At 66.0% G+C, this 911,768-nt stretch carries 842 protein-coding genes, 18 tRNA genes, 2 other RNA genes, 10 pseudogenes and 5 riboswitches (2 of these 877 running past the window's edge); of the genes and pseudogenes, 542 read left to right on the forward strand and 330 right to left on the reverse strand.

Translation table 11 applies throughout. The annotated features are described in order from the left end of the window. The 5 genes from BWQ92_RS16220 to BWQ92_RS16240 all read left to right on the forward strand — a co-directional run. Positions 1-703, forward strand: the 3' portion of a protein-coding gene (locus BWQ92_RS16220) for an ABC transporter substrate-binding protein (protein WP_076801121.1). It extends 623 nt beyond the left edge of the window; only the last 703 of its 1,326 coding nucleotides appear in the window; its start codon lies off the left edge, out of view; its stop codon occupies positions 701-703. 24 nt (positions 704-727) lie between these two features. Continuing rightward, complete coding sequence (locus BWQ92_RS16225; protein ID WP_076801122.1) at positions 728-1,678, forward strand: carbohydrate ABC transporter permease; 951 nt, start codon at positions 728-730, stop codon at positions 1,676-1,678. Further along, complete coding sequence (locus BWQ92_RS16230) at positions 1,678-2,628, forward strand: carbohydrate ABC transporter permease (protein ID WP_236782983.1); 951 nt, start codon at positions 1,678-1,680, stop codon at positions 2,626-2,628. Before BWQ92_RS16225 ends, BWQ92_RS16230 begins: the two co-directional genes overlap by 1 nt. Before the next feature lie 53 nt (positions 2,629-2,681). Beyond that, positions 2,682-4,391, forward strand: a complete 1,710-nt coding sequence (locus BWQ92_RS16235) for a glycoside hydrolase family 13 protein (protein ID WP_076801124.1) — start codon at positions 2,682-2,684, stop codon at positions 4,389-4,391. Positions 4,392-4,532: 141 nt separating this feature from the next. Then, complete coding sequence (locus BWQ92_RS16240; protein ID WP_076801126.1) at positions 4,533-5,498, forward strand: aldo/keto reductase; 966 nt, start codon at positions 4,533-4,535, stop codon at positions 5,496-5,498. Between the two features lie 78 nt (positions 5,499-5,576). Here the strand turns inward: BWQ92_RS16240 and BWQ92_RS16245 are convergent, their stop codons facing one another. Then, positions 5,577-6,497 carry a TauD/TfdA dioxygenase family protein gene (locus tag BWQ92_RS16245; protein ID WP_076801128.1) on the reverse strand — a complete coding sequence of 307 codons (921 nt, stop codon included), beginning with the start codon at positions 6,495-6,497 and terminating at the stop codon, positions 5,577-5,579. Between the two features lie 53 nt (positions 6,498-6,550). Then, on the reverse strand, positions 6,551-7,588 hold the full coding sequence (locus BWQ92_RS16250; protein WP_076801130.1) for an ABC transporter substrate-binding protein: 1,038 nt from the start codon (positions 7,586-7,588) through the stop codon (positions 6,551-6,553). Positions 7,589-7,905: 317 nt separating this feature from the next. On the opposite strand from BWQ92_RS16250, the gene BWQ92_RS16255 reads away from it, so the two are divergent. From BWQ92_RS16255 to BWQ92_RS16285, 7 genes are read left to right on the forward strand one after another with little or no spacing between them, the layout of a single operon-like run. Further along, positions 7,906-8,769: an HpcH/HpaI aldolase/citrate lyase family protein gene (locus BWQ92_RS16255; RefSeq protein WP_076801132.1), complete on the forward strand. Its 864-nt coding sequence runs from the start codon at positions 7,906-7,908 to the stop codon at positions 8,767-8,769. A gap of 27 nt (positions 8,770-8,796) precedes the next feature. Further along, the gene (locus BWQ92_RS16260; RefSeq protein WP_076801134.1) at positions 8,797-9,738 is read left to right on the forward strand and encodes a DUF2797 domain-containing protein; all 942 of its coding nucleotides are present in this window, start codon (positions 8,797-8,799) and stop codon (positions 9,736-9,738) included. A 46-nt stretch (positions 9,739-9,784) separates the two neighbouring features. After that, a complete protein-coding gene (locus tag BWQ92_RS16265) occupies positions 9,785-10,009 on the forward strand; it encodes a DUF3188 domain-containing protein (protein ID WP_076801136.1) in 225 nt (74 codons plus the stop codon). Positions 10,010-10,054: 45 nt separating this feature from the next. After that, the gene (locus BWQ92_RS16270) at positions 10,055-10,516 is read left to right on the forward strand and encodes an FAS1-like dehydratase domain-containing protein (protein ID WP_003803911.1); all 462 of its coding nucleotides are present in this window, start codon (positions 10,055-10,057) and stop codon (positions 10,514-10,516) included. A gap of 2 nt (positions 10,517-10,518) precedes the next feature. After that, positions 10,519-10,956 carry a MaoC family dehydratase gene (locus BWQ92_RS16275; RefSeq protein ID WP_076801138.1) on the forward strand — a complete coding sequence of 146 codons (438 nt, stop codon included), beginning with the start codon at positions 10,519-10,521 and terminating at the stop codon, positions 10,954-10,956. Positions 10,957-10,999: 43 nt separating this feature from the next. Further along, positions 11,000-12,067: a UDP-N-acetylmuramate dehydrogenase gene (locus BWQ92_RS16280; protein ID WP_076801140.1), complete on the forward strand. Its 1,068-nt coding sequence runs from the start codon at positions 11,000-11,002 to the stop codon at positions 12,065-12,067. 52 nt (positions 12,068-12,119) lie between these two features. Next, on the forward strand, positions 12,120-13,223 hold the full coding sequence (locus BWQ92_RS16285; protein ID WP_076801142.1) for a winged helix DNA-binding domain-containing protein: 1,104 nt from the start codon (positions 12,120-12,122) through the stop codon (positions 13,221-13,223). A 258-nt stretch (positions 13,224-13,481) separates the two neighbouring features. On the opposite strand, the gene asd is transcribed toward BWQ92_RS16285, so the two are convergent. The 11 genes from asd to BWQ92_RS16340 all read right to left on the reverse strand — a co-directional run bounded on the left by asd (position 13,482) and on the right by BWQ92_RS16340 (position 23,853). Beyond that, positions 13,482-14,612, reverse strand: a complete 1,131-nt coding sequence (gene asd, locus BWQ92_RS16290; RefSeq protein ID WP_076801144.1) for an aspartate-semialdehyde dehydrogenase — start codon at positions 14,610-14,612, stop codon at positions 13,482-13,484. A 76-nt stretch (positions 14,613-14,688) separates the two neighbouring features. Then, complete coding sequence (locus tag BWQ92_RS16295; RefSeq protein WP_157365181.1) at positions 14,689-15,090, reverse strand: hypothetical protein; 402 nt, start codon at positions 15,088-15,090, stop codon at positions 14,689-14,691. After that, the gene (locus BWQ92_RS16300; RefSeq protein WP_076801148.1) at positions 15,077-15,730 is read right to left on the reverse strand and encodes a hypothetical protein; all 654 of its coding nucleotides are present in this window, start codon (positions 15,728-15,730) and stop codon (positions 15,077-15,079) included. The genes BWQ92_RS16295 and BWQ92_RS16300 overlap by 14 nt, the downstream gene beginning before the upstream one ends. Positions 15,731-15,739: 9 nt before the next feature. After that, positions 15,740-16,819 (reverse strand): WXG100 family type VII secretion target, encoded by a 1,080-nt coding sequence (locus BWQ92_RS16305; protein WP_087873982.1) that lies wholly within the window; start codon positions 16,817-16,819, stop codon positions 15,740-15,742. Positions 16,820-16,938: 119 nt separating this feature from the next. Then, entirely contained in the window at positions 16,939-17,157 is a 219-nt protein-coding gene (locus BWQ92_RS16310; RefSeq protein ID WP_076801153.1) for an NF038396 family protein, read from the reverse strand. Positions 17,158-17,160: 3 nt separating this feature from the next. Then, positions 17,161-17,745 carry a dihydrofolate reductase gene (locus tag BWQ92_RS16315; protein ID WP_076801155.1) on the reverse strand — a complete coding sequence of 195 codons (585 nt, stop codon included), beginning with the start codon at positions 17,743-17,745 and terminating at the stop codon, positions 17,161-17,163. Beyond that, complete coding sequence (locus BWQ92_RS16320) at positions 17,742-18,545, reverse strand: thymidylate synthase (RefSeq protein ID WP_076801157.1); 804 nt, start codon at positions 18,543-18,545, stop codon at positions 17,742-17,744. Before BWQ92_RS16320 ends, BWQ92_RS16315 begins: the two co-directional genes overlap by 4 nt. 49 nt (positions 18,546-18,594) lie before the next feature. Further along, positions 18,595-19,566, reverse strand: coding sequence for an NUDIX hydrolase (locus BWQ92_RS16325; protein ID WP_076801159.1), 972 nt, complete (start codon positions 19,564-19,566; stop codon positions 18,595-18,597). A gap of 11 nt (positions 19,567-19,577) precedes the next feature. Then, the gene (locus tag BWQ92_RS16330; protein WP_076801161.1) at positions 19,578-21,827 is read right to left on the reverse strand and encodes an RNA degradosome polyphosphate kinase; all 2,250 of its coding nucleotides are present in this window, start codon (positions 21,825-21,827) and stop codon (positions 19,578-19,580) included. Between the two features lie 105 nt (positions 21,828-21,932). Then, positions 21,933-22,904: a mycothiol synthase gene (gene mshD / locus BWQ92_RS16335; protein ID WP_076801163.1), complete on the reverse strand. Its 972-nt coding sequence runs from the start codon at positions 22,902-22,904 to the stop codon at positions 21,933-21,935. A 250-nt stretch (positions 22,905-23,154) separates the two neighbouring features. Further along, a complete protein-coding gene (locus BWQ92_RS16340; RefSeq protein ID WP_076801165.1) occupies positions 23,155-23,853 on the reverse strand; it encodes a winged helix-turn-helix transcriptional regulator in 699 nt (232 codons plus the stop codon). 220 nt (positions 23,854-24,073) lie between these two features. Here BWQ92_RS16340 and BWQ92_RS16345 point away from each other — a divergent pair, with 220 nt between their 5' ends. From BWQ92_RS16345 to BWQ92_RS16370, 6 genes are all read left to right on the forward strand, one after another. After that, the gene (locus BWQ92_RS16345; RefSeq protein ID WP_076801167.1) at positions 24,074-24,865 is read left to right on the forward strand and encodes a permease; all 792 of its coding nucleotides are present in this window, start codon (positions 24,074-24,076) and stop codon (positions 24,863-24,865) included. A gap of 164 nt (positions 24,866-25,029) precedes the next feature. Further along, positions 25,030-25,662 (forward strand): FABP family protein, encoded by a 633-nt coding sequence (locus tag BWQ92_RS16350; protein ID WP_076801169.1) that lies wholly within the window; start codon positions 25,030-25,032, stop codon positions 25,660-25,662. A 134-nt stretch (positions 25,663-25,796) separates the two neighbouring features. Further along, positions 25,797-26,519 (forward strand): flavodoxin family protein, encoded by a 723-nt coding sequence (locus tag BWQ92_RS16355; protein WP_437177226.1) that lies wholly within the window; start codon positions 25,797-25,799, stop codon positions 26,517-26,519. Between the two features lie 41 nt (positions 26,520-26,560). Further along, complete coding sequence (gene ygfZ, locus BWQ92_RS16360) at positions 26,561-27,646, forward strand: CAF17-like 4Fe-4S cluster assembly/insertion protein YgfZ (protein WP_076801173.1); 1,086 nt, start codon at positions 26,561-26,563, stop codon at positions 27,644-27,646. Next, a complete protein-coding gene (locus BWQ92_RS16365; protein ID WP_236782984.1) occupies positions 27,643-28,086 on the forward strand; it encodes an ankyrin repeat domain-containing protein in 444 nt (147 codons plus the stop codon). Before ygfZ ends, BWQ92_RS16365 begins: the two co-directional genes overlap by 4 nt. Positions 28,087-28,090: 4 nt before the next feature. After that, complete coding sequence (locus BWQ92_RS16370) at positions 28,091-29,605, forward strand: DHA2 family efflux MFS transporter permease subunit (RefSeq protein WP_076801175.1); 1,515 nt, start codon at positions 28,091-28,093, stop codon at positions 29,603-29,605. A gap of 26 nt (positions 29,606-29,631) precedes the next feature. Here the strand turns inward: BWQ92_RS16370 and BWQ92_RS16375 are convergent, their stop codons facing one another. The 5 genes from BWQ92_RS16375 to BWQ92_RS16395 form a co-directional block, all read right to left on the reverse strand. Next, the gene (locus tag BWQ92_RS16375) at positions 29,632-30,348 is read right to left on the reverse strand and encodes a GNAT family N-acetyltransferase (RefSeq protein ID WP_076801177.1); all 717 of its coding nucleotides are present in this window, start codon (positions 30,346-30,348) and stop codon (positions 29,632-29,634) included. Positions 30,349-30,487: 139 nt separating this feature from the next. Further along, a complete protein-coding gene (locus BWQ92_RS16380; RefSeq protein WP_076801179.1) occupies positions 30,488-31,513 on the reverse strand; it encodes an ATP-dependent 6-phosphofructokinase in 1,026 nt (341 codons plus the stop codon). Positions 31,514-31,739: 226 nt separating this feature from the next. Further along, positions 31,740-31,994 (reverse strand): PspC domain-containing protein, encoded by a 255-nt coding sequence (locus BWQ92_RS16385; RefSeq protein WP_076801181.1) that lies wholly within the window; start codon positions 31,992-31,994, stop codon positions 31,740-31,742. A gap of 3 nt (positions 31,995-31,997) precedes the next feature. Further along, positions 31,998-32,282: a hypothetical protein gene (locus BWQ92_RS16390; RefSeq protein ID WP_076801183.1), complete on the reverse strand. Its 285-nt coding sequence runs from the start codon at positions 32,280-32,282 to the stop codon at positions 31,998-32,000. Position 32,283: 1 nt separating this feature from the next. Next, positions 32,284-33,849 carry a PspC domain-containing protein gene (locus tag BWQ92_RS16395; protein WP_076801185.1) on the reverse strand — a complete coding sequence of 522 codons (1,566 nt, stop codon included), beginning with the start codon at positions 33,847-33,849 and terminating at the stop codon, positions 32,284-32,286. Positions 33,850-33,973: 124 nt separating this feature from the next. Here BWQ92_RS16395 and BWQ92_RS16400 point away from each other — a divergent pair, with 124 nt between their 5' ends. After that, on the forward strand, positions 33,974-35,374 hold the full coding sequence (locus BWQ92_RS16400) for an ATP-binding protein (protein ID WP_076801187.1): 1,401 nt from the start codon (positions 33,974-33,976) through the stop codon (positions 35,372-35,374). Then, a complete protein-coding gene (locus BWQ92_RS16405; protein ID WP_076801189.1) occupies positions 35,371-36,048 on the forward strand; it encodes a LuxR C-terminal-related transcriptional regulator in 678 nt (225 codons plus the stop codon). The genes BWQ92_RS16400 and BWQ92_RS16405 overlap by 4 nt, the downstream gene beginning before the upstream one ends. Positions 36,049-36,156: 108 nt before the next feature. Here BWQ92_RS16405 and BWQ92_RS16410 read toward each other — a convergent pair whose 3' ends face one another. Continuing rightward, positions 36,157-37,374 (reverse strand): pyridoxal phosphate-dependent aminotransferase, encoded by a 1,218-nt coding sequence (locus BWQ92_RS16410; RefSeq protein ID WP_076801191.1) that lies wholly within the window; start codon positions 37,372-37,374, stop codon positions 36,157-36,159. 272 nt (positions 37,375-37,646) lie between these two features. On the opposite strand from BWQ92_RS16410, the gene BWQ92_RS16415 reads away from it, so the two are divergent. From BWQ92_RS16415 to rplL, 9 genes are all read left to right on the forward strand, one after another. After that, positions 37,647-37,719: transfer RNA gene (locus tag BWQ92_RS16415), tRNA-Trp, on the forward strand. 82 nt (positions 37,720-37,801) lie between these two features. Next, entirely contained in the window at positions 37,802-38,086 is a 285-nt protein-coding gene (gene secE, locus BWQ92_RS16420) for a preprotein translocase subunit SecE (RefSeq protein ID WP_076801193.1), read from the forward strand. Positions 38,087-38,203: 117 nt separating this feature from the next. Beyond that, positions 38,204-39,040 (forward strand): transcription termination/antitermination protein NusG, encoded by an 837-nt coding sequence (gene nusG, locus BWQ92_RS16425; RefSeq protein ID WP_076801195.1) that lies wholly within the window; start codon positions 38,204-38,206, stop codon positions 39,038-39,040. 133 nt (positions 39,041-39,173) lie between these two features. Further along, positions 39,174-39,605 carry a 50S ribosomal protein L11 gene (rplK, locus tag BWQ92_RS16430; protein WP_018760472.1) on the forward strand — a complete coding sequence of 144 codons (432 nt, stop codon included), beginning with the start codon at positions 39,174-39,176 and terminating at the stop codon, positions 39,603-39,605. Positions 39,606-39,791: 186 nt separating this feature from the next. Next, positions 39,792-40,499, forward strand: a complete 708-nt coding sequence (rplA, locus tag BWQ92_RS16435) for a 50S ribosomal protein L1 (protein ID WP_076801196.1) — start codon at positions 39,792-39,794, stop codon at positions 40,497-40,499. 202 nt (positions 40,500-40,701) lie between these two features. After that, the gene (locus BWQ92_RS16440) at positions 40,702-41,793 is read left to right on the forward strand and encodes a GNAT family N-acetyltransferase (RefSeq protein WP_076801198.1); all 1,092 of its coding nucleotides are present in this window, start codon (positions 40,702-40,704) and stop codon (positions 41,791-41,793) included. A gap of 80 nt (positions 41,794-41,873) precedes the next feature. Then, the gene (locus BWQ92_RS16445; protein WP_076801200.1) at positions 41,874-42,980 is read left to right on the forward strand and encodes a GNAT family N-acetyltransferase; all 1,107 of its coding nucleotides are present in this window, start codon (positions 41,874-41,876) and stop codon (positions 42,978-42,980) included. Between the two features lie 329 nt (positions 42,981-43,309). Next, a complete protein-coding gene (rplJ, locus tag BWQ92_RS16450; protein ID WP_076801202.1) occupies positions 43,310-43,891 on the forward strand; it encodes a 50S ribosomal protein L10 in 582 nt (193 codons plus the stop codon). A gap of 74 nt (positions 43,892-43,965) precedes the next feature. Continuing rightward, positions 43,966-44,343 carry a 50S ribosomal protein L7/L12 gene (rplL, locus tag BWQ92_RS16455; protein ID WP_076801204.1) on the forward strand — a complete coding sequence of 126 codons (378 nt, stop codon included), beginning with the start codon at positions 43,966-43,968 and terminating at the stop codon, positions 44,341-44,343. A 133-nt stretch (positions 44,344-44,476) separates the two neighbouring features. Here the strand turns inward: rplL and BWQ92_RS16460 are convergent, their stop codons facing one another. Both BWQ92_RS16460 and BWQ92_RS16465 read right to left on the reverse strand, forming a co-directional pair. Then, positions 44,477-45,043, reverse strand: a complete 567-nt coding sequence (locus BWQ92_RS16460) for an aminoacyl-tRNA deacylase (RefSeq protein WP_076801206.1) — start codon at positions 45,041-45,043, stop codon at positions 44,477-44,479. Positions 45,044-45,076: 33 nt separating this feature from the next. Further along, the gene (locus BWQ92_RS16465; RefSeq protein ID WP_076801208.1) at positions 45,077-46,270 is read right to left on the reverse strand and encodes an acetyl-CoA C-acetyltransferase; all 1,194 of its coding nucleotides are present in this window, start codon (positions 46,268-46,270) and stop codon (positions 45,077-45,079) included. Between the two features lie 391 nt (positions 46,271-46,661). On the opposite strand from BWQ92_RS16465, the gene rpoB reads away from it, so the two are divergent. From rpoB to BWQ92_RS24495, 7 genes are all read left to right on the forward strand, one after another. Beyond that, a complete protein-coding gene (gene rpoB / locus BWQ92_RS16470; RefSeq protein ID WP_076801210.1) occupies positions 46,662-50,177 on the forward strand; it encodes a DNA-directed RNA polymerase subunit beta in 3,516 nt (1,171 codons plus the stop codon). Positions 50,178-50,292: 115 nt separating this feature from the next. Beyond that, positions 50,293-54,192 (forward strand): DNA-directed RNA polymerase subunit beta', encoded by a 3,900-nt coding sequence (locus tag BWQ92_RS16475; RefSeq protein WP_076801212.1) that lies wholly within the window; start codon positions 50,293-50,295, stop codon positions 54,190-54,192. A gap of 389 nt (positions 54,193-54,581) precedes the next feature. Beyond that, positions 54,582-54,956 carry a 30S ribosomal protein S12 gene (rpsL, locus tag BWQ92_RS16480; protein WP_003803830.1) on the forward strand — a complete coding sequence of 125 codons (375 nt, stop codon included), beginning with the start codon at positions 54,582-54,584 and terminating at the stop codon, positions 54,954-54,956. A gap of 1 nt (position 54,957) precedes the next feature. Then, a complete protein-coding gene (rpsG, locus tag BWQ92_RS16485) occupies positions 54,958-55,428 on the forward strand; it encodes a 30S ribosomal protein S7 (protein WP_003803829.1) in 471 nt (156 codons plus the stop codon). A gap of 69 nt (positions 55,429-55,497) precedes the next feature. After that, on the forward strand, positions 55,498-57,612 hold the full coding sequence (fusA, locus tag BWQ92_RS16490; protein WP_076801214.1) for an elongation factor G: 2,115 nt from the start codon (positions 55,498-55,500) through the stop codon (positions 57,610-57,612). Positions 57,613-57,867: 255 nt separating this feature from the next. After that, a complete protein-coding gene (gene tuf, locus BWQ92_RS16495) occupies positions 57,868-59,058 on the forward strand; it encodes an elongation factor Tu (protein WP_076801216.1) in 1,191 nt (396 codons plus the stop codon). Between the two features lie 159 nt (positions 59,059-59,217). Further along, positions 59,218-59,343: a hypothetical protein gene (locus tag BWQ92_RS24495; RefSeq protein WP_257787652.1), complete on the forward strand. Its 126-nt coding sequence runs from the start codon at positions 59,218-59,220 to the stop codon at positions 59,341-59,343. Between the two features lie 46 nt (positions 59,344-59,389). On the opposite strand, the gene BWQ92_RS16500 is transcribed toward BWQ92_RS24495, so the two are convergent. After that, entirely contained in the window at positions 59,390-60,850 is a 1,461-nt protein-coding gene (locus BWQ92_RS16500) for a GH1 family beta-glucosidase (protein WP_076801218.1), read from the reverse strand. A 431-nt stretch (positions 60,851-61,281) separates the two neighbouring features. Here BWQ92_RS16500 and rpsJ point away from each other — a divergent pair, with 431 nt between their 5' ends. From rpsJ to BWQ92_RS16665, 33 genes are all read left to right on the forward strand, one after another. Beyond that, complete coding sequence (rpsJ, locus tag BWQ92_RS16505; RefSeq protein ID WP_003803825.1) at positions 61,282-61,590, forward strand: 30S ribosomal protein S10; 309 nt, start codon at positions 61,282-61,284, stop codon at positions 61,588-61,590. A 17-nt stretch (positions 61,591-61,607) separates the two neighbouring features. Next, complete coding sequence (gene rplC, locus BWQ92_RS16510; RefSeq protein WP_076801220.1) at positions 61,608-62,258, forward strand: 50S ribosomal protein L3; 651 nt, start codon at positions 61,608-61,610, stop codon at positions 62,256-62,258. A gap of 4 nt (positions 62,259-62,262) precedes the next feature. Further along, entirely contained in the window at positions 62,263-62,883 is a 621-nt protein-coding gene (rplD, locus tag BWQ92_RS16515) for a 50S ribosomal protein L4 (protein ID WP_076801222.1), read from the forward strand. Next, on the forward strand, positions 62,880-63,185 hold the full coding sequence (rplW, locus tag BWQ92_RS16520; protein WP_011692807.1) for a 50S ribosomal protein L23: 306 nt from the start codon (positions 62,880-62,882) through the stop codon (positions 63,183-63,185). Before rplD ends, rplW begins: the two co-directional genes overlap by 4 nt. Positions 63,186-63,214: 29 nt before the next feature. After that, complete coding sequence (gene rplB, locus BWQ92_RS16525; RefSeq protein ID WP_076801223.1) at positions 63,215-64,054, forward strand: 50S ribosomal protein L2; 840 nt, start codon at positions 63,215-63,217, stop codon at positions 64,052-64,054. Between the two features lie 12 nt (positions 64,055-64,066). After that, a complete protein-coding gene (gene rpsS / locus BWQ92_RS16530) occupies positions 64,067-64,348 on the forward strand; it encodes a 30S ribosomal protein S19 (RefSeq protein ID WP_003803803.1) in 282 nt (93 codons plus the stop codon). Positions 64,349-64,387: 39 nt separating this feature from the next. Beyond that, on the forward strand, positions 64,388-64,753 hold the full coding sequence (rplV, locus tag BWQ92_RS16535) for a 50S ribosomal protein L22 (RefSeq protein WP_003803798.1): 366 nt from the start codon (positions 64,388-64,390) through the stop codon (positions 64,751-64,753). Beyond that, on the forward strand, positions 64,754-65,569 hold the full coding sequence (rpsC, locus tag BWQ92_RS16540; protein WP_076801226.1) for a 30S ribosomal protein S3: 816 nt from the start codon (positions 64,754-64,756) through the stop codon (positions 65,567-65,569). Continuing rightward, positions 65,570-65,986 (forward strand): 50S ribosomal protein L16, encoded by a 417-nt coding sequence (gene rplP / locus BWQ92_RS16545; protein WP_076801229.1) that lies wholly within the window; start codon positions 65,570-65,572, stop codon positions 65,984-65,986. It abuts the gene before it with no gap. Between the two features lie 2 nt (positions 65,987-65,988). Then, positions 65,989-66,318 carry a 50S ribosomal protein L29 gene (gene rpmC / locus BWQ92_RS24525; protein ID WP_076801232.1) on the forward strand — a complete coding sequence of 110 codons (330 nt, stop codon included), beginning with the start codon at positions 65,989-65,991 and terminating at the stop codon, positions 66,316-66,318. Beyond that, on the forward strand, positions 66,315-66,620 hold the full coding sequence (rpsQ, locus tag BWQ92_RS16555; RefSeq protein WP_076801234.1) for a 30S ribosomal protein S17: 306 nt from the start codon (positions 66,315-66,317) through the stop codon (positions 66,618-66,620). The genes rpmC and rpsQ overlap by 4 nt, the downstream gene beginning before the upstream one ends. Before the next feature lie 431 nt (positions 66,621-67,051). Continuing rightward, a complete protein-coding gene (rplN, locus tag BWQ92_RS16560; RefSeq protein ID WP_003803789.1) occupies positions 67,052-67,420 on the forward strand; it encodes a 50S ribosomal protein L14 in 369 nt (122 codons plus the stop codon). Between the two features lie 3 nt (positions 67,421-67,423). Further along, the gene (rplX, locus tag BWQ92_RS16565; RefSeq protein WP_003803770.1) at positions 67,424-67,783 is read left to right on the forward strand and encodes a 50S ribosomal protein L24; all 360 of its coding nucleotides are present in this window, start codon (positions 67,424-67,426) and stop codon (positions 67,781-67,783) included. Continuing rightward, positions 67,783-68,364, forward strand: coding sequence for a 50S ribosomal protein L5 (rplE, locus tag BWQ92_RS16570; RefSeq protein WP_076801236.1), 582 nt, complete (start codon positions 67,783-67,785; stop codon positions 68,362-68,364). Before rplX ends, rplE begins: the two co-directional genes overlap by 1 nt. Before the next feature lie 82 nt (positions 68,365-68,446). After that, positions 68,447-68,845: a 30S ribosomal protein S8 gene (gene rpsH / locus BWQ92_RS16575; RefSeq protein ID WP_018769139.1), complete on the forward strand. Its 399-nt coding sequence runs from the start codon at positions 68,447-68,449 to the stop codon at positions 68,843-68,845. 18 nt (positions 68,846-68,863) lie between these two features. Next, a complete protein-coding gene (rplF, locus tag BWQ92_RS16580) occupies positions 68,864-69,400 on the forward strand; it encodes a 50S ribosomal protein L6 (protein WP_009358294.1) in 537 nt (178 codons plus the stop codon). A 2-nt stretch (positions 69,401-69,402) separates the two neighbouring features. Beyond that, positions 69,403-69,786 (forward strand): 50S ribosomal protein L18, encoded by a 384-nt coding sequence (rplR, locus tag BWQ92_RS16585; RefSeq protein ID WP_003803763.1) that lies wholly within the window; start codon positions 69,403-69,405, stop codon positions 69,784-69,786. Further along, positions 69,783-70,499 carry a 30S ribosomal protein S5 gene (gene rpsE / locus BWQ92_RS16590; protein ID WP_076801238.1) on the forward strand — a complete coding sequence of 239 codons (717 nt, stop codon included), beginning with the start codon at positions 69,783-69,785 and terminating at the stop codon, positions 70,497-70,499. Before rplR ends, rpsE begins: the two co-directional genes overlap by 4 nt. A 3-nt stretch (positions 70,500-70,502) precedes the next feature. Further along, on the forward strand, positions 70,503-70,709 hold the full coding sequence (gene rpmD, locus BWQ92_RS16595; protein ID WP_003803757.1) for a 50S ribosomal protein L30: 207 nt from the start codon (positions 70,503-70,505) through the stop codon (positions 70,707-70,709). Then, positions 70,709-71,191, forward strand: a complete 483-nt coding sequence (gene rplO, locus BWQ92_RS16600; protein WP_076801240.1) for a 50S ribosomal protein L15 — start codon at positions 70,709-70,711, stop codon at positions 71,189-71,191. Before rpmD ends, rplO begins: the two co-directional genes overlap by 1 nt. 196 nt (positions 71,192-71,387) lie before the next feature. Next, a complete protein-coding gene (gene secY, locus BWQ92_RS16605) occupies positions 71,388-72,698 on the forward strand; it encodes a preprotein translocase subunit SecY (protein WP_076801242.1) in 1,311 nt (436 codons plus the stop codon). 5 nt (positions 72,699-72,703) lie between these two features. Continuing rightward, positions 72,704-73,273, forward strand: a complete 570-nt coding sequence (locus tag BWQ92_RS16610; RefSeq protein ID WP_172804361.1) for an adenylate kinase — start codon at positions 72,704-72,706, stop codon at positions 73,271-73,273. A gap of 128 nt (positions 73,274-73,401) precedes the next feature. Next, positions 73,402-74,232, forward strand: a complete 831-nt coding sequence (gene map, locus BWQ92_RS16615; RefSeq protein WP_076801246.1) for a type I methionyl aminopeptidase — start codon at positions 73,402-73,404, stop codon at positions 74,230-74,232. A gap of 129 nt (positions 74,233-74,361) precedes the next feature. Further along, the gene (locus tag BWQ92_RS16620) at positions 74,362-75,354 is read left to right on the forward strand and encodes a P1 family peptidase (RefSeq protein WP_076801248.1); all 993 of its coding nucleotides are present in this window, start codon (positions 74,362-74,364) and stop codon (positions 75,352-75,354) included. Positions 75,355-75,524: 170 nt separating this feature from the next. Beyond that, positions 75,525-75,746 (forward strand): translation initiation factor IF-1, encoded by a 222-nt coding sequence (gene infA / locus BWQ92_RS16625; protein WP_011775571.1) that lies wholly within the window; start codon positions 75,525-75,527, stop codon positions 75,744-75,746. 70 nt (positions 75,747-75,816) lie between these two features. Next, positions 75,817-75,930, forward strand: a complete 114-nt coding sequence (rpmJ, locus tag BWQ92_RS16630) for a 50S ribosomal protein L36 (RefSeq protein WP_009358722.1) — start codon at positions 75,817-75,819, stop codon at positions 75,928-75,930. Positions 75,931-76,101: 171 nt separating this feature from the next. After that, positions 76,102-76,476 carry a 30S ribosomal protein S13 gene (gene rpsM / locus BWQ92_RS16635; RefSeq protein WP_003803743.1) on the forward strand — a complete coding sequence of 125 codons (375 nt, stop codon included), beginning with the start codon at positions 76,102-76,104 and terminating at the stop codon, positions 76,474-76,476. A gap of 70 nt (positions 76,477-76,546) precedes the next feature. Then, positions 76,547-76,948, forward strand: coding sequence for a 30S ribosomal protein S11 (gene rpsK, locus BWQ92_RS16640; protein ID WP_003803734.1), 402 nt, complete (start codon positions 76,547-76,549; stop codon positions 76,946-76,948). Between the two features lie 132 nt (positions 76,949-77,080). Further along, positions 77,081-78,091, forward strand: a complete 1,011-nt coding sequence (locus BWQ92_RS16645) for a DNA-directed RNA polymerase subunit alpha (protein ID WP_003803733.1) — start codon at positions 77,081-77,083, stop codon at positions 78,089-78,091. A 78-nt stretch (positions 78,092-78,169) separates the two neighbouring features. Then, on the forward strand, positions 78,170-78,754 hold the full coding sequence (gene rplQ, locus BWQ92_RS16650; RefSeq protein ID WP_076801250.1) for a 50S ribosomal protein L17: 585 nt from the start codon (positions 78,170-78,172) through the stop codon (positions 78,752-78,754). A 31-nt stretch (positions 78,755-78,785) separates the two neighbouring features. Further along, positions 78,786-79,676 carry a tRNA pseudouridine(38-40) synthase TruA gene (gene truA / locus BWQ92_RS16655; protein WP_172804299.1) on the forward strand — a complete coding sequence of 297 codons (891 nt, stop codon included), beginning with the start codon at positions 78,786-78,788 and terminating at the stop codon, positions 79,674-79,676. Between the two features lie 115 nt (positions 79,677-79,791). Continuing rightward, complete coding sequence (locus tag BWQ92_RS16660) at positions 79,792-80,694, forward strand: response regulator transcription factor (protein ID WP_076801253.1); 903 nt, start codon at positions 79,792-79,794, stop codon at positions 80,692-80,694. Positions 80,695-80,778: 84 nt separating this feature from the next. Next, the gene (locus tag BWQ92_RS16665; RefSeq protein ID WP_076801255.1) at positions 80,779-81,261 is read left to right on the forward strand and encodes a sensor histidine kinase; all 483 of its coding nucleotides are present in this window, start codon (positions 80,779-80,781) and stop codon (positions 81,259-81,261) included. Positions 81,262-81,285: 24 nt separating this feature from the next. On the opposite strand, the gene BWQ92_RS16670 is transcribed toward BWQ92_RS16665, so the two are convergent. Beyond that, the gene (locus BWQ92_RS16670) at positions 81,286-83,298 is read right to left on the reverse strand and encodes an HNH endonuclease signature motif containing protein (RefSeq protein ID WP_083706342.1); all 2,013 of its coding nucleotides are present in this window, start codon (positions 83,296-83,298) and stop codon (positions 81,286-81,288) included. A gap of 128 nt (positions 83,299-83,426) precedes the next feature. Continuing rightward, a complete protein-coding gene (locus BWQ92_RS16675; RefSeq protein ID WP_076801257.1) occupies positions 83,427-85,094 on the reverse strand; it encodes a sensor histidine kinase in 1,668 nt (555 codons plus the stop codon). 252 nt (positions 85,095-85,346) lie between these two features. Between BWQ92_RS16675 and BWQ92_RS16680 the strand changes: the two genes are divergently transcribed. Further along, positions 85,347-86,138, forward strand: coding sequence for a response regulator transcription factor (locus BWQ92_RS16680; RefSeq protein ID WP_076803777.1), 792 nt, complete (start codon positions 85,347-85,349; stop codon positions 86,136-86,138). A 45-nt stretch (positions 86,139-86,183) separates the two neighbouring features. Here BWQ92_RS16680 and BWQ92_RS16685 read toward each other — a convergent pair whose 3' ends face one another. The 19 genes from BWQ92_RS16685 to BWQ92_RS16775 form a co-directional block, all read right to left on the reverse strand. Continuing rightward, a complete protein-coding gene (locus tag BWQ92_RS16685; protein WP_083706343.1) occupies positions 86,184-86,645 on the reverse strand; it encodes an Hpt domain-containing protein in 462 nt (153 codons plus the stop codon). A 106-nt stretch (positions 86,646-86,751) separates the two neighbouring features. Beyond that, positions 86,752-87,636: a type II secretion system F family protein gene (locus BWQ92_RS16690; RefSeq protein WP_076801259.1), complete on the reverse strand. Its 885-nt coding sequence runs from the start codon at positions 87,634-87,636 to the stop codon at positions 86,752-86,754. 7 nt (positions 87,637-87,643) lie between these two features. Beyond that, positions 87,644-88,576, reverse strand: coding sequence for a type II secretion system F family protein (locus tag BWQ92_RS16695; protein ID WP_076801261.1), 933 nt, complete (start codon positions 88,574-88,576; stop codon positions 87,644-87,646). Between the two features lie 5 nt (positions 88,577-88,581). Beyond that, positions 88,582-89,928, reverse strand: coding sequence for a CpaF family protein (locus BWQ92_RS16700; protein ID WP_236782985.1), 1,347 nt, complete (start codon positions 89,926-89,928; stop codon positions 88,582-88,584). A gap of 390 nt (positions 89,929-90,318) precedes the next feature. Then, the gene (locus BWQ92_RS16705; RefSeq protein ID WP_076801264.1) at positions 90,319-91,512 is read right to left on the reverse strand and encodes an AAA family ATPase; all 1,194 of its coding nucleotides are present in this window, start codon (positions 91,510-91,512) and stop codon (positions 90,319-90,321) included. Continuing rightward, entirely contained in the window at positions 91,509-92,285 is a 777-nt protein-coding gene (gene cpaB, locus BWQ92_RS16710; protein ID WP_076801266.1) for a Flp pilus assembly protein CpaB, read from the reverse strand. The genes BWQ92_RS16705 and cpaB (BWQ92_RS16710) overlap by 4 nt, the downstream gene beginning before the upstream one ends. A 41-nt stretch (positions 92,286-92,326) precedes the next feature. Continuing rightward, positions 92,327-93,352 (reverse strand): TadE/TadG family type IV pilus assembly protein, encoded by a 1,026-nt coding sequence (locus BWQ92_RS16715; RefSeq protein ID WP_076801268.1) that lies wholly within the window; start codon positions 93,350-93,352, stop codon positions 92,327-92,329. Then, positions 93,340-93,714 carry a TadE/TadG family type IV pilus assembly protein gene (locus tag BWQ92_RS16720; RefSeq protein WP_076801270.1) on the reverse strand — a complete coding sequence of 125 codons (375 nt, stop codon included), beginning with the start codon at positions 93,712-93,714 and terminating at the stop codon, positions 93,340-93,342. The genes BWQ92_RS16715 and BWQ92_RS16720 overlap by 13 nt, the downstream gene beginning before the upstream one ends. Positions 93,715-93,808: 94 nt before the next feature. Continuing rightward, positions 93,809-94,066, reverse strand: a complete 258-nt coding sequence (locus BWQ92_RS16725) for a Flp family type IVb pilin (RefSeq protein WP_076801272.1) — start codon at positions 94,064-94,066, stop codon at positions 93,809-93,811. A gap of 280 nt (positions 94,067-94,346) precedes the next feature. Continuing rightward, positions 94,347-95,237 (reverse strand): type II secretion system F family protein, encoded by an 891-nt coding sequence (locus BWQ92_RS16730; RefSeq protein ID WP_076801274.1) that lies wholly within the window; start codon positions 95,235-95,237, stop codon positions 94,347-94,349. A 9-nt stretch (positions 95,238-95,246) separates the two neighbouring features. Beyond that, positions 95,247-96,194 (reverse strand): type II secretion system F family protein, encoded by a 948-nt coding sequence (locus BWQ92_RS16735; RefSeq protein ID WP_076801276.1) that lies wholly within the window; start codon positions 96,192-96,194, stop codon positions 95,247-95,249. Next, positions 96,191-97,504, reverse strand: coding sequence for a CpaF family protein (locus BWQ92_RS16740; RefSeq protein ID WP_236782986.1), 1,314 nt, complete (start codon positions 97,502-97,504; stop codon positions 96,191-96,193). The genes BWQ92_RS16735 and BWQ92_RS16740 overlap by 4 nt, the downstream gene beginning before the upstream one ends. A gap of 122 nt (positions 97,505-97,626) precedes the next feature. Continuing rightward, the gene (locus BWQ92_RS16745; protein WP_076801279.1) at positions 97,627-98,823 is read right to left on the reverse strand and encodes an AAA family ATPase; all 1,197 of its coding nucleotides are present in this window, start codon (positions 98,821-98,823) and stop codon (positions 97,627-97,629) included. Next, positions 98,820-99,560: a Flp pilus assembly protein CpaB gene (gene cpaB / locus BWQ92_RS16750; protein ID WP_076801281.1), complete on the reverse strand. Its 741-nt coding sequence runs from the start codon at positions 99,558-99,560 to the stop codon at positions 98,820-98,822. The genes BWQ92_RS16745 and cpaB (BWQ92_RS16750) overlap by 4 nt, the downstream gene beginning before the upstream one ends. Before the next feature lie 44 nt (positions 99,561-99,604). Continuing rightward, complete coding sequence (locus BWQ92_RS16755; RefSeq protein ID WP_076801283.1) at positions 99,605-100,711, reverse strand: TadE/TadG family type IV pilus assembly protein; 1,107 nt, start codon at positions 100,709-100,711, stop codon at positions 99,605-99,607. After that, positions 100,699-101,142, reverse strand: a complete 444-nt coding sequence (locus tag BWQ92_RS16760; RefSeq protein ID WP_076801285.1) for a TadE/TadG family type IV pilus assembly protein — start codon at positions 101,140-101,142, stop codon at positions 100,699-100,701. The genes BWQ92_RS16755 and BWQ92_RS16760 overlap by 13 nt, the downstream gene beginning before the upstream one ends. Continuing rightward, a complete protein-coding gene (locus tag BWQ92_RS16765) occupies positions 101,142-101,309 on the reverse strand; it encodes a Flp family type IVb pilin (protein WP_083706344.1) in 168 nt (55 codons plus the stop codon). The genes BWQ92_RS16760 and BWQ92_RS16765 overlap by 1 nt, the downstream gene beginning before the upstream one ends. Positions 101,310-101,502: 193 nt before the next feature. Continuing rightward, positions 101,503-101,721 (reverse strand): Flp family type IVb pilin, encoded by a 219-nt coding sequence (locus BWQ92_RS16770; RefSeq protein ID WP_076801287.1) that lies wholly within the window; start codon positions 101,719-101,721, stop codon positions 101,503-101,505. Between the two features lie 273 nt (positions 101,722-101,994). Beyond that, the gene (locus BWQ92_RS16775) at positions 101,995-102,633 is read right to left on the reverse strand and encodes a prepilin peptidase (protein ID WP_076801289.1); all 639 of its coding nucleotides are present in this window, start codon (positions 102,631-102,633) and stop codon (positions 101,995-101,997) included. Positions 102,634-102,953: 320 nt separating this feature from the next. On the opposite strand from BWQ92_RS16775, the gene rplM reads away from it, so the two are divergent. The 3 genes from rplM (at position 102,954) to glmM (ending at position 105,572) form a co-directional block, all read left to right on the forward strand. Next, positions 102,954-103,397: a 50S ribosomal protein L13 gene (gene rplM / locus BWQ92_RS16780; RefSeq protein ID WP_076801291.1), complete on the forward strand. Its 444-nt coding sequence runs from the start codon at positions 102,954-102,956 to the stop codon at positions 103,395-103,397. A 36-nt stretch (positions 103,398-103,433) separates the two neighbouring features. After that, positions 103,434-103,940, forward strand: a complete 507-nt coding sequence (gene rpsI, locus BWQ92_RS16785) for a 30S ribosomal protein S9 (protein WP_076801293.1) — start codon at positions 103,434-103,436, stop codon at positions 103,938-103,940. 273 nt (positions 103,941-104,213) lie between these two features. Further along, complete coding sequence (gene glmM / locus BWQ92_RS16790; RefSeq protein WP_076801295.1) at positions 104,214-105,572, forward strand: phosphoglucosamine mutase; 1,359 nt, start codon at positions 104,214-104,216, stop codon at positions 105,570-105,572. A gap of 79 nt (positions 105,573-105,651) precedes the next feature. On the opposite strand, the gene mscL is transcribed toward glmM, so the two are convergent. Together mscL and BWQ92_RS24735 are read right to left on the reverse strand one after the other, a co-directional pair. Next, positions 105,652-106,059 carry a large conductance mechanosensitive channel protein MscL gene (gene mscL, locus BWQ92_RS16795; protein WP_076801297.1) on the reverse strand — a complete coding sequence of 136 codons (408 nt, stop codon included), beginning with the start codon at positions 106,057-106,059 and terminating at the stop codon, positions 105,652-105,654. A gap of 51 nt (positions 106,060-106,110) precedes the next feature. Next, positions 106,111-106,680, reverse strand: a complete 570-nt coding sequence (locus tag BWQ92_RS24735; RefSeq protein WP_083706345.1) for a M15 family metallopeptidase — start codon at positions 106,678-106,680, stop codon at positions 106,111-106,113. On the opposite strand from BWQ92_RS24735, the gene BWQ92_RS24740 reads away from it, so the two are divergent. Continuing rightward, positions 106,670-107,092, forward strand: coding sequence for a hypothetical protein (locus BWQ92_RS24740; RefSeq protein WP_157365183.1), 423 nt, complete (start codon positions 106,670-106,672; stop codon positions 107,090-107,092). The genes BWQ92_RS24735 and BWQ92_RS24740 overlap by 11 nt on opposite strands. A 10-nt stretch (positions 107,093-107,102) precedes the next feature. Here the strand turns inward: BWQ92_RS24740 and coaA are convergent, their stop codons facing one another. Next, positions 107,103-108,068 (reverse strand): type I pantothenate kinase, encoded by a 966-nt coding sequence (gene coaA, locus BWQ92_RS16805; RefSeq protein ID WP_076801301.1) that lies wholly within the window; start codon positions 108,066-108,068, stop codon positions 107,103-107,105. A 149-nt stretch (positions 108,069-108,217) separates the two neighbouring features. Here coaA and BWQ92_RS16810 point away from each other — a divergent pair, with 149 nt between their 5' ends. The 9 genes from BWQ92_RS16810 to BWQ92_RS16850 all read left to right on the forward strand — a co-directional run bounded on the left by BWQ92_RS16810 (position 108,218) and on the right by BWQ92_RS16850 (position 121,764). Beyond that, positions 108,218-108,838 carry a signal peptidase I gene (locus BWQ92_RS16810; protein ID WP_076801303.1) on the forward strand — a complete coding sequence of 207 codons (621 nt, stop codon included), beginning with the start codon at positions 108,218-108,220 and terminating at the stop codon, positions 108,836-108,838. Positions 108,839-108,918: 80 nt separating this feature from the next. Then, on the forward strand, positions 108,919-110,811 hold the full coding sequence (glmS, locus tag BWQ92_RS16815) for a glutamine--fructose-6-phosphate transaminase (isomerizing) (protein WP_076801305.1): 1,893 nt from the start codon (positions 108,919-108,921) through the stop codon (positions 110,809-110,811). Between the two features lie 4 nt (positions 110,812-110,815). Then, positions 110,816-111,163, forward strand: a complete 348-nt coding sequence (locus BWQ92_RS16820; RefSeq protein WP_011692749.1) for a holo-ACP synthase — start codon at positions 110,816-110,818, stop codon at positions 111,161-111,163. An 18-nt stretch (positions 111,164-111,181) separates the two neighbouring features. Continuing rightward, positions 111,182-112,726: an NAD(P)H-hydrate epimerase gene (locus BWQ92_RS16825; RefSeq protein WP_076801307.1), complete on the forward strand. Its 1,545-nt coding sequence runs from the start codon at positions 111,182-111,184 to the stop codon at positions 112,724-112,726. 111 nt (positions 112,727-112,837) lie between these two features. Next, positions 112,838-115,225 carry a glycogen debranching protein GlgX gene (gene glgX / locus BWQ92_RS16830; protein WP_076801309.1) on the forward strand — a complete coding sequence of 796 codons (2,388 nt, stop codon included), beginning with the start codon at positions 112,838-112,840 and terminating at the stop codon, positions 115,223-115,225. Next, the gene (gene treY, locus BWQ92_RS16835; protein WP_076801311.1) at positions 115,222-117,534 is read left to right on the forward strand and encodes a malto-oligosyltrehalose synthase; all 2,313 of its coding nucleotides are present in this window, start codon (positions 115,222-115,224) and stop codon (positions 117,532-117,534) included. Before glgX ends, treY begins: the two co-directional genes overlap by 4 nt. Continuing rightward, complete coding sequence (gene treZ / locus BWQ92_RS16840) at positions 117,531-119,339, forward strand: malto-oligosyltrehalose trehalohydrolase (RefSeq protein WP_172804300.1); 1,809 nt, start codon at positions 117,531-117,533, stop codon at positions 119,337-119,339. The genes treY and treZ overlap by 4 nt, the downstream gene beginning before the upstream one ends. 119 nt (positions 119,340-119,458) lie before the next feature. Beyond that, positions 119,459-120,499 carry an L-glyceraldehyde 3-phosphate reductase gene (gene mgrA, locus BWQ92_RS16845; RefSeq protein ID WP_076801313.1) on the forward strand — a complete coding sequence of 347 codons (1,041 nt, stop codon included), beginning with the start codon at positions 119,459-119,461 and terminating at the stop codon, positions 120,497-120,499. Between the two features lie 179 nt (positions 120,500-120,678). Next, positions 120,679-121,764, forward strand: a complete 1,086-nt coding sequence (locus tag BWQ92_RS16850) for an inositol-3-phosphate synthase (RefSeq protein WP_076799957.1) — start codon at positions 120,679-120,681, stop codon at positions 121,762-121,764. Between the two features lie 111 nt (positions 121,765-121,875). Here the strand turns inward: BWQ92_RS16850 and BWQ92_RS16855 are convergent, their stop codons facing one another. Next, positions 121,876-122,499, reverse strand: a complete 624-nt coding sequence (locus BWQ92_RS16855) for a MerR family transcriptional regulator (protein WP_076801316.1) — start codon at positions 122,497-122,499, stop codon at positions 121,876-121,878. 99 nt (positions 122,500-122,598) lie between these two features. Here BWQ92_RS16855 and BWQ92_RS16860 point away from each other — a divergent pair, with 99 nt between their 5' ends. Next, positions 122,599-123,135 carry a DUF2306 domain-containing protein gene (locus BWQ92_RS16860; protein WP_076801318.1) on the forward strand — a complete coding sequence of 179 codons (537 nt, stop codon included), beginning with the start codon at positions 122,599-122,601 and terminating at the stop codon, positions 123,133-123,135. A 111-nt stretch (positions 123,136-123,246) separates the two neighbouring features. On the opposite strand, the gene BWQ92_RS16865 is transcribed toward BWQ92_RS16860, so the two are convergent. The 4 genes from BWQ92_RS16865 to BWQ92_RS16880 all read right to left on the reverse strand — a co-directional run bounded on the left by BWQ92_RS16865 (position 123,247) and on the right by BWQ92_RS16880 (position 129,195). After that, positions 123,247-124,203, reverse strand: a complete 957-nt coding sequence (locus BWQ92_RS16865) for a hypothetical protein (protein WP_076801320.1) — start codon at positions 124,201-124,203, stop codon at positions 123,247-123,249. Positions 124,204-124,529: 326 nt separating this feature from the next. After that, positions 124,530-126,233, reverse strand: coding sequence for a formate--tetrahydrofolate ligase (locus BWQ92_RS16870; RefSeq protein WP_076801323.1), 1,704 nt, complete (start codon positions 126,231-126,233; stop codon positions 124,530-124,532). 21 nt (positions 126,234-126,254) lie between these two features. Further along, on the reverse strand, positions 126,255-127,532 hold the full coding sequence (gene mshA / locus BWQ92_RS16875) for a D-inositol-3-phosphate glycosyltransferase (protein WP_076801325.1): 1,278 nt from the start codon (positions 127,530-127,532) through the stop codon (positions 126,255-126,257). A gap of 190 nt (positions 127,533-127,722) precedes the next feature. Beyond that, a complete protein-coding gene (locus BWQ92_RS16880; protein ID WP_076801328.1) occupies positions 127,723-129,195 on the reverse strand; it encodes a family 4 glycosyl hydrolase in 1,473 nt (490 codons plus the stop codon). A gap of 125 nt (positions 129,196-129,320) precedes the next feature. On the opposite strand from BWQ92_RS16880, the gene BWQ92_RS16885 reads away from it, so the two are divergent. From BWQ92_RS16885 to tsaD, 6 genes and pseudogenes are all read left to right on the forward strand, one after another. Further along, the gene (locus BWQ92_RS16885) at positions 129,321-130,412 is read left to right on the forward strand and encodes a carbohydrate kinase family protein (RefSeq protein WP_076801330.1); all 1,092 of its coding nucleotides are present in this window, start codon (positions 129,321-129,323) and stop codon (positions 130,410-130,412) included. A gap of 80 nt (positions 130,413-130,492) precedes the next feature. Continuing rightward, the gene (gene alr / locus BWQ92_RS16890) at positions 130,493-131,761 is read left to right on the forward strand and encodes an alanine racemase (protein ID WP_076801333.1); all 1,269 of its coding nucleotides are present in this window, start codon (positions 130,493-130,495) and stop codon (positions 131,759-131,761) included. Further along, positions 131,758-132,375 carry a tRNA (adenosine(37)-N6)-threonylcarbamoyltransferase complex ATPase subunit type 1 TsaE gene (gene tsaE / locus BWQ92_RS16895; protein ID WP_076801335.1) on the forward strand — a complete coding sequence of 206 codons (618 nt, stop codon included), beginning with the start codon at positions 131,758-131,760 and terminating at the stop codon, positions 132,373-132,375. Before alr ends, tsaE begins: the two co-directional genes overlap by 4 nt. Continuing rightward, the gene (gene tsaB, locus BWQ92_RS16900) at positions 132,375-133,046 is read left to right on the forward strand and encodes a tRNA (adenosine(37)-N6)-threonylcarbamoyltransferase complex dimerization subunit type 1 TsaB (protein WP_076801338.1); all 672 of its coding nucleotides are present in this window, start codon (positions 132,375-132,377) and stop codon (positions 133,044-133,046) included. Before tsaE ends, tsaB begins: the two co-directional genes overlap by 1 nt. A gap of 119 nt (positions 133,047-133,165) precedes the next feature. Next, positions 133,166-133,585, forward strand: a pseudogene (gene rimI / locus BWQ92_RS16905) (ribosomal protein S18-alanine N-acetyltransferase); the annotation flags it as partial. Positions 133,586-133,722: 137 nt separating this feature from the next. Beyond that, complete coding sequence (tsaD, locus tag BWQ92_RS16910) at positions 133,723-134,865, forward strand: tRNA (adenosine(37)-N6)-threonylcarbamoyltransferase complex transferase subunit TsaD (RefSeq protein ID WP_076801340.1); 1,143 nt, start codon at positions 133,723-133,725, stop codon at positions 134,863-134,865. A gap of 36 nt (positions 134,866-134,901) precedes the next feature. Here tsaD and BWQ92_RS16915 read toward each other — a convergent pair whose 3' ends face one another. After that, positions 134,902-136,053 carry a glutamate--cysteine ligase gene (locus BWQ92_RS16915; protein WP_076801343.1) on the reverse strand — a complete coding sequence of 384 codons (1,152 nt, stop codon included), beginning with the start codon at positions 136,051-136,053 and terminating at the stop codon, positions 134,902-134,904. Positions 136,054-136,454: 401 nt separating this feature from the next. On the opposite strand from BWQ92_RS16915, the gene BWQ92_RS16920 reads away from it, so the two are divergent. Both BWQ92_RS16920 and BWQ92_RS16925 read left to right on the forward strand, forming a co-directional pair. Further along, the gene (locus BWQ92_RS16920) at positions 136,455-137,948 is read left to right on the forward strand and encodes a glycoside hydrolase family 3 N-terminal domain-containing protein (RefSeq protein ID WP_236782988.1); all 1,494 of its coding nucleotides are present in this window, start codon (positions 136,455-136,457) and stop codon (positions 137,946-137,948) included. A gap of 62 nt (positions 137,949-138,010) precedes the next feature. Next, positions 138,011-138,838 (forward strand): shikimate 5-dehydrogenase, encoded by an 828-nt coding sequence (locus tag BWQ92_RS16925; protein ID WP_257787653.1) that lies wholly within the window; start codon positions 138,011-138,013, stop codon positions 138,836-138,838. A gap of 32 nt (positions 138,839-138,870) precedes the next feature. Here BWQ92_RS16925 and BWQ92_RS16930 read toward each other — a convergent pair whose 3' ends face one another. Continuing rightward, complete coding sequence (locus tag BWQ92_RS16930; RefSeq protein WP_076801345.1) at positions 138,871-140,118, reverse strand: class I SAM-dependent methyltransferase; 1,248 nt, start codon at positions 140,116-140,118, stop codon at positions 138,871-138,873. Positions 140,119-140,172: 54 nt separating this feature from the next. Between BWQ92_RS16930 and BWQ92_RS16935 the strand changes: the two genes are divergently transcribed. The 3 genes from BWQ92_RS16935 (at position 140,173) to groL (ending at position 142,818) form a co-directional block, all read left to right on the forward strand. Further along, positions 140,173-140,589 (forward strand): hypothetical protein, encoded by a 417-nt coding sequence (locus tag BWQ92_RS16935; protein ID WP_172804301.1) that lies wholly within the window; start codon positions 140,173-140,175, stop codon positions 140,587-140,589. Between the two features lie 240 nt (positions 140,590-140,829). Next, the gene (gene groES / locus BWQ92_RS16940; RefSeq protein WP_003805290.1) at positions 140,830-141,123 is read left to right on the forward strand and encodes a co-chaperone GroES; all 294 of its coding nucleotides are present in this window, start codon (positions 140,830-140,832) and stop codon (positions 141,121-141,123) included. A gap of 84 nt (positions 141,124-141,207) precedes the next feature. Next, the gene (gene groL / locus BWQ92_RS16945) at positions 141,208-142,818 is read left to right on the forward strand and encodes a chaperonin GroEL (RefSeq protein ID WP_076801348.1); all 1,611 of its coding nucleotides are present in this window, start codon (positions 141,208-141,210) and stop codon (positions 142,816-142,818) included. A gap of 140 nt (positions 142,819-142,958) precedes the next feature. On the opposite strand, the gene BWQ92_RS16950 is transcribed toward groL, so the two are convergent. Beyond that, positions 142,959-143,915 (reverse strand): DUF389 domain-containing protein, encoded by a 957-nt coding sequence (locus BWQ92_RS16950; protein ID WP_083706473.1) that lies wholly within the window; start codon positions 143,913-143,915, stop codon positions 142,959-142,961. Positions 143,916-144,132: 217 nt separating this feature from the next. Here BWQ92_RS16950 and BWQ92_RS16955 point away from each other — a divergent pair, with 217 nt between their 5' ends. The 3 genes from BWQ92_RS16955 to BWQ92_RS16965 all read left to right on the forward strand — a co-directional run bounded on the left by BWQ92_RS16955 (position 144,133) and on the right by BWQ92_RS16965 (position 149,887). Further along, the gene (locus BWQ92_RS16955; RefSeq protein ID WP_076801352.1) at positions 144,133-146,202 is read left to right on the forward strand and encodes an acyltransferase family protein; all 2,070 of its coding nucleotides are present in this window, start codon (positions 144,133-144,135) and stop codon (positions 146,200-146,202) included. A 238-nt stretch (positions 146,203-146,440) separates the two neighbouring features. Further along, positions 146,441-147,952 (forward strand): IMP dehydrogenase, encoded by a 1,512-nt coding sequence (guaB, locus tag BWQ92_RS16960; RefSeq protein ID WP_076801355.1) that lies wholly within the window; start codon positions 146,441-146,443, stop codon positions 147,950-147,952. A 75-nt stretch (positions 147,953-148,027) separates the two neighbouring features. Continuing rightward, positions 148,028-149,887 carry an ABC transporter ATP-binding protein gene (locus BWQ92_RS16965; protein WP_076801358.1) on the forward strand — a complete coding sequence of 620 codons (1,860 nt, stop codon included), beginning with the start codon at positions 148,028-148,030 and terminating at the stop codon, positions 149,885-149,887. Positions 149,888-149,924: 37 nt separating this feature from the next. Here the strand turns inward: BWQ92_RS16965 and BWQ92_RS23630 are convergent, their stop codons facing one another. The 4 genes from BWQ92_RS23630 to BWQ92_RS16980 all read right to left on the reverse strand — a co-directional run bounded on the left by BWQ92_RS23630 (position 149,925) and on the right by BWQ92_RS16980 (position 152,751). Next, positions 149,925-150,344 (reverse strand): hypothetical protein, encoded by a 420-nt coding sequence (locus BWQ92_RS23630; RefSeq protein WP_157365184.1) that lies wholly within the window; start codon positions 150,342-150,344, stop codon positions 149,925-149,927. Positions 150,345-150,433: 89 nt separating this feature from the next. Then, a complete protein-coding gene (locus tag BWQ92_RS16970) occupies positions 150,434-151,090 on the reverse strand; it encodes a hypothetical protein (protein ID WP_076801361.1) in 657 nt (218 codons plus the stop codon). A gap of 69 nt (positions 151,091-151,159) precedes the next feature. Next, on the reverse strand, positions 151,160-152,041 hold the full coding sequence (locus tag BWQ92_RS16975) for a hypothetical protein (protein WP_076801364.1): 882 nt from the start codon (positions 152,039-152,041) through the stop codon (positions 151,160-151,162). A 65-nt stretch (positions 152,042-152,106) separates the two neighbouring features. After that, positions 152,107-152,751: a hypothetical protein gene (locus BWQ92_RS16980; RefSeq protein ID WP_076801367.1), complete on the reverse strand. Its 645-nt coding sequence runs from the start codon at positions 152,749-152,751 to the stop codon at positions 152,107-152,109. Between the two features lie 31 nt (positions 152,752-152,782). Here BWQ92_RS16980 and BWQ92_RS16985 point away from each other — a divergent pair, with 31 nt between their 5' ends. The 8 genes from BWQ92_RS16985 (at position 152,783) to BWQ92_RS17020 (ending at position 164,017) form a co-directional block, all read left to right on the forward strand. Then, positions 152,783-153,919, forward strand: coding sequence for a GuaB3 family IMP dehydrogenase-related protein (locus BWQ92_RS16985; RefSeq protein ID WP_076801369.1), 1,137 nt, complete (start codon positions 152,783-152,785; stop codon positions 153,917-153,919). Positions 153,920-154,016: 97 nt separating this feature from the next. After that, on the forward strand, positions 154,017-155,768 hold the full coding sequence (locus BWQ92_RS16990) for a glycerol-3-phosphate dehydrogenase/oxidase (protein ID WP_076801371.1): 1,752 nt from the start codon (positions 154,017-154,019) through the stop codon (positions 155,766-155,768). A 49-nt stretch (positions 155,769-155,817) separates the two neighbouring features. Then, entirely contained in the window at positions 155,818-156,306 is a 489-nt protein-coding gene (locus tag BWQ92_RS16995; RefSeq protein WP_076801374.1) for a PTS sugar transporter subunit IIA, read from the forward strand. Between the two features lie 141 nt (positions 156,307-156,447). Next, entirely contained in the window at positions 156,448-157,281 is an 834-nt protein-coding gene (locus BWQ92_RS17000) for an SURF1 family protein (protein ID WP_076801377.1), read from the forward strand. After that, positions 157,278-157,778: a DUF3817 domain-containing protein gene (locus BWQ92_RS17005; RefSeq protein ID WP_076801379.1), complete on the forward strand. Its 501-nt coding sequence runs from the start codon at positions 157,278-157,280 to the stop codon at positions 157,776-157,778. Before BWQ92_RS17000 ends, BWQ92_RS17005 begins: the two co-directional genes overlap by 4 nt. A 71-nt stretch (positions 157,779-157,849) precedes the next feature. Beyond that, positions 157,850-159,439, forward strand: a complete 1,590-nt coding sequence (gene guaA / locus BWQ92_RS17010; RefSeq protein ID WP_076801382.1) for a glutamine-hydrolyzing GMP synthase — start codon at positions 157,850-157,852, stop codon at positions 159,437-159,439. Positions 159,440-159,596: 157 nt separating this feature from the next. Then, positions 159,597-163,748 (forward strand): AAA family ATPase, encoded by a 4,152-nt coding sequence (locus BWQ92_RS17015; protein ID WP_236782989.1) that lies wholly within the window; start codon positions 159,597-159,599, stop codon positions 163,746-163,748. Further along, positions 163,745-164,017 (forward strand): hypothetical protein, encoded by a 273-nt coding sequence (locus BWQ92_RS17020; protein WP_076801386.1) that lies wholly within the window; start codon positions 163,745-163,747, stop codon positions 164,015-164,017. Before BWQ92_RS17015 ends, BWQ92_RS17020 begins: the two co-directional genes overlap by 4 nt. Positions 164,018-164,074: 57 nt before the next feature. Here the strand turns inward: BWQ92_RS17020 and cpaB (BWQ92_RS17025) are convergent, their stop codons facing one another. From cpaB (BWQ92_RS17025) to BWQ92_RS17035, 3 genes are all read right to left on the reverse strand, one after another. Further along, a complete protein-coding gene (gene cpaB, locus BWQ92_RS17025) occupies positions 164,075-164,674 on the reverse strand; it encodes a Flp pilus assembly protein CpaB (protein WP_076801389.1) in 600 nt (199 codons plus the stop codon). Positions 164,675-164,985: 311 nt separating this feature from the next. Beyond that, complete coding sequence (locus BWQ92_RS17030; RefSeq protein ID WP_076801391.1) at positions 164,986-165,267, reverse strand: FmdB family zinc ribbon protein; 282 nt, start codon at positions 165,265-165,267, stop codon at positions 164,986-164,988. A gap of 147 nt (positions 165,268-165,414) precedes the next feature. Beyond that, on the reverse strand, positions 165,415-166,026 hold the full coding sequence (locus BWQ92_RS17035) for a 5-formyltetrahydrofolate cyclo-ligase (protein ID WP_076801394.1): 612 nt from the start codon (positions 166,024-166,026) through the stop codon (positions 165,415-165,417). 86 nt (positions 166,027-166,112) lie between these two features. On the opposite strand from BWQ92_RS17035, the gene galU reads away from it, so the two are divergent. From galU to BWQ92_RS17075, 8 genes are all read left to right on the forward strand, one after another. After that, positions 166,113-167,018, forward strand: coding sequence for a UTP--glucose-1-phosphate uridylyltransferase GalU (galU, locus tag BWQ92_RS17040; RefSeq protein WP_076801396.1), 906 nt, complete (start codon positions 166,113-166,115; stop codon positions 167,016-167,018). Positions 167,019-167,024: 6 nt separating this feature from the next. Next, positions 167,025-167,645, forward strand: coding sequence for a GNAT family N-acetyltransferase (locus BWQ92_RS17045; protein ID WP_076801398.1), 621 nt, complete (start codon positions 167,025-167,027; stop codon positions 167,643-167,645). A 126-nt stretch (positions 167,646-167,771) separates the two neighbouring features. After that, on the forward strand, positions 167,772-168,755 hold the full coding sequence (locus BWQ92_RS17050; RefSeq protein WP_076803784.1) for a hypothetical protein: 984 nt from the start codon (positions 167,772-167,774) through the stop codon (positions 168,753-168,755). Between the two features lie 33 nt (positions 168,756-168,788). Continuing rightward, entirely contained in the window at positions 168,789-169,589 is an 801-nt protein-coding gene (locus BWQ92_RS17055; protein WP_076801400.1) for an SDR family oxidoreductase, read from the forward strand. A gap of 44 nt (positions 169,590-169,633) precedes the next feature. Then, positions 169,634-169,706 (forward strand) — tRNA-Ala (locus BWQ92_RS17060). 197 nt (positions 169,707-169,903) lie between these two features. Further along, positions 169,904-170,785 carry a hypothetical protein gene (locus BWQ92_RS17065; RefSeq protein WP_076801403.1) on the forward strand — a complete coding sequence of 294 codons (882 nt, stop codon included), beginning with the start codon at positions 169,904-169,906 and terminating at the stop codon, positions 170,783-170,785. 164 nt (positions 170,786-170,949) lie between these two features. Beyond that, complete coding sequence (locus BWQ92_RS17070) at positions 170,950-171,975, forward strand: DUF808 domain-containing protein (RefSeq protein WP_076801405.1); 1,026 nt, start codon at positions 170,950-170,952, stop codon at positions 171,973-171,975. Positions 171,976-172,026: 51 nt separating this feature from the next. Continuing rightward, entirely contained in the window at positions 172,027-172,518 is a 492-nt protein-coding gene (locus BWQ92_RS17075) for a hypothetical protein (RefSeq protein WP_076801407.1), read from the forward strand. On the opposite strand, the gene BWQ92_RS17080 is transcribed toward BWQ92_RS17075, so the two are convergent. The 6 genes from BWQ92_RS17080 to BWQ92_RS17105 form a co-directional block, all read right to left on the reverse strand. Beyond that, positions 172,513-172,914, reverse strand: coding sequence for an Hpt domain-containing protein (locus BWQ92_RS17080; RefSeq protein ID WP_076801410.1), 402 nt, complete (start codon positions 172,912-172,914; stop codon positions 172,513-172,515). The two genes, BWQ92_RS17075 and BWQ92_RS17080, sit on opposite strands and share 6 nt — an antisense overlap. A gap of 455 nt (positions 172,915-173,369) precedes the next feature. Continuing rightward, positions 173,370-173,711: a hypothetical protein gene (locus BWQ92_RS17085; RefSeq protein ID WP_076801412.1), complete on the reverse strand. Its 342-nt coding sequence runs from the start codon at positions 173,709-173,711 to the stop codon at positions 173,370-173,372. Between the two features lie 75 nt (positions 173,712-173,786). Next, positions 173,787-174,293: an AFG1/ZapE family ATPase gene (gene zapE / locus BWQ92_RS17090; protein WP_076801415.1), complete on the reverse strand. Its 507-nt coding sequence runs from the start codon at positions 174,291-174,293 to the stop codon at positions 173,787-173,789. Further along, the gene (corA, locus tag BWQ92_RS17095) at positions 174,293-175,288 is read right to left on the reverse strand and encodes a magnesium/cobalt transporter CorA (RefSeq protein WP_076801417.1); all 996 of its coding nucleotides are present in this window, start codon (positions 175,286-175,288) and stop codon (positions 174,293-174,295) included. The genes zapE and corA overlap by 1 nt, the downstream gene beginning before the upstream one ends. Positions 175,289-175,315: 27 nt before the next feature. Beyond that, a complete protein-coding gene (locus BWQ92_RS17100; RefSeq protein WP_076801420.1) occupies positions 175,316-175,741 on the reverse strand; it encodes a DUF1761 domain-containing protein in 426 nt (141 codons plus the stop codon). A 9-nt stretch (positions 175,742-175,750) separates the two neighbouring features. Continuing rightward, entirely contained in the window at positions 175,751-176,281 is a 531-nt protein-coding gene (locus BWQ92_RS17105; RefSeq protein ID WP_157365186.1) for an Lrp/AsnC family transcriptional regulator, read from the reverse strand. A gap of 172 nt (positions 176,282-176,453) precedes the next feature. Here BWQ92_RS17105 and BWQ92_RS17110 point away from each other — a divergent pair, with 172 nt between their 5' ends. From BWQ92_RS17110 to BWQ92_RS17120, 3 genes are all read left to right on the forward strand, one after another. After that, a complete protein-coding gene (locus tag BWQ92_RS17110) occupies positions 176,454-177,689 on the forward strand; it encodes an MFS transporter (protein WP_076801426.1) in 1,236 nt (411 codons plus the stop codon). 112 nt (positions 177,690-177,801) lie between these two features. Further along, complete coding sequence (locus BWQ92_RS17115) at positions 177,802-178,536, forward strand: ArsR/SmtB family transcription factor (protein WP_076801428.1); 735 nt, start codon at positions 177,802-177,804, stop codon at positions 178,534-178,536. Further along, entirely contained in the window at positions 178,533-178,769 is a 237-nt protein-coding gene (locus tag BWQ92_RS17120) for a 2-nitropropane dioxygenase (protein ID WP_076801431.1), read from the forward strand. The genes BWQ92_RS17115 and BWQ92_RS17120 overlap by 4 nt, the downstream gene beginning before the upstream one ends. An 8-nt stretch (positions 178,770-178,777) precedes the next feature. On the opposite strand, the gene BWQ92_RS17125 is transcribed toward BWQ92_RS17120, so the two are convergent. Both BWQ92_RS17125 and BWQ92_RS17130 read right to left on the reverse strand, forming a co-directional pair. Then, entirely contained in the window at positions 178,778-179,287 is a 510-nt protein-coding gene (locus BWQ92_RS17125; RefSeq protein ID WP_076801434.1) for an Lrp/AsnC family transcriptional regulator, read from the reverse strand. Positions 179,288-179,405: 118 nt separating this feature from the next. Next, entirely contained in the window at positions 179,406-180,737 is a 1,332-nt protein-coding gene (locus BWQ92_RS17130) for an MFS transporter (RefSeq protein WP_236782990.1), read from the reverse strand. A 90-nt stretch (positions 180,738-180,827) separates the two neighbouring features. Between BWQ92_RS17130 and BWQ92_RS17135 the strand changes: the two genes are divergently transcribed. After that, on the forward strand, positions 180,828-181,814 hold the full coding sequence (locus BWQ92_RS17135; RefSeq protein WP_076801437.1) for a LysR family transcriptional regulator: 987 nt from the start codon (positions 180,828-180,830) through the stop codon (positions 181,812-181,814). Between the two features lie 10 nt (positions 181,815-181,824). On the opposite strand, the gene BWQ92_RS17140 is transcribed toward BWQ92_RS17135, so the two are convergent. Continuing rightward, the gene (locus tag BWQ92_RS17140) at positions 181,825-182,385 is read right to left on the reverse strand and encodes a hypothetical protein (protein WP_076801440.1); all 561 of its coding nucleotides are present in this window, start codon (positions 182,383-182,385) and stop codon (positions 181,825-181,827) included. Between the two features lie 85 nt (positions 182,386-182,470). Here BWQ92_RS17140 and BWQ92_RS17145 point away from each other — a divergent pair, with 85 nt between their 5' ends. Then, a complete protein-coding gene (locus BWQ92_RS17145) occupies positions 182,471-182,659 on the forward strand; it encodes a hypothetical protein (RefSeq protein WP_076801442.1) in 189 nt (62 codons plus the stop codon). Between the two features lie 91 nt (positions 182,660-182,750). On the opposite strand, the gene BWQ92_RS17150 is transcribed toward BWQ92_RS17145, so the two are convergent. Then, positions 182,751-183,779 (reverse strand): NAD(P)H-dependent flavin oxidoreductase, encoded by a 1,029-nt coding sequence (locus BWQ92_RS17150; RefSeq protein WP_076801445.1) that lies wholly within the window; start codon positions 183,777-183,779, stop codon positions 182,751-182,753. Between the two features lie 36 nt (positions 183,780-183,815). On the opposite strand from BWQ92_RS17150, the gene BWQ92_RS17155 reads away from it, so the two are divergent. The 9 genes from BWQ92_RS17155 to BWQ92_RS17195 all read left to right on the forward strand — a co-directional run bounded on the left by BWQ92_RS17155 (position 183,816) and on the right by BWQ92_RS17195 (position 192,724). Next, a complete protein-coding gene (locus BWQ92_RS17155) occupies positions 183,816-184,817 on the forward strand; it encodes an N-acetylglucosamine kinase (RefSeq protein WP_076801449.1) in 1,002 nt (333 codons plus the stop codon). A 102-nt stretch (positions 184,818-184,919) separates the two neighbouring features. Continuing rightward, entirely contained in the window at positions 184,920-185,372 is a 453-nt protein-coding gene (locus tag BWQ92_RS17160; protein ID WP_076801452.1) for an NUDIX hydrolase, read from the forward strand. A gap of 336 nt (positions 185,373-185,708) precedes the next feature. After that, entirely contained in the window at positions 185,709-186,770 is a 1,062-nt protein-coding gene (gene rsgA, locus BWQ92_RS17165; RefSeq protein WP_076801454.1) for a ribosome small subunit-dependent GTPase A, read from the forward strand. Between the two features lie 191 nt (positions 186,771-186,961). Further along, entirely contained in the window at positions 186,962-188,050 is a 1,089-nt protein-coding gene (locus tag BWQ92_RS17170; protein ID WP_076801457.1) for an ABC transporter ATP-binding protein, read from the forward strand. Then, the gene (locus tag BWQ92_RS17175) at positions 188,050-188,763 is read left to right on the forward strand and encodes an ABC transporter permease (protein ID WP_076801460.1); all 714 of its coding nucleotides are present in this window, start codon (positions 188,050-188,052) and stop codon (positions 188,761-188,763) included. Before BWQ92_RS17170 ends, BWQ92_RS17175 begins: the two co-directional genes overlap by 1 nt. Further along, a complete protein-coding gene (locus tag BWQ92_RS17180; RefSeq protein ID WP_076801462.1) occupies positions 188,760-189,503 on the forward strand; it encodes an ABC transporter permease in 744 nt (247 codons plus the stop codon). Before BWQ92_RS17175 ends, BWQ92_RS17180 begins: the two co-directional genes overlap by 4 nt. Then, positions 189,500-190,459 carry an ABC transporter substrate-binding protein gene (locus tag BWQ92_RS17185; protein WP_076801465.1) on the forward strand — a complete coding sequence of 320 codons (960 nt, stop codon included), beginning with the start codon at positions 189,500-189,502 and terminating at the stop codon, positions 190,457-190,459. Before BWQ92_RS17180 ends, BWQ92_RS17185 begins: the two co-directional genes overlap by 4 nt. A 154-nt stretch (positions 190,460-190,613) precedes the next feature. Further along, complete coding sequence (locus BWQ92_RS17190; RefSeq protein WP_076801468.1) at positions 190,614-191,834, forward strand: pyridoxal phosphate-dependent aminotransferase; 1,221 nt, start codon at positions 190,614-190,616, stop codon at positions 191,832-191,834. A gap of 35 nt (positions 191,835-191,869) precedes the next feature. Continuing rightward, on the forward strand, positions 191,870-192,724 hold the full coding sequence (locus tag BWQ92_RS17195; RefSeq protein ID WP_076801471.1) for a PPK2 family polyphosphate kinase: 855 nt from the start codon (positions 191,870-191,872) through the stop codon (positions 192,722-192,724). 79 nt (positions 192,725-192,803) lie between these two features. On the opposite strand, the gene BWQ92_RS17200 is transcribed toward BWQ92_RS17195, so the two are convergent. Both BWQ92_RS17200 and xseA read right to left on the reverse strand, forming a co-directional pair. Next, positions 192,804-193,061, reverse strand: a complete 258-nt coding sequence (locus BWQ92_RS17200) for an exodeoxyribonuclease VII small subunit (RefSeq protein WP_236782991.1) — start codon at positions 193,059-193,061, stop codon at positions 192,804-192,806. A 62-nt stretch (positions 193,062-193,123) separates the two neighbouring features. Beyond that, positions 193,124-194,407, reverse strand: coding sequence for an exodeoxyribonuclease VII large subunit (gene xseA / locus BWQ92_RS17205; RefSeq protein WP_076801473.1), 1,284 nt, complete (start codon positions 194,405-194,407; stop codon positions 193,124-193,126). A 321-nt stretch (positions 194,408-194,728) separates the two neighbouring features. Between xseA and BWQ92_RS17210 the strand changes: the two genes are divergently transcribed. Beyond that, a complete protein-coding gene (locus tag BWQ92_RS17210; protein WP_076801475.1) occupies positions 194,729-195,577 on the forward strand; it encodes a hypothetical protein in 849 nt (282 codons plus the stop codon). 59 nt (positions 195,578-195,636) lie between these two features. Beyond that, on the forward strand, positions 195,637-196,713 hold the full coding sequence (locus tag BWQ92_RS17215) for a 4-hydroxy-3-methylbut-2-enyl diphosphate reductase (RefSeq protein WP_076801478.1): 1,077 nt from the start codon (positions 195,637-195,639) through the stop codon (positions 196,711-196,713). A 36-nt stretch (positions 196,714-196,749) separates the two neighbouring features. On the opposite strand, the gene BWQ92_RS17220 is transcribed toward BWQ92_RS17215, so the two are convergent. Next, complete coding sequence (locus BWQ92_RS17220) at positions 196,750-198,048, reverse strand: DNA recombination protein RmuC (protein ID WP_076801480.1); 1,299 nt, start codon at positions 198,046-198,048, stop codon at positions 196,750-196,752. 168 nt (positions 198,049-198,216) lie between these two features. On the opposite strand from BWQ92_RS17220, the gene ychF reads away from it, so the two are divergent. From ychF to nrfD, 5 genes are all read left to right on the forward strand, one after another. Then, positions 198,217-199,302: a redox-regulated ATPase YchF gene (ychF, locus tag BWQ92_RS17225; protein ID WP_076803787.1), complete on the forward strand. Its 1,086-nt coding sequence runs from the start codon at positions 198,217-198,219 to the stop codon at positions 199,300-199,302. 275 nt (positions 199,303-199,577) lie between these two features. Next, complete coding sequence (locus BWQ92_RS17230) at positions 199,578-201,026, forward strand: hypothetical protein (protein WP_076801483.1); 1,449 nt, start codon at positions 199,578-199,580, stop codon at positions 201,024-201,026. Positions 201,027-201,332: 306 nt separating this feature from the next. After that, positions 201,333-204,632, forward strand: a complete 3,300-nt coding sequence (gene fdh, locus BWQ92_RS17240; RefSeq protein WP_236782992.1) for a formate dehydrogenase — start codon at positions 201,333-201,335, stop codon at positions 204,630-204,632. After that, positions 204,633-205,628, forward strand: a complete 996-nt coding sequence (locus tag BWQ92_RS17245) for a 4Fe-4S dicluster domain-containing protein (RefSeq protein WP_076801490.1) — start codon at positions 204,633-204,635, stop codon at positions 205,626-205,628. It begins immediately after the preceding gene. Continuing rightward, entirely contained in the window at positions 205,625-206,707 is a 1,083-nt protein-coding gene (gene nrfD, locus BWQ92_RS17250) for an NrfD/PsrC family molybdoenzyme membrane anchor subunit (protein WP_076801492.1), read from the forward strand. Before BWQ92_RS17245 ends, nrfD begins: the two co-directional genes overlap by 4 nt. 4 nt (positions 206,708-206,711) lie before the next feature. Here nrfD and selD read toward each other — a convergent pair whose 3' ends face one another. Beyond that, positions 206,712-207,713 carry a selenide, water dikinase SelD gene (selD, locus tag BWQ92_RS17255; RefSeq protein ID WP_076803788.1) on the reverse strand — a complete coding sequence of 334 codons (1,002 nt, stop codon included), beginning with the start codon at positions 207,711-207,713 and terminating at the stop codon, positions 206,712-206,714. Positions 207,714-207,987: 274 nt separating this feature from the next. On the opposite strand from selD, the gene BWQ92_RS17260 reads away from it, so the two are divergent. From BWQ92_RS17260 to BWQ92_RS17285, 6 genes are all read left to right on the forward strand, one after another. Beyond that, positions 207,988-208,082: transfer RNA gene (locus BWQ92_RS17260), tRNA-Sec, on the forward strand. 34 nt (positions 208,083-208,116) lie between these two features. Beyond that, entirely contained in the window at positions 208,117-209,460 is a 1,344-nt protein-coding gene (selA, locus tag BWQ92_RS17265; protein WP_076801494.1) for an L-seryl-tRNA(Sec) selenium transferase, read from the forward strand. Positions 209,461-209,462: 2 nt separating this feature from the next. After that, positions 209,463-211,250, forward strand: a complete 1,788-nt coding sequence (gene selB / locus BWQ92_RS17270; protein ID WP_076801496.1) for a selenocysteine-specific translation elongation factor — start codon at positions 209,463-209,465, stop codon at positions 211,248-211,250. Positions 211,251-211,605: 355 nt separating this feature from the next. Then, complete coding sequence (locus BWQ92_RS17275) at positions 211,606-213,384, forward strand: ABC transporter family substrate-binding protein (RefSeq protein ID WP_076801499.1); 1,779 nt, start codon at positions 211,606-211,608, stop codon at positions 213,382-213,384. Between the two features lie 177 nt (positions 213,385-213,561). Then, on the forward strand, positions 213,562-215,103 hold the full coding sequence (locus BWQ92_RS17280) for an ABC transporter permease (RefSeq protein ID WP_076801501.1): 1,542 nt from the start codon (positions 213,562-213,564) through the stop codon (positions 215,101-215,103). Next, positions 215,100-216,233, forward strand: coding sequence for an ABC transporter permease (locus BWQ92_RS17285; protein WP_442856730.1), 1,134 nt, complete (start codon positions 215,100-215,102; stop codon positions 216,231-216,233). The genes BWQ92_RS17280 and BWQ92_RS17285 overlap by 4 nt, the downstream gene beginning before the upstream one ends. 43 nt (positions 216,234-216,276) lie before the next feature. Here BWQ92_RS17285 and BWQ92_RS17290 read toward each other — a convergent pair whose 3' ends face one another. Beyond that, on the reverse strand, positions 216,277-216,906 hold the full coding sequence (locus BWQ92_RS17290) for a PH domain-containing protein (protein WP_083706349.1): 630 nt from the start codon (positions 216,904-216,906) through the stop codon (positions 216,277-216,279). 79 nt (positions 216,907-216,985) lie between these two features. Here BWQ92_RS17290 and BWQ92_RS17295 point away from each other — a divergent pair, with 79 nt between their 5' ends. Beyond that, the gene (locus tag BWQ92_RS17295; protein ID WP_076801503.1) at positions 216,986-218,860 is read left to right on the forward strand and encodes an ABC transporter ATP-binding protein; all 1,875 of its coding nucleotides are present in this window, start codon (positions 216,986-216,988) and stop codon (positions 218,858-218,860) included. A gap of 118 nt (positions 218,861-218,978) precedes the next feature. Here BWQ92_RS17295 and BWQ92_RS17300 read toward each other — a convergent pair whose 3' ends face one another. Further along, entirely contained in the window at positions 218,979-219,830 is an 852-nt protein-coding gene (locus BWQ92_RS17300) for an SGNH/GDSL hydrolase family protein (RefSeq protein WP_076801505.1), read from the reverse strand. A gap of 272 nt (positions 219,831-220,102) precedes the next feature. On the opposite strand from BWQ92_RS17300, the gene typA reads away from it, so the two are divergent. Both typA and BWQ92_RS17310 read left to right on the forward strand, forming a co-directional pair. After that, positions 220,103-222,031: a translational GTPase TypA gene (gene typA / locus BWQ92_RS17305; protein ID WP_076801508.1), complete on the forward strand. Its 1,929-nt coding sequence runs from the start codon at positions 220,103-220,105 to the stop codon at positions 222,029-222,031. Positions 222,032-222,059: 28 nt separating this feature from the next. After that, entirely contained in the window at positions 222,060-222,428 is a 369-nt protein-coding gene (locus tag BWQ92_RS17310) for a hypothetical protein (RefSeq protein ID WP_076801510.1), read from the forward strand. A gap of 48 nt (positions 222,429-222,476) precedes the next feature. Here the strand turns inward: BWQ92_RS17310 and BWQ92_RS17315 are convergent, their stop codons facing one another. Continuing rightward, the gene (locus tag BWQ92_RS17315) at positions 222,477-222,986 is read right to left on the reverse strand and encodes a helix-turn-helix domain-containing protein (protein ID WP_076801512.1); all 510 of its coding nucleotides are present in this window, start codon (positions 222,984-222,986) and stop codon (positions 222,477-222,479) included. A 63-nt stretch (positions 222,987-223,049) separates the two neighbouring features. Between BWQ92_RS17315 and BWQ92_RS17320 the strand changes: the two genes are divergently transcribed. After that, the gene (locus BWQ92_RS17320) at positions 223,050-224,396 is read left to right on the forward strand and encodes an MFS transporter (protein WP_083706350.1); all 1,347 of its coding nucleotides are present in this window, start codon (positions 223,050-223,052) and stop codon (positions 224,394-224,396) included. 12 nt (positions 224,397-224,408) lie between these two features. Here the strand turns inward: BWQ92_RS17320 and BWQ92_RS17325 are convergent, their stop codons facing one another. After that, a complete protein-coding gene (locus tag BWQ92_RS17325; protein ID WP_236782993.1) occupies positions 224,409-224,666 on the reverse strand; it encodes a putative acetyltransferase in 258 nt (85 codons plus the stop codon). Positions 224,667-224,818: 152 nt separating this feature from the next. Between BWQ92_RS17325 and fdxA the strand changes: the two genes are divergently transcribed. From fdxA to BWQ92_RS17350, 5 genes are all read left to right on the forward strand, one after another. Continuing rightward, a complete protein-coding gene (fdxA, locus tag BWQ92_RS17330; protein ID WP_026265673.1) occupies positions 224,819-225,145 on the forward strand; it encodes a ferredoxin in 327 nt (108 codons plus the stop codon). A gap of 12 nt (positions 225,146-225,157) precedes the next feature. Next, complete coding sequence (gene dapC, locus BWQ92_RS17335; protein ID WP_076801514.1) at positions 225,158-226,297, forward strand: succinyldiaminopimelate transaminase; 1,140 nt, start codon at positions 225,158-225,160, stop codon at positions 226,295-226,297. Positions 226,298-226,605: 308 nt separating this feature from the next. Next, positions 226,606-227,907 carry a citrate synthase gene (locus tag BWQ92_RS17340; protein WP_076801517.1) on the forward strand — a complete coding sequence of 434 codons (1,302 nt, stop codon included), beginning with the start codon at positions 226,606-226,608 and terminating at the stop codon, positions 227,905-227,907. Between the two features lie 121 nt (positions 227,908-228,028). After that, positions 228,029-228,664, forward strand: coding sequence for a TetR/AcrR family transcriptional regulator (locus BWQ92_RS17345; protein WP_076801519.1), 636 nt, complete (start codon positions 228,029-228,031; stop codon positions 228,662-228,664). An 89-nt stretch (positions 228,665-228,753) separates the two neighbouring features. Beyond that, positions 228,754-229,365 (forward strand): hypothetical protein, encoded by a 612-nt coding sequence (locus BWQ92_RS17350; RefSeq protein WP_076803792.1) that lies wholly within the window; start codon positions 228,754-228,756, stop codon positions 229,363-229,365. A 52-nt stretch (positions 229,366-229,417) separates the two neighbouring features. Here the strand turns inward: BWQ92_RS17350 and BWQ92_RS17355 are convergent, their stop codons facing one another. Further along, complete coding sequence (locus BWQ92_RS17355) at positions 229,418-230,269, reverse strand: hypothetical protein (RefSeq protein ID WP_076801521.1); 852 nt, start codon at positions 230,267-230,269, stop codon at positions 229,418-229,420. An 86-nt stretch (positions 230,270-230,355) separates the two neighbouring features. Next, on the reverse strand, positions 230,356-231,384 hold the full coding sequence (dapD, locus tag BWQ92_RS17360) for a 2,3,4,5-tetrahydropyridine-2,6-dicarboxylate N-succinyltransferase (RefSeq protein WP_076801524.1): 1,029 nt from the start codon (positions 231,382-231,384) through the stop codon (positions 230,356-230,358). A 161-nt stretch (positions 231,385-231,545) separates the two neighbouring features. Between dapD and dapE the strand changes: the two genes are divergently transcribed. Then, a complete protein-coding gene (dapE, locus tag BWQ92_RS17365) occupies positions 231,546-232,670 on the forward strand; it encodes a succinyl-diaminopimelate desuccinylase (RefSeq protein WP_157365188.1) in 1,125 nt (374 codons plus the stop codon). Positions 232,671-232,764: 94 nt separating this feature from the next. On the opposite strand, the gene BWQ92_RS17370 is transcribed toward dapE, so the two are convergent. From BWQ92_RS17370 to BWQ92_RS17385, 4 genes are all read right to left on the reverse strand, one after another. After that, complete coding sequence (locus BWQ92_RS17370) at positions 232,765-233,604, reverse strand: amino acid ABC transporter permease (protein ID WP_076801526.1); 840 nt, start codon at positions 233,602-233,604, stop codon at positions 232,765-232,767. Continuing rightward, positions 233,601-234,251, reverse strand: a complete 651-nt coding sequence (locus BWQ92_RS17375) for an amino acid ABC transporter permease (protein WP_076801528.1) — start codon at positions 234,249-234,251, stop codon at positions 233,601-233,603. The genes BWQ92_RS17370 and BWQ92_RS17375 overlap by 4 nt, the downstream gene beginning before the upstream one ends. Positions 234,252-234,350: 99 nt before the next feature. Then, the gene (locus BWQ92_RS17380; RefSeq protein ID WP_076801530.1) at positions 234,351-235,238 is read right to left on the reverse strand and encodes a glutamate ABC transporter substrate-binding protein; all 888 of its coding nucleotides are present in this window, start codon (positions 235,236-235,238) and stop codon (positions 234,351-234,353) included. Positions 235,239-235,323: 85 nt separating this feature from the next. After that, on the reverse strand, positions 235,324-236,079 hold the full coding sequence (locus tag BWQ92_RS17385) for an amino acid ABC transporter ATP-binding protein (protein WP_076801533.1): 756 nt from the start codon (positions 236,077-236,079) through the stop codon (positions 235,324-235,326). Between the two features lie 105 nt (positions 236,080-236,184). Between BWQ92_RS17385 and BWQ92_RS17390 the strand changes: the two genes are divergently transcribed. The 4 genes from BWQ92_RS17390 (at position 236,185) to BWQ92_RS17405 (ending at position 239,213) form a co-directional block, all read left to right on the forward strand. After that, a complete protein-coding gene (locus BWQ92_RS17390; protein ID WP_076801535.1) occupies positions 236,185-236,970 on the forward strand; it encodes a TIGR00730 family Rossman fold protein in 786 nt (261 codons plus the stop codon). Between the two features lie 57 nt (positions 236,971-237,027). Beyond that, complete coding sequence (locus tag BWQ92_RS17395) at positions 237,028-237,468, forward strand: DivIVA domain-containing protein (RefSeq protein WP_083706351.1); 441 nt, start codon at positions 237,028-237,030, stop codon at positions 237,466-237,468. Continuing rightward, complete coding sequence (locus tag BWQ92_RS17400; RefSeq protein WP_157365189.1) at positions 237,465-238,799, forward strand: hypothetical protein; 1,335 nt, start codon at positions 237,465-237,467, stop codon at positions 238,797-238,799. Before BWQ92_RS17395 ends, BWQ92_RS17400 begins: the two co-directional genes overlap by 4 nt. Positions 238,800-239,045: 246 nt before the next feature. Continuing rightward, positions 239,046-239,213 carry a DUF3117 domain-containing protein gene (locus tag BWQ92_RS17405; RefSeq protein WP_009357720.1) on the forward strand — a complete coding sequence of 56 codons (168 nt, stop codon included), beginning with the start codon at positions 239,046-239,048 and terminating at the stop codon, positions 239,211-239,213. Positions 239,214-239,303: 90 nt separating this feature from the next. Here the strand turns inward: BWQ92_RS17405 and BWQ92_RS17410 are convergent, their stop codons facing one another. Then, a complete protein-coding gene (locus BWQ92_RS17410) occupies positions 239,304-239,936 on the reverse strand; it encodes an O-methyltransferase (RefSeq protein WP_076801538.1) in 633 nt (210 codons plus the stop codon). 318 nt (positions 239,937-240,254) lie between these two features. Here BWQ92_RS17410 and sigE point away from each other — a divergent pair, with 318 nt between their 5' ends. From sigE to BWQ92_RS17425, 3 genes are all read left to right on the forward strand, one after another. Further along, positions 240,255-240,872 carry an RNA polymerase sigma factor SigE gene (sigE, locus tag BWQ92_RS17415; protein ID WP_076801540.1) on the forward strand — a complete coding sequence of 206 codons (618 nt, stop codon included), beginning with the start codon at positions 240,255-240,257 and terminating at the stop codon, positions 240,870-240,872. A 56-nt stretch (positions 240,873-240,928) separates the two neighbouring features. Continuing rightward, a complete protein-coding gene (locus tag BWQ92_RS17420; RefSeq protein ID WP_083706352.1) occupies positions 240,929-241,822 on the forward strand; it encodes a hypothetical protein in 894 nt (297 codons plus the stop codon). 90 nt (positions 241,823-241,912) lie between these two features. After that, positions 241,913-242,311: a Sec-independent protein translocase TatB gene (locus BWQ92_RS17425; RefSeq protein WP_076801542.1), complete on the forward strand. Its 399-nt coding sequence runs from the start codon at positions 241,913-241,915 to the stop codon at positions 242,309-242,311. A 241-nt stretch (positions 242,312-242,552) separates the two neighbouring features. On the opposite strand, the gene BWQ92_RS17430 is transcribed toward BWQ92_RS17425, so the two are convergent. The 3 genes from BWQ92_RS17430 to BWQ92_RS17440 are packed head-to-tail and all read right to left on the reverse strand — an operon-like array spanning position 242,553 to position 245,677. Continuing rightward, positions 242,553-243,680, reverse strand: coding sequence for an Mrp/NBP35 family ATP-binding protein (locus BWQ92_RS17430; RefSeq protein WP_076801544.1), 1,128 nt, complete (start codon positions 243,678-243,680; stop codon positions 242,553-242,555). Between the two features lie 10 nt (positions 243,681-243,690). Continuing rightward, positions 243,691-244,413, reverse strand: a complete 723-nt coding sequence (locus BWQ92_RS17435) for a DUF1003 domain-containing protein (protein WP_076801547.1) — start codon at positions 244,411-244,413, stop codon at positions 243,691-243,693. Next, on the reverse strand, positions 244,394-245,677 hold the full coding sequence (locus BWQ92_RS17440; protein WP_003805129.1) for a magnesium transporter MgtE N-terminal domain-containing protein: 1,284 nt from the start codon (positions 245,675-245,677) through the stop codon (positions 244,394-244,396). Before BWQ92_RS17440 ends, BWQ92_RS17435 begins: the two co-directional genes overlap by 20 nt. Positions 245,678-245,754: 77 nt before the next feature. On the opposite strand from BWQ92_RS17440, the gene BWQ92_RS17445 reads away from it, so the two are divergent. Continuing rightward, positions 245,755-246,795: a general stress protein gene (locus BWQ92_RS17445; RefSeq protein WP_076801549.1), complete on the forward strand. Its 1,041-nt coding sequence runs from the start codon at positions 245,755-245,757 to the stop codon at positions 246,793-246,795. A 94-nt stretch (positions 246,796-246,889) separates the two neighbouring features. Here BWQ92_RS17445 and BWQ92_RS17450 read toward each other — a convergent pair whose 3' ends face one another. Beyond that, positions 246,890-248,479 (reverse strand): aminopeptidase P family protein, encoded by a 1,590-nt coding sequence (locus tag BWQ92_RS17450; protein ID WP_076801551.1) that lies wholly within the window; start codon positions 248,477-248,479, stop codon positions 246,890-246,892. Positions 248,480-248,528: 49 nt separating this feature from the next. Between BWQ92_RS17450 and BWQ92_RS17455 the strand changes: the two genes are divergently transcribed. Further along, complete coding sequence (locus BWQ92_RS17455) at positions 248,529-249,374, forward strand: PHP domain-containing protein (RefSeq protein ID WP_076801554.1); 846 nt, start codon at positions 248,529-248,531, stop codon at positions 249,372-249,374. An 87-nt stretch (positions 249,375-249,461) separates the two neighbouring features. Here the strand turns inward: BWQ92_RS17455 and BWQ92_RS17460 are convergent, their stop codons facing one another. The 3 genes from BWQ92_RS17460 to BWQ92_RS17470 all read right to left on the reverse strand — a co-directional run bounded on the left by BWQ92_RS17460 (position 249,462) and on the right by BWQ92_RS17470 (position 253,860). After that, a complete protein-coding gene (locus tag BWQ92_RS17460) occupies positions 249,462-250,334 on the reverse strand; it encodes a DNA-methyltransferase (RefSeq protein WP_076801556.1) in 873 nt (290 codons plus the stop codon). Positions 250,335-250,339: 5 nt separating this feature from the next. Next, complete coding sequence (locus tag BWQ92_RS17465; protein WP_076801558.1) at positions 250,340-252,019, reverse strand: DEAD/DEAH box helicase; 1,680 nt, start codon at positions 252,017-252,019, stop codon at positions 250,340-250,342. 314 nt (positions 252,020-252,333) lie between these two features. Next, positions 252,334-253,860, reverse strand: a complete 1,527-nt coding sequence (locus BWQ92_RS17470) for an RNB domain-containing ribonuclease (RefSeq protein ID WP_076801561.1) — start codon at positions 253,858-253,860, stop codon at positions 252,334-252,336. A gap of 41 nt (positions 253,861-253,901) precedes the next feature. Here BWQ92_RS17470 and BWQ92_RS17475 point away from each other — a divergent pair, with 41 nt between their 5' ends. Beyond that, positions 253,902-254,588 carry a ferritin-like fold-containing protein gene (locus tag BWQ92_RS17475; RefSeq protein ID WP_076801563.1) on the forward strand — a complete coding sequence of 229 codons (687 nt, stop codon included), beginning with the start codon at positions 253,902-253,904 and terminating at the stop codon, positions 254,586-254,588. A 15-nt stretch (positions 254,589-254,603) separates the two neighbouring features. Here the strand turns inward: BWQ92_RS17475 and thiE are convergent, their stop codons facing one another. Next, positions 254,604-255,305 (reverse strand): thiamine phosphate synthase, encoded by a 702-nt coding sequence (gene thiE / locus BWQ92_RS17480; protein ID WP_076803797.1) that lies wholly within the window; start codon positions 255,303-255,305, stop codon positions 254,604-254,606. Positions 255,306-255,332: 27 nt separating this feature from the next. After that, positions 255,333-255,454, forward strand: a riboswitch (TPP riboswitch). On the opposite strand from thiE, the gene thiO reads away from it, so the two are divergent. From thiO to BWQ92_RS17500, 4 genes are all read left to right on the forward strand, one after another. After that, entirely contained in the window at positions 255,445-256,746 is a 1,302-nt protein-coding gene (gene thiO, locus BWQ92_RS17485; protein ID WP_076801565.1) for a glycine oxidase ThiO, read from the forward strand. It overlaps the preceding riboswitch by 10 nt. 34 nt (positions 256,747-256,780) lie before the next feature. Then, positions 256,781-257,017, forward strand: a complete 237-nt coding sequence (thiS, locus tag BWQ92_RS17490; RefSeq protein ID WP_076801567.1) for a sulfur carrier protein ThiS — start codon at positions 256,781-256,783, stop codon at positions 257,015-257,017. 5 nt (positions 257,018-257,022) lie between these two features. Continuing rightward, complete coding sequence (locus BWQ92_RS17495) at positions 257,023-257,820, forward strand: thiazole synthase (protein WP_076803798.1); 798 nt, start codon at positions 257,023-257,025, stop codon at positions 257,818-257,820. Between the two features lie 63 nt (positions 257,821-257,883). Further along, positions 257,884-258,585: a 4a-hydroxytetrahydrobiopterin dehydratase gene (locus tag BWQ92_RS17500; RefSeq protein ID WP_076801569.1), complete on the forward strand. Its 702-nt coding sequence runs from the start codon at positions 257,884-257,886 to the stop codon at positions 258,583-258,585. Here BWQ92_RS17500 and BWQ92_RS17505 read toward each other — a convergent pair. The 3 genes from BWQ92_RS17505 to BWQ92_RS17515 are packed head-to-tail and all read right to left on the reverse strand — an operon-like array spanning position 258,582 to position 259,842. Continuing rightward, positions 258,582-258,884 carry a hypothetical protein gene (locus tag BWQ92_RS17505; RefSeq protein WP_076801571.1) on the reverse strand — a complete coding sequence of 101 codons (303 nt, stop codon included), beginning with the start codon at positions 258,882-258,884 and terminating at the stop codon, positions 258,582-258,584. The two genes, BWQ92_RS17500 and BWQ92_RS17505, sit on opposite strands and share 4 nt — an antisense overlap. Positions 258,885-258,892: 8 nt before the next feature. Further along, a complete protein-coding gene (locus BWQ92_RS17510; protein WP_076801574.1) occupies positions 258,893-259,117 on the reverse strand; it encodes a DUF3107 domain-containing protein in 225 nt (74 codons plus the stop codon). Positions 259,118-259,173: 56 nt separating this feature from the next. Next, entirely contained in the window at positions 259,174-259,842 is a 669-nt protein-coding gene (locus BWQ92_RS17515; protein ID WP_076801577.1) for a TetR/AcrR family transcriptional regulator, read from the reverse strand. Positions 259,843-259,926: 84 nt separating this feature from the next. Between BWQ92_RS17515 and moeB the strand changes: the two genes are divergently transcribed. Next, positions 259,927-261,126, forward strand: a complete 1,200-nt coding sequence (moeB, locus tag BWQ92_RS17520; protein ID WP_076801580.1) for a molybdopterin-synthase adenylyltransferase MoeB — start codon at positions 259,927-259,929, stop codon at positions 261,124-261,126. A 23-nt stretch (positions 261,127-261,149) separates the two neighbouring features. On the opposite strand, the gene BWQ92_RS17525 is transcribed toward moeB, so the two are convergent. Both BWQ92_RS17525 and BWQ92_RS17530 read right to left on the reverse strand, forming a co-directional pair. After that, entirely contained in the window at positions 261,150-261,833 is a 684-nt protein-coding gene (locus BWQ92_RS17525; protein ID WP_076801582.1) for a hypothetical protein, read from the reverse strand. 114 nt (positions 261,834-261,947) lie between these two features. After that, positions 261,948-263,303 carry a glutamyl-tRNA reductase gene (locus BWQ92_RS17530; RefSeq protein WP_236782994.1) on the reverse strand — a complete coding sequence of 452 codons (1,356 nt, stop codon included), beginning with the start codon at positions 263,301-263,303 and terminating at the stop codon, positions 261,948-261,950. A gap of 159 nt (positions 263,304-263,462) precedes the next feature. Between BWQ92_RS17530 and hemE the strand changes: the two genes are divergently transcribed. The 10 genes from hemE to hemL all read left to right on the forward strand — a co-directional run bounded on the left by hemE (position 263,463) and on the right by hemL (position 274,826). Further along, positions 263,463-264,557: a uroporphyrinogen decarboxylase gene (gene hemE / locus BWQ92_RS17535; RefSeq protein WP_076801587.1), complete on the forward strand. Its 1,095-nt coding sequence runs from the start codon at positions 263,463-263,465 to the stop codon at positions 264,555-264,557. 5 nt (positions 264,558-264,562) lie between these two features. Then, positions 264,563-266,068, forward strand: a complete 1,506-nt coding sequence (hemG, locus tag BWQ92_RS17540; RefSeq protein WP_076801590.1) for a protoporphyrinogen oxidase — start codon at positions 264,563-264,565, stop codon at positions 266,066-266,068. A gap of 245 nt (positions 266,069-266,313) precedes the next feature. Next, positions 266,314-267,411, forward strand: a complete 1,098-nt coding sequence (locus tag BWQ92_RS23635; RefSeq protein ID WP_157365190.1) for a hypothetical protein — start codon at positions 266,314-266,316, stop codon at positions 267,409-267,411. A 74-nt stretch (positions 267,412-267,485) separates the two neighbouring features. Further along, positions 267,486-268,187, forward strand: coding sequence for a hydrogen peroxide-dependent heme synthase (gene hemQ / locus BWQ92_RS17555; RefSeq protein WP_076801597.1), 702 nt, complete (start codon positions 267,486-267,488; stop codon positions 268,185-268,187). Then, positions 268,184-269,416, forward strand: coding sequence for a ferrochelatase (locus BWQ92_RS17560; protein WP_076801599.1), 1,233 nt, complete (start codon positions 268,184-268,186; stop codon positions 269,414-269,416). The genes hemQ and BWQ92_RS17560 overlap by 4 nt, the downstream gene beginning before the upstream one ends. Next, entirely contained in the window at positions 269,413-270,411 is a 999-nt protein-coding gene (hemC, locus tag BWQ92_RS17565; RefSeq protein WP_076801602.1) for a hydroxymethylbilane synthase, read from the forward strand. The genes BWQ92_RS17560 and hemC overlap by 4 nt, the downstream gene beginning before the upstream one ends. An 80-nt stretch (positions 270,412-270,491) precedes the next feature. Next, the gene (locus tag BWQ92_RS17570) at positions 270,492-271,313 is read left to right on the forward strand and encodes a uroporphyrinogen-III synthase (RefSeq protein WP_335633073.1); all 822 of its coding nucleotides are present in this window, start codon (positions 270,492-270,494) and stop codon (positions 271,311-271,313) included. Positions 271,314-271,394: 81 nt separating this feature from the next. Then, positions 271,395-272,375, forward strand: coding sequence for a porphobilinogen synthase (gene hemB / locus BWQ92_RS17575; protein WP_076801607.1), 981 nt, complete (start codon positions 271,395-271,397; stop codon positions 272,373-272,375). Next, the gene (locus BWQ92_RS17580) at positions 272,375-273,481 is read left to right on the forward strand and encodes an LLM class flavin-dependent oxidoreductase (RefSeq protein ID WP_076801612.1); all 1,107 of its coding nucleotides are present in this window, start codon (positions 272,375-272,377) and stop codon (positions 273,479-273,481) included. The genes hemB and BWQ92_RS17580 overlap by 1 nt, the downstream gene beginning before the upstream one ends. A gap of 13 nt (positions 273,482-273,494) precedes the next feature. Continuing rightward, positions 273,495-274,826 carry a glutamate-1-semialdehyde 2,1-aminomutase gene (gene hemL / locus BWQ92_RS17585; RefSeq protein WP_076801614.1) on the forward strand — a complete coding sequence of 444 codons (1,332 nt, stop codon included), beginning with the start codon at positions 273,495-273,497 and terminating at the stop codon, positions 274,824-274,826. A gap of 87 nt (positions 274,827-274,913) precedes the next feature. Here the strand turns inward: hemL and BWQ92_RS17590 are convergent, their stop codons facing one another. The 4 genes from BWQ92_RS17590 to BWQ92_RS17605 all read right to left on the reverse strand — a co-directional run bounded on the left by BWQ92_RS17590 (position 274,914) and on the right by BWQ92_RS17605 (position 278,602). Beyond that, positions 274,914-275,759 carry a MetQ/NlpA family ABC transporter substrate-binding protein gene (locus BWQ92_RS17590; RefSeq protein ID WP_076801616.1) on the reverse strand — a complete coding sequence of 282 codons (846 nt, stop codon included), beginning with the start codon at positions 275,757-275,759 and terminating at the stop codon, positions 274,914-274,916. A gap of 97 nt (positions 275,760-275,856) precedes the next feature. Then, a complete protein-coding gene (locus BWQ92_RS17595; RefSeq protein ID WP_076801619.1) occupies positions 275,857-276,528 on the reverse strand; it encodes a methionine ABC transporter permease in 672 nt (223 codons plus the stop codon). After that, positions 276,525-277,595, reverse strand: a complete 1,071-nt coding sequence (locus BWQ92_RS17600) for a methionine ABC transporter ATP-binding protein (RefSeq protein WP_076801621.1) — start codon at positions 277,593-277,595, stop codon at positions 276,525-276,527. The genes BWQ92_RS17595 and BWQ92_RS17600 overlap by 4 nt, the downstream gene beginning before the upstream one ends. A gap of 296 nt (positions 277,596-277,891) precedes the next feature. Next, the gene (locus BWQ92_RS17605) at positions 277,892-278,602 is read right to left on the reverse strand and encodes a 3'-5' exonuclease (RefSeq protein ID WP_076801624.1); all 711 of its coding nucleotides are present in this window, start codon (positions 278,600-278,602) and stop codon (positions 277,892-277,894) included. Positions 278,603-278,731: 129 nt separating this feature from the next. On the opposite strand from BWQ92_RS17605, the gene BWQ92_RS17610 reads away from it, so the two are divergent. The 3 genes from BWQ92_RS17610 to BWQ92_RS17620 all read left to right on the forward strand — a co-directional run bounded on the left by BWQ92_RS17610 (position 278,732) and on the right by BWQ92_RS17620 (position 286,016). Then, entirely contained in the window at positions 278,732-279,148 is a 417-nt protein-coding gene (locus BWQ92_RS17610) for an MGMT family protein (RefSeq protein WP_076801626.1), read from the forward strand. 71 nt (positions 279,149-279,219) lie between these two features. Further along, positions 279,220-282,552 carry an ATP-dependent helicase gene (locus BWQ92_RS17615; protein ID WP_076803799.1) on the forward strand — a complete coding sequence of 1,111 codons (3,333 nt, stop codon included), beginning with the start codon at positions 279,220-279,222 and terminating at the stop codon, positions 282,550-282,552. Beyond that, positions 282,549-286,016: an ATP-dependent helicase gene (locus BWQ92_RS17620; protein ID WP_076801629.1), complete on the forward strand. Its 3,468-nt coding sequence runs from the start codon at positions 282,549-282,551 to the stop codon at positions 286,014-286,016. The genes BWQ92_RS17615 and BWQ92_RS17620 overlap by 4 nt, the downstream gene beginning before the upstream one ends. 38 nt (positions 286,017-286,054) lie before the next feature. Here BWQ92_RS17620 and BWQ92_RS17625 read toward each other — a convergent pair whose 3' ends face one another. Continuing rightward, a complete protein-coding gene (locus tag BWQ92_RS17625; protein WP_076801632.1) occupies positions 286,055-287,380 on the reverse strand; it encodes a macrolide 2'-phosphotransferase in 1,326 nt (441 codons plus the stop codon). Positions 287,381-287,545: 165 nt separating this feature from the next. On the opposite strand from BWQ92_RS17625, the gene nudC reads away from it, so the two are divergent. From nudC to BWQ92_RS17640, 3 genes are all read left to right on the forward strand, one after another. Continuing rightward, the gene (gene nudC, locus BWQ92_RS17630) at positions 287,546-288,598 is read left to right on the forward strand and encodes an NAD(+) diphosphatase (RefSeq protein WP_076801634.1); all 1,053 of its coding nucleotides are present in this window, start codon (positions 287,546-287,548) and stop codon (positions 288,596-288,598) included. 85 nt (positions 288,599-288,683) lie between these two features. Further along, positions 288,684-290,816 (forward strand): ATP-dependent helicase, encoded by a 2,133-nt coding sequence (locus BWQ92_RS17635; protein ID WP_076801637.1) that lies wholly within the window; start codon positions 288,684-288,686, stop codon positions 290,814-290,816. Continuing rightward, positions 290,816-291,418: a M48 metallopeptidase family protein gene (locus BWQ92_RS17640; RefSeq protein ID WP_076801639.1), complete on the forward strand. Its 603-nt coding sequence runs from the start codon at positions 290,816-290,818 to the stop codon at positions 291,416-291,418. Before BWQ92_RS17635 ends, BWQ92_RS17640 begins: the two co-directional genes overlap by 1 nt. 130 nt (positions 291,419-291,548) lie before the next feature. Here the strand turns inward: BWQ92_RS17640 and BWQ92_RS17645 are convergent, their stop codons facing one another. Continuing rightward, a complete protein-coding gene (locus tag BWQ92_RS17645; RefSeq protein ID WP_076801642.1) occupies positions 291,549-292,994 on the reverse strand; it encodes a zinc-dependent metalloprotease in 1,446 nt (481 codons plus the stop codon). A 221-nt stretch (positions 292,995-293,215) separates the two neighbouring features. Here BWQ92_RS17645 and BWQ92_RS17650 point away from each other — a divergent pair, with 221 nt between their 5' ends. The 5 genes from BWQ92_RS17650 (at position 293,216) to BWQ92_RS17670 (ending at position 299,105) form a co-directional block, all read left to right on the forward strand. Next, a complete protein-coding gene (locus BWQ92_RS17650; protein ID WP_076801645.1) occupies positions 293,216-294,373 on the forward strand; it encodes a YlbL family protein in 1,158 nt (385 codons plus the stop codon). A 132-nt stretch (positions 294,374-294,505) separates the two neighbouring features. Beyond that, a complete protein-coding gene (locus BWQ92_RS17655) occupies positions 294,506-297,496 on the forward strand; it encodes a UPF0182 family membrane protein (RefSeq protein WP_076801648.1) in 2,991 nt (996 codons plus the stop codon). A gap of 180 nt (positions 297,497-297,676) precedes the next feature. Beyond that, positions 297,677-297,750 (forward strand) — tRNA-Met (locus tag BWQ92_RS17660). 177 nt (positions 297,751-297,927) lie between these two features. Continuing rightward, positions 297,928-298,004: transfer RNA gene (locus BWQ92_RS17665), tRNA-Met, on the forward strand. 165 nt (positions 298,005-298,169) lie between these two features. Continuing rightward, positions 298,170-299,105: a cytochrome b/b6 domain-containing protein gene (locus BWQ92_RS17670; protein ID WP_076801650.1), complete on the forward strand. Its 936-nt coding sequence runs from the start codon at positions 298,170-298,172 to the stop codon at positions 299,103-299,105. Positions 299,106-299,133: 28 nt separating this feature from the next. Here the strand turns inward: BWQ92_RS17670 and BWQ92_RS17675 are convergent, their stop codons facing one another. The 3 genes from BWQ92_RS17675 to BWQ92_RS17685 all read right to left on the reverse strand — a co-directional run bounded on the left by BWQ92_RS17675 (position 299,134) and on the right by BWQ92_RS17685 (position 303,636). After that, a complete protein-coding gene (locus BWQ92_RS17675; RefSeq protein WP_076801652.1) occupies positions 299,134-300,558 on the reverse strand; it encodes a cryptochrome/photolyase family protein in 1,425 nt (474 codons plus the stop codon). A gap of 115 nt (positions 300,559-300,673) precedes the next feature. Next, positions 300,674-301,468 (reverse strand): PspA/IM30 family protein, encoded by a 795-nt coding sequence (locus BWQ92_RS17680; RefSeq protein ID WP_076801654.1) that lies wholly within the window; start codon positions 301,466-301,468, stop codon positions 300,674-300,676. 110 nt (positions 301,469-301,578) lie between these two features. Then, entirely contained in the window at positions 301,579-303,636 is a 2,058-nt protein-coding gene (locus tag BWQ92_RS17685; RefSeq protein ID WP_076801657.1) for a TPM domain-containing protein, read from the reverse strand. 307 nt (positions 303,637-303,943) lie between these two features. Here BWQ92_RS17685 and BWQ92_RS17690 point away from each other — a divergent pair, with 307 nt between their 5' ends. From BWQ92_RS17690 to BWQ92_RS17705, 4 genes are all read left to right on the forward strand, one after another. Then, a complete protein-coding gene (locus BWQ92_RS17690; protein WP_076801659.1) occupies positions 303,944-305,566 on the forward strand; it encodes a S1C family serine protease in 1,623 nt (540 codons plus the stop codon). Between the two features lie 232 nt (positions 305,567-305,798). Beyond that, the gene (locus BWQ92_RS17695) at positions 305,799-306,599 is read left to right on the forward strand and encodes an electron transfer flavoprotein subunit beta/FixA family protein (protein WP_076801662.1); all 801 of its coding nucleotides are present in this window, start codon (positions 305,799-305,801) and stop codon (positions 306,597-306,599) included. Between the two features lie 14 nt (positions 306,600-306,613). Further along, positions 306,614-307,567 carry an electron transfer flavoprotein subunit alpha/FixB family protein gene (locus BWQ92_RS17700; protein WP_076801664.1) on the forward strand — a complete coding sequence of 318 codons (954 nt, stop codon included), beginning with the start codon at positions 306,614-306,616 and terminating at the stop codon, positions 307,565-307,567. 4 nt (positions 307,568-307,571) lie between these two features. Beyond that, positions 307,572-308,351, forward strand: coding sequence for a PIG-L deacetylase family protein (locus tag BWQ92_RS17705; RefSeq protein WP_076801667.1), 780 nt, complete (start codon positions 307,572-307,574; stop codon positions 308,349-308,351). A 9-nt stretch (positions 308,352-308,360) separates the two neighbouring features. Here the strand turns inward: BWQ92_RS17705 and BWQ92_RS17710 are convergent, their stop codons facing one another. The 5 genes from BWQ92_RS17710 to BWQ92_RS17730 all read right to left on the reverse strand — a co-directional run bounded on the left by BWQ92_RS17710 (position 308,361) and on the right by BWQ92_RS17730 (position 312,369). Then, a complete protein-coding gene (locus BWQ92_RS17710) occupies positions 308,361-309,134 on the reverse strand; it encodes a MerR family transcriptional regulator (RefSeq protein ID WP_076801669.1) in 774 nt (257 codons plus the stop codon). Between the two features lie 86 nt (positions 309,135-309,220). Next, complete coding sequence (locus tag BWQ92_RS17715) at positions 309,221-310,063, reverse strand: anti-sigma factor (protein ID WP_076801671.1); 843 nt, start codon at positions 310,061-310,063, stop codon at positions 309,221-309,223. Between the two features lie 2 nt (positions 310,064-310,065). Beyond that, entirely contained in the window at positions 310,066-310,671 is a 606-nt protein-coding gene (locus BWQ92_RS17720; protein WP_076801674.1) for a sigma-70 family RNA polymerase sigma factor, read from the reverse strand. 216 nt (positions 310,672-310,887) lie between these two features. Further along, positions 310,888-311,355: a tRNA (cytidine(34)-2'-O)-methyltransferase gene (locus BWQ92_RS17725; protein ID WP_076801676.1), complete on the reverse strand. Its 468-nt coding sequence runs from the start codon at positions 311,353-311,355 to the stop codon at positions 310,888-310,890. A 69-nt stretch (positions 311,356-311,424) separates the two neighbouring features. After that, positions 311,425-312,369 carry a J domain-containing protein gene (locus BWQ92_RS17730; protein ID WP_076801679.1) on the reverse strand — a complete coding sequence of 315 codons (945 nt, stop codon included), beginning with the start codon at positions 312,367-312,369 and terminating at the stop codon, positions 311,425-311,427. A gap of 149 nt (positions 312,370-312,518) precedes the next feature. Between BWQ92_RS17730 and BWQ92_RS17735 the strand changes: the two genes are divergently transcribed. Then, positions 312,519-313,214 carry a hypothetical protein gene (locus tag BWQ92_RS17735; protein WP_076801681.1) on the forward strand — a complete coding sequence of 232 codons (696 nt, stop codon included), beginning with the start codon at positions 312,519-312,521 and terminating at the stop codon, positions 313,212-313,214. Here BWQ92_RS17735 and BWQ92_RS17740 read toward each other — a convergent pair. Further along, positions 313,184-313,630 carry a DoxX family membrane protein gene (locus BWQ92_RS17740; protein ID WP_076801683.1) on the reverse strand — a complete coding sequence of 149 codons (447 nt, stop codon included), beginning with the start codon at positions 313,628-313,630 and terminating at the stop codon, positions 313,184-313,186. The genes BWQ92_RS17735 and BWQ92_RS17740 overlap by 31 nt on opposite strands. 91 nt (positions 313,631-313,721) lie before the next feature. On the opposite strand from BWQ92_RS17740, the gene BWQ92_RS17745 reads away from it, so the two are divergent. Together BWQ92_RS17745 and BWQ92_RS17750 are read left to right on the forward strand one after the other, a co-directional pair. After that, on the forward strand, positions 313,722-314,411 hold the full coding sequence (locus BWQ92_RS17745; RefSeq protein WP_076801685.1) for a helix-turn-helix transcriptional regulator: 690 nt from the start codon (positions 313,722-313,724) through the stop codon (positions 314,409-314,411). Between the two features lie 71 nt (positions 314,412-314,482). Further along, a complete protein-coding gene (locus BWQ92_RS17750; protein ID WP_076801687.1) occupies positions 314,483-315,712 on the forward strand; it encodes a cysteine desulfurase family protein in 1,230 nt (409 codons plus the stop codon). 26 nt (positions 315,713-315,738) lie between these two features. Here BWQ92_RS17750 and BWQ92_RS17755 read toward each other — a convergent pair whose 3' ends face one another. After that, positions 315,739-316,995 (reverse strand): NAD(P)/FAD-dependent oxidoreductase, encoded by a 1,257-nt coding sequence (locus BWQ92_RS17755; protein WP_076803800.1) that lies wholly within the window; start codon positions 316,993-316,995, stop codon positions 315,739-315,741. A gap of 156 nt (positions 316,996-317,151) precedes the next feature. Between BWQ92_RS17755 and mnmA the strand changes: the two genes are divergently transcribed. The 5 genes from mnmA (at position 317,152) to BWQ92_RS17780 (ending at position 324,131) form a co-directional block, all read left to right on the forward strand. Then, complete coding sequence (mnmA, locus tag BWQ92_RS17760) at positions 317,152-318,291, forward strand: tRNA 2-thiouridine(34) synthase MnmA (protein ID WP_076801689.1); 1,140 nt, start codon at positions 317,152-317,154, stop codon at positions 318,289-318,291. Positions 318,292-318,543: 252 nt separating this feature from the next. Next, entirely contained in the window at positions 318,544-320,175 is a 1,632-nt protein-coding gene (locus BWQ92_RS17765) for an ABC transporter substrate-binding protein (protein ID WP_076801691.1), read from the forward strand. Between the two features lie 128 nt (positions 320,176-320,303). Beyond that, positions 320,304-321,395: an ABC transporter permease gene (locus BWQ92_RS17770; RefSeq protein ID WP_076801694.1), complete on the forward strand. Its 1,092-nt coding sequence runs from the start codon at positions 320,304-320,306 to the stop codon at positions 321,393-321,395. A 1-nt stretch (position 321,396) separates the two neighbouring features. Then, positions 321,397-322,419, forward strand: a complete 1,023-nt coding sequence (locus BWQ92_RS17775; protein ID WP_076801697.1) for an ABC transporter permease — start codon at positions 321,397-321,399, stop codon at positions 322,417-322,419. Beyond that, positions 322,416-324,131, forward strand: coding sequence for an ABC transporter ATP-binding protein (locus BWQ92_RS17780; protein ID WP_076801699.1), 1,716 nt, complete (start codon positions 322,416-322,418; stop codon positions 324,129-324,131). The genes BWQ92_RS17775 and BWQ92_RS17780 overlap by 4 nt, the downstream gene beginning before the upstream one ends. 52 nt (positions 324,132-324,183) lie before the next feature. Here BWQ92_RS17780 and BWQ92_RS17785 read toward each other — a convergent pair whose 3' ends face one another. Beyond that, positions 324,184-324,840, reverse strand: coding sequence for an NADPH-dependent F420 reductase (locus tag BWQ92_RS17785; RefSeq protein ID WP_076803801.1), 657 nt, complete (start codon positions 324,838-324,840; stop codon positions 324,184-324,186). Positions 324,841-324,936: 96 nt separating this feature from the next. On the opposite strand from BWQ92_RS17785, the gene BWQ92_RS17790 reads away from it, so the two are divergent. Together BWQ92_RS17790 and BWQ92_RS17795 are read left to right on the forward strand one after the other, a co-directional pair. Then, positions 324,937-325,347, forward strand: a complete 411-nt coding sequence (locus BWQ92_RS17790) for a chorismate mutase (protein ID WP_076801702.1) — start codon at positions 324,937-324,939, stop codon at positions 325,345-325,347. A gap of 3 nt (positions 325,348-325,350) precedes the next feature. Continuing rightward, a complete protein-coding gene (locus tag BWQ92_RS17795; RefSeq protein ID WP_076801704.1) occupies positions 325,351-326,388 on the forward strand; it encodes a hypothetical protein in 1,038 nt (345 codons plus the stop codon). Positions 326,389-326,398: 10 nt separating this feature from the next. Here the strand turns inward: BWQ92_RS17795 and BWQ92_RS17800 are convergent, their stop codons facing one another. The 6 genes from BWQ92_RS17800 to BWQ92_RS17825 are packed head-to-tail and all read right to left on the reverse strand — an operon-like array spanning position 326,399 to position 332,659. Further along, positions 326,399-327,118, reverse strand: coding sequence for a DUF4166 domain-containing protein (locus BWQ92_RS17800; RefSeq protein WP_076801706.1), 720 nt, complete (start codon positions 327,116-327,118; stop codon positions 326,399-326,401). Next, on the reverse strand, positions 327,118-328,410 hold the full coding sequence (locus tag BWQ92_RS17805; protein WP_076801708.1) for a DUF58 domain-containing protein: 1,293 nt from the start codon (positions 328,408-328,410) through the stop codon (positions 327,118-327,120). The genes BWQ92_RS17800 and BWQ92_RS17805 overlap by 1 nt, the downstream gene beginning before the upstream one ends. A 4-nt stretch (positions 328,411-328,414) precedes the next feature. Next, positions 328,415-329,395, reverse strand: coding sequence for an AAA family ATPase (locus BWQ92_RS17810; protein ID WP_076803802.1), 981 nt, complete (start codon positions 329,393-329,395; stop codon positions 328,415-328,417). Positions 329,396-329,451: 56 nt separating this feature from the next. Beyond that, positions 329,452-330,624, reverse strand: coding sequence for a DUF4350 domain-containing protein (locus BWQ92_RS17815; protein ID WP_076801711.1), 1,173 nt, complete (start codon positions 330,622-330,624; stop codon positions 329,452-329,454). Then, a complete protein-coding gene (locus BWQ92_RS17820; RefSeq protein ID WP_083706353.1) occupies positions 330,621-331,328 on the reverse strand; it encodes a DUF4129 domain-containing protein in 708 nt (235 codons plus the stop codon). The genes BWQ92_RS17815 and BWQ92_RS17820 overlap by 4 nt, the downstream gene beginning before the upstream one ends. After that, positions 331,325-332,659 (reverse strand): DUF7847 domain-containing protein, encoded by a 1,335-nt coding sequence (locus tag BWQ92_RS17825; RefSeq protein WP_157365191.1) that lies wholly within the window; start codon positions 332,657-332,659, stop codon positions 331,325-331,327. Before BWQ92_RS17825 ends, BWQ92_RS17820 begins: the two co-directional genes overlap by 4 nt. Before the next feature lie 194 nt (positions 332,660-332,853). Here BWQ92_RS17825 and mtrA point away from each other — a divergent pair, with 194 nt between their 5' ends. From mtrA to secA, 7 genes are all read left to right on the forward strand, one after another. Beyond that, positions 332,854-333,528 carry an MtrAB system response regulator MtrA gene (gene mtrA, locus BWQ92_RS17830; protein WP_076801713.1) on the forward strand — a complete coding sequence of 225 codons (675 nt, stop codon included), beginning with the start codon at positions 332,854-332,856 and terminating at the stop codon, positions 333,526-333,528. Between the two features lie 157 nt (positions 333,529-333,685). Further along, positions 333,686-335,542 carry an MtrAB system histidine kinase MtrB gene (mtrB, locus tag BWQ92_RS17835; RefSeq protein WP_442856768.1) on the forward strand — a complete coding sequence of 619 codons (1,857 nt, stop codon included), beginning with the start codon at positions 333,686-333,688 and terminating at the stop codon, positions 335,540-335,542. Between the two features lie 5 nt (positions 335,543-335,547). Beyond that, positions 335,548-337,257, forward strand: coding sequence for an LpqB family beta-propeller domain-containing protein (locus BWQ92_RS17840; RefSeq protein WP_076803805.1), 1,710 nt, complete (start codon positions 335,548-335,550; stop codon positions 337,255-337,257). A gap of 168 nt (positions 337,258-337,425) precedes the next feature. Next, on the forward strand, positions 337,426-338,289 hold the full coding sequence (locus BWQ92_RS17845) for a ComF family protein (RefSeq protein ID WP_076801718.1): 864 nt from the start codon (positions 337,426-337,428) through the stop codon (positions 338,287-338,289). Between the two features lie 179 nt (positions 338,290-338,468). Then, positions 338,469-339,194 (forward strand): ribosome hibernation-promoting factor, HPF/YfiA family, encoded by a 726-nt coding sequence (gene hpf / locus BWQ92_RS17850; protein ID WP_076803806.1) that lies wholly within the window; start codon positions 338,469-338,471, stop codon positions 339,192-339,194. 29 nt (positions 339,195-339,223) lie between these two features. Next, positions 339,224-340,438, forward strand: a complete 1,215-nt coding sequence (locus BWQ92_RS17855) for a winged helix-turn-helix domain-containing protein (protein ID WP_076801720.1) — start codon at positions 339,224-339,226, stop codon at positions 340,436-340,438. 84 nt (positions 340,439-340,522) lie between these two features. After that, positions 340,523-343,255 carry a preprotein translocase subunit SecA gene (gene secA / locus BWQ92_RS17860; protein ID WP_076801723.1) on the forward strand — a complete coding sequence of 911 codons (2,733 nt, stop codon included), beginning with the start codon at positions 340,523-340,525 and terminating at the stop codon, positions 343,253-343,255. A 58-nt stretch (positions 343,256-343,313) separates the two neighbouring features. Here the strand turns inward: secA and BWQ92_RS17865 are convergent, their stop codons facing one another. Next, positions 343,314-343,772 (reverse strand): Rv3235 family protein, encoded by a 459-nt coding sequence (locus BWQ92_RS17865; RefSeq protein ID WP_076801725.1) that lies wholly within the window; start codon positions 343,770-343,772, stop codon positions 343,314-343,316. Positions 343,773-343,938: 166 nt separating this feature from the next. Further along, positions 343,939-344,736, reverse strand: a complete 798-nt coding sequence (locus tag BWQ92_RS17870; RefSeq protein ID WP_157365192.1) for a LysM peptidoglycan-binding domain-containing protein — start codon at positions 344,734-344,736, stop codon at positions 343,939-343,941. 161 nt (positions 344,737-344,897) lie between these two features. Here BWQ92_RS17870 and BWQ92_RS17875 point away from each other — a divergent pair, with 161 nt between their 5' ends. Next, positions 344,898-345,467: a hypothetical protein gene (locus tag BWQ92_RS17875; protein ID WP_076801727.1), complete on the forward strand. Its 570-nt coding sequence runs from the start codon at positions 344,898-344,900 to the stop codon at positions 345,465-345,467. A gap of 2 nt (positions 345,468-345,469) precedes the next feature. Here BWQ92_RS17875 and BWQ92_RS17880 read toward each other — a convergent pair whose 3' ends face one another. Then, positions 345,470-345,685: a helix-turn-helix domain-containing protein gene (locus BWQ92_RS17880; protein ID WP_076801729.1), complete on the reverse strand. Its 216-nt coding sequence runs from the start codon at positions 345,683-345,685 to the stop codon at positions 345,470-345,472. Between the two features lie 152 nt (positions 345,686-345,837). On the opposite strand from BWQ92_RS17880, the gene BWQ92_RS17885 reads away from it, so the two are divergent. Genes BWQ92_RS17885 through BWQ92_RS17900 form a run of 4 tightly spaced genes read left to right on the forward strand, consistent with a single transcriptional unit; the run spans position 345,838 to position 354,223 of the window. Continuing rightward, positions 345,838-346,482, forward strand: coding sequence for an SAF domain-containing protein (locus BWQ92_RS17885; RefSeq protein ID WP_076801732.1), 645 nt, complete (start codon positions 345,838-345,840; stop codon positions 346,480-346,482). Further along, positions 346,479-347,807: an AAA family ATPase gene (locus tag BWQ92_RS17890; protein WP_076803808.1), complete on the forward strand. Its 1,329-nt coding sequence runs from the start codon at positions 346,479-346,481 to the stop codon at positions 347,805-347,807. Before BWQ92_RS17885 ends, BWQ92_RS17890 begins: the two co-directional genes overlap by 4 nt. Before the next feature lie 58 nt (positions 347,808-347,865). Next, a complete protein-coding gene (locus tag BWQ92_RS17895; RefSeq protein WP_076801734.1) occupies positions 347,866-352,719 on the forward strand; it encodes an NAD-glutamate dehydrogenase in 4,854 nt (1,617 codons plus the stop codon). Between the two features lie 34 nt (positions 352,720-352,753). Beyond that, positions 352,754-354,223 (forward strand): sensor histidine kinase, encoded by a 1,470-nt coding sequence (locus tag BWQ92_RS17900; RefSeq protein ID WP_076801737.1) that lies wholly within the window; start codon positions 352,754-352,756, stop codon positions 354,221-354,223. 82 nt (positions 354,224-354,305) lie between these two features. Here the strand turns inward: BWQ92_RS17900 and BWQ92_RS17905 are convergent, their stop codons facing one another. Beyond that, positions 354,306-354,554: a WhiB family transcriptional regulator gene (locus BWQ92_RS17905; protein WP_003804966.1), complete on the reverse strand. Its 249-nt coding sequence runs from the start codon at positions 354,552-354,554 to the stop codon at positions 354,306-354,308. Between the two features lie 233 nt (positions 354,555-354,787). Between BWQ92_RS17905 and BWQ92_RS17910 the strand changes: the two genes are divergently transcribed. Continuing rightward, a complete protein-coding gene (locus tag BWQ92_RS17910) occupies positions 354,788-355,288 on the forward strand; it encodes a hypothetical protein (protein ID WP_076801740.1) in 501 nt (166 codons plus the stop codon). Between the two features lie 51 nt (positions 355,289-355,339). Here the strand turns inward: BWQ92_RS17910 and BWQ92_RS17915 are convergent, their stop codons facing one another. Next, the gene (locus tag BWQ92_RS17915; RefSeq protein WP_172804303.1) at positions 355,340-359,560 is read right to left on the reverse strand and encodes an FtsK/SpoIIIE domain-containing protein; all 4,221 of its coding nucleotides are present in this window, start codon (positions 359,558-359,560) and stop codon (positions 355,340-355,342) included. Between the two features lie 305 nt (positions 359,561-359,865). On the opposite strand from BWQ92_RS17915, the gene BWQ92_RS17920 reads away from it, so the two are divergent. The 10 genes from BWQ92_RS17920 (at position 359,866) to BWQ92_RS17965 (ending at position 372,166) form a co-directional block, all read left to right on the forward strand. Beyond that, on the forward strand, positions 359,866-361,155 hold the full coding sequence (locus BWQ92_RS17920; RefSeq protein WP_076801744.1) for a nucleotide sugar dehydrogenase: 1,290 nt from the start codon (positions 359,866-359,868) through the stop codon (positions 361,153-361,155). Between the two features lie 69 nt (positions 361,156-361,224). Then, positions 361,225-361,824: an acyltransferase gene (locus BWQ92_RS17925; protein ID WP_003804954.1), complete on the forward strand. Its 600-nt coding sequence runs from the start codon at positions 361,225-361,227 to the stop codon at positions 361,822-361,824. Then, a complete protein-coding gene (locus BWQ92_RS17930) occupies positions 361,821-362,912 on the forward strand; it encodes a DegT/DnrJ/EryC1/StrS family aminotransferase (protein WP_076801747.1) in 1,092 nt (363 codons plus the stop codon). Before BWQ92_RS17925 ends, BWQ92_RS17930 begins: the two co-directional genes overlap by 4 nt. Continuing rightward, positions 362,912-363,907, forward strand: coding sequence for a Gfo/Idh/MocA family protein (locus BWQ92_RS17935; protein ID WP_076801749.1), 996 nt, complete (start codon positions 362,912-362,914; stop codon positions 363,905-363,907). Before BWQ92_RS17930 ends, BWQ92_RS17935 begins: the two co-directional genes overlap by 1 nt. Beyond that, on the forward strand, positions 363,904-365,082 hold the full coding sequence (locus BWQ92_RS17940; protein WP_076801751.1) for a glycosyltransferase family 4 protein: 1,179 nt from the start codon (positions 363,904-363,906) through the stop codon (positions 365,080-365,082). The genes BWQ92_RS17935 and BWQ92_RS17940 overlap by 4 nt, the downstream gene beginning before the upstream one ends. Before the next feature lie 122 nt (positions 365,083-365,204). Continuing rightward, a complete protein-coding gene (glf, locus tag BWQ92_RS17945) occupies positions 365,205-366,389 on the forward strand; it encodes a UDP-galactopyranose mutase (RefSeq protein ID WP_076801753.1) in 1,185 nt (394 codons plus the stop codon). Beyond that, a complete protein-coding gene (locus BWQ92_RS17950) occupies positions 366,386-368,416 on the forward strand; it encodes a glycosyltransferase (protein ID WP_076801756.1) in 2,031 nt (676 codons plus the stop codon). The genes glf and BWQ92_RS17950 overlap by 4 nt, the downstream gene beginning before the upstream one ends. 14 nt (positions 368,417-368,430) lie before the next feature. After that, complete coding sequence (locus tag BWQ92_RS17955) at positions 368,431-369,318, forward strand: ABC transporter permease (RefSeq protein ID WP_236782996.1); 888 nt, start codon at positions 368,431-368,433, stop codon at positions 369,316-369,318. A gap of 3 nt (positions 369,319-369,321) precedes the next feature. Next, positions 369,322-370,050, forward strand: coding sequence for an ABC transporter ATP-binding protein (locus tag BWQ92_RS17960; protein ID WP_076801761.1), 729 nt, complete (start codon positions 369,322-369,324; stop codon positions 370,048-370,050). A 118-nt stretch (positions 370,051-370,168) separates the two neighbouring features. Continuing rightward, positions 370,169-372,166: a DUF6541 family protein gene (locus BWQ92_RS17965; RefSeq protein WP_172804305.1), complete on the forward strand. Its 1,998-nt coding sequence runs from the start codon at positions 370,169-370,171 to the stop codon at positions 372,164-372,166. 99 nt (positions 372,167-372,265) lie between these two features. On the opposite strand, the gene wecB is transcribed toward BWQ92_RS17965, so the two are convergent. Both wecB and BWQ92_RS17975 read right to left on the reverse strand, forming a co-directional pair. Continuing rightward, complete coding sequence (gene wecB, locus BWQ92_RS17970; protein WP_076801766.1) at positions 372,266-373,330, reverse strand: non-hydrolyzing UDP-N-acetylglucosamine 2-epimerase; 1,065 nt, start codon at positions 373,328-373,330, stop codon at positions 372,266-372,268. 54 nt (positions 373,331-373,384) lie between these two features. Next, positions 373,385-374,527, reverse strand: coding sequence for a hypothetical protein (locus BWQ92_RS17975; protein ID WP_076801768.1), 1,143 nt, complete (start codon positions 374,525-374,527; stop codon positions 373,385-373,387). Positions 374,528-374,640: 113 nt separating this feature from the next. Here BWQ92_RS17975 and BWQ92_RS17980 point away from each other — a divergent pair, with 113 nt between their 5' ends. Continuing rightward, a complete protein-coding gene (locus BWQ92_RS17980; RefSeq protein ID WP_216639950.1) occupies positions 374,641-375,306 on the forward strand; it encodes a glycosyltransferase family 2 protein in 666 nt (221 codons plus the stop codon). Positions 375,307-375,311: 5 nt separating this feature from the next. Next, positions 375,312-375,755, forward strand: coding sequence for a DUF2304 domain-containing protein (locus BWQ92_RS17985; RefSeq protein WP_076801770.1), 444 nt, complete (start codon positions 375,312-375,314; stop codon positions 375,753-375,755). A gap of 62 nt (positions 375,756-375,817) precedes the next feature. Here the strand turns inward: BWQ92_RS17985 and BWQ92_RS17990 are convergent, their stop codons facing one another. The 3 genes from BWQ92_RS17990 to BWQ92_RS18000 are packed head-to-tail and all read right to left on the reverse strand — an operon-like array spanning position 375,818 to position 378,791. Then, positions 375,818-376,942, reverse strand: coding sequence for a glycosyltransferase (locus BWQ92_RS17990; RefSeq protein WP_076801773.1), 1,125 nt, complete (start codon positions 376,940-376,942; stop codon positions 375,818-375,820). A gap of 60 nt (positions 376,943-377,002) precedes the next feature. Beyond that, positions 377,003-377,527 (reverse strand): hypothetical protein, encoded by a 525-nt coding sequence (locus tag BWQ92_RS17995; RefSeq protein WP_076801776.1) that lies wholly within the window; start codon positions 377,525-377,527, stop codon positions 377,003-377,005. Next, a complete protein-coding gene (locus BWQ92_RS18000; RefSeq protein ID WP_236782997.1) occupies positions 377,520-378,791 on the reverse strand; it encodes a glycosyltransferase in 1,272 nt (423 codons plus the stop codon). Before BWQ92_RS18000 ends, BWQ92_RS17995 begins: the two co-directional genes overlap by 8 nt. A 170-nt stretch (positions 378,792-378,961) precedes the next feature. On the opposite strand from BWQ92_RS18000, the gene BWQ92_RS18005 reads away from it, so the two are divergent. Further along, positions 378,962-379,957 carry a glycosyltransferase family 4 protein gene (locus BWQ92_RS18005; RefSeq protein ID WP_157365195.1) on the forward strand — a complete coding sequence of 332 codons (996 nt, stop codon included), beginning with the start codon at positions 378,962-378,964 and terminating at the stop codon, positions 379,955-379,957. Between the two features lie 93 nt (positions 379,958-380,050). Here BWQ92_RS18005 and BWQ92_RS18010 read toward each other — a convergent pair whose 3' ends face one another. Further along, positions 380,051-381,832 (reverse strand): ABC transporter ATP-binding protein, encoded by a 1,782-nt coding sequence (locus tag BWQ92_RS18010; RefSeq protein WP_076801784.1) that lies wholly within the window; start codon positions 381,830-381,832, stop codon positions 380,051-380,053. A gap of 27 nt (positions 381,833-381,859) precedes the next feature. On the opposite strand from BWQ92_RS18010, the gene BWQ92_RS18015 reads away from it, so the two are divergent. Then, a complete protein-coding gene (locus tag BWQ92_RS18015) occupies positions 381,860-382,948 on the forward strand; it encodes a glycosyltransferase family 4 protein (RefSeq protein WP_076801786.1) in 1,089 nt (362 codons plus the stop codon). Between the two features lie 80 nt (positions 382,949-383,028). On the opposite strand, the gene BWQ92_RS18020 is transcribed toward BWQ92_RS18015, so the two are convergent. Next, positions 383,029-386,334 (reverse strand): GH25 family lysozyme, encoded by a 3,306-nt coding sequence (locus BWQ92_RS18020; protein ID WP_076801789.1) that lies wholly within the window; start codon positions 386,332-386,334, stop codon positions 383,029-383,031. Positions 386,335-386,582: 248 nt separating this feature from the next. Here BWQ92_RS18020 and galE point away from each other — a divergent pair, with 248 nt between their 5' ends. Further along, positions 386,583-387,635, forward strand: a complete 1,053-nt coding sequence (galE, locus tag BWQ92_RS18025; RefSeq protein WP_076801792.1) for a UDP-glucose 4-epimerase GalE — start codon at positions 386,583-386,585, stop codon at positions 387,633-387,635. A 4-nt stretch (positions 387,636-387,639) separates the two neighbouring features. Then, positions 387,640-388,713, forward strand: coding sequence for an acyltransferase family protein (locus tag BWQ92_RS18030; protein WP_083706356.1), 1,074 nt, complete (start codon positions 387,640-387,642; stop codon positions 388,711-388,713). A 6-nt stretch (positions 388,714-388,719) separates the two neighbouring features. On the opposite strand, the gene BWQ92_RS18035 is transcribed toward BWQ92_RS18030, so the two are convergent. Next, positions 388,720-390,276, reverse strand: a complete 1,557-nt coding sequence (locus BWQ92_RS18035; protein WP_236782998.1) for an acyltransferase family protein — start codon at positions 390,274-390,276, stop codon at positions 388,720-388,722. Positions 390,277-390,514: 238 nt separating this feature from the next. Between BWQ92_RS18035 and BWQ92_RS18040 the strand changes: the two genes are divergently transcribed. From BWQ92_RS18040 to BWQ92_RS18050, 3 genes are read left to right on the forward strand one after another with little or no spacing between them, the layout of a single operon-like run. Beyond that, positions 390,515-391,738 carry a CpaF family protein gene (locus BWQ92_RS18040; RefSeq protein ID WP_076801797.1) on the forward strand — a complete coding sequence of 408 codons (1,224 nt, stop codon included), beginning with the start codon at positions 390,515-390,517 and terminating at the stop codon, positions 391,736-391,738. Next, complete coding sequence (locus BWQ92_RS18045) at positions 391,738-392,592, forward strand: type II secretion system F family protein (RefSeq protein ID WP_076801799.1); 855 nt, start codon at positions 391,738-391,740, stop codon at positions 392,590-392,592. The genes BWQ92_RS18040 and BWQ92_RS18045 overlap by 1 nt, the downstream gene beginning before the upstream one ends. Further along, positions 392,589-393,530 (forward strand): type II secretion system F family protein, encoded by a 942-nt coding sequence (locus tag BWQ92_RS18050; protein WP_076801801.1) that lies wholly within the window; start codon positions 392,589-392,591, stop codon positions 393,528-393,530. Before BWQ92_RS18045 ends, BWQ92_RS18050 begins: the two co-directional genes overlap by 4 nt. Positions 393,531-393,953: 423 nt before the next feature. Here BWQ92_RS18050 and BWQ92_RS18055 read toward each other — a convergent pair whose 3' ends face one another. The 17 genes from BWQ92_RS18055 to BWQ92_RS18130 all read right to left on the reverse strand — a co-directional run bounded on the left by BWQ92_RS18055 (position 393,954) and on the right by BWQ92_RS18130 (position 410,540). Next, on the reverse strand, positions 393,954-394,415 hold the full coding sequence (locus BWQ92_RS18055; RefSeq protein WP_157365196.1) for a hypothetical protein: 462 nt from the start codon (positions 394,413-394,415) through the stop codon (positions 393,954-393,956). A 15-nt stretch (positions 394,416-394,430) separates the two neighbouring features. Then, positions 394,431-395,582 carry a hypothetical protein gene (locus tag BWQ92_RS18060; protein ID WP_076801806.1) on the reverse strand — a complete coding sequence of 384 codons (1,152 nt, stop codon included), beginning with the start codon at positions 395,580-395,582 and terminating at the stop codon, positions 394,431-394,433. Further along, positions 395,583-396,332 carry a hypothetical protein gene (locus BWQ92_RS18065; protein WP_076801809.1) on the reverse strand — a complete coding sequence of 250 codons (750 nt, stop codon included), beginning with the start codon at positions 396,330-396,332 and terminating at the stop codon, positions 395,583-395,585. Then, positions 396,332-398,242 carry a hypothetical protein gene (locus tag BWQ92_RS18070; protein WP_076801812.1) on the reverse strand — a complete coding sequence of 637 codons (1,911 nt, stop codon included), beginning with the start codon at positions 398,240-398,242 and terminating at the stop codon, positions 396,332-396,334. The genes BWQ92_RS18065 and BWQ92_RS18070 overlap by 1 nt, the downstream gene beginning before the upstream one ends. Before the next feature lie 505 nt (positions 398,243-398,747). Further along, positions 398,748-399,152, reverse strand: a complete 405-nt coding sequence (locus BWQ92_RS18075; RefSeq protein WP_157365197.1) for a hypothetical protein — start codon at positions 399,150-399,152, stop codon at positions 398,748-398,750. Beyond that, on the reverse strand, positions 399,149-399,556 hold the full coding sequence (locus BWQ92_RS18080; protein WP_076801816.1) for a hypothetical protein: 408 nt from the start codon (positions 399,554-399,556) through the stop codon (positions 399,149-399,151). The genes BWQ92_RS18075 and BWQ92_RS18080 overlap by 4 nt, the downstream gene beginning before the upstream one ends. After that, on the reverse strand, positions 399,556-399,876 hold the full coding sequence (locus BWQ92_RS18085) for a hypothetical protein (RefSeq protein WP_076801818.1): 321 nt from the start codon (positions 399,874-399,876) through the stop codon (positions 399,556-399,558). Before BWQ92_RS18085 ends, BWQ92_RS18080 begins: the two co-directional genes overlap by 1 nt. 29 nt (positions 399,877-399,905) lie before the next feature. Beyond that, complete coding sequence (locus BWQ92_RS18090) at positions 399,906-401,501, reverse strand: hypothetical protein (RefSeq protein WP_076801821.1); 1,596 nt, start codon at positions 401,499-401,501, stop codon at positions 399,906-399,908. Then, on the reverse strand, positions 401,494-402,648 hold the full coding sequence (locus tag BWQ92_RS18095) for a phage portal protein (RefSeq protein WP_083706357.1): 1,155 nt from the start codon (positions 402,646-402,648) through the stop codon (positions 401,494-401,496). The genes BWQ92_RS18090 and BWQ92_RS18095 overlap by 8 nt, the downstream gene beginning before the upstream one ends. A gap of 118 nt (positions 402,649-402,766) precedes the next feature. Then, positions 402,767-404,113, reverse strand: coding sequence for a phage terminase large subunit family protein (locus BWQ92_RS18100; RefSeq protein WP_157365198.1), 1,347 nt, complete (start codon positions 404,111-404,113; stop codon positions 402,767-402,769). Beyond that, positions 404,110-404,544, reverse strand: a complete 435-nt coding sequence (locus BWQ92_RS18105; RefSeq protein ID WP_083706358.1) for an HNH endonuclease signature motif containing protein — start codon at positions 404,542-404,544, stop codon at positions 404,110-404,112. The genes BWQ92_RS18100 and BWQ92_RS18105 overlap by 4 nt, the downstream gene beginning before the upstream one ends. 229 nt (positions 404,545-404,773) lie before the next feature. Further along, positions 404,774-405,682 carry a hypothetical protein gene (locus BWQ92_RS18110; RefSeq protein ID WP_076801830.1) on the reverse strand — a complete coding sequence of 303 codons (909 nt, stop codon included), beginning with the start codon at positions 405,680-405,682 and terminating at the stop codon, positions 404,774-404,776. A 99-nt stretch (positions 405,683-405,781) separates the two neighbouring features. Continuing rightward, positions 405,782-405,997 (reverse strand): hypothetical protein, encoded by a 216-nt coding sequence (locus BWQ92_RS18115; protein ID WP_076801833.1) that lies wholly within the window; start codon positions 405,995-405,997, stop codon positions 405,782-405,784. Positions 405,998-406,177: 180 nt separating this feature from the next. After that, positions 406,178-407,629: an AAA family ATPase gene (locus BWQ92_RS18120; protein ID WP_076801835.1), complete on the reverse strand. Its 1,452-nt coding sequence runs from the start codon at positions 407,627-407,629 to the stop codon at positions 406,178-406,180. A gap of 248 nt (positions 407,630-407,877) precedes the next feature. Further along, on the reverse strand, positions 407,878-408,036 hold the full coding sequence (locus BWQ92_RS23640; protein ID WP_157365199.1) for a hypothetical protein: 159 nt from the start codon (positions 408,034-408,036) through the stop codon (positions 407,878-407,880). Next, positions 408,033-408,554, reverse strand: coding sequence for a hypothetical protein (locus BWQ92_RS18125; RefSeq protein WP_076801837.1), 522 nt, complete (start codon positions 408,552-408,554; stop codon positions 408,033-408,035). Before BWQ92_RS18125 ends, BWQ92_RS23640 begins: the two co-directional genes overlap by 4 nt. A gap of 516 nt (positions 408,555-409,070) precedes the next feature. Continuing rightward, the gene (locus BWQ92_RS18130; protein WP_076801840.1) at positions 409,071-410,540 is read right to left on the reverse strand and encodes a recombinase family protein; all 1,470 of its coding nucleotides are present in this window, start codon (positions 410,538-410,540) and stop codon (positions 409,071-409,073) included. 147 nt (positions 410,541-410,687) lie between these two features. On the opposite strand from BWQ92_RS18130, the gene BWQ92_RS18140 reads away from it, so the two are divergent. The 9 genes from BWQ92_RS18140 to ssrA all read left to right on the forward strand — a co-directional run bounded on the left by BWQ92_RS18140 (position 410,688) and on the right by ssrA (position 417,504). Beyond that, positions 410,688-411,077, forward strand: a complete 390-nt coding sequence (locus BWQ92_RS18140; RefSeq protein ID WP_076801845.1) for a TadE family protein — start codon at positions 410,688-410,690, stop codon at positions 411,075-411,077. Between the two features lie 94 nt (positions 411,078-411,171). After that, positions 411,172-411,564 (forward strand): hypothetical protein, encoded by a 393-nt coding sequence (locus BWQ92_RS18145; RefSeq protein ID WP_335633075.1) that lies wholly within the window; start codon positions 411,172-411,174, stop codon positions 411,562-411,564. A 65-nt stretch (positions 411,565-411,629) separates the two neighbouring features. Further along, complete coding sequence (locus BWQ92_RS18150; protein WP_076801847.1) at positions 411,630-412,043, forward strand: pilus assembly protein TadG-related protein; 414 nt, start codon at positions 411,630-411,632, stop codon at positions 412,041-412,043. Between the two features lie 69 nt (positions 412,044-412,112). Beyond that, entirely contained in the window at positions 412,113-413,228 is a 1,116-nt protein-coding gene (prfB, locus tag BWQ92_RS18155) for a peptide chain release factor 2 (RefSeq protein ID WP_076801853.1), read from the forward strand. Positions 413,229-413,403: 175 nt separating this feature from the next. Beyond that, a complete protein-coding gene (gene ftsE, locus BWQ92_RS18160) occupies positions 413,404-414,183 on the forward strand; it encodes a cell division ATP-binding protein FtsE (RefSeq protein ID WP_076801855.1) in 780 nt (259 codons plus the stop codon). Beyond that, the gene (gene ftsX / locus BWQ92_RS18165; RefSeq protein ID WP_076801858.1) at positions 414,180-415,094 is read left to right on the forward strand and encodes a permease-like cell division protein FtsX; all 915 of its coding nucleotides are present in this window, start codon (positions 414,180-414,182) and stop codon (positions 415,092-415,094) included. The genes ftsE and ftsX overlap by 4 nt, the downstream gene beginning before the upstream one ends. Before the next feature lie 18 nt (positions 415,095-415,112). Next, on the forward strand, positions 415,113-416,489 hold the full coding sequence (locus BWQ92_RS18170) for a peptidoglycan DD-metalloendopeptidase family protein (RefSeq protein ID WP_377956838.1): 1,377 nt from the start codon (positions 415,113-415,115) through the stop codon (positions 416,487-416,489). A 92-nt stretch (positions 416,490-416,581) separates the two neighbouring features. Further along, positions 416,582-417,052 (forward strand): SsrA-binding protein SmpB, encoded by a 471-nt coding sequence (smpB, locus tag BWQ92_RS18175; RefSeq protein WP_076801863.1) that lies wholly within the window; start codon positions 416,582-416,584, stop codon positions 417,050-417,052. Between the two features lie 83 nt (positions 417,053-417,135). Next, positions 417,136-417,504: a transfer-messenger RNA gene (gene ssrA, locus BWQ92_RS18180) on the forward strand. Positions 417,505-417,526: 22 nt separating this feature from the next. Here ssrA and BWQ92_RS18185 read toward each other — a convergent pair. The 5 genes from BWQ92_RS18185 to istA all read right to left on the reverse strand — a co-directional run bounded on the left by BWQ92_RS18185 (position 417,527) and on the right by istA (position 422,634). Next, positions 417,527-418,735 (reverse strand): IS481 family transposase, encoded by a 1,209-nt coding sequence (locus BWQ92_RS18185; RefSeq protein WP_076801865.1) that lies wholly within the window; start codon positions 418,733-418,735, stop codon positions 417,527-417,529. 214 nt (positions 418,736-418,949) lie between these two features. Continuing rightward, on the reverse strand, positions 418,950-419,804 hold the full coding sequence (locus tag BWQ92_RS18190) for an IS3 family transposase (protein WP_076801867.1): 855 nt from the start codon (positions 419,802-419,804) through the stop codon (positions 418,950-418,952). After that, entirely contained in the window at positions 419,801-420,124 is a 324-nt protein-coding gene (locus BWQ92_RS18195; protein WP_157365201.1) for a helix-turn-helix domain-containing protein, read from the reverse strand. Before BWQ92_RS18195 ends, BWQ92_RS18190 begins: the two co-directional genes overlap by 4 nt. 178 nt (positions 420,125-420,302) lie before the next feature. Then, on the reverse strand, positions 420,303-421,091 hold the full coding sequence (locus BWQ92_RS18200; RefSeq protein WP_076797998.1) for an ATP-binding protein: 789 nt from the start codon (positions 421,089-421,091) through the stop codon (positions 420,303-420,305). Further along, positions 421,081-422,634, reverse strand: coding sequence for an IS21 family transposase (gene istA / locus BWQ92_RS18205; protein ID WP_076797999.1), 1,554 nt, complete (start codon positions 422,632-422,634; stop codon positions 421,081-421,083). Before istA ends, BWQ92_RS18200 begins: the two co-directional genes overlap by 11 nt. Before the next feature lie 612 nt (positions 422,635-423,246). Here istA and BWQ92_RS18210 point away from each other — a divergent pair. Further along, complete coding sequence (locus tag BWQ92_RS18210; protein ID WP_076801869.1) at positions 423,247-424,230, forward strand: S1C family serine protease; 984 nt, start codon at positions 423,247-423,249, stop codon at positions 424,228-424,230. A gap of 88 nt (positions 424,231-424,318) precedes the next feature. Here BWQ92_RS18210 and BWQ92_RS24500 read toward each other — a convergent pair whose 3' ends face one another. Then, positions 424,319-424,453 carry a hypothetical protein gene (locus tag BWQ92_RS24500; RefSeq protein ID WP_257787654.1) on the reverse strand — a complete coding sequence of 45 codons (135 nt, stop codon included), beginning with the start codon at positions 424,451-424,453 and terminating at the stop codon, positions 424,319-424,321. 108 nt (positions 424,454-424,561) lie between these two features. Beyond that, on the reverse strand, positions 424,562-424,924 hold the full coding sequence (locus BWQ92_RS18215; RefSeq protein WP_076803812.1) for a hypothetical protein: 363 nt from the start codon (positions 424,922-424,924) through the stop codon (positions 424,562-424,564). A gap of 22 nt (positions 424,925-424,946) precedes the next feature. Here BWQ92_RS18215 and BWQ92_RS18220 point away from each other — a divergent pair, with 22 nt between their 5' ends. Continuing rightward, positions 424,947-426,335, forward strand: a complete 1,389-nt coding sequence (locus BWQ92_RS18220; RefSeq protein WP_076801871.1) for an MFS transporter — start codon at positions 424,947-424,949, stop codon at positions 426,333-426,335. Here BWQ92_RS18220 and BWQ92_RS18225 read toward each other — a convergent pair. From BWQ92_RS18225 to BWQ92_RS18265, 9 genes are all read right to left on the reverse strand, one after another. Then, entirely contained in the window at positions 426,322-426,687 is a 366-nt protein-coding gene (locus tag BWQ92_RS18225; RefSeq protein WP_076801873.1) for a fluoride efflux transporter FluC, read from the reverse strand. The genes BWQ92_RS18220 and BWQ92_RS18225 overlap by 14 nt on opposite strands. Further along, on the reverse strand, positions 426,684-427,139 hold the full coding sequence (locus BWQ92_RS18230) for a fluoride efflux transporter FluC (protein ID WP_083706360.1): 456 nt from the start codon (positions 427,137-427,139) through the stop codon (positions 426,684-426,686). The genes BWQ92_RS18225 and BWQ92_RS18230 overlap by 4 nt, the downstream gene beginning before the upstream one ends. 6 nt (positions 427,140-427,145) lie before the next feature. Next, positions 427,146-427,859, reverse strand: coding sequence for a metal-dependent transcriptional regulator (locus BWQ92_RS18235; RefSeq protein WP_076803814.1), 714 nt, complete (start codon positions 427,857-427,859; stop codon positions 427,146-427,148). Between the two features lie 10 nt (positions 427,860-427,869). Continuing rightward, positions 427,870-428,649 carry a class I SAM-dependent methyltransferase gene (locus BWQ92_RS18240; protein ID WP_076801875.1) on the reverse strand — a complete coding sequence of 260 codons (780 nt, stop codon included), beginning with the start codon at positions 428,647-428,649 and terminating at the stop codon, positions 427,870-427,872. Between the two features lie 101 nt (positions 428,650-428,750). Then, positions 428,751-430,157, reverse strand: coding sequence for an aminotransferase class V-fold PLP-dependent enzyme (locus BWQ92_RS18245; RefSeq protein WP_076801877.1), 1,407 nt, complete (start codon positions 430,155-430,157; stop codon positions 428,751-428,753). A gap of 35 nt (positions 430,158-430,192) precedes the next feature. Next, positions 430,193-430,306, reverse strand: a riboswitch (SAM riboswitch). Positions 430,307-430,478: 172 nt separating this feature from the next. Then, positions 430,479-431,291, reverse strand: a complete 813-nt coding sequence (gene hisN, locus BWQ92_RS18250; protein WP_076801880.1) for a histidinol-phosphatase — start codon at positions 431,289-431,291, stop codon at positions 430,479-430,481. Between the two features lie 65 nt (positions 431,292-431,356). Continuing rightward, the gene (gene rsgA, locus BWQ92_RS18255; RefSeq protein ID WP_076801882.1) at positions 431,357-432,472 is read right to left on the reverse strand and encodes a ribosome small subunit-dependent GTPase A; all 1,116 of its coding nucleotides are present in this window, start codon (positions 432,470-432,472) and stop codon (positions 431,357-431,359) included. Further along, the gene (gene aroA / locus BWQ92_RS18260) at positions 432,456-433,847 is read right to left on the reverse strand and encodes a 3-phosphoshikimate 1-carboxyvinyltransferase (RefSeq protein ID WP_442856769.1); all 1,392 of its coding nucleotides are present in this window, start codon (positions 433,845-433,847) and stop codon (positions 432,456-432,458) included. Before aroA ends, rsgA (BWQ92_RS18255) begins: the two co-directional genes overlap by 17 nt. A 21-nt stretch (positions 433,848-433,868) precedes the next feature. Continuing rightward, positions 433,869-434,438, reverse strand: coding sequence for a DoxX family protein (locus BWQ92_RS18265; RefSeq protein ID WP_076801886.1), 570 nt, complete (start codon positions 434,436-434,438; stop codon positions 433,869-433,871). Positions 434,439-434,879: 441 nt separating this feature from the next. On the opposite strand from BWQ92_RS18265, the gene BWQ92_RS18270 reads away from it, so the two are divergent. Both BWQ92_RS18270 and rsrA read left to right on the forward strand, forming a co-directional pair. Then, on the forward strand, positions 434,880-435,608 hold the full coding sequence (locus tag BWQ92_RS18270; protein WP_076803815.1) for a sigma-70 family RNA polymerase sigma factor: 729 nt from the start codon (positions 434,880-434,882) through the stop codon (positions 435,606-435,608). Next, positions 435,605-435,865, forward strand: a complete 261-nt coding sequence (rsrA, locus tag BWQ92_RS18275; protein ID WP_076801889.1) for a mycothiol system anti-sigma-R factor — start codon at positions 435,605-435,607, stop codon at positions 435,863-435,865. The genes BWQ92_RS18270 and rsrA overlap by 4 nt, the downstream gene beginning before the upstream one ends. Before the next feature lie 84 nt (positions 435,866-435,949). On the opposite strand, the gene BWQ92_RS24745 is transcribed toward rsrA, so the two are convergent. The 5 genes from BWQ92_RS24745 to BWQ92_RS18295 form a co-directional block, all read right to left on the reverse strand. Next, a complete protein-coding gene (locus tag BWQ92_RS24745; protein WP_369299106.1) occupies positions 435,950-436,024 on the reverse strand; it encodes a 50S ribosomal protein bL37 in 75 nt (24 codons plus the stop codon). Between the two features lie 92 nt (positions 436,025-436,116). After that, complete coding sequence (locus tag BWQ92_RS18280; RefSeq protein WP_076801891.1) at positions 436,117-436,758, reverse strand: PadR family transcriptional regulator; 642 nt, start codon at positions 436,756-436,758, stop codon at positions 436,117-436,119. Beyond that, positions 436,758-437,585 (reverse strand): DUF4097 family beta strand repeat-containing protein, encoded by an 828-nt coding sequence (locus BWQ92_RS18285; RefSeq protein WP_076801893.1) that lies wholly within the window; start codon positions 437,583-437,585, stop codon positions 436,758-436,760. Before BWQ92_RS18285 ends, BWQ92_RS18280 begins: the two co-directional genes overlap by 1 nt. Positions 437,586-437,685: 100 nt before the next feature. Next, positions 437,686-438,285, reverse strand: a complete 600-nt coding sequence (locus BWQ92_RS18290; RefSeq protein ID WP_076801897.1) for a GDSL-type esterase/lipase family protein — start codon at positions 438,283-438,285, stop codon at positions 437,686-437,688. 143 nt (positions 438,286-438,428) lie between these two features. Next, the gene (locus BWQ92_RS18295; protein ID WP_076801902.1) at positions 438,429-442,256 is read right to left on the reverse strand and encodes a multifunctional oxoglutarate decarboxylase/oxoglutarate dehydrogenase thiamine pyrophosphate-binding subunit/dihydrolipoyllysine-residue succinyltransferase subunit; all 3,828 of its coding nucleotides are present in this window, start codon (positions 442,254-442,256) and stop codon (positions 438,429-438,431) included. A 369-nt stretch (positions 442,257-442,625) separates the two neighbouring features. Between BWQ92_RS18295 and BWQ92_RS18300 the strand changes: the two genes are divergently transcribed. From BWQ92_RS18300 to BWQ92_RS18320, 5 genes are all read left to right on the forward strand, one after another. After that, positions 442,626-444,047, forward strand: coding sequence for a hemolysin family protein (locus BWQ92_RS18300; RefSeq protein ID WP_076803816.1), 1,422 nt, complete (start codon positions 442,626-442,628; stop codon positions 444,045-444,047). Beyond that, positions 444,044-445,114: a hemolysin family protein gene (locus BWQ92_RS18305; protein WP_076801904.1), complete on the forward strand. Its 1,071-nt coding sequence runs from the start codon at positions 444,044-444,046 to the stop codon at positions 445,112-445,114. The genes BWQ92_RS18300 and BWQ92_RS18305 overlap by 4 nt, the downstream gene beginning before the upstream one ends. Before the next feature lie 126 nt (positions 445,115-445,240). After that, on the forward strand, positions 445,241-446,212 hold the full coding sequence (locus BWQ92_RS18310; protein WP_076801907.1) for a metal ABC transporter solute-binding protein, Zn/Mn family: 972 nt from the start codon (positions 445,241-445,243) through the stop codon (positions 446,210-446,212). Further along, complete coding sequence (locus BWQ92_RS18315; protein WP_076801909.1) at positions 446,209-447,024, forward strand: metal ABC transporter ATP-binding protein; 816 nt, start codon at positions 446,209-446,211, stop codon at positions 447,022-447,024. Before BWQ92_RS18310 ends, BWQ92_RS18315 begins: the two co-directional genes overlap by 4 nt. Beyond that, complete coding sequence (locus tag BWQ92_RS18320; RefSeq protein ID WP_076801911.1) at positions 447,024-447,899, forward strand: metal ABC transporter permease; 876 nt, start codon at positions 447,024-447,026, stop codon at positions 447,897-447,899. Before BWQ92_RS18315 ends, BWQ92_RS18320 begins: the two co-directional genes overlap by 1 nt. Before the next feature lie 50 nt (positions 447,900-447,949). Here BWQ92_RS18320 and BWQ92_RS18325 read toward each other — a convergent pair whose 3' ends face one another. Continuing rightward, positions 447,950-448,414, reverse strand: coding sequence for a Fur family transcriptional regulator (locus BWQ92_RS18325; protein WP_076801913.1), 465 nt, complete (start codon positions 448,412-448,414; stop codon positions 447,950-447,952). Between the two features lie 96 nt (positions 448,415-448,510). On the opposite strand from BWQ92_RS18325, the gene BWQ92_RS18330 reads away from it, so the two are divergent. Continuing rightward, positions 448,511-449,167, forward strand: a complete 657-nt coding sequence (locus BWQ92_RS18330) for an MBL fold metallo-hydrolase (protein WP_076801915.1) — start codon at positions 448,511-448,513, stop codon at positions 449,165-449,167. Here BWQ92_RS18330 and BWQ92_RS18335 read toward each other — a convergent pair. Further along, a complete protein-coding gene (locus tag BWQ92_RS18335) occupies positions 449,164-450,243 on the reverse strand; it encodes a PLP-dependent cysteine synthase family protein (protein WP_076801917.1) in 1,080 nt (359 codons plus the stop codon). The genes BWQ92_RS18330 and BWQ92_RS18335 overlap by 4 nt on opposite strands. Positions 450,244-450,341: 98 nt before the next feature. Here BWQ92_RS18335 and BWQ92_RS18340 point away from each other — a divergent pair, with 98 nt between their 5' ends. Genes BWQ92_RS18340 through BWQ92_RS18350 form a run of 3 tightly spaced genes read left to right on the forward strand, consistent with a single transcriptional unit; the run spans position 450,342 to position 452,816 of the window. Then, complete coding sequence (locus tag BWQ92_RS18340; protein WP_076801918.1) at positions 450,342-451,184, forward strand: sulfurtransferase; 843 nt, start codon at positions 450,342-450,344, stop codon at positions 451,182-451,184. 52 nt (positions 451,185-451,236) lie between these two features. Next, positions 451,237-452,391, forward strand: coding sequence for an NAD(P)-dependent alcohol dehydrogenase (locus BWQ92_RS18345; protein ID WP_076801921.1), 1,155 nt, complete (start codon positions 451,237-451,239; stop codon positions 452,389-452,391). After that, the gene (locus tag BWQ92_RS18350) at positions 452,388-452,816 is read left to right on the forward strand and encodes an HIT family protein (protein ID WP_076801923.1); all 429 of its coding nucleotides are present in this window, start codon (positions 452,388-452,390) and stop codon (positions 452,814-452,816) included. Before BWQ92_RS18345 ends, BWQ92_RS18350 begins: the two co-directional genes overlap by 4 nt. On the opposite strand, the gene BWQ92_RS18355 is transcribed toward BWQ92_RS18350, so the two are convergent. Further along, a complete protein-coding gene (locus BWQ92_RS18355; RefSeq protein WP_442856731.1) occupies positions 452,813-454,417 on the reverse strand; it encodes an HNH endonuclease in 1,605 nt (534 codons plus the stop codon). The genes BWQ92_RS18350 and BWQ92_RS18355 overlap by 4 nt on opposite strands. Positions 454,418-454,842: 425 nt before the next feature. On the opposite strand from BWQ92_RS18355, the gene BWQ92_RS18360 reads away from it, so the two are divergent. Continuing rightward, positions 454,843-456,357, forward strand: coding sequence for an MFS transporter (locus BWQ92_RS18360; RefSeq protein ID WP_083706361.1), 1,515 nt, complete (start codon positions 454,843-454,845; stop codon positions 456,355-456,357). Between the two features lie 85 nt (positions 456,358-456,442). Here the strand turns inward: BWQ92_RS18360 and hrpA are convergent, their stop codons facing one another. Further along, positions 456,443-460,447 (reverse strand): ATP-dependent RNA helicase HrpA, encoded by a 4,005-nt coding sequence (gene hrpA / locus BWQ92_RS18365; RefSeq protein WP_076801926.1) that lies wholly within the window; start codon positions 460,445-460,447, stop codon positions 456,443-456,445. A 77-nt stretch (positions 460,448-460,524) separates the two neighbouring features. Then, the gene (locus BWQ92_RS23880; protein WP_172411637.1) at positions 460,525-460,692 is read right to left on the reverse strand and encodes a hypothetical protein; all 168 of its coding nucleotides are present in this window, start codon (positions 460,690-460,692) and stop codon (positions 460,525-460,527) included. Positions 460,693-460,773: 81 nt separating this feature from the next. Between BWQ92_RS23880 and BWQ92_RS18370 the strand changes: the two genes are divergently transcribed. Continuing rightward, entirely contained in the window at positions 460,774-461,742 is a 969-nt protein-coding gene (locus tag BWQ92_RS18370; protein ID WP_076801928.1) for a helix-turn-helix domain-containing protein, read from the forward strand. A gap of 16 nt (positions 461,743-461,758) precedes the next feature. Here the strand turns inward: BWQ92_RS18370 and BWQ92_RS18375 are convergent, their stop codons facing one another. The 6 genes from BWQ92_RS18375 to BWQ92_RS18400 all read right to left on the reverse strand — a co-directional run bounded on the left by BWQ92_RS18375 (position 461,759) and on the right by BWQ92_RS18400 (position 466,343). Then, entirely contained in the window at positions 461,759-462,049 is a 291-nt protein-coding gene (locus BWQ92_RS18375) for a protealysin inhibitor emfourin (RefSeq protein ID WP_076801931.1), read from the reverse strand. 60 nt (positions 462,050-462,109) lie between these two features. Beyond that, positions 462,110-463,150 (reverse strand): M4 family metallopeptidase, encoded by a 1,041-nt coding sequence (locus BWQ92_RS18380; RefSeq protein ID WP_076801933.1) that lies wholly within the window; start codon positions 463,148-463,150, stop codon positions 462,110-462,112. 99 nt (positions 463,151-463,249) lie between these two features. Further along, a tRNA-Arg gene (locus BWQ92_RS18385) sits at positions 463,250-463,322 on the reverse strand. A gap of 82 nt (positions 463,323-463,404) precedes the next feature. Further along, positions 463,405-464,961, reverse strand: a complete 1,557-nt coding sequence (locus BWQ92_RS18390) for a ferredoxin--NADP reductase (protein ID WP_076801935.1) — start codon at positions 464,959-464,961, stop codon at positions 463,405-463,407. Further along, positions 464,958-465,830 carry an FAD:protein FMN transferase gene (locus BWQ92_RS18395; protein WP_076801938.1) on the reverse strand — a complete coding sequence of 291 codons (873 nt, stop codon included), beginning with the start codon at positions 465,828-465,830 and terminating at the stop codon, positions 464,958-464,960. The genes BWQ92_RS18390 and BWQ92_RS18395 overlap by 4 nt, the downstream gene beginning before the upstream one ends. 48 nt (positions 465,831-465,878) lie before the next feature. Further along, the gene (locus BWQ92_RS18400) at positions 465,879-466,343 is read right to left on the reverse strand and encodes an FMN-binding protein (RefSeq protein WP_157365202.1); all 465 of its coding nucleotides are present in this window, start codon (positions 466,341-466,343) and stop codon (positions 465,879-465,881) included. Between the two features lie 183 nt (positions 466,344-466,526). On the opposite strand from BWQ92_RS18400, the gene argS reads away from it, so the two are divergent. The 10 genes from argS to BWQ92_RS18450 all read left to right on the forward strand — a co-directional run bounded on the left by argS (position 466,527) and on the right by BWQ92_RS18450 (position 479,484). After that, entirely contained in the window at positions 466,527-468,176 is a 1,650-nt protein-coding gene (argS, locus tag BWQ92_RS18405) for an arginine--tRNA ligase (protein WP_076801940.1), read from the forward strand. Continuing rightward, positions 468,173-469,660: a diaminopimelate decarboxylase gene (lysA, locus tag BWQ92_RS18410; RefSeq protein ID WP_442856732.1), complete on the forward strand. Its 1,488-nt coding sequence runs from the start codon at positions 468,173-468,175 to the stop codon at positions 469,658-469,660. The genes argS and lysA overlap by 4 nt, the downstream gene beginning before the upstream one ends. Beyond that, the gene (locus BWQ92_RS18415; RefSeq protein ID WP_076801943.1) at positions 469,661-470,989 is read left to right on the forward strand and encodes a homoserine dehydrogenase; all 1,329 of its coding nucleotides are present in this window, start codon (positions 469,661-469,663) and stop codon (positions 470,987-470,989) included. Beyond that, a complete protein-coding gene (gene thrC / locus BWQ92_RS18420; RefSeq protein WP_076801945.1) occupies positions 470,990-472,093 on the forward strand; it encodes a threonine synthase in 1,104 nt (367 codons plus the stop codon). A 14-nt stretch (positions 472,094-472,107) separates the two neighbouring features. Next, positions 472,108-473,073, forward strand: coding sequence for a homoserine kinase (thrB, locus tag BWQ92_RS18425; RefSeq protein ID WP_076803820.1), 966 nt, complete (start codon positions 472,108-472,110; stop codon positions 473,071-473,073). 443 nt (positions 473,074-473,516) lie between these two features. Continuing rightward, complete coding sequence (gene rho, locus BWQ92_RS18430; protein WP_076801948.1) at positions 473,517-475,685, forward strand: transcription termination factor Rho; 2,169 nt, start codon at positions 473,517-473,519, stop codon at positions 475,683-475,685. Positions 475,686-475,910: 225 nt separating this feature from the next. Beyond that, on the forward strand, positions 475,911-476,984 hold the full coding sequence (gene prfA / locus BWQ92_RS18435; RefSeq protein WP_076801951.1) for a peptide chain release factor 1: 1,074 nt from the start codon (positions 475,911-475,913) through the stop codon (positions 476,982-476,984). Between the two features lie 14 nt (positions 476,985-476,998). Then, positions 476,999-477,913 (forward strand): peptide chain release factor N(5)-glutamine methyltransferase, encoded by a 915-nt coding sequence (gene prmC / locus BWQ92_RS18440; protein ID WP_076801954.1) that lies wholly within the window; start codon positions 476,999-477,001, stop codon positions 477,911-477,913. A 15-nt stretch (positions 477,914-477,928) separates the two neighbouring features. Beyond that, complete coding sequence (locus BWQ92_RS18445; RefSeq protein ID WP_076801956.1) at positions 477,929-478,687, forward strand: L-threonylcarbamoyladenylate synthase; 759 nt, start codon at positions 477,929-477,931, stop codon at positions 478,685-478,687. After that, the gene (locus BWQ92_RS18450) at positions 478,684-479,484 is read left to right on the forward strand and encodes a WecB/TagA/CpsF family glycosyltransferase (protein WP_076801958.1); all 801 of its coding nucleotides are present in this window, start codon (positions 478,684-478,686) and stop codon (positions 479,482-479,484) included. The genes BWQ92_RS18445 and BWQ92_RS18450 overlap by 4 nt, the downstream gene beginning before the upstream one ends. A 47-nt stretch (positions 479,485-479,531) precedes the next feature. Here the strand turns inward: BWQ92_RS18450 and BWQ92_RS18455 are convergent, their stop codons facing one another. Further along, on the reverse strand, positions 479,532-480,428 hold the full coding sequence (locus tag BWQ92_RS18455; protein WP_076801960.1) for a glycosyltransferase: 897 nt from the start codon (positions 480,426-480,428) through the stop codon (positions 479,532-479,534). A gap of 259 nt (positions 480,429-480,687) precedes the next feature. Between BWQ92_RS18455 and BWQ92_RS18460 the strand changes: the two genes are divergently transcribed. The 12 genes from BWQ92_RS18460 (at position 480,688) to BWQ92_RS18515 (ending at position 490,263) form a co-directional block, all read left to right on the forward strand. Next, positions 480,688-481,815, forward strand: coding sequence for an MraY family glycosyltransferase (locus BWQ92_RS18460; RefSeq protein WP_076801963.1), 1,128 nt, complete (start codon positions 480,688-480,690; stop codon positions 481,813-481,815). A 90-nt stretch (positions 481,816-481,905) separates the two neighbouring features. After that, entirely contained in the window at positions 481,906-482,391 is a 486-nt protein-coding gene (locus BWQ92_RS18465; RefSeq protein WP_076801965.1) for a hypothetical protein, read from the forward strand. Beyond that, on the forward strand, positions 482,384-482,722 hold the full coding sequence (locus BWQ92_RS18470; protein ID WP_076801967.1) for a hypothetical protein: 339 nt from the start codon (positions 482,384-482,386) through the stop codon (positions 482,720-482,722). Before BWQ92_RS18465 ends, BWQ92_RS18470 begins: the two co-directional genes overlap by 8 nt. A gap of 81 nt (positions 482,723-482,803) precedes the next feature. Then, positions 482,804-483,604, forward strand: a complete 801-nt coding sequence (gene atpB / locus BWQ92_RS18475; RefSeq protein WP_076801969.1) for a F0F1 ATP synthase subunit A — start codon at positions 482,804-482,806, stop codon at positions 483,602-483,604. A gap of 76 nt (positions 483,605-483,680) precedes the next feature. Beyond that, the gene (gene atpE, locus BWQ92_RS18480) at positions 483,681-483,884 is read left to right on the forward strand and encodes an ATP synthase F0 subunit C (RefSeq protein ID WP_009356484.1); all 204 of its coding nucleotides are present in this window, start codon (positions 483,681-483,683) and stop codon (positions 483,882-483,884) included. A gap of 52 nt (positions 483,885-483,936) precedes the next feature. Continuing rightward, positions 483,937-484,485, forward strand: a complete 549-nt coding sequence (locus BWQ92_RS18485; protein WP_076801971.1) for a F0F1 ATP synthase subunit B — start codon at positions 483,937-483,939, stop codon at positions 484,483-484,485. Continuing rightward, positions 484,485-485,312, forward strand: a complete 828-nt coding sequence (locus BWQ92_RS18490; RefSeq protein ID WP_076801974.1) for a F0F1 ATP synthase subunit delta — start codon at positions 484,485-484,487, stop codon at positions 485,310-485,312. Before BWQ92_RS18485 ends, BWQ92_RS18490 begins: the two co-directional genes overlap by 1 nt. Before the next feature lie 83 nt (positions 485,313-485,395). Then, positions 485,396-487,033, forward strand: a complete 1,638-nt coding sequence (gene atpA / locus BWQ92_RS18495) for a F0F1 ATP synthase subunit alpha (protein ID WP_076801976.1) — start codon at positions 485,396-485,398, stop codon at positions 487,031-487,033. A 76-nt stretch (positions 487,034-487,109) separates the two neighbouring features. Continuing rightward, positions 487,110-488,000 (forward strand): F0F1 ATP synthase subunit gamma, encoded by an 891-nt coding sequence (locus tag BWQ92_RS18500; protein ID WP_076801978.1) that lies wholly within the window; start codon positions 487,110-487,112, stop codon positions 487,998-488,000. Positions 488,001-488,080: 80 nt separating this feature from the next. Further along, positions 488,081-489,535: a F0F1 ATP synthase subunit beta gene (gene atpD, locus BWQ92_RS18505; RefSeq protein ID WP_076801980.1), complete on the forward strand. Its 1,455-nt coding sequence runs from the start codon at positions 488,081-488,083 to the stop codon at positions 489,533-489,535. 1 nt (position 489,536) lies between these two features. Beyond that, positions 489,537-489,821, forward strand: coding sequence for a F0F1 ATP synthase subunit epsilon (locus BWQ92_RS18510; RefSeq protein ID WP_076801985.1), 285 nt, complete (start codon positions 489,537-489,539; stop codon positions 489,819-489,821). Positions 489,822-489,831: 10 nt separating this feature from the next. Continuing rightward, positions 489,832-490,263 (forward strand): DUF2550 domain-containing protein, encoded by a 432-nt coding sequence (locus BWQ92_RS18515; RefSeq protein ID WP_076801988.1) that lies wholly within the window; start codon positions 489,832-489,834, stop codon positions 490,261-490,263. A gap of 93 nt (positions 490,264-490,356) precedes the next feature. Here the strand turns inward: BWQ92_RS18515 and BWQ92_RS18520 are convergent, their stop codons facing one another. Beyond that, positions 490,357-490,560 (reverse strand): cold-shock protein, encoded by a 204-nt coding sequence (locus tag BWQ92_RS18520; RefSeq protein WP_056738186.1) that lies wholly within the window; start codon positions 490,558-490,560, stop codon positions 490,357-490,359. 296 nt (positions 490,561-490,856) lie between these two features. Then, positions 490,857-491,552: an endonuclease NucS gene (gene nucS / locus BWQ92_RS18525; RefSeq protein ID WP_076801990.1), complete on the reverse strand. Its 696-nt coding sequence runs from the start codon at positions 491,550-491,552 to the stop codon at positions 490,857-490,859. Between the two features lie 81 nt (positions 491,553-491,633). Between nucS and BWQ92_RS18530 the strand changes: the two genes are divergently transcribed. Together BWQ92_RS18530 and BWQ92_RS18535 are read left to right on the forward strand one after the other, a co-directional pair. After that, the gene (locus BWQ92_RS18530; protein WP_076801992.1) at positions 491,634-491,990 is read left to right on the forward strand and encodes an ATP/GTP-binding protein; all 357 of its coding nucleotides are present in this window, start codon (positions 491,634-491,636) and stop codon (positions 491,988-491,990) included. Positions 491,991-492,041: 51 nt separating this feature from the next. Then, positions 492,042-492,842 (forward strand): alpha/beta hydrolase, encoded by an 801-nt coding sequence (locus BWQ92_RS18535; RefSeq protein ID WP_076801995.1) that lies wholly within the window; start codon positions 492,042-492,044, stop codon positions 492,840-492,842. A gap of 40 nt (positions 492,843-492,882) precedes the next feature. Here BWQ92_RS18535 and BWQ92_RS18540 read toward each other — a convergent pair whose 3' ends face one another. After that, positions 492,883-494,256 carry an AI-2E family transporter gene (locus BWQ92_RS18540; protein ID WP_076801997.1) on the reverse strand — a complete coding sequence of 458 codons (1,374 nt, stop codon included), beginning with the start codon at positions 494,254-494,256 and terminating at the stop codon, positions 492,883-492,885. Between the two features lie 191 nt (positions 494,257-494,447). Between BWQ92_RS18540 and BWQ92_RS18545 the strand changes: the two genes are divergently transcribed. From BWQ92_RS18545 to BWQ92_RS18580, 8 genes are all read left to right on the forward strand, one after another. Continuing rightward, on the forward strand, positions 494,448-496,211 hold the full coding sequence (locus BWQ92_RS18545; RefSeq protein ID WP_076801999.1) for a hypothetical protein: 1,764 nt from the start codon (positions 494,448-494,450) through the stop codon (positions 496,209-496,211). Between the two features lie 81 nt (positions 496,212-496,292). Next, on the forward strand, positions 496,293-497,276 hold the full coding sequence (locus BWQ92_RS18550) for a tetratricopeptide repeat protein (protein WP_076802002.1): 984 nt from the start codon (positions 496,293-496,295) through the stop codon (positions 497,274-497,276). After that, positions 497,276-498,379: an NADH:flavin oxidoreductase/NADH oxidase gene (locus tag BWQ92_RS18555; RefSeq protein ID WP_076802004.1), complete on the forward strand. Its 1,104-nt coding sequence runs from the start codon at positions 497,276-497,278 to the stop codon at positions 498,377-498,379. Before BWQ92_RS18550 ends, BWQ92_RS18555 begins: the two co-directional genes overlap by 1 nt. A gap of 76 nt (positions 498,380-498,455) precedes the next feature. Beyond that, a complete protein-coding gene (locus BWQ92_RS18560) occupies positions 498,456-499,220 on the forward strand; it encodes an ABC transporter ATP-binding protein (RefSeq protein ID WP_076802006.1) in 765 nt (254 codons plus the stop codon). Continuing rightward, a complete protein-coding gene (locus tag BWQ92_RS18565; protein ID WP_076802008.1) occupies positions 499,202-500,773 on the forward strand; it encodes a transporter in 1,572 nt (523 codons plus the stop codon). The genes BWQ92_RS18560 and BWQ92_RS18565 overlap by 19 nt, the downstream gene beginning before the upstream one ends. Positions 500,774-500,853: 80 nt before the next feature. After that, positions 500,854-501,636 carry a glucosamine-6-phosphate deaminase gene (gene nagB / locus BWQ92_RS18570; RefSeq protein WP_076802010.1) on the forward strand — a complete coding sequence of 261 codons (783 nt, stop codon included), beginning with the start codon at positions 500,854-500,856 and terminating at the stop codon, positions 501,634-501,636. Between the two features lie 51 nt (positions 501,637-501,687). Then, complete coding sequence (locus tag BWQ92_RS18575; protein WP_076802012.1) at positions 501,688-502,029, forward strand: DUF3039 domain-containing protein; 342 nt, start codon at positions 501,688-501,690, stop codon at positions 502,027-502,029. After that, a complete protein-coding gene (locus tag BWQ92_RS18580; RefSeq protein ID WP_076802014.1) occupies positions 502,029-503,804 on the forward strand; it encodes a DEAD/DEAH box helicase in 1,776 nt (591 codons plus the stop codon). The genes BWQ92_RS18575 and BWQ92_RS18580 overlap by 1 nt, the downstream gene beginning before the upstream one ends. A 44-nt stretch (positions 503,805-503,848) precedes the next feature. Here the strand turns inward: BWQ92_RS18580 and BWQ92_RS18585 are convergent, their stop codons facing one another. Beyond that, a complete protein-coding gene (locus BWQ92_RS18585) occupies positions 503,849-504,496 on the reverse strand; it encodes an isochorismatase family protein (protein ID WP_076802018.1) in 648 nt (215 codons plus the stop codon). 19 nt (positions 504,497-504,515) lie between these two features. Continuing rightward, a complete protein-coding gene (locus BWQ92_RS18590) occupies positions 504,516-505,844 on the reverse strand; it encodes a nicotinate phosphoribosyltransferase (protein ID WP_076802021.1) in 1,329 nt (442 codons plus the stop codon). A gap of 272 nt (positions 505,845-506,116) precedes the next feature. On the opposite strand from BWQ92_RS18590, the gene clpS reads away from it, so the two are divergent. The 6 genes from clpS to rdgB all read left to right on the forward strand — a co-directional run bounded on the left by clpS (position 506,117) and on the right by rdgB (position 510,548). Continuing rightward, the gene (gene clpS, locus BWQ92_RS18595) at positions 506,117-506,497 is read left to right on the forward strand and encodes an ATP-dependent Clp protease adapter ClpS (protein WP_076802025.1); all 381 of its coding nucleotides are present in this window, start codon (positions 506,117-506,119) and stop codon (positions 506,495-506,497) included. After that, positions 506,490-507,056, forward strand: coding sequence for a DUF2017 domain-containing protein (locus BWQ92_RS18600; RefSeq protein WP_076802028.1), 567 nt, complete (start codon positions 506,490-506,492; stop codon positions 507,054-507,056). Before clpS ends, BWQ92_RS18600 begins: the two co-directional genes overlap by 8 nt. 127 nt (positions 507,057-507,183) lie before the next feature. Further along, on the forward strand, positions 507,184-508,209 hold the full coding sequence (gene murI / locus BWQ92_RS18605) for a glutamate racemase (protein ID WP_377956569.1): 1,026 nt from the start codon (positions 507,184-507,186) through the stop codon (positions 508,207-508,209). Further along, entirely contained in the window at positions 508,206-509,003 is a 798-nt protein-coding gene (locus BWQ92_RS18610) for an MBL fold metallo-hydrolase (RefSeq protein ID WP_076802036.1), read from the forward strand. Before murI ends, BWQ92_RS18610 begins: the two co-directional genes overlap by 4 nt. Before the next feature lie 118 nt (positions 509,004-509,121). Continuing rightward, entirely contained in the window at positions 509,122-509,880 is a 759-nt protein-coding gene (gene rph / locus BWQ92_RS18615) for a ribonuclease PH (RefSeq protein WP_076802039.1), read from the forward strand. After that, positions 509,877-510,548 (forward strand): RdgB/HAM1 family non-canonical purine NTP pyrophosphatase, encoded by a 672-nt coding sequence (gene rdgB / locus BWQ92_RS18620; RefSeq protein ID WP_236783001.1) that lies wholly within the window; start codon positions 509,877-509,879, stop codon positions 510,546-510,548. Before rph ends, rdgB begins: the two co-directional genes overlap by 4 nt. Positions 510,549-510,642: 94 nt before the next feature. Here the strand turns inward: rdgB and BWQ92_RS18625 are convergent, their stop codons facing one another. Continuing rightward, complete coding sequence (locus BWQ92_RS18625; protein ID WP_076802043.1) at positions 510,643-511,416, reverse strand: DedA family protein; 774 nt, start codon at positions 511,414-511,416, stop codon at positions 510,643-510,645. Positions 511,417-511,484: 68 nt separating this feature from the next. Here BWQ92_RS18625 and BWQ92_RS18630 point away from each other — a divergent pair, with 68 nt between their 5' ends. Continuing rightward, positions 511,485-512,528, forward strand: a complete 1,044-nt coding sequence (locus BWQ92_RS18630) for an exonuclease domain-containing protein (RefSeq protein WP_076802047.1) — start codon at positions 511,485-511,487, stop codon at positions 512,526-512,528. A 224-nt stretch (positions 512,529-512,752) separates the two neighbouring features. Here BWQ92_RS18630 and BWQ92_RS18635 read toward each other — a convergent pair whose 3' ends face one another. Continuing rightward, positions 512,753-513,838: an ADP-ribosylglycohydrolase family protein gene (locus tag BWQ92_RS18635; RefSeq protein WP_076802051.1), complete on the reverse strand. Its 1,086-nt coding sequence runs from the start codon at positions 513,836-513,838 to the stop codon at positions 512,753-512,755. A gap of 203 nt (positions 513,839-514,041) precedes the next feature. Between BWQ92_RS18635 and BWQ92_RS18640 the strand changes: the two genes are divergently transcribed. The 4 genes from BWQ92_RS18640 to BWQ92_RS18655 all read left to right on the forward strand — a co-directional run bounded on the left by BWQ92_RS18640 (position 514,042) and on the right by BWQ92_RS18655 (position 520,966). Further along, the gene (locus BWQ92_RS18640) at positions 514,042-515,016 is read left to right on the forward strand and encodes an MIP/aquaporin family protein (RefSeq protein ID WP_083706363.1); all 975 of its coding nucleotides are present in this window, start codon (positions 514,042-514,044) and stop codon (positions 515,014-515,016) included. Positions 515,017-515,077: 61 nt separating this feature from the next. Further along, a complete protein-coding gene (locus tag BWQ92_RS18645) occupies positions 515,078-516,259 on the forward strand; it encodes an exonuclease SbcCD subunit D (RefSeq protein ID WP_076802056.1) in 1,182 nt (393 codons plus the stop codon). Then, positions 516,256-519,348: an AAA family ATPase gene (locus tag BWQ92_RS18650; RefSeq protein WP_076802061.1), complete on the forward strand. Its 3,093-nt coding sequence runs from the start codon at positions 516,256-516,258 to the stop codon at positions 519,346-519,348. The genes BWQ92_RS18645 and BWQ92_RS18650 overlap by 4 nt, the downstream gene beginning before the upstream one ends. A gap of 127 nt (positions 519,349-519,475) precedes the next feature. Next, complete coding sequence (locus BWQ92_RS18655) at positions 519,476-520,966, forward strand: MFS transporter (RefSeq protein ID WP_083706364.1); 1,491 nt, start codon at positions 519,476-519,478, stop codon at positions 520,964-520,966. Here BWQ92_RS18655 and BWQ92_RS18660 read toward each other — a convergent pair. Next, the gene (locus tag BWQ92_RS18660) at positions 520,892-521,626 is read right to left on the reverse strand and encodes an IclR family transcriptional regulator (RefSeq protein WP_076802065.1); all 735 of its coding nucleotides are present in this window, start codon (positions 521,624-521,626) and stop codon (positions 520,892-520,894) included. The genes BWQ92_RS18655 and BWQ92_RS18660 overlap by 75 nt on opposite strands. Positions 521,627-521,760: 134 nt before the next feature. Here BWQ92_RS18660 and BWQ92_RS18665 point away from each other — a divergent pair, with 134 nt between their 5' ends. The 3 genes from BWQ92_RS18665 (at position 521,761) to BWQ92_RS18675 (ending at position 525,250) form a co-directional block, all read left to right on the forward strand. Further along, positions 521,761-522,288 carry a flavin reductase family protein gene (locus tag BWQ92_RS18665; RefSeq protein WP_216640004.1) on the forward strand — a complete coding sequence of 176 codons (528 nt, stop codon included), beginning with the start codon at positions 521,761-521,763 and terminating at the stop codon, positions 522,286-522,288. Positions 522,289-522,343: 55 nt separating this feature from the next. Beyond that, positions 522,344-523,798, forward strand: a complete 1,455-nt coding sequence (gene hpaB, locus BWQ92_RS18670; protein WP_076802070.1) for a 4-hydroxyphenylacetate 3-monooxygenase, oxygenase component — start codon at positions 522,344-522,346, stop codon at positions 523,796-523,798. 120 nt (positions 523,799-523,918) lie between these two features. After that, entirely contained in the window at positions 523,919-525,250 is a 1,332-nt protein-coding gene (locus BWQ92_RS18675) for an MFS transporter (protein ID WP_076802073.1), read from the forward strand. A 14-nt stretch (positions 525,251-525,264) separates the two neighbouring features. Here the strand turns inward: BWQ92_RS18675 and BWQ92_RS18680 are convergent, their stop codons facing one another. The 3 genes from BWQ92_RS18680 to BWQ92_RS18690 all read right to left on the reverse strand — a co-directional run bounded on the left by BWQ92_RS18680 (position 525,265) and on the right by BWQ92_RS18690 (position 528,332). Beyond that, a complete protein-coding gene (locus BWQ92_RS18680; protein WP_076802078.1) occupies positions 525,265-525,918 on the reverse strand; it encodes a phosphoribosyltransferase in 654 nt (217 codons plus the stop codon). Between the two features lie 83 nt (positions 525,919-526,001). Then, complete coding sequence (locus BWQ92_RS18685; protein ID WP_076802080.1) at positions 526,002-526,829, reverse strand: alpha/beta fold hydrolase; 828 nt, start codon at positions 526,827-526,829, stop codon at positions 526,002-526,004. A 120-nt stretch (positions 526,830-526,949) separates the two neighbouring features. Continuing rightward, on the reverse strand, positions 526,950-528,332 hold the full coding sequence (locus BWQ92_RS18690; protein WP_076802083.1) for an amino acid permease: 1,383 nt from the start codon (positions 528,330-528,332) through the stop codon (positions 526,950-526,952). Between the two features lie 193 nt (positions 528,333-528,525). On the opposite strand from BWQ92_RS18690, the gene BWQ92_RS18695 reads away from it, so the two are divergent. From BWQ92_RS18695 to BWQ92_RS18715, 5 genes are read left to right on the forward strand one after another with little or no spacing between them, the layout of a single operon-like run. Then, positions 528,526-529,236: an NUDIX hydrolase gene (locus tag BWQ92_RS18695; protein WP_076803824.1), complete on the forward strand. Its 711-nt coding sequence runs from the start codon at positions 528,526-528,528 to the stop codon at positions 529,234-529,236. Continuing rightward, positions 529,233-530,540 (forward strand): quinolinate synthase NadA, encoded by a 1,308-nt coding sequence (gene nadA / locus BWQ92_RS18700; protein WP_076802085.1) that lies wholly within the window; start codon positions 529,233-529,235, stop codon positions 530,538-530,540. Before BWQ92_RS18695 ends, nadA begins: the two co-directional genes overlap by 4 nt. Positions 530,541-530,553: 13 nt before the next feature. Further along, a complete protein-coding gene (gene nadB, locus BWQ92_RS18705) occupies positions 530,554-532,353 on the forward strand; it encodes an L-aspartate oxidase (RefSeq protein WP_076802088.1) in 1,800 nt (599 codons plus the stop codon). Continuing rightward, a complete protein-coding gene (gene nadC / locus BWQ92_RS18710) occupies positions 532,346-533,218 on the forward strand; it encodes a carboxylating nicotinate-nucleotide diphosphorylase (protein ID WP_076802091.1) in 873 nt (290 codons plus the stop codon). The genes nadB and nadC overlap by 8 nt, the downstream gene beginning before the upstream one ends. A gap of 7 nt (positions 533,219-533,225) precedes the next feature. After that, a complete protein-coding gene (locus BWQ92_RS18715) occupies positions 533,226-534,389 on the forward strand; it encodes a cysteine desulfurase family protein (RefSeq protein WP_076802093.1) in 1,164 nt (387 codons plus the stop codon). A gap of 8 nt (positions 534,390-534,397) precedes the next feature. On the opposite strand, the gene BWQ92_RS18720 is transcribed toward BWQ92_RS18715, so the two are convergent. Together BWQ92_RS18720 and BWQ92_RS18725 are read right to left on the reverse strand one after the other, a co-directional pair. Further along, positions 534,398-535,252 carry a fumarylacetoacetate hydrolase family protein gene (locus BWQ92_RS18720; RefSeq protein WP_076802096.1) on the reverse strand — a complete coding sequence of 285 codons (855 nt, stop codon included), beginning with the start codon at positions 535,250-535,252 and terminating at the stop codon, positions 534,398-534,400. A gap of 46 nt (positions 535,253-535,298) precedes the next feature. Then, positions 535,299-535,961, reverse strand: coding sequence for a DUF1684 domain-containing protein (locus BWQ92_RS18725; protein ID WP_076803825.1), 663 nt, complete (start codon positions 535,959-535,961; stop codon positions 535,299-535,301). 132 nt (positions 535,962-536,093) lie between these two features. Between BWQ92_RS18725 and BWQ92_RS18730 the strand changes: the two genes are divergently transcribed. Continuing rightward, a complete protein-coding gene (locus tag BWQ92_RS18730; protein WP_076802099.1) occupies positions 536,094-536,882 on the forward strand; it encodes a hypothetical protein in 789 nt (262 codons plus the stop codon). Positions 536,883-536,947: 65 nt separating this feature from the next. After that, entirely contained in the window at positions 536,948-537,754 is an 807-nt protein-coding gene (locus tag BWQ92_RS18735; RefSeq protein WP_076802102.1) for a transglutaminase-like domain-containing protein, read from the forward strand. A gap of 69 nt (positions 537,755-537,823) precedes the next feature. Here BWQ92_RS18735 and BWQ92_RS18740 read toward each other — a convergent pair whose 3' ends face one another. The 9 genes from BWQ92_RS18740 to bcp form a co-directional block, all read right to left on the reverse strand. Then, a complete protein-coding gene (locus tag BWQ92_RS18740) occupies positions 537,824-538,252 on the reverse strand; it encodes a MarR family winged helix-turn-helix transcriptional regulator (protein WP_076803826.1) in 429 nt (142 codons plus the stop codon). A 110-nt stretch (positions 538,253-538,362) separates the two neighbouring features. Beyond that, complete coding sequence (locus BWQ92_RS18745) at positions 538,363-539,523, reverse strand: LLM class flavin-dependent oxidoreductase (RefSeq protein ID WP_076802105.1); 1,161 nt, start codon at positions 539,521-539,523, stop codon at positions 538,363-538,365. 148 nt (positions 539,524-539,671) lie between these two features. Continuing rightward, positions 539,672-539,956, reverse strand: a complete 285-nt coding sequence (locus BWQ92_RS18750; protein WP_157365203.1) for a hypothetical protein — start codon at positions 539,954-539,956, stop codon at positions 539,672-539,674. A gap of 75 nt (positions 539,957-540,031) precedes the next feature. Next, positions 540,032-543,250 (reverse strand): efflux RND transporter permease subunit, encoded by a 3,219-nt coding sequence (locus BWQ92_RS18755; RefSeq protein ID WP_076802110.1) that lies wholly within the window; start codon positions 543,248-543,250, stop codon positions 540,032-540,034. Positions 543,251-543,266: 16 nt separating this feature from the next. Continuing rightward, positions 543,267-544,772 carry a malate:quinone oxidoreductase gene (locus BWQ92_RS18760; RefSeq protein WP_076802113.1) on the reverse strand — a complete coding sequence of 502 codons (1,506 nt, stop codon included), beginning with the start codon at positions 544,770-544,772 and terminating at the stop codon, positions 543,267-543,269. Between the two features lie 77 nt (positions 544,773-544,849). Continuing rightward, on the reverse strand, positions 544,850-546,526 hold the full coding sequence (locus BWQ92_RS18765; RefSeq protein WP_172804307.1) for an ABC transporter substrate-binding protein: 1,677 nt from the start codon (positions 546,524-546,526) through the stop codon (positions 544,850-544,852). 194 nt (positions 546,527-546,720) lie between these two features. After that, on the reverse strand, positions 546,721-547,392 hold the full coding sequence (locus tag BWQ92_RS18770; RefSeq protein ID WP_076802115.1) for a fasciclin domain-containing protein: 672 nt from the start codon (positions 547,390-547,392) through the stop codon (positions 546,721-546,723). Positions 547,393-547,612: 220 nt separating this feature from the next. Further along, positions 547,613-547,694 (reverse strand) — tRNA-Leu (locus BWQ92_RS18775). 129 nt (positions 547,695-547,823) lie between these two features. Then, positions 547,824-548,303, reverse strand: coding sequence for a thioredoxin-dependent thiol peroxidase (bcp, locus tag BWQ92_RS18780; RefSeq protein WP_076803828.1), 480 nt, complete (start codon positions 548,301-548,303; stop codon positions 547,824-547,826). A 96-nt stretch (positions 548,304-548,399) separates the two neighbouring features. Between bcp and BWQ92_RS18785 the strand changes: the two genes are divergently transcribed. Continuing rightward, on the forward strand, positions 548,400-548,876 hold the full coding sequence (locus BWQ92_RS18785; protein WP_076802117.1) for a MarR family winged helix-turn-helix transcriptional regulator: 477 nt from the start codon (positions 548,400-548,402) through the stop codon (positions 548,874-548,876). A gap of 23 nt (positions 548,877-548,899) precedes the next feature. On the opposite strand, the gene BWQ92_RS18790 is transcribed toward BWQ92_RS18785, so the two are convergent. Then, entirely contained in the window at positions 548,900-549,898 is a 999-nt protein-coding gene (locus tag BWQ92_RS18790; RefSeq protein WP_076802119.1) for a LacI family DNA-binding transcriptional regulator, read from the reverse strand. 109 nt (positions 549,899-550,007) lie between these two features. Here BWQ92_RS18790 and BWQ92_RS18795 point away from each other — a divergent pair, with 109 nt between their 5' ends. From BWQ92_RS18795 to BWQ92_RS18820, 6 genes are all read left to right on the forward strand, one after another. Further along, a complete protein-coding gene (locus BWQ92_RS18795; protein WP_076802121.1) occupies positions 550,008-551,174 on the forward strand; it encodes a Gfo/Idh/MocA family oxidoreductase in 1,167 nt (388 codons plus the stop codon). Further along, positions 551,171-551,983: a TIM barrel protein gene (locus BWQ92_RS18800; protein WP_076802123.1), complete on the forward strand. Its 813-nt coding sequence runs from the start codon at positions 551,171-551,173 to the stop codon at positions 551,981-551,983. Before BWQ92_RS18795 ends, BWQ92_RS18800 begins: the two co-directional genes overlap by 4 nt. 121 nt (positions 551,984-552,104) lie before the next feature. Next, positions 552,105-553,100: a substrate-binding domain-containing protein gene (locus tag BWQ92_RS18805; protein WP_087872960.1), complete on the forward strand. Its 996-nt coding sequence runs from the start codon at positions 552,105-552,107 to the stop codon at positions 553,098-553,100. 55 nt (positions 553,101-553,155) lie between these two features. Then, positions 553,156-554,205 (forward strand): ABC transporter permease, encoded by a 1,050-nt coding sequence (locus BWQ92_RS18810; RefSeq protein WP_076802128.1) that lies wholly within the window; start codon positions 553,156-553,158, stop codon positions 554,203-554,205. 10 nt (positions 554,206-554,215) lie between these two features. After that, positions 554,216-555,196 (forward strand): ATP-binding cassette domain-containing protein, encoded by a 981-nt coding sequence (locus tag BWQ92_RS18815; RefSeq protein WP_076802131.1) that lies wholly within the window; start codon positions 554,216-554,218, stop codon positions 555,194-555,196. A 26-nt stretch (positions 555,197-555,222) separates the two neighbouring features. Further along, positions 555,223-556,257, forward strand: a complete 1,035-nt coding sequence (locus BWQ92_RS18820; RefSeq protein WP_076802134.1) for a Gfo/Idh/MocA family oxidoreductase — start codon at positions 555,223-555,225, stop codon at positions 556,255-556,257. 79 nt (positions 556,258-556,336) lie between these two features. Here the strand turns inward: BWQ92_RS18820 and BWQ92_RS18825 are convergent. From BWQ92_RS18825 to BWQ92_RS18840, 4 genes are all read right to left on the reverse strand, one after another. Beyond that, positions 556,337-556,412: transfer RNA gene (locus BWQ92_RS18825), tRNA-Lys, on the reverse strand. Between the two features lie 189 nt (positions 556,413-556,601). Then, positions 556,602-556,677: transfer RNA gene (locus tag BWQ92_RS18830), tRNA-Lys, on the reverse strand. A gap of 117 nt (positions 556,678-556,794) precedes the next feature. Continuing rightward, complete coding sequence (locus BWQ92_RS18835; protein ID WP_076802136.1) at positions 556,795-557,955, reverse strand: PQQ-dependent sugar dehydrogenase; 1,161 nt, start codon at positions 557,953-557,955, stop codon at positions 556,795-556,797. A 36-nt stretch (positions 557,956-557,991) separates the two neighbouring features. Beyond that, complete coding sequence (locus tag BWQ92_RS18840; RefSeq protein ID WP_076802139.1) at positions 557,992-559,032, reverse strand: sunset domain-containing protein; 1,041 nt, start codon at positions 559,030-559,032, stop codon at positions 557,992-557,994. A gap of 226 nt (positions 559,033-559,258) precedes the next feature. Between BWQ92_RS18840 and ilvD the strand changes: the two genes are divergently transcribed. The 20 genes from ilvD to BWQ92_RS18940 all read left to right on the forward strand — a co-directional run bounded on the left by ilvD (position 559,259) and on the right by BWQ92_RS18940 (position 584,315). Further along, positions 559,259-560,980 carry a dihydroxy-acid dehydratase gene (gene ilvD, locus BWQ92_RS18845; protein WP_076802142.1) on the forward strand — a complete coding sequence of 574 codons (1,722 nt, stop codon included), beginning with the start codon at positions 559,259-559,261 and terminating at the stop codon, positions 560,978-560,980. A gap of 387 nt (positions 560,981-561,367) precedes the next feature. Then, a complete protein-coding gene (locus tag BWQ92_RS18850; RefSeq protein WP_076802144.1) occupies positions 561,368-563,269 on the forward strand; it encodes an acetolactate synthase large subunit in 1,902 nt (633 codons plus the stop codon). A 2-nt stretch (positions 563,270-563,271) separates the two neighbouring features. Then, positions 563,272-563,784 (forward strand): acetolactate synthase small subunit, encoded by a 513-nt coding sequence (gene ilvN / locus BWQ92_RS18855; protein ID WP_076802147.1) that lies wholly within the window; start codon positions 563,272-563,274, stop codon positions 563,782-563,784. An 86-nt stretch (positions 563,785-563,870) separates the two neighbouring features. Then, on the forward strand, positions 563,871-564,896 hold the full coding sequence (gene ilvC / locus BWQ92_RS18860; RefSeq protein ID WP_076802149.1) for a ketol-acid reductoisomerase: 1,026 nt from the start codon (positions 563,871-563,873) through the stop codon (positions 564,894-564,896). 116 nt (positions 564,897-565,012) lie between these two features. After that, positions 565,013-566,602, forward strand: coding sequence for a phosphoglycerate dehydrogenase (serA, locus tag BWQ92_RS18865; RefSeq protein ID WP_076802152.1), 1,590 nt, complete (start codon positions 565,013-565,015; stop codon positions 566,600-566,602). 231 nt (positions 566,603-566,833) lie between these two features. Continuing rightward, positions 566,834-569,629 carry an ABC transporter permease gene (locus tag BWQ92_RS18870; RefSeq protein WP_076802153.1) on the forward strand — a complete coding sequence of 932 codons (2,796 nt, stop codon included), beginning with the start codon at positions 566,834-566,836 and terminating at the stop codon, positions 569,627-569,629. After that, positions 569,626-570,381: an ABC transporter ATP-binding protein gene (locus tag BWQ92_RS18875; protein ID WP_076802155.1), complete on the forward strand. Its 756-nt coding sequence runs from the start codon at positions 569,626-569,628 to the stop codon at positions 570,379-570,381. Before BWQ92_RS18870 ends, BWQ92_RS18875 begins: the two co-directional genes overlap by 4 nt. 35 nt (positions 570,382-570,416) lie before the next feature. Continuing rightward, positions 570,417-571,976 carry a methionine--tRNA ligase gene (metG, locus tag BWQ92_RS18880; protein ID WP_076802157.1) on the forward strand — a complete coding sequence of 520 codons (1,560 nt, stop codon included), beginning with the start codon at positions 570,417-570,419 and terminating at the stop codon, positions 571,974-571,976. A gap of 356 nt (positions 571,977-572,332) precedes the next feature. Further along, entirely contained in the window at positions 572,333-573,055 is a 723-nt protein-coding gene (locus BWQ92_RS24025; RefSeq protein ID WP_216639951.1) for a hypothetical protein, read from the forward strand. A gap of 73 nt (positions 573,056-573,128) precedes the next feature. Next, positions 573,129-573,896: a class F sortase gene (locus BWQ92_RS18890; protein WP_076802162.1), complete on the forward strand. Its 768-nt coding sequence runs from the start codon at positions 573,129-573,131 to the stop codon at positions 573,894-573,896. Positions 573,897-573,971: 75 nt separating this feature from the next. After that, complete coding sequence (locus BWQ92_RS18895) at positions 573,972-575,024, forward strand: 3-isopropylmalate dehydrogenase (RefSeq protein WP_076802164.1); 1,053 nt, start codon at positions 573,972-573,974, stop codon at positions 575,022-575,024. Positions 575,025-575,124: 100 nt separating this feature from the next. Further along, complete coding sequence (locus BWQ92_RS18900; RefSeq protein WP_076802167.1) at positions 575,125-576,237, forward strand: branched-chain amino acid aminotransferase; 1,113 nt, start codon at positions 575,125-575,127, stop codon at positions 576,235-576,237. A gap of 148 nt (positions 576,238-576,385) precedes the next feature. Further along, entirely contained in the window at positions 576,386-577,171 is a 786-nt protein-coding gene (locus tag BWQ92_RS18905; protein WP_076803829.1) for an MBL fold metallo-hydrolase, read from the forward strand. A gap of 18 nt (positions 577,172-577,189) precedes the next feature. Next, complete coding sequence (locus tag BWQ92_RS18910; RefSeq protein ID WP_076802170.1) at positions 577,190-577,966, forward strand: fumarylacetoacetate hydrolase family protein; 777 nt, start codon at positions 577,190-577,192, stop codon at positions 577,964-577,966. A 55-nt stretch (positions 577,967-578,021) separates the two neighbouring features. Next, positions 578,022-579,533, forward strand: a complete 1,512-nt coding sequence (gltX, locus tag BWQ92_RS18915; RefSeq protein WP_076802173.1) for a glutamate--tRNA ligase — start codon at positions 578,022-578,024, stop codon at positions 579,531-579,533. Then, positions 579,533-580,285, forward strand: coding sequence for an HAD family hydrolase (locus BWQ92_RS18920; protein ID WP_076802175.1), 753 nt, complete (start codon positions 579,533-579,535; stop codon positions 580,283-580,285). Before gltX ends, BWQ92_RS18920 begins: the two co-directional genes overlap by 1 nt. Before the next feature lie 163 nt (positions 580,286-580,448). Then, positions 580,449-580,520 (forward strand) — tRNA-Gln (locus tag BWQ92_RS18925). A 130-nt stretch (positions 580,521-580,650) separates the two neighbouring features. Further along, positions 580,651-580,723, forward strand: a tRNA-Glu gene (locus BWQ92_RS18930). A gap of 224 nt (positions 580,724-580,947) precedes the next feature. Beyond that, positions 580,948-582,705, forward strand: coding sequence for a dynamin family protein (locus tag BWQ92_RS18935; RefSeq protein WP_076803830.1), 1,758 nt, complete (start codon positions 580,948-580,950; stop codon positions 582,703-582,705). Between the two features lie 14 nt (positions 582,706-582,719). Further along, the gene (locus BWQ92_RS18940) at positions 582,720-584,315 is read left to right on the forward strand and encodes a GTPase (RefSeq protein WP_236783002.1); all 1,596 of its coding nucleotides are present in this window, start codon (positions 582,720-582,722) and stop codon (positions 584,313-584,315) included. A gap of 13 nt (positions 584,316-584,328) precedes the next feature. On the opposite strand, the gene BWQ92_RS18945 is transcribed toward BWQ92_RS18940, so the two are convergent. From BWQ92_RS18945 to BWQ92_RS18955, 3 genes are all read right to left on the reverse strand, one after another. After that, the gene (locus tag BWQ92_RS18945) at positions 584,329-584,880 is read right to left on the reverse strand and encodes a DUF1697 domain-containing protein (protein ID WP_076802181.1); all 552 of its coding nucleotides are present in this window, start codon (positions 584,878-584,880) and stop codon (positions 584,329-584,331) included. A 75-nt stretch (positions 584,881-584,955) separates the two neighbouring features. Beyond that, positions 584,956-586,782, reverse strand: coding sequence for an HNH endonuclease (locus BWQ92_RS18950; protein ID WP_083706478.1), 1,827 nt, complete (start codon positions 586,780-586,782; stop codon positions 584,956-584,958). A gap of 206 nt (positions 586,783-586,988) precedes the next feature. Then, entirely contained in the window at positions 586,989-587,708 is a 720-nt protein-coding gene (locus tag BWQ92_RS18955; RefSeq protein WP_043420062.1) for an IclR family transcriptional regulator, read from the reverse strand. Between the two features lie 112 nt (positions 587,709-587,820). On the opposite strand from BWQ92_RS18955, the gene leuC reads away from it, so the two are divergent. From leuC to BWQ92_RS18985, 6 genes are all read left to right on the forward strand, one after another. After that, complete coding sequence (gene leuC, locus BWQ92_RS18960) at positions 587,821-589,278, forward strand: 3-isopropylmalate dehydratase large subunit (protein ID WP_076803831.1); 1,458 nt, start codon at positions 587,821-587,823, stop codon at positions 589,276-589,278. Between the two features lie 9 nt (positions 589,279-589,287). After that, a complete protein-coding gene (gene leuD / locus BWQ92_RS18965) occupies positions 589,288-589,890 on the forward strand; it encodes a 3-isopropylmalate dehydratase small subunit (RefSeq protein ID WP_076802186.1) in 603 nt (200 codons plus the stop codon). Between the two features lie 201 nt (positions 589,891-590,091). Beyond that, positions 590,092-591,417, forward strand: coding sequence for a UDP-N-acetylglucosamine 1-carboxyvinyltransferase (gene murA, locus BWQ92_RS18970; RefSeq protein WP_076802188.1), 1,326 nt, complete (start codon positions 590,092-590,094; stop codon positions 591,415-591,417). A gap of 10 nt (positions 591,418-591,427) precedes the next feature. After that, entirely contained in the window at positions 591,428-592,174 is a 747-nt protein-coding gene (locus BWQ92_RS18975; protein ID WP_076802191.1) for a lysophospholipid acyltransferase family protein, read from the forward strand. After that, on the forward strand, positions 592,171-593,223 hold the full coding sequence (locus BWQ92_RS18980; protein WP_076802193.1) for an NAD(P)H-dependent glycerol-3-phosphate dehydrogenase: 1,053 nt from the start codon (positions 592,171-592,173) through the stop codon (positions 593,221-593,223). The genes BWQ92_RS18975 and BWQ92_RS18980 overlap by 4 nt, the downstream gene beginning before the upstream one ends. Before the next feature lie 17 nt (positions 593,224-593,240). Continuing rightward, entirely contained in the window at positions 593,241-594,395 is a 1,155-nt protein-coding gene (locus BWQ92_RS18985; protein ID WP_076803832.1) for a D-alanine--D-alanine ligase family protein, read from the forward strand. 22 nt (positions 594,396-594,417) lie between these two features. Here BWQ92_RS18985 and BWQ92_RS18990 read toward each other — a convergent pair whose 3' ends face one another. Next, entirely contained in the window at positions 594,418-594,957 is a 540-nt protein-coding gene (locus tag BWQ92_RS18990) for a DUF3515 family protein (RefSeq protein ID WP_076802196.1), read from the reverse strand. Positions 594,958-595,077: 120 nt separating this feature from the next. On the opposite strand from BWQ92_RS18990, the gene BWQ92_RS18995 reads away from it, so the two are divergent. The 4 genes from BWQ92_RS18995 to rsmD are packed head-to-tail and all read left to right on the forward strand — an operon-like array spanning position 595,078 to position 600,000. Next, entirely contained in the window at positions 595,078-596,103 is a 1,026-nt protein-coding gene (locus BWQ92_RS18995) for a thiamine-phosphate kinase (protein WP_076802198.1), read from the forward strand. A 22-nt stretch (positions 596,104-596,125) separates the two neighbouring features. Continuing rightward, positions 596,126-597,127 (forward strand): DAK2 domain-containing protein, encoded by a 1,002-nt coding sequence (locus tag BWQ92_RS19000; protein WP_076802200.1) that lies wholly within the window; start codon positions 596,126-596,128, stop codon positions 597,125-597,127. After that, positions 597,124-599,343, forward strand: coding sequence for an ATP-dependent DNA helicase RecG (locus BWQ92_RS19005; RefSeq protein ID WP_076802202.1), 2,220 nt, complete (start codon positions 597,124-597,126; stop codon positions 599,341-599,343). The genes BWQ92_RS19000 and BWQ92_RS19005 overlap by 4 nt, the downstream gene beginning before the upstream one ends. Before the next feature lie 57 nt (positions 599,344-599,400). Beyond that, complete coding sequence (gene rsmD / locus BWQ92_RS19010; RefSeq protein ID WP_076802204.1) at positions 599,401-600,000, forward strand: 16S rRNA (guanine(966)-N(2))-methyltransferase RsmD; 600 nt, start codon at positions 599,401-599,403, stop codon at positions 599,998-600,000. Between the two features lie 24 nt (positions 600,001-600,024). Here rsmD and BWQ92_RS19015 read toward each other — a convergent pair whose 3' ends face one another. Together BWQ92_RS19015 and BWQ92_RS19020 are read right to left on the reverse strand one after the other, a co-directional pair. After that, positions 600,025-600,807 (reverse strand): spermidine synthase, encoded by a 783-nt coding sequence (locus BWQ92_RS19015; protein WP_172804308.1) that lies wholly within the window; start codon positions 600,805-600,807, stop codon positions 600,025-600,027. A 2-nt stretch (positions 600,808-600,809) separates the two neighbouring features. Further along, complete coding sequence (locus BWQ92_RS19020) at positions 600,810-602,018, reverse strand: aminotransferase class I/II-fold pyridoxal phosphate-dependent enzyme (RefSeq protein ID WP_076802207.1); 1,209 nt, start codon at positions 602,016-602,018, stop codon at positions 600,810-600,812. Between the two features lie 104 nt (positions 602,019-602,122). Between BWQ92_RS19020 and coaD the strand changes: the two genes are divergently transcribed. The 7 genes from coaD to ftsY all read left to right on the forward strand — a co-directional run bounded on the left by coaD (position 602,123) and on the right by ftsY (position 610,204). Next, positions 602,123-602,623, forward strand: a complete 501-nt coding sequence (coaD, locus tag BWQ92_RS19025; RefSeq protein ID WP_076802210.1) for a pantetheine-phosphate adenylyltransferase — start codon at positions 602,123-602,125, stop codon at positions 602,621-602,623. A gap of 144 nt (positions 602,624-602,767) precedes the next feature. Next, positions 602,768-603,292 carry a YceD family protein gene (locus BWQ92_RS19030; RefSeq protein WP_076802212.1) on the forward strand — a complete coding sequence of 175 codons (525 nt, stop codon included), beginning with the start codon at positions 602,768-602,770 and terminating at the stop codon, positions 603,290-603,292. Positions 603,293-603,328: 36 nt separating this feature from the next. Beyond that, positions 603,329-603,532 (forward strand): 50S ribosomal protein L32, encoded by a 204-nt coding sequence (rpmF, locus tag BWQ92_RS19035; RefSeq protein WP_009356569.1) that lies wholly within the window; start codon positions 603,329-603,331, stop codon positions 603,530-603,532. A 21-nt stretch (positions 603,533-603,553) separates the two neighbouring features. Continuing rightward, the gene (rnc, locus tag BWQ92_RS19040; RefSeq protein ID WP_076802213.1) at positions 603,554-604,255 is read left to right on the forward strand and encodes a ribonuclease III; all 702 of its coding nucleotides are present in this window, start codon (positions 603,554-603,556) and stop codon (positions 604,253-604,255) included. Positions 604,256-604,261: 6 nt separating this feature from the next. Continuing rightward, positions 604,262-605,233 (forward strand): bifunctional DNA-formamidopyrimidine glycosylase/DNA-(apurinic or apyrimidinic site) lyase, encoded by a 972-nt coding sequence (gene mutM, locus BWQ92_RS19045; protein ID WP_076802216.1) that lies wholly within the window; start codon positions 604,262-604,264, stop codon positions 605,231-605,233. Positions 605,234-605,351: 118 nt separating this feature from the next. Continuing rightward, complete coding sequence (gene smc, locus BWQ92_RS19050) at positions 605,352-608,954, forward strand: chromosome segregation protein SMC (protein ID WP_172804309.1); 3,603 nt, start codon at positions 605,352-605,354, stop codon at positions 608,952-608,954. A 32-nt stretch (positions 608,955-608,986) separates the two neighbouring features. Next, entirely contained in the window at positions 608,987-610,204 is a 1,218-nt protein-coding gene (ftsY, locus tag BWQ92_RS19055) for a signal recognition particle-docking protein FtsY (protein WP_076802218.1), read from the forward strand. Positions 610,205-610,278: 74 nt separating this feature from the next. Here the strand turns inward: ftsY and BWQ92_RS19060 are convergent, their stop codons facing one another. Beyond that, positions 610,279-611,526 (reverse strand): MFS transporter, encoded by a 1,248-nt coding sequence (locus BWQ92_RS19060; protein WP_076802220.1) that lies wholly within the window; start codon positions 611,524-611,526, stop codon positions 610,279-610,281. A gap of 230 nt (positions 611,527-611,756) precedes the next feature. On the opposite strand from BWQ92_RS19060, the gene BWQ92_RS19065 reads away from it, so the two are divergent. Then, positions 611,757-613,127: an ammonium transporter gene (locus BWQ92_RS19065; RefSeq protein WP_076802222.1), complete on the forward strand. Its 1,371-nt coding sequence runs from the start codon at positions 611,757-611,759 to the stop codon at positions 613,125-613,127. Further along, a complete protein-coding gene (locus BWQ92_RS19070) occupies positions 613,124-613,462 on the forward strand; it encodes a P-II family nitrogen regulator (RefSeq protein ID WP_009356573.1) in 339 nt (112 codons plus the stop codon). The genes BWQ92_RS19065 and BWQ92_RS19070 overlap by 4 nt, the downstream gene beginning before the upstream one ends. A gap of 68 nt (positions 613,463-613,530) precedes the next feature. On the opposite strand, the gene BWQ92_RS19075 is transcribed toward BWQ92_RS19070, so the two are convergent. Further along, positions 613,531-614,907, reverse strand: coding sequence for a glucose-6-phosphate dehydrogenase (locus BWQ92_RS19075; protein ID WP_076802224.1), 1,377 nt, complete (start codon positions 614,905-614,907; stop codon positions 613,531-613,533). A gap of 83 nt (positions 614,908-614,990) precedes the next feature. On the opposite strand from BWQ92_RS19075, the gene ffh reads away from it, so the two are divergent. Both ffh and BWQ92_RS19085 read left to right on the forward strand, forming a co-directional pair. Further along, complete coding sequence (ffh, locus tag BWQ92_RS19080; protein ID WP_076802227.1) at positions 614,991-616,571, forward strand: signal recognition particle protein; 1,581 nt, start codon at positions 614,991-614,993, stop codon at positions 616,569-616,571. A 56-nt stretch (positions 616,572-616,627) separates the two neighbouring features. Next, positions 616,628-617,365 carry an alpha/beta hydrolase gene (locus BWQ92_RS19085; protein WP_076802230.1) on the forward strand — a complete coding sequence of 246 codons (738 nt, stop codon included), beginning with the start codon at positions 616,628-616,630 and terminating at the stop codon, positions 617,363-617,365. 79 nt (positions 617,366-617,444) lie between these two features. On the opposite strand, the gene thiC is transcribed toward BWQ92_RS19085, so the two are convergent. Continuing rightward, positions 617,445-619,256 carry a phosphomethylpyrimidine synthase ThiC gene (gene thiC / locus BWQ92_RS19090; RefSeq protein ID WP_076802232.1) on the reverse strand — a complete coding sequence of 604 codons (1,812 nt, stop codon included), beginning with the start codon at positions 619,254-619,256 and terminating at the stop codon, positions 617,445-617,447. Then, a riboswitch (TPP riboswitch) is annotated at positions 619,252-619,359 on the reverse strand. Its footprint overlaps the gene before it by 5 nt. 76 nt (positions 619,360-619,435) lie before the next feature. Between thiC and BWQ92_RS19095 the strand changes: the two genes are divergently transcribed. From BWQ92_RS19095 to BWQ92_RS19160, 14 genes and pseudogenes are all read left to right on the forward strand, one after another. Beyond that, complete coding sequence (locus BWQ92_RS19095) at positions 619,436-620,524, forward strand: amidohydrolase family protein (protein ID WP_076802235.1); 1,089 nt, start codon at positions 619,436-619,438, stop codon at positions 620,522-620,524. A gap of 110 nt (positions 620,525-620,634) precedes the next feature. Next, a complete protein-coding gene (locus BWQ92_RS19100; RefSeq protein ID WP_076802237.1) occupies positions 620,635-621,510 on the forward strand; it encodes a VOC family protein in 876 nt (291 codons plus the stop codon). A 173-nt stretch (positions 621,511-621,683) separates the two neighbouring features. Beyond that, positions 621,684-622,118: a hypothetical protein gene (locus BWQ92_RS19105; protein ID WP_076802239.1), complete on the forward strand. Its 435-nt coding sequence runs from the start codon at positions 621,684-621,686 to the stop codon at positions 622,116-622,118. A gap of 194 nt (positions 622,119-622,312) precedes the next feature. Beyond that, the gene (rpsP, locus tag BWQ92_RS19110; protein ID WP_003806059.1) at positions 622,313-622,726 is read left to right on the forward strand and encodes a 30S ribosomal protein S16; all 414 of its coding nucleotides are present in this window, start codon (positions 622,313-622,315) and stop codon (positions 622,724-622,726) included. A gap of 1 nt (position 622,727) precedes the next feature. Then, positions 622,728-622,970 carry an RNA-binding protein gene (locus BWQ92_RS19115; protein ID WP_076802241.1) on the forward strand — a complete coding sequence of 81 codons (243 nt, stop codon included), beginning with the start codon at positions 622,728-622,730 and terminating at the stop codon, positions 622,968-622,970. A 144-nt stretch (positions 622,971-623,114) separates the two neighbouring features. Beyond that, positions 623,115-623,696, forward strand: a complete 582-nt coding sequence (gene rimM / locus BWQ92_RS19120; protein WP_157365205.1) for a ribosome maturation factor RimM — start codon at positions 623,115-623,117, stop codon at positions 623,694-623,696. After that, the gene (gene trmD / locus BWQ92_RS19125) at positions 623,697-624,485 is read left to right on the forward strand and encodes a tRNA (guanosine(37)-N1)-methyltransferase TrmD (RefSeq protein WP_076802245.1); all 789 of its coding nucleotides are present in this window, start codon (positions 623,697-623,699) and stop codon (positions 624,483-624,485) included. It begins immediately after the preceding gene. A gap of 212 nt (positions 624,486-624,697) precedes the next feature. Next, positions 624,698-625,057: a 50S ribosomal protein L19 gene (gene rplS / locus BWQ92_RS19130; RefSeq protein ID WP_076802247.1), complete on the forward strand. Its 360-nt coding sequence runs from the start codon at positions 624,698-624,700 to the stop codon at positions 625,055-625,057. A gap of 85 nt (positions 625,058-625,142) precedes the next feature. Beyond that, on the forward strand, positions 625,143-625,823 hold the full coding sequence (lepB, locus tag BWQ92_RS19135) for a signal peptidase I (RefSeq protein WP_076802249.1): 681 nt from the start codon (positions 625,143-625,145) through the stop codon (positions 625,821-625,823). Beyond that, positions 625,824-626,651, forward strand: coding sequence for a signal peptidase I (gene lepB, locus BWQ92_RS19140; protein ID WP_076802252.1), 828 nt, complete (start codon positions 625,824-625,826; stop codon positions 626,649-626,651). A gap of 2 nt (positions 626,652-626,653) precedes the next feature. Further along, positions 626,654-627,325, forward strand: a complete 672-nt coding sequence (locus tag BWQ92_RS19145) for a ribonuclease HII (protein WP_076802255.1) — start codon at positions 626,654-626,656, stop codon at positions 627,323-627,325. Positions 627,326-627,386: 61 nt separating this feature from the next. Further along, positions 627,387-627,713, forward strand: a complete 327-nt coding sequence (locus tag BWQ92_RS19150; protein WP_003806068.1) for a DUF2469 domain-containing protein — start codon at positions 627,387-627,389, stop codon at positions 627,711-627,713. A 138-nt stretch (positions 627,714-627,851) separates the two neighbouring features. After that, entirely contained in the window at positions 627,852-628,208 is a 357-nt protein-coding gene (locus BWQ92_RS19155) for a YraN family protein (RefSeq protein WP_076803835.1), read from the forward strand. Further along, positions 628,208-628,891 (forward strand): annotated as a pseudogene (locus tag BWQ92_RS19160) (magnesium chelatase domain-containing protein); the annotation flags it as partial. The gene BWQ92_RS19155 and the pseudogene BWQ92_RS19160, both read left to right, overlap by 1 nt. 551 nt (positions 628,892-629,442) lie before the next feature. Here the strand turns inward: BWQ92_RS19160 and merB are convergent. Together merB and merA are read right to left on the reverse strand one after the other, a co-directional pair. Beyond that, positions 629,443-630,096: an organomercurial lyase MerB gene (gene merB, locus BWQ92_RS19165; protein ID WP_076802257.1), complete on the reverse strand. Its 654-nt coding sequence runs from the start codon at positions 630,094-630,096 to the stop codon at positions 629,443-629,445. 44 nt (positions 630,097-630,140) lie between these two features. Continuing rightward, positions 630,141-631,583 (reverse strand): mercury(II) reductase, encoded by a 1,443-nt coding sequence (gene merA, locus BWQ92_RS19170; protein ID WP_076802260.1) that lies wholly within the window; start codon positions 631,581-631,583, stop codon positions 630,141-630,143. A 186-nt stretch (positions 631,584-631,769) separates the two neighbouring features. Here merA and BWQ92_RS19175 point away from each other — a divergent pair, with 186 nt between their 5' ends. The 3 genes from BWQ92_RS19175 to BWQ92_RS19185 all read left to right on the forward strand — a co-directional run bounded on the left by BWQ92_RS19175 (position 631,770) and on the right by BWQ92_RS19185 (position 634,165). Beyond that, on the forward strand, positions 631,770-632,159 hold the full coding sequence (locus BWQ92_RS19175; RefSeq protein WP_076802262.1) for a heavy metal-responsive transcriptional regulator: 390 nt from the start codon (positions 631,770-631,772) through the stop codon (positions 632,157-632,159). A 158-nt stretch (positions 632,160-632,317) separates the two neighbouring features. Next, positions 632,318-632,722: a hypothetical protein gene (locus tag BWQ92_RS19180; RefSeq protein ID WP_076802264.1), complete on the forward strand. Its 405-nt coding sequence runs from the start codon at positions 632,318-632,320 to the stop codon at positions 632,720-632,722. Positions 632,723-633,499: 777 nt separating this feature from the next. Then, a complete protein-coding gene (locus BWQ92_RS19185; protein ID WP_076802267.1) occupies positions 633,500-634,165 on the forward strand; it encodes a hypothetical protein in 666 nt (221 codons plus the stop codon). A gap of 97 nt (positions 634,166-634,262) precedes the next feature. Here BWQ92_RS19185 and BWQ92_RS19195 read toward each other — a convergent pair. Then, positions 634,263-635,256 (reverse strand): annotated as a pseudogene (locus tag BWQ92_RS19195) (IS110 family transposase); the annotation flags it as partial. Positions 635,257-635,656: 400 nt separating this feature from the next. On the opposite strand from BWQ92_RS19195, the gene BWQ92_RS19200 reads away from it, so the two are divergent. The 3 genes from BWQ92_RS19200 to BWQ92_RS23650 all read left to right on the forward strand — a co-directional run bounded on the left by BWQ92_RS19200 (position 635,657) and on the right by BWQ92_RS23650 (position 638,535). Continuing rightward, positions 635,657-637,081 carry an alkaline phosphatase PhoX gene (locus BWQ92_RS19200; protein ID WP_076802274.1) on the forward strand — a complete coding sequence of 475 codons (1,425 nt, stop codon included), beginning with the start codon at positions 635,657-635,659 and terminating at the stop codon, positions 637,079-637,081. Between the two features lie 665 nt (positions 637,082-637,746). After that, the gene (locus BWQ92_RS19205) at positions 637,747-637,998 is read left to right on the forward strand and encodes a helix-turn-helix domain-containing protein (RefSeq protein ID WP_076802276.1); all 252 of its coding nucleotides are present in this window, start codon (positions 637,747-637,749) and stop codon (positions 637,996-637,998) included. 363 nt (positions 637,999-638,361) lie between these two features. After that, on the forward strand, positions 638,362-638,535 hold the full coding sequence (locus tag BWQ92_RS23650) for a hypothetical protein (RefSeq protein WP_157365206.1): 174 nt from the start codon (positions 638,362-638,364) through the stop codon (positions 638,533-638,535). Positions 638,536-638,674: 139 nt separating this feature from the next. On the opposite strand, the gene BWQ92_RS19215 is transcribed toward BWQ92_RS23650, so the two are convergent. The 4 genes from BWQ92_RS19215 to BWQ92_RS19230 form a co-directional block, all read right to left on the reverse strand. After that, positions 638,675-640,978 (reverse strand): SulP family inorganic anion transporter, encoded by a 2,304-nt coding sequence (locus tag BWQ92_RS19215; protein WP_076802281.1) that lies wholly within the window; start codon positions 640,976-640,978, stop codon positions 638,675-638,677. 1,219 nt (positions 640,979-642,197) lie between these two features. Beyond that, positions 642,198-643,088 carry a C40 family peptidase gene (locus BWQ92_RS19220; protein ID WP_076802284.1) on the reverse strand — a complete coding sequence of 297 codons (891 nt, stop codon included), beginning with the start codon at positions 643,086-643,088 and terminating at the stop codon, positions 642,198-642,200. A 3-nt stretch (positions 643,089-643,091) separates the two neighbouring features. After that, positions 643,092-643,261: riboswitch (cyclic di-AMP (ydaO/yuaA leader) on the reverse strand. Positions 643,262-643,642: 381 nt separating this feature from the next. Beyond that, the gene (locus tag BWQ92_RS19225; RefSeq protein ID WP_076802286.1) at positions 643,643-644,158 is read right to left on the reverse strand and encodes a DUF2269 domain-containing protein; all 516 of its coding nucleotides are present in this window, start codon (positions 644,156-644,158) and stop codon (positions 643,643-643,645) included. 7 nt (positions 644,159-644,165) lie between these two features. Then, the gene (locus tag BWQ92_RS19230; protein ID WP_076802287.1) at positions 644,166-644,426 is read right to left on the reverse strand and encodes a hypothetical protein; all 261 of its coding nucleotides are present in this window, start codon (positions 644,424-644,426) and stop codon (positions 644,166-644,168) included. 105 nt (positions 644,427-644,531) lie between these two features. Here BWQ92_RS19230 and BWQ92_RS19235 point away from each other — a divergent pair, with 105 nt between their 5' ends. Beyond that, the gene (locus BWQ92_RS19235; protein WP_076802290.1) at positions 644,532-645,122 is read left to right on the forward strand and encodes a TetR/AcrR family transcriptional regulator; all 591 of its coding nucleotides are present in this window, start codon (positions 644,532-644,534) and stop codon (positions 645,120-645,122) included. Positions 645,123-645,179: 57 nt separating this feature from the next. Here BWQ92_RS19235 and BWQ92_RS19240 read toward each other — a convergent pair whose 3' ends face one another. The 19 genes from BWQ92_RS19240 to BWQ92_RS19325 all read right to left on the reverse strand — a co-directional run bounded on the left by BWQ92_RS19240 (position 645,180) and on the right by BWQ92_RS19325 (position 660,753). Next, a complete protein-coding gene (locus tag BWQ92_RS19240; protein ID WP_076802292.1) occupies positions 645,180-645,590 on the reverse strand; it encodes a four-helix bundle copper-binding protein in 411 nt (136 codons plus the stop codon). Positions 645,591-645,705: 115 nt separating this feature from the next. Beyond that, a complete protein-coding gene (locus tag BWQ92_RS19245) occupies positions 645,706-646,188 on the reverse strand; it encodes a hypothetical protein (protein ID WP_076802295.1) in 483 nt (160 codons plus the stop codon). Between the two features lie 91 nt (positions 646,189-646,279). Then, positions 646,280-646,771, reverse strand: coding sequence for a hypothetical protein (locus BWQ92_RS19250; protein ID WP_076803836.1), 492 nt, complete (start codon positions 646,769-646,771; stop codon positions 646,280-646,282). Between the two features lie 55 nt (positions 646,772-646,826). After that, complete coding sequence (locus BWQ92_RS19255; RefSeq protein ID WP_076802297.1) at positions 646,827-647,462, reverse strand: DUF3105 domain-containing protein; 636 nt, start codon at positions 647,460-647,462, stop codon at positions 646,827-646,829. A gap of 123 nt (positions 647,463-647,585) precedes the next feature. After that, complete coding sequence (locus BWQ92_RS19260) at positions 647,586-648,335, reverse strand: cytochrome c biogenesis CcdA family protein (protein WP_076802299.1); 750 nt, start codon at positions 648,333-648,335, stop codon at positions 647,586-647,588. A 3-nt stretch (positions 648,336-648,338) separates the two neighbouring features. Next, the gene (locus BWQ92_RS19265; protein ID WP_076802301.1) at positions 648,339-649,223 is read right to left on the reverse strand and encodes a F510_1955 family glycosylhydrolase; all 885 of its coding nucleotides are present in this window, start codon (positions 649,221-649,223) and stop codon (positions 648,339-648,341) included. Between the two features lie 91 nt (positions 649,224-649,314). Continuing rightward, the gene (locus BWQ92_RS19270; RefSeq protein WP_076802303.1) at positions 649,315-649,944 is read right to left on the reverse strand and encodes a DUF305 domain-containing protein; all 630 of its coding nucleotides are present in this window, start codon (positions 649,942-649,944) and stop codon (positions 649,315-649,317) included. 142 nt (positions 649,945-650,086) lie between these two features. Continuing rightward, positions 650,087-650,563, reverse strand: coding sequence for a hypothetical protein (locus BWQ92_RS19275; RefSeq protein WP_076802306.1), 477 nt, complete (start codon positions 650,561-650,563; stop codon positions 650,087-650,089). Positions 650,564-650,658: 95 nt separating this feature from the next. After that, positions 650,659-652,812, reverse strand: coding sequence for a copper-translocating P-type ATPase (locus tag BWQ92_RS19280; protein ID WP_076802309.1), 2,154 nt, complete (start codon positions 652,810-652,812; stop codon positions 650,659-650,661). 67 nt (positions 652,813-652,879) lie between these two features. Further along, complete coding sequence (locus tag BWQ92_RS19285) at positions 652,880-653,206, reverse strand: cation transporter (RefSeq protein WP_236783003.1); 327 nt, start codon at positions 653,204-653,206, stop codon at positions 652,880-652,882. Between the two features lie 199 nt (positions 653,207-653,405). Continuing rightward, entirely contained in the window at positions 653,406-655,610 is a 2,205-nt protein-coding gene (locus BWQ92_RS19290) for a heavy metal translocating P-type ATPase (RefSeq protein ID WP_083706479.1), read from the reverse strand. A 56-nt stretch (positions 655,611-655,666) separates the two neighbouring features. Further along, on the reverse strand, positions 655,667-655,891 hold the full coding sequence (locus BWQ92_RS19295; protein WP_157365207.1) for a heavy-metal-associated domain-containing protein: 225 nt from the start codon (positions 655,889-655,891) through the stop codon (positions 655,667-655,669). 19 nt (positions 655,892-655,910) lie between these two features. Continuing rightward, positions 655,911-656,228 (reverse strand): metal-sensitive transcriptional regulator, encoded by a 318-nt coding sequence (locus tag BWQ92_RS19300; RefSeq protein ID WP_076802318.1) that lies wholly within the window; start codon positions 656,226-656,228, stop codon positions 655,911-655,913. Between the two features lie 247 nt (positions 656,229-656,475). After that, positions 656,476-658,371 carry a copper resistance CopC/CopD family protein gene (locus BWQ92_RS19305; protein WP_172804310.1) on the reverse strand — a complete coding sequence of 632 codons (1,896 nt, stop codon included), beginning with the start codon at positions 658,369-658,371 and terminating at the stop codon, positions 656,476-656,478. An 83-nt stretch (positions 658,372-658,454) separates the two neighbouring features. Next, complete coding sequence (locus BWQ92_RS19310) at positions 658,455-658,886, reverse strand: hypothetical protein (protein ID WP_076802320.1); 432 nt, start codon at positions 658,884-658,886, stop codon at positions 658,455-658,457. After that, a complete protein-coding gene (locus BWQ92_RS19315; RefSeq protein ID WP_076802322.1) occupies positions 658,883-659,110 on the reverse strand; it encodes a hypothetical protein in 228 nt (75 codons plus the stop codon). Before BWQ92_RS19315 ends, BWQ92_RS19310 begins: the two co-directional genes overlap by 4 nt. Positions 659,111-659,126: 16 nt before the next feature. Next, positions 659,127-659,309: a hypothetical protein gene (locus tag BWQ92_RS23655; protein WP_157365208.1), complete on the reverse strand. Its 183-nt coding sequence runs from the start codon at positions 659,307-659,309 to the stop codon at positions 659,127-659,129. Positions 659,310-659,404: 95 nt separating this feature from the next. Continuing rightward, positions 659,405-660,391 (reverse strand): M56 family metallopeptidase, encoded by a 987-nt coding sequence (locus BWQ92_RS19320; protein WP_076802324.1) that lies wholly within the window; start codon positions 660,389-660,391, stop codon positions 659,405-659,407. After that, a complete protein-coding gene (locus tag BWQ92_RS19325; RefSeq protein ID WP_076802327.1) occupies positions 660,388-660,753 on the reverse strand; it encodes a BlaI/MecI/CopY family transcriptional regulator in 366 nt (121 codons plus the stop codon). The genes BWQ92_RS19320 and BWQ92_RS19325 overlap by 4 nt, the downstream gene beginning before the upstream one ends. A gap of 164 nt (positions 660,754-660,917) precedes the next feature. On the opposite strand from BWQ92_RS19325, the gene BWQ92_RS19330 reads away from it, so the two are divergent. The 4 genes from BWQ92_RS19330 (at position 660,918) to BWQ92_RS19345 (ending at position 663,391) form a co-directional block, all read left to right on the forward strand. Then, complete coding sequence (locus tag BWQ92_RS19330; RefSeq protein WP_076802329.1) at positions 660,918-661,631, forward strand: DUF3105 domain-containing protein; 714 nt, start codon at positions 660,918-660,920, stop codon at positions 661,629-661,631. A gap of 67 nt (positions 661,632-661,698) precedes the next feature. Further along, positions 661,699-661,923 carry an SHOCT domain-containing protein gene (locus BWQ92_RS19335; protein ID WP_083706367.1) on the forward strand — a complete coding sequence of 75 codons (225 nt, stop codon included), beginning with the start codon at positions 661,699-661,701 and terminating at the stop codon, positions 661,921-661,923. Between the two features lie 121 nt (positions 661,924-662,044). Then, positions 662,045-662,326 carry an anti-sigma factor family protein gene (locus BWQ92_RS19340; RefSeq protein ID WP_076802332.1) on the forward strand — a complete coding sequence of 94 codons (282 nt, stop codon included), beginning with the start codon at positions 662,045-662,047 and terminating at the stop codon, positions 662,324-662,326. Between the two features lie 393 nt (positions 662,327-662,719). Continuing rightward, positions 662,720-663,391: a DedA family protein gene (locus tag BWQ92_RS19345; RefSeq protein ID WP_083706368.1), complete on the forward strand. Its 672-nt coding sequence runs from the start codon at positions 662,720-662,722 to the stop codon at positions 663,389-663,391. Here BWQ92_RS19345 and BWQ92_RS19350 read toward each other — a convergent pair. Beyond that, on the reverse strand, positions 663,356-664,024 hold the full coding sequence (locus BWQ92_RS19350) for a metal-dependent transcriptional regulator (RefSeq protein WP_076802334.1): 669 nt from the start codon (positions 664,022-664,024) through the stop codon (positions 663,356-663,358). The two genes, BWQ92_RS19345 and BWQ92_RS19350, sit on opposite strands and share 36 nt — an antisense overlap. A gap of 80 nt (positions 664,025-664,104) precedes the next feature. Between BWQ92_RS19350 and BWQ92_RS19355 the strand changes: the two genes are divergently transcribed. The 11 genes from BWQ92_RS19355 (at position 664,105) to BWQ92_RS19405 (ending at position 672,873) form a co-directional block, all read left to right on the forward strand. Continuing rightward, positions 664,105-665,223, forward strand: a complete 1,119-nt coding sequence (locus BWQ92_RS19355) for a multicopper oxidase domain-containing protein (RefSeq protein ID WP_442856733.1) — start codon at positions 664,105-664,107, stop codon at positions 665,221-665,223. Beyond that, positions 665,220-666,467, forward strand: a complete 1,248-nt coding sequence (locus BWQ92_RS19360) for a ZIP family metal transporter (protein WP_083706369.1) — start codon at positions 665,220-665,222, stop codon at positions 666,465-666,467. Before BWQ92_RS19355 ends, BWQ92_RS19360 begins: the two co-directional genes overlap by 4 nt. Positions 666,468-666,707: 240 nt before the next feature. Continuing rightward, positions 666,708-667,337 (forward strand): hypothetical protein, encoded by a 630-nt coding sequence (locus BWQ92_RS19365; protein WP_236783005.1) that lies wholly within the window; start codon positions 666,708-666,710, stop codon positions 667,335-667,337. Positions 667,338-667,515: 178 nt separating this feature from the next. Beyond that, entirely contained in the window at positions 667,516-667,854 is a 339-nt protein-coding gene (locus BWQ92_RS19370) for a hypothetical protein (protein WP_076802336.1), read from the forward strand. A 288-nt stretch (positions 667,855-668,142) separates the two neighbouring features. Further along, positions 668,143-668,469, forward strand: a complete 327-nt coding sequence (locus tag BWQ92_RS19375) for an ArsR/SmtB family transcription factor (RefSeq protein WP_076802339.1) — start codon at positions 668,143-668,145, stop codon at positions 668,467-668,469. Continuing rightward, positions 668,466-669,302, forward strand: a complete 837-nt coding sequence (locus BWQ92_RS19380; protein WP_076802341.1) for a cation transporter — start codon at positions 668,466-668,468, stop codon at positions 669,300-669,302. The genes BWQ92_RS19375 and BWQ92_RS19380 overlap by 4 nt, the downstream gene beginning before the upstream one ends. 3 nt (positions 669,303-669,305) lie before the next feature. After that, entirely contained in the window at positions 669,306-670,226 is a 921-nt protein-coding gene (locus BWQ92_RS19385; RefSeq protein ID WP_076802344.1) for a cation diffusion facilitator family transporter, read from the forward strand. After that, positions 670,226-670,933, forward strand: a complete 708-nt coding sequence (locus tag BWQ92_RS19390) for a DsbA family protein (RefSeq protein WP_076802346.1) — start codon at positions 670,226-670,228, stop codon at positions 670,931-670,933. The genes BWQ92_RS19385 and BWQ92_RS19390 overlap by 1 nt, the downstream gene beginning before the upstream one ends. A gap of 55 nt (positions 670,934-670,988) precedes the next feature. Then, positions 670,989-671,633, forward strand: a complete 645-nt coding sequence (locus BWQ92_RS19395) for a copper resistance CopC family protein (protein WP_172804311.1) — start codon at positions 670,989-670,991, stop codon at positions 671,631-671,633. Positions 671,634-671,931: 298 nt separating this feature from the next. Then, positions 671,932-672,474 carry a DinB family protein gene (locus BWQ92_RS19400; RefSeq protein WP_076803843.1) on the forward strand — a complete coding sequence of 181 codons (543 nt, stop codon included), beginning with the start codon at positions 671,932-671,934 and terminating at the stop codon, positions 672,472-672,474. Between the two features lie 63 nt (positions 672,475-672,537). Beyond that, positions 672,538-672,873, forward strand: coding sequence for a YnfA family protein (locus BWQ92_RS19405; RefSeq protein ID WP_076802348.1), 336 nt, complete (start codon positions 672,538-672,540; stop codon positions 672,871-672,873). A gap of 439 nt (positions 672,874-673,312) precedes the next feature. On the opposite strand, the pseudogene BWQ92_RS19410 reads toward BWQ92_RS19405, so the two are convergent. The 8 genes and pseudogenes from BWQ92_RS19410 to BWQ92_RS19440 all read right to left on the reverse strand — a co-directional run bounded on the left by BWQ92_RS19410 (position 673,313) and on the right by BWQ92_RS19440 (position 679,927). Next, a pseudogene (locus BWQ92_RS19410) lies at positions 673,313-673,693 on the reverse strand (DUF7793 family protein). Positions 673,694-673,809: 116 nt separating this feature from the next. Continuing rightward, positions 673,810-674,067: a hypothetical protein gene (locus BWQ92_RS23660; protein WP_157365211.1), complete on the reverse strand. Its 258-nt coding sequence runs from the start codon at positions 674,065-674,067 to the stop codon at positions 673,810-673,812. A gap of 319 nt (positions 674,068-674,386) precedes the next feature. Beyond that, complete coding sequence (locus tag BWQ92_RS19415; RefSeq protein WP_076802350.1) at positions 674,387-674,692, reverse strand: hypothetical protein; 306 nt, start codon at positions 674,690-674,692, stop codon at positions 674,387-674,389. 223 nt (positions 674,693-674,915) lie between these two features. Next, the gene (locus tag BWQ92_RS19420) at positions 674,916-675,269 is read right to left on the reverse strand and encodes an ArsR/SmtB family transcription factor (protein ID WP_076802353.1); all 354 of its coding nucleotides are present in this window, start codon (positions 675,267-675,269) and stop codon (positions 674,916-674,918) included. Further along, positions 675,253-676,514, reverse strand: a pseudogene (locus tag BWQ92_RS24750) (MFS transporter). Before BWQ92_RS24750 ends, BWQ92_RS19420 begins: the two are co-directional and overlap by 17 nt. Before the next feature lie 86 nt (positions 676,515-676,600). Continuing rightward, complete coding sequence (locus BWQ92_RS19430) at positions 676,601-677,800, reverse strand: MFS transporter (RefSeq protein WP_442856770.1); 1,200 nt, start codon at positions 677,798-677,800, stop codon at positions 676,601-676,603. Positions 677,801-677,909: 109 nt separating this feature from the next. After that, entirely contained in the window at positions 677,910-679,211 is a 1,302-nt protein-coding gene (locus BWQ92_RS19435; protein ID WP_076802355.1) for an MFS transporter, read from the reverse strand. Further along, positions 679,208-679,927 carry an ArsR/SmtB family transcription factor gene (locus tag BWQ92_RS19440; protein WP_216639952.1) on the reverse strand — a complete coding sequence of 240 codons (720 nt, stop codon included), beginning with the start codon at positions 679,925-679,927 and terminating at the stop codon, positions 679,208-679,210. Before BWQ92_RS19440 ends, BWQ92_RS19435 begins: the two co-directional genes overlap by 4 nt. 112 nt (positions 679,928-680,039) lie before the next feature. On the opposite strand from BWQ92_RS19440, the gene BWQ92_RS19445 reads away from it, so the two are divergent. From BWQ92_RS19445 to BWQ92_RS19475, 5 genes are all read left to right on the forward strand, one after another. After that, on the forward strand, positions 680,040-680,606 hold the full coding sequence (locus BWQ92_RS19445) for an OsmC family protein (RefSeq protein WP_076802358.1): 567 nt from the start codon (positions 680,040-680,042) through the stop codon (positions 680,604-680,606). Positions 680,607-680,621: 15 nt separating this feature from the next. Then, positions 680,622-681,404 carry a methyltransferase domain-containing protein gene (locus tag BWQ92_RS19450; protein ID WP_076802360.1) on the forward strand — a complete coding sequence of 261 codons (783 nt, stop codon included), beginning with the start codon at positions 680,622-680,624 and terminating at the stop codon, positions 681,402-681,404. A 1,311-nt stretch (positions 681,405-682,715) separates the two neighbouring features. Then, entirely contained in the window at positions 682,716-683,408 is a 693-nt protein-coding gene (locus tag BWQ92_RS19460; protein WP_083706372.1) for a DUF3223 domain-containing protein, read from the forward strand. Between the two features lie 214 nt (positions 683,409-683,622). Then, positions 683,623-687,009, forward strand: coding sequence for an HNH endonuclease (locus tag BWQ92_RS19465; RefSeq protein WP_236783006.1), 3,387 nt, complete (start codon positions 683,623-683,625; stop codon positions 687,007-687,009). A 756-nt stretch (positions 687,010-687,765) separates the two neighbouring features. Next, complete coding sequence (locus tag BWQ92_RS19475; protein ID WP_236783007.1) at positions 687,766-688,548, forward strand: nuclease-related domain-containing protein; 783 nt, start codon at positions 687,766-687,768, stop codon at positions 688,546-688,548. 125 nt (positions 688,549-688,673) lie between these two features. On the opposite strand, the gene BWQ92_RS19480 is transcribed toward BWQ92_RS19475, so the two are convergent. Together BWQ92_RS19480 and BWQ92_RS19485 are read right to left on the reverse strand one after the other, a co-directional pair. Then, positions 688,674-689,090: a hypothetical protein gene (locus BWQ92_RS19480; RefSeq protein ID WP_076802374.1), complete on the reverse strand. Its 417-nt coding sequence runs from the start codon at positions 689,088-689,090 to the stop codon at positions 688,674-688,676. Continuing rightward, positions 689,062-689,361 carry a DUF4193 domain-containing protein gene (locus BWQ92_RS19485; RefSeq protein WP_076802376.1) on the reverse strand — a complete coding sequence of 100 codons (300 nt, stop codon included), beginning with the start codon at positions 689,359-689,361 and terminating at the stop codon, positions 689,062-689,064. The genes BWQ92_RS19480 and BWQ92_RS19485 overlap by 29 nt, the downstream gene beginning before the upstream one ends. A 258-nt stretch (positions 689,362-689,619) precedes the next feature. Between BWQ92_RS19485 and BWQ92_RS19490 the strand changes: the two genes are divergently transcribed. Both BWQ92_RS19490 and BWQ92_RS19495 read left to right on the forward strand, forming a co-directional pair. Next, on the forward strand, positions 689,620-690,414 hold the full coding sequence (locus BWQ92_RS19490) for a DUF6994 family protein (protein ID WP_076803846.1): 795 nt from the start codon (positions 689,620-689,622) through the stop codon (positions 690,412-690,414). A 65-nt stretch (positions 690,415-690,479) separates the two neighbouring features. Beyond that, the gene (locus BWQ92_RS19495) at positions 690,480-691,178 is read left to right on the forward strand and encodes a DUF6308 family protein (RefSeq protein ID WP_076802378.1); all 699 of its coding nucleotides are present in this window, start codon (positions 690,480-690,482) and stop codon (positions 691,176-691,178) included. A 90-nt stretch (positions 691,179-691,268) separates the two neighbouring features. Here the strand turns inward: BWQ92_RS19495 and BWQ92_RS19500 are convergent, their stop codons facing one another. Beyond that, positions 691,269-692,480: a hypothetical protein gene (locus tag BWQ92_RS19500; RefSeq protein ID WP_076802380.1), complete on the reverse strand. Its 1,212-nt coding sequence runs from the start codon at positions 692,478-692,480 to the stop codon at positions 691,269-691,271. A gap of 499 nt (positions 692,481-692,979) precedes the next feature. On the opposite strand from BWQ92_RS19500, the gene BWQ92_RS19505 reads away from it, so the two are divergent. Together BWQ92_RS19505 and BWQ92_RS19510 are read left to right on the forward strand one after the other, a co-directional pair. Beyond that, entirely contained in the window at positions 692,980-695,586 is a 2,607-nt protein-coding gene (locus BWQ92_RS19505) for a UvrD-helicase domain-containing protein (RefSeq protein WP_172804312.1), read from the forward strand. Between the two features lie 186 nt (positions 695,587-695,772). Next, entirely contained in the window at positions 695,773-697,542 is a 1,770-nt protein-coding gene (locus BWQ92_RS19510) for a recombinase family protein (protein ID WP_076802385.1), read from the forward strand. Positions 697,543-697,552: 10 nt separating this feature from the next. Here BWQ92_RS19510 and BWQ92_RS19515 read toward each other — a convergent pair whose 3' ends face one another. From BWQ92_RS19515 to BWQ92_RS19525, 3 genes are all read right to left on the reverse strand, one after another. Beyond that, complete coding sequence (locus BWQ92_RS19515) at positions 697,553-697,783, reverse strand: hypothetical protein (RefSeq protein ID WP_076802387.1); 231 nt, start codon at positions 697,781-697,783, stop codon at positions 697,553-697,555. A 137-nt stretch (positions 697,784-697,920) separates the two neighbouring features. After that, complete coding sequence (locus tag BWQ92_RS19520) at positions 697,921-698,250, reverse strand: hypothetical protein (protein WP_442856735.1); 330 nt, start codon at positions 698,248-698,250, stop codon at positions 697,921-697,923. After that, positions 698,228-698,563 carry a hypothetical protein gene (locus BWQ92_RS19525; protein WP_076802392.1) on the reverse strand — a complete coding sequence of 112 codons (336 nt, stop codon included), beginning with the start codon at positions 698,561-698,563 and terminating at the stop codon, positions 698,228-698,230. The genes BWQ92_RS19520 and BWQ92_RS19525 overlap by 23 nt, the downstream gene beginning before the upstream one ends. 345 nt (positions 698,564-698,908) lie before the next feature. On the opposite strand from BWQ92_RS19525, the pseudogene BWQ92_RS19530 reads away from it, so the two are divergent. From BWQ92_RS19530 to BWQ92_RS19545, 4 genes and pseudogenes are all read left to right on the forward strand, one after another. Continuing rightward, positions 698,909-699,697, forward strand: a pseudogene (locus BWQ92_RS19530) (ATP-binding protein); the annotation flags it as partial. Between the two features lie 11 nt (positions 699,698-699,708). Then, on the forward strand, positions 699,709-700,893 hold the full coding sequence (gene dprA / locus BWQ92_RS19535) for a DNA-processing protein DprA (RefSeq protein ID WP_076803847.1): 1,185 nt from the start codon (positions 699,709-699,711) through the stop codon (positions 700,891-700,893). Between the two features lie 54 nt (positions 700,894-700,947). Continuing rightward, a complete protein-coding gene (locus tag BWQ92_RS19540; protein WP_076802395.1) occupies positions 700,948-701,874 on the forward strand; it encodes a tyrosine recombinase XerC in 927 nt (308 codons plus the stop codon). 268 nt (positions 701,875-702,142) lie between these two features. Next, on the forward strand, positions 702,143-702,646 hold the full coding sequence (locus BWQ92_RS19545) for a DUF3145 domain-containing protein (RefSeq protein ID WP_076802397.1): 504 nt from the start codon (positions 702,143-702,145) through the stop codon (positions 702,644-702,646). A 112-nt stretch (positions 702,647-702,758) separates the two neighbouring features. On the opposite strand, the gene fabF is transcribed toward BWQ92_RS19545, so the two are convergent. From fabF to aceE, 6 genes are all read right to left on the reverse strand, one after another. Further along, positions 702,759-703,994 (reverse strand): beta-ketoacyl-ACP synthase II, encoded by a 1,236-nt coding sequence (gene fabF / locus BWQ92_RS19550; protein WP_076802399.1) that lies wholly within the window; start codon positions 703,992-703,994, stop codon positions 702,759-702,761. 210 nt (positions 703,995-704,204) lie between these two features. Next, positions 704,205-704,450, reverse strand: coding sequence for an acyl carrier protein (locus tag BWQ92_RS19555; protein WP_076802402.1), 246 nt, complete (start codon positions 704,448-704,450; stop codon positions 704,205-704,207). An 81-nt stretch (positions 704,451-704,531) separates the two neighbouring features. Further along, complete coding sequence (locus tag BWQ92_RS19560; protein WP_076802405.1) at positions 704,532-705,593, reverse strand: beta-ketoacyl-ACP synthase III; 1,062 nt, start codon at positions 705,591-705,593, stop codon at positions 704,532-704,534. After that, positions 705,590-706,519 carry an ACP S-malonyltransferase gene (locus BWQ92_RS19565; protein ID WP_172411769.1) on the reverse strand — a complete coding sequence of 310 codons (930 nt, stop codon included), beginning with the start codon at positions 706,517-706,519 and terminating at the stop codon, positions 705,590-705,592. The genes BWQ92_RS19560 and BWQ92_RS19565 overlap by 4 nt, the downstream gene beginning before the upstream one ends. Before the next feature lie 88 nt (positions 706,520-706,607). Further along, positions 706,608-707,852, reverse strand: coding sequence for a PucR family transcriptional regulator (locus BWQ92_RS19570; protein ID WP_076802410.1), 1,245 nt, complete (start codon positions 707,850-707,852; stop codon positions 706,608-706,610). A 188-nt stretch (positions 707,853-708,040) separates the two neighbouring features. Next, positions 708,041-710,821, reverse strand: a complete 2,781-nt coding sequence (aceE, locus tag BWQ92_RS19575) for a pyruvate dehydrogenase (acetyl-transferring), homodimeric type (protein ID WP_172804313.1) — start codon at positions 710,819-710,821, stop codon at positions 708,041-708,043. Positions 710,822-711,162: 341 nt separating this feature from the next. On the opposite strand from aceE, the gene BWQ92_RS19580 reads away from it, so the two are divergent. From BWQ92_RS19580 to BWQ92_RS19610, 7 genes are all read left to right on the forward strand, one after another. Further along, a complete protein-coding gene (locus BWQ92_RS19580; protein ID WP_003802164.1) occupies positions 711,163-711,582 on the forward strand; it encodes a DUF3052 domain-containing protein in 420 nt (139 codons plus the stop codon). Beyond that, a complete protein-coding gene (locus BWQ92_RS19585) occupies positions 711,579-712,082 on the forward strand; it encodes a peroxiredoxin (RefSeq protein ID WP_083706374.1) in 504 nt (167 codons plus the stop codon). The genes BWQ92_RS19580 and BWQ92_RS19585 overlap by 4 nt, the downstream gene beginning before the upstream one ends. 16 nt (positions 712,083-712,098) lie before the next feature. After that, the gene (locus BWQ92_RS19590; protein ID WP_076802412.1) at positions 712,099-713,037 is read left to right on the forward strand and encodes an NAD-dependent protein deacetylase; all 939 of its coding nucleotides are present in this window, start codon (positions 712,099-712,101) and stop codon (positions 713,035-713,037) included. A 72-nt stretch (positions 713,038-713,109) separates the two neighbouring features. Beyond that, positions 713,110-713,182: transfer RNA gene (locus BWQ92_RS19595), tRNA-Val, on the forward strand. A gap of 153 nt (positions 713,183-713,335) precedes the next feature. Further along, a complete protein-coding gene (locus tag BWQ92_RS19600; RefSeq protein WP_076802415.1) occupies positions 713,336-713,626 on the forward strand; it encodes a hypothetical protein in 291 nt (96 codons plus the stop codon). Between the two features lie 325 nt (positions 713,627-713,951). Then, the gene (locus tag BWQ92_RS19605; RefSeq protein ID WP_076802418.1) at positions 713,952-714,749 is read left to right on the forward strand and encodes an IclR family transcriptional regulator; all 798 of its coding nucleotides are present in this window, start codon (positions 713,952-713,954) and stop codon (positions 714,747-714,749) included. 124 nt (positions 714,750-714,873) lie between these two features. Further along, positions 714,874-716,223 (forward strand): MFS transporter, encoded by a 1,350-nt coding sequence (locus BWQ92_RS19610; RefSeq protein WP_157365212.1) that lies wholly within the window; start codon positions 714,874-714,876, stop codon positions 716,221-716,223. A gap of 241 nt (positions 716,224-716,464) precedes the next feature. Here the strand turns inward: BWQ92_RS19610 and BWQ92_RS19615 are convergent, their stop codons facing one another. Continuing rightward, positions 716,465-717,529, reverse strand: a complete 1,065-nt coding sequence (locus BWQ92_RS19615; RefSeq protein ID WP_076802424.1) for a D-2-hydroxyacid dehydrogenase — start codon at positions 717,527-717,529, stop codon at positions 716,465-716,467. A gap of 80 nt (positions 717,530-717,609) precedes the next feature. On the opposite strand from BWQ92_RS19615, the gene BWQ92_RS19620 reads away from it, so the two are divergent. From BWQ92_RS19620 to BWQ92_RS19630, 3 genes and pseudogenes are all read left to right on the forward strand, one after another. Next, positions 717,610-718,539 (forward strand): NAD(P)-dependent oxidoreductase, encoded by a 930-nt coding sequence (locus BWQ92_RS19620; RefSeq protein WP_076802426.1) that lies wholly within the window; start codon positions 717,610-717,612, stop codon positions 718,537-718,539. Continuing rightward, complete coding sequence (locus tag BWQ92_RS19625; protein WP_076802429.1) at positions 718,536-719,306, forward strand: SDR family oxidoreductase; 771 nt, start codon at positions 718,536-718,538, stop codon at positions 719,304-719,306. The genes BWQ92_RS19620 and BWQ92_RS19625 overlap by 4 nt, the downstream gene beginning before the upstream one ends. Continuing rightward, a pseudogene (locus tag BWQ92_RS19630) lies at positions 719,306-720,394 on the forward strand (L-idonate 5-dehydrogenase). The gene BWQ92_RS19625 and the pseudogene BWQ92_RS19630 overlap by 1 nt, the downstream one beginning before the upstream one ends. A gap of 38 nt (positions 720,395-720,432) precedes the next feature. Here the strand turns inward: BWQ92_RS19630 and BWQ92_RS19635 are convergent. Then, the gene (locus BWQ92_RS19635; protein WP_076802432.1) at positions 720,433-721,173 is read right to left on the reverse strand and encodes a FadR/GntR family transcriptional regulator; all 741 of its coding nucleotides are present in this window, start codon (positions 721,171-721,173) and stop codon (positions 720,433-720,435) included. A 196-nt stretch (positions 721,174-721,369) separates the two neighbouring features. On the opposite strand from BWQ92_RS19635, the gene gndA reads away from it, so the two are divergent. Further along, a complete protein-coding gene (gene gndA / locus BWQ92_RS19640; RefSeq protein WP_076802434.1) occupies positions 721,370-722,806 on the forward strand; it encodes an NADP-dependent phosphogluconate dehydrogenase in 1,437 nt (478 codons plus the stop codon). 118 nt (positions 722,807-722,924) lie between these two features. Here the strand turns inward: gndA and epsC are convergent, their stop codons facing one another. The 3 genes from epsC to msrA all read right to left on the reverse strand — a co-directional run bounded on the left by epsC (position 722,925) and on the right by msrA (position 725,078). Continuing rightward, positions 722,925-723,509 (reverse strand): serine O-acetyltransferase EpsC, encoded by a 585-nt coding sequence (gene epsC / locus BWQ92_RS19645; protein WP_076802437.1) that lies wholly within the window; start codon positions 723,507-723,509, stop codon positions 722,925-722,927. A gap of 41 nt (positions 723,510-723,550) precedes the next feature. Continuing rightward, entirely contained in the window at positions 723,551-724,486 is a 936-nt protein-coding gene (cysK, locus tag BWQ92_RS19650; RefSeq protein WP_076802439.1) for a cysteine synthase A, read from the reverse strand. Positions 724,487-724,553: 67 nt separating this feature from the next. Continuing rightward, positions 724,554-725,078, reverse strand: coding sequence for a peptide-methionine (S)-S-oxide reductase MsrA (msrA, locus tag BWQ92_RS19655; protein WP_076802442.1), 525 nt, complete (start codon positions 725,076-725,078; stop codon positions 724,554-724,556). A gap of 101 nt (positions 725,079-725,179) precedes the next feature. On the opposite strand from msrA, the gene BWQ92_RS19660 reads away from it, so the two are divergent. Both BWQ92_RS19660 and BWQ92_RS19665 read left to right on the forward strand, forming a co-directional pair. Continuing rightward, positions 725,180-726,082 carry a Nif3-like dinuclear metal center hexameric protein gene (locus tag BWQ92_RS19660; protein WP_076802444.1) on the forward strand — a complete coding sequence of 301 codons (903 nt, stop codon included), beginning with the start codon at positions 725,180-725,182 and terminating at the stop codon, positions 726,080-726,082. Between the two features lie 180 nt (positions 726,083-726,262). Then, entirely contained in the window at positions 726,263-727,000 is a 738-nt protein-coding gene (locus BWQ92_RS19665; RefSeq protein WP_076802446.1) for a zinc ribbon domain-containing protein, read from the forward strand. A gap of 65 nt (positions 727,001-727,065) precedes the next feature. On the opposite strand, the gene BWQ92_RS19670 is transcribed toward BWQ92_RS19665, so the two are convergent. Both BWQ92_RS19670 and BWQ92_RS19675 read right to left on the reverse strand, forming a co-directional pair. Continuing rightward, entirely contained in the window at positions 727,066-727,830 is a 765-nt protein-coding gene (locus BWQ92_RS19670; protein WP_076802449.1) for a YaaA family protein, read from the reverse strand. 31 nt (positions 727,831-727,861) lie between these two features. Further along, entirely contained in the window at positions 727,862-728,851 is a 990-nt protein-coding gene (locus BWQ92_RS19675; RefSeq protein ID WP_157365213.1) for an alpha/beta hydrolase, read from the reverse strand. A gap of 71 nt (positions 728,852-728,922) precedes the next feature. Between BWQ92_RS19675 and rnpB the strand changes: the two genes are divergently transcribed. The 5 genes from rnpB (at position 728,923) to BWQ92_RS19705 (ending at position 734,071) form a co-directional block, all read left to right on the forward strand. Then, positions 728,923-729,314: RNase P RNA component class A (gene rnpB / locus BWQ92_RS19685), an RNA gene on the forward strand. 108 nt (positions 729,315-729,422) lie between these two features. Beyond that, positions 729,423-731,090 (forward strand): GMC family oxidoreductase, encoded by a 1,668-nt coding sequence (locus tag BWQ92_RS19690; RefSeq protein WP_076802458.1) that lies wholly within the window; start codon positions 729,423-729,425, stop codon positions 731,088-731,090. Between the two features lie 233 nt (positions 731,091-731,323). Further along, positions 731,324-732,817 (forward strand): glyceraldehyde-3-phosphate dehydrogenase, encoded by a 1,494-nt coding sequence (locus BWQ92_RS19695; protein WP_076802460.1) that lies wholly within the window; start codon positions 731,324-731,326, stop codon positions 732,815-732,817. Positions 732,818-732,932: 115 nt separating this feature from the next. Then, a complete protein-coding gene (locus tag BWQ92_RS19700) occupies positions 732,933-733,142 on the forward strand; it encodes a hypothetical protein (protein WP_076802462.1) in 210 nt (69 codons plus the stop codon). Positions 733,143-733,273: 131 nt separating this feature from the next. Then, complete coding sequence (locus BWQ92_RS19705) at positions 733,274-734,071, forward strand: HNH endonuclease family protein (RefSeq protein WP_076802465.1); 798 nt, start codon at positions 733,274-733,276, stop codon at positions 734,069-734,071. A gap of 11 nt (positions 734,072-734,082) precedes the next feature. Here BWQ92_RS19705 and def read toward each other — a convergent pair whose 3' ends face one another. From def to orn, 3 genes are all read right to left on the reverse strand, one after another. Continuing rightward, complete coding sequence (gene def / locus BWQ92_RS19710) at positions 734,083-734,655, reverse strand: peptide deformylase (RefSeq protein ID WP_076802467.1); 573 nt, start codon at positions 734,653-734,655, stop codon at positions 734,083-734,085. Between the two features lie 125 nt (positions 734,656-734,780). Further along, positions 734,781-734,853, reverse strand: a tRNA-His gene (locus BWQ92_RS19715). 131 nt (positions 734,854-734,984) lie between these two features. Beyond that, positions 734,985-735,614, reverse strand: a complete 630-nt coding sequence (gene orn, locus BWQ92_RS19720) for an oligoribonuclease (RefSeq protein WP_236783240.1) — start codon at positions 735,612-735,614, stop codon at positions 734,985-734,987. A 324-nt stretch (positions 735,615-735,938) separates the two neighbouring features. Between orn and mptB the strand changes: the two genes are divergently transcribed. Beyond that, positions 735,939-737,495, forward strand: coding sequence for a polyprenol phosphomannose-dependent alpha 1,6 mannosyltransferase MptB (gene mptB / locus BWQ92_RS19725; RefSeq protein ID WP_076803850.1), 1,557 nt, complete (start codon positions 735,939-735,941; stop codon positions 737,493-737,495). On the opposite strand, the gene BWQ92_RS19730 is transcribed toward mptB, so the two are convergent. Together BWQ92_RS19730 and BWQ92_RS19735 are read right to left on the reverse strand one after the other, a co-directional pair. Next, the gene (locus tag BWQ92_RS19730; RefSeq protein WP_076802471.1) at positions 737,488-738,099 is read right to left on the reverse strand and encodes a GNAT family N-acetyltransferase; all 612 of its coding nucleotides are present in this window, start codon (positions 738,097-738,099) and stop codon (positions 737,488-737,490) included. The two genes, mptB and BWQ92_RS19730, sit on opposite strands and share 8 nt — an antisense overlap. A gap of 73 nt (positions 738,100-738,172) precedes the next feature. After that, the gene (locus BWQ92_RS19735; protein ID WP_076802474.1) at positions 738,173-739,258 is read right to left on the reverse strand and encodes a LacI family DNA-binding transcriptional regulator; all 1,086 of its coding nucleotides are present in this window, start codon (positions 739,256-739,258) and stop codon (positions 738,173-738,175) included. Between the two features lie 187 nt (positions 739,259-739,445). On the opposite strand from BWQ92_RS19735, the gene BWQ92_RS19740 reads away from it, so the two are divergent. Genes BWQ92_RS19740 through BWQ92_RS19755 form a run of 4 tightly spaced genes read left to right on the forward strand, consistent with a single transcriptional unit; the run spans position 739,446 to position 743,154 of the window. Continuing rightward, positions 739,446-740,615: a Gfo/Idh/MocA family protein gene (locus tag BWQ92_RS19740; protein WP_076802476.1), complete on the forward strand. Its 1,170-nt coding sequence runs from the start codon at positions 739,446-739,448 to the stop codon at positions 740,613-740,615. After that, entirely contained in the window at positions 740,615-741,829 is a 1,215-nt protein-coding gene (locus tag BWQ92_RS19745; protein ID WP_076802479.1) for a dihydrodipicolinate synthase family protein, read from the forward strand. Before BWQ92_RS19740 ends, BWQ92_RS19745 begins: the two co-directional genes overlap by 1 nt. Next, entirely contained in the window at positions 741,826-742,665 is an 840-nt protein-coding gene (locus BWQ92_RS19750; RefSeq protein ID WP_076802481.1) for a sugar phosphate isomerase/epimerase family protein, read from the forward strand. The genes BWQ92_RS19745 and BWQ92_RS19750 overlap by 4 nt, the downstream gene beginning before the upstream one ends. Before the next feature lie 57 nt (positions 742,666-742,722). Beyond that, positions 742,723-743,154: an SRPBCC family protein gene (locus BWQ92_RS19755; RefSeq protein ID WP_076802484.1), complete on the forward strand. Its 432-nt coding sequence runs from the start codon at positions 742,723-742,725 to the stop codon at positions 743,152-743,154. A gap of 28 nt (positions 743,155-743,182) precedes the next feature. Here BWQ92_RS19755 and BWQ92_RS23885 read toward each other — a convergent pair whose 3' ends face one another. Beyond that, positions 743,183-743,482: a LapA family protein gene (locus BWQ92_RS23885; RefSeq protein ID WP_172804314.1), complete on the reverse strand. Its 300-nt coding sequence runs from the start codon at positions 743,480-743,482 to the stop codon at positions 743,183-743,185. A gap of 380 nt (positions 743,483-743,862) precedes the next feature. Further along, a tRNA-Arg gene (locus tag BWQ92_RS19765) sits at positions 743,863-743,935 on the reverse strand. Between the two features lie 207 nt (positions 743,936-744,142). On the opposite strand from BWQ92_RS19765, the gene BWQ92_RS19770 reads away from it, so the two are divergent. The 3 genes from BWQ92_RS19770 (at position 744,143) to ettA (ending at position 747,079) form a co-directional block, all read left to right on the forward strand. Next, the gene (locus BWQ92_RS19770) at positions 744,143-744,694 is read left to right on the forward strand and encodes a single-stranded DNA-binding protein (protein WP_076802489.1); all 552 of its coding nucleotides are present in this window, start codon (positions 744,143-744,145) and stop codon (positions 744,692-744,694) included. Positions 744,695-744,751: 57 nt separating this feature from the next. After that, positions 744,752-745,318, forward strand: a complete 567-nt coding sequence (locus BWQ92_RS24380; protein ID WP_236783010.1) for a DUF6993 domain-containing protein — start codon at positions 744,752-744,754, stop codon at positions 745,316-745,318. Positions 745,319-745,396: 78 nt separating this feature from the next. Then, positions 745,397-747,079 carry an energy-dependent translational throttle protein EttA gene (gene ettA, locus BWQ92_RS19780; protein ID WP_076802493.1) on the forward strand — a complete coding sequence of 561 codons (1,683 nt, stop codon included), beginning with the start codon at positions 745,397-745,399 and terminating at the stop codon, positions 747,077-747,079. 113 nt (positions 747,080-747,192) lie between these two features. On the opposite strand, the gene BWQ92_RS19785 is transcribed toward ettA, so the two are convergent. Continuing rightward, on the reverse strand, positions 747,193-748,164 hold the full coding sequence (locus BWQ92_RS19785; protein WP_076802496.1) for an acyl-CoA thioesterase: 972 nt from the start codon (positions 748,162-748,164) through the stop codon (positions 747,193-747,195). Positions 748,165-748,227: 63 nt separating this feature from the next. Here BWQ92_RS19785 and BWQ92_RS19790 point away from each other — a divergent pair, with 63 nt between their 5' ends. Continuing rightward, positions 748,228-748,905 carry a hypothetical protein gene (locus tag BWQ92_RS19790; RefSeq protein WP_076802498.1) on the forward strand — a complete coding sequence of 226 codons (678 nt, stop codon included), beginning with the start codon at positions 748,228-748,230 and terminating at the stop codon, positions 748,903-748,905. A gap of 12 nt (positions 748,906-748,917) precedes the next feature. On the opposite strand, the gene BWQ92_RS19795 is transcribed toward BWQ92_RS19790, so the two are convergent. The 4 genes from BWQ92_RS19795 to pepN form a co-directional block, all read right to left on the reverse strand. After that, positions 748,918-749,388, reverse strand: coding sequence for a globin (locus BWQ92_RS19795; RefSeq protein ID WP_076802501.1), 471 nt, complete (start codon positions 749,386-749,388; stop codon positions 748,918-748,920). A gap of 2 nt (positions 749,389-749,390) precedes the next feature. Further along, a complete protein-coding gene (locus tag BWQ92_RS19800) occupies positions 749,391-750,053 on the reverse strand; it encodes a mechanosensitive ion channel family protein (protein WP_076802504.1) in 663 nt (220 codons plus the stop codon). Between the two features lie 107 nt (positions 750,054-750,160). After that, positions 750,161-750,640 (reverse strand): OsmC family protein, encoded by a 480-nt coding sequence (locus tag BWQ92_RS19805; protein WP_076802507.1) that lies wholly within the window; start codon positions 750,638-750,640, stop codon positions 750,161-750,163. Positions 750,641-750,649: 9 nt separating this feature from the next. Continuing rightward, positions 750,650-753,202, reverse strand: a complete 2,553-nt coding sequence (gene pepN / locus BWQ92_RS19810; RefSeq protein ID WP_076802510.1) for an aminopeptidase N — start codon at positions 753,200-753,202, stop codon at positions 750,650-750,652. Positions 753,203-753,395: 193 nt separating this feature from the next. Here pepN and BWQ92_RS19815 point away from each other — a divergent pair, with 193 nt between their 5' ends. The 4 genes from BWQ92_RS19815 to BWQ92_RS19830 all read left to right on the forward strand — a co-directional run bounded on the left by BWQ92_RS19815 (position 753,396) and on the right by BWQ92_RS19830 (position 757,129). After that, on the forward strand, positions 753,396-754,409 hold the full coding sequence (locus BWQ92_RS19815) for a hypothetical protein (RefSeq protein WP_076802512.1): 1,014 nt from the start codon (positions 753,396-753,398) through the stop codon (positions 754,407-754,409). A gap of 141 nt (positions 754,410-754,550) precedes the next feature. After that, positions 754,551-755,045 (forward strand): ribose-5-phosphate isomerase, encoded by a 495-nt coding sequence (locus tag BWQ92_RS19820; RefSeq protein ID WP_076802514.1) that lies wholly within the window; start codon positions 754,551-754,553, stop codon positions 755,043-755,045. Beyond that, positions 755,045-755,947 carry an Fpg/Nei family DNA glycosylase gene (locus BWQ92_RS19825; protein ID WP_076802517.1) on the forward strand — a complete coding sequence of 301 codons (903 nt, stop codon included), beginning with the start codon at positions 755,045-755,047 and terminating at the stop codon, positions 755,945-755,947. The genes BWQ92_RS19820 and BWQ92_RS19825 overlap by 1 nt, the downstream gene beginning before the upstream one ends. Before the next feature lie 24 nt (positions 755,948-755,971). Further along, positions 755,972-757,129, forward strand: coding sequence for a winged helix DNA-binding domain-containing protein (locus tag BWQ92_RS19830; RefSeq protein ID WP_076802519.1), 1,158 nt, complete (start codon positions 755,972-755,974; stop codon positions 757,127-757,129). A gap of 81 nt (positions 757,130-757,210) precedes the next feature. On the opposite strand, the gene BWQ92_RS19835 is transcribed toward BWQ92_RS19830, so the two are convergent. After that, positions 757,211-757,284, reverse strand: a tRNA-Gly gene (locus BWQ92_RS19835). 154 nt (positions 757,285-757,438) lie between these two features. On the opposite strand from BWQ92_RS19835, the gene BWQ92_RS19840 reads away from it, so the two are divergent. The 6 genes from BWQ92_RS19840 to BWQ92_RS19865 all read left to right on the forward strand — a co-directional run bounded on the left by BWQ92_RS19840 (position 757,439) and on the right by BWQ92_RS19865 (position 762,768). Further along, positions 757,439-757,513 (forward strand) — tRNA-Pro (locus tag BWQ92_RS19840). 77 nt (positions 757,514-757,590) lie between these two features. After that, the gene (gene tig / locus BWQ92_RS19845; RefSeq protein WP_076802521.1) at positions 757,591-758,982 is read left to right on the forward strand and encodes a trigger factor; all 1,392 of its coding nucleotides are present in this window, start codon (positions 757,591-757,593) and stop codon (positions 758,980-758,982) included. 258 nt (positions 758,983-759,240) lie between these two features. Then, complete coding sequence (locus tag BWQ92_RS19850) at positions 759,241-759,855, forward strand: ATP-dependent Clp protease proteolytic subunit (RefSeq protein WP_003803391.1); 615 nt, start codon at positions 759,241-759,243, stop codon at positions 759,853-759,855. Positions 759,856-759,888: 33 nt separating this feature from the next. Then, positions 759,889-760,548 (forward strand): ATP-dependent Clp protease proteolytic subunit, encoded by a 660-nt coding sequence (locus BWQ92_RS19855; protein WP_076803851.1) that lies wholly within the window; start codon positions 759,889-759,891, stop codon positions 760,546-760,548. Between the two features lie 195 nt (positions 760,549-760,743). Further along, positions 760,744-762,030: an ATP-dependent Clp protease ATP-binding subunit ClpX gene (gene clpX / locus BWQ92_RS19860; RefSeq protein WP_076802524.1), complete on the forward strand. Its 1,287-nt coding sequence runs from the start codon at positions 760,744-760,746 to the stop codon at positions 762,028-762,030. Positions 762,031-762,129: 99 nt separating this feature from the next. After that, a complete protein-coding gene (locus tag BWQ92_RS19865; RefSeq protein ID WP_076802526.1) occupies positions 762,130-762,768 on the forward strand; it encodes a mycothiol-dependent nitroreductase Rv2466c family protein in 639 nt (212 codons plus the stop codon). Positions 762,769-763,130: 362 nt separating this feature from the next. Here BWQ92_RS19865 and valS read toward each other — a convergent pair whose 3' ends face one another. Beyond that, positions 763,131-765,752: a valine--tRNA ligase gene (gene valS / locus BWQ92_RS19870; RefSeq protein ID WP_076802529.1), complete on the reverse strand. Its 2,622-nt coding sequence runs from the start codon at positions 765,750-765,752 to the stop codon at positions 763,131-763,133. A 76-nt stretch (positions 765,753-765,828) separates the two neighbouring features. Between valS and BWQ92_RS19875 the strand changes: the two genes are divergently transcribed. Further along, the gene (locus BWQ92_RS19875; protein WP_076802532.1) at positions 765,829-766,191 is read left to right on the forward strand and encodes a DUF488 domain-containing protein; all 363 of its coding nucleotides are present in this window, start codon (positions 765,829-765,831) and stop codon (positions 766,189-766,191) included. 9 nt (positions 766,192-766,200) lie between these two features. Continuing rightward, on the forward strand, positions 766,201-766,980 hold the full coding sequence (locus tag BWQ92_RS19880; protein ID WP_076802534.1) for an SDR family oxidoreductase: 780 nt from the start codon (positions 766,201-766,203) through the stop codon (positions 766,978-766,980). A gap of 20 nt (positions 766,981-767,000) precedes the next feature. Here the strand turns inward: BWQ92_RS19880 and BWQ92_RS19885 are convergent, their stop codons facing one another. Then, entirely contained in the window at positions 767,001-768,047 is a 1,047-nt protein-coding gene (locus tag BWQ92_RS19885) for an endonuclease/exonuclease/phosphatase family protein (protein ID WP_076802536.1), read from the reverse strand. 344 nt (positions 768,048-768,391) lie between these two features. On the opposite strand from BWQ92_RS19885, the gene ileS reads away from it, so the two are divergent. From ileS to ndk, 4 genes are read left to right on the forward strand one after another with little or no spacing between them, the layout of a single operon-like run. Then, positions 768,392-771,703, forward strand: coding sequence for an isoleucine--tRNA ligase (gene ileS / locus BWQ92_RS19890; protein WP_076803852.1), 3,312 nt, complete (start codon positions 768,392-768,394; stop codon positions 771,701-771,703). Between the two features lie 3 nt (positions 771,704-771,706). Further along, positions 771,707-773,068 (forward strand): bifunctional folylpolyglutamate synthase/dihydrofolate synthase, encoded by a 1,362-nt coding sequence (locus BWQ92_RS19895; RefSeq protein ID WP_076802538.1) that lies wholly within the window; start codon positions 771,707-771,709, stop codon positions 773,066-773,068. After that, on the forward strand, positions 773,068-773,562 hold the full coding sequence (locus BWQ92_RS19900) for a DUF4233 domain-containing protein (protein ID WP_076802541.1): 495 nt from the start codon (positions 773,068-773,070) through the stop codon (positions 773,560-773,562). The genes BWQ92_RS19895 and BWQ92_RS19900 overlap by 1 nt, the downstream gene beginning before the upstream one ends. A gap of 40 nt (positions 773,563-773,602) precedes the next feature. Next, positions 773,603-774,022, forward strand: coding sequence for a nucleoside-diphosphate kinase (gene ndk / locus BWQ92_RS19905; RefSeq protein WP_076802543.1), 420 nt, complete (start codon positions 773,603-773,605; stop codon positions 774,020-774,022). 92 nt (positions 774,023-774,114) lie between these two features. On the opposite strand, the gene BWQ92_RS19910 is transcribed toward ndk, so the two are convergent. Beyond that, the gene (locus BWQ92_RS19910; protein ID WP_076802545.1) at positions 774,115-774,798 is read right to left on the reverse strand and encodes a vitamin K epoxide reductase family protein; all 684 of its coding nucleotides are present in this window, start codon (positions 774,796-774,798) and stop codon (positions 774,115-774,117) included. Between the two features lie 458 nt (positions 774,799-775,256). Between BWQ92_RS19910 and BWQ92_RS19915 the strand changes: the two genes are divergently transcribed. The 18 genes from BWQ92_RS19915 to BWQ92_RS20000 all read left to right on the forward strand — a co-directional run bounded on the left by BWQ92_RS19915 (position 775,257) and on the right by BWQ92_RS20000 (position 794,255). After that, positions 775,257-778,610: an Rne/Rng family ribonuclease gene (locus tag BWQ92_RS19915; protein ID WP_076802548.1), complete on the forward strand. Its 3,354-nt coding sequence runs from the start codon at positions 775,257-775,259 to the stop codon at positions 778,608-778,610. 141 nt (positions 778,611-778,751) lie between these two features. After that, a riboswitch (TPP riboswitch) is annotated at positions 778,752-778,848 on the forward strand. Further along, a complete protein-coding gene (locus BWQ92_RS19920; protein ID WP_236783011.1) occupies positions 778,831-780,423 on the forward strand; it encodes a bifunctional hydroxymethylpyrimidine kinase/phosphomethylpyrimidine kinase in 1,593 nt (530 codons plus the stop codon). (Overlaps the previous riboswitch by 18 nt.) A 327-nt stretch (positions 780,424-780,750) precedes the next feature. Continuing rightward, positions 780,751-781,059 carry a 50S ribosomal protein L21 gene (rplU, locus tag BWQ92_RS19925; protein ID WP_076802549.1) on the forward strand — a complete coding sequence of 103 codons (309 nt, stop codon included), beginning with the start codon at positions 780,751-780,753 and terminating at the stop codon, positions 781,057-781,059. 57 nt (positions 781,060-781,116) lie between these two features. Further along, entirely contained in the window at positions 781,117-781,380 is a 264-nt protein-coding gene (gene rpmA, locus BWQ92_RS19930) for a 50S ribosomal protein L27 (RefSeq protein ID WP_003803426.1), read from the forward strand. A 118-nt stretch (positions 781,381-781,498) separates the two neighbouring features. After that, positions 781,499-783,088 carry a GTPase ObgE gene (gene obgE, locus BWQ92_RS19935; protein ID WP_076802550.1) on the forward strand — a complete coding sequence of 530 codons (1,590 nt, stop codon included), beginning with the start codon at positions 781,499-781,501 and terminating at the stop codon, positions 783,086-783,088. Positions 783,089-783,152: 64 nt separating this feature from the next. Continuing rightward, entirely contained in the window at positions 783,153-784,250 is a 1,098-nt protein-coding gene (gene proB, locus BWQ92_RS19940) for a glutamate 5-kinase (protein ID WP_076803855.1), read from the forward strand. Between the two features lie 26 nt (positions 784,251-784,276). After that, entirely contained in the window at positions 784,277-785,626 is a 1,350-nt protein-coding gene (locus BWQ92_RS19945) for a glutamate-5-semialdehyde dehydrogenase (protein ID WP_076803854.1), read from the forward strand. 80 nt (positions 785,627-785,706) lie between these two features. Further along, positions 785,707-785,931, forward strand: a complete 225-nt coding sequence (locus BWQ92_RS19950; protein WP_076802552.1) for a hypothetical protein — start codon at positions 785,707-785,709, stop codon at positions 785,929-785,931. Next, entirely contained in the window at positions 785,870-786,601 is a 732-nt protein-coding gene (gene nadD, locus BWQ92_RS19955) for a nicotinate-nucleotide adenylyltransferase (RefSeq protein WP_076802555.1), read from the forward strand. Before BWQ92_RS19950 ends, nadD begins: the two co-directional genes overlap by 62 nt. 7 nt (positions 786,602-786,608) lie before the next feature. Then, a complete protein-coding gene (locus BWQ92_RS19960; RefSeq protein ID WP_076802557.1) occupies positions 786,609-787,970 on the forward strand; it encodes a hypothetical protein in 1,362 nt (453 codons plus the stop codon). 46 nt (positions 787,971-788,016) lie between these two features. Further along, positions 788,017-788,418: a ribosome silencing factor gene (rsfS, locus tag BWQ92_RS19965; protein WP_076802560.1), complete on the forward strand. Its 402-nt coding sequence runs from the start codon at positions 788,017-788,019 to the stop codon at positions 788,416-788,418. A gap of 132 nt (positions 788,419-788,550) precedes the next feature. Beyond that, positions 788,551-788,623: transfer RNA gene (locus BWQ92_RS19970), tRNA-Ala, on the forward strand. 221 nt (positions 788,624-788,844) lie between these two features. Further along, positions 788,845-788,917, forward strand: a tRNA-Ala gene (locus BWQ92_RS19975). A 140-nt stretch (positions 788,918-789,057) separates the two neighbouring features. Continuing rightward, entirely contained in the window at positions 789,058-789,588 is a 531-nt protein-coding gene (locus BWQ92_RS19980; RefSeq protein WP_076802563.1) for a hypothetical protein, read from the forward strand. A gap of 173 nt (positions 789,589-789,761) precedes the next feature. Beyond that, on the forward strand, positions 789,762-790,385 hold the full coding sequence (locus BWQ92_RS19985; protein ID WP_076802565.1) for a hypothetical protein: 624 nt from the start codon (positions 789,762-789,764) through the stop codon (positions 790,383-790,385). 130 nt (positions 790,386-790,515) lie between these two features. Continuing rightward, entirely contained in the window at positions 790,516-791,673 is a 1,158-nt protein-coding gene (locus BWQ92_RS19990; protein WP_076802567.1) for an NAD(P)-binding domain-containing protein, read from the forward strand. Positions 791,674-791,730: 57 nt separating this feature from the next. Beyond that, the gene (locus BWQ92_RS19995; protein WP_076802570.1) at positions 791,731-792,879 is read left to right on the forward strand and encodes a class I SAM-dependent methyltransferase; all 1,149 of its coding nucleotides are present in this window, start codon (positions 791,731-791,733) and stop codon (positions 792,877-792,879) included. A gap of 173 nt (positions 792,880-793,052) precedes the next feature. After that, positions 793,053-794,255, forward strand: coding sequence for an ROK family transcriptional regulator (locus BWQ92_RS20000; protein WP_076802572.1), 1,203 nt, complete (start codon positions 793,053-793,055; stop codon positions 794,253-794,255). Between the two features lie 18 nt (positions 794,256-794,273). Here the strand turns inward: BWQ92_RS20000 and BWQ92_RS20005 are convergent, their stop codons facing one another. Together BWQ92_RS20005 and BWQ92_RS20010 are read right to left on the reverse strand one after the other, a co-directional pair. After that, complete coding sequence (locus BWQ92_RS20005; protein WP_076802575.1) at positions 794,274-794,471, reverse strand: hypothetical protein; 198 nt, start codon at positions 794,469-794,471, stop codon at positions 794,274-794,276. A 75-nt stretch (positions 794,472-794,546) separates the two neighbouring features. Next, positions 794,547-795,614: a hypothetical protein gene (locus tag BWQ92_RS20010; protein ID WP_236783012.1), complete on the reverse strand. Its 1,068-nt coding sequence runs from the start codon at positions 795,612-795,614 to the stop codon at positions 794,547-794,549. Between the two features lie 559 nt (positions 795,615-796,173). On the opposite strand from BWQ92_RS20010, the gene BWQ92_RS20015 reads away from it, so the two are divergent. After that, entirely contained in the window at positions 796,174-797,139 is a 966-nt protein-coding gene (locus BWQ92_RS20015) for a methylenetetrahydrofolate reductase (RefSeq protein ID WP_076802577.1), read from the forward strand. A gap of 81 nt (positions 797,140-797,220) precedes the next feature. Further along, positions 797,221-799,554, forward strand: coding sequence for a 5-methyltetrahydropteroyltriglutamate--homocysteine S-methyltransferase (gene metE, locus BWQ92_RS20020; RefSeq protein WP_076802579.1), 2,334 nt, complete (start codon positions 797,221-797,223; stop codon positions 799,552-799,554). A gap of 147 nt (positions 799,555-799,701) precedes the next feature. Here metE and BWQ92_RS20025 read toward each other — a convergent pair whose 3' ends face one another. Then, positions 799,702-800,211 carry a DUF2004 domain-containing protein gene (locus tag BWQ92_RS20025; RefSeq protein ID WP_076802581.1) on the reverse strand — a complete coding sequence of 170 codons (510 nt, stop codon included), beginning with the start codon at positions 800,209-800,211 and terminating at the stop codon, positions 799,702-799,704. A 45-nt stretch (positions 800,212-800,256) separates the two neighbouring features. Next, entirely contained in the window at positions 800,257-801,174 is a 918-nt protein-coding gene (locus BWQ92_RS20030; RefSeq protein WP_076802583.1) for a LysR family transcriptional regulator, read from the reverse strand. Positions 801,175-801,617: 443 nt separating this feature from the next. Between BWQ92_RS20030 and nrdH the strand changes: the two genes are divergently transcribed. The 4 genes from nrdH to nrdF all read left to right on the forward strand — a co-directional run bounded on the left by nrdH (position 801,618) and on the right by nrdF (position 805,673). After that, entirely contained in the window at positions 801,618-801,863 is a 246-nt protein-coding gene (gene nrdH, locus BWQ92_RS20035; RefSeq protein ID WP_076802586.1) for a glutaredoxin-like protein NrdH, read from the forward strand. Between the two features lie 55 nt (positions 801,864-801,918). Continuing rightward, a complete protein-coding gene (gene nrdI / locus BWQ92_RS20040) occupies positions 801,919-802,425 on the forward strand; it encodes a class Ib ribonucleoside-diphosphate reductase assembly flavoprotein NrdI (protein ID WP_236783013.1) in 507 nt (168 codons plus the stop codon). Positions 802,426-802,451: 26 nt separating this feature from the next. Continuing rightward, positions 802,452-804,608 carry a class 1b ribonucleoside-diphosphate reductase subunit alpha gene (gene nrdE, locus BWQ92_RS20045; RefSeq protein ID WP_076802588.1) on the forward strand — a complete coding sequence of 719 codons (2,157 nt, stop codon included), beginning with the start codon at positions 802,452-802,454 and terminating at the stop codon, positions 804,606-804,608. A 90-nt stretch (positions 804,609-804,698) separates the two neighbouring features. After that, positions 804,699-805,673 carry a class 1b ribonucleoside-diphosphate reductase subunit beta gene (nrdF, locus tag BWQ92_RS20050; protein WP_076802591.1) on the forward strand — a complete coding sequence of 325 codons (975 nt, stop codon included), beginning with the start codon at positions 804,699-804,701 and terminating at the stop codon, positions 805,671-805,673. 69 nt (positions 805,674-805,742) lie between these two features. On the opposite strand, the gene BWQ92_RS20055 is transcribed toward nrdF, so the two are convergent. Then, positions 805,743-806,132: a hypothetical protein gene (locus BWQ92_RS20055; protein ID WP_076802593.1), complete on the reverse strand. Its 390-nt coding sequence runs from the start codon at positions 806,130-806,132 to the stop codon at positions 805,743-805,745. A 290-nt stretch (positions 806,133-806,422) separates the two neighbouring features. Between BWQ92_RS20055 and BWQ92_RS20060 the strand changes: the two genes are divergently transcribed. From BWQ92_RS20060 to BWQ92_RS20070, 3 genes are read left to right on the forward strand one after another with little or no spacing between them, the layout of a single operon-like run. Next, positions 806,423-810,649 (forward strand): nSTAND1 domain-containing NTPase, encoded by a 4,227-nt coding sequence (locus BWQ92_RS20060; RefSeq protein ID WP_076802596.1) that lies wholly within the window; start codon positions 806,423-806,425, stop codon positions 810,647-810,649. After that, positions 810,646-812,484: a sensor histidine kinase gene (locus BWQ92_RS20065; RefSeq protein ID WP_076802599.1), complete on the forward strand. Its 1,839-nt coding sequence runs from the start codon at positions 810,646-810,648 to the stop codon at positions 812,482-812,484. Before BWQ92_RS20060 ends, BWQ92_RS20065 begins: the two co-directional genes overlap by 4 nt. Next, the gene (locus BWQ92_RS20070) at positions 812,481-813,158 is read left to right on the forward strand and encodes a response regulator transcription factor (protein WP_076802601.1); all 678 of its coding nucleotides are present in this window, start codon (positions 812,481-812,483) and stop codon (positions 813,156-813,158) included. The genes BWQ92_RS20065 and BWQ92_RS20070 overlap by 4 nt, the downstream gene beginning before the upstream one ends. Positions 813,159-813,171: 13 nt before the next feature. On the opposite strand, the gene BWQ92_RS20075 is transcribed toward BWQ92_RS20070, so the two are convergent. Beyond that, complete coding sequence (locus BWQ92_RS20075) at positions 813,172-813,561, reverse strand: hypothetical protein (RefSeq protein WP_157365215.1); 390 nt, start codon at positions 813,559-813,561, stop codon at positions 813,172-813,174. Between the two features lie 163 nt (positions 813,562-813,724). Here BWQ92_RS20075 and BWQ92_RS20080 point away from each other — a divergent pair, with 163 nt between their 5' ends. After that, complete coding sequence (locus tag BWQ92_RS20080; RefSeq protein WP_076802606.1) at positions 813,725-814,894, forward strand: patatin-like phospholipase family protein; 1,170 nt, start codon at positions 813,725-813,727, stop codon at positions 814,892-814,894. Between the two features lie 44 nt (positions 814,895-814,938). Here BWQ92_RS20080 and BWQ92_RS20085 read toward each other — a convergent pair whose 3' ends face one another. Next, positions 814,939-816,759 carry a glycoside hydrolase family 15 protein gene (locus BWQ92_RS20085; RefSeq protein ID WP_076802608.1) on the reverse strand — a complete coding sequence of 607 codons (1,821 nt, stop codon included), beginning with the start codon at positions 816,757-816,759 and terminating at the stop codon, positions 814,939-814,941. Positions 816,760-816,895: 136 nt separating this feature from the next. On the opposite strand from BWQ92_RS20085, the gene BWQ92_RS20090 reads away from it, so the two are divergent. Further along, positions 816,896-817,321, forward strand: coding sequence for a ChaB family protein (locus BWQ92_RS20090; RefSeq protein ID WP_076802611.1), 426 nt, complete (start codon positions 816,896-816,898; stop codon positions 817,319-817,321). 42 nt (positions 817,322-817,363) lie between these two features. Here the strand turns inward: BWQ92_RS20090 and BWQ92_RS20095 are convergent, their stop codons facing one another. Continuing rightward, positions 817,364-817,888 carry a DUF2087 domain-containing protein gene (locus tag BWQ92_RS20095; RefSeq protein ID WP_076802613.1) on the reverse strand — a complete coding sequence of 175 codons (525 nt, stop codon included), beginning with the start codon at positions 817,886-817,888 and terminating at the stop codon, positions 817,364-817,366. 274 nt (positions 817,889-818,162) lie between these two features. Here BWQ92_RS20095 and BWQ92_RS20100 point away from each other — a divergent pair, with 274 nt between their 5' ends. From BWQ92_RS20100 to BWQ92_RS20110, 3 genes are all read left to right on the forward strand, one after another. After that, entirely contained in the window at positions 818,163-819,002 is an 840-nt protein-coding gene (locus BWQ92_RS20100) for an aldo/keto reductase (protein ID WP_076802616.1), read from the forward strand. Positions 819,003-819,011: 9 nt separating this feature from the next. Next, on the forward strand, positions 819,012-819,524 hold the full coding sequence (locus BWQ92_RS20105) for a mycothiol transferase (RefSeq protein WP_076802618.1): 513 nt from the start codon (positions 819,012-819,014) through the stop codon (positions 819,522-819,524). Between the two features lie 71 nt (positions 819,525-819,595). Next, on the forward strand, positions 819,596-820,570 hold the full coding sequence (locus tag BWQ92_RS20110; RefSeq protein WP_076802620.1) for a dienelactone hydrolase family protein: 975 nt from the start codon (positions 819,596-819,598) through the stop codon (positions 820,568-820,570). Between the two features lie 6 nt (positions 820,571-820,576). On the opposite strand, the gene BWQ92_RS20115 is transcribed toward BWQ92_RS20110, so the two are convergent. From BWQ92_RS20115 to BWQ92_RS20135, 5 genes are all read right to left on the reverse strand, one after another. Next, positions 820,577-821,158 (reverse strand): DoxX family protein, encoded by a 582-nt coding sequence (locus BWQ92_RS20115; RefSeq protein WP_172804315.1) that lies wholly within the window; start codon positions 821,156-821,158, stop codon positions 820,577-820,579. Between the two features lie 109 nt (positions 821,159-821,267). Next, on the reverse strand, positions 821,268-821,660 hold the full coding sequence (locus BWQ92_RS20120) for an Hpt domain-containing protein (RefSeq protein WP_076802623.1): 393 nt from the start codon (positions 821,658-821,660) through the stop codon (positions 821,268-821,270). A gap of 145 nt (positions 821,661-821,805) precedes the next feature. Further along, a complete protein-coding gene (gene rlmC, locus BWQ92_RS20125; RefSeq protein WP_076802625.1) occupies positions 821,806-822,930 on the reverse strand; it encodes a 23S rRNA (uracil(747)-C(5))-methyltransferase RlmC in 1,125 nt (374 codons plus the stop codon). Positions 822,931-822,975: 45 nt separating this feature from the next. After that, positions 822,976-823,869: a ribonuclease Z gene (locus tag BWQ92_RS20130; RefSeq protein ID WP_076802628.1), complete on the reverse strand. Its 894-nt coding sequence runs from the start codon at positions 823,867-823,869 to the stop codon at positions 822,976-822,978. A gap of 13 nt (positions 823,870-823,882) precedes the next feature. Beyond that, a complete protein-coding gene (locus tag BWQ92_RS20135; protein WP_076802630.1) occupies positions 823,883-825,673 on the reverse strand; it encodes an HNH endonuclease in 1,791 nt (596 codons plus the stop codon). Positions 825,674-825,908: 235 nt separating this feature from the next. Between BWQ92_RS20135 and BWQ92_RS20140 the strand changes: the two genes are divergently transcribed. Then, entirely contained in the window at positions 825,909-826,556 is a 648-nt protein-coding gene (locus BWQ92_RS20140) for a DNA alkylation repair protein (RefSeq protein ID WP_076802633.1), read from the forward strand. Positions 826,557-826,572: 16 nt separating this feature from the next. Here the strand turns inward: BWQ92_RS20140 and BWQ92_RS20145 are convergent, their stop codons facing one another. After that, complete coding sequence (locus BWQ92_RS20145) at positions 826,573-827,961, reverse strand: ammonium transporter (protein WP_076802636.1); 1,389 nt, start codon at positions 827,959-827,961, stop codon at positions 826,573-826,575. A gap of 420 nt (positions 827,962-828,381) precedes the next feature. On the opposite strand from BWQ92_RS20145, the gene BWQ92_RS20150 reads away from it, so the two are divergent. The 4 genes from BWQ92_RS20150 (at position 828,382) to BWQ92_RS20165 (ending at position 830,229) form a co-directional block, all read left to right on the forward strand. Continuing rightward, complete coding sequence (locus BWQ92_RS20150) at positions 828,382-828,645, forward strand: hypothetical protein (protein WP_076802638.1); 264 nt, start codon at positions 828,382-828,384, stop codon at positions 828,643-828,645. 8 nt (positions 828,646-828,653) lie between these two features. Then, positions 828,654-829,094: a DUF1810 domain-containing protein gene (locus BWQ92_RS20155; RefSeq protein ID WP_076802640.1), complete on the forward strand. Its 441-nt coding sequence runs from the start codon at positions 828,654-828,656 to the stop codon at positions 829,092-829,094. Between the two features lie 96 nt (positions 829,095-829,190). Next, positions 829,191-829,367, forward strand: a complete 177-nt coding sequence (locus BWQ92_RS20160) for a CsbD family protein (protein ID WP_076802642.1) — start codon at positions 829,191-829,193, stop codon at positions 829,365-829,367. A gap of 199 nt (positions 829,368-829,566) precedes the next feature. Then, the gene (locus BWQ92_RS20165; RefSeq protein ID WP_076802645.1) at positions 829,567-830,229 is read left to right on the forward strand and encodes a hypothetical protein; all 663 of its coding nucleotides are present in this window, start codon (positions 829,567-829,569) and stop codon (positions 830,227-830,229) included. Positions 830,230-830,263: 34 nt separating this feature from the next. Here the strand turns inward: BWQ92_RS20165 and BWQ92_RS20170 are convergent, their stop codons facing one another. Next, positions 830,264-830,761, reverse strand: coding sequence for a metallophosphoesterase family protein (locus BWQ92_RS20170; RefSeq protein ID WP_076802647.1), 498 nt, complete (start codon positions 830,759-830,761; stop codon positions 830,264-830,266). Positions 830,762-830,792: 31 nt separating this feature from the next. Here BWQ92_RS20170 and BWQ92_RS20175 point away from each other — a divergent pair, with 31 nt between their 5' ends. The 5 genes from BWQ92_RS20175 to BWQ92_RS20195 all read left to right on the forward strand — a co-directional run bounded on the left by BWQ92_RS20175 (position 830,793) and on the right by BWQ92_RS20195 (position 834,268). After that, positions 830,793-831,314 (forward strand): NUDIX domain-containing protein, encoded by a 522-nt coding sequence (locus tag BWQ92_RS20175; RefSeq protein ID WP_076802649.1) that lies wholly within the window; start codon positions 830,793-830,795, stop codon positions 831,312-831,314. 2 nt (positions 831,315-831,316) lie between these two features. Further along, the gene (locus tag BWQ92_RS20180; RefSeq protein ID WP_076802652.1) at positions 831,317-831,670 is read left to right on the forward strand and encodes a TraR/DksA family transcriptional regulator; all 354 of its coding nucleotides are present in this window, start codon (positions 831,317-831,319) and stop codon (positions 831,668-831,670) included. Between the two features lie 83 nt (positions 831,671-831,753). Then, the gene (locus BWQ92_RS20185; RefSeq protein ID WP_076803859.1) at positions 831,754-831,942 is read left to right on the forward strand and encodes a DUF1918 domain-containing protein; all 189 of its coding nucleotides are present in this window, start codon (positions 831,754-831,756) and stop codon (positions 831,940-831,942) included. Positions 831,943-831,950: 8 nt separating this feature from the next. Beyond that, complete coding sequence (locus BWQ92_RS20190) at positions 831,951-832,430, forward strand: hypothetical protein (protein ID WP_076802655.1); 480 nt, start codon at positions 831,951-831,953, stop codon at positions 832,428-832,430. After that, positions 832,427-834,268, forward strand: coding sequence for a DUF5671 domain-containing protein (locus BWQ92_RS20195; protein ID WP_216639953.1), 1,842 nt, complete (start codon positions 832,427-832,429; stop codon positions 834,266-834,268). The genes BWQ92_RS20190 and BWQ92_RS20195 overlap by 4 nt, the downstream gene beginning before the upstream one ends. On the opposite strand, the gene BWQ92_RS20200 is transcribed toward BWQ92_RS20195, so the two are convergent. From BWQ92_RS20200 to BWQ92_RS20225, 6 genes and pseudogenes are all read right to left on the reverse strand, one after another. Beyond that, on the reverse strand, positions 834,246-834,950 hold the full coding sequence (locus tag BWQ92_RS20200; protein WP_076802659.1) for an endonuclease/exonuclease/phosphatase family protein: 705 nt from the start codon (positions 834,948-834,950) through the stop codon (positions 834,246-834,248). The two genes, BWQ92_RS20195 and BWQ92_RS20200, sit on opposite strands and share 23 nt — an antisense overlap. A 180-nt stretch (positions 834,951-835,130) precedes the next feature. Next, positions 835,131-836,675 (reverse strand): carbohydrate-binding domain-containing protein, encoded by a 1,545-nt coding sequence (locus BWQ92_RS20205; protein WP_076802661.1) that lies wholly within the window; start codon positions 836,673-836,675, stop codon positions 835,131-835,133. 108 nt (positions 836,676-836,783) lie between these two features. After that, positions 836,784-837,578: a polyphosphate polymerase domain-containing protein gene (locus BWQ92_RS20210; protein ID WP_076802664.1), complete on the reverse strand. Its 795-nt coding sequence runs from the start codon at positions 837,576-837,578 to the stop codon at positions 836,784-836,786. Further along, positions 837,575-838,321: a DUF4956 domain-containing protein gene (locus tag BWQ92_RS20215; protein ID WP_076802666.1), complete on the reverse strand. Its 747-nt coding sequence runs from the start codon at positions 838,319-838,321 to the stop codon at positions 837,575-837,577. Before BWQ92_RS20215 ends, BWQ92_RS20210 begins: the two co-directional genes overlap by 4 nt. A 26-nt stretch (positions 838,322-838,347) precedes the next feature. Further along, on the reverse strand, positions 838,348-839,427 hold the full coding sequence (locus BWQ92_RS20220) for a GtrA family protein (protein WP_076802668.1): 1,080 nt from the start codon (positions 839,425-839,427) through the stop codon (positions 838,348-838,350). Positions 839,428-839,436: 9 nt separating this feature from the next. Then, positions 839,437-840,421, reverse strand: a pseudogene (locus BWQ92_RS20225) (phosphodiester glycosidase family protein). Between the two features lie 110 nt (positions 840,422-840,531). Here BWQ92_RS20225 and BWQ92_RS20230 point away from each other — a divergent pair. Further along, the gene (locus tag BWQ92_RS20230; RefSeq protein WP_076802670.1) at positions 840,532-841,347 is read left to right on the forward strand and encodes a thioesterase family protein; all 816 of its coding nucleotides are present in this window, start codon (positions 840,532-840,534) and stop codon (positions 841,345-841,347) included. Between the two features lie 86 nt (positions 841,348-841,433). Beyond that, a complete protein-coding gene (locus BWQ92_RS20235) occupies positions 841,434-842,183 on the forward strand; it encodes a lipoate--protein ligase family protein (protein WP_076802673.1) in 750 nt (249 codons plus the stop codon). Positions 842,184-842,238: 55 nt separating this feature from the next. Here the strand turns inward: BWQ92_RS20235 and BWQ92_RS20240 are convergent, their stop codons facing one another. Next, positions 842,239-842,601 carry a VOC family protein gene (locus BWQ92_RS20240; protein WP_076802675.1) on the reverse strand — a complete coding sequence of 121 codons (363 nt, stop codon included), beginning with the start codon at positions 842,599-842,601 and terminating at the stop codon, positions 842,239-842,241. A 160-nt stretch (positions 842,602-842,761) separates the two neighbouring features. Between BWQ92_RS20240 and BWQ92_RS20245 the strand changes: the two genes are divergently transcribed. Further along, positions 842,762-843,007, forward strand: coding sequence for a hypothetical protein (locus BWQ92_RS20245; protein ID WP_076802678.1), 246 nt, complete (start codon positions 842,762-842,764; stop codon positions 843,005-843,007). An 85-nt stretch (positions 843,008-843,092) separates the two neighbouring features. On the opposite strand, the gene BWQ92_RS20250 is transcribed toward BWQ92_RS20245, so the two are convergent. After that, positions 843,093-843,350, reverse strand: coding sequence for a mycoredoxin (locus BWQ92_RS20250; RefSeq protein ID WP_076802680.1), 258 nt, complete (start codon positions 843,348-843,350; stop codon positions 843,093-843,095). A 103-nt stretch (positions 843,351-843,453) separates the two neighbouring features. Here BWQ92_RS20250 and BWQ92_RS20255 point away from each other — a divergent pair, with 103 nt between their 5' ends. Beyond that, the gene (locus BWQ92_RS20255) at positions 843,454-844,203 is read left to right on the forward strand and encodes an SOS response-associated peptidase (RefSeq protein ID WP_076802682.1); all 750 of its coding nucleotides are present in this window, start codon (positions 843,454-843,456) and stop codon (positions 844,201-844,203) included. A 12-nt stretch (positions 844,204-844,215) separates the two neighbouring features. Here BWQ92_RS20255 and BWQ92_RS20260 read toward each other — a convergent pair whose 3' ends face one another. Continuing rightward, entirely contained in the window at positions 844,216-844,638 is a 423-nt protein-coding gene (locus BWQ92_RS20260) for a VOC family protein (RefSeq protein ID WP_076802684.1), read from the reverse strand. 14 nt (positions 844,639-844,652) lie between these two features. Between BWQ92_RS20260 and BWQ92_RS20265 the strand changes: the two genes are divergently transcribed. Further along, on the forward strand, positions 844,653-844,979 hold the full coding sequence (locus BWQ92_RS20265; protein ID WP_076802686.1) for a chorismate mutase: 327 nt from the start codon (positions 844,653-844,655) through the stop codon (positions 844,977-844,979). A 108-nt stretch (positions 844,980-845,087) separates the two neighbouring features. Here the strand turns inward: BWQ92_RS20265 and BWQ92_RS20270 are convergent, their stop codons facing one another. Further along, positions 845,088-845,474 (reverse strand): hypothetical protein, encoded by a 387-nt coding sequence (locus BWQ92_RS20270; RefSeq protein WP_076802689.1) that lies wholly within the window; start codon positions 845,472-845,474, stop codon positions 845,088-845,090. Between the two features lie 154 nt (positions 845,475-845,628). On the opposite strand from BWQ92_RS20270, the gene BWQ92_RS20275 reads away from it, so the two are divergent. The 6 genes from BWQ92_RS20275 (at position 845,629) to pdxS (ending at position 853,979) form a co-directional block, all read left to right on the forward strand. Next, positions 845,629-845,994, forward strand: a complete 366-nt coding sequence (locus BWQ92_RS20275; protein ID WP_076802691.1) for a DUF6504 family protein — start codon at positions 845,629-845,631, stop codon at positions 845,992-845,994. After that, positions 845,991-849,548 carry a DNA polymerase III subunit alpha gene (locus tag BWQ92_RS20280; RefSeq protein WP_076802693.1) on the forward strand — a complete coding sequence of 1,186 codons (3,558 nt, stop codon included), beginning with the start codon at positions 845,991-845,993 and terminating at the stop codon, positions 849,546-849,548. Before BWQ92_RS20275 ends, BWQ92_RS20280 begins: the two co-directional genes overlap by 4 nt. Before the next feature lie 183 nt (positions 849,549-849,731). Beyond that, positions 849,732-851,696, forward strand: coding sequence for a threonine--tRNA ligase (gene thrS / locus BWQ92_RS20285; RefSeq protein ID WP_377957027.1), 1,965 nt, complete (start codon positions 849,732-849,734; stop codon positions 851,694-851,696). A 20-nt stretch (positions 851,697-851,716) separates the two neighbouring features. Then, a complete protein-coding gene (locus tag BWQ92_RS20290) occupies positions 851,717-852,304 on the forward strand; it encodes an HIT family protein (RefSeq protein ID WP_076802698.1) in 588 nt (195 codons plus the stop codon). Continuing rightward, positions 852,294-852,914 carry a phosphatidylinositol phosphate synthase gene (gene pgsA, locus BWQ92_RS20295; protein ID WP_076802701.1) on the forward strand — a complete coding sequence of 207 codons (621 nt, stop codon included), beginning with the start codon at positions 852,294-852,296 and terminating at the stop codon, positions 852,912-852,914. Before BWQ92_RS20290 ends, pgsA begins: the two co-directional genes overlap by 11 nt. A 138-nt stretch (positions 852,915-853,052) precedes the next feature. Next, positions 853,053-853,979, forward strand: coding sequence for a pyridoxal 5'-phosphate synthase lyase subunit PdxS (gene pdxS, locus BWQ92_RS20300; protein ID WP_076802702.1), 927 nt, complete (start codon positions 853,053-853,055; stop codon positions 853,977-853,979). Positions 853,980-854,154: 175 nt separating this feature from the next. Here pdxS and BWQ92_RS20305 read toward each other — a convergent pair whose 3' ends face one another. After that, positions 854,155-856,167 carry a M3 family metallopeptidase gene (locus BWQ92_RS20305; RefSeq protein WP_076802703.1) on the reverse strand — a complete coding sequence of 671 codons (2,013 nt, stop codon included), beginning with the start codon at positions 856,165-856,167 and terminating at the stop codon, positions 854,155-854,157. 102 nt (positions 856,168-856,269) lie between these two features. On the opposite strand from BWQ92_RS20305, the gene BWQ92_RS20310 reads away from it, so the two are divergent. After that, entirely contained in the window at positions 856,270-857,514 is a 1,245-nt protein-coding gene (locus tag BWQ92_RS20310; RefSeq protein ID WP_076802704.1) for a CapA family protein, read from the forward strand. A 45-nt stretch (positions 857,515-857,559) separates the two neighbouring features. On the opposite strand, the gene BWQ92_RS20315 is transcribed toward BWQ92_RS20310, so the two are convergent. Next, a complete protein-coding gene (locus BWQ92_RS20315) occupies positions 857,560-858,309 on the reverse strand; it encodes a type 1 glutamine amidotransferase (RefSeq protein ID WP_076802705.1) in 750 nt (249 codons plus the stop codon). Beyond that, a complete protein-coding gene (locus BWQ92_RS20320) occupies positions 858,306-859,595 on the reverse strand; it encodes a Mur ligase family protein (protein WP_076802706.1) in 1,290 nt (429 codons plus the stop codon). Before BWQ92_RS20320 ends, BWQ92_RS20315 begins: the two co-directional genes overlap by 4 nt. A gap of 91 nt (positions 859,596-859,686) precedes the next feature. Here BWQ92_RS20320 and pdxT point away from each other — a divergent pair, with 91 nt between their 5' ends. From pdxT to BWQ92_RS20365, 9 genes are all read left to right on the forward strand, one after another. Continuing rightward, the gene (gene pdxT / locus BWQ92_RS20325) at positions 859,687-860,418 is read left to right on the forward strand and encodes a pyridoxal 5'-phosphate synthase glutaminase subunit PdxT (protein ID WP_076802707.1); all 732 of its coding nucleotides are present in this window, start codon (positions 859,687-859,689) and stop codon (positions 860,416-860,418) included. Positions 860,419-860,421: 3 nt separating this feature from the next. Beyond that, complete coding sequence (locus BWQ92_RS20330; protein WP_076802708.1) at positions 860,422-861,177, forward strand: YebC/PmpR family DNA-binding transcriptional regulator; 756 nt, start codon at positions 860,422-860,424, stop codon at positions 861,175-861,177. Between the two features lie 31 nt (positions 861,178-861,208). Beyond that, complete coding sequence (ruvC, locus tag BWQ92_RS20335; RefSeq protein WP_076803860.1) at positions 861,209-861,805, forward strand: crossover junction endodeoxyribonuclease RuvC; 597 nt, start codon at positions 861,209-861,211, stop codon at positions 861,803-861,805. Between the two features lie 81 nt (positions 861,806-861,886). Further along, entirely contained in the window at positions 861,887-862,534 is a 648-nt protein-coding gene (ruvA, locus tag BWQ92_RS20340) for a Holliday junction branch migration protein RuvA (protein ID WP_076802709.1), read from the forward strand. Then, positions 862,527-863,615, forward strand: a complete 1,089-nt coding sequence (gene ruvB / locus BWQ92_RS20345) for a Holliday junction branch migration DNA helicase RuvB (RefSeq protein ID WP_076802710.1) — start codon at positions 862,527-862,529, stop codon at positions 863,613-863,615. Before ruvA ends, ruvB begins: the two co-directional genes overlap by 8 nt. A 240-nt stretch (positions 863,616-863,855) precedes the next feature. Continuing rightward, positions 863,856-864,269, forward strand: a complete 414-nt coding sequence (gene yajC / locus BWQ92_RS20350) for a preprotein translocase subunit YajC (protein ID WP_076803861.1) — start codon at positions 863,856-863,858, stop codon at positions 864,267-864,269. A 118-nt stretch (positions 864,270-864,387) separates the two neighbouring features. Further along, positions 864,388-866,145: a protein translocase subunit SecD gene (secD, locus tag BWQ92_RS20355; RefSeq protein ID WP_076802711.1), complete on the forward strand. Its 1,758-nt coding sequence runs from the start codon at positions 864,388-864,390 to the stop codon at positions 866,143-866,145. Continuing rightward, positions 866,145-867,161, forward strand: a complete 1,017-nt coding sequence (gene secF / locus BWQ92_RS20360) for a protein translocase subunit SecF (protein WP_076802712.1) — start codon at positions 866,145-866,147, stop codon at positions 867,159-867,161. The genes secD and secF overlap by 1 nt, the downstream gene beginning before the upstream one ends. Positions 867,162-867,341: 180 nt before the next feature. Beyond that, positions 867,342-869,735: a RelA/SpoT family protein gene (locus BWQ92_RS20365; RefSeq protein ID WP_076802714.1), complete on the forward strand. Its 2,394-nt coding sequence runs from the start codon at positions 867,342-867,344 to the stop codon at positions 869,733-869,735. Here the strand turns inward: BWQ92_RS20365 and BWQ92_RS20370 are convergent. From BWQ92_RS20370 to BWQ92_RS20380, 3 genes are all read right to left on the reverse strand, one after another. Next, a complete protein-coding gene (locus BWQ92_RS20370; protein WP_236783014.1) occupies positions 869,616-870,326 on the reverse strand; it encodes a type IV toxin-antitoxin system AbiEi family antitoxin in 711 nt (236 codons plus the stop codon). The two genes, BWQ92_RS20365 and BWQ92_RS20370, sit on opposite strands and share 120 nt — an antisense overlap. A 190-nt stretch (positions 870,327-870,516) precedes the next feature. Next, entirely contained in the window at positions 870,517-872,136 is a 1,620-nt protein-coding gene (locus tag BWQ92_RS20375) for a DUF349 domain-containing protein (RefSeq protein ID WP_076802716.1), read from the reverse strand. Positions 872,137-872,208: 72 nt separating this feature from the next. Beyond that, the gene (locus BWQ92_RS20380) at positions 872,209-873,027 is read right to left on the reverse strand and encodes a peptidylprolyl isomerase (RefSeq protein ID WP_076802718.1); all 819 of its coding nucleotides are present in this window, start codon (positions 873,025-873,027) and stop codon (positions 872,209-872,211) included. Positions 873,028-873,304: 277 nt separating this feature from the next. Between BWQ92_RS20380 and hisS the strand changes: the two genes are divergently transcribed. Next, positions 873,305-874,657 carry a histidine--tRNA ligase gene (gene hisS, locus BWQ92_RS20385; RefSeq protein WP_076802720.1) on the forward strand — a complete coding sequence of 451 codons (1,353 nt, stop codon included), beginning with the start codon at positions 873,305-873,307 and terminating at the stop codon, positions 874,655-874,657. Here the strand turns inward: hisS and BWQ92_RS20390 are convergent. After that, a complete protein-coding gene (locus BWQ92_RS20390; protein ID WP_076803862.1) occupies positions 874,635-875,897 on the reverse strand; it encodes an APC family permease in 1,263 nt (420 codons plus the stop codon). The two genes, hisS and BWQ92_RS20390, sit on opposite strands and share 23 nt — an antisense overlap. Positions 875,898-875,995: 98 nt before the next feature. Here BWQ92_RS20390 and aspS point away from each other — a divergent pair, with 98 nt between their 5' ends. Both aspS and BWQ92_RS20400 read left to right on the forward strand, forming a co-directional pair. Next, positions 875,996-877,789 (forward strand): aspartate--tRNA ligase, encoded by a 1,794-nt coding sequence (aspS, locus tag BWQ92_RS20395; RefSeq protein WP_076802722.1) that lies wholly within the window; start codon positions 875,996-875,998, stop codon positions 877,787-877,789. 109 nt (positions 877,790-877,898) lie between these two features. After that, complete coding sequence (locus BWQ92_RS20400) at positions 877,899-878,720, forward strand: GNAT family N-acetyltransferase (RefSeq protein ID WP_442856736.1); 822 nt, start codon at positions 877,899-877,901, stop codon at positions 878,718-878,720. A 7-nt stretch (positions 878,721-878,727) separates the two neighbouring features. Here BWQ92_RS20400 and BWQ92_RS20405 read toward each other — a convergent pair whose 3' ends face one another. The 5 genes from BWQ92_RS20405 to BWQ92_RS20425 form a co-directional block, all read right to left on the reverse strand. Beyond that, a complete protein-coding gene (locus BWQ92_RS20405) occupies positions 878,728-880,110 on the reverse strand; it encodes an MFS transporter (protein ID WP_083706377.1) in 1,383 nt (460 codons plus the stop codon). Positions 880,111-880,120: 10 nt separating this feature from the next. Beyond that, positions 880,121-880,450: a Dabb family protein gene (locus BWQ92_RS20410; protein ID WP_076802724.1), complete on the reverse strand. Its 330-nt coding sequence runs from the start codon at positions 880,448-880,450 to the stop codon at positions 880,121-880,123. A 1-nt stretch (position 880,451) separates the two neighbouring features. Further along, positions 880,452-882,122, reverse strand: a complete 1,671-nt coding sequence (locus tag BWQ92_RS20415; protein WP_076802726.1) for an FAD-dependent oxidoreductase — start codon at positions 882,120-882,122, stop codon at positions 880,452-880,454. 70 nt (positions 882,123-882,192) lie between these two features. Further along, a complete protein-coding gene (locus BWQ92_RS20420; protein WP_076802727.1) occupies positions 882,193-882,954 on the reverse strand; it encodes an SDR family NAD(P)-dependent oxidoreductase in 762 nt (253 codons plus the stop codon). Between the two features lie 118 nt (positions 882,955-883,072). Next, entirely contained in the window at positions 883,073-883,858 is a 786-nt protein-coding gene (locus BWQ92_RS20425) for an IclR family transcriptional regulator (RefSeq protein WP_076802728.1), read from the reverse strand. A 134-nt stretch (positions 883,859-883,992) separates the two neighbouring features. Between BWQ92_RS20425 and BWQ92_RS24755 the strand changes: the two are divergent. The 6 genes and pseudogenes from BWQ92_RS24755 to BWQ92_RS20445 all read left to right on the forward strand — a co-directional run. Then, positions 883,993-884,160: pseudogene (locus tag BWQ92_RS24755) on the forward strand (helix-turn-helix domain-containing protein); the annotation flags it as partial. 42 nt (positions 884,161-884,202) lie between these two features. Beyond that, a pseudogene (locus BWQ92_RS24760) lies at positions 884,203-884,712 on the forward strand (IclR family transcriptional regulator); the annotation flags it as partial. A gap of 244 nt (positions 884,713-884,956) precedes the next feature. Then, the gene (locus tag BWQ92_RS20435) at positions 884,957-886,195 is read left to right on the forward strand and encodes a cytochrome P450 (RefSeq protein ID WP_216639954.1); all 1,239 of its coding nucleotides are present in this window, start codon (positions 884,957-884,959) and stop codon (positions 886,193-886,195) included. After that, the gene (locus tag BWQ92_RS20440) at positions 886,188-887,090 is read left to right on the forward strand and encodes an NAD(P)/FAD-dependent oxidoreductase (RefSeq protein WP_083706379.1); all 903 of its coding nucleotides are present in this window, start codon (positions 886,188-886,190) and stop codon (positions 887,088-887,090) included. Before BWQ92_RS20435 ends, BWQ92_RS20440 begins: the two co-directional genes overlap by 8 nt. Beyond that, positions 887,087-887,506 (forward strand): oxidoreductase C-terminal domain-containing protein, encoded by a 420-nt coding sequence (locus BWQ92_RS23260; protein WP_172804316.1) that lies wholly within the window; start codon positions 887,087-887,089, stop codon positions 887,504-887,506. Before BWQ92_RS20440 ends, BWQ92_RS23260 begins: the two co-directional genes overlap by 4 nt. Positions 887,507-887,516: 10 nt before the next feature. After that, positions 887,517-887,855 (forward strand): 2Fe-2S iron-sulfur cluster-binding protein, encoded by a 339-nt coding sequence (locus BWQ92_RS20445; protein WP_076802731.1) that lies wholly within the window; start codon positions 887,517-887,519, stop codon positions 887,853-887,855. 23 nt (positions 887,856-887,878) lie between these two features. Here the strand turns inward: BWQ92_RS20445 and BWQ92_RS20450 are convergent, their stop codons facing one another. Beyond that, positions 887,879-888,568 (reverse strand): acVLRF1 family peptidyl-tRNA hydrolase, encoded by a 690-nt coding sequence (locus BWQ92_RS20450; RefSeq protein ID WP_076803865.1) that lies wholly within the window; start codon positions 888,566-888,568, stop codon positions 887,879-887,881. Positions 888,569-888,630: 62 nt separating this feature from the next. Between BWQ92_RS20450 and BWQ92_RS20455 the strand changes: the two genes are divergently transcribed. From BWQ92_RS20455 to nusB, 14 genes are all read left to right on the forward strand, one after another. Next, positions 888,631-890,118 carry a replication-associated recombination protein A gene (locus tag BWQ92_RS20455; RefSeq protein ID WP_076802733.1) on the forward strand — a complete coding sequence of 496 codons (1,488 nt, stop codon included), beginning with the start codon at positions 888,631-888,633 and terminating at the stop codon, positions 890,116-890,118. Positions 890,119-890,289: 171 nt separating this feature from the next. Continuing rightward, entirely contained in the window at positions 890,290-890,916 is a 627-nt protein-coding gene (rpsD, locus tag BWQ92_RS20460) for a 30S ribosomal protein S4 (protein WP_076802735.1), read from the forward strand. 166 nt (positions 890,917-891,082) lie between these two features. Continuing rightward, entirely contained in the window at positions 891,083-891,457 is a 375-nt protein-coding gene (locus BWQ92_RS20465; protein WP_076802738.1) for a DUF948 domain-containing protein, read from the forward strand. A gap of 18 nt (positions 891,458-891,475) precedes the next feature. Beyond that, positions 891,476-891,706, forward strand: a complete 231-nt coding sequence (locus BWQ92_RS20470) for a DUF6167 family protein (RefSeq protein WP_172804317.1) — start codon at positions 891,476-891,478, stop codon at positions 891,704-891,706. A 107-nt stretch (positions 891,707-891,813) separates the two neighbouring features. Further along, a complete protein-coding gene (gene alaS / locus BWQ92_RS20475) occupies positions 891,814-894,492 on the forward strand; it encodes an alanine--tRNA ligase (protein ID WP_076802741.1) in 2,679 nt (892 codons plus the stop codon). 6 nt (positions 894,493-894,498) lie between these two features. Further along, positions 894,499-895,098 (forward strand): Holliday junction resolvase RuvX, encoded by a 600-nt coding sequence (gene ruvX, locus BWQ92_RS20480; RefSeq protein ID WP_076802743.1) that lies wholly within the window; start codon positions 894,499-894,501, stop codon positions 895,096-895,098. Further along, positions 895,095-896,807, forward strand: coding sequence for an endolytic transglycosylase MltG (gene mltG / locus BWQ92_RS20485; protein WP_076802745.1), 1,713 nt, complete (start codon positions 895,095-895,097; stop codon positions 896,805-896,807). Before ruvX ends, mltG begins: the two co-directional genes overlap by 4 nt. Then, complete coding sequence (locus BWQ92_RS20490) at positions 896,804-897,664, forward strand: shikimate dehydrogenase (protein ID WP_076802747.1); 861 nt, start codon at positions 896,804-896,806, stop codon at positions 897,662-897,664. The genes mltG and BWQ92_RS20490 overlap by 4 nt, the downstream gene beginning before the upstream one ends. Positions 897,665-897,690: 26 nt before the next feature. Next, positions 897,691-898,890, forward strand: a complete 1,200-nt coding sequence (gene aroC, locus BWQ92_RS20495) for a chorismate synthase (protein WP_076802749.1) — start codon at positions 897,691-897,693, stop codon at positions 898,888-898,890. Beyond that, positions 898,890-899,549 (forward strand): shikimate kinase, encoded by a 660-nt coding sequence (locus BWQ92_RS20500; protein ID WP_076802751.1) that lies wholly within the window; start codon positions 898,890-898,892, stop codon positions 899,547-899,549. Before aroC ends, BWQ92_RS20500 begins: the two co-directional genes overlap by 1 nt. Then, positions 899,546-900,634 carry a 3-dehydroquinate synthase gene (gene aroB / locus BWQ92_RS20505; protein ID WP_076802753.1) on the forward strand — a complete coding sequence of 363 codons (1,089 nt, stop codon included), beginning with the start codon at positions 899,546-899,548 and terminating at the stop codon, positions 900,632-900,634. Before BWQ92_RS20500 ends, aroB begins: the two co-directional genes overlap by 4 nt. Then, complete coding sequence (locus tag BWQ92_RS20510) at positions 900,634-901,152, forward strand: hypothetical protein (protein WP_076802754.1); 519 nt, start codon at positions 900,634-900,636, stop codon at positions 901,150-901,152. The genes aroB and BWQ92_RS20510 overlap by 1 nt, the downstream gene beginning before the upstream one ends. Before the next feature lie 155 nt (positions 901,153-901,307). Further along, positions 901,308-901,871 carry an elongation factor P gene (efp, locus tag BWQ92_RS20515; protein WP_076802756.1) on the forward strand — a complete coding sequence of 188 codons (564 nt, stop codon included), beginning with the start codon at positions 901,308-901,310 and terminating at the stop codon, positions 901,869-901,871. Then, positions 901,871-902,281 carry a transcription antitermination factor NusB gene (gene nusB / locus BWQ92_RS20520; protein ID WP_076802758.1) on the forward strand — a complete coding sequence of 137 codons (411 nt, stop codon included), beginning with the start codon at positions 901,871-901,873 and terminating at the stop codon, positions 902,279-902,281. Before efp ends, nusB begins: the two co-directional genes overlap by 1 nt. An 85-nt stretch (positions 902,282-902,366) precedes the next feature. Here nusB and BWQ92_RS20525 read toward each other — a convergent pair whose 3' ends face one another. Continuing rightward, positions 902,367-903,608: a PrsW family intramembrane metalloprotease gene (locus BWQ92_RS20525; RefSeq protein ID WP_076802760.1), complete on the reverse strand. Its 1,242-nt coding sequence runs from the start codon at positions 903,606-903,608 to the stop codon at positions 902,367-902,369. Positions 903,609-903,776: 168 nt separating this feature from the next. Here BWQ92_RS20525 and pyrR point away from each other — a divergent pair, with 168 nt between their 5' ends. The 6 genes in view from pyrR to carB are tightly spaced (at most 14 nt apart) and all read left to right on the forward strand, a layout consistent with a single transcriptional unit that may run on beyond the window. Beyond that, positions 903,777-904,361 (forward strand): bifunctional pyr operon transcriptional regulator/uracil phosphoribosyltransferase PyrR, encoded by a 585-nt coding sequence (pyrR, locus tag BWQ92_RS20530; RefSeq protein WP_076802762.1) that lies wholly within the window; start codon positions 903,777-903,779, stop codon positions 904,359-904,361. After that, positions 904,358-905,353, forward strand: coding sequence for an aspartate carbamoyltransferase catalytic subunit (locus BWQ92_RS20535; RefSeq protein ID WP_076802764.1), 996 nt, complete (start codon positions 904,358-904,360; stop codon positions 905,351-905,353). The genes pyrR and BWQ92_RS20535 overlap by 4 nt, the downstream gene beginning before the upstream one ends. Next, positions 905,353-906,714, forward strand: a complete 1,362-nt coding sequence (locus BWQ92_RS20540) for a dihydroorotase (RefSeq protein WP_076802766.1) — start codon at positions 905,353-905,355, stop codon at positions 906,712-906,714. Before BWQ92_RS20535 ends, BWQ92_RS20540 begins: the two co-directional genes overlap by 1 nt. After that, positions 906,714-907,223, forward strand: coding sequence for a PH-like domain-containing protein (locus BWQ92_RS20545; protein ID WP_076803867.1), 510 nt, complete (start codon positions 906,714-906,716; stop codon positions 907,221-907,223). The genes BWQ92_RS20540 and BWQ92_RS20545 overlap by 1 nt, the downstream gene beginning before the upstream one ends. A 14-nt stretch (positions 907,224-907,237) precedes the next feature. Beyond that, positions 907,238-908,542: a glutamine-hydrolyzing carbamoyl-phosphate synthase small subunit gene (carA, locus tag BWQ92_RS20550; protein ID WP_157365217.1), complete on the forward strand. Its 1,305-nt coding sequence runs from the start codon at positions 907,238-907,240 to the stop codon at positions 908,540-908,542. Further along, on the forward strand, positions 908,542-911,768 hold the 5' portion of the coding sequence (carB, locus tag BWQ92_RS20555) for a carbamoyl-phosphate synthase large subunit (protein WP_076802768.1). The gene runs 118 nt beyond the window's last position; only the first 3,227 of its 3,345 coding nucleotides appear in the window; its start codon is at positions 908,542-908,544; its stop codon lies off the right edge, out of view. Before carA ends, carB begins: the two co-directional genes overlap by 1 nt.

The raw sequence follows: 911,768 nt of genomic DNA on the forward strand, positions 1-911,768 counted from the left end.
CTGGACCCTCGGCCAGGGCATGTTCGACTACGTCGCCGGCGGCTCCCTGGACATCGCGGACTTCTTCGCCAGGCTCACCGCCAAGGGCGCCGACATCCGCGCAGACGCCAAGGAATCGTTCACCAGCAACTTCGGCCCGGCCCTTCCCAAGATGCTTGAGCTGGCCGCCTTCTCGCAGAAGGGCGCCACGAGCAAGAACTACGCGGACGGCAATGCGGCGTTCGCCAAGGGCGAGGCGGCCATGTACCTGCAGGGCCCCTGGGCGCTGTCCCAGCTCGTGGCCGCGAACAAGAACGTCCGGCTCGGCAGCTTCCCGCTGCCGGTCACCAACAACCCCGCGGACACCAAGGCCCGGGTCAATGTGGACATGGCCCTCTCCATCACCCGCAACACCCCGAACATGGCCGCCGCGCGCCGGTTCGTCAGCTACCTGCTGGACCCCTCGGTCGTGAACGCCTACAACGGGAAGAACGCGGCGTTCTCGCCGCTCAAGGGGGCACCCGCCGTCGACAACCCCCAGATCACCGGCCTCGCCGCCTCTGTACGGGAGGGACGGTACTACCAGGGGGCAACCACCTACTTCCCGCCGTCGGTACCGCTGTACAACTACGTCCAGTCCTTTGTGTACGGCAAGAACGGCAAACAGTTCCTTTCCGCCCTCGACGACGAATGGCGCCGCGTCGCCGAGCGCACCGCGGTCTGACCCGCCCGAATCCAGGAGCCCCCAATGACTACAACCTCAGAGCTGCCGCAGACAGCCCCATCCGCCGCCGCGGCCGCAGGCCCAAGAGCCTCGAAATCCCCGGCCGCCCGCGCCAAGGGCCGCATCGACCCCGCCTACTACTGGATGGTGGTGCCGGTCCTGGCACTGTTCGCCTTCTTCATCACCCTGCCGGCCCTCGTGGGCGTGTTCTTCAGCCTCACGAACTACGCCGGCTACGGTGACTGGAAGTTCATCGGACTGTCCAACTACGTCAATATCTTCCGTGACCCGGCCATCCTGCAGTCCTACATCTTCACGTTCGTCTTCGCCCTGACCACCACCGTGGTGGTCAACATCGTGGCCCTCGCGATCGCCCTGGGCCTGAACGCCAAAATCAAGTGGCGCACCGGCATCCGCACCGTCTTCTTCATCCCCATGGTGCTCTCGGCGCTGGTGGTGTCCTTCGTGTTCAACTACCTGTTCTCCAACACCCTGCCCGTGCTGGCGGACCGCTTCGGCGTGACACCGCTGGCCACCAGCATCCTGGCCAACGAGAACCTCGCCTGGCTGGCCATTGTGCTGGTCACGGTCTGGCAGGCGGCTCCCGGCGCCACCATCATCTACCTGGCCGGGCTGCAGAGCGTCCCGTCCGAGGTCTACGAAGCCGCAGATCTCGACGGCGCCGGCAGCTTCCGGCAGTTCGTGAGCCTGACGCTGCCGCTCATCCTCGGATACCTGGTCATCAACGTGATCCTTGGCTTCAAGGGATTCCTGGGCACCTACGAAATTATCGTGGGCCTCACCGGCGGCGGACCCGGCATGGCCACCCAGTCCGTGGCCATGCGCATCTTCTCCGGCTTCACCGGCGGGGACTACTCCTACCAGATGGCCAACGCGGTCATCTACTTCCTGATCACCCTGCTGATCTCCGTCATCCAGCTGCGCCTCATCCAGCGCCGGGGGGTTTCACTCTAATGACAGCTTCTCCACTGACCGCCCGCCGCCCAGGCAGTTCAAACGACGCCGGCAGTTCAAAAATCGCCGGCCGCACAGGCAATCCAGGCCGTTCAGCCAGCCCGCTCCGCCGGAAGGGCCGTTCCGGCCGCGAGGGCTACAAGGTCAACTGGTGGCTCACCGCGCTCATGCTCGTAGCCTCCCTGACCGTGCTGCTCCCGCTCTACTTCACCGTGGCCATGGCACTGAAGTCCCCGGACCAGATCGGAGGCACCGGCCTGGCATGGCCCAGCCCCATGAACTGGGAAAACTTCGGCGCCGCCTACGAGGCCACGAACTTCCCGCGGGCATTCATGTCGACGGCGTTCGTCACCGTGCTGAGCGTCCTCGGGTCGCTGGCCTGCAGCTCGCTCGTGGCCTACGCCATCGCCAGGAACTGGAACCGGAAATTCTTCCGCGGCTCCTTCGTGTACCTGCTCTCGGCCATGTTCATCCCGTTCCCGGTGATCATCCTGCCCCTGATCAAGCAGACGGCACTGCTCGGCCTGGACAACCCCGGCGGCGTGGTGTTCCTGCACGTGCTGGGCGGCATCTCCTTCAACACCCTGCTGTATATCGCCTTCGTCCGCTCCATCCCGGTGGAGCTCGAGGAATCAGCCCGGCTCGACGGCGCCACCACCTGGCAGGTGTTCCGCAAGATCATCTTCCCGCTGCTGGCACCCATGAACGCCACCGTGGGCATCTTCGCCTTCCTCGGCTCCTGGAACGACTTCCTGCTGCCGCAGATGATGATCGCCGACCCGTCCCTGCAGACCCTCCCCGTGGTGCAGATGCTCTTCCAGGGGGAGTTCAACACCAACTACAGCCTCGCATTCGCGTCCTACCTGATGGCCATGGCACCCACCCTGGTGGTTTACATCCTGGCCCAGCGCTGGGTACTGTCCGGAGTAATGCGCGGGGCCGTCAAGTAGACCCATCAAAACCAGTCCAGCAACAACCCCAACCACAAGAAAAGGATCATCCCTTGTCCACCACCGCCACGCTGGCAACCCTGTCTGATTCCGACCGTTTGGCCGATCCGAACTGGTGGCGCCAGGCGTCCGTCTACCAGATCTACCCCCGCAGCTTCTCCGACTCCAACGGTGACGGCCTGGGCGACATCAAGGGCATCACGGCCAAGGTCCCGTACCTGAAGGAGCTCGGAATCGACGCCGTCTGGCTCAGCCCCTTCTACCCTTCGGCGCTCGCCGACGGCGGCTACGACGTGGACGACTACCGCAACGTGGACCCGAAGCTCGGCACCCTTGAGGACTTCGACGAGATGGCCGCCGCCCTGCACGCCGCCGGTATCAAGCTGATCGCGGACATCGTCCCGAACCACTCCTCGGACCGGCACGAATGGTTCAAGGAAGCCCTCGCGTCCCCGAAGGGCTCCCCGGCCCGGGACCGCTACATTTTCCGGGACGGCAAGGGCCCCAACGGGGAGTTCCCGCCGTCGGACTGGGACTCCGTCTTCGGCGGTTCCGCATGGGAGCGCATCACCGAACCGGACGGCACCCCCGGCCAGTGGTACATGCACATCTTCGCGAAGGAGCAGCCGGACCTGAACTGGGCCAACCGGGAAATCCGCGACGACTTCCTCAAGACCCTGCGCTTCTGGTCCGACCGCGGCGTGGACGGCTTCCGCGTTGACGTGGCGCACGCGCTCACCAAGGACCTCACCGAGCCGCTGCTCTCCAAGCTGGAGCTGAGCGCCGCCAACACCGGCACGGACGGTTTCGCCGACGGGTCGCACCCCTTCTGGGACCGCGACGAGGTGCATGAGGTCTACGCCGAGTGGCGCGAAGTGTTCAACGAGTACAACCCGCCGCGCACCGCCGTCGCCGAGGCCTGGGTGCACGCCACCCGCCGCGCCCGCTACGCCAGCCCCGAGGGCCTGGGCCAGGCGTTCAACTTCGACCTCCTGCAGGCGGACTTCGACGCCGAGGAGTTCCACGAGATCATCACCCGCAACCTGGCCGAGGCGGCCGCCACCGGGGCGTCCTCCACCTGGGTGTTCTCCAACCACGACGTCGTCCGGCACGCCACCCGCTACGGCCTGCCCAAGGGCTCCAAGGGCAAGCACGCCAAGGGCCAGGACGGCAAGGCATGGCTGCTGGCCGGTGGTCCCAGGGAAGAACTCGACGTCGAACTCGGCCAGCGCCGTGCCCGCGCCGCCAGCCTCCTCATGTTCGCACTTCCCGGTTCCGCGTACCTGTACCAGGGCGAGGAACTGGGCCTGCAGGAAGTGGCGGACATCCCGGAATCCGAGCGACAGGACCCGTCGTTCTTCCGCAACAGGGGAGTGGAAGTGGGCCGCGACGGCTGCCGCGTGCCGCTGCCGTGGTCCGTCGAGGGCACGTCCTTCGGCTTCGGCGACGGCGGAGCGCACCTGCCGCAGCCGGACTGGTTCAGCGGCTATGCCGTCGAGGCGCAGGACGGCACCCAGGGCTCCACGCTTGAGCTTTACCGCACCGCCCTGAAGCTCCGCCGCGAGCTGCAGGCGGCCGAGGAGCTGGAATGGATCGACGCCGGAAACCCGGACGTCCTGCACTTCAGCCGCCCCGGCGGCTGGGAGTCCGTCACCAACTTCGGGGACACCGCCGTCGACCTGCCCGCAGGCACCGTGCTGGTGAGCAGCGGACCGCTGGAGGGCGGCAAGCTGGCGGCCAACACCACGGCCTGGCTGCGCTGACGGCCGGCTGACTAACACGCCGCTGGCGGGCTCCCGGAACTCGTGACCGGGGCCCGCCAGCGTTCCGTTTAACCACCCGGCCGGGGACGGTCTCCGGGATGCCCTCTGGGCGCAGCCGGCAACAAGTGAAAGAGTGATGCCATGACTGAACAAACTGCCGTCGCGAACGGCCGGCTTCTCTACGGCTGCATGGGCCTGGGCGGGGACTGGTCCCCTGAACCGCACGAGATCACCGACGTCGAGAATGCAGCAGCGGCCGTGGAAGCCGCGCTGGACATCGGCGTCACCCTGTTCGACCACGCCGACATCTACCGGAACGGAAAGGCCGAGGCCGTGTTCGGCGAGGTGCTGGCCGGCACCAGCGGGCTGCGTGAGCGCATCCAGCTGCAGACCAAATGCGGGATCCGGCTGAACGAGCGGGGGCTGGAAACCCACTACGACCTGAGTGCGGACGCCATCATCGAGCGCGTGAACGGCAGCCTTGAACGGCTCCGCACCGACTACGTGGACATCCTCCTGCTCCACCGCCCGGATCCCCTCATGGACCCCGCGGAGGTGGCCGCCGCCGTCGGGAAGCTGATGGCGGAGGGCAAGGTGCGCGCGCTCGGCGTGTCCAACATGTCCGCGGCGCAGATCGAGTTCCTGCAGGACAGCCTGGAAACACCGGTGGTGGCCAACCAGCTCGAACTGAGCCTGCTCAAGCGGGACTGGCTGGAGAGCACCGTGCTGGTCAACCACCCGGGCGCCGCGGACTACAGCTTTCCACACGGCACCCTGGAATACTGTGCCCGGCAGGGGATCACGCTGCAGGCCTATGGCGCCCTGGCCCGCGGCCACTACACCGGCAACCCGCCCGAGCGGCCCACGCTTGCGGAGTCGGCCACGGCGCAGCTGCTCTCCGACATGGCGCGGGAGCGGGAAACCACCCGTGAGGCCGTGCTGCTGGGATGGCTGATGAAGCATCCCGCAGGCATCGCGCCGGTGATCGGCACGGCCAACCCGGACCGGATCCGGGCCTGCGCCGGCGCCTCCCGCGTGGCGCAGACCATGACACGCGAGGAGTGGTACCGGCTCTGGACCACGGCCCGGGGGAGCAACATCCCTTAAACCCAACTGGGTCGCAGTTGTTGTCGTTATGAACGTTCAAAACGACAACAACTGCGACCCAGTTTGGGCAGAACAACCCTACAGCGGGGCGATCTCCGAATACGTGGAGGCATCGCCCGTCAGGGCCTGGCTCTGCTTGCCGTCCACGCCCACCGGAATGTCCCCGGCGATGGTGACGCGGTTGAGCTTGCGGGGCTGGCCGTCGTAGTTGTCCGGCGCGTAGTGCTGCGTGATCCGGTTGTCGAACAGCACCAGCTGGTTGGGCTCCCAGTTCACGCGGAGCACGTTTTCCGGCCGGGTGACGTAGGCCTGGAGCAGCCGGAGGATGTCCTTGGATTCGGTGTTGGACAGGCCCACAATCCGCAGGCGCTGCGCGAAGCCCCCAATGAACAGTCCGCGCTCGCCGGTCAGCGGGTGGACGCGCACCACGGGGTGGGCGGTCTCAAACTTGAGCCGCGTGAACTCCTTGCGGCGCTCCTCGGCGTTGGCGTGCTCCAGGTTCTTGGGCACGGAGTAGTCGTAGTCGTTGGTGTGGATAGCCCACAGGGTGTCGGCGAAGTTGCGGAGCTCGTCCGGCAGGTCCTGGTAGGCGCCGGCGGAGGAGGCGATCAGGGTCTCGCCGCCGTAGGCCGGCAGGTCGATGCTGCGCAGGGTGGATGCCTGCGGCGGGTTGACCACGAACGTGACATCGGTGTGCCAGTTGTTGGCGGACCCGTTCTCGCTGTCCACCGGCAGGACGTTCTCCTCACCCTCAACGGACGCCACGGTGGGGTGGGCCTTGGTGAGCGGGCCGAAGTGGCTGGCGAACTTCACCTGGGCCTCGTCCGAGAGGATGTTGGCTTCACGGAACACGAGGGCCTTGTGCTCGTTGAGGGCCGCACGGATCTGTGCCACGGTCTCCGCAGACAGGTCTCCGCTGAGGTCCAGGCCTCGGATCTCGGCGCCGATGCGGGAGCCCAGCTTGGAGAATTCGAGCTTTGTTCCGGTAATGGCAGTCATCGTTCTTTCCTCACTTCGTGCTGTAGTTACTTTGGATCGGGCGGTCACTTGGTTTACTTGGTATCGGTCAAGAGTCCGTTGAACTCGTTGGTGTACAGGCTCTTGGCGTCCAGGTCGGACCTGATGATGCCGGCGGACTTCAGGTACTCCTCCCAGCGGGTGAAGTCCTCGTCCTTGATCTCGCCCTTGGCTGGGACGCCGACGCTCTTCCAGTACTGCAGGGCGGCAGGGTTCTCGTTGCGGCCGCGCTCGTTGAGGATCTTGGTGAGCCGGGCGATGACCTCCTTGCGGGGCGTGGACCGCTCCCACTCGATGGCTTTAGCCACGCCGGTGGTGAAGGTCCGGACCGTGTTGGGGTTCTTGGCCAGGAAGTCTTCGCGGAAGACGTAGGGCCCGCCGGCAAAGGTGCCCAGCAGCTCGTAGTCGCTGAAGATGGAGCGCAGCCCGCCGTTGGCGACGGCCTTGTCCTGCAGGATGCCGCCCAGGGAGCCCGCGTCCACCTGGCCGCGGCGGATGGCCTCCTCCGTGTCGTTCGGCGGTACCACCACGAGCTGGACCTGCTTGATCTCCTCGGAGCTCAGGCCGTTCTTGCGGAGGTAGGTGTTGATGACGGCCTCTGAATGCGCGCCAAGGGTGTTCACGGCGATCTTCTTGCCGATGAAGTCCCGGGCGGTCTTGATCGGGCTGCCTTCCTTTACGTAGAAGCCGTTGAAGGTCTTGCTGTCCTCGCCGTAGTAGTTGATGACGGCCTTCACCGGGGCGCCGGCCTCCTTGAGCTTCACCACGGCGCCGGCGAACGCGCCCCCGAAGTCCGTCTGGCCGGTCGCGGCCGACTGGATGTCCTGCGGTCCGCTGATGGTGTTGCCCACCCAGTTCAGCTTGACGTCGCCCAGGTAACCGAGGTCCTGGGCCAGCTCGGGAAGGGTGACGCTGTTGGCCCAGCCCTGGTAGCGGAGCTCCTTGACTTCGTTGGCGCCGGAAGCCCCGGCGGCGCCTGCCTCATCGCCGGCGGCGCTCCCGCCGCAGCCGGACACCGTCAGGGCGATGACGACGGCGGCCGCAGCACTCAGGATGGTCAGGTGTCGTTTCATTGGGGTTCCTTACAGGGATCGATTTGGCTGGTGAGCCAGGTTCTTGCCGGCCGCTGCAATGGCCGATGGATCGATGTAAGCGCACCCGGACGGCGCAGAAAAGTGACCGGGTCACGCCGGGAAACCGTTGGAAATCCGCGGAAATACGGTGCAACAGCGCGTCATGAGGCGCCCCGTTGAGGCCGGTGAAACCCCATGACGGATGGCAGCGCGGATCCGTCCGCGAGGCGCTAGACTTCCGCTTTTTGTTCGTATTGGTCGCCTGGCGGAACCGGTCTGCGTCGCGCATACGGGCGCGCGCCCGATACGGTAGATCCATGACGTCTACTTCCACCGCCGAGATCACCCGGCAAGAACGCAACATCCCCGCCGAGATCGCCCGGTCGTGGCTGCTCGTCAACGCAATGAAAACCGAGCTTTTCGATCAGTCCGCCGTGTCCCGCGCGGACTCGATCATCCTGGACATCGAAGACGCCGTGGACCCCTCGCAGAAGGACGTCGCCCGCGAGAACGTCGTGAACTGGCTGTCCGGGGGCGGCCAGGCCTGGGTCCGGATCAACGACGCCACCAGCAAGTTCTGGGCCGAGGACCTCGCCGGCCTGCGCGGCACACCCGGCCTGCTCGGCGTCATGCTGGCCAAGACCGAGTCGGCCGACCAGGTGACCGAGTCCTTCCACCGCATGGACGGCAAGACCCCGGTCATCCCGCTGGTCGAATCCGCGCTCGGCATCGAAGAGGCCAACAACATCGCCAAGGCCCAGGGCGCCTTCCGCCTGGCCTTCGGCTCGGGCGACTTCCGCCGCGACACCGGCATGGCCAACACGCAGGAGGCCATGGCCTACCCGCGCGCCAAGCTCGTCGTCGCCAGCCGCGTCGGCAACCTGCCGGGCCCCATCGATGGACCCACCGTCGGCACCAACCACCCCATCCTGCGCGAGCAGACCGGCGTCACCGTGATGATGGGCATGACCGGCAAGCTCTGCCTGGCCATCGACCAGACCAGCGTCATCAACGAGGTCATCAGCCCCACGCCGTCGGATGTTGCCTGGGCCACCGACTTCATGTCCGACTTCGAGGCCAACGGCCGCGTCATCCGCGACGGCTCCGACCTGCCCCGTCTCGGCCGCGCAGAGAAGATCATGAAGCTCGCGGTGGCGTTTGGCGTGAACCCCGCGCCGTAACCGGCAGCAGCACTACCAGGAGACCCCGTGACCGATACCCGCTATCTGGTGCACGGGGTCTTTTGGGATGGGCCACCGGCCATATCCACAACGTCCGACGGCGGCCGGCCGGTTTTGCGCCTCCAGCACCTTTCCGGGGCGTTCAGTGAGACGGCGCTCGACGCCGGCACCCGCCTCGGGTTCCGGGTGACGGACCGGGTCAAGCACTGCCTGGGCCACACCAGGGTTTTCTCCGCGGCCGAGCGCCGGCACGTTTCCTGCCCGGACAGTGGCCCCGCGGTCCACGGCAGCCAGTGCGGCACCTGCCGGCTGGCAGACGATACCCGGCTGATCCACGACTTCCACCGCGGCGGACGGGTCCCGGCCGGCCTGCGGGACTACCTGATGCAGCCGCACTGGCTCTATGTGGCCACGTTCGCCAACGGTGCCAGCAAAATCGGCACAGCTTCCCAGCCGCGCAAATGGAACCGGCTGGCGGAGCAGGGTGCCGTCGTTGCCCGTTACGTGGCCCTGGCGGAGGACGGACGGGTCGTCCGCATCCTCGAGGACCTGGCCACGAGCGGACTGGGGCTTTCCCAGCAGGTGCGCGGCGCGGCCAAGGCCGCAGCCCTGACGGACCCGCGTCCCGGCGTCGAGCTTAACCTCCTGAACCGCCGCCGGGCGGAAGACGTCCGCACCCTGCTGGCCAGCACCGCCGTCGGAGGTTTCGCCCCTGTGGATGAGCAGTGGATCCGCCCGGCGCAGGCCGCGCCGCTATGCACGGCCGCTGCCCGGCACGCATACCCGCACGGAATGGACGGCGGCAGCCACGGCTTTACCCTCGCGGCCCTCTGCGGCAGCTACGGGCTGGCCGGCCTGGACGGGACCGGGCTGGACTTCGTGGTGAACCTCGGGCTGCTCAAGGGACGGCTGGTGGAACCGGGGGAGTACAGCTCGGAGGTGCCGGCGGTCCAGGAAGCCCTTTTCTGAGGGTTCATTTCCGGGGCGTGCAGTCGCGACTGGGTAAACTGGACCGGTGCTGCACGAATTCTGGGTCACCGCACCCACGTCCTACAAAATCCTGGTCTTCACCGCGATGGGTCTCATCGCCGTCGGGCTCATCCTCACGGTGGCGGGTAACGCCACCGGCAACCCGGGCCTCATGACCGCCGCGTTGCCCGTCATCGGACTGGGGCTGGTGCTGCACATCGTCGGTCTGGTGGTCCGCGGTCAAAGTGTCCGGAAGAACATCCGGAAATAACGACACGAATCCGGCCCCTACGCCGGCCCCGATAGGCTTGAACCCATGACTATCAATCCGGACCTGCAGGGGCGCAGCTACCCTGCCGCAGAGGTGTACGACGTCGGCCGCGAGAAAATCCGCGAGTTCGCCCGCGCCGTCAAGGCCACCCACCCCGCCCACTTCGATGTTGACGCCGCACAGGGCCTGGGCCATCCCGACCTGGTGGCACCGCCCACGTTTGCGATCATCATCGCCCAGCGCGCCGACGCCCAGCTGATCGAGGATCCGGAGGCCGGCATCGACTTCTCCCGCGTCGTCCACGCCGACCAGCGCTTCACCCACCACCGCCCCATCTTTGCGGGGGACCGGCTCGTGGCCGAACTGCACGTTGACGGCGTCCGCGCCATGGGCGGCGGCGCGATGATCACCACGCGCAGCGAGATTTTCGCCCTGACGGACGGGGACGGGCGCGAGCCGGTTTCCACCACCAAGTCATCCATCCTGGTCCGCGGAGAGGGACAGTAGCCATGAGCCCCACATTCGAAGAACTCAGTGTCGGCCAGGAGATCGGCAGCCGCAGCATCGAGGTGACCCGGCAGGACCTGGTCAAGTACGCAGGCGCCTCGGGCGACTTCAACCCCATTCACTGGAACGAGGCCTTCGCCACGGGCGTCGAGCTGCCCGGCGTCATCGCCCACGGCATGTTCACCATGGGGGCCGCCGTGCAGCTGGTCAGCGACTGGGCCGGTGACCCGGCCGCCGTCGTCGACTACCAGACCCGCTTCACCAAGCCGGTGCTGGTCACGGACACCACGGGAACCGGCGCCGCCGGCGCCGTCATCGACGTCAGCGGAGCTGTCGGAGCGCTGGATGCCGAATCGCGGACCGCGCGCGTGGACCTCTCCGTCGTGTTCGACGGCCAGAAGGTCCTCATGAAGGCCCAGGCCCTCGTCCGGCTGGCGTGACCCCGACTTAGGGAGAGTTGCTTACTTTCGCTAGGGTGGATGGGTGACCCCTCCAATGCTTTCCGAGCTGACCACCGCCGCCGTCGGCGGTCCCGCCGCCAACTACGTCGAGGCCCGCACCGAGGCCGAGATCATCGAGGCGGTGCGCGCCGCGGACGCGGCCGGGGAGCAGCTGCTGATCATCGGCGGGGGCTCCAACCTCCTGATTTCCGACGACGGGTTCCCCGGAACCGTCCTGAAGATCGCCTCGGAGGGGTTCACCGTCAACGCCGAGGACTCCTGCGGGGGCGTATCCGTATTGGTCCAGGCCGGGCACAACTGGGACGCGCTGGTGGAACACGCCGTGCTCCACGCCTGGTCCGGCATCGAGGCCCTGTCCGGGATCCCCGGTGCCACCGGAGCCACCCCCGTGCAGAACGTCGGCGCCTACGGCTCGGACGTCTCGCAGACCATCGCCGCGGTCCGCACGTGGGACCGGGAGCGCAGCGCCGTGAGGACCTTCACGAACTCCGAGCTGAAGTTCGGGTACCGGGATTCGATCCTCAAGCAGACCACCGTCAACGGCTCACCGCGCTACGTGGTGCTGACGGTCGAATTCCAGCTGCCGTTGGGCCGCATGAGCGCACCCATTCGGTACGCCGAGCTGGCGCGGGTCCTCGGTGTGGAGCAGGGGCAGCGCGCCTACTCGAACGACGTGCGCAGGGAGGTCCTGCGGCTGCGCGCGTCCAAGGGAATGGTGCTGGACCCCGCCGACCGCGACACCTACTCCACGGGCTCGTTCTTCACGAATCCGATCGTCGCTGAGGAAGTGGCGGCGGGTCTTCCGGAATCCGCGCCCAGGTACCCGGGCGGCTCCGACGGCCAGGTCAAACTGTCCGCGGCCTGGCTGATTGACCACGCCGGCTTCGGCAAGGGCTTCGGGCTGGAGGACGGGAGTGTCTCCGGCGGCCGGGCGTCGCTGTCCACGAAGCACACGCTGGCCATCACCAACCGCGGCTCTGCCCGTGCGGCCGATATGGTGGCGATCGCGCGCGAGGTGCGTGCCGGCGTCGTCGGGCGTTTCGGGATTGAGCTGCACCCCGAACCGCTGCTGATCGGACTCACGCTCTAGTACTGCTGTTTTTCCGGTTCTGCCCTGCTGCCGGGCGCCCTAGGATGGGCACATGGCGGCGGTGAAGACCCGGGTTTCAACCAAGGTGATGGGCCGGCTGAGGCTGGCGTCGCAGGGGCTGCTGGGATCCGGGTTCGACGGCCTGCCGGAGGCCGTCCGTGCGATGACCGCGATGCAGGCCCAGGACCTTCAGTCGGCGCTGTGGGCTGTAGGTGTCCGCGTTCCCGGTGCGGGCCTCAGCGACGTCCGCCGGGCCCTGGATGACGGGTCCGTCATCCGGTCGTGGCCGATGCGGGGCACACTGCACTTACTGGCTCCCGAGGACCTCCGCTGGATCCTGAACATCACCACTGCCCGGATGGTGCAGAGCACGGCCGGCCGGCACCGGCAACTGGAAATCATCGGCCGCGACGTGGAGGTGTGCCGGGAGGCAGCGCTTGGCCTGGTGGACGGTGGCCGGGCCGCCAGCCGCGAGGAGCTGTTTAGGGCCTTCGAGGCGGCCGGGCAGGCCACCAAGGCTCAGCGCGGGGTCCACCTGCTGTGGATGCTGTGCCAGAACGCCGTACTGGTGCCCGGTCCGCTGGACGGCAATCAGCAAAAGTTCGTTGGGTTTGACCACTGGATCACGTCCTCCCGTTACCTCGGCCGGGAAGAGGGCATCGCCGAGCTGCTCCTGAGGTACCTGCGCCGCCACGGACCCGCCACCCTGCGCGACTTCGCCTGGTGGTCCAGCATTCCGCTGACCGAGGTGCGGCGGGCCCTGCCTGCGGTCAGTGGCGGGCTGATGGAACTGGAGCATGAGGGAACCCAGTACTGGATGTCACCCGAGACCGCCTCCTTGCTGGACGCGGGCGTGCCGGGGCAGCGCACGCTTCTTGCGCTGCCGGGGTTCGACGAGTTCGTCCTCGGCTACACGGACCGCAGCATCGTGCTGCCGCCCGAGCACGCGCAAAAGATCGTCCCGGGCGGCAACGGGGTGTTCAAGAAAGCCATCGTGGCCGGCGGCGAGGTGATCGGCACCTGGGCGAGGCAGGGGAGTGGGCGGGCAACCGCCGTCGTGCCCGTTCCGTTCGACCCCACTAAGCCCTTCACCCCGACGGCGCTGGCAGGCTTCCGCCGCGCAGTGGAGCGGTACGAGGGCTTCCTCGCGTCCTGACCCCTGCACGGCCATCCCGACGCTTCCTCAGGTTTGGTCGCCTTTCCTGCGACCCTTCCTCATTCCTGCGGCCATGGGTGGAACACCAGAAGCAACCTTTTGCGGAAGGGTTGGCCCTGACCCGCCGGGAGGTGAGGAAGGGTTGCTCGCACCAGGGCGCAGACACAAAACCGGCCCCGCTCCGCATGAGCGGCCTGCCCTTGAAACAGAGGGCGGGCCTGCTGTGCGGGGCAGGGCCGGTTAGGGAAAGGCTGCTGGTTACAGCGTGCCGGTGGCGATGTTGAGCATGCGGCGCAGCGGCTCGGCGGCGCCCCACAGGAGCTGGTCGCCGACGGTGAAGGCGCTGATGTACTGCGGACCCATTTCAAGCTTGCGGATGCGTCCCACCGGAATGGTCAGGGTGCCCGACGCTGCGACGGGAGTCAGATCGGCCATCGAAGCTTCCTTGGTGTTGGGCACCACCTTGGCCCATTCGTTGTCCTCGTCGAGCAGCTTCTCGATCTCGGCGACGGAGAGGTCCTCGCGCAGCTTCAGGGTCAGCGCCTGCGAGTGGGAGCGCATGGCGCCAATCCGCACGCACAGGCCATCCATGATCACGTGGTTCTCATCCGAGGTGCCCAGGATCTTGTTGGTCTCCACGCCGGCCTTCCACTCTTCCTTGGACTGGCCGTTGCCGAGGTCGGCGTCGATCCAGGGGATGAGGGAGCCGGCCAGCGGCACGCCGAACTGGGTGGCGTCGACATCGGTGCGCTGGTGGGCCAGCACCTTGCGGTCGATGTCCAGAATGGCCGACGCCGGGTCGTTCAGTTCCGTGCTGACCTCGGCGTTGAGGGTACCGAACTGGCTGAGCAGCTCGCGCATGTGCCGGGCGCCGCCGCCGGAGGCAGCCTGGTAGGTCATGGACGTGCCCCACTCGACGAGGCCGTTCTTGAAGAGGCCGCCGAGACCCATGAGCATGCAGGAGACGGTGCAGTTGCCGCCGATGAAGTCCTTGACGCCGTTGGCGATGCCCTTGTCAATGACGTCGCGGTTGATCGGATCCAGGACGATGATGGAGTCATCGTTCATGCGGAGGGTGGAAGCGGCGTCGATCCAGAGGCCGTCCCAGCCCCGGCTGCGCAGCTCGCCATGGACCTGCTTGGTGTAGTCGCCGCCCTGGGCGGTGACAATAATCGGCAGCTTAGCCAATGTCTCGACGTCGAACGCGTCCTCAAGCTTGCCGGCCCCGTCAGCGAAGGAGGGAGCGGCACCTCCCGCATTGGAGGTGGAGAAAAAGACCGGGTTGATGTTGGCGAAGTCGCCCTCTTCCTGCATGCGCTGCATCAGGACGGAGCCGACCATGCCGCGCCATCCGACCAGGCCGACGGAGGGGGTAGCTGCTGTAGTCATCTAGCCAGTTTATCTTTGGATTTGGTGGGCTGCAGTCGGTTACGTCACTGCCGCGGAGGCAGCGCAGCCAAGGATCTTAGTCGACCGGCCGCGGGAGATTGCGGGCTTTGCGCAGTTTCTCCGCCTTGCGTTCCTTGAGATAGCTCGCCCAAGCGGCCAGGAAAGGAAAGAGGCAGGCCGGGAAAACCCACCACACTTCGCCGAGAATGTGCCACTGGTCGGTGAGCGCCGCCTGCACCACGCCATAAACAAGGCCTCCGAGGCAGGCGGTGAGGAGGATGGCGAGAAAGAGCAGCCCGCCCGAGCTGTTGACGGGCTTGACCAGGCTGCGGCGGCCGTCTTTGCGCACGCCATATTCGGCAGGCGTGTAGCCCACAATTTCGCCGTTCTCTGCCCGCCGGTGGATCAGCCGTCCGTCAGCAGGGCCAGCCGGTATGTAGGCCGGGTCCTGCGGAACGTCCCGACTACGCCTCGCCACGGGCATCCTCAATCGCGGCCAGCAGTCCGGCGTCGTCCAGTCCGGCGGATTCTGCCACCGCGTCCTTGTCGAAATCCGGAACGCCGGTGGTCCAGGAGGACCCCTCACGCCGGATCAGCAGGTGCTGCTCCGAAGCCAGGGTCTTGAAGACGAGGTACGCCGAGCCGCCCTGGTTCTGCTCGACATGCTGCCGCACCAGCCGCAGGGTCGCTTGCGCCGACGAGATGGATGGGTCCTGGGCGAAGGCGAACCACGTGCCCAGCAACCGTGGCTGCAGCATCAGGGAGACCCCGGGCGCTTCCAGCAGCGCAACGTTGTCCATGGCTTCGCCGGTCAGGAGCGAGATCTCAGTCCACCGCGTTGCCTTGCCCAAGGCAGTGGCGACGGCAGCCGCCACGCCCTTCACTCCCAGGTCGCCGTCGTCGTCAACAGCGGCCAGGTCCCGTGCCAGCAGTGACGATGCGCCGGCTGTGGACAGGGTGACGTCGTCGATCATCTCCTCGGCACGGAAGACGCTGACTGAACGGTCCCGGGCCGGGCCCTCGAAAACGTTGAGCAGGTAGGCGAACTCGCCCACGCCGAAGCCGATGACATCGACGCCGAGACGGGGCTCCTGCTGGGTTGGGTCCTGAACAGTCATGAGGGTCTCCTAATCGCCGAATCCAAAGAACTTGCCTACGGACTTGCCGGCGTCAACCAGCGTATCCTTCGTATCACTGACGAACTTGCCTGGGTCCTTTACGGCGTTGACGACGCCTTCACCGATGTTCTTCCCGACGCTGCTGATGGTGTCCCAGTTCTCGTACACAGCTATGCCGACGCTGGCGACCTGGCACACAGTCCCGGCCGGCGGCGGCAGGAAACAGCCCACGCCGAGGGCCGTCTTGCCGACGCCTGCCAGACCGCCCTTGATGTCGCCGTCGGCAAAGCTTTTGACGGAGTCGTAGGCGCTGAAGCCCACGCCGGCCCAGCCAAGGCCGCGGGCAAGGCCTGACTTGCCCAGCCACTCAAGCTTGGTCCCGGCGCCAAGCCAGGGCTTCTCCTCCAGGACGGGGCCGAACCTGGACAGCACGCCGATGTGCTGGTTCAGGTTCTTCAGGGACGCAATGTCGGAAGCCTTGTCGATCAGCCCGAGCCCGCGGTTGGCCGCGGCGGACCCCTTCAGCAGGTCGTCCAGGGCAGGGTTCCCGAGCAGCCGGTGTGCAGCAAACCCGGGTCCGCCAACGCGGTGGCTTCCCTGCAAAAACGACTTGATGAAATCGGCCCGCTGGTTCTTAAGCACCCAGCCGTACTGCCCGAGGTGCTTGGCCAGGGTGAGGGGGGCCTTGATGAACTTTTGCAGGGTCAGGCCCGCCCGGAGCGCGCCAATTCCGCCGAGCAGCACACCGCCAAGCACTCCGGGCAGCGAAGTGCCGGGTTCTCCGAGGCTGACGGGACCGCCACCGGAGCCCGGCGCCGCGTCGCTGGCCTTCTCCTGTTCATTGGCGTTGTCCAGCAGCTTGCGGGATTCGTCCTTGAGCGCACGGGCTGTCTGCTGGAGGATTGCCCGGTGGCTGCCGTTCCAGTCCGAACGGAACTGCGCGGCGTCGTTGCCCTTCCAGGACGGGTTGTTGTTGATCTGGTTGGTCAGCTGTGCCGACGTGCTGAGAAGGTTGTCGGAGACCTTTCCGAACTGCTGCGCGAGTGTGCGAAGCTGCGCGACGTCGGCGCCCCACAGATTACCTGTCACTGCGGCATCATCCCCCAAATCCTGGCCGCCCCACATGGAGACGGTTGCTGCTAAGTCCGGCCATCACTCTAGTCGGGGCCCAGGGCCGCCGCGATGGGCACCACTACCCATCAGAGCCGCTACTGGCCGTCGGGCTCCTCCAGCAGCGCATTCTTGCGGGCGCGGAGGGCAAAGAAGGCACCGAAAGCGAACACCTGCGTCACCACCACCAGCACGATAATGCCGGGAATCTTGTTGCCGCCCAGGATCATGGTCAGGCCCACAATGGCAGACAGCAGTGCAAGCAGCGGCAGCAGCATGTAGCCGAGCACAAAGAGGGTTTCAGGTTTACGCAACATCTTCTAACCTTCCGAGCGGTTCCACGTGGCGAACCGGTAGCGCGTGCCGTTGGCTGCCGTCAGCCAGCCTTGGGCGGGCACGGAAGTCCCCGCCACCCAACCGTCGCCGAGCTCCGGGGCGTATGTGTCGCCGTCGGCGTCCATGTCGATGGTGGTGACGACGGCGACGTTGGCCAGGTCCGCGGCCTCCTTGAAAATTTCCCCGCCTCCCACGATCCAGACAGACTCAAAGCCGGGGGCGAACTGGGATTCCAGCAGAGCATCGTCCAGGGATTTGACGACGACGGCGCCCTCCGCCTCGGGCGTGCTGCCCCAGTTTTCCTGCCGGGTAATGACGATGTTGGTCCGGTTGGGCAGCGGCCGGTACTTCTCGGGGAACGATAGCCAGGTCTTGCGCCCCATGATGACGGGATGGCCGGTGGTGACCCTGGTGAAGTGCTTCATGTCCTCCGGCAGGTTCCAGGGCATGTCGCCGTCCTTGCCGATCACGCCCGAGGTGGTCTGGGCCCAGACCAGCCCGATCCCCGTCACGTTCGCGGCGATGTCCTCGCTGAAAGCCTGCCCGTCCATAATGCCCTCCGTGCTCATACGGCGATCGGTGCCTTGATCGTGGGGTGGTGCCGGTAGCCCACCACTTCGAAGTCGTCCAGGGTGTAGTCGAAGATCGATTCCGGCTTGCGCGTGATCTTCAGCTGCGGGTACTCGTACGGTTCCCGTTCCAGCTGCTTCAGAACCTGGTCCATGTGGTTGTCGTAGATGTGCACGTCGCCGCCGGTCCAGATGAATTCGCCGGGTTCGAGGCCGGTCTGCTGCGCCAGCATGCACGTCAGCAGCGCGTAGGAAGCGATGTTGAAGGGCACGCCCAGGAACATGTCAGCGGAGCGCTGGTACAGCTGGCAGGAGAGCTTGCCGTCCGCGACGTAGAACTGGAAGAACGCGTGGCAGGGCGGCAGTGCCATGTCCTTGAGCTCACTGACGTTCCAGGCCGAGACGATGTGCCGCCGTGAATCCGGGTTTTTCTTCAGGCTCTCCACAAGCTCGGCGATCTGGTCAATGTGGCCGCCGTCCGGGGTGGGCCAGCTCCGCCACTGGACGCCGTAGACCGGACCGAGTTCACCCTCGGCGTCGGCCCATTCGTTCCAGATGGTCACGCCCTGGTCCTGCATCCACTTCACGTTGGAGTCGCCGCGGAGGAACCAGAGCAGCTCGACGGCAACGGACTTGAAGTGCACCCGCTTGGTGGTGATCAGCGGGAAGCTCTCGCCCAGATCAAAGCGGATTTGGCGGCCGAAAACACTGCTGGTTCCGGTGCCGGTGCGGTCCGATTTGTGCGTGCCGTGGGCCATGACGTCGCGCAGAAGGTCTTCATAGGGCGTTGGGATGCTCACCCGTCCAGTCTATTCGAAGTGCGAGTGTCGCCCCGGGACCCCCGAATCCTCAGTCGTCAAAAGGTTTGAACTGCTCCACGGACACGATCCGGCTCTTGCTGCCGTGCGCCACGTGGCAGACGATCATTTCGCCCGGGGCCAGGTACGGGTCAGCCACCGGCAGCAGCCCCTTGAGCCGCGGGGTCATGTAGCCGGCAAGCCGGCCGAGCACGGTGGGTAGGGTTGGCCGGTGGGTGCACAGCACTACCGCGCGCTGCTTGTCGAACAAGGCATCGACGGCGGCCGCCGCCTTCTTGGGGTTGCGGGCATGCCGGTGCTCCGTCAGCGCATCCACCAATTTCACTTTGGCGTCAGAGGACTTGGCGTAGGGGGCGATGGTGGCCACACAGCGCAGCCAGGGGCTGGTAACCACGCGCAGCGGCTTCCAGGCCTTCAGCAGCCTGTGCACAGCCTGTGCCTGGCGGACCCCGGTAGCAGCCAGGGGCCTCTCGCCTTCGGCCTTGGTCCAGGAGGAGCGCGGCTTGGCCTTGGCATGGCGCACGATCACGAGCGGCCAGGTCTGCAGTTCCTTCCGGGCGTGCGCCGCCGCGAGGTACTCCAGCGGCACACGGTCCGTGGGGTTGGACAGCAGCGAGGCGGCACGTTCCGGTGTGCACCACATGACACTGTCCACTTCCTTGCCGTCCGGGCGCAGGGAATTGCCCGTGACCTCAACAGCCCAGTAATGCACAACCTTCAGTCCAGCGGTGACGTGGTAGTGGATGGGCGGGAGCGGGATGCCCAGCGGAGCCACGAGGCCGATCTCCTCCTCCACCTCACGGACGGCGCACTCCGGCACCGTCTCTCCGGGGTCAAGCTTGCCTTTTGGCCATGACCAGTCGTCGTAGCGCGGGCGGTGGATCAGAAGGACCTCCAGCTGGTCCTTCTTAACGCGCCAAGGCAGGGCGCCGGCCGCCGTGACGGCGACCGGCTCGCCCGGATGGTCGGTCTGGTCCGCTATGGGTGAGTCGCTGCTCTTCAAAGGCCGGGTTCCTACCGCCGGGCGACGGCGCGCTGCCGGGAGCGTGATGCCAGGAGCCAGGACTGGACATCGTCAAGCTTGCTGCCGTCGTCGCCGATGTGGTGCCGGGTCCACTCGCCGTCGCTGTCCAGATGCCAACTGGACGTATCGGGGTCAATATAGCGGCGCATCAGGTCCAGGACGTAGGCGGTGTTTTCGTCGCCGGACAGCTGCACGAGGGCTTCCACCCGGCGGTCCAGGTTGCGGTGCATCATGTCGGCCGAACCGATGTAGACGACGGGGTCGCCGCCGTTGCCGAAGGCGAAAACCCGCGAGTGCTCGAGGAAGCGGCCGAGGACGGAACGGACTGTGATGTTCTCGCTCAGCCCGGGGATGCCGGGGCGCAGCGAGCAGATGCCGCGGACAATGACGTCGACCTTTACGCCCGCCTGCGAAGCGCGGTACAGGGAATCGATGATGGCCTCATCCACCATGGAATTAACCTTGATCTGCACACGGGCGGGAATGCCTGCGCGCGCGTTACGGATTTCGCCCTCGATCCTTTCGATCAGGCCGGAGCGCACGGACCGGGGTGCCACCAGGAGCCGCTTGAAGGTTGACTTGGGGGCGTACCCGGACAGCTGGTTGAACAGCTTGGACAGGTCCTCTCCCACCTGGTTGTTCGCGGTCAGGAGCCCGAGGTCCTCGTAGTAGCGGGCGGTCCGCGGGTGGTAGTTGCCCGTACCGATGTGGCAGTAGCGGCGCAGCCCGTCCACCTCCTGGCGGACCACGAGGGAGAGCTTGCAGTGGGTCTTCAGGCCCACGATGCCGTAGACCACGTGGACGCCTGCCTGCTCCAGCTTGCGGGCCCAGGAGATGTTGGCCTGCTCGTCGAAGCGGGCCTTGATCTCCACGAGGGCCAGAACCTGCTTGCCTGCCTCGGCGGCGTCGATGAGGGCGTCGACGATGGGGGAGTCGCCCGAGGTCCGGTACAGGGTCTGCTTGATGGCCTGCACCTTGGGGTCCGCCGCCGCCTGTTCCAGGAACGCCTGGACGGAGGTGGAGAACGAATCGTAGGGGTGGTGCAGCAGGATGTCCCGGCGGCGCATCGCGGCGAAGACGTTCGCGGCCTTGGACGTCTCGGACTCGTTCAGGTACCGCGAGGTGTGGGGCACATGCTTGGGGTAGTGCAGGTCCGCGCGGTCGATGTTGCCGATCACGGACAAACCGCGCAGGTCCAGCGGCGCCGGAACAGAGTAGACCTCCGACTCTTCCACGCCGAGCTCGCGGATCAGCAGCGCACGGATGTTCGGGTTGATGTCGTTGGTGACCTCCAGCCGGACGGGCGGGCCGAACCGGCGGCGCAGCAGTTCCTTCTCGAGCGCCTGCAGGAGGTTTTCGGCGTCGTCCTCTTCCACCTCCACGTCCTCGTTGCGGGTCACACGGAACGTGTGGTGTTCCAGGACCTCCATGCCGGGGAAGAGCTGGTCCAGGTGGACGGCGATGACTTCCTCGAGGGCGATAAACCGCGCCACGCGGCCGGGCACCGAGCCCGCCCTGGGGCCGTCGATGGAAATCAGGCGGGGCAGCTGGTCCGGCACCTTGACGCGGGCAAAGAGCTCCTTGTCGCTGACCGGGTTCCGGACCACCACAGCCAGGTTCAGCGAAAGGCCCGAGATGTACGGGAACGGGTGGGCGGGGTCCACGGCGAGCGGGGTGAGGATGGGGAAAACCTTCTCCGCGAACATGGCGCTGAGCCGGTGCTTGGCCTCGTCGTCGAGCTCGTCCCAGTGCATGAGGTGGATGTGCTCATAGGCGAGCGCAGGCTGGATCTGGTCCGCGTAGACCTGGGCGTGGCGCTGCTGCAGGCGGTGGGCTGCCTCGCCGATCTGCTCCAGGACCTGGACGGGGCTCAGTCCGGCGGGGGAGGGGACTGCGAGACCCGTGGCGATGCGGCGCTTCAGGCCGGCCACGCGGACCATGAAGAATTCGTCGAGGTTGGAGGCGAAGATCGAGAGGAAGTTGACGCGTTCCAGCAGGTACAGGTCGGGGTCTTCGGCAAGTTCGAGGACCCGGGCGTTGAACGCGAGCCAGCTCAGCTCGCGGTCCAGGAACCGGTCCGGGCTGATCTCCCCCTCGGGTTCCAGGATGGCCGCGAATTCGGGGATGTCGATCCGGTCCTGCGTTGCGCGGGACGCCGGCACTTCGGAGGAGCCGAACCGGGCGCGCACGGGGGCCGCCTTGATTTCGGTGGTGGCTGTTCCGGCGGATTCCGGTTGCATGCGCTCTCCTTGGGTACTGGCGGGTTTATTTTCAACCTTACAAGCATTCACCGGTCCGGGACCCGAAGATTTCAACGCCTCCGGCACCCGTGCCGGAGGCGGTGATCAGCGTCCCTCCAGCGGCCCGTACATGACGTCCATATCCCAGCGCGTGAAGCCCAGCCGCCGGTACAGCGAGACGGCCGGAGTGTTGTCGGCGTCCGTGTACAGCATCACGGCGTGCAGCCCCTGCTGCTGGAGGTGACGGATGCCGGCCACGGTCAGCGCCTTGCCCAGGCCCATGCCCTGGGCGGCGGGCGTGACACCCACGACGTACACCTCGCCGATGGCAGGGTGGCTCCCGTGCTGCGGATGCACCTTGGTCCAGTGGTAGCCAAGCAGGCGCCCGTCGCGGTCCTCGGCCAGCAGGAATCCGGCGGGGTCGAACCAGGGTTCATCCATCCGGGCCTGCAGGTCAGCCCTGGTCAGGGAGCCCTGCTCCGGGTGGTGCGCGAAAGCCTCGCGGTTCGCTGCGAGCCAGGCGTCTTCATCCTTGCCCGGCACGAAGGCGCGGATCGAGACCCCCTCCGGAAGACCGACGTCGGGCAGGTCAGCGGCGGCGGTGGTGAGCCGCATCTTCCACAGCTCCCGAACCGGGCCGAAGCCGTACCGGGCTGCGAGGTCCGCGGCGGCTTCATGGTTGCCGTGCGACCACGCCTTGAGCCCGGCCAAGCCGCGGGAGGACTGCAGCGTGCCCACCAGCCTGTCCGCCACTCCCTGGTTCCGGTAGCTGGGGTGCACGGCGATTTCCACCACGCCCGTCCCGTCCGGTTCCTCGACGACCACTGCGAACCCGGCCAGATCTTGCGCCGTGGCGGGGTCGGACTGCTCGTCGGGCGCGTAAAGGGCCAGGGTCAGCAACGTGTGCGGGCCCGTGTCCGCGGCGCGCATGGTGACAAGGGTCTGTTCCGAGACGGGAGGATTGCCGTCCGATTCCTCGGCGGCGGACAGCAGAGTGCGGATATCCCGCAGCAGGTCTTCATCCACTCCGCCCTTGACGACAAGGACAGGCCATTTCTCCGGGTGCGCAGGACTCATGGTGTAAGGCTATACGGAGGCTGCCGGGCACACCCGATTTGGAACACGCCGTGGCGGCCCGTATAGTCGTTACCTCAGCCGGCATTCATGGCGGTTGCGAGGGGGATCCACCAGTGGGGTGGCCTCGATACGTTCGACCCGTATGTCCTCCACTTGTAGTTATGAATACAGAATGGCCCGGCTCTGATGAGCCGGGCCATTCTGTACTTTATGGCTGGTTTTGTAGCTACGGCCGGTTCTGCCGGGAGGCTTACGCCTCGGTGAGTTCGTCCTCCTGCTGGCGCATGAGCGTGAGCCGGTAGCCCACGTTGCGCACCGTGCTGATGAGGTTCTCGTGGTCGGCGCCCAGCTTGGCGCGAAGCCGCCGGACGTGAACGTCCACGGTCCGGGTGCCGCCATAGTAGTCGTAGCCCCAGACCTCGGTCAGAAGCTGCTGCCGGGTGAAGACCCGGCCGGGGTGCTGTGCCAGGTACTTCAGGAGTTCGAATTCCTTGAAGGTCAGGTTCAGCGCCGCGCCGTTGACGCGTGCTGTGTAGCTTGCCTCGTCAATAATGACGCCGGCCGCCCGGATTTCGGAGGGGGCCTCCTCCTGCTCGGGTACAGCTCGCGCCACGGAGAGCCGGATGCGTGCCTCAACTTCGGCGGGGCCGGCCGAGTCGAGCACGATGTCATCGACGGACCAGGCGGAGGAAACCGCCGCCATGCCGCCTTCGGTGAGGATCAGCACCAGTGGGGCGCTGAGGCCGGTGGCCTTCAGGAGCTGGGTGAGGGAGCGGGCGCCCACGAGGTCCTTGCGTGCGTCCAGGAGGACGATGTCGCACGGGTCTGTTTCGAGCAGCGCGGTGGGCTCTGCCGGGAGGATGTGCACCCGGTGGTTCAGGAGCTCCAGGGCAGGCAGGATGTCCACCGATGATCCGGTGCTGTTGGTCAGTAACAGGATGTGCGACATTATTCCTCCAAGGGGCTGTCTGCGCATCGTCGGGCGACTGAGCTGATGTTTGAGTATACCCAACGGCCTCCGGACTGACAGCGGCTGGCCGCACCCGCGTGCCTTGTTTACGACATATGGCAGTCACATAGGGCAGGATTGAAACCGTCAGGGGGCCGAGCCCTGCCCGTCAACGGCACAGCCAGGATGAGGTCGCAGCGATTTGAGTGCAGAGTCCGAGATGAGTACCCCAAGGCCTGGCCCCGGGGTGGGCGCTCCTGCGGTTGCGGGCCGGACGCTCCAGTCGTGGAGCATTGGAGTCGTTGGCCTGGCGGGCCTTGCGACGCTGGTGGCCAGCGTCTTCCGGACTCCGGATGTCCTCCTTGCGGTGGCCGTGCTTTTTGCCCTGGGCATCGGCATCGGCTGGCCCCACTATCTGGGAATTCCGGCCAAGAAAACCCTCGCCGCGGTAATCGGACTGACAGGGGCCGGTTCTGCCGTTGCCGCCACCTTCACCGCCGCTCCCGGATACCTCAACTGGACGCCCGGCTTCATCGCCATGGGCGTCACCGCCGTGTTCCTCGTCCAGGTGGTCCGCGGGACCGGCCAGGCGCAACGGCTGGAATCCACGCTCGGCTGCTGTGTGGGCGTCCTCCTGTCCTGCCTGGGCTCGGGGTGGATCGCCGGGGCCAGGTTCAACGGTGTCAAGGAGATGGTGCTGGTGGCAGGCATCAGCGCCGCCGTGCCGCTGCTCGCCGGCCTCATCCGCTGGCCCGACCGGATTATTGCGCCCCTCGGCATCACCCTCGCCGGGCTGGCCGGGCCGCTCGCCGGCCTGGTTTTCTCCGACATCGCCGTTTTGCCCGCCGCCATATTCGGTGTGGTGGTGGGGGCGGTCCTGGTCAGCTTCCGCCGGCTGGTGACGCTCCGGGGCGCTCCATTGAATTTTCCCGCCGCTCTTGGCATAGGCCTGGCGCCGGTCGCAGCGGTCGGTTCGTTGGCCTACTTCATAGACAAACTACTCATCTCCTGACGGGTTAGGATGGCACCATGTCCGTAATTGCATTTGAAATCTTCTTCCTTGTTCTGCTCGGCATCGCCAGCCTGTCCATGGCCTGGTTCGCCGGTTTCGTTGTCTACCGGCTGTTCAAGGGACAGAAGTAGACCCCTGCTTAGCGGTTTCGAGAGGTAGCGGCTGTGCCTATTGAAATTCCTACAGACCTGACCCCCGAACTGGTTCCCCTCTCCTGGCTCATTGGCGAGTGGGAGGGCCGCGGCCGGCTCGGGGCCGGTGACGAAGGTTCAGAGCACTTCCTGCAGCATGTCTCCTTCACCCATAACGGTCTGCCGTACCTGCAGTACCGTGCGGAGAGCTGGCTGACCGACGAGGACGGTACCAAGCTCCGGCCACTCACTGTGGAGACCGGATTTTGGGCCCTCGAGCGCAAGCAGCTGGAGGCCGACAGCGGCCCCGGCCTGGTGCCCGGGGATATCGTGCCTGTGTTGAAAAGCGCCGACGAGGTCGAGGCGCTCCGCAACAAGGACGGCGGCTTCGACATCTCCGTGTCGATCAGCCATCCCGGCGGCATCTCGGAGCTCTACTACGGGCAGATCAAGGGCCCGCAGATCCAGCTCAGCACCGACATGGTGATGCGTGGCAGCCACTCCAAGGAATACAGTGCGGCCACCCGGATCTTCGGGCTGGTCGAGGGCAACCTGCTCTGGCGGTGGGACGTTGCCACCGGCAGGCCGCCGGCAGCCGGCACGGCCGCCGAGCCGGGCAACGGCCTCGAAGCCCACGCCTCGGCGTTCCTCCAAAAGGTCTCCTGACCGCGGCCTGCCCGCAGTTCCGCACCCCGCTGTTCGGAAACTCTATTCTGCGGCCCTGTTCGTTGGAGCTCCCTTCGGCTACGTTGGCCTCAGGTCTCCCCGCCTGAGTCCGCAGCAACCCGATGGAGCGTCCGATGGATGAATCCCAGCCCCCGGCTGACTACAGCGACCTCAAAGCCGTGTACTTCAACGGCACGCTCAAGCCTTCGCCGGAGAAGAGCAACACCGAGGGCCTGATCAGGGTAAGCCGGCTGATCATGGAGAAGCAGGGCGTGGCCACGCGGGTCATCCGGACCGTCGACCACGACATTGCCAGCGGCGTGTACCCGGACATGCGCGAGCACGGCTGGGCCACCGATGAATGGCCCGAGCTTTACCCTGCCGTCCAGGAGGCCGACATCGTGGTGGTGGCCGGCCCCATCTGGCTCGGGGACAACTCCTCGCAGACCAAGAAGCTCATCGAGCGGCTTTACGCCCATTCGGGCCAGCTCAACGGCAAGGGCCAGTGGGCTTTTTACCCCAAGGTGGGCGGCTGCCTGATCACCGGCAACGAGGACGGCATCAAGCACTGCTCCATGAACGTGCTCTACAGCCTGCAGCACATCGGGTTCACCATTCCGCCGCAGGCCGACGCCGGCTGGATCGGCCCCGTCGGGCCCGGACCCAGCTACCTGGACGAGGGCTCGGGCGGTCCGGAGAGCGACTTTACGAACCGGAACACCACCTTCATGACGTGGAACCTCCTGCACCTGGCCCGGACCCTCAAGGACGCCGGCGGAATTCCCGCCTACGGCAACCTTCCGGAAGAATGGAAGGCCGGAACCAAGTTTGGTTTCGAAAACCCGGAATACCGCTAGGTGGCCGGAATACCCTCCCAGCCAAGGACGTTCCCCTTCATATGACTACCAAGAGCCCTCTGTTGTCGCGCCCTGGCGCCGTTGAAGCGGGCGGCGCCGACGCCGGCGTCGCATCCCACTATGGCGAGCCGCTGCGGGAGCAGCGCGCCCTGGCTGCCGGAACCGCCGTCGTCGATCTTTCCCACCGCGGCGTGGTGACAGTCACCGGTCCGGACCGCCTGAGCTGGCTTAACACGCTGTCCTCGCAGCAGGTCACCAACCTCCAGCCCGGGGAGTCCAGCGAGCTGCTGCTCCTGAGCGTGCAGGGCCGCATCGAGTTTGATGCGCGTGTAGTGGACGACGGCGGGACTACCTGGCTGATTGTTGAGGCCGCCGAGGCGGGCCCCCTGGCCGAGTGGCTGACCAAGATGAAGTTCATGCTCCGCGTAGAGGTCGCGGACGTATCGGCGGACTGGGCAGTGGTGGGGTCCACCAAGGCTGTGCCGGAGTGGTCCGGCCTGCTGGTCTGGCAGGACCCCTGGCCGCATGTCGGCGCCGGCGGCTACTCCTATGCGGTGGTTCCGGAGGACACGCACCCGGGCGCGGAGCGGCCGTGGTTCGAGTACCTGGTACCGGCGGCGGAGCTTGAGCAGACGGTGGGGGACCGGAAGCTCGCCGGAGTCCTCTCCGCCGAAGCGCTGCGTGTGGCCGCCTGGCGCCCGCGGCTTGGCGCTGAAACGGACGACAAAACCATTCCGCACGAGCTGGACCTGCTCCGGACCGCAGTGCACTTGGCCAAGGGGTGCTACAAGGGCCAGGAGACAATCGCCCGTGTCCACAACCTTGGCCACCCGCCGCGGCGGCTCGTGTTCCTGCAGCTCGACGGTTCGCAGCACACCATGCCAGCCCCCGGCAGTGAAGTCCGGGTGGGGGAGCGCAAGGTGGGCACGGTGACCTCGGTGGCGCAGCACTACGAGATGGGTCCGATCGCGCTGGCTGTCATCAAGCGTTCGGTCGCGCCGGATGAAATACTGACGGTTATGGACGGTGACGAGCCGTACACAGCCGCGCAGGAAGTAATCGTGGCGCCCGACGCCGGACAGGTCGTCGGAAGGCAGACAGGATTCCTGAGGGGGACCCACAGATGACAGATTCCACCGCGGCCGGAACCGGCGCTTCCGAGCAGCCCGCTTCACAGCCTGTGTCGCAGCAGCCGGACGAGGAGACCCTCGAGCTGGCGCGCACCCTCCTCGACGCCGCCCGCAACGGCGAGACCGAGTTGCTGCGCAGCTACCTCAACGCAGGCGCCCCCGCAACGCTGACCAACTACGCCGGCGACTCGCTGGTCATGCTCGCTGCCTACCACGGCCACGCTGAAACCGTGCAGCTCATCCTGCACCACGGCGGTGACGCCAACGCCGCCAATGACCGGGGACAGACCCCGCTGGCCGGCGCGGTGTTCAAGGGCTACCCGGATGTTGTCCGGGCACTGGTGGACGCGGGTGCAGATCCCGACGCCGGCTCGCCCTCAGCACGTGATGCCGCCCGGATGTTCGCCCGCGACGACATCCTGGAATTGCTGGGCTAGGTCTTTGGAGAAGGTCAGCAGGCCCTGGCCTGCCCTCTGGTCCCTCGTCATCGGGTTCTTCATGATCCTGATCGACACCACGATCGTCTCGGTGGCCAACCCGCGGATCATGGAGGGGCTGGATACGGACATTAATGCCGTCATCTGGGTCACCAGCGCCTATCTGCTCGCCTATGCGGTGCCGCTGCTGATCACCGGCAGGCTGGGCGACAGGTTCGGCCCGAAGCGGCTGTACCTGTCCGGCCTTGTGGTCTTCACCCTGGCTTCCTTGGGCTGCGGGCTGTCCGGCACGGTTGGAATGCTCATCGCCGCCCGCGTCCTGCAGGGCCTCGGGGCAGCCCTGATGGCGCCGCAGACCATGGCCGTGATCACCAGGATCTTCCCGCCGGACGGGCGGGGCGCCGCCATGGGCCTCTGGGGCGCCACCGCCGGCGTGGCCACGCTTGTGGGACCCATCCTGGGCGGCGTCCTCGTGGACGGCCTGGGCTGGGAATGGATTTTCTTCATCAACGTGCCCGTCGGGATCGTGGGCTTCATCCTGGCCTGGCGCTTCGTTCCGTCCCTGGCCACCCACCCGCACAGGTTCGACATTCCCGGGGTGGTGCTCAGCGCCGTCGGGCTTTTCCTGCTGGTGTTCGGCATCCAGGAGGGCGAGACGTACGACTGGGGCACCATCACCGGGCCGGTCACCGTGTGGGGGCTGATCATCAGCGGCATCGTGGTGCTGGCGCTCTTTGTTGGCTGGCAGGCGGCCAACAAGGGCGAACCGCTCCTGCCGCTGGCCCTCTTCAGGGACCGCAACTTCTCGCTGGCGAACATTGGCATCACCACTGTCGGATTCACCGTCACCGCCTTCGTGCTTCCGCTCATTTTCTACTACCAGATCGTGCGGGACATGACCCCCACGCAATCCGCCCTGTTGATGGCGCCGACGGCGCTGATCTCCGGTGCTTTGGCGCCCCTGGTGGGCAGGATCATCGACCGGGCGAACCCCAGATACATCACGTCCGCTGGCCTGCTGCTGATGGCCCTGGCGCTGTTCTGGAATTCCGCGCTCATGCATCCGGACACCCCCGTGTGGCTTTTCCTGCTGCCAAGCGCATTGCTCGGCTTCGCAAACGCCGGCATCTGGGCACCCCTGAGCTCCACCGCCACCCGCAACCTGCCGATGCGGCAGGCGGGGGCCGGCGCGGGCGTCTACAACACGACGCGGCAGATCGGCGCCGTCCTCGGCAGTGCCGCCATCGCCGTCGTTATGCAGGCCCGGCTCGCTGCGGAGCTTCCGGCGGCCACCGGGACGCCCGGGGTCGCCGGTGAAGCAAGTGGCTTCGGCGGCCAGTTGCCCCCGGCCCTCCATGACGGCTTCTCGACGGCGATGGGACAGTCGATCATGCTGCCTGCAGCTGTTATTGTGCTCGGCGCCGCGGTGGCCCTGTTCTTCGCCGGGCACAAGCCGGTGCAGGGATGGGGCGGGCAGCAGCCGGCATCCGGCCAGGACGCGGAGACGGCAGCGCGCTGACGCTGGACGGCTGCGCTGTCCGGCGCCTAGCCGAGCAGCACGCTGGTCTGGATGCCCCCGGTGGAAAAGCCCAGGCTGCGGGCCGTGGCCAGTGAGCCCTTGTTGCTGACGTCGGTGCGCCACTGCAGCGTCAGCCCCGAGGCCAGTGCCTCGTGGGCAGCCACCGAGGCGGCCAGCGATCCCAGTCCGCGGCGCCGCCACTCCGGCGCGACGAGAACCCCCATGTGGGCGAGGATCCCTTCCCATTCGGAGTAGGCGCCGCAGGCCACCGGCACCCGCTGCCCCTCGTCGTCGTGAATGATGGTGTAGCGGTTCTCGAGGTCGGACAGGCCCACCTCGTTCACGTCATCGGGCGGGCACAGTCCCTCGAGTTCGATAGCCTCCGGGTTGCCGTGCGACACCGTCAGCTCCTCCGCCGGCTGCAGCAGCGGCAGGTCGTCCGCGAAGAAGAGCGCGGCCGACCCCTGGCCATGGCCGCCGTGGCGGCGGGTGATGGTCAGCAGGGTGACGTGCTGGGCCATCTCCTCATCGGAAATGCCGGCAGCGGCGTCCACCGCCCACTCGGGACCCACCAGGGCCGAGCTGCCGAACAGACGGACGAACTCCACCGAGTGCGCGGCGTCGTCAACCCTGGTGATCCGCTCCCCGGTTTCCAGCGCGCGGGCGAAAGCACCGTCGTCGAGCCCCAGGCGGCGCGCCCAGGCAAGCTGGATGATGGCGGCGGATCCGGGGTCAAGACTCATGCTCCCAGCCTACCGATCCCCGCCACCGACGGGCCCCACTCCACACGGTCCCGGCGCGAACGTACAGTTGTGGCCCCAATTCGCCACGGAAATGGGGCCACAAGTGTACGTTCGCGCTATGAGAAGGTGTGGGCAGGGCTCAGCCGAAGAGGACGGCGGCTTCGTCGTAGCGGTGCTGCGGAACCGTCTTGAGCTTGCCCAGGGCGGCATCGAAGCCCACATGGTCGATGTCCGTGCCGTTCAGCGACACCATGGTGCCCCAGCGGCCGTCGGTGACGGAGTCGATGGCCGCCATGCCGAGGCGGGTGGCCAGGACGCGGTCGAATGCGGACGGGACGCCGCCGCGCTGGATGTGGCCCAGGATGGTGGCGCGGGTTTCGATGCCCGTGCGGGCTTCGATCTCCGGGGCCAGCTGGTCGGCGATGCCGCCCAGGCGGGGCCGGCCGAAGGTGTCCAGGCCGCGCTCGGAGTGCGGTGACTCCATGTGTTCCGGGACGAAACCTTCGGCCACCACGACCAGCGGCGCACGGCCACGGTCATGGGCCTCGGTGACCCATTTGGTGATCTGTTCGATGCTGACTTTCTGCTCCGGGATGAGGATGGCGTGGGCGCCTGCGGCCATGCCGGCATGCAGGGCGATCCAGCCGACGTGCCGGCCCATGACCTCGGCGATCATGCAGCGGTGGTGGGATTCGCCGGTGGTCCGCAGCCGGTCGATTGCCTCGGTGGCGATCTGGACGGCGGTGTCGAAGCCGAAGGTGTAGTCGGTGGCGTCGAGGTCGTTGTCCACGGTCTTCGGGACGCCGACGATCTTCAGGCCGGCGTCGGTGAGGCGCTTCGCCGCGGCGAGGGTTCCTTCGCCGCCGATGGCGATGATGGCGTCGATCCCCAGGCGGTCCATGTGTGCCTTGATGACGTCCGGTCCGCCTCCGTTCTCGAACGGGTTGGTGCGCGAGGTGCCCAGGATGGTGCCGCCCTGCTTGGCAATACCGCGGACAAGCGTACGCGGAATGGGGATGATGTCACCCTCAACCACTCCGCGCCAACCGTCGAGGAACCCCACGAATTCGTGGCCGTGGATGGCAATGCCTTTGAGGACGGCGCCGCGGATAACGGCGTTCAGTCCGGGGCAGTCGCCGCCGCTGGTGAGGATTCCAATTTTCATTTTCTTGGCTCAAATCCTGGTTTCGAAGGGTTTACGGGCAGAGCGCCACGCTGAGCTCAATTAGAGATTCTACTGGTGAGTGTGCGGTAGGACACAAACAGTTACACCGCAGGGGAGCCCGGACGCCGGGATCCGGCAGCGGCCGGGACAACGGAATGCCCCCGTTCCGGAGGGAACGGGGGCATTCTCTGAAGGGCCGACGGCGGGTGCCCGCCGACGGTGGCTGCTACTGGCCGATGCCGCGCTTTCCGAGGAAGGACTCAAGCGGGATCGAGTTGTTCTGGTCCGGCAGGATCAGCCACGCCGCCAGGTAGAACACAACGGCCGGGCCGGGCAGCAGGCACAAGACGAGGAAGCCGATCCGGACGAATGCCACGTCCACGTTCAGCTTCTGGGCGATTCCGCCGCACACGCCGCCGAGCCAGCGCTGCGGTCCGCGCTTCAGGCCAAGGCCCCTGACAATGCTGAAGAACTTTTCCATGGTTCAAGACTTCCCGTTTGTTGCGCCGTTGTCACGTTTCCGTGCTGAGAGCAGGCCGCCGATCACCAGTGCGGCTCCGGCTCCGATCATCAGGCCGATCAGCACATACGTCCCGTTCAGGACCACGATGCCCAGCTGGGAGATGACGATCAGGACGGCCAGGGCGAGGACGACGAGGCCCCAGACGATGGTGCCTACCCGGGCCGGTGCTTCAGCAGGTTCGTCCCTGTCTCCGATGGAGGGTTTGGGTGCAGGGTTTCGTTCCGGAGCCGGATCAAAACTGTTCATGTCAGTTTCCTTCCTGGATGGTGACGTTGCTCACGGTGCCGTCGATCTGCAGGATCAGCCGCGCGCCTGGCTTGTCCGAGTTGTAGCTGCTCTGCCGGGAGGTGATGCCGCCGCGGCTGCCCGTGCCCTCATTCAGGTTGCCCAGGGTCATGTCGGCCCGGACATCCACCGGCACAGTGCGCGGGATGACAACCGTCAGGTTGCTCGCGGTGGCGTCGAGGGGAATTACGACGTCGGTGCCCAGGGGCGGGTTCAGGTCCAGGCCGGACAGGTCGACAGTTCCCCGGCCTCCGGTGATCTGAAAGCCCTCACGGGCCTGTTCGATGGTGACGGGATTCCAGTCTGCGTTCTGGAAGCGGAACCGGTCGCCGTTGGGCACCGCGCTGAAGACGCCTCCGACGATGAGCGCCACCACGGCGAAGAATCCGAGGATGCCGGAGGTCCTGCCGCGCAGGCCGGCCAGCAGGATGCCGAGTCCCAGGACCGCCGCACCGGCTGCCCAGACCACAGCGTTCGCCGAGCTGCCCAGCTCAATCAGGTTGCCGGCGTCGAGCGCCTTCAGTGCCCCGCCGGCCAGCAGCGCCAGTCCGGCGGTGATGGCTACGGCCGGCGCGCCCGGGCCGGCCGGCTTCGGCTTGGATGCCGGAACAGGGGCCGGGACGGGTGCAGGCCGCCACGGCGGCAGGCCACCGTGGGAGCCCGAAGGGGAGGCCGGGCCGTATGGTTCATTGGCGCCGTATGACGGGATGGCGTCCGGCGTCGGAGGCACCGTGTAGGGCTGGGTTGGGGCAGGGCTGGCGGCAGCGAAGGAGGACGCCGGGAACGGTGAGGATTCGGCTGCAGCAGCTGACGGGCTGCCGGGGGTTGCGTAGCCGTAGGACCCACGGGCGCTGTCTATCGGTGTACCGGCGCGGTTCTTGCTGCGCTGGGTCAGGTAGTAGATCAGGTAGATCACCCCGCCGATCCAGAACAGCGCCCAGAAGAAGCCGAAGCTGTCGTGGCCCCATCCCCAGAAGCCGCCGCCCATGCCGGTGAGGCCGATGATCGTGGTGATGAGCGCCCCCGTCATGCCGGTGCTCCAGCGGCCGGCGCCAGCCTCCTGGGTGTGGATCCGGCCGTCGGGCTCAGGCAGCAGGGCCCAGCCGAGGCCGTACAGGAGGATCCCGATGCCTGCGAACAGCGTCAGCACGATGAAGATGCCGCGCACGATCAGCGGATCGATCCCCATCCGTTCGGCGATGCCGCTTGAGACGCCCCCGATCCAGCGGTCGCGGCCCCGGTGGACGCCGTGACTGCGGATCCAGTCGAAGAAGTTCAGTGGCTCGGCGGTCCCGCCGCCGCCGGAAGCAGCGTACGCGGATGCGCCGTAAGCCGGCCCGGCGTGGCTTCCCGATGGCGGCGGGAACAGCGGTTCCGTCGGGTTTTCCCGTGGTGTGGGGTTTTCCGCGGCTGTGGCGTTCTCCGGTTCCCCGGAGTTTTGGGGTGCGTGCTCCGGTTCCTGGCCGGCGTTGCCCCCGGACGGGGTGGCCGGGTGGCCTTCACTGGGGTTGGGGTTCTGCGAGTTCATACTTCGATACTGCCGTTTGAGCTGGTCAGCCTCTATTGGGGAACACCCTGAGCCGTCCCTGACTCGCCCCGGGTTCACCCTCAGATCGGGCCTCGGGAACCCTGAAACGTGTTTGGATTGATGCATGACCACAGCCCCTGTCCGCCCTCCTCTGGTCCGCAGCAGCGACCGGGTGATCGCCGGTGTCTGCTCCGGCCTGGCGGTGCACCTGGGCTGGCCGGTGCGCATGGTCCGGATCGGCATGGTGGTGGCCGCCTTTGCGGGCGGTGCCGGGCTCGCGTTCTACGCGTGGCTGTGGATCATGGTTCCCACCGCGGATGAGAACGCCAAGCGCAATGCCCGCCGCCCGGCGTCGCCCATTGCTCCGGCCGTGAGCCTGCCGCCGGCGGGCATCCAGCAGGCCCCCGCCGTCCCTTCCTCGCCCGCGTCAGGCTCGCCGTTGGGATCAGGCTCCCCGTCGGCGGGGGAGTACGACGCCGGCACCGCCTCCCAGCCTCCGGAACCTGCCGCTGTGGCCGGGCCCGGCACATGGTTCCGGGTCCGGAGCATGCGCTACGGTAAGGAGATCCTGCTGGGCGCCGGGCTCCTGCTCGTCGCCGCGATCCTGATCGCCAGGCTGCTGGGCGTGGAGGTGCCCCTGGGCACGCTGATCCCGGCGGCGGCAATACTCGGCGGCGCGGCAATTGCCTGGATGCAACTGGATGAAACCCGCCGCGCCGGGCTCGTCGACAAAACGAAGGCGGATCAGGCTGGCGGCTGGGCGCGCCTCGCTGCTGGCCTCGCACTCGTGGTGGCCGGGGTACTGGTCATGGTGTCCGGGTCGGGCTCATGGGAGCAGACCTGGCTCGCGCTGCTCGCCTCCGTAGCGGTACTGGGCGGAGTGGCGCTGGTGCTGCTGCCCTGGGGGCTGAAGTTCTGGCGTGACCTGGAGGCCGAGCGGGCCGGCCGGGTGCGGGAGACCGAGCGCGCCGAGATCGCCGCCCACCTGCACGACTCCGTGCTCCAGACGCTTGCCCTGATCCAGCGCCGGGCAGGAAACGAGCACGACGTCGTCCGCCTGGCCCGGGCCCAGGAGCGCGAACTGCGGGGCTGGCTCTTCAAGGACCCCGCCGCCGACGCAGGCCAGCTCTCGGATCGGATCAAGGCCGCCGCGGCGGAGGTCGAGGACGGCCTCGGGCACGCCGTCGACGTCGTGACCGTGGGGGACGCGGGGATGACCGAACGCCACGAGGCGCTGGTCCAGGCCAGCCGCGAGGCCATGCTGAACGCTGCCCGCCATGGCGGCGGTCCGGTCTCCGTCTACCTGGAGGTGTCCGACGGCGGCGCGGAAGTCTTCGTCAAGGACCGGGGCCCGGGCTTCGAGCTGCACAACGTCCCGCACGACAGGCTGGGTGTTCGGGAATCGATCATCGGCCGGATGAAACGGCACGGCGGAAACGCCGATATCAACAGCGGACCGGACGGCACTGAGGTGCGGCTCAGGCTGCCTGCGGAGGCCGGGGAGAACGGGGAAGGGAAGTCATGAGCACACCAGCAGGGGCGGCCGCGGCGGGAAGAACCGTACGGGTCGTGATCGTTGATGACCACGCAATCTTCCGCTCCGGCCTCAAAGCCGACCTGGACCCGAGCGTGGTGGTGGTCGGGGAGGCCGGCACCGTGGAACAGGCCATCGACGTCATCGCTGCCGCACGGCCCGACGTCGTACTGCTGGACGTGCACCTGCCCGGCGGACGCGGCGGGGGAGGGCGGGAAGTCATCGCCGGATCGGCGGCGCTCCTCGGAACTACCCGGTTCCTCGCCCTGAGCGTGTCCGATGCCGCCGAAGACGTCGTGGCCGTGATCCGGGCCGGTGCCCGCGGCTACGTCACCAAGACCATCTCCGGGGCGGAAATCACGGACGCCGTGTTCCGGGTTGCCGGCGGAGACGCCGTGTTCTCGCCGCGCCTGGCCGGCTTTGTCCTGGACGCCTTCGGCACGGCCCCGGCCGACATTGCCGACGACGAACTGGACAAGCTCTCAGCCCGCGAACTCGAGGTGATGCGGCTGATCGCCCGCGGTTACAGCTACAAGGAGGTGGCCAAGGAACTCTTCATCTCGATCAAGACCGTGGAAACCCACGTTTCGGCGGTGCTCCGGAAGCTGCAGCTCTCCAGCCGCCATGAACTGACCAAGTGGGCCGCCGAACGCCGCCTCCTCTAGCGCCGGCCCAGACGCTCTCTCACTTCCTGCCGCTTAACCCCGAACGCTCTCTCACCGGGTGAGAGAGCGTTCGGGGTTGCCGTGCAGGAAATGAGAGAGCGTGCCGGGTTACTGGGCCTTGCCGAGGAAGTCCTGCAGGCGGCCGACGCCGGTGGCGAGGTCCTCATCGCCCAGGGCGTAGGAGAGGCGCAGGTAGCCGGACGGGCCAAAGGCTTCGCCGGGAACGACGGCGACCTCCACCTCGTCCAGGATCAGTGCGGCCAGCGCGGCGGAAGTTTCGGGCCGGACCGGACCGTTCGCCGTCGGGAATTCCTTACCCAGCAGCCCGCGGACGTCGGCGTACACGTAAAAGGCGCCCTTCGGCGTCGGGCATTCAACGCCCTCGATCGCGTTGAGCCCGTCCACGATGGCCTTCCGGCGGCGGTCAAACGCGACCTTCATCTCGTCCACCGCGGTGAGCGGACCGGAGACAGCGGCCAGGGCGGCGATCTGCGGGATGTTGGAGACGTTGGAGGTGGCGTGCGACTGCAGGTTGGTGGCCGCCTTGATGACGTCGGCGGGGCCGATCATCCAGCCCACGCGCCAGCCGGTCATCGCATAGGTCTTGGCCACACCGTTGAGGATCACAACCTTGTCGCCCAGTTCGGGGGCGGCGGTGGCGATGGAGGTGAACGGAACGCCGTCGTACGTCAGGTGCTCGTAGATCTCGTCGGTGACCACCCACAGGCCCTTGGCCGCGGCCCACTTGCCGATTTCAGCAACCTGCTCGGGGGAGTAGACGGAGCCGGTGGGGTTCGACGGCGAGACGAACAGCAGGATCTTCGTGCGGTCCGTGACGGCCGCCTCGAGCTGCTCCACGGTCACCAGGTAGTCCTGCTCCGGCCCGGCGAAGACCTCCACCGGAACGCCGCCGGCGAGGCGGATGGCCTCGGGGTAGGTGGTCCAGAACGGCGTCGGAACAATCACTTCGTCGCCCGGATCCACCAGGGTGGCGAACGTGTTGTAGACGGCCTGCTTGCCGCCGTTGGTGACCAGCACCTGGGAGGGGTCGGCCTTGTAGCCGGAATCCCGGAAGGTCTTCTCGGCGATGGCCTTCTTCAGCTCGGGGAGGCCGCCCGCGGGGGAGTAGCGGTGGTACTTCGGCTGGCTGGCGGCGTCGATGGCGGCCTGGACGATGTAGTCCGGAGTGGGGAAGTCGGGCTCGCCAGCGCCGAACCCAATCACCGGCCGGCCGGCCGCCTTCAGCGCCTTGGCCTTGGCATCAACGGCCAGGGTGGCGGATTCGGCAATGGCGGAAATGCGTTGGGAAACGCGGGCGGCAGACATGGCAGGTCCGTTCTTCGCTTGCAGCTGGAGAGCTGAATGGTGGAATTCGACGGAATCTACTCTATGCTGTTCACCGGATCGTTCGAGGTGGAACACGGATTTGTGACTGCGGTGCAGCGCGCCTCCGGAAGCTGAAAACGGTCCGAAGTGAGGCCGGTTCGACGTAAGCGCAGTTGTTGCGTAGACTGGTTCTCCGGTGTTGAAAACACGGATGATGACGTGCGCCCCAGATGGCCTTGGGGAAGTGCGGCCTGCATCGGTTTTCGATCCATAGGGTAGTGGCGCAATTGGTAGCGCAGCGGTCTCCAAAACCGCAGGTTGCAGGTTCGAGTCCTGTCTGCCCTGCGCAGGCTGTTCCGGCGAAAAGCCGGGGCAAGCGCAGCAACAAAAAGGTTCAGTTCAGAGCCGGGTAATCCGACTTGCGAGGATGAGTGAGGAACAGGTGACCGAAACAGCTGCAAGCAGCTCCAAGGGCCGCCCTGCCAAGAAGGCCGCCAAGGCCGGCTTCTTCGCTCGTATCGCCCTCTTCATCCGCCAGGTCATTGGCGAACTGAAGAAGGTCGTCGCCCCGACCCGCAAGGAACTGATCAACTACACGCTCGTGGTGCTCGTATTCGTAGTCATCATGATGGTGATCGTCACTCTGCTGGACCTGGCGTTCGGCAGCGCGGTGAGCTGGATCTTCGGCGGTACAGGCGCCACGGACCGCTAAAGGCGATCAGTCCGCAGACTGCGTGGACTCCCAACCGGAAACGGGAAAGGAGTTGCGGGGTGTGCGGAATTGAGCCATTTAACTAGGCAATTTAGCAATGAGGAAGCAGGAGACCAAGTGTCTGAGCAGGAGCTCGAGGTAACTGAGACTGAGCTGGATGAAACCCAGAACCCCGCGGCTGAGTCCGCCGAGGGCTCCGAGGTTGAGTCTGCTGCGCCCGATTCCGAAGGCGACGCCGATTACGAGGCCGACGCTGACGACGCCGAGACCGAAGACGCCGACGACGTGACCGGAGAGGACGCCGGGGAAGGCGCCGAAGGAACCGACGTCCTGGCCGCTGCGGCCGCCAAGGCCACCGACCCCGCCGAAGAGTTCAAGGCGAAGCTGCGCCGCCAGGAGGGTGACTGGTACGTCATCCACTCCTACGCAGGCTACGAAAACCGCGTCAAGGCCAACCTTGAGACCCGCATCCAGACCCTGGACATGGAAGACTACATCTTCGAGATCCAGGTGCCCATGGAAGAAGTCGTTGAGATCAAGAACGCCCAGCGCAAGGTCATCAACCGCGTCCGCATTCCCGGCTACGTCCTGGTCCGCATGGATCTGACCGACGCCTCCTGGGGCGCCGTCCGCCACACCCCGGGCGTCACCGGCTTCGTGGGCAACGCCCACAACCCCGTGCCGCTGCGCCTCGACGAGGTCTTCTCCATGCTCGCCCCGGTCTTCCAGGAGGAGCAGGCGGAGAAGGGCAAGCCGGCCAAGCAGCCTTCCGCCCCGGTAAACGTCGACTTCGAGGTCGGCGAGTCGGTCATCGTCAAGGAAGGCCCGTTCGAGACCCTTCCCGCCACGATCTCCGAGATCAAGGTGGACTCCCAGACCCTCGTGGTGCTGGTGTCCATCTTCGAGCGCGAGACCCCGGTCACGCTGGCCTTCAACCAGGTCACCAAGATCTAGCTGATCACCATAGATTTCGTTCCGGAACGGCCCGCTTTAGCTGTCCCGGAACGGCCGACCGCCTCGCCATGGCGGTCAACCACCTGAGGCACGCTCCTGTGTCCCAGGACGCATTTGAGAGAAGGACCCTACATTGGCTCCCAAGAAGAAGGTCACCGGCCTCATCAAGCTGCAGATCCAGGCAGGTGCCGCTAACCCGGCCCCGCCGATCGGTCCTGCGCTTGGCCAGCACGGCGTCAACATCATGGAATTCTGCAAGGCGTACAACGCTGCGACGGAAGCCCAGCGCGGCAACGTTATTCCTGTTGAGATCACCGTCTACGAAGACCGTTCGTTCACGTTCATCACCAAGACCCCGCCGGCTGCAGAGCTCATCAAGAAGGCTGCAGGCGTTGCCAAGGGTTCGTCCACCCCGCACACCGTCAAGGTTGCCAAGCTGACCCAGGCCCAGGTCAACGAGATCGCCTCCACCAAGATGGAAGACCTCAACGCCACCAGCCTCGAAGGCGCAGCGAAGATCATCGCCGGCACCGCCCGCTCCATGGGCATCACCGTCGAGGGTTAATTCCCCGCTGATGCGGCGGCATTCCCGGGCAACCGGGTACGACGCCGGGCAGCACCGCCGGGAAACCGGCACCACTGAAACATTGAAAATGCCGCAAGTCCGAAAAGATACAACAGCCGGACTCGCGGATGTGGCAGGGCCCAGCGCGGTCCGCAGACCACAACTGCACAAGGAGAAATAAGCAGCATGGCAAAGCGCAGCAAAGCATACGAGGCAGCCGCAGCCAAGATCGAGACGGAGAAGCTCTACGCTCCGTTCGAGGCAGTGACGCTCGCCAAGGACACCAACCCGTCCAAGTTCGACGCCACCGTTGAGGTCGCCTTCCGCCTGGGTGTTGACCCCCGCAAGGCCGACCAGATGGTCCGCGGCACCGTCAACCTGCCCCACGGCACCGGTAAGACCGCCCGCGTCCTCGTATTCGCGACGGGTGAGAAGGCCGAAGCAGCAATCGCTGCCGGCGCCGACTTCGTTGGTTCCGATGACCTGATCGAAAAGATCGCCGGCGGCTGGACCGACTTCGACGCAGCCGTTGCCACCCCTGACCTCATGGGCAAGGTTGGCCGCCTCGGTAAGGTCCTGGGTCCCCGTAACCTGATGCCGAACCCGAAGACCGGCACCGTCACCCCCGATGTCACCAAGGCTGTCAACGACATCAAGGGCGGCAAGATCGACTTCCGTGTCGACAAGCACTCCAACCTGCACTTCATCATCGGCAAGGTTTCCTTCGACGCCGTAAAGCTGGCCGAGAACTACGCCGCCGCTCTCGAAGAGGTGCTCCGCCTGAAGCCGTCCGCTTCCAAGGGCCGCTACATCCAGAAGGCAACGGTTGCCACCACGTTCGGTCCCGGCATCTCCGTTGACCCCAACGTCACCCGGGTTCTGACCGAGGCGTAAGTCTCACCGAGCTCACGGCCGGATCTCCGGCCAGCACCGAAGGACCGTCCGGCATCTGCCGGGCGGTCCTTTGCGTTCGCGGCGTTCCTTCCGGAAGCTGTGAAGTACGACGGCGGGACTCGGGTGGGCGGGCCAGTCCGCTGTGTTGGGGGTGCTGGAGGCGGCTCTGGAAGGGAGGGGCCGCGGCGGCTAGGCTGATGCGGTGACGACGCCTTCCTACCGGATCGAGCCGCTCTTCCTGCCTGCGTCGCTCGACGCTGCCGAGGCCGCAGACTTCCTCGAGTTCAGCGATCTCAGTGATGCCCTGGCGCTGGAGCTTTGGGGCAACCTGGACCGGGCGACTCCCCGCAAAGCCCGGCTGGAAGGGTGGCGCGACGACGAGTACGGGAAACTCCGGCTCTTCTTTGTGCGGCTTGACGGCCGCATGGTGGCAAGGTCTTGGATCAGGTTTCCGCAGCAGGAAAACCTGCAGGACGCGTTCCTTCGCGTGGACGTGCTCCAGGAGTTCTGCGGCCGCGGCATCGGACAGGCCCTCCTGCGGCATGTTGAGGCGCTGGCGGCCGAGGACGGGCGCAGCACCCTGCAGTCCTTTACGGAACACGCCCCGGGCTTTGACCCAAACGGTCCCGGGATTCTGAAGCCCGGAACGGGCACGGGCGGGGTCCCGGCCGCGGCCCGCGGAGTCCGGTTCGCCGTGGCGGCCGGCTACACCCTCGAGCAGGTGACGCGTTTCAGCGCACTGGACATGCCGCCGTCGGACGGTGTCCTGGACGCCCTGGAACGGGAGGCAACCGGCATCGCCGGGGATCAGTACGAGATCCTCGGCTGGACAGACCGTTGTCCCGATGAGTACGTGGAGCAGATGGCAGTGCTCATGTCCAAAATGAGCACGGACACCCCGGCCGGCGCGCTGCACTACGACGCCGAGGTGTGGGACGCCAAGCGGGTCCGGCACGTCGAGGACGAGTGGAAGCGGACGGGCCTGGAGTCGCTGGTGGCCGTGGCCCGGGACAGGGCGAGCGGCGAGCTGGCGGCCTACTCCGTGCTGCAGCACACGGGCGAAAAACCGTGGCTGGCCGAGCAGGATGACACGCTGGTGGCCCAGGCGCACCGCGGTCACCGGCTGGGCATGCTGGTCAAGGTGCGCAACCTCCGGCGCCTGCAGGAGGACCATCCCGAGGTGGAGCGCGTCCTGACATTCAACGCCGCCGAGAACGACCACATGCTCGCCATCAACCTGGCCCTGGGATTCCGTCCGGCAGGCTACGACGGTGAGTGGCAGCGCCGGCGTTAACCGGCATATGCTGGCGGCGGATACACCGCGTGGATTCAAGCCGGAGGCCTTCATGGCAAGCGGCGGAAACGGCTGGGGATATGGCAATAAACGTGCGGATCGAGCGGCTGCTGATTCCGGAGTCCGTGGACTCTCCCGATGCGGCGGACTTCCTCGCCGCGGTGGAAGTCGGGCGCAAGGTCCGGATGGACACCTGGGGCAGTGACGACCTCGCCTACACGCCGCTGGAGAAGCTGCTCGAACTGGACGACCCGTACGAACGCCAGGTCATCCTCGTGGCCAAGGTCGACGGCGAGATTGTCGGCGCCGTGGACATCGCACTTCCCCTGGCCGACAACCTCGACCTCGCCGAATTCACCCTGGACATCCTCCCTGAATACCAGCGCCAGGGCGTCGGCCGGCAGCTGCTGGAGGCAGCCGAACACTTCGCCCGGGAGGAGGGGCGCACCATGATCCTGGTTGACACCAACCACCCCGGCGCCTCCCTGCACGAATTCGCCCCCGAGCAGCTGGTGCCCGGATCGGGCCAGGGCTACGTGCCGCTGGGCAGCCGTGAGGTGGACTTCGCCCAGCGCACCGGCTACACGCTCCAGCACATCGAACAGTTCAGCTCATGCGCGCTGCCGCTGGACACCAAGCTCGTGGCCGAACTCGAGGCTGAGGCGCAGGAGGCCAACAACGGCCGGTACCGCCTGCACCACTGGACCGACCGTTGCCCGGAACGCTGGCTGGAATCTGTGGCAGCCCTCGAAAACCAGGCAGGCGGCGACGCCGGGCCGGCGGGGGACGGTGACATGATCTTCGACGCCCGGATCCTGCGGGAGGCCGAGGAAGTCACCATCTCGCAGGGGCGGCGGACGGTGGTGACCGCCGTCGAACACATCGCTTCCGGAACGCTGGTGGGGCTAACCACCATCAGCGTCCTGGCGCAGCGGCAGGACGTCGTCTTCCAGGACGACACCGTGGTGCTGCAGGCCCACCGCGGCAACAAGCTCGGCCTGCTGATCAAGGTGGCCAACATGGAGCGCCTCACCGAGCAGTTCCCCGCTGCGCGGGTGATCTACACCTGGAACGCACCGGAAAACCGGTATCTGCTCACGGTCAACCGCCAGCTGGGCTTCACGACGGCGGGAGTCACCGGGATCTGGCAGAAGGAACTGCCGGACCTGGGACCCAGCAGGAGCTGAGTGTACCGGCGCGCTTGGTGCACCCGGCCCGGCTGGCCGATTTGGTCATCCGCATAGCCCTCCCGTAAGCTTGAACTACCAAAGACCGTCGGTTGTTGGATTCCCACTCTTTCGAGCTCAGCTCAACTCTGCAGTTGTGTGCGGAAGAGCCAGTGGGTTTCCGGACGAAGGACCCTGAACATAGGGCGGCCGGCGCAGGTGAACGAAGCAAAGCTCCGCTGTCCTGGACTGCGTTGAGCCAAGCCCCGTGCATCTGCGCGGGGCGTTTTTAGTTTTAGCTCACCTGAGCGGGGACCCGGAATACCGGCACTATCCCCGGAAGGAGGGTTATGGCAACGCCTACCAAGGTTTCAGCAGTAGCTGAGATCACTAACGATTTCAAGGAATCGAACGCCGCTGTCCTGACCGAATACCGTGGGCTCACCGTTGCACAGCTCAAGCAGCTGCGTGTTTCTCTCGGCCAGGACACCAAGTTCGCGGTCGTCAAGAACACCCTGACCGCAATTGCAGCCAAGGAAGCTGGTGTCGAAGCATTCGACGGCCAGCTCGCCGGCCCCACTGCAATCGCGTTCATCAAGGGTGACGCAGTTGCAGCTGCCAAGAGCCTGACGGATTTTGCCAAGGCCAACAAGCAGCTGGTCATCAAGACCGGTTACTTCGAGGGCAAGGCACTGAACGCCAGCGAAGTTGCTGCCCTGGCAGCACTCGAGTCCCGCGAGCTGCAGCTCGCCAAGGTTGCAGGCGTCCTCAAGGCCCCTGCCGCCGCTGCTGCACGCATCATCGACGCACTGCGCCTCAAGCTTGAAGAAGAGAACGGTGCTCCGGCTGAAGCCGCAGCTCCCGCCGCTGAAGAAGCTCCCGCCGCAGAAGCAGCAGAGGCTCCGGCCGAAGCCGCTGCCGAAGAGAACTAACTCTCTCCCAATATGACTCCGGTGGAACGGACGGCATTCAGCCCCCGGCCACCTTTATAGGAAGGACGCCAACCATGGCGAAGCTCACCAACGAAGAGCTCATTGAAGCTTTCAAGGAACTGACCATCATCGAGCTCTCCGAGTTCGTCAAGCTCTTCGAAGAGACCTTCGAAGTTACCGCTGCTGCTGTTGCTGTTGCTGGCCCCGCTGCCGGTGGCGCTGCAGAAGAAGCTGAAGAGAAGACCGACTTCGACGTCATCCTCGAATCTGCTGGCGACAAGAAGATCGCAGTGATCAAGGAAGTTCGCGCCATCACCTCCCTCGGCCTCAAGGAAGCCAAGGACCTGGTTGACAGCGCTCCCAAGGCTGTTCTCGAAGGCGCCAACAAGGAAGCCGCCGAGAAGGCAAAGGCTCAGCTCGAAGAAGCTGGCGCCACCGTTACCCTCAAGTAACACTGCTTGTCCAGGAATCCCCGTCCACTCCGGTGGGCGGGGATTCCTGCGTTTAACCCTCCCTGCGTACGCTCAACCCAACTAGCTCGCAGTTGTTGTCGTTATGGGGCGTCAAAACGACAACAACTGCGAGTCAGTTGGGTTCGCTGATGTCCGCGAGTACCGCGCCGAGGGCCGAGACCAGGGCGTCGGCGTCCACGAAGGCGCTGTAGCCGTGCTGGCCCGCGCCCATGGAGATGCGCTTGCCGGCGATGGTGCGGTCGGCATAGACGGGCCACGCCGTGGTGCTGCCGAGCGGCGTGATGGTCCCGCGCTCATACCCGGTGGCTTCCAGGGCCACATCCGCGGCCGGGAGCGACAGCTTGTTGACGCCCACCAGGCTGCGCAGCTTGGGCCAGGAGATCTGGCGGTCGCCGGGGATGAGGGCGAACAGGAAGCTGCCGTCCTTGTGCTTCACCACGAGCGACTTCACGATGTCCGCCGGGCTGATGCCGAGGATCGCGGCCGCCTCCTCGAGGCTGTGGGCGGCCAGCCGCTCCACGAGCTGGACGTCCAGGCCACGCGCGGCGGCGTCGGCAAGGAAGCGCTCCCTGCCGGTGCCGCCGCCGCCCGTCCCGGTATTGCTGCCCGTCCCGGTATTGCTGCCCGTCCCGGTATTGCTGCCCGTCCCGGTATTGCCCGACGCCGGAACGGGGCTCATTTAGTCACCGGGCTCATTTAGTCGCCGGGTTCATCAGTCGCGGAACAGCAGGAGGGCCTCGCCCTGGCCGCCGCCTCCGCACAGTGAGACTGCCGCCTTGCCCTGGCCGCGCCGCTTCAGCTCATGAGCGGCATGGAGCGCCAGCCGGGCACCAGAGGCGCCGATCGGGTGGCCGAGGGCGATGGCGCCGCCGTGGATGTTGGTCTGCTCCAGCGGATAGTCGAGGTCCTTCAGGGACTGCACGGCCACCGAACCGAAGGCCTCGTTGATCTCGATGAAGTCCAGGTCCGCGGTGCTCCAGCCGGCCCGGTCAAGCGCGTTCCGGATGGCATTGGAGGGCTGCGAGTGGAGGGAGTTGTCCGGCCCGGCCACCTGCCCCGGCTTGCCCACAACGGCCAAGTACTCCAGACCGTTCTCCTCCGCGAACTTGCGGGAGGTCAGCACCAGGGCGGAGGCGCCGTCGGACAGGGGAGAGGAATTGCCGGCCGTGATGGTGCCGTCGGTGACGAAGGCGGCCCGCAGGCCGGCCAGGGACTCTACGGTAGCGTCCGGCCGGACGCCCTCGTCGGTGGAGACGACCAGCGGGTCACCCTTGCGCTGCTTGACGCTGATTGGGGAGATCTCGTCGTCGAAGACGCCGTTCTTCGAGGCGATGGCGGCGCGCTGGTGCGATTGGGCGGCCACGTTGTCCTGGGCGGTCCGGTCGATCCCCAGCGTGAGGTTCTTGGACTCCGTGGAAAGTCCCATCGAGTGGCCGTCGAAGGCGTCGGTGAGGCCGTCGTGTGCCGCCACGTCCAGCGCCTGGACGGTGCCGTAGTTCCAGCCCTGGCGGGAGCCGGGGAGGACGTGGGGTGCGCGCGTCATCGATTCCTGGCCACCGGCGACGACGACGGTGGCGTCGCCGGCGCGGATCAGTCTCGCGGCGTCGATCACGGCGGTCAGCCCGGAAAGGCAGACCTTGTTGATGGTCACCGTGGGGACGTTCCAGCCGATGCCCGCGCCGATGGAGCTCTGGCGGGCGGGGTTCTGGCCGGCCCCGGCCTGCAGGACCTGGCCCATGATGACGGCATCCACCTGATCGGCTTCCAGTCCGCTCGCCGCAATTGCCGCCTTGATGGCGTGCGTTCCGAGTTCGACGGCGGTGAAGCTCGCCAGCTGCCCGTTCAGCCGGCCCTGCGGGGTGCGCGCACCGGACAGGATGACAACATCGTCAGCGGAATTGCTCATGGTTGTTTCTTCCGATCTTTGGTCAATGGTTGGCCTAAGGGTATCGTGAGCCCGGTCACCTATCCATTCAACGCTGGGAAGGCGGAAGGCATTCCGGATAGGTGCCCGCAGCAACGGTGCTTGCATTCTGCTGGTAAGTGGGGTAGACACGCGTATGGTTTTGCCGTATCGTAGATATTTGCGTCTTCCCTGTTTACCTTCAGCCTTCATATAGCGGTGGGCTTAGCCTGTTAGCCGTTCCATCAATGTGCCGTGAACAACGTCACCAGCATGGGCGGAACCAGGTTCCGGGTCATATAGCGGAACCGGATGGTAGCACTGCGGAGTCACTTCGCAGGGTGAAAAGCGGGGGAGATCTGAAAACGCCTGAAGGTCTGTGGAAGGATCCCTCTTGGTCGCCTCGAGCACCTCTAATGAAAACAACGCTACCGCTATCAATGCCGAAAGCACCGACGGTGCGACTCGCCGGCTCTCATTCGCAAAGATTCACGAACCTCTTGACGTTCCGAATCTGCTTGCCCTGCAGACGGACAGCTTCGACTGGCTGGTCGGAAATGAACGTTGGCAGGCCCGCGTTGCGAAGGCCGTCGAAGAAGGCGACCTGAGCGTCGCCACCACCTCCGGTCTTTCCGACATCTTCGAAGAGATCTCCCCGATTGAGGACTTCCAGGGCACCATGTCCCTGAGCTTCTCCGATCCGGAGTTCGCTGATCCGAAGTACACCATGGCTGAATGCAAGGACCGGGACGCTACGTACTCGGCACCGCTGTACGTCAAGGCCGAATTCATGAACAACAACACGGGCGAAATCAAGCAGCAGACCGTGTTCATGGGTGACTTCCCGCTGATGACCGAGAAGGGCACCTTCGTCGTCAACGGCACCGAGCGTGTCGTCGTTTCCCAGCTGGTCCGTTCCCCGGGCGCCTACTTTGAGCGTGCCGCCGACAAGACCAGCGACAAGGACATCTTTACCGCAAAGATCATTCCGTCCCGTGGCGCCTGGTTCGAGCTCGAGATCGACAAGCGCGACCAGGTCGGCGTGCGCCTGGACCGGAAGCGCAAGCAGTCGGTCACGGTGCTGCTGAAGGCCCTCGGCTGGACCGAAGGCCAGATCCTCGAGGAGTTCGGCCAGTACGACTCCATGCGTGCAACGCTGGAGAAGGACGCCACCGAAACCCGCGAAGACGCGCTGCTGGACATCTACCGCAAGCTGCGTCCGGGCGAGCCGCCCACAGTCGAGGCTGCCCAGTCCCTGCTGGACAACCTGTACTTCAACTCCAAGCGCTACGATCTGGCCAAGGTTGGCCGCTACAAGATCAACCGCAAGCTTGGCATCGACCGCTCCCTTGGTGACAAGGAAGCCTCGGTCCTGCACGTTGAAGACATCGTCGCCATGATCAAGTTCCTCGTCGCGCTGCACGCCGGCGAGAAGACCATCATGGGCAAGCGCGACGGCGAAGACCACGAGCTGCGCGTCGAAATCGACGACATCGACCACTTCGGCAACCGCCGCATCCGCGCCGTCGGCGAGCTCATCGAGAACCAGGTCCGCACCGGCCTGTCCCGCATGGAGCGCGTCGTCCGCGAACGCATGACCACCCAGGACGTCGAGGCCATCACGCCGCAGACCCTGATCAACATCCGCCCCGTGGTGGCAGCCATCAAGGAGTTCTTCGGAACGTCCCAGCTGTCCCAGTTCATGGACCAGAACAACCCGCTCTCGGGCCTGACCCACAAGCGCCGCCTGTCCGCGCTGGGCCCCGGCGGTCTGTCCCGTGACCGTGCCGGCATGGAAGTCCGAGACGTCCACCCGTCGCACTACGGACGTATGTGTCCCATCGAAACCCCTGAAGGCCCGAACATTGGTCTGATCGGTTCGCTGGCGTCCTACGGCCGCATCAACCCGTTCGGTTTCATCGAGACGCCCTACCGCCTGGTCAAGGACGGCGTCGTTTCCGACGACGTCCAGTACCTGACGGCCGACGACGAGGCAGAGGTCCTGATCGCACAGGCCAACGCCCCGCTCGACGAGAACAAGCGCTTCGCTGAAGAGACCGTCCTGGTCCGTGCCCGCGGTGGTGGAGGCGAGCCCGTGCTCGTTCCCGCCGAGGACGTCCAGTTCATGGATGTTTCCCCGCGCCAGATGGTGTCCGTGGCTACCGCCCTGATCCCGTTCCTCGAGCACGACGACGCCAACCGCGCACTCATGGGTGCCAACATGCAGCGCCAGGCTGTGCCGCTGGTCCGTTCCGAGGCCCCGTTCGTGGGTACCGGCATGGAGCGTGCTGCCGCCGTCGACGCCGGTGACGTTGTCATCGCGAAGAAGCCCGGTGTGGTCACCGAGGTCTCCGCTGAACTCGTTGTCATGCTCAACGACGACGGCACGGAAACCAACTACCGCATCAACAAGTTCGCCCGCTCCAACCAGGGCAACTGCTACAACCACCGCGTTCTGGTGAACGAAGGCCAGCGCCTGGAAGTTGGCGGCATCATCGCCGACGGCCCGGCAACGGACCAGGGCGAGCTCGCCCTCGGTAAGAACCTGCTCGTGGCATTCATGTCATGGGAAGGCCACAACTTCGAGGATGCCATCATCCTGTCCCAGCGCATCGTGGCAGAGGACGTCCTTTCCTCCATCCACATCGAGGAGCACGAGATCGATGCCCGCGACACCAAGCTTGGTGCCGAGGAAATCACCCGTGACATCCCGAACGTGTCCGAGGAAGTCCTGGCCGGCCTGGACGAGCGCGGCATCATCCACATCGGTGCCGAGGTTGAAGCCGGCGACATCCTGGTCGGAAAGGTCACCCCGAAGGGTGAAACCGAACTGACCCCGGAAGAGCGCCTGCTCCGCGCCATCTTCGGTGAGAAGTCCCGCGAAGTGCGTGACACCTCCCTGAAGGTTCCGCACGGCGAGTCCGGCACCGTCATCGGCGTGCGCGTCTTCGACCGCGACAACGACGACGAACTGCCCCCGGGCGTCAACCAGCTGGTCCGCGTCTACGTGGCTGCCAAGCGCAAGATCACCGACGGCGACAAGCTCGCAGGCCGCCACGGCAACAAGGGTGTTATCTCCAAGATCCTCCCGGTCGAGGACATGCCCTTCCTTGCCGACGGTACCCCCGTTGACATCGTCCTGAACCCGCTGGGTGTTCCGGGCCGTATGAACGTCGGCCAGGTGCTGGAAACGCACCTCGGCTGGGTTGCCAAGACGGGCTGGAAGATCGAAGGCGAGCCGGAGTGGGCCAAGCAGCTGCCGAACCTGCCGCGCGAGAGTGGCCAGACCACTGTTGCAACGCCGGTCTTCGACGGCGCCCGCGAAGAGGAAATCACGGGCCTGCTCGACTCCACCAACGTGACCCGCGACGGTGACCGCCTGATCGACTCCTCGGGCAAGACGCGCCTGTTTGACGGCCGCTCCGGCGAGCCGTTCCCGGATCCGATCTCGGTCGGCTACATGTACATCCTGAAGCTCCACCACCTGGTGGACGACAAGATCCACGCCCGCTCCACCGGCCCGTACTCCATGATCACGCAGCAGCCGCTGGGTGGTAAGGCACAGTTCGGTGGCCAGCGCTTCGGTGAAATGGAAGTGTGGGCGCTCGAAGCCTACGGCGCCGCCTACACGCTCCAGGAACTGCTCACGATCAAGTCCGATGACATCCACGGCCGCGTGAAGGTCTACGAGGCGATCGTCAAGGGCGAGAACATCCCCGAGCCGGGTGTTCCCGAATCCTTCAAGGTGTTGATCAAGGAAATGCAGTCGCTGTGCCTGAACGTGGAAGTTCTTTCCACCGACGGAACCACGATTGAAATGCGTGACTCTGATGACGCAGTCTTCACGGCTGCGGAAGAACTGGGCATCGATCTGTCTCGTGCAGAGCCCAGCTCCGTAGAAGAGGTCTAAGGATTACGACCAGGGAAAGGACGCGGCCCCGCCGCACTTGTCCTTTCCCTGGGCCTCACCTCCTCACCGCAACCAAGACTTCAGAATTTAGAGAACAAGAGAGAACAGGGACCATATGTCCAGCGAATCCTCCTTCGGCCTCATGCAGATCGGCCTCGCCACCGCGGAAGACATCCGCGGCTGGTCGTACGGCGAGGTTAAGAAGCCGGAAACCATCAACTACCGCACGCTCAAGCCCGAGAAGGACGGCCTCTTCTGCGAGAAGATCTTCGGCCCGTCCCGTGACTGGGAATGCTACTGCGGCAAGTACAAGCGCGTGCGCTTCAAGGGCATCATCTGTGAGCGGTGTGGCGTCGAGGTCACCCGCGCCAAGGTGCGCCGTGAGCGCATGGGCCACATTGAACTGGCTGCTCCCGTAACCCACATCTGGTACTTCAAGGGTGTTCCGTCCCGCCTGGGCTACCTCCTTGACCTGGCTCCGAAGGACCTCGAAAAGGTCATCTACTTCGCTGCCTACATGATCACCAGCGTTGACGAAGAGAACCGCCACGCGGAACTGCCCAACCTGCAGGTTGAGCACGACGTCGAGAAGAAGCAGCTGATCGACAACCGCGACTCCGACATCGCCGCGATCGCCCGCGACCTCGAGAACGAGCTTGCCCGTCTCGAGGGTGAGGGTGCCAAGGCTGCCGACAAGAAGAAGGCACGCGACTCCGCTGACCGCCAGATGGCGAACGTCCGCAAGCGCGCCGACGCCGAAATCGAGCGCCTCGAGCAGGTCTGGGACCGCTTCAAGAACCTCAAGGTCGCCGACCTCGAAGGTGACGAAGGCCTGTACCGCGAACTGCGCGACCGCTACGGCATGTATTTCGAAGGCTCCATGGGTGCCGAGGCCATCAAGAAGCGCCTTGAGAACTTCGACATGCAGGCCGAGTCCGACAACCTGCGCGACGTCATCGCCAACGGCAAGGGCCAGCGCAAGACCCGCGCCCTGAAGCGCCTGAAGGTGGTCAACGCATTCCTGACCACCAACAACAGCCCGCTCGGCATGGTGCTGGACGCCGTCCCGGTGATCCCGCCGGAACTGCGCCCGATGGTCCAGCTGGACGGTGGCCGCTTCGCGACCTCCGACCTCAACGACCTCTACCGCCGCGTGATCAACCGCAACAACCGACTCAAGCGACTGCTTGACCTGGGTGCTCCGGAGATCATCGTCAACAACGAGAAGCGCATGCTTCAGGAAGCCGTTGACAGCCTCTTCGACAACGGCCGCCGCGGCCGTCCGGTCACCGGACCGGGCAACCGTCCGCTGAAGTCCCTGAGCGACATGCTCAAGGGCAAGCAGGGCCGTTTCCGCCAGAACCTGCTCGGCAAGCGCGTCGACTACTCCGGCCGTTCGGTCATCGTCGTCGGCCCGCAGCTGAAGCTGCACCAGTGCGGCCTGCCCAAGCAGATGGCACTGGAGCTCTTCAAGCCATTCGTGATGAAGCGCCTGGTTGACCTCAACCACGCCCAGAACATCAAGTCGGCCAAGCGCATGGTCGAGCGTTACCGTCCGCAGGTCTGGGACGTGCTGGAAGAGATCATCACCGAACACCCGGTGCTGCTCAACCGTGCACCTACCCTGCACCGCCTCGGTATCCAGGCATTCGAGCCGCAGCTTGTTGAAGGCAAGGCCATCCAGCTTCACCCGCTGGTTTGTGGCGCGTTCAACGCTGACTTCGACGGCGACCAGATGGCAGTGCACCTGCCGCTGAGCCCCGAAGCCCAGGCTGAGGCACGCATCCTGATGCTGTCCTCCAACAACATCCTGAAGCCGTCCGACGGCCGCCCGGTGACCCTGCCTTCGCAGGATATGATCATCGGCCTCTACCACCTGACCACCAAGCGTGTGGGTTCAGCCGGTGAAGGCCGGGTCTTCGGCTCCGTGTCCGAGGCCATCATGGCCTTCGACGCACACGAGCTGCACCTGAACTCCCAGGTCAAGATCCGTCTTGAGGGCTTCGTTCCTTACGCCGGCTGGGAAGCTCCGGAAGGCTGGGAGCCGGGTCAGCCCGCACTGGTGGACACCTCCCTGGGCCAGGTCCTCTTCAACGAGACCCTGCCCGAGGACTACCCGTGGGTTGAGGCTGTTGCCGACAAGGGCGAGCTGTCCCGCATCGTCAACGACCTCGCGGAGCGCTACCCGAAGGTTGTCACGGCCGCAACGCTGGACAACCTGAAGGACGCCGGCTTCTACTGGGCCACCCGCTCGGGCGTCACCGTCGCCATCTCCGACATCGAGGTTCCGGACGCCAAGCCGGCCATCCTTGCCGGTTACGAGGAGCGCGCCGCCAAGATCCAGGGCCAGTACGACAAGGGCCTGATCGACGACGACGAGCGGCGCCAGGAACTGATCGAGATCTGGAACACGGCGACCAACGAGATCGCCCAGGTCATGCGCGACAGCCTGTCCCCGATGAACACCATCAACCGCATGGTGTCCTCCGGTGCACGTGGTAACTGGATGCAGGTCCGCCAGATCGCGGGTATCCGTGGCCTGGTGGCCAACCCGAAGGGTGAAATCATCCCGCGTCCGATCAAGTCCTCCTACCGTGAGGGCCTGTCGGTGCTGGAATACTTCATCGCAACGCACGGTGCACGTAAGGGTCTTGCCGACACCGCTCTGCGTACCGCCAACTCGGGTTACCTGACCCGTCGTCTGGTGGACGTTTCGCAGGACGTCATCGTCCGTGAAGAGGACTGCGGCACCGAGCGCGGCCTCGTCACGCCGATCGCCGTGGCTGACGCCAACGGTGAGCTGACCCTGGACGAGAACGTCGAGAACAGCGCCTACGCCCGCACGCTGGCCGTGGACGTCGTCGACGCCAAGGGCAACGTCCTGGCTCCGGCCGGCACCGACTGCGGTGACGTTGTGATCGCTGAGCTGTTCGCAGCCGGCATCACCGAGGTCAAGGTCCGCTCCGTGCTCACCTGTGAGTCCAGCGTCGGAACCTGTGCCCTGTGCTACGGCCGTTCGCTGGCCACCGGCAAGACCGTGGACATCGGTGAAGCTGTGGGCATCATCGCCGCACAGTCCATCGGTGAACCCGGTACCCAGCTGACCATGCGTACGTTCCACACCGGTGGTGCTGTTTCCGCCAGCGGTGGCGACGACATCACCCAGGGTCTGCCCCGTATCCAGGAGCTCTTCGAAGCCCGTACCCCGAAGGGTGTGGCGCCGATTGCGGAAGCAGCCGGCCGCGTCACCATCGAGGAATCCGAGCGCCAGATGCGCCTGGTGATCACTCCGGACGACGGTTCCGAAGAGATCGCCTACCCGGTCCTGCGCCGGTCGCGTCTGCTGATCGAGGACGGCCAGCACGTGTCGGTGGGCCAGAAGCTCATCAACGGTCCGGTCGACCCGAAGCAGGTCCTGCGCATCATGGGTCCGCGTGCCGCACAGAAGTTCCTCGTGGACGAAGTGCAGGGCGTGTACCGCAGCCAGGGCATTGGCATCCACGACAAGCACGTGGAAGTCATCGTCCGCCAGATGCTGCGCCGCGTCACGGTCATCGAATCCGGCGACTCCGACCTGCTCCCCGGTGAGCTGGCAGAGCGCGCCCGGTTCGAGGACGCCAACCGCCGTGTTGTATCCGAGGGCAAGACTCCGGCTTCCGGACGTCCCGAGCTCATGGGTATCACCAAGGCGTCGCTGGCCACCGAGTCCTGGCTGTCCGCAGCTTCCTTCCAGGAGACCACCCGCGTCCTCACGCAGGCGGCCATGGAAGGCAAGAGCGACCCGCTGCTCGGCCTCAAGGAGAACGTCATCATCGGTAAGCTGATCCCGGCCGGCACGGGCCTCCCGCGCTACACCGAGATCACGGTGGAGCCGACTGAAGAAGCAAAGGCCAACCTGTTCACCGGCCCGAGCGCGTTCAGCGACTTCTCCTACGACACGCTGGGCGGCGACGGAGCTCCTGAGTTCCACGCCATCCCGCTGGATGACTACGACCTGGGCAACGACTTCCGGTAAAGCCTGATCACAGGGATGGTCCCGCACCGCAAGGTGGGGGACCATCCGCGTTTAACAGCAGGAATGCCCGCCGATTAAGGCCTCAGGGCCGTTCATGCTAGACTTGAGACCAATTGTTATTGTGGCAGTGGATGAGTGCGCCCGGACCGAGCTGAAAGGCTGGACCGAGAGCGACGTTTCCGGTTTGCAGGGTTCTTGTGCAACGTATGCCACATTTTCGCATGCCTAGGGACAGTTGCGGCCGCGAGCCACAGCGTCCTTCGGATGTGATCCGACATTAAGGCTTCGCCTCAGCTGCTCTGGAGACTTCTTCAAAGCTCGGGCGGCGGGGCAAAGAAACAGGAGAGCGGCTGTCAGAGGCCGCTCCGGATAAAACGGAGAACACGAAAGTGCCTACGATTAACCAGCTGGTCCGCAAGGGCCGCACGCCGAAGGTCTCAAAGACCAAGGCTCCCGCGCTTAAGGGCAGCCCGATGCGCCGCGGTGTCTGCACCCGCGTTTACACCACCACCCCGAAGAAGCCGAACTCGGCTCTGCGTAAGGTCGCACGTGTGCGCCTCAACGGTGGCATCGAAGTTACCGCCTACATCCCCGGTGTTGGCCACAACCTCCAGGAGCACTCCATTGTGCTCGTCCGTGGTGGTCGTGTGAAGGACCTCCCCGGCGTTCGCTACAAGATCGTCCGCGGTGCCCTCGATACCCAGGGTGTCAAGAACCGTAAGCAGGCTCGTAGCCGCTACGGCGCAAAGATGGAGAAGAAGTAATATGCCTCGCAAGGGTCCGGCCCCCAAGCGGCCGCTCGTATCAGATCCCGTCTACGGCTCCCCGCTGGTCACCCAGCTGATCAACAAGGTGCTGGTTGACGGCAAGAAGTCCACCGCTGAGCGCATCGTCTACGGTGCCCTCGAAGGTGCACGCGCCAAGTCCGGCGGCGACCCCGTTGCAGCCCTCAAGAAGGCCATGGACAACGTCAAGCCGTCCCTCGAGGTCCGCTCCCGCCGTGTCGGTGGCGCCACCTACCAGGTTCCGGTTGAGGTCAAGCCGGGCCGCTCCACCGCCCTCGCCCTGCGTTGGCTGGTCGGCTACTCCAAGGCCCGCCGTGAAAAGACGATGACCGAGCGCCTCCAGAACGAAATCCTGGATGCCTCGAACGGTCTCGGTGCCGCTGTGAAGCGTCGCGAAGACACCCACAAGATGGCCGAGTCCAACAAGGCCTTCGCCCACTACCGCTGGTAAAACTTCCCGTACGCCGCCGGCTCAACCGAGCCGGCGGCGAACGCGTAGTCCATCCGAAAGGGAGACACCGTGGCACAGGACGTGCTTACAGACCTTAGTAAGGTCCGCAACATCGGCATCATGGCCCACATTGATGCCGGCAAGACCACCACCACCGAGCGCATTCTGTTCTACACAGGTGTGAACCACAAGATTGGCGAAACGCACGACGGCGCTTCGACCACTGACTGGATGGAACAGGAAAAGGAACGCGGCATCACCATCACGTCTGCCGCCGTGACCTGCTTCTGGGAAAACAACCAGATCAACATCATCGACACCCCCGGCCACGTGGACTTCACGGTTGAGGTTGAGCGCTCCCTGCGCGTCCTCGACGGTGCAGTTGCCGTCTTCGATGGCAAGGAAGGCGTTGAGCCGCAGTCTGAGACCGTTTGGCGCCAGGCTGACAAGTACAACGTTCCGCGTATCTGCTTCGTCAACAAGATGGACAAGCTCGGCGCTGACTTCTACTTCACCGTGGACACCATCATCAGCCGCCTGGGTGCCAAGCCGCTGGTCATGCAGCTGCCGATCGGTGCCGAGAACGACTTCATCGGCGTCGTGGACCTGCTCTACATGCGCGCTCTGGTGTGGCCCGGCGATGCCAAGGGTGACGTGACCATGGGTGCCAAGTACGAGATCCAGGAGATCCCGGCAGACCTGCAGGCCAAGGCCGAGGAATACCGCGCCTCCCTCGTGGAGACCGTTGCTGAGTCCTCCGAGGAACTCATGGAGAAGTACCTCGAAGGCGAAGAGCTCAGCATCGATGAGCTCAAGGCCGGCATCCGCAAGATGACCATCAACTCCGAGCTGTACCCGGTCTTCTGTGGCTCCGCCTTCAAGAACCGCGGTGTCCAGCCGATGCTTGACGCCGTCGTCGACTACCTGCCGAACCCGCTCGACGTTCCTCCGATGATCGGTCACGACCCGAAGAACGAAGAGAAGGAACTGACCCGCAAGCCGTCCGCCGAAGAGCCCTTCTCCGCTCTCGCGTTCAAGATTGCGGCCCACCCGTTCTTTGGCCAGCTCACCTTCATCCGCGTGTACTCCGGTCACGTGGAGTCCGGCGCCCAGGTGGTCAACTCCACCAAGGGCAAGAAGGAGCGCATCGGCAAGCTGTTCCAGATGCACGCCAACAAGGAAATGCCCGTCGAGGCAGCCACTGCTGGCCACATCTACGCAGCCATCGGTCTGAAGGACACCACCACTGGCGACACCCTGTGTGACTCCAGCAACCAGATCGTGCTCGAGTCCATGAGCTTCCCGGAGCCCGTGATCTCTGTTGCCATCGAGCCGAACACCAAGGGTGACCAGGAGAAGCTCTCCACGGCCATCCAGAAGCTCTCCGCTGAGGACCCGACCTTCCAGGTCTCCCTCAACGAAGACACCGGCCAGACCATCATCGCCGGCATGGGCGAGCTCCACCTGGACATCCTGGTGGACCGCATGCGCCGCGAATTCAAGGTCGAGGCCAACGTCGGCAAGCCGCAGGTTGCCTACCGCGAGACCATCAAGCGTGCCGTGGAGCGCCACGACTACACGCACAAGAAGCAGACCGGTGGTTCTGGCCAGTTCGCAAAGGTCCAGATCGCCATCGAACCGCTGGACACCGCGGAAGGCGAGCTGTACGAGTTCGAGAACAAGGTCACCGGTGGCCGTGTTCCGCGCGAGTACATCCCGTCGGTTGACGCCGGTATCCAGGATGCGCTGAACGACGGCGTCCTGGCCGGTTACCCGGTTGTCGGCATCAAGGCCACGCTGGTTGACGGCGCGTACCACGATGTTGACTCCTCGGAAATGGCGTTCAAGATCGCCGGCCGTATGGCTTTCAAGGAAGCCGCACGCAAGGCGAACCCTGTTCTGCTCGAACCGCTGATGGATGTCGAGGTCCGCACCCCTGAGGAATACATGGGTGACGTTATCGGTGACCTCAACTCCCGCCGTGGCCAGATGCAGTCCATGGAAGACGCAGCAGGTGTCAAGGTTGTCCGCGCGCACGTTCCGCTGTCCGGCATGTTCGGCTACATCGGTGACCTGCGCTCGAAGACCCAGGGCCGCGCTGTTTACTCCATGACGTTCAACAGCTACGCCGAGGTCCCGAAGGCAGTTGCCGACGAGATCATCCAGAAGTCCCGCGGCGAGTAGTCCCCAGGACTGTCCACGCGACAAGCTGCGAAAACCGGGTGCGTTTCCCCTGCGGAACACACCTAGTGCGGATGGCCGGAGCCCTTGGTTCCCGCCGGGTTCCGGCCATCAGCACGAACAGGGTCTAGGCACTAGTATTAGTTCCTGAATCTGCAATTTCATCAATCCAAAGCCCCCAGATAGACTTACTGGAGTTTCTGCCGCGATAAGCGCGGTCGAAGGTAAGCCATTTGAAAAACGTTCTAGGAGGAACCTGTGGCAAAGGCAAAGTTCGAGCGGACTAAGCCGCACGTTAACATCGGTACCATCGGTCACGTTGACCACGGTAAGACGACGTTGACGGCCGCCATTTCCAAGGTGCTGTACGACAAGTACCCGACTCTCAACGAGAAGCGTGACTTCGCGTCGATCGACTCTGCTCCGGAAGAGCGTCAGCGCGGCATTACCATCAACATCTCCCACGTTGAGTACCAGACCGAGAAGCGCCACTACGCACACGTAGACGCTCCGGGTCACGCTGACTACATCAAGAACATGATCACCGGTGCTGCCCAGATGGACGGCGCAATCCTCGTGGTTGCCGCTACTGACGGCCCGATGGCTCAGACCCGCGAGCACGTTCTGCTCGCCCGCCAGGTTGGTGTTCCCTACCTGCTGGTCGCGCTGAACAAGGCAGACATGGTTGAGGACGAGGAACTCCTCGACCTCGTCGAAATGGAAGTTCGTGAGCTCCTGAGCTCGCAGGGCTTCGACGGCGACGACGCCCCGGTTATCCGCGTTTCCGGCCTCAAGGCCCTGGAAGGCGACCCGGAGTGGGTCAAGTCCGTTGAGGACCTGATGGCTGCTGTCGACGAGTCCGTTCCGGACCCGGTTCGTGACCGCGACAAGCCGTTCCTGATGCCGATCGAAGACGTCTTCACCATCACCGGTCGTGGCACCGTTGTGACGGGCCGCGCCGAGCGCGGTACCCTCGCCATCAACTCCGAGGTCGAGATCGTCGGTATCCGCCCGGTCCAGAAGACCACCGTTACCGGTATCGAGATGTTCCACAAGCAGCTCGACGAAGCATGGGCCGGCGAGAACTGTGGCCTGCTGCTCCGCGGTCTGAAGCGCGACGACGTCGAGCGTGGCCAGGTTGTCGTCAAGCCGGGTTCCATCACCCCGCACACCGACTTCGAGGCCAACGTCTACATCCTCTCCAAGGACGAAGGCGGACGTCACAACCCGTTCTACTCGAACTACCGCCCGCAGTTCTACTTCCGTACCACGGACGTGACCGGCGTTATCACCCTGCCGGAAGGCACGGAAATGGTTATGCCCGGCGACAACACTGAGATGACCGTTGCGCTCATCCAGCCGATCGCTATGGAAGAGGGCCTCGGCTTCGCTATCCGTGAAGGCGGCCGCACCGTTGGTTCGGGACGTGTCACCAAGATCATCAAGTAACTCTTGCTGATTGCAGGCCTAACAGCCTGATCTTCGAAAACAGCCCCGCTGCTACTGGCAGCGGGGCTGTTTTTGTCTCTGCGGCTTCAGGCTGTGGACTGCGGACCGTCACTGATAGGGTTATTGCTCGCGACAGATTCGTGGCAAAGAGGGAGCATCATGGGTTGGCTTATTTTCCTGCTGGTGGTTGTCGCCGTAGTGGTGGGCGTTTTCTGGGTGAAGAAGAACTTCCGCCACGAGATTGAACGCGCCAAGCGCATCAACCGGGCCAACAAGAACCAGTAGCAGGCGTCCGCTGTCCCGGCGGCCGGCCGTCCTGCGCAGCCCGCTTTCAGACCGCGCGGGTCCGTGCCCGGCTGAGCGCCTGCAGCCAGTAGAAGGACTTCTTGGGCGTGCGCTTGAGGGTCTCGAAGTCAACATGCACCAGGCCGAAGCGCTGTGAATACCCGGCGGCCCATTCGAAGTTGTCCATGAACGTCCAGACGAAGTAGCCGAGCAGTTCCACGTCGTGCGCGATGCCGCCCGGCGCCGTCGAATTGACCGCCTGGTCCAGATGGTCCGCCAGGTAATCGATCCGTCTCGAGTCGGTGATGGGGCCGGTCACGTGTTCCGGTTCAGGAAAGCTCGCGCCGCTCTCGGTGATGTACACCGGCGGCAGGGCCGGCCCGTACCGGTCTTTGAGCTCCCGGAGCAGGATGCCCAGGTGGTCCGGTGCCACCGGCCATCCGAAGCCGGTGGTGGAATATTCCGGGAAGCCCGCCAGATGGAACGGCACCCGTGCCATAGCCTGGGCGTTGCCGGCCGGGGTGTCCGGCGGGCCCTGCCCGGCAGCCACCCGGACAGGGTAGTAGTAGTTCACCCCGTAGAAGTCGATCGGCTGGCTGATCAGGCGGAGGTCGTCGTCGGACGCCCTGGACAAGAACCTGAACCAGGGGCGGGCGGCAAGCGGCGGAGCGGGATAGCGTCCCAGGAGGATGGGATCCGCATAGACGCGGTTCAGGACAAGGTCGAAGACCTTGGCCAGCAGCCTGTCCGCCAGCCGCCTGGTGGCAGGGCGGACGGGGGAGTGCAGGTTGGTGACGCCGATGGACCCGGCCACGCCCGCTGCCCGGAGGGCCTGGACCGCGAGCCCGTGGCCGAGGAGCTGATGGTGAACTGACGGCAGCGCATTGAACAGCAGGTCGCGGCCGGGGGCATGGACCCCGAGCGCGTAGCCGTTAAGCGTGACGGAGACGGGCTCGTTGAGCGTGCCCCACTGGGCCACCCGATCACCGAGCCGCTGGGCAGCGGCCGCAGCGTACTCCGCGAAGCGCTCCGCCGTGGCCCGGTTCATCCAGCCGCCGCTGTGTTCCAGGGGCAGGGGAGTGTCCCAGTGGTACAGCGTGGCCATGGGGGAGATGCCGGCCGCCAGCAGCAGGTCCACCAGCCGGTCGTAAAAGTCCAGGCCCCGCGGGTTGGCCAGGCCACGGCCCTCGGGCTGGATGCGGGGCCACGCGATGGAGAACCGGTATGAGTCGATGCCGAGTTCGCGCATGAGGGCAACGTCCTCCGGCACCCGGTTATAGTGGTCGCAGGCCACCGCCGGGGAATGCCCGTGCAGGATGCTGCCCGGCTTCGCCGCAAAGGCATCCCACCCCGAGGGCCCGCGGCCGTCCGCCGCGAGGGCGCCCTCGATCTGGAAGGCGGCGGCAGCGACGCCCAGGGTAAAACCCGGGCGCAGGCGCCCGGCAAGGTTCTGCACTGCGTCCGCGTTGACTGCTTGATCGCCGGCGTCGGCACTCTGCACGGCCATCCACCCATCATCCAACCGGAGAAGGCGGGCGGCAATGATCCTAGGCAATGACCCTGGGCAATGACCTGGGCAATGACTGCAGGGGGCCGGCAGAAGCGCCTTTAGGGCCGATTCGCATCCTCGGACAATTTCCGGCATACTAGATGAGTTGTTCAAGCGCTTCTTCGCGTCCCGATCCGGATAATGCCGGGTGCCAGGGTCCAGGCTGAAGCCCAAACATAACCCAATCCCCCTAAGGAACTGCGGGCTCGTGCGTTTTGCACAGCGCGACACGCCCGACCGCGGGGGTCGGGTGCGCCGGCAGGTTGAGGAACCCGGATTCATCCGGATTCAGCTTGTGCGGCGGGTGGTGGTTACGACCTCAAATGCTTCGGCAGCCATACAACACGCAAGTAAACAGAGCAGCACTTACTGAAAGAGAGTCAGGCGACATGGCGGGACAAAAAATCCGCATCCGGCTGAAGTCATACGACCACGAGGTCATTGACGTTTCAGCACGGAAGATCGTTGAGACGGTCACGCGCGCAGGCGCAACGGTAGTCGGCCCGGTGCCGCTGCCGACGGAGAAGAACGTGTACTGCGTTATCCGCTCTCCGCACAAGTACAAGGACAGCCGCGAGCACTTCGAAATGCGCACGCACAAGCGTCTGATCGACATCATCGACCCCACGCCCAAGGCTGTTGACTCGCTCATGCGGCTCGACCTGCCGGCCGACGTGAACATCGAAATCAAGCTGTAGGGAGGTGCTGAGAGACTATGACCGCAACCCGTAACGTAAAGGGCCTGCTGGGCACGAAGCTCGGCATGACCCAGGTCTGGGACGAGAACAACAAGCTCATCCCCGTCACTGTTGTCCAGGCTGACTCCAACGTCATCACCCAGCTGCGCAACGCAGAGACTGATGGCTACGTCGCCGTTCAGATCGGCTACGGCCAGATCGATCCCCGCAAGGTCACCAAGCCGCTGGCTGGTCACTTTGAGAAGGCAGGCGTCACGCCTCGCCGCCACGTCGTCGAACTGCGCACTGCAGATGCTGACTCTTACGAGCTGGGCCAGGAGCTCTCCGTTGAGCTCTTCGAAGCCGGCCAGAAGATCGACGTCATCGGCACCACCAAGGGTAAGGGCTTCGCCGGTGTTATGAAGCGTCACGGCTTCTCCGGTGTTGGCGCCTCCCACGGTGCCCACAAGAACCACCGTAAGCCCGGTTCAATCGGTGGCGCATCCACCCCGAGCCGCGTCTTCAAGGGCATGAGAATGGCCGGCCGCATGGGCGCCGTTCGTCACACCACGCTGAACCTCACTGTTCACGCGGTTGACGTCGAGAAGTCGCTGCTCCTGATCAAGGGCGCCGTTCCCGGTGCCCGCGGCCAGGTCGTCTTCGTACGCACCGCCGTGAAGGGAGCCTAGTTCAATGGCTAACACTGTCAAGGTTGACCTGCCTGCAGAGATCTTCGACGTTCAGACCAACGTGCCGCTGCTGCACCAGGTCGTCGTTGCCCAGCTCGCTGCTGCTCGCCAGGGTACCCACAAGACCAAGACCCGCGCCGAGGTTTCCGGTGCAGGCCGCAAGCCGTTCAAGCAGAAGGGCACCGGCCGCGCCCGTCAGGGTTCGATCCGCGCTCCGCACATGACCGGCGGTGGCATCGTCCACGGTCCCACCCCGCGTGACTACGCCCCGCGGACCCCCAAGAAGATGATTGCTGCTGCACTGCGCGGCGCTCTCTCTGACCGCGCCCGCAACGGCCGCGTCCACGTTGTGTCTGAACTGGTTGCCGGCGACAAGCCGTCCTCCAAGGCAGCACTGGCAACCCTGCGCGGAGTTTCCGAGCGCAAGAACCTGCTGGTCGTCATCGAGCGCGCCAACGACGTTGCTGCACTGTCCGTGCGCAACCTCGCCGAAGTTCACGTCCTGTACGTGGACCAGCTGAACACCTACGACGTCCTCGTTTCCGACGACGTAGTCTTCACTCAGGCTGCCTACGAAGCATTCGTTGCTGACAAGGCTGCAAAGAACCAGGAGGATGCCAAGTGAGCGCAGCCACCATCAAGGACCCGCGCGACGTCGTGCTTGCACCCGTCGTTTCGGAAAAGAGCTACGGCCTGATCGACGAGGGCAAGTACACCTTCCTGGTGGACCCCCGGTCGAACAAGACCGAGATCAAGCTGGCCGTGGAGAAGATCTTCTCCGTCAAGGTCGAATCGATTAACACCATCAACCGTGCCGGTAAGCGCAAGCGCACCAAATTCGGATGGGGAACCCGCAAGAACACCAAGCGTGCCATTGTGACCCTCAAAGAAGGCACTATCGACATCTTCGGCGGTCCGCTCGCGTAGCGGAGACCACTTTAACGAGGAAATAAATTATGGGAATCCGTAAGTACAAGCCGACTACGCCGGGCCGTCGTGGCTCGAGCGTAGCTGACTTCACCGAAATCACGCGGTCGACGCCGGAAAAGTCGTTGGTACGTCCGCTGCCCAAGAAGGGCGGCCGTAACAACACCGGTAAGATCACCACCCGTCACAAGGGTGGCGGACACAAGCGCCAGTACCGTCTGATCGACTTCCGTCGCCACGACAAGGACGGCGTCAACGCCCGCGTTGCCGAAATCGAGTACGATCCGAACCGCACGGCTCGCATCGCCCTCCTGCACTACGTTGATGGCACCAAGCGCTACATCATCGCCCCGAACAAGCTCAACCAGGGCGACTTCGTGGAAGCCGGCGCCAATGCTGACATCAAGCCTGGCAACAACCTGCCCCTGCGCAACATCCCCGTGGGTACCGTTATCCACGCGGTTGAGCTGCGCCCGGGCGGCGGTGCCAAGATGGCCCGCTCCGCCGGTGCTTCTGTTCAGCTCGTCGCCAAGGAAGGCCGTTTCGCCCAGCTGCGTCTGCCCTCCGGCGAAATCCGCAACGTTGACGTGCGCTGCCGCGCCACGATCGGCGAGGTCGGCAACGCCGAGCAGTCGAACATCAACTGGGGTAAGGCTGGCCGTATGCGGTGGAAGGGCGTTCGCCCGACCGTCCGTGGTGTTGCCATGAACCCGGTTGACCACCCGCACGGTGGTGGTGAAGGTAAGACCTCCGGTGGTCGCCACCCGGTCAACCCGAACGGTAAGCCTGAAGGCCGCACCCGCCGCCCCAACAAAGAGAGCGACAAGCTTATTGTTCGTCGCCGTCGTACTGGCAAGAACAAGCGATAGGAGCCTGGACACATGCCACGCAGCCTGAAAAAAGGTCCTTTCGTTGACCAGCACCTCTTTGTGAAGGTCGCAAGGGAAAACGAAAAGGGCACCAAGAACGTCATCAAGACCTGGTCCCGCCGCTCGATGATCATCCCCGACATGCTCGGGCACACGATCGCCGTGCACGACGGACGCAAGCACATCCCGGTGTTTGTCACCGAGTCGATGGTCGGGCACAAGCTCGGCGAATTCGCTCCCACGCGGACATTCCGCGGCCATGTCAAGGACGACCGTAAGGGCAAGCGCCGCTAAGGCGCCTGCACTTACGTCAAAGACGAGAGAAGGAAAGCAATGGAAGCCAAGGCAATTGCGCGCCACATCCGCGTAACGCCTATGAAGGCCCGGCGCGTCGTCAACCTTGTTCGTGGAAAGCAAGCGAACGAGGCTCTGGCAATTCTGAAGTTTGCCCCGCAGGCAGCTTCGGAGCCGGTATTCAAGGTAGTTCAGTCGGCAATCTCCAACGCCCGGGTCCTCGCGGACCGCGACGGCGTGGCGTTTGACGAAGGTGACCTCATCATCAGCGAAGCGTTTGTTGATGAAGGCCCGACCATGAAGCGGTTCCAGCCGCGTGCCCAGGGTCGTGCATTTCAGATCAAGAAGCGCACCAGCCACATCACCGTGGTAGTCGCTACCCCGGAGAAAGAGGAGGCTCGCTAAGTGGGACAGAAAGTAAACCCGCACGGGTTCCGACTCGGCGTCACCACCGATCACGTATCGCACTGGTTCGCTGACAGCACCAAGTCCGGCCAGCGGTACAAGGACTTCGTTCGCGAAGACATCCGCATCCGCCAGCTCATGTCCACGGGCATGGAGCGCGCCGGCATCGCCAAGGTCGAGATCGAGCGCACTCGCGACCGCGTCCGCGTGGACATCCACACGGCACGTCCGGGCATCGTCATCGGCCGCCGCGGCGCCGAGGCCGACCGCATCCGCGGCGAGCTCGAAAAGCTCACCGGCAAGCAGGTCCAGCTGAACATCCTCGAGGTCAAGAACCCCGAGATGGAAGCCCAGCTTGTTGCCCAGGGTGTTGCCGAGCAGCTGACCTCCCGCGTGGCCTTCCGCCGCGCAATGAAGAAGGCCATGCAGTCCGCACAGCGTGCCGGTGCCAAGGGTATCCGTATCGCTTGCTCCGGCCGCCTCGGTGGCGCTGAAATGTCCCGCTCCGAGTTCTACCGCGAAGGCCGTGTGCCCCTGCACACCCTCCGCGCGAACATCGACTACGGCTTCTACGAAGCCAAGACCACCTTCGGCCGCATCGGTGTGAAGGTCTGGATCTACAAGGGCGACGTCACCTCCAAGGAACTGGCTCAGCAGGCAGCTGCTGCCCCGTCCCGCGGCCGCTCCGGCGACCGTCCGGGCCGCCCGGGTGGCGCTGACCGTGGTGACCGCCGCCGTCGCACCGAACGTCCGGCAGCCGAAGCTCCTGCAGCTGAAGCCGCTCCGGCACAGGCAGCAGAAGGAGGACAGGCTTAAATGCTTATCCCACGTCGAGTCAAGCACCGTAAGCAGCACCACCCGGGTCGTTCCGGCGCTGCCACGGGCGGCACCAAGGTTTCGTTCGGCGAGTTCGGTATCCAGGCCCTGAGCCCGGCATACGTCACGAACCGCCAGATCGAATCTGCCCGTATCGCGATGACCCGCCACATCAAGCGTGGCGGTAAGGTCTGGATCAACATCTACCCGGACCGTCCGCTGACCAAGAAGCCTGCCGAAACCCGCATGGGTTCCGGTAAGGGTTCGCCGGAATGGTGGGTCGCCAACGTCAAGCCGGGCCGGGTTCTCTTCGAACTCTCCGGTGTCAATGAAGAGGTAGCTCGCGAGGCCCTGCGCCTGGCAATCCACAAGCTGCCGTTGAAGGCACGCATTGTGCGTCGCGAAGGTGGTGAATAGAAATGGCAGTAGGGTCGAAGGATCTCGCACCCGCACAGCTGGACGGTTTCGACAGCGAGCGTCTCGTTGAAGAACTCCGCAAGTCCAAGGAAGAGCTGTTCAACCTGCGTTTCCAGTCCGCCACCGGACAGCTGGAGAACCACGGTCGCCTGCGCGCGGTAAAGAAGGACATCGCACGCATCTACACCGTTCTCCGTGAGCGCGAGCTGGGCATTCGTGCCGAGGTTGCCGCACCGGTTGTGGAAGCCAAGGAAGAAAAGAAGTCCAAGAAGTCTGCAGCGAAGAAGGCTGAAAAGCCTGCCGAGGCTGAGACCGAGGAGGACGCCAAGTGAGTGAAAAGGACGAGAACGTGACGGAAACTGCTACGGCAGCTACGGCTGAGCAGCGCGGTTACCGTAAGACGCGTCGCGGCTACGTGGTCTCTGACAAGATGGACAAGACCATCGTTGTTCAGGTTGAAGACCGCGTGAAGCACGCCCTGTACGGCAAGGTCATCCGCCGCACCTCCAAGGTCAAGGCACACGACGAGCAGAACACCGCCGGCATCGGCGACCTGGTTGTCATCGCCGAGACCCGGCCGCTGTCCGCCACCAAGAACTGGCGGCTCGTGGAAATCCTCGAAAAGGCCAAGTAATACCTGCGGCCCTGGCTGCACGGAAACCCCCGTTCCCCTTGGGAACGGGGGTTTCCCCCTTTAAGCGGGGGAGCGGCCTAAGCGGCGGAAGAGGCCGACGGCGGGACGAACGCCGGCAGCACATGTCGCCGTCGTACGTTGCGGGGGAGCCCTGACTGGTGATATGGAGCTGCGCCCAAACTGTGCTAAGATTTTGAGTTTGTATGGCGCCTCTTGTGTGCCGACAGCAAACCTCGTAAACAATCGTGCCACGGCATAGTGCCCCCTTGCGCCTTCACGGGCTTGGGAAGCAACTGTTTGTGGCACGGGCGTTTAGGCCTGGTCTGGCAAAATCCAGTCAGGTCCAGAGACACCCCGATCAACCGTTCCGCAAGGCTCATTCCGTAGCAAAATTTTCGGTCTGAGAACCGGCGCGACGCAAGGAGTAAATAGTGATTCAGCAGGAGTCGCGACTGAAGGTCGCCGACAACACGGGTGCTAAGGAAATCCTTACCATTCGCGTTCTCGGTGGATCCGGCCGTCGCTACGCAGGCATCGGCGACGTCATCGTCGCCACCGTCAAGGATGCAATCCCGGGCGGCAACGTAAAGAAGGGCGACGTCGTCAAGGCTGTCATCGTCCGTACCAAGAAGGAACGCCGCCGTGCGGATGGTTCCTACATCAAGTTTGACGAGAACGCAGCCGTCATCTTGAAGAACGACGGTGACCCCCGCGGCACCCGTATCTTCGGACCGGTTGGTCGTGAACTCCGTGACAAGAAGTTCATGAAGATCGTTTCTCTGGCTCCGGAGGTGCTCTAGTCCATGGCTAAGATCAAGAAGGGTGACCTGGTTCAGGTCATCACTGGCGCCAAGGCTGAGCGCGGCGGCGACCGTGGCAAGCAGGGCAAGGTCCTGCGCGTGTTCCCGGACACCAACCGCGTGCTGGTTGAGGGTATCAACCGCGTTACCAAGCACACCAAGGTCGGTCAGTCGCAGCGCGGCACCAAGACCGGCGGTATCGAGGTCGTCGAGGCTCCGATCCACGTTTCCAACGTGGCTCTGGTTGACCCGTCCACCAAGAAGCCGACCCGCGTTGGTTTCCGCCTCGACACCGTAGAGAAGGACGGCGTTAAGAAGACCGTCCGCATCCGCGTGGCCAAGAGCTCCGGGAAGGACATCTAATGACTGAGACTCTCGAGACTCCGGCAACGAAGATCGTTCCTCGTCTGAAGACCAAGTACGCCGATTCCATCAAGAGCGCGCTTCTTGAGGAATTCAAGTACGAGAACGTGAACCAGGTTCCCCGTCTGGTCAAGGTTGTTGTGAACATGGGTGTTGGAGATGCCGCCAAGGACTCCAAGCTGATCGACGGCGCTGTCCGCGACCTCACCCAGATCACCGGCCAGAAGCCGCAGGTCACCAAGGCCCGCAAGTCGATCGCCCAGTTCAAGCTGCGCGAAGGCATGCCCATCGGTGCGCACGCTACCCTCCGTGGCGACCGCATGTGGGAATTCGTGGACCGCCTGGTCACCCTGGCCCTGCCCCGTATCCGCGACTTCCGCGGCCTCAGCGGCAAGCAGTTCGATGGCAACGGCAACTACACCTTCGGTCTGACCGAACAGGTTATGTTCCACGAAATCGACCAGGACAAGATCGACCGCGTCCGCGGTATGGACATCACGGTTGTGACCACCGCCAAGACCGACGACGAAGGCCGCGCGCTGCTCAAGGCGCTGGGTTTCCCGTTCAAGACCGAAGCTTAATTAACTACGTAAAAGGTCCGGCCGCTCTGATCCTCCGGGGACAGAACGGCGGAAACCGTTACGAGGAAGGGCAAGAGCCCAAATGACTATGACAGATCCTGTCGCAGATATGCTTACGCGCCTGCGTAACGCAAACTCGGCATACCACGACTCCGTGTCTATGCCTTACAGCAAGCTCAAGGCTCGCGTTGCTGACATCCTCAAGGCCGAAGGTTTCATCGCCGGCTGGAAGGAAGAGGACGCTGAAGTCGGCAAGAAGCTGACCCTCGAGCTCAAGTTCGGTCCGAACCGCGAGCGTTCCATCGCTGGCGTCCGCCGCATCTCCAAGCCGGGTCTCCGCGTTTACGCGAAGTCCACCAACCTGCCTCACGTGCTGGGTGGCCTGGGTATCGCAATCCTGTCCACCTCTTCCGGCCTCCTGACTGACAAGCAGGCCGGCAAGAAGGGCGTGGGCGGCGAAGTCCTCGCATACGTCTGGTAACGGGAAAGGAAGAGAATAATGTCACGTATTGGACGTCTCCCCATCACCGTTCCTGCCGGCGTTGAGGTCAAGGTTGACGGCTCTGTCGTCAGCGTCAAGGGTTCCAAGGGCGAACTGAGCCACACTGTGGCCAGCCCGATCGAGGTTGCCCTGGAAGACAACACCCTGACCGTTACCCGCCCGAACGACGAGCGCGCCTCCCGTTCGCTCCACGGCCTGACCCGCACCCTGATCGCCAACATGATCCAGGGCGTCACCGCAGGCTACGAGAAGAAGCTTGAAATCGTTGGTACCGGTTACCGCGTTCAGGCCAAGGGTTCTGACCTTGAGTTCGCTCTCGGCTTCAGTCACCCGGTCAACGTCTCGGCTCCGGCCGGCATCACCTTTGCAGTAGAGGGACCGACCAAGCTCTCTGTCTCAGGCATCAACAAGCAGCAGGTCGGCGAGGTTGCTGCCAACATTCGCAAGCTGCGCAAGCCTGACCCGTACAAGGGCAAGGGCATCCGCTACGCCGGCGAAGTCATCCGCCGCAAGGTCGGAAAGGCTGGTAAGTAACCATGGCCATCGCCATTAACAAGAAGCGTACGAACAAGAGCAAGTCTGCTTCCCGCAGCCGCCGCCAGCTTCGTATCCGCAAGCGCATCTCCGGTACGGCTGTACGTCCTCGCCTGGTCGTCAACCGTTCCGCACGCCACGTATTTGTCCAGGTTGTCGACGACACCATTGGCCAGACCGTAGCAAGCGCGTCCACTCTGGAAGCTGACCTTCGTGCATTCGATGGTGACAAGACCGCCAAGGCCAAGCGCGTTGGCGAGCTCGTTGCCGAGCGTGCCAAGGCTGCCGGCGTCGAGGCTGTTGTCTTCGACCGTGGTGGTAACAAGTACCACGGCCGGATCGCCGCCGTCGCTGACGGTGCACGCGAAGGTGGGCTGTCACTGTGACCGAAGCAAACAAGGAAAAGGACACTGTGTCTGCAGAAGAGAAGGCGACCGAAGCCGCAGCTGCTGAGACCACTGCCCCCGCCACCGAGGACCGCCGTGGTGGCGCCCGTCGCGGCGAGCGTGGCGACCGTGGCCAGGGCCGCGGCGACCGCGGTGGCCGTGGCGGCCGCGACGGCGGACGTGAAGCCGAGAAGAACCAGTTCGTAGAGCGCGTTGTTACCATCAACCGCGTTTCCAAGGTCGTCAAGGGTGGTCGTCGCTTCAGCTTCACCGCACTCGTCGTCGTTGGTGACGGTAACGGTCTGGTCGGCGTCGGCTACGGCAAGGCCAAGGAAGTTCCCGCTGCTATCGCCAAGGGCGTTGAAGAGGCCAAGAAGTCCTTCTTCCGCGTTCCCCGCGTTGGCAACACCATCCCGCACCGCGTTCAGGGTGAAGCGGCCGCTGGTGTCGTAATGCTGCGTCCGGCTTCCGCCGGTACCGGTGTTATCGCCGGTGGTCCGGTCCGTGCAGTACTGGAGTGCGTGGGCATCCACGACATCCTCTCCAAGTCGCTCGGTTCCTCCAACGCCATCAACATCGTTCACGCGACCGTTGATGCACTGAAGCGTCTCGAAGAGCCGGCATCTGTGGCAGCACGCCGCAACCTGCCGCTGGACGAGGTTGCTCCGGCCGCCCTGGTGCGTTCGCTGATGAACCAGAAGGCAGGTGTCTAAGTCATGGCGAAGAACCTGACTCCCTCCGACGCCAAGTTGGAGATCACCCAGATCAAGGGCGTCATTGGCGCCAAGCAGAACCAGCGCGACACCCTGCGGTCCCTCGGCCTGAAGCGGATCGGACACACCGTTGTCCGCACCGCCGACGCCGTGACCGTTGGAATGCTCAACACGGTTCCGCACCTCGTGAATGTTGAGGAGGCGAAGTAATGGCAGAGAAGAACACCGCCGAGACCGCTGCTGAGAAGCAGAGCGCTCTGAAGGTTCACCACCTGCGTCCCGCCCCCGGTGCCAAGACCGCCAAGACCCGTGTTGGTCGTGGTGAGGCTTCCAAGGGTAAGACCGCCGGTCGCGGTACCAAGGGTACGAAGGCCCGCTACCAGGTGAAGGCTGGCTTTGCCGGCGGCCAGCTGCCGCTGCACATGCGCCTGCCGAAGCTGCGCGGCTTCAAGAACCCGTTCCGGGTTGAGTTCCAGGTTGTGAACCTGGAGAAGCTCAACGAGCTGTTCCCGGAAGGTGGCACCGTCACCGTGGAGGACCTGGTTGCAAAGGGTGCTGTTCGCAAGAACCAGCCCGTGAAGGTGCTTGGCACCGGCGACATCACCGTCAAGGTTGACGTCACCGCCCACGCCTTCTCAGCCAGCGCTTCTGAGAAGATCGCTGCAGCCGGCGGCAGCACCACCGCGCTCTAGGGGATTTACTCCCGGAGCCGGTGGGCAATAGCCTGCTGCGCAAACTCCCGGCACGGGGGCCCAGGCCCCTGTGCCGGGAGTTTTTCCATACCCATTGGGTCGTCCGGATTGTTCGCATGCCGCAAACACCGGTTAGACTCGGTTGTTGGGTTTATAGACCTGCATCACGAGACTCATTAACTACTGAGGAGGACGCTTGCTAAGCGCATTCGGCCGGGCGTTTCGAACGCCTGATCTGCGACGCAAGTTGTTGTTCACGCTGGGAATCATCACAATCTTCCGCTTGGGAGCTTTCATCCCCTCGCCTGGTGTGAACTACCAGAATGTCCAGCAATGCTTGTCGACCGGGCAGACCCAGGGCGGGATCTACCAGCTCGTCAATCTTTTCAGCGGCGGTGCGTTGCTGCAGGTCTCCATCTTCGCCCTGGGAATCATGCCGTACATCACGGCGAGCATCATTGTGCAGCTGCTGCGTGTGGTCATCCCGCGTTTCCAGCAGCTCTATGAAGAGGGCGCCTCCGGGCAGTCCAAGCTCACGCAGTACACGCGGTATCTGACCATCGCCCTTGGCCTGCTGAACGCCACGACGCTGGTGTCGCTGGCGCGCTCCGGCCAGCTGTTGCCCGGCTGCAACCTGCCGATCATCCCGGACCAGAGTGTCATCACCACGATCCTCATCATCATCACGCTGACTGCCGGCACCGGCCTCATCATGTGGATGGGTGAGCTCGTGACTGAGAAGGGCGTCGGCAACGGCATGTCGCTGCTGATCTTCACGGCCATCGCTGCCGGCTTCCCCACCTCGCTGGGCGCCATCTGGTCCGCACAGGGTCCGGGCACGTTCTTCATCGTGCTGGCCATCGGCCTGCTCACCGTTGCCCTGGTGGTCTTCGTGGAGCAGTCCCAGCGCCGCATCCCAGTGCAGTACGCCAAGCGGATGATCGGACGCCGCACCGTGGGCGGCACCAGCACGTACATCCCCATCAAGGTGAACATGGCCGGCGTCATTCCCGTCATCTTTGCCTCCTCGATGCTCTACCTGCCGGCGCTGATCTCGCAGTTCAACCAGCCGAAGGCGGGGGAGACGATCCAGCCGTGGGTTGAGTGGATCAACAACAACCTGACCCGCGGGGACCACCCCATCTACATGGCGCTGTACTTCGCCATGATTGTGTTCTTTACCTACTTCTACGTCGCGATCACCTTCAACCCTGAAGAGGTCAGCGACAACATGAAGAAATACGGCGGCTTCATTCCGGGTATCCGTGCCGGCAAGCCGACCGCGGATTACCTGCAGTACGTCCTGTCGCGCATCACGCTGCCCGGCGCCATCTACCTTGGCTTCGTGGCACTGATCCCGCTGGTGGCGCTCGTGCTGATCAACGCAAACCAGAACTTCCCGTTCGGTGGCACCTCGATCCTGATCATGGTGGGCGTTGGCCTGGAAACCGTCAAGCAAATTGACGCGCAGCTACAGCAGCGTCACTACGAAGGGCTATTGCGATGACCAGAATGTTGATTATCGGACCACCGGGTTCGGGCAAGGGCACGCAGGCGGAACGCATCTCTGAACGCCTCGGCGTTGTTGCGATCTCCACCGGCGACATCTTCCGCGCCAACGTCAAGGGCGAGACGCCGCTCGGCGTCGAGGCCAAGAAGTACATGGACAACGGGGATTTCGTTCCGGACAGCGTGACCAACAAGATGGTGCGCGACCGCCTCAGCGAGGCCGACGTCGAAGACGGCTTCCTCCTGGACGGCTACCCGCGCACCACTGCCCAGGTTGACTACCTGGACCAGATCCTGGCCAACGGCGACCAGAAGCTGGACGTCGTCCTGCAGCTCACCGCCGATGACGAGGAACTCGTGCACCGCCTGCTGGGCCGCGCAAAGGAAACCGGCCGCAGTGACGACAATGAAGCCGTCATCCGCCACCGCCTGGACCTCTACCACGAGCAGACCGAGGCTGTTGTGGCCAAGTATGCCGAACGCGGCATCCTGACCCAGGTGGACGGCATCGGCCAGATCGACGAGGTCACCGACCGCGTGATGCAGGCCATCAAGGAAGCTCAGGCCGCCTGATATCAGTTCCAACGCTGCGAGGCTCCTCCCGGACCATTGGGGAGGGGCCTCCGGCTTTTAGCCCCGCAGTTTTTGGTCCCAGCCCGGCAGCTTGCCGGGCAGGGGCCCATTGAGAGGAAGCACCGCTGATGGCATTCGGCCAGCCACGGATTGAATACAAGACCAACGCCCAGATGCGCACCATGCATGAGGCCGGGCTCGTCCTGAGCCGCGCGCTCGACGCCGCCGTGGCCGCAGCAGCCCCGGGCGTCACGACCCGGCAGCTCGACGAGGTCTTCGCGGCGGTGCTGCTGGAAGCGGGCGCCAAGTCCAACTTCCTGGGCTACCATGGGTTCCCCGCCAGCATCTGCACGTCCGTCAACGAGGAAGTGGTGCACGGCATCCCGGGCGAGAAGGTCCTGCAGGACGGGGACATCATCTCCATCGACGGCGGCGCGATCGTCAACGGCTGGCACTCCGACTCCGCCCGGACCGTCATCGTGGGAACACCGGACCCGGAGGACCAGCGTCTCTCCGACGTCACCGAGGCCGCCATGTGGCACGGCATCGCCGGCCTGGCCAACGGCAAGTTCGTTGGCGACATCGGCGCGGCCATTGACGACTATGTCTCCTCGGTGCCGGGCAAGCCCCTCGGCATCCTCGAAGACTACGTCGGCCACGGCATCGGCTCGGAGATGCACATGGCCCCCGACGTGCTGAACTACCGCACCAGCCACCGCGGCCCGAAGATCCGGCCTGGCCTGTGCCTGGCGATCGAGCCGATGCTGGTGCGGGGCGGCATCGAGACGGCGGTTCTGGAGGACGACTGGACAGTGGTCACCACCGACGGCAAGCGCTCATGCCAGTGGGAGCACTCTGTGGCCGTGCACGAGAAGGGCATCTGGGTCCTCTCGGCGCCTGACGGTGGCGCCGAGAAGCTCGCGCCCCTCGGCGTGGTGCCGGTCCCGATCCCCAACTGACGACGCTCATCTAACGCTGCGACGCGCTGAATCCCTGGCGACACCGGAATTCCCGTGTCGCCAGGGATTTTGCGCGTCACGGAGAACTTTCTGCATCCCAATGTTGGGGTACCGGGGCAGAATGGGGCCATGGAAGCGACTGAGGAGAGCCGGGCGCAGGGCAAGATCACCGACGTGCCCGGGATCCGGGTGGGACACCAGCAGAAGTCCGACGGCGGGTGGCTGAGCGGCGTGACCGTGGTCCTGCCCCCTGCGGGGACAGTGGGTTCGGTGGACGTGCGCGGGGGAGGGCCCGGCACCCATGAGACCGACGCGCTCGACCCCACGACGCTGGTGTCCACGGTGGACGCCGTGGTCCTTACCGGTGGCAGCGCCTACGGGCTGGTGACCGCGCACGGCGCCCAGCGCTGGTGCGAGGAGCAGGGCCGGGGCTTCGCCGTCACTGGCGGGGTGGTGCCCATCGTTCCCGCCGCCGCCATCTTCGACCTCGGCCGCGGCGGCGACTTCAACGCCCGCCCGGACGCGGAGATGGGTTACGCGGCAGCCGCAGTGGCCGGCTCACAGGCGGAGGGGCACGAGGTCGAATGCGGCAGCGTGGGGGCCGGCACCGGAGCGGTCATGGGACGCGGGAAGTATAAAGGGGGAGTCGGGACAGCATCCGTCACCCTGGAGAACGGGGTGGTGGTCGGGGCGCTGGCTGTAGTGAACGCCGTGGGCCTGCCGCTGGTTGGGCCTGCTGAAACCCAGACCGGAGATTTCGCCGCGTTCAATCAGCGGGATCTATCCGCCCCGACCTTCAACACAACCCTGGTGGTCGTCGCCACGGACGCGGTGCTGGATGCGGCCGAGGGCAAGCGCACCGCCTCGGCTGCGCATGCCGGCCTGGCCCGGGCGCTGAATCCGAGCCACACCCTGGCCGACGGGGACACGGTGTTCTGCCTCGCTACCGGAGCCCGGGAGCTGGACAGGAGTACGGAAGCCGCCCGGCAGATAAGTCTCATTACCCTGCAGAGTGCGGCAGCCGACGTCGTACGTTTGGCCATCCTGGACGGGGTCAGCAGCGCGCAGCCGGTGACGACTCCTGCGGGCGAATTTGGTGCATACCCGGGCAATGTGCGCTAACATGGCTGGATTTAACTTTCCGGGCTGAATGCCGTAGAGTTGCATGTTGGTTGTCTGCCCTGCCACGCCCAATTGCGGGCCGGAGGGCGACGGTCAATCAAATCAAAAACGTCCGCAGTAATGTCCGGCGCCTGCCGGAGGTCTGCGGCAAACAACAGTTAGCGGAGGATATGGCCAAGAAGGACGGGGTCATTGAGATCGAGGGCGTAGTGACTGAGGCGCTGCCCAACGCGATGTTTCGTGTTGAGCTCACCAACAAGCACGTCGTCCTGGCACACATCTCTGGAAAGATGCGCCAGCACTACATCAGGATTCTCCCTGAGGACCGCGTAGTGGTGGAGCTGAGCCCTTACGACCTGACACGTGGTCGTATCGTCTACCGCTACAAGTAAACGTTGGACGGCCAGGGCAGCAGCCTGAGGCCGGTTCATCGGACCAACTGCTATCACGCAAAGGAACGCCATGAAGGTCAAGCCGAGCGTCAAGCAGATCTGCGAAAAGTGCAAAGTGATCCGCCGTAACGGCCGGGTCATGGTGATCTGCGAGAACCCGCGCCACAAGCAGCGCCAGGGCTAATTCCCTTTCGGGAACCCCTGGGTTGCTAACCCACGCAAGTAAATAAAGGCAGCACAAGCTGAACTGGGACGTATGGGCCTGGACAGCTAACCCCCGGTCGGAGGCTGGGGCCGCACTGAAAGTGCGGGTGTACTGCCTACGACCTCCGGTTTATCAAGGAGTACCGCCACTATGGCTCGTCTCGCTGGCGTAGACATTCCCCGCGAAAAGCGGCTGGAAATTGCGCTTACTTACATCTACGGCGTGGGCAAGACCCGTGCACACGAAACCCTGGCTGCCACCGGCATCAGCGCTGACGTTCGGGTCAAGGACCTGACGGACGCGCAGCTGGTCGAGCTGCGTGACTACATTGAAGGCAACTACAAGGTTGAGGGTGACCTTCGCCGCGAAGTGGCAGCAGACATCCGCCGCAAGGTTGAGATCGGCAGCTACGAAGGCCTGCGTCACCGCAAGGGCCTGCCCGTACGCGGTCAGCGTACGAAGACCAACGCTCGTACCCGCAAGGGCCCGAAGCGCACCGTCGCCGGCAAGAAGAAGGCCCGCTAAACACATTTGCCTCTTGGCAAATGTGGGATCAGCAAGGCCTTCCCCCAAATAACTTTCTGTAGGAGAAGAAATGCCCCCGAAGACTCGTGGCGCGGTTCGCAAGCCGCGTAAGAAGGACAAGAAGAATATCGCGCTTGGCCAGGCGCACATCAAGAGCACGTTCAACAACACCATCGTGTCCATCACGGACCCGACCGGTGCTGTGATCTCCTGGGCTTCCGCCGGTGAGGTTGGATTCAAGGGCTCCCGTAAGTCCACCCCGTTCGCTGCGCAGATGGCTGCCGAAGCTGCCGCCAAGCGTGCACAGGAGCACGGCCTGAAGAAGGTTGACGTGTTCGTCAAGGGACCGGGTTCCGGACGCGAAACCGCGATCCGTTCGCTGCAGGCTGCCGGCCTCGAGGTTGGCTCCATCCAGGACGTCACCCCCGCCGCCCACAACGGCTGCCGTCCGCCGAAGCGCCGCCGCGTCTAAGTACTTTTCGCAGCTTGGAGCTTGCCCGGACCCGTTTCGGGTCCGGGCAAGCCCAGCGCGTTAAGTCCTCAGACCGATTTTCCACCACCTGTGTTGCGTCATATAGCGGATGCTCGCCGAAAGGAAACCTAAGTGCTCATTGCACAGCGCCCCACCCTCTCCGAAGAGGTCGTCTCCGAAAACCGCTCCCGTTTCATCATTGAACCGCTGGAGCCGGGCTTCGGATACACCCTCGGAAACTCCCTCCGCCGTACCCTGCTCTCCTCCATCCCCGGTGCCGCTGTAACCAGCATCCGGATCGATGGCGTGCTGCACGAGTTCACGACGGTTCCGGGTGTCAAGGAAGATGTCACCGAGATCATCCTCAACATCAAGAACCTGTCCGTGTCCTCCGAGCACGACGAGCCGGTTGTTGCTTACCTGCGCAAGCAGGGCCCCGGAGTCGTCACCGCCGCGGACATCGCTCCGCCGGCCGGCGTCGAGTTCCACAACCCGGATCTGCACATTGCCACGCTGAACTCGAAGGGCAAGTTCGAACTCGAACTGACCATCGAGCGCGGCCGCGGCTACGTTTCGGCAGCTCAGAACAAGTCCGGCGACGCAGAGATCGGCCGTATTCCGGTCGACTCCATCTACTCGCCGGTGCTGAAGGTTACTTTCCGCGTGGAAGCCACCCGTGTTGAGCAGCGCACCGACTTCGACAAGCTGATTGTCGACGTCGAGACCAAGCAGGCCATCGCCCCGCGCGATGCCGTTGCTTCCGCTGGCACCACCCTGGTGGAACTGTTCGGTCTGGCCCGCGAGCTGAACACCGCAGCTGAGGGTATCGAAATCGGCCCGTCGCCGACGGATGCTGCCCTGGCAGCAGACATGGCTCTGCCGATCGAGGATCTGGACCTCACCGTCCGTTCCTACAACTGCCTCAAGCGTGAGGGCATCCACACCGTGGGTGAACTCGTTGCCCGCTCCGAGGCTGACCTGATGGACATCCGCAACTTCGGTGCGAAGTCCATCGATGAGGTCAAGGCAAAGCTGGTTGAACTGGGCCTGTCCCTGAAGGACTCCCCTCCCGGTTTCGACCTCGCTGCCCGCGCCGCAGCCATCGAAGAGGACGACGCCGCGTTCAGCGACGACGAGCTCTAACAAGCAGATCTTGGCCGAGGGGCTGGCCCGCACCGCGTTGTGCGCAGCCTCCCGGCTTCCATATGAGGAGAAACAATTATGCCTACCCCCACTAAGGGTCCGCGCCTCGGAGGCGGCCCGGCTCACGAGCGCCTGATGCTCGCGAACCTGGCTTCCGCACTGTTCGAGCACAAGCGGATCACCACCACGGTCACCAAGGCCAAGCGCCTGAAGCCGTACGCAGAGCGCCTGGTCACCTTCGCCAAGCGTGGCGACCTCGCTTCCCGCCGCCGCGTTCTCGGCCTGATCAGCAACAAGGGCGTCGTCCACGAGCTGTTCACCGACATCGCCCAGGCTGTGGAGAACCGCAACGGCGGCTACACCCGCATCACCAAGATCGGCAACCGTAAGGGCGACAACGCTCCCATGGCTGTCATCGAGCTGGTTCTGGAGCCCGTTTCCGCCAAGCAGGCTGTTGTAGCCGAGGCCACCCAGGCCGCCGCTGCTGCTGCTCCGGCTGCTGAGGAAGCTCCCGAGGCAGAGGTCACCGAGACCGAAGCTGCTGAGACCGAAGCTGCAACCGAAGAGGCTCCTGCCGCTGAGGAAGCTCCGGCTGAAGAGGCTCCGGCCGAGGAAGCTGCTGCTGAAGAGGCTCCTGCCGACGAGGCCAAGGACGCGAAGTAATTCGCTAAATCCTTCGCATAGACTTGAGTCTATGACCCACCAAAAACCCGCTGCCCCCGTATTGGGGGGCGGCGGGTTTTTGCGTATCCGGCTGGATCTCGCGTACGACGGCGGCCCGTTCAGCGGGTGGGCAGTGCAGCCCGGTTTGCCGACCGTTCAGGGAGTTCTGGAGGAGGCGCTGGAGCTGCTGCTCCGCCGTCCGGTACGTGTCACGGTGGCCGGGCGCACCGACGCCGGCGTGCACGCCCGCGGCCAGGTGGTACACCTCGACCTCACGGAAGCCGAGTGGCTGGGACTGAGCCGGGGTGCGGCAATTGATCCCGCCGTCGCCCTTCTGCGCCGCCTGCGGGGTACGCTTAGCCGGGGGCTGGGGGACCAGACCGGCGCGATCGTGGTGCACCACGCGGCTGTTGCGCCCGAGGGTTTCGATGCGCGCTTCTCAGCCCTGTGGCGCCGCTACAGCTACCGCATCGCTGATGGTCTGGAGAAGTGGGATCCGCTCAGCCGCTACGACACTCTGTGGCACAAGGATCCGCTGGACGTGGACCTGCTGAACGAGGGTTCCGCGCAGCTGCTGGGCCTGCACAACTTCCTGTCTTTCTGCAAACCGCGGGAGGGCTCCACCACCGTCCGTGAACTGCAGCGTTTCGAGTTTTCCCGCGGTCAGGACGGCGTCATCGTTGCCACCGTCCAGGCCGATGCCTTCTGCCACAACATGGTGCGGGCGCTGGTGGGGTCGGCCCTGTACGTGGGGGAGGGGCAGGAGCGTCCGGAGTGGCTGCACGAGCGGCTGCTGGCGAGGAAGCGCGACGCCCGGTCCGTCCTGGCCGCGCCCCACCCGCTGGTCCTGGAGGAAGTGGCATATCCGTCCGACGGCGAACTGCTGGCCAGGGCAGAACTCACGCGGGCGCTGCGAGAGTAACGCCCGGTCCGCGACCTTGTGTTGCAGGACGTGAGGGTGGTCCCTCGTTTACGCGTATCCGGCTAGTAGGCTGGGACGCAGTCTTAAGTCATGCGGTCCTTACAGGGGGTAAGGGATGAATGATCGTCGCGTTGTTGTGGTCATCGAGCGGGATGCGGAAGTCCGCTCGCTGCTGGAGGCCACGCTCGGGGAAGCCGGTTTCGAGGTGCATTGCGCTGCCACCGGTGACGCCGGGATTGCTTTGGTGCGCGCAAAGCAGCCTGACACTGTCACGCTGGACCTGGTGCTTCCCGGCATGGGCGGCTACGAGGTGCTGCGGCGCATCCGGGAATTCAGCCACACCTACATCCTGGTGGTCACAGCGCGGAACGACCTTGGGACGACGCTCCGGGCCTTCGACGCCGGGGCTGACGATTACATGGTCAAGCCCATCCGGCCCCGGGAACTCCGCGTCCGCGTTGACGGAATGCTTCGCCGGCCCCGGGAGCTGACGGTTCCTCCCATCGTGACGCCGCGGGAACCGCCCCTGGTTTCCCCACGGCTCCGGGCTTCACGGCCGGTGCCCCGGGCCCAGCCGGTGCGGACAGAGCCCCGGCCGAGTCCAAGGTTGGGGCCGCGCCCACAGCCGGTCCCTTCGTCGAGCGTACTGGCCGGCCTTCCAGTGGCCCAGGACCCGTCAGTGGCGAAAGCCTATGAGCACAAGGGGCTGGCGATCGACTGTGCAGCGCGCGCCGCAACCCTCGGCGGCCGTGCCCTGCAGCTGACCCGCACCGAGTTCGACCTTCTGTACATCCTGCTGCAGCGCGGCAGTGGCATAGTCACCAAGGCGGAACTCGCCGGGCTTCTAGGCCTCGTGAAGCGGGAAGCCGGCAGCCCGGACAGCCCCGGTGGCGGGACGCGGGACCCCGGCCGAATCGTCGAAACGCACATTGGTAACCTCCGCCGCAAGCTCGGCGACGACGCCCGTCGCCCCCGCTGGCTAAAGACGGTCCGCGGCGCAGGGTACACCTTGGCGTAGGGGCTGGCGGCGCGTCCCTGCAAACGGGGGACACGCCGGGGAGGTTACAAGAAAATAACAAGGCAGCGGGCGCACCTTTAATGCATGAAATCACTTACGAGCGACGACGTCGTTGCAGTCCGTGGCGTTCTGACCGATACGCATCCGGTTGATTTCTATGCGCTTGGCGTCGCGGGGGCGATTGACCGTTTGGCCATCCCGCTGCGCGAACGCGGGATCACCGTGCACCTCGAGGCGCCCCATCACGGCATGGAAGTGGACAGGAAGTCTGCCACGCTGCTCTACCGGGCGGCGCAGGAGCTCCTCAGCAACATCCATAAGTACGCCGAGGCGTCTACCGTGACCGTTCGGCTTTGGTGCGTCTGCCGCTCAGGTGACAACCACGCTATCCAGCTCCGCGTGACCGACGACGGGGCCGGCTTCGATGTCGAGGCCGCAACCCACGGCAGGCATTCGGGTATGGGGCTGCGGCTCATGCGCCTGGCTGTAACTTCCGCGGACGGTCAGCTGGCAATGGAGTCGTCCCCGGCGGGAACATCCGTCACCGTGACCCTGCCGCTGGACTAGGGCGGATTGTCCCTTATCTCCGTTCTACGCTGCAGCGGATCGTGACCTAAGAGGCCATGGACCCGCCGGCATGGGTGGTTCCAAGTCATCGGGAGCCAGCAGTTCGTCGAGAATCACCGTGCGCTCGACGGCGCTAATGTCGTTGGGCGCTTTGGACGGGTCGAGGCCCTGGCTGCCGACCTGGTCCGAGTGGCCCTTGAGCCCGTTCAGGCTATCGAGATCGTCTGGCGTATGTGGAGGGCCGAGCGAGTCGGGCGGCTCCGGCTGGCGGAGCGGTGCGTCGAACCATTCCGGACCTTCGGAACATAGCAGCGACTCTGGCAAGTCGTGGCCGAGTGGCAGGTCGAGCGAGTCCGGTGATTCTGACCACTCGGGCGGCTCTGGCCCGGCTTGGCCTGGCGGGGCGTCGAACGAGTCCGGGGACTCTAGCCACTCGGGCGGTTTGGGCAAGTCGTGGCCAGGTGGCGCGCCGAACCAGTCGGGCGGTTCCGGCTCGGACAAGGCGGGACCTGGTGGCAGTTCCGGGCCGTCTTGGCTGGGTGGCGCGTCGGACCAGCCCGGCTGAAAGTTGTCCGGCGCAAAGTTGTCTGGCACAAAGTTGTCCGGCCAGGTGGGTGGTTCCCAGTCCTGGTGTTCGGCCGGGTAGTGACGTCCGGATGGGGAGATCCAGCCGGGCGGGCTCTCCCGGGTGGCGCCGACCGGTCTCCACGCGGTGGCGTGTTTGAGGCGGTGGTGTTTGGGGCAGGGTTGGCCGAGGTTGGTGACGCCGGTGCCGCCGCCGTCGGCCCAGGCGAGGATGTGGTCGGCGTCGTTGTCGAGGGAGTGGTTGTTGCAGCCCGGGAAGGTGCATTTGGCGTCCCTGAGGCGTATCCATTGGCGCATGGGTTTGGTGAGCCGGTAGCTGGTGCGGCCGATCTCCAGTGGCGCCCCGTCGCGGGGGTCGGTGAGGACCCGGAAGAAGGATGTTGCGCCGTTGGCGACGAGCCGGCGGGCCATGGAGGCCGGGATCGGCCCGTACCCGTCGAGTGTGGCCGGTTCCTCGGTGTGTCCCAGGAGCGAGAACACCGGAACCATGACCAGGACCTGCGCCTGCGGGGACGGCCCGTCACCGGCCGTCATCTCGCCGGCCGGGAAGGAACCTCCGGGGAAGGAGCTTCCTTGCCCGGAACCAGCTGCCCCACCGGTAATCCCCGGGGCCGGACGGAGCAGCGAGGTGGAAAAGACGTCGGCCCGGAGCTGGGTGAGGGTGCGGGTTTCGTGGAGCCCTTGAAGACCGCGTGCGATGGCGGTGGTGCGGTTCCAGATCCCGGCGGCCTGGTCCGCGGGCAGGAACGCCGAGATCCACGCCATGCCGTCCCGGTCCGGGGAGTACTCCAGCCGCCGGTCCTTCACGTTCCTGGAGTGCCGTTTTTCGATGCTGTCCTGATGGTGCCGTTCCCGCCAATACCGTGCCTTGGCCCGGAACCTCGCCGGTGCCAGTTCCCCGGCCGGACAGCCCCGCGCCGCGTTGGGAGCGCCCGGGTCCAGGAAGTGGGCCTCAAACGCTGCGGCCGCTTCCGGTGACAGCCCGTCGGTTTCGTCGCACATGATGCGCCCGTGCTGCCAGGAAAACGTTCCTGCCCCCATCGCAGCCAGCGTCAACGGCAGATCCCTGCTTAGCCTCGCGGACTCGGCCAAAAAGCGCGCCGCAGCCCCTTCGCTCACCGTCAGGGCACACGCCACCGACGCGGTCACCGACATCTCCCGGGCCGCGCTGGCGGACAGGCGCTCATCCGGCGCCGCCATCGCCGCCTCCGCGGCAGCGAACCCGGTCCCGAGGTGCACCTTCACGGCCGCAAGCCGGGCTTCCATCCCGGCCGCCTCCGTCAGACCAGCCAGGAACACATCCGACCGCACCTGCAGCGGATCCGCGTGATCCTGCAACGGATCCGTACCCGCCAAGGCCGGGTCAGCGGTCCTGCGGAGCTCAGCAGCCAGCGCCAAAGCAGAGGCCCCAAGAGCCTCCAACGCCTCCGCAGCAGCCGCACTGTTGTCCATGAGGAGAGCATGCCACTGGCCTACAACGAAAACGACGGGGTCCCGAGCCTATGTGGAAAACCCGGTTGTGGAAAACCCAGTTGTGGAAAACCGAGGCGTGGAAAACCCCTCAACCGACGTTTACCGCGTCAGGACTCCGCTGACCCTTCGGCCGGCAGCGTGAGGGTGAAGGTGGTGCCTACGCCGGGTTTGCTGTCGCAGGAAATGTCGCCGCCGTGCCGCTCCACGATGGTCTTGGTGATGGACAAACCGAGCCCGACCCCGGGAATAGCAGCCTGGCGCGCCGCCTGGCTGCGGAAGAACCGGGTGAAGATGCGCGACGTTTCCTCCTCGCTGATCCCCATGCCCGTGTCCTGGACCTTCAGCTGCACCCACGAGTCACGGCGCCGGGCACTCACGGTGACCTTGCCGCCGTCGGGAGAGTATTTGATGGCATTGGAGACCAGGTTGTCCAGGGCCTGGCTGATGCGGAGGGGATCGGCGTGAGCCCACAGGGGAGCTGGGACGTCCGTGGCAAGGGAGACGTTGCTGGCGTCGGCCTGGGCCTGGACGGAGCCGATGCTGTTTTCGATCAGGCCGGCGAGGTCCGTCCGGCGGGGATGCACGGCCAGGACTGCGGACGCCGACACCAGAAGCTCGGAGACCAGGGAAAGCAGCCGTTCGGCATTACGCTGCACAACTTCCAGGCGGTGTACGGATTCGGGGGACAGGGCCTCCGCTTCGTCCAGCACCAGGTCCACGTTGCCCACCAATGACATCAGCGGGCTGCGGAATTCGTGGGAAACGTTGGAGATCAGCTCCTCCTTGGCGGAGAGCGCCTCCACCAACCCAGTGACATCACTGAAGACGATGACCGCCCCGCTGAACCCGCCGTCGTCGTTCTTGATGATCCGTGCAGCAGTGGCGACGGCCCGCTGCGAAGCACCCTCGCCCAGCCACACCAGATAGTCCGCGAAAGTCTCGCCGGCAATGGCGCGGCGGATGGGGCGCTTGTCCAGGGGGAGCGGGGTCACACGGTCCTGGCCGAACATGAGCTGCTCGGCTTCCCTTGGCTGCTCCACGCCCGGAGGGGCTGCTGCCTGCCTGAAGGCTTTCTGCTGGTCGTTAACCAGCACCTTCTGTCCGTCGGCATCCACCGCCACTATGCCGACGTCGGTGGTGTCCAGAATGGTCTTGAGCAGCCGTTCGCGGTTCCTGCTTTCCCCGAGCAGTTCGCGGAGCTCGGCGTCCTTCTGCTCCAGTCTTTGGCGCTGCAACCGCACATTCGCGCTGGCAAATCTGATGGCCACCGAGACGGCCACCATCATTAGCGGCAGCAGAATTGCCGTGGCAATGTCCGAAGGTGAAATGTTGGGAAACTTTTGCAGAAGAGTGGGAATGCCGATGAGGAGCGGGCCGAAAAAGCTCAGGAATATGGTGGTTCGCGGGAAGGTGTCGGAGCTGGAAAGCCAGATCACCGGAAATATCGCCAGAACTCCGAGTCCGGCCACGGCTGGAACGGCGCCGTTGCGGGCGAGCCCGATGATCACGAGATCGAGTATTGGAATAACCAGGTAGGCGTTGGGCGGCAGCCGTTCCCAGGGAACCAGAAAGCAGCCGAGAAACGTGGCAACCATCATGACGATGGCGGCGATAAACACGCTGCTCTGGATCAGGGTGGGCCACACTGCGGGGGCGGCGATTGCCAGCGCGGCGAGAATAACCGTTACTGGGAGCTGGCAGAGCGCCACCTGGACCCGGGGCTTTAGGCGGCGGAAGAATTGGTCCGTGTCGCGGACCAGCACCTGCTCACCCAACGCGGCCGCGCCCGGTACCCGGCTGCACTTCAGAATTCCAGGACCACTCGTGGTTAAACGAACACATGAAGCCCATTATGCACAGCTATTCTTCGGTATTTGGAGGGGACGGCACCACTCACCGGTGTGCGACTAAAAGATATGGGCAATTTTCGCTCTTTGGGGGCTTCTACGTTGTAGCGTAGGTAATCTGGTAACGCTTACCGCATTGCGCTGGGCTGTGCGGTGGTTTTACCTGGATATGAGGTAGTGGTGGGTGATCTTGGTGGCGCCGGGGTTATCGAGGACGACGTTGATGTCCGGAATCTCCTCGACGCGGTTTTGCAGCAGGCAGGTTTTGAAGTGCACTCGGCCGGCACCGGCCGTGACGGGGTCGACGTCGCAAGGCAGCGCCAGGCAAACGTAATAACGCTCGACGTCGGTCTTCCGGACATTGACGGTTTTGAGGTCCTTCGCCGCATCCGGCAGTTCAGCGACGCCTACGTCGTGATGCTCACCGGCCGGAATGACGAGCTGGACACGATTACGGCGCTTCAGGGCGGCGCCGACGACTATATCGTCAAGCCCTTCCGGCCGCGTGAACTGCGTGCCCGCATCTCGGCCATGCTGCGCCGGCCCCGGGTGGCTTCGAGTGGTGCCGGTGAGACGACTGCGCCTGCGGCGGAGCCGGCGGCCGGCGGTTCTTCAGGGCCGGGCGGTGCCCGCAGAAGCACGGTGCTGCAGCACAACGGGCTGGCGCTGGATACGGAAACCCGGACCGTGGCACTGCGCGGCACGCCGCTCGGGCTGACCCGGAGCGAATTCGACCTGCTGCACGAGCTGCTGAGGGGAACGGGCGCCGTCCGGACGCGGGCCGACCTGGTTCGTGTGGTGCGGGGCGAGTACTACCGCGAGGACACCTACATCAGTGAAGCGGACGAGCGGGCCGTGGAAGTCCACATCGGAAACCTGCGCCGCAAGCTTCGCGAGGACCCGCAGGATCCCCGCTGGCTGGTCACGGTGCGCGGCGTCGGCTACCGGCTGGCACCGAAGCGGGCGGAGTAGGGTATGGGGCGGAGGCTTAGGCCTCCGGGCGTGCCGCTACAGGCTTCAGGCCTCCGGCGGCAGGTAGCCCTGCTTCAGGCCGCAGACGGTTTGTTCGCCGGTCAACGCCACGAATGGCAGCAGCCGGCGTACAGCGGACAGGTCGCCGTTCTTGACGAGGCGTTCCAGGTTCACCGCCAGCTGCGCCAGCCGTGAGGCTCCCACCATCAGGGCGGAGTTCTTCAGGCTGAGCACGGCGTCCATGGCGGCGTCGGCGTCGTCATCTGCGATCGACGCTTCAAGGTAGGTCCGGCGCTTGTTCCAAATTTTGATGTAGTCCCTGGCGAAGTTGTGCGCTATGCCGGTGCTGCCCATGTCTTCTTCGAGCTCGCGAAGGACGTCAAGATCCAGTACGGGCAAGGTGGCACTCTCCGATTCGTTGTGATGCATGCCACCTGGCCCCGCGGACGCCGGTGAACAGACGCCGTTGGCGCTGCTGTCGGCTGCTTCGGAACCTGGGAGGGACATGACTTAAGGCTACTTTCTCAGGTTGGGAAAACCCTGATTGAGCTTGGATCCTGTGGAAACCCTGCGGGTACCTTGTGTTGGGGTAAATCCCGCGGAAGCCCGCAGTTTACTGGTTCGCAAAGGTCTCGATGGTGTTGATTACGGCCGGGCCCAGGATGGCAATGAAGAGGACCGGGAAGATGAAGAACAGCAGCGGGAACAGGATCATCACCGGCAGCTTCATGGCCTTCTCCTCGGCGCGTTGGCGGCGCTTGACGCGCATGACCTTGGCCTGGACGCGGAGCACCCGGCTGATGGCGATGCCGTAGGTGTCCGCCTGCACCACGGCCTGGACGAAGCTGCGCAGTTCGGGGATATTGGTGCGCTCGGCCAGGGCGACATAGGACTCACGGCGGCTCCGGCCCACCTGCATGTCCTGCAGGGTCCGGACGAGTTCCTCGGCCAGCGGACCTTTGCCGTTCTCGCCGGCGCGGGCCATGGCTCCTTCGAAACCGAGGCCTGCCTCGACGGAAATCAGCATCTGGTCGAGGGTGTTGGCGAGTTCCAGCTGCATGGCCTTTTGCCGTTCCTGGCCCTTGCTATAGAGCATCAGGTCCGGAATGAAGTAGCCCAGGAACAGGACGAAGATGCCCACGAGCTTCATGATCGGCGTCGTTCCAATGGAACTGATGTACAGCCCCAGGAGGCCGCCGACCAAACCCAGTGCCGGCTTGGTTGCGAGCAGGCGCCCAAGCGGCATCGACGTCGGGCGGCCCGCCAGGGCCAACAGCCTGTCGAGCTTGTGCACGTAGCCGGCCGGTGTGAGGCGGTAGCCGATCTTTTCGATGAGGCCGCTGTTCGGCTTTTTCTCCACCTCGGCGCGGTGCAGGCCGCGGGTCAGGATGTCCCGCGTGTGGGCCAGCGCCTTCCGGTCAACGGATAGGAAGGACCATGCCAGGTACGCGAGGGGGAGGCAGATAAGAAGCAGCGCTAAGAAAATCAGGGGATCCACAGTGGCCTCAGAATTTCAGATCGATGATTTTGCGCATCCACAGACCGCCAATGGTCATGAGGATGACGGATGCCACGATCATGATCCAGCCGAGCGGGTTGCTGAACATCTTGTTCATGTACCCCGGGTTGACCAGCGAGAGCATGACCACGATGCCGATGGGGAGAGCCATGAGGATGTACGCGGAGAACTTGCCCTCAGCGGCCAGCGACTTGATGTGGCCCTTGATCTCGCTGCGTTCGCGGATGGTCTCGTTCACCTGGTCGAGTACCTCGGCAAGGTTTCCGCCCACTTCACGGTTGATCTGGATGGCCTGGGAAATCCAGACGAAGTCCTCATTCTTCATGCGGTCGGCAGTGTCGTTGAGGGACACGAGCAGGTCGCGTCCCAGGCTGGTTTCGGAGACGATGCGGCGCATTTCTTCCGACGTCGGAGCCTGAGACTCGGTGGCGGCGGCGTCGATTGCCCGCAGGATACTGTGGCCTGCCCGGAGGCTCCCGGACAGCAGCTGCAGGGTGTCGCCGAGCTGCTCATCGAACTTTGTCCGCCGCTTGCCGGCGAGAAAGCCCAGCACGAGGTGGCCGACGAAGGGTGCGGCGATGACCAGCAGAATGGCCAGCAGCGGTCCGGCGACGACGAGCCCGATCAGGGCGCCGACGAAGGCGCCCAGCATGACCAGCAGGATGAACTCAGCCTGGCTGAGCCGGAGGCCGGCGTTCTCCAGGCTTTCACGGTTGAAGTAGCGGACGTTCCTCTTGGAGAGGACGCGGTCGATGGACTGGACAGCACTGCCGGCGAACCGGGTGAGCTGAGAGTCCGCTTCCGTACGGAAAGGACGACGCCGGTCAAGCGGCACTGTGGGAGTGCGCGGAATGAGCACCGCCACGCCGCCCAGCAGCACAGAAGCAACCACAAGGATGACTCCAAATGTCACGAGCATCAGAGTCAGTACCTTTCCGGTGAAGCTGGAGCTGCTCCGAAGACGCCAGCCGAGACGTGAATGCCGAGGTCTTCAAAGCGGTCGATAAAGCGCGGTCGAATGCCGGTCGGGACAGGCTTGCCAAGGAACTTGCCGCTCTGGTCAACGCCGGCCGAGTAGTCGAAGACGAAGGCATCCTGGAGCGTGACGATATCGCCCTCCATGCCCTGCACCTCAGTGACATGGGTAATGCGCCGGGAGCCGTCGCGGAGACGTGAGATCTGGACAATGAGGTTCACCGCGGAAGCGATTTGCTCGCGGATTGCGCGCAGCGGCAGGTCCATTCCCGCCATGAGGACCAGAGTCTCCAGGCGGGCAATGGCATCGCGGGGGGAGTTGGAGTGCACGGTGGACAGCGAACCGTCGTGGCCGGTGTTCATGGCCTGCAGCATGTCCAGGGATTCCCCGCCACGGACTTCACCCACCACAATCCGGTCCGGGCGCATACGCAGTGAGTTCCGGAGCAGTTCGCGGATGGTCACCTCGCCTTTTCCTTCCGTGTTTGGGGGTCGGCTTTCCAGCCGGACAACATGTTCCTGCTGGATCTGGAGTTCCACGGCGTCCTCGATGGTCACGATGCGCTCGTTGGCCGGCAGGAAGGACGACAGGACGTTGAGTAGAGTCGTCTTACCGGTGCCCGTGCCGCCGGACACGATGATGTTGAGCTTCGCCTTGACGCAGGCGTTGAGCAGCTCGGCCATTTCCGGGGTGAGCGTGCCGAAGTCGATCAGGTTCTGGACCGTGAGCGGCACCTTGCTGAACTTACGGATGGTCAGCGAGGAACCGCCGACGGCGAGGGGAGGGATGACTGCGTTGACACGTGAGCCGTCCTCCAACCGGGCATCGACCAGCGGGGATGATTCGTCAATGCGGCGGCCCACCTTGGACACGATGCGCTCGATAACCTTCCTCAGGTGCTCCTCCGAGCTGAACCGCGAATCCGTCAGCGTGAGGTTGCCCTTGCGCTCCACGTAGATCTGGTCCATCCGGTTCACCATGATTTCGGTGACGGCCGGATCGTCGAGGAGCCGCTGGAGCGGACCGTAGCCGAGCACATCGTCCGCCACGTCTGCCACCAGGCGCGTCCGCTCATCCGGAGTAAGCGGCACTTGTTCGGCATCGATGATGCGGATGAGTTCGTCACGCGCGGTCCGGCGGAGTTCCTGTTCGGTGAGCGTCGAGTCATTGAACCGCGCACCCATCCGCTCGAAGAGTGCCGTGGCGGCACGCTGCTTGAGGGCAGCAAAAACGTCAACCGGCTGCTGGGTCTTCGCTTTGAAGGGCTCCGCCTGTCCTGCGCTGGTCGGCTGCACCGGTGCTGCCTGCACCGTCTGGCGGCGGCCCGTTGCTGGAGGCAGTAGAGCCGTAGGCGTGGACAGAGCATGCTCCGTCCCAGCGTCTCGGACCGGTGCCGTCACCGTAGCGGGTGCCGGCTGTGCCTGAGCCGCTGCCTGGGCGGCTGCCGCTTCGGCGGCACGCCGTGCTGCACGCGTCTGGTACGCAGCCACACCTGAGATTGCCCGTGAGCCACTGGCTACCGACGGCGCAGCTGCTGACTGGACCGGGGCGGGGACGGCGCGCATAAGGGCTGGCTCGGAAGCAACCTGGGCGGGAGAACGCGTCGGTAGCGGCGGAAGATGCATCGGGGCACCCGGAACTTCGGATTTCAGTTGCGCAGCCTGGATGCGCTCAGAGAGCTTCATCTAGACCACCACCCGACGGTGAGCGCTCCGCTGCTCCTTGGCGCCGGAGGCCGGACCCAGCCGGTCTACCAGCTGGCTCAAACCTTTGGCGGCGGGATCCTTCTTGGAATCCAGCAGGACGGGCACGCCACGGTTGGTCGACAGTGCCACGGCGCGTGAACGGGGGACGCTGACGTCCACGGGGGCTCCAATCGTAGATTCGATGTCCTGCACTGAGAGACCACATTTGGAATCGGCCATGTTCAGGACTACGTGCCGGCCTTCCGGGAGGATTTCCAGCTGACGCAGAATGTCCATGCCTGAACGGAGGCCACGAACGCTGGGGATATCCATCGCGCTGACCCATACTGCGTCTGTGCAGGCTTCCATTGCCGCAAGACCGATTTCGGGCAGGCCCGGGGCGGTGTCCACCACGACGTACTGAAACTCTTCGGCCAACTGTTCGAGGAGGCGGGTGACCTGTTCCGGGGTGATGTAGTCGGCCTCGACAGGGTTCAGCGGCGCACAAAGTGCATAGATGCTGGCAGGGTGGACGGTCAGAAAGGCCTTGAGTACCAGGGTGTCCTGGGCCGCGGCGGGGGAGACTGCGTCAGTGACGGTGTGCGCCGGATTCAGGTAAAGGCCGGAGGCCACGTCGCCAAACTGCAGGTCCAGGTCCACCAAGACCACACTCATGGGGGCCAGCTTCCCTAGCCCGACGGCGAGGTTGGTGGCAATGGTCGTCTTGCCGACGCCGCCCTTGGGCGAGAAGACGCCGATGACGGCGCCCTTCTGGTTCTCCGCCGGACCTTGCTGGTCCACCCGGTGCCGGTTGGCGAAGGACTGACATGCGCGTTCCAGCAGCACCCGCAGCTGGGCGGGATCCGCAGAGGGGCTGAGGACGTCCCGGACCCCGGCCCGCATGGCCTGCAGGATCAGGGTGGGGTCTGGTTCGTTGACCAGGAGCACCATGAGGTCCGGCACCTGAACGTCCAGCACTGTGGCCAGGCGGAGCGCCTCGTCGATGGGCAGATCGGGGCCGAGGATGAGGACCTCGGGCTGTTCCTGGTTCAACTGGGCGAACAGGTCGTAGGGGCCTGCTGGCAGGATGTTCGTGAAGAAGGTCTGCACACCGCCCTGCAGCCCGCCGGCCACGGCCTGGCGCAAGCGGCCGTCGAAGTCCGCGTTCGGAGTGATCAGGACGAAGCGGCTCACTTGTAGACCTCACTCCGCTGAATGATCCGGGGGCCGCTGTCCTTGGCATTGGTCGGCTCCTTGCTGAGCCACATCTTGGCGTACTCGGCAGCGAAGACGATTTTGGCCGCATCAACATCATTGACGGCGACGGTGAGCATGAGGGAGCCCGTAGGAAGCGTGGTGTCCTGGGGATCGGCAGCATTGGGGTCCGCGCTCGCAGTGGGTGCCGGCTGAGCGGTGGCAGCAGGCTGGGGTGCGCGCTGGACAGCAGTGACGAGGGCTTTGCGCACCGTCAACTTGGTGGCTTCTGCATCACTCTTGCCTTCCACGCCGCCCTTGTCGAGGCTGACGAAGACGCCCACATGGTCACCAGGAGCCAGCCGTCCACCAACGACACGATCCGGCTCGAGCTGGAAGGATACTTCCTGGAGGCCCGCCGGGATCTGTACTGAGCCTGCGGCCTTTACATTTTCGGGTGCAACGAGACGTTCGGAGACCAGCTGCTCGCCGGGTACCAGGTCTACGGCGGCAACCTTGCCCTTGGAGGAATCCAGTGAATTGAGCGAGGATTCGGGAACAGCAGATGCAGGCAGCTGCTCGGTGACGAGGGAAGCGGCCATGGATTCCACAGGCGTTCCCGCCGGGATAGCCGTCTTCACCACGAGGACTTCCACGGGCTCAAGGTTCTTGACGGCTCGCTGGTCTGCGCCCTGGGCATAATTGATGACGAGCATGGCTCCCACGAGGGCGAGAACTACTGCTGCCGCGCCGGCCAACAACCGAGACTTCACGAACTGCTCCTGACGATCTTAGAGTCGCTTAATTGCATGGTTTAGCTGGTAAGTTCCACGACCGTGGCACCATATGGGCTGACGGGTCCCAGCTTGTAGCCGTCGGCCAGGGAAACGTATTTAACGAATTTCCCGATAATTCCCCTGCAATCACCCTTACATTGCAGGTTCTTGTCAGCATTTGACGCGTTGTTGTATACCAAGGGGAGCTTGTCCGCGCCGCTGAAAGCCCAGCCCTCAACACTGAAGGAGGCGAATGCCAGCAGATCGTAGGAGGCGCCGGAACCTGTTCCGCTGACGTCCTCATAAACGGGCAGCAGCACGGTGACGGGTTTGCCGGCGCTCAGGTCTGTGGCCCACTTGTTCAGGATCCCGTCGCAATTCGAGGGACCATCATTGCCGGTGTCGCTGCCACTCTGGTTGATAGCTAGATTAACCAAGCCACCGCACTGTCCGGTGCTTTGGACAATCCAGGCAAAGCCACCAGGGACAGTCTTTCCGGCAGGGCCAAGATTGCAATCGGTGTTTTTATTGGACGTGTGGTTCTGCAACAACTGCGTGGCGCCGTCCACCATGCCTGAGACTTGGCAGACCGAAAAAGCCAAAGGGAAAGGGGTTATGCCCTCAACCGGGCTGCCCCACCTGACACTGGAGTTGGCATTCACCTCGGCGCTGGGGATACCCAGTACATTCGCAAAGAAGAGCGAGACTGAATTGGGAGCCCCGCCAATTTCTTTAGCCCCGGCAGCCACCGTGACAGTGCGGTTGACCTTGTCGAGCGCGACCGACTTTATGTTGCTGAGATTATCGACGGCGTTCTTGTTGGCCAGGTCTGCGGCCAGAGGAGAAGTAGCCGAGCAGTTGGTGTCTGATTCATTCTTGGCGCATTTCTGCGCCATCATGAGCGCGGCGGCGTCGGAGCCATTCTGCAGCTGAGCTCGCTCGGAATAGAGTCCTGCCACATCGATGGCTAGAGCTGCAAAACCCAGCAGCACTACCATCAGGATGGCAACGACGACGGCGATTCCGCCGCGTTCCCCGTCGTTGCCAGAAGCTAGCCGCCGCACAGCATGGTTCCTCTCCCCGTCATAGCAAATGGGCCGGCGATGCCCGTCATAGTGCTGAGGTTGTAGCTGATGGTAACCGTCACTTGAGATCCGACCGTGCAGTTGGCAGCGCTGAAAGAAATGTTGCTGTCGGCTAAGGCGGGGCTCAGTTGAGCTGCGGCATTCTTGGCGGCCGTCTTGGCGCTGGCTTGGCTGTTGTTAATCGCCATCGCTCGGACGCTCTCGCGGGCCGAATTGGTCAAAGTGGTTTGCACGTTGTAAGCGCGCCCAAATTCCATGATGCCAAGCAGAATCATAATCAGAACGGGCGCCAGTATGGCGAACTCTACTGCCACAGCCCCGCGCTCTGATACTTGTGCCATTAGTTCATTCCTCGAATCCTTGAAATGCATGAACTAACAAGCGTGAGCAGGGCGGCTGTTCGCGTCGCCCTGCTCACGGCTCGCATGCCCTGAACTAGCCAGCTGCAGGAGCTGCAGGAGCAGGCTTAGGAGTGCAGGTGCCATCGCCTGCCTTGGCGCCAGCAGCGTAGGTGCCCCCAGTGACGGAGCACTGGGTCTGGGTGAAAGTATCTTTCATGCCGCCGCCGAGCAGCGTTACGGCAACAATGATGACGACGGCGATCAGGGCGACCATGATGCCGTATTCAACCGCGGTGGCGCCGGTCTCGTCACGGCGGATGCGAATAGCAAACTTGTTGAGGAAAGAACGCATTTTTTACTCCTGAGCGAGTGTTGGAAAGCTGGTCCATCACCAGCTCTGTAAAAAAGTTAGCAACGGAATTTCGCCGAAAGTCCGTTCCTTGCCACATCCTGAGCCAACCCTGACCGTCCTGCGCATTTCCTGCGCTTGCCCTGTGCAAACCTTGAAGCTTGAAGCGTTCCGCACGCGAGGAGGACAGCAAAGGACCCCCTCGGTACTGGGATCCGAGGGGGTCCGGTCTTTTGTGCGCCGGCTGACGCCGGGATTGCTTCGCTCTAGGGAAACTACCCCGTCACAATGTACCCATGAAGTTATTCATGACATTGATGGCCGCGGGACCGATTATCACCGTGAACAGAGCCGGCAGAATACAGAAGAGCAGAGGAAAGAGTACTTTCACCGGAAGTTTCATGGCCTTCTCCTCTGCCCGCTGGCGTCGCTTGACCCGCATCTGCTTGGCCTGGACGCGGAGTACAGACGCGATCGCAATGCCATACGTATCGGCCTGGACGATGGCCCGGACGAAACTGCGGAGGTCGGGTACCTCCACGCGTTGTGACATGGCGATGTACGATTCCTTGCGGCTACGGCCAGCCTGCATATCCTGAAGAGTCCGGACGATTTCCTCTGCCAGCGGACCTTTGCCGTTCTTGCCGATCCTTGCCATGGCCGCCTCAAAACCGAGCCCAGCCTCAACCGAAATGAGACATTGGTCCAGCATATTCGGGAGTTCAAGGGCTATCGTCGATTGCCGTTTCGCTCCTCGACCATGGACGAGGATGTCCGGGACCATGTAGAGCAGGGCCGTCACAAACAGAGACAACAGGAAGGTCCCGAGGGACGGCGAGCCCAGGAAGAACATCAGGCCGAAGAGTGCGGCCACGAGAGCTAAGGCGGGCTTAATAACAAGCAGCCGGGCAAGCGGCATGCCGGAAGGACGTCCAGCACGAGCGAGCAGCTTGTCGAGCCACGATATGTAGCCCTTAGGGGCCAGTCTTTCGCCGATTTCGACAAACCGTGCTGGCTGGGACTCAGCTGCGCGATTATTCTGGACGCCCTTGCTCCTGCGAATATTCAACCGAACAGCGGCGAGACCGGCACGGTCAACCGAAATGAGTGACCAAGCCAAGCCCGCTATGGGAACAACAACCATAGCCACGCTGAGCCACGCGATTACAGACATAGCATCCCCCTAGAATTTGATCTTGATGACGCGGCTGAGCCAGAAAGCGCCGAGTGCAAGTGACATGATGCCGCCGATGGCCATTGCCCAACCGAGGATATTGGTAAAAAGAACTCCGATGTAGCCGGGACTGGCTATTTGGAGAAAGACGAACATGCCGACCGGAAGCCCGATCAGGATGTACGCAGACAATCTGCCTTCCGCGCTGAGCGCCCGAACCTGGCCCTTGATCTGCGCCCGTTCCCTGATTGTCTCGGCGACGTGGTCCAGGACCTCGGCTAGATCGCCACCGACTTCGCGATGAATTTCGATGGCCTGAGACGTCCACTCGAAGTCTTCGCATTTCAGCCGACGGGATGCATCGACGAGGGATTCCTTCAGATCGCGACCCAATCGATTCTCGGCGACGATGCGGGCAAATTCTTCGGAAGTTGGCGACTCGGCTTCTGTCGCTACAGCGTCGATAGAACGGAGCAAACTGTGGCCTGCTCGCAAGCCTCCAGAGAGCATCTGTAGGGTGTCCCCCAATTGCTGGTCAAAATTCGTTCGACGACGGGCCGTTAGTATCTTGACGGCGATCATGAATCCGAAAGGCCCCGTAGCAAGCGCTAGGATTCCTATCAAGATCCCGCCCAGAACGAAACCGACGAGCCCGGCTGCCACCGAGACACAGAGAACGAGCAAATTGAAGTCCGCTCGCCGCATTTTGATTCCGGCTTGCTCCAAGGCGTCCCGCTTTCCGAAGTTCGCCTTGTCCCCAACTGCCCGATCCATCATTCCCGAAGCAGTATTCGCGACCTTGGAGAGAACGCTGGGTTCATCGACGGCGCCGGGCCGCCTGCGTGATAAAGCAATGCCTGTACGACGACCCGCGGGCAAGACCACCACGGCAATGCCGATGGCGATAAAACATAGCCCCAGTCCTAGGGCCAGGAACAGCGGTCCCGAAGAGATCATCGGTAACCGCCTCCTCCGAAACTCGAACCGAAGACCGCAGGCGAGATTGGTATGCCAAGCTCGGCGAAACGATCCACAAAGCGGGGCCGCACCCCGGTTGGCACGGGCCTGCCCAGGAAACGGCCGTTGGCGTCCACGCCGGCACTGTAGTCAAAAACGAATGCGTCCTGGAGCGTAACAACGTCGCCTTCCATACCTTGGACCTCGGTGACATGCGTGATGCGCCGGGTGCCGTCCCGCAGCCTCGAGATTTGGACGATGAGATTAACTGCAGAACAAACCTGCTCCCTAATGGCCCGTAGGGGAAGATCCATGCCAGCCATAAGGACCAGCGTCTCCAAGCGGGATATGGCGTCCCGCGGGCTGTTGGAGTGGACGGTCGAAATGGATCCGTCGTGCCCGGTGTTCATGGCTTGGAGCATGTCCAGGCATTCGCCACCACGCACTTCACCGACCACGATCCGGTCGGGGCGCATGCGCAGGGAGTTTCGTACGAGATCGCGGATGGAGATCTCGCCCTTACCTTCGATGTTCCGGGGCCGACTTTCGAGCCGAACAACGTGGTCCTGTTGCAGCTGAAGCTCGACAGCGTCTTCAACCGTGATGATTCGCTCATCGGACGGAATGAACGAGCTCAAGACATTTAGCAGTGTTGTCTTTCCAGTACCGGTACCACCCGAAACGATGATGTTTAGCCGTGCGCGAACGCAGGCGTGGAGAAGTTCGGCCATTTCCGGGGACATTGTGCCCAGGGAAATCAAATTCTGGATCGTCAGTGGCGTGTGCCCGAATTTCCGGATCGTCAACGACGAACCGCCGACCGCGAGCGGCGGGATGATCGCATTGACGCGGGATCCATCGGCCAAACGGGCGTCAACCAATGGGGACGACTCATCGATCCTGCGCCCAACCTTGGAGACAATGCGCTCAATGATTCGCCGCAAGTGCTCCTCGGAGGTGAACCGGACAGTGGTGGGGGACAACTTGCCTTCGCGCTCGACGTAGATCTTGTCGGGGCCATTGACCATGACTTCAGTGATGCTCGGATCGTCCAGGAATCGCTGAAGCGGTCCGAGCCCGATCACGTCGTCGATGATTTCCTGGACCAAACGCGTTCGCTCGCCGGCCGACAGGGGGATTTCGTCCTCCTCGATGATGGTGCGGAGCTCGTCCTTCACATATTGGTGGAGTTCGAGTTCGTCCATGCTGGATTCTGTGATTCTTGATCCCATGCGTTCGTAAAGGGCTATGCTCGCCCGGTCCTTGACACCGGTCATGGCGTGGCTGGCATCACCGAAATGTGTGGGCATGTCCGCGACCATTGCGTTCGGAGAGGGGCTGGCGGCGCTCGCCCAAGGTCCTTCGTCAGGGACACTCCGAAGTGGCATCACGGGTTCCGTCCCGGAGACGGCCCCCAGCCGCTTTGACAGATTCATGACACTACCGCCCTTCTGTGAAGTTTCTTGTGCGGGCGGTCATCCCAACCCGGTTGGAAGCGTTCAACCAACGATCGGAGGCCTTTCGCGGCGGGTTCCCTCGCACCTTCCTGCAGGAGCGGAACGCCCTTGTTCGTGGAGAATGGCAGGGTTCTGGACCGAGGCAAGGTAACGTCGACCGGACAGCCGATGGTTGCCTCAACGTCGTCTAACGAAAGGCCGCTCTTCCTGTCTGCGAAGTTGAGTACGACGTGGCGGGTACTCGGCACCAGCCCAACTTCATTCAGGATTCCCAAACCCGTCCTGAGACCGCGAATGCTTGGGATGTCCATTCCGCAGACCCAGACAGCATCGGTGGCACGGTCGAGTGTCGCCAGGACATGCTCTCCGAGGCCTGGAGCGGTATCAACCACAACGAACTCAAATTCGTTAGCCAGCTGATCAAGAAGGCGCCCCACTTGGTCACCGGAGATGTGTTCAATTTGAGCGGGATTGTGGGGAGCGCACAGTGCGTAGATACCTGCCGGGTGCACGGTCAGATAGGATTTCAGCACCATGCTGTCTTGGGCTGCTGCCCCCGTAACCGCGTCGGCGATAGTCTTTTCTGGTTCAAGCATGAGTCCCGAAGCGACGTCGCCGAACTGTAGATCCAAATCGACAATCACCACGCCCATCGTCGCGAACTTGCCGAGTCCAACAGCGATGTTGGTCGAAACGGTTGTTTTTCCCACTCCACCCTTCGGAGACATGACGGCGATGATTCTGCCGTTGTGCGCCTTACCCTCAACGGAGGCGCCAAGCCCTCTGCGACGGCTTGCTGCTGCGAGGCTGGCCCGCTCCAGCAGAATCCGGATCGTGTCCACGTCGGCCTCGGGCGAAAGCAGGTCCCTGATGCCGGCCCGCATGGCGGGAAGAGCCACGTCTCCGCTCCCATTGGTGACCAGCACTACGCTGACTTCCGGATACTGAAGATCGAAGAGACTCGCCATTTCGATGGCTGCTTCCACGTTGAGTCCCGGACCGAGGAGCAGTACCTCAACGAGCTCGCCTGTGAGCGTCCTGAGGATGTCGTCGGGGCTGGACGGAAGGTAGTCGGCCTGGATTGACTGCATTCCGCCATGCATGCCAACTGTCGCCTGGCGGACCCTATGCTCGAAGTCCGCGTCCGGGGTGATGGCCACGAAGCGGCTCATCGGAACAGCTCCGCTTTCTTGATGTCGACCGGTGCACTTACTTTTGCCGTGGCAGGCTCCTTGGTCAGCCACAGATCGCCGTACTTAGCCGCGAAGACTATTTTTGCCGCGTCCAGATCGCTGCGGGCGAAGGTAACGATAAACGCTCCGTTGGGCAACTGAGTGTTGGCCTGAGCAGCAGGGTCTTGTGTAGTGGAGCTGGCCTTGGCCGGTGCCCGCTGCACGCTAGTCACCAGGACCTTATGGAATACCTGCCTGGCGGTGGGGTCAGAATCCGCGCCGGATTCAGCCATGATGACCACGCCGACCGTATCGCCGGCCGCAAGGCGTCCGCCGACAACCCGCTGTGCGTCCAGTTGTACAGAAACTTCCTGCATTCCCTCAGGAACAGGCACCGATCCCGGGGCAGCCAGGCTATCCGGGTCAACAAGACGGTTGCCGAGCAAGACTTCACCGGGCATAAGGGCCACGGAGGTGACCTTGCTGTCCAGCCCGTCGAGGCTTTTTAGGGCCCCGTTGGGGACTGAAGTCGCCGGCAGAGTCTTCAATTGCGTGGCGGTCTTAATCTGGTCTAGTTTTGCCCCCTCCGGGACCTGGTTCTTTACTACGAGAACTTCGACGGGTGCCAGGTCCTTTTGGGCCCTGGCCTCCGCGCCTTGAACATATGAGACGAGCAGGAGGCTGCCGACGACGGCGAGTACCAGTGCTACGATGCCTCCCAGTAGGCGAGTTTTCACTTCTTTCCCCTTAGATAGAGAATTGGTTAGTTGTGGTCGTTCGGCTAGTTGATAAGTTGGACGCCCGTAGCGCCGTACGTTGCTGGCCCACCTAGAGTGGCGGCTTCAGCAAGGGTTACTTTCTTGACGAAGGTTCCGTAGAGTCCTTCGTCACTGTTCTTCAAGTCGAGGCTCTCCTTCAGCTCTTGGGCGTCCGGCGTAAGGTACGAGGTTCCGCCGCCATTTAGATGCCATCCTTGGATGGAAATCTGAGCGAAGGCCTCAATCCTGAATGCCTTGCCGAACGGAGAATCTGCGCAGGGCCCCTCTGTTTCTCCGCCGCCGGCCGTGCCTTTTCCGCCGCCTTTGCCCTTTTCGCCGCCCTCGGTCTTTTCGGGACATGCCGTGTCAAAAATAGGAATGAGGACCTCGACCGTCTTGCCGGCCTCCAGGCTCACTTTCCAATCGGCCACCGTTTCGTCGCAGTCAGATTCAAAGCTGTTTCCAGTTCTCGCCTCGACCCATGGATTGGTGACATCGATGTGTACCTTGCAGCCGCCGTCGGCATCCTTTATCCAACCGAAGCCGCCAGCGAGTTCATGTCCGGATGCTGATGAATGCTCGCATGCGTAGGCAGGATCGTCAGAGAGTGTTGATCCGTGAGTGGGAAAGAACTGCAGCCCCTTAAAGAAGGTCGGATCGGCCTCGCATTTCGAGAACGTCAACGGAACGCCGTCGGCTGCGCTATAGGCCCCGAACTGGGCTCTGGCGCTCGCGCGGATGTCAGAGGTGTCAATTCCCAGCACTCGGGCAAACACCAGGGAAAAGCGGTTGTTTCCCTCCGGATCCTGAGACTGCGTGGTGACGTCCACTATGCCGCCGCTCACTGTAGCCGTGAGAGCGTTGCTGTGGCCGTCCAAGGCATTGCCGTTGCCCATAATGCCGGCGGCCGCCTCTGGATCGGAACACTCGGGACCAGGCGTCTCGGCTGCACAGGACTGTGCAATGGCCAATGCCGACGCGTCCGCACCATTCTGGAGCTGGGCGTGCTCCGAGTACATGGTTGCCACATCCACGGCGAACGCTGCCATACCGAGGACGCCAACCATGAGCAGCGCTGTCATTGGTGCAATGGCGCCACGTTCCGGATCATCGCGCGCTAGCCGCCACATCGCATGACCCCCTTACTTTCGATTTCAAGATCAGACGGCATACCTGGAATGAACCCAGGAAGCCCTGTGAGATATGAGGCGGTGTATGTAACAGTGACTTCGGCGTTGTTCCCCGCGGCGCATGTGCCGTCGCCGGAATACTGGATGTCCACGTCGGCGTCGCTGAGAGGCACTGACGGTGCCGCCGACACGGCGGCGGCCAGTGCGTCGGCTTCGTCGTAGCCAGCCTCGGTGCAGTGGACGGCAACGTATCGAGCCGATTCCCGCGCGGCCTCTGAAAGTGAGACCTGAATGTTGAATGCACGCCCAAATTCCATGATTCCGAAAACGAGTACGAGAAATACGGGCAGGATGATTGCAAATTCGACAGCGACAGCGCCCTTTTCCCTGGGCTTCCTAGGCCGGCGTGCGGCCCGAAGTTTGGTGCCCATTAGAGAAGGTCAATCACGGCTTGAAAACCAAGGATCAGCTGGTCTCCAAGTACTTGGACGGCGGAAATAATGACCGTGGCAATGAATGCAACCAGCAGACTGTACTCAACAGCTGTTCCTCCGGTCTCGGATTCAGGAAAGCTACGGCCACCTGCTGGTGTAACCATGAGTGTGTTCAATCGATGAAAGTGAGTTCTAGCCACGAGATCCCCCTAAGAGAAACAAATGGACCTTGAGAAACGTGGAGGCCTTGAGAGTGACGAGACCTGGAGAAGAGAAAAGATCCAGGCGCGGTGCCTGCTGGTGGAGCGGAAGAAGTCCGCTGCCGGCAGGCACCGCCCTGGATCCAGAAGTGAATGGCTACGGTGCCTCTTCGACTACGGCGCCGGCAAGCTCGTCGGAGACCGTCTGGAACGCCGTGTCGATCTGACCGCCCAAGACGACCACAACGCCGATGATGACAGCTGCGATCAGGGCAACGAGCAGTCCGTATTCAACTGCGGTTGCGCCCTTTTCGGAAGAGAGACGATCCTTTACGCCGGCGACAAAGGCAAGCACGGAGACCATGAAAGTGTTCATTGTAATTTCCTTTAATTCGATGGAATAAATTCACCGAATTCCGGCTCCCCCCATATCCGCGAAGGGCCGGTGCTTCGATAGATCAAGAATCCACCTGAAAGCCAGCCGGGAACAATGCGTAGTTCTACCCGACTTTCCACCCAAAAAAACAAGTATTCCCCCCAAGCAAGTACTCAGGTTAAGGAAATCCCAAGCACGGGGACTACTTGGATACTCAAGGAATCAGCAAGAAAATCCTAGGGAATCTAACGTTTAACCAACGCAGGTTGACGTTTAGGCGGCCAAAAGAACCGCACCTAGGGTGGCGGCCAACATCGAGGGGCCAAAGGCGATTTCTGAGCTCAAATTGGCGCGCTTTAGCCTAATCAAAACGACGGATAAAATACCGCCGAGCACAAAGCCGAGCGCTCCGCCGTAGAACAGGTGGCCCCAGCCCAAGTAGCCCAAGTACAGGCCCACAGGGGCAGCCAGCTTCACGTCGCCCATGCCGATACCGCTCGGCGAAATTAGGGCCAAAATCAGGAAAACAACGAACAGGATGGCCGCGCCGGCCGCCGCACGAAGCAGCTCCGCCCAGTCTGCTGCGGCGAAGCTGCCCAGTAGGAGGAGTGCCAGGCCGGCCACCAGCAGTGTGAGGACAAGTGGATTCGGCAGCAGATGGTGGGCCAGGTCAATGCGGGCCAGCTGCACGCCGACGACCGCCAGCAGTAGAAAGGCCGGCAGGGACCAATCCATCCCAAACCTCAGCGCAAGGGCGGCGCAGAGCGCTCCGGTGAGCACCGCCGTCGTAATTCTTGTCCGCACGCCGGGCAGTCCGCCGAGGCGGGGGAGGGTTCGGGCGATGAGGAGTTCAGCAAGCGGGCTCAGTAGAATGCCAAGGAGTCCCATGGCAAAGGCAAAAAGCGCGGCCATACCTGCTGCAGACACATGGACTCCTGGGTTGACGGGCCCGGCGCTGGCGCAGGACTCCACGACCCCCGCCACCGGATACCCCATTTTGACCCTGGCGTCCGGTTGACGCTATTCTTGGTAGTCGTTGTGCGTGTCCTTTCTCGATGATGCGTGCCCGCTTGGGGATCCAGTTGCAGGGTCGCTACCCGACGGGCATTTTCGGGACTTGGGGATAACTGGTCCATAGAGCCCTCACCTCTGTTCCGGTCGCGCATAGATAGTAGGCGCACCCCGCGTGACGCCTAAACCCAGAACGCCAGAACAAGAACGAGGCAAACACCGTGCGTACGTACACCCCGAAGCCCGGCGATATTAACCGCCAGTGGCACGTCATTGACGCCACCGACGTTGTCCTGGGTCGTCTTGCCAGCCAGACCGCAACACTGCTGCGCGGAAAGCACAAGCCGACCTTTGCTCCCCACATGGACATGGGCGACTTCGTCATCATCATCAACGCTGAAAAGGTTGCCCTCACCGGCGCCAAGCTGGAGCAGAAGCGCGCTTACCGCCACTCCGGCTTCCCGGGCGGCCTGACCTCCGTCAACTACGCGGAACTGCTGGAAACCAACCCGGTCCGCGCCGTTGAGAAGGCCATCAAGGGCATGCTCCCGAAGAACTCCCTGGCTGCCCAGCAGCTGAGCAAGCTGAAGGTCTACCGTGGCGCCGAGCACCCCCACGCAGCCCAGCAGCCCAAGACTTTCGAAATCAACCAGGTCGCCCAGTAGTCCTGGCCACCAACACTTTTATTTACGAGGAGAACCGTGGCTCAGAACGATGAACTGACCACCGAAGCCGTTGAGGCTGAGGAAAACCTGACCAGCTACACTTCCGAGAGCAGCGCTGCTGAAGCCGCTCCGAAGAAGGAGCGCCCGGCCCTGACGGTTGCCGGTGCAGCTGTTGGCCGCCGCAAGGAAGCCGTTGCACGCGTTCGCGTTGTGCCGGGCTCCGGCAAGTGGACCATCAACGGCCGCGAGCTGTCGAACTACTTCCCGAACAAGCTGCACCAGCAGGACGTCAACGAGCCCTTCAAGATCCTGGATCTGGAAGGCGCCTACGACGTCATCGCCCGCATCCACGGCGGTGGCCCCTCCGGCCAGGCCGGTGCACTGCGCCTCGGCATCGCCCGTTCGCTGAACGAGATCGACGTCGAGAACAACCGCGCCACCCTGAAGAAGGCCGGCTACCTCACCCGTGACGCCCGCGTCATCGAGCGTAAGAAGGCCGGTCTCAAGAAGGCCCGCAAGGCTCAGCAGTACTCCAAGCGCTAAAAAGGCGCCTTCCCAGGATGGGGCCGCTGGCGCGACCTCATCCTGGGGCCCTCGGCGCTTTTTAGCGCTCGGCTCCACAAGCGCTAATCCCGCTTACCGAGGCGTTCCCGCCTCGCACAGAAGCCCGTTCCGCCACTGGCGGGGCGGGCTTCTGCCGTTAACCCCCGGTTACTGCACAGGTGGCGCCGGTGAGCAGGGGAAACGTCCGCAACGCACCCCGCACCCGCCGTTTTGGGCAGGTGCGGGCACCTGAATCGTCTAAACTTGGACCCGATGTCTACATTATTTGGAACAGACGGTGTCCGGGGCCTGGCGAACGGCCTGTTGACTGCCGAGCTCGCATTGCAGCTGGCCCAGGCCGCCGCCGTCGTGCTTGGCCATGAACGCACCAGCGAAGGTGCACGGCCGCGTGCCGTGGTGGCGAGGGATCCCCGCGCCAGCGGCGAATTCATCGCGGCAGCTGTGGAAGCCGGGCTCTCCAGCTCCGGCATCGACGTCTACGACGCCGGTGTCCTGCCCACCCCCGCAGCCGCCTACCTCGTGGCAGACCTGGACGCCGACTTCGGCGTCATGATCTCCGCCTCGCATAACCCGGCTCCCGACAACGGGATCAAGTTCTTCGCCCGCGGCGGGCAGAAGCTCCCCGACGAGGTGGAGGACGCCATCGAGGCCCAGATGGGCAAGGAGCCCGTCCGCCCCGTGGGCGGCGAGGTTGGCCGCATCCAGCGCTTCTCCGACGCCGAGGACCGATACATCGTCCACCTCCTGGGCACCCTCCCGCACAACCTCAACGGCCTCAAGGTGGTCCTCGACTGCGCGCACGGTGCCGCCAGCGGCTGCTCACCGCAGGTCTTCAAGGACGCCGGCGCTGACGTGGTGGTCATTGGCGCCGAACCGGACGGCCTGAACATCAACGACGGCGTGGGCTCCACGCACCTCGGCCTGCTCAAGGCGGCCGTGGTGGAGCACGGCGCCGACCTCGGCATTGCCCACGACGGCGACGCCGACCGCTGCCTGGCCGTGGACCATGAAGGCAACGAGGTGGACGGCGACCAGATCATGGCCATCCTCGCCGTGGCGTTGAAGAATGCCGGCAAGCTCAAGGACGACGTCCTGGTGGCCACCGTCATGAGCAACCTCGGCCTCAAGATCGCCCTCCGCGACGCCGGCATCGCCATCCGAGAAACGGGCGTGGGGGACCGGTACGTGCTGGAGGAAATGCGCGACGGCGGCTACAACCTCGGCGGCGAACAGTCCGGCCACGTGATCCTCGCCGACTACGCCACCACAGGCGACGGCGTCCTGACCGGCCTGCAGCTCGCGGCGCAGGTGGCCCTGACCGGCCGCCCACTCAAGGACCTCGCCACCATCATGACCAAGCTGCCCCAGGTCCTCATCAACGTGAAGGACGTGGACCGCAGCCGGGTGGGCGGAGACGAGACCCTGGCCGCAGCCGTGAAGGCCGCCGAGGCCGAGCTGGGTGACACCGGCCGCGTGCTCCTGCGCCCGTCCGGCACCGAGCCGGTTGTTCGCGTCATGGTGGAGGCGGGCGACCAGCAGACCGCCCAGGTCATCGCGGAACGCCTCGCCCAGGTTGTGAAGACCCAGCTGGCGCTGGAGCCCGTCGGCTAAAGCACCCTAAGAGCAAAGAGCAGCCCGCCTCCTGAAAAGTCAGGAGGCGGGCTGCTGGCTTGTGACGAAATAGCCGCCGCTACTTGGCCGCCTGGTTCTGGTTCTGTGCCTGCAGGGCGTCGCGAATCTCCTTGAGCAGGGCAATCTGCGGATCCTCGGCTGCTTCCTGCTTGGCGTCCTGCCCGATGCCCAGCTTCCGGTTGCGGTGCTCGATCAGCTTGTTCATCGGGGCCACAATGACGAAGTACAGCGCTGAGGCCACCAGCAGGAAGTTGACCACCGCGGTGAGCAGCACGCCGAAGCGCACGTCACCGAACGCCAGGAAATCGTCAAAGTTGGGCTCTCCCACGAGCCACGAGATCAGCGGCATCAGGACGCTCTTGACCAGGGCATCCACCACGGCGCTGAACGCCGAACCGATCACCACTGCCACGGCCAGGTCGATGACGTTTCCCTTGAGAATGAACTTCTTGAATCCACTAAGCATGCCAACCAAACTACCGCACCGGGTTTACGGGCCAGGGTTTAGGGGACAGCCTCAGCGGTAGGCGGGGGCCGCCTCCAGGCCGAAGTACTGCTCAAGGGTGGCGATGCCGCGCTTCCGCATATCCGTCGCCGCTTCGACGCCGACATACCGCAGGTGCCACGGTTCATAGAAGTTCCCGGTGATGGTGTGCTGCATCCACGGATACCGCACCACGAAGCCGAAGCGGTGCGCGTTGGCCTTGGCCCAGACGGCGGCCGGCTGCTCGGCGAAGCATGGCTGGAAGCTGCACGCTCCGCCGCCGTCACCGATGTCGAACGCCCAGCCCGTCTGGTGTTCCGAGTGGCCAGGGCGCGCCGAGGCGGTATCTGCTGCCGCCCGGCCCTGCGAGCTCACGTAGCCGTTGTAGGTGGCGGTCTGCGTCGCGTAGGAGCGGTAGCCGCTCGCCAGCGTCATGGTCACGCCGTCCGCCGCTGCTGCGGCGAACATCCTTTCCGCGGCAGCCGCCGTCGTGCTGTTCAACTGCGCCGCCTCGCCGGCGACGGCGAGGGCCACACGCGGCCGGACCAAATCGGCCGGGTCGTAGTTGGCCGGCTTGAGCGGGCGGTGCTTGTTGACGATCACCCAGGGACTGGTGGGCGCGGTCAGTGAGTGCTGCTTGGGCAGGCGTGAGGCGGCCGACGGCGGTGCTGCCGCCGCCGTCGTGGACGGCGCAGGCACTGTGGCGGATGGCGGCTTCGCCGACGTGCTGGGTGGCGAGGCGGCGGAAGCAGTAGCGGAGGCCGGGGCCGGGCCCCCGGCGGACGGCGTGGTACCGGTCGGAACCGTGGTGGCCGTGCCGGAAGCAGCAGGTGAGGCCGTGCCCATGGCCGTGGAACCCGATGCCGCGGAACCCGGGGCTTCGGGGGCAGGGCCGGGGGTGCAGGCGGCAAGGGCAGACAGGCCGGCTCCCGTCAGCAGCAGCTGCGCCACTGCGCGCCGGCTGGGGCGGCCGCCCGACCGGGCGTTTACGGAAGCAGCGGAAGAGCAGTCGTAGCACACGTGCGCTAGACCTTCCGCAGCAGCATCCTGCGGACGGAATGGTCCGCTTCCTTGGTGAGCACCAGCTGCGCCCGCCCCCGGGTGGGCAGCACGTTCTCTTCCAGGTTCGGTTCGTTGATGCGCTTCCAGATGTCGCGGGCGGTCGCTTCGGCCTCTTCATCGGACAGCGTGGCATAGCGGTGGAAGTACGACTCCGGCTGCGCGAAGGCGGTGGAACGGAGCTTGCGGAACCGGTCCACGTACCATTCCTCGATGTAGGACGTTTTGGCATCCACATAGATGGAAAAGTCGAAGAAGTCGCTGAGCGCCAGGCCTTGGCGGCCGTCGTGCCGCGGCCGCGCCGGGGCGAGCACATTCAGGCCCTCGACAATCAGGACGTCGGGCCGCCGGACCACCACTTCCTTGCCCGGGACGATGTCATAGGTGACGTGCGAGTACCAGGGCGCCCGCACCTCCTCGGCGCCGCCCTTGATCTCGCTCACGAAGCGCAGCAGCGCACGGCGGTCGTAGGACTCCGGAAAGCCCTTCCGGTCGAGCAGCTGCCGGCGCTTGAGTTCGGCCAGGGGATACAGGAAGCCGTCGGTGGTGATGAGCTCAACGTTCGGCGTGCCCGGCCAGCGGCGCAGCATCTCGCGCAGAACACGGGCGATGGTGGACTTGCCCACGGCCACGGAACCGGCGACGCCGATCACGAAGGGCGTGCGCTGGGTCTGCTCGCCAAGGAAGGTGGTGGTGGCCGCATGCAGCTGGCCGGCAGCCTCCACGTACAGGTGCAAGAGCCGGGAGAGGGGGAGGTAGACGTCCCGCACCTCGCTGATGTCCAGGGGGTCGCCGAGGCCGCGAAGGCGCAGCACGTCCTCTTCATTAAGGGGCTGCTCCATCTGGGCCGAAAGCCGGGACCAGGTCTGCCGGTCCAGCTCCACGAACGGGGAAACACCCTCTCCGTTCGCTTCGTTGCGTTGCAAAGTCACCCTAGAGATTCTGCCCCGACCTGCGCCAAGAGCGAAATGCGGCCGTTCTTGAGTGAATCTTGACCCTGCCCATGACCGGTTCCTGAGCCTGCCACGCGACAGTGCAGGAAATAGGGGAGAACCGCCTCAGAAATACGAAGGGTCTGAACATGGGGAAGGCAGTTATACCGGAGCTGCCGCAGCGGACGGGCCGCGACTTTGGCGGCAGGCGCGGCGGGGGAGCAGCCACCCGGATTACCAAAATACGCCGCCGCAAGCGCTTCGCTGCGGCCGGGCGCTGGACCAACTTCCTAGTGCTCCTGGTCCTTGCCTTTGCCGCGGCCGTCCTGGTTGCCATTCCCCAGGCCACCGGATCCCGGACCTACACGGTGCACACGGATTCGATGGCCCCGGCATATCCTGCAGGCACCTTCCTGGTGGTGAAACCCACACCCCTGAGTCAGCTGAAGTACGGCGACGTCGTCACCTACCGGCCCACCCTGGACAGCCCCGAGGTTCTGACCCGCCGGATCGTGGGCTTTGGTGCCCAGCAGAACGGTGAACGGACCCTGGTCACCAAGGCGGACAACGCCGCCGTCAACGACGCACAACCCGTCCATGCCCGCCAAGTCATGGGAAAGCCGCTCTACGCCATCCCGCTGGCCGGCTACCTCGCCGATGCGGTCGGTGACGCGGACCGCGACCTCCTGATGGTGCTGGCAGCAGCCGGCCTCGCCGGCCTGGGCATGCTGCTCATCTTCCTTGGCGCCCGCAGGCGCCGGACAGGCTGACGGGCCGCCGGGCAGGCTGACGGCCGCCGGAGGAGGTCATCCGACGTCGGTTCTCCGCAAAGACCGATAGGCTTATACCCATGTGTGGAATCGTGGGTTATGTTGGCCGTACGTCGGGCCGGGCTGATGCCGGGCATGGTGCGTTGGATGTTGTTCTTGAGGGCCTGCGCCGTCTGGAGTACCGGGGTTACGACTCGGCCGGTGTTGCAGTGGTGGCTGACGGGGAGATTTCCTCGCGGAAGAAGTCCGGGAAGCTGAGCAACCTGCTGGCCGAGCTGGAGGAGCGGCCGCTGCCGGAATCTTTGACCGGTATCGGGCACACGCGCTGGGCCACGCATGGTGGTCCGACGGATCAGAACGCGCACCCGCATCTGTCTGATGGGGGGAAGCTTGCGGTGATCCATAACGGCATTATTGAAAACTTTGCTGAGCTGAAGCAGGAGCTGCTGGCCAAGGGTGTGGTCTTCGCGTCGGAGACGGACACCGAGGTGGCCGCGGCGCTGCTGGGTGATATTTTCCGGAACAAGCTGGGCGGCGACGTTACTGACGGCGGCCTGACCCGGGCGATGGAGCTGGCGTGCCAGCGGCTGGAGGGTGCTTTCACGCTCCTGGCCGTGCACGCCGACCAGCCCGACGTGGTGGTGGCCGCGCGCCGGAACTCGCCGCTGGTGGTGGGCCTGGGCGAGGGTGAGAACTTCCTGGGTTCGGACGTGTCCGGGTTCATTGACTACACCCGCCGTGCGGTGGAGCTGGGCCAGGACCAGATCGTGACGATCACCGCCGACACGGTGGAGATCACCGACTTTTACGGCGCCCCGGCCGAGGGCAAGGAATACCACGTGGACTGGGACCCGGCCTCCGCGGAGAAGGGCGGCTTCGCGTCGTTCATGGAGAAGGAAATCCATGACCAGCCCGACGCGGTGGCGCAGACCCTTTTGGGCCGGTCGGACGCGAACGGGAAGCTGACCCTGGATGAGCTGCGCATTGACCCGCAGCTGTTGAAGAAGGTCGACAAGATCATCGTGCTGGCCTGCGGCACGGCCGCGTATGCGGGCCTGGTGGCGAAGTACGCGATCGAGAACTGGTGCCGGATCCCCACCGAGGTGGAGCTCGCGCACGAGTTCCGGTACCGGGACCCGATCGTGGATGAGAACACCCTGGTGGTGTCCATCAGCCAGTCCGGCGAGACCATGGACACGCTGATGGCGGTCCGGTACGCCCGCGAGCAGGGCGCGAAGACGGTGTCGATCTGCAACACCAACGGTTCGACCATTCCACGCGAATCCGACGCGGTGCTGTACACGCACGCCGGTCCGGAGATCGCGGTGGCGTCCACGAAGGCGTTCCTGGCGCAGATCACCGCGGCGTACCTGCTGGGGCTGTACCTGGCGCAGCTGCGCGGGAACATCTTCTCCGGGCAGATCAAGGATGTGCTGGCTGACCTGGGCAAGATCCCGGCGAAGATCCAGAAGATCCTGGACTCGGCCGAGGACCTGCGGGGGCTGGCGCGGAGCATGAAGGACGAGAAGTCCGTGCTGTTCCTGGGCCGGCACGTGGGCTACCCGGTGGCGTTGGAGGGTGCGCTGAAGCTGAAGGAAATCGCGTACATCCACGCCGAGGGTTTCGCCGCCGGTGAGCTCAAGCACGGCCCGATCGCGTTGATCGAGGAGGGCCAGCCGGTGTTCGTGGTGGTCCCGTCCCCGCGCGGCCGGGATTCGCTGCACTCGAAGGTGGTGTCCAACATCCAGGAGATCCGGGCCCGCGGTGCCCGTACCCTGGTGATCGCCGAGGAAGGCGATGACGCGGTCCGTGACTACGCCGAGCACGTCTTCTACGTCCCGGAAACCCCGACCCTGCTGATGCCGCTGCTGACCACCGTGCCGCTGCAGATCTTCGCCTGTGAACTTGCCGCCGGCAAGGGCTACGACGTGGACCAGCCGCGCAACCTGGCCAAGAGCGTCACAGTAGAGTAAGCCCATGATTGTTGGGATCGGCGTAGACGTAGTGGACATCGAGCGCTTCGGACGGCAGCTGGAGCGCACCCCCGGGCTGCGCGACCGGCTGTTTGTGCCGGCCGAACGGGAACTGAACACCCGCTCCCTGGCGGCGAGGTTTGCCGCCAAGGAGGCCGTGGCCAAGGTCCTGGGCGCGCCGGCCGGCATGAACTGGCAGGACTGCTGGATCGGACTGGACCAGAACGGTCCCACCATCCAGGTCAAGGGGACGGTGCTCGCCGTGGCCGAATCCAAGGGCGTCAAACGGTGGCACCTGTCCATGAGCCACGATGGCGGCATTGCCACGGCCACGGTGCTGGCCGAGGGCTGACCCGGACGGACTGACCACATGATCAGCGCCTATACCGGAACCCAGATCAGGGAGGCTGAAAAGCCCCTGCTGGATTCAGGTATGGGCGCTGTTCTCATGCAGCGGGCAGCCCGTGGCATGGCCGGCGCCGCCATCGCGGAGCTCCGTAGCCGCGGGCGCCGCCTTTACGGCTCCAGCGTGGTGGTCCTGGCCGGCAAGGGGAACAACGGCGGCGACGGCCTTTTCGCCGCCGCCCACCTTGCCGGGCGGGGTATGCGGACGACGGCGGTCCTCGCCTCCGCGGCTGCCCACCCGGACGGCCTGGCCGCCTTCCGGCGCGCCGGCGGCCGGGTCCTGACGCTGACCGACGCGAACGCCGGTGAACTGGCAGCGCTGGCCGGCAGGGCCGACGTCGTAATTGATGCTTTTCTGGGAACCGGCGCCCGGGGCGGACTCCGGGAAGCGTCAGCGGAACTCGTGTCACGGCTGGCCGGGATGCTGCCTGTTACTGGTCCCCGGGGCATCGTGGTGGCGTGCGACGTGCCCAGCGGCGTGGACGCGGACACCGGCGAGGCCGCAGGACCCGTGTTGCCGGCGGACATCACCGTCACGTTCGGCGGGGCCAAGGCCGGCCTGCTGGCGGACCCTGGAGCGGATTTCGCCGGCCGGGTGGTGGTGGTTCCGATCGGCATCGAAGACTCGCTGCCCTGGCCCGCATTGCGGCGTGTCGAAGCCGCCGACCTCGCAACCCTGCTCCCGCGGCCCACGCGCCGCGCCCACAAGTATTCGCGGGGCGTCCTCGGAGTGGTGGCCGGGTCCCCGGCCTATCCGGGCGCCGCCGTGCTCGCCTGCCGCGGGGCACTCTCCGCCGGCGTGGGCATGGTCCGCTACGTCGGGCCGCCCGAGGTGGCGGACCTCATCCGCCAGAGCTGCCCCGAGGTGGTCTGCAGCACCGGCACCGTGGCCGAAACGCATGTCCAGGCCTGGCTCGTCGGTTCGGGGATGGACGGTTCGGACGAGGAGGAGATGCAGCGCGTCCGCGACGCCGTCGACTCCGGCCTGCCCACCGTGGCCGACGCAGGCGCCCTGCCCGTGTTGCCGGACGTGCTGGCCCCGCAGGTGGTGCTGACGCCGCACGCCGGGGAGCTGGCCACCCTGCTGCAGCGCCTCGGCGCCGACATGGACCGCAAAGCCGTCGAGGCCGCCACCCTCGCCGCCGTGCGCCGCGCCGCCGGGCTGACCGAGGCCACGGTGCTGCTGAAAGGGGCCACCACGCTGGTGGCATCTCCCTACCAGGACTTCTACAGCCAGGCGGAGGGCACGCCCTGGATGGCCACCGCCGGCAGCGGTGATGTGCTGGCTGGAATCATCGGTGCGCTGCTCGCCCAGGTGGGGTCCGACGTCGGACGCTTCCGTGCGTTGGCCATCGATCCGGATGAGCGCTGGGCGGCCATTGCCGCCATGGGGGCCAGCCTGCACGGGATGGCCGGAGCGGCCGCTGCGGCCGGCGGACCCTTGACGGCGGGCCGCATGTCCGACGCCCTACCCGAAATATGGGGTAAAGTCAGCACGCTTAGTAATTAGCGGAAGGGCCGTGTAATAGTCATACCCAGCCGCTACGGTAAGACCAAGTTCCGTGCAGGTGGTGCGTGAAGACCTGCCGGACGCAGTGTTGGACGATGTATAGGAGCACGAATGGAAATCTGGCCCGGATCGGCTTACCCGCTGGGAGCCACGTTTGACGGCACGGGAACCAACTTCGCATTGTTCAGCGAGCACGCAGAAAAGGTGGAACTCTGCCTCTTCGACGAGGACGGCACCGAATCCCGGGTGACGCTCCGGGAAGTGGACGGCTACGTGTGGCACTGCTACCTGCCGCAGGTGCAGCCCGGGCAAAAGTACGGTTACCGCGTCCATGGGCCGTACAACCCCGCCAACGGCCAGCGCTTCAACCCGAACAAGCTGCTGCTGGACCCCTACGCCAAGGCCGTCGCCGGCCAGATCGACTGGGACCCGGCGCTGTTCTCTTACAACATGGGCGACCCCTCATCCCGGAATGACGCCGATTCTGCGCCGCACATGATGATGGGCGTGGTGATCAACCCGTTCTTCGACTGGGACAACGACCAGAACCTGCGCATTCCGTACCACAAGTCGGTTATCTACGAAGCGCACGTCAAGGGGCTCACCGAGCTGCACCCGGAAATCCCCGAGGAGCAGCGCGGCACCTACGCCGGCGTAGCGCACCCCGCAGTCATCTCGCACCTGCAGAAGCTGGGCGTCACCGCGATCGAGCTGATGCCAGTGCACCAGTTCGTCAACGACGGCACGCTGCAGGAGAAGGGTCTGAGCAACTACTGGGGCTACAACACCATCGGCTTCTTCGCGCCGCAGAACACCTACAGCTCCACCGGCGACGCAGGCCAGCAGGTCCAGGACTTCAAGGCGATGGTCCGCTCACTGCACCGCGCCGGCATTGAGGTCATCCTCGACGTCGTCTACAACCACACCGCCGAAGGCAACCACCTAGGCCCCACGCTGAGCTTCAAGGGCATCGACAACGAGGCGTACTACCGCCTGGTCGAGGACGACAAGCAGTACTACATGGACTACACCGGCACGGGCAACACACTGAACGTCCGCCAGCCGCATTCCCTGCAGCTGCTGATGGACTCGCTGCGCTACTGGGTCACCGAGATGCACGTGGACGGGTTCCGCTTCGACCTCGCCGCCGCTTTGGCCCGCGAGTTTTACGACGTCGACCGGCTCTCCACCTTCTTCGAACTCATCCAGCAGGACCCGGTGGTCTCCCAGGTCAAGCTCATCGCCGAGCCGTGGGACGTCGGCCCCGGTGGTTACCAGGTGGGCAACTTCCCGCCGCAGTGGACGGAATGGAACGGCAAGTACCGCGACACCGTGCGCGACTTCTGGCGCGGCGAACCGGCCACGCTCGGCGAGTTCGCCTCGCGGATCACCGGCTCCGCAGACCTGTACGAGCACTCCGGCCGCCGCCCCGTGGCATCCATCAACTTCGTCACCGCGCACGACGGCTTCACCCTGCGGGACCTGGTCTCCTACAACGAGAAGCACAACGATGCCAACGGCGAGGAGAACAAGGACGGCGAATCCCACAACCGCTCATGGAACTGCGGTGTGGAGGGTCCCACGGATGACCCCAAGGTCCTGGCACTCCGTGCACGGCAGCAGCGCAACTTCATCGCCACCATGCTGCTCTCGCAGGGCGTGCCGATGATCGCGCACGGCGATGAGATGGGCCGAACGCAGCTGGGCAACAACAACGGGTACTGCCAGGACTCGGAGCTGACCTGGATGAACTGGGACAGCGTGGACCAGCCCCTCATCGAATTCACCGCGGCCGTCAATTCGCTGCGCGCCAAGCACCCCACCTTCCGGCGCAGCCGCTTCTTCGACGGCCGGCCGGTCCGGCGCGGTGAGGGCGAGCGGCTGCCGGACATCGTATGGCTCGACCCCGACGGCAACCTCATGCAGCCGGAGGACTGGGACAGCGGCTTCGGCCGATCCGTGGGCATGTTCCTCAACGGCGACGGCATCCAGGGCCACGACGACCGCGGGCGGCGCATCACGGACGTGAACTTCGTGCTGTACTTCAACGCGCACGACGGCGACGTCGAGTTCACGCTGCCGCCGGACGAATACGCCCCGGCCTGGGACATCATCATCGACACCGCTGGCGAAGGGGCAGACTCCGAGCCGGTGAACGCGGGCAGCATGCTGTCCGTTGCGGCCAAGTCCCTGGTGGTGCTCCGTGCACACAGCGCCCCCGAGGAGGAGCCCGACCATTCCGTGGCTGCTTCGCTGGCCGCACTGACGCAGACCGCCACCGCCGAGACCGCGGCGCTCACGGCCCCCGCCGTCCCTGAACCGGCCAAGACGAAGAAGCCGGATCCTCAGCTTGGAAAGGCAGCCGAGGAGCGGCCAGCCGGTAATTCTGCTGCCGCGCCGGCGCACGCGGCCGAGCCGGCGGAAAAGCCCGCCGCCAAGCCCGCGGGTAAACGGACCGGCAACCCCAAGGCGGGCAAGCCTGCAGGGGAGGGCGCATGAAAACCCCGGTCTCCACTTACCGGCTGCAGATCAGGAAGGGCTTCACGCTGTTCGACGCGGCCGAAACCGTGCCGTACCTGCGGTCGCTCGGCGTCGACTGGGTTTACCTTTCACCGATCCTGACCGCCGAGCAGGGATCCGACCACGGCTACGACGTCACCGACCCCTCCGCCATCGACCCCGAGCGCGGCGGTCCGGAGGGGCTGGCTGCACTCTCCAAGGCAGCCCGCGCTGCCGGCATGGGCGTCCTGATCGACATCGTGCCCAACCACGTCGGCGTCGCCACTCCGGTGCAAAACCCCTGGTGGTGGTCGCTGCTCAAGGAGGGGCGCCAGTCCCGCTACGCTGAAGCGTTCGACGTCGAGTGGGACCTTGGCGGGGGACGCATCAGGCTTCCGGTTCTGGGGAGCGACGATGACCTGGACAAGCTCGAAATCAAGGATGGGGAGCTGCGGTACTACGACCACCGCTTCCCCCTCGCTGACGGCACCTACACCGAAGGCGACGCACCGCGGGACGTCCACGCCCGGCAGCACTATGAACTCATGGGCTGGCGGCGCGCGGACAACGAGCTGAACTACCGGCGCTTCTTTGCGGTCAACACTCTCGCCGGCGTCCGTGTGGAGCTGCCCGCCGTTTTCGACGAGGCGCATCAGGAGGTTGTGCGCTGGTTCCGCGAGGGGCTCGCGGACGGCCTTCGGATCGACCACCCGGACGGCCTGGCCGACCCCGAGGGTTACCTGAAGCGGCTGCGCGGGGCCACCGGCGGCGCCTACCTGCTGATCGAAAAGATCCTCGAGCCGGGGGAACAGCTGCCGGCCAGCTTCGAATGCGAAGGCACCACCGGCTACGACGCCCTCGCCGACGTCGACCGCGTCCTCGTCGATCCTCGTGGCCAGGAGCCGCTGGACCGGCTGGACGCGTCGCTGCGCGGCGGTGAGCCCGCCGACTATGAGGACATGATCCGCGGAACCAAGCGCCGGATCACCGACGGTATCCTCCACTCGGAAATCCTGCGGCTGACCCGGCTGGTTCCGGGCGACGCGGGGCTGTCCGCCGATGCCGCGGCAGACGCGATCGCCGAGATCATCGCCGCCTTCCCGGTCTACCGGACCTACCTGCCGGAGGGTGCCGAGGTGCTGAAGGAAGCCTGCGAGCTTGCGGCCCGCAGGCGGCCGGAACTCGACCAGACCATCCAGGTGCTGCAGCCGCTGCTGCTGGACACCGAACTGGAGCTGGCCCGGCGTTTCCAGCAGACCTCGGGAATGGTCATGGCCAAGGGCGTGGAGGACACCGCGTTCTTCCGCTTCAACCGTCTTGGGACGCTCACGGAAGTGGGCGCCGATCCCACCGAGTTCTCCGTGGAGCCCGATGAGTTCCATGCCCGGATGGTACGCCGGCAGGCCGAGCTGCCGTTGTCCATGACGACGCTCAGCACGCACGACACCAAGCGCAGCGAGGACACCCGGGCGCGGATCTCGGTCATCTCCGAGGTTGCCGGCGAATGGGAAAAGGCGCTGGGCCGGCTGCGGGAACTGGCCCCGCTGCCTGACGGCCCGTTGTCGGCACTGCTCTGGCAGGCCGTCGCCGGCGCCTGGCCCGCCAGCCGGGAACGCCTCCAGTACTACGCGATGAAGGCCGCGCGCGAAGCCGCAAACTCGACCAGCTGGACCGATCCGGATCCCGCGTTTGAGGAGAAGCTGACCGCCGCCGTCGACGCTGTGTTCGACAACCCTGCGGTGCAGGCCGAGGTGGAGGCCCTCGTGGAGCTCCTGGAACCGCATGGTGCCTCGAACTCGCTGGCGGCAAAGCTCGTGCAACTGACCATGCCCGGAGTTCCGGACGTGTACCAGGGCACGGAGTTCTGGGACCGGTCGCTGACGGATCCGGACAACCGGCGCCCATTCAGCTTTGACGACCGCCGCGCCGCCCTGGAGCAGCTGGACGCGGGCGAGCTGCCGGCGTCGTTCACGGATCAGGCCGCCAAGCTGCTGGTGACCTCGCGGGCCCTGCGGCTGCGCCGCGACCGGCCGGAACTATTCACCGGCTACAGCCCGGTCCGGGCCAGCGGCCCTGCCGCCGGGCACCTGCTCGGGTTCGACCGGGGCGGAGCACTCACCCTGGTCACCCGGCTGCCCTACGGACTGGAACGGTCGGGCGGGTGGCGGGACACCGCCGTCGAACTTAAGACCGCCATGAAGGACGAACTGACCGGTACCGGCTACGGACCGGGGACCGTGGAGATCGCTGACATCTTCCGGACCTACCCCGTGGCGCTGCTGGTAGCGCAGACTGGAGGAGAGTCATGACGAGCACAGGCCAGGCAACCTATCCGCGTGAAGCAGCAAAGCCCGTGCAGGGACCTGAGCGCTTTGACGTCTGGGCGCCCGAGGCCAAGTCCGTGACGCTGCTGGCCGGCGGGGAGCGCTATGCCATGCAGCGCAGGTCGGGCACCGGGCCGGAGCACGAGGGCTGGTGGACGGCTCCCGAGGCGCCGGCAAGCGGCGAGGCGGACTACGGGTACCTTCTGGACGGCGACGAAACGCCGCTGCCGGATCCGCGGACCCGGCGCCAGCCGGAGGGCGTGCACGCGCTGTCCCGCACGTTCGACCCCGGCGCGCACCAGTGGCAGGAGGACGGCTGGCAGGGCAGGGAACTGCAGGGGGCGGTCATCTACGAGCTGCACCTCGGCACGTTCACGCCCGAAGGGACGCTGGATGCCGCCGCCGGCAAGCTGGACTACCTGGCCGGCCTGGGCGTGGACTTCATCGAACTGCTGCCGGTGAACGCGTTCAACGGCACGCACAACTGGGGCTACGACGGCGTGCAGTGGTTCGCCGTCCACGAGGCCTACGGCGGACCGGAGGCGTACCAGCGGTTCGTGGACGCGGCCCACTCCGCAGGCCTCGGCGTGATCCAGGACGTGGTCTACAACCACCTCGGACCCAGCGGGAACTACCTGCCGCGGTTCGGGCCCTACCTCAAGCACGGCGAGGGCAACACGTGGGGCGACTCCGTGAACCTGGACGGAGACGGGTCCGATCATGTGCGCCGGTACATCCTGGACAACCTGGCCATGTGGCTGCGCGACTACAGGGTGGACGGCCTGCGTTTGGACGCTGTCCATGCCCTCAAGGACGAACGCGCCGTCCATATCCTGGAGGACTTCGGGGCGCTGGCGGACCAGATTTCCGCTGAGGTGGGGCGGCCGCTGACGCTCATTGCCGAGTCGGACCTCAACAACCCGCGGCTGCTGTATCCGCGGGACGTCAACGGGTACGGGCTGGAAGGGCAGTGGAGCGACGACTTCCACCACGCCGTCCACGTTAACGTCACCGGCGAAACCACGGGCTACTACAGCGACTTCGACTCGCTCGCGGCCCTGGCCAAGGTGCTTCGGGACGGTTTCTTCCACGACGGCAGCTACTCCAGTTTCCGCGGCCGGCACCATGGCAGGCCGATCAATTTCAGCGCCGTCCACCCGGCCGCCCTGGTGGTCTGCTCGCAGAACCACGACCAGATCGGCAACCGCGCCACCGGGGACAGGCTCTCCCAGAGCCTGCCGTACGGGAGCCTCGCGCTGGCCGCTGTGCTGACGCTGACGGGGCCCTTCACCCCGATGCTGTTCATGGGGGAGGAATACGGTGCCAGCACGCCGTGGCAGTTCTTCACCTCCCACCCCGAACCGGAGCTCGGCAAGGCCACCGCGGAAGGCCGGATCAGGGAGTTCGAGCGCATGGGGTGGGATCCCGCCGTCGTGCCCGATCCGCAGGATCCGGAGACGTTCCGCCGCTCCAAGCTGGACTGGGCGGAAGCCGCCGAAGGCGACCACGCACGGCTGCTGGAACTGTACCGTTCCCTCACCGCGCTGCGCCGCTCGACGCCGGACCTCACCAAGCTGGGCTTCGAGGACACCCAGGTGGAGTTCGACGAGGACGCCCGCTGGCTGCGGTTCCGGCGCGGCAGCGTGCAGGTGCTGCTCAACTTCTCCGAGCAGCCGGTGAGCCTGGACGGGGCGGGCAGGGCCCTGCTGCTGGCCACCGACGACGCCGCCCGGCTGGAAGGTGAACGTGCGGAGCTCGGGCCGCTGAGCGCCGCCGTCGTGAGTGACTGAACCCCGGCTCTAGCCGCATGGCAGGCGTCCACCGCCGTCTTGGGGAAGGCGTCCACCTCCGGTGACCGGATGGTGGACGCCTTCCCCGCTGCCCGGACGCGGCTGGCAGGATGGAGCGCATGACTTATGTGGCCTCGGACACCCGCTACAGCACCATGCCCTACCGCCGCGTCGGACGCAGCGGGCTGAAACTGCCGGCCATCTCGCTGGGCCTGTGGCACAACTTCGGGGACGACAAGCGTTTCGACGAACAGCGCGCCATCCTGCGCCGCGCCTTCGACCTCGGCGTCACGCACTTCGACCTCGCCAACAACTACGGGCCGCCGGACGGATCCGCGGAAACCAACTTCGGCCGCCACCTGCAGGACGACTTCAGGCCCTACCGCGACGAGCTGGTGATCTCCACCAAGGCGGGCTACCACATGTGGCCCGGTCCGTACGGCGAGTGGGGCTCCCGGAAGTACCTGATCTCCAGCCTGGACCAGTCGCTGCAGCGGATGGGCCTGGACTACGTGGACATCTTCTACAGCCACCGCCCGGACCCGGAGACGCCCCTGGAGGAGACCATGGGCGCGCTGGACTACGCGGTCCGCTCAGGCAAGGCCCTGTACGCGGGCATCTCCTCCTACACCCCGGAGCAGACGCTCGAGGCCGCCCGCATCCTGAAGGAACTGGGCACGCCGCTGCTCATCCACCAGCCCAGCTACTCAATGCTGAACCGCTGGACCGAGGACGGCTCGCCGAACCTCTACGAGGCGCTGGACCAGGTGGGCGCCGGCTGCATCGCGTTCTCACCGCTGGCCCAGGGCATGCTGACCGACCGATACCTCAACGGCGTGCCCGCCGACTCCCGCGCGGCCAAGGCACGGTTCCTTTCCGAATCGGCCCTCACGGAGGACAAGCTGGACAGGGTCCGCGGGCTGAACGCCATCGCCGCCGGCCGCGGACAGTCGCTCGCGCAGATGGCCATCGCCTGGATCCTCCGCGACCAGCCCAAGGGCTCCCCGGTGACCTCGGCGCTCATCGGTGCATCCAGCGTCAGGCAGCTCGAGGACAGCCTGGCCGCCGTCGACAATCTGGAATTCAGCGCCGGGGAGCTGACCGCGATCGACGAGTTCGCCGTCGAATCCGACATCAACCTCTGGGCACAGCGGGTCTGAACGGGACGTCCAAAAAGAAGCGCGTAATCAAGCGGCCGGGGACGGCGGGAACAAAGCCGGCCCCGGCCGTGTTTGGTTAGACTGATAAACGCGCCGCGTGGCGCGGTGCCCGTCAGCCGCCGTCGTACAACAGGGTATTGACGCGCAGGGCACATGAAGTTTGTTCTCAAAGGAGTTCCGTGTCTTCGAATCCGATTCGTGTAGCTATTGTCGGTGTGGGTAACTGTGCCGCTTCGCTGGTTCAGGGTGTCCATTACTACCGGGATGCTGACCCGCGGGCCACGATTCCGGGTCTGATGCATGTGGAGTTCGGCAGGTACCACGTCCGTGATGTGCAGTTCGTGGCCGCGTTTGATGTGGACGGCAAGAAGGTCGGCCATGATCTGGCGGATGCGATCCTGGCCAGTGAGAACAACACGATCAAGCTGGCCGAGGTCCCGCCGACCGGTGTGACGGTGCAGCGCGGCCACACCCTGGACGGGTTGGGCCGGTACTACCTGGAGACGATTGAGCAGTCCACCGAGGAGCCTGTTGACGTGGTCCAGGCGCTCAAGGACGCGCAGGTGGATGTCATGGTGTGCTACCTGCCGGTGGGGTCGCAGGAGGCTGCGGAGTTCTACGCGCAGTGCGCGATCGATGCCGGGGTGGCGTTCGTGAACGCTTTGCCGGTGTTCATCGCCGGCACCAAAGAGTGGGCTGACAAGTTCACCGCAGCCGGTGTCCCGATCGTGGGCGATGACATCAAGAGCCAGATCGGTGCCACCATCACGCACCGCGTCATGGCGAAGCTGTTCGAGGACCGGGGTGTGACGCTGGACCGGACGTACCAGCTGAACGTGGGCGGGAACATGGACTTCAAGAACATGCTGGAGCGTGACCGGCTGGAGTCAAAGAAGATTTCCAAGACCCAGGCCGTGACCTCGAACGTCGAGGCCGAGCTGTCGGCCAAGGATGTGCACATCGGTCCGTCCGATTATGTGCAGTGGCTTGATGACCGGAAGTGGGCGTTTGTGCGCCTGGAGGGCCGGAACTTCGGTGACGCGCCGGTGTCTTTGGAGTACAAGCTGGAGGTGTGGGACTCGCCGAACTCGGCCGGTGTGATCATTGATGCGATCCGTGCGGCGAAGATCGGCCTGGACCGGGGCATCGGCGGTCCGCTGGTCTCGGCGTCGAGCTACTTCATGAAGTCCCCGCCGGAGCAGTTCAACGACGACCTCGCCCGCGAAAAGGTCGAGGCCTTCATCCGCGGCGACCTCGACCGCTAAACCCCCACCCGACGCTCTATCACTTCCTGCAGGTTTCGGGCCGACGCCCTATTACTCCCTGCAGGTTTTGACACGATGCTCTCTCACCTCCGGGGGGGGGAGCATCGCGCGTTAAGCCTCGTTTTCGTAGCGCCGGATCGCGTGGCTGGCATGCGCGAGTGCCAGCAGCTTCAGGACCAGCTGGCCGTGCAGGTGCATGCCGACGGCCGCCGTCATGATCAGCTGGTTTACGTCCTCCGGCTCGGTCGTGGCCGAAATGTTCACGGCGGCAATGGCGTCCACCGCCTCGCTGTAGGCGTCGAGCAACTCAGCCGTGACGGGTACGCCGAGGTCTTCCATGAGGACCAGCTGGGCATTGAGGGCATTCCTGGCGTCGCTCGGCACGTCCGGCCAGTTCCGGAAACGTACGACGGCGTCACCCGCCGGCGTCCGCACGTCACCGTGCTCTGTGCTCACCTCATCGAGGCCCAGCACCGTACGTTGCACCGCGGCCAAGACCTCAAGGCGGGGTTCGCCGTCGTCGGCCATTCTGACCAGGGAACTGATCTTGGCGATGGGCAGCCCTACCACGTTCCGCAGCGCCTGAATCAGTTCCAGCCGGCTCACGTGCTGTTCCGAATACTCGGCCCGGGTGGCGTGGACTGCACGGCCGGCGGGCAGCAGCCCTTCCCGGAGGTAGAACTTGATGCTGGCAGGGGAAACCCCTGTCCGCTCGCTGAGCTCCTTCAGCTGCATGTCCGCTCCGTTCCCCGGCGGCAATCGACTCATTGGATAGTTGCTGCGCCGCTGGCTATCTTGATTTACAGCACTGGATAGTGCTTCTATCCTAGGGGTATGGAGCCTTGGAATGTACTGCTGGCCAGCCACGTGATCGGCGCCCTTTTTGTCCTCGCCATCGGCCCTGTGCAGATCCTTCGGCGGCGCCGCGACCGCGTCCACCGCACGATGGGGCACCTGTGGGTCGCGGCGATGTACTACGTCTGCTTCAGCAGCTTCTGGATCGTCCGTGACGGGCATTTCAGCTGGCTTCACGGACTCTCCGCGTTCACGATCGTGACTGTGACGCTCGGGCTCGTCAGCGCGGTGCGCCGGAACATCCCGGCGCACCGGGGAAACATGATCGGCAGCTACATCGGCATCGTCGTGGCGTTCGGCTTCGCTGTCTCGGCCCCGGGCCGCGCGATTCCGCGACTCTTGGCCGAGGATCTTCCGACAGCCCTGTATGTGACCGCGCTGGTGGCGCTCAGCACCGCCGTCGTCTTCCTTTCGCTGCGCCGCGGAGGCCGTGAGGGGAGTGGATCGCAGCCGACGGGACAAACAGTGGCCCTTGCCGCAAGAGGCGCCGACCGCGCTCCTAAGACTGGTCCCTAAGTGGACGGGTAGCAAACCGAAGCAGTACGCCCTGAGGGGACGCTCTATCATTTGCTGCAGGCATTCGTGCCACCCGCTATCACTTTCTGCGGCTTCGACGGCGACGCTCCCTCACCCATCGGCAAAGCCCGCAGCGTGAGGATGATCCAGCTGCGCCATTCGCCGTGCCCGCTTGATGCGGGTAACCGCCCCTTCAAAACCATCGGCAAGGTCATCCTTTTTTACAGTCAGGACAATCCATCCCGCTGCTTCGAACGCTTTATCTCGCCGTTTATCACTAAAGATCTGAGCCTCGTCGAGGTGATGGTCGCCGTCGTACTGGATGGCAAGCCGGCGGGCACGGTATCCAAGATCGGCCGACGGCGACGACGGGTCGCCGCTTCTCAGCGTGAGCTGAAGATCAGGCTCAGGAAGGCCAGCGTCCACCATCGCTAAGCGCAGCATGGTTTCCGGCGCCGAATCTGCACCCACCCGCATCAGGTCCAAGGCTTCTCGGGCACGGACAACGCCCTGCAGATTGGGGTGCCGCAGAACCAGGGAACGCAATCCGTGCAACGTATCGAAGGGCTCTGTCCGGCCCTCAAACTCCAGCCGAGGAATGCGGATTATCTGATCGCCCATGCACACCAGGTCTTTCAGCGGCAGCCGTCGTGCCAGATCCAGCCACGTTCGGGAGCGGGTACTGAGCCGGATACCATCGACCGTTTCAATCTCGTCTTCTTCGGCCAGTACGGTGTGGCCGAGCACTCCCGTGCGACGCGCCGGGGGCAGGCGTTTCGGCTTGCTCAAATGCAGTTCAGTAGAGTCCGCCAGCCACGGCGGGAGCAGCTGGCAGCGGAGCCGGGCCGCCGTGACATGTGAGATCCAGGCGCCGGGCGAAACCTCAGACAGCGCCCGCGCCGCAGCCTCAAGGTCAAAGTCCCAGTCCCACGGGCGGTAGAGTCCACGCCCCACGTGGACCACGTCGCGACGCCGCAGTCTCGACGGGGGAATGCCTTCGGCTCGAGCCAAGTCGAAGGTGAACGGAGCTGATGCCAAACGTGACGGTAAGCTGTCGCGCATTTCCATGCAGGCATTGTGACCCAACTTGAGGTGGGCCTGCAGAAGTTATCCACAGGCGGCAGGGAGTGAGAGAGGGTTGGGTGGAAGGCGGCAGGGAGTGAGAGAGGGTTGGGTGGGGGGGGGCAGGGAGTGAGAGAGGGTTGGGTGGAAGGCGGCGGGGAGTGAGAGAGGGTTGGGTGGAAAGCGGCAGGGAGGGAGAGAGGGTTGGGTGGAAGGCGGCAGGGAGTGAGAGAGGGTTGGGTGGGGGCGGCAGGGAGTGAGAGAGGGGTGGGTGGAAGGCGGCAGGGAGTGAGAGAGGGTTGGGTGGAAGGCGGCAGGGAGTGAGGGAGGGGCTAGAAGAGGCCGACGGGGTTGCCGGCGTCGTCCACGTTCATCCGCATTGCCGCCGGAACTGCGGGCAGGCCGGGCATGGTCATCACTGCCCCGGTCAGGGCCACGATGAAGCCGGCGCCTGTCTTCGGGATGAGGTCGCGGACGTGGATGGTGAAGCCCTTGGGGGCGCCCAGCTTCGAGGCGTCGTCCGTGAACGAGTACTGGGTTTTCGCCATGCAGACAGGCAGCCCGGACCAGCCGTTCTTCTCGATCTCCGCCAGCCGGCGAAGGGCAGGCACGGAGAAGTCCACGCCGTCGGCACCGTAGATCTCCTGAACGATGGTTCGGATCTTGTCCTCCACAGGCATGTCCAGCGGATAGAGATGCCGGAACGCTGACGGCCCGTTCACGGCAGCGGCGACCTTGGCAGCCAGCTCATCGCCGCCGTCGCCGCCACCGCCCCGTCCCCAGATGTCGGCCACGGCCGCCTGGATGCCCTCGCCGGCGCACCAGCCGAGCAGCCAGTCGAGCTCCTCCGGGGTGTCGGACGGGAACCTGTTGATCGCCACCACCGGCGTCACCCCGAACCGCTCCACGTTCCGCACATGCCGGCGCAGGTTAACCACCCCCGCCGCCAGCGCCTCGACGTTCGGCTCGCTGAGCCGGTCCTTGGCCACCCCGCCCTGCATCTTGAGCGCGCGCACGGTGGCCACCACCACGACGGCGGCAGGTGCCACATCCGCGATGCGCGCCTTGATGTTCATGAACTTTTCCGCGCCCAGGTCCGCGCCGAACCCAGCCTCCGTAACCACGATGTCGGCCAGACGGCGGGCGGTCTGCGTGGCGATCAGCGAGTTGCAGCCGTGGGCGATGTTCGCGAACGGGCCGCCGTGGACCAGTGCCGGGGTGCCGGCGATGGTCTGGACCAGGTTGGGCTTGATCGCGTCCTTGAGCAGCAGCGTCAGCGCGCCCTGCACGCCCAGGTCCGCCACGGTAACCGGCGTCCGGTCATAGGTGTAGCCGAAAGTGATCCGGCCCAGCCGGTCCCGCAGGTCCGCCACGTCGGTGGCAAGGCAGAACACGGCCATGATTTCGGAGGCGACGGTGATGTCGAAGCCGTCCTGGCGCGGGACCCCCTGGGTGGCCCCGCCCAGTCCGATGACTATTTCTCGAAGCGAACGGTCGTTCATGTCCAGGACCCGCTTGAACGTCATCCGGCGCGGGTCGATGTTCAGTTGGTTGCCCTGGTAGATGTGGTTGTCCACGAGGGCCATAAGGGCATTGTTAGCCGAGGTTATGGCGTGGAAGTCGCCGGTGAAATGCAGGTTGATCTCGTCCATGGGCAGCACCTGGGACAGCCCGCCGCCCGTGGCCCCGCCCTTCATGCCGAGGATGGGGCCGAGCGAGGGCTCCCGCAGCGCGACCATGACCTTGTGGCCCGCCCGGGCGAGGGAGTCCGCCAGCCCCACAGTGGTGGTCGATTTTCCTTCCCCGGCCGGCGTGGGCGACATCGCCGACACCAGGACCACCTTCCCGGCGGGCGCCGGGGCGGTCAGTTTGGCGGGGTCGATCTTGGCCTTGTACCGGCCGTAGTGCTCCACGGCATCGGGATCGATGCCTGCGGCCGCGGCGATGTCCTCGATGGGCTGCAGCACTGCCCGGCGGGCAATCTCCAGGTCGCTCAGGGAAGTGACGGTACCGCTCGGGGGAGTGCTGTCAGACATCGTTGTCCTTTCAGTTTGGCCTCAGCCGGTGAGCCGTGAACCGTAGACGGCGGCCATGGGGTGGCTGGAGGCGTGTTCGTCGATGGCGGCGTGGTAACTGTCGAGGGTGATGGCGGCGGTGCGTTGCCAGCCGGAGTTGGCGGCGTGGATGGCGGCGGCGGTGCCCATGTTGTGCCGGGTGGCGGGGTCGTCGTGGAGGGCTTCGAGGGCGTCGGCCCAGTCGGAGGCGTGGTGTCCGTTGACGAGCAGGCCGGTGCGGCCGTGGCTGACGGCGCGGGTGAGGCCGCCGACGCGGGTGGCGATCACGGGCGTGCCGCAGGCCTGGGCTTCGAGGGCCACCAGACCGAAGGATTCGCTGAAGGAGGGCATGGCAACGACGTCGGCCGAGCGGAACCAGCCAGCCAGTTCAGGTGCGCTGACGGGCGGGTGGTGCGTCACGACGTCGTCCATTCCGGCCGCGCTGACAAGCGACGTCAGGTTGAAGTCCTTGGCGCCGCTGAGGGCACCGAGGATGGTCAGTTTCAGGTTGATGTCCGGACGGCGCCCGCGGAGCAGGGCGGCGGCCTTGAGCAGGATCTGCGGGCCTTTGAGCCGCTGGATCCGGCCGGCGAAGAGAATATGGAAGGTGTCAGGGCTGATGCTGTGGGCGGCACGGGAGGCGGCGCGGAACGCCGGGGTGAAGACAGCGAGGTCGACGCCGGGGGGTGCGACGTCGATGTGGTCGAAATCGGCGCCATAGTGGGAGACCAGCTCGGCGGCTTCTGCGGTGGTGTTGGCGATGAGGCGGGTGGCGCCGTCGACGATGCGGTGTTCGCCGTCCTCGCGGCGCCGGGGCTCGGGCTGCTCGCCGGAGTGCAGGAGGAGGTTTTTCACCTTGGCCATGGTGTGCATGGTGTGCACGAGCGGAACGTTCCAGAGGCCGGAGAGTTCGAGGCCGGCGACGCCGGAGACCCAGTAGTGGGAGTGGATGAGGTCATAGCGGCCGTGAGGCTGCTGGGCGCGGATGCGTTCGATCTCGGCCACCATGCTGTGCAGCAGTTCCGGCAGTTCCTCTTTGGGGAGTTTGCGGGGCGGGCCGGCCAGAACGTTGTGGACGCAGACGCCGGGGTCCGGGTGTTCGACGGCGGGCTGGCCGGCGGAGGTGGAGCGGGTGAAGATTTCCACTTCGACGCCGGTTTCGGCCAGGGCGGAGGCGAGGCCGCGGATGTAGACGTTCATGCCGCCGGCGTCCCCGGAACCGGGCTGCTCCATGGGGGAGGTATGCAGGGACAGGAAAGCCACTCGCTTGATCACAGACATGGCCCTCCCTCCTCTCCGTGCTGCTGGGACTGCATCGAATAAAACACTACTCCTGAAGCGCCGGTGCGACGGCGGCCGGGCGGCCGCTGCTCGCATGCGGGCTTGCGTAAAAACCCGGTGCCCTCCGCGGCAGGAGGATGGCGGATGTAGCACGCACAGGTTAAATAGCAGCTCGCCCCGGCCACCCGCCTCACCGGCGCCACAGTGCGGCCAGCCCCGGAAACGCGCTTTCGTAGCCAGCAAGCAGCGCCTCAGCCAGCTTCGCGGAGCCCACCAGGGGGTGCCCGGCGAAGGCTTCCAGTGCCGCACTGCGGTCACCAGTGGTTGCCGCACGAACGGTTAGCAGTTCCACATTCTTGACCTGCCGCAAAAGGTCCAGTTGCGGTGCATCGGGCCGGTCCTGCGGCACTGGCACTGCCCCCTCCGGCGTGACGGTGCAGGGGACTTCGACGACGGCGTCCGCCGGCAACCCGGGGATCGCGGCCCGGGTGCCACCCGGGCCGGTCGAAGACTGTCGGGTGAAGTTTGGGGTGTTGAGGATCAGCTGGGTGCCGGCGCCAGCATCGCCAGCGCCGGCATCCCCTGTGCGAGCGTCGCCAGCGGCGCCGGCCACCGCCCGCATCACCGCCAGCGCCACCTGCTCATAGCCGCCGCCGGCAAGATCCTCGGGGTGCCGCGCCTCGCCGCGGGACCTGGCTTCGGCCAGATACCCTTCCTCGCGCGAGAGTCGCGCCGCCTCCCACAGGCCGTATGCTTCGTCCCCGGCCGCTGCCAGCCGCGGATACAGCTCCGCCTGCTGGCCGTGGATCGATTCGCCGCGGGTCAGGGCCATGGCCCGCATCCCCGCCGCCGCGCGAGCCGCCTCGTAGTAGTAGAACAGGTACTCATTCGGCAGCAGCCCCAGATCGCGCAGGAACGGCTGCGGAAACAGCCTGCCCTCCTCGAAGCCGGCAAGGGCATCCGGATCCGCCAGCAGGCCGGGAAGGGCATCACGGCCGCCGCTCTCGAGCCGGTACAGCCAACCGAGGTGGTTCAGCCCAAAGTAGCCCACGCCGTCGAGCCTTCCCGGCGGCAGCGGCACCCCGGCCGCCCGGGCGGCGCGGTGCACGAGGGCGCTCGCGGAATCGCAGATGCCGATCACTTTCCGGCCCAGCACCGGAACCAGCGCCTCGGTGACCATTCCGGCGGGATTCGTGAAATTGACCAGCCAGGCGTCGGGGCAGTGCGTCCGCATGGCGGCGGCCAGCTCCAGCATGGCCGGGATGGACCGCAGGGCGTAGGAGATGCCGCCGGCGCCGGTGGTCTCCTGGCCCAGCAGCCCGAGGTCCCGGGCCACCCGTTCGTCGGCGACCCGGCCGGCAGTTCCGCCCGGGCGGATGGCGGCGAACACGATGTCCGTCCCGCTCAGGGCGCGGGGGAGGGACGTCGTGGACGTCACGGCGGGCGGACGCTTGGGGTAAGGTCCGACGGCGGGACTTCCGTTCCGCGCACCGCCCGCCTCCGAGGACATGGACCTCAGGACGGCCTCGATGGCGGCCAGGCGGCCGCCGTCGACGTCGTACAGCACCACCTCACTGACCAGGCCGGAATAGGGCCCGGAACTCAGGGCACGATAAACGAGGGGAACCCGGAATCCGCCGCCGCCGGCGATCATGAGCCGCATGGCAGGAGTCTATGCGCCGCAGCCGGCAACGGGGCCGGAACTGCCGTGCGCAAAGCGGTCCGGCGCCGCCAGACCCCCACGTCGCGGGGTTTCAACGCCAAGGTCCGTGGCGTAATGTGCCGAGCATGGAGGCGAATCCCGCACGCCGTTTCGATCCCCTCGCGGCCGTCCGAACCCAAGCGGCCGGGGAGTTCGATGTGCTGCTGGCCGGGACCGTCTTTCAGGACATCATCTTCACCGGACTGCCGCACGCGCCCGAACCCGGAACCGAGATCTGGAGCGAAGGGATGGGCAGCTGCCCCGGCGGCGTCGCGAACCAGGCGATAGCCGCGGCCCGACTGGGCCTGCGCACCGGGCTGGCGGCGGCCTTCGGCGATGACGGCTACGGGGACTACAACTGGAAGATCCTGGCCGGGCAGGAGCACGTGGACCTGTCCCTGTCCCGCCGGGTCCCGGGCTGGCACTCGCCGGTGACAGTGTCGCTCAGCGTGGACCACGACCGGTCCATGGTCACGCACGGGCACCCGGCGCCGGTTACTGCTTCCGAGCTGATCGGGGATCCGCCCCGCGCCCTGGCGGCCGTGGCGGATTTGGGTCATGAACTGGAGCCGTGGGCGCTCGCGGCGCACAAGGCGGGAGTGAAGCTGTTCGGCGACGTCGGCTGGGACCCCACCGGCGAGTGGGCCAACGCGCGGCTTGAGAACCTGCAGTACTTCCACGCCTTCATGCCCAACCAGCGCGAGGCCATGGCCTTCACCGGCAAAAACGATCCCTGGGCGGCGCTCTATGCCCTCGCGGACCGGGTGCCGGTGGCGGTGGTGACGCTGGGGGCGCAGGGAGCGGTGGCCGTCGACTCCGAAACCGGCGAGGAGGAATGGGTGCCCTCGCTGCCGGTGGCCGCCTTCGATCCGACCGGTGCCGGGGACTGCTTCGGCGCTGCATTCATCGTCGGCAGCCTGGCGGGATGGCGCCTCGGCGACCGGTTGCGGTTCGCCAACCTCTGTGCCGCGCTGGCCGTCCAGGAGGTGGGCGGCTCCCTCGCGGCGCCGGGCTGGGGAGATATTGCCGACTGGTGGAAGCGCGCCAACGCCCGGCCGGAGCGCCGCGGCAGCCAATGGCTGCGCCGCTACTCCTTCCTCGCCGACATTGTCCGGGACGTTCCGCAGGAGGCCCAGCGCCGCGCGTCCGCCACCATCGCGCACCTCTCGGACGCCTGAGGAGACGGCCGTCCACACGACCGGCAGGCTGTTTTCCGGGCAATTATTCGGCCCGAAGCGCCAGCACTAGAATCAGTAGAGTGATTTATCCAGCAGCAACAGGAGACCGCCCGGCAGTAACGGGCCCGCGCGGCACGTTCGACGGTTCCGCCCGGCCGGCCCATGAACGCTCCGCCGTGATAGACCTTGAGGCCATCCGGCACAATGTCCGGCGGCTCGCCGCAGCCGCGGAGCCGGCCAAGGTGATGGCGGTGGTCAAGGCCGACGCGTACGGGCACGGTGCCGTGCCGGTGGCCCGCGCTGCCCTTGAGGCCGGCGCCAGCTGGCTGGGTGTCGCCCACATCTCCGAGGCGCTGGCACTGCGCGCGGCGGGCATCGAAGCGCCCCTGCTCGCCTGGCTGCACACCCCCGAAAGCAACTTCGGCGCGGCGGTGGCCGCAGGGATTGATATCGGCTGCTCCGGCTGGGAGCTGGACCGGATTGTGGCCGCTGCCCGGGAGCAGGAACGCCCGGCACGCGTCCACCTCAAGGTGGACACGGGACTCGGCCGCAACGGCGCCACGGTGGAGGTATGGGACCGGCTGGTGGGCGAAGCGGTGGAATACCAGGACCAGGGGCTGCTGCGCGTGGTGGGGATCTTCTCCCATCTCGCCGTCGCCGATGAGCCCGAGCGCCCCGAAACCGACGACCAGCTCGCCGCGTTCCGTGAGGTGCTGGCTATCGCCGAGGACGCCGGCGTGGACCCCGAAGTGCGCCACCTGGCCAACACCCCGGCCACGCTGTCCCGGCCGGACACACACTTTGACCTGGTCCGCGTGGGGCTGGGGATCTACGGACTCTCGCCGTTCGAGGGGCAGACGTCCGCGGAACTGGGTCTTCGGCCCGCCATGACCCTGCGCACCGTCGTTTCCCACTGCAAGGACGTGCACTCCGGCCAGGGCGTCTCCTATGGCTTCAACTACCACACCTCCGGCGAGAGCACGCTGGGGCTCATCCCGCTTGGCTATGCCGACGGCGTGCCCCGCGTCGCCACCGGAGGCCCTGTCCGCGTGGAGGGCGTCACCTACCCCGTGGTGGGACGGATCGCCATGGACCAGATGGTGATCGACCTGGGCCCGCTGGACGTGACCCGGGGCGGCCACACCGTCCTCGGCGCCGAGGCAGTCCTGTTCGGCGACGGCTCCGACGGCGGCCCGACGGCCGATGACTGGGCCCGCGCGGCCGGCACCAACAACTACGAGATCGTCACCCGCATCAGCCCCCGCGTTCCCCGCACCTTCATCAACGAATCGCCCGTGAGCGAAGCGCGGGACAGCGGAGCGGCCGCAACCGAAGCGCCGGCGCCATGAGTGTTCCGGAAACCGGCGGTGTTCCGGAAACCGGCGGTAAGGAGAGCGGCGGCGCTCCGCTGTGGGTCCAGACCCTGACGGTTACGACGGCGGACCAGACCCATGCGCTCGGCGCGGCTCTGGCTGGGGTGCTCCGGGCGGGGGACCTGCTGGTGCTTACCGGCGAACTGGGCGCCGGCAAGACGACCTTCACTCAGGGCCTCGGTGAGGGCCTGGGCGTCCGCGAGGGCATCATTTCCCCGACCTTCGTGCTGGTGCGCATCCACCCGAACCTTCCCGAGGGGCCACGGCCGGGCGGGCCGGACCTGGTGCACGTGGACGCCTACCGTCTTGGATCTGCAGCGGAAATTGATGACATCGACCTGGAGAACACGCTTGACTCGGCCGTGACCGTGGTGGAGTGGGGCCGTGACCGCGTGGAGCACCTGACGGAGAGCCGGCTCGAGGTGGAACTGCACCGCCAGCTGGGCGGCGCCGCCCCTGCCCACCAGACCGGGAACGGCGCCCTGGACTTCGAGTCGGAGGACGACGACGAGGCCCGCACCATCATCATCCGCGGCTTTGGGCCGCGCTGGGCCGAACAGCCGGTTCTGGCGGCGGAAGGAATCTCCTGATGCTCATTCTCGCTATTGACACGTCCGCCGTGGCCAGCGCCGCGCTGGTGTCCGATGATGCGCTGGAAGGCGTGGTGGGCAGCTTCTCCACCGAAGACACCAGAAGCCACGCCGAGGTCCTCGCGCCCGGAATCGAGCGGCTGCTGGCGGACGCCGGAGTGACCGGGGCCGACATCGACGCGATCGTCGTGGGCGTGGGGCCGGGCCCCTTCACCGGCCTCCGGTCCGGCATCGCGACGTCGCGTACCCTCGCGTTTGTCTGGAACGCCCCGCTGCACGGCATGATGAGCCTCGACGCCGTCGCCCTGGAAGTTGCGGAGTCCACCGACGCGCCGGCCGAGTTCCTCGTGGCCACCGACGCCCGGCGCAAAGAGGTCTACTGGGCGCGCTACACCCTGGCCGCGGGCCAGCTGCCAACGCTCACGGACGGGCCGCACGTTGGTTTTGCCGCGGACCTTCCCGGCCTGCCGGCCTACGGCGCAGGCGCGGGCCTCTACCCTGGGGATGTCCGGGCGGATCCGGACTTCAGCACCGAACAGCCTGACGCCCTGTACCTGGGACAGTTCGCGCTGGCGCGGCTCGCGGCGGGGGAGCAGCTCCTGGACTCCACGCCGCTGTACCTCCGTGAGTCCGACGCCCAGGTCCCCGGCCCCCGGAAGCGTGCCCTGTGAACCTGCTGCCTGATTCATCCGGAAGTCCGACACCCGGCGACCCGACGCCGGGCGACCCCACACCCGGCAACGCTCCCGTCCTGCCGCGCCAGCTGGACTCAGGCGTGACCGTCAGGGACATGCTTCCCGGCGACATCCCCGCCGTCCACGAGCTGGAGGTCCGGCTGTTCCCGGTGGACGCGTGGCCGCTGCAGATGTTCTGGGATGAACTGGTGCAGCCGGAGACCCGCAGGTACCTCGTGGCCGAGGGGCCGGACGGCATCGTCGGCTACGCGGGACTCATGTGCGTCGAGCCGATAGCGGACGTCCAGACCATCGCCGTCGTGCCCGAATATGAGGGCAGGGGCATCGGCACAGCGCTCCTCACCGACCTGATCGCCGAGGGGCGCCGCCGCGGCGCAGCGGACATCCTGCTCGAGGTCCGCGCGGACAACCCGCGCGCCCAGCAGCTGTACGTCCGCTTCGGCTTTGAGCAGATCCACGTGCGGAAGCGGTACTACCGCGACGGCGTCGATGCCCTGATCATGCGGCTGCAGCTGGAGGACGTGCTCACGCTGCACCATGAAATTGTGCAAGAGGAAATAGTGCACCAGGACACCCTGCACGATCCCCAGCCCGTGCAGACTGACGAAGCCGGCAGCGCCGGCGCAACCGCTCCGACGGAGGCAGACCAGAAATGAACCGCTCACAGCCGCTGGTACTCGGCATCGAGTCCTCGTGCGACGAAACAGGCGTCGGCATCGTGCGCGGCACCGACCTGCTGACCAACACGGTGTCCTCGTCCATGGAGGAGCATGTACGGTTCGGCGGCGTGATTCCGGAGATCGCCTCCCGTGCCCACCTGGATGCGTTCGTTCCTGCACTCCAGGCAGCGCTGGCCGAGGCGGACGTGACGCTGGACGAGATCGACGCCATCGCGGTGACGTCCGGTCCGGGACTGGCCGGCGCGCTGATGGTCGGCGTGTGCGCAGCGAAGGCGCTCGCCGTTGCCACGGGCAAGCCGCTGTATGCCATCAACCACCTGGTGGCCCACGTGGGGGTCGGCCTGCTGAACCCGGGCAACAGGACGGCAAACGCGGGCAGGAACCCGGCAAACCCGGTCCTGCCTGAAAACCTGGGCGCCCTGCTGGTTTCCGGCGGCCACACCGAGATCCTGCGCATCCGCAGCATCACGGACGACGTCGAACTGCTCGGTTCAACTATCGATGACGCCGCCGGCGAGGCCTACGACAAGGTGGCCCGGATCCTGGGCCTGGGCTATCCCGGTGGCCCCGCCATCGACCGGCTGGCGCGGAAAGGAAACGCCAAAGCCATCCGGTTCCCGCGGGGACTGACGCAGCCCAAGTACATGGGCACCGCCGAGGAACCGGGCCGGCACCGGTACGACTGGTCCTTCAGCGGCCTGAAGACCGCGGTGGCGCGGTGCGTGGAGCAGTTCGAAGCCGCCGGCGAACCCGTGCCGGTGGCGGACATCGCTGCCGCGTTCCAGGAAGCCGTGGTGGATGTCATCACCTCGAAGGCCGTCCTGGCCTGCCGCGAGCGTGGCATCACCGAGCTGCTGCTGGGCGGGGGAGTGGCCGCCAATTCGAGGCTGCGGCAGCTGACCGAACAGCGCTGCTCGGCCGCCGGCATCACGCTGCACGTCCCGCCGCTGGACCTGTGCACGGACAACGGCGCCATGGTGGCAGCGCTCGGCGCCCAGCTGGTCATGGCGGGTATCGACCCCAGCGGCATCGGCTTCGCGCCGGACTCGTCGATGCCCGTGACCACGGTGTCAGCGCCAGCCACGAACACAGCCCGCGCCGGCGCGAGCGCTTAAGACCAGGCGGCGCCCCTCATCCGCGGAGGCGGGCCCTTACGCCGTCGGGCCGTTCCGCATCTGCTTGACGAGGTCGAGGACCACGGCCTGGAGGTTGCCGCCGCTTTCGGCGGCCACGCGCCGCTGGCGCTGGTATCCGGCGCCGCGGCTGATGATCTTTTCGACGTCGGCCAGCTCATCCGAGCAGCGCAGTTTGGCGGCGATCGGCTCGAGACGGTTCAGCGTCTCCAGCAGGTGGTCGGTGACGAGCTGCTCGTTGCCCTCGGCGTCGAGGATGATGATCGCATCCATGCCGTAGCGGGCAGCCCGCCACTTGTTCTCCTGGACGTGCCACGGCGGCATGGTGGGAATGCTGCCGCCGGCGTCGAGGATGCCGGAGAACTCATGCACCAGGCACTGGGTGAGGGCTGCGACGGCGCCTACTTCCTCGAGCGTGGCCAGGCCGTCGCAGATGCGCATCTCGATGGTGCCCAGGGCGGGCACGGGGCGGATGTCCCAGCGGATCTCGGAGATGGTGTCGATCACGCCGGTGGTGAACATGTCCTGGACGTAGGACTCGTATTCTTCCCAGCTGGGGAACTGGAAGGGCAGTCCCGCCGTGGGCAGCTGCTGGAACATGAGCGCCCGCTGCGATGCGTAGCCGGTGTCTTCGCCGCCCCAGAACGGGCTTGACGCGGAGAGGGCCTGGAAATGAGGGAAGTAATTGACCAGGCCGTCCAGCACAGGGAGGACCTTGCTGCGCCGGTCCAGGCCAACGTGGACATGCACCCCGTAGATCACCATCTGGCGGCCCCACCACTGCGTGCGGTCGATCAGCTTGGCGTAGCGCTCCTTGTCCGTGACCGGCTGCAGCTGCGGCGGGCTGAACGGATGGCTCCCGGCGCAGAACACTTCCACGCCCATGGGGTCCGTGACTTCACGGAGGGCGGCCAGGGAGCGGGCGAGGTCTTCCTTCGCCTCCGCAGCGGTCTCGCAGATGCCGGTCACGAGCTCCACGGTGTTCAGGAGCAGCTCCTGCTTGATGTGGGGGTGCTCGTCATCCTCGTTCAGTTCGGGATGCCGTGCTGCGACCCCGCGCAGGACCTCGTTGGCCACGGACGAAAGTTCGCCGGTCTGCGCATCCACCAGCGCGAGTTCCCATTCCACACCAAGAGTTGATTGCCTGGATGAAGCGAAATCAATCTTCATGTGTCCCTCACTGTTTTGGTGGCAATTGCCGATGGTCCGCCGTCCGTTCCTGGCGAACAGCTGGCAGGGGAACGGTCACTCAAGTCTAGTGCAGGGGTAGCATCGGAGTGATGGCTTGGCTACACAGGGCGAGTGAGAGTGTTCACAAAACCGGCCGCCCCCAAACCCCCAGAAAACTTCCCGGCGTTGCAGGCGTCCGGACTGCGTCAGCGCTCGCGGCGCTGTTCGCCGTCGCCTCCTGCACGGCGCCGCCGGCACCCCAGCCGGAACAAAGCACGACGACGGCGCCCGCGGCTTCCGCTTCCGGCTCACCCAGGGCGCCCCAGACAGCCCCACCGGAGACAGGCACGCGCAGCCCGGCCCCACCGACGGCTGCGCCTGCACCCAGGGAAACTGCGGCTTTGGGCTGGGGCCCGCAGCAGCGGGACGCCGATGCCGCCGCAGCGGCAGTGGCAAAAATGACCCTGGAACAGAAGGCCGGGCAGGTGATCCTCCCCTTCTACACCGGCCTGGACCACGAGGCCCAGGCCGCCCAGGTGGAACGCCTCCACCTGGCCGGCTCCATGATCATGGCCGACAACGTACCAGGAACCGCCACCGGCCTGGTGGACGTCCGGGCACTGGCCGGCGTGACGGGCCGGCTGGACAAGGCGGCCCGCGCCGGCGGCCGCACCTGGCCCGGCCTCATCGGCGTCGACCAGGAAGGCGGAGCGGTGAGCCGCATCGGCGCTCCGCTCACGCGCTGGCCCGCTCCCATGAGCTACGGCGCGGCGGGCAGCGTGCCCCTGGCCGCTGAGGCCGGCACCGGGCTGGCGGCGGAACTGGCGCCGTTGGGTTTCACCGTGGACTTCGCGCCAACCGCCGACATCACGATCGGCCCCGCCGATCCCACCATCGGAGCGCGGTCCATGTCCGCCGACCCCCGCGCCGCGGCATCGCTGAGTGCCGGCTTCACCAAGGGCATGCTGGCCGGCGGCGTGCTGCCCGCCGTCAAGCACTTTCCGGGGCACGGCTCGGTGACCACCGATTCCCATAAGGCCCTCCCGGTCCAGAACGCCACCCTCCCGGAGCTGAAGGCGCGGGACTGGAAGCCGTTCCAGTCCGCGGTCAAGGCAGGGGCTCCCATGATCATGACCGGGCACATCGCCGTCCGGGCGCTGGAGCCGGGAGTGCCCGCATCCCTGTCGAAGGCGACGTACTCGGCACTTCGCGGGCTGGGCTTCAAAGGCGTTGCTGTCACGGACGGGCTGAACATGGGCGCGGTAACCGGCCGGTATCCGCACGGGTCCGCAGCCCCTGCCGCGCTGGCGGCGGGGGCGGACCTGCTGCTGATGCCGGCGGACGCGGCCGCCGCACATGCCGCCGTCGTCCGGGCCGTCGCCGGGGGAAAGCTCCCGCTGCAGCGCCTCGAGGAGGCCGCCCGCCGGGTGGTCACCATGATGGTCTGGCGCGGACGGACAGCGAAGCCCAGGCCCCCGGCAGCCCCGGGGAGCGGCGAAGCCCTGTCCGCGAAGATTTCGGCCCGGGCCATCACGGTGGTGGCAGGCCGGTGCAAGGGCGCGTCCGTGTCCGGCAGCGTCCGGGTGGCAGGCGGCACGCCAGTGGACCGGGCCCGCTTCGCCGCGGCGGCGAAGGACGCGGGAATCGCGCTGGGGAGGGGGCCGCTGGTCACGCTGATCGGGTACGGGGGCGGGCCGGTGAAAAGCGACCTCGCGGTGGCCCTGGACGCGCCGTGGCCGCTGGCGCAGTCCGCTGCGCCCACCAAGATCGCACTCTTCGGCCGCTCGCCGGGGGCGTACAAAGCACTGCTGGCCGTCCTGGCGGGCAAGGCCGGCGCCCCTGGAAAGCTGCCGGCCGCCGTCGGATCCTACCGGGCGGGCACCGGCTGCAGGTAATGGCGCCGGTTGCAGGTAACACGGGCGTGCCCGCCGTTTAATGCACGGGCTTTAATGGAGGGGTGCCGATTCTGAACAAAGACATGACCCTGTGCATCTCCCTCTCGGCCCGGCCGAGCAACAACGGGACCCGCTTCCACAACCACCTGTACGACCAGCTGGGCCTGAACTGGATCTACAAGGCCTTCGCGCCCACTGACCTGGCCCAGGCGATCGCGGGCGTCCGCGGCCTGGGGATCCGGGGCTGCGCCGTCTCCATGCCCTACAAGGAGGACGTCATCGCCCTGGTGGATGCCATGGACCCGTCCGCGAAGGCGATCGATTCCGTCAACACCATCGTCAACGATGGCGGGCGGCTGACCGCCTACAACACCGACTACACGGCGATCGAGCAGCTGCTGCAGAGCAACGCCGTGCCCGTCGGGTCGTCGGTGCTGCTCAAAGGCGCCGGCGGCATGGCCAAGGCCACGGCCGCGGCGCTGCGTGACGCGGGCTTCAAGGACGTCACCATCATCGCCCGCAACGAAGCCGCCGGCCGGGCGCTCGCCGATCTCTACGGCTTCGCCTGGCGCGCCGAACTCGGCACCGGCGCGGAGGCGACGGCGGACATGATCATCAACGTCACGCCCGTGGGAATGGCCGGGGGACCCGAAGCGGACGCGCTGTCCTTTCCCGCCGAAACCATCGAGGCCGCCAAGGTTGTCTTCGACGTCGTGGCGCTGCCCCCGGAAACGCCCCTCATCAAGGCGGGGCGGGCGGCCGGAAAGCAGGTCATCACCGGTGCGGAGGTGGCCACCATCCAGGCGCTGGAGCAGTTTGTGCTGTACACGGGCATCCGGCCCACGGAGCAGCAGGTCCGGGACGCCGAGGCGTTCGTGCGCGCGCAGTAGTTAGCAGGCGCAGGAGGTAGTGGTCCCCGTACTTACACGGGCTCCACGGAGACAGCCACTCTTTCCTCCCCGATCCGGGTGAGGACCAGGGTGGCTGTCTTCTTGGCGGTTTTGCCTTCGGCTTTACCGCCTTTGCCGGCGCCCTTGCCCGCCGGCAGCAGCTGCTTGCGCAGCTCCTCCGGGGTGACGGAGGTGCCGCGCTTCTTGATGTCCAGCACGCCGACGCCGTTGTCCCGGACCCAGCCCTTGAGGGCCTTGACGTTGAACGGCATGACCTCCAGGACCCGGTAAGCCCGCGCGAACGGCGTGTCCACCAGCTCCGGGCCGCAGATGTAGGCAATGTGTTCGTCCACGAGATGCCCGCCCAGTTCCAGGGCGAGGTCGGCCACGAGACCGGCCCGGATGACCGCGCCGTCCGGCTCGTACAGGTAGCCCTCCACCGGGCCGACGGGGGCTACGGGTCCGGCGCCGAACCCCTCGCCGCTGGTCATTTCCGCGGCGCCGTCCGGCCCGATGACCAGGGCGGCGCGGCGGACGCCGGGACGGGCCACGGCGTTGAACCACAGCGTGACTTCCGTGACGTCCCCGCCCACGGAGACCCACTGCGCCTCGCAGCCGGCAGGCACCGATTCATGTGGCATGCCGGGGCCCATCTTGACGCCGACGGCGCGCCCTGCAGCGGCGAGCGACTCCACGAAGGACAGCGGCGGAGAGAAGGCCTCGGGATCCCAGATCCGCTTGGTGCCGGACGTGGTGGTGGTGCGGCGGGCCGGGTCCAGCCAGACGCCGGCCCCGTCCTCCAGCTCCACCGACGTCGCGTCCGAATGGACCACCCTGGCGTGCGGAAAGGGGATCAGGTTGATGGTGGCGCAGGCGGCGGTGGTCTCGTCGACCTCCACGGCGGTCACGGCGATGTCCAGCGACGCCAGGGCCATGGCATCGGAGCCGAGGCCGCAGCCGAGGTCGGCGACGTGCCGGACGCCGGCCTGGGCAAAGCGCTGCGCATGCCGGGCCGCGACGTTGAGCCGGGTGGCCTGCTCCAGGCCGGCCTGGGTGAAGAGCATCTGCCGGGCGAATTCGCCGAACTTGGCCTCGGCCTTGGTCCGGAGCCGTGACTGGGTCAGGACGGCGGACACGAGTTCGGGGGAGTGGCCGGCCTTGCGGAGGTTTGCTGTGAGGGTGAAGGAATCGTCTTCCCGGTAGGGCCCGAGCGAGGCCAGCAGCTCCCATCCTTCTTCTGTGAGGAGCGGGGCGATCTGGTCCTGCGGTGCTTCAGACATGGGATCAAGCCTAGTGGAGCGGCCGCCCCGGCTGTTCCCGATAGGGTGGTCTGAATGGAATCCAGCGAAACGCCCGCCCCAGGTCAGTCCGGTTCAGGTCAGCCCGAAAGCAACAACCCTGATCCGGTGCCGGAGCAGCATGGCCGCCTGGTCCGGTATGCGCGCCCGGCGCTGATCGCCGGCGCTGTGGTCGCCGTCGTCTGCCTTGTCCTGCTGGTGATCATTTTCCTGCTGGACTCCTTCAACGCCACCGTCTATTCAGTGGGCGGCAAGGACATCAGCGACGCCACCGAGGAAGCCCGGCAGATCCGCGATCTGTATCTGGGCGCGCGTATAGGCGGCATCGTGGTGCTGATTGTGTCGGTCCTGACCGCCGCGGCGTCCGCCGCCGTCCTGGTCCGCGAGCAGCGGAAGACAGGAGACGCCGACGGCGGCGAGGACCTGGGGTTCGACGACCTCGCCGGCCGCTGACTTCCGCAGCCGGAACGGTTACGGGCCGGGGCAGCGTGGGTTACGTCAGGTGAATTTCTGGCACTCGCCTTGACCGAGTGCTAACCCCTTACATAGAGTCATCATTAGCACTCTCCCTAGGCGGGTGCTAATACACGAAGAGCTGCCAGCCTGGCTGCTGCCGGCACCGCGACGACGGTCTGCCGCCACGGCGCAACAGTTTTTACTGTCCATGAATTTTGACGAAAAGGAGAGGTCCGAGTGTCGGTCTCTATTAAGCCTCTTGAGGATCGCATTGTTGTCCGCCCGCTCGAAGCCGAGCAGACCACCGCTTCCGGCCTGGTTATCCCGGACTCCGCACAGGAGAAGCCGCAGGAAGGCGAAGTTGTAGCAGTGGGCCCCGGCCGCTTCGAAGACGGCAACCGCGTGCCGGTGGACGTAGCCGTTGGCGACGTCGTCATCTACTCCAAGTACGGCGGAACCGAAGTCAAGACCGGCGGCACCGAGTACCTCGTGCTCTCCGCCCGCGACGTTCTGGCGATCGTCGTTAAGTAACTCTTTGGGTCCCCGTGCCGCTGCCCGCGTCTGATTTTTTCTGACCGGGCGGCTGCACGGGGTTCTGTCTTGAAAGGACAAACCATGGCAAAGCAGCTTGCGTTTAACGACGCTGCCCGCCGGTCGCTTGAAGCCGGCATCGACAAGCTCGCCAACACGGTTAAGGTGACGCTTGGTCCCCGCGGCCGCAACGTCGTGCTGGACAAGAAGTGGGGCGCCCCCACCATCACCAACGACGGCGTGACCATCGCCCGGGAAGTCGAGCTGGACGACCCGTACGAGAACCTTGGCGCCCAGCTGGCCAAGGAAGTCGCCACCAAGACGAACGACGTCGCCGGTGACGGCACCACCACCGCCACCGTGCTCGCCCAGGCACTGGTCAAGGAAGGCCTGCGCAACGTAGCCGCCGGCGCCGCTCCGGGCCAGATCAAGCGCGGCATCGAGGTCTCCGTGGAGGCCATCGCTGCGCGCCTGCTGGAGAACGCCCGTCCCGTCGAAGGCACGCAGGTGGCCAACGTTGCCGCCATCTCCGCCCAGAGCGAAGAGGTTGGCGAGCTGCTCGCCGAGGCATTCGGCAAGGTTGGCAAGGATGGTGTGATCACCATCGAGGAATCCTCCACCACGCAGACCGAGCTGGCCCTCACCGAAGGCATGCAGTTCGACAAGGGCTACCTGTCCCCGTACTTCATCACCGACGCGGACCGCCAGGAAGCCGTCCTCGAGGACGCCCTTATCCTGATCAACCAGGGCAAGATCTCCTCGCTGCAGGAATTCCTGCCGCTGCTGGAAAAGGCCCTGCAGGCGTCCAAGCCCCTGTTCATCATTGCCGAGGACGTCGACGGCGAGGCCCTGTCCACGCTGATCGTCAACCGCATCCGCGGCACCCTGAACGTCGTGGCGGTCAAGGCCCCGGGCTTCGGCGACCGCCGCAAGGCCATGCTGCAGGACATCGCCACCCTCACCGGTGCGCAGGTTGTCTCCCCGGAACTCGGCCTGAGCCTGGACACCGTTGGCCTCGAGGTGCTGGGTACCGCCCGCCGCATCACGGTGACGAAGGACAACACCACGATTGTTGACGGCGCAGGTTCGGCTGAAGACGTGTCCGCACGCGTTGCGCAGCTGCGCGCCGAGCTGGCCCGCACCGATTCCGACTGGGACCGGGAAAAGCTGCAGGAACGCCTGGCCAAGCTGGCCGGCGGCATCGGCGTGATCAAGGTCGGCGCAGCCACCGAGGTTGAGCTGAAGGAAAAGAAGCACCGCATCGAAGATGCAGTGTCCTCTACCCGCGCCGCCCTTGAAGAAGGCATCGTGGCCGGTGGCGGTTCCGCCCTGATCCACGCGCTGAAGGCACTCGACGAGGACCCGGCCGTCACGGCGCTCGAAGGTGACGCGGCTGCCGCCGTCGGCATCGTCCGCCGTGCGCTGGTCCAGCCGCTGCGCTGGATCGCCCAGAACGCCGGCCACGACGGCTACGTTGTGACCGCACGGGTTGCCGAGCAGGACAACAACCACGGCTTCAACGCCAAGTCCGGTGAGTACGAGGACCTGATCGCAGCGGGCGTCATCGACCCCGTCAAGGTCACCCGCGCAGCCCTGCGCAACGCAGCCTCCATCGCTGCGCTGGTGCCCACCACCGAGACCCTTGTGGCCGACAAGCCGGCCGAGGAAGACGAGCACGCAGGCCACAGCCACTAGGCTGCTGCCCGCACCCGCGGTTTCCGAAAGGGGGCCCGGTCCAGCTGACGCTGGGCCGGGTCCCTTGGTGTTGCAGGGACCTGATTGCCTGAGCCCGTTAGCCCGGTTTATCGCAGCGCGTCCAGCGCAGCGCGCTGATCCTAGCGCCGGGCGCGGAGGGCCTGCCGCCGAAGCCGTAGCGCCGCGCCGTCGGAAAGCCGCCTGGTGACCAGCCGGTGGAAGTACAGGACCGCGACGGCGGCTGCCACGATGCCGCCGAGGTTCACGAGCAGCTGCAGGGCAGAACCGGCCGCCTTGTTGAATTCGCCCAGGACCAGTGCCACGGCGACGAAACCGGCCGCGGGGACGGTGGTCACCGAAATAAAGACCCCGATCAGGGCGGCCGAGCGCCCGCTGATGACCGACAGCATCCCGGCGCCGCCGGCGAGGACGGCCACGACCAGGGAAAACGGTCCGGGGTGGTAGATGAACTCCGCAGCGGAGGCGCGGTCCAGCACGTCCCGGGGGAACAGGTTGGCGGGCAGTGCAAGCCAGGTGATCAGCGCGGTGGTGAGCATCGCCGTCGGGAAGCCCAGGCCGAGGGCCAGCGACGCGCGCCCGCCGAGCCTCCAGTTGCCGCGCACCACGGCGACAGCCAGGGCAGCAAGCGGCCCGAACTCGGGCCCCACGGCCATGGCGCCGACGATGGCGATGGTCGAATCGGTAACGATGCCGATGGCGGCCAGCAGGGTGGCCAGCACGAGGAACGCCAGGAAGGTCCAGCTGAGCCGCGACTCCTCGCCGGTCTGCCGCGATACCTCCTCCCAGATGACCGTGTCGGCACCTTCCCCCGGGGCGGTCTCCTCGGCCCTGTCAGCCCGGTCTGAGAGGACGAACTCCGGGGCGGACACGGCAATGGACCCGAGACTTTCGATCTTCAGGACATGGAGCTTTTCCAGCAGTTCCTCCACCGATTCCCGTGCGATGTACGCCACCACGACGTCTCCCCTGGGATGGACCGAGGCCCCCGCATGCACCGCCACCTCCGCGGTGCCGGGCTGCTGTTCGCACTGTTCGGCTACGAGGCCCGTCAGTTCTGCCGGGACGCAAATCCGCATCTGCACGATCACCGGACACTCCCATCGTCACGCCGAAACTCCTGTGAGGCCGACTCTACAACGCCTAAAAAGCCGGACCCGGCCAGGCTGAGACGCCAATCACACCAGGCGCGTTTGATTCGTCTCGAATATCACGAATCGGTAACATGGGTACTTTGTGCTGCCGTTTGAGGGGTTATCTGTGCCAGAAGCGAGAACGACGGACCCGCTGAAAAGCATGCCGCGCGAGGAGCCGGCAGGAAAAGAAAACCATGAGCCGCGCGCTGCCCGGCTGAAGGCAAAGCCGGGCTACCGGCCCGAGGTGCAGGGCCTGCGTGCCCTGGCGGTGCTCATGGTGGTCACCTACCACGTGTGGCTTGGCCGGGTTTCCGGCGGCGTGGACATCTTCCTGCTGATCTCGGCGTTCCTGCTGACCCTGTCCTTCGTCCGCAAGGTGGAGAAGGGCACGCCACTGCGCCTCGTGAACCACTGGCTGCACCTCTTCAAGCGGCTGATCCCGGCCGCCGTCGTCGTGATCCTGGGCGTGCTGGCCGGCACCTGGCTGGTCTTGCCGCAGAGCCGCTGGCCGGACGTTCTCAACGAGGCCTGGGCATCCCTGCTCTACGGCCAAAACTGGCTGCTGGCCAACACGGCCGTGGACTACTACGCGCAGGACCACTCCGGCGCCAGCCCGCTCCAGCACTTCTGGTCACTGTCCATCCAAGGTCAGGTCTTCATCCTCTGGCCCCTCGTCTTCGCCGGCTCCGCCCTGGTGTGGCGTCTCGTGCAGCGCCGCCGTGCCGTCAGCTACCGGACTGTCCTGATGGTTGCCTTCGGCGGCATCTTCATCGCGTCGCTGGTGTTCTCGATCGACCAGACGGCCACCAACCAGGCCTACGCCTACTTCGACACCCGGACCCGGCTGTGGGAATTCGCACTGGGATCACTGCTGGCCCTGGTGCTGCCGTACGTGAAGCCGGGCAAGGTGCTGCGTGTGGTGCTGGGCTGGGCCGGGCTCGCCGCCATGATTTCCTGCGGCCTGCTGCTCACCGTGGACCGGTCGTTCCCGGGCTTCGTCGCGCTGTGGCCCACGCTGGCCGCGGCTGCCATCATCGTTGCCGGCCAAAGCGGCAGCCGGTTCGGCGTGGACCGGATCCTCTCCTCGAAGCCGCTGGTGGCCCTGGGTGACAACTCCTACGCCCTGTACCTCTGGCACTGGCCGGTCCTGGTGCTGGCGCTGGCCGGCAGCGGCATCTCGGCGCCCAACCTGTTCCAGGGCCTGGTCATCGTGGCCTGCTCCGTGGTGCTGGCCGTGCTCACCACCCGGTTCGTCGAAAAGCCCCTGCGCGAATGGCACTGGCCGCAGTTGCGCGCCTGGCGCACCGCCGTCGTCATTGTTGCCTGCGGTGCCCTGCTGGCAGGGCCGGTGGCGCTGTGGCAGACCAAACTGACTGCCGACGAGGCGGCAGCGGCGGCGCAGCCGCGCGAACTGACCCCCGGTGCCGCCGCGCTGGCACCTGAGAACGCCGGCAAGCCGACGCCGGAGGCCACCGTCATTCCCGCCCCGGCCGCCATGAAGAACGAGTGGGCGGACATCGACGGGCTGTGCACCGGCGACAACGTCCCCAGCGACCCGCTGCTCAACGGCTGCCTCCAGAACAGCAAACCGGCCAAGGTCACCAAGCGGGTCGTGGTGCTCGGCGATTCCCACGCCCAGCAGTACATGGCCGCGCTCGGGCCGATCGCCAGGGACCACGGCTGGGAGGTCGTCACCCTCCTGAAGGGCAACTGCCGGTTCGGTGCCGAATCGCCGGAGCGCGACGCAGATTGCAACGCCTTCAACAAGGCCAGCGCCGCGTACGTGATGGAGCACAAGCCGGATGCGGTGTTCACCGTGGCATCCCTCACGCACAAGGAAGCCCCGTTTGAAACCGAGGTTCCCGCCTACCTGGAAGGCATCAAACCGTTCACCGACGCCGGGATCGACGTGGTGGGCGTCCGGGACAACCCCCGGTTTACCATCAACATGCCCGAGTGCGTCCAGAAGTACGGCACCGACGCGCCGGAGTGCAACCCGCCGCTGGGCGAATCGCTTGCCGCGAAGTCGCCGCTGGACGCGTACCGGGGCAAGGTGAAGGGACTCTACCTGATGGACATGAGCGACTTCATCTGCGCCGGCGGCATCTGCCCGGCCGTGGTGGGCAACGTCTACGTCTACAAGGACGACAACCACCTCACCAAGACCTACGTCCAGTCGATGATTCCGATGTTCGAGAAGCGGCTGCTGGCTGCCACGGGGTGGAAGTAGGGAGCGTTTGGCGGGCCTGCGCCCAGCGGTTGGGGGTGCCCTTGCTCACAAAGCCGGGATGGAATATGGGGATCGCCGCCAAGGTTCTAGTATTAATTCAATTCCTCCAGAACCACCTCCTGGCCCCGCTTTAACCAGCACAGGGCCAACCCTGCACAGGCCAGTCCCGTAATGACGGGCTGGTCATCGGCTGCAACCCCTACCCGTGAACCTGTAAACCAAGGTAAGAGGCGCACTCATGACCCAGCCCGAGCACGACCCCTTCGGCTTCATCGGCCTGACGTACGACGACGTCCTGCTGCTTCCCGGCCATACCGACGTGATCCCCTCCGAGGCCGACACGTCGTCCCGGATCTCCAAGCGCATCACCGTCCAGACGCCGCTGCTGTCCGCGGCCATGGACACCGTCACCGAATCCCGCATGGCCATCGCCATGGCACGCCAGGGCGGCCTCGGCGTCGTCCACCGCAACCTCGCGATCGACGACCAGGCCGACCAGGTGGACCGCGTCAAGCGCAGCGAGTCGGGCATGATCACCAACCCGCTCACCATCGGCCCCGAGGCCACGCTGCAGGAACTCGACGAGCTGTGCGCCCGTTACCGCGTCTCCGGCCTGCCCGTGGTCGACGACGGCAACCGGCTCCTCGGCATCGTCACCAACCGCGATACGCGCTTCGTGCCGGAATCCGACTACCCGATCCGGCTGGTCAGCGACGTCATGACCAAGATGCCGCTCGTCACCGGCCATGTGGGCATCAGCCGCGAGGAAGCCTCGCACAAGCTGGCCACCAACAAGATCGAGAAGCTCCCGCTTGTGGACGAACAGGGCCGCCTGAAGGGCCTCATCACCACCAAGGACTTCACCAAGGCTGAGCAGTACCCGCTGGCCACCAAGGACGATGAGGGCCGGCTCCGCGTCGGTGCCGCCATCGGCTTCTTCGGTGACGGCTGGGAACGCGCCATGAAACTGATCGACGCCGGCGTCGACGCCCTCTTCGTTGACACCGCCAACGGCCACTCACAGGGCGTGCTGGACATGATCCGCCGCCTCAAGTCCGATCCGGTGGCGGCGCACGTGGACATCATCGGCGGCCAGGCTGCCACCCGCGAAGGTGCCCAGGCCCTGATCGACGCCGGCGCCGACGGCATCAAGGTGGGCGTGGGTCCGGGCTCCATCTGCACCACCCGCGTGGTGGCCGGTGTGGGCGTTCCGCAGATCACCGCCATCTACGAATCGGCCAAGGCCGCCATTCCGGCAGGAGTTCCGCTGATCGCCGACGGCGGCCTGCAGTACTCCGGCGACATCGGCAAGGCGCTGGTTGCCGGCGCCGACACCGTGATGCTCGGTTCCCTGCTGGCCGGCTGTGACGAATCCCCGGGCGAGCTCATCTTCGTGAACGGCAAGCAGTTCAAGAGCTACCGCGGCATGGGCTCCCTCGGCGCCATGCAGTCCCGCGGCAAGAACACGTCCTACTCCAAGGACCGCTACTTCCAGGCCGACGTCTCCGGCGATGACAAGCTCATCCCCGAGGGCATCGAAGGCCGCGTGGCGTACCGCGGCCCGCTGGCCTCGGTGGCGTACCAACTGGTGGGCGGGCTCCGCCAGACGATGTTCTACACCGGCGCTCCGACCATTGCTGATCTGAAGGCGCGCGGCAAGTTCGTCCGGATCACCCCGGCCGGGCTGAAGGAGTCGCACCCGCACGACATCCAGATGACGGTCGAGGCGCCGAACTACGGTTCCCGCTAGCCACTGGCCGGTGAGAGGGCTTGCCGACGTCCCGGCGAGCCCTCTCTGCGTTTCCCGCGGGGCTAGGCTGGAGCCATGTCCCAACCACGCCACCCCGCCGAACTGAACCCTAAAAGGGAACCCCAGCGGCGGCTGGCACTGAAGCCTTATGCCCGTGCCGTGGCACAGGTGCTGCGCGTCAGTTTCCGCGCGTCGCCGGGTGCCGTGCTCATGAAGGTGGCCGGATCACTGATCTCCGCGGTGCTGCCGCTGGTCACCACGTACTTTGCCGGCCTGACCACCACTGCGCTGGCGGCCGCCTACAACGGGGACGCCGGCGCCGGGCAGCAGGCCGTCGTGTACGTCATCATCACCGCTGCGCTGGGCCTGTTCTGGGGCGCGTTCAGCAGCGTGGACCGCTACATCCAGCAGGTCATGAGCTTCCGGGTGGGGGCCATCGTGGGCGACCTGATGTATGAGCGGTTCCTTGCGCTGGATTTCTGGCGGTATGACGACAAGGAAACCGTAGACCTCTACGACCGCGCCAAACGGTTCTCCGACTCCTACGCCAGGGTCCTGGACCGGATCGCGGCCATCTTCACGCAGTTGGTGTCGGTGGTCCTGGCCGTCGGCGCGCTGCTGCTGGTGAGCTGGTGGATTGCCGTGATCGTGCTGGTCGCGATCGTCCCCAGCGTCTACCTGCAGTTCAAGCTGTCCCGTGAGCAGATTGCACACTGGAACACCCAGGTGGATTCACGGCGGCAGCGGCGGATGATCGAGACCAACCTGCTCCGCCCGCAGCACATCGCCGAGATGCGCCTGTACGGGATCGTCCGGTACCTCATGGACTTCCGCTCCCGGCTCCGGGACGCCGACGAGAAGCGCAGGCTGGATTTCCAGAAGCGGTACATCCCCAAGCAGCTCGCCGCCGACGCCGTGCAGTACGCCGCGGAGGTGGTCTCGCTCATCTGGGTGGTCGGCCAGATCATCGCCCGCGCCCAGCCGGTGGGGCAGTTCCTCTACGTCCAGCAGATCGTCAGCAGAGCGCTGTCCACGGCGAACGGCCTGGTGTCCTCGCTCAGCTCCATCGACGAGGACCTGGCCAACCTCAAGGACTACGAGCTGTTCATGGCGCTGCCTGTCCATTCGAGCCACGCACCGCCGCTGCTGGAGGCGCCAAAGACCGTTGAGCTAAGAGATATCCGCTTCACGTACACGGGCAGCGATCTCGAGGTCATCAAGGGCATCTCCATGACCATCCACGCCGGCCAGCATATCGCCATCGTGGGGGAAAATGGCGCCGGCAAGTCCACCCTGATCCGCATCCTGGCCGGACTCTACCGGCCGGATTCCGGCCAGGTGATGCTCGACGGCGTCGACCTCGCCGCCGTCGACGTCACCTCCTGGCACCGCCACCTGGCGGTCCTGAGCCAGGAGTTCCTTAAGTACGAGTTCGCGACAGCAGCCGAAAACATACTCTTCGGCGATGTCGATTCGCCGCGCGACGACGGACGGATCCGGAACGCCGCTGCCGATGCTGAGGCCCTGGACTTCATCAACAAACTGCCCAACGGCCTGGACAACCACGTCAGCAACTGGATGGAGGATCCTCGGGGCCGCAAGGGGAGCGGACTCAGCGGCGGGCAGTGGCAGCGGCTCGCCATGGCCCGGAACTTCTACCGCAACGCTTCCTTCATGGTCATGGACGAGCCCACCTCGGCCATCGACGCGCTGGCCGAGCACCGGATCTTCACCCGGCTGTTCGCCGAGCGGAGCAGCACCATCATCGCCATCAGCCACCGGCTTGCCACGATCGAAAAGGCGGACATCGTGTACATGCTGGAGGAGGGCCGGATCGTGGAACAGGGCACGCACCGGGAACTGGTGGCCCTGCGCGGCCGCTACTTCCGGATGTTCGAGTCCCAGCTCAGCGTCGAGGAAGCCGGCGGGATCTGACGTCACCACGCTTGTCCCGAGGGATCAGCGTTCCTAGCTAATGGCGGCCAAGCCAAGCTGCGTACAGGCGGTCGCGGTCGCGGTGCAAATGCCTTGAATAGAGCATTCCTGCCGCAACGGGAAGCGGAAATGAAGCAAGGAACGCCAGGATGGGCAGTACCTCCGGGGATGTTCCTCGCGGTGTAGCGAACATCAATGCCGTTACGATCACAAACATGGCGAGCACCGAGGCTATGGCGACACCCGGAACAATGCGGACATACTGTTCGGCGCGGGCGACGTCACCGGCCGGCCGCGGTGACGTGCGTGTAAACCGTGGACCGATGGCAATTAACCAGCCAACCCCGGATATCCCCAGCCCCAAGCCCGTGAGCACGAGGCCGTTCTCCGGATTCTGTCCTGTGGCTGCCAAAGCGGCCGCCTGCGCAACACCTGGAAGGGCAAAGACCATACCCATCCACCAGAACCAGAAAACACGGGCGCGGCGATGCGCATATCCCAATGCATACGGTCTCGAGTCAGCAGTACTGGGCGTAGCCAAGTCCTTCATGACGCCGCAGCAAACAGCCGGCGGACCGTCAGGCCGGGCTGCTCCCCGTCTTGCAGGTCGCGGACACGAAGTTGCCCATTTTCGTCCAACGGGGCAGACGCAAGTTGCAGAGAGCCAGCCTCAAGCACCTTTATATTGGCAATCGTGGGAGTGACTGCGTTGACGCTGTACCGACGCGAGCTGATCATGCCTCCGCCCTCCTCGCTCAGAACCCCTGCTGCCTCATCCACTGTCATCTGCACGATATCCAAAAGGTCAACATCATCCCGAAGCGGAAGACAGAAATATTCGCTCAGTGGCCGGAGGAAGATGGCAACGCGGCCAGCCGGGGAATCCACCAAGTAGCTGGGAGACACGGTGGCTGACCCGATCCGGGTGACATCAAACCACTCGGAAGACGTTGCAAAGATGCGGGCGAGAATTTTCGCCTCGGCCAGAAGGGCCACTTCTTCACCTTTAACTTCCGCCGTGTCCCGGATGTTCAGAGTGCCGATGCCTGCCCGCACCAAGTCGTGATCGTCTGCGAGTTCGGCGAGGCCAAGCACTCGGCGCGTCAGGGCGGTTCCGGCGCCTGGATCGAAAGCGAGCAGCGCCAGGATCTCGTGACTGGTCATTCGGTATGCCGCTGCAGGCGTGGCGGAGTCGATCATCATTTCCTAGTGTCATTCGGGATTCGGGATTCGGGATTCGGGATTCGGGGTTCCGGGTGTGCAGGTTGGTCCCTAGCCGAATCCGAGCTTACCGCCCACCCATCCCACCGCATCCTTGGCGGCGCCCGCCATAGTCCTGACGCCGCCAACCACCCCTGCGCCGAAGTCCCAGATTCTTTTGGTGACCGGAACGTCGCCGGACATCATGCCCAGCAGTCCCCAGCCGAGCGCGACTCCGCCCAGCACTATGCCGGCCGGTGCTCCGAAGATGGTTCCAGTGGCCGCAATGGCCGCTACGGAGAGGCCGGCGCCAATGAAGCCGTCGGCTATTCTGAACGGGTCCTTGCCCTCGACTCCGGAGAGTATATCCAGGGCACCCACAGCGGTACCCAGCACGCCCAGCACTTTGCCGACGGGCCTCATGAAGTCAAAAAACTTGCTGACTCCCTTTTCGATTTGGCCAAGGTCAGTGGTCCAGCTGAACTTGTCCGCCACGAACTGAATCGCACTGGCGATGTCGGAAGCGGCATTTCCGTCCTCGGCTCCGAACTTTTCCAGCAGCCATTCCACTCCTGAGGGCGCATGTTCATAGTTCGGATCGGTAAATGCGTCGCCCCAATTCCTGCTTTTGCGCGTGGACGCCTGGACTGATATTCCCGTCGTGGAGGACGTATTCACGCCGCCGTCACTGCTTGCCTTTTCCTGTTCTGCCGCTTGCGTCAGCAGCGACTTGGATTGATGCTCCAAGGACTCCGTCGCCTTGCTCAGCATCGGACGCAGGGACGAGGTCCAGGCATTCCGGAATTTGTCCCCGTCGGCGCCCTTCCACGCGGCTGACTGCACAAGGGAATTCACGGCGGACTCCACGTTCTGAAGACGCTGCCTGGACTGGCCCATCGATTTGGACAGGGCGCGAAGCTGCTCGATGTCAGCACCGTAGATGCCAGACGCCATTGATTCCCCCAATAGATTGTTGCTTGCCGCCGGCGGCGGGCAGGACAGTGCACAAAACTATCGCATCATCGGGCAGGCTTCGATGGGGAGTTGTCCCCGGCCGCAGGGCTTTCCACCACGGTGGTCCGGACCCGGGCGAGGCTCGGCCGTGGCGGAACGCTGCTGGAGCCGAACGTCACAGGAGGGCTGATGGGGGACAGGGGTCCGGCGTCCTTGCCTTCCCATCTGACGACGGCGGAGCTGATGTTGTGCAGGTCGCTCACACCGTAATACTCCAGCCTGCCGTTGCCCGCCGTGCCGAAGGTCCGGGTTCCGGTGCTGGCCGCAGCCACGAGCGGGCTGACTGCGGAGAGCCAGCGGGTGTGAACGGCAAGCGGGCGGGGAACAGTGCGCAGCAGTGCACCAAGGAGGGCCCTGCCGCCGATGCCCGCCCGAATCACCAAAGGCCCGGCGTCGACGGTCAACGCCTGCCCGGCCAGGACGGCAGCGACGTCCACGACGCGAACCTCCTCGAAGCGGTAGGTGGCGGCAATGAACTCAGCCACGTCCTCCCTCGGTGCCAGCAGCAGCCGCCGCCCCGACGGCAGCTGGACCATGACGTCTGCAAACGGACCGAAGGGCGACTCCTGCCAGAGCCCCGTCACCGCGCGCAGGCCGGTACCGGTTCCGATGCCCGCAATGTGGCCGTCGAAGACCCACCGGCTGCCCATCCAGCCACTCTAGCTGGGATAACCTAGAGCAGTGACTTACGAGATTGAGATTGGCCGTGGCAAGCGTGGGCGTCGTGCCTACTCCCTGGATGACATTGCGATCGTCCCCAACCGTCGCACCCGTGACCCCAAGGACGTCTCCGTCTCGTGGCAGATCGATGCCTACAAGTTCGACATGCCCGTCATCGCCGCACCGATGGACTCCGCCATGTCCCCGGCGACCGCGATCGCGCTCGGCAAGCTCGGCGGCCTGGGTGTCCTGGACCTCGAAGGCCTCTGGACCCGCTATGAGGACCCGCAGCCGGTCCTGGACGAGATCGGCGCGCTCGCTGATGAAACCAACAGCCCGGCCGTCACACGCCGGATGCAGCAGCTCTACCAGGCACCGATCCAGCCCGAACTGATCACCTCGCGGCTGGCCGAAATCCGCGCGGCAGGCATCACCGTGGCCGGAGCCCTCACCCCGCAGCGCACCCAGGAGCACTACAAGACTGTGGTGGCCGCCGGCGTCGACATCTTTGTGATCCGCGGAACCACGGTTTCCGCCGAGCACGTCTCCAAGGACCATGAACCGCTGAACCTCAAGCAGTTCATCTACGAACTCGACGTCCCCGTCATCGTGGGCGGCGCCGCCGGCTACACCCCCGCCCTGCACCTCATGCGCACCGGCGCGGCCGGCGTCCTCGTCGGCTTCGGCGGCGGAGCCACCACCACCACGCGCCGCGCCCTGGGCATCCACTCGCCCATGGCCTCGGCCATCTCCGATGTCGCCGCCGCCCGCCGCGACTACATGGACGAGTCCGGCGGACGCTACGTTCACGTGATCGCCGACGGCGGCATGGGCTCCTCGGGCGACATCGTCAAGGCCATCGCCATGGGGGCCGACGCCGTCATGCTCGGCACTGCCCTCGCCCGGGCGGAGGAAGCCCCCGGAAAGGGCTGGCACTGGGGCCAGGAGGCACACCACCTGGAACTGCCCCGCGGCGATAGGGTCAACATCGGAACTGTCGGACCGCTGGAAGAGGTGCTCTTCGGCCCGGGCCACCACACCAACGGGACCTCCAACCTGATCGGCGCGCTCCGCCGCTCCATGGCCACCACCGGCTACTCGGACCTCAAGGAGTTCCAGCGGGTCGACGTCGTGGTTTCCCCATACGGCGGAAACTGATCCGCGGCCCCCGGCAACACAGTCCGCGCCCTGCCCATCGGCAGACGTTCGAAGTACTCTGGTGAACTACAACGTTCGATGAGGATGGAGGCCTGTCATGAACGGTTTCGGTGAACGTCCGGCGGCTGCCAGGGGCGCCCTGGGGCCCGAGGCGCGGGAAGCCGCGCTGGCTGCGCTGAAGGCATCCGCGGAGCCGGGTAAGGAACTGGACATCCTCATCGTCGGCGGCGGCATCGTCGGCACCGGGGTCGCCCTCGACGCTGTGACCCGCGGCCTGAACGTGGGCATCGTGGAAGCCAGCGACTGGGCCGCGGGGACGTCGTCGCGGTCCTCCAAACTCATCCACGGCGGCCTCCGTTACCTGGAAATGCTCGACTTCGCACTCGTGAAGGAGGCGCTGCAGGAACGGGGGCTGCTGCTTTCTGAGCTGGCGCCGCACCTGGCCCGGCCGGTGCCGTTCCTGTACCCGCTCACCAAGCACTTCGTCGAGCGCCCCTATATCGGCGCCGGCATCGCGCTGTACGACGCCATGTCCATCTCCGGCGGGCACAAGCGCGGCGTGCCGTTCCACAAGCACCTGTCGCGGCGCGGCACCCTGCGCGCCGCCCCAAGCCTGAAGGACGATGCCTTCGTCGGCTCGATCCGCTACTACGACGGCCAAGTGGACGACGCCAAGTACGTAGCCAACCTGGTGCGGACGGCCGCCTACTACGGTGCCCACGCAGTCAACCAGACCGCCGTCGTCGACTTCCTCCGCGAAGGGGAGCGTGTGGTGGGCGCCAAGGTGGTCAACCGCGAGGACGGTTCCAGCTTCAACATCCGGGCGAAGCAGGTCATCAACGCCACCGGCGTCTGGACCGACGAAACGCAGGCCATGGTCACCGAGCGCGGCCAGCTGAAGGTGCGCGCGTCCAAGGGTATCCACCTGGTGGTGCCGCGGGACCGCTTCCAGTCGACTGTGGGCCTGATCCTGCGGACCGAGAAGTCCGTGCTGTTCGTCATCCCGTGGGGGCGGCACTGGATCATCGGCACGACGGATACCGACTGGCATCTGGACAAGGCCCACCCCGCGGCTTCCAGTAAGGACATCGATTACCTGCTGGAGCACGTCAACACGGTCCTGAAACGCCCCCTCACGCGGGAAGACGTGGAGGGCGTCTATGCCGGCCTGCGGCCGCTGCTGGCCGGGGAAAGCGACTCCACCGCCAAGCTCTCCCGCGAGCATGTCGTTGCCCATCCCGTGCCCGGCCTGGTGGTGGTGGCCGGCGGCAAATGGACCACCTACCGCGTCATGGCCAAGGACGCGGTGGACGAGGCGGCCCGCAGCATGGACGAGCGCGTGCCGCAGAGCTGCACCGAGACGATCCCGCTGCTGGGAGCCAGCGGTTTCCGGGCCGCCTGGAACCGCCGCAACCGGACAGCCGAGGAATTCGGTGTGCACGTGGCACGGGTGGAGCACCTGCTGAACCGTTACGGCTCCATGGCGTCAGAGGTGCTGGCGCTCATCCAGGAACGGCCCGAACTGGCCGAACCGCTGCCCGGGGCCGACGACTACCTGCAGGCCGAGGCGGTCTACGCGGCGACCCATGAGGGCGCCCGGCACGTGCACGACGTCCTGACCCGGCGGACCCGGATCTCCATCGAGGCCTGGGACCGCGGTGTGTCTGCCGTGCCGGTAGTCGCTAAGCTTATGGGAGAAATTCTTGGCTGGAGCGATGCGCAGCGGGAAAGCGAAATCAAGCATTACCTGGCGCGGGTGGAAGCCGAACGGCTGAGCCAGCAGCAGCCCGATGACGAGTCGGCGGACGCTGCCCGGCTGGGCGCGGAGGATATCGTCCCGCTGCGTTGAGACCGCAACCCGCCGCCGGACAGGCCCGGCCCCACTGAAGGGACACCACTTGGCGGAACCACTGGACCGTTACGACGCGGAACTCACCACACCTGACCTGGTGATCCTCGAAATGGACGCCGAGGACAAGGTGGACGCGGCCAGCCAGCTGGCCCGCAAGCTGTTCGACGCCGGCCGCGTCTCAGACCTCGAGGGTTTCCTGGGGCACGTCAACGCCCGGGAGCACCAGCTGGCCACCGGCCTGCCCGGGGGAGTGGGCCTGCCGCACGCCCGCAGTGAGTTCGTCTCCGAGACCTCGATCGCCGTCGGGATCACCAAGTACGGCAAGGCCCTGGACTTTGGCGCCGCTGACGGTCCGGCCACGGTGGTCCTGCTCATCGCCACGCCGGCGAGTTCCTTCTCCGACCACCTTGAGGTGCTGGCCACCCTGGCGCGGTCCCTGTCCAAGGAATCGTTCCGGGAATCGCTGCGCCGGGCCTACGACGCCGAGGTTATCGCCGAGCTCATCAACTCCAGCCTGGTCTTCTTCGACCACTGATCGTTGAACCCGGCTGCCCCGCTCTTGGGCGCCCTGCACAGCGCTAGCGGACACTTGTGGCCCCTCTGCGAGGGGCCACAAGTGTACGTTCGCGCTACCCGCGGTTCGTTGTTCTACAGGAGGACGAAGTAACGTTAAGGGGTGTGGAAAACAGCCCTCCAGCCCCGGTGGATCGCAGGCCTGGTCTTTGCGATCGCCGTTTCGGGTATCTTTGTGCTCCTGAGCCAGTGGCAGTTCGGCCGTTCCACGCAGCCCGAGGTGCCGGTCAACCCCGCCACGGAACAGGTCAAACCGCTGACCGAAACGCTGCAGCCCGGTGACTTCTTCCGGGCTTCCGTGGCCGACCAGATGGTGTCCGCATCCGGCAGCTACGATGCCGCGAAGCAGGTCCTCGTGCCCGGCCGCCTCAAGGACGGCAAGACCGGATACTGGGTGGTCACCGCCTTCGCGGTGGCGGATGCCCCCGTGCTCAAGGGCGTGGCAGCCTCACCGAAAACCTACATCCCGGTGGCCCGCGGCTGGATCGCTGAACCGGCGAAGGCCGCCGCCCCGCCGTCGGGCACCATCCAGCTGACCGGACGGCTGCTGCCGTCCGAGGCGCCGGTGCCCAACACCGCCCCCGAACCCGGCCAGGCGACCGCCGTCTCCGTCGCCGAACTCATCAACGCTTGGAACGTCAGCAGCTACCCCGCCTTCGTTTCCGCCACGGCGGAAAAAGCAGGAACGGACGACGTCGGTGCTGCCGCCGGCAGCGGCCTGGAGCCGCTCAATATTCCCGCCCAGCCCCCGGCCGAGAAGGTCAACTGGCTGAACCTGTTCTACTCCGTGGAGTGGATCGTGTTCGCCGGCTTCGCCCTGTTCATCTGGTGGCGGCTGGTCAAGGACGACCACCGCAGAAGCCTCGAGGACGCCGAGGATTACGACGGACCAGAGCACACCCAACCCCACGAGATCCAACAAAAGGTACAGCCATGATCGAACCCAAGCCGGCCATCCAGCCCTCGAACCCCGCCGGGGCGGCGAAGAAGCGACGCTTCGGCGGCACGGAGGCGCAGATCCGCTCCGCCCTGAAGTTCTACAAGGTCATGGCCTACCTCACCGGTGCCATGCTGCTGCTGCTGTGTGCGGAGCTCGTTGCCCGCTACGGCTTCGGCCAGTACCTCTTCGCGGGCGGAACGGACGCCCTGACCGGCCAGCCGTTCGGCTTCGGCTTCGCCCAGGCCGAACCGAAGGGCGTCCTCGGCGGGTTCAACGTGTCCGTCACCGTGCTGATCGTCCACGGCTGGATGTACGTCGTGTACCTGATGTCCAACTTCCGCCTTTGGACGCTCATGCGCTGGCCGTTCCTCAAGATGATCCTGCTGGCACTCGGCGGCGTCATCCCGTTCCTGTCCTTCATCGTGGAGAAGAAGTTCCATGCCGAGGTGGAGGCCGAACTCGCCGCCAACCCGCAGGCTGCCAGCCGCTACTGATCGGCGTTCCGTGCGTCACAGCGGGCCCGCTCAAGGTGCGTGGGGGCAAGCGCGCCAAGTAGGCTAGTACGGTGACTACTCCCACTGCATCCCAAACTTCCCAGAAGCCGGTGCTGGTAGTTGACTACGGTGCCCAGTACGCGCAGCTAATTGCCCGCCGCGTCCGGGAAGCGAATGTGTATTCGGAAGTGGTTCCGCATACCTACAGCACTGAGCAGCTCCTGGCCAAGAACCCTGCCGCCATCATCCTCTCCGGCGGCCCCGCCAGCGTTTACGCCGACGGTGCTCCGAGCGTCGGCGCCGACCTTTTCGAGGCCGGTGTCCCGGTCTTCGGTATCTGCTACGGCTTCCAGGCCATGGCGAACGCCCTCGGCGGCAAGGTAGACAAGACCGGCCTGCGGGAGTACGGCTCCACCCAGACCACCATTCTCGGTGACGACCGTTCCATCCTGGAGGGAATGCCGCAGCACCAGAACACCTGGATGAGCCACGGCGACTCCGTCCACGCGGCACCCGAGGGCTTCGAGGTGCTGGCCACCACGGCAGGTGCCGAGGTGGCCGCCTTCGCCAACGAGGAGAAGTGCCTGTACGGCGTGCAGTGGCACCCCGAGGTGAAGCACTCGGCCTACGGCCAGCAGGTGCTGGAGAACTTCCTGTTCAAGGGCGCCAAGCTGGAACAGAACTGGACCACGGGTGACATCCTCGAGGAGCAGGTGGAGCGCATCCGCCAGCAGGTCGGCGATGCCCGGGTCATCTGCGGCCTCTCCGGCGGCGTGGATTCGGCCGTTGCCGCCGCCCTTGTCCAGCGCGCCGTGGGCGACCAGCTGACCTGTGTCTTCGTCGACCACGGGCTGCTGCGCGAAGGCGAGGCCGAGCAGGTGGAGCGCGACTTCGTTGCCGCCACCGGCGTGAACCTCTACGTGGCCAACGAGCAGGAGCGGTTCCAGTCCGCGCTGGCAGGCGTCAGTGATCCCGAGACCAAGCGCAAGATCATCGGCCGCGAATTCATCCGCGCCTTCGAAGAGGCCGAGCGCGCCATCATCGCCGACGCCGCAGCGCACGGCGAAAAGATCAAGTTCCTCGTGCAGGGCACCCTGTACCCGGACGTCGTCGAATCCGGCGGCGGCGAGGGTGCAGCAAACATCAAGAGCCACCACAATGTGGGCGGGCTGCCTGAGGACCTGCAGTTCGAGCTCGTCGAGCCGCTTCGTGCCCTGTTCAAGGACGAGGTGCGCGCCGTGGGCGCCAAGCTCGGCCTGCCCCAGGAAATCGTCGGCCGCCAGCCGTTCCCTGGCCCCGGCCTGGGAATCCGGATCGTCGGCGAAGTCACCAAGGAGCGCCTGGACCTGCTCCGCAAGGCCGACGCGATCGCCCGTGCCGAGCTGACCGCCGCCGGACTCGACAACGACGTCTGGCAGATGCCGGTGGTGCTTCTCGCGGACGTCCGCAGCGTCGGCGTCCAGGGCGATGGCCGCACCTACGGCCACCCGATCGTGCTGCGCCCCGTCTCCTCCGAGGACGCCATGACCGCAGACTGGTCACGGCTTCCCTACGACCTGCTGGCCCGGATCTCCAACCGGATCACCAACGAGGTCGACGGCGTCAACCGCGTGGTGCTCGACGTCACCAGCAAGCCGCCGGGAACCATCGAGTGGGAATAGCGTTGTAAAAATGGCCGGCCTCCGCAGGGAGGCCGGCCATTTTGCATCCCGGCGGCGGTGCATTCCCGGCGGCCGCATGTGCGAAATGGGCCGCAACTTGGGCCGCCCAGTGTTGCGGTCTCTCAACCGCGGCGGGTTTCCGGCTACGCTCGAAGCTATGCCCGTATGGTCCAAGGCGTCACGTGCAAGCGCAGAAAAGAAGGCAGTAGTGTCAGTAGGTCAGCTCGACTCCGAGGGTTCGGAGGAGCTCCGGAAGTGGCTGTCCGGGCTCAAGCCCGTTACCGGGGCAGACACCATGCTGCGCTTCACCAAGACGCCCGAGGGTTCCATCGACCTTACACATGCGCATCCTTCCGGCCTGGCGCAGCTCATGGCAGGGCGCCGCACCCGGCTCTCGACGCTGATCCGTGACCAGCAGCAGTACGTAGTGGCGGCGCGCGCTTGCCGGAACCTGCGCTCCAAGATCTTCGAACTGGCCAATGACCGTGGCATCGAGGCCGGGTACTTCTCCGCGGGCACCGTGGTGTGGACCTCCGCCGTCGGCGGCAAGCCGCAGCGCGTCTCGGCACCGGTGATGCTGACCGCCATGTCGCTCACCATCCGCCCCGGGGAAGACGACTACGAACTGCAGCTCACGGAGCAGGCGCACATCAATCCGGCCCTGATCCGTCACCTGAAGACCATCCACGGGATCGTGTTCGACGTCAACGCCGTAACCCGGATGGCATACAGCACCGCGCGGTTCGACCCCCTTCCCGTGCTGGACCGGATCAGCACCCTGGTCAAGCCGATCCACGGCGCCGACGTGGAGCACAACCTGCTCGTCTCGACCTTCGCGGACCTTTCCGGGAACCTCGACGATCCCTGGATCAACGGGCAGAACGCGCTGGTGTCATCTCTGGCCAAGGCCGCGTCCGGCGAAGTCATCGACGTGCCGGAGCTCCAGCCGGGGCGCTTTCCCAGCGTGGACGAGCGGGACCCGGGGGAGGAGCTGCTCCTCCTCGATGCCGACGCCGACCAGCAGTACGTGATCGACGCGGTCCGTGCGGGGGACTCGCTGGTGGTGAGCAGCCCGCCGGGCACCGGCCAGACGCAGACTGCCATCAACACGATTGGTGCGCTGGTGGATGAAGGCAAGACCGTCCTGGTGGTGGGGGACCGGCGTGCCAGCCTGAACGAAGTGGCCGGGCGCCTCGAAAACCTGGGCCTGGAGTCCATCCTTTTCCAGCTGACCGGAAACGCAACGCCGCAGCAGCTCAAGGGCCAGCTGGTGCGCGCCATCGTGCGCAACGAGAAGGCCCAGGAGCCGCAGCTCGGCAGCCTGCACAAGACCCTCACCGAGCACCGCCACGCCCTTCTGGACCATGTGGCCTCGCTGCACAACGTGCGGCAGCGGTGGGGCTGCTCGCCGTACCAGGCCATGCAGTCGCTCGCTGAGCTGACCTCCATCCAGCCCGCACCCGCCACCACCGTCCGCCTGAAGCGCAGCGTCCTGGACAACATCCGGGACCGCGAGGAGCTGGCGGGCCGGCTGAAGCGGGCGGCCGAACTGGGGGCGTTCAGCAGGGCATCGACCACCAGCCCCTGGCACGGTGCACGTCTGGTGACTCGCAAGGAAACCGAGGAAGCCCAGGAGCTGGCGCGTTCGGTGGCGAAGAAGCTGCCGCTGCTGCAGGAACGGATGAAGGACGTGGCCAGCCACGCCGAAATCCGCCTGGGTGCCACCTTCGCCGAATGGGGCTCCCAGCTCAAGCTCCTGGTTGCTGTCCGCGAAAGCCTGGACAAGTTCACGCCGGACATTTTTGACCGGCCCGTGACTGACCTGATTTCCGCGACGGCGTCGTCCTCCTGGCGCCGGGAACGCGGCATCGACATGGCCTCCATGCAGCGCTCCCGCCTGCGCCGCGTGGCCAAGGAGTATGTCCGCCCGGGGGTGCACATTTCTGACCTTCACAGCTCGCTGGTGCTGGTGCAGGAACAGCGTGCCCAGTGGGCCGGGTACGCCACCACGCAGCGGCACCCGGCCGTGCCGTCAGGCCTCGCCGAAATCAGCATCATGCACCGGGGTCTTACCCGCGAGATGAAGATGCTGGGCGAGGCGCTGCGGCATACGGCGGCGGGCGGTTCGCTCGAGACCATTCCGTACCCGGAGCTTATGGAGCGCCTGGAACTGCTGGTCGCGGACACCCAGACGCTGCAGACCCTGCCCGAACGCACCCTGCTCATCGAGAACATGCGCGAGCATGGGCTGGGGGAACTGCTGGCAGACCTCGCGGAACGCGAGGTCGGGGCCAAGTCCGTCGCCGCGGAACTGGACCTGGCCTGGTGGCAGTCGGCGCTAGAGGCGATGATCAGCGGGGACGACTATCTGGCGATGTCCGACGGCGACGCGCTGCGCCAGCTTGAGGCCGAATACCGTCTCGCGGACAACGCCCACATCGCCAGCGGCGCAGGCCGGATGCGGTGGAAGCTGGCCGAGCGCTGGCGCGCAGGCATCGAGGAGCATTCCCGCCAGGCGGACCTGCTCCGAAGCCTGCTCAAGGATGGACGGGTCACGCTGGCCGCGCTGACGGCGCAGGCCCCCGCGCTGGTTCCCATGCTGGTGCCTGTCTGGTCGGTCAGCCCCTACCTCATGACCGGGCTCCTCCCCGCCGAGCAGAAGTTCGACGCCGTGGTGATCCTCGACGCCGAGGCGACGTCGCTGCAGGCCGTGCTCCCCGCCGTCGCCCGTGCCCGGCAGGTGATCGCCTTCGGTGACGACAAGATCGCCAGTCCCCGCACCTTCACGGTGGCCGTCGAGCGGCTCGCGGCCGGTGAGCAGTCGCACCAGAGCGTCGAAAGCGCCTTTACCGCACTTTCGGCGGTGCTGCCGACGGCGCCGCTGCGCTCGGTCTACCGTGCGGTGGACGAGGACCTGGTGCTGCAGCTGAGCAAGAACTTTTACGACGGCGGCCTCCGCCGGCTGCCCGAGGGCCAGTCGGCCACGGGGCTGGACCGTGCACTGACGGTGGAGTACCTGCCCGACGGCACCGGCCTGCCCAGCGCAGACCATGAGGGCGTCGAATCGGTGGTGGCCGAGGTGAACCGCGTGGTTGACCTCGTGTTCGAACACGCGCGGCTCCGGCCCCGGACCTCGCTGGCGGTGGTGACCGCCAGCCTCCGGCACGCGGCACGCATCGGCGAGTCCATCCGGCTGCAGCTGCCAAACCATCCCTCGCTCTCCGGATTCTTCACGGCAGGAGAGGAATCCTTCAGGGTTGTTGACCTGGAACGCGCCCAGGGGCTGGTCCGCGACCGCGTGATCTTCTCGCCGGGCTACGGGCGGACGCCGCACGGCCGGGCCCTGCACAGCTTCGGTCCGCTGTCCGCCGAGGGCGGCCGGGCCAAGTTTGCCCTGGCCATGACCAGGGCGCGGCAGTCGCTGCACGTCCTGACCTGCTTCAAGCCGGAGGACCTGGACCGGACCCGGCTGGCCCATGGCGCCGTCGACCTCTACGAACTTCTGGACCGGGAGATTGCCGGCAACACCAACCTGGGAACCCCCGCGTCCAGGGCAGCGGCCAGTGAACAGGCACTGGGGGCAGATCCGCTGGTTGCCGATCTCGGTGACCGGCTCCGCGCCCGCGGTGCCCGCGTCTGGCACCAGTACGACGGCGCCATCGATGTGGTGGCCGCCGCCGACCCGCTGAGCACCATGGGTCAGGACGACGCCGACATCCCGCGCCCGGTGGCCATCGAATCCGACGGCACCGAGCAGTACCGGCAGATGACCGTCCGGGAACGGAGCCGGCTGCGCCCCCAGCTGCTGGAGCGGCTCGGCTGGCGGTACATGCCGCTGTGGACCATCGAGGTCTTTACCGATCCCTCGGCCTGCGCTGACAGGATCGGCGGGTACCTCGGACTGGAGAAGCCCGCCCCTCCGCTGCGTTCCTTCGGGACGCCGGGCTTTTTCCTGGATGACGACGTCAGCACCCTTGCCGTTGACGACTTCGAGCCCGAACCCGAACCTCAACCTGGACAGGAAGACCGGTACGGCATCGGCCAGGACGACCGGTTTGTGGAGGAGGCGGACGGGATCGCCGCTGATCGTGCGGCGGGTGACGTCCACAGCGCCGATGCACACCACGCCAATGATGGCGCGGCTGACGCTGCTTCAGCAGAGCATGCGGCAGCTGACCGGCAAGATGCCGGCACCGGCTCGGCCGACATGGACGGTGCCCAGAATGAGGCTGCCGGCAAAGACGATGCCGAGAATAAGACTGCCGCCAAGGTCCAGCAGGTCGGCGAGCGGAAAGAGGACCTGCGATGACATCCGACGATGCGGTGAATCCGAACGACGTGCCTGCTCCGCCCACAGGGGAGAAGCCTGCCGCCCGGGAGGAGAAAAGCCCGGAGGAAAACAGCCCAGACGAGAAGCCTGCCAGGGTAAGGCCGGTGAAACCCCTGAAGCACCAGCAGGGCGACGGGGTGGTTCCGAAGAAAGCGGCCGAGGATGATGCGCGTACCTGGGGCGACTCTGAATCCGACAACGACCACGACGCGTGGCTGAAGGAGCAGAAACCCCCGCACTGGGGTTGATTGGAACGCCGGGGTCGATCGGCGCACTGGGGCTGACGACGAGGGCGTGGAGCCGGGTCAGCGTGCATTGGACCCGACGAGCACGAAAAACAGCTTCCCCTGGGTTGACGCACCCGCCAGGGCGCCGGCCTGGTCCGGTGTGGCAGCCACAACCAGCAGCCCGTCAGAATCGCCGGCAGCAAGCCACTGGCTGCCCTGGCTTTCCTGGCCGGAGGTCCACAGGACGGGCACCGACCGGGCGAGCACCTTTGAGGCTGATGCCTGCTCGTAGCCGTTGCCGCTGGTCAGGACCACGTTCACGAGCTGGCCCGGGGAAACCAGCTGGATGGAGGAGGGATCCGCCATTCGCAGCGGAACGGCGGCAGATCCGGGCGGCGCGCCGGTCAGCAAACCCGGCCCCACCAGCTGCGCATCGGTCAGGAGCTGGCCCTTGCGAAGCGGCGCGGCCAGCTGCTTGCCGCTCACTCCGGAGTGGTCGGCGAAGGTCCCGTCCGGCACCAGGGCTGGCGGCACGCTCACGGGTTTGAGGTCACTGCCGCTCAGGTTCGCGCCGGCCGGAAGATCACGGGCAGCGGCCAGGACGCTTACGGTCAGGGCAGGGGCGGGCGTCAGTTGGTGAACGGCGATCCCCGCCGCTGCGCACAGGAGGAGCGCCACAGCAAGGCGCCGGTTACGGTTCAGCCATCCTGCAAACCGCTGTCCGCGCGGGCGGTGGCGGACCGCCGGGCCGGGCAAGGGGTTGCGGCGCCCTCGGCGAACGGCCGGACGGGTTGCCCTTGCGGGGAAAATTCCGGTAGCTGGCATGCCGCCACGCTACTGGTCATCCGCTGGGCCGCGGCAGGTCTGGACAGCCGTATGTGGAAAAGCCGTCCGTGGAAAAACAAGGAGTCCGGCCGGGTCTACCCGGCCGGACTCCTGAAGTTTAGGGCGGCTGCAGTTCGAAGGCGGCAGGCGCCGCACGAACCTGCCTAGCTTGCGGCTGCTGCTGCCGGGGCAGCGGATGAGGCAGCAGGCGCAGCTGCGGGGGCCGGCGCTGATGCAGCGGGGGAGGCCGAGACGGTGCTTCCCTTGGAATCGCGCGAATCAGTCCGGTAGAAGCCGGAGCCCTTGAAGACCACGCCCACGCTGTTGAACTTCTTGCGGAGCGTGCCCTGGCATTCGGGGCAGGACGTCAGAGTGCTGTCGGTGAAAGACTGCACGATGTCGAAGGCATGGCTGCAATCCTTGCAGGCATAGGCATACGTGGGCACTGTAGATCCTCCTCTTGGACAAACGACAGGTCCCGTGCTGCCTGGCGTCACTTCCCGGATTCTCCTTGTCGGATCACCTCGGCGGAAATGTCTCCATTAGCAGTCGCAGGGCCTGAGTGCCAATTCTAGCACCCCGCCCAGGCGAGGTCACGCGAAGGCTACCAGCCCGGAGGGCATGAGCACTGCCTCGACGGGACGGTCGAAGTCCTCAGCAGGGATGGTCTGCGCGGGCAGGAGTTCGGAGTCGTAGATGATGGCGGCCTTGGGCAGGTGCAGGCCGCCGGCGTTGGCCGCAGCCAGAAACTTGTCGTAGTAGCCGCCGCCCTGGCCGATCCTGTTGCCGCTGCGGTCCACTGCCGTCGCCGGCATGAACATCCCGGCAGCAGTCCGTACAGTGTCCAGGCCGTGGCGCTCGCCGGCCGGTTCCTGGATGGGCGCATACTTGCTGCGGATGAACTCGCTGTCCGGAGTCCAGAAGACCCAGCTGAGCTCCCGGTCCGGCTCGCACACCGGGAGCAGGATGCTGTGGCCAGCCTCATGCAGCGCGTGCAGCAGGGGGAGGGTCGGCGGTTCGAAGTCGACGCCGAGGTAGGCGGTGAACGTGGCCGGCTTGCCCGCAGCGACGGCCTCGGCCCAAGGCAGGCCGTGGGAGGCGATGCCATCGCCGGCGTTTGCGAGGTCCGTTGCTGTCAGCGTGGCCCGGATCTGCCGGTGGCGCGAACGGATCCCGTCCTTCGACTGGGTGGTGCCTGTGGGCATGATGTCTCCCTTTGTCGCGGGGCAGGCGGCCGTGCTCCTGCCGGAAGCATTTACCGTATGAATGTTCCCTCGGATAGATTAGACCAGTGACTTCCACCAATTGTTCAGTCCGCAAGGCCGTGATCCCCGCAGCGGGACTCGGCACCAGGTTCCTGCCGGCCACCAAGGCCATGCCCAAGGAGATGCTGCCGGTGGTTGACAAGCCGGCCATCCAGTACGTCGTTGAAGAAGCCGTCAAAGTCGGCCTGAGCGACGTCCTGATGATTACGGGACGCAACAAGCGCGCGCTTGAGGACCACTTCGACCGCGTCCCGGCCCTGGAAGCGACGCTGGAGGCCAAGGGCGACACCGCCAAGCTGGAATCGATCCAGGCCGCGAGCAACCTCGGCGACATCCACTATGTCCGCCAGGGTGATCCCAAGGGCCTTGGCCACGCGGTGCTGCGTGCACGCCAGCACGTCGGCTACGAGCCGTTCGCCGTTCTCCTCGGCGACGACCTCATCGACGCCCGCGACGAACTCCTCAGCACCATGATCGAAGTGCAGGCCAAGACCGGCGGTTCCGTGGTGGCCCTCATCGAGGTGGAGCCGTCCCAGATCAGCGCCTATGGCTGCGCGGACATCTCTGAAATTGACGGCGAGGGCTTTGTCCAGATCAACAAGCTGGTGGAGAAGCCGGACGTCGACGAGGCGCCCTCGAACCTGGCGGTCATTGGCCGCTACGTGCTCCACCCCGACGTTTTCGATGTCCTGGAGAAGACCGAACCGGGCCGCGGCGGCGAGATCCAGCTGACGGACGCGCTGCAGGAGCTCGCCAGCAGGGACGGTGAAGGCGGCGGCGTATACGGCGTGGTCTTCCGCGGGCGCCGCTACGACACGGGGGACAAGCTCAGCTACCTCAAGGCCTGCGTGGAGCTCGCCATCGACAGCGACGACCTCGGACCAGGTCTGCGTGACTGGCTTCCGCGAGTCGCCGCCCGTTTGTCCGAGTAAGCCCTCATGAGGGTCAGCCACATCTGGCCGGTCACTTTGGAATGCGGGGACATCGTCCTGCGCCCCATCAGGTACCGCGACCGGAAGGAATGGACTGAGGTCCGTTCGCGCAACAGCGACTGGCTGGCGCCCTGGGAAGCATCCAACCCCATCCCGGGCGGGGCGCTGCCCGATTACCGGCAGATGGTCAAGTCCCTGAACACGCAGGCGGCCCAGGCCACGGCGCTGCCCTTCGTGATCGCGGAGTGGACACCCGGATACCGTGACCCGGTCATTGTGGGGCAGCTCACCGTCTCCTCCATAGTGTGGGGATCCGCGATGATGGCGACTCTCGGCTACTGGGTCGACCAGGCCCGGGCCGGCCACGGGATTGCCCCCACCGCGGTGGCGATGGCAACCGACCACTGCTTCCGGACCCTTGGCCTGCACAGGATGGAAATCAACATCCGTCCCGAAAACGGTCCGAGTCTTCGCGTCGTGGAAAAGCTCGGATTCAGGGACGAGGGCTACCGTCCGCGCTTCCTGCACATCAATGGCGAATGGGCGGACCACCGCTCCTTCGCACTGACGTCAGAGGAGATTCCCGAAGGCCTCCTCAGCCGCTGGCTGCGGGTCAGGCCTGCCTGAGCGCCGAATGACAGAGCCGCTGGTCAGGGCGGGGTTGTCCACATAATTCCACTGATTTGAACCTCGGTCGCGACACACCGAGATGAATGCCACACCAGCCCCAACATTCCTCATACGGTTTTGTGTGTGGACTTCCCCCTTAGCAGCTCAGTCATCCTTGTGGCTGCTGTCGCGCTCTGGATCGTTTGGGTTGCCCCCTACGTGCTCCGCAACGGCCGGCACCAGTTCCAGGTTGCCGGTGACCTGACGCTGGAGGGCGTCGACGCCGAAACTGCAAACCCGCAAGCCGGGACGGTTGTATATATGGCCGCCCAGCAGGAGAAACGCATGGACACCAGGAAGAGCAGCGAACCAGCAACGGGCCCCACCCCGGCTCCGTCCGGCAGCAGGCCAGCCGCGAAAGGGACCGGTGCCTTTCGGATCCGTTACGGGCGGACGGCCATCGCGTTCGTCGGGCTGCTGTCGTTCCTCACGGCGGTTGTGGCCGGAGTCCTGCGGCTCTTCGGGCTCGGCAACCCTTGGGTTCCTGCCGTGGCGTTCCTGACTGGCGTTGCCGCCGTCGTGGTTTTGCGGCGTCTCGCGATTCGCGACCGCCGCAGGAAAGTCAGCGCCGCGTTTAAGGCCGCGATGGCTTCTCCTGCCAGCCGGGAGCCTGCCGCCGAGCGCCGCGAGGAGGCAGCGCCCGCTCCGGAACCCGTGAAGCCCCGGGAAAGTGCGCTTTTCGATGCCGAGGCGGAAGCGCCGAAGCCGAAGCCGAAGCCCCTGACCGCAGCCGAACTCCGCGAGGCTGCACTCGCGGTGGCGATTGCCGCGGGCGACGAAAGCGCCGCAGCCCCGGTGCAGGGCCCCGAGGCCCCATCTGAGTCCAGCTGGGAGCCAGTGGAGATTCCCAAACCGACGTACGTTGAAGCGGCCAAGGCGGAGCGTCCGGCTCCCGAGCCGCTGGCGCTGCCCGAGGCTCCGAAGTCCGTGGGCAAGCCTTCGCTCAAGCAGGGGCCGGCTGCTGCAGCTCCCGTGGCATCGCCGAATGCCGCGCCCGCCAAACCGCTGACCAAAGCCCAAAGCGCGCTGAGCAACCTCGATGACGTCCTGCAGCGCCGCCGCGCGTAGCCAGCGCCCGGTACCGTGTGGGGCGCCACGGTAATGGTCCGCGTCTGCATTGCCGGCGGCACCGGCCAGGCCGGCCGGGCAGTGGTGCGCCAGGCACTGGACCGGGGACACGCCGTCGCCGTGCTGAGCCGGAACCCGCCGCTTCCGGGAGCCCGGGGCTACTACGACGGCGCCGCTTACTTTCGCGCGGACGTCACCACCGGTGAAGGGGTGGCAGAGGCGCTGGCGGGTGCCGACGTCGTGATCGATTGCCTTGAAGCGCGGACCGGCAAGGCGCTCAGGAACTATGCGGCTGGCGGGGCGGCGCTACTGGGCGAAGCCGCGGCCGCCGGCGTGGCCCGGGCGGTACAGCTCTCCATCGCCAACTGTGACCAGAGCACTCTCGCGTATTACCGGTCCAAAGCGGACAAGGAGCGCGTGTACGCAAGATCGCCGCTCGAAACCCGGACGGTGCGAACCACGCAGTTCCACAGCCTGCTGGCAGGCATTTTCGCCGCGGGTTCCCGCGTTGGCCTGGTGCCGGTGATCAAGGGTGCCCGGTTCCAGACCATCGCCCCTGCCGATGTGGCGTCGGCGCTTCTGGAAGCCGCACTGCAACCGCCGTCCGGCGATGCGCACGCCTCGCAGACAATCGGCGGGCCGGAAGTGCTGGACATGGGATCCCTGGCAAGCACCTGGAAGCGGATAACCGGCGGCAGGGGCCTGGTGACAAACCTGCCGCTGCCTGGCTCCACGGGCAGGTTTCTGCGTGAAGGAAAAAACCTGGCGCCCGGGCAACGTTACGGAGACACGACATTTGAGGCGTGGTTGGCAAACCGGCAAGAAAATTTGTAGCCTAGGGAAACCGGCGCTGGAGTTCCTTCGGGAAACGGCGCCACGGGGTTATAGCTCAGTTGGTAGAGCGCTTCGTTCGCATCGAAGAGGTCAGGGGTTCAAATCCCCTTAACTCCACAAACGTGACACCACCGGTCTTCGGACCGGGGGTGCTTTGTTTTTTCGGCTGGTAGCCGCGCGCGGGGATGAAGGTGAACTCTGTGAGGATTTCGCCGGTGCCGTGTTGGACGGCTGTGGCGGCCAATCGGCAAAGTCTGCGCATGTTTGGATAGGAGAAGACAAAACCGCGGCTGGGGGACTGATGGAGCCATTTGATGGCTGACTACTTGAACTACATCAATATGACCAAGAAGCAGTCCGAGGCCGCATTCCATGAGTATTTGGAGGAGCGCGTGCCGGCGCTGGAGCGGCTGCGGGGATCCCTGGCGGCTGACGGGCAGGACCCGGACGCCCTCCTTGATGGCTCCGTCGAGAGCCTGGTTCCCCTCTGGCGGTGGATCCTGGCCCACCTCACGCGCGCAGACGATCCCGCCGCCACAGACACCACCAGTGTGCCGCGGGAGCAGTGGCCCTCGTGGGCACGGTACGGCGGTGAGACGGTAGGGAAACTCTCACTGGAGTCGCTGTTCCTGCTGGACGGACTGGTGTCCTACCTGGGCGACGTCGTGCAGCAGCGCGCACCAGGGGCGCGGTGGGAGATCGCGCACCACCGCATCAAGCGATACCACCTCAACAAGCACCCTGTCCTGGTCAGCGGCACGGGGGAGGACCACCACTTCCTCCCCGATTTGCCGAGGGCGCGCGCCCACGGCAACCTCACCGGCTTCCGTGAGTCCCCGGATGACGCCATGGCCGTGTACGCACGCGGTCTCATCGAGCAGCTGAACCGCGGCGACCAGCCGGATGATGAGGAGATGGCCGAGGACGAGCCGCTCGTGGAGGTCGAAGACCTGGGCGATGACGCACTCCGCGGCCGTGAGCTTGAGGTGGCGTTGCGCGAGGACATCGTCTTCGAGCACAACCGGGTGGTGGGCAGCATGCTCAAAGCCCTCAAACAGGAAGACGGCATCACCAGGGTGATCCGCGAAGACCGCGAGATCCTCCTTGTCGTCACACCGACCTGGAGCGCCACTCAGCTTCAGGAGTGGGTGGCGACCTATCTGCGGGACAACATCCGCGACCTGCGGCCCGTCTAGGCACCCAGGACAACAGAAGGAGTGGACGTGGGTGCTTCATCTGAGACACGCCCCCCTCAGCAGACGGACTGTTCGTAACCTTATAATCGGAGCATGCCAATCACGCCCCTCAACCGAGGCCTCCATGCCCAGCAGCCCGAGCTCGTGCAGCGCGGGAGCGACCTGTGAGCGGCGGTCTCGTCGCCCTGCTCGACGACGTCGCAGCCCTGGCCCGCATTGCGGCTGCCTCGGTGGACGACGTCGCGGCCGGCGCCGCGAAGGCTAGTGCAAAGGCCGCCGGCGTGGTGATCGACGACGCCGCAGTCACCCCGCAGTACGTCTCCGGGGCTGACCCGTCCCGTGAGCTGCCGATGATCAAGCGCATCTTCTGGGGCTCGCTCCGGAACAAGCTGCTGATCATCCTGCCGGCTCTGCTGGCCGTGAGCGCCTTCATCCCCTGGGCCATTCCGTTCATCCTCATGTTGGGCGGCACGTACCTCTGCTATGAGGGGGCCGAGAAGGTCTGGCACAAGCTCCGTGGCCACCATGCCGCGGACGAGGATGAGCCGGCGGTGGAGAGGGGGCCGGAGGCGGAGTCCAGGGTCATCAAGGGCGCCATCACCACCGACTTCATCCTGTCCTGCGAGATCATGGTCATCTCGATGAACGAGGTCGCCGCCGAATCGTTGTGGGCCCGGGCGCTCATCCTGGTCCTCGTGGCCTTCGTCATCACGGTCGCCGTCTACGGCGCCGTCGCGCTGATCGTCAAGATGGACGACGTCGGCATGCACCTCGCTGCCAAGCAATCCGCGAGCTCCCGGCGCATCGGTGAGATGCTCGTCAAGGGAATGCCCTCGGTACTGGCCGCGATCACCTTCGTCGGCACAATCGCCATGCTTTGGGTCGGCGGCCACATCATGCTGCAGGGAGCCTACGACCTCGGCTGGCACGGACCGTATGACATAGTCCACGCCCTCGAACATCCTTTCGCCGAGCTCGCCGTGGTGGGCGGTTTCCTTGCCTGGCTCGTCAACACCTTGTGCTCTGCCGTCATCGGCCTTGCTTGGGGCCTTGTCGTCATGGCCGTTGTTGGCCCGCTGCTGAAAGTGCTGCCGTTCGGCAAGAAGAAGGGCGGGCACGCAGAAGGTGACGTCCGTGCTGCAGCAGCCGGTCATAGCCCCAAGAACCGGGACCCCGGATCAGCCTCCTAGCCGGCTGACAGGGAAGCTCGCCGTGGCGTGATGGCCTATAGGGTAGACGCCATGGGGGAGAAGAAGTACGACGAGCACCTGCAGCGGGTGCTGAACCGCCGCTACTACTACGGGTACTCCATGGCGGGTAAAACCATCTATGCGTACACGAAGGAAGAATGGGGAATCGGGGCCAGCTCCGGCGGCGGGGATTACAACCTGATCCGCTCCTTCTACTTCAGCATCTTCACCACTGTCCTGGCTGCTGCAGCGTCACTGATCGGGCTGGTTTGTGGAGTATGGGTCCTGTTCAGTCCCTTTCCGGCTATGGCACTGGTCTTCCTGTTCTTCGCCGCACTGTTCGGCTTTGCCGTCATGCAGGGGCTCTTCAATATCAGCGAGGAGTGGCGGGGGAGGAAAGCGCGGAAGCTCAGAGGCCTTCCGAAGCCCTGGTGGGAAGCGGGCGATGACCACGCCTACGAATGGTTCCTGGAGCACCCAGATCCCCGCATCCACATGACCCGGGACTACTTCCCGTACTCGGTGAAACTCGGCAGCTCATGAGCCGGAAGGACCGTGGGACTTCGGCGGCAGGTGGCCGCGCCGGGATGCTTCACGGACAACCAGCCGGATGTTGGCGAACAGCACCGCCTTCACCGCCGCCATGTCCGGTGTGTGGCCGTGCTTCAGCGCGCTCTCGAGGCTCCCGCAGTAGAACTCAAGCCGCCGCGCCCCGGCCATCCCGGAGCTGACCTTCAGGCTGATGATCGCTTCCAGTGTGGTCTCGATATCGCCGCGGATGAGACCCTTGAAAATCTTGGCCGCCCGCACGGGAAGCATCACGAGATACTCCTCCATGAACTGCAGCGCGACAGCCTCTCCGGCTTCATCCTTGAGGTCCTGCAGCGCACCGTCGTCCAGTACCGGAAGGTCCTGGCCCGTGTCCGGGTCCTCCGCCATGCAGCCACCTCATCCAGTTGTCCACGCCGTTTTGTAATTCCTAACGAAGATGGTCGGGGACACAGCTCAAGAACCCGACACCGTCTTCGCAAGTTCGGATCAAGAGTTGGTTAGCTTTTCGGCGGCTCGTCCATGCCCCTGTAAAGCTGAAGTGATTGTCCGCCGGGCCCGGTGTACATGGGGGGAATGCGTTCCGGGCCCGGCATTCTGAAGCGATGGTTCGCGGCTACCTTCTGCTTCAGGGACAGGAACAGTCTGGGGCCGGCACATTGGAAAACGCCGGAGCTACCTGAGAGTCAGCGTTCGGTTTTTACCCCCGCCTGAGGGATTGGAGGCAGCAGTTCCAAGGTTTCCCCAAGCTTGGATCAGGCGGTCCTGTTCCAGGGACGCGAAAGGCGGCCACCGGCAGGAAGGTTGTCCTGCCCGTGGCCGCCGAACGTTGGGAAAGATGCGGGCTACTGGCCGCCGCAGAACCTGCTGTAGGTGCTGCCCGCCTGCTCGTAGCCGGCCTTGAGGTCGGTGAGCTTCGCCTCGTCCGGGGTTTCCTTGGCGGATTCGTCCGTGTATTCCAGGATGGCCTGCAGCGCCGGCCGGAGATCGTCCGAGGACACTGCCTCGATGGGACGGATCTGGTTGGCCAGGCGGGTCATGCCGGTCTTGCCCACGGAGTTCGCCGGGTTCGAGACAACGGTCCTGATCCGGTCGCAGGTCTGCTCTGTGGTGAGCTGCGGCGAAGCGCAGGCGGAAGCGGAGAGGACGAAGCCGGCGGCGAGCAGGGCGGTGGTGAGTTTCTTCATGTTTCCCTCAGTAGTTGATGTCAATTGATTGTAAGCAGACGCAAACGGGTAAGGACGGCCGGGTTACGGCTATTGCTAGCAGCCTGCGGACTGCTCATCCGCCAACTGTTCGTCCGATTCGATCCGGCGGAGCATGGAGAGCCGCTCTCCGATGAGCGGCAGGACGGCAGCCAGTTCTTCAGGAACGCCGTCCCGCGTCTCTCCCGCATGGCTGCCGGGGGGCCCCGTCACGATGAGGAACGGGGTGATGTCCCGTTCGCGGAGGACGTCCAGCAGGTCCAGGAAGCGTTGCCAGTCAGCCGCTTTGGCGGCGGACGCTGCAGACGGTGAAGGGATGCCGTCCACTACCCAGGCGGGGAACCTGTCCGCGAGCAGCAGATAGTCCGCCGTCGAGCGGGTTGGGCCGCATAGCTCGGCAAAGCCGGCCCACAGCATGTCCGGGTCGGTGCCCATGGCTGCCAACGGGCCGGAGTGCAGGGCCAGGACATCCCGTTGGGACGGGGAGGGCCTGAACAGCCCGCAGGCGCCCAGCTGCCTTTCGGTACCGGGGATGAGGACAAGGCCCTGGTGAAAACCGGCCACTAGAGCCAGCCCTTCCGCTTGAAGATGAGATACATGAGGGCAGCAGTGGCGGCCATCAGGAGTATCGACATGGGATAGCCGTAGGCCCAGTGCAGCTCCGGCATATGGTCAAAGTTCATGCCGTACACGCCGGCGACAAAGGACGGGGCGAAGAAGATGGCCGCCCAGGAGGAAATCTTCTTCACTTGCTCGTTCTGCTGGGCGCTGGCCTCGTTCTGCCGGTTGGCCGTGAGTGTGCCGTCCAGCGTCAGTGCATTCTGCAGGAGGTCCCGGAAGGAGTCGGCCCGTGAAATTGCCCTCTCCACGTGGTCCTCCACGTCGCGGAGATTGTGCTGCAATTCGGCGTCGGCGGCGAAGTCATCAAATCCCTCGTTCAGCTGCTGCATCATGCCCGGCAACGGATGGATGGCCCGCTGGAACTGGATGACTTCACGGGCAAGTTCATAGATGCGGCGGGATACCGCCGAATCGCCGGAGAACAGCTGGTCCTCGATTTCGTCGATGTCATTTTCCAGCCCGGCGACCACCGGCGCGTAGTCGTCCACCACCTGGTCCAGCAGCCCGTACAGCACCGCCGGCGGGCCGTGGCGGAGGAGATCCGGCCGGGACTCCAGCCGGCGCCGTACCTGCCCGACGCCGGACATCTCCGCGTGCCGCACAGTCACCACGAAGTTCTTGCCAATGAAAACATGGAGCTCCCCGAATTCCACGGTTTCGGTGTCATCGCGGTACCGGGCGGGCCGGAGAACGGTGAAAAGGTTGCCTCCGTAGCGCTCCAGCTTGGGCCGCTGGTGGGCCGATACAGCGTCTTCGACGGCCAGTTCGTGCAGGCCAAACTCTTCGGCGACGGCGTCCATCTCCGCTTTTGAGGGGCGGTACAGGCCGATCCAGGCCATGCCGCCATGGCTCTCGAGCGTTTCAAACGTCTGTTCCAGGTTTTCGGGCTCCGCCGTGCGGATCCCGTCGACGTAGACGGCGTTATCGATGATGGTCACAGTCTGCAGGTCTTTCCGTCTGTTGAGTCAGGACATGGCGCCGATAATGGCCCCGGCGGCCGTCACCGCCAGGACATCATGGCCGGAATCGATGAGCGTCACTGCGGCAGGACGCCCGGCGAAGCCGTTATGGATGACATGGCCCCCTACCCGGAACACCAGTGCCAGGACAAAAGCAAACCATCCGCCGGCCAGCGCATCGCCGAGCCCGAGCTTGCTGATCAGCACTGCCAGGAGGATGGCCGTCAGGGCCGCGGCCGCCATCATGGGAAGCCAGATGCCGGCGCCGCCCTCAGAGCTCCTGAGGTCCTCTTCAGTCTTGCCCACGGCTTCCATCCAGCGCCGGCCGAGCACGCCGGGCAGGTACCAGACGAAACCGATGGCCATGCTCGCGGCAAAGGCGAGGAACACCGCAAGCCAGTTGATCTGAAAGACGTAAGAGAGCCAATCCATCCTCGAATCCTATTCCGGCCGGCGGGTTGCCTGAGAGGTTGACGGCTGAGCAGCTGACGACTGGACAGTGTTTGACTGAACGAGGCGGCTGATCAGCGGCTCGGTCCGGTAGGGGATGTGCGTGTGGAGGGCCAGCACGGTCTCGGTCCGGATGACGCCTTTGATCCGCAGGATCGAACGCAGCGCGCCTTGGAGATTGTGCGTGTCCGTCGCCACCACCCGGCACCAGACGTCGCCCCTGCCGGAGATCTCGTGCACCTCGAGGACCTGGGGGATCAGCCGCAAAGCGGCGATCACGCCGTCGAGCTCCCGGTGGGTCACTTCAATGGTCACGAAGGCGACGACGTCGTACCCCACCGCCTCAAGGTCGATCTCACGGCCGCCGTCGTGCAGGATGCCCGAACGCAGCATTCGACGCACCCGTGACTGGGCCGTGTTCCGCGCGATACCGAGCTTCTCGCTGAGTTCGCCAATCTGCACACGGGGGTCGCGGATCAGTTCGAGCAGGATCTTCAGATCCGTGGGGTCCAATGTGTTCAAATCGTCACTCCGGTTCATGAATCCGGCTAGAGATTGATGGTTTTGCTCAATTTTCACACAGAATGACGCCCGTGCAGGCACTCCTGCCGCATTCTTTAGGTACCAAGGTTCACTTCCCGGGAGCAGCCCTCACAAGGGGCCGGTTCCCGGGACACGCAGGCAGGGTACGGGCATGACCGTCTTTAGCGAACTACGAATGCGTCCGGCTACGGCCACCCGCTGGGGCTGGGATGCGTCCACCACCTCACGGCTGGCCATGGCCGGCGTCGTCATTTTCACGCTCCTGGTGGGCGCGAACCTGGCGACCCCGCTGTATCCGCTGCTGCAGGTGCGGCTGGGCATCGGTTCGCTGGGCATTACCGTGGCATTCGCCGCCTACGTCCTGGCGCTCGTGGCCACACTCATGCTCGCCGGGCACTGGTCCGACCACATCGGCCGCCGCGCCGCCCTCCTCCTCGCCGTGCTGACGGGGCTTGCGGGGGGTTTGGTCTTTGCGGACGCGGGCAGCCTGGCCGGGCTGTGCGGCGGCCGGGCGCTGCAAGGCGTTGCCGTCGCCCTCGCCACGGGCGCCAGCTCAGCCGCGCTGCGCGAGCTGCTGCCGGAACGCCCGGAATGGGCATCCCGCTTCACCCTGCTGGCCTCGGCCGGGGGAGTGGCGGCGGGCCCCGCGATCGGCGGGATCCTTTCGCTCCTGCCCGGTTCCACCACGACGCCATACCTCATTCACTCCCTCGTCCTGGCCGCCCTGCTGGTCCCGCTCTACCTGCTGCGCGCCCGCCCCGCCATCAAACCCGCGGACGGACCCCGCCCGATGAAGGCACTGGCGCCCCGCAGGCCCACGGTGTCCAGGGAGGCCCGCGGGGCCTTCTGGCTGGCGGCCGCCGTCGGTTTCCTCAGCTTTGCCGTTTTCGGCTTTTGCCTGTCCCTCGCCCCGGCTTACTTCGCAAAAATCCTCGACACCGACTCACGGCCTCTGATCGGGCTCCTCGCGGGGCTCACCCTGGGCGCATCCGCCTTGAGCCAGCTGGTCGCGGTCCGGAGCAGGTTCGCCCTGCCGGCCGGGTTGGCCGTGCTGGGCGGCGCGGTCGCGCTCATCGCTGTCGCAGCCGCTACCGGGAACCCCTGGCTGCTTGCTGCGGCCAGCCTGGCCGCAGGCGCCGGCCAGGGCGTCGCCTTCCGGACTGTCTTCAACGATGTCGCGGGCAAAGTTGAGGCAGCCCGCCATGCCCAGATCATCAGCACGGTGTACGTGATCACCTATCTGGGAAGCGCGGTCCCGGTAATCGGCCTTGGCCTGGCGACGGCGGCCTACGGGCTCGACGCGGCCGTTGCCGGATTTGTGACCGCCTGTGCCGCTGCGGCCGGGTTGCTGGCTGTGATCACCTGCCGCCACAGCTTGCGCCGGTAACAGCGCAGGTGCAAATACCGGTTGCAAAGGACTGCTTGCAAAGAATCCCTTGCAAAGAACTGATTGCAAAATAACCATTGCAAAGAAACCTTTGCAAGCGTAGCCTTGCGATATGGCCACCAAGCCGAGCACCCAAGCCCCTGACGGACAGGAACTGCCGTTTCCCGTTCGCAAAATGGACCCCGCCTCACTGAAGGCCCTGGCGCACCCGCTGCGCGTCCAGATCCTGGAAATGCTGTCCCGCTATGGCGCCCAGACGGCATGCAGCCTGGGGGAGCTGCTGGGCGAGTCCAGCGGCTCCACAAGCTACCACCTGCGGCAGCTGGCCAAGCATGACTTCGTCCGGGAAGTCGAGGGCAAAGGCACCGCTCGGGAGCGGTGGTGGGAGCGGCCACGCGGCGCCATCGAGGTGTCCTCGCCTGAACTTGCCAGTTCCCCCGCCACCCAGGAAGCTGCCCGGCTGGTCAACCGCGAATTCGAGCACCGCCGGCAGGCCGTACTTGCCGATTTCATGGCGCACGGGGCGGACACCCTGGACCGCGAGTGGCTGGAAGCCGCCACAGTGAGCACCGCCAATGTGCGGATGAGCGCGGAGCAGTTGGGCGCTTACACGCGGGCAATGGAGGCTTACTCCTACCGGCTGCTGGAGGACATCCGGGGTGCGGGCGAGCAGGAGGGCGCCCGGCCGGTACAGGTACACTTCAACGCCTTCCCCATCCTTGGCGTCCCCGCGTCAGCAGGCACCGGCGGCCGGCGCAAGACCGGGAACACCGCCCAGGCGGAATCCATCAGCGCACAACAGTCAAAGAATCACGAATCAACGAGTTCCGAGAGGAAAGAGCCATGAGCGCTCTATCGGTCAACCAGTCCGTCCCCGGCTACCGCCGTGCGTCCCTGCTGGAAGCCGTGGCCGTCCACGTCGGCGCCGGCCTGGTGGAATGGGCGGAGCGGCGCCGGACGCTTCCGGAGGAAACTGTCCGGCAGTGGCGCGATGCTGCGCGGCGCCGGGATGAACTGAACCTTCTCCGCGGCGACGTCCTCGGTGCAGCCCACTCCGGCCTGCTGCTTCCCCGTAACTAGGCGGCCGGTCAGTCCTGGTCGGGGAGTGGCCCGTGGTTGCCGGGCATGTGTTCGAACACGAGGGTCGTTTCGGTGTGGCCCACCACGGGATCGGTGGCAAGGTTGTCCAGGACCCAGTCCCGAAGGTCCTCGGTGGTGGCCACAGCGATGTGCAGCAGATAGTCCACCGAGCCCGACGTGTGGAAGGTTGACAGCACGGCGGGCAGCTTGGGAACCCGGGACGTGAAGCGGTCGATCTGCTCCCGGTCGTGGGCCCGGAGCCGGACGGCGATGAGGGCCTGCACCGACCTGCCAATCGCGGAAAGGCTCAGTTTCGCCTCAAACCCCTGGATTATGCCCCGGTCCGAGAGGGCGCGGGTGCGCATGAGGGCGGTGGAGGGGGCGATGCCCACCAGTTCGGCCAGCTGCTTGTTGGAGATCCGGGCATCGTCCACGAGGGCGGCCAGCAGCCGCTCGTCGATGGCGTCGAGCGGCTCGTGGCCTGCCGCGGGGCGAATGTTCTTCGCGTTGCTGCTCACGGATCCTCCTGAAGTGTCCTCCGTTCATCTTAGCTGTGCGAAAAGTTGCCAAGACGTTCACAGCCGGGGGCAGCTCCGAACATGTGCCGGATTTCCGACCGGTCCGGCGGTGAATAATTCAGGGAAGCTGCAGGCCTGCCTGTTCATGCTGTCGTTGCCGCCGCGGGTGCGCGGCGGAGGGATGTACGACGGCGGTGATCACCGCCGTCGTACATCCCAGGATGATGACGGCGGCCGCCAGCGCCGGCCAGCCCAGGGACTGGAACAGCAGTCCTCCCGCCCAGCCCAGAATGCTGGAACCCAGGTAGTACGCCAGGTTGTACAGCGATGCCGCCTGCGCCCGGCCTGATTGGGCGATGGCGCCGGTCCAGCCAGCGCCGATGCTGTGGGCCGCGAAGAAGCCACCGGTGAAGATGATGAGGCCGGCAAGTATCAGCACCAGTATCTGGGTGAGGGTGAGGGCCAGGCCTGCCGCCATCACGGCGATGCCCGCCAGCAGCACGGTGCGCCGGCCGAAGCGCTGCGTCAGGGCTCCCGCCCAGCGTGACGTCACGGTGCCCGACAGGTACGCCAGGAAGATGAGGCTGATGAGAGTGGCTGGCAGGCTGAACGGTTCGCCGGAGAGCCGGAACCCCAGGTAGTTGTAGACGGCCACAAAGCCACCCATCAGCAGGAAGGCCTGCACGTAGAGTGCCAGCAGCCTCGGGTTCGCCAGGTGGCCGGAGAGGGTCCTGGCCGCGCCGCGGAAGCCAAGGCCGCGGGACGGACTGAAGCCGCGGGCCTTCGGGATGAGGACCAGAAACAGCACGGCCGCCACGGTGGCGAGGACGGAGACGGACAGTGCCGCGGCGCGCCATCCCCACAACTCGCCAGCCGGTCCGGCGACTAGCCTGCCGGCCAGCCCGCCCAGCGTGGTGCCGGCGACGTAGCTGCCGGCGGCCACGGCGGCGTGCGCCCTGTCGATCTCCTCGTTGAGGTAGGCGATGGCGATGGCAGGGATTCCGCCCAGGGCCATGCCCTCCAGCATCCGGAGGCCCAGCAGGACGGGGAAGGATGTGGCCAGGGGCACCAGCAGCCCCAGCGCCGTGGCCAGGCAGATTCCCCAGGTCATGGCCTTCACCCTGCCGATCCGGTCTGCCAGAAAGGACCAGGGGATGACGGTGACGGCGAGGCCAACGGTGGCCAGCGAGATGGTCAGCGCGGCCTCCGCAGCAGTCACCTGAAGCTCGGCGGCCATGACCGGAAGCACAGCCTGCGTGGAGTAGAGCTGCGCGAAGGTGGCCACGCCGGCGAACGCCAGGCCGGCCAAGATCCTGCCGTAGGCCTGTGAACCCTTCGGGTGCCCGTTCCACCCGGCACCGGCGCCGGTTTCAACACCGGTGCCCGTTCCAGCGGGCGACCCGGATTGGTTCGGTTGGCGTCCGCGGACGTGCTGCTGGGGCGTTGGCATGCCTTCAGCGTAGATCTATGCTGACTTAGTATCCAATGCATGATTCTCCAGATATTCATGCTCAAACGGATTGATTGACGGAGGAAAACCATGGACATCGAGCACCGGCAGCTGATCCAGCTGTTGCCCATCCTGCCGCTGCTGGCCGAGCTGGGGCGGACACAGCACATCACCGAAACTGCCGAGCTGCTGGGGGTTCCGCAGTCGACGGTCAGCCGCGCGCTGGCACGGGCCAGCGCCGTGGTGGGGACCGATCTGCTGGTCCGGGACGGCAGGGGAGTCCGGCTCACTCCTGCTGCCACGACGCTGCTCCCCTATGTGGAGTCCGCGCTCACCGAGTTCCGGGCCGGCCTCGACCTTGTCCGGCACGAGTCCGAGGTGGTGCGCGGGCGGATCGCCGTCACCTTTCAGCACACCTTTGGCGAGGCGACGCTGCCGCTGCTCATCAGCGCATTCCGGAGCCGCTATCCGCAGACGCAGTTCGAGCTCAGCCAAGGCTCCCGCGACAGCTGCCTGGCGGAGCTCTCCTCCGGTGTAGCCGATCTCGCCCTGACGGCACCTGTGGCATCCGCCAGCAGGACCATCGGCTCCGCCGCACTGTACCGGGAACCGCTCCGGCTGGTGGTGCACCACCGGCACCCGCTGGCGGACCGGGAGTCGGTGGCTGTGGCCGACATCCGGAGAGACCCGTTCGTTGCGCTCGGCTCCGGCTACGGGCTGCGCTCGCTGACGGATGCGCTGTTCCGCGAGGCTGGTTTTCGGCCGCGAATAGCCTTCGAAAGCCAGGACTCACACACCGCCCGCGGCCTGGTTTCCGCCGGTCTGGGCGTCAGCATTCTCCCGCCGGAGACCGGGAGCAGCCCGGGCCGGGACGTCACGGCAGACACCGGCGACCTGGGCTGGGTCGAAGTCGCGCTGGAATCGGATCTGGCGTACCGCGAGATCGGCGTGGCCTGGCGGGAGCGCCGCAGCGCAAGGGACAGCGAACCGGACGCCGTGCGCCTCTTCCGGGAACTGGTCGTGCAGGAAGGGCCGGGGCTGCTGGCGGGACTGGTCCGGGCCCGCGCCGGCAGCTAACAGGTTGAGCCTAAGAGTAGGTCAGGCTCAACATCAGTGCCTTCAGTTGGGAATACTGTTCCGTTCCCATCCAGGCCTTGGCTGCCGCCCGGTTCGGGAATGCCGGTTCGCCGAAGATGGTCCGGGTCTGCGCCCCGCCGTTTCCCATAATCAGCAACGAACAGCCCGATGCGACGCCCTCACCCTCCTGCAGGAACCGGGGATTGCTGACTTCCATGCTGTAGTAGTCCGTTCCACCGGTGCTTTCCACGTCGAACCCGAACTGCGGCGTGGTGCCGTCGGTTTCGCGCAGTCCGGGGACGGGCGCCCGGTCAAGGACCGTGCGTGTCACGGGGCCCGCTGTGCAGCCGATTCCGTTGGCACCGCTTGAAATGCTGGCCAGGTCGTCGCCGGTGGCGTCGGAGACGATCGCCTCCAGGGGCTGCCACGGGGGCCCGTCGCTGCCCGGCCCCCGCTGGGTTCTGACGGACCAGCCGGCCGGGTAGGAAAAGGAGATGTGCCCGTCGGGGAAGGTGAAGGACTCCAGCGGGGCCTGCGTGGGCTCCGGTGGAACAGCGGATACCGGCGGCACGGCAGAAGGCGTGGCCGGGTCACTCTTGACTGGGGACGCCGGCGTTTCGGCAGCAGGAGTAGCCGTAGCGGACGGGGGAGGGGCCGTGGCTGAGAACGCCGGTTCCGACGCCGGACTGGAAGCTGCGCTGGGAGACGGGCTTTCAGTGTTTGCCGAGGGCTGGATTCCGCAGGCCGAGAAGGAAAGGCTGATGGCAAGGCCGGCCACGGCGGCAGCAAATGGTCGGAAGCGGTTGGAACACATTTTTCTTTATCCCCCTGTGATTGGCGCATAAATGCGTCTGTACCGTGAGCGTACTGAATTCGGACCAAGGTTTTTGGGATAGTTGATCTCAGTTTGACGTCAATTGGGCAGCTCCGGCTGTGCTAATCCAGGAGCGCGCCAATCGCGGTAGCCACCGGGCCTGTCCGGGATGAGCGCCAGCCCTTGCCTGCCCAGAGGTTGAGCCGCTCCCGGTCTCCGGCGGCAGCTGCGGCCGCGCGAATAGGGGCGGTCAGATGGTGGATGGCGGGGTAGCCCTCCGGCGCGTCCCCGTGGTCGCTGACGAAGTCATTGACGAGGGCCCGCGCGTAGCGGCCGGTGAAGGCCCGGGTGGGCACGGTGTCCGTGAAGCGCTCATCGCCCAGGGCGTCCTTATGCAGTTGCCGGGCGCCGCTTTCGTCAGTCCGCAGCAGCGCCGTTCCCACCTGGGCGGCAACCGCACCGGCATCGATGACCGCCCTGACGGTGGCGGCATCGGAGACGGCGCCTGCCGCGATTAGCGGCAGGTCGACGGCGGCCCTTACCTTCCGGATCAGGTCGGCAGTCGACGCCGGCATGCCGCCCTGTTTCGCGGCGGGCAGGAAGGCACCCGAGTGGGCGCCGGCACTGCTGTGCTGGACGACGAGGCCGTCGACCCCGCGCTCGGCTGCCAGCTCGGCCTCGGCGCGGCTGGTGACCGTGGCCAGGACGGTTGCCCCGGCCTTCCGGAGTGCCTGGACAACAGGGGAATCGGGCAGGCCGAACGCGAAGCTGACCAGTTCAACGGGATCCTGCAGCAGGAGGTCGATCTTCGCCTGCCAGGCATCGTCGTCGTCGAGCACCAGCGGCGGCACCGTCACGTCGTAGCGGGCCGCGTCCTGGCCGAGGCTGCTCCGGTACTTCTCCAGCCTGGCCACGGCGTCGGGGGACGGGTTCAGCTGCGCGGGGTCGGGCACAAAGACGTTGACGCCGAACCGGCTGCCGGCGTCGCGGCAGGAGCGGATCTCAGCACTCACCGCGTCCGCGCTCCTGTAGCCGGCTGCGAGAAAGCCCAGTCCTCCGGCGCGGTGGACGGCCGTGACGAAGCCCGGCGTCGACGTCCCGCCCGCCATGGGTGCTGCAATGATGCGGGTATCAATATCGGCGAGGGGCATGGCAGGCTCCTTGGGGCTAATCAGTAATCTGTTCTGGTGACTAACTCTGACAACCTATCCGGTGCGGCCCCTGCCGCGTCCAATGCCGACGCGTCCACCCCGGCCGCGCCCTCTGCTGCCCCGTCCGGTTCCGGTCCGGCCGCCGCCGGCGGCCCCGCCGACGCCGTCATCGGCCTCGACATCGGCGGCACCAAGACGCGGGGCGTCCGCTTCGAACGCGGGGAGCCGGTGGCTGACGAGAGCGTGGGAAGCGCCAACGTCCAGAACGTCAGCCGTGAGGAAGCCGCCGCGCATCTGGCTGAGCTATTCGCCAGGATTGGACAGGGACCGGTGTCGCAGGTCTACGCCGGCTCCGGCGGGATCGACACGGAGGCAGACGCTGCCGCCCTGGCGGCCCTCATCGAGCCGCACGTCCCCGGCGCCAGGATCACCGTGGTTCACGACTCCCGGCTCCTGCTCGCTGCCGGCGGCGCCAGCACCGGCGTCGCCGTCATCGCGGGCACCGGTTCGGCGGCCTGGGGCACGAACGGCCGGGGCGGCGAGGCGCGGGCCGGCGGCTGGGGCTACCTTCTAGGCGACGAAGGCAGCGGCTACTGGCTGGGCCGGGAGGCAGTGCGGCACAGCCTGCGGCGCATGAACCAGGGACAGGAGCCGGACGAGCTGACCCGGGCGCTGCTGGACTCCTGCCACACCGATGACCCCAACAAGCTGATCGCGATGTTCCACTCCCCGGATACCGGGCGCCGCTTCTGGGCGCAGCAGGCCCGGCTGGTGGTGGAGGCCGCCGACGCCGGCCACAGGGTCAGCCGCGAGCTGATCGACCAGGCGGGCAAGGCCCTGGCGGACATGGCCGCCCAGGTTCTCCGGCAGCTGGGGCTGGACGGCCCGGTCATTCTGGGCAGCGGCCTGGGCATGAACGTTGCCCGGCTCCAGGAGTCGTTCCGGAAGCACCTGGCCGCTGCAGGAGTTAGCGATGTGCGGATTCTTGAGAAGGACCCGGTTTTCGGTGTCCCGCAGCTGGTCCGCGAGCAGGCATAGGACCGGGTCCGTGGCCTGAGCTTCACACCGGGCGGGGCGACGGGGATTCTGCCGCCCCACGAACCTCAGCCGCCACGGATAGGGCCGGGCTACGCTGGAGCCATGACCGTTCTCTTCGACACCCGGCCCGCAGCCTACGCGGTGATCATCCACGACGGCGCCATCCTCCTGGCCTATTGGAAGCAGGACGGCAAGGAAGGCTGGACGCTGCCCGGCGGCGGTCTCGACCTGGCCGAACATCCCGTGGACGGCTGCATCCGTGAGGTCTTCGAGGAGACCGGCTACCACGCCGAGATCGGCGCGATGCTGGGTATCGACGTCGGGCACTGGCCGGCGGGTTCGCGGCTGGCCGGCGCGGACCGCGACTTCCAGGCGCTCCGCCTGGTGTACGAGGCGAGGGTGACCGGTGGCGAGCTCACCCATGAATTAAACGGTTCCACCACTCATGCCGCGTGGATACCGCTGAACGACGTTGACTCGCTCAACAGGGTGTCCCTGGTCGACGCCGCGCTGCGGCTTTTCCGCGAACGGCCGGTCAACGGGAAGCTGGACTGAATTTCCGGACTCAATTGCCACGGCGCCCTAGCCAGCGGGCGCCGGCATGGCTATTCTGGGGGAGTCCGCGGGCATTCTGTCCGGCGGCGGCCAGTCTGGCATGAACTTCGTGCGGGGGAGGTGGACCTGATGACTGCAGAATTCGTGTGCGCTCCGCGCCCTGTCGAAATCACCTTCATTACTCCTGCCCCCGCGCCCGCCTCCTAGCCAGCACAAAGCGCAAAAGCTGTTGCCGGCCGGCGCTTCGGGGCCAACCCGAGGTTTACAGTGAAAAATTCTTCCGGCCCTTGTGCCAGCCAGCTTCAAAACCAAAACCCTTCAACACAACCTGACCCAATGCCCGGCCCCGTCCCATACGGTTTCACGGAGGCTGCGGCCCGGCACTTCGCTGCCCATCCGGCCGACGGCGGCGAGGCTGCCGCCCGCGTCGTCCGGGTGGACCGCAACCGGATTGTCGCGGCCACCGCCGACGGACTGGTGCACCTGCCGTACCCGGCCGGTACGGTGCCTGCCACCGGCGACTGGGTCTGGCTCGGCCGCAACCGCGCGGCGGAACCGGCCGTCGTCGGGGTGCTTCCGCGCACGTCCGAACTGAGCCGCAAGCGTGCCTTCGACCCGTCCACCGAGGCGCAGGTCCTCGCGGCCAACATCGACATGGTGGGTGTGGTTGTTCCCGTGGACCGCCCGCTAAGCCACAACAGGCTGGAACGGACGCTCGTGGCCGTCTGGGATTCCGGTGCCACGCCGCTGGTGATCATCACGAAGGCGGACCTGGCGGACATCGCCGATGACGTCGTCGGGAAGGTCATCCTGCAGGCAGCGGGTGTGGACGTGGTGACCACCTCGGCCGAGCAGGGGGACGGCATCGACGAACTGCTCTCCCGGGTGCAGCCGGGGTGGACGCTGGCCCTGCTCGGTCCCTCCGGCGCCGGGAAGTCCACCCTCATCAATGCACTCGTGGGGCACCACGTCCAGCCGACAGGCGACGTGCGGGCCGCCGACGGCAGGGGGCGGCACACCACCACTTCGCGGGAACTGGTGCCGCTGCCCAATGGTGCCGTACTGATGGACACTCCGGGCGTCCGCGGGTTCGGGCTGTTCGACGCCGAGGACGGGATGGAGGAGATGTTCGGGGACCTGCAGATGCTCTTCGAACAGTGCCGCTTCTCCGACTGCGCCCACGACAGGGAACCCGGGTGCGCGGTCCGTGCGGCGCTCGACGACGGCTCCCTGGAGGAAAGGCGCTGGGCCAGCTACCTCAAGCTGCAGCGCGAGCTCGCCGCCCTGGAGCGGCGCCACGACGCGGCCGCACGCCGGGCATACCAGCGGGAATGGCACCAGAAGGTGGTGGTGGCCGGACGGAGCCAGCGGGCAGCCGAACGCTACCGGCATTCCTGAGCCGGACGTCTAAAACTCCTCCATGCCGAAGGCGTTTGTCTCCGAATGATTACGGTGCGTGCGCCTGCGGACGTTTGCTGCAGGCACTGGTTACGCTGTGTCAAGACGTGCTTTACAGCCAAAAAACAGCGTGCATATGATCAATTCGCTTTACCGTCCGATGTTGCCGCCAACAGTTAGGTAAGCCGGGTATGGCCGAAGCCATGATTGAGTTCCAGAGCGTCACCAAGCAGTACCAGAGTGGCCAACCGGCGGTGGACCAGCTGAGCATGACCATTGACCGCGGCTCCATCACGGTGTTCGTCGGACCATCAGGCTGCGGCAAGACGACTTCCCTGCGCATGATCAACCGGATGGTGGAGCCCACCTCCGGGACCATCACCGTGGGCGGACGTGATGTCACGTCGGTACCGGCAGCCGAGCTCAGGCGCTCCATGGGTTACGTCATGCAGTCGTCCGGCCTGATGCCGCACCGGTCCGTGGTGGACAACATCGCCACCGTGCCCCGGCTGAACGGCGTTTCGAAGGCTGATGCCCGCAGGCGCGCGGAAGAACTGCTCGACGTCGTGGGGCTGGCTCCGTCGCTGGGCAAGCGCTACCCGTCACAGCTCTCGGGCGGCCAGCAGCAGCGCGTCGGCGTGGCCCGGGCGCTCGCAGCCGATCCGCCGGTCCTGCTGATGGACGAGCCCTTCAGCGCCGTGGATCCCGTGGTCCGCGACGAACTGCAGCAGGAACTCCTGCGCCTGCAGCGCGACCTCGCCAAAACCATCGTCTTTGTCACCCACGACATCGACGAGGCCACAGTGCTGGGGGACAAGGTGGCGGTCTTCGCTGTCGGCGGCAAACTGGCGCAGTACACCACGCCGGAGGAGATCCTCCGGGCGCCGGCCAACGACTTTGTGGCTTCCTTCGTGGGCCGGGACCGCGGGTTCCGGCACCTCGCCTTCACCACGGCCGACGGCGTGGCGGTCCATCCCGTGGAAACCGTCACCCTCGGCGGGGAGGCCAGTCCCAGTGCGGACGGCTGGCGCCTCGTGGTGGACGACGACCGGCGCCCGCTGGGCTGGGAAGGCCCCGGCCCGGACGCCCAGCTCGTGCCCGGCGGCTCCCTGTTCCGGCCGGGCGACACCCTCCGGCGCGCCTTGGACGCAGCACTGTCCTCGCCCTCGGGGCTCGGGGTAGCGGTCGACGGCGACGGCAAGGTTGCCGGCGTCGTCAGGGGGGCGGAGGTACTCTCCGTCATCGAGTCCGCGCGCCGGACGCGGCAGGGCGCATTCTGATGGAATGGTTCCTGGCCAACAGCTCCATGGTCTTCGAACGGGCCGGCCAGCACCTGGTCCTGGCCCTGGTCCCGATGGTCCTGGGCCTGCTGATCTCCGTTCCGCTGGCCCAGTTGTCGCGGCGGCACAGCGCACTCCGGCATTTCGTGACCACGGTGAGTTCCCTGCTCTACACCATCCCCTCGCTGGCGCTGTTCATCATCCTGCCGCCGCTGCTGGGAACCCGGATCCTGGACCCGCTGAACGTCATTGTCGCGCTGACCATCTACGCAGTGGCACTGCTCGTGCGGGCGGCCATGGATGCCTTCGACTCCGTGGACGATGACCTCCGGCAGGCAGCCGTCGCCATGGGATACAAACCGGCCGCGCGGTTCCTGCAGATCGACCTGCCCCTGTCCCTGCCCGTGATGTTCGCCGGCCTGCGCGTGGTGTCGGTGAGCAACATTTCACTCGTGAGTGTCGCCGCCCTGCTGGGTGTCGGAAACCTGGGAATGCTGTTCACGGACGGGCTGCAGCGGAACTTCGTCACCGAAGTGGTGGTGGGGATTGTCGCCATCCTGCTGCTGGCCCTGGTGATGGACGCGCTGCTCGTGGTCCTGGAACGGGTCCTCACGCCGTGGACCCGGGCCGGGGCCGTGCGGACCGACGCCAACGCCAAGACCGGGGCCGAATTCATTGCCGATGCCAAAGTGCACGCGGGGGCCGGCTCATGAACCTCTTCACCCAAACCTTCGCGTGGCTCGCCGATCCCGCTCACTGGTCCGGACCTGGCGGGATTCTCGCCCGGCTGCTCGAACACCTGCAGTACAGCGGACTGGTCCTGATCATCGCCGCCGCCATTGCGGTCCCCGTGGGCCTCTACATCGGGCATACGGGCAGGGGGCGCGTGGTGGCGGTGGCCGTAGCCGGCGCGCTTCGCGCACTGCCCACCCTCGGACTGCTGGTGCTGTTCGCCCTGATCGCCGGAAGCGGCCTGATGCCGCCGGTGTGGGCGCTGGTCATCCTGACCGTGCCGCCGCTGCTGGCCGGCACGTACGCCGGCATTTCGAGCGTGGACCGCAACGTGGTGGACGCCGCCCGCGCCATGGGCATGAAAGAGCTGCAGGTCCTGTTCGGCGTGGAAGTGCCGAACGGGCTGCTGGTGATGTTCGGCGGCGTGCGCACCGCGGTGCTGCAGGTGATCGCCACCGTGTCGGTGGTGGCCTACCTTCCCCTGGGCGGCCTGGGACGCTACCTGTTCGACGGGCTGGTGCTCCAGGATTTCCCCCGGATGCTGGCGGGTTCGCTGCTTATCGCGGCGCTGGCGATCGTCGTCGACCTTGTCCTGGCGGCCGTGCAGCGGCTGGTCGTTTCACCCGGACTTTCCACACGTTCCAAAGGTGGCCGCAAGGCCGCCACCGATCTCTCGGCTGCCGCGCCCGCGGCGGCCGCTGTTCAAGGAGGCACCGCATGAAGTATCCCGTCCGCACGACTCTTACCCGCCGTGGCCTGGGCGGCCTCGCCGCCGGTGTCGGCGTCGCCCTGGCGCTTTCCGCGTGTGGCGGGGGCGGGGACCCCCTGTCGGGTCCGACCACCAGCGCGGGAACCGCGGCAGCGGGCGGTTCCCTGATCGTCGGCTCTGCCGACTTCCCGGAAAGCCAGATTATCGCCGAGATCTACGCCGGCGCCCTGAACGCGGCCGGCGTCACTGCCACCACCAAGCCAAACATCGGCTCCCGTGAAATCTACTTCAAGGCCGTGCAGGACGGATCGGTGGACGTGGTTCCGGACTATTCCGGCAACCTTCTCTCGCACGTGGATGCGGAGGCTGCCGAGGTCACGCCGGAAGACATCTACAAGGCGCTTCCGGGCAAGCTGCCGCAGGGACTCGCCGTGCTGGAGCCGTCCAAAGCGGAGAACAAGGACGCCATGGTGGTCACCAAGGCCACCGCCGAAAAGCACCAACTCAAGTCCATCGAGGACCTTGCCAAGGTCTGCAAGGACCTGACCTTGGGGGCACCGGCCACCTTTGAAACCCGTCCCTACGGGTTCCCGGGGCTCAAGAAGAACTACGGCTGCGAACTCAAGGGGCTGAAACCCTTCAGCGACGGCGGCGGCAACCTGACCCTGCAGGCGCTCCTGAGCGACGAGGTCCAGGTGGCCGACATCTACACCACCACGCCGTCCATCGCGGACAACGACCTCGTGGTGCTGGAGGACCCGAAGAACAACTTCAAGGCCCAGCAGGTCCTGCCGCTCTACAACGACGCCAAGGTGACCGACAAGGCCAAGGAAGCGCTCAACAACGTGTCCAGGACCCTCACCACGGAGGACCTGATCAACCTCAACCGTGCGGTCAGCGGAAGCCAGAAGCAGAACGCCAAGGACGCGGCCACGGCGTGGCTGAAGGACAAGGGCATCGTCAAGTAGCCCCGGGCGGATCCAACTCACTCGCAGTTGTTGCCGTTTTGAACCCCCAAAACGGCAACAACTGCGAGCTACTTGGAGGTGGGCGACCGCAATCGTCAACCGCGTGTGAGGCACGTCTCCCCGAAGTACATCCCGCTTGTGGCATATTTGATGGATGGCAGAATTCAAGCAGTCCACCAAGCTTCATAATGTCCTGTACGACATCCGTGGACCGATTCTTCAGGCCGCCCAGCAGATGGAGGCAGAGGGCCACCGGATCCTCAAACTGAACATCGGCAACCCCGCACCCTTCGGTTTTGAAGCGCCGGACGCGATCCTGGTGGACATGATCCGCCACCTGCCCAACGCCCAGGGCTACAGCGATTCCCGCGGCATCTTCTCGGCCCGCACCGCCGTCTCGCAGTACTACCAGACCCGCGGCATCCAGAGCATCCACGTGGACGACATCTACCTGGGCAACGGCGTCAGCGAGCTCATCACCATGTCGCTGATGGCCCTGCTCGAAGAGGGCGACGAGATCCTGATCCCCACCCCGGACTATCCGCTGTGGACCGCGTCGGTGGCGCTGGCCGGCGGCCGTCCCACCCACTACCTCTGCGACGAAGAGTCCGGCTGGCAGCCTGACCTGGAAGACCTCGAAGCCAAGATCACGCCCCGCACCAAGGGGATCGTGGTCATCAACCCGAACAACCCCACCGGCGCCGTGTACCCCGAGGACACACTGCGGAAGATCGTGGCCCTGGCGGAAAAGCACGGCCTGGTGATCTTCGCCGACGAGATCTACGAGAAGATTCTTTATGACGACGCCGTTCATGTGAACCTGGCGGGGCTCACCGGCGACGACGTGCTGTGCCTGACCTTCAGCGGGCTGTCCAAGGCCTACCGCGTCTGCGGTTACCGGGCGGGGTGGATGGCCATCTCCGGGCCCAAGAAGGAAGCCGCGGACTACCTTGAAGGCATCAACCTGCTGGCCAACATGCGGCTCTGCGCCAACGTCCCGGCCCAGCACGCCATCCAGACTGCCCTGGGCGGATACCAAAGCATCAACGACCTCATCCTGCCCGGCGGGCGCCTGCTGGAGCAGCGGAACAAGGCGTACGACATGCTCAACGCCATCCCCGGCGTCAGCACCCAGCAGGCGCGGGGAGCCCTTTACCTGTTTCCCAAGCTGGACCCTGAGGTCTACAGCATCCGGGACGACGAAAAGTTCGTGCTGGACCTGCTCAAGGAACAGAAGATCCTCGTTTCCCACGGCCGTGCGTTCAACTGGGTACGGCCAGACCACTTCCGGATGGTCACCCTGCCGAACGTCAAGGACATCGAGGAAGCAATTGGCCGGATGGGAGACTTCCTCAGCAGGTATCAGGGGAATTAGCCTTTACCCACAGACAACAGTGGAAAGAGGTCCCCATGGCCAGCGTTGCGGAATTCACGAAGTTCCCCTCCGAATCCCTGAAAGTCGGCAAGGGATTCAAGCTGGCGGATGTGGACCCGAATGCCACTCCCGGTTACCCCGGAAACAAGGCCGACGGCGAAACGCTCCTTGAGGAGCTCGATGACAAACTCGCGGATCTTCAGGAGAAGCTGTTTGCCGAGTCCAAGTTCGGCGGCACCAAGCGTGTCCTGCTGATCCTGCAGGGAATGGACACGGCCGGCAAAGGCGGAATCGTGAAGCACGTCCTGGGTGCGATGGACCCGCAGGGCGTGCAGTTCAAGTCCTTCAAGGCCCCCACGCCTGAAGAAAAGGCCTACGACTTTCTGTGGCGCATCGAAAAGGAAGTCCCGGCCGCCGGCATGCTGGGGGTCTTTGACCGGTCCCACTACGAGGATGTCCTGATCCACAGGGTTCACCGCTGGGCAGACCCGAAGGAACTGGAGCGCCGCTACCGGTCGATCAACGAGTTTGAGGCCAGGCAGGCTGCCGTGGGCACGAAGATCATTAAGGTGATGCTGCACATCAGCAACGAGGAGCAGAAGGAACGGCTGCTGGCCCGGCTGGACAATCCCGCGAAGCACTGGAAGTACAACACCGGGGACCTGAAGCAGCGGGCTTTCTGGGACGACTACATGGAGGCGTACCAGGCGGTATTCGACGAAACCAACACCGACCACGCGCCCTGGTACGTCGTGCCCGCCAGCAAGAAATGGTATGCCCGCATCGCCGTGCAGCAGCTGCTGCTGGAGGGTCTCGGTGAGCTTGAACTGGAATGGCCCAAGGCCGAGTTCGATGTGGAAGCCGAGCGCCGCCTCGTCGAGCGGTCCTGAGACCGGGCGGCCCTGAGCCGGCCGTCCTGAGGTCGAACGGTCGAGCCGGGCTTAGTCCCCGGCTAAGTTCGCCTGGCGCTCAGCCGTCTTTGCGGGCTGCCGCAAGCCGCTTCCTGGCGCCTTCCAGCCATTCCTCGCAGCGCCGCGCCAAAGCCTCGCCCCGCTCCCACAAGGCCAGGGAGTCCTCGAGGCTGGTCCCGCCGGCCTCCAGCTTGGAGACCACGGCCACCAGCTGTTCCCGTGCTTCCTCGTAGCTGAGGGCATCGATGTCCGGAGGGAGTGCGGGGCCGGGCTGGGGTGCGCTGTCCGGGTGATCTGTGCTGTTCGCGTCTGTCATTCTTCCTGGCCTGTCATGTTCGTAAAGGGGTCAAATTGGTGCCGGCGTACTGCAGGCGCTTATTACGGCGTCCCGGTGGATTCCGCGCCAAACCGCCCGCCGGCCACCCGCACGGAGAGCGCGGTGCCCGCCGGGGCCTGGGACGGCTGGCGGACGACTGCCCCGGCGGACCCGGGCAGCTGTACGACGGCATAACCGCGGTCGAGGGTTTGTTGCGGTGACAATGCCCGGACCTGCGCCTGGAGGTGGACCAACTGGTCGGAAGCCCTGGTCAACGCAGCACCGATGGCCGCGGTGGAGCGCCGGGCCAGCCGTTCCACGTCTTCCGCGCGCGCCGTGATCATGCTCTCCGGAGCCGCGAGGACCGGACGGGACCGGATCGCCGCCAGGCGGTCCGTTTCACGGGCCACCAACAGCGTGACGGAGCGGCGGAGCTGGGCTTCGGCCTGCCGCACCCGGGCAAGTTCTTCCGAGACTTCCGGCACGATCCTTTTGGCAGCGTCCGTGGGCGTAGAGGCCCGGAGGTCGGCGACGTCGTCCAGGATGGGCCGGTCCGCCTCGTGTCCGATCGCGCTGACCACAGGAGTCACCGCGGCAGCCACGGCGCGGATGAGTTCCTCACTGCTGAAAGGCAACAGGTCCTCGAGCGCGCCGCCGCCGCGGGCGATCACGATCACGTCGACCTCGGGACGGGCATCAAGTTCTCGCAATGCCTTGACCATTTGCGATACGGCGGTGTTGCCCTGCACCGCGACTTCGCGGATCTCGAACTCAACTGCCGGCCAGCGCAGGGCCGCGTTGCGCAGCACGTCCTTCTTGGCGTCGGAATCGCGGCCCGTGATGAGCCCGATCCGGTGGGGGAGGAGCGGCAGGCGCTTTTTCCGCGACTCGGCAAACAGTCCTTCCGCGGCCAGGGCATGGCGCAGCCGCTCTATCCGGGCGAGGAGATCGCCGAGCCCCACAGGGCGGATGTCCTTCACGGACATGTTCAGGCGCCCGGTCTTGAGCCAAAACTCGGCCTTGAGCAGTGCCACCACGCGGCTCCCGCGCTCAAGCGGCGTCTCCTGCCGGTCGAGCAGCTTTGACCAGATCGACGCCGGCAGTGAGATCTCGGCGTCCACGTCCCGGAGCGTGAGGAACGCGCTGCCTCCGCGCCGGTTCAGTTCAATGACCTGCCCTTCAACCCAGGCTGCCGGCGCACGCTCGATGTGGGTCTTGAGCTTCTGGGAGAGCAACTGCAGCGGCCACGGGTTGTCCGGGCTTGTGTCGGCGGCGGTGGCCGGCACTGTGCTGGCCCGGGGCGCAGGAGCGGTGCCGGGTACAGGGACGGTGGCGTTTTCAGCCATGTGCAGCCCCGGTGGCGGCAGATGCCAGGTGCATGGTCGCGGTCCTTTGCCTGTGGATGGTGCGCGGTGGGATACGTGCTGTGGGACAGATACTGCGGGGTAGATAGCGGGCGGTGGGTTAATCAACTCTATCCATAGCTGTACCACCGGCCGCTGACATTGTTGGCAGCGGCAGCGTGGTTGGTATCCCGGCAATTCACATCGCCGACATTATTGATCGCCACACATTTTTGATAGCACCGGGGCGCGCCTAGGATGGCAGTGTCCTGCCGACCAGCCAGGCACCCGACCAGCCGAGAAACCCGACCAGCTAGGAAGCCCTTGCGTTCATTTCTTGCGGCCTTGGCCGTCATCCTTGGCCTCCTCCTTTCCGCCGCCGCCGTGCCGGCCATCTGGGTGGACCGCAACATTGTGCAGGAGAATGGCTTCGTTGCCCTGGCGGCACCGCTGGGGAAGGACCCGGACTTCCAGAAGCGCCTGGCGACGGCCGCCGTCAACAGCATTGATGCCGGCGGGACCGTCCCTCCGCAGGTGGCCGGACTGGTCCGGCCGGTGCTGGAATCGGCGGCGACCTCACTGACAGGACTGCCCGAGTACCCGGCCGCCTGGGAAGAAACGCTGCGGAAGAGCCACCGCCTGAACTTCACCGATCCGGCGTCGCTTCCGCCCGAAGCGGATTCCAGTACGTCGCTGACCCTGGACGTCGCACCACTTGTCGCGCTCGCAGCCAAGCAGGTTTCCCGCCAGGTGGGTGTTCCGCTGGAGGCTCCGGGCCAGACTCTGGTGAACATCGGCCAGGCGAACCAGCGCCAACTGGTTGAACAGGTCACCGCCTACTCGCCGCTCGGATACAGCCTGGCCGTCGGCGCCGGAGTGGCCTTCCTTTTGGCCCTCGTGGCAGCCCGGCGGCGGTGGAAGGTCCTGGCCGGCATAGGGGTGGGTGCACTGGTGGTTGCCGGCTTGTGGGCGCTGGTATCCCGCTGGGCCGCCGACCTTGTCATCGCCACGGCCAGCGGCAACGAAATGGCAGACCTCTTTAAGCGGGAGTTCGTCGCTGCTTCGGCTGCCGGGTTTGCGTCCTGGACGCTGGCGACGGCGATCGCGGGTGGCGTCCTGGTGGCGGCAGGCGTGCTGATCAGGGTGGTCGGAGGTCCGGCCCGCAGGCGGTAAACTGCGGGCAGACAGAGGGCCAGCCCGGGGTCCTGCCGCCCAGCCGGTAGCATGGAGCAATGACTTCCTCAGCCGTTTCCCTTTCGATGCCAACCGTCCCGCGCCGGCGGCGTTCGCCGGAGGAAGTGCTCGCGGCGGCACCGGTCCCCGGCCCGAAGAAGGTCTTGCTGGCAGCCCCGCGCGGATACTGTGCGGGCGTGGACCGCGCGGTCATCGCCGTCGAAAAGGCCCTGCAGCACTACGGGCCGCCCGTATATGTCCGGAAGCAGATTGTCCACAACGTGCACGTCGTCAGCTCCCTGGAGGAGCAGGGGGCCATCTTCGTGGACGAGACGGATGAAGTGCCCGAAGGTGCCCTGGTCATCTTTTCCGCCCACGGCGTGTCCCCGGCTGTGGTCCAGTCGGCGGAGGACCGCGGGCTGCGCACGATCGATGCGACCTGCCCCCTCGTGACCAAGGTGCACAAGGAGGCCGTCCGCTTCGCCAAGGATGACTTCGACATCCTCCTGATCGGCCACGACGGCCACGAAGAGGTGGAAGGAACGTCCGGCGAGGCTCCCGACCACATCCAGATCATCAATGGTCCCCACGAGGTGGACAAGGTGACGGTTCGGGATCCGGAAAAGGTCATCTGGCTTTCCCAGACCACGCTCAGCGTGGACGAGACCATGGAAACCGTCCGGCTGCTCAAGGAGCGGTTCCCCACGCTCCAGGACCCGCCCAGCGACGACATCTGTTATGCCACGACCAACCGCCAGGTGGCCATCAAGAAGATCGCACCGCAGGCCGATCTGGTGATCGTGGTCGGTTCGGCAAACTCCTCCAACTCCGTCCGCCTGGTGGAAGTGGCGCTCGAATACGGCGCCAAGGCGTCATACCGTGTGGACTTTGCCAACGAGGTGGACGAGTCCTGGTTCGAGGGTGTTGCCACGGTGGGCGTAACGTCCGGTGCCTCTGTTCCGGAGGTCCTGGTCAAGGATGTGCTCCGCCTCCTGGCCGATTACGGCTACGACGCCGTCGAAGAGATTGTGACTGCCGAGGAAGACCTGCTCTTCTCCCTGCCCAAGGAACTCCGCGCGACGCTCAAGGAAGCGGGGGACGTCTCCCGCGCCCTCGGCGGACGCCGCTCGCGCTAGGACGACCGCGAGCAGGCGTCCGCCCGGCGGATCCCCCTAAGCGGCGTGTTCTTCCTCATCTCCGGCTGCCCGCAGTTCAGCGGCCCGGGATTCAGCGCCCTGCAGTTCGTTGCCCCGGAGTTCAGCGCCCAGGGATTCCGGTCCCTGCAGTTCCGGGGCGGCGAGTGAACGCGGTGTGACCTGCACAGCCGGTGGGGTGGCCAGGCCGCTGGTGTCCAAGGCATTGAGTTTCCGGGCCGTGGGAAGCACCCGCGCCTCCAGCGTGCCGACCATCGCGTTGTAGCGGTCCACCGAGGTTTTCAGCGAGGATCCCAGCTTGCCGATGTTGTCTCCGAGGGTGCCCATCCGCTCGTACAGCTGCCGGGCAAGTTCGAAGAGCTCCCGGGCGCTGTCCGTGAGGACGTCCTGGCGCCACGTAAACGCCACGGACTTGAGCACCGCGAGCAGCGTGCCGGGGGAGGCCAGCACCACGTTCCTGGAGAGTGCGTGGTCCAGGAGGGCCGGGTCGGCGGACAGCGCGGCGGCGAGGATGGACTCGGCGGGGACAAAACAGATCACCAGTTCCGGCGAGTTCCCGGAGATGTCCCAGTACTTCTTGGTGCTGAGGGCGTCCACGTGGGTCTTCAGTGCTTTGGCGTGTGCCGCCAGGAGGTTCTGCCGCGCAGTCTGGCTGAGCCCGGGCTTGTCATGGGCTGACTGTCCCAGCTCCTGCGCCTCGAGGTAGGCGGACAGCGGTACCTTGGCGTCGACCACGAGCTGCTTGTCGCCCGGCAGCTGGACCACAAGGTCCGGGCGGACCGTGGCCTCGGCCCCTGAAGTGCCGTGCTGCTGCTCGTGGAAGTCCACGTGCCGCATCATGCCGGCCGCCTCCACGACCCGCCGCAGCTGCACCTCACCCCACTGGCCGCGCGCGCTGTTTGACCTGAGCGCGGACTCAAGGGCATGGGTGGACCGCATCAGCTGCTCGTCGGTGAGGCGGGCTTCCTGCAGCTGCTGCGCCAGCTGGCCATACTGTTCAAGCCGGTCCCGTTCCAAAAGGGATACCTGCTGCTGCACCGCAGTCAGCTTTTCGGCCACCGGGGCCAGGGCCCGGAGGACGCTGGCGTCCTGCTCACGTGACATGCCCAGGTCCCGGTTCTGGGCGGACAGCAGCTTCCGCTCGGCATCCGCGGCAGCAAACTGGGCGCTCATTTCCGAAAGCCGCGCCGAAACGCCGTCGAAATCCGCTTCCAGGGCGCTGCTGCGGCGGCGCAACACCACATACACCGCGCCCGCGCCGGACACGGCGCCCAGCAACAGCATCAACAAGGCCAGAATTACTGCAAAAGGTTCCATGCCTTCACTGTGGCACGGGGCTGTGACATTTATTGGAAGGGCAACACCCGCCGCGAGGCAGGGGAAGCGAGGCCGGGGAAGCGGGGCAGGGCAAGCGACGCGGACGCAGGCTGCCGGCGGGGGAGGGCGGCACGGGGTGTGGGGGCCGAACAGGTAGAATAAATGTCCGTGGCTCTTACTATTGGCATCGTCGGACTGCCCAATGTCGGCAAATCAACACTTTTCAACGCACTGACCCGCAACCAGGTCCTGGCCGCGAACTATCCGTTCGCAACCATCGAACCCAATGTCGGCGTCGTGAACCTGCCCGACCCCAGGCTGCAGCAGCTGGCCGGGATCTTCGGCTCGCAGCGCGTACTGCCCGCGGCAGTCTCCTTCGTCGACATCGCCGGCATCGTCAAGGGCGCCTCCGAAGGGGAGGGCCTGGGGAACCAGTTCCTCGCCAACATCCGTGAAGCGGAAGCCATCGCCGAGGTGGTGCGCGTCTTCGATGACCCGGACGTCATCCACGTCGACGGCAAGGTCGACCCCCGCTCGGATATGGAAACCATTCATACCGAGCTGATCCTCGCCGATCTGCAGACCATCGAGAAGGCCATTCCCCGGATCGAAAAAGAGGTCAAGATCAAGAAACGGGAGGCCGCCGAGCTCGCTGCCATCAAGGCCGCACAGGTGGTGCTGGAGCGTGGCGACACCATCTACTCCTCCATCGAGAGCGACAAGCTGGAGATGGAGCACCTCAAAGAGCTCAGCCTTCTGACGGCCAAGCCCTTCATCTACGTCTTCAACGCGGACGAAGGCATCCTCGGCAGCGAGGAGAAGCAGGCCGAGCTGCGTGCCATGGTTGCACCCGCCGACTGCATCTTCCTTGACGCGAAGCTCGAGGCCGACCTCGTCGAGCTGGACGAGGCTGAGGCGCGTGAAATGCTCGAGATGAACGGGCAGGACGAATCCGGACTGGACCAGCTGGCCCGCGTCGGATTCCACACGCTGGGCCTGCAGACCTACCTCACGGCCGGACCCAAGGAAGCCCGTGCGTGGACCATCCGCCAGGGTGACACCGCCCCGCAGGCAGCCGGCGTGATCCACTCGGACTTCCAGCGTGGCTTCATCAAGGCGGAGATTGTCTCCTTCGAGGACCTCATCGACGCCGGTTCCATGGCAGAAGCAAAGTCCCGCGGCAAGGTCCGCATCGAAGGCAAGGAATACGTCATGGCCGACGGCGACGTGGTGGAGTTCCGCTTCAACGTCTGACCGAGTTCCGATGCAATCCCGTGAATCGGAGCGTCTCCGCAGGCCAGCGGACGTGGGGCTCCGGAAACCGAACTTGCCGGAGATTGGCTCGTGGGAGGGCCTAGCTCTGGCCTTCCTCGTGCTGGTCACTCCGCGGAGCTTGATGGCGAGCTAGGGGTACGTGCGCGCAGGTTGACCTATGTAGGCGGCGATGCCGAGCGGATTGCAGTGAGATCTCCCCAGAGCCGCTTTTCTGACGAGCTTCGGTGGGCGAGACACTGAGAGAGGATCAAACAATGCCGTCCATCGACTCCCGCGCACGGGTCTGGGAACGCATCGGTGTCGAACGAGGCGTTGTCGAGCGACTGGATGTCGCCTCGTCGCCCGTGCTGGCGCAAGGTTCAGTCAAGTTTGGGAGGCTGACTGCGCTCACGGGAGTCCACGGCGCGGGGAAGAGTTACCTCCTGTCAGCGGTTGCTGAGGGTTTACCCGGGTGGCAAACAAAAACCAATCTACCCATTGAGACAACGGGCCATGAGGCGGAATTCAGCGGTGACTATGCGCTGGCGCTTAGGACGGGAAGCCCGGCCGACCTCGTTAACTTTTCTCGACCGATCCACTGGAGACATCGTCGTGACTACGACGCGTCGTTGCAGCCTTTGGTTGCAACGCGGCTTACGCCGTTTACGGCTCTTAGTGACCTTTCCTATTTCTCCCAGAACTGGATGCCCACCCGTCCGAGTGAGCCGCTCGAAGTTGCAGACCTTAAGCGATCGCAAGTCGACGCACTGCAGGCGATTACCGGCCACACGTACGAGTCGGTGGCGTATGGTCACTTCGAAGAGAATGATCAATATTTTCCTTACTTCCGTGTTATGCGCAGTTCGCACGAAACGGAAGTTTGGACAATGAGCGCGTCGGAGTTCTGGGTCCATTACGTTATATGGCATCTGCGATCGGCGGACGAAAACGAGGTCGTCCTGATAGATGAGCCGGAGACATTTCTCGCGCAGCCGGGCCACCGCGGGTTCGTCGACGAGATCGCGCGCCTAGCTCTCGAGACGGGGTGTCAGGTCATTCTCGCGACGCATTCGGAAGTGATGATCCGCCGTCTACCCGCGGAGGTCGTTCGGCAGGTGTCAGGCACCGCTAGCGGCGCCGTGATATCAGAGGTAGCACATACGGAAGCGCTGCTGCGGACTCTTGGACGGGCTCGCGCACCACTTTCTCTGCTCGTGTTCGTTGAAGATGACATGGCTCGCAAGATCGTTCATTTCTTTCTTGGTTGCTACGCGCCGGACCGAGCAGCACAAGTGGATGTAATCGACAGCGGCGGCAAAGACGAAGTCGTGCGGGGGGTGAACATTGCCGGCCGATCTCGGCAGCTCCGGACGGTCGGAGTGCTGGACGGAGATCAGCGCGATCGTTATGCCGACGAAAAGCTTCTCTTCCTCCCTGGGGTGATGGCACCTGAATTGCTCCTGCTGGAAGTCCTTCGTTGTCGTGATCATGACGCGGCTGCTGGACTCGGCGCGACGACTCCTGATCTTCATATCGCGATTGATGCTGCCCGGTTCGTGCCGCATCAGCGGGTGTTTGAAGTTATGAGCGAAGTCCTCGTTTCTTCCACTCCGGACGATTTAGTACGGGTCGCGCTGTCCATGTGGCTAGAGGATGGCAGTACGGCGGCCGCCGCCCGTCGGTTGGTTGAGCAGATGCTCACACTTGTCGCGCATGACCACTGACAGCGAGGCTCGCCGCGCAATCCTGAAACTTCCGCGTCACGGTCGTGAGGCATCGAGCTTCGCCGGGCTTTGACGAGATCGATACCGTGGAGTCGGCGAGCCGCACTTCGGGCCTGCGCAAGTCAACGACAGTGGGGTTGGACGCGGGGAGACGTGATTTGCCTTGCGGGGCCATGGCGAGGGTTCGCTTCGGCATCTGACTCGGACCCGGCATTGGCCCCCGGCGGCATCCGGTGCTCCAGCGGAGCCGTACCAGTCGCGGCCCGCCCCTATTGCCGGGGAAGGGGGATGGGCTAAGGTGGGCCCATGTCGCGGTTCAGCTTCTTGGGGTGGCCGGTGGTACGGCAATTCGCGTCCGGGGATCCACTCGGCCGCGGTGAAGCCGTGACGTCGCCCAAGACCCGCGGGATTACGCCGCGGACTTCGACCGCGGACCGGGTGGTCCAGAGCGTCTGCCCCTACTGCGCCGTCGGATGCGGCCAGCGTGTCTTCGTCAAGGACGAGAAAGTCGTCCAGATCGAAGGCGATCCGGATTCACCGATTTCCCGGGGGAGGCTCTGCCCCAAAGGCTCGGCCAGCGAGCAGCTGGTCAACGCCCCAGGCAGGCAGACAAAGGTGCTCTACCGGGCACCCCACGCCAAGGACTGGCAGCAGCTGGACCTGGAAACCGCCATCGAAATGGTTGCCGACAGATTCCTCGAGGCACGCCGGAACAAGTGGCAGCAGAACGATGACCAAGGGCGGCCACTGCGCCGCACCATGGGCATTGCAGGCCTCGGCGGGGCAACTCTGGACAATGAAGAGAACTACCTGATCAAGAAGCTCTTCACTGCCGCCGGAGCCATCCAGCTGGAGAATCAGGCCCGCATTTGACACTCCGCCACGGTTCCCAGTTTGGGAACTTCATTTGGGCGGGGCGGCGCCACACAATCGCTCCAAGACATGGCCAACGCCGACTGCATCGTCATTCAGGGCTCGAACATGGCCGAATGCCACCCCGTCGGCTACCAGTGGGTGACGGAGGCCAAAGCCCGGGGCGCAAAGGTTATCCATGTGGACCCGCGGTTCACGCGCACCAGTGCCGTGGCCGACAAACATGTGCCCATCCGCGCCGGTTCGGACGTCGTGCTGCTTGGCGCCCTGATCAACTACGTGATCAGCAACGAGCTGTGGTTCAAGGAGTATGTGCTCGCCTACACCAACGCGGCAACGTTGGTGGGTGAAGACTTCCGAGACACTGAGGACCTGGACGGACTGTTCTCGGGATTCGACCCCGAAACCGGGCAGTACGACCTCTCTTCCTGGGCCTATGAGCGCAAGGAGGGGGCGGAATCAGGCGGCGGGCACGAACACGGCGCGGATACCTCGGCCCGGGCAGCCGGCCACCAATACGGCAGTGGCGGCCCGACGCTGGAAAACCCCAGGTTCGAACATGACTACACGCTGGAGCACCCGCGGAGCGTGTTCCAGATCCTCAAGCGGCACTATGCGCGCTACACCCCTGAGATGGTCCGTGAGGCCTGCGGCATTTCCCCCGAGGATTTCGACTACCTCGCCCGGGCCATCACGGAGAACTCCGGAAGGGACCGGACCACCTGCTTCGCGTACGCCGTCGGGTGGACGCAGCACACGCTGGGCGCCCAGTTCATCCGGACCGCGGCGATCCTGCAATTGCTGCTCGGCAACGTGGGACGGCCCGGCGGGGGCGTGATGGCGTTGCGCGGCCATGCCAGCATCCAGGGGTCCACCGACATCCCGACCCTGTTCAACCTGCTGCCGGGTTACCTCCCGATGCCCAAGGCCGCGATGGAGACGCTGGAGCAATACCTGGAGGGCATTTCCTCGCCGAGCCAGAAGGGATACTGGGCCGCCGCCGACACCTACACCATCAGCCTGCTCAAGGCATGGTGGGGCGACGCAGCCAATGAGGAGTCGGAATGGGGCTACCAGTATCTGCCCAGGATCACCGGAGGACATGGCACGTATGAGACGGTCATGAGCATGCTCGACGGCGACGTCGAGGGCTACTTCCTCTTCGGCCAGAACCCAGCCGTCGGGTCGGCCCACGGCCGCATGCAGCGGCTGGGCATGTCCCACTTGAAATGGCTGGTCGTGCGGGACCTGAGCCTGATCGAATCAGCTACGTGGTGGAAGGACGGTCCGGAGATCGCCTCGGGCGAACTCAAGACCGAGGACATAGCCACCGAGGTCTTCTTCATGCCGGCAGCCACCCACGTGGAGAAATCCGGTTCCTTCACCCAGACGCAGCGGATGCTCCAGTGGCGCCATCAGGCTGTCCAGCCGCCGGGCGACTGCCAGAGCGAACTCGAGTTCTTCTATGAACTGGGCAAGCGCATCCGCGCGAAGCTGGCGGACTCGACCGATGAGCGGGACCGGCCCCTGCTGGACCTGACGTGGGACTATCCCGTCGATGAACATGGCGAGCCCGACGGCGAGGCGGTGCTCGCGGAAATCAACGGCATGCACCTGACCGGGCCGCAGGCCGGGAAGCCTCTCTCCTCCTACACGGAGATGCGCGCCGACGGCTCGACGTCGGGCGGTTGCTGGATCTACACCGGGGTCTACGCGGACGGCATCAACCATGCCGCCGACCGGAAACCGGCGCAGGAGCAGGGCCAGGTGGCCCCCGAATGGGGCTGGGTGTGGCCCGCGAACCGGAGGATTCTCTACAACCGTGCATCCGCGGACCCCGACGGCAAACCGTGGAGCGAACGTAAGAAGTACATCTGGTGGGACCCGGAGCAGAACCGGTGGACCGGAGAGGACGTGCCGGACTTCCCCGTGGAGCGCGCACCCGGGTCCCGTCCGGATGTCGACGCCGGAGGTGCCGAGGCGCTCGCCGGCGACGATGCGTTCATCATGCAATCGGACGGCAAGGCATGGCTGTTTGCCCCGAAGGGCATGGTGGACGGGCCCCTGCCGACGCACTACGAGCCCCAGGAGTCCCCAATCGCCAACCCGCTGTACCGGCAGCAGCAGAACCCCGCCCGGCTGACGTTCCCGCGCGCGGACAACCTCAGCGCACCCAGTGCAGGCGAGCGCGGGTCCGAGGTCTACCCGTACGTCTTCACCACGTACCGCCTGACCGAGCATCACACCGCCGGCGGTATGAGTCGATGGCTGCCTTACCTCGCCGAGCTCCAACCGGAGATGTTCTGCGAAGTGTCCCCGGCGCTGGCGGCCGAACGGGGATTGGAGCCCTACGGGTGGGCCACCATCATCTCGCCCCGTTCGGCGATCGAGGCCAGGGTGCTGGTGACAGACCGTGTGAAACCCCTGATTGTGAGCGGGCGGACTTTCCACCAGATCGGATTGCCCTACCACTGGGGCGTCGGGCAGGACGCCGTGGTTTCCGGCGACGCCGCCAATGACCTGCTCGGCGTGACCCTCGATCCGAACGTGCAGATCCAGGAATCCAAGGCCGGGTCCTGCGACATCGTCCCGGGGCGGCGGCCGCGCGGCGCCGCGCTCCTCTCGCTGATCGCTGAATACCAGACCCGTGCAGGGGTGACGCCGGAAACCGGGAACCAGAAAGTTACCGGTCCCGGCCGGGCAACGGGCCACGGGACGAAGGAGGAGAACTGAATGAACCAGCTGACCGAATCTCCGGATCACGTCAGGCACACCGGGCATCCCCGGAAGGGCTTCTTCACCGACACCTCAATCTGCATCGGGTGCAAGGCCTGCGAGGTGGCCTGCAAGGAATGGAACCGCAACCCCTCCGACTCGGAGTACGAGCTGCTTGAGTCTTCCTACGACAACACCGGGTCGCTCGGAGCGGACACATGGCGGCACGTCGCGTTCATCGAGCAAGACCGGGAGCAGATCGGCCGGGCCCGCGAATCCGGCCGGGCCCTTGTCAGTCTTGGCATGCCCGGCTTCGGCCCACCTGGGCAACATAAGGCGTCGGCTCTGGCCGGAGCGGACACCACGCCCCCGGACACCCCCGACTTCAGGTGGCTGATGTCCTCCGATGTGTGCAAGCACTGCACCAACGCCGGGTGCCTCGACGTCTGTCCCACTGGTGCCCTGTTCCGCACCGAGCACGGAACCGTCGTCGTCCAGGACGATGTGTGCAACGGCTGCGGAACCTGCGTGGCAGGGTGCCCGTTCGGAGTGATCGAGCGGCGCCGTAACGGCACGGTAGGGACGAAGACCGAGCGCGACTTCACTCCCGGGGAACAGGCCCCGACACGCAACGTCGGCGTCGCCCAGAAGTGCACGCTGTGCTACGACCGGATTGTTGACGGCCAGACCCCCGCATGCGCCCAGACCTGCCCCACCACGTCGATCAAGTACGGCGAGCGCGAGACCATGGTGGCCACCGCGAAGGAACGGGTGGCCGAACTGCATGCGCAGGGGCTGACGGAGGCGCGGCTCTACGGAGCCAATGATTCCGACGGCGTCGGCGGCACCGGGTCCGTCTTCCTGCTGCTGGACGAACCCGAGGTGTACGGACTGCCGCCGGACCCCCGAGTGCCCACGGCGGACCTGCCGCGCATGTTCAAGCGGGCGGGCATTGCCGCCGCCGGTATGCTGGCCGCCGCCACCGCGGCTTTCCTGGTGGGAGGCCGCGCTTGACGGTCTCCGACTTCGACGAGTACCGCCCGCCAGAACCGCCGCGCGGGCGCAAAGGCCATGGCAAGCGCCGCCGCGCCGGGACAGGCGGCGGCCGCGGCGAAGAGCCGATGGTCCCCGAGGCGGAGTTCACTTCCTATTACGGCCGGCCGATCGTCAAGCCGCCGCCGTGGGGAGACCCGATAGCCGTGTATCTCTTCCTGGGGGGAGTGGCCGGCGGCTCGGCTCTGCTGGGCGTCGGCGGGCAGGTGACAGGCAACCAGGTGCTGTGCCGCAACAGCCGGCTGGCCGCGCTCGCCGCCGTCGGGCTGGGCGCCGTGGCGCTCGTGGAGGACCTGGGCCGCCCCGAGCGGTTCCTCAACATGCTCCGCACGATCAAGCTCACATCGCCGATGAGCCTGGGCTCGTGGGTTCTGACGGCGTTCAGCGCCGGTGTCGGAGTGTCAGCCGTTTCCGAGATCGACCGGATGACCGGCTCGCGGCTGCCGCTCGGGCCGCTGCGCCGGCTGCTGCGGGGGCTTGAGGGTCCGGCGGGGGTGGAAGCCGCAGTGTTCGCGGCCCCGCTGTCCGTCTACACCGCCGTCCTGCTGTCGGATACCGCGAACCCCACCTGGAACGCCGCCCGGGAGGATTTGCCGTTCGTCTTCGTCAGTTCTGCAAGCCTCGCTGCGGCGGGCCTGGCCATGATCACTACCCCGGTGAAAGAGGCCGGGCCGGCCCGGGCACTGGCGGTGCTCGGCGTCGCCGGCGATTTGATCGCCACCCGGGTCATGGAGAAGAACATGGACCCGGTCGCGGCGGAGCCCCTGCACCTGGGCGGACCGGGGCGGATGCTGGCCTGGAGTGAGGGGCTGGCGGTGGCCGGCGGCGTCGGTGCTCTCCTCGGCGGCAGGCACAGGCTCACCGCGGCAGTGTCGGGGGTGGCGCTGCTCGGCGCTTCGGCCCTGACCCGGTTCGGGATATTGCGTGCCGGTATCCGCTCCACGGAGAACCCCCGCTACACCGTCGAACCGCAGAAGAACCGGCTCGCTGCCCGCCGGCGGGCAGGCGTGGTGCACGATTCGATCACGACCGCAGAGTGAGCCGCTAGCGCACCTCGATTCCCGGGCCCTCCGTCGTGTAGCCCACGACGGGGTGCCCGGGGAGTTCGCCCACTACGAGCAAGCCGCCGGAGGTCTGGGCGTCGGCGAGCGCCAGCAGGTTCTCCTCGGAGACTCCGGGCCCCGGCCGGAGATGGGGACGGACCCAGTCCAGGTTGCGCCGCGTCCCGCCCGAGACGAAGCCGTCCCGCAGCGCTTCCCGGGCACCGGAGACCAGCGGCACCGCGCTTTGGTCGATGACCGCGCCCACGCCGGAGGCCCGGCACATCTTGTAGAGATGGCCCAGCAGGCCAAAACCGGTGACATCCGTCGCGGCCCGGAGGCCGCGCTGCACCGCTGCCCCGGCGGCCTCCCGGTTCAGTTGCACCATCGTCGCGACGGCCTCGTCGAATACCTCGCCGGTTTGCTTATGCCGGTTATTCAGGAAACCCAGGCCGATCGGTTTGGTCAGTGTGAGCGGCAGCCCGGGCCGGGCGGCATCGTTGCGAAGCAGCTTGCCGGGGTCCGCGATGCCGGTCACCGCCATTCCGTATTTGGGCTCCGGGTCATCAACTGAGTGTCCTCCCGTCACCGGGCAGCCAGCTTCGGCGGCAACTGCCAGCCCGCCGCGCAGAACCTCGGCCAGCAGCTCCATCGGCAGCACTCCCCGCGGCCAGCCGACGAGATTGATGGCGCTGACCGGGCGCCCGCCCATGGCATAGATGTCGGAGAGAGCGTTCGCTGCCGCGATCCGGCCCCAGTCGTAGGCGTCATCGACCACTGGCGTGAAGAAATCCGCCGTCGAGAGCACCGCGAGGTCCTCACTAACCAGTACAGCGGAGGCATCATCGCCGCCGTCGAGCCCCACCAGAACGTCCGGGTGGGTCTGGCCGGCCAGGCCACGGACCACATCCTCGAGTTCCCCGGGGGGAATCTTGCAGGCACACCCTCCGCCATGCGCATAGCCGGTGAGCCGGACCGCTCCGGACTGTTCCTGATCTAGGGCCATGATCCCGTCCATGGCCCCCAGTCTAGGAGCCGAGGGCCCCGCTGCGAAGCGAAGCGAGCCAAGAGAGCGGCCAGGGGTCCCCGTGCGCGAAGCGTGCGGGGGAGGTTGCGAGCGGGGAGGCGACGACGACGCTAGGAGCCGAGGGCCCCACTGCGAAGCGAAGCGAGCCAAGAGAGCGGCCAGGGATTCCCGTGCGCGAAGCGTGCGGGGGAGGTTGCGAGCGGGGAGGCTACGACGACGCTGGGAGAGCCAGGCCGGTGTTAGCATCCTTTTTGGAGGCGTCTGGGTCCTGGTGGGCTCCCCGGTCTTCAAAACCGGTGAGACCGAGTAGCTCGGTCTGGCGGGTTCGATTCCCGTCCGCCTCCGCCAACTGCCGCAGCTGAAGGCGATCCAAAGGAGGACCGTGGGCAAAGTCGACCCGCGCAGATTTATTCCGCGCACCGACCGGCTGCTCGCGCACCCGGAGCTTCAATGTGCCCGGGGACGCCTTGGGGATGATGTGATCCGCTCCATCGTCCAGGAGATTCAAGACCTGGCGCGCTCCGGCGGGCTTGCGCCCGAGGAGGTCGAAGCGGAGGTCCTGGCCGCAGTATCGTCCCGCCAGGCCACCTCCCTGCGGCCGGTGCTCAACGCCACCGGCATCATCGTTCACACGAACCTGGGGCGCGCGCCGCTGTCGGGGTCCGCCCGGGCCGCTCTGCTCGCGGCGGCAGGTTATGTCGACGTCGAAATGGACTTGCCGTCCGGGACTCGCTCCAAACGCGGGACCGGCGCGCGTGAGGCACTGCTGCGCGCCTGTCCCGCTGCGGAGGATGCGCTGGCCGTGAACAACGGGGCGGCCGCCCTGCTGCTGGCCACCACCGTCCTGGCCGGCACCGGAGAGGTGATCATCAGCCGCGGGGAGCTCATCGAAATCGGCGCGGGCTTCAGGCTTCCCGAACTGATCGAATCCACCGGTGCCCGCCTGCGGGAAGTGGGCGCCACCAACCGCACGCACCTGCGCGATTACGAGTCCGCCATTGGAGAGCGGACCGGCTGCCTGCTCAAGGTTCATCCGAGCAATTTCCGGATCAGCGGCTTCACCTCCGGCGTTGGAGTCAGCGAACTCCGGTCTTTGGCCGATGAACACCAGGTCCCTTTGGTGGTGGATCTCGGCAGCGGCCTGCTCGCCCCGGATCCCGTGCTGCCTGAGGAGCCCGACATCGCCAGTGCGCTGGCATCCGGTGCCGACGTCGTTATCGCCAGCGGTGACAAACTCCTGGGCGGCCCGCAGGCGGGGCTTCTGCTGGGCCGCGCCGAAGTCATTGCCAGGCTGGCGCGCCATCCACTGGCCCGGGCCCTGCGGGCCGACAAACTGGCGCTGGCCGCGCTGGAAGCGACCCTCTCCGGAGAGGCGCCGCCGGTGACTGCCGCCCTCCACGCAGATCCGGTGCGCCTCCGCGAGCGCACGGAGGCGCTCGCGGAGGCTGTGGGCGGCGCCGTCATCGAGCACGACGGCAGGGTCGGCGGCGGGGGAGCGCCGGGCGTGCCCTTGCCCGGCTGGGCCGTCCGGCTCCCGGAGAACATGGCCCGGTGGCTGCGTACGGGCACTCCCGCGGTGCTGCCCCGGGTCCACAGCGGCGCCTGCCTGGTGGATCTGCGCTGCATCCCGGAGGACGACGACGAACGGCTGGCCGGCGCTGTGAAGTCAGCTCTGGCGCATGCTCTGGCGCATGCCGCCGAACCGCTCGGAACCGAAGGTAACTAAGGATGTTCGTGGTGGCCACCGCCGGGCACGTCGATCACGGCAAGAGCACCCTGGTGCGCGCGCTGACAGGGATGGAGCCTGACCGGTGGGCGGAGGAGCGCCGCCGCGGACTGACGATCGACCTGGGGTTCGCATGGACCAGGCTGGCCTCGGGCAAGGATGTGGCCTTTGTAGACGTCCCAGGGCATGAACGGTTCCTCGGCAACATGCTGGCCGGGCTGGGGCCGGCGCCTGCCGTGTGTTTCGTCGTCGCTGCTGATGAAGGCTGGCAGGCCCAGTCCAGCGACCACCGCGATGCCATCGCGGCGTTGGGGATCAGCCACGGGATCGTGGTGCTGACCCGCAGCGACCGTGCACCGGGCGGCGTGGACGAGGTACTCGCGCGGGTGCGGGCGGAGCTCGCGGGCACCGGGCTGCGCGATGCGCCCGCCGTCACCGTGTCCGCGGTCCAGGGGACCGGCCTTGGCGAACTGCGCAGCGCACTGGATGACATGCTCATGTCCCTGCCCGAACCCGAGCCGGACGCCCGCATCCGGTTATGGATCGACCGGTCGTTCACCATCGGTGGCGCCGGAACGGTCGTAACGGGAACCCTGACGGCCGGCACGCTCGCCCAGGGCGACCGTTTGCTGCTTCTCGGCCATGACGCCGCCCGGCCGGTATCGGTGCGCGCGCTGCACAGCCGCAACCAGGCCGCTGACTCCATCGGTCCCAGCAGCCGTGTCGCCGTGAACCTGCGCTCCGGGCTGTCCGCTGATACCATCCATCGCGGTGACGTGCTCCTCACCGGGGACAGCTGGACCGTGGTGGATGCCATTGACGTCCGGCGCACCACGGGTGCCCCTTTTACAGACGCACCAGGACAACTGCTCGTCCACATCGGCACCGCTGCCGTGCCGGCCAGGATGCGCCCGTTCGAGGCGGACCACGCCCGCCTGACCCTCGACCGCCGGCTTCCCCTCGAACTGGGCGACCGTCTGGTGCTGCGGGCCACCGGAAGCAGGTCGGTCCTGGCCGGAGCGCAAATTCTCGACGTCGAACCGCCCGCGCTCAAGCGCCGCGGCGACAGCAGCCGGCGGGCTGGTGTCCTCGCCGCCATGTCGCCGGGCGGGGACGCGCTGACGGAAGTCGCCCGCCGGGGCGCGGTCCGGGTCGAACAACTGCGCCGCATGGGTGTTTCCGGTCTGGCCCGGGTACCGGACGGAGTAAAGGCCTTCGGCGACTGGTGGGTGCACGAACCGGTCCTCGACGCGTGGCGGCGGCGGCTGCGCAGCGCCGTCGAGCAACTGGGCGAGCAGGACCCATTGGCGGCAGGGCTTTCCAGCGGGGCTGCCCGGGACCTGATCGGACCGGCCGGCGGCGTGCTGCTGGAAGCGGTGGTCCGGGAAGCGGGACTCGAGCAACGGGCGGGCTTCATCATGCTCCCGGGGCAGCGCCCGGGCCTTGGCGCCGCCGAGGCCGGAATCGCTGCACTGGAAAACCGGCTGAAGATTGCGCCGTTCGCGGCCCCCGAAGCCCACGAGCTGAATGCCCTCGGCCTGGGCGCCCGCGAACTGGCGGCAGCTGAGCGCAGCGGCCGCCTGCTGAGGCTCGGCGAGGGCGTGGTCCTGCTGCCACGGGCACCTGCCCTGGCCATGCGCGAGCTCGCAGCCCTGCCACAGCCGTTCACCACGAGTGAGGCAAGGAAAGCGCTGGGTACCACCCGGCGGGTCGCGATCCCGTTACTGGAGTACCTCGACAGCCGCGGGTGGACCCGGCGGCTGGACGCGGCCCGTCGCACCGTCGCCTGAAAACTGGACGCGGGGCCGGGCGGACGCGCGCGCAGCCTGACCTACTCAGTGATTGAGTATTAACGGCAAAAAGCCCAGATCCTTTGGCTGGGGGCTTTTTCTGCGATTGATGCTTCTACCCTCCGGGCAACATGGCGTCAAGGAAAAACGGTGCGGACTTTTCGCACGGCAACAGCTTGGTTGCATCTCGATAACAACCTTTACTGAGGGACAACTTTCGGACCGCGTGCGCTGCGTTCGGGTCTAGGCTACTTGTCATGTGAGACTCGCCACATCTCACTGGGGGGATGTAGCGTGTCTGGCCGGCGCCCACAGCGAAGGTCTTTTCCACACTCAAAGAAACATAGGAGGCGGAATGCGATTCAGTCGTATTTCCAAAGCAGTAGGCGTTGCAGCCGCGGCTGCACTGGCGCTCAGCGCCTGCGCGAGCACGAATGGCGGGACAACCCCGTCGAGCAATGCGGCCGGCAAGCAGGGGGGAACAGCCACTGTAGTTGAGGTCAACGCGTTCAACACGTTCAACCCCAACACGGCCGACGGCAACACTGACATCAACTCGAAGGTCAGCTACGCCACACACTCCGGGTTCTACTACATCGACAACCAGCTGAACATCGTGCACAACGACAAGTTCGGCAAGATGGAAAAGACGTCCGACGATCCGCTGACCGTCAAATACACCATCAACGAAGGCGTTAAATGGTCTGACGGCACTCCCGTCACCGCCGCGGACCTGCTCCTGCAGTGGGCAGCGTTCTCCGGGTACTACAACGATGCCGATGCCGAGGGCAAGGCGGGAACGTCCTACTTCTCCTACGCCGGTGACCCCACCGGCCTGGCGCTCACCGATTTCCCCGAAATCGGTGACGACAACCGCTCCATGACCATCAAGTACTCCAAGCCGTTCGCGGACTGGGAGATCGCACTTGGCGGACCCGGCATTGACATCCCGGCGCACGTCCTGGCCAAGAAGGCCGGCCTGGCCGATACCCAGGCTTTCATCGACCACCTTAAGGCCATGCCGCGCGGCGACGCGAAGGCGCCCAAGGCCGCCGATGCCAAGCTCAAGGCCATGTCCGACATGTGGAACACGGGCTTTGACTCCAAGACCCTGCCGAGCGACCCGAGCCTGTTCCTCTCCAACGGCCCGTTCGTTGTCCAGAGCATCAACCAGGACCAGTCCCTGACCATGGTCCGCAACAAGGACTACAACTGGGGGCCCGAGCCCAAGCTGGATGAGATCACCGTCCGCTACATCGGTTCTTCCCCGGCCCAGGTCCAGGCGCTGAAGAACGGCGAGGCCGACATCATCGCCCCGCAGGCTTCGGCGGACACCCTCGAACAGCTCAAGGCACTCGAGAGCCAGGGCGTCACGGTGGAGCAGGGCAACCAGCTCTCCTACGACCACATCGACCTGAACTACTCGGGCCCCTTCGCCGAAAAGAGTGTCCGCGAGGCATTCATGCTGACGGTTCCGCGCAAGGACATCGTGGACAAGATCATCAAGAAGCTCGACCCCGAGGCGAAGCCCCTGGACTCGCAGCTGTTCGTTCCCGCGCAGCCGGCCTACGAGACGTCCGTGCAGGAGAACGGCTCCTCGAAGTACCAGGACGCCGATGTTGACGCTGCCAAGAAGCTCCTGAACGGTGCCACCCCCGAGGTCCGCATCATGTACAACAAGGACAACCCCAACCGCGTGGACGCGTTCTCGCTGATCCGCGAGTCGGCAACCAAGGCCGGCTTCAAGATTGTCGACGGCGGACTGGGCGCCTCTGACTGGGGCAAGGCCCTCGGCAAGGGCGGCTACGACGCCACGATCTTCGGCTGGATCAACCCCGGTGTCGGCGTCTCCGGCGTGCCGCAGATCTTCCGCACCGGCAACGGCTCCAACTTCAACAAGTTCAGCGACCCTGAAGCCGACAAGCTGATGGACGAACTGATTGTGACCACGGACCGCAGCAAGCAGGATGAGCTGACCAAGCAGATCGACAAGAAGATCTGGGATTCCGCCTACGGACTCCCGCTGTTCCAGTCCGTCGGTGTTGACGCCTACAGCGACCGCATCACGGGCGTGAAGTTCATGCCGAACCAGACGGGCGTGTGGTGGAACTTCTGGGAGTGGGCCGAAAAGTAAGCCCGCGCTACGAAGCAGCACAAGCTAGTTGAGGCGCCGGGACCATGCACCACGGTCCCGGCGCCTTGCAGCGCCATTTCCCGGCAGTGCCTGTGTTGGCAGCACAAACAGTCGGCACGGCCAACCCTGCGACCGGCCCGGGCAATCCCTGGGCCCGAATCCTGAGGTTCTATCACAATGGTGACCTACATAGTCCGGCGGCTAGTCACCGCCGCACTCATCCTTTTGGGCGCTTCGTTCCTGGTGTATCTGCTGACCGCAGCATCGGGCGATCCGCTTGCAGAGTTCCGCGCCAGCAGCGCACCCAACAAGCAGCAGCTCATGGACTCGAGGTCCGCGCTGCTGGACCTCGACACACCCGCGCCAGTGCGCTACTTCAAGTGGCTCGGCGGGGCGGCCCAGTGCCTCGTGCCCTTCGCCGGCTCCTGCGATCTGGGCAAGAACATCGCCGGGCAGCCCATCACGGACGCCCTGGGCCATGCTCTCATCCAGACACTGACACTGGTCACCGGGGCCACGATCCTGGCCATCCTCGTGGGCATCACGCTGGGCATCATCACTGCCCTGCGCCAGTACAGCACGCTGGATTACGGCGTGACCTTCATGGCCTTCCTCTTCTTTTCCCTCCCGATCTTCTGGGTCGCCGTCCTGCTTAAGGAATTCGGCGCCATCGGCTTCAACAACTTCCTCCGAAACCCGGAGATCCCCCTGCCCGTCTCCCTCGGCACCGGTGCCGTCCTCGGCGCTGTGGCCGTGGTCGTGGCCGGCGGCGATGCGCGGCGCCGGGCGCTGACCGGCGGCGTCGTGTTCGCCGTCGTCGCTGCCGTTCTCATCTACTTCTCGGTGACCCAGTGGTTCAAGACGCCGGGCCTGGGACCCGTGGTCATCGCCATCGCCGGGGTGGGCATAGCCTTCGCTGTCACCCTGCTGACCGCAGGCCTGCGGAACCGCAAAGCCCTGCAGTCCGCCCTCATTGCCGTGGGCGCCGGGGTGGTTCTCTACTTTGTCATCCAGCCGCTGCTGAACCAGGCCACGTTCCTGATGATCGTCCTGCTGGGCATCGCGGCGGTTCTGGCAGGCATGGCCATCGGCTACTTCATGGGCGGCTACGACCGCGGCCAGTCCATGCGCGCGGCCGCCATCACGTCATTCCTCGTGGGCTTCCTCATCCTGCTCGACCGTTTCATGCAGGCATGGCCCGCGTACTTCAACAACAGCAGGGTCCGCGGACGGCCCATTGCCACCATCGGCGCCGGCACCCCGAACATCGAAGGCGATTTCTGGATCCTCGGCATCGATTCCTTTACCCACCTCATCCTCCCCACCACTGCCCTCATCCTCATCTCCCTGGCGGGCTACACGCGGTTCACCCGTGCCTCCATGCTGGAGATCATGAACATGGACTACATCCGCACGGCGCGGGCCAAGGGGCTTTCCGAGCGGACCGTCGTCATGCGCCACGCGTTCCGGAACGCCCTGATTCCGGTGGCCACAATCGTGGCGTTCGACATCGGCGGCCTGATCGGCGGCGCCGTCATCACCGAGACGGTGTTTTCCGTCCGGGGCATGGGGTTCCTGTTCCTCGACGGCATCCAGCACGTTGACCCGAACCCCGTCATGGGCGTGTTCATCTGTGTTGCCATCACGGCCATGGCGTTCAACCTCATCGCGGACCTCGCCTACTCCGCACTGGATCCACGAGTAAGGGTGAAAGCATGAGCCAGCCCAGCCAGCAGGATGAAATCATGGCAGAGCAGGCCGGCCTGCGGCAGGAAGCCGCCGGAGTCGAGCCTGTCACCGAAGCGCGGGGAATGAGCCAGGGCCAGATTGTCCGCAAGCGCTTCCTTGGCCATTCCGGCGCCATCGTCGGCCTGGTCGTCTTCGCCATCATCTTCGTCATGGCCTTCACTTCCGTGGGCTACGCCGGAATCCCGGGGTGGTGGAAGTACACCCACGAAGCCGTCTCGCCGCTGGCCAACAACGGAGCCCCCACCGCGTCGCTCTGGCCACTGGCCTGGGGTGAGCACCCCTTCGGCCAGGACCGGATCGGACGCGACCTGTTCGCCATGACCATGCGCGGCGCCCAGCAGTCCATCACCATCATGGTGGTCATCGGACTGATCGCAGGCCTGATCGGCGTGGTGGTCGGGGCACTGTCCGGCTACTTCCGGGGCTGGATGGAAGCGGTCCTGATGCGGCTCACCGACGTCATCATTATTGTCCCGGCCCTGCTCCTCGCCGCCGTCATGGCCCAGCTGGCCGGCCGGCGAGACGAAGGAAGCTGGTTCGCAGCCTTCGCCAGCAGCAACGGAGTCCTCGCCCTCGGCATCTTCCTGGGACTGATCAGCTGGGTGGGCCTGGCGAGGCTGATGCGCGGCGAGTTCCTGACCCTCCGGGAACGCGAATTCGTGGACGCGGCACGCATTTCCGGGGCGAGCAACGCACGGATCATTTTCAAGCACATCCTGCCTAACGCGGTGGGCGTGCTGATTGTCAATGTCACGCTGACGATGTCGGCGGCGATCCTGACCGAAACGGCCCTGAGCTACCTGGGCGTCGGCGTCAAGTCCCCGGACACCTCACTCGGCCTGCTCATCTCCCAGAACCAGGAAGCCTTCGCCACCCGCCCCTGGCTGTTCTGGTTCCCGGGCCTGTTCATCGTCCTCATCTGCCTCAGCATCAACTTCATCGGTGACGGCCTGCGGGACGCCTTCGATCCGCGGCAGAAGAAATTCAACGCCAAGAAGGCCAAGGACTCCGCTGCAGCCGTCCCGGAAGCGACGCCGGTGGCGGCCCTGGACACCACGGCTGAGGACCGCCGGGCCGCCGGCGGGGACAGGGGAGCCTGACATGCTGCCGCGAAGCCACGGTCCGGTGCAGCGCACCGGGCTCCTACAGGACGGCCATGCTCCAGTAACTCAGCCCGAGAAGCAGCAGCGCAGCTGCTGCCTCCAGCCAGCGGAATTTCACGGTGACCGGGGTGGTCTCCGCAGCTCCGGCATCGACAAGCCCGGCCTCGACCAGCTGCTCCCAGCGGGCACGCACCAGCTGCGCGGCCTGGCCGGAGTCAGTGGTCTTCAGGTCGCCGGGCCGCACGGAGTTCCCCGGACCGTACGTGCTGCCCGGCAGTCCGCGGAGATCCTCCGGACGGGCGTTGCGGCCGCCCCAGATGCCGGGCGCGGGAGCAGCCCACGCGCCATAGCTTCGGCCGGGCGTGATGAGGGTCAGCGCGTAGCGGGTATCCACCTGCACCAGCGCGGGCCACGGTACCGTGATGGCGCGGAACGGGTTCTCGATGGTGACGCCCGCATCGTGGACGACCACCGCGGGGCGCCAGAAGAGCAGCCAGCCCAGATAGGCGATGAGAAGCAGCGGCCAAACACCGGACAGGGCACCGGGCCCGCCCGCAACCATCAGGCCGGCCAGCCCGGCGGCTGCCACGAACCAGGAAAATCCGGCAAACCATTTGTTGGTGCGCGCCTTGAAGATTACGGCGTTTCCGGCGTGCGGCACAGTGCTCATGCCCCCAATAATTCAGTATTCCCGGCCGCAGCACTAATCTCAGCTGCTCCGCTGGCACGGGTGGAAGGACAACCCCAGCATGACTGACTACATCAGCCCTGACCGCCCGGCGTCGGACCCGCTGGAGCGCGATCCCATCGAACCCGGGGGCGGACAGCGGAAGGCCGCCGGGAAGGGCGCCGTCGTCCTCGAGGTGCGCGACCTCAGCGTCGACTTCGGCGTGGAGAAAAAGTGGGTGCCGGCCGCCGTCGGGCTTAACTATGAGGTGCGGGCCGGTGAAGTCCTGGCCATCGTCGGCGAATCCGGTTCCGGCAAGAGCGCCAGTTCCATGGCACTGCTGGGCCTGCTGCCCAGCAACAGCAGGGTGTCCGGGAGCGTCAGGCTCTCCGGCAAGGAGCTGCTGGGCGCGGACGCGGCCAACATCCGCAGCGTCCGCGGCAAGGACGTGGCCGTCATCTTCCAGGAGCCCATGACCGCGCTCAACCCGGTCTACACTGTGGGCGCCCAGATCGTGGAGACGGTGCGGCTCCACAACGAGGTCTCGCCGGAGCAGGCCAAGGAGCGCGCGCTGCGGATGCTGGAGCTCGTGGAGCTGCCGGATCCGGAGAAGGCGTTCAAGTCCTACCCGCACCAGCTCTCCGGCGGCCAGCGGCAGCGTGCCATGATCGCCCAGTCCCTGTCCTGTGATCCCAGACTGCTGATCGCCGACGAGCCCACGACGGCCCTGGACGTGACGGTGCAAGCGGAAATCCTGGACCTGATGAGGAACCTGCGCAACAAGCTGGACAGCGCCATCGTCCTGATCACCCATGACATGGGCGTCGTGGCTGACCTGGCCGACCGGATCGCCGTCATGCGCAAGGGCCTGATCGTGGAGACGGGCACCGCCGAACAGATCTTCCACAACCCGCAGCATCCGTACACGCAGGCGCTGCTCGCCGCCGTGCCGCACCTCGGACAGGGCGGAACCGAGGCCGAGCCCGACGTCGATGTGACGGCAGCGCTGGCAGCGGCCACGCACGCCGAGCTCGAGTCGGTGGACCACGAGGAACTGGTCCGCCGCGAGCGGGAGAACGCGGCTGCCCTGGCGGCCGCCGAATCCAGGGGACCCGTGGGCGAACCGGTCCTGGAGCTGACCGACGTCGCCATCGAGTACCCGAAACAGGGGCGCGTGCCGGCCTTCCGCGCCGTGGAGGGTGCCAACCTGACCATCCATCCCGGACAGGTGGTGGGCCTGGTGGGGGAGTCGGGTTCGGGCAAGACGACCATCGGGCGTGCCGCCGTCGGACTGCTGCCGGTCGCGGCCGGAACGATGCGCGTGGTGGGGCAGGACATCTCGGCCGCGAAGAAGAACGGCAAGCAGCTGCACCACGTGCGGCGGCACATCGGCATGGTGTTCCAGGACCCGTCTTCATCCCTGAACCCGCGCCTGCCCATCGGCGAAAGCATCGGCGAGCCGATGTACCTGGCCGGCGTGGCCAAGGGCGCCGACCTGCAGAAGCGCATCGAGGCCCTGCTGGACCAGGTGGAACTGCCCCGCAACTACCGGAACAGGTATCCGCATGAACTGTCCGGCGGGCAGAAGCAGCGCGTCGGCATTGCCCGCGCACTGTCGCTGAAGCCGAAGCTGATGGTGGCGGACGAGCCCACATCCGCGCTGGACGTGTCGGTTCAGGCCAAGGTCCTGGAGCTGTTCCAAAACCTCCAGCGCGAGCTGGGTTTTGCCTGCCTCTTCGTTACCCACGACCTCGCTGTGGTGGACGTGCTGGCGGACCGGATCTGCGTCATGCAGCGCGGCCGAATCGTGGAGCAGGGCTCCCGCGACCAGATCCTGCGCAACCCGCAGGAGGCCTATACGCAGCGGCTGCTCGCGGCCGTGCCGCTGCCGGACCCGGAAAAGCAGCGCGAACGCCGCGAACTCCGCGCCCAGCTACTGGCCACCGGAACGGAGTAGCCGGTTGTAAGGCAACAGCAAGCGAGCCGGTGCCGCCAAGAGGCGGCGCCGGCTCGCTTTGCGTCTGGTAAGTACACCTGGCAGGCCTGGGCAGTACACCGAGGACAGGGCCAGACACCTAGGACAGGGCCAGCCCCAGCTTCGCGAGCCTGTCACCCAACAGCACCCCCAGGGCGCGGTGGCCGTCGTTGTTCATGTGGACGCTGTCCTTGAGCTGCGCCTCCAGCCCGTACCGGCTGAGCCAGTCGCCGACGCTGACGAAGGGAATCCCGTGGTCCGCGGCGACGGTGCCCAGCAGGGCGTCCACCTCGGCGCGCCGGACGCCGCCGTGCTCCGCGCCCTTGCCCAGCGTTCCCACCATTGCCAGCTTCGCGCCGGGGTACCGCTGCTTGATGGTCGTAATGAGCCGGTCAGCGTTGGCTGAGATCTGTTCGTCGCTGGCGCCCTGCTTGGCGTCGTTGCCGCCGCCCTCGATAAGCACCAGCGGCGGGAAGCCGTAGGGGAGATGCCAGTGGCCGCGCTGCAGGGCATCCACGTAGTTTCCGGTACTGCCGTTGGAGGCGACGAAGCCGGTGCCGCCCTTGCCGCAGAAGAACACTTCATAGCCCAGCCCGGCCAGGGCCCGGCGCGGCCAGCTGCCCTGCGGTTCGGACTGCGAATCGCCGATCAGCAGCGCGGTGGTGGCGATGTTGCCCACGATCACCTCGTCCCGCCCGTTAACCGGGTTGCGGTAGAGGGCACCGGCAGGAAGGGTGGCGGGGTCGACGGCGGCCCCCAGGTCGCTCACGACGGCGGAGCCGGCAGCAACGGCTTCACCCGGGGCGGCCACCGGCGCGGCGGCACCCGCAGCCGCCGGGGCTGCCGTTCCGGCGCCGGACGCCGGTTCCTGTGCTGCGCCGCAGCCCGCCAAAAATACGCTGGCGGCAATGACCGGACCAATCAGGAGGGCCCGCGTCGAGGCTTGAAACATCCGTGGACTCCTGGCCTGTTCGTAAGTGGTCTAGCAATAGTGGTGGATCAGTTACGGAAAATCCAGTGATTTTGCTCACGGGGCCGGCTGTGGGATTCACGATTTGGTAACGGGTCCGCAGGCGGGGGAGGGTCCATGATTTAGGCCAATAAATGGCACAGCGTTTAGACTGGCAGTAGGTGCCCTGTGTTAAGGGTCTGATCCGTCGTGCGTTCCGGTAGGAAATGGCGCGATACAACAGCTGACTTCACCACTGAATCGAGCCATCACGCATGTCTGAAACCACCACCCAAACTGCCGCAAACATTGCATCCCGCAGTGACCTGCGCAACGTCGCGATTGTGGCCCACGTTGACCACGGCAAGACCACCCTTGTGGATGCCATGCTCAAGCAGACCAACTCCTTCGCCTCGCACGGAGAGGTCGAGGACCGCGTCATGGACTCCGGTGACCTGGAGCGCGAAAAGGGCATCACCATCCTGGCGAAGAACACCACCGTTGCGTACAACGGCCCCTCCTCCAACGGTGAGACCATCACCATCAACGTCATCGACACCCCCGGCCACGCCGACTTCGGCGGCGAGGTGGAGCGCGGCCTGTCCATGGTGGACGGCGTCGTCCTGCTCGTGGACGCCTCCGAGGGCCCGCTGCCGCAGACCCGCTTCGTTCTGCGCAAGGCCCTGGCCGCGCACCTGCCGGTCGTCCTGCTGGTGAACAAGACGGACCGCCCTGACGCCCGCATCGAAGAGGTTGTCCACGAGTCGATGGACCTCCTGCTCGGCCTGGCATCGGACCTCGCGGACGAGGTGCCGGACCTCGACCTGGACGAAATCCTCAACGTTCCGGTCGTGTACGCCGCCGCCAAGGTTGGCCGTGCATCCCTGGAGCAGCCGGCCGACGGCGCCGCCCCGGAGAACGAGGACCTTGAGCCGCTGTTCAAGACCATCATCGAGCACATCCCCGCCCCGACCTACAACCCCGAGGGCGTGCTGCAGGCCCATGTGACCAACCTGGACGCCTCGCCGTTCCTTGGCCGTCTCGCCCTGCTGCGCGTCTACAACGGCACCCTGCGCAAGGGCCAGCAGGTGGCCTGGGCCCGCCAGAACGGCGAGCTGAAGACGGTGAAGATCACCGAGCTCCTGGCCACCAAGGCCCTTGAGCGCGTTCCCGCCGAGTCCGCCGGCCCCGGCGAGATCGTCGCCGTCGCCGGCATCGAGGACATCACCATCGGTGAGACCCTGACCGACGTCGAAAACCCGCAGCCGCTGCCGCTCATCACCGTGGATGATCCCGCAATCTCCATGACCATCGGTATCAACACCTCGCCGCTCGCCGGCAAGGTCAAGGGTGCCAAGGTGACTGCCCGCCAGGTGAAGGACCGCCTGGACAAGGAACTGATCGGTAACGTCTCCATCAAGGTGCTGCCCACCGAGCGTCCGGATGCCTGGGAAGTCCAGGGCCGTGGCGAGCTCGCGCTGGCCATCCTCGTGGAGCAGATGCGCCGTGAAGGCTTCGAACTCACCGTGGGCAAGCCGCAGGTTGTCACCAAGACCATCGACGGCAAGGTGCACGAGCCGATGGAGCACATGACCATCGACGTGCCCGAAGAATACCTCGGCGCCGTCACCCAGCTGATGGCCGCCCGCAAGGGCCGCATGACCAACATGGCCAACCACGGCACGGGCTGGGTCCGGATGGAATTCATTGTTCCCGCCCGCGGCCTGATCGGCTTCCGCACCAAGTTCCTGACGGACACCCGCGGCGCCGGCATCGCGGCTTCGATCTCCGAGGGCTACGAGCCCTGGGCAGGCCCGATCGAATACCGCACCAACGGTTCCATGGTGGCCGACCGCGCCGGCGTGGTGACCCCGTTCGCCATGATCAACCTGCAGGAACGCGGCTCCTTCTTCGTCAAGCCGACCTCAGAGGTTTACGAAGGCATGATCGTGGGCGAGAACTCCCGCGCCGACGACATGGACGTGAACATCACCAAGGAAAAGAAGCTCACCAACATGCGTGCAGCTTCCTCCGACAGCTTCGAGAACCTGACCCCGCCGCGGGAACTGACCCTCGAGGAGTCCCTCGAATTCGCCCGCGAGGACGAGTGCGTCGAGGTCACGCCGGACGACATCCGCATCCGCAAGGTGATCCTGGACTCGAACGAGCGGGCCAAGGCCAACCGCGCCCGCGCGAAGGCGTAACGGTTCCCTCCTGCAGGGACCCGGAACCATGAACAGAGGAGCTGCCGGCAGGGCAGGCGGCCTGGCCGCCGCCCTGCCGGCAGCTCTTTTTGCTGCCCTCGCCGGAACCGCGCTGCACCGCCAGGAGCTTCCGGCCACCGGCGCTGCCCTGCCGCTGGGCGCCGTGGCGGCGCTGCTGCTCCTGGCGTCACTCCAGTTGTTCCTCGGGGCGGCGTTCCGGACGCTGATTCCGACGGCGGTGTGCGGCGCCGGCTGTTACGTCCTGGCCGGCTGGTGGTCCGGGATGGAGCCCGGCAAGCGGCTGATCGCGGGGCACCTGGCCGGGATGATCTGGGTGTACGGGATTGTGGCCGTGACGGTCGTGATGCTGGTGTGGTGCCGGCGGTACCGCCGCTAGCCGGCAGCGCTGCCAGCGGGAGCGCTCCCAGCGGCAGCGGTGCCGCCGCTAATCCGCCGTCGGGTCCCGGTGGTGGGCAATCATCAGCGAGGTTGCCTCGCCGTCGTCGTCCGCGGGAAGAGCCGTGTATTCCTCGACGACGGCGCGCAGCTTGCCCAGCATTTCCTCCCGCCGGGCGGCGTTGAACTTGACCCCGAGCCGCCACACCTCGATGTCTTCGGGCGGCAGGTCCCGGGTCTCCTGGAGGAATGTCTCGATGAGCACGGGCGCCACATTGTCCATAGGGGTGCTCCAGGACTTGCGGCTGGCGATGTAGGGCACTTCCGTGGCTCCGCGCCGGCCCTTCCGCCGCTCCTCCGGCAGCAGGAACCCGGTGCGCACCAGAGTCCGGACGTGATGCAGGCTGGACGCGGGATTCAGCCCGAGCAGTTCGGCGATCTCCTTGTTGGTCCGTGACTGGTGCAGGCATAGCCGGAGGATCCTCAGCCGCAGCGGCGAGCTCAGGGCGCGGCCCTTGGCCACGAGGTCTGCATCGCCGCTGTCCTGCGGGAGTTCCATAGACGCAAGTGTAACGAGCAATAACTGATTGACATATGTCAATCGCCCGTCAAGACTGAAGCCGTGACTGCCGAACCGACAGCGGCGGATCCCGCAAAAACATCGCTGTGGCGGGACCGCAACTTCACCACTTTCTGGGCCGGACAGGCTCTGGGCCAGTTCGGTGCGCAGCTGGGACAGCTGGCGTTCCCCGTCCTGGCCGTCACCCTGCTCCACGCCTCCGAATTCGAGGTGGGCATGCTGAACGCCGCAGGTCTGGCCGCGTTCCTGGCTGTCGGGCTGCCGGCCGGGGCCTGGGTGGACCGCTGGCTGAAACGCAGGACCATGATCACCGCGGACCTGCTGCGGATGGCCGCGATGGCCGTGGTGCCTCTCCTGTGGTGGAGCGGCAGCCTGGAAATCTGGCACCTGTATGCCGTGGCGGCGATCGTGGGGACGGCCACGGTGTTCTTCGACGTCGCCTACCAGAGCTACGTTCCGGTCCTGGTGCCGTCCCCGCATGTGCGGGAGGCCAACTCAAAGCTTGAGGCGACGGCCCAGATAGCGCGCATCGGCGGACCCGCTGCCGGTGGCGGGCTGCTCGCGGTCGTGTCGGCTCCCGTGCTGTTCGTGGGGGAAGCCGCAGGTTACCTGCTCTCCGCAGTCTTCCTGGCCCGCACCCGCGACTGGGAGGTGCGGGTGCCGGCGGCCGCGCGGCGCCCCCTTCCGGTCGAAATCCGGGAGGGGCTCTCCTTTGTTGTCCGTCACCCGCTCATCAGCCGCATCGCGGCCTGCACCGGCGGGATGAACTTTTCCGGCATGCTGATTTATACGCTGATGCCGGTGCTGGTGCTGCGAAACCTCGGGCTGGGGCCCCAGGGCATGGGGCTGATCATGACTGTGGGCGCCGTCGGTGGGCTGCTGGGCGCCGTCATGGCACCACGCGTCGCCGCCCGGATCGGCGAGGGCACGGCGATCCCTGTCTGTGCCGTGGTCAGCTCGGTCTTTCTGCTGCTGATACCGCTCGCAGGGATGGTTTCTAAGCCCGCCGCCTCACTGGTGCTGCTGTTGGTCTCCGAACTCGGGTTCGGCTTCAGCGTCCTGGTTTACAACGTCCTGCAGCTCACCATGCGCCAGCGGGTCTGCCCGCCACGGCTGCTGGGCCGCATGAACGCGTCCATCCGGTTTGCGGTGTGGGGCGTGATGCCGCTTGCTGCCTTGGCTTCAGGCTACCTGGGCGGGCACCTTGGCCTGGTGCCCACCATGATGATCGGAGCGGCGGGCAGCCTGCTCGCCACCGCGCCGGTCCTGTTCTCGCCCCTGCGCACGATGCGCACCCTTCCGGACGAAGTGCTTCCGGATGAGGTGCGGGAGGACGAACTGCTGGAGGACGAGGCGCCGGAAGAAGGCGCGGCCGGCGGCAGGGGATAGGCGCGGCTGCTGTCAGCCGGTTCCCGGCGGCGTCCGCCGTGCACCCCGCCGCGGAGGTGCCGGGGGCACCTGCTTGGCGGCCACCACCAGATCAAGGGGAATGCCGACGTCGGACCTCCGGGTCCGCACGGTGCATTCAGTTTCGCCGCACGCAAGGAGGTCTCCCAGCGCATCCGTAAAGCCGCCGTCGATCCTGTAGCGCACCACAACGCGCGTTCCGGCAGGGGCGGTGGCCAGGAACTCCCGGGGCGTTGGTGTTGTGGGACTCACCGGTCCATCGTATGACCTGCCCGGAGTATGACGCGCCGCTTCGTTGGCGGTACAGGTGTGGGAGATAATAGGCTCTGATAAGGACAGCCCGGCATGCAGGCCGGATGCAGCACCGGCCAGTCGCCGGGAATCAACGTGGAGAGGCAAGGGACGTGACGTACGTAATCGCGCAGCCGTGTGTGGATGTTAAGGACAAGGCATGCATTGAGGAGTGCCCGGTCGATTGCATCTACGAAGGCGAACGCTCCCTCTATATCCATCCCGATGAGTGCGTCGACTGCGGTGCCTGCGAGCCCGTCTGCCCGGTGGAAGCCATCTACTACGAGGACGACACCCCCGAGGAATGGGCCGACTACTACAAGGCAAACGTCGAGTTCTTTGACGACCTCGGCTCCCCGGGCGGAGCCGCCAAGGTGGGCAACACCGGCAAGGACCACCCGATGATTGCAGCGCTCCCGCCGCAGAACCAGGACCACTGAGGCGGACCTTTCGTGACTACAGCTGTGCGCAGTTTCGGCCTGAGCCTGCCCGACTATCCGTGGGAAGCGATGGCGCCGTACCTCGCCAAAGCGGCTGAGCACCCCGGCGGCGCGGTCAACCTGTCCATCGGCACGCCCGTGGACCCCACCCCGCCGGTCATCCAGGACGCCCTGAAGGCAGCCGCGGACGCGCCGGGCTACCCCACCGTCCACGGCACGCCGGCGCTCCGTGAGGCCATCGCCGCATGGTTCGCGCGCCGCCGCGGCGTGGAAGGGCTCGACCCCCGCGCCGTCATGCCGACCGTGGGTTCCAAGGAACTCGTGGCGTGGCTGCCGTTCCTGCTCGGCCTCAAGCCTGGCGACGTCGTTGTGCGGCCCACGGTGGCCTACCCGACCTACGACATCGGGGCCACATTCGCCGGTGCCACGGCAGTGGCAGCCGACGACCTGGACGAGCTGGACGCAGCCACCCGGGCTCGGGTCCGTTTGGTCTGGGTCAACTCCCCGGGCAACCCCACCGGCAGCGTCCGGGACGCCGCGTCACTGAAGAAGATCGTGGACCAGGCCCGTGAAATCGGTGCGGTGGTGGCCTCCGACGAATGCTATGCCGAGCTGGGCTGGGGGGAGTGGGACCTGCAGCGCGGAGGGCAGGCTGTTCCCAGCATCCTCGATCCTCGCGTGGCCGGCCCGTCCCACGACGGGCTCCTTGCCGTGTACTCGCTGAGCAAGCAGTCCAATCTGGCCGGTTACCGGGCCGCTTTTGTTGCCGGTGATGCCGCCCTCATGGCCAACCTCGTCAACAGCCGCAAGCACGCCGGCATGATCGTGCCGTACCCGGTGCAGGAAGCAATGCGCGTGGCCCTGGGCGACGACGCACACGTCCTGGCGCAGAAGGACCTGTACCGCGGGCGCCGGGAGCGGCTCCTGCCCGCACTCGAGGCCTTCGGCCTGACGCTGCACGAGTCCGCCGCCGGCCTGTACCTGTGGTGCACGGCGGGCGAAGCCACGTGGGATACGGTGGCACGCCTCGCGGAGCGCGGGATCGTGGTGGGCCCGGGCGTGTTCTACGGCGACGCCGGGCACGGCTACGTGCGTGTGGCCCTCACCGGCGCCGACGAACGGATCGACGCCGCGGTGGCCCGCCTGGCCTAGCACCTTGCCCCACGGTTCCGGCGGTTCCGTGGCGCGCCGGCCCGCCAGGCCGCCGACTTTTGCGGCTCCGGACGCCGTAACAATGGTGTGACTCGCGCCACAACGGGCCCGTTTAAGGGACAATCCGGCACTCCCGGATTAGTGGCAGCCCGCAAGTGGCGGTAGTTTTTAACTGACTATCAATGGTGGCTTTCTACAAGAAGGCAGCACGGCCGTTGGACGTCCCGCCGTGCGGGATAGCCGCGCGGCTCACCTGATGTTGGATCAAGCTTTCTAGAGAGGCCAAGAGGCCTCATGAAGGGGACTCCATGACTGAGACCACCAGCGCAACTGAGACCACCAGTGCGATCTTGCGCCACGCAGGCGGCGAACTCGAACTCCCGCGCATCAAAGTTGTTGAGGGAAACGAAGGCTACGACGTTTCCAAGCTACTGAAGCAGACCGGCGCCGTTGCCTTCGACCCCGGCTTCATGAACACGGCCGCCACGACGTCGGCCATCACCTACATCGACGGCGACGCAGGCATCCTGCGGTACCGCGGTTACCCGATCGAGCAGCTTGCCCAGCACTCCAGCTTCCTGGAGGTTTCGTACCTGCTGATCTACGGCAACCTCCCGACCCCGACGGAACTGGACGAATTCGACCAGAAGATCCGCCGCCACACGCTGCTGCACGAGGAGCTCAAGGGCTTCTTCGGCGGCTTCCCCCGCGACGCGCACCCGATGCCCGTGCTGTCCTCGGCCGTGTCCGCGCTGTCCACCTTCTACCAGGACTCGCTGGACCCGTTCAACGACGAGCAGGTGGAGGTTTCCACCATCCGCCTGATGGCGAAGCTGCCGGTCATTGCGGCCTACGCGCACAAGAAGTCGATCGGGCAGCCGATGCTGTACCCGGACAACTCCATGAACCTCGTGGAGAACTTCCTGCGCCTGAGCTTCGGCCTGCCGGCCGAGCAGTACGAGCTGGACCCGGTTGTGGTCAAGGCCCTGGACCTGCTCCTCATCCTGCACGCGGACCACGAGCAGAACTGCTCCACCTCCACGGTGCGCCTGGTGGGCTCCTCCAACGCCAACCTCTTCGCGTCCGTGTCCGCCGGCATCAACGCCCTGTTCGGCCCGGCCCACGGCGGCGCCAACGAGGCCGTCCTGAAGATGCTCCGCCAGATCCAGGCCGACGGCGTCAAGCCCGAGGACTACATGGAGAAGGTCAAGAACAAGGAAGACGGCGTCCGCCTCATGGGCTTCGGCCACCGGGTGTACAAGAACTACGACCCCCGGGCCAAGATCATCAAGGCAACCGCCCACGAGGTCCTCAGCAAGCTCGGCGGCCACGACGAGCTTCTGGACATCGCCATGCGCCTCGAGGAGAAGGCCCTCGGCGACGACTACTTCATCCAGCGCAAGCTGTACCCGAACGTGGACTTCTACACCGGCCTGATCTACAAGGCCATGGGCTTCCCCGAGAAGATGTTCACCGTGCTGTTCGCCATCGGCCGGCTTCCCGGCTGGATTGCCCAGTGGCGCGAAATGATCAACGATCCCAACACCAAGATCGGCCGTCCGCGGCAGCTCTACACAGGAGAGCCCGAGCGGCAGTACCCCGCCCGCTAGCAGTTTCCAGACGACGGCGGTCGTCCACCTTTCCGGTGGGCGGCCGCCGTCGTCTTTTAAAGCACTTGCTCCCTCCGGAGCGCCGCCGCCTTCTCACCGCACAGCCGTGCTAGAAACAAGGGTGCCGAAAATCGTGGACGCCGCGCAGCGGCGGCAGGAGATCGTTGCCGCCGTGTGCACAATCATTGCCACGGACGGCCTGGAACGGGCCTCCCTGCGCGAGGTGGCAGACGAGGCAGGCCTCGCCGTGGGATCGGTCCGGCACTACTTCGACAGCAGTGATGACCTGCTGGCCTTCGCCTTCGCCGCCGTATCGGACCGGATCCTGGCGCGTCTCAACGCCGCGCTCACCGGGCTGGTGGCAGCCGCTGAAGCGGACCAGGGCCGGGCGGTATTAACACTGCTGGGCGAATTCCTGCCCCTGGACGAGGACCGTGCCCTGGACGCGTGCGCCTGGCTGGCCTTCCGGAACGCTGCGCGGATCCGGCCCTTCCTGGCTGCCGAGGCGGATAGGAGCCACCGCGCGGTGGCCGCCGTCGTCGGCCAAGTGATCACCCGGCTTCTGGGCGAGGAGGCCGCCTCTGGAGGCGGTGCCGGGCCGCAGCTGGTGACGGCGGCCGAACACCTGCTGGCCACCCTGGACGGGCTGGCCATGCACGCCCTGCTCCAGCCGGGCTGGATGTCCCCGGAAATGTGCCGGGACGTGCTCGAAACCCATATTGACGGACTCCGCAGGAGGGTCGGCGCCAGCCATTAACGTCTCCGGTCCGGGGGAATAGACTGGGAGCCGGAGACGGGGTTGCCGGCAAAGACTGGGCGGGCATCAAGATGCAAGGAGGCATGCGCATGCAGCACACGGGCGGTCCAGGCTGGGACATCACAATGGACACGTCAGGGCCCATGCTCATTGCCCTCTACATACGTGACGTTGCCGGGCTCGACGGCGCGGGTTTCCCGGCGCTGTCGCATGCCGCACCGAAGGTCCGCCACGTGGACCACGCCCACCTCACGGCCGACGTCGGCGGCAAAAGCGCCCTGAAAACCGAGTGGGAAGCCTGGTGGGAGCAGCTCCTGAAGGCCCATCCGCAGATGTCCCCCGAACTGTCACCGCCAGGCTTCCGGGCCTTCGGCAACTCCCCGGCGCTGCGCAAGGTCCTGCAGGCCCACTTCGGCGCAGCCCTCACGTGGGCCCGGGAACGGCGCGCGGAGTACGCCGAGCTGGAGGCCGAGCGGGTGGCCGCAGGCTCAGCACATCTGCTCGAGGACATCGTGGAGGACAGGCTCCTGGAGGTGGGCCGGGATTCCCGGGACTTTGCGCTATCCATCATCGAGCTGCCGCTGGACGAGCAGCGGGCATGGTACCTGGAACCGGACAAGATCATCATGAGCCGCGAACTGCTGTCGCAGCCTGAGGTGTTCCGCAGCTACGTGCAGCCGGTTGTGGAGATGCTCGTCTAGCTGTTCAGGACCCGGGTGGTTCAGGCTCTGGCTGGTTCAGGGGCAGGCTGGTTCAGGACCCTGCGGCGGCCAGCGTGATGGCCACCCCGCCGCCGGCGTCGGGAGCATCCTGCCACCCGTCGCGGGCTTTCCTGTCCCACCGCTTGTTGCCCACGTCCACCCGTTCCACCGAAAGCTCCTTGGCGTTGGCCACTGCCCAGTGGGCCACGGACCAGGCATAGCTGTCGGCGACCTCGACCTTCACGGTCTGGCCGGTAGCCGCCGCGGGGATGTTGCCGTAGGCGGCTCCCAGTTCGCTGAGCAGGACGGCGGGGTCACCGGCGGCTTCGGGAGACCGGAGGGTGCAGTTCAGGGCTGCGGGCGTCTCACCCGTCAGCGCCGAGGCAAAAGCGCGTCCCATGCTTTCGTGCTCGGCGTATGCGGTGGGGTAGGCGGAGCGCTGGACCCGCTGTGCGGCATCGGTGATTTCAAGGGTGGCATAGCCGGGCACCTTCACGAGGGCGTCGTAGAAGGCGTTTGCGGCGTAGACGGGGTCCATGACCTGTTCCTGGGTGCCCCAGCCCTGCGACGGCCGCTGCTGGAAGAGCCCTCTGGAATCCGGGCCTGCAAGGTCTCCGTGGCTAATGTTCCGGAGCTTGGATTCCTGCATCGCGGTGGCCAGGGCTATGCTCGCTGCGCGCGGAGGAAGCCCGCGGCGCACTGAGACAGCGGTGATCAGCGCGGCGTTCGCTGCCTGGTCGGTGGCGAGCTGGGACCGCTGCGTGCCCACGGCGGCAGTGCATTCCTCGGTGATCAGCTTCTCGGAGCGCTGCACCAAGGTGGCTGCGGTATAGATGCCGCCGCCGACCAGGACGAGGAAGAGGCCGATGATCACAGCCCGGCGCAGCCTGCGTCTGCGTGTCACGTGGTTACTCCAGCAATCTGCCGGCACGCCCGTGCAGGGGCGTGCCGGCTATGTCCGGTCGGTTCGTCCGGTGGGTTCGCGTGCGGTCAGTTGGCGTGCAGGGCGTCGTTCAGCTCCACGGTCTGGCCCTTGCGGGGCAGGGCTTCGACCTCACCGGTGGTGGAGTTGCGGCGGAAGAGCAGGTTCGGGACGCCGGACAGCTCCACGGCCTTGACGATCTTGCTGGTGTCCTCGCCGTCGGCGTCCTTGGGGCCGGCAATGCGCACGCGGGTGCCTGCCGTGACGTACAGCCCGGCCTCCACCACGGAGTCGTCCCCGATGCTGATGCCGACGCCGGAGTTGGCGCCCAGCAGGACCCGCTGGCCCAGGGACACCTTTTCCTTGCCTCCGCCGGAGAGCGTGCCCATGATCGAGGCGCCGCCGCCGACGTCGGTGCCGTCGCCGGCCACCACGCCGGCGGAAATGCGGCCCTCAACCATGGAGGTGCCCAGGGTGCCGGCGTTGAAGTTCACGAAGCCTTCATGCATGACGGTGGTGCCTGCGGCGAGGTGGGCGCCCAGGCGCACCCGGTCGGCGTCGGCGATGCGCACGCCGGCGGGAACGACGTAGTCCACCATGCGGGGGAACTTGTCCACGCCGTAGACGGTGACAGCGCCGCGCTTGCGCAGCTTGGCGCGGGTCAGCTCGAACCCGTCCACGGCGCAGGGGCCGAAGTTGGTCCAGACGACGTTCGGGAGCTTGGCGAAGATGCCGTCCAGGTTGATGCTGTTGGGCTGGACCAGGCGGTGCGAGAGCAGGTGCAGGCGCAGGTAGGCGTCGGCGGTGTCGGCCGGGGCCTCGTCCAGGTTGATCTGGACAAACACCACCTTCTGTTCGGTGCCGCGGTCGGCGTCGGTGCCGGCAGCCGCGATGTCCGTCAGGGTTTCATCGGCGTTTTCCACGGCGCGGAGGCTTTCGGCGGCCACACCCAGGGCGGGGGCGGGGAACCATGCGTCCAGTACAGTGGCTTCGCCGTTCCGCGTGGCGATGGTGGCTACGCCGAAGCCATAAGCCGAACGGGATTCGTCGGACAGTGTCTGGGCAGCGGGCACGGCGGAAGAAGCGGTTTCAGTCATGCGCCAAGTCTATCGAGACGACGTGGACGCACCGAAACCGGTATTCACCTCTCTGAACCGCATTTGTCGGCCTGCCGGGCGCCGGGCAGGCGCCGGGCGGGCGCCGGGCGGGCCGCCGGGTTGGTGCCCGGTGGGGACCGGCGGGCGCGGGATACAGTGGGATGGTGATTGCCGAAACAGCCCCCGTAACCCTTGACCTGCGCCAGGACGTGGCACTGCTGACCTCAGCGCTCATCGACATCAACAGTGTCTCCGGCAACGAGCGCCAGCTTGCGGACGCCGTCGAGGAGGCGCTCCGCCAACTGCCCGGCCTCCACCTGGTCCGCGACGGCGACTCGATCATCGCCCGGACCAACCTTGGCCGGAGCGAGCGGGTCATTCTGGCAGGCCACCTGGACACCGTGCCCCTGCCCATCACCGAGGGGTCGCTCGGAACGGTGCCGTCCAGCTGGCCGTCCGGGGTTCCCGGCGACGGCGTCCTGTACGGCCGCGGCGCCACGGACATGAAGGGCGGTGTGGCGGTCCAGCTTGCACTGGCAGCCTCAATGTTCGACGGCGGCGCGGAACCGAGCAAGGACGTCACCTTTGTGTTCTACGACCATGAGGAGGTGGAGGCCGTCAAGAGCGGGCTGGGCCGGCTGGTCCGGAACCACGGCGCGCTCCTCGGCGGTGATTTCGCCATCCTCCTCGAGCCGACCGACGGCACCGTGGAGGGCGGCTGCAACGGCACCATGCGCTTCCACGCCACCACTTCCGGCGAAGCCGCACACTCCGCCCGGGCCTGGATGGGCCGCAACGCCATCCATGCCGCCGCGCCCATCCTGGAACGGCTCGCGGCCTACAGCCCGCAGACCGTGACTGTGGATGGCCTGGACTACCGCGAAAGCCTGAACGCGGTGAAGATCAACGGGGGCACCGCGGGCAACGTCATCCCGGACCGCTGCACCGTGGAGATCAACTACCGCTTCGCCCCGGACAAGACCCCGGACCAGGCCGAGGAGCACGTGCGGACGCTGCTGGACGGGTTCAACGTGGTCCGTACGGACAGCGCCGCCGGCGCGCGGCCGGGGCTGAACCACCCTGCCGCCGCGTCCTTCGTGGCCGCCGTGGGCGGTGAGCCGAAACCCAAATACGGCTGGACCGACGTCGCGCGCTTCAGCGAACTGGGCATCCCCGCCGTGAACTTCGGGCCCGGGGATGCGCTCCTGGCGCACAAGGACAACGAGCACGTGGAGGCCGAAGCCATCCGCACCTGCCTCCGCGCCCTGCAGACATGGCTGTCCTGAGAGCCGGCTGTCCAAACAGGCGTTAAGCACGGAGGGTCCGCAGCCGGATGGCTGCGGACCCTTCGTTGTGAATGCCTGCCTTACTTCACCGGTTTTATTTCACGACGGTGGAAACGCCGGCGGTGGGGGCCTTCGCCACTCCGCCTGCGGCCTTCTTGGACCCGTGCCGCTCGATCCAGATGGCCAGCCGGGACACTGCAAGGTTGATGGCGATGTAGATGGCCGCGGCCACGAAGAACACCGGGAACAGGAACTGCGGGCCCAGGAAGTCCGCCATCACCTGCACTGCGCGCAGCAGTTCGGCGTAAGCGACGATGTAGCCCAGCGACGTGTCCTTCAGCAGGACCACCAGCTGCGCCACGAGGGACGGCAGCATGCGGCGGATGGCCTGTGGCAGTTCGATGGTCAGCCGGGACTGGAAGCTCGTCAGGCCGATCGCCAAACCCGCTTCGCGCTGGCCCCGGGGGAGGGACTGGATACCTGCGCGGATGATCTCGGCGAAGATCGCGGCGTTGTAAAGGACCAGGCCGGCCACTACGGCGATGAACGAACTGGTGGCGAAGACCAGCAGCACGAACAGCATCATCAGGACCACGGGCATGCCGCGCAGGAATTCCAGCACGATCCTGGTGGGGACCCGGATCCAGGCGACGTCGGAAATGCGCATCAGGCACAGCAGGAGTCCCAGGGGAAAAGCGATGACCGCTGCGATGGCCGCCGCGCTCAGCGTCGCACCGATGCCGTTGAAGATCAGCGTCCAGACATCCGCCTGGCTGAAGATCGCCCAGCGCTGCGCCTGGAAGATCCCCTGCTGGGCGAGGGTCATGATGGCCCAGGCCAGCAGGGCGGCGATCAGCACGACGCCGATCACGGACCCGATCAGTGAGATGCGGCGGGCCTTGGGACCGGGGACGTCGTAGAGAACCGAACTCATCGGGCGATCGCCACCTTTCGTTCGACCTGGTGGGCGAGGTAGCCCAGCGGCACGGTGATCAGGAGATAGAAGAAGGCAACGCCCGCGAGGACCCACATGACGGCGTCGCCATGGTCATTGGCGAGCTGCTTGCCGTAGCCGAACAGCTCCAGCACATAGAAGGCACCGGCCACGGAGGAGTTCTTGACGAGCGCGATGAGGATGTTGATCATCGGCGGAATCACGGTGCGGAGCGCCTGCGGCAGGATGATCAGCGACAGGACCTGGCCGAACTTCATGCCGATGCTGCGGGCAGCCTCGGCCTGGCCCACGGGAACGCTGTTGACGCCCGAACGCACGGCCTCGGCGATGAACGCGGCCGTGTAGGCGCTCAGGGCGATGATGGCGGCGACCTCGAACTGCTGGAAGGTCACGCCGAGCCGGGGGAGGACCACTGCCGCGAAGAAGAAGGCGATGGTGAGCGGGGTGTTGCGCACCACCTCAACGTAGAACATGCTGAAGCCGCGGAGGGCAGCCACGGGGGATACCCGGGCGGCAGCCAGCAAGGTGCCGGCAATCAGCGCGATGATGCCGGAAACGGCGGCCAGGAACAGGGTTCTGAGAAAACCGTCCCAATATTGCGGGAGGCTTTCAATAATGACGTCCATAGGATCCTTTAGCTGCGTTCAGGGGAATGTGCGGAAAACGGAAGCGGCGGTTACCGGCAGGCCATGGAAGCACAGCCGCCGGTAACCGCCACGATCGTCCTAGTAGCGGTCGATGGCCGGAAGTTCCGGAGCCGTCTTGATGACCGCGCCTGCCGTGTCCTCCCAGGCCTTCTTGTAGGAGCCGTCCTTGGAGAAGCTTTCCAGCTGGTCATTGATCCAGGTGCGGAACTCGGTGTCGCCCTTCTTAAGGCCGATGCCGTAAGGCTCCTTGGTGAAGGTCTCGTCAGATGCCAGCTTGAACGCGTCGGGCTCCTTGTTCACGAAGCCTGCCAGGATGACGTTGTCGGTGGTCACAGCTTCCACCTGCTTGTTGCGCAGCGGTTCGAGGCAGCCCGAGTAGGTGGCGGCCGGAACCAGGACCGCGCCGTACTTCTCCACGATGGTGGAGGCAGGGGTGGAGCCCGTCACGGAGCAGACGTTCTTGCCCTTGACATCTTCGGGCTTGGTGATCGAAGTGTTGTCCTTGTTCACCATGAGGGCCTGGCCGGCTTCGTAGTACGGGCCGGCGAAGTCAACTTCGGTCTTGCGCTTGTCGTTGATGGTGTAGGTGGCCACGATCATGTCCACCTTGCCCTGCTTGATGAACTGCTCACGGTTGGCCGAGACGGTTTCGACCCATTCGATCTTGTCCGCCGGGATGCCCAGCTTGGCGGCGAGCAGCTTGCCGATTTCGACGTCGAAACCGACCGGCTTGCCGTCCAGGCCCTTCTGGCCGAACAGGGGCTGGTCGAACTTGGTACCAATGGTGATCTTGCCCGCGGACGCGAGCTTTTCCATGGTGGTTCCTGCAGCGAAGCTGGGCTTCTCGACCGGCGAGGGGTTGGAGCCGGTCCCGGTGCCGCCGCCGCCGCAAGCGCTCAGTGTGAGAGCGATGGCCGCGGATGCTGCTGCCAGAAGGGATTTCCTTCGGGTCAAAAATGCCTTCATGACATTCCTTTCATTGGGCGGCCGCCGATGACGGCCTGGGTGCAAAATCGGGTGGTCTTGAAGCTGGGGACTGCGGAATTGGTTGTCAGTGCGTGAGCAGCTTGGACAGGAAGTCCTTGGCGCGGCTGCTCTGGGGGTTCGTGAAGAACTCCTCGGGAGTGGCGTCCTCCACGATCTGTCCGTCGGCCATGAACACCACGCGGTCGGCGGCCTTGCGGGCGAAGCCCATCTCGTGGGTCACCACGATCATGGTCATGCCCTCCTTGGCCAGCTGGATCATGACGTCCAGGACCTCGTTGATCATTTCCGGGTCGAGCGCCGAGGTGGGCTCGTCGAACAGCATGACTTTGGGCTTCATGGCGAGGGCGCGGGCGATGGCCACGCGCTGCTGCTGGCCGCCGGAGAGCTGCGCCGGCAGCTTGGGTGCCTGGTGGCCCACGCCCACGCGCTCCAGCAGGGCCATGGCCTCCTTGTCCGCTTCGGCCTTGGACATGCCCTTGACCTTGATGGGGCCCAGGGTCACGTTTTCCAGGATGGTCTTGTGCGCGAACAGGTTGAAGGACTGGAACACCATGCCGACGTCGGCGCGGAGCCGGGCAAGCTCCTTGCCCTCCTCGGGCAGGCGCTTGCCGTCGATGGCGATGTCGCCGTCGTCGATGGTCTCAAGCCGGTTGATGGCACGGCATAGCGTGGATTTTCCCGAACCTGACGGGCCAATGACCACAACCACCTCGCCCTTGCGGACCTGGAGATTGATGTCCTTCAGAACGTGCAGCTGACCGTAATGCTTGTTGACGGCATTCAGGGAGACGAGTGCGTCGCCGGGCAGTTGAGTAGTCATAGGAATGAATCTAGCGAACATTGTCCGGTTATGACCGGAATCACCCCAACTTCCGCTGATCGTAATTCAAGAGATACCTGCAGGTCAGCAGGTTAGCCTTGGGGGATGAGCATCAACGCAGATCCGTCAAAATCAGTACAGCCCCGCCGGAAAGGGCCCCTAGAACTGCGCCGCAAGCAGGCGGCCGTGGAGATGTCGGATCAGCGGCTGCTCGACACCAAGGGACCCGGCCACTTCATCCACACCGACCCGTGGCGGGTCATGCGGATCCAGAGCGAGTTCGTGGAAGGCTTTGGTGCGCTTTCCGACCTGGGCCAGGCGGTCAGCGTGTTCGGCTCCGCGCGCACCAAGCCCGGCAGCGCGTTCTACGACATGGGCGTCGAGGTGGGACGCAAACTGGCTGAAGCCGGCGTGGCCGTCATCACCGGCGGCGGGCCTGGCTCGATGGAAGCGGCCAACAGGGGAGCCGTGGAGGGCAACGGAGTATCTGTGGGCCTCGGCATCGAACTGCCGTTCGAGCAGGGCCTGAACCAGTGGGTGGACCTCGGCATCAACTTCCGCTACTTCTTCGCCCGGAAGACCATGTTCGTGAAGTACGCCCAGGGCTTCATCGTTCTTCCCGGCGGCCTCGGCACTCTGGATGAGCTCTTTGAAGCCATGGTCCTCGTCCAGACGCAGAAGGTGACCTCGTTCCCGATCGTCCTGCTGGGGGCGCAGTTCTGGGGACCGATGATCGATTGGATCAAGGGCACGCTGGTGGCGGAGGGCATGGTCTCGGAAAAGGACCTGGACCTTATCCAGGTGGTGGACAGCCCGGAGGAAGCCGTGAATCTGGTCCTCCACGGCCATGTTCGGGCGCCCTCCACGAACGGCGACCAGCGCCCCGAGTAGCGGCTCCGGCCGGCAGATGCGCGGGCCGCAGGGGCGGGCGGGGCTGCGTCTGGCACGATGGGTGATGTGAGTTTCTTCCTCGTTTTCCTCGCCATCGTCCTGATTGGCGCCACCGCCCTCATCGGGACTGACATCGGGGCGGGCATATTGCGGAGGAAACGCGCCCGTGTGCCCCTCGCGGGGGACGGGTTCAAAGACGGGTTCGATGAGCCCGTGGCATCCCTGCCGCCGGTGCTGCTTCCCGACGACGCCACGCCGGCCGACGTCGACCATGTCCGGTTTGCGCTGGGGCTCCGGGGTTATCGGATGGACCAGGTGGACCAGGTGCTGGACGACCTGCGCGACCAGCTGGCCGCCAAGAACGCCGAAATTGAACGTCTCCGGGGGCAACTGCTCGCCTATGCCGGACAGTTGCCGGCCACCGAACAGCCGGCAATGGAACAGTTGGCCACTGATCAGCGAGCAACTGGACAGCCGGCCGCCGAGGAACGGGCGTGAGTTCGCCCATGCCGTCTCCGGGCCCGGTGCCGCCTGCAACAGCCGAACCCCCGCCGTCGAATTCCGGGACGCGCCTGGATGCGGTGTTCCGCGGCGCCGCGGAACGGATCGGCGGCCGTCTGGTCCGTTGGCCGTGGTGGGCGCAGGTGGCGGCGGTCTACGTGGCCGCCCGGCTGGTCAGCGCCTGCATCTTCATGTCGGCGGCACTGCACCAGGGATTGAACCCCTGGTTCCCGGCCAAGCCCGACTACTGGAACTTCATCAACATCTGGGACGCGCGGTGGTACGAGTCCGTCATGACCGGCGGGTACCCGTCGGAACTGCCGGTGGATGCGGCCGGGAACGTCCAGGAGAACACCTGGGCCTTCTATCCGCTGTTTCCGATGCTGGGGCGGATGCTGTCTGCTGCCACGGGCATGAGCCCCGCCGCCGCGCTCATCCTGATCGCCATGTTCGCCGGGCTGGCGGCCTCGCTGGTGGTCTATCGGCTGTTCCGCACCAAGGCGGCCCACTGGCCGGCCCTGTGGGGCACCGCGTTCTTCTCCACGTTCCCCGTTTCGCCGGTGCTGCAGGTTCCCTACGCGGAATCCCTGAACCTCCTGCTGCTGGCCACTGCGCTGCTGCTGGTAATCCGGCGGCACTACCTCTGGGCCATTCCGGTGGTTCTGGCCATGTGCCTCTCCCGGCCCACCGGCGTGCCGTTTGCGGCGGCCGTCGGGATCCTGTTCCTGTACCGGGCGTGGGAAGCGTGGCTCGAGGCGCGAAACAGGGATTTTGGAACCAGCGGACGGCCCGGCACACGGCGCCGGGTCCACAGCAGGAATGATCTGTGGTCCCTCGCAGTGCTCACTGCCGTCAGCTGCGCAGGGGCCCTCGCCTGGCCTGCCATCGCCTGGGCGACCACCGGGGACATCGCTGCCTACACCAAGACCGAAACCGTATGGCGCGGGCACGACCTCGTGCCGTTCAAGCCCTGGTTCGACACCGGCATCCAACTGTTCGGGCCCGTGCTGGGACTCGTGGCGCCGTTCGTCTTCGTGGCGGTGTTCGGACTCTTCATGGCGTCCCCGCCGGTGCGCCGGCTGGGGCCGGAACTCCGGCTGTGGTGCGTGTGCTACATGGGATACCTCGTGATGTTCCTGCACCCGCAGACCAGCACCTTCCGCATGCTGCTGCCGCTGTTTCCGCTTGCCCTGGCCGCCGCGCTCGTTTCCCGGTCGCGCGCCTACCGGGGGGCCGTCATCACGATGTTCATCCTGCTGCAGATCGTGTGGATCGTCTGGCTGTGGGCGTGGGCGCAACTGCCTGGCGGAGGCGACTATCCGCCGTGACGCGTCCGGGGTTTCCCCAGCTCAGACCGCAGAAGGGCGCAGGAATCCGGCCGCGGACGAATTGTCCATCGATTAGCTACAGACGGGTAATTACAGGATAATAGGTACTAAGCAAGGACAAATAGCATTCGGATTGTTCAGCCATGGCGGCTGCCGAAAGGACCGCCAGAGCGGCTTTGTTTTGACCACGCGGACTCAGCCCGGCCGGGCTGCTCGGTCCTGGGACTACTGGAGGGGATTTTCCTCATGGCGGCTATGAAACCACGCACCGGCGACGGCCCTATGGAAGTAACCAAGGAGGGCCGCAGCCTGATCATGCGTGTGCCGCTCGAAGGCGGCGGCCGGCTCGTGGTTGAACTTAATGCCGCAGAGGCGGCCAACCTGAAGGAATGCCTCGTCGGCGTCACCGAATAAGAATTGAGGCAGGGCCCGCAGCCGGAAGGCTGCGGGCCCTGCCTTTTTCCTGGCCCTTTTTGGCCGTTTGGACAGTCCTGTCCGACCGGCCTATTTCTTGACGGCTACCAGCAGCCCGTCACCGGTGGGGAGCATCGCGGAAGCCAGCCGGTCGTCGTCGCGCACGGCCTTGCCCACCTGGCGCAGCACAACGGTGGTGGCGTCACGGGCCGCAGGGTTGGACACCCGGTCCTTGTCCAGGGCGTCATTGACGATCAGCAGGCCACCGGTCTTGAGCAGGCGTATGGCCTGCTCGACGTAGCGGGGAAAGTTGGGCTTGTCCCCGTCGATGAAAACGAGGTCATACGCGGCGTCGGTGAGCCTCGGCAGGACATCGCCGGCGCGGCCGGAGATGGTGCGGGTGCGGTTCGCCGGGCTGCCTGCTTCCTGGAACGCCTCCCGCGCGGCCTTCAGGTGCTCGACGTCCACGTCGATGGTGGTGAGCACGGCCTGCGGGCCGAGACCGCGGAGCAGGCAGACGCCCGAGACGCCGGCACCGGTGCCAATCTCGACGGCGGTCTGCGCCTTGGAAGCCGCCGCCAGGACAGTCAGCACGGCGCCAACGCCGCGGCCGATGGGTGTGACGCCAAGTTCGAACGAACGCTCCCGGGCGCGCAGCAAGACCTCATCCTCGGCAGGCAGATCTTCTGCATAGGACCAGCTCGTGGACTTGTCGGCGCTCATGGGTTTCGCTTTCTGGGCGGCAGGGGGCATGTTCTTACAGCGTACTTGGTTGGACGGCGCCCAAGCGGCAAGTGACAGTAAGGGCGCCTGTGATGGCGAATACTGTCCCGCCGCCGGGCTGAGGGGGAGGTGAATTCCTCCAAAAGAGGCAGGAATTCCCGGTCCGGAGTTGCGCTTTTAGCAAAGAGGGGCTCCGCAGTCAGGAAATTCCCAGCCAACTTTGACATGATAATAATCCGCTCATCCAAGTGGTGATCGGCGCCGAACCAATGATGTAAAGCACGTCAGGCGTTATTACATCCACGAGGGGAGTGGACGATGTCAGCATCCGTTGCGGCACCTGTCCCTGCAACTGAAGAGCCAGCCGCCGAATGGGCCGTGCCCACATGGGAAGAAGTGGTCACCAACCACTCCGCCAAGGTGTATCGGCTCGCCTACCGGCTTACCGGCAACAAGTACGACGCCGAGGACCTCACCCAGGAGGTGTTCGTCCGTGTCTTCCGTTCCCTGGAGAACTTCAAGCCGGGAACCCTGGACGGCTGGCTGCACCGCATCACCACCAACCTCTTCCTGGACCAGGCCCGCCGCAAGAGCCGGATCCGCTTTGACGCGCTGGCCGAGGACGCCGAGTCACGGCTGCCCGGCCGGGAACCCGGTCCCGAGCAAAGCTTTGAACTCAATAACCTTGACCTGGACGTCCAGGCCGCCCTCGAGGAACTCCCGCCGGACTTCCGTGCCGCCGTCGTCCTGTGCGACCTTGAGGGACTGTCGTACGACGAAGTCGCCGAGGCCCTCGGTGTGAAGCTGGGCACGGTGCGGTCACGCATCCACCGCGGCCGGACCATGCTGCGCGAAAAGCTTGCCCACCGGGATCCGCGCCCGCAGCAGGCGCGCAAGCCGCGGCTGAAGATGCCCCGCATCGCCGGCATTCTCTGATCGGCGACATGCGTCAGCTACATCGCTTGCTGGAGGGGCTGAGGAAGAAGACAGGGTTGCCGACGCTTGGCGGCGCGCGGCACCCGCAGACAACGGACCATATCCGCGCGTGTGCCGAATGCGCCAGCGCCCTGCACCGGCAGCGCCAGTACATTGAGCGGCTCCGTACGGCCGAGGTACCGGCGGCCAGTGAGGAACTGACAGCCAGGCTGCTGCTCCGCACCCAGCAGTTGGCCATGGCGCCTGCCCCCGTTACCCGGCCCAGCCGGATGAGGCTGGCCGGGCTGGCCGGCGGGGTGGCCGTGGTGGCAGCCGGGGCGGTCGCCGCCGGAGCTTACGCCGCCGCTGGTGAACCGAGGCAGTATGCCGCGGGCGCGGCCTCGCTCTACGGCCAGTCCGGGCACTCGCCGGGAACGGACAGCCGCCTCGCCGCGCTGCGCTCCTCCGGCTGGACCTGCCCCGAACTGCGCGCGATGGGCTTCCGTCTTGTGTCCGCCAGCACAACAGTCCTGGCGGGCCAGCCCACGGTTGAACTGCGCCTCACCGATGGGCAGCACACAGCACGGATTCTGGAACAGCACCAGGGATCCCTGGCGGATCCCTGGCCAGTCAACCCGCTGACCGGCCATCCGGCGGGAATCGACGGTTACGTTCCCGTGGACATGCCCGGGGCGGCGGACGGCCGGGTCTGGGTCAAGGCAGGGTCGCCGTGGAGCGCGATTTACCAGACATCGGGAAGCACGTTCACCTATGTGTCGGACCTGCCTGCCGCCGCGGCTGACGACGCCGTGGCGATGCTCGCCGGGCCCGGAAACATGGCCGGACCTGGCCTCGCCGCCGGGGCGGACGCGGCCGGCGGCGCGGCGGCCACCGAGGGGCCGGTGCCGGAAACTGCCGTCGAACGGGTCGAGCGCGGCCTGCGCAAGATGGCCCGCCAGTTGGGGCTTTGAGACGCTTCCCCGTCGCTGCAGGATGCCCCCGCCAGGCGCGCTCGGGGTCGAAATCGTCACTGCCTCCCCGGAGAGGGTAATCTTCCTAAAGTGTTTGGAATCAACGGCCCGGAGTTTCTTCTTCTGCTGCTCATCGGCATCCTGGTGATCGGCCCCCAGAGGCTGCCCGAATACACCCAGAAACTGGCAAACCTGGTCCGTGAAGTGCGGCGGATGGCCTCCGGCGCCCGGGAACAGATCAAGGAAGAAGTCGGCATCGACATCGATGAAGTCGACTGGAAGAAGTATGACCCCCGGCAGTACGACCCGCGGCGCATCATCAAGGAAGCACTCCTCGAGGACGACGCCAAGCCGGTCAGTGCCGGCGGCCCGGCGGCGGTAGCCGCAGCCGCGTCGGCCGCCGCCACCCACTCCGAGGCGCGGCCGGAGCGCATCATCGAGCAGCTGCCCTACGGCGAAGCGGCCCCCTTCGATTCCGAGGCCACGTAGTCCCCAACCGCCCCCTAACCTCGCAAGTCCCCACCGGCTCCCCGCCTTCGCAAGCTCAGGCCGGGCCCCTCGCCGGCGTGGGCCCCGGCCAGGGAACCCGGCGGTCGTGGGCCCAGCCACCCGCTCCCCGCCTTCGCAAGTCCCCACCGGCTCCCCGCCTTCGCAAGCTCAGGCCGGGCCCCTCGCCGGCGTGGGCCCCGGCCAGGGAACCCGGCGGTCGTGGGCCCCGCCCCCGGCTCCATCAGCGGGGCTGGACGTCCAGCTTCATCCCGGCCAGGCCGCGCGGCCGGGCCGCGAGTTTCTCCGCGATGCCGGACAGCGCCGCTGCGGCCGGCGTGTCCGGGCCGCCCAGCACGATGGGCTTGCCGGAATCGCCGCCCTCGCGCAGGAGAATGTCCAGCGGGATCTGGCCCAGCAGCGGCACATCGGTCCCGGTCGACGCGCTCAGCCTCTCGGCGAGCACCTCTCCGCCGCCGGTGCCGAACAGGTCCATCCGCCCGCCATCGGGCATTTCCAGGAAGGACATGTTCTCGATGACTCCTGCCACTGTCTGCCCGGTCTGGGTGGCGATGGCACCGGCACGCTCCGCGACGTCGGCTGCGGCGGCCTGCGGCGTGGTGACCACCAGGATCTCGGCCTTGGGCAGCAGCGGCGCCACCGAGATGGCGATGTCCCCGGTGCCCGGCGGAAGATCCAGGAAGAGTGCGTCGAGGTCGCCGAAGTAGACGTCGGTGAGGAACTGCTCGAGGGCCCGGTGCAGCATGGGCCCGCGCCAGGCCACAGGCTGGTTGCCGGTGACGAACATGCCGATGGAAATGACTTTCACGCCGTAGGCCACCGGCGGGAGGATCATGTCGTCAACTCGGGTGGGGGCCTGGCTGATCCCCATCAGGGCCGGCACCGAGAAGCCGTACACATCCGCGTCCACGATGCCCACGCGCAGCCCCTGTGCCGCGAGTGAGCAGGCGAGGTTGACGGTCACGGAGGACTTGCCCACTCCGCCCTTGCCGCTGGCCACGGCAAAGACCTTGGTGAGGGACCCTGCCTGGTTGAACGGGATTCCGCGCTGGCCGCCGGGGCCGCGCAGCTGCTCCTTCAGTGCGTCGCGCTGCGCCTGTGTCATGACCTTCAGGTCAACCTCCACGCCGGTGACGCCGGGAACGTCCAGGAGCGCCGCCTCGGAGTCCTTGGTGATGGTGTCGCGCAGCGGGCAGCCGGCAATGGTGAGCAGCACCGCCAGCCGGACGGTCCCGTCGTCGGAGATCTCCACGGAATCAACCATGCCCAGTTCCGTGATGGGGCGGCGGAGTTCCGGGTCGATGACGGTTGCCAGGGCAGCGTTGACTGCCTGAACGAGGGTGGTGCTCATGCCGTAATGCTCAGCTTTCGGGAGGGGTGGGTCGGTGGGCTGGCCGGCCCTGCCGCATATTTTCAGACTTGACCTTGGGGATTTGCTGGGTGCGGGGATTGCGCTGCCTCTCCCGCTTCTCCTTCAGCTTTTCCCGGACCAGTTCGCGCGGCGATTCATGGCTTCCGGGCCCGGACGGTTCGTGGGAGCGGAGCTCCTCCTGGGCTTCCAGCAGGTCTTCGAGCAGGCTCCGCAGTTCCGCCCGGACGTAGTCGCGGGTGGCCACTTCACGCAGCGCGATCCGCAGCGCGGCCAGTTCCCTCGTGAGGTACTCGGTGTCCGACAGGTTGCGCTCGGCCCGCTGCCTGTCCTGCTGGAGCGACACGCGGTCGCGGTCGTCCTGGCGGTTTTGTGCGAGCAGCAGCAGCGGTGCGGCATAGGAGGCCTGCAGGGACAGCATGAGTGTCAGGAGCGTAAATCCGAGTTCGACCTTGTCGAACTGCCAATCCCTGGGCGCGAATGTGTTCCAGGCCAGCCAGAACGCACAAAACACGGTCATGTAAAGCAGGAACTGCGGCGTGCCCATGAAGCGGGCGAAGCCCTCGGTGGCATGGCCGAACGCATCAGGGTTGGGCGAGAGCTTCGGCAGGATGCGCTGGCGGCCGCTCAGCGGCGTGTCCAGGCTGCCCTGCGTACCCTGCTTGCCGCCCTGGCGGGCTCCCTTTGACGTGTTTTCAGCCAATGCGGCCACCAAGCTTCCTGACCGGAGCCTCGCCGTCATTCGCCCGCCAGTCATCGGGCAGCAGATGGTCCAGGACGTCGTCCACTGTCACTGCGCCCACCAGCCGGCCGGCCTGGTTGACCACGGGCAGCGAGTTCAGGTTGTACGTGGCGAGCGTGCGGGCCACTTCGCTGATGTGCGCCAGGTCCGAGAGCGGCTCGAGGTTCTTGTCCACGAGGTTGCCGAGAGACTCGAACGGCGGGAAGCGCAGCAGCTGCTGGATATGGACCACGCCGAGGAACCGGCCGGTGGGGGTCTCCAGCGGCGGACGGGCGATGAAGATGGAGGAAGCGAGTGCGGGGGAGAGTTCCTCGCGCCGGACGTGGGCGAGGGCCTCGGCCACCGTGGCCTCGGGCGGCAGGATGACCGGCACGGGGGTCATGAGGCCGCCGGCGGTGTCCTCGTCGTACTCGAGGAGGCGCCGGACGTCCTCGGCACCCTCGGGCTCCATCAGCTGAAGGAGTTCCTCGGCCTGTGCGGACGGGAGCTCGCCGAGGAGGTCGGCGGCATCGTCAGGGTCCATCTCCTCGAGGACGTCGGCGGCGCGCTGGACGTCGAGGGCGGAGAGGATTTCCACCTGGTCGTCCTCGGGCAGTTCCTGGAGGACGTCGGCGAGCCGCTCGTCCTGGAGTTCGCTGGCCACCTCGAAGCGCCGCTTGTCGCTCATTTCCTGCAGCGCTTCGGCGAAGTCCGCGGGCTTGAGGTCCTCGTGGTTGGCCACGAACTGCGTGGCGGCCTGGGGCTCGGTTTTGGCGCCCTGGTGCGCGTCGGCCCAGTCGATGATCATGGTCTCGTTGCGGCGCAGCCTGCTCAGGGGAGCCAGGGAATGCCCGCGCCGGACGAACAGCTTGCTCACGAACCAGTCGCCCGAACGGTGCTGGTCCATGGCGATGTCCTCGATAGTGGCGTCGCCGCTGCCATCGGTGAGGGTGACCCGGCGGTCGAACATTTCCGCCACCACCAGGGTCTCGGCGCCGCGCTGCTCAAAGCGGCGGAGGTTGACCAGGCCGGTGCAGATCACCTGCGTCTGGTCGATGGAGGTAATGCGGGTCATGGGAACGAAGACGCGCTTTTTGCCGGGGACTTCGACGACGATGCCCACCACGTGCGGGGCGCCCCGGGTTCCGCGGGAGAGCACCACGACGTCGCGCAGCCGCCCCAGACGGTCGCCCAAAGGGTCGAAGACGTCCAGTCCCAGGAGGCGCGCAACAAAGACGCGGGTAGGATTCGTGCTCACCTCTACAGGCTACCGAGTCTGCTCTCTTTTAGCTGAATTTTCAGCGTTCACCCATCCTTATGGGCAAGAATGGGGGTATGGCAAACATTTTTGGTGCTCCGAAGGCTGCGCCCAACGGGTCGGATGAATCGAAGACTGTCCCCACCGGGGATACCGTCGGCTCATATAACTCCTACCTGGACGCCCAAAAGGCCGTGGACTACCTCGCCGACCAGCAGTTCCCCGTGCACATGGTGTCCATCGTCGGGAACGACCTGAAGATGGTGGAACGGGTGACGGGCCGGCTCAGCTACCCCCGGGTGGCACTCTCCGGTGCCCTGAGCGGCATGTGGTTCGGCCTGTTCGTCGGCGTCATGCTGTCCTTCTTCACGCCCGCCGGCGGAACGTTTTCCATCATCAGCTCAGTCCTGATGGGCGCGGCGTTCTTCATGCTGTTCGGGATCGTCACCTACGCCATGCAGCGCGGCAAGCGCGACTTCACCTCCACCAGCCAGGTGGTTGCCACCAACTACGACGTCATCGTGGCCTTCGAGGCGGCCCATGAGGCGCGCCGGCTGCTGCAGCAGCTCCCCATGACGCCCTCGGACGCCTCTGCGGGTGCGCACACGGCGCCCTATACCCAACACGACTACCAGAACCAGCCGTACCAGCAGCATGGCCGGCACCAGGGCCCGCCTCCGGGCGCCTCCCACGGGCAGGCACCCCAGCGGCCGGCCAGCTGGAACGACCCCTACGGCCAGCGCGGCCAGGACGCTAACCAGCAATACGGCCCAAACCAGCAATACGGCACTGGTCAGCAATACGGCACAGGCCAGCAGCATGGTGCAGGGCAGCCTCAGGACCCTAACCAGCAATACGGCCCAAACCAGCAATACGGTGCAGGCCAGCAGGGCCAGCAATATGGCGCACAGCAGCCGTACGGCGCCAACGAGCAGTACGGTGCCGGCCAGCAGGACGGCGCCCACCAGCACGACCAGGCCGCAGAGCCCACGCCGGCAACGGGCCAGCGCCCGGCGTCGTCCATCCGTTACCCGGACCTGCCGGACGGCCGGCCGCAGTACGGCGTGCGGGTGGACCCGAACCAGCCCGAGCAGGGCCGGGACGGCCAGCAGCAGTAGCCCCGGACAGCAACAAGGGCCAGCACAAAACAAGAGCCAGTGCAAAGGGAAGGCCACCGGATCATCCGGTGGCCTTCCCTTTGTGCATGAACCCCTATGCCTTGGCGTCGATCTCCTGGTAGATGCCCGCCATCCAGGCCTCGACGTCGTCTGCCGTTCGGGGGAGCGCCGCGCTGAGGTTCACCGGGCCCCCGGCGGTCATCAGGATGTCGTCCTCGATGCGCACGCCGATGCCGCGGTACTCCTCGGGAATGGCCAGGTCTTCCTGCTTGAAGTACAGGCCGGGCTCGATGGTGAAGACCATCCCCTCCCGCAGCACGCCGTCCAGGTAGAGTTCCCGCTTGGCCTGGGCGCAGTCGTGGACGTCGAGGCCGAGGTGGTGGCTGGTGCCGTGCGGCATCCAGCGCCGGTGCTGCTGCCCGTCTTCACTGAGGGCCTCCTCGACGGAGACCGGGAGCAGGCCCCATTCAGCCAGCCGTTCCGCGAGGACAGTGGTTGCGGCGGTGTGGACGTCGCGGAACTTCACGCCGATCTGGGCGGCCGCGAAGCCGGCGTCGGCGGCGTCCAGGACGGCCTCGTAAATCTTGCGCTGGATGTCCGAGAACTTGCCCGTGGCCGGGAGCGTGCGCGTGATGTCCGCGGTGTAGAGCGAATCGGCCTCAACGCCGGCGTCCAGCAGGATGAGTTCCCCGGCGTTGACCTTGCCGGTGTTGCGGGTCCAGTGCAGCACCGTGGCGTTGTTTCCGGAGGCGGCAATGGTGTCGTAGCCCAGTTCATTGCCTGCCTCCCGGGCACGGGCAAAGAAGGCGCCTTCCACCACGCGCTCGCCGCGGGCATGCGTCAGGGCGCGGGGCAGGGCCTTGACCACTTCGGTGAAGCCCTCCACGGTGGCGGCCACCGCGGTCTGCATCTGTTCGATTTCCCACTCGTCCTTGGTCAGGCGCAGTTCGGAGAGCGCTTCGGACAGCTTCTCATCGAGGGCGTCCAGAACACCAAGGTCCAGGTTGTCGGGGTCCTTGGCTGTGTTGTAACGGGCGGTATCCACGAGCGCGTCGATGTTTTCGTCCACCTTGCGCACCAGCCGGATGGAGATGCCGCCGATTTCGGGGGCGCCGACGTTCTTGGTGACGGCCACTTCAAGTTCGTCGATGTGGGCGGTGGGGATGCCGAGCCGGGCCTCAAACTCCGCCAGTGTGGGCCGCGGGCCGATCCAGAATTCACCCGACCGCGCGTCGGCGTAGAACTGTTCCGTATCCCGGCCGGCCAGCGGCCGGAAGTAGAGCGTGGCGCGGTGGCTGCCGCCGTCGTCGCCCTTTCCTTCTCCGACAGGTTCGAAGATGAGCACGGCGTCGGGCTCATGGTCCAGCCCGAGGCCGGTGAGGTGCGCGAATCCGGAGTGCGGCCGGAAGCGGTAATCGCAGTCGTTGGACCGGACCTTCAGGGGCCCGGCCGGAAGCACCAGGCGTTCGCCCTTGAACTGGTCGGAAATGGCCCGCCGCCTCCTCGCGGCGTGGCTGGCGACGGCGTCCCGCTGAGGGGTCTCCTGCGGGGCGGGCGCCCAGTTGCTGGCCATGAAGGCCTTGAAGGCCGCGGAAGTGGGCCGCTGGGAGCGGTTGTTAACGCGCTCTTCCAGGGGCTGGGAAGCTGTGGTTTCACCGTTGTGGGTGTTATCTGCATCGTTCACGGTCCCATAGTCTCACCCGTCTGCGCGCGCCATCTACTAGGCTGGGCAGGTGAGGATTGATCTGCACGCCCACTCGAATGTTTCCGACGGCACGGAGACACCGGCCGAGGTCATGGCTGCCGCGGCGGCGGCAGGGCTGAACGTTATCGCGCTGACCGACCATGACTCCACGGACGGCTGGGCGGAAGCGTCGCGGGCTGCGGTCGACAACGGCGTGGCCCTGGTGCCCGGCATGGAGATTTCGTGCCGCACGGACCAGGGGATCAGCGTCCACCTCCTGAGCTACCTGCACGACCCCACGCACCCCGGCCTGCTCGAAGAAATCACGAAGGCCCGGGACGCCCGCCTCACCCGCGCCGAACGCATGGTCACTTTGCTGGCCGAGGACTACCCCCTGAGCTGGGACGACGTCATCCATCATGTGGCGCCGGGTGCCACGCTGGGCCGGCCGCACATCGCCGATGCCCTGGTGGCGGCCGGAGTGGTGGCGGACCGGTCCGAGGCCTTCACCTCGATCCTTACCTCGCACTCGCGCTACTTCGTGCAGCACTACGCGCCCGAGCCGGCCCTCGCCGTCGAACTGGTGCGCGCCGCGGGCGGGGTTCCCGTTTTTGCGCACCCGGTGGCGTCCGCGCGCGGGCGCGTCGTGGGCGAAAGCACGTACCACGACATGATCGACGCCGGCCTGTCCGGCCTGGAGGTGAACCACCGGGACAACCCCGCGGAGGGCCGGGAATTCCTCCGGAAGCTGGCTGCCCGGCACGGGCTCCTGGTGACGGGGTCCTCGGACTACCACGGGCTGGGCAAGCCGAACCGCCTCGGCGAGAACCTGACTGCGCCGGACGTGTTCGAACGGATCGAGGAGCTGGGGACGGGCACCGACGTCGTCCGCTGATCCAAGAGCGCTGACCCAACGGTGCGCTGGCCCAACTGACTGGCAGTAGTAGTCGTTTTGGGCCCTCAAAACGACAACTACTGCGAGCTAGTTGGGCGGGTAGGACGCGATCTCGGCATGCGCCCCGAGCCGCTTGGCCATGACGTCTATGGCTGGCTGATTCTGGTCCACGCAGACGAACCTGCGCCCCATCTTGGCCGCGACGGCGCCGAGCGTGCCGGAACCGGCGAAGAAATCCAGGCACCAGTCGCCCGGGCGGCTGGACGCTGCCACGACGCGGCGCACCAAGCCCTCGGGCTTCTGTGTGGGGTAGCCCGTTTTTTCCTTGCCCGTGGGGGAGACAATCGTGTGCCACCAGACGTCCGTGGGCAGCTTGCCCAGCTCCCGCTTGGCCGGAGTCACGAGCCCCGGGGCCATGTAAGGTTCCCGATCCACCTCGGCGCTGTTGAAATGGTACTTCGCCGGATTTTTGACGTAGACGAGGATGTTGTCGTGCTTGGTGGGCCAGCGGTTTTTGGCGCGCGCACCGTAGTCGTAGGCCCAGATGATCTCGTTGAGGAAGCAGGCCCGGCCAAAGATGGCGTCCAGCATGACCTTGGCGTAGTGCACCTCGCGGTAGTCAAGGTGCAGGTACAGGGTGCCGTCGTCGGCCAGGAGCCGCCAGGCCTCCACCAGGCGCGGCTCGAGGAACGACCAGTAGTCGCTGAACGCGTCGTCGTAGCGGTGCAGGGCGCCCTTGATGGTGTCGTACGAGCGGCCCTTGAAGCCCACCCGGTCGCCGTCGCCGTCGGCGTTGAGCACCATCTTGGTTTCCTGGCGCTGCTGGGCCCGTCCCGTGTTGAAGGGCGGATCCACGTAGATCAGTGTGAAGGCGCCGTCCGGCAGCGTGGGGAGGAAGTCCGCGTTATCCGCGTGCACCACCAGGTTGCTGCCGTCCGGCGCCCAGACAGTTTCAGTCATTGAGGCTATGGGGCCTCGGTGCCGGGCTGCTGGCCGGTGGCTGCGGATTCCCCGCCGGAGACCACTTCGCCGTTGCGGCGGCGCGTGCGGGTGCGGGTGCGGCGCGCGCGTGCCGGCTGCTCGCCTTCAGCGGTTGCCGTGGCGGCGGAACCGGTTGCAGCTTCTGCACCGGTGTCTGAAGCGCGGGTGTCTGATGAACGACGGCGGCGCTCGCCCGAGCGGTTGGCGGACTCGCCGCCGCGGCGGCTGCCGTCCCTGCCCCCGGAGCGGCCGGAGTCGCGCTTGCGGGAGCGGCTGTTCTTCTTGCCCGTCTCGCCCAGGTCCTCCAGGACCTCGGCGTCGACGCCGGCGAGGGTGCGCTTGCTGCGCGGCAGCCGGCCCTTGGTGCCCTCCGGAATGTCCAGGTCGGTGTACAGGTGCGGCGAGGACGAGTAGGTCTCGACGGGCTCGGGGACGTTCAGCCCCAGCGCCTTGTTCACCAGCCCCCAGCGCGGCATGTCGTCCCAGTCTACGAACGTCACGGCCGTGCCTTTGTTGCCGGCGCGGCCGGTGCGGCCCACCCGGTGCAGGTAGATCTTCTCGTCTTCAACGCACTGGTAGTTGATGACGTGGGTGACGTCGTCGACGTCGATGCCGCGGGCGGCAACGTCGGTGGCCACCAGGACGTCCACCTTGTTGTTGCGGAACGCCCGCAGGGCCTGCTCGCGGGCGCCCTGTCCGAGGTCGCCGTGGATGGCGGCGGCGGCAAAACCGCGGTCCACCAGTTCCTCGGCCACCTTCGCGGCAGTCCGCTTGGTCTTGGTGAAGATGATGGTGCGGCCCCGCTCGCGGGCCTGCAGGATCCGGGAGACCACCTCGGTCTTGTCCAGGCTGTGGGCGCGGTAGATCAGCTGGCGGATATCGCGCTTGGTGAGCCCCTCATCGTTGGGGTCGGCGGCGCGGATGTGCGTGGGCTGCGTCATGTAGCGGCGTGCCATCGCAATGACGGGGCCGGGCATGGTGGCGGAGAACAGCAGGGTCTGGCGGACCGCGGGGGTGCCGGCGATGAGGGTTTCGACGTCGGGCAGGAAGCCGAGGTCGAGCATCTCGTCGGCCTCGTCCAGGACCACGATCTTGACGTTCTTCAGCACCAGGTGGCGCTGCTTGAAGAGGTCGATGAGGCGGCCCGGGGTGCCGACGACCACTTCCACGCCCTTCTGCAGGGCCTCGATCTGCGGTTCGTAGGCGCGGCCGCCGTAGATCGTGGCGATCCGCACGTTGCGCTTGCGGGAGGCGGTCTGCAGGTCATTGGCCACCTGGACGGCAAGTTCGCGGGTGGGAACGATCACCATGGCCTGCGGAGCGCCGGGGGAGGGGAGCTTGTCGAAGCCGGCGTCGTCCCGGCCCAGCACGCGCTGCAGGACGGGGATACCGAAGCCGAGCGTCTTGCCGGTGCCGGTCTTGGCCTGGCCGATGATGTCGTGGCCGGTCAGGGCCACCGGCAGCGTCATGGCCTGGATCGGGAAGGGGTGCGTGATGCCGGCGTCCGCCAGGGACTCGACGATGTCGGGACGGACATCGAAGTCGGCAAACGTCTTTTCGGCTATCTCGTGCGGCTTCTCGTCCGAGATGATGGTCTCTTCCGGCTCGATGGTCTCGGTGCCGGTGTCATCGGAGAGCAGCTGGTGGGTATGCAATTCACTCACAGGGGAGTTTCCTTATTCATTTAGGCATTGGCGCCGCCTGCTCAACGGGGCGGGCACGGGGCCGTTCCGGAGCACGCTCAGGCGCGCAAGCAATTCCAGTGGAAGCCGATCGCGGGCTATCTAATTGCCGGCACTGGGGACCGGCGGGTGTGACTCAAGATCGCGTAGGGGCGGGCTTGTTGAATTCAAATCAAGGAAATCAACGACCGGGCATCCATTACTACCCACCCAGTCTACTGGCAAATCCGTGGTTTCCCTGACTCAGGCCGCCGCAGGCGCACGTTGCGGCCGCGGGAACTGCCGTCCGGGGCGCATCAGCCGACGAGCTCGAGGCGGACCTCCCGTGTTGCGATGTCGGAGGAGATGAGCCGGACGCGGACCCTGGTGCCGGGCTCCATTTCCCCTTCACACCTGGCCGTCACCGCCGGTTCCGCGATCTGGACCACCCCGGAGGGGCCGGACCCGTTGGCCCCCTTGCCGTTGGCACCGTTCCCGTTCCCGTTGCCGGCCCCGTTGCTGTTCCCTGCGCCGTTGCCGTTGCCGTTTTTGGCCGGCTTCGATCCGGAGATCACCACCGCGTCGAACTCCTGCCCGATGTGGTTGATCAGCAGCGCGGCTTCCACGGTGTCCAGGGCAAGGCGTTCCATCCGCCCCGCCAGCTGGTCCGAGTACGCCATGATCTCGGGCAGTGAGGGCAGCGCCTCGCGGGCCCAGGCAGGCACGGGGCGGTTGTTGCTCAGTGCCTCGCAGATGACCAGCACAAACCGGTCCACGAGGCGGCGCAGCGGGGCCGTGGTGTGGGCGTACGCCGTGCCGATGGCTGACTGGACGGCGTCCTCCGGGACGGTTCCGTCGAAATGCGTGTACGCGGCCCCGCGGAAGAGCATGCCGGCCGAATGGAGGATGGCCAGTTGCCGGTGGTCGGTGGGGTCGAGGGTGCGCAGGTATTCGCCGTAGCTTTCCTGCCCGTCCCACGGTTTGCCCAGCGCGGCTGTCTGGCGTTTGAAGTGGCTGAGTGAGCGTTCGTCCGGGGCAGGCATGGTGCGCAGGATCCCCACTTTTCCCTCAAGCATCAGGGAGGCTGCGGCCATTCCGGTCATGAGCGAAATCTGGGCGTTCCAGTCCTCCACCGGGAGCTGCGGCACCGCCACGATCTGGTAGCCGCCGTCACTAAGCTGGACGATCTCCTGTTCGGGCATGTTCAGGCTGGCGCCGCCGCGGGCCCGCTCCAGGTCCACACGCTTGCGTCCCACCTCGCGCAGAAGCTGCAGCATGGGCGAAGCTGTCCCGGCGTCCAGTTCCGCCTGGACTGCCCTGTAATTGAGTTTGGCCCGGCTCCGCACGGCAGCCCGGCGCACCAGCACGGACAGCACCTCAGCGGCGGCGTCGAGCTCGAACTCCCAGACGAAGGCGGAGCACAGCTGCCCGGCCAACAGGCTGCCCGCGTTCTCGCTGATGACCTCCGGATGCAGCGGGATCCGGCCGTCCGGCGCATAGAACGTCTGCCCGCGGCGCCGGGTCTCGGCGTCGAGCGCGCCGCCGGGCTGCACGAAGGACGGAACGTCGGCGATAGCGTAAAGGATCCGGTAGCCGTCACCTAGCCGTTCGATGAAGAGCGCCTGGTCAAGGTCGGTGGACGACGGCGGGTCGATGGTCAGGAACTCCACGCCGGTCAGGTCCAGGGCCGGGAATTCGCGGTCGGCGACGGCGGCTTCGGCCTCCTTGAGCACGTCCTCGGGGAATTCGCCCGGGAGCTCGAGTTCCGTCCGCAGCGCGCTCAGGGCATCGGCGAGCGCGTTGGTCTGCTCGTGGACGCTGGGCGACAGCCGATGATGTGACACGAAAATCAGGTTAGCCCGAATTGCGCCGTTAGTCTTGGATTATGGGCACATCCTCGGCTGGCACCGCTCGCTACGACCGCTTCGTCGCAGACCTGTTCGGTGTGATGGCGTACGGCGAACTGTCCGCGTTTGAACGGCTGTCCTCCGACGCCCGTTACTCGCCCACGCTCCACGACAGGGCCGTGCTCGGCCGGATCGCCGTCATTGAATTCCAGCATTACGAACTGGTGAGCGCCAAGCTGGCGGAGATGGGCGTCGACGTCGAACATGCGATGCTGCCGTTCCAGTCCGCCGTGGACCACTTCCACGAACGGACCCGCCCGGCGGACTGGTACGAGTCCCTGATGAAGGCGTATGTGGTGGACACCGTTTCCGCCGATTTCTACCAGGCCGTGGCGCGGTTTGTGGACGCCGGAACCCGTGAGGTGATCCAGCAGATCCAGTCGTCCGAGGAGGCCACGGCGGTGCTCCGGGAGCGGCTCAGGGGAGCCCTGGCCGATGATCCCCGGCTGGCATCCAGACTGGCGCTGTGGGGCCGCCGCCTGCTGGGCGAAGCCATCACCCAGGCCCAGCGTGTGGGCCACGAGCACGCCTTCCTCAGCGAACTGTTCGTCGAGGCGGAACCCGGCGCCACGGACGCCAGCGCCCGCGAACAGGTGCGGGGCATCACGGCCGAAGTCGCGGAAAACCATTCCCGCCGGATGGTCCAGCTGGGCCTGAGCGGGTAGCTTGCCGGGTTGCCGCTAGATGACGGCTGCGGGGGACGTCGCTTCGAGGGCGTCGAGCAGTTCCGCCGCTGCGGCCGCCGGATCCGGCGCCTCGGTGATGGCACGGACGACGACAATCCTGCTGGCTCCGGCCGCCAGGACCTGCTCCACGTTCGTGCGGTCGATCCCGCCGATCGCGAACCAGGGCAGCAGCAGTCCCCCCACGATTTCCTCGTTCACGGTGCGGACAGCCTTCGCCGCATAGCTCACCAGATCGAGTCCGACGGCGGCGCGCCCGGGTTTGGTGGGGGTGGCCCAGAGCGGGCCCACGCAGAAATAGTCCAGGCCGCCGCGTCCGTGGGCGGCGACGATGGCGGCATCCACCTGCTCCGTGCTGTGGGTGGAGAGCCCGATCACGGTTGCATCGTGCAGCAGCTTCCGGGCAGCGCGCAGCGGCAGGTCCTTCTGGCCGATGTGGAACACCGGGGCGCCGGCGATGGATGCGACGTCGGCGCGGTCGTTCACGGCCCAGAGCCGGCCGTGCCGGCGGGCGGCGGCGTGGACGATTTCCAGCAGCTCGAGCTCCTCGGCCGCCTCAATGCTCTTGTCCCGCAGCTGGATGATGTCAACGCCGCCGGCAAACGCCGCGTCCACGAAGTCCGCAAAGTCCCCGCGGTCCTTGCGGGCATCGGTGCAGAGGTAGAGGCGGGCGGCGGTGTGGGCAGAGTGCTCGGTCATGGCAACCACCTTAGTTCCTCTAAACTGGGCAGGTACCGCGGGAGCCCGTTGCCGATGTCATAAAAGGCGCAGGGCTGAGAGGGCGTCAGAGCCGACCGCTTGACCTGATCCGGTTAGTACCGGCGTAGGGAAGGAAAACATGAATCCCGAAACCAGCGGTAAGGATTGTGCCGCGACGCGTCTCGAGGCAGACGTGGCCGTCATTGGCGGGGGCGTGGTGGGCCACGGCATCGCCTGGGAGGCGCGGCGTTCCGGCCGGTCGGTGGTGCTCATCGATGAAGCCCCCGGCAGTGGCGCCAGCTGGGCGGCGGCCGGCATGCTCGCCCCGGTCAGCGAACTGCATTACCAGGAGGAAGGGCTCCTGGAGCTGATGCTGGAGTCCTCGGCCAGGTGGCCGGAGTTTGCCGCCACCCTCACCACCGGGGAGGACGCCGGTTATCTCACGACGCCTACCCTTGCGCTGGGTGCCGATCCCGCCGACCGGCGCGCGCTGATGGACCTGCGGGACGTGCAGCGGGCCCACGGCCTGGAAGTGGAACCGCTGACTATCCGCGAGGCGCGTTCCCGCGAGCCGCTGCTCAGCCCCGGAATTTCCTGCGCCCTTGATATCCCGGCAGACCACCAGGTGGACCCGCGCAAGCTGGTCAGGGCCCTGGCCGCAGAGCTGGCCAGCCAAGGCCAGAGGACTGCGGGCCAGGGGAACGCGGCAGCACAGGGGTCCACCGTCCCAGAGCAGGCCACTGGCCTGCTCTGGGACGGCGGACGCGTCTGCGGCGTCCGGCTGGCGGGCGGCGGCTCCGTCAGGGCGGCCGAGACGGTGGTGGCCAACGGCCTGGCCGCGGCACAGCTGCAGAACCTGCCGGAAGGCCTCCATCTGCCGCTGCGGCCCGTCCACGGAGACATCCTCAGGCTTCGGGTCCCCGCACACCTGCAGCCCCTGCTCACCGCAACCGTCCGGGGCATGGTGCGGGGCGTTCCGGTGTACATAGTGCCCCGCCAGGACGGCACGGTGGTGATCGGCGCCACCCAGCGCGAGGACGGCGTGCCGGGCACCAGCGCCGGCGGCGTCTACCAGCTGCTGCGTGACGCGCAGGCCCTGCTTCCCGCCGTCGCCGAGCTGGAGCTGCTCGAGGCCACCGCCCGGGCACGGCCCGGCACACCTGACAACGCACCCCTGCTGGGCCGCGTACCGGCATGCGGCCCCGCAGGCGGGCGGGATGCCGGTACGGACGTGGCGGGCCTCATCATTGCCACCGGCTTCTTCCGCCACGGGGTCCTGCTGACCCCGGCCGCCGCGGCGATCTGCCGCCAGCTCATGGACGGCATTACCGATCGGCGCTGGGCCGCGTTCCGGCCGGCCCGGTTTTCCCCCGGGCTCCCCGATCCGCTGGGAGTTGCTGCCCCGCTGGGAGCTTTCACCCATTGCGGCACTCCCGCATGACGCACGTCACATTTGACCCGAATAAGGAATCAGCATGAACATCACTTTGAACGGTATTGAACAGGAAGTAGGCGAGGGCGCCTCGGTCACCACACTCGTCAGCCAGGTCACAGGTCGCCGCCTGTCCGCCAGCGGGCAGGCCGCCGACGGGCAGCGGCTGGGCGTTGCGGTGGCCCGCAACTCGGCCGTGGTGCCGCGCAGCCAGTGGCACAGCACCGCCCTCGCCGAGGGCGACGAGATCGAACTCGTCACGGCAGTCCAAGGAGGATGAGCACGATGGCAGAAACATTGACTGAAACAGCAGCAGACAGCCTGGTCTTTGACGGGGTGGAGCTGACCTCCAGGCTCATCATGGGCACCGGCGGCGCTCCGAGCCTGGACGGTCTGGGCACGGCGCTGGTGGCCTCCGGCACCCAGCTGACCACGGTTGCGATGCGGCGGTATTCGCCGGCCGAGACCGGCTCGCTCTTCCAGCTGCTGGTGGACCACAACATCCGCGTCCTCCCCAACACGGCCGGCTGCTTCACGGCCCGCGACGCCGTCATGACGGCCGAGCTGGCACGCGAAGCGCTGGAGACCGACTGGGTCAAGCTCGAGGTCATCGCGGACGAGCACACGCTGCTGCCGGACGCCGTGGAGCTCGTGGAGGCCACCGAGCAGCTGGTCAACCGCGGCTTCAAGGTCTTCGCCTACACCAACGACGACCCCGTCCTGGCGCTCCGGCTCGAAAACCTGGGAGCCTCGGCGGTCATGCCGCTGGGAGCCCCGATCGGTACCGGCCTGGGCATCCTCAACCCGCACAACATCGAGCTGATCGTGTCCCGGGCATCCGTTCCCGTGGTCCTGGACGCAGGGATCGGCACGGCCTCGGACGCGGCACTGGCGATGGAACTCGGCTGCGACGCCGTCCTGCTGGCCACCGCCGTCACCCGTGCACAGAACCCCGCGGTGATGGCCGAGGCCTTCAAACACGCCGTCATCGCCGGTAGGCTGGCGCGTGCGGGCGGGCGGATCCCGCGCCGTGAGCATGCCCTGGCGTCGTCGGCCATGGAGGGCCGGGCGGAGTTCCTCTAAGCCCCGCCACTCTTTCCCGGCGGACGCGCGGCAGGCTCAACAGGCACTTCCAAGGAGCCAGCCGTGGCCGCCAGGGACGACATCCTCACCCGACCCCAGATCGACGAAGCGCTCGCCGGCCTGCCGGACTGGCGTTACCGGCTGGGCGGCCTGGTCACCGTCTATAAAACACCGACGTCGGCCGCCGCGCTTGAGCTGATCTCCGCCGTCGGGCGTGTGGCGGAGGATATGGACCACCATCCGGACCTGGACTGGCGCTACAACCGCGTGTTCATCCGGTTCAGCTCCCACGACGCCGGGGGCGAAGTAACCCCGCGGGATACCGGAGCTGCCGCCTCGGTCAGCGCTGCCGCGGCGGCGGCGGGCGCTGAGGCCCAGCCGGGCCTGTACCGGTCGGTGGACATCGGCATCGACACGGCTGACGCGGCGGAGATCTCCGAGGTCTGGCGCGTCGCGCTCGGTTACCGGAAGGGACGCTTCGGGGACCTGGTGGACCCGTACGGCCGCGGCCCCGGCGTGTGGTTCCAGGAGACCCGGACCCCCAACGACAACCGCCTGCACCTGGATGTCCACCGCTCGAAGGCGGAGTCGGCACCCGTCCTGGAGAAGACGGCAGCAACCGGGGCCTTAATGAACAGTGACCACGCACCCGGTTGGGTGGTGGTCACTGATGCCCAGGGGAACCGGCTTTGCCTGTGCACCGAGGAAGGACAGGGGCTGGACCTGGGTGAGGCAGAGCCTGCCGGATCTGAAAGCGGCGGCTAGATTTTCAGCGCTGCCGTCAGCCGCCGGGTATCCTGCTTGGCGCGCTCACGGCCGAGAAAGGCTGCCACTGCCAGGGCGGCGGCGGCCCCGGCCACCATGGGAACCACCCACGGCATCCACGTCAGCCCGGGCTGGTAGCCCAGGCCCGCCCAGATGCAGATGATCCAGGCGAGCATGCCCACCGCCACGGCCGTACCCGCCGGCAGGAGGATGCCGTACTTGGTGTGGCGCCTGTCGTTGGCCCAGACGATGAAGCCGGCTGCGGCAGTCACCAGGACCACGATCGCGAGGGACAGCACAGCGGGGCCTACAGGGCGCCGAAACCGACCCGGCGGACTTCCTCTGCGCCGATTTCGACGTAGCCGAGGACATTGGCCGGGACGATGATCTGGCGGCCCTTCTCGTCGTTCAGGCGGAGCTCGCTGCCCTTGGCAATGGCTTCGGCCACGACTTTGGCCACAGCGTCAGCATCCTGAGCCGATTCCAGCACAATTTCACGGCCGACGTTCTGAATGCCGATCTTTACTTCCACAGCGGGGCCTCCCAGCCAGTCAAGGTTGAAATTTCAAAAGTAGTTTCAGTTGTAGTCTAGGTCTCTTTGGGGAAGCGAGAGATTCCGCGCCAAGCTAAACGGTAAATCAGGTCGCTGGCCACATCGATGTCCAGGTTCCCGTCGGTTTCGAGCCAGTAGCGGGCGCTGACCTGGGCCATGCCCGCAAGGCCGCGTCCCAGCAACTGGGCCTCCAGCAGCGGCAGCTTGGTGTCCTCGGCGATGACCCGGGCAATGGCCTCGGCAAACGTCTTGTTGAAGGTCTCCAGGCGCGAGCTGACGTCGGCGTCGTTGATGAGGTCGGATTCGAACACCAGCCGGTGGGCCTGGTCGTCGCTGTCTATGAAGCTGAAGTAGGCGCGCATGACGGCCTTCACGCGCTCCTTGTTGTCCGTGGTGGAGTTCATGGCCCCAAGCATCAGCGCGGTCAGCGCCTCGAGGTGGCTGTCCAGCAGGGCAAGGTAAAGCTCCCGCTTCGACGGAAAGTGCTGGTAGAGCACAGGCTTGCTGACGTGGGCCGTCTCCGCGATCTCGTCCATCGCGGCACCGTGGTAGCCATTGGCGACGAAAACCTCCTGGGCGGCGGCCAGCAGCTGGGCCCGGCGTTCATCGCGCGGCAGCCTGGCGGAACGCTGGCCGGCGGGGCGGGCCTGGCCGGCATTGGATTGCGCGGCCTGAGTTCGATCAACCGGTGCATGATGAACCACTGTTGGCCTTCTTTCCTTTGCAGTTAACTTCACTTTACCCGGGGGTAATATGACCGCGCGGTATCTTCAGGCATACATTGAAGTATGGCTTCTCCGTCCACCGCAAATACAGTCCGCACGCTCCCGGGTCCCCTCGTTGATCCCGGGCCTGCGCTTTCCACCGAAGAGGTGGAGCGGTATTCCCGGCACCTCATCATTCCCGAAATCGGCGCTGTCGGCCAAAGACGGCTGAAGAACGCGCGCGTACTGGTCATCGGGGCGGGCGGCCTGGGCTCGCCGGCGCTGCTCTACCTTGCCGCCGCCGGTGTGGGAACCATCGGGATTATCGATGACGACTCCGTGGACCTGAGCAACCTGCAGCGGCAGATCATCCACGGCACGCGGGACGTCGGTCGGCCCAAGATCGAGTCCGCCCGGGACGCCATCGCGGAACTGAACCCGCTGGTGGACGTCCGCCTGCACAACACCAGGCTCGATGCTTCCAACGCGCTGGAGCTTTTCGCCGGCTACGACCTCATCCTGGACGGGGCGGACAACTTCGCCACGCGCTACCTCGTGAACGACGCCGCCGCCATCCTCGGCAAGCCCTACGTGTGGGGATCGATCTTCCGCTTCGACGGGCAGGTCAGCGTCTTCTGGGAGCAGCACGGGCCCACGTACCGGGACCTCTATCCGGAAGCGCCGCCGGCCGGTGAAGTGCCCTCGTGCGGCGAGGGCGGCGTCTTCGGGATGCTGTGCGCGGCGGTCGGATCGCTCATGGTGACCGAGGCCGTCAAGCTGATTACCGGCGTCGGGCGTTCCCTGCTGGGCCGGGTGGCGCTGTACGACGCCCTGGGCGGCAGCTGGCGCGAGATCAGGGTGGCCAAGGACCCCAACGCCCCCCGGATCACCGAGCTGACCGACTACGAGGCGTTCTGCGGCATCGCGCCGGCGGAAACCACCGACACCGAACACACCGTGACGGCGACCCAGCTGGCTACGATGCTGGCCTCGCGGCAGGCCGGACTGAAGGACTTCGACCTCGTGGACGTGCGCGAGGCGGGGGAGTACGACATTGTGCGGATTGACGGTTCGGTGCTGATCCCGCAGGGGCGCATCCTCTCCGGCGAGGCGTGGGGCGAGCTGCCGCAGGACAAGGACATCGTGTTCCACTGCAAGGCCGGGACACGCTCGGCCGCCGTGCTGGCCGCCGCCCGGAAGGCCGGCTACCAGCGCGTCAGCCATCTCGACGGCGGCATCCTCGCCTGGGTGCGGGACGTGGAGCCCCAGAAGCCCGTCTACTGAGCAGCCGCGGGGCTGCCCGCGGACTATGACGACATCCTCGCGAGCGTCAACAGCGGCAGGGCAAGGCTCCGGGCCTCGTCGTCCAGCCCCGTGTACTCCACTTCCATGGCCAGCGAATCGTGCGGGGCCAGGTAGCTGATCCAGACCTGCTCTGTGGCGCCGGCGGCAATCGTTCCCGGGCCCCGGTCGGCGTCCTGCGGGGCCACGGTGATGCCGGAGGGCAGCAGCTTGAGGCGCAGCTGTCCGGGGCTGAACAGGACCGGCTCGGGGCGGACATTCGTGATCGCCACTTCCAGCACGACGACGTCGCCCCAGGTGAAGTTTCCCGGTTGGGGCCAGCCGGAGTCCAGGAGGGGAGCACCGTGGTGGCCGTCCCCTCCGGTGCCCTGGCGGCTGGAGATGCGCTGGATTCCGGGCTGGCCCGCGGCGGCGGCCCGGCGGGCACCGTCGGTGACCTGCGAGATTGCCGCGGCGAGCGGCGTGGCGGCAGGCAGGCCCTGGGCATCGAGCCTGGCGAGGCGGCCGGCGTCGACCAGTGAGAGGGTTCCGAAGGGTGTGTCTAGGCCCTTTCCGCTGCCCGGCCGGCTGCGGGAGACCACGCCGTAGGTTCCGCCGCCCACCAGCAGGAGCGCTCCGCCTCCCACGATCAGTCCGAATTGCCGGCGGCTCAGGGGCGGGACGGCAGGGGCCGGTGACGGAAAATTCATGGCTGCTCCCCAATATGGTTTTCACGGGCAACATCCATGCTCCCCGGGCAGCCTATGGAAAGCTTGTGGGGTCCTGTTTGTCAGAACATACGGTGTGTTCGGAAAAGACGCCGGCTAGGCAGAATTGCGGCGTTCGCCGTCCTGCGCAGCGGCTGACGTTCCGACGCCGAGCGCAGTGTGGTCAACGGGGCACTCGGCCTTGGCCGCCGCTGCGGGCTGCTCCACCGTGATGCCGTACAGGGTTTCCAGGGCTGCGACGTAGTCGTCCTGCTGGCCGTTGGACGCGAGTTCGCGGGCCCGGACGGTGGGGACATGGAGCAGCTGCTTGACCATCCGGCGCAATGCGAACTCCACCTCCTCGGCCGCGGCGGTGCACCCGTGCCGGGCGCGCACCTTTTCCATCTCCGCGTCGAGCACGCTCATGGTGTGGCGGCGGAGGGCCACAATTGCCGAGTCCACGGACCGTGCCTCGCGCTCCTGTTCAAACGCCTGGGCGGCGCCGGAAACAATGCTGCTGGCCTGGGCGAGCGACTCCGCCTGCTCCTGGGGTGCAGCGAGCCGTACAGACTCCAGCGTGAGCAGCTCCACGCCGTCGAGCTCTCCGACGGCGGGATCGAAATCGTGGGTGAGCGCCAGGTCGATGGCGATCAGCGGCTGGGTGGATCCGGCACGGACCTGGGCGAGCTCGGCAGCTTCCACCCGGGTGTCCGAGCCGCTGCAGCCGATCATGACGTCGGCGGCGGCGACAGCAGCGTGCAGGGTGTCGCCGTCGAGGGCGGTTCCGCCCCTGGTTGCCACGAAGGTGGCGGCGCGGCCCGATGATGAGAACACCGAGATATCGCGGCAGCCGCGTTCGCGCAGCAGCGCCATGGTGGCCCCGGCGTAGGCGCCGGTACCGAACACCACGACCTTCTTCTTCGACCAGTCGGGCTCTTCCGAAAGGTCGGTGGCGAGGTCGAGTGCCACGGAGACGATGGACAGGCCGCGGGAGCCGAGGGCGGTCTGCGCGCCGACGTCCTTGGCGGTCTTGGAGGCGGCCTGGAAGAGCCGGACCAGCCCGGCGCTGGCCGTGCCCTCGTGCTGGGCGGTGATCAGGGCCCGGCGCACCTGCCCGGCGATCTCGCGTTCGCCGACCACCGCGGAGTCGAGCCCGGAGCTCACGGCAAACAAGTGCTGGGTGACCTCGGGCCCGGTGTGAGTGCTGAATGACCGGGACACGAGCTGCTCGCTGAGTCCGCTGGTTTCGCTGATCTGGCCCACCAGGGCGGCGCGTGCGGCCTCTACGTCGTCGGCGTGCGGTGCCTCGCCGTAGATTTCGTAGCGGTTGCAGGTGGCAAGGACCACCGCGCCCTTGACCGCCGGGGAACCGGCGAGGGCGGACGTGGCAATGCCAGAAGAACCGTTGCTCAGCTGAGCAACGGTTTCGAGGTCGATGTCGGCGTGTGTAGCCACCAATGAGAAAAGAACCACAGCAGGACCATCATAGCTTTTTCGCAAAGGCGTAGAACAACCCTTCAAACGGATAGGAGCTTTCCATCCCTGTGATTCCTGACACGCACCGGAGGATGCTGCTGCCGGGCGACAAGCTGTCGTTATCTTTTGGGGACTATTTTGGGCACAATCAAAGGCATGACTTCTAGCGCTGTAACCCCCGCCGGTACCGGACTCGACGCAGGCCATCCGCTTCGCGACGGACGCACTGCAGACTCTCCGCTGATTACGGCTTACCGCGGCGGCAAGCCGAGCCGCCGCCCGGTGTGGTTCATGCGCCAGGCGGGCCGTTCCCTGCCGGAGTACCTGAAGGTCCGCGAAGGCGTCGCCATGCTGGACTCCTGCCTGCGGCCCGAGCTTGCCTCCGAAATCACCCTGCAGCCGGTGCGCCGCCACGACGTGGACGCCGGCATCTTCTTCTCCGACATCGTCATTCCGCTCAAGCTGGCCGGCGTCGGCGTTGACATCGTCCCGGGCGTGGGGCCGGTCCTGGACAAGCCCGTGCGGACCGCCGCCGATGTGGCGGCCCTGCCCCGCCTGACCGAGGAGTCGCTGGAACCCATCCGGGAAGCCGTCCGGCTCACCGTGGAGCAGCTCGGCAAGACCCCCCTGATCGGTTTTGCCGGCGCGCCCTTCACGCTGGCGGCCTACATGGTGGAGGGCCGTCCCTCCCGCGACCACCTTGGTCCCCGCACCATGATGCACGCCGACCCCGAGACGTGGACGGCGCTGGCCAACTGGGCCGCGGACGCCTCCGGCCTGTTCCTGCGCGCCCAGCTGGAGGCCGGCGCCTCCGCAGGCCAGCTGTTTGACTCCTGGGCCGGTTCCCTGGGCCTGGCCGACTACAGCCGCTTCGTCGCCGCGGCCTCGTCCCGCGCCCTGGACCACGTCCGTGACCTGGGCGCGCCGCTGGTCCATTTCGGCACCGGAACCTCGGAGCTTCTGGTGGCCATGCGTGACGTCGGTGTTGACGTGGTGGGTGTGGACTACCGGCTGCCGCTGGAGGAGGCCAACCGCAGGCTGGGCGGCACCGTCCCGCTGCAGGGCAATATCGATCCTGCCCTGCTGTCCGCCCCGTGGGAGGTCCTTGAGGCGCACGTCCGCGAAGTCATCGCATCCGGTGCGGCGGCCCCCGGCCACGTCCTGAACCTTGGCCACGGCGTACCGCCGGAGACGGACCCGGATGTCCTGACGCGCGTCGTCGAACTCATCCACTCCATCTCCCCGGAGTAAGGGCAGTGGCTGCAGGCAGTCCCTCGCTGGCCGGACGTACGGCACTGGTGGTCGGCGGCGGCATCTCCGGGCTCCTGGCCGCCCGGGAACTCGCCCGCGCCGGCCTCAGCACCACAGTGCTGGAAGCCGCCGATGCGTGGGGAGGCTGCGTAGGCCGGCACGATGTGGCCGGGCTGACCCTGGACAGCGGGGCCGAGTCGTTTGCCACCCGCTCCACCGCCGTGGCCGACCTGGCCGCTGAACTGGGACTGGGCGGCCACATCGTTGCCCCGCGCCCTGGCGGCGCCTGGGTGCAGCTGCCTGGCGGAGCCCGGGAACTTCCCAAGACCGGTGTGCTGGGCATCCCGGCCAATCCCTGGGACCCGGAAGTCCGCCGCTCCCTGGGCCTGGGCGGCTCCCTGCGTGCCTCGCTGGACAAACTGCTGCCCGCCTCCGTGGGAACCGGGGGCGAAGTTTCCAGCGTCTCGGCGCTGGTGCGGGCACGGATGGGCCGCCGCGTCCTCGAGCGGCTCGTCGAGCCGGTGGTGGGCGGCGTGCATTCCGCCGACCCCGGGCTGCTCGACGTCGACATGGTGGCCCCGGGCCTCCGGGCCGGGATCACCCGGCACGGCTCGCTGGCAGCGGCCGTCGCCGCCCAGCGCAAGGGAACAGGAACGCCGGACGGCCCGGCACAGGGTTCCCCAACGCAACCCGCGGCAACGTCCGGCAAGCCCGCCAAGGCGGGCTCCGCCGTCGCCGGGCTGAAGGGCGGCATGCACACCCTCGTCACGGAGCTGGTGGCCGACCTCCGGGCGCGCGGCGTGCAGCTGCTGCCCGGGACGGCAGCAACGGCAGTTGCGCGGACCCCGGACGGCTGGAAGGTAACGGCGGGGGAGGGCAGCTATACGGGCGATGTATTGGTGGTCGCCCTGGACGGGCCGTCGGCAATACAGCTCCTCGGTGCAGCGGTCCCGGCCCTGGCCGCCCATCAGCCCGGACCGGGACCTCTGGTCAAGCTCGTGACACTCGTTGTTGATCTCCCCGCGCTCGACAGGCGTCCGCGTGGCACCGGAATTCTGGTGGCGCCGCAAACGGAAGGCATCAGGGCGAAGGCCCTCACCCACGCCACCGGCAAGTGGGACTGGGTAGCGGAAGCGGCCGGACGCGGACGGCACGTGCTGCGCCTGTCCTACGGACGCAGCGAGGGTGCGCCGGCTGAGTCCGTGGACACCGGGACGGGACCGGAGCCGGCAAGGGACGAGGAACTGCTTGACATGGCTTTGCAGGATGCGTCAGCGCTGCTGACGGTGCCCGTCACACGGGAGGCCCTGGTGGACTGGGACGTCGTCAGCTGGGCCGGGGCACTGCCCTTTGCGGCTGTGGGGCACCGCCAGCGGGTCGCCGAGGTGCGGCAGGTCTGCGCGGGTATTGACGGACTGCTGATGGTCGGCGGCTGGCTGGCCGGCAACGGGTTGGCGGCCGTAGTGGCCGACACCAAGAAGCAGCTCGCCGGCTTCCTGACGCGGGGCTGAAGCGAGGGTCTCCGGGGCTGAAGCGAAGGCCTCCGGGGCAGCCCGGAGCGTCCCTGGAGGCAGCTTCCCTGGCGCCCGCGATACCTGCCCGCAGGGGCCGCCCGCAAGTTTTCCCTGGCGCGAAATTGTGTTTAGGGTCGATGACTATGGTCAATCAGAAGTCCGATGGTTTTCGTTCGCTGACTGGTTTCCATGGGGGGCTTCGGCGCGGCACAGCAGCAGCTGCGTTCGGAGCGGTACTGGTCTTGTCCGCAGGTGTTCCTGCATCCACCGCTGCCGCGGCCGAGGTGCCTGCGTCCGGCCTGCTGGGGGATTCGGAGCAGTCCGGCACAGCTGACGGAACGGCTCTGGAGGCCACCGTCGACGCCGCTGGCCTCGAAGCCTGGGCCGCGGCCGCACTGTCGAATGCCGCACTGTCGAACCACGGCAAGGGCGAGGGCAAGTCGAACCGCGACGGCGTTAAGTCGGACGAAGACGCGTCGAACGGCGGCACATCGGATGCAAGTACGTCGGACGCAGGTACGTCGGACGGCGGATCAGCCCAGCCTTCCGAGCCCTCTCCCACGGACGGGCCTTCGCCGTCCGAATCGCTGCCGCCGTCGCTGGCGCCGCTGGTTCCCTCGCCGGTTCCCTCCGTAACGCTCACGGCCAGCCCGACGCCGGACCCGTCGATCACGGCCTCGGCAACGCCCACGGAGCCGGCTCCGGCGCCGTCCGATCCCGGTGATACCGAGCCGGCGCCCTCGTCAGAGCCCACTTCTCCGGAGGCGGTAGCGCCTTCCCGGCCGTCGAGGCCGTCAGGCTCTCCTGAAGCCCCTGCGCCTGCCGAAACACAGACCTCCGGGACGCCGTCCTCATCGGGCACCTCAACGTCGTCGCCGTCGGGAACGCCGTCGGAGCCGGGCAGCTGGACCGGGCCGTCGGGCAGCTGGTCGGGATCGCCGGCGGAAACCGGTGGCTCCCCGGCACGCCAGGCTCCGGCCGGAGCGCCGGGAGCTTCAGGATCCGGAACTGCCGGAGCCCCGGCGCCAGCCACGGGTGACTCCGCGGCGACCACCGAAACCGCCGCTGCCGAGGCCAACCCGTTCAAGGCGATCATGGGCCTGTCCGGCGGCGCAGGCCTCAGGGGACGCTCGGCCGGAGTCTGGGGCTCGGCGCAGCTCGCCGGCCCCAACAACATGGCCACGATCAGCTCGCCGTATATGCAGGGACCGGCCGAAAGCGCGGTCCTGGGCGTGTCACAAAACGGGACCATTGCTCCGCAGGTGTGGTGGGGGGCCGGGCTGCTGGCCCTCGCCGGAGCGGCCGGAGTGGCCGCCGTCCGGATCCGCCGGTCGCTGTGAACTTAGCCACTTCTACGCAATGTAGAAGTTGAGTTTTTCGACTTAGGCCGCATGGAAGGGGCAGGATAGTAACCATGAGCCACACTCCTGCCGAATCTGTCACCAAAACCGAAGAATCAGCCGAGCAGTTCTTCACCCTCTGGACCGTGTTCAAGCGCTCCGCCGAGGTCCTCCGCAGCGCCGATGCCGCAGAGGATTTCGACGCCCTGGTGGCGCGCCTGGCCGAGGCAGGGGTAGTCCACCGCGGAAGCTACGACGTTTCCGCCATGCGCGCCGACGCCGACGTTATGGTCTGGCTCCACGGCCCCAGGCCCGAGGCGCTGCAGCAGGCCATCCGTGACATCCGCCGCAGCAAGCTGTTCGCCGGAACGGAGCTTGTCTGGTCCGCCATGGGCGTGCACCGTGAGGCCGAGTTCGCCAAGAACCACACCCCGGCGTTCTCCCGCGGCGTGGAACCGGCTCAATGGCTGTGCGTCTACCCGTTCGTCCGCTCCTACGAGTGGTACCTGCTGCCGGAGGACGAGCGCGGCAAGATGCTGCGCGACCACGGCCTGCTGGGCCGCGACTTCCCGCAGGTCATTTCCAACACCGTCTCCTCGTTCGCCCTCGGCGACTGGGAATGGATCCTCGGCCTGGAGGCGCCCGAGCTCGTTGACCTCGTGGACCTGATGCGCCACCTGCGTGCCACCGAAGCGCGCAACCACGTCCGCGAAGAGATCCCGTTCTACACCGGCCGCAGGATCTCGTCCGGCGAGATCGCCGAGGTCCTGGCATGAGCCCGCTCGATCCCCAGGAAGCCGCCGTGAATCCTGTCACCGAGGCAGGCAGGATGGCTCCCAAGGAATACGACGGCATCCTCCTCGCGTCCTTCGGCGGCCCCGAGGGCCAGGACGACGTGATCCCGTTCCTGCGCAACGTCACCCGCGGCCGGGGGATCCCCGACGAGCGTCTCGAAGAGGTGTCCCACCACTACCGCGCCAACGGCGGCATCAGCCCGATCAACCAGCAGAACCGGGAACTGAAGGCGGCCCTCGAAGCCGAGCTTGCGGCGCGGGGCATCGAGCTGCCCGTGCTGTGGGGCAACCGGAACTGGGACCCCTACATCCCGCAGACCCTCCAGGACGCGTACGACGCCGGCCACCGCCGCCTGCTCATGCTCACCACCAGTGCGTACTCCTGCTACTCCAGCTGCCGCCAGTACCGCGAGGACATCGGCATGGCCCTGACCGAAACCGGGCTCGACGGCAGGCTGGAAGTGGACAAGGTCCGCCAGTACTTCGACCACCCCGGCTTCGTGGAACCCTTCATTGAGGGCACCGCCGGGGGAGTCGCCGAGGTGCGCGCGCAGCTGGCCGCCGCCGGCAAGCCCGACGCGCCCATCCACGTTCTCTTCGCCACCCACTCCATCCCCACCCGGGATGCCGTGGCCGCCGGCCGGTCCGGGGACGAGCCCCGTGAGTTCGCCGAGGATTCCGCCTACGTGGCCCAGCACCTCGCCAACGGAGCGGAAATCATCCGCCGGGTGGAAGCCGATTCCGGCCTGTCCGCCCCCTGGTCCCTCGTGTACCAGTCGCGCTCGGGCGCTCCGCACATCCCGTGGCTTGAGCCGGACATCAACGACGCCATCGAGGACCTCGCCAAGCAGGGCGTGGCGGGCATTGTCATCGTGCCGCTGGGCTTCGTCAGCGACCACATGGAGGTCGTCTGGGACCTCGACACCGAAGCGCTGCAGACCTGCAAGGATCTGGGCATCGCCGCCACCCGCGTGCCCACGCCGGGAACGCACCGCCGCTTTGTGGAGGGGCTCGTGGAACTGATCTGCGAACGCACGGTGGCCAACAACGTCGCCGACCGCCAGGCCGTTACCGGCCTCGGCCCCTGGTACGACGTTTGCCGTCCCGGCTGCTGCGAAAACTTCCGCGGCGAAAAGCCCACCATCGCCGGCGCCGACACCACCGTCGGCCAGGGGCACGACCCCTACCCGGCCGGGCAGGACGCGAAGTGACAGTACGGATCGGCACCCGGGCAAGCAAGCTCGCCCTGACCCAGACCCAGCAGACGGCCGACCGGCTGGCCGCCGTCGGGGGCTTCGACGTCGAGCTCGTCCATGTCAGGACCGACGGCGACGTCCTCACCGGCTCGCTGTCCCAGATGGGCGGCACCGGCGTTTTCGTGGCCGCGCTGCGTGACGCGCTGCTGAGGAACGAGTGCGACGTGGCCGTCCACTCCCTGAAGGACCTGCCCACCGGCTCCGCCCCGGGCCTGACGCTGGCCGCGACCCCGCCGCGGGTTGACGTCCGCGACGTCCTCTGCGCACGCGACGGACTCAAGCTGGCAGACCTGCCCAAGGGCGCCCGCGTCGGCACCGGCTCTCCGCGCCGGGCGGCGCAGCTGCGAGCTGTCCGCCCCGACCTGGACATCGTGGACATCCGCGGCAACGTGGACACCCGGCTGGGCCGGGTGCCCGGGCTGCCGGGCAACGCCACCGAGGCAGTGGTTGACGGGAAGTCGTGCGACCTGGACGCCGTCATCCTCGCCGCCGCAGGGCTGGAGCGGATCGGCCGCCTGGACACCGTCACCGAATACCTGGAGACGGACATCATGCTCCCGGCCGCCGGACAGGGATCGCTGGCCATCGAATGCCGCACCGCCGAGGCGCCGCGCCGGGCCGGGTCCCTCGACGGATCCCAGGGCGTGCTCGCCCAGGCGCTGGCCGCCCTTGACGACGCCGACACCAGGCTTGCGGTCACAGCCGAGCGGGCACTGCTCGCCCGGCTTGAGGCAGGCTGCGCCGCCCCCGTGGGCGCCTACGCGTACCGCAAGGGCAGCATGCTCCACCTGGAAGCCGTGGTCTGCGCCGTGGACGGCACCGCCTCGGTGCGGGACAAGCGGGCCACCGACGGACTCACCGAAGTCGGCGCCACGTTGCTGGGCATCGAACTGGCCGAGGTCCTGCTGGCAGCCGGAGCTGCGGACATCGCGGACCTGACGGCTTCCTGACCGCAGCCGGCCACCGTATGCGAACGACGAGCGGGAAGAACCCGGCGGGCGGGCGCCCGCTGGAAGGGTGCCGCGTCCTGGTGACGCGAAGCCCCGAGCGCTCCGGACCCCTCGCGGAGGCGCTGCGGCTGGCCGGCGCCGTTCCCCTGCTGCTGCCGCTCACGGCCGCGGAACGCGCCCCGGACCAGGACGCATTTGGCGACGCGTTTGAGGCGCTGGGCGCGGGCCGCTTCGAGTGGCTCGTGGTCAGCAGCGCCACCACCGTCCTCGCCCTGCAGGAGCAGGCGGCAGAGCACGGCGTGGAACTGCGGAACTGGCTTCCGGCCGGAACCCGCGTTGCGGCGGTGGGGCCGGCCAGCCGGAAGGCGCTCGAGGCCGCGGGGATTGCCGTGCACTTCGAGCCGCAGCGTGAACACTCGGCCGCGGGGATCGTGGACGGATGGCCCGGCGGTTCCGCCGCCGTGCTGTTGCCGCAGGCCGATATCGCGGCCCCGGCCCTGGCCCGGGGACTGGAGGCGAAGGGTGCCCGGGTGCACACAGTGGTTGCCTATGCCACGGTGGACTTCCCGGCGGAGCCCGGGCGGCACCTTGGCGCAAAAATCCCCGGCGGGGCCGGAGACGGGGGCACCGCCGCGGCACTGCCGCTGCTGACGCCCGCCGAAGCAAAAGCCGAGGTCGACGACGGCGTCCTGGCCGCCGTCGTCGCCGCCTCACCAAGCGCCGTGCGGCGGATCGCCGCGGCACTGGCGCCGCTCGGCTCCTGCCGCCTCGTGGCCATCGGCCCCGCCACCGCCGCAGAGGCGGAAACCCATGGGCTCCCCGTGACCGCCACGGCACGGGAGGCCACTCCCGAAGGGCTCGTCGCCGCCGTCGTCCGGGCCATTGGCTCCTTAAGCAGTTGACGCCCCATAAGCACCGGCCACCATCATCAGCAGTCAGCAACAGCAGTCACCAACAGCAGGCAAAACAGTGAAGGACAGGACATGAGCTTTCCGCACCACCGCCCCCGGCGGCTCCGCACCACCCCGGCCATGCGCAGGCTCACGGCCGAACACCGGCTTGCCCCGGCAGACCTGATCCTTCCCGCGTTCATTCGCGAGGGCCTGTCCGAGCCCAACCCGATCGCCTCCATGCCCGGCGTCGTGCAGCACACCACGGACACCCTCAAGCGGGCGGCGGCTGAGGCCGTGGAACTGGGCGTCGGCGGCATCATGCTGTTTGGCATTCCCGAGACCCGGGACGCAGAGGGAACGGCGTCGCTCGACCCGGACGGCGTGCTCAACAAGGCCATCCGGGACGTCCGGGCCGAGGTGGGGGACAGCCTCGTGGTGATGAGCGACGTGTGCCTGGATGAATTCACCGACCACGGGCACTGCGGCGTCCTAGACAGCGACGGCTACGTGGACAACGACGCCACGCTGAAAATCTACGCCAGGATGGCCGTGGCCCAGGCCGACGCCGGCGCCCACGTGCTGGGTCCTTCGGGCATGATGGACGGCCAGATCGGCGTGATCCGCGAGGCCCTCGAGCGGGCCGGGCACGTGAATACCGCCGTGCTGGCCTACGCCGCGAAGTATGCGTCGGCCTTCTACGGCCCATTCCGGGAAGCAGTGGATTCGCAGCTGAAGGGCGACCGCAGGACCTACCAGATGGACGCCGCCAACCGGCGGGAGGCCATCCAGGAGGTGGAACTGGACCTTGCCGAGGGCGCAGACATGGTGATGGTTAAACCTGCGATGAGTTACCTCGACATCCTGGCCGACGTCGCAGACCTCAGCCCGGTGCCGGTCGCCGCGTACCAGATCTCCGGCGAGTACGCCATGATCGAGGCCGCGGCCGCCAATGGCTGGATTGACCGCCGCGCCGCCATCACTGAATCCGTCCTGGGCATCCGGCGGGCCGGGGCCGATATGGTCCTCACGTACTGGGCCAGTGAAATCGCCGGCTGGCTCAGGGAATCCTGATGCCGGAGCCAGCCACAGATCCCAGCCAACCCGTAGGACCCATCCAGCCGGTAGGACCCGGGCAGATCCTGCTGGGACTGAACACGTTCGGCGACGTCGGCGTGGACGGCGCCGGCGAGCCGAAGCCGCACGCCCGGGTGCTGCGGGAACTGCTGGATCAGGCGGTACTCGCTGACGCCGTCGGACTCCACGCCTTCGGCGTGGGGGAACACCACCGCCGCGACTTCGCGGTGTCAGCCCCCGAGGTGTTCCTGGCGGCCGCAGCGGCCCGGACCAGCAACATCCGGCTCGGTTCGGCCGTCACCGTCCTGAGCTCCGACGACCCCATCCGTGTCTTCCAGCGCTTCTCCACGGTGGACGCCCTGTCCGGCGGCCGCGCCGAGGTCATGCTGGGCCGCGGCTCGTTCATCGAGTCCTTTCCGCTTTTCGGCCTGGACCTGGCGGACTACGAGGTGCTGTTCGAGGAGAAGCTCGAGCTCTTCGACAGGGTGCGGGCGCAGAAGCCGGTCCACTGGGAAGGCCGCACCCGTCCGGCCCTGACCGGCCTGAGCGTCTACCCGCCGCTGGAGCACCACCTGCTGCCGGCCTGGATCGGCGTGGGCGGCACCCCGGAGTCCGTGCTGCGGTGCGCGCAGTACGGCTACCCGATCATCTTTGCCATCATCGGCGGCCAGCCCCGCGCCTTCGCCCCGCTGGTGGACCTGTACCGCGAGGCGATGGACAAGTACGGCCAGCCCATGCAGCAGATCGCCACCCACTCGCCCGGGCACATCGCCGAAACCGATGAGGCGGCCCGCGAGGAGCTGTTTCCGCACTGGCTTGCGCAACGGAACAGGATCGGCGCCGAGCGCGGCTGGGGCCCGGGAAACCGGCGCGAATTTGATGCGATGTGCGGCCCCGAGGGCGCTCTGTACGTCGGCTCCCCGGAAACGGTGGCGCGGAAGATCGCACTGCTCAAACGGAACCTCGGCGTCGACCGCTTCGACCTCAAGTACGGCAACGGCACGCTGCCGCACGAATCCATGATGCGCTGCATCGAACTCTTCGGCACCGTGGTGGCACCGCGGGTGGCCGAACTCCTGTCCGGTGACACTCCCGCAGACTGAAAGAATGGGAACCATGACTTCCAGTACCCCTCGCAACGAGGAACTTTTCGACCGCGCCCGCCAGCTGATGCCCGGCGGCGTCAACTCGCCTGTCCGCGCCTTCGGTTCCGTCGGCGGCACGCCCCGCTTCATGGTGGCGGCCAAGGGCCCCTACCTGACGGATGCCGACGGCAACGACTACGTGGACCTGGTCTGCTCCTGGGGCCCGGCCCTGCTGGGGCACGCCCACCCGGCGGTCCTCGACGCCGTGCACGCCGCCGTCGACCGCGGGCTCTCCTTCGGCGCCTCGACCCCCGATGAGGCCAACCTTGCGGCGATCGTCAAGGAACGCGTTCCCGCCGTCGAACGGCTGCGCATGGTCTCCACCGGCACCGAAGCCACCATGACGGCGATCAGGCTGGCCAGGGGCTTCACCGGCCGCAACCTGGTCATCAAGTTCGCCGGCTGCTACCACGGCCACCTCGACGGGCTGCTCGCTTCCGCAGGCTCCGGCGTGGCCACCCTGGCGCTGCCCGGTTCCGCGGGCGTCACGGCTGCCACCGCCGCCGAGACCCTGGTGCTGCCGTACAACGACCTCGGCGCCGTCGAGGCCGCCTTCGCCGAGCACGGGCCGAACATCGCCGCCGTCATCACCGAGGCTGCGCCCGCCAACATGGGCGTGGTCACCCCCGGTGAGGGCTTCAACGCCGGCCTGTCACGGATCACCGCCGCCCACGGGGCCCTGCTGATCGTCGACGAGGTCCTGACCGGCTTCCGCACCGGCTACTCGGGGTACTGGGGACTTACCGGCGGCGCCGCCGACGCCACGGAGAAGTGGACCCCCGACCTGCTGACCTTCGGCAAGGTCATCGGCGGAGGCATGCCGACGGCGGCCCTCGGCGGCCGTGCCGATGTCATGGACTACCTTGCGCCGCTCGGTCCCGTCTACCAGGCAGGCACGCTGTCCGGCAATCCGGTGGCCATGGCGGCCGGCGTGGCCACCCTGACCCACGCCACCCGGGACGTGTACTCGTTCGTGGACGCCCGGTCGCTGGAACTGTCCGGCGCCCTGTCCGCCGCCCTCGACGCGGCCGGCGTGGACCACTCCATCCAGCGGGCCGGGAACCTCTTCTCGGTGGCCTTCGGCACGTCCGAGCACGGGGTCCACAACTACAGCGACGCGCTGAAGCAGGAGGCGTTCCGCTACGCGCCCTTCTTCCACTCGATGCTGGATTCGGGCGTCTACCTGCCGCCGTCCGTCTTTGAGGCCTGGTTCCTGTCCGCGGCGCACGACGACGCCGCCATGAACCGGATCTTCGAGGCACTGCCCGCCGCAGCGGAGGCGGCCGCCGCCGCAAAGGCCTGATACGCCGTCGGGCATAAAAAAACTCTGGCACCCGCCGCGGCGGGTGCCAGAGTTTTTTGTTCTGTTCCGGCTTGCCGGAAAGCCTGCCTAGAAGGCTACGGTCACGTCACCGTTGGGCCATTCCTTCTGGATGAAGGCCTTGACCTCGGGGGAGTGCAGGAGTTCGTCCAGCTTCTTGATGCGCGGGTCGTCCTTGGACTCCTCGCGCCAGGCCAGGAAGTTGGCGTAGGGGTTGTTCTCGGTGGACTCCACGGCCAGCGCATCCGTGGTGCTGAGCCCGGCCTTGAGGATGAAGTTGCCGTTGATCAGGGCCAGGTCCACGGAGGGATCCTTGAGGTCGTTGATCAGCAGTTCAGGCTGGTTCTCGGAGAACTGCAGCTTCTTCGGGTTCTGGGCATCGGTCAGGCCGATGACGGAGGAGTCATCCTTGATGTCCTTGACGAGGCCGGCCTTTTCCAGCACCCGCAGCGCCCGGACCTGGTTGGAGGGATCGTTGGTGATGGCGATCTTGGCGCCGTCCTTGATCTCGCTGATGTCCTTGACCTTCTCGGAGAAGGCGGCGTACGGCTCAATGTGGACGCCTTCGCCGTGGCCGAACTTGTAGCCCTTGGTCTTGACCTGGTCCTCGAACCACGGCAGGTGCTGGTAGTAGTTGGCGTCCAGCGAGCCGTCGCTCAGAGCGGTGTTCGGCGTCTGGTAGTCCTCAATTTCCTTGATGTCCAGCTTGAGGCCTGCCTTCGGGGCGAGGTCCTGGTTGAGGAATTCAAGGATCTTCGCCTGCGGGACGGGGCTGGCACCGACGGTGATGGTGACGGGCTTGGCCGGGTCAAGGGCCTGGGTGGATTCGGCGCTGGGCGCGGTGGAACCGCCGCACCCGGTGAGCGCCAGGGCCGCGGCGATGCCGGTGGCGAGGAGGGTGAGTGATTTACGCATGGGATGCGTTCCTTTCGAAATAGCCTGGATCCCGACGGCGGCGCCGGGGAGATCCTAATCAGGTGCAGTGAGCGGCTACCCGCTGCGGTGAAGATTTTTAGCGGTGGTCCAGGCTCCGGGAGATCCATTCACCCGTGAGCTGGATGAGCTGGACGAGCACAATAATCAGCACGATGGTAACGATCATGACCGTGACGTCGAAGCGCTGGAAGCCATAGTTGTAGGCGAGTTTTCCGAGTCCGCCGCCGCCGACGAGGCCGGCCATGGCGCTGTACCCCACCAGGGTGACAACCGTGGTGGTCGCCGCGGCAACGAGGGCGGGCAGGGACTCGGGCAGCATCACCTTGCTGATGACCTGCATCCGGGTGGAGCCCATCACCTGCGCAGCATCGATCTTGCCGTGGTGGACGTCGCGGAGGCAGGCCTCCACCAGGCGGGCGAAGAACGGGATGGTTCCGATGGAGAGTGAAACGGAGGCAGCCACGGGGCCGAGGCTGGTCCCGACGAGAAGCCGGGCGAGCGGGATCAGGGCCACCATCAGGATCGCGAAGGGGATGGAGCGGGTGATGTTAACGACGATGTCGCTGACGATCCGGTTGAGCACGGGCATGGGCCGCAGCCCGCCGGGAGCGGTGACGTGCAGGAAGACGCCCAGCGGCAGTCCGACCAGCACGGTGAAGAAGGCCGAGATTCCCACCATCTGGAGGGTCTCGACGATGGCTTCCGGCAGTGCCTTGGCCAGGACAGGATTGCTGAAGATCTCGTTCACTTGACGTCTCCCGTCTCGGCGGCGAAACCGGTGTCCGCCGGGGCGAATTCGGCCAGTTCCGCGTCATCGGCGGCGGGCCCCGCCAGTTTCGCGCTGATGCCGCGGTCGCGGAGGTAGCGCAGGACGGCGTCGTAGTCGGCGTTATTGGCCAGCTGGACCCGCAGGTGGCCGAACTGCTGGCCGCCGAGGGTTTCGACGCTGCCGGCCAGAACGTTCAGGTCAATGTCAAAATGGCGTGCCACACCCGTGAGCACGGGTTCCTTGGCGCCTTCGCCGGAGAAGAGGATTTCCAGGACAGGTCCGGCCTGGAGCGCACCCTTGATCGGCTCTGCTGCCGGCAGCGGCAGAAGTGCGCGCGCCAGCTTGCTGTCGAGGTCCGAGGCGACTTCGGCGAGGGCGCCGGACTCGATCACCCGGCCCTTGGACAGCAGGGACACGGACCCGCAGACGCGCTTCACCACGTGCATTTCATGGGTGATGATGAGCACCGTGAGCTGCAGGCGGCGGGTCAGGTCCTGGATCAGGTCGAGAATTTCATCGGTGGTGGCCGGGTCCAGTGCGGACGTGGGCTCGTCGCAGAGCAGGACGTCCGGATCCGAGGCCAGGGCGCGGGCGATGCCAACACGCTGGCGCTGTCCGCCGGAAAGCTGGGAGGGGTACGCGTTCTCGAAGCCCTCGAGGCCCACGAGCTTGAGCAGTTCGGCGACTTTTGCGCGGGTCTTGTCCTTCGGCGCCTTCACCAGTTCCAGGGGATGGGCCACATTTCCGGCAGCCGTGCGCGAATCCATGAGGTTCGCGTGCTGGAAGACCATGCCGATACGGCGGCGGGCGGCGCGGATTTCAGAGTCACGGACAGAGCTTAGTTCGGTACCGTCGATGTTGACCGACCCCGACGTCGGGCGGTCCAGGAGTGTCAGGCAGCGTACCAGGGTGGACTTGCCCGCTCCGGAGTGGCCGATGATGCCGTGGATGGAGCCTTTGGGGACAGAAAGGGAAACCCCGTCAAGGGCCACCACTTCCTTTTTCCCCTGACGGTAGACCTTGCGCAGGTCGGTGACTGTGATCATTTATCCTCAGGAGGTAGGACTTGGGCAGGGCATAGCACAAGCGCGGCACTGCACTAAATTATGTCAGCGCAGGGAAACGCCAGCCACTTCCGAAGATCATTCGGTTATTTAGGGGAAGCGTCGCCTTTTTGACTGCTGGCGGCGGTGCGCGCCTGCGTGATTGGCGGCAGCCGGGGGGCTTTCTGAATCGCGGGGGCGGCGGGGTGCCCGCGGGGCTTTGGCCGGAGGTTGTGATCTTCGTCCCAGCGCCTTCCGTTTTGCCCCAGCAGTGTCTCCCCGCTCTGGCGGGCCTGGCCCTAGAAGCCGCCGCGGCTGGCATCCTCCGGCGGCAGGACCGGCCAGTCGCCCTCAATGACGGCGGCGGGCTTGGTCTTGCGGAGGTACTGCTGGAAGTCGGCGGCCTGGCTGACAGCCCAGTCCACCTGCAGCTGGTGCAGTTGGGTGGCGGGCATGTTCAGCTTGGGGAATTTCCCGGCCATGGCGTCGAGCATGCGCAGGGTGGCCAGGGCGTCCGCGGCGGATGTGTGCGCGTTTTCAAGCTCCACGCCGTACTCCTCGCACAGCGCGGTCAGCGTCCTTTTTCCCTTGCGGTACCGGTCCACCTGCTTGTTCATGATGTAGGGGTCCAGCACGGGGAATCGGCTCAGCTGCGGCACGCCGTAGCGGGCGGATTCGGCGGCCAGGACGGTGAAGTCGTAACTGGCGTTGAACGCGATTACGGGCACGTCGTCGTCGAACAGCCCCTGGAGCACGGCAGCGACTTCCCTGGTGACATCGGCAGCCGGCCTGCCGTGGGTGCGGGCGTGTTCGGTGGTGATCCCGTGGACGTCGCTGGCCTCCGCCGGGATCTCAACCCCGGGGTCTGCCAGCCACTCATGCTCCCGCACCACGTTTCCGGAACTGTCCACCACCGTGACGGAAGCCGTCACGATCCGGGCGGCACGGGAATTGCGCCCCGTGGTTTCGAGATCGAACGCGGCCCGGGGGAGAGTGTTCCAAGTGCTCATGGCTCAAAATTACCCGGAGCCACTGACAGTCACGCTGCTTGCCGCCCGCGTGTCCGGTCCGCTGTGGGAAGAGGCACATGAAGCCCCTGCCGGCGGCTGATGATGCGTGCCGGCCGATAGTCTGGGGACATGCGGGAGGAGTACGTGGAGGCGGTGTTGGCGGTAGTTGGCCTCATCCCGGCCGGTTCGGTGCTGGCATACGGGGACGTCGCTGAACTTCTTGGCTCGGGAGGGCCGCGGCAGGTGGGGTCCGTCCTGAGCCATTACGGCAGCAGCGTTCCGTGGTGGCGGGTGCTGCGGGCCAGCGGACTGGCGCCGGACGGCCATGAGTCCGAGGCCCTCAACTACTACCTGCGGGAAGGCATGCCCCTGCGCGGGGACCATCGCGAGTACGCCAGGACGGGCGAGGGACGGTGGCGGGTGGACCTGGCCGCTGCCCGGTGGGAGCCGTCCGACGCAGATTTCGACGCCCTGGACAGGATTGCTGAGCGGCTGGAAGCGTCGCTGCGAAAATTGTCAGTCCCCGATGATGGAATGTCCGTGTGACCGCAACACTCGATCAGACCGCCGCTCAGACAATATTCGGCCAGGCCGCTGAACAGGACCACGCGGACTCCCTGTCCGCCGCACCGTTCCCTGCCGCCGGCCTGCGGTTGCTGCCTCCTCGCCAGGTGCACTCCCGCGTCCCGGCCCTCACCCCGGACCAGCTGGCCGCCGTCGAAGTGCCCCGCGGTGCCGGGCCCGTACTGGTCCCGGGCGCGCCCGGCACCGGAAAGTCCACCGTGCTCATCGAAGCGGCAATCCGCCGGGTTGAGGCGGACGGGGTGGACCCGGAACGGATCCTCATTCTCGCTCCCGGACGGCTCGCTGCCGATACCCTCCGTGACCGGTTCACCGCCAGGCTGAACCGGAGCCTGAGCACTACGCCGGCCCGCACGTGGGCGGCATATGCCTTTGACCTCATCCGCCGTGCCAAAGCCGAAGGGCTCCTTCCGCTGTCCAAGGCCCCGCGGCTGCTGTCCGGTCCCGAGCAAGACCTCATCATCAAGGAGTTGCTGGACGGGCACGCCATGCCGGGCCTCGGTCTGCCCTGGCCCGACGACCTCACGGCAGCCCTGCCCACGCGCGGGTTCCGGCACGAGGTCCGCCAGCTGTTCGACCGGATTACAGAGGCAGGCCGCACCGCCGATGACCTCGCCAGCCTGGGCCGGGCCTGCGGGCGGCCGGACTGGATTGCCGCTGCGGCACTGTACGCCGAGTACCGGGATGTCCTCGACCTGCGCATGCCGGAGGCTTTCGACCCCGCGGGCATCATCACTGCGGCCCGCCAGCTCTTTCAGGACTTTCCGGACTTCCTGGCGGCCGAACGCGACCGGCTCCAGCTGATTCTTGTGGACGATATCCAGGAGGCCAATCCGGCCGTCTTCGAACTCCTGGCCGATGTGGCCGCCGGCAAGGACGTCTATGTTACGTCCGCCCCGGACACCGTGGTGCAGGGGTTCCGTGGTGCGCGGCCGGATCTCGTGTCCGAGCTGCCCGGGCTTCTGGGCGGCGGGGAGCGGACTGTCATTGAGAAGCCGCTGGTCCATGCCCACCGCCATCAGCCGGCGGTGGCCCAGGCCTGGCTGGGGGTCGCGGACCGGATTTCACTCCGGGCCGGCGGCCAGCTCGCCCGGCGCCTGGACCCGGTTGGCGCCGGCCCTGATGCAACTGCCGCCGGCCCTGATGAAACTGCCGGCGGCGCAGGCGGCACCGTGGAAGCGCACCTCCTTCCTTCACCGGTGCACGAGCTGCGGTACGTCGCCCAAAGAATCCTCGAGGCGCACCTCAGGGACGGGCGCCCGCTCGAGGACATCGCCGTCATCGTCCGCAACGGCGGCCAGCTGAGCCAGCTGCAGCGCTACCTCTCCGGCCAGGGAATTCCCGTACGGATTCCCGTGGCCGAGTCCGCTGTGCGGGACGAGGTGGCCGTCCGTCCGTTGCTCGATGCCTACGCAGTGGCATTGGACCCGGCGGTCCTCACACCGGAATCCGCCGTCTCGCTCCTGACCTCCAGGATCGGCGGGGCCACATCCCTCGAGCTTCGCCGGCTCCGCCAGTCGCTCCGGCGGGAGGAGCTGCTGGGCGGCGGCGGCCGCTCCAGCGATTCGCTGCTCGTGGAGGCGCTCCTTGAGCCCGGCGCCCTCGGCTCCCTGGGCATCGAAGGCAGGTCGGCGCGCAGGGTGGCGCGGATGATCCAGGCCGGCCGGAAGGCCGTTGCCGAACCCGGCGCCAATGCGGAGACAGTGCTGTGGGCCCTCTGGCACTCCACCGGACTCGCGGGAGCCTGGACCGCCGCGGCACTGGCTGGCGGACTCGTCGGGTCCCGGGCCGACCGGGACCTTGACGCCATGATGGCGCTGTTCCACACCGCCGAACGCTACGTGGACCAGATGCCCGGATCCGGGCCGGAACAGTTCCTGGAGTACCTGCTCAACCAGGAGCTGCCCATGGACACCCTGGCGGCGCGTGCCCAGGTTGACGACGCCGTGGAGCTCATGACGCCCGCCAGCGCCGCCGGCCGGGAATGGCCCTTCGTTATCGTTGCCGGCCTGCAGGAAGGCGTCTGGCCCAATACGCGCCTCCGCGGCGAACTGCTCGGCAGCACACTGTTCGCGGACGCCGTCGAACACGGTGTGGAGTACGCGCTCCAGCTGGGCCCGCTGAGCCGGCTGCGGGAGATCCGCTACGACGAACTCCGCAGCTTTTCCACGGCGGTGTCCCGGGCAAAAGACGTGCTGCTGTGCACCGCCGTGTCGTCGGAGGACGAACAGCCTTCCTCCTTCCTGGACTACGTGGCGCCGCTGCTGCCTGACCAGGACGGGCGGGGCTACACCCCGGTGGAACGGCCCCTGACACTGCGTGCGCTGGTGGCCGAACTCCGCCAGTACGCCCAGCTGGACGGCAGATTCGCCGCTGAGGCGGATGAGGCGGTGCGCGTCCTGGCCCGCCTCGCCACCGCGGAGCCTGCCGTTCCCGGAGCCCATCCCGACACCTGGTGGGGGCTTGCCCCGCTGACATCCGTGGACCGCGTCGTGCCGCCCGGCAGCACCGTCTATGTTTCGCCGTCCAAGGTGGAGTCAGTGCAGAAATCGCCGCTGGACTGGTTCATCCAGGCCGCCGGCGGGGAGGCCGCGACGGACTTCGCCCGCAGCCTCGGCACCCTGGTGCATGCCATCGCCCAGGACCTCCCCGACGCCAGCGGAACGGAATACCTCGCCGAGCTGGTCAAGCGGTGGCCCGCCCTGGGAATGAAGGACAACTGGGAAGGGAAGCTGGACTTCCGCAGGGCGGAAGCCATGGTCCGGAAACTGGCACAGTACATCCTCGTCATGCGCAGTGAGGGCCGGCGCCTTGCGGGGGTCGAGCAGGACTTCGAGGTGATCCTGCCGGAACCGGTCGCCGTCCCCCGGACGGACGTTCCCAACGATGAGGGGTCCCGGTCAGCCGTGCTGCGGGGACAGGTGGACCGGCTGGAGATCGACGCCGAGGGGCGCCTGGTGATCGTTGACCTCAAGACGGGCAAGCGGCAGCCGGGCAAGGCAGAGCTGGGCAGGCACCCGCAGCTGGGCGCCTACCAGGCGGCCGTTCTGGCCGGCGGCTTTGGCGCTTCCGCGGTTTCCGACGCCGGTGCCCAGACCACAGGTGCCCAGACCACTGGTGCCCAGCCCGGCGGTGCCGTGCTTGCCCAGCTGGGCACCACCACCAAGAGCCCGGGCATCCAGCACCAGGATCCGCTCGATCCGGGGGACAACTGGGCGATGGAGATGGTCAATGACGCAGCCGCGGTGATGTCCGGCCACGAGTTCGAGGCACGGCACGATCCCGCCAAGGCCGGTTTCGGCGGCTCCGGTTGCCGGCTTCCGGAGGTATGTCCGCTGTGTGCGCGGGGAAAGCAGGTTACCGAATGAGCCGGACGGCGGAGCTGCCCGAGCCCCGATTCAGCCCCGAGGAATTGTCCGTGTTGCTGGGTGAGAAAAACCTGCCGACGGCGGAACAATCGGCCATCATTTCCTCGCCCCTTGCGCCCCGGCTGGTCATTGCCGGCGCCGGTTCGGGCAAGACCGCCACCATGGCCGACCGTGTCGTCTGGCTGGTCGCCAACGGCTGGGTCAAGCCGGAGGAAGTCCTCGGTGTCACCTTCACGAGAAAGGCCGCCGGCGAACTGGCCAGCCGCATCCGCGCCAAGCTCGGCGCGCTGCAGCGGTCGGCCACCGGCAACGGCGGCAACGCCGGTGACGCCGTGCCAGGGGGCCTGCTCAGCGCCGACGCCCTGGAGCCCAAGGTCTCCACCTACCACTCGTTTGCCAGCGGCATCGTCTCCGACTACGGCCTGCGGCTCGGAATCGAGAGGGACGTCGTGCTGCTGGGCGGCGCCCAGGCCTGGCAGCTGGCCAGCGAGGTTGTTGAGGCCTTCGACGGCGAGTACTCCCATTTCCGGGTGGCCAAGTCCACCCTCGTCAAGGCCGTCATCCAGCTGGCGGGGGAGTGCGCGGAGCACCTCCAGGATCCGGACGGTGTCCAAAGCTGGCTGATGCAGCGGCTCGCCGAGTTCGAGGCCCTGCCGTATGTGGCCGGGGCCAAGAAGAACCCGACCCAGGCCGCGGGCGAGCTGGGAGCGGTGCTCCGGACGAGGGCCAGTGTGGCAGAGCTCGTGGGGCGGTACGCGGAAGCCAAACGGGCCCGCGGCGCGCTGGACTTCGGCGACCTCGTGGCGCTCGCGGCACGCGTCGCCCGGGAGGTGCCCCTGGCCGCCCAGATGGAGCGCCAGCGCTACAAGGTGGTGCTGCTGGACGAGTTCCAGGACACCTCGCACGCCCAGCTGGTGCTGTTCTCCCGGCTCTTCGGGGACGGCCACGCCGTCACGGCCGTCGGCGATCCGAACCAGTCCATCTACGGCTTCCGCGGGGCATCCGCCGGCCAGCTGTTCCACTTTGTCAACGAGTTTCCCGTCAGCGTCGGGGATGGCCAGTCAGGAACGGTGTCCCGGCGTCCCGCTCCCGTTTCCTACCTGACCACCGCCTGGCGGAACGGCCGCAACATCCTCGCCGCGGCCAACCTCATCTCCGCCCCGCTCAGTGCGGCCGCCGCGCAGGCCGGGCCGGCGGGGCAGCGGACCTCCGCCGCGGCGGTGGAGGTCCCGGCGCTGCGGCCCAGCCCGGCGGCAGTCCAGGGGCGGGTGCTGATCGGGCGTTTCGCCACGGATGAGGATGAAGCAGCGGCCATCGCCAAGGATCTCCTGAAGTTCCGGGCCACGGACTTCGACGGATCCTCCTCGGCGCCGGGCGTCCAGCCGGCCATGGCAGTCCTGTGCCGCAGGCGCGCGCAGATGGAATGCCTCCGCAAGGAGTTTGAGGCCACCGGCATCCCGTACGAAATTGTTGGCCTCGGCGGGCTGCTGGACACTCCCGAAATCGTGGACCTGGTTTCGACGCTCCGGGTCCTGGCCGACCCCGGCCGGTCGGATTCACTGATGCGGCTGCTGGCCGGTGCCCGCTGGCGGATCGGCCCCGCCGACCTCATGGCGTTCCGGGACTGGTCCGCGTTTCTGGCCCGGCGGCGCGGCTTGGTCGACGACGGCCGCGGAGCCGGCGGCAACGGCCCGTCAGGCGGGGACGAAAGGGATCTGGAAGCCGACGACGTCGTCATCGAGGGCGACATCACCGACGCCGCCAGCCTCGTCGAAGCCCTGGACTGGCTGCCCAACGAGGGCTGGACGTCCGCGCACGGCCGCAGCCTGACGCCGCCTGCCCGGGAACGGCTGCAGCGCCTCGGCACAGAGCTGCGGCAGCTTCGGGCGCTGATGGGGGAGGACCTGACCACCCTGCTGGGCGAGGTGGAACGGGCCATGCTGCTGGACATCGAGGTTGCCGCGAGGCCCGGTTACAGCATCCACCAGGCGCGGCGGAACCTGGATGCCTTTCAGGACGCGGCAGCAGGGTTCCTGCAGACATCCCACCGGGTGGACGTCCTGGCCTTCCTGTCATGGCTGGAAGCTGCGGCATCGGAAGAGGGCGGCCTGGACGTTCCGCCCGCGGACGTCAACCACGAGGCAGTGCAGCTGCTGACGGTGCATGCCTCCAAGGGGCTGGAATGGGACGTCGTATTCGTTCCCGGCCTCAACTCGGGCGCGTTCCCCAGCAGCCGCGACTCGAGATGGAGCAGCGGTTCCGCGGCCCTGCCCTGGCCGCTGCGGGGTGACCGTGCCGATCTTCCGCAGTGGGACCTCGACCAGCCGGACCAGAAGGGGTGGCTGGACGCCGAGAAGGTGTTCAAGGGAGACGTGCAGGCCCATGGAGAGGCGGAGGAGCGCAGGCTGGCCTACGTTGCCTACACCCGCGCCAAGCACGTGCTCTGGGTCTCCAGCGGGGCCTGGGTCGGCGGGCGCGGCGCGATGGCGGAGATGTCGCCGTTCCTTGCCGAGCTGGCGCCACTGGCGGAAGCGGATACTGCGGAAATCCACCCCGCCTCTGTGGACGAGGAATCCCTGCCCACGGAAAGCCCCCTGACCCGGGAGCTGGAGGTGGCCGCCTGGCCGTATGACCCGCTGGAAGGTCCTGTGGATCCCCGCAGCGGGAACCGGCTCCGGCTGGTGCCGGGCCGGCGGGCGGCCATGGACCGCGCCGCAGACCGGCTGCTTGCCGAGATCGCCGCTGTTGAGGCCGGTGCGCCGGGGCTTCCGGAGGGGCAGGGTCTCCGTCCCCTGGCGGCAGGCTGGGGACGCGAGGCTGACCTCCTGCTGGAACGCCGTGCCAGGCGCGCCCGGAGCCGCGACGTGCACCTGCCAGGGCACATCTCGGCGTCCACCCTGGTGGACCTGGGGGAGGACGCCGAGGCTGTGGTCCAGCGGCTCAGGCGGCCGGTCCCGCGCGAACCTGGCATGTCCGCCCGCAAAGGCACGGCCTTCCATGCCTGGGTGGAGGAATACTTCGGAACGGCAGGAATGCTGGATTTCGGTGAAGCGCCGGGCTCTGACAACCACATTGACGAGGCCTACGGCCTCGACGACATGGTGGCTACCTTCAAGGACTCCCGGTGGGCGCACCGCTCGCCGGCGTTCGTGGAAGTCCCCGTGGAGACCCGGATCGGCGACGTCGTGGTCCGCGGCCGCATCGACGCCGTGTTCCGGGACGCCGACGGCGGCTGGGATCTGGTGGACTGGAAGACCGGCCGCCGGCCGTCCGCCGCACAGCTGAAGACCAAGGGTGTGCAGCTGGCTGTCTACCGGCTGGCCTGGGCACGGCTCAAGGGCGTGCCGCTGGAAGAGGTGCGGGCAGCATTCTTCTATGTGGCGGACAACCATGTGGTGCGCCCCCACGACCTTGCCTCAGCAGCGGAACTCGAAGGAATCGTGGCCGCCGCCCTGGCGGGTTAGAAAACGGCCTGGCTAGTGAGCGCCAGCAAGCCCGCCCGTCAGGGCGTCTTGGCGTCGACCACGGTGAGGGCAACTGTGGACGTGTCCGCGCCTGACGGCTTCGACCCCTGTGCGTCTTCCTCCGTGCGGGGGGCCTCCGCCCGGGCGGCCTCAGCTTCGCCTGATGTCCCGGCCTCCGCGGCTTCAGGAGGAGTGCCGGGGCGTACCGGCCGGTCTGCCGGCTTGTCCGTGTCCTCTCCGGCTCCGGTTTCGTCAGCGGGGATGGGCGTGATCTCCACCGGGAGCGGCGCCGCTTCAACGGGGATGGGTGTGACGTGGACGGCGGGCATGGCCTCGGAGATATCGGTGGCTGCCGGGGCATCCACAAGGCCGGGTGCTGCCGGTGCATGGCTGGTTGGCGGGGATTCGGGCTTGGCGGGTGGCAGCGGCTCGACGCTGATGGGCTGTCCGCCGTACTCGGCGATATCGGCCGCCAGTGTGGAGAGCATCCCTTCCGCCTCGGCGATCATCTCCGCGTCGGCTGCCGCGATGCCCTTAACGAGGTACTGCGCCAGGGCGAATTCGGCCGAGAGCGCGGCGCGCCGCAGCAGGTGGGTGTCGGGGGCGTCCCGGCGTTTTGCGGTGTAGTGCTTCACCACGGCGTCGACGAATTCGTGCTCATTGGATGCCACGAGCCAGGCGAGGTCGTCGGCGGGGTCGCCAATGCGCAGGTCGGTCCAGCCGGTGACGGCCGTGACGCGGTCATCCTCGACCAGCAGGTTGTCCTCGTGCAGGTCACCGTGCACCACGCAGGGGTTGAAGCGCCACAGCGAGACGTCTTCCATGGCGTGCTCCCACCGGCGAAGCAGGAGGGCCGGAATCTTGCCTGTGGTGGCGGCCATGTCGAGTTCGTTGAGCCTGCGCTGGCGGAACTCGTTGGGCGTGTAGGTGGGCAGGTCGGCGTTGCTCACCAGCGTGCGGGGCAGGTCGTGGATGGCCGCCAGGGCCGTGCCGATCTCCTTCGCCAATTCCTGCGGGCCGGCTGTCAGCTCTTCCACTGTGCGCGTGGCGCCATGCAGGTGGGAATACACGAAGGTGGTCAGGTTCTGCTGCCGGACGGTGCCGGCCACAGTCGGCATGAGAAACGGCAGTTCGGCCCGGATGGCCGGTGCGAAGGCCCGCAGGACCAGGAACTCAGTCTCCAGCCTGGTGCTGGCTTCGGCGTGCCGGGGTGAGCGGACGCGCCAGCGCTTTCCTTCGGCATCGAGGAGGAGAGCCGAATCAAAGTCAGCCGGGTCATCCGGGGCAGAGCTCACAGCGGTCGGGCTCAGTCCGGGGACTGCCGCGGTGGCCACAGCTGCCAGTTCGATTGGTTCTCTTCTCACGGTTCCACGGTAGATTGAGCGGCGTCCAAGACAACGATGTGTCGCGGCGAGTCTCCAGATCCGACCAAATATGGGCGCCGGGAAGCCGGAGGCGCCGCCCTCTCCGGGCCTGCCGGCGACCCTGCCGAAATGTAAATTGTCAGTGCGAATCAGTACGGTGGATACATGAGTCATGCGGAGGCCGCTGCGCCGGCTGGTCAAACGGCGGGCACGATCCCGGAAAATCGCGTGCGGGCAGGAGAACTGCCCGCCAACCACCTGTTCGACACCGTGCTCCCGGTCCGGCCCGCCATGGTCAACAGGGAGTCTGTCGAGCGGATGCGGCCGGGCCTGGTACAGGAGTTCCTGGCCGCCGGAACCGCCAAGGCGATGATCCTGTCCGGCCGGCATGCGCTGGTGGACGGGGACGCCTTGGTCCTGGCAGAGGCCACCCCGTTGCTGGAGCGGCTTGAGGGTCTGGCTTCCGCGCCGGCACACATCATCTATCTCGGCACGGCACTCGGCTCCGACGATCTTCCCGTCGGGACCAGGCTCCTGCTCTTCATCCTGCCGGAGCCGGTGGAGCCAGGGCCGGCCGGCCTGCCTGCCCGGGCCACCTGGGAAGGCTTCCGGGACGTCGCCGCGCAGCTGGATCCGACGCACACGGCGCTGTTCGTTGAAGCCAGTGCCATTGCCAACTGGCACGCCACCCACACCCACTGTCCCCGGTGCGGCACCGTCACCAACGTGGAGGCCGGCGGATGGGTCCGGCGGTGTCCGGCTGACAATTCCGAACATTACCCGCGCACGGACCCGGCCATCATTGTCACGGTGGTTGGCCCGGACGGCCGCATCCTGCTCGGCGGCGGCGGTCCGCTGGATGCCAAGAACTACTCCACCCTGGCCGGATTCGTCGAGCCCGGAGAGTCGCTCGAACAGGCCGTGGTCCGGGAGATCCACGAGGAAGTGGGTGTCCGGGTCAAGGCCTGCCAGTACCTCGGCTCCCAGTCGTGGCCGTTCCCGGCATCCCTCATGCTCGGCTTTACCGCCGTCACCGAGGACACAGAGGCAAAGCCCGACGGCGTCGAGGTCACCAGGGCGCGCTGGTTCAGCCGGGAGGAACTCCAGGAAGCCGTGCTCAGCGGCGAGATTGTCATCTCCACCCGGCTCTCCATCGCACGGTCCCTAATCGAACACTGGTACGGCGGCGTGATCCAGGACCGTCCGGCCGACGACTAGCCGGCACGCAGGCCGGCCACATACCTGCCGTCGACGCCTCCACGGCCGAGCGGCCCATCCACCCACGCACAGCAAGCAGCAAGAAGTGACGACAGAAATTCCTGATGGCAATTCCTCCCTCGAGGACCGGATCCTTGGCGGCCTCGACGCGGAGCAGCGGGAAGTGGCCACCACCCTGACCGGCCCGCTCTGCGTGCTCGCCGGAGCCGGGACCGGCAAGACGCGTGCCATCACCCACAGGATCGCCTACGGCGTGCACTCGGGTGTTTACAGCCCGCAGCGGCTGCTGGCAGTCACGTTCACGGCGCGCGCCGCAGCGGAAATGCGCAGCCGGCTCCGCGATCTCGGAGCCGGGAATGTCCAGGCCAGGACCTTCCACGCGGCCGCGCTGCGGCAGCTGCAGTTTTTCTGGCCGCAGGCGGTGGGCGGGGCCCTGCCCAACCTGCTGGACCACAAGGCGCAGATGATCGCCGAGGCCGCACGCCGGCTTCGGCTGAGCACCGACCGTGCCTCCATCAGGGACCTGGCGTCCGAAATCGAGTGGGCCAAGGTGTCCATGCTCACGCCGGCCAACTACCTCGAGAACGCCCAGGACAGGGGCGCCCCGGGAGGCTTCGACCTCACGGCCGTCGCCCGGGTCTTCCAGGCCTACGAGGACGTCAAGACCGACCGCAACGTCATCGACTTCGAGGACGTCCTCCTGATCACCGTCGGCATTCTGCAGGAGGATCCGAAGGTGGCAGCAACGGTCCGGGAACAGTACCGGCACTTCGTGGTGGACGAATACCAGGACGTTTCCCCGCTGCAGCAGCGCCTTCTGGAGCTCTGGCTTGGCGGCCGCAACGAGCTGTGCGTGGTGGGTGACGCCAGCCAGACCATCTACTCGTTCACGGGAGCCTCCCCGAAGCACCTCCTCGGATTCAAGGCCCAGTACCCGGACGCGAACGTGGTCAAGCTGGTCCGGGACTACCGATCCACTCCCCAGGTGGTCAAGCTGGCCAACGACCTGCTGGCCTCGCGGCGGAGCGGCGGACCTGCGGCCGATGCTGCCTGGGCCGCGCCGCTGCAGCTCGTGGCCCAGCGGAACCCGGGCCCGCACCCGCAGTTCACAGAATGCACGGACGACGAAGCCGAGGCTGCCACGGTGGCCGGCAAGATCCGCACCCTTCTCGACGACGGCGTTCCGGCCAGCGAAATCGCCGTCCTGTTCCGTACCAACGGCCAGTCCGAGGCCTATGAGCAGGCTCTTGCATCGGCCGGCATCGGCTACCAGCTCCGCGGCGGTGAGCGGTTCTTCGCGCGCAAGGAGGTCCGCGACGCAATCCTCCAGCTCCGTGCTGCCACCCGCGCCGTATCCGAGTCCGAACCCCAGCCGCTGGGCCAGCTGGTGCGCGACATCGTTGCATCACTGGGTTATACGGACGCCGCGCCGCACAGCGGCGGTGCCCTGCGGGAGCGCTGGGAATCCCTGGCCGCGCTGGTGGCTCTGGCGGACGAACTCGCGCAGAACCGCGGGCCGCAGTTCGGCCTCGCGGACTTCGTCAACGAGCTCCAGGAGCGCTCTGTGGCCCAGCACGCACCGACCGTCCAGGGGGTGACGCTGGCGTCCCTGCACGCGGCGAAAGGCCTCGAGTGGGACGCTGTATTCCTCGTGGGGCTCAGCGAAGGGCTCATGCCCATCTCCTTCGCAGACACTCCTGCCGCCGTTGACGAGGAACGGCGGCTGCTCTATGTGGGCATCACGCGCGCCCGTGAGCACCTGTCCCTGTCATGGTCCACGGCAAGGACTCCCGGTGGGCGTGCCAACCGGAAGCCGTCCCGGTTTCTCGACGGTCTGCGCCCGGACTCGGTGGCCAGTTCAGCCGCCCGGGGGAGGGGAGCCACGCCGCGCCGCAAGGCGGCCGCCCCCGCTTCGTGCCGGGTCTGCGGCAGCATGCTGGCCAGCGGCGCCGAGCGGAAGGTGGGCCGCTGCAGCCAGTGTCCGCCAAGCTACGAAGAGCAGACGTTCAACGCCCTCCGTGAATGGCGCAAGGAGGTCGCGCAGTCCGCCGACGTCCCGGCCTTCGTGGTTTTCACCGACGCAACCCTCACCGCCATCGCCGAAGCGCGGCCGTCCTCCCTTGAGGAACTTGCCCGGCTCGCCGGCGTCGGCCCGTCCAAACTGGAGCGGTACGGCGAAGCAGTCCTCGCGGTGCTGACGGAAAGTAGCGCTGTCTAATGCCCGGAAAACAAGAGACCAGCACGCCCTTGACCACGCGTGACGGGGCTCCCGTCGAGGTCCGGCGCTCGGCCCGCCGCCGCCGTACAGTCGCTGCCTTCTGGGAGAACGGAACCGCCGTCGTCGCCATCCCCGCGCACTTCACCCGGGCCCAGGAGGCGGACTGGGTTCACCGGATGCTGGAGAAGCTCCGGACCCAGGGGGAGAAGCGGTCCAGCGGTGCGGGGCGCCGGCCTGCCTCGGACGCGGCGCTGGCCACGCACGCCGCACAGCTCTCGGCCAGGTACCTTGGCGGCAGGTCTGCCCCTACGTCGGTCCGGTGGGTCAGCAACCAGAACTCCCGCTGGGGTTCGGCCACCCCCGCCGACGGCTCCATTCGGCTTTCCGACAAACTCCGCCCCATGCCGCAGTGGGTTATCGACTATGTGCTGCTGCATGAACTGGCGCACCTGCTGGTGGCCGGGCACAACGCGGCGTTCTGGAAACTGCTGGAGGCATACCCCGAAACGGAACGTGCCAAGGCTTTCCTGGAGGGCGTCTCGTTTGCCACCTCGCGCGGCATGACGGCCGGCGAAGCGGGTGAATCAGAAGACGCCGACTGAAACAGAAGAGGCCGACGCCGGGCAGTTGCCTTTCGACGTCGGCCTCTAATCCCCAACCGCGCCCTAACCTCGCAAGCTCGGCCAGGGAACCCTGCGGTCGTGGGCCCAAGCTCAACCACGGATCATATGGTTAGTTCTTCGGAGCCCCGCCCTCGTTACCGTCGTTCCTAGCGTCGTCGCTGTCGGTCTTTCCGCCGTCGCCCTCGCCCTCTGCGCCGCTGTCGGCCGGGATGTCGAAGCCGCCGTTCAGCAGCTTCTGGAGGGCGTCGTCCACTTCGCTGTCACTGGCCTCGGCCAGCTTGCGGCGTTCGCTGAACCCCTTGGGATCGTCAAGATCCTCGGCGGTGGGAAGCAGGTCCGGATGCTTCCAGATGGCGTCCCTGCCGTCGATGCCGCGTTCTGCCTTGAGCGATGCCCACAGCGTGGCGGCTTCACGGAGGCGGCGGGGGCGCAGCTCCAGCCCGACCAGGGAAGCGAACGCGTGTTCCGCAGGACCGCCGGTGGCCCGGCGGCGGCGGACGGTTTCGCGGAGCGCGGCGGCGGAAGGGAGGACCTTCTCCGTTGCGGCAGCGGTGAGCTCGTCCACCCAGCCCTCGACGAGGGCCAGCGCGGTTTCCAGCTTCTGCAGGGCGAGGTCCTGTTCAGGCGTGCGCTGCGGCATGAAGACACCCTGCTGCAGGGCCTCCTGGATTCCCTCCGGATTGCTGGGGTCAAGGTCGCGGGCCAGTTCCTCAATCCGCGACGTGTCAATGTGGATGCCCCGGGCATAGGCCTCAATGGCACCCAGCAGGTGCCCGCGCAGCCACGGCACCTGGACGAACAGGCGGGCATGCGCGGCCTCGCGGACTGCGAGGAAGAGCCGGATGTCGTTTTCGGGCAGGCTGAGCCCCTCACCGAACTTCGCCACATTGCTGGGAAGAAGCGCCATCTCCAGATCGGCCAGCGGAACACCGATGTCCGTGGAGCTGACCACATCGGTGGAGAGTGCGCCGATGGCCTGGCCCAGCTGCATGCCGAAGATGGCGCCGCCCACGTTCTGCAGCATGGACGAGGCACCGCCCATCATGGACTTCATCTCCTCCGGCATCTGTTCCGTCATGGCGGTGGACAGGGCATTGGCCACACTGTTGGCCACCGGTTCCGTCAGCCGCTTCCAGGTGCCGAGGGTCTCCTCCACCCATTCGGCCCGGGACCAGGCCTTGCCAATGAGTCCGGTGGCCGGCAGGTCCGTGACCTGGTCAAGCCACAGTTCGGCAAGCCGCAGGGCTTCGTCCACTTCGCGTGACTGCGCGGACGTGACCGAGGGGTCGGCGCTGCCGGCGGCGACGCGGCGGGCGTTGTCATGGGCGAGCTTCCAGTTGACGGGGCCCTCGGAGGGCGCGCTCATCATGGCCTGGACCTGGGAGAACATCTGGGCGAGCAGGTTGGGATCGTTCGGGAGCCCGGCGGCCTTGGCCAGTTCTGCGGGGTCGATGTCGCCCAGGCCCTTGCCGCCCATGAGGTTTTGCAGCATCTCCGCCAGCGGATCCTTCGGATTTTCGTCGCCGTTGGACGGATTGAGTGGATTGGAGGTCATGATCCCGCCGATCGTCGGTGTGACTATTAATCAACTTCACGCTACCCCGTGCGGAAGGGGCTGTCTGCCGAAAGCAGGCACTTTCGCTGTAGGCAAAGAGCTAACGGCAGGCCGGGACGCGTAGTGTTGGAAGTCGGAACGAATGAAGGCTGCGCCCGGCTATCCGCCGGGGCTGCGGCCGCGGTGCAGCGCTGAACGACGCGGTGCGGAGAGGTCCTTCAGTGACGATTACCAAGGGCGGCCAGCCCGCAGAGGAATCCCCGGCGGCCGCCGGCGGCGGGAATCCCGATGGAACCGGAGAGGCCCGCAGGTCCCGGCGTGCCCGGGGCCGGGATCCGCGCATTTCCGCCATGACGCTGTCCGGGCTCCTCGCGCTCGGGCTGGGCGTGACGGCCGCTGTCCTGCCCGTCCCCTACGTGGTGGAATCGCCCGGCCCCACGTTCAACACGCTGGGCACGGAAAACTCGAAGCCCGTCATCAGCATTTCCGGCCGCGAGACATTCCCGGCCAAGGGGAACCTGGATCTCACCACGGTGTATGTCGACGGCGGCCCCAACGGTCCCGTCAGTGTCTTTGAGGCGTTCTCGGCGTGGCTTGACGGGTCGAAGGCGGTCTACCCGGAGGAGCTGATCTTCCCGACCGGCGTGACCAGGGAGGAGTCGCAGCAGGAGAGTGCCGTGGCCATGGCCACGTCGCAGGAAAACGCCGTGGCGGCGGCCCTGAAGGGGCTCGAGATTCCCTTCGGGCAAAAACTCGAAGTGGCGGACCTGTCCGAGGGCTCGGCCGCGCAGGGGAAGCTGCAGAAAGGTGACGTCTTCACCTCGATCAACGCCAAACCCGTCACGTCACTGCAGGTGATCCAGGACGAACTGGCCGCCGGAAAGGGCAAGCCCGCCGTCGTCGTCGTAAGCCGTGACGGCAAGCCGGTGACCGAAACGGTGACGCCGGCCAAGAACCCGTCCGGACGGTACATCCTGGGCGTCCTGCTGCAGTACCGCTTCACGTTCCCGTTCGAGACGAAGATTTCCCTGGACAAGGTGGGCGGCCCGAGCGCCGGAATGATGTTTGCGCTGGGGATCATGGACACCCTGACCCCCGGCGACCTCACTGGCGGAAAACACATCGCCGGAACCGGGACCATCAGCCCGGACGGCGTGGTGGGCCCGATTGGCGGCATCGCGGTGAAGATGCACGGTGCCCGGGCCGAGGGCGCCACGATGTTCCTGGCCCCGGCTGCCAACTGTGCCGAGGTGGTGGGCCACATCCCGGACGGACTGCAGGTGGTGAAAGTGGAGAACCTGGACGAGGCGAAGTCCGCCGTGGAACTGGCCGCCAAGGGCGGCGACACGTCGGGACTTCCGGCGTGCACCAACAACTAGACTAAATGCAGGAACTAAGGCTCCGGTCTGCTCGTGGCACTAATTGACAGCCGGTGCCGGCGCTATGCCTGCCCTCCACTGAAAACTTAAAATTTAAATACCAGCAACTGACCAAAGCTATGAGGTACGAGTTTGTCCCGTCCTGCCAGCCCCACCCCGCCCGGAAAACTCCAGACAAGGCGCGGTGCTTTGACGCCCACGCTCATTGTCGTTGCCCTGGTTGTTGTCGGGTTCATCTTCTTCGCCAACGTGTGGACGGACGTCCTGTGGTACCAGCAGCTTGGTTACTTCGAGGTGTTCCTGACCGAGAACCTGGCACGGATCGGCATCTTTGCCGCCGGCTTTCTCATCATGTTCGCGGCCGTGTTCTATGCGATCCGCATCGCCTACCGCGCCCGGCCGGTCTACGCGCCGGACTCGGAAATCCGGGATAACCTCAACCGCTACCAGGCTCAGCTGGAACCGGTGCGGCGGGTAGTCATGATCGGGCTGCCCGTGCTGTTCGGACTCTTCGCAGGCAGCGCCGCCTCCAGCCAGTGGCAGAAGGTGATGCTGTTCTTCAACCAGGAGTCCTTCGGCCAGAACGATCCCGAGTTCGGACTCGACATCGGCTTCTACCTCATGACGCTGCCGTTCCTCGGCTTTGTCACCGGTTTCCTGATCAGCGTGGCAATCGTGGCCGGCATCGCGGGCATCCTCACGCACTACCTCTACGGCAGCATCAGGATCATGGAACGGGGCATCTTCACCAGCCGCGCCGCACAGATCCACCTCGCCGTCACCGGCGCCTCGTTCCTGATCCTGCTGGGCATCAACTTCTGGCTGGACCGCTACTCCGCGCTGCAGAACAGCGGGGGCCGCTGGGCCGGCGCGCTGTACACCGACGTCAACGCCGTCATTCCCACGAAGGCGATCCTGGCTGTGGCGGCGGCCCTCGTCGCCATCCTTTTCATCGTCGCGGCCGTCATCGGCAAGTGGCGGCTTCCGGTCATCGGCACCGCGATGCTGGTCATTACCTCCATTCTGGCCGGCGGCGTCTACCCGTGGGTCATCCAGCAGTTCCAGGTCCGTCCGTCGGAGCAGACCCTGGAGCGGAAGTACATCGAGCGCAACATCGGCATGACCCGCGCAGCCTACGGCCTGGACCAGGTCAAGGTGGAGCGGTATAACGCCACCACCACCACGACCGCCGGCGCCCTGGCCCCGGACGCGCAGACCACTGCCAACATCCGCCTCCTGGATCCGAACCTGATCTCGGACGCCTTCTCCCAGCTGGAGCAGTTCCGCCCCTACTACCAGTTCCCCAAGGCCCTCAACGTTGACCGGTACATGGTGGACGGCAAGGTGCAGGACACCGTCATCGCGGTGCGGGAGCTGAACCCGGACGGCCTCAGCGCTGACCAGCAGTCCTGGCTGAACCGCCACATTGTCTACACACACGGCTACGGTGTTGTGGCCGCGAAGGGCAACAAGTTCACGGCCGACGGAAAGCCGGAATTCCTCCAGTCGGGCATCCCCACCACCGGCGTCCTCGGCAACGACGAGACCTACGAACCCCGGATCTACTTCGGCGAGGATTCCCCGGAGTACTCGATTGTGGGCGCCCCGGAAGGTGCGCCGCACCGTGAACAGGACCGCCCGGCGTCGGAAGGCGGCGGTGAAACGCAGTACACGTTCACCGGCAACGGCGGCCCGAACGTTGGCAGCTTCTTCAACAAGGTCCTCTACTCGATCAAGTTCCAGTCCTCGGACCTGCTGCTGTCCGACGGTGTGAACGAGGCCTCCCAGATCCTGTACGAACGCAACCCGCGGGAACGCGTCCAGAAGGTGGCCCCTTACCTGACGGTCGACGGCAACGCCTACCCGGCCGTTGTTGACGGCCGGGTCAAGTGGATCGTGGACGGCTACACCACCAGCCAGTACTACCCGTACTCGCAGCAGGAGCAGCTCTCCGAGGCCACCACGGACTCGCAGACCACCGCCGGACGCAACGTGGCACTGCCCAACAGCTCCGTGAACTACATCCGCAACTCGGTCAAAGCCACCGTTGATGCCTACGACGGCTCGGTCACGCTGTACGCCTGGGACGACCAGGATCCGCTGCTGAAGGCCTGGCAGAAGGTCTTCCCGACCTCACTGAAGCCCTACTCCGAGATGTCCGCCGCGGTCATGAGCCACGTCCGCTACCCAGAGGACCTGTTCAAGGTGCAGCGTGAGCTCCTGGGCCGCTACCACGTGACGGACCCCGTGAGCTTCTACAAGAACGACGACGCGTGGAGCGTTCCGAACGATCCCACCGTTTCGCAGGAGGTCAAGCAGCCGCCGTTCTACATGTCTCTGCAGATGCCCGACCAGAAGGCTCCCGCGTTCCAGCTGACGTCGTCCTACATTCCGCAGGTCGTGGACGGCAATGCCCGGAACGTCCTCTACGGATTCCTCGCCGCCGATTCCGACGCGGGTTCCAAGAAGGGCGTGAAGGCGGAGAGCTACGGACAGCTGCGGCTCCTGCAGGTCCCGCCGGAATCCCAGGTGCCCGGCCCCGGCCAGGCGCAGAACAAGTTCAACTCGGATCCCACGGTCTCCCAGGCCCTGAACCTGCTGCGCCAGGGTGCCTCGGATGTGCTCAACGGCAACCTGCTGACGCTTCCCGCCGGCCGCGGCATGCTCTACATCCAGCCGGTGTACCTCCGGTCCACGGGCGAGACGTCCTACCCGACGCTGCAGCGGGTGCTCGTGGCGTTCGGTGACAAGATCGGCTTCGCGCCCACTCTTGATGAGGCCCTCAACCAGCTGTTCGGCGGCCGGTCTGGCGCTCAGGCGGGGGACGCGTCCAATGGCAAGACGCCGGCGCCTCCGGGCGGCAGCGGGACCACGCCGCCGCCAACCGGCACGGCCGATGCCCGGGCAGCGCTGAAGGCAGCCCTGGACGAAGCCAACGCCGCAATCAAGGCCGGCCAGGAGGCTCTGGCGAAGGGTGACTTCGCTGCGTACGGCGACCAGCAGAAGAAACTGTCGGACGCGCTGAAGAAGGCGCTCGATGCAGAGGCAAGGATTGCCGGCACCGGAACGGCCAGCAGCCAGACGTCGCCGTCAGCAACACCGACGCCCACGCCCAGCAGCTGACACATCCAGCAGCTGACACGCCCAGCAACTGATCCTTGCTGGCGCAGTGAAAGGCCGGCCCTCCCGCGACGGGGAGGGCCGGCCTTTCGCATGCGGGCAACACGTCCGGGGGGCCGAGACGCAGATCACGTCGTTTGGATTTGGCCTCCTGTTCACCGGCCGGTAGAGTAGTTCTTGCGACGCGGGGTGGAGCAGTTCGGTAGCTCGCTGGGCTCATAACCCAGAGGTCACAGGTTCAAATCCTGTCCCCGCAACTGAGGAAAAACCCGGATCACCGTTTGGTGGTCCGGGTTTTTTTGCTGTTCCGGATTCTTTCGTGCCGGTTTTTTGGGGGCCAGCCCGGGAGGCTTTGCTGCGTGGGGCAGTGCACGGGCCCGGAGGACCCCGGTGGTCAAAGCTGCCGGGAAAGTAGGGTAATGTTAACCGAGCGACGCGGGGTGGAGCAGTTCGGTAGCTCGCTGGGCTCATAACCCAGAGGTCACAGGTTCAAATCCTGTCCCCGCAACCAGAAGGGAAAGCCCTGATCACAGTGTGGTCGGGGCTTTCTGCATTACCGGAGCATTTGTTCATGTGCTCGGGGTTCCTAGTATTCTCTATTCGCAGGGCCCGGAATTCCTGGCCGGCGCAGGGCGCCCACACTGGTCAGTCATTCTCGAGAGGAATGTGTAGCTCGATGTCCACAACGAAGAACAAGTCCGGCACTGCCAGGGGCAAGCGCGCCAGGCTGTACTGGGCAGTGCCTGCGGCGCTCGTGGCCCTGGTGCTGGTGGTGCTCCTCGCAAAGTGGATCACCGGCCTGCCCGCCGTCCGCGATTTCATTGCGGACTACCCGGGGCATTCCGAGCTTCCGGCGGGCGCCCCCGTCGGTTTCCCCGCGTGGCTTGCCTGGCAGCATTTCCTGAACGCGTTCTTCCTGCTGCTCATCATCCGTACGGGCTGGCAGGTCCGCACCACCACCCGTCCCGCCGGCTACTGGACCCGCAACAACAAGGGGCTCATCAAGACCCGGACGGCGCCCACCGAGATCAGCCTGGAACTCTGGTTCCACCTGACCCTGGATGCGCTGTGGATCCTGAACGGGCTCGTGTTTGTGATCCTGCTCTTCGCCACCGGCCAATGGATGCGGATCATCCCCACGTCCTGGGATGTTTTCCCGAACGCGGTGTCTGCCAGCCTGCAGTACGCCTCGCTGACCTGGCCCACCGAGAACGGCTGGGTCAACTACAACGCCCTGCAGTTGCTGACCTATTTCGTCACGGTGTTCATCGCGGCTCCGCTGGCCTTCATCACGGGCCTGCGCATGTCCGCCGCGTGGCCCAAGAAGGCCGCCGGGCTGAACAAGGCCTTCCCGATCGAGGCCGCCCGCGCCGTGCACTTCCCGGTAATGATCTACTTCGTTGCCTTCATCGTGGTGCACGTCTTCCTGGTCCTGGCCACGGGGGCGCTCCGCAATCTCAACCACATGTACGGCGTGCGCGACGACGTCAGCTGGGTCGGGTTCTGGTTCTTCCTGGCGTCAGTGGCTGTCATGGTCGCAGCATGGTTCCTGGCCCGGCCGCTGTTCCTGCGCCCCATCGCGTCCCTCATGGGCAAGGTCACCAGCCGCTAGCCCGCGGGGGCCTAGGCCAGGTTGCCACTCAGCCGTCCTTGAGCCGCTGGTAGGTCTCCAGCGCCCGTTCCCGGGACTCCTGCAGGCCCACCAGGGGCTCGGGGTAGCCGGGAGCTGCCGCCGGGTTCTTCCACGGCTCGTGCACGCTCCGGTCGTCCAGGTCCGCCAGTTCCGGCAGGTATCCGCGAAGGTAACTGCCTTCGGCGTCGAACTTCTTGCTTTGCGTCACCGGGTTGAAAATGCGGAAGTACGGCGACGCGTCCGCGCCAGAGCCCGCCACCCACTGCCAGTTGGCGGGGTTGTTCGCCGCGTCCGCGTCAACGAGGGTGTCCCAGAACCAGGCCTCGCCCACCCGCCAGTCCGCCAGCATGTTCTTGACCAGGAACGAGGCCGCTGCCATGCGGACCCTGTTGTGCATCCAGCCGGTCTGCCATAGCTGCCGCATGCCTGCGTCCACCAGGGGATAGCCGGTGCGACCCTGCTGCCAGGCTTCCAGTTCAGCGTCCGACGGCGTTTGCCAGGCAAAGTGGTCGAACTCCCGGCGGTAGTTTTGCGTGGCCAGGTCCGGGTTTTCGTACAGCAGGTGCCAGCAGAATTCGCGCCAGCCCAGCTCGCTCCGGAAGATCCCGACGTCGGCCGGTGCGTGCCGCGGGAAGCGCTCCCGGAGGGAATGCCAGACCCGGAAGGGACTGATCTCGCCGAAGCGGAGGTGCGGGGAGAGGCGGCTGGTGCCTTCCACTCCCGGCAGGTCCCGGCCCTTGGCGTAATCTTCCACGGGCCCGTCCAGGAATTCTTCCAGCCGTTCATGGGCGCCGTCCTCGCCCGGAGTCCAGGTGGCGGCAAGGCCGCCGCTCCAGTCCGGGTGCCGGGGGAGGAGCCCCCAGTCGTCCAGGTGGTCGCCGGCCAGCGGGCGGCCGGAGGGGCCGGCTGCGCGCTGGGGCAGGTGGCGCGGCGGCCCGGCCGGAAGCCGCGGTTCGGTTCCAGCCTGGCAGGAGCGCCAGAACGGCGTGAACACCTTGTACGGTCCGCCCGAGCCCGTGCGCACCGTCCACGGCTCGAAGAGCAGGTTTGCCTGGAAGCTCGCGGCCTCGATGCCCTGCCCGGCAGCCCATTCCTTGATGCCGGCGTCGATGCTTCGCTCCGGCTGGCCATAGCGCCGGTTCCAGAACACTCTCGTGGCGCCGGTCTCCGCGACGAGGCCGTTGATGACGGCAGCGGCGGCGCCTCGGAGCAGCAGCAGGCGTGACCCGTGCGCCTCGAGGCTGGCGGCGAGGGCGGACAGCGAGTGGTGGAGCCACCACTTGGCTGCGGCACCCAGAGGGCGGATGCCGGGGGAGACCTCGTCGAGGATGTAGACCACCGTCAGCGGGTCCGGGAGGGCGGCCGCGGCGGCGAGGGCGGGGTTGTCGTCGAGGCGCAGGTCGTCCCGGAGCCAGACAATGGTGGAGGCCATGGTTTCACGCTACACGTCCGGCAGGAGGCACATGCCGGAGACGGCGGAGGCCGGGACCCGCGCGGGTCCCGGCCTCTGCCGGTGGCGCTAAAGGCGCCTCAGGTTAGGTGCGTGCCTACAGCTTGTCGAAGTCCGCCTCGTCTACGGTGGTTGAGGATGCGGACCCCGCGGTGCCGCCTGCCCCGATGGCGGGCTTGGCGTTGCCTGACTTGAGTGCCGCAAGCCGGGCCTCGATCTCGGTCTGCTCGCCGAGGTCCTCCAGCTGGTTGAACTGGGCGTCGAGGCTCGAAGCGGCGAGCTCCTGCTGGCCGCGGACCTTGGCCTCTTCGCGCCGGATCTTCTCTTCGAAGCGGCCCACCTCGCTGGTGGGATCCAGGATGTCGATGCTGCGCAGAGCGTCGTGGACCTGGGACTGCGCGGCTGCGGTCTTGGAGCGGGCCACCAGTTCGTTCCGCTTGCTGGTCAGCTGGTTCAGCTTGTTCTTCATCTGGTCCAGGCCGGTCTTGAGGCGGTCCACCACCTCGGTCTGGGAAGCGATGTTGGGTTCGGCGGCGCGGGCTTCGTTTTCCGAGGAAATCTGGCGCTGCAGTGCCACCTTGGCCAGGTTGTCGAACTTCTGGGCGTCGGCAGCGTTGCCGGCACTGCGGAACTCATCGGCTTTGCGGGACGCTGCGAGGGCCTTGTTCCCCCAGTCCTGCGCGTTCTTGATGTCCTCGTTGTAGTCGTCCTGGAGCATGCGCAGGTTACCGATGGTCTGGGCCACCGCGGATTCGGCTTCGGCAATGTTGTTGGTGTAGTCCCGGACCATCTGGTCCAGCATCTTCTGCGGATCTTCGGCCTGGTCCAGCAAGGCGTTGATGTTTGCCTTCGCCAGCTGCGCCATGCGGCCGAAAATGGACTGCTTAACCATGGTGTTACCTTTCGTCCTGCTCCGTATATGCCACTGATTCCAGTGAACACTTGATGTACCGCTTCTACCCGCCGTCCCCGCTTTACGGGCCGGCGCCTAGTCTTTCCGGGCTAGAAGTCGCCTCCGCCGCCGAAGTCGCCTCCCCAGTCCCCGCCGCCGGAGTCGCCGCCGAAGCCGCCGGAGTCACCGCCCCAGCCACCGCCGTCGCTGTGTCCGCCGCCCCAGCCGACGCCGCTGCCGCCGTTGAGGATGGAGTTGATGAGGATGCCGCCGAGGATGGCCCCGCCCAGGCCGCCGCCTCCGCCGCCGAACATGCCGCCGCGGCCGTAACCCTGGCCGTACCCCTGGTTCGCGTAACCGAAGCTGTCCACGTCGGACTGGGCCACCTGGGCCGCCTGGGCCGCCAGCGCATGGGCCTGCTGGGCATACGTCAGCGCGGTCACGGGATCGTTCCGGGAGATGGAGAGGGCGTAATCGAGGTTGCGCTGTGCCTCGGCGAGCCGCGTCCGGGCCTCGGTGCCCACGCCGCCGCGCCGGGCGGTGATGTAATCCGACGTGGCGCTGATCTGCGCCTGGGCAGACATGATGGTCTGCTGCAGCGACGCCTGCGCCCTGCGTGCCTGCTCCTGCTGGTTTCGGATCCCGCCCAGCGCCTGGTCAAGGGCACGGTGCGCCGATTCGACCCGCTCCAAGGTGGCGATGGGGTCAATCTTGCCGCTCTGGATTTCGCCCTTCACGCGGGCGAGAGCTGCTTCAACGCCGGCCACTGGTCCCTCGAGCTCCGGGTGGGCGCCGGACTGGATCATGGCCCGCGCCTGGGCAAGATCCTGGGAGGTGTCCACAACAGCGGACTCCAGTCCCTGCCGGGCCGCGTCGAGGTTTCCGGCGACCTTGGAGATTGCGTCCAGCAGCACATTCGTCTGGTGCAGGCTCTCCTCCGACGCGCGGACGGCGACAGCGGCAAGGCTGCCTTCTCCGGCAGCGAGCTTTTCGCGCGCCGTGGCACTGGCATTCTGCACGAAGGCCAGCCGCTCCTTGGCCTGGGTGATGTTGTCCGAGATCTGCGTCAGGGCAGTATCGGCATACTTGCCGCGCAGTTCAGCCAGGGTGTGGTCCGCCTGGGCGATCTTGGCGTCGGCCGCCGCGGCGCCGGTGTCCACCGCCGCGAGGGCCTGCGGCGCGTTTTTCTCGAGTTCGCGCAGCGAGTCGAAGTCCGCCTTCTGCTCCTGCAGTGATGCGAGCGCGGCTTCCGACCTCCGGATGATTTCGCCGAGCCAGCTGCGCTGCTGTTCTTCGGTGTCGGGGATGTGGTCGTCCAGCTGCTGCTGCAGCTTGAACGACTCGGACATGTGCGCCTTCGCCTCCTCGAGCGCCCTGGTGAAGTTGCCCACGGCCGCTTCCCCGTACTGCGCCTCGGCGAAGCCAAGTTCCTGCTCGCTCGACTTGATCGCGTCGTCTGCCTCAATCAGCAGGGAACCGCTCTTCCTGCGGAGGTCCTCGATGCTCATGCCGGCCAGGGGATCAAGTTCGGCCCCCTGCGGTCCATGGCCTGCCCCGGAGGCTTGAGCGGCTTTCTTGCGCCGGTTGCGCAGGTAAAGGTACGTGCCCGCGCCGCCGGCGGCCACCACACCGGCGCCTACGAGGACGGCCGTGCCCGCGCCGGCACCCGACGGAACGTTGCCGCTGCCGCCACCCGCGGCGTCGCCCACCGCGGCGGCTGTGTCGATGGCAGCCTGCGCGTAGTCACCGGCACGGAGTTGCGGGTCGACGGCGCTCTTGACGATTGTGTCGCGCTGGGCGTCGGTGATCTTGCTGCCCCTAGGCTTGCTCAGCTGGTACTGCCGGGCATCGGTGGCAACCGTCAGCAGCATTGCATTCGCGCCGAGGTTTGCCTTGTCGGCGACATCAGCCGCCCAGGCCACACGGTCAGCGGGATTCTCAAACTTCTTCACGTAGACCACGTGCAGGGTCATGGCGTGGTCGGTCCCGAGCTTCTTGATGGCCTCTTCTACGTCGGCCTTCCGGCCGCCGAGTACGCCGGACTTGTCCACAATCTTCGTAACCGGATCGAGCGTGACCGGATCTTCAGCCCAGGCTGCTGTGGCCGGAACCGCCAGCATCCCTGTCAGGCCGATCACGGCGAGAACACGTTTCAACATTGACCGCATGGCAACCCTTCAGCACGCCGCGGCTGGTTCGGGACGAACAGCCGTCACAGAATGCAGCAGCGCCCCCACGCCGGGTGTAAAGCCGCAGGTCGCTGTGGCAATCCTTCTTGATTCTATGGTGCACCAGAGGGACCGTCCACGGCGGGGAATATGCCACCAGCGAAAAGCGCTGAAGACTCTGGTGGCGGGCCTGAAGACTGGCAATAGCGTCATCACGGAGGGCGTTCAGGAACCTCCCAGCAAACGTCCGAATTAGTTTCAGTCCGATCGTCCATAGTTAATACAGACGCGGATGAAAGGAAGTCCAATGACTGAGCACCCAGTACCGGGCGCAGCACCTGAGAACCGGGATCCTTCAGGGCGCCCTGTAGATCCGACCCCTCGGCCTGGGCCCGGCGAGGGTGTCCAGCCTGCTGCCCACGAGGCTTCGCCGCAGGACGCCGATTACCGCACCGCCGGCGGTTCCGAGAACCCCACGATGCGCATTGACTCGGGCAGCAACCCAACGACGCCGCTGGAGCGGCTTACGCACAACACCGAGCAGCAGCCGCACAACACGGAGCAGCAGCAACGTTCCGGCGGCCCGCATCCCGAGTATCCGCAGCACGCTCCCTTCTTCGGCCAGCAGTCGGGAGCGGCCGGGCAGCCGACAGGTCCCCAGCACAACCCGTACTCCCAGCACAGCAGTCATTCCGCCTTCCAGGACAACCGCAGCCAGCCCAAGCGCAAGGCGACGTTCGGCGTCGGCACCCTGGTGGCCAGCATCCTGGCCGCCGGCCTCGTGGGCGGCGGAGTCGCGACCGTCGGCGCCGGTAACCTTTTCGACGGCGGCGGCACAGCGCCCGTCGTCAGCTCCGGCAGCCAGCCCGGCACGGTCATCGTCAACAACCAAGACTCCGTCAACGCCATCACGGCGGCCGCTGTCAAGGCGTCGCCGAGCGTCGTCACCATCAAAGCCACCAGCAGCGGCGAGGGCGGCACAGGCTCCGGCATCATCATCGACGACCAGGGCCATATCCTCACCAACACCCACGTGGTCACGCTGGACGGCACCGCCGCCAATGCGGAGATCGAAATCCGCACGAACGACGGCCGCGTGCTCAGCGCCAAGATCGTGGGCACCGACCCGCTTTCGGACCTTGCCGTCATCAAGGTGGACAAGCCCGACGGCCTCACGCCGGCAACCCTTGGTGACTCCAGCAAGCTGAACGTCGGGGACACGGCTGTGGCCATCGGTTCACCGCTCGGACTCACCGGCACCGTGACGGACGGCATTGTCTCCACCCTGAACAGGACCATCAGCGTGGCGTCCTCGGCTGCGCCCAAGGGCGGCGCCGATAACTCCCAGGGCGGCGACCAGGGCTTCGAGTTCGCTCCTCCCGGCCAGGGGCAGGGCCAGAGCTCGGCGAACAAGGGCTCGATTTCCATCAACGTCATCCAGACGGACGCTGCCATCAACCCAGGCAACTCCGGCGGCGCCCTGGTGAACAACAAGGGCGAAGTGATCGGCGTCAACGTGGCAATCGCCTCCGCGGGCGGCAGCTCAGCAGCCGGCGGAACAGGCAACATCGGCGTCGGTTTCAGCATCCCGATCAACCATGCCAAGCGCGTGGCCAACGAAATCATCGACAACGGCAAGGCCACGCACGGCCAGCTTGGCGTGAGCGTGCAGGAGAAATCAGCATCATCGTCCGGCTTCTCGACCGGAGCCGACGTGGCCTCGGTGGAGCAGGGCTCGGCGGCAGCCAAGGCCGGGATCAAAGTGGGCGATGTGGTGACCCGTTTCAACGACCGGGCTATCAGTGACCCCAACCAGCTGACCGCGGCCGTCCGTGAACAGCCATCCGGCGCTTCGGTGAAGATCACGGTTCTGCGCAACGGCCGCGAGCAGCAGCTGGACGTGACGCTGGGTGCCGCCGCAGAACAGTAGACAGAGACAATAGCGCACGCGCTGCAGCACGGCGGGCCGCATTCCCTGAGTTTCAGGGGCGGCCCGCCGTCGTTGTCCCTTCCTTTGACACAGGCGTTAACGGGACGTCATATGACAGACCCAATATGGTTAGCTAGGAGCTACCCGTATCCCGGGCGTTCCACGGCCATGACCCCACCCGGCTGGCTATCCACAAGCACGGAAGGCTGCTGTAAATACAGTGGAAGAGACATTGAAGATCGTCGTCCTGGTCAAGCATGTGCCGGACGCCCAGTTCGACCGGCACCTCAGCGGCGAGGGCCACACCACGGACCGCGACGAGAGCATCCTGTCTGAACTGGATGAGTACGCTCTGGAGGCCGCGCTGCAGCTCGCCGAAGCCCGCGGCGGCGCCAAGGCCGGCAACAAGGTAATCGCTTTGAGCATGGGACCGGCCGGTGCCGTCAACGCCATCAAGAAGTCCCTGCAGATTGGCGCCACTGAAGGCGTGCACCTCACCGACGCCGCACTCGCCGGCTCCGATGCAGCCGCCACCTCCCTGGCGCTCGCGGCCGCTGTCCGCCACCTCGGCGCGGACACCCCCGTGGACCTGGTGCTGACCGGCATGGCTTCCACCGACGGCGAGACCTCCCTGGTGCCCGCACAGCTCGCCGAGCGCCTGGGACTGCCGCAGGTCACCTTCGCTTCATCCCTGGAGGTCGACGGCGGACGTGTCACCGCACGCCGTGATGCGGACACCCACTCGGAGACGGTCGAGGCGCCCCTGCCGGCCGTGGTCTCCGTGACGGACCAGATCAACGAACCGCGCTACCCCAACTTCAAGGGCATCATCGCGGCCAAGCGCAAGAGCATCACCACCCTTTCCCTGGCCGACATCGGAGTGGATTCCTCCCAGGTGGGCCACGCCGGCTCCTGGACCCGCGTGACGGCGGCCGAGGAACGCCCGCCGCGCACTGCCGGCACCATCATCACGGACGAAGGCGACGCCGGCATCAAGCTGGTTGACTTCCTGGCCGCCCAGAAGCTGCTCTAAGAGGACTCCACAACATGGCAAACGTACTGGTATTCATTGACAACCCCGGGCAGGCTCTCAAGAAGAGCAGCCTGGAACTGCTGACCATCGCGCGCTCCCTCGGCGAAACTGCCGTAGCCGTCAACGGCGAACTGTCCGATGACGTCGCCGGCACCCTGGGCGCCTACGGTGCAGCAACCGTCTTCCGCCCGTCCGCGACGGACCTCGACGAGTACCTCGTCGCCCCGAAGGCCGCCTTCCTGACTGCCGTGGCGGACAAGTCCGGCGCCACCACCGTCCTGCTCGAGAACTCACCCGAGGGCAAGGAAATCGCAGCGCGGCTCGGCATCCGGCTGAGCGCCGGCGTCATCACCGACGTCGTCGCCGTCGACGCCGACGGCACCGCCCACAAGTCGGTGCTGGCCGGTTCGTACACCACGACGGCGAAGGCCACCACCCCCGTCACCGTGCTGTCCGTGAAGGCCAACACCGTGGACCCGGAGCCCGCCACGGCTCCCGGGCTGCCCGAAACCGTGACCGTGGACGCTCCTGCCGACGCAACCGCCGCCGCAGCACGCATCACCTCCCGCGAACAGAAGGTCGCCAGCGGCCGCCCGGACCTCACCGATGCCCGCATCGTGGTGGCCGGCGGACGCGGCCTCGACGGCGACTTCGGCCCCGTGGAGGAACTGGCGGACGCACTGGGCGCGGCTGTCGGTGCCTCCCGCGCGGCAACGGACGCCGGCTGGATCAGCCACGACGCACAGGTCGGCCAGACCGGCAAGACCGTCTCCCCGCAGCTGTACATTTCCGCCGGCATTTCCGGCGCCATCCAGCAGAAGGCGGGCATGCAGACCGCCAAGGTGATCGTCGCCGTGAACAAGGACGCGGAATCGCCCGTGTTCGAAATTGCGGACTTCGGCATCGTCGGCGACCTCTTCCAGGTGCTCCCGCAGGCAACTGAAGAGATCAAGAAGCGCAAGGGCTGAATCCTTGACCGCAAACGCTGCACCAGCGCAGAGCCCGTTCAATCCGGAACAGCACCGGATTGAGCGGGTGCTCTGTTTCTCAGCCCACCCCGACGACATCGATTTCGGCGCCGCCGGCACCATCGCCGCGTGGACGAAGGCCGGCGTCGAGGTCAGCTACTGCATCATGACTGACGGCGACGCCGGCGGCTTCGACCCTGCCCAGCGCGCCGAGATCATCGCGCTCCGGGCCGCAGAGCAGGAACGCGCCGCGGCCCTCGTCGGGGTCAAGGACATCCACTACCTGCACCAGCGGGATGGGTACCTTGAACCGAACCATGAGGTGATGCGCGGGGTGGTGAAGCTGATCCGGGAAGTCCGTCCCGACGTCGTGCTTTCCATGCATCCGGAACGCAACTGGAAGCGCATCCAGAAGAGCCATCCGGACCACCTGGCGGTGGGGGAGGCCGTGACCCGCGCCATCTACCCGGCCGTGGAAAACCCCTTCGCCTATCCCGACCTCGCCGAGGCCGGCCTCGAGGCCTACAAGGTTCCGTGGCTGTGGTTCTTTGCCGGGCCGGAGGAACGCGAGAACCACTATGTGGATGTCACGGAGCACGTGGAGAGCAAGCTAGAGGCGATCCACGTCCACGTCAGCCAGCACCCGGATACCGAGGCCATGGAGGCCAGGGTACGCCGCGGCATGCGGGAGTATGCCGAACGTGCCGGCCTGCCCGCGGGACGGAGCGCCGAGGCGTTCCACGTGGTCATGGTCAACGGCCCGGGGACCATCGCCGGCTTCTAGCCTGTTGTCCTAGCCTGCGGCAGAACTGAGCCGGGCAGCCGCGTAGACCTTGATTCCTTCCAGCAGGTAGGACGCGAGACCTGCGCGGCTGTTGTCGTAGAAGGCGGTGAACCGCGGATCCTCGACGTACATCCGGCCCAGGCCGACGTAGCTGTCCGCATCCGGCGTCCAGCTGACGCAGACCCACCGGTAGTGGCGCTCGACGGCGGCCTGCACCCGGGCGTCGTCCGCCGGCAGGCCGGCGTCCAGGCAGCGGGCCAGCTCCTCGTTGACCGACGCGGCCTCCGCCATGAACGCCTGCTTGTCGTCAGCGCTCAGCGCGGCGTGCCGTGCCTTGCTGTCTTCAACCGCGCGGTCGCCCCACCGCTGGCGTGCCTCCTCCTCGTAGGGGTTGGCATCAAAATCCCTAAAGATGTCCTCGCCTGACATGGTGTCTCCTTGCTGCAGTGCCGAAATGGTTGCCCCGACGGTCCTGGCCATCCGGTCCAGGCGGTCGCGCTCGGCCAGCAGCCACTTGCGGTGTACGCTCAGCGCATCCACCTGGTCGGCCTGGCCGTCCAGAACCTGGCCAATGGTTTCCAGCCCCAGGCCAAGTTCGCGGAGAAGCAGGATCCGCTGCAGGCGCAGCAGTTCGGGCTGCGTGTAGTAGCGGTAGCCGTTCTGCCCGGTATAGGCAGGCGGCAGCAACCCCACTTGGTGGTAATGCCGGAGGGTCCTGGACGAGACCCGGCTCAGCTTCGCCAGTTCCGCGATGGACCAGCTCCGGCGTTCTTCCTGCTTCATGCCTCCAGCGTAGAAGTTGACGCAGCGTCAAGGTCAAGCAAGGCAGGGCGCCAGCCAGGCAGGTGACCCGCCAGGCAGGGCCAGTGTCAGGTGGTGAGAGGGGCGGCGGCCACTGTGGGCAGGGTCGGGGTAGCTGATCCGCCCACGGGTTCTACCGTGATGCCGAGCGACGCTGCGGAGCCGATGCCCTTGACCAGGGCAGGCTTCGAGAGCGCATCCGCGTCCATCAGGCCTTCGGAGACCGGCGCGGAGCCGTCCTTGGGAATCAGCCACATCTGGTACACCTTGCCCGCAGGCGGGGGCGGCACATCCTTCATGCGCACCACCAGGGCATCATGGGAGGGCGAGATCGAAACCGTCGCGGTGCCTCCGCCGATGACGTTCACGGTGGCCTGCCGCGCGTCCTGCGCCTCGATGACCTGCCGGAAGGGATCGTTCTGGTTGGCCACGTAGGCGCCGATCCCCACGCCGCCCAGGGCGATCACGGCAGCAGCCGCCACGCCGATGAGCCAGTTACGGAGCCCGCCCGTCCGCCGTCGGGCTTCACGCCGCTGGCGCGCAGCCGACAGTTCATCAGCGGCAGGCGCCGGCGCTTCCGCCAGACCGTCTGCGGCGGCCGGCACCGCCGCCGGTGCCGGAAGCTGCGAGACAATCCGGTCGAACAGGTCCGCGGGCGGCTCCTCCTCGGCCGTGAAGGACATCGCCAGCGTCTCCCGGGCCTGGCGCACGCGTTCGTTGAAGGACGCTCGCTCCGCTTCCGGAGCGTCGCTGAGGTAGGCGTCGATGGCTTCCCGCTCCGCGTCGCTGATGGCGTCCAGGGCGTATATCTCGGCGAGCTCGACGGCCCGTCCCGCCGCGAGGTCGGTGGGAATGTCGGCGGCAAATGCCCGGGGCAGCTGGCGCCCGCGCGAATCATTTGAATCGGTCATTGTCAGCTCACCCCCAGGCAGGTCTTGAGTCGGATCAGTCCGTCGCGGATGCGGGACTTTATGGTCGGAATGGCAGCGTTCAGCTTTTCTGCGACTTCGCGGTAGGTGAGACCGCCGTAGTAAGCAAGCCGCACGGATTCCTGCTGGGTCTCGGTCAGCGTCTCCAGGCACCGCACCACCGCTTCGGCCTCAAGCCGGGTGTCCACCTCATCCGACACCGAGTCATGGTCGATGTCCTGGCTGTTGGCGCCGTACCGGGCTTCGCGCTCACTCGCGGACTGGGATGAGCGGACCTTGTCCACGGCCCTCCGGTGCGAGATGGTCATGAGCCAGGCCAGGGGACTTCCGCTTGCCGGGTCGAAGCTGGCGGCATTTTGCCAGACCTGCAGGAAGACCTCCTGGGTGGTGTCCTCGCTGAGCTCCGGATCGATCAGCACCCGGCGCGCCATGCCGAAAACCCGCCGCGACGTGAGCCGGTAGAACTCGGCGAAGGACGCCTGATCCCCTTGGGCGGTCCGCTGCAGCAGCCGTGCCAGCTGCTGGTTAAGGTCGACGGCGGTGCCAGGCGGCGCTGCGGCGTCATAGTTTGGCGCGTTGGGAGTTTCCATCACTCTCAAGCATAGGTTGCCTGCTGGCGGGCGCGGCACTCCGTGCCCTGCCACGGCGGCATCGTGCCGGGTAAAATGGAACGCGGTGTTGCCCGGCCTTAGTGTTGTCACCTGCCGCTCCTTACACCCTATGGAAGTGCACGTTCCCCCGACGTGCTCAGAAGGGATTCGGTGCCGTGCACCCCGTGGATGGGTGGCCGTGCGGATGTGCTGCACTCAGAGCTGTGCGCCGGTGAATCCCTGCTGCCGCCACGCCTCGTAGACCGCGATGGATGCCGCATTTGCCAGGTTCAGTGACCGGAGCGACGGCAGCATGGGCAGCCGGACCCGCGACGTGACGTGGGGATCGCGCTTCAGGTGGTCCGGCAGGCCCACGGATTCGGGGCCGAACATGAGGACATCACCCGGCCGGTAGGCAATGTCCGTGTAGGAAACTTCGCCGTCGGAGGTGAAGGCGAAGACGCGCTCCGGCTGCAGGGCCTGCCAGGCGGCCTCGATATTGGGATGGACAGTGACCACTGCCAGGTCGTGGTAGTCCAGGCCGGCGCGGCGGAGCTTCGCATCTGAGAAGTCGAAGCCCAAAGGCTCTACGAGGTGGAGTTCGGCGCCGGTGATGGCGGCGAGGCGGATGGCGTTGCCCGTATTTCCGGGAATTTCAGGCGTGTGGAAGAGGATGCGGAACACGCTTCCATCCTAGCGTTGGCGTTGCCGGTGCCATCCGCGCAGGCGCTGGGCATGCCTTCGGACGGTACCTCAGTGCATGCCGCGCAGCAGCCGTGCGAGCACCGGAACATTGACGGTGTTCGGCGCGGGGCCGGAGGAGAGGAAATCCTTAAGCCCGCGGGCCAGGCCGGCGGCATTGACCACCTGGACGATGTCGGAGCCGCCGCGGGAGCGGCGGTGGCGGTCGATGACGGGTTCGTGGAGGTTGCCGTCGGGGCTGTGGATCACGGTCCACCCCGTCACGTTGAGTTCGGGAAATATGTCCTGCATCCGCCTGACAACCTGGGCCAGCTGCGGCGGGGCGATCGACCGGCCGCCGTGGTTCAGCGTCTTTCCGTCCCAGGCGTAGGCCCCCCTGGGCAGCAGCATCGAGCCGACGAGCGCAAGGCGATAGCCCGAGAGCAGCGCGTGGTCAATGTGGCTGTTGTCCGCCGGGGACTGCAGCCCGTTGATCAGGCGCGCCGCCGGAATCGCGGGAAGGACCTGCCTGCTGATCAGCTGGACCGTGCGCAGCTCCCGCTGGATCCGGGCTTCAGCCCCGAAGATGCCCCGCTTCCTGGGCATGCCGTGCACCTGCTGGCTCGCCAGCTCCAGCGGGACGAGCGGAACAGCGCCGGGCGTATCGAAGGGCGGCACGTACACAGGCGCGTCGCCGGCCGTGTTGCGGGGCGTGCCCGGCTTGTGGATCGTCGCGGAGGCGTGGCTTCCGGCAGCCGGAGCGTCGAAGTGCGCTTCACCGTTGTCCTGCCGGCTCCGGCGCGGACCGGCCGCATAGGAGCGGTCATAGGCGGCCCGCCGCTGGGGATCGATGAGCGTCTCATACGCAAGGGTCACCTGGCGGAACATGGCGGCGTCGCCTCCATGGTCGGGATGCGAAGCACGGGCAGCCTTGCGGTAGGCCACCTTGATCTCCCTCTCCGTTGCGGTCACCGCCACGCGGAGCACTTCGTAGTGGGAACTGCTGCCCTTGGTCAAGCACGGTCCTTAGGTCGTTGTTGCCGGCCTGCCTGCGCGGCCCGGTGTGCCAAGCATATAAGCCGGTCTTGGCGGTCTTCTGGAACAACGACTGCAGCAGGGTTGCCGGTTCCCGGCGCGGCAAACGCAGGACGGCTAGACTTTCCGGAATGGGAGTCCGGACAGACCGCGGTGGTGCCCGCCGTACATTCGCGGTGGCGGCAGCCGTTACAGCCGCGGCGCTTCTCGGCGGCTGCAGCGTCGGTGTCCCGGATCCGGCCGTCCCCAGCAACCCGCCCGTCAGCAGCGGGCCAGCCACGCCCACCATTACCCCCGGCCACGACGCCGATGCGGTGGCCGCCCGCGACATGCCGTTTTCGGCAGGGCCCACCCTGGCAGATGGTGTGCCGGTCGGGCTGTCGGAGGACCTGGCCGAAGCGCCGCACTGGAAACAGGTGGTCAGTGGGGCCGGTGGCACCAGCCGCTACCAGAAATCCGACGGCTGCCAGGTTTCGGCCGAGGTGCGCCAGAACCAATGGCCCCTCGTGGCGGCCGATGACAGGGAATCGACGGCCGGGCTGTTTGCCTACCTCGACCCCACGATCCTTCCCGCCTACCTGAAGCCGGCGTCACTGCGCTGGGGCGGTGAGCGGGGCAAACCAGGGCCGGCGGTTGAGGTGCTGGCGCTGGAACGGGTTGCCAAGCCTGCCGGCCAAAAAGCCGGCCGGGCCACCGCAGCGATGGCCCGGGTATTCGGCAAGGCCGGCTCGTCCGTCTACGTTTCCGTGTCCTGCCCGACGGCGGCGGCGCTCGCCGCCGCCAGGGCAGACATCGCTCAGTGGCTCACGGTGGTTCCACCCGGCTGATGGGCCGCGGCCGAGGCCGCCAGCCGGTTGAGCGCCAGCGCACCCACGAACAGTCCAAAGTCACGCAGGGCGACGTCGTAGAAGGCGCCGAGGATGATCAGGTTCACGATGATCCCCAAAAGCCAGGCAGCCACCACGAGCGAACCGATCCGCGGCCGCAGGGCTACCAGGATTCCGGCGACTATTTCCACGACGCCGACGGCATACATCACTGTCTGGGCCGGCAGGTGCAATGTGTCCGGAACCATCGGTGCGAGATAGCCGGTCCAGTCCGTCAGCAGATTGGTGAACTTGTCCAGGCCGAACAGGACGGGCGCCACGGTGAATACGGTGCGCAGGAGCAGGAACGCCTGCCGCGCCGGATCCGAGGCGAGCGCCTGGGCGTTTGCGGACTCCTTCATTGTTGTGGCCTTCATGACCGCCTCCTTCTAAAAGTGGATACCTTGATTTTAGAACTGCCCATCCTTCTTTAGCAACGGATCTTGATTTTAGAGTTACGCTGGATTTATGACCCGCATAGCTGAAGACCGCGAACCAGGGACCGCTCTTTCCTGGACCGGCCGCCTGGCCGCGCTGGCGTCGCTGGGGGACGCCGGAAGGCGCCGCCTTTTTGAGTACGTCGCCGGGCAGTCGTCAGCGGTGGGTCGGGATGATGCGGCGGCTGCGCTGAACATGCCCCGGTCCACGGCGTCCTTTCACTTGGACAGGCTTGTCCGGGACGGGTTGCTCGCCGTCGAGTTCCGCAAGCTCGGCGGAAAGGCCGGCCCGGGGTCGGGCCGGCCGGCGAAGCTGTACCGGCCGGCGCTGGAGGAAGTGGGTGCGTCGGTTCCGGACCGCAGCTACGATCTGGCCGGGGAGTTGATGGCCACGGCGATTCAAACCTCCATGACCGGCGGGGGAGGGGTCGGCAAGGCGCTGGCCGAAGCGTCATACTCACGGGGCCGCGCACTGGGCAGTGACGGCGCATCCCTGGCCGAGGTGCTCGCCGGGGTCGGGTACATGCCGGAGCGGGACGGGGAGGGCGGAATCATCCTCATGAACTGTCCCTTCCGCCGGCTGGCTGACGGCCACAGGGAGGTGGTCTGTGCCATGAACGGGGCATTTCTCAGCGGTGCCGCCGCTGCCTGTGGGGTGCCGGAGGGGAAAGTGGAGGGGGACCGGACGGCCGGGCGCTGCTGCGCCAGGATCAGGCCCTGACGGTTCCGGAAGTCCGGCGGCCTCCGGAATCGAGCGGCGTCTGCAATTTAATGGGGGCCTAGAATTTAAGCGTGCCTGTTTACCTGGACCATGCCGCCACCACGCCCATCGCCGCGGAAGCCCTGGCTGCACTGACACGCGAGCTGTCCCGGACCGGAAACCCCTCGTCCCTTCACGGTGCCGGACGCCGGGCGAGGCGCTCCGTGGAGGATGCACGGGAAACCCTTGCCGCCGCAGCGGGCGCCCATCCCTCGGAGGTCATCTTCACTTCGGGCGGCACTGAAGCGGACAATCTGGCCGTCAAGGGCATGTACTGGTCCCGGCAGGCGGAAGACCCGCGCCGGCGGCGGATCCTGTGCTCCGCCGTCGAGCACCACGCGGTGCTGGACACGGTGGAGTGGCTGGAACGCCACGAGGGGGCGGAAGTTTCTTGGCTGCCGGTCGATCATGACGGCGTGCTGGATCTCGGCGCACTGCAGGCGGAACTGGCTCGCGATCCCGAGTCCATTGCCCTCGTGACGGTCATGTGGGCCAACAACGAGGTGGGGAGCATCCAGCCCGTCCACCGGATTGTGGAGCTAGCGCACGCCGCCGGCGTGCCGGTGCATTCCGACGCGGTGCAGGCGTTTGGCTCCGTCGCCGTGGATTTCCGGGCCTCCGGGCTGGATGCCATGTCCATCTCGGGCCACAAGATCGGAGGGCCTGTCGGCGTTGGCGCACTCATTCTGGGGCGGTCGGTAAAGCTCACGCCGGTGCAGCATGGCGGCGGCCAGGAACGTGACGTCCGTTCGGGGACGCTCGACACGGCATCCATAGCGGCCTTCGCTGCCGCAGCTGAATCCGCCGCCAGGAACCTTGCGAGCGAGGCTGGGCGGATTTCAGCGCTGCGCGACCGGCTCATCGCGGGGGTCCGGAACGCAGTTCCGGCGGCGGTGCTGCGCGGGCCGGAAGGGGAGGGGCGGTTGCCCGGCAACGCCCACTTCACGTTCCCCGGGTGCGAGGGCGACTCCCTGCTTTTCCTCCTCGACCTCGCGGGCGTCGAGTCGTCAACCGGCTCGGCCTGCACGGCAGGCGTTCCCCGCCCGTCGCACGTCCTCCTTGCCATGGGCCTGGACGAGGAGACGGCCCGTGGTGCGCAGCGCTTTACCCTGGGACACCCGTCGACGGAGGCGGACGTGGACGCACTCCTCGCGGCCTTGCCCGGCGCTTATGCCCGGGCGCGGCAAGCGGGGATGGCCGGGCACGAATCCTCCATCCAGACGGCCGCCACGGTTGCCCGCCAGGGGTCTGGCATTAGCTGACCTCCGGCATCAGTTGGCCTGCAGTATCAGCTGGCCTCCGCCACCAGCTTGTCGAGGGGCACGGTCCCGTCAGCGAGCTTCTCGGCAGGCACCTCCCTCCGGGTGGAAATGAGCGCCTTGATGGTCTTCTGGGCACTTGGCTTGACGGCCCGCGGCCAGTTCACGCTCATGCCGGCCACCACCCGCCCGGCCTGCTGCCAGAAAGCCACGAACTCCTTGCCCTCCAGCGAGCCGCGGACGACCGGAACCGCCTTTGCCGCCAGGGAGGGGAAGCCCGAGTACTCCATGCTGACGTCGAACTGGTCCGTATAAAAGTAGGGAACCATGTCCAGGGCGGCATCGTGGCCGAGCATCGCCTTGGCCGCAACCTTGCCGCCGTTGAGTGCATTGTGCCAGTGCTCGCTCCGGTGGTGCTCGCCCGTGAACGGATGCAGGGCATTGGCGGCGTCGCCGGCGGCGAAAATATCCGGGGCGCTGGTGCGCAGCGAGGCGTCCGTGAGGATACCGTTGCGGACCTCCAGGCCGGCCGCGGTGGCAAGCGCCGTTTCCGGAACCACTCCCACGGCGATGACCACAATATCCGCCGGAAGGTGCTCGCCGGCGTCGGTCACCACACCCGTCACCTTCCCGTTTTCCCCGGTGATCTCCTTGGCGGCGGCGGGAAGCCGGAACCGGACCCCGTTGTCCTCGTGCAGTGTGCGGAAGAAACTGCCAAGCTCCGGGCCGATGGCCGCAGCGAGCGGAATGTCCTCAAGCCCGAGCAGTGTGACCTGGTTGCCGTAGGTGCTTGCCGCCGCGGCCAGCTCCATGCCGATCCAGCCGGAGCCGATGAGTACAACCTGCCGGCCACCGGAAGCCAGCTGCTGCCGCAGCCGGCGGCTGTCATCAAGGGTGCGGAAACTGGTGACGCCGTCCAGCCCCATCCCGTCGATGGGAAGCGTCCGGGGCGTTGCCCCCGGTGCCAGCAGCAGCGCCCCGTAGTCCTGGACCGTGCCGTCAGCGAAGCGGACAGTGTGGGCTGCCGGATCAATCGACGCCACGGGGGTGCTGAGCCGGAGGGTGACGTTGTTCTCCGCATACCAGGCCTCAGGCGCCACCTCCACGGCGTCCTCGCCGGCTTTGCCGAGCAGGTATTCCTTGGACAGTGGCGGCCGGAGATAGGGAGGGTGCGGCTCTCTTCCAGCGATGGTGATGCTCCCGGCGTACCCTTCGGCGCGAAGGGTGCGGGCCGCCGTCGCGCCGGCCAGCCCGGCACCGGCAATGAGGATGTTTTCAGGGGTCATGGCGTTACTCGATTCGCCCGGCAGGCCTGCGGCCCGCATTTCTAAAAACGGTACTCTTGACGTTAGAAGCGCGGGCAGGAGCCGTCAAGGGAATTTAGGCCGTGATTCGGGCGGGCAGTAGAATAGTTCGGCAACCCTTGTCAACAGAAAGCCATAATGCGAGTTCTAGCAGCCATGAGCGGCGGGGTTGACTCCGCCGTTGCAGCCGCCCGCGCCGTCGAGGCGGGGCACGACGTCGTCGGCGTTCACCTTGCGCTGTCCAGGATGCCCGGCACCCTGCGCACCGGCAGCAGGGGCTGCTGCACCATCGAAGATTCGCGCGATGCCTGGCGGGCCTGCGACGTCCTGGGGATTCCCTACTACGTGTGGGACTTCTCCGAGCGGTTCAAGGAGGACGTGGTCCAGGACTTCATCGACGAGTACGCTGCAGGCCGCACCCCCAACCCCTGCATGCGCTGCAACGAGCGAATCAAGTTTGCGGCGCTCCTCGAAAAGGCCATCGCCCTCGGTTTCGATGCCGTATGCACCGGCCACTACGCCAAGGTCATCGAGGACGCGGACGGAAACCGCGAACTGCACCGCGCCGCCGACTGGGCCAAGGACCAGAGCTACGTCCTGGGCGTGCTCACCCATGAACAGCTGAAGCATTCCATGTTCCCGCTCGCGGACACCCCGTCCAAGGCCGAGGTACGCGCGGAAGCCGAACGGCGCGGGCTGTCCGTGGCCAACAAGCCGGACAGCCACGACATCTGCTTCATCCCCGACGGCGACACCGCCGGCTGGCTGGCGGAAAAGATCGACATGGCCACAGGCGACATCGTGGATGAGACCGGCACCAAGGTAGGCGAACACGGCGGAGCCAACGCATTCACCGTCGGCCAGCGGCGCGGACTGAAGCTCGGCCGGCCGGCAGCGGACGGCAAGCCGCGGTTCGTGCTGGAGATCCGGCCGAAGGAAAACAAGGTGGTGGTGGGGCCCGAAGCCCTGCTGGCCATCGATGAAATCCGCGGCATCAAGGTTTCCTGGGCCGGCCTGCCCATTGACGAGGTGGGCTCCGGTGCCGACTTTGACTGCCACGCGCAGGTCCGCGCGCACGGCGACCCCGTGCCCGCCACTGCCCGCATCGAACGGGTTGCTGATGACGCCGGGATCGAGCGGGACAGCCTCGTGGTGACTTTGAAGGATCCGCTGCGCGGCGTCGCACCCGGACAGACCGTGGTGCTCTACCAGGGAAGCAGGGTCCTTGGGCAGGCGACCATCGATGCTGCGCGGTCCCTGCAGCGGGCGGAACTTTGATTCGACTCCGGTTCTCGGAGGGGTGAGACGGCCGGCGGACTTGTTCCGCCGGCCGTTTTTCTTGCCTTTTTCGAGGTTTCCGACCGTTCGGTCAGCAGTGCGCAAGCCCTTCTGATAAATTTTGTGTCTCAACTCACACGATGCAATGTTTCACTGGGCAACCTTCTGGTTGAATCAGAGGCATCAGCGGGCTGCCCGCACACGAGTCAGATCGGGCACCCCGCGCGTACTCACCGAACAGAAAGTTCATAGATGGCACAGAATAAGAGGGCCTTGCGGAGCGCTATCGCGCTGGCAGGCGTTTCCGCTTTCGCACTCACAGCCTGCACCGGTCCGTCCGGAGGCGGTACTTCCACCGGGGACGCCGGCGGAGGCACCATCACCTACGGGACCACGGACAAGGTTGTCACCCTGGACCCCGCCGGTTCCTACGACGCCGGCTCATTCATGGTGATGAACCAGGTCTATCCGTTCCTTCTGAACTCCAAGCCCGGCAGCGCCGATGCTGTTCCGGACATTGCGGAGTCCGCGTCCTTTACCAGCCCCACTGAGTACACAGTGAAGCTCAAGCCGGGACTCAAGTTCGCCAACGGCCACGCGCTGACCTCCTCCGACGTCAAGTTCTCGATCGACCGTGTGGTCAAGATCGCCGATCCCAACGGTCCGGCCGCCCTGCTGTCGAACCTGAAGTCCGTGGAGGCCAGGGATGACTCAACCGTGGTCTTCACCCTCAAGGCCGGCAATGACCAGGTCTTCCCCGGCGTTCTGGCCGCCAACTCCGGGCCGGTTGTCGACGAAGAGGTCTTCCCGGCGGACAAGGTGCTGAGCGACGACGAGATCGTCAAGGGCAAGCCGTTCGCCGGTCCGTACACAATTGAGAGCTACAAGAAGAATGAGCTCGTCAGCCTCAAGGCCAACCCGGATTACCAGGGGCTCCTGGGCAAGCCGGCCAACGACGGCGCCAACATCAAGTACTACGCAGACTCCAACAACCTGAAGCTGGACGTCCAGCAGGGCAACATCGACGTCGCCGGCCGTAGCCTGACGGCCACGGACGCAGCCGACCTGGAAAAGGACTCGAAGGTCAAGGTGCACAAGGGTCCCGGCGGCGAACTCCGTTACATCGTCTTCAACTTCGACACCATGCCGTTCGGAGCCAAGACCGCCGACGCCGATGCCAAGAAGGCGCTCGCCGTCCGCCAGGCCATCGCAAACATCGTGGACCGTGAGGCGATCGCCAACCAGGTCTACAAGGGCACCTACCTGCCCGCTTACTCCGTGGTTCCGGACGGCTTCAACGGCGCCATCCAGCCGCTCAAGGAGATGTACGGCGACGGCAACGGCAAGCCCAGCCTGGACAAGGCAAAGAAGGCTTTGGCCGACGCCGGCGTCACCGGCACCGTCAACATCAAGCTGCAGTACAACCCCGACCACTACGGCAAGTCCTCGGGTGACGAGTACGCCATGGTCAAGGAACAGCTGGAGAAGTCGGGCCTGTTCAAGGTGGACCTCCAGTCCACCGAATGGGTGACCTACTCGAAGGCCCGGACGGCCGATGCCTACCCGGTCTACCAGCTCGGCTGGTTCCCGGACTACTCCGACGCCGACAACTATCTCACGCCGTTCTTCATCCCCGGCAACTTCCTGAAGAACCACTACGAGAACCCCGCCGTCACAGAGCTGGTGAACAAGCAGCTCACCACGGTGGACAAGGCAGAACGCGAGAAGCTGCTGGGTGAGGCCCAGACCGCGGTCGCCAAGGACCTCTCCACCCTGCCGCTGCTGCAGGGCGCGCAGCTCATGGTTGCCGGGGCAGAGGTAAAGGGCGTGGAGCAGACCCTCGACGCTTCGTTCAAGACCCGCCTCGGAGTGATCTCGAAGTAGGCTCCACCCCATCCGGTCCTGACCAGCCACGGAGGCGGGACGCCTTCCCGGCGTCCCGCCTTCCTGCTGGCCAGTGAACAGCCGATTCCAGGTCCCCGCGGGATCCGGAAACACAGAATCAGGCAGCAATGACAACTCTCATCGAGGCGCCGCCAAGCGACGCCGACGGCCTCTTGCCGACCAAGAAAAAGAAGTCCGGCGGGGGACTGGGCCAATACCTCCTGATCAGGTTCCTCCTGATCTTTCCGACGATCTTCATCCTGGTGACCATGGTGTTCTTCCTCATGAGGATCACCGGCGATCCCATCACGGCCGCGCTGGGCGGCCGGCTGCCCCCGGACCAGCTGCAGGAACGGATCCATGCGGCCGGCTATGACCGTCCGCTTCCCGTGCAGTACTTCGAATATCTGGGCCAGCTGGTCACCGGCAATTTCGGAACCACGCTGTCCGACAACCGCAAAGTCACCGAGATGCTGGTGACTTACGGCTCAGCAACGCTGGAACTGACCATCAACGCGCTGATCGTCGCGCTGCTGGTGGGCATTCCGTTCGGGATGATCGCCGCGCACCGGCGTGACCACCTCCCCGACGCCGTGCTCCGCGTCTTCGCCATCCTCTGCTACGCCACCCCCGTATTCTTTGCCGGGCTCCTGCTGAAGCTGACTTTCTCCGTCTGGCTTGGCTGGCTCCCCGTCGCCGGCAGGGCCAAAACCTCCACCGAACTGGCCCTCACAGGACTCCAGGCGCCTACCGGAATCTATTGGCTCGACGCGCTCAGAAGCGGCAACATGGCCGCCTTCGGCGACGTGATGGCCCATGCCGTCCTGCCCGCCGTCGCCCTGGGGCTGCTGACCGCCGGCATCTTCCTCCGGCTCGTGCGCACCAACGTCATCGGCACCCTGGGCCGCGACTACATCGAGGCGGGGCGCTCGCGGGGTGTCAGTGAATTCCGGCTGGTCACCAAACACGCCTACAAGCCGGCCCTGATCCCCATCATCACCGTCATGGGCCTGCAGATCGCCGTGCTGCTCGGCGGCGCCGTGCTCACCGAGACCACCTTCGAGTGGAAAGGGCTGGGCTTCCAGCTGGCCAGCTACCTGACGGCCCGTGACTTTGTGGCGGTCCAGGGCATCGTGGTGCTCCTGGCCGTGATTGTCGCCGTCACCAACTTCATCGTGGACATCGTGGCCGCGCTGATCGATCCCCGCGTGAGGTACTGACATGAGCACTGCAACTCCGGTGGAAGCCACCGTGGACCGCAGGGCCCCGCTGTTCAAGCGGCTGCCCGTGATCTCCCACTTCAATAAGAGCGTCGGACTCCAGCGGGGCATGCTCGTCGTGGGCCTCGTCCTGACCGGCACCTTCCTCCTGACCGCCATTTTCGCGCCGCTCCTTGCCCCCTACGGATACGCGCAGCTTTCCGACGCCGACGGCAGCTTCCCCACCCAGCAGCCGCCCGGCGGAAAGCACCTGCTGGGCACCACGGTGGGCGGCTACGATGTCCTGTCCCGGGTCATCTGGGGCTCCCAGACCGCCATCCTCGTGATCCTGGTGGCCGTGGTGCTGTCCATCTTCGCCGGCGTCATCCTCGGCCTGGTGAGCGGGTACCTCGGCGGCTGGCTCGACCGCGTGCTCGTTGTGGTTGCTGACGCCGTTTACGCCTTCCCGTCACTGCTGGTGGCCATCGTCATGGCCATCGTGATCAGCGGCGGCGAGTCCAGCCTTTTTGGCGGCGTGCTTGCCGCGGCGATCTCCATCACCGTGGTGTTCATTCCGCAGTACTTCAGGGTCATCAGGGCCGAGACCATCAGGCTGAAAGCGGAACCCTTCGTCGAATCGGCGAAGGTGGTGGGTGCCTCCAGCATCCGCATCATGGGCAGGCACATCTACCGGAACGCCACCCGCACCCTGCCCCTGATCTTCACCCTGAACGCGTCCGAGGCAATCCTCACCCTCGCGGGCCTGGGCTTCCTGGGATTCGGCATCGAGCCCTCGTCCGCCGCCGAATGGGGCTTCGACCTCAACAAGGCGCTGGCGGACACCACGTCAGGCATCTGGTGGACCGGCGTGTTCCCGGGCCTCGCCATCGTCTGGACAGTCCTCGGCCTCACGCTGGTGGGGGAAAGCATCAACGACCTCAATGACCCGCGCCTCCGCGGCCGGAAGCGTGCCGGCAAGAGGGGCGGACCGGCCTCAACCGCGGTGGCCGCGGCAGCCATTTCAGCAGATGGGAAAAGCTCATGACCATCAACATCGGATCCGTTTCCGACCGGCACGCCGCCGGCACCGGACCGGTGCTGGACATCGACCATCTCAAGGTCACGTTCGCCACTGATGCCGGGGACGTCCACGCCGTCAAGGATGTGAGCCTTGAGGTCAAGGCCGGGGAGGTGCTCGCCATCGTTGGCGAGTCCGGCTCCGGCAAGACGGTGACTGCCAAGACCATCCTGGGACTGCTGCCGGAAACCGCCATCAGCTCCGGCGCGGTGGTAATCAACGGCAGCAACGTCATCAGCGTCACCCCGGGCAGGCTCCGCCAGATCCGGGGACGGGACGTGGCCATGGTCTTCCAGGAGCCGTCCACGGCACTGAATCCCGTGTTCACCGTCGGCTGGCAGATCGCCGAAGGGATCCTCGCCCACGCGGGCCGGGGCGGCGGCAAGCGGGTCACCGCGAAGGAGGCCAAAGCCCGGGCCATCGAAGCCCTGCGCAAGGTAGGCATCCCGGACCCCGAAACCCGGGTCAACTACTACCCCCATCAGTTCTCCGGGGGCCAGAAGCAGCGCGTGGTCATCGCCGCCGCACTCGCCCTGAACCCCGGGCTGATCGTGGCGGACGAACCCACCACCGCCCTGGACGTCACCGTGCAGGCGGAGATCCTGGAGCTCCTGCGGGACCTGAGGGACAAATACGGGACGTCCATTGTGCTGATCACGCACAACATGGGTGTGGTGGCAGACCTCGCCGACCGCGTCGTGGTGATGTACCAGGGCGACGTCGTCGAGGAGGCCGCGGCGCAGTCCCTCTTCGCCGAGCCGCGGCAGGACTACACCCGGAAGCTGCTGGCCGCCGTGCCGCACCTTGGCCGGCATTCGGCGTCGGAAGGGATGACCGAGCGGGCGCACCAGGACGGCAGGGTGCTGGTGCAGGCGAAGGGCCTCACCATCGAATATCCCGGCAGGCTGGGCAGCCCCGCCTTCAAGGCAGTGGACGGCGTCAGCTTCACGGTGTCCGAGGGCGAGGTGTTCGGACTCGTCGGTGAATCGGGCTCGGGGAAGACGACCATCGGCCGGGCCATCGCCGGCCTGAACCGGACCACCGGCGGAAGCCTGAACGTGCTGGGCTACGAGATGCTGAACTTCAGGGAGCGGAGTTTCAAGCCGCTCCGGAAGGAGATCGGGTTCGTCTTCCAGGACCCGGCGGCGTCCTTCAACCCGCAGCTGACCATCGGTGAGTGCATCGCCGAGCCGCTGGTCATCCACACCAACCCTTCACCGGCCCAGGCGCGCAAGCGCGTTGGTGAGCTGCTGGAATCAGTCCAGTTGCCGGCGTCGTACGCTGACCGCTTTCCGCATGAGCTCAGCGGCGGGCAGCGCCAGCGGGCGTCCCTGGCACGCGCACTGATCCTGAACCCGAAGCTGCTCATCGCCGATGAGCCGACGTCGGCGCTGGATGTTTCGGTGCAGGCGAAGGTCCTGGAGCTCTTCCGGGAAATCCAGCAGGAGTTCGGTTTTGCGGCGCTCTTCATCAGCCACGACCTTGCGGTGGTGGACATGCTGTCGCACTGGGTGGGCGTGCTGTACAAGGGCCGGCTCGTTGAGCAGGGGATCGGCCATCAGGTCATGGGTGCTCCGCAGCACGACTACACGAAGCGCCTGATCGCCTCGCTGCCTGTGCCGGATCCTGCCGAACAGGCCAGGCGCCGGGCGGACCACCGCGCCCTGCTGGGCATCTAGCACTTGCGTCCCCGTCCTCCCTGAGGGCGGGGACGACTGTCTGTCCGCAGTCCTAGCCGGAGACAACCTTAATGTTGAACAGGCGGTCACCCTGCTGCAGGAAAATCCGCAGCCACAGCGGCAGCCACATCTCCATCCCGCGCGCCGCGTCGAGCCCGCCCAGATCCCGGATGTGTTCGGGCCGCCAGCCGAATTCACGCAGGAGGCCGGCCACCACGTCCTTTGCTTCGGCGTCGTCCCCGGCGATGAACACGTCGTGGTCCCCGCCCGCTAACCGGTCCGGTGCCACCATGACATCGGCGCGCATGGTGTTCAGGGCCTTCACCACCCGGGCGGTGGGAAATGCCCGCTGGATGGTCTCGGCGAGGCTGTCGGTGTTCGAGATGGCGAGCGACGGCGGGAAGCCGGCGGTATGGTCCAGCGGGTTGGCCACATCGATCAGCACCTTGCCGGCGAGGTTTTTCGTGCTGGCAGCAGCCAGCACCTCCAGCGAAACAGTGCCGGGAGTTGCGTTGATGACCACCTCGCCCTCCGCGGCGGCATCGAAGAAGGTCCCGGCCCTGGCCCGCGGCCCTGCTCCCGCTGCCCAGCCCACGGCCGCCTCGTTGGTGGCGCTCCGCGACCCCATAACGACGTCGTGCCCGGACTCCACGAGTTTCCCCGCCAGGGTCCTGCCCACCACGCCGGTACCAAGAACTGCGATCTTCACGTGCATCCTCCCTCATCGGTATCTGCGATCACTTCCATTCTCTGCCCGCATCCTTAACACGGGCAGAGACTCCGGCGGTGCCCATAGACTGGAAGCATGACCGAGCTAAACCATGATCTGCCTGACACCGACTCCTACGACCCTGCCGCCAGCTCGTTGGCCGGGCATGTGGATCCTGCGGTGATGGCGGAACTGCTGTCAATCCGGTCGAGCATCGACAACATCGATGCGACCCTGGTCTACCTCCTGGCCGAGCGGTTCAAGGCGACCCAGAAGGTGGGCTTCCTCAAGGCTGCCCACCGTCTTCCGGCGGGGGACCCCGGTCGCGAAACGGCGCAGATTGCACGCCTGCGCCGGCTCGCCGAGGATGCCCAGCTGGACCCCGCGTTCGCGGAGAAGTTCCTGAACTTCATCATCGGCGAGGTGATCCGCCACCACGAGGCGATCGCCGAGGACCACAACGCCACCGGCGGAACGGCCAGCCCGTCCGCACCCCTTACCGCCTAAGCCGTGCCGGACGCAGACCTCCAGCGGCCCGCCCAGGTAACTGCCACCGCACTGGGACCGTGGCCGGGCCAGGACCCGGTGGAAGCCACCCGCATCATCCGGGGCGAGCTCGGCAGCCCGCACCTGCCTTTTTTGGCCGAACTGCCCGATCGCGGCGTCGGCGCTGACGCCATTGGCCGCACCGCATCGCTCCTGGTGGACCTGGCAGTGGATGTCCAGCCGCACGGCTGGCGGATCGTTGACCGGCCCGGGCGGGACCTGGTGCGGGCCAGGTCAGCCCTGTCCACCGACATCAACGTCCTGGCCGACATCGCCGGCGAAGAGGACACTACCGCTGACGAACTGAAGATCCAGCTGCGCGGCCCCCTGAGCCTGGCCGCCGGACTGCATCTGCACAACGGCGAGCGCGCGCTGATCGACTACGGCGCCCGCCGCGACATCGCCGCCTCCCTCGCCGCGGGCGTCGGTGCACACCTGGCCAAGGTGTCCGCCGCCGTTCCCGGGGCCAGGCTCGTGGTGCAGCTCGACGAACCGGACATAGCCCCGGTGCTCGCCGGCACCATTCCCACCTCCAGCGGCTACCGGACGCTGCGCTCCGTCCCGGGACAGGAGGTGACGGAGCTCTGGCGCGTGGTGATCGGGGCCCTCCGGGAGGCAGGCGCGGCGGAGGTGGCCGTGGCGGTGCCGGAAATCGAGGCGCCGTTCGAAAGAATTATCACTGCCGGTGCGGATGCCATCGCCGTTCCGCTGCGGGCCCTGACTACCCGGCAGTGGGAGCAGCTCGCGGGGGCGGTCGAAGCCGGCAAGCGGCTGTGGGCAGGGGCGCTGCAGTCCGACGGGCCGGGCGTGCCGAAGGCGTCCGAAGTTGTTGAGGCTGTCCGGCGTCCGTGGCAGCAGCTGGGACTGCCCCTGGCGGCGCTCGGCACGGTGCGGGTCACGCCGTCGGGCGGCCTGGAAAGGCAGTCGCCGGCCGCCGCGACGGAGGTCCTGACCCGCCTCACCCAGGTTGCCGACGGCCTCAACCAGCTGGCGCTGGGCTAGCCCGGTTCACTCAGCTTCGCCGCTCCCAGCGGTCCGGCCTGGCGTACGCCGGAAGGAACCCCGCAGAGGAAGTACCCGGTGGATAGGGTTCCAGCCGGTAGTCGAAGTGGCCCGCATAGACCAGGACAAGGCCGAGCTGCGGCTGGATCACCTTCACCTGGATCCTGTGCCCTCCTGCTTCCCCCGCGGCCGGGTCCCACCACTGCTCCGCATAGGCCTTGGCGTCCAGGGCCGCCGGCAGCGGCAGCCGGAGCGGGCCCAGGAACAGCCGCGAGACTTCTGAGACCCCGCGCAGCCGGCCCTCAGCGGTCACGCCAAGGTTCAGGTCGGTGACCAGCCGGCGGTACCGGCCCACGTAGTCCACAAGGCGTGAGCGGCCGCCGGCGCCACCGGCTTCAACACTCGTGGTGTCCTGGAAGATCCTGGTCCTGGCGGGGAAGAAAATCTCCCGCCGGGCGGTCAGACTGGAACGGCCGAAGGGATCGAGGTGTGCGTGGTTTTCGATCCGGAACGGCACGCTCTCGCCGTATTCCGGAAAGAAGGCCTGCTCTCCGGCGGTCAGCCGAAGTACGGGCCGCAGCCACCGCTGCCGGCAGCCCACCACCTCGAAAACGCCTTCGCCGACGCCAAAGCTGCCGGACCCCGGGGCCAGCGAAAAGTACTCCTGCAGTTCGGGCTGCAGCCGGCGGAAGTCAGCGCCAAGGGCCTGCCGGTAGATAGGGGTATCCATCACAGCCGTCCCGCCGCCTTCAGCCGTATATAGGCATCGGCCAACGCCGGGGGCAGCTGGTGCGGTTCCGCGTCAACCACCTCGACGCCGAACTGGCGCAGCTGGGCGGTCACGGCCTCCCGCTCGAGCAGGGCGCGCTCCGCGGCTGCCGCACGGAACACCTTGGCCGCCGTCGTCCTGTCCTGGAGCATCTCCCCAAGGAGGGGGTCGCGGACCGACGCCACCACCACCACGTGCTGCTGGGCCAGGCGCGCCGCCATCGGAATGAGCCCTTCCTCGGGTGCGCCGCTGTCCAGCGAGGTCAGCAGGACCACCAGCGAGCGGTGCGCCGACACCGCACGGACCTGCGCGGGCACCTGTGCCCAGTCCAGCTCGATGAGTTCTGCCTGCAGGGGCGCCGCGGCCTGAACAAGCTGTCCCAGCAGGTTGCCGCCCGCCGTGGTGCCCGCTCGGGCGCGCATCCTCCGGTCGAACGCGAAGAAGTCCACGCGGTCACCGCCGCGCTCGGCGAGGACACCCAGCAGCAGTGCGGCCTCGATGCCGGTGTCCAGCCGGGGTTCGTCGTTCACGCGCGCGGCGGCGGTGCGCGAGGTGTCCAGCATGATCACCACCCGCCGGTCCCGTTCCGGACGCCAGGTGCGCACCACGACGGCGGACCGTCTCGCCGTTGCGCGCCAGTCGATGGAGCGCACGTCATCGCCCCGGACATAATCGCGCAGCGAATCGAACTCGGTTCCGGCGCCGCGGATCTGCACCGCGGCCTTGCCGTCGAGCTCCCGCAGCCGGCGCAGTTTTGACGGCAGGTGCCGCCGGGAGTTGAAAGGCGGCATCACCCGCAGTGATCCGGCGGCGTGGACCGTTTTCTGCCGGGCGGCCAGCCGGAGCGGGCCAAAGGAGCGGACGGTGATGTGGGGCGCACTGAGGTCACCCCGCCGGACCGGCCTGAGCCTGACATTCAGGCGGCGTCTTTCACCCGCCGGAACCTCTGCCTCCTGCACCGGGTTTTCCGCCCCGGCGGAGGGCTGCCACGCATCACGCACCACAGCACGGAGCCGGCGCGGGCCGCTGTTGCGAACCGTCAGCACGGCGTCCGCAACGCCCCCGAGCGTGACGTTGGCCGGCGCCGACCTGTCCACGGAAACCTGCTGCAGTGCCGCAGCCAGCAGCACGTCCAGCACGGCCAGCGCGCCCAGGACCAGGAGCACGCCAAGCACGGTCAACCAGCCGGGAAAGAGGAGCACAGGAACCAGCCCCGCTGCCGCGAGGAGAACCAAACGCCCGGAAATGGCCACGGGATCAGCGGGGGACCGGCACGGAGGCGAGGATGCTGCCCAGCACGTCGTCCACCTGGACACCGTCCATCAGGGCTTCCGGACGGAGCGCCACGCGGTGCCGCAGGCACGGCTGGGCCAGTGCCTTGACGTCATCCGGGGTGACAAAGCTCCGGCCGGACAGCCATGCCCAGGCCCGGGAGGTGTTCAGCAGCGCGGTGGCGCCACGCGGCGAGACGCCAAGCTGGAAGGACGGGGCTGCACGCGTGGCCCGGACCAGGTCCACGATGTAGCCCTGCACCTCGGGCGCCACGTCGACGGCGGCCACGGCCTGCCGCGCCCGCTCCAGTTCGTCGGCGCCCGCCACCGGGCGGACGCCGGCCCCGGCGAGGTCGCGGGGATCGAAGCCGGCAGCGTGCCTGCGGACCACCTCGATTTCTGCGGCACGGTCAGGAAGGGGCATGGTCAGTTTGAGGAGGAAACGGTCCAGTTGGGCCTCGGGCAGCGGGTAGGTGCCCTCGTACTCGATGGGGTTCTGCGTGGCCGCCACGATGAAAGGCGCCGGCAGCCGGCGCGATACCCCGTCCACGGAGACCTGGCGTTCCTCCATGGCTTCCAGCAGCGAGGCCTGGGTCTTGGGCGGCGTCCTGTTGATTTCGTCAGCCAGGAGGATGTTGGTGAAGACAGGGCCTTCACGGAAGCTGAATTCGGAATTGGCGGCATCGTAGACGAGGGACCCCGTGACGTCGCCGGGCATCAGGTCCGGGGTGAACTGGACGCGCTTGGTGTCCAGGCTCAGGGCCGCGGACAGGGCACGGACCAGAAGGGTCTTGGCCACGCCGGGCACGCCTTCGAGCAGCACGTGTCCGCGCGACAGCAGCGCGATCAGCATGCCGGTGACGGTGGAATCCTGGCCCACAACTGCCTTCGCCACCTCATGCCGGACGTCAAGCAGTGCCTGCCGGACGGGGTCCGGGGAATGGCCTGCGCTGCGCGGGGCGGCCATGGTGCCCACCGGCGCCTCGCCGTAGGTGCCCTGCTGCTGGCCGTTTGGCTGCTGGCTCATCTGGCCTGTACCTCTTTCTCTAGTCGGACAAGGTCCTGGGCCCAGCGGACAAGCTCGGACTCTGTTCCGGGACGGTGTTGCAGGATCCGGAGCATGTCCGGGAGGGTGCTGTCCAGGTGCCGGGCGGCCGCGGCCGCCACGTCCACGGTGTCGGCCCCGGCCCCCACCCGGAGGTCGGCGGCAAGCCGGACGACGGTGCCGGCCCGCAGCGTGTCTGCTGCCCGGGCAACGTCGTGGGCCTCGTGGTACAGCCGTGCCCTGCCCTCTGCGGTTTCGGCGGACTTCACCACCACCGGCAGGGGTTCGAAGACCAGCGGGCCGAGGCGGCGTCCGCGCCACAGCACGGCGAACAGCGCCACCACAAGGAGCCACGGGGCCACGAACGCCGACCATGCCGGTGCAAGCTCGGCGAGGGTCTTCGGTGCGGGGCTGGCGCCGAGGTCCCCAGGACCCGGCAGGTACCAGATGAGGTGGTCCTGACTGCCCAGGGTCCGCAGCGTGAGGGCGGCGTTGCCGTGGTCGGCCAGGAACTGGTTACTGAGCACCGCTGTGCTGCCGAGCACGACGAGTTTTCCTTTCTCTGCCGAGGCGTACAGGCCCCGTCCTGTGGCGCCGGAACCGTAGCACACAGTGCCGCCGGTGTAGAGGAAGCCCCCGTCCGCGCTGATGTCACCGGCGGCCTCGGCGTCGGTGACGGCGCATCCGGGCTGCAGGGTCTGCTCCGAGCCGGGGACCACCCCGGCCTGGCGGATGGTGCCGCCCAGGCCGGTCAATGTGGCCAGGCGCGGCGAAACCACCACCAGCCGGTCCGTCCCGGCAAGAAGCGCGGGGAGCTTTTCGGGGGGAAGGAACCCCCGTTCGTCATAGACCAGGACCGTTGAGCCGGACCCATTGCGGCTGGCCTCCCGCGCCGCGGCCAAGGTTTCCTGGAACGACTCCGTCTGGTTAACACTGACGCCCCGTACGGAAAGGATCTGGGCCGCCGCCCTGGCGCCCGACGGGCCGGGGTTGCGGATGGACAGCTCCTGGCTGTCGGACCGCTGCGTGGACTGCAGGATGAGGACCACCGCAAGGGCAGCGGCCATGGCGACGCCGAAGAGGATTCCCGCCCGGTGCCTGCGGACCCAGCCGGTTTTCCTGCGCCGGGCCGCCACAAAGACGTGTGTCATCTGGGCACCGCCAGTCCGCGAGGCGCAGCTTCTGCATAAGACGGCGTGAGCCGTTCCAGGGTCGAGTCCAGCTCAACCATCGCGGCATGGTCGGATGCCTGCGCGCTCCCGTGGCCGTAGCGGACGGCATCGAACGTGCGGGCCGCAGCGTCCAGTTTGTCGCCGGCTGCCGGGAACGCCCGCGTGAGTTGGCCGGCGGCCTCGTCGGCCGTCCGGCCGGGCTGGGGGTCCAGGACCGCCCGGTCCTCGGCGGAACTTACCACTGCGCGGAACTGTTCGACGACGGCGGCCGCCCAGTCGCCGCGCGCGGCGGCGGCACTTGCGCGCGCCCGGTAGTCCGCTGCCGTGGTGGCTGCTTCGGCGTCGAAGATCTCCTTCGATGCGCGGCGGCGGGCGTTCAGCCGCGGCCGGGCAAGGATGATGGCCACGGCCACGAGGAGGGCGATGCCCAGGCCGATGAGGGGCGCCACCGGAGGTCCGCCGGCGAGGGGCTGGCCGTCGGTCACGGACTGCAGCCAGTCCAGGAACTGCCGCCAGAGCGTTTCCAGCCACCCGGGCGCCGCTTCCCGGTACTCGCGTTTGGAGAGTTCCTCCGCCGCCCAGCGGCGCGCTTCTTCCCGGTCAGGCTGCACCGGCGGTTCCAACGGGCTTTGCAGCAGCACGGCGGCATGCTGCAGGGCCGGCAGGAAGCCGACGGCGCTCATCCCGGCATCGTGGGCGGGCCGGCGCTGTAGCGGCCAGGGCCGTAGACCGGCACGCCCCGGCCGGGGATCCCGCCGTCGTCGTTTCCGGATTCCAGCAGCCGGAGGAGCGCGATGTCCAGTCCCTCGTTGCGCATCCGCAAATCCATATAAAGCAATGCCATGACCGACGTCTGGAAGGCGAACGCCACCGCGCCAACGGCGGCGGAGACCACCGCCATGACAACAACACCCACCACCTGCAGGGCTGTTGACTGGCTCGCCAGGTCCTGGGGGCTGGCGACTGCGGTGAGCAGCGCCGCGAGCAGGGTGACGGGGATGAGGACGATCTGGCTAATGATGCCTATGAGAAGCGACACCGCGAGGACGATGCCGAGGACGCGCCACCAGTTGCCGCGCGTAACGGCCCAGGAACGCCGGATGCCATCCAGCGCCCCGACGTCCTCGACGACGATCGCGGCCGGCGCAACCGTCAGCTTCACCGAAACCCAGATCAAGGCGGCAACAAAGGCCAGGAACAGCGGCAGCACAATCACCAGCGATCCCGTCCCCATGGAATTGGCCAGCCCCACGGTGGCCAGGACAATGAGGGCAATGCCAAGCAGCACGGCTGCCACACCCAGCCCGGCCAGCCGGACCAGGGCCCAGGCGCGTCCGCGTGCCAGCAGCCACATCTGCCGGAACCCGGTGCGCCTGTTGAGGATGGACCTGGCCACAGGCACCACCATGGCCCCCTGCATCACCAGGGCGATGAACAGGGACACCACGCCCACAACCAGGAAGCCGCCCACCAGGGCCCCGAAGATGGAGGTCATTTCGGAGGGGCCGAGGTTCCCCACCCAGGCCTCCGCCGACGCATCGGAGGCCGGGGCCACAAGCGGGAGGACGCTGGCAATCACAGCGCCCAGTGCCTGTGCCAGGAGGCCTGCTCCGAGCATCGCCTTGGGATTCCGGCGGACGGTCTGGAACGCGCCGTCCATGATCTCGCCGAACATCAGCGGCCGCAGCGGCACCACTCCGGGCTTCGGCGGGGCCATGTAGGCGGGATAGGGGGCTGCGGGATTCGGACCTGCGATATTGGGTCCGCTGCTCCACTGCTGCGGAGGACCGTAGGGCTGGTGGGCGCCGGGCTGGTACGGTCCAGGCTGGTAGGGGCCAGGCTGGTACGGTCCAGGCTGGTAGGGGCCAGGCTGCGGGCTGCCCCATTGCGGGGATATGCCCCAGGGCTGCTGCGGCTGCTGGTGCGGCGGCGCCCACGGCGGGTGCGGCTGGCCGGCAGGCTGTTCGGGCGGCCGGTTTCCGGACGGCGGGTGCTGCGGATCCTGCTCTGACAACCTGTTCCTCCCCAAGGTGCGCACCCGCCAACGGCCGGGCACCTCCAGACTATAGTTCCGCCGTCGGGCATCCTAGCTTTCGGGTCTGGCCGGGCTGGAGAAGCCGCCGGTTGCCGTTCCCGCCGGTCCGGCACACGCCCCGCCGAAAACTCCATCAATAAGACAAAGCAACATCAATAAGGGAATATATAACTATGAAGGCACGCATTCTGGTGGTTGATGATGACGAGGCGCTCGCAGAGATGATCGGCATCGTCCTGCGCAATGACGGGTTCGAGCCCGTCTTTTGCGCGGACGGTGGACAGGCTCTGGACGTCTTTCGGTCGTCAAAGCCGGATCTCGTGCTCCTCGACCTGATGCTGCCGGGAACGGACGGCATCGAGGTGTGCCGGCAGATCCGTTCGGAGTCGGATGTTCCGATCGTCATGCTGACGGCCAAATCGGACACCTCCGATGTGGTCAGGGGACTGGAATCAGGTGCCGATGACTATGTGCCCAAGCCCTTCAAGCCGGCCGAGCTCGTTGCCCGTGTGCGCGCGCGCCTGCGCCCCGGCGACCAGAAGGCGCCCGAGACGCTGCGCATCGCGGACGTGACCATCGACGTCGCCGGCCACCTGGTGAGCCGCGGCGACGAGCGCATTTCGCTCACCCCCCTGGAGTTCGATCTCCTGGTTGCCCTGGCGCGCAAGCCCTGGCAGGTTTTCACCCGCGAACTGCTCCTGGAGCAGGTGTGGGGTTACCGCCACGCGGCTGACACCCGGCTGGTCAATGTCCATGTCCAGCGACTGCGGTCCAAGATTGAACGTGATCCGGAAGCCCCGGAAGTTGTATTGACGGTTCGTGGTGTCGGCTACAAAGCAGGATCCTGAACCCCAGGGCCAGAATCCCCCTGAGACTCCCGCGGGATCCGGCGCCGAATCCCGCGCAGCCGCTCCCGCGGCGGAGCATGCCCGGGACGGTTCGCGCAAACCCGGTCACCGCCCAGGCCCGGAGCACACCGACGCCTTCGGCGCCGGGCTCGCGAGGCTGCCGTCGCAGGCCCGGATCTGGCGGCGCCGGGCACTGATCGTCGTGCTGCGGGTCGGCCGGCTGGTGCGCACCGGCGTCGACCGCATCTTCCCCGGCATCCGCTACCTGCTGCATTCCCTCCAGCGCCGATGGCGGCGGTCACTGCAGTTCCGCACAGTCCTGACCACCCTGCTGCTGTCCATTAGTTCATTCGCGATCGTGGGCGCCTACCTGTCCAACCAGATCGCCAACAACCTGTTCCAGGAGCGGCTGACGCAGGCTGAGTCCGAGACCCGCTACAACGTCAAGCAGGTGCAGGACACGTTCGACGGCGCCCAGGTCACCGACCAGTCCAGCGTGATCACCCTCGTCTACGACACCCTCAATGCGGTGGAAGGCAGGGGCTCCGTGATCCAGCGCCGCTACGTGTTTGAGGCGATGCCGGAGCAGACCAAGCCCCGCAACCGGTGGGTGGAATCGCGGGCCTCCGACCAGCTGACCATCAGCGTCATCCCGCCGGACCTCCGCAAGGCAGTCCAGGATTCCGGCAAGGAACAGTTCTGGGCGTCCACGGAATTCCCCGTGGGGACCGAAGACCGGCCGGGGATCGCCGTGGGCAACAAGGTGACCTTTAACGGCACGGTCTACGAGCTCTACCTGATCTACGACCTCAATACGGCACAGCAGACCCTTAATGAAATCCAGAATGTGCTCTGGGCCGGCGGCGCCGCGCTGATCCTCATGATCGGGGCGATCGCCTGGTACGTCACGCGCAACGTGGTGAGTCCTGTCAGCCATGCCGCGGTGGTGTCGGAGAAGCTGGCGGCAGGCCAGCTGCAGGAACGCATGGTGGTCAAGGGGGAGGACGAGGTGGCCCGCCTCGGGGCGTCGTTCAACCACATGGCCGCCAGCCTGCAGGAGCAGATTACGCAGCTGGCCACGCTGTCGCAGATGCAGCAGCGGTTCGTCTCGGATGTTTCCCATGAGCTCCGCACCCCGCTTACCACCGTCCGGATGGCCGCCGAGGTGCTATACGACGCCCGTGACGACTTTGACCCCATCAACAAGAGGTCGGCCGAACTGCTCTACAACCAGGTGGAGAGGTTCCAGTCACTGCTGGCGGACCTGCTGGAGATCTCCAGGTTCGACGCCGGCGTTGCCATGCTCGACGCCGAGGCGACCGACATCGTCCAGCTCATCTCGCACGTGATGGAAGGCGCGGCCCCGGTCGCCGAAGAATACGGCTCGAAGATGGTGCTGAATGCGCCGCCGGAAGGCAGCGTCGTGGTGGAAATGGACTCGCGGCGCATCGACCGGATCCTGCGGAACCTGATCCTGAACGCCCTCGAACACGGCGAAGGCCGGCCCGTCAATATCTCCGTCGCCTCCAATGCCGACGCCGTCGCCGTCACGGTCAGGGACCACGGAATCGGCATGAGCCCCGCCGAAGCGGCGCGGGTCTTCGACCGCTTCTGGCGCGCCGATCCTGCCCGGGCACGTACCACCGGCGGCAGCGGGCTGGGCCTGTCCATTGCGACCGAAGACACCAAGCTGCACAACGGCTGGCTGCAGGCCTGGGGAAACACCGGGGTCGGCTCCAACTTCCGGCTTACGCTTCCGCTCAAACAGGGCGGCACCATCACCAAGTCACCGCTGCCCCTTGAGCCGACGGACGTGGGGCTGGGTGCCCCCGGCGACCACAGCGTCCTCGTCCTCGGGCCGGGCGCCACCGCTGTGCCGGCGGTCCCTGAACCGGCAAGCCCTGAACCGGCAAGCCCTGTGCCGGGCAGCCCTTCAGTCGGCAAGGAAGCCGAGCGTGCTGCCGGCGCCGGGCCGGGCAAACCGGAGCCGGCGCGAACAGGGGAGCGCTCGTGAGCCGGGTGCCCCCGGCAGCCCGCGGTCTCGCCGCGGGGCTGCTGGCTGTCATTCTGCTGTTCCTGGCATCCTGCGCCCAGATCCCGCGCTCCGGGCCGGTTGGAAAGAGCACGGACGAAAGCGCCGGAAACCCCAATGCGCCCGTTTTCTTTCCCGTCGCCCCGCGCAGCGGGTCCAGCCCGGAAGCCGTCATTGAGGACTTCTACCTGGCAGGCAGCGGGTATGAGGACGACTACGCCGTTGCCCGCCAGTACCTGACCCAGGCTTCCTCCGTCGCCTGGAAGCCGGACCAGCGGACGCTCGTGTTCCGCTCGGAGCGCGTGGTGAAGACCGGCGTCGAGGGTGTCTACAACTATGAACTGGACGTCGCCTACTCAGTGGATTCCGACGGCGTCGCGACCCAGATGCCGGTAGGCACCAAGGAGAACATCCCCGTTACCCTCGTGCAGGTTGACGGCGAATGGCGCATCTCCAAGATCCCTGACGGCACCGCCATTCCCGAAGAGACCTTCAAGGTCATCTACGGCGCCTATCCCATCTACTTCTATGACCCCAGCTTCACGTATGCAGTGCCCGACGTACGGTGGTTCATCAAGAAGAAAACGGTGAAGGCCATGACCAGCGCCCTGCTCGCCGGGCCTGCCCCGTACCTTAAGGGCGCCGTCGTCAGCGCCTTCCCGTCCGGAATGAAACTGGCCAGGGAGTCGGTGCCGGTAGTTTCCGGCGCTGCCCAGGTGGACCTGTCGGCCAAGGAGCTGACCGAAGCCTCCACCGAGGACAGGCTCCGGATGCAGACGCAGCTGGCCCTCACATTCCGGAGCCAGCCGGACGTCATCAACGTGGAGCTCCGGGCGAACCAGGACCTCGTACGCGTGGAGGACAACGGTTCGGTCCTTCCGCCGGTCCAGAACAAAAGCGCCCCTGCACGCCAGATCGCCATCAGCAACGGTGAACTGGTGCGGTACGAGAACAACAGGGTGTCACCGTTGCCCGACATGCAGCCGGTGGCGGCGCTGAAACCGCGGTCACCTGCCGAATCGCCCGTCTCGCAGACGGTGGCGTTCCTGAACGGCAGCCGCAACACGCTCTATTCGATGGTGCCCGGCCAGCCTGCGCGCGCCCTGGTTACGCGCAGCACGTTGACGCACCCGTCGTTCAGCCTGCACGACTGGCTGTGGACTGCCGGTCCGGGCGCGCAGGGCGTCACGGAAATCAAGGCCTTCCGTCCCACCGGCGTGGCGCAGGGCGCACCCGTGCCGGCTGTCACCCTGACCCCCTCCTGGCTGGCGGGCCGCAACGTCAAGGACTTCCGGGTGTCCCGTGAGGGTGTTCGGGCTCTGGTCATCTCCGAGCAGAACGGCGAGACACGGGTGCAGGTAACGGGGATCATCCGCGGCGCTGACGGAACGCCGAAGGAACTGACCGCGCCCATCACCCTGCCGTCCAGCGGGAACCCGGACCAGGGCGTCTGGGTCAACGACACCACCGTTGTGGTGATGAAGGGCGCCGCGACGTCCAACGTGACCCCGGAGCTTCTCTCCCTCGCCTCCCCCCAGCCGCAGAAGCTCGCCCCCTGGCCGGGGCTGGTTGCGCTCAGCGCAGGCAACGGCCCCGAGGAGATCTATGCGCAGTCCAGGGACGGCATCTTCCAGCGGCTCGGCAACGGGTGGTCGGCGCAGCTGAGGGGGCCGACGGACCCGTCCTTCCCGGGCTGACTTTCCCCGGCCTTCGTGTGCCGGCGTTTTCCACATGGCGGCCGCCGGCCCTTTTGCAGGACCGTGCCTGTACCGGAACCTTGACCCGTGGGGAGCCATAGATCGGGCCGCGGGCAGAGGACTGGTAGGCAGGGGACTGGCGGGCAGAGGACTGGCGGGCAGGGGACTTTGGCGGATCCCGATCTCGTGGCCGAGCCGCTTTGGCCCGCCCGCCACCGCGGCGAGCACCGGCAGCGGTTCCTGCGGGTTTGGGATCTGCTCGCGGGGGCCGCGGCGGAAGTCGTCGCCCTGGTGCTGCCCGTGGAATGCGTCTGCTGCGGCAAGGAGGACCTGGCGCTCTGTCCCGGCTGCGAGCGCAGGCTCCGGATGCTCACCCGCCATCCCTTCCGGGCGGAGACCGGTTCACCCGCGCTCATGGACACCGACGGATCCGTCATCCTTCCTGTGGTGGCTGCCGGCATCTACCGCGAGGAACTCTCCCAGTCGATCCTGGCCTTCAAGCGCCACGGGCAGGGACAGCTGCGGAGCGTGCTGTCGAAGATACTCGCCGGCGCGCTCGCGGCAGCCTATTCGGGAACGGACCGGATGGTCCTCGTTCCGGTCCCTACCAGCGCGGGCGCGTACCGGAAACGCGGATTCAGCCCGGTCCATCTGCTGTTGGCCGGCGCCCCCTGGAGCGTCAGCAGCCGGCATCCGGATTACCTGGACGCGCTGTGCAAAGTCAGGAACCCCAGGACAGGAAACTCGCTGGGAGGGCAGAAAGGGCTTGGCAGGGGAGACAGGTCCCGACGGGTCCGCGGCTCCATGCGCAGCGCCCGGGGTGCCCGCGGACGTGCCCTGCGGGGGAGGCAGTGCATCATCGTCGATGACGTCCTGACTACCGGCGCCACGCTGGCGGAAGCTGCCCGGGCCATCCACGAGGCCGGCGGAATAGTGCGCGGCGCCGTGGTCCTGGCCGCTACGCGCCCGCCGGACGCCGCGGCCGTTCCGGCGCAGTCGCGGCAGTCTGGGGACCGGCTGGGGGCTAGCTGAGACATAGAAAAAAATAAACTGCGAAAGGATGAATAACTGGTTGCTATGAACTAACGTCGGATATGGGTACCAAGATCAGTTGTACCTTTCGATAGCGGCTCGGAAAGGGGCTCGACTGTCAATCAGATCGTCCCCCGGAAGTGCCGCCGTCGTGTCACCGAAGTCATTTGGAGGGCACCATGGAGTTCATGATCAGCGGACGAAATCTGACGGTCTCGGACCGCTTCCGCGAATACGCCGGCGAGAAGATCTCGAAGATCGAATCGCTTGGGGACAAGGTCCAGCGGGTCGACGCGAAGGTTTCCAAGGAAACAAATGCGCGGCAGACCGGTGACCAGCTCACGGTAGAAGTGACAGTCCTGGGCCGCGGCCCCGTGATCCGTGCCGAAGCAAGCGCCGCAGATAAGTTCGCCGCGTTCGACCTCGCCTACAACAAGCTGCTTGAGCGGCTGCGCAGGGCCAAGGACCGCAAGAAAGTCCACCACGGGCGGCATACGCCCAAGGCCGTACGCGAGGCAACTGCAACGCTGGAGCCCGCGAGCTCCAACCAGCCGATCTACATGGAAGCGAGCAATAATGCCCAGGCCGCTCCGGAACCGGCTGAAAAGTCGCCGTACGACGTCGACAACGACATCCCTGCCGGTGACTCGCCGGTACTGATCCGGCGCAAAATATTCCCGGCCACCTCGCTCACCCTTGACGACGCCGTGGACAACATGGAACTTATCGGTCACGATTTTTACCTTTTCGTGGACAAGGCCACGAACGCGCCATCGGTTGTGTACCGCCGCCGCGGCTGGACATACGGGGTCATCACCCTGGACCACTACTGCGAACCCGGCGAGAACACGCATGAGGAGAAAATCATCGCGTACCGCTCGGACGATGCGGCCGCAACTGCATAGGATGGAGCCCAGGCAACGAAAGGGCTGACATGGGTGCATCGCTGAGCCTCCCGCAGGCACGGCGGATTGCACTGGCAGCCCAAGGACTGGACAAAGGACGGCCCGCCGGCCCCGTGACGTCACGGGCGGTGGGCCGGACCTTTGCCCGGATTCACCTCGTACAGATCGACTCGGTCAACGTTCTGGCCCGGAGCCACTTCCTGCCCTTCTTTTCCCGGCTCGGCAACTACGACCGCTCCATCCTCCAGAAAATGGCAGGCAAGCACCCACGGCGCATGGTGGAGTACTGGGCCCACGAAGCCAGCTACGTCCGCCCGGAACATTTCCTGGACCTGGTGGTGTGGCAGAACCGCAAATGGGTGGGAGCAGCGGGGATGGACCCGGCACTCCGCTCCGGCGTGACCGGGCGGATCCTCGAGGCGCTCGCCGACGGAAAACCCATGACGGCTGCCCAGCTCACGGCCAGGCTGGGGCACGTTGAGGACCGCAAGCACGTCAACTGGGGCTGGAACTGGAACGCCGTCAAGCGCGTTCTGGAGCACCTGTTCGAAGAGGGGATTGTGTCGTCGGCGTCAAGGACTGACCAGTTCGAGCGGCAGTACGCCCTGACCCGGCAGGTTTTGCCTGGCCATGATCTTGAGGCGGTACCGGACCCTTCGGCCGCCATGGACCGGCTCATCGATGCGGCCGCGCAGGCCCACGGCATTGGCAGTGCGCGCTGTTTCGCGGATTACTTCAGAACCCCGCTCAAGGCAGCAACGGCCTCCGTTCAGCGCCTTGTGGATGCCGGCCGCCTGGAGCCGGTGACGGTGGCCGGCTGGGACCGGGCGGTGTACCGGCACGCCGACGCCCGGCTTCCACGCCAGGCAGTTGGCCGCGCACTGCTCAGCCCGTTCGATTCGCTGGTGTTTGAACGGCGCAGGCTCGAAGAGCTCTTCGGCTTCCATTACCGGATCGAGATCTACACCCCTGAGGCCAAACGCCGCTTTGGCTATTACGTGCTTCCGTTCCTGCTCCGCGACCGCATTGTCGCCAGGGTGGACCTTAAGGCAGACCGGGCGGCGGGCACGCTGCTGGCCAAGGCGTGCTTCGGTGAGCCGGACGCACCGGCGGACACAGCCGTCGAACTTGCCGCCGAACTGCAATTGATGGCCGGCTGGCTGGGACTGGATGGCGTAGCCGTCGCGCCGGTGGGGGACCTTGCTCCCGCCGTCGCCGCGGCTATGAACGGCTATCCGCTGTGAGGGAACAGGGCCACGTGCCGTGCGTCTCTCCCGTAGACTAAATCACGCCAGAATTCGGCAGCATGAGACTGGGAGCAACTTCACGTGGCATCACTAATCGAAAAAATTCTCCGCACAGGTGACAAGAAGCTTCTGAGGCAACTGCGGAACTATGCTGACTCCATTAACGCCCTTGAAGACTCGTTCCAAACTTTCACGGATGCGGAACTGCGTGAAGAAACAGACCGGCTCCGGGCGCGCCACCAGGATGGCGAAAAGCTTGATGACCTCCTGCCGGAGGCCTTCGCCGCTGTGCGTGAGGCGTCCTCCCGCACGCTCGGCATGCGGCACTTCGATGTCCAGCTCATGGGTGGCGCTGCCCTGCACCTGGGCAACATCGCAGAAATGAAGACCGGTGAAGGCAAGACGCTGGTGGCCACTGCTCCGGCCTACCTCAACGCCCTTACCGGCAATGGCGTGCACGTTGTCACCGTGAACGACTACCTGGCCGAATACCAGTCTGAGCTTATGGGCCGCGTCTACCGCTTCCTGGGACTCACCAGCGGCTGCATCCTCGCCAACCAGGACCCCGCCGTCCGCCGCGAGCAGTACAGCGCCGACATCACCTACGGCACCAACAACGAATTCGGCTTCGACTACCTGCGCGACAACATGGCCTGGGACAAGTCTGAACTCGTGCAGCGCGGCCACCACTTTGCGATCGTCGATGAAGTCGACTCCATCCTCATCGACGAGGCCCGTACGCCGCTGATCATTTCCGGCCCCGCCCAGGGCGACACCAACCGCTGGTACAGCGAGTTCGCCAAGGTGGTCCTGCGCCTGCAGCCGGAGAAGGACTACGAAGTCGACGAGAAGAAGCGCACTGTCGGCGTCCTGGAAAGCGGCATCGAAAAGGTTGAGGACTATCTCGGCATCCAGAACCTCTACGAATCCGCCAACACGCCGCTGATCGGTTTCCTGAACAACGCCATCAAGGCCAAGGAGCTGTTCAAGCGGGACAAGGACTACGTCATCCTCGACGGCGAAGTCCTCATCGTCGACGAGCACACCGGCCGTATCCTCGCCGGCCGGCGCTACAACGAAGGCATGCACCAGGCGATCGAAGCCAAAGAGGGCGTCGAGATCAAGGCCGAGAACCAGACCCTCGCCACGGTGACGCTGCAGAACTACTTCCGCATGTACGACAAGCTCTCCGGCATGACCGGCACGGCCGAGACTGAAGCCGCCGAATTCATGAGCACGTACAAGCTCGGCGTGGTGGCCATCCCCACCAACCGCGACATGCAGCGGATTGACCAGTCCGACCTCGTTTACAAGAACGAGATCGTGAAATTCGAGGCCGTGGTCCGCGACATCGCCGAACGCCATGCGAAGGGCCAGCCGGTCCTGGTGGGCACCACCAGCGTGGAAAAGAGCGAATACCTCTCGCGCCTGCTGGCAAAGGAGGGCATCCGGCACGAGGTCCTCAACGCAAAGAACCACGCCCGTGAGGCCGCCATCGTGGCGCAGGCAGGCCGCAAGGGCGCGGTAACCGTTGCCACCAACATGGCCGGCCGCGGCACCGACATCATGCTGGGCGGCAACGCCGAGTTCACTGCCATCGCCGAACTCGCGCAGCGGGGGCTGGACCCGGAGGAAAACTCGGACGAGTACGAGGCCGCCTGGCCCGGCGCCCTGGAAGCTTCGCAAAAGGCCGTCAAGGACGAACACGAGGAAGTACTGGGCCTGGGTGGCCTGTATGTGCTGGGAACTGAGCGCCACGAATCCCGCCGCATCGACAACCAGCTGCGCGGCCGTTCCGGACGCCAGGGCGACCCCGGCGAGTCCCGCTTCTACCTGTCGCTGACCGATGACCTGATGCGCCTGTTCAACTCGGGTGCAGCGGAGCGGCTGATGAACAGCTCCGTGCCCGACGACGTGGCGCTGGAGTCCAAGCTGGTCTCCCGCGCCATCGCCTCGGCCCAGGGGCAGGTCGAAGGCCGGAACGCCGAACAGCGCAAGAACGTCCTGAAATACGACGACGTCCTCAACCGCCAGCGCGAAGCCATTTACGGCGACCGGCGCCGGATTCTGGAGGGCGACGACCTCCACGAAAAGGTGCAGTTCTTCCTGGAAGACACCATCAACGCACTGATCGATGAAGCAACGGCCGAGGGCAACGGTGACGACTGGGACTTCGACCAGCTCTGGACCAACCTGAAGACGCTCTACCCCGTCACTGTCACACCGCACGACGTCATCGACGAGGCGGGCGGCAAGTCGCGCATCACCGTGGAGTTCCTGAAGGAAGAAATCATGTCTGATGCCAAGCTGGTGTATCAGGCACGCGAGGAAGCCATCGGCTCCGAAAGCATGCGCGAACTGGAGCGCCGGGTGGTCCTCTCCGTCATCGGGCGCAAGTGGCAGGAACACCTGTACGAGATGGACTACCTGAAGGAAGGCATCGGCCTGCGCGCCATGGCCCAGCGTGATCCGCTGGTGGAATACCAGCGTGAAGGTTTCACGATGTTCCAGTCCATGATGGAAGCCATCCGGGAAGAGAGCGTTGGTTTCCTCTTCAACCTCGAAGTGGAAGTCACTCCGGCCGAGGACGTCGTGGTTGCGGATGCGGCCGGCGGGCACACCGAGCACCACGAGCCGCAAATCCGCGCGGCAGGTCTCGAGGCTCCGGAAAAGCCCGCGCAGCTCCAGTACACCGCGCCCCGGGAGGACGGCGGAGCGGAGACCCGGATCGAGGGCCGGGCTGCCGGCCGCTCGGGCAACCCGGCCAAGGCCGCTGCCCAGGACCGGCGCGACGGGAAGAAGAAAAAGCGCTAGCCAGCGGACATGACGGAAGGGACCGGAGCTCATGCTCCGGTCCCTTCCCGTTCCGCTGTCAGCCAATCTCCAGGGCGGTGACGCGCCAGACGTTCTTGCTGCGTTCCAGCCGGACGGCGACCGCCCGGACCCGCAGTTCATCAGCCACCACGGCGCTGGCCTCGTAAACGTCCGGCGTCACCACGCAGGCGTGGACGGAACGTACCGATGCGTTGCGGTGGAGCAGCCCCATCTTCCGGGGCGCCCGGGCAGCCACCCTCCGGGTCAGGGCCGCCCGGTGCTGCAGCACGGTGAGGCAGCGCTGGTCCAGCCGCCGTGCCAGTTGGTGGATCGGCCGCGTTCCCGCCAGGACCTCAATGGCGGCCTGAACAGTGGCCCTGGTGATGGCGCATATTTCGCGGACCTCGTCGCCGGGGGCGGGGACGCGGGCGGGAGCCGCTGCCTTTCGGGCCGACGCGGCCGGGACGGGTTCAAGAACGGCGCTTCCTGCACGCCGTATCGGAGTTACTGCAGTCATGATCGGTCCTTTTGGTTGGGCGGGCTTGGGCAGGCCGCACACGGGTGCGGCCGCAGAGTCAGCAGCGCGGAAAGAAAGCAGCGCGGAAACAAAGCCGCGCGGAAGCAAAACAGCGCGGAAAGAAAGCAACGCGGAAAGAAAGCGGCGTGGAGGTAGGCGGCGCAGATTAAGGGGGTGGCGGCGGGCTGAGGAGCTGGCCCGGAAGGAGGACGTTGGGGTCGGCCCCGATGACATCCCGGTTCGCCTGGTACCAGAGCGGCCAGCGGGCAGCGATTTCCACATCGGTTGCCCCGGGCCCCAGCTCGCGGGCGGCGAGAGTCCACAGCGATTCGCCGGCCCTGACCGCAACCTCACGGCGGGCATCTGCCGGCCCGGCGTCTGCCCTGGCCGGCAAGGAGGCGACGGGGCCCGGCTCCACCGCCGGGACGCGCGGCTTCCACTGGGGCTGGAGTCCGCTGCCGCCAGCGACAGGGCTTTCCGCGGTGCCGGCGTCTGCGGAATGGCTCTCGGGCAGGAGCGGCAGCCGCTCAGTCAGGGGCATCCAAGCAGCGGACAGGGAGGATCCCTTGCCCGAGGAATGGCCCGCGGCAGGCAAGGCATCCGCATGGGCAAGCGGTGCGCCGAGGAGCTGGACACCCACGGCAGCTATGGCCAGCCTCCGCATAAACACGGGGCTGAGGCGTCCAGTGGCGCGGGCAGCAGCGTGATGCCCGGCGCGTTCCAGGAGCGCTGATGCAAAGGCGGTTGCGAGGGACAGGAGCCACCAGGTGGTCACGGCCAGCCCGGCGGCGAGGGCCAGCAGACCAAGCAGGTCGTCGAACAACAGGGACTGGCCCCGGGCAGCGGACCGCTGCCAATGGCCGATCATCGAGCTCCCGCTGAAAGCAAGAAAGATTCCCAGCCCCAGGATGACAGCCGCCAGGGCGGCCTCTGCCCTCACCGGGCGCTGTATTGCTTCCGTCATGACTTCCCCCGAGATGATCCTGTTTGATGCAGTTTGATTCACTTTGATGTGATGTGGACCGTGTGGAGTAAGTTTGCGTCAGTTCTGTCGGTTTTGTCTATGGACCCAGGGAAGTTTGTGGATGAATTGACCCTCTCGACCGGCACGCCTACGCTGGCGCCATGCGATGGAACGCACTTTTCCAGGACCTTGAGCTGCAGCTGGCCGAAGCAGGAATTCTGGATTTGGAGTCCGAGATTGCCGAGCGCTACCGGGCAGAGACGGCTGCCATCGCGCTCGAGGACAGGCTGCGTGGATCACTTGGCTCCCACGTTGGCGTCCATTTGGGTTCAGGGCAGGTCTTTGCCGGCACGCTTACTCATGCGGGTGCGGAAAGCCTGGTCCTTGACGAACCGCTGCACCAGGTGCTGATCCCATATGCGGCCGTAAGCCACTACAGCGGCCTCGGGCGGTTTGCGGTCGCGGAGGCTTCGGCTGTGCGACGTAAGCTGGGCCTCGCGAGCGCGCTGCGCGGACTGGCACGGGACCGGGCTGAACTGACCGTCCTGCTGGCGGGACAGCCGCGGGACGCGCAGCTTCAAGGTGTGATTGACAGGGTGGGGCGGGACTTTTTCGACCTCGCCCTGACATTGCCCGGGGAAGCGCGCAGGGCGGGCCGGGTGGCCGACGTGGCTACAGTTCCGTTCCAGGCGCTGGATGCGCTTCGCTCAAGGCGCGGCGGGGAGTTCTGAGTTCAGAGGGACTTCGACTTGGACTCTTGGATCATGCGGCTTGCCTCGGCATAGCGTTCTTCGATGTACTGCTCAAGCATCTTTTCCTCGACCCGCCACTGCCCGCGGCCACCCACCTGAATGGCTTTCAGTTCGCCGCTGCGGACGAGGGCGTACGCCGCCGGCGCATTGATCTGAAGCTGCTCGGCTACATCTGCAAGCGTGAGGAATCGGGGCATAGTCCTATTGTGCCACCGTTGGTCCAAATGATGCCGTTATCCACAGTTTGATGTTGTTTGCTGCAACACCCTTCCGAACGGGAAGGCAGGCCGTAACAATGATCATGACCGGCGCGATCCAGGCGCCCAGGCGTCAAGGGGGAGCGGTACGCATGAGTGCAGGCACGGCGGCGAGCGGGGCCAGGCTGAAGAAACCTTCCTGGAAGGATCCGAGGCTGCTGGTGGGTGTGCTCCTTGTCCTGGCCTCCGTCGCCGGAGTTGTTGCACTCGTCGGCAGCGCGGACCGGACCACAGAAGTATTTGCCGCCCGTGAGGCAATTGCCGTGGGCCAGAAACTGACGCCTGAAAATGTCAGCCGGGTCAAGGTGCGACTCGGCGACGTCGAAGCGCACTACGTCACCGCGGAGTCAGGCCTTCCAGACGGCCAAGTGGCCGTCCAGCGGATCGCCAAGGACCAGCTGGTTCCCCGGGAAAGCCTCGGCAGTGTTGATGCCTTGGACCGAAAGCCGGTGGCCATCACTGTCCAGGAAGCGTTGCCTGAGCAGGCAGTGGCGGGCACCAGGGTGGACGTCTGGGTCTCCCTGCCAGACGCCCGGAACGGTTTTGCTGAACCGAAGCTGCTGCTCCCAGGTGCGGAAATCGCCGAGGTTTCGCAGGGATCCACTGCGCTGGGTGCCTCGAAATCCACGGTCCTGATGGTCCTCGTGGGGGACGGGCAGACGGCCTCGCTCCTCGGTGCACAGGCAAACGAGGCCAAAATATCCGTGGTGTGGAATCCGGGCGGGACGGCCAAGTGAGCATCCCCGTTGTCACCGTCGGGGAGTCGCAGGAAGACCTGGTCGGTGGACTGGAGCGGCTTCATGGTCCCGTCACGGTCGTCCGGCGCTGTGGGGAGCTCGCGGAGCTGCTGGCTGCCTGCCAAAGCGGGCTGGCCCGGGCGGCCATTGTGGCTGCGGGGAGCCAGGACCTGACTGCCTCGCTGGTGGACAGGCTCGGCGCCGTGGGAGTAGTCATCATTGCGCTCACGGACAGCCCCGAGGAGCGCTTGCGGCTTCGCGGTATCGGAGTCACGGCAGCGCCGTCGACCGTTGAATCCACAGACCTTGCTGAAAGCATTGCCGAGGCCGTCAGCAGGCATGCAGGCATAGGCCGGGCGGGACCGGGTCCCGGTGCCGCACCCGTTTGCAGTACGGGTTTTGCGGATTCCGCCGCGGCACTGCATCCGGAGCCTGTCGATGCTGAAACAGACCCGCCGCCCGCCGGAACGGGGAAGGTCCTGGCGGTCTGGGGGCCGGCCGGCGCGCCCGGCAGGACTCTTGTCGCGGTCAACATTGCAGGCGAGCTGGCTGCCACGGGCAAATCCGTCCTGCTGGTCGATGCCGACAGCTATGGGGCCAGCGTCGCCGGGGTCCTCGGGCTCCTCGACGAAGCGGCAGGGCTGGCGCAGGCGTGCCGGCTGGCCGACCAGGGGCTCCTGAACCGGGAAGCGCTGCTGCGCGTTGCCGTCCCGGTTGCAGCCACGGCCGGTACTTTCCGGGTTCTGACCGGGATCACACGGGCCGACCGCTGGACCGAGCTTCGTGCCGCTGCGCTGGCGCTCGTTTTGGACCGGGCACGGGAAGTCGCCGACGTCATCGTGGTGGACGCCGGTTTCTGCCTTGAAGCTGACGAAGAGCTCAGCTTCGACACCATGGCGCCGCGGCGTAACGGGGCGACGTTGAGGAGCCTTGAAATGGCCGACACCGTGATTGCGGTTGGCTCCGCGGATCCGGTCGGCGTCCCCCGCCTTATCAGGGCGCTGGCGGAGCTCGAAGGTTCGGTACCGGGAATTAGCCCCGACGTGGTGCTCAACAAGGTTCGGGCCTCGGCCGTCGGCCGGTCCCCGGAACGCCAGCTTCGCGAGGCATGGGAGCGGTTCGCCCCGACGGCAGGCATTAAGGCGTTCCTGCCGTGGGAGCCGGACACGACGGACGCGGCCCTGCTGGCGGGGTCGCTGCTGCTTGAAACCGCTCCGGAATCACGGCTTCGCTCGGCTATCGCCGAATTGGTTTGTGCATCTGCCCAGCAAAAGCGGAGATCCTCTGTATTCGCATCCACAGCAAGGCGCAGACGGACGGGCTAGGCTCACGGTGAGGGCTGCAAGGAAGCAGCCGCAAACTGTGTGATGGAGGCGTGTGTCGATGTCGTCTGGGTCCAGCGTGGAGGATCAGTCCCGTTCAATCGAAGCTGAGGAAGGCTTTTTTGCGGACTACTACGAGCATCTGGCGGAGGAGGACGCGCGGGCTTACCCGCACGAGCTGCTGACGGCCCGGGCTGAAACCCACCGTGCAGTCGGTTTTGAACGCAAGCCGGGAACGGCCAACATATCCATCGTTCCCGAGGCCGACCGCAGCGTCGTATACATCGTCACCGACGACATGCCATTCCTGGTGGACTCCGTCAACGCTGAGCTGGTCCGGCAGAATTCGGCCATCCACCTCGTGCTGCACCCCATGTTCGTGGTCGCCCGCAACCGCGAAACCAACGAACTGGTCAAAGTGGACAGGGTCCCTTCCGGCTTCGGCATCTCCAGCGGCGACACCGCAGCGCTGCCTGTCCTTTCCCAGTTGATTGCCCAGGGCGACAACGCCTCCCACATGGAGTCCTGGATTGCGGTGGAGATCGGCCGGGCCAGCGACGAGGCTGCGGACAAGCTCCAGGAGGGGCTGGAACGCGTCCTCGGGGACGTCCGTGCCGCGGTCGAGGACTGGCCGAAGATGCGCAACAAGGCACTGCAGATCGCGCAGGACCTGGACAAGGTGGCGCATCCGGCGCAGATCGCCGAGCTGCGCCAGGCGCAGGATTTGCTTCGCTGGCTCGACGACGGCAATTTCACCTTCCTCGGCTACCGGGAATACGACCTGGTCAATGAAGAAGGCGAGGATGTCCTGGAGCTGCGCGAGGACAGCGGGCTGGGCCTGCTGCGGGCCCACCACGACACCCGCCAGGTGCAGCACCTCACCGACGCGGGCAGGCGCAAGGCCCGTGAAAAGCGTGCCCTGGTCATCACCAAGGCCAATTCGCGCTCAACCGTGCACCGTCCCGCCTACCTGGACTACATCGGGGTCAAAAGCTTCGACGCCGCGGGCAACGTCAACGGCGAACAGCGGTTCATCGGACTGTTCGCCACCAGCGCCTACACGGACTCCGTGCGGAATATCCCGATTGTCCGGGAAAAGGTCGAGGCCGTGCTGCGCGGCGCCGGTTTCCCGCCGGACTCACATTCCGGCAAGGACCTGCTGGGCATCCTGGAAACGTACCCCCGCGACGAGCTCTTCCAGATCGAGATTCCCGATCTCGCCGCGACGGCAACAGGAATCCAAAGGCTGCAGGAACGGCGCCGCACCCGGCTCTTCCTCCGGCCGGACATCTACGGACGGTTCATGTCCGCCGTCGTCTACCTCCCGCGTGACCGGTACACCACCAACGTCCGGCTGAGGATAGAGCAGGAACTCCGCGAGACGTTCCATGCCGAGTCCATTGACTATGAGGCGAGGATGACGGAATCAGCCCTCGCCCGCCTGTTCTTCCGGATCCGCCTGCCCAAGGGCCAGGACGTCAGCCACGTCAACACGGACGCGCTGGAAAAGCGGCTTGTCCGGGCTGCCCGGTCCTGGAGTGAAGGAATCGCCGAGGTACTGCGCGAGCGAAGCGCCGACGACGGTGCGAATGAACTGGCGGCCATCTGGGCCGAGGCCTTCCCGGCCAGCTACCGCGTCGACTATGAAATCGAAGATGCCCTCGAGGACATCGCACGGTTCGAACAGTACGGGGCCGAAGCCGAGCGCATGCTTGGTGCACGGCAGGAGCGGCCGGGCGTCCACGTGTACCTTCCCGAAGGCGCCGGCGCCACCCTCGAAGAGGATGCCCGAGTCAAGCTGTACATGCTGGAGCCCAAGAGCCTGAGCCAGATCCTTCCCTACTTCCACAACCTGGGGCTGGAGGTGCTGGACGAGCGGCCGTTCGAGATCGAGACCGCGGACCGCCGGGATTTCTTCCTCTACGACCTCGGGCTGAAATACCCGGCCGGGGTGGACCCGGTGTCCACGGGCCGGCTGCTGGCGGATTCCTTCGGCGCGGCCGTTTCCGGTGCCGTCGAATCCGACAGCTTTGACCGGCTGGTGCTCCGCGAGGGCATGACTTGGCGGCAGGTCATCGTGCTGCGGGCCTACGCGAAGTACATGCGGCAAATGGGAAACACCAACTCGTTTGAGTTCATGGCCGACACACTGCTGGCCAACCCTGAGGTCACGCTCGGGCTCGTTGAGCTGTTCGAGGCACGCTTCGACCCCAGCGTGCCCGAGGCCGAGCGGGCGAACAAGCAGGCAGCGGTCCGCACCCGGCTGGCCGCGTCGATCGAAAACGTCGCCACCCTGGACGCAGACCGCGTGGTGCGGACGTTCACGAACCTGATCGAATCGACGCTGCGCACCAACTTCTACCAGGACAAGCCGCACCTGAGCTTCAAGCTCAACCCGTCAGCCATCGAAGGGCTGCCTTTCCCGCGGCCCATGTTCGAAATCTGGGTTTACTCGCCCCGGGTGGAGGGTGTTCACCTGCGCTTCGGCAAGGTGGCCCGCGGCGGCCTCCGCTGGTCGGACCGGCGCGAAGACTTCCGCACGGAAATCCTGGGCCTGGTCAAGGCACAGACGGTCAAGAACGCCGTGATCGTTCCAACGGGCGCCAAGGGCGGGTTCTTCGCCAAGCGGCTGCCGGACCCTGCAAAAGACAGATCGGCCTGGATGGCGGAGGGTGTCGAAAGCTACAAGACCTTCATCCGCGGTCTGCTGGACGTCACGGACAACCTCGTGACGGGAGCAGACGGCGAACGGCTTGTCCCGCCGTCGGACGTTGTGCGCCACGACGGCGACGACTCCTACCTGGTGGTCGCAGCGGACAAGGGCACAGCAACCTTCTCTGACATTGCGAACGGACTTGCCGCGGATTACGGATTCTGGCTGGGGGACGCCTTCGCTTCCGGCGGTTCGGTGGGCTATGACCACAAGGCCATGGGCATCACCGCCCGCGGTGCCTGGGAATCCGTCAAGAGGCACTTCAGCGAGCTGGACCTGGACACCCAGTCCGAGCCCTTCACCGTAGTCGGCGTCGGTGACATGTCCGGGGACGTCTTCGGCAACGGCATGCTCCTGTCCAAGCACATCAGGCTGCTTGCGGCGTTTGACCACCGGCACATTTTCCTCGACCCGAACCCGGACGAGGCAACCTCCTTCACGGAGCGGCAGCGGCTCTTCGGACTGCCGCGGTCGTCGTGGGACGACTACGACAAGAGCCTGATCAGCGAAGGTGGCGGGGTCTACCCGAGGCAGGCGAAATCCATCCCGGTCTCGCCGCAGGTACGCTCCGCGCTGGGCCTGCCCGAGGACACAACCCAGCTCAGCCCGCCCGAACTCCTGCGGGCCATCCTGCTCGCCCCCGCGGACCTGCTGTACAACGGCGGCATCGGCACGTACGTGAAGGCCAGTACCGAGACGCACGCCATGGTCGGTGACAAGTCCAACGACGCCATTCGCGTGGATGGCCGTGACCTTCGTGTCAAGGTTGTGGGCGAGGGCGGAAACCTCGGGATGACCCAGCGCGGACGCATCGAAGCGGCGCTGCAGGGCGTCATCCTGAACACGGACGCCATCGACAACTCGGCCGGCGTCGATTGCTCCGACCACGAGGTCAACATCAAGATCTTCGTAGACCGGATGGTGGCGGCGGGCAAGCTCGACGCCGGCGAGCGTTCGGACTTCCTTGCCTCCATGACCGACGAGGTGGGGCGGCTGGTCCTGGAAGACAACGTTGACCAGAACATCCTGCTCCTGAATGACCGCCAGAAGGTCGCGGAATGGAGCCCGAGCTACGAACGCCTGATGGACTGGCTGGAGAAGAAGGCGGACCTGAACCGGGATCTGGAGGCGCTGCCCTCCACGGCCGTCCTTCGCGAGCGGCTGGAACAGGGCCAGGGCCTCACGTCACCAGAACTGTCCGTGCTGGCCGCCTACGCCAAGATCGAGCTGGCGACGGCCCTGCGCGACAGCGACCTGGCCGACGACCCCTGGTTCCGCGAAACGCTCCGGCAGTACTTCCCGGTCCAGCTCCGGGAGAAATTCGACGCCGAACTGGACACCCATCCGCTGCGCCGGGAAATCATCGCAACGGTCGTGGCGAACGACATGATCAACCTGGGCGGCATCACCTTTGCCTTCCGGACCATGGAGGAGACCTCTGCGAGCGAAGTGGCTGTGGCCAAGGCATTCGTTGCGCTGCGGGAAATCTATGAACTGGACATCATGGTGTCCGAGCTCAACGAGCTGCCTGCGTCGTTCCCCACCGAGCACTGGAGCACCGTCCACCTCGATATCCGCCGCCTCCTGGACCGTGCGGTGCGGTGGGTTCTTGCCCAGGGAAGTGCGTCACGGCCCATCGCCGATATCGTCGGCGAGTTCAAGTCCCCGATGGAACCCATGCGGGCCCGGCTGCTTGACTACCTGCGCGGTGACGACCGTGCGCGCGTTGCCTCCTGGCTTGAGAAGGCACGGTCGTGGGGCCTGCCGGAGGACCTGGGCCACCGCTGGGCCGAACTGTTCGAGAGCTTCGTGCTGCTGGACATCGCGAAAATCGCGCACAGCCGCAAGGAACCCGTGGAGGACATCGCCCACGTTTACTACACGGTGTTCAACCGGTTCCACGTGGACTCGCTCCTGGAACGGATCAGTTCCCTGCCGCGGCAGGACCGCTGGCAGGCCCTGGCCCGTGCCGCGCTGCGTGATGACCTTTACTCGACCGTCTCGGACATGACGACGGCGGTCCTGGACTCGACCGGTGAAGGCTTGTCCGCCGAGGATAGGCTGAGGGACTGGGAGCAGCTGAACGCGGAGCATTTGGGCCGCGCGAAGAGCATGTTCGATGAGGTCAACGCCCTCGAAGCGGACGACATGGCCTCGCTCTCGGTAGCATTGAGGCTCTTGAGGTCAATCGTCCGACGCTAGGACAAAGTCCCGCCGTCGAAAAACTGGAGGTGCAGTGGCAATCTTTACGGACCCCATCAGGGAGCACGCTGATTTCGGGCCGGGGGATGCTGAGTGGCTGCACCTCCTGGTGGGCGACTGGCAGATGGTGGCCGATCTCGCGTTTGCCGACCTTGCCCTGTGGTTTCCCCATCCCGAGCATGGCTACGTCGCCCTGGCGCACGTCCGGCCCTCCACGACACATACGGTGTTCCACGCCGACTTCGTCGGGGAGGGCATCCGGTCGGACCTGCAGCCGCTGGTGGACAAGGCGTGGGAGAGCCGCACCATTGAGCGTTCCAGTGAGACGAACTGGAGCAGCGACATGGCCCTGCGGGTTGAAGCAGTGCCGATGGTCAGGAACGGCCGGACGCTGGCGGTGGTCACCTCGCACATGGACCTGTCCAGTTCGCGGATGCCCTCCAGGCTGGAGCTGACCTACCGCCAGTGTGCCTATGACCTGCTGCGCATGGGCACACTGGGCCTCTGGCCGGACTTCGCCTCGCCGACCGGTTCCCGCCGCGGCGCTCCGCGCGTAGGCGACGGCCTGATCCGGCTCGACGCCGAGGGCATCGTGCAGTACGCCAGCCCGAACGGCGTCTCGGCTTTCAGACGCCTCGGTGATGGCGAATCCCTGGAGGGCCGCTCACTGGCAGAGGTCACGGCGGGCCTGCTGAAGGACCGCCGCATGGTGGACGAGACGCTGCCGCTCGTTGTAACCGGGCGGATGCCGTGGCGCAGTGAGATCGAATCCCGCGGCGTGAGCCTGTCGCTGCGCGCGATTCCGCTCAGAGACGAGCAGCAGCGGTTCGGGGCCTTGGTCCTATGCCGCGACGTATCCGAGCTGCGGCGCCGGGAGATGGAACTGGTCACGAAGGACGCCACGATCCGTGAAATCCACCACCGGGTCAAGAACAATCTGCAGACGGTTGCGGCGCTGCTGCGCATGCAGTCCCGCCGGATGGTCAGCGACGAAGCAAAGCAGGGCCTCGAACAGGCCATGCGGCGCGTGGCAACGATTGCCCTCGTGCATGAGACGCTATCGCAGGGGCTGACTCAAAGCGTTGATTTCGATGAACTCATCGGACGCCAGTTCCGCCTGTCCGCAGAAGTGGCGTCGCCGTCCCAGCAGGTCCGGACGCAGCGGTCGGGCCTGTTCGGTGAGCTCCCCAGCGACTTCGCAACGCCGCTGGCGCTGGTGATCAACGAACTCGTCACCAACGCCGTCGAACACGGACTGGAGGGACGTACCGGCACGGTGTGGCTGCTCGCCGACCGCTCGGCGAACGAGGACGACGAGGAACTGCTCACTGTCACCGTGGCGGACGACGGCGTTGGACTGCCGGACACGCCGCATGTGGAGGGCCTCGGGCTTCAGATTGTCCGGACGCTGGTCACGAGCGAACTCGGCGGCACCATCCAGTGGCAGCCCCGTGAGGGCGGCGGAACCGCGGTGCAGATTGTCCTGAGCCTGGCTAACCGCTGACATGAAAAAGCGACGGCCGCGGACCAATGGTCCGCGGCCGTCGCTTTTAATTCCTGTGGCAGCTGTTTGCTGCAGTAACGCGTCAGGAAGCGCGGCGTGCCCGGGCTGCACGGCGCTTAAGCGCACGGCGCTCGTCCTCGCTCATGCCGCCCCACACGCCGGCATCCTGTCCGGACTCCAGCGCCCACTGAAGGCAGGTGTCAACTACCGGACAACGGCGGCAGACGCTCTTCGCTTCTTCGATCTGCAGCAGGGCCGGGCCCGTGTTGCCGACGGGGAAAAACAGCTCCGGGTCTTTGTCGAGGCAGGCCGCGCGATTACGCCAATCCATGCTGATCAGTCACTCCATTCCTGGGAAGTCAATAGCCTTTGTGAAAAAATTCACTAGGGCTTACATAGGAAAGGGGCCCTGCAGGGCCCCCTTGGTCATCTGGATCAAGCGTTTCATGTTAACGCTGTGTAAACAAGGGGTAGTGGACTACGAAATCCGCCAGAAACGTGAGCGATGCATCACATCCACGGGCTGTCCCGCCGCGTGTCGACTATCTCGGGTAGTGTGCCAGTGTGTCAAGAGCCCCAAAAGACCCGTCCGGCCCGTTCTCCCACGACGGGGACAACAACGGCATCCCGGAGGAGGCGGCCCCGGCCAGCGCGGAGCCCTCAAACCCGGGCCGTCCCCGCGCGATCGCCGTGATCTCCGCGATTGTGGCAGCTGAGGCGACCGCCTTGCTGGGGGCGGCGGCCTGGTACGGTTTCCAGCTCGTGACTGGCGCGCCCGTCATGTCGTTTTGGGGTGCTGTCTTCACACTCGGCCTGCTCCTGGCATTTGCGGCCTGGCTGTACGCCGTTGCGGTGTTCCTGTTCCGGGGTTTCCGCTGGCCGCGCGCCGGGGCACTCGTGGCGCAGCTGTTCGTGCTGACGATCGGGTTCCCGACCCTCACCGGCGGGTTTCCCGTGGCCGGTGCCGCGATGCTGATCCCGGCCGCCACGGCTATCATCCTGCTGTTCGACAAGCGTGTGATTAGCTTCGCCTCCCGCGCAGCTTCTGCACCACCAGCACTATGACGCAGTTGGCGCCCTGACGCGGCTGGCGCCCAGCCCCCTGGCCCGGTTGTCTCACCCTGCAGTGCCCTCGTCCGGCCGCCTGCTCGGCATTTTGGCTCCATCTTCGGCCAGGGCCAGCTGGACTGGCAGTGCCGTACCGTCCGCCACGAGCAGGGCGCGTCCCGGCGGGGGATGGGAATCCGGCTCAATCCGCAGCCCGAAGATGTCGCCATCCAGGGGACTGCGGGGTGCGATGAGGACGCCCTTGCCGCCACTGCGGGCCGCGAGCGCCAGCGGGACGCGCTGCATCAGCGACTGGCTGAAAGCAGCGGAAAAAACTATTGCCCAACCGCGGCTGTTCAGGTCCGCGAGATGCTGGTGGGCGGCGGCAGGCAGCAGGTCGGCGTCATCGACGAGGAGTATCGCGTCCCGGGGCAGGCGGCCTTCCACGGCATCTTGGTGGACCTCAGTCCAGAAGCCGTCCGTTCCGGTTTCCTGGCCGGCCTGCAGCCACGCGGTCACCGACGGATTGAGCGCCGGCAGGGAGGCAAGGAATGAGGACTTGCCAGAACCTGCACTGCCCAGCACGGCAAGGACTGACCCTCTCGGCAGGCACACGGCGGCCGGTGCGGGTTCGTCCCCGCCCACGCCGACCACCAGGCGCGGTGAGGCTGTGCAAACGGGAGCCGTTGCGGGAACAGCCCCGGGTGCAGGGGCATCCGAATTTGAGGAATTGAGGCGGCGGGCGTCATTATCGGGGCCGTCTGAGGCGGGAACGGCTGAAGCCTGCCCGGCTCCAGGCATCCGGGACAGTACGTCCGCCACTGAGAGCCGCACCGGAAGGGGATCCACGCGGAAGGGCCTGACCTGCACCGGCCTCTGCGCCGCACCGCCGGCGGCCGTGCCTCCTCCGTGCCCGACGCGTCCGCTTCCCGGGACGAAAAGCTGGCAGACGGCCTGGCGCCCGGCGCACAGGGCGCCGGATGCGACGGCGCGCCCCGGAACCGGCGGAAGGTCTGGCATTTTGGGCCACGCCAGCCTGCTCTCGGCGCTGGCGCCCCGCGGGCAGTAGACGCGGTTGGGGATGGCCGGAAAGAACCGCGACGTTACGAGTTCGCGGTCGCCGGAGATCACGACGGTGATTCCGGCAGGGCGGCCATCCCTGACAATGTCCTGGAGATGGTCTTCGGCGCGGTTCAGAGGACCTGAGCGGAGGGCCGACAGCCACGAGCCCCAGCCGGAAACGGCCAGCACCAGCGCCGGACCAGGAGCTTCCGTAGGCCGGCTGAGCCGCTCGGACATTGCGGTGGCCAGGCGCTCCAGCAGGCGCACGCCGCGGCGGAGGTCGCGGAGGTTTACAAAGGATCCGGTGCGGTGTGCGCCGGCCAGGCCCGCCAGGGACCCGTCCGCATCGAGGACATAGAGGTGGCATTCGGTGGGATGGGTCAAGAGCTGTTGGACTGCCGTTGACAAGGTGCAGGCAGCATCGCCGGATCCCGCGCCGATCAGGGCCAGATGCCCATCAGTTCCGGGCCGCCAGCTGAGATCGGCGAGCCGCTGTTCGTCGGGCAGGTCCAGCAAACCGAGCCCGACAACCCAGTCACCGGTCATCCGCGGCACTGCGTCGACGGACACGGTGCCTGCAGGGAGGGGACAGTCAGGGAGGGGACCGCCAGGGACAGGACTTTCAGGGCCCGGGCCTTGCGCGGTGAGTGTTGCCACGTCAGCGGCTTCCACCAACTCGTCTGGCAAGGGTGGAGCCACCGGACGGCGCACCGCGCAACCGCCCATCCCGGCCCACAGCGCAGCAGCCAGCTCCACGACAGGCCTGGCAGTGTCGGACGGGGTCGCCGGCGCAGGACTGCTTCCGTCGACGAAAGGCAGCATGGCAAGCGCCTCGGTGGTCTCCAGCACGCTGAGGCAAGGCGAGGAGTCCCCGTTAACCGCGGCAAGTGACGCCGACTGGAACTCCTCCGCAGGTTCGGTTCCCCTCGCCAGGTAGGCCCGGCCGGGCCGGTTAACGGGTATTGCCGAGGCCGCTTCGGTGCCGATGACATCGGCCGACTCGTGCGCGGACTGCACACGCAGGGCGATGCTGGTTGTGACGTTCGCGCGGATGTCCGAGGTGAGAGCCCCCTGTGGGCGCTGGGTCGCCATGATCAGGTGGATACCCAGGGACCGGCCGATGGCCGCAATCCTCATCAATTCGGTGAGGGTCTGCGGAGCGTCCTCGACCAGCACCCGGAACTCGTCAATGATGAGGATCAGCTGGGGGAGGGGCGGCCCGCCAGCCGGTGCCAGGCGATAGGCGGCCAGATCCGGGGCTCCGGCGGCTGCGAGAACTTGTTCTCGCCTGCGGACTTCTGCCCGCAGGGACACCACCGTACGCTCCAGCTCGCTGCTGGCAAGGTCCGTCAGCATGCCAACGCAGTGCGGGATACCAGTCAACGGACTGAGCCCGGACCCGCCTTTGAAGTCGAAGAAGAGGACATTGACGCGGTCCGGCGGATAGCACAGTGCGAGCCCGGCGGTCATGGTGCGAAGCAGCTCCGATTTCCCGGAACCCGTGGTGCCGGCAACGAGGACGTGCGGGCCGTCGGCCTCAAGGTCGAGGACGCGCACACCCCGGGCGGTGCGGCCCAGGGGAATGGTGAGTCCTGGCGCCAGCCTGCCCGCCGCCCAGCGCTTCGCCGTCGCAGCGGCTGACACGTCAAGGAGAACGTCCAGCCCGCAGCGTGCAGGCACGGCATGACCGTCGGCCGGAACGTCAGGGAGGGACGGCCCATGGGTCCGGCAGTAGCGGTCGAAAACACCGGCCGGCACCAAGTCTGCGATAAAGCGCTGACACGAGTCCCGCATGCGAAGCACCGCTCCGCGCTCGCCGAGTTCAACGTCGGTCTCCGACGGCTGCTGTCCGGGCCCAGAGAGATGTAGCACCCGCCAGCCCAGCCCCCGCGCGGTTGCGATAACGCCTGCCTCCGCGGTGCCGGCTTCCGCACTGCCGAACAGCAGCAGTATGCGTGCCGTGCCCTTCCTGCCGGACGCGTCCGTCAGGGCCGCCATGGTGTCAGGAGCCCTTGTATGGAGTGACACGCCGGGAAGGAACCGGGCAGCCAGCGGCAGGACGGAAACCGGTCCGTGAATCGCGATCCGGGTACCCCTGGCCAGCGGATAACCGGTGAGCTGCATGAGGAAGTAGCGGACCAGGCCATGAACCTCCGCTTCCGGCCCCCGGACGGACACGACCGCCGGGCCGGGGTCAAGGAGCAGCGGCACCGCGCCGAGCCCCGGGGGTTTGAAGCCCGGCCGCTCCGGCTCCAGCCGGATATTGGCCAGCTGATCGGCCAGGCCAAGCCGGAGCCAGACAGAGGGTGCAGGATTGGGCACTTCCCTGGACAGTGGAACCTCCCGGGCGGGGTGCGGGCCGCCGCCGGCAGGGCTCCTCACGGCAACCGCGGCGCCCACGGCGAGGACAGCAGCTGACGGTGCGGACCGTCGTCGTCGTTCCCGATCCTGCGCGGCTGCCGCCGCGACTGCCGACGTGAGTTCACGGCGCTGCCGGGCGCCTGAGACCAGTGGGACGAGCAGGGTTACTGCCGACACCAGCGTGAAGGCCAGAAACATCCATGTCCCCGTCATCAGGGCCAGGCCCACACCGATGATCACCGGGAGAACGGCCCCGAGAACCAGCACCGACCGGCCCGCCGGTGCGGCCGGACCGGGCACGGCAATAGGCTCCGCCACGGTGCTCCCGGCAAATCCAAGGGCATCCTGCTGTGCCGCCGGCGGCCCAGCCAAAACGACCGACATGGAGGAATTGCCGCAGCGGATGCGGGAACCGATTGCGATGGCTGTTTTTGACACCCGTTTGCCGTCAACCTCCGTGCCGTTGACGCTGCCAAGGTCCACCAGGGTCAGGGCTGTGTCCGAAACCTCAATTTTGGCGTGCTCGCGGGACAGGTCGGCGTCCGGGATCGTCAGCTCAGTGCCGGTACGGCCGATGCGGTAGGTTCCCCGCCGGAGCGGAAGCACGGAGCCTGCAGCAGGGCCGCTGTCCACCGTGAGGAGGACGGCGGCAAGTTCTCCGGCAGTGCCCGGGCCGGACACCGGACAGGAGGCAGGGCCGTCCACGAGGACAGCCCCGTTGACCAGGGGCGCGTGGCCGGCAGTCAGCTCCCGGAGCGGCAGGCCGGCTACTGTCAGCGCGCCAGTCCGGAATGTGCGCGTGAGCTCTGCCTCCAATACTGTCCCGGGGCACCTCTCCGGGGCCGTCACCGTCAGCTCTACTGGCATGGTTGGGGAACCGGGGCGGCTGGAAGCAGCTCCAGGGGCGCGGACCAGAGTGCATTGCAGCAGCACCGGCGATCTCCGTTCTTCGGGAAAACCTGGGCACCACGCTAGTGTCGGCGCGGCCCGAAGTGAGGCCGTGAGTTGGTCCATGTGGAAAACCCGGCCGCTTCCCCGCACCGCGGAATCCTGCTACGCCGCACCCGGCCGCGGAATCGGCGTAAGGTCCGGTCAGCGGATAGTGTTAAGCAAAACCGGGTGTGGCAGCGTGGCTGCCGCCTGCCAGTCCTGAGAGAAAAGGCTTCTGACTCGTGAAGATTGCTGTAATTGCGTTGGGAAAAATCGGGCTGCCGCTGGCTGTCCAGTTTGCTTCCAAAGGCCATGACGTCGTCGGCGTCGACGTCAACCAGCAGGTAGTGGAGCTGATCAACGCGGGGACCGAGCCGTTTCCGGGTGAAGCCCACCTGCAGGAGAAGCTTTCCGAGCTGGTTCCCGCGGGCAGGCTTCGTGCCACCACCGAGTACGCCGATGCTGTTCCGGGCGCGGACGCCGTGGTGCTGGTGGTCCCTTTGTTCGTGGACGCGGATGCCAAGCCTGACTTCGGCTGGATGGACGGCGCAACGGCCGAACTGGCCAAGCACCTGACGCCGGGCACCCTGGTGTCCTATGAAACAACCCTGCCTGTGGGCACCACGCGGACCCGCTGGAAGCCGGCCCTCGAGGCGGGCTCCGGGCTGGTTGAGGGTAAGGACTTCCACCTCGTCTTCTCGCCGGAACGCGTGCTGACCGGACGCGTGTTCGAGGATCTGCGCAAGTACCCCAAGCTGGTGGGCGGCCTGTCCGAGGCGGGCGCGGCCAAGGCCGTTGAGTTCTACGAGTCGGTGCTGGACTTCGACGAGCGTGCTGACCTTCGCCGGCCGAACGGGGTCTGGGACCTGGGATCCGCGGAAGCGTCCGAGCTGGCCAAGCTGGCCGAGACCACTTACCGCGACGTGAACATCGGCCTGGCCAACCAGTTCGCCCGATTCGCGGGGACCGCGGGCATCGACATCTACCAGGTCATCGAGGCTTCCAACTCGCAGCCGTACAGCCACATCCACCAGCCGGGCATCGCCGTCGGCGGTCACTGCATCCCGGTCTACCCGCGCCTGTACCTCTGGAACGACCCCGAGGCCACAGTGGTCCGGGCCGCCCGCGCGGCCAACGCCGACATGCCGGATTACACCGTGGGCCTCCTCGAGGGTGCCTACGGCGATCTCACCGATGCCCGTGTGGTGGTGCTCGGTGCCGCCTACCGCGGCGGCGTGAAGGAAACCGCCTTCTCCGGCGTGTTCGACGCCGTTTCCAGCCTCGAGAAGCGCGGCGCCGTGGTGACGGTGCACGACCCGCTCTACACCGATTCTGAACTGGAAAAGCTCGGCTTCACCGCGTACCACGTGGGCGAGCCCGTTGACGCGGCCATCGTCCAGGCAGACCACGCCGAGTACCGCACGCTGGCCCCGGCTGACCTGCCCGGCATCAAGGCCTTCATTGACGGCCGCCGGGTGAGCTCCGCTGACCGGTGGGACGGCGTCGTTTACCGCGTTATCGGCAAGGCCTAAAGAGCGCTTCGCGGCCGCCTTGGCCGCTGCGGCCGGTCCGCAGCGGCACTTTTCGAGAGGAATCACAGTATGACGACGACCATTGCTCCGAGCGCCGACGTTTCGGACCAGGCAATCCTCGGCGAGGGAACGAAGATCTGGCACCTGGCCCAGGTGCGAGAACAGGCGAACCTCGGCGCGAACTGCATCGTGGGCCGCGGCGCGTACGTCGGCACCGGAGTGCAGATCGGTGAGAACACGAAGATCCAGAACTACGCCCTGGTATACGAACCGGCCAAGCTCGGCAAGGGCGTCTTCATCGGTCCGGCCGTGGTCCTGACCAACGACACCTACCCGCGGTCGGTCAGCCCCGACGGCTCGCTCAAGAGCGCCCACGACTGGACGCCGGTGGGCGTGACCATCGAGGACGGCGCCTCGATCGGTGCCCGCGCCGTGTGTGTTGCCCCGCTGACCGTGGGGCGCTGGGCCACCGTGGCCGCCGGCGCCGTCGTCACGAAGGATGTGCCTGCCTTCGCCCTGATGGCCGGCGTTCCCGCCCGGCGCCTTGGCTGGGTGGGCAAAGCCGGTGAGCCGCTGCGCCAGGAGGGGGACTTCTGGGTTTGCCCCGCCACCGGCGCCAAATACATTGAAGACGGAAATTCCCTGAAAGAGTCTGAGGAGAACGCATGAGCTACGACTTTATCCCCGCGGCGAAGCCGATCATCGGCGACGACGAGCGGGCCGCCGTCGACGCCGTTCTGGCCACCGGAATGCTGGCCCAGGGCCAGCAGGTCGCCGAATTCGAGAAGGAATTCTCCGAGGTTCTCCTCGACGGCCGCTCCTCCGTGGCCGTCAACTCCGGCACCTCGGGCCTGCACCTGGGCCTCCTGGCCGCCGGCGTCGGCGCAGGCGATGAAGTCATCGTTCCCTCGTTCACCTTTGCCGCGACCGGCAACTCGGTGGCGCTGGCCGGGGCCACCCCGGTGTTTGCCGACATCGAACTGGACCACTACACCCTGGACGTGGACCACGTCGCCTCGCTGATCACGGAGAAGACCAAGGGCATCATGCCCGTCCACCTGTACGGGCACCCGTTCAACGTCGAGGGCCTCGGGAAGCTCGCTGCCGAACGCGGGATCGACCTGTACGAGGACGCAGCCCAGGCCCATGGCGCCAGCTTCAACGGTCAGAAGGTGGGAACGTTCGGCAAGTTCGCGATGTTCAGCCTCTACCCGACGAAGAACATGACCTCCGGCGAGGGCGGCATGGTCTCCACCCCCGACAGCACCGTGGAGCGGAACCTGCGCCTGCTGCGGAACCAGGGCATGGAAAAGCAGTACGAGAACGAGCTGGTGGGCTTCAACGCCCGGATGACAGACCTGCACGCCTCCATCGGCCGGGTCCAGCTGAAGAAGGTCCTTGGCTGGACCGAACAGCGGCAGCAGAACGCGGCGTTCCTCACCGCCAACCTCCAGGGCGTCGGCACGCCGAAGGTCGCCGAGGGCGCCTCGCACGTGTACCACCAGTACACGATTCGTGTGCCGGAGGACCGGGACGGACTGGCCAAGGCCCTGCGCGAGGAATTCAACATCGGCACGGGTGTGTACTACCCGGTTCCGAACCACCGCCTGCCCTCGTTCAACCGCACCGAAGACCTGCCCAACACGGAAACCGCGGCGAGGGAAGTCCTGTCCCTGCCGGTGCACCCGTCGCTGAGCCAGAACGACCTGGACCGCATCGTCACCGCGGTCAACAAGCTCGTCCGGGCAGGTGCGTGATGGCTAACCTGCGCGTCGGCCTCATTGGCCTGGGCATGATGGGCCGCCACCACGCGCGCGTGGTGCGGGAGCTCGACGGCGTCGACCTGGTCGCCGTCGCCGACTCCTTCGGCGACCCGCACGGCGTCGCCGGCCAGCTCGGTGTCCTGTCTTCGGTCGAGGAACTCATCGCCGCCGGTATTGACATGGCTGTGGTGGCCGTGCCCACCGGCCTGCATGAGGAAGTCGGCCTGGCCCTGGCCGACGCCGGGGTCCATACCCTCGTGGAAAAGCCCATAGCTTCCAGCGCGGAGGCCGGTCAGCGGCTCGTTGACGCCTTCGACGCGAAGGGCCTCGTCGGCGCCGTCGGACACATCGAACGGTTCAACCCGGCGCTGCAGTCACTGCGCAAGCGGATCGAAGCCGGTGAACTCGGTGACGTTTACCAGATCGCCACCCGCCGCCAGGGCCCCTTCCCGGCCCGGATCGCCGACGTCGGCGTGGTCAAGGACCTCGGCACCCACGACATCGACCTGACCGCGTGGCTGGCACAGAGCCGCTTCGAGTCGATCTTCGCCCGCACCACCACCCGCAGCGGCCGCCCGCACGAGGACATGGTCGCCGCGACAGGGCAGCTCGGCAACGGCGTGATCACCAACCACCTGGTCAACTGGCTCTCCCCGATGAAGGAACGCCTCACCATCGTCACCGGTGAAAAGGGTGCCTTCGTCGCCGACACCATCACCGCGGACCTGACGTTCTTCGAGAACGGCACGGTCGCCACCGAATGGGAATCCATGGCCGCTTTCCGGGGCGTTTCCGAAGGCAACGTCACCCGGCTCGCCATCGCCAAGCCGGAACCGCTGCGGACCGAGCACGAAGCCTTCCGCGACGCCGTCCTCGGACTGCGCAACGACATCGTCACCATGCGGGAAGGCTTGGACACGCTCCGCGTGGCCGAAGCCGTGCTGGAATCCGCCACCAACCGGCAGATCGTGAAGATTGCCGCTTCGTGAGTGACAACAGACCTGTCAGGGCCACCGTGGCAACACGGCTGTTCACACCCGAAGTGGGTGCGGCCTCGTTCCGGCTGAAAGCTCTTGTAGACGGACTGGTGGCCGGCGGCGCGGACGTTCGCGTGGTGACCACCAGGCCGCCCAAGGGATCACCGGCGTTCAAGCCCCGGTACAAGGTCTCCCGGTGGCCAGTGCTCCGCGACGCCGGAGGCAATGTGCGCGGCTACGTGCAGTACATGAGCTTTGACTTGCCCGCCTTCTTCCGGCTGCTGTTTTCGCGCGCCGACGTGGTGGTGTCCGAGCCACCGCCCACCACCGGGGTAGTGGTGGCGCTGACGTCGGCGCTGCGGCGCAGGCCGTTTGTCTACTATGCGGCGGACATCTGGACTGAAGCCCTGTCCGCCACGGACGTGCCCGCCGTCGTCATCCGTGTGATGCGCGCCGCCGAGGGGTTTGCGCTGCGCAGGGCTGCCAAGGTCATCGCCATCTCGGACGCCGTGGCACAGAAAGTCGAGCAGTTCGGCGTTCCGCAGAACCGCGTGACCGTCGTCGGCAACGGCATCGACACCTCGGTGTTCGGCCCCGAGGGGGAGAGCGCCGGGTCCGACGGACCGTACTTTGTGTACACCGGAACCATGTCCGAGTGGCAGGGCGCCGACATCTTCATCCGTGCCCTGCCTGCGGTGCTCGCCGAATACCCCGGCGCCAGCATCCGGTTCTTCGGGCAGGGTGCCGACGAACCCCACCTCAGGGAGTTGGCCGGGGAAACAGCGCCCGGCCGTGTGACGTTCGGCGGGGTCATCCCGCCCGCTGACGCGGCCCGCTGGATCCGGGGCGCAGCCGCAGCCCTGGTAAGCATCAAGCCGGGCCAGGGTTACGACTTTGCCAAGCCCACCAAGATCTACGCCGCCGCCGGCTGCGGGACGCCCGTGGTCTTCGCCGGAACCGGGGAGGGCGCGGCGCTCGTGTCCGCCAACGGACTCGGTGAAGCGGCCAGCTACGACGTGGACAGCGTCGCCGCCGCCATGTGCCGTGTTGCGGCTGCTGAAAAGTCCGGCGGCAACGCGGACGGCCGGGATGCCAGGGCCGGCTGGGTGCAGCAGAATGCCTCGCTGGCAACGTCAGGGCAGCATGCCGCCGCTGAAGTGCTGTCCACCGTAACGTCCAAGGGCTAGTTTGAACCACCGGGACGGCCCTGCAGGGCCGCCCCCGAATACGGGACGCATTTTAACTTCGGGTAGTCTAGACCCGGCAGATAGGGCTGCTGAACCCTGCCACCAAAACACACAGGAGAGTTGTGAACGCTGATCTCGTCGTAGTCGGTTCGGGTTTTTTTGGCCTGACAATCGCGGAACGCGCCGCCACGGAACTGGGGCTGAAAGTTGCCGTCCTGGACCGCCGCCACCACATCGGAGGCAACGCGTACAGCGAAAATGAGGCCAAGACCGGCATCGAGGTCCACCGGTATGGCGCCCACCTCTTCCACACCTCCAATGAGCGCGTCTGGGAGTACGTGAACCGCTTCACGGCGTTCACCAACTACCAGCACAAGGTCTACACCAGCCACAAGGGCGAGGTGTACTCCATGCCCATCAACCTGGGCACCATCAACCAGTTCTTCCGGTCCTCCATGGGCCCCGGCGAGGCACGTGCCCTCATCCAGGAGCAGGCCGGCGAACTCGCTGGCACCGATCCGCAGAACCTCAACGACAAGGGGATCCAGCTGATCGGCCGCCCCCTGTACGAGGCGTTCATCAAGTACTACACGGGCAAGCAGTGGCAGACGGACCCCAAGGACCTGCCCGCCGAAATCATTTCCCGGCTTCCCGTCCGCTACAACTACGACAACCGCTACTTCAACGACACGTATGAGGGACTGCCGGTTGACGGCTACACGGCGTGGATCGAGCGGATGGCCGACCACCCGAACATCGAGGTCCACCTCAACACGGACTTCTTTGACGGCGGCGAATACGGCCGGTCGGCCGTGCGCGGCCAGGTGCCGGTGGTCTACACCGGCCCCGTGGACCGCTACTTCGACTACGCCGAAGGCGACCTGTCCTGGCGCACCATTGACCTTGAGGAAGAAGTGCTCCCGATCGAGGACTTCCAGGGCTGCTCGGTGATGAACTACCCGGACGAGGACGTCCCGTTCACCCGGATCCACGAGTTCCGCCACTTCCACCCCGAGCGCGACTACACCAAGGACGCCACGGTCATCATGCGGGAGTTCTCCCGCTTCGCCGAGAAGGGCGACGAGCCCTACTACCCGGTGAACACGGCGGTGGACCGCGAGAAGCTCCTGGCCTACCGCGACCTGGCCCGCGGCGAGGACTCGGTGCTTTTCGGCGGACGGCTGGGAACCTACAAATACCTCGACATGCACATGGCCATCGGCTCGGCCCTGAGCATGTTCGACAACAAGATCAAGCCGCACTTCAGCGGCGGCGCGAAGCTGGAAAGCGGAGGAGTAGACGCATGAGCGTAGCGACGGAGTTCCGGCAGGGAACCGAACCCGGCAGCGACGAGACAGTGTGGAAGACAGTCCACCGGGTTGTCTTCCCGGTCGACGGCGACACCGACACCCTCCCGCTGTACGTCGACTTCGACGCTGCGCGCCGCGTGGTGGAATCGCAGGATTCGGGAGGCAAGCGCGGTCCTGCCGCTGCGCAGCAGGCGGTGCTGCGCAGCGAGATGCGCTCGGACTTCATCCTCGGCCGGCGCCAGCTGTCGCTGCCGGCTCACCGGCGCGTTTCCTTCGGAACCTATTTCAATGCCTTCCCCGCCAGCTACTGGCGCGCCCACACGGAAGTCCAGCAGGTCCGCCTGAGCGTTGAGGTGGACGCCGAGGCTACCGTCATCGTCTACAAGTCCAGCCCCCGCGGCAGCTCAAACCGCGTGCAAAGCCTGCACGTCACGGGCGGCACCACGGCCACCTGCGACCTGACCCTGACCACGTTCGCCGACGGCGGCTGGTACTGGTTCGACCTCGTCGCCCACGGGGAGGATGTCACCCTGAAGCAGGCGGAGTGGTCGGTTCCGCAGCCGGAAGGCTTCAGCCCGGGATCGCTGTCCATCGCGGTCACCACGTTCAACCGGCCGGACTACTGCGTCAAGCACCTGCGGACCTTTGCCGAGTCCGAGGAGTTGCTCGCGGTCATGGACCGGCTCATCGTCACGGACCAGGGCAACCAGAAGGTCCGCGACGAGCAGGGCTTCGAAGAAGCCGCCGCCGTGCTCGGCGACAAGTTCAAGCTCGTTGAGCAGGGCAACCTCGGCGGCTCCGGCGGCTTTGCCCGGGGCATGCACGAGGCTGTCGAGGGCGGCGAGAGCAAGTACGTCATGCTCCTCGACGACGACGTTGTCGTGGAGACCGAAGGCGTCCTCCGGGCCGTCAACTTCGCCGATTTCACCCGCAGCGCCACGATCGTGGGCGGACACATGTTCAACCTCTTTGAACGCTCCGTGATCCACAACTTCGGCGAGGGAATCAACGAGTACCGGTTCCAGTACCAGCCGATGGGCGAGGGGCAGAGCGCCCACGACTTTGCCGCCAGCAACCTGCGCACCACCCCGTGGATGCACCGCCGGATCGACGTCGATTACAACGGCTGGTGGATGTGCCTGATCCCGACGTCGATCATCCGGGAAATCGGGCTGGCCCTGCCCGTCTTCATCAAGTGGGACGACGTCGAATACGGCATCCGAGCCAAGGCGAACGGCTACACCACGGTGAGCCTGCCCGGTGCGGCGGTGTGGCACATGCCCTGGACCGAGAAAGACGACACCATTGACTGGCAGGCTTACTTCCACCAGCGGAACCGCTGGGTGGCGGCGCTGCTGTACTCGCAGTACGAAAAGGGCGGACGGCTGCCCATCGAGAGCTTCCTGCAGGACGTCAGGCACCTCCTTTCGCTGCAGTACTCGGCAGTGGAGCTGAGGAACCGTGCCCTCCAGGACCTTCTCGCTGGCCCGTCGCATCTGCACCGCACCATCGGCGGTAAACTCCCGGAAATCCGCAAGGTCCGCGCGGAGTTCCCGGATGCCCAGGTCAGCAAGGACATCACCGAGTTCCCCGCCGTCAAGCGGCTGCACCTGCCCAAGTTCGGCATGGTTCCGACGCGCCCCAAGAACTTTGCGCAGACCGTAACCGGCGCACTGTCCGGGGCGATCCGCCAGCTCCGTCCGGTGGACCCGGCTGCAACCGAGCACCCTGAGGCAGTGGTGCCCGCGGCGGATGCCCGCTGGTGGCGTCTTTCGCACCTGGATTCAGCGCTGGTGTCGGCGTCCGACGGCACGGGGGCCTCGTGGTACCGCCGGGACAACGTCCGGTTCCGCAAGGAGCTGCTGCGCAGCCTCGCCCTGCACACACGTGTGCTGGCCCGCTGGGATGAGCTCTCGGCGGCCTACAAGAAGGATCTGCCGAACTTCACGTCCCCGGATGCCTGGCGCAAGACCTTTGCTGCCAACTCCGGCTCCGGCGCTGAACAGCAGAAGCCTGGTCAGTGACAAACGGACGCACTTTGCCAACACACCAGGACTCCGGCCGGGCTTTGGTGGCTCCGGGAACCGGGAACGGGCTCGTAGATGTGTTCCGTTCCCGGTTCCTCCTGAAGCTGCTTGTCCGCAAGGAGCTCAGGATCAGGTACCGGGGCTCGATCCTCGGACTGCTGTGGACCTACGTCAAGCCCGGGGTCCAGTTCGTTGCTTTTTACATTGCCCTCGGGGTTTTCCTGGGCCTGGAGCAGAGCCCGACGAACCGGGGCGGGTTGCCCAACTACGCGGTCTACCTGTTTTCCGGGATTATTCTGGTGAACTTCTTTACGGAGTCTCTGAGCACGGCCACGCGGTCGATCGTCAACAACAGCGGGCTGATCAACAAGATCTACCTGCCGAGGGAACTGTTTCCGGTCTCCTCGGTGTGGGTCTCCGCGGTGCACTTCTTTCCGCAGCTGTTTGTCCTGGTGGTGGCCTGCCTGTTCAGCGGCTGGCGCCCCGGCCTGATGGAGCTGGTGACCGCCGTCGCCGGTTTTGTCATGATCGCGCTGCTGGCCACCGGGCTCGGCCTGTTCTTCGGGTCCGTCAACGTCTACTTCCGGGATTCAGAGAACCTGGTTGACCTGATTCTGCTGATCGCCACCTGGGTGGCACCCGTGCTGTATTCCTGGCGAATGGTGCTGGATAAGGCCGGCGAAACCTGGTTCACGGTGTACCAGCTCAACCCGATCACGATCGCAGTCGAGTGTTTCCACCATGCCTTCTGGCTCCCAACCACGGCCGGGGCGGAAGGAAGTCCGCCGAACCTGCTCACCGTGTGGGTGCCGGTGGGGATTCTGGTCTCGCTTGCCATCCTCCTCCTCGGCCAGTGGACTTTCCGGCGGCTCGAGGGCCGCTTCGCACAGGAGCTGTAAGCCTTGACTACTGCAATCGAAATCCGCAATATCAACAAGCAGTTCGTGCTCAGGCACACCCGGTCGCTTAAGGAAGCACTGGTGTGGCTCCTGCGGGGCCGCAAAGGTGATTTGTCCAAGAAGTTCCATGCCCTCCGCGACCTGTCCATCGACGTCGAACACGGCGAGACAGTGGCCCTGCTGGGGCTTAACGGTTCCGGAAAGTCCACGCTGCTCAAGCACATCTCCGGGGTCATGCTTCCCGATTCGGGCACGGTCCGCACCGGCGGGCGGGTGGCTGGCCTGATCGAGGTCGGTGCCGGTTTCCACCCGGATCTCTCAGGGCGTGACAATGTGTTCCTCAACGGAGCGATCCTTGGGATGACAGAGGCCCAGATCAAGGAAAAGTTCGACTCCATCGTCGAGTTTGCCGAGATCGGGGAGTTCATCGACACCGAGGTCAAGTTCTACTCCTCGGGCATGTATCTCAGGCTGGCGTTCTCGGTGGCAGTCCACACGGATCCCGATGTCTTCCTGGTCGACGAAATCCTGGCCGTGGGCGACGAACCGTTCCAAAAGAAGTGCCTCGCCAAGATCAAGGAACTCGCGGCGGCAGGCAAGACGCTGGTGGTGGTCAGCCATGACCTCGACCTTGTTGCGCATGTCTGCGAGCGTGGGGTGCTCCTGGAACACGGGCGGGTCATCATGGATGGCCCCGTGGCCGACGTGATTGGCCGCCTCCGCGGCAATTAGGCTCCTGCCGCCCCCGCACCACCACGGTTAATCCCGGATCTGTCAACGGCTGGGGCGCGCCGGACGGCCGCCTGCCAAGCGGCCGCGGCAACACTCGTAAATTCAAATTGGAGGAAATGTGTCCTGGCTCGAGACCTTGCCAGCTGTGTTTGTTGCGTTGGCAATCGTGCTCCTTCCGGGTGCCGCGCTGGCGTGGGGCCTCGGGATCCGGAGACTGAGCCTTTTCGGACTGGCCCCGCTGTTCTCTCTGACCCTGGCCGGGGTAGGGGCCGTTATTGCTGCCTGGCTGGGCGTCCCCTGGAGTCCGGCCGTGGTACTGGCCATCACTGTCCTGGCCACTGCGGGTGCCTGGTTCCTCGTGGGCCGGCGGGCGGCGCTGGACGCTGCCGCGCCGGAAAAATGGCCCCTGGTCGCGGGCGTCGCGGCCGCCATTGCCGTAACTGCACTGATGGTCGGACGCCGCATCACGCAGCTCGTGGGAGCCCCGGACAATATCTCCCAGCGGTACGACAACGTCTTCCATTTGAACGCTGTCCGCTACGTCCTTGATACCGAAAATGCCTCGTCCCTGGACCTGGGCCGGATGGGCGGCAACGGCAGCGGAAGGGCCACGATCTATCCAGCCGTGTGGCACTCCCTATGTGCCATGGTCACGCAGGTTACCGGGACAGAAATAGCGGTTTCGGTCAATGTGGTGAACCTTGTCGCAGGGGCGGTCATCTGGCCACTCTCCGTTGTTTTCCTCACGCGCGTCATCCTGGGGCCCCGGCTGATGGCACTGGCCGCTGCCGCGGTGCTCTCCGGGGGCTTCGTCGCTTTTCCTTATCTCCTCATGGTTTGGGGACCGTTGTTCCCGAACCTTCTCTCAGCCAGTGTTCTGCCTGCGGCACTCGCCACGGTCATCCTGGTCTGCAGGATCGCCCCGGACACGGATGAGCCGCGTCTGCGCTCCTGGCTGGCCTTGTTGGTTGGGTTACCGGGCCTTGCCTTGTCCCATATGAGTTCCGTGAACGCGCTCCTGGCCTTCAGCGCCCCGATGCTGCTGTGGAAGCTGGCGGTGCACGTCAGGGGACTGATCCGCGCCCGTGCACCTCTGGGCAAGTACATCCTCCCGGTTGCTGCTACAGTGCTGGCGGCCGCGGCCGCAGCCGTCATCTGGAAGCTGGTCCGCCCAGGTTTTTACGGCGGCTGGAAACCGCACCAAACTGTGCCGGGCGCCATCGGCGAAGTCGTCAGCAACGCCCCCGCGGGGACCGACGTCGCCATCCTCACCTCCATCCTCGCCCTGATCGGCATTGCCACTATTGTGAGGCGGCGGACGCTGTGGTGGCTGCTCGCCTGCTACGTGGTGGCCGGATATCTATACGTCGTGGATGCAGGTTACGAGGCCGGGTGGGCCCGGGACTTCTTCACTGGAACCTGGTACCAGGACGTTAACCGGCTTGCAGCCTATCTGCCGATCTTCGCCGTCGTCCTGGCTGCTCTCGGTGTCACTGCCGTAGTTGAAGCCGTCCGCAGTATGATCTCCCGGCAGGGTGGCAGGCTGCAATCCCTGTTTCCCGCCCGGCGCGCAGCGTTCATGGATGTTCGCGGTATTCGGTTGCCGGACCTTGCCGGAGGAGTTGTTGTGTGCGCGCTCCTTCTTGTGCTGACGCAGACTGGCACGGTCCGGGACTACATCGTGGATAACAAAATCTTTTATCAGCGCGATACCAAGGAATCGATCCTGTCGTCGGACGAATACAGGCTGCTTGACCGCCTTCCCGCCGAGGTGCCCGAGGATGCTGTGATCGCGGTGAACCCGTGGAACGGCGGATCCTTGGCCTATGCCTTCGCCGACCGCAAGGTCCTTGAATACCACCAGACCCAGCGCATGAACGATGACCTTCGGATTATCGCCCAGGACCTGGCCAACGCCGCCTCTGACCCCAAGGTGTGTGCCGCAGTACGGAAGCTGCAGGTCACCTACGCCCTGGACTTCGGCGAACAGTATCTGCTGAACCACCCGTCCAGCCGGATGTATCCGGGCCTCCAGGACCTTGAGAAGTCACGGAGCCTGCAGTTGGTGGACTCTGAGGGCGAAGCCAAACTCTACAAGGTGACAGCCTGCGGATAAATGCAGGCGGCGGCAAAAAGCCCCGGTCCTTCCACCTGGCGGTGGCAGGACCGGGGCTTTTACCGTACCGCCAAATATCGACTGAAACGGGCAGTGGCGTCAGCCTCCGAATGCCTGAATCAGCGCTGCCACGGTGCGTTCGGCGGCATGGCCGTCGCCGTAGGGTGTGGCATCTGTCGGGGCCGGCGCCGGTCTGCGCACGGTGTCGGCCAGGACACTGAGATCCCTGCTCACCAGCACGTTCCAACCGAGCTCAACGGTCTCGACCCATTCCGTTTCGGGCCGGATGGTGGTGCAGGGGGTGCGGAGCAGGAAGGCTTCCTTCTGCAGTCCGCCGGAGTCCGTGATGACGCCGGCACTGTTGCGGACAGCGTGGACCAGCTGCGGATAAGCCAGCGGGGACGCAACCCGCACCGCTCCCTGCTCGAGCTCAATGCCGTGCTTGGCCGCGAGGCTGACGAGCCGGGGGTGGGCCAGCAGGAAGACCGGCTGCTCGAGGCTGGCCAGGGACCCGATGATGGCGGCCAGGCGTTCGGGGGAGTCGGTATTGTCCGGCCGGTGGATGGTGCAGACGTAGTATGCGCCCGGAGTGGCGTCGACGGGCAGCGGCTGCCCGCCGCCCTCGAGCATGTCGCGGACCTTAAAGAGGACGTCGGTCATGACGTCCCCCACCAGGACCGTCCGCTCGGCGAGGCCTTCGGTGGCGAGGTGCTTGACGGCCACCTCGGTCGGTGCGAGCAGGAGGTCTGCGCTGTGGTCGGTCAGGACGCGGTTGTGCTCTTCAGGCATCCGGCGGTTGAACGAGCGCAGTCCGGCCTCGAGGTGGGCCACGGGGATGTGCATCTTGATGGCGGCGATGGCAGCGGCCAAGGTGGAGTTGGTGTCCCCGTAGACGAGGACGCAGTCGGGCGCCGCCTCTTCCATCACGTTTTCCAGGCCGTGCAGCATCGCGCCCGTCTGGGCGCCGTGCTTGCCTGAGCCGACGCCAAGGTTGAAGTCCGGTGCGGGGATGCCGAGGTCGCGGAAGAAGACGTCGCTCATGAGCTCGTCATAGTGCTGGCCGGTGTGAGCGATGAGGTGGTCTGCGCGGCCCTTCATGGCCGACGCAATGGGAGCAAGCTTCACGAACTGGGGGCGTGCACCAACCACGCTGAGAATACGCATGAAGAGGACTTTACCGTTCCATCTGGAGGGGTCGGGAATCGGGGCGGTGGAAGATCAGTTCTGCGGGAGCAGCCGGCGAAGAATCTCCCGCTCCGTGTCTTCGTCGACTTTCGAGCTCAGTTCCATGGCCGCACCGTGGGCGTTGGCCTTGCTCGCGGCGATCTGCGGCCTGTCCAGCCGTCGAAGGGCTTCGGCGAGTGATTCCGGTGAGAAGTCTTCGGTCACGGCGCCGAGGTCGAAGCGCTCAATGAGCCGGGAAGTTTCAGGTGAAGGGCTAAAGACGATGGCCAGGCGGGCCTGGACAAAGTCGAAGAACTTGTTGGGCAGCATCAGCGCATGGTTCCGGGTCTGTGGCGGAAGGCTGAAGATTCCGACGTCGTAGGCGTTCAGTACGCGAGGCAGGTCCGCAGGGCTGACAGGAGGGTGGAACGTCACCTTGTTGGGGCCCGAGGCGAGGGATTCCAGGAAGCGCAGGTACTTCCCTCCGTCCCTGGCAGGAACAAGATAGAAGTCAAGGCTGTACCCGGGGCCCAGCATGTTGACCGCATGGATCATGCCTTCCAGGTTCCTGCCAGGTACGGCAGCACCGCTGTGAACAAGCCGGATCGTTTCCTCGGACAGGGGGCTCGGATGCAGGTCCTCGAACGCCCGGGAGTTACGGACGGTAGCGGTATCGCACCCGAATTCCTGTGCATACAGGTGGGCGATGGAATCGTTGACTACTGTCACTGCCTGGGTCCGTGGCAGGTACTTCGCGCAGACATAGGTCATAAAGGGCTTAATCAGTAGCCGCCAGGACAGGACGTGGACCCGTTCCTCCGGAGCCCATTCGTGCATGTCCCCCCAGACGGGTGCTCCTGCCGCCAGATGATGTGCCAGCGGAAGCGCCCTGGCCTCGTTCGCAACCACAAGATCGAAGGTGCGGCCGGCGGCAAGATCGGCGGCCGCCCGGACGGCGGGCGCCGCGAGCTCAAGGCGTTTGTAGAACCGGACTGCCAGAAGAGCGACCCCGGCCACCGTCTGCGGAAGCGAGGGGAGCGCGGCGTCCAGCCGGAGATGTTCGGCTGCTGCATCGGGTTTCTCCCCGTAACCGAGGGTCGTCACGTCGCCATACTCGGCCAGGACGTCAAGCTGCCGGAGCACGCGTGCGTCGGCCTTGATATCGGAGAACGAGATGCAGAGAATCTTAGGACGCATTGTTCGATTCTACGGGCAGACGCCGGCGTGACCCGACGCCGGCGGCGCTCCCGGCCCTCTCCGGCAGAGGCTCTGCTTCGAATCCTGTATGCCTGTTATGCGATACTTGCGTAGTGAGTCGTACCTGGATTGTCATCCCTCTGTTCAATGAGGCCCCTGTCATCGGCTCCGTCATCAAAGACCTTCTGCCGGAGTTTCCGCATGTCGTTTGCGTCGATGACGGAAGCACCGATGCCTCGGCCTCAGTTGCACGCTCAGCCGGCGCCGTCGTCGTCCAGCACCCGGTAAATCTCGGACAGGGCGCTGCCCTGCAAACGGGATTCGAGTATGCGCTTCAGGACCCTGAAATGTCCTGCGTAGTGACGTTCGACGCCGATGGGCAGCACCGGGTGACGGACGCTGCCGCCATGGTGGCAAGGATCCGCGCCGGAGAGGCGGACGTCGTCCTGGGATCCCGTTTCCTGGATTCCCGCACGCGCATCGGGCCGATGAAAAGAATGGTGCTGCGCACCGCTGCGGTTCAGTCGCGGTGGAGCACGGGCATGCCACTGACGGACGCGCACAACGGACTCCGGGCCTTCAACCGGCAGGTTGTGTCCAACATCCACCTGACGCAGAACAGAATGGCCCACGCTTCCGAACTGATTCAAATCCTTGCGGCCATGAAGCCCAGATGGACTGAGCACCCGGTGGAGATTATTTACACCGAGTATTCGAAATCGAAGGGTCAGTCACTTCTCAATTCCGTCAACATTCTGGCGGACCTGCTGTTTAGGTAGTCCTCATGATCATCATCGTTCAAATAGTTCTGGTCATTGTCGTTGTCATCTTCTCCCTGGTTCTGGTCCGCGGGGGATCAAACGCGAAGCACATGGCCGTACGGCGAATTATGGTGATGCTGTTCGCCATCTCCGCCGTCATGTCGATTTTCTTTCCGACGCTTCTTAGCCAACTGGCGCGCCTGGTCGGTGTCGGCCGCGGCGTTGACCTCATGCTGTACGCGTTCATTGTCTCTTTCCTCGTGTACATGTCTACGACGCACCAGCGCTTCCGGCAGACCGAGACCACATTGACCAAGCTGTCCCGCAGGATCGCCCTGGATGAGGCCGAGCGCCCGTGGGAGTACGCCCAGGCCGCCGCTGAAGCATCGGGGGAGCAGACGCGGCAGACCCCGCCGGCGGTCCATGGAGAAACGCCAAGGTCAACGTCGGAACCCCGCCACGCCTGAGGAACTGTGACTACGGGCCGCAGGGCTAACCTGTAACATCCCTTACGCCCGGGACCGTACAGCTAGCTGCCGTTGGTGGCAGCCAGCTGGTGGTAATGCCGGGAGAGTTCCTCACAGCTCTTTTGGAGGCTGCGCTCCGTGACGGCGAAAGTGCGGGCAGCCGTGCGCAGCTGCTCCATGGACGGCCGGTCCATGCGGAAGATGTCTTCCATTCTTCTGCGCAGCGATCGGATATCGTCTTCCGGAACGAGATAACCGGAACCGGGGCCCGCCATCTCTGAAATGCCGCCGCTGTTGTAGGCGATCACCGGGGTCCCGCAGGCCTGTGCCTCGAGAAGTATGAGTCCGGCCGCCTCGCGTGCGCCATTGTGGAGCCTGCTGGGCGCAACCAGCACATCTGCCTGCTGAAGCTGCTGAAGCACGCCGGGACGGTCAAGTTGCCCCAAAAATGTTATATGGGCGTTCTGCTTAGCCGCGGCTGCGACTTCCTCCTCCAGTGGACCCCGACCCGCGACCACGAGCCGGTGGGGAACAGTGCCGATGAGTTCGTTGGAAGCCGTTATCAGGTGGGCGATGCCCTTTTGCTGGTTGAGGGCGCCAATAAACAAGGCAACAGGTGCCGGGTTTTCAGTGTTCCGTTGCCCCGGCACGAAAACATCGGTATCGACGCCCTGGTAGTGGACGTCGATCTTTTCTGCGGGGAAACCGTTCTGAACAGCAAGGCCGGCCAAGTACCTGCTTACGGCCAATATGCGGGTGCTTTGCTCCATCGACTGACGAAGGTTGTATTGGTGCCAACGCGCCATCATGGAGGTTGGCTGTCTGCCCGCGGCGACGACGTCCGCACCGTGCACGGTGGTGAGCAGGGGAGTACCCGCGCGGCGGGAAGCTTTTACTGCCGGCCAGGACCAGGTGGCAAAGTGCTGATGGATCACGTCCGGACCGTAGTTGGCGATGGCCCTGGCCATCTTGGGCATGACGACGGGAAGATACTTCTCCCGGGCTTTGAAGGGCAAATGTCTTTGCGGCGCAAAGTCCACGATGGGAAGATCGGCGGGAATGCCGGCTGTCTCTGCAGCCATTGTGAAGAAGCGGAACTCCATTTCTCCGCTCATTTTCAACGCGTGGGCGACAGCGAAGTAGGTAGGGGGAATGAGCAGGGAGCTCTTAGTGAGTGCGATCTTCATCAGTGACCTAATCTGGGTTTCCCGCCGACCGACATTGCCGTGGGGCGGTGACAGTATGTCTTACTCCGCCGGGGCAGCGACCTTAAACCTTGCAGCAAATACCTTCTCCGCGGCTTGGAGTCCAAAATAGGCAGACGGAACTCTTCCTGAATGGAGGAAATGCCAGGCTGTCCGTACCGCCGGAAGATCAGCAGCCAGCAGAACGTCCGCGGAGGACAGCATGGCCATCGCCTGGGGGTCGGCGCGAACAGCCCGCCAGTAAACCTTGGACGGGTCGGTGGGGCCCAGCGAAAGCAGCAGACGGCCCAGCGGCGATGTCCGCAATGAACCTTCGAGCCTTGCCACCGGCAACTTTGCCAGAAGCCGGTCGAGCAGGGGCGTCCGGCGCGGCGCGAGTACGTGCGAGGACGCCAGTTCAAGTTCCGGGGCGGCTGGAAGCTGCGCGACCAGGGACACGGTGACTGCGCGTCCCGAAACCCGGCTGAATACATTGGCGGGAGGAACGTCACCAAAGGCGGAACGGAACACTTGTTCAGGAACCGACGTCGAACCCACCAGAACAACGACGTTGAGGGGCTTATCCATTGTTGGCCTCCGCTACGAGTTCGGTCAGGTGCCCGATCCGGGGCTGCAGCTGTTTGTCCCGGGACAGGTGGTCTGCCCAGGCCTGGTTTCTCGCATAGTCCCCGGAAGTCATGACGGCCGCGCGTTGTGCCGTCTTCAGGATTGTTTCGGCGATGCTCTCTGGCAAAAGATCAGGAACGGGGAACCAGTCCTGATGACCGGAGAGGATGGACGTGGAGGCCGTCTCAGGATGGTGCAGGGAAGCGATGGGAAGCCCGCTTGCCGCGTATTCAAAAACTTTGCCGCTGGTCACATACTTGCTCTTGCCGAGGATGAGCATCAGGGCGTCAAAGCCCTTGTACTTGTCGGCAACGGCCGTCTTGCTGACGGGGCCTTCATAGGTGACGCCGTCGCCGGCGTACTCCTTCAACAGTGCCAGGATGGCGGGATCGGGTTCGGAATAGTGTCCCAGGCGGCCGTGAATCTCGAACCTGGAGTTCCGGAGAAGTTCAGACCGGCTACGGGCGATCCGCCAACCCTCCAAGGACTCCCGCAGGGGCATGGGCCCATAGATGGTGCCGAGGTAGCCGAACACCAGTCCTTCGGTAGCAGACCGCTCCGGCTTGGACATCCCCGCGAAGGCCTGTGCAAAATCCGGATCGAAGGCATTCGCAACCACTTGGAAACGGCTGGACCCGGCGGGGTAGGTCTTGGCGTGCCAGTCGCGGATGGGTGCGTTAACGAACCAGACTTCCGCGGCGGAGCGGAGGAGCTTTTCCTCAAGCCTGGCGGAGCGGCTCAACCGGGAACCCACGAACGTGTCCGTGTAGACATTCAGGTGCCACGTGTCGCGATAGTCCATGACATACGGGATGCCCGCTTTTTTGTACAGGTGCCAACCCGGCATAAAGTCAACATTCGGGTTGGCCGTACCGATGACGAGGTCGACCGGGTCATCCTGGTGGATGCGGTCTGTTTCGTCGAGGAGAGCCTTCTTCCAACCGCCGTAGACAGGCTCCGGGAACGCCATCCGGTCGGACTTCGCCCGCATGAAGGACCAGAGAAGGTTTGACGCTATCCTCGCCCGGGACCATTTTGCGAGGTCCGGCTCACCGCGGATCCAACTGAACGGCGCACGGACGATGCGAAGGCGCGGATCAACCTTCCGTTCGAGCTCAATATCGGTACCCGTTTGGAACTCGAAGACCTCCCTCGTTGCCGTGAGGACGGTAACCTTCCACCCAGCATCAACAAAGGCGTTGGCGGTGGCGAGCGCACGGTACACGCCAGCGCCCCGCGAGGGAGGAAAACCCCAAGCAACGTACAGCAGATGTGGGCGCTTCGGTGCAGTCAACGGTTTCCTTTCGGTTTTTCTGACGGTACAACTCTACCGTCCCGTGCGCGCGCCCCATTTCCGCCGCCTTCTGTCGCTAAGCAGTCTGCTAGGTTCAAAGCATGACGAGAAAAGACGCTGATCCTCGGGTGGTGCACATTTTTGACTGTGCCGACGTCGGCGCCACCTTGGTGCGGACGGCTCGTGCCCAGGGCCGGCCATGGAGCTACTTGCCGGCCCGGGACACGTCCCAGGACGGGAAGGAACTTCGCGGCCGGCTCAAGAGGTTAGGTGGAGTAGCCGGATGGACTGCCCGGCGCTGGTCCCTGACGCTGCCTGCCGATTTCCTGCACATTCACTTTGGCACCCGCGTCGACATCGCCACCCGGTGGCCGCAGCGGCCGTATATAGTCCATTTCCACGGCACGGATATCCGGGAGTTCTATAACGACCCCCGCCAGCGCCCGAAAATCCAGTGGGGGGCGGATCATGCGGCTGCGGTTGTGTACTCGACTCCGGATTTGCGGAAGCATGCTGAGCCTGTCCGGTCTGATGCCGTGTATTTGCCGAATCCGGTTGACTGGGCTGAGTTGCCGGAGTGGACTCCGGCGGGTCCGCCGCGGGTGGTTTTTGCTTCGCGGTGGGAGGATTCGAAGGGTGGTGCTGAACAGCTTAAGGTCGCGGCGGCCATCCGGGATGTGACCCAGGGGCGTGTGGTCCTTGAGGGTCTGGACTGGGGAAATATGGCGGAGGAGGCGCGGGCTCTTGGTGTGAGGCTCGTTCCCAAGATGCCGAAGGCGGAGTACCTGCGGTGGATGTCCGGTGCGCATTGCGTGGTGGGGCAGTCGGCCGGGATCTTGGCGATGAGTGAGCTGCAGGCCCTGTCGATGGGGGTTCCTGTGGTGATGAACCTGGGCGAGGGTTATTACGTGGATGCGCCCGTGCTGGATGGTGACGGGCCTGAGGGTTTGGCGGCTCAGGCTCTTCGCGCCTTGGAGGACCCTTTGGCGGTCTCGGCGCAGGCCAATGCCCGGGCATGGGTTGAGAAGTATCACGGCCCGGACGCGGCAGTTGAGAAGCTGGCGGGCATATACCGCGGCGTCATGGCCGGACGCTGACTCCAGCGCTACACCGAACACGAAGAAGGCGGTTCCCCTCAAGCTGAGGGGAACCGCCTTCTTCGTGCCGTCAGGCTTTAGCTGCCGCCGGCGTTAGCTGAGGCCGGCCAGGGCCGCCTGCGCGGCGAAGTCCGGGACCGTGTCCACAACCTCATCAAAGGAACCCTGGGCAACGACGCGGCCGTCACGCATGAAGAAAACGATATCGGCGTCCCGGATGGTTGCCAGGCGGTGTGCGACGGTGATGACTGTCACCTCTCCGTGCAGTTCGTGAATAGCTTTGGTGACCGCTGCCTCGGTGCTGGTGTCAAGGGCGCTGGTTGCTTCATCCATGACCAGCACGTTGGGTTCGTTGTAGAGCGCCCGGGCAATCCCCAAACGCTGGCGCTGACCGCCTGAAAGGGCCAGGCCGCGTTCGGCGACCATTGCGTCAATCCCGCCCTCGCGGCCCTGGATGGTGTCAAGCAGTTGGGCCCGCCGTAACGCGGCTTCGACCTTCTCATGCTCCACCTTGTCCGGGTTCCATGTGAGGGCCACGTTTTGGCCTACTGTCGCATCGAACAGTGAGACTTCCTGCGGAACGTAGCCAATCCGCTTCCGCCAGTCGTCAAGCACGAAATCCATATTCTCGCCGGCCACTTCAATGTACCCGCTGCTGGGTTCCAGCAGCCCGAGGAGAATATCCACGAGAGTGGATTTTCCGGCGCCGGAGGAACCTACGAGTGCAACGTGGGAGCCAGCCGGGATGGTCATATTCACCCTGTCGAGGGCAGGGCGGTCAGCGTTCGGGTAGCTGAAGGAGACGTCGTGCAGGACAATGTCAGTCTTGCCGGTGCCAAGTTCGCGCTGCGGCCGCTCGGCAGCCTTGGTTGCGAGGAGCTCCTCGCCGCTGGTGATGTCGCGCATGACCTGGTGGGCAAAGGAGGCGCTGGAGTTTGCCTGTGACTGGACGGCCTGGAGCCTGGTCAATGACGGCACGAGCCGAAAGCCGGCGACGGCAAAAAGGCCTATGGCACTGACAGCCCCTGCCGGTCCGCCAGTGGCGAGGCCGACTCCGCCCACGAGGGCAAAGCCGACAATCAAGGCGGTCTCAAGAACGTAGCGGGGGACCTGCGCCAGGAATATCGATTGGGCGCGGGCGGCCGAACTGCGCGTCCTCGTGTCGTGGACCCCTTCCTGAACGTCACCGGCCCTGCCGGCAAGGGTCAGTTCCTTGAGGGCGTTCATCGCCTCGGTGAGCATCACGACGGTGCGTCCGGACCAATGGCGGTTCTCCCTGCCCGCAGCGACGGATCTGGGAGAGATTACGCGGGCCAGGAGGAAGGCGATAATGCCCAGGTAGGCAAGGGTGACGACGGCGATGAGCGGCTCTGCGACGAAAAGCACGACGATGACAGCAATCAGCGTGCCAAATTCACCGAAGAGTGTCATCGCCGGGATCAGGACACCGGAAACCGTGATGCCAACTCCGACGTCGACCATTCGGATAAGCTCGCTGGAATTCTTCTTCAGCCGGTTTTCCCAAGGCGAAGCGAGGTACGAGGCGAACAGTCGGTCGCCGATCGCGACTTCGTGCTGGGCGAAGCGCCGCGTCGCCACCCTCAGGAGAAGGACGGCCAGCGCCCCTTTCAGGACGATGAGCGTGCAGACCCCGCCAAGGATTGGCAGTACGTAGTCCGAGACGTCCCCGAATACCGGAAGCGTGACCGGCCTATTGGAGACAAGGGACGGCAGCAGCAGCGCGATCATTCCCAGTGCCAGCATGTCCAACAGAGCCAGGCAGGCGCTGGCGATGCCATAGCTCAGCAGGAACCGCCTGCTCCCGGCTGGCAGGGTCGATAGCAGGGGCCGCAAAACCGAGATTAGATTTTTCATACATGGATCAGGTTACTGGAGAATGCTATGCGGCAGGATATCCGCTTGCGCCAGGTACCGGCCCTCTGGCCCCTCATGGCGCCCGGATTCGTGGAAGACCGCGATGCTAGGGTTGCTGTCGTGGGAAAAACTAGGCACGAACCGTCCGTTGTCCATTTCTTTGATTGCGCGGACGTGGGCAAGACGCTTGTCTCTCATGGCAGGCGGGAAGGCTATAGCTGGCGGCATCGTCCCGCACTTGCCCCCGGCCTGGGCGGTACAGTTCCCTCCGGGGCTTTCCAGTCCAGGTACACCAACCTGTCCTGGCGGATACGCCGGACGGTCGAAGCACTTCGCGCTGACCTGATGCACGTCCATTTCGGCACCCGTGGCGGGGTCGCCAACAGCAGGCCGGTCATCCCCTTCGTTATGCACTGGCACGGCACGGACATCCGCACCACATACCACACACCCAAAGGGCGCCCGAACGTCCAGTGGGGGGCGGATCATGCGGCTGCGGTCGTGTACTCGACTCCGGATTTGCGGCAGCATGCTGAGCCTGTCCGGTCTGATGCGGTGTATCTGCCGAATCCGGTGGACTTTGCTGAGTTGCCGGCCTGGACTCCGGCCGGTCCGCCGCGGGTGGTTTTTGCCTCGCGCTGGGAGGATTCCAAAGGCGGTGCTGAGCAGCTCGCGGTCGCGGCGGCCATCCGGGATGTGACCCAGGGGCGTGTTGTCCTTGAAGGTCTTGACTGGGGGAACATGGCGGAGGAGGCGCGGGCGCTGGGCGTGAGGCTTGTTCCGAAGATGCCGAAGGCGGAGTACCTGCGGTGGATGTCCGGGGCCCACTGTGTGGTGGGGCAGTCGGCCGGGATCCTGGCGATGAGTGAGCTGCAGGCCCTGTCGATGGGTGTTCCGGTGCTGATGAATCTTGGTGAGGGTTATTACGTGGACGCGCCTGTGCTTGAGGGTGATGGGCCTGAGGGTTTGGCGGCCCAGGCTCTTCACGCTTTGGAGGATCCGTTGGCGGTCTCGGCGCAGGCCAATGCCCGGGCGTGGGTTGAGAAGTACCACGGCCCGGACGCGGCAGTGGAGAAGCTGGCGGGCATTTACCGCGGCGTCATGGCCGGACACTGACCCCGGCACCAACAAAACTGCACATGAAGAAGGCGGTTCCCTAAAACCACAGGGAACCGCCTTCTTCATGCCGTCAGGCCTTAGCTACCGCCGGAGGTCGACGACACTGTGGTGGCCGAGCCCACGGACCCGGCCATGAAGGACGTGCCCCACCGGCTGCCGGCCACCACCGGGTAGTAGCGCATCTGTCCGTCCGTCTGCACTGCCATCACGCCCTTGCTGGTCGTTCCGGCAAAGCCCTTGTTGGCGGAGAACTGGCGGAATGACTGCCAGCCGCTGCCGACGGTTCTCCTCGCTTCCGAGATGAACCCGATCGCGCCGGTGGAGCGGTAGAGCCGCATGGCACCGGCGGTGTTGACGGCCAACAGGTCCTGCTTGCCGTCGGAATCGAAGTCGATCATGGCGAGTTTCAGGCCCGACCAGCCGGATCCGAGGCGGACCGGGCCGCTGACGGTCCGTCCGGTCGCGTTCCCCCAGTAGTAGAGGGCCCCGTCGGCGCCGTAACCCAGCAGGCCCGGAAAACGGGAACCGGAGACCCATTTGCCGGTGACCAGGGTGGTCTGCGCGAAGCCTGATGATGCAACGGTGAACGGCGTCGAAAACCCACCGGACGCCGATCCCGGGTACAGGGACAATGTGCCGTTGGACCTCTGTGCGAGGACGTCGGCAACGCCGTCACTGTTCCAGTCCACAACGTTCAGGGACTTCATTCCGGACCATCCGGTCCCGATCTGGTAGGGGCTGCTGACGGAGGAATTCCCTGCAGGCCGGTTCCAGAGCCCCCCGGCCGTGTCGGCGGTCAGGATGTCTGCAGTGCTGGCGATTGCGTGTCCGGGCACCAGGAGCCCGCTTCCCCCGATGAGGTGCCCGGTCCAGCCGGAGGACAGCGCCGAGGGCGCACCCAGGGCGCCGGCTGTCAGCGGGTAGTAGCTCAACTGGCCGGCGCGGTCGCGGGCGAGCAGGCCGTGCGAGCCCGCGGCCGCGAAGCCCCTGATCGGGCTGATGCTGTCCCTGGTGTTCCATCCGCTGGCGAGAAGCTTGCGGGCTTCGGAAACCAGTGTCCCTGTTCCGCCGGAGCGGTACAGTGTCATCCGGCCGAGATAGTCGACCGCCACGAGATCCTGGTTCCCGTCGCCGTCGGCGTCCGCCATGGAGATATCCGTGCGCGCGAATCCGGAGGCGACGCTGGTCGCGGGGGCGAGCGCCCCTCCGGAGGGGTTCGCATGGAACCGGACCGAGCCGTCTGCCCGCCGTACTACAACGCCGGGATATTTGGAGGCCTTGATCCAGGTACCGAAGGTGACGTCGGCTCCGGTCAGGCCGGAGGCCAGTACGGTGCGGGCGGCAAAGCCTCCGGCCGGCAGTCCCGTTTGGATTCCGAGTACGCCTGTAGTGCTCAGCGTGGCCAGGTCCTGGATGCCATCGGCGTTCCAGTCAGTCACGTGGATGGACGCGAGCCCGGTGAAGCCGGTGCCAATCTTCGTGGCGCTCCCCAGGGTGCCTGTACCTGAGCTTCGCCGGTAGACGTTACCCGAAGGATCAACGGTCACGACGTCGGAGGCCGAGGAGATCGAGGGGGTCACCGGCGTCGGAGCAGGGGGAGCCGTGCCGACGTTGATCGTTTCGCCGCCAGCGATGAGGTAGTTGTTCCAACCCGCGCCAATGGCACTGACGGGACCCCATGCGGAATTGCCGGGCACCGGATAATAGTAGAGCTGACCGTCGGCATTGCGGGCCATGAGGCCGTTCGTGCCGGCCCCCTTGAAGTTCGTGGTGACGGTTACGCTCGTCATGTTGTGCCAGCCGCTGCCGATGGTCCTGCGGGCTTCGGCGATAAAGGCTCCGCTGCCGCTTGTCCGGTACAGCAACATTTCGCCGCCAGGCCTTTGCGCCAGGACGTCCTGGTTGCCGTCGCCGTCGAAATCGATCATGGTGAGGTTAAGGCCGCCCCAGCCCTGACCGATCGTTGTTCCTCCGCTGACACCGGCGCCAGAGTTATTCTGCCAAAGGCGCAGCACGCCTGAGTCATCACGGCTGATGATTTGCGGGTAGTAGCTGCTGTTGAACCAATATCCGACCGTCAGCTGGTAGTTGCCCCAGCCCGACGCCGCGAGGACAGGGCCGGTGGCAAAACCTCCGGCCGCGATCCCCAAGTAGATGTTGACCCGCCCGGTCTTCCACTGGGCAATCAGGTCTAAGACGCCGTCGGCGTTCCAGTCAATGGCGTTGATGGACCGCAGCCCGCTCCAGCCGACGCCGATCTGCTTCCGGGTGCGGAATGTCCCGTTGCCAGTCGCCGGATAATCCCAGAGGACACCGGAGGAGTCGGCTGCCACCACGTCGCCCAGTGACGTGATCGAGGGGGTGGGCACGGCGCCGTCCGCCGTGGAGGCGAACTTCCGGAGGCTGGCGAGGTCTCCGTTCCAGGCATTGGAATCGCCGGCGAACGGCCCGGTGGCACTGTACTGCCAGACGCTGTATGTTCCCCATCCGTTGGGCATGGAGCCCACGTAGCGCGAATAGGACGCCAGATGCAGCGGCTGGCGGCTGAAGGCGCCCGAATTGCCGGTGCACTGGGTCCACCAGTCGGTGGTGGTGTAGATCATGGGCAGGCGTCCGGTCCGGGCGAGCACCCTGTTGGAGAAAGCCGCGATCCAGTTGACCATCGCCGCCTGGCTTAGGTTGTAGCAAGTGTTGCCCAGGGAAGAGTAAGGGTTGTACTCAATATCCAGCAGCGGGGGCATGGTTTTCCCGTCACCGCTCCAGCCGCCGCCGTTGTTGACGAAGTAATCGGCCTGGGCTGCGGCGGTTGAGACACCGGGCAGGGCGAAGTGATATGCCCCGCGAATCATGCCGGAGGCGAGCGCCCCGCCGTACTGGCTTCCGAAGTACGGGTTTTTGTACGTGGTTCCCTCGGTGGCTTTCACGTAGGCAAACCGTGCCCCCATGCTGTACTGCGCGGCCCAGTTGACACTTGTCTGGTGGCTGCTGACGTCCAGGCCCTGCACGCCGGGTGCCATCCATGTGTTGGCCGCTTCGGTGGAGATCGCGTTAAGGGACGACGCCGTGGACTGCTTTGCGAACGTAGCGGCCCGGCGCTTGACGCCCTGGCCGAGGTAGGCGCCGTCCTTGCCGATTTCGGCGCGGAGCGCGGTCATGTCGATCTGGGCCGGCGTGGGCTCTGCTGCCGGTGGGGCTGTCTCCGAAGGCAGCGAAGAGACTTCCGGAGAAGCTGGGTCCGTCGGGGAAGGCGACACTGCTTGAGCGGGGAGTCCGCCACCCAGGCAGAGCATCGTGGACAGCAGCGCTGTGCCGCCCACGAGTCCAAGCCGCCTCACGTTTGCCGTGAGCGCTGCGGAGATCCTGTTGTTGGGGGAACGCTGCATCTAATACTCCGTAGCCTTCAAATTCCGGGCAGAGAGCCGGCTCGTGGCTGACGTCTTCGCCGTCTTGAGTCCCATCACGCCGGCGGCGATGTAGGCGGCTATCCTAACACTGAAGGTGCTGATGTTACTAATGTTGCGCCTGTGATTCCTGCTATAGGCCCTGGGGTGCCCGGGCTTCTGTCAAGCGGAGACGGGAACACGAGCCCCGGTTTTTCGGCGGTGCCGGGACCCCGCATAAAATGAGGGCCATGAAGGTTTTGGTTACCGGCGGCGCCGGCTACATCGGATCACACACGGCTCTCTGCCTGCTCGAGGACGGACATGACGTCGTCGTGCTGGACAACCTCATGAACTCGAACATCGAGGCAGTCCGCCGTGTTGAAGAACTCGCCGGCAAGAAGGTGGAGTTCCGCGAGGCCGACCTGCTCGACGCCGAGGCTGTCGACGAGGTCTTCGCGGAAGGTGGCTTCGGCGCCGTCATCCACTTCGCGGGCCTGAAAGCCGTCGGTGAGTCCGTGGCGAAACCGCTCTGGTACTACAGGAACAACGTAGTGGGCACGCTCAACCTCCTCGAGAGCATGGAGAAGGCCGGCATCCGGCGGCTGGTCTTTAGTTCCTCGGCCACGGTATATGGCGCTTCCGAGCACGTTCCCCTCATTGAGAAGTCCCCGCTGGATGCGACCAATCCCTACGGCCGGACGAAAGAGCAAATCGAGGACATCCTGTCCGACCTGAGCGAGGCCGACCCGCGGTGGAGCATCGCGCTGCTGCGCTACTTCAATCCCGTTGGTGCACACGAATCAGGGCGTATCGGCGAAGACCCCCGCGGTATCCCCAACAACCTGCTGCCTTTCGTCGCCCAGGTTGCAGTGGGGCGGCGGGAGAAGGTCATGGTGTTCGGTAACGACTACCCTACGCCGGACGGTACAGGGGTCCGTGACTACATCCACGTCATGGACCTGGCGGCCGGCCACCTGGCAGCCCTGAACTACCTGCAGACCAAGACCGGTTCGTTCCGGTGGAACCTTGGAACCGGCCGCGGTTCGTCCGTCCTGGAGGTCATTGACGCCTTCGGTGCAGCCGCAGGGCACCCGGTTCCCTATGAGTTTGCACCACGCCGGCCGGGTGACGCCGCCGTGAGCTACGCCGACCCCTCGGCAGCCCTGGCGGACCTTGGATGGTCCGCGCACCGTGACCTGGCGCAAATGTGTGCTGACCACTGGCGCTGGCAGAGTGCAAACCCTTACGGCTACGCAGGGACGGAAGCAACAGAACCGGCCGCTGCGTCAGGCACGACGTAGATTTATGGAGCCCATTCAAAGTTATGTCTCTGAACCAGGCCGCGCTGACAGACCCTATCCGGTAGGGGAGTCCGGCCAGAGCAAGCCGGCCAGTCCCGGCCGGTCCGGGGCCGTGGATTTTCTTCGGGTCCTGGGGATTGTGGCCGTTGTTGCCGGGCATGTGGCTGCCTGGGCCGGTCCCTTGACCCGGGAAATGCTGTACACATGGCACGTGCCGTTGTTCTTCTTTCTGTCGGGCTACTTCTGGTCAGCGAACAGGACCCTGAAATCGGAGATCACTAATCGCACAAAATCACTGCTGGTCCCTTACTTGTTTTGGCTGGTGGTTGTGGGCGCGTGGTGGATAGCGCAGTTGGACGTGATTGGGCCTTCGACGTTTAGCAGACTCCTGCAGGGTGGATCACGGCTTACCGGCCCGTTTGCTGCGTTCTGGTTCGTCACGGCACTTTTTGTGACGGTAGTGCTTCTTCGCGCCATGCAGCGGTTCCCGCGCGTGCTTCAATGGGCGGCGGCTCTCGCTGCTCTTGCCGTGACCTACGCCGACAGCGCCCTGGTCGCCCGGATTCCGCTGGCTGCGGGTGTGGGATGCACTTGCCTTGTTTTCGTGCTGGCTGGACGTGCATTCAAGAGGCTAAGGAGCCGGGTAGAGCGGCCATTGATTACCGGTACTCTTCTGCTCCTGGGATCTGCTGCCGCGATCATGGCAGGGTGGTCGTCATACCTTGACCTCAAGAGCGCAAAGCTCGGAGTGCCCGTAGTCACTGTCGTTGTCGGTGTGGCTATTTGCGCAGGAATGGTGCTCGTTGCGGAGACTCTTGTTCCGCTGGCCGGGCCGCGGTTTGCTGCCGGGGTGTCGATGCTGGCCAAGTGTGGTCTGCTGGTTGTTTTTACGCATGCACTTCTCCTGGCAGTTCTGACGCAGTTGGATGCGGACACCTGGATCGTGTTTGCGGGATCACTTGTCATCCCGTGGCTGGTCGCCGTGCTCGTTTACCGGACGCCCCTGTCGCCCTTGATGTTGGGCACTCCTAAAGCCGGCAAGCCGCGGTCACTGCAGCCCGCGCCGCTATCCCCCTAGTCCTGCCTACGGAAGTTGTGTGGCGATGTAGGGCGCCAGGGCGCGGGCATACTCAGCGCTGATGTGGGAAAAGTCCCGATACACGATGACGGACCCAACGGCGGGGTAGCAGAGCCTGTCGTCGCAGAACTGGTTGTGCAGGCTGATCCGGGTCAGGCCTTCCGCGGACATCGCCTTCGCCGCATTCGTGATGGCGGTGTTCGGGGGGATTGCCTTGCTCACCGGAACCGCACACGCAAGAGCATCATGCTGGCGTGCCAGACAGGTGGGAACATCTTCGCCGGTTGTCCGAGGAACGTCATCGAACACCACGACCTGTTTTCCGGCTGTGAGCCACTTGCGCCACACCTCGGCGAAGCCGTCAGTGGCGGGATCCTTGAACGGCTTGTTGCCCGGGGACTCGAACGAAAAGGCAGTCGAATAGGATGCCGTGAAGATGATGCCCACGTTCTTGTCCACCGCCAGTTCCCGGGCCACCCTCTGGCCCCACGTCAGGCAGTCCCGCTGGTTTGAATCAGTCTTTTCCGAGGCCAGAATGCGGACGGCTGCCGTAACCGGGCAGGAACTCTTCGTATAGGTCTTGATCCGCCAGCCGCGGTCTTTCGCCAGCGCCTCCAGGGTCGGGAACCACGCAGTGGCATGTGAGTCGCCGACAACAGCGACGGTTTCGCTCGCCTGTGACGCATCGACGCCCAGGTCGCAGCTTACGACGTCGGTGCCCGCGGCTTTGGCCTGACATCCGGGGTGCAGAGGCTGCGTGTTCTGTTTGGTCACTATGGCAGGCGCAGGACTGGGCGCTTCCGTCCCGACTACCGGGCCACATCCGTTGGCCGGTTCCAGTGCGCCGGGACCGTAGCAGGCTCCAAGCTCTGCAGAGCGGTTCGGGCTGGACTCCGAATATGCAGCGGAAGTGACACCGAAACAGATCGCTACTGTCAGCGCCATGCCTGCGGCTGCGAACAGATATGCGCGGAGGCATTTTTTCAGTAGCCGGCCGCGCCGCAGCGGATCCTCCACAGTCAACTTGGTGATCCATGCAAGGAACGTGGAAGCCGTCAGTACAAGAAGTTTCTCCAGGGTTCCCATGTCATGGTCAAGGATGAACGGAAGGACGACTATAAGGGGCCAGTGCCATAGATACACGCCGTAGGACACATCGCCCAGGAAGATTGCGGGGCGGCGGGAGAGCCACCAGCGAGGTGCCGTCCGGCCGGTATTTCCCGCGCAAGTGACTACTAGAGCCGTGCCCAGCACCGGAAGCATGGCCCACCACCCAGGGAAGGGAGTGGCGCTGTCAAAGGTGACGGCAGCATATCCAATCAGGGCCATTCCGGCCCAGGCGAGAGCCGTCGCCAAGGGCCCGGAGTATTGCCGTCCGTTGAAAATAAGGGCGGCGAGGCCGCCGGCGGCAAATTCCCAGACCCGGGTCGGAGTCTGCACTTCGCGGTACATGTGGGAAGTAATGAGGAAGCCTGAGATGACGAAGAAGACGTCAACACCGACGTAGCCTCCTGTGAGGCGGACGGGCCAAAGGTGGTAGAGCACCACCAGGAGGACGGCCACGGCCCGAAGACCTTGGATCTCTGGCTGGAACTGGCTTGTCGATGGGGTCTCACGGACCGCTGCCGGGTGATTCGTGGGCGTCGCGAGAGTTCGCATAGCAGGCACAACGAGCAATTTTATCGCCGATCAAAGAGTTATCCACAATTGCGCCTTTTCTCTGTATTCGCCCGAAGCAATCATTTAGCTTTAAGCCAGATGTACTGCCTCCGCTGGGGCCGGCAGTCGTTCGGGGGAATTCATGGATGCAGTACGCATTGTCGAGGATGAAGTCCGGGAGCTGATTCGTCGGCGGGGTCTCGATCCGTTGCACCAGACTGCCGAGGTCAGGCGGCTCGTTGAAGCGGCGGTGACGGACTATGACGAGCGCGCCCTTATGGGTCCGCTTCCGCCCCTTGGACCGCTGGAGTCAGCACGCAGGTTTGTCTTTGATGCCGTGGCCGGATTCGGCCCCATCCAGCCATTGCTGGATGATCCGGGGATCGAGGAGATCTGGATCAATGCACCCACGGAAATTTACGTTGCACGGAATGGCGAATCCGAACTCACCTCACTGAGCCTTACGGACCAGCAGGTCCGGGACCTGGTCGAACGCATGCTGAAGAGCTCCGGCCGGCGCCTGGACATCTCATCTCCGTTCGTGGACGCCGCGCTGCCGGACGGGTCCCGCCTGCACGTTGTCATTCCTGACGTTACGCGGCGCTATTGGGCGGTCAACATCCGCAAGTTCGTTGTGAAGGCGAGCCGGCTGGATCATCTCGTGGAGCTGGGCACCCTGACCCCGCATGCCGCGCGTTTCCTGGGCGCCGCCGTCGCGAGTGGACTCAACATCCTGGTTTCGGGGGCGACGCAGGCAGGCAAGACCACATTGCTGAACTGCCTCGCGGCCAGCATCGGCAGCCGGGAGCGCGTCATCACTGTTGAGGAGATTTTCGAACTGCAGTTTCCGCTGCGGGACGTCGTCGGGCTGCAATGCCGGCAACCCAACTTGGAAGGTGAAGGGGAGATTCCGCTCCGCAGGCTGGTCAAGGAAGCACTCAGGATGCGGCCCGACCGCCTGGTGGTGGGGGAGGTCCGGGAAGCAGAGAGTCTCGACATGCTGATTGCCCTTAACAGCGGCTTGCCGGGGATGTGCACCGTCCACGCAAATTCGGCACACGACGCCGTGACCAAATTGTGCACGCTGCCCTTGCTCGCCGGGGACAACATTTCCAGCGCGTTCGTGGTCCCCACCGTGGCCTCCTGCATCGATCTGGTTGTTCACTGCACCCGGCTTGCCAACGGGCGCAGGCAGGTGACCGAAATCCTCTCCCTGGGCAGGCGGGTCGAGAACGGAATCATCGAGTCCTCCATGATCTTTTCGACGGTCGACGGCCTGCTGGAGCCGACGGCCAACACCATGCCGGCGGAGCATAAATTCGCCCGGGCAGGATATGAGGTCGCGGCTCTACTGGATCCGCGCTGATGGCTGCGCTGCTGGGGGTTCTGACGGGTGCCGGACTGTTCCTCATCTGGTGGTCGGCCTGGGACCAGCCCGCCCGCCCCAAACGAGGACCGCGGACCAGCCGCCTCCATGATCTGCTGCTGTCCGCGGGCATTGAAAAGGTCACGGGTGCGGGTCTCATCGGGACGTGTCTGGGTCTTGGTGCTTTTGCCACGCTGGCGTTCTTTGCAGTGAGCCGGTCCTGGCCCATTTCCGTTTGCTTTGGCCTGTTCGGCGGCTGGCTTCCGGTAGCGGTGGTGAAATGGCGGGCCAAGCGGCGCAGCGCCATCCTGCGGCGGGTATGGCCCGACGTCGTTGACCACCTGAGATCGGCCATCCGGGCCGGGCTGTCCCTGCCGGAAGCACTCATACAGCTGGGCGACAAGGGACCCGAGGAGCTCCGGCACGTGTTTCGCGACTTCGGTTCGGATTACCGCTCGGGCGGCCAGTTCGATGCATCCCTGAACAGACTCAAGGAACGGCTGGCGGACCCTGTCGCGGACCGCATCATCGAGGCGCTCAGGCTGACCAGGGAAGTGGGCGGCTCCGATCTCGGCAAACTGCTTGGGACCCTCGCTGAGTTCCTGCGGGAAAATGCGCGTACCCGAAGCGAGCTTGAGGCGCGGCAGTCATGGACGGTGAACGCAGCCCGGCTCGCTGTTGCGGCCCCGTGGTTCGTCATGCTGCTGCTGGTCAGCCGTCCGGAGGCCGTGGCTGCCTACAACACGCCGATAGGGGCAGCCGTGCTGTTGGGAGGACTGGTGATTTCGCTGGTGTGCTATTCGGTCATGCTGAAGATCGGAGCCCTGCCTGAGGAAGAGAGGGTCTTGCGATGAGCACGGTGCCAGCGGCCGCGATCGTCTGCGGTGTACTCCTGGGCGGCGGACTGTGGCTCCTCCTGGTCAGACTCCCGTTCATGCGTTCTGTCAGTTTCGTCGAACGCATCGAACCACAGCTCCGGTCCCAAAACCTCGAATCGAGGCTTCTGCGGGCGGAGGAGCGGGTCATCACTCCGTTTGGTCCCCTCGAACGCATACTCCGTCCGCTGATCCGGGAAGCCACTGCCAAACTGGCCCGGCTCAACCTCGGATCCGCAGCCCTCGGCCGAAGGCTCGCCCAGGCCCGTATCGACAAGTCGCCGCTGGACTTCCGTGCCCAGCAGCTCTTCTGGGCACTGTGCGCGTTCATTGCCGCTGTCGGCGTGATCGTCCTGGCAGCATTGGCCGGGAGATTCAGTCCCGTCCTGGCCGTGGCAGTCTCAGTCGGCTGTGGAGTTGGCGGATTCCTCTTCCGTGATTACTGGCTGGGGGTGCAGATCAGGCGGCGGGAAGAGCGGATGCTGGCCGAGTTCCCGAGCCTGGCGGAAATGATTGCGCTCGCGGTCGGGGCGGGGGAAAGCGCCACCGGCGCACTCGACCGTGTGTGCCGGACAGCCCGGGGTGAGCTCTCCGAAGAGTTCGGCAGGGTCCTGAGCGAAACCCGGGCAGGAAAGCCGCTGGTGGAGGCGCTTCAGGAGTTTTCCGCGCGTACTGATCTCGGGCCGCTTATCCGCTTTGTCGACGGCATCATCGTGGCGGTGGAGCGCGGAACCCCACTGGCCGAGGTGCTGCGGGCCCAGGCCCAGGACGTCCGGGATACCGCGAAGCGCGAGCTGATGGAGTCTGCCGGCAAGAAGGAAGTCGCGATGATGGTGCCGCTTGTCTTTGGCGTGCTGCCCCTGACAGTGGTGTTCGCCGTGTTCCCCGGAATAGCGGCCCTCAGCCTGAATTTTTGACGCCATTGTTCCGGCAACGGCCGGCGGTGGCGATGCCCAACAAACCATGCCCAACAACCGCTCCTAACAAGAAACGACTCGCAGAAGAGGGAAGCACATGACATTCATGGCCCGGCACGGACTTGCACTTCTCGCCTCAGTGGTTGCGCTGATCCGCCACTCCTTGGAAGCGGTCCCGCGACCCCGGAGGATTACGGCGCACGTGGATCATCCTGAGCGCGGGGACGTGCCCGGTTGACCAAAGATATTTAGGTACCTCAGTTACGGTTGCTAGCTCGGCAACCGGCAAAACCGCGTAATCCTGCGGAAGTGTCGCGGCGGAGACCCCCAGAATTTGCAAGGGAGAATTATAGGTCTTGACAGAGTGTGTTAGCGCTGGAAATCGGCATAACAATTTTGTAACTTCGGATTTCTCCGCCGTGCTTAGTTGATGGCAATCGTGAAGTTGAAGGCCACGAACGTAGGGTCTGTAGCGCCGTTCTGGTAGGTGATGTTTCCGTTGGAGCCGATAGCTACGTTGCCGATGACGATGGAGCCAGCCGCGTTGCCGGTGGTGACAGGCTGGTACACGCTGAACATGGGACGGAGAGCAACCGGCAGGACGGCAATGGTGGTCTTCGGGTCACCGGTGGTCGGGTTCTTGACGATGCCGTTGACGCGGATGGTGTTGCCGTTCTTGGATGCGCGGAGTCCGTTGTAGTAACCGCCACTGCCGGTGTAGGCGCTGTAGCCGTTGATCAGTGTCAGCGGAGTCCAGTCAATCTTGGCGGTGATTTCATTCAGGGCAAGCTCCACGCTTTCAGCGGTTTCCTGCACGATGTCGTGAATGGCTGCGGCTTCGGTTCCTAGCGGGTAGGAGATGTCCCAATTAGTTGTTGTTGGCATGGCTGCCCTTTCTGATTAGACGATTTCGTTTCGTTCTGGTTTGCGGAGTACGAGATCCATGAGGCCTGTTCCGGGAGTGAAGGTGACGGCCTGAACTAGGAGGTTCTGATCGGTGCCAAAGAGCTTCACTTTGACGGTTTGTCCGGGGCGCACGGAGTACAGGGCAAGGGCTGTGACGTCGTAGGTGTGGCCCTTACTGAGAAGGCGTGCCAGCTTGGCTCTCGCTGCGGCCTTGGCCTGCGCGGTTGTGACCTTCATCTCAAACTTCTCTTGGTAGACCTTCATGCCGACTTTCGTCACGTCGAAGGGTCCGTAGGAGATGAAGGCTGAACCTAGAACAGTCTTGGGAAGGCCTGCCGGGGCGTTTGGAGCTGCCTTGGTAGGCGTATAGGTGTACTTGAGCATGACGACGTTGTAGAAGCGTTCACGGTCAGTGCTTACTCGTGCGCTGATTACTGTCCCCTCAGGACCGGTGGTCAGCGTGTGGTGCGGCGTCGTGGCAACTTCAGGACGGGGCTGGATGATCCAGTCACGTCCGTTGGCGCAATAGATCCATGTGCCGGTGCGCTGCTGTGCTTCGTCAATGAAGTCCCACTTGTTGTCTCCGAATTCCGGAACTTCAAGGGTGGACAGCTCAGAGGCTCCATACGGCTCCGGCACGCGGGAATCAACTACCTGATCAACGGTGTTGACGTTGGATCCCAAGACGGATGTCACGAAGTTTTCCAGACCGGATTTATCGAAAACTTCGTCTCCGATAAGGGGTTCAGACTGGACTCGTAGCTCATCCGAGTAGGCAGTGATCCTCATGGACTTACCGTCTCGGGAGTAGTCCAGTTCGCAAGACGAAATCATGAGGTCAGCAACGATGTGTGACTCTCGCTTGAAGGAGTCGAGATCGTACCCAAGCTCGATCTCCACGCGGGTTCCCATTCGGGCGTCGAGGGCGTCAATATCGGCTTGCAGCTCCGGAATGGTGCACGTCAGGTAAGCCTCAATGTGCGGGGCACGGTTTTCGGCAAACCTGATTTGGATGTCCAGTACGTCAAGGGTGATCGGCTCCGCGTCCAGCGGATGAGCTGTGGCTGTGTAGTAGTGCCTGACCGACTCTGAGACTTTGGCTACGGTGTCACCGGAAAAGGGCTGAACGTCTCTAAGAGCAACCATTTAGCCCTCCCTTTGAAGTAGCAAGTTGTCTAGCGAGCTGTAGGCCATGGCTACGTCATTGAGCGTGGGGAACGAGTAAGCAAGCTCTTCCAGCGTCCAGCCGATAGCGCCGCGTAGGGAGCCGGTGGGGCGCTTCGTCTCACGGAAGTTCACGATGAATCGGAACTGTGTTTCCTTGCCCTCCGGCGTGTAGGGGGCAATGTCGGTCTGCTCCGGGATGAAAAACATGTCCATCTTGGGAACCGGCTGCTTCAGCATGGCGATTTCCTGACGGTTGAAGACATCCTCAAGCGCCGCTGCTGACTGGTAGTCCGGCATCCAAATCTCAAGCTGTCCCTGACGGGTTCCCATTGGTCCCAGAGCAAGTACAGGGTCCGGCCTGCCGATGACTTCGTTGGCTACTGACAGGCTCTTGCGGCTGGATGAGTAGTCCGTGATCTGTTGGACCTTGGCAGAGAAGTTCGGCATGCGCGGAATCAGCAGCCATGGAGAGTCAAGCGTCAGCGTGGCCGTTCCGGTGACGGTTCCGGAATCGGTGTACAGGGTGTACGTGTTTTCGCCGTTGGCGGCTTCGTAGTCGGAGACGATGAGCTTGCCGGTGGCAGGGGAAGGGAGCTGGTAGGGCGTCATGCGTACGTCCTGAGTCCCGTTTACATCCGTGCGCGTAATGCGGGTGACGGAGGCAGTCAAAAGGACTTCCAGCAGGATTGAGGTAGTGGCTACGTCAGGGTTGAGTCTGAGAATGGTCATTAGGGAACTTCTTTTCCGGGGCGTTGAACAATATCGACGTAGGCGGTGCGGGGGAGTGTGAGCTGTCTCAGCGATTCCTGAACGGCTCCGAGATTGGAGAGGTTGACGTTGATGTCCACGTCCTTGCCGTGAATGCCGTCAATGCGCTTCTGGACTTCGCGGACGGTGTAAACGTCGTCTACGTCCACCTTCACTTCGTCACGTCCACGAATGGCGTTGATGCGGTCCTGAACGGCCTTGACGGTGTAGTTGTCGTCCACGTCCACAAACACGTTGTCGCGGCCTTCAATGGCGTTCACGCGGCCCTGTACGGCTCCCACGGTGCCGTTGTCGGAGACGTTGACGCCGACATCTTTGCCGGTGACGCTATCCACGCTGCCTTGAGTTTCAGGAACGCCTTCAGCGGTCACCTTGACCTTGGCGTCCTTGTCCTGAGCTGCGTCCTCAACGGTCTTCTTAGCCTCTTCGCCGCCTTCAGCCTTGATCTTCGTCTTGACCTCGGGCGGGACCAGACCGTAGGACTCGGCAAGCTTGATTGCCTCATCCTTGCTGTATCCGGCAGCTATGGCCTGATCGATGAAGTTCTGACGGAGGGTTGCCACTTCGGTAGCAAGCGTCTTGGTGCTTGCGCCCTGATCGTAGAGGCTCTGAAGGTAGTCAGCTCCGGTTTCAGTCAGATCGATAAGGGCAAGGTTGTTTGCCTGTCCGGCTGCGGTCAGGGTGTCGGTAGCCTTGCCGCGCTCTGCAATGCCTTTGGCGGTTTCGGCAATTTTCTGGTTGTACTCGATCTCGTTTTCGAGTACGTCACGGTTAACACCGGCTAGCTTCTCTTCCGCTGCGATTCTGTCCTGCTGGATCTTGAGAAGTTCGTCCTCTTTGTCCTTGCGCTTCTGGACAGCATCGGCGGATTCGCCCATTGCGTCCTTGTAATACTGGACTTCGCCGGTAGCGTCCTTGTGAGCGCCAGACTCTTCTTCGATCTTCTTTCGAAGCTCTTCACGACGTTCGATGGACTTCCTGAGCTGTTCGCCTTCTTCGTCATAGATGACAGCTCCGTCAACGGTCATGGACTGGTGGTCCTTGAGCGCGTCACGGTCTCTCTCAATGGATTCGGTCAGGTCATCGAAAGCACGCTGACCGGATTCAAGGTCACCGGCTAGACCCTTGAAAACGTCCTTGGCAGAAACGCCTTCAACGCCTTCAAGAGCTTCCTTGACCATGCCGATTCCGGTCTTGGCTTCGTTGGCCCAAGGCGTCCAAGGGTTGTCTTCGCTGGCAAGGGCAAAGGCAATGTCATTGATCTTGTCGGCAAGTGCGGCTTCGTCCATGACGCCGCCTGTTTCGTAAATCTCTCGCGCAAGATCAGCCATCTTCTCTTTGGCTTCGTTGTTGGTTTCAGCCAACTCCTGCATTTTGGAGATAGCGATACCGATACCAACAGCAGCGGCCAGACCGGCAGCACCAGCAGCCGGACCCAGACCGGCAAAGGCGTTAGCAGCGATTTCTTGGAAGGAGTCAGCGATGGATTCAGCGGAGCCGTCAAAGCTGGCGGCTGATTCCTTGGCTGTGGAGTTCGCTTCGTCCTTCAGCTCATCGAAGCCAGCCTTGGCCCTGTCTGTGCCGTCCTTGACGTTGTTACCGATTGCCTTCCCTGAAGTCTTGGACTGATCCTCAACGTTCTTGAGGGCTTCGGTCAGATCACGGTCGATCTTCTTACCGGCGTCACCGGCAGAGTCTCCGGCGTCGTCCAGAGAGCGCTCTAGACTTTTGCCGGTGTCCTTGGCCGTGTCCTCCACGTTGTCTATGGACTTCTCAACGTCCTCCATGGACTCAGCCATGTTTTGGGCACCCTTGAGAACGCCGTCAACTTTCGCGTCAACAACGATTTCAATTGGTCGGTTTCCGGCCATGGATTACCCCTCTATCGCCTCGTGAAGGCGTCTCGTGACTGTCTGGACTTGCAGACTTGCAATGCGTTTAATCGCCAGCTTCGACGCCGGATAAACGGCATAGCCCTTGCTGCGGAACGTCGGGAGCTGGCGCGACGTGCGGCGGGTTACGGTGTGGCGTGTCCCCTTGGGGGAGACACGGTTGTATCTCGTGTAGGAGTCCCTACGGTTGGAGCCGAATTCAGCGGCTCGGATGAGCTGTGCGGCTGTTGCGCCGCCTGACATCCTGCGGTTGGAGCCACCGGCTACAAGCGTGATGACTGCTCCGGCCTTGACGCGGTTACCGGTTCGGAACGTGCGCTCCGAAAACTTTGTAGCTCCAGCCTTGGCCTGCATGGATTCTCGCCAAATGGGAGTGGACTCCGAACGCTGGTACTTCCTCAGATCGTTTTGGAGATCCCTTGGAAGGCTGCGGAAGCGCTGCTTAGCGGCACGTAGTTCACTCCCATTGGCGGTAATCATGCTCTTAGACCGCTGGTGCGAAGACCGGGCGTCCGGTGACGGGGAGTGTCACAGAGGATGTAGCGGCAGCGTCAACAGCTCCACCGAAGGCACCGGCCAGAAGCGTTGCGTTGACGGTGAACTTCGGTCCGGTAGTTCCGCCGTATGGAGCAATAACGATGGACTCGGTATCACCGGCATCGTTGAAGAGCTTCAGAGCGAGGGAATCGGCGTTGGTCCAGTCCTGCGCGTAGTCGAACTGAAGGGTCCAGCTCTCGGAGCCGGTTGACTGGAAGGTCTTTCCGGAAACTCCCTTGAATTCAAGAGTTGGGGTAGTAGGGGTTAGGACGACGTTGGAAATGAGTTCTCCAAATTCCACGGTGCCAATCTTGATACTCGCGGCCTTTAGAAATAGCGGTGTTGAAGTCACGGTGTGACTCCTTCCTGTTCAGTGCGAACAATATTTTTGTAAACGTTTGGTGAGGTTGCGGTGACGGTGACTTTGTATCCCTGAAACCTTTCGTCAAAGATCACGTAGTCTGCGCTAGTCCAGAGGATTCCCGGAATGCGTTCAATGGAAGTTAGAACCAAATCAAGAGTTCCCTCTAGATGGTCTGAAGCCTCCTTTGACTCTCGATAACCGGTGATGATTTCAATGGCTAGTTTGTGTTCCATCATGGTTCCGTTGGCGGTCAAGGTTTCTCTGTAGACGGATACCTGAGCCTTATCCCTGCCCAAGTTGTCCGGGGAGTCTGCGGGAAATGCCTTGACCATGAAGTTCGGATTATCAGCCTTGATCTGATCTGCGATTTGTTCCCTAATAGATGCGGCCATTAGCGGAGCCTCTTCAGTGGGGAAGTCTTCGGCCTGAGCAGGTTTCGTGCCTGCCATTCAAGGTTTGCAGGTCGAATGGCGTAGCCGTCAGGACCAATCTGTTCGTTATTCCCACCTGACATCTTTGACCAAAGGTCACGTGCCATGAGGATTTCGGCCAGATACCATGCCTTAGGGATTTCGGCACCCTCGGGAAGGGAGGGCGCATATGCAACACACAGGGCATTGGCGGCTTCCATAATGTCGAAATAGGTAGCATCGTCAATGTGCTCTGCATCGGGCCAAAGCTCCAATGCTTGGGATTTCACCATGTTCCACATAGCGCCCTCCTTTCTTTAGTGAGAGTTGATTAGGAAACCTTGACCAGCTCGCGCTTGTCGTGTTCGAGGAATGCGTAAGCGCCCCAAACGCCGTTTAGCTGACCGTTGCGGGAAACGTCTTCAGCGTTGACGCGGACAGGACCACCGGGAAGGGTGTACATCTCAAGCGCCTTGGAGGAACCGACGATTACCTTGCCGTTCAGGTCTGTGCGGGAGAGCGGAGCAGGGATGAGCTTGAAGCCTGCAAGTGCACCCTCAGTAAGACCGATGGATGTGGAGAGCAGGGCAAGCTTGTTGGCGTCTACTGTTTCGAGAATTTCGATCCAGAGGTCAGAGCCGACGATTGCCCACTGTGGAGTGCCGGTTTCTGCAATGAGCTGAGCGCCCTTCAGAAGCTTGTGGTAGGCAGAACCGCCAACGCCGGTAACGGCTACAGCGGTGGAATTGATCTTGTCCAGTGCGAGAGTGTCAAGCTTGCGGTCAAAGTCGTCAGCGCATTCGCGGAGGTAGCCAGCGACGTAGCCACCATCGTTGAGGGTCAGGGTGAGACGGTCGATAGCGTGACCACCGGCGAGCTGAGCAGCGGTTGTCTCAACCTCAACAACGGTCGGAGCGTTGGTGCCGATTTCAGCAGGGAATCCGGCGTAATCGTAGGCAACCTTAGGCAGGACATCGAACTTCCAGCCCTTGATCTTGGTTGCGGTCAGTGGCTTCTGTCCGAGAAGGACGGAGAACTTCGGGGTGTAGTTGCGTCCGGTCTGGTACAGCTCTCCAACATAGGCAGGAACAGCGGTCTTGTCGTAGCTGTTTGCCTTGGTGATATCGGTCAGGGCAGCGTGAAGAGCGCCGCTGGCACCGAGAGATGCACCTTCGGCAAGCATGTTGGAGAACTCTTCAAGCGCGGATGCCTGTGGAGCGGTGCTGGCGTTTGCAGCGAATAGGGTAGCTGCCGGGGCAGCGGGTGTTTCAGACATATCGTCCTCTTTCATTTGGGTTGCCCCGGCTGAGGCGTTTAGGGGTTTGTTGCGTTCGTCCTCCGGCACAAAGGGTTCTGCCTCCGTGTCTTCGGACTGGGGTTCTTCTGTGTCTGCGGCTTCGGCTTCCGGTTCGGATTCCGGAGCAAGCGACTCAGTAAGAGCGGTGAGCGCGTCCTGTAGGGCGGCAAGCTTGGCTTCGATGTCTCCGGCGTCAGCGGCCATGAGCATCGAGGAAGGGAAAGCCGGAGTCTTGCAGAGGGCAGCTCCGGTAAGTTCGCCGTCCAGAAGCTTTCCGTTGCGGATGAGGGGATTGCGTACCTCTACGGAGATACCTGTCAGCTCTCCGGCGCGTGCGGCCTGAAGGGCCTCGTTGCCGCGCTCGAAATCGGAGACAGTGACCGTGGCGTAAAGAGCGTCCTCACGCTGCTCAAGGGTCACGAAGCGTCCGATAGGAGCGTCTGCCTTGTGTTCTGTGTTGACTACAAGGTGCGAAATATCAGCAGGAACCTTGAGAACATCCTTGGCAACGGTGAGCGTTCCCTTGTTTGTGCGGCCTGATTCGTTGAAAGTCAGTAGTTTGTAGCTGAGAATTCGGTCATTTTCGGATGCTGTTAGCAGCTCTCCGTAAGCGTGAATAGTGTTACTCATCGATATTTCCTTCAGTGGAAGTGCCTAGATTTCCCTTTGCATCGGTGACCACTTCGTATTCGGAATAGTCGAAATTCACCTTTACGCCGGGAGGGGTTACGTCGTCCTGTGAAAGACGGTCAGCAATTGGTTGAGTGAAAAGCTTCAAACTGAGTTCAAGCAATTCCGACTTTGATTGCAGGGCGTTGGTATATTGGTCAGAATTGCCGGTAAGGCCGTCCACCATTGCTGAAGAAATGTTCAGGTGGTTTGCTAGGTCAGTCCTGCAAGCCATTCGGGCTGAAATAAGAAGCTGATTGTTCTCGTCAGCGCCGCCATAGGGCGCAACTTCAAGGCCATAGGGAACGATGACGACGCCGCCATTAGGGTTACGACGGGAATTGGCGAAGTCCTCTTGGGCTTTGGTGACCTCTTCGTCGGTGGCTTCGTTCGGATGCAATTCCTTGATGACCGTGATCGGGGAAGGCGTGAGCGAGCGGTTAAGGATGGTCTGCTCTAGGGCGGCAGCATGGCGGATTGTGTAGCGGCCAGCGGCAAGGAAGCCCTGAGGCTTTAGACCGGCAATGTAGATGAGGTTTTTCTGATCGAAAGGCTTGCCGTCGATGAGTACGGAACCTTCTGCGTCGATGCTCCAGCGGTTCGGGTGAACTCGGATTGCATCGGCAACGTTGCCCTCAGAATCGCGGGAGACAAACCAAACGGCAGCGTTGAAAAAGATCAGGTCTTGGACTGTTGCGGCAATGCGGAGCTGTGGTGTGACGGCTCCGGGCTGAGTGTTGGATAGCCAGTCAGCGCCTTCTGTGGCACTTAGAGGGAAGCGGCTGGTGATACCGCTGTAGATTCCGATAGCGGCAGACACGGCAGGGATAGCCATGGCTTCATCGACAGTGGCCGGAAGCGTGGTGTTGCCGCCTGCGTTTGGGAAGAGGACGCTCTGAAGAGTGGAGGGTGACCAGATGGACTGAGCAAGCGGCTCAGTCGAATAGGCGCTCTGAGTAGCGAAGTCGAGAAGACCTGACTTCTTGCTAAAAATTCCCAAACTAACTCCAAAGAAAAAGGCAAACGGATACTGCTGTTGTCTTTGTCTTGTGCGTCGTTTGGTTGGACGGTGGGAACGATTACCGCTCCCACCGTCCGGGGATGTCATTGCGGAAATGTCATTTAGATCAAGACCAGCGAGGGGGAGAACTTGGAAAACTACCCGTCGCCGGCCTTGACTTATCTAATTATATCATTTCTGAAATGGCATTAGGTGAATGGATTCGCTATAGAAGCACTGCTTCACGGCGTTTGTATGGCTGTTTTTCGCGCTTTCCGGCAGCAATAAAGAGGGCGGCAGATCCAGCGCAAAGTGCGGAGATATCAGCCGTACTTGTTTTGCGTCCAAAAAGACGGGTTTCACCGCTCCATCTCCAACACACGTGCTCGGCTGCGGTATCCAGAGAGGCCGATGTGGAGTGCTTCAGTGTTCCGTCAGCGAGTGATTGTGAGATGAATGCGGCACCGGCTCCGACTTCCTTTAGCGTCAGCGCACGGAGACGGTTTGTATTGGTACGGGGAATGCGGCCTAGAGCCTGTGCAACCTGAACATTGAAGCCGATTGGGTCATACGCGATATCAAGCCTCGGGTATTCCTTCAGCGCCTTTGCCAGCTCTCCGGCCACCCAATTCGTTCCGGCTCGGTGGTCCATTGTCTGCATTCTTGCCTTACCGTCAGCATCAATCCACGAAGCCGTCAGAGACGCTGTAGAGCCGTCGATTGCACAGTCGAAACCGAGTACCCAATCACTCTCCGGGGGAGCCTCAGGGGCGCTTGCAGTGGCCTTCCAGAGCGTTTCCGGAAGGGCTCTTGTGACCAGATCCGGGGGCCATTGGCCCATATACTCCATGCTCCATTGCGGCGTCGTCAGACCAGCTCGGCGTGCGCGCATTTTCTCAAGCGTCGTCAGCGTTCCGATACCGGGATGAGTGGCAAGCCAGATAGCTTCGTCTTCAATGTCTGCATGCTCCGGAGCTGCGTATTCGGAAGTGAAGTGTCCGGCCATTCCCTGACGGCCTGCCTCAAGAGCGTTCCAGTACCAGCCCGCCCTCTGTCTGCCCGGAGTACCCGCTAGCAGGAACATTCCGTCTTCTACCGTGTCGAACAGGGGAGCGGCACCCTGACGGATGTCCTCTGTCCTCTCAGGGTCAAGAGCCTGCATCTCGTCAATGAGAATGATGCTGGCGCTGTCGCCTCGGAAGTTGTCAGGGTCAGGGGAGATGGAGTGAATGCGGGAGCCGTTAGGGAAGTGCATCGAAAGGTCTGAAGCTCCGCGAAGAATCCTCGGTCCTCCGGCGTCCTCCGGGCAGTGTCGGTCCAGCAAACGAGCAGCGGACATGTAGCGGTCACGGCTCTTCATTCCGGACTGAGCTGTTACAAGGATTTCAGCGTCTTCGTTCAGGTCAGCGAAGCCGACGATGTACGCCCAAAGGATTGTTGACTTTCCAGCCCTACGCGGCCAGCAAATAGCGTTCGTCTCAATGCGGTTGTCGAGCTGGTTCGCTAGTGCGAGCTGGTGAGGGTGGAGCTTCCAGCCAAGCATTTCAGCGCCTCTAAGCGCGGCGGCGCTCACGCTGCGACCTTCGGTGAGAGAAAAGATAGCGGCCGGGCGGCAGGGTTATCGTGCCTTCGCTGGAAAACTCGGATCAGTGATTTCAGATCCGCGACTGACCAGAACTTCACGGTGCGCTCGGATTCAATCATGCGAATTGTTTTGGCCTTGGCCTTGCGCTGATTGCCAAGCTTGCCGCCGTGCCTGCGGTTGCAGAGGCTATGGCTAATCGCTAGGTTCTGAAGGTCATGGCCTCCACCTTCAACGCGTGAAGTTGCGTGGTCCACATCCCATGTGTCTCCGTCTATCTGTGGATCTCCGGTGATGGTGCGGCCACATCGGTAGCAAGGGGAGGGGAGTAGGTGGGTGAGCTTAGCTCTAGCAGTGGTGACCTTACGGCCAGCCCATTTGTTTTCGGACACAGTGGTATCTCCCTTACGGGTCAGCGTCACTGTGTCTTTGCTGGGTTCTACTTATCCGGTCCAGCTCCGGTGTGCACCTTTTGTGCTGCGGGTCTTTCCCCGCCGTCAGACCGTAAGGTGGTCATTCCTCATTCCGGTAGATCAGCGCTATCAATACGAAGCAAAGCAGTACCGGAATTACGTACCAAGCCGGGAGGCCTGTGAATGATATCGGAATCAAGGGATCACCCCCATTTCCGGGGGCTTAGCCCTTTATCAATTATAGCATTTGCAATTCCTTCTCAAGGCGGATCACATCGTTATTAGCTCTTGCGATAAGCTCGGTTATACGCCTCTGCTTTTGCGCCTTATACTCATCTAGTTCCGCCAGTTGATTCTCTACATTCTGCAATAGTGTGCGTGCCGTGTGCCTTTTCTGTGCCCCTTGTCCAGATTGTGGGATGTCGGCAACCTTTGCTAGGTAGGCCTTACGTTCTTCAAGCCTTCTCTCAAGATCAATTCGCCTCTTATCGATAGTGGCGTCGAGATTATCAAGACGTTTCTGATTGTCATAAGCGCGGTGCTTTGCATCGTTGAGGGCTTTGGCTGTCGAAGGTAGTTCCGTCACCACTCGCGGCCTTGGTGAGGCCTTCCTTATCGCGGCTTCCTCAGCCCTTCTCAGCGCCTTTTCCAGCCTTGCTGCTTCTCGCTCAGCCTCACGTTGCGCCTTCCTCTCAGCGGCTTCCTGTGCCCTCTGAGCGGCTTTGGTTTGGCGCTCGGCCTCACGTGCTGCTTTCTTCTCGGCTGCTGCCTGAGCCTGACGCTCTTTCAGCTTCGCCGGTGTGGGGGAGTTGATCGGGTAGACCTTGCGCGGCTTACGTGGCTTCTTCGGTTCCGCTTTGGGCTTCTGAACTTTCGGCCTTTTATAGATGTACTTGGCTTCCGAGTAGTCGGCGTATTGATATTCACCGAGTTCCTTCAACTCTCGGACGATCCTGTCAATCTCGTCCTGACGTTCATCCAGCCTGTGAAGCTTCCTGAGAATTGAGGCCTCTTGAATCGCAACCTGTTCCTCGGTCTTCAGCGTGGCAAGAACCTTGAGTTCATGCAGGACGATTCTCTCTGTGGTGTTTGCGCTCTGTTCCGCGCTGGCAAGCTGAGTCTTCAGAATTCCGGTTCGGTTGCTCATGCCTTCTTCTTTCCGTAGTTCCTGACTTCTTCCCTCATCTTCTTCAGACGGTCAACGTGATCCTTCACCAGCACTACGGCTAGGATGGTTAGTAGAATTTCAAGCATTGCGTTCCTCTGCTTCCGTGCAACGGGCATCGATATCTTCCGCTGTATAGTTCGGTCCTTTGGCGCGCTGCTGCCTGCGTTCTGCGTCCTTCTCCGCAAGGCGTTCCAGAGTGGCCTTGTAGTCCGCTGGCACTAGGACTGTGGGGAGTTCCTGTCCGCTACGGGTAAAGCAGTACATGCCTTCGCCGTTCCAGTAGTTTTCTTTCATGATGCTTCTTTCGTAAGTAAGTGTTTGTTGCTTGCAAGGGGGATAGGGCTGTTTTTTGGTCAAGCTCCATAGCCGGGGCTTCAAGGGGGGTAGGTGCACGTATCTTCTATACGTGCTTATCCCCCTATCCCCCTTGCTTTGAGGGGAGTAAATATCCCCCTTTTATCCCCCTTTATCCCCCTATACCCCTTGGAGGACGATGACCTTGAGGGGGGATTGTGGTTCGGGATCTCCGTCAGACCAGACGGCCAGAGGACGGAAGACCTGACGCTTGTTGTCGATCATTGCTCGGAAGAGTCCACATCCTGAGGAATTCATCTGGACCATTGCGGCCTTCTGTCCGGATTCCTGCTTGACGTTTTCCTCGGTCAGCAATCCCCATTCGGATAGCTCTTCGAGGATGGAGCGGACTTCCTGCTTCTTCTTCGTGGCTGAGCCAGCGATCTTCTCAACAACATCCTTTGTCTTGAGCTTCTGGATGCCGTCAGCCAATGTGCGGATAACCTCGCGGAAGAGATCATTTGCCTTGGATGCTTCCTGACCGGAGTTGTCTCCCATGTGAGTCAGCATGTTCGTTGCCGGATCACGTGTCAGAGCGAATTCCGGAACGGGGTCCATACGTCCCTTGTCAATGCGGAGGTAAGCGGTATCGCCTTCACGTTTGTAGATCCACATATTGTCCGGAAAGCCTTCCCAGCGTGCCGAACCGATGGAGCGTTCAAACTCTGCGTTGGACTTGCCAGCGTGCCCCATGTGCGTTGTCAGGATGATGTCCTTGACGCCGGATTCCTTCTGAAGCCTCTGAAGGGCTGTGATGTAGTCCGCTGCGTCCTCATCGGAGTTCACGGAGCCTAGGAATGCGGCCTGTAGCGGATCAATCTCAAGGATTTCGATCTTGTTGTCTCGGAGCCACTTGATAGCGCGTTCTAGGACCACTTCGTTCTGAATGAAGAGGCCTGCACCGCGCATGTTCATCACGAAGATTTTGTGGCGGTTGACGATCTGTGCACGGCGGAACCAGTCGTGCATCTGGTTCGGCATCAGCTCATAGTTCCAGACGGCTACGTTGCCTTCTACAGGCTTTACCGGGAAGCGTCCGAATAGGGGAGTGCCGTCTACGTAGGACTTGACGCGGTTGACCTGTAGGACGGTCTTACCGGCCTTTGCGGGAGCTGTGACGGTGGTGATGTGCCCAACCATCAGGAGGTGCTTCACGCGCCATTCCATCGGCTCTTCGGGCATGGTCAGCGCTGTGTGAAGGTCCATGCAGCTATCGAAGAGGGAGAGGTCAGCGTCGGAGTTCTCCACCTTGTAGCGGCGGTTTGCTTCCTCACGTGCACGCTTGTTGGCTAGCTCAACTTCAACGAGTTCCCAAGACTGGAATTTCTCGGAGGCTTCAATGCGCTTGTTGAAGATTTTGGTTGCCTTGTCTTCAAGGTCACGCGCCATGTAAGCGGCTTTAGCTTCCAGCTCGTCCTTTGTCATGAGGCCTGCCTCACGGACGAGGGTCTTTAGTTCGTAGTTCTCTGCGGTGAGCTGTTCGGGAGTCTTTTCCCAAGGGTTGGCACGCGGTGCCGTCTCATCGAATCGTGCCGGGATCTGGACGGCGTTAGGTGCGGTTGTTGTTTCCATTCGTATATTTCCAATTCAGTTTAGATGTGTTGTCCATATGGACCTTTCTGTCATTTTGTCTTTGTCCTTGGCCTGAGGCCTTCAACTACACCTTGTCCATTTATGGTAAACTTAGGTATAGAGATTGAGGTTTTTATGTCATTCCTTTCCTCCTTCCTCTGTTGAGGCTTATCGTGGTTGTTAGGTCTTTGCTCTTATTGTTTTGCATGAAGTGCCCCGCGCCTGTCGTTTTGGTTTGCGGGGCATTTCTATTTCTCCACAAGATCCCAAAGCGGGGTCACCGTTTCAGGCTCTTCCTCCCGCATTCGTGTAAACCTGTTATCGGCGGCTACTTGAGCCGCCATCTTCTTTGCGTAGCGGGCTTCAAGGTCACGGACCCTTCTAAGTGATTCTTCAAGACTGATCATGCGCTTACTTTCTCTAGTTCGATTTCTGATTGCTGGCACCAGTAGCACTCCGGATTAAACTTCCCGCCGTTAGCGTGGTAGCGGACGTGTGGTCCTTTGCTTTGGCGGCGGTGAACTTCTTCCTTGGGGGCTGTGGCAAACCACAATTTCTGCCCTTGTGAGGCTCTTTCCTTCTGAGCCTTCTTGACTGCATCGGGAAGTTGCTTCCAGTGTTCTTTAGCGCTCTGTCTGCGGCGCTCTGTAAGGGCTTCGGTTTCCTGTTCGGTGCGTGCTGCTCGGGCTGCTGCCCTGCCTGCACTCATTGCCGCCTTTTGCTCCGCCGTGAGGGTCATTCCGTAGCGGTGGGAGAGCCTGCCCTTGGGCTGTTGTCCCTTGCGAGTCAGAAGCGGCACCTTCGGCTGTGCGGATGTGTGCTGCTTTCGGTAGTGGTCTTCGCGCTGGTCGGCATAGGCCGCGTCATCCGTGTCCAGCTTCTCTAGGGCGATTGCCTTGACGTTCTCCGGCCCAATCTCCCTCATCCATTCATAGACGGGTAGGTGGTCATGAGTGCCCTGCCTGCATCGGTACTTGTGTAGGGCAAGTCTCTCGGGAACGTACCTGCATTGGCCGATGTAGCGCACCACTCCATCAGGTCCGTGAAGTCCGTAGATTGCTCGGGAGTAGTCGCGGGGGGTTCGAGGGCTTCGTGGCATAAAAATTTCCTTCGTTAGGTGGTTGCTTTATTGCTTGCTTTGTGCTACCAGTATACCACGTCAAAAATGGGGGTTGCGTAGTGTACTGGTGTTTTGACTCCCTGTCAAGACCCGTGCGGAAACTTCTTTAGACTTAGATAGTTGCCCTTTAAGCACGGAAGCTCCGCCAAATCCGGGGGATTCGGGGGAGCTTGAAGGACCCGATTCTATCAGAGCGCGGCATGATATCCAAATCAGAGCAAATCAGCAAGAGTCAGTCGTAACACTTCGTAACAAAAGAAAACCCCGCCAGCGCTAGGCTGACGGGGCTTTACCGGTGCGGAAACATCCGGCCCATAGAGCTTACGCGCTGAAATAGGCCTCCATGTCAGCGGCCCAACGGTCAGCCAGCTTCGTTCCAAGCTCGGTGTAGGTGTAGTGGACCCGACTAGGGCTGAACCGCTTGCCCTGTCCTGCCCGTTCCACCGTGATCGAGTCGAAGACGGTGGTCAGGAGGTCGCGGCGCTGTTCCATAGAGACGGAGCGCCAGCCGTGAAGGTACCGGGTATTCATGTTCTTCAGGTCAATAGGCTCTTCCGAGAGCTGGAAGATGGAAACCTTCATGTCCTTGTTGAGCCTCAGGATTTCGTCATCCATCTCAGCCATGCGCTTATCGTGAGCCTTCTGCCGTGCGCCAAGGACGGAGGGCTTCAGCCCGGCAACAGCGGCGTCCTCCATCCACTCATCATGTGCCGATACAGCTACGCGCTTTTCGGACATCAAAGCCGCCAACGCCTTGGACGTTTCCTCAGCCTGTTCCTTACTGTCCTCATGCTGGTTCAGGAGTTCCAGCGCGTGAAGGCTCACAGCGTCTTCCAGCGGCTCTGCCACCACTGACTGATGCTTGACCGTAGGGCACTTATATAGGCGTGTGCTTCCAGCAGCGCCGCGCTGACCGGAGTTCATACCGCGTCCACATTCAACGCACCGGACGATACCGGTTAGAAGCTTCGTGTCTGACCGGCTGGTAGACACTCCACGCTGACCGGTGCGCTTGCCGTTAATAAGGGTCTGGATTTGCTCAAAGGTGGTTTCATCCAGCAGGGGCTTCCAGTCCTTCAGCTCATACAGCGTTCCCTCATACTCCTGCTTCCCAATAAGCCTAGGCCGCGTGAAGTAGTTCCGAACCGTTCCGGAAGTCCACTGCTTACCACCCTGCTTGCCCGTTGCCGGTGTCAGGAGTCCAGCGGCGTTCCAGAGTTCCGCCGTCCTAAAGAACGTCTGGCGTCCCTCGGCAATGAGCTTGGCGGCGGTCCTGACAGCTTCAGCTTCAGCCGGTACCCATTCGCCGGAGCGCTCCTGACCGAAGGGGCGGATGCTTCCACGGTACTTACCGGCCTTGGCGTCACGGAGGGTAGCGAGCTTCTGACGCTCTGCCTTCTTCCGGCCTTCCGCGCTGTCCACAGCAGTCCGGATAACCGTCAGCATTTCCGAGTCGGCGGAAGAGAAGTCCAGCCGTCCACCGTCGCACATGTGGCCGGTGATGCCAGCTCCCTTAATACGTAGGGTGTCCATCAGGCTCCGGCTAAGGCGGTCCTGTTTAAAGGCCACAACGATTGACGGGGCTTCCCTCAGCATCCGTTCGAACTCAGGACGCTCGGCACCTGAGGTTGCGCTGATGGAGTTATCCGCGTACGTCTCTCCCAGAGTCCAGCCCTGAGCCTTGATGAAGCGCTTGCACGCGTCTATCTGTGACTTGACGCTAGCTCCCTCTTCGGAAGTCCCTTGGCGCTTGTCTTGGCTGAGTCTGGCGTATATCGCTGCGGTGGTCATAGAACAAAGGTACCTAAATATCCTTGGCTGGGTCATGATCACTCTGATGTCGGCGGTGCTTGTTGCCGCGTTGCTGGCCCTGGCGGGTCCTGCCCTGGAAGCCATGTTCAATCAGGCAATGGACACGGTCGGAAAGTAGTCCGCAACGTGACCGGCGCCGACAACCCCGGAAGCGAGCGGGGTGCCGCAGTGGTTGACTTTGTGCTCGTCGGCGCCCTGCTGACCATGTTTTTTGTTTCCATCATTCAGCTCGCGCTCGTCCTGCACGTGCGGAACACACTCATCGATGCGGCGGCGTCCGGCGCGCGGTACGGGACCCTGGCTGACCGTAGCGCGGACGACGCCAGGCGCCGCACGGGTGAACTCATCGCAACGGCACTCAATCCGGATTTTGCCCGCGACATCCAAACCCGTGAGGTCGTCTTCCAGGGGCTGCGGACGCTGGAGGTGACCGTCAGGGCTCCGCTGCCGGTCATCGGTCTGATCGGTCTGCGCGAAGGTCTGGAGGTTTCGGGCCATGCCGCGATCACCGGCTGACAGAGGGCGCCGCCTCACGAGCCGCCTCACCGGCAGCGTCGCGGGCAGGTTCCGGGATGCGTTAGGCGACGGCGGCGAGCGGGGGAGCGCTGTCGTGGAATTCACTTTCCTGGGACTGCTCCTCATGGTTCCAGTGGTCTACTTCATCATCACCGTTGGCCAGGTTCAGGGCGGCTCGTTTGCCGTGGTGGGCGCAGCGGACCAGGCGGCCAAAGTCTTCGTGGCCCAGCCGGATGCGTCGCAGGGCCGGGCGGCAGCAGAGCAGGCCGCCATGGTGGCCCTTGCCGATTACGGCCATCCCGCCGGAAACGCCCGCATTGAGGTTCACTGTGACTCCGGCGGCGACTGCAGCGCGGCAGGCTCCACGGTCACCGTCACCGTAGGGCTGACCGTACCGCTGCCCTTCGTGCCCTTTGGGGAAGCACTTCGGCTCAACGCCGGCGAGCTGAGCGCTTCAGCCACCCAGGTCGTGGGCAGGTTCCGTTGACGCGTCCTGCGCCGGGCGGCGCACCAACGGCATCACCGAAAACGAGCAGCGATGAGGACGGGCAAATGACGGTCCTCATCATCGGCTTCGTCATGCTGGCCCTGCTGGTCAGCACCGTGGTCATGGCCGCTTCCAGCCTCTACATCGAGCACAAGAAGCTTCTCTCGCTCGCGGACGGCGCCTCGGTGGCCGCTGCCGACTCCTATACTCTGGGGCAGGTCGAAACGGCCGGCGGGACCCCGTCGGCCCTGCTGAACGGCCAGAGAGTCCGGAACGTCGCCGCGGACTACCTCAGCCGCAACGGTGCCTTCGGCCGCGTCGACGGGCTGGCCGTCGCGGCCGGAACGGGGACGCCCGACGGCTCCACCGCCGTCGTGGTTCTCAGCGCCACCGTGCATCCACCGGTGGTCAACTTCCTCGTACCGGACGGCATACCCATTACGGCCTCGTCCACCGCACGCTCGCGGCTGACCCGCTAACCCCGCAGCGGCGGCCGCACTGGCGGCCGGCACAGCCGGTGAGGGCGGATAGCGTACGCTTAAACAACCATGGCTCAAATTGATTTTGCTGCAGAAATCCGCGCGCTGCGCGGCACCTATACCTCCATCGAAAAGGTCACCGATGTCGAGGCGCTCAAGGAAGAGATCGCAGAACTGAGCGAGCGGGCCGGCGAGCCGGACCTCTGGGACGACCCCGCAGCCGCCCAGGTCATCACGTCCAGGCTTTCGCACCGCCAGTCCGAGCTGGAGCGGCTGAACACTCTGGCGTCCCGGATTGACGACCTCGAGGTGCTGGTGGAGCTCGGCCAGGACGAGGACGACGCCGACTCCATGGGGGAGGCCGAGACGGAGCTTGAGGCCATCCGCAAATCCCTGAAAGACCTTGAGGTCGTCACCCTGCTGTCCGGCGAGTATGACGAGCGTGAGGCGGTGGTGACCATCCGCTCCGGCGCCGGCGGCGTCGATGCCGCGGACTTCGCTGAAATGCTGTTGCGCATGTACCTGCGGTGGGCGGAGCGCCACGGCTACCCCACCACCGTCATGGACACCTCCTACGCGGAAGAGGCGGGCCTGAAGTCCGCCACCTTCGAGGTCAATGCCCCTTACGCTTTCGGCACCCTGAGCGTCGAGGCGGGAACACACCGGCTGGTCAGGATCAGCCCCTTCGACAACCAGGGCCGCCGGCAGACGTCTTTCGCCGCCGTCGAAGTCATTCCCCTCATTGAGCAGACGGACTCCATCGACATCCCGGACAACGAAATCCGTGTCGACGTCTTCCGTTCGTCGGGCCCCGGCGGCCAGTCGGTCAACACCACTGACTCCGCCGTCCGCCTGACCCACATCCCCACGGGCACGGTAGTGTCCATGCAGAATGAAAAGTCGCAGCTGCAGAACCGCGCCGCCGCGATGAGGGTGCTCCAGTCGAGGCTTCTGCTGCTGAAAAAGGAGCAGGAGGACGCGGAAAAGAAGGCTCTGGCCGGCGACGTCAAGGCGTCCTGGGGCGACCAGATGCGCTCCTACGTCCTCAACCCGTACCAGATGGTCAAGGACCTCCGTACGGAACACGAGGTGGGCAACACCTCCGCCGTGTTCGACGGCGCCATCGACGACTTCATCGAAGCCGGGATCCGCTGGCGCACCGACAACCGCAACGCGGAACGGTAGGCACCCGCGGGGAAACGGAACCACCAATCCCGCGACACGCCCCTTCGACTCCCGCCTGCGCATGGCAGCCCGTGCGTATAGTCAAGAGGCCGGAGCCATACTTCCCCCTAGCGACAGCCCCCGCACCGGTTGCAGACCATGCCCATAAAGCCGCGTCCTGCAGGGTTTTAGGGTCATGATCCGTTTCGAAAATGTCACCAAGGTCTACGACCAGAAGGCCAGGCCCGCCCTGGATGCTGTCAGCCTTGAGATCGACCGTGGTGAATTCGCCTTCCTCGTAGGCGCGTCGGGATCCGGCAAGTCCACATTCCTGCGCCTGGTCCTCAAGGAAGACCGCGCGACGTCCGGCACCGTCTACGTCGCCGGCCAGAACGTGGCCAACATCTCCAGCTGGCGGGTGCCCCGCCTGCGCCGTGGAATAGGCGTGGTGTTCCAGGACTTTCGCCTGCTGCCGCAGAAAAACGTCTTCGCCAACGTCGCCTTTGCCATGCAGGTGATCGGCAAGAGCCGCAGCGTCATCCGCGACACCGTTCCCGAGGTGCTCAAGACCGTGGGCCTGGAGGGCAAAGAGAAGCGCATGCCCCACGAGCTCTCCGGCGGTGAGCAGCAGCGCGTGGCCATTGCCCGCGCCGTGGTCAACCGCCCCGGCATCCTGCTGGCCGACGAGCCCACCGGTAACCTCGACCCCACCACATCCATGGGCATCATGGGGGTCCTGGACAAGATCAACCAGAACGGCACCACCGTGGTCATGGCCACGCACGACGACGACATCGTCAATGAGATGCGCAAGCGGGTCGTGGAGCTCAAGAACGGCAAAGTCATCCGCGACGAAGCGCGGGCCCTTTACACGTCGATGATGCCGGTCGTCGGCCAGTCCCGAAGGCTCAAGGACGCCAGCGGCCGCGACGACGCCGGGGCTGCCCGCGGCCAGGCAGGGGAGGGCCGGCTGTGAGGCTCCAGTTCATCCTCGGCGAGATCGGCGGCGGCCTGCGGCGCAACCTGTCGATGGTCGTCTCCGTCATCCTGGTGACCTTCGTGTCCCTGACCTTTGTGGGCGCGGCCGGGATGCTCCAGCTTCAGATCAACCAGATGAAGGGCTACTGGTACGACAAGGTCCAGGTGGCCATCTTCCTTTGCGGTGAGGGGTCGACGGCCGCCGGCTGCGCCTCGGGACCCGTGACGGCCGAACAGCAGGACAACCTCCGGACCCTGCTGGCGTCGCCCGCGGTGGCCCAGTACATCAATGACTTCCAGTTCGAGTCGAAGGACGACGCCTACAAGCATTTCAAGGAGCAGTTCTCCAACTCTCCCATCGTCGATTCGGTCACGCCGGACCAGCTTCCCGCCTCGTTCCGGATCAACATGAAGGACCCGGAGAAGTACCAGATCATCAGCGAGACCTTCTCCTCCCAGCCGGGCGTGGAAACCGTCATCGACCAGCGGCAGGTCCTGGAGCGGCTCTTCTCCGTGATGAACGCGGCCTCCCTCGTGGCAGTCATCATCGCCGGGGTGATGACGGTCTGTGCGATCCTCCTCATCGCCACCACGATCCGGCTCTCGGCATTCAGCCGGCGGCGGGAGACGGGCATCATGCGGCTCGTCGGCGCCTCAAAGATGGTCATCCAACTGCCCTTCATCCTCGAGGGCGTGATCGCCGCTGTCATCGGCGCCGCCCTCGCATCCGGAACATTGTGGGCGGTGGCCCACTTCTTCCTGGGTGAGTACCTGTCCAAACAGTATCCGGACACAGCGTTCATCTCCCCGGCCCAGACCCTGCTCCTTGTCCCGGCCCTCGTTGGGCTGGGCGTGGTTCTGGCGGGTACTTCATCTCTGCTCACGCTCCGCCGATACTTGAGGGTGTAGGCCATGCTCATTGAAGGAATGCCCATGACCAGTTCCGGCGGGCCCAGGCGCCAGCGCAGGATCCTCAGCGCCGCCGTGGCACTGATGCTGGCCGCAAGCCTCGGCGCGTCGGCTCCCGCCGCCTTCGCGGACGAGCTTGAAGACCAGCAGGCCGCACTGAAGGAAGAAGCCGCCCGGGTCCAGCAGTCACTCGAGTTCGTCGACGCCAAAATTTCCAAGGCTGCCGCCGACCTCGTGATCTACCGCGGACAGCTTCCGGCTGCCCAGCAGGCGCTCCTCGAGGCCCAGGGCCGGGTGGCCAGTGCGGTCAAGGAAGTGGAGGCCCTCGCTGCCAGGGTGGACCTCGCACAGCAGAACAAAGCCAAAATCACGCAGCAGCTCGATGCGGACAAGCAGAAGATTGCCAGCACCAAGAAGCTGATCGGCCAGATCGCGACGCAGGCTTACAAGTCGGGCGGTGTGCCCTCCGACCTCACGCTGTTCTTCGGTTCCAACAACACCGGCAGCCTCACTGAAACGATGGACCTGGCCGACCAGGCGCTGCGCAGCCAGAACTCCGCGATGGACAAGCTCACGCAGCAGAACGCCACCAACGTGAACTCGCAGGCCCGCCTGCAGGCGGTGGAAGCCGAGATCAAGGATCTCAAGGCCAAGGCCGACGCGGCGCTTGCCAAGGAGAAGGCTGCCCGTGACGAAGCCGCCGCCAAGAAGGCCAAGGTGGATAAGCTCATCGCCGACACCGCGCGCCTGAACAAGGAACTTGAGGCCGCCAAGCCCGGAATCCAGAAGAAGCTGGCCGGCGTCAAGGCGCGCCAGGACGCCGTCGCCGCCGAGATCAAAGAGCGTGACCGCAGGCTGCGCGAGGCGTGGCTCGCCGAGCAGCGGCGGATCGCCGCTGCCGCCGCCGCAGCGGCGAAGGCCAAGGGCGAGCAGCCCAAGCCTTACGTGCCGCCCGTGGCAGGTCCGCCGTCGGCCTTTGGCCTCCGCAACCCGTTCTCCGGCGGTGTGCCCATCACCTCCGGTTTTGGGTGGCGTGCGACGCCGCCCGGCACCATCGACTTCTACGGCGCCGGCGGATACATGCACACCGGCATCGACTTCGGTGCCGCCTGCGGCACTCCGGTTTATGCGGCCGCAGCCGGCACCGTCTTCTCCGCCGGCTGGGCGGATGACGGCGGCGGAAACAACGTCAAGATCTCGCACGGCGTGGTCCAGGGCAACTCGCTGACGACGATCTACTACCACAACACCAGCGTGGTGGTCTCATCGGGACAGCAGGTCAGCCAGGGCCAGCTCATCGCCTACTCGGGCACCACCGGCAATTCCACGGGCTGCCACTCGCACTTTGAGACATGGCTGAACGGCGAGGCCGTTGACCCGATGCGCCTGCTCTGACCAGGGAGCAGCCGGTGCACCTGCCGTAGAATAGTAAGACTGTGTTCCTGCGCCGCCGGAGCAGCAAGTACCGAGAACCGAGGAGTTGAACCGTGCCCAAAGAAAGTGGCCGTAAAGTCGTGGCCACCAACCGGAAGGCCCGGCACGACTATCATGTCCTGGATACCTACGAGGCCGGGATCGCACTGATGGGGACAGAGGTGAAGTCCCTTCGCGAAGGTCACGCATCCATGGTGGACGGGTTCTGCATGTTCTACAACGACGAGCTCTGGATGGAAGGCATCCACATCCCTGAATATAACCAGGGCAGCTGGACCAACCATGCGGCTCGGCGGCGGCGGAAACTCCTGCTGCACCGCGAGGAACTCACCAAGATCTCGCATAAGATCCGTGAATCGGGCTTCACTATTGTTCCGCTGCAGCTGTACTTCCTGGACGGCCGCGCCAAGGTGGAAATCGGAATCGCCCGCGGTAAGAAGGACTACGACAAGCGCCAGACGCTCCGCGAGCAGCAGGACAAGCGCGAGGCCCTGCGGGCCATGCGGGAACGCAACCGCCGGTAGGAATTATTCGCGGCAGGTATGCGTTACAATGGATAGTCCGGCAGGCGGGTGCTGACCTTCCAGCCGGTTTGGTAACAAAATACGGGGATGATCGGTTTCGACGATGTTAGTCGCGACAGGTGAAGCGGGCCGAGGATGCAGAATTATCTCGTAAACGCTTTCTGCAAACCAATAAGTGCCGAATCTAAGCGCACTGACTTCGAACTCGCTGCCTAAGCAGTAGTTCAGTCCGTCAGCCCGGGGTTGCTATCGCCCCGGTTCCTGGCGTCATTTAGATAGCCACTGCTGTTTGCTCCCGTCATCGGAGTAAGCGGGACTTTTAGATGACTGGGCCCGGATCAGCCGCCTGTTTGCAGGACGGCTGGGGCCGAGAAAATCCGACGCAAACTGCGCCCGGAGAAGCCCTGACAACACGACATCGGACGGGGGTTCAATTCCCCCCATCTCCACCTGTGTGATGTCTCGGGACATTGACTACAGATGTCCCGAGACATCGACGACACCCCCGGTCTTCGGACCGGGGGTGTTTTGTTTTTTCGGCTGGTAGCCGCGGGCGGGGTTGATGGTGAACTCGGCGAGGATTTCGCCGGTGCCGTGTTCGACGGCGGTGGCGTCGGTGTCTCTGACGAGCAGGATGATGCGTTTGTGCTTGTGGGCGCGGCCGATGCCGAGGTGCCGGAGGCGTCCGGCGTGGCGGAGGGTGACCTTTCCGTCGGCATCGACGCGGTCGGTGCGGATCCGCCAGTGTTCCCCTTGGGCGGCGATGGCCGGTGCAGCCTTGGGGGTCGCTGCGTAGGCCCCGGAAGGTGTGCGGCGTTTGAGGGCCCGGTGTGGCCGTTCGTGGTTGTAGACGTGGCGGAACTTGGCCAGGAGCTCGTTCAGGTCGGCGATGGTGTGGGCCTCGGGCTGGTTTTTGAGCCATTTTTTGAGGGTCTGGTGGAAACGTTCGATCTTGCCCTGGGTCTGGGGGTGACTGGGGCGGCCGTTCTTCTGCGTGATGCCCAGGGACGCGATGAGGGTTTCGAAGGCGTTGCGTCCGCCGCGCCCGCCGGCGAGGCGGGTGGTGTAGACCAGGCCGTTGTCGGTGAGCGTGGAGGCGGGCAGGCCGTGCTCTTGTGCGGTGTCCAGGAAGGCATCGGTTACGACGGTTCCGGTGACTTTGGGGTGGGCGGTGAGGTGGAGCAGGTAGCGGGAGTGGTCGTCGATGAAGTCCAGGATCTCCACCTCGGTGCGGTCGGCCAGGGTCCAGTAGGTGAAGTCGGATTGCCACATCTCATTGGGTTGGGCGGCGGTGAAGCGGCGCAGTGAGGAACGGGGCCGCTTGCGCGGTTCCGGGGCCACGGTGCCTGCGGCGCGCAGGATGCGGTGGATCGTAGATCTGGCCGGCGGGGTTCGGCCTTCGCGTTCGAGGTGCGCGGCGATGGTCTCGGCGCCGGCGTCGAGCCCTTTTTTGGTCAGCTCGGCGCGCAGCGCGAGGATGCGGGCGCGTACGTCCGGGTCCGTGGCCTGTGGGTTGGTGCGGGGTCTGCGGGAACGGGGCGCCAGGCCCGCGTCGCCCTCGGCCGCGTACCTGGCAAGGAGTTCGTGGACCCATTGGCGGCCGACGCCATAGCGTCGGGCAGCCTCTGATTTGGACATTCCGCCCTCAAGTACGGCCAGGACGATGACCTTGTTCTTCGACATGGCCCATCGTCGACGGCCGGGGTGTCGCCGATGTCCCGGGACACGCCAAAGACCGTCGCCGATCTCCGAGGACATGTGTCGCGTATCAGCTGTCGTGCATGTCCCGAGACATGTGTCGCCTATGTCCTGAGATCACACACCCCCATCTCCACCAAAGTGAGCCCCGGAAGCCCTGATGAACTGGTCCCCAGAAGTTGGACGGTTTAGTTAGAGCCTAGGCCACAAGGGCCTGAGCACGGTATTGCACCGGGCTCAGGCCCTTTAGCTTTGTGGAGATTCTCTCGGTGTTGTACCAGCGGATGTATTCGTGCAGTGCCGTAGCCAGTGCATCGGTGTTGAGGAACCGGACGTGGTGGAAGAGCTCTTCCTTGAGGTGTCCAAAGAAGTTCTCGATCACGGCGTTGTCGTAGCAGTTGCCTTTGCGGGACATTGATTGGACGGCGCCGGCGCCCTCCAGGAGCGTCCGCCACGAGGTGTGCCGGTACTGGAATCCCTGGTCTGAATGTACGAGCGGTTTCTGCCCGCTGTCGAGCGTTGTCAGTGCATTACGCAGTGAACTGTTGGTGGGCTCCAGGTTTGGCGACAGGCCGATGGAGTACGAGATGATCTGCCGGTCAAAGAGGTCCATGACCGGCGAGAGGTAGAGCTTGCGGTCTCCGACGCTGAACTCTGTCACATCAGTGACCCACTTCTGGTTCGGGGCAGTGGCGTCGAACTCCCGGTTCAGCAGGTTCGGCGCGGCAGTGCCCTGTTCGCCTTGGTAGGAGTTGTGGCGCTTCCGCTGCCGGACCTTGCAGACAAGCCCGAGTGCGCGCATTATCTTCAGCACCGTTTTCTTCGCGACCGTCCAGCCTTGGTTGAGCAGTTCCCTCTGCACGCGGCGGTGCCCGTAACGGCCATGGTTCTTCTTGAAGATGTCCATGATGGAGGACTTGGGTTCCTCTTGCGGGTCAGGGGCCAGGAGCCGGGCCTGGTGATAGAAGAACGTGGATCGGGCAAGACCTGAGACCTGCAGCAGAACCGGAAGAGAGAAGTCCGCCTTGAGGGCGATGAGAGCCTGAACCGTCACCGTTGTTTTTGAGCCCTCAAGGCCCGCAATTTTCCCAGGTAGGCCACTTCCGCCCGCAACCGCTCGTTCTCCCGCCGCAACCGCTCCAATTCGGACGTCTCCGCCGGCGGTGGGGCGTCGGGCTTCCGGGGTCGGCCTTTGGGCTTGGGGCGCAAGGCATCCACGCCTTCGCGACGATAGGCACGAGCCCACGTCTTCACCAATCCCGGCGAAGACAATCCAGCCTCGGCTGCCAGATCCGGGGCAGTCTCACCCGCGAGGAACCGTTCCACCAGCGCGAGCTTGAAGTCGAACGAATACGACTGTTTCGGTTTAGCCACCAGCGCTCCTTGACCATGGATCCTCCACCGCTGTCAACGGCAGCCTAGAAATGACCGGTGGCGGCATGTTGGTTTGCCCGTTGGCGGCAGGTGATTGACCGGTGGCGGCAAGTATTTTTGGACAGCGTCAGGTGCCCCGGGCGTGCCGGGTTGGTGGGGGCGCCTGACCGGTTTTGGGTTAGTTCATGGGGCGGGTTCCTTTCCCGTTTTGGGCTTGCATGAGCCGGACGGACTCGCCGCTGGTTTGGCAGAGGTGGGCGTGGTGCATGAGCCGGTCCACGGTTGCGGTGGCGATGGTTTTGGGCATGAGCTCGTCGAATCCGGAGGGGTGGATGTTCGAGCTGATCGCCAGGGAGCGTTTCTCGTAGGAGGCCTCGACGACGCGGTAGAAGCCCTCGGCGGCGTCGGCAGAAACCGGCAAGAGGCCTATGTCGTCAATGCAGATCAGGTCGACGTTGGTGGCCCGGGTGATGGCTTTGTTGACGCTGTCATCGATGCGGTGCCGGCGGACAAGGGCGCCGAGGTCTTCCATGCTGAGCCAGGACACGGACATGCCTTGGTCGATGGCTTGCTGGCCGAGCGCTTCCAGGAGCAGGGTCTTGCCGGTGCCGGAGGGCCCGCAGGCAATCAGGTTTTCACGCCGCCGGACCCATTCCAGGGTCCGCAGAAACGATGTTGTTGCCGGCGGGAGGGTGGAGAGGGCTTCGTCCCAGACGTCGAAGGTCTTCCCGGTGGGGAAGCCGGCGCGTTTGCGGCGGGTGGCGAGCATCGAGGCGTTCCGGCCGGTGGCTTCGGCTTCGAGCAGGACGCGCACGACTTCGGTGGGGTCCCAGCGTTGGGCTTTCGCGGTGGCCAGGACGTCGGCGACGACAGCGCGGGCGTGCGGCATCCGGGTGGTGCGCATCAGCGCGATCACGTTCTCTACGGACGTGTCGGCCAGGGGCGGGGTCATGGTGTTAGTGCTCATCGATGGCTCCTTCAAGGTCTTCGTCACTGGTGGCGGCGATGGGTGTGGTGCCGAAGCTGGCCCATGCGCTGGTGCCCTGGCTCAACCACCGGTCCTGGTCTGTGACGGTGTGGGTGGTGCTGGTTGTGTGGCCTGCCGCGCTGCCGGTGTTGACGATGGAGAGCAGGTCCTCGTGGGTGAAGCGCTGATGCACTGCTGCCGCGCCGAGGCCTTTGTCGACCTCGTCGGCGCCGAGGACCTTGGCCAGGGTGACGGCGCGTTCCATTTTGTGCCTGATCTTCTGGGTTCCGGCGGCGGCGGCTTCCTTGAGCCAAAGCGCGGCGCCGGCGCCGAGGGCCAGGAATTCTTCCTCGGCAGTGTTCGTCGGGCGGATCACCCGCTCCAGGGCGCCGGCGGGGGCGGGCGGGAAGTGGTCGTCGATAATCGCGGGGGTTCCGGGACGGGTGAGCTTGTGGCGTGCGACCTCGACCGGTCCGGTCGCATCTACGTGGACGATGATCACTTCGGTGTCGGTGCCGCGCACCCACACCATCTGCCCCATCAGGGTGTGCGGGACCGAATACCGGGACTGGGCGAAGGTGATCATGGGCGTGTTCGGCGGAACCTGACGGGTCTGGCCGAAACTCGCGGTCACCGGGGTCGCCGGGACCGGATGCAACCTGGGGCCTTCGATCACCTGCAGCATGTCCTTCGGGATCTCCAACGTGGCCCGGTGCACCCGCGAGTTCACCTCCTCCATGAATGCCTCACATGCAGCCTCCAGCTCGCCGAACGACCGGTATTCGGGCAGCAGGTTGGTGTCTTTGGGGACGAGATCGGCCTTGGCGATCTTGACCGCATTCTCCACCCCGCCCTTGGAGGCAGGGTCTGCCGGCAGGCAGGTCTGCAACGACGTCGAGTAATGCCTGGTGAACGCCACGATCTGGTGGTTGCGGACAGGGATCCCGGCGACGTGCTCGACCGTGACGGTCTTCTCGTTATCGGTCAAAATGTAGGTCGGAACCCCGCCGATCAGGCGGAAGGTCCGGTCGAGGGCGGCGAACACACTCGGCATGGTCTTATCCCGCAACGCGATCACGACCCGGAACCGTGAGAAGGCCAGCCAGGCCACGAACAAAACCGTCTTCACACCACCAACGACGGGCCCGTCGCCGTAGTCATACTCGAGCCAGAGACCCGGCTCCGGCGTCCACGGCCGGTGCACCCGCACGCTCCGGGCCCGGTATTTCGCCTTCAACTCAGCAAGAGTGGTCCTGGTCGTCCGCTCACACCCGGTGAACCCCAAAGCCCGGAGCTTCTCATGCACGACATCCCCGCGGATCTTTCCGCGGGACTGCTCAACCCAAGAGATCATCTGAGGCAGGAACGGGTCGGTCATCCGGCCGCGTTGCCGGGCCACCGGCGCCTGCGCGCCTTCCTGACGGGCTTTCACGTAAGAGCGCACCGTGTTGTGTGAGACGCCGCAGATTTTCGCGGCATCCCGGTATGACCGGGTCAGATCGTAAGCAGCTAATATTTCCATGAACTCTCCTGGAGACTTCACAACGAGCCCCCTCCTTCCCGCAACGGGTGAAATACACGATTGGCATCGCCATTTCACCGCGGAAGGAAGGGGCTCTCCCCGTAACGACACGAGGGATGGACAAGAGGAATCCCAGCACGCCCAGCCACCCACGGGTGGCCCGCTACTGTCCAAAAATGCTTGCCGCCACTGGTCAAAACCACTGCCGCGAACGGTCAATCAAATTTGCCGTCTCCGGTCAGTTTAAAGTTGCCGCTTACACACCGCCGATACAGAAGCTTGACCGGCCAGCGCGACACGCCCAGCAAGGTGGCTGTCGCCGTATCTGCAAGGCCTTTCTCAAACCACGCTACCGCGGCCTCGCGCTGAGCCTCGGATAACGAACTACGTGCATGCATAAAACTGCTCCCCTGAAGTCGGAACTGAATTTCTCAGTCCAACTTCCGGGGAGCAGTTCATGAGCTTCCGGGGCTTTCTTTTTGCCTGTTGGCCAAGAACCCCGCTTTGTTGCCTGGGAAAGTACTGGCCGCTGCCGTTCACCCACGGCGTAGCCAACGCGGGACTACCTGCCTCAACCGCGCGGTTGTGACAGGTATCACGAATCGTGCGATTCCTGCGGTAGGGAGGCAAGCGATGCCCACGGCGGCTGCTAACGAACCGGGACCCGTCGACGACGGCGCGGCCCTCGACTCTTACTCGGAGACGGTCATCAGGGTGGCCAGGACCGTCACGCCCCACGTGGCTGCCATCGAGATGACGGGAAACCGGCGCAACGGCCGTTTCCGGGTCGGCGCCGGGTCTGCGGTCCTGTTCACTGAGGATGGCTACCTGCTGACCAACGCCCACGTGGTGGCCGGAACCCAGAAAGGCCGCGCGGTCTTCGCCGACGGCTCCGGTACGGACCTGGAGGTGGTGGGCGCGGATCCGTTGTCTGATCTTGCTGTGCTCCGTGGCCGTGCCCCGCATGTGGCTCCTGCCGAGTTCGGCGACGCCGAGTCACTACAGGTGGGGCAACTCGTCATTGCCGTCGGCAATCCGCTGGGGTTGTCGGGCTCGGTGACGGCAGGTGTGGTGAGCGGACTCGGAAGGGCAATTCCCGTCTGGGCAGGCCGCAACCGCCGCGTCATCGAGGATGTTATCCAGACCGATGCCGCCTTGAATGCCGGCAGTTCCGGCGGTGCACTCGCCGACGCCCGAAGCCGGATCGTGGGAATCAACACTGCGGTGGCCGGTGCCGGGCTGGGGCTGGCCGTGCCGATCAACAGCACCTCGCGCCGGATCATCTCAGCGCTCCTGTCGGACGGAAGAGTCCGGCGCGCCTACCTCGGCGTGGTGAGCACACCGATCCGCCTGGGTACGAGCGAAGTGGTCCGCACTGGCCAGCGGGAGGGGCTGCGCGTGGTTGAGGTGCTGGCCGGTTCCCCCGCTGAACAGGCAGGTCTCCGTCCCGGTGATGTTCTGTTGCGCGTTGGTTCCCGTGCAGTCAGCAACGCCGAGAGCCTGCAGAAGCTACTCTTCGCCGAGGCCATCGGCGTGCCGATGGACATAGCCGTCCTGCGCGACGGACACGTGACAGCCATCTCGGCAGTACCCGGCGAGATGGCGGACTGGGGATAGTCCGCGGCCTTAAATATGGGAGCGGGGAAACAGCCGGAGCGGGACGGTGTATCCGCCCCGCTCCGACTGTATTCGACTTGTCCGGCAATCAGCGTTTCTTCAGATGTGCGACAGGGTCTGCAGGTCCCTCAATCGGGTGCTTGGCCTTTTTGTCCGCGCGTTTCTGCTTAATGGTCTTGCCCGCTTTTTTCTGCTGTTGCTGGTGCGGCGTCTTGTCCGGCATGGCGTGCTCCCTCGTCCGAGGGGCAGGAGGGTGCCCCTCCCTACGTAAATTACGCCTGTTGCAGCCCAAATGTAACTGCCTGACCTGACAGTGAACCGGCAAAAACTTTCACCCCACGACGTCGGCGATTCCCACAAACCTGGTGCCCACGCCGTCGAACTCGCTCCGGACGGAACCGGGCGCCGGCGGAGGGACTTCGGAGGGGCGGTGATGGGCACACACGACGTACGTGAACTCCGGCCACCACTTCTTGGGCCTGGCCGCCTCGGTGTACCCGCAGACCGCGCAGGTGAGATGCACCCACACCGGCCTCTTTCCCGTCCGGTTGGCGCGGGACTGGAGGAGCCAGGCAGGGGGATTGTCCAGCAGTTCACCCAGCTCGGCTTCGGTCAGGTGTTTTGGAATGCCGTGGCGCTGGGCCATTTCCAGTGGTACATCCAGGGCAATTGCCGCATCACGTCTGCTGATCATCCAGTCCACGATACGGTAAGTCATGAGCGACACCAGCCAGACGGTTGCCCCGACCCGCCTCCAGCGGCAGGTCCTGGCCGTCGCGATCGTGGCGTCCTTCATGGCGATCCTCGACAGCTTCGTTGTCAGCCTGGCGCTGCCCGCCATCGGCCGGGAACTCGGCGGCGGCCTCCGCATCCAGCAGTGGGTGGTGGACGCCTACCTCCTGACACTCGGTGCGCTCATTCTGGCGGCCGGCTCGCTGTCCGATCACTTTGGGCGGGTGCGTGTGCTGCAGTGGGGGCTGGGCGGTTTTGCCCTCACCTCGCTCCTTTGCGGGGCAGCGTGGTCCGGGGAAGTGCTGGTGGTCAGCCGGGGACTGCAGGGCGTCGCGGGAGCACTCCTCGTTCCCAGTTCGCTGGCGCTGATCGTCAGCCACTTTGACAGCGGCGCCCAGGGGGCGGCCATCGGCAAATGGTCGGCGTGGACAAGCGCCGCCGCCATCGTGGCCCCGTTGATCGGCGGCTTGTCCGTGGACGTGCTGTCGTGGCGGGTCATTTTCTTCGTCAACGTCCTGCCTGCGGCTGCCATCTGGCCCGTGCTGGCAAGGCTACGGAAGACCGACACCGTTCCCGCTGCCGCTGGCAGCATCGACATTGCCGGCGCGTTGCTGGCCGTCATCGCGCTTGGCGGGCCGGTCTACGCACTGATCGAGCAGGGCACTGCCGGCTGGGGCAGTCCGCAGGTCTGGCTGCCGCTGGCCGCCGGGCTCCTGGCCACTGTGTTTTTCCTCATCCATGAAGCCCGCACGGCCGCCCCGCTGCTGCCACTTGGCATGTTCACGGTCCGGAACTTCGGCTGGGGCAACGTCGCCACCGCCGCGATTTACGGCGGCTTTTCCCTCGGGTTCTTCGCGCTGGGCATCTATATTCAGCAGGTGGGCGGCATGAAAGCGACCACCGCCGGACTGGCGCTGCTGCCCTCCACGCTGATCCTGATGCTGCTGGCCTCGTTCTTTGGAAAACTCGCCGGCAAGTACGGGCCGCGCTGGTTCATGACGGCCGGGCCCGTGCTGTGCGCCGCCGGGTTCCTGCTGACACTGTCCGTTGGCGGCTCCCTGAACTACTGGACCCAGATCCTGCCCGGGCAGCTGGTCTTCGGCCTCGGCCTTTCCATGACGGTGGCACCATTGACGGCTGCCATCCTGGGCTCCGTGCCGGAAAAGCAGGCCGGCGTGGGCTCGGCCGTGAACAACGCGGTCTCGAGGATCGCGGGCCTGGTGTGTATCGCATTTGCGGGCTTCATCGTCGGCCCGGAGCTGACGACGCCGGGCCTGCACCGCGCGCTGCTGGCCACCGCCGCGCTGCTCTTGCTGGGGGCGGCCTGCTCCGCCGTCGGAATCCGCAACCCCGCGCCGGCTAGCCGCCGCTGATCGCGATTCCCGCCCACGCCGCAGCCAGGCCCAGCAGCAGGTTGGCCAGGACATTAACGACGGCGGCAAGGTAGCGCCGCTCACTGGCCAGCCGGACTGTTGCCGTGGTCCAGGAACTGAAGGTGGTCAACCCGCCGGCGAACCCGGTGGCAAGGGCGGAACGCCATTCGGGGCCGAACGACGCGGTAAGCCCCATGGACAGCCCGATCACAAACGAGCCGGCCACGTTCACCAGCAGGGTGGCCCAGGGCCAGTGCCGCCGCGGCGAGGGGTAGCCGGCCAGCCAGCCGTCCACGGCAAACCTGAGCAGGGCCCCGGCGATGCCGAAAAGACCCACGAGGAGCGCCGTCACGGATTAGCCTCACGGGCAGCACCGATTGCCTTGCCGGTCCGCCAGCCGGCGGCCGCCGCCGCCAGCCCCAGCAGCACGGACAGCCCCAGGTAGAGCAACCCCAGGCCGGGCAAGCCGGCGCGGGTCAGCTGGTCCGCGGAAAAGACGACTGCGGAGAAGGTGGTGAAAGAGCCGAGCACACCGGGCCCGACGGCGGCGCGGAGCCAGAACGCGGTGCGGGGACGCGCGATCCAGATCGTGGTGAGGGCCGCCAGCACGAAGCTGCCGAGGATATTGATGCCCAGTGTGGCCCAGGGCAGGTCTCCCGGACGGTCGGGGAACAGCAGTCCCAGCGCGTACCGGAATTCCGTGCCAAGCAGGCCGCCGGCGGCCACGGCTGTCCACACCCGCCAGCCATAACCGGAGCCGGTCGCGGCGGCGGTGCCGGTACGGCCTGCCAGGGGAACCCGCACCTGAGCTTACAGGCCGGCCATGCGGCAGCCGGGGTGTGCGGAGTCGCTGTGGATCCAGAGCGCGGAGGCCACTTCGTCGGCGAGGTCAACGTCCCGGCTGGTTCCGGGGGACCCGATTCGCACGACGAGCGCGCCGCCAAAGGGCCTGCGGCCCCGCACTTCGACGTCGGCGTCGAGGCTGATCTGTTCCGCGGCGAGGTAGCGCAGCAGATCCGGGTTCTCGTCACTGATCCGGGTGATCCTGCCGGTGTGGCCGTCATCGAGCTCGATCATCCGGTGGGCGGAGGGCATCCTGACAGTTCCGTCAGCCGAGGGGATGGGGTCGCCGTGCGGGTCCCTGGACGGATTGCCGAGCCGGGCGGCCAGCCGCTCAATGAACGTGTCCGAGACCGCATGCTCCAGCTGCTCAGCCTCGTCATGGACTTCATCCCAGCTGTAGCCGAGGTCCTTGACCAGGTATGTCTCAATCAGCCGGTGCCGGCGGACCATGGAGAGGGCCAGCCGGACACCCTGGGGTGTGAGCGTGATGGCACTGTAGGGCTTGTGGAGGACCATGCCCTGGTCCTTGAGCTTGCGCACCATCTCGGAGACCGAGGAGTTGGCCACACCGAGGCGCTGTGCAAGCTGGGTGGAGGTGATGGGCTTGTCCTGCCATTCCGTGAAGGAATAGATGACCTTAACGTAGTCCTCGATCGAGGAGGAGGGCGTACTGGTCTTCACAGCTTCAAGCCTACCTGCTGCCACCACGGCGTTCCGCCCTGACCGCCCGCCAGATCTGGGTGAGGTAGGGGAGCTGCAGCAGCTCGCCGTCGGCATGGCCGAGGTGCTCGTGCAGGTACCAGGTCAGGTTTCCGGTCACCTTCGCGCGGGTGGCGTCGTTGGCCGCGAGGTAGTAGCTGCGGGACTTGGCCAGTTCGAGGATGTCGTCCGGGGTGACGGGATCCTCCCACCTGGTCAGGTGGCTTTCCAGGGAGGTGAATTCCGGGCCGATCCTGGGCCTGAAGTCCGGTTTGTGGACGTCCCCGGCGTGCATGATGCGCGACAGCCGGTGCACCCAGGGGACTGACGTGTCCAGCTGGTTCCAGATCAGGCCCACTACTCCGTGGGGCCTGAGGATGCGGGAAATCTCCGTGCTGGCCCGCAGCGGATCGCACCAGTGCCATGCCTGGGCAACGCTGACGACGTCGAACGCCGCCGAGGGCAGCCCGGTTTCCTCAGCGGTCCCCACCACGGCATGGACCGCGGGGCAGTCACGGCCCAGCTGCTCCAGCATGTCCCGGGAAGGGTCCACGGCGCTGACCTCGAGCCCGCGGTCCACCAGCAGCGCGGTGAATTTGCCCGTGCCTGCGCCGAGGTCAGCGGCGCTACGGGCCCCGGCCGGAATAAGCCAGTCGGCGGAGTCCTCCGGGTAGCCCGGACGGACGCGGTGGTAGTGCTCGCCGCCGTCCTGGAAGCTCTGTCCAAGCTCCTGCCGCCGGCCGTGATGAAGTTTGGGACCGCCCCGTGCCACGCACAGTCTCCTTATACCGACGTCGAAAATTACCTTTCGAATTTACCGTACGGGGAGCGGGAGGTGCTTAGTCCTGGGTGCGGGTTAGTCCTGGGTGCCGATCAGTCCTGGACACACGGTGCGGCGCCGGCGGTGCCGGGCGTGTTGGGTGCCCACTCGGGGTAGGTGCGGGTGTCGTTCGCCGGAACCCAGCGCCCGGCGTCCACCACGTAGTCCCAGCCGAGGCCCGAGCGGCGGAGCTCCTCGATGCCGGCGAGCAGCCGCTGTGCGTCCTCGAGCCGTGAACCCACGCCGAAGCTGGCGCGCAGGGACCCGGACGGCAGGCCGAGGCGCTTCAGCAGCGGGTGGGCGCAGAAGCGTCCGTCGCGCAGGCCCACGCCGTGTTCGGCCGACAGGTAGGCGGCGACCAGGCCGGCGTCGTAACCCTCTACCGAGAAGTTCACCACGCCGATGGCGTCGTCCGGGTCGCTGTCCGCGAAAATCTGGTGGACGGTGACGCCGTCGATCTGGCGCAGTCCCTCGACCAGGAAGGACCGGATGCCGGCTTCATGGGCGTGCCATTCCTGCGGATCAAGGGCGGCGATGACCTGGGTTGCCCGGGCCAGGGTGGCAGCGCCGAGGACGTTTGGTGAGCCGCCCTCGTGGCGGGCGGGGCCGGTGGCCCAGCTGACGCCGTCGAGCCGGGCCTCGCTCACGGCGCCGCCGCCGGCGAGGTGGGGGGTGCCGGCGTCGAGCCAGTCGGGACGGCCGATGAGGACGCCGGCCCCGAAGGGGGCGTAGAGCTTGTGGCCCGAGAAAGCGAGGTAGTCGACGTCGTCCGCGGCGATGTTGACGCGGCGGTGCGGCGCGAGCTGGGCTGCGTCCACCACGATGCGGGCGCCGTATTCATGGGCCAGCGCGGCGAGGCGGCGGATCGGGAGGATTTCGCCCGTGACGTTGGAGGCGCCGGTCACGGCGAGGAGGCTGATGTCGCCGTGCTCCAGTTCGGCACGCAGGCTGGCGATGGTGGCTTCAAGCGTTTCGGAGGCCACCACGCTGCGGTGCGGCACGCCCTGCCACGGCAGCAGGTTGGCGTGGTGCTCGATGTCCAGGTACAGCACCTCGCCCGTGTGGTGGTGGTCCTCCACGGGCAGGCAGCCGGCCAGCAGGTTGAGGGAGTCGGTGGTGTTCCGGGTGAAGATGACAGCGTCATCGGCGCGGCCCCCCACAAACTCGCGCACGATGTTCCGCGAGTTCTCGTACACGGAGGTGCTGATCTGCGAGGCGTAGCCGGCGCCGCGGTGCACGCTCGCGTAGAACGGCAGGATCTCGTTGAGGTACGCGGAGACGACCGACAGCGCAGGGGCGGAGGCGCCATAGTCGAGGTTTGCGTAGCGGACGTGGCCGCCCTGGATCAGCGGGGCCTGGATCTCGGCGCCGGTGACGGCGGCCAGGGGGCGGCGGGCGGCGGCGAACCGGCCGTCCAGCGCGAGGGCGTCGGGGGTGGAAGCAATGATGGCAGTCGTCATGGGACCTCACTGGGATAAGGACCCCGTGTGACGGGGATCCGCGCTTGCCGGGTCCGTTCCGGATCGGCCTGGTCGTCACCCGGGGCACCCCACCGCGAATGGAGGGTTGCCGGCCAGCTAACCGGGGTTTAGCGCTGGCACTCGTGACCTGTTACGAGATTAGGACATCGGCAGAGCCGATGAAAAAGCCGGTTGGAATGTTAAGCGGATTATTACGCGAACCGGATATCGGGCCTTCTGCCGAAGAAACGACGGCGGCCGCCCCCAAAAGCGGGCGGCCGCCGTCGTAATGTTCAGCGCCAGGGCGGTGGCCGGAGAAACCTAGAGCAGGTCGTCCAGCTGCGGGTTCAGCCGCTTCAGGACTTCCGAGTGCAGGATCGAGTTGGTCGCCAGGGCGTTGCCGCCGAACGGGCCGTCCGTGCCCTCGAGGGAGGTGAAACGGCCGCCGGCCTCCGTCACGATCGGCACCAGCGCCGCCATGTCGTACAGGTTCAGTTCCGGTTCGCAGGCGATGTCCACGGCCCCTTCGGCCACCATGCAGTAGGACCAGAAGTCGCCGAAGGCGCGGGTGCGCCACACATCCTCGGTCAGCTGGAGGAACTCTTCAAGGTTGCCGCGGTCTTTCCAGCCGCCGAGGCTGGAGTAGGAAAGCGAGGCGTCGGACAGGCTGGACACGTTGGACACCTTGAGCCGGGTGGCGGCCGCGAGGGATCGGCCCGAGTAGGCGCCGGCGCCTTTGGCCGCCCACCAGCGCTTGCCGAGCGCCGGGGCGCTGACAACGCCCACCACAGGTTCTCCCTCGTCGACGAGGGCAATCAGCGTGGCCCAGACCGGCACCCCGCGGACAAAGTTCTTGGTGCCGTCGATGGGGTCGATGATCCAGCGGCGGGAACCGTGGCCGGAACTTCCGAACTCCTCACCGAGGACGGCGTCACGGGGACGGGAGCGTGACAGTTGGCCGCGGATTGACTCCTCGGCGGCCTTGTCCGCATCGGTGACCGGCGTCAGATCTGGCTTCGTCTCGATCTGAAGGTCCAATGCCTTGAACCGGCTCATGGTCTGGTCGTCCACGGAATCGGCCAGCACATGGGCAAGACGCAGGTCATCGTTGTACGTTGAAGCGGGTTGGGTCATGGTTCCAAACTACCCTCAAAGGCCCGGCGCGGCGGGGAGGTAGCGGCCGGACAGCGCCGGGGCCGCTAGCCGACGCTGCCGAGTTCCTTGGTTTCCTGGGCCTCAGCGCGCGGGTCGGTGCCCAGCAGGCGGCGCAGGGACGCCAGCCGTGCTGCTCCCGAGGGGCCGGCGTGGCCGGCTTCCACCCACGCGTCCACGCCGCAGTTAACGGCGGTGGCGTCGTGTTTGCACCCGCGTTCGCAGGCCTCCGTGCCGGGCTCAAGGTCGGGGAAGGAATGCAGGATTCGGTCCGGATCGACGTGCGCCAGTCCGAAGGAGCGGATGCCCGGCGTGTCGATGATCCAGCTGCCCGCCGGGGCGTCGGCGAGCTTGAGGGCAAGGGCCGACGACGACGTGTGCCGTCCGCGGCCCGTCACCGCGTTCACGCCGCCGGTGGCCCGTTCGGCGCCCGTCAGCGCGTTGACCATGGTGGATTTTCCGACGCCGGAATGGCCCAGCATCACCGTCACCTTGCCGTCCAGATGGGCGCGGAGATCGGACACGGCGGCAACGTCGAGCCGGGCGGAGAGGCCGTCGTCGGACCGGGCGTCGATGCCGGACGCGTCGGCATCGGCAGTGCGGCTGATGATCACCGGAAAGTCGAGGTGCCGGTAGTTGCTCAGCAGCTCGGTCGGATCCTTGACGTCCGCTTTGGTGACGAGCAGCAGCGGCTCGATCCCGGCGTCGTAGGCTGCCACCAGCGCCCGGTCGATGAAGCCGGTGCGGGGTTCCGGGTTGGCGGCGGCCACAACCACCACCAGCTGGTCGGCGTTGGCAACGACGGCGCGTTCCACGGGATCGGTGTCGTCGGCGCTGCGGCGCAGCAGTGTCTTGCGGTCCTGGATTTTCACCAGCCGGGCCAGGGTGTCCGGCGCGCCGGACACGTCGCCCACGAGGGAGACGAAGTCTCCGGCCACCACGGGGGAGCGGCGCAGCTCCCGGGCGCGGGCAGCAATGACCGTCCGCTCGTGTCCCGAGTCCTCGCCGACGACGGCGGTGTAGCGGCCCCGGTCCACGGTGATGATCCGGCCGGTGACGGCATCCTCATGGCTTGGGCGGTCCTTCGTCCGGGGCCGGGAACCCTTTTTGTTCGGCCGGATCCGGACGTCGGATTCGTCCCAGGAATCAGTGCTGCGTGCCACCGGTGGTCCCCGCGGTATTGGTAACAGCACTGTTGGTCACACCGCTGCCCCGCTGGCCGAGCATGTCCGCCCACAGCTTGGGGAAATCGGGCATGGTCTTGGACGTCGTGGCAATGTCCTCCACCTCCACGCCCCTGACCGCCAGCCCGAGGATGGCTCCGGCGGTGGCCATCCGGTGGTCCGCATAGCTGTGGACGACGCCGGCATGCAGTTCCGCAGGCCGGATGATGAGTCCGTCGGCGGTTTCCTCTGCATCGCCGCCGAGCCGGTTGATCTCGGTGACGAGCGCGGCGAGCCTGTCCGTTTCATGTCCGCGAAGGTGGGCGATGCCGCTCAGCCGTGACGGGCCGGATGCCAGGGCGCAGAGCGCGGCGACTGTGGGCGCCAGTTCGCTGGTTTCGGCGAAGTCCGCACCCTTGATCTCGCTGCCGCCGGTCACCGTCAGGGTACCGTCGGCCAGGGTGACCGTGGCCCCCATATCGGTCAGGATGCTGCGCCACATGTCGCCGACCTGCGTGGTGTGCTCGGGCCAGTCCGGAATCCGGACAGTACCGCCGGTGGCCAGCGCGGCGGCCAGGAACGGGCCGGCGTTGGACAAGTCCTGCTCGATGCGCTGGTCGAACGCGCGGATCGGGCCGGGGCTGACAACCCAGTGGTTGGGCGTGGAGTCATCCACCGCCACGCCCGCGCCGCGCAGCACGGCGATGGTCATGTTGATATGGTCCAAACTCGGGACCGTGCTGCCTGAATGTTCAAGGTGCAGGCCGTCGGCGAACCGTGCACCGACCAGCAGCAGGGCGGAGACGAACTGCGAGGACGCACTGGCGTCGATGACGAGGTGCCCGCCGCGGACCTGGCCGGAGCCCTCGACACGGAAAGGCAGCGAGGCGGGCGTGCCGCCGTCGTCGCCCGTTACGGCTACTCCGAGCGCTGACAGCGCGTCTATGATGGTGCCCATCGGCCGTTCCCGGGCGTGGGGATCGCCGTCGAAAAGGGTGGCGCCAGAGCGCAGTGCCGCCAGAGGCGGTACGAACCGCATGACTGTCCCGGCCAGGCCGCAGTCGATGGCGACGTCCGCGCCGCCGGCGTTGGCCGGAATTGGCGTCACCTCGAGGTCCGGGCCAAAGGCGCCGTCGCCCGGGACTTCCCGGATGTCGGCGCCAAGCTGGCGCAGGGCGGCGATCATGAGCGCAGAGTCCCGGGAGTGCAGCGGTGCCCGGAGCCGGGACGGCCCGTCGGCCAGCGCGGCAAGCACCAGATACCTGTTGGTCAACGACTTGGAGCCCGGTACGCGGACTGTTGCGTCAACCGGCTGTTCCGCAAATGGCGCGGGCCAGTGCGGAGCAGCGCCGGAGTGTTCAGCGGACGCGCCCATGGGTGATGCTGCCATTCCTGCTTATGCCCCTACCGCTTGGTCGACGGCCCTGCGGACTGCCTTGTCGGCCCGGCGGACAGCCTTGTCCGCGCTGTGCAGTTTCTTGCCGGTGGTCTTGCGGGCGTCGGCGGCGAGGTGGGTCGCTGCCTTCCGGGCGTCGGCGGCGAGGTGCTCTGCACGCCAGGCCAGGCTGGGCTTGCCCGCTGTGTCCACCGAGGCCAGCATCACGCCGCCGGTGAGGGTGATGTTCTTGAGCAGCTGGTTCCGGCGCGCTTCGCGGCCTTCCTTGCTGCTGATGTCGGCGCTGCGCCATTCAACGAAGGCGTTCAGTGCCGAGATGACGGCCAGTACCGAGGCTGCCAGCCGTGCCGACTTGCCGAGGGCGAAGAGGACGCCGGCGCCCACCTGCGTGCCGCCGATGATCCGGGCAAGGACCCTCTCGTCAGTCTGGAACGGCAGGGCTTCAGCGGCACGGCGCAGGAGGGGCGACAGTTGCTGCGCGGTGTCGTCCGCATTCCTGAGCTTGTCCGTGCCGGCGAGGATGAAACTTGAGGCCAGCATCGGCCGGGCAAAAAAGCGGACAAAGGACATGAATTTCCTCCTGGATGGCCGAGCCGCGGTGGCCGCGGCGGAGTCGGTTCTAGTCTTGCACTTTTGCGGAATATTTGCCCACCGCGCGTCGTTGTGCTCTTTGGCCGGAAACGATATGCAGGCGGTGTCCTGTTGCCGTTCCCGGTGTTCAGCGGCGGCTGGGGGATGGCAGGAGCACGGACCGCTGCACGAACGCGGGTCTTTTCGACGGGTCTTAGCAGGCGGAGTGGAGATGGAGCATTGACTTTGGTGAAGGAAGCTGTGGGGGTGCGAAGTCCCGCCAGAATGCGGCCGTTCGTGGTGTCCGAAGCTGGCGCGCTGGACGCAGGAGGTGCCTTCCCCGGTCCGGGCGGCGTCATTGGCCCGGACTTTGGCGCGGCACGCTATGGCACGGCACGCCGCCAGGGGCGCCCGGCGCCGATCAAAGTAGACTTGAATGCAATGAGCACCGTGGACCCGGCCCTGCAGGCCGCACAGGAGGACGCCGCCAGCGGCATCCCGTTGAATGGCACGTCGCCCGCTGCTGAAGCGGCAGAGGATATCGACGTCGGTTCGGAGAGCACTGAAGCGCGCCGGGCGCGGTTTGAGCGCGACGCCATGCAGTACGTGGACCAGCTGTATTCGGCGGCCATGCGCATGGCGCGGAACCCCGCAGATGCCGAGGACCTCGTCCAGGAGGCGTATACCAAGGCGTTCTCGGCGTTCCATCAGTACAAGCCGGGGACCAACCTGAAGGCCTGGCTGTACCGGATCCTGACGAACACCTACATCAACCTGTACCGGAAGCGGCAGCGGGAACCCCTGCAGTCGAATTCGGACACCATCGAGGACTGGCAGCTCGCCCGCGCCGAATCCCACACCTCCAGCGGCCTGCGCTCGGCCGAGGCCGAGGCGCTGGACCACCTGCCGGATTCGGACGTCAAGCGGGCACTGCAGGCCATCCCCGAGGAGTTCCGGCTGGCCGTGTACTTCGCCGACGTCGAGGGCTTCGCGTACAAGGAAATATCGGACATCATGAACACCCCCATCGGCACTGTGATGTCCCGGCTGCACCGGGGCCGAAAGATGCTGCGGGACATGCTGGCGGATTACGCCGCCGAGCGGGGATTCAAGGCTGCTGCGGACACCACGGCGGCAGCGGAGGGCAACAAACAGGAGAACGGGAAATGAGCGACTGCCAGGGATTGGGTGATTGCGACGACACCAGGATGCAGCGCATCTACGAGTATCTGGACGGGGCCTTGACCCGCAGCGACCTTGCGGAGATCAAGCAGCACCTGGACGAGTGCCCCGAATGCACGGAGCAGTACGATCTGGAGTGCGTCATCCGGAAAGTGGTGAAGCGCTCCTGTACCGAGGCTGCTCCGGAAAACCTCAAGAACGCCATCCTGCAGCGGATCCACACGATCCGTCCGGTGGACGCCTGACAGGGCCACTGAGTTAAACACGATGCCCCCGCTACCTTGCCGGTAGCGGGGGCATCGCGTTTAAGCTTCGGTTCAAGCCGTGGCTTAGGTGTTGGGGCGCTTCCCGTGGTTCGCGCCGCCACGCTTACGGTCACGACGCTTACGTGCACGCTTGCTCATAGCTGGCCTCCTTAATCTCGTTACCCAAAAGAGTTGCCCTCCAGTCTCCCATATCGGCGGACAGGCCGCGAACCGGCGGCATTGTGGAGCGACTACAGGGAGTTCCGGATCGCAACCCGGGCCTGGTCCAGGACGGTCCGCACCGTCTCGAGGGCCACCGGCGTCATGGGCCTGGCGCTGGTCTGCAGGCGCAGCTCGGCGCGCATGTCGTCACGGAACGACTGCAGCAGCATCTCCGCTTCCTTCAGCATGCCCTGGCCCTCAGCGGTGTACCGGCCCCCGCCGGCCCCGCCGGCCGGCCTGGCTGCGTTTGCCGACCCGGTAGCGCTGGCCGCCCTGGCGGCGGTGCGGGCCGCTTCCGCCGTGGCCGCCAGGTCCGCGCGCAGCCCCCGCATGTTGCTGCGGATGTCGGCGCGGAGGTCATCGGCGAGCCGGCGGACGGAGGCCGCGATGTCGTTCTCCACCGTCTCCAGCTCCCCGCGCCGGCTGTTCAGTTCAGCCAGCCCCGCAGCGGTGATCCGGTAGTTGGTGCGGCGCCCCTGGGCTTCCGTGGCCACCAGGCCTTCCTCCTCCAGCTTGCCCAGGCGCGGATAGATGGTGCCTGCACTGGGGGAGTAGGTGCCGCCGAACCGGTCGCTCAGGGCCTTGATGAGTTCATATCCATGCTTGGGACCCGATTCGAGGAGCGCCAGCAGATACAGCCGGAGCGCGCCATGGGCAAAGACGGGGGGCATCAGAGCGCCGGTTCCGTGGTGGCAGGTGCCTGGCCGTGGAAGATAGACGTCTTCCCGGAGACCGAGTTGGTGCGGACCAGCATGAGTTTGGCGTCCGGGCCGGAGATGGTCTGCACCTTGCCGCCGGGATGGCCGTACTTCCGGTCGTCGATAACCACCGGTCCGCTGGCCGACTGGGCCACGATGTCCACGCCAACGTCGTGCGGGACGCGGACCGTCAGGTCCCCGGACACCGAGTTCGCGCCGAAGTCGTGGGTGAAGCCGTGCAGGTCGAAGCTCATATCGCCGCTGACGGTGTTGGCCCGGATGTTGCTGAACCGGCCGGAGGCCGTGACCTCGCCGGAGACGCTCTTGGCCGTGAGGACGCCGTTGTGGTTGCGGGCGATCACCTCGCCGCTGACGGTATTCACGTGCAGGTCGCCGGAAGTCCCGTCCGCCAGGAGGGATCCGGTCACGGTGCTCAGCCGGGTCCGGCCGTGGACGCCGGAAACCAGTCCGTCACCGCTGACCGTGCCGGCCTCGACCTCCACGCCGGCAGGGACCGCGATGCTGATGACCGCGGCGTTGTTGCTGCTGTTGTTGACCGACTCCATCAGGTTCTTGAACCAGCCGTGCGGGCCGTGGAGCTGGTGGCGGATTTCGAGGCGCCCGCCGGCCACGGAGACAGCCAGGGGGTCTCCGTGCACCTCCGACACCTCGACCCGGACGGCAGCCTCGTCGTGCGTGACGACGTCAAACCTGCCCCGGACGATGCCCAGCTTAAGGTGCGCGACGCCGTCGACATCAATGGTCTGCGGGCCGGTGACGGTCCAGGAGTTCTCTTCCACGGTTCCTCCACTTGCGATATATCGTGACTGTGCGAGTCACGATAGTCCTCCCGTGCAGGAATATCAAGATATATCGCGACTTCCCTAGTCCGCGACTTCCCTATTCAGGGGTTTCCATCCCCAGCCACTGGAACCAGCCCCGGTGCAGTACCAGCCACGCCATCAGCCCGTAGCCCGCCTGTCCGGGGGACCCTCCGTTAGCCGCAAGGTCCTGGCGCCACTGCTCATGGTTCAGCAGCGGCGAAAAGGTGTCCACGTAGAGGTGCTTGCGCCGGGTGGTGACGTCGGCAAAGGCAGTGTTCAGCTCGCCGAGGCGTCGGTTCTGCGCGGGATCGAGTGTTGGCGGCGGTCCCACGACGAAGACTTCCAGCCGCTTCTGCGTGGCCGAATCCAGGATGTTGGCGAGATTGAGCCGGCTTCGGGCCGTGGACAGCCCGAACTCAATGTCCCGGCCGGAGAGTCCGATGACCAGGCGGTTCTCGTGGAGATCGCTGAACCTGCGGCCGGCCTCCTCGAGCCAGCGGGCGGACAGGCCCTCGGTGCCTTCCTGAGGGCACGGAAGGGAAAAGCTCTCCACCGTCATGCCGTCCTGCGGAGTGCGGGCGAGCACCCGGCCCAGCCACCCCAGCGCCCGGGGATCACCGAGCCCGGCGAGCAGTTCATCTCCAACAGCCGCGATCCGCAGCTTCCTGTCTTCCACTACTACCTCTTCACTTGTTGGGAGGGCGTGTCCCGGACACGGACCGTTTACGTGCCAACGCTAAAGGTCTATTAACTCACGCCGATTAAACAGAACTGCCCGGCTGGAACGGTATGTCACCGTCCGGCCGGGCAGCTGATCTGCTACTTGCGGGCGAAAGCCTGCTTCAGGAGCGCGTCCTGCTCCACAGCATGGCGCTTCATGGAGCCGGCCGCGGTGGAAGCTGAGGCCGGGCGTGAGACCAGGCGCACCTTCCGGTCCAGGGCGGTCGGCAGGTGCAGGCCCATGAAGGGCCACGGACCCTGGTTGGCGGGCTCGTCCTGCGCCCACACAACTTCCGCGTTCGGGTACTTGGCGAGTTCGGCTTCGATCTCCGCCTGCGGCAGCGGGTACAGCTGCTCGACGCGGATGATCGCCGTCGACTTGTCGCCCGTCTTCTGCCGCGTGGACAGCAGATCGTAGTACAGGCGGCCGGAGACCAGCAGCACGCGCTCGACGTCTTCCGCCCTCAGCAGCTCGTGCTCGCCGATCACCGGGCGGAAACCGCCGGTGGTGAAGTCCTCCACGGACGAGGCAGCGGCCTTGAGGCGCAGCAGCTGCTTGGGCGTGAAGATGATCAGCGGCTTGCGCGGCCGGCTGTAGGCCTGGCGGCGCAGCAGGTGGAAGTGCGAGGCGGCCGTCGTCGGGTTGGCGACGATGATGTTTTCCTCGGCACACAGCTGCAGGAAGCGTTCGATGCGGGCCGAGGAGTGGTCCGGGCCCTGTCCCTCATAGCCGTGCGGCAGCATGAGCACGAGCGACGAGCGCTGGCCCCACTTCTGCTCGGCGGAGGAGATGAACTCATCGATGATGGTCTGCGCGCCGTTGACGAAGTCACCGAACTGCGCCTCCCACAGGACCAGGGCATCCGGGCGCTCGACGGAGTAGCCGTACTCGAAGCCCATCGCCGCGTACTCGGACAGCAGGGAGTCGTAGATCCAGAGCTTGGCCTGGTTGTCCGAGAGGTTGCCCAGCGGCAGCCATTCGTTGCCGTTGGCGCGGTCGTGGAACACGGCGTGGCGCTGCACGAAGGTGCCGCGGCGCGAGTCCTGGCCGGCAAGGCGAACCGGGACGCCTTCCATGATCAGGGAGCCGAAGGCAGCGATTTCGCCGAAGCCCCAGTCGATGCCGCCTTCACGGGACATCTGTTCACGCTTCTCCAGCAGCTGCTTGAGCTTGGCGTGGACAGTGAAGCCCTCGGGGATCTCCACGTGCGCCTTGCCGATGCGGGCCAGGGTGTCGGCCGAGATCGCCGTCGACGCCGGAGCGTTCGTGCCCATGTCCGACTGCTGCGCCTGCGGACGCTCGATGTCCGAGACCGCTGCCGAGTCGGCAGTGATGATCGGAATCGGCGAGGTCTGGGCAGCGTGGGTCTCGGCGAACACGCGCTCGAGGCGTTCCTGGTAGTCGCGGAGCAGCTGCTCGGCTTCTTCCTCGGTGATGTCACCGCGGCCGATCAGCGATTCCGTGTAGAGCTTGCGGACGGAGCGCTTGGCCTCGATCAGGTTGTACATCAGCGGCTGCGTCATCGAGGGGTCGTCGCCCTCGTTGTGGCCGCGGCGGCGGTAGCAGACCATGTCGATGACCACGTCCTTGTGGAACCGCTGGCGGAACTCGTAGGCGAGCTGGCCGATGCGGACAACTGCCTCGGGGTCGTCGCCGTTCACATGGAACACGGGAGCCTGGATCATCTTGGCGACGTCCGTGGAGTACGTGGACGAACGCGACGAGGAGGGCGCGGTGGTGAAGCCGACCTGGTTGTTGACCACAATGTGGATGGTTCCGCCGGTGCGGTAGCCGCGCAGCTGGGACAGGTTGAGCGTTTCCGCCACAACACCCTGGCCGGCGAAGGCTGCGTCGCCGTGCACCATGATGGGCAGCACGGGGAAGGACGATCCCTGGTCCAGCCGGTCCTGCTTGGCGCGGACGATGCCCTCCAGGACGGGGTCCACGGCCTCGAGGTGGGACGGGTTGGCGGCCAGGTAGACCTTGGTCTCCTTGCCGTTGTCCGACGTGAAGGTGCCTTCGGTGCCGAGGTGGTACTTGACGTCACCGGAGCCCTGCACGGAGCGGGGGTCCTGGGTGCCTTCGAACTCGCGGAACACCTGGGCGTAAGTCTTGCCGGCGATGTTGGTCAGCACGTTCAGGCGGCCGCGGTGGGCCATGCCGATGGCAACCTCGTCCAGTCCGTCGTCGGCGGCATCGGAGATGATCGCATCCAGCAGCGGAATCAGGGATTCGCCGCCCTCAAGCGAGAACCGCTTCTGGCCCACGAACTTGGTCTGCAGGAAGGTCTCGAAGGCCTCCGCGGCGTTCAGCTTGGAGACGATGCGCAGCTGCTCGTCACGGCTCGGCTTGGAGTACGGGTGCTCCAGCTGGTCCTGGAACCACTTGCGTTCGGCCGGCTCCTGGATGTGCATGTACTCGATGCCGGTGGTGCGGCAGTAGGCGTCACGGAGCACGCCCAGGATGTCGCGGAACTTGAGCATCGGCTTGCCGCCGAAGCCGCCCGTGGGCCACTCGCGGTCGAGGTCCCACAGGGTCAGGCCGTAGGTGAGGACGTCGAGGTCGGGGTGCTTGCGCTGGACGTACTCGAGGGGATCGGTATCCGCCATGAGGTGGCCGCGGACGCGGTAGGAGTGGATCAGCTGCTGGATCCGGGCGACCTTGTTGATCTGGTCGGACGGGTCCACCTGCAGGTCCGGGCTCCAGCGCACGGGCTCGTACGGGATGCGCAGGGCTTCGAAGATCTCGTCGTAGAAGTTCTGCGCGCCCAGGAGCAGCGAGTGGACGAGCTTGAGGAATTCGCCGCTGCCTGCACCCTGGATGACGCGGTGGTCATAGGTGGAGGTCAGGGTGAGGATTTTGCTGATGGCGTTCTGGGCGATGATCTTCTCGCTCGCGCCCTGCCACTCGGCCGGGTAGTCGAGGGCACCGACGCCGATGATGGCGGCCTGGCCCTTGGAGAGGCGGGGCACGGAGTGCACGGTGCCGATGCCGCCGGGGTTGGTCAGCGACACGGTGGTGCCGGCGTGGTCGTCAGCCGTCAGCTTGCCGTTGCGGGCGCGCTTGATGAGGTCTTCGTAGGTGTGCCAGAACTCGGCGAAGTTCATGGTTTCGGCCTTCTTGATGTTGGGAACCATCAGAAGGCGGGTGCCGTCGGGCTTGGGCATGTCGATGGCGATGCCGAAGTTCACGTGGGCCGGCTGCACCGCCACAGGCTTGCCGTCGACCTCGTCGTAGTAGACGTTCATGGACGGGAACTGGGACAGTGCCCGGACTACGGCGTAGCCGATGAGGTGGGTGAAGGAGACCTTGCCGCCGCGGGCGCGGGCGAGGTTGGAGTTGATGACAACCCGGTTGTCGATCAGGAGCTTGGCCGGAACCGCCCGGACACTGGTAGCGGTGGGGACCTCAAGGCTCGTGACCATGTTGGACGCGATGGCCTTGGCCGGTCCGCGGAGGACGGACACGACGTCTTCCTCGGGGGCGGTGGGGGCCTTGACGTTCTTCGGCAGCTGGGCCGGGATCGGCTGGGCGCCGGTGCCCGCCTCAGTCTTCTTCGCGCCGTCGCGGGCCACCGTTGCCGGAGCCTTCTTGGCGGGTGCGGGCTGGGCGGGGGCTGCTGCCGGCGCCGGTGCCGGAGTTGCCGCAGGCGCCTGGGCCGCGGGGGTAGCCGATGCCGGTGCCTGCGCGGGCACCGGGGGAGTGACGACGGGCAGTTCGCGGGTAGCCGGATTGGCCTCCGGTGCCGTCACGGCCGGAGCGCCGTTGGAAGATGGACCGTTGCCGCTGTCGAATGATTCGAACAGGGGCCACCACTTGGCATCGACCGTATTCTTGTCCTGTTGGTAACGCTCGTACAGTTCGTCAACGAGCCACTCGTTCCCACCAAATTCCTCTGGCAGACGGTGGCTAGGCTGCTCTGGCACTTGAAATACGCCTCTTCCATGAGTTTGATTTCCCTCTGGTCGCCGAAGGTGCCACGGCACTACTATCGAACCAGTTTCTGCGTCCTATGAACCCAGACCTTTGCCAGTCTAGTGACCGTTCCGGCTTAACTGCCAATAAGGGTGACCCAAATCATGTACCACCCGAATTGTGGCGAAATGGCCCTCCAAACGAGCCGGAAACAGGGCCCTTCCCGCCATGGGCAGACACCGCTTCCGGCAGGGCCGGATGAACCGTTTTTGGTCCCTCTGTGGCGGGCGCCGCTCCTGTAGACTGCAATCCTTATGGACAGTAAATATAGGTGCCATGGACGGTAAATCCAGGTGCCGGCCTGGGGGCTACCACCCATGATGGAGTGGCTCCTTGTTGCCGCCGGCCTGCTGCTCATCCTCGGAACCGGCTTCTTTGTCGCCGTCGAATTTTCCCTTATTGCGCTGGACCAGCCAACAGTGCAGCGCGCCGTTGACGACGGCGATGCAGCGGCAGTGCCGCTGCTGAAATGCCTGAAATCCCTGTCCACGCAGCTGTCCAGTTGCCAGCTCGGCATCACCATGACAACGCTCCTGACCGGCTATGTCATGGAGCCGTCCGTCGGGGCGCTGCTCGAGGTGCCGCTTGCCGCCGTCGGAATCCCGGAACCGGTGGCCGGTTCCGTCTCCCTGGTGGTGGCGATGGTGATCGCGACGGGACTGTCGATGCTGCTGGGCGAGCTCGTTCCCAAAAATATGGCCATTGCCCTCGCGTTCCGCATCGGCCGCACGCTGGCACCGCCCCAGCTGCTCTTCACCGCCATTTTCAAGCCTGCCATCGTGGTTCTGAACGGTTTCTCGAACAAGGTCCTGAACATCTTCGGGCTGGAGGCCAAGGAGGAGATATCCGGCGCCCGCACGCCGGCGGAGCTTGCCTCCCTGGTACGCAGGTCCGCCGCCATGGGCACGATCGATCCGGGAACAGCGAACTTCATCGCCCGCACGCTGAACTTCTCCGGCCGTACCGCAGCCGACGTCATGACCCCGCGCATCCGGCTCGAAACCATCGACGCCGACCAGCCCGTTTCGGAGATCATAGACGCGGCCCGCCGCAGCGGCTATTCGCGCTTCCCCGTCCTGGGTGAGTCAGCGGACGACATCCGCGGGCTGGTGCACGTCAAGAAGGCCATCGCGGTTCCTTCCGACCGCAGGCGGAAACTCGAGGCCGGAGCCATCATGACCGACGTCCTCCGGGTGCCCGAAACCATCCACCTCGACGCCCTGCTTGCCGAACTGCGGGAGGGAAACCTGCAGCTGGCCGTGGTGCTGGATGAGTACGGCGGAACTGCCGGGATCGCCACGCTGGAGGACCTGGTCGAGGAGATCGTGGGAGAAGTGTCCGATGAACACGACAAGGTCCGGCCCGGGCTGCTGCAAAGCGCTTCGGGCGACTGGTACTTTCCCGGGCTGATGCGGCCGGACGAGCTCTCGGAACAGATCCCCGGCCTCACCGTCCCGGACGAGTCGGCCTACGAAACAGTGGGCGGGTATGTCATGAGCGAGCTTGGACGGATACCCGTGGTTGGGGACACGGTGGAGGCTGGCGGCGGAACCCTTAGCGTCACCCGGATGGATGGCCGCCGCATCGACCGGATCTGCTTCCGGCCCCACCGGGAACCCCGGGACAGCCCCGGTAACGGCACCGCCAAGAACGGTAAACCGGGTAACGGCAAGACCGGGAACCACAAGACCGGGAACGGCAAGACCAGCAACGGCAAGTCTGGGAACGGCGGCCGGCCATGAGCGACTGGGCAGGGCTTATCTGGCTGGTGCTGCTGCTCCTGGGCAACGCCTTCTTCGTGGCGGCGGAGTTTGCCGTCATGTCCGCGCGCCGGAGCCAGATTGAGCCCCTGGCGGACGAGGGTGTCGTCCGGGCGCAAACAACGCTTCGGGCCATGGAGAACGTTTCGCTGATGCTGGCCTGCGCCCAGCTGGGCATCACGGTGTGCTCGCTCCTGATCCTGCTGGTGGCGGAGCCGGCGATCCACCACCTGCTGGCTGCGCCCCTGGCCGGGCTGGGGATGCCGGAGGAAGTTGCCGATGTCTCGGCGTTCGCGGTGGCACTGATGCTGGTGACGTTCCTGCACGTCACGTTCGGTGAGATGGTGCCCAAGAACATCTCGGTGTCCGTTGCGGACAAGGCAGCGCTGCTCCTGGCTCCGCCGCTGATGTTCATTTCACGGATCGTGAACCCGGTCATCACTGCGCTGAACTGGTCTGCGAACCACATCCTGAAGCTGATGCGTATCGAGCCCAAGGATGAGGTCAGTTCCACCTTCACGCTGGAAGAGGTGCAGTCCATCGTGCAGGAGTCCACCCGGCATGGCCTGGTGGACGATGATGCGGGACTCATCACAGGTGCCTTGGAATTTTCGGAGTACACCGCCGGCAACGTCATGGTTCCGCTGGAACGGCTGGTGATGCTGAAGTCGTCGGCGTCGCCCCTGGAATTTGAGAAGGCGGTCAGCCGCACAGGCTTTTCCCGGTTCCCGATGGTGGACGACGACGGCCTGCTCTCCGGCTACCTCCACATCAAGGACGTGCTCGCCATTCCGGAATCAGGTTATGAGCAGCCCATCGCGGAGAGCCGCATCCGTTCCCTGGCCAACCTCTCGCGGGACGACGAGATTGAAAAGGCCATGTCCGTGATGCAGCGTTCCGGCTCGCACCTGGCACGCGTCATCGGCCCGGACGGGCAAACCGAAGGCGTGCTGTTCCTGGAGGATGTGATTGAGCAGCTCGTGGGCGAGATCAGGGACGCCACCCAGGCAAAGGGCATCCGGAGGCTCGGCGCGCCCGACGGCGAATAGCCGGGCAGGTGCCGGGCCAACCCGCCGCCGCACCCGCTAAATAGGAATGATTCCTATTTAGCGATACACTCGAAGGGAGGTTGCCTCCTCCCCGCAACTCATCCCGTTCAGAACCGAGGTATTTCCGTGCCCAGCTACGCCCGTACTGTCCTGACCGCCGCAGTGGCCGGATTCGGCCTGCTCCTCACCGGCTGCGGTGCGCCGGCGGCCGAGACCGGAGCCGCAGGGGACAACGGCCGCATCGCCGTCGTCACGTCCACCAACGTCTACGGGGAAATTGTTGAGGCAGTCGGCGGGGACAAGGTCAACGTCTCGGCCATCATCTCCCGCCCGAGCCAGGACCCGCACTCCTACGAAGCCAACGCCCAGGACCGTCTGACAGTGTCCAAGGCCAAGCTGGTGGTGGAAAACGGCGGCGGCTACGACGACTTCATCCACACTCTCGCGGACGACGGCAAGGTGCCGCACGAAAACATCGTCAGTGCAGTGGAGGTTTCAGGACTGGCCCCGGAGAAGGCAGGCACCTCCTCTGCCCACGCTACCGATGAACATGCCCATGACCACGGCGAGTTCAACGAACACGTCTGGTACAGCTTTGATGCCATGGCGCACCTTGCCGATGCCGTTGCCGCCCGTCTCGGTGCGCTCGACTCCGCTTCGGCCGCCCAGTTCACCGCCAACGCCGCTGAGTTCAAGTCCGGTCTTGCGGAGCTTGAGAGTAAGATTTCGGCAATGAAGACCTCGCACGGCGGTGCCGGCGTTGCCATCACGGAACCGGTCCCGCTCTACCTGCTGGAAGCGGCCGGGCTGGAGAACCGCACGCCCGCCGAGTACACCGCCGCCGTCGAAGAAGGTGCCGACGTATCGCCCGCGGTCCTGAAGGCGGCCACCGCGGCGGCCGCCGCAAAGAGCACCAGTTTCCTCGCCTACAACGAACAGACGGAAGGTCCGCAGACGCAGGCCGTGAAAAAAGCAGCCACCGCCGCCGGGACCCCCGTGGTGAACTCCACCGAGACGCTTCCGGACGGCAAGACCTACCTGCAGTGGATGGCGGACAACGTGGACAACATCAGCAACGCACTGAAGAGCCAGCGTTGAACCCAGTCGTCAGCCTGAAGCAAGCGTCGCTGAAGTTCGGCCGGCGCGCGCTCTGGGAGGACCTGAACCTGGACATCAATCCGGGCGAGTTTTTCGCGGTGCTGGGTCCTAACGGCAGCGGCAAGACCAGCTTCCTCAAGGTCCTGCTGGGACTGCAGGAGCTTCACTCCGGCCACGCAAGCCTCGGCGGCCACCCCGTGGAGCGCGGAAGCCGGATGATCGGCTACATCCCGCAGCAAAAGCCCTTCCCGCCCGACACCCCGATGCGCGCCCGCGACCTGGTGGGCCTGGGCGTCGACGGGCACCGCTGGGGAATCCGGCTCGGCACCGCCAAGGCAAACCGCAGGATTGACGAACTGCTGGAGCTTGTCGGGGCAAGCGACTACGCCAAGGTGCCTGTCGGACAGCTGTCCGGCGGAGAGCAGCAGCGCCTCCGCGTTGCCCAGGCACTCGCCACCGACCCCAGGGTGCTGCTGTGCGACGAGCCGCTCCTGTCGCTGGACCTGCACCACCAGCAGGCTGTGAGCGCGCTCATCAACAAACAGTGCCATGACCGGAAAAGCGCCGTGGTGTTCGTAACCCACGAGATCAATCCGATCATCGACTACGTGGACCGGATCCTGTACCTGGCCGGCGGCCGGTTCAGCGTGGGAACGCCGCACGAGGTCATGACCACCGAAGTCCTGTCCGATCTTTATGACAGCAACGTGGAAGTGATCCATGCCAACGGCAGGATCGTCGTCGTCGGTCTGCCCGACGCCACCACGCACCATCATGACGACGCGCACGCCGCTTCCGGGAAGGGCTCCTGATGGATCTGGAATCATTCCTGCAAACGGTGTTCAACTTCGATAACTACGGGGAACTGCTCGTGCTGGTGCAGAACTCGCTGTGGGCCGGTGCCGTGCTTGGACTCCTCGGCGGCCTCGTAGGGACCTTCGTGATGAAGCGCGACCTGGCGTTTGCTGTCCACGGAATTTCCGAGCTCTCGTTCGCCGGCGCCGCCTTTGCGCTTCTCATCGGCACCGATGTGGTGTTCGGTTCCCTGGTCGGATCGGTGGCAGCTGCGCTCCTGCTCGGGCTGATGGGTGTCCGGGCCCGCGACAAGAACTCCATCATCGGCGTGATCATGCCCTTTGGCCTGGGGCTCGGGATTCTTTTCCTCTCGCTCTATGAAGGCAGGGCGGCCAATAAGTTCGGCCTGCTCACCGGGCAGATTGTGTCCGTGGATACCGTCCAGCTTCAGGTCCTGGCGGGGACCGCGGTGGCAGTGATGGTGGCGCTGTGCTTCATCTGGCGCCCGCTGAGCTTCGCCAGTGTCGATCCCGAACTGGCCGAGGCCCGCGGCGTTCCCGTGCGTTCACTGGCCCTGGTTTTCATGGTGCTTCTGGGCGTCAGCGTGGCGCTGTCCATCCAGATCGTGGGCGCGCTGCTGGTTCTTGCCCTGCTGATCACGCCCGCGGCAGCGGCCCTGCGGGTGACATCCTCGCCGCGCCTCGTGGTTCTGCTCAGCGTGGTGTTCGCCGTTTCGGCGACGGTGGGCGGCATACTGCTGGCCCTCGGCGGGCGCATCCCCATCAGCCCTTACGTCACCACGCTGTCATTCCTGATCTACGTGGCCTGCCGGGTCATCGGCAGCGTCCGCGCCAAGCGCGGCCTTAACGGCCGGGTGATGCGGACCGCATAATCCGGTTGGGGGGTCTACTGCCCGGCGTCTGATTACTGCGCTGTGCTTGACTATTGCGCGGCGGCCTTGCGCGCCGAGCAGTCGGGGCACAGGCCGTAGATCTCCACCGTGTGGGCCACTTCCGTGTAGCCATGCTCCTGGGCCGTCCGCGCGGCCCAGGTCTCGACGGCGGGGGCCTCCACCTCAACCGCCTTGCCGCAGTTGCGGCACAGCAGGTGGTGGTGATGCACCGTCACGGCGCAGCGGCGGTAGACCGCCTCGCCGTCGCCATTGCGCAGCACGTCCACGAGGTCCTCGTCGGCCAGCGACTGCAGGATCCGGTAGGCGGTGGCCAGGGAAACGGATACACCTTTGTTCTGGAGTATCCGGTACAGCTCCTGGGTGCTCACGAAGTCATTGAGCTCGTCCAAGGCGGCGCTGACAGCGATCCGCTGCTTGGTGACGCGCTGCTCTTTCCCGCCGGCGGGCGTCGAAGGTGCCTGTGGCCTGCCGTCAGCGCTGGCGCGTTGTGGCATGGATGGAACTCGCTTTTCTTTCGGGTAATGGCAAGCTTTAACGTTACCAGCCGGAGGTGCGTGGACACTGCCCGGGCCCGTCCCTAGGCTGGCCACATGAAGCTGACTAAATTCACGCACGCCTGCGTCCGGCTCGAAAAGGATGGCCAGGTCCTGGTCCTTGATCCGGGAACCTTCTCCGAAACCGCCGAAGCGCTGGACGGCGCACATGCCGTCCTCATCACGCACGAACATCCCGACCATATCGACGTTCCCGCCGTCGCGGCTGCCCTCAAGGACAACGGAGGGCTGGAGCTTTTTGCTCCGGCAGGTGTGGCGCAGAACGTGCGCAAGGAGGCGCCGGAGGCAGCGGATCGGGTGCATGCCGTGGAACCGGGAACGGCCTTCGACACGGCCGGGTTTGCGATCCGCAGCTTCGGCGGCCAGCACGCCCTGATCCATCCCCAGATTCCGGTGGTCGCCAACATCGGGTACCTCGTGGACGGGGACGTGTACCACCCGGGTGACTCATTCATCATCCCGGACGGCGTTAGCGTGCGTACGCTCCTGGTCCCGATCCATGCCCCGTGGAACAAGGTCAGCGAAGTCGTGGACTTCGTCATCGGCGTCCGCGCCGGACGGGCTTTCCCCATCCACGACGGGCTCCTGAACGAGACCGGCCTGGGACTCGTGGAAGGCCATGTCAAGCGGATCGGGGCGAAGTACGGAACCGAGTACACCCACCTCTCCAGCAGGGAGTCGGTGGACCTCTAGGGCTGCCAGATTCCCGTCTCGAAGAACGCCTTCAGCGTGGCTTCATGTGGCTGCGGATCCAGTCCCTGGGATGCCAGCCACGCAGGGCTGTAGTAGCTGCCCGCGTACCGGTCGCCGCCGTCGCACATCAGGGACACGACGCTTCCCCGCTCGCCGTCGGCGATCATCTGGGCCACGAGCTGCCAGGCACCCCAGAGGTTGGTGCCCGTGGAAGGCCCGGCGTGCAGGCCCGCCAGCGAACGCAGGTGCCGCATGGCTGCGACGGACGCAGCGTCGGGAACCTGGATCATGTGGTCGATGACCGAGGGCACAAAGCTCGGTTCCATGCGTGGCCGGCCGATGCCCTCGATCCGGGAGGGCTGGCCGGTGCTGAAGTCCGCGGCGCCGCTCCGCCAGCCGGGGTAGAACGCGGAGTTTTCCGGATCGACCACCGCCAGGGATGTGTGATGGCGGTGGTAGCGGAGGTAACGGCCGATCGTGGCGCTGGTTCCGCCTGTGCCCGCGCCCACCACAATCCAGCGGGGGACCGGATGATCCTCCAGCGCCAGCTGTTCAAAGATGGACTCGGCAATGTTGTTGTTGCCCCGCCAGTCGGTAGCGCGCTCGGCGTAGGTGAACTGGTCCATGTAGTGGCCGCCGCTTGTGGCGGCGACCTCGGCGGCTGCGGCGTACACCTCTGAAGCATGGTCCACCAGGAGACAGGCACCGCCGAACTGTTCGATCAGGGCGATCTTCTCGGGGCTGGTGGTGCGGGTCATCACGGCGATAAAAGGCAGGCCGAGGAGCTGGGCGAAGTACGCCTCGGAAACCGCGGTGCTGCCGCTGGATGCCTCCACAATCGTGGTCCCCTCGCGGATCCACCCGTTCACCAGCCCGAACAGGAACAGGGAACGGGCCAGCCGGTGTTTCAGGCTTCCGGAGCGGTGCGTGGATTCGTCCTTGAGGTAGAGCTGGACGCCCCAGTGTTCCGGCAGCGGCACCGAGTACAGGTGGGTGTCCGCCGAACGGTTGTTTTCAGCGTTGATCTTGCGGACTGCCTCATCCGCCCATGCCCGGTCACTGAATCGCCTGCTCACCGCATCAGCCTACCGGCGCGGGCACCCGCAGCTAGAGTTAGTGCTGTTGCGCCCCCGAGCGGCCCGCGCAAACCCTTCAGACGAATTCAAGGAGACAGATGAACATCCTCATTGACGCGGCCGGGCTGAATGCCAGGATGGCCTCCGGCCAGCGCACCGTGGTGCTCGACGTCCGCTGGAAGCTCGGGGATCCGGACGGCCGTTCACGGTACCTCGAGGAACACATCCCTGGTGCTGCGTACGTGGACCTTCCCAGCGAATTGGCGGACCCGGCGGACCCCGGCCGCGGGCGCCACCCGCTGCCTTCGAGGGCCCGCTTCCAGGAAGCGGCCCGGTCCTGGGGCATTAGCGACGGCGACACCGTGGTTGCGTACGACGATGCGGGCAGCACGTCCGCTGCACGCGTGTGGTGGATGTTGCGGAACGCTGGCGTCCGCACCGTTCACCTGCTCGACGGCGGCCTGGCCGCCTGGCGTGCGGCAGGGCTGCCCGTGGAGGGAGGGGCCGTGGAGCCCGAGGCAGGCAACGTGACACTTACAGACGGCGGCATGCCGGTGACCGACGCGGACGGTGCCGCCAGCTGGGCTGCCGGAGGAGTGCTGCTGGATGCACGTGCCGCAGAACGCTACCGCGGGGACGTGGAACCGGTGGATCCGAGGGCCGGCCACATTCCCGGCGCCGTCAGCGCCCCCACCACCGCGAATCTCGACGACGACGGCCGCTTCCTGCCGGCGGAGGAGCTGCGGAAGCGCTTTGGCGCCCTTGGGGTCGATACAGCAACGCCGACTGCCGTCTACTGCGGCAGCGGCGTGACGGCCTCCCATGAGATCGCGGCCCTGGAAATCGCAGGGTTTGCCGCCACGCTGTTCCCCGGGTCCTTCTCCGAATGGTCCAATGACGCCTCCCGCCCCGTGGCCACGGGCGACCGTCCCGGGGAATAACGAAGTGCACTTGCGATTGGAACTCATCCGGGAGCCGCGGTAGCGTCGCCATATGACTCCTGGACGCCCTGTGCCCCCGCCGCTGAACCTGCGAATCCCGGTGGAGGAGGCCGCCGTCGGGCCCCTCGAAGGACGCCTTGCCGCGGCCCGCGGGGCATCCTCTGCCACGAGCGGTCTGGTAGCGCTGACCCTTGCCCGGCGGGCGCCCAAAGCCGACGACGTCGAAATTGCGATCGAGTTCTGCGGGCTCTGCCACTCCGACGTCCACGCCACCCGGGGGGAGTGGGGCTCCCAGAACTACCCGCTCGTACCGGGCCACGAGATCGTGGGACGGGTCAGCCGCGTTGGTTCTGATGTGGTGGACTTCCAGCCGGGAGACCGTGTGGGCGTGGGCTGCATGGTGGACTCCTGCCGGGAATGCGGGAGCTGCCGTGAAGGGCTGGAGCAGTACTGCGAACGCGGCCTGACCGGGACGTACGGCACCAGGGATGCCAGGAACGGGGACGCTGTCACGCAGGGCGGCTACGCCTCGTCAGTGGTGGTGGACCGCCGGTATGTCCTGCGGGTGCCGGAGGGCCTGGACCCTGCGGCGGCTGCCCCGTTGCTCTGTGCCGGCATCACCACGTTCTCGCCGCTGCGGCACTTCGGTGTCCGGGAAGGCCACGTGGTCGGCGTCGTTGGCCTGGGCGGCCTGGGGCACATGGCCGTCAAACTGGCCAAAGCAATGGGAGCCGAAGTCAAGGTCTTTACTACGTCCGAAGCCAAAGTGTCCGCGGCGCTGGAACTGGGTGCTGACGCAGTTGTGCTGTCCCGCGACGAGGAGGCGATGGCCGCTGAAAACCGGAGCATCGACGTCATCATCGACACCGTTGCCGCCCCGCACGACCTCAACCCGCTTTTCCGCACCCTGCGCCGGGACGGCGCCCTGTTCCAGCTGGGCCTGCCCTCGGAATCCATGCCGCCCGTTAACCCTGGGGCACTGATCAGAAGGCGGATCTCGTACGCGGGTTCCCTGATCGGGGGTATCGCCGAAACGCAGGAGATGCTCGACTTTTGCGCCGAGCACGGGGTTGTCTCCGATATCGAACTGGTGGGTGCCGAGCAACTTAACGACGCCTATGACCGGATGGTTGCAGGCGATGTGAAGTACCGTTTTGTCCTGGATACATCCACCCTGCAGGAACCGTCGGAAAGGGCTGACGCATGAGCACGCTGTTCACCAAGATTCTCAACGGGGAGATTCCCGGCCGGTTTGTCTGGCGTGAGCCGGACGTCTCCGCGTTCCTCACCATGGGTCCGCTGGCAGACGGCCACACGCTGGTGGTCCCGACCGAGGAAGTGGACCGCTGGACTGACGCCTCACCGGAAACCCTGGCCAAGGTCATGGAAGTGGCCCGGCGGATCGGCGCGGTGCAGGTGGACACCTTCGGGGCGGCCCGGGCAGGACTGATCGTTGCCGGTTACGAGATCAACCACATGCATGTTCACGTGTGGCCTTCCAACAGCATGTCGGAATTCAACTTCGCCACCGCTGAGCACAACCCTGATCCGGCCCGGCTGGACGCCAACGCGGAAAAGCTGCGGGCGGGCCTGCGCGACGCCGGCTACGGGGAGTTCGTGCCCGAGGCCTAAGTCCCGCCCGGCGGTCCGGTTTCACCCACCCCAGTTCCGGACGTTGTGGATCTGGCCAGTCTGGTTCCTGGCAGTGGGGGTGCGGTGGAGTGGTAGGTGTGGCCGCTTGGGGTGGTGATTTCCAGGGTGTGCCGCGGGCCAGGGCGGGGTTGGGCTTTCCAGCCGGGGAGTTCTTTGGTGTGGTTGCAGGCTTCGCAGAGTCCGGCGCCGTTTTCGAGGCTGGTTGGGCCGTCGTTATGCCACGGGACGATGTGGTCTAGGTGTCGGATGGGTGCGTCGCAGTAGGGGGTGCGGCAGGTGTCGTCCCTTACCTGGATGAAGCGGCGCAGCGGTGGCGGGAAGAGCCGCCGTTTCGAGTCCATGGCGACCAGGTCGCCGGTGTCCGGGGCGGTGTAGAGCCGGCGCAGCCAGATCTTCAGGTCTTTCACCGCGTTTTTCTTGGCACCTTCCCATTGTTCAGTTTCCTGTGCTTCTTCTTGGTTGAGGAGTTCCCGGGCCCAGGCTGCGGGGACGATGCCGTAGCCGGTGAGCCGGGCGGGTTCGCTGTCGCCCTGGAGGAGGGTGCGGTCGGTCATGACGAGGTTGACGTCTATCCCGGTGATGCCGCCGGGCGTTCCGGTAATCCATTCAACGAGGGTGTCTGCCATGGCCTGGTTCTTGGATCGCGGGTCCCCGGCGGAACGGAGGGCATCCGCCTGCAGGGTGAGTGCCTTGTAGACGGCGACGCCTTGGTGGGCGGGCAGCAGGGCTGTCAGGTAGGTCATGCAGTCCGGGGCCGGGCGCAGGCTCACGGACCGTTCGGACGCGGCATGGCTGGCCCGCTGCGTGACCGAGCGCGGATCCCTTCGGATCGCGGCGGCCTTGACGGCGGCGACGACGCCGCGGGTTCCGACCCCGTCAAAGGTCCCGGTATCGGCGGCGAGTTCCTCATCCACCGCGGCCCGGTCTTCGACGGTCAGGACAGCTGTTTCCTTCACGAAGTACATCGCGTGCTCTTCATTGAGCTGGCCGGTATCCAGGGCCGCGAGGGTGTGCGGCATTTCGATGACGAGGGCTTTGGCCATCCCTAGCAGCCGGCCGCCCCGGTGCGGGGATTCACCCCGGGCAAGGGCAATCTGCTCAGCCACGCCCAAGTTGTGGTCTTTGGGGCGTTTCCTGCCCAGGTCCTCAGCCGGCAGTGAGCTGCTTTTGGCCAGCGCGGGAGCAGTCTGCCCGGGATCGGCCATCCCCGGGCTGCTCTCCGTTCCTGGTTCGGTTTGTTCCTGCCGCTGTCTGGCTTCGAACTCCACGGCAAGCCGGGCCTGCTGCCCGGCAATCATGCACTTGACCTTCTCCAGCGCCCGGTTCTGGTCCATCAGCCCGGGACCGTCAGCGGTGAGATCGGCCGGCAACAGCGCCCTAACCGCCTCGACCCGGTCGTCCAGGCTCAGCCGCGACGCAGTAGCATCGGAGGCCGCGCCGCCGGCGCTAGCGGCGTCGACGAACCCGCTGCCCGCAAACCCATCGAAGGGATAAGTCTCAATCATCCAGCCCTCGGGAACTGCTGCAGCGTGCAGGTCACAGCAGTCCGGCGCCGGTGCTGAGCTCCCAATGACCTCCATGAACACAGTGCGCCAAGGGGTACTGACAATAAGGCCCGATCGGGCACCGGATCCGGGTAAATCCTGAAATATTTTCTGAGTCCACGCAGGAACGAAAACCGGGTAGCAGCATAGGGGGTTTCCAGCCTTGGGAACGCCCTGAACTGCCACCCAGTTGGAGGTACGGGCCGGGGCCAGCCGATGCGGTTCCAAGGACCAACTGAGGCCGCCGGCTCTTGACACCCGTGTGGTCCATGCCATAGTTTTGAACGCAACGTTCGTACAATGAACGGACTGAGCCGGCGTTGGCGCCGGACATCTGGGCGGTGACCTCGCCGGAGAGCTTCAGTCCCGTTGAACCGACGATCCCCAACGAGGCAGCGCAAATACCCCGTCCTACGCGACCATGAACTGCGCTTCTCATCTCTAGGAAAAGAAGGACAAGGATGTTCGATCAGTCCAGAACACAAGAGTCGGCGCTGAAAACGACCACCCGCCGGCTGCGGACGGACGACTGCATCGTCGTTGACAAGCGTGAGCTCCGCAAGGCCCAGATCGGTGCCGGCGTCGGCAACTTCATCGAGTGGTACGACATCGGCATCTACGGTTACCTCGCTGTCACCATGACGTCTGTGTTCACCGAGGGCATGGACTCGCGGATGGGTCTGCTGGTTACGCTGCTGGGCTTCGCCGTCTCCTTCGTGGTGCGCCCCCTGGGTGGCATGATCCTCGGCCCGCTGGGGGACAGGATCGGCCGCCGCAGGGTGCTCTTCTTCACGATGGCCATCATGGCCGCGGCAACCACCATCATCGGCCTGCTGCCCACCGCCGGGCAGGTCGGCCTTTGGGTCATCATTCCCCTCTACCTGTTGAAGATGCTGCAGGGATTCTCCACCGGCGGCGAGTATTCCGGCGCCGCGACATACATCGCGGAATTCTCGCCGGACCGTAACCGCGGCTTCATGACCTCGCTGCTGAATTCCGGGTCCATGCTCGGCTTCGCTGCCGGGGCCAGCGTTGTGGCGGTAACCACCATGGTCACAACCTCACTGTGGGGCGAGTCGGCAATGCTCGACGGCGGCTGGCGCATTCCTTTCCTGATTGCCCTGCCCCTGGGCATCCTGGCCATTTCCCTCCGGCGGCGTATCCCGGAGTCACCCAGCTTCGAGGTCGCGCATGTAAGGACGGCCACCGAGGACGTCGACCCCATTTTCGTCCGGCACAACCTGCCGAACATCATGAAGCACTACTGGCCCCAGATCCTCATCGGTTGCGCTATCGTCGCCGCCGATGGAACCGCGGGCTACATGCTCACGAGCTACATGCCCACCTTCCTGGAAACCCAGATCGGTTCGAATGCTGTGCACACCGCCGTGGCTGCGGTTGTTGTGCTGGTCCTGCAGGCTCTCCTGATTCCGGTCGTGGCACGCTGGTCCGACCGCATCGGCCGGCGCCCCATCTACGCCATGGCGACGATTGGAAACCTTGTCCTGCTGGTGCCGGCATTCGCGCTGATGCATGTCGGGACTCTCTGGTCGCTGTATCTCGCATTCTTCCTGGTAATGGTGCCCAGCGCTTTTTTCCTGTCGCTGACGGGTGCCGTGATGTCCGAACTGTTCCCCACGGCCTCGCGCTATGGATGCGTAGGGGTCACCCACAATCTGTCCATCTCAATCTTTGGCGGCACCACGCCGCTTGTCAGCCAGATCCTCGTCCAGGTCACAGGCAACACCTATGCGCCGGCCTTCTACGTCATGTTTTTCTCCGCCGTCGCGTTGGTGGCACTCGTGAAGATGCGCGAATCTGCCGCTCGGCCGCTGCTCGGTTCCGTCCCGGTGGTATCCAGCCACGATGAGGCCGCAAAGCTGGTTGAAGGGCAGGACAGCAACGAACGCCTCGACACGAGGACCATGCTGCTCTCGCCTGAACCGGCAGAGGCTGTAGGCGCTGGCGCCCGCTAAGCCATACCCAAATGCCCGGTGCAAGGGGGCATACGACGGCGGCTGCTTCCGGGAGGAGGCGGCCGCCGTCGGGCTTTAAAGCGGCTTATGCCGCCATCACCTTGTTCAGTGCCGTCCGGATCCGCTTCTCGGACACGGAATAGGCTGTGCCGAGCTCGACGGCGAACAGGCTCACCCTTAGCTCCTCGATCATCCACCGGACCTGCGTCAGCTCCGCCCCGGCGCGGCGGCCGGGCAGCAGCGCCGACACGGCGTCGTCGTAGTCGTCCTCCAGCTGCTGGACGGCGGCCATGTTGAGCGCATCGCGCTGTACGTTCCCGGGCAGCTTCTCCAGGCGCTTTTCGATGGCGGCGAGGTAGCGCGGAAGCTGGCTCAGCTGCGCATAGCCGGTCTTGGCCACAAAGCCGGGGAACACGAGCTGCTCAAGCTGGCTGCGGATGTCGTTGAGCGCGCTGATGAGAGCCAGGCTGGTGGTGCCCTTGAGCTGCTTCTCGATCCGCCTGGTGCTGGCAAGGATGCGCTCCACCACGGCAGTGACGCTGAAGACGGTGTCGATCAGCTCCGCCCGCACGTGCTCATACAGAGCGTCGAACGCTGCCTGGTCCCAGGGAAGTTCTGCGGGCGTGAGCTTGTCCACCGCTGCGAGGACGCAGTCGGCGATCAGGGCCGAAACGGAACCGTGCGGGTTCTGGCTGAACGTCAGCTTCTCCGTGTTGTTCAGGTGCTCCAGCACATAGCGGTCCGGCGCCGGTACCCGCAGAGCGAGGAGCCGGATGACGCCGCCCCGCATGGCCTCGAGCTGCTCGGAAGCCGTCTGGAAGACGCGCAGGCCCACGGACTTCCCCTCGTCCACCAGGGCGGGAAATCCCGTGACGGTGTGGCCCTTGACGGTAACGCTGACTTCGCGCTGGAGGGTGCCGAACTGCCACTGGGTCAGGCCGGACTGTTCCTTGAATCCGGCGTGCGCCTGCGGGCTGGATGTGGGGGCGGCCGCCTGTTGCCGGGTCTTCTTCGGCGTCCGCGAGTTGGGGGAGCCTGAACCGGCAGTGGCGGGGGTGGCACCCAGCGATTCCGCGATGGCCCGGCGCGTGGCCGGTGCCAGCCGCTCCTGCAGCGCTTCCAGGTCCTTGCCCTCGTCCAGCACCTTGCCCCGGCTGTCCACCACCTTGAAGCTCACCCGAAGGTGCGGCGGGACCGCGTCCCAGTTCCAGGAACCGGGAGGGATAATCTGGCCCTTCAGGCGGCGCAGGACAAGCTCCAGTGAGCTTTCCAACTCGTCCTCGGCGGGGTCGAAACCGGATTCCAGGGCTGCCACCGCCTGGCGGGCGACGTCGGGGGCCGGAACGAAGCTTTTGCGGACCTGCTTTGGCAGTGACTTGATCAGCGCGGTGACGAGCTCCACCCGCTGGCCGGGGATCAACCAGCGGAAGGGTGCGTCGTCGAGCTGGTTCAGGAAGAGGACCGGCACTTCGGCCGTGACGCCGTCCGACGGATTGGGTGTCGAGCCGGGCGCTACGGGATGGAATTCGTAGCTCAGGGGCAGTTCGAAGCCCTTGTGCAGCCACGTCTTCGGGTAGGCGGACTCATCGAGCGCCTCGGCGTCCTCGCTCAGCAGCAGCGCCTCATCGAAGTCCAGGAGTGCGGGCTCCTGCTGCCGGGCGTCCTTCCACCATTTGTCGAAGTGCCGTTCCGAGACGACGTCCTTGCCTACCCGGGCGTCGTAGAACTCGAAGAGCGTCTCGTCGTCCACCAGCAGGTCCCGGCGGCGCATCCGCGCCTCGAGCTCTTCGACTTCCTGCAGCAGGGCCCGGTTGCGGTGGAAGAACTTGTGGTGCGTCTTCCATTCGCCCTGGACCAGCGCATGCCGGATGAACAGTTCGCGGGCCAGGACGGGATCGACCTTGCCGTAATTGACGCGGCGCTGGGCAATGATGGGCACACCGTAGAGGGTGACCTTTTCGTAGGCCATCACGGCGCCCATCTTGGTGGACCAGTGGGGTTCGCTGTAGCTGTGCTTGATCAGGTGCGGAGCCACCTGTTCGGCCCATGCCGGCTCGAACTTGGAGGCGACCCGCGCCCACAGCCGGCTGGTTTCCACGAGCTCGGCGGCCATGACAAAGGTGGGCGACTTCTTGAACAGCGCCGAGCCGGGGAAGATGGCGAAGCGGCTGCCACGGGCGCCGGCGTATTCCCGCTTGCGCTCGTCGAGGATGCCGATGTGGCTCAGCAGCCCGGAAAGGAGGCTGATGTGGATGCCCTCGTGGTTGCCCACCGGGTCTGCTTCCCGCTTGTTGTCCAGACTGATGCCCAGGGGCCGGGCCAGCTGCCGGAGCTGGGTGAACAGGTCCTGCCACTCACGGACGCGGAGGTAGTTGATGAATTCGTTCCGGCACAGGCGGCGGAACTGGGTGGAGGACAGCTCCTGCTGCTTCTCGTGGATGTAGTTCCAGAGGTTCAGGTAGCCGGTGAAATCGGAGTTCTCGTCACGGAAGCGCGCGTGCTTTTCGGCAGCCAGCTGCTGCTTGTCCGTCGGGCGTTCCCGGGGGTCCTGGATGGTGAGGGCCGCCGCCAGGACCATGACTTCGCGGACGCAGCCGCGCTTGCCCGCTTCCACGATCATGCGGCCGAGCCGCGGGTCAACCGGCAGCTGGGCAAGTTTCTGTCCGACGGCGGTCAGTCCGCTGCCGCCGTTGCGGCCGTTGCGCTTTCCCGCGGTGCCGGCAGTCTGCGGTGCGCTACTTCCTGCCTGCGGAACACCGCCGCCTGCCTGCGGCGCGCTCAAGGCGCCAAGCTCACGAAGGAGGGTCACGCCGTCGTTAATGGCCCGCGAGTCCGGGGGCTCCACGAAGGGGAACTTTTCGATGTCCTTCGGTCCCCGTGCCACGCCCATGGCAGTCATCTGCAGGATGACGGCCGCCAGGTTGGTGCGCAGGATTTCCGGATCGGTGTAGAGCGGCCGGGACTCGAAGTCCTCCTCGGAGTACAGCCGGATGGCGATGCCGTCCGAGACGCGGCCGCAGCGTCCGGAACGCTGGTTTGCCGACGCCTGGGACACCCGTTCGATGGGCAGCCGCTGCACTTTGGTGCGGTGCGAGTAGCGCGAGATGCGGGCAGTGCCGGTGTCGATCACGTACTTGATGCCCGGCACGGTCAGCGAGGTTTCGGCCACGTTGGTGGCCAGCACGATCCGCCGCTTGCCGCCCGGGTTGAACACCCGGTGCTGCTCCTGCAGGCTCAGGCGCGCGAACAGGGGGAGGACCTCGGTGCCGGCGAGCCGCCGGTTGGACTGGATCCTGGCCTGCAGGGCGTCCGCGGCATCCCGGATCTCACGCTCGCCGGAGAAGAAGATGAGGATGTCGCCAGGCGCTTCGACGGCAAGCTCGTCGACGGCGTCGCAGACGGCGTCCAGCGGGTCGCGGTCTTCCTCGAGTTCATCGTCGGAGGAGTTGTCCTCGTCATCGCCGGACGGGCCGCCGGCAGGCTGGGAGAGCGGCCGGTAGCGGATCTCCACCGGGAAGGTGCGTCCGGACACCTCAACGATGGGTGCCGGTTCCTCGTCCGAGCCGAAGTGCCGGGCGAAGCGCTCCGGATCAATCGTGGCGGAGGTGATGATGACCTTCAGGTCCGGCCGCTGCGGCAGGATCCGTTTGAGGTAGCCGAGGATGAAGTCGATGTTCAGGCTGCGTTCGTGGGCCTCATCGATGATGATCGCGTTGTATTTGCGGAGCAGCTTGTCGCGCTGGATCTCGGCCAGAAGGATGCCGTCGGTCATCAGCTTGACCTTGGTGGACTTGCTCACCTCGCCGGTGAAGCGGACCTGGAAGCCCACTTCCTGCCCGATATCGACGCCGAGTTCGGAGGCTATGCGTTCGGCCACCGTCCGCGCCGCGAGCCGGCGCGGCTGGGTGTGGCCGATCAGGCCGTTCTCGCCCAGGCCCAGCTCGAGGCACATCTTGGGAATCTGGGTGGTCTTTCCGGAGCCGGTCTCACCGGCGATGATCGTCACCTGGTTGGCGGCGATCGCGGCCATCAGGTCCTCGCGGCGCTCGGAAACCGGCAGCTCGGCGGGGTAGGAGATGTGAAAAGTCATGGCTCCTCCAAGTCTACTGCCGCGTAAAAGGACCCGGCGTGCGCCGGGTCCTTGGGTTGGGTGCTTGGTTAGCGCTGCTAGAAGATACGCATGGTGTAGTTGCTGCTGGGCAGGTCGAGTGCGGACCAGTCCCGGACCGAATACTCGGGAGGGGTGTGCCCGCGGCCATCCCGAAGAATGGCGCCGACCGTGGCTGCAGCGGCAACGAGGACCAGGACAAGAAGGGCGATTCCGAAGATTTCCATGCCTCCATGGTTCTCCCGTGGAACAGGGGAAAGAAGTGGCAGAAATGCCTAAAAAGTACAAATTTCTGCCATACTGGAAACATGCTCAAGTCAGTGGCAGTCATCGTGGTTCCCAATTTCTCGATCTTTGAGTTCGGTACCGCTTTTGAGGTGTTTGGCATCGACCGTTCGGACCGGGGGACGGGCGTGCCGCAGTTCGACTTCCGCGTGTGCACGCCGGTGCCCGGCGAAGTTCCGCTGAAGACCGGCCTGACCATGAACGTGGGCCTCGGGCTCGAAGCTGCCGCCGACGCGGACCTGGTGATCATGGCGCCCTACGGCCGGGATGAAGACGTTCCGGAAGCGGTCCTCGATGCCCTCCGGGCCGCGCACAGCCGCGGCGCCTGGGTGATGTCCATCTGCTCCGGTGCCTTTGCGCTGGCGCGGGCTGGGCTTCTGGACGGACGCCGCTGCACCACGCACTGGCACTACTCGGAGGAACTGGCGGCCCAGTATCCCAACGTCCTGGTCGACGAGAACGTCCTCTACGTCCAGGACGGGCGGATCATCTCCAGCGCCGGAACGGCCGCCGGCATTGACGCGTGCCTGCATCTGGTGCGGATCGAATTCGGGGCTGCCGTGGCGGCCGCCATCGCCAGGGACATGGTGGTCCCGCCGCACCGCGACGGTGGCCAGGCCCAGTTCATCGACCGGCCCATGCCCGAATGCGGCTCCCAGCCGATGGAGGAACTCCTTCGCTGGATGGTGGAGAACCTGGACGAGGAACATCCCGTCCATGAGCTGGCCGCCCGCGTGCACATGTCGCCGCGCACTTTTGCCCGCCGCTTCCGCGCGGAGACGGGCGCCACCCCGGCTGCGTGGCTCAATTCCCAGCGGGTCCTCCGTGCCCAGGAGCTGCTGGAGTCCACGGAGCTGAACATCGACGAGGTGGCGCGCCAGTCGGGGTTCGGCCACCCGGTGCTGCTCCGGCACCACTTCGCCAAGGTGCTGGACACGAGTCCGCAGTCCTACCGCAGGGCCTTCCGCGGCCAGATGGCCCCGGCCGGCTAAGGGCAGGCCCGGCAGGCTAGGACTGCCGGGATTCTTCGGCGGCGGCCCGTGTCGACTCCACGAGGACCCGCCACGGGCCGGTGACTGCCGTCTCGGGCAGCGTGGCACGGTGCTGGCCTGCCCGGATGGAGTATGTGAAGCGGTCCGGCTGCCCGTCCGCCGCCTGCCGGGGGTCGGCGACGGCGTCCCAGGGGCAGGCTTCGACGATGGGTTGCCACCGGCTCTTGTCGCTCGACGTGACGGCTTGCACCGTCCACACGCGGGTGAGTGCGGCTATCCCGCCGCTGCGCTCGACTGTGATTTTCATGGCGAGGTTCCCGGTTTTCCGCAGCTGCCGGGAAACGGAAGGTCACAGTCCCGGCGTCGGTTAGAGCTTTACCTTCACAGTCTCCCACGCCCCGCGCACGGCGTCATGCTCTGTGGACTCCTCGCCGAACAGTTCCCTCGCCGTTGCCGCGGTGGCTTTGGCGAACGCAGTGAAGGTGCTGTTGGGGCTGAGCAAGCCGCCGGTCAGGGTCTCGTACCAGATCTGCCCCGGAGCTTCCCAGGCATTCCCGCCCAAGGTCTGGGCGACGAGGCAGAACGCCCGGTTCGGAATGCCGGAGTTGATGTGGACCCCGCCGTTGTCCGCCCGCGTGCGGACATAGGAGTCCATGGAGTCCGGCTGCGGGTCCTTGCCCAGGATGTCGTCGTCGTACGCGGTTCCCGGTGCCTTCATCGAACGCAGGGCGGACCCCTGGACCTGCGGTGTGAACAGGCCCTCGCCAATCAGCCAGGAGGCCTCGGCGGCGGTCTGCTTCCGGGAATACTGCTCCACGAGCGCGCCGAAGACGTCGGAGACGGACTCGTTGATGGCCCCGGCCTGGTTGCGGTAGGCGAGCCCGGCAGAAAACTGCGTCACACCATGGGCCAGTTCATGGCCGATAACGCTGAGCGAGCGGGTGAACCGCTGGAAGACCTCGCCGTCGCCGTCGCCAAACACCATCTGCTGGCCGTCCCAGAAGGCGTTGTCATACATCCGGCCGAAGTGGACGGTGGCCTTCAGTGGCATTCCCTGCCCGTCGACGGAGTTGCGCCCGAACGCGTCGGCGTAGAGGCCGTGCGTGTGGCCCATGCCGTCATAGGCCTCATCGACCGCGGGATCACCGGTGGCCAGGTCGCCTTCCTTCCTGACAACCTGCCCGGGCAGCGACTCACCGTACATCGCGTCAAAGATCGACCTGTTAACCGGGGCGGGCTGCAGTTGTCTGAAGCTGGCCGGAGCCGACGGCGCCGCCGTGCGGGCCGCGTGCACGGCGCCAACGTGGTGCAGGGCCTCCTTGGCCGCCCGGGCAACAGCCGAGTACCGGGGGGACCCCTGGGTGGCCAGGCGGCGGAGGATGTACGGCGGAACAATTGAACAGATCATGCGACTCACCCTATGGACGGCGTCTGACATTCTTCGTCAGGCGCACTGGGCATGCACGAAACCCCCGCCGCTTTCAGTCAGCGGCGGGGGTTTCTTCTGTGCCCTCGGTAGGATTCGAACCTACGGCCTTCTGCTCCGGAGGCAGACGCTCTATCCCCTGAGCTACGAGGGCATTCAGGGATCCTGCCGTTCCCGGCCGGACGTCCTAGAGCTTAGCAGGAAGGTGGCCCGGAAAGGAAAACGGGATCTCCTATCTAGTATCCCGCGAAGGAATCCACGTGGATACGGCGGGCGCCGGCATGCCGAGCGGCGCGCCGCAGCGAGCCGACGCTGGCGGGTGAACCCGAGATAAACACCCTCCGCTGGCCGATGTCCGGTACCAGCCGTTTCAGCGCGTGGCCGTCCAGCCGTGCCCCCGGGGCAAGCACGGCCCCGGCGTCCTCGATAAAGTCCGGCGGAACCGAACCGTCAGCGAGCCGGGCAACGACGCGGGCGCCCGAATCCTCCAGTTCCGCCGTGTAGGCGAGCTCCGAGGTGTTCCGGGCGAGGTACAGAAGAACCGTATCGCGCTCGCGGGCCACACCGTGGGAAAGGTGGGCCACATATGGCGTCACGCCGATGCCTGCGGCAATGAACAGGAGCGGGTCCGGTCCCTTTGGCAGCACGAAGTCTCCGGCGACGGTGGTGGCGGTGAGTTCGTCGCCGGGCTTGAGTGCAAGAAGCCTGCGCTTGGCAGCCGAAACCGGGTGTGCTGTGCCGACGCCGATCTTCACGTGGGATGCCTCCGGGGAGCTGGTCAGGCTGAAGACGCGGCGCCGGCCGCGTCCGTCCGGCTTGGCATGTGGAAGATCCAGCTCCAGGTACTGTCCGGGTTCGTGGCGGAGCGGCCGGTGGGGGCGGAAGACGAATTCTGTGGTGCTCGGCGTGAGCGGGCGGGAGTGGCTGAAAAGCAGCCGGACGCTTCCACGCTGGCCCACCAGGAATGCGAGCAGGTTGCCAACCAGCAAAGCCAGCTCGGGGGAGTTAGCCATAATGCCCAGGTTGAAGGGCGTCGCCAGCAGGACCGCCACGACGGCGGCCATCGCCAGCTGCTGCCAGCGCCGGGGCGGCAGGGTGAGCGGCTCGGTGAGCATGAAGCCGGCAAAAAACAGCACGGGACCCTGTGCCAGGGTTTGCCAGACGGCACTTCCGGGGCCGACGCCGGAAGGCACCTGCACCGCGGCCACGACGGCGATGGCCACCAGGACGAACACAGCGGCCATGAGCATTTTCCGGGTCCGGTACAGCACCAGCAAGACGCCCGGAACCAGTAGCCACAGCATGGCCGGTGTGCCGGCCCACCATGTGGCGATGTTGAGGCCCGTGAGCCCGGTGATGAATGCCCCGGCAGCAGCAGGGTTGAACACATGGCGCCCGCGCCAGGCCAGGGCGTACTTGGAAGCTGACGCCAGGACACAGGCCAGGGCAACCCCGCCCAGATCCATCGGCGCAAATGCAGGGCCGAGCTGGGTGGGCCAGAAGAGGAAGTAGAGCAGGAGGCCCGTAATCAGCGAGGATTCGCTGTGCGGCCGGACGCGGAACAGCGCTGCCAGGGCGCGGTTGGAAACGTACGTCAGCCCCAGGCAAAGGGCCAGGTGGGCCAGCATGTTGGGAATGCCGAACGTCAGCCAGCCGAGGGCGTCGAGGACGAGGCTGTAGACGGCCAGCACTGCAAGCACCAGCAGCACCAGCCGGTACATCGTGAAACGGCCAAGGTAGGCGTCCAGGGCGGTGCCGGGGGCGGTCTGCTGCCGGGAGGTGGTGGAACTCATGTGAACAGCGCTCCTTCGAATGCCGCGGAATACTCCGCGCTGCCGTTGGAAAATACCTTGAGCCAGGAAAAGCGGAAGTGCTGTTCCAGGTCCGCGGCCGGAACCAGGAACAGGGCGGTGGCGAGGGCGTCCGCCTCCATGGCGCTGTCCGCCAGCGCCCACGTGGCCACGACAGTCCTGACCGGCGCCCCGGTGGTGCCGTCCAGGACGTGGTGGAGCCCGTCTCCCCAGGCCCGCCGGTTCGATGCCGAGGCGCAGAGCGCGCCCGATCCCAGCGGAACTGTTCCTATCGCCTTGGTGGCGTCATACGGATGCTCCAGGGCCACCTGCACCGGCTGCCGGCCGCCGTTCAGCAGGTCCCCGCTGGCATCAATGAAGAAGTCCGGAACCCCGTGGCTCCTCAGTTGCCCGGCGAGGAGGTCCACGAGCTGGCCTTTGCCGGCCGCTCCGATGTCCAGCACCACCGGAGCCGTGGTGGTCAGTGACGTGCCGTGCCATTCCAAAACGTCGTCCCACGCCGGCGGCGCGATGGCCGCTCCGTGCGGCCGGAGAGAGTACTGCGGATCGTAGCCCAGCTGCTCAAGGCTTTTGCCGATGAGTGGAGTCATGGCGCCGCCGCTGAGCGAATAGAGCTGACGGTAAAGGGCAGCGAGTCCGGAGGCCTCGGCCGGCAACCCGTACTGCCCGGGGGCCACCGACACCCGGGTGACCAGCGAGTCCGCCCGGAACCTGGACCACGTGGAGTCGTAGCGCTCCACTTCGGCCAACAGCCCGGCACGCAGCGCGGGGGCCACAGGGGCGGGCGTGGAAATTTCCCACCGGGTTCCGATTCCGTCAAACCCGAAGTTCTGCCAGCCCGGGTGCGGCATGCGCCCTCCTTTTGGCTCGGCGTCGTCGTGCAGGGATCCGGCGGGCCGCTAGAGTGCCTGCGTCTTGATCGCTTCGACAGCCTGGTTGAAGCCGCCGCTGGTCAGGGAGGAACCTGCCACCTTGGAGACCTTGATCTCATCCAGGCTCTTGCCCACCACCTGGTCGGCGATACCACCGGCGAACTGGCCCTGGAACTTACGGGTGTTGGGATTGGACGGGTGCTGGGTGATCTCCACCCCGGACACCGTGCCATTTGCCAGCGTCAGCTGAACGCCTACTGTCTCCGTGCCGTTGGGGGACGTGTAGTTGCCGTCTGCGCTGTAGGTCCCGTCCTTGTATTCCGCGGCGGAACCGGACCCGGTTGCGGATGACGGTGCCGACGAGGACTGCGTTTCCTGCGGTGCTTCCTGTGCGGCGGGCTGCTGGGCGGACGGCGCGCAGCCGGCCACCGTTCCTGCGAGTGACAGACCTGCCATGCCGGCGAATACGGTCTTGCGGATTGAAGGCTTCACTGTGGTCTCTTTTCGTGGTGCTGGCACTGACAGGGACAGGGTTGATATTTCAACATTTGAAGAGCTGAGTAAAGGCTAAGTGCCTTTCCTGTGAATTCCCCCTCTGTTTGCTGTGACGCTGAGGGGGCCCGGGTCCCCCTGCCGGATTCCGCGCCATGACGGGCTCCCCGGTAGGCTAGGAGTGTGACTCCCGAAGAACTCTCCCTCGCAATATCCGCCTGCCTGAAAGACGCCGTTGCCGCCGGTGACATTGCCCTTGACGAGGCGGCAATACCGGACTCCGTCCTGGTGGAGCGACCGAAGAACCGGGAGCACGGCGACTGGGCGACCAACATCGCCCTGCAGCTGGCCAAGAAGGCCGGCACCAACCCGCGCGAATTCGCCACGCTGCTCAGCTCGCGGCTCAAGGACATCAACGGCGTCGACGGCGTGGAAATCGCCGGTCCAGGCTTCCTTAACATCACCGTTGACGCTGCCGCAGCCGGTGCGCTTGCCAAGGCCATCGTCGAGGCCGGCAAGGAGTACGGCACCAACAGCGCGCTCGCCGGCCACACGGTGAACATGGAGTTTGTGTCCGCCAACCCCACCGGCCCGCTGCACATCGGCCACACCCGCTGGGCGGCCCTGGGCGACTCGATAGCCAGGGTGCTGCGCGCCTCGGGTGCCGACGTCACCGCCGAGTACTACATCAACGACGCCGGCTCCCAGATGAACGTGTTCGCCAACTCGGTGCTGGCCCGCCTGCACGGCCGAGACGTGCCTGAGGGCGGCTACCCGGGCGAATACATCCGCGACCTCGGCCACGAGGTCCTGACCCGGCACCCGGACATCCGCGAACTGACCGATGCCGCAGCACTGCCCGTGATCCGGGCCGCTGCCTACGAGGCGCAGCTCAAGGACATCAAGGACACCCTGGCGGACTTCGGCGTCTCCTTCGACGTGTTCTTCTCCGAGCAGGAACTGCACGACGCCGGTGCGATCGAAAGTGCCGTTGCCCGCCTTCGCGAGCAGGGCCACGTGTTCGACGACGGCGGTGCCGTCTGGCTCCGCACCACCGACTTCGGTGACGACAAGGACCGCGTCATGATCCGCGCGAACGGCGAGCCGACGTACTTCGCCGCCGACGCCGCCTACTACCTCTCCAAGAAGGACCGCGGCTACACCGAAAAGATCTACCTCCTGGGAGCCGACCACCACGGCTACATCAACCGGCTCAAGGCCATCGCGGCCGCGGCCGGGGACGACCCCGAGGTCAACATCGAGGTCCTGATCGGCCAGCTGGTCTCCGTCAACGGCGCCAAGCTCTCCAAGCGGGCGGGCAACATCATCGAGCTCAAGGACCTGATCTCGTGGCTGGGCACGGACGCGGTGCGCTACTCGCTGGCACGCTTCCCGGCTGATTCGCCGCTCACCCTGGACCCCGAGTTGCTCAAGAAGCACTCCAACGAGAACCCCGTATTCTACGTGCAGTACGCCCACGCACGCTCCCGCGGAGCCGCCCGCAACGCCGTGGCTGCCGGTGTGGACCGGAGCGCTTTCGATGCCTCCCTGCTGGACCACGCTACGGAAAACGAACTGCTCTCCTACCTCGGCAGCTACCCCTCGGTGGTGGCCAAGGCTGCCGAACTCCGCGAGCCGCACCGGGTGGCGCGCCACCTTGAGCTCATCGCCGGTGCGTACCACCGCTGGTACGACGCCTGCCGGATCGCGCCCATGGGCGACGAGTCGGTTACCGATACCAACCGCACCAGGCTCTGGCTCAACGACGCCACCAGCCAGGTGCTCGCCAACGGGCTCGAACTGCTGGGCGTCTCGGCGCCGGAACGGATGTGATCAGGTTGGAAAGCACCAACACCGCCTCGCCGCTGGCTCCGGAGTGGCTCGCCGTCCCCGCCGACCTCAACGCCCTCCATACTCCGGTGTGGGCCGGCGGGGTGGAACGGAACGCGGGCGGCGAACTTGCCATTGACGGCATCCCGGTCAGCAGCCTCAAGGAGCAGTTCGGAACGCCCCTGTTCGTCATGAGCGAATCGGACTTCCGCGCCCGTGCCCGCGCCTTCAAGGATGCCTTCGATGAGGCTTTCGCCGACATCTGCGGGGGAGTGGACGTCTACTACGCGGGCAAGTCCTTCCTCTGCACCGCAGTCGCGACGTGGGTGGCCGAAGAAGGGTTGCGGCTGGACACCTGTTCCGGCGGCGAGCTCGCGGTGGCGGCCCGCGCCGGCATCGACGGTGCCAGCCTTTCGCTGCACGGCAACAACAAGTCCGACGCCGAGATCAGCCGGGCGCTGGACATGGACCTCGGCCGCATCGTGGTGGACAGCCTGGACGAGCTGGAGCGTGTGGCCAAAATCGCCTCCGGCCACGGCGCCAAAGCCAAGGTCATGCTGCGGCTGACGCCCGGCGTGCACGCCCACACCCACGAGTTCATCGCCACCGCCCACGAGGACCAGAAGTTCGGCCTCTCCATGGCCGGGGATTCCACCGACGAGGCAGGCCTGTCGGCCGCAGAAGAAGCCGTCGCCGCGGCAACGTCGTATGACAGCGTGGAACTGCTGGGCCTGCACTGCCACATCGGCTCGCAGATCTTCGAGCCGGACGGCTTTGCCCTCGCCGCGCAGAAGCTGCTGACGTTCCTGGCCGCAATGCAGGCGAAGTACTCCATCACCCTGCCCGAGCTCGACCTCGGCGGCGGGTACGGCATCGCCTACACCCCGGTGGACACGCCCCGCCCGGCAGCCGACATCGCGCAGGCGATGGCCGCCGTCGTCCGTTCCAAGTGCGCCGAACTGGGGATCACCGCACCCCGGATTTCCATCGAGCCCGGGCGTGCGATCGTCGGCAGCAGCACCTTCACGCTGTACGAGGTGGGCACGCTGAAAACCGTCCGCGTTGATGCCCCGGCCGCCGGCGACGGCGGAACTGGTGAAAATACGGCTGAAAACGTTACGCACCCGCGCCGCTATGTTTCAGTGGACGGCGGCATGAGCGACAACGCCCGTCCGGTGCTGTACGACGCGGATTATTCGGCCATTCTCGCCTCGCGGACCTCCGCGGCGGCCCCGCAGCTGTCCCGCGTAGTGGGCAAACATTGCGAGAGCGGAGACATAGTTGTTAGAGATGTATATCTGCCCGAGGACGTGGCAGCCGGTGATCTGCTCGCTGTACCGGGGACCGGCGCCTACTGCTGGGCCCTGTCAAGCAACTACAACTATCTGGCCCGGCCGGGCGTTGTCGCTGTGCGCGACGGATCTCCCCGGCTGATTGTCCGCGGGGAAACCGAAGAAGATCTGCTGAACCGCGACATGGGAGCCTGAATGACCGAATTGCGAACCCTGAAAGTGGCCCTGCTGGGCTGTGGCAACGTCGGGGCTCAGGTGGCGCGGATTCTGATTGACGACGCCGGTACCCTGGCGCCGCGCACCGGCGCCCGCCTGGAACTGGCCGGCATCGCCGTGCGGAACCTCGACGCGGAACGCGAGGTCGATCTCCCTCGCGACCTGTTCACCACCGACGGTGAAACCCTGGTCAAGGACGCCGACCTCGTGATCGAGCTGATGGGCGGCATCGAGCCTGCCCGCTCGCTGATCCTGTCCGCCATCCAGAACGGCGCCAGCGTCGTCACCGGCAACAAGGCCCTGCTGGCAGCCGACGGCCCGGCACTCTACGAAGAGGCGGACAAGGCCGGCGTCGAGCTGTCCTACGAAGCCGCCGTGGCAGGGGCCATCCCCATCCTGCGGCCCATCCGCGACAGCCTGTCCGGTGACCGCATCACCCGCGTGCTGGGCATCGTCAACGGCACCACCAACTTCATCCTGGACCAGATGGACTCCACCGGCGCGCAATTCGCCGACGCACTCGCCGAGGCACAGCGGCTCGGTTACGCCGAAGCTGATCCGACGGCCGACGTCGAGGGCCACGACGCCGCCGCCAAGGCCGCCATCCTGGCGTCCCTGTCCTTCCACACCCGCTTCGACCTGGAGAACGTCTACTGCGAGGGCATCACCCGCGTCAGCGCCGCCGACATCGCCGCCGCGAAGGACGCCGGCTTCGTCATCAAGCTGCTGGCCATCGCGGAAAAGCTCGCCGCCACCGGCACGGAAACAGGGGGCAACGAGGGCGTCTCCGTGCGTGTCCATCCCACGCTGCTTCCGCGCGAACACCCGCTCGCAGCCGTCCGCGGTGCATTCAACGCCGTCTTCGTCGAGGCCGAGAACGCCGGCGAGCTGATGTTCTACGGCCAGGGCGCCGGGGGAACCCCGACGGCGTCTGCCGTGCTGGGTGACCTCGTGTCCGCGGCCCGCCGCATTGTCCTGGGCGGACCGGGACGCATCGAGTCCACCACCGGCCACGTTCCGGCGCTGCCCATCGATGCCGCGACCACCAGCTATTACATCGGCCTGGACGTTGCCGACCAGCCCGGCGTGCTGGCGAAGATCGCCCAGCTGTTCGCCGAGCACGGCGTCTCGATCGAACTCATGCGCCAGACCATCCACCGCGATGCCGACTCCAACGTGGAATCGGCCGAGCTGCGGATCGTTACGCACCGCGCAAGCGAGGCTGCACTGGCAGCAACCGTCGAGGCCGTGAAGGGCCTGGACGTGATCAATTCAGTTACATCCGTACTGCGGGTAGAAGGAGCTTAAGTGGCTCACCAATGGCGCGGTGTCATCCGCGAATACGCTGACCGTTTGCCCGTAACCGAGGCAACCCGGGTCATCACCCTCGGCGAGGGCGGCACGCCCCTGGTCTACGCCCAAAAGCTCTCGGAGCTGACGGGCTCGGAGGTCTACCTCAAGGTCGAGGGCATGAACCCCACCGGCTCCTTCAAGGACCGCGGCATGACCATGGCCATGACGGCGGCTGTGGAGGCCGGTGCCAAGGCCGTGGTGTGCGCCTCCACCGGAAACACGTCCGCCTCGGCTGCGGCATACGCAACCGCCGCGGGGCTGACCTGTGCCGTGCTGGTGCCCGAAGGCAAGATCTCCATGGGCAAGCTGAGCCAGGCCATTGCCCACGGTGCCACGCTCCTGCAGGTCGACGGCAACTTCGACAACTGCCTGGACATCGCCCGCAAGCTGGGCGAGTCCTACCCGGTCTTCCTCGTGAACTCCGTGAACCCTGCCCGCATCCAGGGCCAGAAGACCGGCGCCTTCGAGATCGTCGACGCCCTGGGCGATGCCCCGGACATCCACGTGCTTCCTGTCGGCAACGCCGGAAACATCACGGCCTACTGGAAGGGGTACAAGGAGTACGCTGCCCCCTTCGAGTCCGAAACCGCCGGCACGCTGGCTCCCGTCTCCACCAAGACACCTGCCATGTGGGGCTTCCAGGCCGCCGGCGCCGCGCCGTTCGTCGCCGGCCACCCGATCACGGAACCGGACACCATCGCCACCGCCATCCGGATCGGCAACCCGGCCTCCTGGGACGGTGCCATCGCCGCCCGTGACGAATCCGGCGGGTTCATCGATTCCGTCACTGACGAGGAGATCCTCGCCGCACACCGCTGGCTGTCCTCCCGCGAGGGCGTCTTCGTGGAGCCCGGCTCTGCCGCCGGCGTCGCAGGCCTGCTCAAGAAGCACGCCGCAGGCGAGGTGCCCGCCGGCAAGACCATCGCCATCACCGTCACCGGCCACGGCCTCAAGGACCCGCAGTGGGCCCTCCGCAGCGAGGACGGCAGCGATGTGCAGCCCGTCAAGGTGCCGAACGACGTCGTGACCGTTGCTGCAGAACTGGGACTGGAAGACTAATAACCGTGGAAACCATGCTGCCGCAGACCGCCCAGCTGCCCGCCATCCAGGCCGGGCAGCAGGTGACGGTCCGCGTTCCGGCCACCAGCGCCAACCTCGGTCCCGGCTACGACAGCCTTGGACTGGCCCTCACGCTGCACGACACCCTCACCGTGGAAAGCCTGGACAGCGGTGAGCTGATCTTCGAACTCAGCGGTGAGGGGGCCGATTCCCTTCCGCGCGACGCCAGCCACCTGGTGGTCCGGGCGATGAACGCCGCCTTCGCGCGGCTGGGTTACCGGCACACCGGCCTGAAGATCACGGCAGAAAACGTCGTTCCGCACGGCCGTGGCCTGGGTTCGTCGGCATCCGCCGTGGTGGCAGCCGTGACGGCAGCCAACGCCCTTCTGCCGGCGGGGGAGCAGCAGGACAGGAACTGGATCCTGCAGCTGACCAGCGAGATGGAAGGCCACCCGGACAACGTCGCTCCGGCGATCTACGGCGGACTGGCGCTGTCGTGGCAGGACAGTGACCAGTACAGCACCACGTGCGCCACTGTCGACGCTGCCGTTATCCCGGTCGTGGCTGTTCCGGACTACGAACTCTCCACCGAGGCCGCCCGCGCCCTGCTGCCTGCGTCCATTGGCCATCACGCCGCGGCGATGAACTCCGGCCGCGCGGCGCTGCTGATCCATGCCCTCACCCAGAAGCCTGAATTCCTGCTCGCCGGGACCGAGGACTTCCTGCACCAGAGCTACCGTGCCGAGGCCATGCGGCCCAGCGCCAGCCTCATCAAGGCCCTGCGCGGAGCCGGCCACGCCGCCGTTGTCTCCGGTGCAGGACCCACGGTCATGGTCGTGGCAAATGGCGAGGCGGAAGCCGCCACAGTCCTGGAATTCATTGCCGCGTTCTCCGAGGCAAATACGCCGGATATCAACTGGCGTGTGATGAAGCTGGCAGTGGACGTTGAAGGTGCTAAAGTGGGAGTGCACCGGCGGTAACACCGCATGCAGTCTCCGCAGTCTCTACCGCATTTAGTGAATACCGCATTTACATTGATGCAGCCAGACGGCGATTCTGCAGTCGAGAGGGCCCTGCAGCCAAGAGACCGTGCAGTCAACGACCCCCAGGATGGCCTTTATCGGTCATCGGGTCAGAATCTGCTTCGATCTGCTGCTGCTGCTTCGATCTCTTATTGCGCGACTTCCTTCGGCGCCACCTGCTTGGCCTGGCCAGGAACCTACAGAGTGTTTGTGTTCCCTGAACCGCCAGTCCGCCGTCCCGCCAGCTATGCGGGGCGATTGAAGGTGATCAGTATCCGGCCCTGCTGGCCGAACTCCAACCGGCAAGGCCGACATCCCGGCTGCAGATCTGAACTGCAGCCCAGATCCAATCATCGCGTCCAGCTCACAGTCTGGACGCCGTCGAGGGGGAAGGATCCTTCGTGACCGAAACCACTGAGCTGTCACCAGCTGTGGACACTCCATCTTCTGCTTCCGGATCGTTGACGGAAGCACCCGCCAAGAGCAGCGGCCTTGCCGGCCTCAAGCTCGCCCAGTTGCAGGCCCTCGCCAGCCAGCTTGGCATCTCCGGCGGATCCCGCATGCGCAAGGGCGACCTGGTGGCGGCCATTTCCGCGCACCGTGCAGGTACGTCCGCCCCCGCCACCAAGGCACCGGCGCGGGCCGCAGCCAAGGGTGCTGAAGCCGCTCCGGCAGCTCCGGCCCCGGAAGCCGCTGCAGCAGCTGTGGCTCCGGAAGCCGCTGCGGCAGCCGAGGCGCCGGCCCAGGAAACCCGTGCGCGTGGCCGTGGCCGCAGCCGCCGGGCAGTGAGCGACGGCATCGTCGCCACACCCGCTGCGGAAGCCGCAGCACAGGCTGCTGCTGAGGCACCGGCAGCTGCTCCGGCCGCCGAAGCACGGCCCGCTGAAGCACCGGCTGCTGCCGAGGCACCCGTTGCCGCCCCGGCCGCTGAAGGCGCCGTCGCCGCCGAGGCAGAAGGTGCAGAACGCCGCCAGCCCCGGACCCGCAACCGCCGCCGCGGCGAAGCCGCCGCAGCTGCGCCCGCCGAGGCACCGGCCGCTCCTGCCGAAGCTGCTCCCGAAGCCCGTGGTGTTGAGGCCCGTGGCGGCGAAGCCCGCGGTGCCGAGGCCCGCGAGCAGGCCCCGGAAGGTGAAGCCGGCCAGCGCGAACGCCGGGAGACCCGCGGCCGCGGAGGCCGTGACGCCGGCGAGGCAGGCGGACGCGACAACCGCCGTGACGATAGCCGCGAGGGCGACGAAGACGGCGGCAGCCGCCGCAACCGGCGCAACCGCCGTGACCGGAACGACCGCAACGAACGGTCCGACAGCCGCGACGGCGGCCGCAACGACCGGTTCCGCGACCGCAACGACCGCCGCCGCGGACGCAGCCAGGGTCCCGACGTCGACGACGTTGAAATCACCGACGACGACGTCCTGCTGCCGGTGGCCGGCATCCTGGACGTCCTCGAGAACTACGCGTTCATCCGTACGTCCGGCTACCTCCCGGGCCCGAACGACGTCTATGTCTCCCTGGCCCAGGTCAAGAAGTACAACCTGCGCAAGGGCGACGCCGTGGTTGGCGCCATCCGTGCGCCGCGCGACGGCGAGGACCGCGGCCAGCAGTCCGCCCGCCAGAAGTTCAACGCACTGGTCCGCGTCACCTCGGTGAACGGCAAGACCGCCGAGGACCTCAAGGACCGCGTGGAGTTCGCCAAGCTGGTCCCGCTGTACCCGTCCGAGCGCCTGCGCCTCGAGACCGACCCCAAGAAGATCGGCCCCCGCGTCATCGACCTCGTGGCCCCGATCGGCAAGGGCCAGCGTGGCCTGATCGTCTCCCCGCCCAAGGCCGGCAAGACGCTCATCCTGCAGTCCATCGCCAACGCGATCACCACCAACAACCCTGAGGTCCACCTCATGATGGTGCTGGTTGACGAACGCCCCGAAGAAGTCACGGACATGCAGCGCACCGTCAAGGGCGAGGTCATTGCCTCCACCTTCGACCGTCCCGCCGACGACCACACCACCGTGGCCGAACTCTCCATCGAACGCGCCAAGCGCCTCGTGGAGATGGGCATGGACGTCGTGGTGCTCCTGGACTCCATGACCCGCCTGGGCCGCGCCTACAACCTGGCAGCACCGGCCTCCGGCCGCATCCTGTCCGGTGGTGTGGACTCCGCAGCGCTGTACCCGCCCAAGCGGTTCTTCGGCGCTGCCCGCAACATCGAAAACGGCGGCTCGCTGACCATCCTGGCAACGGCCCTCGTGGAAACCGGATCCAAGATGGACGAGGTCATTTTCGAAGAGTTCAAGGGCACCGGCAACATGGAGCTCCGCCTGTCCCGCCAGCTGGCAGACAAGCGCATCTTCCCCGCCGTGGACGTCAACGCCTCCGGCACGCGCCGCGAAGAGAACCTGCTCTCGGCCGAAGAGGTCAAGATCATGTGGAAGCTGCGCCGCGTACTCTCCGGCCTTGAGACCCAGCAGAGCCTGGAACTCCTGACCAACAAGATCCGCGAAACCCAGAGCAACGTCGAGTTCCTCATGCAGGTTCAGAAGACGACGCTTGGTGCGAAGTCGGATAACGACAAGTAGCGTCGCGTAACCGCTGGTTTCTGGCGGTTCCGCGCGCTGGCGCCGCACGGATTTTTCCGCCCCCGCCCCTACGCTGGGAGGCTTGCGATCTTCGATCGCGAGCCTCCCAGCTCCGGCAGGCCCGATGCCACTCCCGGGGCGGAAAAAATCCGTGCGGCTTCGTCGTTAACTCGCCACCCGCGGTCCATCACTAGACTTGGTTACAAGTCGAAAGAGGTTTTGAAAATGTTTGAGTCCGTACAGGGCCTGTTGGATGAGCATGATTCCATCCAGGCGCAGTTGGGGGATCCGGCTGTTTATGCTGACCAGAAGCTCGCCCGGAAGCTGGGGCGGCGGTCTGCACAGCTGAATGGCATTGTGGAGGCCTACCACAAGTGGGAAGGTCTCCGGGATGACCTTGCGGCTGCCAAGGAGATGGCTGCCGAGGACCCTGAGTTTGCTGCCGAGGTGCCTGAACTGGAGGAAGCCCTGGAGACGGCTGCGGCGCGGCTGCGGCGGCTGCTGATTCCGCGGGACCCGGACGATGCACGCAACGTGATCCTCGAGGTCAAGGGCGGCGAAGGCGGCGACGAGGCTGCCCTGTTCGCCGGCGACCTGCTGCGTATGTACACCCGCTACGCGGAGTCCCGGGGCTGGAAGACCGAGATCATCTCGGCCACCGAGTCCGACCTCGGCGGCTTCAAGGACGTCCAGGTGGCCGTCAAGGGCAGCTCCAATGATCCGGCCGAAGGCGTTTACGCACGGCTCAAGTTCGAGGGCGGTGTGCACCGTGTCCAGCGTGTGCCCGTGACTGAATCGCAGGGCCGCATCCACACGTCGGCCGCCGGCGTCCTGGTCCTGCCCGAGGTGGATGAGCCCGAAGAGCTCGAAATCAACCAGAACGACCTCAAGATTGACGTGTACCGTTCCTCGGGGCCTGGCGGCCAGTCCGTCAACACCACCGACTCCGCGGTCCGCATCACGCACCTCCCCACCGGAATCGTCGTGGCCATGCAGAACGAGAAGTCCCAGCTGCAGAACCGTGAAGCAGGCATGCGCGTCCTCCGCGCCCGTATCCTGGCCCACCAGCAGGAGCAGATCGACGCCGCCAACTCCGAGCAGCGGAAGTCCCAGATCCGCACCATGGACCGGTCCGAGCGCATCCGCACGTACAACTACCCGGAGAACCGGATCGCCGACCACCGCACCGGCTACAAGGCTTACAACCTTGACCAGGTCATGAACGGCGACCTCGAACCGGTCATCCAGTCCGCCATCGAGATGGACGAGCAGGCGCGGCTGGACGCCATCGGCGACTAGGAGCCCCCGGATACATGACGTCGGAGCACACTCCGGAGCCGGCTGAGCACAGCCAGCCTGCGCAGTCCCTGGCTGCCGCGGTCCGTGAGGCAACGGAACGCCTTACCGAGGCCGGTGTCCCCAGCCCCCGGGTGGATGCCGAACTCCTGGCGGACCACCTGCTGGGGGTTGGGTTGGGCCGGCTGCGGGCCATGTTGCTCGGCGATGCTCCCGCCCCGGCCGGCTACGCCGAACTCGTTGCCGAGCGGGCCACGCGCGTTCCGCTCCAGCACATCACCGGCGTCGCCCACTTCCGCTACCTTCAGCTCGCGGTGGGTCCCGGCGTCTTCATTCCCCGCCCGGAGACGGAAGCTGTGGTGCAGCTGGTCATCGACCGGCTGCGGGCACTGGAACGTGCCGGTGTGGTCCGCCCGAAGGTGGTGGACCTGGGAACCGGCTCCGGTGCGATTGCCGGTTCAATCGCGCACGAGGTGCCCGAGGCCGAGGTCTTCGCGGTGGAGTTCAGCGAATTCGCGCACGCCTGGGCGGCGAAGAACCTCCGCCCGCTCGGGGTCACCCTGCTGCTGGGGGACCTGCGAAACGCCCTGCCGGAACTCAACGGAACGTTCGACGTCGTGGTTTCCAACCCGCCGTACATTCCCGCCGAAGCGATCCCCAACGAACCGGAGGTGGCGCTCCATGACCCGCCGGAAGCGCTTTACGGCGGGGGAGCGGACGGTATGGAACTGCCGACGGCGGCGGCCGCCTCGGCGGCCCGCCTCCTGGTTCCCGGCGGCTACTTCGTGATGGAACACGCCGAGGTCCAGGCTGGCTGGATATCGACGATGCTGAACCGGACCGGGCTGTGGACCGACGTCACCACGCACTTTGACCTGAATGGCAAGGAACGTGCCACCAGCGCCGTCCTTGCTTTTCCGCCCGCGGAGTAATGAAAGAATGAGGCAGTGACCACTACGTACAACTGCACGGCCGACGACGAGCGGACCGCCGGTATCGCGCACGCACGGCGGGCGATCCTCGAGAAGAAATGCGTTGTCCTTCCCACGGACACCGTCTACGGAATTGCGGCCGACGCCTTTTCCCCGCAGGCGGTCACCATGCTGCTGGTTTCCAAGGGCCGCGGCCGGAACATGCCGCCACCGGTCCTGATTCCGCGGCTGAATGCGCTCGACGGGCTGGCCACCGACGTGTACCCGGATGCCCGCCAGTTGGCCGAGGCTTTTTGGCCCGGCGGACTGACCCTGATCTTCCATGCCCAGCCGTCGCTCGACTGGGACCTGGGCGAAACCAAGGGCACCGTTGCCCTTCGCATTCCGGACGATGAGGTGGCCATCGACCTGCTGACCGTCACCGGCCCCCTCGCCGTATCCTCGGCGAACCGGACGGGCCAGGCACCGGCACAGACAGCCTTTGAAGCACGTACCCAGCTCGCGGAGTCTGTCGAGGTGTACCTTGAGGCCGGCTTCCGCCCGGTCGAGGGAACGGACGCCACGCCGTCCACCATCGTGGATGCCACATCCCTGCCGCTGCGCGTGGTCCGGGAGGGGGCCATCAGCCTGGAACGGCTGCGCGAGGTGGTTCCCGGAATTCTCGATATCAACGGCAATGCAGCCGACGAGCCCGACGTGACGGTAATCGAGACTCAGGCCGTACCAGAAGCTGTGCAGGCCGACGCCGGCGAAAAGCCCGCAAGCGCCGAATGACGCTGCAGAGGCAACCCATACCGGTCCTCGGCGTGGATGCCACGCCCCTGGACGTCGAAGGACTGACCGCAGTCCTCAACGGATACCTGGCTGACGGCGCCACCAGGACCGTCGTCGGACACAATCTCCACAGCGTGACGCTGTTCCACTCCGAGCCGCAGTTCCGGAAGTTCTACGAGAACAGCGACGTTGTCCTTCTGGACGGCGCACCTGTCCTGTGGCTATGGGGGAGGGGCCGGCAAAAGGGTGGCAATGAAAAGCCAGGCTCCGGGACTCCAGGCTCGAAGACAACGCCCGTCATGGACTACCGGCTCGGTTCGACAGACTGGATTCCTGCCCTGGGCCGGCTGGACGGCCTCCACCGCATCGCCGTCATCGGCGCCGGGGCGGCCGCGAACGCCAAGGCCGTCGCGAAGCTGCGGGCCATCGTCCCGGGTGCCACGGTCTCCGGAATGCCGGGGGAGGACTGGAACCCGGAGCTGGAAGAGAAGGCTGCCGCGTGGCTTGCGGAACTCCAGCCGCAGCTGGTGCTGATCGGCCTCGGCATGCCGCTGCAGGAAGAGGTGCTGTGGCGCCGCCTGCCGGCGCTGCCGCCCGCAATCTACTGCGCGGTCGGGGGAGCGATTGAACAGATCGCCGGGATCCAGAAGCTGGCGCCCCGCTGGCTGGGCCGGCTGGGGCTGGAGTGGGCCTGGCGGCTGCTGCTGCATCCGCGCCGCGTGGCATACCGCGTGTTCGGCGAGCCGTGGGTCCTGCTGGCTCTCCTGGTGCGGCGCTGGCTGCGCGGGCAAGCCTAAGGAGACAGGACTGACGGGGCAGCCCCGGCGGGGCACCCCGCCCCGGATTAAAAGTTCTGGTCCTTCAGCGGTGCAAACCCCTTGCCCCGGAGCCCTGTGGAGAAGGCCCGGAACCAGTCCGCCAGTCCACGGAGATCGCCCCTGCGGAGGAAGTAGCCCAGGTAGCCGCCCACATCTGCCACCAGGGACTTGACCCGGAAGTGGCGGCGGATCAGGTACCCGCGGTTGCGGTAGTAGTAATAGCGCTTGAAGGCGCTCTCCGGGACGATAACGTGCCAGCGGGCGCCAAACACGTGCTTTGTTTCCGAAAACGCGTGCGGGTGCATGATCGCGGCCGTGGTGACAGTGCCGAACCGGATGCCGGCCTTGCGCAGCCGGATGGTGAAGTCCACCTCGTCGCCGCGGATGAAAAGCCGCATGTCCGGCAGGCCCACCTTGAAGAAGACGTCCGAGCGGATGAGCGCGCCGTTGAAGAAGTGCCCGTCGTGGGGCAGGAAGCCGACCTTCTCCAATGCGGCCCGGTCATGGGTGACCTTGCCGTCCAGGCGGAAGAAGAAGGAGAGCTGGTCGGGGTGGCCCGGGGCCACCACCAGGGGAACCACAGCCTCCAGGTCGCGCGCCTCCGCTTCGCGGATCAGCGTGGCCAGGCAGTCGGCGTCCGCCGGCTCGGCGTCGTCGTCCATCATCCAGACCCAGTCCGCGCCGCTGGCGACGGCCTTCAGGGCCGCGAGGGAGAAGCCTCCGGCGCCGCCAAGGTTGGCCTCGGAGCGGACGTAGTCCACGTTCGCATGCTGTGCCGCCACGTCCCTGGCAGGCTTCGTTCCGCTGTCAACGAGGCAGATGGTGGACACCGGGGCGGTCTGGCCATTGATGGCCTTCAGCAGGACTGCGAGCTCATCGGGGCGGTCAAACGTCACGGCGGCAACTGCGACCGACACTGGCATTGCGGGGATCCTTTCAGCACAGCCGTCGGCAAGTTTCCCGCCGGCATGAGGCCGTGTGACGCGAAGCGATGTACCCGTTGGCGTTAGTATCTTGACTAGAGTCCACTGTAATACAGCCCCGTCAGGCACTATGCACTGCCTGTCTGTGCGCATGGCGACGGAGAAGTTTCATTTATTGCTCAGATCCATACCTATCGAGCCCGCACGGTCCGCCCGGCCTGACCCCGAATCCGTATCCGTATAATCTGGTGGCCGCGCCATGATCATGTACCTGTCCATGATGCTCACAGCGGCGGTCGTCTCCTACGGGGCAACGTGGGGCGCGCGCCTGATCGGCAACCGGCTTGAGCTGTTCGCCCCGATCCGCAGCCGGGACATGCATTCAAGCCCGGTGTCGCGGCTCGGCGGGCTGGGTATCTTCGCGGGCGTCCTGGTGGCGCTGGCAGTGGCCAGCCAGTCCTTCTTCGTTAAGGACATCTTCCGGAACAACGGCGCTCCATGGGGCGTGCTGGCCGGCGCTGCCGTCATCGTGCTGGTGGGGGTGGCGGACGACCTTCTGGACCTCCGCTGGTGGATCAAGCTGATCGGGCAGGCTTTGGCCGCGCTCGTGGTGGCGGTCTGGGGCGTGCGCATGGCCATTATCCCGTTCGTTCCGGAGCCGATCCGCTTCGACTCGGACCCGGTAAACATCGCCCTCACCACCATCCTCATCGTGGTCACGATGAACGCGTTCAACTTCATTGACGGGCTGGACGGGCTGGCCGCCGGGGTGGCCATTATTGGCGGCTCCGCGTTCTTCCTGACCGCCTACTGGGTCCACCGGAACGCGCCCATCCTGGACCGTTCGGACCTCGCCACGCTGCTGACGGCAGTCCTCGTTGGCAGCTGCCTTGGCTTCCTGCCGCACAACTGGTTTCCGTCAAAGATCTTCATGGGCGATTCCGGCGCCATGCTGATAGGGCTGCTGATGGCGTCCGCCGGTGTGGTCTCAACGGGCCAGATCACCTCAGGCCTCTATGACCGGGTGAACGGTATCCCCACGATTGTCCCCATCCTGCTGCCGTTTGCTGTCCTGTTCCTGCCGCTGCTGGATCTTTGCCTCGCGGTGGTGCGCCGCACCGCCGTCGGCCGTTCACCCTGGTCAGCGGACCGCGGGCACTTGCACCACAAGCTGATGGACATCGGGTACTCCCACCGCACCGCGGTGATGCTGCTTTACCTGTGGGCGGCTGTGCTCTCTTTCGGCGGCCTCGCGTTCGCCGTCTACCCCTGGCAGGTGGTGCTCGCGGTGGTCATCGCTGCCACGCTGGTCATGGGACTTGTCACGGCATGGCCTTATCTAAGCCGCCGGGGCGAGAACAGCGGGGTGGGGCCAACACCGCAGTAGGGCCGCTTTTCGGAAAATTTCTATCTCATGTAGAATTCAGGTGCAGGCATTTCCTGCACCACTCCACCCTGCCCCGAAGATTGGGTTCGCATGACCTCCAACGCCGAGCCCGGACCTGCGTCCGGCAAAGGAACCGTTGGCGTCTCCGGGCCCACGCGGTCCCTCTGGCTGGGGCTGCTGGGACTCAGTTCCGCAGTCGCGGGCAGCGCCCTGGTCATCACCGGCGTGGTCGCTGCCATGCTGGATGGCTGGACCGGTGCTGTCTCCAGCGGTCTTGGTGGATTGCTGGTGGTTGTGTTCTTTGCAATCAGCCTGCTCATCGGACACTTTGTGGGGCGCAACAACCCCTCAGGCGCCATCGGACTGTTCGTGGCGACATACTTCGTCAAGGTCATCGGGTTCGCCGTGGTTCTTTTCGCCATCGGTGCCCCCGGCTGGCTGCACGGCCGCTGGTTCGTGCTTGGCGCCGTCGTGGCAGTAGTCACCTGGCAGGCAGCCGAGATCTATGGCTTTAGCAAGGCCCGGCTGCAGATCTACAACGACCCTGAACCTGACAAGGGGAGCACCGATGAATAAGCGCAATCCCCGTGGCAAAAACGGGTCCCAAACACCCGATCCGGCACCGGCTTCTGCCGCTGCATCCAACGAAAATTCCGACGGCGGCTACAACGCTGGCATCGCCGTCTTCAGCTACATAATTGGCGGAATCATCGTCTGGAGTTTGATAGGGTGGGGACTGGATTATCTGTGGGGAACCCGCTGGATTGTGCTCGCTGGTGCTCTTCTTGGAGCAGCGGGAGGGTTCTATCTGTCCCATATGCACGGCCTCACCAGTTCGAAAGATTCAGCTGGCGGGAAAAGTGCCGCCAGCGGCCCGTCCGAGGACGGGAACAGTAATGCCAAATAACTTCACGAGGGGGAGGGCAAGCATGACGCGCGCCGGAACCCGACCAACGCCCAACGATGGACACTGCAGAGAGGAAACGCGTTGATCGCGCTTGCGCTCCCGGCCCAAAATTCAGGAGGCTTCACGCCTCCCGGAATTGAAGAAATGCACCTGCCGGCAATCCTGCCGTGGGGTGCCGCAGACGGATTCTCGAAGCAGATGCTGCTGGTAGTGCTGTCCGTTGTCATTATCGCAACATTCTTCGTTGCCGCTGCGCGGAAGCAGCAGCTCGTTCCCGGCAAGCTGCAGTTTGCAGGTGAGGCCGCTTACGGCTTCGTCCGTAACAGCATCGCCAAGGACATCATCGGCGGCAAGGACTTCATCAAGTACGTCCCCCTGCTGTTCAGCCTGTTCTTCTTCATCCTGGTGAACAACATCTACGGCGCCATTCCCGTCCTGCAGCTTCCGAGCTTCTCGCACGTCGGCGGAGCCTACGTGCTGGCCGGCATCGTCTACTTCACCTGGATCGGCATCGGCCTTAAGAAGAACGGCCTGAAGTACTTCAAGCTGGCCACCGTGCCCTCGGGTGTCCCGTGGTACATCCTGCCGATCGTTGTACCGATCGAGATCATCTCCAACTTCCTGGTCCGCCCGGTCACCCACAGCCTCCGTCTCTTCGCGACGATGCTCGCCGGCCACCTGATCGTCATGCTCGCCGGATCCGGCATCGAGTTCCTCGTCATGCAGGAGAACGTCCTCCTGAAGGGAACGTCGGTCCTGGTGCTTGTCGGCGCAATCGCCATGTACATGCTCGAGGCCCTGATCATGGCCCTGCAGGCTTACGTGTTCACGCTGCTGACGGCGATCTACATCGAAGGTGCCCTGCACGCGGACAGCCACTAAGGCCCCACAAACTTCCCTCACGGGATGAAGCAAACCAAACAACCTGCCACACGGGTGGCATCTTGAAAGGAATAAAATGGAAGGCAATCTCAACCTCGTAGGTTACGGTCTGTCCGCAATCGGCGGTGGTATCGGTGTTGGTCTCGTGTTCGCCGCTTACATCAACGGTGTGGCACGTCAGCCGGAAGCTCAGCGTGTGCTGCAGCCGATCGCGTTCCTGGGCCTGGCCCTGACTGAAGCTCTCGCCATCCTCGGTCTGGTCTTCGCTTTCGTTCTCTAGTCCCGCTAGAGCCAAGCGAATCCAGAACCTAGTAGATAAGGACGGGTGAATTATGAATCCTATGATCATCTCAGCCGCCACCGAAGGTGCGAACCCGCTCGTGCCCAACGTCTGGGAAATGGGCGTTGTTCTCGTCGGCTTTGCCGTCCTCCTGTTCATCGTGGTCAAGTTCGTTGTCCCGATGTTCGAGAAGACGTTCGCAGAGCGCGCCGAGGCCATCGAGGGTGGCATCGCCAAGGCCGAGCAGGCCCAGGCCGAAGCTTCTGCTGCACTCGAAGAGTACAAGCAGCAGCTCACTGATGCCCGTGCGGAAGCCAACCGCATCCGCGAGGAAGCACGCGCCGAAGGCGCCCAGATCCTGGCGGAACTGAAGGAGAAGGCTGCAGCCGAGTCTGCGCGGATCACCGCCCAGGCACATGTGCAGATCGAATCCGAGCGCCAGGCGGCCGTCGCGTCCCTGCGCTCTGAGGTTGGCACCCTTGCCACCACGCTTGCAGGCCGCATCGTGGGGGAGACCCTCGAGGACGACGCACGTGCAGCACGTGTTGTTGACCGCTTCCTGGCCGATCTGGAGACCCAGAACGCAGGTGTAGCTAAGTAATGGCAGGTGTATCGAGCGAATCGCTGACCAAGGCGCTGACCGAGCTGGAGCCAAAGCTTCCGTTTGCATCGCTGCAGTTGGCAAAGGAACTTTTCGGGATCCTGGGAGCGGTAGACAGCTCGGCTGGCTTGCGCCGCGCCCTGACTGACCCCTCCCGCAGCGGTGAGGAAAAGTCGGCGTTGATCAAGCAGCTCTTCAGCGGAAAAGCTTCCGCTGAGGCCGTGGACATCGCAGCCGGTCTGGCCAGCTCACGCTGGGCATCGGCGCGAGACATCGGCGATGCACTCGAGACGCTTGCCGCAACGGTGGTCATCGCCGTTGCTGAAAACAAGTCGGCCGTTTCTGCCTCCGGAATCACCGGCCTGGAAGCGCTGGAGAACGATCTGTTCTCCTTCAACCAGGCCGTGGCTGCCAGCCACGAGGTGCAGCGTGCCCTGTCTGAACCGCAGGCCAGCGCCGCAGCGAAGACTGCGCTGGCCGAAAGGCTCGTTCCTTCCGCAAGCGAGGAAGCGAAGGTCCTCATCGGACAGGCTGTGACGCAGCCCCGCGGCATCAAGGCAACCAGGCTCGTGAGCCGTTTCGCCGAGCTCGCCGCTAAGCGCCAGCAGCGCTGGATTGCGACGGTCAGCGTTACGCGTCCCCTGACGGAGACGCAGGCAAGCCGTCTGCAGCAGGGACTGAACTCCCTCTACGGACGCGAGCTGAAGGTCAACTTCAAGGTTGATCCCACGCTGATCGGCGGCATCCGGGTGCAGGTGGGGGACGAAGTGCTTGACGCTTCGGTCATCACCCGCCTGAATGAGCTCCAGCGCCAGCTGGCCGGCTAGCCGGACAAGCACAACACAACTGATAGAAACCCCGGTCATCGTGAGCAACGATGATCACGAATACAGGAGAGCAGGGACTGCAGATGGCCGAATTGACCATCAACGCCGACGACGTCCGTAATGCGTTGAACGAATTCGCGGCGTCCTACGAACCCGGCAACGCAGAGCGCGTAGAGGTCGGCCGTGTGACCACCGCAAGCGACGGCATCGCCCGTGTTGAGGGTCTTCCCTCGGTCATGGCGAACGAGCTGCTTCGCTTTGAAGACGGTACCCTGGGCCTCGCCCAGAACCTCGACGTGCGCGAAATCGGTGTCATCATCCTCGGTGACTTCAACGGCATCGAAGAGGGCCAGGAAGTGCACCGCACCGGACAGGTTCTGTCCGTTCCGGTCGGCGACGCCTTCCTCGGCCGCGTGGTGGACCCGCTGGGTGTGCCGATCGACGACCTCGGCGAGATCAAGGCCGAGGCCACCCGCGCCCTGGAACTCCAGGCTCCGGGCGTTACCCAGCGCAAGTCTGTGCATGAGCCGATGCAGACCGGCCTGAAGGCCATCGACGCGATGATCCCGATCGGCCGCGGCCAGCGCCAGCTGATCATTGGTGACCGTCAGACCGGCAAGTCCGCCATTGCCATCGACACCATCATCAACCAGAAGGACAACTGGGCTTCCGGTGACGTGAACAAGCAGGTCCGCTGCGTTTACGTTGCGATTGGCCAGAAGGCTTCCACGATTGCAGCAATCCGCCAGACCCTTGAGGACAACGGAGCGCTCGAGTACACCACGATCGTGGCCTCCCCGGCTTCCGACCCGGCCGGCTTCAAGTACCTGGCACCGTACGCCGGTTCGGCCATCGGCCAGCACTGGATGTACGGCGGCAAGCACGTCCTCATCGTGTTCGATGACCTGTCCAAGCAGGCTGAAGCCTACCGCGCCGTGTCGCTGCTGCTCCGCCGCCCGCCGGGACGCGAAGCCTACCCGGGTGACGTCTTCTACCTGCACTCCCGCCTGCTGGAGCGTTGCGCCAAGCTCTCCGACGACCTCGGCGCAGGTTCGATGACCGGTCTGCCGCTCATCGAAACCAAGGCAAACGACGTTTCCGCCTACATCCCGACCAACGTGATCTCCATTACCGATGGCCAGATCTTCCTGCAGTCGGACCTCTTCAACGCCAACCAGCGTCCCGCTGTTGACGTTGGTGTCTCGGTGTCCCGCGTTGGTGGTGCCGCCCAGGTCAAGTCCATGAAGAAGGTCTCCGGTACCTTGAAGCTGGACCTGGCCCAGTACCGCGACATGCAGGCGTTCGCGATGTTCGCTTCGGACCTCGACGCCGCATCCCGCCAGCAGCTGACCCGCGGTGCACGCCTGATGGAACTGCTCAAGCAGGGCCAGTACTCGCCGTTCCCGGTGGAGAACCAGGTTGTGTCCATCTGGGCCGGTACCCAGGGCTACCTGGACGACGTTCCGGTTGAGGACATCAGCCGCTTCGAGTCCGAATTCCTGGAGCACCTCAAGCACAAGTCCTCGATCCTCACGACGCTGGCCCAGACCAACGTCCTGGACGACGACACCGTGGAAGCACTGAAGACCGCCATTGTGGACTTCAAGAAGGGCTTCTTCGGCGAGGGTGACAGCAAGCTGGTGGGCGCCGGCCACGAGGAGCATGAAGCTATCTCGGAGGGTCAGGTCGACCAGGAAAAAATCGTCAGGCAGAAGCGCTAGTTTCGCTGGCAGGGACTGCCGGAACCCTTCGGGGCTCCGGCAGTCCCGGCCATCGGGATCTTAGGAAAGGATAAGTATGGGAGCCCAGATTCGGGTCTACCGCCAGAAGATCAGCTCGACGACGTCGATGCGCAAGATCTTCAAGGCGATGGAACTGATTGCTACCTCGCGCATCGGCAAGGCCCGCGCCCGCGTAGCAGCTTCACTGCCTTACGCGAACGCGATCACGCGCGCCGTTTCTGCCGTCGCAAGCCAGAGCGAAATCGACCACCCGCTGACCACCGAGCCGGCGAGCATCCGCCGGGCCGCTGTTCTGGTCATCACTTCCGACCGCGGCCTCGCAGGCTCGTACTCCGCCAGCGTGCTGAAGCAGGCTGAAGGACTGAACGAACTGCTCCGTGCCGAAGGCAAGGAAGTCAAGACGTACCTGGTGGGCCGCAAGGCGCAGGCTTACTTCGATTTCCGGAACCGTCCGTACGGACGTGTCTGGACCGGCAGCACTGATGCCCCTGAGTTCGCCACGGCGCAGGAAATCGGTGCGGCTCTGCTCGAGGACTTCGCCACTGATTTCGAAGAGGGCGGCGTGGATGAGATCCACGTTGTGTACACCCGCTTCAAGTCCATGGTGACCCAGGAGCCGACCGTCATCCGACTTCTTCCCCTCGAAGTTGTGGAAGAGCAGGCAGCCTCCGAGACGGACCTGCTGCCGCTGTACGAGTTCGAACCGGAGCCGGAACAGGTGCTCAACGCCCTGCTGCCGCGCTACATCGAATCCCGCATCTTCGCGGCCATGCTGCAGGCAGCGGCTTCCGAGCTTGCTGCACGCCAGCGGGCGATGAAATCCGCCGGCGACAACGCCACGGAGCTCATCAAGAAGTACACGCGTCTGCGCAACACCGCCCGCCAGGCAGAGATTACGCAGGAGCTTTCCGAGATCGTGGCCGGCGCCGACGCACTCGCGTCCTAACCGGCCGGATCTCGGATCCAGCCAGACCTGCACCACCAGATAAACTTAACCCCACGCCATCTACGAGTGAAGTGAGAGAGATGACTGCCACCGCTACCGAGCACGTAGCAGCAACGGCCGGTGCCACCGGCCGTATCGCACGTGTCATTGGCCCGGTTGTCGACGTCGAATTCCCGGCTGACGCAATCCCCTCGATTTACAACGCGCTCACCACCGAGATCACTCTCAACGGTGAGACCAAGACCATCACGTTCGAGACCTCCCAGCACCTGGGTGACAACCTCGTCCGCGCTATCTCCCTGCAGGCAACCGACGGCCTGGTCCGCGGCACGTCCGTGGTGGACACCGGTGCCCCGATCTCCGTGCCTGTCGGCGACGGCGTCAAGGGCCACATCTTCAACGTGCTCGGCAAGCCGCTGGACGTTGCAGAGTCCGAGATCCAGGCAGCTGACCACTGGCCGATCCACCGCAAGGCTCCGTCCTTCGCGTCCCTCGAGGGTTCCACCGAAATGCTCGAAACGGGCATCAAGGTCATCGACCTCCTCACCCCGTACATCAAGGGTGGAAAGATCGGCCTGTTCGGCGGCGCCGGCGTCGGCAAGACCGTTCTGATCCAGGAAATGATCACCCGTGTTGCCCGCAACTTCGGTGGTACCTCCGTGTTCGCCGGTGTTGGCGAGCGTACCCGTGAAGGCAACGACCTCTGGGTTGAAATGGAAGAGGCCGGCGTTCTGAAGGACACCGCGCTTGTGTTCGGCCAGATGGACGAGCCGCCGGGAACGCGTCTGCGTGTGGCCCTGTCTGCCCTGACCATGGCGGAATACTTCCGCGATGTCCAGAACCAGGACGTGCTGCTCTTCATCGACAACATCTTCCGTTTCACGCAGGCAGGTTCCGAGGTTTCCACGCTGCTGGGCCGTATGCCTTCCGCCGTGGGTTACCAGCCGAACCTTGCCGACGAGATGGGCCTCCTGCAGGAGCGCATCACGTCCACCAAGGGCCACTCAATCACCTCGATGCAGGCCATCTACGTTCCCGCAGATGACTACACCGACCCGGCACCGGCCACGACCTTCGCGCACCTGGATGCGACCACGGAACTTTCCCGTGAAATCGCTTCCCGTGGTCTGTACCCGGCCGTGGACCCGCTGACGTCCACGTCCCGAATCCTGGACCCGCAGTACATCGGCAAGGACCACTACAACACGGCTGTCCGTGTGAAGCAGATCCTGCAGAAGAACAAGGAACTCCAGGACATCATCGCCATCCTCGGTGTTGACGAACTGTCTGAAGAGGACAAGATCGTCGTGTCGCGTGCACGCCGCATCCAGCAGTTCCTCTCCCAGAACACCTACACCGCCAAGCAGTTCACCGGCGTTGAGGGCTCCACCGTTTCCATCAAGGACACCGTGGAAGGCTTCGCGGCCATCTGCGACGGCGAACTTGACCACGTTGCAGAGCAGGCGTTCTTCAACGTCGGCGGTCTGGACGACGTCGAGCGCCAGTGGGCCAAGATTCAGGAACAGACCAAGTAATATGGCTGAGCTTGAGGTTGAGATTGTCGCAGCGGACCACTTCGTGTGGTCCGGGGCGGCCAAGATGGTCAAGGCCCGCACCAGCGATGGTGAGATCGGAATCCTGCCCGGCCACTCGCCCGTGCTGGCGATTTTGGCCGAGGGTCAGCTGGCAATCGAGCCGGTCTCCGGCGACCGCATTGCTGTAGATGTTGACGGCGGATTCTTTTCCGTCGACAACAACCGGGTGGTAATCGTTGCTGACAACGCCCACATGGGTGACGCGGCCACTGCGGGGATCCGATAGCACAACCCTGATGGACGTTACTTCTTTTCCGTTCATCGCCATAGCAACCGTGTTCGCGGTGCTGATTTTTACGCTGTGCCTGTTTGGGGTGCGCCGCTTCAACCTGCGGCGCGCCCTGGGCACGGTGGACGCCTCCATTCGTACAGCTGGAAAGAGCTGGCGGATGGGGGTTTGTCGTTATCAGGACAATGAGCTTGAGTGGTTCAAGCTCCTGTCCCTGAGCGTGCGGCCGCGGCACCGTTTCAAACGGAGTTCCCTGGAGCTGCTGGGCCGGCGCCAGCCTACCGAGGCGGAGCTGGTCAAGGTGCAGCCCGACGTCGTGATCGTGGAGCTTCGGTACGAGGGGGAAGACGTCTTCCTGGCGATGAAGTTCGACGCCTACACGGGGCTGTCATCGTGGCTTGAGGCGGGCCCGGTAATCGGCGTGGGAACCTGGCGCTGAGGTGTTTCACCTAAATGTTGCAACATTTGAAAATATTAGTGACAAAAAATGATCCCCGGCACGAATGCCGAGGATCATTTCGTTTAAGGCAAATTAGACGACGGTGACGCCCGTAGCCTGCGGGCCCTTGGCGCCCTGGCCGATTTCGAACTGAACACGCTGGTTCTCGTCGAGGGTCTTGAAGCCGCCGGTCTGGATCTCGGAGTAGTGAACGAAGACATCGCCCTCGGAGTCATCCGGGGTGATGAAGCCGAAGCCCTTTTCAGCGTTGAACCACTTGACGGTTCCCTGTGCCATTTATTTCTCCTCAGTATGGAACTTTTTAAGGCCAGCACACCTCGTACTGGTCTTGGTTACTCCGCGAGAAGAATCCTGGCCTGCACTCCGGATAACCGGAATTGCGTTGCAGGAGCTTCGCGCTCGCAACATGTCTTGCGAGCATGAAAAACACCTACACAAAGACTGATACAAGAATTTCACGGGCAAACGGTCTGGTCAACGGTCAAAACGCGAATTCCGGCAAATTTTGGGCAAATCCGGAGTAAACGTGTGATCACCGCTTGGCCAGCCGCCCGGGCGGACAGAAACAGAGATCAGAAAAGGCGGGATTCAATGTCGTCAACGCCGCGCATTGCGTCGTAATCGAGGGTCACGCAGTCGATGCCGCGGTCCGTGGCGAGCACACGGGCCTGCGGCTTGATCTGCTGGGCGGCGAAGATGCCCCGCACCGGCGCCAGCAGCGGATCCCGGTTCAGCAGCTCAAGGTAGCGTGTCAGCTGTTCCACGCCGTCGATGTCCCCGCGCCGCTTCAGCTCGATGGCGACCGTGGCGCCGTCGGCGTCCCGGGCAAGGATGTCCACGGGCCCGATGGCCGTGAAGTACTCCCGCCGGATCAGCGAGAACCCTTCCCCGAGGGTTTCGATCTGGTCGGCGAGGAGCCGCTGCAGATCGGCTTCCACGCCGTCCTTGATCAGGCCGGGGTCCTGTCCCAGCTCGTGGGAGCTGTCGTGGAGCTGTTCGTGGATGTTGATGATGAGCCTGTCGTCCGTTTTGGCCGACTGCACCGTCCACTGTTCGACGACGCCCACCTCGACCTCGGCGTCCTCCGGCGAGGTGACGCGGAGTACGGCGGGAGGGCTCATCCAGTTCAGGGGCTTGTAGGAGCCGCCGTCGGAGTGCACCAGCACCGATCCGTCGGCCTTCACCAGCAGGAGCCGGGTGGCGAGGGGGAGATGGGCTTTGAGCCGGCCAACATAATCAACGGAGCAACGGGCTATGACGAGACGCACGCCCTACACCATACCTTCTCCCGCAGGTAGCACAGTGTCACGCTGGACGGCACGGGGTACCGGCTAGGGCAGAATGGAGGCATGCCCCGCTCCAACCGTCCCCGCCGTGCCAAGACGGGCCGCGGCGCGGCCGGAAGTGCCCCGGGCGGCCGGAAGCACGGCGCAGGTCCCGCACCGGAACTTGACCTGGAACGGGCGCGGGCGGGCATTGCCCGCAGGGAAAGCGCACCGGACGGGGAGTGGATGGTGCGGACCATGACGGCCCGCAACGCCGAGAAGACGTATATCTGCCCGGGCTGCTCCACCGCTGTCCTGCCCGGCATCGCCCATCTGGTGGTCTGGGCCGACGACCATATGTTTGGGGCAGCCGCGGGACTGGCCGAGCGGCGCCACTGGCACACCAACTGCTGGACGTCCCGGAACTTCCGGTACCGGTAACCAAGCGGCCGGTGTCCGGACGCAACCCGGCCGGAAGATAAGCTGGTGCGCATGACTTTTGACCCGGCGTCGTACGTGTTCAGCCAGCCATCAGGATCCACCGCCATCCGTGCCTCAACGGTGCTCCCGGCCCGGCGGGAGAACATCGAAATCCGCACCGAGGACGGCCACACGCTGGTTGGCGAGCTGGCGCTGCCTGAATCGGGTCCGGTCACCGCCACGCTGATCACCCTGCACCCGCTGCCCACGCACGGCGGCTTCATGGATTCCCACGTGTACCGCAAGGCCTCCTACCGTCTGCCGGCGCTGGCCGGGGTGGCCGTGCTGCGCTTCAACACCCGGGGCACCTCCTCGCCGCGCGGAACCAGCGACGGAACGTTTGAGGAAGGCATCGGCGAACGGTACGACGTGGAGGCGGCCGTGCGCTTCGCCGTCGAGCGGCAGCTGCCCAACCGCTGGCTCGTGGGCTGGTCCTTCGGCACCGAACTCGCGCTCATGTACGGCGCCGTGGAACCGGTGGCCTCACAGGTGGAGGGCGCCGTACTGCTGTCCCCGCCGCTGCACCGCGCCACCGACGAGCACCTCAAGCTCTGGGCTGCGTCCGGCAAGCCGCTGACGGTCCTGGTGCCCGAGCACGACGACTACCTGCGGCCCGCCGCTGCGGAATCCCGGTTCAGCCTGGTGCCCCAGGCCAGGGTGGTGGGGGTCGACGGCGCCAAGCACCTGTGGGTGGGGGAGAAGCAGGCCGCGCGGGTGCTGAACGAGATTGTCGACGACGTCACGCGCGCCGGCTCCGGCACCGCGGGCCTGCCGCAGGAATGGGAAGGTCCGGTGGCCACCGCGGCGGTGTGAACCTGCCTAATGCCTGGCTGGGACTAATGCCCGACTGTGTCTAATGCTTGTCCTGCCGGACGATGTAAATCTCCTTGATGAGCAGCAGGATGGCGGCCGCCGTCGGGATGGCAATGAGCGCCCCCAGGACGCCGAGCAGGCTGCCGCCCGCGATCACCGAGATTACGGCGACGGCGCCGGGAACAGCCACCGCCTTCTGCATGATGCGCGGCGAGATGAAGTACGCCTCGAACTGGAGGTAGGCGAAGTAGCAGATGGCGTAGGCCAGGGCGGACTGCCAGCCCAGCGTCAGCGTGATCAGGATGACCAGGACGCCGGCGATCAGCCCGCCGACCAGCGGAATGAAGGCCAGCAGCGCCACGATGAAGGCCAGCAGCACGGCGAAGGGCACGCCGATGATGGACATGACGATGAAGGCAAAGGTGGCATTCAGGAGGGCGACCACGGCCTGCCCGATGACGTAGTTGCCCACCGAGCGGGTGATCTCCTCGGAGAGCGCCTCGACGCGCTGCCGGCGGGACCGCGGTGCGAGCCGGTAGCCCCATCTCTTCATCGCAGGCAGTGCGGCGAGGAAATACAGGCTGAGCACCAGCACGATCAGTGCGCCGAAGAGACCGTTGGCCACCGTTGACCCGAAGCCGAGGACGCCGCCGAAGATGCCGCTCATGGCCTCAGGGTTCTTGACGAACTTGTCGAGCTCCTCCATGATCCGGTCCCGGACGCCGAACTGGTTGTCGAGGGTGCGGAAGAAATCCGAGTTGATGAAGTCCCGCACCCACACGGGGGCCTGCTTCACCAGCTCGGTCACCTGTTCCACGATCGTGGGGATGAGGGTGGCAAAGAAGCCGACAACCGCGATGATCAGCACCGATACGGACACCAGGATGCCGGCGGGCCTGGGTATCTTCCGGCCCTCCAGCCAGCGCACCACCGGGTCCAGGCCGAGGGCAATGAACAGTGCAGCGACGATCCAGAGCAGCAGTTGGGTGGTGTGGGATCCGATCCAGTAGACCAGCAGCGCCAGCCCCACCCCCACGGTGCCCATGAATCCGAGGTACAGCGGGTGCTGGGTGGAGATGCGGGGCCCGGGCGGGCCAAAACGCTCGGTGTCCCCGGTTTCCTCTGCCTCGACGGTTTCGGGGTGTTCCGGCGGAAACTCGAACCGCAACCTGGGCTGGGCACCCGGGATAGGCTGGCGCAGCCGCCTCAGCACGGCGCCCAGGGCAGCCGGACGGCGCTTCGTCTTTGCCGGCTTCTGCGGCGCCGAGGGGTGTGGAGCGCCGCCGTGTCCTGCCGCGCTCTCCGCGGCAGCGTCCTGTGCTGCGGTTTCAGAGGGCTCGGGCAGGCTCCGGGAGGAGTCGGCGTCTGGCAGATCTTCGGGGCCGCGCTTGGACGGATCCGTGTTGTGAGTCACTGCTTTTTGATGCCCTTACCGTCCGTGGCGCCGCGGCTGCGCGCCGGTGTGATGATCATCGCAAACACTATCAGCAGCCTTGTGAATAGCGGGCCGGTCGGGGTTTAACCGTAGCGGCAGCCGGCCCCGGAAACCCCCGATCAGGCCTATTGGTAACAAAACGGTTACTATTGAAGGCAAACCCCCCGCTGATGATAGGTATTCCTTTGCGTTTCAAGACTGCAGTTGCACTTGTGCTGCTCGGCCTCCTGACACTGCTGGCCGGCATCGGGCAGAAGACCTTCTGGGCGCCCGCCGAGACGGTGACGGCAACGGCTTCCGCCGGTGAAGCCGCGCCCCTGACCGTTATTGACCAGAAGCTGCGCACCCTCGAGGGCGGAACCGTCAGCATCAAGGTCGAGGGAGAGGGCAGCTTCCTGCTCGCGGCAGGACGCCCGGACGACGTTGACGCCTGGGTGGGCAAGACCGCCCACAATACGGTTACCGGGCTGTCCGAGGACAAGAGGTCGCTGCAGGTAGAGCACACCGGCGGCGAAGCCAGCGCGCCGTCGCCGGCCGGCTCCGACCTCTGGGTCAGCACCGAGAAGGCCAGCGGCGAGCTGGACTACACGTGGTCCGCCCCGGCCGACGGCGAGTGGTCCCTGCTGCTCGCCGCGGACGGAAAGAAGCCCGCGCCGTCGTCCATTTCCATGACGTTCCCCAATGACACCTCCACCCCGTGGGCCGTGCCGCTCATGGTCCTCGGCGGGCTCCTGATCCTCGCCGGCGGTGCACTGCTGGTGCTCAAGCCCAAGGCGGGGGCGCCGCGCGACGGCGAATCCTCCGGCAACGGATCCGCCGGCAACGGCGGCGACAACCAGGGCAGCCCGTTCGCGCGGCGTGCCCGCGCCAAGGCAGCAGCCAAGGCCGGCGACCGGTCCTCCTCGGCGCGGCTCAGCGTGGTGGTTGCGGCCACCACCGCCGCCGTCCTGGCCGGCACCGCAGCTGCCGCCCAGGCCAGCACGTCCTCTGCCCCGGCTTCCACGACGACGACCCCGACGACGGGCGCGTCGGACGCTGCCAAGGCCAGCGGCACTCCGGTGGTCCTGGACGCCCAGTTCCGCCGCATCCTGGAACAGGTGGCCAGCGCCACCGACGCCGGCGACGCCGCCAAGGATGCCAAGAAGCTTGCCGCCCGCGTTGCCGGCACCGAGCTGGAAGTGCGCACGCAGAACTACAAGATCAGGTCGCGGGTGGCGTCGTACGACGCCCGCATGCCCGTGCGGTCCACCAAGCTCCTGACCACCGTTGTCACAGACAAGCGCGAATGGCCGCGCTCCGTCCTGGCCGTCACGCAGGGTGAAGGCAACGTGGTGCCGCAGCTGCTCACGCTCGTGCAGGAATCCCCGCGGGAGAACTACAAGCTCGTGGGCACGTCGCCGCTGCAGCCGGGCACCACCTTCCCGGCCATCGTCCGCGGCGGCACCGAGTCGCTTGCCGCGGGTGACAAGTCCGGCCTTCTCTACAGCGGACAGGAAGCGCTCGCCGGTCTGGCGGACCGCCTCACCAAGTCCAGCTCGACCTTCAAGAGCAAGCTGGTGGAAGGGGAGTCCTCCCCGTACATCGCCGACACGCTGTCCTACCAGGCTGACATCGTGAAGGACGGCGTCGACGGCAAGTTCACTTTCTCGCACAAGGTTGACCCGAAGAGCACTGTCGTGTTCCGGACCGAGGACGGCGGGGCCCTGGTCCTGGGCCACCTGAACTTCAACTTCGACGGCACGCCCAAGGCGGACGGCGACAAGCTGTCCATCGGCAACGATGCTGCCGTCCTCGCCGGCGGCAAGGAGACCACCACCGGCATGGTGCTGAAGTTCGCAGAATCCGTGGCCGTGTACGTGCCGCCGGCCGACTCGAAGGATCCGATGAAGCTCGTGGCCGCCACGCGTGGTCTGGTTGACGCCAGCTTCAAGTAGGCAACGGCTTTTCCGTAAACCTGCCGTCACTGGAGCGGCCGCGGTGCTACCGCGGCCGCTCTTGTGGCTAGAGTGGGAGCTATGAGTTCGCCAGCTTCCCGTCCTGTCCCTTCGGCCGCGAGCCAGCTAAACCTTCGCGGCGCCGTCGATCTCTCCTCCCTCAAGCAGCGGCCGGCGCCGCCGGCGCCGAATAACGCCGCCGCGGCGGGTGCCCCGCCGGTGCAACAGTCCGAGGGCGGGCCGGCCCTCCGGGTGGACGTCACGGAGGCAAATTTCCAGAGCCTGGTGGAGCTGTCCGCCCAGGTGCCCGTGGTGTTTACCCTGTGGGCCGCCTATTCGCCCGAATCCAGCGGCCTCCTGAACGTCCTGGAGCGGATCATCCAGAGCTACGGCGGACGGCTGGTTCTCGCTGCTGCGGACATTGAAGCATTCCCACAGCTGGCCCAGGCCTTCCAGGTGCAGGCCGTTCCCACCGCGGTGGCCGTGCTCAAGGGCCAGCCGGTTCCCCTCTTCCAGGGCGGCGCCGACGAGCAGCAGATCCGCCCGCTGCTGGACGAGCTGCTGACGGTTGCGGCCGCGAACGGAGTGACAGGCAACGTCGGCGGCGGCACGGGCACGTCCGAGGAACCTGCCCCTGCACCTCTGCCGCCCCTGCACCAGAAGGCCTTCGACGCCATCGAAGCCGGTGACTACGCCGCTGCCGCAGCCGCGTACCGGCAGGCGCTCGCCGAGATGCCGGCCGATGCGGAGGCCAAGGCAGGCCTGGCGCAGGTGGAACTGATGGAACGCCTGCAGAGCCTGTCCGGTCCCGAGGGCGAGGCCCTGCGCCAGCTTGCCGCTGATGAACCCGACAACCTCACAGCCCAGCTGGGCGTTGCCGACCTGGATCTCGCAGGCGGCCACGTGGAGGATGCCCTGAACCGCGTCGTGGCGTTCATCGGCAGGAACTTCGGACCCGAACGCGAGACCGCCCGGGTGCGCCTGCTGGAGCTGTTCGAAGTTGTGGGGACCACGGACGAACGGGCGGGCAAGGCCCGCCAGGCGCTGGCCCGGGTGCTCTTTTAGTGGCGGTCCCCGCGCTGTTCCAGCCCCTGACGCTGCGGTCCCTTGAGCTGCAGCACCGGGGCTGGGTTTCGCCGATGTGCCAGTACAGCTGCGAGCCTGACGGGGCCCCCGGTGTGCCGAACGACTGGCACCTCATGCACCTGGGTTCGTTCGCCGCCGGGGGAGCAGCCCTCATCCTGACCGAGGCCGCGGCAGTCAACGCCGAGGGGCGCATCAGCCCGCGTGACGCGGGACTCTACAACGATGAGCAGGCGGCGGCCTGGGAGCGGATCGTCCGCTTCGTGCACCGCCACGGTACGGCCGGCACGAAGATCGGCGCCCAGCTCGCCCATGCCGGACGCAAAGCGTCCACGTACTGGCCGTTCTCCGGGCGGAGCGGATCGGTCCCGGCGTCCGACGGCGGGTGGGAGACTGTGGGGCCGGGCACCCAGGCCTTCGACGGCTATGCGTCACCCGCCGCCATGACCGGGGATGACATCCAGCGCGTCATTGCCGATTTTGCCGCCGCGGCTGCCCGCGCCGTTGACATCGGCTTCGACACCATCGAGCTGCACGGTGCCCACGGATACCTCCTACACCAGTTCCAAAGCCCGCTGATCAACGACCGCACGGACGCCTGGGGCGGCGGCGCGGACGGACGGAACCGGCTGACCCTGGCCGTCATCGACGCTGTGCGCAACGTCATCCCCGACTCCATGCCCCTGCTGCTGCGGATCTCCGCCACCGACTGGGCCGAAGGCGGGATCGGCATTGAGGATTCGGTCCGGCTGGCTGCCCAGGCCGCGGAGCACGGGGCAGACCTCGTGGACGTGTCCAGCGGCGGAGCGGTGGCGCACCAGCGGATCCAGCCGGGGCCGGGGTATCAGACGGAGTTCGCGGCCCGGATCCGGCGCGAAACGGGGGTCCCCACCGGCACTGTCGGGCTGCTGACGTCGCCCGGGCAGGCGGAGCATGTGGTGGCCACCGGCCAGGCGGACGGCGTCTTCATAGCCCGTGCCGCACTGCGGGATCCGCACTGGTGGCTCCGGGCAGCCTTTGAGCTCGGCCACGACCTGCGCTGGGCGCCGCAGTACGAACGGGCCGTGCCGCGCCGCGTTTTTTAGCCGTGCTCTTTCCCCTCTGAGGTTTTACTCCTTCCGGAGGATCCCCGTGGGGACGGCCCGCGGCTAGGGTGAGTGCATGAGCACTCCCTTAGTGGCCCTCTCGATCAGGGGGCTTGCAAAACGCTTCGGCAGCAAAATCGCTGTGGACGGCATCAACCTCGACGTCCCCGCCGGATCGTTCTTCGGCATCGTCGGACCCAACGGCGCCGGAAAGACCACCACCCTGTCCATGGCCACGGGCCTTCTCCGCCCGGACTTCGGAACGGCGGTGGTCCACGGGGTGGACGTCTGGGCGCAGCCGCTGGAAGCCAAGAAGCTGATGGGCATCCTGCCCGACGGGGTGCGGCTCTTCGACCGGCTCAGCGGTGAGCAGCTGGTCACCTACGCCGGACTGCTCCGGGGCATGAGCAGGGATGTGGTGGCTTCACGGGTGGGGGAGCTGCTGGCAGCTTTGGACCTCAGCCAGGACGCTGGCACCCTGGTGGTGGATTACTCGGCCGGCATGACAAAGAAGATCGCGCTGGCCTCCGCTCTGATCCACGCTCCGAAAGTGCTCGTGCTGGATGAGCCCTTCGAGTCGGTGGATCCTGTCTCAGCCGCCAACATCAGGGACATCTTGGACAGGTACGTTGCCACCGGCGGTACCGTGATCGTTTCCAGCCACGTGATGGACCTCGTCCAGCGCATGTGCGACCACGTTGCCGTGGTTGCCGCCGGCCGGATCCTGGCTGCCGGAACCGTTGAGCAGGTGCGGGCCGGGGCAACCCTGGAGGAACGGTTCGTGCAGCTGGTGGGCGGCAGGAGCCGGACGGAGGGGCTCGAATGGTTGCGCACCTTCTGAGGCTGAAGCTCACGCTGCTCCGGAACGGCCTGCGCCGGAGCCCGTGGCAGCTGGTTGGCCTGGCGTTCGGCGGACTCTACGCGCTGTTCATCGTCGGCATGTGTGTGGTGCTGCTGGTCCTGCTCCGGCAGGAGGACCCCGTTCTTGCCCAGACCGTGGTGGTGCTCGGCGGCTCGGCGGCCGTGCTCGGCTGGGGGATTGTGCCGGTCATAGCCTCGGCCGTGGACATGACCCTGGACCCTGCCCGCTTCACCACGTCCGCAGTGCCCATGCCGCAGCTTCTGGCGGGACTCGCACTCGGCGGCCTCATCGGCCTGCCGGGGCTGGCCACGCTGCTCGTCGCCCTGGCCACCGTCGTCACGTGGTCCCGGGGCGTGCTGCCCGCGGCGGGCGCCTTGGTGGGCGCTGTCCTGGGCGTGCTCACCTGCGTCGTGTTTGCCCGCGTGGTCACCACCGCCACCTCGAGCCTGGCGGCCTCACGGCGCTTCAAGGACGTCAGCGGGATCGCCTTCATGGTTCCGCTGGTTCTCCTGGGCCCCATCATCGCCGCCGTCTTCCAGGGCATGGCGGGTTCCGGGGCCTTCCTTTCGGAGCTGGCCGGCAGGATTTCCTGGACGCCCCTGGGGGCAGCATGGTCACTGGGCGGGGATCTCGGAGCCGGACAGGCAGGCGCGGCGGGGCTCAAACTGCTTATTGCCGCAGCCGCCCTGGCCGGGCTGGCCTGGTGCTGGAAGCTGCTGCTGGAACGGGCCCTGGTGACGCCTCCCTACAGCGGAAGCAGCCGCCGGAAGGGCGGGCGGCTGGGTCTTTTCACCCTGCTGCCTGCGACGCCGGCCGGTGCTGTCACGGCGCGCGCCCTGACCTACTGGTTCCGTGATCCACGGTATTCAGGTTCGCTGGTGGTGATTCCGCTGCTGCCGGTTGTGCTGGCTTTCCAGGGCAGCCAGACCAACGATTATGGCGTTCTGATGATCACCGGGCCGCTCACGGCGTTCCTCCTGGCGTGGTCCATTTCAGGCGATGTGTCCTATGACAACACCGCGTTTGCCCTGCACCTGGCTGCCGGCGTGCGGGGTGTCCATGACCGGCTGGGACGCGCGCTGGCCTGCCTGGCCTTCGCACTGCCCGCCGTGCTGGTCCTCGCCATCGTGCCGTTCTTCATCACGGGGGACTGGACGTGGTGGCCGGCCACCGTGGGAATGTCCGTGGGAGTGCTGCTGACCGGCCTGGGCCTGTCATCCGTGGTGTCCGCCCGCTACACCATTGCGGTGCCGCTTCCCGGCGACAGCCCCTTCAAGAAGCCCCCTGGCAACGTGGGACAGACGCTGGCCGTGCAGTTTGGCGGGATGGCGGTCCTGCTGGTGCTGGTCCTCCCGGAGGCCGGACTGGTCCTTGCCCAGCTGCTCACCGGGGACCCGCTCTTTGGCTGGATCAACCTTGCGGTCGGCCCTGTCCTCGGCGCCGCACTGTTCACCACGGGCGTCGTGGTGGGCGGGCGCTGGCTCGATGCCCGCGGGCCGGAGCTCCTCGCCCAGGTGACGGTCAACCGGTGAGCTCACAACCGCAGAATGCCACTGACGGGCGGCGGCCAGCCGTGGTTGACTAGCAGGACAGCTGAGAGAAAGGCCTGGCCATGGAGGTCGTCATTCTTCAGGGCGGGAGGCAGATAGCCTCCCTCGTGGCGGACGCCGTGGAAAGCCTGCTGCGCAGCAAACCCGACGCAGTCCTGGGGCTGGCCACCGGATCATCGCCGCTGCCGGTGTATGACGAACTCGCCCGGCGCCATGAACAGGCCGGCCTGGACTTCAGCCGGGCTTCTGGATTCACCCTCGATGAGTACGTCGGGCTGGCGCCCGGCCATCCCGAGTCCTACCGGGAGGTGATCCGCCGCGAGTTCGCCAACCGGGTCAACATCGGCCCGGACAACGTCTTCGGGCCGGACGGAGGCGCCGCCGACCTTCCGGCAGCGTGCCGTGCCTACGAGGACCGGATCAGGGAGCGCGGCGGGATCGACCTGCAGCTGCTGGGGCTCGGCACCGACGGGCATATCGGGTTCAACGAGCCGGGGTCGTCCCTGGCCTCCCGCACCCGCATCAAGTCGCTTATTGAGCAGACACGTCGCGACAACGCCCGCTTCTTCCGCAGTCTCGATGAAGTGCCGCACCACGTGGTGACCCAGGGGCTGGGCACGATCCTCGAGTCCCGGCACGCCATCCTGCTGGCCACGGGAGCCCAGAAGGCACAGGCCGTCCATGACCTGGTGGAGGGGCCCCTGGCCGCGATCTGTCCTGCCTCGGTGCTGCAGCTGCACCCGCATGCCTCCATCGTGGTGGATGAGGCCGCGGCATCGTCACTGAAACTTGCCGACTACTACCGGCACACCTACGACCACAAACCTGCGTGGCAGGGGCTGTGACCGGAACGTGCGCCCGGGTCCTCCCGCAGGCGCGCGTGCGGAACGGCTAAGATGGATGCCATGAGTAGCATGACGGATCCTCTCGACAACGACCCCATGCGTGAGCTTTCCGGCGCCGGATCGTCCACCGCAACCATTGAGCGCGAGGAACTGCGCCAGGAAGTGGAGCCCGGCGACCGTGAGCGCTTTGCACACTACGTGCGCAAGGAAAAGATCATGGAGTCCGCCATGACGGGCGAACCGGTCATCGCGCTGTGCGGCAAGGTCTGGACCCCCGGCCGGGATCCGCAGAAGTTCCCGATCTGCCCGATGTGCAAAGAGGTCTACGACGGCCTCCGCCCGGGCAACGACGGCGGCAACGGGTCCGGCGGAGACTCAGGCAACAACAAGTAGTGACGGAGACACTCTTCGGCGGACCCACCCTGCCCCCGGCTTATCCGGAACGTGCAGCCTGGGGAACCGCCCCGAAGCTCCGTGCCTGGCAGCAGGAAGCCCTGGACCTTTACTTCAGTAAAGGTCCTCGCGACTTCATGGCCGTGGCCACCCCCGGCGCCGGCAAGACCACCTTTGCACTCAGGGTGGCCTCCATGCTTATCGAGGCCGGCACGGTGAACCGCGTGACCATCGTGGCACCCACCGACCACCTGAAGCGGCAGTGGGCCGATGCTGCGGCGCGTGTTGGCATCGCCATCGACCCGAACTTCAAGAATTCGGACGGCCAGCACGGCCGCGGGTTCATCGGCGTGGCCGTGACGTATGCGCAGGTGGCCAGCAAGCCCCTGCTGCACCGGGCCAAGACCGAGGCCGCCCGCACCCTGGTGATTCTTGACGAAATCCACCACGGCGGCGAGGCGCTGTCGTGGGGCGACGGTCTCCGCGAGGCCTTCGACCCCGCCGTCAGGCGGCTGTCCCTCACCGGCACGCCCTTCCGTTCGGACACTTCGCCGATTCCCTTCGTGGAGTACATCGAGGACCGAGAGGGCATCCGCCGCTCCAAGGCGGACTACACCTACGGCTACGGCAATGCGTTGCGTGACCATGTGGTGCGTCCCGTCATCTTCATGGCGTACTCCGGGCAGATGCGGTGGCGCACCAGCGCGGGCGACGAGATGGCGGCCTCCCTTGGTGAGGCCGCTGTCACCAAGGACATCACGTCGCAGGCATGGCGGACCGCCCTGAATCCTGCAGGGGAGTGGATCCCGGCCGTGCTGGCAGGAGCGGACAAGCGGCTGAGCGAGGTCCGGCGTTCCGTTCCCGACGCCGGTGGCCTGGTGATCGCCACCGACCACGAAGATGCCCGGGCGTACGCCGGCCAGCTCAAGAAGATTACGGGCGAGTCGCCCACGGTCATTCTGTCCGATGACGCGAAGGCCTCCAGCAAGATCGAGGAGTTCAGCGCAGGCGACAAGCGCTGGATGGTTGCCGTGCGCATGGTTTCCGAAGGCGTGGACGTGCCGCGCCTTTCGGTCGGCGTCTACGCCACGTCCACCTCCACGCCGCTGTTCTTCGCCCAGGCGGTAGGGCGCTTTGTGCGCTCCCGGAAGCGGGGCGAGACGGCCTCGGTCTTCCTGCCGTCCGTGCCCCCGCTGATGGCGCTGGCCAACAGTATGGAAGCCGAACGCGACCATGCCCTGGACCGGCCGCAGAATGACGACCCGGACGGCCTGATGGACCTCGAAGAGTCCCTCATGGACGAGGCCAACCGCGAGGAAAAGGCTTCGGACAGCCTGACCAAGGGCAAGTTTGAGGCGCTGGACTCGCAGGCATCCTTTGACCGCGTGCTGTTCGACGGCGGCGAGTTCGGCACCGGGGGCGACATCGGCTCCGAGGATGAACTCGACTTCCTCGGCATCCCGGGCCTGCTGGACGCCGAGCAGGTGGGCCTGCTGCTGCGCCAGCGCCAGCACGAGCAGCAGGGCCGGAAGAAACGGCAGAGTCCCGCAGCCGCGCCCGCTGCCGCGGTACCCGACCACCGGCTGCTGATGGACCTGCGCAACGAGCTGGCCAAGAATGTGGCAGCTTGGTCGGCACGAACGGGCACCCCGCACGGCGTGGTGCACACCAAGCTGCGGACCGTCTGCGGCGGGCCTCCGGTGGCCCAGGCCAACGAGGAGCAGCTCCAGTCCCGGCTGAAGAAGCTTCAGGACTGGTTCATCGGGCGGAAATAACCGGGACGGAAATAGCCCGGACGGAAATAACCCGGGCGGCGTGACTACTCGAGGTCGACGCCGCCCAGTTCCATTTCGGCGTAGGTGTCGTCGAGGTCATCGGCGATGCCCGCCGTCAGGCGCTTGATCACGGTGACGGAGTAACCGGCCTGCACGGCATCCAGTGATGTCGCCATGACGCAGTGGTCGGTGGCCAGTCCCACCACCACGATGTCCTCCACATCGTGGCTCTGCAGCCAGTCGTCCAGGCCGATGGCGTCTTCTTCGGGGGCGTAGCCGGGTTCAGCGGCAGCGGACATCGAACCCGGCAGGGAACCCGGCTGGCGCTCCCCGGTGGGAACGGCGTCCTCGGGTGCCAGCAGGCCCTCGAAGCCGGAGTAGGCCGCGGCATAGAGACCCTTGTGGAAGTACGCCTGGATGTGTTCGGTGTCGAGCTCCGGGTGCAGCTCGGCACCCTTGGTGCCCGCGACGCAGTGCGGCGGCCAGCTGTCCTTGAAGTCCGGGGCCTCCGAGAAATGGGTGCCGGGGTCGATGTGCCAGTCCTGCGTGGCCACGATGTGGTCGAACTGGCCGTGGTGGTTCTCGACGTACTCGCTGATGGCCCCGGCCACGGCAGCCCCGCCTTCCACGGGCAGCGCGCCGCCCTCGCAGAAGTCGTTCTGGACGTCGACGATGATGAGTGCCCGTGCCATCAGTTCTCCTCTGTTTCCTTCAGTTTTCCTCATAGATCGTCGGGATCGCCGGCTCGCCGCGGTGCAGGCGGTGAACTACGGCCGGCAGTTCGGCCATGGAATCAGCATGGCGCTGCCGGGCGCGCAGGACGCCCTCGTGGCCGGTCCAGCCGGGCAGGAGCTCGCCGTTCTTGATGAACTGCTGCAGCAGCGTGCGGTCGTTGCCGTCGTCCGCCGGCCGGTGTCCCACGCCGATGAGCTCCTGGGTGGCCGTCCCGTGGTCGTTGAGCCGGCGCAGGGCGTACTTCCGCCCGCCCTTGCTTGTCTTGTTCTTGGCGGCCTTGGCCACCGATACGAACTCGCCGGCGTCGTTGGTCCGGCTGACCAGCTTGTAGACCATGCTGGCCGTGGGCGCCCCGGAGCCGGTCACGAGCGACGTGCCCACACCGTACGAGTCGACGGGGGCGGACTGCAGTGCGGCGATCGCGTATTCGTCCAGGTCCGAGGTCACCGTGATGCGCGTGTGGTGGTTGCCGAGGTCGTCCAGCAGCTGCCGGACCCACTGCGCCTGTTCCACGAGGTCGCCGGAGTCAAGCCGGACGGCGCCCAACTTGTCCCCGGCGATGTCCACGGCCGTACGGACGGCCGTTTCGACGTCGTACGTGTCCACGAGCAGCGAGGTGCCGGCCCCCAGGGAGGCGACCTGCGCCTCAAAGGCGTCCCGTTCGGTGTCATGGAGGAGCGTGAAGGAGTGGGCGGCGGTGCCCACCGTTTTGAGGCCGTACCGCAGGCCGGCCTCAAGGTTTGAGGTGCTGTCGAATCCGGCGATGACGGCGGCCCGGGCGGCGGACGTGGCCGATTCCTCCTGCGTGCGGCGGGATCCCATCTCGATGCAGGGCCGCTGGCCGGCGGCCATCACCATGCGCGAGGCCGCGGAGGCGATGGCGCTGTCGTGGTTGAGGACGGACAGGACGTACGTCTCCAGGATGCACGCCTCGGCGAACGTCGATTCGACAATCAGGATGGGGGAGTTGGGGAAGTACGCCTCGCCCTCGGCGTAGCCCCAGACGTCGCCAGTGAACCGGAAGTCGGCCAGGTAGTCCAAGGTCTCCTGGTTAACCACGCCGGTGCGCGCCAGGAATTCGAGCTCCTCGGCGCCGAACCGGAACGCCATGATGCCTTCCAGCAGCCTGCCCGTGCCACCCACAATCCCGTAGCGGCGCCCGTCGGGCAGCCTGCGCGCGAACGCTTCGAACACGGCCTTGCGGTGCGCGGCGCCGGAATGGAGGGCCCCTTGCAGCATGGTCAGCTCGTAATGGTCGGTGAACAGGGACGTGCGGGGCTGCTCCCAGCCAGCGGAGGTACTCACAAAATCACTCTAGTCCCCACCGGCTCCCACGTCTCGCTTCGCTTCGCCGCGGGCCCCTCGCCGGCGTGGCCCCATCCACCGGCTCCCACGTCTCGCTTCGCTTCGCCGCGGGGCCCTCGCCGGCGTGGCCCCATCCACCGGCTCCCACGTCTCGCTTCGCTTCGCCGCGGGGCCCTCGCCGGCGTGGCCCCATCCACCGGCTCCCACGTCTCGCTTCGCTTCGCCGCGGGCCCCTCGCCGGCGTGTGCCCGCCGTCGCCCTAGAATGGACAGATGACCTTAAGCGTTGCGCTCGGCCCTGACACCCAGGAGAGCATCCAGACCGGTACGGCGGTGTCCACCGACTCCCTGACCGCCCCGGACGTCCCTTGGAACCTTGTCATCTGGAACGACCCCGTCAATCTGATGAGCTATGTCAGCTACGTCTTCCAGAGTTATTTCGGATACTCGGAAACCAAAGCCAACAAGCTGATGCTCGAGGTCCACAGGAAGGGCCGGTCCATCGTTGCTCACGGCAGCAAGGAACAGGTGGAGCAGCACGCGGTCGCGATGCACGGGTTCGGCCTGTGGGCCACCGTGGAGAAGGCCACCGGCGGAGACAGCGGGGGCGGCAAAAGCGGCGGTCCGGGCAAGGGCAAGGGAAAACGTGGCTAAGGCTTTCAAATACGGACTCAAGGGCATCTCCGGTTTCCTGGAACCGGCCGAGCGGGAACTGCTGCGCAGCCTGTTCGCCGATGTCATCTCCATGCTGGAGCCGGCGGACCGCGGCTCCGAGGACCCGCTCGCCGCGATGATCGGGCTGGACCTGGAGGTCCGGGAACCGGCCGACCGCGCCCTCCGCCGGCTGTTGCCCAACGCCGTGAAGGACGACGCCGCCGCCTCGCTTGAGTTCCGCCAGCTCACCGAACGCTCGCTGCGGGAAAGCAAGATCGGCGCGCTGCGCGCCGCCGCGCTTGGCCTGGACAAGGACGAACTGGTCCTGACTCCCGCTGATGCCCGGCACTGGTCCACAGCCCTCAACGACGTTCGGCTGGTGCTTGCCGAACGCCTCGACATCCGGGACGAGGCGGACGCCGACCACGTCCACCAGATGCAGGACTGGTCCCAGGCCGAGGACGTGGAAAGCTACCTTGCCCTGGTCTACAACTTCACTACCTGGCTGCAGGAGTCGCTCGTGCAGGCAATGCTGCAGTCGCTGGACGCGCGGCCCTGAGCGGTTTCCGCGGTCCGCGGTCCCGGCGCTGAGCGGTTTCCGACGCGTCAAGTGTGACAAATTCGACATGAGTCGCTCGCCACAAGTGATGGCCGCACCTCACGGGAAGACCTATCCTCAAATAATCATGACTTCAGCATCGAGCATGGATCCGGCAGCGGGAGCTGCAGCGGAATCCGCAACGGCCGACGGCATAAATGTGGGATCGCTGCCGATCGGCGTCTTCGACTCCGGGGTCGGCGGCCTCACCGTGGCACGGTCAATCATCGACCAGCTGCCCAACGAATCCATCCTCTATGTGGGCGATACCGCCCACGGCCCGTACGGGCCGCTGCCCATCGCGGAGGTTCGGGCCAACGCCCTCGGCGTCATGGACGAACTTGTGGACTCCGGCGTCAAGCTGCTGACCATCGCCTGCAACTCGGCGTCGGCCGCCGTGCTCCGTGACGCCCGTGAGCGGTACACCGCGCGCTACGGCATCCCCGTCATCGAAGTGATCCAGCCCGCCGTCCGCCGGGCCGTTGCGGCCACCCGCACCGGCCGCGTCGGCGTGATCGGCACCTCGGCCACCGTGGGTTCCCGGGCCTACGAGGACACGTTCGCCGCCGCACCCGACCTGCAGATCACCTCGGTGGCCTGCCCGGCGTTCGTGCCGTACGTGGAGGCCGGCATCACCACGGGCCCGGAACTGCTCGACGTAGCCCGTGAGTACCTGGAGCCGCTGAAGGCAGCCGGCGTGGACACCGTGGTGCTCGGCTGCACGCACTATCCGCTCCTGACCGGTGTGATCTCCTACGTCATGGGCGAGGACGTCACCCTGGTCTCCAGCGCCGAGGAAACAGCCAAGGACGTCTACCGGGCGCTGGCGAGCAACGGCCTAGAACGCACCGAAGCCGCTGCGCCGGAGCACAGCTTCATCGCAACCGGCGATCCGGGCCAGTTCGAGGCGCTGGCCCGCAGGTTCCTCGGGCCGGAGGTGCTCAGCGTCAAGCACGTGGACCACGTCGCGGCACAGTACCCCACGGGGAGCCTGGCACGGATCACCCCCGAAATGATCGCCGCAGCCCGGGAGGCGGCAGCGCGCCCGCGCATCTCCAACTTCGTCGGCCAGGCCTCTGCCAGCGGTGCAGCCTCCGGGGGGTCCTTCCTGTGAAGCTCACCATCGTCGGCTGCACTGGCTCGTTTCCAGGCCCCGGATCACCCGCCTCCTGCTACCTGCTGACCGCCAACGACGGCGAACGGGTGTGGAAGGTGGTCATGGACCTCGGCAGCGGGGCCCTGGGCGCCATCCAGCGCTACACCGACCTCGAGGACATCGACGCGATCTTCCTCACGCACCTGCACCCCGACCACTGCATGGACCTGTGCGGGCTGCACGTTGCCGTGCGCTGGAAACCGGGCGGCTGGGACCGGGGGAGGATCCCCGTCTGGGGGCCTGCCGCCACCGCCGACAGGATGGCCACTGCCTACGGGCTGGACCTGGACCCGGGGATGCACGAGGAGTTCGACTTCACCAACTGGACCGAACGCCAGTCCGTCACGGTGGGCCCTTTCACCGTGACGCCCTTCGCCGTGAACCACCCGGTGGAGGAGGCCTATGCCCTCCGCGTGGAGGTCACCGAGCCGGATCCGGCCGGCGGCACCGCGACCCGCGTGCTCACCTATTCGGGTGACACCGATTCCTGCCGCGGGCTGGAGGAGGCGGCCAAGGACGCCGACCTCTTCCTCTGCGAAGCCGCCTTCGAGGAAGGCCGCGACGACGGCATCAAGGACGTCCACCTGACCGGCAAGCGGGCCGGGGAGGCAGCCACCGCCGCCGGCGCGCGCCGCCTGCTGCTCACCCATATTCCGGTATGGACCTCGCAGACCAAGGTCATGGCCGAGGCGCGTCCCGCCTTCGCCGGTGACGTGGCCGTGGCCGTTGCGGGCGTGCACTACAACGTCTGATGTGGCAGCTGTCTGATCTGGCAATTGCCGGACTGGGCACCTGCCGGACTGGGCACTTGACCGACGTGGCGCCGGCTGACCTGACACGGCATGCCTGTAGCCTCGATAAGCTAAAGGCATGACTTCCGAAGCAACCACTGCCCCCGTCATCCGTGCCGACGGCCGCACCCCGGACCAGCTCCGGCCAATCAGCATCACCCGCGGTTGGTCCAAGCAGGCCGAGGGATCGGCCCTCATCGAGTTCGGCAACACCCGGGTCCTGTGCACCGCTTCCCTCACCGAAGGTGTTCCGCGCTGGCTCAAGGGCGAAGGCCGTGGCTGGGTGACCGCCGAATACGCGATGCTCCCGCGGGCCACGAACACCCGCTCCGACCGCGAGTCCGTCAAGGGCAAGATCGGCGGCCGCACCCACGAGATCTCCCGCCTCATCGGGCGTTCGCTGCGGTCGATCATCGACACCAAGGCCCTGGGGGAGAACACCATCGTGCTGGACTGCGATGTCCTGCAGGCCGACGGCGGTACCCGGACGGCAGCCATCACCGGCGCCTACGTGGCGCTCGCCGAGGCCATCCGCTTCGCCCGCGAGAACAAGATGATCGCCCGCAACGCCCAGCCCCTGGTGGACACCATCGCCGCCGTGTCGGTGGGGATCATCGACGGCATTCCGATGCTGGACCTGCCGTACATCGAGGACGTGCGGGCCGAGACCGACATGAACGTCGTCGTGACCGGCTCCGGCAAGTTCGTGGAGGTCCAGGGAACGGCCGAGGGCGCCCCGTTCGACCGGGAGGAACTCAACAAGCTGCTGGACCTGGCACTGCTGGGAACAGAACAGCTGGCTGCCATCCAGCGCGAGACCCTGGCTGAAGCGCCGTGAGTGAGAACAGCCCCGTGAGCGCGGACAGCGTTTCGCCCCAGCCCCGGCTGGTGCTGGCCACCCGTAACGCCGGAAAACTGCGGGAGCTGCGTGAGCTGCTGCGCGGGCAGGTCCCGGGGCTCGACGTCGACACCCAGGTGGTTGACGCGGCCGCCGTCGGAGCGCCCGATGTCGCCGAGACAGGGGTGACGTTCGCCGAAAATTCGCTGCTGAAGGCGCGGGCCGTGGCCGACGCCACGGGTCTGGTGGCCATCGCGGACGACTCGGGGCTGTCCGTGGATGTCCTCGGCGGCGCGCCGGGGATCTTTTCCGCGCGGTGGGCAGGACGCCACGGCGACGACGTCGCCAACCTGCGTCTGCTGCTGGCCCAGCTGTCCGACGTGCCGGACGGCCACCGCGGCGCCGCCTTCGTGTGCGCCGCGGCCCTCGCCGTGCCGGCGTCGGCCAACGCGGACGGGGCACGCGAAGTGGTGGAGTACGGACAGCTTGCCGGCACGCTGCTGCGGGAGCCGCGGGGCGAAGGCGGGTTCGGCTACGACCCCGTTCTGGAGCCGCTGGGCATGGACCGCAGCTGCGCAGAGCTCAGCCCGGAGGAGAAAAACGCCATCAGCCACCGCGGGCTGGCGTTCCGTGCGCTGCTGCCCTCGATCGTCGAGGCCCTGCGCTAGCTGCTGAAATGGCCGTAAACAGCAGAAAGGCACCTCATTCCTGAGGTGCCTTTCTGCTGTCCGGGTTTCCGGTGGAAGCCGGCCGGATCTCCGGTCAATCCAGGTTTGTTTTGCGCTCGGCCTCGGGCTCGTGCTCCTCGATGAACTCCTCCACCGGATCGGTCCCGAATGCTGCGGCTTCGCGCTTGGCGGTCATGCCGCGCACCACTTCAACGCCGACCGGGATCACCGAGACCAGGACAATGACGATGAAGATGATGTCCAGGTTCTCCCGCACCCACGGCACCCGGTCGCCCAGCACGTAGCCGAGAAGGGTCACGCCGCCGCCCCACAGAAGAGCGCCGATGACGTTGAACAGGAAGAACTTGCGCTTGTCCATTTGGGCAACGCCCACGATGACCGGGACAAACGTCCGGATGATGGGAACAAAGCGTGCAAGGATCAGGGCTTTGCCGCCGTGCTTTTCGAAGAACTTGTGCGCGCTGTCCACGTTCTCATGCTTGAACAGCCGGGAATCCGGCTTGTTGAAGATGGCGGGGCCGGCCTTCGAACCGATGAAATAGCCCGTCTGGTTGCCGATGATGGCGGACACGATGATCAGTGCCGCGAAGAGCCAGATGTTGAATTTGATCGTGTCCGTGGCCACGAGCAGGCCCGCCGTAAACAGCATGGAATCGCCCGGCAGGAAGAACCCGATCAGCAGCCCGGTTTCCGCGAAGACGATCCCGCAGACCAGCAGGACAACCCACGGGGCCAGGGCCGGGTCGGCCAGGAACACCTGGGGGTTGAGCCAGTCCGGCAGGAATGATGCCAGATGCGGCTGGACGGGGCCGGCGCCACCCAGCGCGGGCACGGCAAAGTCGCTCAATGCATTTAAGTTCACGTTTCAAGGGTACTTGACGGGTTCCGCGCCCCTGCCGAGCTACAGTTGTCCCCGTGGGTTTGGACTTTACGGCGATCGACTTCGAGACCGCCAACGGCTTCCGCGGTTCGCCGTGTGCCGTTGGCCTCACCAAGGTCCGTGGCGGCGTCATCGTCGAGGAGGCCTCCTGGCTCATGCGGCCTCCGGAAAACCACGACACGTTCGACTACCACAACGTCCGCGTCCACGGCATCCGGCCCGAACAGGTGGCCGGCCTGCCGCGCTTCGGGGAGCTGTTTCCGGAGATCGGCGCATTCATTGGCGGCGACATCCTCGCCGCGCACAACGCCGCCTTCGACCTCGGGGTGATCCGCTCCGGGCTTGAGGTCTCGGGGCTTCCCGGCCCGGCCTACGACTACGTGTGCACCGTGATGCTCTCCCGGCGCTGCTATTCGCTGGTTTCGAATTCCCTGCCCTTTGCCGCCGAGGAGGCGGGCGTGCCGCTCGTGAACCACCACGATGCGGCCGAGGATGCCCGGGCGTGCGCCGGCGTCCTCATCGACATCGCGGGGCGTAACCGGGCCAACAGCATCGCCGAGCTCTACCTTTCGCTGGGATTGTCCATACCCCAGCAGCCGGCGTTCGACCCGGCGACCGGCGAGCTTTCCAAGGCGACCGTCTCGGCGCTCGCCGCCGCGGGCGGCACCAGTGTTGCCCGGCCCTTCCGCAGCGGGTGGCCCGAGGAAGGGCCCAACCCCGAGCCGAATCCCGACGCCGAGCCCGGGAATCCGCTGTTCGGACAGACCGTGGTGTTCACCGGCCAGCTCGCGATGCCGCGTCCCGAAGCGAAGACGCGCTCCGCCGAACTGGGGGCGCGTCCGGAGAGCCGGGTCACGGCCCGGACCAGCGTCCTGGTGGTGGGGGACGGCTTCGTGGCCGGCGACCTGCGGTCCGGCAGGCTCACCGGCAAGGCCAAACGCGTCCTGGAGCTGCACGACCGCGGCCAGGCCATCGAGGTGATTTCCGAAGGGGAGTTCCTGCAGATGGTGGGCGGCCAGATGGTGGGCGGGGCACCGGTGCACCTGGCGAACGCTGCCGCAGATCCTGCCGCCTGCTGAACGACCCTCCCTCACGTCCTGCCGGTTTTGCGGGAAACCCGGCAGGATGTGATGGAGCGTCCTGAAAAACCCGGCAGGATCTGATGGAGCGTTGCGGGAAACCCCAACGGCAGACGGCGAACGGGTAGGCAGGGCCTAAACCCTTCCTCACGTCCTGCAGGTTTTTCCCAAACGCGTCCTCGCGTTGCAGGCAGGGGCTGCGGGGACCTGCAGCAACATTCTGCTTAGGCAGATGTGACCGCAACCAGCTGACTGGCCATGCCGCGGATGACTTCGGGGGCCTCCAGCGCCTCCAGCCAGTCTGCAGGCAGGCAGTCGGTGCCGTAGTACGCGCCCAGGATGTTGCCCGCGATGGACCCAGTGGAATCGCTGTCGCCGCTGTGGTTGATTGCCAGGGCGATGGCGGCCTTGAAATGGTCCACCGGAGCGGTCGCGGCTCCCTGCTGGACCGTTGCCAGCACCGCATAAAGTCCGACGGCGAGGGCCTCCTCTGCGACCCACCCTTCACCCAGTTCACGGACCAGGTCCTCCGGGCTCAGGATTGTGCCGGACGCGGCCTCGCCGGCGAGGCCTATGGCTGCTTCCAGCCGCTCGCGGAGTTCGGGCGCCGCTTCGTCATCGGCCAGCACCCGGGCGAGTGCAGCCTCCGCTGCCTGGGCCAGGCTGCTGCCCTGCACCAGGAAATGGATGAGCAGGCTAAAAGCGCCCGCGCTCTGCCGGGCGGAGGGATGCCCGTGGGTGAGCGAGGCGGCGTCGGCGCTCAACTTGTAGACGGAGTCTGCCGGGATATGCGGCACCAGGCCGAAAGGGGCGGAGCGCATTACGGTTCCGCAGCCCTTCGACTCGGGGTTGACCGGGCGGGCGGCCGTTCCCATTTCGCCGGTGGCCAGCCCGCTCAGGCAGGCATTGCCGGGCGCCCGCCGGTGCCGCAGCACCTCCTGGCCGTCAATCCAGCGGGGCTGCGGCCGCGGTGCGGATTCGGGAACGGAAACGCCCTGCGTGTCTAGCCAGCGCAGGTACGCAAGCCACACGCAGGCGTTGGCGTCCGCACCTACACCCGAATTGGCCCACTCCAGGGCCTCGACGATCCCGTCCACCGTGTACAGCGTCATCTGCGTGTCGTCCGAAAAGTGCGTCCCGCCGTCGAGCGCCGCAAAATCCCGGAGGCCGGCAGCGCCGAAACGGCGCCGGATCTCCTCTATCGGGTCGAACTCGACGGCGTAGCCGAGCGAGTCGCCCAGGGCGCCGCCGAGCAGGCAGCCATGGATGCGGGACTCGGGGGACACAACGGTGCCGGAAGCAATGCTCATGCAGGCAAATTTACCTGCCCGCCGGAGCTCTCCCGTCCCGATGATTTGCACGCTGCTGTGATCTCGAACTCTGAATGCCGGGGGTCCGCAGACCGGACGATAAGCTCGGGTTCAGGAACCGTCCAGACTTTGCTGCCAGACTGCTGGGGCCGTCTCCCCAGGCGAGCGACGTTCCCCGCTGACCAAAACATAAGGATTTCACCATGAGCACCCCTGTGTCCGTCCCACCGACCGACGGCCGGCCATCCGCCGGTGACAACGGGTTCCGGCCCGGGCTTCTGTCCCGGCTCGGAGCGGAGGCGTTCGGCACGCTGTTCCTGGTGGTCGCCGGGCTGGGCGTGCCGCTCTTTACCCTTCCGCAGTCCAACCCGCTGCCCGCCGCCCTCGCCGGAGGCCTCGCCGTGACGGCGGCGATGCTGGCCTTCGCTTACATCTCGGGCGGGCACTTCAACCCGGCCATCACAGTGGGCAACCTCGTGGTGGGCAGGATCGGCATCGCTGCCGCCGCGGCGTACATCGGCGCGCAGCTGATCGGTGCGGCAGCCGGCGCGCTTGCGCTGTTCGGGATTCTCCGCACTGTGCCCAACATTCCCGACGCCCGGACGGCGTTTGACACTGTCACCGCCGGCTTCGGTGAGCATTCCGTGATCCAGACGTCGATGGCAGGCGTCCTCCTCGCCGAAGTGCTGGGAGCAGCGCTCCTGGTTGCCGTGTTCCTCGGCACGACGGCCCGCCGCAACATCCACGCGGCCGCAGCCCCCTTCGCCGTCGGGCTGGCCTTTGCGGTGCTGCTGCAGCTGGGCCAGGCCCTTGGCAACGCGCCCTTCAACCCGGCACGGGCCACCGCGTCGGCCCTCTTCAGCAGCAGCTGGGCACTGGAACAGCTGTGGCTGTTCTGGGTAGCCCCGATCGTCGGTGCCGGTATTGCCAGCCTTGTTTTCCGCGGGTTCGCTGACGCCGGCGCCCGGAGTGCCGCGGCAGACACCGAGCACGCCGGAGCCGCACCGGATGCCGAGGATGAGTTCGACGACGACTCCGACGACTCAGACGAAGAGCCGGGTGCCGCGGAAACACAGACCGCAAATGGTCGCACCGCCAGCGCTGAACGCCCGGCCGGAGCGCCGGAGGCAGGCCGCGACGAGGCGCGCGACTTCTTCGACGGCCCGCGCAGCCAGTAGTCCTGACGCGCCGAAGCGCGGGGTCGGCAATATTGTCGGTGCCCGCGCTTAGCTTATGAATATGCGGTTATTGCACACTTCCGACTGGCACCTGGGCCGGTCCTTCCATGGCGTCGGCATGCTGGACGCCCAGCGATCCTTCATCGACCAGCTGGTTGCCCGGGTCAGTGAACTGTCCGTCGACGTCGTGCTGATTGCCGGCGACGTCTACGACCGCGCGCTGCCCGGCGTCGATGTCGTCAACCTGCTGGACGACGCCCTGGTCCGGCTGACCGGAGCGGGCGCGCAGGTGGTGCTGACCAGCGGAAACCACGACTCCGCCATTCGGCTAGGATTCGCGTCCCGTCTGCTGGAGAAGGGCGGCGTCCATCTGCGCACCCGCCTCCAGGAGCTGGATGTCCCCGTGACCCTGCCGCTCGGCGGGGCCGGGGCGGACTCGGATGGCCCCGTGCTGGCGATCTACGGGATCCCCTGGCTCGAACCACGCCTTGTTGCCGAGCAGCTTGGCGCGGACACCGCCAGCCACTTCGAGGTCACCCGTGCCGCCACCCAACGCATCAGGGCCGATGTCGCCGCACGCAGCTCGTCCCGGACCGTTCATTCCGTGGTGCTGGCACACACCTTCGCCAGCGGCGGCATCAGCTCGGACAGCGAACGCGACCTGAGCATTGGAGGCGTCGGCGCTGTGCCGCTGGACCTTTTCGACGGCTTCAGCTACACCGCGCTGGGCCATCTGCACGGCCGGCAGTCCCTCTCCCCGGAGGTGCGCTATTCGGGATCGCCCCTGGCGTACTCCTTCTCAGAGGCGAAGCACCTCAAGGGCGGCTGGCTCGTGGACATTGACGGGTCCGGTGTCACCGCTGTGGAGGAGATCCTCTGGGACGCACCCCGGCAGCTTGCCGTCCTCCGGGGAACGCTCGACGAACTGCTGGAGTCGCCGGAGCATGCCTGGGCCGAGGACGCCTACTGCCAGGTGACCCTGACCGACGCCCAGCGGCCGGCCCAGGCCATGGAGCGCCTGCGGGCCAGGTTCCCGGACACGCTTGTCCTCGGCTTCGAGCCGGAAGGGGCCACCGCGGCATCGTCGGCGAGCTACAGCAGCCGGCTGGCCAAGGCCGAGGACGATCTCGCCGTGTGCTGCGGATTCCTCGAACACGTCCGCGGCCGGGAGCCTGAAGCGGCAGAACGGGCCGCTCTCACCGAAGCTTTGGAGAATGTGCGTCTGCAGGAGGCATCACTGTGAGGATCCACCGTCTGGAGATCTCGGCGTTCGGGCCGTTTGCCGGAACAGAGGAAATTGATTTCGACCAGCTGAGCGCCCACGGGCTGTTCCTGCTGAATGGGCCCACCGGCGCAGGCAAGACCAGCGTGCTGGATGCCATCTGCTATGCGCTCTACGGGTCCGTTCCCGGAGCACGGCAGGACGGCAAGCGACTTCGCAGCGACCATGCGGACGCGGCTGCAGAACCGCGCGTGACCTGTGAATTCACCGCCCGGGGAAGGCGGTACGAAGTCTCCCGGTCACCGGCCTGGGACAAGCCGAGCGCCCGCGGACGGAACGGGTTCACCACACAACAGGCCAAGACGCTCCTCCGCGAACGGGTCGCCGGTGCCTGGGTGGAAAAATCCGGCCGGAACGACGAAGCGGGGGCGGAAATCACCGCGCTCCTCGGCATGGACCGGGAACAGTTCACCCGCGTGGTCATGCTCCCCCAGGGAGACTTCGCTGCATTCCTCCGGTCCAAGGCTTCGGACCGCCTCGAGCTGCTGCAGAAACTCTTTGGCACGGAACGGTTTGAGGCAGTGGAGCGGGAGCTGGCGGTCCAGGCCACGGGTGCCGTCAAGGAAGTAGGGGATCTCGAGGACAGGCTGGGCCTGCTCGTGGCGAGGGCCCGGGCGGAGGCCACTGCTCTCGAAGTCGACTTCGATGCAGCACCGGAATTTGCTGGCGATCCGGAACTCCTGTCCTGGCTGGAGACTGCGGCCAAGGAACGTGCCTCGGTGCTTGCCCGGGACGCAGAATCGTGCGAGGAGCAGCGGCGCGGCTGCGCGGACCAGCTCGAAGTGGAGCTGGCCAGGGAGGGCAGGCGCCTGAAGCTTGCTGCCGCCCTGAGGCGGAGGGCGGACGCAGAGGCCGCCGCGCCCGAACTCGAAAGCGCAGGGGCCGCCCTGGCACTGCACCGGAAGGCAGAACTTCTCGGCGGGCAGCTGAAGTCCGTAGCCAGCGCCGAGGCGATGTTCGCCCGCGCAGAGGAAGCCGCGGACCTCGCCGCCGCCAGCGTGCGGGAGGCAGCCAGGTCCAGCGTCGAATTGGCGGGGACGGAAAACGGCCCCGCAGAACGCGCTGCTGCAGGAAGCGGCTTCGCAGGGCGCAGTGCTGTCGCAGAACACGTTTCCGTTGACGTGGCCGCGGAGCTGTCGCGCCTGCGTTCGCTGGCGGCCGTGATTGGGGAGCGCCTTGCCGATGAGGACCGGCTGGGCGGCCTGCACCAGCGCGCAGCCGGGCTCATCCAGCAGCGGCAGCAACTCACCCGGGCCGGCGACGACCATGCCGCCCGGCTGCTTTCCCTCCGTACTGAGATGGAGACCCTGCGTACCACCCTGCAGCCGCTGGAACAGCTGGCAGGGGAATCCGTCCTTCGCACCAAGGAGGCCGCCACCGCGGATGAGCTGGTGGACGTTGTCAGACGCTACGGCATTGCGGCGGCCGGATGTGCTGCCGTGACCGAACGGCACCTCAGGGCCAGGGAACACCACCAGGAACTGCGCCGGCAGTGGCTGGACGTCCGCGAGGAACGGCTGTCCAATGCGGCGGCCGAATTGGCTTCCCGCCTGGAAAACGGCGCGCCCTGTCCCGTCTGCGGCAGCGCTGAGCATCCGGCGCCGGTGCCTGCGGGGGACTCCGTCCTGGGGCTGGCCGACAGGGAGGAACGCGCCAAGGAGATCAGCGAGGCAGCCGAGAGGACACTGTCTGCACTGCAAGCCGAACTTTCCGAGGCCAGGCAGCTGGTAGCCGTTCTCGCCGGACAGGGCGGCGACGCCGATCCCGCCGAAGCGGCCGAGGCAGCCAAGGCCGCCCGGGCAGCCGCTGCCGAAGCAGCAGCCGCCGTAACGGAACTGGCAACCAGCAGGAGCCGGCAGGAGGAGCTGGCCGAACGCATCGACTCCGCGGAGCACCTGCGTGTGGATACGTTGTCACAGCTGGCGCAGACGGAGTCCGCCCTGGCCGAAATCGAGGGGCAGTCCGCCGCGCTGGAATCGTCGCTCGAAGCGCTCCGTGCCGGCCACGCGAGCCTCGTTCTCCGCAGCGAAGCCATCGGCCAGGTTGTTGGCATTCTGGAACAGGCTGATGCTGCCCAGTCACAGCTGGAGCAGGCAGCGGCCCGCGTGGCCGAGGCGCGGACGGAGCTCGACCGCGCCCTTCCCGAGGCCGGATTTGCCTCGGCTGCCGAGGCTCGCCAGGCCCTCCTGCCCGCGCCGGAAGCTGCCCGGCTGGAGTCGGCCGTGCAGGCCGGGCGGGATGAGGAGGTGCGGCTCGAGGAACTGTTCGCCAGCGAGGAGCTCGTCCTGGCAGTCAAGGAGCAGGCAGCCGGCTCTGCGGCCACCGCGGCGGACCTGGATGCGCTGCGCGCCGAGGCGGAGCGGGCCGAGCAGGCCGCAAAGGACGTTGCACTGGTGGCGGGCCTGGCCAAGCAGGCCGCCAGGACGCTCGGGCGCCTGCGCGCCGAGTACGGGGAGCTAGCCGAATCCGGCCGGGAACCAAGGGAACGCGCCGAAGTGCTGAAGGGCCTGGCCGAAGCGGCCCGTGGTGCCGGCGACAACAGTTACCGCATGAGCCTGAACGCGTACGTCCTGGCCGCGCGGCTGGAGCAGGTTGCCATTGCTGCATCGGAAAGGCTGGTTGCCATGAGTGACGGCCGCTACACACTCCAGCACTCGGATGCGAGGGCAGCCCGGAACGCCAAGTCCGGGCTGGGGCTGGAAGTCGTGGACGAATGGACCGGGCGCCGCCGCGACACGTCGACACTCTCCGGCGGGGAATCCTTCATGGCCTCGCTGTCGCTCGCCCTCGGCCTTGCGGACGTGGTGCAGCAGGAGGCGGGCGGGGTCGATATTGAAACACTGTTCGTCGACGAGGGCTTTGGGAGCCTCGATGAGCAGGCACTGGAGCAGGTCATGGATGCGTTGGAGGGCCTCCGTGACGGCGGCCGCGTGGTGGGCCTCGTGAGCCATGTGGGGGAGATGAAGCAGCGCATCGGCAGCCAGCTCCAGGTGGTGAAGCAGCGCAACGGCTCGACTGTCCACGTTGTCGATGCGCTCGTGACGGTCTGAACCGGTGACGGCCTGAACCGGTGAAGCCGCTGCCGGGCGGCTTCACCGGTCCGGTACCATGGGACTGTTACCGGGTTCGGCGCATCGGGAGGAGGGACGATGCGCACGACTGAACGAGCCCGGATACATGCACACTCCAACGGCGTCCCAATCACACGCCAACCCTGGCCCCTCCACGCCACCAGCCGGCACCGTCGGCACCGACCCTGGCGGCATCGACGTAGCAGGCACCGTCCCTGCCAGCCCTGAATCTCCCGGCACGGACTTACCTGAAACCGGCACGCCGGCCGCAAAATTCGGCGGCCGCTTCGCCCGCCTGCCGGCCCTGGCCGGCAGGGGATTCCTGCCCCTGGGCCTGTTCGCGCGCCTGCCCCTCGCGATGCTGACGCTGGGAACCCTCACCCTTGCCACCTCGGTCACCGGCTCCTATGCCGTGGGCGGAGCTGCGGCCGGCGCCGTCGGTATCGGCTCGGCCGCAGGTGCGCCGGTCCTCGGCTGGTTGGCCGACCGGTTCAGCCAGCGCCCCGTGCTGCTGGCCGCCGCTGTCCTGAATGTCGTGGCCGTGCTTGCCGTCATCGCCACCGCGTATGTGATTCCGGGCGTGCACGAGGTCGGCGCCGCCTGGGGCGTCATCACGGCCGCGTTCCTGGCAGGAGTCAGCTCCCCCCAGGTCGGCCCGCTGGCCCGCGTCCGGTGGATGGCGCTTACGGCTGACAGCCGGCGCGCAGGGGACAGCACTGACCTCGACGTCGCCTTGTCCTATGAGAGCACGGCCGACGAACTGACCTTCGTGCTTGGTCCGGCCCTCGTGGGCGTCCTGGCCAGCCTTGTGGCTCCGTGGCTCCCGCTGGCCCTGGCCGCAGCGCTGACGCTCACGCTCGTTCCGGCCTTCGCCGTCCACCCGACCCACACGGCAGTCCCGCGCCGGGAAAAGGCCATTACCCGCGGCAAGGCGCCCAGTACCCGGGCAGGCAGCCGCCTCGCCGGGTTGGGCCCGGTGGCGCTTCCTGTCCTGGCCATGGTCTGCATGGGCACTTTCTTCGGTTCGACGCAGGCAGCTTTGAGCGCCTTTTCCGCCGGATTCGCGACGTCGGAGGCGGCCGGGCTCCTGTACGCGGTCATGGGGATCAGCTCGGCCGCGGCCGCCATCTCGGTGGCCTACTGGCCGGCCGGCTTCCCGGTGGCTGCCCGCTGGGTGGCCGGAGCCGCAGCCATGGCCGCGCTGTCGGGGCTGCTGTTCCTGCCAACAGACGGCTGGGGCATGGTGCTGGTTCTGCTCGCACTGGGCCTGCCGGTGGGCCCGGTCATGGTCACGGTCTTTGCAATTGGCGGGATGGTGGCACCGGCGGGCCGGCTAGCGACGGTGATGACGGCGCTCGCCAGCGGCATCGTCGCCGGCACGGCGCTTGGCTCATCCATCGGAGGCCAGCTGGCCCAGGACGCCGGCCACGGCGCCGCCTTCCTGGTCACGGCTGCCGCCGCGGCGGCGCTGTTCGCCCTCGGGGTGGCGGCCGCCGTCGTCGTCCGTTCCAGGCAGCGGGGCTCAGGCGAGCTGACTTTCGATCCTGGCCGCGCTGGCGGTCAGGGCAGCGGCCACCGCTTCCGGGTCCTGCGCTGACCGGATATAGACGACGGCGACGGCGGCCGGGCGCCCGCCGGGAACCCGGACGGGGGCGGCCAGTGAGGAAACCCCGGCGATGACTTCGTCATGGCTCGCGGCATAACCGCGCTTCCGGGCCTCGGCAGCCTCGGGGCGGTACGGCACGGCGGGAGCGAGCTGGTTCCACTCCTGCTCCGTCAGCGCGGACTGGATGGCGATGCCGGGCGCGCCGGAACTGATCGGATGACGGGACCCCGGGTGCTGCACCACCGTCGCGGCCGAATGCCGGGGCTCCACCGTCACGAGCGTCACGCAGTCCTGGTGGTCCCATACCGCCACGAAGGCCGTCATGTTGAGACTGTTGGCCAGCTGGGTCAGTTCCGGAAGGGCTGCGGTCTGGAGGTTCCGCGAGACGCCACGCGCCAGCACCGCGAGGCCGGGGCCGGGCTGGACGCGCCCGGCGTCGTCGCGGACCAGCAGGGAATGGTCCTCGAGGGTCCGCAGGATCCGGTAGGCCACCGACCGGTGCACACCCATGGCCTCGGCCAGTTCGGCGATGGTCAGCGGGCGGTCAGCTTCGGCCAGGATTTCCAGTGCACGGATGCCTCGGGAGAGGGTCTGGGAGGGGGAAGCCTGGGCGGGCGCAACCTGCGCTGCGGCACCGGCGTTGGGAGTCATGCTGTCCATCCTAGGCATGTAGGCGGGGCGGCCAGCCACAAGGGCTTGTGCAGCACGTCACCTTGGGCTACGGTTCCATATAGGAATTGCCTGTTCAACTATCGAACAAGTCAACTATAGAACAGTTCATGATGATGGCCAATCCAACAGCTGGCCCCGACGTTCCGGGCAGAACTTCAGTTCCCCGCGCCCACCGGTTCCGGGGCAGCCTGGGCAGGTTTGCCACGGGAGTCGCCATTGTCACGTTCGACGGCGTCACCAAGCGCCACGGGATTACCGTCAACTCCTTCACCGCCGTCTCCATGGACCCGCCCCTGGTCCTGGCCAGCATCGCCCGCACCGCCAAAGCCCACGACGAGCTGGCCGGCAGGCCCTTCACCGTCAACATCCTCGGAGCCGAGCAGCGCCAGCTGGCCATGCATTTTGCGGGACGTCCGGGCCCGGAACCACGATGGGTGGAAGGGGCTGCGGCTCCCCGGCTCGCCGGCGTGCTTGCCTACTTTGAGTGCCGGCCCTGGGCGGCGTACGACGGCGGCGACCACACCCTCTATCTCGGCGAGGTGGTGGATTTCGACCACCGGAGCGGCGATGCGCTCGCGTTTGCCAACAGTGCCTTCATTACCATCCCGGAGAGCCAGCTGGGGATAGAAGACCTGCTGTAGGCGCCATTCCTTCACCACCACCAAATTGACAGTTCGACGACGACTGGAGGCAGCAATGGGCATCAGGACCGGCCAGCAGTACCTGGACAAACTCAACGCGATGAGCCCGCACATCGCGATCGACGGTGAGGTGGTCAGCGGGAAGGTCGCCGAACATCCTGCCTTCCGCAACGTTGCCCGGCAGTACGCGAAGCTGTTCGACATGCAGCACGACCAGCGGTACCAGGGCGCGCTGACCTACACCTCGCCGACCACGGGGGACCTTGTCAATGCGTCCTTCCTGGTGCCCCGGATCATCGAGGACCTGCAGCACCGGCGCCGGGCGACCTCCACGTGGGCCGAGGCGACCAACGGATTCCTCGGCCGCACCGGCGACTACATGAACTCCGCGCTCACTGCCCTTGGCACGGCCGGGAAGTGGTTCTCGCAGGCCGATCCCAAGTTTGCCGAAAATATCAGCAACTACTATGAGTGGGCCCGTGAAAACGACCTGCTGGCAACCCATACGCTGATCCCGCCGCAGGTGAACAGGTCCGTCTCCGGTTCAGAGCAGCTGGGCGGCCAGCTCACGGCGCACGTTGTGGAGGAGCGCGACGGCGGCATTGTGGTCCGCGGCGCCCGCATGCTCGCCACGATCGCGCCCATCGCCGATGAGCTGCTGGTTTTTCCCTCAACGGTGCTGCGCGGCACGCCGGAGGACGCCCCGTATTCCTTTGCGTTCGCCATTCCCAATGACGCGCCCGGGCTCCGGTACCTGTGCCGCACCTCCCTGTACAACGGCGGAAGCGTCCACGACGAACCACTGGCATCCCGCTATGAGGAAATGGACGCCGTGGCCGTCTTTGATGACGTCTTCGTGCCAGGCGACCGCATCTTCATGCTCGGCAACCCGCAGCTGTGCAACTCGTTCTACGCGGAAACCGGCGCCGGTGCCCTCATGACCCACCAGGTTGTCACCCGGACCATCGCCAAGAGTGAGTTCTTCCTTGGCCTGGCCTCCGAACTCGCCGATTCGATCGGCATCGACGGGTTCCAGCACATCCAGGAGGACATCGCCGAACTGATCATAGACGTCGAAATCGGCAAGGCGCTGGTGCGCGCCTCGGAGGCGGACGCCGCACCCAACGAGGCCGGCATGATGCTGCCAAAGTGGACCACGCTCAACGCTGCCCGCAACTGGTATCCGAAGGTGGCGCAGCGTTTCCCGCAGATCATTCGGAAGTTCTCGGCGTCGGGGCTGATGGCCCTGCCCGGTGAAGCGGACGTCAACGGCGAGGCCCGGGCGGACATCGACCTCTACCTGCAGGGGAAGACGCTGACCGGGCCTGAGCGGGTCCGGCTGTTCAAGCTGGCGTTCGACGCCTCAATCTCCGGTTTCTCCGGCCGGCAGTCCCTCTATGAATACTTCTTCTTCGGGGATCCGGTCCGGATGGCGGGGGCGCTGGTCAACACCTATGACCGTGAACCGGCCAGGGCGCGCCTGCGCGAGTTCCTGCACAGGGCTGACTGAGGGGTGCGCCACATCACATTTCCGTAGTATCCTTTGACACTAACTGACCGTTCGATCAGTAAATCGGACGGCCATTCATCACCTGCGGCAGTAGCACTGCCCCCCAGCCACGGAGTTTCAATGACCGCAACTTCACCCGTAGATTCAGAGGCAGGCCCCAGCAGCAAGCGCGAGGAACGCAAAGTCCTTGCCGGCACGCTGGTGGGCACCACCATCGAGTGGTACGACTTCTTCATCTTCGCCCAGCTCACGGCAACGCTGCTGTCCCCGCTGTTCCTGGCCCCGCTGAATGCATCCAACCCCGGCCTGGCGCAGATCCTCTCCTTCGCCCTGATCGGCATCAGCTTCCTGTTCCGGCCGCTCGGCGCCATCATCGCCGGACACCTGGGGGACCGCCTCGGCCGCAAGGCAATGCTCGTGTTCACCCTCATCATGATGGGTGCCGCAACTGCGCTCATCGGCATGCTGCCCACCTACGCCCAGATCGGCGCCTGGGCTCCAATCCTGCTGATCCTCCTCCGTGTCCTGCAGGGCTTCTCCGCAGGCGGCGAGTGGGGCGGCGCCGCCCTCATGGCTGTAGAGCACGCGCCGCTGCACAAGAGGGGGCTGTTCGGTGCCTATCCGCAGATCGGCGTTCCCGTCGGCATGATCCTGGCCACCGGGCTGCTGTTCTTCCTGAACTCCGGAATGTCGCGGGAAGACTTCGCCGCGTGGGGCTGGCGCGTTCCGTTCCTGCTCTCCATCATCCTGATCGTGGTGGGCTACATCATCCGCCGCGCAGTCGGCGAAAGCCCCGTCTTCAAGGAAATGGCCGCGCGCAAGGCTGAAAGCAAGGCGCCGCTCGGCGAGCTCATCCGCCACCACAAGAAGGCCGTGCTGCACTCCACCCTGATCTTCATCGCCAACAACGCGGCAGGCTACCTCCTCATCGCCTTCTTCATCTCCTACGCCACCCGCATCCTGAAGATGCCGGCCCCGCCGGTGCTGCTCGCCACCACGCTGGCCTCGTTCGGCTGGCTGATCTTCACCCTCGTGGGCGGCTGGCTGTCGGACCGGATCGGCCGGGTCAAGACCTTCCTGACCGGTTACGCAATCGTCTTCGCCTGGATGATTCCGATGTTTGCCCTCATCGACACGAAAAACATCTGGCTGTACGGCATTGCCCTGTTCGTCCTGACGGTGGGCCTCGGCCTGTCGTACGGCCCCATGTCAGCCATGTACGCGGAGATGTTCCCGGCCAACGTCCGGTACTCGGGCATCTCGATCGGCTACGCCTTCGGCGCCATTTTGGGCGGCGCGTTCGCCGCCACGATCGCCGAGTCGCTGCTGCAGAGCACCGGGTGGGCCGGCTCCATCGGCATCTACATCATGATCCTGTGCGTCATCTCGGCCGTTGGTGTGCTGCTGGCGAAGGAGACGCGGGGCCGCCCGCTCGGCGTCAGCCGGCACTAAATGGTCAGTCGGCACTAAATGCGGGCGCCCTGCAACAGGGCAATGGCGTCCTCGTCGCTCAGCTGCTCAAAGTGCCGGTAAAAAGCTCCCACGGCCCGGAATCTTCCCGGCAGGTGGAGGCAAAGGACAGTGCAGACCCGCGACAATGACTTCTCCGCCTCGATCGAACCGACGGGCGCGGCAGCCACCACGGTTGCCGCGCCTGCCATCCGGACAGCCTCGACCGCTGCCCGCATGGTGGCTCCCGTCGCCAGTCCGTCGTCCACGAGCAGGACCGTCTTGCCGTGGATATCGGGGTGCACCGCCGGATAGCTGTCAGCGCGGCGCATCAGTTCGGTCCGTTCCCGGTCCTCCACCTGGTCAAGCCACTCCTGCCGCACGCCGTCGCCAAGAATCCGCTCGACGAGAGGCCTGTTGAGCAGCCGGACGATCCTGCCGCCCGAGTAGGCCAGCGCGCCGTATGCGGTCTCATCATGCCCGGGGATGCCCAGCTTGCGGACCAGCAGGGCGCCGAACGGCAGGTGCAGGACGTCAGCGGCGGCGACGGCCACGGGGATGCCGCCCCGGGCCAGGCCCAGCACCACCGTGTCAGGGCGCTCGCGGAATTGCGGCAGGGCGGCCGCCAGCTGCCGTCCGGCGTCTTCCCGGCCTTCAAAAACCATGCCCATGGGTTCCTCTTCCGGTGTCTCCCCCCAGGATCCAGCCTACGCCCGTCAGCTCCGGCGGGAGCCGGCATATTCCTGCGGCTTCCCTAACTGCCGAGGAACGAGATGGCCGCCTGCTTGAAGGCGCGGCTGGTGATGGCATTGGTGTGCGTGCGTCCGGGCAGCACCAGCTGCTCGGCCGAAGAGCCGGCGTTCCGTGCCAGTTCGGCCAGCTGCGGCATGGACGCGGCGCGCTCATCGTTCTCGCCGGCCACCAGCAGCACGGGCATGTGCGGCACGGCCTCGGCGGGATCGTACGGCTCTCCCTTGATGGCCTCCACCAGGGACAGCAGGGCGAAGATGTTGTTGGTCGGCAGCGCCTGCGCCATGCTGAGGAGCCCGGCCGTGGACGCGTCGGCAATGGGCGTGCCGTCCGCCAGGTAGCGTTGGGCAGCAATCAGGTCGAAGGCCGCCAGCGGGTCAGCCATGTTCGGTCCGCCCAAGACCAGCCGGTGCACCAGCTCCGGCTGGGTGGCGCCGAACTCCCAGGCGAGCCGGGAACCGAGGGAATAGCCGATCACGTCCAGCCCGCTGGCGGGGTCATCCTCGCGCAGGGGCCGCGCTCCGGCGTCGAACGCGATTTGCAGGAGGTCTGCCCGGATCCGGCTGGGCGAGTAGGAGTCCATGTCCTCGGGCGCACCGCTCCGGCCATGGCCGGGAAGATCGACGGCGATGACCCGGCGGCCGGCCTCCAGCAGTGCCGGGATCCAGCCCGTATCCTCCCAGTTCAGCTTGCTCGACGCGGAGAAGCCGTGAATGAGGAGGATGGGGCGGAGCCCGGCGTCGTTCCGGGGTTCGTGCACTTCGACGTATAGCTGCGGGTCGGTGCCCTCGACCGTGTGGGAGTGCTGTTCGCCGGTGTGTCTGCCGCTCATCGCCTCAGTCCTCGTCAAGTCTCAATCCTTGTCAGTACAGGGCTCGCCAGCGCTGCTTCTTTGCCGGTCCGCCGTGGATGGGCACCACTCTACCTGCCGGCGGACCGGGCAAATCCACGGCTAGCGGCGCCGGGCGCGCCGGCTTGCAGCGATCCGGGCCCCTGCCCAGCAGGCGGCGGCGATGCCGGCGATCAGCAGGAGGGTGCTGACCAGCTGGATGCGGCTGCTCTCGGCGCTGAAACCCACCGCGAACACCAGCCCAAGCAGCACCAGGCCGAACACCGTGAGCCCGGGGAAGCCCTTCATCCGCAACGGCAGGGCAGTACCGTCGCGGTCGGCGCGCCGGCGCAGGATCAGCTGGGCCACCAGCGCCGAACCCCAGACCACCAGGCACGTGGACCCGACGAGCTGGAACAGGGCGGGCAGGATGCGTTCGGGGAAGAGCAGTTCCAGGACTGTGGCGATGAATCCAAAGGCGACCGAGACGCCGACGGCGATCATGGGCACTCCTGCACCGCTGAGCCGGGACAGGAAACCGGGAGCCTCGCCGCGCTCCGCGAGCGAGAACACCATGCGGGACGCGCCGTACAGGTTGGCGTTCAGGGCAGACAGGAGCGCGACGACGGCCACCAGGGTAATTGCCGTGGCGGCACCGGGGATGCGGGCGGAGTCCAGGACGCCGGCAAACGGCGAGGACAGTGCCTCCGAGGTGGCCGGAAGGACGGCCGCGATCACGAAGACCGAGCCGATGTAGAAGACGAGGATCCGCCACACAACTGTGCGGATCGCTTTGGTGACGCTGTGCTCAGGGTCTTCGGTCTCCGCTGCCGCGACGCTGACGATCTCCGTGCCGCCGAAGGCGAATATCACCACGAACAGGGCGGTGGCGATGCCGCCCAGGCCTGCCGGAGCAAAGTCGCCGGTGATGTTGGCCAGCCCCGGGGATGCCACGTCCGGCAGGAGTCCCAGGAGCAGGGCGGCGCCGATGGCGAGGAACAGGACAATGGCGGCCACCTTGAGGATGGCAAACCAGAACTCGAACTCGCCGAAGTTCTTCACCCCGGCCAGGTTGATGCCGGTGAACACCACCATGAAGACCAGGGAGAGCGCCCACACCGGAATCACGGGCCAGACAGAAAAGAGCAGCCCTGCAGCGCCGAGCGCTTCGGCGGCGATGACCACCACCAGCTGCAGCCACCAGAGCCAGCCCACCGTTGCCCCGGCGGTCTTGCCCATGGCGCGTTCGGCGTAAACGGAGAAAGCGCCGCTGTTGGGGTTCGCTGCCGCCATTTCGCCGAGCGCCCACATGACCAGGATGATGAGCGTGCCGGCCACCAGATAGGAGACCAGGACCGCGGGACCGGCCGCCTGGACGCCGGCCCCGGAGCCCAGGAAGAGCCCGGCGCCAATGGCGCTGCCCAGGCCCATCATGGTGAGCTGGCGGGGCTTCATGCTGTGGCGGAGCTGTACCGCGGGTCGCTCTGCTGTGGACTTCATCGTCATGCTGCGTACCTTCTTGGGGTTGGGGAAATGGTCCTTTTGGGACCTTTCGAATTTACACCCAACTTCCGGCCGCAAAGTCCGCAACATTTTGCATCGCGGGCAAGCCGCCGTAGAATCAGTTCAGGTCATTTTGACCATAACTAATTCCGAGCCGGCCGAAGTGCCGGCGATCGCAGCGAAGCGGGTGATTACCGTGTACACCACCTCAGCCAACGTGGCCGAGCGGCAGTCCGCGCCGCCGTCGCTGGCTATCTCCACGGTGATTTTCGCCCTCCGCCCCAGCGAGTCCTCCGGCCGGCCAACGCTCTGGCTGCCGCTGGTCCGCCGCATCCGGGAACCGTTCAAAGGCCTGTGGGCCCTGCCCGGCGGCCCGCTGACGCACTCCGAGTCGCTGCAGGACGCCGCCTCACGGAACCTGCGGGAAACCACGGGGCTGGCACCCAGTTACCTCGAACAGCTCTACGCCTTCGGCGGTCTGCACCGCTCACCCACCCAGCGGGTGGTGTCAATCGTCTACTGGGCGCTGGTCCAGCCCACGGAAGCTGCCCTGGCGGACGAATCCGAGAACGTCCGGTGGTTCCGCGCCGACAAGCTCGGCAACCTGGCCTTCGACCACAACGCGATTGTGGACTATGCCCTCTGGCGCCTGCGCAACAAGCTGGCCTACGGCTCCATCGCCTACCACTTCCTGGGCGAGTACTTCACCCTCGCCCAGGTCCGCGAGGTCTATGAAGCCGTGCTGGACACGCAACTGGACCCCGCCAACTTCCGACGGCAGATCAAGTCGACGCCGGAAATCGAAGAAACCGGTGAATACCTCCAGGGCGGCAAGCACCGTCCCCCGCGTCTTTACCGATTTACCGGCCGCCCCGGCCTCGACCCAGATAACAGGAGCAACCCATGAGCAGCGTCAACACTGCCATCCAGCTGATCACACGTGAACAGGCCGAGAAGGCCAGTGCAGCCGGCGCCGGCGGCACATGCAATTCAGCTCTTGCCCAGGGCCCCTGGGAATACGACCTCGCGGAAGCCCTCGCCGGTGTTCCTGCGTACGGTCCCGGGGCTTCCAGCGCCGACGTCGCGCCCGCCTCCACGCCGCGCCAGGGGCAGCTTCCCGAGGAGTACAAGCTGGCCAGCGAAGCCGAGCTGGACACCCGGATCCGGGCTGCCAAGGCGGCACTGGGCGACCGTGCCGTCATCCTGGGCCACTTCTACCAGCGCGACGAGGTTGTCCAGTACGCCGACTTTGTGGGTGACTCCTTCCAGCTGGCCAATGCCGCCCTGACCCGGCCCGACGCCGAGGCGATCGTCTTCTGCGGGGTGCACTTCATGGCCGAAACCGCTGACACCCTTTCCAAGCCGGAGCAGGCTGTCATCCTGCCCAACCTCGCCGCCGGATGCTCGATGGCGGACATGGCCGACGCCGATTCCGTGGAGGACTGCTGGGAACAGCTTGAGGAGATCTTCGGCACCGAGCCCGACGCCGAAGGCCGTGTTCCGGTCATCCCTGTCACCTACATGAACTCCTCGGCGGCGCTGAAAGCCTTCTGCGGCCGGAACGGCGGCATCGTCTGCACCTCCTCCAACGCCAAGACGGTCCTGGAGTGGGCCTTCCAGCGCGGCCAGCGCGTCCTCTTCTTCCCGGACCAGCACCTCGGCCGGAACACGGCCAAGGCCCTGGGTGTCCCGCTCGAGCAGATGCCCATGTGGAACCCGCGCAAGGAACTTGGCGGCAACGAGGAACAGGCACTGCTGGACGCCCGCGTCATCCTCTGGCACGGATTCTGCTCGGTCCACAAGCGCTTCAGCGTTGCCCAGATCGAGAAGGCCCGCGCCGACTTCCCCGGCGTCAACGTGATTGTGCACCCCGAATGCCCCATGGAAGTGGTGGACGCAGCCGACTCCGCCGGCTCCACGGACTTCATCCAGAAGGCCATCGCGGCAGCCACCGAGCCCACGGTCTTCGCGATTGGTACCGAGATCAACATGGTGAACCGGCTGGCGGCCCAGTACCCGCAGCACACCATCTTCTGCCTGGACCCGGTGATCTGCCCCTGCAGCACCATGTATCGGATCCACCCGGGCTACCTGGCCTGGGTCCTCGAAGAGCTGGTCGCCGGCCGCGTGGTCAACCGCATCACCGTGGACGACGACGTGCAGCAGGATGCCAGGACGGCACTTGAGCGCATGCTCGCCGCCAAGCCCTGATAGGGAGCCCGCAATGACCAGCGATAACGGAACGACCGGCCGCCGGCGGCTCGCCGTCGTCGGCAGCGGCATCGCCGGCCTCTACGCCGCCCTGCTCGCGGCGGAGGCCGGCGCCGACGTGGTGCTGCTGACCAAGGGCGCGCCCGCGGAGAGCAACACGTACTTCGCGCAGGGCGGCATTTCCGCCGTCCTCGATGAGCCGTCACCCGGCGACACCGTGGCCGCCCACATCGCCGACACGCTGAAGGCCGGTGCCGGGCACTGCAACCCCGCGGCCGTCCGCATTCTCTGCACCGAGGCGCGCCGGGACATCGCCGGGCTCGGACGCTTCGGCGTCCGCTTCGACCTTGACGACGACGGCGACCCGGCCTTGGGCCTGGAGGCCGCCCACTCGGCGCCGCGGATCCTGCACGCCGGCGGCGACGCCACCGGCGCCGGGATCGCCAACGCCCTGATCTGCGCCGTGCTCGCCGCGCAGGCCACAGGCAGGATCCGGCTGCTGGGCCACGCCACGGTCACCGCCCTCCTGCAGCAGGGCCGGCGGGTCACCGGTGTTGAGTTCCTGCAGGATGGAAGGGCAGGCAGCCTCCAGGCCGACGCCGTGCTGCTGGCCACCGGCGGGGCAGGACAGCTGTTCGCGCAGACCACGAACCCGTCCGTTGCCACCGCCGACGGACTGGCCCTCGCCTGGCGGGCCGGCGCCGCTGTCGCGGACCTCGAGTTCTTCCAGTTCCACCCCACGTGCCTGGTTAGGCTGGATGGGGGAGCAGGGGCTGAACACGGACTGGACCCGCTGTTGATCTCCGAGGCCGTCCGCGGCGAGGGTGCCATCCTCGTTGACGCGCACGGCCGCCGCTTCCTGCACGGGTACCACCCGGACGGTGAACTCGCCCCGCGCGATGTGGTTTCGCGCAGCATCGCCCTGCACCTGGCCGCGCTGGGCGACCCCAACGGCCACGTCTACCTCGACGCCCGGGATCTCGAGGAAGCACGTGGAGCAGGCTTCCTGGCCAAGCGCTTCCCGACCCTCACGCAGCGCACCCGCGAAGCCGGCATCGACTGGACCCGGGAGCTGGTGCCCGTCGCGCCGGCTGCGCACTACTGGATGGGCGGCGTCTCCACCGACCTGCACGGCCGCACCACCGTCCCCGGCCTCTATGCCGCCGGCGAGGTTGCGTGCACCGGAGTCCAGGGCGCCAACCGGCTCGCCAGCAACTCCTTGCTTGAAGGACTCGTCTTCGGCCGGCGGGCTGTTGAGGCGTTCCTTGGCGAACAGCGTGAGCCGTCGCAGGACAGCACTACTCCGCGTCCCCACGATCGCCCTAACCTAGCAAGCTCGGCCAGGGAACCCGGATCGCGTGGGCCCACGGCCGCGAGCGGCCTCCCTTTGACGCACGCTTCCGTAGCACTGTCCCGCGACTTCGCGGTGGACGACGGAAGCGCTGCGCCCTACCCCGAGGAGAGATTGGGAGATGCCGCGTCCGGGGAGTTTTCCCGCGAGAGCCTGCGGCGGTTGATGACTGCCAAGGCCGGGGTGTTGCGCAGCGGCGACTTGCTGCGGGAGGCCGGAACCACGCTTGCCGGGTGGTTTGAAGACGTGTGCCCGGAAGTCGCGCCGCTGAGCGCGGACCCGCGGGCCCATGAGGACGCCAACCTGCTGCTCGCCGCGCAGCTGCTGGTCCACGCGGCGCGGGAGCGAACCGGCTCGCTCGGCGCGCATTACCGGGACGACAGCCTGGCAGAACCCGCAGTTCCGGACACCCTAGACGAAGCATTCAGAATGAGCCCGAAAGCGAGCCTTGTCCATGACTAGCCTGACCCTCCCTGCAGCACCCGTCCGCGAGATCCTGGAGCGGGCCTTCGCAGAGGATGCGCCCAGCGGCGACATCACCTCGCAGCTGCTGATCCCGGCAGAGGCCCGGGCCACCGCGGTCCTTAACGCCCGCGTCCCGGGAGTCTTCAGCGGAGGCAGCGTGTTCCGCGACGCGATGCTGATGGTTGACCCGGACACGCAGGTGGAGCTGCTCGTGGCAGACGGCGAGGCATTCGCTGCCGGAACGAAGCTGGCACGGGTCACCGGCCGGGCGCGCAGCGTGCTGCTGGCCGAGCGGGTCGGCCTGAACCTGGCTCAGCGGATGAGCGCCATCGCTACCAAGACGGCGGAATTCGTAGCCTTGGCCGCGGGCACCAAGGCCCGCATCACGGACACCCGCAAAACCACTCCGGGCCTGCGCGTCCTGGAACGGTACGCAGTCCGGTGCGGCGGCGGCGCCAACCACCGCTACAGCCTTTCCGACGCCGTGCTGGCCAAGGACAACCACCTCGCCGTCATGACCGGGGGAGACCCCGCACGGCTGACCGAGCTCCTCGCCGGCGCGAAGGCGCAGCTGGGGCACACCACACACTTCGAGGTGGAGGTGGACAGCGCCGAGCAGATCGAACCCGTCCTGGCGGCCGGCGTGGACACCATCATGCTGGACAACTTCACCATCGAGGAACTCCGCGCCGGGGTCCGGCAGGTCGCCGGCCGGGCCGTGGTGGAAGCCAGCGGCAACGTCAACCTCCGCACCGTGGCCGATATCGCGGCCGCCGGCGTGGACGTCATCTCCGTCGGAGCCCTGACGCACAGCGTCACGGCACTGGACCTCGGCCTGGACGTCGAACTGACAGTGGGGTGAGCACACCATGATCTTCCTGGACGCAGCAGCCACAACACCCGTCCGCCGGGAGGTGCTGGAGGCCATGTGGCCCTACCTCACCGGAGAATTCGGCAACCCCTCAAGCCACCATTCGCTCGGAGACTCTGCCGCGCGGGCGCTCGCGGATGCCCGGAAGGCCGTGGCCGGGGTGCTGGGCTGCCGGCCGGGGGAGATTACGTTCACCTCCGGAGGGACGGAGGCGGACAACCTCGCCCTCAAGGGGATTGCCCTGGCGCGGCAGGCCGCGGACCCGGCGCTGAACCGGGTGGCGATCAGCGCCGTCGAGCATCCTGCCGTGGAGGAGTCCGCGCGGTACCTTGAGCGCTTCCACGGTTTCGCCGTGGATGTGGTGCCGGTTGACGGGGACGGAAGGGTCACAATGGAGGCGCTTGCCGCCGTGCTGCGGGATGAAACCGCGCTGGTCAGCATCATGTACGCCAACAACGAGGTGGGCACGGTCCAGCCGGTGGCCGAACTGGCGGCCCTGGCGAGGGGGCGGGGGATCCCGTTCCACACCGACGCCGTCCAGGCCGCCGGCTGGCTGCCGTTGGATGTGAGGGCCCTCGGGGTGGATGCGCTGAGCATCTCCGGGCACAAGCTCGGGGCGCCCAAGGGCAACGGCGTCCTGTTCGTGCGCGGCCGGACCCGCATGGAGCCCCTCCTGCACGGCGGCGGCCAGGAACGCAGCCGCCGCTCCGGCACCGAGAACGTTGCGGGCGCCGTGGCCCTGGCCACCGCCCTCACCCTGGCGCATGCCGACCAGCCGGCGCTCGCGGGCCGCGTCATTGGCTTGAGGGACCAGTTCATCAAAGAGGTGCTGCATAGCGTCCCCGGAGCACTGCTGACCGGTCACCCGACCGAACGGCTGCCCTCGGTGGCATCCTTCTGCTTCCCGGGCACCAGCGGGGAGTCCGTGCTGCTGGAACTCGAACGCCAGGGCGTGGTCTGCTCCAGCGGGTCGGCGTGCGCGGCGGGCTCGGATGCGCCGTCCCCGGTGCTGGTGGCACTGGGCATCGGGGCCGAGGTGGCACAGACGGCCGTCCGCTTCAGCTTTGATTCCTCGGTGACCGCGGCGGACCTGGAGGCTGCCGCGGCGGCGGTGACGGCCGCCGTCGGAAGCGTCCGGAACCTGGGCCTGATTCCGGGGTAGGCTGCCGGTCAGCTAGCGGCTGTGACGGGGTTGGAGAGCTCGCCGATTCCGCCCACCCGGCACGTGACGGCGTCGCCCGGCTGGATGCCGGCGCTGGCCGCCGGGAATCCGGTGAGCACCAGGTCGCCGGGGTGCAGGGTCATGAACGACGTCAGGTAGACGAGGATCTCGTCCACCTTCCAGCCCAGGTCTGCGGTGCTTGCCGCCGGCAGTTCGGTGCCGTTGTGCACCACGCCGACCGGCAGGTCCGCGTGGTCCAGCCCGGTGACGATCCAGGGCCCCGCCGGCGTGAAGGTGTCCTGGCTCTTGGCGCTCAACCAGAGCTCATCGGTCCTTTGCAGCCTGCGGGCGGTGACGTCGTTGGCGATGGTGTAGCCCAGAACCGCTGTCCGGGCGTTGTCGAGGGTCAGGTTTTTCGCTGTCCGGCCGACGACGACGGCCAGTTCCGCTTCCGGCTCCACCAGGCCGATTCCGGCCGGCAGTACGATCGCCTCGCCGGGTCCGATTACGCTGGTGGCCGCCTTGTGGAAGGCCTGGGCCGGAAGGTCCCGGCCGGCCTGCCCGGTGTTGTGGGCCATGCCCAGGACATTCGCAGGCACGCTCGGTGCCAGGAAGGTGAAGCTGTCCTCGGAGACCTGGGCGCCGGGCTCCCATCCCTGCCGGTGGTTACTGGCGGCGTTGGCCCGTGAGCCAGGGAACGGCGACTCCACCACGGTCCAGGTCCGTCCCGCGGTGCCCCCGAAATCCTTGGCGTCGTTGGCCACGAAAAACTGTTCGGGAAGCTGGGACTGTGCAATATGCGGGGACTGTGCAGGGGCGAGGGGGCGGACGCGGGCGATCCGGCGCGGGACGGGTGGGGTCATTCAGCCATCGTATGTGCCCGGTGGAGCAGCCGGGGACTGCGTGACGTCAGTACAGCTCGCCTACGGGGATCTCCACGGCAAGCCGGTTGGCGGGGCCGGCGAGCGGGCAGGCCCAGGCCTCGTTGTAGGCGCACGAGGGGTTGTAGGCGAAGTTGAAGTCAAGCACGTACTGGGCCTCGGACCCGGAACCGCGGATGCCATGGAATGCCCCCTTGATGGTGTCCAGGAGGTAGCGGCCGGCGCCGTAGCTGCCGCCCGGCTGTCCGGCCGTGGCGTCGCGGAACGGGACGAAGATCCCGCCGCCGTAGCCCAACAGCTTCCACACGGCCAGCTGCCCCATCTCGGGAAGGTCGAACGTACCCAGCCGGACAAACCTCACCAGCCCGTCCGTTCCGGTTTCGACGTTCATCTCCTGTCCGGCGCCCTCCTTGGTCAAGGGAACGTAGAACCGGTAGATGGGATCGTAGTCAGCCGTCTTCAGACCGTAGAAGGACGCCTTGGCCTCGGCGGTCAGGGCCGACGCCGGATGCGTGCCGAACATGCGGTCACGCTCCTGGCGCCAGTAGGCGTGGGCTTCAGCGGGACTGTCCGCGGCGATCTTGCGCACCGTGTCATAGAGGGCAAACGTCCGCAGCCGCCAGTCTGCAATGTCGACGGCGGACATGTCCGCCAGGGTCTGTTCCGCTGCATCCAGTTCGTGTTCGGCCATGATCACAGCCTATTGCCAATTCCAGTCGTGGGCTGGGGCGGGGGCCGGAGCACAGGGCGAAACGCTGGCCCGCAACCTGCGGCCAGGCCCGGCGTCCCCAGCCTCCCAGTTCAATACAGCTAGGCTGGAGCCATGACAGGGATCACGGCCTCTGGACGTACGGCGACCGCCGCCGTCGTGCTGTTGACGGCAGGGCTGCTGGCTGGCTGCAGCAGCGACGGCAAAGGTGCGCCCGCCTGGACAGCGGAGCCGGGCACCAGCCCGGCGAGCGGTGCGGCCACGGGTTCCGCAGGTCCCTCCCCAACGGCATCCGCCGGTGCCTCCGCCTCGGCCGGTGCCACGGCAGCGGCGTGGAAGGTCTTCACCGACCCCGCCAAGACCGTGAGCTTTGAGCTTCCGCAGGACTGGATCGCCCAGTCGGTGGAACCTGACAAGGGAACCCTTCCGGGTGCCGTGAAGATTGAAGTCAAGGACGCAGAAGGCACGTACCTGGCCACCCTGCAGACAGGTCTGCCCAGCAGCACCGCAGCGAGCTGCCCGGCTTCTGCCCGCAAGTCATACGTCGTGGTCAGCAGTGTCCCGGTGGAGCTGCCACACAGCGGCGGGGAGGGGACCATCGACCCGCATGTGGTGTTCAGGGTGATCCAGGGCTACCGGTACTTCGGCTCCTACGGCATCACCAACATGGTGGGCGGCGCCGATTCCAAGGCCTGCCAGCTGCAGAATGTGGTGCAGGGCCTGGCGGGCAAGGGGAACTACTCGTTCAGCGACGTGCGCTCGCTGAAGGCGTTCGCGCCGGATGAAAAGGTGGCCCCCGCCAAAGCCTTCGACACCCTTGACCAGGCCGCCGGCTACGTCAACGAGGGCGCCGAATTCGCCAACGTCCAGCGGATGCTAATGTCTCTGGAGATCAAGAACTAGTCCCGCTGCGCCTCCGGCACACCCCAGCCCGCAGCCGCGGCTGACGCCTCACACCCCGGAGACCCATGGAACGAACTGTTGCTTCCCGCCTGGTATTTAAGACTGTGGCTGACACCAAGGTGGCCATGGCCATCGCCGTGGCGAGGAACGCCGGCTACACGTCTTTTGAGGAGGACCTCAGCGTGACGGCGGACGGGAAACAGGTTCCGCTCACTGAGCTTTCGGACCATCACGGCGGCAGGTTCCACTACATGGAGTTCGCGGACCCCACGGAAGTCACCGTGGATTATTCGGCGACTGTCGGCGGCCGGGCGGAACCCGCCGAGGCCACACTGATGGAACTGATCAGGTATGTCCGGCCCAGCCGGTATGCAGAGTCCGACCGGCTGCTTCCCACGTCCTATGCGGAGTTCGGCGGACTCCAGGGCGGGGAGCTCCTGCAGGCTGTGCGCAACTGGGTGTTCAGCGAGCTGCGCTACGTCAGCGGTTCTTCCCGGGGAACGGACGGCGCCGTGGAGACCCTCCTGCACCGGCGGGGCGTCTGCCGGGACTACGCGCACCTGGCGATCTCTCTGCTCCGGGCGAAGAACGTGCCCGCCCGGCTGGCGGCCGTCTACGCGCCGGGGCTTTCCCCGATGGATTTCCATGCCGTCGCCGAGGCCCATGTCAACGGGGCCTGGCACGTGATTGACCCCACCGGCCTGGCGCCCCGGGAGGCCATGCTGCGCATCACGGCCGGGCGCGACTCCTCGGACACGGCGTTCCTGTCCACCGTGGGCGGAAGCCTGTCCCTCAAAGAGATCCGGGTGTCCGCGACCGTGGACGGTGAACTCCCGGCGGAGGAGCCGGACAAGCTGGCAGTGATCCGCTGACTGCAGCAGGGCGGAAGGCAAGCTGCGGCGGGACTGGCGTCCCGCCGTCGGGCATCTCCTGCCGTCCCGCTAACGGGGTGGCAGCGACGCGCGCAGCTTCTCCGTGAGCCGCAGCAGTTCCCGCTGCTCCGCCGCCGTCAGCGCCGGGCCAACGAGCTCGGCGATGTCCCGCACATGCTCCCGGCCGATTTCCTTCTGCAGCGCGGCACCCTCCTCCGTCAGCCGCAGCAGCACGCCCCGGCCGTCGTCCGGGGCAGGCATGCGCTCCAGCAGGCCGCGCTTCTCCAGCCGGTCCACCAGCCTGCTCAGGCTGGACTGGCTCAGCAGCACATTGTCGTTCAGCTCATTCAGGCGAAGCCAGCCGGACGGGCACCGCGACAGGGTGAACAGCACGTCGTACTCGTTAACTGCCAGGTTCCGGAAGGCCGGCCCAGACTGTAGCCGGCGCATCACGGCCACCTGCGCCCGGAACAGCGACTCCCAGGTTTCAGCGGCCAGCCGGACTGCAGACGTCGACTTCCCGGACGTCGACGGCCCGGGCGCCGACGGCCCGGGCGCCGAGCGCCCGGACCTCGACTCCCCGGACGTGGCCGGGGTGTTCCTCGGTGTCACCGTGACTCCGTGGGGGAGCCTGTGGCGGCAGCGGTGTCCTGGCCGATTCCGGCGGCAGCGTCCTCACCGGCAGCCCCTTCGGCGGCAATCCGGGCCGCGACGCGTCCGGCGTGCGTGGGCGGGGCCGGGATGTGCGCCGGCGTGCGGTCGGCGTACTCCTTGCGCAGGACCGGCAGGACTTCCTCGCCGAACAGGTCCAGCTGCTCCAGGACGGTCTTCAGCGGCAGGCCTGCGTGGTCGATCAGGAACAGCTGGCGCTGGTAGTCGCCGAAGAACTCGCGGAAGGTGAGGGTCTTCTCGATGACCTCCTGCGGGCTGCCGACGGTGAGCGGTGTCTGCGACGTGAAGTCCTCCAGCGACGGGCCGTGGCCGTAGACGGGGGCGTTGTCGAAGTACGGCCGGAACTCCCGGACAGCGTCCTGCGAGTTCTTCCGCATGAAGAACTGCCCGCCGAGCCCCACGATTGCCTGGTCTGCCTTGCCGTGGCCGTAGTGCTCGTAGCGCTCGCGGTACAGGCCGATCAGCTGCTGGTAGTGCTCCTTGGGCCAGAAGATGTTGTTCGCGAAGAACCCGTCGCCGTAGTACGCCGCCACCTCCGCGATCTGCGGCGTACGGATGGAGCCGTGCCACACAAAGGGGGCCACGCCGTCGAGCGGGCGGGGGGGGGAGGTGAAGTTCTGAAGCGGCGTGCGGAACTTTCCGGACCAGTTGACGGTGTCCTCATCCCACAGCTTGCGGAGGAGGCTGTAGTTCTCGATGGCCAGCTCGATCCCGTCCTGGATGTTCTTGCCGAACCAGGGGTAGACCGGAGCGGTGTTGCCGCGGCCCAGCACCAGGTCAACGCGGCCGTCGGCCAGATGCTGCAGCATGGCGAAGTCCTCGGCGATCTTGACCGGATCGTTGGTGGTGATCAGCGTGGTGGCCGTGGAAAGCGTGATGCGCTCGGTCTGCGCGGCGATGTACGCGAGGGTGGTGGTGGGGGAAGAGGAGAAGAACGGCCGGTTGTGGTGCTCGCCGAGGGCGTACACATCCATGCCGATCTCTTCGACCTTCTTGGCGATGGCCACGGATGCCTTGATGCGCTCGTGCTCCGTGGGGGTCCGGCCCGTGGTGGGGTCCTGGGTGATGTCGCTGACGCTGAATACGCCGATCTGCATGATGTGCCTTCCGTTCGCCGAAGTAGTCCCGGCCTGCATTACCAGTGTACCCGATTTACATGCATTTGCATGTACCCACCTCAACGTCCCCGGCGCCAGGATATTCCCGGTCCCCGCGACGAGCCGGCCAGCCGTGAAACGTCCGCGCCTAACTGGAGCGAAGTTGCCCCCGGATCCTGTCGGCATAGTCGTCGTAGCTGGCCATGACATCGACCAGGTCAAGCATCGGCGGAAAATCCTCCACGGGCTGGTGCTGGGCAAGGAAGACCGCCGTCTGTTTCACGATCTCCGCTTCATCGACATCATCCAGGCCAAGCTCCTCAATGACCTCGGGGTCTGCCCGGAACCAGGATTCGACGACCCCGCCCTCGATGGTGGCGCGCACCACGAACTGGTGCTCGGTCACGGGTTCCACGCTAAATTGCTCGCTCATGAGGCTCACTCTAGCCCTCAAGACCTGTTCCGGGACCAGCAGAAGTCGCAGGCGAGGAACCAGCCCGGACGGGAATCAGTCGGGGGAGCCGGGGGCGGCGCGGCGGCCGCTGAGCTTGGGTACCATGCCGGTGGTCCAGTCGGCAAATTCGGCATCGACGTCGTCATCCGCAGGGGAGAAGCCGGGCCGCTCCTTGAGCTGGCGCAGGAGCTCCTTTTTCTCCTTCCGCCCCTCCACCAGCCGGTACAGCACGGGAACCAGGACCAGCGTGAGCGCGGTGGAGGAGACGAGGCCGCCGATCACCACGATGGCCAGCGGCTGGGAAATGAACCCGCCGCCGCCCGTCATGCCAAGAGCCATGGGGGTGAGCGCGAAGACCGTGGCCAGCGCGGTCATCAGGATGGGCCGGAGCCGCTGCCGGGCGCCGTGGGTGATGGCGTCGGCAACGCTCATGCCGGGCTTGCCGCCGGCTGGCTTCCGGTACTGGTTGACCAGGTCGATCAGCACAATCGCGTTGGTCACCACGATGCCCACCAGCATCAGCATGCCGATCAGCGACGGCAGCCCCAGCGGCACCCGGGTGACCAGCAGCAGGGCCACCGCTCCGGTCGCGGCGAACGGCACTGAAACGAGGAGGATCAGCGGCTGCACCAGGGACTTGAAGGTCGCCACCATGATCACGTAGACGATGGCGATGGCGGCCAGCAGCGCGAGGCCGAGCTGGCGGAACGATTCCGCCTGCTGGGTGGTGGCACCGCCGATCGCCGCCGTCACCCCGGCGGGAAGATCCACGGCCTTGAGGCGCTGCTGCACCTCGGCGCTGACGGCGCCCAGGTTGGATCCCGACGGCGTGACGGACACCTGCGCGGTCCGCTGGCCGTTGCTCGAGGTGATCGAGACGGGGACGTCCACCTGTTCGACGGCGGCAATCCGGCTGAGCGGGACCGGCCCGGAGGCGGTGGGCAGCGGGATGTTGCGGACGGCGGCGATGCTGGTGAAGCGTTTGCCCTCCCCGATCTGGACCGGGAAGTCGTCCGTGTCGATGCGGACGGTGCCTGCGGGGACGGGGCTGATGGTGGACGCCAGGACGCCGGCCACCTGCTCTTCCGTCAGGCCAGCGGCAACAGCCTTGGCCCGGTCGACCCGAACCTGCACCACGGGCTGGCTGGCTGCCAGGTTGGTGGTCACCTCACTGCTTCCCGGTACTCCGGCCATGGCCTTGACCATGGCGTCGCTGGCCTTCCTCAGGTCCTCGGACGTGGCTGCCTTCAGGGTGATGTCCACGGTGGAGGACGTTCCGAAGCCCCCCTGCTGCGAGCCGACGGAGATCTTGCCGGCAGCACCCGCCGCGGCGAGTTCGCTGCGGACAGTGTCCTGCAGCCTGCCCTGGTTCATTTTTTCGTCAGTGACAACGGTGAAGGAGGAATTGGAGGCACCCGAGGACGTCAGCGCGGTGAAACCCGCCTGCGCATTGCCGGAGGTCACCTGGACGTCCTTGATCCCGTCGATGCCCATGAGCACGTCCTCGACCGTCCGGGCCGCGGCGCTCGTGTCTTCCAGGCTCGTCCCGGCGGGAAGCTCCTGTTTGACCGTCATGCTGTTCTCCCCGGACCGGCCCAGCAGGTCGGTGGCGAGCAGCGGCGTCATTGCCGCGGTTCCGCCGAGGACCAGGACCGCGGCGATCAGCGTGATGACCGGGTGCTTCTGGGTTTTGTTCAGCACGGGCAGATAGCCGCGCTGGAGAAGGCTGCGCTGTTCGGCTTCGTGTGCCTGCGCCTGCACTTCGCGGGCGGAGCGCGGGGCATCATCGGCGCTGCCGTTGGCGGGGCTCTTCAGGAACCAGTAGGCGAGCACGGGGACGATGGTCAGGGACACCAGCAGCGAGGAGAGCAGGGCAATGGTGACCGTCAGGGCGAACGGGCGGAACAGTTCGCCCGCGAGCTCGCCGACGAAGGCGATGGGAAGGAAGACGGCCACGGTCGTCAGCGTGGAAGCGGTGATGGCACCGGCCACCTCGCGGATGGAGGTGAGGATCGCGGTGAGCTTGGCCTCGCCGTAGCTCAGGTGCCGCTTGATGTTTTCGATCACCACGATGGAATCGTCCACCACCCGCCCGATGGCAATGGTCAGCGCCCCGAGCGTGAGGATGTTCAGCGAATAGCCCGTGCCGGACAGGCCGATGAAAGTGATCAGCAGCGACAGCGGAATGGAGACGGCCGTGACCAGGGTGGACCGGACGGACATGAGGAAGAGGAGGATGACGGCCACCGCAAAACCGAGGCCCAGCAGACCCTCCGTCGTCAGGTCCTTGATGGACTTCTCGATAAAGGGTGCCTGGTCGAAGACAGGCGTGAACCTGGCGTTGGAGCCAAGCTCCGCCTCGAGCTGCGGCAGCAGATTCTTCACCGCGTGCGAGATCGCCACGGTGTCGCCTTCGGGCTTCTTGGTCACGGAGATGGCCAGCGTTTCGAGGCCGTTTGTCCGGGTGATGGACGTCCGCTCGTCATCCTTGATGCTGACGTCGGCCACAGAACCGATGGTGGTGCCGGCCTTGGCACCGCTGAGCGGGAGGGCCTTTACCGCGGCCACGGAGTCAACCGGGCTGCCGATCTGCAGGGAGAGGTTTTGGCCTTTCTCCTCGATGGTGCCCGCCGGGACAAGGGCCCCGTTGTTGGTCAGGGCGTTCCGGATCGACTGGATGCTGGCATCCCCGGAGGCCATCCTGGCCGTGTTCGGCTGGATGAGGATGTGCCGGCTGGCGCCGCCCGTCACGTCGGCGCCGCGGACACCGTCGAGCTTTTGCAGCCTCGGCACCGACAGGCGCTGAAGGTCCGTGTTCAGCTCACTTAGCGGCTTGTCCGACGAAACGGCGAGGAAGACGATCGGGAAGTCGCTGATGCTCCCGGCGATTGCCTGCGGCTGGACGTCGTCCGGGAGCGTGCGCTTCGCGTTGGAAATGGCCCGGTCGATCTGGTTCCGGGCACGGTCCAGATTGGAGCCATAGGTGAATACGAGGCTGATCTGCGAGACGCCGTTGCGGGAGGTGGACGACGTCGACTCCAGCCCTTCGACGCCGTTCAGTGCCGTCTCCAGCGGCCGGCTGACCTGCTTGTCCACCACCTCGGGGGACGCCCCGGGCATCGACGTGATCACCGTGATCCGCGGGAACTCAATCGAGGGAATGAGTTCCTGCTTCAGCGAGGACATGGTGATCACGCCGAACACCGAGGCGAAGATGGTGATCAGCGCGATGAGCGCGCGGTTCCCGAGGGATAGCTGGGCCAGCCGGAACATCGCATGATCTCCTGGGTTAGCGCTGGACTGCGGGCGATACTTCCAGTTGGAGGCTCTTGGCCGTGGCCTTTTCAAGCTCCGCCGCCAGTTCCGGGTTCTCGTTGAGCTTGACGCCGTAGCCGGGCATCATCTCCTTGAGCTTGGACTGCCAGCCCTTGAAGTTCTTGGGGAAGGACTTCTGCAGGAGTTCGATCATGATGGGCACGGCCGTGGACGCCCCCGGCGAGGCGCCGAGGAGGGCGCCGATGGAACCGTCGCGTGCGGCGATCACCTCGGTGCCGAACTGCAGGACACCGCCCTTCTTCGGATCCTTCTTGATGATCTGCACGCGCTGGCCGGCGGTGATGAGTTCCCAGTCGCCGTCCTTGGCCTCGGGGTAGTACTCGCGCAGTGCCTCCACCTTGTCAGCGTGGCGCTTGGCCACCTCCTTGACCAGGTAGGCGGTCAGGTCCATGTTGTCCTTGGCCACGGCGAGCATCGGGATGATGTTGCTGGGCCGGATGGACAGCGGGAGGTCGAGGTAGCTTCCGTTCTTCAGGAAGTTCGTTGAGAAACCGGCGTAGGGGCCGAACAGGAGGGACCGCTTGCCGTTGACGTAGCGGGTGTCCAGGTGCGGCACGGACATGGGCGGCGCGCCGACGGATGCCTGGCCGTAGACCTTGGCGTTGTGCTGGGACGCGAGGGATGCGTCAGTGCAGCGGAAAAACTGGCCGGAGACGGGGAACCCGCCGTAGCCCTTGCTTTCCGGGATACCCGAAGCCTGCAGCAGGTGCAGCGCCCCGCCGCCCGCGCCGACGAAGACGAACTTGGCCCGGATGCTGCCGCGCTCACCGGAAGCCGGGTGCTTGAGCGAAAGGTCCCAGCCGCCGTCGGACGCCCTGCGCACGTCGGTGACGTCGTGGCCGTAGTTGATTTCGACGCCGTTGTTGGCCAGGTAGCCGGTCAGCTCCCGGGTGAGGGTACCGAAGTCGACGTCGGTGCCTTCGGCTGCGCGGGTGGCGGCGACGCGCTGCTTCCGGTCACGTCCCTTGACGATCAGGGGCGCCCACTTGGCGATCTGCGCGTAGTCCTCGGAATACTCCATGCTCCGGAACAGGGTGTGCTGCTTGAGCGCGTCGTACCGGGCCTTGAGGAAGTTGGAGTTGTCGTCACCGATGACGAAACTCATGTGCGGAACGGTGTTGATGAAGCCCTTGGGGGAGCCGATCAGGGAGTTGTCCACCAGGTGGGCCCAGAACTGGCGGGAGAGCTGGAACTGCTCGTTGATGTGCAGTGCCTTGGCGGGATTGACCGAGCCGTCTTTGGCTGCGGGGGAGTAGTTAAGCTCACACAGGGCGGCGTGTCCGGTGCCGGCGTTGTTCCACGGGCCCGAGCTCTCCAGGCCGGCCTCGTCAAGCCGCTCGAACAGGGAGATGGTCCAGTTGGGTTCGAGCTGCTTGATGAACGCACCCAGTGTGGCGCTCATGATGCCGCCGCCAATAAGAACGACGTCGGCATGTTGGGTCTTGGAAATGAAGGTCACAATCAGTCTCCGATAGGCGGCTCTGGCTGTCACAGAATATCCCTGCGGCGCCCACTAACTGAAATTGGTCCCCGACGTCAAGACCTCAGCTGGACCTTGGTGAAAACTTCATTTAATACCGGCGAGGCAGGATAGCTGATGACCCGGTCGGAGAGGGCCAGTGCGGAGATCGGGAACGCGATGGGGACGGCGGGCAAGGACTCCGCGATCTGGGCGTTGATGGTCTGGTACTGCTGCGTGCGCTCCTGGCCGTTGGGCAGGCCGCGGGCGCGGTCGATCTTGGCGAACACCTGCGGGTCCTGGTAGCCGAACTCGCCGTTCTTCTCGGCGAAGAGCGGCGCGAGGAAGTTGTCCGCGTCGGAATACGAACCGTTCCAGCCGAGCAGATGCAGGGCGTGGTCGCCGGGATTCTGCACCTTCTGCAGGTAGCCGTCCGCCCAGTCGACGGGGACGGGCTTGATGTTCAGGCCGACGGCGGTCAGCTGGCGGCTGATTTCCGCATAGACCTTTTCCGGCGTGGGCAGGTACGGCCGGGTGGCGTTCATGGGGTAGTAGAACTTCAGGGGCTGGCCCTTGTAGCCGGCCTCTGCCAGGAGTTCCTTCGCCTTGCCGGGATCATGGCCCAGTGCAGGGGCGTTGTTGTTGAACCCGCTGAGCTTGGGCGGAACGAACTGTGAGGCCTGCGCCGTGTTGTCGATGAAGAAGCGTCTGATCAGCGTGTCCTTGTCGATGGCCAGTTCGATCGCCTGGCGGACCTTAAGGTCCTTCAGCACCGGGATTTCCTGGTTCATGCCCAGGTACATCACGGAGAACGGGTCCCGCTGGATGATCTGCTTGCCGCGTTTGACCAGCTGGTCGAAGTTCCCCACTGTCACCGCGTCATACCCGTCGATCCTGCCGTCCAGCAGGGCCTGGAGCCGCGTCTGCGGATGGTCGTAGGTGACAAATTTCAGGGTGGCGATCTGCCCCCTGGTGCCCCAGTACTCCTTGTTGGTCACGAGGGTGACGCCAGCGCTGTCCCACGCGGAGAAACGGAAGGGGCCGGTACCGACGGGATGGGTGGCGTAAGAGGAAAGTGCCTGGCTGCCGCGCCGGAGGCTGAGCTGGTCGGCCTTTCCGGCGGCGAGTGCCTTGGGAGAGGAAATTGCAAACGCCGGCAGCGTCAGGGCCTGCAGGAAACCGGTGAAGCGCTCCGTCAGGCTGATCCGCACCCGCAACGTCGAGAGGGCGGTGCAGGACTTGAAGACGGACAGCTCCGCGTGGTCGGCGTGTTCCTTGAAGACCCCCTTGAAGGTGGTGCCCGGAGCCTGCTTCCGCAGCGCCTCCGAAAACTTGAACCAGCGCTCGAAATTGGTGCAGACGGCGTCGGCGTTGAACGGGGAACCGTCGTGGAACCTGATGCCCGGGCGAAGAGTGAAGGTGTACGACAGCCCGTCCGGTGATTCCGTCCACGCCGTTGCCAGCAGTGGCGTGGGCTCGCCGGTTGTCTGATCCACACCCACGAGCCCTTCCAGGATCTGCCGGGTGACGCGCTGCGATTCGACGTCGTCGGCCAGCGCGGGGTCCAGGCCCAGGGGCTGCGAGGCGGTACCGAACGTGAAGGTCTCTGAAGGTGCTACCGCGGCTGTTGTGGTGCTCGGCGCAGCCGACGGCGGCGGGGCTTCGGCCTCGCTCGTGCAGGAGGTGAGGGACAGGCCCAGGAACACGGCGCCGGTCTTGAGGGCCGTACGGCGCGGGATACTGCTGCTGGGCACTCGATTACCACCTCTGGACTGCTGGGGTGCGCGTGGGCGGCTGCTTGCCCGGCACCCAGTCTAGTTGACGGATCGCCCACCCCTGGCTTATGCGTGAGCCAGGACACGCCGGGCAGCGAAAAGGCCGCGGTCCGCGCCGTGGGGCGCGGACCGCGGCCTCTGCCCGGGAACGTGTCCCGGACCAGGCCCGGCGGCTACTTGGGCATCAGCACCGAGTCCACCAGGTAAACGGTGGCGTTCGCCGTCTGTACGCCGCCGCAGATCACGTTGGCGCCATCCACCTTGAGGGCATCCTTGGTGCCGGTCACGGTCACCGATCCGCCCTGCACGGTCTTGTGCGTGCCCGCGATCTTGTCCGGGGTGACCTGCCCCGGGACCACGTGGTAGGTGAGGATCTTGGTCAGGAGGGCGTCGTCCTTCTTGAGCGTCTCGATCGTGGCTGCGTCCACCTTCGCGAAGGCGTCGTCAACCGGTGCGAACACCGTGAACTCGCTGCCGTTCAGCGTGTCCACCAGGTTGACTTTCGGGTTCAGCTTGCCGGAGACAGCTGCTGTCAGTGTTTTCAGCAGCGGGTTGTTCGAGGCTGCCACGGCCACGGGGTCAAGAGCCATGCCTGCGACGGAACCCTTGCCGCTGGGGACCTGCTTGGCGTAGTCGGCGCAGCCGGGTCCGGCCAGGTTGGCCGCCGGATCCATAGCCGCGGACGAGGTCTCGGACGGGGACGGAGCCATGGTGGAGGCGGACGGCTCTGCGGCTGCCGAGGAGGTGCTGGACGTGCCGGCGGAGCCACCACAGGCGGTGAGGCCCAGCAGTGCTGCGGCTGCAATGCCTGCGACGGTGAAGGTTTGGCGCTTGACTGACTGCATTTCGATTCTCCTTGGTTGTGCCGAATATGGTGATCGGATGGAGTGCGGAGTCCTCCGGTGATCTTTTCCGACTGCGGGGCACCGGCCTGAGGTTCCAGGCTGTGGGGCGGTGTCTCACTGGGTATTCGCCGGACTGGCAGCCATGGATGGGTGGAACCGCAAAAGATTTTTAAATGAAGAAATCCCGGGCCGGAGCCCGGGATTTCTTCTTCATAAATTGTGCGCAAGGGGGGACTTGAACCCCCACGCCCGAAGGCACAGGAACCTAAATCCTGCGTGTCTGCCAATTTCACCACTCGCGCCCGGCTCCGCCTGGTGCACCCAGCCCGCTGTTAGCAGCGGGAAAACGTACGACGGCGGATGCCAGCCTCAATTGTACCGTCACCTGTGCGGTCCTGGCGGCAGGTGCCGCCCGGGTGTCAGGCGCAGGGTTAGCCGGCCTCTGCGAGCTTGAGGTCCTTCCGCAGCTTGGCGACATGTCCGGTGGCCCGGACGTTGTACTGGGCCACTGCAACTTTGCCGTCCTGGTCCACCACCACTGTGGAGCGGATGAGGCCCTCGTAAGTCCGGCCGTAGTTCTTCTTTTCGCCCCACGCGGCATACGCCTCGGCAACGGCATGGTCCTCGTCCGACAGGAGCGGGAAGGTGAGGCCTTCGGCGTCGGCGAATTTAGCCAGCTTGCCCACGGGGTCGGGTGAGATCCCCAGCACCTCGTAGCCGGCAGCCTGAAGCGATGCCAGGCTGTCACGGAAATCGCAGGCCTGCTTGGTGCAGCCGGGCGTGGCAGCGGCCGGGTAGAAATAAACGATGGTGTTCCGGCCGCGGTAATCGCTGAGGCTGACGTCCGCTCCCGTAGCGTCCTTCAGTGTGAATCCGGGGGCGGTGTCGCCCGGCGTAAGTTTTTCAGCCAACATTGACTCCTTGTTTTAGTTCAGGACATTTCAGCTTAGTAAGGGGTCCGTGCCAAGTACTAATCAGGCTTAGTTATACTTGGTGCTATGCCTGATATGGATCGCTGGCCCACGGGGCGCCTCTTGTCCACGGCGGCCCGCCTTGTTGAGCACTCCTGGAACGAGAAGCTGGGCGCCATTGGGCTGACCCATGCCGGCGTCATCGCCATCGAGGTGCTCTACAACAGCGGCCCCATGACGCAGGCGCAGCTTGCGCAACTCGTCCGTGTGCAGGCCCAAACCATGGGCAAGACGCTGAGCCGCCTCGAAGCGCACGGGCACATCGTGCGGCAGCGCAGCACGTCGGACCGCCGCAGCCACGTCGTATCGCTGACCGAGCGCGGCACGGAAGCTGTCATGGCTGCAGCCGACATGGAACGGTCCGTTCTCGCCGCGGCGTCCATAGACCCGGATTTGCTCCGCCAGGAGCTTCAGGCCGTGGTCAGGGAGTTGGCCAAACGTTTCGCTTCGCCGGAGACCAGCGCCATTGTTGCCGGCGCCGACGCCGGACTGACGCTCGACGCCAAGTCCTAGCACCGCCTCCACCCGCCCGAGCACTACCCGCCGGCGGGTGCAGCGGCAGTGGTCCTGCGCGCCACCAGGTGCGGGGTCCGCACAACGTGCCCGGCCGGTTGCGCTCCTTCTATCCGCGCCACGGCCCGGTCCACGGCTGCCGCAGCCAGCAGCGGGGCGTCCTGGCTGATCGAGGACAGCTGCACATAGCTGAGCCGCGCGAACTGGCTGTCGTCATAGCCCAGCACTGACACATCCGCCGGGACCTGCTGCCCCTGTGCCCGGAGGCTTTCGATGAGTCCGAGGGCGGCCCTGTCATTGAAGGCGATGACGGCCGTTGGCATGTCCTCACGCAACGAATTTCCGGCCGCCATCCCGTCTTCCTCCATCGGGCCGCCGGCAATGATCGTGGGCCGAAGGCCGCGGCGTTCCATCTCCGCCCGGAACGCAGCGCGGCGCGGCCCGGCAGAAACAGCAGAACCGCCGTCGACATGCACAATCCTCCGGTGCCCCAGGGAAACCAGGTGATCCACTGCCATCCGGATTCCCTCACGGTCGTCGCTGCTCACCGAGTCGGTGAGTTCGCCGACGTCGTTCCGGAGCAGGCTCACCACCGGCACCTGGCCGGCATACCGCCCCAGTTCGTCACTGCTGAGCGTGGGCGAAATCAGGATCAGGGCCTCGGACCCGAGATCCAGCAGGGCCTCGATGGTCCGCGTTTCGGGCCTGCCGCTGGTGACGCCGCCCAATGCGAGTTCGTACCCCTTGGCGCTGGCCTCGGCGTACGCGGCATCCACGATTTCGGTATGGAAAGCCTGGGCCGTGGAGAAGCTGAGTCCCAGGAGCCTGGTGCGGGTGCTGCGCAGCAGCCGGGCGCGGCTGTCGGGCCGGTAGCCGAGCTCGCGCGCGGCGTCGAGCACCTTCTTCCGGGTGGCTTCCGCCGCACCCGGGGCGCCGCGCATCACGATGGAAACCAGGGCCCTTGATACACCGGCCGCTTCGGCTACATCCATCAGGGTGGGCCGCCGTTGCTGTTCAGTCATGTGCCTCCTTCCTGACAGCAGTCTATAGAACGATCTAGACAGAATGCCAAAGGCTGTGCCACGATCGGATCACTAGAACGATCTAGAGAACTGAGAAGGGAATTTAACCATGACCTACGTCCAGCAGCCGGCCGGTGAAAACCGCCCCCTCCGCCTTGGCCTGATAGGGGCAGGCTGGATCGGCGCCTTCCATGCCGAGTCCGTGGCGCGCCGCCTTCCTGATGCACGGCTGGACGCCGTCGCCGATCCGGCATTTGCCGCCGCCGAGGCTCTGGCGGGCAGGCTTGGCGTTGCCAGGATCACCGCCGATCCGGCGGACGTGATTGACGACCCCAACATCGACGCTGTCCTGGTGGCGTCTCCCGCAAGGTTCCATTCCGGCCTGATCGCAGCTGCGGCCCGGGCGGGGAAGGACGTGTTCTGCGAAAAGCCGGGCGGCCGCACTGTCGAGGAACTGGATGAGGCGCTGGCTGCTGCGGATGCCGCGGGGGTCCATGTCCAGTTTGGGTTCAACCGGCGCTTCGCGGCCGACTTCGCCGCTGCCAGGAAGCTTATCGACGACGGTGCCGTGGGCACCCCGCAGCTGCTGCGCTCCCTTACCCGGGACCCCGGCACGGCGTCCGGGCTCGCCTCCCCGGAGCGAATTGCGCCGGGAACGATTTTCCTGGAAACGCTGATCCACGATTTTGACACGCTGAACTGGCTGAACCCCGGGGCTGTTCCGCTGAAGGTGCATGCCGTGGCTGATGCCCTGGTGGCGCCGGACGCCAAAGCCGGAGGCCTGTTGGATACGGCCGTGGTTACTGTGACCTACAGCAACGGGGCCATTGCGGTGGCGGAAGCCAACTTCAACGCCCTGTATGGCTACGACGTGCGGGGCGAGGTTTTCGGATCGGCGGGTATGGTCACTGCCGGCGGTCCCCAGGCGTCAAATGCCGTGAGCTACACCGCCGCGGGCATTGCGTCGGACACCGTGCGGCTGAACATCGACCTCTTCCACGACGCTTATACGGACGAACTCGCCCGCTTCGTCGAGCTGGCTGCGGCCCGCCGGGCGGGACGTGTTGCTGGGGGAGCGCCGGCCCCGGGCGGCACCGACGCCCGCAATGCTCTCGCGGTGGCGCTGGCGGCGATCCGGTCGCACGAGACCGGCCTCCCGGTGGATGTTTCGGCTGTGGCGCACCTGGAGGCTGCAGAGCCTGAACTGCAGCTCACAGGACCGGAGTTCACAGGACCGCAGCTCGCAGGCCTGCAGCCCGCAGGACCGGGCGCATGAGCTTCCGGCTGGCGGCGTGTGCCGAGATGATCTACGGAGAGCTGCCCCTCGTCGAACGGGTGCGGCGGATCCATGAGCAGGGGTTCGAGGTGGAGCTCTGGGACACCCGGAACCGGGACGTTTCAGCACTGGCTGCCACGGGTGCCCGGTTTTCCTCCATGAGCGGCTATTTCGGCGGCAGCCTTATCGACCCCGACAGCGCGGACCGGGTGGTTGAATCGGCGGAGAAACTCATTCCGACGGCACTGGAACTCGGCGTCGAGCGCCTGGTCATCCATCCGGCCGAACTTGGCGACGGCGGGGTTGCCGTACGGCCCCTCCACCGCTCCACTGGCCAGATGTGGCTGACCGGGCTCCGCACCCTGCAGCGGCTTGGCAGCCTGGGTGAACGGCACGGTGTGGTGTTTGCCCTTGAGAACCTCAATACGGTCCTGGACCATCCGGGCATACCGCTCGCACGGGCCAAGGACACGCAGGCGCTGGTATCCGCGGCCGACCACCCTAACGTGAGGATGATGCTGGACCTCTACCACGCCCAGATCGGCGAAGGGAACCTGATCCAGCTTGTCCGTGGCGCACTCCCGTGGATCGGGGAGATCCAGGTGGCTGACGTCCCGGGCAGGTGCGAGCCCGGAACGGGGGAGATCAAGTACACGGCTGTCGCCAAAGCGATCGCCGACGCCGGCTACTCCGGCGTTATTGGCCTGGAGGCAGCCGCCTCTGGTGGGGCGGGACCCGCTGCGGGGGACAAGGCCCTGGCGGCGTTCCGGAACGCCTTTTCGGCCGGACTGCTGGCATCATCAAACTAATATCGTCCTAATGTTAGGACAAACATTGACAAGGGTGATCCAAGTCACCATGATCAGAGATATCAAGATTCCGGCCAGTGCGCGGTGGCATGGCCGGAGCCCGAATCAAAGGAGATTTTCGGTGAAGAAATTTTCATGGCGGAGGGTGGCGCTCGTTACGGCCGTCGTGCCGATGCTGGCCCTCAGCGCCTGTTCATCCACCGGCGGCAGGGCCCCGGAAAATGCGAACGCCGGAGCCGGCGGGCAGGCAGCGTCAACGCCGCGCATCAAGGTCGCCCTCATCACCCATGCTGCACCCGGTGACACTTTCTGGGACATTGTCCGCAAGGGCGCCGAGGAAGCTGCAGCCAAGGACAATGTGGAGCTGCTCTACACCTCAGACCCTGAAGGCGGGCGCCAGGCCCAGCTGATCCAGCAGGCCGTGGACCAGAAGGTCGACGGCATCGCAGTGACCCTTGCCAAGCCGGACGCTTTGAAGGACGCCCTGAAGAAAGCCACCGACGCCGGCATCCCGGTGGTGAGCCTGAACGCCGGCGAGTCCGTGTTCGCCCAGCTTGGTGCGTTCACGCACTTCGGGTCGAATGAGAAACTGGCCGGCGAGGCTGTGGGCGACAAGCTCAACTCCCTCGGACTCAAGCACCCGGTCTGCGTCATCCAGGAGCAGGGACACGTCGGCCTCGAGGCGCGCTGTGGAGGTGTGAAGTCGAAGGTTCCGGCAACCGAAATCCTGTACGTGCAGGGCACGGACATGACCCAGGTGTCGTCCACGGTGACCGCCAAACTGCAGGCCACCGCTGACGCCGATGTCATCATCGGACTGGGTGCTCCGTACACGCTCACCATCCTTAAGGCGGTGACCACGGCCGGCAGCAAGGCCAAGGTGGCCTCCTTTGACATGAACGCCGAACTCGCCCAGAAGATCGCTGACGGCGACGTCGAGTTCACCGTCGACCAGCAGCCCTGGCTTCAGGGCTACGGTTCGGTGGATGCGCTGTGGCAGGCAAAGCGCGGCGGCTTCAAGCTCGGCGGGGGCCAGCCCGTCCTGACCGGGCCCACCATCGTGGACAAGGCCGGAGCAGCCAACGCCCTCACCTTCGCCCAGCAGGGAATCCGCTAGAGTCCGCCAGCCCGGTCCGGCGGTTACGCCGGACCGGGCAGCAAGGAGCATTCCAATGACCATGACCCAGACCATTACCAAACCGGCGGCGACCGACGAACGCGTCGGCAGGCGCAATCCGCTGCAGAAGCTGCTTGGCCGTCCCGAGGTGGGCGCCCTCGTCGGCGCGATCGTTTTGTTCGTTTTTTTCGCTTCCGTATCCCCGACCTTTACCCAGCCGAACGCCTTCGCCACGGTGCTCTACGGGTCCTCGACCATCGGGATCATGGCGGTGGGCGTGTCGCTGCTGATGATCGGCGGCGAGTTTGACCTCTCCACCGGTGTTGCGGTGATCAGTTCGGCGCTGACGGCGTCCCTGTTCAGCTGGTACTTCAGCACGAACGTGTGGGTCGGCGTCGGCCTGGCCCTCGTCGTCTCGCTCAGCATCGGCTTCATCAACGGCTGGATCCTCATCAAGACCAAGCTGCCGAGCTTCATCGTGACCCTGGCAACGTTCCTGATGCTGACCGGCCTGAACCTTGGCCTGACCCGGCTGGTCGGCGGCAGTGTGTCCTCGCCGTCGATCTCGAACATGGACGGGTTTTCCTCCGCCCAGGCGATCTTCGCCTCCTCGATCACGCTGGGCGGGGTGGAGGTAAAGGTCACCGTGTTCATCTGGATCGCCCTGGTTGCGGTGGCGTCCTGGGTGCTGCTGCGTACCCGCGTGGGCAACTGGATCTTCGCTTCCGGCGGGGACGCAAACGCGGCCCGCGCGGTGGGTGTTCCGGTAACGAAGACCAAGATCGGTTTGTTCATGGCCGTCGGATTCTGCGGCTGGGTTTTGGGGATGCACAACCTGTTCGCGTTCGACGCCGTGCAGTCCGGCGAAGGCGTGGGCAACGAGTTCCTCTACATCATCGCCGCGGTGATCGGCGGCTGCCTGCTCACCGGCGGGTACGGCTCCGCGGTTGGCGGGGCGATCGGTGCGTTCATCTTCGGCATGGCCAACAAGGGCATCGTCTACGCGCAGTGGAACCCGGACTGGTTCAAGTTCTTCCTGGGCCTGATGCTGCTGCTGGCCACCATCGTCAACCTCATCGTCAAGCGCCGCGCGGAACTGAAGTAGGAGCCGAGCCATGAACGCACACCAGATTGACCAGCAGACGCTGCTCAAGGACGAAAAAGACCCGCTGACGCACACCCCTGTCCACCTGCTTTCGCTGGAGAACGTCGGCAAGCATTACGGCAACATCATCGCGCTGCGCGACGTCACGATGGCGGTGGACAACGGCCGCGTCACCTGCGTCCTCGGCGACAACGGTGCCGGGAAGTCCACGCTGATCAAGATCATCGCGGGCCTGCACCAGCATGACGAGGGCATCTTCAGGATCATGGGGGAGGAGCGCAAGCTGAATTCACCGCGGGAGGCCCTGGACGCCGGCATCGCCGCGGTGTACCAGGACCTGGCCGTCGTGTCGCTCATGCCGATCTGGCGGAACTTCTTCCTGGGCTCCGAACTGACCACCGGCGGGGGACCCTTCAAACGCCTGGACGTCCAGCGGATGAAGGACATCACCAAGAAGGAGCTCTCGGACATGGGCATCGACCTGCGCGATGTCGAACAGCCTATCGGGCAGCTCTCCGGCGGTGAACGCCAGTGCGTGGCGATCGCCCGTGCCGTGTACTTCGGAGCCAAGGTCCTGATCCTGGACGAACCCACCGCCGCCCTCGGCGTGAAGCAGTCCGGCGTCGTGCTCCGTTACATCCTCCAGGCAAGGGACCGCGGCCTCGGCGTCATCTTCATCACCCACAACCCGCACCACGCCTTCCCCGTCGGCGACCGGTTCCTGCTCCTCAAGCGCGGCAAATCCATCGGCTACTACGAGAAAAAGGACATCACGCTCGAGGAGCTCACCGCGCAGATGGCCGGCGGCGCAGAACTGGCCGAACTGGCGCACGAACTCGAACAGCTCGGCGGCCACACCGACGCCCTCAAGGAAGTCCAGGCCGAAGTCGCCGACGTGCACGAGACCACGCCGGATGCCGGCAAGTCCTTGCAAGCCGACAGGGTCCCGGATTCCGGCAGGGTTCCGGAATCCGGCCGGGCACCGGAGTAAGGAAACCAGGGAAGGCAAGGAGGAGCATGACAGAAGTAACTCTTGGGCTCGTGGGAGTCGGCCGCATCGGCGCCATGCACGCCCGGAACATCACCGGCCTGAATGACCTGATGAACCCGCAAGGCACCGCGGTGCACCTCAAGTTGACCGACGTCGCCGCAGAGCACGCCCGGTCGCTGGCTGCAGGAATACGCGCCGGATTCGTTCCGTCCGTTGAGGCACTGCTTGAATCCGGCGTCGATGGCCTGGTCATCGCTACCGGAACGGCCACGCATCCGGATTTGATCAGTGCGGGCGTCGACGCCGGCATCCCGGTGTTCTGCGAAAAGCCCGTGGCCGTGAACGTGCCGGAATCACTGCCCGTGCTCGACCACATCCGGGCTGGGGGCGGTACGGTGCAGATCGGCCACCAGCGGCGGTTCGATCCCGGCTACCTCGAGGCCAAGCGTGCCTTCGGCGCCGGGGAGTTGGGATGGCTCCATACCATCCGGGCGGTCACGTGCGATATGGCACCGCCGCCGGTGGAGTTCCTCGCAACCTCCGGCGGGCTCTTCCGTGACTGCTCCGTCCACGATTTCGATATCCTCCGGTGGCTCACCGGCAGGGAAATCGTGGAGGTTTTCGCCAAGGGGTCAAACAACGGTGACCCCGCAATCGGCGCCGTCGGGGACGTCGACACCGCGCTCGCCGTGGTGACGTTTGACGACGGCAGCGTCGGAACGGTCTCGGCCACCCGCTACAACGGGGCTGGCCACGATGTCCGGCTGGAACTCCAGGGATCCGCCGGGTCCGTGATGGTGGGGATGGACGAGCAGATGGCGATGTCCTCCGCTGAACCCGGAGTAGCTTTCCCGGCCGGGCCGCCGCACACGACTTTCGCCGAGCGGTTCCACACGGCGTACCGTGCCGAGATGGCGGCCTTCGTGGAACTGGTGCTGGGGCAGCGGGAGAACCCGTGCACACCTGAGGACGCCGTTGCGGCATCGATGGTGGCTGACGCTGCCCAGGCGTCGCTGCAGTCCGGGGAACCGGTGCGCGTCGCGCTCCAGACGGCGGGCTGACAGCGCTGCCATACAGAACTGCCGTACAGAAAGGGGAAGCCCCGCCTTCACGCTTGTCGGCGTGAAGGCGGGGCTTCGCTGGTGCACCCCCCGGGACTTGAACCCGGAACCCATTGATTAAGAGTCAATTGCTCTGCCAATTGAGCTAGAGGTGCATCTGTTGTTTGGTTCATCTGCGGGCTTTTGGTTCCCGCGTTGACCTCCGCAACGACATGCAACTCTACACGAAGTTTTGGTTGCGACAACACACGCCCGTTTCCCGCGCGCCGGTATTCGGCGCAATGGCTTTTCCCGGAACGACAAAGCCCCGCCTTCAGGCTTTCGCCTTGAAGACGGGGCTTCGGTGGTGCACCCCCCGGGACTTGAACCCGGAACCCATTGATTAAGAGTCAATTGCTCTGCCAATTGAGCTAGAGGTGCATTTTGTTGTCTTGTTCATCCGCGGGCTTTTATTCCCTCGCTGACCTCCGCAACGACATGTAACTTTACACGAACTTTTGGCCGGTGTGAAATCGGGGCGGAGTGGACGTGCCAGCGCTACCGCGGGAGCCGCAAAATCAGCGCGAAATCAGGGTTTTGGTTGTTGCTGAGGGCCCACAAATCACCGTTAGGCGCCAGCGAAACGTTCCTGATCCGCCCAAACTCCCGTGTGAAATAGCCCACAGGATCCCCGGCATTTTCACCGGCGAGCGGTACGGCCCAGATGCGCTGGCCCCGCAGCGCGCCGAGATACGCCGTGTTGCCAACAATTTCCAGCCCGCTGGGCGAGGAGTCCGCTGTCGACGGCCAGACAGTCTCGGCGTCGATGAAGCCGTCCCGGTGGGGCGCCCCCGTGACCTCCGGCCACCCGTAGTTGCCGCCCGGCTGGATCAGGTTGAGTTCGTCATTCACATCCGGGCCGAACTCGCTGGCCCAGAGCCGGCCCTGGCTGTCCCATGCCAAGCCCTGGACGTTGCGGTGGCCAAGGCTGTAGACGGGGTTGTTCGGAAAGGGATTGCCGGGAGCGGGAGCGCCCGCCTTGGTGAGCCGCAGGATCTTTCCGCCCAGTGCGTTCCGGTCCTGAGGTTGTTCGCGGCGCTGCGAGTCACCCGTGCCCACATAGAGGAATCCGTCCGGACCGAAGCGGATCCTGCCTCCGTTGTGCGTGGAGGCCTTGGACATGCCGGAGAAGATGACTTCCGGCTCGCCCAGCCGAAGGCTCCCGTCCGCGGATTCCAGGCGCATACGGGCAATCCGGTTGTCGTCGGCCGCGGTGAAGTAAGCGTAGAGATAGCGGTCCGAGGCGAAGTCAGGCGACAGCGCCAGGCCCATCAGCCCGCCTTCGCCGCCGGGTACGACGCCGGGCACGGCACCGATGGTGCCGACCCTGCCGTCAGTGACGGATTTGAGGAGTGCCGTATCGCGTTCGGAAATGACGGCCGTGCCGTCCGGCAGGAACACGGTCGACCAGGGAATCTGCAGCCCCTCGATCCTGCCCCGCACTTCCGGTGCCTGCGGCGGAGAGGGGGCTGCCGGGCTGGAAGAAGTGCCCTGTGTGGTGGGAGCCGGCGCGGAGGCCGAAGTAGCCCCACCGGTTGTCGGCGGGGTGCTGCCCGGGGCCGGGGCGCCGCCGTCCCCGGTGCAGGCGGACAGCGACATCGTTAGGGCGGACATGGCGACGGCAGCCGCGGCGGCTTGTATCGGATGGTTGCGTCTCATGCGCGTCCTTGGTCCGCGGGCTGCCGCCGCATGGCCCTAGCGCCGGGTCCGGCGCGGCGCCCGGAATCCCGCTGCCTCGGCATGCGCCACGGACAGGAACCAGACCTCCGCCTTGGCGTCCGCGTAGCCGGAGCTGTCTTCGTCGTAATAGGTCATGGCACTGACGTCGCCCTTGACGGTGTATCCCTCGGGGGCGCTGCCGTCTGCGGCCGGGGCGGCCGAACCTTCACCGTAGGGCTCAGCCCCGGCGGCTGGTGCACTTACCGGGGCGACCTGTTCCCGATGGATGGGCTGTTCGCCGAAGCCCCGCTCCGAGCCGAAGCCCTGTTCCAGATGATGAGGCTGCGGTTCGTGGCGCGGATGGGCTTCCTGGCGGGGCTGGGCCACATGGCTGGCACCTGCCTCGGTGGCAGCGGACGACTCAATCCGCTGCTGGGTTTCGGCCTCAGCATCCAGGGATTCGGCCGCTGCAGATTCGGCGCCCGGCAGGGTGGGGGCGTGGGGGTCGGTGTACTCGGCGTGGTGCGTCGGGGCGGCCGGCTGGGCGGGCCGTTCCGTGGCAGGCTGGGCAGCACGTGGCGCGCCGTGCCCGCCGGAGATGCCAGTCTGGCTGGAGCTGCCGGCCTCTGACCACTGGGCATCCCATTCGGCCTTGTCCCCGTCGTCGTCCCAGTCATCAACGTCCCGCCCCGCGGACGGCGCCGAGGGGCGGGCGGTGGCGGCTTCCCAGGATTCGATGTCCGGTTCCACATCCTCGGGCTCCCGGCGCGCCGGTGCGGGGGAGGGGCGGGAGGCCAGCGGTGCGGCTTCCGCCGCTGCCGGCCCGGCGTCCGGTTCGGCAAGACGGCCGGTCTCCGGAACGGTGCGGGTGATGTCCGACGGCGGCCCCGCCGCTGCTGCGGCAGCGGACGGCGCCCCTTCCGTCCGGGTCGATCCTGCGGAAGTGCTTTCCGCCGGGGAGGCCAGCTGTTCGTTCCGTGCCGCGTCCGCTGCCGTTCCCCGCGAGGTCCGGTTCAACAGCCACCAAACGACGGCGATGATCAAAACGATGACAATGACCCAGATAATCCACTCCATAGCACAGCCTTTCATCCGTCACGCTAGGTTGCCGTTGCTTGACGGTACGTCGGTGTCAATAGGGCTGTCTAGGCTTGTCAGAGCCGGTTTTGGCTACGGAAGACGGTCCTCACGTCTCATATGATGAGACGTGAGTCCACTATTTGGGCCAGTTTTTTCTGGAAATTGGGCAAAAGGGGCCGCTTCCGGTCGTTGGCGGTCCTTGAGGAGTCATAGACTTTGACCCATGAGTGAGGACGCCCTGACTGAAACCGCCACCAAGCCTGACATTAAGCCCCGGAGCCGGGTTGTCACTGACGGCATTCACGCGGCTCCGGCACGCGGAATGTTCCGGGCTGTCGGCATGGGGGACGATGACTTCGCCAAGCCGCAAATCGGCGTCGCGAGTTCCTGGAACGAAATCACTCCCTGCAACCTCTCCCTGAACCGGCTCGCCCAGGGCGCCAAGGAAGGCGTCCACGCCGGCGGCGGGTTCCCGATGCAGTTCGGCACCATCTCCGTGTCCGACGGCATCTCCATGGGCCACGAGGGCATGCACTTCTCCCTGGTCTCCCGCGAAGTCATCGCCGACTCCGTGGAAACCGTCATGCAGGCAGAGCGCATCGACGGCTCCGTGCTGCTGGCGGGCTGCGACAAGTCCCTTCCGGGTATGCTCATGGCAGCTGCGCGCCTGAACCTTGCCAGCGTCTTCCTGTACGCCGGCTCCATCATGCCGGGCTGGGTCAAGCTGGAGGACGGCTCCGAAAAGGAAGTCACCCTCATCGACGCGTTCGAGGCGGTCGGTGCATGCGCTGCCGGCAAGATGAGCATGGAAGACCTCACCCGTATCGAAAAGGCGATCTGTCCCGGCGAAGGCGCCTGCGGCGGCATGTACACGGCCAACACCATGGCCTGCATCGGTGAGGCCCTCGGCATGTCCCTGCCCGGGTCGGCAGCCCCGCCCTCGGCGGACCGCCGCCGTGATGAATTCGCGCGCAAGTCCGGCGAGGCAGTGGTCAACCTGCTGCGCAACGGCATCACGGCGCGCGACATCATGACCAAGAAGGCCTTCGAGAATGCAATCGCCGTCACCATGGCCTTCGGCGGATCCACCAACGCTGTCCTGCACCTGCTGGCCATCGCCCGCGAGGCAGAGGTCGAACTGAGCCTGGACGACTTCAACCGCATCGGGGACAAGATCCCGCACCTGGGCGACCTGAAGCCGTTCGGCCGCTACGTCATGACCGACGTCGACAAGATCGGCGGAGTACCGGTGATCATGAAGGCGCTGCTCGACGCCGGCCTGCTGCACGGGGACTGCCTCACCGTCACGGGCAAAACGGTCGCCGAAAACCTCGAGGCCATCAACCCGCCGGACGTCGACGGCAAGATCCTTCGCGCGCTGGACAACCCGATCCACAAGACCGGCGGCATCACCATCCTGCACGGCTCGCTCGCCCCCGAGGGCGCCGTGGTGAAGAGCGCCGGCTTCGACGCCGACGTCTTCGAAGGCAGCGCCCGCGTGTTCGAGCGTGAACAGGGCGCGCTGGACGCGCTGGACAACGGCGAGATCCAGAAGGGTGACGTCGTGGTGATCCGCTACGAAGGCCCCAAGGGCGGTCCGGGCATGCGCGAGATGCTCGCCATCACCGGTGCCATCAAGGGCGCCGGACTGGGCAAGGACGTCCTGCTGCTCACCGATGGCCGCTTCTCCGGCGGAACCACCGGCCTGTGCATTGGTCACGTTGCGCCCGAAGCGGTCGACGGCGGCCCCATCGCCTTCGTCAAGGACGGCGACCGGATCCGCGTGGACATCGCAGCACGCACCTTCGACCTGCTCGTTGACGACGCAGAGCTCGAAGCCCGCAAGGAAGGCTGGGCGCCGCTGCCGGCCAAGTTCACCAAGGGTGTGCTGGCCAAGTACGCCAAGCTGGTCCACAGCGCCAGCACGGGCGCCTACTGCGGGTGATTTTTTAGGCCTGGGTAACCAGGCTTAATAAGGGATGCTCCAAGGGGCCCTGAACACACGGCGTCTGCGCCGCGCGCTTGGGGTGGGAGCTTCCCGAAAAATGGACAATGATGTCCATATGGTGAGATAGCGTTAACCTTCGTTGACACCTATCTCACTTAGAGGGAAAACTGAACGCATGATCGCACTCGTTACCAGCCGCGCCGCTGCAAATGCAGTCGTCGTACTTACCAAGCGCGTGGCTCCATAGCCCGACTGGTAACGAACTGTCACGCGCAACCCCTCGAAGAGCCGCCAGGCTGAGGGGTTTTTTTATTTTCCGGGCGGGACGGAACGTTCAGTTTTCCAAGCACAACACCAATTCAAGATCCACTAAGGAAGAGTTCGATGAGCAAAGGATCGCCCATCAGCCCCTCGCTGATGGCTTCAAAGTCCGCTGGAGCCCCCAAGGCTCCGGAACGCGTCGACAAGCCGGCTGATGCCGGCGTCGACACTGCTGCAGCCGCCTCTCCTGTCCTTGGGCCGAACAACGTCGTACCCCCGACGGTGATGACCGGCTCAGAAGCAATTGTCCGTTCGCTCGAAGAACTCGGCGTCGACGACATTTTCGGTTTGCCCGGTGGCGCGATCCTGCCCACCTACGACCCCTTGATGGCCTCCAAAATGAACCACGTTCTGGTCCGTCACGAACAGGGAGCCGGCCACGCCGCGCAAGGCTATGCCATGGTCACCGGCCGGGTGGGCGTCTGCATCGCCACCTCGGGCCCGGGTGCCACCAACCTCGTCACCGCCATCATGGATGCGCACATGGACTCCGTTCCGCTCGTGGCCATTACCGGCCAGGTTTCCAGCGGCGTGATCGGCACCGACGCCTTTCAGGAAGCCGACATCGTGGGCATCACCATGCCCATCACCAAGCACTCGTTCCTGGTGACGGACGCCAACGACATTCCCCACGTCATGGCCGAGGCCTTCCACCTGGCCTCGACCGGACGGCCCGGCCCGGTCCTCGTTGACGTTGCCAAGGACGCCCAGCAGGGGCAGATGACCTTCTCCTGGCCGCCCAAGATCGACCTGCCGGGCTACCGGCCCGTGGTCCGCGGCCACAACAAGCAGGTCCGCGAGGCGGCCAAGCTGATCTCGGCCGCCAGCAAGCCTGTCCTGTACGTGGGCGGCGGTGTGGTCAAGGCCCACGCCTCAGCCGAACTCCGCGAGCTGGCAGAACTCACCGGTGCCCCCGTGGTCACGACCCTCATGGCCCGCGGTGTCTTCCCGGACTCGCACCCGCAGCATGTGGGCATGCCCGGCATGCACGGCACCGTCTCGGCCGTGACGGCCCTGCAGCAGGCTGACCTGCTGATTACCCTGGGCGCGCGCTTTGACGACCGCGTCACCGGCGTCCTCAAGACCTTCGCGCCGAACGCCAAGGTCATCCACGCCGACATCGACCCCGCGGAAATCTCCAAGAACCGCACCGCCGACGTTCCCATCGTTGGCTCCGTGAAGGAGATCATTCCGGAACTGACGGAAGCTGTCCGGACCCAGTTCGGCGCCTCCGGAACCCCGGACCTGACGAACTGGTGGGCGTTCCTGAACAACCTGAAGGAAACCTACCCGCTGGGCTGGACCGAACCCGAGGACGGCCTGACCGCCCCGCAGCGCGTCATTGAGCGCATCGGCGCCCTGACCGGGCCGGAGGGTGTGTACGTGGCAGGCGTTGGCCAGCACCAGATGTGGGCGGCGCAGTTCATCAAGTACGAGCGCCCGCACGCCTGGCTGAACTCCGGCGGTGCCGGCACCATGGGCTACGCCGTTCCGGCTGCCATGGGTGCCAAGGTGGGGGAGCCGGACCGCGTGGTCTGGGCCATCGACGGCGACGGCTGCTTCCAGATGACCAACCAGGAACTGGCCACCTGTGCCATCAACAACATCCCCATCAAGGTTGCCGTCATCAACAACTCCTCGCTGGGCATGGTGCGGCAGTGGCAGACCCTCTTCTACGAGGGCCGCTACTCCAACACGGACCTGAACACCGGCCACGAGACCATCCGGATCCCGGACTTCGTCAAGCTCGGCGAGGCCTACGGCTGCGCGTCCTTCCGGTGCGAGCGGGACGAGGACATCGACGCAACAATCCAGAAGGCGCTGGAAATCAATGACCGCCCCGTGGTCATCGACTTCGTGGTCAGCCCCGACTCCATGGTGTGGCCGATGGTGCCCGCCGGAGTCAGCAACGACCAGATCCAGGTTGCCCGCAACATGACCCCGGAATGGGAAGAGGAGGACTGATCATGAGCCGCCACACACTGTCCGTTCTGGTCGAAGACAAGCCCGGTGTGCTGACCCGCGTGGCCAGCCTTTTCGCCCGCCGTGCCTTCAACATTAATTCCCTGGCCGTCGGCCCGACGGAAGTTCCGGGCATCTCCCGGATGACCGTCGTCGTCGACGCCGACGGTGACCTGATCGAACAGGTCACCAAGCAGTTGAACAAGCTGGTCAACGTGATCAAGATTGTTGAACTTACTTCCGAATCTTCCGTACAGCGCGACCACATCCTGGTCAAGGTACGTGCGGATGCCGCAACTCGTCTGCAGGTGACCCAGGCTGCAGACCTGTTCCGCGCTTCAGTGGTCGACGTCTCCACAGACTCGCTGGTCATTGAAGCAACTGGCCATCCCGAAAAACTCACGGCACTGCTCTCAGTGCTGGAGCCCTTCGGTATCCGCGAAATTGTGCAGTCCGGCACCTTGGCCGTTGGACGGGGATCCCGCTCCATGAGTGATCGGGCGCTACGCTCCGCGTAAGGCACAGCCTAGGCGGGGGCATCGCCCGGAAACGCAGCACCAAAGACACACATCTACAAAAAATCCACTCAAGAGGAGTTACGCAAGTGACTGAAATGTTTTACGACGACGACGCAGACCTGTCGATCATCCAGGGTCGCAAGGTTGCCATTGTCGGCTACGGATCCCAGGGCCACGCCCACGCACTGAACCTGCGCGACTCCGGCGTCGAGGTTGTTATCGCCCTCCAGGAAGGCTCCAAGTCCACCGCCAAGGCTGAGGACGCAGGCTTCCAGGTCAAGAACGTTGCCGACGCCGCCGAATGGGCCGACGTCATCATGATCCTGGCACCGGACCAGCACCAGCGCTCGATCTTCAACGACTCCATCAAGGACAAGCTGACCCCGGGCAAGGCCCTCGCCTTCGCGCACGGCTTCAACATCCGCTTCGGCTACATTGAGGCACCGGAAGGCGTTGACGTCATCCTGGTCGCCCCGAAGGCTCCGGGCCACACGGTCCGCCGCGAATTCGAAGCCGGCCGCGGCATCCCGGACATCATCGCCGTGGAGCAGGACGCCTCCGGTTCCGCCTGGGAACTGGCCAAGTCCTACGCCAAGGCCATCGGCGGCACCCGCGCCGGTGTCATTAAGACCACCTTCACCGAAGAGACCGAAACCGACCTCTTCGGCGAGCAGGCTGTCCTCTGCGGCGGCGTGTCCCAGCTGATCCAGTACGGCTTCGAGACCCTGACCGAGGCCGGCTACCAGCCGCAGATCGCCTACTTCGAGGTGCTGCACGAGCTCAAGCTCATCGTTGACCTCATGTGGGAAGGCGGCATCGCCAAGCAGCGCTGGAGCGTCTCCGACACCGCCGAGTACGGCGACTACGTCTCCGGCCCGCGCGTCATCACCCCCGAGGTGAAGGAAAACATGAAGGCCGTCCTCGCAGACGTCCAGTCCGGTGCCTTCGCCAAGCGCTTCATCGAAGACCAGGACAACGGCGCCGTCGAGTTCAAGGAACTGCGCGCCAAGGCTGAGCAGCACCCGATCGAGGGCGTTGGCCGCGAACTGCGCTCCCTGTTCTCCTGGCAGCAGCAGGACCAGGACTACGTCGAAGGCTCTGCAGCCCGCTAAGGCTGCCCCCTTTCAGCGTGACAGTGAGGCCGGGTTCACACTTAACAATGTGAGCCCGGCCTTTCCGTACGCCTAGACTTTATTTACCCCCAGGACTTCAACGCAGAGGATCAGCTGTGTCAAAACCCGTAGTACTGCTTGCCGAAGAACTTTCGCCCGCCACCATCGAGGCGCTGGGCCCGGACTTTGAAATCCGCCAGACCGACGGCGCCGATCGTTCCCAGCTGCTTTCTGCCATCGGGGACGTTGACGCCATCCTGGTCCGCTCCGCCACCAAGGTGGACGCCGAGGCCATTGCCGCCGCGAAGAACCTGAAGGTCATCGCCCGTGCCGGCGTCGGGCTGGACAACGTGGACATCAAAGCCGCCACCCAGGCCGGCGTCATGGTGGTCAACGCCCCGACGTCGAACATCGTGTCCGCCGCGGAACTGACTGTGGGCCACATCCTGAGCCTGGCCCGCCACATCCCGCAGGCCAGCGCCGCCCTGAAGGACGGCGAATGGAAGCGCTCCAAGTACACGGGCATCGAACTGTTCGAGAAGAAGATCGGCATTATCGGCCTGGGCCGCATCGGCGCCCTGGTCGCCGCCCGCCTGCAGGGCTTCGCCACCGAGATCCTCGCGTACGACCCCTACATCACCTCCGCCCGCGCCGCGCAGCTCGGCGTGAAGCTCGTCACGCTCGACGAACTGCTGGCGCAGTCTGACTTCATCACCATCCACATGCCCAAGACGCCGGAGACGGTTGGCATGCTCGGCGCCGACGCCTTCAGGAAGATGAAGGACACGGCTTACGTCGTTAACGTTGCCCGCGGCGGCCTCGTGGACGAGGAAGCCCTGTACACCGCGCTGCAGGACCGCCAGATTGCCGGCGCCGCCGTGGACGTCTTCGTCCAGGAGCCCAGCACCGATTTGCCGTTCTTCAAGCTGGACAACGTCGTGGTCACCCCGCACCTGGGTGCGTCCACCGACGAGGCACAGGAAAAGGCCGGCGTCTCCGTCGCGAAGTCCGTCCGCCTCGCCCTCGCCGGGGAACTCGTTCCGGATGCCGTGAACGTCGCCGGCGGCGTGATCGCCCCCGACGTCCGCCCGGGCATCCCGCTGATCGAGAAGCTGGGCCGCATCTTCACGGCGCTGACCCACGCCTCCGTGACCCAGATCGACGTCGAGGTTGCCGGCGAGATCGCCGCGCTTGACGTCAAGGTCCTGGAACTGGCCGCTCTCAAGGGGATCTTCGCCGACGTCGTCACCGAGCAGGTGTCCTACGTCAACGCCCCGGTGATCGCTGAGCAGCGCGGCATCAACGTCCGGCTCATCACCACCCCTGAAGCCGAGGACTACCGCAACGTCCTGACCCTGCGCGGCGCCCTGAGCGACGGAGCCCAGATCTCCGTTTCCGGTACCCTGACCGGACCCAAGCAGGTCCAGAAGCTCGTCGGCGTGAACGGCTACGACGTCGAGATTCCAGTCAGCGAGCACCTCGTTGTGGTCTCCTACGCGGACCGTCCGGGCGTCATCGGCACGATCGGCCACATCCTGGGCATGAACAACATCAACATCGGCGGCATGCAGGTGGCACGGAACGCGGAGGGCGGCCAGGTCCTGGCGCTGCTCACCATCGACAGCTCCGTCCCGCAGCAGGTGCTGGACGCCATCAAGGCCGGCATCGGTGCCGAGATGGTGCGCGAAGTGGACCTCGAGGACTAGTCCCCGAAGAACTGGTCCGCAGGGACCAGGGTCCTAACGCGGGGTAAACTCCACGTCCCCTGGAGTTCACCCCGGCCAAGTATGATTGGCCGGTCTGCGTACAATGGCTAGGTTCGAATTCAAGGATCCAGCCGGCAGGCCGGCCAATACTTTTTGCACGCCCTCAAGGGACACCTCCACTTTCTGCGGTCATAGTGGCGTGCGCACGCAATCCAGGTTTCAGGGAGCCCAATGAACGCCGTCCAGAGGTTCATCAGAAGCAAAGTGCTGCTGCTGACCGCTGCCATTCTGATCTTCGCCATGTGCCTCTCCGTCCTCGTCCAGACCCAGTCGCAGGCTGCGCTGAACCGGACCGTGGACCAGAACTCGCGCGGGCTCTACGACATCCTGGTCCAGGCCAAGGCCGGCTCGGACGGCACGCTCATGCAGCCCGAGATTGCCACGGGCCAGGGCGGCATCAGCTTCGACCAGCTGCAGAAGATCCGGGCCCTCTCCGGCACCTCCGTTGCTGCCCCCATCAGCCTGGTCTCGCGCGTGACGCAGAACCTCGAGACCCCCCGACTGGAGGCCATGGACTACCTGGGCTTCAACGCGGGCCTCGTCGGCACGGCGACCGCCGGCCAGCCCGGGGGCACCGACCCCAGCAAATGGCCGGAAGCCCAGTCCGTGCTCAGCGACACCCCGAAGAAGTACCGCCTGACGGCCAGCGCCACGAGCTCCGACGGTTCCTCCGAACACACCCTGTTCAAGTCCACCGCCGAGGGCACGCTCGGCAAGGGCAAGCTCGTGGAGCAGCAGGTGGAGGGCGGCAACAGCGTCCAGATCGCCGGCCCCGAAGGCGAAACGGGCATCAAGTTCCCGGCGCCGGCCGGAGGCTCCGAGCACAACCTCTTCAACCTCACCGTTGCGCTGCCCATGGCGCCGGAGGTCACGGAATCCGTGGTCGCCGTCGACCCCGTTTCCGAACGCGCCCTGCTGGGCGGCGCCGGTGACTTCCTGGCCCCGCTGGAAAAGGCGCCGCCGGCCGATGCCCGCAGCGCCGAGGCGGTGGGCCAGCACCTGGAGAGCCTCTTCACCACCGGCATTGGCATGAAGGAACTCGAGGAGGGACCGGACTTCCTCGGCGTCAAGCTCAAGTACTGGGCCCCCATCATGACCCAGTACCAGCAGGCCAAGCGCAACGGCCAGCTCACCGAGGACTCCCAGGCCATCCCGCTAATCGTCCGTTCCGGCACCTCTGTTGACCTGAAGTACTCGGTGAAAATCGAGGAAATCGACGACTCCGGAAACGTGGTCAAGGAAGTCGGCACGGCAGAGCGCTCCCTGGACAAGGACTACCTGCCCTTCGTCTCCAAGTCGCCCTTCGCGCTGTCCTGGCCCGGGTCCACCGACTATTCCGAGCTGCTCGGCAACTCGGCAGCCTTTAGCCGCGGCCTTTACAGCCCCGCCACCTGGAGCACCAACTTCGCCGCCGCTCCCAAGTACAAGGACGGATCGACTGCCGGCAACGGCGCAGAGGACAAGACCGCCACCCCGGGTGAGTGGGTCACCGTGAACCGCCTGCCCGAGAAGAGCGTCACCGGGGAAGCCGTGGACCAGACCCAGCGCAACCCCGTGGACGAGCGCTCCTACCGGGAGAACCTCGAAACGGGCAAGAAGCTGGCCACGCCGCTCGCCATGGTCTACGGCACCTTCGATCCGGCCGCTGTCCAGGCTGCGGCCGGCGATGTCAACCGGCTCCCGCTCGGCGGTTACGACCCCGCGCCCATGACCCTGACTAAGGACGCACAGGGCAAGGATGTTGACGACACCACGCTCAAGCCTTCCCTGAGCGCCACCGGGCTCGTCAGCCAGTCGGCTGGCGCGATCACGGACTACTACGGCCTTGCTGCTGCCCGCGGCTACGAGAAGAATGCCTCTGTCATCGACGCTGTGCGCGTCCGTGCCAGCGCCGCCGGCAGCTGGAAGCAGGTCCAGCCTGAGGTGGACAAGCTCGCCGCGGAAATCCGGGACATGGGACTGGAAGCCACCGTTGTGGCCGGTTCTGCCCGTGAAGACGCCAACATCTTCGTTCCCGGCTACTCCAGGGACGACGCCGGCAAGGAGTCCGCGCTCGGAACAGTCCAGCAGTCGTGGGTCAGGCAGAACGCGGCCGATGCCGTGGCCGGCTCCCTGACGGCGACCAACCTGACGCTGCTGTTCATCACCCTGTGCGGCGCCGCGCTGCTGACCGGTGCCTCGACCGTCAGCTACGTGCGGCTGCGCCGCAGCGAAGCCGGCACCCTCCGGGCCATGGGCTGGACCCAGCGCCGCATCCGGTCCTGGGTACTGGAGGAGTTCGCCGTCGGCGCCGGGCTGCTGGCCGTGGCCGGCATCGTGCTCAGCCTCCTGAGCTGGAACATCGCCACCGCCATCGTCTCGGCGTCCGTGCTGGCCCTTTACCTGGGCGCGGCCTTCTTCGCCGCCCAGCAGCTGCGCCACCGCGAAGTGGTCAGCCAGGAGCCGCAGCACGACGAAAAGCTCATTGCCGTCGACTCGCCGCTGACCTTCGCGAACCGCCAGCTCAGCACCCACCGGTTCAACGCCATCTCGCTGGCTGTCGCCGTCGGCGTGTTCGCCTCGGCCGTCGGCGGGCTGATCGCCCTGCTGATCGACATTCCGCGCGCCGCTGGCGCCAGTGCCCTCAGCGGCCTGGCCGCCGCCAGCGTTGCCCTGCCCAGCATCATCCTTGGATTGTCCGGCGTGGCAGTGGGGCTCCTGCTCACACTGGTGACCGGGCGCTTTGAGCTGAAGGCCAAGCGGCGGTACCTCGGAACGCTGCAGGCGATGGGCTGGAACCCCGACATGCTGGGCCAGGTCCGCTTCTTCGAAAACGCCCTGGTGGGAGCGGTCGCCGTGCCGCTGGGTATTCTCGGTGCCCTGGGCATCGGCCTTGTTCTTGCCCCCTACGCCGCGTTGTGGGCCGCCGTGGCCGGGCTCGTGGCTGTTCTCTGCTGGATTCCGATTGCAACGAAAGTGGTCAAATGAGTAACGACCTGAACCTTCGCCGCGTGCGCGGGAACAATGAGGCTGAAACCCCGGTCCAGACGCGGGCCAACACCATTGTCAAGGAAGCGGACCACGCCACCCCGCTGGAGCTGAGCAACATCACCATCCGCTACGGCGGGGGCAAGACCGGGTCTGAAGCCGTCAGCGTCGTCGAAGGTTTTGACCTGACCCTCAACGCGGGGGAGATGCACTGCGTGGCCGGCCGAAGCGGCTCGGGCAAGACCAGTATCCTGACCGTCGGCGCAGGCCTGACCCTGCCAACGTCGGGCCGGGTGCTGTGGGAGGGCGATTCCCTCGAAACCATGTCCGACGACGAGATCGCCGACCGCCGCCGGGCCCTGATCGGCTACGTCGACCAGGGCGGCGCCCTGATTGACGGCATGAGCGCGCTCGAAAACGTGCTCCTCCCGGCGGTTCCGGACGGCGAGGTGGAGCAGCGGCGCGAGATGGCCAAGGACCTGCTGGACCTCGTGGGCCTGGGACGCCGCATGCGGCACCGCCCCGAGCAGCTCTCCGGCGGTGAGCGCCAGCGCGTCGCCATCGCCCGCGCCCTGATCCTGGGGACCCGCGTCCTGGTGGTGGATGAGCCGACGGCGAGCCTGGACCGGGCCTCCGCCAACCGCATTATCAGCATCCTGAAGGACACCACGTCCGACGGCATCGCAGTCCTCGTGGCGTCACATGACCACGAACTGGTCCGGCTGAGCGATACGCTGACCGAACTGATCTAGATCCATTCCTCCGCACTAAAGGTAATGTTCTGCCCGTGACTTCCTCAGACAAGAGCCCCTTCTACATCACTACGGCCATCACCTACCCGAACGGCGTGCCGCACATCGGCCACGCCTACGAGTACATCGCCACGGATGCAATGGCCCGGTTCAAGCGGCTCGACGGCTACGACGTGAAGTTCCTGACCGGCACCGACGAACACGGTCTGAAGATTGCGCAGACGGCCGAGAAGGAAGGCATCTCGCCCAAGGAACTGGTGGACCGGAACGCCGAAATATACAAGGCCGCCCACGCCGCCCTCGGCATCACCTACGACCGGTTCATCCGCACCACGGACGCTGACCACTACACCGCCTCCCAGGCCATCTGGAAGAAGATGGAAGCCAACGGGGACATCTACCTGTCCAAGTACGAGGGCTGGTACTCCGTGCGGGACGAGGCCTACTACGGTGAAGACGACACCGTGGTCAAGGAGGACGGGGCACGGTATACCAAGGAGACCGACACCCCGGTCACCTGGACCGCCGAGGAAAGCTATTTCTTCCGGCTGTCCGCCTACCAGGACAAGCTGCTGGCCCTGTACGAGGCACAGCCGGAGTTCGGCGCGCCGCAGTCCCGGTTCAACGAGGTCATCAGCTTTGTCCGGCGCGGCCTCGAGGACCTTTCCATCAGCCGCACCACGTTCGACTGGGGCGTGCCCGTTCCCGGCGACGAAAAGCACGTCATGTATGTGTGGGTCGACGCACTGACCAACTACCTCACGGGCGCGGGTTACCCGGACGTCGAATCGGAGCAGTTCAAGAGGTACTGGCCGGCCGACGTCCACGTCATCGGCAAGGACATCTCGCGCTTCCATGCCATCTACTGGCCGGCCTTCCTCATGAGCGCCGGGCTCGAACTGCCCAAGCGCATCATGATCCACGGCTTCCTGCACAACAACGGGGTCAAAATGTCCAAGTCCCTGGGCAACGTCGTTGCCCCGGAAGACTTCGTGGCGCAGTACGGCCTGGACCAGGTCCGCTTCTTCTTCCTGCGCGAGGTCCCGTTCGGCGCCGACGGCAGCTACAACCATGAAGCGATCGTCGGCCGGATGAACTCCGACCTGGCGAACAACTTCGGAAACCTGGCGCAGCGCTCACTGTCCATGGTGGCCAAGAACTGCGAAGGCCGCGTACCTGTTCCCGGCGCGTTTACCGACGCTGACACAGCTATCCTGGGCCAGGCCAATGCCCTCCTGGAGCAGGCACGCGCCGCGTTCGAAAAGCAGGAGTTCAGCCGCGCCCTCGAGGCGATCTGGACGGTGCTGGGCGACACCAACGCGTACTTCGCCGAGCAGGCACCGTGGGTGCTGCGGAAGACCGACGTCGAACGCATGCAGACGGTGCTGTACGTGACCCTGGAAGTGCTCCGCATCGTGTCGATCCTCGCCCAGCCCGTCATGCCCACGGCCACTGCCGCCCTTCTTGGGTACCTCGGCCAGCCGGAGGGGGAAGCCCGGGAGTTCTCGGCCATTGGGACGCCGATCACCGCGGGCACCGACCTGCCCGCCCCCGCGCCGGTGTTCCCGAAGTACGAGGAGCCCGCGGAAGCCTGACCGTGATTTTCCCGGCGGCGTGCCGCTGCCGGCTGATCCCCCGTGCCATGGTTCCACCCATGGCACGGGGGATTTTTTTGATGCCATCCCCACGCCGCCTATCCAAGTAGTTCTAGGTACAACCGGGCTACGGGGCCGATACCACCAAGTAGAAGGCCTCAGAATAAGGCGTAGTGACTACTCGGGACTGCCGCAGGACCGAACCCTACCCTGAGATTGCAAGCAGACTGCCGGCATTTTCGGAAGTATTCATCGCTCTCTCTTCCACCGTTTGGTGTCTTCAGCCAGTGGTTCGTTGAGACGGAATGCCGCGAACGATCCCGTCAGTTTGGTCCAGCGGTATGGAGGTACACGAAATGAGACGAACTATCGCGGCGGTGGGGCTTGTGGGTCTGGGACTCGTGGGCACCACAATTCCGGCTATTGCTACGCCGGACAACGGGCAGGTCACGGTCTGCCACCACACGGGCTCTGAATCGAACCCGGCCTTTGAGATCGATGTCAATGAGCGGGCTGCCGAGAACGGGAACGGCGGCAACGGCGGAAACGGGAACGGAAACGGGAACGGAAACGGGAACGGCGGCTACGGGAACGGTAACGCCGGGAACGGCGGCAACGGGAACGGCGGCAACGGGAACGGCGGAAATGGCAACGGCAACGGCGTCGGCCATCAGGGGGAATGCTACCCAGACAACGAAACGCCGCCGAATGAGGAGCCGCCCGCCGAAGAGCCGCCGGCCGAAGAGCCGCCGGCCGAACAGCCCCCGGCAGAGGAGCAGCCTCCTGCTGTCGCTCCTCCGGCGGTAGCACCCCCGGCGGCCGTGGTACCCGCAGCACCAGTGGTGAAGCCCGTTGCAAAGCCAGCCGTGGCGGCCCCTGCAGCGGCGGCGCCGGTTGCAGCGGCGCCCGTTGCAGCTCCGGCGGCGATCAACGAGGGATATAACGTGCAAACGGCCGCAGGCGGGGGAACAGAAAGCGGGATTCCAGCTTGGCTGGCCACTTTGACGGCCCTCTTTGCGGGCCTGTCCGGCGTTATCCTCGCGCGGGGCGGTGCCCGGGCCAGGAACCTTGGCAGCTGACTGGTAGCGGTTTGAGGGTGCCACGTTGCTGGGCGTGGCGCCTTCCTATCCGATTCCCGGCAGAGGAGGGGCCATGGGCAGGCATCGCCGGAGCAGCGAGACCGAACGCGGGGGCAGCCGACGGCTGCTGCTCAGCTATGTGGACCTCCTTGTGCTGTCGTTCTGCTGTCTTGGGATCCTGACCGCCTGGCTCATCTATGGCGCCGGGGGTATCAGCCCATCATCCGCTTCCGCCGTGGACGCACCGGTGGTCCGCTACACACCTGTCGGGGCCCCAACGGAGATTCCGAAGGCAGGCGCGCCGGCAGGGACCACCAAGGCGCCCGTTCCCGCAAAATCCGCCGTTGCTGCAAAACCCGCGGCACCGAAGCCATCACCGGCTCCAAAGGCCATAACAGCTGCGCCTCCGCAGCGGATCATTTATCCTGCTGCCGGCATGGATGTGGTGGTGCACCCGCTGAAACCCGGCAGTGGAGATATGGACAGCCGGTCCATAGTGCCCCCGGAGACCATGGACGGCTACTGGCTCACACCGTACGGCCAGCCCGGCGTCGGCTCCGTCAACACGACCTACGTCATCGGGCACAGCTGGGAGGGCCAGGACGCCCCCTTTAACCACCTCAGCGCAGCGGCAGTCCCGGGGGATGTATTCACCGTTGTAACCGCCAAAGCCAAACTTTCCTACAGAGTGGACTCAGTCACGACCTATACGAAGTCCACCTTGAAGGACAGTCCGATTTGGTCAGTTGTTCCGAACCGCCTCGTGCTGATCAGCTGCTACACGCAGGACCTCTGGGGCAAGAACGTGGCGGTGGTCGCGTCACCGCTGCGGGCCAAATGAAGCGCCCAACATTCCTGTTGTCTGAATAATGAGACGCTTTGACCAGAATGTGGATGGTTTGGCTACGCTGAAAGTATGAGCGCATCTACCATCAATCTTGCTGTCATTCCGGGCGACGGCATTGGCCCGGAGGTCACCGCCGAAGCCCTGAAGGTTCTCGAAAAGGTCGTGGCCGCCGAGGGGGTCACCCTGGAGCAGACCCACTACGAGCTCGGTGCCCGGCACTGGCTCGAGACCGGCGAGACCCTTCCGGATGCTGTCCTGGAGGACCTGAAGACGCGCGACGCCATCCTTTTCGGTGCCATCGGCGCGGCGCCCGGGGATACCCGCATTCCGTCCGGGCTCATTGAACGCGAGCTGCTTCTCAAGCTGCGCTTCAGCCTGGACCACTACGTCAATCTGCGTCCGTCCCGGCTTTACGGCACGGTGGGCAGCCCGCTGGCCGAGCCCGGCAACATCGATTTCATCGTCGTCCGTGAAGGCACCGAAGGACCCTACGTGGGCAACGGCGGTACCCTCCGCGGCGGCACGCCGCACGAAGTGGCCACCGAGGTTTCCCTTAACACCGCCCACGGCGTGGAGCGTGTTGTCCGCGATGCATTCCGCCGGGCCAACGAGCGCCCGCGCAAGAAGCTGACCCTGGTCCACAAGCACAACGTGCTGGTGTTTGCCGGCCACCTGTGGAAGCGCACTGTCGAGGCTGTGGCCAAGGAATTCCCCGAGGTCACCCACGACTACCTGCACATCGATGCCGCGACGATCTTCATGGTTACTGATCCGGCCCGCTTTGATGTCATTGTCACCGACAACCTGTTCGGCGACATCATCACGGACCTTGCTGCCGCCGTCACCGGAGGCATCGGCCTGGCAGCCTCGGGCAACATCAACATGGACCGCACCGCCCCGTCCATGTTCGAGCCCGTCCACGGCTCCGCACCGGATATTGCCGGCCAGCAGAAGGCCGACCCCACCGCCGCGATCCTGTCCGCAGCCCTCCTGCTGGACCACCTGGGCTACTCCGACGCTGCCCGGCGGATCGAGTCCGCGGTGGTGGCCGACGTCGAAAGCCGCAACGGTGAAGTGCGCAGCACAAGCGCCATTGGTGATGCCATTGCGGCGGCCGTTTAGCCTCCGCCAGCAGGCGTAAGCTTGACCTGAATTACCAATCGCTGCCGTGGTCCGACGCTGAACCACCTTCAGATGCCAGGCAGCCGACCGTGGAGGAACCATGACTCAGACTGCCCATGGCGTCGAATTCACCCAGCAGCTCTCGGCCACCCCGAAGTCTGCTGAAGAGCGTGCAGCCATCCTGGCGAACCCAGGCTTTGGCGACCACTTCACCGACCACACTGCGATTGTTGACTACACGGTCGACGCCAGCGGCCAGGGCGGATGGCATGATGCGCGGATCGAGGCCTACGGGCCCATCATGCTGGATCCCTCCGCAGCGGTGCTGCACTACGGCCAGGAGATCTTCGAGGGACTGAAGGCGTACCGCCACGCTGACGGTTCCATCTGGAGCTTCCGGCCCGAGGCCAACGCCGCCCGGATGAACAAGTCCGCCCGCCGCCTGGCGCTTCCGGAGATTCCTGCCGAATACTTCCTGGGAGCCATCCGCGAACTTGTCGCGGCGGACAAGGAATGGGTTCCGTCCGGCGACGGCGAGGCCCTGTACCTGCGCCCGTTCATGATCGCCACGGAGGCGTTCCTGGGAGTTCGCGCAGCCCGTGAGGTGTCCTTCCGCGTCATTGCCTCGCCGGCCGGGAACTACTTCGGCGGGGAGCTGAAGCCGATCTCGATCTGGATCTCCCGCGAGTACGCCCGCGCGGGCCGGGGCGGCACGGGTGCCGCCAAGTGCGGCGGCAACTACGCGGCCTCCCTCATCGCGCAGCAGGAAGCGGAAGCGAACGGCTGCAAGCAGGTGCTGTTCCTGGACCAGTTCAACGACAACGCTGTTGAGGAACTGGGCGGAATGAACGTCTTCTTCGTCCTCAAGGACGGCTCGCTGGTGACGCCCGCGCTGAGCGGCACCATCCTCGAGGGTGTGACCCGCTCCTCGATCATCCAGGTTGCCAAGGACATGGGCCGTGAGGTCACGGAGCGGAAGATCACCCTGGACGAATGGCGCGACGGCGTTGCCTCCGGCGACATCGCCGAGGTGTTTGCCTGCGGTACCGCGGCCGTCATCACGCCCATCGGAGTCCTCAAGGACGCCACTGAATTCATCGGTTCGGAGGATGCGAAGGCAGGCGAGACCACCATGGCGATCCGCCAGCAGCTCCTCGGCATCCAGACCGGCACCGTCGCAGACACCCACGGCTGGCTGACCCGGCTCGCCTGAGGCTTTTAGCGAGCGGTTATAGAACGACGGCGGGTGGCCGGCTGGGCTGTTTTGGCAGCCCACCGGCCGCCCGCCGTCGTTCTTGTGCCATTTTGTCCGGCTGTATCCGGTGGTACCGGATGACAGAATGAAACCTGTGAATCAGGACATGTCCACTGCATTTACCCGCAGCAGCCCGCTGACCCGCTTCCGCCTCGCGCCCAATTCGGGCCCGATGAGCCTCGAGGGGACCAACTCCTACGTCGTCGGGGAACCTGGCCATGGGGCCGTGGTGATGGTTGATCCTGGTCCCCTGGACGAAACCCATCTCCAGGCGCTCGCGGCAGCCGGGCCGGTGGAGCTCATCCTGGTCACGCACCGGCACGCGGACCACACCGCCGGTTCGGCCCGCCTTGCAGAAATCACCGGCGCGCCCGTCCGTGCCGCCGCCCGCGAGCACTGCCATGGGGGAAGCACGCTGCAGGCGGGGGAGACCATCGCCGCCGGCGGAACCGAGATCCGGGTGGTTTCCACACCCGGGCACACCTCGGACTCCGTCTGCTTCCACCTTCCCCTCGACGGACCTGCCGGTTCCGTGCTGACCGGTGACACGATCCTGGGCCGGGGAACCACCGTCCTGGATCACCCGGACGGCACGCTGGCCGACTACCTCGCCTCACTCGACCGGCTGGAGCAGCTGGGGCCCGCCACGGTCCTGCCTGCCCACGGCCCTGTCCTGCCCGCCCTCGACGCAGTGGTCCGCGCCTACCGGGACCATCGGCTGGACCGGCTGGCGCAGATCCGTACTGCTCTCGCCGGCCTCGGCCCTGACGCCGGAGTGGGCGAGGTCACCAGCGTTGTCTACGCCGACGTCGACCCTTCCGTGCGGCGCGCCGCAGAGAATTCCGTGGCGGCGCAGCTGCAGTACCTTCGCTTCCTGAGTGGGCGAGGCTGAGACTGTAGGCTTGGGGCCATGCGTATTGCCCGGTTTGTAGTCGATTCTGATCCCCTTTACGGCGTTGTTGAAGGCCAGCCCGGCAGTGAGGAAATCACTGTCATCAACGGCGACCCGTTCTTCAACGGCGTGGAACGCACTTCGGTGCGGCACAAGCTGGAGGATGTCCGCCTGCTGGCGCCCATTATTCCGCGCAGCAAGGTCATCGGCGTGGGCCGGAACTTTGTGGAGCACGCCCACGAGCTCGGCAATGAGGTGCCCCAGCAGCCGCTGCTGTTCCTGAAGCCCAACACGTCCGTGGTTGGCCCGAACGATCCTGTTGTCCTCCCCGAGTTCTCCGAGGAGGTCTCCTTCGAGGCGGAGTTATGCGTCGTCATCGGCCGCATCTGCAAGGACGTGCCGGAAGACCGAGTGGACGACGTCATCTTCGGGTACACCTGCGGCAACGACCTCACCGCCCGCGACGTGCAGAAAACCGACCTCCAGTGGGCCCGCGCCAAGGGCTTCGACACGTCCGCGCCCCTGGGACCATGGATCGAAACCGACCTCGATCCGGAGGACCTGTCCATCAAGGGCCGGCTCAACGGTGAACTTCGCCAGGACGGCAGCACCACCCAGATGATCCGCGGCGTCCGCGAACTGGTCTCCATCGTCTCCAGCGCGTTCACGCTGCTGCCCGGCGACGTCATCATGACCGGCACGCCGGCGGGCGTCGGCCTCGTCCAGGCCGGCGACCGGTACGAAGTGGAGATCGAGGGCATCGGCCGTTTGTCGAACCCCGTGGTCCGCCGCTAGCCGTACCCACCCGGGGACGGCGCAGGGGTAGCCGGTTGGTAAAGTTGGTATCACTATGACTACCCCCTCCGCCGCTCCTGCTGCCATCCCTGCCGTCACCGCCGAAACGCCCGTTCGCGTCCGCTTCTGCCCGTCTCCCACGGGCACCCCGCACGTCGGGCTGATCCGCACGGCGCTGTTCAACTGGGCCTATGCCCGCCACACAGGCGGCAAGATGATTTTCCGCATCGAGGACACCGACTCGGCGCGCGACAGCGAGGAAAGCTACCACCAGCTGCTGGACGCCCTGAAGTGGCTCGGCATCGACTGGGACGAGGGCGTCGAGGTGGGCGGGCCGCACGAACCGTACCGCCAGTCGCAGCGGAGCGAGCTGTACCAGGATGTCATCGCCAAGCTCAGGGCAGGCGGCCACATCTACGAGTCCTACTCGACCCCTGACGAGATCGAAGCGCGCCACCGGGCCGCCGGCCGGGACCCCAAGCTGGGCTATGACGGGTTTGACCGTGACCTCAGCGAGGAACAGGTCGCTGCCTTCAAGGCCGAGGGCCGGGAAGCGGTACTGCGGCTGAGGATGCCGGACGAGGACATCACGTTCACCGACCTGGTCCGGGGCGAGATCACGTTCAAGGCCGGCTCTGTGCCGGACTTCGCCGTGGTGCGGGCTAACGGCGCACCGCTGTACACCCTGGTCAACCCGGTGGACGATGCCCTCATGGGCATCACCCACGTCCTTCGCGGCGAGGACCTGCTGAGCTCCACGCCGCGCCAGATCGCCCTGTACCGGGCGCTGTATGCGGTGGGTGTGGCAGAGTACATGCCGGAGTTCGGCCACCTGCCTTACGTCATGGGCCAGGGCAACAAGAAGCTGTCCAAGCGCGACCCGGAATCGAGCCTGTTCCTGCACCGGGAACGCGGCTTCATCCCCGAGGGCCTGCTGAACTACCTGTCTCTGCTGGGCTGGTCCCTGAGCGCCGACGAGGACATCTTCACGGTGGACCAGATGGTGAAGAACTTCGACATCCACGACGTCCTGGCCAACCCGGCCCGCTTCGACCTCAAGAAGGCCGAAGCGATCAACGGAACGCACGTCCGGCTGCTGGACCCCGCGGTCTTCCGCGAAAGGCTGGTCCCGTACCTCCGCCACGAGGGCCTGGTGGGGGAGATTCTCACCGACCGCCAGGAGGAGATCCTGACCGAAGCCGCACCGCTCGTCCAGGAACGGATCACCCTGCTCGGCGAAGCTCCGGAGATGCTGGCTTTCCTCTTCAAGTCTGACGACCAGATCGACGTCGCCGCTGACGCCCGCAAGGGCCTGCCGGAGAACGTCACCGAGGTCCTCGAGGCGGCGCTGGCAGCCCTCGAACCGATCAGCGACTGGAACGCAGAGAACATCCAGTCCGCCCTGAAGCAGGCGTTGGTGGAGGACTTGGGTATCAAGCCGCGGCTTGCGTTCGGTCCAGTGCGCACTGCGATCTCCGGCCGCCGGATCTCCCCGCCGCTCTTTGAGTCCATGGTCATCCTGGGCAAGGACTCGTCTCTGGCGCGCCTGCGCGCTTTCCGCGGCTGATGTCACACCCTGCAGCCGAAACCGCTGTCCTTTCACCTGGCCTCGGGGCAGTCAGCGGTGTCCTGTTCGACATCGACGACACGCTGGTGGACCTTGCCTACGCCATGACCACGGCGCTGCGGGACGCCAGCGAACACCTCCTGCCCGGCCTCGACCAGGCCGGGTGGGACCGGGTGGGGCGGATCTTCACGCACGAGACGACCCACTACTACGACCGCTACCTTGCCGGCGAGTTGACGTTCAATGAGCAGCGGCTGCTCCGGGGCCGTGCGGCCCTGGGGCACTTCGGCGTCGAGATGGGCGAGGGGGAGGAAGCGCATAACTGGCTCAGCACCTATGCACGGTTGCAGCCCAGCTATGTTCGGGCCTTTGAGGACGTCGTGCCGCTTCTCGACGCCCTGGACCAGGCGGGCATTCCCTACGGGGCTGTGAGCAACAATGTGCACGACTACCAGCGGGCAAAGCTGGACAGTGCCGGACTGGAACGGATCCGGTTCCTCGTGGGCACGGACACGGTGGGTGTTCCCAAGCCGGACCCGGCCATCTACCTCGAGGGTGTCCGGCTGATCGGCAGCACTCCTGCCACCACTCTGTATATCGGGGACAACCGGCTTCTGGACGCTGAGGGCTCGACGGCGGCAGGACTGTCGGGCATCTGGCTGAACCGCGGCGGGGAACAGGCCCCTGGTTTCCAGGGGCAGGAAGTCGCCTCCCTGCTGGAACTCCTGGCGCTGCCTGCCGGCTCCAGCTAGCCGGTTGGGTCCGTTGCCTGCTCCCGCTTGAGGCGTTCAGAAAGTGTGGCGCAGGTAACGGCCTGCCGATTTGTGCGGCGCAAAAGTCTCGGGTAGAGTAATTACTCGTGCTGAGGGGCACGGAGCGAAAGATAAAGACTTTCCACCGGCCCGAAAGTGCCAATGGGATATGGTGTAATTGGCAACACTACGGTTTCTGGTACCGTCATTCTAGGTTCGAGTCCTGGTATCCCAGCTCTGGATTTCTCCGGATTTTCCGAAGAATTTCAGGTGTTGCGAATCGAAAATCATCGATTTGGAACAAAGCCAAATGTGTGAAACACTAACTTGGCTTGATCAGCGGAAACGCTGATCGGAAAGTACGCGGCCCCATCGTATAGCGGCCTAGTACGCCGCCCTCTCACGGCGGTAACGCGGGTTCGAATCCCGCTGGGGTCACAAGCAACCGGCTCCGGGCAACAGCCCGGGGCCGGTTTTGTGTTGCCTGAATTTGTATGGTCTGTTCTGTGGTTCTGCTCTGTACTGTGGCTCCACTCTGTTCGGTGGCTCCACTCTGTCCTGTGGTTCCGCTCTGTTCGGTGGTCCTGAACCCCAAAACACATCTGAACTGGCATGATGAGGCTGTGACCTCCAACCGGATCCCGCCAGCCAGCGGCCAGGACATGGAAACGCAGCCTGCCGGCGTGCGCCTCCTCGAGGAGGTCCGCCGCAACCTGGCAGATGTCACGCTGCCGCTGGCGCTGCCGACGGCCGACCAGGCACGGCTGGAGATCCGGAACTCCGTGGCCCAGCTCGATGACTACATCCTGCCCCGCTACCGCAGCCTGGACGCCCCGCTGCTGGCCGTCGTCGGCGGTTCAACGGGCGCCGGCAAATCAACTCTCGTGAACGCGCTCGTGGGCCATCCCGTAACGCGTGCCGGGGCCATCCGGCCCACCACCCGGCAGCCCATCCTGCTGCACCATCCCTCGGAAGCCGCCTGGTTCGAGGACCAGCGGGTACTGCCCGGCCTCAGCCGGATCCGCGGAACCGTAGTCCCGGCCGCTGTCCCGGCCCTCCCAAACCGCCAGCCGGCCGGGCAGGCCGGGCCGCCGTCGGACTCTGCTCCCGTCTCGTCGCTGGTCCTGGTAGGCGAACCAGCCGTGCCCGAAGGCATTGCACTGCTGGATGCGCCCGACGTCGACTCCATCTCCGACGAGAACCGCAGGCTCGCCGGGCAGTTGCTGGCGGCCGCCGACCTCTGGATCTTCGTGACCACCGCCAACCGGTACGCCGACGCCGTCCCATGGAAGCTGCTGCTGAACGCGGCATCGCGGGACATCATGGTGGCGGTGGTCCTCGACCGTGTGCCGCCGGCCGCTGAAGCGGAAGTGCGCGAGGACCTGCGCAGCATGCTGGCGCGGGAGGGCTTGGGCGCCGCGCGCCTCTTCGTCATTCCGGAAGTCGTGCTCGGCAGCGCCGGCATGCTTCCGGCGGAAACCGTGCAGCCGCTGAAAGCCTGGCTGCGCGGCCTTGCCGAAGATGCGGCGGCCCGCGCCGACATCGCAAGGCGGACGCTGCATGGTGCTGTACGAGAGCTGGGCCAGCGTGTGGCGCACATCGCCGAAGCCGCCGGGGAACAGGGCCGCGCCGCCACCCTGCTGGGTGATGACGTGCGGGCCGCCTACCAGGATGCGGGCACACGGATCATCGACGCCACCAAAGACGGTGCCCTCCTCCGTGGCGAGGTCCTGGCCCGCTGGCAGGACTTCGTGGGAACGGGCGAGTTCTTCCGCAGCCTGGAGCAGAACGTGGGGCGGTTCCGCGACCGCCTGGGCGCATTCTTCCGCGGCGAGCCTGCGCCGGCAGTGAAAGTGGAAACCGCCATTGAAACAGGCCTCCAGGCGGTCATCCTGGATGAGGCTGCCAAGGCAGCGGAGGACGCAGACCAGCGTTGGCGCTCGGATCCGGCGGGCCGGCAGCTCCTGGGCACGGACGACCTCTCCGGAACGGGTCCCGGCTTTGGGGACCGCGTGGCGGCGGAAATACGCGACTGGCAGGCTGGGCTGATGGAACTGATCAGGACCGAAGGCCAGGACAAGCGGACCCAGGCGCGGTGGCTGTCCTTTGGCATCAACGGCCTCGGTGCAGCCCTGATGATTGTGGTTTTTTCCATGACGGCCGGGCTGACCGGCCTGGAGATCGGCGTCGCCGGGGGCACCGCGGTGGTGGGGCAGAAACTGCTGGAAGCCGTCTTCGGCGAGGACGCCGTACGCCGGCTCGCCCACACCGCCCGCGACGACCTGAGCAGCAGGTGCCGAAACCTGCTGGCGGCGGAGCAGGAGCGGTTCCTGGAGAGGCTGGACGCGGACGCCGGGAAGGCCGCCGTCGAGCTCGCCGAGCATGCACGGGCGCTGACGCGGTTGGCGGACGCCACGTGAACCGCCGGGGGAGGATGAAGGAAGAGACACGGCTGCAGGGCCGCCTCGAAGCGCTGGGCGAGGCGCGTGAACTGGCCGAAGGCGTGCTGCCCGACGCCGCGCTGGAGGACGTTCTCGGGGTGCTGGAACGTGCCCGGTCACGGCGTGCGCTCTCAGCAGAGCACACGGTGGTGGGCTTCTTTGGAGCGACCGGAAGCGGAAAGTCCACGCTGTTCAACGCCGTAAACGGCGCTGAAATTGCGACGGCGGCGGCGCGCCGGCCGACCACGTCCGAACCTTTGGCGAGTGTGTGGGGTGCCGACGGCAGCGAGCCGCTGCTTGACTGGCTGGACGTGAAGGCGCGCCACCATGCAGTCCCCGTGGACGGGTTCGCCGACGAGGACACCGGGCTGATTCTGCTGGACTTGCCCGACTTTGATTCCACGCGGACTGCGAACCGGGATATCGTGCAGCGGCTGGTGGGAATGGTGGATGTCCTGGTCTGGGTGCTGGATCCGCAAAAGTACGCCGATGCCGCCGTCCACAACGGATTTCTGGCGCCGCTGGCGTCGCACGGTGCCGTCACGCTGGTGGTGCTCAACCAGGTGGACAGGCTGCCGGATGCCGACGTCAAGCCCGTGCTGGAGTCGCTGAAGGGGATCCTCGCCCGCGACGGGCTGGGCAAGGTACAGGTCCTGGCCGCCTCCGCGCTGACCGGATCGGGAGTGGACAATGTCCGGGCTGCCATCCGCCGTGTGGTGTCGCAGCGGGAAGCACTGTCCCTTCGGCTGTCCGCGGATGTGACCAAGGCTGCGGCCCAGCTGCAGGAAGCCTCCGGCCGCGGGGATGCTGCAGGCGTTCAGCGCGGGACCGCGGCGCGGCTCGCTGATGAGCTGGCCAAGGCGGCCAACGTGCCGCTGGTGGCCGATGCCGTGTCCTCGTCGTACCGGATCGAGTCGACCCGGCGCACAGGCTGGCCGGTGACCCGCTGGCTGGTGCGCTTCAGACCCGATCCGCTGCGCCGGCTCAACCTGCGCCGTGACGCCAGCGCCGAGGTGAACCGGACGTCCCTGCCGCCCGCGGGCGCTCCGGAACGCGCGCGGACCGACGCTGCCGTTCGCAACTTTGCCGACGCCGCCAGTGACGGTGCACCCGGTCCCTGGCGCGCCTCCATCCGCACGGCCGCCCGGATGGGGAGGGACCGGCTGCCGGATGCTCTTGACCAGGCCATCGCCGGGGCAGATCTTGGAGCGGGGCGGAAGTCCTGGTGGTGGGGTGCCTTCAACATCATCCAATGGCTGGCGCTGCTCGCGGCCGTGGCTGGCCTGGGCTGGCTGGGCGTGCTTGCGGGCCTCGGTTACCTGCAGCTGCCCGTTCCCGAGGTGCCGCGTGTGGAGGGCTGGCCCGTGCCCACCCTGATGGTTGCGGGCGGAGCCGCACTAGGGATCCTGCTCGCCGTGACGGCCAAGTTCATTACTGCCGGGGTGGCGAAGCGCCGCGGCGCCAGGGCCAGGAAGCGGCTCAATGCGGCGGTGGCAGACGTGGCGGACCGGCTGGTGGTGGAACCCGTGGAGGCGGAAGTTCGGCGATTGGAAGCGTTTAACGCCGCGCTGCGGACGGCCGCGGGCTAGCTTTGCCGGCGCGTCAGCCGGCTGCTGTCTCCAGGGCCCTCGCGGCATCCCGGACCTTGATCATGGTGCGGAGGTTTCGGGTGGTGGTGGAAGCCTTGTACTTCGGCTTGGCCGTCAGTTTGCTGAAAGGGCTCTCAAGGGTACCGCCGGCGGGCGCCAGCCAGGCCACGGCTTCGGCGCCCAGCCGTTCCAGCTCCACGTTGTCCAGTGCTTGCCCTGTCGCGGACAACTCGTCCAGTGCAGCCGGGTCCGAGGCAAGGGTGAGATAGGTGTGGGTGGTTTTGTCGTCGGCTGGGTAGCGGCACGCGGCCACGAGTTCAGCCACGCGGTCCGAGGTCAGCACCACCACCCAGGCGTCATAGCCGAAGCCCTCCCGCAGCGTTGTCTCGAACTCCTTCTTGACGGTGGCAGGACCCAGGTCGCTGGCCAGCACAACATTGCCGCTTGCGAGCAGCGTTTTCACGCCACTGAACGGGCCGTCCTTGAGGGCCTCCTTAAGGTCCGCCATCTTGATGTTGATGCCGCCCACATTGATGCCGCGGAGGAACACTGCATAGCTGGTCATGCGCCCACACTACTGCGCGATAGTGCGTCACGGCCGAGCTTCCCTCTACGGTCTCGGACAATATGCCGGCGGGTGCTACGGCGCCGGGCCGTCGTCTTCGATGTGGTGAGCTTCGCGAAGCCCCGCTCCAACGCGTCTGGTTCCGGTCAGACTGGCCAGCCTGGTTCCGGGTAGCGGGGGTGCGGTGGATTGGTAGGTGTGGCCGGTCGGTGTGGTGATTTCGATGGTGTGTCTTGGTCCTGGTCTGGGTTGGGCTTTCCAGCCGGGGAGTTCTTTGGTGTGGTTGCAGGCTTCGCAGAGTCCGGTGCCGTTGGCGAGGCTGGTTGGGCCGTCGTTGTGCCAGGGGACGATGTGGTCTAGGTGTCGGATGGGTGCGTCGCAGTAGGGGGTGCGGCAGGTGTCGTCGCGGACCTGGATGAAGCGGCGCAGCGGTGGCGGGAAGAGCCGCCGTTTCGAGTCCATGGCGACCAGGTCGCCGGTGTCCGGGGCGGTGTAGAGCCGGCGCAGCCAGATCCTCAGGTCTTTCACGGCGCCGTTCCGGCGGATCACCGCGTCCTTCTTGCCTGTATTCGAGCCGGACGCGTTTGAGCTGCCAGTGTTTGGCTGGAGGGGCTGCTGCGCTACTTGTTCCTGGTTGAGGAGTTCCTGGGCCCAGGCTGCGGGGACGATGCCGTAGCCGGTGAGCCTTGCAGGTTCGCTGTCCCCCTGGAGGAGGGTGCGGTCGGTCATGACGAGGTTGACCTCGACGCCGGTAATGCCGCCGGGGGTGCCGGTGGTCCACTCGACGAGGGTGTCGGCCATGGCCTGGTTCCGGGAGCGTGGGTCCCCGGCGGAGCGGAGGGCGTCGGCCTGCCGGGTGAGTGCCGCATACACGGCCACGCCTTGGTGGGCGGGCAGCAGGGCTGTCAGGTACGTCATGCAGTCCGGGGCCGGGCGCAAACTCACGCTCCGCTCGGACGCGGCGTGGCTGGCCCGCTGGGTGACCGAGCGCGGGTCACGCCGGGTGGCGGCGGCCTTGACCGCGGCGATGACGCCGCGGGTCCCCACCCCGTCGAAGGTCCCGGTATCGGCGGCGAGTTCCTCATCGACCGCGGCCCGGTCCTCCACCGTCAGGACGGCCGTTTCCTTCACGACATACATGGCCTTTTCTTCATTCAGCAGGCCGGTATCCAATGCACCGAGGGTGTGCGGCATCTCAATGACCAGGGCCTTCGCCATGCCCAGCAGCCGGCCGCCACGGTGCGGGGACTCACCCCGGGCCAGCGCGATCTGCTCGGCCACACCCAGGGAGTGTTCCTTGGGCCGCTTCTTGCCCAGGTCCTCGGCCGAGAGGGTGCTGCTTGTGGCCAGCCCGGAAGCGGCCTGCGCCGGACCGTTCACGGTCGCGGGTCCGGCCTGTTCCTGCCGCTGTCTGGCTTCGAACTCGACGGCCAGCCGGGCCTGCTGCCCTGTGGCCCAGCGTTTGAATTTCTCCAGCACCGTGGTCTGGTCCATCAGCCCGGGACCATCGGTGCTGAGATCGGCCCGCAACAGCGTCTTTACCGTCCCGACCCGGTCGTCGACACCCAGCCCAGGTGTAGGAGCGGCGTCGGCACCGGAGGCCGCGCCACTGGCGGTGGGGGCGTCCGTGAACAGGTGGTCCCTGGAAAGGAGCTCGGGGAACGGGGCATCAAGGAGCTCGGGGAACGGGTCCTCCGGAAAAACCCCGTCCTCATACTCCCCGCCGGGGAAAGGGTCCTCCGGATACGCGGAGTCCGGATCAGCGCCGTAGGGAAATTCGTCGCCGGCGAAGCCCTCAAAGGGAAAAACCTCTTCGGAGAACCAGCCGTCGGGAACGGTGTCGCCAGGCAGCCCGCCGGCACGCGTGGCCGGTGCTGCTGCTGAGTTCCCGAGAACCTCCATGAACACAGTCTGCCTGGGGGGTACGACAAAATAAGGCGGATCGGGCACCAGATCTGAACAGAATCCAGAAACTTTTTTGGATGCGTCCCGCTACCAAAAACCGGGTAGCAGATCAAGGCGTTTCCGGCGGGGGGAAGGCCCTGAACTGCCACCCGGTTGGGCGCTGTATTTAGATCCGCTCGCCGGCGGGTCCATCAAGGGGGGAGTCAGTCGTTATTCTTGCGGAGGGCTTCGGTCAGGACGCGGGCCGCGTTGCATACGACTTCCGCGTGCAGCCGTCCGGGCTGGCGGGTGAGCCGCTCGATGGGGCCGGAGATGGAAACGGCGGCAATGACGCGGCCGGAAGGGCCGCGCACCGGTGCGGAGACTGAGGCGACGCCCGGCTCACGTTCGCCGAGGCTCTGGCCCCAGCCCCGCCGTCGTACTCCGGCCAGGACGGTGGGCGTGAAGCGCGCCGACTGCAGGCCTTCCAGCAGGCGGTCGTGGTCTTCCCAAGCGAGCAGCACCTGGGCCGCAGAGCCGGCTTTCATGGACAGCTGTGTTCCGACCGGGATGGTGTCGCGAAGCCCGATGGGCCGTTCGGCGGAGGCGACGCAGACCCGCCAGTCACCCTGGCGGCGGAAGATCTGGGCGCTTTCGCCCGTGGCGTCGCGCAGCTGCATGAGCACGGGCCCAGCGGAGGCGATCAGCCTGTCCTCGCCGGCAGCGGAAGCGAGCTCGACGAGCCGGCTGCCGAGGACAAAGCGGCCCTGGATGTCACGGCTCACCAGGCGGTGGTGAACCAGCGCCAGTGCCAGCCTGTGCACCGTGGGCCGCGCCAGTCCTGTGGCAGCGACGAGCTGCGCAAGAGTGGTGGGTCCGGCCTCAAGCGCGTCGAGCACCTGCGCTGCTTTATCAATGACACCGACTCCACTAGAATTGTCCATGTATTGATATTGCCGTCTCAATATCTGAGATGCAAATCATTTGACTGGCTTATTACACAGCTCTGCTGTTTCAGTGGAACTAAGAGCAAAACAGCACCGAAGGGAGATGGCCATGGCCAAAACATTGGCCGAGAAAGTCTGGGATGCGCACGTGGTGCGCAAAGGTGACGGCGACGGCGCCAACGCCCAGCCTGACCTTCTGTACATCGACCTGCACCTCGTCCATGAGGTGACTTCCCCGCAGGCGTTCGAAGGGCTCCGCCTGGCCGGCCGCAAGCTGCGCCGCCCGGACCTCACCATCGCCACCGAGGACCACAACACCCCTACGCTGGACATCGACAAGCCGATTGCCGACCTGACCAGCCGGACCCAGATCCAGACCCTGCGCAACAACTGCGAGGAGTTTGGCGTCCGCCTGCATCCCCTCGGCGACGCCGAGCAGGGCATCGTGCATGTCGTCGGCCCGCAGCTTGGGCTGACCCAGCCCGGCATGACCGTGGTCTGCGGCGACTCGCACACTTCCACCCACGGCGCGTTCGGCGCGCTGGCCATGGGCATCGGCACGTCCGAAGTGGAGCACGTCATGGCCACCCAGACGCTGTCCCTCAAGCCCTTCAAGACCATGGCCATCAACGTCGAGGGCACCCTGCGCCCCGGCGTGACCGCCAAGGACATTATCCTCGCTGTCATCGCCAAGATTGGCACCGGCGGCGGCCAGGGCTACGTCCTGGAGTACCGCGGCTCCGCCATCCGCGCGCTGTCCATGGACGCCCGCATGACCATCTGCAACATGTCCATCGAAGCAGGCGCCCGCGCCGGCATGGTGGCTCCGGACGAGACTACCTACGCCTACATGAAGGGCCGGCCGCACGCGCCGGAGGGCGCGGACTGGGACGCCGCCGTCGAGTACTGGAACACGCTGCGCACCGACGAAGATGCCGTCTTCGACGCCCAGGTTGACCTGGATGCCAACACCCTCGAGCCGTTCGTCACCTGGGGCACCAACCCGGGCCAGGGCGTCTCCCTCTCGGCCAACGTGCCGTCCCCGGAGGACTTCGGCGACGAGAACGCCAAGGCCGCCGCTGAGCGTGCCCTGCAGTACATGGGACTGGAAGCCGGAACGCCCATGAAGGACATCCGCGTGGATACCGTCTTCCTGGGCTCCTGCACCAACTCCCGCATCGAGGACCTGCGTGCGGCGGCGGACATCATCCGCGGCCGCGAGAAGGACCCGAAGGTCCGGATGCTCGTGGTTCCCGGCTCGGCCAGGGTGCGCCTCGAGGCCGAGGCTGAAGGACTGGACCGTGTGTTCAAGGACTTCGGCGCGGAGTGGCGCTTCGCCGGCTGCTCCATGTGCCTCGGCATGAACCCGGACCAGCTGGAGCCGGGGGAGCGGTGCGCCTCCACTTCCAACCGCAACTTCGAAGGCCGGCAGGGCAAGGGCGGACGCACACACCTCGTTTCCCCGGTAGTCGCAGCCGCCACGGCCGTCCGCGGCACGCTGAGCTCGCCTTCGGACCTCGATCCGGCACCGGAATCCGCCGCAGCCCTGACCACCGACGCAGCCTAGGAGGACGCCATGGAAAAGTTCACCACCCACACCGGTATCGGCGTCCCGCTGCGCCAGAGCAACGTCGATACTGACCAGATCATCCCGGCCGTGTACCTCAAGCGCATTACGCGCACCGGCTTTGAAGACGCGCTCTTCTCCGCCTGGCGGAAGGATCCGTCCTTCATCCTGAACCAGGAGCCGTTCAACACCGGGTCCGTACTGGTGGCAGGCCCCGATTTCGGCACGGGCTCCTCCCGCGAGCACGCCGTCTGGGCGCTCAAGGACTACGGCTTCCGTGCCGTGCTCTCCTCCCGGTTCGCCGACATCTTCCGCGGCAACTCGGGCAAGCAGGGACTCCTTGCCGCCCAGCTTGCCCAGGATGACATCGAGCTCATCTGGAAGACTCTCGAAAACGCCCCGGGCACCGAGGTGACCGTTGACCTCGTGTCCAAGACCGTCACGTGCGGCAACGTTGTGGCACCGTTCGAGATCGACGACTACACGCGCTGGCGCCTGCTCGAGGGCCTCGATGACATCGGGCTGACCCTGCAGCACGAGGAGGACATCACGGCCTACGAAGCGACGCGGCCGTCCTTCAAGCCCCTCACGCTGCCGGCGAAGACTGCATAAGTAAGGCCGTCTTAGCAAGGCAACGAAGCATTCCCGAAAGGCCCGCCGTGCACAGCCGCAGCGGGCCTTTCCGCTGCCCCCGGTTCGCGTGCCGAAGCCCACACACCCGCGTCAGTATTTCGGTTCGGTAACGCGAACTCATATGCTTAGCTGGTGCCTTTGTAAGGATTTGGGGGCGAGTAGTCGTGAGGAAACCGGTAAATGAGTAGTGTTCTGACAATCCGCGGAGGCGTCCCGCTAACTGGCCGTGTCAGCGTCCGCGGTGCCAAGAACCTTGTACCCAAGGCCATGGTGGCAGCGCTGCTGGGCAACGAGCCCTCCGTGCTGCGGAACGTCCCGGAAATCAAGGACGTTGAGGTGGTCACCAGCCTGCTCCAGCTCCACGGCGTGACCGTCGAGAAGGACCCGGTCACCGGGGATCTCACCCTGGATCCCAAGGCGGCCAAGACGGCGTCGAGCACGGCCATCGATGCCCACGCCGGCGACTCCCGGATCCCCATCCTGCTGTGCGGCCCCCTGATCCATGCCATCGGCGAGGCCTTTATCCCGGACCTGGGCGGCTGCAAGATCGGCGACCGGCCCATCGACTACCACCTGGACGTGCTGCGGCAGTTCGGCGCCGTCGTCGAGAAGCGCCCCGGTGGCATCCACATCTCCGCGCCCAAGGGGCTGCACGGGGCCAAGATCTCCCTGCCCTACCCGTCGGTCGGCGCTACAGAGCAGGTTCTTCTGAGCGCAACGCGCGCCGAAGGCATCACTGAACTGTCCGGTGCCGCCACCGAGCCCGAGATCATCGACCTCATCGCCGTGCTCCAGAAAATGGGCGCCATCATCAGCGTCCAGACGGACCGGACCATCCGCATCGAGGGCGTCCGCGACCTTGGCGGCTACAACCACCGCGCGCTCTCGGACCGCAACGAATCGGCCTCCTGGGCCTCCGCGGCCCTGGTGACCCGCGGCGACATCTTTGTTGAAGGCGCCTCCCAGCGGGACATGATGACCTTCCTGAACACCTTCCGCAAGGTGGGCGGCGGCATGGATATCGCCGAGGACGGCATCCGGTTCTACCACCGCGGCGGCAAGCTCAGCCCCCTGGTCCTGGAAACGGACGTCCACCCGGGATTCATGACCGACTGGCAGCAGCCGCTCGTCGTGGCCCTGACCCAGGCTGAAGGCGTGTCCATCGTGCACGAGACCGTGTACGAGAACCGCTTCGGCTTCACCGACGCCCTCATCCGCATGGGTGCCAGCATCCAGGTGCACCGGGAATGCCTGGGCAGCGTGCCGTGCCGCTTCGGGCAGCGGAACTTCCTGCACTCCGCGGTCATCTCGGGTCCGACCCAGCTCAAGGGAACCGACATTGACGTGCCGGACCTGCGCGGCGGCTTCAGCCACCTGATCGCCGCGCTGGCCGCCACGGGCACCTCCCGGGTAACGGGCATTGACATCATCAACCGCGGCTACGAGCGGTTCACTGAAAAGCTGGCCGCGCTCGGCGCCGACTTCGACATCTCGTCGGCGAAGTAGCGGGGGCCCGGTGAAGGAATCGGCCAGGAGCCACATAACGTTCATGGTGATCGCCAGCATCGTCCGGCCGGTCCTGAACCTGATCATGAGCAAAAAATGGGAGGGCACGGACAAGCTTCCCGCCGGGGGCTTCATCGCCGTACCCAACCACTGCACCGAGATCGACCCCCTCGTCATCGGGCACATGCTGTACAGCCAGAAGCGGGCCCCGCACTTCCTGGCGAAGTCGGGCCTTTTCAAGGTTCCCGTTGTGGGCGCCGTGCTGCACGCCACCAAGCAGATCCCGGTGGAACGCTCGACGGCGGGTGCTAACCGCTCGCTGCAGCTCGCCCAGGAGGTCGTGGCAGAGGGCGGGGCGATCATTATCTACCCCGAGGGAACGCTGACCCGTGACCCCGACCTGTGGCCGATGAAGGGCCACACCGGGGCCGCCCGGCTGGCCCTCGAGACCGGCATCCCGGTGGTGCCCATGGCGCACTGGGGAGCGCACGAGCTCTTTCCCCGCTACGCCAAGCGCTTCCACCTCTTCCCGCGCAAGACGTCCAGGATCCGGATCGGCGACCCCGTTGACCTCTCGCGGTTCATGGGCCAGCCCCGGGACAAGGCCACCCTGGCGGAAGCCACGGACGTCATTATGGATGCCGTGACCGGACTCCTGGCCGAACTCCGCGGCGAGCAGCCCCCCGCCCGGCGCTGGGACCCGAGCGCCCACAACCAGACGAAGCACGGCCGCGACGTTGAGCGGGGCAAAAAATGACACCTGTCTCTGCCCGGCCCGGCTCCGCCGTGTCCGTGGCGGTGCTGGGCGCCGGTTCGTGGGGCACCACGTTCGCGAAAATCCTCGCCGACGCCGCCACCGCCTCCGGGGTGGACCGCAGCATCCGGGTCTGGGGACGCCGTCCGGAAGTTGTTGCCGAGATCAACGGCAACCACCGCAATCCCCAGTACCTGGCCGACATCGACCTTCCGCCGAGCATCACCGCCGCCACGGACGTGGCCGAAGTGCTGTCCGGAGCTGACCTGGTGGTCCTTGCCGTTCCCGCGCAGTCGCTGCGCCTCCAGCTGCGCAAGTGGAAGCCCCTGATCGGGCCCGACGCCCTCGTGGTGTCCCTGATGAAGGGCCTCGAGCTGGGTTCCGATGCACGGATGAGCGAGGTCATCGCCGAGGAGCTGGACATCCCCGCCGAACGCATCGCGGTCGTGTCGGGGCCCAACCTGGCCATGGAGATCGCCCGCGAGGAGCCCACGGCGTCGGTCGTTGCCTGCCCCGATGCCGCCGTCGCCGGCTGGATCGCCAGAAGCTGCACCGCCCCCTACTTCCGCCCCTACACCACCTCCGACATCGTCGGCGTTGAGATCGGCGGCATCGTCAAGAACGTCATCGCGCTGGCTGTGGGCATCTGCGAGGGAAAGCAGATGGGGGACAACACCAAAGCCTCCGTCATCACGCGCGGGCTGGCCGAAACGTCCCGGCTGGCCCTGGCACTCGGCGGCAAAGCCCACACCATGGCGGGGCTGGCCGGACTCGGGGACCTGGTGGCCACGTGCTCCTCGTCGCTGTCCCGGAACCACACCGCGGGCCGCCTGCTGGGTCAGGGGCTCACGCTGGACGAGGTCGCGCAGAAAATGACCCAGACGGCCGAAGGCATCAAGTCCGGGCCGGCCGTCCACGAACTTGCCGGCAAGGTCGGCGTCGAAATGCCCATCACGGCGGCCGTCGTAGCGGTCCTCGCCGGAAAATTGTCCGTTGACCAACTCGGGCCGCTGCTGCTGTCCCGGGAACTTAAAGCCGAAGGCGATTACTGACAGTGTCGGAAGAAAACTTGACCGCAGCGGACAAGAACAGCAACGCAACCCAGGAGGGGACGACTCAGCGCAAGCCGCGCGTCGCCGTCCTTTTTGGCGGCCGTTCCAGCGAGCACGCCGTCAGCTGCGTGACCGCGGCCGGTGTACTGGGAGCCATCGACCGGACCAAGTACGACGTCGTCCCCATCGGCATCGCCAAGTCCGGCCAGTGGGTCCTCGCGTCCGGGGACACGGCACAGTGGTCCCTGTCGGCGACGGCGCTGCCGGAGGTTCCGGCGTCGGCCCAGACGGTGACCCTCACCGAGATCGGGGGAGAGCACCAGCTGATCGTGACCGCCCCCAACGAGGTTCCGCAGGAACTTGGCACCGTGGATGTCGTGTTCCCGCTGCTGCACGGACCGTTCGGCGAGGACGGCACCATCCAGGGTTTCCTGGAGCTGTCAGACACCCGTTACGTCGGCGCCGGCGTGCTGGCATCGGCGGTTGGCATGGACAAGCACTTCATGAAGGTGGTCTTCGAGGCGGCCGGCCTGAAGGTTGGCCCCTACGTCGCTGTGACCGACCGGCAGTGGCGCAACGACCCCGAATCCGTCCGCAAGCAGGTCGACCTGCTGGGCTTCCCGGTGTTCGTCAAGCCCGCCCGCGCGGGGTCCTCCATGGGCATCTCCAAGGTGGACTCGCTGGACGGCCTGGACGCCGCCATTGAGGCGGCCCGCGAGCATGATCCCAAGCTGGTGATCGAGGCCGGCATCGTGGGCCGCGAAATCGAATGCGCCGTGCTCGAGGGCCGCGGTTCCGATGCGCCGCGCGCGTCCCTGCCCGGCGAGATCTCGGTGGCCGGGGACCAGCACGAGTTCTACGACTTCCAGGCGAAGTACGTGGATGACGCTGCTGCCTTGAGCTGCCCCGCGGACATGCCCGAGGAAGCGATCGCCCGCGTCCGCGAGCTTGCCGCGGCGGCGTTCGAGGCGGTCGGTGCGGAGGGCCTGAGCCGGGTTGACTTCTTCTACACCCCGGACGGCGATCTCATCATCAACGAGATCAACACCATGCCCGGCTTCACCCCGAAGAGCATGTACCCGCAGATGTGGGCGGCCACCGGCCTGTCCTATCCGGAGCTGATCGACGAGCTGATCTACCTGGCCCTGAACCGGCGGACCGGCCTGCGCTAATTCCGCCCGGCAGGCGCACCGCCTATTTGCTGGTGGGGAGGTCCTGAAGGTCCGCCTGGCCCACGCAATTTCGGCTGGCCTTGATCTTCGTGGCCGCGCCGGAAAGGTCAGCAAGGACGGTGGCCGAGCTGATCTTGTTGGGATCCATCAGGATTTCCGTGGCCGGTTCCCGGCCGTAGGTGGTCAGCGTCCACACGGGGTTGCCCTCCTTGATGACCCAGTCGACATCGTTGACGCTGACGCAGCGGTCTGTGGTGGGGCCCGGAGCGTTTACCCCGCACCGCAGGATCACCAGCGACGGGTCACCCCAGGCGGCGGTGGCCTGGCTGTTCGTTTTCCGCAGGCGGGCGTCGCCGATGGCATCCGGAAGGGCCACCATCATGGGGGCACAGGCCGGATTGGCCGCATCGGCTGCCGGTGCAACGTCGACGGCGGGTGAACAGCCGCCCAGCGCCAGGCCAGTCACTGCCGCGGCTGCTGCCACCCTCAGCCTGCGGACGGATTTCTGGGCAGGTTTCTGGACAAGTTTCTGGGCAGGTTTCTGGGCAGGCGGGTAATGCATCCTTCAAGCCTATCCCTCGGCAGCGAGCCGCTCTGACCGCCCAGTTCCCTCCGGGCACCGTGTGACTGAGGCAGCGCGGACGCCGCTAAAAATGTCCGTCCGTGGCGGTAGCGTAGTGGCGTGCCCCAAACACCATTGACTGTCGCCCAACTGTCCGAAGCGGAGCTTTTGGCCCGGATTTTCCCGCGCCTGGAACTCAGCGCCCTGCACAGTGCCGCCGTGGTCCTCGGCCCCGGCGATGATGCCGCCATCGTTGCGGTTCCGGATGGCAGGACAGTCATCAGCATCGACACCCAGGTCCAGGACCAGGATTTCCGGCTTCAGTGGAACAACGGCTACCGGACCACCGGGTACGACGTCGGCTGGAAGGCCGCAGCGCAGAACCTCAGCGACATCAACGCGATGGGTGCCTCGGCAACGTCCATGGTGATTAGCCTGACCATGCCGCCTGACACGCCGGTGGGATGGGTCGAGGATCTGGCGGACGGCCTCACGGCAGCCATCAGCAAGCTGGGGGCCGGTGCGTGCTCCGTTGCCGGCGGCGACCTTGGCCGCGGGCGGGAGCTGTCGGTCACCGTTGCAGTCCTTGGCACGCTTGGCGGCGGGCAGCCAGTTCTGCGGTCCGGTGCACAGGAAGGCGACGCCGTGGCTATCGCCGGGCGGGCAGGCTGGGCAGCGGCCGGGCTGGCGCTGCTGGAATCCAGCCACCAGGTGGACTCGCTGGCACCGGAGCTGCTGTCAATGCTTGAGCTTCAGTGCCGGCCGGAGCCGCCCCTGGATGCGGGGCCGCTGGCACGGTTCTCCGGCGCCACCGCCATGATGGATATTTCGGACGGCCTGGTGCGGGACGGCACCAGGATGGCCGCCGCCAGCGGGGTCGTGCTGGATCTGGACCCCGGGCAGCTGGCCGCGCTTGCCGAGCCACTGCGCCCGGCAGCCACCCTGCTCGGGGCAGACCCGCGCGCCTGGGTGCTGGGGGGCGGGGAGGACCACGGACTCCTGGCCACATTCCCGGCGGGCATGCAGGTGCCGCCCGGGTTTACTGGGATAGGCTCAGTACAGGCCTGCGGCGCAGACAAGGCGCCGGGCGTGACGATCGCGGGACGGCCCGCTGACTCCGTGGGATGGGATCACTTTGCAGACTAGGGTTGCCGCGAACGCGCAAGCGATGAAGCGGTGGTTGGGCAAGGCCGAAACCGCACTGGGCAACCACAGCGACCGCCTCAACGCCATCAACATTTTCCCCGTGGCCGACGGCGACACCGGAACCAACCTGTACCTCACGGTCCGTGCCGCGGCCCGGGCACTGCAGGACGCCGTTCCGGAAGATGCGGGCCAGCAGCCCAACGACGTGGGCGCCGTCCTGGCGCGCGCAGGCCAGGCCGCCATGGAACAGGCCAGGGGCAACTCCGGCACGCTGTTCTCTGTGTTTCTCTGTGCCGCAGCCGAACCGCTGGCCGGGCATCCCCGGCTCACATCGTCCCTCCTCGCAGCCGCGCTCAACCGCGCGCAGATAAGGGCCTGGTCCGCGCTGAGTGACCCCGTTCCCGGCACCATGCTGTCGGTCATGGAGGCTGCGGGCCGGGCAGCCGCAGCCGTCGACGCCGGGCAGAACGGCAACGACAGCAACCATGCGCTGGGCCTTGTCCTGGACGCGGCCGTGGCGGCCGCCCTCGAAGCCGTGGTCCGCACGGAGGGCCAGCTTGACGCGCTGCAGGCCGCGCACGTGGTGGACGCCGGCGGTGTGGGCATGCTGCTGATCCTCGACTGCCTCCGCTCGGTGGTGCTTGGCGAGGAGCTCCGCAACGAACTGCTGGACGGCCTGCACGGCTACGACCTGCAGGACCCCCACATCCACACCGACATGCCGGACGACGACGGCGTGGAGGTCATGTGCACCATCAGCCTCTCGCCGCTCGACGCCGCCATGCTCCGGCAGCGCCTCGATGAGCTTGGTGACTCCGTGATCATGAGCCAGGTGGGTCCTTCCGCGGACGTCGAAGGCCGGTACCGGTGGCGGGTCCACGTCCACGTTGCCGAATCGGGCCCCGCCCTGGCGATGATCAGGTCGCTGGGCGAGCCGTCGGACGTGTCCGTCAGCGACCTCGCCCTGCCCCGGGATCCGTCAGGTGAAGTGAGCGCAGAGGGAATGGGCGCAGAGGGAAGATGAACGTCGAAATGGAACTCGGCCTCGAGCGCCGGGTCGGCAAACGCTCCGCGAACGCGATCGAGAAGCACCTGGGCATCACCACTGTGGGCGGCCTGCTCAACCATTTCCCGCGGAAGTACATTAACCGCGGTGACCTGACGCGCATCAGTGAGCTTCCGTTCGACGAGGAAGTGACGCTCATCGCCCGCGTCGTCTCCAACAGCACCAGGCAGATGCGGCAACGCAAGGGCTCCATCACCGATGTCCTCGTCACCGATGACGCCGGATCGGGCACGCTGAAGATCAGTTTCTTCAACGCCCGTCTCCCCAGGGTCGAACTGCATGCCGGACGCCGTGTCATGTTCTCCGGGAAGGTGACGCGCTATCAGGGTTCACTGGGGCTGACCAATCCGAACTACCAGCTGCTGGACAAGGATCCGGATATCGCGGGCACGGACCCTGAAAAGCTCGCGGCCATGCCCATCCCGATTTACCCGGCCACCGCAGGCATCACCAGCTGGGCCATCCACAATGTCGTGAAGGCCCTGCTGGCAACCGCGGACCTGGACGCCTTGCCGGATCCGCTGCCGGCGGCCATATCAGCCCGCCAAAAATTCCTTCCGGTGCCGGAGGCCTACCGGCTCATCCACACCCCCGAAAACGCGCAGGACTGGCGCAAGGCCAGGGACCGGTTCCGCTACCAGGAGGCGCTGGTCCTCCAGTCCGCCCTCGCCCGCCGGCGCGCCCAGCTTTCGGCCGAGGAGGCCACCGCCCGGCGTCCGGTGACCGACGGACTGCTTGCAGCCTTCGACAGGCAGCTGCCGTTCACCCTGACCGCCGGCCAGTCCGCCGTCGGCAAGACGCTCGCGGAGGAGCTGTCGCAGAACTGGCCCATGAACCGGCTCCTGCAGGGCGAGGTCGGCTCCGGCAAAACCATTGTGGCGCTGCGGGCAATGCTCCAGGTTGTGGACGCCGGGGGGCAGGCGGCGCTGCTGGCACCCACGGAAGTCCTGGCGGCGCAGCACTTCGAGTCCATCCGGCGGACGCTCGGCCCGCTGGCCCGTGACGGACTCCTGGGCGGGCTGGGTGACAACGCGGTGCAGGTCAGCCTGCTCACCGGCTCCATGCCGACGGCCGCCCGCAAGCAGGCGCTGCTCGACGCCGCCTCCGGGACGGCCGGGATTGTCATCGGCACGCACGCGCTGCTGAGCGACAACGTCACATTCTTTGATCTGGGCCTCATCGTGGTGGATGAGCAGCACCGCTTCGGGGTGGAACAGCGCGATGCCCTGCGGGCCAAGGCCAGCAAGCCGCCGCACCTGCTGGTCATGACCGCCACCCCGATTCCGCGGACCGTGGCCATGACGGTTTTCGGTGACCTCGAAACGTCAGTGCTTGACGAACTGCCGGCCGGCCGGGCACCGATCACCACGCACGTAGTGGGTCTCGCGGAGAACCCCGCCTGGGCTGCCCGCATCTGGTCCCGTTCCCGCGAGGAGATCGAGTCCGGCCACCAGGTGTACGTCGTGTGCCCCAAGATTGGGGCGGACGACGACGGCGACTTCACTCCCGGTGAAGCGGAACCTGATCCCGGGGAACTGGAGGGGGACGGTCCCGCACGCGAACTGGCGTCCGTGACCGCCGTCGTCGATCACCTCAAGGAGGAGCCGGCGCTGTCCGGAGTGCCCCTGGCCCCGCTCCACGGGCGCCAGGACCCGGTGCTGAAGTCCGAGACCATGGCGTCGTTCACCGCCAACCAGACCAAGCTGCTGGTATCCACCACCGTGATCGAGGTGGGCGTGGACGTGCACAACGCCACCCTGATGGTCATCCTGGACGCGGACCGCTTCGGCATCTCGCAGCTTCACCAGCTCCGCGGGCGCGTGGGCCGGGGCGGCCTGCCGGGGACGTGCCTGCTCGTGACAACGCTTGAACCGGGCCACCCCAGCCGGCGCCGGCTCGATGCGGTGGCGTCCACCACGGACGGGTTCGAGCTTTCGCAGGAGGACCTCAAACTGCGCCGCGAGGGTGACATCCTCGGCGCCTCCCAGTCCGGCGGCCGGTCCACGCTGAAGCTGCTCCGCGTACTGGAACACGAGGACATCATTGCCCGGGCCCGCCAGGATGCCCAGCAGATCGTCGCCGCCGACCCCGGCCTGGCCGGCCATGCCGCACTTGCCGAGGCCATTGACGAGTACCTGAATCCCGAGAAGGAGGCGTTCCTTGAACGTGGCTAGCACGAACCCCCTGCCACCCGTACTGCCGCAGGCAGGGGACAGCGCGGGGGACCGGCCATGAGCAGGATCGTCGCCGGCGCCGCGGGCGGAACCCCGCTGGCCAACGTCCCGGGTTCCCTGACGCGTCCCACCACGGACCGCGTCAAGGAGGCCCTGTTTTCCCGGCTGGATGCCTTCAACGTGCTCGGCGGCGCCCGCGTCCTGGACCTGTACGCCGGATCCGGTGCCCTCGGGGTTGAAAGCGCCAGCAGGGGAGCGGAGACCGTCGACCTCGTGGAGTTCGACGCCAAGGCCAGCGCCGTTTGCCAGCGCAACGCCGATCTCATCAACGGAGTCCTGGGCCGCAAAGCCGTCACGGTGCACCGCTCCAAGGTCGAGTCCTTCCTGGAACGGACGGCCGGGGACACCAAATGGGACGTCGCCTTCCTGGACCCGCCATATCCCCTCGGCGAGCCCGCGCTGGCGTCGGTCCTGGAAAAGCTCGCGGCGCACCTGAACGAAGGGGCAGTGGTGGTGGTGGAGCGCTCATCACGCGCCACCGAACCCGGGTGGCCGGACGGCCTGGAGCGCTTCGCGGAGAAGAAGTACGGCGAGACCCGGCTGTGGTACGCCGAACCGTCCAGCGGCCAGGACGTGGACCTCGCGCTGGAGGACTAATTTTTACGGCTGGAGGGCTAGTTCCTACCCGGACAGCCCGTCCAGCTCCACACCGGCCAGGACCCTCGCCGGATGGGGCCCACGGGCCGTCAAGGCGGCAGTCCACTCGGGCGGCCATGGCTTCCGGGTGCCGGCAAGGATCATGTTGCCCGGATACTTTCCGGTGAACATGCCCGCCTCGGCGCAGGCGGCCACGTCCGTCATGGCCCTGCGCAGCGCGGCTACCTGGCTCCGGACGAGGGTCAGGCCGGGCTCGTCGCCGACATTCACGATCAGCACGCCGCGTTCGGTGAGGAGCGCCGCCGCCTCCTGGTAGAACTCGGTGCAGGCGATGTGGCCAGGCGCCTCCGGTCCGGAGAAGATGTCAAGGATAACGACGTCGAACCGGAGCTCCGCGGGCAGTTCCGCCAGGGCAGCGCGCGCATCACCGATGACCGTGTGGAGGTCTGTGCCCTCCGGCAGCGGCAGCCGCTCCAGCACGAAGTCCAGCAATTCGCGCTCCAGTTCCACGGCGTACTGCACGGATCCGGGGCGGGTCACCTGGATGTACCGCGCCAGCGTCAGGGCCCCGGCGCCCAGGTGCAGCGCGCGAATTGGCTCACCCCACGGGGCGGCGAGGTCCACGATGTGGCCGATGCGGCGCAGGTACTCATAAAAGATGTCCTCGGGGTCGGCGAGGTCCACGTGGGACTGCTCGGCCCCGCCAATGCTCAGCACGAACCCGCCGTCCGTAAACGTATCCGGTTCTATGACCGCGTGCTGGCCGATGCCACGCAGGAAACGCGATGCCCGGGTGCCGCCGGCCACGGTCAGAGCCTGTCCCGGAGGGTGGCCAGCCGCGTGGCCGCCTCCTCGAGGATGTCATTGCGCTTGCAGAACGCGAACCGCAGCAGGCTGCGGGTCCGCTCCGCTCCCTCCGGGTGGCAGAACACCGGCACCGGAATCGCTGCCACGCCCACCAGCCCGGGCAGGCGCCGGGCCAGGTCCACGGAGTCGCGGATACCGAGCGGCGAAGTGTCCACGTTGACGAAGTAGGTGCCGTCGGGCGTGAACACCCTCAGGCCCGCTGCGCGCAGCCCCTCGCTGAGGATGTCGCGCTTCTGCCGCAGCGTGGCGGAGATGCCCTCGTAGAATTCATCGGGCAGGGCCAGCGCGGCGGCGATGGCGCTCTGGAACGGGGTGCCGGAACTGTAGGTGAGGAATTGCTTCACCGTCCGCACGGCCGCCACCAGGTGCTCCGGGCCGCTCAGCCACCCCACTTTCCAGCCGGTGAACGAGAAGGTCTTGCCTGCCGAGGAGATGGTGATCGTCCTGTCGGCGGCGCCCGGCAGCGTGGCCACCGGAATGTGGCGGACGCCGAACGTGAGGTGTTCGTACACCTCGTCCGTGATGATGATGGCGTCATGCTTCCGGGCGAGGTCGACGACGCGCTGAAGCACCTCGCGCGGGAAGACGGCACCGGTCGGGTTATGCGGGTTGTTTAGCAGCACCACCTTGGTGCGGCGGGTGAACGCCGATTCCAGGGCAGCGGTGTCGGGAAGGAAATCAGGGGCAAGCAGCGGGGCGGTGACATGCGCGGCACCGGACAGCCCGATGATGGCGCCATAGGAGTCGTAGAACGGCTCGAAGGTCAGAACCTCATCCCCCGGACCGACGAACGCCAGCAGGGACGCGGCGATTGCCTCCGTGGCGCCGGTGGTGATGATGATCTCTGTGTCGGGGTCCGGTTCCAGCCCGTAGAACCGGCTCTGGTGTGCGGACACGGCCCTCCGGAGCTGGGGGATGCCTTTGCCGGGCGCGTACTGGTTGGAGCCCTCGGCGATCGCCGCCTGGGCTGCCGCCTTGATTTCCGCAGGGCCGTCCTCATCCGGGAATCCCTGGCCGAGGTTGATGGCGCCGGTCTGCATGGCCAGCGTGGTCATCTCCTCGAAGATCGTCACGCCCAGGGCGCCGTCCGTTCCCAGCAGGTTCGCCCCGGTGGCCGCACGCTGCCATGGCGCCGGAAGTGAATGTGTCATTGGTTTCCTGCCTGTCTGTCCGGCACTCTTTCCTGCCGCGGGCGCGTGGGCGGCGGGTGCCCCAGTCATGGTATCCCGGCCTGCGGATACGGTAGGTTCGGAGCATGAGACGCGCCGTATGCCCAGGCTCCTTCGATCCCATCCACAACGGACACCTCGAGGTGATTGCCAGAGCCGCGAGCCTGTTTGACGAAGTGATCGTCGCCGTGTCCACCAACTATGCCAAGAAGTACCGGTTTCCGCTGGAGGAACGGATTGAGATGGCCAGGGAGACGCTGGCCTCGCTGCGCGGCATCGTGGTGGAGCCGGTCGGAGAGGGCCTGCTGGCGGAGTACTGCCGCCAGCGCGGGGTGTCTGCCATCGTCAAGGGGCTGCGGTCGTCGTCGGACTTCGACTACGAGCTTCCCATGGCCACCATGAACCGCCAGCTGAGCGGCGTGGAGACCGTGTTCCTTCCGGCCGAGGCGCACTACGTCCACCTCTCCTCGACGCTGATCAAGGAAGTGGCTTCCCTGGGCGGGAGCGTCTCCGAATATGTTCCGCGGTCTGTGCTGAAACGGCTGCTTGCGGGCGCGCCTTCGGCCGGCCACCCTTCCAGGGGGTAGGCTGGTCCGGTACGTTTCCGGTGCACGCCGGCCGCGTGCCCGGGCGTGGCATCCGGTTTGAGTCCGTCAGGGAGTTCAGGCTAAGATGGTACGTCGGTCATATGTTCAACAGGAGTTCTCATTAAGCGAGATGCAAGTTCGCCCTTGATGTTTGACGTCAAGGACCTCGGGCGCAGCCCGGGGAGCATGCGTACACTGACGGAACATGTACCCGCGCCGGAAGATCTCGGCGTGGCGCTCATTGGTGTTCAGGAAGGCTCGGATATCGAGCTCGACCTGAGGCTGGAGGCCGTACACGAAGGAATTCTGGTATCAGGAACCGCCCTCGCCGAAGTAAAAGGTGAGTGCGGCCGATGCCTGGATCCCCTTGCGTATGACCTTGAGGTCAATGTGCAAGAGCTTTTCTTCTACGAGGGCGCCCTGCCCTCCGACGAGGAAGACGATGAAGAGCAACGTCGAGTCGAGCACGATCTGATCGATCTTGAGCCGGTGTTGCGGGACGCAGTCGTGACCGCGCTGCCGTTCCAGCCGGTGTGCCGGGAAGACTGCCAGGGTCTGTGCTCCGAATGCGGGGCGCGCCTGGAAGACGATCCGGGGCACCACCACGAGGTCGTAGATCCTCGCTGGGCTGCCCTGGCTGATCTGGCTAAGCCTGACCGGCAAAATTGATTTGTAAGTGTTTTTCTAGAGAGAAATGAGTTAGCCGTGGCTGTTCCCAAGCGGAAAATGTCTCGCTCGAATACCCGCGCCCGCCGTTCCCAGTGGAAGGCAACCGCGCCCCACCTGGTGAAGACCGTCGAGAACGGCCAGGTCACCTACAGCCTGCCGCACCAGGCAAAGGTCGTCACCGACTCGGCTGGCACTGCGCTGTTCCTTGAGTACAAGGGCCGCAAGGTCGCGGACGTCTAATCGGCCCCCAAGCTGATCAGGATGTCTTCAACTGAAGAGCTTCTGAAGCGTCTCGGTGTCTTCATTGACGCCGGGACGCTTCGTCTTGCTCTGACACACCGGTCGTACGCCTACGAAAACGGCGGCATACCCACCAACGAGCGCCTTGAGTTCCTGGGCGACTCCATCCTGGGCTTCTCCGTCACCGATGCGCTGTACCGCGACAACCCGACGCTTCCCGAAGGCGACCTGGCCAAGCGCCGGTCAGCTGTCGTGAGCACGAGGGCCCTCGCCGGCATCGGCCGCAGCCTGGGCATCGGGGACTACATCTACCTCGGCCAGGGGGAGAAGCTCACAGAAGGCAAGAACAAGGCCTCGATTCTGGCTGACACCATGGAAGCGCTCATCGGTGCCACCTACGTGTCCAACGACATCGAGACCGCCCGCCAGCTGGTGATGCGCCTCATCGGTCCGCTCCTTAAGGACGCGGCAGCCCTCGGTGCCGGCACGGACTGGAAAACCAGCATCCAGGAGCTGGCGGCCAGCCGGCAGCTGGGCAGCATCTACTACGCGGTCGAGGGCTCCGGTCCGGACCACGCACGCACGTTCGTCGCCGAGCTTCAGATCGGCGGAACTGCCTACGGAAAGGGCTCCGGCCACTCCAAGAAGGAAGCCGAGCAGGAAGCTGCCGCGGATGCCTGGCGGAGGCTTTCCGCCCCCTCGGAATCCGCCACGGGCAGCTAAGCGCCCGTGCCTGAACTTCCCGAAGTCGAGGTGGTCCGCCGCGGCCTGGTCAACTGGGTCCGCGGCCGGACCATCACCGCCGTCGACGTGGTGGACCCGCGGTCGGTGCGGCGGCATGCCCTGGGGCCCGAGGATTTCGCCGGGAACCTGGAGGGGGCCAAAGTCCTCGACGTCGTCCGCCGCGGCAAGTTCCTGTGGATGCCGCTGCAGGGGGACGGGGAGACGCGGTTCAATGCACATGGCAGCGATTCCGGGTTCCCCGGGGTCGCGCTCATGGCGCACCTGGGCATGAGCGGGCAGCTCCTGATGCAGGACAGTTCGGTCCCGGACGAGAAGCACCTGAAGGTCCGGCTGCGGCTGAGCCGCGTTGAAAGCATGCCGGAGCAGCTGCGCTTTGTGGACCAGCGGATCTTCGGCGGCCTGTTCGTCACCACGCTCGTCCCCACGGACGACGGCGGGCCCGGCGGGAGCGCGGAGGACCCGGTGCCGGTCATCGCCGAGGAGGCCTCGCACATCGCACGCGACCCCCTGGACCCGCACTTTTCCTTCGACGCCTTCTACCGCCGCATCCGGAAGCGCAAGACCGGGCTGAAGCGCGCACTGCTGGACCAGGGGCTCGTCTCCGGCATCGGCAACATCTACGCGGACGAGGCCCTGTGGCGGGCAAAGCTGCACTACGCCCGGCCCACTGACACCCTCCGCCGGAGTGAGGCAGAGCGCGTCCTCGCCGCTGCCCGCGACGTCATGACCGATGCCCTGGCCGCGGGCGGCACCAGTTTCGATTCGCTGTACGTCAACGTCAACGGCGCGTCCGGTTATTTTGAACGGTCCCTCAACGCTTACGGCAGGGAGGGGGAGGAATGCCGGCGCTGCGCGGCGGTGGGGGTCCGCAGCATCATGAAGCGCGAACAGTTCATGAACCGCTCCTCCTACACCTGCCCTGTCTGCCAGCCGCGGCCGCGCAACGGCCGCTGGTGACCACCCCCACGGCGTTCCGTGAAGGCCGGAGGGCCGCAAATCCGGGGTTCCCGGCCTGCTTGCCGCTAGATTTGGGGGAGGACCAGCAGCCGCCGCCACTATGGAGATCTGAAAAACCTTGCACCTCAAAAGTCTGACCGTCCGGGGCTTCAAGTCGTTTGCGTCGGCCACGACGTTCGACTTCGAGCCTGGCGTCACGGCGGTCGTCGGGCCCAACGGCTCGGGTAAGTCCAACGTGGTGGATGCCCTCGCCTGGGTCATGGGGGAGCAGGGCGCCAAAACCCTGCGCGGCGGCAAGATGGAGGACGTCATCTTCGCCGGCACATCCGGGCGCCCGCCGCTGGGCCGCGCGCACGTCTCGCTCACCATTGACAACACCGACGGCGCCCTGCCGATCGAGTACAGCGAAGTCACCATCTCGCGGACACTGTTCCGCACCGGCGGTTCCGAGTACGCCATCAACGGTTCGGCCTGCCGGCTCCTGGACATCCAGGAACTCCTCTCCGACTCCGGACTCGGCCGCGAAATGCACGTGATCGTGGGGCAGGGCCAGCTTGACCGGGTCCTGCACGCCACCGCCGAGGACCGCCGGGGCTTCATCGAGGAAGCCGCCGGCATCCTCAAGCACCGGCGGCGGAAGGAAAAGACCGTCCGCAAGCTGGAGGCGATGCAGGCGAACCTTCAGCGGCTCAGCGACCTGACCGGTGAAATCCGGCGCCAGCTCACGCCGCTGGGCAAACAGGCAGAGGTGGCACGGCGCGCGCAGACCGTCCAGTTCGAGGTACGCGATGCCCGCGCCCGGCTGCTGGCCGATGACCTGGTCCAGCTCCAGAACGCACTGGCCCAGGACATCGCCGATGAGTCGGCGCTCAAGACGCGGCGCACCGTCGTCGAAACCCAGCTTGAGGAGGGCCGGCGGCGGCAGGCTGCCCTGGAGCAGCTCGCCGCGGAGGCGACTCCGGCGCTGAACGCGGCCCGGGATACCTGGTACCAGCTGTCCGCCGGACGGGAGCGCCTGCGTTCCCTCGCATCCCTGGCCCAGGAACGCTGCCGACTGCTGGGATCTGCGGATCCTGCGCCCGAACCCGGCCGGGACCCGGAACAGCTGGAACGGCAGGCCGCGCGCGTGCGCGGCGAGCAGGCGGACCTGGAACGGGACATCATCGAGAGCCGTGCCGCGCTCGAAGCCGCAACTGCCGCCAAGTCGGCGGCTGAGGATGCCGCCGCGGCCGAGGAGAAGCGGCTTACCGCCGCCCTGCGTGCTGCCGCGGACCGCCGTGAGGGCCTGGCACGGCTGGCCGGTCAGGTGGGAGCGGCGCGGTCCAAGGTGGAATCTGCCCAGGCGGAAGTCGGCCGACTGCGCGAATCCCTCGCCGCCGGCGATGAGCGCCGCCGGAAGGCCCAGTCCGAGTTCACCGCGCTGGAGTCGCAGGTGGCTGGCGTCGAGGACGGCGAGGAAACCCTCGACGCCGAATACGAGGACGCCAGCGCCGCCCTGGACGGCATCCTCGCGGAGATCGATGCGCTGAAAAGCACGGAACGGGACGCCGTCCGCGAGCGGGACGCGCTGAAGGCCCGGCACGAGGCCCTTCAGCTGGGTCTCAACCGCAAAGACGGCTCCGAGCATGTCCTCGGTGCCGGTGTGGCCGGGACCGTTGGCCCGCTCGCTTCGGCCCTGACTGTTGAACCCGGCTATGAGGCGGCCGTTGCCGCTGCCCTGGGCAGCGCTTCGGACGCCATCGTGGTGCAGGATGCCGGGACGGCGGCGGAACTGGTGCGCCTCCTCAGGGATGACGACGCCGGCCGGGCCACGCTCGTCCTCGAGACCGCTGAAGCCAAGGACCCTCCTGCCGCGGCCCTTACTTCAGCCGCCCGCGCGGCCTTGCCGTCCGGCGCCCGCCCGGCTCCGGACCTGGTTACGGCTTCCGGAACCACAGGGGAAGCCGTGCGCACCCTGCTCGGCGCCACCGCCGTCGTCGAGGACCATGCCGCCGCGGCGGAACTCGTCGCTGAGCATCCCGGCCTCACGGCGGTAACGGTTTCCGGAGACGTTTTCACTGCCTGGACCGTTACCGGCGGTTCCGCGAAGGCACCCTCACTGCTGGAGGTGCAGGCCGCCGTCGACGATGCCGCATCCCGTCTGGCGGCAGTCACTGCCGCGCTGGAACAGTGCCGTTTTGCCCTGGCCGCCGCCGGGGCCCGCCGGGCGGAAGCCCAGGAACGGGCGGACGCTGCCCTGGACCGGCTGCACGAATCGGATGCGCGGCTGGCCGCGGTTGCCGAACGGCTGGGCCACCTCAACTCTGTCCTGCGCAGCGCCGTCGGTGAAAGCGAACGGCTGGCCGCCTCGCTCGCCCGCGCTGAAGCCAACATCGTCACCGAGCAGGAGGCGCTGGAGGCGGTGACCGCCCGGCTGGCCGCGGCGCAGGACGCCCCCGCCGAGGAGGAACCCTCCTCCGGGCAGCGGGACGCGCTGGCCCTGGCCGCAGCGCAGGCGCGGTCTGCCGAGATGGAGGCGCGGCTCGCCCTGCGCAGCCGCGAGGAGCAACTGACCGCCATCCGCAACCGGGCCGCCTCGCTGGAACGGGCGGCGGCATCGGAACGCCGTGCCCGGGAACAGGCAGCCGAACGGGCCCGCCGACGGAGAATCCAGGCCAAGCGGGCCGCGGCAGTCGCCGCCGCCGCCGAGCAGCTGGTCAGGTTCAGCGACGTTTCCGTGGAGCTGGCCAGCCGCGAGCGGGACCTTGCCGAGCAGGTCCGGGAGCAGCGGGACCGGGAGCTGGCGGACATCCGCACTGCCAACGATGCCCTGGCCCGCGAACTGGCGGAACTCACCGACTCGGTGCACCGCGACGAACTGGCGCGCGCCCAGCAGCGGCTCCGGATCGAGGCGCTGGAAACCAAGTCGGTGGACGAGCTGGGGCTGACCGCAGACCAGCTCGTGGCGGATTACGGGCCGGACCAGCCGGTACCCCTGCCTGCGGCCGCGTCCACGGACAAGTGGGCGGCACTGCGGGCGCCGGTCGACGCCGAGGGGCAGCCTGTGGTGGAGGGTGTGCCGTTCGTCCGGGAGGAGCAGGAAAAGCGGCTCCGCAAGGCGGAACGGGATCTCTCATCGCTGGGTAAGGTCAACCCCCTGGCCCTGGAGGAGTTCGCAGCCCTGGAGGAGCGCCACCAGTTCCTCAGCACCCAGCTGGAGGACCTGAAGGCCAGCCGCAAGGATCTCCTGGACATCATCAAGGAAGTCGATGACCGCGTGCAGAAGGTCTTCGCCGAAGCCTTCGCGGACACCTCGGCCCAGTTTGTGCGGGTCTTCGGCCGGCTCTTCCCCGGCGGCGAGGGCAGGCTGGTCCTGACCGATCCCACGGACATGCTCACCACGGGCATCGAGGTGGAGGCCCGGCCCGCGGGCAAGAAGATCAAGCGGCTGTCCCTGCTGTCCGGCGGCGAGCGGTCCCTGACAGCGGTGGCCCTGCTCGTGGCGATCTTCAAGGCCCGCCCCTCGCCGTTTTACGTCATGGACGAGGTGGAAGCTGCCCTTGATGACACCAACCTGGGCCGGCTCATCACGATCTTTGAAGAGCTCCGGGAATCCAGCCAGCTGATCGTGATCACGCACCAGAAGCGGACCATGGAGGTGGCCGACGCGCTCTACGGCGTCACCATGCGCGGTGATGGCGTATCCACCGTCATCAGCCAGCGGCTGGGAGCGGACGTCTAAGCAGGCCCCGCGGCTTGTGAGAAGCTAGGGGTGTGAATGACATTATCCCCATTCTTCTGCCCATTCTTGCTGCCCTGGTAGTCATTGGCGGGCTGATCCCGGTGCTCATGAAAGCCCGGAAATCCGGCACCCAGTATCCCGGCACCCGGGACGCCAACGACCCCGTTCAGCCGCTCGGCGGCGGAGGGACGCTCCTCGAGGACCGCCCGGCCGCGCCTGCGGCCCCTGCCGACCGTAAGGCGCCGGACGCCGTCGACCTTGAAGGACTCGAGGCCGAGGTCCCCGATGACGCCGCCGGCCTGGAGACCATCGCGGTAGAGACCCCTCTGCCCGTGGCCGGACGCCTCACGCGGCTCCGGGAGCGCCTGGTCAAGTCCAACAATGTCCTCGGCAAGGGCCTGCTGGCGCTGCTCTCCAGCGACAAGATCGACGAGAACGTCTGGGACGAGGTGGAGGAAACCCTGCTCCTGGCGGACCTTGGCACCGAGCCGACCATGCAGCTGGTGGACGCGCTCCGCGAACGTGTGAAGGTCCTCGGCGCCCGCGACCCCGAGCACGTCAAGGCGCTGCTCCGGGAAGAGCTCATTAAGATCGTGGACCCGTCCATGGACCGGAGCCTCCGGGTTGACCGGCACGCGGACCGGCCTGCCGTGATGATGGTGGTCGGTGTCAACGGCGTGGGCAAAACCACCACGGTGGGCAAGCTGGCCCGTGTCCTGGTCGCGGAGGACAAGGACGTCCTGCTCGGTGCCGCGGACACCTTCCGTGCCGCCGCTTCCGAGCAGCTGGCCACCTGGGGACAGCGCGTGGGGGTGCCCACGGTGAAGTCGGACATCGCCGGCGCCGACCCCGCGTCCGTCGCGTACGAGGCCGTCAAGGCAGGCATCGACCAGGAAGTCGACGTCGTCATGATTGACACCGCCGGCCGCCTGCAGAACAAGATCGGCCTGATGGACGAGCTCGGCAAGGTCAAGCGCGTCGTGGAAAAGCTGGCAGAGGTGGATGAGGTCCTCTTGGTGCTGGACGCCACCACCGGCCAGAACGGGCTCAACCAGGCGCGGGTCTTCGCCGAAGTCGTCAACATCACCGGCATCGTGCTGACCAAGCTGGACGGCACCGCCAAGGGCGGCATCGTCGTCGCGATCCAGAAGAGCCTCGGCGTGCCCGTGAAGCTCATTGGCCTGGGCGAGGGCGCGGACGACCTCGCACCGTTCGAAACCGAGGGATTCGTCGACGCCCTCCTGAACTGAGCGGCTCCCAACTAAATTGCAGAAGAGGGCGTTCCCGCGGCTGGGAACGCCCTCTTCTGCTAGCCGGCTGTCTGCTAAGCCGCGGGGCTGGGCTTCTGCACCGTCTCCCGCGCGGCCAGCCAGCCGAGGGCGGCAACCAGCAGCACGGCGCCTGTCGCTGCGAAGGCCCAGCTGTAGCCGAACCGGTCCGCCAGCAGTCCGACGAGCACCGGCCCGAGGATGGCACCAATGTCCGACGTCATCTGGAAGGCCGCCAGGACAGGTCCGCCCGAGCGCTCGCGGCCGATCACATCCGCCACCGCCGCCTGCTGAGCCGGGTTGAGCGCGCCCGCGCCGACTCCGGCCAGCAGCGACGCCGCCAGGAACCACTCCAGCCCCTGTGTGAGCCCGATTCCTGAGGTGGCCGCGCCGGTGACCACCAGGCCGGCCACCATCATCGGCTTCCTGCCCAGGCTGTCCGCCAGCCGGCCTGACACAGTGAGGGCGAGCGCGTTTCCGGCGGCGAAGACCGCCAGTGCCCAGCCGGCCGCCTCCGGCCCCGAGCCCAGCGCCGTGACGGCGAACAGCGGCACCGTGGCCATGCGCACGCCGAAGGTGGCCCAGCCGTTGGCGAAACTTGAGAACATGGCCGCCCGGTAGGCGCTGTCGCCGAGCGCCTCGCCGAGTTTCATGGGCGGCGCCCCGCCTGCCTCTCCGCGCGCAGAGCCGGGAACATGGCTCAGCTGCGTCTGCACCACCAGGGCCGCCAGGACCAGCGCGGCGGCGTAGGCCAGGAACGGGATCCGCAGCCCGAATCCTGCCAGCAGGCCGCCGACGATCGGTCCGCAGACGTTGCCGATCAGGAACGCGGAGGCGTACGCGCCCGAAACCCGGCCGCGGCTCTCCGGCGGAGCCAGCCTGACCACCAGCGCCATCGATGCCACGGTGAACATGACCGAGCCCGCGCCGCCCAGCCCGCGGAACACCAGCAGCTGCCAGTAGTTCTGGGCGAAGGCGCAGGCCGCCGTGGACGCCGCCACAATGAGCAGGCCCGCAACGTAGACGGGGCGCTCACCGAGCCGGCCGATGAGCGACCCGCCGGCGGGGGCGAACAGCAGCCGCATGAACGCAAAGATACTGACGATGACGGCGGCGGCCGTGGCGCCGACGTCGAACGTGGTGGCGAACTGCGGCAGCACGGGAGCCACCAGGCCGAAGCCCAGCGCTATCAGGAAGGCGGCGACGAGCATCACCTTGATGTCACGGGGCAGCGGAGCACCGCCGGGGCGGCGGACCGCGCTGAACCGGAGTTTGCCCGCGGCGTTACGGGGGAGTGGGGGCATGTTGCGGGGGAATCCTTGCAAAGCGGGCGGAACGGGCGTTTGGGGCGGGTGAAACATAACCGTAACAAGCAGGATATGCACCATTTACGTCAGGGAGGTTGTTGTAACAGACCGGCAATCTAAATCCTCAGCCAGCGAAACACACCGGGGCAAAACTTGATTCAGGACGCAAAAGGCGTTGGGCAGGCGGATCACTCCGCAGCATTTTCGATCAAGAGAGGACGTGCACCATGGAACTTACCGCAGGTCACGTATGGCTCATGGTGGCGGCGGCACTTGTGCTGTTCATGACACCAGGTCTGGCATTTTTCTACGGCGGCATGACGCGCGCCAAGGCTGCACTGAACATGATGATGATGAGTTTCATCTCCATCGGCATGGTCGGCGTGGTGTGGGTGCTCTGGGGCGCATCGATGAGCTCCGGCGAAGGATTCCTGCAGATTGTCGGGAACCCGTTCGCTACCTTCGGCCTGGAAGGCATCACCACCCCTGACGGACTGATCAAGGTCGGCTACGCGGCCACGTTCGCCATCATCACTGTTGCCCTCATCAGCGGCGCCATCGCAGACCGCGCGAAGTTCGGCGCCTGGAGCGTCTTCGTGCCCGTCTGGGTCACGCTGGTGTACTGCCCGCTCGCCTACATGGTGTGGGGAGGCGGACTGTTCGGCCCCGACGGCGCGGTTGGACAGGCGCTTGGCCCGGCCATTGACTTCGCCGGCGGCACCGTGGTCCACATCAACGCAGGTGTTGCTGCGCTGATCCTCGTCCTCATCATCGGCAACCGCAAGGGCTTCGGCAAGGACCCGAACCACCGCCCGCACAACGTTCCGTTCGTCATGCTCGGCGCAGCCATCCTGTGGTTCGGCTGGTTCGGCTTCAACGGCGGCGCCGCCACCACGGCGGAACAGGGCGGCCTGATCTGGATCAACACCCTGGCCGCTCCGGCTGCCGCCATGCTCGGCTGGCTCGTCACCGAGCGCATCCGTGACGGCCACCCCACCTCTCTGGGTGCGGCCTCCGGCGTGGTGGCCGGCCTGGTTGCCATCACCCCTGCCTGCGCCAACGTCAGCCCGGTCGGCGCCCTTGGACTCGGCGTTGTAGCCGGTGTGGCCTCGGCCCTGGCCGTCGGCCTCAAGTTCCGCTGGGGCTTCGATGACTCCCTCGACGTCGTCGGCGTCCACCTCGTCTCCGGCATCATCGGCACCGTGGCCCTCGGCTTCATCGCCCTTCCGACCGACGGCGTGGGCGGCGGCCTCTTCTACGGCGGCGGCCTTGCCCAGATGTGGGCTCAGCTGGCAGCAGCCGGCATCGCCATCGCCTACTCGGCTGTCCTGACCACGATCATCGCACTGGCCATCCACAAGACCATGGGCTTCCGGGTCAGCCAGGAGCAGGAAGTGGTGGGTGTGGACCTCAGCCTGCACGCAGAGACCGCCTACGAATTCGGCGTCGGCGGCCACGGCGGCAGCTTCCAGCCCCTGCATGAGCTGATCACCGGCAAGGTTCCGGCAACCGGCGGTCAGACCAGCGGCACGGACACGGTTCCCGCCGACGGCAAGAAGGCAGAAGAAGTAACAGGCAAGGAAAGCGTGGGGGCATGAAACTGATCACAGCAATTGTTCGTCCGGAGAAGCTCGAAACGATCCGCGAAGGCCTGGAGGCCTACGGGGTCCAGGGCCTGACGGTCAGCGCGGCCAGCGGCTACGGCCGGCAGCGCGGCTACACCGAGGTTTACCGCGGCGCCGAGTACAACGTGGACCTGCTGCCCAAGATCCGCGTCGAGGTGCTGGCCACGGACGAACAGGCTGACGACATCCTGGATGTCATCATCGCCAGCTCCAACACGGGCCGCGCCGGCGACGGCAAGGTCTGGACGGTCGATGTCTTCGAAGCAGTGCGGGTGAGGACGGGTGAACGCGGCGTAGCCGCCATCTAGCGTAGTCGCCAGCCCAACACAGCGGGAGGGCCGGTCACCTTACAACGGTGACCGGCCCTCCCCGCGCGTTAAGCAGTTCCTGTCGAGCCCGCCCGGTATTCCTCCAGCGGAACCTTGCCTGCTGCCCATGCCGCCAGCACCGGCTCGACGATCCGCCAGCATTCCTCTGCGGTGTCGCCCCTGACCGACAGCAGGGGATCCCCGGTCAGGACGCCTTCCAGCACTTCGCCGTAGGGCAGCAGTTCGGAGGCGTTGAGCTCGGCCACGAGGGCGGCCCGGTCCAGGCTGAAGACGTCCCCCGGCCCGTTGACGTCGACGCCGAGCTCCAGGGTGTCCGGGCCGAAGCCGATCCGGAGCGTGTTGGGGGTGTCCCTTCCGGTGAAGCCGGCGGGCAGGTGGGGAACCGGCCGGAACGTGACCACCGCCTCCTTGCGCTTGACCCCCAGCGCCTTGCCCGAGCGCAGGATGAACGGCACGCCGTTCCAGCGCCAGTTGTCGATGTTCACCTGCACCTCGGCCAGGGTTTCGGTGTTCCTGCCCGGGTCCACGCCCTCCTCCGCGGCATAATCGGGGACGTTCTTGCCGCCGAGGCTTCCCGCCACGTATCGCGCCCGCCGGGTGGTTTCCGTGTAGGGCTGCCTGATGCTGCTGGCCCGCAGGACGGCGGCAACCGCATCGCGGAGGTCGCGCTCGCCGATGGTGGCCGGCGGCTCAATGGCCAGCAGCGCCATGATCTGCAGCAGGTGGCTTTGGATCATGTCCCGCAGTGCGCCCGCCCCGTCGTAGTACCGGGCGCGTCCCTCGAGGGCGAGGTCCTCCTCGAAGATGATCTCCACCTTTTCGATGTGGCCGCGGTTCCAGACCGGCTCCAGGAAATTGTTGGCGAACCGCAGCCCGAGGATGTTCAGCACCGTGGCCTTGCCCAGGAAATGGTCCACCCGGTGGATGTGGTCCTCCGGGACCAGGGTCAGGAGTGTCCGGTTGAGTTCACGGGCCGATTCCTCGCCGGAGCCGAAAGGCTTCTCCATGACCAGGCGTGTGCCGGCGGGGACCTGCTCCGGGCGCAGGATTTCGCAGGCCTTCTGGCTCACCTGCGGAGGCAGGGCAAAATAGACCGCGACCGGCCCCTCGAGTTCGGCCAGGAGCTGCGCCAGCGGGCCATCGGCCGTGACGTCGGCCTGGCGGTATTCCGTGGACTTTTCCATGGCCGCCAATGCGTCCCTGCCAGAGGAGCCCGCGGTCCCCGAGGCTGCCTCAAAAGCGGTGTGTACGCGCTCCTGCCACTGTTCCAGGGACCACGGATCCGAACCGGCGCCCACAAGTTTCAGGCCGGGCGCACGTCCTGTGGCCACCAGCCTGGCCAGGCCCGGGAGGAGGAGCCGGCCGGTGAGATCGCCGGAGGCACCAAGGATGAGCAGGGTTTTCACAGTCGTTTGGCTCGTCACCCTGCCAGCATGCCACCTGCAAGGCTGACTTGATACCCTAGATAGTCGAGTCCCGTACATCCACTGAAAGAAGTGCACGGCGCGTGTTCAATTCACTCTCTGACCGGTTGACAGCAACCTTCAAGAACCTCCGCGGCAAGGGCCGCCTCACCGAGGCAGATGTCGACGCCACGGTCCGCGAGATCCGGCGCGCCCTCCTGGATGCGGATGTTGCCGTGCCCGTGGTCCGCGAGTTCACCGGGCAGGTCCGTGAGCGCGCGCTCGGCGCCGAGGTTTCCGGGGCACTGAACCCCAGCCAGCAGATCGTGAAGATCGTCAACGAGGAGCTCGTCGAAATCCTCGGCGGCGAGACCCGCCGCATCCGGATGGCCAAGACCGGCCCCACCATCATCATGCTTGCCGGCCTCCAGGGTGCCGGCAAGACCACCCTGGCCGGAAAGCTCGCCAAGTGGCTGAAGGCCCAGGGCCACAGCCCCATCCTCGTCGCCTGTGACCTCCAGCGCCCCAACGCCGTGACGCAGCTGCAGGTCGTGGGCCAGCGCGCCGGAGTTCCCGTCTTTGCACCGCATCCGGGCGCCACCTCGGAGCTGGAGCACCCGGCAGGCGATCCGGTCGGCGTCGCCCGTGCCGGCGTCGAGGAAGCACGCCAGAAGCTGCACGACGTCGTCATTGTTGACACCGCCGGACGCCTCGGCGTTGACGCGGACATGATGGAACAGGCGCGCCAGATCCGCCGGGCCATCGTGCCCAACGAAGTCCTCTTCGTGATTGACGCCATGATCGGCCAGGACGCCGTCAACACGGCCATGGCCTTCGATGAAGGCGTGAATTTCACCGGCATCGTGCTGTCAAAGCTCGACGGCGATGCCCGCGGCGGTGCCGCGCTGTCCGTTTCGTCGGTCACCGGCAAGCCTGTGATGTTCGCCTCGACCGGTGAAAGCCTGGACGACTTTGAACTGTTCCACCCGGACCGGATGGCCTCGCGCATCCTGGACATGGGCGACGTCCTCTCCCTGATTGAGCAGGCGGAAAAGTCCTGGGACAAGGAAGAAGCCGCCCGGATGGCGAAGAAGTTCGCCGACCAGGAAGACTTCACCCTGGACGACTTCCTCGCCCAGATGCAGCAGATCCGCAAAATGGGCTCCATGAAGAAGATGCTCATGATGATGCCCGGTGCCCAGAACATCAGGCAGCAGCTGGAGCAGTTCGACGAGCGCGAGATTGACCGGGTCGAGGCAATCGTCCGCTCGATGACGCCGCATGAGCGTTTGGCTCCGAAGATCATCAACGGTTCCCGCCGGGCCCGCATCGCCCGTGGCTCGGGCGTGCACGTGTCCGAAGTCAACGGGCTGCTGGAGCGCTTCGGCCAGGCGCAGAAGATGATGAAGAAGATGGCCCAGGGCGGCGGGATGCCGGGGATGCCCGGTATGCCGGGCATGGGGGCAGGCGGTGCCCGCAAGGGCGGCAAGAACGCCCCCAAGAAGAAGGCCCGTTCCGGAAATCCCGCCAAGGCGGCGCAGGAGCTTCGCGAGGCGGAGGCAAGGCGGGCGGCCGGGGCCAAGGCAGTGCCTACCGGAGCTGCGTTCGGCCAGCAGTCCGGCGACTTCGACCCGTCCCAGCTGAACCTCCCCAAGGGCTTCGACAAGTTCCTGGGCGGCAAATAAGGCGCACGGTCACGTCGGCCGGCGCCGATGTCGGACCGCTGCCATAAGGTTGGGTCATGTATAAGCAGCGGGTAGTGTTCGTCCACGGAGCCGGAAACTTCGGCTCCGCGGCGTGGCCGCGCCAGCATGGCATGGCACTGCAGTACGACGCCCTGTTCCTGCGGCGGCATGGTTTTGACGCCGAAGCGGAACCGCTGGAGACCGACTTCGCCGAGGACGCCCGCATCGTGCTGCGTTCCCTGGCCGACGACGGCCGGGGAGCCGCCGGGGGCCACGTGGTGGCGCACGCACAGGGCGCCATCGCCGCGATGATGGCCGCCGTCGAACGCCCCGACCTGGTCTTCTCGCTCACGCTCGTGGAGCCTGCCTGCCTGTCGCTCACCGCTGAACTGCCGGCTACTGCCGCCCATCGCGCCCTGATGGAACCGCTGTTCGAGGTCCGGCACCAGCTCGGCGACGACGATTACGAACGTGAGTTCTTGCACCGTGCCTTCGCGGCGGATTCGCCGGAGCCCAGCACCCCTGAGGCCAAACGCGCTGCCAGGCGGCTGCGGCTGCAGGCGCCGCCGTGGCAGGCCCCGCTGCAGATAGTGCCGGGTGTTCCCACCCTGGTCCTCACCGGCGGCTGGGAGCCGTTGTACGAGGAAATCGCGGGTTACCTGCGCGAGACCGGTGCCGTGCACCGCATCGCTGCGGGAGGGCACCGGCCCCACGATTCACCGGAAGGTGACCGCCACATCAGGTCATTCATCGCCGACGTCAGCCGGCGGCAGCAGCAGCCGCAGGCTTCCTAGCGTTTCCCGTCCCGCGTTCAGCGTTCCGTCCCACGTCCGGCCGGCCCCCAATGCCAGCCGGACGTGGTGAGGGAGGCCGTTACTGGCGGGTTGACTCGGGGAGCCGCAGCTCCGGCAGGTACACCTTCCCGCCGGCGGCGAGGAACTCCTCGCTCTTCTCGCGCATGCCCTCCGCCATCTCTGCGAGGGCGGCCTGCGCTTCGGCGGAGCCGTACTCATTCCGGATGTCCTGGCTGATCCGCATGGAGCAGAACTTGGGGCCGCACATCGAACAGAAGTGCGCCGTCTTGGCAGGTTCCGCGGGCAGCGTCTCGTCGTGGAAGGATTCGGCAGTCACCGGATCCAGCGACAGTGCGAACTGGTCGCGCCACCGGAACTCGAACCGGGCCTTGGACAGCGCATCGTCGCGTTCGTGCGCGCCGGGGTGGCCCTTGGCAAGGTCGGCGGCGTGGGCGGCGATCTTGTAGGTGATGACGCCGGTCTTCACGTCATCCTTGTTGGGCAGGCCCAGGTGTTCCTTGGGGGTGACGTAGCACAGCATGGCCGTGCCGTAGCGGGCGATTTCCGTGGCGCCGATGGCCGAGGTGATGTGGTCGTAGCCAGGGGCAACATCGGTGACCAGCGGGCCCAGCGTGTAGAAGGGCGCCCCCTTACAGAGCTCCTGCTGGCGCTCCACATTCTCACGCACCAGGTGGAACGGGATGTGGCCCGGTCCCTCCACCATGACCTGCACGTCGTACTCCCAGGCCCGCTGGGTCAGCTCAGCCAGGGTGTCCAGTTCGGCGAACTGCGCGGCGTCGTTGGCGTCCGCCGTCGCGCCGGGCCGCAGGCCGTCACCCAGTGAGAAGGCGACGTCGTACTTCGCGAAGATCTCGCAGAGCTCGTCAAAGTGGGTGTACAGGAAGTTTTCCTGGTGGTGGGCAAGGCACCAGCCGGCCATGATGGAACCGCCGCGGGAGACGATGCCGGTCACACGGTTCGCTGTCAGGGGCACGTACCGGAGCAGCACGCCGGCGTGGATGGTCATGTAGTCCACGCCCTGCTCGCACTGTTCGATGACCGTGTCACGGAAGATCTCCCAGGTCAGCGCGTTCGCCTCGCCGTTGACCTTTTCCAGCGCCTGGTAGATCGGCACCGTGCCGATCGGCACGGGGGAGTTGCGGATGATCCACTCGCGCGTGGTGTGGATGTCGTCGCCGGTGGACAGGTCCATCACGGTGTCCGCACCCCACTGGGTGGCCCACTGCAGCTTGTCCACCTCTTCCGCGATGGAGCTGGTAACGGCCGAGTTGCCGATGTTGGCATTGATCTTCACCAGGAACGCCTTGCCGATGATCATGGGTTCGGACTCAGGGTGGTTGATGTTGCTGGGGATGATGGCCCGTCCGGCGGCGAGTTCGCTGCGGACGAGTTCCACGTCGCAGTTCTCACGGAGGGCCACGAAGCGCATCTCGGGAGTGATGGTGCCCTGACGCGCATAGTGCATCTGCGTCACGGTCCTGCCTTCAGCCGCACGGCGGGGCACCGGCCTGGCGCCCTTCCATTCGGCGGAAGCCGCGCCGCGGCGCACGGCTGACTTGCCGTCGTCGAGCAGGTTCCGCTCGCGGCCGTCATAGGTCTCCGTGTCTTCGCGCGCCGCAATCCATTCCGCACGGAACGGGGCGAGGCCCACCACCGGGTCGCTGCCCGGACCGGCCGTGCGGTAAACGCGCAGCGGCTCGTTCTGCTCGCCGTTGGGGGAGGGCTCCAGGGCGATTTCCGTTACCGGAACCCGCAGCCCGTCTCCTTCCAGGTAAGCCAGTGAATGGGACTTCAGCGACTGCGTGACGGCTGCGTCATTCTGGGCTGATTCATTTTGGGCAGGGCTCAGCTGTGATTTCTGGGTGCTCAATTTACTGCTCACTTCCTTCGCCGGCATTACCCGGACAGGTTCGACGGTCGCAGGCTGCGTCAGCCTGATCTCAGCCCCTGCAAGGGCACCCGTGTGGTCGTTAGACGAAGCTACCACAGCCCCGATTGCCCCTGTCCATCTGTGAAGGGCCCGGTGCGGCGGCCAATTAAGCTGGAACCATGGCGCACATCATCGAATTCAGCGGACCCGTGCTCACTGCGGCGGATGAGGAACGCCGCGGGCTCTGGGCCGTTGACGGGAAACTGACGTTCAATCCGCCGGGCCGGCGGGCGGACACCGTCCTGGATGGCTGGGTCCTGCCCGGATTCGTTGATGCCCACTGCCACATCGGGCTGGGCCCGGCGGGTGCCGTGGACGACGACGTGGCGTATGAGCAGGCGATAACTGACCGCAACGCCGGAACGCTGCTGGTGCGCGACGCCGGCGCCGTGAGCGACACGCGCTGGCTGCAGCAGCGGCCTGATGCGCCCCGGATCATCCGGGCCGGCCGGCATGTTGCCAGGTCCCGCCGCTACCTTCGCAACTTCGCCGTCGAAGTTGAACCCGAAGGCCTCGTGGAGGCCGTGCGCAAACAGGCACGGGAGGGGGACGGCTGGGTCAAGCTGGTGGGGGACTGGATCGACCGCACGGCCGGCGACCTCGCGCCGTCCTTCCCTGCCGCTGCCGTGCGGGACGCCGTCCGGGCCGCCCACGACGAGGGCGCCAGGGTCACGGCCCACTGCTTCGGCGAGGACACCCTGGATGACATGCTGGACGCCGGCATCGACTGCATTGAGCACGCCACAGGGCTCCTGCCCAGGCACATTCCCCGCTTCGCCGAGCAGCAGGTGCCGATCGTTCCCACACTCATCAACATCGCCACCTTCCCCGATATCGCAGCCCAGGCCGAGCCAAAGTTCCCGCGGTATGCCGAGCACATGCGCTCACTCTGGGCCCGCCGCCGCGAGCGGATCATGGAAGCCTATGAGGCCGGCGTCGAAATTTATGCGGGAACTGATGCCGGCAGCGTGATCCGCCACGGCCGCATCGCCGACGAAATCCTTGAACTCCACGCCGCCGGGCTCCCGGCAGCAGCGGCTCTGGACGCCGCCTGCTGGCGTGCACGCCGCTGGCTCGGAGCGGAGGGCGTGGCCGAAGGGGCAGGCGCCGACGTTGTGCTCTGCCGGGAAGATCCGCGTGCCGTGCCGGAGACCATCCGGAACCTCAGCCACGTGGTTCTGCGGGGCAGGACTGTTCACTCGGGATAGGACCCGGGAGGACTAGGAATAAGAGGACTAGGAATAAATTGAAGCTTCAAGTAATTTAGATATGTAGAGGCTGCCGAAATCCGGCGGTCCGGACATTTCGGGAGTATTCAATGACAGCAGCAGACAGCAGCCAGGATTTGCTTCCTGCCGACCTCGCGATGGGCACCGTCATGCTCAAGGTGGGCGACATGAAGCTCATGACCGACTACTACCAGCGCGCCCTTGGCCTCGACGTCGTTGCCGAGCAGGACGGCGGCCTCTACCTCGGCCGGCTGAAGACGCCGCTGGTGCACCTCGCTCCCGCTCCGGGCCTCAACATCCCCGGCCGCGGCGAGGCCGGCCTCTTCCACACCGCGCTCCTGTTCGAGGACCGGCCCTCCCTTGCCGCCACCATTGCCAGTGCGGCCCAGTACGAGCCGCAGTCCTTCGTGGGCAGTGCCGACCATCTGGTGAGTGAGGCGTTCTATTTCACCGATCCGGAAGGCAACGGGATCGAACTTTACTGGGACCGCCCGCGCGAAGCCTGGTCCTGGGACGGCAAAAACGTTGTCATGGACAACGTGGCACTGCCGCCGCAGAAGTACCTGCATGATCACCTCACGCAGGAATCCGTGACGGGGCAGCGCGCCGCCGGAGCCGAGGTGGGGCACGTCCACCTGCAGGTGGGCGACGTGCAGTCCGCCCACGACTTCTATGTCGGCACCCTCGGATTCGAAAAGACCGCGGGCTGGCACGGCCAGGCGCTCTTTGTGTCGGCTGGCGGCTACCACCACCACATGGCCATGAACGTCTGGAACAGCCGCGGCGCCGGGCCGCGCCGTGACACCCTGGGTCTCGGCGAGGTCCTCATCGAGGTCCCCTCGGGCGACGACGTCGGCGCCCTTGCCGACCGCCTCAAGGTCGCCGGCGTCGAATCGCACCACACGGGCGCCGAGCTCCGCTTCGAGGATCCGTGGCGGAACCGGCTCCGCGTCGCTGTTAAATAAGGGCCGCTGTCCGATAAGCGCCGCCGTTTGGTAAACCCCGCCGTTCGATGAACGCCGCTGTTCGAAAATAGGGTTCGCTGAGTCCGGTGCACCCGGTTGGGTTAGGCTGACATTCGAAGGGCCCGGCGCGGCAGCTGCCGGGCATGCACCGCCGACGGAATGAGGACGAATTCATGGGCTTCACCGAAGTGTTTGTCGCCACCCACAATGATGCCCTCAAGCGGGCAGAGGCGCTGGAAGGCGGCGCTGCTGCCGGAGACGGCATCCGAATCACCGGCATCAGTGATTTTGAGATCGAACAGCTCGGCGACCTCGCCGGCGCTGCGGTGCACGCCGCCGGCGCCGACTACGAGCTCGCCATGGTGGACGTGGCCAGCGACTCCCTGCTCGGCGTGCCCGCGGCGATGGTCCGGACGCTGGCCGAGCTCCTCACCTATGAGTCCGAGGGTGAGGGCAACGTTCTGGACGACGTGGCCGAACGCTGGGCGGCCCAGGACGACATGCCGTTCGGCGCCGGGGAAGCCCGGAAGTACGTTCAGCAGCTGGCGGAGCTGGCCGGTACCGTGGATGAAGCCAGCAGGACCGGCCTCTACGTCTGGTCTTCCTAGCGCGCAATGAGACCGGCGTCCGCATGTCAAGTCGAAATAACGCGGACGATCTGGCACAATGAACAGGTACTCGATCTGCGTGGCCCCTCTCTCCGCGTCTGGATCCTGTCCTTTTCGAACCCCCAAGTACGGCCCGCCCCACGGGTGCAGAACGCGGGTTCAACCCCGTTTCAGAAACAGGAGTGACCACAAAAGTGGCCGTAAAGATTCGCCTCAAGCGCTTCGGTAAGATGCGCGCACCGTACTACCGCATCGTTGTCGCCGACTCGCGCACCAAGCGCGATGGCCGTGCCATCGAAGAGATCGGCAAGTACCACCCCACCGAGGAGCCCTCGTACATCGAGGTCGACTCCGAACGTGCACAGTACTGGCTGTCCGTCGGCGCCCAGCCGTCGGAGCAGGTTGCTGCGATCCTCAAGATCACCGGTGACTGGCAGAAGTTCAAGGGTCTGCCGGGCCAGGAAGGCACCCTGAAGACCAAGGCCGACAAGGAAGCATTCGTTGCTCCGGAGAAGGGTTCCGTGATCATCCCGGAAGCCATCACCAAGAAGGCCAAGGCATCGGAAGCCCCCGCCGAGGCTGAAGCAGAGACCACCGAGGCTGAGTAAGTTGCTGGCAGAAGCGCTCGAACACCTTGTCCGCGGCATTGTCGACTCCCCTGAGGACGTCAAGGTCAGTGCCAAGAACAACCGCCGCGGGGATACCCTCGAGGTGCGCGTTCACCAGGAAGACCTCGGACGGGTAATCGGACGCCAGGGACGCACCGCGCGTGCACTGCGCACGGTCGTGGCTGCACTGGCGGATGGCGAGCAGGTGCGGGTCGACGTCGTCGACACCGACCGCCGCCGGTAACGCGCCTGCAACGCTTGTCCTAATGTCCGGCCCCTCCACCAGCTAACGGTGGAGGGGCCGGACTGCTTTGGGCCTGGCCCCGCGATGGCCAGCACGCCCGCACAGTCATAACCATGCATCGACATGCATCAAACAGAGGAACACATGCAGCTTCAGGTGGCCCGTATCGGCAAGCCCCACGGAATCCGCGGCGAGGTGACCGTCCAGGTGCTCACCGACGCGCCCGAGGACCGGTTCGTCCCCGGCACCGAGTTTGTGGTGGAGCCGGCCTCGGCCGGGCCGCTCACCGTGCGCAGTGCCCGCTGGAACAAGGACATCCTCCTGCTCGGCTTCCAGGAGGTCGCTGACCGCAACCGGGCGGAGACCCTGCGCGGCGCCAAGCTGTTCATCGAGACCGAAGAGCTTGACGAGGACGACGACGAAGGCTGGTACGAGCACGAGCTCGTCGGCCTTGAGGCCCGCGTCGGTTCGCAGCCCGTGGGTAAGGTCACCGCCCTAAACACCATGCCGGTGCAGGACCTGCTCGTCGTGGAAACCCCCGACGGCAAGGAAATCCTCATCCCGTTCGTGGAGCAGATCGTCCCGGAAGTGAACATCGAGGAGGGCTATGTCCTGCTCACTCCGCCGGCAGGCCTGTTCGAGATCAACGAGGAAGGCGGGGAGGACCCGGAGACCCGGGGCCGGGACACCGCCGAGGACGACGCCGAGCCGGAGGCCAAAGCGTAGATGAGGATCGACGTCGTCAGCATCTTTCCCGAGTACCTGGCACCGCTGGAACTGTCGCTCATCGGAAAGGCCCGCCAGGACGGGCTGCTGGACCTGAATGTGCACGATCTGCGCACCTTCACCACCGACCGCCACCGCACCGTTGACGACACCCCCTACGGCGGCGGCGCCGGCATGGTGATGAAGGCCGAGCCGTGGGCGCAGGCGCTGGAGTCAGTGGCGGCTGCCCGGCCGGCCGGCGCGGCCAAGCCCGTGCTGATCGTGCCCTCCCCGGCGGGGGAGCGCTTTAACCAGGAGCTGGCGTACGAGCTTGCCGAGGAGGAGCAGCTCGTGTTCGCCTGCGGGCGGTACGAGGGCATTGACGAGCGCGTCATCGAATGGGCGGCGGAACACTTCACCGTCCGCCCGGTCAGCCTCGGCGACTATGTCCTCAACGGCGGTGAAGTGGCCGTCCTGGCCATGGTGGAAGCCATCGGCAGGCTGCTCCCCGGCGTCGTGGGGAACCCCGAATCGCTCGTTGAAGAGTCGCACTCGGACGGCCTGCTGGAGTACCCGGTGTACACCAAGCCGTCGGTCTGGCGCGACCGGGAGGTTCCGGCCGTCCTGCTCAGCGGCAACCACGGCAAGATTGCGCAGTGGCGGCGGCACGAGCAGTACCGCAGGACGGCGGAACGCCGTCCTGACCTGCTCGAAACGTTCGACGCCGGGTCGCTGCCCCGCGCAGACCGTACCGCTCTCGCTGACCTGGGGTACGACGTCGTCGACGGTCACCTGAGGCGCCGGGATTAACCAATTCGTGCCACATATGGCAAAATTAGTCCTTGTGTCTGCTGGGTCCGCGCCTGCCACAGGGGGAGCGTAGCCAACAGCAAGACACCCCGGTGCTGCCAAACGGTGGCGGGACCGGACTTCAACACTTCGGCGGCGATTCCCGGAATTCTTCGGGCTTGGCCGCCGTGACCCAAAGTGGATGACCTGTGGCGTTCACCAGGAGTGGATCAATGCATATCCTCGATTCCGTAGATGCAGCCTCGCTGCGCACTGACGTTCCCGAGTTCCGCGCGGGTGACACCCTCAAGGTTCACGTGAACATCATCGAAGGCAAGAACTCCCGTGTCCAGGTGTTCCAGGGCTTCGTCCTGGGCCGCCAGGGTGACGGCATCCGCGAGACCTTCACCGTCCGCAAGGTTTCCTTCGGTGTCGGTGTTGAGCGTACCTTCCCGGTGCACTCCCCGATCATCGAAAAGATCGAGGTTGTCACCAAGGGTGACGTTCGCCGCGCCAAGCTTTACTACATGCGTGCACTGCGCGGTAAGGCCGCGAAGATCAAGGAAAAGCGCGACTTCAGCGCCGCCAAGTAAGTCCGACCGGACTTTCACGGCGGGTCCCCAGCCCGTGTCCGGCCAGCGCCGGAACCATCCGCAACAGCGCCACAGGATACGGACTATGGATCAGACGAAACGCCAGCCAGGGAAACCGGGCTGGCGTTTTGCGTTGCTGGCAGTGCTGGCCGCCGTCCTTATCAGCGGGCTGATCCGCTCCCTCTGGCTGGATGTCTATTACATCCCGTCCGCTTCCATGGAGCCGCTGTTCGGGACCGGCGACAGGATCCTGGTGTCCCGCACCGCCTTCCAGACGGAGCCGATCCGCCGCGGCGACGTCGTTGTGTTCGATGGCCGGGGCTCGTTCGCCCCGCTGAACAGCGGGCAGGGTCCGCTGCAGGAAGCGGCGGCCGCCGCGGGGCACTGGCTGGGACTGACCGGCAGTGATACTACATATGTAAAGCGGGTCATCGGCCTGCCCGGCGACCGCGTGGTCTGTTGCGACGCCGGCAACCGCCTCACAGTCAATGGCCAGCCGCTGGTGGAACCGTATCTGTATCAGGGTGACGCCGCGAGCACGCAAAAGTTCGACGTGACCGTTCCGGAGGGCCGGCTGTGGCTGCTCGGTGACCACCGCTCGGTGTCAGCGGACTCCCGAAGCCTGCTGGGGGCGCCGGGCGGCGGCATGGTGCGGGTGGACCGGGTAATCGGCAGGCCGGTACAGATCATCTGGCCGCTTGATAGATTTGCGTCAGTGGCGCGGCCGCCGTTGGCGGCTCAAACAACAACAAAGGACGGACAGTAGATGCCGGAAATCGATCCCGGGAGTTCAGAGCCGCGGCAGAGTGCTGCGGGGCCGGGACGGCATGCCGCCCAGGAGCCCGTTTCGGAACCGGCAGTGCCCGGCTCCGGTGCGGCATCACCCTCCCGTTCCGGCTCCCGCCGGCAGGAAAAGAGCCGGGACCGCAACCCCCTCCTGCTGTGGCTGAAGGAAATCGCCACGGTGGTGGTGATCGCCGTCGTGCTGTCCTTCCTCATCAAGACCTTCCTCTTCCGGGCCTTCTACATTCCGTCCGAGTCCATGGTGAACACCCTGGACATCAACGACCGCATCTTCGTGAACCTCCTGGTTCCGGAGCCTTTCGCCCTCGAACGCGGCGACGTCGTGGTCTTCAAAGACACCAAGGGCTGGCTGCCGCCCACCCCGCCAAAGGCCGACGGGCCATTCAGCGTCGTGGAGGACGGGCTGACCTTCGTGGGCCTGCTGCCGGACAACTCCGAGCAGCACCTCGTGAAACGGATCATCGGGCTTCCGGGGGACCGCGTCGTCTGCTGTGACGACGGCGGGAAGATCACCGTCAACGGGGCTGCGCTGGACGAGAAATACGTCAACCCGGCCGAAGTCCCGGCCGTGCGCACCTTCGACGTCGTGGTGCCCGAGGGCAAGGTCTGGGTGATGGGGGACAACCGCAACCACTCGGCGGACTCCCGGGCCCACACAGACAGCAACGGCGGCTTCGTGGACATCGCCGATATCGAGGGCAAGGCAGCAGTGATCGCCTGGCCGATGAACCGCTGGGCCGCCCTCGACAACTACCCGGACGTCTTCAAGAATGTCCCCTCGGCAGGTTAGCCATGTCCGTTGCACCCACCCTTGACTACGAGAAGCGCTTCCTGCCCCGCGGTGCGCGGTTCCTGGCCGGCGTCGACGAGGTAGGCCGCGGCGCCCTTGCCGGGCCGGTAAGTGTGGGAATCGCCGTCGTGGACCTGCAGAACATGGAACTGCTCGCCGACGTCCGGGACAGCAAACTGCTCAAGGCGGCGGACCGCGAACGCCTGGATCCCCTGGTGCGGGCCTGGAGCGTTGCCTCCGCCGTCGGACATGCCAGTGCCCGGGAAATCGATGAACTCGGCATCATGGGCGCCCTCCGGACCGCCGGGAACAGGGCCTGGTTTGCGATCCTCGGCGCCGGCATCACCCCTGACGTCGTCCTGCTCGACGGCAGCCACAACTGGCTGTCACCCGCCGTCCAGCCCTCCCTGTTCGATGAGGTCGTGGTGGATCCCGGGTGCGACGCGCCGGTCCATACGCTCGTCAAGGCCGACATGCAGTGCCTCAGCGTCGCTGCCGCGAGCGTCCTTGCCAAGGTCCAACGGGACCGCACCATGCAGTCGCTGCATCTTGAGTTCCCGGACTTCGGCTGGGACGTCAACAAGGGCTACGGCACCTCCGCCCACCGGGAGGCCATCCGGACCCGCGGCCCCAGCCCCTATCACCGGGTGAGCTGGAACCTGCTGACCGAGTAGCGAAGCTGCTGTCCGGGCAGCGTGGTGCGCGGGTTTCCGCCGCATGGTGCAAGATGGAACCATGAGTGCCGAAGACCTTGAGAACTATGAGACCGACATGGAGCTCCAGCTCTACCGGGAGTACCGCGACGTCGTGGGTCTGTTCAGCTATGTGGTCGAGACCGAGCGGCGCTTCTACCTCGCCAACCACGTGGACCTGCAGGCGCGCAGCGCCGACGGTGAGGTGTATTTCGACCTCACGCTCCAGGATGCCTGGGTCTGGGATGTCTACCGTTCAGCGCGGTTCGTGAAGAGCGTCCGGGTCATCACGTTCAAGGACGTCAACGTCGAGGAACTGCCGCGCAACGAGGAACTCGCGCTGCCCAAGGACGTCGACCTCGGCAACTGAGGCTGTTGCTGCTATTTCTGGCTTCGACTGTTCCTCCACACGCGGTCTTTCCCCGATATTCTCCCGGCCTTTCCACATAGCCCAATAGCAGGCTGTTCCGCATGACCCGGCCCCCGCAGGCTGGATGCGGAGGTGGACATGAAAGCCAAGGACATGCTGGGCCGGCGCGGGGAAGAGCTCGCGGCCGAATACCTGGAATCACTGGGAATGCTGATCGTGGAGCGCAACTGGCGCTGCCCCGACGGCGAAATCGACATCGTCGCCCTGGACGGCGATGCCCTCGTGATTGCAGAGGTGAAAACGCGGCGCTCACTCGCCTACGGTCACCCGTTCGAAGCGGTGGGCCCGGACAAGCTCGCCCGCCTGCACCGCCTGGGTTCGGCCTGGTGCCGGGACCATGGGCTGCAGCTGCCCCTGCGCCGGGTGGACGTTATTGCCGTGCTGGACGACGGCGTTGGCGAACCAACCGTTGAGCACCTCAAGGAGGTGCTGTGATGGCCCTGGGGAGAGCCTATTCGGTGGCCCTCGTGGGCCTGAACGGTTACATCGTGGAGGTCGAGGCCGACATCGGCCAGACCCTGCCGGCATTCGTGCTTCTCGGCCTCCCCGATGCTTCCCTCAACGAAGCCAGGGACCGCATCCGCTCGGCGGCGCAGAACTCCGGCATTCCGCTGAGCCGGCGGAAGATCACCGCCAACCTTATTCCGGCGTCGCTTCCCAAGCGCGGTTCCGGTTTCGACCTTGCCATCGCGATGTCGGTGCTGCGGGCAGCGGAGGATATCAGGCCAACGGGGCGCACCGTCTTCATCGCCGAACTGGGACTGGACGGCCGGCTCAGGCCTGTCCGCGGAATCCTTCCGGCCGTGATGTCCGCGGTGCAGGCGGGGTTCCACGACATTGTGGTTGCCCAGGCGAATGTCGCCGAGGCGGAGCTCGTCCCCGGCGCCAGGGTCCTGGGCTACCGGACCCTGGCGCAGCTGGTGTTCGATTTCGGGGCTGACCCGCAGGACCTTGTCCTTGACTTCGACCCGGAAGAGGATTCAGGCGGGACCGAGCCGGTGTCCGTGGACACGCCCGTCCCGGACATGTGTGACGTGTCCGGCCAGGCGGAAGCGCGCTGTGCCCTTGAGGTGGCCGCGGCCGGCGCCCACCATCTGCTGCTGATGGGCCCGCCGGGTCTATGTCCTTAACCATGTATGCGCGGAGCAAACGAGCGGTATCCGACTTGCCGTCAAACATGCGCGCGACACTCATCGGGGAAGCAGCGCCTGCCCGAACCCGGCCGAGTTGCTGCGGTGAGGAAGTTTGTAGCGGGGGTTGACGGCGGAGAGCCAGTGTGGAAGGTCGTGTTCGCGGGCCATGGGCAGGCTGGTCCGCCCCAGCCCGCCCGATGAGAGCCCAGCAGGGCTACTGCTCGGGAGAGCACCGTGAATGGAACGGGAAGCACTAACAGTGCACCACCAACATCAAAGGCCAGACGATTGGCCACGCTGTCTAAGGGGCGTATTAGCGCGCCCTCCGCGTTTCGTCAGGCCGCTGATCCGTCAGGTGAACCTATCCCCTTGAAGCCTAAGCGCGACCCACAGGCCGCATCGCCGGCAGATGTAGGAGTGTTCGGGTCCGAGGGCGTGCAGTCTTTTGCGGGGCATGGTTCGGCCGCAGCAGGAGCAGGTGTATTTGTCGTCCGCTTTCATTGTTCTTGACCGCTTCCCTCACGTGCCTCCGCGTTTCAGCAGCTGCAGCTTTGCAGGCCGTTCGCGGGTTTGCCGGTGGGCTGGGCGAGCAGCTGTTCGGCCATGGCGGAGGCGAGCCGGTAGGCCTCCTCGACGGGGATCACGGTGCCGTCGGGGTGCTTCTCCAGCCACGGCATGGCTTCTTCCGGTGAGGCGAAGAAGTGGACCTGGTTGCAGAAGGACGAACGGACAGAGCCGATGTTCTCCGGGTTGACCAGTGAGACCACGGCGGTGGCAGGCTCAACGCTGGTGACACCGAAACTGTCGACACTCACCCGAACGGGATTACCGGTGGATTTGTAGGTCGATTCGATCTGTGCCGGAGCGCCAAGGAGGGTGGGGAAGATCAGGGTGTCCAGTGCGCACCAGGTGTAGAGCTGTTCGCCGTCCACTTCGAAGTGGTGCTGGGTGGGGCGCTGGGTGAGTCCCTGTCCGACGATCCGGCCTGAGCCGTCGTATTCGGTGTCCGCCATGGCATGCAGGGCGGTGCGGATTTCCTCGATGGTTCGGTCTGTGGCCGCCGCAAGAGTGGCCGTGTCGACGGGCTCGCCTTGAGCGAGGAGTTTCAGCAGCGGAAGCCACAGCCAGGGTTCCATGCCGGTTTCGGATGAGGCGAGGCGCCCGGTGACCTGGTTGACGTCGTTCGTCATTGTCGTTCCTTTGAGTGTCAGTGGCGGTGGGGTAGCTGAAGGGGTCAGGAGGCACAGCAGGAAAGTTTGGAGACGTCGGTGCTGAATGACTGGGCCGCGATTTTGATGCCTTCGGCCATGGTCAGATAGGGGCTCCAGAGGTTCGCCACCTGTTCGACGGTCATTCCGGCTTCAAGGATGTAGACGCCGGCCCCGGCCAGGTTCCCGGCTTCCTTGCCGACCGCGGTGATTCCCACGATCTTTCCGGAGGCGTGGTCGGCGACTATTTTGATGAAACCGCGGGTGTCGCGGTCCACGAGAGCGCGGGGAACGTATTCCAGCGGCAGGACCCGGCATTCGCAGCGGATACCGGCGTCCAGGGCTTCCTTGTCGGTCATGCCGACAGCCGCCAGCGCCGGGCTGGTGAACGTGACACGCGGCAGGTGCCGGTAGTCCACTTCGCTCCCGGCGTCGTTGAAGGCGTTTTCCACCATGATGGATCCATGGGCGGCGGCGACGTAGACGAATTCGCGGTGCCCGGTCACGTCTCCAGCGGCCCAGATCCGAGGGTTGGAGCTGACGAGCGTGTTCTGGACCAGGACCTCGCCGCGGTCTCCGGTTTTGACCCCGACAGTGTCCAGGTTCAGGCCCTCGGTGACGGCGCGGCGGCCGGTGGCGACCAGCAGTTTCGTTGCCCGAAATTCCTCCTGGCCTCCGTCGATGGTGGCTGTGGCGATCACTTCTTCCGCGCCGGGGTCCGTGCGGACGGAGGTCACGGCCGCGCGCCGGACTACGCGGATGCCCTCGTCGGAGAAGACTCCCATTAGGGCACGGGAGGCTTCGGGTTCCTCTGCGGAAGCGAGGCGGGTACGGACCAGCATGGTCACCTTGGATCCGAGTCGGGCGAAGAGTTGTGCCTGTTCCAGGGCGACGTAGCCGCCGCCGAAGACGAGCAGGGACTCGGGCACTTCCTCCAGTTCCATGGCGGTGGTGGAGGTCAGGTAGTCCGCGTCCTGCAGGCCCTCTACCGGCGGCGCCCAGGGGCTCGATCCGGTGGCGACGAGGTAGTGGGCGGCGCGGACCTCGCTGCGGGCACCGTCGGGGCCAGTGACTTCCAGGACCGGTTCCTCGGGGGTGCCGGCGAACGCGGCGGTGCCTTCCCGCAGTTCCCAGCCGTACTCCCCGACCAGGTCCAGGTATTTGTCCGAGCGCATGGTCTGGACCAGGGACCGTTTGCCGTTGATGAGTTCCCTCATGTCCACGGGCCCGGCCGAGGTGCTGATGCCGGGGAATCTGGCGTGCGCCTCGAGCGCCACGTGGCGGGCTTCGGCGACGGCCAGCAGGGCCTTGGAGGGGATGCATCCGGTGTTCACGCAGGTTCCGCCGACGGTGGAACGTTCGATCATCAGGACGCGCTTGCCGAGGTTGGTGGCCCGGATGGCGGCGGCGAAGGCGCCGCCTCCGGAGCCGATAACGGCCAGATCAAAGTCCGTTGCTGCATCAGGCATGGATCCTCCATTGAGTCTTCAGTGAGTGCGCCCGGCAGGCGCATCGTCCTTAGGGTTAGGATGTTGGTTTCAGTCTGCACCTTCCCCTAAGCTGGAAGGTCAAGAGCCCATGGCACCCCCAAAGCCTTCCCTGAAAAGTGGAGGGTTACTGGAGGGCTTTCCAGCGACCTGAAGGAAGGATTCACAATGCGCATCGGTGAAGCTGCAGCCGCCGCGGGCCTGACGACCAAGACGATCAGGTTCTATGAGGGCCGTGGTCTGCTCCCGCCCGCTGAACGCGCGGCCAACGGCTACCGGGACTACGCCCACGACACCGTCAGCCGCCTTGAATTCATTCGCCGCAGCCAGGTGGCCGGGCTGACCCTGGCGCAAATCCAGGACATCCTGAGGATCCGGGACGCCGGCTCCACGCCGTGCTTCCATGTCCGGGACGTGCTGGCACGGCAACTGACGGACCTGGATCGCCAGATCACCGAGATCACAGCCCTTCGGGCCACCGTTGCGCAATACCATGCAGCCGCCGAGTCGGCGGATCCGGAATCCTGCGATCCGGAACGGATTTGCAGTTACCTCTGAGCGGCTGGTCCTCCGCAGGAAGCCTGGCCTAGGATGAGCACGGTGACGAGCCGGAACCTCATCGCATAGAGGGGCTGTCGCCGCCGGAAGACCGTTTCACCGCCAAGGATGTGGACAGTTGTTGGAATCCGACAAACTGTGATGGTTGCGTAGACCAAGTGAGGCGGGCTAATGCCGCCGCATGGTCTCCTGTTGTCGTTCACGGCGTTTACGTCCGTATCTATTTTCCCGATGTTGACGCCATTCTCTCGGCTAGGCACGAGCGCCAGGTCCAGGCCCACCTGGAACAACTGGCCCAGGTCCGGCACAGCGCCGACAGCCCTGAGCGGCAGCTCGAAGCCGTGCTGCAGACATATGCCATGATTTCCTACTCACGCCATGCAGGGGCAGAGGCAGCGCGGCTGCACCAGAGCCAACATGTGAGCCAGGCCCAGAAGCATCTCAACGAATTCCTCACGGAGCTGCTGCGCGACGGCGCTGAGGAAGGGGTTTTCGGCGACGATGTCGCCCCCGACGAGCTCGCCGGCTACTGTCTGCACGCCTTGGGGCGGCGGCCGTGCTGACGTCCCGCGAAGCCGCCCAGCGGCTGGTCAAAGTCACGATCAGCGGATTGCAACCACCGGCGGGGACATCGCATCCGGGACTGCAGGGGAGAGCAGCTGGCAGGTAGCGCCCGGCCGGCAGCCGGCAACGGCGGTCCGGCCGTCTTTACCTGGTGTCTCACCCCATCGCAGTCAGGAGCGCGGCGCAAAATGTGCTGCCACTGGATGCCACTGCCGGTGCCGAAGAAGCTCCGGTTGAGCAGCAGCTGCACCCGGCAGCGGAAGAAACAAGGGGAAACCCGGCTCTGTCTTTTTGAGGAAGAATCGAGGGTGTGCTGGGGGTGAATGGCCGTGCAAGCGGGTCCGGCCACACCAGCCCGGACTTCCATGTCACGACAACCCAAGAAAACGCATCCTTTACCCCGGCTGGGTATAAAGAGCAATCGCGCATCCCGTGCCACGGCGGACACGCCGTTACCGGAATGTGACAAACATTGCTGGTCTGAAGTACGGTCTAAGTTGTGCCGGATTCTCCTTGAGGCAGGCACTCCCGAACGGATTGCCTAACTCTGCCGCTGCCCGGGATCCGTTCGCTTTTCGTCCGGCAGAGACGGGGAAACCCATTATTGGTCTGCTTCTGGCAGGTCTTAGAGTGTCCGGCCAAGCCCCACTTCCAAGGAAATGAGATATGACGCTCAATTCTGCCCTGCTGAGCAGCACGCGCGGCGCCACGCCGCACCAACCTCCGGTATCGGCGCTACGGCTGCCTGCTGCCCGAAAACGAAAGACTCACCAGAAATGACCGTTCAGAACGACCTCAGCCGCGAAGACGTTGCCTCCTATGAGGCAGAGCTCGCGAAACGGACTCCCTCGCTCTACTCGCGCTACATCGGCGCGATGCTCTACTTCATTGGCGCGGCCCTTATCGCCGGCGCCGTCGTGCACTATCCGGTCAACCCGGGCCTGTACACGATCATCTGCGTCGTCGGTGCGTTCGTGTTCCTCCTCGGCACCATCGTCAACGAGTTCGTGCTCGTCGATGAGCGCCCGCGGCTGAGCCGGGCCATCTCGCTCGTCGCGTTCTCGCTCCTGCTCTCCTTCGGCGTCGGCCTGGTCGGCGGCGGCATCCAGCACTTCGAACAGTTCCCCGAGCGCAGCGCCTGGATGACTCCGATCGGCCTGCTGATGTCGTACGTCGCGTTCATCGCCAAGGACGCCAAGGGCGGCCTGCGCCACCTGGTCAGCCCGTTTGCCGCAGGTGTCGTGTTGGTCGCCGTGTTGACGTGGTTCGGCATGTCCGCCCTCGCAAGCACCCTCGACTCCGAGAGCCACAGCCACGACTCCACGACGGCACCGTCGCAGGCACCCGCGGAGGCTCCGACCAGCGAAGACCGCACCAGCGACAAGCCGACGGACGCCCCCGCAGCGCCCGCACCCGACACCCACACGTCGCACAGCCACTAACCCGAGCCCGGCATGCTCAATCGTACATTCGTGCGCTCCTATTCCGGGTAGGGGTCTGTCCCGGCAATGTGGGATGGGCCGGTCCCGCGGTGGCGTAAAGGGAGTTGAGTTGGCGGTAGAGGATTCGGGCGATGTAGCGCTTGAGGGATCTGCGGATTTCGCGGTAGCTACGGCCTTCTTGGGTGCGTTTGGCGACGTGGTCCCGGGTTCCGGGGTCATGAGTCATCCGGGTCATGGTGATGGTGTGCAAGGCTCGGTTGAGGCGCCGATCACCACCCCGGTTGAGCCTGTGCCGAACAGTGTTACCGCTTGAGGGTGGCAAGGGATTCACCCCTGCCAGTGAGGCGAAGGCAGCTTCGCTGCGAACCCCTTCCTGGATGCAACCAAGCTGTCAGGACAGTAGCGACCGTGACAGCCCCGACGCCCACCATCTCCAACAGCGGTGCCGCGGGGCTTTGCTGGGTCAGCTCTGTCATGCGCTTCTGGTTCGCAGTCAGCTGGGTGGTCACTTCAAGAACGCGGCGCGCCAACCGAACTGCTTCCTCGCGCGCGATCGATAGTTCGATCTGCTCCTGTCGTTCCCGCCATCTGGTAATCGTGGCGATCTGGGCGGGAACCAGAGGTTTACGAGCGTCGATTCCAAGATCATGTGCCCGGAGTAAGGCGATGAGTGCATTGACATTCACTGTCCGTTCCCGGGTCAACTGATCCCGTGTGCTCAGGATTCTGAGTCCGGCACGAGTTCCTTCATCCCGGCGCGGAGCTCGGAGCTGGGACTCCTCTAAGCCGATGACAGCGGTTCCGATGGCGGCGGCGTCCAGCGGGTCAGATTTGCCGATCGCCCGGCGCCCTCGGGCGTTCATCCGTGGAGCTTCGGCCACGTCGTAGCCGGCGTCGCTTACTGCCCTGGCCAGACGTGCACCATAAGAGCCGATACCCTCAACGGCCCATAGACAGGCCATATCGCCGTCTGTCCGTCGGCCTACCCAGGCAAGTGCGCGGGAAATTCCTGCCGAGGTGGTCGGGAACTGCTCGCACGCGACCTGTCGCTTGGTACTGGCCTCGATGACGGCGTAAGTGTGTGTGCGGGCGTCCTTCCGTTCGAACGGGCAAGACTGGTCGCATCACGACCGGCACTGGACCTGGGAAGAGTCACTTCGAGGCAATACTGTGATGAGCCACAACCGCAGGGGCTGGGCAAGCTTCTAATCAAGCCACCGACGTGGGACAGGTCAACGCCGGCCGCTCCATCCAGCGCGGACCGGTCGGGGGAAATGCACCCTCCAGGGGCCATTGTTTGTTCGAGTCACGCGCCAGATAGAACGACCGGCATCAACACTGCCAGCCCTATAGGCAGCACCCGGCATTCCAGGGCCTCGCCCATGAAGCCATGGGGCCATGGGGCCGTAAGGCTGTCACGTCACGACCGGTTGTTCAAGGAACGAGAGCAGAGTAGACCTGTTTCAGGGACCCTTCTTGAGGAGCATCTCCATGGCCATGCCTGTGTCTCGCCGTAACTTCTTCGTGGGTGCCGGCGTAGGTGCCGCCGCCCTGGGCTTCGTGTTCGTGGGCGCCGGCAGCCTCGCCCCGTTCGTTCGTCCGTCCAATACAGCCACCCGCAATGCGGTCGGCTACGGCACCCTGGTTTCGGACCCCGACGGCATCCTCGCGCTGCCGGAAGGTTTCTCCTACAGGCTGCTTGCCCGTTCCGGCGAGACGGCAACGGCCGAAGGCGTCCACCCATCAGATCCTGACGGCATCGGTGTGTTTGACGGTCCCAAAGGGGGGTCTGTGCTGATCTGCAACCACGAAAACAACGGAGAGGAGCCCTTTCCCGTTCCCGTGGTGGAGGGACTCACGTACGATCCCGGGGCCAAGGGCGGCACCTCCACTCTGATCGTTGATGCAGAGGGCAACCTCGTGCGGCAGTACACCTCCGTGGCCGGCACCAACAACAACTGCGCCGGTGGCGTCTCTCCGTGGGGCACGTGGCTGACGTGCGAGGAGACCGAAGACCGGGCCGGGTCCGGGACCAACACCAAGGACCATGGTTACGTTTTTGAGGTGGACCCCGCCAGCCGCGAGGCCAACATCGACCGTTCCCCGGTCCCGTTGAAATTCCTCGGCCGCTACTCCCACGAAGCCGTCGCGATCGACCCTGCCACCACCCAGATCTACCTCACTGAGGACGCCGGCAACCCCAGCGGCCTGTACCTGCGCTGGACCCCGCCCTCAGGCTTCACTCCGGGCAAGGGCGCGCTGCACGAACTGGCCGTGTCCGCTGGCGGCGACACCGCGGGGCAGCTGCACGCCATGAAGTGCTCGCTCGGATCCACGCATATCAGGGACCTGTCCGAAGCCACCGAAGTCGGCACGCGTTACAACGTTGAATGGATCGACGTTCCGGACCGTGACGCCCGCACCATCTCGGTGCGGAAGCAGTTCAGGAACCACGAGATCACCCGCGCCCGCAAGCTCGAAGGACAGTGGTGGGGCGACGACGGTGCTTACTTCGTCTCCAGCTTCGCCCGCATCATCCAGGGCAGCGCCAATAGCCACGACGGGCAGGTCTGGTTCTACGACCCCGCCACTCAGAGCATCGCCCTCAAGACCATCTTCGGGGTCAACCCCAACCCGAATGCGGAAAGCGGCCACTTTGATGGCCCCGACAACATCACGGTGGCACCCCAGGGCGGCCTGATCCTCGCGGAGGACGGCGACGGCGTCTCGCATCTGGTGGGCGTGACCAGCCAGGGCAGGTCTTACCCGCTGGCCCGCAACGAAGCCAACGACTCTGAGTTCTGCGGACCGGCTTTCAGCAAGGACGGCAAGTGGCTCTTCGCCAACATTCAGTCCCCAGGTTTCACGCTCGCGATCACCGGTCCCTGGACCCGTCCATCCAACGACCCTGTGTAGGACAGGGTTAAGGACACTACCGGTCTACCCAGACGGAGTCTTTGGATTCCGGCCATTCTTAACCCCGCGGCGGTGGTGAATTCATACAGACTGCGACCATCGAGCATCTTTCCGATCGTAAGGGCTTCAACGAGGACTTCCTGGGCCAACGTGTGCCCTTTGCCGAGGCTGGCCGGCGAAAAGACAGTCCTGCTGCCGTACACGCACTTCTCGGGGCTGATGCGACTGGACAAGCGCCTCGCCGCCGTGACCGGGCTGGGGATCGACGGCAGCAAACTGATGGACATGAGTCTCGGGCATCGACACAAGGAACTAGGCAAGGGAGGGAGACCTTGCATAGGTTCGACGCACCCCTATTCAAAAACTATATCTGGCCAAACTTGCGGGGTGGGTCTCGCAGCCCTACCGAGACGTAGGCCTAAGCAAAGCGGCTGTCCAGAGGGGGCTTTCGCCACCCATCCCGGACTTGAGTGTGAATGCGTACTATGGCAGGCGGATCCGCGGACCACACGGCGTTACGACCGGTCACGGCACAAGCTGGCGAAGCCGGCCGGCTACGACGTTGCACGGGCGCTGGCGTAGCGTTCCCGGAGATGTCTCCTGACACGTCCCCGGCCAGGAAAATGTCAGAGGTGGATCAGGTCTGCCACGCATAGGATGGTCCGGTGTCCGATGAACCCACACCGCGCCGCTTCCTGACCGTCGAGCAGGCAGCCGAAGAGCTCAACGTGAAGTCGAGCCTCATCCGGGCACTCATCAAGACCGGGGAGCTACGCGCCATCCAGATCGGCGGGAGAGGCATGTGGCGCATCGGGCGCCAGGACGTCGAGGACTACGTCAGCGAAGCCTACCGGCGCACAGCCGAACGCATCGCCGCCGGTGAGCTCATGGACGAGAGGGAGCCCGACGCTGAGTAGCCGTTCCCTGGTGGGGCCTGACGGTCCAGATAACAAGCTGGGGTGCGTTTGGGTATGGGCTGGTTGTGGACTGTGCCCCGGTTCCCCAAAAGGGACGCTCGAACGGAGCGCTATCCCAATGCACACCTAGAGTGGACCATGGGGGAAGCGACGAGCGTGCGACTGTCCAAGTGGGCACCAGCCAGCGGCAGGAGGACTGTACTCGCGTGGGCAGAGGTTGCGATGATCCTGGTCCTCGGATGGGGCGCATATACCGGCACGCTCCGACCGATCGCCGAATTCGGTGGCTGGCCCGGGATTGCCTGGGATGGCGAAGAGCGGCCGGCGTCCTGCCCCCCTACGCCTGGGTGGCGGAAGTTCGAAATGGCTATCACCCTCGCTCAGCTGGTCGCCATTCCCGTCCTCGTCTTCAAAGGATCCAGATCAGCCTGGCGTGCCTGGTTCGACCGCAGCTGGATGCTTTGGCTCTCCGCCGTGCTGCTGACCTGCATCGCAGTGGCACCACTAAGCAATCCGCACCTCAGCTACCTCCCGTAGCCTCAGACCATCCAGCGGCAGCATACGGCTGGGCTTGTCCCCACGACTTTCGTTGAAAGCGCGCTAACCCCGATACACGGTGGGCAGGCGGCGTGTCGGGGCTGTGGTCGCGTCAGAGTTGGTCGCAGAGGAGCTCCGGTTAGTGCACGGCCATGCTCGGGTCCAGCTGCTCGATGCCCTCCGGGGTCACCAGGACAACGCGGGCCGTGCGGATGTCGTAGAACAGCCCGGTGGCCTGTACCTGTCCGGAAGCCAGGGCGGGACCGGTGACCGGGTGTTCTTCCAGCTTTTTGAGTTGGACGGCGACGTTGACCATGCTGAGTTGGTCGAGGTGGCTGTAGCCTTCGGCTGCGGCGGCCACGGCCACGGGGTGACCGGCCATGAGTTCGCGGTAGCTCGGCCGGGCGTGTTCCAACCAGGCATCGAAGCCCGCTCCCAGTGCGGCATTCGAAGCACCCTGGGAATCAGCCAGCACGGCCTTCATGGCGCCGCAGTTGGAGTGGCCGCAGACCACGATCGAGTCCACGGACAGGCCCTTGACCGCGAAGGACAGCGTCGAATCAATCGAGGCATCGTGGCCGTCGCTGCACACGACGTTGCCGATGTTCCGGAGCGTCAGCAGGTCGCCGGGGCCGCTGCTGGTGATAAGGTTCGGGTTGACCCGGGAGTCGACGCAGGCGACGAACAGTGTGTCCGGATTCTGTCCCTCGGTGAGATCCTGTACCAGCGGGCGCACCTTGTCGGCGTGCCGCCGGTGGTATTTGTCGATGCCCAGGAGGATTGATCGCAGCGGCAGCGGCCCGCCGTCGTCGTCCTCTGCTTGGTGGGCGCTGTCCAGAGGTGACGGCTGCCAGGATGTGCGGGGTGGCAGCGGGAATTCGCGGGGGTCCTGGCGCTGGGGCGTGTTGTCCGCGGCGTCGCGGAAGGCCGTGGTGCCGTGCTCCTCGAGAGTCACGGTCCCGCCCGTGTTCCGGTGCTGCGTCTGCCAGGCAAGCAGGGCCTCGCGGAAGGCGTGATCGAGGTAGTCGGCGTTGAGTTCGACGACGACGTCCTGGCCTTCGGGCACGGAATGGAGGACACGGTTGAGCCGCGGCAGGGCGAAGAAGCTGCAGGAACCGGCGATGGTGACGCGCCACGGAAGCGAATCAGCCGACGGCGCCTGTGCGTGGATCTGTGCCCGGAGCACGCGCCACAAAACGCACAGGGCAGCGAGCGCGAGGCCAATGATGACGCCTTCGAGCAGGTTAAGGACCACGACGCAGGCCAGGGTGACCATGTAGACGAGGAGGTCACCGGTGCGCAAGCTCGTCCTGATGTCGGCGACTTTGATGAGCTTTGCGCCGATGACCACCAGCAGCCCCGCCAGCACTGACAGCGGAATCAGCTGGATGAGGCCGGCGAACAGGGCGGAGAACACCAGGACCCAGACGCCGTGGAGGACGGCGGACGCGCGGCTTGCGGCTCCGGCTTCAACGTTGGTGGCGCTGCGGACGATCACACCCGTCACCGGCAGACCGCCGAGCATGCCGGAGACCATGTTCGCCGCACCTTGGCCGACGAGCTCGCGGTTGAGCTGTGTGCGCGGGCCGGTGTGCATCTTGTCCACGGCCACAGCGGACAGCAGCGATTCAATGCTCGCGATCAACGCGACCGTGATGACTGCCATTGCAGCACCGCGCCAGTTGCCGTCGGGCAGGCTGGGCAGCGCGAGGGCGTCGAACAGGGAACCGCTGAAGCTGATGCGCTCTACGCCAGGCGCTACCGCCACGGACAGTGCGGTGACCGCGACGACGGCAGCAAGCGGGCCCGGAATCTTCCGCACCGCACCCGGGACGTACTTCCAGCCAAGAAGAAAGGCCACGACAGCCAGGCCGAGCAGGGCGGAATGCAGCTCCACGTTGGTGATGGCCGCTGGAAGGGCAGCGAGATTTTCAACCGCGGACCCGGCTGCGTTGCCGCCCAGCAGAACGTGCACCTGCTGAAGGATGATCGTGATGCCGATGCCGGCGAGCATGGCCTTGACCACCACCGGCGACACTGCCAGCGCGGCCCGCCCTACGCGGCTGACCCCCAGAAGTAGCTGCATGACGCCGGCAGCAGCGGTGATCGCGCACGTCACCTGCCAGCCGAACTCGTCCACCAGACCGGCAACGACGACGGTCAGGCCGGCCGCCGGGCCGCTCACCTGCAGTGCGGAGCCGCCCAAGCTGCCCGCGACGATGCCTCCGACGGCTGCCGCGATAAGGCCGGCCATGACTGGAGCTCCCGACGCGGCGGCGATGCCCAGTGAGAGCGGGAGGGCGACAAGGAAGACGACGAGTGAAGCAGGAAGATCCGCGCCGAGGGAGCTGAGGAAACTTGGTTTCTTGATTCTCTGGGGCTTTCGGCCCGGCGGGCTGTGGGCGTCGTTGGGGACGGTGGCGGAACCAGATGAATGCGGCACGGAATCTCCTTGGCTCGGGAACGCTGACCCCTCTAGCGTAGGAAGGATGTCATGTACGGTGACAAGAGGATGTGACAAGCGTGACAAAAGCGTCGAGTAGGGGCCGTCATGTGGCGACCTAAGGGAACTTTCGCGGGGGCAGTGCGCGTTGGGAGACCTCGCACTCCGACTCGACACGCAGGGCAGACCGTCGCATTTGTCGGCGACGGTGCTTGGACAACGGGATTAAGAATCTCGCAGTCTCACCGTTTGTGAAATCACAGCTCTTCGGCCACAGGAAGCACCGGATCTCTGGACGTGGGGGAGTGCTTGTACGGGCGCTATCCCTGGATTCTGACTATCCAGCCGACAAGCTCTCCGTGATGTGCGCGCGGCTTCTGCAGGCTGATCACAGTGTGCTGCTTGGCGTCCCCAGCTTCTGTCAACCGCGCTTCAGGTTCCGCTGAATCCTCCGACGGGTGGTACCGCACGGAGATCTGATGATTCGCGCCACGCGACCGGAAAGAAGAGTCCAAGCCGAAGGGTCGGAGAGGTTGCGCACTGCGTCGGCGGAGGTGTCGAGCTGCAAAGGCACCGTTCGACGGCCCGCGAACAAGCCCGCCACCCAGTCCTGATTCATCGGCACCGAGCCCAGTCGATGGGTTGATCGAGTGCGACGTCCAAGCCGTCCTCGGCCACTTGCCATTGGGTCAACCACACGTCAGTTTCGTGCGGACCCCTAGCCGGCACGATGTCCTCTGCATCGACCACTTCGGGTTCCTTTCCCCTGACCGGCTCGTAGGAGAAGGCGAAATGCCCGTGATCACTCGAGGCGCAGGAATCGACGCGTCTGCTCCGCATACTCGTCGCCGAACATCGCGCGCTGCTTGGACCCGTCATGGAACCAGACTAGGGAACCCATTGCCGGGTCGCGAATGTCGCTTAGGGAAGCCAGCCAATCTGGTCTTGAGCGGACGCCGAAAGCCGGGACCGATCAGAGCCGCTGGGTTCGGCGGGGATACCTCCCCCCTGCCGAGTCTGGCGGCATTTGGGTTGATGCCGGCGGCGTCCTAAGACTCCGGCAATAAGACAATAAAACGTGCAGGCAGATAAGTGTCAGCCCAAGCGAATCGGTCACTGTCTCTCAGGTGTCAACCACCCGGTAGGGATCAAACCGCTCTTGGGGCACGACGGCGGCAGGTGCTGTTGCCCCTGCCGCCGTTTAATCTCGATTTGGCTCTTAGGCGTTTACCCGTACGAAGGTGGATCCTCCGAGCCAGGATGCCGGATGCACGATAGTTTCGTTGACGCCGTTCATGCCGCTGCTGATGGCCTGCCCGCCGCCGATGTAGATCCCGACATGTCCTGCGCGGATGATCAGGTCACCGGGCTGGGGGGTGGAAACCGGGGTCCCGTACTGGTGGAACTGCAGGGGCGCGAGGTCGCCCACCGACTTGCCGACGGACCGCAGGGCTTGCTCCACAAGGATGGTGCAGTCCTGGGTTGCTCCGAGCTGGGCCCGGGCCGAGGCCACGAGAGCGGCGCCCACCCCGCTGGCCGGAGCTGTAGAGGCGGCTGCTGCCGGTGCGGGCGATGAGGCCGGCTTGATGGATGCGGATGCAGTGTAGATGCCCATGCCGGCCGGCTTGGGTGCTGAGGGCACCGTCGGGGTCGCCTGAGGGGCAGCCGGGGGTGCCTGGGGCGCTTGGGTAGCCTGTCCGGCGCCGGGGATCCGAATCTGGTCACCGGGGTAGATCACGGAGGAAATAGACAGCCCGTTCGCTGACAGGACTGCGTTCAGGTCAACACCGTGGCGTGCCGAAATCGCCCCGAGGGTATCGCCCGATACAACGGTGTGCGTGGCGCCAACAGACGCAGCGGCTGCCTGGCCCTGCCCGGTCTGGGTCTGGGCGGTTGATGCAGTGCTTGTGCTGCCCGAGCCCTCCGGTGCGTAGGTGCCGGCTTGTGCCGGGGCGCCGATGCCAAATGCGAGGCCTGATGCTACGGCCGCGACAGCGGCGGGCCTGGCAATTGATGCAGCGTTGGACTTCAGGGAATGCGACAGTCCCTGCAAAGCGATGGACTGCGTCGGGGTGGCGCGGTGGCGCGCCGAAATGGACTTACGTGACATGGTATTTTGCCTCTCCCATGCCTGCGGGGTGAGCTGTCGGGTTCGGGTGGGAAGGTCACCCGGTCCATCTCCCCGTCGTTATACGGAGCGTCTGGACTTAACCCCAAGGCCTCGAATGATCACGGCCGGTAAAAAGGTGGTTCCCCCGTCCCCGCCATCGGAAATTGCGAACGGATCCCGGTCAGCGGCAGGGCTCGGCATTCTGCCCGGGAATGCCCCGATTAAACCAAGGCACCGATAGAGGCTACCCCACATGCCGGTGAAAAGTCACATTTAGGTAACGGTCCGCGTCGTTCGGCGACTTCACCTCATCAAGGGCTTCAGCGCGGGGGTCGCGGAGGCATGCATTACTGTCAGGGCCAGCAAGCCGGCATAGGCAATGTGCCTCGTGTTTCGGTGAAGGCAGGGGAGCTGCTGTCGTTGGTGCGCATTCGGCCGTACCTGTTGATTCCCGCGGGGCGTAGGAAGGCAAGGTGGTCAATCGCAGATTATCGAAGGGCCGCAGGTTACCGGCCCTCCGCGGGGGAGGATCGGCTCTGCCGAATCGCAGGCTGTTACGACACGGTCTGCTTGCGCTGCTCCAGTCGTTTTCGCTGGCCGTACCGGGTCATGCCCCGGGGCTTGTAGATGGCCAGGACAGTTGTCAGAAGCAGCACCACTAGGCCCCCGCCGGTGTGCAGCAGGGCAGAGGGAGAGTCCATGCCGGACATCGCCGGATCTTGTGCGATGCCTGCGACTGTGCTGATCGTCTGGACGTACAGCACCAGCACAACCGTCGCGATGAGGGTGAGGACGAGCTTGAAGAGCACCCAGTAGTGCCGGAACAGTCCCCAGACGGTTCCCACCGCCAGAACGAGGCCGGTCAGCAGGGACGCGAAGGCCAGCGGAACGAGGAGGGACCACACGGCCGCCTGCAGGGCCAACCAGAGGACGCGTCCCAACTGGGCGTCAGAGCTGGCCAGGACTGCAATGTCGAGGACGACGAAGACTGCAACCGCTCCGGCCCAGCCCACTGATGACATGACATGCAGGGTCAGCAGCACTTTCCGGGTCGCGGATGTCAGAATCATCGGAGGCTCACATCTGGCCGCCGTCGCGGTGGATCGCGGGCGGGTCAGGCTGGCTTTGCGCAGCAGCGGGGTGTGAGATGCGTGCGCCGATGCCGAATCCGTGTCTGGCGGGGCCGTGCTGACCCCCGGTGAGCAGCATGGCGGCAACGACGACAAGGATCAGGATGCCCGCAACGATCGCGGAGACCTTGACCCAGCGGGGCGGGCCGGTCAGAGTCTCCCTGGCGCGTTCGGCGCCGCTGTCCGGACGGTTTCGCTCGCTGGTCATGTCATTTCTCCTGCACAGTCATTTGCGTGGCGGCGGCTTCTTATAAGACAGTATGTCTCGCCTCCGGCGATGTGTCCAAGATGCGACGAAGCGTATAATTCAGGAATGCCGAAACTCTGGAATGAGACCATCGAGACCCATCGGAGCGCGGTCCGGGCCGCCATCCTGGACACCACAGCTGCTTTGGTGGGGGAGCATGGGCTGGCTTCGGTGACGATGTCGCAGATCGCCCAGTCTGCCGGGATCGGGCGGGCGACCCTGTACAAGTATTTTCCGGATGTGGATGCCATTCTGTCCGCTTGGCATGAGCGCCAGGTCCGGGCCCATTTGGAACAACTGGCCCAGGTCCGGCACAGCGCCGACAAGCCTGAGCGGCAACTCGAAGCCGTGCTGCAGACCTACGCCATGATTGCCCGCTCACGCCACGGCGGGGCAGAGGCGGCGCGGCTGCACCAGAGCCAGCACGTGAGCCACGCCCAGCAGCACCTCAACGAATTCCTCACGGACCTGCTGCGCGAGGGCGCAGAGGCAGGGGTCTTCCGTGACGATGTCGCCCCCGACGAGCTCGCCGGTTACTGCCTGCACGCGTTGGAGGCGGCAGCCGGGCTGACGTCCCGCGAAGCCGCCCACCGGCTCGTTAGAGTCACGATGAGCGGACTGCAACCACCAGCGGGAGCACAGCATCCCAGGACCTGAGGAGGGAGCAGGTAGAGCGCCGAGCCGGCGGCGGCCCGGCCGTTGTGTCCTGTCGTCTCACCCCATTGCAGTCAGGAGCGCCGCACAGGCGTCTTCGCAGCGGCGGCAGGCTTCGGCGCAGATCCTGCAGTGTTCGTGCATGCCGGAGTGCTGCTCGCACTCTTCGGCGCAGGCGGCGCAGGCGGCCCGGCAGGCTTCAAGCACCGCACGGGTAATGTCTGTATTGGTGGCGGTTTGGCGGGTCAGGATGTTGCCGGTGGCGGCGCAAATGTCGGCGCAGTCCAGATCGATGCGGATACAGGCAGCGAGGTCGGCGACCATCTTTTCGCCAAGGCAGGCGTCAGCGCACGCCGTACAGGCCTGCGCGCATTCAAGGCAGGCGGCGATGCACGCGGCCAGCGTGTCCTTCCCGCCCGTACCGGCACCTCGGGGATGGGATTCAAGCATCGCGCTGATGTGGTGGGTCATTATGCGGCTCCTGTCACTGGGGGCGGCCGGCCAGCCCGGCCGTCACGCCCCACCCTAGACCCGCCGCGCTCACAACGTCAGCCCCTGCCGCCGGCACCAACAGGCGACCGGCGTACTAGCGAAGGATCAACTTGGCCAGCACGATGAAGAGTCCCGGCAGGAAGAGCACCAGGCGAAGGAACGCTCCGACGGATTCCGCGGCCCGGACCTGCTCCGGCTCGGCCGGCACCGGGGCGTCGTACAGTGCTGCTGCCATCCGAAGCTGGTAGCTCAGGACCTCCTGGCGGAAGATGAACCACACGACGGCGAGGACCATTAGGGCAAAGCCGAGCTCCACGGTGATGCCGGAACCCGCGGAGGGCGAGGTGCCGATTCCGTAGACCACGGCGACATCAAGACCGGCCGCGGCCACGGCCACGCAGCCTGCAAGCCCCCAGCGATGGCGGACACCACTGGCTGTTGCCTGGTCCTGCTGGTTCGCCCCGGCGCGAGGCCGGTCGGCCGCGGTCCGGCTCCCGCCTCGGGTCAGGGCAAGCCCCGCTGCGATGGCGACAGCAACAATGGCTACGCCGAACAGGAGCAGGAACGGGTCACGCATGGTCAGATCCTCCTCTCCAGGCTGCCCAGGCTGCCCTGGCTGCCGGGCAATGGACGACTTCCTGGGTGAGCGCAGCCCCGGATCTTCGCCGTCAGTGCCATGCGGCGCGCCCATGCTCGTAGACCTCGCGGCTGCGCAGCGCTGCCTGCCGGGAGACTTCGGCGAGGCGGATCCGCCCCGCAGCCCGGTACAGGTCACTGGCCCAGTCGAACTCGGCGGCAGCGTCCCGGTACCGCGCTTCGTCGAAAAGGCGTCTGGCGATGTGGTGGCGGACCAGTGCCTCTCTGGTGCCCGTGGCGGCCAGCCGCAGGGCTTCCTCCTGCAGTCGAGTGGCGTCTGCCCACCGGTACCGGCGTTGATAGGCATGGGCGAGGACCAGCAGCGGCTTAAAGCGGTCCCCGGAGCTCTCCAGCAGCCTGTGGCCCTCATCCAGGGCCTCCTCGTGCCGGTCCAGCAGCGACAGAATCCAAACACGCTCCAGCGTTGGACAGTCCCCGAGCCGGGCTTCCACAGCGTCACGGTCCAGGATGACATCGCGCAACGTGGCGGGATCTGTGCGCCAAATATCGCCGCCCGCAGTCACTACACCATGCCTCCGGTCCCGGGAGCGGCCGGACTCAGAGCTGTCCGGTGCCACATCATCCGTCAGCCCCTCCAGTGCACGGAGCACCGGGTTCCGGTGCGTTCGGCGACTGGACATAGGCGTTGATGAAGGCCGGGATGCGGGAATCATCGGTGTTCTGCAGGGTCAGCTGTGCGCCCCATGCCGTGGCGGTGACGGGAGCTGCCTGGTCCTTGACCGGGCTGAGGAGAACATAGGGCTTATCTTTGGCGAGGGCAGTGAGCTCATTGATTCCAGCCGGAGTGAGGCTGGAGTTGTAGGTCAGCCACACAGCACCGTGCTCCAGGGAATGGACCGCGCGCTCCTCGCTGATGGGTTCGGTGTAGACGCCGCAGTTCGACCAGGTTGCGGAGTGGTCGCCGCCTGCCCCGGGCTCATGGGGGTAGCTGACGGGGCCCTGGACGTGCTTGCCGGCCAGGCCTGGGTAGGTCTGGATTCCCTCGATGGGCCGTTTCGCCGCCTCAGCGGCTGCATTCTTTTCCTGGATGGAACCGGTGACGCTGATGGCCACGGCGGCTGCGATGGCAGCCAGGAGCAACCCGAAGCCGCCATAGACCAGGACGTTCCATTTCCTTTGCTTGGCTTTTTGCCTGGCCTTGAGGGAGGCCAGGATGGCCTGGCGGTCGGTGGAAGACTTTTTGGAGTTTCTCATGCGGGTCGTCCTTTCTTTCCTGGGAGAGTGTTCGGGATGACGAGATGGGCACGCACCCGGTCCGTGGCGGTGATTCACGCATGGGTCGAAGCAGACCTGCGGGACGTCGGTGTGCCAAGGAGGTCAGATGGGCGTGAGGAAGGTTCCGGAGAGGTTTTGGAGACGGTAGATCCATTGCACCCAGATGCCGGTGACCATGAGGACTCCAAGGATGATGAGCATGGAGGCACCGGCGATATTGACTGTTCGGATGTGCCGGCGGACGAAGTCCAGCGCGGAGCCGACCCAGCCCAGGCCCAGGGCCGCGAGGGTGAAGGGGATGCCCAGGCCCAGGCAGTACGCAAAGGCCAGCAGGGCACCGCGTTCGGCGCTGCCGGTGGTGACGCTGAGGGACAGGACGGCGCTCAGGGTCGGGCCCATGCAGGGTGTCCAGCCGAGGCCGAAAACGATGCCCAGCAGCGGCGCCCCGGCGAGGCCGGTCCGGCGCCCGAGGGTGATTTTCCGGGTCTGCTGCAACCAGGGGATCATGCCGAGCAACGCCAGGCCCATGAGGATTACCACGACGCCGAGGCTGCGCATCAGGGTGTCCTGCCAGCGCAGCAGCCAGGAGCCGATCGCCCCGAACGCCGCCCCGTAGAGGGTGAACACGGCAGCGAATCCCAGCACGAAGAGTCCGACACCGGCGAGCACGCGGCTGCGGTTCCGGGGCTGGGTGGGGTCGGTCAGGCCGGAAACGAACCCGAGATAGCCGGGTACCAGGGGCAGGATGCAGGGGGAGAGGAAGGACACCAGACCGGCGGTCATGGCCAGGGGGATGGCGAGGAGCAGCGCGCCCGAGGTCACCGTGGAGGCGAAGAATTCTCCGATCTCCATGTTTCAGCCAGCGTCAGACGGCCGGAAGGTCGTTCCACCGTCCGTGGAAACCACGATCCCGTCAGCGGTGGCTGCCCAGATCCGCGGGTTGCCGTCGGCGCCCTTGACGGCTGCTATGGCCAGGACCTGGCCGTCGATACGGCCTTTCTTCGTCCAGGTCGCCCCTGCGTCGGCCGAGTAGTGGACGGTTCCGTCGGGCTCAACCCCTGCCACTTCCGCCGCATTAGCGAAGGTGGCGAACTGGATGATGGGTCCGGATTGGACGGGCGTCCATGTCGTGCCGCCGTTGGTGGAGCGCTGGATCCCGTCCGGGGTGGTCGCCAGGACGGTGTCGGTGCCGGGGTGTCCGGCGAGGGCGGCGGCGGCGAAGCCGGCGGTGATGGTCTTCCAGGTCTTGCCGTCCGGGCTGGTGCGCAGTGTTCCGTCGAACGCGACGATGCCGGATTTGGTGGTGGTGAGGGCGTGGAAGTCTGATTCGCCTTGCCGGGAGAGCTGTTCCCAGGTCTTGCCGCCGTCAACGGATTTGATCAGTCCGAGCGGGTTGGGAAGGCCCGAGCCTTCGCCGGGGTGGCCGGAGGCGTAGAAGACGCCCGCGTCTTTACCGGCGGTGAAGCCCATTAGGTCGTTGGTGCCGCCGATTTTGCTGGCGGGCTGTTTCGTGACGTCGAACAGCCCGTCGTGGGTGGCCAGCAGGACCTGGCTGGTGTCACCGCTGACGGTCAGTCCGTGAATGTGGGTGCTGGGCAGTCCGCTGCCGGCCTGCCGGGTGGATGATGCGCCGGCTGTCGGCCCGGTCGAGGGGGTGCAGGCGGCCAGTGCCAGGACGAGGGCGGCGGCGCCGGCCATCACGGCTGTGGACCGGGACATGGTTTTGGATGAGATAGGCATGGAAGCTCCGGGTGTTGGGACGAAAAAGGGGTTGCGGTACCGGGCACCGGCCTGGCCGCATCTGGGCGGCGGGCCGCGCCTGAGGTGCTGGTTAGAGGGTGGCCAGCAGCTTTTGCATTTCCTGGATTTCGGATTCCTGTGCGTTCACGATGTCTTTACTGAGCTGCACGGCGTCCGTGTTCTTGCCGGCGGTGTTCTCGGTTTTCGCCATCATGATCGCGCCTTCGTGGTGGGCGATCATCTGCTTCAGGAAGAGCCGTGCCGCTTCGGTGCCCAGGGCGGCGTCGAGCTTCTTCATCTCTTCATCGCCAATCATGCCAGTCATGCTATGGCCGGAGGGCATCTGGATGGGTTCATTCCAGCTCTTTAGCCAGCCGGTCATCGTTTGGATTTCAGGGCCTTGGGCGGCCTTGATCTTGGTGGCCAGCGCGGTCACCGGTGCCGGGATGTCCTTCTTCTTGAGCATCGTGTCACTCATTTCCACGGCCTGGGTGTGGTGCGGGATCATCGTCTGCGCGAACGTGACGTCCGCGGTGTTGTGGTCGGCGGCGGCCGCCGTTGCGCTGCCAGGCGCGCTGCTGGCCGGAGCGCTGGAGCTGCCGTGGTCCATGCCGGGCGTGGAGGTGCCGGTGGATCCGGTGCCGGATCCGGAGGCGCATCCTGCCAGGGCGATGGCCGCGGCGATAGCGGTTGCGGAAAGGGTCAGAAACTTCTTAGTCATGAGATCAGGTCCTTCAAGAGATCAGCTGTCGCGCCGGGGCGCCGGAGGGATACGTGCATCAGTGATGCACCTGACGGCCCGCGGGGGGACCTGTCAGGGTAAAGGGGCGTGGCGCCGGGAGGGTGGCGGCGCGGGGCCTCTTTTACGTCCTGCTGATGGACAGCTCACAAGGTGAAGGGCTGCCGGGAAGATAGGACCATTGGCTGGTGACAGCAGCGGCTGCCGCGGCGTTGTTGCTGATCTCCAGCACGTTGGTGCCCGGCGGCGGCGCGGCCATGGACGCGGTTTTCGCCGAGGGGGTGCAGGCCACGGTCATGGCCTGCATGCTGGTGCAGTCGCCGGACTCTGAACACGGCTCAACGGTGACCCCGGCCAGGTCCTGCTCTGCAGAGGCATGGCCGGAGACCATACCGGGCTGCGCCGGGTGTCCGGCATGGTCAGGGGATACTGCCGTGGTGTGCGCGTCGGCGGCTGGCGTGGCTGAGGTCGGGGAGTGCATGGCGTGGGTGCCGGTCAGGACGTGCATGCCGAAAATTCCGGCGATGATGGCCAGCACCGCGGCGACCAGACCCGTGCGGCGAAGGAACGCCGCCGCGTGGCGGTGAACTGCTGCGGTCATGACGTTCCTCCTTTCTGGGCGGGATCTGGTGTGACTTCTAGGCTACCGGCCACGGGACGAAACGGTGCCCCCCTGGCCGGTAGCGCCCGCTTGTGTCAACGAACCTGGGCGGGGTTCAGTTTCACCCGTCGCAGCAGCTGGGCGTTGAGCGCGACCACGATGGTGGAGGCGGACATCAGGACTGCGCCGGCGGCCGGGGAGAGCACGACCCCTGCGAAGGCGAGGACCCCGGCCGCCAGCGGCACTGCAATGATGTTGTAGCCGGTGGCCCAGACCAGGTTCTGCCACATCTTGCGGTAGCTGGCGCGGGACAGGTCGACCATCGACAGGACAGCGCGGGGGTCGTTGCCGGCCAGGACCACGCCGGCTGATTCCATGGCGACGTCGGTGCCGGCGCCGATCGCGATGCCGACCTCGGCCCTGGCCAGCGCCGGGGAGTCGTTGACGCCGTCCCCGACCATGGCCACCTTCAGTCCGCGGGCCTGCAGTTCGGCGACCTTCTTGTCCTTGTCCGCGGGAAGGACCTCGGCGAAGACCTCGTCGATGTTCAGTTCCGATGCCACGGCGGCGGCGACCTGGCGTGCGTCGCCGGTGATCATGGCGACTTTGACGCCCCGGTGCTGCAGGGCGGCGACCGCCTGGCGGGACTCTTCGCGGACGGCGTCTTCCAGGCTGACCGCACCGAGGATCCGGTTGCCGTCCACGACGTGCAGCACAGCCGCCCCGCGGTCCATCCACTCCCGGGTGGAAGCAGCCAGTGTTTCGGGTTCGGTGATTCTGAGTTCCTTCAGGAGGGCCGGGCCGCCGACCTGGAGGGTGCGTCCGTCCACGGCGGCGCGAACGCCGCGGCCCGTCATGGAGGTGAAGCCGGTGGCCTGCGGGATGCCCAGGCCCTGTTGGTGGGCTGCCTTGACGATGGCGCGTGCCACGGGGTGTTCGCTGTCGGCCTCGACGGCGGCGGCCAGGGCCAACAGCTCGTCCTTGCTTGTGCCGTCGGCGGTGGCGATGTCTTTGAGTTCGGGTTCGCCTTTGGTGAGGGTGCCGGTTTTGTCGAACAGGACGACGTCGATGGTGCGCATGCGCTCCAGGGCCATCCGGTTCTTGATCAGCACCCCGGCCCGGGCTGCCTGCTCGGTAGAGATGGCGATGACCAGCGGGATGGCCAGGCCCAGGGCGTGCGGGCAGGCGATCACCAAAACCGTGACGGTGCGGGTGACGGCGTCGGGGACGCTGCCCAGCAGCGTCCAGGCGATGAAGGTGATGACGCCGGCAGCTGTGGCGAAGTAGAACAGGAAGGCCGCGGCCCGGTCCGCCAGCGCCTGCGCCCGGGAGGAGGACGCCTGCGCTTCGGCAACCAGCCGCTGGATCCCGGCGAGCGCGGTATCGTCCCCGACGGCGCTGACACGGACCCTGACGGTGTTGTCGGTGGCGGCCGTTCCGGCAACCACCGAGTCACCGACGGACCGGAGCACGGTCTTGGATTCGCCGGTGATCATGGATTCGTCGAAATCGGCCTGGCCGCCGATAACGGTGCCGTCCGCCGGCATCCGCGCCCCGGACCGGACCAGGACCATGTCCCCGGCGCGGAGCTCGGAGATGCTCACGGTTTCGGTCCCTGCGTCGGTGATGCGTTCGGCCTCGTCCGGCAGCAGGGCCGCGAGGGCGTCCAGGGCTCCCTGGGCGGAGCCGAGGGCGCGCATTTCGATCCAGTGGCCCAACAGCATGATGGCCACCAGCAGGGCCAGCTCCCACCAGAAGTCCAGGTCGAAGCCGCCAATGCCCAGGCTGGTGACCCAGGAGGCAACGAAGGCGACGCTGATGGCCATGCCGATCAGCAGCATCATCCCCGGTTGCCGGGACTTGAGTTCATTCAGGCCGCCCTTCAGGAACGGCATGCCTCCATAGAAGAAGATCACCGTTCCCAGCACGGGCGGGATCCAGGCTGACCCCGGGAACTCGGGCGGCATGTAGCCGAGCAGATGCCCGAACATCGGGCTGAAGTACACCACCGGCACAGACAGGACCAGGGTCAACCAGAACCGGTCCTTGAACATCGCCGTGCTATGCCCGGCATGCTGGCCGTGCATGTGGACCACGTGGTCATCGTCGGGGCCGGGGCCAGGTCCTTCATGATGGCCGTGCCCGTCATGGGCGGGGGCCGTGGTGATGGACGCGGCGGGCGCCGGGGGAGTGCGGTGCGCGGCATCATCTGCCACGGATTGGTGGTGGTGCCGGGTGTGGTCTTCCATGATTCCTCCTTGCGGGGATCGGGCCGGCCCACGTGACCCGTCGGGTCGGCAGGCCGGCGGGACCGGATTAGCGGGTGGCCAGGCTGTATCCGGCGGAGACAACAGCGTCACGGACCGCCGCGTCGGCGGCGGATCCGGAAACCACCAGGCGTGAGAGGCCGCCCGGGTTCAGTGCGACGGAAGCGGCCCTCACGCCGTCAAGTGCCGTGACGGCCTTCTGAACGCTCTCCACGCAGTGTCCGCAATTAAGCCCCTCCAGGGAGTATTCGGCGTCCCCGGTCCCAAACCGGGATTCGTCGGCAGCGGCGGGTGAGCGGCAGCTGCAGCCCGAAGCAGAGGTATCCAGGGGCAGCTCTTTGCGTGATTCTGTTCCGCACATGTCAGTTCCATTCATTCGAAGACGGTTTCGATGGGTGCTGGGGTTGAACGGCTGTGAAGGCCGGAAGGTGCACCGGCCGGGACATACCACTTCACTGACAACACCTCAAACATACCCCTAGGGGGTATCAATGGCAAGAGCGGCCAGCCCTTCTCGCAACATTTGTGGCCGGGTGCAGGTGTTGACGGGGGTGGGCGATTGCCGGGTTTGGCCTCTAGTTCTTTCGGGGGAAGCGGCGCAGGCGGAGCGAGTTGCTCACGACCAGCACGGAGCTTGCCGCCATGGCGGCGCCGGCGATCATCGGGTTCAGCAGCCCTAGGGCGGCGACCGGGATGCCGATGGCGTTGTAGAAGAAGGCCCAGAACAGGTTTGTCTTGATCGTGGCCAAGGTCCTGCGTGAGAGCTCGATGGCCTGGGCCACCTGGCCGAGGTCGTTGCCCATGACCGTGAGGTCCGCGGCGGCGATTGCCACGTCGGTGCCGCTGCCCATCGCGATACCCAGGTCGGCCTGGGCCAGCGCCGCGGCGTCATTGACGCCGTCCCCCGCCATTGCCACGATCGCTCCCGAGGCCTGCAGTGCCCGGACCGCTTCGACCTTGCCTTCCGGAAGGACGCTGGCCATGACGTCTTCGGCCGGGATCCCGACGTCGGCGGCCACGGCAGCGGCGACAGCTGCATTGTCCCCGGTCAGCAGGATCGGGCGCAGCCCCAGTGTCTTGAGGCGGCTGATGGCGGCCGCGGAACCGGTCTTGACGGTGTCGGTCAGGCTGATGATTCCCGCCGCTTCGCCGTCCACGCCCACCCAGATGACGGTCGCCCCGTCCTGTTCCCGGACCTGGAGCGCGGTGCGGTGGCTGTCTTCAGGGTCGATGCCGTTCGCTTGCAGCCAGCCCGCCCGCCCGGCTACCACGAGGCGGCCGTCAACCGTGCCGCGGACGCCGCCGCCGGGTGCGCTGTCGAAACCGGTGACGGGCAGCAGGGGGCCGTTCAGTCGGGCTGCGCGGGCGATGGCCTGGGCGATCGGATGCTCACTGGCCGCCTCGACGGCGCCGGCCAGGGTCAGGACTTCCTCCCGGCTGGTCCCGTTGAGGCTTTGGACTCCTGCTACGTCCAGTTTCCCGGTGGTCACGGTGCCGGTTTTGTCCAGGACGATGGTGTTGACGGTGCGGGTGTCTTCGAGGACCTGGGGGCCCTTGATCAGGATCCCCATTTGGGCGCCGCGGCCGGTGCCGGCCAGCAGGGCCGTTGGGGTGGCCAGTCCCAGGGCGCAGGGGCAGGCGATGACCAGGACCGCGACTGCGGCGGTAAAGGAGGACTGCAGGTCGCCGCTGGAGAGCATCCAGAGGGTGAACGTGGCTGCGGCGAGGGCGAGGACCACCGGGACGAAGACGGCGCTGATCCGGTCGGCAAGCCGGGCAATCGGGGCTTTTCCGCTTTGTGCCTGGCTGACCAGCTTGCCCATTTGGGCGAGTGTGGTTTCGCTGCCGACGCGGGTGGCCTTTACCAGCAGCCGGCCGTTCGTGTTGATCGTGGCGCCGATGACGGTGTCGTGCACGCCGACGTCCACGGGAAGCGATTCGCCGGTGATCAGTGAGGTGTCGATCGCGCTTTGGCCGTCTACGACGTAGCCGTCGGTGGCGATCTTTTCTCCCGGGCGAACGAGGAAGATGTCTCCGGGCTGCAGCCGTTCCGCCGGTATCCGGACCTCGGCGCCGTCGCGGATTACTGTGGCGTCCTTGGCTCCCAGATTCAGCAGTGCCTTCAGGGCGTTGCCGGCCTGCTGTTTGGCGTTCGCCTCCAGGTACCTGCCCAGCAGCAGGAACGTGGTGATCACGGCGGCGACTTCGAAGTACAGGGCGTGGGCGCTCATGTCCATGCCCGGGTGTTCGGTCAGGGCGGGATCTGCCAGCAGTTGCCAGCTGGAGAACAGGAATGCTGCGCCCACGCCGATGGAGATGAGCGTGTCCATGGTGGAGGCGAGATGGCGGGCGTTGACGGCGGCGGCGCGGTGGAAGGGCCAGGCTGCCCAGGTGACCACGGGCAGGCTGAGGGCCAAGGCCCACCAGCCCCAGTGCGGGAACCGGGCGGCAGGAACCATGGACATAATGAGGACCGGCAGCGTGAGGGCGGCGGCGAGCAGCAGCCGGGGACGCAGTGCCGCAGTGGCCGCGGGTTCGTCCGTGGAGAGTTCCGCAGCCTCGGGCTCGGTACCCCGGTTGTCTGGGTCGCGGGTGGTCGGGGCCGTCTTCAGCCGGGCTGAATAGCCGGTAGCGGTGACAGTGTCGAGGATCTGTTGGTCCGTGATGGATTCGGGCACGGTGACTTGGGCGGATTCCAGCGGCAGGTTGATGACTGCCTGGACGCCATCGAGCTTCCCGAGTTTGCGTTCAACGCGCGCGACGCAGGAGGCGCAGGTCATTCCCTGAATATCGAGTTCAATGACGCGCGTGTTGGACAGTGTTGCCGATTCCACTCTTAGGCTCCGCCGGCGACTGTGTAGCCCGCTTCGGCGATGGCTTCGCTGATTTCTTCCGGGTCAAGCTTAGAGGCCGAGGTGATGGTGGCCACGGAAATGCCGTCCTTGTTCAGTTCGACGGTGACGTCCTGGACGCCGTCAAGCTCCTGGAGCTCTTCGGTGACCGAGGATACGCAGTGGCCGCAGTGCATGCCGGAGATTCCTACGGTGGTGTTGATACTCATGGTGGTTCTCCTTCTTGTCCTAGCGCAGCAGGCGCCCGATGGCATCTGCTGCTTCCTTGACTTTCGCCCCTCCGGCCTCGGGGGTCTCGGCGGCGGCGTTGACGACGCAGTGGCCGATATGGTCTTCGAGCAGTCCGAGACTGACTGCATGCAGTGCCTTGTTGATGGCCGCGACCTGGGTCAGGATGTCGATGCAGTACGCATCCTCGTCCACCATCCGGGCGATGCCCCGGACCTGTCCCTCGATCCGCTTGAGCCTTCTCAGGTAGGCGGCCTTGTCCGATGCGTAGCCGTGCTCCTGAGGGGGAACGCTACGGGCGTCAAGGGTTTCACTCATGATGCCTCCTTGGGTATAACAGCACTTTATACCCCTATGGGGTATAAAGTCCAGTACCCCATGGGGGTATGTGACGATTGAGTTGGACAATCAAAGTAGAGGCTTTTTCGGCCAGAACATGGCGGGGACAGCGGGCGGCGTTCTTCGTTCCCGGCGATCGCCATCCGCGAAAGACCGCCGACTGTCATGTCATGTCTCCGTCCCGGTTCGTGGTCAGGTGCGTGGTGGTCCGGCTGCTGAGCGGTGCTTAGTCATGGGGGCCTGCAGGTGCGGGGTAGATCAGGGTTCGGGTGACAAGGTGGTGGGGTGCGGTCTGAGTCTCGTGCAGGATCCGGCCGTCCTTGTCCAAGGTGAGTTCGAGGACAGCATTCTCGGCCGGGTAGGACAGGACCAGCCGGCGGTTGCCGTTGTCGTCGGGGAGTCGGGTGGCCGTGGCGGCCTGCCCGCTGGCATACAGGGAGCGCCGGATGAAGTCCTTGCCGGTGGTCTGAAAGGACCGCGGTGTTCCCAGGCCGCGTGCCGTGTCGCTGGTGACCAGTTCGTGCAGGGTGACCGAGGGGGCGGCCTTCATCGCCGTCACGGCCTCTTGCAGCAGGTCCTGGGCCGGGAGGGCGGGCCAGTTGATCGCGAGTGCGGCCGGTTTGGCGTTCCAGATGCCGGAGGTCGGCGTGAGGGTGAGGCGGTTGGTGCCCTCGTGCCAGGTGGCGGGGCTGAAAAAGCAGCCCTCGCCGCAGCTTCGGAATGACAGGTCGGTGGTGTCGCCGCCGGGTCCGGCGAGGGAGCCTGTGAGGCCGAACTGTGCGGCCGCCTCCTTGCCGGATGGGTCGGTGATTTCCGGGGCCAGCAGCTGGATGACGAGCTGGCCGGAGCTGGCGCGTGCGTTGATTCCTATTTCCCCGGCCAGGGCCGCCGCCGGGACGACCGGACCCGAGGCGGGCGGCGGAAACGCCAGCGGGGCGTTCTTGTCACCGGGCAGCGGCAGAACAGTCAGGACGGAGGACACGATGAGGACCACGAACAGGGTGGCGGCTTCGACGCGTGCCGGGCGTCTGATCTTCTCCAGGGCGGAATGCCTGCGAAGGAGGCGGCGCGCGGCCAGGGCGAGGCCGGCCGCGGCCGCGACCAGTCCGGTTTTGACCAGCAGGACCCGCCCGTAGTCCGTTGTCAGGAGACTATCCAGTGGAACGACAATCAGGGCGGATCCAAGCCCGGTGAGTATCACGGCGGTGAACAACCAGACGGCGGTCCGGGCGTACGCGCCGATGGCTTCCCGGGCGAGGTCCCGGAAGTGGCGCCACCGGATGAGGGTGCGCAGGATGTGGACGAGCAGGCCGGTCCAGAGGGTGGCCGCGGCCAGATGGAGAATTGTCAGCGGCGTGCCCACGAGGGGGTCGGCCATTTGCGGGTGGGCACGCAGGGCTTCGGCGCCGATTGCGGCCGTCAGCGGAAACCAGATCCATCCGCGCCTGCGTGCTGCGGCCGCTACCGCGGCCAGGGCAAATGCGACAACCTCGACGAGGCTCACGATGCCGGGCCGACTCCCGGTCAGGGCGTCCGGGACGGGGCGGGACAGGCCAGCCGTGATGGAGCCGTTGCCCAGGAGCAGTAGGGCCAACCCGCCGGCGGCGGCCACCCCGGCCAGGCAGGCCCACAGGGCGATCGGCCGCGGGCCGTCGTGGCCCGTGCGGAGCCGGCCCAGCAGAACGGTGCCGACACGTTCGCCCAGGGCCAGTGCCAGGGCCGTGAACAGCAGCACCCGGAGGGCCGTGGTCTGCCAGGATCCCTGTGTGTCGGTGGTTTGCCCTCCGGCCAGTGCTGTGACGGAAGGGCCCACGGCGTAGCGGTAGCTGCCGCTCATGACGTCGCCGTCACCGGCGGTGACCTGCCAGTGCACGGTGTAGATGCCCTGCAGTGCGGGGTCGGAGAGCGGTACTTCCAGGGCCCGGTTCTCGTGGGTGAGCCGTGGTGCGCCGACGGTCCCGCCGCCCTGAGGGTCTTCGAGTCTCACCGGCGTCCCTGCGGTCGTGACGGGCTGGTCGAAGAGCAGAGTGAGGGTGTCCGGGGCTGTGGCGACGGTCGAGTCGGCGGCCGGTGCGGTGAAGAGCAGGTTGGCGTGCGCGGAAGCAGGAACAGCCGACAGCAATCCCGCGAATATCATACCGGCCGTGGCGGCCAGCAGCGCGGCGGCCCCGCGGAGGCCGTGCAGTCGCCGGAGGTTCCTCCGCCTCACCGGTGCGGCGGGATGGTGTCCAGGCCGTTGCCGGGGCGGCCGGCCTGCAGCTGCGCGAGTTCCTCCCGCGCTGCCGTCAGCTGGTCATCGATGCTCTGCGCAGGAGGTGCCCAGGGCCCTCCGCCGTCGGTGCCGGGTCCGCCGGCCTGCAGCTGCGCAAGTTCCTGCCGCGCTGCCGTCAGCTGGTCATCGATGCTCTGCGCAGGAGGTGCCCAGGGCCCTCCGCCGTCGGTGCCGGGTCCGCCGGCCTGCAGCTGCGCAAGTTCCTGCCGCGCTGCCGTCAGCTGGTCATCGATGCTCTGGACAGGAGGTGCACAGCATCCTTCGCGGCCGCTGTGGGCTTGCCGGCGCATTGGACGCATGCAGAAGAACCAGGTCAGGGCGAGGGCCGCGGCAGTGACGGCCAGCGCGATCAGTGCTGTGCTCATGCGGCGGGGTTCCCCCCGGCGTGCGGCGTCCGCTGGCGGTCTTCGGAGCCGGCCGGTGCGCGGCGGAGTGCCTCGATCTGGGCCTGGAGCCTGGCCAGCTCCTGCTCCTGGTCCGGGGTGGCGGCCTTTTCGTTGGAGCCGCGGCCGCGCATCATGAGCCACATCATCAGGCCCATGACGATGGGGCAAGCCAGGGCGGGAAGAAAAAGGAGAAACTGTTCCATGAGGTGTCCTTAGCGGTCAGGGGTGGGGGAAAGGCGTGTCAGTCGCGGCGGAGGGCTCGGGCGGAAAGTTGTCCGTGGGCGATGAGCCCGGGGGCGAAGGGGAGGCCGTGCTCGGACAGCACGGGGCGAGCAGTGCGACGACGCCGCCAAGGCGTGCGGTGAGCAGCGTGCCCCTGAAGAGCAGTTCTTCCATGGACATGCCGCCTTTCACCCGGAACGGACCGCAAACTATTCTCCTAAGGAGTTTAGGACAATGGTGGGCGGGTGTCCATCGGCTCAGCCAGGAGGGTGGGTTTAGGAGGCAGAGGCGTTGATTGATGTGGTGGCGTCGGGGCAGAGGTTGTGTCCGGCCGCGGCGGCCGCGGGGCTTCCCAGTACCAGCACGGGGAGGGCGAGGAGGACCGCGACGGCCAGAGAGCCGGCGGTCGTGCGGGTCCGGCCCAGTGGGTTCTGCGGTGGGATGAGCCGGCGCACTCGCGCGGCCGCTCCGCTGCCTCCGGCACCCAGGGCCACGGCCGGTGAGAGGTGTCCGATGCTTCCTGAGGCGACGGCCAGCAGGGCCCCGGCCACGGTGAGCCGGCCTGACCGGGCGGCTGCCGCGTCATCGGCGCGCAGTTCGACCAGTCTGGCGGTTTCTTCGGCGGCGACGCGGAAGATGGCAATGGTGGGGAACGCTGATGCCAGTGCGCGGGAAAGGCCAAGGATCAGGTCATGGCGCTCGGAGAGGTGGGCCTGTTCGTGTGCCAGGACAGCCTCCAGCTGTCCGTCGTCCAAGGCCTTCAGCGCTCCGGTGGTCACTACGGTCTGCCGGCGCCGGCCCGGAAGGCAGTAGACGGCTGATTCGTCTGAATCGAGCACGACCACGCCTCGGCGATGGTCGGTATGGCCGACCATGTCGAGGATCCTGCTGTGGTGGGAGCGTTCGCGTGCCATGCCCGCAAGCCCTGCGATGATGCACCAGAGGGTTCGGCCGAGAATGGCCAGGGCGAGGACGGCTCCGGTGGCTCCGGCTGCCGCTCCGCCGGGTGAGGCATATTGCTCTTGGATGGCCATGACGCAGGCCCGCAGCAGTGCGGCCAAGTCAGCGCTGACGGTCACGGTGGGGATGGTCAGGGCCAGTCCGGCGAGGGCGACGGAGGCCAGGATGGTCAGGCTCAGTGCCTGCCAGGCTGCGATGGCCAGCCGGGGCGCCCTGTCTGGCCAGGCTGCGGCCTGCAGCAGCCGCGGGCCGACCGCGCCCAGCAGCAGGGCGTAGGCGAGGAGGGGCAGGGCGGCGATCATGCCTTCAGGTCCTGTTGTCTGGCCGCGCTGAGAAGGCGGTGCAGCTCGTCGGCCTCCTCGGGCCGGATTCCCTCGACGAATCCGACCAGGGCTGCGGTCCTGTCATCGGTGAGCGAGAGTGCCTCCGTGACGAGTCCGGCAACGTATTTGTCCCTGCCGGCCGCCGGTCCGTAGCGGTAGGCCCTGCCGTCGCGTTCCTTGGTCAGCCAGCCCTTGCGGTGCAGGATCTCCGTCACGGTATGCACGGTGTTGTAGGCCAGCCCGCGGTCGAGCCTGTCCAGGACCTCCCGGACCAGCAGCGGCCGGTCCGCCTGCCAGATCTGTTCCATGATGGCGCTCTCCAGATCGCCAAATCTTGGCATGCTGCCTCCTCGGCCAGGTGTTGTCCTATCAAGGATAGGAGATTGCCTCCGCCATTGCACCTAAACACCTAAGTAAGTTAGGTTTGATGCAGAGATGCCGGCCTGCCGCTGGGGGGAGCCTCAGGGCACGGCACGGTGCCGCGCAATCGAAGGACACGAAGACCATGGCCCGATCTAAGAACCAGGGCGGAGCTGGCGGCGCCCGCTCCGTCGAGTCAAAATCCCAGCCAGCCAGGGGAGGCAAGCCCACGCTGAAGCAGCAGCGGGAGGCGGAGATCCAGCGGAAGCTGGCAGGATTCAAACTCCAGCACAGCAGGGCCCGGCGCAACAGGCTCATCCTCATCATCACAGCCTGGACCGTCGGCATCGCGGTGGTCGCAGGCCTCGTCATTTTCGCGGTGACAAGCACGTTGCCGAAAAGCCCGCCCGCGGCGATCGACGGAGTACAGAGCTTTTCGGGGCTGAGCTCCAACCATGTCACCACCCCGGTCAAGTACGCGCAGACACCGCCCGTGGGCGGGAACCACTCGGCGGTTCCGCTGAACTGCGCCGTCTACAGCGAACCGGTGCCCAATGAAAACGCCGTGCACTCTCTTGAGCACGGGGCGGTCTGGGTGACTTATGACCCGACGGCGGTCAGTGGCGCCCAGCTGGACGTGCTGCGCAAGGACATCCCTTCCAGCTACGCGATCCTCTCGCCCTACAGCGGCGATCCCTCTCCGGTCGTCGCATCGGCGTGGGGTGTGCAGCTGAAGGCTTCGGGCGTGGATGATCCACGGATCAAAGATTTCATCGCCAAATACCGCAGTGCAAAGTCGGCGCCCGAGCCCGGGGCACCCTGTTCCGGCGGCGTCGACGGCCCCGGAAAAGTCCAGTAACCGCCGGAGGGGCCCACGGCCTCCGTCCGCAAGTCCACAGCGACGGAAAGGAAGGACCAAGCCAGTGATGGGACATTACGGAAACGACGGCATGTGGCTGATGTGGCCATGGATGCTGGGCTGGTCAGTGCTGCTCCTCGCGGCACTCGCCGCGCTCATCTGGGCAATTGTCCGCCTCGCCCGGGGCGGCGGCGAGGGGCCCGGTTCTGCGCGCAGGATCCTCGATGAGCGCTACGCACGCGGCGAAATCGACGATGACGAATACCGCAAACGGCGCGAAACCCTGCGCTAGCCGCGCCTCAAGGCAGTTGAACCGCCGGAACGGACAGCCGAAGCATCCGTAACGCCGCCGCCGGTCATCGGCCCCTGGTTTCGCAGACGGGCCTGGAGCCCCATCGTGAGGAGGACTGGTGATGAGAGGTGACGGAACGGACGCTTATCGGGAGTGGGCCGCCGTCTATGTGCTGGGATCCCTGGATCCACGCGAGCGGCGCGAGTTCGAGAAACACATCATCGAATGCAGTAGTTGTGCGGCAGTCGTGAGCGAGTTCGCCGCACTGCCGGCCCTGCTGTCCACGCTTCCTGACGACGAAGCGCTGACCCTCGGGCGGGGCGGAAAGCCTCACGCGCCGCCGGAATTGCTCAAGGCCCTTACTGGCAAGATCCGGCACCGGCGGCGCAGGCCATCAGGCTGATCGCGGAAGTCCGCCCAGGGACCTGGACACAGGATCAGCCACCGCGTCGGGGAAGAGGTAGCGGTGTTCGCCGAGGCCCTGATGGAGAGACCGACCCAGATCCAGGTATCCCGCTGAGGAGAGGAGGTGAGCTGAATGAACACCGCATGCTGCCGCGACGACTGCTGCGCCAACGGCTGTCGCGGCGATGATTGCTGCGACGATTGCTGCGACGACGACGATTAGGACTGGTGCGAGGACAGCACACCACAGCCTGCCGGGCCTCCATGGTCCGGCAGGCCCTAAATGAACCACCGCAAATGAATAGCCAATTACACGAATGAACACGGGTCGCATTCAATGAGGCCTGGTAACCAGAGAGTAGTGTCAGGGCGGCCATGCGTTAGGACAACTATGCAGACAATCAACGACTTCATCCTTGCAGCCGCAGGCCAGCCCTGGGTGCTCCTGCTCGTGCTCGCCTGCAGCATTATTGACGGGTTCTTTCCTCCGATACCCAGCGAGTCCGTGGTGGTGGGACTGGCCGCTGTTTCCGCCAGCGCCGGTGTCCCCAATGCCTGGCTGCTTGTACTCCTCGCCGCCGTGGGGGCATTTACCGGTGACAACATCGCCTACCTTCTCGGCCGGAACGTGCGAACGCGCCGCTCTCGCTGGATGCGGTCACCACACATGTTGGCGGCATTCCGCTCGGCCGGCAGGGGACTCCGGCGACGCGCCGCGTCATTGATTATCGGGGCCCGCTTCGTTCCCGTGGGGCGGGTTGCAGTGAATTTCACTGCCGGCGCCACACATTTTCCCCATCCTCGATTTATCGCGCTCACGACCATATCCGGAAGCCTCTGGGCCTGCTATTCCGTGGCGATCGGGTTGTTCTTCGGTCAGTGGTTCAAAGACAACCATCTACTGGCGGCGATTACCGCGATCCTCTGCGCTGTTAGTCTCGGCATCGTGCTGGATCTGGCTATCAGCCGCTTCCCACGGGACGGTGCGACTACCGGACCTATTGACATGAGACAACAGGGGCGGCCGCTAACTGGCGATGACCCAGATGGCTTCTGCGGCTGACGGGCCCAAATCCACGTCGCGGTCCGAGAGCCGGATCGTGGTGACATCGGCATACGGGCGGTGCGCCACGACGGTGAGGCGGGTGTCCGGTGCCAGGCCGAGTTCGGTGAAATAGCGCAGCATCTCCGGATCGGCGTCGGAAATGCGGGTGATGGTGACTGTCCGATCCGGGCTTACCGAGGTCAGGGGGGACCCTTGCGGGGTGTGCGGGTGTCCGTTTGCCGAGGGGATGGGGTCCCCATGAGGGTCCCTGGTGGGGTGGCCGAGCTTTTCATCGATGCGCCGGATCAGCCTGTCCGACACGGCGTGCTCGAGAATCTCCGCCTCGTCATGTACCTCGTCCCAGCCATAACCGACGACCTCAACGAGGAATGTTTCCAGGAGCCGGTGCCGACGCACCATCTGGACGGCGTGCTCCCGCCCGGCCGCCGTGAGTTCGATGCTTCCGTACGGGGCATGCGTCACCAGCCCCTGCTTCGACAGCCGCCTGATTCCATCGGACACCGTGGAGGGCTTCACCCCCAAGCGATCAGCCATCGCGCTGACGGTGATCGGAGTTTCCGACCATTCAGTCGCCGACCAGATCATCTTCAGATAGTCCTGCGCGGAGGTGGTCAGTTCGGAGACGGTCATACACCGATGCTATCAACAGAACATCAATGTTAGACTCGCCTAACAAAGGTTTTTTGATCATTGGAGATTAGATGGACGGCGTGCCGAAAACTCTCGGGAAGCCCGTGCCGAGCCGGCGGAGCATGCTCTCCGGCGCCGCTGCCTTCGCCGCCGCGCCCCTCACGGCATGGACGCTGATGGGAGCTAAGGAACCCGGCCCGCACTCTGGGCATGGGGGACACACTGCAGAGCAGGCCCCTGCCGGGGGCGCTGCTGTCACCACCCCTGAGCCGACGGCGGGTACGGACCCGGGCCACATGACCAATCACGCCGGGCATGCCGGCTTCGCCGGTGGCTCTGTTCCGCCGGAGCGGGCGGGCATTGACCCGACCGCGATCCTGCACGACTTCGACCGCGGCAGGACCAGCAAACTGCCAGACGGACGGACCCTGCGGGAGTGGGACATCGTCGCGGTGGACAAGGAATTCGAGATCGCCCCCGGCGTGATATTCCCGGGCTGGAGCTACAACGGCAGGATCCCCGGACCGACCCTCTGGGCCCGGGAGGGAGATGCGCTGCGGATCCATTTCACCAACGCCGGGGCGCACCCGCACACGATCCACTTCCACGGGATCCACCGGGCCACCATGGACGGAACCCCGGGAATCGGCGCCGGCTCCATCGCCCCCGGGCAGAGCTTCACGTATGAATTTGATGCCACCCCGTTCGGTACGCACCTGTACCACTGCCACCAGTCACCGCTTGCCCCGCACATCGCCAAGGGCCTCTACGGCGGCTTCATCATCGAACCCAAAAAGGGCCGGCCCAAGGCCGACAACGAAATGGTCATGGTGATGAACGGCTACAACACCGACGGCGGAGACGACAACGAGTTCTACTCCGTCAACGGCCTGCCCTTCCACTTCATGGACTACCCCGTCCAGGTCAAGCAGAACGAACTGGTGCGGATCCACCTGATCAACGTGCTTGAATACGACCCGATCAACTCGTTCCACATCCACGGGAACTTTTTCCACTACTACCCGACCGGCACGATGCTGACCCCGAGTGAATACACCGACACCATCTCCCAGGTCCAGGGCCAGCGCGGCATCCTGGAGTTGCGCTTCCCGTACCCGGGCAAGTACATGTTCCACGCCCACAAAACCGAATTCGCCGAACTCGGCTGGATGGGCTTCTTCGAAGTGAGCCCATCATGACCCGCACAGACACCACGAGGACAGACACCACGACCACAACGGAACCGGCAGGAGGCGCAGCGTCGCGGCCGCCGAAGCCGCGCTGGCTGCTCGGTCTCGGGCCCCTGGTGCTGATAGCGGTCCTCCTAGGCCTGTTCTCCCTCCTGAACGGACCGGCCCTGTCCAAACTCGGCGAGGGAGTCCCGCCCAAGGAAGACGTCGCGGTCGAAGACATCCGGCTGACCCCGGGCCAGATCGTCCTCACCGTCCGCAACCAGGGACCTGACCCGGTCACCATCGCCCAGGTCAACGTCTCGGACTACTACGCAGCCTTCACCCAGACCGATGACGTGCTCGATCCGATGGAGGCCAGCACCATCACCGTCAGCTACCACTGGGTCGACGGGGACCCCTACGAGATTGCCCTGGTCACCTCGGCCGGCGGCAAAATCAATGCCACCATCGACGCCGCGGCCCCCAGCCCGGAGCGCAGCAGTTCCTTCTTCGGACTCATGGCCCTGCTCGGGATCTACGTGGGCATTATTCCGGTCGCGATGGGCATGCTGTGGATGCCCTTCGTGCGGCGTTCATCGGCCGCCTGGGTCCGGGCCCTGCTCGGCCTCACCATCGGCCTGCTCGCCTTCCTGACCTTCGACGCGACACTGGAAGCCTTCGAGCTCGTCGCGGACAACAGCTCCTTCGGCGGCCCGCTCGTCGTCATCCTCGGAGCCCTCGCCTCCTACCTGGTCCTGGAGGCCACCGACGCCTGGATGCGGCGGCACCGAAACGGGCCCAGCACCGGCGCTCCGGCGCTGCCCCCCGGGCGGCTGGCGCTGCTGATCGCCATCGGAATTGGCCTGCACAACCTCGGCGAGGGCCTGGCCATCGGCTCGGCCTACGCCGTCGGGTCGCTGGCCCTCGGCGCGTCGCTGATTGTCGGCTTCGCCATTCACAACACCACCGAAGGCCTCGCCATCGTCACGCCCCTGGCCCAGGAACGGCCGGGCCTGGGACGGCTGGCCGTATTGGGCCTGATCGCAGGGGCCCCTGCCGTGCTCGGATCCCTGATCGGCGCCACGGTCTACCAACCCACATTGGCCGCGTTCCTCCTCGGACTGGGCGCTGGAGCCGTGGGCCAAGTCGCCATCAAGCTGCTGCCGATGCTCAAGGACGGCACCGGCCGGACCCTCACACCGCTGACCGTGACCGGAATTCTCCTGGGCCTCACGGTCATGTTCGGCACCGGGCTGCTCGTCCAGGCATAGGTTTTGGGACCGCTGTTGAGCGGTCGCCGAACAGAAGAGGATCCGCCCACAGACCAGGCGGATCCTCTTCTGATTCGGGCGGCACTCAGCGGCCTATGGTGATCGTCATCGTCGTCTTCCCTATTTGATGGAAAGCTGCTTGGAGGTCCGCCTGTCACGGTTCGCGCCGGAAGGTACGCCTCCGGACAGCAGCCACTGCTCCCAGGCATCCTGGGATTCATACCCATGAAAGGCCGGCACATGACCGCCGACACGCCCACCACCAGCAAGACCCTGCCCGAGCCGGCCATCGAACCTGCACTGGTCAGTGCCGATCCGGCCAAGGGCAGGCAGAACGCCAGGCTGGTCCTGCTCGGTGTGCTGTGCACCGCAGGCTGGCTCGCCTCCGTGCTGGTCGGGCACAACGTTGACTGTGGACCGGAACTGCACCGCATCGGTCTGGCTGTGCATATCCTGGCCCTGGTGCTCTCGTTCGGGACCATCCTTGTGGTTGACTGGCTGGGCCTGCTCTGGCTCCTGGGCAAAGTGCAGATCCATGAATCAGGCAAACTCGAGACTGCGGCGAAACCGCTGATCTGGGGCGGTCTCGCCCTGCTCCTGGCATCTGGAGCCCTCATTGACCCGGACCTGACGAACCCCGTCACCGCCATTAAGCTCGGCTCCGTGCTGGTCCTTATGCTCAATGGCCTCAGCATCGCCCCAGCCATGCAGCAGCTGTTGGCCCTTCCCCCTCAAACCCGCTTCAGCGAAGTCGCCCGAAAGCTAAGGCTCCGGCTGATGGTTGCGCTCAGCGTGTCCCAGGCCTGCTGGTGGACGGCAGTGCTGATCGGGCTGATCAACAGCACTCTTCGACGCTGGGCGGGAAGCTAGCCGTACTCCAGCCCACTTCCCGGGACGATTCAGGTGTTCGTAGATTCAGCCTCAAGGACGGTGCGGTAGCAGTGGGCACGAAAGTGGCCGTCGGATACGACGGGTCCGACGCCTGGGCCGCAGATATGCCACCGCGTCCCACGCCGTGCTGCGAATCATGCACGCGTGGATCTGGCCCGTGCTCACCCGTGATGTGGGCCCGGTGAAGGGCGTGACGGAGAGCGGGCTGCGCCACGCCGGCGCAGTGATTCTCGCCAAGGGCGTCCCGCCCGCGAGATCTCACCAGACCTGCAGCTCAACCTGGATGCTTCCCGCGGAGGTCCTGCGCCAGGAATCCCTCGATGTCGGCCTGATCCCGGTCGGAAACCGCGGACTCCGCGGCTTCCCCGGGACACTGGTCGGCTCTGGTTCCCTTGACGCGTGCGGCGGGCGCACGAACCGCATCAGCCTTGAGCGCTGGCGTCGGCGGCGCTCCCTGCGGTTGGTCCAGTGGAGGCCGGGTGAGGCCCACGAGTGAAGCGGCCAAGGGTATCGGGTCCCCCGGACCTTGGCGCCCGGCCTCCGGGCTTTTCCTAAGGTGAACCTGCGACAGTTCAGGTAACTGGTCCCGAACGGACGCCGAAAGCCCCGGGCCGGAGCAGCGCCGCCAGGTCCGATGGGGGGAAACCTCCCACCCCACTGGACCTGGCGGCATTTCCATGCCCTGTTTCAGGCTGACTAAGTGCCAGCCCGGCAGGCCCTCCAAATCCCATCCGCAAGAGAGTACAAGATTGCATGAATACACCACGGACTGTACTTTGGGGTTATGGAAACTCTCACGCACGCGCCGGTGCTGGCACGGTTCGGGTATGCGGTTTCGGACCCGACCCGGGCCCGGATCCTGCTGGCCCTGGCCGATGCCCCGTCCTATCCGTCCGATCTGGCTGATTCCATCGGGGTGTCGCGGCAGAGTATGTCCAACCATCTGACCTGCCTGCGCGGCTGCGGGCTGGTCGTTGCTGTTCCGGACGGGCGGCGGACCCGTTATGAACTCGCCGACGCCCGACTGGGCCACGCGATTCATGACCTGCTCGGCGTGGTGCTGGCCGTGGACCCGTCCTGCTGCGCACCGGACGGGGAGTGCTTCGCATGACGGCCCTGCTTCACGCTCCAAGCCCGGAACGCCGCGCCGTACTGAGCCTGCGGATCCGGCTTTTCGCGGCGGCGACCATTACCTACAACCTCGTCGAGGCGGTGGTGGCCCTCTGGGCCGGCGGCGTCGCGGACTCCTCAGCGCTGATAGGCTTCGGCTTGGATTCGGTGATCGAGGTCGCCTCTGCGCTGGCCTTGTCCTGGCAGTTTTCCGCCAAGGACCCGGAACGGCGTGAGCACCTGACGCTGCGGATCATCGCGGCCTCCTTTTTCGCCCTCGCCGCGTTCGTCACCATCGACGCGGTCAGGTCCCTCACCGGCGGGGGAGAGGCGCAGCACTCTGCCCCCGGGATCGTGATCGCCGCCCTGAGCCTGGCAATCATGCCGGTCCTCTCCTGGGCCCAGCGCCGAGCCGGGCGGGAACTCGGCTCCAAAACCGCGGTGGCGGACTCCAAACAGACACTGCTGTGCACCTATCTTTCCGCGGTGCTGCTGATCGGGCTGGTCCTGAACAGCACGCTGGGCTGGTGGTGGGCGGACGCCGGCGCGGCGCTGGTGATCGCGGCGATCGCCGTCCGCGAAGGCATCAACGCCTGGCGCGGTGATGTCTGCTGCACCGTCCCCAAGGCAGCCGCTCAAGGCCACGGCACTGAGGCCGACGACTGCTGCGCACCCTCGACGGCGGCGGCAGGCGTACCTGCGATGCTGGCCCTTCCCCTTGCAGTCCGCGACTCGGGCCCTGATGCCCCGCCGGAAGGGTCGGGGTGCTGCGCCGGTTGCGAATCCGAGACTCCACCGCAGCCCCTGACGCTGAACACCCGCCGGAAGGACTGACCGGTGGGCGCCGGTCATGACCACTCCCACGGCGGCGACGCGGCCGGCAACCGCGGCAAGCTGATCATCGTCTTCTGCATTACGTTTGTGGTGATGATTGCCGAAATCATCGGCTCTGTGCTCACCGGCAGCCTGGCGCTGCTGGCAGACGCCGGGCACATGTTCACAGACTCGGCCGGACTGCTCATCGCGCTGATCGCCGCGTCGCTGGCGCTGAAACCGGCCACCCTGAAACGCACCTGGGGCTACAAACGGGCCGAAATCGTCGCCGCCGCCGGCCAGGCGGCCCTGCTGCTGGGCGTGGGCGGGTTCGTCATCGTCGAAGGCATCCGCCGGCTCTTCGAACCCCCTGAGGTCGTAGGATCCACCATGCTGTGGTTCGGCATCATCGGCCTGGCGGGCAACGCCATCGGCCTGCTCGTGCTCGCCTCGGGCCGGCATCACAACTTCAACATGAAGGCCGCGTTCCTCGAGGTCCTCAACGATGCCCTCGGATCCGTGGCGGTCATCGCGGCCGCGGTCATCATCGCCCTGACCGGATGGACGCGGGCTGACGCCGTCGTGTCCCTGCTGATCGGCGCGCTGATCATTCCCCGCACCCTGAAACTCCTGCGGGACACCACCGACGTGCTGATGGAAAACGTGCCCCGCGGCCTGGATCTGGCCAAGGTCCGCGAGCACATCCTGGCCCTGCCGCACGTCATCGACGTCCACGACCTGCACGCCTCCCTCGTCGCGTCGGGCACCCCGGTCCTCTCCGCCCACGTCACCGTCAAGGACAAGTGCATGCGCGACGGCCACTCCGCCACCATCCTGGCGGACCTGCAGCGTTGCGTTGCTGAACACTTCGACGTCAGCGTCGAGCATTCCACGTTCCAGATCGAACCCGCCGCCCACCGCGACCAGGAAAGCCTGCCCCACTGATGACACCAGCACCACCAACAGCCCCGAAACTCCCAGCCACCAAGCCGGTAGACACCGCCAAGAGAATCCGCACCGTGCTGTGGGCCCTGCTCGCTTTCATCGTCGTCGCCGGGGTGATCGGGTACGCCGTGCTCACCGCCGCCAAACCCGCCCCCACCGCCGCGGCACCGGCCGCGGACGCCCAGCTCGTCCGGGAGGACAGCCACCGCGTCACCACCCCGGCCACCGAGAAGGCCCAGCTCGTGGAGTTCCTGGACTTCGAATGCGAATCCTGCCGCGCCGCCGTGCCCCTGGTGGAGAAGCTGAAGAAGGAATACGGGGACCGGATCACCTTCGTCAACCGCTACTTCCCCCTCCCCGGCCACCGTAACTCCGGCACCGCGGCCCTCGCCGTGGAAGCCGCCGCGCAGCAAGGCAAGTACCAGCAGATGTACACCAAGATGTTCGACTCCCAGCCGCAGTGGGGTGAAAAGCAGGACTCCCAGGCCGCCTTGTTCCGCACCTACGCCCAGGATCTCGGACTGGACATGGCCAAGTACGATGCCACCGTCGCGGCCGAGGCGACCAAGGACCGGATCCGCAAAGACATCGCGGACGGCAAAGCCCTCGGCGTCACCGGAACCCCCACGTTCTTCCTCAACGGCGAAAAACTCACCCTCAACAGCGAGGAGCAGTTCCGCCAGCTCCTCGACGACGCAGCCAAATAGACCAACCACTCCTCTGGCCGGACAGCCGGCCACCCCGACACCTATCGGAGCCACCGTGCACACTCCTGCCCCCAGCGTCCCCAATAACCTCCGTCTCCGGTTCGCACTGCTCCTCGCCGCCGCAGCGGTGATCCCGGCCCTCGCCGCGGCCCCGGCGCAGGCCCACGACGCCCTGCAATCCACCTCACCGGCGAAGGACAGCACCATCACCACCGCCCCGGAGCAGGTCACCCTGACCCTGTCGGAACCGCCGACCGACGCCGCGAGCCTGAACTTCAGTGTCATCAAGGTCACCGACAGCACCGGCGCCACGCTCACTGACGGCAAGGTCAGCATCACCGACGCGACCCTCTCAACCACAGTGGCCAAGGGCGCCAACGGCCCGTACAAGGTCCTCTGGCGTGCGGTGTCCGCCGACGGGCACCCGATCGAAGGCAGCTACTCCTTCACCGTCCAGGACCGGGCGAAGTCGTCAACGGCTCTCGACCCGGCACCGTCGACTCCCGCAGGGGTGGCCACGGCAACGACAACCGCCGACCCGGCCGCCGGCCAGTCCGTTCCGCCAGTCCCGGGACCGGACAACAGCAACGCCCCGGTAGTGCTCGGCATCGCCGCGGCCATCATCGCCGCGGGCGCCGGTCTGTTCGCCCTGAGCCGAAGGCGGAAGGCCTCCAGGAACACAGGGCCCCTGAGCGGGTAGGGCCAGGTTGCCCGCGCGGCGACAAGGTTTCTCCAAGGACAAGCGCTGAGACTGGGGCGTGCGGGTGGGCATGTACGATATCGGCGACGGCCCTCCGGAAGCGGCCGACTACGCTGCCGTTTAGGAGAAACCGCGACCCGGCCGGGGGTACCTGGAAGCCATGGCCACCGCTGATCGTTCCAGCGTCAGGTTCGTTTCCGCAAACGGATACAGCTTCACCGATGCTTTCACCATTGAAGGCAAGTAACCGGGCCCGGTTGTTATGATCGGGCGCCGCGGGAGGAGGGTGGGAAACGCCTTGGACGCGTCAAAGGATGGGATTCTCTCCGGATATCGCCGGGCACGGCAGGAACTGGACGCGTGGCTGGGAGTCGCCACCGCTGAGGATCTCCGCCGCAAGAGCAACGGCACGAAGTGGACCAACGAAGAACTCCTTTTCCACATGGTCTTCGGTTACATGGTCGTCCGCGCCCTGCTCCCCCTGGTTCGCGCTGTCAGCAGGCTCCCGCGGCCCGTCGGGAAGTCCTTCGCAGCAGTTCTGAACGCGGGAACGCGCCCCTTTAACGTGGTGAACTATTGGGGCTCACGCGCCGCCTCGCTGGTCTATGACAGGCGTCGGATGGGCCGGAAACTCGAGAAGACCATCGCCTCCCTCTCCATGCAGCTGGAACGTGAGACCGCACATTCGCTGTCCCGTTCGATGCCGTTTCCGGACAGATGGGACCCGTTTTTCGCCACACTGATGACCCTGAACGATGTCTATGCCTACCCGACCCTGCATTTCGACTTCCACGCCAGGCAGCTCAGCCTTCCGCCAACGCAACATATGAAGGGATCGTGAGCCACCCTCGACCCGCTGGGCGCCGAAACCGCGTCCAGTCAGCCTAATGACAGGATAGGAAACATGCCCATTGCCAAGTCCGTCCTGTTGTTCGTGCTCGCCGCTGTCGCGGAAATCGGGGGCGCCTGGCTGGTCTGGCAGGCAGTGCGGGAAGACAAAGCCTGGTGGTGGGCCGGGCTCGGCGTCGTCGCGCTGGGGATCTATGGCTTCGTGGCCACCTTGCAGCCGGACGCGCACTTCGGCAGGATCCTCGCCGCTTATGGCGGTGTTTTCGTCGCAGGTTCCCTGGCGTGGGGCATGATCTTCGACGGGTTCCGCCCTGACCGCTGGGACATCGTTGGGTCCGTTATCTGCCTGGTAGGTGTCGCCGTGATCATGTTCTCGCCCCGGGGCTCCTAACCCGGAACACTCAAAAGTGTTTCCTTACCTGCTGACGCATGATGTAACGCGGATCTGGCAGTGGCGCTGGACCAATCAAGGACGACACGGGGCCGGCCTTTGATTCGTCAGAGGCGAAACTGACATCAGGCGGTCCTTGAGTGCGGTCACGGATTCATCATTGGCAGTGTCCTGGCAGTGCATCGGCTGCGCTCAACGGGTTCCTTCTGGGTGGCGGATGCAGTGCCGGCACGGGCGCTTTCGGAGCGGTCTTGTGGGAGGAGCAGAGTCTTCACCCAGGTTCTTCTGACCGCTTCTCGGCACTTTTCAAGTACTGATGGCTTGGCGGCTGGTGTCATGTTTGAGCCCCCTGGGTGACCCACTTGAGATGGTACGCACGGTTGTGGGGCTCGGGCCAGTGGGGTAGCCGAACGGCCTAGCTGCGAATGTACCCCTTGGATCACGGGGCGGTGTCCCCGAGCAGCCAGCTCATTGCCTCGCTCCTGGAAATGAAGAACTGTGTGGGGCATGGCGGCCTGTGGATGCCAAGGAAAAAGTTAGCCACGACTCAATCCACAGGGCTGGAGCCGAGGAGGGCGATCCGCGATGCCGCGCACGGGATGGCCCATACCGCGCGGGCTTCGCGGCTGACGGTCTCAGCGGCGGTCATATCGACCAACATGGGATGGTTCACGCCGTTGCAGACCTCGTTGACCATCGCCATGGCTGCTCGGGCATCGGCTACGTCAATTGTGACGTTGGGCGTCCAGATCAAGTGGATGACACCGTCGGCACGGAGCTCGACCGAGCCCTTTCCCCCTTCTATCGCGATTCGCCCCACTCGATAGCCTTCCGTATGGTTTTCTGGACCCCAATGGTAGCCTGCATCAACGTTGCCCGGACTCCGTGGGGAACGGCTGCCAACCGCGGACCTGACTGCGATTCACACGCGAATTTCTACCGGCCTGCGCCGTAGCAACCCGTGGGCATGCCCAGATTCGTCGGACCGAGCCGTGAGAGTCCCTGCGCGTCCGCGCGCTTGTCTAGCCCGTAGGCGATGTCGCCGGTGACCGCGGCATGGTAGCTGGTGCTGTCCCGAGAGCCGGTCAGTGCCGCGCACCGGGACGGTGCAGGGATTCCTTTGCCGAGGGCCCCGGCACCAGAGGCCCAGCGGGGTCGGGTGTTCCCGATGGCACCGGGACAGGATGCGGGCATGAGCGAAGGAGTGTGGTCATTATGGTGAAGCGGGGAAATGCCGGCAACGTCGCCGGGGGATCTGCGACGGGCCCTGAAAGCCAGACCCCGCGGGGCGACGCGGCAGGTGATCCGGTTACTGCCGTGGAGCCGTATCCGGCGGCCAAGGACTACAGGGAAGAACCGAGGCACAACCAGGGGAGGCACGGCGGGCGGTCCGATCGCGTGCACCAACGCGACTGCGCGCCTGGACTTTCATTCATGCCCCCACGGTTGAAGACTCCGCCATCCGGGACGGCCGATCTCGGTAACGTGCTGGAGCTGTTCGACGCCGCCGCGGTCAGAACTTATCGGGAGAGTCGATTGATTCCCCGACGGTGATCTCCGGGGCTGCGTTGGGATCACCGCCGACAGATCCGATGAATGCGTTCAGCTCGGGGTCGCTGAAGAACTTTTCGAATGCTGCCGCGGATTCCCACTCGTCGATCACGAGAATGAAGCCATCCCCGACGGCGAACTGATGGTGAATGGCGCCCTGCGCCCGGCCGCGTCCGGAGATCTCGCGGTACTCGTCGGCGCGTTCCTCGAGCGATCTGGTGAAGACGTTCGTGTCACCGAAAATCTTAACCGAGACGATGACTGACATAGCGATGACCTCCTATGGCCTCGAGATGCTGCTCATAGTAGTAGCCCCTGCCGAGGGCTGCAATAAGGCAGTTCCTTACCTGCTGATGTAACTCGAATCCGGCAGCGGCGCTGGACCCATCAAGAACAACACGGGGCCGGCCGTTGATCTCGCCAGCGGCGAAACGGACATCAGCCGGTCCTTCAGTGCGGTCACGGATTCATCATGGCAGCGTCCTGGCTGCTCATTGGTGGCGGGCTTCTCCGGTGACCATGTGGTCTGCGTGGTTGATGGCTTCGGTGATGAGCCGGATCAGGTGTCCGTCGCGCAGGGAGTAGACGATGTGGCGGCCGTTCTTTCGGGTGTCGACGAGGCCGCTGAGGCGAAGTTTGGCGAGGTGCTGGCTGACCACGGTGCGGGGCGCTCCGGAAGCGTCCGTCATTTCCGTGACGGTCCGCGGGCCCGCCGAGAGCTGCCAGAGCAGGTGCAGGCGGGTGGGTTCGGCGAGCATCCGCAGCGTTTCGCTGGCCGCCGCCAGGTGTTCCGGTCCGGGGGTGACCGGATGGATCAGGGATGGCTGTTCATCGGCTGTGCTCAACGGGTTCCTTCTGGGTGGCGGATGCAGTGGCCGGCACGGGCGGTTGCCGCGGCCAGGACAGGAAGGCTCCTGCACTGCCGATTATCGCAATGATTGCCAGCGCCAGCGCGGCCCAGCCCAGTCCGGCCTGCGCGCCGACCCAGCCCGCGAGGGGGTAGGTGAGGATGTAGCAGGCGTGGGACAGGGAGAACTGGGCCGTGAAAACGTACGGGCGGGTGTGTTCGTCGGAGGCATCGCGCAGGAGCCGGGCCGACGGGGTCAGTATGGTTGAATTTGCGGCCCCGAGCAGGACCCACAGGGCCAGCAGCAGCCACCATCCGGTCTCCGGGGATGCCAGGAATGTCACGGCGGTGGCGCCGGTAAGAGCCAACGGGATGACGGCGGCGCCGGTGAGCATCACGGCACGGTCCCCGAACCGGTCCAGGACCCGCGGCGCCGACAAAGCCACGATCATCGACCCGACACCGAAGCACGCCAGGGCGAGGGCCAGATCAGCGTCGGGGCGGTGCAGAACGTCGCGCACGTAAATGACGGTGTTGACCAGCACCAGGGCCGTCGGGGCGGCGACGACGAGGTTCAGGGCCAGCAGGGAACGCAGCCGCCGGTTCCGCCAGAAAATCCGCGCGCCCAGGGTGGTCCGGTGCCACAACGAGGTTTGCGGTCCGGCCGACGCAGTGACCCGGGGCAGAACCGTGACAGCGACCATGAATGCCGAGAACAGGAAGCCGGCAACGGTGCCGATGAACAGCTTGTTGTAGCTGAGCACGGTCAGCAGCAGCGCCGCGCTGCCGGGCTGACGAGTGCTTCCATGTCATAGGCCAGCCGGGAGAGCGAGAGTGCGTGCGTGTAGTCCCGCTGATCTTTCAGGATCGTCGGGATCAGCGACTGGAATGCGGGGGTGAAGGTGGCGGAGGCGGACTGCAGCAGGAAGATCACGACGTAGATCTGCCACGACTCCGTGATGAAGGGCAGGCACAAAGCCATGGCCGCCCGGATCAGGTCCGCCCCGATCAGCACCGGCTTCTTCGGCAGCCGTGGCACCAGGGCAGTGATCACGGGCGCCAGACCCACATAGGCCAGCATCTTGATCGTCAGCGCGGTCCCCAAAACTGCCCCCGCATTCCGGCCCGCCAGGTCGTAGGCCAGCAGCCCGAGGGCAACGGTCAGCAGGCCGGTCCCAATCAGGGCCACGATCTGGGCGGCGAACAGCCGCCTGTAGGTCACATTCCGCAGAACTGACAGCATCAACCCGACTCCTTAAGTGCATAAGTGCGTTATCGTGCACTTAAAAGAGTATCTGACGTAGCGTCGCCGGGATGCAGGCCAGGCCGTTACCGGATGGTGGTGTGGTCGGTTCCCCGCATCCTCAGGGCCACGATGATGCCGGACAGTGCGGTGAGGGCTCCGACGACGGCGACGGCGGCGGGGATGCCGTAGGCGTCAGCGAGGACTCCGGAGAGCAGGGCGCCGACGGCGAATCCGCCGTCGCGCCACAGGCGGTAGATCCCGACGGAGCGTGCGCGCCATGCAGGGTGGGCGACGTCGCCGATGGCGGCAAGCAGGGTGGGGTAGACCATGGCTGTTCCGGCGCCGAGGAGGATGGCTCCGGTGAGCCAGATCCCGAAGCCGGTTCCGACGGCGATCATGCCCAGGGCCGCGGCCTGGATGAGCATGCCGGCGACGATCAGCGGCTTGCGCCCGTATCTGTCGGACAGGGCACCGGTGACCAGTTGCCCGGCGCCCCACACGGCCGGGTAAACCGCGGCGAGGATGCCTATCGTCCCGATCGTCAGGCCGCCGGCGGCGAAGAGAAGGGGAAACAGGCCCCAGGCCAGGCCGTCGTTGAGGTTGTTGACCATGCCGGCCTGGCTGACCGAGGACAGGGACTTATCCCGGAAGCTGGTCAGGGTGAAAATCTGCCGGTTGCCCAGCTCCGCATGGGCGTCTGCCCGTGCGGCGGCGTGGCCGGCGGACTCAAGCCTGGCAAAATCGCGGGTTTCCTTCACGGCGAGCACGGACAGGCCCAGCCCGAGGGCGATGTAAGCAGCGCCGAGCAGGAACGGTCCGGGCCGGAGCCCGTAGTCGGCGGCGATATAGCCCGTGGTGACGGCGGTGCCGGCCACGCCGAGGTAGCCGGCGGCCTCGTTCAGGCCCATGGCCAGGCCGCGCCGTGAGGGGCCGACGAGGTCCATCTTCATGATCACCGTGGTGGACCAGGTCAGGCCCTGGCTGATGCCCAGGATGACGTTGGCCGCGACGATCCATCCCCAGGACGGGCCGAGGATCAGCATCACCGGAACGGGCAGGGCAATGAGCCAGCCCGCGACCAGTACGGGTTTGCGGCCGTAGCGGTCCGAGAGGGTTCCGGCGAAGTAGTTGGTGGCGGCCTTGGCCAGGCCAAAGGCCAGGATGTAGGTCAGAGCGCTCGTGTAGAGGTCCTGGAGGAAAACCTGGTTCGCGAGCAACGGCAGGACCGTGCGTTCCTGACCGAGCGTCCCGCCGACAAGGGCGTTGACTGCGACCAGGAGGATGAACTGGGCGGTGTTCTGCCGCAGCCCCAACACGACACCTTCACGCGGGGCGCCGCTGCGCCGGCCGCTCACTGCAGCGCCGTCCTGGTTGCGGCTCCGGTTCATGGGTCTACCCCATGACGTGAGCGGTGCGTCGCGACCAGATCACGACGGGGATCAGGAGGAGGGACAGGATTCCTCCCGTGAGGGAAAGGACGGCGTAGCTGGTGCCGGCGACGACAAGGCCGGACAGGGCACCGCCGGACGCGCCGGCCAGGGCGATGAGAACGTCGATGGAGCCTTGCGTCGCGGCCCGTGTTTCGAGTGGTGTCGCGTCGACGATGAGGGCGGTGCCGCTGATCAGCCCAAAGTTCCAGCCAAGGCCCAGCAGTGCGAGGGCAACCATCAGCTGCATCATGGACTGTGCCGGGGCGGTGGCCGCGACAATCCCGGCCGCGAGCAGCGTCAGGCCCGCGGCGATGGCCATGGGGAACCGGCCGATTCGGTCGACCAGGACTCCGGTGACCAGCGAGGGCAGGTACATGAAGCCGATATGGATACCGATCACCACACCGACTTCGGTGAGGCTGCGCCCATGCGCCTGCATGTGAACCGGCGTCATGGTCATGATGGCAACCATGGCTATCTGGGTGAGGACCATGACGGTCGTACCGACGGTGACGCTGCGGTTGAGCCGCGGCGGTTCTGGTGCAGGCGGTGCGTCATGGACCGCCGTCGTGTCTGCCGATTCACGCGCGCTGAGAGCGGACGCCAGCAGGAACGGGTCGGGGCGAAGCCAGAGAAACAGCACCAGACCCGCGAACGTGTAGGCGGCAGCGGCGAGCAGGAACGGTCCGGCCAGGGGCGGAATCCCCAGGGCTGCGGCGACGGCTCCCATCGGGGTGACCAGGTTCGGGCCGGCGACTGCCCCCAGGGTGGTGGAAACCATGGCCAAGCTGACCGCCGTGGCGCGGCTCCGCGGAGTGGCGAGGTCGGTTCCGGCGTAACGTGCTTGCAGGTTCGTTGCCGTTCCTGCCCCGTAGACGAGAAGGGCGATGAAGAGCAGGATGACATTGTCTGTCAGCGCTGCCAGCACAACGCCGCCAGCTCCAATACCCCCGGCGATGAATCCTGACGTCAAGCCGGCACGGCGGCCGTGGCGCTGGGAAATCCGTCCGACGAGGAATGCTGCACCGGCGGAGCCGAGGGTAAACAGTGCCGCCGGCATGCCGGCCAGCCCTGCGGTGCCGAGCATCTGCTGCGCCAGGAGGGCCCCTACCGTGACACCGGCCGCGAGGCCGGCGCCCCCGAATATCTGGGAGATGATGACTACGACGAGCGTACGACGGTAGAGCGCGTCGCGGCGCTTCGGGGAGAGGGCGTAGGACTGGACGAGGCGCTGCGGGATCCGCTGCGCGGCCTGGACCTTCACGACGTGCCCGCAGGCGCGTTTGAGGCATTTGTCTCCACCGGCAGGCCCGCCGCTTCCCACTCGGGGTACCCGTCCTCGAGCCTGACGGCGGGGATGCCGCTTCGGCGCAACGTCCTGACGGCCTCGTCGGCGAACACGCAGTACGGGCCACGGCAGTAGGCGGCGACGGTGTGACCTTCCGGCAGCTCCCGCAGCCGCTCCGTCAGCTCCTTCACCGGGACCGAGACCGCGCCGGCGATATGCCCTGACCGGAACTCCGGCTCGGGTCGGACGTCAAGCACGACAATGTCCCCGCCGGCCATCCGGTCCCTTAGCTCGGTCCGGGTCAGGGTGCTCAGCGCCGACCGGTCTCCGAGGTACGCTGCCGCGAGCTCGTTGAGCTTTGCGACATGATCCGAAGCCACGAGACGGACGGCCGTCCAGAGCTGGGCCACCCCGGGCCCGCTGAGGCGGTAGTAGATCCGGGTGCCATCCCTGCGCGAGTGCACCAGCCCGGACCGTAGCAGGTGCTGGAGGTGCTGCGACGTGTTCGCGACGCTTTGCCCGATCTCCTGGGCAATCTCGTCCACCGGACGTTCGCCTTGGGCAAGAACGTCCACAATCTCGGCCCGCCGGCCACTGCCCAGTCCCTTCGCCACGGAGGCGAGTGCGTCAAACAGATCGTCCTTGGCTTCCCTGTCACCCACGTGCTTCCCCTCGCTGCCAAGTTTGTTCAAGTAAGTACTTGACAACATATACCCGCCAGGTGTGCTATTCAAGTATTCAAGTATTTACTTGATTATTAAGCCCGGATTCCTTCCGGGCATGACCGGAAAGAGGCGCAGGGCAATGGCCACCACAGCTACCGTCCGCAACGGCATCGACGTCAGCCGTCTGCTGGAGACAATCCACGCGATCGAAGCAGACCCCGCACAGGGCAGCTTCACCTTCAGTGCCACCAGCACCTGGAGCGACGGCACACACAACATCGGACGGATCCAAGGCTTCACCCACGCCGGCGTTCACGACGCCGGCCGGAGCCAGGGATTCACTCTGGAAGGGGATGAGCCGCCAGTGCTCCTGGGAAACGATGCCGGCCCCAACGCCGTCGAGCTTCTCCTGCAAGCCCTGGGCTTCTGCTACGCCGTGGGCTATGTCGCGAATGCGGCCGCCCAGGGCATCGAGATCGCCTCATTGCAGATGCAGGTTGAAGGCGACCTGGACGTCGGCAAATTCCTGGGCCTCGCCGGCCCCCGGCCGGGATTCACGGCGATCCGTGCACGGGCACGTGTGTCGAGCCCGAACGCCACCGTCGAGCAGCTGAAGGCGCTCTGCCAATACGTCCAGGACAGCTCACCGGTCCGTGACTGCCTGGCCAACCCGGTCCCGGTCGAAACCTCCCTCGAAGTCATCTGAACCGCAGGTACTGACATGAGCACCCCAACCACGGCAGCACCCGTCGACCGCGTCGACCTTGAAACCAAGGTCAAGCAGATCTACCGGGCGGTCGCCCAGAACCCCGCCGGCCACTACCACTTCCCGATGGGCCGCAGCCTCGCCGTAGGGCTGGGCTACCCGGCCGCGCCGCTGGACCTGGTCCCGGCCGGGGCCGTCGAGTCCTTCGCCGGCGTCGGATATAGTTTCGACCTGGCAGACCTCACCGAGGGCGAAGAGGTCCTGGACCTGGGCTCCGGCTCCGGGATGGACGCCTTCGTCGCAGCCCTCACCGTTGGGCCCGGCGGCCGGGTCGTGGGCCTGGACATGACCGAGGAACAGAACGCGAAGGCCGAAAATCTCCGGATGTCGGCGGGCTTTCCCCAGGTCACGTTCACCCAGGGCCACATCGAGGAACTCCCCTTCAGAGACGCAAGCTTCGACTGCGTCATTTCCAACGGCGTCATCAACCTCTCCCCGGACAAGAATGCGGTCTTCCGCGAAGCGGCACGCGTCCTGCGGCCTGGCGGACGCCTGGCCATCACCGACATCGTCACCGAAAAACAACTCACCCCTCAGATCGTCTGCAACACCGACCTGTGGGCCGCCTGCATCGGCGGCGCCGCCCAGACCGACACCTATCAGCAGGCGATCACCGACAGCGGGTTCATCCTGGAAAAACTAAGGAGGAACCCGTACGAGTTCCTGTCCGACAGAGCCCGCACCGCGGCCGCGAAATACGGTGTCATGAGCGTCTCATTCCTGGCACGTGTCCGCTGAACACCAGGCGGGCAGTCGACAGTGCGGGCATGCCCCGGCGGCGCACACGGCCGTCAGGGTCCGGTCCGACGTCATGCGTGACCAGCTCATCGAAGATCTAGGGGCCATACCGGCCATGCTGCGGAGGACATTGACCTGGGACCGGGGGTCCGAGATGGCCAAACACGCCGAGGTGACTGCAGCGCCAGGAACGCTGGTGTCTTTCTGCGATCCCGCCAGCCCGCGGCAGCGGGCTTCGAACGAGAACGCCAACGGCTTGCTCCGCCAATGCTTTAGGAAGGTGTCGACCTCAGTGCGGTAGAACCGACTGATGTCCGCCTCGCCGCTGATGAGATCAACGGCCGGCCCCGTGCCGTCCTTGATTGGTCCAGTGCAACTGCCAGGTTGCTGTACATCATGCCGGTGCTGGCTGTACGCCTGCACGAACTCATTTGGACAAGAATTCCGTAGCTAGCGGGGACCCGCAGCACGGAGGCAGTGCCGGAGATCGCCAACACATGAGCATGTGGTGGCGAGGGCGAGATTGGCGTGCTGGCACGGATCTGAAGCTAGCTTTTCGCTCGTTTACGAGCACATCCCTAGACCGATTCACACGCCTCCGGACGCATGTCCTCAGTGTGAATGCGGTTCGGCTGGTCCGCAGCCAGCTCGTAGGCCACTGATCGTGCGCAGCGGCCACAACTCGTGGTTCTGCACAGTCCTGGCGCGTCGGCTACCAAGCTGGACTTCCTTATGCCCCAGAGTCCTTCCAGCAGCGGCAGTCCTTGTGCCCCTGGATGACGAGAACCCGTTCCTCTCCGAGCAGGATGATGTGTTCATAGCTGAGCATGCCTCCAGTGCAGCATCGGCGAATGGCTGCCGGTAGAAGCGTCTTGGCCTATGTGGAAAACCGTAGGGTAACGGCATCGGAGCGCTCTGCCCGTGAGCTTCCTGTGACCACCACCGAAATCCGAGCGGCGGCGAACCAGGGACGAGCCTCCAGTTCCGGGAACCTTCGTGGAAGTATCACCCCCTCTTTCCTTCACCCTCGACGGCGAGTTTGGCCGGCGTGCGCTGTCGGAACCCGACAGTTAGTGAACATGTGGTGATCGCAGTGGGAGGGTGCTGTTTGTGCTGATTTAGCAGGGATCTTTTCTCCTCGTTAATGAGCGAAAAACATACCCCTCACATAGACCCCCTGGGAGTATGTCCTTAACCGAAATAGTGATGTGCATTGTGAAAACCGGCATTTCGCTCGTGCGAACGCATTGTTTCCGCTGACGTGGCAATGAAGGCCTCGCACCTTGCAACGTCTCACGCCCCCTGTCGGAGATGATGGTTGCAGCGGCGAGTGATCCGAAGAAAGAAGTGGGCGCAATGGCAAAGTATGTGGTCGGCGAATTCTCCTTTGCAAAGAAGGGGGAGGTCGAGCAACTTCTTAGATCAGTTCTGGAAGAGCTGGAAGTCGGTGCGATGGTCACCGATTCTTTCGTGGCTGATCTCCTCACGTCCTTGGCCAGAGAGCACCCCGAGGCAACAGAAAAAGTCGGCGCGGGGATTGAATGGTGGGTTGTCGCCTCGAACAAGGATCTTGGATACACATCGAAGGGTTTCCGCGCCAAGCAGCGGGGACGGGACGAGCTTGTACGCTTCAGCTACACCGACGTCCTGAGGCCGCCGAAGCAGCGAGCATTGGTGGCTGAGGCCCTCACGCAAGAGGCTCTGGACATTACCCGACGGTTCCGGACGAAAGCCTTTGCTGGCGGCCCGGTCCAATGCGCTCTCACTGGAAAGATGATCCCAGAGAAGACCATGGCTGATGCCGTCCACCTCGCTCCGCCTAGAGGTCAGCTGCACGCGGCGTTCCTGGAGTCGGAAGGACTGACCTACGAGTCGGTCGAGCTGGTGAAGCATCCGGTCGAGTCCGGATACCGTCTAGTTGATCGGCAACTTGCTGAACGATGGAGGACCTTTCAGGAAGAGAACGTGGACGGGATGGCGATCGTCCTTCGTCGCGAGCAATAAGTTCTGGCTCTCGTTTCCCACCTTGGCGAGCTTAAGTTGAAGGACTAGTCAAGACGTGGCGATTTGGCCCTTTAGCGACTGGCAGAATGAACGAGATGTCGTCTGTGAGACTACGTGAGGATCTTTCGATTTTGGGAGCGGGATGGGGATCGCAATTCGGGATCGCAAGGTTCTGTGGGCACGCGCACACAACCAGTGCGCCTACCCTGCATGTTTGCAGGAACTTATCGAAACACCGGAGATAGGCAATGGCAGCACTGTCCTCGGCGAGGAGGCGCATATTCGGGCGCAGAGTCCTGGGGGCGCAAGGTATGACCCCGAATATGCGGAGGTCGACAGTTATGAAAACCTCCTGTTGCTGTGCCCGACCCATCACACCCTGATCGATAAGGATGGTGGGTCTCGGTTCACGGTTGCTTGGCTTCTCGAGATCAAGTCAGATCACGAGAGACAGCAGAAGCGGCACAGCGAACTGCAGACTGCAATTCGGGCCTATTTGGGGGACCGTTATCACGCAGAAGATATTATCCAATTCCAACAGGTAGACATTCATGGACCTTCGGTGGATTCCATGTTTGTTGATGTGCCGATTGGGGGCCGTCGGGACGGTACTGCCGTCACCGAATTTCTGGCACAGATAGCAGATGCAGACCCCGGGGACACTGCGGAACTCGAAATGCCCTCGGATTTCGTGGTTGCCGGTGCCACTCAGGCACTTCTGCATCCCGACTGGGTTGGCAACGCAGTTCTCGTCGGTGGACCCGGGCAGGGAAAGTCGACCGTCCTCCAATACGTGTGCCAGTTCCATCGTGCACGCCGGCTCGGCGAAGATGCGTATACGGCCGGAGATCTGGATCTCGTTAGAGCAGCCACACCGGCGCGTTTTCCTGTGCGGGTGGACTTACGAAAATACGCGCAATGGGCCGAAGCAAATCCGTCGAGGCCTAATAAGGGGAAACGATCACGTCGAAAATCCCGGGACAGCCACTGGGACGGCGTGAATGATGGTTGGCGGAGCCTGGAGGAGTATGTCGTTGAGGACATCGGCCGTCACATCGGGGCCAACAAGTTCGAAGCGCGAGACCTGGCCGTGCTGCTGGCTACGGAGCCGGTCCTGTTGGCCCTGGACGGCCTGGACGAAGTGGCTAGCCTGCCACTACGAGAGCGTGTAACTAAGGAGATCGCGGGAGTTCAAGCCCGTCTCAGCCCAATCGCCGCCAACTTGGTAATTCTGGTAGCAACACGACCAGGGAGCTCGTTGCGGCCTCTGACAGGAACGAAGTCATTTCCCGTCCTACTCTTGCAGCGGCTCACCCAGGGTTTGAGGCTTCAGTACCTTCAACGCTGGGTCGCGGTTTCGAAACTTTCGAAAGAGTCATCTGAAAGGCTTCAAGCAGCCTTCATGGACAACCAATCCTTGCCTCACATCAACGAACTCGCCTCGTATCCGATGCAGCTGGCGATCCTACTGCATTTGCTTCACCGGAGACAGCTCCTACCGCAACAGCGAACAGAGCTCTATAGGGAGTATCTGAAGACGTTCCTTGACCGTGAACAGACCGAAGACAAAGAACCGCTGCTCGGTAATCAAAGACGTGTTGTGGAGAACACACACGCGTTTCTGGCGTGGTATATCCAGACGAAGGCGGAGCAAGGAGAGAGCTCGGGAGCGATCGGCCGCGACCAGCTCCGCACGCTCCTTCGGGAATTTCTCGCGGGGCGCAACGAAGAATTGAAGCTTGCGGAGACGCTATATTCCGCAATCACAAGCCGAGTCCTGTGCCTGGTCGAGCGGGATGACGCTTTCGAGTTTGAAGTCCAGTCCCTGCGTGAGTACTTTGCCGCCTGGTACATTTTCCAGAACCTTCCGCCCAAGGGAAACGGCAACTCCAGGGATGACGGGCTAGACGCGCTCTTGGAGCGTCCTTATTGGGCTAACGTCTGCCGCTTCTTCATTGGCATGCTGTCAGACGGGGAAGTCCGGGCGCTGCGAGACAATTTCCGAGTCGTCGACAAGCGCGTATCGCCGCTGCCCATCATTCGTTCAATGGCCGCCACGATTCTCAATGATCGGACTTACGAGGGGCACACCGACTCGACAATCCGCGACGCCGTGAACATGGTGCTCGATGGCCCGGGGGTACTCCTCGCTGAGGATGGTTTGTTTGACGGCGGCGGAGCACCGTTAAGACTAGGGGAGCGGGCTGGCCGTTCCCAAGCTGTTGCCCACTTGAAAGAGCGACTCGAGGGAAACGAATCCAGTGTGCGGCGCGACGCAATCGCCAGTTGCCTGCGGGGCCATGCAATACCCGAGGATGACCTTGCGAGCTGGTGGTGGAGCCAATTTGACCTGAGCCCGGATTGGTTCGGGTCAGCGTCGATCCTTGGAATCTTCAACGCTCTTGGTGGTGTGCAGGTTAGCCACCTACGCTCCCTGATTAGCAAAGTCGACCAGGATTCTGAGTGGTACACAGATCTTCTCGCCCGGGGACGATACGACGGCGGAGATTTGGAGATACTCGAGGCAGCAAGGAGAGAACTCAACGACGGGGCCGCAGGCAGCACCAGATCTGACTTGGGAAAAACTGACTTAACGATCTTGATTGAATGCGCCGAGATTACGGCAGCTGGGACTATCCTCCGTGCGCCTCAAGCTGAAGACATGCTTTCTCGAGGGCGTGCGGCCCGGCTCAACAGTGACTCTTTTAGCTCGCGCATTCTGAGAGCTACTTTGACATTCCCTGACAATTTCGATTCATCGTCGCCCGTCGACTGGCAAGAGCGGCTTCTTGTGTTGGCCGAGGTCTGGGGCGGCGGCTATGTCTTGCGCCGTGCCGTGTCGGCGATCCCGGAGAGCATTGACAACGCGGCGATTGAATCCATGGGGCGCAACACGAGCAGAGACCTGTCCGAGGCGGTCGCAACAGAAGTCGCATACCGTGCAAACCGTGGGAACTCTGAGTGGTGGCGGACTCATTTGGAGTCGAGTAAAGGACCTTGCGATCGCATGATTGCAATCTTGGCCCTTTTTGAGCGTTCACATGCCAAGGTGTTCATTGAGCTCTCGGACATCATCGACAAAATGGTCGGGACACTTGCACCGAAGCGCTACAGAATTGTGGAACATACCCTTCGCAGAGATGCGGTAGCCCGCAGGGTTCGCCCACTCGCCCTCCAGGAGGCCCTGCGAACAAAACAAATAGACCTTTCCGGGAGGGCGCTCTGGCTCGTGAGAATCGTCGGCTCTGACGCAACCAAGAAGCGAGTGGGTCCGGAGCTCGAAACGAAACTCGGTGACTTGCTTAGGTCAGGAGTCACCGACGGGCGTGAGGCCGTTGGTGCCGCGTACACCAAGAGAAAGTTGAAACTGGCTGCGTTCAAGCACGCCCGTCAAGCCCTCCCGCCAGGCAGCTGGGCAAGTGATGCCATCCTCGCAAGCATGACCCTCCCGCTTGCAAAAGAAATACTCTTCGAGCCTGAGAACTGGCCTATCGACATCGTGCAGATTGCATCAGAACGGATGCTCGCCGAACGAACCCGACGACTGAAAACACTGGATGAAGTCTCTTCGACATATCGCTGGTTCGACGAGGAGAAATAGGTAGTCGTCGCCGAAGCTGGCTCAGCGGGCTTCCGAATGGGTGTCGCAGCCTTTCCGCAGGCCCCTTTCTTCTCCAAGCAGGATGATGTCCATAATTGAGCATGTCTCCAATGCAGTATCGGCGGACGGCTGCCCGGCGGAGGTCCCGAACGCGTTGAGAAAGCATTGATACTCTGGATTAGGGCGAAAAAGGGGGAACACGGAAATGGGTCTTAGAAATCTTTTTCAGCGAAAAGCCGTAACCGCGGCACGCACGAGTCCCCTTGGGGCGGCAACCCCAGTCCCGGACGCGTTCACGTCACCGGAGCTCCAGGAGGAACTGCGGGTGGCGTGGGCAGAACTCGCTGAGGCTGCCAAGGCCTCGAAAGTGAGAAACGTTCACGCTTGTACGCGCACAGGCCGACATTGGACGGAAGACCCGGTGGCGGTCAGAGCCGTAGCGGGCGCACTCCGTGAATTTCCGGATACCGACAGCCAGCCGACGACGTAGCGGCATGTCGCCCGTGGTTTTTGCAGCTCACTGGAGCACGGCGGTCAACACTTTCACTAAAGTCGCGTGGCAGTTCGCGCGGTCTTTGGCATGCCGTAAGCGCGACAGGTCCAACACAGTTCCTGGCTGTGGGTGAAGATGAAGCTTATGACAAAGCGTATCCGCGGAATAGCCGTCGTAAGTTACCTGCAGACTCTGTCCGTTTCGGCGATCCACCCCGCGTCCTCATGAGGCAGATGAGGCTCCGGTACTCCGGAGGATGCAGGATGTGCGGTACATCTCTTCCGGCCGGGACGGAAGCGATCTATGAGAGCGAGACAAAGACCGTCCGCTGCTTGGAGTGTCCCACAGAGGCTGCCGAATCCACGTCCCACGACCTCGAACCGGCTTGTGAGGCGTTGCCAGCCAATGAGTCTGGAGTAGCCGGGTCGTCAGCCCGACGCGAGTATGAGCGTCGCAAAGCGAAAGACGAGGAAAAGCTCCGCGGGAAGTGGGGTCCATTCGGCGGCATCGCAGTCGCCGTCTCTGACGAACGCCAAAGCACCAAGGCCTGGGATCGAGGCGCGATTGGCGAGGAACGCCTCGGCGCTCGGCTGGATGCCCTGGCCGCCGATGGCCTGGCCGTCCTTCACGACCGACGCATCCCCGGATCGAAGGCCAACATCGACCACATTGCCATCACTCCCGGTCGAATCTGGGTCATTGACGCCAAACGGTACAAGGGACGGCCTGAACTGAAGATCGAGGGTGGCATCCTTCGCCCCCGCGTCGAGAAGCTCCTCGTCGGCCGACGTGATTGCACGAAACTGGTCGATGGGGTGCTCAAACAGGTCGACGTCGTGCGAGACCTCGTCGGGGATGTTCCGGTCACCGGGGCGCTGTGCTTTGTTGGAGCCGACTGGCCCTTGATCGGAGGCGCATTCTCGACCCATGGCGTCCATGTACTCTGGCCGAAACGGCTGGCCAAAGTGCTTGTAGAAGAGCCAGCCGGCGACGTTGATGTAGCGGCGGTGCGTGAGTCATTAGCCTCGCGATTCAAGCCTGCTTGAGTCAGGTGCCCACGTTCCAGTCCGCTCTGGGACGACGACGTTGAACATGAGCCAATCTTCAGGACGTAGCGCTCAGCCTTGTCCCGGCAAACTTATCTGGCTTGGGATACGGCAGAGCCAAGCTCTTAGCTACGCTTTTCGGCCGGCCGGTACCTGTCACCAAAGGCGACCAAGGAGCTCTGGAGCAGCGTCATGCTGCCCAGTATGTCTACTGGCCGGGAACGGGATTCTGCCGGCAGTGGGCTGACCATCCAGGCGGCGAACACGTTGTGGGGAATCTTCAGGCTCATCGCCTGATCAAAGAGACGCAACACAGGTTGGTGGAAGAGCCCATCTTTGAGCTGGAAGCCCGGGCAGAAGGTTCCCTCGCCGATGAATACCCGAACTGCCCGGCGCATGGCCTCCGGGTCGCCGAGGGATTGGAAATGCGTCTCCAGGTCTGCCGCTGTCGGCAGGGTGAATTCTTCGCGGATGCTGTCCCAGATATGCTCCGGGACAGCCGGCCAAAACCGCTCAGCCAACACACTCGACGCAGTAGGCATGGCCGTCGTTCTCGCTCGCCTTCTGCGAACGGTGGCGGACCAGGAAGCAGGACCAGCAGGTGAACTCATCGTCAGCCTGCGGGATGACCTGGACGACCAGCTCTTCGGCAATGAACTCCCCGCCAGGGGTCAGGCCGTCCAGGGCGTCAGCCTCGTCGAGCTCCTGAACCACGGATTTCGCATCCGGGGCTTTGGCGGACTTCAGGGCCTCCAAGGAGTTTTCCTGGGATTCCTTGACGTCGGTGCGCAGTTCATCGTAATCGGTTGCCACGGAGGTGCATCTCTTCTCTGTTGATGGGGATTACCGATCCTGCAACGTACAGGACACGGGAAGAATTCCATAAAAAAGCGGCTGCATGGGCACACAATCAGAACCCCAGGGAACATGGGCATTGCCGAGAGTCAGTCGGCCACTTGGGGTTTCAATATCAGGAAGTGACACCTAGTCTGGGACAGAGCCGATGGCCGCGACATTTGTGGACCCAACCACCGGTTCGTGCGTCTTATAACTCTGGTCTTTGGGGGAAACTTGAGTGATCCGGAATACCCGCAGCAGCAACAGCCGCGCGTCTTCGATACTTCGTTCAATTACACGACCGACACCCCTCCAGGGACTGACCCGGACAGTGGCAGTCCGAATCTCCGGGCGGACCACGAGCTGCTGTGGACCAAGGAGCTGCGACCCGGCGTCGTCTTCGAACCGACCGCGCCGCCGAAGCGTGGGGACGGCTACCTCATCTTCACTGCCCCCTCCGAGACGAGGCATTGGTACGGCAGTGACGCCATCACGAGCTCATACAGCCCACCCCGGTCACGTACGGCGTCTCTGGCGAACGCCATCGCCTCGCTGAACGAGGACGAGCGGTCCCGCTACCTGAATCCGCCGTACACCATCGGCAGCGCGATGATCTGGCCCGTCAGGAAGAAGGACCGACCCACGATGAACCAGGCCCGGGGGTTCAGGTCGCTCATCGCCGACCGGATGGATCTGACCCTGGAGTGCATCCGGCGTCATTACGCAGGAGAACCGGAGAGCCCTCTGGCCGATGTCATCAACGCGTACGCGGACTTCTTTGCGCTCTTCGACGGGTTCAAGGAGTTTGTGGAGTTCTTCCACTTTCAAGACCTCGTGACACCCGACTACGAAGAGGTTCGGTTCTACCTGCCCTTCGACAACTTCAAGCGTTCCGGGATGCCGGCCACAAAAGACGAGTACGTAACGTACCGGGAGGCCACGCTGGAGTTCATCTCGGCACGGAACCGTCGGATGGCCGCTTGGGTCATGGAGAACCACCCCGGGATTGAGGTTCGCCATACAGACTGACCACCCAGCGACGTCGCAGGGTCAGTCAGGGTCATAGTCCGCGCATTGAAGCCATAGGGGGATTCATGGAACTACCAGCCATCCTGAAAGAAGAGAACGTCGAAGCCGCAGCCGAACTGCTCCGGCGCTACTACCTTGAACCGTCCACAAAGACGGGGCTGCTCAGTACCGGCAGTTACTTTGATGAATGGGCGAACCGCGGCGACAACCCGGAGGTGAGGGACAGGATCACCGACAGCGACGCTGTCGCCGTGTCCATGCTCAGCGTCAAAGTGCCGGCCCAGGCCATCATCGGACTGCAGGAGAAGCTGTTGGCGGCGAATATACGGGATCTCCTGGCTGATATACCCACCGACGTGAAGATGAGCGACCTCACGGTCGCGGAAGCAGAAGCCACTCTCGGGGAGGGCAGCCCCTCATGGCTGCTCTGGCAGGAGCTGAGACGCACACCCAAAACGCGCTGGGATGTCGGGGCCACCACAGCCAGCAAGATCATGGCGAGGAAGCGACCGCATCTCATCCCCATCTGGGACAAAGTAATTGGGGCAGTCGTGGGCAAAGACACCTCTGAAGGCCAATGGCTGAATTGGCACAACCTCTTCATGGAAGACCCCGACCTTGCTGGACGATTGGGGCGCATTCACAAGCTTTCTATGGTCCAGACACCCATTTCCGAACTGCGCATCATCGACGCCATCCTGTGGCGCTACGGCAAGGACCATGGCATCAAGGGCGGGCGATCCGGCAAACTCGGAATCACCTGAATCCCGCCAGTGTCAGCGATGCCACGAGGAACCTGGTCGCATAGCGGGCCAGCGCCCGCGCCAAGTTCGTAGCCGGCCAAGGTCTGCTGACTATAGAGCTCCATCGCCTTTCATCATTTGCTGCGCCAAACGAATCGGATCGTTGGGGTCCTGGGCCGACACAATTTCATTAAGCTTCGCTGTTAGGTATGCGAGAAGCTCGCGGTTCCACTCCAGTGGCGACCCGTCAAAGGAAATCGGTCGTTCTCTGCCCGCATTCTGAATGGCACAAACGACCAGACCGTACATCTCCTGTGTGGAGTCGAGGATGAAGTCCTTTAGGGCCGCGTGTTCGGATGCGCCCAGATCACCCTGCTGCTGGTGATGATTACTGTGTTGAAGCAAGCACAGGCTTTGTCCCGCGTATGAAATGTACTTCTCAATGAGCCATTGACCATCCACTTCGTCATTGGTCATGTAGGTCCTCAAGGAGTACCGGTAGAGCATGGGTTGAAGGTACTGCTCCATAAGCGGCCACAGCATCCGGGGGTTGTTGCCGTTTTCAAAGTACCTAAACGACAGCTCTTCCATGGCAGCGTCAAAGGCTGGCAGAGACCGCGCATCCGCAAGGTCAGGTATTCGGACGGCAGGCCTTGAATCCTGGATATGTTTGGGCTCCGGGCGCAGCGGTATGTGGTCCGTTGACGTATTGTCCAGGCTGGGAGTCAGGGCTTTATCAATAATCCGAAGTAGCTCGGATATACCCTCCATCGCCTCGCCGTAGAGGTTTGGTGGGAGCCCTTCCAGCCAGACCGCGATGCGCATTCGATTGCCGTCACGGAACCGGAGCGAGGCAATGAGATTGTTCGAAGGCCCTTGATAGTCGATATGGCTGAGCGCCGGAGCGGACGAGGCGGGCATCAATATGGAGCAGGCGTTGAGTTCTCCAAGCTGAGCAAGTATGGGGCTCCCTTCGGCAGGGTCATCCGCCAAGAGGTCGCTTTCCTCGAAGAATCCGGTTACACCGTCCTTTGTAATGATCCAGCCATCCCATCGCCGCTCTTCTGCCCCTTCCCCAGATACGTAGGTAGCAGGGAGCATTACTCGATCCCCGAGGAAGGACAGGTCGACTGTCTCGAAGTAGCGGTCCGCTCCTTCCGCCATCGCTTTTACTTCGCGCTCCGCTGTTCCTGCCGGATACCCAGCATCGAATACAGCGCCGCCGGCCGCGCCGAATACCCGATCACACATCTCCTGGACGAGAGCTGCCCTGGCGAAGGGATCCTGGTCGTTCTTGAGTTGCTCCTCGTACTTGCTGATCAACCAGGCCGCTTCTGCTCTTCCAACTATCGGTTGGGGAATACCGGGGATCCTGCTGTTACGAGGCAAGTAGGCTACCTGTCCCATAGCGATAGCAATCGCAGGAGGCACACCCAGAGCCTCAAGTCGACGTCGGACATCATCGGCTGCGCCGTCCAGGATTCTCCCCATGGTCATATGATCTGACCCCAATGGTTCAACGACAACCCTAAGCCGAGAAACTCCCTGCCTTGACAGCGGCCGAAACCATGTCTGGTGGAGACGGGCCCGGCGGGAAGAGACCTGGTGCGAAGGATTGCCCCCGTCCCGCTCGGTTTGGTCGTGTTGCCTGTAGGCTGCAGATCAGCACGAACCCGGGAACGCACTCGACGACACACAATTCCTCGCTGATACCGTGGAAAGAGGGCAGTGGTCTCCTTTTGAACATGTGTGAGTCGGGGGAAGCATGACGGAGTGGAGGCCGGGTTGGTGGGCACGCGCGTTCAGAGGTGCCGGGTCATGGGTGCTGTCGATCCGTGAGGGCCGCCTGCGCGTCTGCGGAATCCCCCAGGAGGTGGACGCTGATGTCATCGACGTCCTCGGACTCGCAGTCGATGCAGGCTCAGGGCAGCTCATCGTCACTCTCGTCCACGGGACGGAGACGGTGCTCAATGGGCTGTCTCGTCGCGCAGTGCGTGAGGTCGCCGCGGCGTACCACTCCGAGCTCGATGAGCGACGGCATCTCGCCGCCCTGCTCTCAAAGGCTGAGGAGCAGGGCGAGACGGCGCGCCTGTGGTGGTCCCGGGTGCAAGAGGTGATGAACCGACCCCGGTGGGCGGACCAGGACACGATCGCCGCACTCGAGGGCTCTCGTCCAGATGTCGCAGCGTGGTTGGCTGCCGACAGCGATCCGAGGCTCTCTGGGCTTCCCAAGGACAAACGCGAGGACCAGCGTGAAGCGGTCGACGCTTGCCGTACCACTGACTTATCTGCGTGGACTGTCCAGCGGAATGAAGCATTCCTGGAGTGGGAGAAAAATGAGTTGGCGGACTTCTTCCGCACGGTCGAGAAGTCGCCGTTGACGGAAGAGCAGACGAGGGCGACGGTCTGCTTCGACAACAGGGTCCGCGTTATCGCGGCCGCGGGCTCGGGGAAGACCTCGACGATGGTGGCGCGCGCCGGTTACGCGATCCAGCGCGGCATCGCAGAGCCGACCGAGATTCTTGCTCTTGCTTTCAACAAAAAGGCAGCCGGCGAACTCTCGGACCGTCTCGTGTCCCGCCTCGGCAATGATGGTGCCGGCGTGGCGTCGAGCACGTTCCATGCCTTCGGGCTGCGTATCATCGGCGAGGCCACTGACCGCAAGCCGTCCCTTCCCGATGACCTGACCGCGGACAACGGGATCGGGCGGCTCGCGAGGATCGTGGATGTCCTCCGCGACCAGGACCAGGCCTTCCGGCGGGACTGGGACCTCTTCCGGCTCGTTTTCGGCCGGCAGCTTCCGGATCTCGGTGGTGAAGCCGATCCTGAGAAGTCGGACAGGAACACAGGTACCAGCGGCTTCGGTACTCTCGCAGGGGAGATCGTCAAGAGCCAGGAAGAGGTGATGATCGCAAACTGGCTCTTCCTGAACGGTGTCCGCTACCAATACGAACGTCCCTACGCGTACGACGTCGCGGACGCACACCACCGGCAGTACCAGCCTGACTTCTACTACCCGGACATCGATGTGTGGCATGAGCACTGGGCGCTCGGTCTCGACGGCACCCCGCCGCCCCACTTTGACGGGTATGCCGAGAGTATGCAGTGGCGGCGTCACACTCACGTCCGTTACGGCACTCGACTGATCGAGACAACTTCGGCGACCATCCGGGACGGGTCCGGGTTCGAGCACCTCGAGCAGGAGCTGCGCCGGCACGGAATCCAGCTAAAGGAAGACCCTTACCGGGAAGCAGCCGGGGAGCCACCGATCAGCGACCAGGCGATGCTGGCGCTGACGCGGTCCTTCATGTCACACGCGAAGGGCAACCGCCTCACCCCTGATCTGCTGGCGGAGCGGGCCGGCCGGACTTTGCGGGCCAGGCTCTTCACTCGCCTGTACGGCGTCGTCCTCGCCGAATGGGACAGCCAGCTCCGCGCTGCGGGCCAGATCGATTTCGAGGACATGCTGAATCTCGCCACCGATCACGTAGAGTCCGGCCGGTGGATGAGCCCTTACCGGCTCGTCATGGTCGACGAGATGCAGGACACCAGCGCTGCCCGTGCGGCGCTGGTGAGGGCGCTGATGAAGACTCCTGGAAACTACCTGTACGCGGTCGGCGACGACTGGCAGTCCATCAACAGGTTCGCGGGCTCAGACCTCAGTGTGATGACCCGCTTCGATAATTGGTTCGGGACAGCGTCCACCATCTGGCTGGACCGCACCTTCCGGTCCCCGCAGTCCCTGTGCGATGTCGCCGGTGGGTTCGTGATGAAGAACCCCAATCAAATCTCCAAGAACGTCCGATCTTCAGCGCCGGAGACTGACGAGACGGTGTGCGCCGTCAGTGTACGGGAGCGCAGCCACTACGGATCGGTCGTTCGGCAGCACCTGACAACCCTTGACTCAGAGCTCACTGAGCCGGCCACTGTGCTGCTGCTCGGCCGGTACTCCCGGTCCAAGGACGATGTCATCTCGGCGCTGGAAGCCAGATACGCCAACCTGACCATCGAGTTCAACACCGTGCACGCCTCAAAAGGAAAGGAGGCAGACTACGTCGTTGTGCTCGGCCTTGAGAGGAACGGATTCCCCAGCATTGTCGAGGATGATGCTCTCCTGCAACTGGCCATGGCCGCCCCCGACTCCTACCCACACGCAGAAGAACGACGCCTGTTCTACGTCGCACTGACCCGTGCCAAGCGCTCAGCGCTCCTGGTCACGCGCGCCGGTAGGGAATCAGCGTTCCTCCTCGAGTTGGTCGGAGATCGTGTCGTCAAGATCCGATCCGCGACAGGCGACGATATCACCCCAGTGGTCTGCCCGAAATGCAAGAAACACACGATGAGGGAACGCAAAGGGCGCTACGGCCGGTTCTTCGGCTGCACCGGGTACCCGACCTGCAAAGGAACGATGAAACTCGCTGAGAGTTAGGGACAAGGATATTTCCATGTTCCGAGGCGCAGGCTCTACGCTTCGCGATATTTTGGCCGGCTGACGAGTCCAACCCACGTGGTCGGCCAAGCCGAGCTTTGCGGAATGCAGCACTTGCGCGAGGCCATCATCACACCGATACACAGACCAAGGGGGTCACCACCCTTAGAAATGTATGCTTGACGGGTGCGAGCCGTTGCTTATATCCGCAGATCCAAAGACCCCGCCGAGGGCAACGCGTCGCTCGTCGACCAGCGCTCGTGGATCATGGCGGAGAGCCGCAAACATCACCACACGGTCGCTAAGCATGACATCTTCGAAGAGGTCGTAAGCGCGTACCGCGACCGGAACCGCCCCGAGCGCGACCGCCTGGAGAAGGTTCTTGCCGAGGGTGACGTCAAGGTGCTCTACGTCCGGGACCTCGACCGGCTGGCGCGGCGGCTGATGGACACCGCCCGCATCGTCGACACCTGTAACCGCCATAACGTGACGATCTACACCCACGACCGGGTGTTCGCCCCACGGTCGCCCGACACCATCCTGCTGATCTCCGTCCTCGGCGGCCTGGCCGAGACCGAAGCGGCGACCACGAGCAAGCGGCTCAAGCGCACCGCCGAGAACATCCGCCAGAAGGGTGGGTGGAACGGCCCGCCACCCTACGGCTGGGTGCTGCCCGAACAGCGCAATGCCGACGGCGTGAAGACGCTGAAGCTGCACCCGAAGGAGAGCCGGACGGTGCGCCGGATCGTCGACTGGCGGCTCGACGGACTCTCCGTCGCCGAGATCGTCCGGGAGCTCAACCAGCAGGGCCTGACCAACCGCGAGGGCCGGCCGTTCCAATACCGCGCCGTCGCCTCGCTACTGCGCCATCCGCTCCTGGCCGGATACAACTCCCTCACGGCCAAGGCCGATGGACGCAGCGTCGGCCCAGGTCCGGACTTCCGCGATACGCGCACGATCGTCATCGACAAGGATGGGCGTCCGGTCAAGAGTCATGAGGCGGTCTGCACGGAGGCCGAGTGGGAAACCCTGCGCCTGCTGATGAAGCCCCAGCCACTCAAGCGGACCCGGGCCTGCGCCGGAGGCCTTCCCCTGGTCGGCCTCGTCTACTGCGCGGGCTGCGGCACCAAGATGACCAGCAACAGGTCGATGGGTGAGTCGGGAACGTACGTGTGCAACGGACGGATGCGCGGCGCTGACTGCCCCGGCGCTGCAATCAACAGGGAAGCACTGGAGGGCTTCATCCGCGACGTCGTCGCAGGATCGCTCGACAGCCCCGAAGTGATGGAGCTGCAGACCGAGAGGCTGAACCAGGCCGCGGCCGGGAGCATGAGCTCGGAGCTGTCCGAGCTCCACGAACAGGCTGATGCCCTGGGGGACTCCATTCTGATCCTGCGGGCCCAGATCAACACCGCGCCGGCCAGCGCGATGTCGGCACTGCTGAACCGCATCGGTGAGGAGGAGGCCCTCAAGGGTCAAATCGAGATGCGGATCTCGGAGAAGACCGAGGGGCGACCGAGGGCGATCCCCGACATCAGCGGGGCCGAGTTCCTCGAGCTCTCCGAGACGGAGCAGAAGTCCATCATCAGGGCTTTCCTCCGCAAGGTCGTGGTCTACGCCGACGACGGAAAGCGCGGGTCGGTCAAGGGGATGTTCGGCTCCCAGGGCACGAACCTGAGCCGGATCGGCTTCTGGTATCTCGGCGAAGCGGACGACCAGGAGCCGCGCCGGGGGGGCGGGTACTCGCTCATGCCCTCGAACGGCAGCTACCAGTGCCCCAAGTGCGAAGAACCCCGAACGTTCCGCTACCGGAACAACCTGCGCCACCACATGAACTACGCGCACCCGCAGCCAGTGCCGTGTCCTGAGTGCGGCGAGGAATTCCCTTTGCCCGGGCTGCCCAGCCACCGCCGCAACAAGCACGGGGTCAAGGGCTCACGCCAGTCCTGGAGCTGACTCTCGGGGACTAAGCGGCCCGACGGCGACCCAAGCGCGCGGGCTTGGCTGCCTCAGCTGCCTCCGCCCGCCGGATGGCCACCGAGGCCGCCACGGCGGCTCCGGCCTGGATGGCCTCCACCGGGATCGGGCGGACGGCGATCGCGGCTGCAGCTGCCGCCGGGACCTGCACTGGCCTGCGCGGGGAGGCATAGGCAGACGAAGCCACACCGCGTTCAGCGGTGGTGACCTGTCCTGCCATGACTGCCTGCCTCAGATAGCTGTGCTTTGAATGCCTATCGGCACTCTATCAACTAATGAGTCAAAGGATCAATCGAATCGAATCTGATACGAGTCGAATCGTCACACTTGGGGATGAGTCGACGAGATGGAGCGGGCTCAGGCTGCGGCAGTCCCGGTGTCGCTGATCCCGGCCAGCAGCCACTGCTCGGACAAAGGGTCGCGGCGCAGCTCGAAGGTTCGCAGCGCCGAAGTGGACGTCAACCGGACCTGGACCTGCCAGTGTTCGACGCTGATCGGGTCGCCGCAGCCCACCGGTGCCCGCTTGATGGTGTTCCACCAGTCGGCGCGGGTGAACCAGTGCACAGGTTCCGCGGCCACAGCCCAGATCCTGCCGTCATGCCTGACGGCCAGGGGAACCCCCTTCGCGGTGAAGCGGACCTCCACCGGAGTGTCCAGAGGTTTGCTATTTGATGCTGTTGCTGCCACGGGTCCGCTCTCCAAGGTTCCTGTTCATCAATTCTTCCCGGCGGGTAACCGCCGAACTCCACACCCAGGTCCGGTACGTCACCGGCCCGTCCTTCCATGTCGCTTCGACCGCTTTCGCTGTCCAGGCGAAGACCTCGCCGTCCACCAGTTCTGCGCAGTTCGGGAACCGGATCCATGCCTTGACGGGGATTCCGGGATACCCGTTCTTGGCCGGGAAGTGTTCGAAGCCGAGCTCTTCCACGGTCAGCCCGATCGGGCCGGCCCGCCGCGCATACTGCGCTTGCAGTGCAGCGGCGAACTCTTCGGAGGACATAACACAACCTTAGAACACATATTCGAATAGGCGACCCACAAAGATGGCGGCTACGGCCGGCCGCCTCGCTCCCGGGAATCACCATTGGTCCTGTTTTTCGATCCCCTGGGCACCAAGTTATAAAAGGGCTCCGACAACGTCCGGAACGGACTGATCCTGGTCCGCTGCCGGCTCGGCACAAAACGGCGCAGTGTCCGATAATGGGGACATGCCAGCTGCTTCTGCCCCCTGCACCGTCCACCACCTCTACTCCACACCCGGTCACCTCCTCCCCGCGTGCGGTGTAACCCCCGGCCCTGACGGGTCCGAGTGGCACACCGGACACGACGCCGGGGTCCTGCATAGGTGACGGCGATCCACTCCCTGTGCCAGCTCCCGACATCCGGCGTGCAGCTGGTCCGGCGGCCGCCCTTCGAAAATCCCCACCACACGGCGACAGCAGCGGCGATCATCGGCGGCGGGTCAGGGCTGCCGCGTCCCGGCGCAGCATCACGTGCGCACCGCGGAATCCTGTTCCTCGATGAGGCACCGGAATACGAACGCAGGGTCCTGGACGCGCTCCGGCAGCCCCTTGAAAGCGGCGAGCTGGTCATCCACCGCTCTGCGGGCGCAGCAGCCTACCCGGCCCGGTTCCAGCTTGTGCTGGCGGCCAACCCCTGCCCTTGCGGCAAGGCCGCGGGGAAGGGCATTGAATGCACCTGCACCCCCTTCATGCGGCGCCGCTACATGTCGCGGATGTCCGGGCCGCTCCTGGACCGCGTGGACATCCAGCTGCAGGTGGACCGCGTGTCGCTGACAGACTTCGGCCAGTCCGGGGGAGCGGAAGACAGCGCAACGGTCGGTGCCCGCGTCCACGCCGCCCGGGAAAGCCAGCTGCAGCGGCTGCAGCCCCTGGGCCTGGAAACCAATTCCCAGGTGCCCGGCCGGATTCTGCGCGGCGAGCTGAGACTGGCGTCGGCCACCACCCGGATTCTGGACCAGGCGCTGGAACGGGGCGTGCTCACGGCCCGGGGCTATGACCGCGTGCTCCGGCTCGCGTGGACCCTGGCCGACCTCGGCGGCAGGGAACAGCCCGACGGGAACGACATCGGACAGGCCCTGAGCCTCCGCCAGACCGCCTCGGCAGCGGCGTGAAAGGGATCAACATGCACAACGAGAGACTGGCCCGAGCCGCGCTGTCCAGGCTGATGGAGCCGCAGGACGCCGCGGGCCTGGCCCTGGTGCACGTCGCCGGAGCGGAGGACGCCCTGAGAATAGCCACCGGCCAGGTCGGTTACGGACCGGGGCTGGAACAGGACATTACGGTGCTGCTGGCCGAGCACAGTTCGGTGAACCCGTGGGCTGGCCTTGGTGCCGCACTGCGGCGCTGGGCACCCAGGATTCCCGACCTCGCTCCTGAGCGTGACCTGGCTACCATGCAGCGCCTGGGCGGCCGGATGATCATACCTTCGGACGGGCTGTGGCCACGGCAGCTTGACGATCTTGGCCTGCACCAGCCGATCTGCCTCTGGTGGCGGGGTGTCGAGCTCGAACTTCCCCCGGCCTCGAAGGCGGTCGCCCTGGTGGGCTCGCGGGACAGCACCAGTTACGGTGCGTCGGTGACCGGCGATCTTGCCTACTCGCTGGCGCAGCGGGGATTCACGGTGGTGTCGGGCGGCGCCTACGGGATCGACGCCCACGCGCACCGGGCCGCCCTCGCCGGCGGATCGGATGCGATGCCGACCATCGCCGTGATGGCGGGCGGCGTGGACCGCTTCTACCCCTCGGGCAACGAGGATCTCCTGCGCGCCGTGGCAAACCAGGGTGCCGTTCTCGCAGAGGTGCCGCCCGGCTCTGCGCCGACGCGCTACCGCTTCCTCCAGCGGAACCGGCTGATCGCCGCTCTTGCATCCGTCACCGTCGTCGTGGAAGCCAGATGGCGGTCGGGTGCCCTGAACACCGCCCATCACGCGGAAACTTTGGGCCGCGCTGTGGGAGCGGTTCCGGGCTCGGTGCACAGCGCCAACTCCGCAGGCTGCCACCGGCTCCTGCGTGACGGCGGCGCCGTCTGCGTCACGGACGCCGGGGAAGTCGCCGAGCTCGCCTCGCCCAGCGGCCAGTCCCTGCCTGACGAAAGGAGCGGCCAGGCGGCCGAGCACGATGGCCTGACGCTCGAGGACCTGATCCTGCTGGACGCCCTCCCGCTGCGGTCCGCCAGTTCGGTCGAAAAACTCTGCACCGTGGCCGGCCTGGGTGCTGAATCCGTGCGCGCGGGTCTCGGCAGGCTGGCGCTGCTTGGACTGGCCGTCTCCGAGAAAGGCGGATGGAAGCGCACCAAGCAATCGACCTAGAGCTGGCAGCGTGCCGTTCCCTGATTCTGCGCCGAATGCTGGGACAGTGGGGGAGTGGAGAAACAGGAATTGCCGGCAGCCCTCGCCCAGGCGGTCACGGGCTTCGGCAGGTACCTGACGGGCGAACGGGCGCGGTCCGAACACACGGTCCGCGCATACGTGGCGGACGTCTCCAGCCTCCTGGGCTACGCGGCCAGTGAAGGGGTCACCGATCCTGCGGATCTCGAACTCGGAACGCTGCGGCGCTGGCTGGGCAGCCAGAGCGAGGCCGGCGCGTCCCGTTCCACACTGGCACGCCGCGCGGCCACGGCGCGCTCCTTCACCGCCTGGGCGCTGCGGGAAGAACTCATTGAAACCGATCCCGCCCTTCGGCTGCAGGCCCCCAAACGCGATGGCTCACTGCCGGGCGTGCTGCAGCAGCAACAGCTCGCCCGGCTGCTGGCCGACCTCAACGAGGCAGCCCAGGATGGTGATCCCCTGGCATTGCGGAACCGGGCGATGGTTGAGCTGCTTTACGCCACCGGCGTCCGGGTCGGCGAGCTGGCCGGCCTGGACGTCGACGACCTCGACCCGGACCGCCGGACCCTGCGGGTGCTCGGCAAAGGCAACAAGGAACGGACGGTGCCTTACGGGCTGCCGGCTGCGGTCGCCGTCGACGACTGGCTCCGCCGCGGACGGGGAAAACTGGCGGCCCCGGACAGCGGACCCGCCCTGTTCCTCGGCATGCGCGGCCGCCGTGTTGACCAGCGGCAGGTCCGCAGCGTGGTGAAGGACCTGTTCGAGGCGCTTGGGGATACCGCCGCCACGGGGCCGCACGCCCTGCGGCACACCGCCGCCACCCACCTGCTCGAAGGAGGCGCGGACCTTCGGGCCGTCCAGGAAATCCTCGGCCACAGCAGCCTGGCCACCACCCAGATCTACACCCACGTATCTGTGGACCGGCTGCGGAAGAGCTACCAGCAGGCCCACCCCCGCGCCTGAGCGCCTTTCTTCGGCGCGTCTTCTACAGCGTGTCTTCTACACCACGCCGAATTGCACTGGCGTAATTAGACGGCGTACGGCACAATAAGATCCAAGTTCGGCAACTTTCAAGTTGGGCTTGAAGCACTGTCTCATGCGCCCTTGTCAGCCCGGCAGATAACTTCATAGATTGGCAGGAATCATCCGGCACCACGCGGCGCCCGGAGCAGCAAATATCCCGTCCATGCAGGTCGTTGGGGAAGACGTACCTACAGCTATGGAGGATGGAATGTCTGTTGCAATGACCCGCGGTGTGCTGTTTATTCACTCAGCCCCTACCGCACTGTGCCCTCACGTTGAGTGGGCCATCGGATCCGTCGTGGACAAGCGGACGGATCTGGAGTGGACCGCTCAGCCCGCCGCGCCCGGCATGTTCCGCTCGGAACTGTCCTGGACCGGTGCGCAGGGAACAGGTGCGCAGCTGGCGTCTGCCCTCCGGGGCTGGGCGCACCTGCGCTTCGAGGTCACCGAAGAACCCAGCCAGGGTGTGGACGGCGGACGCTGGTCCCACACGCCTGAGCTGGGAATTTTCCATGCCGTCACGGACGTGCACGGCAACATCATGGTGTCCGAGGACCGGATCCGCTACGCCTATGAGGCCGGCGCCGGCGATCCCTCCGCCGTTTACCATGAGCTGTCGCTTGCCCTCGGTGAGGCATGGGACGAGGAACTGGAACCTTTCAGGCATGCCGCTGAAGGCGCGCCGGTGCGCTGGCTGCACCAGGTCGGCTGACGGGCAAGTTCGATCCCCGCAGGGCTGTCCGCCAGCGACAGAGGCCGCATTCCCCATAGCAATGAAGAAGCCCCCGCCAACCGGCGGGGGCTTCTTCAGTGGTCAAACCGCATCACACGCTGCGGATGGCAACGACCGCGTTGTGGCCGCCGAAGCCGAACGAGTTGCTCAGCGCCACAATGTCGCCTGCGGGCAGATCGCGGGCGGAGGTCACGACGTCGAGCGGGATCTCCGGATCCTGGTTCTCGAGGTTGATCGTGACAGGAGCCTTGCGCTCGTGGACGGCCAGAACCGTGAGGACGGCCTCGACGGCGCCGGAAGCGCCGAGCAGGTGGCCCATCTGGGACTTGGTGGCCGAGACTGCCACGTTGTCGACGTGGTTGCCGAGGGCAGCCTTCAGCGCCGTGTACTCCGGCTTGTCACCCACGGGCGTCGACGTGGCGTGTGCGTTGACGTGGACCACGTCCTCTGCCTGGATGCGGCCGTCGAACATGGCTGCCTTGAGTGCGCGGGTGGCGCCCAGGCCTTCGGGGTCCGGTGCCGTGATGTGGTACGCGTCGGCGGTCACGGACGTGCCGGCCAGTTCGCCGTAGATCCGGGCGCCGCGTGCGATGGCGTGCTCCTCGGCTTCCAGTACCAGTGCGCCGGCGCCCTCGCCCATGACGAAGCCGTCGCGGTCCAGGTCGTAGGGGCGTGAGGCATGCTCGGGATCGTCGTTGCGGCGGGAGAGGGCCTGCATCGAGGAGAACGCCGCCAGCGGCATCGGGTGGATGGCGGCTTCGGCGCCACCGCACATGACGACGTCGGCCTTGCCGGAGCGGATCAGGTCCAGTCCGAGGTGCATGGCCTCGGTGCCGGACGCGCAGGCCGACACGGGGGTGTGCGCACCCGCGCGGGCACCCAGGTCCAGGCTGACAGCTGCGGCCACGCCGTTGGGCATGAGCATCGGGACCGTCATGGGCAGGACGCGGCGGGGGCCCTTCTCCTTCAGCGTGTCCCACGCATCCAGCAGGGTCCACACGCCGCCGATGCCGGTGGCGAAGGCGACAGCCAGCCGGTCGTGGTCGATTTCGGTGATGCCTGCATCGGCCCATGCCTCGCGGGCGGCGATGACGCCGAACTGGGTTGACGGGTCCATGCGCTTGGCTTCAACGCGGGTCAGGACGTCGAGGGCGGGAGTGGAGCACCGGGCGGCGAAGTGGACCGGCAGTTCGTACTTTGAAACCCAGTCGTCCTCAAGGGTGCGGGCTCCGGAAACCCCCTTCAGCGCGTTCTGCCACATCGTGGGTACATCGCCGCCGATGGGCGTGGTGGCACCCAGACCTGTAATGACTACTTTGCGTGTCATGGGATCACTCTCTGTCGGTGCGCCTGCCGTGTCCTGTGCTGCTGGCCGGAGGCCGGAGTGGGTGGCGTGCGGAGGAAGTCTGCAAAAAATTTAGGGTGGTGCATCGGCTGGCCGGTCCGGAAAACGCGGGTCCGGACCGGCCAGCCGGGTTCAGCCTGCAAAGGTTGGTCCCTGCGCAGGCTGGAGCCAAAATACTGGCTGGGGTCTTACTTACGCCTGGGCGCTGGAGATGAAGTCGACGGCGTCGCCGACGGTCTTGAGGTTCTTGACCTCTTCGTCGGGGATGCGGACGCCGAACTTCTCTTCGGCGTTGACGACGATGGTCATCATGGAGATGGAGTCGATGTCCAGGTCCTCGGTGAAGGACTTGTCCAGCTCGACGGCTTCGGGGGCCAGGCCGGTCTCTTCGTTGACGATTTCAGCCAGTCCGGCCAGGATCTCTTCGTTGCTAGCCATTGATGGCTCCTTTTCTTGTTATTGCCGGCAGAGGATGCCGGAAATGGGCAAACCGCGGTTGCGGCTTGGTTATCGGAATTGCTACGGAAGGACGACTACCTGGGCGCCGAAGACCAGTCCGGCGCCGAATCCGATCTGCAGGGCCAAGCCGCCGCTCAGCGCGGGGTTTTCCTGCAGCAGGCGGTGCGTGGCCAGGGGGATCGAGGCCGCGGAGGTGTTGCCGGCGTCGGCGATGTCCCGGGCCACGGTGACGGTCTCGGGCAGCTTAAGCTTCTTGACCATCTCGTCGATGATCCGCATGTTGGCCTGGTGCGGAATGAAGGCCACCAGGTCCTCAGCCTCGACACCAGCGGCGTCCAGCGCCTGCTGGGCAACCTTCGCCATCTCCCACACCGCCCAGCGGAACACGGTCTGGCCGTCCTGGCGGAGGGTCGGGTAGAGCTCCTGCGCCTCTTCGAGGAGCGCGAGGTCGCCGGTGGAGTCAGACCGGCGGGCAGCCAGGCCGAGATCGCGGACGTCCAGCATGGAGCGCGTCATGCCGATGGCGTCCCACTTGCTGCCGTCCGATCCCCACACCGACGGCGCGATGCCGGGGGTGTCCGACGGGCCGATGACGACGGCGCCCGCGCCGTCGCCCAACAGGAACGAGATGGTGCGTTCGCGGTTGTCGATGACGTCGGAGAGTTTCTCGGCGCCGACAACGAGGACGTACTGGGCGGCTCCGGACCGGACCAGCGCGTCTCCCTGCGCCACGCCGTAGCAGTAGCCTGCGCAGGCAGCGGAGATGTCGAAGGCCGGGGCCGGCGTGGCGCCCAGGCGGTCCGCGAGGCTGGCGGCAGCCGAGGGGGTGGCGTACGGGTGGGTCACCGTGGAGACGATGACGGCGCCGAGCTGGGATGCGTCGATGCCTGCCTTCTCCATGGCCTCGCGGGCGGCGCCCTCGGCCATGTCAATCACGCTGACGTCGGCGGGGGCACGGTGCCGGGTGACGATGCCGGTGCGCTGGCGGATCCACTCGTCGGAGGAGTCGATCCACTGGCACACATCCTCGTTGGTGACCAGGACGTCGGGGCGGTACGCGCCGATGCCCAGGATCCGGGCGTGCTGGTTGACCGCGGTCTGCTTCAGTACCGGCGTGCTCATGCCTGTCCTTCCAGTTCTGCAAAGAGTGCAAGGGCTGCGGACAGATCGTCCGGGGTCTTGACCGCAACGGTCTTGACGCCGGGCATGCCACGCTTGGCCAGGCCGGCGAGGGTGCCCGCCGGGGCCAGTTCAATCACGCCGGTGACGCCGCGGTTCACGAGGGTCTCCATGCAGAGGTCCCAGCGGACGGGCCGTGACACCTGGGCGATCAGGCTGGCGACGGCGGCGTTGCCCTCCGTGACCTCCTGGCCGTCGAAGTTGGACAGCAGCGGCACCGCAGGCGCCTGCGGCTGCAGTTCGGGGCGGAGCGCCTCGAGGGCGCTCACCGCGGGGGCCATGTGCGAGGTGTGGAACGCGCCGGCGACCTTCAGCGGGATTACCCGGGCCTTGGCCGGCGGGTTCTCAGCCAGGACCTTGAGCTGCTCGAACGTGCCGGCGGCGACGGTCTGGCCCGCGCCGTTGACGTTGGCGGGCGTCGCGCCGGCGGCCTCAATGGCGGCCAGGACCTCGGCGGGGTCGCCGCCCACCACGGCGCTCATGCCGGTGGGGGTGACGGCAGCGGCCGCCGCCATGCTGTTGGCGCGTTCGCGCACAAACGTCATGGCTTCTTTTTCCGTGAGGACGCCGGCCAGCGCGGACGCCGTGATCTCGCCCACGGAGTGCCCGGCCAGGATGACCGGAAGCGTGTTCAGTTCGACGTCGAACAGCGACTTGGCCGCCACCAGCCCGGCCGCAACAATAAGCGGCTGCGCAACGGCGGTGTCCTTGATGGTTTCCTCGTCGGAGGTGGTCCCGTGCGCAGTGAGGTCAATGCCTGCAATTTCGCTCAGGGAGGCCAGATGGCCTGCTACGGAAGGCAGTTCCAGCCACGGGGCCAAGAAACCGGGGGTCTGTGAGCCCTGTCCAGGGCAGACGATTGCAAGCACGTATCCAGCTTTCCAAATTACCGGGTGATCCATTGGTGTTTCCGTACACCAAGCTCACAGGGTCAGGTTGTAGGAAGTCTACAACGGTTCAGTTCGTGTTCCGCGCGGCAACACGCTCGGCGGCGGGCTTCGGCGGAGTGGACAGCCGCCCCACTACGAGGGCCGCCTGGAGCACAAAAGCCTCCCTGGGGAGCAGCGGATCCCAGCCGGTGACGTCGCAGACGCGCTTGAGCCGGTACCGCACAGTGTTGGCATGGACGAAGAGCTCCCGGGCGGTCGCCTCGAGCGAATGGCCCAGCTCCAGGTACGTGCCGAGCGTTTCCACCAGCCCGTTCGATGCCGCGAGGAGCGGCCGGTAAATGTTCTTCACGAGTGACCGCCGGGCAGCATCGTCCCCGGAAATGACCCGTTCCGGCAGGAGGTCGTCTGCTGCCACAGGGCGGGGAGCGGCGGGCCAGGCCCGTGCGGCGGTGAGCCCGGCGAAGGCCGACTGCGCCGAGCCGCTGGCTTCCAGCAGCGAACTTGCCTCCGCTCCGTAGACCACCGGACCGGGCGCGAACATCTCGCTGAGCTTAACGTACGCCGTTTCCCGGTCGTGCACGCCGCCCAGGATCAGGATGAGGCGGTCGCCCTGGATGCCCACGAGGGCATCCTCCGCGTACCGGCCCGCCATGCGCCGCAGTTCACTCACGTAGCTGGCACTGGGTTCCGACGGTGAGTTCCCCACCATGACGGTGAACCGCTCCTGCGCCTTCCAGCCCAGCGCGGCGATTCGGGAGCGCAGCGCGTCGGTGTTTTCACCGCGGAGGATGGCGTCCACGATCAGGGCCTCGAGCCGTGTGTCCCAGGACCCGCGGGACTCCGCGGCCCGGGCGTACACGTCCGCGGCGGCGAAAGCCACCTCCCGCGAGTACCGCAGAACTGCTTCGCGGAGGGAAGGCTGGTCCGCTTCCGGAGCGATGACCGGCACCTGGTCCTCGACCACTTCCACCACGATCCGGATGAGCTGAAGCGCCTTTTGAAGGCTGATCGACCGGGTCAGTTCCGTCGGGGCAGTGCCGAAAACATCGGAAAGGATCCAGGACGGGGAGCTCGGGCGCTCATACCAGGTGACAAACGCGGCGATGCCGTTCTGCGCCACAAGGCCCAGCGCCGAACGCTCGTCCGAACTGAGCCGGCTGTACCACGGCAGCGACTTTTCCAGCTGGCGCATGGTGGTGGTGGACAACTGACCGACGCTTGCCCTGAGCTTTTTCAGGGTCTCCGTCTTCTCCGGAGTCATGGTCCGGGAAGGCGATTTGCGCGGTGCAGGGGCAGGGGACGGCTCGGGCATAATCCGAGCATACGGTGCCCGCGGGACAAGCTCCATTTTGTGCGAAGGCTACAACTTCGATTGTGCTGCATCACAGCACCTTGCGCACTTCCCGAAGTACGCCAAACGACGACGGCGGTCCCCACCGTTGGGTGGGGACCGCCGTCGACTGTTCCCTGGCCGGGCTTACGGGGCCAGGGTGCGCGGGACTAGGACTCGCCTCCGGCGTTGCCCGTGGTGCCGGCGTTCACGTTGAGCAGGCGGTACTTCTCGATCGCCTGCGCTGGTGCGTTCCCGTCAACCTCACCCTTGGCTGCCAGCAGCTGGAGGGTCTTCACGACGATGGAGTGGGTGTCGTTTTTGAAGTAGCGGCGGGCGGCTGCGCGGGTGTCGGAGAAGCCGAAGCCGTCGGCGCCGAGGGTGGCGAACTCGTTGGGGATGAACTGGCGGATCTGGTCCGGGACGGCCTTCATGTAGTCCGAGACGGCGACGACAGGTCCCTGGGCTCCGGCGAGCTGGCGGGTGACGAAGGGTTCGCGGGTGTCCTTGCCGGGGTTGAGGAAGGCTTCCTCTTCGGCGGCGAGGCCGTCGCGGCGCAGTTCGTTCCAGGAGGTGACGGACCAGACGTCGGCGGAGACGCCCCAGTCTTCGGCGAGGATCCGCTGGGCTTCGAGGGCCCAGGGGACGGAGACGCCGGAGGCGAGGATCTGGCTCTTGGGTCCTTCGGCGGGGGAGTCCGCGAGCTTGTAGATGCCTTTGAGGACGCCTTCGACGTCGAGGTTCTCCGGTTCGGCGGGCTGGACGATGGGCTCGTTGTAGACCGTGAGGTAGTACATCAGGTTACGGTCTCCGTTGTCTCCTTCGGAGCCCTGCCCGTACATCCGTTCCAGGCCGTCGCGGACGATGTGGCCCATTTCGTAGCCGTAGGCGGGGTCGTAGGTGACCACGGCGGGGTTGGTGGAGGCGAGCAGGGGGGGGTGTCCGTCGGCGTGCTGGAGTCCTTCGCCGGTGAGGGTGGTCCGTCCTGCGGTGGCGCCGATGATGAAGCCGCGGGTCATCTGGTCGGCGGCGGCCCAGAAGGCGTCGCCGGTGCGCTGGAAGCCGAACATGGAGTAGAACACGTAGACCGGGACCAGGGGGACGCCGTGGGTGGCGTAGGCGGTGCCGGCGGCGGTGAAGGCTGCCACGGCGCCGGCTTCGTTGATGCCGGGGTGGATCAGCTGGCCCTGGGCGGATTCCTTGTAGGCCAGGACCAGGTCCCGGTCCACGGACAGGTAGTTCTGGCCGCCCGGGTTATAGATCTTCGCCGTCGGGAAGAACGCATCCATACCGAACGTGCGGGCCTCATCCGGGATGATCGGCGCGATGTGCTTGCCGAAGTTCTTATCCCGCATCAGGTCCTTGAGCAGGCGGACGAACGCCATGGTGGTGGCGGCCTGCTGCTTGCCCGAACCGCGCTTGGCGACCTCGTAGGACTTCGCCTCGGGCAGCTCGATGTCCGAGTGCTTCGAGCGGCGTTCCGGAACCGAACCGCCGAGGGCCGCGCGGCGCTCCAGCAGGTACTTGATTTCCGGCGCGTCGGTGCCCGGGTGGTAGTACGGAGGGCGGTACGGGTCCTTCTCCAGCTGCTCATCCGAGACCGGGATCCGCAGGTGGTCGCGGAACTTCTTCAGGTCGTCGAGGGTGAGTTTTTTCATCTGGTGGGTGGCGTTGCGGCCTTCGAAGTGCGGGCCGAGGCCGTAGCCCTTGACCGTTTTGGCCAGGATGACGGTGGGTTTGCCCTTGAATTCGGTGGCTGCCTTGTACGCGGCGTAGACCTTGCGGTAGTCGTGGCCGCCGCGCTTGAGGTTCCAGATCTCGTCGTCGGAGAGGTCCGCGACCAGGTCCTTGGTCTGCGGGGTTTTGCCGAAGAAGTGTTCGCGGACGAACCCGCCGGATTCGGCCTTGTAGGTCTGGTAGTCCCCGTCGGGGGTTTCGTTCATGATCTTCACCAGCGACCCGTCGGTGTCGCGGGTGAGCAGGTCATCCCATTCCCGGCCCCAGACGACCTTGATCACGTTCCAGCCGGCGCCGCGGAAGAAGGCCTCGAGTTCCTGCATGATCTTGCCGTTGCCGCGCACCGGCCCGTCCAGGCGCTGGAGGTTGCAGTTGATCACGAAGTTCAGGTTGTCCAGGTTCTCGTTCGCGGCGAGCTGGAGCAGGCCGCGGGATTCGGGCTCGTCCATTTCGCCGTCGCCCAGGAACGCCCAGACCTGCTGGTCGGAGGTGTCTTTCAGGCCCCGGTTGTGCAGGTAGCGGTTGTTCTGGGCCTGGTAGATCGCGTTCATCGGGCCGATGCCCATCGACACGGTCGGGAATTCCCAGAAGTTCGGCATCAGCCGCGGGTGCGGGTAGGAGGAGAGGGCGTGGCCTTCCTTGGACTTTTCCTGCCGGAACCCGTCCAGGTCCTCCTCGGAGAGGCGGCCTTCCATGAACGCCCGGGCGTACATGCCCGGGGACGCGTGGCCCTGGAAGAAGACCTGGTCCCCGCCGCCGGGGGCGTCCTTGCCGCGGAAGAAGTGGTTGAAGCCGACCTCGTACAGGGTCGCAGCTCCCGCGTAGGTGGAGATGTGCCCGCCGACCCCGATCTCGGGCCGCTGCGCCCGGTGCACCATGACCGCGGCGTTCCAGCGCATGTACGCCCGGTACCGGCGCTCGTACTCCTCGTTGCCCGGGAACTGCGCTTCCTGGTCCACCGGGATCGTGTTCACGTAATCGGTGGTGGTCACCATCGGAACCCCGACGCTTTGCGCGCCGGCACGCTGCAGGAGACTGCGCATGATGTATTGGGCACGCTCCGTGCCCTGTTCCCTGATCAGCGCATCCAGGGACTCAACCCACTCGGCGGTCTCTTCCGGATCACGATCAGGCAGCTGGTTAGTCAACCCGCTGAGGATATGGGAGGTATCTTCTCCTGCAGCCACGTCCAACCTCTCTTTGCGCGCATTCATCGGCGCAGTCAGGTCCGGCAGGGTAGCTGCCCGGCGTGAACGCGTCGTGTGCGTCATATCGGTTACAACAGCCCGGTCATGTGCGCCGGGCAGGGTTCTATCTCGTGTGTATGACTGCCTATTAGTCCGGGGCGGTCGCCCCTTTAGGCATAGTTGTCAACAGTCACTGTAGCTCTGACAGACTGCGGATGCGTAGCCGCGCTTGAACCCCCTGCCCTATTTGACCGTCATACTTGTTGTGTGACGCACAATAAGCCGCACCGCGGCGCACGTAGCTTGAAGCACACGCCCAAAGGGTGTTGGCTTGGAGTAATCGAAATCACTATGCACAGGAGGAACACGTGAGCGAGGCCGACGCCGCCACTTCGGTTAATGTGGCGGAAAAATTAGGTTTCAAGGACGGGGATCTGATTCAGGAGTTCGGTTACGACGATGACGTCGACTTCGACTTGCGTGATGACATAGAGGACCTGACGGGGTCAGAGCTGCTGGATGAGGATGATCACGACGTCGTGGACGCCGTGATCTTTTGGTGGCGCGACGGCGACGGCGACCTCGTGGACGCGCTGGTCGACTCGCTGACCACCCTCACCGAGGGCGGTGTGGTGTGGGTCCTCACGCCCAAGTCCGGCCGTCCCGGATATGTTTCGCCCTCCGATATCCAGGACGCAGCACCCACCGCGGGGCTGCACTGCACCACGTCCGCGGGTGTCTCCAAGGACTGGAGCGCCACGCGCCTTGTCACCAGGAAGAACAAGTGACCGGCCACGCGGCCGTCGCCTCAGCAGACCTGGCCGGGGTGCCCGCGGTGGGGGAACAGGCGCCGGACTTCACGCTGGTTAACCAGTTCGGCGAGCCCGTGCGGCTTGCCGACTTCCGCGGACGCAATGTGGTGGTCGTTTTCTACCCGTTTGCCTTCTCCGGTATCTGCACCGGCGAACTGTGTGAGATCAGGGACAACCTCGCCGTCTTCGAACATGCCGACGCCGAGGTGCTTGCGGTCTCGGTGGACGGCAAGTTTTCACTCCGGGCTTACGCCGAGCAGGAAGGCTACGGCTTCAGCCTGTTGGCCGACTTCTGGCCGCACGGCGCCGTCGCCGAAAAATACGGCGTGTTCGACCCCGAAACCGGTATGGCACGCCGGGGTACCTTCATCATCGACGCCCACGGAACGGTCCGTTACGTGGTTGTGAATCCCCGAGGCCAGGCCCGCGACCTCGCCGAATACCGCCGCATCCTGGCGGAACTGGCCCAGGCCTAGGCGTCCGGGCCAGCCCATGGACAAGCGGCGGACCGGCATCGGCCTGACAGGGTTCGCCAGTCTGCCGCCCGTCCCGGCCATCGAGTCGGAGGCCGGCGACCTCGAGGTGCTGGCCGGGATCCGCGACGTGCTGGCCGGGCTGCCGCTGGCCCTTCTGACCGGGGCGGGGCTCAGCACCGACTCGGGCATCCCGGACTACCGCGGGCCGGATTCGCCCCCTCGCTCACCGATGACCTACCAGGAATTTGTCGCTGACGCGGCCAACCGGCAGCGTTACTGGGCGCGGAACCATATCGGCTGGTCCCACCTGAGGCGGGCAAGCCCCAATGCCGGCCATTCCGCCGTCGCAGTCCTCGAACAGCGCGGTCTCCTGACCGGACTGATCACTCAGAACGTGGACCGCCTCCACGAGGACGCCGGGAGTGTTAACGTCGTGGACCTGCACGGACGCTTCGACCAGGTGATTTGCCTGGAGTGCCGGCGAACGTACTCGCGGCAGCTGCTCGCCAGGGTTTTGGAAGAGCTGAATCCGGACTTTCTTGATGATGCGATGAATTCCGGCCTCGTTGAAATGGCGCCTGACGCGGATGCCACAGTCGAGGACCTGCGGCTGATCCGGAGCTTCGTGGTGGCGCGCTGCCCCGCGTGCAGCGGTGTCCTGAAGCCGGACTTTGTGTACTTTGGCGAAAACGTCCCCAAGGACCGGGTTGAGCGCGCCTACACAATGGTGGATGACGCTGGGGCCCTGCTTGTTGCCGGTTCCTCACTGAGCGTGATGAGCGGACTGCGGTTTGTCCGTCACGCCGCCAAGCAAGGCAAACCCGTTGTGATCATCAACCGTGGGCAGACGCGCGGTGACGACCTCGCCACCATCAAGCTCGAGGCCGGTGTCAGCGAGTCCCTTGCCTGGCTCGCAGAAGAATTGCCGGCGCTTTCCGCGGGCTCGCCCGATTAGCGTTTGAGGGCACTGTTCGGGTAGAGTCTATGTTCGTTGGTTCAAGCGCTTTGGCGCGAAAAGCCGTCTTTTGGGTCTTTAGCTCAGCTGGTAGAGCGCCACGTTTACACCGTGGATGTCATCGGTTCGATCCCGGTAGGACCCACCTTGAAAACCCCGTTTGACCAGGTCTTAGCGCTGGTCAGGCGGGGTTTTGTGTTTCCCTCGGATGCTCCGGCCAGTGGCTGTTCCCGGCTGGCCCTTTCCGGAGAACCCGGCCCCTTCCGAAAATGTCTGAGCCCGCCCGTAGCCTGCCGGCATGGAACACGTACTTGTAAAGACTGCTGCCGACGGGCAGCCTGGCGCTGTTATCCGGGGCGGCCAGGAGTGGACGGTGGGCGCGGAACCGCTGCGGTGGTTTGAACGCGTCAGCTGGTGGGAAGCGGAGCGCCGCATGCCGCTGGGACTGAGCCGTGTTGACGTCGAAGTGTGGCGGTTGCAGGCCCGGCTGGGGCGCAACGCCGGATCGGCGCTGACCACCATGGAGATCATCCGCGACGGACTCGGCGGCGGGTGGCGGCTGCGCAGCGCCGTGGCGGACGCGGCCTGAAGGACCGAAACAACGAAAAACGGATAGGTCCGAAAATTGGATAAGCCTTCCACCGCGACTATTGGGGGATGCCGCGGTGGAAGGCTTGAAATTGAATATACCGTGAACCTTCGGAAACAGGAAACCGTTAAATTGCGGCCACCGACACGGTGGTTTCCGCCTTCCAGCGCACAGCGGTGGCGTCCGCATGCCTATATCCACGGCAAACCAACCAGTATGATGGGAGGTGTTCAGTTGACTGGACGCTTTTGGCATCGGCGCCGGGTTTCGTGCGCGGTGCAACCCGACGACCCCGCTGTCTGAGCGCGTATCGAAAAGGAGAATCATGGCCGATTCCCGCACCCCCAAAGCCAACGACGGGCTGGGCAGCGCGTCCCCGGCGCCGGCCGTCACACGCGCCGCCGCAGTGCTGGAGTCGCTCGCAGCATCCGCCACGGGCCGACTGACCCTCAGCGACCTCGCCCGGGACCTCGGGATCCCCAAATCCTCCACCTCGAATCTCCTGCTGGCCCTTGAGGAGGCGAGGCTTATCAGCAGGCAGGGCGCCGAGTATACGTTGGGACGCAAGCTCGTTGAGTTGGGCGCCGCCTACCTGAGCCGGCTTGACGAGGTGCAGGAGTTCTACCGATTCTGCGAGCAGGCACCCACACTGTCCGGCGAGACGGTGCGCATCGCCATGCTGGACGGCGCCAACGTCATCTACTTGGCACGTTATGAGGGCCATCCGGCCGTCCGCCTGACCTCCAACATCGGCGACAAGATGCCGGTCTCCCTGTGTGCCGTGGGCAAGGCCCTGATCGCGAGGCTCCACGACCACGACATCGACGCGATGTTCGCGGACGATGCGGAACTTCCCGTGCTGACTCCCAAGTCACTGCGCACGGGAGCGGAGTTGAAAGCGCAACTGCAGCAGATCCGCGAGCAGGGCTATGCATTTGAGGACGAGGAATCCACCACAGGCGTGGTGTGCCTGGCCGTGACTGTGCCCACCCACGGAGCACACGGCCCCAGCCTTGGCCTGTCCGTGACTGCCCTGAAGGCTACGTACTCCCAGGAGCAGGGCGCCCAGATGGTCAAGGAGCTCAATGAATTGGCGAGGTCCCTCGGAAACCCCATGGGCTAGGCGCATGCCGGCCTATTGGCTAGTCGTTCATCATGTTGTACGCTGTTCAACATAGTGATCGACGCAATAGTGTTGTCACTACCCACCAGGCCAACGGGGGCCTGGTGTCTTTGAGGGAGTGCTAGTGACAACTCGTACTGATTCACCGCTGGCTGAGGCGGACGGCGCCGTCGTCGAACCGGAACAGCTGCGGAGGGCAACGCTTGCCAGCTCCGTGGGCTCCGCTTTGGAGTACTACGACTTTTACATCTACGGCCTGGCATCGGCCCTCATCTTCGGGCCGCTGTTCTTCAAGCCGCTGGGCGATGAGGGCGCGCTGATCGCATCATTCGCCACCTACGGCGTAGGCTTCGCTGCCCGCCCCTTCGGCGGCATCGTCTTTGGCTACATCGGAGACCGCTTCGGCCGGAAAATGGTGCTGATCCTGACCATCGGCCTGATGGGAGCCGCAAGCTTCGCGATCGGCCTGCTGCCGACCTTTGAACAGGCGGGCATGGTCGGCGCAATACTCCTGGTGGTCCTCCGGATCCTCCAGGGACTTGGAGCCGGCGCGGAGCAGGCCGGCGCTACCACGCTGATCTCGGAAGTGGCCCCACGCCGCCGTCGTGGTTTCTTTGCCTCGCTGCCGTTCGTGGGCATCCAGCTGGGCACCCTCCTGGGTGCCGGCACCTTCGCCCTTATTGCGACCGCCGACAAGGCTGTCCTCGAGGGCTGGCTCTGGCGGGTGCCTTTCCTGGCCAGCGTGGTCCTCATCGTCATCGCGGTCTTCATCCGCCTGCGGCTCAAGGAAACCCCGGTCTTCCAGGAGCTGGAGAAGCACAAGAACGTCGTGAAAAACCCCGTGGGCCAGCTTTGGAAGCATTCCAAGAAGAACGTCCTGGTGGGCATCGGCCTGCGGATGGGTGAGAACGGAAACTCATCCATTTACTCCGCACTGCTGGTGGCGTTCCTTGCAGCCCCGGCAGGCGTCTTTCCCGGCGACAAGTTCATCGGTCCCGTCGGCCTCCTGATCGCCGCGGCTTTTGCCGCCCTCATGGTGGTCACCTTCGGTGCCTTGTCCGACCGCTTTGGCCGCGTCCCGGTCTACCGCTATGGCGCCCTGTTCCAGGCCGTTATCGCCTTCCCGGCCTTCTACCTCGTGACTTTGGGCAACGTCACGCTGGTCTGGGTGGTCATGGTGGTGGGCATCGCCCTTGGCGTGCAGTCCATGCTGGGTCCGCAGTGCCCGCTGCTGCCCGAACTGTTCGGTTCCCAGTACCGTTTCACCGGTGTTGCCATGGCCCGGGAACTCTCCGCTGTACTGGCCGGCGGCCTGGTTCCGCTGGTGGGAGCGGCCCTGCTGGCAGCCACCGGCTACTCCTGGCTTGTCCTGGCGCTCTACTCCCTGATCCTTGCCCTGATCTCCTTCGTGAGCACCTTCTTCACGCCGGAAACCGTTGGCCGCGACCTGGTTGCCATCGAGGACGCCCGCTAGGACGGCGCACAGCCGGAAACCACGCAGCGCGAACGTACAGCTGTGGCCCCAGTTCCCAAGCGGAATGGGGCCACAGCTGTACGTTCGCGTTTGGGTTTGGGGCCACAAGTGTACGTTCGCGCTGGGACAACAACTCAGGCGTGGGGGAGGACGCAAAAGGAGAGCCGGGCAACCTTGGGGCTGCCCGGCTCTCCGTGCTTCCGCCGCAGGAGCCCTGCGGCAGGCGGTCTGGTTGGAGGGTTTAGTAGAAGTGGACCGTATCCACGAGGTGGGGGAGTTCGCCGCCGTCGAGGAACGTCCTGAGGTTGCTGCAGAAGCGCTCTGCGATCAGGCGGTTCTCGGCCGCGCTGAGCGCCGAGGTGTGCGGCGACACCATCACACGCGGGTGGTTCCAGAGGGGGCTGTCCTGCGGCAGCGGTTCGACGGCGAACACGTCCAGGCAGGCGTAGGACACCTGGCCGTTCTCCAGCGCCTCGAGCAGTGCGTCCTCATCCACCACCGTTCCGCGGCCCACATTCACGAACACGGTGCCGGGCTTCATCGCGGCGAAGACCTCGCGGTTGAAAAGCTTCTCCGTGTAGGGGGTGCCCGGGAGGGTGTTCACGACGGCGTCTGCCGAGGAGAGCAGGCCGGCCAGTCCGCTGTTGTCCGCCACTTCCTCGATGCCGTCGATCGGCTCCACGGTACGTTTGGTCCCGCTGACCCTCATGCCGAGGGCGCGGACGATGCGGGCAGTTTCCAGCCCGATTTCGCCGAGCCCCGTGATCACCAGCGAGGACCCGTTGACCAGCCTGGTGGGTGTGCGGAGCTCCGGCCACGCCTTGGCGGCCTGGTCCTGTGCGAGTTCCGCGGTGCGCTTGAACCCGTTGAGGATGCCCATCACCGCAAACTCCGCGAGGGGCAGGGCGTGCACACCGGCAGAGGTGGTCACCTTGAACTTGTTCAGTGTCGCGGCATCGAGGCCGGAGGCCTTGACTGCACCGCCGGCCCCTGCCGCCATGGCGTGGATCCATTGCAGGCGCGGGTTTTCCTTCGCGATCCGCGCCAGGCCTGAGGGGCTTTCGTTCGGAAAGCCGTACAGCACGTCGGCCTTGCCCAGCATCTCCCAGTAGCGGTCCTCCTGCTCCGGAGTGCGCTTGAAGTCCGGGTCGCCGGCGTGGTCTGCGGGGAACCGCTCTGGCGGCAGCAGGTCGGGTTCGTAGAGAACGGTTACGGAGGGATCTACGGCGCGGATGCGTTCCACGAACTCGGCTTCGAGCGGGACGGCGATCGCGACGGTGGTTTCAGTCGTCATGATGTTCATCATACTGAATAGGGGCTAGAATACTGAACAGATTTTCGGATATAGACCAGACGTTGCCACGACGAAGTGAGGGTTCGCTGCACATGGAGATACAGAGGGCTGGCTTTGTGGGCCTGGGGCTGATGGGGGCGCCGATGGCGGCGAACCTGGCGAAGAAGGGCTGGACAGTTACGGCGTGGAACCGGTCGCCTGGCGCGCTGGAGGACTTCCGGCGCGTCGGCGGGTCGGCCGCCGGGGGTGTGGAGCAGCTCAGGGACGAGCCGGTGATCGCCTTCATGCTGCCTGACGTCGCCTACATCGAGGACGCGGCGGTCGGGTTGCTGGCGAGCTGGCAGGCGGCACCGCCGGCGGCCGGCACGGCAGTGGTGGTCATGAGCAGCGTTTCCCCCACTGCGGTCAAGGCTTTCGGGCAAAAGGTCCAGGAGGCCAGTTCGGGCAACGCCGTGGTGGTGGACGCCCCGGTGAGCGGCGGGACGAAGGGAGCCATCGAGGGCACCCTCGCCATCATGGCCGGTGCGGACGATGAGGCCGACTTCCGCCGGCTGCAGCCGTTCTTCGAGGCCATGGGCACTACCGTGCGGCTCCTGGGCCCGCTCGGCGCCGGATCGCTGGCAAAGGCCTGCAACCAGCTGGTGGTGGGAACGACGACGGCGGCGCTCGCCGAAGCTGCCGAGCTCGCCGAGCGTTCGGGCGTCGATGTCGCGGCCCTCTACGAGGTGCTCTCCGGTGGCCTGGCAGGAAGCCGGGTCCTGGAGCAGGTGGGCCCCCGGATTGCCCGGAAGGACTACGCCCCCACGGGCCCGGCCAAGTTCATGCACAAGGACCTGTCCTTCGTCGTGGAGTCGGCAGATGCCGCAGGGAGCGCCGTCCCGATGGCCCGGGCCGGCGTCGAGCTGTATGCCGAACTAAAACGGCAGGGCCTTGGCGACCAGGACCTCGCCGTTGTGCGGCAGACCATTTCCAACCTCAGCAGGACGGGCGCAGTGCGCGCCACAGAAGGGACTGATTCATGACTTCACTTTTTGATTTGACCGGGCGGGTTGCTTTGGTGACGGGTTCGAGCCGGGGGATTGGTAACGCCCTGGCGCGGGGGTTGGCTGACGCGGGCGCGACGGTGGTGTTGAACGGGGTGGATCCGGAGCGGTTGAAGGCTGCGGAGGCGGTGATGGCTGCGGATTATGCGCCGGGGCGGGTGCACAGTGTGGCGTTTGATGTCACGGACGACGCCGCAGCCCAGGCGGGGGTGGCGTGGGTCGAGGAGCACGTGGGCCCGTTGGAGGTCCTGGTGAACAATGCCGGGATCCAGCACCGGGTGCCGATGCTGGAGCTGGACGTGGCGGACTGGGAGCGGGTGCTGTCGACGGACCTGACCAGCGCGTTCCTGGTGGGCCGGGCCGCGGCCCGGCACATGGTGGCCCGGGGGCACGGGAAGATCATCAATATCTGTTCGGTGCAGACGGACCTGGCCCGGCCCACGATCGCCCCGTATGTGGCGGCGAAGGGCGGGCTGCGGAACCTGACCCGGGCGATGACCGCGGAGTGGGCCGGTTCCGGGCTGCAGATCAACGCGATCGCGCCGGGGTATATCCATACGGAGATGACGCAGAACCTGGTGGACGATGAGCAGTTCAACGCCTGGATTCTGGGCCGGACTCCGGCTGCGCGGTGGGGCACGGTGCAGGACCTGGCCGGCCCGGCGGTGTGGCTGGCCTCGTCCGGGTCTGATTTCGTGAACGGGCAGACGATCTTTATCGACGGCGGAATGACGGTGGTGGTCTGATGACAACAACACACAGCACAGCAGAAACAGCAGCAGCAGTGGAAGCGCTGCCGGCCTCGGGTCCGGCGGTGGTGGCGCACGGCAAGGGGATCTGCGGATCGATGACCTCCCGGTCACAGCGCCGGGGCCGGGTGAGACGGTGGTGGAGGTCCTGTACGGGGGGATTTGCGGGTCGGACCTGCATTACTGGCTGCACGGCGCGGCCGGGGAATCGATCCTGAAGGCGCCCCTGGTCCTGGGGCATGAGATCAGCGGCCGGGTGTGCGGGCCGCGGCGGACGGGACCGGCCCGGCGGCGGGGACGCCGGTGGCGGTGCACCCTGCGACCCCGGGCCCGGGGGACGGGACGGTGAAGTACCCGGTGGAGCGGCCGAACCTGTCGCCGGGGTGCACGTACCTGGGCTCGGCGGCGCGGTTCCCGCACACGGACGGGGCGTTCAGCCGGTACGTGAACCTGCCGGTGCGGATGCTCCGCGCCCTGCCCGAAACCCTGGATCTGCGGACCGCGGCGCTGATCGAACCGGCCAGTGTGGCGTGGCATGCGGTGTCCCGGGCCGGGACGTCACCGGCAAAACCGCCCTCGTGATCGGCAGTGGCCCGATCGGGGCGCTGACCGTCGCCGTGCTCAAACGCGCCGGGGCGGCCCGGATCGTCGCCGTCGACATGCACGAAAAGCCGCTGGAGATCGCCACGGCCGTGGGCGCGGACGAGGTCCTGCACGCCGGTGATAACGACAAGATCGCCGGAGTGCAGGCCGACGTCGTGATCGAGTCCTCCGGGAACCACCACGGCCTGGCCTCCGCGATCCAGGGCGCGGGCCGGGGCGGGACCGTGGTCATGGTCGGGCTGCTGCCCACCGGACCCCAGCCGGTCCTGATCTCCCTGGCCATCACCCGCGAACTGGACCTCAAGGGCTCGTTCCGGTTCAACAACGAAATCGACCAGGTCATCACCGCCCTCGCCGACGGCACCCTGCACATCGGACCGGTCATCACCCACGACTACCCCGTCACCGACGCCCTCCAAGCCTTCGACACCGCCCGCAACTCCGCCCAATCCGGCAAAGTCCTCCTCAACTTCGGAGGCTGACGGCGCAGGCTCAGCGGCGGCCGCGCCCGCAAAGAGGGCTAAGCGGACTGCGTCCGCCGCTGCAGTGGAACGAATACCCTCGGCTGCTCCACCCACACCGGCTCCATTTCGGAGATGGTGCGGCGCATGATCCGGCTGGACGCCTCGCGGGCCTCCGGTGCCTGGCCGTCAAAGATGGCTTTGGCCACGTCCAGGTGCCACTGCAGGGTGAGGTCCCTGGGGCGGTCCGGCATGAGGCCATGCACAGTGCGGCCGGTGAGGGTCTCGGCCACCTGGCCCACAAGGTTGGCAAACATCTCGTTGCCCGAGCCGCTGAGCAGCAGCGAGTGGAACTGGATGTCCAGCTCAAGGAAGCGGGGCACGTCGCCGGCCTGCCCGGCGTCGCGCATCGCTAGGGCAACGTCGAGCAGCTCCTGCCGCAGTTCCTGCGGCGCATTCACCGCCGCCAGTTCAGCGGCCACAGGCTCGACGGCGGAGCGGAGTTCCGCGAGGGAACGCAGCTGGGCGCCGCGCCCTTCCCCGGCCAGCCGCCACCGGATCACCAGCGGATCGAACGGGTTCCAGCGGTGCGCCGGCAGGACCTTGATGCCGACGCGTTTCGTGGTCTCCACCAGCCCCAGGGACTGCAGCACGCGGACCGCTTCCCGGATCACCGACCGGGATACCTGCAGTTCGTCCTCCAGCTGCTCCGCCAGCATCACATGTCCTGGCGGAAGGCTGCCGTCGACGATTCTGGTACCCAGGTGCTCGACGGCACGGTGGTGGAGGCTGGTTGACATAGTGGTAAGCATAATCGCGCCGGGAAGCTTTGTTGCCCGCGCCCGGGGGACTGTCGGCCCCGCCACAGCCGCACACCATAGACTCGTTCCGGCGCGGTTTGCGTCCAAGGAGTGGTCACACCCTTTCGCCTTCGACCACGAATATATATGCTTTATTCACGACCTGCTCAATGCAAACACTGAATTGGAGTTTTTGATGTCAGCACAGATCGGTGTCACCGGCCTCGCGGTGATGGGCGCCAACCTGGCGCGCAACCTTGCCCGCAATGGCTTCACGGTTGCCCTGCACAACCGCTCGGTCGGCAAGACCGACGCCCTGCTCGAAAAGCACGGCCACGAGGGCGACTTCGTCCGGACCGAATCCCTCGAGGAACTGGTCAACTCCCTCGAAAAGCCGCGCCGCGTCCTGATCATGGTCAAGGCAGGCGCTCCTGTTGACGCCGTCGTCGACCAGCTGGTTCCGCTGCTGGAAGAGGGCGACATCATCATCGACGCCGGCAACTCGCACTACGAGGACACCCGCCGCCGCGAAGCCGCGCTGGCCGGCAAGGGCCTGCACTTCGTCGGCGTCGGCGTTTCCGGCGGTGAGGAAGGCGCCCTCAACGGCCCGTCCATCATGCCCGGCGGCTCCAAGGAGTCCTACAAGGCCCTCGGCCCGCTGCTGGAGAAGATCTCCGCCAAGGTCGACGGCGAACCCTGCTGCGCCTGGGTTGGCACGGACGGTGCCGGCCACTTTGTGAAGATGGTCCACAACGGCATTGAATACGCTGACATGCAGGTCATCGGCGAAGCCTTCGACCTCCTTCGCTCCGGTGCCGGCATCGAGCCCGCCGAGCAGTCCAAGATCTTTGCTGAATGGAACAAGGGCGACCTGTCCTCCTTCCTGATCGAAATCTCCGCCGAAGTCCTCGGCCACGTGGACGCCAAGACCGGCAAGCCGTTTGTCGACGTCGTGGTGGACGCAGCCGGCCAGAAGGGCACCGGCCGCTGGACGGTCATCTCCGCACTGGAGCTTGGCTCGCCGGTTTCCGGCATCGCCGAATCGGTGTTTGCCCGTGCGCTGTCCTCACAGGCCGAGCAGCGCAAGCTGGGCCAGGAGCTGCTGGCCGGCAACGAGGCAACCGTGGAGATCCCCGAGACCTTCGTCGAGGATGTCCGCCAGGCGCTGTACGCCTCCAAGCTGGTCTCCTACGCGCAGGGCCTGGACATGCTGACGTCCGCTGCCAAGGAATACGGCTGGGACCTCAAGCTGGACGAGATCGCCTCCCTGTGGCGCGCCGGGTGCATCATCCGCGCCGAGCTGCTCAAGGACATCACCAAGGCCTACGCTGCCGACGAAAAGCCGGCCAACCTGCTGTTCGCTCCCGCGTTCACCAAGGCCATCGCCGACGCCCTGCCGGCCTGGCGCCGTGTTGTGGCCGTCGCCGTCCAGCTGGGCATTCCGGTTCCGGTCTTCTCGTCGTCGCTCGCTTACTACGACGGCCTGCGCCGCAAGCGCGTCGCCGCCGCCCTGATCCAGGGCCAGCGCGACCTCTTCGGTGCCCACACCTACGGCCGCGTTGACGCCGAGGGTACGTTCCACACCCTGTGGGGCGAGGACAAGTCCGAGATCGAGGCAGTGGACACCCACTAGCCACACCCGCGGCATAACACAGGAACGGCCGGCCTCCAGGATTTCTCCGGGAGGCCGGCCGTTCGTGTGTCCGTGCTGAAGCGCACCGCCTGCCTGGGGTCCAAACCCCAGGCAGGGGTCAGATCCGGTACTCGATGTAATACTCTGCCGGGTCAACGGCGGGCTTGGTCTCCCGCTGCGCGTCGCGGTGCCGCCAGCTTGCCGGGATGCCCGTGATGATGGATTCGGCCGGTGCGTCCTTGACCACGACGGCGTTCGCCCCCACGGCGCTGTCGTTGCCGATGTTGATCGGGCCCAGGATTTTGGCGCCCGCGCCGATCGTGACGCGGTCCCCGATGGTGGGGTGGCGCTTGACCTTGGCGAGGGAACGGCCGCCGAGCGTGACGCCGTGGTAGATCATGACGTCCTCGCCGATCTCGGCCGTTTCGCCGATGACCACGCCCATGCCGTGGTCAATGAAAAAGCGGCGTCCGATCGTGGCGCCGGGATGGATCTCGATGCCGGTCAGGAAACGCGCCAGCTGCGAAATCAGCCGGGCAGGGAACCGCGTGGACGGGTTTTGCCACAGCTTGTGCGTCAGCCGGTGCGCCCAGATGGCGTGCAGTCCGGAGTAGGCGAAAAAGTTCTCAAAAGAACCTCGAGCCGCCGGGTCGTGTGACCGGGCGGCGTCGAGGTCTTCCTTAAGTCTTGCGAAGAAACCCACAAAGTTCTTTCTACAGGAAACGGAAAGCGGCTGGCTAAGGCCTAGCCCCGGATGTCGTCATAGAGCACGGTGGAGATGTAACGCTCACCGAAGTCGCAAACGACAGCCACAATCAGCTTGCCCGCATTCTCCGGGCGCTTGGCCAGCTCGAGGGCGCCCCAGACGATGGCGCCGGAGGAGATGCCGCCCAGGATCCCTTCCTTAATGCCGAGCTCGCGGGCCACGGCCACGGAGTCCTCCAGCGTGGCGTCCAGGACCTCGTCGTAGACGTTGGTGTCCAGGAGTTCCGGGATGAAGTTGGCCCCGAGGCCCTGGATCTTGTGCGGGCCGGGGGTGCCGCCGTTCAGGATGGGGGAGTCCTTGGGTTCCACGGCAACAATCTGGATGTCCGGGTTGCGCTCCTTCAGGACCTGTCCGACGCCGGTGATGGTGCCGCCGGTGCCGATGCCGGAGACAAAGATGTCGACCTTGCCGTCGGTGTCGGCCCAGACCTCCTCAGCGGTGGTCTTGCGGTGGATCTCCGGGTTGGCTTCGTTGGCGAACTGCTGGGCCCAGATGGAGTTCTCGGTGTTGGCCACGATTTCCTGGGCCTTTTCCACGGCGCCGCGCATGCCTTCGGAACCCGGGGTCAGCACGATCTCGGCACCGAAGGCGCGGAGCATGACGCGGCGCTCTGTGGACATGGTTTCCGGCATGGTCAGGATGACCTTGTAGCCGCGGGCAGCGCCCACCATGGCCAGGGCGATGCCGGTGTTGCCGGAGGTGCCTTCGACGATGGTTCCGCCGGGCTTCAGTGCGCCGGACTTCTCGGCAGCGTCGATGATTGCGACGCCGATGCGGTCCTTGACGCTGTTGGCCGGGTTGTAGAACTCAAGCTTGACCGCAACGGTGGCGTCCAGGCCTTCCGTCAGGCGGTTGAGCTTGACCAGCGGGGTGCCGCCCACCAGCTGTGTTACATCGTCGTAGATCCGTGCCATGTGTACTTGCGCCTATCTCTCAGGAGGGAATACTTTGGTCAGCCTAACTATGGGATCGGCGCCCCTGCTACGCATTAAGCCATGCAGAGTAATATTTCCGCGCCTTGGCCAGCTTCGGGTTGATGATGACCTGGCAATAGCCCTGCTCCGGGAACTTGGCGTAATAGTTCTGGTGAATGTTCTCCGCCGGATAGAAGACAGGAAGCCGGCTGACCTCGGTCACAATCGGCCGGGACCACAGTGCCTGGTTCCGCTCAATCGCCTCCTCGAAAAGGATCTTTTCCTCGGTGGTCTCATAGAACATGGACGAGCGGTACTGGGTGCCGACGTCGTACCCCTGGCGGTTGAGCGTAGTGGGATCATGCAGGGCGAAGAACATGTCCAGGATGACCTCGGCCGGGATGACCTCCTCATCGAACGTCACGGCCACCACCTCGGCATGCCCTGTGGTGCCGGAGCAGACCGAGTAGTAGTCGGGGTCGCGTTCATGGCCGCCGGTGTATCCCGAAACCACCGACGTGACGCCCTTCGTTTTCTGGTAGACGGCGTCCAGGCACCAGAAGCAGCCCCCACCAAGCACAAAAGTTTTCATGTCCTCTTCAATGGTTCGCCCGCGTCAATGATTCCCGCGGACCACCCTAGAGTCATCTGCCAGTCAGGGGCCAGAGCCGACTGTAGGGTAAAAATATGAGTATGGAACCTGTGAACAGCGACGTTGCAGCGGAACCGGAAGAAGCTCCCGACGCCGCCGAGTCACCCGCAGCTGCAACCCTGGGGCAGCTGATGCTGGCCGTGGAGGAACTCTGGCCGGAGTCGCTTGCGGAGGCGTGGGATGAAGTGGGCCTGGTGGCCGGCCATCCTTCCGCTGAAGTCACGCGCGTCATGTTCGCCGTCGATCCCACGCTCGAGGTCATCGACGAGGCCGTCGAATGGGGCGCGGAACTGCTCATCACCCATCATCCGCTGCTCCTCAAAGGTGTCACGTCGGTTGCCGCCAACACGCCCAAAGGCCGGGCCGTCCACCGCCTGATCGAATCCGGCACGGCGCTGCTGACCGTCCACACCAATGGCGACTCAGCCGTGGGCGGTGTTTCGGATGTGCTGGCCGACGCTCTGGGCCTGCAGAACGTATCGCCGCTGACCCCGGCAGCCGACGGTCTTCCGGAGGAGGGCATAGGGCGCGTCGGGGACCTCGGCGAGTCGATGACCCTGGGCGATTTCGCCGCCCGTGTTTTCGGCATCCTCCCCTCCGTGGCCGGCGGAGTGCGCGTATCCGGGGACAAGGACGGTCTGGTGCAGCGGGTTGCCGTCTGCGGCGGGGCAGGGGACTCCCTCTTCGACGAGGTGAGGGCAAGCAACGCGGACCTGTATGTCACCGCGGACCTGCGCCACCATCCGGCCTCGGAAGCCAGGGAGGCCGCTGTGAACGGCCGGCCTTACCTCATCGATGTGTCGCACTTCGCGAGCGAATGGCTATGGCTACCGGCCGCCGCCGAGGCGCTGGGCAACGTGCTCACGGACCAGGGCCTCGACGTCGAGATCCGCGTCAGCACCACCAACAGCGACCCGTGGGACTTCATACTGACTCCCGGCTAAGCCTGGCGTGCGAAGTCCATCACAGGGCCCACGCCGGCGAGGGGCCCGCACCGAGCGCAGCGAGGTTTGGGAGCCGGTGGGGATGCGTAGCGAGGCTGGGGAGCCCGTTAGGCGCTAGAGTCGAGGAAACCCCACAGGGGTGCCGGCCGGCGGCCGGATGGGATCAAGCGGAGGTAAAACGTGGCCAAGGCAGCACCGGCGGAACAATTGAAGTTGCTCGAGCTCCAGGGCCTCGACGCCCGGTTGAAGTCACTGTCCAACCGCCGCCGCAGCCTTGAAAACGATCCCCGGATCACCGACCTCGAAGCCGCCCTCAACGTTGCCAACGGGGAACTGGGCGCCGCGAAGCTCGCCGTCCACGACGCCGAAGCGGAACTGAAGCGTGCCGAGGCAGACGTGGAGCAGGTGGCAACGCGGATCGAAAAGGACGAGGCCAGGCTCAACAGCGGCACCGGCCTGTCCAAGGACCTCGTAGCCCTGCAGAAGGACATTGCTTCCCTCAACAAGCGCCGTTCGGACCTGGAGGACGTCGAACTGGAGGTCCTCGAACGGCTGGATGTCCTGCGCGAACGGCAGGCCGCCCAGCAAAGCATCGTGGACGACATCCAGGGTTCCTTCGGCGTGATCCGGGCGGAGCTTGACGCCGCCCTGGCCGAAGTCACCGCGGAAGAGAACGAGGTGGCCGCCCGGCGCGCGGCCTTCGCGGCGGGCCTTGACGGCGGAATGCTTGCCGTGTACGAGAAGACGCTGGCCCGCCGCGGAGTGGGCGCGGCGCGCCTCTTCCACGGCACCTCCGAGGGGTCCGGCATGCAGCTGAGCCCGGGCGACCTGGCCGAGATCAAGGCCGCCGCCGAGGACGACATCGTGTTCTGCCCGGACTCCGGCTGCATCCTGGTGCGCTCCGCCGAGTGGGTCTGACCGCCGCACCCAACTGACTGGCATTAGATGTCGTTCTGAGCCCTCAAAACGACATTAAGTGCGAGTCAGTTGGGCAGGATGATGTTCAGGGCGTGGGCCTTGCGCGCCGTGCCCGGGACCAGCTCGGCCTGCCACTTTTCGGCTGCAGCCGTGCGCAGCTGTTCCGGAGTGGCCGGGGCCTTGCCGCGCCGCGTCAGCAGGTGCCGCGCCAGCTCGCCCCGGGTGTGCTTGGCGAAATGGCTGACCACCTTGCGCGCGCCGTTTACCTCCGTGAAGACGTTGACGGTCACGGTGCCCGCCGGCGGCGGAGCCCAGGCGGCGGCGTAGGTGCTGGAGCGGCAGTCGACCAGGAGGTGGCCTTCGGCCACACTCCCGAGGGCATCGGTCAGCTGCGGTTTCCAGAATGAGGCAAGGCGTCCGACGTCGGGCAGTGCCGTTGACATGGACAGCCGGTAGGCGGGCACGGAGTCGGCGAACCTGATGGCGCCCCACAGCGCGGAGATGACCAGCACCGACTCATCCGCACGGCGCCGCTGCGCCGGCGTCATCGATTTGTAGCCGAGCGCGTCGTACAGCACCCCGGAATACACCTGGTGCGCGGGGGCCGCCGGTTCGGCGTGGAGCCGGGTATTGCGCTCGACGTCGTCCCTCAGCGAGGCTCCGACGCCCAGGAGCGCGAGGGCGTCCTCGTGCGCGCTGACTGTCCCCAGCGCGTCCAGCACCTTGGCCCGGTAGGTGTTCAGCACAGGAAAACTCAACGAAGTCCAGTCCATGGCGTCACCGTGGACTGCAGGGGTCTTGCCTTCAGACGGGGGGAGCAGAATCAGCACCGTACGATCTTACCGGCCGGCGCATGCGCGCTCAGTCCCGCGTGCGCCCCACATGACGGCCCAGGAAGTCCAGCACGTCAGGCATGAGGGAGCGCCAGTAGGACGCGTCGTGGCCGCCGGGGCCAAAGCCTCCCTCCACGCGGCCGGGAAGGCCCGACCGGTATGCGCGCACTGCCGGGGCCAGATCGTCCTCGCTGCCGCAGTCGATCCGTTTGGGAATGGCCGCAAGCCTCGGCCGCAGCGCAAAAACGTTGTTCGCGGCGAAATCGGCGGGGCCGTCGAAGGCGCCCTCCATCCCCGCCTCGTAGCTGGACCAGACAGCCGGGCTCATGGCAGCAACGGCGCGAAGCCCGGTCACCCTGCCGAGCGACGCCAGAAGGAGAGCGCCGAAACCTCCCATTGACGTGCCGAACAGGGCGACCCTTCCGAGGTCGAACCCCTGCTCGGCCAGGAACGGGAGGAACTCCAGCACCAGCATCGACTGAGTGTCGCTGCCGTCGGCGCGGGCGTGCCACCACGAGTCGCCGCCGTCTACGGCGGCAATACCAAAGGGCATCCCGCCGTCGTCGAGATGGCGCTGCAGGGCCACGTCTGCGGCGAGGTCCCGCAGCAGAACCTCGCTGCTGCCACCCAGCCCGTGCAGGAAGACCGCCACCGGCAGCAACTGGTTGGCCTGCTCCGGAAGCGGCACGGCCAGCGACCAATGCGTTCTCACCGATGGACGGAAGCGGGACACAAATGCGCCGGTCCGGGTCGATATCGTGGACGGCAGCAGGGCAGATGGGGGAGGCGGCGGGATGCCCGCCGTCGTTGCCGGGCCTGTCACCTCGGGCACTGGCACATCAGGGACCGGCACATCAGGGACCGGCACATCGGGGACCGGCACATCGGGGACCGGAACCGGTGGCGGCGGGGTTGTGCAGGCCGACGGGGCGGCCGCGGTCAGTGCGGCAGAGATCCCTGCCAGCTGCAGCAGGCGGCGCCGTGGAAAGGACGGCCGCGGGGAGGACGACGTGTCCATTTCCCGATCATAAGCCCCGGAACCGGCGTGCGTCCGGCACCGCAGGAAAGCCCGTAGACTGGACAGCAGGATGGGTTGGCCAGGCGGCCGCGCGCCACGCAAGTGGCTCGAGGAACGTCCGGGCTCCACAGGGCAGGGTGGTGGGTAACGCCCACTCGGGGTAACCCGCAGGCCAGTGCCACAGAAAACAGACCGCCTGGGTCGCGCCGATTTGAAAGCGGCACGAAACAGGTAAGGGTGAAACGGCGGTGTAAGAGACCACCAGCTTTCCGGGTGACCGGAAAGGCTAGGTAAACCCCACCCGGAGCAAGGCCAGACAGGGCACGTTTGAGGGCTGCCCGCCCGAGTGCCCGGGTAGGCCGCTGGAGGGCGTCGGCAACGGCGCTCGTAGATGGATGGCCGCTACTCCCGCGCTGGCAACGGCTCGGGAGCACAGAACCCGGCGTATCGGTCAACCCATCCATCCAAGCTCCAACCGGCCTCGGCTGCAAATCTGTGCTTGACATCACATCGGCTACCCCCGACACTTCAGTGAACGCCTCGGTGCATGAATGATGGTTGAGGAGCCAACGTGCCGGATGACTCAGCATTCGATTATGTGATCGCCGGGGGCGGAACGGGCGGCAGCGTCCTGGCCGGCAGGCTGACCGAAGACCCGTCGGTCCGCGTGCTCCTGCTTGAAGCGGGCAGGTCCGACTACCACCCGTTCATCCATATTCCTGCGGGCTTCCCCCGTCTCAAGGGAGGCCCTTATCAGTGGGATTACCGGACCGTTCCACAAAAGTACAGCAACGGCCGCAGCATCCCGCTGCCTCAAGGCCGCGGACTCGGCGGCGGCGGGTCCATCAACTCCCAGGTCTTCACCCGCGGCGTGAACGAGGACTACGACGGCTGGGTTGCGGACTACGGGTGCGAGGGATGGTCCGGCGCTGAGGTGTCTAGGTATTTCGTCCGCTCGGAATCGAATGCCAGACTCTCCGGGCCTCTCCACGGAACTCATGGACCCCTCGGCGTCTCAGACCTCGGGCGCCCGCACACTCTGTCCGCGGCCTTCGTGCAGGCAGGCCAGGAGTTCGGGCTGCCCTACAACCGGGACTTCAACGGCGAACGGCAGCACGGTGTCGGCTTCTACCAGACGACTACCAGGAACGGGCGCCGGTGCAGCGCGGCGGTCGCCTATCTGAAACCTGCGCGCGGCCGGCCCAACCTCACTATCCGCGTCAACGCGACCGTCGCAAAGGTGATCATCAAGCATGGCCGTGCCGTCGGCGTTCAGTCGATCGAGGGCGGAGTGGCGCGAACCTACACCGCACGGCGTGAGGTGATTCTCTCCAGCGGCGCTTTCGGTTCGCCGAAGTTACTTCAGCTTTCAGGCGTTGGCGACCCCGCTGACCTCGCCGCCGCCGGAATCGAAACAGTCCATGCGCTGCCCGGCGTCGGGAAGAACCTCCAGGACCACGTTGACCTGGACATCATCTATGAACTCACCGAGAACCACAGCCTGGACCGGTTCAACCGCGTGTGCCCGGAAACCGTCCTGGCCGGCCTTGAATACGTGGCCTTCCGCTCCGGACCGTTCGCGTCCAACCTGGTCGAGGCCGGGGGCTTCAGTTATGCCAACACGGAGGAGAAGACCCCGGACCTGCAGTTCCACTTCCTGCCTGCGGCGAGGTCGGAGCCGGGGATTGCATCCCTCCGGCCCGGGTTCGGGGCGACGCTGAACTCGTACTTCCTGCGCCCCCGCAGCCGGGGGACGGTCCGCGTCGCATCATCTGACCCCACAAGGGCACCGCTTATCGACCCGAGGTACCTCGCCGACGACTACGATCTCGAGATAACGATCGCCGGCGTACGGCAGAGCCGGGAGATCATGGGGCAGGCGTCACTTGCTCCGTTCATCAAGGCGGAGCGCATCGGCGATGGCTCGCGGGTGGCAACCCGGGACGAGTACGTGAATTTCGTGCGCTCCTACGGACGGACCTCTTACCACCCGGTCGGCACCTGTGCCATGGGCACCACCGACGATTCTGTCGTCTCCCCGCGCCTGAAGGTCCATGGGCTGGAGGGATTGCGGGTGGTTGATTCCTCGATCATGCCCCGGCTGATCAGTGCCAACACGCAGGCGCCCACCATCATGATCGCGGAAAAAGCCGTCGACATGATCCTTGAGGACGCGGGCATCGTGGCACCCGGCCTAAGCGGCTTCGCCAGATCCCATGCGGGCCCGGATGCTGTGTGAGTGATTTCACGGGCGCGCGGCCGTTTCAGGTGCCCGGCCCGCCCTAGAATGGATGGTGAACGTAGAAGTTCTTCCGCCGGATCTGCGTTCGCAGCCGGCGGTTTTTCTTTGCACGTCCAACGGCATCCGGGGTAGACCGAAACCCTGCCGGTGCCAGCTTGCCCTGGATAACTTCCAGTGGCCGCCATCCGGTTTACGAGGACGTAGCCGGTTGAACCAAGGAAGGTAGTTCTGTGAGCCAGACGTCAGATTCTTGTCTTGATACGTGGATGAGCCGGGAGGCGCTCGCTGAGGCCATGATCCCGGTGATCGGCCGGCTGTACCGTGAAAACAACGTGGTTACCTCCATCCACGGCCGCAGCCTGATTAACAAGTCCACCATGAACATCCTGAAGGCGCACCGCTTTGCGCGCCGGATGAGCAAGGACGAGCTGCTGCTGGAGGAGACGGCGCCGCTGCTGAACACGCTGGCACAGCTGGACCTGGGTGCCGCTGCCATCGACATCGCCCGACTGAACCAGAAGTTCAAGTCCGACGGCGGGGACCTGACTCTGGAGGAATTCCTCCGCGCCGAACTGGCTGAGATTGTGGGCAAGCGGGGCGCCGACGAGCGCACCAGCACCGACGTCGTGCTCTACGGCTTCGGCCGCATCGGCCGCCTGCTGGCGCGCCTGCTCATCGAAAAGGCCGGCGGCGGCCACGGCCTGCGCCTGCGCGCCATCGTGGTCCGGCGCGGCTCCGACAACGACCTCACCAAGCGTGCCAGCCTGCTGCGCCGCGACTCCGTGCACGGTTCCTTCGAAGGAACCATCCGCGTGGACACCGAGGCCAACACCATCACGGCCAACGGCGTCCGGATCCAGGTCATCTACTCGGACAACCCGGCCACCATCGATTACACCGCCTACGGCATCAAGGACGCCCTCGTGGTGGACAACACCGGCCGCTGGCGCGACGCCGAAGGCCTTGGCCAGCACCTGCTGAGCAAGGGCGTGGCCAAGGTCCTGCTGACCGCGCCGGGCAAGGGCGAGCTGAAGAACATCGTGCACGGCATCAACCACCGCGACATCGCCGAGTCGGACAAGATCGTGACGGCAGCCTCCTGCACCACCAACGCCATCACCCCCGTGCTGAAGGCCCTCAACGACAAGTACGGCGTGATCCACGGCCACGTCGAGACGGTCCACTCGTTCACGAACGACCAGAACCTGATCGACAACTTCCACAAGGGCGACCGCCGCGGACGCTCCGCCGCCCTGAACATGGTGATCACCGAGACCGGCGCCGCCAAGGCCGTGGCAAAGGCACTGCCCGAACTGCAGGGCAAGCTTAGCGGCAGCTCCATCCGCGTCCCCACCCCGGACGTGTCCCTGGCTGTCCTGAACCTGAACCTGGAACGGGGCACCACCAAGGACGAGGTCAACGATTACCTGCGCGAGATGTCGCTGCACTCGGACCTGCGCAAGCAGATCGACTACATCGACTCCCCCGAAGTGGTCTCCACCGACTTCGTCGGCTCCCGCCGCGCCGGCATCGTTGATGGCCTCGCCACCATCTCCAACGACAAGAACCTGGTTGTCTACGTCTGGTACGACAACGAGTTCGGCTACAGCTGCCAGGTGGTCCGCGTCATGGAGGAGATGGCCGGGGTCAACCCGCCGACCTTCCCTGCCAAGGACTCCGATAAGGATATTGCCCCGGTCCTGGCCTCGGCAGCGTCTGTCTAACCGGAACCCTTCGTCAGCCCCGCCCGCACTGCTGTGCCGGCGGGGCTGACCCATGCCCGGGAACTTCCCGGGCAATTCGCTGGAATCGGCCGGTGATCGGGGACAAACTTGTGTCATGGAACACAACCGCACACTTGAGCACGAGACGACCCTGGAACACGCCCTCGACGTTGCAAGGGCCAACCAGAAAGAAGCCCAGAGGCTGCTGGATGAGGCACGCACTGCGCATGCGGCCGGGGAAATCGGCAACGACAGGGTGGCCCAGCTGGAGCGGCTCCTTGACCTCGCCAACACCGATCTTCGCCGGGTCATGCGCGAGCAGTAGGCCGACCCGTCCTCCACAGGGCACCTGTCCCCAACACTGTGGATACCCGCGCCGCCGCGGGTGGTTTCGCCTAGGCTCCTGGGTGTGGATCCACAACCTGCCCGAAGCTGCCGGTGCCCCGGGATTCGCCCGTGAGCGTCAGCTGGGCCGCTTACCGGCGTGCCCGCCGCCACGCCCGGCAGGCCTGGGCGCTGCTCGGCGCGGCCGCCGCTGCGGTGATCGCCGGCAGCGTGTGGTTTTTTACGGCCGGCCAGTTTGCCGCCGTCGAGCCTGCGGTGTCCGGTCCTGCCGAGGTGCCGGTGTTCGACGCCGGCTGGATGAAACCGGTGACGCCGCCATACCCGGTGCCGCGGGGCGGCGCGGCCGCTGCACTGGAAGAACTGGACGTGAAGGGCAGGGCAGCCGGCAGCGACTATGACCGGTCGGCCTTCGGCCAGGCCTGGCAGGACGCAGACCGGAACGGCTGCGACACGCGCAACGACATCCTGCGCCGTGACCTTCGCGACGTTGGGTTCAGCCAGGGATCAAGGTGCAAAGTTGCTTCCGGCAGCCTGCATGAGCCGTATGTGGGGCTTACGGTCAGGTTCGTCCGCGGTGCAGACTCCAGCAAGGAAGTGCAGATCGACCACGTCGTCGCACTGGGCGACGCCTGGCAAAAAGGTGCCCAGCAGCTGACGCCGTTGGAGCGGCAGGTCCTGGCCAACGACCCCCTCAACCTCATTGCGGCGGACGGGGAGGCCAACCAGGAGAAAAGCGCGTCGGATGCCGCCACCTGGCTGCCGAAGAACAAGGCGCTGCGGTGCCACTATGTGGCGCGGCAGATCTCGGTGAAGGCCGCGTACGGCCTCTGGGTCACGCAGCCGGAGAAGGACGCCATGGCACGCGTTCTGGCGTCGTGCCCGCAGCAGCAGACGGTGACGCCGGGGTAGAAGCTCCGGGGTCAGTGGCCGAAGGGGTCCGGGTCGACGCCGGGCATCCAGGTCAGGCCGGGGACGCCCCAGCTGTTCTTCTTGGCCTGCTTCATCGCCTTGCGGGCGTACCTGTCGATGAGGCGGTTGACGTACAGCTTGCCGTCCAGGTGGTCGTACTCGTGCTGGATGATGCGGGCGAACCAGCCGGTGGCCTCAAAATCCACCGGATTTCCGTGCCCGTCAAAGCCCTGGACGCGGACCCACTCGGCGCGCTTGAGCGGATACTGCTCGCCGGGGAAGGAGAGGCAGCCCTCCACTTCATCGTCCGGATCCGGCAGCGCCCCGGACACCTTGGAGAGAGTCAGCACAGGATTGACCACGGCCCCGGCCGGGGGAGCGCCGTCCTCGTTCTGGTACTTGTACACGAAGATCCGCTTGCCCACGCCGATCTGCGGTGCGGCCAGCCCCACGCCGTTCGCCTTGTCGTTGGTTTCGAACATGTCGGCAATCAGCTGGCGAAGCGCGTCGTCGAACTCCTCCACTTCGGCGGCCCGGCGGTGCAGCACCGGCTCACCCCAGATGGTGATGGGCAGAACGGTCATGTCAGGGGATTCCTTCGGCGCTTTGCCGGGCGGGAGCCGGCAGGGGTGAAAACCAACAAAGGCCGCACCGGATAACCGGTACGGCCTTTGTTGCTGGCCGGCAATAAACTGCCGTCCTCGGTGCGGGTGAGCGACGGGGGTTGAACCCGCGACCTCCTGGACCACAACCAGGCGCTCTGCCAACTGAGCTACGCCCACCATGTGCCCTGCAGGCTGTCCGGTTTTCCCGGCCGTCCGAAAAGGCAACGAGAAATAGTGTACCTGCTGTTGGGGCTTGCTTTTGCCACTTTTGGCAGTTTCGGCAAAATTTCCCTCAAACGTGGCGCAGATTACTTTCCCGGTTGCTGTGCCGCGGGCGGCGGAACGCTCTCCGCGGCTGCATGGTCGACGGCAGAGGGGGAGGCTGCGATCCGCTGGGAGATCTTCTGGGCGGTGGCACTGTCCGGTCCCGGGGCAGGCACAAAGACGGCTTCCCGGTAGTACCGGAGCTCGTCGATGGAATCCTTGATGTCGCCGAGGGCGCGGTGGCCGCCGAGCTTCGCCGGTGCCTGGAAGTAGGCCCGGGCGTACCAGCGACGGGCGAGTTCCTTGATGGTGCTGACATCGATGATCCGGTAGTGCAGGTGCTCCACCACCGAGGGCATGTCCCTGGCCAGGAAGACCCGGTCCGTTCCCACCGAGTTGCCGGCAAGGGGCGCCTTGCGGGGGTCGGGAACCCACTTGCGGATGTAGTCCAGCACCAGGGCCTCTGCTTCGGCCATCGTTTTGCCGGCCGGAAGCTCGTTCAGGAGGCCGGACCGGGTGTGCATGTCCCGGACGAAATCGTTCATCTGGGCGAGTGCGGCGTCGTCCGGCTTGATCACCACGTCCACCCCGTCACCGAGGATGTTGAGTTCGGAATCGGTCACCAGGGCAGCGACCTCGATCAGGGCGTCGTTGACGCTGTCGAGGCCGGTCATTTCGCAGTCGATCCAGACGATGCGTTCGTTAGTAATAGGCACCCGTTCAGCCTACCGTTTAGGCGCGGGCAAGCCTTGGAGAGGCGCTCCGATGCTAATATTTCGGATACGTGGCAACGGGTCATTGCGTGGCCGCGACCCCGGCGACGCCTCACTTGGCTGGCCGCCCAGCCCGGCTGCACATGGGCTGGCTGTACTTGGGCTGGCTGCGCATGGGTCGGTTGCATTGGATTGGTTGCAGGCCGGGAGCACGCCCCAAAAGAGACATGCCCGGAAGAGACATGCCTAACGAGATAGGCGCAGAAGAGATTGGACGATCCTGAGATGACGGCGCCTGTGCCTGCGATAGGGGAAACGGCCACTGGCACTTCCACGGACCCGGCCCGGCCGGAAGTGGACAACCCGCGCTCGCCCATCCTCTCCGGCTTCGTCGGCTCCATGTTCCTCCTCATCGGCTCGCTCGGCGTCGGCTGGCTGGCGCCCGTCTCGGAGTTGCGGCGGATGCCGCTGTTCATCTGGATGCGCACCGAGGCATTCGGCGTCGGGCTGTCCATCGTCCTGTTGGCGGTCGGCGGCATGCTCCTGGTCCGGGCCTGGCTCAGGCTTGGCCAGCACGTCCACGTCTGGGGCCGGGAGGCCCGCAAGGCCACGCTCCAGGCCGTCGTGGCGTGGGGCCTTCCCATGATGTTCACGGTCCCGCTCTTCAGCCGGGACGTGTACGCCTATATAGGCCAGGGCCGGCTGATGGTCGAGGGCTTCAACCCGTATGAAAACGGCATCTCCGCGCTGTCCAACTACTTCCAGCTCGGCGCCGACAAGATGTGGACCGAGGCCCCGGTTCCCTACGGGCAGCTGTTCCTCTGGATCGAGCAGTTCGTGGTGTGGTCCACCAATGTGCATCCGGAAGCGAGCATCATGCTGTTCCGTCTCGCCTCCCTGGCCGGCGTGATCCTGTGCATCATCTACGTTCCCAAACTTGCCGACCTGCACGGGGTCAATCCGCACCGTGCCCTCTGGCTGACGGCGGCGAATCCGCTCTTCCTCACCAACTTCATTGCCAGCGTCCACAATGATTCACTGATGATCGGGCTCGCCCTCGCCGGCCTCTACTACTGCGCCACACGGCGGGTCATCCTCGGCATTGTGCTTGTCACAGCCTCCATCGCGGTGAAGCCCATCACCGTGGTGTTCCTGCCGTTCATTGGCTTGCTCTGGGCCGGCAAGGGGGCCAGCTGGCCCAGGAAGTTTGTGTTCTGGGGCCTGACGGCGGGACTCAGTGTTGGCCTGCTCTACGCAATGAGCCTGGTAAACGGCTTCGGGTTCGGCTGGATCAACGGACTCTCCGCGCCGGGCAGCGTATGGATCTGGTACGCCCCGGTGGGGCTGCTTGGCCTGATCGTGGCCTCCATCGCCAATGCATTCAGCCTGGACGGCTGGGGGCTTGCCAAATGGGTTTACGACGCCGGGAAGCTCCTTGCTGTGGGCATCGTCGCCTGGCAGATTTTCCGCGGCGGGCACGACCGCCTCATGCGCCGCCTGACCCTCGCCTTCGCGGCGGTTGTGGTGCTGGCCCCCATGATCCAGTCCTGGTACGTCGTGTGGCTGATCCCGCTGTTCGCCGTCACAGGCATCCGTGACGACTGGCAGGTGAAGGCCCTGTACTTCATCGTTTCCTTCTTCATGGTCTATGCCATCTCCGACCAGCTGGAAGTCTTCCCCTACCTGCAGACCGACGATCTGGGCCTTGCCCTGGCACTGGCACGCAATGCGGCCGCCATTATCGCGCTGCTGTTTGCGCTCTACCTGATCTTCCTGGACCGCAGCACCAAGCTGCTTTTCAGCAAGGCGGACCAGCCCGTCACCACCCGGCCCGTCATCTGACCCGCAGCCGCACCACCGCACGCCCCGGCACGGCGTCGCTGACCACCTCAAACCCGGCGCCGAGGAACAGCCCGAGCGTGCCCTGGTAGAGGTCGGCCGGCCCGGCCTTGGGCCGTTGCGCCGGGTCCACCGGATACCCCTCGACGACGGTGGCGCCGTTGGCGCGTGCGTGGTCGACGGCGGCGGCCAGCAGGGCTGCCGCCACGCCGCTGCGCCGGTGGCCGGGAGCAACGACGAAACAGCTCACCGACCAAACGCTTTCACCGCCGTTGTCGTCCGCCACCGCGGGGCCGGCGGCCTTGAATACCTGTGAGCGGAGAATCCGCGGGTAGCACTGCCGCGGTTCCACCGCACACCAGCCGACGGCGGATCCGCCGCGGTGAGCCAGGACCCCCGGTGCCGGCCCGCCGCCGTCGAACTTGCCTTTCAGCTGTGCCTTGCGGTCAGCAGGGGGCGTGGCAGGAAAGCCATTGCCCGGCAGGGCAAAGAACCGGCACCAGCAGCGTGACGGCTCACCCCGGACGCCGAACAGCTGCTCGACGGCGGGCCATTCGGCGGGCGCTGCGGTGATGCCTTCTGCCGCCCCGTGTGGAGGGTCTGTCATGGCCGCCTTCCCTTGTTGCCGGACTGGTGTTGCGGGGCTGGTGTTGCCGACGCGAACGGATCTTGCCGGGGAACTAGGAGCCGGCGTCGCTTGCGTGTCCGGTGCTGCGGCGCAGCGTCACCTCGCCGCTGACCGCCACGGCGTCCGCCTGGCCGGACACCGCGCCGGGAACTGCCAGCCTGCCGATCTCCTCGAGGGGCAGCCGGACGGTGGAGAGTGCAGGGCGGAAGTCACGCAGGGTTTCGATGTCGTCAAACCCTGCGATGGCGGCATCGCGGGGGATCCGCAGTCCCTCGGAGCGCAGCGCCGCGGTGGCCCCGATCGCCATGACGTCGTTGACGGCGAAGATGCAAAGCCTGGGCCCGGCGGAACCGGGAGCGGCCGCGCCCCTATCGCCGTGCGGCCTGATGCGTTCAGCGAGTTCCAGGCCCGCCTCGTAGCCGCCCGCGCGGTCGAATCCTGTGTGGAGGACCTCTGCCGCGGGCAGCCCGGCATCGGCCAGGCCGCGCTGGAAGCCTCGCACCCGGTCGTCGGAGGTCAGAAGTCCCTTCGGTCCGGCGATGACCACGAAATCCCCGGTATGCACGGCGGCCAGTTCGCGGGCGAGTTCTGCGGCGAGCTCCTCATTGGGAACCTCAACCACGTGATAGCCCTCGTCGGATTCGGCGCCCACCACGGCATGTCCCACTACGCCCACCCGGCCGCCGTTGCGGCAGTAGCGGTCAAGCTCGGCTGCCAGTTCGGCGTTGCCCTTCTGGTCAGTGGTCCGCGCAGAACGCGATCCCGCAATCACTATCGAGTCCGCCCGGCGCGCGGCAAAGGCAGCGACGGCCGCACGCTCATCGGCGGGGCTGCCTGCCGTCGTGGCCAGCAGCACCATCTTGTTCTGGTGCCGGGCAGCCGCCTGGACACCGCGGGCAATGGCCGAGAAGTAGGGGTCGGCGATGTCGTGCACGATGAGCCCGATGAGCCCGGAGCTCGACTTCGCGAGGCCCTGAGCCTGGGCATTGGGGATGTAGCCGAGGGAGTCCGCGGCCTTCCGGACGCGCTCGGCGATGTCCGGTCCGGGGGTCCTGGCCGAGCCGTTCAGGACCCGGCTGGCGGTGGCGGGGGAGACTCCTGCCAGGCGGGCTACTTCGGTCAGCGTGCTTGCAGCCACAGACGCAACTCCTCTTCAACGGGCGCCGGCGCGGGAAACTCGGCTGGTGCCCACATTATCGCAGGTGCAAAAAGACAAGGAAAGCGCTTGCCAGATGGATGGAAGTTCTGCACTATGGATGCAGCGGGAATGCGCTTTCCAGATCTGCTTTTCCGACCAGCTTTCACCTACGACTGAATGAGGACCCATGGGCTTCGAAACAAAGACGATCCGTATAGCCATGAACGGCATCACCGGCCGGATGGGCTACCGCCAGCACCTCCTGCGCTCGATCCTCCCGATCCGCGACGCCGGCGGGTTCACGCTGGAGGACGGCACCAAGGTGCAGGTCGAACCGATCCTCGTTGGCCGCAACGAAGCAAAGATCCGCGAGCTGGCCGAGCTGCACAAGATTTCAGAATGGACCACCGACCTTGACGGCGTCATCAACGACCCCACTGTCGACGTCGTCTTCGACGCCTCCATGACCAGCCTGCGGGCCGCGACCCTGAAGAAGGCCATGGCCGCCGGCAAGCACATCTTCACGGAGAAGCCGACGGCGGAAAGCCTGGAGGAGGCCATCGAGCTCGCCCGCATCGGCAAGGAAGCCGGGGTCACCGCCGGCGTCGTGCACGACAAGCTCTACCTCCCCGGCCTGGTCAAGCTGCGCCGGCTCGTGGATGAGGGGTTCTTCGGCCGGATCCTGTCCATCCGCGGCGAATTCGGCTACTGGGTCTTCGAAGGCGACGTGCAGGCGGCGCAGCGCCCATCCTGGAACTACCGCAAGGAGGACGGCGGCGGAATGACCACGGACATGTTCTGCCACTGGAACTATGTCCTGGAAGGCATCATCGGCAAGGTCAGGAGCGTCAACGCCAAGACCGCCACCCACATCCCCACCCGCTGGGACGAGTCCGGCAAGGAGTACACGGCCACGGCGGACGACGCCTCCTACGGCATCTTCGAGCTCGTTACCCCCGGCGGAGACGACGTCATCGGCCAGATCAACTCCTCCTGGGCCGTCCGGGTCTACCGCGACGAGCTGGTCGAATTCCAGGTGGACGGCACGCACGGATCCGCCGTGGCAGGCCTGAACAAGTGCGTCGCGCAGCAACGCGCCCACACGCCCAAGCCGGTCTGGAACCCTGACCTGCCCGTCACCGAATCCTTCCGCAGCCAGTGGCAGGAAGTCCCGGCCAACGCAGAGCTGGACAACGGCTTCAAGCTGCAGTGGGAAGAATTCCTGCGCGACGTCGTCGCCGGCCGCGAGCACCGCTTCGGGCTGCTCTCCGCCGCCCGCGGCGTCCAGCTCGCCGAGCTCGGCCTGCAGTCCAGCGACGAACGCCGCACCATCGACATCCCGGAGATCACGCTCTAATGACGTCCCTGATCCTTCCCACATCCGACGGCGGAACCCGGGAGTACCGGCTCCGCTCCGCCACCACCTGGGCCAGGCCGGCGGCACCGCTGACTTCCCGCCGGGCGTACGCGGCGGCGCACGTCATCCCCGAGGTCACCGCCGACAACACCCCGGGCGCTCCCGCCCGACTGGACTGGGACGCCACCCTGGCCTACCGGCACGAACTGTGGTCCTACGGGCTGGGTGTCGCCGATGCGATGGACACCGCCCAGCGCGGAATGGGCCTCGACTGGGATGCCACCCAGCAGCTGATCAAGCGCACCGGGGCGGAGGCGGCCGCCGTGGCCAACGCCGGCGGGACCGCCACGTCGGGCATGACGGTCCGGGACCTCGTGTCCTGCGGTGCCGGCACCGACCAGCTGGACCTTGCCGCACTGCCTTCCGGCGAGTCCGGACTGCAGGCCGTCCTGGCCGCCTACCGTGAGCAGGCCGCCGTCGTCAGTGAGGCCGGGCCCAAGGTGATCCTTATGGCGTCCCGGGCGCTGGCCCGGGTGGCCAGCGGCCCCGAAGACTATCTGCGGATCTACTCCACGCTGCTGCAGGAAGCCGGGCAGCCGGTCATCCTGCACTGGCTCGGCACCATGTTCGATCCCGCGCTCGCCGGCTACTGGGGCTCGAACGACGTCTCCGAGGCCACCGAAACGTTCCTGTCCCTCATCCGCGACAACGCGGACAAGGTGGACGGCGTCAAGGTCTCCCTCCTGGATGCTTCACATGAAGTCGCGCTGCGGGCTGCGCTACCCGGGGGTGTCCGCCTCTACACCGGCGACGATTTCAACTACCCGGAACTGATCGACGGCGACGGCACCTTCCATTCGGATGCCCTGCTGGGCATTTTCGCGGCCATCTATCCGGCGGCGTCGGCGGCACTGCAGAGCTACGACGCCGGAGACGCGGGCAAAGCGCGTGCCATCCTGGACTCCACCCGGGAACTGGGCAAGCACATCTTCAGTGCCCCCACGTTCTACTACAAGACCGGGATCGCCTTCCTGTCCTGGCTTAACGGCAGGCAGCCCGGCTTCCAGATGGTGGGCGGACTGCACTCGGGCCGTTCCGTCGTGCATCTTGCGAAGACCTTCGAGCTGGCCGACGCGGCAGGACTGCTGAAGGACCCTGCGCTTGCAGCCTTCCGCATGTCCGATTTCCTTCGCATCAACGGGGTGGGCGTATGAGCGACTTCGCACGGCTTTCCCTCAACAGCGCCACCGCCAAGAAATGGACACTCGCCGAGGCCGTCGACGGTTGCGCCCGTGCCGGCATCCCCGCGATTGGGCCCTGGCGCGACATCGTGGCCGACGCCGGGCTGGACAAGGCTGCGAAGCTGATCAGGGACGCCGGACTGCGGGTTTCCTCGCTGTGCCGCGGCGGGTTCCTCACGGCCCCGGACGCCGCTGGCCAGGCAGCAGCGCTGGCGGACAACAGGGCCGCGGTTCTGGAGGCGGTTGCGCTCGATACCCGGGACCTGTTCCTCGTGGTCGGCGGCCTGGCGCCGGGGGAGAAGGACGTGGTGGCCGCCCGCCAGCGCGTGGCGGACCGGCTTGAGGAACTGGTTCCATTCGCCGTCGAACACGGCGTCCGCCTGGTGCTGGAGCCACTGCACCCGATGTACGCCGCCGACCGCGCCCTCATCTCCACCCTGGGGCAGGCCCTCGACCTGGCGGCTCCGTACGATGCCCGGGCAGTGGGTGTCGCCGTCGACACTTTCCATGTCTGGTGGGACCCTGGGCTGAAAACCGCAATCGAGAGGGCGGGCCGGGAGAACCGGATTGCCTCGTACCAGGTGTGCGATTTCAACCTTCCCATCGCGGCGGACGCGCTGCTCTCCCGCGGAATGATGGGCGACGGCGTGATCGACTTCGCCACGATCGGCACCTGGGTCCGGGATGCGGGGTACACCGGCGACATCGAGGTGGAAATCTTCAGCCAGGAGATCTGGGACGCCGACGGCCACGATGTCCTGGCCCGGATGAAGGACCGCTATGCCGCACTCGTCCAGCCGTTCGCCTGAACCCATCCCTTACCTCCGCGGCCATCCGCGGGTAGGGTGGCGCCAGGAGGGGAAGCCATGGACAAGCAGGTCAGGGAAGCGCGGGCAAGCGTCGTCGTCGCGGCGCCGCCGGGGCGGGTCTGGGCGGCACTGACGGATCCCGCCGACGTCAGGGAATACTTCCTCGGCACTCATGTCACATCCACCTGGCGGGAAGGTGAACCGGTGACGTTCGAGGGGGAGTGGCACGGCAAGTCCTACCGCGACAAGGGGACCGTGCTGGAAGCCCGCCCGAATGAACTCCTGCGCATCACCCACTACAGCCCGCTGTCCGGGCTGCCCGATGAGCCGGACAGTTACCACACCGTGGAATACGGGCTGGAGCCGGTGGCAGAGGGGACCCGGGTCAGCATCACCCAAGGCAACAACAAAAGTGATGACGAGGCCGCGGAATCGGAAAAACTCTGGGGCATGGTGCTCGGCAACCTCAAGCAGTACCTGGAGGACTGAATGCCCGACGGCCGGCGTTGTGTGCGGCTTAGCGGTTCCGGCCGGCCTGCACCCTGCGCCGGTGGGCAGCGGCGCGCAGCTGGATGATCCGGGCTGCGCCGGCCATGGCCACGAGGACTCCGCCGCCGACTGCCGCGATGAAGAGGGACACGCCGAGCGACACCGCTCCTTCGAGGCCGAAGAATTTCACCTGGACGAGTTCCTGGTTCTGCAGGATGAAGACGATCAGCAGCACCAGCACCACCAGCGCGGAGGCCACCGCCGCCCAGATCATCCCGGCGCGCGTCACGCGACGCTCCGGCTCCGCGATGCCCGGCTGCGGTGGCACAGTTCCGTCATACCCCGGGATGGCCGCCGTCCCGGGATGGCGGCTGGCCGTCGGGGTTCCCGAAGGCGTGCCCGGTTGAGTCAGGTCATGAGGGGCGCTGGTGTGGGGCTGATCTGGCGCCGGGCCCGCAGGCCGTGGCGTCTCCGGCTCGGTTGGGTGTCCGCCCGACTGGCTTTGCTGCATCCGGGTGTTCCTTCCTCGGCTGTCAGGTGCACCGGCCCTGCATTCCACCGGCGTCATTCCGATCATAGGCACAATCCGGCGGTAATAGTAAGCATGCTTGGCAGTTGCCGCCGGTTCAAGAACCATGTGCAAAGAACGCCAGCCAAAGAAAACACCCCGGTCCGAAGACCGGGGTGTTTTCTGCTCCATCACAAACGCGCCCCAGGAGGGAATCGAACCCCCGACCGGCGGATTAGAAGGCCGCTGCTCTATCCCCTGAGCTACTGGGGCAATGGCTGTCCATCACATTGCTGGCGCCTAAAAAGTCTACATTGACTTGCATCCTGCCAGTGTCAGGCGCCGGCGTGGTTCACCGTGGCGTATCTTGCGGCAGCTGCGGTTTTCCACATACGGAACTTCGGCACTCCCTGCCAGCCCGCTGCCGACTGATGCTTGAACTGCCTGCTAGGGCACGACACTTCGAGACAGGACAGCAAGATGACTGACACCATTACGCTCCGCGGCTTCGTGGCCACGGAAATCAAGAGTTCCACAACTCCCGGAGGCGTTCCCACCGCCTCATTCCGGCTCGGTTGCCCCGAACGGCGGTTCGACAAGGCTGCCGGCGCCTGGGTGGAATCCAACATGAGTTGGTTCACTGTCCAGGGGTATCGCCAGCTGGCCGGGAATATGGGCTGCAGCATCAAGAAGGGCCAGAAGGTCATCGTCGTCGGCAAGCTGAAATTGCGCAGCTGGGAGAAAGACGGCCGCACCCATCATCAGGCCGACATCGACGCAGACGCCGTGGGCCACGACCTCCGATGGGGGACCGCCAACTACCTTCGCAACTCCAACCCGCAGTCCGCCGATGAATTCGGGCCGGCGAATAGCGGAAATCCCTTCTCAGGGGTGGGCGGGGACGGGCCCGACGATGACCGCGAGGAGGGAGAGGAGCGGGATGAGGACGCGGCCGGCATCTTCCTGGACGACAACGGCGACGAACTGCAGCTCGATCCCGACACGGGCGAACTTAGCGGAGCTGCTGCCTGAACGCCGGAGGCGTGCGGCACCGCACCCCCTGGCGGTGCCGCATGGCAGAATGGCTGCGTGATTCAAGCGACGAGACTTCCGGGGAACAATGCACTCCGCAGCAACGCCAGTGATACCCGGGGACACGCTCGCCGTGGTGCCGGCCGGCTTGCAGTCTCGGTTGTACTGCTGTCGGCGCTCGCCGCCTGCACGGCACCCGCGGATCAGGCGGCGGTAAGCCAGCCGGCCCCCACGCAGGCGGAAGGACAGGCAGCGGGGGGAGAGGCAGCCCCAGTCCCGGCACAATCGTCGGCATCCGCGTCCGCCCCCAAGGCCTCCGCGTCGGAGGCAGCAACCGCGGCCCTGGAGCGGACCATGGCGGAGGTCCTCGGAAACGTTGTCAAAGCCAATGCGAAACCGGCCACGGCGGACATCACCTCTGCGCTCACGGCGGCAGGTGTTCCGGCAAAAAACCTGGAGGTGTCGGCGGGACGTACCCCCACAGGCCTTGAGGTGGATTCCATGGAAGCGGCGGCAGTCCAGGGGAAGGAATGCGTGGTGGGGCAGATCCGGGAAGGGAAGGTGACGGTGACCGTGCTGCCGGCCCTGTCCAACGGTAAGTGCTTCGTGGGCGCCCCGGCCTGACCTGCATGCCGGCGTGAGGCTCATGTCAGGCCTGACGCGAATGTGAGATATGCCCGCCAACCCACTAGATTTGGAACCATGGCGGAATTTATCTACACAATGACCAAGGCCCGAAAGGCTGTTGGCGAAAAACTTATTCTCGACGACGTAAGCATGTCCTTCTTCCCGGGCGCCAAGATCGGTGTTGTTGGCCCCAACGGTGCCGGTAAGTCCACCATCCTGAAAATCATGGCCGGCCTGGACACCCCCTCAAACGGTGAGGCCCGGCTGAGCCCTGGCTACACCGTGGGCATCCTGCTGCAGGAACCGCCACTGAACGAGGAGAAGACCGTCCTGGGCAACGTCCAGGAAGGCGTGGGCGAGATCTACGGCAAGATCCAGCGCTTCAACCAGATCTCAGAGGAGATGGCCAGCCCGGACGCGGACTACGACGCACTCCTCGAGGAGATGGGCCACCTGCAGGAAGCCATCGACTCCGCCGACGCCTGGGACCTGGACTCCCAGCTCGAGCAGGCCATGGACGCCCTCCGCTGCCCGCCGGCCGACGCGGATGTCACCCTGCTCTCCGGCGGTGAGCGCCGCCGCGTGGCGCTCTGCAAGCTGCTCCTGCAGAAGCCGGACCTCCTGCTGCTTGACGAGCCCACCAACCACCTCGACGCCGAGAGCGTGCTGTGGCTGGAACAGCACCTCTCCAAGTATGAGGGCGCAGTCCTCGCCGTCACCCACGACCGGTACTTCCTGGACCACGTCGCGGAATGGATCGCCGAGGTCGACCGCGGCCACCTGTACCCCTATGAGGGCAACTACTCCACCTACCTGGAGAAGAAGCGCGCCCGCCTCGAAATCCAGGGCAAGAAGGACGCCAAGCAGGCCAAGCGGCTCGCCGAGGAACTCGAGTGGGTCCGCTCCAACGCCAAGGGCCGGCAGACCAAGTCCAAGGCACGTCTTGCGCGCTACGAGGAAATGGCAGCCGAGGCAGACCGCACCCGGAAGCTGGACTTCGAAGAGATCCAGATCCCGCCGGGACCGCGCCTCGGCGGACTGGTCCTTGAAGCCAAGAACCTGCAGAAGGGCTTCGACGACCGCACCCTGATCGACGGCCTGTCCTTCTCGCTGCCGCGCAACGGCATCGTCGGCGTCATCGGTCCCAACGGTGTGGGCAAGTCCACGCTGTTCAAGACCATCGTGGGCCTCGAGCCCCTCGACGGCGGCGAGCTGAAGATCGGCGACTCGGTCAAAATCTCCTACGCGGACCAGAGCCGCGGGGGCATCGACCCCAACAAGACCCTCTGGGAGGTCGTGTCCGACGGTCTCGACCACATCCAGGTGGGCAACGTTGAAATGCCGTCCCGCGCCTACGTCGCGGCGTTCGGCTTCAAGGGACCGGACCAGCAGAAGAAGGCCGGCGTGCTTTCCGGTGGTGAGCGCAACCGCCTCAACCTGGCGCTGACCCTCAAGCAGGGCGGCAACCTGCTGCTGCTCGACGAACCGACCAACGACCTCGACGTCGAAACCCTCAGCAGCCTGGAAAACGCGCTGCTGGAGTTCCCGGGCTGCGCCGTCGTGGTTTCCCACGACCGCTGGTTCCTGGACCGCGTGGCCACCCACATCCTTGCCTACGAGGGTGACGAGGAAAACCCCTCGAAGTGGTACTGGTTTGAAGGCAACTTCGAATCCTACGAGGAGAACAAGGTGCAGCGCCTCGGCCCCGACGCCGCCAAACCGCACCGCGTGACGCACCGCCGCCTGACGCGCGACTAACCAGGCAGCGGCACACCAGGCGCAGGTATGCAAAGGGCCGGGCCCGGGCTGGACAGTTCAACTGTTCAGCCCGGGCCCGGCCCTTTTCGGGTCCGGCCCTTTTTGGTGCCAGCTCAGGCCTTGCGCATCTGGTGCTGCAGGATCTTGGACTGCACGGCGCCCGCTACCTTGCTTTTGATGTCCGTCGGGACCCGGACCATGCCCTCCTGGGCCACGGACGCGACGTGCAGGCCCTCCCGGTTGAAGATCTTGCCGGTGGCAAGGCCGCGTGCTCCCTGGGCGCTGGGTGATTCCTGCACGTACAGGAGCCACTCGTCAACGCGGACCGGACGGTGCCACCACATGGCGTGGTCGAGGCTGGCCACGCTCATGCCCGGCGTGATCCAGCTCAGCCCGTGCCTGCGGAGGATTGATTCGAGCAGAGTGTAGTCGCTGGCATAGGCCAGGGCGGCGCGGTGGGTATTGGCGTTGTCCGGCATGGCGCTGAAGGTCTTCATCCACACGGCGTTGCGCGCTTCCTTCTTCCCCGGGGCCGCCACGTACAGGGCGGGGTCGACGTGGCGGATATCGAACGGCCGCTCATACGCCCAGTGCCGTGCGACGGGATGGTCGAACTTGCCCAGCAGGTCCGCGGTGCTGGGCAGCATCTCCGGGTCGGGGATGCCGGCAGGCATCTCGGACTGGTGCTCAATGCCGTCGTCGCCGGCCTGGAACGAGGCGATCATGGACAGAATCGGCGTGCCGTCCTGGTAGGCATGCACGCGCCGTGCGGAGAACGAACGGCCGTCCCGCAGGCGCTGGACACCGAAGGTAATGGGCTTGTTCGCGTCGCCGGGCCGGAGGAAGTAGCCGTGCATGGAATGGACCGCGCGCTCCTCATCCACCGTGCGCATGCCCGCAATCAGGGACTGGGCCAGGACCTGGCCGCCGAAAACCCGCTGGTGCGGCTGGCGCTGCGACGGGCCCATGAAGATGTCCTCGTCGGTGCGGGCGCCTTCCAGCTCGCCGAGGTCCAGCAGGTCGAGGAGGGAAGTGGTGGGGTCATTCGTGGGCAAGGCCTGCAATCCGGCGTCCGCTTCAGTCATGGTTTGACTCTAGACGGCACCCCGGCACCGCTCAACCGGGCCTCAGCCGGTAGTGTTCTTAACGTGTCTGATCTCCTTACCCAGTCTTTCAGCTTCGCCGACCCCCGCGACCTCGCCGATCTCAGGACCTTCGTCACGCGCGCCAAAGCCATCGATGACGGCGCCATCCGCCTGCAGGCGGCCGGAACGGTCCTGGCTGCCTACGTTTGCGTCCTCCGGCCCCGGATCCTGGGGGAATCAACGCCCACCATCCTCGGCCTGCGGACCATGGGCCTGGCGGAGCCGTCCGCCGTCGACGTCACGGTTCCGCTCGCCGCTGTCCTTGACCGGCTGGCCCGGGCAGGGGAGAACGACGCCGAACTGCCGGTCCCGCCGTCGACCGTCACCGAATCATGGGCCGGGGTGGGCGCGCCGCGCAGCGGCTGGGAACTGGTGGACTCCGTCCCTGACGCCGAACTGCGTCAGGCCGCCGAAGCAGGCATTGCCGAAGTGGCCGGGATCGTTCCGGACAAGCCGGGCGCGGCGATCGTGAACAATGCCCGCGCCGCCGTCTGGGGGCGCGAACTGGAGGGGCGGCACGGGGTGCCGGCAGGAGCGGCGTTCGCCGCCCTCGCCCTGGGCTTCCTGGGCGGAAACGAACCTGGTGAGGGCGAACAGCAGCTCTACCGCGCCGGACGCTGGTTCCGGCTCAGCGGCAGCCGCGGGCACGTGCTGGCCCGGACCGGCGCAGGCCTGCTCTAGTCAGCGCCTGTTTCAGTTGGCGCCTGTCGGGCTGTTCACCATGGAGAGGGCAGCCCGCTCCATGTAATCCCACAGCGTTCCCTCGTAGAGCGGCGGCAGGCCCAGCGAATCGACAGCTGTCCGCATGTGGTGCAGCCACCGGTCCTTGGCCTCGGGCGTCACCCGGAACGGCATGTGGCGCATCCGCAGCCGGGGGTGGCCGCGTTCCTCGCCGTAGGTGGTGGGGCCGCCCCAGTACTGCTCGAGGAACATCAGGAACCGCCGCTTGGCCGGTCCCAAATCCTCCTCCGGATACATGGGGCGCAGCAGCGGATCCGTGGCCACGCCGTCGTAAAAGACATCAATGAGCTTCACGAACGTCTCGTGGCCGCCCACCGCGTCATAGAAGTTGTCGGTGTAGCCCGGCTGGCTGAACGGGTCATTGCGCATCAGCGGCTTGCGGGCGCCGCGCTCCGGCGGGGTGGGAAGGGATGGCATGGTCATGGCTATTCTCCGGCCTTCTGCTGGGGTGCGTGCTCGGCTTCGTCGGCGGACTCTCCAGGCTCGGCCGGCGGGACGTAGTTTCCCTGTGAGCGGTTGCCCACACGGAGGATTTCGCCGTTGCGGAGGTACCAGATGGCACCGTTCTCGTCGCGCACTCGCGTGATCCGCAGTCCGATCGACTCCACCACGCCCACCACCTCACTGGTCTCGATGATGTCGCCAATGCCGTACTGGTCCTCGATGGTGATGAAGATGCCGGCCAGGAAGTCCCTGATCAGCTGCTGGGCACCAAAACCGATGGCGATACCGAGGATTCCCACGCTGGTCAGCAGCGGCGCCACATCGACGTCGAGGTTTTTCAGGATGTAGATGCTGGTGATGACGGCAATGATCACGCCGATGCCGCTCTTCAGGAGCGAGCCGATCGTGTGGGCCCGCTGCACGCGCCGCTCGTGGTCCAGGGCGCGCAGCGCCGGCGCCACCCAGCGGAAATGCGGCTTCTTGAACAGCGACGTGCCGGCCGCCACGCGTTTGGTGATCCTGGCGATCAGGAAACTCGCGATCAGCCACAGGATAATGCCTGCGCCGAGGCTGATGGCCACGCCGACGAGGTCAAGTCCTGTGGGCTCCAGTGAGGCCGAGGGCGTTGTGAACATGCTGTACATCTGCAGGAAGGCTCCTAGCTGCTGTCCGGCGGCGGCCGGTCTCCGCCCTTGCCGGGGAGACCGGCCGCCCTTTGGTCGCTTTTAAGCCTAGCGGGGTCTGCGGCTGGCTATGGACTTCCGGCTGTGGTAACAGGAACGTGCAGCACCGGGAAATTTACGCTGCGGGCAATGAAGCACACCTGGTGCGCCTCATGGTGCAGCTGCTCCGCCAGCGCGACGTGCGCGGGATCCGCAACCGTCACCTGCGGGCGCAGGGTCACGGTTTCGAACTGGCCGCTGCCGTCCCGGTTCAGGCGCATCATGCCCGTGGCGTTGTCCTCGTAGGAGAGAACCACCACACCATGCTTCACCGCGACGTGCAGGAAGGAGAGCATGTGGCACTGCGCCAGTGCCGTGAGCAGCAGCTGCTCGGGGTTGTACCGGGAGCGGTCGCCGTGGAACGTGGGGTCGGCCGAGCCCTGCAGCACCGGCAGCCCCGGGATCTCGATGTCGTGGTCCCGCGAGTACTCCCGGTAGGACGACGTGCCGCTTCCGAGGTTGCCGGTCCAGCGGACTGTCAGCGAATAGTGGTGTTCGTTGAGCGCCACGGATCCGGCCTAGACATCAGCCGCGCGGGCCCGGAGCGCCCGGGCCACGCCGTCGCGGTTTTCCAGCATCATCCGGCGCAGCGCTGCACTCTCCTCCGGCAGCGACGCCAGGAACTCGTCGGTCCGGTCCACGATGGCCTGGCTCGTGAGCTGCGCAGGGTACAGCCCGACGACGATCTGCTGGGCCAGGGCAAATGTCCGTTCGGTGACGATGCCGGGCACGGCCTGGAAGTACTTCTCCGCGTACGGCTCCAGCAGCTCGGTGTCCAGGACCCGTGTGAAGCCGGCGACGGCGGAAGCCTGGATGGCGTTGGAGAGCTCGCCCTTGACGACGATCGACTCCCAGGCCTCAGCCTTGGCCTCCGGTGTGGGGATGGCAGCCTTCGCCAGGGCGGCGGCGTTCTGGCCGCTGGAGGTGTTGTCCCGCTCGAGTTCCGCGTCGATATCTGCCTGGCCGAGCCTGCCGCCGGCAACGAGCGAAGCCACGAGCTCCCAGCGCAGGTCCTGGTCCACATCGAGCCCGGCCAGGGCGACCGAGCCGTCCAGCAGGCCGGCGACCCGGTCGAGCTGCTGTCCGCTGCGGGCCAGGAGCGCGAACGACTTGATGAACTGCAGCTGGGCGTCCGAGCCTCCCGGCACGTCCGAGGCGAGTTCCCAGAGGCGGTCGACGGCGGCCACGGTGGTGGCTTCACGGTGTTCCTCGGCCACGTAGAACGTGAGCGTGGTGGCCAGCTGCCGCAGCTGCACCAGGATCACCGAGGAATCAGACTCGGAGGCGATGTTGGCCAGGATCAGCTCAACGTAGCCGCGTGCAGGGCTCTCGCCGTCCCTGGCAGCGTCCCAGGCCGAGCCCCACACCAAAGTCCGCGGCAGGCTTTCACGGAAGTCCTTCAGGTGCCGGGTGGCCGTGGCCAGTGACTGCTCATCCAGGCGCACCTTGGCGTAGGCGAGGTCGTCGTCATTGAGCAGGATCAGGTCCGGCCGCTGGAGCCCGGCCAGTTCCGGCACCTCGGTGCGTTCGCCGTCGACGTCCAGTTCCTCACGGTGCACGCGCTCAAGCGTGCCCTCCGCGGTGAGGTCGTAGAACCCCACCGCCAGGCGGTGCGGGCGGATGGTGGGCTGCGCGGCCGCGGCGGACTGCAGGATGGCGAAGGACGAGATGGTGCCGTCCGCGTCCACGGCCAGCTCCGGCTTGAGCGAGTTCACCCCGGCCGTTTCCAGCCAGAGGCGGCCCCACCGGTCCAGGTCACGTCCGCTGGCCTTCTCCAGTTCAACCATCAGGTCACCGAGCTCGGTGTTCCGCCAGGAGTGCTTGGCAAAGTATTCACGCACGCCCGCCATGAACTTGTCCGGCCCCACCCAGGCCACCAGCTGCCGCAGCACGGAGGCGCCCTTGGCATAGGTGATGCCGTCGAAGTTCACCTCGACGTCATGCAGGTCGTTGATCTCGGCGAAGATCGGGTGGGTGGTGGGCAGCTGGTCCTGCCGGTAGGCCCACGACTTTTCGACCGAGGCGAAGGTGGTCCAGGCGCTCTGGAACTTCGTGTTCTCCACCGCCGCCAGGTGCGACATGTATTCAGCGAAGGACTCGTTGAGCCAGAGGTCGTTCCACCAGCGCATGGTCACGAGGTCCCCGAACCACATGTGGGCCAGTTCGTGCAGCACGGTGATGGCACGGCGCTCCACCTGTGCCTCCGGGACCTTGCCGCGGAAGACGTAGCCCTCGAGGATGGTGACCGCGCCGGCGTTTTCCATGGCGCCGGCGTTGAACTCGGGCACAAACAGCTGGTCGTACTTCTCAAACGGGTACGGGCAGCCGAACTCGGCCTCGAAGAACTCGAACCCCTGCCGGGTGAGCTCAAAGATGTTGTCCGCGTCCAGGTACTGCATGAGGGATTTGCGGGCGAAGACGCCCAGCGGCACGACGCGGCCATCCGAACTGGTGACGTCGCTGCGCACCGACTGGTACGGTCCGGCGATCAGTGCGGTGACGTACGAGGACAGGCGCTGGGTGGGCGGAAAGTCCCAGACCGAGCGGGCGCCGCCGTCTTCCGCCGGGGAAGCCGGCACGGGCTCCGGCGTCGGGGAGTTGGAGACGACGTCCCAGTGCGAGGGCGCGGTGACGCGGAACCGGAAGGTGGCCTTGAGGTCGGGCTGTTCAAAGACGGCGAACATGCGGCGCGAATCCGGCACCTCGAACTGGGTGTACAGGTACACCTCGCCGTCCACAGGGTCCACGAAGCGGTGCAGGCCTTCGCCGGTGTTCATGTAGGGGGCGTCCGCCACCACGGTCAGCTCGTTCTCCGCGGCCAGGTCCGGCAGCTGGATCCGGATGCCGTCCGACACCTCGGCGGGGTCCAGGACGCGGCCGTTCAGCGTCACGCTGTGGACAGCGTCCGTCACGGCGTCAATGAACGACGACGATCCCGGCGCCGCCGTGAACCTGACAGTGGTGGTGGAACCGAAGACCGTCTCGCCCCTGGTCAGGTCCAGGCTGACATCGTAGGAGTCGACGGCGATCAGGGCGGCGCGCTCGCGTGCTTCGGCGCGGGTCAGGTTCATGCCTGGCAAGGTGGGTGCCTCCAGAGGTTGTGGTGGCCGGACTGGCCCGGTCCGCCGGCTGCGCGCACGGTGTTCCCGCATGCGTTGCATCACTGTGAAGCCATTGTTTCATTCCGGCGCGCCTTGGCAAGTTGCGCAGCTCACGTCCCTGGCGGCACTCTTCAGCCGGCAGCCGCAGGGGTAGCGTTAAGGCATGGGAAAGATCCTCGATGCTGTGGACACCAAGGCGCTGCGGTTCGCGATCGGCTTCCCAGTGTTGCTCGCCGCGGGCTTCGCCGTCAGTGCCGTGCTGTTGCGCCCGGATCTGCCGGAACCCGTCGCGGTCATGTGGGACAACGACGGCGGTACCGCCTTCGCGCCGTTCCCCGCCTTTGTGGGCGGCGGGGCGGCCCTGATTGTCATCATTGGCTGGCTGGCCCTGCTGCAGTCCGTGCCGCTTTCGCGGCCAACAGTGATGCGCCGGATCATGATGGGTGCAGGGTTGACGGTGAGCCTGTTTGTCACCACCGTGCTGGCCGCCGCCCTCGTGGGCCAGGCCGGGGTGGCTGATGCACGGGAATCCAGTGTCGACATGATTGTCCTCGCCATGGGCAGCGGTGCCGCGCTGTCGCTGGGTGTCATCATCGGATTCGTCTTCAAGGCGGACCACCAGTGGACACCGGAGGATGACCGCGCCCTGCAGCGGGCGCTGGAGCAGGAACTCGACCCCGAGCTGGCCAAGGACTCCGTGCGGTTCTGGGTGCATGCGCGCAGCTCCGTCTTCGTCATGATCGCCATCGCCAGCCTGTTTCCCGCTTCGCTGATCGCCATTGCCGTGCCGTGGCTGGGGGCCCTGCTGGTGGCCGCCGCACTGGTGGGTGCCGCGTTCCTTTTCGCCCGGGTTACCGCTGACCGCAGCGGCCTTCGCGTTTTCCTCGCCGGCATCCTGCGTGTGGTTGATGTCCCCGCCGCCGCCATTTCAGCAGCGGATCCCGCCGACGTCCGTGCCGCCGATTACGGCGGCTGGGGCTACCGCCACCACGACGGAACCGCAGCCGTCCTGGTCAGCAGCGGCCCCGCCGTCGTCGTCCGGAAGACCGACGGCCACCGGCTCGCCGTAAGCGGCAAAAACCCCGACTCCGCCGCCCTTCTCGCCGAGGTCCTGACCCGTGTGGCAGCGAGGGCGCGCCGCGACGGGCGCCCGCCCGAGACCCGCCCGCCAGCCTAGGGCGACGCCCAGGCGTAACTGCCGCGTAACTGCGCGGCCCGCAACCCGCCGCGGGAATCACACCGAGTACTCTTGGATCTGTTGATTTGACCTGTACCAGCCCGGCCGCGCCCCGGTGCTGACGACTGAACGGAAGCTACCGTGACAACAAACCCTGCCTTTCCGCGGGTCCACATCGCCACCGACCACGCCGGCATGGAGCTGAGCGCCCACCTGGTTAAGCACCTGACGGCGAACGGCTACGAGGTGGTCGATCACGGCCCCAAGGAATACGACGCCCTGGACGACTACCCGTCGTTCTGCATCAACGCGGCCCTCGCAGTGGTGGCGGACCAGGAAGCCGGCGTCCACGCGCTTGGTATCGTGCTGGGCGGATCCGGCAACGGTGAGCAGATCGCCGCCAACAAGGTCAAGGGTGTCCGCGCCGCCCTCGCCTGGAACCACGCCACCGCCACGCTGGCCCGCGAGCACAACGATGCCAACGTCGTGGCCGTCGGGGGGCGCCAGCACAGCGTCGAGGAAGCCACGGCGCTGATCGAAGCCTTCCTGCAGGAACCCTTCAGCAACGATGAGCGGCACGTGCGCCGCATCGGCAAGATCGCCACTTACGAAACCACCGGCGAGATCGTCGAATAGTGCCGGAAGGCCACTCGATCCACCGGCTTGCCCGCCAGTTCGGTGACGTCTTCGCCGGCGAGCGGCTGGCCGTCAGCAGCCCGCAGGGCCGCTTTGCCGCCGGCGCCGCCCTGCTGGACGGGAAGAGCATGGTGCACGCGTCCGCGCACGGCAAGCACCTGTTCCTGCACTTCGAGCACGGGCTGGTGCTGCACGTCCACCTGGGCCTCTACGGCGCCTGGGATTTCGGCGGGGACAGCCAGTTCCGCGGCGCCTCCAGCATCGGCGCGCCGCGCAGGGTGGGGGAGCGGGAAGTGGCCGGCAGCGCCGGCGATCCTCTGCCGGCCGGGTATGCGGGTCCGCCGGCGCCGGTGGGCGCCGTGCGGGTCAGGCTGGCAAGTGCCCACGGCTGGGCCGACCTGCGCGGCGCCACCACGTGCGCGGCCATCACCGAGGCTGAGGCGGCCGCCGTGCTGGACAGGCTTGGCCCGGATCCGCTCCACAACTCCGGCAGCAGCAGGGACGACTTCATCCGGCGCATCCTGACCAAGCGGACCCCGGTGGCCACGCTGCTGATGGACCAGAAGGTGATTGCCGGCGTCGGGAACGTGTACCGGGCCGAGGTGCTGTTCCGGGGCAGGATCGACCCCCTGCTTCCCGGCCGCGCGCTCACTGAGGACGCCGCCGGCCTCCTCTGGGACGACACGGCCGCGGTGATGTCCGACGGCGTCCGCGACGGGCGGATCATCACCACCACCGCCGGCTTCTGGACCCGAAGCGACCAGCTTCCGCCGGGGGAGGAGGCGCACTTTGTCTACCGCCGGCATGGCCAGCCGTGCCGGGTCTGCGGCACCGCGGTTGCCCTGTCCGAACACGCGGCCCGCAAGCTGTACTGGTGCCCGTCCTGCCAGCAGCCGGAGTGAGCTGACCTTCGACGGGGGCGGGCGATGACTAACAGGCCGGTGCGCGGGTATTCGTGGGCGCAGGTGTGCGCCAGGCGCCTTGAGCGCCAGGGGCTTGCGGCTCCCTCTCCGGCAGACTCTCCGGCTGACATCGTGCGGGCAATGTGCGGCGCGCACGCCCAGGTGATGCCGGCCGCCGAACTCTCTGTGGGGATGCGCGGCGACGGGATATCCCGGGCCGACGTACACAAAGCGCTATGGGAAGACGGAACCGTGGTCAGGACCTTCGGGCCCCGGGGAACCGTGCATCTGCTGCCCGCTGCCGATCTGTCCCTTTGGACCGGAGCGCTGGGAGCCATTCCTTCCCACACCTCGTTGGGTCAGTTCCTGACACCCGGCCAGACGGATCAGATCGTGGACGCCATTGCAGACGCACTGCGGGCGGACGAACTGACAGTCGACGAACTCAACGACGCCATCGTCGCCAGAACGGGAGCGTGGGCGGCAAACCCTGTGATGCCCGCTTTCCAGACAATGTGGCCACGATGGCGGGCGGCGATGGGGACCGCGGGCTTCCGCGGGGCGCTCTGCTTTGGCACCGGCAGGGGGCGGGCAGCGACGTACCGCAGCCCGGCGCAGCTGCTTCCCGGGTTCCGGCCGGCTGAGGCCGCGTCCGCGCTCGGCTGGCTCGTCCGGGCCTACCTGCGGGCCTATGGCCCCGCCACGCCGGCCCATTTCGCGCGCTGGCTGTCGGTTCCGGGGGAGTGGGCAGCCCGGCTCTTTGACCACCACCGCGGAGAGTTTGCGGAAGTAGCGGTGGAAGGGATGCCCGCCTGGGTGCTGCGGGATGACGCCGGGGCCATCTCTGCTGAACCAGCGGGAGTCAGGCTGCTGCCCTACTTCGACTCCTACGTTGTGGCCGGCCAGCCCAGGGAACTTCTGTTCCCGGATGTGGCACGTACCCGCGCCCTCTCCCGGGGGCAGGCAGGTAACTATCCCGTCATACTTGTCGACGGCGTCGTCCGCGGACTCTGGCACCACCGCCGCTCCGGAAGGAAACTGGAGATCACCGCCGAGCTGTTCCAGCCGGCCGGTACAACCCAGCTGGGAGAGCTGGCCCAGCAGGCGGAACGGATCGGACAGTTTTTGCAGGCTGAAGCCCGCCTGACCCTCGGCCAAGTGGACATCGGGGGACACGCCTAGGCGGGGTTTGTCCTGAACAGGCGCTGTGTCATGGGAGGGGTATAACAAAAGAGGCCCCTCATCGAGGGGCCTCTTTGTTTCTGGAGGGGACGACGGGAATCGAACCCGCGTAATCAGTTTGGAAGACTGAGGCTTTACCATTAAGCTACGTCCCCGAGGAAAGCGTTCCGGCGCTGGTCTTGTTCCGGCACTGGCCTTGGGGCTTTTCTTCGGCGGCTGTTCAAGCCGGATATAACTAAACCTAATTCATGCCCCCAGTGTCAAATGTGCAAACCCGGCAGGTATGAACGTAGACTGTCCTGTGCATTACGGGGTGTAGCTCAGCTTGGCTAGAGCGCCTGCTTTGGGAGCAGGAAGTCGCAGGTTCAAATCCTGTCACCCCGACTCTGCGGCCCGGGCCCAGGCCTGGTCACAACAACGCGTTGCAGAGCCCATCCAACAAAACCAGGAGTACTTAGACCGTGAAGAGCGCTGTCGAGAACCTCACCCCCACGCGGGTCAAGCTCAATGTTGAGGTCCCCTTTGAGGAATTGAAGCCCAGCATCGACGAGGCATACAAGACTGTTGCTTCGCAGATCCAGGTTCCTGGCTTCCGTAAGGGCAAGGTTCCCGCCAAGCTGATCGACCAGCGCGTCGGCCGCGGCTACGTCTTGGAGACCGCCATCAATGAGGGCCTCAACGGCTGGTACCAGGCTGCTGTCCAGGAATCCGGTATCCGTCCCCTGAGCCGCCCCGAGGTTGAGATCACCGAGGTTCCGGATCCTTCCGCCACCGAGGGTGAGCTGAAGTTCCAGGCCGAGGTTGACGTCCGCCCGGAGATCGAACTGCCCGACTACTCCGGCATCAAGGTCGAGGTTGCCGCCGCCGAGTCCTCCGACGCCGACGTCGACAAGGCCCTGGACGAGCTGCGTGGCCGCTTCGGCACGCTGAAGACCGTTGAGCGCCCCGCCGCTGACGGCGACTTCCTGACCATCGACATCACGGCCAGCATCGACGGCGCCGAGGTGGACTCCGCTTCCGGCCTGTCCTACCAGGTTGGCGCCGGCACCATGCTCGAGGGCATGGACGAGGCTGTCACCGGCCTCAGCGCTGACGAGGACGCCATCTTCGACACCACCCTCGTGGGCGGCGACCACGCCGGCGAAGCCGCGCAGGTCAAGGTTGTTGTCAAGTCCGTCAAGGAGCGCGAGCTGCCCGAGGCGAACGACGACTTCGCCCAGCTGGCCTCCGAGTTCGACACCCTCGCCGAACTGCGCGAGGACCTCGCCAAGCAGGCTGCCAGCTCCAAGGTCGTGGAGCAGGGCGTCGAAGCCCGCGACAAGGTCCTGGACAAACTCGTTGAGCTGGTTGAGGTTCCGGTTCCGGAATCCGTCGTCGAAGAGCAGCTTGAGCAGCACTTCAAAGCCGAAAACTCCCACGGTGAAGGCGAGCACGACACCGAGGAGCACCGCGCCGAGGTCAAGGCCAACACCGAGCGCGCCTTCCAGAACGAGATCATCCTCGATGCCATCGCCGAGAAGGAAGAAGTGGGCGTCAGCCAGAACGAGCTGATCGACTACATCGTCACCACTGCCAGCCAGTACGGCATGGACCCGAACCAGTTCGCCCAGATCATCGACCAGAGCGGCCAGGTTCCCATGATGGTTTCCGAGGTCCGCCGCCGCAAGGCGCTGGCCGTCGTCCTGGGCCAGGCCGAGGTCACCGACTCCGAGGGCAACAAGGTCGACCTGACCGACTTCGTTCGCCCCGCCGGCGAAGAGGCCCCGGCCGTCGACGCCGAAGAAGTTACCGAAGCTGACGAGGCAGCCGGCGAGACCGTCGCGAACGACGATCCCGCGGCTGTGAAGTTCTAGCAGCTGTGAAGTTCTAGCAGCCGCGTGCAGCAGTGTGCCAGCCCCCGGGTCCTCGGATCCGGGGGCTGGCGCGTTAACGGCATTGTGCGGCTGCTGCGGGCAATCGTGCGCCGTCAGCGAACAGTGCGATTCCGGCGAACAATTCCACTCCGAAAGCGGTTAGTGTCCAAGTAGTGAAGTTCAGTGATGTCGAACAGTAACGTCACCGTCACCAGCGAGAGGTAAGTACAAATGTCACAGCAAGCAGCGGCCCCCCGCATGGCAACCGTCGATCCTGCAGCCCAGGACAACTACATCTACAACCGCCTGCTGAAAGAGCGCATCATTTGGCTTGGCTCCGAGGTCCGCGACGAGAACGCGAACGCGATCTGCTCGCAGCTGCTGTTGCTGTCCGCCGAGGACCCCAACAAGGACATCTACCTCTACATCAATTCGCCCGGCGGCTCGGTGACGGCCGGCATGGCCATCTACGACACCATGCAGTTCATCCCCAACGATGTCGTGACCGTCGCCACCGGCCTGGCGGCCTCCATGGGACAGTTCCTGCTGTCCTCCGGCACCAAGGGCAAGCGGTACGCCACCCCGAACGCCCGCATCCTGATGCACCAGCCCTCAGGCGGCATCGGCGGAACGGCGTCTGACATCAAGATCCAGGCCGAGCTGATCCTCCACATGAAGAAGGTCATGGCTGAACTGACCGCGGACCAGACCGGCCAGACGGTGGAAACCATCCTCAAGGACAACGACCGGGACAAGTGGTTCACCGCCACCGAAGCGCTGGAATACGGCTTCTTCGATAAGATCTCCGCGCACGCAGGATCTGTCGCCGGCGGCGGCGGAACCCAGAACGCTTCATCCAACGGCCAGAGCTAACCGGCATCACGACAGAATCCAGGAGCAATGAACATGAACTACAATTTCGGATCGTCTGCCGGTAACCTGCCGACAAGCCGCTACGTGCTGCCGCAGTTCGAGGAGCGGACACCTTACGGCTTCAAGCGCCAGGACCCCTACACCAAGCTCTTTGAGGACCGCATCATCTTCCTCGGGGTGCAGGTGGACGACGCCTCTGCCGACGACATCATGGCGCAGCTGCTGGTGCTGGAGTCCACGGACCCGGACCGCGACATCACCATCTACATCAACTCGCCAGGCGGCTCCTTCACCGCCATGACCGCGATCTACGACACCATGCAGTACATCCGCCCCGAGATCCAGACCGTGTGCCTGGGCCAGGCGGCAAGTGCCGCCGCCGTGCTGCTGGCCGCGGGCACGCCGGGCAAGCGGCTCGCCCTGCCCAACGCCCGTGTCCTGATCCACCAGCCGGCGCTGTCCGGCGGCCAGGGCGGACAGGCGTCCGACCTCGAGATCCAGGCGGCCGAGGTCATGCGCATGCGGACCTGGCTGGAAGAGACCCTGGCCAAGCACTCCGGCCGCACGCCGGAACAGGTCAACAACGACATCGAGCGGGACAAGATCCTCACCGCTGCCGAGGCACAGAGCTACGGCCTGATCGACCAGGTCCTCGATTCCCGCAAGATCAAGCCGCAGGCGCTCGTCAGGTAACGACAGGTACCTGCCGGGTAAACAGCAGTAACGGACGCCGGTGCGGTTGAGATTTTTGAACCGCACCGGCGCCGGGTTTCCACCCCTCGGGCCGAATGTGACCTAGAGTGGATGTAGTCATTGCCGGTTTCCGGCGGTGACTGTCAGCGACCGGTGCAAAGCTGCCCTTGCGGCAAGATTCTAAGGGGTTCACATATGGCTCGGATTGGCGAGAGCGCGGATCTGCTCAAGTGCTCTTTCTGCGGCAAGAGCCAGAAGCAGGTGCGCAAGCTCATTGCCGGGCCCGGCGTCTACATCTGCGACGAGTGCATTGAGCTCTGCAACGAGATCATTGAGGAAGAACTCGCAGAAGTCGCCGACCTGGGCAGCTTCGAACTGCCCAAGCCCCGCGAGATCTTTGACTTCCTGCAGGAATATGTCATCGGCCAGGAACCGGCCAAGCGTTCCCTGGCCGTCGCGGTTTATAACCACTACAAGCGGATCCAGGCCGGCCACTCACCCAAGAGCGGCACGCTCGCCGACGGCGTCCACCATGACGACGTGGAAATCGCCAAATCCAACATTCTCCTGATTGGCCCCACGGGCTGCGGCAAGACCTACCTTGCGCAAACCCTGGCGCGCCGGCTGAACGTCCCGTTTGCCGTTGCCGATGCCACAGCCCTGACCGAAGCCGGCTACGTGGGCGAAGACGTGGAGAACATCCTCCTCAAGCTCATCCAGGCCGCCGACTACGACGTCAAGAAGGCCGAACAGGGCATCATCTACATTGACGAGATCGACAAAATCTCGCGCAAGAGCGAGAACCCCTCGATCACCCGCGACGTTTCGGGCGAGGGCGTGCAGCAGGCCTTGCTGAAGATCCTTGAGGGAACTGTTGCCTCGGTTCCCCCGCAGGGCGGCCGCAAGCACCCGCACCAGGAATTCATCCAGATCGACACCACCAACGTCCTCTTCATCGTTGCCGGCGCGTTCGCCGGCCTTGAGGACATCATCGGCTCCCGGTCCGGACGCAAGGGCATCGGTTTCGGCGCACCGCTGAACGAGGTCAAGAACACCGATTCCTACGGCGAAGTGATGCCGGAAGACCTGCTGAAGTTCGGCCTGATTCCGGAGTTCATCGGCCGCCTGCCGGTCATCACCACGGTGTCCAACCTTGACCGTCCCGCCCTGATCCAGATCCTGTCCACGCCCAAGAACGCCCTGGTCAAGCAGTACCAGAAGATGTTCCAGCTGGACGGCGTGGAGCTGGTGTTCGACGACGCCGCCCTGGACATGATTGCCGACCAGGCCCTGGAGCGGGGCACCGGAGCCCGCGGACTGCGCGCCATCATGGAGGAAGTCCTCCTGCCGGTCATGTTCGACCTGCCCAGCAGGGACGACATCGCCAGCGTGGTCATCACCGCCGACGTGGTGGCCAAGAAGGCACAGCCCACCATGATCACGCACGACGTCGTGGCGAAGCGCCGCAACAAGTCCGCGTAGCGGAAATAAACATCCGCCCCGCCGGAATAAATTCACCCGGCCCGTCGCTGTCCCTTAAGCGTGCCGACCGGGTATTGCCATGCGGCACGCCACACCCCAATGACTTCCTTGAGGAGATTTGCTGTGTCTGAGAACGCCGCCAACAAGGCCGACTTCTGGTTCGACCCCCTTTGCCCGTTCGCCTGGATCACCTCCCGCTGGATCGGTGAAGTGGAAGAGGTCCGCGACATCAAGACGGAATGGCACGTGATGAGCCTGTCCGTGCTGAACGAAGGCCGCGACCTCGACCCCAAGTACCGGGAGGCCATGGACAAGGCGTGGGGGCCGGTGCGGGTCATCATCGCCGCGCAGGAGCAGCACGGCGACCACGTGGTCAAGCAGCTGTATGACGCCATGGGATCGCAGATCCACGACGGCGGCCAGCAGGACTTCTCGATCGTCATCAGCAAGGCACTGGCCGAGGTCGGCCTCCCCGCCGAGCTGGCAGCCGTCGCCGACTCCGACGAGTACGACCAGCAGCTGCGCGCCAGCCACGAAAAGGGAATCTCGCTGGTGGGCCAGGATGTTGGAACCCCCGTGGTCGCCTTCAACGGCACCGCCTTCTTCGGACCCGTCCTCACCCGCATCCCGCGGGGCGAGGAAGCCGGGAAGATCTGGGACGCAGCGGTGACCCTCGCTGCCTACCCGCACTTCTTCGAGATCAAGCGCAGCCGCACCGAAAGCCCTGCCTTCGACTGAGCCGGCGCCCGCCGTCGGGCCATGTTAGAGCCCCGGCAGAACTACACCAGAGTAGTTCTGCCGGGGCTCTTGCGCATTCGGATCAGGAGGACGAGGATAGTTCTTACCCACTTCGAGAGAAGCGGGACGCAAGAACCAAAGATTCAGTGACATGCTTCCAACGCAGCCTTTGGCAAAGTTAGAAGCAGGCTACCAGTGACAAGGTAGGAAGACCTGAAATTCTAAGGATCTTGCCAGACTGTCAAAGATGTCACCAGACAGCCGAAAAGTCGAAGCCCCACCAACGGCAAAACGCTGATGGGGCTTCCCCTTTGCCCAAAAACATCCGGGCTGCCCGGACTTGGTCCGGGCTTATTTTTCTGTCAGGCCTGCGCCGGCTCCTCGGCCGGGGCCAGCTCCACATCGCTGACCGTGAGCTCGCCCTCGCCCGTGTTGAGCGAGATCTCCTGCGCGTTGGCCGCAGCCTTCAGATCCCCGAGTCCTGCCTGGAGCTGCGCCACAAGCGCCTCCGGGGCCGTGATCGTTGCCGACAGCACCTCGGTGCGCTGCTTGACCTTGGCCTCGGACTTGGCCTTCCGGATGCCGCTGAGCGCAAGGCCAACGGTGCCCAGCATGGCGGTGTCGCCGTCGGCGATCTCCAGCGGAGCGGGCCACGCGGCGCGGTGCACGGAACCGGCGCGCCACCAGCTCCACACCTCTTCGGTGGCGAAGGGCAGGAACGGCGCGAAGAGGCGCAGCAGCGAGTCCAGCGTTGTAGCCAGGGCCGCCAGCACGGAAGCCTGCTCGGTCTCGCCGGCGGCACCGTAGGCGCGGTCCTTGATCAGCTCGACATAATCGTCCGTGAACTGCCAGAAGAACGATTCGCTGATCTGCAGTGCACGGGCGTAGTCGTAGTTGTCGAACGCCTTCGTGGCCTGGGCCACGACGTCGGACAGCTGGGCCAGCAGGGCACGGTCCAGGGGGTTCGTCAGGACGGACAGGTCCGTGGAGACCACCGAGTTCTCCGTGGCGCCCAGGTTCAGGACGAATTTCGAGGCATTCAGAAGCTTGATGGCCAGGCGCCGGCCGATCTTCATCTGCGCGATCTCGTAGGCCGTGTCCGCGCCTAGGCGTGCCGAGGCAGCCCAATACCGGACAGCGTCGGAGCCGTATTCGTTCAGGACATCCGTCGGCACCACCACGTTGCCCTTGGACTTGGACATCTTCTTGCGGTCCGGATCCAGGATCCAGCCGGAGATGGCCGCGTGCTTCCACGGCGCGACGCCCTGCAGGGCGTCGGCGCGGACGACGGAGGAGAACAGCCAGGTCCGGATGATGTCGTGGCCCTGGGGACGCAGGTCGAACGGGAAGACCTTGCCGAACAGGTCCTCGTCCCGGCTCCAGCCGCCCACGATCTGCGGGGTCAGGGATGACGTGGCCCAGGTGTCCAGCACGTCGGCGTCGCCGGTGAAGCCGTTGGGCTGCTCGCGCTGGGATTCGTCGTACCCGGGAGCGGCGTCCGCTGCCGGGTCAACGGGCAGCTGCTCGTCGGACGGCAGGATGGGGGAGTCGTAGTCGGGGTTGCCCTGGGCGTCCAGCGGGTACCAGACGGGGATCGGGACTCCGAAGAACCGCTGGCGGGAAACCAGCCAGTCACCGTTCAGGCCCGCAATCCAGTTCTCGTACCGGGAGCGCATGAAGGACGGGTGGAAATCGATCTCGTGGCCTCGGCCAATCAGGCGTTCGCGGCGGTCCTCGTCGCGGCCGCCGTTGCGGATGTACCACTGGCGGGAGGTGACCACCTCGAGGGGCTTGTCGCCCTTTTCGAAGAAGTTCACCGGGTGGGTGATCTTCTTGGGCTCGCCGTCGAGCAGGTCTGCCTGCGTGAGCAGCTCCACCACGGCCTCCTTGGCGGAGAAGACCGTCTTGCCGGCGATGGCGGCGTAGGCCTCACGGCCGGCCTCTGTGGTGATCCAGTCCGGGGTGTCGGCGAGGATGCGGCCGTCGCGGCCCACGATCGCGCGGGTCGGGAGCTGCAGTTCGCGCCACCAGGTCACGTCGGTCAGGTCACCGAAGGTGCAGACCATGGCGATGCCGGAGCCCTTGTCGGCCTTGGCCAGCGGGTGTGCCTTGACCTCCAGCTCGACGTCGAAGAGGGGGGACTTCACAGTCTTGCCGAACAGCGGCTGGTACCGTTCGTCGTCGGGGTTTGCCACCAGCGCGGCGCAGGCCGCCAGCAGTTCCGGACGGGTCGTCTCGATGAAGATCTTCTCGCCGTCGGCCGTGAAGAACGGGTAGCGGTAGTAGGCGCCCGGCACTTCGCGGTCCTCGAGCTCTGCCTGGGCCACGGCGGTGCGGAACGTGACGTCCCACAGCGTGGGGGCCTCGGCCATGTAGGCATCACCGGCAGCCAGGTTGGCGAGGAACGCGCGCTGGGAGACCGCGCGGGACGTGTCATCGATGGTGCGGTAAGTGAGGTTCCAGTCCACGGACAGGCCAAGGGTCTGGAACAGGTTCTCGAAGACCTTTTCGTCCTCGACCGCGAGCTCCTCGCAGAGTTCGATGAAGTTCTGGCGGGAGACGACGTCGAAGTCCCGCTGGTTCTTCGCCGGCTGTGCCGGCGGCTGGTAATCCGGGTTGTACGGGATGGCGGGATCGCAGCGGACACCGTAGTAGTTCTGGACGCGGCGCTCGGTGGGGAGGCCGTTGTCGTCCCAGCCCATGGGGTAGAAGACGTTCTTGCCGGTCATGCGCATGTAACGGGCCTGCACGTCGGTCTGCGTGAAGGAGAACATGTGGCCCACGTGGAGGGAACCCGAAGCGGTGGGCGGGGGAGTGTCGATCGAGTAGACCTGCTCCCGGGCGGTGTTGGGGTCGAACCGGTAGGTTCCTTCCTCGAGCCAGCGCTGCGTAAGGGCAGCCTCCAGACCTTCCAGGGCCGGCTTGTCGGGAACGTTGATGGGGGTGGTGGCGGGCGTGTCTGTACCCTGCGTTGATTCAGCCATGGCCCAATTGTTTCATGCCGGACATTTGTTTCCTGCCCATGCTGCCCGCCCGGCCGCCGGGAGTAGCATGCCGCCTATGACCAAAGCAGACGCTTCCTTTGCGATCAAACGCATTTATGAGGAACCCGCGGACGACGACGGCTGCCGGGTTTTGGTGGACAGGCTCTGGCCGCGCGGGGTCAGCAAGGACCGGGCCCGCCTGGAGCTGTGGCTGAAGGACATTGCCCCCTCGCCGCCGCTGCGGCAGGAATTCGCCCACATGCAGGAGAGGTTCGAGGCCTTCCGGGCCCGGTACGAGGACGAACTGGCCGGCAACCCTGCCGTCGGTCAGCTCCTGGAGTTGGCGGCGAAGCACGGGAAGGTGACGCTGCTGTACGCGGCCCGGGATCCGGAGGTGAACCACGCCAGGGTGCTGCTGGAGTTCCTGGCAGCCCGTTAGGGTGGTGCCATGACTGACGTTTCCGCAAGTTCTGACGTGTCCACCAACAAAGCAGCCCTGGTTACAGGCGCCAGTTCCGGCATTGGCGAGGCCACTGTGCGCGCGCTCCGCGCCGACGGTTGGCGCGTCTTCGCCGTCGCCCGCCGCCAGGAACGGCTGGATGCGCTGCAGGCCGAGACGGGCGCCGTCGCCCTGGCCGCGGATATCGCCGAGGACGGCGATGTGGCCCGCCTGCTGGCCGAGGTGACGTCCGCCGGCGGGATCGACACGCTGGTCAACATCGCCGGCGGTGCCCGCGGGGCTGACCGCGTGGGCCAGGCCGTGACCGAGGACTGGGAGTGGATGTACCGCGTCAACGTCCTGGGCACCATGAAGGTCACGCGCGCCTTCCTGCCGATGCTGCGCGAGAACGGCGAAGGCACCGTCCTGAACCTCACCTCCACGGCCGGGCTCGATGCGTACGAGGGCGGGGGCGGCTACAACGCCGCCAAGTTCGCCCAGCACGCCCTGACCGGGGCGCTGCGGCTGGAAGAAGCCGAGCACAATGTCCGGGTCATCGAGATCGCGCCCGGCCTGGTCCAGACCGAGGAGTTTGCCCTTAACCGGCTCGGTGATGCGCAGGCGGCCAGCAAGGTGTACCAGGGCGTGGAGAAGCCGCTGACCGCCGAGGATGTGGCCGATGTGGTGCGTTATGCCGTGAGCGCCCCGCACCACGTCAACCTCGACCAGATCGTGATCCGCCCGGTGGCGCAGGCGTCGACCTTCAAGCTGATCCGCAAGCAGGCCTGATCCGGCTAACCGCCGGCAGGCTAGCCCCCGGCCGGGATGTGCAGCGTGGCCAGGACGGCCGCGTGGTCCGTCCCGGTGACGCGGTGCACGGCATAGCCCGACGCCGGAATGTGCGGACTGGTGACCAGATGGTCGATGGTGACGCCGGGCAGCGCCTGGCCGTCCATCGGCCAAGTGGGCGTGAACCGCGTCCCGGACGCCATGCCGACATCCACCAGCTTGCGGCTGCCCGGGCCGCCGTCGAGCAGACGGCGGAACTCCGAGTGGTCATAGGTGGCGTTGAAGTCCCCGAGCAGGAGCTGGTTGCCCCTGGCCTCCACCCCGTTGCGCGCGGCGAGCCGGCCCAGCGCTTTAAGGTCGCTGCGCCACTGCCCGACGCGGTCATGTACCGGTGGGAACGCATGCACGTTCGTGACCTCGAGAGTGACGGTCGTGCCGGCACCCGCTTCGGAGAGTGTCAGCCGGAAGGTCGGCATCCGGAAAGGGGTATCGGGAACCAGTCCGATGGCTTCGAGGGGATGTTTTGAGTAGGTTGCGCTGCCCGAGGCCTTCTTCCCCGGATCGCTGATCCTGTGGGGCAGGAGCTTCCCCAGTCCCTCCGCGGCAAGCCTGTCCTCCAGTGCCTGTGTGTGCTCCTGGATGGCCAGCAGGCCCACCCTGTTTTCCCGGACCAGCCTGACGATTTCCGCAGCATCGGCCCTGCCGAAGAGGGAGTTGATGCTCATCACCCTCAGCTGCGCCGCAGTGCCGGTACGGGAGGCCGCGGTGCCCACCGTGCCCGCCGCCTGTCCGGTATCCGGCGGTCCGGCGTCTGCCCGGCCGGCGTCGGGCGCCCAGAGCCAGAAAAGCTGCGCGCCAAGGATCAGGCCGGCAGCCGCCGTCACCACGGGCCGCCGGCCGGGCAGCGCCAGGGCCAGCGCAAGCGCGGCCGGAATCACCAGCCAGGGAGTGAAGGACAGCAGCTGCACCACCGTTGTAGGCCACTCAGCCGGGACGGCACGGAACACCGAAAGCGCCGCGACCGGCAGGAGGATGCACACCGCCAAAACCCGCGCCCAAGCAGTCATGGATCGAGTGTAGGCCCACGGTGCCGCGGTTATGGCCGCCGCGGCCACAGCAGTTAGACTGGACGCAACAGCTTTGACCCGGCCATCACCGGCGAGCTTCCGGAAGAACACCCGGCCCGCGGTGCGGACACCGATCGCGGACCAGGCAAGTAGAACCGGACGGGTAAGCCCGTCACAGCAGCAATGAGCGGCCGGCGCCGGTGCAGCCCTTTCCTGGAAAGGTGCGGTTCCGTGCCGGTAAGTGAGGTGGTACCGCGGTGCCGGTGCAGTCGTCCTGACTGCCACGTGCCGTCCTCGCATCCTGAATGATCCACTTGTTCACCAGCTCAACCCAGGATGTCGAGATGACGTATTACCCCAAGGCCTCAGCAGCCCCGTCGGGCTCCTCCGCAGGAGTTTCCGCCTCCGTGAAGTTTCCGGAGATCGAAGAGCGGATCCTCAAGTACTGGGACGAGGACGGCACTTTCCAGGCAAGCATCGACCAGCGCAGCACCGACCTTCCCGGCGGTGCCCCCGGCAGCAACGAATTCGTCTTCTACGACGGCCCGCCCTTCGCCAACGGCCTGCCGCACTACGGCCACCTGCTGACCGGCTACGCCAAGGACCTCGTGGGCCGCTACCAGACACAGCGCGGCAAGCGGGTCGAGCGCCGCTTCGGCTGGGACACCCACGGCCTGCCCGCCGAGCTGGAAGCCATGAAGCAGCTGGGCATGACGGACAAGACCCAGATCGAGGCCATGGGCATCGACAAGTTCAACGACGCCTGCCGCGCCTCGGTGATGAAGTACGCCAACGAATGGCAGGCCTACGTCACCCGCCAGGCCCGCTGGGTGGACTTCGACAACGACTACAAGACGCTCAACGTCGAGTACATGGAGTCCGTGCTCTGGGCCTTCAAGCAGCTGCACGAGAAGGGCCTGACCTACAACGGCTACCGCGTGCTGCCGTACTGCTGGAAGGACGAGACGCCGCTGTCCAACCATGAGCTGCGCATGGACGACGACGTCTACAAGAACCGCCAGGACCAGACCGTCACGGTGACGTTCCCGATCAAGGCGGGGGAGTCCGGCCTGTCCCGGCAGCTGGCCGGCGTCCAGGCGCTCGCCTGGACCACCACGCCCTGGACGTTGCCCACCAACCTGGCGCTCGCCGTCGGGCCTTCCATCAGTTACGCCGTGCTGCCCGCCGGACCGAACGGCATCAAGGCCGCCTCGGCGGAGGCGCCCGTCTCCGGCAGCTTCCTGCTGGCCGAGGACCTGCTGGGCACCTACGCGAAGGACCTGGGGTATGACGACGCGGCTGTTGCGGCCGCCGCCGTCACCTCCACCCACACCGGCGCCGAGCTCGAAGGGCTGACCTACGAGCCGCTGTGGCACGACTTCGCCGACACCGAAAAGTACGGCACCCAGAACGCCTGGCAGTTCCTCGTGGCGGACTACGTCACCACCACCGACGGCACCGGCATCGTCCACCAGGCCCCGGCCTACGGTGAGGACGACCAGAAGGTCTGTGAGGAAGCCGGCATCCCCGTGGTCCTCTCCGTGGACGAGGGCGCCAAGTTCCTGCACCTGTTCGCCCACGGCGACCTGCACGACATCGTGGGGCTGCAGGTCTTCGAGGCCAACAAACCCATCACCCAGGTGCTCCGTGCCCAGGGCCGCCTGGTCCGCCAGGCCAGCTACGAGCACAGCTACCCGCACTGCTGGCGCTGCCGCAACCCGCTGATCTACCGCGCCGTCTCCTCCTGGTACGTGGAGGTCACCAAGTTCCGCGACCGGATGTCCGAGCTGAACCAGGAAATCAACTGGATCCCCGGCAACGTCAAGGACGGCCAGTTCGGCAAGTGGCTCGCCAACGCCCGGGACTGGTCCATCAGCCGCAACCGCTACTGGGGCAGCCCCATCCCGGTGTGGCAGTCCAGCGACCCCGAGTACCCGCGCACCGACGTGTACGGCTCGCTCGCCGAGATCGAGGCCGACTTCGGCCGGCTGCCGCTGAACAAGGACGGCCAGGTCGACCTGCACCGGCCGTTCATCGACGAGCTGACCCGGCCCAACCCGGACGACCCCCGCACGCCCGAAGAAGGCCAGTCCGTCATGCGCCGCGTGGAGGACGTGCTGGACGTCTGGTTCGACTCCGGCTCCATGCCGTACGGCCAGGTGCACTACCCGTTCGAGAACGAGGCCTGGTTCGACACCCACAACCCGGCCGACTTCATCGTGGAGTACATCGGGCAGACCCGCGGCTGGTTCTACATGCTGCACATCCTGTCCACCGCCCTGTTCGACCGCCCGGCCTTCCGGAACGTCATCAGCCACGGCATCGTGCTGGGCTCCGACGGGCAGAAGATGTCCAAGAGCCTGCGGAACTACCCGGACGTTTCCGAGGTCCTGGACCGCGACGGCTCCGACGCCATGCGCTGGTTCCTCATGTCCAGCCCGATCCTGCGCGGCGGCAATCTCGTGGTCACCGAACAGGGCATCCGCGACGGCGTCCGCCAGGTGATCCTGCCGCTGTGGAACGTGTACAGCTTCTTCACGCTGTACACGAACGCCGCTGCCGGCGGTTCCGGCTACGAGGCCAAGCTCCGGTACGACGGCTACACGGACACGCTGGACCAGTACCTGCTGGCCAACACCGGCGACCTCGTCCGCAACATGACCGCCCAGCTGGACACCTACGACATCTCCGGCGCCTGCGATGAGCTCCGCAGCTACCTGGACATGCTCACCAACTGGTACGTCCGCCGCAGCCGCCAGCGCTTCTTCGACGAGAACGCCGACGCCTTCGACGCCCTGTACACCGCCCTGGAGGCCGTGTGCCGCGTTGCTGCCCCGCTGCTGCCGCTGGTGTCCGAGGAGATCTGGCGCGGCCTCACCGGCGGCCGCTCCGTGCACCTGGCCGACTGGCCGGACCCGGAGCTGTTCCCGTCCAACGCCGCCCTGGTGGAGGCCATGGACCGGGTCCAGCAGATCTGCTCCACCGGTTCCTCGCTGCGCAAGGCCGCCAACCTGCGCGTGCGCCTGCCGCTGCAGGAACTCACTGTCGTGGCACCCGGTGCAGATGCGCTGGAAGGCTTTGCCGCCGTCGTCGCCGACGAACTGAACCTGCGCTCGGTCCGCCTGCTGGACGCCGCAACCGCCTCCCCGGAGGAATTCGGCATCGAACAGAAGCTCGTGGTCAACGCCCGCGCCGCTGGTCCGCGCCTGGGCAAGAACGTGCAGCTGGCCATCAAGGGCTCCAAGTCCGGTGACTGGTCTGTTTCCGACGCCGGTGTGGTCACCGCCGGCGGCCTTGAGCTGGAACCGCAGGAATACACGCTGGAGACGGTGGTGGCAGAGTCCGACGCCGGTTCGGCCTCCGTTGCGGTGCTTCCGGGCGGCGGCTTCGTGGTCCTGAACACCGAGGTGACCCCGGAACTCGAGGCCGAAGGCCTGGCCCGGGACATGGTCCGGGCTATCCAGCAGGCACGCAAGGATGCCGCGCTCAACGTGAGCGACAGGATCCGGACCACAGTCAGCGCCGCGCAGAACGTCATCGACGCCCTGCTGGCCAACTCCGAGCTGGTCAAGACCGAAACGCTGACGCTGGAACTGGATGCCGTGCCCGCCGACGCCGCGGAACCGCGCATCACCGTCGAAAAAGTGGGGGCCTGAAACATGACCGACGAATTCTCCGTGGAGAGCGTCTACGCCGAGCTGCTGGGCCGGGCGCCGGAAAACAAGATGGAGCCCCGGCTTGCGCCGCTGTTCCGCGCCATGGATGTGCTGGGGGAGCCGAACAAGGCCTTCCCGATCATCCACATCACCGGCACCAATGGCAAGACGTCCACGGCCCGGATGATCGAGGCCGGCCTGCGGGCCCATGGCCTCAGCACCGGGCGCTACACCAGCCCGCACCTGTCCAAGGTGACGGAGCGGATCAGCCTGGACGGCGCGCCCGTGCCCGATGAGACATTCGTGCGCATCTGGGACGAGATCCGCCCCTATCTGCAGATCGTGGACGACGAGCTCACCGCCGAGGGCCAGCCCCGGCTGACGTACTTCGAGTGCCTGACCATCCTGGCCTTCGCCGTGTTCGCCGACCAGCCGGTCAACGTGGCGATCATGGAGGTGGGGCTCGGCGGCATCACCGACGCCACCAATGTGGGCGACGGCCAGGTGTCTGTGGTGACACCCATCTCCCTCGACCACACCGACCTGCTCGGCGACACTACCGAGGACATCGCCTACGAGAAAGCCGGCATCATCAAGCCCGGCGGCTTCCTCGTCAGCGCGGCCCAGCCGCTGGACGCCGCCCAGGTCCTGCTGGAGAAGGCCAAGGAGGTGCAGGTCCCGTTCCGCTTTGAGGGGGTGGAGTTCGGCGTCGAATCCCGGCAGGTCGCCGTCGGTGGACAGGTGGTGACCGTCCAGGGCATCGCCGGCCGCTACCCGGACCTCATAGTCCCGCTGCACGGCGCCCACCAGGCCGAGAACGCCGCCGTGGCCGTGGCGGCACTGGAAGCGTTCCTGGGCGGCGGCGAGAAGGAGCTGTCCCTGGAGGTCCTGCAGGAGGCCTTCGCCAATGTCTCGTCCCCCGGGCGCCTCGAGGTGGTGCGGACGGCACCGACGATCATCGTGGACGCCGCGCACAACCCGGACGGCATCCGTGCCTCCGCCGAGGCGATCCAGGAGGCCTTCAGCTTCAGCAAACTGGTGACCGTGGTGGGCGTGCTCAAGGAAAAGGACGCCGAGGAAATCCTGCGCCAGCTCAAGGAGTCGCTGGGGGACCTCGCGGAGGAATTCTGCTTCACCCAGTCCAACTCCCCGCGGGCCGTGCCGGCAGCGGAACTGGCGGAGCTCGCCGTCGACCTCGGCTTTGGCGAGGAAAACGTGCACATCGCCGAGAAGCTGGACGATGCGCTGGAGTGGGCCGTGGAGCGCGCCGAAGCCAACGACGACCTCGCCGGCGGCGTGCTGGTGACCGGTTCCATTACGCTGGTGGCGGACGCCCGCATCCTGCTTGGCAAGGCGGCCACCTGATGGCCCGGCTTACCAAGGCCCAGCGCGAATGGCGCCCGGGCATGCCCAAAAAGCGGCGCTCCACCAAGGTCATGTTCGCCTCGACGGTGCTGCTGCTGGAAGCGTTCGTGGTTTTCTTCGCAACGCTTGCCGTGTTCGGCCTGCGGCGCGCGGAGATCCCCCCGGCGCTGATCCTCTCCGTGGGCATCGGGCTGAGCGTTGTCCTGATCCTGGCCTGTGCCGTGCTGTCCAAGCCGTGGGGCGTGGCGCTGGGCTGGATCCTGCAGCTGGTGCTCATCCTCCTTGGTTTCGTGGAGCCCATGATGTTCCTGGTCGGGGCACTCTTCGCCCTGTCCTGGTGGTACGGCATCCGGACCGGCATTCGGATCGACCGCGAATCAGCCCAGCGGGAGCACGAGCAGGCTGAATGGGAGGCCGCGCACCCGGCGTCAGCCGGAAATGAAGGCGCCGGTAACGAAGGCTCTGGCACTGAAGGCACTGGCCAGACCCCGTAGACTTACCAGTAAACCCGCAACCAACCTCATTGGAGCAACTGTGAGCATTGAGCGCACCCTTGTCCTGATCAAGCCGGACGGCGTCACCCGCAACCTGACCGGCGAAATCCTCAAGAGGATCGAAGCCAAGGGCTACACCCTGGCTGAACTCAAGAAGACCAACGCCAGCCGTGAACTGCTCGAGCAGCACTACGAGGAGCACGTAGGCAAGTCCTTCTATGAGCCCCTCGTGGAGTTCATGCTGAGCGGCCCCGTGGTCGCGGCGATCTTCGAAGGCCACCGCGTCATCGAGGGCTTCCGCTCGCTGGCCGGCACCACCGACCCCACGACGGCGGCCCCCGGCACCATCCGCGGCGACTTCGGCCGCGACTGGGGCCTGAAGGTCCAGCAGAACCTCGTCCACGGTTCCGACTCCGTGGACTCGGCCGAGCGCGAGATCAAGATCTGGTTCCAGGCCTAATCTCTCCGCCCGGTTAAGCGCGAACGTACAGTTGTGGCCCCTGACTCCGAAGAGTCAGGGGCCACAACTGTACGTTCGCGCTCTTTGTTGGCCTAGAAACCCGAGGTGCCGACGAAGACCTGGATGAAGGCGAAGAAAATCGTCGCGATAACGGCCACGTAGAGCAGCGCTGTGACGATCCACCCGGAGTCTCCCACGATCCGGGCAACGCCTGACGGGACGGGGATGACGCCGTGGACGACGTTGCGTACTGTCACCCAGACGAAGAGCGGGATCATCGCCGCCCACACAATCATGCAGAACGGACACAGGATGCGGATTTCGTACAGCGCCTGGGACCACAGCCAGACCACAAAGATGAATCCAAGCGTGACGCCGGTCTGCAGCCCGATCCAGTACCAGCGGGCGAACCGCGCGCCCGCCAGCAAAGCCATTCCTGCGGTGATCGTGATGGCGAAGGCCACGATGCCGATGAACATGTTGGGGAAGCCGAACACCGAACTTTGCCACGTCTGCATGACCTGGCCGCAGGAAATCCAGGGGTTCACATCGCAGACGGTGGTGTGGTTGGGATCCTTGAGGACCTCGAGTTTCTCCAGCACCAGTGTTCCGGAGGCGAGCCAGCCAACGACGCCGGTGATGACCAGCAGCCAGCCGAACGGGCGGTCGCGGGTCATGGCCGGCACTGCGGCGCCGGCCGGAACAGCGGCCGGCCCGGCACCGTCCAGGTGGTCCTGTTCGTAGTCCGTGCCCGTGGAAGGCGAAGTGCGTGGCATGGGATAGCGTCCTTTTGTCTGGGGGTGCTCCTGCCCAGATTGTATCGCCGCCAGCTTGAGGCAGTCTGTACCCGGTGCTCACGGGCGCATTGACCGCCCCCGTCACACAATTACAGCGTATTTGAACAGCAATATGAGAGAATAAACGTGGCTGGAGAGCGAACCACATTCGAACTCCAGTCCGGTGGCTTGTTCCCAAGACCGCCAATGAGCAGCGGTGCAGGCTTGAAAAGAAGATCCAGCCTCCCGCCTTCCATTGGACGGCACCTGGTTGTGGTTGTCAGAAACAACGGGTTCCAGTAACAAGCCCGCCGGCCTGTCAGGCCTGCCGCACCCCACTGCCGGTGCGAGCCTGCTGGTATCCAATTGACTTCTGTCAATGCCTGCGGGTTTTGACAATATGTGCCCCAATGGGTGCCGAATGTGGCGGCATGTCAGGGGCAGGAGTGTTGCCACATATGGATAATGACCAGGTCATAGCCGAGAATGTCGAACCGGCTGCCGCCGATGAGGCCGCCGCCGAGGCTCCCAAGAAGGTCACCAGGACCCGACGCAAGGCTGCACCCAAGGCCACAGCAGCGGACGCCGAGACCGCGGCGTCGGAAACCGCTGCTCCGGTACCTGCAGCGTCTGAGACCGTACAGCCAGACACCGCAGCGTCTGAAACTCCTGTAGCCGAAGTCGCCGCGGAGGCCGGAGAAGCACCGGCCAAGGCCCCGGTCCGCCGGAGCCGCGCACGGAAGAAGGTTGCCGAGGAACCGCTGCCCGCGTTCGCGGAAGGTGCCGGGGCCGAAGTTGACGCACAGGCTGCCGGCGCGCAGGTAGCCGCCACTGAGCCGGCAGTCACGGGGCCGGCAGACGAGGCCGCTGCTGAGGAGCTGGCCGCCGAATCCAAGCCCGTCCGCCGCCGTCGGACAACGAAACCCAAAGCCACTGAGCCCGCCGAAAGCCCCGCGGAATCCGCCGGAGCCTCCGCTGCGGGCACTGCCGTAGCAGCCGCTGAGGAAACCCAGGCTGTTCCGGAAACCCCGGCAGCAGCGGCCACTCCCGAATCCGCTGCTGCGCAGGAAGCCGGTGCTGTTCAGGAAACCGCTGCTGCGCAGGAAGCCGGTGTTGTCCAGGAAGCGGCTGCCGAGGAGGAAGCCGAAGAAGAGGCTGCCGCGCAGTCGCCTCTGGCTTCGCTTTTCCTGGAGCCCGCCTCCGTTACATCGATCATCTTCCAGGCCCCCGACCTGAATACAGTCATCCGCCCCGCCGCCAAGGAAGACGCGGCCGCCGGGGAGGGCGAGGACGAGTTGGAGGACGAGGGTGGCCGGCGCCGGCGGCGCAGCCGCGGCCGCCGCGGCCGCAGCCGGTCCGACCGTGAAATCACCGACGGCGACGAGGGAGCAGAAGTTTCCGACGAAGCCGGCGAAGATGAGGGCGCCCAGCCCGAAGACGGCGTGACGTCCCGCCGTCGCCGCCGCCGCCGCCGCGGCGACCAGGATCTGGAACTGACCGGCGGGGGAGAAGACGATCCGCCCAACACGGTCACCCGCGTCCGCGCCCCCCGGGCCATCAGCGAGGCGCCGGCAAGCAACCGCGTCACCAGCGTCAAGGGATCCACGCGCCTCGAAGCCAAGAAGCAGCGCCGCCGGGAATCCCGCGATACCGGACGCCGCCGCACGGTCATCACCGAGGCCGAGTTCCTGGCCCGCCGGGAATCCGTGGACCGCCAGATGATCGTCCGCCAGCGCGACGACAGAATCCAGATCGGCGTCCTGGAGGACGGCGTCCTGGCCGAGCATTTCGTCTCCAAGACGCAGCAGGACTCCCTGATCGGCAATGTGTACCTGGGCAAGGTGCAGAACGTTCTGCCGTCCATGGAGGCCGCCTTCGTGGACATCGGACGCGGGCGCAACGCCGTGCTGTACGCCGGTGAGGTCAACTGGGATGCAGCCACCCTCGAGGGCAAGCAGCGCCGGATCGAAAATGCCCTGAAGTCGGGCGACTCCGTCCTGGTCCAGGTCACCAAGGACCCCGTGGGCCACAAGGGCGCGCGGCTGACCAGCCAGATCTCCCTGCCCGGCCGGTACCTTGTATACGTTCCCGGCGGGTCCATGACCGGCATCTCCCGCAAGCTGCCCGACGTCGAACGCAACCGGCTCAAGCGCATCCTCAAGGACCGCCTCCCCGAGGACGCGGGCGTCATTGTCCGCACCGCCGCCGAAGGCGCCTCCGAGGAGGAACTGACCCACGACATCAACCGCCTCCGTGCCCAGTGGGAGGGGATTGAAAGCCAGGCCAAGTCCACCAAGGTCCTCGCCCCCGAACTGCTCTACGGCGAACCGGACCTGACCATCAAGGTTGTGCGCGACGTCTTCAACGAGGACTTCTCCAAGCTGATCGTGTCCGGCGACGAAGCATGGGACACCATCGAGGCGTACGTCACCTACGTCGCACCGGACCTGGTGGGCCGGCTCGAAAAGTGGACCAAGGACGAGGACATTTTCTCCGCCTGGCGCATTGACGAGCAGATCCACAAGGCCCTGGACCGCAAGGTGTTCCTGCCGTCCGGCGGCTCCCTGGTCATTGACCGGACCGAGGCCATGACTGTGGTTGACGTTAACACCGGCAAGTTCACCGGCAGCGGCGGCAACCTCGAAGAGACCGTCACCAAGAACAACCTCGAGGCTGCCGAGGAAGTGGTCCGCCAGCTGCGGCTGCGCGACATCGGCGGCATCATCGTCATCGACTTCATCGACATGGTGCTGGAGTCCAACCGCGACCTGGTCCTGCGCCGCCTGGTGGAGTGCCTGGGCCGCGACCGGACCAAGCACCAGGTCGCCGAGGTCACCTCGCTGGGTCTGGTGCAGATGACTCGCAAGCGCATGGGTACCGGCCTCCTGGAGGTCTTCGGCGAGCAGTGCGAGGTGTGTGCGGGCCGGGGTGTGGTCACACATGACGAGCCGGTGGAGCACCGCCGCGCCAACACCGTGGCCGCGGAGCACCATGTCCACCGTGCGGAGGTCCAGCCCCCTGCCCGTCCGGAGCGGAAGCGCCGCCGTGGCAAGGGCGGACAGCAGCCAGAGGGCGCTCCGGCCGCCCCTGCCGCGCTGCACCACCCCGACCCCTCGGAAGCAGAACGCCACGCCAAGGCTGAAGCCACCCGCGCCGCCCTCGCCAACATCGCGGCAGCGGCGCACGCCGCGCACCTGCACGAGGAGGCCGCGCAGACCGCCGCCGCGTCAGCGGAAGCACCGCGTCCGGCCGCGCCAGCGGCTGCCGCACCGGAAAGCCCTGTGGTGCACCGCGCTCCTGAAACGGAGAGCATCTCCGGCCGGCCAGGGGCAGTGCTGACTTTTGGCGGCGAGAAGGTGATTCTTCCGTTTGTCGATCACAGCGATGAGCCGCCGAAGGAAGCGCCGGCCCTGACGCTGGACCGCCTGGAGGAGGCCTTCGCGCACCTCGGCAGCCCGGTTGCGCCCGCCGAGAAGGAGGAGCCCAGGGAAGAGGCGCCGGCCCAGCGGGAAAGCGAGCAGCGGGAAAGCCGGCAGTCGGAAAGCCAGCCTGCTGCGGGCCAGCTGGCCGAAAGCTCCACCGCCCTGTCCCGGGGGCGCCGTCCGCGACGCAACCGCAGCGCCAGCCGTCCCCAGGGCGCAGCCAACGAAACATCCGTGGAGCACCACGAGGTTGCTCCCGCATCCGCCGCCGGGCACTCGCACGAGGCCAAGGCACCGGAGACGGGTGACGGCAGCGCGGCCAAGGCGGCTCCGCAGCCAGCCAGCGAACCGATCATTCTGGGGGTTGGGGTACCCGCCTCGGAACTCTGAGCTGATCAAGGTCTGGGATGACTGACTTCTGAATCCAGAGGAAGGGTCCGGCACCGCGCTTGCGGGGCCGGACCCTTTTCGCTGCCGGCCTGTCGCAAACGTCAAATTCGGCGCCATATCCGGAACGAACCGCTAGGCTGGGGGACTGACACGGGGTGCCGCGCACGGGCCGGCTGAGATCCAAACCCGTTGAACCTGTCCGGTTAGCACCGGCGAAGGGATGTCTCCTTTGTCATCAACACTGTCAGCATCGCTCCTGCCTGCACCAACGGCCGCCGCTAGTCCGCTCCTGGAAACCGTGGCTCCGCCCACCCCCACCTCCCGTGCAGTTCCCCGGGTCCTTGCCATCGCCGGCTCGGATCCGTCCGGCGGCGCAGGCATTCAGGCCGACCTGAAAAGCATTGCAGCCCACGGCGGCTACGGGATGGCCGCGATAACCGCCCTCACCGCGCAAAACACCACCGGCGTGAGCGGCGTGCACGTTCCGCCTGCATCATTCCTGTCAGCACAGCTGGATGCTGTCAGTGACGATATCCACGTGGATGCTGTGAAGATCGGCATGCTGGGCGATGAAAAGGTGATCGCCGCCGTCCGCAGCTGGCTCGAAAAGGTGCGGCCCGGCGTCGTGGTCCTTGACCCGGTGATGGTAGCCACCAGTGGTGACCGCCTCCTGCGGGAGTCCGCGGAGGCTGCCCTCCGGAAGCTGCTGCCCCTCGCGGACCTGGTCACCCCCAACCTTCCCGAACTGGCGATGCTGCTCGGGGAACCTGAGGCCGCGGACTGGGCTGCCGCCCTCGACCAGGGCAGGCGGCTCGCGGACCAGACCGGTGCCACGGTCCTGGTCAAAGGCGGCCACCTGAACGGGACAACCTGTCCGGACGCCCTCGTCAACACCGCAGGGTTGCTGTCCGCGGAGGTGGTGGAGGTTACCGGTGAGCGGATTGCCACGCGGAACAGCCACGGCACCGGATGCTCCCTCTCCTCGGCCATGGCCACTGCACAGGCGCGGCTGGGCAACTGGGAAGCGTCACTGCGGGAGGTCAAGCCCTGGCTGGCCGGCGCGCTCCGCACGTCCGGGCAGCTGGAGGTCGGCGCCGGAAACGGACCCATCCACCATTTCCACCACATGGCCGACGCCGGAACGACAGGTCCGGCCGAACCAAAGGGGGCGTTCGGGGAACTGCTGCGTGCCGAGACCTTCGCCGACCTGGAAGTCATCTATGGCCTGGGCTTCATCCGCGGGCTTGTGGAGGGCAGCCTTCCGGAGAAGGAATTCGCGTACTACCTCGCCCAGGACGCCATCTACCTCAACGGCTACTCCCGCGTCCTGGCCCGGGCCAGCGCTCTCGCGCCGACCGAGGCCGAGCAGCTGTTCTGGGCACGGTCCTCGCAGCAATGCCTGGAGGTTGAATCGGAACTGCACCGCAACTGGCTCAGCACACGTACCGTGCAGACGGAGCTTGGCCCCGTCACGAAGGCCTACGTCGATCATCTGCTGGCCGCCTCGGCGGGCGGCAGCTACGCCGTGCTGGTGGCCGCGGTCCTGCCCTGCTTCTGGCTGTATGCGGAAGTGGGGGAGACCCTGCATGCCGAATACGTGGCCGCCGGCGCCGAGGCCGCGCACCCGTACGCCGAATGGCTGCGGACCTATGCCGACGAGGACTTCGCGGCCGCCACGCTGCGGGCGATCGAAATAGCCGACGACGCCGGCCGTGCCGCCTCTGCAGGGGAGCGTGAAGCGATGGTCACCGCCTTCCGGCAGTCCTGCCGGTACGAGGCGGAATTCTTCGACGCGCCGAGCCGCCACAGCTGAACGGAAGCCGTGCCGGCGCCCGGTAAGATGGTCGCGCACGGCATCGGATGTCCGGAACAGCGCCCACTGTGGCGCCTATCACGGACAACCCGCCGGTGCCAGCCTCATTTGCGGCCGACGACGGAATTAGCGTATTCTAGATCTTCGGTGCTTACGCCAACACTTGGGTTATGACCCGGGACGCCCATTCGGGCTTGTTCCTGGGATAGCTCACGGGTTCCCCCGGGCAATCCACGGCGTTGAGGCACAGCGTGAACCAGGCCAATTTCCGGACCCGGGTTCCGCACGCAAATTTAGTAATAAACGTCGAGAGAAGTGAGTTCCCAAGTGGTGTACGCGATTGTCCGCGCAGGCGGCCGCCAAGAGAAGGTTTCTGTTGGAGACTTCGTTACCCTGAACCGCGTCGCCGGTGGAGCTGGCAGCACTATCCAGCTGCCCGCACTGCTCCTGGTGGACGGTGACAAGGTCACCTCCGCAGCTGCTGACCTGGCCAAGGTAACTGTTACGGCTGAGATCCTCCAGGACCTCCGCGGTCCGAAGATCGTCATCCAGAAGTTCAAGAACAAGACCGGTTACAAGAAGCGCCAGGGTCACCGCCAGGAACTGACCAAGGTCAAGATCACCGGCATCAGCTAACCTCGGTTACTGAACAGCTCCCAGCAGTTTCACCAGAATTAAAGGCAGGCATTTCAAATGGCACACAAAAAAGGCGCGAGCTCCACTCGCAACGGTCGTGACTCCAACGCCCAGTACCTCGGCGTCAAGCGCTTCGGCGGCCAGGTAGTTTCCGCTGGCGAGATCATCGTCCGCCAGCGCGGCACCCACTTCCACCCCGGTGCAGGCGTTGGCCGTGGCGGCGACGACACCCTGTTCGCCCTGCAGGCAGGCGCCGTTGAATTCGGCACGCGCCGCGGCCGTCGGGTTGTCAACATCGTTGCTGCTGCAGCTGCAGAGTAACACCAAGTTCTGAACCGGTGGAGCGGGCCATGATGGCTCGCTCCACTGTTCTTTTAACCGCATTACAATCGATTTGGACGTCCAGGACGGCCGGATTTAAGCAACAGAGGAGATTCACGTGGCGAGCTTTGTAGACCGGGTAGTACTGCACGTATCCGGCGGTACCGGCGGCCACGGCTGTGTCTCCGTGAAGCGTGAGAAGTTCAAGCCGCTGGGCGGGCCCGACGGCGGTAACGGCGGCAACGGCGGCGACGTCATCCTGCGCGTCGACTCGCAGACCACCACGCTGCTCGACTACCACCACGCGCCGCACCGGCACGCCACGAACGGCGGCCCGGGCATGGGTGACTGGCGCGGAGGTAAAAACGGCGAGACCCTGGTGCTGCCTGTTCCCGACGGAACCGTGGTCAAGACCAAGGACGGCAAGGTCCTGGCTGACCTCGTGGGCGAGGGGACAGAATTCGTCGCTGCGTCAGGGGGCCAGGGCGGGCTCGGCAACGCTGCGCTGTCTTCCCAGAAGCGGCGGGCGCCCGGCTTTGCACTGCTCGGCATCGAGGGTGACGCCAGCGACATCGTCCTGGAACTGAAGTCGATCGCCGATATCGCCCTGGTGGGGTTCCCCTCCGCCGGCAAGTCCAGCCTGATCGCGGCCATGTCCGCCGCCCGGCCCAAGATCGCCGATTACCCCTTCACCACCCTCATTCCCAACCTCGGCGTGGTCCAGGCCGGAGACGTCCGCTTTACCATCGCCGACGTTCCTGGCCTCATCGAGGGCGCCAGCGAAGGCAAGGGCCTGGGCCACAACTTCCTCCGCCACGTCGAGCGGTGCGCGGCTTTGGTGCACGTCCTGGACTGCGGTACGCTCGAATCTGACCGAGATCCGCTCTCCGACCTCGCAATTATCGAAACCGAGCTCGAAAAGTATGCGGTGGACATGAGCTACGCCGGCTCGAACGGCGAAGTTGTCCCGCTCAACCACCGCCCCCGGCTGGTGGCCCTTAACAAGGTCGACCTCCCGGACGGCAAGGACATGGCCGAGTTCGTCCGGCCTGAGCTGGAGTCGCGCGGCTACCGCGTGTTTGAAGTTTCAGCCACGAGCCACGAGGGCCTGCGCCAGCTGGGCTTCGCCATGGCGGAGATTGTCAAGGCCGCGCGCGACAACGTGGCAGCCGCTCCGCCGAAGGTCCATGCACCGGTACTGCGGCCACGCGCCGTCAACGAGACCGGTTTCCGGATCCGCCGCGAGGAGAAAAACCTGGAGCCGCTGTTCCGCGTCCTGGGCGAAAAGCCCGTTCGCTGGGTCAAGCAGACGGACTTTACCAACGAGGAAGCCATTGGCTACCTTGCCGACCGCCTGGCCAAGCTCGGCGTGGAAACCGAGCTGTTCAAGCAGGGCGCCAAGCCCGGCGACACCGTGGTGATCGGCGAGGACGACGGCGTTGTCTTCGACTGGGAGCCCACCATGATGGCAGGCGCAGAACTGCTCGCCTCGCCCCGCGGCACGGACGTCCGGTTCGCAGACATCGGCGACCGCCCCACCCGCAGCCAGAAGCGCGAAGAGCAGATCGAACGGCGCGAGGCGAAGGCGGCGGCACGCGCCGAGCTGGAAGCCGAACGCAAAGCCGGCATCTGGACTGAGTCCGTCAGCGCGCGCCGGGCTGCCCAGCCCCTCAAGGAGAGCGGGCTGAACACCGAACATGAGGAGTGAACCCGCACACGTGACCGATACTTCCGCAATTGTCATCGAGGAACCCAGGACCGACGACCGCAGCATGCTCGCCAGGGCACGCCGCATTGTGGTCAAAGTAGGATCGTCGTCCCTTACCAGCATCAAGGGCGGAATATCGGAGGAGGCGCTCACCGAGCTTTCGGACGTGCTGGCCGCCAAGTGCAACGCGGGAACTGAGATCATCCTTGTCTCCTCAGGCGCCATCTCCGCCGGACTGGCGCCGCTGGGCCTGGCCAAGCGCCCCCGCGACCTCGCCACGCAGCAGGCAGCGGCCAGCGTGGGGCAGGGCCTGCTGATGGCCCGCTATACACACGCCTTCGCCGCTCACGGCGTCACCGTGAGCCAGGTACTCCTCACCGCCGACGACCTCATGCGCCGCAGCCACCATCAGAACGCCTTCCGTGCGCTCAACCGGTTGCTGAATCTCGGCGTAGTACCCGTCGTGAACGAGAACGACACCGTCGCCACGCACAAGATCCGTTTTGGTGATAACGACCGCCTGTCAGCCCTCGTGGCGCACCTCGTGCGCGCCGACGCCCTGGTGCTGCTGTCCGACGTCGACTCCCTGTATGACGGCCCGCCCGCCCAGGGTGCCAAGCGGATTCCCCAGGTGGATGGTCCCGAGGACCTCGACGGCGTCTCCATCGGCAAGACCGGCAAAGCCGGCGTGGGCACCGGCGGCATGCAGACCAAGGTGGAGGCGGCCCTCATGGCCGCCGATTCGGGCATCCCGGCGCTGGTCACGTCCACCTCGAACGCCGCTGCGGCGCTGGCCGGCGATGACGTTGGGACCTGGTTCACCGTCAACGGCGCACGCAAGTCCGTCCGGATGATGTGGCTGGCGCACCTGGCGCACGTGCAGGGCCGGCTGTTCCTGGACGCCGGTGCTGTCCGGGCCGTGCGGGACAACCACACCTCGCTGCTGCCGGCCGGCATCACCTCCGTCGAAGGCAACTTCGAGAGCGGCGACGCCGTTGAGATGGTTTCGCCCGACGGCACCGTCATCGCCCGCGGACTGGTGAACTACTCTGCGGCAGAACTGCCGCAGATGCTCGGACGGTCCACCGTGGAGCTGGGGGAGGCCCTGGGCCGCGGGTTCGACCGCGAAGTTGTTCACGTTGATGACCTGGTTCTGGTCTAGGCCCCGGTCTCGCCTAGACTTGGATGATGACTGAGGCACTGATGAACCAAGCAGCTGAGACTTCCAACGACGCTACGAAGGTCCCCACCCTGCCGGCAGACAGCCAGCCCACACCGGCAGAGGTCGAGTCTGCCGTCTACGCGATCGCCGACCGCTCCCGCCAGGCCGCCCGCAGCATGGGCCGCGCCAACCGGGCCTGGAAGGACAAGGCCCTGCGCGCCATCGGCAGCGCCCTGATCGCGAACAAGCAGCAGATCCTGGCCGCGAACGCCAAGGACGTGGAGGCCGGCCGTGCCAACGGCACGTCCACAGCCCTCCTGGACCGGCTGACCCTCAACGAAACCCGCATTGCCGCCCTCGCCGCAGCCCTCGAGAACCTGGCCGGGCTGCCTGACCCTGTGGGCAATGTGGTGCGCGGCCAGACCCTGCCCAACGGCCTGCGCCTGCGCCAGGTCAACGTCCCCATGGGCGTGGTGGCAGCCATCTACGAGGCGCGTCCGAACGTGACCGTGGACATCGCCGGGCTGGCCCTCAAGAGCGGCAACGCTGTGATCCTGCGCGGCGGTTCGGCGGCCGCCTTCACCAACGAGGCGCTCATCCGCGTGCTGCGCGATGCCCTGGAGTCCGTAGGCCTGCCTGCGGATGCCGTACAGACCGTGGACCAGTTCGGCCGCGAGGGCGCCAACGTGCTCATGCGTGCCCGCGGACGCGTCGACGTGCTGATTCCGCGCGGCGGCCGTGAACTGATCCAGACCGTCGTCAACAACTCCTCCGTGCCGGTCATCGAGACCGGCGAGGGGAACGTGCACATCTTCATCGACGAGTCCGCCAGCGAAGACATGGCAGTGGAGATCCTGCTCAATGCCAAGACGCAGCGCCCCAGTGTCTGCAACACGGTGGAGACGCTTCTGGTGCACTCCGGCTCCACGGTTTTGCCCGCAGTCGCGTCAGCGCTGAGCAAGGCGGGCGTCCGGCTGCACGCCGATGACCGCGTCCGCGCAGCGCTGCCCGCGTCGGTGGAGTCCCTGCCGGCCACGGACGACGACTGGGCCACGGAGTACATGGACATGGACCTGGCCGTTGCCATGGTGGACAGCCTGGACGACGCCGTGAAGCACATCCGCACCTGGTCGACGGGACACACTGAAGCCATCCTGACCAATGACCTGCGAAACGCCGAGCGCTTCATCGCGGAAATCGATTCCGCTGCCGTCATCGTGAACGCGTCCACGCGGTTTACCGACGGCGGCGAGCTGGGTCTGGGAGCCGAGGTCGGCATCTCCACGCAGAAGCTTCACGCCCGCGGCCCGATGGGCCTGACCGAGCTGACAACCACGAAGTGGATTGTCCAGGGCGAGGGCCAAGTCCGCTCCTGACATAGCGGTAACATAGTAAAGAAGTCCGGACGGGCGGGGAATTTCCGCCGTCGTCATCCTTTTTATTCCTAGGGGAGAAAATGCTGCTCCAGCAGATTGCCGCGTCAGTTGCCGAACACGAGGAAAAGGCGCCCCTGTGGGCTGAGCCGTGGGTTTTCGGCGTCTCGATGTTTGCCATCTTCCTGGTGCTGATGTTCGTCACTCTCTCCTACACCAACCTGGGCAACCGCCACAGCGCGGTTGATGAGCACGCAGACCCGCACCGCCAGCACCCGAACAAGCACGACCACGGCCAGGGCCACTAAGATTCCCGCCGCACTGCACCATAAGGACACGCAGCGCCGGCTGCGGCTGGGCGTGATGGGCGGGACGTTCGATCCCATCCATCACGGCCACCTTGTGGCGGCGAGCGAGGTGGCCGCCAAGTTCGGTCTCGACGAGGTCGTTTTCGTGCCCACCGGCCAACCGTGGCAAAAGTCCAGCAAGAAGGTCAGCGAGCCTGAGCACCGTTATTTGATGACGGTGATTGCAACGGCATCGAACCCGCGCTTTACGGTCAGCCGTGTTGATGTGGACCGTCCCGGACCCACATACACCATCGACACCCTCCGCGACCTGCGGACCCAGCGCCCTGATGCCGACCTGTTCTTCATCACCGGTGCTGACGCCCTTGCACAGATTCTGTCGTGGAAGGACATCGACGAGCTGTGGTCGCTGGCACACTTCGTGGGAGTTACCCGGCCGGGCCATGAACTCGACGGCATGGGCCGGAAGGACGTCAGCCTGCTTGAGGTCCCCGCCATGGCAATCTCGTCCACAGACTGCCGCGCCCGCGTGGCTGCGCACAACCCTGTCTGGTACCTGGTGCCGGACGGAGTAGTGCAGTACATCGCGAAATACGGGCTCTATGCAGCACCTGCCGGGAACAGCAGCTCCGAAACTACCGAGACAAACGATCCAGCCAGCACTGAATGAGTTTGAGATGAGTCAGGAACAGCCACTGATCCGCAGCCGCCGAGAACTGCGCAAGGCCCGGGATGAAGCCCTGGCCAAGAACCGGAACGCCGCCCCTCCGGGTCCCGGCGGGACAGCCCCTGCCTCAAGCCAACCAGCTTCAAAAGCTCCCGCCTCGAACCCGCCCGCTCCGAAGCGTCCCGGCACCGCGGGGCCGGGCACGTCGGCTCCCGCCGCTCCGGAAAAGGCCGGTCCATCGCGTGCCGCCGGCAACGGTAAGCAGGAGGATCCGGCTGGACGCGTGCGCCGGGTAGCCCCGGGCCCCGTGGACTCGCCGCCGGCCGGCCCAGCGGGTGAACGCTCGTCCCAGATCCGTGCCCGGGACAGGGCTGCCCTGCGGACCATCAAGGAACTGGCGGAAAAGGAAGAGCAGCTTTCCGGCGGCGGCCCGCCGACCCGCCGCCAGCTGCGGCTGATGCAGCTCAAAGAGCAGGCGATTACGTCGGCAATGCCCGTGGTGCCGCCGGCCGACGCCGGTGCCTCGCCCGGGAAGCCATCCGTTGCTGCATCCGACTCCTCCACCGGCACGGGCGGCAAAGCCGCTCCAGCCACAGGATCCAAGCCGGTAGGCCAGCCCTCCAGCGGTCCGGCTGCGCGGCCCGCGACCGCCGCGGGGGACGGACTGCCGGAGGGCATGACGGTGGAGCAGGCCCTTGAGGCACGCGCCCTGCTCGCGGAACAGGCCAAGAACCAGATCGCCAAGATGGAACACATCACGGCGACCGACCCTGAAGCCGTGGATCCGGAAATCCTGGCCCAGCAGATTGCCCTTGCCGAGCGGGCAGCGGTGCTCAACAAGCGGGCCATGGCCAAGCAGAAGCTTGCCGAAAAGACCACGCCCCAGCAGGGCGGCCAAAACGGTCCGTCCACCGCCAGCAACCTCGCCATGGTGACCCCGCTGGAATTCGAACACGTGCCAGGGGTGGACCGTCCTGTCATGAAGCGGCCGGCAACTTCGCACGTTCCCGTGGTGACCAACCCCGGACCTCGGGTCCCGGCACGGGGCAACCGGTCAGCAAAGACTGCCCGCTCAGCTGGTCCATCCACCGGCCGTTCACGGGTCATAGCCCGCGCGGAGGAGGCGGCCCGTTCGGCGGCCGCACCGCCGGTGCGTTCGGATGTAGTCTGGACCGACGAATCCACCGAAGACGTTGCTGGGTTGCCTCCGGTGTCAGCGAAATCTGCCTACGGGCTGGAGCCCCTGGACGCTGCCACCGCCGGACTCGCCCGCGCCAACAGGTTGCGGATGATCCAGTTGGGCGTCGTCGCGCTGGGCGCCATCGCCCTCGTTGCCGGCGTCATCATGATCATCAGCGGCCTCTCAGGCTGATACAGCCAGCATCACCACCCACGCTTTCATCACCACAAGGAGTCCCGTGACCGCATCCGAATCGTCCGTCACCGTAGCCCGGCATGCAGCCAGGGCGGCGGCGGACAAGATCGCCCAAAACATCGTCGCCCTCGACGTCAGCGAACGCCTGGCATTGGCGGACGTTTTCCTGATTGCCTCAGCGCCCAGCGAACGGCAAGTCAACGCCATCGTCGACGGCATTGAAGAGGAGCTCCTCAAGCAGGACCTCCGCCCGGTCCGCCGGGAGGGCCGTTCGGCTGGCCGGTGGGTCCTGCTGGACTACGCGGACGTCGTCATCCATGTGCAGCACGAGGAAGACCGCGTCTTCTATGCCCTGGAGCGCCTCTGGAAGGATTGCCCCGTCGTGGACCTGCAACTAGGGGATGACGCCTCGGCTACCGCCGCTGCCGCCGCCGAACAGGAGTAACCGCCGGGCCGAATATGCCCGATTTGGAATTTTCGGAAACGCTGTTCTAAGATATTTGAGTTGCTTCGGAGAGATCCGGACAGAAGAACGGATGGCATGGCTTCGGCCAAACGTCTGAAGCAGCAAGAATACGGGGCTGTGGCGCAGCTGGTAGCGCACCTGCATGGCATGCAGGGGGTCAGGGGTTCGAGTCCCCTCAGCTCCACCGGATGATCCGCCGGAATCGAAAGATTCCGGCGGATTTTTGCTTAACAATCATTTCTTGCTTAACCATCAGGGGGTTGTTTGGGGGGCTTTTGGCTGCCAAATCGGCCCTAAGGCAGGCGTGACCGAAGCCACACTTCCTCAATTAGCATCTTGGCGGAATCTGGACTACGCTGGTCGGGTTGCTTCGGGAAAACACAAAGATTCCGGAGGAAACAACTTGGGGCTGTGGCGCAGCTGGTAGCGCACCTGCATGGCATGCAGGGGGTCAGGGGTTCGAGTCCCCTCAGCTCCACCGAGTAGCCGTCCGATCCTGTAACAACAGGATCGGGCGGCCTTTTCCGTTAAGGCCGCGGCTCACCAGCGCCCAAATCTTTGACAAATCTTGGATGTCCGCTGGGCCCTTCTTTCCCGCGTTGCCTCTAAAGTGGAGCCATGAAAACGGGAGCGGCCCTGGTCCTGTCCGTTGCCGGGATACTCGCGGCGGGTTCTGCGGCGCTTGCCGTCAACACCCAGGTGCTCAACGTCTCGCCCACCGGCACCGGGAATGCCAACACCGTTCTCCTGCCAAATGGCGCCGTGCCGCCGGTGCCCGCCGCACCAGCAGGACCGAAGGCCACGGCCCAGGCAACAGACACGGCGGCCGGTGCGCAGAAAGCGCCCACCCCTTCGAAATCCACCTCCGCGAAGCCGGCCCCCGCGAAATCCGGGGCAGCGTCCTCAAACGCGGCGAAACCGAACCCGGCGAAGTCCGCCCCCGGCGCTGTGCCCGGGACTGCCGGCGGATCCGCGGCCGCACCGCCGTCCTCCGGCCCGGATGGCGGGACGGGTGGGGGAGCCGTGGTGGTACAGCCCGCCCCCGTCCAGGGCAGTGTGTTCCCTGTTGAGCCAGGGGATGACAAGGGCGGCCTGCGGAAGGCGCCCGAGCCCGGCGATGACAGCGGCGGCCACGGCGCCGACGACTGATCCCCGGCGTCTGAACTGCTCCCCGTCTGCACTGCTCCCGTGCCGCCTGCTGCCAGCCGGCCTGCCCTGTCCGTTTCGTGCGTGCAGTCGTCGAAATGCCGTGAGGGCAATCTTGGACAAGTCTTGGATTACCCCTTCACCTATCCTCGACGGCGAATTCCTACTGTGGAGCCATGAAAACAAGAGCAGCCCTCGCACTATCCGTCACCGGCATCCTCCTCTCCGGCGGTGCCGCCTTCGCCACCACCCAGGTGCTGACCACCCCGGACGCGGGTACCAGCGATGACGCCCCGAGTGTTCTGGTAGCGGACGACTCCGCCACCAGATCGCCGGCTCCGGCCGTCAGCACCCCCAAGGCCGCCGCCAAGGCCGTCGCAAAAGCCAGCGTGAAGACGCGGGATGACACGAAAGCGGACGACAAGAAAGCGGCAGTGGCCAAGAAAGCGGCCAAGAAAGCGTCAAGGCCAGCCGAACCGGGCGACGATAAAGGCGGCCTGCGGACCGGTGCAGAACCGGGCGACGACCACGGCGGATCTGTCGCAGTGCCTGCCGAGAACTTCGTCGGCAGCGGCTCCCTCACCGTGGAACCGGGTGACGACAAAGGCGGTCTCCGGACCACCCCTGAGCCCGGAGACGACAAGGGCGGACTGCGCTCCGACCAGGCACCGCGGGTGGCCGAACCCGGCGATGACCACGGCGGGCTGAGGACAACGCCTGAGGCCGGTGACGACAAGGGCGGGGACCGTACGGAGATTGAGCCCGGCGATGACAGCGGCGGCCACGGCAGCGACGACTGAGCAGTTCGCCGCGGCAGACACATAAACAAACCAGCAGCGGAAAGGGTCCTCCTGCACTTTGGTGCCAGGGGGACCCTGTCTGTGTCCGGTTCCGTGCGGGCGGGGCGGGATGGCCGCCTAGGATGAAGACGTGGAGCGGATATTCAGCGGCGGAACGGTGCGCAGCGCCGACGTCGTCGTCATCGGCGCCGGGCAGGCCGGCCTGTCCGCCGCCTTCCACTTGGTCCGGCGCGGTTTTCTGCCCGCCCCGGCGGCGGAACAGCCGGCGGAAGAACTGGCGGCGGCAGCAGGCCCGGGACTGACCTACGCCGTGCTGGACGCCGAGGACGGGCCGGGCGGAGCCTGGCGGCACCGGTGGAAGACCCTGCTCATGGCAACGGTCAACGGCATCAGCGACCTTCCCGGAATACCGCAGCCGGACGTCGACCCCTCGGAACCGAGTTCCGCTTTCCTGAGCCGCTACTTCGCCGCCTACGAGCAGCAGGCCGGGCTGGCCGTCGAGCGTCCGGTGAAGGTGCTCGCCGTCGAGCGCGAGGACGCCGACCCGGCGGGGCGGCTAAAGATCACCACGTCCGACGGCGGCTGGACGGCCCGGGCAGTCATCAACGCCACCGGAACCTGGACGAGGCCGTTCTGGCCGATCTATCCGGGCCAGTTCACGTTCACGGGCCGTCAGCTGCACGTGGCTGATTACGTGTCGGCCGAGGAGTTCCGGGGACTGCACGTCATTGTGGTGGGCGGCGGGATTTCCGCAGTCGGGCTGCTGGACGAAATCTCGAAGATCACCTCCACGAGCTGGTTCACGCGCCGCGAGCCGGAGTGGCGGGAGGGGTTCGACCGGCAGGCCGGGCACGACGCCGTCGCCCTGGTGGAGGAACGGGTACGCCAGGGCCTGCCGCCGCAAAGCGTCGTCGCCGCCACCGGGCTCATCTGGACCCCGGCCCTCCGGGCCGCAGCCGCCCGCGGGGTGCTGGAGCGCCGGCCGATGTTCACCTCGATAGAACCCGGCGGTGTGCGGCTGGCGGACGGCGGATTCCTCGCGGCGGATGTGATCCTGTGGGCCACCGGATTCCGTGCCGAGTTGGAGCACCTCGCGCCGCTGCATCTGCGGGGTCCGGGCGGCGGCATTGCGATGGAAGGAACACGGGTGGCGGCGGAACCCCGGGTGCATCTGGTGGGCTACGGGCCGTCGTCGTCCACCATTGGGGCAAACCGCTCCGGCCGGGCTGCGGTGACCGAAATCCTGACTCTCCTGGCGGCACCGGCAGCCGTGCCTGATCCACGGTAGATTTGCACAGGCAGATTTCTGCCCGGGCAACCAGCAAGGAAGAGGCGGCGGCAACACGTGACAGAAAACGGTCTTGGGCAGGTCCTGGGCCTGCTTCGCAGGCACCCTGACGTCGAGGCCGCCAACCTCCAGGCGTGGGACGCCACCGATTCGCTCCTCCTGGACGCGGCCGCGGACCTGCTCACCCCACAAAGCACGGTCGCCGTCATCGGGGACAACTACGGGGCGCTCACGCTCGGGCTGCTGGCCGGCGGTGCCGGTCCGGTTCCGGCCCGCGTCAGGGTGCACCAGGACCTGGTCACGGGCGAGCGGGCCCTTCGCAACAACGCCGCGGGGCTGGGACTGACGGAAGGCTTTGCACAGCTGCCGCTCGGCGCCGAACTGCTGTCAGGCGCGGACCTGGTGCTGCTGCAGCTGCCCAGGACGCTCGCCGAACTCGAGGAGATTTCCGACGCCGTCGCCCGGCACGCGCCTGCCGGTGCCGTCTTGCTTGCCGGCGGCAGGATTAAGCACATGTCCCTGGGCATGAATGCCGTGCTGGGCAAGTACTTCGAAGCCGTCCAGCCGCAGCTGGCCCGGCAAAAGTCCCGGCTGCTCATCGCCTCCGGCCCGGTGCGTCCGGAGGGGAATCCGCCATACCCCGTGACAGAACACAACGCTGAACTCGGTCTGGATATCTGTGCGCACGGAGCCGTTTTTGCCGGCACGCGGCTGGACATCGGGACCCGGTTCCTGCTGACCTTCCTCCCGGAGATGCCGGCCGCCGCCAAGGCCGTGGACCTGGGATGCGGCACGGGAATCCTGGCAGCCATGTACGCCCGCCGGCATCCCCAAGCCGAGGTCCTGGCCACGGACCGGTCCGCGGCCGCGGTGGCCTCGGCACAGGCAACTGCCCGGGCAAACGGCCTGGCGGCCAGCATCACGGCTGTCCAGGATGATGCGATGAGCACGCTTCCGGCCGGAAGTACGGACCTGATCCTCCTGAACCCGCCGTTCCACCTCGGCTCCAGCGTCCACGCCGGCGCCGGACTGAAGCTGTTCGAGGCAGCGGGCCGGGTGCTGGCCCCGGGCGGCCAGCTCTGGACGGTATTCAATAGCCACCTGCGCTACCTGCCGGCCCTCGAGCGCCTGGTTGGCCCCACCACGGTGAGAGGCCGGAACCCCAAATTCACGGTGGCCAGCAGCGTCCGGCGGGCCGCCGGATGAGTGCCGCCGGCCGCCGTCCAACACGTCTGCGCCTCCCTGCGCGTGGGGCGTACCCGTTATCGGGGGCGTAACGTACGATTCAGACATTGGGGGAATGGCCCACCAAAATGTTAGGGGAATCCTTGACCGAGATCCGCCAGCCCTCACCGAGGCGCGGAACCAACCTGCCCAGAATGGGCGACTTTAACCTGACTGTCATTCTCGATGCAATCCGCCGTACCGCCACCGGGCTCAGCCGCGTGGAACTGGCCCAAATAGTCGGCCTGTCCCCACAGACCATTTCCAACATCTCCCGCCGGCTGCTGGACCAGAACCTCATCGTTGAGGCCGGCAAAGAGGGCACCGGGCCCGGCAAGCCCCGGACCATCCTCCGACTGAACCCCGCCGGCATGTATGCGGTGGGAGTGCACCTGGACCCCGCGGTAGCCACCTTCGTGGTGCTGGACTTGCTGGGCGCCGTCGTGAAGCACTCGAGCGTGAAAACGCCGGACAGCTCCCGCCCCGAGGCGGTTATTCAAGCCATCGCCGCGGAAATCGACAAACTGGTTGAGGCCTCGGGCGTAGACCGGGCCAAGATCGCCGGCCTCGGCATCGCTGCGCCCGGCCCCATCGACCACGACAACGGAACGGTGGTGGAGCCACCGCTCCTTGAGGGCTGGGACAACGTGCCGCTCCGGGATGCGCTGGCTGAAGCCACAGGCCTGTCGGTACTGATGGACAAGGACGTCACCAGCGCCGCGGTCGCCGAAACCTGGGCAGGCGGTGCCAGCGGCGCCGGCAGCTTCGTTTTCATGTACATGGGCACCGGCATCGGCTGCGGCATCGTCCTCAATGACGAGGTTGTGCGAGGCACCTCGGGCAATGCCGGCGAGATCGGCCACCTCATTGTTGACCCGGACGGAGCACCCTGCGACTGCGGGCTGCGCGGCTGCGTCAAGTCCACCTGCATTCCCCAGGTCCTCGTCGCGCAGGCCGAGGCCGCGGGCATCCTGGATGAGCCCGGCACCGCCACCAGCGGCCCGGCCATCCAGGAACGCTTCGCCATGCTGTGCGAGGCGGCCGACGCCGGCAACAGCGCGGCGGCTGCCATCATCGACAAATCGGCTGAACTGGTGGCACGGGCGGCGTCGGCGGTGGCCAACACCCTGGACGTGGACCGGGTGGTGTTTGGCGGCCCCTTCTGGCCGCTGCTCTCCGCACGCTACCTTGAGAAGGTCCCGGGCCTGATCCAGCAGAACAGCGATGCCGGCAACATCCACGCCGTCGAAGTCGTTGGCACCGGCGTGGGGGAGGACGTGGGAGCCGTGGGCGCTGCCTGCCTGGTCCTTGAGCACACCCTGGCACCCCGGGCCCAGCGGTTGCTGCTGGAAGGTTAAACCCCGGAAGACTAAACCTCAGTCGATGTCTTCGACGATCGTCCCGTAAGGGATCGTGTCGTCCAGGTGTGCCTGGTGTCCCCGGGGAACAAAGAGTACCCGGACGCCATGCAGCTTGTCCGCTGCCGACTGGAGAAGGACCGGACGGACCATGTCAACGAAGCTCGGGTCCTTGCCAACGAGATATTCCTCGTAGCTGGCTGGTAGCTGGATCATGGCATCAGAATAGACCTGATCCTGGGCCAAGGGGAGTGCCCGGGGCATCCGCCCGGGGCACTCCCACGCAACCTGTTACTGGCCGCCGGACGTTCCGGTGGCCACCTCAGCCTGGGCCGTCTTACCGTAGACGTCCTTGCTGACCTGGTAGGCGTGCTTGTCCAGCTTCAGCGCCTCCTGGTTGACTTCCTTCAGCTTGGCATCCGTGAGCTGTTCGATCTTGACGAGGTCCAGCGTCTCCTGTTCGGTGCCGCCTACCGCTGTCACCTTGACCAGGCCAGTTCCTGCCGAATAGAGCTTCCGCTGGTGGCCACCCGCCGGCTCCAGCGGGTTGCGTTCGTCGATCACCAGGACATCGTCATAGCACCCGGTGGCAACGCAAACATGCTCGTTCTGCTGGATGACCTGGCCGCAGTCCAGGAAGTCGACGGCCGGTGCGTGGGCCTGGACGTAGCTGGGCGTGTTGGTCTGCGGGTCGGCCTTCATGGCGATGCCGGCCTGGGCCTTGTCCAGGCTGTGGATGAAGGTTGCGGGTGCGCCGATGAACTTTCCGTTTTCAAATTCCTCGGGGTATTCGCCGAACAGCCAGACGTCGCCGCCCTCGGTCTGGGCGAAGAAGGCAAGTTCGGATTCCACCAGCTCGCCGTCAGCGTAGTCGCGGTCCCACAGGACCTGGGTCTTCACGCCGTCGATGACCTTGGTCAGCCCGGTTACCGAGTGGATCACCGTCCGCTTGGTGGTTCCTTCTGCACTCTTGACCTCGCCGGTGGTGGTGTACTGCATGCCCGGCTTCAGCGGGAACCACTTGTTGTCGACGTTGGGGGAAGCCTGGAACTGGGAGGAATCGAAGTTGATCGCGGATCCCGGACCGCAAAATTCATCCGCGCGGGCTGTGCCGGAGGCGCCCGGAGAGGCCGATCCCGAAGTCCCGGAACCGCTTGGGGCGGACGCCGGCGCGGTCACCGGGGCCGACGTCGCTGTCGGCGCGGCGGAACCGGACGTCTGCGGGGCGGTGTTTTGCTGCCCGCCGCACGACGTAACGGTGGCCAGCGCCAGAACGAGCACAAGGGCGGAGCCCGCCCCCGTGCGTGACAGGGAGCCGGAGCGTGACAGGGAGCGCTGCGGTTTGGAAAGCTGGAACATCTGGATGGCCTTTCGCCGTGGGGATAGCTGGCTTATGTTCTCTCGGGACGATTCACCGGGGAAGAACCAGAAGGAGCATCCAGCCTCCTCAACCTGAGACCTTGCCGAATCCGTTACGACGTGACAAAAGAATGGACTAATTTCTGCGGTTTGAAAAGAGGTCTGCGGGCGCGCTTTGGACGGTCTGTCAAGGCAAAAGAGCCCTTTAACGAAGATAATTCTGGACGGGCCATCCCATCGGGCGTAAAGCAGCGTCTTAATTCGGCGCCAACTTGAAGCCGTCCCCGGCCGGCTTCTAGAGTTTTATACAAGTTACCGAGGTAACGTGTCAGCGATCCTCCGCTGCGGATGTGCCGCCTGCCGGCCGCCAAGGAGGGTGTGGGTGCCCCCATGTGGGCCTGACATTTGCTCACGGTGGACTTCCTTTCAGGCGTAACAGTCGCGGCTGCGCCCTGCCGAAGTCCGTCCCGTGTTCCCCAAACTCAATTCATTGACCGCATGCTGCCCGGCTTCCCGCCACGGCAGCGCCGCCTTCAATGGCCCAAAGCCAAGGACGCAAATGTCACCACCAAGCCTTATTGAAACACATCCAAATCTTTCCGACACCGCGCCGGTGGCGCTCTCCTATGAGCTCTTTCCGCCCCGTTCGCCCGCTGCCGCCGAGACCCTGTGGACCACCATCAGGGAAATCGAGGCCACGGACCCCGACTACGTGTCGGTCACGTACGGTGCCAGCGGATCCAACCGGGACACCGCCGTCGAGCTGGTCAACCGTTTGGTGCTGGAGACCACCCTGCGCCCGCTTGCCCACCTGACGTGTGTTGGCAACACGCCGACCGAGCTCGCGGAAATCATCGGTGAACTGCTCGACGCCGGCGTCCGCGGCATCCTCGCCCTCCGCGGCGACCTGCCCAAGGACAGCGACGCACCGGTCAACGGTTCGCTGCGGTACGCGCAGGACCTGATCGAGCTCATCCGCCGGGTGGAGCAGCGGCGTTCGGCCCTGCTGTGCGCCGGCAAGGTTGCCGTCGGCGTGGCTGCCTACCCCACGCGGCACCCGGAATCGCCCAGCGAAGCCCATGACGTCGAGGTGCTGCTCGCCAAGCAGCGCTCGGGTGCCGACTTCGCGATCACCCAGGTGTTCTTCCATACGCAGCAGTACGCGGACCTCGTGACGAGGGCCCGCAGGGCCGGTGTCACCATTCCCATCATTCCCGGTGTCATGCCGCTGACGAGCCTGCGGAGGCTCAAGCGGCTCGGCGAGTTGACCGGCGTCGAACCCGCACCGGAGCTCATCGAGCGGATGGCGGCGGCGGATAGCGACGCCGAACGGCTGCGCATCGGCGTCAACGCAACCGTAGACCTGGCCAATGCAGCCCTGGACGCCGGCGCGCCTGGACTCCATATCTACACGTTCAACGAACACCAGAGCGCGCTGGAAGTGCTGGACAAGCTGTCGCTTGCCCGGCCGGCACGCCCCTCGGGCCGCCTCAATACGCTTGCGCGCCGCCAGCTCGCCAGCTGACCGCATTCGTCAGCTTTCAAGCTGACCGTATTCCTCCCCGAGACATTTACAGCTTTTCTAACGACTTCTAAGGAATTTCGCATGCCTGAAAATAACGCCACGCCGTTCCCGTCCGCATCCATCCTCGGCTACCCGCGCATCGGCCGCCGCCGCGAGCTGAAGAAGGCCGTCGAAGCATACTGGGCCGGCAAGATCGACGCCGCTGCGCTTGACGCCGCCGCCAAGGAAATCCAGCTGGGCACCGCCAAGCGCCTGCAGGGCCTCGGCCTCACCGAAGCCGCTGCGGTTCCGGGCACCTTCTCCTTCTACGACCAGGTGCTCGACGCCGCGGCGCACGTCGGGGCCGTTCCGGCCCGTTTCGGCAACCTGCTCAACGCCGAGGGACAGCTGGACATCGATGGCTACTTCACCCTGGCCCGCGGCAACAAGGAACAGCAGCCGCTGGAAATGACCAAGTGGTTCGACACCAACTACCACTACCTCGTCCCGGAAATCGGCCCGGAGACCAACTTTGCGCTGACCTCCAACCGCATTGTTGAAGAGTTCGAATACGCCCTCGCCAACGGCGTGGAGACCCGCCCGTACATCGTTGGCCCGGTCACGTTCCTGCTCCTGAGCAAGGCTTCAGACGACGCCCCTGCCGGTTTCAGCCCGCTGTCCCGCCTCGAGGACGTGCTGCCGGTCTACTCCGCGCTGCTCGGGAAGCTGGCAGCCGCCGGCGCCAGCTGGGTCCAGTTGGACGAGCCCGCCCTGGTGGTGGACCAGGACACCCCTGAGCAGGAGATCCAGGCCGCCGTTGCCCGTGCCTACGAGGTCCTCGCCGGTGCCGCCAGCCGCCCGCAGCTGTTCGTCTCGACGCCGTACGGCGCCCTGAACGGCCAGCTCGGCACCCTGGCTGCCACCAACATCGACGCCCTGCACATCGACGTCTTCAAGGGAGAGGTTCCTTCCTCCGCAGCACTTGCCGCTCTGGGCAGCAAGACCCTCGTTGCCGGCGTCGTTGACGGCCACAACATCTGGCGCAACGACCTGCAGGCCTCGGCCAACAAGATCGCCGAGCTGCGGAAGAGCGTGGCCAAGCTGGCCATCAGCACCTCCACCTCCACCCAGCACGTCCCGCACGACGTCGCGGAAGAGGTCCAGCTGTCCGAGCAGCTGCGCAGCTGGCTGGCTTTCGCCGACCAGAAGGCCGTTGAGGTTGTGACCCTGGCCGGCCTGCTGGCCGACGCCGCCGCAGTCCAGCCGGCCATCGACGAGGCCACCCGCGTGATCGCTTCCCGCGCCGAAGCCGAGGGCGTGCGCCGCGCCGACGTCCGCGCCCGGACCGAAGCCCTGACCCCGGCCGACTTCAACCGCTCCGAGTACTCGGTCCGCGAAGCCGCCCAGGAAGCAGCGCTGAACCTGCCGCCGCTGCCCACCACCACCATCGGCTCCTTCCCGCAGACCTCGGAAATCCGTTCGGCCCGCGCCCGCAACAACAAGGGCGACCTGACCGACGAGCAGTACGGGCAGCTCATGAAGGACGAGATCAAGCGCGTCGTGGAGCTGCAGGAAGACCTCGGCTACGACGTCCTCGTCCACGGCGAGCCCGAGCGCAACGACATGGTCCAGTACTTCGCCGAGAACCTGGAAGGCTTTGACGTCACGGTCCACGGCTGGGTCCAGTCCTACGGCTCCCGCTGCACCCGTCCGTCCATCCTCTGGGGCGACGTCACCCGCAGCGCCCCCATCACGGTGGAGTGGGCCAAGTACGCCCAGTCGCTGACCAGCAAGCCGATGAAGGGCATGCTGACCGGTCCGGTCACCATCCTGGCCTGGTCCTTCGTCCGTGACGACCAGCCGCTGGGGGAGACCGCCAACCAGGTGGGCCTGGCGCTGCGCGACGAGATCGCCGACCTGGAAGCTGCCGGCATCAAGATCATCCAGGTTGACGAGCCCGCCCTGCGTGAACTGCTCCCGCTGCGCAAGGCCGACCAGCCCGCTTACCTCGACTGGTCCGTCAACTCCTTCCGCCTGGCCACTGCCGGTGCCGCTGACGCCACGCAGATCCACACCCACCTGTGCTACTCCGAGTTCGGTGTGATCATCGACGCCATCGACGGCCTGGACGCCGACGTGACATCGATCGAAGCCGCCCGCTCCCGCATGGAGGTCGTCCACGACCTCGAGTCCCACGGCTTCGGCCGCGGCGTCGGACCCGGCGTTTACGACATCCACTCCCCGCGGGTTCCGGGCGAGCAGGAAGTCACCGAACTGCTGAGCACCGCCGTGAAGCACGTCCCGTCCCGCCAGCTCTGGGTCAACCCTGACTGCGGACTGAAGACCCGCGGCTACGCCGAGACCGAAGCGTCCCTGCGGAACCTGGTCTCAGCCACCAAGACAGTCCGCGCGGAACTGCTCGAAGGCGCAAAATAGGAATGTAGCCGCTGATCGAGCTTGAGACGCCGACGGCGGGCGGTCACCAAAAGGTGACGGCCCGCCGTCGGCGTTTAAGCATCGACTGCTGCGTAGACGCCCTTATGCGCGCTCAAAAGGGCGCTTACGGAGCAACCGATGCGGGGTTCAGGATTCCCAGACGATCTCGTCGTCGACGACGCCGTCCTCGTCTGCGGAAGCGACCAGGACCTCATCGGTGAAGTGCTCGCCCAGGGTGAAGTCCATGACGAAGTACCGTTCGGGCTGGCCCGGGTAGATTCCCACGTGGCCGAGTTTCAGTGCCTTCAGGAACACGGCGTTGGTGAGCTGGCTCCTGTCCTTCACGCCGAAGACCTTCTGCAGGTGCTCTTCCTTGATGGCGTTGCAGTGGAATTGGAGGTATTCCTGCGGGCTGGTGCCCTCCTGCTCGAGCTCCTCGGCAATCATCTCCCTGACCTCATCCACGAGTTCGGGGAGGTAACGGAGCCGGTAGTCCACCTTGTGCATTGCCGCTTCATCGAAGTGGTCGTTGGCGTTGATGTTCAGATCCAGCTCAAGGCGTTGGCCGGCGAGTTCGTGCTCCGCGGCAATGTTGTGGTCCCTGCCGTGGTTCAGCTCGATTACTCCGAAGTGCTGGCTCGCTACCTTGGTGGTCATATCTTCAACATAGACCCGAAAAGCAGAGCATTCCAGCATCGGGGGTCATTTAACTGACGATGCCAGCCCGCCCAGGGTTTCGGCCAGCAGGTCCACGAACAGCTGCACCCGGGCGGTCTTCTTGTCGTTGATCAGCAGGGCGAAGACGTTGCGGGCCAGCCTGATTTCGGGGACGTCCAGCACCACGACGCCCGCCGGCCGGTGGAGCAGCGCCAGCTCCGGCACCAGGGCTGCGCCCAGCCCGGCGGCTGCCATCTCGAGGCTGGCATGGAAGTCGTCGCTGTGGGCCACCACGCGGGGGTGGAGATTGCAGCCGGCGAAGAGCCGTTCAATGACGGTGGCGTCACTCGTGCCGGGGTGGTGCATGATCCACGGCATGTCCGAAAGGTGGTCCGCGGCGACCTTCGCGTCGGTGCGGAAGCCCCAGCCGGCGGGAAGGACCACGCGGAAGTTGTCGTCGCCGATCCACTGCCGGTTGATGGTGTGCGGCCAGGCCAGCCCGGACTGTCCCACCTGGTACACGAGGGCCACGTCCACGTCTCCGCCAGTGCGCAGCCCCTGGATGGTCTGGGCGGGCTCAGCCACGGAAACCCGCAGGTCGATTCCGAGGCCCTTCCAAGCGGGACTCCGCAGAATCCGCGGCAGCACGTAGGTTGCCAGGCTGGGGAAAATGCCCAGCCGGAGCTCCTGGCTTGTGGTGTCCTGCGTCTTCGATGCGGCTGCCATCAGCGCCTCGATGTCGGTGAGGACTTTCGCCGCGTGGCGCGCCATCACCATCGCCGCATCGGTGGGGACCACGCTCCGGGCCGAGCGCTGGAACAGGCGGACGCCCGTGTCCCGCTCCAGGGCGGACATCTGCTGGGACACGGCCGAGGCGGTGTAGCCAAGACGGGCTGCGGCGGCTGCGAACGATCCCAGCCGCGTGACCTCAAGGAGGGTCCTCAAATGCACGGGGTTTACCACCAGCCAACCTTACTCCGGCGGCCCGGCGGCGGGTTAAAAGGGCGGCCGGGTTGTGTGCGCGGCCACTTAAGCGGGGCTTGCCGGGGTGCCGCGACACGCCGTCTTCGGGACGACACGCTGGCGTTTAAATGTGTCTAACTACTCCACAGGGTGTGGATTCCGTCCGCCAAAATGCCGGAAATCCGGACAATTTGAGGGTCCCTGCCTGTGGATTAAAAGTGCATTAAATGACATACTTGTAATACATCATCTTGGGGTCCCATCCGGGGCCGCGCACTACATGTAGTATCGACATACAGATTGAGCGGGAGACCGGCGCAGCCAGTACCGGACAGTAGGTCCGGGCAGAGTCCACCGCTACGATGCCAGAGATTTGAATACAAGAGACACAAGCAAGGTCTCAGAAGAGTGCAGCAGTGACTTCAACAAAGGGGACAGGAACCATGACCGTTACGGTTTACACCAAGCCGGCCTGCGTACAGTGCAACGCTACCTACCGTGCGCTGGACAAGAAGGGCATCGCCTACCAGAGCGTGGACATCTCCCAGGACGCGGACGCCCTCGAGCGCCTGAAGTCACTCGGCTACATGCAGGCGCCCGTCGTCGTCACGGACCAGGACCACTGGTCCGGTTTCCGCCCGGACAAGATCGAGGAGCTGGCGCTGAGCGCCTCCGCTTCTGTGGCCTAAGGCTGCGCCCACGCCATTTCCGGCAAAGAATTCCCAACTAGGTGAGGTGACTCCCATGGCTGCGCCGGCACTTGCCGATGCGCCGGCCGCAGCCCGTGCTGCGAACACGACGCCCGTCAACCAGACACCGCCCGTGAACCAGACCCAGAGCCGCCTCATCTACTTTTCCTCGGCCTCCGAAAACACCAGGCGCTTCATCGAGAAGCTCGGTGCGGACGCCGCCAGGATTCCCCTGCATGCGAAGGATGAACCCCTCGTTGCCTGTGAGCCGTTCGTGCTCGTGGTTCCCACCTACGGCGGGACAGGCGGCGAGGGTTCGGTGCCGAAGCAGGTCATCAGATTCCTGAACAACCCGGATAACCGCCGCCTGCTCAGAGGCGTGATCGGGGCCGGAAACACGAATTTCGGGGACAACTACTGCATGGCGGGCGACATCATTGCCGCCAAGTGCAAGGTCCCCCACCTTTACAGGTTCGAACTCATGGGTACGCCGGAAGACGTTTCCCGTGTACAAGAAGGATTGGAAGAGTTTTGGACACGACTGTCGCAGACACAGAAGTAACCAGGCCCGAAGGAAAGGACGCGTCCATGGACACGGCTGTTGAAAAGCAGGAGAAGCCGGTGCTCCCCGCTGCCTACAAGGGCCTGGGCTACCACGAGCTGAACGCGATGCTGAACCTGTACGGTCCGAACGGCGAGATCCAGTTCGAGGCGGACCGCGAGGCCGCCCACCAGTACTTCCTGCAGCACGTGAACAACAACACGGTCTTCTTCCATGACCTCGAGGAGAAGCTCGACTACCTGGTGAAGAACCAGTACTACGAGCGCGAAACCCTTGACCAGTACACGATGAACTTCATCCGTGACCTGTTCAACCGCGCCTACAAGAAGAAGTTCCGGTTCGAGACCTTCCTGGGCGCGTTCAAGTTCTACACCTCGTACACGCTGAAGACCTTCGACGGCAAGCGCTTCCTGGAACGCTACGAGGACCGCGTCTGCATGGTGGCCCTGCACCTGGGCCGCGGCAACGAGGAACTTGCCACCCGCCTCGTGGACGAGATCATCGACGGCCGCTTCCAGCCGGCAACGCCCACGTTCCTTAACGCCGGCAAGGCCCAGCGCGGCGAGCTCGTCTCCTGCTTCCTCCTGCGCATCGAAGACAACATGGAGTCGATCGCCCGCGGCATCAACTCCGCGCTGCAGCTCTCCAAGCGTGGCGGCGGTGTTGCCCTTTCGCTGACCAACATCCGTGAGCACGGCGCGCCGATCAAGCAGATCGAAAACCAGTCCTCCGGCGTCATTCCGGTCATGAAGCTCCTCGAAGACAGCTTCTCCTACGCCAACCAGCTCGGCGCCCGCCAGGGTGCCGGTGCCGTGTACCTGCACGCCCACCACCCGGACATCTACCGCTTCCTGGACACCAAGCGGGAGAACGCGGACGAGAAGATCCGCATCAAGACCCTCTCCCTCGGCGTCGTGATCCCGGACATCACGTTCGAGCTGGCCAAGAAGAACGAGGACATGTACCTGTTCTCGCCGTACGACGTCGAGCGCGTCTACGGGGTCCCGTTCTCGGAGGTCTCGGTCACCGAGAAGTACTACGAGATGGTGGACGATTCCCGGATCAAGAAGACCAAGATCAGTGCCCGCGAGTTCTTCCAGACCCTCGCGGAGATCCAGTTCGAGTCCGGCTACCCGTACATCATGTTCGAGGACACCGTAAACCGGGCCAACCCGATCGACGGCAAGATCACCATGAGCAACCTCTGCTCGGAAATCCTGCAGGTCTCCACGCCGTCCATCTACAACGAGGACCTCACGTACCAGACCGTCGGCAAGGACATCTCCTGCAACCTCGGTTCGATGAACATCGCCAAGACCATGGATTCACCCGACTTCGGTGCCTCGATCGAGACCGCCATCCGCGCCCTCAGCGCGGTATCGGACATGTCCTACATCAACTCGGTGCCGTCCGTGGCCGAGGGCAACGGTCAGTCGCACGCCATTGGCCTTGGGCAGATGAACCTTCACGGGTATCTTGCCCGTGAGCGGGTCCACTACGGCTCCGAAGAGGGCCTGGACTTCACCAACATCTACTTCTACACCGTGCTGTTCCACGCCCTGCGTGCTTCGAACCGGCTCGCCATCGAAACCGGCCAGACGTTCGGCGGCTTCGAGAAGTCCAAGTATGCCAGCGGTGAGTTCTTCGACAAGTACACGGAGCAGGAGTGGGCCCCGGAGACGGAGCGCGTCCGCGAGCTGTTCGCCGGCACCCACATCCCCACGCAGGATGACTGGCGCGAGCTGAAGGCCTCCGTCATGGAGCACGGCATCTACAACCAGAACCTGCAGGCCGTGCCGCCGACGGGCTCGATCTCCTACATCAACAACTCCACCTCCTCGATCCACCCGGTGGCGGCCAAGATTGAGATCCGCAAGGAAGGCAAGATCGGCCGCGTCTACTACCCGGCGCCGTACCTGACGAACGACAACCTGGATTACTACCAGGACGCGTACGAGATCGGCTACGAGAAGATCATCGACACCTACGCCGCTGCCACCCAGCACGTGGACCAGGGCCTGTCGCTGACGCTGTTCTTCAAGGACACCGCCACCACCCGCGACATCAACAAGGCCCAGATCTACGCCTGGCGCAAGGGCATCAAGACGCTCTACTACATCCGCCTCCGCCAGCTCGCGCTGGAAGGGACTGAGGTGGAGGGCTGCGTCAGCTGCATGTTGTAGTTTCAACTAAATCGTGAGAGTACGACGGCGGGTGCCCGCCCGCCGTCGTACGCTTTAAGTAAGAACCCACCCAACTTTTTAGGGGATGACATGACCGAAAAGGTCAAGCTGCTGAGCCACGTCGAGGCCATCAACTGGAACCGCATCCAGGACGACAAGGACGTGGAGGTCTGGAACCGCCTCGTCAACAACTTCTGGCTCCCGGAGAAGGTGCCGCTGTCCAACGACGTCCAGTCGTGGCACACGCTCACCCCGGCCGAGCAGCAGCTGACCATGCGCGTGTTCACCGGCCTGACCCTGCTGGACACCATCCAGGGCACCGTCGGCGCCGTCAGCCTGATCCCGGATGCGCTCACCCCGCATGAAGAGGCCGTGTACACCAACATCGCCTTCATGGAGGCCGTCCACGCCAAGAGCTACTCCTCGATCTTCTCCACCCTGTGCTCCACCAAGGAGATCGACGACGCCTTCCGCTGGTCCACCGAGAACGAATACCTTCAGAAGAAGGCCCAGATCGTCATGGACTACTACCAGGGCGACGATCCCCTGAAGCGCAAGGTGGCCTCCACGCTACTCGAGAGCTTCCTGTTCTACTCCGGCTTCTACCTGCCGATGTACTGGTCCTCGCGCGCCAAGCTTACGAACACCGCAGACCTGATCCGCCTGATCATCCGCGATGAGGCCGTGCACGGCTACTACATCGGCTACAAGTTCCAGCGCGGACTGGAGACGGTTTCCGAGGCGCGCCGGCAGGAGATCAAGGACTACACCTTCGAACTGCTCTTCGAACTGTACGAAAACGAAGTCCAGTACACGCACGACCTCTACGACGGCGTCGGCCTGGCCGAGGACGTCAAGAAGTTCCTGCACTACAACGCCAACAAGGCACTGATGAACCTGGGCTACGAGGCCATGTTCCCGGCCTCAGTCACCGACGTGAACCCGGCCATCCTCTCGGCCCTGTCGCCGAACGCGGACGAGAACCACGACTTCTTCTCGGGCTCGGGTTCGTCTTACGTCATCGGCAAGGCCGTGAACACCGAAGACGAGGACTGGGACTTCTAGTTCTACTGTCGCTGGTTCATCAGCCGTGACGAGACCCCGTTCGCATTCTGCGGGCGGGGTCTTGGCGTCCTATTCGTCGGCTTCGTAGCGGGACTGGAATCTTTCGGCGGTCATGGCATAGCCATCGGTGCCGTCTTCATTGTTGAACACCACAAAGTCACCCCTGCTGTAGTGGGAGCGGCCTTCCTTGGTGGGCACGCTGCCGGCTTCGGAGGCAACTTCGGCCCAGACAGGTGTGCTTTTCACGTAGGCACCCCGGTGGACCTGCCTGTAGGTGGCGGCGAAAACTTCCGCGTCGACAGTGTGGATGTCGCCGTCGTCGTCCACCAGCCAGTCCCCGGGCTTGCACGTCTGTTCGCCGCCCCACTTGCGGTACGTGAACCCCTCCGTGTCCAGGCGCAGCGGTACGGCGACCACGTAATGGTCAGGCCTGCGCCTATAGCGGCGGAGCTCACTCAAAGCGGTCCCTCCCTTCAGGCAAGGGGCAGGTCAATGCTGTGCCGAGATCAGTGTCCCTCACATCCCGTACCGCGACCAGCACGTGATTTTTGGTGCACGGATAAGGCACTGCATGCAGGCCCCGTGACCCTTGAAGCCGGTGACGCCCGGGTGGAATATTGACTGTAAACAGCCACCGGATCGGTGATATTCACGCAGACCGAAGGGACGGATGCTGGCGTAGGGCCGGGGAACTGGGGCAGCGAACTTCCGTGCGGCTGGGAGATTGGCTTCCGCGGGCAGGAGACGGCATGTCACGTGTTTTCCTGAGTCATTCCAGCCGGGATACCGGGCAAGCGGTCGCCCTCAAGCAGTGGCTGGTAGAGCAGGACCCCGGCCTTGCCGAGGAGATCTTCCTGGACCTTGACCCAGTGACGGGCATTGCGCCGGGGGAGCGGTGGAAGGAAGCGCTGCTTCGGGCCAACGAGCGGTGCGAGGTGGTGATCTGCCTGCTCTCCACCAGCTGGGAGGACTCCCGCGAGTGCATGGCCGAGTACCGGACCGCGGAGAATTTGGGAAAGCTGATCCTGTGCGCCCGGCTTGAGCCTCTGGCTGAGGAAGGCGTCACCGGAGAATGGCAGCGTTGCGACCTCTTCGGCAACGGACCCGCCACCGAAATTCCACTTCGCGGCGAAGTGGATCCTGTAGTTTTTCTCACGGAGGGCCTGCGGCGGCTGCACCAGGGGCTGCGCCGTGCAGGGATTGGGGCGGAGCACTTCGTTTGGCCCCCGCCGCACGATCCTGACCGGTCCCCCTACCGGGGATGGGAACCTTTCGAGGAAGCGGACGCGGCCGTATTCTTCGGCCGGGACGGACAGATCGTCCGTGGCCTGGATGCGCTGCGCACCATGCGCAGCTCCGGCGTCGAGTCGCTTTTTGTGATCCTGGGTCCCTCCGGCGCCGGCAAGTCGTCGTTCCTGCGGGCAGGCCTCGTGCCGCGGCTGCGGCGTGAGGACCGGCAGTTCCTGGTGCTGGATACGGTACGCCCGGAGCGCAGCCCCCTCACCGGGGACCGGGGCCTTGCCAGCGCGGTCCACGCCCAGCGCACGCATCTGGGACTGGACACCCCTACTCTCGGGGCCATCAAGGATGCCTGCAGCAGAGTGGATACGCTGCAGGTCGGGGAATGGCTGGATGACATCCGGAGAGTCGCCGCCGAGCGGCTGCTGGAGGTGCCGGCCGGGACTGCGCCGCCCACCCTCGTCCTGCCGCTGGATCAAGCCGAGGAACTTTTCAGTGCCGACGCCGGCCCCCAGGCTTCCCGGTTCCTTGAACTGCTGGCCGGTTTGCTGGAGCACGAATATGGGACCACGCCGGCACTAATGGTTGCCGCAACGGTCCGTTCGGATTTCTACGAGCCATTACAGACCGCACCTGAGCTGGCGGGAGTTAAGAGCGTTGTCTTCGACGAGCTCAAACCGATGCCGGTCGCCCGGTTCAGGGAGGTCATTCTTGGGCCGGCAGCACGGGCCACCGGGGCCGGGAGACCGCTGGACATCGAGCCCGTCCTCGTGGATCGGCTGCTGGAGGATTCCGTTCAAGGTGCGGATACCTTGCCGCTGCTCTCACTGACCCTGGCACGCCTGTACCGCGACTACGGCGGCGACGGGGACCTGCGTCTGGCGGAATACCACGCGATGGGTGGAATGCAGGAGGTGGTGCAGCACGAAATCGACACCTTGCTTTCCCCGGACCCGGCAACGCGGCGAGGCCAGTTGGAGCGGCTGAAATCGGCGTTTATCCCCTGGCTGGCAACCATCAACCCGGACAACGACCAGCCGGTTCGCCGGATGGCCCGCCTGTCCGATCTGCCGGCCGACGCCCGGCCACTCATAACTGCCATGGTGAGCCGGCGCCTGCTGGTCGGGGATGAGCGGGGCGGGGAGACCGTCGTCGAAGTAGCTCTGGAGAGCCTGCTGCGCCAATGGCAGGACCTGACCGGATGGCTGGCCGCCGAGCAGGAGGATCTTAAGGAGGCCGACAACCTGGAACGCGCAGCAACTGCCTGGGAACGCAGCGGCCGCAACGAGGCATGGCTCTTCGAAGGAGAAAGGCTGAGTGGTGCCGAGCGACTGTTCGATAAGCCCGGGTTCCGTGACCGGCTGGACACTGCCAGTGGTTTCCTCCGCGCCTCGCGAAACCGGGAAGAGGAACGGCTTGAAGCTGAGAAGCGGCGGCAGGATGCCGAATTGCAGGCTGCCCGCGACAAACAGGAAGTGGCCGCGACGCACGCAGAGGATATACGTAAACGGGCCCGCATACTCAGGATCGTCCTGGCGTCAGCGGTGGTCATCACCATGGTTGCCGCAGCTGCCTTCATCTGGGCCTCCTTTGCAGAGCGCGAGGCCATTGCACGCGACCGCGAAGCCACAGCCCTTCGTCTTGTAACGGAAGGCCTGGCCATGCTGGAGGGGACCCGCAATGGCGGCGATGTAAACGGTCTTAAGCGTATCCTCGCCGCACAGGCGATTGCCTCGACCGCAGAAGGCGAAAGCGCACTGCTGAGCGCCGTCAACATGAAGGGCGACCTGCAAAAGGTCATTGAAACGCGGACAAGAATCAGCAGTTTGGCGTTCAGCCCGGACGGCAACAGGATCCTCACCGGGGGATCAGATGGGACGGTGCGGCTGTGGGATGTTGTGACTGGCCAGGCTGCGGGCGCGCCCATGGCCGGACACAAGGATGCGGTGACGAGTGTGGCGTTCAGCCCCGACGGCCGGCACGTGGTTTCCGGCGGTGACGACGGCACCTTGAGGTTATGGGACGTGAAGACCGGCCGCGCTTTCGGTGACCCGCTAACCGGACACAAGGATGCCGTGACGAGTGTGGCGTTTAGCCGCGACGGCGGCCACATGGTTTCCGGTGGCGACGACGGCACCTTGAGGCTGTGGGACGTGAAGACCGGCCGGGCGCTCGGCAAGCCCCTGACCGGGCACAAGGATGCGGTGACGAGTGTGGCGTTCAGCCCGGACGGCCGCCGGATCCTTTCCGGCAGTAGCGATGCAACCTTGAGGTTGTGGGATGCGAAGACCGTCCGGGCATTCGGCGAGCCGCTAACCGGACACAAGGAAGCCGTGACAAGTGTCGCCTTCAGCCCCGACGGCCGCCGGGCACTCTCCGGAAGCCGTGACGCAATGGTGCGGCCATGGGACTCGACGACGGGCCGTGCAGCCGGCAAACCGATGCAGGGGCATAAGGGCACGGTGACGAGTGTGGCGTTCAGTCCCGACGGGCGCCGAGCTGTCTCAGGCGGTGCTGACGGGACGGTCCGGGTGTGGGACCCGCAGACGGGCCGGGCCGTTGGCGAACCGATGGTCGGAAACAACCGTGGTGCGGTGACGAGTGTGGCCTTCAGTCCGGATGGGCGCCGGATCGCGTCCGGGGGCAACGACACCACATTGCGGCTGTGGGAGCCGGACCCGGGGCGGGGCGTCGGGCAACCCATGACTGGACACAAGGATGCAGTGAGGAGTGTGGCGTTCAGCCCCGATGGCCGCCGGATCCTTTCGGGGGGTAACGACGGCACACTCCGGATATGGAACCCGGACACGGGCCGGGCTGTCGGTAAGCCTCTCACCGGCCACAAGGATGCGGTGACGAGCGTGGCGTTCAGCCCCGACGGCCGGAGGATTGTCTCCGGTGGCGCCGACAGTACGCTGAAGCGCTGGGACGCCGCGGCCGGCCGGGCTGTCGGTAAGCCTCTCACCGGCCACAAGGATGCGGTGACGGGCGTAGCGTTCAGTCCCGACGGCCGCTGGATCGTCTCCGGCAGTGCAGACGGTTCGGTGAGACGGTGGGACGCAGAAGCGGGCCGGGCCCTGGGCGATCCGATGACCGGCCACAAAGATGCCGTGACGAGCGTGGCGTTCAGTCCCGACGGCCAGAGGATTGTCTCCGGCGGCGCCGATGGGACGGTCAGGCGGTGGGACACAGAAACAGGCGGCGCGGTAGGGGATCCTTTGACGGGGCACAAGGATGCGGTGACGAGCGTTGTGTTCAGCCCAGACGGGAGCCGTATCGCCTCCGGCGGTACCGATGGCAAGGTGGAGCGGTGGGACTCGGAAACGGGCGAGACCCTCGTCAAGCCGATTGCCGGACACGAGGGGCCGGTAGACAGCGTGGCGTTCAGCCCCGACGGACTCCGAATCAGCACCGGGGGTGATGATGGCACCGTTCGGCTGTGGGACGCCGAGACCGGCGAACCCCTCGTCAAACCAATGCGCGGACACGAGGGCCCGGTGTACAGCGTGGCGTTCAGCCCTGACGGGCGGCGGATCGCCACCGCGGGCGACGACAGCACGGTGAGGCTATGGCCCTCGCCCCTCACCCCGTCCGATACATTGTGCACGAAGCTTTCCCAAAACATCAGCCACAGACAGTGGCGTGACTGGGTGTCTCCGGGCATCGACTACATCAAGGTCTGCCCCGACCTTCCAGTTCCCCCTGACGCGCCAGGAAACCGTCGGAGAGACAAATGACTCCGCGGCAACTCACTGCAGTCATCGGGGTGACGGCGGGCTTCGTAGTCCTGGTCCTGGTGTGTATCGATTGGTCCCCCACAGCCCTGCAGGATCCTGCCCGGACATTGAGTTTGAACGCCCAAGGCGTACTCCGCTGGGGGGAGAACCCGAACCGGATTCCGTTCACTGTTTTTGAGTTGACGTTGTTCCTGCTCGTCGGCCTGGCATTCGTTCTCGCCGGCGTGACGGCCTGGCGGAGCCGGCCGTTCCGGAACCCCGGGCTGCTGTTGGTGGTGGCCGGCTGGCTCTGGCTGGCGTCGGGGATCCGCCGTTCCAGCGACCCCGTGGCCTTTACGCTTGGCGTGACTCTGACGCTGATGTATCAGCCGCCCCTGTTGCAGTTGGCCCTCAGCTTTCCGTCGGGTGCCCTTAGAACTCGAATCGAGAAGGCCGCCGTGGCCGGTTTTTACGCTTCCTGGCTGCTTGCCCCCGTAGTAGCCTGGGCCTTCCTGGACCCACGTCTGCATGCCACCGTAGGTGAATCCACGTCCCGCAATCTGCTGCTTCTATGGGACAGCCCGCCGCTCGTGGCGGCCCTCGGAAATGCCGTCCGCACATTCCAGATCTCGGTGGGAATCGGGATTGTAGTGGTCCTGATCCGCCGATTGCGTGCTGGAACAAAGGCCTACCGGTCGGCATTCCTGCCCCTGTGGCTCGCCGTGATCGTCAAAACTGCGGCCACTATATGGGTATCACTGGCGGTGGCCCAACTGTCCGGATCCCTGTCCTCGGAAGCATTGCTCTGGCAATACCCGGCGACCGCCGTGGTGCCGCTGGCAGTCCTGTTTGGGCTGTGGCGCTACCGGTTCGCGCGGGGCGCCCTCGGTGACCTCATGGTGGAAGTGGGCTCAGCCCCCGTCAGCGAGAGACTTATCGGCGCGCTTCGGCGATCAGTCCATGACCCCACCCTCTCTTTGTATTATTGCCTGCCCGGCCAGGCGTCTTTTGTTGACAGCAAGGGGAGTCCACAGGCGCTGCCGGATGGCGCAAATGGACGCGCCTCCATGATTCTGGAACGCCACGGAACACCAGTCGGTGCTTTGGTCTTCGATGAGGCGCTTCTGGATCAGCCGCAGCTGCTGGCAGCAGTCCGCAGTGCGACTTCGCTGGCGCTGGAAAACCAGCAGATGGAACAACAGCTCCGGGACCAGCTCGTTGAGGTCCGCCGCTCCAGGGAGCGGATAGTTACCGCCGGAGACTCCCGTCGCCGCCAGCTGGAACGGGACCTGCACGACGGAGCCCAGCAACGACTGGTTGCGGTGTCAATGGAGCTGGCACGTGCCCAGCGGGCCAGGGACTCGCAGGAGGTACGAAGCCTGGTCGAGCAGGCACAGGCCGATCTTTCGGACGCACTTGAGGAACTCCGCGAACTCGCAAGGGGTGTCTATCCGCCTTCGCTACGGGAGAGGGGGCTGGCCGGCTCCATCACCGCGCTCGCGGAACGGTCGCCGCTGCCCATAAAGCTGGACATCAAGGGATGCAACGGGCTGCCGGCCCACGTGGAGTTGGCTGCCTACTTCATTTGCGCTGAGGCCACCACCAACGCTGCGAAGTACGCCAATGCCTCTTTGGTAGGAATCTGCATCGACGGAAACGAAGGAGAGATCCGAATGGAGATAACGGACAACGGAATCGGTGGTGCACAGCCGGGACCCGATGGGGGCCTACTGGGGATAGCGGACCGCGCCGCGGCACTCGGCGGTACGCTGGCAATTGACAGTCCCGCAGGCAAGGGGACGACGATCCGTGCCGTCCTACCCTTCTCCGCAGACCCGGAACGCGGCCTGCCATGACACTGCGGGTTGCCATTGCTGATGACTCTGCTCTGCTCCGCCGCGGGCTAGCCGCCCTGCTGGAATCGGAGGGCCTGGAGATCGTGGGTGAGGCTTCTGACGGGGCGCAGCTACTGGAAGTGATTGACGAGCACGGCGCGGATGTGGCCGTCGTGGACATCCGCATGCCCCCCAGTTACACCGTTGAGGGCATCCAGGCGGCTGAAACGATAAAGAGCAAACACCCGGACGTAGGCGTTCTCCTGCTCTCCCAGTACGTGGAAACGGAAAACGCGATGTCCCTCCTAAAGAGCGGTGCCAAAGGATTGGGCTACCTGCTCAAGGAACGGGTATCCGACGTCGACGAATTCATTGACGCATTGCACCGCGTCTCTTCCGGCGGCACAGCGATCGACCCGGACCTGGTCACACGCCTGATCGCCCGCCCGCACAAAGGCCACTCCCCAGGCGATGACCTCACGGACCGGGAGAAGAGCGTCCTTGAACTGATGGCCGAAGGGCGAACCAACCAGGCCATCGGAAAATCGCTCTTCCTGGGAGAACGCACGGTCGAGGCGCATATCCGAAGTATTTTCCTGAAGCTCGATTTGCGGCCTGAGCCAGAGGACCACAGGCGGGTGCTGGCCGTTCTCACGTATCTGCGCGGGGTCGGTCAGGGCCGCGGCTCACAGTAGTCAGCATGCGGCATCAGCAGACAACCAGTTGAACCTGAGCATTTTCCGCTGCCTCCAGCGGGGCCAGGAGGAGGGCCCGCTGCGTAGCGGACAGGGACTGCGGGAAGGTCCGTGCCAGGTGGGCAAGGTGAAGGGCGGCAACGATGTAATGCGTACCCGCGGTTCCTCCGAGTGTCCGTGCCACGCTGGTCCGGATGCGTTCAAGGCTCGACGTGCTGCCGAGATTGGCCAGGGCCATCCGTGCGAGCATGTGCTGGGGATGCCGCTGAACCTTCCTGTCCATTTCCGCCGCAGCCTGCAACTGCATGCGGGTCCAGTGCTGATCGAGCGTTTGGGCAGGGTCTTCTGCATCAGTGCCATGTGCCGGGTCGATGGTGCTCATCGATTCATGCGTGGACAACACTTTGTGTGCTCCTTGGGCCTCTTGCCGATCGTGAACGGGCCGCTCTCCTGAGCTGCGCGCCCTTCCATGGTGCCCGCCGACGGACCGGATCCGGATCCGTGCCAGCACGCATTCTGCGACTACCATGGCCTTAGTGCCGCTCCACATGAGAAGAGGCATCCAGATGCCGTACCAGATTCTGACCAGAGACGATCATTTCCGCAGTGACGGCAGGCCGAAACGGATCCTTGCACTTGACGGCGGGGGACTTCGCGGAGTTTTGAGCCTCGGCATTCTGGGCAGGATCGAGGAACTGCTGCGCGAGCGCCATGGCTGTGGGGAAGGCTTCCGCCTGTGCCACTACTTTGACCTGATTGCAGGGACGTCGACCGGTGCCATCATCGCGGCGGCTCTTGCCCAGGGCCGGAGTGTCCAGGAAGTCAGCGACAGATATTTCAGCCTCGGCCAGCGGGTGTTTCAACGTAGCCTGTTCCGCCAGGAGCTACTGCGCGCCAGGTACGACGAGCGGGTCCTGGTCTCCGAATTGAAGGATCTCTTTGGGGTGGACACCACACTGGGCGGTCCGCAATTGCTGACCGGACTGCTGGTTGTCGTCAAACGCCTGGACAGCGGCAGCCCGTGGCCGCTGAGCAACAATCCGCGGGGCCGCTATTTCGTTGCCGGCGCCAGCGGCAGAATGGGCAACGGAGACTATCCTCTGTGGCAGGTTGTCCGGGCCTCCACGGCCGCGCCGTCATACTTCGAACCGGAATCCATCACCATCACCGGCGGTCCCGGACTGAGCCCTGTGACAGGCAGCTTTGTTGACGGGGGAGTGAGTCCATTCAACAACCCTGCACTGCAGGCACTGATGTACGCCACCTTGGGAGGCTACCGCGTGGGCTGGGAGACCGGGGGTGAGAAGCTCCTGCTGGTGTCGGTGGGGACCGGTGTGGCTGATCCTGCTGTCGGCAGGGCGAAGCTGGCTGCCAGCCACGCCTTGCGAGCGCTGAAGTCGGTGCTGCAGGACTGTGCAGTGCTGCAGGAAACAATGCTGCAGTGGATGTCCGAAAGCCCGACGGCGAGGGTAATCGACCGGGAACTTGGGACACTGACAGGCGATCTTCTCAACGGCGCCCCCTTGATGAGTTACCTGCGCTACAACGTGGACCTGCGCCCGGACAGTGTCCGCGCCCTGGATGAAACGCTTGCCGGAACGGAGGAGGTGGCTTCGCTGAGTGCCATGGATGTCCCGGAGAACATGGAAGCTCTCCACCGGCTGGGCAGGCTGGCTGCAGCACGGGATGTGCGTGCCGCTGGTTTCGGCACCGTATTTGACCTGCCACCCGCATGAAGCGGAACACGGCGCGGCATCGGGGCAAGGCAGCTGCGGGTTGCCTACGCCATCGTGCGTTTGAGATGACGGACCGCACCGTTAAGGGCGTCCGCAGCCCGGATCAGAGCCAGGTGTGAGAATGCCTGAGGGTAATTTCCCGCCATGCGATGTTCTATTGCGTCGTACTCCTCACTCAGCAGCCCCAAGTCATTGCCTAAGCCGATGAGCTTGTCCATGAGTGACTTTGCTTCCGACACCCGGCCGGTCCGGGAATACTGCTCCACGAGCCAGAAGGAGCAGGCAAGAAAGGGGTGTTCCCCTGGGGCAAGCCCGTCCAGGCAGGTTTCCGTCCGGTACCGCAAAAGCAGGCCGTTCCCGTCAAGGAGGTCGCGTTCCAGGCGGGACACCGTGCCGAGGATCCTGTCGTCGTCGTAAGCCAGAAAGCCCACCTGGGGCAGGACAAGAAGGGACGCGTCGACGTCGGTGCGTCCGTATGTCTGGGTGAAGGAGTTGATCTCCTTGTTGAAACCCCGCTCCAGGATTTCCGAACGGAGGTGGTCCCGCAGCTCCGCCCACCGCTCCACCGGACCGTCGAGACCGTGCTGCTCCACGGCCCGCACCCCGCGGTCCAAAGCAGCCCACATCATGACGCGGGAATGAGTGAAATCCCGTTTCTCACCCCGCATCTCCCAGATGCCATGATCCTTGCGGCTTGCGTTGTTCTCGACGTAGAGCAGCATGTTCCGCTGGAGCGGCCAGGAGAAGTGGTCCTCGTGCACGCCCTGGTCCCGGAGCTTCGCGAGGGCAACCATGACTTCGCCAACCACGTCCCCCTGGTATTGATTGACCGCGCCGTTGCCGACGCGCACGGGGGCAGAACCTCTGTAACCTGCCAAGTGGTTCAGGACCCGCTCGGGCAATTCACGCTCACCGGCAATTCCATACATGATTTGCAGATCGTGCGGGTCTCCGGCAATCGCCCGAAGCAGCCAGTTGCGCCAGTAGAGCGCCTCTTGCCGGAACCCGTGGGTCATCATGGCCTCCAGCGTCAGCGCGGCGTCCCGGAGCCAGCAATAGCGGTAGTCCCAGTTACGTTCCCCGCCGAATTCTTCCGGCAGGGAGGTGGTGGGAGCGGCCACGATGCCGCCGGTCCTCGCATGAGTCAGTGCACGCAGGACGAGCAGCGAGCGTTCCACCTCCCGGTCGTAGCTTCCCTGCGGGATGAAATTACGTGACCAGTTGGTCCAGTAGGCGCTGGTCGTCTGTAGTGCCTGGTCTACGTCAATCGCGGGCGGAGGGACATTGTGCGAGGGAAAGGCATGCAACTGCAGGTCAACAGTCTGGCCGGCCGCCACCGGGAACTCGCCCACGTGGGAATAGCCGGCCGCGCGGGGGAGGTGCGCTGCCCGGAGAAGAACAGCCTGCGGTCCCGCGACGGCGAGCAGCGCCTCACCGTCGTCGTCGTGAATCCGGCATACCCACGGCAGAATCTTTCCGTAGCCGAAGCGCAGCTCCAGTTCCTGGCGCATCACAACCTGACCCTGTAACCCATGCACCCTGCGGATCAACAGACTGCCGTGTCCACCCACCGGCATGAATTCGGTGACCAGAACTTCACCCTCTTCGGTTTTCCAAAGAGTCTCGAGTATGAACGTAGAGGGCCTGTAACTGCGCCGCACCACGACGGGCTCGAAGCTGTGTCCGACGTTGCGGGAAGGGGCCAGCAGCCACCGGCCATTGCTTTCGTCTCCGACGAGTGCAGCGAAAATCGACTCGGAGTCGAACCTCGGGAGGCACAGCCAATCGATACTGCCCTCGCGCGAAACCAGCGCGCCGGTGTGCAGGTCGGATATGAAGCCGTATTCCTCAATCGGTGAGGCCATGTGCTAACTCAACCACATCAGTACCCCGCCACAGCAGTGCTCCCGGCAACGAAGACAGGCCTCGATATGGGCGAGGCAAATGCCTAAGCTGGTTCCATCCGCAGGGCCAGTCTGTTGATGAAGGAGCGTGGGTGGCATGCCCAAGACCGGCAAGAACGATCACGCCCGGAAGGAAGAGCTTCCCTCGACGCTGCAGCGTTCCGAGCAGAAAGCCCAGGACACTTTCGCGAAGACCTACGATTCAGCCCTCGAGTCCTACGACAACGACGAGGGCCGTGCTGCCCGGACAGCCTACGCCTCCCTTAAGCACAGCTACGAAAAGGTGGGCGACCACTGGGAGCCGAAGGAGAAGCGCGGCCCGTCCGACGAGCGCGCCGAGGAGGGTGTGGATTCATCGGCGCCGACCGCCGGAGGCGTGGATGCGAACGCTTCCAAGGAGCACCTCTACCAGCGGGCCCAGGAGCTCAACATCGAGGGCCGTTCTAAGATGGACAAGAACGAACTTGTCGAGGCGCTGCGGAAAGCCAACGACGCCGCCACCCGGAAGGCGCGCGGCGACTGACCGGCGGGGTCTGACCGGCGAGGTCTGGGTTAGGAATCTCGCCTATCCCTCTTGAGGCAGAGAGTAGGAAGATCCCGACGGCGTCCGGTCCAGCACGCCGAAATCAACCAGGTAGCGGCGCAGCAGCACAACATCGTCCGTGTAACTCAGGAGGCGCTCGTTGACCTGCCGCTCGGTGAGCTTCTCGCCTGGTTGGAAGGATTCGCCGGCAATCCAGGCCAGGAGTTCCCGGCGGTCCGCCTGGTTGGCCGGATACCTGTCGATCCGGCCCAGGCGCATGAAGCGGGCCACACCAGTTTTGGCCTGGCGCTTGGGCTGCTGTGTGAGGAGGTCCCGGAAGATGGAGTCGGAAGCCTTCAGTTCGTTGCCGGCTTTGCGCTCCACCAGGCCTGCCTCGAGCAGGACGGCGATGGCCCGGTCCCGCCGTCGGCCGGCCTGCCCGGCACCCGCATCCGGGAGCGTGGCACCCAGCACAATCTGTGCGTAGGCCGTCCGCGCATCGTGGTTGGCGAGCGCTGCCATGACGCGGCGCCAGTGCGGCCCGGCCTGGCTTGTCTCCCTGCTCATGGCTTCCCCCTTGCATCGGCCCTGCCATAAGGCCCCGACACCAGTATGGCGCGGGGTCGGCGTCGTGATGTGACACGATCTCGAGGATAATTGTCCGCAGCGGGCCTGAAACGGCAGAGAACAACCTGGACTATTGCGCTGGCCGTGTTGGGCGCATGTCTTCTTTGGAGTCATACCAATGGTCCAGGTGGCCCGCCCACCCTCACGTTGCTCCGCCGTCGTCCCCTGTGCGGGGCATACTTAGGATGACCCGCCCCAGCAACGGAAGAAGCCAATGACGCCAAACACTGCCGTCCCGAACATCACCCTGAACAACGGCGTCGAGATCCCCCAACTTGGCTTCGGAGTCTTCCAGGTCCCGCCGGAAGAGACCCAGCGCATTGTGGAGGACGCCCTGGAGGCCGGCTACCGCCACATCGACACGGCAGCGGCGTACCGCAACGAGGCCGCCGTCGGCGCCGCAATCGCCGCAACGGGGATCCCCCGTGAGGGCATCTTCATCACCACCAAGCTGCGGAACGGCGAGCAGGGCATGGCCCGGGAAGCCTTCCGGAACAGCTGCCGTGAACTGGGCGTGGACTACGTCGACCTGTACCTGATCCACTGGCCGGTGCCATCCCGGAACCTTTTTCCCGAGGCTTGGAAAGCCATGGAGACCCTGCACGCCGACGGTGAGATCCGCGCAATCGGCGTATCAAACTTCCTGGCGGACCACCTGGACACGCTCCTCCAGTCGGCGGACGTAGTTCCGGCTGTCAACCAGTTTGAGCTGCACCCGACATTCCAGCAGTCCGAACTGGCGGCGAAGAGCCGCTCCCTGGGCATCGCCGTGGAGGCGTACAGCCCCCTCGGCCAGGGTGCCGACCTGAACGCTGAGCCAGTGGCGACCGCTGCTGAAAAGTACGGCGTCAGCCCGGCCCAGGTTGTGCTGGCCTGGCACCTCTCGCACGGCACCATTGTCATTCCAAAGTCAGCCAACAGCGCCCGTATGCGGGACAACCTGGCGGCCGCCGGCGTCGTGCTCACGACAGAGGAGATTAGCGGGATCACCGCCCTCGAGTCGGGTGCCCGCATCGGTTCCGACCCCGCCGTCGCCGCCCACAGTCAAATGTAAGGGGACCCGATGAAATCCAATGAAGTGCTGCTGGACGCCTTTGGCCGCATCCGCGAAATCGTGGAAGACACGCTCGACGGGATCGATGACGACACCCTGGTCCGCCGTCCTGCCGGCAACGGAAATTCCATCGCATGGCTGATCTGGCACCTCAGCCGTGTGGAAGACGCGCAGGTCGCTGCGGCGGCCGGGCTGCCGCAGGTCTGGACCGCGCAGGGCTTTGCTGGCCGTTTTGGTTTGCCGCTTCCGGAACGGGACACCGGCTACGGCCATTCGTCCGACAAGGTCGACGCCGTGCGGGCTCCGCGGGAGCTGCTCGCTGATTACTACGAGGCGGTCCACCGGCAGACCAGGGAAGTTCTGAACAGCCTTGATGATGATGGCCTTGACCGCGTCGTCGATACCCACTGGGACCCGCCGGTCACCTTCGGTGTCCGGCTGGTCAGCACGATTGCCGACTGCCTCCAGCACGCGGGGCAGGCCGCATACGCGAGGGGCCTGAAAGGCGGCGTCCACGCCTGACAGACCTCGATGCCCTTGCCTGGCCTTGGCGGTCGGAGGAGGATAAGCGGCAAAAACTCCAGGAGGCCGCAGTGACCCAGCTTGGGAAGTTTGAGAAGTACCTGATCGAGGAATTTTTCGACGATTACCGGGCCGGGGCCCTGACCCAGCACACCTTCACCCGCCGGGTGGCCTTCATTACCGGCAGCATGGCAGCTGCGGCCGCCGCAATGCTCCTGGTCGGGTGCACGCCGCAGGAAGTGCCGCGCAGCACCGATCCCATGCCAACCCCCACCCCGACGTCGGGTCCGGCCACGGGCACCGCCTCCGGCGGCGCTGTTCCGGGGGCAAAGAGCCCGCTTTCCGTTCCCGAGGGAGCAGCAGGAATTACGACCTCGACAGTGACGTTCCCGTCCGGCGGCACCGAGATCAGCGCTTACCTCGCCCGGCCCGGGTCCGGGAAGCCTGGACCCGCCGTCCTGGTCTGCCATGAGAACCGGGGACTGACTCCGCATATACAGGATGTGGCCCGGCGCTTCGCGAAGGAAGGCTATGCCGCCCTGGCGATCGACCTGCTGAGCAGGGAAGGCGGCACGGCAAGCCTGGACCGGGATGCTGTTCCTGGCGCCCTGACGCAGGCCGGCGCCCAGCGGCACGTCTCCGACTTCGCCGCGGGGTTTGACTACCTCCAGAAGCAGGACTTCGTGGAGCAGGGCCGGATCGCCATGACCGGATACTGCTTCGGCGGCGGCATCACCTGGCAGTCCGCGGTGGAGATCACCGGCCTCAAAGCCACTTCGGCCTTCTACGGACCCGCGCCTGATCTGGACAAGGTGCCCTCTATCAAGCCTGCGGTGTTCGGCGTCTACGCTGAACAGGACGACCGGATTACCGGTCCCATGCCGCAGTTGCGGGATGCCCTCGCGGCCACCAGTGTGCGCAACCAGCTCAAGGTCTATCCCGGCGTCGACCACGCGTTCCACAACGACACAGGTGACCGCTACAACGAGCAACAGGCAACGGCGGCCTGGAACGACACGTTGGCGTGGTTCAAGAAGTACGTCTAGCCTTTGCTAAACCGCGGTGTCCGTCCCCGCGGCGCTCGCGGCGTCCGTGCCCGACGCGTCGCCGGCCAGCGCCTGCTGGCGGCGGAAGACCTGGATGGCGATCGCCGTCGGAATGACAGCCAGGGCAACGGCCCGCATCCAGGGGCGGTCCAGGACGTGGCCCGTGACGGAGTCGAGCGAGAAGCTGCCCGGGCCGCCGATCGTGAAGGAGGCTGCCGCAAGGCCGAGGACAGCCGGGTATTCAAGGCCGCCTTCCGTGGCAAAGAAGCCGTTGGGGGCGTGCACGCTGGCCGCAACGCCCATGGTGGTGGCGGCCGCCGCACCGGCCGCCGGAGTCCCGAACCCGAGGGCCAGGGCGAGGCCGGCTCCCGCTTCGCCGAGGCCGGCCAGGACTGCGCTTGGCTTTGCGGGCCGGAACCCCATGGCGTGCATTCCCTTGCTGGTGCCTTCGATCCCGCCGCCGCCGAACCAGCCGAAAAGCTTCTGGGTGACGTGGGCGAAAAGGACGCTGCCCAGGCCGACGCGGAAAATGGTCTGTGCAGCTGTGGCGGCCACCGGGGCGACTGGGCTGGTGCTCGTGCGGCTCATGTGAATCCTCCTGTGAACGGTTCAGCCATGCGGCTGCTCTTCAGGCGATCTTGTCCGACGATTCTAGTCCGGCCCCTGTCTAGTCCGGCCCCTGTCTAGTCCGGCCTGCTTAATTTGGGTCCTGGCCCTTCGGCCTGGGCCGCGGCAGATGCCCCTGGCGGCCGGCTTCACGAACCAGCAGGCGGATGTTTGCGTACAGCACCGCCCTGATGGCATCCGGTTCCAGCCGCTGGCCCCTTCGGATGCGTGCTTCCAGCTCGCTGCAGCACCGCTCCAGCCGCAGGGCTCCCGCCATGGCGGAGGTCGCCCTCAGGCTCACGACGGCGTCGGCCGCCATCCGCGGGTCACCGCTGGCCAGGGCGCGGAGGATTTTCGACGCCCGCTCGGGCAGCATCTGCAGGTAGTCGTCCATGAAGGCCTCTGCGAAGGCGGGACCCACTTCCGTGGCAAGGACCTGCAGCGGGCCGGTGTCCAGCACGGGTGTGTCTTCTGTGCTGTTCACTTCGCACCGCCTGCTGCTGTCCCCTGCATGCCTCGCCCATCGGTCGGGCCGCGACCTCGTTGTGCGGCTTACCGGACACTTTCGCGCGGGGACCTCAAGACAGAAGAAACTTTTGCCGATGTTCGGATCAAGAAATGCTGGCCGGTCAGGCCCGTTCGAGCAGCACCATCACTTCGTAGTGCGTGGTTTGCGGGAACATGTCCAGGACCCGCGCCCGCCGCGCCGTGAACGAGGGGAGTGCAGCCAGGTCCCGGGCCAGTGACTGCGCGTTGCAGCTGGAGTAGACCACATGCTGCACGGAGGACGATTCCAGCCAGCCGCACAGCTCCTTGCCGATGCCCCGCCGTGGCGGATTAACGATCACCAACTCGGGCGTCTGCTCCGCGGCGAGGGCAAACGCCGTGGCATCTCCGGCCTGGAAGCTCATGCGCTGCAGGCCGGCCTCGTCGCTGCTGAGCCTTGCCGAAACGATGGCTTCACTGCTGGTTTCAATGCCGGTGACCTCACGTGACGGGTCGGCGCAGTGCAGGGCGAAGCCGCCCACGCCGCAGTACAGGTCCCAGACGGACGCCGGCGCCAGTTCGTTAACCCACTCGCGCCCCTGCCGGTACAGGGCCGCTGCCATGTCGCTGTTCGTCTGGAAGAAGCTCTGCGGCCGAAGGTGGAGGTCGAGGTCATTGACGCGCATCCGCAGCGTGGACTGCTCGGTGAGGAGTATCTCGCGGTCGCCCTCAAGGACTGCCTTGTGTTCCGGATGCAGGTTGACTGAGACCACCTTCACCTGCGGCAGGGCGGCCAGGAGCGCGGGGAGGTGCTGCCGGATGCGCGGCAACAGCTTTTCCGAGCGCAGAACCAGGCGCAGCATGATCTCGCCGTCGGGGGACTCGGTGATGATCAGGTGCTTGAGCTCGCCGCTGCGCCGCGGGACATCATAGGGCGTGAGATGGGCGCGGGTGATGAAGGCCGCCAGGACGGGAAAGCAGGCGAGCAGTCCTGGCGAGCAGACGCCGCACTCGCGAAGGTCAACGCCCCGGCCCTCGGCGTCAAGGATCCCGATGGTGGGGTTCCTGGCCGTTCCGCCCACCACCATTTTGGCCTTGTTGCGGAAGCCGGACTCGCGGCTCGCGACAGGCGGCAGCCACTCCAGGGAGGTGTGGTCGGAGAGCAGCGTCTGGCAGTGCAGCTGCTTGCCGGCAAGCTGGTCGCCGTACGGCTTGCCCATGTGGGTGCAGGAGAGGCAGCGGGCGGCATCGAAGTAGGAACATTGCATGTCTGGTTAATTCTACTTTTTCTGCCGGCTTCGTTTTGCCGCCGGTCAGGAGGACGGCCGCTCCCGTTTGGGAAGGCTGATCCGGTCCAGGTCGTTGGCGGGCACGACGGCGGTTCCTCCTGAGCGAGCGCGGGCCTGCTCGGCCAGGATGGTCACGTCGCCGTACCGTGCGGAGAAGTGGGTGAGAACCAGCTTCCCGGCGCCGCCATTGGCGGCCAAATCCCCGGCCTGGCCCGCCGTCAGGTGCGCATACTGCGCAGCCAAAGCGACGTCGTCGTCGCTAAACGTTGATTCGGTGACGAGGAGGTCGACGCCGTCGGCGAGCCCCTCGGCGCCCTCACACGGGGCGGTGTCCATGATGAAGGCGAAACCCTGGCCCTTGCGCGGCACGCTGACGTCCTCCAGCCGCACGCCGTGGAGCTCTCCCTCGCGCTGCAGCCGCCCGGCGTCCGGTCCGGAAATACCCGCCGCCGCCAGCCGCCCAGGCAGCATGGTGCGGCTGTCCGGCTCGGTCAGCCGGTAGCCGTAGGCTTCGATGCGGTGACGCAGTGGTTTCACCTCCAGCCCGGTTGCGATTTCTCCGGGCCCCGAGTGGGGTTGCAGGCGAAGGTCGATGCCGGGCGAGGCGACCGATACGAGTGCACGGACAACGTCCTCTCCAGAGGCTGGGTAGTGCAGGTGCACCGGGTGCTTCACGCCGTCCAGGGCCATGCGTGAGAGCACGCCGGAAAGCCCGTAACAGTGGTCTCCGTGAACATGGGTGAGGCAGATCCTGGTGATCTGGTTGGCCGAAACACCTGCATGGATCATCTGCCGCTGGGTGCCCTCACCGGGGTCGAAGAGCAGACCCTCGCCGTCCCACCGGAGCAGGTACCCGTTGTGGTTGCGCGTCCGAGTCGGGACCTGCGATGCGGTTCCAAGGACAACGAATTCACGCATGACACCGAGTGTCTCACAGGCACGCCGCGGCCGGCCGGTTGGTTCCCGGTAGCGGTGGTGCTGTTGAGCGGTAGGTGTGGCCGGTTGGGGTGGTGATTTCGATGGTGTGTCTTGGTCCTGGTCTGGGTTGTGCTTTCCAGCCGGGGAGTTCTTTGGTGTGGTTGCAGGCTTCGCAGAGTCCGGCGCCGTTTTCGAGGCTTGTTGGGCCGTCGTTGTGCCAGGGGATGATGTGGTCGTGGTGTCGGATGGGGGCGTCGCAGTAGGGGGTGCGGCAGGTGTTGTCCCTTACCTGGATGAAGCGGCGTAGCGGTGGCGGGAAGAGCCGCCGTTTCGAGTCCATGGCCACGAGGTCGCCGGTGTCCGGGGCGGTGTAGAGCCGGCGGAGCCAGACCTTGAGTTCCTGCACGGCGTCCTTGCGGCCGGTCACAGCACCCTTCTTGCGTGCTCGTGAGTCTGATGCGCTTGCCTCGCCCCTTGCTGGTCGAACGCGGCTGTCCTCTCGTTCTTCCCGGTTGAGGAGTTTCCGTGCCCAGGCTGCGGGGACGATGCCGTAGCCGGTGAGGCGGGCTGGTTCGGAGTCGCCTTGGAGGAGGGTGCGGTCGGTCATGACGAGGTTGATGTCGACGCCGGTAATGCCGCCGGGGGTGCCTGTGGTCCACTCGACGAGGGTGTCGGCCATGGCCTGGTTCCGGGAGCGCGGGTCCCCGGCGGCTTTCAGGGCACCGGCTTTCCGGGTGAGGGCGGCGTACACTGCGACGCCCTGGTGGGCGGGCAGCAGTGCGGTCAGGTAGGTCATGCAGTCGGGGGCGGGGCGCAGGCTCACGCCCCGCTCGGATGCGGCGTGGCTGGCGCGCTGGGTGACCGAGCGCGGGTCACGCCGGGTGGCGGCGGCTTTGATGGCGGCGATGACGCCGCGGGTACCGACGCCGTCAAGGGTTCCGGTGTCGGCGGCGAGTTCCTCGTCGACGGCGGTCCGGTCTTCGACGGTCAGTACGGCTGTTTCCTTCACGAAATACATCGCGCGCTCTTCATTGAGCTGGCCGGTATCCAGGGCCGCGAGGGTGTGGGGCATTTCGATGACCAGGGCCTTGGCCATCCCGAGCAGCCGGCCACCGCGGTGCGGGGATTCACCCCGGGACAGGGCGATCTGCTCAGCCACGCCCAGGGTGTGTTCCTTGGGGCGATTCTTGCCCGGCGCCTCGGTCGACGGGGTGCTGCTTTTGGCCAGCGCGGGAGCGATCTGCCCGGGTTCGGCCATCGCCGGGCTGCTCTCTGTTCCTGGTTCGGTTTGTTCCTGCCGCTGTCTGGCTTCGAACTCGACGGCGAGCCTTGCCTGTTGCCCGGCAATCATGCACTTGACCTTCTCCAGCGCCCGGTTCTGGTCGAGCAGCCCGGGACCGTCGGCGGTGAGATCGGCCTCTAGAAGGACAGGGGCCGCCGCTATCCGCTCCCCGGCACCCGGCCGGGCAGCGCCGGAGGCGGCGGTCCCGGTGAACACGGAGTCGTAAAACAGGGCCTCGGGAAACGGGTCCTCCGGGAGATTGTCGTCATCAAGCAGGGTATCGAGGAAAGGGTCCTCCGGGAAAAAATCCTCGGCATCCACGAACCTGGGGTCATCGTCATACAGCAACCCGCCGTCCGCAAACTCATCAAAGGGGAAAACCTCGCCAGTGAACCACCCGTCGCCAACCGGGTCACTCGGAAAGACTGCGTCCGGAACAAGGCCCTCGGGAACAGCGGCAGCATGCAGGTCGCCGCCGCGCGGCGCTGCTCCTGTCAGTGCTGAATTCCCGGGAACTTCCATGCACACAGTCTGCCGTGGGGGACTGACATTAAAGGGGCCGTTAGGACCCAGATGGAGACGGATCTAAAAAACTTTTTTGGAGCCGTCCCGGAACGAAAACTGGGCAGCAGCACAGGGGGTTTCCAGCCATGAAAACACCCTGATCTGCTACCTAGTTGGGCCTGCCGGCACGCAGGCGTTTATGGCCAAGGGCAGGAGTTGGACTGTGTGGCGCCCGGACCGAAAGAATGGGCGGGTGACTGCTGCCAGCGACTTTGTGGATGACACGTTGCAGCGTGAGGCCTCCTGGTACCGGGCCGAGGAGATGCGGCACCGGTTCGGCGCCGGCATGGAGTACTACGGCGCGTCCGTCGGCGCCGTGCGCGGCACAGTCCGGGACGCGCTCCGCCGCCATGCCGGACTGACCCACGACGAAATCACCGCCCTCAGTTCAGAACTGTGGGAGGTGCCTGTATACGAGCGGCGCCTGGCCGCCGTCGTCCTTTTACAGTCCAAGGTGGGACTGCTGACCAACTCCGACCTGACGCGCATCGAGGGCTTTGTGCGGGAGGCGCACCTGCCGACGCTAGTCGACCCGCTCGCCGTCGACGTCGTTGGTCCGTTGCTGGACGGGCTTGCCGGCCAGGCGTGGATGCGTGCCGGCGCCGTGCTGGACCGGTGGGCGGGGGACCCGGACGTCTGGCTGCGCCGTGCGGCGCTGCTGGCGCCCCTGCGGGCATTGAGAACCGGTGGCGGTGACTGGGACGGCTTCGTCCGCCGCGCCAGGACCGTGGCGGACTTGCCGTCAACACCGGACAGCAGCCCTGACCGGGAAGCCATTGCAGCCGTGCTGGAGGCTGTGGCGGAGCGGCGCCCGGAGCTCCGGCTCTCCTTTCCCCGCTAAGATCCGGGGGAACCGGCTAGACGGAAGCCGGCGCCGGCTGCAGCTCTTCCGCCGCCTCTGACGGGACGGTTCCGACGGCGTCTTCCGCGCCCGGGTTGCCCGCGGCGCCTGCCGGGCGGACAACCGTAACAGCCGGGTCAGCGTGGACGTGCTGGCGGAGCGGGTGGAACTGGCTCTGGCCCATGCCGCCGAATTCGTACGCGCTCTCGGCGTGCTCGGACCGGTCAACCCCGGCCACTTCGGCCTCATGGCTGACCCGGAAGCCGATGGTCTTGTGGATCGCGAGACCGATGACCGCCGTCATCAGTCCGGAGAGTGCAAGCGTGATGAGAACTGCCACGGTCTGGGCGATGAGCTGCTGGACACCGCCGCCGTAGAACAGGCCTCCGCCTTCGCCGTTGACCGGGAGCGCGATGAAACCGAGGGCGAGTGTGCCGACGAGGCCGGAGCCCAGGTGCACGCCGACGACGTCCAGGGAGTCATCGAAGCCGTACTTGAACTTCAGCTCGACGAACAGCGCCGATGCCACGCCGGACACCAGGCCCAGGCCGATGGCGGCCACTGGGCTGATGTTGGCGCACGACGGCGTGATGGCCACGAGGCCGGCGACGGCACCGGACGCTGCGCCCAGGGAGGTGGGGTGGCCGTGGCGGACCTTCTCCGTGAGGAGCCAGCTCAGCATGGCCGCGCAGGGTGTCACCAGCGTGTTCACCCAGATGAGTCCGGCCTGCTCGGCGGTGGTGGCAGCGCCGGCGTTGAAGCCGAACCAGCCGAACCAGAGGAGTGCGGCGCCGAGCATGATGAACGGGACGTTGTGGGGGCGGTGCCCCGGGTCCTTTCCAAAGCCGTGCCGCTTGCCGACGATGAGGGCGAGTACCAGCGCGGCGATGCCGGAACTGATTTCGACGACGGCGCCCCCGGCGAAGTCGATGACCTGGCCGAACATCGCGGTCACTGCGCCGCCCTGGCTCATGAGGCCCCCGCCCCAGATCATGAAGGCGAGCGGGCAGTAGACGGCGGTGAGCCAGAGCGGTACGAAGAGAACCCAGGCGGTGAATTTGGCGCGGTCGGCCACAGCGCCGCTGATGAGGGCAACGGTCAGGATCGCGAAGGTTCCGGCGAAGCCGGCCTTGATCAGGTCCGGGCTGCCCGTGAGTCCGCTCAGGCCGAAGTTGGCGAACGGGTTGCCGAACAGGCCCAGAACGCCTTCACCGGTGCTCATGGAGTAGCCCCAGAGGACCCAGACGACGCCGCCGATACCCACGGACACGAAGCTCATCATGATCATGTTGAGGGAAGCCTTGGCCCGGGTCATGCCGCCATAGAAGAGGCCCAGTGCCGGGGTCATGAGCAGCACCATTGCCGCCGAGACCATCATCCAAACGTTGGCCGCAGTGATTTCCACGCGCTTTCCCTTCCCAGGAACTCTTCCTCTCCGCGGACCGCTGATGCCGGCGCCACGCCCCTCATTGATATTGGTGGCCGTATGTTTCGGGTCTGGGCGTGGCAAGTTACACAGGAGTTTCAAAAATCGTGTTCACGTAAAGCCCGCATGACTTCCGTGTTTCGGATTTGTTAACGGCGCCTGTTCGCCGGGGGCGGTTTCTGCGGACGGCGCGCCCGGTTGGCTGAAGTAGCGGGGAAAGTCCGGAACGGCACCGTGAAGGCGGCCGGTGCCGGGCCGCGTTACAAGCGCATGAATGAAACATATCCACGCCCGGGCTCCTTGTCCCGCAATGCGCCGGCTCCTTGTCCGCAACGCCCGGACGTCTGGTTTCGCTGCCGGACCTGTTGACCGCGTGCGAGCGCCCCGTCACCATGGGGTATGACTGAATCAGCAGCAACTGGCGACGACTACTTCACTGAGAATCCCCACGCGGATGTTGCGCCGGAATCCCCGGCAGACGTGCAGAGCCCCGACACGGTCGACGATATCGCCGAGGAAGTGCGCGACGAGATCCGGCTGGGCCACGTGGACGACGAGGTGAGCCACGTCCTCGAGGAGCGGCTGGACGGCGCCGGCATCAGCATGCGCCCTGAAGATGTGGACGACCTCGCCGAGGACATCGAGCGGGACGTCTCCAGCTAGGGCCTGCCATGAATGACCCGCATGATCTGGAACGGTTTGTCACCGCGCAGAATGGGGGCGGAACCTACGATCAGGCTTTGGACGAGCTGCGCGCCGGCAGCAAGCGCAGCCACTGGATGTGGTTCGTCTTTCCCCAGATTTCCGGTCTGGGGCAAAGTGCCACCTCCAGGAGGTACGCCATCGCATCCCTGGACGAAGCGCGGGCCTACCTGCAGCATCCCGTTCTGGGGCCACGGCTGATTAAATGCGCCACCGCAGTGGACAACGTGCGCAACCGCGGAGCCGCGGAGATTTTCGGCGGCATCGATGCCCGGAAGCTGCAGTCGTCCATGACATTGTTCCTGCGCGCGGCCCCGGACGAACAGGTGTTCCGTCGCGTTTTGGACCACTACTTCGACGGCGAAGCCGACCCCGCCACCGACAGGCTGCTGGAAGGCCCTCGCGCGTGAGTCGGGGTTGCCCTTCACCCTGATTGTCGGCGGTTCTAGACTGGGAGCACGAGCCGGCCTGCACCCAGCGGGCTGCGCAGACGGAAGGACAGTGGCATGGGTCTGGACGACAAAATCGACAATGCAGCAGAGAAACTTGGCGGCAAGGCCAAAGAAGGGGCGGGCAGGGCCAGCGACGATCCGGGGCTTGAAGCCGAGGGTAAAGCTGACCAGTCCAAGGCCGATCTGAAGCAGGCCGGTGAAAAGGTCAAGGACGCCTTCAAGAGGGACTGACCACTCACGATCACCACGCCTGAACCTCCGTCTGCAGCGGAGATTCGAAGGGGAGTCCCGCCGAACCGGCAGGACTCCCTTTCTCTTTGCCCACACATAACAAATCGATGGATTTACGTGTCCGTCCCTAGCCGGGGATAGTTGCCAGGGTGCAAAGTGGGGTCACAGATTCTCCACCTCAGGATCGAAAGGCACCACTGTGCGCCGAGCCCGCCGCCCCCACCTGATCGTTTCCCTCGCGGCGGCCGCCGCCCTTACGCTGGCTGGCTGCGGGTCCGGTGCCACGCCGGGCGCTGGGGGCGAGGCCCCGCCGTCCGCCGTCGCCCCAACAGATTCCGGCAATGCCGCTCCCGGCTACTCCGGTCAGCTGATCCCGTTCACGTTCCCTGACCGCCCGCTTTCCGTCCAGTACCCGGTCGAATGGCATGCCGACTATCGCACTGGGGCCGGGATGCCGACAGGGGCGGGCACTGCGACCTTCTCTGACCCGCAGAGCACCAATAACGTCACCGTGAACCTGGGCCAGGCGGAAGACACAGTCAGCGTTCCGGTGAGCAGGACCGTCTTCGAGTCAGAGCCGGTGCCGGGTCTTAGCGGGCAGCCTGCTCCCGCCCCCAATTACTCCTTCTATGTGGACCGGACGGACGGCAAGCCGACCTACCGCATGCACCTGACGGCCGGCGCGCCCGCCGCCGGTAACTCCACCGCGCTTGACGGAACCATCCGCGTCGGGGAGGACGATCTCGTGGCAGAAGCCCACTTCAGGAAACCCTTCGCCAGCGACGACGCCGCAAAGGCCTGGCTCGCCGGCGCCGAGGGCCAGGCCTTCAAGGCACTTCTCCTGAGCATGGCCAACGGCTAGCGGGAGCGCGGGGGCCCGGCCTGCGAAAGCCCGTTCACAGCTCCACCAGCCGGACGTCCTCCAAACGGCCGCTTACGACGGCGGCGGTCATGTACGTGCACGCAGGCTGCCGGCGGCGGTCGGTGGGGGAGCCGGGGTTCAGCAGGCGCATTCCGCCGGGCGCCACTGTGTCCCAGGGAATGTGGGAATGGCCGAAAACGAGCACGTCGGTATCCGGGAACAGCGCTTCGCAGCGCTGCTCGCGGCCCTTGGCCTGTCCGGTCTCGTGGATCATGCTGAACCGGAGTCCGTCGAGCGTCACACTGGCCGTTTCGGGCAGACGCTTCCGGAGTTCATCGCCGTCGTTGTTGCCGTACACGCCGATCAGGTGCCGGCTGCGCTGTTCGAACTCGTCGAGCAGCCCCTCGCTGACCCAGTCACCGGCATGGAACACCACGTCGGCGCCGTCGACGGCGGACCACACCTGGTCAGGGAGCACGCGGGCGCGCTTCGGGACGTGGGTGTCGGCAACAAGGACCAGGCGAAGGCTCATCGAGCATCTTCCCATGAGGCAGACTGGGACGATGGAGAAAATAGTCCCGCCCTCAGCCGGTGAGCCCCGTCGTCCGCTTGGCCCCCGTGACCCGGGCGACGCGTGGGTGGAGGGCGAGCGCGGCCGCTTCTGGGGCCGGTTCGGATCGGCCGGGCTCCTGGTCCATGATGAGCAGAAGGGCGTCCTGCTGCAGCACCGGGCCACCTGGAGCGATCACGGCGGAACCTGGGGACTCCCCGGCGGCGCACTGCACCAGGGCGAGGACGCCGTGACGGGCGCCCTGCGGGAGGCGCTTGAGGAGGCGGCCGTTCCCGAACAAAACGTCAAGGTGCTCTTCACGTCCGTGTTCGACGTCGGCTACTGGTCCTACACCACTGTGGCGGCCCGGGTGCTGGAGCCCTTCGAGCCGGCCATCAGCGACCCCGAGAGTATTGAACTGCGGTGGATTCCCCTCGACGAGGTGGCAGGCGTTGACCTGCATCCTTCCTTTGCCGCCTCCTGGCCGGAGCTGCGCGGCAGGCTGCTGAACGGCTCCGGCGCCGGTGAGGTCTAGCCATGATCGACACTGAGAAGTTCCGGCTGCTGCTGGAGCAGGAGCGGGCGAGGAAGGTCGCCCTCCTGCCTGCCCTCCGCGCAGACATTGCCTCGGCCAACGCCGCCCGGCAGAACTCCAACGTCGATGACGAGCACGACCCCGAAGGTGCAACGATCGCCTTCGAACTGTCGCAGGCGTCGGCACTCCTGGACCAAAGCCGGTCCGGCCTGGCGGAAGTGGATGCAGCGCTTGAGCGGATCGCGGCGGGCAGTTACGGGATATGCACGGTGTGCGGCGAACAGATCGCCGAGGGCCGGCTGGAGGCCCGTCCCTGGACCCCCTACTGCATCCGTCACACGGGCGGCAAGGCATAATCGGCCTCCGTCACGGAACCTCAGCCAGCGCCTGTTCCGCCGGAGGGAAGAGCATCGTACTCTAGGGCTGGGAGGTGATTGCCATGCAGGCAACCCAGGGAGACCGCATCATCATCCGGGGCAGGACAGTGGAGTCCTCGGACCGGCACGGTGAGATTCTGGAGGTCAAAGGCCCCAACGGAACACCGCCGTACCACGTCCGTTTTGACGATGGCCACGAGACCATCCTCTATCCCGGCGGCGACTTCACTGTAGAGCACCACACCACCTAGCTGCCCGGATGACCACACGTCCACGGCCCGACCGGACCCTGATGGCAGTCCTTGCCATCATCGCCGGTCTCGTGGCCGTGGCGCTCGCTGTGGTCTTTTTCCGCGGGCAGCCGGACCCGCTTCCCGAAAGCACGCCCGCGGGGGTGGTCCAGCGGTACGCGGCTGCCGTCATCGACGGTGACGAGGCGGCGGCTCGCCGCTACTCGACTGACGGCCGCTTCGGGACCGGTCAGCCGGGCGCACCCTGCACACGGGCGGAACGTCCTCCGGCGGGCGCAATGCGGGTCACGCTGGTTTCCACGGTCGAGCGTGCCGACACAGCGGAGGTGCACGTCGTCCTGGCCACGTCCGACGGGAGCGGGCCGTTCGGGAATTCGGAATACGAGTCCGAGGCCGTGTTTGGCCTCGAACGGGTGAATGGCAACTGGCTCGTTGCCACTGCCCCCTGGCAGTTCACCATTTGCCCCGTTCCGGCGGCGAAGCCGTGAGCACGGTCCGGAGCGGTCACGCCCGGGCGGCCCCGTCCGCCCTGACGGCCGTGCGGCGGCTGGTGGTGTTTTCGCTCCTGTTTGTCCTCGTGCTGATCGGCACATCCGGCGTGGGCGGCCTGCTTGAGCGGCTTTTTGCCTCCGGCACCCCGGTGGCAGGGAACGACGTCGGCAGCCTCGCCCGGTCCCTCGCATTTGGTCTGGTGGGCGGAACGCTCGCCGCGGTCCTGTGGTGGCTGGTCTGGCGCCGGCAGGGCGCGGAAGCCGAGCGGTCCGCGGTTGCCTGGGGCCTGTACGTCGCCGGCGTCTACACCGTGTCGCTGGTCGCCGCTGCCACGGCGTTGCTCGGCGCCGCATCCCAGCTGGCGGGACTGCTGCTTCGTGCCCCATCCGGTACGGGCGGCGCGCCCCGGGGGACTGAAAGCATGGAATGGCGCTCGTCCCTCGCCACCGCACTGGTGTGGGCTGCAATCTGGGCGTGGCACAGGTGGATGTGGCAGCACCGCGGCAAGGGACCGCGGCGGCTGGACACCGTCCCGGCGCTCGCGGGGACCGTGTTCGGCTTGCTGATAGGCGCCGGCGGGGCAGTGACCGCGCTGGGCAGCCTTCTCGGCGCGGCCCTGCGGGGGCTGGCGAATGCACCCGAGGTCGGACAGCCGTGGTGGATCCCCATACTGCAGTCACTCATCTGGGCCGGCGGTGGATTCCTGGTTTGGTGGTGGCATTGGGTCCGCGGCGGCGCCCGGCACCTTCCCTCACCGCTGGCCAACGTGGCGGCGGCTGTCTTCGGTGTGCTCGGCGGCTGTATCACGGCACTAGCCGGCACCGTCACGGCCGTGTTCGTCCTCCTGCGGCTGGTCCTTGACCGCACTGAAGAGACGGTCCGGCTGGTGGATCCCCTTGGCCCGGGCCTGGCCGCGGCCGCCGTCGGATCACTGATCTGGCGCTACCACTCGGTGCTGACAGCCGATCGGTCGGACAAAATGCGGGAGACGGCGCGGCTGCTGGCATCCGGGGTGGCGCTGGCCGCTGCGGCCTCAGGGGTGGGAGTTGTTGTCAACGCAGCCCTCGGCTTTGCCGAAACAACGCTCGCAGGAACCGGAACGCGCACACTGCTGCTGGGCGGTCTCGGTGCCCTGGCCGTGGGCGGGGCTGCGTGGTGGAGGACCTGGCAGCCGGCAGGCCGCAGCGGTCCGGCGAGCGCCGGTGATCCGCCCGGCGCGCCGTCCCGCGGCGGTGGTGCACGGCGAATCTACCTGGTGGCCGTTTTCGGGATCAGCGCCCTCGTGGCCCTGATTGCCCTGCTGGTTGTCGGCTACCAGGCCTTTGAGTACCTGCTGGACCCGGCGCGCTCCGGAAACCTGGTAGGACGGATCCGGGCACCGCTAGGACTGTTGGCGGCCACGGCGCTTGTGGCCGGCTATCACTACAGCGTCTGGCGACGGGAGCGCGGGGTACCGCCGGCGGCCCCCGCCGCTCCGGAGCGCGCCATCGGCCAGGTGGTTCTGGTGACCGGTTCCGATCCGGGTTTGCTGGCAGACGCCATCCGGAACGCCACTGGGGCGGACGTAACGGTCTGGCTGCGGTCCGGCTCATCTTCGGAACCCGGAGAGCCCGACGGAAGCGGGCCGGACGCTTCGGCCCTCGTGGCGGCGCTGGAGGGCGTGGCTGGTGAGCGGGTGCTGGTCGTCGTCGGACCCGGCGCCCGGATCGATGCCATCCCAGTATGGGAGAACACAGCGCGGGAGATCACGGAACAGGACAGCGCGGTACGGGAGAACGCCGCCCCGGGGCCGGAACCCGACGACACAAGCTTCAGGAAACGGGCTGTCCCTTGATCGGAGCCCGGTCCACGCCGTACTCCGCTGTCACCAGGATGGGCAAGTGGTCCGACTTCCCGCGGGGGAGGGTTTCCACGCTTTCAATGTCCAGGCCCAACGACGTCGCAAAGTCGAAGTGGCCCTTGAACACCTTGTAGCGGGTGTATGTCCGGCGGTTGCTCAGCGACAGGGCGTAGCCGGAGTTCTTCATGTGCGTGTGCAGGCTCTTGGTGAAGAACGGGTAATTGAAGTCGCCCACCATCAGTGTCATGAGCCCGGTGCCCATGCTCAGGAGCTCGGCATGCGCCGCGTGGATCTGCTTGCGCCGCAGCGAGTTTGATGCAGTGAGCGGGGCGGCATGGAACGAGCCCACCACCAGTTCATGGTCGGTTTCGTTGTCGACCATCCGCGTGCCGATCAGCCGCTCGTGTGCCGGCGCCATCACGCGGTCGTGCATGGACTTCTTCAGGGCGAAGGTCTGGGTATCCAGGGCCGTGAAGCGGTCTGTCCGGTAGTAGATGGCCAGGCCGAGCCGGTTGCCCTTGGTGTAGTCGGCCAGGTGGAGCGGGCCGAGCGTCTCAGGCAGATCGGATGAGTCGCATTCCTGAAGGCAGAGGACGTCTATCCCGAAATTGCGGGCCAGACTCATCAGTTCGCCACTCGCCTTGTGCTTGCGGAGGTTGTAGCTAATAACTCGCATCAGTTTGGAACACCTCTTCCGAGGGCTGCTAGAAGGACCGGTCTCCGAGTCTACCCAGATCATCATATGGAGGTCGGCACGTTAAGCGCGCGTCCGGCGCGGCAAAAATATGCCGCGCCGGACGTATGCCGGGACCAGTACGTGCTCCTGGCAGCCCGGGGCCTGTGTTTTTCGGTCCGTTTACCTTCCGCCGGGGCCGTGTCCCTGGGTGTACTCTCCGGCGGTAACCGTGCCGAGCTCGGTGGCACCCTCGAGGGAGCCTTCGCCCAGTCCTGACTCCACTTTGGCCGTACCGCCGGTGTACACGGTGTACTGCTGGCCCGCTTCGATGCCCGGCGACGAAAGGACGAGCGAGCCCGTAGCTTTGGTGGTCACGAAGGTGGCCACAAGCTTTCCGTCGGCGCCGGCCAGTTGCACGGTGCTCCCGGCCGGCACTATGGAGGCGAAAGTGACCTGTACGCCGGACTGGGTGGAGGACGTTCCCGGGGCGACCGCCATGCCGGCGCTTCCAGCCGCGGCCACGGTTCCCCCGCTGACTGCCAGCTCGCCGTTGACGTCCAGGGCACCGTTGCCGTTGCTCTCCGGACCATTGACCACCACGGTGCCGCCCGAAATGGCGGCGTTGCCATTGGAGTCCAGGCCGTCGCCCTCCGAGTTGATGGTGAGGGAGCCGCCGGAGACGTCCACGGAGTAGTCGCCCACGGTTTCCCCGCCGCCGGGCCCGCCGCCCATGCCGGCGCCTCCCTGCGTTGCGGTTGCTGCCCCGCCGGAGGCGTTCACGCCATCATCCGTGGCCGTCACCGTCACCGTGCCACCGCTGATGGCAATGTGCTGGGATTCGAGGCCTTCGGACGATTCCGACACCGTCACAGAACCGTTTGTGATTACGAGTTGGTTCTGCGCCTTGACGCCGTCATCCCCGGCGCTGACGGCCAGTTTGCCGCCGTTGACCAGCAGCCAGCCGCGGCCGTCGTCAGTGTCGTTGTCCGATGTGAAGCCGTCACCGCCGGCGGTGACCTGGTAGGTGCCGTCCAGCAGCACGGCGTAGTCCTTGCCGCGGATGCCGTCGTCGGTGGCCTTCACCGTGACGTTTCCGGCGGCGAGGACCAGTCCGTCCTTGGACACGATGCCGTCGTTGTACTGGCCGTTGACCTCCAGAGAGCCTGTCCCGGCCACCGTCAGGTCCGCCATCGAGTAGAGGGCCGCGTTCGGCGAATCAGTGCCCTGGTCCGTATAGGTGGCCGCGTCGGTGACGGCGTTGGTGGTGCCCTCCTCAAGGAACACGACAGCTTCGTTGGCGCTTTGGACGATGAAGGGTGAGCCCGTTGAACTGGTGAGGGTCACGCCGTCGAGGATCACCCGGACCACGTCCTCTTCGCCGGCAGCGATGACCACCTTGCCGTCGCTGAGGGTGCCGGAAAGCCGGTAGGTTCCGGCCGCCGTGATGGTGACGGTCTCACCGTCAACCTTTACCCCGGCGGCATTGTCCGCCGCCGCAGTGGCGCCGTCCTTGAGCGTGACGGCAACTTCCGTGGCTGCGTCCCAGGCGAGGTCGTCGGCGTCGTAATGCGTGTCCTCGGAAATGGAGGCTGCCGTCACCATCTGGGTGCTCGATGCCGCGCCGGCACTTCCGGTGGAGGCCGTGGTGCCCGGCGCCGAGCAGCCGGCGAGGGTCAGCGCCAGGGCGAAGGCGGCCACGGAAAAGGTCTTGCTGAATTTGCGCATGGTGGTTCCTTTGGAGGACTGGGGACTTGAAGAACGGGGACTTGGAGAACTGGGGACTTTCGGGGTCCCGCGATGGGGGCAGAGGGAGGGGCGGATCAGACGGGCACGTCAGGCAACGGGTGCCAGCCGCAGGCTGTGCCTGAGCGTCCGGTTCCAGCGGTTGGCGGGCAGGTGCGGGTGCAGCGCGGCCATCCCGGTGGCGAACTTGGAGATCCTGCACGGCCGCACACCGTGCTGCCACAGGTGCCTGTCGAGCGGTCCGGCTGCCGATCCGGATTTGGTCTCGAGAACCACGCTGCCCTCCAATACCCACGGCTGGCCGTCGCTGCCCTGCCAGGTGACGTGCGAATCGATCGTTGCCCGGCTGCCGGACGCTGGGAGGTACAGGGTGGTCCGGCGGTACCGGGTTTCCAGAACAGGACCGAGGGCGCCGGCCGGAACATCTCCAACAGCTGTGGCCAGGGTTTCCTTGACGTACTCGAGGCCTTCAGTAGTGAGCCGGGACCGGTCCGCTATGTCGTAGGGAACGCGTTCCTTGACGGTGGCCGCCCGCGCCCCCTCGGTCTTGACCTCGAGGAAACTGGTGCCGGTGTCCGTGTAGGTCCGGGTGCGGATCTTGTAGCGGCGGCGCCGGCCGCGTGCCGCCAGCAGGTAGCTGTCCAGTCCCGGGGTATCGAAATAGACGGAGTCGTAGGCGAAGGACCGGAGGCCGTCCATTTCCAGGACGCGGGGCTGCCCACCGAAGTCCGCCAGCACCTGCCGGGCAGTTGCAACAGGAACCACGTACTTCCGGTCCACGCGGGTCTGCAGGGCGGCTTCGGCGTTCAGCTCCGCGAGGCCGATCGGTGGAAGAGCGGATACATCGATGATTCCGGCTTCGGCGGTCAGGTGTGCTGCGTTCATGCTGCACCTGCCACGGCTGGAGTGGACTGCGGTGCCGGAGCGTGCTGGGCGGCGGGAACCTGCGGTGCGTAGGCCTGGGGAGCGTAAGTCTGGGGAGCGGGGGCGGGGAGTGCCTCGTGCCACCCTGCAGGATTTCCGGTGCCGCTGTCCAGGCCGCCGCTGTCCTGGGCGCCGCTGTCGGCAGGGCGGGTCCCTCGGACGGGGAGGCCGGCGTAGCGGACGTCCACAGTGGTCTTGTCGTTCACCAGGTCCAGTTCCTGCACGGTGACCGTATGGACCTTCGCGGCGAGCAGTTCCTCCAGCCGGGCGGTGAGCTCGTCCTCGCGGGAGATGGCGCGGTCCAGGACAACCGTCTGGTGCCGGTAGGCCGGCAGGACCCGCTTGTGGTCGCCCACGAACATCACCCCAAGGACCAGGCCCATGAGGGAGAGGGGCAGCCAGACCGGTTCGACGCCGACGCCCGAGATCAGGCCCAGGGCGAGCGCCGAGAAGTAGTAGGCCACCTCGTGCTGGGCCAGTTCGGTGGAACGGAGCCGGATGATCGAAAGGACCCCGAAGAGGCCCAGCCCCAGTCCCAGGCCGGCGGCAGAGCCGGAGAGCGCTGTGGCCACGGCCAGGACACCGATGTTCATCCCGAGGTAGGACACGGCCAGGTCCCGGCGCCGGTGGCGGCGGACGTAAAGGGCGAAGGTGAGGACGCAGATGGCGATGACGTCTGCGCCGATGAGGATCAGGTGGTTCATGGGAATTCTCCGGGTTTCGTAGTGGGCTACCTGTTACGATTCACGGCCAAACTGTGCGGGGGCTGTGCCGGAACAAGGTCTGGTTTATGACCTGCGGCGAACAGGAACCGCTGCTGGACGGCGTAGCTCACGGCCAACAGCGCGGTTTCGGTGAGCAGCTTCGCCGGAAGGTCCGCGACGCCCGCCCCTGCGAGCGCTGCAATGAGTGCGTAATTGGCCGCCAACAGGGCCACAGCGAGGGCGCAATACCGGGCGGCAGTGGCTCCTGCCGGCTTCTCGCGGCCGTGCTGGAACACCAGCCTGCGGTTGATCAGGAAGTTGGCAGTCGCGCTCAGGCAGCGTGCTCCGACGACGGCTGCCAACACAGAGCCGGTGGCAGCACTAAGGGCGAGAAAAGCGGCCGTATCGATGAGGAAGCCGGGGAAGGACGCCAGCAGGAACTTCAGCAGCGGGGCATAGATCCGCACCGAGTCCGCGAGCGGCCGGAAGTGGGATCCGGAGTTGCGATCCAGATAGATGGTGGCGATGCCCACGCCGGCGATCCTGTATCCGGCAGCCTTGGCCTCGAGCAGAAGGTTCAGTTCGTATTCGTAGCGCTCGCCGTCCACGGTCAGGAGCCAGGGCAGCATGGCGGCCGGGTAGCCGCGCAGCCCCGTTTGGGTGTCGGTGATGCGCTCGCCGGTGGCCAGCCGGAACAGCAGCCTGGTGGCGGCGTTGCCGATGCGGCTGCGTGCGGGAACGTCGCCCGCGAACGTGCGCGCTCCGAGCATCATGCAGGCTGGGTCCTTGCCGGCGCGCTCCGCCACACGGAGTATGTCCACGACGCTGTGCTGGCCGTCGCTGTCGGCGCACACCACGTCCCGCCCGGGGAAGCGGTCCAGGATGAAGCCGAAGCCCGTTTTCAGGGCGGAGCCCTTTCCCTGGTTTGCCGGATGGCTGATGACGTGCGCACCCGCCCGGCGGGCGCCGTCGAAAATCTGCCGGTAAGCCGGACCACTGCCGTCATCCACGACGACGACGCTGAGGGAGGGGTCGGCTGCCCGGATCGCGCCGAGCACTTCAAGGAGCTGGGCGTCCGGTTCATAGGCGGGGATCAGGATGATCATGGCGGGACCTCACTCGCCGATGTAGAGGATGTCCGAGGTGCCGCGCTCGCGGTTGGCGCCAAGCGGGTTGTTGACCAGGGAGCCGTTGAAATACATGGTGGAGGAGCCGCCGCCGTCGAGGTTGTACGCCGTCTGGGCGCCGCGATCCTTCATGATCTGCGCCAAGCCCTTCATCGTCACGCCCGCGCTGTATCCCGGGCTGCGGCCGTCGACCACCACGAAGACCAGGTGGTTGGTGCCGATGAGCCCCACGGCGGTCCGCGGCTGCTCGCCCTGGATGGAGTGGTTGCCGAAGTTGGTGTCCACCTCGACGTCCTCGATGCCGTCCACGATCCGGCTGTCCTGGACAATTGCCGGCCCGAAAGAGAGGGTGTTCCAGACGCCGTCGGAGACCAGCTGTTCTGCGGTTGCGGACGTTTCGTCGTAGACCTTCACGGTTCCGTCCCGATAGAACGCCAGCCCCTGGCGGGCGCCCTCGTCCCGGTAGACAACGCCGTTGCGGATGACGATGCCCGTGTCCCGGAACCCGTAGTAGTCGCCGGGCGAAGATGGCGTTGTGGGCGGCAGCTATTTCCGAGGTGGTCTGGGTGATGTTCTCGCCGAAGCTGTCGTTGGCAAAGGCGGACTTGAGCGTCGTCGCGTCGTCAAGCACGACGTCGGCAACGTAGTAGGTGACGGTGCTGTCACCGCTGCCGGTGGTCACCGTGGAGATCCTGATATTCGTTCCGTCGTCCGCATAGGAGGTGTCCGTGACGGAGGCCGTGGAGTCCGCCGCCGTGGTGCCGGAGGACACGCCCTGCGCTGCCTCGTAGGCCGACACGTCGGCGATTTCGACGTGCTGGACCACGAACCTGTCCAGTGCCCATGCGGTGGCCCCGCCCGCGGACAGTGTCAGCGCCAGGGCTCCGGCGAGGATGGCGCGGCGCGTCGGCCTGGCCTTCCTGCGCTCGCTGTGGTGAATGTCTTCGGAGGGGCAGTTCTGCTGTGAGGTCATGCATCATTTGTATGAACCGCACTTATGCCGGCCGTGAGCCGGGCATTTGAGGAAGCTGTGAAGCGATAGGGTAATCCGGGATTACCCATCACGTTTTGAAGGAGTCAACGTTGACTGCTGAACTCCCGGAACTGGCTGCCGGCGACTTCTATTATCAGGACCTCGGCGGCGGCCGCTTCCGCTCCACCATCCACGCCCAGGGGGCCTGGAACGCGCATGAACAGCACATGGCCCCGGCATCCGGGCTCATGGCGGACCGGCTGGACCGGCACGAACCCCGGGACGACATGCGGATGGCCCGGCTCAGCTACGAAATCCTGGGCCTGATCCCCGGCGGCGAATTTGAAATCGTTACCACGACACTGCGCCCGGGACGGACCATCGAGCTGCTGCAGGCCGAACTGGTGGCTGCCGGCCGGGTGGCCATCAGGGCGACTGCCTGGCGGATGATCACCAGCGATACGTCCGCTGTTGCCGCCGTCGAGGACGGGCCCATTCCTTTGCCGGAAGACTGCAAACCCTATGACGGTGCGAGTGTGTGGCCGGGAGGCTATATCCGCTCCCTGGAGATGCGGGTGGCGGACGGTCACCGGCCCGGTGCCGGGAAGGTATGGCTCCGCACGGACCATCCGCTGACGGACGGAAACGACAGCTCGGACATGGCCCGGCTGCTGGGACTTGTGGACACCGCCAACGGCATTGCCGCGCGGGTGCCCCCGGGCAAGGACAGCTACGCCTTCCCGAACCTGGACCTCCAGATCCACATGTACCGGCAGCCGCAGGGCGAATGGCTGGGACTGGACAATGCCGTCTCCTTTGGTGCCGACGGCATCGGGCTCACCTCGACGGTGCTTCATGACCTGTCCGGCCCCTTCGGCCGGGCGGAACAGATCCTCACGCTGCGGCAGACTGGCCCGGCAATGTAATCAAACAGAAGGCTGCGGCGTACCCTAGATGGGGCCTGCCGGCCAGCAATCCACCGATGCAACACGACCATAAGGGAGCTAGCAAAATGCAGCAGGCCGGGGCTGATTCACGGACTCTGACCCTCGTCCGGCAGGAGCAGTCCCTCGGCGCCGTCCGGGACCTTGATTTCGGGATCGAACTCCTCGGCATGGCCAGGGCGGGGGACATCGGACCCACTCTTCGGCTGTACCGGCCCGCACCCACCGTCGCCTTCGGCCAGCGCGACACCCGCCTGCCCGGCTTCGGTGCCGCCGCCCAGGCGTGCCGCGAACTGGGATTCGAGCCGCTGATCCGCAAGGCGGGAGGCCGCGCTGCCGCCTACCACGAAGGCACCCTCATCATCGACCATGTGGAGCCGCACAGCGACGCCATCGCCGGCGCCAAGGGCCGTTTCGCGTTTTTCGGGGAGATGCTGGCGGAGGCCCTGCAAAGCGTGGGGGTGCATGCCGCCGTCGGGGAGATCCCGGGGGAGTACTGCCCGGGTGAATACAGCGTGCACGGCTTCGCGCCGGCTGCCCCCGCCCACAGGATCAAGCTGGTTGGGACAGCCCAGCGTGTGGTGTCCGGCGCCTGGCTGTTCAGCTCCGTCGTCGTGGTGGAAAACTCGGCACCCATCCGCGAGGTGCTCACGGCCAGTTACGCGGCCCTGGGCCTGGACTGGGATCCGGCAACCGCCGGTGCGGTCAATGACCTGGTGCCCGGTGTCGACGTGCAGGCCGTCGAGGACGCCGTGATCCGCACCTACGCGGATTACGCCACCATGGGGCACGCGGACTTCAGCAGCCTTCGCGCCTAGCGGTGGCACCCTCCGCCGGCGGTCTGTCCGATGAAACCGATCCGTTCTTAAGTGTCTATTCAGTGGTCGCGGGAATCTGGCAGATCATCAGGGCATTCCCGTCCGGATCCCGGAAGTTGAACCATTGGTCATCCTTGACGTCCGTGAGCTCCACGCCCCTGGTTTTCATGAACGCGTGGGCGGCATGGATGTCGGCGGTGTTGAAGTGGAACGCGGGAACCTGGAAGACGGCGCCGGGGGAGTAGATCCCGCTGTCCAGGACGAGACCCGCCCCCTCCATGGGGAGTATGTAGAGATGGTCCAGCAGGACCTTGTCATCGGCAGGCACGCCCAATATGCCGCAGTACCAGTCGCGGGCTTCCTCTATATCGCTGACGGGGACAAAGACGGTGCCGATCTGCGGGGAAACTGGATTCACAGCAATCCTTTTGGAACGCGGGAAGAGCTTCGGCCGGTGACGCGCTGGACTGGCCGTCGCCAGGGGCGGGGCGGCCCCGGATTTTTCGTACCCAGGCCTGTCGCTTTCAAACGCGGAGAAGAGGACGATTAAGGAACAGCCGCTGAAAAGGAGGTCGGTGATGTGCTATTCATCGCGGGCGGATTTTGGCTGGGACACCCGACAGGATGCCGCCCGGAAGCCTGAGGCGCACCGTGAGCCGGCGCCGCCGGAAGCCGCGCCGGGGAAGCCGGCGCCGGTGGACCATCCGGAAACCCGGACCCATCCGGACGACACCAGGCTGTGGGCGTTCCTGGCCCGCCGCAAGGAGCCCCGCCGTTCGGAAGTGCACACCCGCACACAGGACCGGATCGGCGAAAAAGTCTGACCCGCCGGTGGCGTGTGCAACGGCAGATGGAAACAGTAAAGGCACCGGTCAAACCGGTGCCTTTACTGATGCCTGCGGGCGGGCCCTACGCGGCGAGCCGGCTCTTGACCTCGGCTGCGGACGGGTTCGTGGCAGCGGTGCCGTCCGGGAAAAGGACGGTGGGGACGGTGCGGTTGCCGCCGTTGATCTGCTCCACGAGTTCGGCCGTGCCCTCCACCTCTTCGATGTTGATCTCGGTGGAGCCGATGCCCTGCGCGTCCAGCTGCTTCTTCAGCCGGTTGCAGTAGCCGCACCAGGTGGTCGAGAACATGGTGATGGTGCCGTCTTCGGGGGTAAAGTCCACGGGCTCTCCTCAGTTTTGATGTGGTCCTGTCGGTTTCCTTCTCCTCAACCGTAACCCGGGCGCCGGTATTCCCCCGTCTCTGTTGCGATGGCATGCTGGTGCCATGTGTGGACGTTACGTCATGGCCCGGGCAGTGGGGGATCTGCTGGCCGAATTCGATGCCGAACTTGAGAACGAAACCGAAATCCCGCCCTCGTGGAACGTGGCGCCGACGGACGGCGCTCCCATCGTGCTGGAACGGCTCATCGACGGCGCCACTGTCCGCCAGTTGCATGTCGCGCGCTGGGGGCTGGTGCCGTCCTGGGCGAAAAGCCCCGGAATCGGCGCGAAGATGATCAATGCCAGGAGCGAGTCCGTCCTGGAGAAGCCGGCGTTCCGCAAGGCCGTGCAGTCGAGGCGCTGCGCAGTCCCGGCCGACGGCTACTACGAGTGGAAGCAGGGCGAGGGGCGCAGCAAGCAGCCGTACTACGTCCACCCCCGGGACGACTCCGCCATGGCATTCGCCGGCCTGTATGAGTGGTGGAAGGACCCGTCCGTGCCGCCGGGTGAACCGGGCCAGTGGATGCTCTCGATGTCCATCATGACGGCGGACTCGCCGCCGGCGGGAACCGAGGGCACTGTGTTTGCCGAGCTGACCGCGCTGCACGACCGCGTCCCTCTGCCCATGAGCCGGGACACCTTGGCTGCGTGGCTTGATCCGCAGGTTGATGACGCTGCCGGCCTGGTGGACCTGGTCCGGTCCGGCGTGAAGGACGTTGCCGCCGGCTGGCGGGTGGATTCCGTGGGCAAAGCGGTGGGAAACGTCCGCAACAACTCCCCGGACCTTATTGAACCCGTGGAGGCTCTCTTCTAGGGCTGCCCGCAGTCAGACGGTGACCTGGCCGCCGTCGTCCACTGCCCAGGTGGGGTTGAACGCGATCTCCCAGCGGAAGCCGTCCGGATCAGCGAAGTATCCGGTGTACCCGCCCCAGGGCTGGGTCTTGGGAGGTGCCACCACGGCGGCGCCGGCAGACTCTGCCTGTGCCATCACCTGGTCCACCTGCTCGGAGCTGCCGACGTTGTGGCTGAGCGTAATGCAGGGTACTGCCGCAGGCGCGTCGACGGCGGCCTCGGCCTGCATCTGCCCGGCATCCCACAGGGACAGAATCAGGCCGTGGTTGGCCTGGATGAACACCACCTCGCCGGGGACCTCGCGGTGGACCGGCCAGCCCAGCCCGTCCACGTAGAAGCGCCGGGAGGCGGCCACGCTGCGCACTCCCAATGAAATAAAATCGACTCTGGGCTGCATGGTTCGATACTGTCATGAACATGCCCACAAATCACGGAGACGAGAAAACCGCCCAGGCTGACCGGGAACAGCTCGCCGCCGTGCGGGTCGCGGTGGATGAGGTGGACGAACAGATCGTCACGCTGATCGCCCGCCGTGAGCGCCTGATCCGCATCGCGGGAACACTGAAGGGTGACGACGCCGAAGTGCGGGCCCCGGGGCGCGTGGAGCGGGTTATTGAGCACGTGCGCTCAGCCGCGGAGAAAAAAGAAATCGACCCGGACATCGTGGAAACCACGTACCGGGCCATGATCTCGAAGTTCATCGAGCTTGAGATGAAAATCCACAACGACAACAGCTGAGCTGCTGCTTCTGCCAGCCGGCAGGTTCAGTCCGCTGACGGGCACGCCGGGGCGCGGTAGCGGCAGGTCCGGGCTGGTTCCGGTGCCGCACGCGAAGGCGTTGGCCCTCTAGAGCTTCTCCTCGACAGGAACGCCGGACTGGAATTCCCGCCCGTCGGCCTCGCTGAACGCGGACATGAGGTGACTTTTTTCGAGTCCCAGGACCGTGCTCATCGGGAAGTTGCCCGTGATGGTGCTGCCCGAGTGCTCGACGCTGCTCAGATCGAAGTTCTCCTCCGTGCCGTCATGGCTGAAGGAGTAGATCGAGACGGCCTCGCCGTTCATGAACTCGATTCCCAGCCTCCGTTGATGCGAATAATCCGGAGTGGCAGCCACGAGCCCCACAACAAAGGCTCCCGATGCTGGAATGCTGCCGTCGATATCAAACTTGGCCACCAATGTGCTTTCTTTGGCGGCGATGCTTACCTGCTTCAGGAGCGCGTCATTGGAACTCATGGGACCATCCTGCCCTGTGAGCCGCCGTCCGTCCACACCCATCTAGGTTTTGTCCGTGGCCCGGCGTAGACTGGAACCATTCGAATACATATTCGAATCTGTGAAAAAATACCGTGTATTTTCTGCAGGGCGAGATTGGTTTCCGGAGGTACCCATGGGCATGTTCAGCGAGTCTGTCGACGTCGTCTGCGCACCTACCGGGGAGCCTGCGGAGCTGCGGTGGGGCGGCAGGGATTACCGGGTCTGTGCTGAGCCGGTGCGCTGGTACGAACGCCGCCAGTGGTGGGCAGAAGAACGCCGTGCCCCGCTGGGAAGCGGCCCCGGCCTTGTGGACCATGAGATCTGGCGGGTGCAGGTTCTGCCCGGCGGCAAAAACCACCAGCCGGAAACCCCGGCAGCAGAACCACAGGAACCCCTGACCCTCGACCTGGTCCGGCATGCCGGCAGCGGACGCTGGCGGCTGCTCCGGATCCACGATGCCCTCCGGCCCAAAGACGCACTCCGACCCAAATCAGCATGAGCTTTACTCACCTTCACGTTTCCACCGCCTTCAGCGCCCACTACGGTGTTTCCTGGCCCGAGGAACTCGCCCAGGCGGCAGCTGCCCAGGGAGCCACAGCCCTTGGCTGCACTGACAGGGACGGCCTGTACGGCACCGTCAAGCACCTCAAGGCGTGCATGGCCGCCGGGATTGACCCGGTGGTCGGCGTCGATCTGTCAGTGTTCGACGACGAGGCGGACCATGAGGCAGGGTTGCCCGGCCAGCAGACATCAGGAGCCCGGTCATCCAAAGCCCGGTTTACCGCAGCCCGGGTCACTGGGCGGGTTGTGGTCCTGGCCCACGGGCACAACAACGGTGCGGGATACAAAGCGCTCTGCCGGCTGATCTCCGACGCTCATGCCCGCACATCCGGCAAGGCCGGGGGAACAGTGCCCGTTGCCGTCACCAGAGCGGAACTCGCCTCGCGCGTCCTGGACCCGGAAACCCTGAAGCCGGTGCTCACCGTCCTGCTGGGGCCGGATTCCGACGTCGGCCTCGCGCTGGGCGGGCGCCGTTACCTTCGCCCCCGCACCCTTTTCAAGAGCTGGCTGGACGCCATGCCGGCCGGAAGCATCGCCGCTGAGATCGTCACGCACCTCAGCCCCCCGGGTGAGCCGTTGAGCACGGCCCATGCTGTCCGCATGCTCAAGCTGGCGCAGGAGTACCGCGTACCGGCCGTGCTCACCAATGCGGTCCGTTACTGCGAGGAGGACGGGGCGGCCACCGCCGACGTCCTGGATTCTGCCCGCACGCTCAAGTCGCTTCCCGAACTCTCCGATGCTCCGCTGCTCCAGCCCAACGGGCAGGGATGGCTGAAATCGCCGGACCAAATGGTGGAGCTGGGCAAGGAAGTCATCCACGCCGCCGGATACGGAACCGCGGATCTCCATGTTCTGCTTGCGCAGACTGAGGCGCTCGCGGACCGGTGCCGCATGGATCCCGTGTCTGACATGGGCTGGAAGCAGCCGGTGGTGCCCGAGGCGGCAGTCATCGGTATTGAGGGGGATCCGCTGGCGGAACTCACCCAGCGCTGCGAAGCCGGAATTGCGCGGCGGTTCCCCGGCATCTCCGGTCAGGCGGAAGCCGACATGCGCGCCCGGCTCCGGCATGAGCTGAAGATCATTGCCCGGCTCGGTTTTGCCTCCTACTTCCTCACCGTCGCCGAGGTTTCCCGCATGATCCTGGACATGGGAGTAAGGGCGGCAGCGCGGGGATCGGGGGCTTCCAGCCTGGTCAATTACCTGATTGACATCAGCCAGGTGAACCCGCTCCAGCATGACCTGATCTTCGAACGGTTCCTCTCCGGCGACCGGTCCACGTTGCCGGACATCGACATCGACGTCGAAAGCGCGGAACGGCACAACGTCTACCGGAAGATCTTTGACCGGTTCGGCGCCCAGCGCGTCACGCTGATGAGCATGCAGAACGGGTACCGCGCCCGCGGTGCGGTGCGGGACGCCGGCCTGGCCTTGGGCATGGACGACGGCGATGTCGGGGAGATCGCCAAGCAGCTGTGGCGCTTTTCCGCCCGGAAATTCCGGGAAGCGCTGGAGGAGAAACCTGAACTCCGAGAATTCGCCGGGAGGGTGGAGCAGCGGAACTTTTCCGAGAACCAGCAGCTTGACCTGCTGGTGGATCTCACCGAACGGCTGGACCGGCTTCCGCGCCACATCTCCATGCATCCCTGCGGTGTGATCCTCGGTGATGCCACCCTGCTGGACCGGACCCCCGTCCAGCCCAGCGGCCTTGGCCTGCCCATGAGCCAGTTCGACAAACATGACATGGACCCCATGGGCATGCTGAAGCTTGATGTCCTGGGGGTCCGGATGCAAAGCGCCATGGCCTTTGCCGTGCGGGAGATCATCCGCATCCATCCCTCGAAGGCTGAAGTGGTGGCTGCCGGTGCGCATCCGGTGGGCCCTGCCGGCAACGGGCCGGATTACATCAGGGAGGACGGCCTCATCGACCTCAATGCGGTGCCCCTGGATGACGAGCCGACGTATGAGCTGATCAGGAGCACCCACACGCTCGGGTGCTTCCAGATCGAATCACCGGGCCAGCGGGAGCTGGTGGGGAAGATGGCGCCGCGTGAGTTCAACGACCTCATCATCGACATCTCGCTGTTCCGTCCCGGGCCCATGAAATCGGACATGGTCCGGCCCTTCCTCGAACACCGGCACGGTTTCGCGCCGGAGACCTACCCGCACCCTGACTTGAAACCGGTGCTGCAGGAAACCCACGGCGTGACGGTCTTCCATGAGCAGATCCTGCGGACCTTTGACGTGATGACCGGCTGCGGGCTGGCCAAGGCGGACGAGTTCCGCAGGGCGCTCAGCAATGAGGTCGGGGAAGCCCAGGTTGAGGAGTTTTTCCGCCGCGAGGCCAAGGCCAAGGGGTACCGGCCGGACGTCGTGGACAAGGTCTGGGGAACCCTGAAATCGTTCGCGAGCTTCGGGTTCTGCAAAGCCCACGGCGCCGCCTTTGCCGTGCCCACCTACCAGTCGGCCTGGCTGAAGGCCCATCACCCGGAAGCTTTCCTCGCGGGCCTGTGGGAACACGATCCCGGGATGTACCCCAAGCGTCTTCTTGTTGCCGAGGCGCGGCGGATGGGCATCCCCATCCTGCCGCTGGACATCAACCGCAGCGGTGCGGAATACCGGGTGGAGCGTGTCGCGGAAGGACCGGACACGGGGAAGCTGGGCATCCGGTTGAGCCTCAACGGCATCTTCGGGCTTTCCGGTTCCGAGCTGAAGCGGATCGTCGCCGGACAGCCCTATGATTCCCTGGCTGATCTGCGGGACCGCTCCAGGCTGAGTAAGCCCAGCATCAAACGGCTCGCCCAGCTGGGCGCCTTCGATTCCCTGCACCGGGAATCCGGCGGGACAGCCAACCGGGCAGACCTCGTCCACCACCTGCAAAGCCTGCAGGGCAAGCCATCGAAGAAAGGCGCGGACGTCATTGACGGGCAGCTCGCGCTGCCCCTCGGCGATGTCGAGCTGCGGAACGTCAAGGCAGGGCTGCCGGAGCCCACCATGGTGGAGAATGTCCGGGCAGAACTTGACCTGATGGCTGTTGATGTCAGCGAACACCTGATGTCCAGCCACCGGCCGCTCCTGGACCGGCTTGGGGTCACCACCGCGGACAAGCTCCTGGGGCTGCGCAACGGCACAGAGGTCCTGGTGGCCGGCGTCAGGATCGCCACCCAGACCCCGCCCATGCGCGGGGGAAGGAGGGTGGTCTTCATCAGCATCGACGACGGCACCGGGTGCGTTGACTCGGTGTTCTTCCATGAGGCCCAGGAGCACGCCGGCCCGCTGCTGTTCGGCACCAGGCTGCTGCTGATCCGGGGCACCACCCGGCGGACCGGCCCGCGCGGCATCAGCCTCAGCGCCAGCATGGCCTGGGACCTCAGCCAGGTGGACACCCTGCCGTTCCCTGAAGCCGGACAGACCGCCGTTCCTGAGAAAGTCAGGCAGCCGGGACCGCTGGACGGCATCAGCAGAAACCTGGCCATCACCGGGCTGGGAAGCTGACCCGTGCCTCCTATTCACTCATCGCCGCCGCCGCGGCGCTTTGGCTCGCCACTTCAGCAACAGATAACATTGACGAGGCTGGCTGTGGTCCCCGTACGCCACAAGCTACGAAGCCTGAACTTTGAATAGGAGACACCCGTGTCAGATGCCCAGCAGATCACCCTCATCGTCGATGGCGAAGAAATGAAGGTGACTACCGGGACCACCGGCGCGGAACTCTTCTTTGAGCGCCGCGATGTCGTCGTGGCCCGGGTCGACGGCGAACTCAAGGACCTGGACCAGCCCCTTCCCGAGGGCGCAGAGGTTGAAGGCGTCACCATCGATTCCCCCGACGGCCTCAACGTCCTGCGCCACTCCACCGCCCACGTCATGGCCCAAGCCGTGCAGCAGCTGCGTCCGGACGCCAAACTGGGCATCGGTCCCTACATCACCGACGGGTTCTACTTCGACTTTGACGTCGCCGAGCCCTTCACCCCCGAAGACCTGCGCCAGCTGGAAAAGATGATGCTCAAGATCGTCAACCAGAACCAGAAGTTCGTCCGCCGCGTCGTCTCCGAGGACGAGGCCCGCGAGGCGATGAAGGATGAGCCCTACAAGCTCGAACTGCTGGGCAAGAAGAACGACGCCGCCGACGCCGGGGAAGGCGTGAACGTCGAGGTGGGCGCCGGCGACATCACCATCTATGACAACGTGGACCGCAAGAGCGGGGACAGCGTCTGGTGCGACCTCTGCCGCGGCCCCCACCTGCCCAACACCAAGCTCATCTCCAACGCCTTCGCGCTGACCCGGTCCTCGGCCGCGTACTGGCTGGGAAACCAGAACAACCAGCAGCTGCAGCGCATCTACGGCACCGCGTGGCCCACCAAGGACGCCCTGAAGGCCTACCAGGAACGCATCGCCGAGGCCGAGCGCCGCGACCACCGGAAGCTTGGCGCCGAGCTGGACCTGTTCTCCTTCCCCGACGAGCTGGGGTCCGGGCTGCCGGTCTTCCACCCCAAGGGCGGCATCATCCGCAAGGCCATGGAGGACTACTCCCGGCAGCGCCACGTGGACGCCGGCTACGAGTTCGTCTACACCCCGCACATCACCAAGGGGCACCTCTACGAGGTATCCGGCCACCTGGACTGGTACCGGGACGGCATGTTCCCGGCGATGCACATCGACGCGGAGCACAACGAGGACGGCACGGTCCGCAAACCCGGCCAGGACTACTACCTGAAGCCGATGAACTGCCCCATGCACAACCTCATCTTCCGTTCGCGCGGCCGGTCCTACCGCGAACTGCCGCTGCGGCTGTTCGAATTCGGCTCGGTCTACCGCTACGAGAAATCCGGCGTGGTCCACGGCCTGACCCGTGTGCGTGGCATGACACAGGACGACGCCCACATCTACTGCACCCGCGAGCAGATGAAGGACGAGCTCACCACCACGCTGAACTTCGTCCTCGGCCTGCTCAAGGACTACGGCCTGGACGACTTCTACCTCGAACTGTCCACCAAGAACGAGGACAAGTTCGTCGGCGACGACGCAACCTGGGAGGAAGCCACCCGCACTCTCGCCGAAGTGGCCGAGGCGTCCGGGCTGGAACTGATCCCGGACCCGGGCGGAGCGGCGTTCTACGGACCGAAGATCTCCGTCCAGGCCAAGGACGCCCTGGGCCGCACCTGGCAGATGTCCACGATCCAGCTCGACTTCAACCTCCCTGAGCGCTTTGAACTCGAGTTCCAGGCCGCTGACGGCACCCGCCAGCGTCCCGTCATGATCCACCGGGCCCTGTTCGGATCGGTGGAACGGTTCATGGGTGTGCTCACCGAGCACTATGCAGGCGCGTTCCCGGCCTGGCTTGCCCCCGTGCAGGTGGTGGGCATCCCGGTGGCGGAGGCCTTCAACGATTACATGTTCGACGTCGTCGACAAGCTCAAGGCTGCCGGCATCCGCGCCGAGGTGGACATCTCCTCGGACCGCTTCCCGAAGAAGATCCGCACCGCGAGCAAGGACAAGATCCCGTTCGTGCTGATCGCCGGCGGTGAGGACGCCGAGGCGGGCGCTGTCTCGTTCCGTTTCCGCGACGGCAGCCAGGACAACGGCGTGCCCGTGGCCGAGGCCGTCCAGCGGATCGTGGACGCCGTCCGCAACCGGACCAGCTAGCCGCGGCGGAGGGGGCACACGTGCAGGAGAACACAGGGTCGGGCTATCCGGGCGACGCGGAGGTGACGGACGATTTTGGCCTTGCCGGCGTTCCGGATGCCTTCCAGCGGCTGTGGACTCCGCACCGCATGGCCTACATCAAGGGCGGGCAGCACCAGTTCAAGAACCAGGACGACTGCCCGTTCTGCATCGCGCCCGCGCGTACCGATGAGGAGTCGCTCATCGTGTACCGCGGCCGCACGAGCTACGTGGTGCTCAACCTGTTCCCGTACAACCCAGGCCACCTGCTGGTGTGCCCGTACCGCCATGTCCCCGACTACACGGACCTGACGGTGGAGGAAACCGCCGAATTCGCGGACCTGACGCAGACCGCGATGCGGGTGCTGCGGAAGGTGGCGAATCCCGGCGGCTTCAATCTCGGCATGAACCAGGGCGTCGTGGGCGGGGCCGGCATCGCGGGCCACCTGCACCAGCACATCGTTCCGCGCTGGGGCGGGGATGGAAACTTCTTCCCCATCATCGCGCAGACCAAGGCGATCACGCAGACGCTGGATGAAGTCCGCCAGCAGGTCGCCGACGCCTGGCCCGGGGAGACGCATGCTGAATAGGCATGCGCGCGGGTTCTTCACCGCGCTGTTTACCCCGATTGCCCGCTGGCTGTTAAAAATGGGTGTCTCGCCGGACGCCATCACCATTGTCGGAACCGCCGGCGTGGTGGTGGGTGCCCTGGTCTTCTATCCGCTGGGACAGCTGTTCTGGGGAACCGTCTTCATTACGGCGTTCATTTTTTCCGACGTCCTTGACGGCATCATGGCGCGGATGCAGAACGTCGGCGGGCGCTGGGGCAACTTCCTGGACTCCACACTGGACCGGCTGGCGGACGGTGCCCTCTTTGCCGGCGTGGCCATCTGGTTTTTCACGGGCGGCGCGGACACCGCGATAGCCATTGCCGCCGTCGTCTGCCTAGTCCTGGGCATGGTGGTCTCCTACGTCCGGGCGAAAGCCGAATCGCTGGGATTCAAGGCGAACGTGGGCATTGCCGAACGTGCCGAACGGCTGGTCTCCGTCCTGGTGGTCACCGGCCTCACCGGGATCGGCCTGCCGCCTGTCGTGCTGCTGGCCACCCTGGTGCTGCTGGCGGCGGCGAGCCTGATTACGGTGATCCAGCGTGTCCTGGCGGTACGCGTCCAGTCGCTGGAAGACTCCGAACAAAACTGATTAAGCCGCGCCGCCGCGGTAGGACTAGTATATTAGGACTGCCGGTCAATGGATCCGGTATTCCGGTGTGTGCAAAAGGGCATGTCCTTGCCGCCTGCACTGCCGGCGAAGGTCATCTAGCTACCCATAGGGGTTTTTGTGTCTACACCTGATGTAAGCAACGAAGCCGGCTCGTCCGCCAACAGCGTGACGGGCAGCAGCCGTGTGAAGCGCGGCATGGCCGAGATGCTCAAGGGCGGCGTCATCATGGACGTCGTCAACGTCGAGCAGGCCCGCATCGCCGAAGACGCCGGTGCCGTTGCCGTTATGGCTCTCGAGCGCGTCCCGGCCGACATCCGCGCCCAGGGCGGCGTGTCCCGCATGTCCGATCCGGACATGATCGACCAGATCATCGACGCCGTGTCCATCCCGGTCATGGCCAAGGCCCGGATCGGCCACTTCGTCGAAGCCCAGGTCCTGCAGTCCCTCGGCGTCGACTACATCGACGAGTCCGAGGTCCTGACCCCGGCCGACTACACCAACCACATCGACAAGTGGAACTTCACCGTTCCCTTCGTCTGCGGTGCCACCAACCTCGGTGAGGCGCTGCGCCGCATCAACGAGGGCGCGGCCATGATCCGCTCCAAGGGCGAGGCCGGCACCGGCGACGTCTCCAACGCCACCACGCACATGCGCCAGATCCGCGCCGAGATCAAGAAGCTCGCTGCCCTTCCCGAGGATGAGCTGTACGTCGCGGCCAAGGAACTGCAGGCCCCGTACGAACTGGTCAAGGAAGTTGCCGCCACCGGCAAGCTCCCCGTGGTGCTGTTCACCGCCGGCGGCATCGCCACCCCGGCCGACGCCGCGATGATGATGCAGCTCGGCGCCGACGGCGTGTTCGTCGGTTCCGGCATCTTCAAGTCCGGCAACCCGGCCCAGCGTGCCGCCGCCGTCGTGAAGGCCACCACCTTCTTCGACGACCCGGACGTCATCGCCAAGGCCTCCCGCGGCCTGGGCGAGGCCATGGTCGGCATCAACGTCGACGAGATCCCGCAGCCGCACCGCCTCGCCGAGCGCGGCTGGTAACTCGCTTCGGGGGCGCCGGTCGGCGCCATCCTCTGCGTTCCTATTCAGAACGACGACGACGGCCGGTCTCCTTTTTGGGTGACCGGCCGTCGTCGTGGTTTAACTTCACATCGGTTGCTCCGTAACTGCCGTTTTCGCCGCTCATAAGGGCATCTACGGAGCAATCGACTAAGCCCTACTCGAGGCCGCGGCGCTTGAGGAGGGGCTCCAGGGCGGCGTCGCGTCCCCGGAGGGTGCGGAACGACTCGAGCGGGTCCCGGCTGTTGCCGCGGGAGAGGAGCTCGGCACGGAAGCGGTCGCCGTTGGCCCGGGTCAGCCCGCCGTTCTCCGTGAACCAGTCCACGGTCTCGGCGTCGAGCACCTCGCTCCAGATGTAGGAGTAGTAGCCCGCCGCGTAGCCGTCGCCGGCGAAGATGTGCTGGAAGTAGCCCGTCCGGTACCGCGGGGGAATCAGGGGGTGGGCCATCCCTGCCGCAGCCAGAGCCTTGGCCTCGAACTCGGAGGCATCCTCCGGTACGCCGTCGGCTTCCAGGACATGCCAGGCCAGGTCCAGCAGCGCCGCCCCGAGGTATTCCGTGGTGGCAAACCCTTCGCCCCACAGGCGGGACTCGTTGAGCCGGTCGACGACATCCTGGGCCAGCGGCTCCCCGGTGGCGTGGTGGCGGGCGTAATTGGCGAGTACCTCCGGCCACATGATCCACATTTCATTGACCTGGGACGGGTACTCCACGAAGTCCCGCGGCACAGACGTGCCGGAGAAACGGGGGTAGGTGACGCTGGAGAACAGTCCGTGCAGGGCGTGGCCGAACTCGTGGAAGGCCGTGCGGACCTCATCGAGCGTGAGGAGCGTGGGTTCACCGGCGGGCGGCTTCGAGATGTTCAGGTTGTTGATGACCACGGGCCTGGTGCCAAGCAGCGCGGACTGGTCCACCAGCGAATTCATCCACGCGCCTCCCCGTTTGGTTTCGCGGGTGTAGTAGTCGCCCAGGAACAGCCCCAGCTCTGTTCCGTCCGCTTCCCGCACCTCCCAGATCCGGACGTCCGCGTGGTAGCCGGCGAGGTCCTTGCGCTCATGGAAGGTGATGCCGAAGAGCGAGGTCGCGGCGAAAAACACACCGTCTGTCAGTACCCGGTCCAGCTCGAAGTACGGCCTGAGGGCCTGTTCGTCCACGGTGTACCGTTCCCGCCGCACCTTGGCCGAGTAGTAGGCCCAGTCCCAGGCCTCCAGCGGGTGGCCGGCGCTCTCAGCCAGGGCGGCAGCCTCGGCATCCGCGTTCCGGACGGCGGCCGGCGCCAGCCGGTTCAGCATGGACCGGACAGCACCGAAATCCGGGGCAGTCTGCCGGTCCACCACCAGTTCCGCGTAGTTGGCGAAGCCCAGCAGGGCCGCCTTCTCGCCCCGGAGCCTGACCATGGATTTCACGAGGTCCAGCACGTCGAGATCGCCCCCGGAGCTGCCGCGGGCCACGGACGCCTCGAAGAGCCGCCGGCGCACATCCCGGTTGTCCAGTGCCGCCAGCGCGGGCTGGTTGCTTGGCTGGATGAGCGTCAGCAGGAACTTGCCGTCGTGCCCGGCCACGCGCGCTGCCTCCGCGGCACTGGCGATCTCGTCGTCGGGAAGGCCTGCGAGCTCGTCGGCGCTGTCCAGTAGCAGGGCTGCGGACTTCATCCCTTCCTTGACGCGCTGCCCGAACTCCGTGCCCAGCCGGGACAGCTCGGCGTTCAGGGACCTGAGCCGGTCCTGTCCGGCGTCGTCCAGCTGAATGCCGGACTGGCGGAACTCCTTGAGGTACTCCTCCACCAGTCTGGCCGGCTCGGCGTCCAGTCCCGCGGTGTCCACGGCGGCGAACCGCTCGTAGAGGGCCCGGTTGAGGTACACCGCATCCTGGTGAGCGGCAAAGCGGGGCGACAGCTCAGTCTCCAGTTTCCTGATGGCCTCGGAGGCGTCGGACGAGACCAGCGTGAAGAAGGACGCCGCAGCACGGTCCAGCAACCGGCCGGACCGTTCCATGGCCAGCGCCGTGTTGTCGAAACTGGCCGGTTCAGGGTTGTCCACGATGGCCTGGATTTCCGCCAGGTGTTCGGCGAGCCCGGCGTCAACCGCCTCGGCGTAGTGGGCGTCGTCGATGTCGGCAAACGGCGGCAGTCCGAACGGCAGGGTGCTGGGGGACAGGAGGGGATTGGTCATGAAGCAACCCTTTCATGCAGGCCTGCGGTGCACAACGATTTTTGCCGGGCTTCTGCGCGCCGGTTGCCCGCCGCCGGGGTGCCCCGGACGTACGCTGAGGACATGGGGAAAAAGAACGTTCGTGTCCGTGCGGTCCAGGCGGCCGCGGCCGCGCTGCTGATGGCGGCGCTGGCATCGTGCGGCGTTGTCGCCGACCAAGCTACTGCGCCTCCACCACCCCCCTCAACACCCCAGGCGGCGGCCCCCACCCCGAGTGCGACACCCACCCCGACTCCGGGTTCCGGCCCTGCGTGCAAGGCGGTCCGGTGCACGTCCGTCCTGGTCACCGGGGACATGCTGGTCCACACCCAGTTATGGCAACAGGCCCACGAGGACGCGGTGGCCGGCGGAGTGAAGGGGCTCGACTTTGGTCCGCTGCTGGAAGGCCAGCGGCGCTACATCGAACAGAGTGACGTCGCCGTCTGCCACCAGGAAACGCCCGTGGCTCTGCCCGGCGGCCCGTTTTCCGCCTACCCGTCCTTCAACGTGCCGCCGCAGATCGCCGCTGCCGCCAAAGCCGTCGGCTACCGGGCCTGCACCACGGCCAGCAACCACACCATCGACCAGGGCACCGAGGGTCTGACGAGGACGCTGGATGTACTGGACGCCGCAGGTCTGGAACACACCGGTTCCTACCGGACGCAGGCTGAGTCCCGGGGCATTCTCATTCTGCAGACGGAAGCCGCCCGGATCGCCGTCATCACCGGCACCTATGGCCTCAACGGCCAGGTCCCGGAGCAGCCGTGGCAGGTGGATATGCTCGACGCGCCGGCCATGGTCGCAAAGGCCAAAGAGGCCAGGAGCCAGGGCGCGGACATCGTCCTGGCCGCCATGCACGCGGGGGATGAGTACGCCAGCGCCCCCAACGCCCAGCAGCTGGAAGTGGCGCACGCACTGGCTGACAGCGGCCAGTTCACCATGATCTACGGGCACCACACGCACTCGGTGCTCCCGATCGAAAAGTACAAGGGAACCTGGATTGCCTACGGGCTGGGCAACGGGGTGACGGAACTGTCGCCGACGTACGTCGTCAACAACGAGGGCCTGCTGCTGAGGGCACAGTTCAGCCAGGACAGTGCCGGAAGGTGGACCGCATCCGACGTCGCCTGGGCACCGTCGGTTATCGTCAGCGCACCCTACCGCTGGTGCTCCGTGGCCAGTGACGCCCCGCAGGGCGTCTGCTCCACTCCCGCGGCTGACGCCGAAACGCGGCTGCGGACCAGGCAGGTGGTGGAGTCCATGGGCGCGGCGCAGGCCGGAGCCCATGAGTTGCTGGTTACCAAAGATCCTGACAGCAAGGGCCCCTGATACCAAGGCCCTTGATACCAGGGACCCTGACCAGCCGCCTGGTTGCTAGCGGGGGCGGCGGGCCGCGTGCTCGCGGGCGAGGACGGCGTAGCGGTCATCCGGTTCGCCGGGAGTGAAGGTTCCGTACTTGCGTTCGACGGCGGTCCGGATCAGAAAGTCGGCGAGAGCCGGGTTCTTGGGCAGCAGGGAACCGTGCAGGTAGCTGGCCACGATGTTGCGGTACCGTGCGCCCTCGTGGCCGTCGCTGCTGTTGTTGCCCGTTCCCTTCGCCACCGTCCCCAGGGGTTCGACGCCGGGTCCCAGGGTGGTCTGGCCGCTGTGGTTTTCGTAGCCCAGCACCTCCCCGAACTCTGCGGTGGTGACCTTGACGTTGCCGATCAGCCGCTCATCCGTGCCGTGGGTTTCAATGTCCAGGACTCCGATGCCGGGAATGACCGGGCCTGAGCGGGTTTTGAAAAAGCGGCCGAAAAGCTGGTAGAGGCCGCAGATGAGGAGCATGGGCGTGCCGTCCTCGGCCATCCCCTTGAGGAGCCCGGCCCGGGATTGCAGGTCGTCCTGGATGACCAGCTGCCCGCTGTCCTGGCCGCCGCCGCCAAGGATGATGTCCACGTTGTCCGGGAACTCGTCGCCCACGTTGTACTCGAGCAGTTCCGGCGTGTATCCGTGCCATTTCAGCCGCTGCTGCAGCACCAGCGCATTGCCCCAGTCACCGTAGATGTTCATGTCACGCGGATAGAGCTGCAGGACCCGGATGGTGCCCTTGGACGCGTGCGTTCCGGCCGAATCGGGGGTCAAGAGACCACCTCCACTGTGGTGATTTTGGACAGCTCACGGCGGATGGCGAGCATTGAGGTGTAGGTGCAGAAGACGCGCTTCGGCTTGCCCTTCCCCTTGCGGATGAAGTCGGCCAGCGCGGCCGGGATGTCGGTGTTCACGTCTCCGATCTGCACTTCGTCGTACTGCAGGCGCAGCGCCATGTCGTACGCCCGGGAACCGGTGACCTGGTCGACGCCATCCGCCCGCAGGGTGTCGAAGTCCACGTCCCACAGCCAGGACATGTCACGGCCGTCGGCGTAGTTGTCGTTGATGGCGATCATGGTGGCGTAGCCGCCGGAGGGGAACGACTTCAGGCCCAGCCGGAAGCCGCTCGGGTTCTTGACCAGGACCAGGTCCAGCGGGAGCCCGTCCACGGTGAGGCTCTCGCCGCGTCCGAAGGCCGGTGCCACCTCGGACAGGGCCTTCAGCAGGGTTTCATGATCCGGCGTGGCGGCGCCGCCGCCGCAGATGCTGCGGGCGAGGGCCAGCGCGGCAGCGGCGTTGAAGATGTTGTAGACGCCGCGGAGCTTCATCCCGGTGGTGACAGTGACGCCGTCGTACTCAAAATCCGCGTCATCGGCGCCCACGCGGCGGAGGACGACGTCACCCTGCGGGCGTTCCGGCACCGCAGGTGCCGGGCTGCCCGGCCCGGCGCGCAGCTCGTCGTCGCTGGGGAAGGTGCCCAGCAGGGAATCGTCGAGCCCAAAATAGCGGACCTCGGGGCCGTGCAGGGTATCGGCGATCCGTGCCACCCGCGGGTCCTCACGGTTCAGGACCACGGTCCCGGTCGTCTTCGCGGCGATGTGCTGGAGGAGCTGGGCGGTCTTGTCGATTTCCCCGAAGCGGTCCAGCTGGTCACGGAGCACGTTCAGCAGGAGGCTGTAGCGCGGAGGCACGCGGTTGACGAAGTGCACGGCGTGGGCCTCGTCCAGCTCCAGCACGGCGATATCGGCGTCGAGCCGTCCCCGCCAGTCGACGTCGCCGAGCAGGGCGGCGGCCACACCCCGGGTGAAGTTGCTTCCCGTCCGGTTCGTGAACACTTTCAAACCCTGGCTTTCCAGCAGCTCCACCACCATCTTGGTGGTGGTGGTCTTGCCGTTGGTGCCGCTGACGACGGCCACGCCGTGGGGAAGGGTGGACAGGGTCCGCTGCATGAAGCCGGGATCGATTTTTTCGACCACCAAACCGGGGAATGCAGAGCCTCCGCCCCTGAGCCGGGAAACCCGGCGGACGAACTTGCCGAGCGGAACGCTGAGGGAAAACATGCTCTGTAATATATCCCAGCAGCGGCATGCAATGCGGCGGGCGGCAGCTGGCGGGGACGGCGGTACACGCCCGGGACACTATGCTGTTTAGATGACCAATTCCCTTTCCAGCGCCCTTCCGCGCCCGGCCGACGTGCCCGAAAAACCCGGGGCTGGCCTGCGCATCGGTGTTCTGGCGCTCCAGGGCGACTTCCGTGAGCACCTGCGCGCGGTGGAGACCGCCGGCGCCGCCGGGGTGGGTGTCCGCCGCCCCGCGGAGCTCGACGGACTCGACGGGCTCATCATTCCCGGCGGCGAGTCAACGGCCATCGACAAGCTGGCCCGCGCCTTCGACCTCGCCGAACCGCTGCGGCAGCGCATCGCCGAAGGCCTGCCGGTGTACGGCTCCTGCGCGGGCATGATCCTGCTGGCGCACGACATCGCCGACCCCGCCGCCGACCTCGCGGGCAATCCCCAGCAGACGTTCGGCGGCCTGGATATCACTGTGCGCCGCAACGCCTTCGGCCGGCAGCGCGAGTCTTTCGAAACCGACCTCGACTTCAAGGGCCTGGAATTCAGCGCCACCGAACAGGGCGTGGCGCCGGTTCACGCGGTGTTCATCCGGGGCCCCTGGGTGGAACGCGTGGGACCCGGCGTTGAGGTTCTGGCCCAGGTGGAACCCGCCGACCCGGAGCACGCCTCCCACGCGGCCGACCTGCAGGGGACGGCTAGAATTGTTGCAGTGCGTTCAGGCCAGCTGCTGGCCACCTCCTTCCATCCGGAAGTGACGGGCGAGAAGCGCGTGCATGAACTTTTTATCCGCATGATCAGAGGAGAAGCGTAAAGCATGTCAGGCCACTCCAAATGGGCAACGACCAAGCACAAGAAAGCCGTCATCGACGCCCGCCGTGCAAAGTCGTTTGCCAAGCTGATCAAGAACATTGAAGTCGCGGCGCGCATGGGCGGTCCCGACCTCTCCGGCAACCCCGGACTCGAACTTGCGGTCACGAAGGCCAAGAAGACGTCTGTTCCCAACGACAACATCGACCGCGCTATCAAGCGCGGTGCCGGGCTCACCGGTGAAGTCGTTGACTACACGGAGATCATGTACGAATGCCGCGGGCCGCAGGGCTCCGCGCTGCTGATCGAGTGCCTTACCGACAACAAGAACCGCGCGGCATCCGAAGTCCGGCTGGCCATCTCCCGCAACGGCGGCACCATCGCCGACCCCGGCTCCGTCAGCTACCTGTTCACCCGCAAGGGCGTTGTGACGCTGCCCAAGAACGACCTCACCGAGGACGACGTCCTGATGGCGGTGCTGGATGCCGGTGCCGAAGAGGTCAAGGACAACGGGGACACCTTCGAGATCCACTCGGAGCCGAAGGACCTGCAGGCCGTCCGCGACGCGCTTAAGGAAGCCGAGATCGAATATGACACCGACGAGGCCGAGTTCGTGCCCTCCATGGAGGTGCCGCTGGATCTGGACGCCGCCAAGAAGTTCATGAAGCTCGTGGACGCCCTTGAGGACCTCGACGACGTCCAGAACGTCTACAGCAACGCTGACCTCAGCGACGAAGTTCAGGCAGCCCTGGAAGCCGAGTGATTTCCCGCGTAGCGTACCGGGGCGGTTGCACGTGACGCTGCGCGTACTGGGCATCGACCCCGGACTGACCCGCTGCGGCATCGGCGTAGTCGACGTCGAAAAGAACCGCCGAGCCACAATGGTGGCAGTCGGCGTAGTGGGCACCTCCCCGGAGGAGACGCTCGACCAGCGGCTGCTGGTGATCGCCCTCGCCGTCGACGACTGGCTCGACCGCTATGAGCCGGACGTGCTGGCGGTGGAACGGGTGTTCTCGCAGATGAACGTCAGCACGGTCATGGGCGTGGCGCAGGCCTCCGGCGTCGTCATCGCCGCCGCTGCCCGGCGCGGCATACCGGTGGCGCTGCACACGCCGTCGGAGGTGAAGGCGGCCGTGACCGGCAGCGGCTCCTCGAACAAGGACGCGGTCACCAAGCTCGTCACCAAGATTCTCAGGCTGGACGCCCCGCCGCGGCCCGCGGACGCGGCGGATGCCCTGGCCCTTGCCATTACGCACGCCTGGCGGGCCGGCAGCGGTGCCTCGATAGCGGGCAGCAGTGCTGGCGCGACCCGCGGTTCAGGCAACCAGTCGCTGACGCCCGCGCAGCGCGCCTGGGCCGAGGCGGAGGCCAAGGCGCGCCGTGCACGCTGAATGTCGCAGGCCCTTGCTAGGGTATTCGTAGATATGTTCGGATAGTCGGTTTTTGCCGGCGCAACTTCAGGAGCCCCGGCCTTGATCAGTTTTCTCCGCGGAACCGTGGCGCACGTCGGACTGTCCACCGCTGTTATCGACCTCAACGGTGCCGGCATGAGCGTCCAGGCCACTCCCCAGACGCTCAGCAAGCTGCGGACCGGCGAGGAGGGGAAGCTGTTCACGTCCCTGATCGTCCGGGAGGACTCCCTGACCCTGTTCGGTTTCGCGAACGACGACGAGCGGGAAGTTTTCGACGTTCTGCTCAGTGTCAGCGGTGTGGGCCCGCGGCTCGCCCTGGCCGTCCTCGCCGTGCACGATCCCGAGGCAATCCGCGTGGCGGCGCACACCGGCGACAGCAAAACTTTCACCACGGTGCCGGGCATCGGCCCGAAGGTGGCCGGCCGCATCGTCCTCGAACTCGCCGGAAAGCTGGTTCCGCACGGCACGGCAACTCCGGCCGGAGCGCCGGCGGTTTCCGCTGAGGAGCTCTGGAAGCCGCAGGTGGTTGCTGCCATGACCAGCCTGGGCTGGTCGGAGAAGGACGCCACGGGCAGCATCGACAAGGCCCTGGCGGACGCCCCCGAGCTCGCAGGCGAAGGCAATGTTGCCGAGATCCTGCGCACCACACTGCGCTGGCTCGGCCAGGACGGCGCCCGGGCGGGCAACAGGGTAGGCAGCCGTGGCTGAACCGTCCCTGGTCGCCGGGGGAGAAGAGCCGGAGGAGCGGGCCATTGAGGCGGCGCTCCGGCCCAAGAATCTCGACGACTTCGTCGGCCAGCACAGGGTCCGCAAGCAGCTTTCCCTGGTGCTGAAGGCATCCCGGATGCGCGGCCGCAGCGCAGACCATGTGCTCTTTTCCGGCCCTCCGGGACTGGGCAAGACCACCCTCGCCATGATTGTCGCCTCGGAGATGAACGCTCCGCTGCGGATCAGCAGCGGCCCGGCCATCCAGCACGCCGGTGACCTGGCTGCCATCCTTTCCTCGCTCTCCGAGGGGGAAGTCCTGTTCCTCGACGAAATCCACCGCATGTCCCGCCCGGCGGAGGAAATGCTCTACATGGCCATGGAGGATTTCCGTGTGGATATCGTGGTGGGCAAAGGCGCCGGCGCCACGGCCATTCCGCTGGAGCTGCCGCCCTTCACGCTGGTGGGCGCCACCACGCGCGCCGGGCTCCTGCCGGGTCCGCTCCGGGACCGCTTCGGGTTTACCGGCCACCTGGAGTTTTATTCGGTGGAGGAGCTTGAGCTCGTGCTGCGTCGGTCTGCCGGCCTCCTCGACCTGAAGGTGAACTCCGCCGGATTCACGGAAATCGCCGGCCGCTCCCGCGGAACCCCCCGTATTGCCAACCGGCTGCTGCGGCGGGTCCGGGACTGGGCCCTGGTCCATGGCATCGAACAGATTGATGCCCGCTCGGCCTCCGCCGCACTGGACATGTATGAAGTGGACAAGCGGGGGCTGGACCGGCTGGACCGTTCCGTGCTGGAAGCCCTGATCACCAAGTTCGGCGGCGGCCCGGTGGGCCTGTCCACCCTGGCCATCGCCGTGGGGGAGGAGCCGGAGACCGTGGAGACGGTCGCCGAGCCGTACCTGGTCCGGGAAGGGCTGCTGGGCAGGACGCCGCGTGGCCGGATTGCCATGGCCCCGGCCTGGACCCACCTTGGACTGGCAGTGCCGGCAGGGGTGTTCGGGCAGGAAACCCTGGATCTTTTCGGAGCCGAACCCGGTGATGAGGAATCGTCATCTGAATGGGTTTCCAGCAACCAATAGGAGCGCCCTCCCAGCTTTTCCCTCTAGACTGGAAAGACGCTCGGCACGTCCGGGCTTTGTTTCCGTGTCCCGCTCCGGCGGGCCGCCCGCGGCCGGTTCCCCCGCGTCCGGGCGGGCAGCCCGGTACAAAGCGGACGTCGCTGTCAACCAGCTACGTAAGTACAGAACGGAACTCACTTGCTCGCAGTATTTAGTGTCCAGGCCCAGGCCCAGCCGCAGGCCGGCGGCGGCATCGACATCATGACCATTCTGCTGTTCGTCATGCTCGGCGTGTTCATCTTCATGATGTTCCGCCGCAACAAGAAGACCCAGCAGCAGCAGGCGCAGCTGCAGTCGCAGTTCGCTCCCGGCATCGAGGTCATGACCAGCTTCGGACTGTTCGGCCGCATCGTGTCCATCGATGAGGCGGAGAACAAGGTTGTCCTGGAATTGTCGCCCGGCCACCTTGCCACCGTCCACCGCCAGGCCGTGACCAAGATCGTTGAACCCGCCGCCGAAGCCCACGCCGTTCCCGACGACGCGTCGGCGCTGACGGCCGGCGACTCGCTGGCCCCTGAGGACAAGCTGCCCACCGAGCACAAGACGGGCACGTCCACCGAGACTCCGGATGAAACCCTCAAGCGCCTCAACGACGAGGGCAAGAAGGACATCTAGTCCGCCGCTTCCGCGCTGTACAGCTGCTTCCGCACAGTACAGCTGTCTACGGCTGCGGAGCCGCCGGATGCGACATTCTCGCCCCGGCGGCCCTCCGCAATTAATAGAAAGATAGGCAATGGCACGAACTGGCCGCAATAAACCATCCCTTCGGGTGCTGGTCTGGCTTGGCGTAATCCTGGCTGCCATGACTGCCGTCCTTGCGGGCGGCACAATGTCCGGGGTGGCCAGCTGGAGCCCGAAGCTTGCCCTGGACCTGGAGGGCGGCACGCAGATGATCCTGGCGCCCAAGGTTGAGGGTGGCTCGGATATCAACGAGGAGCAGCTCAACCAGGCGGTGGCGATCATCCGCCAGCGTGTGGACGGCTCCGGTGTCGCTGAGGCTGAGATCAGCACCCAGTCCGGCCGCAACGTGGTGGTGAGCCTGCCGGGAACTCCGTCTTCGGAGACCCGCGCCCTCATCCAGGCATCCGCGGACATGAACTTCCGGCCCGTCCTCGTCGCGGGCGCAGGTGCACCGGTACCTGCCGACCAGCGGACACCCGCTGCCCAACTGCCGAAGCCGACCGCCAAGCCCACGAACGCCAGCGATTCGAACTGGATCACTGCGGACGTCCAGAAGCAGTTCGAAGCCCTTGACTGTGACAACCCGGCCCAGGACAAGCAGGAACGTTCCGACCCCGCCAAGCCGCTGGTCACCTGCGAGCCTGCCACTGACCAGACACCCGCGATCAAGTACATCCTTGGCCCGGTGGAGGTCAAGGGCGTGGACATCCAGGGCTCCACCTTCCAGCTGCAGCAGGGCGCGCAGGGTGCCGTCACCAACGACTGGGCTGTGAACATCCAGTTCAACGCCGAGGGCACGGCCAAGTTCAAGACGGTCACCGAACGCCTCAACCAGTTCTACGTCGCCGCGGGGGGTGAGAGCGGTTCCGACCCCAAGTCCCAGTTCGCCATCGTCCTGGATGACCAGGTGATTTCCGCTCCGCGGACCCAGGCTGTTATCACCGACGGCCGTCCCCAGATCACTGGCGGCTTTACCGAGCAGTCAGCCAAGGTCCTGTCCGACCAGTTGCGGTTCGGTGCCCTGCCCATCAGCTTCGACATCCAGAGCGAGCAGCAGATTTCGGCCACCCTCGGCGGTGAGCAGCTCCGGATGGGCCTGCTGGCCGGCATGATCGGCCTGCTGCTCGTGGTTGTCTACTCCCTGTTCCAATACCGGGCGCTAGGCTTCGTCACCATCGCGTCGCTGGTGGTGGCGGGTGCTCTCACCTACCTTGCCATTGCCATCCTCGGCTGGACCGAGAACTACCGGCTGTCCCTCGCCGGTGTGGCCGGCATTATCGTGGCCATCGGCCAGACCGCGGACTCGTTCATCGTCTACTTCGAACGAATCCGTGACGAGCTCCGCGAAGGCCGCGGCCTGGTATCCGCGGTGGAGAACGGCTGGAAGCGCGCAAAACGGACCGTCCTGGCATCCAAGGCGGTTAACCTTCTCGCCGCCCTCGTGCTCTACTTCGTGGCCGTCGGCAACGTGCGTGGCTTTGCCTTCACGCTCGGCCTCACCGCCATCGCCGACCTCATCGTCGTGTTCATGTTCACTCACCCGACCCTGCAGCAGTTGGCCAGGACCCGGTTCTTCGGCGAGGGGCACAGGTTCTCCGGTCTTGACCCCGAGCGCCTCGGCGCGGTGCCGCTCTACCGCGGCGCCGGCAGGCTCCGCAGCCCCGAGGACAAGCCGTCCGTGGTGCGCGCCAAGAACACCGGCGCCGCTGCTGAGGCTGAGCGCCGGATGACCATCGCTGAACGCCGCCGCGCGGAGCAGCAGGAGCAGCTCGCCGGTTCCTCCAAGGGCCCGGCCAAGGAGGGCAAGTAATGTCCAATTTCGCGAAATTCGGTAACGAGCTTTACACGGGCAAGCGTTCCTACGACTTCGTCGGAACCAAGAAAATCTGGTTCCTCGTGGCCGCCGTCGCGGTTGCCCTGTCCATCCTGATTCCGGCCGTCAAGGGCGGGTTCAACCTGGGCATCGAGTTCCGCGGCGGCTCCGAGTTCACCGTGTCCAACGTCAAGACCACCGAAGCCGCTTTGGGCGAGAAGGCGGTCCACGACGTCGTTCCCGGCAGCGTGCCCCGCGTCGCCAACGTCGCCGGCACCACCATGCGGATCCAGACGGACAAGCTCAGCGACGACGAGACCCTCAAGATCAAGGAGGGCCTGACCAAGGCTTACGGCGTGACCGACAACGAGGTCACCTCAACCTTCGTGGGTCCGACGTGGGGTGCTGACGTCACCAAGCAGGCCCTGATAGGCCTCGTGGTCTTCGTGGCACTTGCGACGGTCCTGATGGCACTGTACTTCCGGACCTGGAAGATGTCGCTGTCGGCCATCATCGGCATGCTTGTCACTATGTTCATCACCGCCGGCGTCTACGCCCTCAGCGATTTCGAGGTCACACCGTCGGCGATCATCGGCTTCCTGACGGTGCTCAGCTATTCGCTGTATGACACCGTGGTGGTGTTCGACAAGATCCGTGAAAACACGGCCGACATCGACTCCTCCACGCGCCGCACCTTCGGCGAGGAAGTCAACCTGGCAGTCAACCAGACCCTGGTCCGGTCCATCAACACCATGATGGTTGCCATCCTTCCGGTCGGTGCCATCCTGTTCATCGGGGCCGGCCTGCTGGGCGCCGGAACGCTGCGCGACCTTTCGCTGGCCCTGTTCGTCGGGATCCTGATCGGCACCGCGGCGACGATCTTCATCGCTGCGCCGATGTATGCCTGGCTGCGCCAGGGAGAGGCGCCGCTGGTCAAGCAGGCCCAGCGCGTCAAGCAGCGCCGCACGGACGCCGCCGCCAAGGCTGACGCCGCAGAGCCGGCAAAAGCCTAGGCACCTGCACCCGGACCGGATGCCGTCACGCGACGGCATCCGGTCTTGCTTTAACCGCAATGTGCCTGTCCGGGCCGGGCCACCCGGGTTCGGCCACCTCCAGGTGATGGACGCGGTTATCGGTCGGGTACGCAGCGGGAATACACTGGGATAATTAAACGGGTCGTGAGGGGTACTTCATTGGAAGAACGTTCGACGTCGGCGCCAACGGCGGCCGGAGGCAACGGTCCGGGCCAGGGACAGCAGACTGGCCTGGTGGCTGGCGGACGCCCGGGGCCGGGCGTGCCCGTGGACAGTTCCGGCGTCCGGCCCACGTTCCCGGGCCGGCGTGAGCGCACCAGGTCCCGCCTTGCACGGCTGACGGGCCGGAGCACCGCGACCTACTCGCCCATCCTGGAACCGCTCCTGCGGACCGTCCGGGCGAACAACCCGAAGGAAGACTTCGACCTCATCCAGCGGGCCTTCGTGGTCGCGGAGCAAAGCCACCGCGGCCAGAAACGCAAGAGCGGTGACCCTTACATCACGCATCCGGTCGCCGTAGCCACTATCCTCGCCGAGCTGGGACTCAGTGGTACCACGCTGGCGGCGGCGCTGCTCCATGACACTGTCGAGGATACGCCCTACACGCTCGAGGACCTCCGGGCCGATTTCGGTTCCGAGGTGGCCATGCTGGTTGACGGCGTCACCAAGCTGGACAAGGTCAGCTTCGGCGAGGCCGCCCAGTCCGAGACCGTCCGCAAGATGGTTGTGGCCATGGCCAAGGACATCCGCGTCCTGATGATCAAACTCGCCGACCGGCTGCACAATGCCCGCACGTGGCGGTTCGTCTCCGCTGAATCGTCCGCCCGCAAAGCCCGGGAAACGCTGGAAATCTTTGCGCCGCTGGCGCACCGGCTCGGCATGAACACCATCAAGTGGGAGCTCGAGGACCTGTCCTTCGCGGCGCTCTACCCGAAGGTGTACGAGGAAATTGTGCGGATGGTGGGCGACCGGACCCCGGAGCGCGAGAAGAGCCTCAGCGTGATCCGCAACCAGATCGCGGACGACCTGCGCACGGCACGGATCAAGGCCACGATCACCGGCCGGCCCAAGCACTATTACTCGATTTACCAAAAGATGATCGTCCGGGACAAAGACTTCGACGACATCAATGACCTCATGGGCGTCCGGGTCCTGGTGGACTCGGTCCGCGACTGTTACGCGGCCCTGGGCACCCTGCATTCGCGCTGGAACCCGCTGCCGGGCCGGTTCAAGGACTACATCGCGATGCCAAAGTTCAACATGTACCAGTCGCTTCACACGACGGTCATCGGCCCCGGCGGCAAGCCGGTTGAAATCCAGATCCGGACGCACGAGATGCACCGGCGCGCCGAGTACGGTGTGGCAGCGCACTGGAAGTACAAGGACCAGCCGAACCGGACCGCCACCGGGCCGGGGAGCCCACGCGACGGAGACATGGGCTGGCTCCGTTCCCTCGTGGACTGGCAGCAGGAGACGTCCGATCCCGGCGAATTCCTGGACTCGCTCCGGTTTGAGATCAACGCGCGCGAGGTGTTCGTTTTCACCCCCAAGGGCGAGGTCATGGCGCTGCCCGCCGGCTCGACGCCGGTGGACTTCGCCTATGCGGTGCACACCGAGGTGGGCCACCGCACCATCGGGGCCCGGGTCAACGGCAAGCTCGTCCCGCTCAACAGCGAGCTCAACCATGGCGACTGGGTGGAGATCTTCACCTCGAAGGCCGAAGGGGCCGGCCCCAGCCAGGACTGGCAGCACTTCGTCAAGAGCGCCCGGGCACGGAACAAGATCCGGCAGTGGTTCAGCAAGGAACGCCGCGAAGAGGCGATCGACCGCGGCAAGGAGCTGCTGACCCGCGCCATGCGGAAGCAGAACCTTCCGCTGCAGCGCCTGATGACGCACGATGCACTGGCCGCCGTGGCCGAGGACTTCAAGTACGTGGACATTGCCGGCCTGTATGCCGGCGTGGGCGACGGCCACACCTCCGCACAGTCCGTCATGGAGAAGCTCGTCGAGAGCCTCGGCGGCAACGAAACGCCCGACGACGACCTCACCGAAGTCAGCATCCCCACCCAGGTCAGCAAGGCCCGGTTCTCCGATTCCGGCGTGGTGGTCCGCGGTGTGGGCGACGTATGGGTGAAGCTGGCCCGCTGCTGCACCCCCGTGCCGCCGGACCCGATCCTCGGCTTCGTGACGCGCGGGTCGGGTGTGTCGGTGCACCGGACGGACTGCACCAACGTTGCCGGGCTGAAGGACCAGCCGGACCGGATTGTCGACGTCGACTGGGCGCCCACGCAGTCCAGCGTGTTCCTCGTGGAGATCCAGGTGGAGGCGCTGGACCGGAAGTCGCTCCTCTCCGACGTGACGCGCGTGCTCTCCGACAACCACGTGAACATCCTGGCCGCCAGCGTCCACACGTCCACGGACCGTGTGGCGATCTCAAAGTTTGCCTTCGAGATGGGGGACCCCAAGTACCTCAGCCACGTGCTCAGTGCCGTGCGGAGGATTGACGGGGTGTTCGACGTCTACCGGACCACCGGCAACCGCCGGAGAGGCTAACTGCGAGAGTTTCTCCAGCGCCGCATTCTTGTGCGGCAGCCGGGGCATCGCCTCCACCGCAAGAACCAGGAGCCGGAGCCTGACATCGAGTTCTGGCTTCGCCAGGAGCAGCCGCAACGCGGGAACAGCCCTCTCGGCATCCACATGCAGTGCGATGTCCAGCGCCGTGCGGAGCGGGCTCGAGACCATCAGGCCGCCCAGGCTCACGACGTCGAACGGGCCGAGCCGGACCTCGTGGAGGGTGCAGCCCCGGGTGGAGCGAAGGCTGGAGATCCGGCGTTTGGCGTCCACCAGCAGGGCCAGCCGGTCCGGTTCCCGGGCGCAGCCATAAATCCAGGCAGCCGTCATCCGGCCCGCCACCACCCGCCGTCGTACGGGTGCAGGCACCCCGTACGCGGCGGCACGTGCCCGCAGCTGCGGGGAAGCCGCAGTCCCGGGAAGGGTGTAGCCGTGCTGGTAGAGCTGCGTCAGCACGCCGTCGGCCGCCATCGACTGAAGTTCCGGCCAGGTGAACGGCAGCCCCGGCGAATAGAGCTCCAGCAGCTGTGCGGGGGAGTCCGCGGGCGGGGAATCGCCCCGCGACTGTGGCACGGGTGCCCGAGTCACAGGCGCCGGCGAAACAGGGGGCCGGGAAACCGGTGCCTGGGAAGAAGGAGGATGGGAGAACGGTGCCATTCCGTCATCCTGCCCGGAAACGTACCAACGGGTAAGGCCCCGCCCCGGCTATGTGGATAACCGGAACGGGACCTTTCCTGGTGGTGTTTAGGAGAGCTCGTGCTGCTTAGGAGAGCTCGCTCGCCGAACGCTGGATCTGGTCCAGCCACGCCTGGCGGGCTTCCAGGGCTTCCTTCGCGGCCTTGATCTTGCGCTGGTCGCCGGCCTTCTCTGCCTCAGCCAGGTCATCCTTCAGCCCGGCGATGGCGGATTCGAGCTGGCTCAGGGCGCTGTTGGTGCGGGCCTTGGTCTCCGGGTTGGAGCGCTGCCACTTCTCGTCCTCAGCCTGGCGGACCGCGTCCTCGATGCGGCGCAGCCCGGCCTCAATCCGGCCCATGTCCGCGCGCGGAACCTTGCCTGCCTCTTCCCAGCGGTCGTGGATGGACTGCAGGGCCTTCTTGGCGGCGGCGATGTCCTTGACCGGAAGTATGCCCGAAGCCTCCTCGAGGAGCGCCTCCTTGACCTTGAGGTTGGCGGCGTACTCCTGGTCGATTTCATCGTTGGCGGCCTGGCGGGAGCTGAAGAAGACGTCCTGGGCGGCGCGGAACCGGGCCCACAGGGCGTCGTCATCCTTGCGGCTGGCGCGCGGCGATGCCTTCCATTCGTCCATCAGCCGGCGGTATTCCCCGGCGGCGAAGCCCCAGTCCGTCGACGTGGACAGTGCCTCAGCCTCGGCGATCAGCTTCTCCTTGGCAGCCTTTGCCGCCGAGTTGTTGCTGTCCAGCTGGGAGAAGTAGGCGCGGCGGTGCCGGTCGAAGACGGTCCGGGCTGCACGGAAACGCTTCCACAGGGCGTCCTCGTTGCTGCGGCCCAGCCGTACGCCGCTCTTCTGCGCCGCCTTCCAGCTTTCAAACAGCTCGTTCATGCGTGCGCTGGACGTCTTCCACTGAACCTGGGCCGGATCGGTTCCGGAGATCGCCTCGGCCTCGGCCACGATGGACTCGCGGGCAGCCAGTTCGGCGGCGCGGACGGCGTCATGCTGGGCCTTCTCCGCCTTCTCAAGCTCCGTGATCTGCGTGGACAGCGTGTCCAGCCGGCCCTCGGCGGAACGGATGTCGCCCACCATGTTCCGCTCGGCGAGCTGCTCGCGCAGGTGCGTCACGGTCTTCTGCATGTCAGTGGTGGGGGCCTTCGAGGCCACGCGCTGTTCCAGCAGCACAATCTGGGCGACGACGTCGTCGTACTTCCGCGCGAAGTAGGCCAGGGCCTCGTCGTTGCTAACGTCCGGGTACTGCCCGACAGGGTGTTCTTCGCCGTCGATGGTCAGGAAGACGTGCCCGTCGCCCTCAACGCGGCCCCAGCGGGCGGCTTCGGCCAGCGAGGTGGCGGGGGGAGCCTGCACCGGCGTCACGGTGGCAGCGGGGCCGGCCTTGGGCCGGGCGGCAAACGCCGCGGGCGTGGGCGCGGGCCGGGGTGCCGGCGTCGGACGCGGTGACGGTGCTGGCTTTTCCTGCGCAGCCTCCGGCTCGGCAGCCGGCTCGGGGCTGGGTGCCGGCTTTTCCTGCCCAGCCTGGGCCTCGACAGCCTGTTCGGGCTGTGCCGCGTCCGCTGGCTCGGCAGCCTGCGCAGGCTGTGCCGCTTCCACGGACTGTGCTGCATCCACAGATTCGGGATCCACAGATTCGGGGGAAGCCTGGACCTCGGTCACTTCGGCTGCTGTTTCGTCGGATTTCTGACTGTCTGTCACCGCTAAAAGTCTTTCGCTTGGAGGAAAATACTCGTTCATAAGCTGCCCGTGGCCGCTGGCGCCGCAGGCTTCCTACTTCAGAGAAAATGAGTCTATCGTGACTGCTTCCGCAGGTGCGCCGTCTGTGCCACTTTCGACCGTCTTAAGACCGGCAGCCGCAATCTTCGTTACGACGTCCAGGCCCGAGGTCACCTTGCCCACGATGGTGTAGCCGCCGGCGGAGTCGGCCGGGATGACGGTGTCCTTGTAGACGATGAAGAACTGCGTGCCGTTGCCGTAGGCGTTGTTGCCCGTGCGGGCCACGGCAATGGTGCCTGCCGGGTACTTGTTGTCCGCCGGCGTGTTCTCCAACGGTCCCCACGTGTAGTTGGGGTCGCCCTGGCCGTCGCCGGTCTTGGAACCGCACTGCAGGACGCCGAAGTTCTCGGCAGTGGTGAGGCGGTGGCAGCTGACGCCCTTGTAGTAGCCCTGGTCGGCGAGGGACTTGAACACGGCGGCCGCCTGCGGCGCCTTGGTGCCGTCCAGCTGCACACCCACGGTGCCCCTGTTCAGCGTCAGTGAGCCGGTAAACGTCTTGCCGGCCGCAGTCGCCGGCTTGGGGATGTTCGCAGCGTTGGTTTGCGTGGCCGAGGGGGTCGCCGACGCGGAAGGGGAGGCGGACGGCGTGGCCAGGCCCGCTTCAGCGGCGGCGAATTCCTCTTCGGTCGGGTTTCCGGCGAATACAGTCAGTTGAAGCACGACGGCGAGCACCACCGCTGCAGCCCCTGCACTTCCTGCTGCCAGATTGTCCCGCTTGCGGCGCTTCTCCTGGTCACGGCGAAGCTCGCGTTTGGCCTCCATCTGCTGGATGCGCCGCTTGGCTTCGCGTGTTTCGCGTGGACTGGCCGCCACGGGTCCTCCTCATCGATCGGACTGCCGCGCCGGGCAAGCCCCTGAAGGCACCCCCGGCAGCAGATTGCGCTGCGTCAAATTTGAAACAGCGGCAGCCCGCCAGAGCCCGGCCCGCCGCATTAGAGATGCAGGCGCCGAAAGCATAAACTGACTGCCGCAATAAGTTTATGCAGAAGAGGCTGGACTCCCGCCGCTGCCGCCGCCGTGTGAGTCAAACGGCGACGCGGAACAGAGCGCAGCGGCTCCGGCCTTCGTTTACCTGAGGAGAAACTCCACCATGGCACGCACCGCCTCCCTGTCCGGATTCCCCGAGTGGCTTCCCGAGGAGCGGCTGGTGGAGCAGCATGTCCTGGACTCGCTGCGCCGCACCTTCGAGCTGCACGGCTTCACCTCGATCGAGACCCGCGCCGTGGAAACCGTGGGACAGCTTCTGCGGAAGGGCGAGATCGACAAAGAGGTGTACGGCCTGAGCCGGCTGCAGGACGATGAAGGGGAGGAATCCAAGGGCAAGCACGATCCCCACGCCCTTGCCCTGCACTTTGACCTGACCGTTCCCTTCGCCCGCTACGTCGTGGAAAACGCCGGCTACCTGGCCTTCCCGTTCCGCCGCTACCAGATCCAGAAGGTCTGGCGCGGGGAGCGCCCGCAGGAGGGCCGTGCCCGCGAATTCACGCAGGCGGACATCGACGTGGTGGGCGACGGCGAGCTGCCCTTCCGCTACGACGTCGAGATCGCCCTGGTCATCGCCGAGGCGCTGGGCGCCCTCCCCATCCCGGAGTTCCGGCTGCGGATCAACAACAGGAAGCTGGCCGAGGGCTTCTACCGCGGCATCGGCCTGACCGACACCGCAGGAGTGCTGCGCAGCATCGACAAGCTGGAAAAGATCGGCCCGGAAAAGGTGGCTGAGCTGCTCAAGGCCGAGCTTGGCGCTACCGACGAGCAGGCGCAGGCGGCCCTGAAGCTGGCCAGCATCCGGACCGAGGACACCTCCTTCGTGGCGCAGGTCCGCTCGCTCGGGGTGAGCGACGACCTCCTGGAGGAGGGCCTGAACGAACTCGAGCAGGTGATCGAGGCCGCCGTAAAGCGGGTTCCGGGCAAGGTTGTTGCCGACCTCAGCATCGCCCGCGGCCTGGACTACTACACCGGAACCGTCGTCGAAACCGTCCTGGTGGGGCACGAGCAGCTCGGCTCGATCTGCTCCGGCGGCCGCTACGACGCCCTCGCCAGCAAGGGCAACCGGAAGTTCCCCGGCGTCGGGCTGTCCATCGGCGTGACCCGGCTCGTCTCGCGCATCCTCAGCCAGGACCTGGCCAAGGCTTCCCGTTCCGTGCCTACGGCGGTGTTCGTGGCGCTTACCTCGGACGAAAGCTGGGGAGAAGCCCAGGACGTGGCCACGGAGCTGCGCAGCCGCGGCATCTCTGCCGAGGTGGCCGCCAAGGCGGAGAAGTTCGGCAAGCAGATCAAGTTCGCGGACAAGCGCGGCATCCCCTTCGTCTGGTTCACGGACGAGGACGGCAAGCACCAGGTGAAGGACATCCGCTCCGGCGTGCAGGTCGACGCCGATCCGGCGACCTGGACGCCGTCTGACGAGGACATCCACGTACAGGTCATCGCCGCACCCGCTTCCTGAGCTTCCGCACGCGAAGCACGACTGCCCGTCCCAACAGCCCGGCGGCCATCACAGCCGCCATGCCCAGCGCCGAGGCCGGCGGCAACGTGAAGGCCAGAACCAGGCACCCGGCCAGCCCGGCGGCGTTGAGCCATTTGGGCGCGTGCCGGGGCCGGTCCTGGAGCGTGAACGCTGCGGCGTTGGTGACCGCGTAGTACAGCAGGACGCCGAAGCTGGAAAAGCCGACCACTGTCAGCACATCGGTGGTCACCAGCAGTAGAACCACGACGGCGGCCACTGACAGTTCGGCGGTCACCGGCACCGTGTGGCGTCCGCCCACGCGCGCCAGGGGGCCGGGCAGATCGCGTTCCCGGGCCATCGCCATGGCTGTGCGCCCCACGCCGGTGATGAGGGCCAGCAGTGCGCCGAGCGAAGCGGCGGCGGCGCCGGCCTGGACCACCGGTGCCCCGGCGGACAGCCGGGACTGCTGCACCGCGTCGAGCAGCGGCGCGGCAGAGGAGGCCAGCACATCCACGGGAAGATGCGCCAGCAGCAGGGCCCCCAGCAGCAGGTAGATCACCAGGGCGCCGGCCAGGGCGCCCAGGATGGCACGGGGGATGACCCGCGCCGGGTCCCTGACCTCCTCGCCGAGCGTGGCAATACGTGCGTAACCGGCGAAGGCGAAGAACACCAGACCCGCAGCGGGCAGGATGCCCCAGGCGCTGTCCGGCTGCTCTGACACAGCGCCGCCGGACACGTGCGGTCCCAGGATGCTCGCCGTGGCGACGAAGGCAAGGGTCGCCAGAACCACGGCCAGCAGGATGCGCGTCAGGAAAGCGGTCCGGGTGATGCCCAGCAGGTTCACGCCGGTCAGTGCCGCGACCGCCGCGATGGCCACGGGGGTGGCGAACCCCGGTGCGACGTACTGGCCGAAGGTGAAGGCCATGGCCGCGCAGGAGGCCGACTTGCCGGTGACGAAACCCCAGCCGGCGAGGAACCCGGGCCACTCGCCAAGTTGCTTCCGGCCATAGACGTAGGTGCCGCCGCTTTGCGGATATTTTGCCGCGAGCTGGGCCGAGGCGACGGCGTTGCAGTAGGCCACGGCCCCGGCCAGGGCGATGGCCACCAGGAGCAGGTTTCCGGCCAGCCGGGCGGCGGGGGCGAAGACGACAAAAACGCCGGCGCCGAGCATGGATCCGAGGCCGATGGCTGTTGCGTCGGCCACACCCAGCCTTCGTTGCAGCTGCTGGTGCTTGGTCATGCAGGGCAGGAACCTTTCAAACGGGTAAACTCGGACGGGATCGTTTCCGCAACGATCGTATTTGAACTTCATTCTGTCTTCCTTCTGAAAGGAATGCTGTGCTGCGCACACATGACCTCGGATCCCTTCGTTCCGAGCACATTGGACAAACCGTAACCCTGGCAGGCTGGGTCGGCCGCCGTCGTGATCACGGTGGTGTCGCATTCGTCGATCTGCGTGACGCCTCGGGCGTGGCGCAGGTGGTGGTCCGTGAGGAAGAGGTCTTCCACGGGCTGCGCAACGAATATGTGCTGCAGGTGACCGGAACGGTCTCCAAGCGCCCGGAAGGCAACGAGAACCCTGCCCTGGCCACGGGCGACGTTGAGGTCATGGCGGACAAGGTGGTCATCCTCAACACCGCCGACGCGCTGCCCTTCCAGATCGACGAGCACGTTGAGGTCGGCGAGGAAGCCCGGCTCAAGCACCGCTACCTGGACCTGCGCCGTCCCGGCCCCAGCCGCAACATCCGCCTCCGCTCCGAGGCCAACCGCGTGGCGCGCGAGCTGCTCCACGAAGAGGGCTTCGTCGAAATCGAAACGCCGACCCTGACGCGTTCGACGCCGGAAGGCGCCCGTGACTTCCTGGTCCCCGCCCGTCTGGCGCCTGGTTCCTGGTACGCGCTGCCGCAGTCGCCGCAGCTGTTCAAGCAGCTCCTGCAGGTGGGCGGCTTCGAGAAGTACTACCAGATCGCCCGCTGCTACCGCGATGAGGACTTCCGCGCGGACCGCCAGCCCGAGTTCACGCAGCTCGACATCGAAGCCAGCTTCGTGGAGCAGGATGACATCATCCGGCTGGGTGAAAACATCGTGAAGGCCGTCTGGAACCTGATCGACGTCGAAATTCCGACGCCGATCCAGCGCATCACCTACGCCGACGCCATGGCCCGCTACGGCTCGGACAAGCCGGACCTGCGGTTCGGCCAGGAACTGACCGAGCTGACCGAGTTCTTCAAGGACACCAACTTCGGTGTCTTCAAGGCGCCCTACGTCGGCGCCGTCGTCATGCCCGGCGGTGCCTCACAGGCCCGCCGCGCCCTCGATGCCTGGCAGGAATGGGCCAAGCAGCGCGGCGCCAAGGGCCTGGCCTACGTCCTCTACAAGGAGGACGGCGAGCTCGCCGGCCCGGTGGCCAAGAACCTCACCGAGACCGAACGCGCCGGCCTGGCCGACGCCGTCGGTGCCAAGCCCGGCGACTGCATCTTCTTCGCCGCCGGCGAGAAGACCCCGTCCCGCGCGCTGCTGGGTGCTGCCCGTGTCGAAATCGGGCACCGCACCGGCCTGATCGACCCCAACGCCTGGGCCTTCTGCTGGGTGGTTGACGCCCCCATGTTCGAACCCGCCGCTGCCGCGGTGGCCTCCGGCGACGTGGCGGTCGGTACCGGCCAGTGGACCGCCGTGCACCACGCCTTCACCTCGCCGAAGCCCGAGTTCCTGGACTCCTTTGACCAGGACCCGGAATCCGCCCTCTCCTACGCCTACGACATTGTCTGCAACGGCAACGAGATCGGCGGCGGATCCATTCGTATCCACGAACGTGACGTCCAGGAGCGCGTATTCGAGCTCATGGGCCTGGACAAGGCCGATGCCCAGACGAAGTTCGGCTTCCTGCTGGAGGGGTTCAAGTACGGTGCCCCGCCGCACGGCGGCATCGCCTTCGGCTGGGACCGCGTCGTTGCGCTGCTGGCCGGCGTTGACTCCATCCGCGACGTCATCGCCTTCCCGAAGTCCGGCGGCGGCCACGACCCGCTGACGGACGCTCCGGCTCCGATCACCTCGCAGCAGCGCAAGGAGGCCGGCGTGGACTTCAAGCCCGAGGCCAGGAAGCCCGAAGCGAAGAAGCCCGAGGAAAAGTGAGCCGGAGTTGACCGCATAGACGGTCGCGAAGCTTAACCAGGAGCAGGAGGCTCCCCGGATCTGGACTGCAGATGCCGGGGGGCCTCCTGCCGTTTGACGAAGGAGTGCTGTGGGGGACACCGCCCAGCCGGATGCTGTCCTGCCCGATTTGGAAGCCGTCATGGATGCAGCCTGGCCCGCACCGGACCGGGAGGTGTCCGGCGGCTGGGTTCTCCGCGCGGCCGGGGGCGTGACCCAGCGTGCGAACTCCATCTGGCCCCGCTCGGAGCCCCAGGGGACGGGGGATGAACGGCTCGCGGCGCTCCGCGATGCCCGAAGCTGGTACCGCGGCCGCCGCCTGCCCGTGATCTTTCAGGTCTTCGACACACCCGGCAGCGCCGCCCTGAACGCCGTTCTGGACGCGGAAGGGTTCACCCGGCAATCCGAGACGCTGGTCATGGTTCGTGCGGCTGACACGGTCCCCGGCGGTGGCACTACAGCTGATGCCGGTTCCGGCCTCGAAATCGCGGAGCAACCATCGGCTGAATGGCTGGACCTGTGGTGGTCCGTGGACGGCCGCGGCGGCGCCGAGGAGCTGGAGACCGCCCGCGCCATCCTCAGCGGCTGCCCGTCGCTGTACGCCCTGGTGAGGGACGACGGCGGCCAGCCGGCCGCCGTCGGACGCCTTGCCCTTGTTCCCGGTACAGCAGGGAGTTGGGGCGGACTGTACTGTATGGCCACCCGGCCCGAGGCCCGGCGCCGCGGCTATGCCGCGCGGGTCCAGGAGGCTCTGTTCCGGGAAGGCGCGGCGCGGGGGATGGCCGGCTACTGGCTGCTGGTGATGGCGTCGAACACCGCTGCCCGGGAGCTCTACTCCCGGGCAGGATTCCACGAAGTGTCCCGCCACTACTACCGGCAGGAGCGGCCGAAGCGGCATCTCACCGGGTGCTGACGCCGGGTCAGCGGTGCTGGAGGGCGGCCTGCTGCGCTTCGGCCTGCCGCCGGCGTGCCGTGCCTTCCAGGTACGGCGCGCCGAGTTCCCCGATGGGGGTCGCGGCAGTCTCGCGGGACCAGAACGCGGATCCTGCGGCAATGATCATGCACACGGTGCCGAAGACGGCCACCGGCACCCAGCCCCAGGTCCCGGGGGCCAGCAGCAGTCCGGCGATCATCGGGCCAAAGCCTGCGAGCACCAGACCGAACTGGTTGCCCAGGGCCATCCCGGAGTACCGGACGGGGGCGGCGAACTGCTCGGCAAAGAATGCCGGCCAGACACCGTTGAACCCCGAGTACAGCACCGTCATGTTCAGGAACGCCGCAAGGAACACCAGCACGATGTGGCCGGAGGAGAGCGCCAGGAAGTACAGGAAGATCGTGACCGAGCAGCCGAGCGCGGCGGTCAGCAGGAGGGGACGCCTTCCGATCCGGTCGGAGAGCCTGGCAGCGAGCGGCATGGCGAACATGGACAGGCCGATGGCCAGGGCGTTGACCGTCAGGATGGCGCCCCGGTCAAATCCGGCGTCGGCCGTGGCGTAGGCGAGTCCGAAGACCGTGAAGATGGTCTGCATCACGGACATGATGGACATTCCGGCCACCCGCAGCACATCCGGGGCCTGGAAGCGGAGCACGTCCTTGATAGGCATCCGGGCCACCTGGCGGCGTTCCTGGGCCTCCGCGAACACCGGGGTTTCATCCAGGTGCGTGCGCACCCAGTAGGCGATGGCCAGCACCACGACGGACAGCCAGAACGGGATGCGCCACCCCCAGCCCATCATGGCGTCCCGCGGCAGGGCCGTGACCGGAATGAAGACCAGGGTGGCCAGCACCATGCCGGACGCATACCCCGTCATCACGAAGCTGGTGAAGAACCCGCGCCTGCCTTCCGGTGAGTGCTCCAGCGTCAGGGTGGAAGCGCCGGCCGATTCCGCGCCGGCGGAGAAGCCCTGCGCCAGCCGGCCCGCCACCAGCAGGATGGGTGCCCAGATGCCGAGCTGGTCGTACGTGGGCAGGAACCCGATGCCCAGGGACGCCACGCCCATGATGCCGAGCGTCAGCAGCAGGATCTTCTTGCGTCCCAGCTTGTCCCCGAAGTGGCCCATCACCAGCCCGCCGACGGGCCTGGCCACGTAGGCGACGCCGAAGGTGGCGAAGGCGCCGATCAGGCCGATGGCGGGATCCGCGGACGGGAAGAACAGGTGCGGGAACACGAGGGCGGCGGCTGTGCCGTAGATGAAGAAGTCGTAGTACTCCAGCGTGCTGCCGAGGAAGGACGCGAGGGCGGCCTTGCGGGGGGTCTTGAGCGGAGCCTGCTGCGGAATCTGCTCTGATGGGGAAGTGGTCACGGAAATCTCCTTAGGACAGCGGCGTCTCTGAGGGGGCCGGCGTCGTGTCCGGGACGTGGAAGTCCACGGCGAGGATCTGCCGGCTGTTGGGGAACGAGTACGCCTTCAGCGGCTCGTGCAGGGGGTGCGTGTTGTACACGGCGATGTCCTCGACGCTTTCGAAGTCGGCCACGATGGCGTAGTCGAAGGAGCGTTCGGTGCTGAGGACGTCCGGACCGTGGCTGAGGCTGAGCATGCCGGGGATTTTTCCGGCCATGTTGTCGAGGCCGTCAATCCAGGCCTGCCGCTCGGCGGGCGGGAAGCCGGGTTTGAACTGGAAGAGCACGGTGTGGCGGATCATTTCAGGCACCTGCCACCACAAGCTCGACCGCCGGTGACGTGGCGTACTCCGGGGACTGGCCGGCCAGGGCGCGTCCGGCGAGGTAGCCCATGGTCATGATCGGGCCGAGGGTGGCACCGGCGCCGGGATAACCCGCAGCATAGGCGTTTTCCGTGGTGTTGCCGGCGGCGAACAGGCCCGGGATGGGGCGGTCGTCGACGTCGAGCACGCGGGCTGAACCGTCGGTGGCCACGCCGCCGTTGGTGCCGAAGGCCCCATTCACCACCTCCAGTGCGTAGAAGGGCCCGGACTCGAGCGGCCCCAGCGAGGGGTTCGGCCACGGGCAGTCGGCGTCGCCCCAGTACTTGTCGTAGGCGCTTTCGCCGCGGCCGAAGTCAGGGTCCTCACCGCGCACCGCGAACCCGTTGAAGCGGGCCACGGTGGCCTCGAGGTTTTCCGCCGGCACGTTGATCTTCGCGGCGAGTCCGGCCAGGGTGGGTGCCTCGATGAGGTAGTCAGGTGTCGGCTGGCCGGCACGGTGGGCCAGGATGCCGTAACGCTCCAGGTAGCCGTGGTCCACGATGACGTGCGCCGGCGTGTTCAGGGTTTGGTTGGCGGCGGAGTCCCAGGACTGCAGGCTGCGGGCGAGGTCGTTGTAGTTTTGGGACTCGTTGGCGAAGCGGCGGCCATGCCGGTTCACCATGAGGGACCCCGGGCCTTGCCGTTCGAACCGCAGCAGGGTGCCTACCGGTTGGCCGTCGCGGGTGTCGCCGGTGACGGACATCGGCGCCCACCACGCTTCACGCGTGCCGCGGGTCTGGCCGCCGATCCGCTGTGACATCCGGAGGCCGTCGCCGGTGTTCGACGGCGTCGAGCACATTGTGTACAGCCGGGATGCGAGCATCGAGCCGGCCAGGGCCTTGTCCCACTCGAAGCCGCCGGTCGCGAGCACCACGCCGTCACGGGCATGAAACGCCTCGCCGCTTTCCAGTTCGACGCCGGTCACCCGGCCGCCGTCGGTCAGCAGGCGGTGGCCGCGTGCCCCGGTGACAAGTGAGGCACCGTCGCGGACCAGGCTGGCGAGCAGCATGGAGACGAGGGCCTGGCCCTTGGCTACCAGGCCGGCTTCCTGACGGCCGGCAAGTTCATCCCACGGGAACTTGGTGAAGGCGCCCCACTCCTCGTATTCCTGCATGGTGAACGGGGCGCGGCCGTCACTGCGCACGTGCTTCTTGAGTTCGCCCAGCGCCGCGGTGCTGTTGAACAGCTCGGGCTCCACGGTCCGGCCGCCTGTCACGGCCCCGGGCAGGTCCTGCCGGTAATCGGGGAAGTTGTTGAGGAAGATGAAGCGGACACCGCACTCCTCCTCGACGAAGCGCAGCATCTGGTCGCCGTAGTCCAGCGCCGCGTCCAGCAGTTCCTCGCGGCCCCTTCCGCGGGCAACAGCGCGCACGTACCGGGCGGCTGCGGCCTTGGAATCGGCGATCCCGGCCTTCCGGGCGTGGTGGTTGTCTGCCACCCAGAGCATGCCGCCGGAAACGGCGGAGGTTCCGCCGAGCAGTTCACTTTTTTCAAGCACGACGACGGACTTGCCGGCCCGGGCGGCGGTGGCCGCCGCAGTCAGTGCCCCCGCGCCGGAACCGACGACAACGACGTCGTAACTGTCAGCGGAGGTGCCGTTGATGAATTTCATGGGGGTGTTGCCTCTCAGAAGGAAGATGAAGGGTGCTGCGGCCGGTGCCGCAATGGGAGCCAGGGCTGCGTCAGACAGCCGTGTAGCCGCCGTCGATGACCAGCTCGGCGCCGGTGGTGAAGCGTGATTCGTCCGAGGCCAGGTAGAGCACGCCGTAGGCGATCTCGTCCGGTTCACCCTGGCGGGGGAGCGGGTTGGAGCCAACCAGCTGCCGGTAGTAGGCCTCGGGGCCGATGTCCGACTGCTCGGCGGAACGGCGGCTCATCCTGGTGTTCATGGACCCGGGATGGATGGAATTGACCCGGATGCCGTAGCTTCCGTAGGCCGCCGCGTCCGACTTGCTCAGGAGCCGCACGGCGCCCTTGGTGGCATGGTAGAGCGGCACGTTCCGGCCGCCGGTAAGGCCGTGGATGGAGGAGAAGTTGACGATGCTGCCGCCGCTCTTCTCGATCATGCCGGGGACCACGTGCTTGGTCATCAGCCAGACGCCTTTGACGTTGACGTTGAAAATCGCGTCGAAGTCCGCAGTCGAGGCGGTGTGGGACGCTCCTGCCGGGCCGATGATGCCGGCGGCGTTGACCAGGATGTCCGGGGTGCCCAGTTCGTCGCGGACCCTGCGGACCGCATCGGCGACGCTGTCTTCATTGGTGACATCGACGTCGTACTCGCTGATGTTCTTGTGGGAAGCGGGGGCAGGGATGCCGCCAACGTCCAGGCTGGCAACGTTCGCGCCGTGCTCGGCAAGGAGGGCGGCGGTGGCGCTGCCCAGGTCGCCGCGGCCTCCGGTGACTATGGCCGTTTTGCCGGCCACGCGGTTCTGGGTGGGATTCATGTGGTGCTCCTCGTGATCCTGCAGCCTCGTCGCTGCTTCCCAGCCAGCGTTGCAGGGGGCCTGTGAGTGGAACCACACGATTACCGATGAACGGCAAAACCGGCTTCAGTGCCTTTGGCTAATGACTCTGGCGGAGAGTTCCCTTCAGTTCGCCCCGCCAGCCCAGGGCCCTCGAAATTCCGCGGGCCGCTGCCATCAGCACGGGCACCCGGGCGGGGGCGTTCTCCTCGTTGCGCGGCACCACGACACTGAGTGCGGCGCGGACCGTGTTGTCGGCACCGAATACCGGCACGGCGATGCCGCTGGACTCCGGCACGATCACCCCGGGCATGGCAGCAAATCCGCGCTGGCGGATCTCCGCCAGGTGGCGCCTGAGGGCAGCCGGCTCGGTCAGCGTCGTCTCGGTGAACTTGGTGAGGGGCCGGGCCAGGAACGCGTCCTGGTAGGCAGCGGGGGAGTGGGCCAGCAGCACCAGGCCCGAGGAGGTGGCATGGACCGGCAGCCTCCCGGCGATCTTGGTGATGTCCACGATGGTCCTGTCCGAGCCAAGCCGCTCGATGTACAGGACCTCGTCCGAGTCGAGAATCCCCAGGGTTGTGGAGTGCTGCACCACTGCCTGGACGTCCTCCATGAACGGCAGGGCCGCTTCGCGCAGGCCCAGCATCTTGGAACCGCGGGAAGCCAGTTCCCACAGCCGGGTGCCGATGTGGATGTCGCCGCCGGGCTCGCGCTCCAGCAGCCGCTCGAGGAGCAGGTCGTTGACCAGCCGGTAAGTGGTTGTCACCGGCAGGCCGGTGCGGCGTCCCAGTTCTGCGACGCTCATGGCGGAGTGCCGGTCGTCGAAAGCGCTCACGATCTTCACGAAGCGGCCGATGATCGACTCGCCGGATGCGGAGTTGGCCACGGTTCCTCCTGTCGATTCCCGCTCAATGGTAATCCTGCTCCCGGGCGGCTGCGCTTCCGGATTTACTGGGCGTTTGTCAGTCACCCGCCTGCCGCCGCACGAAAGAGGCCGGGAGGCAGAAGGGAGCAGGAACCTTGGCCAACTCACCATCCGGGGAATCGGTAATCAGCCGTGTCGTACGGCTCATGGGCGCCTTCGATCGGAACCTGCAGTCCCTGCCCCTCTCCGGTCTCGCCCGCCGCGCCGGCCTCCCGCTGACCACCGCCCACCGGCTCGTGGACGAACTCGTGGCCCACGGGCTGGTTGAGCGGCTGCCGGACGGTAATCTGTGCTCCGGGATGCGGATGTGGGAACTCGCCGCCCGGGGATCGCGCGCCCTGAACCTTCGTGAGCTGGCGCTGCCGTTCATGGAGGATGTCCAGGCAGCGGTCCACCAGCACACGACCCTGGCCGTGTTGGACCACGGGACTGTGCTGTACGTGGAGCGGCTCTCCTCGCCACATTCCAGCCTGGACGCGGCTCACATTGCACAGCGGATGCCCATCCACGCAGCTTCGTCCGGCCTGGTGCTGCTGGCCTTCTCGCCGCCGGCCGTCCAGGCCGCGGTGCTCTCGCAGCCCTTAGCCGCGGTGACTCCAGAGACCTTGACCGATCCCCGGCTTATCCGCAAGCACCTGGCGGAGATCAGGCAGTGCGGCTACGTGGCTCTACCGGGCATCGGGGTCACCGAATGGGCGGGCATTGCCGTGCCCGTTTTCGGGCCCGGCAAGACGGTCGCTGCGGCGCTTAACGCCATCGTGCCCAGGCGGGACGCCGCGGTGCCGCTGATCGTCCCGGCCCTTCTGACTGCTGCACACGGGATCTCCCGCGCGCTGAAATCCGCCCAGGTGCAGGCTGCCTGGCCGGTAGGCCGGGCGGACTTTCGCAACCGATGAACGGAAGACCCGTGGGTGCCGGAACGGCGGATGGCGCACCGTGGAGTGAGAGGCGGATCACACCGGATCACGCCGAAGCCAACCGGAAAGAAGGACGATGATGCCTGCCGCACTGACAGAAACCCTGCCTCCGTATTCACATGAACTGGACTGGCCACAGGGTATGGCACCGTTCAAGGTGGTCGACGACGGCACCCAGGGGGATCCCTACGGCCACTATGCGTGGATGCGGGAGCACGCCCCGGTGCTCCGCGCCCAGTCACCCGTTTCGGACGTCTGGTTCATCTCCCGGTACGACGATGTCCGCCGGGCCATGCGCGCACCGAAAGTCTTCTCGTCCGAGGTTGTGGACCCGGTCCCGCTGACCTTTCTGACCCTGTTCGACGCCCCCAACCACACCCGCCTCCGCCAGGTGGTGGCGCAGGCCTTCACCCCCAAGGCCATTGCCCGCTTCGAGGACCGGGTCCGGGAGAACGCGGAAAAGTACCTGGTGCCGATGCTTGCCGCCGGCGGCGGGGACGCAGTGGACGAGTACGCTATCCCGCTGAGCATGTCCACCATCAGTGCTCTGCTCGATGTGCCTGCCGAGGACTTCGGGAAGATGAAGTTCTGGTCCGACGAAACGTTCAGCTACTTCGGCCGGCTGGCCCGCAATGCGCAGGGCACCGGGACCGACGAGCAGAGCGCCCTCGAGTTCTTCGAATACCTCAAGGGCACTATGGAGCGGCTGTACCGCGAGGAGAGCGGCTCCGTGGGCGGACACATTGCCCGGATGTGGAAGGAGGGGCTGCTCAGCGAGAAGGAAGCCAAGGAACTCTGCGCCTTCGTTTTCGTCGCAGGCCACGACACCACCACCATCCTGCTGGCCAACGCATTCCGCGTCTTCAGCGAGCACCCTGGCCTGCTGGGCCGGATCCGCCGGAATCCGGACGACGCAAACCTCTTCGTCGAGGAACTGGCCCGCTACCGCGGCACCGTGCAGCGCGCCAGCCGGATCACCACGGAGGAGGTGGAGGTTGCCGGAGTGACGATTCCCGCCGGCGCCATTGTCCGCCTGCTGCCCGCCGCAGCGAACCGTGACAGCAGGAAGTACCCTGACGGCGAGCGCTTCGACATCGACCGCAGCACGGACGGGCACCTGGGCTTCGGGCACGGGGTCCACAGCTGCCTCGGCGCTCCCCTGGCCAAACTTGAGGTCCTGGTGACGGTGAGGCTCCTCGCCGAAAAGCTCGCATCGGTCAGCCAGGATCCGGACCGGCCCATCGAGTATGTGCGCGGCAACAACCTGACCAACTCCGGGCCGGAGCACCTCCACGTGGTGCTGCATCAATTGAACGCAGGGCACGCCAAGACAGTGCAGACCACTGCGGTGCAGGCCATGGCAGGACAGTCCAATGAGTAGCGCGGCCGCAACGGGCAATGGCGGTCCGGTGGTCATCGTCGGTGCGGGGCACTCCGGCGTGGCCGTTGCCGCCGGGCTCCGGGCGAGGGGCTGGGAAGGCGGCGTTCTGCTGATCGACGCGGGCAACGGGCTTCCCTACGAGCGGCCGCCGCTCTCCAAGGAACTTCTGAAGGCCGGCGCAGTGGATGAGCCAGCCGTCCTGCGCAAGGAACGGTTTTATACGGACAAGGGCATCGACCGCCTGGCAGGCGTCACCGCGGAGTCCATCGACAGGAACCGCCGCACCGTGCTGCTGTCCGACGGCACGCGGCAGCTCTACCACCGGCTGGTGATCGCCACCGGGTCACGGGCGAGGCCCCTCACGGTGCCGGGTGCGGGCCTGCCGGGAGTCAGATCGCTGCGGACCCGGGACGATGCCCTGGAACTCAAAGGCCTGCTGGTCCCGGGAGCCCGCGTCGCCATCATCGGCGCGGGGTATATCGGGCTGGAAGTGGCCGCCGCTTCTGCCGCGAAAGGCTGCGACGTCACGGTGCTCGAATTCCAGGACAGAGTCATGAGCCGGGTAACGGCGGCTCCCGTCTCCCGCCACTTCGAGCAGCTCCACGAGCGGCACGGCGTGCGGTTCGTCTTCGGCGCCGCGGTCACGTCTATCGACGGCGGGCAACCGACCGGCGGCGGACAGGCGGCCCATAGCGTGACAACCGCCGATGGCTCCGTCTTTCCGGCAGACGTCGTCCTGGCCGGCATCGGCATCCTGCCCAACCAGGAGCTGGCCGCGGACGCACGCCTGGACTGCAGGGACGGCATCCTGGTGGACGGCGACGGCCGGACGTCGGATCCGGCCATCTACGCCAGCGGTGACGTCGCCCGGTTCACCAGCCCATCGACGGCGTGAGCCAGCGGCTGGAGTGCATCCAGAACGCGCTGGCCCAGGCAGACCGGGTGGCCGCGCACATCACCGGCCAGGCGGCCGCAGAGCCGGAAGTTCCCTGGTTCTGGACCGTCCAGCACGGTGTCCGGCTGCAGACCGCCGGAGTGCGCCACCCGGAGGACCACGTGATCGTCCGCGGCGTACCGTCCGGCGGCAAATTCTCCGTGGTCTATCTCCGCGGCGGCCGCCTCGCCGCCGTCGACACCATTGCCAACCTTGCCGACTTCCGGTCCGCCAAGCGGCTCATTGCCCAGGGCGCCCGGATCGATCCGGCACGGGCCGCTGACCCCGGCATTCCCCTCGCCGACACCATCCTCACCGGCCCTATTTCCAACAACCCCGACCATGCAGCCGCTGCCCTCACTGCAGCCCAACGCTGAGGAGACCGACATGAGCAACCCCCACACGAGCAGCAACCAACTGACGGTCGTGGACCGTGAAGGCACCACCCATGACCTTGAATGGGAGCCTGACCAGACCATGATGGAGGCGCTCCGGGACAACGACCTGCCCGTCGTGGCCTCATGCGGCGGCACGGCCTCCTGTGCCACCTGCCACGTGTTCCTCGAGCAGGCGGTCTTCGACACCCTCGAGGAACGCAGCGAGGACGAACTCGAGCTGCTCGTCGAGGCCGAGAGCTACCGGGAATGCGGCTCGCGGCTCTCGTGCCAGGTGGGCTTCAGCCGGGACCTGGACGGGGTCACGGTAACGCTGGCTCCTGAGGAGTAGCCGGCGCTGCCCCGTTTCGGCAGCTACCTCCCCGGCGGGTCTGTCACCGTCACCCGTACCGCGCAGGCGCCGGCCGCGGCCTTCTTCACGACGGCGGCGCGGGGGTCGGGGACGTCGAGGTAGGCCAGGCGGGGCAGGCCTGCCCAGGGCTTCAGGGCAGGCAGCGCCAGGACATCGTCCGCCAGAGCACGGTCACCTCCCGGCAGGATGTATTCGAACGTCTGGGCGGCAAAAACCAGCCTCGCCTGCTCCGCCACCGCCTCCACCATCGCGTCCGCCTGGTTGGCGCGGCGCCGGGCAAACCGCTGCTGGGACTGGCCGCCGGCCGCGGAGCGGGACTGCACGTACTTGGAACCGGTCTTGGCGGCGAGGATGCTCCCTTCGCTGGCCACGGCCACCCCGTAGCCTCCCCGGCGGACCAGGAGCAGGCCCACAGTGCGCGGCTGGGAAGCCAGTGAAGCCAGCCTTTCCACCAGGCCCGACCCGCGGCCCGGCCGGCCGTCGTCGGGCCACGGCGCCTGCAGCAGTGCAGTGGCACCGTCCGCGGCGGCCAGCCGAACGCCGTCGTCGTGGTCCTCCATCTCCAGGTCACCGTGGCTGGCGGCGAACCGTTCCACCCAGCCGGCCAGCCGCGGACCGGGGATGAACGCGGTCCTGGTGGACACGCCGCGCCCCGGTGCTGGTTGTCCCCGTTCCGGGCGGTTGCCTGCCATTGCCGGATCCCCTGCTTTCATGGCCGGATTTTTCCTGCTGATTCTGGAAGTAGCCTATCTATGTGGATGATCTCTTTGGTTCGGCGGCGCAGGCCGGCGACGACGACAACGACGACGCCGTCAGCACCGCCGGCTCGACCGGTTCTGTTCAACCCAGATCGGGTCAGTCACGTGCCACCCAGCCGCGCAGTCCGCTGGCGGTCCGAATGCGGCCCCGGACGCTGGACGAGGTGGTGGGTCAGCAGCATCTGCTGGGCCAGGGGTCGCCGCTGCGCCAGCTTGCAGCCGGGGCCGGGGCAGATGCCACCGGCCCGGCCGGGCCGAGCTCGCTGATTCTCTGGGGCCCTCCGGGCACAGGGAAAACCACGCTGGCGCACGTGATCGCGCGCGGTCCCGGCCGCAAGTTCGTGGAACTGTCCGCCATCACCGCGGGCGTCAAGGATGTCCGCCGGGTCATGGACGACGCCCTGACCGCCCGCGACCTCTACAAGACCACCACCGTCCTGTTCCTCGACGAGATCCACCGCTTCAACAAGGCACAGCAGGACGCGCTGCTGCCCGGCGTCGAAAACCGGTGGGTGGTGCTGGTGGCGGCGACCACGGAGAACCCGTCGTTTTCGGTGGTGTCGCCGCTGCTGTCCCGATCCCTGCTGCTCACGCTGAAGCCGCTCACCGACGCCGACATTGAGGGCCTGCTGGTCCGGGCCGTCGAGGACCCGCGCGGGCTGAACGGCAATGTCCGGCTCAGCGACGAGGCCCTGGAGCACCTGGTCCGGCTTTCCGGCGGCGATGCCCGCCGGGCGCTGACGGCGCTGGAAGCTGCGGCGGGCGTCGCGTTCGGTGACGCGGACGACGTCGTCGTAAATTCCGTTGACGCCGAAAGCGAGCCGGGGACGCCGGTCACCGGGGAACCGGTCACCGTTGAACTGCGGCACACCGAACGCGCGCTGGACGCGGCAGCCGTCCGCTACGACCGGGCCGGGGACCAGCACTACGATGTGGCCAGCGCGTTCATCAAGTCCATCCGCGGCTCCGACGTGGACGCGGCCCTGCACTACCTCGCCCGGATGCTCGAAGCGGGGGAGGACCCGCGCTTCGTGGCCCGGCGGATCGTGATCTCGGCCGCCGAGGACGTGGGCATGGCGGATCCGACGGCGCTGCAGACGGCGGTGGCCGCAGCGCAGGCGGTGCAGCTGATCGGAATGCCCGAGGGGCGCATCATCCTGGCCGAGGCGGTGGTCCACCTGGCCACGGCGCCGAAGTCCAACGCTGCCTACATGGGCATCAACAAGGCCATTGCGGACGTGCGGGCAGGTTTGGGCAACGGCATCCCCACGCACCTGCGCGACTCGCACTATCCCGGGTCCAAGCAGCTTGGTCACGGCGTGGGCTACAAATACGCCCACGATGCCCCGCACTCGGTGGCAACCCAGCAGTACCCGCCGGACGATCTCGTGGGCCGCGACTACTACGAGCCCACCGCCAACGGCGCGGAGCGGGACATTGCCGTGCGGCTCGAACGGCTCCGGAAGATCGTCCGGGGCAAGTGACCCGCATGGTAAGCTTGATCCTTGTCTGGCAAGGCACGGACGCACACTCCACCGAATTTCCGTTCGACGGTGCTGTCCCCTGTGCCCAGTAGCAAAAGGCAGCGGTTGGCCGATGCTCTCCCTTCTGGAGGCCAGTAACACTGACACACCGCAGATATTGGAAGGACACAAGTGGCTAACAACACTCGTGCTCGCCGTCAGGCCCGCCTCTCGCGGTCCCTCGGCATCGCTCTGACCCCCAAGGCCGCCAAGTACATGGAGCGCCGCCCGTACGGCCCCGGTGAGCATGGCCGCGCCCGCAAGAAGCAGGACTCCGACTACGCCGTGCGTCTGCGCGAAAAGCAGCGTCTGCGCGCCCAGTACGGCATCCGCGAAGCCCAGATGACCCGTGCCTTCGAAGAAGCACGCCGCACCAAGGGCCTGACCGGTGAAAACCTCATCGAACTGCTCGAAATGCGCCTCGACGCCCTCGTGCTGCGTGCCGGCTTCGCCCGCACCATCGCACAGGCCCGCCAGCTGGTTGTGCACCGCCACATCCTGGTTGACGGCATCCGCGTTGACCGCCCGTCCTTCCGCGTCGGCGAGGGCCAGCTGGTCCACGTTCACAGCCGCAGCGAAACGATGGCTCCGTTCCAGGTTGCAGCAGCCGGCGCCCACCGCGACGTCCTGCCCGCCGTTCCGGCTTACCTGGACGTCAAGCTTGACGCCCTCCAGGCCCGCCTGGTCCGCCGCCCGAAGCGCTCCGAGGTCCCCGTGACCTGCGAAGAGCAGCTCGTCGTCGAATTCTACGCACGCTAAATTCCGGCAGCGTATACAAAGAAGCCCGTGGCAAGCGCCGCGGGCTTCTTTGTATGTAGGGTACTGGGCTTTTGTATGTAAGGTACTTGGGGGGCATTTGCGGCTGCGGACCTTCGCGGCCGCGTGCCCGGTACGGTTCCACGGAGTTTCAAGGAGATGAACGTCTATGTCTGGTGGCGATATTGCCGGCCTGATCGCGGCCGGGGTATTTGCGCTCCTGGTCCTGTTGCTTGCTGTCCCCATCCTCAAGCTCGGACGGGTATTCGACGAGGTGCGGACATCCATCCGCTCGATCAGCGACGGCGCCACCCCCCTCATGGACGAGGTCACCGCTACGGTATCCACCACCAACCAGCAGCTGAAGAAGGTGGACGGCATTGCCTCCAACGTTTCGGATGCCTCGGCCAACATCTCGGCGCTGTCCTCGCTGATGGCCGCCACCATCGGTTCGCCGCTGATCAAGGTGGCCGCGTTCAGCTACGGCGTCCGTTCCGCGTTCGCCACCCGCAAGAAGCCCGCCACCGGCCGCCGCAGCCGCTAACCCGCCCGGAGAACTGAAATGAAAAGACTTGTCTGGATGGGAATCGGCGTGGCCATCGGCGTCATCGCCTTCCGCAAGGTCACCGAGGCGCAGTCAGCTCTCGGCCCCGAAGGCCTGAACCGGGCCGTGGGCCGGCTCGCCGACGGGGTCTACGACTTTGCCGACGCCGTCCGCGCCGGCATGCGGGAACGGGAAACGGACCTGCGCACCGCGCTGGGTGTTGAATCCCAGGACCTCGTCCGCCGCTAAACGCGCGAGAATTAAAACCTGCAGCACCGTCCAAACACCGGGGCTGCCTCTGAATCAAACTGTCACGCGCCAGCATGCGTGAACCAAGAAGGGTAAGTAATCAGCTCATGAAGTCGCAGGAGATCACAAAGCGCTGGGTGGACTTTTTCGTCAGCAAAGGCCACACGGCGGTTCCCTCCGCATCGCTGGTCTCCAGCGACCCCTCCCTGCTGTTCACGGTTGCCGGCATGGTTCCGTTCATCCCGTACCTGACCGCACGCGAGGAACCGCCCTACACCCGTGCCACCAGCGTCCAGAAGTGCATCCGGACCGGTGACATCGAGGAAGTCGGCAAGACTGCCCGTCACGGCACGTTCTTCCAGATGTGCGGCAACTTCTCCTTTGGCGACTACTTCAAGGAAGACGCCATCAAGTTCGCGTGGGAGCTGCTCACCACCAGCGTTGCCGACGGCGGGTACGGGCTTCCGCCGGAGCTGCTGTGGGTGACCGTCTACGAAGAGGACGACGAAGCCGAGGAACTCTGGTTCAAGAACACCGGAGTGCCCGCTGAGCGCATCCAGCGCATGGGCAAGTCGGACAACTACTGGTCCACCGGCCAGCCCGGCCCCGCCGGCCCGTGCTCGGAGATCTACTACGACCGCGGCCCCGCCTACGGTGCCGAGGGCGGCCCCATCGCCGACGAGAACCGCTACGTCGAGATCTGGAACCTCGTGTTCATGCAGTACCAGATCGACAACGTCCGTTCGAAGGTCGAGTTCGACATCATGGGCGAGCTGCCCAAGAAGAACATCGACACCGGCCTGGGCATGGAGCGTCTGGCCATGATCCTGCAGGACGTCGAGAACATGTACGAGACAGACCAGGTCCGCCCGGTCATCGACATGGCATCCAAGCTCTCGGGCAAGGAATATACCTCCGCCGAAACCGACGACGACCCGCACCACGCCGACGACGTCCGCATGCGCGTCGTTGCCGACCACATCCGCTCGGCCCTGATGCTCATCGCCGACGGCGTCACGCCCTCCAACGAAGGCCGCGGCTACGTGCTGCGCCGCCTCATCCGCCGCGCGGTCCGCTCCATGCGCCTCCTCGGCGTGGAACAGGCCTGCCTGCCGGACCTCCTGCCTGCTTCGCGTGACGCCATGAAGGGCGTGTACCCGGTGGTGGACACGGACTTCGACCGCATCAGCCGGATCGCCTACGCCGAAGAAAAGGCGTTCCTGCGCACCATCGCGTCCGGCACTGCCCGGCTCGAGGACGCCGTCAAGGAATCCAAGGCAGCAGGGCGCCCGCTCTCCGGCTCCGATGCGTTCACTCTCCATGACACATACGGCTTCCCGATCGACCTGACCCTGGAAATGGCCGAGGAAGCCGGCCTGAAGGTGGACGAGCCCGAGTTCCGCAAGCTCATGCTCGAACAGCGCCAGCGCGCGCAGGCCGACGCCAAGGGAAAGAAGGGCGGCCACGCCGACCTCTCCGCTTTCCAGGAACTGCTGGCCGAAGGCGAAACCGTCTTCACCGGCTACACCGACCTCGAAGGCGAATCCCGCGTCCGCGGCATCCTCAGTGGGGGCGCCAAGGTGGCGCAGGCGGCCACCGGTGACGAAATCGAACTCGTCCTCGCCGAAACCCCCTTCTACGCGGAGGCTGGCGGCCAGGCGGCCGACACCGGACTGATCACCGGCGACGGCTTCGTCGTCGAGGTTCTGGACGTCCAGCGTCCGCTCAAGGGCCTGAGCGTGCACAAGGCGATCGTCCGCGAAGGCGAAATCGCCTCCGATGCGCTGGTCCGCGCGGCAGTGGACCGGGAGCGGCGCCACGCAGCCGAGCAGGCGCACACGGGAACGCACATCGTGCACGCCGCGCTGCACCAGATCCTCGGCCCGCAGGCCACCCAGCGCGGCTCGTTCAACAAGGCCGGGTACCTCCGCTTCGACTTCGCCTGGGGCGAGGGCCTCAGCGCCGCCACCAAGTCCGAGATCGAGGAAGTCTCCAACCTCGCCATCCGGAACAACTTCCACGTGGACACCAAGGTCATGAGCCTCACCGAGGCCAAGGCCCTGGGCGCCATGGCGCTGTTCGGTGAGAACTACGGCAGCGAAGTCCGGGTTGTGGAGATCGACGGCGCGTGGTCCCGTGAGCTTTGCGGCGGCACCCACGTGTCCAACACCTCCCTGATCGGCAGCCTCTCGCTGCTGGGCGAACAGTCCGTCGGGTCGGGAAACCGCCGCGTCGAGGCGTTCGTCGGCATGGACGCGTTCCGCCACCTGGCCGCCGAGCGCGCTCTGGTGACGGAACTCACCGAAATGCTCAAGGTGCCCTCGGGCCAGCTGGCGGACCGTATCTCCGCGACCCTCACCAAGCTGAAGGCCACGGAGAAGGAACTCGAGCGGCTCCGGAAGGAACAGCTCGCTGCCGCTGCAGCCCAGCTCGCCGGATCGGCCGTGGACGCTGCCGGCGTCCGGGTGATCGCGCACGACGCTGGCCAGGTCAGCGGTGCCGACGACATCCGGGGCCTCGCCCTGGACCTGCGCAACCGGCTCGGCTCCGAAGCCTCCACGGTAGCCGTGGCCGGCGTCAGCAACGACCGCCCGGTGATCCTGGTGGCCACCAATGAAGCCGCCCGTGAAGCCGGCGTGAAGGCAGGCGCCCTGGTCCGGCTCGCCGCCGGAATCCTCGGCGGCGGCGGTGGCGGCAAGGACGACGTTGCCCAGGGCGGCGGCACTGACGCCTCCAAGGTCGGCGCCGCTCTGACTGCCATCGTCGACGCCGTCACGAGGCGCTAGCAGCCCGTGACTTCCTCCGCTGAGCCGCACGTCCACCCCCGGGGCATCAAACTGGGGGTGGACGTGGGCACCGTCCGCGTCGGCGTCGCCATCTGTGACCGGGATGAGATCCTTGCCACACCGCTGAAAACGCTCGACCGCAATCCCAAGAAGAATTCGGATGTCCGGGTGATCGCCGCCCTTGCGGCAGACCGGGATGCCGTGCAGATTTTCGTGGGGCTGCCGAGGACCATGAAAGGCGAGGAACACGCCTCGGCGCGCATGGCCACCGAGTACGCACAGCTGCTGGCCGAGGAGCTGGACCGCACTGGTTTGGACGTCCCGGTGCACCTGATCGACGAGCGGCTCAGCACCGTCACGGCCCACCGCAGCCTTCACCAAGCTGGCATGAGCAGCAAAAATCACCGTAAAGTGGTGGATCAGGTTGCGGCTGCCGGAATATTGCAGCACGCCATCGACATGCAAAAAGCCAGGGGAACGGATGTGGGGAGCCGTGTGCGCGCGCTTCCCCGTGCGGGGCTGTCCGGACACGCTGCAGCAGATACTGCTGAACGGCCTGGCCCGGAAACGGAAACACGATCTTCAGAGGATGGAAAGCTACAGTGAGCCCGGTCAATCGTGACGACTCCTCCGGCGAACCCTTCGCGGACGCCAGACAGCCCCTGACACGCAAGGAAATCCGCGCCCGCGAGAAGGCCGTCACCGCCGAATCCGGCGATGCCGTGCCCGAGCAGGCCTACGAGTCCGGTGAAGAGGTGCACGCCGGAGCGGGCGCCGCACGGCAGTCGGCGTCTGCGGCTTCGGTCTCCGGTGCGGACAGTGCCGGGACGGCGGCAATCCCGGCCCCTCCGGTGGCCGTTCCCGCTGCGTCCGCTGTCCCGGAGGCCCACGTTCCTGACGCCCGGCCTGTTCCGGCTGCCGAACCCATACCGGCCGCCGAGGTTCCCGATGCCCCCCAGGTTCCGCCCACTATCCACGATCCCGCCGACCATGCGGACGCCGGCGCACACGCGGACACTGTGCCCGGGAATACCGCTTCTGAGGTCCACGGCGCCCAGTCCGAAGATGCGCCGCACTTCGACGAATTCGCGCGGGGCCACCATGCCGAGTTTGAGCCCGGCCACCATTACGAGGACAGCCACCACTACGACGCTGATCACGAAACTTACGAGGACCACGCGCCCTATGAGCACCAGGCAGTGGGGCACCAGCTCCTGGCCGGCGCCGAAACCACAGCCACTGTGAACCGGCCGTCCAAGAAGGTCCGGCGACGGCGCCGTTTCGTGGCGCTGTTGCTTACGCTCGCGCTCTTTGTCACGGCAACCGTCGTCGGGGCGCAGTTCCTGAAGCCGCTGCTGGGCGAGAACAAGCCGTCCGACTATCCGGGCCCCGGTACCGGCCAGGTCAAGGTGTCCGTTGTTCCGGGTGAAGGTCCGGTGTCTGTTGCAGCCAAGCTGGAAGAGGCGAAGGTGGTTGCCAACGCGGATACGTTCATGACGGCGCTGACCGCATCCGGCGGCACGCTGTCGCCGGGGGAGTATGACTTCAAGCAGGAAATGAAGAACTCCGACGCCGTCTCCGTGCTTCTCAACGAGGGGCAGGCGAGGGTCATGTACTTCGCGCTGAATGCCGGCCTGCGGATCGATGAATCGCTGCAGGCGATTTCTGAGGGCTCGGGGCTGTCCGTCGCCCAGCTGAAGGCACTCAGCGATTCACCCAAGCAGTTCGGGCTCTCGTCCAAGGCGAAGAACCTCGAAGGGTTCCTGGCCCCAGGAGAGTACCGCTTCCCGCTCGGTTCCACCGCCAAGGAGATCCTGACCAAGCTGGTGAAGACCACGCAGGATGAGCTGAAGGCGCAGGGCGTGACGGATGCCGCCAAGCAGTACGACGTTGTGACCGTTGCCAGCATCGTGCAGGCAGAAGGCGGCCAGGCCGAGTACAAGGATGTGGCAGGCGCCATCTACAACCGCCTGAAGCCCACGAACACCGAAACCAACGGGCTGATCCAGTCGGACGCCACCGTCACCTACGGCCTGGGCAAGAAGAGCTTCCACATTGACGAGGCCGAAAAAGCCGACAAGTCCAACCCGTACAACACCTACGCCATCCAGGGCCTGCCTGTCGGGCCCATCGGATCGCCGGGCAAGACGGCCATCGATGCGGCGGCCAAGCCGAATAAGAACGACTACCTGTACTGGGTGACCATCAACCTCGACACCAAGGAGACGAAGTTCTCCAAGACGCTGGCCGAACATAACGTCTTCGTCGAGCAGTACAACACCTGGTGCGAGGCCAACCCGGGCCGTTGCGTATGAGCCTGCGGGCAGCGGTCCTGGGGCACCCCATCGGCCATTCGAAGTCACCGGCCCTCCACCTGGCCGCCTATGCGCGGCTCGGTGTGGAGATCGGCTATACCGCCATCGATGTGACGGAAGAAGCGCTGCCGGCATTCATGGACTCCGTCCGGGCTGAGCCGGACTGGCGCGGGCTGTCGGTCACCATGCCGCTGAAGAAGGCCATGGTGGCCGAGGTGGACGAGGTCCGCGGCGTGGGACGGGTCCTGGGCGTCATCAATACCGTGGCCTTCGAAGGTGACGGGGAATCGGTCCGGCGCATCGGCTATAACACCGACGTCACCGGAATCGTCAACGCGCTCCGCAATGCCGGCGCCGCCGACAACCCCTCCGGGGTGATCCTCGGCGGCGGCGGAACGGCGGCCGCGGCTGTGGCAGCGCTGCAGGAGCTCGGCGCTGTTTCGGTGGACGTGTATGTCCGGAACACTGCGCGGGCCGCGGAAGCGAGGGCGGCAGCGGCCGGCCTCGGCATGGACATCTCCGTCCATACCCTCGACGGTGCGGTCGAAGCGATGGCCGCTGCCGGCGTCGTAATATCCACGCTGCCGCCGCGGGCGGCAGACGGGATGGCGGCGGAACTGGAGGCGCTGGGACGGCGCACGGACGGCGTCCTGCTCGACGTTGCTTACGATCCCTGGCCCAGCAAAATCGCCGCCGCATGGCACTCCGGCGGCGGAACGGTGGTCCCCGGCCTTGAAATGCTGCTCTACCAGGCAGTCGAACAAGTGCGCTACTTCACACGCCTGCCGGACGCCGCAAGTGCCGAAGTCATAGATGTGATGTGCGACGCAGTCGGGGCACCCCGGCGAGTGTCCTAACCGCCAATCATGGCAGGATGGTTTTTATGTTGCGTTGGTTGACCGCCGGTGAGTCCCATGGCCCGGCACTGGTCGGAATTATCGAAGGCGTCCCCGCGGGAGTTGAACTCACCAGCGGGCAGATCGCCGATGCCCTGGCCCGCCGGCGGCTTGGCTACGGCCGCGGGGCACGGATGAAGTTTGAGCAGGACGTCGTCACGATCCTCGGTGGTGTCCGCCACGGCATCACCCAGGGTGGCCCCGTCGCCATCCAGGTGGGCAACACCGAATGGCCCAAGTGGGAACAGATCATGTCGGCGGATCCGGTGGACCCCGAGGAACTCGAGGGACAGGCCCGCAACGCCCCGCTGACCCGGCCCCGCCCGGGACACGCCGACTTCACCGGCATGCAGAAATACGGCTTCGACGAGGCCCGCCCCGTGCTGGAACGCGCCAGCGCCCGCGAAACCGCTACCCGTGTGGCAATGGGCACGGTAGCCGCCCAGTTCCTGAAGCACCTGGGCATTGAGCTCGTGAGCCACACCGTGTCCATCGCGAGCGTCACCGTGCCCGAGGGCCGGCCGCTGCCCGTGCCGGACAACGTCATAGCACTAGACGCCGATCCGCTCCGCTGCTTCGACCGTGAAACGTCCGATGCCATGGTGGCTGAGGTGGACGCCGCCCACAAGGAAGGCGAAACCCTCGGCGGCGTGGTGGAGGTGCTGGCCTACGGCCTGCCCCCGGGACTTGGCAGCTACGTCCACTGGGACCGCCGCCTGGATTCCCGCCTGGCGGCTGCCCTCATGGGCATCCAGGCCATCAAGGGCGTCGAGGTGGGCGATGGTTTCCTCACCGCCGCACGCCGCGGGTCGGCGGCCCACGACGAAATCGTCAAGGACGCCGACGGCCGGATCATCCGCACCAGCAACCGGGCCGGCGGCATCGAAGGCGGCATGAGCATCGGCGATGTCCTGCGCGTCCGGGCCGCCATGAAGCCCATCGCCACCGTCCCGCGTGCCCTGAAGACGATCGACATCAGCACCGGAGAAGCGGCCAAGGCACACCACCAGCGTTCCGACGTCTGTGCGGTTCCGGCCGCCGGCGTGGTGGCCGAGGCGATGGTTGCGCTGGTCCTGGCCGAGGCCGTGACCGAAAAGTTCGGCGGCGACTCCGTGGCCGAGACAGCCCGTAACATCAGGGGCTACCTCGAGAACATTCCGGCGTCGCTGGATACGATCGGACTCTAGTGCCCCGGAGCAATACACCCTGCAATGCGGGGGACCGGCCCATTGTGCTCATTGGGCCCATGGCGGTCGGCAAATCGGCGATCGGGCAGCAGCTGGCGCAGCAGCTGGATGCCCCGTTCGTAGACACCGACGCTGTCATCGTCGAAGGGCACGGTGCCATCGCGGACATCTTCGCCAACCGCGGCGAGCGTGCCTTCCGTGAAATCGAAGCCCGGACGGTTGCCCGCATCATCGAAGCCGCGGCCGGCACCGCCACCGTGGTTTCCCTGGGCGGCGGCTCGGTCCTGGACTCCGGGACCCAGCAGCTGCTGGAACGGTGCACCGTGGTGTACCTGGAGTGCGACGCCGATACCGTCGCCGCCCGGATCGCCAAGAACTCCGGGCGGCCGCTGCTGGCCGGCGACGGCATCCAGCGCTGGAAGGCGCTGTTCGCCACCCGGAAGCCCGTCTATGAACGCCTCGCGGACATCGTCCTGGACGTCCGGCAGGGAACCGTGCCGCAGCTGGGCCTGAAGCTTGAAGCCGCGTTGTGCGACTTTGCCGGCAGGGGCCAGTCCGCCGCCGGCAACGCCGCCGGGCCCACCATCCGCGAGATCAACAAAACCGCGACGACGGCAGCCCAGCAATGCGCTGCCGCGAAACAGGAAGTTGAAAAGTGAGCGAATCAACCGTTATCAAGGTCACCGGCCAGCAGGCCGGGGACAACTACGACGTCGTAGTTGGCCGCGGCTTGCTCGGCACCTTGCCGGGGCTGCTGGGGGAGCGCGTCCGCCGCGTCCTGGTCATCCACCCGCGCGCCCTCCGGCTCACCGGCGACACCGTCCGGGATGAACTGGCAGCTGCCGGCTTCACCGCGGTCACCGCGGAAATCCCGGACGCCGAAGAAGGCAAGCACATCCAGGTCGCCGCGTTCTGCTGGCAGGTCCTGGGCCAGAACGACTTCACCCGCTCGGACGCCGTGGTCTCTGTCGGCGGCGGCGCTGTCACCGACCTTGCCGGCTTCGTGGCCGCCACCTGGCTGCGCGGCGTCAAGGTCATCCACATGCCCACCAGCCTCCTCGGCATGGTGGACGCGGCCGTCGGCGGCAAGACCGGTATCAACACGGCCGAAGGCAAGAACCTCGTGGGCTCCTTCCACCCGCCCGCGGCCGTCCTCACCGACCTGGACACGCTGAAGACCCTGCCCCGGAACGAGACCATCTCCGGTATGGCCGAGGTCATCAAGTGCGGCTTCATCGCCGATCCCGCCATCCTGGACCTCGTGGAGAAGGATCCGGACGCCGTGACGGATCCGGGCTCGGACGCCCTGCGCGAGCTCATCGAGCGTGCCATCGCCGTGAAGGCCCGCGTCGTCTCGGAGGACCTCAAGGAATCCGGACTCCGCGAAATTCTGAACTACGGCCACACCCTGGGCCACGCCATTGAACTCGTGGAACGTTACTCCTGGCGGCACGGCGCGGCAGTCTCGGTGGGCATGATGTTCGCCGCAGAGCTTTCCCGCAGCGTCGGCCGGCTCAGCGACGCCGATGCCGACCGGCACCGCAGCATCCTCGAATCCCTCGGGCTGCCCGTCACGTACCGGCGCGACCGCTGGCAGGGGCTCCTGGACGGCATGCGCCGCGACAAGAAGTCCCGCGGCGACCTCCTGCGCTTCGTGGTCCTCGACGGCATCGCCAAGCCGGGAATCCTGGACGTGCCCGACACGTCCCTGCTCTTTGCCGCCTACCAGGAGATTGCGTCCTGATGCGCGACGACCAGAGCGGAACCATCGAATGGCCCGACGGCGGGTTCCCGGGGATCCGGATCAACCCGGACACCCTGCTTTCCGAAATTGTCAACGAAGAGACCTGCGCCGCCGCACTCGAGGCATCCACTGATCCGGCCGACCGGGTCCTGGTGCTGCTCGTCGAGGGACGCGCCTCCGACGCCGCCGAGCTGGTGGCGGAAGCCCGCTACAAGGACCCCGAGTCGTTCACGCTGCGGGCCTACGAAGCGGACGTGCTGCGCGTCTCCCACCGCTACGACCGCGCCGTTGAACTCTTCCGGCAGCTCCTCACCGAGGCGCAGGGAACGGCCAACGAGGCCCTTGCATACCAGTACCTCGGCCGGATGCAGTTTGTGGCAGGGAACATCGCTGCCGCGGTGGAATCCTTCACCCGGGCGCTGGACCTGCGGGTGGCGCAGTCCGCCGATGCAGCCCTCATCTACTCCTCAACGGTGGCGCTGGCGCGGGCGCGGGACGTGTTCGAGCTGGCCTCCTGACCTGCGGCCGCCGGGCCCAGGAAAACCGGGCCCGGCTTTGTCCGCTAGAATGGTTTCTGGATTTTTGATAAACACACGCTGGCGGGCTGTTCGGTCTGCCGGCATGGCATAACCAGCTGGCAGCCAGAACCAGTCAGACGAAACCAGAGGAAACAGTGGCAACCACAAACGACATCAAGAATGGAACCGTCCTGAAGCTGGACGGCCAGCTTTGGAACGTCCTTGAGTTCCAGCACGTCAAGCCGGGCAAGGGCGGCGCCTTCGTGCGCACGAAGATCCGCAACGTGCTCTCGGGCAAGGTCGTCGACAAGACCTTCAACGCCGGCCTGAAGATCGAAACCGCCACGGTTGACCGCCGCGACTACCAGTACCTGTACCAGGACGGCGCTGATTTCGTCTTCATGGACACCCAGGACTACGACCAGGTCCACGTCTCCGGCGAGGTTGTGGGCGACGCCACCAACTTCATGCTGGAAAACCAGCAGGTCAACATTGCCATGCACGAGGGCACGCCCCTCTACATCGAACTGCCGGCGAGCGTTGTCCTCGAAATCACCTACACCGAGCCGGGCCTCCAGGGCGACCGCTCCTCCGCCGGCACCAAGCCCGCCACCCTGGAGACGGGCTACGAGATTCAGGTGCCGCTGTTCGTCGAGAACAACACCAAGGTCAAGGTCGACACCCGCGACGGCAGCTACCTGGGCCGGGTCAACGACTAGTGAGCGCCCGCGGTAAAGCCCGCAACAGGGCTCTTGAGGTCCTCTTCGAAGCCGAGCAGCGTTCTGTCTCAGCCTTCGACGTGCTGCGTGCGCGCCGCGAGAGGACCGACCAGATCGTCAATCCGTACACCCTCGAGATCGTCGAAGGTGTGGTGTCCATGCAGTCCACCATCGACGAGTTCCTCGAGACCTACTCACAGGGCTGGACCCTTGAGCGGATGCCGTCCGTGGACCGCATCATCCTGCGGATCGGCACCTGGGAGCTGCTCTACAACGACGACGTTCCTGACGGCGTTGCCGTCAGCGAAGCCGTCGCACTGGCCAAGACGCTCTCCACGGACGAGTCGCCGTCGTTCATCAACGGCCTCCTGGGCCGGCTGCAGCAGCTGAAGCCGTCCCTGCTCGCCTGAGCTGACGTACGCAGAAAGCCCCTGCCGGTGAGCCGGCAGGGGCTTTCTGCATGCTGGAGGGCGCCTATTGTTGTTGGACGGCGCTCTACTGTTGGACGGCGGCACGCAGTGCCGTCAGGTGGCGCAGCTGCTGCGCCTCCTCGTGCTGGTGGGCCGGCACATCCCTGCCGCTGAGGATCCGCTGCCGGGTGAACGCCAGGCGCGTCGCCGCCTTGACGAACTCCTTCATCTGTTCCCCCCGGTTGTAGGACGCTGCCCAGCGCACTGCCTGGCGCCGGCCGGCCGGCGTGGCGAGTAGTTCCACCTCGGCGGGTGCGAACCAGCCCGCGGCGGCGTACTCCTGGAGGCGCTGCCGGGTCAGTCGCCGCTCGGCGACCCGCAGCACCACGATGCACACCACGGCCAGGACGAAGATGGGGACCTGCACCAGCACGTACTGGGCCAGGAAGTCCTGGCCCATGCTGTTCCACCTGTTGTGCAGGATCATGGCGGGAACCAGGCCCACAAAGAACGCAAACACTGCGGCGCCAGAATGCCCCCGGCGCGCGGCGAGGCCCATGACCAGGCCGGTGGTGCCGGTGAAGATGGCGTGCGCAAACGGCGACATCACTCCGCGGAGGAAGAAGATCTGCACCAGGTCGCTGCCGGTGCCGGACTCCGCAATGGCACGGCCGAAGTAGAGGATATTCTCGGTGAACGCGAAGCCGCCGGCGATGGTGAAGGCAAACACCACCCCGTCAACCGGGCCGTCGAAGTTGCGGCGGGCGAACAGGAGAAGCAGCAGCAGGCCCAATGACTTTGCGAACTCCTCCACCACGGGGGCCTGCACCGTGGTCATGAAGTCGCGGAAGGCCGCCTCGTTCGTATCCGGGGCGGCGAGGGCGAACACCGGCTGGATGAGCAGTGTCACGGCGATCGACACCGCCGCGCCCCAGGTGAAGGCAAACAGCAGCAGGCGCTTGGGTTCGGGTTCCCACCGGTCAATGATGGCGACGGCGGACAGCACCGCCGCCAGCGGGATCAGGGACGCGACAAAGCCGATGACGAAGCCGGTGACGCCGGTGCTGGCCAGGAGGAACGGCACCACGAGGAACAGGCTGACGAAGGCAAGGATCCCGCCGGTCACGACGAGCCCCAGGGTGCCTGCCCCGGGGCGGGCGGCGACCGTTGAGGCGGCCTCCGGGATGACCTGGTGGACAGCGCCGCCGCGGTGGCCCGGGGCCGGGCGGTAGTTCTGCGGCTGGACGTGGCCCATCCAGCTTGGATTCGCGGGCTGTCCAGGGAAGTCAGGCCCGGGAAACTGCCTCTGCTGCGGGTTCATCGACATAGACACGAGCCTATGTGCCGCGGGAGTGGCAACAAAGCACACGGCCTTGCGGTGTGACGGACGACGCCTGCTGCCGGGGCGGGGAGCAGGTGCCCGTGTGGTAATTTTGGAGGGCAAATGTTCCTTTTTTAATTCCGTCCCGTGAGGCGGGGAAAGGGGAGACGAGCGATGACTCCTGTCACGCAGGCACCGGTACCGGCCAGGGTTGTACTCAACCAGGCGGACATTGACCGTGCCCTCACTCGTATCGCCCATGAGATCCTCGAGGCCAACAAGGGCTCCCAGGACCTGGTGCTGCTGGGCATTCCCCGCCGCGGTTACCCGCTGGCCGTCCGGCTCGCCCAGAAAATCGCCGCCGCCGATCCGGCCGTGGACGCTGCCGCCATCGTCGGCCAGCTGGACGTCACCATGTTCCGCGACGACCTCTCGCACCAGCCCACGAGGCCCCCGCACCGCACCCAGCTGCCGCTGACCGGCATCGACAACAAGGTCGTGGTGCTGATCGACGACGTCCTGTACTCCGGCCGCACCATCCGCGCCGCCCTGGACGCTCTCGTGGACCTCGGACGGCCGCGCATTGTGCGCCTGGCAGTCCTCATTGACCGCGGCCACCGCGAACTCCCCATCCGCGCCGACCACGTGGGCAAGAACCTTCCCACGTCCTCCGCCGAAAAGGTCCGGGTCCGGCTCGAGGAGACCGACGCCGTCGACGGCCAGCCGGTCAACGAAGTGGTCATCGAGGGCGGCGCATGAAACACCTCCTTTCCACCGAAAACCTCAGCCTGGCCAACGCCGTCCGCATCCTCGACACCGCCGAAGAGATGTCGACGGTGGGGGAGCGCGAGGTCAAGAAACTTCCCGCCCTCCGCGGACGGACCGTGGTGAACCTCTTCTTCGAGGACTCCACCAGGACACGCATTTCCTTCGAGGCCGCAGCCAAGCGGCTCTCTGCCGACGTCATCAACTTCGCCGCCAAGGGCTCATCAGTCTCCAAGGGCGAGTCGCTCAAGGACACCGCACAGACACTGTCGGCCATGGGCGCCGACGCCGTCGTGATCCGCCACTGGGCCTCCGGTGCCCCGCACCGGCTCGCGGCCACCGACTGGATCGACGCCGCGGTGATCAACGCCGGCGACGGCACCCACGAACACCCCACCCAGGCGCTCCTGGACGCCTTCACGATGCGCCGGCACTGGACCAAACTCTCCGGCCTGCCCTCGGCGGGGGCGGACCTGCGCGGCATGCGCGTCGCCATCGCCGGCGACGTCCTGCACTCGCGCGTGGCGCGGTCCAATGTGTGGCTCCTGCGCACGCTCGGCGCCGACGTCACCCTGGTGGCGCCGCCCACCCTGCTGCCCATCGGCGTCGAACACTGGCCCTGCAGCATCAGCTACGACATGGATGAGACCCTGGAAAAGGGCGTCGACGCCGTCATGATGCTGCGCGTCCAGGGCGAGCGGATGAACGCCTCCTTCTTCCCCTCCACCCGGGAGTACTCCCGCCGCTGGGGCTTCGACGACAACCGGCTCCGCGCCCTGGACAGTCTGGGCCTGAAGGACACCATCATCATGCACCCCGGTCCCATGAACCGGGGCCTGGAAATTTCCGCGGCCGCCGCCGATTCGCCCCGCTCCACCGTGCTCGCACAGGTGAAGAACGGCGTGTCGATCCGCATGGCCGCCCTGTACCTGCTGCTCTCCGGAGACACCCGTGAACCAGCCGCCACCCTGAAGGAGAGCAACTGATGGCTGAAGAAACCACATATCTGATCCGGGGCGCCGCGATCCTGGGCGGCGACGCAGAGGACCTGCTCATCCGCGACGGCGTCATCGCCGCCCGCGGGACCGGCCTGTCCCAGGCTGACATAGCGGACAGCGCCACCGTGATCGATGCCGACGGCCTCATCGCGCTGCCAGGGATGGTGGACGTACACACGCACCTCCGTGAACCCGGCCGCGAAGACGCTGAAACCGTGGAAACCGGCACCCGCGCCGCAGCCCTCGGCGGCTTCACCGCCGTGCACGCCATGGCCAACAGCATGCCGGTGGCGGACACCGCCGGTGTGGTGGAGCAGGTGTACAGCCTGGGCCGTGACGCCGGCTGGGTGGACGTCCGTCCCGTGGGCGCCGTCACTGTGGGGCTCGCGGGCGAGCAGCTCGCCGAGCTCGGCGCGATGGCCGACTCCCGCGCCCGGGTCCGGATGTTCTCCGATGACGGCATCTGCGTTCACGACCCCGTGCTGATGCGACGCGCCCTTGAATACGTCAAGGCGTTCGACGGCGTCGTGGCCCAGCACGCGCAGGAACCGCGCCTCACCGCCGGCGCACAGATGAACGAGGGCGAAGTCTCCGCGGTCCTCGGCCTCACCGGCTGGCCGGCAGTGGCCGAGGAAAGCATCATTGCCCGTGACGTGCTGCTGGCCCAGCACGTCGGTTCCCGGCTCCACGTCTGCCACGTGTCCACCGCAGGCTCGGTGGAGATCATCCGCTGGGCCAAGGCCCGCGGTATCAACGTCACCGCCGAGGTGACCCCGCACCACCTGCTGCTCACCGATGAGCTGGTCCGCAGCTACGACCCCGTCTACAAGGTGAACCCGCCGCTGCGCACCAACGACGACGTCCAGGCCCTGCGCGCCGCCCTCGCCGACGGGACCATCGACGTCGTCGGCACCGACCACGCTCCGCACCCGAGCGAGCACAAGGAATGCGAGTGGGCGCAGGCTGCCATGGGCATGACCGGACTGGAAACCGCCCTCTCCGTGGTCCAGCACGCCATGATCGAAACCGGCCTCATGACTTGGACCGACTTCGCCCGCGCCACCTCCACCGCGCCCGCCGGCATCGGACGCCTTCCGGACCAGGGCCGGCCGCTCGAAAAGGGCGAACCCGCCAACATCGTCCTCGTGGACCCGGCAGCGCGCTGGACCGTCGACCCTTCCGCCATGGCAACCATGGGACGCAACTCGCCGTTCCGCGGCATGGAGCTCCCGGGCAAGGTGATGGCCACGTTCTTCAAGGGCCACCCCACGGTCCTGGACGGCAAGCTCAACACGCCGTACCGCTACCCCTCGGAAGCGCCGGTCGCCGGCGCCCCGGGTGCGAACTGATGGAAAAAGTCCTGCCCGGACTTGCGATGCTGGCCATCGCCGCCGTCGTTTTTGTCCTGATCTGGCTCGGCTGGCGCAACCGGCTGCGGCGGCAGTCAGACATCGCACAGCTGCCGGCGGTTCCCGTCGGGCTGGGCGAACCGCTGCTCTCAGCGGACGGACAGTATGTGGCCTCGACCACCGCGGGGGACTGGCTGGACAGGGTCGCTGTGCACGGTCTCGGGATCCGCACCAACGCGGAACTCTCGATCCATCCGGAGGGCGTGCTCCTGGACCGTGCGGGTGCCGGACCGCTGTTCATCCCTGCAGCCTCGCTGGCCGGCGTCCGGCAGGACAGCGGCATGGCCGGCAAATTCGTGGAAAAGGACGGCTTGCTGGTCCTCAGCTGGATGCTCGGAACCCACGCCCTGGACACCGGCTTCCGCACGCGCCGTGCCGCGGACAAGCCGGCCATCCTCCAACAACTTCAGGAAATGATCTCCCCAGGCCCCCAGGCAGGTGCCCAATAGTGGAAAGTAATAAAGTGACGGAAACCGAAGTGACAGTAAACGCAGGAACTGCGCCGCAGGCCGCAGCCTCCGCCCCCGCCGTCCTGGTGCTCGAAGACGGCCGCATCTTCCGCGGCCGCAGCTACGGCGCGCAGGGCACCGCCCTGGGGGAAGCGGTCTTCGCCACCGGCATGACCGGTTACCAGGAGACCATTACCGACCCGTCCTATGCCCGCCAGCTGGTGGTGCAGACGGCCCCGCACATCGGCAACACCGGTGTGAACAGCGAGGACGCCGAATCCCGCCGTATCTGGGTGGCCGGCTACATTGTCCGTGACGCCGCCCGCCGCCCCTCCAACTGGCGGTCTGAGCGGTCTCTCGACTCCGAGCTCGTCGAGCAGGGCATCGTGGGCATCCAGGGTGTGGACACCCGCGCCATCACCCGGCACCTGCGCGAGCACAAGACCATGCGCGCCGGCATCTTCTCCGGCGAGGCAGCCAAGGCCTCGGACAAGGAACTCATCGACGCCGTGCTCGCCAGCGAGCCGATGGAAGGCGCCCGCCTTGCCGAGGAAGTCAGCATCGACGAAGCCTACGTGGTGGAGCCGAAGGACCACGGCTGGGACGGCGACCCGCGCTTCAGCATCGCCGCAATCGACCTCGGCATCAAGGCCATGACGCCGGTGCGCTTCGCTGAGCGCGGCGTCCGCGTGCACGTGCTGCCCGCCACCGCCACGATCGACGACGTCAAGGCCGTCAACCCCGACGGCTTCTTCATGTCCAACGGCCCCGGCGACCCCGCCACCGCCGACAGCCAGGTCAAGCTGCTCCGCACCGTCCTGGACGAGAAGCTGCCCTACTTCGGCATCTGCTTCGGCAACCAGATCCTGGGCCGTGCGCTCGGCTTCGGCACCTACAAGCTGCGCTACGGCCACCGCGGCATCAACCAGCCCGTCATGGACCGCCGCACCGGCAAGGTGGAGATCACCTCACAGAACCACGGCTTCGCCGTCGACGCCCCGCTGGACGGCCCCACCAGCGCGCCGGAAGAGCGTTACGGACGGGTCGAGGTCAGCCACGTCAGCCTGAACGACGAGGTCGTTGAAGGCCTGGCCTGCCTGGACATCCCGGCCTTCTCCGTCCAGTACCATCCGGAAGCCGCCGCCGGCCCGCACGACGCCGCCTACCTCTTCGACCGCTTTATCGAGCTGATGGAAGGCACTCGTGACGGCCGCACCGCCAACCTGTCCAAGGAACCGGTGGACTCGCAGCACCCCGCCGAGGCCCAGAATCAGGCCGGGCCGAACACGATCGACAACAAGACTGAGGACAAGAAGTAATGCCCAAGAGAACTGACCTTAAGAGCGTCCTGGTCATCGGTTCCGGCCCGATCGTCATCGGCCAGGCCGCTGAATTCGACTACTCCGGCACCCAGGCGCTTCGCGTCCTCAAGGAGGAAGGCCTGCGCGTCATCCTCGTCAACTCCAACCCGGCCACCATCATGACCGACCCGGAGTTCGCCGACGCCACGTACATCGAGCCCATCACCCCCGAGGTGGTGGAGAAGATCATCGCCAAGGAGCGCCCGGACGCCGTGCTGCCCACCCTGGGCGGCCAGACGGCCCTGAACACCGCCATCGCGCTGGACAAGAACGGCGTGCTCGAGAAGTACAACGTGGAACTGATCGGTGCGAACATCGCCGCGATCGAGCTCGGCGAGGACCGCGAGAAGTTCAAGGGCGTCGTGGAGCGCTGCGGCGCCGAATCCGCCCGCAGCCACATCATCCACACCATGGACGAGGCCCTGAAGGCTGCCGGTGACCTCGGTTACCCCATGGTGGTCCGCCCCTCCTTCACCATGGGCGGCCTCGGTTCCGGCCTGGCGTACAACGAAGAGGACCTGCGCCGCATCGTCGGCCAGGGCCTGCAGTACAGCCCCACCAGCGAGGTGCTGCTCGAAGAGAGCATCCTCGGCTGGAAGGAATACGAGCTCGAGATGATGCGGGACAAGAACGACAACGTGGTTGTCGTCTGCTCCATCGAGAACTTCGATCCCGTAGGCGTGCATACCGGCGACTCCATCACCGTGGCACCGGCGCTGACCCTCACCGACCGCGAATACCAGAAGCTGCGCGACGTCGCCATCGCCGTGATCCGTGAGGTCGGCGTGGACACCGGCGGCTGCAACATCCAGTTCGCGATCGACCCGAAGACCGGCCGTGTGGTGGTCATCGAAATGAACCCGCGCGTGTCCCGCTCCTCGGCGCTGGCGTCCAAGGCCACCGGCTTCGCCATCGCCAAGATCGCCACCAAGCTCTCGCTCGGCTACACCCTGGACGAGATCCCGAACGACATCACGCAGAAGACCCCCGCCTCCTTCGAGCCGACGCTCGACTACGTGGTGGTCAAGGTCCCGCGGTTCGCGTTCGAGAAGTTCCCGGCCGCCGACCCCACCCTCACCACCACCATGAAGTCGGTGGGCGAGGCCATGGCCATGGGCCGCAACTTCACCGAGGCCCTGCAGAAGGCCCTGCGCTCCCTCGAGCAGAAGGGCTCGCAGCTGGACTTCAGCTCCGTCCCCGAGTGGGAAGTGCCGGAGCTCATCGAGAAGGCCAAGCGCCCGACGACGGAACGCCTGCACCAGGTGCAGCGCGCCCTGCTCGGCGGCGCCAGTGTGGAGGAGCTTTACGAGGCCACCAAGATCGACCCCTGGTTCCTGGACCAGCTTCAGCTGCTCAACGAGATCTCCCAGGAGATCCGCCGCTCCGGCGCGCTGACCGAGGACATGCTCCGCAACGCCAAGCGCCACGGCTTCTCCGACGAGCAGATCGGTGCCCTGACGCACAACTCCGAGGCCGTCGTCCGTGGCGTCCGCCAGGCGCTGGGCATCCGCCCGGTCTACAAGACCGTGGACACCTGCGCCGCGGAGTTCGCCGCCTACACCCCGTACCACTACTCGGCCTACGACGAGGAGGATGAGGTTGCGCTGCACTCCAAGCCGTCCATCCTCATCCTCGGCTCCGGGCCCAACCGCATCGGCCAGGGCATCGAGTTCGACTACTCCTGCGTCCACGCCTCCATGGCGCTGCGCAAGGCCGGCTACGAGACCGTCATGGTCAACTGCAACCCGGAAACCGTCTCCACCGACTACGACATCTCCACCCGCCTGTACTTCGAACCGCTGACCCTGGAGGACGTCCTCGAGGTCATCGCGGCCGAGGAACGCACCGGCGGCGTGATGGGCGTCTTCGTGCAACTGGGCGGCCAGACCCCGCTGAAGCTGGCCCAGCAGCTGGCCGACGCCGGCGTGCCCATCCTGGGCACCTCGCCCGAGGCGATCGACCTCGCCGAGCACCGCGGCGCATTCGCCCGCGTGCTGGACGAAGCCGGCCTGGTCTCCCCGAAGAACGGCACCGCCGTCTCCTTCGAGGACGCCAAGAAGATCGCCGACGAGATCGGCTACCCCGTCCTGGTCCGCCCGTCCTACGTCCTGGGCGGCCGCGGCATGGAGATCGTCTACGACGAGCCGAACCTGTCCCGCTACATCGCCAACGCCACGGAGATCACCGCCGAGCACCCGGTGCTGATCGACCGGTTCCTCGAGGACGCGGTGGAGATCGACGTCGACGCCCTCTTCGACGGCACGGACATGTACCTCGGCGGCATCATGGAGCACATCGAGGAAGCCGGCGTTCACTCCGGCGACTCCGCGTGCGTCCTGCCGCCCATCACCCTGGGCGGCAACGTACTCGAACGCGTCCGCACCGCCACCCGGGCCATCGCCGAAGGCGTGGGCGTCCGCGGCCTCATCAACATCCAGTTCGCGCTGGCCTCCGACGTCCTGTACGTCCTGGAAGCCAACCCGCGCGCGTCCCGGACCGTGCCCTTCGTGTCCAAGGCCACCGGCGTGCAGATGGCCAAGGCCGCCGCGCTGATCGGCACAGGCGTGACCATCGGCCAGCTCCGCAGCGCGTACAAGATGCTGCCGGAAACCGGCGACGGCTCCACGCTGCCGCTGGATGCCCCCGTGTCCGTCAAGGAAGCGGTCCTGCCGTTCAGCCGGTTCCGCACCCTGGAGGGCAAGGTCGTCGACTCGCTGCTCGGGCCGGAAATGCGCTCCACCGGCGAGGTCATGGGCATCGACAAGCACTTCGACACCGCCTTCGCCAAGAGCCAGTCGGGCGCCAACAATGCACTGCCCACCGAGGGCAAGGTCTTTGTGTCCGTGGCCAACCGCGACAAGCGTTCGGTGATCATGGGCGTCAAGCGCCTCTCCGACCTCGGCTTCGAGATCGTTTCCACCGGTGGTACTGCCGACGTCCTGCGCCGCAACGGCATTCAGGCCACTCCGGTCCGCAAGGTGGCCGAGGGCAGCAGCGCCGAAGGTGAAGGCACCATCGCCGACCTCGTGGTCGCCGGCGAAATCGACATGGTGTTCAACACCCCGTCCGGCGGCGAGGCCCGCAGCGACGGGTACGAACTCCGTGCCGCCGCCACGTCCATCGGCATTCCCTGCATCACCACCGTGGCCGAGTTCAACGCCGCCGTGCAGGCCATCGAGGCGCT

Origin of the sequence: Arthrobacter sp. QXT-31 (genome assembly GCF_001969265.1) — a bacterium.
Classification (GTDB): Bacteria; Actinomycetota; Actinomycetes; order Actinomycetales; family Micrococcaceae; genus Arthrobacter.

Excerpts from the sequence above, each read along its gene's own strand:
- BWQ92_RS16225 (WP_076801122.1), top strand. The coding sequence starts at position 728 with ATGACTACAACCTCAGAGCTGCCGCAGACAGCCCCATCCGCCGCCGCG.
- BWQ92_RS16230 (WP_236782983.1), top strand. The coding sequence starts at position 1,678 with ATGACAGCTTCTCCACTGACCGCCCGCCGCCCAGGCAGTTCAAACGAC.
- BWQ92_RS16240 (WP_076801126.1), top strand. The coding sequence starts at position 4,533 with ATGACTGAACAAACTGCCGTCGCGAACGGCCGGCTTCTCTACGGCTGC.
- BWQ92_RS16245 (WP_076801128.1), bottom strand. The coding sequence starts at position 6,497 with ATGACTGCCATTACCGGAACAAAGCTCGAATTCTCCAAGCTGGGCTCC.
- BWQ92_RS16250 (WP_076801130.1), bottom strand. The coding sequence starts at position 7,588 with ATGAAACGACACCTGACCATCCTGAGTGCTGCGGCCGCCGTCGTCATC.
- BWQ92_RS16255 (WP_076801132.1), top strand. The coding sequence starts at position 7,906 with ATGACGTCTACTTCCACCGCCGAGATCACCCGGCAAGAACGCAACATC.
- BWQ92_RS16270 (WP_003803911.1), top strand. The coding sequence starts at position 10,055 with ATGACTATCAATCCGGACCTGCAGGGGCGCAGCTACCCTGCCGCAGAG.
- BWQ92_RS16275 (WP_076801138.1), top strand. The coding sequence starts at position 10,519 with ATGAGCCCCACATTCGAAGAACTCAGTGTCGGCCAGGAGATCGGCAGC.
- BWQ92_RS16285 (WP_076801142.1), top strand. The coding sequence starts at position 12,120 with ATGGCGGCGGTGAAGACCCGGGTTTCAACCAAGGTGATGGGCCGGCTG.
- asd (WP_076801144.1), bottom strand. The coding sequence starts at position 14,612 with ATGACTACAGCAGCTACCCCCTCCGTCGGCCTGGTCGGATGGCGCGGC.
- BWQ92_RS16300 (WP_076801148.1), bottom strand. The coding sequence starts at position 15,730 with ATGACTGTTCAGGACCCAACCCAGCAGGAGCCCCGTCTCGGCGTCGAT.
- BWQ92_RS16310 (WP_076801153.1), bottom strand. The coding sequence starts at position 17,157 with ATGTTGCGTAAACCTGAAACCCTCTTTGTGCTCGGCTACATGCTGCTG.
- BWQ92_RS16315 (WP_076801155.1), bottom strand. The coding sequence starts at position 17,745 with ATGAGCACGGAGGGCATTATGGACGGGCAGGCTTTCAGCGAGGACATC.
- BWQ92_RS16330 (WP_076801161.1), bottom strand. The coding sequence starts at position 21,827 with ATGCAACCGGAATCCGCCGGAACAGCCACCACCGAAATCAAGGCGGCC.
- mshD (WP_076801163.1), bottom strand. The coding sequence starts at position 22,904 with ATGAGTCCTGCGCACCCGGAGAAATGGCCTGTCCTTGTCGTCAAGGGC.
- BWQ92_RS16340 (WP_076801165.1), bottom strand. The coding sequence starts at position 23,853 with ATGTCGCACATCCTGTTACTGACCAACAGCACCGGATCATCGGTGGAC.
- BWQ92_RS16345 (WP_076801167.1), top strand. The coding sequence starts at position 24,074 with ATGAGTACCCCAAGGCCTGGCCCCGGGGTGGGCGCTCCTGCGGTTGCG.
- BWQ92_RS16355 (WP_437177226.1), top strand. The coding sequence starts at position 25,797 with ATGGATGAATCCCAGCCCCCGGCTGACTACAGCGACCTCAAAGCCGTG.
- ygfZ (WP_076801173.1), top strand. The coding sequence starts at position 26,561 with ATGACTACCAAGAGCCCTCTGTTGTCGCGCCCTGGCGCCGTTGAAGCG.
- BWQ92_RS16365 (WP_236782984.1), top strand. The coding sequence starts at position 27,643 with ATGACAGATTCCACCGCGGCCGGAACCGGCGCTTCCGAGCAGCCCGCT.
- BWQ92_RS16375 (WP_076801177.1), bottom strand. The coding sequence starts at position 30,348 with ATGAGTCTTGACCCCGGATCCGCCGCCATCATCCAGCTTGCCTGGGCG.
- BWQ92_RS16380 (WP_076801179.1), bottom strand. The coding sequence starts at position 31,513 with ATGAAAATTGGAATCCTCACCAGCGGCGGCGACTGCCCCGGACTGAAC.
- BWQ92_RS16385 (WP_076801181.1), bottom strand. The coding sequence starts at position 31,994 with ATGGAAAAGTTCTTCAGCATTGTCAGGGGCCTTGGCCTGAAGCGCGGA.
- BWQ92_RS16390 (WP_076801183.1), bottom strand. The coding sequence starts at position 32,282 with ATGAACAGTTTTGATCCGGCTCCGGAACGAAACCCTGCACCCAAACCC.
- BWQ92_RS16395 (WP_076801185.1), bottom strand. The coding sequence starts at position 33,849 with ATGAACTCGCAGAACCCCAACCCCAGTGAAGGCCACCCGGCCACCCCG.
- BWQ92_RS16400 (WP_076801187.1), top strand. The coding sequence starts at position 33,974 with ATGACCACAGCCCCTGTCCGCCCTCCTCTGGTCCGCAGCAGCGACCGG.
- BWQ92_RS16405 (WP_076801189.1), top strand. The coding sequence starts at position 35,371 with ATGAGCACACCAGCAGGGGCGGCCGCGGCGGGAAGAACCGTACGGGTC.
- BWQ92_RS16410 (WP_076801191.1), bottom strand. The coding sequence starts at position 37,374 with ATGTCTGCCGCCCGCGTTTCCCAACGCATTTCCGCCATTGCCGAATCC.
- secE (WP_076801193.1), top strand. The coding sequence starts at position 37,802 with ATGAGTGAGGAACAGGTGACCGAAACAGCTGCAAGCAGCTCCAAGGGC.
- rplA (WP_076801196.1), top strand. The coding sequence starts at position 39,792 with ATGGCAAAGCGCAGCAAAGCATACGAGGCAGCCGCAGCCAAGATCGAG.
- BWQ92_RS16445 (WP_076801200.1), top strand. The coding sequence starts at position 41,874 with ATGGCAATAAACGTGCGGATCGAGCGGCTGCTGATTCCGGAGTCCGTG.
- rplJ (WP_076801202.1), top strand. The coding sequence starts at position 43,310 with ATGGCAACGCCTACCAAGGTTTCAGCAGTAGCTGAGATCACTAACGAT.
- rplL (WP_076801204.1), top strand. The coding sequence starts at position 43,966 with ATGGCGAAGCTCACCAACGAAGAGCTCATTGAAGCTTTCAAGGAACTG.
- BWQ92_RS16460 (WP_076801206.1), bottom strand. The coding sequence starts at position 45,043 with ATGAGCCCCGTTCCGGCGTCGGGCAATACCGGGACGGGCAGCAATACC.
- BWQ92_RS16465 (WP_076801208.1), bottom strand. The coding sequence starts at position 46,270 with ATGAGCAATTCCGCTGACGATGTTGTCATCCTGTCCGGTGCGCGCACC.
- BWQ92_RS16475 (WP_076801212.1), top strand. The coding sequence starts at position 50,293 with ATGTCCAGCGAATCCTCCTTCGGCCTCATGCAGATCGGCCTCGCCACC.
- rpsG (WP_003803829.1), top strand. The coding sequence starts at position 54,958 with ATGCCTCGCAAGGGTCCGGCCCCCAAGCGGCCGCTCGTATCAGATCCC.
- BWQ92_RS24495 (WP_257787652.1), top strand. The coding sequence starts at position 59,218 with ATGGGTTGGCTTATTTTCCTGCTGGTGGTTGTCGCCGTAGTGGTGGGC.
- BWQ92_RS16500 (WP_076801218.1), bottom strand. The coding sequence starts at position 60,850 with ATGGCCGTGCAGAGTGCCGACGCCGGCGATCAAGCAGTCAACGCGGAC.
- rpsJ (WP_003803825.1), top strand. The coding sequence starts at position 61,282 with ATGGCGGGACAAAAAATCCGCATCCGGCTGAAGTCATACGACCACGAG.
- rplC (WP_076801220.1), top strand. The coding sequence starts at position 61,608 with ATGACCGCAACCCGTAACGTAAAGGGCCTGCTGGGCACGAAGCTCGGC.
- rplD (WP_076801222.1), top strand. The coding sequence starts at position 62,263 with ATGGCTAACACTGTCAAGGTTGACCTGCCTGCAGAGATCTTCGACGTT.
- rplB (WP_076801223.1), top strand. The coding sequence starts at position 63,215 with ATGGGAATCCGTAAGTACAAGCCGACTACGCCGGGCCGTCGTGGCTCG.
- rpsS (WP_003803803.1), top strand. The coding sequence starts at position 64,067 with ATGCCACGCAGCCTGAAAAAAGGTCCTTTCGTTGACCAGCACCTCTTT.
- rplV (WP_003803798.1), top strand. The coding sequence starts at position 64,388 with ATGGAAGCCAAGGCAATTGCGCGCCACATCCGCGTAACGCCTATGAAG.
- rplP (WP_076801229.1), top strand. The coding sequence starts at position 65,570 with ATGCTTATCCCACGTCGAGTCAAGCACCGTAAGCAGCACCACCCGGGT.
- rpmC (WP_076801232.1), top strand. The coding sequence starts at position 65,989 with ATGGCAGTAGGGTCGAAGGATCTCGCACCCGCACAGCTGGACGGTTTC.
- rplX (WP_003803770.1), top strand. The coding sequence starts at position 67,424 with ATGGCTAAGATCAAGAAGGGTGACCTGGTTCAGGTCATCACTGGCGCC.
- rplE (WP_076801236.1), top strand. The coding sequence starts at position 67,783 with ATGACTGAGACTCTCGAGACTCCGGCAACGAAGATCGTTCCTCGTCTG.
- rpsH (WP_018769139.1), top strand. The coding sequence starts at position 68,447 with ATGACTATGACAGATCCTGTCGCAGATATGCTTACGCGCCTGCGTAAC.
- rplF (WP_009358294.1), top strand. The coding sequence starts at position 68,864 with ATGTCACGTATTGGACGTCTCCCCATCACCGTTCCTGCCGGCGTTGAG.
- rplR (WP_003803763.1), top strand. The coding sequence starts at position 69,403 with ATGGCCATCGCCATTAACAAGAAGCGTACGAACAAGAGCAAGTCTGCT.
- rpmD (WP_003803757.1), top strand. The coding sequence starts at position 70,503 with ATGGCGAAGAACCTGACTCCCTCCGACGCCAAGTTGGAGATCACCCAG.
- rplO (WP_076801240.1), top strand. The coding sequence starts at position 70,709 with ATGGCAGAGAAGAACACCGCCGAGACCGCTGCTGAGAAGCAGAGCGCT.
- BWQ92_RS16610 (WP_172804361.1), top strand. The coding sequence starts at position 72,704 with ATGTTGATTATCGGACCACCGGGTTCGGGCAAGGGCACGCAGGCGGAA.
- map (WP_076801246.1), top strand. The coding sequence starts at position 73,402 with ATGGCATTCGGCCAGCCACGGATTGAATACAAGACCAACGCCCAGATG.
- BWQ92_RS16620 (WP_076801248.1), top strand. The coding sequence starts at position 74,362 with ATGGAAGCGACTGAGGAGAGCCGGGCGCAGGGCAAGATCACCGACGTG.
- infA (WP_011775571.1), top strand. The coding sequence starts at position 75,525 with ATGGCCAAGAAGGACGGGGTCATTGAGATCGAGGGCGTAGTGACTGAG.
- rpmJ (WP_009358722.1), top strand. The coding sequence starts at position 75,817 with ATGAAGGTCAAGCCGAGCGTCAAGCAGATCTGCGAAAAGTGCAAAGTG.
- rpsM (WP_003803743.1), top strand. The coding sequence starts at position 76,102 with ATGGCTCGTCTCGCTGGCGTAGACATTCCCCGCGAAAAGCGGCTGGAA.
- rpsK (WP_003803734.1), top strand. The coding sequence starts at position 76,547 with ATGCCCCCGAAGACTCGTGGCGCGGTTCGCAAGCCGCGTAAGAAGGAC.
- rplQ (WP_076801250.1), top strand. The coding sequence starts at position 78,170 with ATGCCTACCCCCACTAAGGGTCCGCGCCTCGGAGGCGGCCCGGCTCAC.
- truA (WP_172804299.1), top strand. The coding sequence starts at position 78,786 with ATGACCCACCAAAAACCCGCTGCCCCCGTATTGGGGGGCGGCGGGTTT.
- BWQ92_RS16660 (WP_076801253.1), top strand. The coding sequence starts at position 79,792 with ATGAATGATCGTCGCGTTGTTGTGGTCATCGAGCGGGATGCGGAAGTC.
- BWQ92_RS16665 (WP_076801255.1), top strand. The coding sequence starts at position 80,779 with ATGAAATCACTTACGAGCGACGACGTCGTTGCAGTCCGTGGCGTTCTG.
- BWQ92_RS16670 (WP_083706342.1), bottom strand. The coding sequence starts at position 83,298 with ATGGACAACAGTGCGGCTGCTGCGGAGGCGTTGGAGGCTCTTGGGGCC.
- BWQ92_RS16685 (WP_083706343.1), bottom strand. The coding sequence starts at position 86,645 with ATGTCCCTCCCAGGTTCCGAAGCAGCCGACAGCAGCGCCAACGGCGTC.
- BWQ92_RS16695 (WP_076801261.1), bottom strand. The coding sequence starts at position 88,576 with ATGCTCGTGACATTTGGAGTCATCCTTGTGGTTGCTTCTGTGCTGCTG.
- BWQ92_RS16720 (WP_076801270.1), bottom strand. The coding sequence starts at position 93,714 with ATGGCACAAGTATCAGAGCGCGGGGCTGTGGCAGTAGAGTTCGCCATA.
- BWQ92_RS16725 (WP_076801272.1), bottom strand. The coding sequence starts at position 94,066 with ATGCGTTCTTTCCTCAACAAGTTTGCTATTCGCATCCGCCGTGACGAG.
- BWQ92_RS16730 (WP_076801274.1), bottom strand. The coding sequence starts at position 95,237 with ATGTCTGTAATCGCGTGGCTCAGCGTGGCTATGGTTGTTGTTCCCATA.
- BWQ92_RS16735 (WP_076801276.1), bottom strand. The coding sequence starts at position 96,194 with ATGATCTCTTCGGGACCGCTGTTCCTGGCCCTAGGACTGGGGCTATGT.
- BWQ92_RS16740 (WP_236782986.1), bottom strand. The coding sequence starts at position 97,504 with ATGCCCACACATTTCGGTGATGCCAGCCACGCCATGACCGGTGTCAAG.
- BWQ92_RS16745 (WP_076801279.1), bottom strand. The coding sequence starts at position 98,823 with ATGAGCCGCTTCGTGGCCATCACCCCGGACGCGGACTTCGAGCATAGG.
- BWQ92_RS16755 (WP_076801283.1), bottom strand. The coding sequence starts at position 100,711 with ATGTGGCGGCTAGCGCGCGATGATCCGGAACGTGGCGCCATTGCACCA.
- BWQ92_RS16760 (WP_076801285.1), bottom strand. The coding sequence starts at position 101,142 with ATGGGCACCAAACTTCGGGCCGCACGCCGGCCTAGGAAGCCCAGGGAA.
- BWQ92_RS16765 (WP_083706344.1), bottom strand. The coding sequence starts at position 101,309 with ATGGTTACACCAGCAGGTGGCCGTAGCTTTCCTGAATCCGAGACCGGA.
- BWQ92_RS16770 (WP_076801287.1), bottom strand. The coding sequence starts at position 101,721 with ATGAACACTTTCATGGTCTCCGTGCTTGCCTTTGTCGCCGGCGTAAAG.
- BWQ92_RS16775 (WP_076801289.1), bottom strand. The coding sequence starts at position 102,633 with ATGGCCGCGCTTTTTGCCTTTGCCATGGGACTCCTTGGCATTCTACTG.
- glmM (WP_076801295.1), top strand. The coding sequence starts at position 104,214 with ATGTCTACATTATTTGGAACAGACGGTGTCCGGGGCCTGGCGAACGGC.
- mscL (WP_076801297.1), bottom strand. The coding sequence starts at position 106,059 with ATGCTTAGTGGATTCAAGAAGTTCATTCTCAAGGGAAACGTCATCGAC.
- BWQ92_RS16810 (WP_076801303.1), top strand. The coding sequence starts at position 108,218 with ATGGGGAAGGCAGTTATACCGGAGCTGCCGCAGCGGACGGGCCGCGAC.
- glmS (WP_076801305.1), top strand. The coding sequence starts at position 108,919 with ATGTGTGGAATCGTGGGTTATGTTGGCCGTACGTCGGGCCGGGCTGAT.
- BWQ92_RS16820 (WP_011692749.1), top strand. The coding sequence starts at position 110,816 with ATGATTGTTGGGATCGGCGTAGACGTAGTGGACATCGAGCGCTTCGGA.
- BWQ92_RS16825 (WP_076801307.1), top strand. The coding sequence starts at position 111,182 with ATGATCAGCGCCTATACCGGAACCCAGATCAGGGAGGCTGAAAAGCCC.
- glgX (WP_076801309.1), top strand. The coding sequence starts at position 112,838 with ATGGAAATCTGGCCCGGATCGGCTTACCCGCTGGGAGCCACGTTTGAC.
- treY (WP_076801311.1), top strand. The coding sequence starts at position 115,222 with ATGAAAACCCCGGTCTCCACTTACCGGCTGCAGATCAGGAAGGGCTTC.
- treZ (WP_172804300.1), top strand. The coding sequence starts at position 117,531 with ATGACGAGCACAGGCCAGGCAACCTATCCGCGTGAAGCAGCAAAGCCC.
- mgrA (WP_076801313.1), top strand. The coding sequence starts at position 119,459 with ATGACTTATGTGGCCTCGGACACCCGCTACAGCACCATGCCCTACCGC.
- BWQ92_RS16855 (WP_076801316.1), bottom strand. The coding sequence starts at position 122,499 with ATGCAGCTGAAGGAGCTCAGCGAGCGGACAGGGGTTTCCCCTGCCAGC.
- BWQ92_RS16860 (WP_076801318.1), top strand. The coding sequence starts at position 122,599 with ATGGAGCCTTGGAATGTACTGCTGGCCAGCCACGTGATCGGCGCCCTT.
- BWQ92_RS16865 (WP_076801320.1), bottom strand. The coding sequence starts at position 124,203 with ATGGAAATGCGCGACAGCTTACCGTCACGTTTGGCATCAGCTCCGTTC.
- BWQ92_RS16870 (WP_076801323.1), bottom strand. The coding sequence starts at position 126,233 with ATGTCTGACAGCACTCCCCCGAGCGGTACCGTCACTTCCCTGAGCGAC.
- mshA (WP_076801325.1), bottom strand. The coding sequence starts at position 127,532 with ATGTCTGTGATCAAGCGAGTGGCTTTCCTGTCCCTGCATACCTCCCCC.
- BWQ92_RS16880 (WP_076801328.1), bottom strand. The coding sequence starts at position 129,195 with ATGCGGCTCATGATCGCCGGCGGCGGCGGATTCCGGGTTCCCCTCGTT.
- BWQ92_RS16885 (WP_076801330.1), top strand. The coding sequence starts at position 129,321 with ATGGAGGCGAATCCCGCACGCCGTTTCGATCCCCTCGCGGCCGTCCGA.
- tsaE (WP_076801335.1), top strand. The coding sequence starts at position 131,758 with ATGAGTGTTCCGGAAACCGGCGGTGTTCCGGAAACCGGCGGTAAGGAG.
- tsaB (WP_076801338.1), top strand. The coding sequence starts at position 132,375 with ATGCTCATTCTCGCTATTGACACGTCCGCCGTGGCCAGCGCCGCGCTG.
- tsaD (WP_076801340.1), top strand. The coding sequence starts at position 133,723 with ATGAACCGCTCACAGCCGCTGGTACTCGGCATCGAGTCCTCGTGCGAC.
- BWQ92_RS16915 (WP_076801343.1), bottom strand. The coding sequence starts at position 136,053 with ATGAAGATTGATTTCGCTTCATCCAGGCAATCAACTCTTGGTGTGGAA.
- BWQ92_RS16930 (WP_076801345.1), bottom strand. The coding sequence starts at position 140,118 with ATGTCTGAAGCACCGCAGGACCAGATCGCCCCGCTCCTCACAGAAGAA.
- BWQ92_RS16935 (WP_172804301.1), top strand. The coding sequence starts at position 140,173 with ATGGAATCCAGCGAAACGCCCGCCCCAGGTCAGTCCGGTTCAGGTCAG.
- groL (WP_076801348.1), top strand. The coding sequence starts at position 141,208 with ATGGCAAAGCAGCTTGCGTTTAACGACGCTGCCCGCCGGTCGCTTGAA.
- BWQ92_RS16950 (WP_083706473.1), bottom strand. The coding sequence starts at position 143,915 with ATGCGGATTTGCGTCCCGGCAGAACTGACGGGCCTCGTAGCCGAACAG.
- BWQ92_RS16955 (WP_076801352.1), top strand. The coding sequence starts at position 144,133 with ATGCCGCGCGAGGAGCCGGCAGGAAAAGAAAACCATGAGCCGCGCGCT.
- guaB (WP_076801355.1), top strand. The coding sequence starts at position 146,441 with ATGACCCAGCCCGAGCACGACCCCTTCGGCTTCATCGGCCTGACGTAC.
- BWQ92_RS16965 (WP_076801358.1), top strand. The coding sequence starts at position 148,028 with ATGTCCCAACCACGCCACCCCGCCGAACTGAACCCTAAAAGGGAACCC.
- BWQ92_RS23630 (WP_157365184.1), bottom strand. The coding sequence starts at position 150,344 with ATGGGTATGGTCTTTGCCCTTCCAGGTGTTGCGCAGGCGGCCGCTTTG.
- BWQ92_RS16970 (WP_076801361.1), bottom strand. The coding sequence starts at position 151,090 with ATGATGATCGACTCCGCCACGCCTGCAGCGGCATACCGAATGACCAGT.
- BWQ92_RS16975 (WP_076801364.1), bottom strand. The coding sequence starts at position 152,041 with ATGGCGTCTGGCATCTACGGTGCTGACATCGAGCAGCTTCGCGCCCTG.
- BWQ92_RS16980 (WP_076801367.1), bottom strand. The coding sequence starts at position 152,751 with ATGGGCAGCCGGTGGGTCTTCGACGGCCACATTGCGGGCATCGGAACC.
- BWQ92_RS16990 (WP_076801371.1), top strand. The coding sequence starts at position 154,017 with ATGAACGGTTTCGGTGAACGTCCGGCGGCTGCCAGGGGCGCCCTGGGG.
- BWQ92_RS17005 (WP_076801379.1), top strand. The coding sequence starts at position 157,278 with ATGATCGAACCCAAGCCGGCCATCCAGCCCTCGAACCCCGCCGGGGCG.
- BWQ92_RS17015 (WP_236782989.1), top strand. The coding sequence starts at position 159,597 with ATGCCCGTATGGTCCAAGGCGTCACGTGCAAGCGCAGAAAAGAAGGCA.
- BWQ92_RS17020 (WP_076801386.1), top strand. The coding sequence starts at position 163,745 with ATGACATCCGACGATGCGGTGAATCCGAACGACGTGCCTGCTCCGCCC.
- BWQ92_RS17035 (WP_076801394.1), bottom strand. The coding sequence starts at position 166,026 with ATGCCCACAGGCACCACCCAGTCGAAGGACGGGATCCGTTCGCGCCAC.
- BWQ92_RS17045 (WP_076801398.1), top strand. The coding sequence starts at position 167,025 with ATGAGGGTCAGCCACATCTGGCCGGTCACTTTGGAATGCGGGGACATC.
- BWQ92_RS17055 (WP_076801400.1), top strand. The coding sequence starts at position 168,789 with ATGGTCCGCGTCTGCATTGCCGGCGGCACCGGCCAGGCCGGCCGGGCA.
- BWQ92_RS17065 (WP_076801403.1), top strand. The coding sequence starts at position 169,904 with ATGGCTGACTACTTGAACTACATCAATATGACCAAGAAGCAGTCCGAG.
- BWQ92_RS17075 (WP_076801407.1), top strand. The coding sequence starts at position 172,027 with ATGGGGGAGAAGAAGTACGACGAGCACCTGCAGCGGGTGCTGAACCGC.
- BWQ92_RS17080 (WP_076801410.1), bottom strand. The coding sequence starts at position 172,914 with ATGGCGGAGGACCCGGACACGGGCCAGGACCTTCCGGTACTGGACGAC.
- BWQ92_RS17085 (WP_076801412.1), bottom strand. The coding sequence starts at position 173,711 with ATGAAGAAACTCACCACCGCCCTGCTCGCCGCCGGCTTCGTCCTCTCC.
- BWQ92_RS17100 (WP_076801420.1), bottom strand. The coding sequence starts at position 175,741 with ATGGATTGGCTCTCTTACGTCTTTCAGATCAACTGGCTTGCGGTGTTC.
- BWQ92_RS17110 (WP_076801426.1), top strand. The coding sequence starts at position 176,454 with ATGACCGTCTTTAGCGAACTACGAATGCGTCCGGCTACGGCCACCCGC.
- BWQ92_RS17115 (WP_076801428.1), top strand. The coding sequence starts at position 177,802 with ATGGCCACCAAGCCGAGCACCCAAGCCCCTGACGGACAGGAACTGCCG.
- BWQ92_RS17120 (WP_076801431.1), top strand. The coding sequence starts at position 178,533 with ATGAGCGCTCTATCGGTCAACCAGTCCGTCCCCGGCTACCGCCGTGCG.
- BWQ92_RS17130 (WP_236782990.1), bottom strand. The coding sequence starts at position 180,737 with ATGCCAACGCCCCAGCAGCACGTCCGCGGACGCCAACCGAACCAATCC.
- BWQ92_RS17135 (WP_076801437.1), top strand. The coding sequence starts at position 180,828 with ATGGACATCGAGCACCGGCAGCTGATCCAGCTGTTGCCCATCCTGCCG.
- BWQ92_RS17150 (WP_076801445.1), bottom strand. The coding sequence starts at position 183,779 with ATGCCCCTCGCCGATATTGATACCCGCATCATTGCAGCACCCATGGCG.
- BWQ92_RS17160 (WP_076801452.1), top strand. The coding sequence starts at position 184,920 with ATGACCGTTCTCTTCGACACCCGGCCCGCAGCCTACGCGGTGATCATC.
- rsgA (WP_076801454.1), top strand. The coding sequence starts at position 185,709 with ATGCCCGGCCCCGTCCCATACGGTTTCACGGAGGCTGCGGCCCGGCAC.
- BWQ92_RS17170 (WP_076801457.1), top strand. The coding sequence starts at position 186,962 with ATGGCCGAAGCCATGATTGAGTTCCAGAGCGTCACCAAGCAGTACCAG.
- BWQ92_RS17175 (WP_076801460.1), top strand. The coding sequence starts at position 188,050 with ATGGAATGGTTCCTGGCCAACAGCTCCATGGTCTTCGAACGGGCCGGC.
- BWQ92_RS17180 (WP_076801462.1), top strand. The coding sequence starts at position 188,760 with ATGAACCTCTTCACCCAAACCTTCGCGTGGCTCGCCGATCCCGCTCAC.
- BWQ92_RS17185 (WP_076801465.1), top strand. The coding sequence starts at position 189,500 with ATGAAGTATCCCGTCCGCACGACTCTTACCCGCCGTGGCCTGGGCGGC.
- BWQ92_RS17190 (WP_076801468.1), top strand. The coding sequence starts at position 190,614 with ATGGCAGAATTCAAGCAGTCCACCAAGCTTCATAATGTCCTGTACGAC.
- BWQ92_RS17195 (WP_076801471.1), top strand. The coding sequence starts at position 191,870 with ATGGCCAGCGTTGCGGAATTCACGAAGTTCCCCTCCGAATCCCTGAAA.
- BWQ92_RS17200 (WP_236782991.1), bottom strand. The coding sequence starts at position 193,061 with ATGACAGACGCGAACAGCACAGATCACCCGGACAGCGCACCCCAGCCC.
- xseA (WP_076801473.1), bottom strand. The coding sequence starts at position 194,407 with ATGGCTGAAAACGCCACCGTCCCTGTACCCGGCACCGCTCCTGCGCCC.
- BWQ92_RS17215 (WP_076801478.1), top strand. The coding sequence starts at position 195,637 with ATGACTTCCTCAGCCGTTTCCCTTTCGATGCCAACCGTCCCGCGCCGG.
- BWQ92_RS17220 (WP_076801480.1), bottom strand. The coding sequence starts at position 198,048 with ATGGAACCTTTTGCAGTAATTCTGGCCTTGTTGATGCTGTTGCTGGGC.
- BWQ92_RS17230 (WP_076801483.1), top strand. The coding sequence starts at position 199,578 with ATGCCGTCCATCGACTCCCGCGCACGGGTCTGGGAACGCATCGGTGTC.
- BWQ92_RS17245 (WP_076801490.1), top strand. The coding sequence starts at position 204,633 with ATGAACCAGCTGACCGAATCTCCGGATCACGTCAGGCACACCGGGCAT.
- selD (WP_076803788.1), bottom strand. The coding sequence starts at position 207,713 with ATGGCCCTAGATCAGGAACAGTCCGGAGCGGTCCGGCTCACCGGCTAT.
- selB (WP_076801496.1), top strand. The coding sequence starts at position 209,463 with ATGTTCGTGGTGGCCACCGCCGGGCACGTCGATCACGGCAAGAGCACC.
- BWQ92_RS17275 (WP_076801499.1), top strand. The coding sequence starts at position 211,606 with ATGCGATTCAGTCGTATTTCCAAAGCAGTAGGCGTTGCAGCCGCGGCT.
- BWQ92_RS17280 (WP_076801501.1), top strand. The coding sequence starts at position 213,562 with ATGGTGACCTACATAGTCCGGCGGCTAGTCACCGCCGCACTCATCCTT.
- BWQ92_RS17285 (WP_442856730.1), top strand. The coding sequence starts at position 215,100 with ATGAGCCAGCCCAGCCAGCAGGATGAAATCATGGCAGAGCAGGCCGGC.
- BWQ92_RS17290 (WP_083706349.1), bottom strand. The coding sequence starts at position 216,906 with ATGAGCACTGTGCCGCACGCCGGAAACGCCGTAATCTTCAAGGCGCGC.
- BWQ92_RS17295 (WP_076801503.1), top strand. The coding sequence starts at position 216,986 with ATGACTGACTACATCAGCCCTGACCGCCCGGCGTCGGACCCGCTGGAG.
- BWQ92_RS17300 (WP_076801505.1), bottom strand. The coding sequence starts at position 219,830 with ATGTTTCAAGCCTCGACGCGGGCCCTCCTGATTGGTCCGGTCATTGCC.
- typA (WP_076801508.1), top strand. The coding sequence starts at position 220,103 with ATGTCTGAAACCACCACCCAAACTGCCGCAAACATTGCATCCCGCAGT.
- BWQ92_RS17310 (WP_076801510.1), top strand. The coding sequence starts at position 222,060 with ATGAACAGAGGAGCTGCCGGCAGGGCAGGCGGCCTGGCCGCCGCCCTG.
- BWQ92_RS17315 (WP_076801512.1), bottom strand. The coding sequence starts at position 222,986 with ATGGAACTCCCGCAGGACAGCGGCGATGCAGACCTCGTGGCCAAGGGC.
- BWQ92_RS17340 (WP_076801517.1), top strand. The coding sequence starts at position 226,606 with ATGACTGAGACCACCAGCGCAACTGAGACCACCAGTGCGATCTTGCGC.
- BWQ92_RS17350 (WP_076803792.1), top strand. The coding sequence starts at position 228,754 with ATGCAGCACACGGGCGGTCCAGGCTGGGACATCACAATGGACACGTCA.
- dapD (WP_076801524.1), bottom strand. The coding sequence starts at position 231,384 with ATGACTGAAACCGCTTCTTCCGCCGTGCCCGCTGCCCAGACACTGTCC.
- dapE (WP_157365188.1), top strand. The coding sequence starts at position 231,546 with ATGGTGATTGCCGAAACAGCCCCCGTAACCCTTGACCTGCGCCAGGAC.
- BWQ92_RS17370 (WP_076801526.1), bottom strand. The coding sequence starts at position 233,604 with ATGAGTTCGGTTCTCTACGACGTCCCCGGTCCCAAGGCCCGCCGCATC.
- BWQ92_RS17375 (WP_076801528.1), bottom strand. The coding sequence starts at position 234,251 with ATGGACGTCATTATTGAAAGCCTCCCGCAATATTGGGACGGTTTTCTC.
- BWQ92_RS17380 (WP_076801530.1), bottom strand. The coding sequence starts at position 235,238 with ATGAAGGCATTTTTGACCCGAAGGAAATCCCTTCTGGCAGCAGCATCC.
- BWQ92_RS17385 (WP_076801533.1), bottom strand. The coding sequence starts at position 236,079 with ATGACTACTCAACTGCCCGGCGACGCACTCGTCTCCCTGAATGCCGTC.
- BWQ92_RS17390 (WP_076801535.1), top strand. The coding sequence starts at position 236,185 with ATGAGCATCAACGCAGATCCGTCAAAATCAGTACAGCCCCGCCGGAAA.
- BWQ92_RS17395 (WP_083706351.1), top strand. The coding sequence starts at position 237,028 with ATGGGTGATGTGAGTTTCTTCCTCGTTTTCCTCGCCATCGTCCTGATT.
- BWQ92_RS17405 (WP_009357720.1), top strand. The coding sequence starts at position 239,046 with ATGGCGGCTATGAAACCACGCACCGGCGACGGCCCTATGGAAGTAACC.
- BWQ92_RS17410 (WP_076801538.1), bottom strand. The coding sequence starts at position 239,936 with ATGAGCGCCGACAAGTCCACGAGCTGGTCCTATGCAGAAGATCTGCCT.
- sigE (WP_076801540.1), top strand. The coding sequence starts at position 240,255 with ATGTCAGCATCCGTTGCGGCACCTGTCCCTGCAACTGAAGAGCCAGCC.
- BWQ92_RS17430 (WP_076801544.1), bottom strand. The coding sequence starts at position 243,680 with ATGAGCACCACCCTCGTTCAGGCAGTCAACGCTGCCCTGGCAACCGTC.
- BWQ92_RS17445 (WP_076801549.1), top strand. The coding sequence starts at position 245,755 with ATGGCAAACATTTTTGGTGCTCCGAAGGCTGCGCCCAACGGGTCGGAT.
- BWQ92_RS17460 (WP_076801556.1), bottom strand. The coding sequence starts at position 250,334 with ATGACTGAAACTGTCTGGGCGCCGGACGGCAGCAACCTGGTGGTGCAC.
- BWQ92_RS17475 (WP_076801563.1), top strand. The coding sequence starts at position 253,902 with ATGGGCACATCCTCGGCTGGCACCGCTCGCTACGACCGCTTCGTCGCA.
- thiE (WP_076803797.1), bottom strand. The coding sequence starts at position 255,305 with ATGACCGAGCACTCTGCCCACACCGCCGCCCGCCTCTACCTCTGCACC.
- thiO (WP_076801565.1), top strand. The coding sequence starts at position 255,445 with ATGAATCCCGAAACCAGCGGTAAGGATTGTGCCGCGACGCGTCTCGAG.
- thiS (WP_076801567.1), top strand. The coding sequence starts at position 256,781 with ATGAACATCACTTTGAACGGTATTGAACAGGAAGTAGGCGAGGGCGCC.
- BWQ92_RS17495 (WP_076803798.1), top strand. The coding sequence starts at position 257,023 with ATGGCAGAAACATTGACTGAAACAGCAGCAGACAGCCTGGTCTTTGAC.
- moeB (WP_076801580.1), top strand. The coding sequence starts at position 259,927 with ATGGCTTCTCCGTCCACCGCAAATACAGTCCGCACGCTCCCGGGTCCC.
- BWQ92_RS17525 (WP_076801582.1), bottom strand. The coding sequence starts at position 261,833 with ATGAATTTTCCGTCACCGGCCCCTGCCGTCCCGCCCCTGAGCCGCCGG.
- hemE (WP_076801587.1), top strand. The coding sequence starts at position 263,463 with ATGACTTCTAGCGCTGTAACCCCCGCCGGTACCGGACTCGACGCAGGC.
- hemQ (WP_076801597.1), top strand. The coding sequence starts at position 267,486 with ATGAGCCACACTCCTGCCGAATCTGTCACCAAAACCGAAGAATCAGCC.
- BWQ92_RS17560 (WP_076801599.1), top strand. The coding sequence starts at position 268,184 with ATGAGCCCGCTCGATCCCCAGGAAGCCGCCGTGAATCCTGTCACCGAG.
- hemB (WP_076801607.1), top strand. The coding sequence starts at position 271,395 with ATGAGCTTTCCGCACCACCGCCCCCGGCGGCTCCGCACCACCCCGGCC.
- BWQ92_RS17580 (WP_076801612.1), top strand. The coding sequence starts at position 272,375 with ATGCCGGAGCCAGCCACAGATCCCAGCCAACCCGTAGGACCCATCCAG.
- hemL (WP_076801614.1), top strand. The coding sequence starts at position 273,495 with ATGACTTCCAGTACCCCTCGCAACGAGGAACTTTTCGACCGCGCCCGC.
- BWQ92_RS17590 (WP_076801616.1), bottom strand. The coding sequence starts at position 275,759 with ATGCGTAAATCACTCACCCTCCTCGCCACCGGCATCGCCGCGGCCCTG.
- BWQ92_RS17600 (WP_076801621.1), bottom strand. The coding sequence starts at position 277,595 with ATGATCACAGTCACCGACCTGCGCAAGGTCTACCGTCAGGGGAAAAAG.
- BWQ92_RS17605 (WP_076801624.1), bottom strand. The coding sequence starts at position 278,602 with ATGAGCACTTGGAACACTCTCCCCCGGGCCGCGTTCGATCTCGAAACC.
- BWQ92_RS17610 (WP_076801626.1), top strand. The coding sequence starts at position 278,732 with ATGCGGGAGGAGTACGTGGAGGCGGTGTTGGCGGTAGTTGGCCTCATC.
- BWQ92_RS17620 (WP_076801629.1), top strand. The coding sequence starts at position 282,549 with ATGAGCCGGACGGCGGAGCTGCCCGAGCCCCGATTCAGCCCCGAGGAA.
- nudC (WP_076801634.1), top strand. The coding sequence starts at position 287,546 with ATGAGTCATGCGGAGGCCGCTGCGCCGGCTGGTCAAACGGCGGGCACG.
- BWQ92_RS17640 (WP_076801639.1), top strand. The coding sequence starts at position 290,816 with ATGCCCGGAAAACAAGAGACCAGCACGCCCTTGACCACGCGTGACGGG.
- BWQ92_RS17645 (WP_076801642.1), bottom strand. The coding sequence starts at position 292,994 with ATGACCTCCAATCCACTCAATCCGTCCAACGGCGACGAAAATCCGAAG.
- BWQ92_RS17670 (WP_076801650.1), top strand. The coding sequence starts at position 298,170 with ATGTCCACAACGAAGAACAAGTCCGGCACTGCCAGGGGCAAGCGCGCC.
- BWQ92_RS17675 (WP_076801652.1), bottom strand. The coding sequence starts at position 300,558 with ATGGCCTCCACCATTGTCTGGCTCCGGGACGACCTGCGCCTCGACGAC.
- BWQ92_RS17680 (WP_076801654.1), bottom strand. The coding sequence starts at position 301,468 with ATGGTTAAGCAGTCCATTTTCGGCCGCATGGCGCAGCTGGCGAAGGCA.
- BWQ92_RS17685 (WP_076801657.1), bottom strand. The coding sequence starts at position 303,636 with ATGCGGTCAATGTTGAAACGTGTTCTCGCCGTGATCGGCCTGACAGGG.
- BWQ92_RS17690 (WP_076801659.1), top strand. The coding sequence starts at position 303,944 with ATGACTGAGCACCCAGTACCGGGCGCAGCACCTGAGAACCGGGATCCT.
- BWQ92_RS17700 (WP_076801664.1), top strand. The coding sequence starts at position 306,614 with ATGGCAAACGTACTGGTATTCATTGACAACCCCGGGCAGGCTCTCAAG.
- BWQ92_RS17710 (WP_076801669.1), bottom strand. The coding sequence starts at position 309,134 with ATGAAGCAGGAAGAACGCCGGAGCTGGTCCATCGCGGAACTGGCGAAG.
- BWQ92_RS17715 (WP_076801671.1), bottom strand. The coding sequence starts at position 310,063 with ATGACCGATTCAAATGATTCGCGCGGGCGCCAGCTGCCCCGGGCATTT.
- BWQ92_RS17720 (WP_076801674.1), bottom strand. The coding sequence starts at position 310,671 with ATGGAAACTCCCAACGCGCCAAACTATGACGCCGCAGCGCCGCCTGGC.
- BWQ92_RS17735 (WP_076801681.1), top strand. The coding sequence starts at position 312,519 with ATGGGAGTCCGGACAGACCGCGGTGGTGCCCGCCGTACATTCGCGGTG.
- BWQ92_RS17740 (WP_076801683.1), bottom strand. The coding sequence starts at position 313,630 with ATGAAGGCCACAACAATGAAGGAGTCCGCAAACGCCCAGGCGCTCGCC.
- BWQ92_RS17745 (WP_076801685.1), top strand. The coding sequence starts at position 313,722 with ATGACCCGCATAGCTGAAGACCGCGAACCAGGGACCGCTCTTTCCTGG.
- BWQ92_RS17755 (WP_076803800.1), bottom strand. The coding sequence starts at position 316,995 with ATGACCCCTGAAAACATCCTCATTGCCGGTGCCGGGCTGGCCGGCGCG.
- mnmA (WP_076801689.1), top strand. The coding sequence starts at position 317,152 with ATGCGAGTTCTAGCAGCCATGAGCGGCGGGGTTGACTCCGCCGTTGCA.
- BWQ92_RS17765 (WP_076801691.1), top strand. The coding sequence starts at position 318,544 with ATGGCACAGAATAAGAGGGCCTTGCGGAGCGCTATCGCGCTGGCAGGC.
- BWQ92_RS17770 (WP_076801694.1), top strand. The coding sequence starts at position 320,304 with ATGACAACTCTCATCGAGGCGCCGCCAAGCGACGCCGACGGCCTCTTG.
- BWQ92_RS17775 (WP_076801697.1), top strand. The coding sequence starts at position 321,397 with ATGAGCACTGCAACTCCGGTGGAAGCCACCGTGGACCGCAGGGCCCCG.
- BWQ92_RS17780 (WP_076801699.1), top strand. The coding sequence starts at position 322,416 with ATGACCATCAACATCGGATCCGTTTCCGACCGGCACGCCGCCGGCACC.
- BWQ92_RS17790 (WP_076801702.1), top strand. The coding sequence starts at position 324,937 with ATGACCGAGCTAAACCATGATCTGCCTGACACCGACTCCTACGACCCT.
- BWQ92_RS17800 (WP_076801706.1), bottom strand. The coding sequence starts at position 327,118 with ATGGATACCCCTATCTACCGGCAGGCCCTTGGCGCTGACTTCCGCCGG.
- BWQ92_RS17810 (WP_076803802.1), bottom strand. The coding sequence starts at position 329,395 with ATGGCCGCCCCGCGCAGCGCAGGCCATTCCCCGGACCCCGTCCGGCAG.
- BWQ92_RS17815 (WP_076801711.1), bottom strand. The coding sequence starts at position 330,624 with ATGACACACGTCTTTGTGGCGGCCCGGCGCAGGAAAACCGGCTGGGTC.
- BWQ92_RS17820 (WP_083706353.1), bottom strand. The coding sequence starts at position 331,328 with ATGAGCGCCGTCGGCTTCCTGCCGGCCCTGCAGCATGCCGCCGTGCTG.
- mtrA (WP_076801713.1), top strand. The coding sequence starts at position 332,854 with ATGAAGGCACGCATTCTGGTGGTTGATGATGACGAGGCGCTCGCAGAG.
- hpf (WP_076803806.1), top strand. The coding sequence starts at position 338,469 with ATGGAGTTCATGATCAGCGGACGAAATCTGACGGTCTCGGACCGCTTC.
- BWQ92_RS17855 (WP_076801720.1), top strand. The coding sequence starts at position 339,224 with ATGGGTGCATCGCTGAGCCTCCCGCAGGCACGGCGGATTGCACTGGCA.
- BWQ92_RS17865 (WP_076801725.1), bottom strand. The coding sequence starts at position 343,772 with ATGACTGCAGTAACTCCGATACGGCGTGCAGGAAGCGCCGTTCTTGAA.
- BWQ92_RS17870 (WP_157365192.1), bottom strand. The coding sequence starts at position 344,736 with ATGACGGAAGCAATACAGCGCCCGGTGAGGGCAGAGGCCGCCCTGGCG.
- BWQ92_RS17875 (WP_076801727.1), top strand. The coding sequence starts at position 344,898 with ATGCGATGGAACGCACTTTTCCAGGACCTTGAGCTGCAGCTGGCCGAA.
- BWQ92_RS17880 (WP_076801729.1), bottom strand. The coding sequence starts at position 345,685 with ATGCCCCGATTCCTCACGCTTGCAGATGTAGCCGAGCAGCTTCAGATC.
- BWQ92_RS17885 (WP_076801732.1), top strand. The coding sequence starts at position 345,838 with ATGAGTGCAGGCACGGCGGCGAGCGGGGCCAGGCTGAAGAAACCTTCC.
- BWQ92_RS17895 (WP_076801734.1), top strand. The coding sequence starts at position 347,866 with ATGTCGTCTGGGTCCAGCGTGGAGGATCAGTCCCGTTCAATCGAAGCT.
- BWQ92_RS17905 (WP_003804966.1), bottom strand. The coding sequence starts at position 354,554 with ATGGATTGGCGTAATCGCGCGGCCTGCCTCGACAAAGACCCGGAGCTG.
- BWQ92_RS17915 (WP_172804303.1), bottom strand. The coding sequence starts at position 359,560 with ATGCCAGTAGAGCTGACGGTGACGGCCCCGGAGAGGTGCCCCGGGACA.
- BWQ92_RS17925 (WP_003804954.1), top strand. The coding sequence starts at position 361,225 with ATGACGACGACCATTGCTCCGAGCGCCGACGTTTCGGACCAGGCAATC.
- BWQ92_RS17930 (WP_076801747.1), top strand. The coding sequence starts at position 361,821 with ATGAGCTACGACTTTATCCCCGCGGCGAAGCCGATCATCGGCGACGAC.
- BWQ92_RS17935 (WP_076801749.1), top strand. The coding sequence starts at position 362,912 with ATGGCTAACCTGCGCGTCGGCCTCATTGGCCTGGGCATGATGGGCCGC.
- BWQ92_RS17950 (WP_076801756.1), top strand. The coding sequence starts at position 366,386 with ATGAGCGTAGCGACGGAGTTCCGGCAGGGAACCGAACCCGGCAGCGAC.
- wecB (WP_076801766.1), bottom strand. The coding sequence starts at position 373,330 with ATGCGTATTCTCAGCGTGGTTGGTGCACGCCCCCAGTTCGTGAAGCTT.
- BWQ92_RS17975 (WP_076801768.1), bottom strand. The coding sequence starts at position 374,527 with ATGCGTCCTAAGATTCTCTGCATCTCGTTCTCCGATATCAAGGCCGAC.
- BWQ92_RS17985 (WP_076801770.1), top strand. The coding sequence starts at position 375,312 with ATGATCATCATCGTTCAAATAGTTCTGGTCATTGTCGTTGTCATCTTC.
- BWQ92_RS17990 (WP_076801773.1), bottom strand. The coding sequence starts at position 376,942 with ATGAAGATCGCACTCACTAAGAGCTCCCTGCTCATTCCCCCTACCTAC.
- BWQ92_RS17995 (WP_076801776.1), bottom strand. The coding sequence starts at position 377,527 with ATGGATAAGCCCCTCAACGTCGTTGTTCTGGTGGGTTCGACGTCGGTT.
- BWQ92_RS18005 (WP_157365195.1), top strand. The coding sequence starts at position 378,962 with ATGACGAGAAAAGACGCTGATCCTCGGGTGGTGCACATTTTTGACTGT.
- BWQ92_RS18010 (WP_076801784.1), bottom strand. The coding sequence starts at position 381,832 with ATGAAAAATCTAATCTCGGTTTTGCGGCCCCTGCTATCGACCCTGCCA.
- BWQ92_RS18015 (WP_076801786.1), top strand. The coding sequence starts at position 381,860 with ATGCGGCAGGATATCCGCTTGCGCCAGGTACCGGCCCTCTGGCCCCTC.
- BWQ92_RS18020 (WP_076801789.1), bottom strand. The coding sequence starts at position 386,334 with ATGCAGCGTTCCCCCAACAACAGGATCTCCGCAGCGCTCACGGCAAAC.
- galE (WP_076801792.1), top strand. The coding sequence starts at position 386,583 with ATGAAGGTTTTGGTTACCGGCGGCGCCGGCTACATCGGATCACACACG.
- BWQ92_RS18030 (WP_083706356.1), top strand. The coding sequence starts at position 387,640 with ATGGAGCCCATTCAAAGTTATGTCTCTGAACCAGGCCGCGCTGACAGA.
- BWQ92_RS18040 (WP_076801797.1), top strand. The coding sequence starts at position 390,515 with ATGGATGCAGTACGCATTGTCGAGGATGAAGTCCGGGAGCTGATTCGT.
- BWQ92_RS18045 (WP_076801799.1), top strand. The coding sequence starts at position 391,738 with ATGGCTGCGCTGCTGGGGGTTCTGACGGGTGCCGGACTGTTCCTCATC.
- BWQ92_RS18050 (WP_076801801.1), top strand. The coding sequence starts at position 392,589 with ATGAGCACGGTGCCAGCGGCCGCGATCGTCTGCGGTGTACTCCTGGGC.
- BWQ92_RS18055 (WP_157365196.1), bottom strand. The coding sequence starts at position 394,415 with ATGCCAACAACAACTAATTGGGACATCTCCTACCCGCTAGGAACCGAA.
- BWQ92_RS18060 (WP_076801806.1), bottom strand. The coding sequence starts at position 395,582 with ATGGTTGCTCTTAGAGACGTTCAGCCCTTTTCCGGTGACACCGTAGCC.
- BWQ92_RS18065 (WP_076801809.1), bottom strand. The coding sequence starts at position 396,332 with ATGACCATTCTCAGACTCAACCCTGACGTAGCCACTACCTCAATCCTG.
- BWQ92_RS18070 (WP_076801812.1), bottom strand. The coding sequence starts at position 398,242 with ATGGCCGGAAACCGACCAATTGAAATCGTTGTTGACGCGAAAGTTGAC.
- BWQ92_RS18080 (WP_076801816.1), bottom strand. The coding sequence starts at position 399,556 with ATGGCCGCATCTATTAGGGAACAAATCGCAGATCAGATCAAGGCTGAT.
- BWQ92_RS18085 (WP_076801818.1), bottom strand. The coding sequence starts at position 399,876 with ATGTGGAACATGGTGAAATCCCAAGCATTGGAGCTTTGGCCCGATGCA.
- BWQ92_RS18090 (WP_076801821.1), bottom strand. The coding sequence starts at position 401,501 with ATGAGTAACACTATTCACGCTTACGGAGAGCTGCTAACAGCATCCGAA.
- BWQ92_RS18095 (WP_083706357.1), bottom strand. The coding sequence starts at position 402,648 with ATGACATCCCCGGACGGTGGGAGCGGTAATCGTTCCCACCGTCCAACC.
- BWQ92_RS18110 (WP_076801830.1), bottom strand. The coding sequence starts at position 405,682 with ATGAGCAACCGAACCGGAATTCTGAAGACTCAGCTTGCCAGCGCGGAA.
- BWQ92_RS18115 (WP_076801833.1), bottom strand. The coding sequence starts at position 405,997 with ATGAAAGAAAACTACTGGAACGGCGAAGGCATGTACTGCTTTACCCGT.
- BWQ92_RS18120 (WP_076801835.1), bottom strand. The coding sequence starts at position 407,629 with ATGGAAACAACAACCGCACCTAACGCCGTCCAGATCCCGGCACGATTC.
- BWQ92_RS23640 (WP_157365199.1), bottom strand. The coding sequence starts at position 408,036 with ATGATCAGTCTTGAAGAATCACTTAGAAGGGTCCGTGACCTTGAAGCC.
- BWQ92_RS18125 (WP_076801837.1), bottom strand. The coding sequence starts at position 408,554 with ATGAGGGAGATTGGGCCGGAGAACGTCAAGGCAATCGCCCTAGAGAAG.
- BWQ92_RS18130 (WP_076801840.1), bottom strand. The coding sequence starts at position 410,540 with ATGACCACCGCAGCGATATACGCCAGACTCAGCCAAGACAAGCGCCAA.
- BWQ92_RS18150 (WP_076801847.1), top strand. The coding sequence starts at position 411,630 with ATGACGGTCCTCATCATCGGCTTCGTCATGCTGGCCCTGCTGGTCAGC.
- prfB (WP_076801853.1), top strand. The coding sequence starts at position 412,113 with ATGGCTCAAATTGATTTTGCTGCAGAAATCCGCGCGCTGCGCGGCACC.
- ftsE (WP_076801855.1), top strand. The coding sequence starts at position 413,404 with ATGATCCGTTTCGAAAATGTCACCAAGGTCTACGACCAGAAGGCCAGG.
- BWQ92_RS18170 (WP_377956838.1), top strand. The coding sequence starts at position 415,113 with ATGCCCATGACCAGTTCCGGCGGGCCCAGGCGCCAGCGCAGGATCCTC.
- BWQ92_RS18185 (WP_076801865.1), bottom strand. The coding sequence starts at position 418,735 with ATGTCGAAGAACAAGGTCATCGTCCTGGCCGTACTTGAGGGCGGAATG.
- BWQ92_RS18200 (WP_076797998.1), bottom strand. The coding sequence starts at position 421,091 with ATGAGCACTAACACCATGACCCCGCCCCTGGCCGACACGTCCGTAGAG.
- BWQ92_RS18210 (WP_076801869.1), top strand. The coding sequence starts at position 423,247 with ATGCCCACGGCGGCTGCTAACGAACCGGGACCCGTCGACGACGGCGCG.
- BWQ92_RS24500 (WP_257787654.1), bottom strand. The coding sequence starts at position 424,453 with ATGCCGGACAAGACGCCGCACCAGCAACAGCAGAAAAAAGCGGGCAAG.
- BWQ92_RS18215 (WP_076803812.1), bottom strand. The coding sequence starts at position 424,924 with ATGATCAGCAGACGTGATGCGGCAATTGCCCTGGATGTACCACTGGAA.
- BWQ92_RS18220 (WP_076801871.1), top strand. The coding sequence starts at position 424,947 with ATGAGCGACACCAGCCAGACGGTTGCCCCGACCCGCCTCCAGCGGCAG.
- BWQ92_RS18245 (WP_076801877.1), bottom strand. The coding sequence starts at position 430,157 with ATGACGACTGCCATCATTGCTTCCACCCCCGACGCCCTCGCGCTGGAC.
- hisN (WP_076801880.1), bottom strand. The coding sequence starts at position 431,291 with ATGACCCAACCCGCTTCAACGTACAACGATGACCTGCGTCTTGCCCAT.
- aroA (WP_442856769.1), bottom strand. The coding sequence starts at position 433,847 with ATGGGCGCGTCCGCTGAACACTCCGGCGCTGCTCCGCACTGGCCCGCG.
- BWQ92_RS18265 (WP_076801886.1), bottom strand. The coding sequence starts at position 434,438 with ATGTCCTTTGTCCGCTTTTTTGCCCGGCCGATGCTGGCCTCAAGTTTC.
- BWQ92_RS18270 (WP_076803815.1), top strand. The coding sequence starts at position 434,880 with ATGAGCACCGTGGACCCGGCCCTGCAGGCCGCACAGGAGGACGCCGCC.
- rsrA (WP_076801889.1), top strand. The coding sequence starts at position 435,605 with ATGAGCGACTGCCAGGGATTGGGTGATTGCGACGACACCAGGATGCAG.
- BWQ92_RS18280 (WP_076801891.1), bottom strand. The coding sequence starts at position 436,758 with ATGCCCCCCGTCTTTGCCCATGGCGCGCTCCGGCTGTATCTGCTGGCG.
- BWQ92_RS18300 (WP_076803816.1), top strand. The coding sequence starts at position 442,626 with ATGGAGTGGCTCCTTGTTGCCGCCGGCCTGCTGCTCATCCTCGGAACC.
- BWQ92_RS18305 (WP_076801904.1), top strand. The coding sequence starts at position 444,044 with ATGAGCGACTGGGCAGGGCTTATCTGGCTGGTGCTGCTGCTCCTGGGC.
- BWQ92_RS18320 (WP_076801911.1), top strand. The coding sequence starts at position 447,024 with ATGGATCTGGAATCATTCCTGCAAACGGTGTTCAACTTCGATAACTAC.
- BWQ92_RS18325 (WP_076801913.1), bottom strand. The coding sequence starts at position 448,414 with ATGCCACAACGCGCCAGCGCTGACGGCAGGCCACAGGCACCTTCGACG.
- BWQ92_RS18330 (WP_076801915.1), top strand. The coding sequence starts at position 448,511 with ATGAAGCTGACTAAATTCACGCACGCCTGCGTCCGGCTCGAAAAGGAT.
- BWQ92_RS18340 (WP_076801918.1), top strand. The coding sequence starts at position 450,342 with ATGAACATCCTCATTGACGCGGCCGGGCTGAATGCCAGGATGGCCTCC.
- BWQ92_RS18345 (WP_076801921.1), top strand. The coding sequence starts at position 451,237 with ATGACTCCTGGACGCCCTGTGCCCCCGCCGCTGAACCTGCGAATCCCG.
- BWQ92_RS18350 (WP_076801923.1), top strand. The coding sequence starts at position 452,388 with ATGAGCACGCTGTTCACCAAGATTCTCAACGGGGAGATTCCCGGCCGG.
- BWQ92_RS18355 (WP_442856731.1), bottom strand. The coding sequence starts at position 454,417 with ATGGAGGTCATTGGGAGCTCAGCACCGGCGCCGGACTGCTGTGACCTG.
- BWQ92_RS18360 (WP_083706361.1), top strand. The coding sequence starts at position 454,843 with ATGTTCGATCAGTCCAGAACACAAGAGTCGGCGCTGAAAACGACCACC.
- hrpA (WP_076801926.1), bottom strand. The coding sequence starts at position 460,447 with ATGACTTTTCACATCTCCTACCCCGCCGAGCTGCCGGTTTCCGAGCGC.
- BWQ92_RS23880 (WP_172411637.1), bottom strand. The coding sequence starts at position 460,692 with ATGGAAATCTTCGGAATCGCCCTTCTTGTCCTGGTCCTCGTTGCCGCT.
- BWQ92_RS18370 (WP_076801928.1), top strand. The coding sequence starts at position 460,774 with ATGCTCAAGTCAGTGGCAGTCATCGTGGTTCCCAATTTCTCGATCTTT.
- BWQ92_RS18375 (WP_076801931.1), bottom strand. The coding sequence starts at position 462,049 with ATGAAAATCACAGTCGAGCGCAGCGGCGGGATAGCCGCACTCACCCGC.
- BWQ92_RS18380 (WP_076801933.1), bottom strand. The coding sequence starts at position 463,150 with ATGATCTGTTCAATTGTTCCGCCGTACATCCTCCGCCGCCTGGCCACC.
- BWQ92_RS18390 (WP_076801935.1), bottom strand. The coding sequence starts at position 464,961 with ATGAGTTCCACCACCTCCCGGCAGCAGACCGCCCCCGGCACCGCCCTG.
- BWQ92_RS18395 (WP_076801938.1), bottom strand. The coding sequence starts at position 465,830 with ATGCCGCACCCGGGCTGGCAGAACTTCGGGTTTGACGGAATCGGAACC.
- BWQ92_RS18415 (WP_076801943.1), top strand. The coding sequence starts at position 469,661 with ATGACCGAATTGCGAACCCTGAAAGTGGCCCTGCTGGGCTGTGGCAAC.
- thrB (WP_076803820.1), top strand. The coding sequence starts at position 472,108 with ATGCTGCCGCAGACCGCCCAGCTGCCCGCCATCCAGGCCGGGCAGCAG.
- prfA (WP_076801951.1), top strand. The coding sequence starts at position 475,911 with ATGTTTGAGTCCGTACAGGGCCTGTTGGATGAGCATGATTCCATCCAG.
- prmC (WP_076801954.1), top strand. The coding sequence starts at position 476,999 with ATGACGTCGGAGCACACTCCGGAGCCGGCTGAGCACAGCCAGCCTGCG.
- BWQ92_RS18450 (WP_076801958.1), top strand. The coding sequence starts at position 478,684 with ATGACGCTGCAGAGGCAACCCATACCGGTCCTCGGCGTGGATGCCACG.
- BWQ92_RS18455 (WP_076801960.1), bottom strand. The coding sequence starts at position 480,428 with ATGCCAGTGTCGGTCGCAGTTGCCGCCGTGACGTTTGACCGCCCCGAT.
- BWQ92_RS18460 (WP_076801963.1), top strand. The coding sequence starts at position 480,688 with ATGATCATGTACCTGTCCATGATGCTCACAGCGGCGGTCGTCTCCTAC.
- BWQ92_RS18465 (WP_076801965.1), top strand. The coding sequence starts at position 481,906 with ATGACCTCCAACGCCGAGCCCGGACCTGCGTCCGGCAAAGGAACCGTT.
- BWQ92_RS18470 (WP_076801967.1), top strand. The coding sequence starts at position 482,384 with ATGAATAAGCGCAATCCCCGTGGCAAAAACGGGTCCCAAACACCCGAT.
- atpE (WP_009356484.1), top strand. The coding sequence starts at position 483,681 with ATGGAAGGCAATCTCAACCTCGTAGGTTACGGTCTGTCCGCAATCGGC.
- BWQ92_RS18485 (WP_076801971.1), top strand. The coding sequence starts at position 483,937 with ATGAATCCTATGATCATCTCAGCCGCCACCGAAGGTGCGAACCCGCTC.
- BWQ92_RS18490 (WP_076801974.1), top strand. The coding sequence starts at position 484,485 with ATGGCAGGTGTATCGAGCGAATCGCTGACCAAGGCGCTGACCGAGCTG.
- atpA (WP_076801976.1), top strand. The coding sequence starts at position 485,396 with ATGGCCGAATTGACCATCAACGCCGACGACGTCCGTAATGCGTTGAAC.
- BWQ92_RS18500 (WP_076801978.1), top strand. The coding sequence starts at position 487,110 with ATGGGAGCCCAGATTCGGGTCTACCGCCAGAAGATCAGCTCGACGACG.
- atpD (WP_076801980.1), top strand. The coding sequence starts at position 488,081 with ATGACTGCCACCGCTACCGAGCACGTAGCAGCAACGGCCGGTGCCACC.
- BWQ92_RS18510 (WP_076801985.1), top strand. The coding sequence starts at position 489,537 with ATGGCTGAGCTTGAGGTTGAGATTGTCGCAGCGGACCACTTCGTGTGG.
- BWQ92_RS18515 (WP_076801988.1), top strand. The coding sequence starts at position 489,832 with ATGGACGTTACTTCTTTTCCGTTCATCGCCATAGCAACCGTGTTCGCG.
- BWQ92_RS18520 (WP_056738186.1), bottom strand. The coding sequence starts at position 490,560 with ATGGCACAGGGAACCGTCAAGTGGTTCAACGCTGAAAAGGGCTTCGGC.
- BWQ92_RS18530 (WP_076801992.1), top strand. The coding sequence starts at position 491,634 with ATGCCCCGCTCCAACCGTCCCCGCCGTGCCAAGACGGGCCGCGGCGCG.
- BWQ92_RS18535 (WP_076801995.1), top strand. The coding sequence starts at position 492,042 with ATGACTTTTGACCCGGCGTCGTACGTGTTCAGCCAGCCATCAGGATCC.
- BWQ92_RS18545 (WP_076801999.1), top strand. The coding sequence starts at position 494,448 with ATGATAGGTATTCCTTTGCGTTTCAAGACTGCAGTTGCACTTGTGCTG.
- BWQ92_RS18550 (WP_076802002.1), top strand. The coding sequence starts at position 496,293 with ATGAGTTCGCCAGCTTCCCGTCCTGTCCCTTCGGCCGCGAGCCAGCTA.
- BWQ92_RS18560 (WP_076802006.1), top strand. The coding sequence starts at position 498,456 with ATGAGCACTCCCTTAGTGGCCCTCTCGATCAGGGGGCTTGCAAAACGC.
- BWQ92_RS18565 (WP_076802008.1), top strand. The coding sequence starts at position 499,202 with ATGGTTGCGCACCTTCTGAGGCTGAAGCTCACGCTGCTCCGGAACGGC.
- nagB (WP_076802010.1), top strand. The coding sequence starts at position 500,854 with ATGGAGGTCGTCATTCTTCAGGGCGGGAGGCAGATAGCCTCCCTCGTG.
- BWQ92_RS18575 (WP_076802012.1), top strand. The coding sequence starts at position 501,688 with ATGGATGCCATGAGTAGCATGACGGATCCTCTCGACAACGACCCCATG.
- BWQ92_RS18585 (WP_076802018.1), bottom strand. The coding sequence starts at position 504,496 with ATGGCACGGGCACTCATCATCGTCGACGTCCAGAACGACTTCTGCGAG.
- clpS (WP_076802025.1), top strand. The coding sequence starts at position 506,117 with ATGACCTTAAGCGTTGCGCTCGGCCCTGACACCCAGGAGAGCATCCAG.
- murI (WP_377956569.1), top strand. The coding sequence starts at position 507,184 with ATGACTTCAGCATCGAGCATGGATCCGGCAGCGGGAGCTGCAGCGGAA.
- rph (WP_076802039.1), top strand. The coding sequence starts at position 509,122 with ATGACTTCCGAAGCAACCACTGCCCCCGTCATCCGTGCCGACGGCCGC.
- BWQ92_RS18635 (WP_076802051.1), bottom strand. The coding sequence starts at position 513,838 with ATGAGCATTGCTTCCGGCACCGTTGTGTCCCCCGAGTCCCGCATCCAT.
- BWQ92_RS18640 (WP_083706363.1), top strand. The coding sequence starts at position 514,042 with ATGAGCACCCCTGTGTCCGTCCCACCGACCGACGGCCGGCCATCCGCC.
- BWQ92_RS18645 (WP_076802056.1), top strand. The coding sequence starts at position 515,078 with ATGCGGTTATTGCACACTTCCGACTGGCACCTGGGCCGGTCCTTCCAT.
- BWQ92_RS18655 (WP_083706364.1), top strand. The coding sequence starts at position 519,476 with ATGCACACTCCAACGGCGTCCCAATCACACGCCAACCCTGGCCCCTCC.
- BWQ92_RS18660 (WP_076802065.1), bottom strand. The coding sequence starts at position 521,626 with ATGACTCCCAACGCCGGTGCCGCAGCGCAGGTTGCGCCCGCCCAGGCT.
- BWQ92_RS18665 (WP_216640004.1), top strand. The coding sequence starts at position 521,761 with ATGGCCAATCCAACAGCTGGCCCCGACGTTCCGGGCAGAACTTCAGTT.
- hpaB (WP_076802070.1), top strand. The coding sequence starts at position 522,344 with ATGGGCATCAGGACCGGCCAGCAGTACCTGGACAAACTCAACGCGATG.
- BWQ92_RS18675 (WP_076802073.1), top strand. The coding sequence starts at position 523,919 with ATGACCGCAACTTCACCCGTAGATTCAGAGGCAGGCCCCAGCAGCAAG.
- BWQ92_RS18680 (WP_076802078.1), bottom strand. The coding sequence starts at position 525,918 with ATGGGCATGGTTTTTGAAGGCCGGGAAGACGCCGGACGGCAGCTGGCG.
- BWQ92_RS18685 (WP_076802080.1), bottom strand. The coding sequence starts at position 526,829 with ATGAGCGGCAGACACACCGGCGAACAGCACTCCCACACGGTCGAGGGC.
- BWQ92_RS18690 (WP_076802083.1), bottom strand. The coding sequence starts at position 528,332 with ATGACGATGAAGTCCACAGCAGAGCGACCCGCGGTACAGCTCCGCCAC.
- nadA (WP_076802085.1), top strand. The coding sequence starts at position 529,233 with ATGAGCAGCGTCAACACTGCCATCCAGCTGATCACACGTGAACAGGCC.
- nadB (WP_076802088.1), top strand. The coding sequence starts at position 530,554 with ATGACCAGCGATAACGGAACGACCGGCCGCCGGCGGCTCGCCGTCGTC.
- nadC (WP_076802091.1), top strand. The coding sequence starts at position 532,346 with ATGACTAGCCTGACCCTCCCTGCAGCACCCGTCCGCGAGATCCTGGAG.
- BWQ92_RS18715 (WP_076802093.1), top strand. The coding sequence starts at position 533,226 with ATGATCTTCCTGGACGCAGCAGCCACAACACCCGTCCGCCGGGAGGTG.
- BWQ92_RS18720 (WP_076802096.1), bottom strand. The coding sequence starts at position 535,252 with ATGACCCCACCCGTCCCGCGCCGGATCGCCCGCGTCCGCCCCCTCGCC.
- BWQ92_RS18725 (WP_076803825.1), bottom strand. The coding sequence starts at position 535,961 with ATGGCCGAACACGAACTGGATGCAGCGGAACAGACCCTGGCGGACATG.
- BWQ92_RS18730 (WP_076802099.1), top strand. The coding sequence starts at position 536,094 with ATGACAGGGATCACGGCCTCTGGACGTACGGCGACCGCCGCCGTCGTG.
- BWQ92_RS18735 (WP_076802102.1), top strand. The coding sequence starts at position 536,948 with ATGGAACGAACTGTTGCTTCCCGCCTGGTATTTAAGACTGTGGCTGAC.
- BWQ92_RS18745 (WP_076802105.1), bottom strand. The coding sequence starts at position 539,523 with ATGCAGATCGGCGTATTCAGCGTCAGCGACATCACCCAGGACCCCACC.
- BWQ92_RS18750 (WP_157365203.1), bottom strand. The coding sequence starts at position 539,956 with ATGAGCGAGCAATTTAGCGTGGAACCCGTGACCGAGCACCAGTTCGTG.
- BWQ92_RS18755 (WP_076802110.1), bottom strand. The coding sequence starts at position 543,250 with ATGTTCCGGCTGGCCCAGCTATCCCTCGGGAACCGCGCGCTCATCGCG.
- BWQ92_RS18770 (WP_076802115.1), bottom strand. The coding sequence starts at position 547,392 with ATGCAGTCAGTCAAGCGCCAAACCTTCACCGTCGCAGGCATTGCAGCC.
- BWQ92_RS18785 (WP_076802117.1), top strand. The coding sequence starts at position 548,400 with ATGGATCGCTGGCCCACGGGGCGCCTCTTGTCCACGGCGGCCCGCCTT.
- BWQ92_RS18790 (WP_076802119.1), bottom strand. The coding sequence starts at position 549,898 with ATGACTGAACAGCAACGGCGGCCCACCCTGATGGATGTAGCCGAAGCG.
- BWQ92_RS18795 (WP_076802121.1), top strand. The coding sequence starts at position 550,008 with ATGACCTACGTCCAGCAGCCGGCCGGTGAAAACCGCCCCCTCCGCCTT.
- BWQ92_RS18800 (WP_076802123.1), top strand. The coding sequence starts at position 551,171 with ATGAGCTTCCGGCTGGCGGCGTGTGCCGAGATGATCTACGGAGAGCTG.
- BWQ92_RS18810 (WP_076802128.1), top strand. The coding sequence starts at position 553,156 with ATGACCATGACCCAGACCATTACCAAACCGGCGGCGACCGACGAACGC.
- BWQ92_RS18815 (WP_076802131.1), top strand. The coding sequence starts at position 554,216 with ATGAACGCACACCAGATTGACCAGCAGACGCTGCTCAAGGACGAAAAA.
- BWQ92_RS18820 (WP_076802134.1), top strand. The coding sequence starts at position 555,223 with ATGACAGAAGTAACTCTTGGGCTCGTGGGAGTCGGCCGCATCGGCGCC.
- BWQ92_RS18835 (WP_076802136.1), bottom strand. The coding sequence starts at position 557,955 with ATGAGACGCAACCATCCGATACAAGCCGCCGCGGCTGCCGTCGCCATG.
- BWQ92_RS18840 (WP_076802139.1), bottom strand. The coding sequence starts at position 559,032 with ATGGAGTGGATTATCTGGGTCATTGTCATCGTTTTGATCATCGCCGTC.
- ilvD (WP_076802142.1), top strand. The coding sequence starts at position 559,259 with ATGAGTGAGGACGCCCTGACTGAAACCGCCACCAAGCCTGACATTAAG.
- BWQ92_RS18850 (WP_076802144.1), top strand. The coding sequence starts at position 561,368 with ATGAGCAAAGGATCGCCCATCAGCCCCTCGCTGATGGCTTCAAAGTCC.
- ilvN (WP_076802147.1), top strand. The coding sequence starts at position 563,272 with ATGAGCCGCCACACACTGTCCGTTCTGGTCGAAGACAAGCCCGGTGTG.
- BWQ92_RS18870 (WP_076802153.1), top strand. The coding sequence starts at position 566,834 with ATGAACGCCGTCCAGAGGTTCATCAGAAGCAAAGTGCTGCTGCTGACC.
- BWQ92_RS18875 (WP_076802155.1), top strand. The coding sequence starts at position 569,626 with ATGAGTAACGACCTGAACCTTCGCCGCGTGCGCGGGAACAATGAGGCT.
- BWQ92_RS24025 (WP_216639951.1), top strand. The coding sequence starts at position 572,333 with ATGAGACGAACTATCGCGGCGGTGGGGCTTGTGGGTCTGGGACTCGTG.
- BWQ92_RS18890 (WP_076802162.1), top strand. The coding sequence starts at position 573,129 with ATGGGCAGGCATCGCCGGAGCAGCGAGACCGAACGCGGGGGCAGCCGA.
- BWQ92_RS18895 (WP_076802164.1), top strand. The coding sequence starts at position 573,972 with ATGAGCGCATCTACCATCAATCTTGCTGTCATTCCGGGCGACGGCATT.
- BWQ92_RS18900 (WP_076802167.1), top strand. The coding sequence starts at position 575,125 with ATGACTCAGACTGCCCATGGCGTCGAATTCACCCAGCAGCTCTCGGCC.
- BWQ92_RS18905 (WP_076803829.1), top strand. The coding sequence starts at position 576,386 with ATGTCCACTGCATTTACCCGCAGCAGCCCGCTGACCCGCTTCCGCCTC.
- BWQ92_RS18910 (WP_076802170.1), top strand. The coding sequence starts at position 577,190 with ATGCGTATTGCCCGGTTTGTAGTCGATTCTGATCCCCTTTACGGCGTT.
- gltX (WP_076802173.1), top strand. The coding sequence starts at position 578,022 with ATGACTACCCCCTCCGCCGCTCCTGCTGCCATCCCTGCCGTCACCGCC.
- BWQ92_RS18920 (WP_076802175.1), top strand. The coding sequence starts at position 579,533 with ATGTCACACCCTGCAGCCGAAACCGCTGTCCTTTCACCTGGCCTCGGG.
- BWQ92_RS18935 (WP_076803830.1), top strand. The coding sequence starts at position 580,948 with ATGGAAACGCAGCCTGCCGGCGTGCGCCTCCTCGAGGAGGTCCGCCGC.
- BWQ92_RS18940 (WP_236783002.1), top strand. The coding sequence starts at position 582,720 with ATGAAGGAAGAGACACGGCTGCAGGGCCGCCTCGAAGCGCTGGGCGAG.
- BWQ92_RS18945 (WP_076802181.1), bottom strand. The coding sequence starts at position 584,880 with ATGACCAGCTATGCAGTGTTCCTCCGCGGCATCAATGTGGGCGGCATC.
- BWQ92_RS18950 (WP_083706478.1), bottom strand. The coding sequence starts at position 586,782 with ATGGAGGTTCTCGGGAACTCAGCAGCAGCACCGGCCACGCGTGCCGGC.
- BWQ92_RS18955 (WP_043420062.1), bottom strand. The coding sequence starts at position 587,708 with ATGGACAATTCTAGTGGAGTCGGTGTCATTGATAAAGCAGCGCAGGTG.
- leuC (WP_076803831.1), top strand. The coding sequence starts at position 587,821 with ATGGCCAAAACATTGGCCGAGAAAGTCTGGGATGCGCACGTGGTGCGC.
- leuD (WP_076802186.1), top strand. The coding sequence starts at position 589,288 with ATGGAAAAGTTCACCACCCACACCGGTATCGGCGTCCCGCTGCGCCAG.
- murA (WP_076802188.1), top strand. The coding sequence starts at position 590,092 with ATGAGTAGTGTTCTGACAATCCGCGGAGGCGTCCCGCTAACTGGCCGT.
- BWQ92_RS18980 (WP_076802193.1), top strand. The coding sequence starts at position 592,171 with ATGACACCTGTCTCTGCCCGGCCCGGCTCCGCCGTGTCCGTGGCGGTG.
- BWQ92_RS18990 (WP_076802196.1), bottom strand. The coding sequence starts at position 594,957 with ATGCATTACCCGCCTGCCCAGAAACCTGCCCAGAAACTTGTCCAGAAA.
- BWQ92_RS19000 (WP_076802200.1), top strand. The coding sequence starts at position 596,126 with ATGAAGCGGTGGTTGGGCAAGGCCGAAACCGCACTGGGCAACCACAGC.
- BWQ92_RS19005 (WP_076802202.1), top strand. The coding sequence starts at position 597,124 with ATGAACGTCGAAATGGAACTCGGCCTCGAGCGCCGGGTCGGCAAACGC.
- rsmD (WP_076802204.1), top strand. The coding sequence starts at position 599,401 with ATGAGCAGGATCGTCGCCGGCGCCGCGGGCGGAACCCCGCTGGCCAAC.
- BWQ92_RS19020 (WP_076802207.1), bottom strand. The coding sequence starts at position 602,018 with ATGACACATTCACTTCCGGCGCCATGGCAGCGTGCGGCCACCGGGGCG.
- coaD (WP_076802210.1), top strand. The coding sequence starts at position 602,123 with ATGAGACGCGCCGTATGCCCAGGCTCCTTCGATCCCATCCACAACGGA.
- rnc (WP_076802213.1), top strand. The coding sequence starts at position 603,554 with ATGTCTTCAACTGAAGAGCTTCTGAAGCGTCTCGGTGTCTTCATTGAC.
- BWQ92_RS19060 (WP_076802220.1), bottom strand. The coding sequence starts at position 611,526 with ATGCCCCCACTCCCCCGTAACGCCGCGGGCAAACTCCGGTTCAGCGCG.
- BWQ92_RS19065 (WP_076802222.1), top strand. The coding sequence starts at position 611,757 with ATGGAACTTACCGCAGGTCACGTATGGCTCATGGTGGCGGCGGCACTT.
- BWQ92_RS19070 (WP_009356573.1), top strand. The coding sequence starts at position 613,124 with ATGAAACTGATCACAGCAATTGTTCGTCCGGAGAAGCTCGAAACGATC.
- BWQ92_RS19085 (WP_076802230.1), top strand. The coding sequence starts at position 616,628 with ATGTATAAGCAGCGGGTAGTGTTCGTCCACGGAGCCGGAAACTTCGGC.
- BWQ92_RS19095 (WP_076802235.1), top strand. The coding sequence starts at position 619,436 with ATGGCGCACATCATCGAATTCAGCGGACCCGTGCTCACTGCGGCGGAT.
- BWQ92_RS19100 (WP_076802237.1), top strand. The coding sequence starts at position 620,635 with ATGACAGCAGCAGACAGCAGCCAGGATTTGCTTCCTGCCGACCTCGCG.
- BWQ92_RS19105 (WP_076802239.1), top strand. The coding sequence starts at position 621,684 with ATGGGCTTCACCGAAGTGTTTGTCGCCACCCACAATGATGCCCTCAAG.
- rimM (WP_157365205.1), top strand. The coding sequence starts at position 623,115 with ATGCAGCTTCAGGTGGCCCGTATCGGCAAGCCCCACGGAATCCGCGGC.
- trmD (WP_076802245.1), top strand. The coding sequence starts at position 623,697 with ATGAGGATCGACGTCGTCAGCATCTTTCCCGAGTACCTGGCACCGCTG.
- rplS (WP_076802247.1), top strand. The coding sequence starts at position 624,698 with ATGCATATCCTCGATTCCGTAGATGCAGCCTCGCTGCGCACTGACGTT.
- lepB (WP_076802249.1), top strand. The coding sequence starts at position 625,143 with ATGGATCAGACGAAACGCCAGCCAGGGAAACCGGGCTGGCGTTTTGCG.
- lepB (WP_076802252.1), top strand. The coding sequence starts at position 625,824 with ATGCCGGAAATCGATCCCGGGAGTTCAGAGCCGCGGCAGAGTGCTGCG.
- BWQ92_RS19145 (WP_076802255.1), top strand. The coding sequence starts at position 626,654 with ATGTCCGTTGCACCCACCCTTGACTACGAGAAGCGCTTCCTGCCCCGC.
- BWQ92_RS19150 (WP_003806068.1), top strand. The coding sequence starts at position 627,387 with ATGAGTGCCGAAGACCTTGAGAACTATGAGACCGACATGGAGCTCCAG.
- BWQ92_RS19155 (WP_076803835.1), top strand. The coding sequence starts at position 627,852 with ATGAAAGCCAAGGACATGCTGGGCCGGCGCGGGGAAGAGCTCGCGGCC.
- merB (WP_076802257.1), bottom strand. The coding sequence starts at position 630,096 with ATGACGAACGACGTCAACCAGGTCACCGGGCGCCTCGCCTCATCCGAA.
- merA (WP_076802260.1), bottom strand. The coding sequence starts at position 631,583 with ATGCCTGATGCAGCAACGGACTTTGATCTGGCCGTTATCGGCTCCGGA.
- BWQ92_RS19175 (WP_076802262.1), top strand. The coding sequence starts at position 631,770 with ATGCGCATCGGTGAAGCTGCAGCCGCCGCGGGCCTGACGACCAAGACG.
- BWQ92_RS19185 (WP_076802267.1), top strand. The coding sequence starts at position 633,500 with ATGACCGTTCAGAACGACCTCAGCCGCGAAGACGTTGCCTCCTATGAG.
- BWQ92_RS19200 (WP_076802274.1), top strand. The coding sequence starts at position 635,657 with ATGGCCATGCCTGTGTCTCGCCGTAACTTCTTCGTGGGTGCCGGCGTA.
- BWQ92_RS23650 (WP_157365206.1), top strand. The coding sequence starts at position 638,362 with ATGGCTATCACCCTCGCTCAGCTGGTCGCCATTCCCGTCCTCGTCTTC.
- BWQ92_RS19220 (WP_076802284.1), bottom strand. The coding sequence starts at position 643,088 with ATGTCACGTAAGTCCATTTCGGCGCGCCACCGCGCCACCCCGACGCAG.
- BWQ92_RS19225 (WP_076802286.1), bottom strand. The coding sequence starts at position 644,158 with ATGATTCTGACATCCGCGACCCGGAAAGTGCTGCTGACCCTGCATGTC.
- BWQ92_RS19230 (WP_076802287.1), bottom strand. The coding sequence starts at position 644,426 with ATGACCAGCGAGCGAAACCGTCCGGACAGCGGCGCCGAACGCGCCAGG.
- BWQ92_RS19235 (WP_076802290.1), top strand. The coding sequence starts at position 644,532 with ATGCCGAAACTCTGGAATGAGACCATCGAGACCCATCGGAGCGCGGTC.
- BWQ92_RS19240 (WP_076802292.1), bottom strand. The coding sequence starts at position 645,590 with ATGACCCACCACATCAGCGCGATGCTTGAATCCCATCCCCGAGGTGCC.
- BWQ92_RS19245 (WP_076802295.1), bottom strand. The coding sequence starts at position 646,188 with ATGCGTGACCCGTTCCTGCTCCTGTTCGGCGTAGCCATTGTTGCTGTC.
- BWQ92_RS19255 (WP_076802297.1), bottom strand. The coding sequence starts at position 647,462 with ATGAGAAACTCCAAAAAGTCTTCCACCGACCGCCAGGCCATCCTGGCC.
- BWQ92_RS19260 (WP_076802299.1), bottom strand. The coding sequence starts at position 648,335 with ATGGAGATCGGAGAATTCTTCGCCTCCACGGTGACCTCGGGCGCGCTG.
- BWQ92_RS19265 (WP_076802301.1), bottom strand. The coding sequence starts at position 649,223 with ATGCCTATCTCATCCAAAACCATGTCCCGGTCCACAGCCGTGATGGCC.
- BWQ92_RS19270 (WP_076802303.1), bottom strand. The coding sequence starts at position 649,944 with ATGACTAAGAAGTTTCTGACCCTTTCCGCAACCGCTATCGCCGCGGCC.
- BWQ92_RS19275 (WP_076802306.1), bottom strand. The coding sequence starts at position 650,563 with ATGACCGCAGCAGTTCACCGCCACGCGGCGGCGTTCCTTCGCCGCACG.
- BWQ92_RS19280 (WP_076802309.1), bottom strand. The coding sequence starts at position 652,812 with ATGGAAGACCACACCCGGCACCACCACCAATCCGTGGCAGATGATGCC.
- BWQ92_RS19285 (WP_236783003.1), bottom strand. The coding sequence starts at position 653,206 with ATGAATGGAACTGACATGTGCGGAACAGAATCACGCAAAGAGCTGCCC.
- BWQ92_RS19290 (WP_083706479.1), bottom strand. The coding sequence starts at position 655,610 with ATGACCTGCGCCTCCTGCGTCGCGCGCGTTGAACGCAAACTCGGGAAG.
- BWQ92_RS19295 (WP_157365207.1), bottom strand. The coding sequence starts at position 655,891 with ATGAGTATCAACACCACCGTAGGAATCTCCGGCATGCACTGCGGCCAC.
- BWQ92_RS19300 (WP_076802318.1), bottom strand. The coding sequence starts at position 656,228 with ATGAGTGAAACCCTTGACGCCCGTAGCGTTCCCCCTCAGGAGCACGGC.
- BWQ92_RS19310 (WP_076802320.1), bottom strand. The coding sequence starts at position 658,886 with ATGAGCACAGCACTGATCGCGCTGGCCGTCACTGCCGCGGCCCTCGCC.
- BWQ92_RS19315 (WP_076802322.1), bottom strand. The coding sequence starts at position 659,110 with ATGGAACAGTTTCTCCTTTTTCTTCCCGCCCTGGCTTGCCCCATCGTC.
- BWQ92_RS23655 (WP_157365208.1), bottom strand. The coding sequence starts at position 659,309 with ATGTCCATGGAAGAACTGCTCTTCAGGGGCACGCTGCTCACCGCACGC.
- BWQ92_RS19320 (WP_076802324.1), bottom strand. The coding sequence starts at position 660,391 with ATGATCGCCGCCCTGCCCCTCCTCGCCTACGCCCTGCTGCTGGGCGCG.
- BWQ92_RS19325 (WP_076802327.1), bottom strand. The coding sequence starts at position 660,753 with ATGCCAAGATTTGGCGATCTGGAGAGCGCCATCATGGAACAGATCTGG.
- BWQ92_RS19330 (WP_076802329.1), top strand. The coding sequence starts at position 660,918 with ATGGCCCGATCTAAGAACCAGGGCGGAGCTGGCGGCGCCCGCTCCGTC.
- BWQ92_RS19335 (WP_083706367.1), top strand. The coding sequence starts at position 661,699 with ATGGGACATTACGGAAACGACGGCATGTGGCTGATGTGGCCATGGATG.
- BWQ92_RS19340 (WP_076802332.1), top strand. The coding sequence starts at position 662,045 with ATGAGAGGTGACGGAACGGACGCTTATCGGGAGTGGGCCGCCGTCTAT.
- BWQ92_RS19345 (WP_083706368.1), top strand. The coding sequence starts at position 662,720 with ATGCAGACAATCAACGACTTCATCCTTGCAGCCGCAGGCCAGCCCTGG.
- BWQ92_RS19350 (WP_076802334.1), bottom strand. The coding sequence starts at position 664,024 with ATGACCGTCTCCGAACTGACCACCTCCGCGCAGGACTATCTGAAGATG.
- BWQ92_RS19360 (WP_083706369.1), top strand. The coding sequence starts at position 665,220 with ATGACCCGCACAGACACCACGAGGACAGACACCACGACCACAACGGAA.
- BWQ92_RS19365 (WP_236783005.1), top strand. The coding sequence starts at position 666,708 with ATGACCGCCGACACGCCCACCACCAGCAAGACCCTGCCCGAGCCGGCC.
- BWQ92_RS19375 (WP_076802339.1), top strand. The coding sequence starts at position 668,143 with ATGGAAACTCTCACGCACGCGCCGGTGCTGGCACGGTTCGGGTATGCG.
- BWQ92_RS19380 (WP_076802341.1), top strand. The coding sequence starts at position 668,466 with ATGACGGCCCTGCTTCACGCTCCAAGCCCGGAACGCCGCGCCGTACTG.
- BWQ92_RS19390 (WP_076802346.1), top strand. The coding sequence starts at position 670,226 with ATGACACCAGCACCACCAACAGCCCCGAAACTCCCAGCCACCAAGCCG.
- BWQ92_RS19405 (WP_076802348.1), top strand. The coding sequence starts at position 672,538 with ATGCCCATTGCCAAGTCCGTCCTGTTGTTCGTGCTCGCCGCTGTCGCG.
- BWQ92_RS23660 (WP_157365211.1), bottom strand. The coding sequence starts at position 674,067 with ATGCCCGCATCCTGTCCCGGTGCCATCGGGAACACCCGACCCCGCTGG.
- BWQ92_RS19415 (WP_076802350.1), bottom strand. The coding sequence starts at position 674,692 with ATGTCAGTCATCGTCTCGGTTAAGATTTTCGGTGACACGAACGTCTTC.
- BWQ92_RS19445 (WP_076802358.1), top strand. The coding sequence starts at position 680,040 with ATGGCCACCACAGCTACCGTCCGCAACGGCATCGACGTCAGCCGTCTG.
- BWQ92_RS19450 (WP_076802360.1), top strand. The coding sequence starts at position 680,622 with ATGAGCACCCCAACCACGGCAGCACCCGTCGACCGCGTCGACCTTGAA.
- BWQ92_RS19460 (WP_083706372.1), top strand. The coding sequence starts at position 682,716 with ATGATGGTTGCAGCGGCGAGTGATCCGAAGAAAGAAGTGGGCGCAATG.
- BWQ92_RS19475 (WP_236783007.1), top strand. The coding sequence starts at position 687,766 with ATGTGCGGTACATCTCTTCCGGCCGGGACGGAAGCGATCTATGAGAGC.
- BWQ92_RS19480 (WP_076802374.1), bottom strand. The coding sequence starts at position 689,090 with ATGCCTACTGCGTCGAGTGTGTTGGCTGAGCGGTTTTGGCCGGCTGTC.
- BWQ92_RS19495 (WP_076802378.1), top strand. The coding sequence starts at position 690,480 with ATGGAACTACCAGCCATCCTGAAAGAAGAGAACGTCGAAGCCGCAGCC.
- BWQ92_RS19515 (WP_076802387.1), bottom strand. The coding sequence starts at position 697,783 with ATGGCAGGACAGGTCACCACCGCTGAACGCGGTGTGGCTTCGTCTGCC.
- BWQ92_RS19525 (WP_076802392.1), bottom strand. The coding sequence starts at position 698,563 with ATGTCCTCCGAAGAGTTCGCCGCTGCACTGCAAGCGCAGTATGCGCGG.
- dprA (WP_076803847.1), top strand. The coding sequence starts at position 699,709 with ATGCACAACGAGAGACTGGCCCGAGCCGCGCTGTCCAGGCTGATGGAG.
- BWQ92_RS19545 (WP_076802397.1), top strand. The coding sequence starts at position 702,143 with ATGTCTGTTGCAATGACCCGCGGTGTGCTGTTTATTCACTCAGCCCCT.
- fabF (WP_076802399.1), bottom strand. The coding sequence starts at position 703,994 with ATGACACGCAAAGTAGTCATTACAGGTCTGGGTGCCACCACGCCCATC.
- BWQ92_RS19555 (WP_076802402.1), bottom strand. The coding sequence starts at position 704,450 with ATGGCTAGCAACGAAGAGATCCTGGCCGGACTGGCTGAAATCGTCAAC.
- BWQ92_RS19560 (WP_076802405.1), bottom strand. The coding sequence starts at position 705,593 with ATGAGCACGCCGGTACTGAAGCAGACCGCGGTCAACCAGCACGCCCGG.
- BWQ92_RS19570 (WP_076802410.1), bottom strand. The coding sequence starts at position 707,852 with ATGCCCGAGCCGTCCCCTGCCCCTGCACCGCGCAAATCGCCTTCCCGG.
- aceE (WP_172804313.1), bottom strand. The coding sequence starts at position 710,821 with ATGAATGCGCGCAAAGAGAGGTTGGACGTGGCTGCAGGAGAAGATACC.
- BWQ92_RS19590 (WP_076802412.1), top strand. The coding sequence starts at position 712,099 with ATGGACAAGCGGCGGACCGGCATCGGCCTGACAGGGTTCGCCAGTCTG.
- BWQ92_RS19600 (WP_076802415.1), top strand. The coding sequence starts at position 713,336 with ATGGAACACGTACTTGTAAAGACTGCTGCCGACGGGCAGCCTGGCGCT.
- BWQ92_RS19605 (WP_076802418.1), top strand. The coding sequence starts at position 713,952 with ATGGCCGATTCCCGCACCCCCAAAGCCAACGACGGGCTGGGCAGCGCG.
- BWQ92_RS19615 (WP_076802424.1), bottom strand. The coding sequence starts at position 717,529 with ATGATGAACATCATGACGACTGAAACCACCGTCGCGATCGCCGTCCCG.
- BWQ92_RS19620 (WP_076802426.1), top strand. The coding sequence starts at position 717,610 with ATGGAGATACAGAGGGCTGGCTTTGTGGGCCTGGGGCTGATGGGGGCG.
- BWQ92_RS19625 (WP_076802429.1), top strand. The coding sequence starts at position 718,536 with ATGACTTCACTTTTTGATTTGACCGGGCGGGTTGCTTTGGTGACGGGT.
- BWQ92_RS19635 (WP_076802432.1), bottom strand. The coding sequence starts at position 721,173 with ATGTCAACCAGCCTCCACCACCGTGCCGTCGAGCACCTGGGTACCAGA.
- gndA (WP_076802434.1), top strand. The coding sequence starts at position 721,370 with ATGTCAGCACAGATCGGTGTCACCGGCCTCGCGGTGATGGGCGCCAAC.
- cysK (WP_076802439.1), bottom strand. The coding sequence starts at position 724,486 with ATGGCACGGATCTACGACGATGTAACACAGCTGGTGGGCGGCACCCCG.
- msrA (WP_076802442.1), bottom strand. The coding sequence starts at position 725,078 with ATGAAAACTTTTGTGCTTGGTGGGGGCTGCTTCTGGTGCCTGGACGCC.
- BWQ92_RS19660 (WP_076802444.1), top strand. The coding sequence starts at position 725,180 with ATGGAACCTGTGAACAGCGACGTTGCAGCGGAACCGGAAGAAGCTCCC.
- BWQ92_RS19675 (WP_157365213.1), bottom strand. The coding sequence starts at position 728,851 with ATGGACACGTCGTCCTCCCCGCGGCCGTCCTTTCCACGGCGCCGCCTG.
- BWQ92_RS19700 (WP_076802462.1), top strand. The coding sequence starts at position 732,933 with ATGGAACACAACCGCACACTTGAGCACGAGACGACCCTGGAACACGCC.
- def (WP_076802467.1), bottom strand. The coding sequence starts at position 734,655 with ATGACCGTTCTGCCCATCACCATCTGGGGTGAGCCGGTGCTGCACCGC.
- orn (WP_236783240.1), bottom strand. The coding sequence starts at position 735,614 with ATGACCGGCCTCGACAGCGTCAACGACGCCCTGATCGAGGTCGCTGCC.
- mptB (WP_076803850.1), top strand. The coding sequence starts at position 735,939 with ATGACGGCGCCTGTGCCTGCGATAGGGGAAACGGCCACTGGCACTTCC.
- BWQ92_RS19730 (WP_076802471.1), bottom strand. The coding sequence starts at position 738,099 with ATGACAGACCCTCCACACGGGGCGGCAGAAGGCATCACCGCAGCGCCC.
- BWQ92_RS19740 (WP_076802476.1), top strand. The coding sequence starts at position 739,446 with ATGGGCTTCGAAACAAAGACGATCCGTATAGCCATGAACGGCATCACC.
- BWQ92_RS19745 (WP_076802479.1), top strand. The coding sequence starts at position 740,615 with ATGACGTCCCTGATCCTTCCCACATCCGACGGCGGAACCCGGGAGTAC.
- BWQ92_RS19750 (WP_076802481.1), top strand. The coding sequence starts at position 741,826 with ATGAGCGACTTCGCACGGCTTTCCCTCAACAGCGCCACCGCCAAGAAA.
- BWQ92_RS19755 (WP_076802484.1), top strand. The coding sequence starts at position 742,723 with ATGGACAAGCAGGTCAGGGAAGCGCGGGCAAGCGTCGTCGTCGCGGCG.
- BWQ92_RS19770 (WP_076802489.1), top strand. The coding sequence starts at position 744,143 with ATGACTGACACCATTACGCTCCGCGGCTTCGTGGCCACGGAAATCAAG.
- ettA (WP_076802493.1), top strand. The coding sequence starts at position 745,397 with ATGGCGGAATTTATCTACACAATGACCAAGGCCCGAAAGGCTGTTGGC.
- BWQ92_RS19785 (WP_076802496.1), bottom strand. The coding sequence starts at position 748,164 with ATGACTGAAGCGGACGCCGGATTGCAGGCCTTGCCCACGAATGACCCC.
- BWQ92_RS19795 (WP_076802501.1), bottom strand. The coding sequence starts at position 749,388 with ATGACCATGCCATCCCTTCCCACCCCGCCGGAGCGCGGCGCCCGCAAG.
- BWQ92_RS19800 (WP_076802504.1), bottom strand. The coding sequence starts at position 750,053 with ATGTACAGCATGTTCACAACGCCCTCGGCCTCACTGGAGCCCACAGGA.
- pepN (WP_076802510.1), bottom strand. The coding sequence starts at position 753,202 with ATGAACCTGACCCGCGCCGAAGCACGCGAGCGCGCCGCCCTGATCGCC.
- BWQ92_RS19815 (WP_076802512.1), top strand. The coding sequence starts at position 753,396 with ATGGGAAAGATCCTCGATGCTGTGGACACCAAGGCGCTGCGGTTCGCG.
- BWQ92_RS19830 (WP_076802519.1), top strand. The coding sequence starts at position 755,972 with ATGACTAACAGGCCGGTGCGCGGGTATTCGTGGGCGCAGGTGTGCGCC.
- BWQ92_RS19850 (WP_003803391.1), top strand. The coding sequence starts at position 759,241 with ATGGCAACCGTCGATCCTGCAGCCCAGGACAACTACATCTACAACCGC.
- BWQ92_RS19855 (WP_076803851.1), top strand. The coding sequence starts at position 759,889 with ATGAACTACAATTTCGGATCGTCTGCCGGTAACCTGCCGACAAGCCGC.
- clpX (WP_076802524.1), top strand. The coding sequence starts at position 760,744 with ATGGCTCGGATTGGCGAGAGCGCGGATCTGCTCAAGTGCTCTTTCTGC.
- BWQ92_RS19865 (WP_076802526.1), top strand. The coding sequence starts at position 762,130 with ATGACTTCCTTGAGGAGATTTGCTGTGTCTGAGAACGCCGCCAACAAG.
- valS (WP_076802529.1), bottom strand. The coding sequence starts at position 765,752 with ATGGCTGAATCAACGCAGGGTACAGACACGCCCGCCACCACCCCCATC.
- BWQ92_RS19875 (WP_076802532.1), top strand. The coding sequence starts at position 765,829 with ATGACCAAAGCAGACGCTTCCTTTGCGATCAAACGCATTTATGAGGAA.
- BWQ92_RS19880 (WP_076802534.1), top strand. The coding sequence starts at position 766,201 with ATGACTGACGTTTCCGCAAGTTCTGACGTGTCCACCAACAAAGCAGCC.
- BWQ92_RS19885 (WP_076802536.1), bottom strand. The coding sequence starts at position 768,047 with ATGACTGCTTGGGCGCGGGTTTTGGCGGTGTGCATCCTCCTGCCGGTC.
- ileS (WP_076803852.1), top strand. The coding sequence starts at position 768,392 with ATGACGTATTACCCCAAGGCCTCAGCAGCCCCGTCGGGCTCCTCCGCA.
- BWQ92_RS19895 (WP_076802538.1), top strand. The coding sequence starts at position 771,707 with ATGACCGACGAATTCTCCGTGGAGAGCGTCTACGCCGAGCTGCTGGGC.
- BWQ92_RS19900 (WP_076802541.1), top strand. The coding sequence starts at position 773,068 with ATGGCCCGGCTTACCAAGGCCCAGCGCGAATGGCGCCCGGGCATGCCC.
- BWQ92_RS19910 (WP_076802545.1), bottom strand. The coding sequence starts at position 774,798 with ATGCCACGCACTTCGCCTTCCACGGGCACGGACTACGAACAGGACCAC.
- BWQ92_RS19915 (WP_076802548.1), top strand. The coding sequence starts at position 775,257 with ATGGATAATGACCAGGTCATAGCCGAGAATGTCGAACCGGCTGCCGCC.
- BWQ92_RS19920 (WP_236783011.1), top strand. The coding sequence starts at position 778,831 with ATGTCTCCTTTGTCATCAACACTGTCAGCATCGCTCCTGCCTGCACCA.
- rpmA (WP_003803426.1), top strand. The coding sequence starts at position 781,117 with ATGGCACACAAAAAAGGCGCGAGCTCCACTCGCAACGGTCGTGACTCC.
- proB (WP_076803855.1), top strand. The coding sequence starts at position 783,153 with ATGCTCGCCAGGGCACGCCGCATTGTGGTCAAAGTAGGATCGTCGTCC.
- BWQ92_RS19945 (WP_076803854.1), top strand. The coding sequence starts at position 784,277 with ATGACTGAGGCACTGATGAACCAAGCAGCTGAGACTTCCAACGACGCT.
- BWQ92_RS19950 (WP_076802552.1), top strand. The coding sequence starts at position 785,707 with ATGCTGCTCCAGCAGATTGCCGCGTCAGTTGCCGAACACGAGGAAAAG.
- nadD (WP_076802555.1), top strand. The coding sequence starts at position 785,870 with ATGAGCACGCAGACCCGCACCGCCAGCACCCGAACAAGCACGACCACG.
- BWQ92_RS19960 (WP_076802557.1), top strand. The coding sequence starts at position 786,609 with ATGAGTCAGGAACAGCCACTGATCCGCAGCCGCCGAGAACTGCGCAAG.
- BWQ92_RS19980 (WP_076802563.1), top strand. The coding sequence starts at position 789,058 with ATGAAAACGGGAGCGGCCCTGGTCCTGTCCGTTGCCGGGATACTCGCG.
- BWQ92_RS19985 (WP_076802565.1), top strand. The coding sequence starts at position 789,762 with ATGAAAACAAGAGCAGCCCTCGCACTATCCGTCACCGGCATCCTCCTC.
- BWQ92_RS20000 (WP_076802572.1), top strand. The coding sequence starts at position 793,053 with ATGGGCGACTTTAACCTGACTGTCATTCTCGATGCAATCCGCCGTACC.
- BWQ92_RS20005 (WP_076802575.1), bottom strand. The coding sequence starts at position 794,471 with ATGATCCAGCTACCAGCCAGCTACGAGGAATATCTCGTTGGCAAGGAC.
- BWQ92_RS20010 (WP_236783012.1), bottom strand. The coding sequence starts at position 795,614 with ATGTTCCAGCTTTCCAAACCGCAGCGCTCCCTGTCACGCTCCGGCTCC.
- BWQ92_RS20015 (WP_076802577.1), top strand. The coding sequence starts at position 796,174 with ATGTCACCACCAAGCCTTATTGAAACACATCCAAATCTTTCCGACACC.
- metE (WP_076802579.1), top strand. The coding sequence starts at position 797,221 with ATGCCTGAAAATAACGCCACGCCGTTCCCGTCCGCATCCATCCTCGGC.
- BWQ92_RS20025 (WP_076802581.1), bottom strand. The coding sequence starts at position 800,211 with ATGACCACCAAGGTAGCGAGCCAGCACTTCGGAGTAATCGAGCTGAAC.
- nrdH (WP_076802586.1), top strand. The coding sequence starts at position 801,618 with ATGACCGTTACGGTTTACACCAAGCCGGCCTGCGTACAGTGCAACGCT.
- nrdI (WP_236783013.1), top strand. The coding sequence starts at position 801,919 with ATGGCTGCGCCGGCACTTGCCGATGCGCCGGCCGCAGCCCGTGCTGCG.
- nrdE (WP_076802588.1), top strand. The coding sequence starts at position 802,452 with ATGGACACGGCTGTTGAAAAGCAGGAGAAGCCGGTGCTCCCCGCTGCC.
- nrdF (WP_076802591.1), top strand. The coding sequence starts at position 804,699 with ATGACCGAAAAGGTCAAGCTGCTGAGCCACGTCGAGGCCATCAACTGG.
- BWQ92_RS20060 (WP_076802596.1), top strand. The coding sequence starts at position 806,423 with ATGTCACGTGTTTTCCTGAGTCATTCCAGCCGGGATACCGGGCAAGCG.
- BWQ92_RS20065 (WP_076802599.1), top strand. The coding sequence starts at position 810,646 with ATGACTCCGCGGCAACTCACTGCAGTCATCGGGGTGACGGCGGGCTTC.
- BWQ92_RS20070 (WP_076802601.1), top strand. The coding sequence starts at position 812,481 with ATGACACTGCGGGTTGCCATTGCTGATGACTCTGCTCTGCTCCGCCGC.
- BWQ92_RS20080 (WP_076802606.1), top strand. The coding sequence starts at position 813,725 with ATGCCGTACCAGATTCTGACCAGAGACGATCATTTCCGCAGTGACGGC.
- BWQ92_RS20085 (WP_076802608.1), bottom strand. The coding sequence starts at position 816,759 with ATGGCCTCACCGATTGAGGAATACGGCTTCATATCCGACCTGCACACC.
- BWQ92_RS20090 (WP_076802611.1), top strand. The coding sequence starts at position 816,896 with ATGCCCAAGACCGGCAAGAACGATCACGCCCGGAAGGAAGAGCTTCCC.
- BWQ92_RS20095 (WP_076802613.1), bottom strand. The coding sequence starts at position 817,888 with ATGAGCAGGGAGACAAGCCAGGCCGGGCCGCACTGGCGCCGCGTCATG.
- BWQ92_RS20100 (WP_076802616.1), top strand. The coding sequence starts at position 818,163 with ATGACGCCAAACACTGCCGTCCCGAACATCACCCTGAACAACGGCGTC.
- BWQ92_RS20105 (WP_076802618.1), top strand. The coding sequence starts at position 819,012 with ATGAAATCCAATGAAGTGCTGCTGGACGCCTTTGGCCGCATCCGCGAA.
- BWQ92_RS20115 (WP_172804315.1), bottom strand. The coding sequence starts at position 821,158 with ATGAGCCGCACGAGCACCAGCCCAGTCGCCCCGGTGGCCGCCACAGCT.
- rlmC (WP_076802625.1), bottom strand. The coding sequence starts at position 822,930 with ATGCAATGTTCCTACTTCGATGCCGCCCGCTGCCTCTCCTGCACCCAC.
- BWQ92_RS20130 (WP_076802628.1), bottom strand. The coding sequence starts at position 823,869 with ATGCGTGAATTCGTTGTCCTTGGAACCGCATCGCAGGTCCCGACTCGG.
- BWQ92_RS20135 (WP_076802630.1), bottom strand. The coding sequence starts at position 825,673 with ATGGAAGTTCCCGGGAATTCAGCACTGACAGGAGCAGCGCCGCGCGGC.
- BWQ92_RS20150 (WP_076802638.1), top strand. The coding sequence starts at position 828,382 with ATGACTGAATCAGCAGCAACTGGCGACGACTACTTCACTGAGAATCCC.
- BWQ92_RS20155 (WP_076802640.1), top strand. The coding sequence starts at position 828,654 with ATGAATGACCCGCATGATCTGGAACGGTTTGTCACCGCGCAGAATGGG.
- BWQ92_RS20160 (WP_076802642.1), top strand. The coding sequence starts at position 829,191 with ATGGGTCTGGACGACAAAATCGACAATGCAGCAGAGAAACTTGGCGGC.
- BWQ92_RS20170 (WP_076802647.1), bottom strand. The coding sequence starts at position 830,761 with ATGAGCCTTCGCCTGGTCCTTGTTGCCGACACCCACGTCCCGAAGCGC.
- BWQ92_RS20175 (WP_076802649.1), top strand. The coding sequence starts at position 830,793 with ATGGAGAAAATAGTCCCGCCCTCAGCCGGTGAGCCCCGTCGTCCGCTT.
- BWQ92_RS20180 (WP_076802652.1), top strand. The coding sequence starts at position 831,317 with ATGATCGACACTGAGAAGTTCCGGCTGCTGCTGGAGCAGGAGCGGGCG.
- BWQ92_RS20185 (WP_076803859.1), top strand. The coding sequence starts at position 831,754 with ATGCAGGCAACCCAGGGAGACCGCATCATCATCCGGGGCAGGACAGTG.
- BWQ92_RS20190 (WP_076802655.1), top strand. The coding sequence starts at position 831,951 with ATGACCACACGTCCACGGCCCGACCGGACCCTGATGGCAGTCCTTGCC.
- BWQ92_RS20200 (WP_076802659.1), bottom strand. The coding sequence starts at position 834,950 with ATGCGAGTTATTAGCTACAACCTCCGCAAGCACAAGGCGAGTGGCGAA.
- BWQ92_RS20205 (WP_076802661.1), bottom strand. The coding sequence starts at position 836,675 with ATGCGCAAATTCAGCAAGACCTTTTCCGTGGCCGCCTTCGCCCTGGCG.
- BWQ92_RS20210 (WP_076802664.1), bottom strand. The coding sequence starts at position 837,578 with ATGAACGCAGCACACCTGACCGCCGAAGCCGGAATCATCGATGTATCC.
- BWQ92_RS20215 (WP_076802666.1), bottom strand. The coding sequence starts at position 838,321 with ATGAACCACCTGATCCTCATCGGCGCAGACGTCATCGCCATCTGCGTC.
- BWQ92_RS20220 (WP_076802668.1), bottom strand. The coding sequence starts at position 839,427 with ATGATCATCCTGATCCCCGCCTATGAACCGGACGCCCAGCTCCTTGAA.
- BWQ92_RS20235 (WP_076802673.1), top strand. The coding sequence starts at position 841,434 with ATGCAGCAGGCCGGGGCTGATTCACGGACTCTGACCCTCGTCCGGCAG.
- BWQ92_RS20245 (WP_076802678.1), top strand. The coding sequence starts at position 842,762 with ATGTGCTATTCATCGCGGGCGGATTTTGGCTGGGACACCCGACAGGAT.
- BWQ92_RS20255 (WP_076802682.1), top strand. The coding sequence starts at position 843,454 with ATGTGTGGACGTTACGTCATGGCCCGGGCAGTGGGGGATCTGCTGGCC.
- BWQ92_RS20260 (WP_076802684.1), bottom strand. The coding sequence starts at position 844,638 with ATGCAGCCCAGAGTCGATTTTATTTCATTGGGAGTGCGCAGCGTGGCC.
- BWQ92_RS20265 (WP_076802686.1), top strand. The coding sequence starts at position 844,653 with ATGAACATGCCCACAAATCACGGAGACGAGAAAACCGCCCAGGCTGAC.
- BWQ92_RS20270 (WP_076802689.1), bottom strand. The coding sequence starts at position 845,474 with ATGAGTTCCAATGACGCGCTCCTGAAGCAGGTAAGCATCGCCGCCAAA.
- BWQ92_RS20275 (WP_076802691.1), top strand. The coding sequence starts at position 845,629 with ATGGGCATGTTCAGCGAGTCTGTCGACGTCGTCTGCGCACCTACCGGG.
- BWQ92_RS20280 (WP_076802693.1), top strand. The coding sequence starts at position 845,991 with ATGAGCTTTACTCACCTTCACGTTTCCACCGCCTTCAGCGCCCACTAC.
- thrS (WP_377957027.1), top strand. The coding sequence starts at position 849,732 with ATGAAGGTGACTACCGGGACCACCGGCGCGGAACTCTTCTTTGAGCGC.
- pgsA (WP_076802701.1), top strand. The coding sequence starts at position 852,294 with ATGCTGAATAGGCATGCGCGCGGGTTCTTCACCGCGCTGTTTACCCCG.
- BWQ92_RS20305 (WP_076802703.1), bottom strand. The coding sequence starts at position 856,167 with ATGACCAATCCCCTCCTGTCCCCCAGCACCCTGCCGTTCGGACTGCCG.
- BWQ92_RS20310 (WP_076802704.1), top strand. The coding sequence starts at position 856,270 with ATGGGGAAAAAGAACGTTCGTGTCCGTGCGGTCCAGGCGGCCGCGGCC.
- BWQ92_RS20320 (WP_076802706.1), bottom strand. The coding sequence starts at position 859,595 with ATGTTTTCCCTCAGCGTTCCGCTCGGCAAGTTCGTCCGCCGGGTTTCC.
- pdxT (WP_076802707.1), top strand. The coding sequence starts at position 859,687 with ATGACCAATTCCCTTTCCAGCGCCCTTCCGCGCCCGGCCGACGTGCCC.
- BWQ92_RS20330 (WP_076802708.1), top strand. The coding sequence starts at position 860,422 with ATGTCAGGCCACTCCAAATGGGCAACGACCAAGCACAAGAAAGCCGTC.
- yajC (WP_076803861.1), top strand. The coding sequence starts at position 863,856 with ATGACCATTCTGCTGTTCGTCATGCTCGGCGTGTTCATCTTCATGATG.
- secD (WP_076802711.1), top strand. The coding sequence starts at position 864,388 with ATGGCACGAACTGGCCGCAATAAACCATCCCTTCGGGTGCTGGTCTGG.
- secF (WP_076802712.1), top strand. The coding sequence starts at position 866,145 with ATGTCCAATTTCGCGAAATTCGGTAACGAGCTTTACACGGGCAAGCGT.
- hisS (WP_076802720.1), top strand. The coding sequence starts at position 873,305 with ATGGCACGCACCGCCTCCCTGTCCGGATTCCCCGAGTGGCTTCCCGAG.
- BWQ92_RS20390 (WP_076803862.1), bottom strand. The coding sequence starts at position 875,897 with ATGACCAAGCACCAGCAGCTGCAACGAAGGCTGGGTGTGGCCGACGCA.
- BWQ92_RS20410 (WP_076802724.1), bottom strand. The coding sequence starts at position 880,450 with ATGATCCGCCACACCGTGCTCTTCCAGTTCAAACCCGGCTTCCCGCCC.
- BWQ92_RS20415 (WP_076802726.1), bottom strand. The coding sequence starts at position 882,122 with ATGAAATTCATCAACGGCACCTCCGCTGACAGTTACGACGTCGTTGTC.
- BWQ92_RS20420 (WP_076802727.1), bottom strand. The coding sequence starts at position 882,954 with ATGAATCCCACCCAGAACCGCGTGGCCGGCAAAACGGCCATAGTCACC.
- BWQ92_RS20435 (WP_216639954.1), top strand. The coding sequence starts at position 884,957 with ATGGCACCGTTCAAGGTGGTCGACGACGGCACCCAGGGGGATCCCTAC.
- BWQ92_RS20440 (WP_083706379.1), top strand. The coding sequence starts at position 886,188 with ATGAGTAGCGCGGCCGCAACGGGCAATGGCGGTCCGGTGGTCATCGTC.
- BWQ92_RS20445 (WP_076802731.1), top strand. The coding sequence starts at position 887,517 with ATGAGCAACCCCCACACGAGCAGCAACCAACTGACGGTCGTGGACCGT.
- BWQ92_RS20450 (WP_076803865.1), bottom strand. The coding sequence starts at position 888,568 with ATGGCAGGCAACCGCCCGGAACGGGGACAACCAGCACCGGGGCGCGGC.
- BWQ92_RS20465 (WP_076802738.1), top strand. The coding sequence starts at position 891,083 with ATGTCTGGTGGCGATATTGCCGGCCTGATCGCGGCCGGGGTATTTGCG.
- BWQ92_RS20470 (WP_172804317.1), top strand. The coding sequence starts at position 891,476 with ATGAAAAGACTTGTCTGGATGGGAATCGGCGTGGCCATCGGCGTCATC.
- alaS (WP_076802741.1), top strand. The coding sequence starts at position 891,814 with ATGAAGTCGCAGGAGATCACAAAGCGCTGGGTGGACTTTTTCGTCAGC.
- BWQ92_RS20490 (WP_076802747.1), top strand. The coding sequence starts at position 896,804 with ATGAGCCTGCGGGCAGCGGTCCTGGGGCACCCCATCGGCCATTCGAAG.
- aroC (WP_076802749.1), top strand. The coding sequence starts at position 897,691 with ATGTTGCGTTGGTTGACCGCCGGTGAGTCCCATGGCCCGGCACTGGTC.
- BWQ92_RS20510 (WP_076802754.1), top strand. The coding sequence starts at position 900,634 with ATGCGCGACGACCAGAGCGGAACCATCGAATGGCCCGACGGCGGGTTC.
- BWQ92_RS20525 (WP_076802760.1), bottom strand. The coding sequence starts at position 903,608 with ATGTCGATGAACCCGCAGCAGAGGCAGTTTCCCGGGCCTGACTTCCCT.
- pyrR (WP_076802762.1), top strand. The coding sequence starts at position 903,777 with ATGACTCCTGTCACGCAGGCACCGGTACCGGCCAGGGTTGTACTCAAC.
- BWQ92_RS20535 (WP_076802764.1), top strand. The coding sequence starts at position 904,358 with ATGAAACACCTCCTTTCCACCGAAAACCTCAGCCTGGCCAACGCCGTC.
- BWQ92_RS20540 (WP_076802766.1), top strand. The coding sequence starts at position 905,353 with ATGGCTGAAGAAACCACATATCTGATCCGGGGCGCCGCGATCCTGGGC.
- BWQ92_RS20545 (WP_076803867.1), top strand. The coding sequence starts at position 906,714 with ATGGAAAAAGTCCTGCCCGGACTTGCGATGCTGGCCATCGCCGCCGTC.